The sequence below is a fragment of the Robertmurraya sp. FSL W8-0741 genome (assembly GCF_038004005.1).
Classification (GTDB): Bacteria; Bacillota; Bacilli; order Bacillales; family Cytobacillaceae; genus Robertmurraya; species Robertmurraya siralis.
Window position 1 is genome coordinate 2380114 of sequence record NZ_JBBOQG010000001.1, and the last position, 922746, is coordinate 3302859.

Genomic DNA, 922746 nt, shown 5'->3' on the forward strand with positions numbered 1-922746 from the left:
TTTCCCGATACCAGATCTCCCAATTCCAGTACAATGCCTCCAGAAATTGTGGGAATGGACAGAAGAAAAGAGAAATAGGCAGCAGTTTCTCGGTCCAGATTCCTAAATAGCCCTGCAGCAATTGTTAAGCCCGATCGTGAAACAGCTGGAAAAATCGCAGCAGCTTGAAAAGTTCCGATAAAAAGTGCGTCTCCATAAGTAATGTTGTCCATTTTTTTGGCTCCTTTTTTGACTCCATCTGCCATCCAGAGAATAAATCCCGTGAATAAAAACTCCCAACCAATTGTGACACCAGTTTTGGAGATGGAATCAAATAAATCATTTAAAAGAAGGCCAACAACGACAGCAGGAATCGTTCCAATCATTAGTAATGATGAGCGTTTTCCAAATGGATTTTTTATGATGTGGATGAGCTCATCTTTATAGACAACGAGAACAGCAAGCAAAGTACCTACATGTAGCATCGTATCTAGGAATAATCCAGCTTCGTCTAATCCGAATACATGTCGTCCTAAGTAAAGATGGCCTGTACTGGAAATGGGAATAAATTCGGTCAGCCCCTGGATAATGCCGAGTACGAAGGCTTCTAGTTTTGACATCACTATGATCATCATCCTTTTTAAAGTTGTCCTTTTATAAATGTATTCATGATGTCCATTTCAAGAACATAAAGATAAACATGTAATATGGAAGTGCTAATCATATGAACATAGCTTTGTCCAGTTTGGTCACAATATCAATAGAGATTTATTTCATTGATGCCCATTTTTACTCAATTGATCAGTGTGGAAAGGGTGCTTGCCAATTTAAAATTTGCACTCAAGAGCAGATTGCCATTCATAGGGAAATCTTAACGTTTTCATCTAAACCTAAAGGAGGCTTTATTATGCCAAGTCATGATGAGCGATTATTTGCAGCACTCATATTTGTTGTTAGTTTTTTTACTGTTTTTATTGGTCCGTTAATCATTTGGTTGCTGAAAAAGGAGGACTCGACATATGTAGATTATTATGGAAGAGAATATTTTAATTTTTTTATCTCTTATGGAGTCTACTCGCTCATAAGTACACTGTTGATGCTTGTCCTTATCGGCTTTCTTACAATCTGGATTGTTGGGGTATTGTATTTCCTCTTTTCGATTGTAGCGGCTATCAAAGCATACGAAGGTACAATTTACAAAATTCCATTCGTATTCCGATTAATTCGATAGAAAAAGTCTAGGCAATTCCTAGACTTTTTCTATTGAATATGGAAAATGATAGTTAAGAAAAGCAAATGGCTTCAGAGAAAATAAGCATGAATAAGAGGAAAACGAATATAGATTTAGTAGAAGAGGTTTAACTAGATATAGGGAGGAGTCTTTCAAATGTGGACATGGATACTAGTCATCATGATCTTGTTTTTGATACTAGTGTTGTTCGAGGAGTTAATAGAATTCCTTGTTAATCGCTTTATTCTTGGTCCTGCATCATGGGAAGGCAAAATCAAAAGATTTCTTCATAGTTTGATAGGATGGTTTAAAAGAAAGGGAAAACGCCCGTTTTCACTTAAGTAAAAGCTTGCTTAAACAGAATTGTTAATAAAACATTTTTTGGCTTATTTCGCGTGAACGGACGTTTCATACGAAATAAGTTAAAAGTCAACATCGCTATATAACAAAGCAAAGAGAAAAATAATGAATACCGAATAAAAGAGGAGATTTTGTAATGAGTATACAACAATATTATCGTTTTGCAGCAATTACTTATTTAAACGGGAGTATTGCTGCACTTATACCAGTCATGATTGTCGTCATTCCATTGTCCATTTTATCACATGGAAAAGAAGTGGTGTGGACTGCACTTCCCTTTATTTTATATAGTTTGGTCTCTTATCAATCATATCTTCTTAATCATGATCGCTCTCTTGAAATTGATAAAAGTGTACCTGAAGATGATAACCTTTCGCTCCGTAGTAAAGATAAATATTTGCTCATGTTTATGCCTGCACCGTCTTTGCGGATGCTTCTATTCAGCCCTAAAGGAGCGATATTAGGTGAAATAAGGGACGCTCGTTATTTGAAGCTTAGATGGTTTCTTCCCTATTTTCTTGATCGGTTTATTCCGGCAGAGTATGGGTTGTATAATGTAAATAATGAATTAGTAATGAAGGTACAATGGAAGAGGGATCGTGCAAATGTATATGATAGTAATGGAGATTTACGCGTAAAAATTGAAGAGCAGGAACGAAATAAATATAGTATTCAATTTTTTGATCAAGCCTTTTCGATTATCGTCCAATCAGAACGTTTATTTACGGATATTCAATTTAAAAATACCAATAAAGAGACGATTGGACGGGTACGAAAAGGGTGGATGCCTTTAGAATGGGATGCATTTTTTAAAGATGCGAATACTCCTGTTCTGTCCTTTGATGATGATTTATCTGAGGAGGAAAGATCCATAGTTCTTGCCCTCCTAGTGAAAATATATCGCTACCGCAACCATTGAAGATAAAATGATAGCTTCCTTCTTTCGAATTCAGTAGAATAGAAAACGATAAATATGTGTGCCGTGCGGTTAAATGTAAATAAGTTATTTTTTGCTTTCTATAAACGAACCATATACCTCAAGAAATGCTCGGAATTTTGGTTTAAAAAAGGATTTACACAACATCGTAAAATCTCACGAATTAGAAAAGAAGGAGTTACCTAATGAAGAAATTTTTATTCATATTCGTATCGATCGTTATACTTCTGTTTATCATCGATCGGACAATTTTGAAGCAAAGCAGTGATGACTCTGACAAAGTGAGTGGTGAGCAATATGAAAAGATTGCAGATCCTGATTCATTGCCAGTGGGGGTGAAGAAAGAGGAAAGAGCCCCTTCCTTTGCCATAACAACTCTTGATGGTGAAGATGTAACCTTAGATGATTATAAGGGAAAAAAGGTTCTTTTGAATTTTTGGGCAACATGGTGTCCACCATGTAGAAAAGAAATGCCTGATATGCAACAATTATATGAAGAGAATCGTGACGATGATTTCGTCGTTCTTGCTGTAAATATGACGAACACTGAAAAAAAAAGGAGCGACGTTGTTCAATTTGTAGACCATTACCAACTAACCTTTCCGATTTTGATGGATGAAAACGGTAAAGTGGCCCAGCAATATGAAATCCTTTCATATCCTACATCATTTTTTATTGACTCGGATGGTGTTATCAGAGGAAAGATTGTTGGTGAAATGAGTAAAGAAATGATGTACAAAGAAATGATTCTTCTTCCTTAGTAGATAGCTTTGCTGTTCATTTTGCTTTTTGTAAGGAGATGCCGTTCTCACTTAAGGTAAAATAATGGCTTTGTTAAACAATATCTTTTGATAAAAATGAGTTTTGCCTCATTTCGTGTGAAACCTTGGTTTCACACGCCTTTCAGTTATACTGAAAGGTTCTCTGATTCCATGAAACGAAAGGGGAAAACGAGATTTATCCTTTCGTTTCATGGAATCAGAGAGAAAATGAGCCAAAAATCTGACATATAACAAATCCTTTGCAAAAAAAAGTAGAAAAAATATTCGTGAAATACAAACTTCGACAGTATTATCAAAAATCATTCTTTAAAATGACTATTGTCAACAAAGATCCAATTGTCGGAGGGGTGAAGAATGGAAGTATTTGTTGCCAAGCAGCCTATTTTAAATCAGAAGCGAGAACATATTGCATACGAGCTTTTTTATCGAAGTGGATTGAAAAACTCTTTTCCCAACATAGATGGTGATCGAGCAACTGCAGATGTCATTATTAATAGCTTTTTAAATATTGGAATTGAAGAGCTCTCCAATGGAAAGCCTTGTTTTATTAATTTCACGAAAAAACTTTTACTTCTCGGTTTACCAACCTATTTTAAACCTCAAGAAATTGTGGTTGAACTGTCAGAAGCTACTTTTCCAACAGAGGAGATTCTGGCTATTTGTAGTGAACTGAAAAGTTTAGGCTACAAAATCGCTTTAGATAATGTAGTATTGAAAAATGGGAATCTATATTCGGAGCAATTAATTCAATATATAGATATTATTAAAGTTGATTTTCTTTTAACTTCAAAAAGGACAAGGAGGCAAATTGAGAAACGGGCGAAAGAAAGAGGAATTAAACTTCTTGCAGAAAAAATTGAAACAGATGAGGCGTTTGCAGAAGCAAAAAGATATCATTATGAGCTTTTTCAAGGATATTTCTTTGCTGAACCATCAATTATTTCGACTTATGACATCCCAACGTATTTCTTTGCCCATTATGAGCAGTTACATGAGATTATCTTAAATGAAACGGATATGGACGTCATTTCCGATTTTATTGAGAAGGATGTATCCTTATCTTATAAGCTTTTAAAGCTTGTGAACTCACAATACAGTCGAACAAAGCACAAAATATATTCTGTTAAACAAGCTGTTATGATGTTAGGATTGATGGAAATTAAGAAATGGCTATATGTGTTATCAGTTCGGGAAAAAGACAAAGCTAAAAATGACTGTGCTAAGGAAGTCGTTCACTTATCATTGACGAGGGCAAAAATGTGCGAGTCAATTGAAAAGCTGAAGAAAAAGAAAAAAGCACCGTCAACTTACTTTACTCTAGGTTTGTTCTCTCTCATGGACAGGCTTGCGGGAGTGCCGATGGAAAAAATGATCGAGAACTTACCATTACATGATGACTTATCTGATGCGTTATCTGGAATTCAAAATCCCCTTAAAGATGTTCTTGATTTAGTAACTGCGGTGGAGAAAGCTCATTGGGTTGGAATCCGCGAAAAGTGCAGGGATTTAAAAATAGAAGAAAAGGATTTATTTAAAATTTATGCTGAATCATTAACGTGGTCCGAGCATTTAATGAAAAAAGAAAGTCAATGGGTTTTGTAGAAATTATTTATGGCGATTCGTCTCATTTTAAGATAGGCTATATTTATGATTCTGTTGATTTTTGATCCACTTCGTGAAAAACATTGGATTCTCTCACGTTTTACATGGAATCAGAGCTAAGGTAAGCAAAAAAATGCATGATCAATCAAACTGTTTAAAATACAATTAGAAATGGAATGAATTTCATAATCTTCAAGATAACTGTGTTGAAATGACAGACAAATATGTATGCTACAGTAAATAAAAGCTTGTCATTTTACGACAGCACACGTCTATTTTGATTTAAGTACTTCGAAAAATATGAATTAGTGGGGGTTTATGTAAGTGGAATTTAAGATACTCAAATGTCATGGATCAGGAAATGATTTTTTGTTAATAGATGAGATTTCACATCCATATTCCTTTTCGGAAAAGGAGCGGAGAGAACTAGCGATAGCCCTCTGTAATCGTAAGACAGAGCTAGGGGCAGATGGAATTTTATTTGTCATGAAAAGTGAGAGAGCAGACGGGAGAATGCGCGTGTTTAATGCGGATGGTTCAGAAGCATCTATGTGCGGCAATGGACTACGTTGTGTGGCGAGATATGTTTGCGAACTACTGAATGAGGAGTCTGTCTTAATCGAAACGATGAAAGCAGATTTAGCTGTGAGGAAAGAAGCGGATATTTTTCCTGAGATTCCTACTTATTTAGTGGAAATATCACCAATTTCTTTTCAAGTTCAGGATCTTCCTTTAAAGATTGAGCAAACAACATTAATCAATGAACCGATTCCAGCATTATCAGAAGAACTCATATTTACCGCTGTCGCAGTTCCCAATCCGCATTTAATTACGATTGTCGATAGTGATATGATTCACTCAAATGTGCAGAAGGAATTAAGCGAATATGTGAACGGTCCAAACAAGTTCTTTCCAGATGGTGTCAACGTTAGCTTTGTAAAATCGATAAAGCCAAATCAAATATACGTACGTACATTTGAAAGAGGGGTAGGTTTTACGAACGCCTGCGGGACAGCGATGTCAGCCTCCACATTGGTGAGCTGCCTAAATGGGTTGAATAAACTGGAAGAACCGGTCGAGGTCCTTAATAATGGTGGAAAAGTTCGTTGTGTCGCCCATCAAAAAGAGGACTCTTACACCATTGATTTAATTGGCAACGCAACGTATGTTTATGAAACAAAAGTAAAAGTCGATTTACATTCTCCATCTACATTTACATGTACATCGAAACAGGAATTCTCGAAAGAAATAGCGCAATACACAAAGCTTCAGGAAGAAGTAGCGGCGTATTTGAAAAATATATGGTAAATGAATGGAGCGCAAGAGTAAGTATGGGAAGTTGTTCTTGCTTCAATCATTGCTCTGTCTCCCGCTGGGGTTTTGACTCTTGCAGAAGCTCCATTTTTGCCTCCACTTCTTGTTACAATAAAAATCTTGAGCAGTTCCATTTTACGAGAAGCAAGTTACTTTCCTTTTAAAAATCGCAGCACGGCATCGAAGCGCTGTTCCTTTTTTGCCTGAAAGAAATCTCGAAACGGATCTCCTTTTGATTTTAGTCTTGGAATGATTTGTGGCATTTGAAATTGTTCAATTGTAAGGTTTTCAGAAACTTCCTCCCAAAACAATGGGGTTGCAACGGTAGCCATTGAAGTTCCCCTCAATGAATAGGGGGCAATAATCGTTTTTCCTTCTGCATGCTGAACATAATCAATATAAAGCCGATTCCCGCGATTTTTTTTCATCCGTTCGATCGTAAAAGAATCTGGATCCTTAGAGACTAGATAGTCAGCGATGAAAGACGTAAATAATCTTGTATCTTCGTAACAGTAGAGATTGTCTGGGAGAGGGAGATAAATTTGTAATCCTTTATTTCCAGAAGTTTTTATAAAGCTTATTAACTCTAAATGATCGGTAACTTCTTTTATCATTAATGCTGCTTTAATGGCTAAATGAAAATCTTCTTTTGAGGGTGGGTCAAGATCAAAGACGATCTCACTTGGTCCTGTACTTCCGATTGCCTGAAAGGGAATATGGAATTCAAACGCCAATTGATTGCCTAACCATAGTAGTATTTGTAAATTATTACAAATTGTATAGTTAATTCCATCCTCTAATTTCGTTTCAACAAATGGTGGTGCATAATCAGGGGTATTCTTTTGGTAAAAGGACTCACCGAAAATACCGTGAGGATAGCGAATCACAGTAAGTAAACGATTTCGTAAAAAAGGTAAAAAATGTGGTGCGATCTCTCTCAAATAATGAATATAATCATGTTTTTGAATCGGAGGTTTTTCCCATAACGGTTTGTTCGGATGTGTGATCTCGATTGCAGCTGGAAGCGTTTTTTGCTGCAGTAGAAATCGTTCATATGTACAGTCCGTTGGCTGCAAGTCAAACCGAAATTGGTCAAAATGGGGTTCGCGTAACTGTTGCTCATAGAACTCCAAATACTTGATTTGAACACATATCGCCGGAGTTACGTAAACAAATTGTTCATCTTCATTAATTTTATTCTCTTTTAATGTCCGGTAGAGAGCTTGTTTTTCATCTGGTGTAATACCAAATAGAAATTGTCCTATAGGAACGATTTTGTTTTGTTCATAAACTCCTACATAAAAGTATCCATTGGATTTTTCATAGGAGGTTATGAAACATGAGACATACTTCCAGTTTTTCAGTTTCAGCCATGTCGTCGTTCGTTTTCCTTCTTCCCATACATTATTGCTTTTTTTGGCGACGACTCCTTCCCCATCATATAGAGTGACTTTGTCCCAAATCGTTTTGTAGCTATCGTAATAAGGTACCATTTGAACGAGCTTGTTGTTTTTTAGATCCGGGCGTGTTGGTAAACCTACCTCCTGAAAAAAAGACTCCATCAATTGTTTTCTATTAGAATAGGGCATAGAACGAACATCTTTTCCTTTTAGAACAATGACATCAAATAAGAGTAAACGACAAGGAAATTGCTCTGCTCTTTCGGCAATTTTCGGTTGAGAACGCATTCTCCCTCGTGTTTGCACATGGTTAAAGTTTGACTTGTAATCGTTCTCTAAAAAGACAATTTCACCATCAAAGACCATCGGGAGAAAAGGTTTTATTTTTTTTCGTTCTTTCTTTAAAAACTCACTTATTTCAGGAAATAAACTTAAAAGCGGCTTTCCGTTTCGACTGTTTAGTTCAAGTTGTCCATTCCATGTCAACAGCGCCCGAAATCCATCATATTTCACTTCATATTTCCATTCTTTCCCTTCAGGTATCTCAAATGTTAAGGTTGGTAACATTGGTTTCAATCTTGTTCGTCCCTTCCGCTTTTAGTAACAATAGTTTGCCTCATTTTTATCGATTTCAAAAATAATTTTCCATATCTTTATGAGGATGATAATGCTACTGAGACATAAAATAATGGCAAAAAAAGATTGGAGTCATGCTGATGCATACAATATGGAAAGGAAGTATAAGCTTTGGTTTAGTCAATATCCCGATAAAGCTTCATGCTGCAACAGAAGATAAAGATATCAAGCTCCGAAATTTGCACAAGGAATGTCATTCACCGATTAAATATGAAAAGGTTTGTCCTGTTTGTGAAGTAGAAATAAAGAATGAAGACATTGTTAAAGCCTACGAGTATACAAAAGGGAAATTTGTTGTACTTGATGATGAGGAGCTTGAAAGTTTAAAAAAAGAAAAAGAGGATAAAGCGGTTGAAATTATTGATTTTATTAAAATGGAACAAATCGATCCGATCTTTTATAATCGCAGCTATTTTATGTCCCCGAGTGAAGGGGGCGGGAAAGCGTACTCCCTTCTTCGGAAAGCGCTGGGAGAGTCAGAAAAGGTAGGGCTTGCCAAAATTATTATTCGTTCTAAAGAACAGTTGGCTGTTATTCGTGTATACGAAAATACATTGGTAATGGAAACTCTTCATTTTCCCGATGAGGTTCGCTCTGCCGGGGATGTTCCCAATGTCCCACAGGAGGAGAAAGTATCAGAAAAAGAATTAAGTACCGCAATCCTTTTAATTGATCAATTAACGAATGACTTTGAACCGGATAAATATACGGATGACTATCGCACAGCCCTTTTAGAGCTGATTGAATCAAAAAGGACTGGAAAGGAAATTGTTACTCCAAATGAAAAGGAGAAAAAATCTAATGTGACGGATCTGATGGCCGCACTTCAAGCTTCTATTGATAGAACGAAACCGAAAGGTACTACAGCAAAAAAGAAAAAGGCAACAGCAAAAAAGAAAAAAGAAGCTTAAAAAATGCGTGAATAGTCGGTGTAGGTAGCTCGTTTGGCTATACCGACTTTTTGACGTGATATGTTAAACTAATAGCAAGGAAGCGTTGTAAAAGGGGAGAGGAAATTGAAAATATTAGTAGTCGGAGCAGGAGCAGTTGGTGGATATTTTGGAGGTAGGCTTTTAGAAAAAGGAGAAGATGTGACTTTTCTAGTACGAGAAAAGCGAAAAAAACAGCTTGAAGAGACAGGGTTGAGAATTCAGAGCGTACATGGAGATGTCCATTTAACACCAAAATTAATTGTTAGTGGTGAAAAACCGCAAACATACGATGTGATTCTCGTAACAACTAAGGCTTATCATTTACAAGCTGTTATTAAGGATATTCGTCCATATGTGGAAAAAGAGACAATGATTTTGCCTTTATTAAATGGAATTTCTCATCTTGATCAGTTAATTGATGAATTTGGAGAAGGACCGGTACTTGGTGGCCTCTGTTTTGTCGAATCAACTTTAGATGAAAATGGCACAGTTATCCAGACAAGTCCGATACATAATTTAGTGTTTGGAGAGCGAACGGGAAAAAATACAGAGAGAATCCAACAATTATGTCAAAGCTTTTCCATGACGAAAGCTAATTTTATATACAGTGAGGAAATTCTAAAAGAGATGTGGCAAAAATACTTGTTCATTTCTTCACTTTCTGGGGCAACAACATTAATGAGGGCACCAATTGGTCCTATTCGTGCGACGAAAAGTGGCTTTGCCGTGCTGGCTGGAATTGTAACTGAAGTAGTGGCGATTATGGAAAAAATGGGAGCGCCTATAGACCAGAAGCAAATACCATCTCAGTTAGCGAAAATTAAAGAAATGGGTTATGAAATGAAATCATCCATGCAGCGTGATATGCAAAAAGGATTGCAAACAGAGGCAGATCATTTCTTTTTGTATTTGCTTAAGCAAGCGCAGGCCGAAAACATTAAAACTCCTATTTTAGAAATCGTTTACGCAAACCTTAAAGTATATGAAAAAGCAGTATTGGGGATAGAATCGTGAATCAAAAAATTTTACCAGCTTCAACAAGTATGAAAGAATTTGAATTATTTTTGAAAAGCCCTTATGAAATTGGAGTCATGCTCGAAGTTCATATCGCTCAATTGAAAAATATCAGTCAAATGGCCAAACAGAAAGGCAAACAAGTGATTTACCATATGGATATGATTCATGGGATCAAAAATGATGATTATGCGACTGAGTACATTTGTCAGGAATATAAACCATTCGGGATCATCTCAACGAAGTCAAACGTCATATTAAAAGCAAAACAAAAGGGGGTACTGGCAGTTCAAAGGGTATTTTTACTGGATTCTCACGCCCTTGAAAAGAGCTATCGTTTAGTTGAAAAAACGAAGCCGGATTATATAGAAGTGTTACCTGGCGCAATGCCGTGGATGATTAAAGAAGTAAAAGAGCGATTAAATACACCGATTTTTGCTGGAGGTTTAATTCGTACACGGAAAGAGGTCGAGAATGCACTTGAGGCAGGGGCAACTGCAATTACGACCTCTAAAATAGAGTTATGGCAAAATTGGCTAAAGTAAAACAGGTGCAAAAAAAAATGATCTATGGTAAGATGGAATTAAGTTAATAGTTCGGTAGGAGAAATGGAGAGACCACGAAACATTATCGTCTTGGATAGTGTTGCTTGTGGTCTCTCTTTTTTGTATCTACGTTCGAGTTTCAATTAATTAACAGTAATTAATACTATTTAAAGCATGTCAATGTATTAATGATGAATGATAATATGCTCATAAAGGGGATAATGTGATGAATTTTTCAAACAAGAATAGAGCAAGTATGGTTGCGCAATTAAAGAATACGGAGTTTGATGTTCTCGTTATTGGTGGGGGGATTACTGGAGCCGGTATTGCGCTTGATGCTGCTACCCGCGGAATGAAAATTGCTCTTGTAGAGATGCAGGATTTTGCCGCTGGAACCTCAAGTCGTTCCACCAAACTTGTCCATGGTGGCCTGCGTTATTTAAAGCAGTTTGAAGTGAAAATGGTGGCTGAAGTTGGGAAAGAAAGGGCAGTTGTTTATGAAAATGGACCACATGTGACAACACCTGAATGGATGTTATTGCCATTTCATAAAGGGGGAACATTCGGCAAGCTTTCAACTTCAATTGGTCTACGGATATATGACTTTTTAGCAGGAGTGAAACGAAGTGAGCGTCGAGTGATGTTGGACGCAAATGAAACGCTGAAAAAAGAGCCACTAGTTAAGAAAGAAGATTTAAAAGGTGGCGGTGTTTATGTGGAGTATCGTACTGATGATGCGAGATTAACGATTGAAGTTATGAAAGCCGCCATTCAAAAGGGAGCAATTGCGCTCAATTATTCTAAAGTGGAAAATTTGTTGTATAAAGACGGTAAAGTCTCCGGTGTTGTTGTGCAGGATAGAATCACTGGAGAAGAATATGAAATTATGGCAAAAAAAATCGTCAATGCAGCAGGGCCGTGGGTGGATCAAATTCGTGAAAAAGACCAATCCAAAACAGGCAAGGTATTGCGTCTTACGAAAGGTGTCCACGTTGTCATCGATCAATCAAAATTCCCATTAAAACAAGCTGTTTACTTTGATACACCAGATGGAAGAATGGTTTTTGCGATTCCTAGAGAAGGAAAAGCGTATGTCGGGACAACGGATACTTTTTATGATCAGGACGCAGCCATTCCAAAAATGAGCTCTGAAGATCGAGACTATATTTTGAAATCCATTCATTATATGTTTCCCGATGTGAAGATTACTGAGAATGATATTGAGTCAAGTTGGGCAGGAGTTCGTCCTTTAATCTGGGAAGAAGGGAAGGACCCTTCTGAAATTTCTCGAAAGGATGAGATTTGGGAATCTCCATCTGGGTTGATTACAATCGCGGGAGGAAAGCTCACTGGTTATCGTAAAATGGCTGAAATGATTACCGATGTACTTGCGCAGAAATTACACGATGAATACAACCAAGCTTTTGCGAGCTGTCAAACGAAGCACTTGCCGATTTCTGGTGGCGATGTAGGTGGTGCGGCTCGCTTTGAACAATTTGTATCTGAACAAGTTGAAGCAGGAGAAAAAGTTGGATTATCTGAGGAGGAAGCAAGACATTTAGCATCCAAATACGGTTCAAATGTGAAATATCTGTATGAAATTATTGCGCAGAATGGCGAGAATGCACAGGAATATCGCTTGCCTATTACTCTCTTTGCCAAGCTGCATTATGCTCTTGAACAAGAAATGGTCTTTACACCGGTCGATTTCTTTAACCGGAGAACAGGAGCAATTTTGTTCGATATTTCATTAGTCCATACGTACAAACAAAATGTGATTGATTATATGGCGAATTATTTTGCATGGACAGAAGAGGTAAAGGAAATTTATCAGAATGAGCTGGATGCAGCTTTAGTAGATGCAGCAGTTCCTGTCGATTTACAAAAATAACAATCGTTAAAAACAAGACAATTTTTGCTGGAATTGTCTTGTTTTTAATTGAGAATCTCTAGAAAAATGCTTTTATACGTATGACTTTCTCTATCGTAAGCTGCTAAGATTAACTGCAGTCCTCTCATAGCCGCACTCTGGCAACTAGAATATAGTGTGATTGCACAGGTGAGAGCATTGCGAAAAAATCCTTTGTTTTCTCCTCATAGGGGGCATTCAGGTATAGTCTTTTTTATTGTTAAAGATTATGGTTTCCCACTAAATTATGAAAGGTTGACAAAAAATGTATATCATTATATGATGATGTTTAGATATATTTTAAGGTATTGAGTGAAAAGGTAATACGGATAAGTACTTTTCTTTTAGAAATGGAATTTCCTCAGTGGGTAAGAGATTTTATCCAATAAGTTTTTAAAGAAGAACATCGAACCTATGGCTGCAAGGTTACCCTCAAAACTCCCTTCTTTTTTAGCTTCGCTTCTTTCATTAAATTATCTACACTAAGTTGAGTCAAGTGTTATTTGATTGCTAAAATGGTCATTTCACTTGAAGTGTTATGAAGTGGATCCAACATGATTTTTTCATTATGATATTACCCATTGTTCAGAGAAAAAATGGACAGATTTAGGAGATGTGAAATTGAATACTATTATCTTTGCATTTGAACTTTTGAAATCCTAATTCTTAAAGGCGCGGTCAAGGAACCGTATTGATGAAAGAGAGGCAGGGCTTTCGTTGTTTTAGGTCAAAGCTTTTGTTAAACCTATGGCTGCTAGTTGTGAGACAAAAAGTAGTTCAGATATACATGATGATTCAGAAACTATCATTAAAAAGGTTAATCTGGATCGTCAGATAGAACCTTAAATATATCATTCAAGACAACAACGAAGCGTTGTTGTCTTTTCTAATTTTTTCGATGATGTTGGCAGATAATATGCTTAGAAGATGAGTACATTTTTCCGCTAAGTAACATTTAAAGAATGTTAATGTTATTAACCGAACATTATAATGAGAACTTCATTGTAATATATGTGTTTTCTGCTATAATAAAGGGGGATTTAGGTGCATTATCTTCATGAACTTGTTTTTTTCTTAAAAATCGTAGTGACTGACGACAAAGGTGGAATCAACCACAAGGAAGCTACGTCTATGTATAGCCGGTCGTCTGGGCAATAAATTACATAATCTTTATCTCAGAGGAGGTATATACATGGATGAAAAATTGATTTTAGACGGACAAAAAGTTGCAAACGATGTGAAAGAAGGGCTTAAACCTAGAATTGCTGTATTAAAGGAAGATGGTATTATCCCCAGCTTGGCGACCATATTAGTTGGGGATGATCCGTCTTCTGCTACATATGTAAGAATGAAAGGAAACGCATGTGAGCGATTAGGTATTCACTCACAAAGAATCCACCTTCCGAAAGAAACCACCACGGATGAATTACTTCAGACGATACATGAACTAAATAATGATCCGACTGTTCATGGAATTCTGCTGCAGCATCCTGTGCCGTCACATATAGATGAAAGAGCAGCGTTTGAAGCCATCGCTCTTGAAAAAGACGTAGATGGAGTGACGAGCTGGGGCTATGGACAAACAGCGTTAGGTTTTGGGCTCTATCCATCCTGCACCCCTGCAGCTATCGTTCGAATTATGAAATATTATAATATTGAGGCAGAGGGCAAACATGCTGTTGTCGTAGGAAGAAGCCCGATCCTAGGGAAGCCAGTTTCTGCGCTGCTTCTGAATATGAATGCAACTGTGACCACCTGTCATTCTCGTACAGTCAATTTGCCGGAAATTGTTAAGCAAGCTGATATTGTCGTTGCTGCCGTCGGTAAACCTGAATTTATTAAAGGGAATTGGTTAAAAGAGGGCGCGGTTGTATTGGATGCAGGTTATAACCCTGGTAATGTTGGTGATGTAGAATATGAATCTTGTTATCAGAAATCCTCAGCGATTACACCAGTTCCAGGCGGCGTGGGCCCTGTTACGATTTCAATGCTGTTAAAGCATACAGTTGATGCAGCTGAAAAGTTATTAGAGGCAAAATAAAGATTCCTCCATTTTTTTGGATAAAAATATATAAAATATGGATTTAAAATCTAATTTTTAGGCAAACTATAGATGTGATACGTTAGTTATCATCAAATGCTTTTGAATTTTTAGGAGGATTAGAATGGCAACTGGTAAAGTAAAATGGTTTAACTCAGAAAAGGGCTTTGGATTTATCGAAGTTGAAGGTGGAGAAGATGTATTCGTTCATTACTCTGCTATCCAAAGTGAAGGGTTTAAAACCCTAGAAGAGGGTCAAGAGGTTACTTTCGACATTGAAGAAGGTCAACGCGGACCACAAGCTGTTAACGTTACTAAAGCGTAACAGTCAAATATGAGGGGAGTCCATTAGTGTGGACTCCTTTTAAAATTGTTCTCACATTTCTCTCGTCCATTGTGTGATTTTTTTACTGATTTCATTCGCTCGCTCCACGTCTACTGTTTGTAATAATGTGCTGTGAATTTTTTCTTCAACTAAATCTTCGTCATATGTGAAGGAAATACTCCAATTGATTTCGGGTATCGCAACAAGAATGTATTCCTCTTTTTTATTTTCATAAATATAAACCTTTTGTGCTTCCCCGTTTACATAATTTTTTCTTATTTTCATAAAGCGATCACCTCATTTGTTTTTATTATGTAGGTTTGTACATATTAACAAAAGTATAAATCAGCCTTTTTATTCTGTCATTGGAGAATAATAAAATATAGGAGTGAGACTTTTGAAATATTTATGGGGAGTAATTGGAATCCTAGTAGTATTAGGGAGTGGATATTTATTCTCCACACATATATAGAGTATTCTCAAGAATAGGAGTGAATCAATGAAAACATTTACTGTGCAATTTCATAAAGAAGATCAAGTGGATGCGATGACTGTCCAGAAGCTATCAGAATCTGATTTTTCAAAGGTGACAGAAGGAGGAACGCGGCATTTATTTGAACTTGATACAAATATAGGCTTTTTTGTTTATTTTGATGCAGTCGATAAAGACGGAAAAGAATCCTATTTAGTTCTCCATTATGAGGACGAGTACGAAGAGCCAAGTGGCTGTTATGGATTTCAATTAAAGGATTTTTATCAATTTGTAGCTTTACATTTAAATGATCTGGAATTTCAGGATGAAGCTGAAGAAGAAGAAGATTATGGTCCCATCCACCATCTTGCACATCTTATGTACCATATTATTGATGAAGCAAATAAAGAAGAATAGGGAGCTTTGCTGCTCTCTATTCTTTTGCGTTTTGATATTCTTTTGCTTGCTCGATGCAGTACGCTTCAATTAACTGTTCCTCATCCTCGTCTAGTTCAAAATCAAGAATACGGTCAGTAATGGCCTCAATAATGTGATAATGAGAAAGATGATACCCTTTTTCATCTTCAATTAATAAAACTTTAATTTTTAATCCCTTTTCTGAGAAGAGTTCATCATCTTCTGGTATTTCTATATGTAAAAAAAGTTCATAGCGGTTTCCTGATAAAATACCAAACGGATCCTCTACCAGTTCAATTGTGTGTGATTTAATCTCCATCTTTTGTTCAATCCTCTCAATATTAGCGTCGCTTTCGACGTTTGTCATACCTTTCATATTTTACCCTACTATTTGACAGAGTAAAACTGAAAAGGCTTAAATCACCTCATTTTACTGTTATCAAGGTGAATGGAAGCTAAAAAAGGATTTTGAATGCTTCAAAACCAAAGTATAGCCCGAATCCGATGAGCGAAATGGAAGAAATAACAGCAATTAATGTCAGTGTTTTTGTAGATAATAGTTTTTTGGCGCTGCTGGCGACAAGCGCCATTGTAATATCCCAAATAACAAGCCCTAATATAATCGCACTGCTGTAAATCAAAAGATCTTCAGAGGCATATAAGGCTGCTGTTTTTGCCAAAACAGAACCGTAAATTCCTAACCAAAAAAGGATTGTTAACGGGTTGGAGATAGACATTAGAAAGCCTGTAAAAAAAGATTTCCATAGTGATTCACTTTCTCTTTGCTGAGAAAGATGAATCTTTCCTGCGTTTGCTAAACCCTCGATTCCGGTATAAATGAGGACGAAAAAACCAAATGACCACAAAAAGGCTTTCACTATTGGTATTTGAATAAAGTGTCCAACACCCAAGAACACTGTCATCATATATACGATGTCCGCTAAAACAGAACCAATTCCCAATATCCATGCATTTAAAAATCCATGCTTAATTCCTTTTTCCATTTGTGCAGCATTTACAGGTCCGATTGGGGCTGCTAGTGATAATCCGAGGAAAATATAGCTAATAAAAATCGTCATTAGTTGCTACCTCCTATGCGAGTTTTAGAGAGAAACGCTTGTACTCATTTTATTCAGGCTAGAAGGCATGTACGACAATAAAATTATTTTTTGTGTAAAAAATTTTTTACCATCTCATTACGATTTAAAGACTATACAGATTGAAAAAAATATGTTATCATGGTATTAAATGTTGCATTTTATTTTTATTTCATTTATTATGAAAAGTTATCTTATTTTTTAACTTTTTGTAATGGTGTTTTTTTATTTTGCGATAACTTTTCCCTTTGCTTTCTTTAAAAGGGATCTACCCTAATTTTAGGAGTGAGATGAATGAGCTTTGGTAGAAGAAATCAAGAGGAAATAGTTACTGAAGAAACAAAAATATGGGTTTGCAAGGCTGATGATTGTAAGTGTTGGGTACGTGATAATTTTAAGAGCAGCGCGGTCCCGACTTGTCCTATTTGCAAGAGTGACATGGAACAAACTACTCGTGTTCTAGAGGTTATCAACAACCCTGGGAAGCATTCTTAATTAAATTTATATGAATGGGAGCACTATTCTGTCGAGAATGGTGCTTTTTCTGTTGCTGGGGCATGTCTAGAGCAGTTAGCCAAGGCTTCATAAGATAGTTTTTCTTCCTCCGCTAAGGGCACCATGAGCTTCTTTCTTTATCGTTTGCTCCGCTCTTAAGAATGAGGGAAAATTCCATGGCTGTAAAGGTTTCTTGTGTTTCATTCATTTTTTGAAGGATTTATAGGGGTTTGCCATCCATTTTTGGACAATTGCAGTTAAAAAAAGGTATAGTTTTATAAAAGAAATTTATGACGAAAGTGGGAAGAAAGGTGAAAAGAATCATTTCTCATCCTTATGTTAGGGTAGAGAGAGCTATTGAAAATAACGAACAAATAACAAAGGAATATCGAGAACACCTTCACCTATATGAGGATAGAATTATTACCCGAGAACATGTCTTTCTTGTAAATGATGTACATGATATGTCTTTTAGGCTTTTTTCTTCTGCTGCAGGCATGCTGTATTTACATACTAATCAAGGAGTGTTTTCATACACCGTTCCAAAAGATCCGGTTTATTTTATTGAAGAATATAAAAAACTGAAAGGTTAGCACCATTTATTCCATCAATTACTAGCAAATTTCTCTCTTCTTTCATGTATAATTTGTTGAAGGAAGGGAGAGAGGTAATGAAGCTTCTATTTCTGTCAGTCTTGCTAGTTATGATCATTTTTTATATGTATAAAGCCTATCAAAATACAAAAGATGTCGCTGTTAAAAAGATGAACATCGCTTTTGGAATCGAGCGAAGTCCGGTGCTCAGAGTGTTACATCTTTCTGATTTGCATTTGGAAAATATATCAATTTCTCCTGAGGAGCTTTATCAGAAGGTTAAAGAAGAACGGTATGACCTGATCGCTCTTACAGGTGATTTTTTAGATCGAAAATGGACGATTCCGAAGCTAATCCCTTATTTGCATGTATTAAATATATTGAATCCTAAATATGGAATTTTTGCTGTGCTAGGAAATCATGATTATGTGTTAAAGGGTGAAAATTTGCATGCTTTAGTCGATACACTTGAACAATTTCATTGCCGTGTATTAAGAAATGAACATGTTGAAGTGCTTGTGGATGGTCGCAGAGTTAATATAATTGGAATTGATGATTATAGTACGAAACGCAGTGATTTAGAGACTTCTTATCGTGGGGTGAAGCCAGGCTATAATCTAGTATTGACCCATGATCCCAATATTGTCCTTCAAATGAAGCAGTATCATTTTGATTATTTGTTGGCTGGTCATTTTCATGGGGGACAAATTTGTTATCCGAAAGCTTATCATCTTATCAAAATGGGTAAACTGGTTCGGATGAATATGATAAAAGGATTACAGATGTATGATAATAAGCCTTTTTACATTAGTGAAGGGCTCGGGCAGACAGGAGTAAATATTCGAATTGGAAGTCGTCCTGAAATAACGATCCATGAATGTACTTTAACAAATGAAACGTCAATACCAAACTATTCTGCGGTGTAAACCGTCATACTGGGACTGTTGACAAACTGATAGGAAATTAGTAAACCTGTGTAGAATTTATTTTGTACAGGTTTTTTTATTTGGGATTCAAATGATGGGTATGAAGGTGATTATCAAAGTAAAATGACGTTTATTAAGGTAAGTGGGAGGAACCCTTTCCAACATTTTAATATGGTTGAAAAAAAAGCCAAGAAAATAGGCAAAGAGCAAAAACAATCTAGTACAAATTTGCTCAGAAATAAAGAAGAGTAAGTATGAAAAGCAAATGGGAAGGTAGTCACAGATCCATTCCCATTTTGTCACCTACCCCATTCACTCCTTTTTTACTTCCAGCAACTTCAACATTAATTTTTCCGATAGAACCAAGTTTTATAATAATGGAAAATTTCAGATAAATATGGATTAGCAGATGGCTGATCTTGTAGAATAGTAATGATAAAGAAATTTTGCCTTTGAAACACAGCATTACCGCACAAGGGGGAAGTGCAATGGATTTAAAGGAACATATTTGGAAAAGTTTTGTAGCCGATGGCTCGGTCGATCTAAAAATCCTTCCTAATAATGTAGCGCACTCATGGCTGCGTTGCCGCGATCAAAATGTTGATCCATATAGAAGAAGGAGTTTTACGATTATCTCGAAATCAAAACTAAAGGAAAAGCAACAAAAAAATAAGCGCATTATTGAGCTTGTTGAGAAGGAGCTTAAAAAGTATCACCAATATTTTCAATTGAAGATGCCGATCTTCATTTTAACAGATGTTGATGGTTACATTATTTGGCGTGATGGGTATGAGGGAACAAAAAGCTTGGCGAATGAAATTTCTTTTGCTGAGGGCAATCGCTGGCATGAAGACGATGTCGGCACAAACGCGATTTCTCTTGCTTTGCAAACTGGTGACGTGACGACCTTGCGCGGCTACGAGCATTACGCCATTTCCTCGCATGAGTGGGAATGCACAGCGGCTCCGATTCATAATGAATTTGGAGATATTTGTGCTGTGATTGACATTTCCTCGCATTTAAACAATTCAGCAACACAGGTGGAAGTTCATTTATTTTTGCAGTTATTAGCGAATACCATTTCGGAGAAGCTGTATAATGACTATTTAACGATTCATAGGCAGCTCCTCGACTATGCATATAAAATGACACGCCCAGGCATTGTCTGCAATGAACACGAGCAAATTATAACGATTTCAAAGGAGCTCATGCTCGATGAGGATGAATGGGCTGGACGTAATATACAGGAACTGCTTACTTCGCAATTTATTCATGAATTACCCGAAATCATTATGTTTGATGGGCGGCTGATTGGTTATTATTATCCAATTTTACAAGCACCGCAGAAGCGAAAAAATTACTATTATTCTGGAGTCCCTTCAAAAAATGTAGATTACCTTCATTTTATGAGTCAAGTAGTAAAGGCAGCAGCAAGTATGTTGCCGATTCATATTCATGGTGAATCAGGCAGCGGGAAAGAAGTAATTGCTGAAACGATTCATAAAAATAGTCCTGCTTCAAGCGGCCCGTTGGTTGCCATTAACTGCGGCGCAATCAGTGAAAACTTATTGGAGAGTGAACTTTTTGGCTTTGCGCCCGGTGCGTTTACCGGTGCAAGTAATAAAGGTTACCAAGGGAAAATTTTGCAGGCACATGAGGGCACATTGTTTTTCGATGAGGTCGATTGCATGTCATTGCGGATGCAGGCAGCCCTTCTACGTGTACTTGAAGAAAAAAAAGTGACACCGCTCGGTAGCACAAAGGCAAAGAATGTATCGTTTCGAATCGTAACCGCAAGCAATAGGAATTTAAAAGAGCTAGTTCAAGAGAACAAATTCCGGCTCGATTTATTTTATCGACTATATGTCTGTCCCCTCAATATCCCTCCGCTTCGGGAGCGCAAGGAGGATATTTATGCACTAATGCAAGATTATTGCGACAAGCGACAATGGCATCCACATTGGATGAGCACTGCATACAAGGTAGCGAAAGAGTATAACTGGTATGGTAACATTCGTGAACTGAACAATTTCTTAGAACGATTGTATTTGTATTATGAGCAGGACACACCAACAATTTCAAACATTCAGGAATTAATCGAAATTGGCTCCGTTTTCAGTGAAACAGGTGAGTGCTTGCAACATCATATAGTACCTGTTTCTCATGAGCAGCAAGAGATTGAAGAAGTACTAGAACGCCATCAATACAATATTTCACGAACCTCAGAGGAGCTTGGCATTGCTAGAAGCACCCTTTACCGTAAGATGAAAAAGTACAACTTAAAATGATCATACTACAAAACGCTACAAACTGTTGCAAAGTTTGTAGCGTTTTTATATTATCCTCTCTTTAAAATGGCATTATTTCACCATTTTATATGTTGGCACGGAACTTGCTATAAATTATGGTGTAGGTTGAATAAAGAAGAATGGGGGGAAATTGGTGAAACAATTTGATTTAGTTGTTATCGGTGCTGGTCCTGGTGGCTACGTTTCAGCCATCAAAGCTGCTCAACTCGGTCAAAGTGTAGCGGTAGTCGAGCGCGAACAAATCGGCGGTGCCTGTTTAAACGTTGGCTGTATTCCATCAAAGGCCTATTTGAAGCACGCAGAGTGGTTGTTATCGATAAGAGAAGCCAATCAATTTGGTATTCAAAGTTCGGTAGAAGTGATCGATTTTCCAAAACTCGTACGTCGAAAAGACAAGGTTGTAAGCGCACTGCAGGGTGGAATCAATCATTTATTTAAACAAAATGAAATCGCTTACTTTAAAGGTGAAGCGAGCATTGCAGGAAAAACGGTAACGGTTAATAACGAGAGCATAAGGGCTAAAAATATTTTACTGGCTACCGGCAGTAGTCCATTCGTGCCACCAATAGTAGGTATTGAAGAGGTTGAGTATTTAACTACAAATACTTTTTTCGAACTGAGAAAGCTACCAAAACAGCTTGTCATTATTGGTGGCGGTGTCATTGCGGTAGAGCTTGCCTTTGCAGTGGCCCCGCTTAATGTAAGTGTGACGATATTAGAGGTTGCTGAGGACATTTTATTAACAGAGGATCCGGAGGTAAGTGCAATTCTTAAAAAGAAGCTGCAACATTTAGGGATAGTTGTGGAAACAAAAGTGAATATTCAAAGGGTTACAAAGAATTCGGTAGAGCTACAGTCTGGTAAAACTATACCATTTGAAAAACTGCTTCTTGCGACAGGTCGAAAGGCAAACCTAGCGTTACCACGAGAGATTGGACTAACGCTTGATGAGACAGGACAATTCGTGAAAGTAAATAAACATTATGAAACATCACAAAAAGGCATTTACGCAATTGGTGACATGATCGGCGGCTATATGCTTGCTCATGCAGCAAGTGCAGAAGGATTAAAAGCAGTAGCGCATATGACGGGCATTCCGCAGGAACCACTGAACCAGGCAACCATTCCTCGATGTATTTACACCAATCCAGAGGTCGCAAGCTTTGGTCTTAGTGAAGCAGAAGCAAAGCGGAACGGCTATGATGTCAAAGTCAGCAAGCTCCCTTATAGCATGATGGGGAAGGCGATTGCAACAAATGAAACCGATGGTTTTGTCAAAATCATTTCTGAGAAAAAATACAATGAAATACTTGGTGCGGTTATTGTTGGCAGTCATGCAACAGAAACAATCCACACGCTTCTTGCGGTTAAGCAATCGGAGGGCCGCGTCAACGAACTGGCAAATCTGACATTTGCCCACCCTACTTTGTCTGAATTAACCGGTGAGGTGACTAATAGTCTCATTTCAAAGGCCATTCACAGCTAATAAAAAGACCTGCGGTATATCAAACACTAAATGATTCGCAAAATTTAGAAAAGTGGCAGCACGAAACTAAATTTGCAATAAAGTGTTAATTGCTGAATTTAAATAAGGTTTATTGGTGTTTAGGCTGACATATTCACGTTCCTTTTCAGCGTGTAAATTTAATCATTGTGCAGAGGCTCTCGGAGCATCAAAGTACGTTGCTTACTTGATTCAAAAATTAAAAGAAGTCTGGGCCACATGTACTTAGGCCCTAAACATATTATACGAGGAGGATTTATCATGCAAAACTTAGATATGAAGAAAGCCGCCTGGATTTATGAAAAAATGAATGATATTCGTAACTTTGAGGATGAAGTACATCGTATTTTTACAAGCGGTGAAATTCCTGGATTCGTCCATTTATATGCAGGTGAAGAAGCTGTTGCGACAGGCGTTTGCGCGCATTTAACAGATGCGGATTATATTACAAGTACACATCGCGGGCATGGGCACTGTATTGCAAAGGGATGCGATCTCAATGGCATGATGGCTGAAATTTACGGAAAGGAAACAGGTCTTTGCAAAGGAAAGGGTGGCTCTATGCACATCGCTGATATTGATAAAGGAATGCTCGGTGCCAATGGTATGGTTGGTGGTGGTTTTCCGATAGCAGTCGGGGCGGGTCTTCGCAACAAATATTTGAAAACAGATAACGTTGTTGTATGTTTCTTCGGTGATGGTGCAGCCAATGAAGGCACATTTCATGAAGGTATTAACTTAGCGGCGATTTGGAAGCTGCCTGTCATTTTCGTTTGTGAGAATAATTTATTCGCAGAAGCAACACCACAAAGCTACTCCTCAGCTTCTAAAACGATCGCACAGCGCAGTTTAGCGTACGATATTCCAGGTATTTCAGTTGATGGCATGGATTTAATGGAGGTTTATAAAACAGCTGGTGAAGCAATTGACCGTGCACGAAAAGGTGAAGGTCCAACGATTATTGAATGCTTAACTTACCGTAAATACGGTCATTTCGAAGGGGATGAGCAAAAATATAAAGCGAAAGAAGGACCTGAAAAAGAGCGGGCGGATTTAGATTGTATTCAGTTATTCCGTAAAGAGGCCATTGCCTTAAAGCTTTTAACAAAGGAGCAAGCCGATGAAATTGAAGCGAATTCGGTAAAGGCTATTGCGAAAGCGATTCAATTTGCGCAGGGAAGTCCAATTCCACGACCAGAGGCTTTGTACGAAGATGTATATGCAGACTAATAAAAGGAGTGAAGGATGATGACAAGAAAAATTACATTTATGAAGGCAATCAATGAGGCAATGGATCAATCAATGGAGCGCGATGAGCGTGTTATTTTACTCGGTGAGGACGTTGCAGGTGGTGCAACAATCGAACACTTAGGCAATGAAGGTGCTTGGGGCGGCGTATTTGGCGTCACAAAAGGCTTAGTAGAAAAGTATGGTCGTGAGCGCGTCATCGATACACCAATTTCTGAAATGGGTTACATGGGGGCTGCCGTAGGTGCGGCGGCAACTGGACTGCGCCCTGTACCAGAATTAATGTTCAATGACTTCATCGGCTTCTGCTTCGATACATTACTCGCGCAAGGTTCGAAAATGCGCTATATGTTTGGCGGTAAAGCAAAAATTCCACTGACCGTGCGTACGTGTCATGGTGCAGGTGCTTCGGCAGCTGCACAGCACTCCGGCTCCTACTACGGATTGCTTGGCTCAATTCCTGGTATTAAGGTTGTTGTCCCATCGAATCCATATGATGCAAAAGGTCTTTTAAATGCAGCAATCGAGGATGATAATATTGTGATGTTCTTTGAGGATAAAACATTATACGGTATTAAAGAAGAGGTGCCAGAAGAATATTACACTGTGGAAATCGGTAAAGCAAAGGTGAAGAAGGCCGGTTCTGATTTAACAATTGTTACAATAGGTAAAATGCTTTATGTTGCGCTTGAAGTTGCTGAAAAATTAGAAGCAGATGGTGTGGACGTTGAAGTTATTGACCTTGTAACAGTGGCTCCTTGGGATCAAGAGACGATTATAAATTCCGTAAAGAAAACGGGCCGCCTCATAATTATTGATGAAGCAAACCCGCATAATAACACGGCAACAGATATTTCTTCGGTCGTGGCAGATAAAGCATTCGATTACTTAGATGGCCCAATTAAATGTATATGCGCACCGAATACACCGGTGCCATTCGCCTCTAACTTAGAGCAGCTGTACATTCCAAATGCCGATAAAGTATTCGATTTAGCAGATGAACTGATTGCTGACTTAAAAAAATCATAAGGTGGTGATGACAGTGGCAACAAACATATTAATGCCAAAACTTGGTTTAACGATGACGGAAGGAACCGTCGAATCATGGTATAAAAAAGAAGGCGATGCCGTAAAAAAGGGTGACATTGTTTGCACAATTAGCTCCGAAAAACTAACGCATGATGTTGAGGCGCCGGAAGATGGCATCCTGCTAAAAATTTTTGTTGAGGAACTGGGGCAAATCCCTTGTAAAGAGCCAATCGGATGTATTGGTGAATTGAGTGAGAAGGTAGCGGAGGCATCTGCCCCTGCCAAAGAACCTGCACTTACTGAAGGTCAAATACAGCGAGAGGTACAAGTAACCGCTTCTCCCAGGAATAAAGAAGTTGAACGCATCTTTATTACGCCAATTGCGCGTAAAATTGCCGCAGAGCGAGGCATAGATTATTCAGAAATTACCGGTACTGGCGGCAATGGCCGCATAACTCGCCACGATGTTGAAAACTTTGTACTTACTGTGAAAGCTGCTTCTGCAGCAACCAATACTAATGCTGGTCAGGGCTTATCTGGTATGCGTAAAGTCATCGCGAAACGCATGCATAATAGTTTGCAGCAAACGGCGCAAGTGACATTGCACCGTAAAGCGAATGTTTCACCGTTGATGACATTCCGAACAGATATGAAGGCGAAGCTAGGTGATCGTCTTTCAGGTCAATTAAGCATCAACACGCTGCTAGCTCGTGCAGTTGTTCTCGCATTAAAAGATTTTCCGGAAATGAATGCCTCCTATGCCAATGGCGAGCATGTTGTTCACGAAGATATTCATATCGGCATGGCTGTTGCCGTTGATGAAGGTTTAATCGTTCCCGTCGTGAAAGACGCAGCGAACAAAACATTAACGAAACTTGCAGAAAATATAACAACTCTGATAAGTGGTGCACGAAGCCATACACTGAGCAGCGATTTACTTACAGGTTCGACCTTTACGATTTCAAACTTAGGGTATGCAGGAATCGAATATTTTACACCAATTTTAAATACGCCGGAAATCGGTATTTTAGGTGTCGGTGCCATCGACCGCAAGCTTGCCTTCAGTGGCAATAAGGAAATTGTTGAACAGCAAGAGCTTCCACTAAGCTTAACATTCGATCATCAAGTAGTGGATGGCGCCCTAGCAGCAGAATTCTTACAGTGCATTTGCACATACTTAGAAAACCCTTATTTATTACTTTTTTAGAACATTTAAAGGAAAGAAGGCAACCTTTTTAACCAAATGCCTTTTCACTAATCAACTGCTTTAACTGATTCATACACAAAGCCAATGTATAAAATGCTTCGGTCAGAAAGCATAACAATATATTATACACATTTCATTGAAACCATGAGACATCTGGAATCAGATGTTTTCATGGTTTTTTAATTGAAAGTTACCAAATTCTTGATTCAAACGTTTATTTATTTTGTTAGATTATCAATACTGTGCTCCAAAGTTTATCTGTTAATAATGGTAAAAAGAGATAACGTCTAATGTACATAAAAACATTGTCGATTATTCATTCTATAACAGAGAGAATTGATTTTCTCTCGATGAGGTTCTTCTTTTCCCATTTTAAGGAGGAAGATTTATGAATACAAAGCCATTTAGCAAGTTTTTTTCAAGAATGGGTCAGAAAAATGTCATTCGATCATTCATAAAGCCAAGAAACAGAAATAGAAGTGGCTGGATTTTTTTAGCGCTTAGTGGAGCTGCTGCATTTGCAACCGTAATGTTTCGTAGAAACAATACAGAAATGAACGGAGGAAAGGTGGAATCTTTTAAACAAGGCATGAAAAAAATGTCATTTCCACCGCTGAAGCAAATGTTGACGGCGGAGTTTGCTGAAGAGTTCATTAAGAAAAACAGCACTTCGTCAACATCGAATCCCTACTCCGGTACAAAAGAGGATAATCAGAAAAACGAAAGCTAAAACCGATTGCTTTAGCGTTGGTTAAGAGGGTCAATTTCATATAACAGGAGGATTCTATTCCATGAAAAAAAAGCTTCTTTTAACAGCAATCTCGGCTACTTTATCTGTAGGTATTCTTGGTGCTTGTGGAGTAAATAACAACAGAATGAATGATGATGATGGTGTAAACTATAGCCCCGTAAGATATGATCGACAAGATGATACAGGCGTGTTTGATGGAAATCGCCGAAATAATGGGGTTGAACCGGTACGATTCCGCTCAAATGACAATAACCGTGGGATATTCAATGATGTAAACAACCGGACAAACAACGGTGTGTTTGATACAAATCATAATTTAAACACGGATTTAATTGATAATAATCGTGGTGCCGATGGAATTGACCCTGGCACGAACGGAAGAAGAAATGTTAATGCTCCCTCAGGTACAATGAGAGGCGGAAGCCGTTAATTGAAAAGATGTGAATAGGTGAAAAGGACATCAATATTATGTTGATGTCCTTTTTGCTGCTTTTAAATACGTTTTAATTGTAATTAATGGTTATTGCATTTATAATTCAGGTATAAAAAATATATAATAACATATTTAAATTAAAAATTGTTGAACTTGAACATTTATTCACATGATTGTCATAATTAAGTGGTGATTATGTGTAAATATTTTTGCATTTTACATGGGGGAGGGATCATGGCGTGATTAGAATCGTTGCTGCTGGTGTCGGGGGTTTTGTTCTCGTGTTTATTGAATCATATATTGTGTTGCTTTTAAAAGGTTACCATTCAATTGAATTCGGAGGAATGGCGCCGTTTATAAGTGTCTGGGCGATGAATTTTTTCTTGCTGTTTTCCATTTTTACTCATATCAAAATTTGGCTTGAAGAAAGAGAGGCAACACGAGAAGAAACGATAAATTAGTTTATTATCATTAAAAAGCTGTGTCAAAAAGGTCATTAAAAACGACTTTTGACATCAGCTTTCTTTTTTTGTGTTAAATTTTGGTATTATTCGATCCATAAAATGGATGTTTCTCTTTTTTTCTCAATGCTTCTTACTTTTGTTAAGGTTTCCTATTCGGTTCTTGGCTCCCGAACTTAATATCGATTGATAGAGCTAGTGCCCACTCACAAAAAAGAGCCACCTGAAGTAGAAACCAATCATTTTTATAGAGAGCATCAAAAAATTAAGCTTCTGGGACAATTTCTTTTTTTCGTAGATTGCCAATTTTTCACAAGCCCATACGGTCATATCCCTTGTCGCATATGATGTTGCGAAAAGACAAGGAGGGAATGGTATGGTAAAAGGGAAATTAATACCTCTCGTAGTTACAGCATTCTTCATCGTTGTCATCGCGGTATTTTCTTTCTCGCTTATGGGTCCAAGTTTATCTGAACCGGCATCAAGTACAGTTTCGGCTGATGAAACGGAAATGAGTGGCGCTGGGGAAAGTGGAGATAGTACGGTTACAAATAATGTTGAAAACAATATAAATGGAGAAAATGCAGAAGTTAATAATTCAATTGATAATAATGTGAAGAATGGTGAAAAAAATAAAGTTGATAATAACGTTAGCAATAATATAGAAATAAATGTTGATGTAAAAGTAACAAATGAGATTGGCAATCATGTAGAGGGACAAAGCTCAAATTCCAGTCATGAAGATGGAGGCTCATCTAATAACAGTAATGGTGATGATGCGAGTGCTAGCAGCGACACCTCAAATGATGAAATCGTTTGGGGTGTTGATTCAGCAAGCCATACTAATTCAGAAATGCTGGCTTGTGTAAAAGAAAATTTCGGTGATCCTCTTATATGGGGAAGATATTTAGGGGAGAAAGACGGAGTTTCAGAAGGACTTACTGCCGATGAGATTGAGCTTCTTCACTCAAATGATATCGAGATTCTGCTGATTTGGAATCACTTTGAGGATGCAAGAGGATATGAAAATGGACGAAGTGAGGCCGAACAAGCTATTGCTAAGGCGGAAGAGTATGCTGTTCCTGAAGGAGTAGCACTATTTGCTGATATTGAACCGAATTACCCTGTTGACTCGGAATTCATAAGGGGTTGGTCAGAGGTTATGTTTGACTCAAAGTATGAATCAGGGATATACGGTATTTTTGATGCAGAAGCCGATTTAACTAAAGCCTTTAATGAAGCTGCTCAAAGTAATAGCCATATTGGTGAGCAAACGTATATTTGGACAGCGTCTCCAAATATCGGAATTACTTCACAGTCTAACGCTCCAGAATACGAACCAGAAGCTCCAGAAAATTCAAAAGTTGGCGGTTGGCAGTATGGAATAGATGCAGAAAGCTGTAATATCGATACAAATCTTTTTTCGAATATCATTACGGAAGTACTTTGGTAGCAAAGGATGGATGGGATCACATTCCATCTTTTTTCTTTTAGAAAACAAAGATATGGGGCCAGTTCTGAGGAAGGCCATAAAGCTGAAAACGATTTCGATTAATTCTGATTTGTTTTCACTGCCCTCCTTTAATTAACAGTAAAAACTTTCTTGAATACGGGATGATTAATACACAAAATATAGAAAGAAGGGGGTAGATAAAATGTTTGTTCGATTTTTAAGAGACAGTAAAATTGCAGCGTTTGCTTTATTGTTAATGAGATTATATTTAGGCTATAAATGGTTGACGAGTGGCTGGGGCAAAGTAACGGGCGGCGGGTTTGATGTCAGTGGATATTTACACGGTGCAGTTGCGAATGCAACAGGTGAAAATGCTGCTGTTCAGACGTGGTGGGCAAACTTTTTAGAAGCTATCGCCATTCCGAATGCTGGATTATTTAGCTATTTGGTGATGTGGGGAGAAGTACTTGTTGGTATGGCATTAATCCTTGGAATCTTTACAACTTTTGCTGCTTTAATGGGAGCAATTATGAATTTCTCCTTCTTGTTTAGTGGGACGATAAGCGTCAATCCGCAAATGCTTTTATGGACAATCTTTATTTTGGTTGCTGGATATAATGCAGGTAGATTTGGCTTAGACCGCTACATTTTACCCTTTTTTAGACAGAGGTTTACAAGAACAGATGGTCCAATCGGGCAAGTGTAGTGGATATGGTTAAAGTTCAAATGTTCGGGAAAGTACGGGGGATGTTCCAAGATGAGCGGGAATGGAAATTTACTTCACTTAGGTAAGTCTTTCGGTAATACCAAAATGAACTAAAACCAGCACCAGTATTAAAAAATGCTTCTGTAAAAAAATTTGCTTCCTTAAGGATAGGATCAAGCTTTACTTTAGAAACTAATTATGGTGACGAAAAAACATCCTATTATCTATTTGTAAGTTTTAAAGGAGAGACCATTAGTGAGAGGCTTTATTTTTTCGTTTTGGCAAAAAATTGATCCGATTTATTATTCTTGCACACGTTTAAAATATGTCTCAGATAAAGGAGACAATATTTTTAGGATTCGATTGACTAAGTATAAAGGAAGGAATATTGTCCTTTCAGATGGTACGCGTATAAATAAAAACGATACATTAGTAAAAATTCACCTTCACAATGTCCGCCTTTTAATGGAAATGAAGGAAATAAAAAGTGAACTAAGAAAGGCAAAGATCATTTATCGTCATGTGCATAATTCACTTCCGGGTTTAGAGTTTTATATACGCCATCATTTTTCAGCTCATAATGTTAAAGGAATCATAGGAATTACGCTTTTAAATAAAGGTTGTGAACGGCTTGGTTTTGAAATTATCGAGATTATAAACCCTGTTTATAAATTGTATAAAACTTTAAGTTTTCTTCCCATAGGCGTCCTATCTCATGAAAGTGTTAAGTTGAATGATGTGTTAAAAAAACAGAGGCCAAATTACTTATTTATGTCTACGGCTAAACTAAGCAAATTATATAGAGTATAAAGTCGATATAGATTAGAGGAAAGTACAATGGGAAATTATGAGAAAACAGTACTCTTTTTACCTTTTTTACAAATACCTTCAGGACATCATCAAGTTGCAAATGCTCTTATAGATAGTATCGAAAGAGTAAATCCAGCTTTAAAGTGCGAAAAAAAGGATATTCTGGCCTATGGTTACGGAAAAGTTGAAAAATTTATTTCCAAATTTTATATCAATTGGATCGCGAGCTTTCCTACAGTTTATAATTTAATTTATCAAAATACAGTGTATAAGGAACCGCAAAAAGAAAAACGTTATCGAGCTTACGAGTTTCTTTTTTTACGCTTTATGAAAAAACTTATTGCAGAAACGGATCCCGATGTTATTGTTTGTACCCATTCTTTGCCTTCTTATATGTTAAATTACCTCAAACAAAAAGCGGAAATTAAAACACCAATCATTAATGTATATACAGATTATTTTATTCACCAATTATGGGGAATAGATTGTATTGATCAACACTTTGTTCCGACTGCTCAAATGAAGGAGCTTCTTATGGAAAAAGGAGTGAGAGAGGAACAAATTTTTATTACTGGCATCCCTGTTCATAACAAGATTACAAAACTGACAGCGACGAAATTGCCTTCCTGCAATCAAACTTTTACAGTGGTGGTTTCAGGTGGAAATCTTGGTATTGGAGCGATCGAAGAATTGTTAGAGGATTTAATCAATCACTATCCCAACAAGTTAAAGCTAATTGTTCTCTGTGGAAAAAATAAAGAGCTCTATAAAAAAATTTCTTCGTTAAAAATTGACTACATAGAGGCATATCCGTTCATTGCTAACATGGAAAAAATGAATCAATTGTATGATGAAATGGATGCGATTATAACGAAACCAGGAGGTGTCACAATAAGTGAATGTATTTATAAAAGAAAGCCCATTTTTATCTATCATGCTTTACCAGGACAAGAGCAGATTAATTTAGAGCATCTAAAGGAATACGGCCTAGTTTTTCACTTGAAAAAGAAACGCGTGCTTGATCAGGTTTTTTCGATTCTGAAAGAAGAAAAGCTCCTGCAAAAATATCAATATCAAATTGAAAAATATCACAGCGAAATTTGTTCCACGGAGCCAGCACAACTCATTGCGCAGTGGCTGGAAAGCAGATGACGTGAATGACCTCCGTTTCTGCTTGAGCTGGTGATGAATTGAAAACGCGTTGAAACTTCCTAAGATAAGTCAAATGAAGAAAGCTACGCTGATAAATCTTCGTGCATAACCCATTCAAGTTTGCTTGCAGTGGGAAACTACTTGCTGACAAGTTCCGTTGAGAACGTACTTGGAATAATTGGAATCATGTTCTGTTCTAGTTCTTCGATTGTTGCAATCCATTGATTTTGATGCATTGTATTTGGAGAAAATTGGAAAATACAACAGAGCTCTCACTCTTCAATATCTGTGATTGCTCTTTTTTTTGACTTAACAACTTGAAGGCGATCTTAGCTTTCGGCATGTAAATTTGCCAGGAAATCAGGGAGCAATCTGCCGCTTGCAATCGTGTAGCAAAAAGTCCAAGGATAGCCCTGTACTGTCATCCTTTCTGCTCCAATATCCAGTAGCATATCGCAATTCCTTCTGTTCTCCTCTACAATTTCATCGTTCAACAATATTGCACCCTTGCTGAGATTTCTTTAAATTGTCTACCAAGAACTGATCTGTATTTTTTGGAAGTAGTTAAGTTTTACATTATCCTGTAACTCTTTATGTGGCAAAACAAATACTGTTCTTCCCTTTTTGAAAATATTGAATATTTCAATAGTATTCGGTACGGCTATGAATATTATGTATCTTAAAATGTTTATCAGGCCTTACATAATAAGCAGGAGGATGTGAATAATAATTTGGGATGATATGGGGAGGGACACCTTTATGGAGATACCAGAACGTGCAGGGAGTCTAACTAATAATAACGATTCCAAAAAAAGTGTGAAAAAATTAGCTTGGTGGCAGCTTTCATTGATTGGTGTTGGCTGTATTATTGGAACGGGATATTTTCTTGGTTCTGGAATTGGGATTAAGATGGCCGGACCATCGATATTAATTACGTTTCTGTTGGCAGGTTTAGGAACATTTATTGTCTCGGATGCATTAATGAAAATGTCTTCAAAGGATCCACAAAAAGGCTCCTTTCGTTCATATGCGAAAAAAGCCTACGGTAGTTGGGCTGGTTTTAGTAGCGGTTGGGTCTATTGGTTTTCTGAGATGTTAATTACCGGAAGTCAGCTAACTGCTCTTTCAATCTTATCCAGGTTTTGGTTTCCAAATCTACCGCTTTGGATATTTGCAGCGGGATATGCGATTTTGGGAGTTATTGTCGTCGTAATTGGGACAAAGGGGTTCGAACGAGCACAAAATATGTTTGCCATTGTTAAAATAGCGGCTATTTTTATGTTCATCATTTTGGCAGTTGCTGTCCTATTTGGTCTGTTTGGTGGAAGCAAAAATGATTTTATCATCCATGGTACGGTGGAGGATTTTCTCCCTAAAGGGATGATGGGGTTATGGGCCTCTCTTATCTATGGTTTTTATGCGTTCGGGGGAATTGAAATCATGGGAATTATGGCACCGAGGCTCAAAAATAAGAGAGATGCAAGGAAATCAGGAGCGATTATGCTCATCATTCTTACAACCGTGTATCTTGTATCTATCGTATTAGCTACTGGATTAGTTTCAATCGATAAATTTAACGCTGATGAAAGTCCATTTGTTAGTGCACTCGAAAAATATCATTTAGATTTCTTTCCCCATGTATTTAATGGCGGAATTATTATCGCTGGATTTTCAACAATGGCGGCGTCGTTATTTGCAGTAACAAGTATGTTAGTCACTTTATCAGAGGATGGAGATGCACCGAAGTTTTTTTCAAGGAAGGGGAAATTAAAGGTTCCGCCATATGCTTTAGGATTAACCATTTGTGGCCTCATTACCTCGATCATCCTATCCTTTGTGATGCCTGATAAGGTGTATGAATATATAACCACAGCAGCAGGGTTGATGCTTTTATATAATTGGTTTTTTATTCTCGTTTCCTTTCCTAGGCTTATTCATGCGACCAGTTTTGATCATGTCAAAAGATTCACGGGAATGGCATTAATTTTACTTGCAGTCAGTGGAACACTTATCCATGGGTCCAGTCGACCGGGGTTTTTTGTGAGTATATTATTCGTTGGATTCGTCTTGCTTGTCCTTTACATAAGACATTTAAAAAAGCGTAAGAATAAATAACCCTTTAAACCTAATGGTTAAAAGGGGGCGAGTGTTTGGTGCAATAAACGGTTATTTCATATTTGGAGGCAGCAGTCCTTTTCCTCCACTAAGGACAATAGGAAGAGTGTTGTGAATATAAGGTGGAGCAGGCTTTAATTTTGGCTTTTTTGCCAAAGGAACTGGATTTTCAACATAATTAAAGGTGCCTTGCTTATCAATGCTCGGCCCTTGAGCCCATCTTCCAGCGGCACTTTCATTTCCTCTTGAAAAGTTGAATAAAGTGTAAGAAACTTCTTGTTTTTCCAATTCTTTCGGGAATGTGCTTGGTACGACAACATTTTCTTTTGCCTCTAGTTCTTTAATAGCGGCGATCCATTGATTTTGATGCATCCGATCCCGGGCAATCAGCCAAGAAAGCATATCTTTAACACCGCGATCGTTTGTTGCTTCATAAAGTCTTACTGCTTGAAGCCGGCCTTGCGATTCAGCATTTAGATTTGCCCTAAAATCAGCTAATAGATTTCCGCTCGCAATGATATAATCTGCGGTCCAACGATTGCCAACACTGTCTGCCGGCATAGCGCCAAGCCCTGAGACAATAGCGTGCTGAGGATTCATTCCACCTAAAATTGCTCCAATAACTGGATCTTTAGCAGCGTCTTCCAAGTCACCTACTGGGGCACCGTCAAGTAGGCGGGCAATCATTGTTGCGAGCATTTCAATATGGGCAAGTTCTTCTGTCCCGGTATCCATCAGTAAATCTTTATATTTTCCGTTTCCTCTTACGCTCCAGCCTTGAAATAAATACTGTAGGGCAACGGATATTTCACCGAATTGGCCACCTAAAACCTCTTGTAATTGCTTGGCAAACAAAGGGTCCGGCCTTTCGGGCTTTGCGTGATACTGCAACTCCTTCACGTGATAGAACAATGTCATTCACCTCAAATAAGTTATCGTTTTTGGATTATCATTTTATTGTATTTATCGATGTTGTATTTGTGTTTGTCTAGGATAACGGCCTAAATTTTTCCGCTGGTGCCTAGTCTTTGGAATAAAGGGGATGCTACATAAGAATAATAAAATGTAGCGATTCAATCAGCCAAGCTCCCGGTGAAAAAATGAGAGGAAGTGAAAAAATGTCTATATTTGTTTACCAAACATTTGAGGTTAAACAGGAGAAATTTAAAGAAGCGCTTACATGCGCAAAAAAAATTAAAAAATATCGAAATGAAAAGTACAATCATCATGTCGAAATGTTGACCCCCATTACTGGACATGACTATACATACGCATTACTTGCCAAGTATGATGGTTTGGCTGAAATGGAATTGCAAAATAGGAAAATGTTTGATGATGAAGACTATTTAAAGCTAATCGGAGAATTTTTTTTGGAAAATATTGTTCAAGGAAGTATGAATACGCAAATTTTTAGGACGATGAATGATATCCTTGCTGACAACAAGGAAGAGGGAGAAAAAGAAGAAGAGAAATAATAAATTGGACTGGGAAGAAGGTATCCCAGTCCGATTTTACAGTATTTCAATAATTCCTTCGTAAACAAAGTATAGGCCAAATCCAATTAATGACAAACCAGATATAATGGAAATAAATTTGAGAATATAAGAGTTAAGAAATGTTCGTAAACCAGTTGTGAGTGAAGCAATTAATAGATCCCACAGCGTCAGACCAAGAAATATCATACTGCTGTAAAGGAGCAGGGAGCCTGGTCCATTCATTTGCGCTGTTTTTGCTAATACAGAACCGTAAATGCCAAGCCAAAATAAAATCGATAAAGGGCTGGTGATTGACATGATAAATCCAGTTAAAAAACATTTTCCGAGGCTGTCTTTTCCATTCCGATTATCAAGCGAAACAACACCTGCGTTAATAATTCCTTCGATTCCAGAATAAAGAAGAATGAATCCACCGAAAAGCCATAGAAATATTTGTACGATGGGAATCTCAAGGAAGTTGACCATTCCCAAATAAACGATCAGCATAAAAATACCGTCCGCAATCATCGAGCCTGCTCCGACTATCCACGCATGCCAAAATCCGTTTTTAATTCCTTTATCCAACCGGGCAGAATTAACCGGGCCAATGGGAGCAGCTAGAGTAAAACCGAGTAGAATATAACTAAATAAAAGACTTATACTCAAATACATCACTCCACAATAATTTAACTTGTACATTGTATGTGAGAAAATTTTAACTATGAGTACTTGTCCCAAAAAACTATTTTTGCGAGTTCATCCACGTAAAAAGAGGAGCTGAATGGACTTTTAGAATTCTAGCTTTTCCTCAATAATACATCCGCGAAACTACTTCACACTGAAACCAACTTGAATATTGTCGGCATCGACAGTGATTTCGATTGACATATACGAATATTTACCATATTCTAAAAATAGATATTAGAGTCAATCCATTCCAAGTAAACTTTGGAATGAAATCGATATTAGTCAGAATACGTATAGTGAGTGGTTGCCAATGGCTTTAAAGAAAGAACAGCGTATTGGACGTCATGCAACCTTACTTTTGCTAACAGATGATCATCGTGAGCTCTCGCAACAAACAGAGCAAATAGGATGGAAAAGCTGTTTAGGAAAAGTGGGATCGATGGAGTCGCAAAAGGTAGTTGCTGCGATAGAAGTGGCAGCAAAGCAACAAGGAGTTATAAGTCAAGAGCTTTATCGGGAAACACATGCTTTATACCATGCGATTATGGAAGCTCTCCATGGAATAACTCGTGGGCAAATGCAGCTAGGTTCAGTGATGAGAACGGTCGGGTTGCGCTTTGCCGTGGTGCGAGGCAATCCATACGAAGATGAAGCAGAAGGCGAGTGGATTGCAGTCGCCATCTATGGAACGATTGGAGCACCAGTTCGAGGTTTAGAGCATGAAACATTAGGACTTGGAATCAATCATATTTGAGTGGATGCGTTGGCAAAATTTAAACAATATCAATATGTTTTTCCAGTTTTAATATTGATTCTTACATGATTCAGACAACCAATTGCATAAAGAATGCCCAGAGCAATTAGATACTAGGGGGCTGTACACGCTAAATCAAAAATTTGATTTTACGTGTATGGCTCCTTTTTTATGTGGCGCTTTATCTTGGTAAAGGAATACAACGGAAGCAGGTGGATATATGGTGATTTTAACAGGAAATACATTGACGTTAAAACAAATGAAGAAAATTCTCTTGGAGCAAAAAAGTGTATCAGTTTCTGAAGAGAGCTGGGAGAAAGTCGAAGAAAGCCGAGCTGCAGTTGAAAAAATTGTTAAAGATAACCGAGTTGTCTATGGGATTACGACAGGTTTTGGAAAATTTAGTGATGTATTAATCAATAAGGAGCATGTTGAAGAACTGCAACTGAACCTAATTCATTCGCATGCAGTAGGTGTTGGAGAAGTTTTTCCAGAAAGCGTTTCAAGAGCGATGCTAGTCCTAAGGGCGAATGCCCTTTTAAAAGGGTACTCTGGCGTTCGCAGGATAGTAATTGAAAGATTGCTTGAGTTTGTCAATAAGGGGATTCATCCAGTCGTCCCTCAGCAGGGTTCATTGGGGGCGAGTGGGGATTTAGCTCCACTCTCCCATTTAGTTCTTCCGTTGTTGGGAGAAGGTGAAGTATTTTACAAAGGCCATAGAGTCGAGGCTTTAAAGGCAATGACGAAAGAAGGGATTTTTCCGATTACGTTAACAGCGAAAGAAGGGCTTGCTTTAATTAATGGAACACAAGCGATGACAGCAATGGGAATTGTCGGATATTTAGAAGCAGAAAAATTGGCCTATCAATCTGAAATGATTGCTGCTATGACAATGGAAGGATTAAATGGCATCATTGATGCTTTTGATCAGGATGTCCAAATTGCCCGCGGTTATCCAGAGCAAATAAGGGTAGCTGAGAGAATGAGGGAGCTGCTTGCTGGGAGCAAGCTTGTGACAAAACAAGGGGAAATTAGAGTGCAAGACGCCTATTCTTTAAGATGCATTCCACAGGTACATGGGGCAACTTGGCAAGTATTAAATTATGTGAAAGAAAAATTAGAAATTGAAATGAATGCTGCAACAGATAATCCGCTTATTTTTGAAGGTGGAAAAAAGGTTATTTCAGGAGGCAATTTCCATGGGCAGCCGATTGCCTTTGCAATGGACTTTCTCGGTATAGCGATTGCCGAGCTCGCCAATATATCTGAGCGAAGGATCGAAAGATTAGTGAATCCACAATTGAATGATTTACCTCCTTTTTTAAGTCCTGAACCAGGGCTGCAATCAGGGGCGATGATTATGCAATATTGTGCAGCATCACTCGTTTCAGAGAATAAGACATTGGCACATCCGGCAAGTGTAGATTCGATTCCATCGTCTGCTAATCAAGAGGATCATGTCAGTATGGGAACGATTGGGTCAAGACATGCCTATCAGATTATTGCAAATACGAGGCGTGTTTTAGCGATCGAATTAATTTGTGCAATGCAGGCAGCAGAAATAAAAGGGAAGGAAAAAATGAGTCCAATCACAAAAGATATCCTTGAAGAAGGGAGAAAGAAAATTCCTTTTATTGAAAAAGATAGGGTTTTTGCTAAGGACATTTCTGTTGCAGAAGACTGGTTGAAAACATCCGTCTCTATTACGAAAAAAAAGTGAATTTTAAAGTCGAAACATGTTGAAATAACATGATTTTTGAAATTAAGGAGGAGAAGAAATGAAGACTAGAAGCAAAGTTATTCGCTATCGAGGAACGGAACTAAATACAAAAGGCTGGCAGCAGGAAGCAGCTCTGAGGATGCTGATGAATAATTTAGATACAGAGGTTGCTGAGTGTCCAGAGGATTTGGTTGTGTATGGAGGAATTGGCAAAGCAGCACGAAATTGGGAAGCCTTTGATACGATCGTTGAGTCATTGAAAAAATTGGAAGCTGATGAAACGTTAATGATCCAGTCAGGGAAGCCAGTAGCGATTTTCAAAACACATACCGATGCCCCGAGAGTTCTCATCGCCAATTCCAATCTTGTCCCTGCTTATGCGAACTGGGATACATTTCATGAATTAGATAAAAAGGGTTTAATGATGTATGGACAAATGACAGCAGGAAGCTGGATTTATATAGGATCGCAAGGTATTGTTCAAGGAACATATGAAACCTTTGCCGAGTTAGCAAAGCAGCATTTCAACGGTTCATTACAGCATACGGTAACAGTTACTGCTGGATTGGGCGGAATGGGAGGTGCTCAACCTCTCGCGGTGACAATGAATGGTGGTGTTTGTATTGCAGTTGAAGTGGATGAAACAAGAATTGCTCGGAGATTAGAAACGAAGTATACCGATATTAAGACGAATTCATTGGAGGAAGCATTACAATTAGCAGCAGCGGCAAAAAAAGAAGGAAAGGCGCTTTCAATAGGTTTATTAGGAAATGCAGCAGATGTTTTGCCAGAAATGCTCAGCAGAGGCTTTATTCCAGATATTTTAACCGATCAGACTTCTGCTCATGATCCGTTAAACGGTTATATTCCATCACAGATGACTTTAGAAGAAGCTGCACGTTTAAGGGTTGAAAATCCAGAAAGATACGTAAAAGCAGCGAAAAGTTCTATGGCGAAACATGTAAAAGCAATGTTAAAAATGATGAACAAAGGTGCTATCACATTTGATTACGGCAATAATATACGTCAAGTAGCGAAGGATGAAGGGGTAGAGAATGCTTTTGACTTTCCGGGCTTTGTCCCAGCTTATATACGTCCGCAATTTTGCGTCGGGAAAGGTCCGTTCCGTTGGGCAGCTTTATCAGGAGATCCAGAGGATATTTATAAGACGGACGCAGCTATCCTTAGAGAATTTGCTGACAACGAGCATTTATGTAATTGGATTCGCATGGCTCAGGATAAGATTCAGTTTCAAGGTCTGCCTTCACGGATTTGTTGGCTTGGATACGGGGAAAGAGCGCATTTTGGCAAAATTATCAATGACATGGTAGCTAGTGGTGAAATCTCAGCCCCGATTGTTATCGGTAGAGACCATTTAGATTCTGGGTCAGTTGCTTCACCAAACAGAGAGACAGAGGCTATGCTTGATGGCTCTGATGCCGTATCCGATTGGCCGATTTTAAACGCTCTCATTAATGCGGTAGGCGGGGCTACTTGGGTTTCCGTTCATCATGGTGGCGGAGTCGGCATGGGTTATTCCCAGCATGCGGGAGTTGTCATTGTTGCTGATGGAACAAAGGAAGCGGAGGAACGGATTAAAAGAGTGCTTACGACAGACCCGGGCATGGGTGTAGTTCGACACGCGGATGCTGGCTATGAATTAGCGAAGAAGACTGCTCGAGAAAAAGGAATTCGCATGCCGATGCTTGAGAAGGAGGCTGGGCAATAATGACAAAACCTCTTTGGATCAAAAATGCATCTCAACTGGTTACTCTTGCAAGCGAACAACAAGGTCCCCGTTCAAAAGAAGCGATGTCTAATTTGGGTATAATCGAAAATGGAAGTATTTGGATTGAGAATGGATTGATTAAAGCAGTTGCAACGACTGAAGAAATTAAGCAACGGTACGAAAATCGCCTCCATGAAGCTGAAATCTTTGATGCAAATCATTTGTTGGTGACACCTGGTCTAGTTGATCCTCACACCCATGTCGTCTATGGGGGAAGCAGAGAACGAGAATTTGAGATGCGCCTTGAAGGTGCAACTTATATGGAAATTATGAATGCTGGCGGTGGGATTCATGCAACAGCAAGGATGACACGGGAAGCATCAGAAATGGAATTGTTTGAGCAGACTTCAAGGAGACTTAACTCTTTTTTACAGCATGGAGTGACAACAATTGAAGGAAAAAGTGGTTATGGAATGGACCTTGAGACGGAATTAAAGCAATTAAGAGTGATGAAAAAGCTGCAAAAAGAACATCAGATCGATCTTGTTCCGACATTTATGGGGGCACATGCAGTTCCGCCAGAATACAGAGGCAAAGAAGAGCAGTTTGTTGATTTGTTAATTGAGGAAATGCTTCCCATTATTGCAAAAGAGAAGTTAGCAGAGTTTAACGATGTTTTTTGTGAAAAAGGAGTCTATACTCCTGAGCAATCTGAAAGGATTTTAGAAGCTGGAAAAAAATACGGACTCATCCCGAAAATACACGCTGATGAAATCGAACCTTACAGGGGAGCTGAGCTTGCCGCGAAAGTTGGCGCTATTTCTGCTGAGCATTTGCTTAAAGCGTCTGATCATGGGATTGAAATGATGGCTAAGGCCGGGGTCATCGCTTGTCTCCTGCCGGCAACAGCTCTTTATTTGAGAGAAGAAGCTGCTAAAGGGAGAAAAATGATCGATGCAGGAGTACCGGTTGCCATTTCAACTGATTGTAATCCTGGCTCATCTCCAACCACGTCGATGCCTTTAGTAATGAACCTTGCTTGTATTACGATGCGTCTAACACCAGCAGAAGCTTTGACAGCAGCAACTTATAATGCCGCTTGTGCCATAAACCGTCAAGACGTCGCTGGCTCATTAGAGAAGGGAAAACAGGCAGATATAGTTGTCTGGAATGTAAAGGATTATCGTGAACTGCAATATTTATTTGGTGTTAACCACGTGAAAAGTGTTTGGAAAAAAGGTGTTAAGGTGGTGTCAAATGAATGAATGGGCATTGGTTGCATTCCCCTGAATGGAAATGGACTAACAACAGCACGGTAGATAAGCAATTTGTTCATCAATGGGTCGTTCCACTAGAGGAAATGTCCTCATATCCAGATGTAGTTCTTTATGGTGCGCCAATTTCCCGTTCATCGATAAGTGTTTCAGGCGCATCTCAATATCCAGATGAATTTAGGAGAATGTGGAAGAAGTTTGCTACCTATCAAATTGAAAAGAATATTGATTTAACAAAGCTTAACGTGGCAGATGCTGGAGATGTTCAAATGCATACGACTGATATTCTCCTTTCTCATGAGAGAATAGAGGCTGCAACCTTCCATTTAGTTAAAAAATATGCGCGCTCTGTCACTTCTCTCATCGGAGGTGATCACTCCGTAACTGCTTGTGCCATCCGTGGCATAAAAAAACAATATCCCGAGGAGAAAATCGGTATTCTTCAATTAGACACTCACCTAGATGTAAGGGATCCAAGTGAGCTTGGACCAGCAAATGGAACACCAATCCGACAACTAATTGATGGAAATGTTGTTGAGGGCAGGCATATTATTAATATTGGCTTGCATGGTTTTTTTAATGCAAAGTCTCTTGTTGACTACGCGCGGGAAAAAGAAATTAAGCTAGTTCCGTTAAATGAAGCAAGAAATCAAGGTTTGGTGCATACGATAAAGAGGTCGCTCGAATACTTGGCACAGGAAGTCGATAGAATTTATGTAACTGTTGATATGGATGTTCTGGATATTTCCGTTGCACCTGGTGTTCCAGCCTCGACTCCAGGTGGCATGAACTCCCAAGAATTGTTTGATATTTTGTTTGAGATCGGGACACGTCAAGAGGTTAACCATATTGATTTTGTTTGTCTCGATCCTACGAAGGATTCAATTGTTGCTGAAACGGTTAAAATTGGGGTCTATGCTTGGCTGCAATATTTAAGCGGTGTCGCTGTTCGAAAATAACTTTAAATATCTCTATACTTGCTAGTAAGTTTTAGCAGGCCATAATGATTAAATTGACCTATCGATAAGAAGTGTTTAAAATTATTTATGTCTGCGCACAACTTTTGCTTACAGGTGGGGATAGAATGACGATTTTTATTCTGATAGTTTGTATAGTTCTTGTCTTAAATCTTTATCGGTATCTACCCGTATGGGGAGTACGTTGTCTACAAATGTTAGAAATAGATGAGAATAGCACAACGATCGTTGATGTTCGGGATTATAATCAATCATATAAAGACGTTACCCAAGCAGCAATTAATATACCAGTGGCGTATTTAAATAGATATTTTCATGAAATTCCGGGTAAACAAATACATGTTGTCGCTGCCACTTCACTTGAAAAAAATATCAGCATCCGTTTCTTACGAAAAAAAGGGTATGCTGTTAAAAGCTATACATTAACAGACTGCCAATGTAATTAAAAGAATTAGGTGCTAAAAAATTTACAGCACTCATCTGTTGGTCAAACTGCCGATAGACTCGTTCAAATCGAGTTTGCCGACAGTTTTTTTGTTGTTTCGACAAAAACTTTCATTGCCGCGGATATTTCTTTTATGAAAAAGACGTTGAAAGAAATTAATCAGTTGTATGAGGCAAGTTGACTGTCGGAATTTAATTTTGATTTTTTAGATAGCTCATGAGGACAGGTACAAAACTCAGCATCTACAGAAAACGATCTTCTAGCGATCCTTTGAGGCAAAAAGAAAAGGGATTAAGAGGTATCCTCTAAAATCCCTTTATCGATAATTGAATTGACAGAGTTAAATTATATTTTTTACAAGCTATTATTTACTAATAAACATTTGTGTCCAGTAATTCCCATTCGCTACATAGCCAACGCCGATATGGGTAAAGGAAGAATTTAAAATATTGGCTCGATGTCCTTCACTATTCATCCACGCCTGCACGACCTCTTCAGGTGAACGCTGTCCCATGGCAATATTTTCTCCAGCAGAACGATAAGTAATTCCGAATCGCTTCATCATATCAAAAGGAGAACCATAGTTTGGGCTTGTGTGGCTGAAATAGCCCATCGTTTTCATGTCCTCAGATTTTGCTCTTGCAACTTTGCTCAAATTTTCATCAATCTTCAAGGCAGGAAGCCCATTTTTAGAGCGCTCTTCATTAGTTAAATCGACCACTTTTTGTTCAAAGGCACTTGCTTGAGTGTTGGACATTGTTGGTTTTTGTTCGCTTGTTTCCGGTTTTTTTGGCGTCTGTTGCTGGGCTGGTGCAGGTTTCGTAGAAACAGGCTTATCTGTCGTCACCGTTTGGTTGTTCTTTGTTGGTTGTTTTTGATTAAGTTGGAAATTAATCTGACTCTTTTGCAAATATTTGTTAAGTAAACGATTTAATTGTTCTTTTTTTAAATTTCCTTGTTGGTAAATAGTTATGTTCTTAACATGCTTTGTCTCAATAGTTGCCGCATTTGCGTTAATGGCTGATGCCGAGGTAAATAAAAGAGCGGCAGAAGCAGCGATTGGTATGATGAATTTCTTTTTCATATGGTATAGCCTCCTAGAATCTCGTGTTTTGCTTGCCTCTACATGTTAGCATGCGATTTTTGTCATAATTCAGGGAGGTTTTTCCATGATAAGGCTATGAAAAAGATGGGTCATTATTCCATTTGTGTTATACCCAATAAATATCTACATTTTTTAAAAAAATAGTAAAATCAAAAAATGTTAATATTTAGGTTGAATGTTATAAATTACAACTAATTTGGGGTTGACAGAGTGTAAAAGAAGGGCAGTTTATTACATCTATAACGAATATGTAACTAAATTTAATGGAAAATGGCAACAAAGTTTTAGTTATATGTATTGCTAATTGTGTTTTTTATAAAGATGTTTTCCATTTAACGTGATAATTACCACCTATATTATCACTCTCTTCCATTAAAACTAAGGAAGTAGTTAGTACATTTTATAAAGGAGGGGTTTTAATTGATAAAGAAAACATCAAGTGTTGTACTGACTTCCGTATTGCTATTCAGCCTTGCGGCATGTGGAGTAGGTAATGACAACGTTGCCTATGATCCATCAAATGACGGCAGAGCAGGTAGGATTCCTGTTCGCAATGACGCTGACAATAATCGTGGTTTTTTTGAGCGTAATTGGGAAGAAGGAAACAACTTTATTGACAATGTCGCTAATGATGTAGGGTTTCAAGGTAGAAATCGAGTCAATCGTCGCAATGACAATGTCGATATTTCTGCTTCTAACACAAGCATTAACAGTGATAAATATCCACATACAAAAGCTGTCTTGATTCAAGATGCAAAATTTTCTTTTACTACAGATGATGGAAATGATTTGGCTTCAATTCAGAAGCAGCTTGAAGAACAATTAAAAGCAAGATTCGGTCAATTAACACCACAACTACGTCAGCAGGCTAAGCAACAAGCTCAACAACAAATCCAAAGGCAGCCAGCGCAGCAACAGCCGTCACAGCAACAGCCAGCGCAGCAACAGCCAGCGCAGCAACAGCCGTCACAGCAACAGCCGTCACAGCAACAACCAGCACAGCAACGGCCAGCACAGCAACAACCAGAACAACCAAAACAACAGGAGCAAGCACAGGGTGAAACAGGAAATATTAGTGAATATGCCCAACAAGTTATTGATTTGACGAACCAAGAGCGTGCAAAAAGCGGCTTACCAGCATTAAAGGCGGATGCGAAAATTAGTAGTGTTGCTTTGAAAAAATCTCAAGATATGCAGGCGAATAATTATTTTTCACATACGAGTCCAACGTATGGTTCGCCGTTTGATATGATGAGGGATTTTGGCGTCACTTATAAATCAGCTGGTGAGAACATTGCTCAAGGACAAAGAACACCACAGGAAGTTGTTCAAGCCTGGATGAATAGTGAAGGACACCGCGCTAACATTTTAAATTCTTCTTTTACTCATATTGGCGTAGGATATGAACAAAATGGAAATCATTGGACACAAATGTTTGTTGGAAGATAATAATTCTTTTGGGAGTCTTATTGTCAACGATAGGACTCCCTTTTATACATATTCATTTATTGGCGGCGGAATAGGTGAAAATACCTAAAAAAAACCGTTCCTAGGGGAACGGATAAAAGAGACGGTGTTCAAGCAGGAAACTAACCTATATGTAGTGGAATCTAAGAAGATAAAATCAATATATTGATTTTTATTTTACCATATGATTTCAGGTTAGGCAAATTGTTACTATTTACTCATACTTCCTTTAATTCAGAAATTTCGACGGTAGTTCTTTCTTCTAAAGGTCCTCTTAAATGGACGGTTGCAGTTTGTCCATCTTCATTAAGCTGATCAATCCAAACTGATGCACCATTATAATGAACTTCAATATCTGCCGAAGAAGATAATATTTGTTTGATACGTTTAATATCCATCCGATGTCCTCCTTCCTATTTCTCATTGTTAGTTTGTCAGAGGAATGGATATTTTATGCTGTTCATTTTATAAAAAACGAAATATTACAGCAATATCAGCACAGCATAAGGAAAGACAATAAAGATGAATGAAACCGTCAAAATGGTTGCCATCGATTTTTTCGTCAATTCTTTCCCTTCTCGTTTAATAGGTAACCCATTTTTATAAATGACGAATATGATTGCAAGCAGTGCTAATGCTTGAAGTGCAAACAAAATTTTATGGAAGAGCGCACTTGCCGACAAATCTTGCACTGTTGTGTTTGAAATTAAAAGAATCACTCGATCGTTTATGGTACCAAATAGGCCAAAAAACAAAATGATGAGAATGAGAATAATGAAGAAATCACGGTAAAAAGTTTTTATTTTAGCCATGGATAAAACCTCTCTTATTAATTAATGAAGCATATATATGCTACCATTTCTCGTTATTAGAAACAATTGAATGACAAGATTTTTGAAAGAAAATGATTGTTTTTGATTAAAATTGATTGAAAATGATTGATTTTGGTTGAGTATTGCAGTATGATAGAAACATGAAAGATGAAAACGCTTCAATGGAGGTGGTTTCTTGTTAGAAACTGAACGACACGAAAAAATTTTAAAGCTGTTAAAAGAGAAAAATACAGTGAAAATTCACGAGCTCGTTGAACTTACCGCTTCATCCGAATCAACGATTCGCAGAGATTTAACATATCTAGAGAATAGAAAATTTTTAAAGAGGGTTCATGGTGGTGCAGCAAAACTACAAGGCAAATTACAGGAACCGACCATGATTGAAAAATCATCCATAAACCATCAAGCAAAACAAAAAATCGCAAAATTTGCTGTCGGATTAATCGAAGAAGGTGACTCTATTTATCTAGATGCAGGTTCAACCATTCTAGAAATGATCCCGCATCTTCCAGAAAACATCGTGGCAGTCACAAACGGAATGACGCATTTACCATTGTTATTAGAAAAAAATATAAAAACATATTTAATTGGCGGCTTTGTCAAACCGTCGACAAAAGCCATCATTGGTCGAGACGCTTGGGCAAGCCTTCAGCATTATCGTTTTGATAAATGTTTTATGGGAGTTAACGGGATTCATCCTCATTTCGGATTTACAACCCCTGATCAGGAGGAAGCGACCATAAAAGAATTAGCCATGTCGTTATCGCGAGAAGCATTCATTTTAGCTGACGATTCTAAATTTACAGAAGTTGCATTCGCAAAAATTGCCGATATTGAAGCAGCAACGATCATTACGAACGAGTTAGAGCGCGATATTGAAAAACAATATGAGGAAAAAACAGTTATAAAGGTTGTGACATCATGATTTACACAGTTACGTTAAATCCATCTTTAGACTATATCGTTAAATTAAATCAAGTTGAACTTGGTAGCTTAAATCGCTCCAGCGCAGAATCGAAGTTTCCCGGTGGAAAAGGGATAAATGTGTCACAAGTGTTAAAAAGGGTTGGTGTCAATAGTAGAGCACTGGGCTTTATAGGGGGCTTTACTGGAGCTTATATTGAAGATTTTCTGAAAAAAAACGGAATTGAAACAGACTTTGTTTATGTTAATGAAGATACGAGAATTAATGTCAAAATAAAGGCTGAAGAGGAAACGGAACTGAATGCTAAAGGTCCTGCCATCTTAGAAAGTGATTTCACAGCATTAAAGGAAAAAATTCAAAACCTTACCGAAAACGACATCCTTGTTTTAGCTGGAAGTATTCCAACCTCAATGCCACGAAACACTTATGAGGAGCTGGCTAAAATTTGTCTGGAAAGGAAGGTGAAATGGATAGTCGATGCTGAAGAGGAACTTCTCAAAAGCATCCTTATGTATAAACCTTTTCTCATTAAACCTAATCATCATGAATTGGGTGACTTTTTCAATGTGAAAATTGAGAGCGGGGAGCAAGCTATCCCTTATGCACAAAAGCTTGTGGCAATGGGAGCAAAAAATGTGATCGTGTCTTTGGCAGACAAAGGTGCCATTTTTGTTAATAAGGATACGACATTGAAATCTAATACGCCAACTGGGGAATTAAAGAGTTCTGTCGGTGCAGGAGATTCAATGGTTGCGGGCTTTATTGCTAAGTACGAGCTTAGTGGTGACTATGAAGAGGCCTTTCGATACAGTGTTGCAAGTGGAAGCGCGACAGCGTTTTCCTTAGGTTTATGTACGAAGGATAAAGTAGAGGAAGTATTGACTCAAGTAAAGATAGAAAAGGTAAAGGGGGAACAATTATGAGAATTACTGAGTTGTTAACAAAAGAAACGATAAAACTTTCCATCAGTGGAAATGAAAAAAATGAAGCAATTGAAGAATTGGTTGAAGTTCTTGATCAAGCCAATAAATTAGCTGACAGAAATCAGTTTAAAGAGGCAATATTAACGCGAGAAGCTCAGAGTACTACAGGAATTGGAGAAGGTATTGCTATCCCTCATGCAAAGACGAGCGCGGTTCGTGAAGCCGCTATTGCGTTTGGCCGCTCTCAGTCTGGTGTTGAATACCAATCACTTGATGGTGAGCGAGCGCATCTAGTATTTATGATTGCTGCAACTGAAGGGGCTAATGATACCCATTTGGAAGCCCTTTCAAGACTTTCGACTATTTTGATGAATGGGGAAGTAAGAGAGCAACTTTTACATGCAAGCACTGAGGATGAAATTATTGCCATTATTAATAAATATGATCAAGAAAAAGAAGTAGAAGAGCAGTCGATGAGTGGAAAAAATGACTTTATCGTCGCCGTAACAGGATGTCCAACAGGGATAGCTCATACGTATATGGCGGCTGATTCATTGAAACAAAAAGCTCAGGAACTGGGGATCAATATTAAAGTTGAAACAAATGGGTCAGGCGGAGCAAAAAATATATTGACCGAAGAAGAAATAGAAAATGCAACTGCTGTCATTGTTGCAGCAGATACAAATGTGGAAATGAACCGTTTTAATGGGAAGCATGTGATAGAAGTTCCTGTCGCTGATGGAATTCGTAAGCCACAGCAATTAATTGAAAGAGCGATCAAACAAGATGCACCGATTTATAAAGGACAGGGGGGAGCGAAGCAAGAGAATAATCAAGAATCTCGCAGTGCTGCTTCCATGATTTATAAACACCTAATGAGTGGTGTATCCAATATGCTTCCATTTGTCGTCGGTGGAGGGATTTTGATTGCCATAAGCTTTATGTTTGGGGTTAACGCATCCGATCCATCTGATCCATCTTATCACCCGATTGCAGAAGCGTTAAATACGATAGGTGGCGGTACTGCCTTCGGGTTAATGGTTCCGATTTTAGCCGGTTTTATTGCGATGAGCATTGCAGATCGTCCAGGTTTTGCAGCAGGGATGGTTGGCGGTATGCTCGCAGCGACAGGTGGTGCCGGTTTCCTCGGTGGTCTCGTCGCTGGTTTTCTCGCCGGTTATTTAGTAGTTGGTTTGAAAAGGATTTTCTCAGGTTTACCTGCTTCACTCGAAGGGATTAAAACGATCTTACTCTATCCATTATTGGGAATTGCATTAACTGGTTTTATTATGTTATATGTTGTCAATAAACCAGTTGCCGCTTTAAATACAGGTATTTCTGATTGGCTTTCTACTCTTGGAACAGGTAATGCTGTTTTATTAGGAATTATTCTTGGATTAATGATGTCATTTGATATGGGTGGGCCTGTTAACAAGGCGGCATATGTTTTTGGAACAGGGTTATTAGCAAGTGGTGTTTATGGGCCAATGGCAGCGATAATGGCAGCAGGTATGGTCCCTCCACTTGGAATTGCGATAGCGACAACCATTTTCAAAAATCGCTTTAATAAACAAGACCGTGAAGCTGGTAAAGTAAACTATATTATGGGTCTATCCTTTATTACAGAGGGAGCAATTCCTTTTGCAGCAGCTGATCCGGTTCGAGTGATTCCATCATTGATGGCGGGCTCTGCAGTAGCAGGAGGTCTGTCCATGTTTTTTGGCATCGGTCTTCAAGCTCCTCATGGCGGATTATTCGTTATTCCACTAGTTAGCGGTGGCTGGTTCATGTATTTATTGGCGATTGCGATCGGTGCAGTTGTTTCAGCTATCTTGCTAGGAGTGCTCAAAAAGCCTCTTAAATAAAATGTAAAAACGAACAAGGTCATCTAAGCCTTGTTCGTTTTTTAATGCCGTTTAGTGTTGTTAAATGAACGTCTCTTTTTAGAAAGTGACATAGACTGTGTTCTAATAGCAGCGAATTATTATTGAAAAGGCTCTGTTATATGTCGGTGTTGATCTGGTGAAACTTTGGTTTCACATGAAATGAGCCCAAAATCATTTTAACAACAATTCTATTTAACAAAGCCATTGAAAAAGAACAGTTCCTTGCTGGATTTTACGAAGCTGAGCACGGAAGCCGTTTTTACATCTGCACTTCTAACGATACCAATTTCGATTAAAATCCAATTCTAAAACCTGGCCGAACTTATTGGCGAAATCGATAAAATAAGCACCTCGTGCCGTCAAAATCCCTCTATCAAACACATAGGGAGCATCAACGTACCCTTTTTCCGAAAAGACCCCTAAAAATTCTCGCGCCTGCTTTGAAATCCCTGTCGTATAATTCCGATCGAGTAAAATTCCTGCTTTCGCTAACAAAAATGGTGCACTTGAAATGGCTCCGATGACAGCATCCTGTTCATATACTTTGCGAATAAATTCAAAAAGCGACTCGATTTCCATTAAATGTTGAAAGTCATCAACACCTGGGAGAACCAGACTTTGTAATTGTTCAAGCTGTATTTTTTCAATAGTTGTTTCCGGTAGACAGGTCAAACCGGCCTCACCCTTCACTGCTTCATCATTTAATCCAATAAATATTTTCGGATGATTGGCTTGGGTTAATACAGAAAGAATGACAGATAGCTCATATTCGCTAAATCTTGGATAAAGTAAGATGCCGGTTGTCATTACCGCACCTCCTGGGAAAAAATTTCACTCTATGTTATACAATTTCTACATTTTTTGATAAACTCCTTTAAAATTCATAAAATTTAGTATTTTCTAACTGGAATTGTTGATAAAAAGATTTTGGTTTATTTATTGTGAAATAGTTCACAGGACTTTCAGTCAACAGAAAAGAGAAAAAAATGAGCCAAAATCAATACTGATATATAACAAAGCCAAAATTTAAAAAACACACGTTCATATTTATTAAAAAGAACCTATATATTTTATGAGATGACATTAAGGTGAAATTTGAAGAAGGGCAGGGATTCGTAAATGGCAAATTATGAACAAGCCGCACAATTTGAACATCGTTTTTGGCTTCAAGTATTAGGGGATCATGCGAGGTTTATTCATGATTCACTCGGTCCGAGTGAAAAAGAGTTGATCGAGCAAGCAAGTGCGTTTATTTCAATTTTTGACCAATTATTACATCAGGTTGAGGGAACGGATTTAATGAAATTAAGCGAAAGAGCCGAGGTGGAAGTAAAGAAATTGCGGCAGTTTAAATTGGATATTATTGAGCGTCATTTGACAGGTGATATAACGATTCATTTAGGTCCAGTATTTATTAATCATATGGTTAACGAGTTGGAAGAATACTTGCTGTTGTTAGAGTATTTGAAAAAGGGAGAAGTTCCACCAGTATTTCATGAACTTCATCATCATTTAATTTGGTTGTTAGACGGTGCTGGTCATGCAGGAGCCATCTCTGACAATATGGAAACGGTTGAGAAAAAAATAAAACGGCAAAGCGATGAATTTACAAAGGACTTTGAAGCTTTTTACTTAAAAGCAGTTGAATTGACAGGCTTTTTACGGACAAATTTATCAACTTTTCCCGCACTCGAAAAATTTAATCATGACGTCCAACTGGAAATGAATTTATTTATGGGCTTCTTAAATGAAATTGAAGAATTAGAATTAAGTAAAGAAGCACTAGGTACGTTTGCTCCTTTAATGGCGGATCATATGATGCGTGAAGAATGTTATTATTTAACAAAACTTGCTGAAACAACAGATATTGAACAGCCCCAATGTGATCCGACTAAACCAAGATTAGAAATTTAAGACTGTCATCAGTAAGGCAGACAAACCAATGCGCCAGAGTTATACTCTTCGCGCATTGGTAAAAATGATTTTATCCTAATTGTTTAATAAACTCCCTCATAAACCCAGGTAAATCAGGCCAAGCATGTCCTGATACAAGATTTCCTTCGACATGAAGATGTTCCTCGATATATGTAGCGCCTGTTGCTTCTACATCTGGCTTACAAGCGATGTAGGCGGTCAATTCTCTGTCTTTTAAATATTGCCTTACAGTGGTTAAAATAAGACTGGCATGGCAGATAGCTGCAATTGGTTTGTTCGTTTCAAAAAAATGAGCAACAATCGCTGGAACATTTTCATTTAAACGAATATACTCTGGAGCCCTCCCCCCAGGAATAATTAATCCATCGTACGCTTCTGCTTTTACTTCCTCAAATGTAAGATGGGATTCAATTAAATATCCTTTGCTTTCTGTGTAAGTGTCCCATCCGATAAAATCATGAACGACCGTTTGCAACTGCTTCTTTGATGGAGCGGCAATTTGTACATCATAACCTTCCTCAAGACAACGGAAATACGGATAATAAATTTCTAATGCTTCGACTGCATCTCCGGCAAGAATGAGAATTTTTTTTGACATTAACAATTCCTCCTCTCCAATTATAAAAGGCTCTTGCCTTTCAAAGTACATTATTCGCAGAAGAGGGAGCAGATTCCTTTTTTATTCATAAAAAATTTATTTCATTTTTACAACTTAGTATGAAGAATTGGAGGGTTTGTCATATTAACATGGAGAGATGTTGTTAAAAAGGTTTGATTTTTAAAAAATGAGGGTGTCAATATTTGTTATGATGACTTTGGATCAGGTACTCCAATTATTTTTATTCATCCTCCCGGGATGGGAAGAAGAGTTTTTTATTTTCAAACCAGCCTCATGGAACGTTTACGTGTCATCTTTCCTGATTTAAGTGGTCATGGAGATTAAACATTTCCATTGAAAGCTATACTAATGAAATTAAAGCCCTGTTAGATCACTTGCAAATTCCTAAAGCGACTAAATGCGTTGCACATAGTCATACAAATCAGCGAGATATCAGCCAAATGCTGTTTAAGCATATGCTTAAAGCGAATCGAGTTGCTTGGTTACAATATTATGAAAAATCGTTAACGTATTCCTGTGTAGAGCGTCTTTCTCAATTAAATAGCCCTCTGTATTTAGTTTATGGTGCAAAGGATTTTATTAATCATCATTTGCGATTTTATCAAAACTACCCTCATCAGCTTACAGTGGTGAAAAAAGTCTCACATCAAGTTCTTACAAAGGAATGGAAAGTTTTTAATCAATTAATTGTGAGTTTTGCAACCGAAACGTTTAAATAAGGGTAGGTGCCAGTCAAGTTGGTTGAATGGACTTGAAACATCCATTCAACCACTAGCTGACATAGAAAGCAAGATGAAGTCTATTTTTTTTCTTTATCTGGTTTTATGGCAAATAATGTTAACAAGACTGCGCTGACGCCAATGATGGCTAAAATATAAAAAAGGCTTCCCTCGAGTTGATTTAAAAGGATTGCGATGACAGGCGGCCCTGCAGCTACTCCGATAAAACGCATTGAGTGATAAATGGAAGTAATGGTTCCCCGTTGGTCTTTTTGAATTCCTTCTGTGATAATGGCGTCTAAACAAGGGAGACTGGCGCCAATGCCGATGCCGCTTAATAAGAACATGATAATCATGAACCACATGCCTTCGGAAAAGCTTAGACTCACTATTGAGAGGGACATTAACAATAAGCCAGTGAAAGTAATCCATTTCATCAATATCTTATTTTCTTTAATGATTTTCCCGGTAATGAGTGAAGTAAGACATAATGCTCCTAAAGGCAGAGCGAGGTAAAGACCTTTCTTTACATTCATAATATGATGCTCTCTTTCAAGTACTTCAGATAAATAAAAGAGGACCCCGAACAGGACAAACATTAAAATAATTCCAATAGCAAAAATCGCTAGTAGCCATCTGCCATTATTTTTAAAAATCTTTTTAAGCTGATAAATAAATTCTTTAAATGGGATTGGTTCGTATTCGGTCTTGCCTCTTCTAACAAACAAAGCCATTAGAAGAATGGAAATAAGACAAAATATTGGAAACGACAGAAACGGAATAAACCAGATAAAAGTTGCCAAAAATGCACCAAGTATTGGACTAATGACTTTTCCAAGGGTGTTAGATGTCTCAATAATTCCAAGTGTACTGCTGACTTCTTTTTCACTTTTAAACATATCTCCTACAAGAGGCATAACAATCGGTGCTGCCCCTGCTGCTCCGATTCCTTGAAGAGCACGGCCAACAAGGATGATCCAATAGGGATCTTTAATTTTCCAGGCTGCCCAACCAGAAATGAGACCACCAATAGCAGCAATCGCCAGACTAGGGATGATTACTTTCTTTCGTCCGATATGATCAGATAAAAATCCGGCAATTGGTATTAAAATAATCGCCACAATCGAATATACGGTTATGATTAAGCTTGATTGAAATGAAGAAATATTTAATTTGTCCTCCATTGCTGGAAGAACGGGAATGAGCATTGAATTACCTAACGTCATGACGAGAGGGATTGATGAAATAGCTAAAACACTCCATTTATTCCCATAAGATTGTTTTGATTTCTTGCTATCCTCTCTGCTTGTCAAAGAATTTTCAATGAAATCCATCTTTTGCTCCGTCCTTTTTTTATTATTGTTAACACTTTTCAGCAATTAGAAGACTTCATATCAGTTTAGAATTGATAACTCCCAACCTTAATATTTACTTAAATGCTGAAAAACTAACTGAAAAAAGATTTACTATTTATGGATCGAATAAAGTATTAGAATTTTTTGATAAAAATAGGTTGACTTTAAACCTGAATGTGTATATGATAATTAACAATAAATGAATGGCGATGACGAAGAAGAGTAGCTTAAAAGGATTCTTTAGAGAGCTGATGGTTGGTGAAAATCAGTGCTGAATTTTAAGTGAATGGGCTTCAGAGCTTCCAAACCGAATCATAATGTGTAGTAGGCTTTGGCGAACGAGTCTCATCGTTACAAGAGACAGGTATTACATTGCAGATTGCAATTGATACTGATGAGTGAGCTAATTATTTTAGCTAATGAAGGTGGCACCACGGGTTTCTCGTCCTTTTCTTAGGATGAGAAGCCCTTTTTGTTTTAATAAGGACAACTGAATAACGAACATCGTTGAGTAAGAGGAGTAAATGAAAATTTGATTTTTTTCAGAGAGCCGGGGAAGGTGGGAGCCGGTAAAATCAATTTCATCGAATGGACTTACGAGAGACAGCTTGAAAGGATCAGTAGGGCTGTACGGAATTCCACCGTTACAAGGATAGGATTTACAATGAAATTTGTGAATCTAAAGAAGTGGGAGTATTTTTAAGCTCTAACCTGAGGTGGCACCGCGGTGAATATTATCGTCCTCTATAAGCGCAGCAATGCGTTTATAGAGGGCTTTTTTATTTTGGTTTTGTGGTTTGTTTTGGTTCATTTTCGTGCGAAATCTTGGTTGATACGAAAATGAGGCAAAAATAAACGGAATCATTCAACATAGCCTATTTTTTCATTATAGGTTAGAGCACCTTTTGTCATTACTGTTTAAGAAATATTAATAAGAAAGGGGTTATCACATTAATGAGAGTAGAGGAAAAATTCATCTTAGCCGAGACGATTCAAGGAGACACCCTCACACCAATCTCTATTTATCAGAAGTTGTCTGGACGAAAGAAATTTTTATTGGAGAGTTCGTTAAAGCACGAAGATTCTGGTAGATATTCGTTTATTGGTGCAGGTCCAGCATTTGAAATAAAAGGATTTGAAACGAAAACAGTTATTACAACAAATGGAGTTGAGCGCATTGTCGCAGAAAAGCCTCTCGAAATGTTGAAACAGTTGATGTCAAAAGTGATAGCGGATGATGAGAACTGCATTCCCTTCATTGGAGGTGCAATTGGTTTTGCTTCCTATGATGTCGCTCGCCATTATGAAAAGATAGGGAATGACTTGCCTGATCATTTCTTCCTTCCCGATGTCCATTTTATGATGTTTGAGGAAATCATTGCATTCGATCATTTACAACAGAAAGTATATTTGTATGGCATTCCATTATTAGAATCAACAACAAAAACAGAACTAAAAGCGCGATTGCAGGCAAGAAAAAGTGAAATTGCAGAGCTTAAACCGAAGGAAGATAAAGCCTTTAACCTCACTTCATTTGAAGCATCCATGACGAAGGAACAATTTATAGAGAAAGTGAAAAAAGCAAAGGAATATATTGTGGAAGGTGATATTTTCCAAGTCGTCCTCTCACAACGGATGACGGCAAAAGTAATCGGAGATCCTTTTTCTTTTTATCGAAAACTACGAATTCAAAATCCCTCTCCATACATGTATTATCTTGATTTCGAAGATTATATTGTCACTGGTGCATCACCTGAGAGTTTAATAAAAGTGGCAGAGAATAAGGTCATTACAAATCCGATTGCAGGTACGAGGCCAAGAGGAAAAAATAAACAAGAAGACGAGGAACTTGCAGTAGAGCTAAGAAATGATGAGAAAGAATTGGCAGAGCATCAAATGTTAGTCGATTTGGGTCGTAATGATATTGGTAGAGTTAGCGAATTTGGCACTGTTAAAGTTGAGAAATATATGGAAATCGAAAAATATAAGCATGTCATGCACTTAGTATCAGAAGTCAGTGGTATGTTGAAAAAAGAGTATAGTCCGATCGATGCATTAATAGCTTGTCTGCCAGCTGGAACGGTATCAGGTGCACCGAAAATAAGGGCGATGGAAATTATTAACGAGCTTGAAGAGATAAAAAGAGGAGTTTATTCAGGTGCTATCGGATATCTATCTGTCAACGGCAATATGGATTTTGCGCTTGCCATCCGAACGATGATTATGAAGGATGAGGCTGTTTATATTCAAGCTGGTGCAGGAATAGTGCATGATTCGATTCCAGAAAAGGAGTATGAAGAAACACTGCATAAATTGAAAGCATATTTGGAGGAGGAGAAATGATACTACTCATCGATAATTATGATTCTTTTACTTTTAATCTTTACCAATATTTTGGAGAATTAGGCGAAGAAGTGATTGTAAAACGAAATGATCAAGTGTCAGTAGAGGAAATTAAAGCATTAAATCCAACTGCTATTTGTTTATCTCCGGGACCGGGAAGACCAGAACATGCAGGGATTTGCGTCGATCTGATTCAATCTTTATGTGAGAAGGTACCGATTCTTGGTATTTGTTTAGGTCATCAGGCAATCGGCTATGCTTTTGGAGCGACGATAGAGAAAGCAAAAAATATTATGCATGGAAAAAGATCTTATATGTTTCATGTGGGCAATGAGTTATTTGAAAATTTGCCTGCGCCAATTGAAGTTATGCGCTATCATTCATTAGTGATAAAAAAAGAAACGCTTTCGGAAGATTTCAAAGTATTAGGTGAAACGACTGATGATCACGAGATTATGGCGATTAAGCATAAGCAGTACCCATTATATGGTCTTCAATTTCACCCAGAATCAGTCGGAACAGAAGCTGGTATGAAAATGCTCAATAAGTTCCTGAACGATGTTAGGAGGAGTAGGTAAATGAGAGATTATTTACAACGCATAGCTGATCGTGATTCTTTGTCAAAAAAAGAAATACAAGAAGCAATGAACAATCTTTTTTCTGAAAATACAACAGATAGCGAAATTGCTGCTTTTATGATCGGTTTAAAAACAAAAGGTGAAACTGTTGATGAAATTGTTGGAATCGTTGAAGCATTAAGGGCAAATGCGTTAACATATCATTCGGAAATTTCCCAAGTCATTGATAATTGCGGGACTGGAGGCGATGGTTCAAAAAGCTTTAATATCAGCACGACCTCAGCTTTTGTCATGGCCGGTGCAGGACTAAAGGTGGCAAAGCATGGGAACCGCAGCATTACTAGTAAAACTGGGAGCGCTGATGTGTTGGAATATTTAGGGGTGAATTTAGATTTAAATCCGGATATTTCGCTGCAGATTTTGAAGGATGTGGGCATTACCTTCTTGTTTGCACCATACGTTCATCCGAATATCAAAAGAATTATGAAGGTTCGAAAAGATCTGCGGATTCCTACAGTTTTCAATTTAATTGGACCGTTGACAAACCCAGTTGATTTGGATTTTCAGCTGCTAGGGATCTATCGCAGAGATTTAATTGAAATGTTTGCTGAAGTTTTAAAATCACTTGGAAGAAAGCGTGCAGTTGTATTAAATGGTGCAGGTTTTATGGATGAAGCTTCATTAGCAGGAGAGAATCATTTAGCCATTTTAGATGATGGAAAGATTCAGTATCGAGTCCTCCACCCAGAAGAGCTTGGTTTTTCTATTTATAGTAATGAAGCTATTAAAGGTGGCGATCGTAAGGAAAATGCTGAAGCCCTTTTGAGCGTTTTGAGAGGTAAAAAAGGGGCACATCGTGATATAGTTCTCCTCAATGCAGGAATTGGCATCTTTACAGGTGGAATTGCTTCTTCGATCGAAGATGGGATTAAACTTGCCTCAGAAAGCATTGACTCAGGAGCTGCAATGGAAAAACTTGAAAAACTAATTGAAAATAGCCATGCCGGGAAGACAGAGGTGATTTAGTTGGAAACGATTTTAGAAACGATTTTAGCGGAGAAGAAAAAAGAAGTAGAAATGCTTAAGGAAAGTCAAGTCAGGAAAGCGCCAGTTGCTCGTAATAGAAATTCATTGTTAGAGAAGCTTGAGAATGCAAAAGAGCTGATGATTATTGGGGAATTTAAAAGAGCGTCGCCATCAAAAGGGGATATTAACATAAATTCGAATCCTGCATCTCAGGTGCAAATGTATGTTGATGCAGGTGCAGATGCAGTTTCTGTACTAACTGACACTACTTTTTTTAAAGGATCAATGGACGATTTGCAGGTGGTCAGACAGTTGATTGCCAATCCTATTTTATGTAAGGACTTTATTATCGATCCCATTCAAATTGATGTTGCAAAAAATTCAGGGGCGGATATTGTTCTTCTCATTGCTGCCGCACTTGATGATAGAAAGCTTTACAATCTCTATCAGTATGCACTGGAGAAGGGATTGGACGTACTTATGGAAGTTCACAATGAGGCGGAAGCAGAGAGAGTATTAAAGACGGATAATCGTTTAATTGGTGTTAATAATCGCGACTTAAGAACGTTTGAGGTCAATCTCGATGTTACGGAGTATCTTGCACCGTTTATACGAAAAGAAGAGCGATTTTTAATTAGTGAAAGTGGGATTGGCACTATTGAAGATGTTGAAAGGGTTGTAGCTGCAGGGGCAAACGGGATTCTTGTAGGAGAAACCTTTATGAAGCATCAAAATCCCAGTGAAATTATTAAGGCGATGAAGCTTCCATTAAGTGAGGGATTTAGGCGATGAAGGTAAAAATCTGTGGAATTCAAGATGTGCAAACTGGTCAATATGCAGTTGAACAAGGAGCAGATGCTCTTGGCTTTGTTTTTGCGGAAAGTAAAAGGAAAATCTCTCCAAAGGAGGCAAGGAAGATCATTAAAGAGTTGCCGACTGAAGTTTTCAAAGTAGGCGTTTTTGTTAATGAGGAGCTTGAAAAGGTTCAGGAAATTATTTTGCAAACTGGTCTTGATGCTGTACAACTACATGGGGATGAGTCACCGAATTATTGTCGGAATTTTGCAATTCCTGTTATTAAAGCATTCAGCATTGAATCAAGGGCAGATATCATTAAAATTGCTGAGTATGATTGTGAATATGTACTTCTTGACAGTCCGAAAGGGAAATACCGCGGTGGAAACGGAATAAAATTTGATTGGAGCCTGTTAGAGAATTTTGAAGCAAGGGGCAAGAAAATGATTCTAGCTGGCGGATTGAACCCGGAAAACGTAACAGAGGCGATAAGAAAAGGCGCCCCTCATATGGTCGATGTTAGCAGCGGTGTTGAAACAGATGGGAAAAAAGATTTTGTTAAAATTCGTTCGTTTTTAGAACAGGCCAAGAATTGGGAGGAAATAGGATGAGCACGTATACATTACCGAATGAAAAAGGTCATTTTGGCAAATACGGTGGCAGGTTTATTCCGGAGACACTCATGCAAGCAGTGAAAGAATTGGAGAGCGCATATAAGGAAGCGGTTAAGGACAAAGGGTTTCAAACACAGCTTCATTCTTTGTTAGCGGATTATGTAGGACGAGAAACACCTCTCTACTTTGCTGAAAATCTGACTGAATTTAGCGGGGGAGCTAAAATATATTTAAAACGTGAAGACTTGAATCATACAGGCGCTCATAAAATTAATAATACAATTGGGCAGGCGCTGTTAGCAGTGAGGATGGGGAAGAAGAAAATAGTCGCAGAAACAGGTGCTGGCCAACATGGGGTTGCGACCGCAACAGTTTGTGCATTGTTAAACTTAGAATGTGTCATTTTTATGGGAGCAGAGGATATAAAAAGGCAGCGATTGAATGTTTTCCGTATGGAACTTTTAGGAGCAAAGGTTGAAGCTGTGACTTCCGGAAGTCAAACGTTAAAGGATGCATGTAATGAAGCATTGCGATACTGGGTTTCTAATGTTGAGGAATGCCATTATATTTTAGGCTCAGTTATGGGTCCCCATCCATTTCCTATGATGGTTCGTGATTTTCAAAGTGTCATTGGGAAAGAAACGAAAAAACAATTTATGGAAAAAGAAGGAAGATTGCCCCATGCATTAGTGGCCTGCATTGGCGGCGGCAGCAATTCAATGGGCATGTTTTACCCGTTTATTGAAGAAAAGCAAGTTAAAATGTATGGAGTTGAAGCTGCTGGTCTTGGTGTTGACACAGAGCAGCATGCTGCTTCATTAACAAAAGGAAAACCAGGTGTTCTGCACGGAGCACTCATGTACTTATTACAGGATGAAGCAGGACAAATTCAAGAAGCGCATTCCATCTCAGCTGGGCTTGATTATCCAGGAGTAGGACCGGAGCACAGCTATTTAAAAGATATTGGTAGAGTGGAGTATCACTCCATCACAGACGATGAAGCATTAGAGGCATTAACGCTTCTTTGCAAATTAGAAGGCATCATCCCAGCTTTAGAAAGTTCACATGCTGTTGCTTATGCGATCAAGCTTGCAAGTAAGATGGGCAAGGAGGAGAGCATTGTTGTTTGCTTATCTGGTCGAGGAGATAAGGATGTTCAAACTGTAAAGGCGAGATTGGAGGGGGAACAAGAGTGAATCGATTAACCAAAGCATTTGAGCGTTTAAAGAAAAAAGATGAAAAAGCGTTTGTCCCCTACATTATGGCGGGCGATGGGGGACTTGAAAAGTTGATGGAACGGATTGTTTTTCTTGAATCATGTGGGGCGACGGCTGTTGAAATTGGCATCCCCTTTTCTGACCCAGTTGCCGATGGACCAACGATTCAAGCTGCGGGTTTACGTGCACTTAACGAAGGGGTTACTTTAAAGGCAGTGCTTCAAACCATTTTAAACGTTCGACCAATTGTTTCAATTCCAATCATTGTGATGACATATATGAATCCGATTTACGCTTATGGCATTGCCTCTTTTATTGAAGATGCCAGTAAAGCAGGGGTAGACGGTTGCATTATACCAGACTTGCCTATTGAAGAAGAGGACCTGCTACTTCCTCATTTTGAAGTTGCTGATATCGAACTTATCCGTCTCGTGACATTAACGAGTTCCAATGAACGAATTAAAGAGATTGCGAGTAAAGGCAAAGGCTTTCTTTATGCTGTTACCGTAACGGGTATTACTGGAGCAAGAGCAAAGTTCCATGCCCAAGTAGAGAATTACTTGAAAAATATAAAAGAAATAAGCTCATTGCCAGTGCTTGCCGGATTTGGGATTTCAACCTCTGAACAGGCACAAGAGATCAGTCAATATTGTGATGGTGTTGTTGTAGGAAGTAAGATCGTTGATTTATTTCACAAAAATAACCTTGATGAAATCGAAAAGCTAATTAAGTCAATAAAAATGATGGAAATTTAAGCGGGTGGAGTATCATTCGCTTTTTTTCTTTATACATCAGTTTTAGATGGATTTTTTATGAAAAGATTGATATATTCAAGAGAGGTAAACTTTTGGATAGTGTAGGATGTGATTTTGTAAATGGCGTTAACGGAAAAAAGATGGTTTCGAATAATGATTGCGATCATCTTATTTTTACTGATTATGTTTTTGCTAAATGTTAATAATTTTCTTTTAGAACCTGTTATGGTTTTACTGAAGACAATCTTTCTTCCATTTGTGTTGGCAGGAATCTTATATTATTTATGTCGTCCGTTAGTTACTTATCTTGTCAAGCAAAAGTGCCCTAAGTGGTTAGCGATTATTGCAGCTTATTTTGCGATCATCTTATTTGTATATGGGATTATAAAGTTAATTGCTCCACCAATAAATGATCAGCTCGAAAGATTTGTCGATAATCTGCCGGCGATGATATCAACCGTTATGGATTGGGTAGAGTATGTTCAAGAGAATCGCAGTACCTTTCCTAGCTTCATACAAGATGCTTTCCTAGCTGCCAGTCAAGATATTGAGTCAAGGTTGCAGGACAATGTCGGCAATATTGCAAATGGGATATTAGGAGTATTTGGAGTAATCGGCGGTTTTATAAATATTCTATTTGGCATTGTGCTGGTGCCGTTTATTCTCTTTTATATGCTAAAAGATGGTCAACGTTTTTCAACAAGTGTTACAGCGTTCTTTCCGAAAAAGAAAAAAGAAAACGTATTGGCCATTTTAAAAGATATGGATAGAACAATTGCCACGTATATTCAGGGACAAATGTTAGTCTGTCTAATTTTAGGGATTCTCTTATTTATTGGCTATTCTATTATTGGTTTAAATTACTCCTTGGTTTTGGCAGTGTTTGGGATGTTCACAAATGTTATCCCGTTTTTAGGACCGTTTATTGCTGTTATTCCCGCTCTATTAGTTGCTTTATTTCAAGAGCCAATTCTTGTTGTATATGTTGCAGTTGTTACATTAATTGCGCAGCAACTTGAAGGGAATGTCATTTCACCAAATGTTATGGGCAAGACTTTAAATATTCATCCTTTAACGATCATTGTGCTCGTGTTAACAGCTGGAAGTTTAGTGGGGATTGTCGGGGTTATATTTGCTATTCCACTGTACTCTATCGTTAAAGTGATTGTCATTAATATCGTGAAAATTTATCGAACAGCGTAGAGAAAGGAGCTGGGACATAACTAGCTTCAAATAATGAGAAAGGTGAATTTGAGGGTACTCAAATTCACCTTTCTCTATTTTTGTGTGTTCATTTTTCTATTACCTTAGTTAATGGCCGTGAATTTTCTTAAATTCACGGCCATTAACGCGAGACCCATTTCGTTTTCTACCTTCGATTTTCCTCGTACAGAAAATCGAGTGAAACGCAAATTAGCCTTCAAGAATCCAAAAACTGGTTCCACATCGATTTTGCGTTTTCGATAGATGGCACCTGTTTTCTCTTCTGAAAGCTTCGCTCTCACATATTCTTTTTGCTGTTCCCATTTTTCGTTCACCATTAGTTTTCGATGGTTGCCTTCTTTTGCCTTGGTACATGATGAACGGAATGGACAGCCCGAACATTCTTCACATTCATAGACTTTAAATTCCCGTTTAAAGCCTGTTTTATCCGTACGTTCAGAGCGATATTTAAATAAAAGGCGTTTGTGATTTGGGCATGTGTATGTATCGCTTTCTTCATCATACTGCCAGTTGTCTGGATTAAACTTGTTTTGTTTATGTTTTTTCTTTTGTTCCTTCACATACATGTTATACGTTATTAGTGCTTCTCGGTTTCTGTTTGAAAGGATATCATTAAAGTTTTGTTCGCTGCCATAACCTGCATCTGCCACAATATGCTTCGGTAATTCGAAATAACCTTTCTCGATTTCATCTAGAAATGGAATTAACGTACGTGTATCTGTCGGATTTGAAAATATACTATACGCAAGTGTGTATTGACCTTCCGTTGCGATTTGTACATTATAACCTGCTTTCAATTGACCATTCTTCATATAATCATCTTTCATTCGCATGAATGTTGCATCAAGGTCTGTTTTCGAATAACTATTACGTGTACCCAAGATTTCAAAGTCCCGTTGATAGTTCTGTTTCCGTACAAGATAATCAGTTAACTGCTTACGCACTTGCTTTGGATATTTTCGTTCACTTCTTAATGCTTTTCTTTCTTCTACGCTCGATGATGCTTCTATTTTTTGGTCATATTCCGTAATGACTTCATCTACTTTTTCAATCATTTGATCGAGTTCTTCAAGTGATAATTGCTCATCACTTTCTCGTTCAATTTCAGGTAAGATCTCTTTTTCAAGTAACTCATTGTACAGTTGATTTGATTTTTCAATTAAGCTTTTGTGATATTTTTCAATCGACTTTTTCCACACGAATGTAAATTTATTCGCATTCGCTTCGATTTTGGTCCCATCAATGAAAATCGCTTCTTGATCGATTAGTTCTTCTTGTACAAGTTGACAACGGAATTGGACGAAACTTTGGCGAATGAGATCTTTCACTTGAGGTTGAACACGGAATCGGTTAATTGTTCGGTAGCTTGGTTCATATCCTTGAGCTAGCCACATCATACGGATACTATCTTTTAAAAGGGCTTCGATTTTACGACCAGAAAAGACAGACTGCGAATAAGCACATAAGATAATTTTTAACATCATGCGTGGATGATAAGCAGGGCACCCCTCATTTCGAAAAAATGGTTCAAGGGCTTCAGGTGGAATACTTTCCACTAAGTGATGTATATGGAAGGCAATATCATTTTTTTGTAACTTTACTTCTAAATCTAAAGGCAAAATTAATTGATTCATGTTATAATTTTTAAACATAAGGATCCTTCTTTCTGTATGATTTGGTTGTGGTGACTTAATTTTATCAGAAGAGGTCCTTATTTTTATACAAAAATGAATCAAAGCCAGTGAAATTTTACGTGTCGTAAAATTTCACTGGCTTTTTCATTTTAGAGATGGGTTTTGTCCCACCCTCTTTTTGTTTTTTTGGCAAAATGATAGCTTAATTCTGTTAAATAGTAAATATCTAAAGCTGTCAAATGTATGAAGCTTTAACGCACCTAGAACATTTTCGAATCTATTTAGCATTTCTATTGCGGTTGACTCTATAGGTAGGTTCTTTGATGAATTTTCTTTTGTTCCTAAGCTTGATATTTTTTCATAGTTTTCATAATGGTGCGCAAATCTTCAATTAAAATTTGCCCGGGTGCAGAGCTTTTGTCACCGACAGCAAAAATAAGTTGGGACCCAAATATCCAACCAGCCATACGGCTAATTGCGCCCATTTTACCCATTGCCATTGTTGCAATTGGAATAGAAAGGAGTTTTTTCGCTTCATCGGTCGCATTAAGTAATTGGAGAACATCGGTAAGATTATGGGGCATGACCGCAATTTTCCCAATATCTGCACCTGAAATTTCCGCTCTTCTTAAAATAATGAGGAGCTCTTCTGCTGAAGGTGTGGATTCAAAGTTATGATACGATAAAATTAAAAGTTTTCCATTTTTTTCTGAGATCGACCGAATATGTGAAATTGCATCAGTATCACGCTGTAATTCATAGTCAATAAGTTCAATCGGTGCTTCTTTACATATTAATTCGAGCAAATGATCTAACTCGCGATCAGTTAAGGGGATGGGATTTCCTCCCTCTGCTTCTGAACGGATTGTGAAAAGAAGGGGGATGTTTCCTATTTCTGCTTTTAAATCATAGGCAAGTGCAATTACGTTTTCAGCATGCTGTAAATCTTCATAGTAATCTGCTCTCCATTCGATGAGATCGGGGGCATGCTCTTTTACTCGTCTTGCCTCTATTAACAATTCATTTCTCGTCTTGCTAACTATAGGTGTGCATATGTATGGATGTTTATTCAAGATAATTTTGTTCCTCATCGTCTATTGCTTCTCTCCTTACCGCTAATAAATGAAACTTTTGTTTTTAGAAATCATAACATTTGAAAATAGTTTTATCTAGAGGCTGAACGATCTTGCAGTTGCTTTGTCTACACTTAATGATGCAATAAATATGTCCAAAGCGCCAAAAAAGGCGCTTCAGAGTGCAGACAAAGTTAATATCCAATGCAAACTGGTGAGGCAAAGATATTTTATTTTTTCAGTTTAGTAACCAATAAAGCTAGCTCCGACAATAATTAGCAAAATAAATAGAACAACAATTAACGCGAATTTTGAATTGCCACCATGTTCGTAACTCATTAAGATCACCTCCAGTTTACAACTAAACAGCATAGGGGAAGCTGTTTCCCTAATATCATATGACGAATAAGAAAAGAGGGTTGGACAAGTAAACGACTCCAATCGCCTAAATTTATGAAATAGGTGAAAAGGATTGTTTTTTGACTATTATGTTAGTAAACTGGGATTATTTCAAAAATAATCCAAATTAACTAGCATATTTATAAATCTTTGAGTCCTCAGCCACTATTAAAGAAATTTGCTCCTATGATAACGTTAAAATACAACAAGAATATTCTGAATTTATATACTTTTCCCTAAAAAAGGAGGGCCTTATGAAGAAGCTTAAAGCGTTATCGATCTTATTAATTGTATTACTTTTTTTCACTACTTCCGCCTCTGGTGCAAGTCTTCCACAGCACAAGGAAAGTACACAAAGAGCTATCACTGCAAGTAAATCTATACAAAAATCTGAGTACGAACAGCACTATGATCCATCCGATACGGTGCGGGTTATTGTTGAGATGAAAACGGAGCCAGCGATTGAATATGCGCAAAAGCGGGGAAAACGTTATAAAGAGCTTCCAGAGGCAACAAAGAATAATTTGAAAGCTGCAAAGCTGGAAGAACAAAATAAAGTGAAGGAAAAAGTCAAAAAGAAGAAGATAAGTCTTCGTGAGAAGGAAACATTTACGACAGTTTTAAACGGATTTAGTGCGGAAGTTAAATATGGGGATATTGAAGAAATAGAAAAGCTACCAGAAGTTTCTGAAGTTGAAATAACATTGGAATATGAGCGTCCACAAGATTCTCCAGATATGGTGTATAGTAAAGAGCTTGTTCAAGCTCAAGAGGCTTGGAGAGAGTATGGCTTCAAGGGTGAAGGAAAAATAGTCGGCGTTATTGATACCGGACTTGATCCGTCCCATCAGGATATGGTTCTTACTTCAAAAAAAGAGGCAGCACTGAAAAAAAATGATGTAAATAAATATATAAGAGAAAACGGTCTTAAAGGACAATATTTTTCTGAAAAAGTCCCTTACGGATATAATTATATGGATGAAAACAATGTTATTCGTGATATCGCTCCAGGTGCCTCCATGCATGGAATGCATGTTGCGGGAACAGTTGGAGCAAATGGCAACGAGGATAATGGGGGAATAAAAGGAGTTGCTCCAGAAGCGCAGTTATTAGCTTTGAAGGTCTTTGGCAATGATCCCAATATTACGACAACTTACGGGGATATTTATGTAAAGGCAATAGATGACGCAATTATTTTAGGTGCAGATGTGTTAAATATGAGTCTCGGTTCAACGGCAGGCTTTGTTTCAGCGGAGACAATGGAACAGAAAGCCATTACAAGAGCAGTTGAAAATGGAGTTGTCATGTCAATATCTGCAGGGAACTCAGCCCATCTTGGTAACGGTTGGGCAAATCCATTAGCATCTAATCCTGATATTGGTGTTTCCGGTTCTCCAGGACTTGCCTACGATTCTCTTCAAGTCGCTTCTGTGGAAAATACATTTATGGATTTGGATGCAGTCAATTATGTCATTGATGGAGAAGAGGACAAAGCACCATTCCTTTCCGCTGGGAATACTCATCCAAATGATGATGAAGTAAACACATTCGACCTTGTTTATGGTGAACTAGGTTATCCGGAAGAGCTCACGAATGTTGCTGGAAAGTATGTATTAATTCAACGTGGAGAGCTTTCCTTTGTTGATAAAGCAATAAATGCCCAAAATGCTGGTGCAGTGGGAGTTATTATTTACAATAATACTGATGGTTATGTCAATATGGCAACAGATGCTGCTATAACCATTCCTCAGCTGTTTATGCTTAAAACGGACGGTGATAAATTAGCATCCGCGATTCAGTCTGGACAAGCCATCTCGATTACATTTAACGGAGAAAAAACGACTGCTCCAAACCCTGAAGGTGGAAAAATGAGTGACTTTACCTCTTGGGGGTTAACTCCGAACCTAGATTTTAAACCGGAAATAACCGCACCAGGTGGACAAATTTACTCAACCCTTGAAAATAATCAGTATGGGATGAAAAGCGGAACATCAATGGCGGCTCCTCATGTTTCCGGTGGCGCTGCTCTTGTACTGGAAAGGGTTGATAATGAATTTGGCGTGATCGGTTTTGAGAGGGTTAATATCGCAAAAAACCTGCTTTTAAATACCTCTGCGCCTATTAAGGATCAAGGCTTTGTCAATGGAGTATTTGGCTGGGATAACCCGTATTCTCCAAGAAGACAAGGGGCAGGAATTATGCAGCTTCATTCTGCTTTAAAATCACCAGTTATTGTTACAGAAAGCCGTACCAAAGAAGGAAAGGTAGCATTAAAAGAAATAAACGATCAATTTGAGTTTACCCTAACTGCCAAAAACTACAGTGACGAAGCTGTCAGCTATGATGTTTCAGCAAATCTGCAAACTGATTTTGCCGGCTGGGGCGAATTAGGTTATGAACCGGATGCTTTGGAAGCTGCACCGCTCAGCGATGCCAGTATTTTGATAAACGGTGAGCCTTTAACTGAAATCATTGTTCCGGCGAATGGGGCAGTTACCTTTTCGGTCACAGCAGATTTATCGAATGCGACAGTTGTAGAACCATCAACAGGTCAGTTAATCCCGGCTAAAGACGTCTTTGTTAATGGATATTTTGTTGAAGGGTTTGTAACGATGAAGGATCAGGCAGACGTCAATCCAACTTTAACAGTTCCATATGTTGGCTTTAACGGAAACTGGGATCAAGCTCCAATTATGGATGGAATGGTCTATGATGATCAGTCCTTTTATGGAATGGGAGGAGCTGTATATAACGCAGGTGAAGATAGCTATAATTATTTAGGCTACAACCCGATTACAGAAACGATCTCAAAAGAAAATATTGCGATCTCTCCAAATGGAGATCATATTCAAGATGAGTTTATTCCTGTTTTATCTTTCCTTCGAAATGCTAAACAAGTAGAATTAGCGATTCTCGATGAGGATGGAAATCGTTTAAGAAAGCTACGAACTGAAAATGAAATACGAAAAAACTATTATGATGGTGGTTTAAATCCGCATTATACGTTAAATTCACAATGGCAATGGGATGGAACCATTGAAAATGCAACCGCAGATGATGGGCAATACTATTATGAAATTCGTGCTGTCGTTGATTATCCAGATGCAGAGTGGCAGTCTGTCTTAATCCCTGTACTTGTTGATACGGTAGCTCCAACTATTGAAGCGGAATTAGCGGAAACTACTTTAATATTGAATGTTGAAGATAATGAAAACGGCTCAGGCATTGCCTATATTGATCTATTAGTAGATGAAGACTCCATCCTTGAGACGCCGCTTTCTGGTGATACGACTGAGTACATTCTGCCTCAGGAAGTAGCACAGGGCGAGGTAACTGTTATAGCTTATGATTATGCTGGAAATGTAACGGAGGAAACAGTGGAAGGAAGCAATAACGATACAACAATGCCATTTGTCTATTTGGAAAACCCAGAAGCACTACAGGTTTTTAATTCGGGTGAATTGCATGTGAACGGCTATGTGATTGAAAAGGAATCTGGCTTAAAGGAAATGTCCATCGCAGGTGAAAAAATTCCGTTCCAATTCAATGAATCTACTGGTCGTTATGAATTTGATGCCACTATTCAAGTAGAAGATAATTTCCATCGATTGGATGTAAGAGCGATTGATTATGCCGGAAATGAGTTTTCCATTAAGAGGGATGTATTTGTAGATAGCACCGCTCCAGTTTTGGAAGTAAGTGGATTACCAAAAGATCAATACATCAAGCATAATTCGAAAAATCCAGTTATAGACATTCGAGTTATAGATAATTTTGATGTAATTCGCTTTTATTTCAATGGAAGTGAAGAGTTCTATCAAGAATTGCAGGCTCCATATGCGATGAGAGGCTTTGACAAAGTCTTTTCTGGCTATACTTTACAACTAAAAGACGGTTGGAATATTTTTACATTCGAAGCAGAAGATATTGCAGGGAATAAAACGACTGAAACAATAGAGCTTTATAAATTGAAAAAGGGAGAAAAAGCTCCCAAGAAAGAGAAGCCAAAAAAAGATAAAAAATAAACATAAAGAGCAGAGAGAGTGAGTTTGAACATTCTCTCTGCTTTTTTGTCGTTCTGCTGTAAATTTATTGTTTAATAAATTAATTTGATCCATAATAGTGATAAGAATAATTCCTATTAATATAGTAGGATTAATGAGTGAGGGATTAGATATGCGATTTCAAGAGACAAGGACATTTGAAGAAAAGCTAAAACTAATGAGAGAAATGTCTGAACAGTTTAGAACGAGAGCAGCAAAGGTTGACGAAGAAGCTTCTTTTCCCTTTGAAAATATTAAAGAGCTTAAAGCTTCAGGGTACACTCAACTAACGGTACCAAAAAAATACGGTGGAGAAGAAATCACTTTATATGAATTAGTCCGTCTACAGGAGCAAATTGCAATTGGTGATGGAGCAACCGCTTTAGCGATCGGTTGGCATATGGGGATAGTAAAAAATCTTGCAGAAAAAAGGTTATGGCGTGAGGAAATTTTTAAAAGAGTGATGGAGGATGTCAAAAAAGGTGCTTTATTAAATGGGGCAGCGAGCGAGCCTCAAACAGGAAGTCCTACAAGAGGCGGAAAACCGACGACGATTGCCAGAAAAACAGAAAATGGCTGGATCATAAATGGTCGCAAGACGTTTACGACCATGTCTCCAGTACTTGATTATTTTATTGTTAGCGCAAGCATTGAAGAATCCGATGAGGTTGGGAATTTTCTTATCCATCGTTCTCTTCCTGGTATAATCATAGAAGAAACATGGGATAGCGTTGCGATGAGAGGAACAGGGAGCCATGATCTAGTTTTAATGGATGTTGAAGTATTAAGTGATGAATATGTCGAGCGATTTGTTCCTGGACAGAAAGGAGCGAATGGTTGGTTGTTGCATATTCCTGCCTGTTATTTAGGAATTGCTCAGGCTGCACAAAAGTATGCGATCCATTTTGCCAAAACTTACTCACCGAACAGTATTTCAGGAACGATTATTGATATTCCTGCTGTCCAACAGCGAGTAGGTGAAATGGAGCTGCGAATTTTAGAAGCTAAGCATTTTCTCTATTCGGTTGCGAAGCAATGGGATGCTTTAGCAGAGGTGGAAAGGATGCGCTTAAATGCTGAGCTTGGTGCTGTTAAATATGCGGTGACAAACAAAGCGATCGAAGTAGTTGATTTGGCAATGCGAATCGTGGGAGCTAGAAGCCTGTCTCAGCAAAATCCCCTTCAACGCTATTATCGTGATGTGAGGGCAGGACTCCATAATCCACCGATGGATGATATGACAATACAGGCATTGGCCAGAAAAGCACTTGCCGACAATTGAAAAGAAAATCCTAGCTAAAGTGCCTATAACATTAAGCAAGTGAAGAAATTTCCACTTGCTTTTTTGAGTTATCTTTATGAAGCGAAAATCGGTATTTATCCTTCTCCAGCAAGCTGGTATATTTGAAAATCTCCCAAACTTGAAGAGGCATCAGGCCATTTGATCTAAAAAAGGTAATCCTCTTACTTTTTGAGTTAACGACATTTTTTTACTCACCATTTTTTGTTGTATAAATAATTTGTAATATTTATGTAACTTTACCAATGAGATTTAAGTCAAAAAAGTGAAGACAATATTTACATTTACGATTTTTACATTCAAAGGAGGATGAGTAGTTGATGAAAAGGAGAGGGATTTTAATCACTGCTGTTATGATTTTATTTTGTTCTGCTGCGCTCTATTTTCTTAATAAGGGTGACAGCGCAAACCGTCAAGCAAAAGCTCTACCATTTGCCACCGATAACAGTACAGTTCCTGTTATTTCGTCAAAAGAAAAGCTTAATCAATACTTTAAAAAGGTTATGAAGGAGGAACGAAGCAATTTCAGTTTATATAAGATGGAAGAATCGACTGCAGAAGATAGCGGTGGGTCTTCTGAGAATAGTGCACAATCATTTGATGCTTCAGAAACGAATAATCAGGTACAAGGGGTGGATGAAGCGGATCTTGTCAAAACGAATGGAAGCCATATTTTTCAAGTTGTCGACGGAAAAGTGCATATTATCGAGACAAATGATGGCGATGATATGAAATTACTTCATTCATTTTCCTTTCCAGATCACTTTTCTCCGTCAGAACTGTTTCTCCATGGTGATAAGCTGTTAATTGTAGGACATAGCTATGAGGAAATGGAAGCTTCTAAGAAGGTGGACGATTCAAATAAGATGATGATTGCTCCAATCAATGAGATGACAAAGGCAATCGTCTTTAATATAAAAGACCCGAGCAACCCAAAGGAAGAAAGAACGATATCCATTGAAGGCCATATTGTGTCAATGCGCAAAATAGACGGAAAAGTGTATGTTGTGACAAATCAATTTCCTCAATATTGGCTCTTGAGGGAAAATGAAGATGTGGATTTAAGACCTCGTTATAAAGATAGTACTGTAAGTGGGGAAAATCTATCTGTCGGTTATGATCAAATTCACATTTTTCCTGAATCTAAGGAAGGAAATTATACCATTATTGCTGCATTTGATTTAGAAAACCCAGAGAAAGAGGCGAAGATCACTACGTATTTAGGCGGGGGAAATCAGCTTTATATGTCTAAGGAAAATATATATATTGCCTTGCAAAATTGGAATGTCAGACCGTTAAGTGATCGATCAGATGCTACAGTGAACACAACCATTTACAAATATGCTGTTGATAATTTAAATGTAGAATTTGTTCATTCAACAGAGATAGATGGGAACATTTTAAATCAATTTTCGATGGATGAACATAACGGTTATTTTCGAGTTGTCACGACAGAAGGAAATACATGGGATGAAGAGAGTCCTTCTGCTAACCACTTATTTATTTTTGATGACCGTTTAGAAAAGGTGAGCTCTATTGAAGATTTAGCAAGAGGAGAAAGAATTTATTCGGCCCGTTTTATGGGAGATAAAATTTATATGGTCACATTTAAAGAAACGGACCCGTTATTTGTCATTGATGCATCAAAACCTGAGGAACCAGAAGTTTTGGGAGAATTAAAAATTCCCGGATTCAGCAACTATCTTCATCCCTTTGATGAAAATCATCTAATCGGTTTTGGTCACGATACAAAGGTTGTACCGGCAAAAGACTCAAGTGAACCTTTAATTTTCACGGAAGGGGTCAAGCTTTCCTTATTTGATGTATCAGACATGAAAAATCCGAAGGAAAAGTTTACAAAAATTATCGGTGGAAGAGGGACATATTCCCCGCTGAACTACGATCATAAAGCATTATTATTTGATAAAGGGAAAAATATCTTTGCCTTTCCAATTAATATTTATGAAGAGACTGAGGGAGAGAATTTTGAAGAAGGTTTTAAGTTTCAGGGAGCACATATATACAATATTGATTTAAATCAAGGATTTCAATTAAGAGCTGAGATCAGCCATATGAAGGGAAAGCAAATATATGAAGAATGGCATAATGAAATTAGGCGAATCCTTTATATAGATGAAACCCTGTATGTCCTTTCAAATGGAAAAATTACATCACATTCACTTACCGACTATAAGTTAAAAGATGAATTAACACTGAATTAGTTATTATCATGAAAAACTCAAATCCAAGGTTTGAGTTTTTTATGATTTTCATCTGCCTTTTTTAAAACATGAGCTCAGATTAAAGGGGGTTAACGATGGAGTTAATGAGCAAATTTGTTTTATATATTGATAATGCTTCCATCCTTACGTTGATTTCTAGTCTTGTTAGGTATTAATTAAATGGGGGACTTCCCCCTTACTAATTATTTTAGCAAGGCTAAATTTTTTCTCAAACTATTGGGAAGTTCGTATGTTAACGCTTATTCTCTTTATTTATAAGTCCATTTCAATCTAGAATGATTTACATTTTCATTTGTCATGGTTATGATATATTTTAGTAGTTTACTAACATGGTGAAATGGAATAAAAATATGTCAGTTAGAGAGGATTTACATTCATGATTCGTCGCTTTATTTCTTATTATAAACCTCATAAGAAATTATTTACGCTTGATTTTACAAGTGCTATTATAGTAGCTTTATTGGAGTTGGCGTTTCCCCTTGCTGTTCAGTGGTTTATCGATGATCTTTTGCCTGATGAAAATTGGTCAATGATTGTCTCAGTGAGTGCAGGGTTGCTTGCTCTATATTTAATGAGTATGTTCCTACAATATATCGTCAATTATTGGGGGCATAAGCTGGGAATTAATATTGAAACGGATATGCGACAGGAGTTGTTCCAGCATGTGCAAAAGCAATCGTTCCGCTTTTTTGACAATACAAAAACGGGGCATGTGATGAGTCGGGTCACGAATGATTTATTTGACATTGGAGAATTAGCCCATCATGGACCAGAGGATGCTTTCATCGCTGTGATGACTTTTGTCGGTGCATTTTGGATTATGCTGACGATCAATGTCCAGCTCGCTCTTGTAACCTTTTTAGTTGTACCTTTTCTTATATGGTTAATTACGTACTGTAATATTCATATGAATAAGGCTTGGAAAAGAATGTACGGAGAGATTGCTGATATCAATGCCCGTGTTGAAGATGCTGTATCTGGTGTCCGCGTCGTGCAATCATTCACGAACGAAAAATTCGAAATTTCGAGATTTACAACCAATAATCAGAGATTTCGTACGGCAAAATTAGCAGCTTATAAGGTCATGTCCTATACTTCTGCTGGAATGTATATGATGACGCGTTTATTTGTGTTAATCGTGTTAGTTTATGGTGCTTGGTTAAGCTTTAAAGGAGATCTCTCATATGGAGAACTCGTCGGCTTTGTTCTTTATGTAAATGTACTTTTTAAACCAATCGATAAAATCAGTGCATTGATGGAGCTATATCCTAAGGGAATGGCAGGATTCAAGCGATTCACTGAGTTGATTGATACGATCCCTGAAGTACAGGACAAAAAAGATGCCATTGAAGTACGGAATTTACAAGGCGATATTACCTTAAATAACGTAAGCTTTGCATATGATAAAAGTAAGCAAGTGCTTGATAATATAAACTTGCAGATTCGTTCTGGTGATACGGTTGCTTTTGTGGGCCCATCTGGTGCTGGAAAAACAACGATCTGTTCTTTAATCCCTCGTTTTTATGATGTGGATGGAGGAAGCATTACGATAGACGGAATGGATATTCGCGACATGACGAAAAAATCTCTCCGTTCCAATATTGGCATCGTGCAGCAGGATGTATTTCTATTTACTGGCACATTAAAAGAAAATATCGCTTATGGCAAGCTTGATGCAACAGATGAAGAAATTAAAGAAGCAGCTCGACGTGCCCATCTTGAGGATTTCATTTATTCCCTTCCTGATGGCTACGAAACGCAAATTGGTGAACGTGGACTCAAGCTTTCTGGCGGACAAAAACAACGCATTGCCATTGCTCGCATGTTTTTAAAAAACCCGCCGATACTAATTTTGGATGAAGCAACATCTGCATTGGATACAGAAACAGAATTAATTATCCAAAAGGCGTTAAATGATCTTGCCCAAAATAGGACAACATTAATTATTGCCCACAGGCTGGCAACGATTCGCAATGCGGATCGTATTGTCGTTGTGACAGAGGATGGCATTGCAGAAGAAGGAAGCCATGATGAGTTAATCAAACGCGGTGGAATATTTGCAAACCTGCACAACGTACAATATCAGCAAAGCTAAACGCTCTTTTTTGATAGCTGATTAGATATTTGAACGTAGAACTTACTTCATTGGATCGTAACGTGACTCAAAAACAACTTACTAGTCATGGAGAAGGTGTGAATTTTTAGCAGAAATAGTGAAGTCAAGAATAAGGGGGAATGAATGGTGAAGCTTCGTGTTTCAGCAGTACAATATCAATTGCAAACAGTCAGCTCTTTTGAGGAGTTTGCTAATCAATGTGTTCATTATGTAAAAACGGCTCAAGAGTTTGGAGCGGAATTTGTTCTTTTTCCAGAATTTTTTACAACTCAACTACTATCAATTGGAGATGACGAAGGTGCTCCGCTTACAATAAATGATTTACCGCGATTTACAGAGCTATATGTAAAGTTGTTTTCAGAATTGGCAAAAACAACAAATATGCATATCATTGGCGGCACCCATGTAATTGAAAGAGGCGGTAAACTATATAATGTAGCCCACCTATTCTATCCAGATGGAAGGATAGGAGAACAAGCGAAGCTTCATATTACCCCAACAGAAGTTGATGAATGGAATATGTCGTCAGGTGACGATTTCAAAATCTTTGATACAGATAAAGGCAAAATTGCCATTTTAACTTGCTATGACATTGAGTTTCCTGAAATTGTTCGGATGGCGAAGGCGAAAGGTGCGGATGTTATTTTTTGTCCGTCATGTACAGATGATCGCCACGGTTTTCATCGGGTTCGTTATACGAGTCATGCGAGAGCGATTGAAAATCAAATCTATGTGGTTGTGACAGGTACAGTTGGTTCGTTGCCAACAGTAGATTTTATGAGAGCAAACTTTGGTCAGGCAGCAGTTATTACTCCGAATGATATTCCGTTTCCGCCAAAAGGAATCATGGTTGAAGGAGAATTAAATAATGATATGGTCGTAACTGCAGACCTGGATTTATCTCTTCTTTATGAAGTAAGAGAAAGAGGGGCGGTAACGACATGGAGAGATCGTCGTACCGATCTTTATGTTGATTGGGAAAAATCGAGCAAGGGTGAAATGAATGAGCTATAGAAGTGAATTCTATGTCTTTGATAATGGGATAACTTTTCCTGCTGTGATAAGAAATTACGATATCAATGATTTTGATCAACTTATCGAAATTCAATCGGAATGTTTTCCCCCGCCGTTCCCATCGGATCTTTGGTGGAATAAGGAGCAATTAAAAAACCATACGGCATTGTTTCCGGAAGGGGCGATTTGTATGGAAATTGATGGGGAGCTTGCCGGCTCATTAACAGGTTTGTTAGTTCATTTTGACCCAAGTGCACCTACCCATACATGGGAGGAAATCACCGACAACGGATATATTAGAACGCATTTACCAACAGGAAACACTTTATACATTGTTGACATTAGCGTTCGGCCAAAATTCAGAAAACTAGGCTTAGGGAAAATGATGATGCAAGCCATGTATCATCTTGTTATTCAAAAGGGGCTCGACCGTTTACTTGGTGGTGGAAGAATGCCGGGCTATCATTTGTTTGCAGAACGATTAAGCCCTGAGCAGTATGTGGATGAAGTCGTATCAGGAAAAATAAAAGATCCGGTCATATCGTTTCTATTAAAATGTGGCAGAACCCCAATCGGGCTAGTGAAAAATTATTTAGAAGACGAAGAATCTCATCATTACGGGGTATTAATGGAATGGAAGAACCCCTTTCAAAATATTAAATGATAAGAGACAGGGACACAAGAAGGTGAATTTGAGCGTACTCAAATTCACCTTCTTCTATTCATTCTGACACTCTGTTGGCCATGCTCTCGGCAATAACGCTATTTTTAATGAAAAATCCTCTTGACATCTAATCGTTAACTGGGCATAATATATAAAAATATTGAACGTTTATGAAGGACTAGTACGCATCGTGTGGAAGTGTCAGAGATTGGGGTTTATGAGCTGAGAGATCCCATCACGAAAGCCTTGTGGAACCTACCTTCAGAGTCCTATGCAAACATAGGCGTTTTCTCAGCGTTATTGAGGTAAAGTGGAATGTAGTCTAAAAGCATTCAACCAAGGTGGTACCACGGAGAGCTAAACCCTTTTCGTCCTTAATTTATAGGACGGAAAGGGTTTTTTGATTTTTAGTTAAAGGAGAAGCAACAGCATATGAATAAAAAACGAATTGTCGTTAAAATTGGTAGTAGTTCGTTAACGAATGCAAATGGGGAGATTGCGGAAGGAAAGCTTAAAGACCATGTAAAAGCAATTGTTTCGGCTAGGCGGGCAGGACATGAGATTATTCTTGTATCTTCTGGTGCAGTTGCAGCTGGCTTCAAGAAGCTTGGCTATCCTGCAAGACCTGTTAAGTTAAAAGGGAAACAAGCTGCTGCAGCCGTGGGACAAAGTTTATTAATACAAACCTATGCAAAAGAGCTAGCTCCTTTCGGGATTACACCTGCACAGATTCTGTTAACGAGGAATGATTTTTCCAAAAAGGATCGTTATCGCAATGCTTATTCGACCATTTCTGAGCTTTTGGCACGTGGAATTCTTCCAATCATAAATGAAAATGATACAGTCTCGGTTGAAGAACTAACCTTTGGAGATAATGATATGCTTTCTGCACTTGTGAGTGGAATGCTCCATGCTGACCAGCTGATCATTTTGACTGATATTAATGGGTTATATGATCGTGATCCACGTGATGATTATAATGCAAAACGTTTTGATTTTTTAGAGGATGTATCGGAAGAAATGATGGAGGCTGCAAAGGGGACGGGCTCAAATGTTGGAACAGGGGGCATGAAATCGAAGCTATTGGCTGCAAAAACAGCCATTTCTTTAGGGGTGAAGGTATTCATAGGTTTAGGGAAAGGGGAAGACAAATTATTGCGAATTCTTACTGGATTTGGAGATGGAACATACATCGGAACCGAAATGCTCTCCTCCGTCAAGAATAATAAGCAATGGATTTCCCTACATTCACCAATAGCCGGGAAGTTATTTATTGATCAAGGTGCTGAAAAAGCTTTGTTGTCACAAGGGAGCAGCTTACTGCCAGCAGGAATTTATGGGGTTGATGGAGTATTTGATAAAGGAAATGTTGTTGAGGTCTACGGAAGAAACGGTTTATTAGGAAAAGGAGAGGTTTTATACTCATCCGATGAAATCCGGAAGCTAATGGGGAAAGGGCGAGAAGAACTCAAATTTGAAAAAGTTTACATCACTAATGAGGTTATCCATCGCGATCAATGGGTGCAAATATATGAAGGGAGAGATGAACATGAGTGAGGTCATTTTTAAAGGTGAGAAGGCTAAAGTAGCAAGTCATCAGCTAGTAGGGGTCACAACGGAGGAAAAAAATAAAGCTTTGCAGAAAATTGCTAATAAATTAAGATCGGAAACAGACCAACTCCTTGCAGAAAATGATAAAGATTTACAAGCTGGAAAAATGAAAGGACTGTCAGATAATATTTTAGATCGGATCATGCTGAATGCTAAGCGAATTGACGATATGGCAAATGCGATTGAACTGTTGGTCAAGCTAACGGATCCAATTGGAGAAAATTTAGAAACAATCAACAAAGAAAATGGTTTATTGATTAAGAAAAAGCGCGTCCCAATTGGAGTGATTGGCATGATCTATGAGGCACGTCCTAATGTGACGGTTGATGCAGCGACCTTGTCGATAAAAACAGGAAATGCAGTTGTTTTAAGAGGTAGCTCCTCAGCTTATTATTCAAATAAAGCACTTGTGCAGGTGATTCATCAAGCCCTCGAAGAAACTGCGATTCCACTTGATGCTGTACAGCTTATTGAGGATACAAGTCGTGAGACAGCGAAACAATTATTTACATTAAATGAGTACTTGGATGTCCTTATTCCTCGAGGAGGAAAAAGCTTAATTGAAACGGTAGTACGTGAATCTACTGTGCCCGTTTTAGAAACAGGTGCAGGAAATTGCCATGTTTACATTGATGAGTCGGGGATTTATGAAATGGCTGAAAGCATTGTTATTAATGCAAAAACTCAGCGCCCTTCTGTGTGCAATGCGATTGAGACGGTACTGATTCATGAAAAATGGTTTCAGCAATACGGCTTGAAGCTACTTGCCACGTTAACAAACCATGAAGTGGAGGTTTATGGCGATCAAAAGGTAGTTCAGTCTTATAGGAGGGCTAAACGAGCAACAGAGGAAGATTGGGGGACGGAGTTTTTAGCTCTTAAGCTTAGCGTGAAAATTGTGGATAATGTTCATGAAGCAATTGAACATATTAACCGATATGGGACAAAACATTCGGAGACAATTGTAACAGAAACAAATGAAAATGCTGAGGCCTTTCTAATGCAGGTTGATGCGGCAGCAGTTTATCATAATGCTTCAACTAGATTCACTGATGGATTTGAGTTTGGCTATGGTGCAGAAATTGGGATCAGTACGCAAAAATTGCACGCCCGAGGCCCGATGGGACTCGAAGCGTTAACATCAAGTAAGTACTTCATTTATGGCAGCGGACAAATTAGGGAATGATTATATTCCTTTTTCCAATTAGTGTGAACGATTGAATGAACTCCTTCAAAAGTAAACCTGCCTGTTTAAAATCATATCTTTACCTTGAGAGGAAAACCGTCCCGGTATACTCATGAAGAAGGGGTTCATTTTTTGCTATTTTCTATTTTGTAAAAAGTTACGTATCGTAATTCCGTTTTCTACTAAACTAACGGAAATTTCCCTTGCTATCGCTAAGGCGTTTTCTCCATCTCCGTGAAGGCAAATGGTATCTGCTTTTATATCGATATCAAGACCTTCGTTAGATTTTATTTTTCCTTCCTTTACGATACGGATCGCTTGTTTTGCTGCTGCTTTCTTGTCGCTTAGGACACTATTTACTTCGTATCGTGAAGCTAATGAACCGTCGCACATATATGTGCGATCAGAAAAAGCTTCTGCAGCTGTTTGCAAACCAAATTTTTTTCCTGCCTCAATGAGGGCGCTGCCCGCAAGTCCGAAAAGAATTAGTTCGTTATTGACTTTATAAATTGCTTTTGCAATGGCTTCAGCTAATTGTTTATTTTTTGCAGCCATATTATAAAGTGCACCGTGCGGCTTGACATGCTGCATTACTCCGCCCTCTGCGGTAATAAAGCCCTGTAAGGCGCCAATTTGATAGATGACTAAATCATATGCTTCTTCGGGATTGATATTGATTTCTCTGCGACCAAATCCATTAAGATCGGGAAGTCCAGGGTGGGCACCGATCGCTATATTTTTATTAATGGCTAGGAGTACGGTTTCTCGCATAATTCTAGGGTCGCCCCCATGAAAACCGCAAGCGATATTTACGCTCGTCACATAGTTCATGATTTCTGCATCGTTTCCAAGCTTATAATGACCATAACCTTCTCCAATATCACAGTTCAGATCAATGGTATACATGGCTATTTTCCTCCTTAGCTGTATTTGAGGCGAATTCCTGTTTTTATCAGTTGTAAGTATCGTTCTCTTTGTCTCAAAAGTTGTTGCGCTTTTTCGATGGTTATCAATTCAAAATCAATTCGATCGCCTGGTTTCATTTGCGCAAGAGAAGGGAAATCGACGGACGCAACCTGAGCGATCTTCGGATATCCGCCTGTCGTTTGCCGGTCAGCAAGAAGTATAATTGGCTGCCCATCTGTTGTAATTTGAATCGTTCCAAATGTGACGGCTTCTGACAACATCTCTTCATCTCTTTGCAATGCTAGTGGTGTTCCTTTTAGGCGATAGCCCATTCGATCTGATTCTGTCGTTATCGTGTATTGGTATTTAAAAAAATTCGTTCTGCTTATATTCGTGAATTCCTCATATTGTCGTCCTTTCATGACACGGATTAGTTTTTTGGAGTACATTCTTTGATAGGGGACTGACCAGTTTGCAACCGTGCTTCCAGTCAACTTTTCAAAAATTCTTTTATTTAGTTTACTAAAAGGACCAAAGGTAAGCTTGTCATTCATCTGTAATGTTCTTCCGTCTACACCGCCAAATTTTCCACGTACATATGTGGAGGCACTTTCCATCACTTTGGGCACATGGAAGCCGCCGCTAACTGCAAGATAGCTTCGAGCACCAGCAAGACATTTGCCAAACGAAATGACGGTATCTTTTTTTATGAGAATACTTTTCCACATCGGTAGAGGTCTTCCATTGATAGATGGTGAAAGATTGCCTCCACAAATCGCTATGACCGCGTCTATATGAAATTGAAGCTGCGGACCATTTAATGTTATTTCCAAAATGGGGCTGTTCTCGCAGTTTCCTACTAAATAATTAGCGATGCGGTGGGCATAATCGTCCAATACTCCACTTACCACAACACCATCTTTTTGATATCCATATCTCCCTTGGTCTTGAACAGTAGTAAAGAAGCCGCGTTTAAGTACTGTCAACATTGTCAATTCACCCATTCATAATATTCATTTCGCGAAATAGGAATAAATTTAATTTTATCACCTGCCTTTAAAAAAGCTGGTTTTTGTTTGTCAATTTGAAATAAACGTACTGGAGTGCGACCGATGATTTGCCAACCTCCTGGTGAATCGATTGAATAAATGCCTGTTTGTTTACCAGCAATGCCAACTGAGCCAGCTGCAATATTTAACCGAGGCGATTTCTTTCTAGGTGCTGCTATTTTTTCTGACATTCCACCAATATAGGGAAATCCAGGAGAAAAACCAATCATATAAACTAAATAGTTACCATTTGCGTGGATGTTAATCACTTCTTTTTTAGTCAAGCTATTAACGTCAGCAACAAACTCTAGATCTGGACCAAATTCGTCTCCATAACAGACAGGAATAGTGACGATGTGCTGGTTGATTGCGTTGTGCTCTTCCATATTTAAGACGATCTTGTTAAGCTCTAGACAGGCTTCCTTATATAGAATTTCTGTTGGTTTATAAATGATCGTGATCGTCGTAAAAGCTGGAATATATTCAACCATCCATGAAGGCGGTGAATGCTCGAGAACATTTGTTATTTTTTGAATTTGCTGATGGGTTTTCGGGTCAATAACTTTGCCAAATTCCAGCAAGAGCGCATGGTCTCCCATTGGATAGAGCTGAAAGTTCATTAAAATTTCACCATTCTTTTATTAATTTTTAAAACTATTATAGTATGATAGAAAAAATTTTCATATATTTGAGGAAATGGTTTATTTGGTTCAATGGGTCTGAAACGAAGGTTTCAAAGGAATTGAGCCAAAGTCAACACCGACATATAACAAAATTTAATACTTTAATGTTATCACATCTATAAAATGAATGATGAACATCGTGTGAACAAATGCCGACTAACTAAAAATTCTTGAAAATAAGAAACTTTTTCCATAATTTAAGAGTCTAATATAGAGAATAATTATGAGAGAGGAGGGTAAATATGTATCCAGAAAAAAAGAAGAAGAAGTCCAATATTCCTATTCGTGTTAATATTTTATTTTTTGCTATTTTTGCCATGTTCTCCCTACTGGTGCTCCGATTAGGCGTCGTGCAAATTGTTCATGGAGAAAATTATAAAAAGGAAATCGAGCGTACCGAAGATGTGATCATCAGCCAACCTGTGCCCCGTGGCAGAATGTTTGATCGAAATGGCGAAATTATTGTTGATAATACGCCGAAAAATGCCATTACATACACCAACTATGGAGTAAGTGCGAAAGAGATGCTGAAAGTGGCAGAAAAGCTTGCTTTACTCATTGACTTTGAGCCAAAAAGAGTGCAGGAACGAGACAAAAAGGATTATTGGCTGATCAAAAACCCTGAACGTGGCGATGAAAAAGTTCCTGAGAAAGAACGAAAGAAGTTAAAGGACGAGTTAGAGCAGAAAGAATATGATAAAAAAATATATGACTTAAAGCTCGAGCGAATTACAGAAGAAGATTTGGCTGAGCTCAGTGAGCAGGATCTTGAAATAATAGGCATTTATGCGATTTTTAGTAGCGGGTATGCTTTAACTCCACAAATTGTTAAAAATGAAGGGGTAACGGACGAGGAATTTGCGATTGTGAGTGAAAATCTTCAATATTTGCCTGGAGTCGATACGACGACAGATTGGGAACGAACTTATACATTTGATAAAACATTGCGCACCATTCTTGGCGGGGTTACAACGACAAATGAAGGAATTCCGAAAGAACAATTGGAATATTTTTTAGCAAGAGATTACAGTCGTAATGATCGCGTAGGCAAAAGTTATTTAGAGTTGCAGTACGAAGATGTTTTGCATGGACAAAAATCAAAGGTGAAAAACATTACCGACAAAGCGGGAAACACGCTGAGGACAGAAGTAATCTCAGAAGGGCAAAGAGGAAAGGATCTCGTTTTAGCACTTGATATGGATTTACAGCTAGAAACGGAGAAAATTATTGAGAAACATCTAAAAAGCGCGAAACAACTAGGGAATACCGGTTTTCTTGACCGGGCTTTTGTTGTGATGATGGATCCTAATACTGGAGAAGTGTTCACAATGGCGGGCAAACAGCTTGTCAAAAATGAAGAAACGGGAAAAATGGAAATGCAGGATTTTGCTGCCGGTACGATTACAACATCCTACAATGTCGGCTCGACCGTTAAAGGTGCGACGATCATAACTGGACTTCAAACGGGTGCGATTAATACAAATACGTACATCCATGATACACCAGTAAAAATTAAAGGTACGCAGCCAAAAGGTTCGTATAGTAATAATCTAGGAACACTTGATCCAGTTGGAGCACTGAGGGTCTCTTCTAACGTTTATATGTTTCACACTGCCATTCGGATGGCGGGAGCCACGTACCGATACGATCAGCCGCTAAATATCGCTCCAACAGCATTTGATACAATGCGGCAATCTTTTAGCCAGTTCGGCTTGGGTACAAGAACAGGGATTGATCTTCCTAACGAACAAATTGGCTTTAAAGGTGAAGGCACCATACCAGGTCTCCTGTTAGATTTATCGATTGGACAATATGATACGTATACACCGATGCAATTGGCCCAATATGTGTCAACAATTGCCAATGGCGGAAATCGTGTTCAGACCCATGTAGTGAAAGAAATTCGTGAACCAGTTATGGATGGGGACAATGAGCTTGGTCCATTATTTGAAGAAATTCAGCCCCAGATTTTAAACCGATTAGATTTAAAACCGGGGTGGATGGAAACAGTGCAAAAAGGGTTTCGTCAAGTCGTAACTTCTGGTACTGCGAGTAGTTATTTTGCAGACGCTGAATATTTGCCAGCTGGTAAAACTGGTACTGCGCAAGCCTTTTACGATGGACCTCAGCGAAAAAATTATAAAGAGCCACCTGCCGTAATTAATTTAAGCTTCGTTGGCTACGCGCCTTATAATAACCCTGAGGTGGCGATTGCGGTCATCGTCCCTTGGGCTTACACAGGCAAAAATGGTCATCAAGCGAATCTCAAAATTGGAAGAGATGCTCTAGATGCCTATTTTAAGCTAAAAAAAGAACGTGAAGAAAAGAAGAGCCAAGCAGTTGACTCGAATTAACATTAGTCGGAGGCATAGTCATGCCTCCGACTTTGTTTGTTAATGATTTTGGTTGTTTTGTTGCAATTGCTGTTGCCCGAGTCGGACGAGTCGTTTCGTCATCTCGCCCCCAACTGAGCCGTTTGCACGCGCGGTCGTATCTGCACCTAGCTGTACCCCAAACTCATTGGCAATTTCCTCTTTCATTTGGTTAAGAACATTCTCAGAGCCAGGAACCAAAAGTTTGTTTCTTGCCATGATACATCACTTCCTTGCACGTATTGAGCAATCTTTGCATTGCTCATTTTTAATGTAACCGCGTTGTCTTTACAATATGCATTGCTGAATTATGGATGTCATTTTCAAAAAAATCTTTAGGCTCAGTCTTGCTTTTCTTCAACCTCTTCGAAAAAGGGTTTATTGACATAATAATACATATATCCCATTAAAACACTTCCTCCTATTAAATTTCCGAGTGTAACAGGTACTAGATTATGAATAACACCGGCAAAAGAAATGGTGCCTGGGTGATTGAGGACAAGGGCAATCGCAAAAGTACACATATTGGCTATACTGTGCTCATAACCGGAAATAAAAAAGCAAAAAACAAATAGGATCATGACGAAGAGTTTGGCTCCATCCTGTTTTAATGTCATTGGAATAAAAAAAGCTAGGCATACGAGCCAATTACAAAGGATTCCACGAAAAAATAATTCAGTAGTGGGAATATGCATTTTTTTCTCAACAACATCAAGTAAAAAGGCATTTACTGACGTTTCTGCATAAAGCTGTGTTGTTAGAATCAACAGGGCAAATATCATTGCGCCGATAATATTGCCAATATAGCTTAAAGTAAGTAATGTTCCTACATCCATCCATTTCATCTTTTTTCGCAACGCTGCAAATGTAAAATAAAAGGTATTTCCAGTAAATAAATCCCCTCCGCCATAAGCAATTAAAATAATCGCTGCCCCAAAAGTAAAAGCAGCGATTGGATAAGCAATCGGGGAATGTTCATGATAAAAGTATCCGCCTGTCTTAAATGCAACAATAACGCCAAAGCCAATGAACATACTAGCTAATGCTGCCCTTAAAATGTAATGAAGGGGATTGATTTGATAATATTTCTGTTTTTTAAGTGCTAATTTTTCCACTTCCAATAACGGCGTAACTTCCATTTCATCATCCAATCCTGAAAAATTGTTTATCCTATTTTTTGTTAGTTATAAAGAAATATGTATTTGTCCATCTTTTTTATGAGGCTTTGTTATATGTCTGAGTTCACTTTTTGTCCATTTTCTCCTTTTTTCAAGGAAACAGAGGACTTTTCAGGATAGTTAAAAGATTTGTGAAATGAAGCTTCACACAAAATGAGCCAAAGGTCATTTTATCAATAATGTTGTTTAACAAAAGCTCAATAAAACTAAACACACTTCATATAAAAGGTGGAATTGGGGATATTAAGAAAAAATGGAATTGCCAGTTTACAAAGGGAGATGGAAAGCTCTTGCGTCGTCGGTTAATCAAACCAAAAAAAATAAAGGAAAGTATCGAGATTGATAATAAAACAGGGGAGCCAATTTCTGCAGATGTTGAAGAAAATATTGACATAATCAAGTCTTTATTTGAAAGTTGTGCTGATGTAAAATTTCGTTCTTTCAAAGTTCAGGAATATAGCGCTTATCTTATCTATATTGATGGCTTGATTGACAATATGAGCATTCAGTTTAGTGCGTTACACGAGTTATTATCTAAAACACGGATTGAACATCTGAATGCGGATTTCATCCAAGAAAAAATGGTTTCCATTAACGATGTTGTTGAGGCTGATAAACTCGATGAAATTGTTAAGCAAGTGTTGGATGGAAATACAGTATTAATGGTCGATGGCATTGATAAAGCGCTTGTTCTAAATGCTAAAGGCGGAGAGCGTCGTTCAGTTTCGGAGCCGGAAACGGAAACAGCTGTCCGTGGTCCAAGGGAAGGCTTTACAGAAAGCATTGCCGTTAATATTGCTTTAATTAGGCAGAAAATAAAGTCGAGTCATCTAAAATTAATTACGAAAGAAATTGGAACAGAGACTAGAACTATCATCGGACTGATGTTTATCGATCATCTTGCTTCACCTGATTTAGTAGAAGAGGTTGAAAAACGTCTTGAGCGCATTGAAATTGATGGCATCCTTGAAAGTGGGTATATCGAGGAGCTGATCGAGGATGAACCGCGAAGCCTGTTTCCGCAAATTCAAAACACAGAGCGGCCAGATACTGTTGTAGGGAATCTTTTAGAAGGAAGAGTGGCACTGCTTGTCAATGGAAGCCCTTTTACGTTGATACTGCCTGCAACTTTTTGGCAATTTTTACAAGCAAATGAAGATTACTATCATCGCTATCATATTTCACTTTTTATTCGACTTTTAAGGATATTAATGATTTTTTTAGCTTTAATGCTTCCGGCAATCTATATTGCAGTTACGACATACCATCAAGAAATGATTCCAACAAATTTATTGTACAGCATCGCTGCCAGCAGGGAATCGATTCCTTTCCCAGCTTTTGTTGAAGCAATGATTATGGAGATTGCATTTGAATCCTTGCGTGAAGCAGGGCTGCGTTTACCTAAAGTAATTGGACAAGCTGTAAGTATTCTCGGTGCTCTTGTGATTGGACAGGCGGCAGTAGAGGCTGGGATTGTCTCGGCGCCGATGGTGATTATTGTGAGTTTAACAGGAATTGCTTCTTTTACGATTCCCAAGTTTAACTTAGCAATCACCATTCGCATTTTGCGTTTTCCAATGATGCTTCTAGCTGGACTTTTTGGTTTGTTTGGAATAACCCTCGGTTCTATCTTAATCGTGACTCATTTATGCAAACTACGCTCATTTGGAGTTCCATATTTCTCCCCAATAGGTCCGTTTAAGTGGAAAGAGCTTAAAGATGTTTTCATACGAGCTCCTTGGTGGGCAATGGATAAACGGCCAACGCAAACGATAAGCGAAAATGTGCAACGGCAGACGGAGCATATGAGACCGTCGCCATTGAATGATAAGCAATGAGCTTAAAAGGAGTACCGCTATGAATAAAATAGGTAAATTACTGGCATGTATCCTTTGTGTGACAACTCTTGCTGGTTGTTGGGATCGGACAGAAATAAATGATTTGGCATTTGTCATTGCCACTGGGCTTGACAAAGAAGGTGAGAATCGCTTTCGTGCGTCCGTTCAAGTACCCTTGCCGAGTGCGATGGGCGGTCCGAATGGCGGTGGAGGAGGTACTAGTGGAAGCGAACCTTATTACGTAGATTCTGGATTTGGGCGCAATGTTCGTGAAGCGGACGATGATCTGCAAAAAAGAATGTCAAGACAGCTTTTATTTTCACATCGAAGAATCTTTATTTTTGGGGAGGAAATGGCAGCAAGCGGAATTGAACAGACTTTGAACTCAATTTTAGAACATCCTGAATCAAGGCTATCAACATATTTACTTATCGCTAAAGGGGATGCACTTGATATTTTAACGGCCACTCCTCACTTTGAAGAACTGCCTTCGGAAGCTGTGAGAGAAATGGTGAAAACAACACTTAATATTGATACTCGTAATATAATTAATGATCTCAGTCTTCCTGGGAAAGACCCCGTAATTCCTGTGGTGGAAACAGTAAAAACAAAAAACAAGGGGAATGATGAACGAGAGGAAATTCAAATAAACAGTACCGCAATAATGAAAGATGATAAACTCGTCTTTTTTACGAATGAAGAAGAAACGAATGGTATATATTGGCTTTTACAAAAGATGAAGCGAAAGAAGGAGACAATCGCGGTCGATAAGAATTCTGAACTTAATATTGAAATCCTCGACTATAAGATTACACCAACGTATAAAGAGGCTCATGGTCTTCCTGAATTCACCGTTAAGCTCCATGTTGAGGGCATACTTTTACAGAATGAAGCACGGCTTGATTTAGAGGATCTTGAAATATATAAAATGGCGACAAATAAGTTTGAGAGTCATATTAAAAATGAAATTGAAGCAATCATCAGCCATGCTAAATCAGAAGGCGTCGATCCATATGGGCTTGGCTATTCTGTCTATAAGAAGGGTAATCGTTTTTGGGAAAAGCAATTGTCGACTCAATGGAGAGAGCTTTTGCCAAATATAAAAGTGAATGTTGATGTAGAGGCAGACATTGTCAGGATAAACAATAAAGGCATTAAAGTAAGGGAGGTATAGGGAAGTGCAGATTCTCCTCATTTTAATTATTTGTTTGCTCATTTATTTTATTAAAATAAGAAAGCTATTGCTTAAAGATAAGCAGGAGAAACGTTGGTATTTGCTTTTGTCCGCATTATGTATCCTACTGGCAATCGTTCTGATGCTGGAGTTGCCATTGTATGTAGTCACGAGTTTTCTTAACCATACTTTAGGTGAAATCACCAAGCAAGTGATTAAAATATGAAACAAGAACAATTATCTCCATTTCAATTAACTTGTCTCATTGGTAATTTTATTTTTACTGGTGTGATTATATCTGTGCCGCAAATATTAATGGAAATCTCTAAACAAAATACATGGATTGTCATAATGTTTACATATGTTTTGACGACAACGGTTATTTACATAATATGTAGAAAACCAGCAAAATTGGAAAAACTGAAGTCAATATTTTACTTTGATAAAAGACCATGGTTTAAAAACGTTTTTATCAGTGTTCTATTCATGTATTTATTGTTTATTTATATTCGTGATTTCCGAATCTTTAATAGCTTTATTGATGGGATCTTACTTCCAGACACTCCATTTGATATTATTGCATTATTAACAACATTAACATTAATTTATATAAGCTTAACAGGCATTGAAGTCATTGCAAGGGTAACTGTCATTCACTTCATTACCATATCTATAGTTGTTATATTATTGCCATTTTTCTTATTGAACGAAATTCAGTTAGCAAATCTTCTCCCTTTCGGCGGTCTTCATTCAGGTGCTGAAATTTTAAAATCAACATACATATTTTTTCCTTGGATGACGGAAGCGATTGTGATTGTATTTTTATTTGTTTTTTTACATCCTATTTCTCATTTGAAAAAAGCAGGTATAATCGGCATAAGCTGTGGTTTTATTCTTTTATTTATTTTAATTTTTTTAAACATTACTGTACTCGGTGTAGCGATTGCTTCAGAAGCAACTTATCCCAATATTAAATTAATACAGCAAATTAATTTAACAGATTTTTTAGATCGATTGGATTTGGTCATTGAGGTTGTGTGGATTCCGACTATGCTATGTAAGCTATCCTTACTACTATTTACGCTCAATAGATTATTCAATACATTCAGGCGTAAGGATTCCGACTTTGATATCGTTCCGCTTGCACTTTTGCTCAGTTTAACGATTCGCTTATTTAAAAATAATATTGATGCAATTGAATATTCCTTCTTTACCTGGCCGACAAAAGGGTTGTTGCTTGAACTAATTATTGTAACCCTCTTTCTCATGCTGAAAAGGGGGAAGAGCCATAAAAGTAAGGGAAATGGGCAAAAAATATCATAGCATCAATTGGTTTTAATGAAGGTTTTTAGTCAATTTTCGTTCCGATTCAAGATGCCAATTAGATTGAGCTCTTGAATCCGGAACATAACAAATCGGCATCATAGGTGCCTTTCCCCGTTTTTTTTAGGTTAGTGTTGCCTTTGAACTCATTTTCTCTGTGGATTCAGTTTTACTAAAAAGGTTTTTCGAAACGATCGTTTCACACGAAATGAGCCAAAAATCGTTTTATCAATAATTCTGTTGAACAAAGTTTATGTAAAAAACATCCACGGGATGTTCAATACAGATGGTGGTTTTTATTACGTTTACTATCCGTTCGTTATTCAATGATTTATTTTTTGTTAAGTTTATCATAACTGCAATCTTACAGGTTATTTTTTCTGTTTATAATTCCTACAATAATAGTAAGCTAAAATAATTTAAGTTGTCAGGCAAGTTTCATATGAGTTAAAATGTTTACTGGACGAAACATTTTTATATGAATGCATAGCTTCTTGTGTAAAAAAGAGAGTGCACTTCAAGTAAGTAATAAAATAGAATTTTCTCTATGAACAAAATGGGAAAGTCAATTAGAAGGAGAATGAGAAATGGATGAAAATTTATTGCTTGCCTTTGGTCTCACATTAATGGCTGGATTAGCAACAGGTATCGGCAGTGTTCTCGCCTTTTTTACAAAGACAACGAATACTAAGTTCCTTTCTCTTGCTCTTGGTTTTTCCGCTGGTGTGATGATTTATGTTTCGATGATTGAGATTTTTGTTAAGGCAAAGGACGCATTAGTGAGTTCATTAGGTGAAATAGGAGGAAATTGGGCAACGGTTGCTGGTTTTTTTGGGGGGATGCTTCTTATTGCACTTATTGATAAATTTATTCCAAAACAAGGAAATCCCCATGAATTGAAAAAGGTTGAAGACATGGATTCTGACAAGAAAGCTGTGCAGGATTCTGCTCTATTAAAAATGGGGACATTTACAGCACTTGCCATTGCGATCCATAACTTTCCTGAAGGGATCGCAACATTTACGTCCGCTTTGCAAGATCCGGCGCTTGGGGTCCCAATTGCGATTGCGATTGCAATCCACAATATTCCTGAAGGGATCGCAGTATCTGTTCCTGTCTATTTTGCAACAGGGGATCGAAAAAAAGCTTTCAAGCTTTCATTTTTATCAGGTCTATCAGAACCAATCGGTGCCGTGGCAGCATACTTTTTATTAATGCCATTCTTAAATGACATTATGTTTGGCGTTATTTTTGCAGGAGTTGCCGGGATTATGGTCTTTATTTCTCTTGACGAACTATTACCGGCAGCAAAGAAATTTGATGAAGCCCATATTTCTATATACGGTTTAATTGCCGGAATGGGTGTGATGGCTCTTAGCTTACTATTAGTTATCTAAACTGCAAAGATGAAGCTGATTCAATTGCTCTTTCTCCAAGATCGATTGAGTCAGTTTTTTATATCGGTGTTGCTTTTGGACTATTCTCTCTCGATAGGAGAGCATCTATCACTTATGAGAATTTTTTAAAGTCGTGTGAAAAAACGTTTCGTTCCATGTTGCTTAAATAAAGCCTCATTATAAGAGAATGAAATGGTTGCCCTGTCTTTCAACCTTTTTTTGGGGTATAGCATTCTCATCATTATTATAAAAAAGATATTGATAAAAAGAACTGACCAATCCAGATTACTACTAGAAATTAGTGATAATTAAAATTATAATGAGATTACTTGAGCAAAAGTCTGATCATAAATAGTTACGAAAAGACTGCTAGAGGAGTGTAGAAGTTGACAATTAAAGATATCCCGCTCAGAGAAAAATGCATTATTTTTATCGGTTTCATGGGGGTTGGCAAAACAACGATTGGCAGTGAAGTGGCAAAAAAATTGTATCGAGATTTTTATGATGTGGACGTGGAAATTGAGAAAGAATATGGGATGTCTGTAAAGGAAATATTTAAAACCTTCGGCGAAGAGGAATTTCGCAAAAAAGAAAAGGAAATGATATTTAAACTATGTGAGCAACGGCTAAATATCATTTCCTTAGGCGGAGGAGCATTTTTGCAAAGCGAGATAAAAGAGCGCTGTTTAAAAGATGGCATTGTTTTTTTTCTTGATTTATCATGGGATTCATGGAAGGATAGAATCAGTTTGCTGATCGATAGTCGACCAGTACTGCAAGGAAGAACGCTTGAAGAAATTGAAGATCTCTTTCATTCAAGACAGAAAATTTATTCTCTCCATCATTCAAGGGTGGAAACAGATGCTCTGGAAATCGAAGAAATAGCCAATTATATAGTTGACTCCATAAAACTAGCTTGGGATTTATATGAGCCACATAAATAATGTTAAAGGAGTGATCACCTCATTGAGAATAAGACTTGTTAAAGCGATTCCTAACATGTTTACGCTCGGGAATTTATATTGCGGTTTCTTGTCAATTGGTTTTGCCTCGTATGGGGAGTATAAGAATGCAGCGATCCTTATTTTAATTGGGATGATGCTAGACAGTATGGATGGTCGCCTTGCAAGAATGTTAAAAGCTGATAGCATATTAGGAAAAGAATTGGATTCGCTAGCGGATATTGTTTCCTTTGGAGTAGCTCCATCGTTTTTAGTGTATTATACATACTTTTATCAATTTGAGTTAATTGGCTTACTGATTGCAGGACTATTCCCATTGTTTGGTGCATACCGTTTGGCCCGTTTTAATATTAGTACAGATAAGTCCACTCTCAATTATTTTATCGGCGTCCCTATTACTGCAGCTGGTGGTATACTTGCTCTCCTTACATTATTTGGAGGTAGACTTCCCGACATAATTACGACAGTTGTGTATACGGCATTATGCTTTTTGATGGTTAGCAGGATTCGAATTCCAAGTTTGAAAGAAGTGCCTCTTCCAAAATACGGGACTATCGTGACGATATTTTTAGGCTGTCTTCTCTATGTTATCTATAAAGGCACCTATGGAAACTTCCCGTATTTAATCTATATTGCTGCCCCATTATATGTCACATATTTAGCCTATCGCTTTGTGAAAGGCAGGCATAATAAAAAAGAAATCGAATAATGACAAGCCAACTCTTTTGAATTGATGAGAGTTGGTTTTTTCTTTGCCCCATTTATGATCTTGACAGTAAAAAGAAGGATCCTTATAGTTAAATTGTTGAATAGTTAAATGTGTTAATTAATTGGAGGCTGCCACATATGTCAAATGATAATATTCAGCAATTGGTAAATCGTTATGTGGATGTATCTTTTTCAGTAACAAAAAAGGCGGAAGCACTAATTACAGAACAGCTGGGAAGCAATTTAACCCATGATCAGCTCTATATAATTAGATACATAAATCGTGTTGGCTCGTGTACTTCAACCGCTCTTGCAGAAGAGTTTGAAGTGAAGAAAAGTGCTATTACAGCAATAATTAACAGACTGTGGGAAAAAGGATTTATTCAAAGAACGAGAGATGAAAAAGATCGCCGAGTTGTTTATTTAACATTAACAGAAAAAGGTGAGGAATTATTTTGGAAGATTGACAAAAGGATTCAGCAATTAGTAGAAGGGATAATATCTCAATTTGAACCATCTGAAATCGAACAATTTATTAAGACATTTGAGAAATTAAATCATGCTTTAATTGAACAAAGGGATAAAAAATAGAATGTTATCTGCCTGTATAAATTGATCATTTGGGGGTAGGAAAATGAATTTTATTATTAAAAATAAATGGATAGTCTTGACTTTGTGGATTATAGTAGCTATCGGTTTATTTTTTATTGCTCCGAATATGGGGGAGCTTGTACGTGAAAAGGGGCAACTTAAGGTACCGGATGAATATTCATCATCAATAGCTGGAAGGATTTTGCAGGAAGTGCAAGATCAAGAAGGTGGACAGAAAGAAACAACGGTTGCGTTGGTGTTTCATAATGAAGAAAAACTGACCAATGCAAATATAGATGAAGCAGAGCGAGCGATACAACTTTTAGAAGAAAAGAAAGAAGAGCTTGGAATCACGAAAATCTTAACGCATTTTAATGAATCGCTCCTTCAGGATCAGCTTGTTTCAGAAGATGGGAAAGCTATTCTTGCTTCCATTAGTCTAAAATGGGAAGAGCGAGAACAAGGAGAAGTTAAGGAAGCTTTATATCGCGCGTTAGAGGATATAGATGTTGACCATTATTTCACTAGCGAATGGCTGATTAATGAAGATTTGGTCAACAGTTCTCAAGAGGGATTAAAAAAGACAGAAGGGATTACTGTTGTCTTTATTTTAGTTGTCCTGCTCCTAGTCTTTAAATCTTTTATTGCTCCACTGATCCCTTTGGTCACGGTTGGCTTTACCTATTTAACATCGCAATCGATCGTTTCGTTTCTAGTTGATCAATTGAATTTTCCCATTTCAACCTATACACAAATTTTCTTAGTAGCAATCCTCTTTGGAATTGGAACAGACTACTGTATTTTACTATTAAGTCGATTTAAGGAAGAATTATCACAAAGAGAGACAGTAGCTGCTGCTATTGTTGAAACATACCGCAATGCAGGAAGAACTGTTCTATTTAGTGGCATTGCGGTTATGATTGGATTTGCTGCGATTGGTTTTTCCCAATTCATTCTCTACCAATCGGCGGCGGCTGTTGCAGTAGGCGTCGCTATTTTACTGTTAGCTCTCTTTACACTAGTTCCGTTTTTCATGGCAGCGCTTGGAAGTAAGCTCTTTTGGCCATCAAAGAGTAAAGCAGAACATAGCGATAGTAAACTGTGGATGTTAGCAGGAAAGTTTTCATTGGGAAGACCATTCGTATCATTGCTTATTGTAGCAATCATTTGTGTCCCATTTTTGCTTTCTTATGATGGCGAGCTATCCTTCGATTCTATGGAAGAAATAAGTGGAAATGTTGGCTCGATTCAGGCGTTTGATGTAATTGCTGCTAGCTTTAGCCCAGGTGAAGCAATGCCGACGACAATTGTGCTCAAAAATGACGAAGCGCTGGATTCTATTGAGTATATTACCCTTGTCGATCAAATCACGAAGGAATTAGAGAAAGTAGACATGGTTCAAACGGTACGTTCTGTTACAATGCCTACAGGTGAACCGATTGAAGATTTTCTTGTTGCAAAACAAGCGGAGGCACTAGAAGAGGGACTTGATGCTGGTAAAGAGGGAATATTGGAAATTAGCACTGGTTTGCAGGAGGCGAGCCAACAATTAGCTAATTCTGAACCAGAACTTAATGAGGCAGCGAAGGGGATTAATGATTTAATTTCTGGCACTGGTCAGCTACAACATGGTTTAGCTGAAATTGAAATGAATTTGGCCAAAATTGAAAATGGCATTCGCCAAGGATCTGCCGGTTCAACAGAAATTATACAGGGCTTAGAACGAGCAAAAGCAGGAGCAGCGCTATTGCTGGATAAGTATAGAAGTGAGCTTCTGGAAAATTATCAGGTTATAGGTGACAATCTTTCCCAGTTAACTTCAGGATATCAGCAGGTTGCTGCAGCAATGGGCAGTTTAGCAGATACAACAGCTTCACTGTTTAATCATTTGGATAATCATTATGAAGCACTTGCTTCAGATCAGCAATACCAAGTACTAAAAGGAACCATTAATGGGTATTTTCATGGCGTTCCCAATCAACAGCAAGGCTTGTTAAATTCTATCGCTCCATTAAATGATGGGTTATCAAAGCTCAATGAAGGAATGGCGAAAGCAAATACAGGCTTCGATTTAGCGCTGAAAACAGGAAAGAACGAATTGGGGGCAGGGCTCCAGCAGTTAATTGATGGTATTGAGGCCCAAAAAAGAGGATTGAATGCGTTGGCAGATGGTCAAGACTTGATTGTCAGCAATGTACCACAGTTAACTAACGGCTTAGGTAGCGTTAATGAGGGGCAAAAACAGCTCCTTGCTGGATTTGATGATATTAATGGACAGCTATCACTTCTTACAGAAGGACTTGAACAAAGCGCTGATGGTTTAAATCAAGTGTATGAAGGTTTAGGTTCAGCACAAAACTATCTCTCTGGTTTATCAGAGGCTGGAGAAATGAGTGGGCTATACCTTCCGCCTAAATTGTTAGAAAGTGACGATTTCATTCAAGTGCTAGACACATATATGTCAAAAGATCGTAAAATAATGACAATGGATGTCATTTTTGACGCAAGTCCATACTCTAATCAAGCAATCGCTCAAGTTGATGAAATGAAGGAAGCGGTAAAGCGTGCCACTAAGGGTACGAAATTAGAGAATGCGATTGTGGCCGTAGGCGGTATTACTAGCACAAACGCTGATTTAAGCACGATGTCGGGGAAGGATTACTCTAGAACAGTGGTATATATGTTGATTGGGATTGCCATTATATTAGTCTTTCTTTTCCGTTCATTAATCATGCCTCTTTACATCATTGGTTCTCTTATTCTTACGTACTTTACTTCGATGGCGGTTAATGAAGTATTATTTGTCAATCTATTAGGCTATGCCGGTATAAGCTGGGCGGTACCGTTTTTTGCCTTTGTCATCCTTGTTGCTCTAGGTGTAGACTATAGCATCTTTCTCATGGATCGCTTCAATGAATATAAAGATCTATTAATCGCTCAGGCAATGTTTATGGCTATGAAAAAAATGGGAACGGTCATTATTTCAGCGGCTGTTATTTTAGGTGGTACTTTTGCAGCAATGATTCCTTCTGGGATGTTGTCCTTATTACAAATTGCATCCATTACCATTGTCGGATTATTTTTGTATGCTTTCGTTGTACTGCCGCTATTTATTCCTGTCATGGTCAAAAACTTTGGCGAGGCAAACTGGTGGCCATTTAAAAGAGCTTAATAATTTTGAAGCACGGTTATGCCGTGCTTCTTTTTTTGGAGCCCATGATCATTTCTTCAGTCATTTTGCCGAAGAGTGGAAAAAAACTCTTGAAACAAGGAAACTGTAGGTATATGATAAGAGAAAATATTTCAACATACAGATAATTTAAATAATTATCAAAAGAGTAGCGATTTCCCGTTATTGACAAAAGCGAAATCGACTCATCGAGTTGAATTTTTAGCCGATATTTTAAAAAAGGAAGGGACCCAAATGGATTATTCATTCTCAGAGCAAACAAAGCACTTTAAATCATCTGCTGTGCGAGATATTTTAAGTGTCATACAACAAGGAAATGTTATATCTTTTGCAGGAGGGCTGCCTTCTGATGATTTCTTCCCGATTGAAGCAGTGCAAAGTGCATATGAAAAAGTGTTTGCATCTGGACGCTCATCATTGCAATACGGTTTAACAGAGGGATTTACTCCACTGAGGGAAGCTATACAGACTGTGATGACGAAAAAAGGGATTACGTCAACAGTTGAGAAGACTTTATTAACAACGGGTTCCCAGCAGGTAATAGATTTATTTTCAAGAATCATGCTCGCAGAAGGCGATGTTGTCCTGACGGAAGATCCTACCTACTTAGCTGCATTGCAGGTTTTCCGCTCCTATGGAGCAAAGGTTATTGCCGTAAAGGGAGACGAAAATGGAATGGATCCGCATGATTTAGAAGAAAAAATGCGCGTTTATCAGCCGAAATTTGTTTATATTGTCCCGACTTTTTCGAATCCGGAAGCGAAAATTTGGAGCACTGAAAGACGGCAAAAATTAGTCGAGCTGTGTTATCAATACCATGTTTTAACATTGGAAGATGATCCGTATGGAGAATTAAATTTTACCAATGATACTTTTGAGCCTATCGCCTCTTTTGATGAAAAAGGAAGTCATATACTGTATACGAGTACATTTTCCAAAACAGTTGTTCCAGGGCTAAGAACTGGTTGGGTAACTGGTCCAGACGAAGTGATTGCGATGATGTCACAGGCTAAACAAATGACTGATCTGCATTCGAGTTCCATTGATCAACAAGCACTTTTTTATATTATGAGAGATTTCGACTTGCAAAGTCATATTGAAACTTTGCGAAAAGAATATTATATTCGGATGACGATTATGAGAGACTTTTTAAATAAGCTTGATCGGGGATTATTTAAATGGAAGGAACCAAAGGGCGGTATGTTCATGTGGATTGAAGGCGATGAAAAGCTTGATGCTACGAGTCTCCTCGGAGAAGCGGTTAAAAATGGCGTCGCATATGTTCCTGGCACTCCATTTTATGTGAATGAGCCTAAGCTTAACACCTTCCGATTAAATTTCAGTCATTCTACACCGGATAACATTAAGCTTGGAATGGATCGTTTAGTTTCTGTATTGACAAGACAAGTAACTGTTTAATGAAGAAAGAGTCAGTTCATATATGCTGACTCTTTTTTTGCCGATTGTTCATTTTGCTATCGATTGTTCTGTGAAACGATATTGCTAGAATTATACGTAATGATCATTTTGGATTATGTTTGTCTTCAGTACCTCTTTAAAATGTGTTATAAATATTTTCACATTCTTCTGCTGTTGGCTCATAGAAACAGTGGAGCTTGAATCTGCCAGCAAGCGGCTGATTATACCATTGAGGTGGACAGTCACCCGGAGGTCTAAAGTACCATAAACTAAATTTCGATGGCCACACGCGCTCTCCGGCAATGGCTCGCCGGGCTAATTTTCTCTCGACCTCTCTTGCGGGTTGGTAAAAATATCCTTTTTGTGTTGCCTCAAAAGCATGTGGTTGATAGATCATTTCAGAAATGGTTCGGATTCCTTCAAAATCTGAACAATTTCCTCTTATGCGATTAATCCCCACATTTCCAACCATTAGCATTCCATCAAGACCTTCACCCTCAGCTTCTGCTCTAAGCAGTCTTGCTAACAAATCAATATCTGCATTTGTTGCTTTTACAACTGCCATCCTCTCACCCCCGGAGTATTCATACACCTATCCTATTCAAATTTTTAGTGATGTTTCTTGAAAAATGCAGACTGCTGAAATTCCGGTGTTAGAAGTGAATAGAAAATTTGAAATAAATTTACAATAGTAGCTATCTTAATCATAAATAATAGTAGTACAATGGGAATATGGTTAATCCATTTCTTTAATCGGGAAATACAAGGGAAATGAATTATTTGTGGCATTAAAGACTGACACTTTATTGCAGTTTGGGGACCATCTTTCTAATTGGAATTGGAACAAAAGTAAATTAAAGGGCAGAGATGAACAAATGATTAAAGAGCTATCAAAAGGGGGATTAAAGTGGAAAAAAAATACAGCATTCCTGAAAGAAGTTGGGCCCTTTACGATTGGGCAAATTCGGCCTATACACTCGTGATTGTGACAGCCATTATGCCTTTATACTTTAAGTCTGTTGCGACTGAAGCAGGAATTTCGGCCACAACTTCAACCGCTTATTGGGGTTATGCAAACTCGATTGCTACATTAATTGTTTCGATTTTGGCTCCTATTTTGGGAACAATTGCAGATTTTAAAGGATTTAAGAAACGCTTCTTTGTCTTCTTTACTACACTCGGGGTTATTTTTACCTTGTTGTTAGCTGTAGTTCCTTCAAATCAATGGTTTATTTTATTAATTTTCTTTGTGCTTACATCGGTAGGATTTGCTGGTGCCAATATCTTTTATGATGCCTTTCTCGTCGATGTAACAACGGAAGATAGAATGAATAAGGTTTCTGCCCATGGCTATGCTATTGGCTATATAGGAAGTACAATTCCATTTATTATTTCTATTGCTATTATTATACTTGCCCAAGAAAGCATCATCCCATTATCGGTCACGGTAGCCAGTCAGATAGCTTTTGTGATTACGGCATTATGGTGGGGGATTTTTACGATTCCCATGCTAAAGAATGTGGAACAGAATTATTATGTGGAGAGGGTTTCCAATCCAGTTAGGACAAGTTTTAAAAAGCTATTACAGACGTTTAAAAATATTAAAGTGTATCGGCCATTATTTCTATTTTTATTAGCTTATTTTTTCTATATTGATGGAGTTCATACCGTAATTAAAATGTCGACTGCTTATGGTTCTGATTTAGGAATTAGTTCTTCTACACTTCTCATTGTTCTATTCGTCACTCAAATCGTGGCAGCTCCTTTTTCGGTTATTTTTGGGAAGTTTGGCACAAAATACGGGGATAAAAAAATGATTATGGTTGGCATCTTCATTTATATTTTTATCTGCTGCTATGCTTTCTTCTTAGATTCCGCGTTAGATTTTTGGGTTTTAGCAATGCTTGTTGGAACAGCACAAGGAGGAATTCAATCATTAAGCAGGTCATATTTTGCAAAACTGGTACCGAAGGAATCATCTAATGAATTTTTTGGATTCTACAGCATTTTTGGCAAATTTGCTGCAGTAGCTGGGCCTGTTCTCTTGGGAATAACCGCTCAAATTACCGGAAATACCAACTTTGGAGTTTTCAGTCTTGTAGTATTGTTTATTATCGGGGCTTTAATTCTCCTTCGAGTACCTAATCCAGAAGAAGTGGCACTAGATCAAGGTATAGGAAAATAAAAGTCACTCTTTTTATGAGTTTCTAATGTAGAAAGAGATGTGTTAATCCGCTAAATGGTTATGAACTCTTTGCTTTTTTTCAGAATAGCGTAGCCTCTCCCATGCCTGAACGAAAGGAAATGGCTAAGGATGGAATAAAGGATCATTTCTAAAAAAAACTGGTCGGGGATAATTTGAATTGCTAGTCTGATTTGGAAGCAGAAAAAACGATTGTTGGATTTATTGTTAGTAACCAGACATTTTTTTAGCTTGAATAAATGGAAAACAGCAAAAAAGCTCAGACTCGCTCTGAGCTTTTCAACAATTATTGAAAGATTTCGAGCTTGCCAATTCGCTTTACTGCCTTTACGAGCAGGTCTTCGTCAACAAGGAGTCCTACACGTACATAGCCTTCACCGAATTTGCCAAAGCCATTACCTGGTGCCACTACAACGTCTGCTTTTTCAAGCAGAAGCTCAGCAAATTGTTCGCTTGTATAGCCTGTCGGAACTGGTAACCAAGCAAAAAAAGAACCAGCGGGTGCCTCTACTTTCCAGCCGATTTCCTGACATGCTGCAATCAATGCGTTCCGTCGTTTCTCATAGCGGGCAACTAGCTCGACTACACAAGTTTGTTCCTCTGTTAATGCTGAAACAGCAGCCTTCTGGATTGCTGGAAATAAGCTTACATAAAGATGATCCTGAATGAGGTTTAATGCTTCTATAATTTTTGCGTTGCCGACTGCAAAGCCCACACGCCATCCAGCCATATTATATGTTTTCGATAATGTGTACATTTCAATTCCAATATCCTTTGCTCCTTCTGCCTGAAGAAAGCTTACTGGTTTTTTGCCATCAAAGCCAATTGCCCCATAGGCAAAATCATGAAGAATGGTTATTTGATTTTCTTTGGCAAAACGAACGGTCTCTTCAAAAAACGCCAGATCGGCTGTAGCTCCAGTTGGATTATTGGGATAATTTAAATACATCAGCTTTGCTGCCTCGACCTGTTCTTTGGCAATCGATTTAAAATCAGGTAAAAATTGATTTTCTGCTTTAAGTGGGAATAAACGATAATCTGCATTAGCAAGCACAGCACCTGAAAGATAATCAGGGTAGCCGGGGTCAGGAAGAAGCATGAGCTCACCTTCATTTAACAAACAGAGAGGCAATTCGACAAGACCAGTTTTAGTACCAAAAAGAATGGCCACCTCTCGATTAGGATCGATTTCAATTCCATATTGGGTTTGGTAGAAGTGGGCAGCAGCTTCTCTTAATTCCTGTAGTCCGCGAAAGGGTGAGTATTTGTGCATATTCGGATCCTCCGCTGCATGCTGAAGTGCTTTCACAATATGACTTGGGGTCGGCTGATCGGGATTGCCTTGGCCTAAATTGATGATATCTCTGCCTTCTGCTAATGCTTTATTGACTTTCTCAACAAGATTAGCAAAAAATTGAACGGGTAGTTTTTTTAATCTTTCGGAATATTCCATATGTTCCACCTTTAAAAAGTATTTGCGATTTTATATCAAATTCTATAATCTTTAAATAAAAATGTCTAGAGGGAGGCAAATATGAAAATTGCATGTGTGCAAATGAATATCGAATTTGGTGAACCGATAAAAAACTTTGCTGCTGTTAAACGCTATATAGAAGAGGCAGCAAATAACGGAAGTGATACGATTGTGTTACCTGAGATGTGGAGCACAGGCTATGCTTTAACTGAGCTTAATAGAATAGCAGATGAGAATGGAGAGAAGACGAAACAGTTTTTACAAAGTCTTGCTTATCAACATCGAGTAAATATTGTTGGGGGATCTGTTGCAACAAAGCGAAGTGAGCGATTCTATAATACGATGTATGTGATAGATAAAGGAGGAAGCGTTGTTTCTGAATATGATAAAGCTCATTTGTTCAGGCTGATGGACGAACACCTTTATATGGAGCCCGGACAAAAGCTGAACCGATTTCAGCTTGACGACGTCGAATGCGCTGGAATCATCTGCTATGATTTGAGATTTCCTGAATGGATTCGTACCCATATATTACTAGGTGCAAAAGTAGTCTTTGTTCCTGCAGAATGGCCGAAAAAGAGAATTGATCATTGGCAATTATTACTACAGGCAAGAGCAATCGAAAATCAATGCTATATTGTCGCCGTTAATCGTGTCGGAACTGATCCCGACAATGAATTTAATGGACATTCAATGATCATAGCCCCATGGGGGGAGCTCCTCGTCACGAACGAAGAGGAAGAAGGTATTTTTTACGCGGAAATTGATATGAAGGAAGTGGAAGATGTGAGGCAAAGGATTCCCGTATTTGCAGATAGACGTGAGGAATTGTATTCTCTTAAAAAAAGTTTTTTTCATGAAACGGATTGATATCCACGATGTAAGCGCATTACATAAAAAAGGATAGTAAATTTACTATTGACAGAAAATTTGTCCACTAGTATTATCTAAATTACATTCTAATTAAAATTTTCAAACTTATCCAGAGTGACCGAGGGACATGGCCCTATGACGTCCGGCAACCCCCTATTTTGGGAAGGTGCCAATTCCTGCAGAATGTTTACATTCTGAAAGATAAGTCGAGATATAGTATTTCGATGCGTCTTTCAGTAGAAAGGCGCATTTTTTAATGGTTTAGTAGACTATTCCGTGATGTTGCCTACTTGTAATAAATATTCTTTCAAACTTCAGGTTGTTCCGTTCGAGAATTGCTACCGCAGGTTCATATTTCCTTTTGCGAAAGAGAATAGGCCGTTATTGTTTATCCGTTGATTAATATAATGAAAAGCTGCTAGAGGATGATTTTAAGCAGTACTAATTTCAATTTTAATTGCTCCGAAGGCGATTCTTACTAAGTAGGTGAAGAATGGGGTATGTGTATGATAGAAATTCAAAATCTTTCAAAAATATATAAAACAAAAAAGGGCGAAGTTAATGGTGTTGATAATGTCTCACTATCCATTGAGAAAGGTGAGATCTATGGGATTGTCGGCTATTCAGGTGCTGGCAAGAGCTCATTGCTCCGCTGCATTAATTTACTAGAGCGACCAACGTCTGGACATTTAACAGTTGATGGAGTAGACCTTACTGTGCTACGTGGTGAACCTTTAAGATTAGCTCGCTTAAAAATCGGAATGATCTTTCAACATTTTTATTTAATTAGTCAGAAAACAGTCTATGAAAATATTGCTTTTGCTTTAAAGGCAGCAAAGGTGCCCGCCAAAGAAAGGATAGATAGAGTGGAGAAGCTTCTTGAAATGGTTGGGCTTTCCGATAAACGGGATGTTTATCCTTCACAGTTAAGTGGTGGACAAAAGCAAAGAGTAGCAATTGCAAGAGCATTAGCCAACAATCCAAAAGTATTGCTTTGCGATGAAGCGACATCGGCTCTTGACCCAACCACAACAAAATCAATATTGAATTTGCTTAAGAAAATCAATCAAGAATTAAAGATCACTATTGTCTTAATCACACATGAAATGAATGTAGTGAAAGAAATTTGTAATCGTATGGCAATTATGCAGGAAGGAAGAGTCGTGGAAGAAGGGGCTGTTTACAATATTTTTGCCAGTCCGAAAACAGAGCTTGCCAAGGAGTTTATTGCGAGCGTAGTGTCTTATGATATTCCTGAAACGATTGCGAATAGCTGTGAAGGCCCGCTCGTAAAGGTGACGTTCCGCGGAAAAGTAGCAGGGGAAGGTGTTATTTCAGATACCTTACAACAATATCAGGTTAAGGGAAATTTTTTGCATGGTTCTATTGAGTACATTCAAGATTTACCGCTTGGCATTTTTGTAATGGAATTAAAGGGCGCAAAGGAAGAAATTAAACAAGCGCTAAAATATATTGAAGAGCGTGACGCACAGGTGGAGGTGTTGCGAGATGGGGTTTGATTTCGGACATTTCGTCGAACTTTTACCAGATATTAATACAGCCTTTCTCCAAACGATTTACATGATATCGATTTCTCTTGCCGTTGCTGTCATTGTTGGACTTCCAATTGGCATCCTTTTGTATATTACAGATAAAGGGCTGTTTTGGGAAAATCAAGCTGTTCAAAGTATGTTAGGATTTATCGTAAATTTAGTTCGTTCGATCCCTTTTATCATTTTATTAGTAGCGCTGATTCCACTCACTAAAGCTATTGTTGGTACTCAAATTGGTCCGGCAGCGGCAAGCGTCTCCCTTTCGGTTGCAGCCATTCCTTTTTTTGCACGCATAGTAGAAACGGCGTTAAGAGAAATTGATAAAGGTGTTATTGAAGCGGCTATTGCGGCTGGAGCGACACCGTGGATGATTATTAAAGATGTTCTACTTTTAGAAGCAAAGTCAGGGATTATCTCTGGAATTACGTTAACACTTATTAGTTTAATTGGTTTTTCAGCGATGGCTGGAACTGTTGGTGGTGGGGGAATCGGGGATTTGGCCATTCGATTCGGCTATTATCGTTATGATAATACGATCATGATTGCGACAGTCCTTATTCTCGTCATCTTAGTTCAGGTGATTCAAATCCTTGGTGATTTTATCGCAAAAGTTGTTGATAAGAGATAGCATATATAACGATATAAAAGAAATCTATGAGAGAGAAAGTGGGAAGAAAAAATGAAAAAATGGTTAAAATTAACGTTTGCCTTGTTTGTATTAGGTTTTCTAGCAGCATGCGGGAACAATGATTCAAATTCTGCTGGAGAAGGTGAAGAAACAAAGGAAATTCAAATTGGGGCAACAGCAGGTCCATACAGTGATATGCTAAAGAAGGCAATTATCCCGGGTCTTGAGGAAAAAGGATACAAAGTTAAGGTGATTGAGTTCAGCGACTATATTCAACCAAACAATGCATTGGATAATGGTGATATTCAGGCAAATCTGTTCCAACATACGATCTATTTAGAAAATTTTGCGAAAGAAAATAATATGGATTTAACAGCATTAATCACAGTTCCAACTGCACCTATGGGAATATACTCTAATGAATTTACAACGATTGAAGAAATTTCTGACGGTGCAACGATTACGATTCCCAATGATCCAACCAATGCAGCACGCGCATTTAATACACTTCAAGAGGAAGGATTAATTATTCTTGATGAAAAAGCGGACCCGTTAACAGTTTCTGAAAAAGATATAATTGAAAACAAGAAAAATCTAAAATTCGAACCAATTGAAGCTGGACAACTTCCGCGCTCGGTGGAGAGTGCTGACCTTGCCGCAGTTCCAGGAAATTTTGCTCTTGCTGCAGGTATGGATTTATTAAGTGCTTTAGCATTAGAGAATATGCTTGATTCATATCGCAATGTAGTTGCTGTGAAAACTGAGAATAAGGATGATCAGCTTGCAAAAGACATTGTCGAAATTGTTCAATCTGATGCGTTTGAAAAGGTGATCGATGAAGAGTTCCAAGGTTTTGGTAAACCAGAGTGGATGAATGAATAATGTAATTGTTTGACCCACTTCGAAGAGAGTGGGTCTTTTTATAGAGGAAGGAGGACACTTTATGCAGTCATTTTCCGTACACGGAGCACCAAGTGAGTATATTTTACAAGAGGGAGCTCTTGAGCTTCTTGAAGGAAAGCTTGTGGAGAGAGGACTTAAAAATATCCTCGTTGTTCATGGCGTGAAGTCGTGGAATGCAGTTCAGCCATATTGGCCAATGTTATCAAAAGTTGTTTATCAGGAGCATACTTATGGCGGGGAGTGTTCTTTAGAAGAAATAACCGAACTAGCAAAGGCTGTACAAAAGCATGCTTTTGATGGGGTAGTCGGTGTTGGCGGAGGAAAGGTACTCGATTTAGTGAAAGCAGTTTGCGATATGACTCATACTCAAGCAATTTTAGTTCCGACACTTGCATCCAACTGCTCACCATGGACACCCCTTAGTGTATTATACGATCAGACTGGTGCTTTCATCAGATATGACGTTTATCCCATCTGTGCTAGTTTAGTCTTAATAGAGCCCAATATTTTACTTCATGCCCCAAAAGCAATGTTTATCGCAGGAATTGGCGATACACTGGCAAAATGGTATGAAGCTGATGTGCAAATGGAAAGATTACCCAATAAACCGGTTCCATTGCAAATATCTCATTATACTGCATTGCAGTGTAAAAATCTTCTCATGGGACATTCAGAAGGAGCGATTAAAGCGGTTAATAATGGCATGTTAAATGATGATTTCATTAAAGTTGTTGAGGCAATCATCGTTTTAGGGGGAATGGTTGGAGGCTTTGGTGACCACTATGGGCGTATTGCTGGTGCCCATTCCATTCATAACGGCTTAACTGCGTTAGTTGCAACCCATCATATTTTGCACGGTAATAAGGTAGCATATGGCATTCTTGTACAGCTTGTTTTAGAAGGTAAACAACATGAAATTGAATTATTGCTTCCATTTTATCGCCGACTTGGCTTACCGTATTCACTTAAGGAATTAGGAATTCAAGAAATAGAGGACGATATCGTTACTATGATCGCCGAAAAATCTACATTAAAAGGAGAATCCATTCATGTTTTGCCGATCGGAATTATTGATGCAGATATGGTTAAAAAGGCCATATATGAGTTAGAAACAGTGATTACGAGGAAATGAGCAAATTGGGTAGAAAAATTTCCATTCTGATCGTGAAATTTTGTCGTTCACAGTGAAGCTTTTGATAGAAATTGCTGAAAATAACATCAAGTCTGGCGGAAATGAGCCAAATAAATAAAAAAACCTGGATAAGTGCGGACTGTGTTTTGCAATTTCTCCAGGTTTTTTCGTTTAACTCGTTTAGGCTGTTTATATTCACAAATTCAGTTAAGTACGCATCAGAATTCTTTTTGGGTAATTGTAAACGTTTAGTTAAAACTTAGTAAAAGCTCTTGATTATTATGGGCATAAAGATTATGATTTCATTAGACCGACGGTCGGTCTAATGAAAATGGAGGGTGAAAATGAGAATTTCGAAACCACATGATGAACGTAGAAATGAAATATTAGATGCTGCTGAAATGTTATTTACGATGAAGGGTTATTCAAAGACGACCGTGAATGCCATTTTGAAAGAAGTTGGGATAGCCAAAGGGACCTTTTATCACTATTTTCAATCGAAGGAAGAAGTCATGGATGCTGTTGTCCAACGCTTTATTGATAGTGGGGTGAATATGGCAAAATCGATTGCTGCCAAACCAGATTTAAAGGCACCAGAAAAGCTCTTTCAAATTCTTATGGCTCAAAGAACAGATTCGGCCCGCAAAGAAGGCATGATTGAAGAGCTGCATGAGGCAAATAATGCAGAGATGCATCAGAAAAGCCTTGTTGAAACGATTCAACAATTAACCCCAATATTAACGAAGGTGATTGAACAAGGGATTGCGGAGGGATGCTTTTCAACCCCTTATCCAAAGGAAACAATCGAAATTTTATTGGTCTCTTCTCAGTTTTTATTTGATGAGGGAATCTTTGGCTGGCAGTCGGATGAACTTCTGCAGAAAGTGGTCGCTTTTGTTTATATCGTTGAAACAACATTAGGAGCAGAAAAAGGAAGCTTTAATTATCTGTTAGAGATGATGATGCCGTTGAATATGACGGAAGATGGAGAGGATGAAAACCACTCTTTATAAATGGGATGGTCAGCATGTTGGAATCAATTATCGTTGTGAAGGATTTTGTTAAGAAGATGGCAACTTTGCTGAAGTGAATAAAGGATGGGGTTAAGAGGTTTTGTAAGCCGAACAGAGCGGGGAAAATTACGACGATACATTCACTTTCTACTATTTCTGAGAAAACCTCAGGTTTTTTAACGATTGATGGAAAGGGTCTTTCAGGGGAAAAGAAGCTGTTCGCAACAATTAGCCTTTCAGGTGAACAGTTTTATCATCACTCCACAGCTAAGTATTATAATTGTTTTTCTATTTGGTCTAATATGTTTATTTCTTGCGACAACCACTTTTTTGTAGGTGGACTTCATGTTGATGGATCGCTCAAATGTGCAAAAGGATATTTTCCAGCAATAGATTTTTCTTGAAAGAGGAAGGGAGAAACTCGGTGCTTCTAAAAATATTACGAAGAGATTTGCAAAAGAAGAAAAGCATTACGGGTGTTTTATTTTTATTTGTATTTCTTGCAGCTATTCTTATTGCCTGTGGAACAGGAATGATTAGTAAGTTATTTCAGTCGATGGACTATTTATTTATGAAAGCAGAAACCCCTCATTTTGTACAGATGCATGCAGGAGAAATAAACAAGCAGGAAATAGAGGAGTGGGCAATGAATCATCCGCTGGTGAGCAAGCAGCAAACGGTAGAGATGCTTAACATCGATGGAACAAAGCTATTGCTTGGAAATAAGCAGGAGCCTGAAATAAACAGTGTCATGGATATAAGCTTTGTGAAACAAAACGACACATTTGATTATTTACTCGATCTGGAAAATGAACTCATTCACCTTTCTTCTGGTGAAATTGCTGTCCCTATTTACTATATGGTGCGTGATCATTTGCAAATAGGTGATGAAGTGAGCATTATAAATGGGACTGAAAGGATTACATTTACAATCTCTCATTTTCTCCGTGATTCACTTATGAATCCTTCCATGGTTCATTCGAAGAGATTTTTAGTTAGTGATGAAGATTATCAACTATTGAACACCCATATAAAAGAGAGCGAGTATTTAATCGAATTTCTGTTAACAGATATCAAGCAATTGAATAATTTTAGCCAGTCTTATCAGGAATCTCCATTGCCAAGCGGCGGGCCCACTCTTGATTACCAAACTTTTAAAATACTAAATGGTCTTACGGAGGGTATTCTGGCAGTTACGATTATTTTTATTAGTCTACTGCTTATCGTTATCGCTGTTTTATGCTTAAGGTTGACGATATTGGCAACATTGGAAGAAGACTATCGGGAGATTGGCGTTATGAAAGCGATTGGAATCAATCAAGCATACATGAAAAAAATATATTTGAGTAAATATGTGGTCATTGCAGCGGCAGCGTCCATGTTTGGCTATCTCGTATCCCTATGGTTCAGCCCGTTGTTTACACAAAATATGGCTACTTATTTAGGGTTGGCTCCAAGAAATATTGTCGATTATGGCACTCCTTTTGTTGCTGCTCTCTTAATATATATTTTTTGCATCGCCTGTTGTCGAATGACGTTAAGAAAATTTAGTCATATCAGTGCAGTAGAGGCGCTTCGGGCTGGGAAGACGGGCAGTATATCAAAAGGACAGAGCATTCTTCCTATTTATAAAAATCGGTTCGTTCCTATCAATCTTTTGCTAGCAATAAAGGATTTATGTAACAGAGGAAGAATTTATCTATTATTATTTGTTGTTTACATTATCTGCACCTTTATCATGATTGTACCCGTGAATTTTTTGAATACAATACATTCTTCCAGTATCATCACCTATATGGGAATAGGACAAAGCGATTTAAGGATTGATCTCCAGCAGTCTGAAGATATGAGCGCACGATTTGGCGAAATTCTCACCTATATTGAAAAGGATGCTGATGTTGAAAAATTCACTCCACTAGTAGTAAAGCGGCTGAAAGTAGTCGGTAGTGATGGACGATTGGAAAACATGAATGTCGAGACAGGAGATATGTCCCTTTTCCCATTGGAATATTTAAAAGGAAATTTACCGAAAAAAGAAAATGAAATTGCCCTATCGTATTTAAACAGTGAGGAGTTAAAAAAGGACGTTGGAGATATTCTCCAGCTAGAGGTCGATGGAAAAATGAAAGATTTGATTGTAAGTGGCATTTATCAAGATATAACAAATGGCGGTCGAACTGCAAAAGCGATTTTTCCAACTAATCATGAACAAGCGCTATGGTATGTTATTAGCTTAAATTTAATGAATGATGTGGATGTCCCAGATAAGATGCAGGAGTATTTAAAAGTTTTTCACCCGGCTAAAGTAACAGATATAAAAGGTTACTTAGCAGAAACGTTAGGCGATACAATTGAACAGTTAAGACTGTTAACGATTATAGCGATTGTCATTACATTAGGAATCTCTATTTTAATTTCAACACTTTTTGTGAAAATGATTGTTGTGAAGGACTCATCACAAAATGCTATATTGCGAAGCATCGGATTCTCGTTAAGGGATATTCAAGGGCAATATGTTATTCGATTACTTGCGGTTTTATTTGCAGCAATCATATCTGGAACGATTTTAGCAAACACTGTTGGACAGAACTTTGTCAGCGCACTATGGTCAATGATGGGTGCTGCAAGAATTGAGTTTGTAATTAATCCTGTTCATGCGTATCTTCTTTGTCCATTTCTTTTATTAGTAGCTGTTACGGTCACAACATTCATCAGTACTAACTCAATTGCAAACAATAAAATTTCTGAAATGAATGCAGATTAATCAGGAGGGAAGTGAAGAATGAAAACGATACTGGAAGCGAAGGAACTTAGTAAATTTTCGGATGATAAGGAAAGCGGTCAAATATTAAAAACAGTGAACCTTCAGGTAAAAGAAGGAGAATTTGTTTCGATTATGGGTCCTTCGGGCTCTGGAAAATCAACATTACTCTACAATATAAGTGGAATGGATAAAGCATCTGAAGGAAATGTAATTTTAGATGGAGAGGAAATAGCGTTGCTATCTGAAAAAGAGTTGTCAAGATTACGTTTAAATGACATGGGGTTTATTTTTCAGCAAATCCATTTATTAAAAAATCTGTCCATTTTCGATAATATTGTTTTATCTGCTTATTTGGCGGAAAAGAATAGCCGAGAACTGATAAATAAAAGAGCGATTGAATTAATGAAAAAAACAGGAATTCTCTCGCTGAAAGATCATGCTATCACTCACGCTTCTGGAGGGCAGCTGCAAAGAGTTGCCATTTGCCGAGCGCTTATTAATCAGCCCAAGATTATTTTTGCCGATGAGCCAACCGGTGCGCTAAATTCAAAAGCAGCAGCGGAAATCATGGAACTTTTAATTGAAATCAATCAGACAGGGACTGCTATTTTATTGGTGACACATGATTTAAAAGTTGCGGCGAAAACAGAGCGGGTTCTGTATATGTTAGATGGAAATCTAGTCGGAGAAAAGAAGCTCGGGAAATATCAATTGATTAATAAGGAGCTGCGCGAGAGAGAAGAAGTGCTTTCGCAGTGGTTAGCAAAAATGGATTTTTAATAAAATCTCTTTTAATCATGACATAGGTGGACCTTGTGAGGTGAGTGCATTCACATATGTCCACCTTTAAAAAATTGGAGGCGAGCAAACGATTTGTGAATGAGTTTTACGTCCATATTTGCTAAAAATATAACTGGTTTACCTAGCATTTCTATTTTTTGAATTTACTTTCCTTTTTCTTAGAACGAAGTTGAGCCATTAGGTGATTGACAGATTTTTTGGCCGAGTTTGTACTTTCATCGTCCAGTTCCATTTTTATTATTTCATTATTTTCTAACGTCAACGTTAGCCACATTCCTGGAGAAGCTCCAGTTGGCAGCTGGTCGATCGGCTTTATATGCTGTTTCTTACTTTCTTCAAGTAAGAGCACAGCAAAGCTTTCTTCAAAGCGATCAATATAGGCTTTCATATCAATTCCCTCCTATACAAGCTAATCCTTCTTTTTTAATATCATTGATCCGCGCCGGTCCAATTCCATTAATCTTTTCTAGTTCTTCAATAGAATAGTAGGGCCTCAAGGCAATTAAATCATGCGCTCGTTCTGGACCAATATGTACAATGCCTTCAATTTCTTCTGCTCTCGCAGTGTTTATATCGATGCAACTTCCATTACTTTTATTCTGTATATCCATTTCACTAGGCTGTTCAAATGTCTTTCCAGCGGGTACTTGTCCGGCTTTTTTTGTTTTTATCGTGTATGTTTTTCCATCGGTTGTAACAATAACTGTACCATCAACGTCTGTGCCATAAAGAGCTATTCCAGAATTTTTGATAAGGGACACAACTTCTTCATGAGGGTGACCATATGAGTTGTCGTTTCCAGCGCTGTATATGGCGACCTCAGGTCGGACTGCTTGTAAAAATTCTTCGCTCGTAGAGGTAGACGAGCCATGATGACCGAGCTGCAAAAAGGTAGCTTGTAACTGAGCGCCACTTTCGATCATTTCTTTTTCACTCTTTTTTTCTGCATCGCCTGTAAAAACAAAACTAACTTCACCATACGTTATTTTCATGGAAATTGATTCTTCATTTGCTTTCCCACTGATTTCTTGCGGATATAGAATATCTATTTGCAGAGGTCCTAGCTTATAGCTTTCACCCATTCTTGGCTCAACATAATCAACGTTATTTTCACTTATTGCCATTAAAACTCGCTGGAAAGTATCCGATTGACTTGTATTGCCTGAAAGCCATACTTCATCGACATCAAAATGATTAAGGACTTGATCCATCTGGCCAATATGATCTGCATCCGGATGAGTGCCAATTGCAATATTGATTTTTTCAAGTCCGGCTTCTTCAAGATAGCTGACAACTTCATTTCCTGTGAAGTCTCCTGAGTCGATTAAAATCACATATTGCTTATCGTTTTCTGCTACTTGAAAAAGTGTAGCATCAGCTTGACCAACATCTAAAAAATGAACATTCAGTTCTCCATCAGGAAATTGGTTTTCGCTCGATATATCCAAGTTTGCTGATGCTGGATTTTTATCGAAGTTACTTGAAGGCTGTTGGATGTTGCAGCCGACTAAAATTAGAATCACAGTGATCGAAAAAAGTAAGTTTTTCAATTAAAACCTCCTGCTTGTATTATGCTCGTGATGTTTGCTCGCACCCATTATTCTATCATATGAAAGGTAGAAAAATGATAAAATCAAAATTTTCGTTGTCCGTAACTATTGCTTAATGGTTGTTAATTGACACTTTTTTATTTATGTGATATTTAAAATATTGAATATTAGCACTCGCGAGATAAGAGTGCTAATCTATCAAAAGTATTGGGAAGGAGCAAGGTTATGGAAAAGAGACAGTTTCAAGCAGAATCCAAACGGCTACTAGAAATGATGATTAATTCTATTTATTCTCAAAAGGAAGTGTTTTTAAGAGAATTAATCTCCAATGCAAGCGATGCAATCGATAAAATTTATTATAAGGCTTTAACTGATGAGGAGCTAACCTTTAACCAGGATGATTATTACATAAAAGTAGTGGCAAATAAAGAAGAGCGGACATTAAAAATCATAGATACTGGTATAGGGATGACGAAGGAGGAGCTTGAAAATAACCTTGGCGTTATTGCCAAAAGTGGCTCTCTAGCTTTTAAAACAGAAAATGAAATTAAAGATGGCCATGATATCATTGGTCAATTTGGCGTTGGTTTTTATGCGGCTTTCATGGTTGCTGATGTTGTGACAGTCATAAGCCGAGCACTTGGGAGCGATGAGGCTTATAAATGGCAATCAGAAGGGGCTGATGGCTACACAATCGAACCAACCGAGAAAGATGAAGTTGGAACAGAGATTATTTTAAAAATCAAAGAAAATGGCGAGGAAGAATCGTATGAGGAATATTTAGATGAGTATCGTCTGCAAACGATTATAAAAAAATACTCAGATTTTATTCGCTATCCAATTAAAATGGAGCTTACAAAAAGCAGGAAAAAGGAAGACAGCGAAGATGAATATGAGAATTATGTTGAAGAAGAAACCATTAATAGTATGGTTCCAATTTGGAGAAAAAATAAAAAAGAGTTGACAACTGAAGATTATGTGAATTTTTATAATGAAAAACGCTATGGCTTTGATAAACCGTTAAAGCATATCCATATCAGTGTTGATGGAACGATTCGCTACAATGCAATTCTTTATATTCCGGAAAATATTCCATTTGATTATTATTCAAAAGAATACGAAAAAGGACTTGAACTATACTCAAATGGAGTATTAATTATGAATAAATGCTCAGATCTGCTTTCTGATTATTTCAGTTTTGTAAAAGGATTGGTAGATTCGGAGGATCTTTCTTTGAATATTTCAAGAGAAATGCTCCAGCATGATCGTCAATTAAAGTTGATTGCCAAAAACATTAATAAAAAAATTAAAAGCGAGCTTCAAGCTCTCTTGAAAAACGAACGGGATAAGTATGAAGTATTTTATAAGTCATTTGGAAGACAGTTAAAATTTGGAGTATATAGTGATTTTGGGGCGAATAAAGAAACCCTTCAAGATTTGCTGATGTTCTATTCTTCTAAAGAGAAAAAGATGGTTACATTGGAGGAGTATATCTCCAGAATGCCGGAGGAGCAAAAGTACATTTACTATGCGACAGGCGAATCGGTTGAACGGATTGAGAAATTACCACAGACAGAGCTGGTGGCTGATAAAGGCTTTGAGATCCTTTATTTTACAGAGGACATTGATGAATTCGCCATCAAAATGCTCATGAATTATCAAGAAAAGGAATTTAAGTCCGTTTCCAGCGGTGACCTTGGTATTGATGAAAATGATGCTGATACGGAGAGTAAAGACGAGGAGAATACGGAACTTTTCAATGAAATGAAAGACATTCTTGCAGGGAAAGTAAAGGATGTTCGCATTTCAAAGCGTTTAAAATCTCATCCGGTATGTTTAACAGCAGATGGAGAAGTAACGATTGAAATGGAAAAAATCCTTAATGCAATGCCCGATAATCAAAATGTTAAAGCAGATAAAATTCTTGAGATAAACTCTAATCATGAAGTATTTGAAGCATTAAAGAATGCTTTTGCAAATGATAAAGATAAATTAAGCTTGTATACAAATTTACTTTACAACCAAGCACTGCTTATTGAAGGCCTGCCAATCCAAGATCCAGTAGAATTTACCAATGATATTTGTAAAATCATGAATTAATATAAGAACAGCCTCCAAAGTTGAACGGGGGCTGTTCCCATTTTTTATTCTTTATTTGCGCATGAAACAAAATTAGCCTCGGTGATTTTTTTAGTACGCAAAAATTTCTCGTTTAATAGGTGGAAGCTATAAGTTCTTTGGTTGTTAATCTGTTATTTTTAAACAATTCAGTTAACCTCGTTGTAAAATGTTAAAATAGCAATATTAATTGCCTTTTTTAAGTGAATTGATGTTTTTTGTCAGTAATACAATTAAATTTATTATTGTAGGCTAGCAATATTAAAAGAAGGTTTTGTTTTCTAAAAATTAGAAATTTATCAAAAAAATAGTTTATATTCTGACAAGCGTAATTTATAATAAAAAAGAATTACATTAATTTAGGGGGAATTATATGGAAGCTTTTGTTAATTGGCTTAATGGAATTATATGGAGTCCTGCGCTTGTTTATTTATGCTTAGGTGTAGGTCTAGTTTTTTCTATCGCAACAAAATTTTTACAAATTAGACATGTTGGTGATATGGGAAAACTAATGTTCGACCGAAACGCTTCAGATTCAGGAATTTCTTCTTTCCAAGCAATCTCAATGTCGCTAGCTGGAAGAGTTGGAACAGGAAATATTGCCGGAGTTGCAACTGCGATTGCTTTTGGAGGACCTGGTGCTGTTTTCTGGATGTGGGCAATTGCTTTTCTTGGAGCTAGCTCAGGTTTTATCGAAGCGACGCTTGGGCAAGTTTACAAAACAAAGCAAGATGGGCAATTCCGTGGGGGACCAGCTTACTATATTGAGAAAGGACTCGGAATCAAATGGTACGCGATACTGTTTGCAATTGTTACCGTTATAGCAACGGGTGCACTATTACCGGGTGTGCAATCGAATAGTTTGTCCACTGCTATAAATACGGCTTTTGGAATTAATCCTTGGATTTCCGGAATTGCTGTATGTTTAATTTTGGCGATCATTATTTTTGGTGGAGTAAAACGTATTGCAAAAACGGCCGAATTTATCGTTCCGGTTATGGCTGTTGGCTATATATTTGTAGCTCTTATAATTGTTATTATGAATATTGATAGAGTTCCAGAAGTGTTAGGATTAATTTTCTCAAGCGCATTTGCATTGAATTCAGCGTTTGGTGGTATTTTAGGTGCTGCGATCTCATGGGGAGTTAAGCGCGGAGTCTATTCAAATGAAGCAGGGCAAGGTACGGGTCCACATGCGGCCGCAGCAGCTGAAGTTTCTCATCCGGCTAAGCAAGGGCTTGTCCAAGCATTTTCTGTTTATATCGATACTTTATTTATCTGTTCAGCAACAGCGTTCATGATTTTGATCACAGGAATGTATAATGTTACTCCTGAGGGTGAAGAGGCGATTGTTGTGAATTTAGCTGAAATGGAACCAGGACCAGGGTATACTCAATCAGCCGTTGAATCAGTGATGCCTGGATTCGGTGCCCCGTTTGTTGCTATCGCTTTATTGTTCTTCACATTTACAACGATCATGGCCTATTACTACATGGCTGAAACAAATTTAGCATATATTAACCAAAAGGTAAAAAGAGTTTGGGCTGAATACCTTTTAAAATTTATTTTTATAGCGATGGTTCTTTATGGAAGCGTCAAGACAGCCGATGTTGCATGGGCTCTGGGAGATATAGGGGTAGGAAGTATGGCTTGGCTCAACATTATAGCAATCCTTCTTCTAGCAAAGCCGGCAATTGCTGTACTTAAAGATTATGAGGAGCAGAAAAAAGCTGGAAAGGATCCTGTCTTTGATCCAGTTAAAGTTGGCATTAAGGGAGCTGACTTCTGGGAGAAGGAATACAAGTATCCTGGTGCTGGTGCCAATAAAATAAAGACAACTTCCGGATCATCTGTAGACAAATAGAGAAGAAAAGTAAAAATTATGGAAAGGTCGCTCGTTTGTGGGCGTCCTTTCCTTTCTTGTTTCTTTGTTAAAAATTACGAATCTTTAGTATTTTGTCTTTGTGCTTAGCTTTTGATTATGTTTATCATCAATTAAACGTTCAATACGTGCAATTTCTTTCTTATTTGTTAAGATTTCTTGTTTATTTCGATTAATTAACGTTTGCATTGATACAAATTGCTTTCTCATTTTCAAGCTCCTTTTATCGAGAAATTTGTCGAAAAATAGTATAAAATAAATATATCAAAATTTTCAGAAACAATCAAATGACAACTGGTAAAAACAAGAATATTTACAGAGATTTTACAATGTAAATAATTTTTTATACTATATTTGCTTATGCGCAGTGCAGGGGAAAGTAAAATTATGGATTGATGGAAGAATTGTGAGGGAGAGATAACATTTGAGAGAGTCAATATCGAATCAGGTATATTATAGGGAAAGACAGGAAATTTTCCTGTCTTATATTAAGTTGCCATTACTTGACCACCGTTAACATGGAGAGTTTGCCCTGTAACAAATCTAGAGTCATCCGAAGCCAAATAAACAAAGGTTGGAGCCAACTCAAATGGCTGACCTTGACGCTCCATTGGATTTCCTGCAAGTGTTACCTCGTCAGAAGAGAAACTTGCCGGGATTAACGGTGTCCAAATCCTCCCCGGTGCCACGGCATTGACTCGAATCCCGTCTTTTACGAGGCTATTGGCTAGAGCCCTTGTAAATCCAACGTTGGCAGCTTTCGTGGCAGTGTAATCGATTAATTGTTCAAACCCTACATATGCAACGACAGATGCAGTGTTAATGATCGAGCTTCCAGCTTTTAAATGGGGCAGTGCCGCTCTTGTTGTATAAAAATGAGAGTAAATATTTACTTTGAAAGTATCATCAAATTGTTCATCACTTATATCGAGTAAACTTAACTGTTGGAATTGGATTCCAACATGATTGCATAGGACGTCAAGTTTTCCAAATGCTGCGATTGTTTTCTCGACAATATCAATACATTGTTGTTTGTTTCGCAAATCTCCAGGTAGGAGAATACATTTTTGTCCTAATTGTTCGATTCTGTTTTTGGTGCGATTTGCATCTTCGTGTTCATCTAAATAAGATATGGCAACATTTGCTCCTTCTTTGGCAAAGGCAATCGCGACTGCAGCACCGATCCCACTGTCACCGCCAGTGATAAGCGCAATCTTTCCTTTTAGCTTTTCGCTCCCTTTATAATTAGGATTTTCAATAATTGGTTTTGGCACCATGTATTTTTCTACTCCAGGCTGACGAAATTGCCGCTGTTCCGGTACGGTAATAGGAATTTCTTGAAATTGTGTAATTCTTCCGAAGTTTGGGTACATGGGATAATCGTTTATATTTTCATGTTTTGACATGATGGCCTCCTAAAAACGTTATTCTGAGTTACTCTATGAAACTGAAGTAAATTTAGTGCATTTGTACTGGCTCATTTTAAAAAGCAAAGAATACCGTGTTAACAAATTGGCATTGGGGGGAGAGGAAGTGAACGAATATAAACAAGAAGTTATATATTTACTTGTGAATGATTCAGAGGAAAGAGTAGAAGTATCCTACGGTGATAAGTTTTTTGAGTTACCGTTAATAGGAAAAAGACCGCCATATTATGCATATCCAAAATATGAACCGAATTACCCTATTATATAGATGAGAAAAAATGATTGGCTTTTAGATGATTGATGACGAGTAGCGACCTGTGAGAATATGTGCTTAAACAGCGCCGTTTTCAAAGCGCTGAATATCGTCATTTTCACCAATGACAATGAGGATGTCCCCAGAATAGACGATTTCTTCAGCAGATGGGGAGATGATTATGTCTCCTTCTCTCTGAAGGCCAATAATATTACATCCAAATTTTGTTCTTACATTTAATTCAGCTAATGTTTGTGCATGTATTTTTGCTGAAGCCAAAATTTCCACAATGCTGTGATGTTCCGAAAGTTCAATATAGTCAATGACTTTGTCAGATATTATATGGTGAGCAATTCGTTTAGCCATATCCTTCTCTGGATGTATTACTCGGTCAACCCCGATTATTTCCCGCACCTTACGATGATAAGTATTTACTGCTTTTGTCCACACTTTGTTAATCCCTAAATCCTTTAATAATAAAGTAACAAGTACACTTTTATCAATATCAGTGCCTAGAGAGACGATGGCATGATCCATGTTTTTTATTTCGACCTCTTTTCATCTTGTTTCGTTAAGGGCATCAGCATGAACGGCATTTGTAGCAAATTGTTCGTATTTTTCGACCAGCTCCTTATTTTTATCGATGGCCAAGACGTCGATGCCAGGTACACTAAATTCTTCAACAAGACTTCCGCCGAAGCGCCCTAAACCAATTACGGCAAATTGCTATTTCATGTTATCCTCCACAAAATTTTTTAATAGAATTTCCACTAAATGAAATTTTTATCAAACATTTAATTATTCCGAATATTATAATATAGAGAAGGGGTGGATCCGTATGGGACAATTGGTGAAAGAAGGAGAGCTTCTTTGGCAGCCTTCGGACGACTTTCAGAAGCAATCCAATATGGTGGATTATATGAAGTGGCTGCAAAGCAATAAGAATCTCCATTTTAAAAATTATGAAGAAATGTGGAAATGGTCTGTCACTGAGATCGAATCATTTTGGGAATCTTTATGGGATTATTTTCTTATAAAATCAACTGCAGACTATTTACAAGTATTATCAGAGCGGAAAATGCCGGGTGCTAAATGGTTTACTGGGGCTAAGTTAAATTATGCGGAACATATATTTCGAAATGTAAATGAAAATGATATAGCTATCCTTGCAAAATCGGAGCTTCGTCCATTAGAAAAAATGACCTGGTCAACTTTGAACAAAAATGTTGCTGCCTTTGCAGCAGGTCTCAAAAAAAGTGGAATTAAAAAAGGAGACCGTGTTGCTGCTTATCTTCCCAACATTCCAGAAGCAATAATCGCTTTTTTAGCATGCGCAAGTATCGGTGCAGTGTGGTCAAGTGCTTCACCAGATTTTGGAGCACCAACGGTGGTTGAACGTTTTAAACAGATAGAACCAAAGCTTCTTATTGCTGTTGATGGATATCGTTATGGTGGCAAGAATTTTAATCGTATGAAAACGGTAAAAGATATTAAGAAAGCGATCCCAACGATTGGGATGACAGTAATGCTGCCATATTTGAATGAAGAATTTTCGTGTGATGAATGTAAAAGCACCATGCTCTGGAAGCAGTTCATCGCTGAAGTAGATGATGAGACTTTGCAATTTCTTCCTTTAGATTTTGAACATCCGTTATGGATCTTATTTTCATCTGGTACGACCGGGATTCCGAAAGCTATTGTTCAAGGTCATGGTGGCATATTGCTGGAGCATCTTAAACAATGTGTACTACATATGGATTTAAAAAGAGGAGAGCGTTTTTTCTGGTTTACAACCACAGGTTGGATGATGTGGAATGTTGTTGTTAGTGGTCTACTCGCAGGATCAGCAATTGTACTTTATGACGGTAGCCCTGGATTTCCTACACTTGATAATCTTTGGCAATTTGCCGCTGAAACAGAAACCACTCTATTTGGAACAAGTGCAAGCTTTCTTCTTTCGTGTATGAATAAACAAATTGAACCTTCCAAATTTAATCTTTCCCATTTGAAAACAATTGGCTCTACGGGCTCACCATTGCCCCCGGAAGGGTTTTCGTGGGTCTATAGCCATGTGAAACATGATTTATGGTTAGCTTCAGTAAGTGGAGGAACGGATATTTGTTCAGCATTTGTCGGTGGATCACCGCTAATGCCTGTCCATGCTGGAGAAATTCAATGCAGAGAATTGGGAGCAAAAGTCGAGGCTTTCAATGATGAAGGTGAAAGTGTAATGAATGAAGTTGGAGAGCTTGTATTAACGGAGCCAATGCCATCAATGCCCCTCTATTTTTGGAACGATCAAAACGGTGAGCGCTATTCCGAAAGTTATTTTTCCTTCTATCCAGGTGTTTGGAGACATGGGGATTGGATAAAAATATTTTCAAAAGGCAGTTGCCAAATATATGGTCGTTCTGATTCCACCATCAATAGGGGAGGGATTAGAATAGGGACGAGTGAAATATATAGTGCCGTCGAAGGTATGGAAGAAATCGCCGATAGTCTTGTTATCGACGTATGCAATAACATTGTGCTATTTGTTGTCTTAGAAAAAGGAAACTTATTAACTGAGGCTTTTGCAACAAGGATTCGCAAACAAATTCGCCAAGTTTGTTCCCCAAGGCATATTCCTAATCAGATTTATGAGATTACATCTGTCCCGCGTACACTAAATGGTAAAAAATTAGAAGTGCCCATTAAAAGGATACTTACGGGAACGCCTGTTTCAAAGGCGGTTAACATTGGCTCATTGAGTAATCCTCATTCACTCGATTTTTTTATCAAGTTTGCCGAAAGGATCCAAAGCCCAGATCCATTATAAGGGGGCTGGGCTTTTGAATTTTCATGCATCTGGTTCTAATATTACGTTAGTTCTTTATTTCTGCAGAAGCATAGCTCGATTGAAGGCTAACAACTCGATTAATGGCGTCAATATAGGCGCTCGCACTGGCAAAAATAATATCTACGTGAATGGCTCTGCCTTGGTATAAGGCTTCCTCATGTTTGATTTTAACAAAAACTTCACCAATAGAGTCTTTCCCCCTGGAAATCGATTTTATTTTGTAGTCAATCAGTTCTGCCTTTATGTTTAGACCTTGATCAATCCCTTTATAAATTGCATCAATCGGACCATTGCCTTCAGCAATTCCTTCTATAACGCTTCCGTCTTCTTTCAAAATATGGACGAAAGCCCGATAGTCTTTGTTTGCTAACACTTGCAGACTAAGGTCTTTAAATGTGTAGGTCGAGGTCTGCTCACTCGTTTTTGTCTCCAGTAAAGCAATGATATCTTCATCAAAAATCTCTTTTTTGCGATCAGCCAGCTCTTTGAATTTTGTAAATACTTCCTTTAGCTGCTCTTGCGTAATGGAATATCCAAGCTCTTCATAACGCTTCTTTAATGCGTTTCTTCCTGATAGCTTTCCGAGAACAAGCTTAGTTTCAACAAAGCCAACACTTTCAGGCTTAAGAATTTCATATGTTGTTTTATCCTTAATGACCCCATCCTGATGAATCCCAGATGAATGGGCAAAGGCGTTATTGCCTATCACTGCTTTGTTTGGGGGCACGCTTACCCCAGTCAGCCTGCTAATAAGCTTGCTTGTTTTAGCGATTTCTGTTAGGTTGATACCCGTTTCCTTTTGATAATAATCTTTTCTTGTCTCAAGGAGGGCTGCAACCTCTTCTAAAGCAACATTACCTGCTCTTTCACCTATTCCGTTGACACAGCCTTCTACTTGGAGTGCTCCAGCTTTAATGGCAGCAATGCTATTGCTGGCAGCCAAGCCTAAATCATCATGACAGTGGCAACTAAGTCTTACATTTTCTACGCCTTTTGTATGTTCGAGGATATATTGAAAAAGTTGAGCATACTCCTCAGGGGTTGTATAGCCAACCGTATCCGGAAAGTTTAATACAGTTGCACCGGCCTCAATAACATGCTCTGCAACCTCTCTTAAAAAATCAAGCTCAGTTCTTGTTGCATCCTCACAGGAAAATTCAACGTGCTTGAAATATTGTGCTGCATAAGAGACACATTCAACTGCTTTTTTGATAACTTCCTCTTTGGACATAAATAATTTCTTCTCGCGATGAATGGGGGAAGTAGCGATGAAGATATGTATCCCCACGTTCTCAATTCCGGTAAAGGCGTTGATGACAGCATCAATATCTCCTTTGTTTGCTCGTGCTAAACTAACAACGAGCGGTTTTGTCACAGCGTTTGCAACGGCTCTGACTGCTGCTGCGTCACCAGGTGAAGCGGCAGCAAAACCGGCTTCAATGACATCAATTCCAAGCTGTTCCAAGCGAAGTGCAATTTCAACCTTCTCCTCTTGATTTAAATTAACACCAGGTGTCTGCTCCCCATCTCTTAAAGTTGTATCAAAAAAATACACTCTTTCATTCATTGACATTACCTCCCAATTGTTAAGTACCAGCTTTTCTCATACATTATGTTAAACACCATTGTTGCAAAATTATGGCCACTCATCTTGCAGCAGACAACAGTATCAAATAACATAAATATAAATAAAAAAACCTTAACTACGACATTGAGGGACGAGCATACTCGTGGTACCACCCTCATTTACTGCTCCTCACGGATAACAGTCTTCGCAAGTTAAGATTTAACTTCACAAATTAACGATTGTGAATCGTTTCTTCCTACTGTTTTCAGAAGAAAGTTTCAAAGGCGAGTTGGAAAAAATTCTTCACCTGTTTGCACCAACCACAGGTTCTCTAGAGAAGAAAACATTTTCCTGCTCCTTATCATCAACTTTTTTACAATATTTAAAATTCGAAATTTTAAAATATAATACTACATAAAAGAAAGAAATGCAATACATGATTCATTTAAAGTGTTAAATTATTATTTGGAAGCGACAGGCTGTTTATCACAGCAGGGGAGAATAGATAGGAATTTCCGTCAATGGGTGAAAGAATTGCATTTTTTTAAAAATTATGAATTATGTTTATCTAAGTGTTAGTTTCTAATTTGGTAATGACGAAGCAAAAAGGGGAGTTGCAAAATGGCGATTAAGCATAAATGGATAAACCTGAAGCTAAATCGGAAGTTATAAAAAGAAAAAATATTTCACTATAATAGAGAAAAAATTGAATTGTTAGATAATTCATGCTATACTTAATAAAAGTTAAGGAGTTGATTTCCCATGAATAAGGATTTGCTTAAGTTACCCGAACCGTCAATTGAGGAGCAGTTGTCAATGTTAGCAGAGCAGGTTTTAAACGAATCTTTGATTTCCTACAAAAAAGAAAAGCTAAAGAAGGAAATCGACAAATCCTTACAAGAACGTAATAAAGAGGAATTTCTTCGACTATCTTCAGAGCTAAATAATATTTCTTAACATTTTCGACAGTCTGTTTGACAGACTGTCTTGTTTTTTACATATATTGTTATTTTCTGGGGATAATAGTTTTGAGGTGAGGTCATGGTTAGAAAAATACTTTCGCTTGTTGTATTGCTGACTTTATTTATTTTCAGTCTTCAAGTAAATGCAAAAGCGATTCAAATTGAAATTTTCCATATTAATAAAGGGAAGGTTATAAAAGAAGAGCCCAGCACTGACCATATTCAGCGAGAAGTGGTGACAATTCTTGAAGGGATTACAGATGTATACCGTGGATTTGAACCGATACCTCAGAAAGGTTATATGGTAAAAATTCCGTTGGAAAATGCAGTCGAAGTAAAAAACAAATGGTTGAACACATCGGTTAATGAAGTTATCTTAATTTTCCCGGAATATGAAAATCCTCATTTAATGGTCTTCGGCGCAGAAAATAGTCATTATTTCTTTCATTTTGATACTTCTGTTGATGAAATTCTTTCAGAGTTAGGGCTCAGGTTTAAAGGACAGAGGAAGGAATAAAATAGAAGAAAATCGTGCCCGCCTCGTGTAAAACGAAAAAGGACGGGCACGATAGAAGTGAACTTATTATGGCAGAACCATTTTTAATAAATAGTGAGCAAAAGTTTCAGCTAATTGTTCGCCCGTTTTTTCCCCCTCAGGATTATACCACTCTTGAATCCAGTTCAGTGCTCCTAAAATAATCATTCTGACCATTTTTATGTCAATGCATTGAAATTCTTTCTTCTCCATTCCCTCATGTAAAATTTGATCAAAATATGCTGCATACTCCGTTCTGGACTTCAGAATTTCATGCAAATATTCATCAGTGAAATGCTGATTGGGCTTATCCATCACCATAAAAATCGATTTTTCATTGGTTGCCAGCATGATGTGTGCTTTTACGGCTCTTTCTAGTTTTTCTTTCGCTGTTATGGGGCTGTTTATAATTTCCTCCATATTTTGAATACTTTTATTCATAATCATTTGATGACAGTGAAAAAGAAGATCATCTTTATTTTTGAAATAATAATACATCGATCCTTTCGTCATTAACAGCTTTGCTGCAACTTCCTCCATTGTTGTACCATGATAGCCCTTTTCAGCAAATACTGCAGCGGCAGAGCGGAGGATCTCTTCTTTTTTCTTAGCAATTTTTCTTTCTTTAAAAGAGGACATCTTAACTCTCCAATCTTATTCTATAATTTTATTGTTACTATTATAAAACCATATAAAAAACGATTATTAAAGTGAAATATGTAAAATTATCAGAAATAGCACCATTTTGTGAAAATAATGTACTGATTTGAATTTCTGGTTAAAAATATACTAATTGTAAAAATGACTGAATATTGTTACAATTATGATAATTTATCCTAGTTAAGGAGTGAAATACTTTGTCCATGCCATTAAATGGAGTGCGAGTATTGGATTTAACGAGACTGTTGCCTGGGCCATATGCTTCGCTATTATTAGCAGACTTTGGAGCTGATGTAATTAAGATCGAAGAGCCTAATTTAGGTGATTATGCCCGCTTATATGAACCGAAATTTACTCATTCCAGTGCTATGTTTCATTCGCTAAATCGTAATAAGAGAAGCGTTGCTCTTAATCTCAAAAATGAAGAGGATAAAAAAATATTTCTAGATTTAGTAAGGAGTGCTGACGTTCTATTGGAATCATTTCGCCCAGGAGTGATGGCAAGGCTTGGGCTTGGATACGAAGATTTAAAGGAGGTAAACGCAAAATTAATATATTGTGCTATAACAAGCTACGGTCAATCGGGTCCGTATAAAGATGTTCCTGGTCATGATATCAACTTTTTAAGCTTTTCAGGATTATTAAACTTGCAGGGAGAGAAAGGGGGGCGGCCAATACTATCACCTGTACAAATTGGTGATATTGGTGGCGGTTCCTTAATGGCAACGATTGGAATTCTCCTTGCCCTTATTGATGCCAGAAAAACAGGAAAGGGACAGTTTATTGATATTTCTATGCTTGATGGAACAATATCATGGATGCAGGCTATTCTCCCTGAATATTTAACGATGAACAAAGAGCTTCCTAGAGGGGAACATCTTTTAAATGGTGGGCGGGCATGCTATCAAATTTACGAAACAAAAGATAGCAGGTTCTTATCTGTCGGTGCATTGGAATTTAAGTTTTGGGAGGAATTTTGTCGTGTTATTGATAAAAAAGAATTAATTCCATATCATGAGGCCCCAGATGAAGAACAAATGAAGATGATAAACGAAATACAAGCGAGTATTGAAGAAAAAACGTTACAAGAATGGGAGCAGTTATTTGAGCATGTTGATGCTTGTGTTTCACCAATTTTGACTTTGGAGGAAATGCTCGACCATCCGCAAATCAAGCATCGGCAAATGATCGAAGAAGTATATCATCCACAAGCGGGTGTAATGAGACAAATTGCCAACCCAATAAAACTTTCAAGAGCAAAGGTCAAGACTTTTCGACAAGCTCCTTCACTTGGCGAAAACAACGAGGAGATCATTTATGAACTAAAAAAAATGAGTGAAGGTAGACCGTGACAAACTGAAATTTTCGGGTTTGCCTACGGTCTCTTTTTTTCAGAATAGAATAGGCTAATCATGTAGCATTATGAAGAAAGGTGGACACCTCTCGTAAAGCGGATGATTACACCATCAATTGAGTAAAACAGCGCGAGGATTGAAGGAAAACTCGATCAAATAATCTATGCAGGAACGGACTCGAGCTTAATGGTTCTGTAGCAGCATCCTAAGTTTTCTTTTCACCACCATCTCCACCAACTTTTTCTTTTTGCTTTTCCTGCTGCGACTTCTCGATACGTTGAAAGCATTCCTTGAAAGGCTTCTTCCCGATCTCGTATTTCCTGTGCCGACTGCTGCAATTCATTGACTTTATTAAGGATTGTGTCTTGCTTTGTTTCGAGTGTTCCTATTAATCGTTTCACGTCTCTTCTTGAATCCGTCATCGTTCTCGACACTTTTTTCCATGTAGTATGATGTTCTTTTGTTGTAAAGGCAGAGGTTTCGTTTAATTTTTCCGTGATTCTTTCAAAAGTATCCTGTGAAGAGGCAGCAACTTGTTCAGATAAGGCTTCGAATGATTCGGAAGTATGTTCTGATGCCTCGCTGATGGCACTCGAAAGTGTTAGGAGCTCGCCTTTACGTTTGTCATTTGCCCGCTGAATCGATTTTGAAATTTCTTTAATAGAATGAAGGGAGGAAGAAGCAATCTCTGCCTTAAGATTTTCTGTTATTTGCTGTTGATTGAAAGTCAATTCTTGTTTGATTTCATTGACGATATCCTGTTTGTATAAATCCATGATCGAGTATACTTCAGAAGCATGTAATTGAGAGGGCAACTCTCTTTCATTCTGTTCAACGGAGGGAACGGATAATCCAGTTTCGAATGATTCAGAAGTATGCTCTGAATGGTTTGCAAAGTGTTTTTGTAATAATGTGCGGATCATTTCTTTACTGACATTTTGCTCACGCATTTCTTTAACCTTTTTTAACAAATTGATTTCGTTTTCTGTGAAAAATCGTGCTCCTTGTTTTGTACGCGGAATTACTAAAAGACCATTAAGATCCTTTTCCCATTGCCTAATCGTACCAGTAGGAATATTGATTTTTTTGGAAACCTCTTTAATTGAATATGCTCTTACCATTTTACCCGTTTGCATATTTTCAATCCTTTCTTTAATTTTGTTATAAACTATATTCTGTTGTAAGGTGTTCATTTTCCTGCCATGTGACAAAACCTATCAAAAGAAGAAAAGAATCTGCAAAAAATTTACGCTTTCTACCTGAGGTACAACTCATGGGATATGCTATAATGGAACTTCAAACAGATCCCACTATTATGGCTCATTATTTCTCGGGAAAGCGCAATACTTGACATTTCCCGCCATTTCTGCCTTCTTTTTTCGAATTTATCGTGTTATGGGAGTGGATTTATCTGAAAATTACTATATTTTCGAAATAATTTGTCGGATTATGATTCGATTAATTTATGCAAGCATTTTCCATGCGTAATGGTTTTTTTCTGTAACGTGACAGAGTATCATATGAATTAGAAATATAAATTTTAAAGAGGTGACAGCTGTGAAAGCATTAGTTCATGAGGGGAAAACAGGGATAAATGGTCTTTCATATCGAGAGATTGAGGAAGATGCACCTAAGGCAGGAGAAGTTAGAGTAAAATTAATGGGGGCAGGGTTGAATCATCGCGATTTATTTACTTTGACTCGTCATAAAGAATCAGATCCGCCTTTAATCATCGGTTCAGATGGAGCAGGAATCATTGAAGCGATTGGAGAGGGAGTGACAAATGTCAAAATAGGTGATGAAGTAATGATTAATCCTGGGTTGGGTTGGAGAGACAAGAGCGATGCACCACCTTCAGGCTTTGAAATCATCGGTCTTCCTTACCATGGAACATTTGCAGAAAAAATTGTCATTCCTGCTGAAAATGCTGTACATAAACCGGAGTATTTAACATGGGATGAGGCAAGTGTTATATCGTTAGCTGCCTTGACTGCATACCGTGCTCTTTTTACGAGAGGGAAGGTCAAAGCAGGAATGAAAGTATTGATTCCTGGAATTGGAAGTGGAGTGGCAACCTTTTTATTGCAGTTTTCAAAAGCTGTCGGAGCAACTGTTTATGTTAGTTCTCGTTCAATCGATAAGTGCGAATGGGCGATGCAAATGGGAGCTGCGAAAGCTTTTGACAGCAATGAAGATTGGAGTAGCGCCCTTGCAGGAGAAAAAATGGACTTGATTATTGAATCTGTTGGCGCGGCAACGTTTAATAAATCGCTTGATCAGCTTCGATCAGGAGGAACAATTGTTACGTTTGGTGCTTCTGCCGGCGACGTTGTTCAATTTGATTTGCGAAGATTCTTCTACGGTCAATTTAACATGTATGGCTCTACGATGGGAAGCGGAGAAGAATATAGAGAAATGCTGCAATTTATGGAACAACATGAGCTCAAGCCAGTGATTGATAAAGTTTATAAGCTGAGCGAATTCAAAGAAGCTTTTGAGAGAATGGAAAAAGCGGAACAGCTTGGAAAAATTGGGTTTTCAATTGGATAATGAAACAATGGGATTCATCCCTTTTTCAGAGTGTCGACAACAGGCTTGAGAATGATACGCTCGAGCCTGTTGTCGTTTTTTGTAAGATTAGCATAATTGGAGAGTTCTTTTTTTATATCCGGATGAATTGATGGAAAATTTAAATCTTTCAGTATAATATATAGGGATAGATTATCATATACAAGATCGCTGTACTGATGATTGTCTTATAAAGAAAGGGATGGATATGAATGATATCTTTAAAAGGGATTACGTTAAAGAGAGATGGAAATGTAATCATAAATGAGCTCGATTGGCAAATTGAAAAGGGAGAGCATTGGGTTCTTTTTGGGCTAAATGGAGCAGGAAAGACAGCAATTCTTAATCTTTTAAACGGCTATCATTTTCCAACAAGCGGTAAGGCGATTGTTTTCGGGAAAGAGTTTGGGAGAGTCGATATTCGTGAATCGATTCGCCGTAAAATTGGCCTCGTTTCATCATCTCTGCAGGAACGTTTTTATAAAACGGATAGCGCTTTTGAAATTGTCTTAAGCGGTGCATTTACATCAATCGGGTTATATGAAACCCCCACTGACGAAATGCGCCAGAAGGCAATCGATCTATTAGAAAGTCTTGGCAGCATTGACTATGCTAATCGCCAATATTCATCCTTATCACAAGGTGAGCGGCAACGAATTTTAATTGCACGTGCACTTATGAATGAGCCAGAACTCCTTATTTTAGATGAACCGACAAATGGTCTTGATTTTATCGCAAGAGAACACTTATTAGAAGTCATTGAAGAGATTGCTTTAAAACACTCTGGACCAACTTTAATTTATGTGACCCACCATGTTGATGAAATATTACCTGTTTTTCAGAAGACATTGCTTTTAAAAAAAGGGGAAGTATTTTCGTCTGGAAAGACAGTTGAGATGATCTCGCAATCTGTTTTATCAGCATTTTTCAATGTCGAAGTGGAGGTTCATTGGCATAATGGTCGACCGCTGATTACGAAAAGAGTGAAAGCTATCCCTTAAGTATAAGGATAGCTCGTTTTTAAGCTCGATTGCTTCTCAAAATGATCATGTAGATTAAAATAGAGATGAACACCGACGCTGCTGAAACAAAATAAATACTGCTATAGCCAAACCAATGGGCAATTTGACCAAAGCAGATGGCGCCGATACCAACCCCTAAATCAAAGAAAGAGAAGAAGGTTGCATTTGCCATCCCTCTTCGATGTGGAGGAGATTCTTTAACAGACCATGCTTGTAAAGCTGGTTGGACTGTGCCAAATCCTAATCCATACAATATTCCAGCGCTATAAAGGAGGTAGCTGTTGGGCAGCCATGCAAGTAGGACCATAGCAATAATAATGAGTAAAGTACCCGGGATATATACAGCGCGATGACCTTTTCTGTCATATAATCTACCTGCGAAGGTTCTTGAGACAAGCAAAGCAAGTGCATACAAAAGGAAGTACCATTCAATCCCAGAAACTCCTTTTTGTAATGCATAGATGGGTAAGAATGATGCAATGCCGCCAAATGTGACCGTTATAAAAAAGAGTAATAACGAAGGAGGAATAGCTGTTTTTTCAAAGAGATCCCATTTTTTATGAGCCACTGTAATAGGCTCAATTTTTTTATAACGAATAAAGGAAGCAAGAATAATTGAAACGAGTCCCAGTAAGGCGCATATTAAAAATAATTGTGTGAACGATATTTTTCCAGCTAATGCTAGTCCAAGCGTAGGACCAAAGGCTAAAGCAATATTCCCTGACAGTCCGTAATAGCCCATGCCCTCTCCACGTTTATTGGCTGGAATCAAATCAGTTGCTATCGTTCCAGATGCTGTTGTTGAATATCCCCATCCAATTCCTTGAACCACTCTCATAATAAAAAGAAAGATTAAACTGTGTACTAGACCGTATGTAGCGACCGACAAAATAAAAATGGCCAAGCCGGTCATAAAAACAAATCTTCTTCCTTTTGTCTCAAGTGCTTTTCCGGCAAATGGTCGCATGACTAAGGCAGAGAATGTGAAGATCCCGACCACCAATCCAATTAATTGATCATTGCCACCAAGTTCTTCAACAAATAAGGGCAAGGTCGGTAAGGTCATTTGAAAGCCAAGAAAAATAAAGAAATTCGAGAATACAATTAAGGAGAAATCTTTCGTCCAAATTTTCTCAGATTGTATGTGTTCTTTCGCTGCTTCTTTTGGAATTGATTGGCTCATGTAAATCTCCTTTCTATATATATTTAGAAACCCTAAATATTATATTACATCATTTACAATAAAAATCCATAATGGTGCTTATTTTTTTCCAGTTAACCACAATTATTCCTCTCCAAAAAAACAAATGTTCACTGTGGGTAGAAAAAGTCTTGATTCTTTCTTCATTTAGGGTGATAATAAGTACTAAATTTTAATATTTGCAAATGAAAATTAAATTAACAGGGGATGTCTGGAATGAAAGTGGTTAAGTTTGGAGGTTCTTCTTTAGCAACAGGTGCCCAACTTGAAAAAGTTTTAGAGATTGTTAAATCAGATCCGGCAAGGAAGATAATTGTGGTATCGGCACCTGGGAAAAGGTACGCTGAAGATATTAAAGTGACAGATTTATTGATTGAATGTGCAATAAAAGTGCTCAGCGGTGAGGATGCTACGAAACTAGTTTCTTTAGTTGTAGAGCGATATGCAAGCATTGCCCATGAACTGGATTTGCCTTCAGAAATTATTGATGAAATTCGCTCCCATCTAGTAGAATTATTGAATAGTAGTCAAGAAAACCGCAATCAATTTATTGATGCGATTAAAGCAAGTGGTGAGGATAGCCATGCTAAGTTGGTAGCGCAGTTTTTTTTAAATAGAGGCATTGAAGCACAATATATTAATCCAAAGGATGCCGGCTTGTATGTGACGAATGAAGCAGGTCATGCTCAAGTTCTTCCAGAATCATATGAGCATCTATATTCATTAAGAGCAAAGAATGGAGTTTTGATTTTTCCAGGATTCTTCGGCTATACGAAAGAGGGTGCCATTGCCACCTTTTCCAGAAGCGGTTCAGATATAACAGGTTCTATACTGGCTAATGGAGTGAAAGCAGATTTATACGAAAATTTCACTGATGTCGACGCTGTTTATTCAGTAAATCCAAATATTGTGGAGAATCCAAACGAAATATCAGAGCTCACGTATCGGGAAATGCGCGAATTATCCTATGCCGGTTTTTCAGTTTTTCACGATGAAGCGCTTATCCCTGCATTCCGCGCAGGTATCCCGGTTCATGTAAAGAATACGAATAATCCCTCTGCACCTGGTACAAAGATTGTTCATCATCGAGAAAAATCGACTGGTCCCGTTGTAGGCATTGCCAGTGATAAAGGATTTTGCAGTATTTATGTAAGCAAGTATCTTATGAATAGAGAAATTGGTTTCGGTCGGAGACTTCTTACTATTTTAGAAGAGTATGAAATATCTTATGAGCATATCCCATCTGGAATTGATGAGGTGACGATTATCCTAAGGCAAGATCAGCTCCATCCAGAAACAGAAGAGGATATTTTGGAGCGGATTAAAAATGAACTTTGTGCGGATGAGGTGAAAATTGAACATAATCTTTCGCTCATTATGATTGTAGGAGAAGGAATGAAGCAAAATGTTGGGATTACTGCAAGAGCAGCGCAAGCATTAGCAAGTGCAGGGGTTAATATTGAAATGATTAATCAAGGTTCATCTGAGGTCAGTTTAATGTTCGGTGTAAAGGAAGCCAATGAGAAAAAAGCGGTGAAGGCGATTTACGAAGAGTTTTTTACACCAGTCCTTATTTAAATGGGTCCACAAAGACAACACGAGAACGTGTTGTCTTTTCGCTAAAGGTTTGAAATGGCCATAGACTATGTAATGTTACAAAATTACTCTAGCTAGAAATACTTCGCTCAATTGCACTCTCCCAATCGGGAAAATAATGAAGAGCACTTCTCATAAGAATTGGATTTGCTTTTTTAACAAATTTTTTGCTCATATTGGAGCCATTTGAGTTTAAGCGCTTGATCTCTTCCAGTACTTCAGCAGAACTCATTGTAACTTCCATACTATGACCTCCTTTCTATTATGATTATCTATATCTTCGCCTAGTAAAAAATATTTATTCAAGTTTCTGTATTTTTAGTTAAAATTATTACATAATGAGATAGAAAAAGAACTTGAGAGGACATCTGAAAATGACGGAAAAGCTATTTTATAAAAATGCATACATTAAAGAATTTGTTGCTAAGGGGAGAGGACAAAGACAGGATGAAAATGGTGAGTGGTATGTTGTATTAGATGCTACTGCTTTTTATCCAACTGGTGGAGGACAACCTTTTGATACCGGAACCCTTAACGGGAGAAAGGTTGTAAAAGTGGAAGAAATAGATGGTGAAGTACGCCATTATGTAGAAGAAAAACTAGCAAATATAGAAAAAGTTAGTGGAGAGATTGATTGGCAAAGAAGGTTTGATCATATGCAGCAGCATGCTGGACAGCATATTTTGACAGCTGCCTTTGAAGAATTATTTCAGATTCATACGGTGAGCTTTCATCTCGGTAAAGAAGTGTCGACAATTGATCTTGATCAAGGGCAAATATCAGAGGAACTTTTTTTTGAAGCAGAGAGGAGAGCCAATGAAATTGTTCTTGAAAATCGTCTGATTGAAGCAAAATGGGTATCTCAATCTGAAGCGGCACAGTATAAGTTAAGAAAAGAATTGTCTGTAACAGAGAATATTCGTCTTGTCATAATTCCCGGTTATGATTACAACGGATGTGGCGGAACACATCCATCATCTACAGGAGAAGTTGGGATGATTAAGATTCTTGATTGGGAGAAGCAGAGGAATAAAGTCCGAGTCCATTTTATATGTGGAGATAGAATTAAAACCCAGTTACAACAGAAGCATTCTATTTTGAAAGAGTTGAGCCAATTACTAAGCGCTTCTGAAAAACAATTGCCAATTGCTACCGAAAAACTTCTTGATTTAAACAAATCGCAAGCTAAAGTGATCACAGATTTACAAGAACAATGTATACAGCTGGAAGCTGAACAATTAATGAAGTCATTGAAGGACTGGTCTGGAGCAAAAGTGATTGCAAAAGTGTTTACAAATCGATCGTTTCAACAGCTTCAAAGACTCGCTCACATCATGATTGAACACGGACAAGGAGTTAATGTGTTCTTTATAACCGAGAATCTCGATAAAATCCAGTTCGTTTTTTCGCGTGACAAGGCAGCAAAAATAAATATGAAAACGCTCGCCAATGAGATTTTCCCGCTTATTAATGGGAAAGGTGGTGGGAGTGAATCGACAGTTCAGGGCGGAGGTGAACTTAAAATAACTGGGGGAGAAATCCTGAGCAAGTTGCAGAATTTGCTTTCAAGCCCTAAGGTTTAAAGTCTTTAGCCGATCCATTTCTCTTTTCAAACCTGAAGAAGGGAAATGGATCGAATCATGTTAGAAATAATTAGCTCCTCCTCCACTGCCAATATACGCTAATATATCTTTTAAAGGTGAACCTACTCCATAAATCATTTCATTTAATATATCCAAAGTCTTATCATTTCTCGACAATCCTCCATCACCAAAGAAGCTGTCGGTGCAACGATGAATGAAAGCCATTTCCCAATCGCTGAGTAATTAAAAAAAACCATATTATTTGACATAATATTCTTATTGTCAATTTTAAGCTTTGTGGCACGACAAAAAACTCCTTTACATTACCAAAAACATCCTGAATGTGTAATTTGCTTTTTCCGATGATTTACAAAGGTCAACAGATTGTCTTTTTTAATAAAGGCTTCTTACATATCTTTTTGACTGAATGCATTTGCCAGATTCGTTAATGATTGAATAAGGAGAAAAACAGGGATAAAGGTGATTTTTTTCATTGTGCACCTCACAAGTTTGTGTCCCTTATTTTCCGATATTTCCTGAAATATTATTCTGATTCAAAGAACTACTACACAAATAGGGAGAATTAAGGTATACTGTGTGAGACAATTTATAACGGAAACCACAAGGGGAGCTTATAGCTGAGAGTGAACATTAGTTCTGACCCTTTGAACCTGTTAGTTAATGCTAGCGCAGGGATGTGGATGATTATTTAGATATGATCTCATCATGTTCTCCCTTGTGTTTTCGTTTGAAAAAAAGGGGGATTTTTTTATGAAAAAACTAAGTTTATTGGCTTTAATTGAGGCATCTTTTTTTGCTGCATTTGCCTTAATTTTAGACCTACTTCCATCTATTGACCTCGGTCCGTGGATATCTATTTCTTTCGCAATGGTACCTATATTTATTTTAGCTTTTCGCTGGGGCCTTAAAGTTAGTTTTCTCGCGGGATTCATCTGGGGACTATTACAGTTTGCAGTAGGTGATGCTTATTTCTTAACGCCTATTCAATTTTTAATTGAATATTTTGTGGCCTTTGCTTTTATAGGTTTCGCTGGCTTTTTCATTAAACCTATCCAAGCAGAGTTCCAAAAAGGAAATAAAAAGAAGGCTCTTAGCTGGGTAGTAATTGCCATTTTTGTTGGAAGTATTGCCCGGTATTTTTGGCATTTCTTAGCAGGTATCATCTTTTGGGGGAGCTATGCACCAGAAGGTATGTCTCCGGTTATATATTCGCTCGTTGTTAATGGAGGTGCAATGCTGGGTTCAGCCATTTTATGTGCGATAGTTTTACTTGCGTTATTAAGTAATGCCCCTAGACTTATCAAAGTTCGTGCTATTAGATGATTGACAGAATGATTGAACTGATTTATAGTAATCCTATAAATTTAATATGATTAATTTCACTTATCCAGAGAGGCGGAGGGATTTGGCCCTAAGAAACCTCGGCAACAGACTCGTTTCAAGAGAACTGTGCCAATTCCAACAAGCATTGCTTGAAAGATAAGATGAGCGGTTAAAGGCAAAACCTCTTCTTACTTGAACGGATCTTGATAAGAAGAGGTTTTTTTTCGCTCGCAAGGAGGAATAGATAATGAATGAAAGAGATCTGCTCATTGAAAGATTGCTTGACTTTGGAATCTATAAGATCAATGATAAGCAGCTATTTGAATTACCTATTGTTGATTTGGAGCAGGAACTAAAAAAAATCATGCAAAATAAAGGGAATGATGGTTAAGATGCTTGGAGGCATTAAGAAATTTTCTGTGGCTTATAATTAATATCTTCCGATGAGTACACAAACACAATCACCATACCTCCAATAACTTTTGCACGAATCAAAATAGGTTGATTATATTCGTTTTTAAAGGAAAAATCTGGACCATACCAACTGACAGTAGCGTCTCTACCTGGTGGAACATAGGGCACATGCTTGCTATGTGAGTAACGCTCGATCATTGTTACACCTGAAAGGTCTACTGCATTAAAGAGAGTGGAGGAAACTTGACAGATACCTCCACCAATTCCATCAATTAATTCGCCTTTTACAATCTCAGGGGCTTTCATATAGCCTCTTTCAGCGGTTCTTTTTCCGACTACTTTATTGAATGAAAAAATCTCTCCAGGGAACACAACTTGATTATTAATGGCTTCCACCGCTAATTCAATATTTTTTGAGCGGGCTTTATTTTTTGAATTAAAGTATGTCCTGTATTGTCCTAATCGTTTAGTTCTAATGATGGAAAGAAGCTCACTATCTACTTTCGGATAGACCAACATTTTTGGCACTTCCAATGTCGTTAATCGATTATGAAAATAATAATGAAAAAAGGCTTCCGTAAATACATGGCGATTAAGTTTGTAGCCCACTTTTTCTGGGATGATATGCCCGGAGTCGCTAAGTGTTGCGTTTTTAGGTTTCTTTTCAACGTTTTGTTCAATCTGTCTAAGTAATTGTTCATATTTCACCGGATCAATGAGCTCGAGACCCGGTGCTGGAATCATAACTTCTTGACGTTTCACTATTGTGATCGTATCATTATTTTCTGTAATGCTTAGCGGTACTCCATTTTGAGGATGGATCAGTAAGAGTAGACTGAGAATCCACGAAACGTACATATTGCTCCTCCTAAAATCCTTTATTCGCATTTTTCGCTCATGACATTTTGGGTGTGCTAGTAATAAAGTTTTCTTTGACTCAGTCTATTTTTTTTATTTTGCGAAGAAATTATTCTTGATTTCCGCGAGCTTTTCAATAGCATTCTTCATAAAAGTCCGAAATAATGGGAAGCAGACGAAAAAAGGTGTTCTAAATGAAGCTCATGATTTTACTAAAGGCAATATTTATAAACAGCTTTTTTGTTTTTCTACTGCGATTATCCTTACAAACCTTTTACAAATATCGGATCAATTTAGTATTCACGGCTACGATAATAGCGCAAGGAATTGCCTTACCTTACGGAGTGAATGTAGTTCATTTCCAAAAAGTTCACGGTATGTCCAGTGTTTTGCATTTTTGATATCGTTTTTATATTTACGTATCTTTTCTTGTATGTACGATCCTTAAGGGATTAGAAATTCAAACTTTGGTTCTTTCTCTTCCCCAACTGCATAAACATCATTTTCTTCGCTTCCATATCAAAGCGTCAGCAATAATAGTTTTAGGCATTGGTAAAGAAATGGACGATAGTTTCTCCACATGTGGGATAAAACAACGGGTGTCTGTTGGACGTTGATGAATCGTGTAAAACAAAATAAACTGGTTTTCCGTTCCCACCTGTATGTTATATCCTGCTTTTAGTTGACCATTTTTCATATGATCCACCTTCATGCCCATGAAGGTGCGTCTTTGTCCGTTTGAGAATTACTATTATGAACACCGAAGATTTGAATCTGTTCTTTATATTTAGCCAGTCTAGGTAAGAAGCTATCGCGGATGAACTTCACCGTTTTCTTTAATTGACTACGTTCTTTTCGTTTCTCTTTACGAATATTGTTTCGGGTTCCTTTTCAATGTCTTCAGTTAATGCTTCTATCTTTCCTTCTAGTTCCGTCGCGGCAGTTTCTAAATACTTTATTATAATTAAATGGATTGATAAGCCAAAAAAGATTTAATATAGGTTGATTGGAACGGAAGGCACGAAGACTCCTACGGGATGACTTCATTTATTCTAGTTAGTCGAATTGGGAGCTTATTCGGACTTGACCTTAAAAGTTTCACTCGTTGTTCTGTCCGAATACACCTTTCATTCGGACAAATGTCTTTCTCGCTATCCCCGTTCTGTCCGAATACACCTCTCCATTAATACCACTGAAAAAGTCAGTAGAATGGACAACTCCCCGTGGACAGCCTCTTTTTTAGGGGCTTGATAAAAAAAAGTTTGACAAATTTGTGAACTTTTCGTTAAATAATGGTAAAGGGGATGAAATGGATGACTGAAAAACAGCTTAAGAATTTACTTTTCTTTAAAAAATTGACGAGTATCGGAATCTTTTTTGGCTTTCTCGTATTTTTATCAAGCTTCTTTGTAAGCGGTCCCAGCGCTCCTTATCAATTGTCAATCGGAATTAGTATCATCGTTTCGTCTATGCTTTTATTTGGATTCGGGTTGTTCTTGCCGTTGATGGAAGAGGCAAGTGGTGAAGATATAAATAAACAAAAAGAAACCTCAAGCTTGTAGAGAAAGCTCGAGGTATTATTTTTGTTTAGGAATTATAGATTTTTACTCTTAATGAGCAGCATGACCAGCTGACATGACCCAAATCGAACCGACGACGATAACAACAGCCATGAATACTCCATAAACAATATTAATTACATTTGTTTTTCCGTCTTCACCTTCACGCAAGTGCATGAACATGAAAAGCTGAATTCCAGCTTGGAGGACTGCCAGTGTGCCGATAATCCACATAATTACTTTAAAGGATAGACTCGTTTTTAAAGCAATATATGCTGCTCCAAAGGTAAGGATTAAGGAAAAGATGAATCCTAACACATGGCTGATTGGAAAGCGATTTGTATGTTTCTCCATTTAGCCCACCATCCCTTTTAAATACACGAAGGTAAAGATAAAAATCCAGACAACATCAAGAAAATGCCAGTACAGACCAATTATAAATGTTTTTCGAGCAGTCGTTGGTGTTAAGCCTCTGCGTAATAATTGAATGATAACCATGATTGCCCAAATAATTCCAAATGTTACGTGAGCTCCATGTGTACCAAGTAAAACAAATAAACTGGAGAGAAAAGCACTTGTTTGCATAGTAGCTCCCAGATGTACATAATGAATAAATTCATTAATTTCCATGAATAAAAATCCTGCACCGAGTAGAAGAGTGATTACAAGCCAGAAAATAAGACCCTTCAATTGCTGGCGCCGCATCTCAAAGATGGCTATCCCCATCGTAAAACTACTTGTTAACAGGAGAACGGTTTGAATAAGAACATCTTTAATCATAATGATATCCTGGTGAGTAGGACCACCAGCATAGCGCTGGTAAAGGACCCCATATACACCGAAGAGAGTTGCAAACAAAACAATTTCAGCTCCAAGGAAAATCCAGAAGCCTAGTATATTCAAACGGTTTTGTTCAGTTTGATATTCTAATGGCAAGGAATAATCGATCTTACTTGACATAATTATGCACCTCTCCTTCCACATTTCTCCACTTGCTTTCCGTTTCTTTAATTTCATCAACTGGAATATGATAACCTTCATCATAATCGAAGGAGCGGTAAATCAAGCCAGCGATAATTCCAATTGCAGCAATCGCGGCAGCAATATGCCACTCAAATACAAGGAAGAACCCTGCGACTCCAAAGGCCACTCCCATAATGAATGGAAGACCGGAGTTTGATGGCATGTGAATTTCTTTAATTTCACTATCTTTTATCGTTAAACCTTGATTATTTTTTTTCATTTTCCAAAATGGATCAAGTCCATCTACTTCAGGTAGCTTTGCAAAGTTATAAGGTTGAACAGGGGAAGCAGTTGCCCATTCAAGCGTGCGAGCATTCCAAGGATCTCCTGTAATATTGCGGTCGGCATGGCGAATGCTCCAATAAATATTGTAACAGAAAGCGATAAATCCAAGCGCCAATATGACAGAACCTAAAGCTGAAACAAGGAATAACGGTGCAAATCCTGATTCTACAGAGTAGGTATAAGAACGACGAACTGCACCATCAAGTCCAAGGAAGAACATTGGCATAAATGTTGCGTTAAAGCCAATCACAAACAACCAGAAATGCCATCTTCCGATTTTCTCGTTTAGTGTAAAACCAAACATTTTTGGCCACCAATAATATAGAGCAGCAAACACAGCAAAAACGACACCAGGAATAATTGTGTAATGGAAGTGGGCAACAAGGAACAACGTATTATGATATTGATAATCTGCTGCACCCATTCCAAGCATGACCCCGGTTACGCCTCCAATAATAAAACAAGGGACAAATGCCAGCGACCAAAGCATCGCATTGGTCATTTTAATTCGGCCCTTGCGCATCGTAAAGAGCCAGTTAAAGATTTTTATTCCCGTTGGGACGGCGATTGCCATTGTTGTAATGGAGAAAATGGAGTTTACTGCAGGTCCTGATCCCATTGTATAGAAATGGTGAACCCAAACAACCATACTTAAGAGTGCAATGATTAAGATTGATAGAACCATTGATTTATAACCAAATAATGTTTTTCGAGAGAATGTTGAAATAATTTCTGAATAAATCCCGAAAGCAGGGAGAACTAAAATATATACTTCTGGATGTCCCCATAGCCAGAAAAGGTTTGCCCAAAGCATATCAAGGCCGCCGCCAGATAATGTAAAGAAGTGGGCACCGTAAAGGCGATCAAAGGTCATTAATGCTAAAGCAACCGTGAAAATAGGGAAGGCAGCAATAATGATGACAGACGCAATGAAAGAAGTCCAAGTAAACATAGGCATCTTCATTAATGTCATGCCCTTCGTTCGCATTTTTAAAATCGTTACAACAAAGTTAATTCCTGATAGCAATGTTCCGATTCCGGCAATTTGCAAGGCAACGGCGTAATAGTTGTTTCCGATCCCAGGCGAAAACTCTTTTCCTGCGAGAGGGAAATATGAAGTCCACCCAGCATCAGGAGAGCCACCGATAACAAAAGAGATGTTAAATAGCATCGCACCACCGAAAAATAGCCAAAAGCTCAATGCGTTTAATTGTGGGAATGCAACATCTCGAGCTCCAATTTGCAGGGGAACAACAACATTCATAATCCCGATCAGCATTGGCATTGCCATAAAGAGAATCATGATGACGCCATGAGTCGTGAAGATTTCATTGTAATGCTGAGCATCTAAAAATTCCATTTCTGGTCTTGATGTTTGAGCCTTCATTAAAAGACCGTCCATCCCGCCACGGAAAAACATTAACACACCAGAAATAATATACATAATCCCAATACGTTTATGATCAACTGTTGTAATCCATTCAGACCAAAGCCACTTCCATTTCTTTAAATAGGTGACTCCAGCTACGATTCCGACCATGGTTAAAACAATCGCTATTTGTGAACCTAAAATTAATGGATCACCTGTAATAAAAAATTCATCCCATTTAATGCCCACTGTGGTCACCTCCGTGTTCTGTGTCTTCTTGATGATCATGCTCGTCTATGTCATCACTCGTTTTATTTCTGTAATTGTCCTCTTCTTCAAATATTTTCCCTTGGTAGCCATGCCCACGATAAAGTTCAGGGTGTGTATATGTTTTTGAATTGTGGTCAGCATGATTTACCCAGTCGAGATGTGTGTTTGAAAAAGTCAATCTACCTAAATGAGTTGGTTTCAGTAGCTCTTCGTATTCTTCTTCAGTTAGTTTTGGAGCAGTTTCTTTTACTTCCTGAACCCATTTGTCATATTCAGAACGAGTTTGCGCCAATACTTCAAATTTCATATCCGCATAGCCGCGGCCATTGAAGTTGGTATTCTGTCCCTCGTATGAACCAGGGTAATCAGCAATTAAATACATCTCAGTTTCCATTTTTCCCATCGTATATTTTTGACCACCTAAAGCAGGCACCCAAAAGGACTGCATCGTACTCGCTGATGTTAATTTAAACAGAATAGGTGTGTCTGCAGGAATATTAACGTAATTTACTGTTTCAATTCCTTCCTCTGGATAGCTAAAAATCCACTTCCAGTCAGCAGAAGTTACATGTATGGTAATTGGTTCCTTATCCTCATAGCCTTGTGGTACCTCTTCTAATGCATAGAGTGTCTTTACAGTAGGAATGGTTAAGGCAACAACGATAAGAATTGGGATTGCTGTCCAGATAATTTCCAATACGGTACTTCCATGTTCATCAGGTGGTTCGTAGTCTAAATTGTCTTTTTTTTCACGATATTTCCAGACGATATAACCAAATAATCCAAAAACGACAACGACTACAAGGAGCATCCAAATTAAAGACCAGTTGATTAATTCTGTAATGCTTCTTGCCACTGGGCCTTGCGGGTCGAAGACAACTAATTTCGACTCACAACCACTAAGGAATAGCAGAGGTGCAGTTGTCAAAAAGGCAAATAATCCTTTTTTCATTCAATGTCAACTCCTTATTCAATAAAGTTTCTTTTCCCGAAAGTGCTTGATAAAAACATAAAAGATTCGAAAAATTGTCACAAAATGTTCATAAATTCACAAACTTAATCAAAAAAATAAAGATGTCTGAAATCATGCTGCAGACAATTCGTTTCATGGAATCAGAAGACTTTTCGGTTATACTGAAAGGCGCGTGAAACCTTGGTTTCACACGATATGAACCAAAAATCGTTGTATCAACAAAATTGTTTAACAAAGCTCAAAATAATGAAACGAAGCTTTTGATCATTTATTCACATTTGCCTAAAAAGTTTTACACAATCAAGAAAAAGGTTATTTTGATACATTAACACTGTGTATATGATGATAACATAATTATTTGATGATAATTGTTACAAAATAAGTAAGGAATAATTATCCATTTTATTGCTCGTTTTTCTTCGATTACTATTTAAAGCGGAACGGCGATAACTGTAGGACAATTCTTATAAATCTGCTTCTGGGGAATGTGTGAGAAATAACGGTCATAATATCAAATCTTTAAATGATGTTGAGGTCGATTGGTTTAACATTTTAGAAGAAAGTTGAGATTCGAATCATGACCAGACTAATGAACGAATTAAATAAACCAAAATATTAATCAGGAAGTAGGGAACGAATGTTTTTATAGATTCTGGTGAAAAGTTTGAAAATGATATTTTTATTTCAATTGATAGATTTCAAAAAGGAAAATATGAATCGCAAGCAGGATTGGAAACACCTTTCCAGGTAGAGTAAGATTTTGCAAAAAAATTTTCCCAACATAACTGTTAGCCAAAATATTAACCTAAAGAAAGCTGTTGAAAATCTATTATTTGCTATTTATAGTTGGTAAAAACTAATTTTTGTCATGATGTTTTTTATATGTTCTGCCCGGTTTTTCTATTGCAGTCCGATTTTCTTTAAAAGGTTTGAGCGTTCCGCTGTAAAATTCATCTTTCTGATGAAGTACATCAATTCACATATAGCCATATTTATAAATGAAGAAAATATCTTTTATACGAATCATGCTTTGATTGGATAATGGTACAAGCAAAAAATCGTACTTCATCATATATAATCAAGAGAGGTGATGATTATGGTCAAAATTTATTTAGATCCAGGCCATGGAGGATCTGACCCAGGAGCACAAGGAAATGGGCTGCAAGAAAAAACCCTAACATTAGATATAGCTGTGAGAGTACGGGATATATTAGTAAATGAATATGAAAACGTTGAAGTGAGAATGAGTCGAACTGGTGATGTGACAGTTAGTCTCGCTCAGAGAACAAACGATGCAAATTCATGGGGAGCAGACTATTATTTATCGATCCACATTAATGCTGGTGGCGGTACAGGTTTTGAGAGTTTTCGACATACTAGTGCTCCCACACAAACAGCAAGATACCAAAGCATAATTCACCCAGAAATTGCCTTGGAGAGTTTATTTCGAGATCGAGGGATGAAAACAGCTAATTTTCATGTGCTTCGTGAAACTAGAATGCCTGCTCTACTAACGGAGAACGGCTTTATCGACCATGCAACCGACGCATCAAGATTGCAGAATGCTAGTTTTCGAGCCAGCATTGCTCGAGGGCATGTCATTGGGCTTGAAAAAGCTTTTCAATTGCGAAAAAAAACGAATTCAAATCCAGGAACGCTCTATCGTGTTCAGATCGGCGCTTTTGAAAACGGAGAAAATGCAATTCAGCTTGCGAGACGTGCTGCTACGAGCGGATTTACGACTCATATCTTTCAGGAGGATGGGCTTTATAAAGTACAAATTGGCGCATTTTCAATCAGGGAAAATGCCGAGCAGCTAGCTCAAGAGGCAAGAAACAAAGGTTATGAAGTGATTATTGTGCAGCGGAATTCATAAAAATAAGCACCCATGCGGGTGCTTATTTTGCAAAGACATGATTTCCGATTTTGATCGTTGTTGTTTTTGAACGTAGCCATGTATTTGTTGTTTTGGCAGGATTATAGAAGTAGAGGGAACCGCTGCCTTGGCCACGGAAAGCAAGAGCTTCATTAACTGCTTTCTTCGAATCAGTACTTGCAGCCTTGTTGATTTGACCATTGCTTACTGGTGTGAATTGACTGGATTGATAAATAACCCCACTTACTGTATTTGGGAAAAGATTGCTGTCGACGCGATTTAAAACGACAGTTGCAACGGCCACTTTTCCTGCGTACGGCTCGCCTTTCGCTTCTGCTTCAACAAGCCTCGCTAATAAATCTTTTTCTGAACTTGTCACTGAGGATGCGGGAATTGTTAATTTTTGTCCAATCCCTAAAGTGCTATTTGCCGCATTGTTAACTGACATCAATGCTTTTACTGGTACCCCATATTGAATTCCGATTTTCCAATAAGTATCACCTTTGTTGACAGTGTGTGTTGCTGCTAGACCGCTTCCTACTCCAGCAAAGATGATAGTTAAAAATGCGACAAATGAAATGATTTTTTTCATACTATAAACCTCCTTCAACATTCTTATATACAGTATCATGATAGATTGAGAGGAACATCCTCTACAATTTTCCAGTGTCTTTAAACCGTTGCTACAAGTGGGGCAAGTTTCAGAAGTGTAAAGTTTGTCATCGATTTGCAATAGTTGGATTTAGTCAGAAAATGAAAAATTCATAAATATTTACCGAATACCGTATACATAATATAGGTTGAATTTTGGAGGCTGTCAGAGGGGTGGTACAGTGGATAACGAAATCATTCAATATTTTGTAGTGAATCATGATTTGAAAATGGAAGCAGGGAAGGTGGCAGCCCAAGTAGCCCACGCTGCAACCATTTCCACGATTAATATGGTCAGTGCAAGCAATTGCCAATTCCCTGATTACTTCGATTATTTTGTGGAATGGTATCAATCGGGAATGAGCAAGGTTGTGTTAAAAGGAACGGAAGAAGAGCTTTTTAAGCTTAAGGAAAATGGTTTTTATACAATTAGGGACAAAAGCTATCAAGAAGAGCCGACTGGGGCACTTACTGTGGTTTCCCTTCCTCCGATGCCGAGAATCATTGGGCAAAGATTTATCGGGGAGTTCTCCCTGTACTGAGGAATAAATGTGCGGTTTGCTCTCACATGGCCTCATGTAAATAAGGAGGTATAGGCGAATGGGAACATTCTGTAATCGCTTGTCCTTTTATTTAACTTTCTACACTATTGGTTTTATTTTGCTTGCGTCTTCAAATTCGCTAAAAGAGCGGATCCTTAGATGGATAGGTATCCATCCTTTACAATTGTTGTTTTATTTTACGTTAATTGTGCTCATCATAGGAATCATTGGATTTACCGGTGTTAATAATTGGAGCAGTGTATTTCGCAGCATCTTTACTGTTGGTTTTTCACTTGTTTTGACAGCTTTTCTTGCCTACATCATTTTTGTTGGAGAGTTACTTCAATAAAAAAATGAAAGCAAAAATGGTTAAAACGCAATCTATTTTTCTATCATAAGTAAGGGTGATTGCCTCGTGAAAACAATTAAAGTAAGAGCTTTGTGAAGAGAAGCTTCTTCTAAAAAAGTATTTATAAATATAAAAGTTTCGAATTGAACATTCGGTGATTAAATGCTAAATGAAGGCAAGGAAGGAAAAATGAAATTTTCTTTCCTTGCTTTTTTTGTTATTGTTGCTTTAATGGATGGTATCGTTTTCATATTTATTGACTTTTGAACAAAGAGACACGGCTTTCATTGAATATCCAAGAGGAAGAAAACGTTAAATAAATCGCAAATTTCACAAAGGCAATAAGGTAAATCTAGCAGCTTGAAAAAGGAAAAGGTAGCTTCATACGTATATCTTCATTCGAGTTTGTGCAATGCTTAACAAAATTGACACAATATCGTCAACCTCTCAGAAATCCTATTGTATCAACGTTTTTGGCAGCTTAATTTTTTGCGAATTCAGCTTAAATCGACGACTAAGGGAATTTCCTCCTTTCAGTAGGGAGATCTCCCGATACGAGAAAAAGAGAACTGATTTTACAATAAAGTTAAGCAATTGGAACAAGGAGGATCAATATGGAAGCAAAAATGGTTTCAAATCAAAAAGCGGAGCACCCGGTAAATAGCGCATTTGCCTCAAAGTTTGCGAAATCAATGTTTTTGTCAGTATTAGTGCTCAGCATTTTAACATTTATTGGCACAAGGATGTTCACACATGTCGATTTAAATTTATATGGTTATATGGTTGGAACGATCGTATTTCTTGGGGGGTTCTTTTACCGCTTTATTGCTTGGGGAGAAAGACCCCCAACGAAGATTATCATCAAAAAAGGAATAAAGCTCTTATTTAGAAAATCCACACCAAAGACTTCGGTTGAGCAGTTAGCGACCTATCGATTTATCTGGAATCGCGGGATATACCGCTGGACACAACACTTTTTAATAGGTTGGGGTTGCCTTCTTTCTTGTTTAGTGACATTCCCGCTTGTTTTTGGGTGGATGTACTTTACGATGCCGGAAAATGGTTATTACACGATTGTTTTAATGGGAATGGACATTATGACTGTAAAGGCAGATGGATTAATAGCCAATCTTTCTTATAATGCGTTAAATATTTCTGCATTCATGGTCATTGCTGGTGTATGCATGGCTTTATATAGACGAATTAAAAATATGCAGGCTCGTGCGGAGCAAAAATTCATTTATGATTTCTTACCACTTTACTTATTGCTTTTTATCAGTATTACAGGCTTGCTCCTTACAGTAAGTAATCTATTTCTCCACGGCTGGGGACATTACGTAATGAGTCTGATTCATCAATATTCCGTGGTCGTCACAATGATTTACTTGCCTTTTGGAAAGTTGGCTCATATTCCGTTCCGACCATTAAGTGTTTTTGCCCGAAATTATCGTGAACACTACGGGGAACAATCAATGAAGGCCTGCAAGATTTGTGGAGATGAATTTGTTTCCTCTGAGCAATCAAAGGATGTTGTTCAAGTACTTGGTATCAATGAAATTGAATTTAAGAAAGAAGATTTCCATTTAGCAGAGCTTTGCTTACCGTGTCGAAGGAAATATCGAATTGCCCAATTTTCTGGGTTCCCTACACATGAAGTAAAAGTTAAGGAGGCTAACCAGAATGCAAAGGGATAAGTTTTTTAAAGAAGTTGATAATTTGCATCATCCGAATGAAACGTTAGTAAGAACTCATTGCAGTTACTGTGGAATGCAATGCGGGATGAATTTAAGGGTCAATACAAAGACAAATAAAATTATTGGGGTGGAACCTCGTTATGACTGGCCGGTAACAGTCGGAAAAATGTGTCCGAAAGGAGTTACTGCCTATCAACAAACGAACCATGATGATAGACTTCTAAAACCGTTAATTCGTGATGATAAATCGCTCAAAGGTACAAAATTAGGCTTCCGTGAAGCAACATGGGAAGAGGCATATGATCATATCGTAAAAAATTTCCAGAAGCTCCAAAAAGACTATGGGAATGATAGTTTATCTGTTTTCAGTGGAGTGTCAATGACGAATGAAAAATGTTATTTAACAGGAAAGTTTGCCAGAGTAGCTCTAGGAACTCGCTACATTGATTATAATGGTCGTTTTTGTATGTCCAGTGCTGCTGGTGGATTCCTTCGTTCCTTCGGAGTAGATAGAGGGTCGACATTACCGTGGACAGATATTCATGAAACAGATTGTTTATTTATTGCAGGAAGTAATACTGCAGAGTGCCATCCTACTTCAATGTTCCGAATCTGGAATGTTCAAGAAAGAGGCGGCTACTTAATCGTTGCCGACCCGCGTGAAACCCCGATTGCAAGAAGAGCAGATGTCCATCTAGATTTAAGACCTGGTACAGACCTGGCACTTGCAAACGGAATTCTTAACCTATTAATCGAAAATGGTTTTGCTGATGAAGAGTTTGTTCAGAATCACACAAACGGATTTGAAGAAACGAAGGAATTAGTGAAGCAATTTACACCAGAATATACGAGTGAAATTACCGGCGTTGCGCCTGAAAAAATCATTCGTGCTGCGGAGCTCTATGGAAAAGCACCAAACGCTGTTGTCATGTTTGCCCGCGGTATCGAACAGCAGCATAAAGGTGTCGACAATGTTTCAGCGTATACAAATATGGCACTAGTAACAGGAAAAATTGGGCGAGCAAAATCTGGTGTTGCTACTTTTACTGGTCAAGGGAATGGTCAAGGCGGACGTGAACATGGTCAGAAGTCAGATTTATTACCAGGTTATAGAAAAATTACCAACCCTGAGCATGTCAAAGAGGTATGTCAATTTTGGGGAATTACACCAGAAGAAATGCCGAAACCAGGTGTATCTGCATATGAAATGTTCGAATTAATGGATCAAAAAGTTATTCGTGGACTATATCTTCTTTGTTCAAACCCAGCTGTATCCGCACCAAATTTAAATTTTGTTCGTAATGCAATGAAAAATTTGGACTTCATGGTGTGTTCAGATTTTTATTTATCAGAATCAGCTGAATTTGCAGATGTCATTTTGCCAACTGTAACATGGTCCGAGGATGAAGGAACTGTTACGAATTTAGAAGGTCGTATTATTAAAATTAACAAAGCTCAAGAGCCGCTTGGGGAATCAAAGCCAGACTGGCAAATTCAAGTGGAACTAGCTGAACGGTTAGGAAAAGGAAAATACTTTTCTCATTTGAAAACGGCCCGTGATGTAGCGGATGAATTCAGAGGTGCGACAAAAGGTGGCTATGCTGATTATTCTGGTGCTACCTGGGAAAAAATCGAAAAGCAAGACGGCGTTTTCTGGCCTTGTAAGAGTGAAGAAGATGAAGGAACACCGCATATGTTCCTAGATAAGAAATTCTATCACCCTGATGGAAAAGCAAAAATTTGTGCGCTTCCATACAGACCACCAGCTGAAGAGCCGTGTGAACAGTATCCGCTCCGATTAACAACTGGACGAGTCGTGTATCACTACCTGTCAGGGAATCAGACAAGACGAATTCAATTTTTACGAGATATGTGCCCTGAGCCATATGTGGAGGTACATCCGGAGACAGCAAAAAAGTACAATATTGAGCATGAAGAACGGGTACGTCTGTTTACACGCAGAGGGGAAGCGGTATACAAGGTTAAGATAACGGAAGCAATTCGGAGTGATACAGTCTTTGTTCCTTATCACTTCGGTCATAAAGAGTCCATTAATCTCTTAACAAATCCGGCACTTGATCCAATGTCGAGAATGCCAGAATTTAAGGCTTGTGCAGCACAAATCGAAAAACAATCAATAAAGAAGGTGTAATAAATGAAGAAGAGGCTCTATTTAGAACTAGAAAATTGTATTGGCTGTCGCTCTTGTTTAGCTGCATGCACACAGTGTCTAGGTCATGAAGAGAGAAATAGAAACTATGTCTATGACGTCAATCCACTTGTAAATCGGCAAACGATGCCTCTCATGTGCCTTCATTGCGTGAATCCAGCTTGCGCGAGAAGTTGTCCAGCACAAGCCATTCAAATTCATGAAACAGGTGCTGTTTTATCGGCGTTAGTGGAAAAGTGCATTGGTTGTCAAAACTGTACGATTGCTTGCCCATACGGAATACCAAAGTTTGATACAGAGCAAAATTTAATGTATAAATGTGACCTTTGTATCGACAGAACGAAGGATGGGATTCCACCCATGTGTGCAAGTGTATGTCCATCTAACACTTTGCAGTGGCTGACGGATGAAGAGATTGAAGCGAAACAGAAACAATTTAACCTCGACAATGGAAAATGGGTCACAAGTTTACCATTTTTAGAGAGTGAAACAAATGTACGCGTGAATCTGCCAGGTATTTTGCAAGGCGTCACGAAATTGTTTTAGGAGGGATCGTCATGTCGGAAAAAAATAATAAAATCCCCTTTCCAGAAGATAATTACACGCATAATATTCAACGCAATAATGAAAGAAAATTAGATAGACGCGGTTTTATGAAAACATTGGTCGGCGCTGCCGGTGTATTTGCAGTGTCGTCGCTTCCTTGGGGAGCAGTGGCAGCGAAAGAGCTATTAGGATTAAGCGAAAAGGAATATCCTCATAAGAAAATTACAGATATTGATAGAATTGGCGTGGGAGAAGCAGTTGAATTCAAATTTCCAGGAGAGCATGATGATGCGATATTAATTCGTCTGTCCGAGGAAAAATACGTTGCTTATAACAGTGCATGTACTCATCTACAATGTCCGGTTTTTTGGGAAAAGGAAAAAGGAGAGATGCTTTGTCCATGCCATCATGGGAAGTTTGATGTAGAAACAGGGAATCCAACTGCTGGACCACCAAGACGACCATTGCCAACAATTGAAGTGTCTGTAGAAAACGGAGCGGTTTACGCTGTTAGGGTGAAACGTTATGAATCATAGACTAGTAAACTTTATATTGCTATTAATCTGTCTCATGTTAAATATAGTGTTCACACAAAAAATGGTCCATCAATTCAAATTTGAAAATTACGAGGGGGCGCTCCTTTATTGTCTGTTAAATCTTCTTGTCTTTCCTATTGCTCTTTTCGTTTATAAACGCGACAGGAAGCAAAGTGAAGTGATGGCAAATGATTAGTGAAACATTTTTAGATTTTTGCTTTATTCGCAAGGCAAGCGGTAATTTTGGAAATGACATCGAGCAAATATTGCAGTCCCTTTTTAAAGGAACAAAGCTTCATTGGTACTTAGACGAAAAAGAAATCGAAGAGGCTGAAGTAGTTGTCGCTGAGGTAAAAGGGATGAGTAGGTGGCAGTCGGAGTCAGAGGTCATTCAATTTTTGGAAGAGCACGCTTCAGAGCATTTTTGGGAGTTTTTACAAGGTTATCAAATGTATGTCTATCCTGTTCAGAAGGGATGTAATAGCTGTGATTAATCGCGATTTTCTACAACAGCATTATTTGTTTAAAACAGTTGAAGTTGCGATCCAGGATATAGAGGGAGAGGAGCGTGCTCCCTTTGTTCAGAAAGAAATAAAGAGGATTGGGGTCTGTCCAGATCAAACTCATTTGCGAATTTATTTTGAACATCAGAATTTTTTCGCTATTCCCCTAAACGCTGAGGTTATAATAGAAAGCGATAACTGGACAGCTACTGATCGCTTAGGCAATTTAAAATATATAATAAGAAGGGTACGAGTGTCATGAGTAAAGAAGCACGAATTACAAGTTGGAATCCAGAAGATCCAAAGTTTTGGAAAGAAACTGGTCGAAAACATGCAAAAAGAAATCTATGGATTTCTGTTCCTTCGTTAATGCTTGCATTTGTTGTCTGGCAAATTTGGTCCGTCGTAGCTGTCCGTTTAAATGATATCGGTTTTACGTATACTGAAGAGCAATTGTTCACTCTTGCTGCGATTCCAGGATTGGTGGGTGCGACTTTAAGATTTTTCTATACATTTGCTGTTGGCAAATTCGGTGGTAGAAACTGGACTGTTATTTCCACAGCAGTATTAGCCATTCCTGCTATCGGAATTGGTATGGCGGTTCAAAATCCAGATACACCTTATACTGTCATGTTAGTGTTAGCGGCACTTTGCGGACTAGGAGGAGGAAATTTTTCATCATCTTCCTCAAATATAAGCTTTTTCTTCCCAAAAGCAGAGAAAGGAACAGCCCTTGGCATTAATGGTGGTTTAGGAAATATGGGGGTTTCAGTTGTTCAATTTGTTACCCCGCTTATTATTGCAACGAGTACTTTTGCGTTCATGGGAGAAGGTCAAGTGTTATCGAATGGAGAGACGGTTTGGCTACAAAATGCAGCCTTTATCTGGGTGATTCCTATTGCGATTGTAACGATTGCAGCCTATTTTGGAATGGATAATCTTCCTAATACTACTCAATCTGTAGCAGATCAGTTTGTTATCGTGAAGCGTAAGCACACTTGGATTATGACAATATTATATGTTGCCACATTTGGCTCATTTATTGGGTATTCAGCAGCATTTCCGCTCTTGTTGAAATCGCAATTCCCAGAATATATTTCACTGGCTTTCCTTGGGGCTTTATTAGCTGCAGCAGCAAGACCTGTTGGGGGTTGGCTCTCTGATAAGCTTGGCGGTGCACTTGTAACTACCTGGGTTTTTATTGTGATGACAATTGGTGCGATTGGAGTTATTTATTTCACAAATGCAAAAACATTCTCAGGCTTTTTAATCTCGTTCTTAATTCTATTTTTGGCTTCTGGAATTGGCTCGGGTTCAACCTTCCAAATGATCCCGTCTATTTTCCCAGCTAAGGAAGCTGCACCAGTATTAGGATTTACAGCAGCGTTTGCAGCATACGGTTCATTCTTTATTCCGCAGCTTTTCGGCTGGTCAACAAGCACGACAGGATCACCGGTATCAGCCTTTTATTTCTTTATTGCTATTTATGTCATTTCATTTATTCTTAACTGGTTTTATTATCAGCGAAAAAAAGGGCTTGATTTAAATATTGAACAAGCTTCTTAACGTAACTGCTTTTAAGAAGCTGTATCAAAAAGCCGTCAAAAAAAACGACTTTTTGATTTCAGCTTTTTCTATTCCATTAATTAAGGTTGTTAGTAGATATTAAGGATAAAGCAGACCCTTTCTCCTTTTTTAGTTAGATTTAGCTGTTACGTAACGGATTAAAACCATTAATGAAGAGAACTGGAATCGCCTGTACTGAAAGGAAGGTTGGCTTGCTAGTTTTAGCGATTGGGCAGTAAGTTGTGTTTTTTGGATGAGGACCACACGATCCATGGAGAGAACATGCTGGATAGTCATGGTCTAATTTATATATAGAAAATCTCCCTTTCTAATTTTAATTGGCTGAGTGACTTAATGATGCTAAAAATGGGGGATTTTCTTTTTTTCTGGACATTATCTTGATTTAACGAAAACTGAATGAACTCATATCGACATGAATAGAAGACTCAGAAGACGTTTTAGTTGTCAATTTGAATTCTGCTTCGCGAAAGTCTCGCTCGGATGTTATAGTTATAAGAGAAGAATCACTGGACCTTAAGGGGTGAAATTGCATAATGGAGCGTGGCCCAGAAAGAAATATTAATCAATATTTACTCCAGTCATCAGAAGATGAAATTAAGAGAATTGCATTAGAACTCCATGAAGGAGTGGCTCAAACATTATTCAGTATTTATACTGGTATTCAATTGTTAGAAACAAGTACTGAAGATATAAAAATGAAAAATTACGTTCGCGAGATGGCTGAAGTATTAGAAAGAACGATTCAAGAAATTCGTTATCTTTCTGTAGAACTGCATCCACCCACACTCTCAACGATTGGTTTTTTCCCGGCATTGCAAAGCTACTTGAAGTTGTATACTTCCACGTTCGGAATCGTTGTGGACATCGAACAAGCTGGAGAAGAAATTCCTCTGCCGGTGAATCATCGTATTGGACTTTTCCGTGTGTGTCAAGAAGCTTTGGCGAACATTGCCAAGTATGCGGATTCTGCTAAAATAAAGCTTCAATTGAATTGGGAGCATCATCGTGTTCAAATTTTGATTCAGGATTTTGGAATTGGATTTGATGTCGATGCACATATAGAAAGTCATGGGTTGGCGGCGATGGCAGAAAGAATGAAGCTGATTGGTGGAGACTGCATCATTACTTCACAGTTAGGAAAGGGGACGACAATTCGTTTGGAGTTGGGGTTTGCTTCTAATGTCAATGGGGAGGGGGAGAAGGTTTGATTAAAATTTTGCTTGTAGACGATCATGCTGTCGTTAGGATGGGCTTAAAAATGCTTTTAGATCATCACGCTGATATGGAGGTAGTTGGTGAGGCTTCTGAAGGAAATGAAGGAATTGAAAAAGCCCACGAATTAAAGCCGAATGTTGTGGTCATGGATTTAAGCATGCCCCATGGCAAAGACGGACTTTCAGCGACCTCAGAATTAAAAAAGCAAATGCCGGAAATTGCCATCTTGATTTTGACGATGCATGATGATGAAGAATATTTATTTCGAGCGATTCAAGCTGGCGCCTCTGGCTGTATTTTAAAAAGTGCCCCCCATGAGGAATTGATTCAAGCAATTAAATCTGTCTCAAACGGAGATGCCTATCTTCATCCTTCTGCGACGAAAAGATTGATGGAAGAGTATTTAAGTAGTACAAGGGAAGAAGATGGGGATTTAATTCATCTATTATCCGATCGTGAACGGGAAGTTTTAACATTAATCGCGAAAGGTTACTCGAATAAAGAAATTGGAGAAAAGTTAGCGATCAGTGTTAAAACAGTTGAAACGCATAAAGGAAACATAATGGAGAAACTTCATATGAAGACGAGGCCTGAACTTGTTGCTTTTGCTTTAAAGAAGGGGCTTTTAGGTCATTTTTTGTAAAGGAAGATCGCCATGTTTAATAAAAGTAAAAATTATGAGCCTATTTTACAAGAGTGCAAGCAACTTAAGAAAGAAATTAACTGTGACTTCGTTGGGTTTGCTTTTCAGAATACAATTGGACCTGATATTAAATGGCATATTGCTGCCGGTAACCATAATGAAAAATATAAACTGATTTCTGTCAGATATGGCAAAGGAATTGCGGGTAGAGTTATTTCGACTGGAAGAGCGATGACGATTGAAGATTTTCCCCATCATATTATCGGCAAGGTATTAGAATACCCGATTATGCTTGCAGAAAAACTAGTTTATTCACACGCTGTTCCTGTTTACTATAAGGAAGCTGCAAAAGGTGTATTATTAGTGGGTAACCGTTCCAACAAACAACTTTCTCGAGAAGATGTATTAATTGTACAAGCGGCTTCAAATAAAATTGAGAAGATAATTAGCTGCTGAATGAATAGAGGTGGAACAATGAATATTGACTCCAATTTTTCCCAGCCGTTTAAAGAGTTATTAGACTTAAAATATGCTTTAGATGAATCTGCGATTGTCGCGTATACGGATCAGAGAGGCATTATTCAATATGTTAATGATAAATTTTGTGAAATATCTGCTTATTCAAGAGAAGAATTGATCGGGAAGGATCACCGTATCGTAAATTCTCAATTTCACTCGAAGGAATTTTTTCGGGAGATGTGGAGAACAATTTCATCAGGAAAAGTGTGGAAGGGAGAAATTCGCAATAAAGCGAAAACAGGAAATTATTATTGGGTTGATACTACAATTGTCCCCTTTTTAAATGAACACGGTCGACCTTATCAATATTTAGCGATCCGTTATGAAATTACGAAAAGAATGAAAATCGAAGAAGAATTGAAGAAAATGATGACGAGATTAATTGACGTGCAAGAAGATGAAAGAAAAAAACTCTCTCGCGAACTTCATGATGGCATTGGTCAAAACTTGTATAGTCACCTTATCACAATCAATCTTCTTCAGTCGGAACTCAACCATCCTCTTATTGATCAACTTCGAGATGAAGCTGCCGAATTAATTGAAGAAATTCGCAAAATATCATGGGAGCTGCGCCCTTCCGTTCTTGATGATTTAGGACTTATTCCTGCAATTCGTTCCTATTTAGTTCGCTATTCTAAGCATTATGGCATCGATGTGGAATTGGATTGTCATTTAAATAGAAGAATTCCATCTAACAAGGAAGTCGCGATATACCGAATTATTCAAGAAGCGTTAACAAATACGCGTAAATATGCAGAAACAGATAAGGCAATTGTAACGATTAGAGAATTAGATAACTCGATTAGAGTGCTGGTAGAGGATTTTGGTAAAGGCTTTGAACAGGATAAAGTCCAGCGAGGTGTTGGTCTTTTTAGCATGGAAGAAAGAGCTCGCGCTGTTAATGGAATGCTGCAAATTTATTCGGAAGTTGAAAAGGGTACAAAGGTGGTCTTTGAAGTGCCGATATGAAGCCATTGAATAGCATCATTTCTTACTTGTTTTTTTTGATAAAAAAGAGCGGTTATCAACAACAAAATGATAACTGCCCTTTTATGCCGTATCAATCTTTGACAATATGAAATTCTTTTAGCATCGCATCAAATCGAGTTCCGTGTCCTTCTTCGGCTTCAGAAAAATATTTTTGTTGAATGATAAAGCTTCCGCCAGCACCGTTATCAAGAACATATACTTTGGTCAATTCGTTATCCCAGTCATGTCCGTCTTTCTTTGCTAAAAGAACGAAGCCTGATAGGGGTTCATTCGTTTCTTCCTCAAGAATTAGATACGGATAATCTCTTAAAATGTCTTCTTTTAATTTTTGAAATGCGCTACTTGCTGGAACATCCTTTTGCTGCCTAATGGCCATGGAAACTTCAGGATATTGCGCATCAAGGGGGATTTTTGGCGTAATAATGTCCCCATCATCTGTTCTGTTCATTACATAGCGCTCTTCATCTATATAGATAACATACTCCGCTTCTTTTCCTTCATTTAATGTTAACTTCGTATCCTCATCAATTCCTTCAATGCTTTGGACGATTTCTTTTTTAGGCTCAAACATTGATTTTACTTTGTCCACTAAAGCGCTGACCGTGCCAGGTTCAAATACTGTTTTCATCTTATCAACTAAAGCATTTCCCGTATCGGTCTGTGAAGAAAAGGCGATGAATAATGTAGCAGCAGCTGCAACTAATAACCCCCATTTTTTCTGCCTCGGTGGTTTCGATTTTTTTTCATCGATAAACAATTCTTTTTCGATATTGTTCCAAATCTCTTCTTTTTCTTTGGGGTCGAAGTTTGACATATCTCCTAAGCACTCCTCAATTTTTTTATCCTCGTCATTAAACATGTTTTTTCCCCCTTTCTTCGAGATCGTTCAAATAATTCTTTAATAATGCTCTACCTTTGTGTAAGCGTGATTTGATCGTATTCTGATTTGTTTCTAAAACAGTTGAAATTTCTCGTTCTGAAAATCCTTTTAAATATTTCAAAATAATAGGAATTCGGTATAGCTCATTGAGCGACTGAATCGCTTCATTCAATTCCGAGTAATCATCGGTTTTAATCGAGCTGTCTTTTATATCAGGATCAATATAAGCGTGTTGAGTGCTTATTTTTGCTTCTTTCTTCATAATACGGTAGCATTCATTCGTCAAAATTCGATAAAACCAAGGATCGAAGGGTTTGCTTGCATCATAGGAAGAGAGGTTTCGATAAACCCGTATAAATGTTTCTTGGGTAGCTTCTTTAGCGAGTTCATGGTTTTTCGTGATTAATATTGCAACGCGAAGCGTTTTATCAATCTGTTGATTGTAAAAGGTTCGAAAAGCATCTTTATCACCTGATTTAATGCGCTGCAGCAATGACCGTTCCATGGATTAATTTCGCTCCTTTCGAGAACTTACTTGAAATGCACTTCTATTTATTAATACCAAAAGTTTATCGAAAAAGTTTGTTCATAGTACCATAATAATTTCGTTATTACGTTTTTTAACTGATTTTGGGCTCATTTTCTCTCTGATTCCATGAAACGATAGGAGAAAAAGAGATTTCTCTTATCGTTTCATGGAATCAGAAGACCTTTCAGCTATACTGAAAGGCATGTGAAACTTTGGTTTCACATGGAGCCAAAAATCAACACCGACATATAACAGAGCCTGAGTAAAAAATAAAGGTTATTTGTTTGTGCTTGTTGAAATCACCTTTATTGTCAACAGATAAGTAAAAAAGTTAAAAAATTGTCAAACGAAATAGCTTTTTATTGTAACAATATTTTTACCATGTAAATGTTACAATATCTATATTAGAAAGGAGTAAGTGAGATGGAAAAAGAGTTGCAAGGAGTACTCGCTTTATTAAATCAGATGAGTGCGACAATTGATACGAAACTGCAGGCAATCGATGAGAGGTTAGCAAAGCTCGAAAAAATAGATAGTGTTGAGCATCGAGTCATCGTCAATCAAATTGATATAACGGATATAAAAGATATTCTCTTTCGCTTAGAAGGGCAGCCGACTGAGAAATTGTCAGAGGTCATCAATGAGGCGATAAATAGAATTGAAGGGGTGTATCGACAGCATCTTCAGGAAGTGAATAAGAGGCTGGACAGTCAGTTGCTGAAAATAGCGAAAACAGAAGAAGAAATTTTGATGCTGAAGGTGAGTCAAGCGCCGAGTTAACGGGATAATTAGCTCATAAAAGGTTTTGAGGAAAGCTCTCAAAGCCTTTTGTCATTTTTATGATAGATAAGGCTTTTGTCTAATTGTTTGGATTAAAATGGATGGAACGATAAGGTGTGCAATGGAGAAAATTATGCCCAATCATCTGTAAATTTCTGAATTTTTAATGAAATTATTGCGATAAATCAATAGTTGATGATTAATGCTCGTTTAATGGGCCCAATTATGGTTGTTGCTGCGATGTGAAAGCTGATCTTTGCATGAAATGAAGTAAAGATTTAGTGTGATAATGTTATTATTAAATCTGCTATTTTTTGTCAGCGTGCACTTTGTTACAGTCAAATTTGAAAAAATGCTTTATAATTCTATTCAGATATATTTAAAATATAGAGCATTTTAATAATATAGAATTCGAAGGAATGGGTTTAGTGATGAATATGTATGAAGTTATTATTGATATTTTAGAAAAAAAGGGACCTGTTTCTTTTCACACAATTTGCGAAGAAATGAACGAAAGGAACTGGACTAGTAAAAGTGGAAAAGAAAACCCCGTTCAAGTTTCTCAAGTAAAATCTGTCGTGACTAGAAAAAAAGATTTATTTTCGGTTACAGGAGATATTGTGTCAATCAGGGAAGAAAAGGAGCTTCAATCCTTAACTGCAATGATCGGCAGGTTTCCAGGCCCATCTTTTAAAGTTGAAGTTGATTTTGTACATCAGCGTTTTTATATGTTTGAATGGAGAAACGCCAGTTTAATGCAAAAGGATCGAGAAGAGAAAACGATATATATTGGCAATGTTGAACAGTTTAAAAAAGAAGTAATTCGATTGAAAATATGGAATTGGGAGCGGGATTATCAGCCTGAGGCTCTCGTATTAGACGGTATAAGCTGGTCTGTCATCCTTAAAACTAAAGGAAAGCTATATGAAAGTGAGGGCTTGCACACCTTCCCTGAAAATTGGCATAAATTTTGTCGCGCCATTTCTCAACTTATTGGGATGCCTTTCAAGTAAACATGTTCAAGTGCTGCTTATGAATAAATATAATGTCTCAAGGTGACTCTATAAACAAGCAGAATCACAGCAAAGAGGGAGTGACTGACATGAAAAAAAAGCAACCGTTTCACTGTCAGGAGGACATGGACTTTGTTCACCATCAATTGGTCGAACAAATCGCGCGAATTAGTGTTGATGAAGAAGAAGAAAGAATGAGAGCTGAACTCGAACTAACGGAAAAGGATGAAGTTGACCATTAAGATGGTTGACTTTATTTTTTTAGGGTTCTCTAATATTTTTTTGGTTTATCGCACCATTTAATAAATTTTTGAAGAAAATCCGGAAGAGCAAAAGTGATTACTATATAAACATATTGAGGTGACGACTGGGCTAGAGCGCGAAGTTATCGATGGTCGAGCTTGATTCATTTAAGAGGTTGATAGAGGTGCTGTTCAGGTTTTTACTGATAGCTCTTATGTTATAAAATTCTTAAAAAATCTATCAATTTTTACTGATTAGAACGGCTACAGCAAGTCGTAACAGAAAAAAAGGTGTTAAAGAAGTCAATTCTTTGATACCCTTTTTTATGTGTATGATATAAAAATATCGATTTGTTTGGTGCGTCTATTAGGGGAGTAGTGGAAAATTTGTTTATACATCAAGATTTGAACACAAAGTGGAAGAAAAGATTAAGAGGTATGATCCTTGTTGTTGTGATTGCGATCGTTGCCCATTATTTAGGAAGTCTTTTTCCTTTAGTTGGAGGTATTTTATTTGCCATTATTTTAGGACTCATTTTAGGAAGTTTATGGGATGTTTCCCCCATCTATCAATCAGGAATAACCTTTGTTGTGACAAAGCTGTTAAAATTGGCTGTTGTTTTATTAGGAATAAGCTTGAATTTAAATGCCATAGTAGACATTGGCCGGCAGTCCATTATAGTAGTTGTCACTTCAGTCATTTTGGGCATTGCACTTACCTACTGGTTTGGAAAATTACTTAAGCTCGATCGCACTCTTACGCTGATGATCGGGATTGGGACAAGTATTTGTGGAACTACAGCTATTTCTTGTGTAAAGGGGATACTGGACGCGAAGGAGGATGAAACCGCTTATGCTATTTCAACGATTGTTTTTTTCAATTTAATTGCTTTTTTCGTTTATCCTTTTGTCGGTCAATTACTAAATTTCAATGCAATTGATTTTGGAATATGGAGTGGTACCGCTGTTCATGATACTTCTTCCGCAGTTGCAGTAGGTTTTGCATACAGCAGTGAAGCAGGAGATGTTGCAACAACTGTAAAATTGGCACGGACACTATTTCTGCTCCCGGTAATTCTTATTTTGCCTGCTTTAATGAGCAATCAAAAGAAAGGGAGTGTCAAAAATTCTTTGAAAAATGCTTTTCCATGGTTTATTCTTTGGTTTTTATTTATGAGCATTTTGAATTCTCTTGGTTTTTTTTCTGAAGGGCTTCAAGCATTTAGCAATGACTTTGCGAAATTTATCATTGTCATGGTGATGGCAGCAGTAGGATTGCAGGTTAATTTGAAAGGATTCGTTAAGCTTGGATACAAACCATTTTTAACAGGGTTATTTGCTTCCGTTGTAGTCTCTATCGTGAGCTTAATCATGATCCGCTTTTTATAGTAAAGGATTGCTTAACAATATTGTTGCTCAAAGGCTTATTTCGTGTGAAATCAAGGTTTCACACGTCTTTTTAGTTATACTGAAATCAGATAGAAAATGCGGCAAGTATCAATACTAACATATAACAGAGTCATGATAAAAAGGACTTTGGTGAAGCTGGAAGCAATAAAAAGCGTTAAGGGGCTTTGTTCTGCTCGTTTAATCGTTTTTTGTATTTCATCAATATCGTAAAGATTGTATTTAAAAACACTTCAAATGAATCACATTTGTCTTTCAAGGCGATGGCCACTTATTGCCTCTGGCTAGTCGAGCTCTGACCACGGCTATCTTTAAATGCGACATCCTCAATTTTTCTCATATTTCCACCCTTTGAGCATCTAGTTAATAAATCGGCTGTTGCTGAGCATGTTTTGTGAGTACACGTCTCTTTTTAACTCATGCAAGTTAACCTTAAGAAAGAATAAACGGATCGTAAAAAAAATCCGCTTTGCCAAGTCAAAAAGGAAGAGCAAGCTTGTCTGTTTCCCTCTTCTCAATGCAACAAAGCCGAAATGGGCTTAGATGGACAAAGGGGATTTATGAAAAAACTGCATACAAAATTCAGCAAATTTATATAAAATAGAAGTCATAGTGGGTTTACTTTTAAATAAAGAGGGAAAATAGTAAAATTGATGATTTATATGTCATGCAATGGAGAAATTAGAGAAAAACAATAAATAAAAGGGGTAGCTTTGGATGAAATATACAACAAGATTATATGTTGGCTTTGGATTAATGATTTTATTGGTAACTGTCATGATTGCACTTATTGTCGGAATTCTCAATCATCAAAATCAAGATATACATAATTTAGTTGAGGATAGGTATGAAAAAATAAAATTACTTAATCATATTCGTTCAAGTACGAAGAACATTGATAATGAATTAACGATTTTACTTCAGAGTGCTGATAAAGATAAAGAGGAAAAAGTCTTAAGCATTCGTGAAGCAATGATTGGGATTGATGATGATATTGCAGTATTGAAGGATATCATCAAGGCGCAAGAAGCAAAAGCGCTATTAAATACGCTGATTTCTCAAGTAGATTCGTATGAAAAAACAGTTGAGGAGAGTCTTTCACGAGTATTATATAATGGCACCAATGCGGTTTTTGGGATCGATTCAATGGCTAGTGAGCAATATGGACAAATTGTCACAGTTATTGATGAGTTGATTTCCATTCAGGAAGGGATTATGGAAGACACATTGGACAATTCGAAAGCCACTTATGATCTCTTTATCAAAATAAGCATCTCGTCTATTATGATTGCACTGATTTTTGGTTATGTTGTTTCCAAGTGGGTCATTCGCGATATTAAAACCCGCTTTCGCAGTATAAGGGATGTGATGAAAAGTATTCAATATGGATCGGAAAATCTACCAAGACTGAAATTGACTGGAAAAGATGAAATCGGAGAAATTGCTTTGGCATATAATGAAATGGCGCAAGCGCTAGAGGATCATGAACGTATGGAAAGAGAATATACCGAAGAGATTGAAGAACAAAATTGGCTCGCAAAGCAACTTGCTGACCTTTCCATGTTATCACAGGAGATACTCGATATTTTAAAGCTGGGCGATACATATCTTCAGGAAATTGTTCCGATGGTAGATGCTACATACGGTTCCCTGTACATTGTGAAGGACGAACAATCCTTACGATATTTGACCCAGGTTTCGTCTTATGCAGGTGCGGAAAATATAGAATTTGAAGGCAAGGAAAAAATTAAGTGGGGAGAAGGGTTAGTTGGTCAATGTGCTAAAGATGGAAAAATCAAACAGCTTTTTCATATTCCAGATAATTACATTTCTATTTCCTCAAGCATTGGTGAAGCAAAGCCGAATGCAATTATGATTGTACCCATTCATCTTGATGGGGAGGTTGTCGGGGTAATGGAGCTGGCAACGCTGACCGAATTTACACCTTTGCAGGAAAAATTGCTTATGGAGGCTACAAAGCAGCTTGGAATCACCATTTATCGAATTAATCAACAAATGCAGGTGCGAAATTTGTTAGAAGAGGCACAGACACTCAATGAAGAATTACAGAGTCAATCTGAAGAACTGCAGCTTCAGCAAGAGGAGCTGCGGACAATGAATGAAGAGCTGGAGGCTCAATATAGACATTCAGAGCAAAAAACAAAGGATTTGGAAAATACAAAACTGGAGTTGGAAGAACGAACAAAGCAGCTTCAATTAAGCTCTAAATATAAATCAGAATTTTTGGCGAATATGTCTCATGAATTAAGAACTCCTTTAAATAGCTTGCTTATTCTTGCGCAAATATTACTCGAGAATAAAGAAGAAAATTTAACTGTCAAGCAAAAAGAGTATGTTAGTACGATATATGCAGCAGGGAAAGATTTGCTGAATTTAATTAACGATATTCTCGATTTAACGAAAATCGAAGCCGGGAAATTAGACGTTCATGAAATTGAAATGAATATGAGTGAATTGGAACAATCTTTAATTAAACAATTTGAACCGCTTGCCGTAAAGAAAGGCATTCAATTCAAGATCGATATTGAAGCTGGAATTCCAAGATTTTTATATACGGATGAGCAAAAGGTTTATCAAATCTTGAAAAATCTTCTTTCCAACGCGATTAAATTTACTGAACGAGGCTTTGTAAAGCTGGAGGTAAAAAAGCATGCTGGAAGTTGGGGAGAAACGTATGTCATGTTTAAAGTATCCGATACTGGAATTGGCATCTCAAAACAGAATCAACAGCTTATTTTTGAAGCCTTTCAACAAGCGGACGGAACTACGAGTCGCAAGTATGGCGGCACAGGGTTAGGGTTGTCGATAAGCCGTGAGCTGGCAGCCCTATTGAATGGATACATAACTGTTACTAGTCAAGAGGGGAATGGTAGTATATTTACCTTTTATCTACCAATCTCAAATTTACCAGAAAAACTTATTAGCGAACAAGAAGCTGCGGTTACTGTCGAAGAAGTATACCCCCAATTAATTGCAGATCCAACTCTTTTAACCGAATCTGTACAGGATCAATATCTTGTAGGAAAAAAGGTTCTTGTTGTCGACGATGATATGAGAAACGTTTTTTCGCTTACAACAGCATTAGAGGCGGTTGGAATGAACGTTTCCTTTGCTGAAAATGGGAGAGACGGGATTCAATATCTTCAGGAACACGACGATGTCGATATTGTGTTAATGGATATTATGATGCCTGAGATGGACGGATATGAGGCGATGAGCAAGATTCGTAAAGATGCGCGCTTTGTTGATTTGCCAATTGTCGCATTAACCGCCAAGGCGATGAGTCATGATCGCAAGAAATGTATTGATGCTGGGGCGTCCGACTATATTACGAAACCGGTTAATTTAGAGCAGCTATATTCATTATTAAAGGTATGGCTTTATAAATAAAATTATCGTCTAAAGCTTAGACGTTGAAGTGAAAGGTAGATAAAATGAATGTTCAGCAGAGTAGCAAAATGGAAACTATTGAAATTAAACTCTTGCTTGAAGGAATCTATCAATGTTACGGGCTTGATTTTAGAGATTATGCAATGACTTCAATTAGGAGAAGAATTTTATACCGCATGAAAGTAGAGAAAATAGCAACTGTGACTCAGCTGCTCGATCGGGTTCTCCATGATCCTAAAATGATGGAGAAGCTGTATTTTGATTTTTCCATTAATGTCTCGGAAATGTTTCGTGATCCTAGCTTTTTCTTGACGATGAGGAAAAAGATACTGCCTAAATTGGCTAAGTATCCACTTATCCGAATTTGGCATGCTGGATGTTCAACCGGTGAGGAAGTTTATTCAATGGCAATCCTTTTAAAGGAAGAAGGCCTTTTTGACAAGTCAAGAATTTATGCGACAGATATCAATGAAAGAGTGTTGGAGGCAGCGAAAAAAGGCGAATTCCCATTAAAAAAAATGCAGGATTATACGAATAATTATGTTAATTCCGGCGGGGTACAGGATTTCTCCGGTTATTATACAGTTCAAAAAGATTTTGCCAAATTTGATGCGAGTTTGTCGAAAAATATCACTTTCGCTCAACATAATTTGGTTACAGATGGTTCGTTTAATGAATTCCATATGATTATTTGCCGCAATGTCTTGATCTATTTTAATAGATCATTACAGGAACGTGTTCATTCTTTGTTTTTTCATAGTTTAAGCAACAATGGATTTTTGGGACTGGGGAGTCGCGAGGGGCTATTGAATAGAATGACAAATTTACAATATCAAGTGATCGATAATAAAGAAAAAATCTATCAAAAGGATACAGGGGTGTGAGAGTAATGGAGGATAGACGCGTCAATATCCTATTGGTTGATGATCGACCGGAAAATCTACTGGCTTTAAAAGCGGTGCTCGATTCGCCAGAGTATTGTCTCATCCAGGCAAATTCGGGTATGGAGGCATTGAAATGGGTGCTTAAGAAAAAATTTGCTGTTATTCTGATGGATGTACAGATGCCTACGCTAAATGGATTTGAAACCGCAAAAATGATTCGTGAACGAGAGAAAACAAAGGATGTTCCAATAATTTTTATCACCGCTTTAAGTCAAACGATCGAGAATATTCTCTATGGATATTCCGTCGGAGCAATAGATTATATATTGAAGCCTGTCGATCCGATCATTTTAAAATGTAAGGTTGATGCCTTTGTTTCTATGTATTTACATAAGAAAAAAGTAATTGAACAAAGCGAATTGATTTCGAAAAGAACGAAAGAACTGGAAGCAGTGTCGATAGAACTTCGAAAAAAAGAGGCAATGGCTCGTGCAGTTGGCGAGACTTCTATTGATACAATTGTCTTCTTTAATGAAGAAGGTGAAATTCTTTCCGTAAATCCTGCTGTGACCATGATGTTTGGTTATTTAAGCAATGAATTAATTGGAGAACGGGTTGATGTGTTGTTTGAATTTTCAATTGACAATATCCCGAGAAGAGCAAATGTCGATACTGTTGGTTTAAAAAAGGATAATACATCTTTTCCAATTGAGGTCCATCTTGCAGATGCAGAAGTTGAAAATGAAAAAATATATGTATGTACGATTAGAGATATTACTGAAAGAAAGCAGCATTTTGCTCAGTTGGAGAGTTTAGTTGTCGAAAGGACAAAGGAACTCTATAAAATCAATAAAGATCTCCAACGAGAAATTGAAGAAAAGAAGGCAACTCTTAATCAGTTATATGAAAGTGAGGAAAAATATCGTTTACTTGTTGAAAAAGCCCCAGAAACGATTATAGTCAGAAAAGTTAAGAGTGATAAGATTACATTTATTAATGAGACAGGAGTAGAATTATTAAAAGCAAATTCAAAAGAAGAAATAGTCGGCATGAGCATCTATGATATTATTCACCCTTCCTATCATGAGCGCGCTAAAAAGGTCTATAAGGAAATTGAAGCTGGTTTACCGGTGTTGCCTTATGAAGAGAAATTTGTTTGTTTAAATGGTGACATTATTGATATTCAGGTAAAGATTATTCCATTTGTTTATGGCGGAGAGGAATCATTACATATTGTTATTCGTGATATTACAGAAATCAAAAGGAACCAGGAGTTTATCCAACAATCTGAGAAGTTAAATGTTGTTGGGGAGCTTGCCGCAGGAATCGCCCATGAAATACGCAACCCATTAACGAGTTTAAAAGGCTTTACTCAGTTGCTAAACCATCAATTTTCAACGGAAAGTGACTATGTTGAAATTATGATATCAGAAATTGAAAGAATTAATACGATTGTTGGGGAATTATTATTGCTGGCGAAGCCAACAGAAGATGAATTTAAACAAGTTTGTTTAGAGGAATTACTTGAAAATGTACGAATGTTAATGAGTGCTCAAGCCAATTTGCACGGTGTTGTAATCAACCATATAAACCAGCAAACCATACATAATCTTTTCTTTAATGGCGTTGAGAACAAAATAAAACAAGTATTTATAAATATTATCAAAAATGCGATCGAGGCAATGGGAAACGGTGGCAAGATTACTCTTGAAACAACAAGACTCGACTCCAAAGTTTTAATTGCTTTTCATGATACGGGTGCGGGTATCCCGGCACATCTTTTACATAAAATAGGAAATCCCTTTTACACAACGAAAGAGAAGGGAACGGGTCTCGGTTTAATGATCTCGAAAAGTATCATTGAAAGTCATGATGGTGAACTAAGAATTAATAGCATTGAAGGGAAAGGAACGACTGTGGAAGTTATTCTTCCCGTTTGCGAATAATTCAAATATAAGAAGCAAGTGGCGAGACTTTTGAACTGACCCAATAAAGTTAGACAAATATTTTTATGCAACTTTTAAGACTTGAGTTCGGTATTCCACCGGGCTTAGGTCTTTTAATTTTGCCTTCATTCGTTTGTGATTGTAATAGTATATATAGTCCGCTAACTCCCTTTCAAAATGCCCTATACTGTCAAACTCCTGTAAATAAAGGAGTTCGGACTTTAATAAGCCAAAGAAATTCTCTATGACTGCATTATCCAAACAATTCCCTTTTCGGGACATGCTCTGTGTAATCTGATGCTGTTCTAATGTTTTTTGATATTGATTCATTTGATAATGCCAACCTTGATCTGAATGGAGGATTACTTGATCTCCCGGTTGAATTCGTTCAATCGCCTGCTCTAACATATCTCCCACTAACTTATAAACAGGGCGTTTCATCACGGTATAAGCGATAATTTCACCATTACATAAATCAAGTACTGGAGAGAGATAGCGTTTCTCTCCAAAAAGGTGGAATTCTGTAACATCAGTTACCCATTTTTGGTTCATTTTTTTGGCAGAAAAATCACGATTTAATAGATTGGGGGCGATTTTCCCTACATTGCCTTTGTAAGATCGATACTTTTTCATTCGTACCAGACATTTTAGTCCCATTTCATTCATTAGGTGATTAATAGTTTTCGGATTATGATGAAATCCTCTTTTCTCTAGTTCTTTAGCTATTCGACGGTACCCATAACGACCTTTGTGTTCATGATAAATCTCTTTGATTGCCTCTTTAACTTCCCCATATTTATCTACTTGATGCAATCGTTTTTCCCAATAATAATACGTGCTACGTGGAATGTCTGCGACTTTAACTAATTCCACGACCTCATACTGCTCCTTTAGTTCAAAAATTACTTGCGCTTTGATTTTGTTTGTAATTTTTCCTGCATTTGAACTAAAGCATTCAACTTTTTTAAGTAGGCGTTCTCCATTTCTAATCGTTCCACTTTCACTTGTAATGCTTCTACTGTATCTTCCACTGCTGTTGAAGTATCTCTCTTTGTTCCACTTTTCTTTATTTCTTTCTTCATGGATAAACGCCCCTTTTTCTTTGGTTGTAGGGCATTTATTCCATCTTGCTTCAACTTTAATCTCCAATTTCGTATCATTCCCGGAGAAGAGATATTAAAAATCGCAGCTGTATCAATAGAAGATGTGCCCGTTTCGTTCATATAATTTAGTACATCCATTTTAAACGGAGTGGAATAACTTGTATAGTTTTTTTGAAAAGCTTCAATACCTTGATGTTCGTAAAGACGAATCCATCCACTCAAAATAGCTGCGTTTACCTGAACATCTCGTGCAATCTCATTGATAGGCTCATTCCCATATACATACCGTAAAACTATTTTTATTCTTTCTTCTGCAGTAAATTTGGACATAAAAAAACCCCCGTAAACGTCAGATTGTGTCTAACATTTACGGGGCAGTTCACTTTCTCCACTTGCTTTTTTGGTTATTCAGATAGAGAACAGCTTCTTATAAAACATTAAAATATCTTGCTTCTGGATGGGCAAAGACAATGGCCGTAACCGATGCCTCGGGCTCCATCATGAAACCATCTGTCAGTTCAATCCCGATATCCTGTGGTTGAAGAAGTTGAAAAAGCTTTGCTTGATCTTCTAAATCAGGACAAGCAGGGTAACCGAATGAAAAGCGTTGACCTTGATATTTTGCGGCAAATCGCTGCTGCATTGTCATGCTTGCAGGATCTGGGAACCCCCATGCATCTCTCATTTGTCGATGAATCAATTCGGCAAAGCCCTCAGCAGATTCAAGTGCTAACGCCTGTAAGGCATGGGATTCTAGAAATCTTCCTGCACCTTTCAGTTTCTCTGCTTGTTCGCGAATTCCTCTTCCGGCTGTGACGGCGAAAAATCCAACGTAATCAATCTCCCCGCTATCCACTGATTTGATATAATCAGCAAGGCATAAATAAGCACCTTTCTGCTGACGGGGGAAATCAAATGTTTCGATTATACGTTCGCGATTAGTTGAGTCATAAATATAGATTTTATTGCCATCAGATTGGGCTGGGAAAAATTGATAAACAGCTCTAGGTTTAATCCAACCATTTTTCTTCGCTTCGTAAATAAGTTGATTAACTGTATCATTTACCTTGTGCGCTTTTTCATCATTGCCAGCCAATAACTTATCAATTTTTCCTTTTACTCCGAGGTGATGGCCAAGTAACATTTGCCTATTGATATATGGTTCAATATGGTCTAAAGTATAGCTCTTCAATAAATGTCTTTCCAGATCACGCGGAATATGAACAGGGACAGTTGTTGACACTTTCATTTTTTCCATAACGGCTGTTGTAACAGGGCGTTCGAATGTAAGAGTATTGGTCGCCTCTAAAATCTTTTCTTTCTTTTTCTCTAACAGCAGTAGCTTTTCTTCTTGATTTTGTATTTGATTAGCTAAAGATAAACCATTCATCGCATCTTTTGCATAAAGCACAAGACCATCATACTCTTTCGAGATCTTTGTATCGGTGAACTTTCTTGAAAGAGCTGCACCACCGACTAAGATCGGTATATTGATCCCAGCCTGTTTTAGATCATGGGCTGTTATGACCATTTGTTGAGCAGACTTTACTAATAGGCCGGACAAGCCGACTATATCGGGTTCCTCCTTTTTTACCGCTTCGATTAATGTCGAGGGTGCTACCTTAATTCCTAAGTCGATAACCTCGTAGCCGTTATTGCTCAAGATGATGTCGACTAAATTTTTACCAATATCATGAACGTCTCCTTTAACGGTCGCCAAGATAATTTTTCCTTTATTTGAGCTTGTATCATTTTTTTCCATAAAAGGTTCTAGGTAAGATACTGCTGCTTTCATCACCTCGGCACTTTGCAAAACCTCGGCGACAATTAATTCATTATTGTTGAAGAGGCGGCCAACCTCTTTCATTCCATCCATTAAAGGTCCATTGATGATTTCTAACGGTGTTGGGAATGTTTTTAAGGCATTATCTAAATCTTTAAGCAATCCTTCCTTAGTACCTTCAATTACATAGTATGCCAATCTTTTATCAAGGGGCATATTTGGAGTCGAGCTCCTGATTTCTTTTTTCTTATCTCGATAGAACTCTGTAAAGGTAGCTAAAGATTCATTTGTCGTCTCAAATAACAGTCTTTCCGCAAGTGCGACTTCATCCTTTGAAATCGAGGCAAAGCGTTCAAGCTTTTCCGTGTTAACGATCGCGTAATCAAGACCGGCCTGTGTGCAATGATAGAGAAAAACAGAATTTAAAATTTCTCTCCCGACTGGGGGTAAACCGAAAGAAACGTTGCTGATTCCTAAGATCGTTAATGCTTTAGGGAATTCTTCTTTAATCATGCGTATTCCTTCAATTGTTGCCTTAGCAGAACCTATATATTGCTCATCACCTGTACCTACAGGGAAGACAAGGGGGTCAAAAATAATATCCTGTGGTGCGATTTTATATTTGTGGACAAGAAGCTCGTAAGAACGTTTAGCAATTTCAAGCTTCCGTTCCGCTGATACCCCCATTCCTTTTTCATCTATCGTTCCGACGACAACTGCTGCTCCAAACCGATGGACAAGCCTTGCGACCGATTCAAAGCGCTCCTCGCCATCTTCTAAGTTAATGGAGTTGATTATTGCTTTACCTTGGGAATAGGCAAGGGCTTTTTCAATGACTTTATCATCTGTTGAATCAATGACAAGCGGTGCCTTAATTTTTTTTGTTACTTCTTTTAAAAAGTTTTCCATATCCTCAAGCTCATTACGATCCGGATCCGCTAAGCAAATGTCGATCACATGGGCCCCACCTTTAACTTGTGCTCGTGCGATTTCAGCAGCTTCCTCAAATTTTCCTTCAGAAATAAGGCGTTTAAATTTCCGCGAGCCGATGACATTTGTCCTTTCCCCAACCATAATAGGACGGAGGGTAGGATCGTCATAAATAAAGGGTTCAATCCCTGATACCATATGATAGTCCGTGCGGGCTGGCCTCCTAGGTTCATGACGCGTCATTTCTTCAGCAATTGCCTTAATATGTTCAGGTGTTGTGCCACAGCAGCCCCCGACTATATTTAACCAACCTTCTGCCGCAAATCCGCCTAGTTTTTTGGCAAGCGACGCTGGTGTTTCATGATAATTGCCATTTTCATCAGGTAGACCAGCATTAGGATAACAGCTTACTGCTGCAGTGGATAGCTGTGCAAGTGAGCGGATATGATCTTGCATAAATTCAGGTCCGGTTGCACAATTGAGTCCAACAGCGAGGGGGTTCATATGTTCAACAGAGATGTAAAATGCTTCGATTGACTGTCCTGCCAGAGTTGTCCCCATCGGCTCGATTGTCCCAGACAGAATGAGCGGTAACTCAATATGCCGCTTCTTAAATGCTTCTTGGATGCCTAGAAAGCCAGCCTTTACGTTTAGAAGATCTTGGCTTGTTTCAAGTAAAAGAATATCCACATTGCCATCGATGAGGCCGAGCGCTTGCTCTTCATATGATTTTTGCAGTTTTTCAAATGATGTTCCGCCAGTAACTGATAGTGTTTTAGTTGTCGGTCCCATTGAACCTGCGACAAACCTTGGCCAATCGGGGGTCGCTATTTTGTCGGCTGCTTTTTTGGCGATGAGTGCAGCTTGTCTGTTTAGTTCATAAGCTTTATGTCCAAGCTCATACTCGTCTAGTACAATTTCAGTAGCTCCAAATGTATTCGTTTCAATAATATCTGCACCTGCTTGTAAATACTGAAGGTGAATCGATTCAATAACATCAGGACGGGTAATATTCAAAATTTCATTGCAGCCTTCAAACTCTTCACCACCAAAATCGTTTGCCGTCAATGAAGCCTGTTGCAGCATGGTTCCCATTGCTCCGTCCATGATGAGAATTTTTTTCGTTAATTGCTTATTGAGTAATGCTTTTGACATTTTGCTTCCTCCTCGATATCCTGTTGCTACTTTCGTTAGTATAGCGAGCAAGCTCAACAGTCAGTTCATAACGTAAAAAAGGTGTGATTAAATAAATCCCATTAAATAATTCTGTCGCTGCATTGATTAAATCTTTCGTGATTGCAACACCTTCACGAGCTGCTTCTACCGGATTATTCGCTAATGATGCCATTGTATCACGAATATTTTGCGAAATTTTGATTCCGGGTACTTCATTGTGAAGAAATTCAGCATTTCTGCTACTTGTTAATGGCATCAACCCTATATAAATAGGGGTGTCTAAATGTTTAGTTGCTTGATAAACCTCGATTAATTTTTCTTCTGAATAGATCGGCTGAGTAATAAAATAGTCAGCACCATATTGGATTTTCTTTTCCATCCGTTCTACTGCTTTTTCCAGTGAACGAACATTTGGATTGAATGCTGCAGCAACAGAAAAGGCTCCCTTTTGTCCCAAATCTTTCCCTGAACTTGATAAACCGTCGTTAAATTGTTTAATCATTTGTATTAATTCAAATGAAGAGACATCGTAAACGGAAGAGGCACCAGGGAAATCGCCAACTCGTGCTGGATCGCCGGTCACAGCAAGTACATCATGCAGTCCTAGTGTGTGAAGTCCCATTAAATGGGATTGCAAACCAATAATATTTCGATCACGACAGGTGATATGCACTAAAGGACGCATGCCAACCTTTGTTTTTGTTAAGTATGCAAGAGCAGAATTTTCAATTCGAGGTGAGGCAAGGGAGTTATCTGCCAGTGTAATGGCGTCAATGCCTGCAGCTTTTAATTCTTTTGCCCCTTGAAAAAATTTTTCCGTGTTGAGTTTGCGCGGCGGATCTAACTCAACGATAACCGATGCTCTTTCTTTGACGATCGTTTGCAGAGGCACCTCATTTCGAACGGCTGTTTGCACGATCTCAGTGGAGGATTGCTTTTTTTGTTTAATGATTTTTTCGGTTACCGGAGTAGCACCCTTCAATTCCTCTGCAAAAGCACGTATATGCGCAGGTGTTGTACCACAGCATCCTCCAAGCAATCGCACCCCTTGTTCCTGAAAAGCTTTTGCTGAACTTTTGAAGTAGTCTGCATCGCCTTCATAATGGAATTTGCCATCTGTATAAGTTGGAAGACTAGCATTTGGAAATGCAGATAGAAAAGCTTTGCTAGGAATCTGCACTTCTTCTAAACTTTTAATCATATGATGAGGGCCAATTCGGCAATTTAAACCAACAACATCTGCACCTAATCCTTCGAGTTTCGCAAAGGCATCGTTAATAGCTGTTTGATTTTGCATGACGCCTGGTTCTTGAACGGAAACCTGTGCAATGATTGGGAGGGCTGTTTCTTTTCTAGCAATGGTTAATACTGTTTCAATCTCTTCAAGATCGTAAAAGGTCTCAAGCAGGATTCCATCTACATCCTCTAGCAGCAGACAATAAAGTTGTTCTCGAAAGCTGCGCTTAATTTCCTCAAGGGAGAGCGCCTTTGGATTTACACCACGGTTTCCACCCATTGTGCCAAGGACATAAACATCTTTTTGCGCCACTTCTTTGGCAATTCTTACTGCAGCGCTATTTATTTCCTTAACAGAGTCTTCTAAACCATATCTTTGAAGTTTTAAAAAATTGGCTGCATACGTATTTGTTTGGATAATATCTGAACCAGCTTCAATATAAGCTTGATGGATTTTTGTGATTTCATCTGGGTGTGAAAGGTTTAATTCTTCGAAGCAGCTATCTGTCCCATAGGAGTATAGAAGGGTCCCCATAGCACCATCTGCAATGAGAATTTCACTTTTTAGTTTTTCTAGGAAACTCATATTCTTACTCCTTTTTTATTTAATTGGTGAATAGGCATAGGTTAATGCCGTAGTAAAATCATTAATTAAATCGTCCGCATGTTCTAAACCAACAGACAATCTTAGTAAACTATTGCTGATTCCCCTTTTTTCTCGTTCTGCTTTTGGCATCGCTCCATGCGACATCTTCGCGGGGTATGAAAGGATTGATTCCACTGCTCCCAGGCTAACTGCAAAAACGGGAATTCTAACATTTTCAACGAATTTTTTAGTCAGTTCTTCTGATTCAAGTTCAAAAGATAAAACAGCCCCCGCGTTTAAAGCTTGCTTTTTTTGCAATTCATATTGGGGATGCTCTTTTAAACCAGGATAATAAACATTCTTTACTGAATCGTGCTGGCGGAAAAAGTGTGCCAATTTAGTAGCTGTTTTGACCGATTGCTGTAATCGAACTGATAATGTCTTAAGACCGCGCATTACTAACCAACAGTCCTGAACGCCGAGTACAGCCCCGAAGGAATTTTGTAAAAAAGCAAGTCGATTTGCCAATTCTTCATCTCTTACAACAGCGACACCTGCAACCACATCACTGTGACCGGATAAAAATTTTGTAGCACTGTGGAGGACGACATCCGCCCCTAATTGCAAAGGCCTTTGTAAGGCAGGAGTTAGGAAAGTATTATCGACAAATGTATATGCCCCATGTTTTTTGGCGATCAGACTGATTGCTTTAATGTCTGTAACTTTTAACGTTGGATTTGAAGGAGTTTCGACATAAAATACTTTCGTATTTGCTTGAACAGCCTTCGTGACGGCATCGAGATCAGTCATATCGACAAATGTATACTCAATGCCAAAGCGTGAGAGAACCTCTGTTACCATGCGATAGGTTCCGCCGTATACATCCTCCGTCATGACGACATGGTCACCTTTGGATAGGAGGAGAAAGGCGGTTGAAATGGCAGCCATTCCAGAAGCAAATGCAAACCCACGAGTACCACCCTCTAAATGAGCTAATTGCTCCTCGAGAGCTTCCCGTGTAGGATTCAAGCTTCGACCGTAATCATACTTTCCGTAAGTGTCAAAGCTTGATTGATGGAAGGTTGAGGCATGCTGAATGGGGACGCTGACAGCTCCAGTTGTAAGATCAAATTTTGAGTTATTGTGAAGCAACTTCGTTTCAAAAGAGTAACAACAGTCTTCGTTCATCGTACTACCTCCTGTTTGGCTTTTATGAATGCTTGCTGTAAATCATTTTTTAAATCATTGCTATGCTCTAATCCGACTGAGAAGCGCAGTAAACAATTATCTACCCCTGTTTCAAATCGAATCTTTTCGGGAATATCTGCATGGGTCTGTGTAGCAGGATAGGTGATAAAACTTTCAGTTCCACCTAAGCTTTCAGCAAATGTGATTAATTGCAAGTTTTGCAAGAAAGGATTCACCCATGCTTCATGTTGAATTCGAAATGAAACCATTCCTCCTCGTCCTGGGTAAAGGACATTTGTTACGGCGTCATGTTCTAACAGAAAGCGGACAAGCTCTTTTGCATTTTGCTCATGTTTTTCCATTCTTAGGGCTAGCGTCTTCATTCCCCGCATTAACAGCCATGAATCGAAAGGGCTTAGAACTGAGCCATTGCCATTATGATAGAAAGCTAGAGACTCGCAAAGTTCTTTTCCTTTCGCGACAATCAATCCGGCCAAAACATCATTGTGTCCGCCTAAATATTTGGTGGCACTATGGATGACGATATCAGCACCATCTCTAATCGGTTTTTGAATATAAGGAGTGTAAAACGTATTGTCGACAATTACTAAAAGTTTGTTTTCTTTTGCTATTTTTGAAACTGCCTTGATATCGGTTTGTTCCATAAGGGGATTTGTAGGTGTCTCAATAAAGATAGCTTTTGTTTTTTCGGTAATATATTCCTGTATATTGGCAACATCGCTCGTATTCACATATGTTGCTTTAAGGCCCCATTTCTTAAAGTTCTCCTCAAGAATACGGTATGTACCGCCATATAAATCCTTTGCGACAATCCATTCGTCTCCTGATTGAAAGAGAGAAAGTACTGTCAAAATAGCCGCCATTCCAGAACTACAGGCGAACCCGCCATCACCTTCTTCAAGCTCGGCTATCGTCTGTTCTAAAATTTGTCTTGTTGGATTTCCAGTTCGGATATAATCGTAGCCGCTTGATTGACCAATTCCTTCATGACGATAGGCGGTAGAAAGATAAATAGGAGGATTTACTGTACCTGTTGTTTTTTCACTGCGATTTCCGATTTGCGCCAATTTTGTTTCGAGTTCATACATAAGATAACACTCCTTAAGTTCATAAAATTTGCTTGTAATATGTCTGTATGCATCTTAAACAAAGACTTTGTTAAACAGAATTGTTGATAAAGCGATTTTGGCTTATTTCTTGTGAAACTTTGATTCGCACGCCCTTTTATTTCTATTGAAAGGTCTTATGAGAGAGAAAATGAGCTGAAAATCAACTCCGGCATATAACAAAGCCAAACAAAAAAAGTCTTCTATAAGAAGAAGACTTTTCATAACGGATATGAGCCATTCTTCTTATCTTCCAAGTTTATTTACAAAACTTGCAGGAATTAGCACCTTGCAATAAATACTTGCAGGTTGCTGAGGTTTCATAGGGCCAGACCCTCAACCTCTCTTGATAAGAAATTAAATTCAATTTTCTAAAATTTACTACAATAAACCAATAAAGTCAATGAGAAATTATTTCAGAGTGTAGACAAAGTCAAAAATAAAAAAAATCAGTTAAAACGTTTGATTTCGAGGCGCGAAGCCTTGGGAGGAGCGGAGTTACCATAATAGGTAATGAGCACCGGACAAGACGAGCAACGAAGAAAGCGAGCGTTTGCGGGCAGCCTGATTTTATTCCTCTTCAATTAAGTTTAAGATTGGGACAGTCTGTTCATATTCAGGATTTTGCTTCGAATAAATTCTCGCTGTTTTTGTTTGTTCATCAACATGTTGGATGATCACTGGAAACCCTTCATATGTGACGTTATGAACTTCAGCACTTTCTGCTATTTCCTTTGCACGACCAATATTCACGCATCGTTCATCTCCTTGATTTATATTCATTCATAATTTGCCTATTGATGAGGAAATTTATCCAATGATGTAATAATTTAAACGGGTGTTAAAATTTTATTACAATAGGTAATTGCCTAGCAAAAGTTTTTACTGTTTGCACAGTTAAAACCTTTGTAGTTCTTACATGAACGTGTTAGAATAGCCTTGAAAACGTTATATCCTCTGAAAAATAATATTATTCTAACATTTGAGTTTATCAATGGAGGAGATAGAGGATAAAGTGATCAATTTCTTAAAAGATTTTGGAGGTATTTCACATGAGGAAGCCATCAGATGGTCAAGGACCAGTATGGCAAGGATTTCACGGACCGAATTTAGGATATGTCATAGAGATGTATGAAGCCTATTTAGAAAATCCTGATTCAGTGGACGAAGAGATAAAAGCATACTTCGCAGAAAATGGACCACCTACATTGGAAAAGAATGAGATTGCACATTCCGAATCTAATGTAATTCAAGTTAGCACACCGATTGAAAAAATATTAGCAGCAGCCAATCTCGCTGACAAAGTAAGAGGCTATGGCCATTTAGCAGCTGATATTTACCCCTTGAAAAATCAAGAACCTGATAAAGAATTAATCGAAATGGAGTATTACGGACTAACGAAACAAGATCTAGAGGAAATACCAGCTCATTTTATCTCAACGGATATTCCACACCATCTAAAAAATGGTTATGATGCAATTGAGTACTTGAAAAAGGTATACACCGGAAAAATTGCTTTTGAAATCCGACATGTTAATAATAATCAAGAGAAAATGTGGATTCGCAACAAAATTGAAAGTGGGAGTCTGCTTCCATCATTAACTGCTGATAAAAAGAAAAAAGTGCTGAAACGCTTAACAGAGGTCGAGGAGTTTGAAAAATTTATCCATAAAACCTTCGTTGGCCAAAAACGCTTTTCTATAGAGGGCCTGGATTCATTAGTTCCTTTAATCGATGAAATTATTTTGGAAACGGTTGAGAACGGTGCGTCAACAATTAATATTGGAATGGCTCATAGGGGGCGTTTGAACGTTCTTGCTCATAATTTAGGAAAGCCGTATGAAATGATTTTTGCAGAGTTTCAGCATGCACCAAATAAAGAATTAGTGCCTTCAGAAGGCTCGATTGGAATTAATTTTGGGTGGACAGGAGATGTAAAATATCATCTTGGTCTTAATCGTGAATTACCTGAAATGAATCAGCGCAAAGCGAGAATTACATTGGCGAATAATCCGAGCCATCTTGAATTTGTTGGAGCTGTAGTGGAAGGATTTACCCGTGCTGCCCAAGATAATCGTACAGACAAGGGGTATCCGAAAGAAGATTTAAGCTCGGCATTGGCTATTCTTGTCCATGGTGATGCCGCATTTCCTGGACAAGGAATTGTAGCTGAAACGTTAAATTTAAGCCGCTTAAAAGGATATCGTACGGGTGGTACGATTCATGTCATTGCCAATAACTTGATTGGTTTCACTACTGAGAGAACGGATTCTCGTTCCACGAGGTATTCGAGTGATTTAGCTAAAGGCTATGAAATGCCGATTTTACATGTTAATGCTGATTATCCAGAAGCGGTATTGGCCGCAGCACAATTTGCCTGTGAATATCGTGAAACGTTTAAAAAGGATGTTCTAATTGATCTCGTCGGCTATCGCAGGTTTGGCCATAATGAAATGGATGAACCGATGACGACAAATCCGTTAATGTACCAACTTATTCAAAAACACCCAACTGTGAAGAATCTATACGCACAAAAATTACTTCAGGAAGGTATTCTTACACAAGGCGAGCTTAAACAGCTCGAAAGTGAAGTAACTACTAGACTTCAGGAAGCATATGAAAAAGTGCCGGAAAAAGAGGAAAAAGAAGGAGATCCTAAACCACCTGAAACTGTGGAGAAAGGAATTTCTAGGATGAAAACAGGGGTTCCTCTTGAAAAGCTACAGAAAATGAATGAAGAGCTTTTACAATGGCCGGCAGGATTTCAAGTATTCAGCAAATTAAATAGAATTTTAAAGAGACGCCTAGATGCATTTAAAAATAATGGAAAAGTCGATTGGGGCTTAGCCGAGACGCTTGCTTTTGCCTCCATAATCGCTGATGGAACTCCTGTGCGCCTTTCAGGTCAGGATTCAGAGCGCGGTACATTTGCTCATCGAAATATCGTTTTATATGATCAGAATACAGGGGAAAAATTTTCTCCATTGCACCGCTTATCAGATGCGAAGGCTTCTTTTAGTGTCTATAACAGTCCGTTATCAGAAGGTTCCGTGCTAGGTTTTGAATACGGATACAATGTTTTTGCGCCTGAAACATTAGTTATATGGGAAGCGCAATTTGGCGATTTTTCTAATGCCGCACAAGTTATTTTTGACCAATTTATTTCATCAGGAAGGGCGAAGTGGGGTGAAAAATCGGGACTCGTTATCCTTCTTCCTCATGGATACGAGGGCCAAGGACCAGAGCATTCTAGTGCCCGTATGGAAAGATTTTTAACGCTGGCAGCGGAAAATAACTGGACAGTTGCTAACCTAACGTCTGCCGCACAATACTTTCATATTTTAAGAAGGCAGGCTGCAATTTTAAATAAAGAGGAGGTACGCCCTCTTGTCATCATGACGCCAAAAAGCTTGCTGCGAAACCCTAGAGTAGCATCGCATCCAAGTGCCCTGAGTAAAGGAGAATTCCATTCAATTATCGAGCATAAAGCGACTGGGCCAAAGGCTGATAAGATCGAGCGCGTAGTTTTGGGAACAGGGAAAATGATTATCAATCTTCTTGAACAGCTAGATACTGTAGAAAATACGGAATGGCTCCATGTGGTCAGTGTGGAAGAAATTTATCCTTTTCCAATGGAAAGTCTGAAAATGATTTTGGATAAATTTCCTAATTTAAAGGAAATTGTTTGGGTCCAAGAAGAACCGAAAAATATGGGAGCGTGGACATTTGTTGAACCCCGTATTAAAGAAATAGCGGCAAGCAATATTGAAGTGCACTATGTTGGGCGACGTCGCCGTTCAAGTCCGGCTGAGGGAGATCCTGATGTTCATAAGATGGAGCAAGCATGTATTATTGATAAAGTAATCACCCGTTTTTGAAGAAGGAGGAAATTAAGGTGGCGGAAATTCGAATTCCAGAGTTAGCAGAATCAATTACAGAAGGAACTGTAGCTGGATGGCTAAAAAAAGTGGGCGACAAAATTGAAAAAGGCGACTATTTAGTTGAATTAGAAACTGATAAGGTCAATGTTGAAATCATCTCTGACTACAGTGGGATCTTGACTGAAATGAAATATAATGAAGGGGATACTGTTAATGTCGGAGAAGTGATTGCTATCGTTTCAGAGGAGGGAAAGGAACCAGCTCCTGTCTCTGTTCAAGAAACGCACGTTGAAGAAAATATACAAGAGCAGCCAAATTCAGCATTAAAAGAAGAAAAGAAGGAACGCCCAATCGCATCCCCATCGGCACGGAAACTAGCAAGAGAAAAAGGCATTGATTTAAGTCAAGTTCCAACAGTTGATCCGTTAGGACGAGTACGTGCTCAAGATGTTCAAGGATTTCAACATGAACAACCGAGGGCTGCTACACCAGCACCGGTGCCTGCAGCAAGGCAAGAGATAGTGAGCGATGATAAGCCAGTGGAACGAATTCGCATGTCCCGCAGAAGACAAACGATCGCTAATCGCTTAGTGGAAGTACAGCATACAGCGGCTATGCTGACTACTTTTAACGAAGTTGATATGACAAATGTATTAAATTTACGCAAGCGCCGGAAAGATAAATTTTTGGAAGAAAATGATGTAAAGCTTGGTTTTATGTCATTTTTTACAAAAGCAGTCGTTGCCGCATTAAAGAAATCACCGCTATTGAACGCTGAAATACAAGGTGATGAAATTGTTCTGAAAAAGTTTTATGATATTGGAATTGCTGTCTCCGCTCCGGAAGGACTTGTTGTACCGGTCGTGCGCGACGCAGACCGAAAAAGTTTTGCGGAAATTGAGAAAGACATTTTAGCGCTTGCTGATAAGGCTCGTCAAAACAAACTTGCCCTTACCGATCTGCAAGGTGGTACCTTTACGATTACAAATGGTGGAGTGTTCGGTTCTTTGCTCTCCACACCAATCTTAAATGGACCACAGGTTGGAATTTTAGGCATGCATTCGGTTAAACTTCGTCCAGTTGCCATAGATGAGGAAAGGATGGAGAATCGTCCGATGATGTATATCGCCCTTTCTTATGACCATCGAATCGTCGATGGCAAAGAGGCGGTTACATTTTTAAAGCGAATTAAAGAACTTATCGAGGATCCTGAATCATTAATTTTTGAATAGGCATTATTCAAAAACAGCCACCGTTGCAAAATGTGCACGGTGGCTGTTTTTTGTTTCCAAAATATTATACATTATCATTCTTAATCCTTAAAAGGCTTTAGTCCACGTTTTCTAATTTCATCTTTCAAAATTTTTGCCCATTCCTTATCCTTTTCCGACTTCAATGCATCGCGATACGAGACGATTAACAATTCATTACTCATAATCTTCATTGTGCATACCTCCAGGTAAAAGGATTGTAAATCTATGTTTATTCATTGTAAAGGATCTTTGCTGCTTTGAAAAGACATTTCGCGAAATTTTCGAAAAATAATGTAGACTGAAATTTTTTCAACCTTTAGATGTAGCTCTGTTCGTTCTTACTCCCAATGTAGCGGAAGTAATGTAAAGATATGATGGATGTATAAGGGAGGATGGAGAAATGAATTATGATTATTATATCCGGACAGAGCTGGCGAAAATAAAAGTGATTGAACTTAGACAGACTTCATATAGGTATTCAATCTTAAAGAAAGAGCAGGGACGAAATCTTATCCAAAGCTTGATAGAGTTGTTCTGGAATTAATGGATTTGCTATAGCTATGAAAGACAAGCGGAATCTCTTCAGTTAAAATAGAGATGTCAGAAAAGTCTTGAAGTTGTAGGAGGTCGTTGAGATGAAGGTTTTTGTATACGGCACATTAAGGAAGCATGAAGGAAATCATGCGCTATTAAAAAGCGCTGTGCTTATTGCCCAACAAGCGTGGATATATGGAGAGCTATTTGATACTGGATATGGTTACCCAGCGATGAAACGCTCCGAACAAGGGAAGGTATATGGAGAATTATATGAAATCGATCAAGCGATTTTATCGAAATTGGATGATCTTGAAGAGTATAAGGCTGACAGGGAGGATAATTTATATGAGCGAGTGGAAGCACAAATCTTTACGGATAATGGAGAATATTCCGGCCTTGTCTACATAGAGAAAAAGGAAGGTTTAGGTAAAGAACTGATCCCACATGGAGATTGGAAATTATATCAACTGTTAAACAAAAAACCAGCTTCCATTTATTACTTTGCTTATGGATCTTGTATGGACGTCGAAAGGTTTGAGAAAGCACAAGTCGCTCACCTTTTTGAAAAAGTGGCAGGAGCTTGTAAACTGGAAGGCTATTCTATGAAATATTTATTTAGCGCAAATGATGGAGGACGGGCTGATATTATTGAAGATGGTGGTGTGACGGAAGGGATTTTATATGATATTCCTTTTCAAGGATTATACTATCTTTTTGATAGGGAAGGCTTTAATTTGGGGTGGTATCGGCCAACATTTGTTGATGTGAAAATGAGTGAAACACTGATTCCGGATGTTTTAACTTTTCATGTATATAAGAAACAACCAGAGTCGGCTCCGCCACTTCACTATGCAAAAGAAATTCTTCGCGGCTCTAAAGGGAGAGTGAGTCCAGGATATTATCAGAAATTGGAGGAAGAACTTGTCAGACTCGGATGTAAATTGTAATTTTTTCTGAGAAAAATGTTTCATGCAAGCATAAGGGTGGTAAAAAGGAGTAACACCATCTCAGAAAGAAGGTGCTCTTTATGAATACATTTATTGAGAATCGCTATTATGAAGTGGTCTACGAAAATAAATGTTATCAATTTCTTGAATTCATTAGACTAGATACAATTTGCGAAAAAACATATGTAACATTAAAAAATGTCCTTACAGGCGAATTTTTCACTTTTGATGAAGGTAAAATCATGAAAATACGAAAAAAGCTTACTCATTAAGGGTGTTTTTGTGTGAATTGAGCACAGTGTTCTTTTCTCTGTTTGTTTTTCTATTGAGCATTTGTTTTGAGAAAAGTATCTTCATTATCAAAAAGAGTTGCACCACTCAAAGTATATTTCTATAATAATGTAGGAATAAACAATGAAGGAGTATAGAATGAGACATCTAACTTGGAATAATTCGGAAACAATCAAAATGGTTAAGTGTATTCATACAAATGCTGAAAAGTATATTGTGAGTCGTGCGTTAACAGTCGGCCAATCTTATGAAGTTAAAAATGAAACAGAGGAATTTTACTTTATTGTCGACAATAGTGGAAAAGTTGGCGGATTTTATAAGGATTATTTTGAGGAGATTCATAAGTAAGGTTGTTATTTTATATGGAAGCCGATATCCTTCTGGGACCAATAAAAATAACAAATAAAATGCCCATTAAATTGCACATAAAAAACTGCGCTTTTATAAAAAATCGCAGTTTTTTGTTGACTTTTTGCTCATGTTCTCTCCGATCATTTCATGGAATCGGAGGACCTTTCCGCCATGCTGAAAGACGTTGAAACCATGGTTTCACATGAAATGAGCACAAAATCAGTAGTATGGTTTTAATAATTTGATTCAATATATAAGAACTACGGGGAAATATGGATTTATACATTGTCTATGAACCAGATGAAGTGAACGCAAGTAGGACTGTTTATGCAGATCTCACAGATGTTGAAATTGAGAAAACAGATTGTCTAGAAGATGTTAAAATATATTATGATAATTTAGAATGAATAATTGCGTTATGGAAATGTGATGTTTTTATTTTCAACATAGAGGTGGATATTTTGAAGGCTTATCTATATGTCGGAATTGGCGGGGCGGTTGGAAGTTTATTGCGATATTTCGTTTCATTCATAACGCTCTATTTTTTTGGAAATGCTTTTCCATACGGTACCGTCGCAGTAAATTTGTTAGGAGCCTTCCTTTTAGGGTGGTTCACATCCCATATACTTTATCAGACGAATCCTTCGTTAGCTACTGGAATTGGAACAGGAATGATTGGTTCTTTTACTACTTTATCGACGTTAAGTGTAGATGTTTTATTTTTATGGGAAAATGATGCAATCATGGCTCTGCTCTTATACGTCACGATTAGTATGATTGGTGGTCTCTTTTTTGCATACGCAGGGTTAAAAATTGGACAAAAGCAGGTGGATTCTTAATGATCGGATGGGGATTTGTTGCTGTTGGTGGCTTCTTCGGTGCGATAAGTAGATTTTGGATTGGAAATGTTGTAAAAAGGCTAAAGCTGACGAAGCTGCCACTAGCAACCTTAATTGTCAATCTAATCGGCTCATTTTTTCTTGGATACTTATTTGCAGGAGTTTCTGAACATATATATTCATTATTTGGTGTTGGTTTTTTGGGGGCCTTTACCACCTTTTCAACAATGAATGTAGAGGCCATTCAATTGTTAAATGGAAAACACATCTTTACAGGAGTTTTTTATTTAGGAATTACGTACCTAATTGGTGTGCTGTTGGCTTTTTATGGCTATTTCCTGGCAATAAATTAAGAGGGTGTCTGAAAGACACCCTCTTAATTTATTGTTGATTTGTGACAGCAATCGATTCCTCTTTTTTATATAAATATTTAGCTATTAATGTTTGAACAATTAGAAAGCTTCCACCAATCGCCCAATAAAGAGGAAGAGCAGCAGGAGCATTTAATGAAACAAAAACGATCATGACAGGTGAAAGTAATCCCATTATTTTCATTTGCTTTTGCTGTTCTTTCGGCATATTTGCTAAGGAAACTTTAAACTGCAAATAGTAAACAATACCAGCAATCGCTGTTAGCCAAATGTCCGGTTGTCCAAGGCTGAACCATAAGAAAGAATGGCTGGCTATTTCAGCAGAACCTCTTATTGCATAATAGAATCCGATCAAAATAGGCATTTGAATCAAGAGCGGCAAGCATCCTATCGATAATGGATTAACATTATGTTTTTTATATAGAGCAAACATTTCCTGCTGAAGCTTTTGCTGTTCAGCCACGTCTTTTGTTTTCTTTAGCTTTGTTTGAATGGCATCAAGCTCTGGTTTCATCGCATCCATTTTTATTTTCATGGACCGCTGTTTTTTTGTTTGTTTAAGCATCATTGGCATAAGGATAAGGCGAATAATCAATGTGATAAAAATAATCGATAAACCGAAATTTCCTCCAAATAAATTGGCCGTAGTATGAATTAAATTTTCAAAAGGCAACACAACAAAAGTGTGAAAGAAACCTACATTATTTCCGTTCTGGGCAGAACAAGCTGATAAAAAAATAACCGTAAACAATAATACAATCAATATTTTTAATTTATATTTCATTCTGTACCTCCAGTATGAGTACTAGTCTGCTATGAATAATGAAATAGCATGACTGTCGTCCTCATCTGGGGCTCCTGTTTTTTTTCTAATATATCTCATAACCCAAATCAAGATATAATGAAAGGATGGATTTGCATTGAAAAAATGGGTGCCAACAGGAAGCAATCCACGTTCATTATCTAGTTGATGGGAAGCGATAAATTGATATTCGATATTCCAGATCCATATTAGATCGAGCAATATAAGGAATAAGCCGGCATACATCGTATAAAGTGCCGAAAGGCTAATAAAATCAAACAAGGATTCTAGCATAAGTTCACCTCGATAATTGGAAGCACCATCTTTCAGTATAAGAGGTGAAAGATGTAAATGCAACTTAACTATTTATACGATTTACTTTAGAAAAGGTTTCATGCTTTATTTTGGTCATGCGTTTATTCCTCTTTAATGTTAATCTGCTCAATCGTTAAAGAGAGCGCTGTATATCCGTTTTTGCTGTAAAAAGCAGTTTCGCTTGAATCAATCGTTTTCTAATAAGAACGCCGAGCCATGAAGCAAGTCCAGCTTTGATCATTCCAACTAACAAAAACGGTATAAAGCCACTGGTAAAAGCAGCAGTCCAAGATAAAGCTGCTGAAATCTTTAACCATATTGTCCCAAAAAATAAGGTGATGAGCATCCCGATTATATTAGCGATAAGTGCATGTTTAAAAGTAAAGCCTAGCTTTTCTAAATATATGCCCATGATAAAAGTGGCAGGAAGAAATCCAACTAAAAATCCCCCTGTCGGTCCGATAAGTTTTGAAATTCCTGCTGAGAACTCAGCAAAAACAGGTACTCCTGCAGAACCAATTACTAAATACAAGAGAACCGATAAAGTTCCATATTTTGAACCTAAAATAGTTGCGGCCAGCCCAATTGCTAATGTTTGTCCAGTAATGGGAACAAGTGGGAGCGGAATGGTTAACTGTGCCATAATTCCAATGATTGCTGCAAAAAGAGCAGTTAAAATCATCGATCTTAATTTGATTTGTTCCTTATTCATCATATGCTCCTTTCAAATGTTAACTTTTTTTTAATTTTGGTTTACATATAGACTATAAGGTTTACAGAAATATTTGTCAATCCAATTATCGTTAGTCAGGAATGATTGTGAAAACTTCTTAAATACGTTAAAATGATTTACAAAACATGATTGGGGAGGGAAAGCTTTGAAAAAAGCGTTAATAAATATCGATTATACTGTTGACTTTGTCACTGGAGCTTTACCTTGTGGAGAGCCCGGCGAGAAAATAGAAGGAGAAATTACAAAAATAACAGAGAATTTTATTAACCAAGGTGAATTGGTTGTTTTTGCTATCGATTTACATAAAAGAGATGACCGTTATCATCCAGAAACGAAGCTATTCCCGCCACATAATATTGAAGGTACAAGTGGTCGTGATTTGTTCGGAAGTTTAGAAAAACTCTATCATGATAACAAAGAGCTTGAAAGTGTTTATTGGATGGATAAGACTAGATATAGCGCCTTTGCGGGAACTGATCTTGAAATTAAATTAAGAGAAAGAGCAATTACAGAACTACATTTAGTTGGTGTTTGTACAGATATTTGTGTTTTGCACACTGCTGTTGATGCATATAATAAAGGTTTTAATATAACTGTCCATGAAAATGCTGTTGCAAGTTTTAATGAGGTAGGACATAGGTGGGCGTTGGAACATATTAAAGGTTGTTTAAATGGTAAAATCGTATAGTTTTAACGATGAATCGATTGCTTCATATATGTCATTTGGCAATCGAATTGGAGAAGAAGGAAGGACAAAGTTTATGAGTAACCACTATCGTGATGATAGCTTAACTTTACATACCGATTTATATCAAATTAATATGGCTGAAACATATTGGGAAGATGGAATTCATAATCGAAAAGCTGTTTTCGAGGTTTACTTCCGCAAGCTTCCATTTGGAAATGGTTATGCTATTTTTGCAGGGCTTGAACGAATTATTGAATATATCCAACAATTTCGCTTTACAGATAGCGATCTTGAATATTTGAAAAATGAGGCCGGTTATGGAGTCGACTTCCTCGAATATTTGAGAACGTTGCGTTTTACTGGGAATATCCGTTCTGTTGTGGAAGGAGAAGTTGTTTTTGGCAATGAACCATTAATTCGCGTTGAAGCCCCTTTGGCAGAAGCTCAACTAATTGAAACAGCGTTGCTAAACATTGTGAATTACCAAACATTGATTGCAACAAAAGCTTCTCGAATCAAACATATTGTTGGTGACGAAATAGCGATGGAATTTGGAACGAGAAGAGCACATGAACTCGATGCTGCTATTTGGGGAACAAGAGCTGCTTTTATCGGTGGTTTTAATTCCACTTCCAATGTTCGTGCCGGAAAAAAGTTTGGTATTCCCGTATCGGGTACGCATGCCCATTCGTTAATTCAAGCTTATAAGGATGAATACACTGCTTTTCATAAGTATGCACGCCGTCATAAGGACTGCGTCTTTCTTGTTGATACATATGACACGTTAAGATCAGGGGTACCAAATGCGATAAAGGTTGCCAAGGAATTAGGCGATAAAATTAACTTTGTCGGAATTCGTTTGGATAGCGGTGACTTAGCATATCTTTCAAAAGAAGCAAGAAGGATGCTTGATGATGCTGGATTCCCAAATGCAAAAATTGTTGCTTCCAATGATTTAGATGAGTACACAATCATGAACTTAAAAGCACAGGATGCGAAAATAAACGTTTGGGGGATCGGAACGAAATTAATTACTGCTTACGATCAGGCTGCTTTAGGTGCTGTTTATAAATTAGCTTCGATAGAAGATGACAATGGTGAGATGCAGGATACAATCAAAATTAGTGGTAATCCAGAAAAAGTGTCAACACCTGGCTTAAAAAGAGTATATCGCATTATCAATAGTATCAATCATAAATCAGAAGGGGATTATATTGCCTTAGAGGACGAAAATCCGCAGGAAGAAGAACCGTTAAAAATGTTCCACCCTGTTCACACTTATGTAAGTAAATTTGTTACCAATTTTGTGGCAAAAGAATTGCATCAGGATATTTTTGCAGGAGGAGAGCTTGTTTATCAGTCTCCGTCTATCTGGGAAATGCAACGCTATGCTGATGAAAATCTTGAACTCCTGTGGGAGGAGTATAAACGAACATTAAATCCCGAAGAATATCCAGTCGATTTAAGTCAAAAATGCTGGGACAATAAAATAAAGAACATTCAAGAAGTCCAAGCGAAGCTGAAAAAGGACGCTTTTTTAAAATAAGGAGCTTTTTATAGAGGACTCGGTCCCATTTAAAATATTGGACGATGTACTAAAAAAAGCATGAATTATGATATAAGGAGGAGAGTCATGTGAGAAAGCTACAGCAGCAAATTATAAAGGAATTATCCGTTCAGTCAATAATAGAGCCAAAAGAGGAAATTACAAAACGAGTTCATTTTCTTAAAGATTATCTAAAGAAAACAAAGGCAAACGGTTTTGTGTTAGGGATAAGTGGTGGACAGGATTCTTCATTAGCTGGTCGCTTGGCACAGCTTGCTGTTGAGCAACTTCGAACTGAAGGATTTGCTGTAAAATTTGTAGCTGTTCGTCTTCCTTACGGTGCGCAAAAGGACGAAGATGATGCACAAAAAGCTTTGAGGTTTATTCAGCCTGATGAATCATATTCATTTAATGTGAAGGATGCGGTTGATGCTGTCAAAGCTGAATATGATAAAAGTGTCGGTGGGCAAGAATTAAGGGATTATCACAAAGGAAATGTGAAAGCACGAATGCGAATGATTGCCCAATACGCGATTGGAGGGCAAGCCAATCTCTTAGTTATCGGCACTGATCATGCGGCGGAGGCTGTTACTGGATTTTTTACAAAATACGGCGATGGTGGGGCCGATTTACTGCCATTATCAGGTTTGACAAAACGTCAGGGAAAAGCACTTTTAAAAGAATTAGGTGCTGATGAGAGTATTTATTTGAAAATCCCAACTGCGGATTTACTTGATCAAACGCCCGGGCAAGCTGATGAAACGGAACTTGGAATCACGTATGATCAATTAGACGATTATTTAGAAGGAAAAGAAGTAGCAGAGGAAGTAGCAGAGAAAATAGAAGAGCGTTATCTTTTAACAGAGCATAAAAGGCAGCTCCCTGCAACAATGTTTGATCATTGGTGGAAATAATTAGCGAACAGCTAAGAATGTAAACCACAAATGGTAGTAATTTGTTTGACAATCCTCAAAAATAGCCTGGACAGAGTATTAGAAATGCCCATTGTCAATTTCTTTTTTGACAATGGGCATATTTGAATTATGATAGCTTTTCGTTCAATATTTTTTGAGCAAAAGCCGTACTTTCCTCACTAGGTGGTTTGATATCCTTTAATGGATACTCCATGCCAAGAGCTTCCCATTTATAGACACCAAGCTGATGATAGGGCAGAACATCGACTTTTTGCACATTTTTTAAAGTGCCGATAAATTCGCTTAATCGTTTTAAGTCATCGATATCATCAGTGATTGTTGGAACAAGAACATGCCGAATCCATACTGGTATATCATGAGCCGATAAATACTTAGCAAACTCAAGAATATGGTCATTTGCCATTCCAGTAAGTTTTTTATGTTTTTTTCTATCGATATGCTTTAAATCCAGCAAAATTAAATCTGTATACTGAAGAAGTTCTTGTAAATTCGTTTGAAACTGTTCTGCATGGGAATAACAGCCGCCAGAAGAATCGATTGTCGTATGAATCCCTAATTTTTTACATTCTTTAAATAATTCGATTAAAAATGGAATTTGTAGAAGAGGTTCCCCGCCAGAAACGGTAATTCCTCCTCCGGATGCTTCAATGAATGGTAAGTAGGATTTTAAATCATCGATGATTTCGGAAACGGACATTTGCTTACCAATTCCTATTTCCCAAGTATCGGCATTATGGCAAAACTGGCAGCGAAGAAGGCATCCTTGTGTGAAAATGACGTAGCGGATCCCTGGCCCATCAACAGTTCCAAAAGTTTCGATTGAATGAATGTTTCCGTTCATGATGATTAATCTCCCTTCAAATTAGGAAAGCACGATTTTTTCGCATGCTAAAAAATTTTTGAAAGAGGAGTTATGAATCAACTCCTCTAATATTACTTACAAAGAACCGTGGAATGTTCTATTAATGACATCTAATTGTTGTTCTCTTGTTAATTTAATAAAGTTTACTGCGTAACCAGACACACGAATGGTTAACTGTGGATATTCCTCAGGATGTTCCATCGCATCTAATAATGTTTCTCTGTTAAAGACGTTGACATTTAAATGATGCCCTTGTTTTACAGCGTACCCATCTAGTATGCTAACAAGGTTGTTGACGCGGTTCTCATCCTCTTTACCTAATGCTTTAGGAACGATGGAGAATGTGTTTGAGATACCGTCCATCGCATAGCTGTATGGTAATTTTGCGACAGATGAAAGGGATGCCAATGTGCCCTTTGTATCACGACCATGCATCGGATTGGCTCCTGGAGCGAATGGCTCGCCAGCGCGACGTCCATCTGGAGTGTTACCAGTCTTTTTACCATAAACGACATTTGATGTAATGGTCAGGATAGACATCGTATGAAGAGAATTACGATAAGTAGGGTGCTTGCGTAATTTCTTCATGAATCTTTCAACAATATTTACGGCAATGCTGTCAACACGGTCATCATTATTTCCGTATTTAGGGAAATCACCATCAATTTCAAAATCCACCGCTAAGCCATTTTCATCGCGAATTACTTTTACTTGAGCGTATTTAATGGCACTTAATGAATCGGCAACAACACTTAATCCGGCAATTCCTGTTGCCATCGTCCGTAAAATTTCTGTGTCATGAAGTGCCATTTCAATGCGTTCATAACTGTACTTGTCATGCATATAATGGATGACGTTAAGAGTATTAATATATAACCCAGCAAGCCATTCCATCGTTTGATCAAATTTTTCCATTACTTCTTCATAATTTAAAATTTCTGAAGTAATTGGGGAAGTGGCAGGTCCAACCTGAACTTTCTGCTTCTCATCTTTGTTGCCGTTGATGGCGTATAGCAGAGCTTTTGCTAAATTGGCACGGGCTCCGAAAAATTGCATTTGCTTTCCGATTTCCATGGCAGATACACAACATGCAATACCGTAATCATCGCCGTACTCCGGACGCATAATATCATCGTTTTCATACTGAATCGCACTTGTTTCAATCGAAACCTTTGAACAGAACTTTTTAAAATTCTCAGGAAGCTGAGTGGACCATAATACAGTTAAATTTGGTTCTGGAGCAGGACCAAGGTTTCTTAATGTGTGCAAGAAGCGGAATGAGTTCTTTGTCACAAGCGGGCGGCCATCCATTGCCATGCCCCCGATGGATTCTGTTACCCATGTAGGATCTCCAGAGAATAATTCATTATAATCAGGTGTGCGGGCAAACTTGACAAGACGTAGCTTCATCACAAAATGATCGACTAATTCTTGTGCCTCTTGTTCAGTTAGAACACCATTTTCTAAATCCTTTTCGATATAGATATCTAAGAATGTAGACACTCGTCCTAAGCTCATCGCTGCACCATTTTGCTCTTTTACAGCTGCTAAATATCCGAAATAGAGCCATTGGAAAGCTTCCGTCGCATTTTGAGCAGGTTTAGAAATGTCAAAACCGTAACTTTTCGCAAGTTCTTTTAATTCTTTTAAGGCGCGATATTGCTCTGATAATTCTTCTCTTTGTCTAATCACGTCCTCACTCATAACAGAAGTCATATTATTAAAATCATTTAACTTCTGCTCCATTAGGAAGTCTACCCCATAAAGGGCAACACGGCGATAGTCACCGATAATACGTCCTCGTCCGTATGCATCAGGTAAACCGGTAATAATTCCTACTTTACGAGCAAGTCTCATTTCAGCAGTATAGGCATCGAAAACACCTTGATTATGGGTTTTTCGATAGTCAGTAAAGATTCTTTCTACTTCCTTATCCATTTCATAACCGTATGATTCGCAAGCTTGGCTAGCCATCCTTACGCCGCCGAATGGCTGTAAAGAGCGTTTGAAGGGTTTATCTGTTTGGAAGCCGACGATTTTTTCTAAGTTTTGATTTAAATATCCTGGTCCATGAGAAGTAATGGTAGATACGATTTTCGTATCCATATCAAGCACGCCGCCGTTTTCACGTTCCTGCTTCGTTAAATCCATTACTTGTTCCCATAATTTAGAAGTCGCTTCTGTTGGTCCTTCCAAAAAACTGTCTTCACCTTCATATGGCGTAAAGTTCCTTAAAATAAAGTCACGTACATTCACTTCTTCTTGCCATCTACCTTTTGCAAATCCTTTCCACTGTTCCATCATAAAAAAACACCTCTGTCATTTTTATTTGTAAATATAACAGTTGATACAATTTAACTATATTTAAAGTATAACAGATTTTATGTGAATATCATCACATGCAAATGATATTTTCGTGAATTTATTGTGAACAAAAGGATTTCATCTATGTTGATATTTTGTGCAAACTGAAAAAATACGAATCTGTACTATAACTTTCTAACGGTTTATAGAAGCTGTTATATAAAAAATAGAGTTCATTACTATTATTGTAACGTTAAAAATACAATATAAGTTAATAAAATATGGAGTTTTAATGAAATCAATTGGAGGGAAGAAGAGGAGGCAATGAAGAGTAGAAGAGGGAGAAGAAATACATTTCCCTCCCATCATAATTTCTAATCAACGACAATATTGGCAATCATTGGACCATTGCTACCCATATCTGGATGGGTTAAACAGACTAGACGGTAGACTCCTTCTTCTTTAAGCTGGAGCTCTACTGTTGTTTCCTCTCCTTTTTTGACAACACCTTTAATATCTGTGCCCTCAATAATAAAAGGATGTTCATGGCCGTTTACACCGTATAACCGAAGCAGGACTTTTTCATCTTTGCCAACATAAATGGTTCCTGGGTCCCATCGGTACGCTTCAATTTCCTTCCCATCTTCTGTTTTTGTTTTAAATTCAGTCGTGACGAGATGTATTTCTCTGAGCTGTTCTCCTTGAGCAGTAGTGGTGACTGTTTCCTTCGAGAAGAGCAGCCAGATAGAGCCTGCAGCGATTGCTACAAAAATGAGTACAAATAATAAGATAGAACGTTTTTTCAATACAATGAATTGCATTGGAGATACCCCCTTTATAAGTTGTCCATTACTACTATATGCATGACGGTAGTGAGAACTTGTCTAAAAACTGATTCGTTTATCTTTAAATTTATGAGAACAGTGATCGGAAAGGGGGAATGCATGTAAAAAGACAAAAAAAAGACGTAGACAAACTCGAAAATCTTTGAATTTGTCTACAGCCAGTGAAGACTATTAATTAGTTATCCGTTTGTATTATTTAAGATTTTTTGCTATTTTTTCACATACTTCATCTGCGGTTAGACCGTTAGCTTCGATAACAGGACCTGGGATAATTGTATCGTTCATGCCCATCACATTTGAATCCATTCCTGTTACAACACAACAGTCGCATCCTCTCGCATCAGACTCCTGACTTAGTTGAACAACATCATAACCTTTTTCACGAAGAGCATCTTGAATATTGGTTAGAGAATCTTCCACGCCAATTTTCGCCATCTTCACACCTCCTCCAATTAGTAGAATGGGTTAGAGCGGAAAAAAATATTCACCCGTCCTTCTCTGATGTCAGGTATAAAAATTTGACGAATAAAAAAATGTTGAACATGAGAAGGTAAACAATGGAGGTGTTATGTATATGACAAAACGGAAAGCAGATCCATCAACCGTTGGTTTAAATTCTAGTCAAGTGGAAGGTCAAGGGACAACAAATACTGAACTCGACGGTAAAAGTGTATCTTCAGCACGTAAAAAAACTAAAAAGCGTCATTCATAAAGATAAAAAAACCATCCGTGATGATGACTGCACCACAAAGGTTAGAAATGTAGCTAACAATTAGCGGTGCAGATCATAACGGGTGGTTTTTATTTTTGCTCTATTTCTGAATTATTTCATCAATAATCCCGTATTCCAGTGCTTCTTTGGCGTTCATAAAATAGTCCCTGTCACTGTCTTTGGCAACCTTTTCTATCGGTTGGCCAGTGCGTTCTGAAATGATCTGATTCACATGTTCTTTTAATTTTAAGATTCTTTTAGCGGAAATCTCGATTTCTGTTGCTTGCCCTTGCGCCCCTCCGAGAGGTTGATGGATCATTACTTCGCTGTTTGGCAAAGCATATCTTTTTCCTTTTGTACCTGCAAGCAGCAATATTGCTCCAAAGGATGCAGCCATTCCAATGCAAATCGTGTTAATATCTGGTTTTATCAACTGCATTGTATCAAAAATGGCAAAACCAGCAGTAGTTGAACCACCAGGGCTGTTAATATAAAGTGAGATATCTTTTTGCGGATTTTCTGATTCAAGAAATAATAGCTGTGCAATCACACTGGTGGCTAATTGATCGTCAATTTGCTGTCCGATCATGATAATGCGGTCTTTTAATAATCGGGAATAGATATCGTAAGATCGTTCTCCTCGATTCGTTTGTTCAATGACGTACGGTATGGTTGTCAAAATATTTTCCTCCCTTAATTTAAGCTGCCATCCTGAAAATATGGAGAGGGGAGTTAGAATGCCTCGTTCTGAATAGAGCTTCCGTTTGAGTGAACATAGGAAGATGTGGAAGGTGTTCGATTAAAACGTGCGGCTCTTCTTCCAATAAAGATTGGCACATTAATTCGATAAGTACGGAGGTATCCTTCTCGCTTAACGAATTCGGGTCATTTTCTGCTGTGTTTCCCTTTTCCAAACGTCTCCTCGCTCTGTATAAAATCGCTTTAATTCCTGTTTCCGTCATGTTTAATAATTCAGCAATTTCTTTGATGCGAAATAAAAACGCTTCATGTAAAAAGAAAATGACCGCCTGCTTCGGTGTTAATTTTTCCAGCAGCTTTTGCACTGTCTCCAAGGTTGCTGAAGGGTCGACTTTTGCTTCACTATGCTGATCGCAGATCCATTCAACCTCGTTTATCTTTTTTCTGCGCATCGTATCGATCCAAAAGTGAAAGGCAATTTTTTTTAGTAAGGATGGATGTAATTGAGAAACTGGATAATTTTGCACAGCTCGCACTAAAGATTCCTGTGCAAGATCATCTCCATCCCATTTGCTTCGTGTTAAAAAGCGGCAGTATGGTTGTAACCCATTATAGAGCTTTCTTAAGGACTCATTCATTTCTTTTTGATTTTCACTCATCACAATACTTCTATTCATTGGCATGCATTTCACTCCTTTAGCACCTCTCATGACTAATAACGAAATAAGGGAAGAAAAAGATATGGGCAGAATTTTTTTTTTTGTAGTTCAGCTTAAAAAGATGTTCAAATCCATTTGACTCAAAAAGAAAGGATGCTTCGCATGTTATTTAAAACTAATGAGATCCTATGCTTTTTAGTATAATGGAAACAATCGATTCAAAACCAGTTCGGAGTTTGTTAAAATGAAAAAGTGTTTTGATGTTATTACAAGGAGGATTTTCTGAATGATTAAGGCGATCATATTTGATTTTGATGGAACTTTAGTAGATACAGAGACGCTGTGGTATAAAATGTATAAAGACGTATTGCTGGAAAAATATGAAGTTCATTTACCATTAGAGGAGTTTGCTAAAGTAATAGGGACAACAGATGAGGCATTATATTCCTATGTTCATTCCCAAACGAAAACTACAATTGATTTTACTGAATTAGAAATGGAGATAAAAAGCAAGATCATGGAACAAAAAGACCAGCTTGTACTTAGAGAGGGGGCTGCCGATTTAATAAAAAAGGCGAAATCAATGAATCTGAAGATCGGAATTGCATCGAGTTCACCGCGAAAATGGATTGAAGATATATTAGAACATGTAAAGATTAGAGATTCCTTCTCTGTTATAAAAACGAAGGATGATGTATCTGAAGTCAAACCAAATCCAGAACTTTATCTTAAAGCGATGGAGGAGCTTGAGGTTCTGCCTCATGAAACACTTGCAATCGAAGATTCTGCGAATGGTAGTATAGCAGCTATTGAAGCTGGCATAAAAACAGTGATCGTCCCAAATGAAGTAACGAAATTTCTTACCTTCGATAAACGGGTCAGTGTTTATCAGCATTTTTCCGATATTCAGTTAAGTTAATCATAAAACGGCTTTGAACCTATACTTGATAGGAGCAAAGCCGTTTTTTTAGTTATACATGGCTGCAATTTGCTTTTGCAATTGTTCATCTTCCAAATATTCATCATATGTCACTTGTTTATCAACCATTCCCCTTGGTGTTAATTCAATAATGCGGTTGGCAATTGTTTGGATAAACTGATGGTCATGGGAAGAGAAGATCATCGAGCCTTTATAGTTAATTAAGCCGTTATTCAAGGCGGTGATGGACTCAAGATCTAAGTGGTTCGTCGGTTCATCTAGAAGTAAAACGTTGGCACCGCTTAACATCATTTTTGAAAGCATACAACGAACTTTTTCCCCTCCAGATAGGACGCTTGCTTTTTTGAGAACTTCTTCCCCAGAGAACAACATTCTTCCTAAAAATCCACGCAAGAAACTTTCACTTTGGTCATTTGGTGAAAATTGGCGCAACCAATCAACTAAAGTGAGATCACTGTTCTCAAAGTATTGTGAATTGTCCTTTGGAAAATAAGCTTGAGAGGTCGTGACTCCCCATTTAAAGCTTCCGCTGTCAGGTTCCATTTCTCCCATTAGTATTTTAAAAAGAGTAGTTTTGGCTAATTCATTTGTTCCAACAAGGGCGATTTTATCATCCTTATTCATGATGAAGCTAATATTATCAAGTACTTTTACACCATCAATTGTTTTCGAAATGCCTTCAACTCTTAATAAATCGTTGCCGATTTCGCGATCCGGTGTAAAACCAACATACGGATATTTGCGGGAAGAAGGTCTAATATCATCTAATTGAATTTTATCAAGCAATTTTTTACGTGATGTCGCTTGTTTCGATTTAGAAGCATTTGCACTAAAGCGAGCAATGAAAGCCTGCAATTCTTTAATTTTCTCTTCTTTTTTCTTATTTTGGTCTTGGGCCATTCGCAGCGCTAATTGGCTTGATTCATACCAGAAGTCATAGTTACCGACATAAATTTGGATCTTTCCAAAGTCTAAATCAGCGATATGAGTACAGACTTTATTCAAAAAATGACGGTCGTGCGATACGACAATAACTGTATTTTCGAAGTTGATGAGGAACTCCTCGAGCCACTGGATGGCTTTAATGTCCAAGTGGTTTGTTGGTTCATCCAAAAGTAACACATCTGGTTTTCCAAACAACGCTTGAGCAAGAAGGACTTTTACCTTCTCAGAACCAGTTAAATCAGCCATCTTTTTTGTATGAAGTTCTTCTTCAATTCCCAGTCCTTTAAGAAGTATTGCTGCTTCTGACTCAGCTTCCCAACCATTTAACTCGGCAAATTCACCTTCTAATTCAGCTGCTTTAATCCCATCCTCGTCTGTGAAATCAGCTTTCATATAAATAGCATCTTTTTCTTGCATGACTTCATAAAGGCGAGTGTGCCCCATAATAACAACTTTTAAAACTTCTTCCTCTTCATATTCAAAGTGATTCTGCTTTAAAACAGCAAGCCTTTCACCAGGGCCTAAATGAACGCTCCCTGTTTGTGCTTCAATTTCACCTGACAATATTTTTAAAAAAGTTGATTTACCTGCACCATTCGCCCCGATAAGGCCATAACAGTTTCCAGGTGTAAACTTGATATTCACATCTTCAAAAAGCTTGCGATCACCATATCGCAAACTTACATCCGTTACAGTTATCATTTACGATCCTCCAAATTAGCATTATAAGCATTTCAACGTTTCTTAGTTTTTAAGATAAGGTTATATTTGACGATGCCATTTTGGCTCATTTTAGCTTAAAAATACGTTGAATTAATAAAAATACAGTTATTTTACTACTGTACCTTGCTGTATTGTACCTTATTTCTAGAGAAAGTTAAAGGGGACAGTTTTTATAGTTTGAGTCAAGCATTTGTGAGCACTTTAAGGTCAAACAGCCGCAATCAACCCAAAAAACCCCGCAATTGAGCAGGACACGAATAAGAAAGGAGAAAGCAATGGTTCACGCTCTTTTTGAATCGTTTCAATCTGTAACGGGTGCTGACGTATAGCCTCGTGACTCATGACCCTATAGCCTAAAAGAGTTTCAAGTGTATTGGCTGCCCTTTTAGTAAGATGGCTTCGTTATGGCCAACTCTAACGTAGCTACTTCTATATAAATGGCCTAAATTCACCAACCCCTTCAAATTCTAGATATAACGTCAAGTAAGAAAACATATCCACCTTTCTCTCTGTCATAATAATCATTTCGATCTAGATGTTCACCAAATAAAGAGGTTAAATCCTGCCCACAATAATTTTTACTCTAATGAGAGCTCATTCAGGTACATATTTTGAATGCTGAAGATGAGGGCAATAATTGTGAAACTCGTTAAAATTTTAGATGTGTTTGAACTAATAGATAATATAGAGCTCTTCATTCATCTTTCAGAAGTTTATAGCGGATACATTTTTTACAATGAAGACTTACAGCTGAGAAAGCAATCAAATCGTACAAAATATAAGGAATAGATAATTAAAAGTTATCAAAGAAACCCTGAAATCAATTTTCCGGCTCTCTTTTTTTATGTCGAGTAAAGGTCTAATCTAGTTTTCCATATTGCTCTCTTAAAATTGGATGAAAGTGTTAAGGACAAGTTTCAACTACAGAAAAAATAAATATTGGTTTTTATGTAAAAAAATGTTGTTTTTTACATAATTTAGGTATAATAGTATTTGTTCGGGCCTGAATAATTGAGAATACATGGGGGAGTAACATTTGAAAACTAAAATATTATCAATTAGTTTAATTAGTATATTATTATTAGTCATGTTTATCCCAGTTATGGCATTTGCAGCTACTTCTTCCAACTATAACTATAACATTATTTATAGAGTAGATGGAAAGGAAAATGGAAATTTTCATAGTTTAAATAAAGGAACAGCTACTATTAAGGGGCATTCATTCTATAATGGTAGCAAAGAAAGTTGGGCATCTGGAAAATTGCCTCCTGGAGAATCTGTGAAGTATTGTCTATACAAAAGTAAATTAGGATTTGATACCAGCTATGGTTGTGTTGATCAATATGTTGACAAAGACGCTAATAAGAACAGAGTGGCAAATATAAGCAAGTCATTTCCAACAAAATTAGATGAAAAATCTGGTAAATATTATTTAGTAGTTACCAAAGATAATAATGGTTGGAAAATGATTGGAGAAGGAAAAATTTCTACTCCATAAAAGATTTTTAAAAGGGAGCCACCTTCTCCTTCTTTAGAGGTGTTTTCATTGCGTATTTATTTTGAAGAACCGATAATTATCTTATGTACCCTGATTGGAATCAGTTTGATCCTTATATTGAGATATAAATATAAAAAGTCTACCATACATTTATTGTTTACTTCTCTGTTTTATATCTATATCTGTATGTTGATAAAATATACTCAATTTCCAATCACATTTCTTCCCGATATAATGAGTAAACAAAGCTTGGAAGACGTGATTAATATTGTTCCATTTATTAATTTTATGAGATCACTTACCAATTACTTATTAAATATTTTAATGACAATTCCATTTGGATTTCTTTTGCCCCTAATAAAGAAATGCAATTTAAAAACAATTTTTCTTTGGAGCTTGATTCTCCCTTCTGTAAATGAATCAGAAGCTACGGTTCTTTGTGTTTCGTGCCATTAAGGTGTATGTGTTTGCCAGTTAGTGTAACATTCTAGGTTGAGACGGTTTGTTATGGGAGTACATCAGCGGCGAAGGAAGCGTAAATAAAAATTTTAAGTTTGAGAAATAGAAGTGTGATATTAAAAGCTTTTGTAGAAAGCATAAGCTCTTTTGTTTCTATTGGAATAATTACTAGAGGATATTCCCTTTTTATCAAGAATATTATTTAAAAGCGCTTTCAAAATGGTGCTTATAGATAAGCGCAGGTTAAAAAAGGGGGAAGAGGATGGAGATCACTTTACAAAATGAGGTTAAAAGGGAAAAACGGCGAAGAAAAATATTAATCTGGTCAGCAGGGATCTTGATTGGAAGCTTATTCATAATAGCGGTTGGACTATACGCTTACATTATTAGAGCACATCCTACCATCGCAGGGGAGATTCAACTATCTGGATTACAAGAAAAAGTAGAAGTCATTCGCGATGAGCATGGGGTACCGCATATTCATGCGAACAATGAGGAGGATTTGTATTTAGCACAAGGTTATACCCAAGCGCAGGACCGCCTATTTCAAATGGATCTAAGTCGTCGTCAAGCATCTGGGCAACTAAGTGAAGTGGTTGGTGAGGCAGCTTTAAATAACGATAAATACTTTCTGACATTAGGCTTAAGACGAGCGGCAGAAGCCTCATATGAACAATATTCAGAAACGGCAAAGCAGGTTCTCGCCAAGTTTGCTGAAGGGGTTAATCTTTATATAGATGAACTGCGTGAGAATGGAAAATGGCCGATCGAATTCAAACTCCTTGGATATGAGCCGGAAGATTGGAGTCCGATCGACTCTTTAACGATTGGTAAATATATGGCATTTGACTTAGGTGGCCATTGGGAAAGTCAAGCGTTTCGTTATTATCTATTGCAAAATTTCTCAGAAGAAAAGGCATTGGATTTATTTCCGACTTATCCTGAAGAGGCACCTTACATTATCGGTAAGGATGAATTAAATATAGAAAATAGTTTTGCTCAAGCAGTCATTCCTCATGAATATAATGGCAGTAATAATTGGGTCGTTAGTGGCACAAAAACGGCATCTGGCAAACCAATACTTGCAGACGATCCTCATTTATCACTATCAACACCGTCGATTTGGTATCAAATGCATCTCGAAGCACCAACAGTCAATGTGAGCGGTGTTATTTTTGCTGGGATTCCGGGAATTATTCTTGGTCATAATGAACAAATTGCATGGGGAGTTACCAATACAGGGCCTGATGTTCAAGATCTATACATTGAAAAAAGAAATCCAGACAACCCGTATGAATTCCTCTATAATGATCAATGGGAAAAAGCAACGGTAATCAAAAACAAAATTTTAGTAAAGGATGAGGACCCTGTAGAATACGATGTGGTGGTCACAAGGCATGGACCGGTTGTGTCGGAATTTGCAGCGGATAGTGGGAAAGAAACGGTCTTATCATTACAATGGACCGCACTTGAACCGTCTTCAGAGCTTGAGGCAGTACTTAATATGAATAAAGCTGGAAGCTGGGAAGAATTTGAAAAAGCGCTCGAAGGATTTCATACACCTGCACAAAATTTCGTCTTCGCTTCTACAGATGGAACGATAGCCTATAAAGCAAATGGAAAAATTCCGATTCGTAAAAAAGGGGATGGTCTGTTGCCTGTCCCCGGATGGACTGATGAATACGGGTGGGTAGGTTATATTCCATATGATGAGCTACCACGCACTGTCAATCCTGAAGATGGGTACATTTCAACGGCTAATAATAAAGTAGTTGGGGATGATTATCCGTATCATATTAGTCATGATTGGGCGCAAGGATATAGGCAAATGAGAATTCAAGAAGTGCTCTCATCAACTGAACAGATCGAGGCTGAGGATATGATGCATTTACAAATGGATCAACTGAACATTCAAGCGAGGGAGTTTGTCCCTCCATTTATCGATTTGTTAAAAACATCGAGTAATAACAAGGTATCCCAAGCTCTATCAATATTAAAAGAATGGGATTATATCGATTCTCCAGAGCAAGCAGCACCACTCCTATTTAATTTATGGATGGACGAAATCGCAAAAGTTCTATTTGAAAAGGAAATTCCTCAAGAAACACTTGATTTATTTAGGGGGAAACGTCAGGCAGTGGATCAACTCCTGCGAAGAGCTATTGAGGGTAAGCCTGGTCCATGGATGGAAGAGCATAAGGGAATCGTTAACGTATTGGAAAAGTCTTTACTTCGAGTTATAGCGAATTTAGAGGAACAGCAAGGAAAGAATATGGAAAAATGGCAGTGGGGCGATTACCATCAAATCTATTTTCCCCATCCATTGTCAACTGTTAAGCCATTAAATCTTTTGTTTAATCAAAAAGGAACAATTTCAGTTGGTGGAAGCGCTGTTACTGTTCAGGCAGCAGCGTTCAGGGAGGATGGTACTGTTAATCACGGGGGGTCTTGGAGATTTGTAATCGATATGAATAAGCAGACGACTGGTTACCATCTCGTTGGACCTGGACAATCAGGACATGTATTTCATAAATGGTATCAGAATCAATTAAAGAACTGGGTTACTGGAGACTATCACGAAACAAAATTGCACAATAATGAAGGGGAAACTTTAAAGTTAAAACCAAAGGCTCATTGAATCCATTTTAAAAGCTCCAAAAAAACGAATTAATATTTCAATTTTTTCATAGTTTATTCATATTTATTCGTTACAATAGAAATAATTAAGAACGTAAAAGGAGATTTTATCATGGATAAAAAGAAGCTAGTAGACCTTGTCGATCGTTTAAAAAAGTCCGGAATAAAAGCTAGCATTACAAAACCAAGAAAGACGCTACTTATGCTTCAACAGCAAACGGCTCCAAGCAACTGAATGAATGAGATAAAAAGGAAGCGGTGTTTATGACCGCTTCCTTTTTAATGCTTTATTTTACTTTTTGCATGATTTTTTTAAATATATCTTCTCTATTAAATTCTTCTCCCATTGGATACTTCTTGATGTAACGATTATTCTCGTCTAAAAGGTAGACAAAGGTAGAATGAATAAAAAAACCATCTCCAGGGTCCCGATATTGAAATTGAAATGTACTTGCTAATTCTTCAATTTCCTTGAGGTCTTTTTTAATATTATTTTGATCTCCTGTTAGGAAAATCCAATTGCCATCATCTTCTACATCAAAATTATACATATACTGCTGCAGAACTTCAGGAGTGTCTTTGTACGGATCAATCGTGATTGTCATGAATTGGACCTTTTCACCAAATACACCAGCATCCTGCAAATCTTTTTTTAACATATTCATTTTAAGGGTTGTAGTAGGACAAATATCAGGGCAGTTTGTATACATAAATTCTACTAATTTTAGCTTTTTTTCGGACTCTGAAAATTTGTATACCTCATTGTTCGCCGTGATTAAATCAATATTCTCAGGTATTTTCGCCATACTGTCACGAATCAGGAAAAAAGATATCCCAGCCGTGATGGCAAGAGCTACGATTACACCGCATAAAATATATATTTTCTTCATTTTGTAACCTCCCATATTAAAGATAAGAAAATAATAAGGAAAATACTATGGATATATTGTGAACTTCTATTTTTCTTGTTCTTACAATCTTGTTTTATATGACAATGTGGATCATGCGGAGATGTTTTTACAGTAAGAATATTAATTCCATTTTCAGTAAATAATTTCAGCCAAAATATGGATCAATTTCGTTACGGAAATGTTATGAAACTGTGAACATTTGCATTTTGTGGAATATATCACGGAATTATGCGATTTTAGGCGATTAAGATGTGGGTAGGGAAATTCCGATCATTTAGGATGTGAGTAAATGAAAGGCATCGGCTTATTAAAATGGGGCATAGGCGGATTGATTGCCTATGAGCTACTGAATTTAATGAAAGGAGGTAGCAAAAAGGTACTCAGACCACCAGGTGCTGCTGATGAGGATGAATTTATGGCATTATGCATTCGGTGTGGAAAATGCAATCAGGCTTGTCCGTATGACTCGATTAAAATGGGTACAGAAAAGCACGGTCTCGGGATGGGAACTCCGTATTTTATTGCCAGAGAAAGTCCATGTATGCTTTGTGAAGATTTTCCATGTGTGAACGCGTGTCCAACTGATGCTTTAAGAGGAATTTCAACGGTTTACGATGTTGATATCGGTGTTGCAGTTATTGATACCGAGAGCTGCATTGCTTACCAGGGAATGCGTTGTGAAGTTTGTTATCGAGAGTGTCCATTAATAGATGAGGCCATTAAGCTAGATATACATATTAAGCCAGATGATAATCTCCATGCCATTTTTGCACCCGTGATTGATAAAGAAAAATGTGTTGGCTGTGGAATTTGCGAGCAGCGTTGTGTCATCGATAATCCAATAGCAATTAAAGTAAAGCCCCGTGAAGATAGCGGATTATTTTAATAAGGTTTTTGGTGAAAATGTCCTTATCTAATTAAGGGAGCAGTTCACTTAAAAATAGGCTTTGTTATATGTCGGCGTTGATATTTTGTTTAGCAAAGCCAAAAAATAGAATCTCTCTAGTTAATTTCAAAAAAACGTAGGTTGAAAATAGAAATTAACTACCTATAAAAAAGGGAGGAAAGAATGAATGGAATTGACAAGAAGAAGTTTGTTAAAAGCGACAGCCATTTCGATGACATTGGCTGTAGCAGGATGTAAGAAGGAGGATAAAAAGTCAAATAGCACAACGGTAACTGCCCAAGAAAGTGTTGAGCCAGATGAATGGAAGTCGACCGTTTGCCGTTTTTGTGGTACAGGATGTGGGGTTCTTGTCGGTGTAAAAGATGGTAAAGTGGTTGCTACAAAGGGAGATCCAGATAATCGTTCAAGCAGGGGCTTGAATTGTATTAAGGGATTTTATGTAGGTAAGATTTTATTTGGCAAGGATCGTTTAACAAAGCCGCTCATTCGTGAAGATAAATCAAAGAAAGGGACGATGGAAGGGTTCCGGGAAGCAACGTGGGAAGAGGCTTTAGATCTTGTGGCAAGTAAATTAAAAGAAAATTATGATAAGGATCCAAAGTCAATTGCATTTTGGGGTTCTGGACAGCAAACGATTATGGAAGGATATGCTTCTGTAAAGCTTTGGAAAGCTGGTTTATTAAGCAATAATATCGACCCTAATGCGAGATTATGCATGGCAAGTGCTGTTACTGGATTTATGACGACTTTCCAATCCGATGAACCGATGGGGTCGTATCGGGATCTTGATGAAGCAGATGTTTTTGTCACATGGGGCGCGAATATGGCTGAAATGCACCCGGTCTTGTACTCCCGCTTGACAGCGCATAAATTAAGCAATCCAGATGTAAAGCATTATGATATTACGACAAGACGTTCGAGAACATCAGAAACGGCAGACGTTGTGATGGAATTTCGCCCACAATCCGATTTAGCAATTGCAAATGCCATTGCCAATTACTTAATCGTCAACCAAAAATTTGATCAACAATTTGTCAACGAGCATGTGAAATTTAAAGCTGGGACAGAAAATTTAGGGCATTCTGTCAACGATGATTATGACAGTACAGAAGTTGGCATGGCTGCTGATAAAGCTTGGGAAATCAGCTTTGATGAGTTTAAAGAGAAGGTTAGTGAATATACGTTAGAAAAGGCGGAAGAGATCTCTGGCGTGCCGGCGGCAGATATTGAAGCATTGGCGAAAGAATTTGCTGATCCGAATAAGAAAATTATGTCTTTATGGACGATGGGAATGAATCAGCATACGAGAGGGACATGGATTAATAATCTTGTTTATAATCTTCATTTATTAACTGGAAAAATCAGCAAGCCTGGAAATGGACCATTTTCTTTAACTGGGCAGCCAAGTGCGTGTGGTACAGCAAGGGAAGTTGGCGTGTTTTCTCATCGTCTCCCTGCAGATTTAGTTGTAGCAAATCCTGAACATCGCCGTTATTCTGAATTGATTTGGAATTTACCAAAAGGATATTTGGATCCGCTTGAACAGCCGGGCTATCATACGATTAAAATGTTCCGCGAACTTGGTAAAGGCAATGTGAAATTTTTATGGAGCATGTCGAACAATTGGGGACAAACATTACCAAAACTCAATCGTTTCAGAGGAAACGACGAAGATGGTAAAGGTGTGAAAGACGGATTTATTGTTGTTTCCGAAGTGTATCCTACCCGCTCAACGGAATTGGCAGATGTTGTTTTTCCAGCAGCAATGTGGGTCGAACGGGAAGGACAATTTGGCAACGCTGAGCGAAGAACTTCTGTATTTGAAAAATGTACGGAACCACCTGGAGAAGCGAAATGGGATCTTTGGGTCATTGTGCAAATTGCCAAAAGAGTTCTTGCTGGGAAAAAAATTGGCGATCAACCTGCGTTCGATGTCCTGTTCGGAAGTATATGGGATAGCGCAAATAATGATCTCATTTCTGACCAACACGAAGTAAATAAAATTTTATGGGATGAATATCGTGCCTTTACGAACCCCCATGAAAGTGATAATCCAGAAATTCAAGAATTAGGGAAAAAATTAAAAACAAAAGCGAAGCAAATGGCTCCTTATGAAGAATATTTCAAGCAACATGGCATTTGCTGGCCAGTAAGAAACGTAAATGGAGAATGGGTTGAAACGAACTGGCGCTATGTGCACGGAAAGCAGGAAGAGGGCTTCGACCAATACGGAGTGGAAGAGCTTGGAGAGGTTGGCAAATATCAAGATATAGATTTTTATAAATCGGAAGATCATCGCCCGTCAGTCTTCTTCCGTCCGTTTGAGGATGCACCTGAAATTCCTGATCAGGAATACCCATTTTGGTTATGCACAGGACGCGTTTTAGAACATTGGCATAGCGGTTCTATGACAAGACGTGTGCCTGAATTGCATCGAGCGGTGCCTGAAGCATTGTGTGAGATCCATCCAGAGGACGCTGAAGCAATGGGAATTAAAACAGGAGATATGGTCAAAGTTATTTCACGACGTGGAGAGGTTGAGGTCAAGGCAACTACGAAAGGAAGAGGAAACCCTCCTAAAGGTCTAGTATACGTTCCTTTCTTTGCTGAAGAAACACTAATTAATTTAGTAACTCTTGATGCTTACTGTCCAATTTCGAAACAACCAGACTATAAAAAATGTGCTGTTAAAATTATGAAAGCATAGTGGAGGTGTGCACTTTGAGTAAAGAATATGTTTATGTGTTAGGATTTATTCTAATTGTAGGATTAGCAATTGGGATATCTAAAATCGGTTCAACTGAACAGGCAAGTGAAGAACTTGGCGGGGAAGCGGTTGAGATCGTGGTTCCTCAGCTTAATTCGGAGGAAAGAGAAGATTCAGCAACAATGGTTCTTATTGGTGCCCCTCCGATGCAACCAGCAGATCATATTGACCGCTGGATTCCGGAACAACGCCATGAAAGTTGTTTAACTTGCCATGCTACTCCAGAAACAACTGGTGCTAGAGAAATACCAGAAGACCATTACTATGATAACAATATAAATAACCCGATTTTTAGAGATAACTGTATTCAATGTCATGGACAACAGAACGATACGAAGTCGGCTTTTAATAGTGAAGACTAGCTAAGTGCATAACTGATTACCATACAAACAGCGTATGAATGAAATCTGTCAGAAAGGAGACTTGAATATGGTTATTTCCGGCCTCTTTATTGAAACAGTTCCCGGTCGGGCATTATTTGTGGCGAAGGAGCTTGAGAAAAAGAACGGTGTAGAAGTGCATCATATTGAACAGGATTATAAAATCATTATTACGATGGAAACAGATACAGCGGAACAAAGCTATCAACTGGGAGAAAGTTTTAAGGAGATTGATGGAATCATAACAGTTTGCCTTGTATATAGCAACTTTGAAGAAGATCCTAATTGTCAACTAGAAGCTGATTATATATGAGTGACAGATTGAACAGAAGGCGTTTTTTTTCATTGAATATGGAGGCTGCTGCCGGTTTTTTAGGAAATCTCTTAACCTATGAATTGGACTTGGAGAGAGATTTCTTTCGCCCACCTGGTACACTTGATGAGCTTGAATTTTTAACGGCCTGTAGTAGATGTGGTGATTGTAAAGAGAGTTGTCCAGAAGGAATAATAAGTTTATTTTCAATTTCCTATGGTGCGAAACTTGTCAATACGCCTTTTATTGATCCAAACAAGAATCCCTGTACTTTATGTAATCGCTGTGTTGATATATGTCCAACGGGTGCCCTGAATGAAGAAGCTCCGAAAAAGATTGGTTATGCAGCGATTCAAAAGCATATCTGCTTAACCTACAAGGATGTCATGTGTGACTATTGCGTTTATGCTTGTAAGACAGAGGGAGCTATCCAATTAAAAAATGGGAAACCGGTCATTAATGAAGATGTTTGTAATGGGTGTGGACAATGTGTGGCTAACTGTATTTCCGAGCAAAAGGGAGTTCAAATTTTACCTCTTTCATCGTATAATCAATCATTAAGATAGGGATGATAAAATGGTTAAAAGACCAAAAGTCATTCGAAAATGGACTCTTGCTAGAAGATTTGTTCAGTGGGGGATTCTGTTTATATTCCTTACCCCACTGTTTTTCGTCAAAGTAGAGAGTGATAATTTCTTTTTTGGCTCTCTTGCTTCATCAAGTTTTTTTGGGATCACGTTGACTGATCCATTTGCTGCCTTGCAAATTTTATTTGCTTCAAGGGAAATCAGCTTTGTTTATCTCGGCGGCGCTCTCCTAATTTTTCTATTCTATTTGTTCGTACGTGGGAGAGTTTTTTGCAGTTGGATTTGCCCATTGAATACGTTATTAGAATTAACGGATAAGATAAGAAATTTTTTCAAGCTTCCTGATCAGCATTTTGAGAGGCAGCATAAAAAATACTACGCACTTGCAGTCCTTTTGCTGTCCTTTTTTATCGGAGTCCCAGTATTTGAACTGATTTCACCTATTGGGTTCACGATGCGCAATCTTTTATTTACCTTCGGAATTGGTTTATGGCTAATCGTTGCAATTGTTCTCTTTGAGTTGTTTATCTCAAAGCGAGGCTGGTGCCGTTATTTCTGTCCTCTTGGTGGATTCTATCAATCGATTGGGAAAGTGGGGACCTTTCAAGTAAAGTTTAACCATGATCTTTGTGTTGGCTGTACAAAATGTCGATCTGTTTGCTTTGCTGACCCTGACATTTTAGAGCCTGCGATTAATAGGGAAAATGAATATGTGAGAGCTGGAGATTGCAGTCTTTGTGGTGCATGTGTTGACAATTGTCCGTTTGGAGCATTGAAAATTACGGTAAGGGAAAAACCAGGTGTCATTAACCATTTCCATAAAATTAATTTTGAGAAAAAATATCCTTTTAACCGTTAAAAGAACACTGAATGAAAACCGCTATTTTGAGATGAATTGCTCAAAATAACGGTTTTTTTCAATTACAAAGCTTTACTAAAAATATTAATCCTCAAAAGATGCCAAGTGTGGGTCTGCCACCTTATTTGATTCCCTGGAAAAATTCTCGTAACATCCCCATCGTGTGGTCGTTTTAGTAAATATTATCGCTAGAACCCACTGCCTTAAATATCTCGTATCACCCAGTATACCGTCATCTGATTTTTTCCACTGTTTTGCTCTAAACTGACCCTTCAGTCAATTTTAGATAAGGTAAAGGAAATTACAATTATCGAGTCACGATATGATTTATAGAATGAAGTTCGAAAAGAAATGTAGAGCTTAACTTTAATATTTTTTAACATTACCAAATAGAAAAAAATGGTATAGTAAATATAGTTGTTTTTATAATAAGGAGTGTTTGAATGGTTATTAAGATTACTAAAATATTGGGAGCATTAATCGCCCTGGTTTTAATAATTACAAGCATAGCAATCATAATTAAAGTAGATTTTTCAAACCCGGGAAACATAAATCGTTTTGTACATAATAAGCTGGATAAAACAAATGTACCAGGTGTTTCCATTGCTATCATAAAAAATAACGAAGTTGAGAGGTTTATAAATTATGGCTATGCGAATATCAATGAAGGAAGAAAAGTAAGTCAAGACACAGTATTTCAAATTGCGTCATTATCAAAGGTTGTCACAGCTACCGCTATCATGCAACTAATTGAAAAGGAAAAAATCAATTTGGATGATGACATTAACATGTATCTTCCGTTTTCGGTTGAACACCCCCATTTCTCAAATGAGCCGATAACTGTTCGAATGTTATTGGATCATACATCAGGAATTAAAGATAATTGGGATATTTTAAACAGTCTTTATACGATTGATAATGGTGGAGGAGACTCTGAAATTTCAATCGGTGAATTTTCTAAAGAATACTTATATGAAGGTGGGAAATGGTATTCGGTGGAAAATAATTATACAGAATATAAACCGGGAACCACTTTTGTGTATAGTAATGTCGGATACGGACTATTAGGTTATATGGTTGAACAAATTAGTCAATTGCCATTCGATCAATATTCTCAACAATACATTTTTAATCCGTTAGGGATGTCACAAACATATTGGCTTCATAAAGATGTAAAAACAGATAATTTTGCAGCACCATATGATGGGAGTAAAGAATTACCAAAGTACTCTTTTCCTACATATCCTGATGGCTCTTTAAAGACAAATGTGGTTGATTTTAGTAAATTTCTTATGAGTATGTCAATTCTAAATAAAGATAATGCCATACTAAAATCAGAAACCATTAAAGAGATGTTAAGTCCCCAATCGAACGATGGAAAGCAAGCTTTAGGATGGAGTTATTCAGTTTTAGATGATATTTTTATGAAAAAATTGAATAGTGGAAACATTGTCGGACATACTGGTTCGGATCCAGGGATATTTTCTATAGCCCTTTACAATCCAGAAAAAAAGAATGGCTTGATCATATTCATGAATCAAGAAATGGGGCCTAAAATAGAAACGATCAATATATATTTAATGGTTAAAAGACTGGTGAAAGAAGTTTTTTATAATGACCACGATTAAGAACTCGGAGGAATCCTCTTTTAGTTATATTTCATTTCAAATTATAGAGCAAAAACAAGTGGAGGTTGTTCCACTTGTTTTTGTTTAACTAAAATTCATTTTGATTTGTCAAATATAGTCGATAGAATATTGAATTTACCGCAAATTATTAAATGACGTCGAAAGATTATTAGATAATGAGATATTTTGTCGAATTATTAGGAATTATTACTATGACAAAAAAAGTACTAATAGGAGGAAAAAAAGGGTATTTATAGTAAAATAGAAATAGCCGAAAATTTAGGGGGATTAGTATGGGTAGGGATAGAGACAGAATTTTAATTGTTGATGACGATCCTGATATTCGGAATATTCTTGAATTATATTTAGAGAAAGAAGGATTTAAAATCACTTCCGTTATAGAAGGAAGTGAGGCGATAGATGTGCTCGATGGTTTTAGCCCGGATTTAATTATCCTTGATATTATGATGCCAGGGCTCGACGGATATGAGACATGTCAAGCTATTCGTGAAAAAACAGATGCTCCGATTCTTTTTTTAAGCGCAAAAGAAGATGATTTCGATAAGATTCTTGGCTTAAGAATAGGAGGGGATGACTATATAACAAAACCTTTTAGCCCTGGAGTTTTAGTAGCAAGAATTAAAGCACATTTAAGAAGAACAAGGATTAGTAGGCAAAAAAAGAACATAAGTGTAGAAAGAAATATTATTGAGTTTCCAGGTTTATCGATTGATCTGGATAGTTGTCTTGTACGTAGTCGCGGTACACCGATTACACTGCCAGTTAAAGAATATCAGCTATTATCCTTATTAAGTCAAAATGTGGAAAAAGTTTACAGTGTTGAACAATTATTTCAGCTTATATGGGGCGAAGATAGCCTTGGTGATAATCGAACTGTTATGGTACATATAAGTAATTTACGAAAAAAGATTGAACCGAATCCTGCGAAACCAGAATATATATTGACGGTTAGGGGAATAGGCTATAAATTTAATGGCTATCTTAATTGAACCCAAATTCGAACTTATGTATATAATGTCAGAATTTTTAGGAATCAAATGGGTTTTAGACCTTTCTATTTACTATTCAGGAAATTTCTTACTTCATCTATAGTTAATCCAAGACGTTTGGCTTGTATAATTAATCTTAACCATTCTTCATCTAGTTTATTGGGAATAATGACAATTTTTGATTGTTCAAATTCAGTGACCTTTTCCATAAATACCTCCCAGTTTATTCACATAATATTCACAAAACAATAATAATATATGAACTATAAATATAGTTCAAACTTTGTTAAAGATTTATTAAAGTTTTTCAAAAATAAACGATGGATGTGTCGCTGGATGATAAGTTTGCCAGGCTATGAGGTTACTCAATTATTGGCTTCAACAGATGGAGTTCACTATTATGAAGGACGACAATCGGATGGAAAGAAAGTAATCATTCATCATTTTAAATCCTTTTCAGTGGAAAGTGAGAAAAGAGAATGGAAGGCATTTCCTTCTTTTATTGAACCAATGGAAATAAAAAAAGCTAATGATAATTTTTTCGCAGTCTACGAATATTTCTCCTTTGAAAAACCGTTATCCTCTTTGATTAAGGGGAAGTGTTTGTCAATTGAACAAATGCTCATTATTTCAATGCAATTAACTACAATGCTCATCAGCCTCCATCAAAAGGACAAGTTAGTCGAATGCTTGAACCCCGATCATGTTCATGTCCATCTTACAGAGCAGAAGCTGTATATTACCTCTCTAATGGGGTTGATAGAGCCTATTGATAAACAGTTTTTATGGTATAGCTCGCCTGAACTGACGGGAAGGATGGAGAAAGAGGCAGATGTTCGCTCTGATCTTTATTCCTTTGGAGTAGTTTTTTATGAAATGTTGACAGGACAATTACCTTTTCCAACAGCAGATGTGATTGAAATTGTTTATTCGCATTTTACAAAGCTACCGACTCCTCCAGCAGAGTTAAATTCACAAATACCTAGTCAGCTTTCATTGATCGCTCTGAAACTTTTAGAAAAATCACCTGATAAAAGATACACATCAGCATATTCATTGTTGAAGGACTTGGAAAGATGTTTACTTCAATGGCAAAATGAGAGAAAAATTAGTCATTTCAAACTAGGTTTAGAGGATTCTATAAAGATTAAAAATGAAAGCAAGCTATTCGGCCGCGAACAGGAGTTGAAACAGCTCCAGGCGATCTATAAAAATGTTAAACAACGGAATAAGGAAATCGTCCATATTCGTGGAAATTCCGGCACTGGAAAAACAGCGTTAGTAAAAGAATTTATGAATATATCTGATAAAAAAGGTGCAATTTTTGCTGCTGGAAAATGGGACCAATTTGAACGAAACACTCCATACGGGCCAATTATTCAAGCATGCAAGACCATTTTTCGCGTAATTCTTTCACAAGGGGATGACTTCGTTAAAAAGTGGGAGGAGCGTTTTCTTGCTAAATTAGATCTCCGCTGTCAACTTTTGTGTGAGCTTATTCCAGAGTTTACATGGATCATTGGTTATCCTCATTTTGAGGAAAAAATTGGACCGCTAGAAAGGTCTAACAGCATCCTTATTACATTTCAGCAGCTTTTAGCCGTATTAACAGAAGAATTTACCGTTATTCTTTTCATCGATGATATTCAATGGGCTGATCAACCGACCATTGATCTGCTTCATTATTTATCAGAGGATAAAGAGCTTTTAAATATTCTAATGATTATAGCTAGCAGAAATGAAGAAGAGCAAAGCGCAAAATCAATTCATAATCTGAATTTGCTGCAGAAATTAAAGGTTGTCAGCATCGAGATTACACCGTTGGATGAAAAAGAAGTTGCTCAATGGCTTTACTACAATTATCATTTCGTTGACGATTATAGTAGTTTAACAGCTTATGTTTACAATCTTTCGCAAGGGAATCCTTTTTTTCTGAAACAGATTTTAATTACTCTAGAAAAGGAACAGTATATTTCAGTAAATCAAGAAAAAAATGGTTATACCTTTCATATTGGGAAATTTCCAAAGCAAATTATCGGTAAAGATATTATGGAACACATTCGTAAGAAATTAATCGCATTGTCTTTGCAGGTTGTAAAAAGTTTAAAGTTTGCTGCTTGTCTTGGAACGGTTTTCACTTACTTTGAGTTAGTGAAGGCCGCAAAAACTTCAAACGATGAGATTCTAAAAGATTTGTACTTGCTCATTGACGAGGGCTTTATCTGTTTTTCGAGACAGCAAAGTGTAGAGCATGACCTTGTACTGGAATTTATTCATGATAAAGTTCAGCAAGCGGTTTATACAAGTATGAGCAAAGAGGAACAAGCTTTTTTTCACTTTCAAATTGGGTTGAGTAAATGGGGTAATTTCGAGCAATTACCTGAACCTAATCATCTTTTTAAGCTGGCTGATCATCTTAATTTCTGCGTGCCTTTGCTTGATGATGTACAGAGAATGACATTAACAGTTTTCAACACACAAGCTGGTGAAGTTGCTAAAAATGCTGCAGCTTTTGAACAGGCCTATCATTATTTTTTATCTGCTAAAAATCTCCTTAACCATGGACATTGGCAAACGAATTATGAGCTTTCCTATCGAATATTCATTGGACTAGGGGAATGTGCATATTTGAATAGTGATTTCGAAATGGCAGAAAGTGCATTTGAAACTCTATTGTATAATGCAAAGACAAACAATGAAAAAATGGGTGTTTATAATTTGAAGCTGATCATGTATACCCATGTTAGCAGATTAAAGGATGCAGTTGAATGTGGGACAACTGGATTAAAGCTTTTTGGTTGGAAGCTGGATCGACCCATTGGGATGAAGAAAATTGCTAAAGAATTTTTACTTCTTCAGACTTTACTTATCGGAAAAAAGCCTGAAGAGCTATTAAATTTAGCTCCAATGAAGAATCCTGAAGATTGTTTAATTATAGAAAGCCTTATTAATATGAATGCCCCTTCTTATCATGTAAACCAAAATTTAGCTACTTATTTAATGCTCCGGGCTTTCAGATTCACATTAAAGCACGGAAATACCGATATAACTGCCCTTGTTTACAATAATTATGCTCTTATTTTGAGCGCAGGCTTTGGCAATTTTGATAAAAGCTATCAATTTGGAAAACTAGCACTAGCTCACGTTGAGAGAAGTCGGGTAAAGAAATTGACAGCAAGGGTTCACTTTGTTTTTGGAAGCTTTGTGAACCATTGGAAAAATTCGATTTCAATCAATTTAAATTCGCTAGAAAAATCTCAAACATTAAGTTTGGAGTCTGGGAATTTTCATTTAGCTGGAGCTGCTAGCTCCTTTATCATTATTACTAGATTGATTAAAGGAGATTCACTAAACGTTGTTATAACAGAGATTAATAAACAATTAGCCTTTGTTAATAAAATTCAATATTTTCTCTCGATGAAATTTTTGCTTGAAATGAAAGAATGGATGGAATGGCTGGCGGATGGAACTAAGAGAAAATTACCACCTACTCAGCTTGCTGATTTGCGGGATGATCCTTCTGCTTTTATCATGCATAATACAATTCGTTTACAGATGGCATATATCGTTGCAGATGATGAAAAAGCGAGGGAGATTATTGATGCTTTAAATAACGTTGTAACGAATACTCTTGTTCTTGTGATTGCACCTGAATTTTATTTCTATCACACCCTTTGGTTAGTTCGATTTTATTATCAGGAGCCTTCAAAAGAGCGGAAGAAAATCAAAAAATATTTGCAGCGTAATTTGAAGAAGATGAAGAAATGGGCCAGCCATGCACCGATGAATTATGAACATAAATATTTATTAATGAAGATTGAAACAGCATGTGTACTAGGTGAGAACCAAATTGCTGCAGACGACTACGAGACCGCTTTAGATAAAGCAATCGTGAACGGTTTTGAACAAGACGCAGCGATCATTTGTGAATGTGCTTCCCATTATTATCATAAGCGTCAGGCGATCCGCTTAAGCAATTTTTATTTAAAGGAGTCTTACCGTTTTTATAAAAAGTGGGGAGCGGGTAGAAAATGTACTGTGCTCGCAAATACGTTTCCAAATCTCGTCAAGGATAGGTTCCAGCTGGAGGGGAGACTTGATGTTTTGGATTTAGAGGCTGTTCTGAAAAGCTCTCAGACATTATCAAGTGAAATTGTTTTCGATAATCTTGTTCAAAAAGTAATGAATATTGTAATTGAAAATGCTGGAGCAACAACCGGTTATTTACTTCTTAAAAAAGGGAAAGAACTTAGATTAGCTAATCTTCCTGAAGAAATGAAAGCTGAAAAACAAAAGAAGCTTTTGCCGATGCAAATTATCCAATATGTTCAAAAGAGTCATGAATCAATCATTTTACACGAAGCATGTGTTGAAGGATTATTTAAAATGGATTCTTATATCCAGGAAAAACAAGTGATGTCTCTTATGACGATTCCGTTATTACATCAGCGAAAATTGATTGGAATCTTGTATTTGGAAAATCATCTGCTTCCTTATGCATTTACTGAGCGAGATTTATTGTTGCTTTCCACTATCGCGTCCCAAGCAGCCATTTCCATACAAAATGCTTTACTATATATGAACTTAGAAGAAAAAGTTAAAGAGCGGACAGAAAAACTGGAGATTGTTAATAAAAGCTTGGAAGAAACAAATGCAGAGCTTGCCGATGCCCAAAAAGCACGGATGGAACTACTATCCAATATTTCTCATGATTTGCGAAACCCTATTACATCGATACAAGGATATATTGAAGCAATGTTGGATGGAGTTGTAATTTCACCGGAGAAACAACTTACTTATTTAAAACGCAGTAAAGATAAACTTGCTAGTTTAAATCGGCTTATCGAGGATTTGTTCGAATTATCTAAATTGCAGTTTGGAAATATGACCTTTGTTACAGAAATCGTAAATGTTGAAAAACTGTTTCATTATTTATGTGATCAGCACGAATGGGATGTTAAACATGAAGGACTTGCCTTTAAGCGCTCAGTATTAGAAGAGAAGGGTTTAAGCCCTTTGTATGTGGATGTTGATGTCGCTCGGATTGAACAGGTTGTGACAAATATTGTTTCTAATGCCCTTAAGCATACGATGGAAGGTTCGATAGCCTTTGCACTCAAACGCGATAATCACTATGTAACTTTTGCGATTACAGATACCGGTATGGGAATCTCACATTCTGAGTTGGAAAAAGTTTTCGAACGTTCGTACACGGGGAATACAAATCCATTTATGGCAGGGAATGGTTTAGGGCTATCGATTAGTAAGGAAATCATCCAACATCATAAAGGCAATATATGGGCAGAAAGTGTTCAAGGAGAAGGCACAACTATTTTCTTTACTTTGCCCATTGTAGAACTTGAAGATGAGACGATTGAAGAAATAGCATTAATGGGGTTTCAACATTTTAATGAATAGTAAATCTCACTTTTATCCAATTATACATTCATGAAATTAAGAGTGGAGTTGATGCCACTCTTTTTATTTTCTTTATACACTTATTACAGAAGCCCATTCAGGACAACTTTTTCCTACATAGTATGGGTGTAGAGATAATGGGAGGTGGATAAGATGAGCGCAGGAGCTGGACACGGATATGGTGTTGGATTCGCTTTACTCGTTGTGTTGTTCATCCTTCTTATTATAGTTGGTGCGTCTTACGTCGGTGGCTGGTATTAACAATTACGGGGTGCATCCTAAATAAGAAGAGTTTAGAAAGAGAGCCAATATAAAATCATTGAAATGGCTCCATATTCTACAATATTTGGGAAGGAAGTGGAGTAATGGGTTACGGAGGATTTGGTGGTTGTGGTTATGCCTACCCTGCAACTGGATTTGGATACGGTGGATTCGTCCTCATCGTCGTATTGTTTATCCTTTTAATCATTGTAGGCGCTGCATGGCTATAAAAGAAGTGATGCAAGGCTGTCTGAAAAATTCTAAGAAATAAAGCAAGGGAAGAAAAGTAAGCGATTTTTTTCCCTTGCTTTTTGTTTCATCTGGAGCCAAAGAGTACATAAATTTCCGAAAACAGGCATTCATGTAAGTACATTACCGTGAAGTGTGATAGTTTGCAGAAATTTTCATAAGAATGATTTGTATTATTCCTCTATAGGTTCTCACCAGCTTTTAAAAAGAATCACGTTACCGCCACATTAGTAAGTGAAGAAGGGGGCAAAGCTCCTTGGACTTTAAAAACGTCCTTAAGAAAATGGAAGAATGGATCGACTTATTTTGACAAGATTGGAAATAGATGCGTGAAATAAATGATTTTTGCCAATAATAAGTAGAAGAACGACAGAATACCATATTTTTAAATGGTATGTGAGGCAAATAGGTAAATAACACCGCTATTTTTTCACTTTAGCATACTGACCAGCAAAGTGTAATTATTACTGAATTTTTATGTGAGGGGACGATGATTATGTTTTTTAATAGGAAATCACAGGAAGAAAAACCGGAAGATATCATGATGGATGTAGAAGTCTATGCTTGTATGGATGATGGCTGCATAGGCTGGATGAGAAAGGATTTTGCTAGTTACGACCTGAAATGTCCACTCTGTGGCAATGATACCACAATGGAGATAAGGGAATTGCCAAAAATAAATTAAAGTGAAGAATGATACATATTTGTTTGCAGACGAGAGAGGACTTTCATACGAAAGTCTCTCCCGCCGTGTGCTTACTGTTTATGATGATCTTACGTTTAAAGTAAAGTCAACACTGACAATTAACAACATCTAACTTCATGAGAACGTTCACATAAATGTCGTAAATGGAAGGTAAAATAAGTAAAAAATTGCTTATAATAAAGGTGTAAATAAGATTATGCAATAACGATTTAGGAGGCTCAACCATTGTGCTCGTTCCGTAGAAGTATGATTGCGTGAACGTAAGCAAATGCTCTTTTATCACTTTTGATTTAATAGTGGAATGATGAAGAAGGTAATGAAAATTTGTAACGATGAAATGATGAAGTATCGTACCAAGTAGACATTTTATCCAGTTTTTCGCCTCACTTTGCGAAGGATATTCCACTTGGTTAAGAAGGAATGTTCTACCTATAAGTAAATGTCATGATACGTAGAACAAAAGCTCTTACCCAGAAGATTCTAGCAAGAATTGGGAAACGTCTATGGTAAATGATTCAAGAATGTCGTTACACAATCACATATGATACCTTTCAAAAGTAAATTTTGAAGCATTTAATCAAGAATAGGGATGGAGCAATTGAGCAATGACAATTGAATAAGTTTGTAACCCAAGGTACTGCGAGATAGTATGAATGCTTATGAGCAGAGTAATGCCTGTTAAAGCGGAACAAACACATGTCAGTTATTAGAAATTCCTGATAACAGGGATATTCCATTAAACTGATGAATTGGTTGGGTCTCCTAAGCTGTTATTAAAAGAAGCTGTGTCAATAGGTCATTAAAAATGACTTTTGATATCTGCTTTTTTCTTTTTGGGGCATTTTATGACAGATAAAAGGTTTGTTTTTCAGATTTAATCTATGGTGGAAGAAGTATCAAAAAGAGGTGTCCCAAAAGCTATGCTTTTTGGACACCCTGTTTTTATTCCTCTTTATTTATAGCTATCCTCCAAAATATCAACGAGGGAGCCAACATAAGCAACTGCTTTATGAATTGGATCAGGTTTTGACATGTCAATGCCTGCCTGTTTTAACAAGTCTATCGGTTTTTTGGTTCCACCAGCTTTTAGAACTTCTAACCAACGGTTAACAGCAGGCTCTCCCTCAGTTTTGATTTGCTGTGACATTGCCGTGGAGGCTGTTAAACCTGCTGAATATGTGTATGGGTAAAGCCCCATATAATAGTGAGGCTGTCTCATCCAAGTTAGGCTTGCCCCTTCGTCAAGTACCACAGTGTCACCCCAAAACTCAGAAAGCACATTTCTTTTTGTTTCGCAAAGTATTTTTGCGGTCAAGGGAGTACCTTTCTCTGCAAGCTCGTAAACTCTTCTTTGGAATTCCCCTTCTAAAAGATGGGTAACGAAATTATGATAATAAGTTCCCAATAACTGTAGTACAACCCATCGTTTCATTTGTGGGTCTGTTGTATTAGAAAGCAGGTGATCACCAAGCAACATTTCATTCATGGTTGAAGGTGCTTCAATGAAAAAAGTAGAAGGTCTTGTATTCATTATGCGTTGATTTTGATTAGCTAAATAAAAATGTCCAGCATGCCCTAATTCATGTGCAAGCACAAATGCACCACGCATCGTGTCTGTCCAAGTTATTAAAATAAATGGGTGTGAACCGTATGGACTTGAGCAAAATGCCCCAGTCGCTTTCCCCACGTTATCAGCTCGGTCAACCCATCGTTCTGTGAGCCCTTTTTTCATGATATTTAAATATTCAGGCCCCATTATCTTTAATGATTCCAAAATCACTTCACTTGCTTCCTCGTATGAGGTTTTAGGATTGAATTCAGGATCTAATGGCGCCTTTAAATCACAGAATTGCAGTTCATCCAATTGCAAAACCTTCTTCTTCAATTGGGCAAAGCGTCTCATATGAGGCGCTAACTCGGCTTGAATAATGTTTAATTGATTTTCGTACATTTCTTTAGAAACCTGCTGTGGGTATAAAAGCATATCTGTTACAGAATCAAAATTTCGAAGACGGGATAACGTTACTTGTTTTTTGACTTCAGTTGCATATGTGGTCGCAAAAGTATTTTTATATTGCTCTAACGTTTTTGTAAATGATTCGTAAGCTTTTCTTCGAGTTTCTGTATTTGAAGAGAATTCGTAACGATCTTCAAATAATGCAAATGAGTTCGGCAGTTCATCACCATCTTCATGAATGATTGGCTCAAATTGCATATCAGCTAACTTACTTGTTTGATAAATCGCATATGGTGAGTCATGCACATCACTGAGAGCAGCGAGCACTTCCTCTGTTTCAGGAGAAAGTCGGTATTTTTTGCCATCAATTAAGTCTGTTAACATCTTTGTAAAAGGCTTTAACCCCTTTTCTTCATCGATGAACTGTTGCAATTTTTCTTCTGGCATAGTAATAATTTCAGATTCTATAAAGGACAGAGCTGCACCTGTTTTTGAACGTAAATTACCAATTATCGCTGCATTAGCTTGGTTTATGGGATTGGTACTATCTCCTGATTGTAGCAGCGAAGCATATGTACTCACTAAAATCAATTTCTTATTTAATTTTTCCTGCAATTCAAGGCATGCTAATAGTGTAGCTGAACTTTCATGAAGTTTCCCTTTGTAAACTGAAAATGCGGAAAGTTCTTTTTCAATTGTAGCAATTTCAGCTTCCCATTCAATAGGCGATGAGAATAAATCTTCGAGCTTCCATGTTAAATTAATGGGAACTTCTTCACGCTTTAATCGAGTGGTCATCATTTTTTCCATTAAAATCTCCTCCTTTTATTCGGAACTTTTTATTTCGGTATCCTAATTAAAATAATAACATGAGCATCCTGTTAATTAATATATTTTTCTAAATATTATATAAAATCGTTTCAATGATTAAAACCGCTCAAAAAAGCTTTAGCGCATCTGAATTGGCGCTAAAGCTATGACTTTTTCTATTCAGTTTTCTTTGATAAACAGCGGTCACATTCCATTAAATAACTTTCGGCTTGCTCTTTCATAGTTTCCCCGCATTCCGGACAAATCTTTTTTGGCAGCGTGCGGAAAAATTCGATGGGACTAATGATCAATTGAATCCACTCCTTTTCTAATACAGTTTAAATTATTAAATTCTGTTATAATACAGTATACATTAATTTTTAAAAAAATGAACTATTTTTTTAAAAACTTTTTGTTAAACTTTATAGGCGATCAAAAGTTTTTTGGCCACTGACTCGGTAAAACAACGGAGATCACAAGCTTTGCATCAAAGATAGAACTCTTTCAGTTATACTGAGAGACGTGTGAAAACAATGTTTGACACGAAATGAGCCAAAAATGAATATCGAAATCTAACCCAAAGCTAAATATGTTCTATCAATCAATGGTTGTTTTTCGACAAAATGGCCATCTTTATCCTAAGACAGAAGGGAACTGGAAATATTTCTTTAAAGAACGATTAGTTTACATTACAATTATAGTAGAAACTTTTCTTTGAAAAGGGCTGATTGATGTTGACTTTATATTTATCTTTAAATCCAATCTTGATTATTGCTGCAACTATTTTAACGATGATGGCTACCTATTCAGCATTGGATATGTTTTCAATGCTGAGAACATCAGAGCGCAATAAGCCTCTCCTGTTTATTGGTGGAACGCTGTCTTTAAGCTTCGGCATATGGGTGATGAGTTTTCTTTTTGCGTTAGACATTACGACATTATCGAATTACAATTTGCCTGTAACTTTTTTAGCAATTTTGGTGGGGATTTGCTTCACTGGAATGGCCTTCTACGCAATTTCATTAAATAGCCTTACACCTAAAAATTTAGTTGCAGCAAGTTTTTTTATGATGAGTGCAGTCTTCTCCATTCATATCATTGGCATGTTCGGACTTGAGCTGGCTCTAACCTATAATTGGGTGATATTAGCTGTGACAGCACTAGTAGTATTTGTCTCTTTTTATTTTGCTTTTTGGCTAATTTATGATTCATCATTGGCAAAGAACGTGTGGATTAGACCATTAAGTTCACTCATAATTACAACTGCTGTTGTTGAAGGACATTTTTTACTTCTTAAAGCCTCCTCCATTACGTCAAGGACAGATATTTCAGGTGTTACGGGAGACCCTTTTCAGGAAACATTTTTGATTTATGCCATTTTAATCGTTGCTGTCATGATCATGAGCGGTTTAATAGGTTCAAGTGCTCTTGTAAGCAAAAGACTTGCTGACTCTGATTCAAATTTAAAAGATATTAAAGCAGCGCTTGATGAGTCTTCGATCGTGGCGATAACAGATGCCAAAGGAACGATTACCTATGTGAATGATAAATTTGTTGAGATTTCGAAATATACGAAGGATGAACTAATTGGGCAAAATCATCGAATTTTGAACTCTAGTTACCATCCAAAAGAATTCTTTCAATCACTTTGGAAAACAATTGGCAGTGGAAAGGTTTGGAAAGGCGAAATTCAAAACAGGGCAAAGGATGGGAGTACCTATTGGGTTGATACGACCATTGTTCCTTTTTTAAACGAAAAGGGAAAACCTTATCAATATGTTTCTATTCGAACAGATATTACTAATCGTAAGCAATCAGAGCGCAAGCTGAAAGCAACGTTAAAAGAAGTAAACGATATAAAATTTGCTTTAGATCAGTCGTCGATTGTGGCTTTTACAGATGAAAAAGGGATTATAACTCGAGTTAATGATAAATTTTGTGAAATATCTCAGTATAATCGAGACGAAATAATTGGGAAGGATCATAGCATTTTAAATTCTGGGTACCACAGTCACGATTTTTTTAGAGAATTGTGGAGAACAATTGGAAGTGGGTCAGTATGGAAAGGAGAGATAAGAAATAAGGCGAAAGACGGTTCTTATTATTGGGTGGACACAACCATTGTTCCTTTTATGAATGAAAGAGGGAAACCATATCAGTATTTGGCAATAAGAAACGATATTACAGAGCGTAAACGGACAGAGGAAATTCTTCATCGTCAAGATAAGCTTGCGGCAGTTGGACAATTGGCAGCAGGTGTTGCCCATGAAATTCGAAATCCGCTCACATCCATGAAAGGTTATGCGGAATTTTTGTTAGAAGATGAAACAGATGAGCAAAGAAGAGAGTTTGTAGACATTATTTTAGATGAAATAAATCGAGTAAACCAAATAGTTGAGGATTTTATGGTATTAGCTAAGCCAAAGGTTGTTGATCTGAAGGAAAAAAATATTATTCCGATTATTAAAGACGTTTTATCATTATTGGAATTTGAAGCACGAAAGAAAAAGGTTCGCATGCATTTTGAAGCAAATGATGATATTGTCCAAATTGAATGTGATGAGAACCGTTTGAAACAGGTCTTTCTAAACTTTGTGAAAAACGGTATTGAGGCAATGCCAAACGGCGGAGATATTACTGTTCGTGTTCATGTAGCAAGCGAGCAAGTACAAATTTCAATTCAAGATACAGGAGTAGGAATTCCAGAGGAAAAATTGAAGAGAATTGGTGAGCCCTTTTATACAACGAAAAAGGATGGGAATGGCCTCGGCTTAATGGTGAGCTATAAAATTATTGAAAGTCATAACGGAACAGTTTTCATTGAAAGTGAACTAAATAAAGGAACTACCTTTAATATTATTTTACCAGCTCACACAGCCTAATGCTGTAAGTGGGCTTTTTATTTAAGAGTGGTCCTTTTCCGCCAGTTAACAAGTTTTTACTAAAAAATTTTCTTCGGTTGGGGATACACTATTTTTTATTGGTTAAGTTTAAATAAACTTGTTGTTTAGCACTGACTCGATAAAACGAGGGAGAAAACAAGCTTTCTCCAAGCGTTTCATCGAATCAGTGCTCTTTTTAGCAATGCGAAAAAACGCAGCTGTGTGAAAAGGTCGTTAAAAACGACTTCTTGACAACAGTTTTTTTAAAAGGTTTTGGGACAAACCTCGAAATAAGCCAAAAGTCACCAGAATCATATATCGTAGCCTTTTATTTAGAAAGTTCAAAATAACTTCTAACTTTTGTAATCGTCTGTGATTATTTTTTCGCTAGAATAAAAGTAAGGAAGAGGAGGGATTGTTATGGAGGCTTCAGAAACTAAAACAGTTAAAACAATTTGTGGCTATTGCGGGACAGGCTGTGGGCTTCTGCTTGAGGTAACGGATAATAACATTACAAAAATCCGCGGAGATAAAGCAGCACCGGTCAATAAAGGACAGACATGTGTAAAAGGGGCGTTTGCTTATAAGTATGTTCATGCAGATGAACGTTTAAAAAGTCCGCTCATACGCCAAGATGGACGACTTGTTGAGACAACATGGGAAACGGCGCTGCAATTTATTGCGGATAAACTTACACATATTAAGGAGCATTTCGGCCCAAATGCAATTTCTATGTTTGCTTGTGCCAGATCAACAAATGAATCGAATTATATAACGCAAAAATTCATGAGAGCCGCAATTGGAAGCAATAACATTGATGGATGTAATCGAACGTGACATGCCCCGAGTGTTGCCGGTCTGGCAACGATGTTTGGCAGCGGTTCTCCAACAAACACACTTGATGATTTTGAAGAATCAGATGTTCTTTTACTGATGGGTTCCAACACAACAGAAGCGCATCCGATTATTGCAAACAAAATGAAAAAGGCCGCTAAACAGGGCTTAAAAATTATTGTCGTAGATCCGCGAAAGATTGATATGACAAAAGTAGCCCATCGTCATCTTCAAATTGAAGTAGGTGCGGACATCGCTTTAATGAATGGAATGCTCCATGTAATTATTGAAGAAGGACTTTTTAATGATGAATGGGTGCGGAAGCACACCGCTGACTTTGAGCGTTTAAAGGCTCAAGTTAAAACTTTTACACCGTCATATACTGCAAAAATAACTGGTCTTGATGCCGCTGATATTGTAGAAACAGCAAGAGAATATGCGAGAGCAGACAAAGCGATGATTGCGTATACATTAGGAATTACTGAACATCATTGTGGAGTTAATAACGTCTTTGATATTGCCAACCTTGCAATGCTAACAGGTCATATTGGCAAACGTGGCAATGGAATCATGCCGTTAAGAGGTCAAAATAATGTTCAAGGAGCTGGAGACATGGGCTGTCTCCCTAATATGATAACGGGGGCACGTTCCATTACTGACAACCAATACCGCAGGAGATTTGAGGACCATTGGGGAATTCAGATTAACAGCAATGTGGGAGACACGCAAACAAGAACATTTGAAAGAATGGAAAATGGAGAGGTAAAGGCTTTATATGTTATTGGAGAAAACCCATTGCTTGCAGATGTACATTTAAATCATACAGCAAAGCTTTTCAATAATCTTGATTTGCTAATAGTACAAGATATTTTTCTAACCGATACTGCAAAACAAGCTGATGTCGTGTTACCTGCAAAATCGTGGGGTGAAGTAGAGGGTACGTATACTAATACGGATAGACGCATACAGCGAGTTAGGCAAGCTGTAAAAGCAGATGCAAACGTTAGGGAGGATTGGGAAATTTTATGTGATCTAGCTTCTCGTCTTGGCTATAAAATGATGTACAATAATAGTGAAGAGATTTGGGAGGAAGTAAGAACGCTAGCACATGAAGTGTACGGAGGAATCTCTTACAAACGTCTAGATCAAGAATATGCCATCCATTATCCATGTCCAAATGAAGAGCATCCAGGAACATTTGTTTTGCACGAAAGGTTTCATCAATCTTATGATAATACACTTAAATCTGCCTTTGTCCCTGTAGCTTATACACCTCCGATTGAACAACCAGATAAAGACTATCCGTTTACCTTAACAACGGGAAGACGGCTGGAAAGTTATAATACACATACGCAAACACGCCATTACGCTTCAGGCGTTAAGCTCAAGCAAGCAGAGGAGACAGTAGATATCCATCCTAAGGATGCTGCCCGATTAAAGATCGAAGATGGGGAGGTAGTTGAAGTACTGTCAAGACGGGGGTCTCTTTCTGTGAAGGCGAAAATAACAGAGCAAGTTGTTCCTGGGCTTGTTTTCATGAGTTTTCATTGGAGCGAGGTTCCGACAAATGTGCTGACGATAAATGAGTATGATCCTATCTCAGGAACGGCTGAATTTAAAGCTTGTGCCGTTAATATTCGCAAAAAGAATGTAGATTAATCAATTTTGCTCTTTTTTGGGAAAGGGAAGAGGTTAATTCAGGCTGCCTGCAAAACATTCGCATTCTTCGTGCTTTTGTTATGTTTGGAAATTCATTACCTATTATAGAAATTCCGCTCCAGCCAAAGCCTTGTGTTTAATGTGACAAACGTTTTCAATCACTCTGAAGGGGAACAGCTATCGCTCATTTTTGACTTTGGCTGGACTCATATTTATTTATCAACCTTTTCCTTTCCTTCTGTGTTAATGAAGAATCTTTGGATCGGCTTCGTTATCCGGTTGAGATGCGTTTCTAGCTTTTCTAAAATATGCGATGTTCTTTCGAAGAGAATCGCTCTTAAATGATCCAATTCACCGCCAATTTTTTTTATTAAGCCTTCCTGTTGATCAAGTCGTTCCATAACCGTAGTATGGTATACCTCGTGAACTCCAAGTTTATTGGAAAAGTCTTGATACAATTCTTCCTGTTTTTTTAATTGCTCAGTAACTGAACTCGTGTCCTCAAAATTTGTCATCATTTTTACTAGCATTTCTTCATGTGTTGATTGTTGTTTTAAAATCGCTTCTGTTAAAAGGCTGTCTGCTTGTAATTTTTCCATAACGGCGAGATTCGTCTTTTCGACTACAGCAATTCTTTCTAAAAGCTCCTTTTTTATTTTCTCCTGTTCCATTAAGTAGTCCTTTAACTCATTAGAGAAATTTTCCTGTTCCTGTAGCTTCAGGTTCATTTGTTTGAGTGTACTTTCTTGGTTAGCGTTTGTTCTTTTTAGTGACTGACTAACCTTTTCAACGGAATGAGTTAAATTTTTATTAATCGTAGTTTGTTCCTCAAGAATACGTTGTAAATAATTCAATTTGAACAGTTGTTGGTTAGATGATATGGGAGATTTCCTTCTAGGTTTATATATTTGAGGATTGACCTCTTCATTTAACATTTCTATGCTTCACCTCTTTTTTAAATGTAGCCCCAGTTATAGTTGCTGAGAAAATTGGGCAGAATGGAACTTTGAATATGTCCTAACATATGTTATGTAACGAAAGGTGAAAATGAAACCAAAGCTTGCTTAAACCATGGCATGAATCCTTTTCATATCGCGTTAATATGAGAGCGCAGTGCCGATTGTGAAAGTAATAATAATGCTTGGTATCGTCATTTTCAATAAAGGAGCTGATAAAATGGGGGCTATTGATCGAAATGGATACAGATTTGAGCCTGAATATAGTGTGGTAAACCAAAATGGAGCAATTCATGTATATTTGAACGGGGAATTTATTGAGGAACTTAGCTTTCATTTTTACGGCAAATATCCTGAGCCGAGCTTAATTGAAGAAATTGTTGAAAACTATTGTCAAAAACATGATATTTAATGCCGTTTTCATAAGACAAGAGGTGGTAAAATGAAAAAGTTATTTTTTGGGATCGGAGCCTTGCTCCTCTTTTTACAACCGCAACATAGTAGTGCGAATGAAGAGGAAATATCCGAAGAGTGTAAGCAAATGGTCGATGAGACAAAAGCTGAATATATAAACTTAGTTAATAATGATGTATTAGCCAGTTTTGATTTGTTGGAGAAAAAAAGTGAAAATAGCCTGATCTTTTTCACAGCAAGTGATCTTTGGAAAAACGAAATGCTGACAGGAAAAAATGAGACTCTTGAATCATTAAAAAAATTAATGTCAGGCAAATATCGAGGCGAAAAGAGATTGTATTTCTTAAATCATGATCCAAGAAGAGGTTATATATTGTATAAAGATATCAACAATAATAATATTATGTTAACTGTGAAAAAGGAAGCTCATGAATGGATATTAGTTGATAAAAAGGTTAAAGAAGGAAAAGCGATTGTTTTGCAAACGGCAAAATGCAATGATCAACATTTTATGCAGAAAATGTTTGATAATTTATATCCTTAAATGCAGACATAATGGATGAGCACTTTCCTGAAGGCAGACCCGCTTGCTCAGATAGAGTCGATTTCGTTCTGTGCTTGCCTTTCCACGATAATATGTTTTGAGAGATCCACTCATGTTCATATTTTTAGTGAATCCTTCGGACAAGCTTTTGCGGTAGTTAAAATAGCAGGCGATGAGCTATTCAAATTGCCAATTTACGTAAGAACGTATTTTCTACGGCACTGGGAGAAGAACTCTTCCACTATATCTGATTGATTGCCGATATTTGAAGTCTTTTTACTTATTTAAAGTAGGAAGGCTTTTTCTCTTTTTGTAGAGGGGACGTTACGATATATTTGCCTGATTAAGGAAAGTTGCTTCGATTCAACCCAGCAAAAATTCTTTAAACTTTTTCTAATGATTTTGTTCCTTTTTTGAAATTAGTGGAAAATTGGATGTTTGGAATATAATTCAATTTATTCGTAAACGATAAATGTACAGTCAGCGTTAGAGTTGAATATTACTGTTCGAATCATAAATTAACTCGAACCATTTTCTTTAAACTTGATCATCATGCTTTGACTGTAAATCGTTTTGAGGTGTATTTTGTGGTCCGATGGAATTTAAGTGAACGACACCAAGTCATTCTCGCTCTAGCAGTGATTACGTTATACTTATCACCTTTATTTATTTTAGGAGAAAACGCACATATCCGAGTACATGATAACTTAGATTCTAATCTAGCATGGTATAAAATTTTATCAGAAAGCGGAAAAATCTTTGGTGGAATTGAATCGACAATCCCCCAAGTGATGAATGGTTTACCGAGAAATGCTCTAGGCTCTGAATTAACGCTCATTGTTTGGCTGTATCATTTCTTTCCAACGATGGTTGCGTACGCACTTAGTCAAGCGCTAACCAGGTATATTGCCTTTTTTGGGATGTTTTTACTTTTAAAAAAGCATTTTTTGCAAGGGGAAAAATGGCATTTTGTTTGTGTTGGAGTGGCTTTAGCTTTTGCTCTAACTCCTTTTTGGCCATCGGGAATGCTTAGTACACTAGGGATGCCGCTTGCTCTATGGGCTTTTTTAAATATACGAAAAGGGGAACGTGACTGGCACAATTATGCTGTGCTAACGCTTTTACCGCTGTACTCTAGCTTTGTATTGGGCTTTTTCTTCTTTTTATTTGCGATCGCTATTTTCTGGGTGATCGACGTACTACGCGGAAAAGGACTAAACTTGAAATTTTTTTTCTCGATTGCCTACATGACCTTTATTTATTTAATCGTCGAGTATCGCTTGGTAGGCTCCTTCTTATTGATCACGGAGGCAAATAGCAGGGATGAGTATTTTCATGCAAGATTGTCTTTATGGCGGGTAATTCGCCTGACATTTAAAAATTTTCTATTAGGGCATACCCATGTGATGACTGTTCATGGGCTTGTGATATTACCCGTTATCCTGCTCGCTTTGTATATCGTAATCATAAAAAGACTATGGAAAAAAGAAAAATTGTTTTTGCTCCTTTTCGTTATAAATTTTTTATTATCTGCATGGTATGCTTTTTGGTTTTATAAAGGTTGGCTCCCACTAACGGAACGTTTTCACGTACTGGATACGTTTAACTTTGCCCGTTTCCACTTTTTGAGGCCAATGGTTATTTACGTAAGCTTTGCTCTCGCCCTAAAAATATGGATGGAGCATTCTATTAGCTTAAAGACTCTTGCTCATTTTTTGATCGCAGCACAGTTATTTGTTCTATTTCTTTTTAATGATGAGATTGTGTATCATAGAAAACCAACAGTAAAAGAGTTTTATTCAGTTGAGCTCTTTTCTGAAATTAAGCAATATATCGGCAAACCTGTTGAAGATTATCGAGTCGCAAGTATTGGTATCCATCCCGCAATATCACAATTTAACGGTTTTTATACCCTTGATTCGTACAATAATTTTTACCCTTTGTCTTACAAGTATCAATTTCGGAGAATCATTGCAGCAGAACTTGAGAAAAATCAAACAATCCGAACTTATTTTGATGAGTGGGGCGGTCGTTGCTACATATTTACAGCAGAATTGGGAAAACGTTATATGTTTAAAAAAAATGCAAAAGTGAAGTTAAAAACTTTGCAAATAAATACGGAAGCATTTAAAGACATGGGGGGCGAGTACATTTTTTCTGCTATCCCGATTGAAAATGCTAGCGAGAATAGACTCGGTTTAATGAAAATATTTGCTAGTGCACAATCGCCATGGAAGATCTACTTGTATAAAGCAATGTAAGCAGCTAGGAGGTCAACATGAACGAACCAATCCTAACAATAGTCGTCCCTTGTTATAATGAAGAGGAGGTTCTCCCTTATACGTTTAAAGAACTAAAAGGGCTTATGAGTGAACTGGTACAAGAGAGACTCGTTTCTGATAGAAGTAGGCTTTTATTTGTTGATGATGGGAGCATTGACCAAACATGGACCTTCATTTATAAAGAAACGATTCAAAATCAATATGTGCGAGGTCTAAAGCTTGCGAGGAATGTTGGTCATCAAAATGCCTTATTAGCAGGGCTTTTTAAAGCGAAGGAATTGTCTGATTGTATTATCTCAATCGATGCTGACCTGCAAGATGATTGTGCTGTCATTAAAGAGTTTCTTAAAAAGTATAAAGAGGGATATGAAATTGTTTACGGAGTTAGAGTTAAACGAGAGAGCGACACCTTTTTTAAAAGGACGACTGCACAAAGCTTTTATAAACTAATGAAGCTGATGGGGGTAGATTTAGTTTATAATCATGCCGATTTTCGGTTAATGAGCAAGCGAGCTGTCGAGAAACTTGAAAAATTTGAAGAAATCAATCTTTTTTTACGCGGTATTGTCCCGTTGATTGGTTTTAATTCAACAAGTGTATATTATGAAAGAAAAGAGAGAAAAGCAGGTAAAACAAAATATCCGCTGAAAAAGATGCTTTCTTTTGCCTTCGATGGAATTACATCGTTTTCCATCACTCCGATTCGCTCGGTTTTATTTATAGGCCTTGTTTCATTTTTTGGCAGCCTTGCATTCGCTCTTTATTTTCTTTGCCTGAAATTTTTTGGAGCTACGGAGCTAGGATGGACTTCTTTAATCACGTCGATTTGGTTAATAGGTGGTCTTCAGCTTATCGCCGTTGGCATAATTGGCGAATATATTGGCAAAATCTATAAAGAAGTAAAACGACGCCCAAAGTATATTATAGATATTGATGCTTATACAGTTGCACTGCCAGAGCATTTTAAAGACAGCGGAGGTTTAGAGGATGAAACCCGTTTCCTTGAGCGTGGGGAAATATTTAAGTCTAACTAGCCCTTTTATACGATTTTTATGTGTGGGTTGTCTTAATACTTTAGTGGGTCTTTCTACTAGCTTTATACTTTTAAATGGGTTCGGGCTTACTTACTGGTTTGCAACATTTCTCGGCAATGGCGTTGGGGCGATATGTAGTTTTGTTCTTAATCGTAATTTTACTTTTCAAAGTAATGCTGCAATCAAAAAGACTGGAGTTTTATTCGTTTTCGTTGTCCTGTTTTGTTATTGGTTTTCATATTCATTAAGTGCTATGGTGGCAGAGGCTTTCACTCTAACTGGGATTTTAACGAAAAAAGAACAGGCCGTACTAATAGGAACGGTAATTTATACGATAACGAATTATTGCGCTCAAAAATATATCGTCTTTTCAAAATAGCAGCGTAAAATCACGAAAAGGACTTCCGGAAAGGAAGTCCTTTTTCTTCGAAAACTGCGGCGCTTGACTGCACTCCACATTGTGCATTTCCCGTAGGAATGTCAATTCGTCTTACGCAATTCAGCTCATCGCTCAATAAATATAGCACGGATTTATTTGAAATACAAGTTTTTCATTAGAAAATAGGTTTGTAATATTTTGAAAAAAGTGAAATAATATATTTAATAAATAGGCGGGCTGCGTTAGGATGTGCTTGATAGTTTAGCTGGGTATAAAGCTTCTGTTTCTCACGTCTTTTAAGTCAAATTGCTAGAACTTCCTGAAACTTAAACCAGTTAAATTTATAAAAAGTGACATCAGTGAGAATTTTGTTAAGAAAGGAGTGCTATGGATGTCAGTAAAAGAAGAACTGCACCGTTTGATTGATAAAATAAATTCAAATCCGGTCCATATTAAACATGAAAAGGATCGTGTTTTTCAAATTAACTTAGATGAAAGCGGCATCTTACAAATGATCCTTGAACAAGGGAAGATTGCGGTAGTTGATGGGGAGGAGTATGAAGCAAATGTGATACTGTGGACATCAGATAAGCAGTTTTCTAAGTTATTAAAGGATGAGCTTAGTACAACAATGGCTTTTATGACAGGTAGTTTAAAAGTAGATGGAAATCTAGGACTTGCATTAAAATTGCAAGAGATCGTAAAAAAATATCAATCATAACTGCTAATAAGATGAATGGACACTCTAAAATTTAAATTTTAGGAGTGTTTTTTAGGAGACGCAACTTCGTTCGTTTCACAAGCTTATGCTAAACAAACTACTAATTTTCTCTATTAAACTAGTTTATTGGAGGAGGCTTGTACTTTTTTTAAAGTGAAAATTTATGTTAAAATAGTCAATATAGCATTATGCTATCAATCTGCTAGCTTGTAGATAGCAAACTGATAGCGTGCGCTAGCCTAATATAAGGAGGGCTTTATATGACGAGTAAAGCTAGAAGTCAATTAAATGTCAGAGTCTCAGCGGAAACGTTGCAAAAATTAGACGAAATTGTTGAATTTTACCAGGAACATACGAAGCTGGGAAAAGTATATAAGGCTGATGTTTTAACGGATATAATTGATAAATCTTATGAGGTAATGAAGAAACAAAAATTAAATAAAAGACCTCATTTGTAATAAAGGAAGGTATCTTTTTTTGGGTGAGCATCATGAGGCCTTAGAATCTTGGGAATGACCTAAAATCCGAAAAGGGTGTGAAATACGGTCTTCTTTTTTTGTTTTTTGCTTGCTTCATGCTCGTGTTCTCTTTGTTCGTTAACGTTAGCGAGTGAGTGACGAAGAGAAAGTTGAAGCTCGTCGACTTGATTCGTGAGCTGCTCAATTTTACCTTGCAATTCTTCAATTTCTCGGCGATGCTGCAGCAATTGATAGGTAACGACAGAATCTGCTTTATTTTCAATACTTCTCTCGAGTTTATTGACTTTATCTATCAAACTGGATTGCTTTTGCTGAAATTTAACAGAGCCTCGACGAGTCGGTTTCCGCACCCGAATATGTTGGATGGGGATTCCTTTTTGGATCTGTTCTTTAAATTCCTTTAAGGTTTCGACATCTTCTTGCGAATATAAAAAGTGACCAAATTCATTGCGTTCCATTTCTAAGCCTAAATGTTTGACCCATCTTTGCACTGTACTGGAAGAAACCCCTAATAATTTCGAAACAGCGCCCGTATTCAACCTATAACTCACCTCCTTTACAGGATCAATTCTTCCTTTTCATAAAAATTCCTATGCAGGTGACAAAACAAGTTTGTATTCGCCAAAGAAAGTGGATATACTACTTTTTTAGCAATAAAAACAACAAAAATTCCCCTTCATTTTTACAAATGACTGGGGGAATTAAGCATGAGTGAAAAAGAAGGAGCTGTCTATTGGCAATTGCAACTAATGTCAAAAATGAAACTGAAACAACTTATGTGGCGTTTTTTTTCCACTTTAAGATGTTCAAGCTCTTTTATAATATTAATTTGCTTATAAGATGTTTCTCGATTATGTATTATTTATTTCGTATAGCGATTTGCATAGCTTGAAGCAACAAAAGAATTAGGTTTTATTTTTGGCTCTAGACCAAGGGATTCAATTCTTGCCACCATTTCTTCCACGTATATTTTCGTTTTATTTAGTTTGCCGGCACCAATATCAATATGGCCTTCCATTGTAAATGTCGCTCCTTGGTAAATGAACGGAAGAATGAGATCGATCATGCAATTTTTTCGTTCTTCTGTAAAGAGAGCGACGACTTCCTCTGTTAATGATGTTTCCTTAGAGATTCTTTCATGTAGTTGTTCCATTTTCCTTTGTATATAAACTCTGCGAATGCACGCCCAAGCTCCTTTACCTTCATTTTGAATGACGATTCCCGTAATAAAAAGGGTATAATCATGATGAACCTGAGAATCAGTCCCAATCATTAGGCGATAATTTCCTTGTGGATTTAACTTCATAAACTTTATAATGCGGTCGAATACTTGTTCAAAGGACATTTCTTTTTCTTGAAGGTTTTGAAACGTTAATTCATTCAAAAATATCTGTCCTTTCTTAAAATACTTGTTTCTATAAACTTATGCAGGAAAGTGTTAAATTTGTTTGGGTGTTGTGGAAAGATAATGTTAAGTTCATTTAAGGAGAGAGTTAATGTCACATTTACAATCGTTATATCCAGTTGCAGTTGAGTATACAAAAAGTAAGGTTTGGGAGGATTTATACCGTTATTTAGGCAGTAAGGAACATCCACCAACGATGGAACAATATTTTTTTGACCGAAGGAGCTATTTAGAACAAATTTGGCTCAACGTATGGTTAAATAAAGCCTCCAATCAGATCCCTAGAAGAGAAAAAAAAGAATGGTTGAAGAATTTTGGCCACGAAGTGGAAGGTGTTGAGCGAAAGCTAATCAATCATTTGTTTCGCAATGAGATCCGTGCGTACCAACCTTTCGACACTTGGTCGTGGGCACGAGACAGGTTTAATGATCAAGATGAGTGGCTTGAAATTTACAAAAATGCACGAAAACAATTTTTGGCAGAAGAAGATGAAAAGCAAAAGCAAGGTGAAAAGCTGAGACTTTTACAAAGTCTTGATGTTTTTATTGAGGAAAGATTGACAGAAGACTATCAATTGTTTTACTTACATACCCGTGCTTATATTGCTAAAAATCTTGAGAAGATAATTAGTACACAGCCTAAATATGAACAGCTTGAGCTGTTCTCGCTAGAAATTCCTCTACATAATATGGGGTATTTCAATGCGGCTGATTATACTACATTGGCTACTTTTTTAGGAGAATTAACGGGTGATATTAGAAAAACTAGATACAGGGGGAGAAATCTGTATCAGTATGAAACATATGAGATTATATTTAAACAATTTGTCCGTGAAATTGTCTATGACAAAGTGCCGGCATTCATTCTTGCGGCAATTAATAAACAGTTTTTCCATGGGTCTGTATCTGCCCGGTCTGAAATGCTTGAATTAGCGGAGATTGAAGCGCTTTTAAAGGATGAGTTACCTGATATCGTCCTTGATTTTTACAGCTTAATAAAAGAGGAGTATGTTGATGAACTATTAAGGTTAGCCACAGTTTCATTTGATCCTGATATTCATGAACAAATTTTGCTGGATGATCTAGCTAAAAGAGAGAAGCGTAAAGAAGAAGAGTTAGCGGCACAAAGGAAGAAGGAAGAAGAAAAGGCAGAGAGAATTGAGGAAATTTTTGGACAAGAATATCAACCGCGGCTAGGGAGCGATATTCGTTATGTTCTTCATATCGGCGATACAAATACAGGAAAGACCTTCCATGCCCTTGAGCAAATGAAAAAAGCATCAAGTGGACTTTACCTAGCTCCATTACGTCTTTTAGCTTTAGAGGTATTTGACAAATTAAATAGCAATGGGGTCCCTTGCACTTTAAAAACCGGCGAAGAAGAAAAAGCAATCCAAGGTGCGAGGCATTTTTCTTGTACCGTTGAAATGTTTCATGAAAAAGAGTATTTTGATGTCGTTGTCATTGATGAAGCACAAATGATATCCGATAAGGATCGTGGCTTTTCCTGGTATAAAGCGATTACGAAGGCGAATGCGCGTGAGGTTCATATTGTCGGCAGCAAAAGCTTACAGGAAATGGTATGCAGACTTCTTGGGGATGCCGACATTGAAATCAAGGAATACAGTCGAGATATTCCACTGCAAGTGGAAAAAAGGCTTTTTACGTTAGAGCAAACGAAAAAAGGAGATGCACTGGTCTGTTTTTCCCGAAAGAGAGTATTGGAAACGGCATCAAGATTACAAAATTCTGGTTTTCCTGTCAGCGTTATTTATGGAAGCATGCCACCGGAAACTAGAAAAAAGGAAATGCAGCGTTTTATCGATGGTGAAACGAAAGTAATTGTTGCAACAGATGCAATCGGAATGGGGCTCAATTTGCCAATCAGGCGCATTGTTTTTTTAGAATCGGAAAAATTTGATGGTACGAAAAGAAGAAGGCTAACCTCTCAGGAGATTAAACAAATTGCAGGAAGAGCTGGTCGAAAAGGGATTTACGATGTCGGAAAAGTTGCCTTTAGTTCCGATATGAAATGGTTTAAGCATTTGCTCAAAAATGAAGATGAGCCACTACAATCATTTGCGATTGCACCGACATCCGCAGTCTTTGAACGATTTCAAAAGTATTATCGTGAACTGGCCATATTTTTTGAACTGTGGGAACAATTTGAGAGTCCCGATGGTACAGAAAAGGCAAGTTTAGCTCAAGAAAAAGAACTTTATCAAGTAATTCGTGGTACAGAGGTTGAAGCAAAGCTTTCACTTATGGATTTATACGGATTTTTGCATTTACCTTTTTCAACAAAAGATCAAGGTCTTATCCACCAATGGCGAGATACGATGTTTGCCATCGTAAAAGGAGAAGAATTGCCAGAGCCGGTCATTCGAAAAAGGAATTTGGAAGAACAGGAATTATCCTATAAAGCGATTGGACTGCATCTCTTATTTTTGTATCGCCTTGATAAAAGGCTTGAAGCACTTTACTGGGAAAAGGAGAGAGCAGAATTGAGTGATGCTGTTCATGAATCTTTGAAGACGGAAGTCAAGAAAATGAAAAAGAAGTGCAGAAGATGTGGAAAACCGTTATCATGGGAACACCCCTATCCAATTTGTAATTTTTGTCACGAGAAACGCTATGAAAGGTGGTAAAAAGGAGTTCAAATTAAAGGCTTCAAAGTTGAATAATTTTCCTCTTTGTAAGAAAATAAGTTTATTCGATTTTTTAGAAGAATCGATAGAAATTAATACATAGAGGGTGTTAGCATTTGGGAAAAGTACATAAGAAAACAGGGGTGAAACGCCTCATATTGCGTTATATCATGATTATAATTGGGGCGGCAATGGCAGCGATGTCGATAGAATTATTTTTAGTACCCAATAAAATCATTGATGGTGGCGTAATTGGGGTATCCATATTAACCAATTATTTAACAGGAATTAATTTTGGAATTTTAATTTTAATTATTAACTTGCCATTTTTATACGCAGGTTATAAATATATTGGCAAGAGCTTCTTTATTTCGTCGTTAGTAGGAATTATTTCTCTCTCCATATTTGAACAATTACTGCATCATATTGAAGCATTTACCACTGTTCCATTGCTGGCTACTGTATTTGGTGGTTTACTTTTAGGAGCGGGTGTTGGAATCGTTGTTAGAGCAGGGGGCGCCCTCGACGGAACAGAAATATTAGGAATTTTACTTACAAAAAAACTCCCATTTTCAGTTGGTGAGTTTGTCATGTTTATTAATGTTTTTATTTTTGGATGGGCAGGCTTTGTTCTTGGCTGGGAACAAGCGATGTATTCTATTCTAACTTATTATATTGCTTCCAAAGCGATTGACGGAGTCTCGCAAGGAATTCTTAATGAAACGAAAGCAGCGATTATTGTTTCAGACGAATTTGAGGAATTGTCGCAAACAATTAATCAAAGACTTGGCCGCGGTGTTACAAGACTTTATGGAAAAGGTGGCTATCACGACAAAGAAAAGGAAGTTATTTATGTTGTCGTAACCAGATTGGAAGTTGCAAAATTAAAAAGCATGATATTGGATATTGATCCGAACGCATTTATCACCATTATGGATACACACGAGGCCCATGGTGGCAAATTCAAATCAGCCATTCATTAACGATGCAGCCGTAGTTTGTAAAGATCTCATACAAAAAAGCAAAGGAAAAATGAAATTGTTTTTCTGAACTGCCCCGTAAATGTTAGTCACAATCTGACGTTTACGGGGTTTTTTTGCTTTTATTTGTAGGGCAACCATTGACTGTCCTTTTTCTCAATTTGAAAATCAGACGAAATCATCGTTAATTATAATGAACGCAAAAAAGCTCAGAAACCCAGAAAAAACCGTTTTGTTCCCTGTTTTCAACTGATTTTTTCTAACGTTTCCTTTTTTACCAAAAAACTTAAGTGGTACTTTATGTTTTAAAAGGGGCGGTTGTGGGAATAAGTGTCCGTTCAGGCAGTACTGGGGAAGTGAAATATCAATTTAATGGAGATACGCGGTTAAAGCCTGCCTCAAACATGAAGCTAATTACGGCAGCAGTGGCACTTTCCGTGTTGGGGGATAGATTTAAAACAGAAGTACGGACAGATGGGGTGTTGATAGGAAATACTTTAAAGGGAGATGTATATTTAATCGGCAAAGGAGATCCGACCTTAAGGAAAGAGAATTTTCAAGAATTAGCTAGACAGCTAAAGGAAAAAGGGATTAAAAAAAATTGATGGTAGTCTTTTTGGCGATGATAGCTGGTATGATGATATCCGCCTATCTCAAGATATGATTTGGACGGATGAAGAACGTTATTATGGAGCTCAAGTTTCTGCCTTAACTACTTCAACTGACACTGATTATGACACTGGGGCGCTCATTGTGGAAGCTTCTCCGGGGAAAAATATTGGGGATCAAGCAAAAATCTCGCTAATACCAAAGACACAGTATGTGAACATCGTGAATCAACTATTGACTGTTTCACCAGAGAGCAAGGCTGAATTTCGCATAAAAAGAAAGCATGGTAGCAACACGATAGTTTTAGAAGGGATGTTACCAATTGCTTCGCCAACAAAAAGAGAGTGCATCGCTGTTTGGGAGCCAACTGGATATGCACTAGATTTGTTTCAGCAAGCGTTGGCAGCTGAAGGCATTAGCCTTACTGGAAATGTTGAAAGAGGTCGGTATACGTCTGGAAATTTAGTCGCAAGCCATCAGTCTATTCCATTATCACAATTATTAGTGACATTCATGAAACTTTCCAATAATGTTCATGCAGAAGTATTGCTTAAAGAAATGGGTAAACAGAGAAAAGGTCAAGGAAGTTGGAAAGGAGGGCTGAGGGTAATCAATGAAGAGTTAGAGAAGTTCGGTGTCAATACGGACACATTGGTAATCCGTGATGGCTCTGGTATTTCTCATATTAATCTCGTCACGGCAAATGAATTTACCAAGCTTTTATTTAATATCCAAAAAGAGCGATGGTTCTCATCCTACTATGAGTCTTTGCCGATCGCGGGGAAAAAATCAAAAATAGTGGGCGGTACGCTGCGCGATCGAATGGCTGGCATGCAGGTTCATGCTAAAACAGGGACGTTAACAACCGTTACGGCGATCTCCGGTTATGTGAAATCGGCAAGTGGTGAGTTACTTGTCTTTTCGATTTTAATGAATAATTTATTGGATGAACGTAAAGGTAAACAAGTAGAGGATCGACTTCTCGAAGTGATTGCAAACCAATAAATGGGAACTCAGGGCTGTGAAGGAGCAGTTCTATTGTTTTTTTTGCAGAAGTCTTAAAATTAAACAAGGTTTTTTTCGATAAATGTAGAAAGTAAAGAATAAGTCATTCACTTTGGGAGGAGTTAAGTTTGCGTTTTTCAGTAAATATCTCGACGATCTTCACAGAAGTTCCTTTTCTCTCTCGTTTTGAAAAGGCAAGAAAAGCAGGTTTTCACTATATAGAATGTCAGTTTCCTTATCGTTATGGATTGAATGAGCTTGAGGAGAGGCTGGCTAAAAATAATCTTGTGATGACCTTAATGAATTGTCCTCCTGGGAACTGGGAATCTGGCGATCGGGGGCTTGCTGTAGATAAAAATAGATTTGATGAATTTGAAGAATCGGTAGAGCGCTCAATTACCTATGCGAAAAGATTGAAGGTGAAACAATTACATTGCATGGCTGGGATTATTCCTGTAAATCAGTCAATTGAAGAAACAAGAATGAATTATATAAACAATATTACATATGCGGCAAAGAAAATGTCTTCCTACGGAATGACGCTTTTAATTGAACCGATTAATTCACATGATATGAGAGGATATTTTCTATCGTCTTTGGATGATGCACTTGCTATTTTGAAAGAAATCAATATGCCGAATGTTAAACTTCAATTTGATTTTTATCATATTCAACGAATGCAAGGAAATTTAATTGTTAACTTTCAAAATAATATAGATTGCATCGCTCATATTCAGGTCGCTGATTGTCCTAGGAGGCATGAACCTGGGACAGGGGAAATCAATTACAGCAATATTTTTCGAACGATTCAGGCAAGTGGCTATGATGGATTTATCGGCCTTGAATATACCCCAGAAACGACAAGTGAGGCTAGCTTCACTTGGCTAACTAGTTGGAGATAGGAGAGAGACAATGAAAATCGGCTTTATTGGATTGGGTGTGATGGGCTCTCGAATTGCTAAAAAAATGCTTGAGGGTGGCAATCAGCTAGTTGTCTATAATCGTACAGTGACAAAAACAGAAAACCTTGTGGCTTTAGGTGCCCAACGAGCGAATGATATCGCGTCCCTGTCTAAGGAATGTGAAATTATATGCAGTTGTCTTTCGATGCCAGAAGATTGTGAGCACATATTTCAGAATACTGTTCTCCCTTATGCACGAACAGGGACGGTTTGCATTGATTTTTCTACAGTCGGGGTTAAGACGAGCCAACGGATCTATACGCAAGCGAAGGAAAATGGAATCTCTTATTTGGATGCACCGGTTAGCGGTGGTCCAGAGGGAGTCGAGCAGCGCACTTTAACAATTATGGTTGGTGGAGAGCAAGAAGCATTTGTAAAAGTACTGCCACTGCTAAAATTATTTGCAGAAACGATTGAATATTTGGGCGAATCCGGCTCAGGAAGTGCTGCCAAACTAATAAATCAATACCTTGTGGCTGTTCACTCTGTTGCTGCCTCAGAAGCAATGGTCGCAGGAGCATCCTTTGGATTGGACCCGGAGCAGCTCGTTCATTTGCTAACTGCAAGCTATGGCACTAGTCGTATGTTGGAACGGCATATGAAACATTATGTACTTGATAGGCAATTTCAACCAGGTGGTGCTGTCAAATATGTTCATAAAGATGTCAAGCTTGCTAATCAACTTTTTAACCAAGCTGGAATTGGCGATAAACTTGGCGAGCTTGCAGAAACTGGTTTTCATAGAGCGATAGCAGAAGGTTTTGGAAATGAAGATATGTCCGCAGTTATCAAACCATTAGAGAAACTGTGCAACGTGGAGGTGAAGAGGGTATATTAGGTTTAGCAATAGTCCACATTCAAACAGCAAAGGTAAAAACCCTTTGCTGTTTGATTTTTTATAGTTTAGAAAACTTCCTTTTCGAAATCAAATTCATGTCCCTGCTCATGAAGGGGTTTATGAGGACACAGTCGGACGTAAAAGGGGAATTTGTGTCCGCATGAAGGTGTCATGAGGACAAACTCAAGCGGAAAAAGCAAAATGATGTCCGTATGAAGGGTCCATGAGGACACAGCCGGGAGTGAAAAAGAAAACCGTGTCCGCATCATGAAGGTTCATAAAAACACACCCAAGAAAAAAAAACCACCATTAACACTGGTGGCTTTGATTTTGGCTACACGAGTTCATTCACTTACTTGATAACTTTGCTTTTAGCTCATGTAGGCTAACGCCTCTCGCTTTTGAATCAATCAGAACTGTTAATACAAGAAGAATAGGTTTTTTCTCGCAAGCTGAAGTTTTCATTGGTGTTGAATAGTTTTTAAAACGAAGGAAGGGAGCTTCTTGGTAATCTGTACAGAATTCGAACGTTAATTATTATGACGGGTTCTGCAAGTGCTTTTGCAGAAATGCATAGTCCTTACATGCCATTATATGCAAACTTTCACACTTTTAGAGGAAGTTGCATGGACTGAAAGAACCATCCTCACAATCGAAAATAAGTAGTTGTTTTCATTTTGAAAAATAATTTTGTGTATAGTATGGATGTGATTCTTTGTTGAAAGCAACACCAACACCTAAATGATTAAATTCAGCTTTCAATATATTTTTCCGGTGTCCTAAAGAATTCATCAAACCTTCATGGGCGAAAATGCTACTAAATTGTCCATATGCCAAATTTTCTCCGGCAACTGAGAAGGTGATTTGATCAGCGAGCATTCGGTCAAAAGGGGATTGCCCTTGCAGATTCGTATGGTCAAAATAGGCGTTTTTAGCCATATCGGTGCTGTGCTTTCTCGCTGTCTCACGAACGCGCTCATCCCATGTAAGAATCCCTAAACGATGCTGTACCCTCGTTGCATTTGTCAAATCAAACATTTGCCATTCAAAACCTTCTCTTAGTAAATCAGTGGCTGTGGCATAGAAATTCTTTTTCTTTTCTTCCATATCTTTATGAATAATTTGGATTGCAGTTAATGAATTGCCTTCATGTTTATCATAAAAAATCGTGATATAACTCTCGTCTATTAAAAAAACATCATAATCCGCATCCTTTTCAAGCTGATAGTAGACAAAACCTTTTTGAATTCTCGTTAAGGGGGTACCGAGCTCTTGAATAACTTGTTCTCTAACTGTTTCTAGCTTGATATTTTTTGTAGATGCGATTAAATCTTGATTCGTATAAAGACCAACGACTTCGCCTGCGTCGTTATACATCACTTGCACATAGTTTTGATAGTTTTGATGATAGGTATGCCATTTGCGGCCGTATTCATTAACGGAGCTTCTTTGTGGAGCTCCAAGTATTTTTTCTACTTTAGCCTTTTGTTCGCCAATTTGGATGTTATGGATGGAAAAGGTTTGCTGAGATGGAGCAGTTAACTCTGGTTGTGCCACACTATTTTGGTCCTTAATTTCAGGCGAGCCATTGATCGTCTCTTTAATTGTCTCGAAAATGGATTGAAAGGTTGAGATGACAGAGGTGGCTATATTTTGTAATTCTCCATTTTCAATGAACGTCTGAAAATTTACCTTCGCCTCCGTTTTAGTTCCTTCTTCCAAATATGAAGCGCCAATCACGATCAAAAAAACAACGACTATCATAAAAAGAAAACGTCTCATGCTACCCCTCCTTCACGGATCTTGATAGTATTTCAGTTTAGTCAAAATTTATAAAATTAAAAGCGAAACTGATATTTAATGACAATCGCTTAGTCTTAATTACTCGATAAACGGTTTCTTTCATAGTATAGTAGAATTATTCCGAATGGAACTAGAATGCTTTATTTGGACGACATCAAAAGCTAAGCAAGGAGAATATTCAATGAAATTTGTTTCATGGAACGTAAATGGAATTCGTGCCTGTGTGAAAAAGGGTTTTCTAGATTATTTTCACGAGGCCGATGCTGATATATTTTGTATACAGGAATCGAAGCTACAAGAGGGCCAAATTGATTTGCAGTTAGATGGATATGAGCAGTACTGGAATTATGCAGAAAGAAAAGGATACTCAGGCACGGCTGTTTTTACGAGAAAAAAACCTCTTTCTGTTCGCTACGGCATTGGAGATAAGGAAACGGAGGCAGAGGGTAGAAGCATTATCTTGGAATTCGCCGATTTTTACTTGGTCAATATTTATACACCAAACTCAAAAAGGGATCTGTCTCGTCTCGAGTATCGATTGCAATGGGAAGAAGAGCTTCGAGAGTATCTTCTCGAGTTAAATTCAAAAAAGCCAGTCATTTATTGCGGTGATTTAAATGTTGCTCATGCAGAAATCGACTTGAAGAACGCAAAATCAAACATAGGAAATTCAGGCTTTACTTATGAAGAACGAGAGAAAATGACGAAGCTCCTTGAATCAGGCTTTGTAGACTCATTCCGCTATTTATATCCGGAAAAAACCGATGTTTATACGTGGTGGTCTTATATGAGTAAGGTTCGTGAAAGGAATATTGGCTGGAGAATTGATTATTTTATTGTTTCTAAACAATTGGAGCATCATATTGAAGAAGCTGAAATTCATCATCAGGTACTCGGAAGTGACCACTGTCCAGTTGTTTTAAAAATGACAAATTTAAACGCTTAAAATAATGAATTGAAGAGGTGACATAATGAAAATTGAAGTATGGTCTGATTTTGTCTGTCCATTTTGTTATATTGGCAAACGGCGGCTAGAAGAGGCAATCCAGCAATTTCCTCACAAAGAACAAATCGAAGTTGAATTTAAAAGCTTTGAGCTTGACCCCAACGCTCCTAAAAACTCGAAAATGACCATTCACGAAGCACTCGCTAGTAAATATGGTATGTCGATTGACCAAGCGAAGCAAGCAAATGCTGGTGTTGGTGAACAAGCTGCAACAGCAGGATTAACATTTAACTTTGAGGATATGAAACCCACTAATACATTTGATGCACACCGTTTGGCCAAATATGCTAAAACAGTGGGGAAAGATAAGGAAATTACGGAAAAACTTCTTTATGGCTATTTTACCGAGTCAAAAAATTTAAGTGATTACGAAACATTGGCTGATATTGCAGAATCAGTAGGAATAACACGAGATGAAGCGCTTGAAGTTTTACAGGATGAGTCGGCTTTTAGCCATGATGTACGTGTAGAAGAGGAGATTGCCAGACAATATCAAATAACGGGTGTGCCATATTTTATTATAAATCAGAAGTATGCAATCTCCGGCGCTCAACCATTTGAAACATTCCAAAGTGCTTTGCAGAAGGTATGGGAGGAAGAAGCAAAGACCCCGATGTTTCAAGATTTATCCTCTGAAGAAGATACTACTTGCAGCGATGACGGCTGCAGTATCCCAGCTAAAAATGAATAAGTTTGTCATAAAGAGATTGGTTGTTGTATACCAATCTTTTTTACTGACCACCTTGCATTCTGCAAAAAAAAACGGCAAAATAAGCAAGGAATAGGAAATTAGAAAGCAGGTTTTTACATATGCAAAGTTTTTCAGCGTTAGGTATTTCGCAAAAATTGGTCGATAAAATGAGCGACAATGGGATTGTTGTTCCAACTCCAATTCAAGAGCAAGCAATCCCATCGATTATCGATAAAAGAGATGTTATTGCACAGGCACAAACAGGGACAGGAAAAACATTTGCTTTCCTATTGCCGATGATTGATAATATTGAACCGAATTCCTCACATATTCAAGCGTTGATTGTTGCACCAACAAGAGAGCTGGCTTTACAAATTACTGAAGAAGCAAAGAAATTAGTTGAGAACCTTGATGGAATAGATGTTTTGTCTGTTTATGGCGGACAAGATGTAGAAAAGCAATTAAAGAAACTTCAACATCATGTGCAAATTATTGTTGGAACACCTGGAAGAGTATTGGATCATATTCGCCGCAAAACTTTGACTTTATCAAAGGTCTCCTATCTTGTTCTCGATGAGGCGGATCAAATGCTTCACATTGGTTTTCTTGACGAAGTTGAGGAAATTATAAATGAGACTCCGAAAACAAGGCAGACATTATTATTTTCGGCAACCATTCCAGAAGAAATCCGCAAGTTATCTGAAAAGCATATGTGCAGGCCGCTGTTTATTCAGGTTGAAAAGGTTCAGGGGCCTGCCACGACCGTTAAGCAAATTGCGATTCATACGGTGGATCGAGCAAAGCAGGGAACATTAATCAAGCTGCTCGAAATGCACCGTCCATTTTTAGCCGTTGTCTTTTGTCGAACAAAGAGAAGGGTGAGTAAATTAGCCGGGGTTCTGAAAGCACAAGGCATTTCCTGTGATGAGCTGCATGGGGATTTATCTCAGCCAAAACGGGAACAAGTGATGAAACGATTTCGGGAGGCAGAAATCCAAGTCTTAGTTGCCACTGATGTGGCGGCAAGGGGACTTGATGTAGAAGGTGTCACCCATGTGTTTAATTATGACATTCCCCAAGATAGTGAAAGCTATGTTCATCGTATTGGGAGAACAGGGAGAGCTGGAATGAAGGGAATGGCTATCACCTTGTACTCATCAGCCGATCGCGTAGCATTAGATTTAATTGAGTCAGAATTGAATATTCGCATTCCGAAGCAAAATATCGGTAATACAGAGCAAAAGAAACAAAAGGGAAGAGAATCGACAAATGAGACAAAAACAAAAGGAGAGGTAGGAAAAGAGGGTAAGAATTTCAGGCGTTCACAAACTGCATCTAAAAAGAAAGAACGTGCAAAGCAAGAGCGGAATCGTCAAACTTCATCTGGAGCAGATAATCAAAAAAAGAAATTGAAAAAGGGCGGCGGCCAGAGTGAAAATAAAAAACAACACTCTTACCCTAAGAAGAAAAAGAGCAACAGTGTAGGGAAACGAAAGTCATACCGAGGTGATCCCAAATGATGGAAGATGTTTATATTGAACGTTCCGATAAAGAAACAGAAGAGTTTATCGCGGAAGAAAGTTCAGCATTTTTAGAGACTAAAATTAACTATTTAAAAGAACATAAAAATGAGTTTATTTATTTTGAAACAAGTGAGTTGACTGAAATAGGCGTTGATTCCTTGTCAATTGAAGTCGATGATGTTTTTGCAACCTATGATGTGATGCTTGGATTAAAGCTTGCAAAAAAACAGGATTCAGCCATCAGAGCGTTTTTAGATCAAGAGTTGAATGGAAATGATATTAAATATGACTTAATGTTTGATCAAGGTGACGGTCTGTGGAATGTCAATTTTACTTTAGATTATGTGTCCGGTTTTATGGAGGACATGACACTGGCAAGCGCACTTCGCTTAATCATTGATTTTCTTACTCGTTTAGTAAAATTTGTAAAATAGTAACATCCATTTCAAACTTAAAAGGTGATCGTATTGAAGGTTCTCTGCATTGACGGTGGAGGAATAAGGGGAGTATTTGCCGTTGCCATTCTCGCTGAAATTGAAAAAGAATTAGGGAAGCCTGTCGGTGAAGCATTTGATCTGATTGCTGGAACGAGTACAGGGGCGATTGTCGCAGCCTCTGTTGCTCTTAAGAAGCAAATGAGTGAAGTACTTGATTATTACAAACGGTATGCGGAAAAAATTTTTCTAAGACAAGCGAAAGTCGGCTTTTTTAAGACAGTGTACAATGATCGGTACATGCGCCGTTTTTTTCAAAAAGCGTTCGGAGATGATTGTTTAGCAGACATTAAAAAACCGTTGCTCATCCCAGCCGTCGACCTTACCAATGGAAGGCCGTATATTCATCGGACGAATTTCGGGCGTGCTCCAAAGGAAAACGATCTTTCTATAAAACTTTGGGATGCAGTACTCTCGTCGTGCTCTGCTCCCCTCTATTTTCCGCCAAACAATATGGAGGGTAAATTTCTTTCCATTGATGGTGGCTTATGGGCCAACAATCCTTCTTTAGTTTGCTTAACTGAAGCGCTCCATCAGTTTGAGGAAAAATTTGAGAATATAACAATTGTTTCAATTGGAACGGGCAAACAAAAAATTGATTTTTCAAGCAAAACCAATCAAGACTGGGGAGCAAGACAATGGCTACCTTTGCAATTTCCTTCACTTAAAGTAACACCTAAATTACTTGACTTAGCATTGCATTTGTCGTCTGAATCAATTACCTACCATTGTGAGCAATTTCTTAAAGGAAATTATATCAGGATAAACGAGGATTTGGGTCGAGAGATTCCTTTCGACGAAGTGAAATTTATCGATGATATGATCGACTTCGCCAATGTTTGTTTAAGGAGGGAGAAGGATAATATCCTCCAGGTAATTTCAGCTGAAAAATAAAAGTCTACGACAGTTCGTAGACTTTTTTAATGGATTATATCAATAATAAATGTAAAATTATAAATTATTCCCTAGTTTATTCCCTTTTAAATCGGCAATTGGGATGGTAATGACCTTTCCGCCGATCTGCACATGTATCGTATCATTGAAAATGGCTTTAACTAAACCTTTTAAGGAAATTTGAGAATCAACTGCGATTTTCTTGTTATCAGGGGTTTTTGTCATTTTTTTCACCCTCCAAAAGTTAAAGTAAAATAAAAAAAGACAAATTCGAAATCCATCCTTCGAGATTGGATTTTTTTTATTATAAATCAAGTACTAGCAAAATATCAAACAAAAACAACTTTGTAATGTTTATGAGAGACGACCGTAAAAGGAGTATCTAAACTTAATTTATCTGCATCTGATGGTTCCAATTTTACGATGATACTCTGCTCCCGAATAATCGTTACCGTGCCGAAAAATGTATGTCCGAATCTAGTAAATTTAACTGTATCTCCGATAGCTGCTTTTTTTGAAGTCAATATAAACTACTCCTTATGCTGTGCTTTTTATCCTTCAAGCAAATAAGCATGACTTTATCGTCTAAGTCATTCAAATGATTGCCAATATCAGCCTATTTTTATAATTTATTCAATGTCACTGTTGATTTTGACTATGGAATCAGAGCGCCTTTTCAGCATAACTGAAAGGTGTGTGAAACCAAGGTTTTAAAAGAAACGAGCCAAAAATCTTTGCTCAAAAATATGGTTTAGCAAAACTTTTTAAAAAAATAATATGAACTTAAGTTCAAGTATGGCATTACTGAGAAAATAAGTCAACGAAAACATGAACTCTAGTTCAACTTAAGGGGCTGTGCTATAATAATCATGAGGTGGCGAAGATGACAGAAAAAGATGATGGACAACTTGTTGGCTCGTTTCCGATTATGCCAAAGCAAGCACGAGCCCAGCAGAAAAGAGAAGCATTACTCAGAAGTGGGAGTATTCTATTTGTGGAGAGAGGCTTTGATCAAACGACAGCAAAGGAAATTGCTCTCCATGCCGGCGTAGCAACAGGAACCTTTTATCGCTATTTTGCTGATAAGAGGCAGCTTCTTATGTCTTTGTTAGAAGAGAATTTTGATTTGCTGATGCCACCAAAACCAGATTGGGATAATGTGAACCCAGAGTTTTTTTTAGCAGCCTTAATGAAGGAACACTTTGGGAAAATGAACAGACTAGGATTGCATCGGGTTCTTCCAGAGCTGGTTAGTCGTGATCCAGAATTGGCTGAAGTGGTACGAAAGACGAAACGAATCATTCATAAGCAAATATATAATGGATTGAAAACGACAAAAGAGCATGGATTGACTTGGGATGACTTAAGCCTTGATACCATATCATGGACGATTATAGCGCTTCTTGAAAAAATCCCTGAAATGCATGCAGAAAGCGGGAAGGAACCAGATTTTCCGGAAATCGCAAAGATTATCTGTCGATTAGTATTTCCACCTGACAAACTTTCACAGCTTAAAAAAATACGAGAGATGAGTGACAAAAAATGGATATGACTAATTTTAAAAATGTAAAAATCGAATTAACGAGATTTATGATGGCATATAAATTCGCCCTTGATGAAATGAATACGAAAATTAATATTTTGAAAGAAGAGTTTAATTATATTCATGACTATAATCCGATTGAGCATGTCTCTTCTCGTGTGAAATCCCCGGAAAGTATCTTCAAAAAAATGTATCGAAAGGGATACCCTTTTTCCCTATCCTCTATTAAGGAAAATATTAAAGACATCGCAGGAATTCGTATTACCTGTTCATTTATTTCAGATATATATGAAATTAGCAATATGCTCCAGCAACAAAAAGATATCACGCTGTTGGCTTGCAAAGATTATATTTCCAATCCTAAGCCCAATGGTTATCAAAGCCTTCATTTAATCCTTGAGATTCCAATATTTATGTCTGATCGAGAAGAATTGATTCCAGTGGAAATACAGATTAGAACGATCGCAATGGACTTTTGGGCGAGCCTGGAGCATAAGATCTTTTATAAATATAATAAAGAAGTCCCGGAAAAATTGATTATGGAACTGAAAGATGCTGCAATAGTTGCATCAGAGCTTGATCAAAAAATGGAAAGAATTCATAAAGAAATGGCCATTATAAAGGAAACGAATCGAAAAAAAGAAGATGAGCAATTTCTTTTGAATATGGATGAGCAAACGCTTAAACTTTCCAAGAGTTTGCTTGAAACGTTTGCAAAATAGAATTGAAGGAGGAACTGCCAGAGAAGTCCATAAAATAAAAGAAATGGAGAAAAAGTTTTTCTCTTGAGGGATATTCTGAGGATGTTGTGGACAAAAGCTATCAATTTCGAATTCAGCATGTACTTTATCGAACCCGGCAGAGAAAATCTACGGAACGACCGATTGCCCTTGGTGTGATCCCATCTATTTCGACTTAGCGTCGTGATAGATGGTGGATTAACATTTAAGGGCTGTTTTTGCCTTCGTTTTCATTTCTTGAAGACGATATTTGACCGATTTTCCTTTGCTTTCGTACATTGTCCTATCCCGTACTAACAAAATCGTCCGGTTACTTAGACTTTACTGTAAAGGACGATTTTTTTGGCATTTTTCGAGAGTCAAAATGGCTATTTTGCCAGTTCTTTGGAGTGAGGATTTGGAGACTAGTGCGGGAAAAGCACGTTAAACTGAGATCCGCAGGAGCTTGCGATTTTGCGAAATCGAGTGTTTTCGAACGGAATTCAATCTATTTATAAGCTGCTGAAAGTTAGCCAATAAAGATGAGGATTCCGCTCTATTACATAAAAATTTCCATACGTTTGAAATCTTTGTAAGAATTTCTCACAAAATTTACAAATAATGCTAACATAAATGTTACAATATGATTCATATTATGAATTTAATCTTGGAAAAGTTTTCTTTTAGGTGCTGAACCGCTAGCTGACTTACGTTCATGCATTGTATGCAAGCTAAAATTAGGAAAGGAGTTGATTTGAATGCAGCAATATAAAGAAGATATGTCACTGGCAAAATACTTATTTCACCATGGGCAGAACTTTCGAGCATATGATTATTTAGGTTCGCATTTTACAGAAAATAACGAAAAATCAGGCTTTGTTTTTCGTGTCTGGGCGCCTAATGCTCGATCCGTTTCTGTAGTAGGTGATTTTAATCAATGGAATCCTCAATCCCATCCAATGAAAAAGGAGACAGATGAAGGGATATGGGAACTCTTTATTGAGGGATTGGATGAGTATTCATTATACAAGTTTGCTATTTTGACAAAAGATGAACGCATACTTTTTAAAGCTGACCCATATGCATTTCATAGTGAAACGAAGGAAAAAACAGCCTCGTTTACTTATCGATTTGAGCATAAATTTTCATGGACGGACGATGATTGGCAAAAGGTAAAGGCGAGGCAAAACATATATGAATGTCCGCTTAATATATATGAGGTTCATTTAGGTTCGTGGGTAAGAGCTGATAATGGTCACTATGCCAATTACCGTCTAATCGCCGATCGATTAATCCCATATGTGAAAGAAATGGGCTATACCCATTTAGAGTTATTGCCGTTAGCTGAGCATCCGTATGATCGTTCTTGGGGCTACCAAGTTTGCGGCTATTATAGCTTAACATCAAGATTTGGCAAACCGGAGGATTTTATGTATTTTGTAAATTTGGCGCATGAACATGGAATTGGCATTATTATGGACTGGGTTCCGGCTCATTTTCCTAAAGATGCCCACGGATTATATGAATTTGATGGTCAGCCATTGTATGAATATCAAGACCCTTATAAACAAGAACATAAACAGTGGGGGACGAGAATATTCGATTTTGGTAGAAAAGAGGTCCGCTCCTTCCTCATCTCAAACGCCCTCTTTTGGATGGAAAAGTATCATATTGATGGAATTCGAGTAGATGCCGTTGCCTCGATGCTCTATTTAAATTACAACAGAGAAAATGGAGAATGGAGGCCGAATATTCATGGAGGCGATGGGAACTTAGAAGCAATAGAATTTATTAAAGAATTGAACCACACTGTACTAACTAATTTTCCTCATAATTTGATGATAGCAGAAGAATCTACAGCCTGGCCAGGTGTTACACTTCCCCCATCCTACGACGGTTTAGGCTTTAATTTTAAATGGAATATGGGTTGGATGAATGATGTTTTATCATACATTAAGGTCGATCCCATTGCACGTCAATATCATCACGACAAATTAACATTCCCAATTATGTACGCTTGTGAAGAAAATTTCATATTACCAATTTCTCATGATGAAGTTGTTCATGGAAAACATTCATTATTAGATAAAATGCCTGGAGACTACCATGAAAAGTTTGCTGGAGTTCGAAGTTTTCTTCTTTATATGCTTAGTCATCCAGGGAAGAAACTTATGTTTATGGGTGCCGAGATCGGTCAATTTATCGAGTGGAATTGTGAACAACCACTGGAATGGTTTTTGCTGAAATACGAATTACACAAGAAGCTGCGACTTTTTTTTAGCGAAGCGAATCATTTTTATTTACAGAATTCTCCCCTTTGGCAATTAGATTGCAACGAAGAAGGCTTCAAATGGATTTGCCCAAATGATAATAAAAGGAATGTTTTAGCGTTTCGCCGCATCGACAAACATGACAACGATTTGCTCGTTATTGCTAATTTCTCACCCGTGTTATGGGATGATTATTATTTAGGTGTTCCTCAAAAAGGAGTATATAAGGAAGTATTTAATACCAATTTGAAGAAGTTTGGCGGTTCAGGTCTTCGGAATCGCAAGTTATTAGCAACAAGAGATGAGCTAATGCACGGATTTGAGCAATACATTTCTGTTACAGTGCCACCTTTAACCACTATGGTTTTTCAATATAATGAGCGTCAAAAAGTGAGGATTTGAGAAGAAAAGGGGGAGGATTTCATGTTTAGAAAGAAAAAATGTGTGGCAATGCTCCTAGCTGGCGGACAAGGAAGCAGACTTTATGTACTCACAAAACAAATTGCGAAGCCAGCAGTGCATTTCGGTGGAAAGTATCGAATTATCGATTTTACTTTATCAAATTGTATTAATTCTGGTATTGATACAGTCGGTGTGTTAACCCAATATCAGCCACTTGAGTTGAACGATTACATCGATAATGGCGAACCATGGGATTTGGATCGAACATATGGGGGTGTTCACATCCTTCCTCCATATCAGCGTGTTCATGGGGGAGATTGGTATAAAGGAACGGCAAATGCGATCTATCAAAATATGAATTTTATTGATCGGTATACACCGGAATATGTGCTTATTTTATCAGGTGATCACATTTATAAAATGGATTATAGCAAAATGCTTGACTATCATATTGAGAAAAATGCGGACTGCACGATTGCTGTACTATCTGTTCCGCTTGAAGAGGCAAGTCGTTTTGGGATAACGAATACGTATGATGACGGAAGAATCTATGAGTTTGAAGAAAAGCCAACGGAGCCTAAAAGCAATAAGGCGTCGATGGGGGTGTATATTTTCAAGAAGGAGGCATTGTATCGCTATTTAATTGAGGATGAGGCCGATGAATATTCGTCAAAAGATTTTGGCAAAAACGTCATTCCAGCCATGCTTCAAAGCGGTGAAAAATTATATGCTTATCCGTTTCAAGGGTACTGGAAGGACGTTGGAACATTGCAGTCCTTATGGGAGGCGAATATGGACTTATTAGGAACATCCCCAAAGCTTGACTTAAATGACCATAAATGGAAAATCAGCTATCGTCACTATCCTGATCACCCTCACTATATTGGGAAAGGGGCAATGGTGGCAGACAGCGTGATCGCAGAGGGCTGTGAAATTCATGGCACGGTTGTAAACTCAGTTCTCTTTAGCGGAGTAACAATTGAAAAAGGGGCGGTAGTAAAGGATAGTGTCGTGATGAGAAACACTCTTATAAAAGAAGGGGCATCAATCGATTACAGCATCGTTGATGTAGGCGTTCAAGTTGGTCAAAATGTGAAAATTGGCGAAGAAAAAGTAAACGAGGGAGAGCTGACGGTTTTAGGAAGTGGTGTAAAGGTTAAGGAAGATACATTTATCCATGGCGGCGAAATCGTTGACAGCAATATGTATATCAAGTATTTAGAAAAACCCATGGCAAAAGGTTTTGCTATTACTCGAAAAACAGACGGTGCCATACATGCTAATTTTCTTGAAAGAGGGGTTGTCGAATGAATGCCGTAGGGATCGTCTTTTCTAATATTGGCGATAAACATGTACCTGAGATTACAAAAAAGCGAATTATGGCCACTGTACCGTTTGGCGGAAGATACCGTCTTATTGACTTTGTGCTTTCAAATATGACAAACTCTGGCATCAATAAAATTGGGATTATTGCAAAAAGAAATGACCAAAATATGATCGATCATATTGGAACAGGAAAGGCTTGGGATTTGGCGCGGAAAAGAGGCGGGATTCGCGTGATTCAGCCTTATGGTGATGATTCTGATGGAATAATTCCCATTGATAACCGCTTAGAAACATTAAAAGGAATTATGTATTACTTGGATAAAACCGACGAAAAATACGTTATTTTATCTGATTGCGATATGGTTGGTAATATTTCCTATGCAGATCTTCTTCATAACCATATTGCGCAAAATGCTGATGTTTCTGTTTTATATAAAAGAAGCAGCGAATACGTCAGCTGGAAAAGAACACGAACGCTATTAGAATTGGATGAAAACGAAAGAATTGTAACGGTTAAGGACTCAAGTAAAGCGAAGAAAGGCGATGCCTTGTTTTTAGGAACAATGATTTTACAAAAGGATTTTTTAAAAAGACATATTCTCAAGGCTGTCCATTATGGATATAAACGATTGAGTGATTATTGCAAAGAGTTTTCGGCAGATATAACAATGAAAGGAATTGAGTTTAAGGAATACTCGGAATATATAGATTCGCTGGAAAGCTATTTGAAATGCAATTTGGATCTGCTAAAGCTAGCGGTGCGAGAGGATCTTTTTCGGAAGATTTATCGTCCGATTTACACAAGTGTTAATGATTCAGCTCCTAGTAAATATGGTATGAACGCGGTCGTTGAGAACTCTATCATTGCAGATGGCTGCATCATTAATGGAACAGTCAAAAATTCTGTTGTTTTTCGAGGTGTAAAAATTAAAAGTGGTGCGACAGTGAGCAATAGCATCGTAATGCAAGATAGCGAGATTGGAATTAATGCTACGTTAAACCACATTGTGACCGATAAAAATGTCATTATTGGCGAAAATAGGATGCTGTGCGGACACCAAACCCATCCATTTTATATTGATAAAGGAGCAATTATATAAATTTTAAAGTTGAAAAATTGAAGACAGCAAAACGGCTGTTTATAGAGGAATAGCGACAATGATTGCTGTTCAACAAGGGTTGAGATATTAAAAAAATTGGAATCCTTTGGTGGTGAAGGGAAATGAGGAAGCAGGAGATTGTCAATGATGATCGAGTGAAAACCGAAAAAAATGTAAATTGGCAAGTGAAAATTGTCAATGACAGGTTAGTAGAGCTGGGGAGCAGCAATGTTTCCATTAGAAGAAAGAGTGTGAAAGAAACGTCAAAAGTAAGCCATGGGGATGATAAGATAAATATATTAATAGCAGCTTCGGAAGGAGCTCCATTTTTTGTAACGGGGGGACTTGGTGAAGTTATCGGTTCTCTTCCGAAAGCTATTATGAAAGAAGATAGTCACCAATTCGATATACGGGTAGTGCTTCCACTTTATGAATCGATCCGTCCAGAGGATAGAAGTCAATTGGAGTTTCTTGGCCATTTTGACGTATCTCTTTCGTGGAGGAAGCAATATTGTGGCGTTTTTCAAATCGAAAAGAATGGTGTTATTTATTATTTTATTGACAATGAGTTTTATTTCAGAAGAACGGTCCCTTATGGTTATGGGGATGATGGAGAGCGATTTGCCTTTTTTAGTAAAGCAGTGCTAGAAAGTATCCACTTGATGAATTTTCAACCGACAATTATCCATTGCCATGACTGGCAAACGGCTTTAATCCCAGTTTATCTTCATTTTACTCACCACAATATGGGTATGAAGTCCCTCTTTACCATTCACAATATTGAATATCAAGGAATACATGATTTAAGCATCATTGACGACATTATTGGTTTGCCAAAAGAAGCAGGTGCAATTCTAGAATATAAAGGTGCCGTTAATTTAATGAAAGCTGCAATAGAAACGGCCCATCAAGTAAATACAGTAAGTCCTAGCTATGCAACTGAACTGAGATACGATTATTTTGCTAAAGGGCTGGCTTCTATTATTCAAAGGAATGAAAAAAAGCTGTTAGGTATTTTAAACGGAATTGACATAGATCTATATAATCCACAGACAGATAGTGCCTTATTTACGAATTACGATCGAAATTCACTTGATAAAAAAAGAGAAAATAAGCTTCAACTTCAAAAACTCGTTAATCTTCCGGCGGATGAAAAGGTTCCACTGCTCGCCATCGTAAGCAGACTTGTTCCACATAAAGGGCTTGATTTAGTTACAGGAATGATGGAGAAATTGATGAATGAACAGGTTCAAGTAATCGTTTTAGGGATTGGTGAGAGAAAGTATGAGGACTATTTTCGCTGGATTCACGAACAATATCAAGGAAAAGTCGCGGCACTTATTAGCTTTAATCAAGATTTAGCAAGAAAAATTTATGCCGGTGCAGACTTTTTCTTAATGCCTTCACAAAGTGAACCTTGTGGATTAGCACAAATGATTGCCTTAAGATATGGAACGGTTCCTATTGTCCATGCAGTTGGAGGTTTGCGTGATACAATTCAAGATTGCTCTATTGGTGAGGGGAACGGATTTGTGTTTGAACAGTATAACAGTGATGATCTATTTGCTGCGATTAAGCGTGGATTAAAAGCCTATGAAAATGAAGAAAATTGGGATTCACTACTTAAATGGGTGATGAATCTCAATTATAGCTGGGAAAAATCAGCGAAGGAGTACGAGAAGATCTACTTAAATTTAAATGGGGTCCACGTGTAGTGGACATATTCATTTTTTGCAAAAGCGATAGGTAAGGAAAATGAACAATAAAAGCAGCGTTGGAATAAGGAGATATTTACGTGTATTCAATCAATCACTGTAAGAATTAGATGTTGTCATAAACTATAAAACCCGTTTTGACAGGAGGTATCTCCATGGAAAGCAACATGACCAAGGAAGAATTAAGAGCGCTGATAGAGAATAAATTATCAAGGCATTATGGAATCTCTATAGATGAAGCAGATCGGGCTCAAATGTACAAAAGCTGTGCAAGAACTATTCTCGAATTGTTATCAGAGAAACGTACAAAATTTAATCAAAAAATTAAAGAGAGCCAAGCAAAGAAGGTTTATTATCTTTGCATGGAGTTTCTTGTAGGACGTTCTCTTAAAAATAATTTATATAATTTAGGATTAGAGGATGTATTTCGTAATGTGTTGAAACAATGGAATTTTGACTTAGAGGATCTTTATAATGAAGAACCAGATCCAGGCCTGGGCAATGGAGGGCTTGGCAGACTTGCTTCATGTTTTATGGATTCATTAGCAACACTAGAATACCCTGCAACAGGGTATTCAATTTGTTATGAGTACGGACTTTTCAAGCAAAAAATTGTTGATGGCTGGCAAATGGAGCTGCCTGATATTTGGTTACCTGGTGGTCATGTGTGGTTAAATCAACGAAATGATCTTGTCTGTCATGTTCGATTTAATGGCCATGTTGAGGAAAATTGGACAGATGAAGGTTTGCAAATTAAACATCTTAATTATGATGAAATTGAAGCTGTCCCATATGATTTAATGATCTCCGGTCTAGATTCAGAAGGGGTAGCGATCCTACGGCTTTGGCGAGCAAGAGATTTAAATAATTTTGACATGAGTTCATTCGCCAGTGGTGATTATGATCGCGCTATGACAGAGAAAATGAATGCAGAGGTTATTTGTAAAGTTTTGTATCCGTCTGATAATCATTTTGAAGGAAAGACTCTTCGTTTAAAACAACAATATTTTCTCGTTTCCGCAACTGTGCAGGATATTATTGCAGAGCATCTGCAACAGTATGAAACGTTAGATAATTTTAGCGAAAAAGTAGCTATTCATATAAATGATACTCATCCTGCCCTTTGTATTCCTGAACTCATGCGGATACTTGTTGATGACTATCACTATAGTTGGCAAAGGGCGTATCAGTTGGTAAAAAAAACGGTTAGCTATACGAATCATACGGTGTTGTCTGAAGCGTTGGAGAAATGGCCGGAGGATCTCATTAAAGGACAATTGCCACGTATTTATGGAATTATGAAAGGCTTGAATGAAAGCTATTGTCAAGAATTGTGGAAGCGATATCCAGGAGATTGGGAAAAAATTGAACGGATGTCGATTATTAGTCATGGTCAAGTGAGGATGGCAAATTTATGTGTGATTGGTTCGTCCCATGTCAATGGCGTATCGAAGCTGCATTCGGAAATCATTCAGAAGCATATTTTTTCTGATTATTATCGACTCGACACTAAGAAATTTATTAGTGTAACGAATGGGATTGCTCATCGAAGGTGGCTTTGTCAATCGAATCCGCTTCTAAGTCAGCTTCTCGATGATTGCATTGGTCCAGATTATAAAAAAGACGCTAGCCAACTTGGGAAATTTCGCAATTTTTATGAAAATAAAGAAGTTCTCAGTAGGCTACAAGCGATCAAACAGGCAAACAAAATTCGTTTTTCCAATCAACTCCAGCAAAATGGGATTGTAATCGACCCTCAGTCAATCTTTGTCGTGCAGGCAAAGAGGTTGCATGAATATAAGCGCCAGTTGCTTAATGTGTTAAAAATCATCTCCCTCTATTTAGATTTAAAGGATGAGCCAAATTTATCCCTTCCTCCGCAGACATTTTTGTTTGCGGCAAAAGCAGCTCCAGGATATTATTCGGCTAAAGAAGTGATTCGACTAATTTGGAATTTGAGTAACGAGATTGAAAAGGATGCAACCATAAGAGAAAAAATTCGCGTAGTCTTCTTAGAAAATTACGATGTCACAATGGCGGAGGGATTATTGCCAGCCGCTGATGTTAGTGAACAAATTTCTCTTGCTGGAAAAGAAGCGAGCGGTACGGGAAATATGAAGATGATGATTAACGGGGCGCTCACAATCGGAACGATGGATGGAGCCAATGTCGAAATTTATGAAGCAGTAGGAAAAGAGAATATTTTTATTTTTGGAATGACTGCAGAGGAAGTTGAGAACAAATGGAAGGAAGGTTATGCTGCTTACTCATATTATCATAACAATGAAAAGATACATAGGGTAGTCGAGTATTTGCGCCATGGCTTTAATGGGGAGTCGTTTGAATCCATCTATCGTTACTTATTGGTAGGGGATTACGGCATTGGCGATCCATATATGTGTCTTGCTGATTTCGAAAGTTATCTGGATGTATACAAGGAGCTGCTTGAAGCGTATCATGCTCCATTTAGATGGAGTCAAAAAGCATTAATCAATATTGCTGGTGCTGAACGTTTTGCAGCTGACAGGAGCATTCAAGAATATACGAATAAAATATGGAATATTCCGACTCTAGTATAACTAATATTTAAAATTAAGAAGGTCATTGAGTAGAAATATAAAGCAAGGAAAAAAGGAGCTGTCAGTGTGAAGGAACAAATCCGTTCCCGTTTTACCGAAGGCAATTTTCGCTATCCGGCCGGTGCTGTTCCAGCCGATACAATGATTGAGTTTGAAATAGAAATCTCTAGAGTTCAATCGATAAGGAAAGCGACGCTAGTATGGATTGACGATGAGGAAAATTGTTACGAATATCTGAAAATGGACTGGAGCGGAATAAAGCGTGGGCAGGACGTCTATACAAAAACGATTAAGGTGAATAAGCGAGGATTGAACTGGTATTACTTTCAACTAGAGACATTATCGCAAACTTTTTATGTTGGAAAAGAAGGGGTGTCAGTCGTTGTTGCCAATCATGAGCCCCCGTCTTGGCCGCTAATCGTGTATGATCGCCATTTTACAACACCTAATTGGATAAAAGGTGGCATTATTTATCATATTTTTGTAGATCGTTTTGCACGGGCAGGAGTTTCAACACCGAAGGAGAATATCGTCTTTCGCGAGGATTGGGGTGGTATCCCTGTGTATATGCCAAATGAGGAGGGAGAGATTGTCAACAATGATTTTTTTGGCGGAAACTTGAAGGGGATACTAGGAAAATTGGATTATCTTGAACAATTAGGGGTAACGTGCATCTATTTAAGTCCCATTTTCGAAGCCTACTCCAATCATAAATATGATACGGGAGATTATACAAAAATCGATTCGATGTTTGGTTCTATTGAGGAATTTCACTTGCTTTGTAAAGAAGGAAGAAAACGGGGGATTCGAATTGTTTTGGATGGTGTGTTTAATCATACCGGCTCCGATAGCGTCTATTTTAATAAGAAGGGAACCTTCGATAGTGTTGGGGCATTTCAATCGAAAGAATCACCATATTTCTCGTGGTATACCTTTATTGAATATCCAGACAAATATGAGAGCTGGTGGGGAATTGATACTTTACCAGCCGTTAATGAGGAAGATCCTGATTTTCTGCAATTTATTACGGGGATGGAGGGAATTGCACGGAAATGGTTACAGCTTGGGGCATCAGGATGGAGGCTTGATGTGCTAGATGAATTGCCTGATTCCTTTATCGAGGCTTTTCGCAGAGCAGCCAAAAGTTATGAACAAGACACACTGTTAATTGGTGAAGTTTGGGAAGACGCTTCCTATAAAATATCCTATGGAAAGCGTCGTCGCTATTTATTGGGGGAACAAATGGACAGCATTATGAATTATCCTTTTATGAATGGAATTATCCAATTTGTACGAAACGGTGATGCTGAAAAGCTTCATGAAGTTGTAACCACTATATTGCAACATTATCCTTCCTGTGTTGTTCATTGTTTGATGAACATGCTTGGCACACATGATACAAAAAGAATTTTAACGGCATTGGGCGAGAAGAATGTTCAAGAATTACCGCGGGAACTGCAGGCGCAAATGAAAATGTCAGCGAGCGAGCGTCAGGAAGCAATTCGTTTGTTAAAAATGGCCAGTCTAATCCAAATGACGTTACCGGGTGTACCGTGCATTTATTATGGCGATGAAGCAGGTTTGGAAGGCTATGAGGACCCCTTTAATCGCCGCTGCTTTCCGTGGGGGAAAGAAGAAAAGACATTGCAACATTGGTACGAAAGATTAGGAACAATTCGTAAGCAATGGGATGTCTTTAAAGAAGGCCAATATAAAACGCTTTATGCAAAAGAGCAGGTGTATCTTTTTCAAAGATATAATGGTTTAGAAAAAGTAATTGTGGGTGTAAACCGCTCCGATACCCCTTTTCAATTTGAAATCGCTACTCCATACGTCGATTTATTACAAAATAGAGATGTCAGTGATGAATATATGATGAAACCGAATACAGTTTGTTTTTTAGGGAAAAAGCTGTAGCTAGTCCTTCGCTCTATTGCTGAGTGAAGGATTTTTTTCGTAAAAAATGGATTGAGTATGACATTTATCATGTATGCACCATGACAACTATGTCTAGTATAATTTATAGCCTTTGTTATGATTAAAAAAAACAAATGACGAAGGGATGCAAGTGCATGATAAAAGAAAAGCAAAGAAGTCTTCGAAAACAAATGGCTCCATTTGAAAAATCCACCACAAAAAATAGTATCCTTCAGATTGGGAATACAATTTTGCCATTCTTTTTATTGTGGATACTAGCTTATCAATCCTTATCCATTTCATATGTGTTAACCGTTATTTTGTCAGTAATCGCTGCAGGTTTTTTAGTGAGAGTGTTCATCATCTTCCATGATTGCTGTCACTACTCTTTTTTCAAAAACCGCAAAGCGAATGATATTCTAGGAACGATTACTGGAATATTAACATTATTCCCTTATCGTCAATGGCAGCATGACCATTCTGTACATCATGCTACAAGTTCAAATTTAGATAAGCGTGGTACAGGCGATATATGGATGTTAACGGTTGATGAATATTTAGAGGCTGACAGATGGACAAAAATGAAATATCGCTTGTATCGTAATCCGTTTGTGATGTTTGTTTTAGGTCCGATTTATAAATTCTTAATTGAAAACCGCTTTAACCGTAAAGGGGCACGTAAAAAAGAGCGAATCAATACGTATGTAACGAACGTAGCGATTGTGGGGCTAGTTGTTTTGCTATCTTTTACTCTTGGCTGGCAGTCATTCCTCCTCATTCAAGGAACGATTTTCATGGTTTCAGGCGCAGCGGGAATTTGGTTGTTTTATGTCCAGCACACATTCGAGGATTCTTATTTTGAGGAAGATGAGAACTGGGAATATGTTCGAGCGGCAGTTGAAGGGAGTTCTTTTTACAAGCTTCCAAAGGCATTGCAATGGTTCACAGGTAATATTGGTTACCACCATGTTCACCATTTAAGCCCGCGTATTCCAAATTATAAGCTTGAACAGGCACATGAAAACACACCACCTCTGCAAAACGTTCCAACGGTGACATTAGCTACAAGCATTGAATCAATTAAATTCCATCTTTGGGACGAAACAGAAAAAAAGTTTATAGGCTTTAAGGAATTAAAAGCAAAAAAAGCAAGTAAAGCAAGAGTTTCACCAGAATTATGAAAAATGGTGAGTCGTTCTAGAAATAGAACGACTATTTTCTATTTGAAATATGATAAAATTTGGAGAAAGTCATAAAAACTGAGGACGATTTATGATCAATAAGCAAATGCTCAAACAAAAATTTTCAGGGATTTCCCCTTATATATGGACGATTATAAGCATCTTGCCGTTTTACTTTATTTTTCAATCATCTTCAACAATTGAAATTATCGTTGGACTTTTGTTAACGGCAACATTTTTCATTTCGTATCGCTTTGCTTTTTTATCTAAAAAATGGCCAGTTTATGTTTGGACGGTCATTTTAATTAGCATATCGATGACAATGACGATATTATTTGATTTCATCTACTTTGCCTTTTATATTGCCTATTATAATGGGAATATACGGAATCGAATCGCATTTCTAACTTTATATATCATTCATCTAGTTTGTACCACTATTGCCATTAATTATAATTTAGTCATGCAAAAGAGTCTGTTTCTCGAGCAGCTTCCATTTGTGATCATTATTTGGATTAGCGTTATTTTACTGCCTTTTAATCTTTACAATAAAAAGAAACAGGGAAAGCTGGAAGAACAACTGGAGGATGCAAACAAGAGAATAGCCGAACTGGTGAAACAAGAGGAGCGGCAACGCATCGCTCGAGACCTTCATGATACTTTGGGACAAAGGCTTTCTTTAATTGGTTTGAAATCCGATTTAGCGAGAAAGCTTGTCTATAAAGATCCTGAACAAGCGAGAGCTGAATTAAAAGATATTCAGCAAACCTCTCGTCAGGCTTTAAATGAGGTACGGAAAATGGTGTCCTCGATGAGGGGAATTCGTCTAAGGGATGAACTGATGGAAGTGCGAAGATTGTTGGACGCAGCAGGAATTCAGCTCGTGATAGAACAAAAAGAGCCTTTAACAAATGTTTCGCTCTTTTTAGAAAATATATTAAGCATGTGTTTGAAGGAAATTGTTACAAATGTTGTCAAACACAGTAAAGCTTCTACATGTAAAATTTATATCTCACAATCCATTAACGACATTCGAATTGAGGTGTCAGACAACGGCATCGGAATACAAGAACGGATTGATGATGATAAAGGCAGCGGCCTTTTGGGAATTAGAGAACGGTTAGAATTTGTGAACGGGAGTTTAGAAATACTTACGAGAAATGGAACTATGATTATCATGACTGTGCCGAACATAAAAAATATAAGGGAGGGAATTAGAACATGATCAGGATTGTCATTGCCGAGGATCAACGTATGCTTCTTGGGGCATTAGGCTCCTTGCTTAACCTGGAGGAAGATATCGAGATTGTTGGGAAAGCGACAAATGGAGAAGAGGCTATTCAGCTCGTCCATCAATTGAAACCAGATATTTGTTTAATGGATATTGAAATGCCTGAGAAAAGTGGATTAGAAGCTGCTGAAGAAATGAAAGGACTTGATTGCAATATAATGATCCTTACGACTTTTGCCCGATCAGGTTATTTTCAGCGAGCGTTAAAAGCTGGAGTTAAAGGGTATTTGCTTAAGGATAGTCCGAGTGAAGAACTAGCAAAGTCAATTCGCGATGTCATGTCTGGGAGAAGGGTATACGCTCCAGAACTGATGGATGACATTTATGCTGGTGAAAATCCCCTTACTGATCGGGAGTTAGAAGTTCTTGAGCTGGTTGCAGATGGAAGGAATACAAAAGAAATTGCCGAGGAGCTCAGTATAAAAACCGGTACCGTTCGTAATTATATTTCGACGATTCTCGATAAATTAGATGTAAAAAACAGAATCGAAGCGATAACCCATTTTAAAGAAAAAGGTTGGTTTAAATAACAATTCATAACAAGTATGGAAAATGTATGAAATTATCTTTGTGAAGGGCATACTACTTTAAAAAGGAGTAGTGTGTATGGCAATTGAAGTCGGAACAAAGTTTCAAATTTCAAAGGAAATTATGGGATATTATAACTCAGCTAGAGCATTAACAATCACTAATATAAGTGGACAAACGGTACAGTTTATATTAGGTGATGGAAAGGGACACGGCTCTATGCCGCTTCAACACCTTCATTATCTGCTTAAAAGAACAGAGCTTACGCAGATCGCTAATAAAAGACAATTCATACATGATGTACAAACAGGTGAAGAGATTGGCTAGAAAGAAGGAGGGGTTTCCCTCCTTTTTTAAATCAGATTTTTTATTAATCGCTTTTCTTTATACATACTTTCATCAGCCTTTTTAATCATGTTTTCAAGGGTGATCGCACTGTTCGGTTCATATTGAAATAAGCCGTGGCTAACAGAGATTTCATAAAGTGTTGGTGATGTTTCAGCCAGCTGCTTTACGATTATGCTCCAGCGTTTTTTTACATCGTCCAGCTCCGCTCCTTTAAATACGATTATAAATTCATCGCCTCCATAGCGAAAAAAAAGGTCATCATCCTCAAGTGATTCCTTAATGACATGACACACCGTTTTTAGTAATCGATCTCCCTCTGCATGCCCAAAGCGATCATTGACGATTTTTAAATTATTTACATCGATAAAACAAAGAACAAAGGTATCTTTTATTCTTTCACTCTCCATTAATAACATTTTCAGTAGCTGAATTCCGCTTCTTCGGTTTTGAATCCCTGTTAATGGATCAATGGAGGCATGTTGGACCAGCTCCGCTTCCATTTCCTTTAAATCTGTAACATCGGTTACACCTGCGAGAATACATTCCTCTCCTTTATAGTCAATTAGTTCATAGTTTAGTTGAACCCATCTATAGTTTCCATTTGCCGTTTTTTGCTCGATGACTTGATTTTTTATAAAACCGGTTTTCTTGAGTTCTTCTATAATCGCTTGCCTTTGTTGTTGATTTTTATAAAATTCCTTAGCACGCATTTGTTTCAGATCTTTTTTATTAATTCCATAAAATTTAGAGGCACGATGATTCATTTTTAATAGTTCTCCGTCTTCAATTTTTGAAAGAATAAGAGGATAAGGGTTAATTTCAAATAGCTTTGCGAAATTTTCTTGATGAAAATAGTCTCTCTTTTTATTTGTGTAGAAGATGATTCCAATGATGAGAGCAACGATTACGGTTGCAGTTGAATTGATTTGCTTTGTAACTAAACTGGGTAAATCTTGCACGGTGTAATAGAGTCCGATATAAAATAGACTGTGTGAGAACAATAAAATGGCAGTGAGTGTCATGGGCTGAACTTGAAATAAAACGGCAACTCCGATAACGATTGTTATATAAGCATCGATATTGCCGCTTAAGTTTTGGCTGTTTAAAGAGCTTGCCACACCGAGTAGTAAATACATTGAAATGTAAGTATTAATTAATACATTTGCCTTTCTAGAGCTTATGAAAGTTTGTTTATTTTTTACCAGTCGGTAAATGCATATATATACAATTGAAATCAATAAACTTAGCAGATGAATCACGATAAGATTGGAGCGGAACAGCTTATTTTCCAAATGATTGAGCATGACAAAATCTGCGAAAAAATAATAAATGAAAAGGATTGTAAGGACGATCGATATAACATGTAGTCTTTTTAATAGCTGGCTGCTATTTTCGTAAATAAAATCAAGTGGCGCTTTCTTTCTGTGTATCGCGATGAAACGCTGTAATTTGTTTAATGAATTTTGCAAGAGTTTATCAATCCTTTTTTCGCAGTCTTACAATATTTTAGCATATACAGAATAGAATGAAATCTTTTTTGAAATATTGTTGTCCAGACGGTCTTTTCACTTTTGTGCATTAATAAATTTTACTATTTAGTTAATTTACAGAAAATTTCAATTAATCGTGCTATACTAAAAGTAGTGCTGTTGAATAAAATTCAAGTGGGAGCTGATCATTCGTTAGTAGTAGATAAGGGGGATATTCATGAGAGAAGTAGTCATTGTTGAGGCAGTAAGAACGCCAATTGGAAAAAGAAATGGTGCGCTAAAAAATATACGGCCTGATGAACTCGCCGCCCTGGTTTTGCAGGAAGTAATCAAACGAGCTGGTATACCCACAAATTTGGTCGACGACGTTATTTTAGGTTGCGTGTCACAAGTGGAAGAACAAGCTGTAAACATAGCTCGTACAGCTGCTCTTATGGCAGGTTTTCCTGTTGAAGTACCGGGCACAACGATTGATAGACAATGCGGTTCCGGACAGCAGGCTGTTCATTTCGCTTCACAAGCTATTTTAAGTGGAGACATGGACATTGTTATTGCCGGCGGTGTGGAAAGTATGACACGGGTACCAATGAATTCAACGAGAAAGGAATCTGTTTGGAGTTCGATGTTAACTTCGCAGTACGAAATGATTCATCAAGGCCACTCGGCTGAGCGAATTGCAGATAAATGGAATTTAAGTCGTCAGGAGCTTGATGAATTCGCTCTGGAAAGTCATCAAAGAGCAGTGAGTGCGCAAGGTGAGGGATTTTTTCGCGATGAAATTATGCCATTAGAAGTGACGCTTGATGATGGAACAAAACAGTTAGTGGACCTTGATGAAGGTCCGAGAAGGGACACGTCTCTTGAAAAACTGGCTTCACTTAAGCCTGTATTTAAGGTAAATGGCAAAATTCACGCTGGGAATTCCAGTCAAATGAGTGATGGAGCGGCAGTGCTGCTATTAATGTCCAGAGAAAAAGCAAATGATCTGGGACTTAAACCAAAATGTAAAGTAGTTGCTCGCACTGTTGTCGGCTCCGACCCTACGTTAATGTTGACAGGTCCGATTGAAGCAACAAAAATGGTGCTCAAAAAAGCTGGGTTATCCATTGAGGACATCAATACTTATGAAGTGAATGAGGCATTTGCACCAGTGCCGCTCATTTGGTTAAAAGAATTAGGAGCAGATCAAAAGAAGCTAAATCCAAACGGAGGTGCGATTGCGTTAGGTCATCCACTTGGAGCAAGCGGAGCAAGACTAATGATCACGTTGATGAATGAGTTGGAACGAAGTGGTGGTCGCTTTGGTTTGCAGGCAGTTTGTGAAGGTGGAGGCATGGCGAATGCAACCATTATAGAACGATGCTAAGAGTAAGATGCAGGCTCGAATGGGGGGAGTAATGTTTTATGAAACTGAATAATATGGTCGCAATCGTAACAGGCGGGGCTTCTGGATTAGGAGAAGCTACTGTCACAAGAATTATCGAAGGTGGAGGCGTTGCATCAATCTTGGATATAGCAGGTGATAAAGGCAAAGCACTGGTAGAGAAGCTTGGTCCGGATAAGGCTCTTTACATAGAGACAGATGTGACCGATGAAGAGCAAGTACTTGAAGCTTTAAATAAAACGGAGGAAAAGTTCGGAAACATCCATGTGGTCATTAATTGCGCAGGTATCGGGCTTGCGAAAAAAGTATTGGGAAATAAAGGGCCGCACGATTTATCAACGTTTACGAAAGTGATTCATGTGAATTTAATTGGAGCCTTTAATGTGCTTCGTTTAGCTGCAGAGAGGATGAGTGCCAATCTGCCAAATGAGGAAGGCGAGAGGGGAGTAATCATTAATACTGCTTCTGTAGCTGCTTTTGAAGGGCAGATTGGTCAAGCTGCCTACAGCGCCTCTAAAGGTGGAATTGTCGGGATGACCCTACCGATTGCAAGGGAGTTAGCTAAGTATGGCATTCGTAATGTCAGCATCGCTCCAGGTTTAATTGATACTCCTTTATTTGCATCCCTGCCAGCTGAAGCAAGAGAAGCGCTTGGGGCAATGGTTCCATTTCCATCAAGGTTAGGATATCCTGCAGAGTTTGCCATGCTTGCAACAAGCATTATCGAGAACCCGATGATTAATGGTGATACGATTCGGCTTGACGGAGCGATCCGAATGCAGCCAAAGTAAGGCTTCAGGCTTTGTCACAATCATTTTTCGCAATAAACGAAAAGAGACAATCAGATGACGAATATTGCCATCTTGATTGTCTTTTATTCTTATTTAGGAGCTGAGCGGTATGCTTGTGTTGCACGTATGTCCGAATACACTTACGATATGGACGCTCCTCCACAATTTTTTTGTTGCAAGAAGTTTTGCGCATGAAATGGTCAATTATTTGGTAATATCATTATGAAGATGACGATGATAATAAAAGTATTAGGAGAATTAATGAAATGTTAAATTATTCTGAATTACTATCAAAACAAAGAAATTATTTTCAAACAGGCGCAACAAAGAATCTAGCTTTTCGAATAAAGGCTTTGCAAAAACTCAATCAAGTTATTCGAGAAGGCGAGAAAAGGCTTATTCAAAGCTTAAAAGAAGATTTAAATAAATCTGAATTTGATGCGTATTCAACTGAGATCGGCATTGTTTTAGAAGAAATCCGCTATACTTTGAAAAATATTCGTTCCTGGGCAAAACCTAAAAAGGTGAAAACACCGCTCACCCATATTGGTGCTAAAAGCTATATTTATCCTGAACCATATGGTGTAGCCTTTATAATTGCTCCGTGGAATTATCCCTTTCAGTTGGCTGTTGCTCCGCTAATCGGGGCTATTGCAGCAGGAAATTGTGCCGTTATAAAGCCGTCAGAGCTCACGCCAAGAACTTCATTAGTGTTGGCTGAATTAATAAACAGCCATTTTCCGGAGGAATACATTGCCGTTGTCGAAGGAGGGAAGGAGACGAGTGAAGCTCTTTTAAAAGAAAACTTCGATTATATCTTTTTTACTGGGAGCGTCCAAGTTGGCAAGATTATTATGGAAAGCGCAGCTCAACATTTGACGCCAGTCACATTAGAACTAGGGGGTAAAAGCCCATGTATCGTCCACGTGGATGCCAATTTAAAGCTTGCCGCAAAAAGGATTGCATGGGGGAAGTTTATGAATGCGGGTCAAACCTGTATCGCTCCAGATTATGTATATGTAGATAAAAAAGTGAAGGATGAGTTTTTGGCGCATTTAAAAAGAGCGGTGAACGAGCTTTATGGTCAGGAGCCGTTGGAAAATTTACATTATACGAAAATCGTGAGCGAGCAGCATTTTAACCGGCTCCGATCATTTTTAGCGGAAGGAGAAATTTTCTATGGGGGAAAATCGTCAGAGGAGAAATTAATGATTGCTCCAACTGTTCTGACTGATATTACATGGGATTATTCTGTGATGGAGGATGAGATTTTCGGACCAATTCTTCCTGTTCTGGAGTATCGTCAGTTATCAGAAGCAGTAGAGGAAATAAGGAGCCGCCCAAAACCACTTGCTTTCTACTTATTCACTGAGAGCAGCGATGTTCAAAATCGGCTTCTTGAACAAGTCTCTTTCGGGGGAGGTTGTATTAATGATACGGTTTATCATATTGCAAACCCATATCTTCCGTTTGGCGGAGTTGGAAACAGCGGTATAGGAGCCTATCACGGAAAGGGAAGTTTTAATACTTTCTCCCATGATAAGAGTATATTAAAGCAAACGACTTTATTTGACATTCCACTGCGTTACCCTAATTTTAAGAATGGCTTAAAATATATAAAGATGGTTTTTAAATAGTGAACTTGGTGCATACATTGTAATAGCTGGACTTTTCTAGTTTAAGGAGGGGTATCCATTGTATGTACCAAAAGAGGTGGAAATTATTGAAGTCGGTCCCCGTGACGGTTTGCAAAATGAACCGATTCCGATTTCAAGCGCGAAAAAGAAACAATTAATTAGAAGGTTAGCAGATTGCGGCTTTTCTAGAATTGAAACGGCGTCATTTGTTCATCCAAAATGGGTTCCACAAATGAGCGATGCGGAGGAAATCGCTCGATTTTCACAGGAGCTTGGATTGACCTATCTTGCTTTGACACCAAATATGAAAGCACTTGAGCGCGCGATCTTTGTTCATGTTCCGCAAATTGCTGTTTTTATAGGGGCGAGTGAGACTTTTAATCGCAAGAACATTAATCGTTCCATTAATGATTCGTTAACAGAGTATAAGCGCTTGATTGAGCGCGCTAAAAAAGCGGGAATGTTTGTTAGGGGCTATGTTTCAATGGCTTTCTTTTGTCCATATGAAGGGGCCGTTTCATTAGAGCAAGTGCGAAATGTTTGTGAATCATTGATAAAATTTGGTGTCGATGAAATAGATATTGGGGATACAAATGGTCAAGCAAATCCGAGATTAGTGTATGAACGTTTTTTAAAGCTCCAGGAGTTATTTCAAGAAACAAGCTTTGTGGCTCATTTTCATGATACAGAAAAAATGGCATTGGCTAATGTCATTGCAGCATTACAGGCAGGGATTACGAAATTCGATAGTTCGATCGGAGGACTAGGCGGCTGCCCATTTTCACCAGGAGCTACAGGCAATGTGGCGACGGAAGAATTAGTAAATATGTTGGAAAAAATGGGCTGTGAAACGAACTTAAATGTCGATCTGCTTAAGCAATTAAGTTCGTTTGCCAAAAGCCTTTCAAGCCGTTAATTGTCATTAATTTGCTTGTCTAATAGATGATGGAATAGAAGCACAAAAATTAAATAAATTGTATAACCATAAAAAGAGTAATAGTGCTGCCAAATGTCATGATGAGTAAAAAAGCCGATAGACTCTGCAAACTTTTCAAGGGCAGCCATTAAGGTGCTGACCGTGATAATGAACATCCCTTTTAGCCATTTATGTAGCTTTAAAGAAATAAGAATGAATAATGTAGTAAAAAGTGGAAGAACTATTAGTGTAAATAATATATTGATTGTAAAGATAGATGAAAAAGGTCGAATTGGGAATGTGTATAACCCTATGCCTGTAAAAAATAAATCTAAATAGGTGCCAATTAAGGTAGCTAATAGAATCGTTGCTAAAATACTAACCGAGAAGTGAAACCGCTTTTTTGGCGATGGCGGCGAGTTCAAGTCTTTCAAGGCTTTTACAGTAGTCATTTTCGATCTCTCCATTTTCAGTTTTTTGATCATCTAATAAATAGTAGACGACTTTCCAGCTTTTATACCAATCTCCTAATTCAGCAGCTTCGTGTGTTTGATTTTTCCATGCAACAGTTAAATAAGGACTATAAAAGCGGTATGCCCCCGGGGTTAATTGGCAGCCTTTTAATCGCCTTTTTAGCTCAGTGCCGGGGACAACCTCCTCAATCGAGTTAAAAATATTTGGCCAATAATCCTTCCTTGAGCCAGTATGAGGTGTTTGTTTAGCCCATTGTAGCACTTGCTGCAGTCGCTTTTGGTCAGCGTATAAGATTTTATAAAGTCTTTTTCCTAAGAGAATGCGTTCATGCAAGCTTTGAAAATGATGAAGTGTTTCCCCGATGAGTTGGACGCGACCTGAAGACGTGAAGGGGAAAAGAATATGATTCATGGACAGGATGTCCTGTAGCATAAATTCCAATGAATCAAACACCTCTTTTTTGAAGGTTGGATGATGAATCACTCTTTTTTCTAAATAGCTTTGCTCATTAATAACTAACGATATTGTTAAAATGGAAGGATCATGGTAGTACCAAAAGTCATTCCAGATGGTTTCCATAAATTGAGAAACATGAAAAAAAGGTAGTAAATAAAAGAGATTTTTACCACTTCTTAAGCTTTCCTCATATAGTAGAAACTGCGGATAGGCATCTTGAAAGATTAGCCAATTGCCTCTTTCTAAAAAATTGAAGAAATTTAATGCTTCCGTACGAGAAAGCAGCCTAGTTAGAAGCCCTCCTTTTAAATCAGTCATATTCCAGCCTCCATTTCTGGAAACCATATGTCCTAAAAAAGCCCAATGGATTTCAGGATGTTTTAAATAGAAGTCTAGATAGGCCTTTGTTCTTGTCACATTATTTACATTCAGTTCTTGTGTTTGAAGTTGAATTTTTTCAATGATTTTCTTTTCGTTTAAAGAAGGAGTCTGCGGGAATTTTTTCGATTTTGCCCGCAGTTCTTTCTTAATGCGCTTTAAAGATTGTGGAAGGGAGCTAGGTTCGTTTTTGAAGAGCTTTCCCAAATTATTTCAACTCCTCCTTTATTTTGGCTGCAGATTGAGGCGAATGTTCAGAACAGTGTGCGAATATGTATTATAGAAAACGACTTCCTCTATTGGAGTGATGGGATTGAAAGATAAGGTCCATGATGGGATTAATTATTTAGTCAATATCCTCAAACGAGAGCAATCGGAATCAGGATCATGGGAGTACCCATTTGAAACAGGAATTTCAACAGATTGCTATATGATTATTTTATTAAGATCATTGGAGATTGATGATGAAAACTTAATCAAGGAGCTTGGGAAAAGGATTTTAAGTAGGCAGGAAAAGAACGGAGCCTGGAAAATATTTTACGATGAAGAAGGAGACGGCAATTTAACTGCTACATTGGAAGCCTATTATGCATTATTATATTCTGGTTATTATGAAAAAAGTGATAAACGTTTGAGGGCAGCTAGAAGATTTATAGTTGCTAACGGCGGTGCGCATAAAGCTCATTTATTTACAAAGATTATGCTGGCGATTACTGGTCAATATAAATGGCCTGATTTTTTTCCTATTCCGTTGGAGTTTATACTTCTTCCAACTTCTTTTCCTATCAATTTTTATCAGCTATCTGTCTTTGGTCGTGCGAATTTATTGCCAATTATGATATTAGCGGAGCAAAAGTTTATTTTAAAAACAGAGAGAAGCCCGGATTTGTCAGAGTTGTTTCTCCGCGAGGAGGAGGAAACGGAAGATTACTCGGATGAATGGCGCGACTTTACTTCGCTTGTTACTGATGGACTTGAAAAAATAGTCGGCTTGCCAAGCCAGTTAAAAAAACGGGCCCGAACAAAAGGGAAACAATATATGCTTGCCCATATAGAAAAAGATGGGACTTTTTATAGCTATTTCAGTTCAACATTTTTGATGATCTTTGCGTTAATTACGTTTAATGATAAACGTCTTCAACCCATTATCAAGCGAGCTGTGAACGGACTAAAGGGCATGAGAACAACGATTAATGGATATACCCATATGCAGTATACAACCGCTTCCGTATGGAACACTTCCTTAATTAGCTACGCACTGCAAGAGGCAGGTATTTCAAGCGAGGACGAAGTTGTTGTAAAGGCTAACCAATATTTAATACAGAAGCAGCACCACTTATACGGAGACTGGGTCATTCATAATTCAAACGCTTCTCCTGGAGGTTGGGGATTTTCGAATATTAATACGATTAATCCAGATGTCGATGATACGACTGCTTCCTTGCGGGCGCTCGCACGCTCTGTAACGACCAATTTCAGCCATCGTCAAGCATGGGATCGAGGCGTTTTGTGGCTCTTATCGATGCAAAATGAGGATGGGGGCTGGCCAGCATTTGAGAAAAATACGAACCGGTCATTTTTAAAGCTGTTGCCGATTGAGAAGGCGGAATTTATTTTGGCTGATCCTGCCTCGCCTGATTTAACAGGTCGAACCCTTCATTTTTTAGGAGATTTTACAAATTTAAAAGCACCCCATCCTGCTATTCAAGCTGGGGTTCGCTCGATTCTGAGAAATCAAGAAAAGGATGGCTCATGGTATGGACGTTGGGGAATTTGCTACCTTTATGGTACATGGGCAGCGATTACTGGGTTGACAGCCGTAGGTGTGTTGCCGTCGCATACGGCGATTAGTAAAGGGATCGAGTGGTTAAAAAGGATTCAAAATAAAGATGGTGGTTGGGGAGAATCTTGTAAAAGCGACAGTGCAGGCAAATTTGTTCCACTTGTGAGCACTCTTACCCACACAGCTTGGGCAGTTGATGCCCTTATCGCTGCTTCGGAGCGACCGATGAAAGCTATTGATAAAGGGATTGATTTCTTACTTACTCATTTGGATCGTGAAGACTGGACAACGGCATACCCGAAGGGACAGGGCATGGCAGGAGATTTTTATATTCACTATCACAGCTACCGTTACATTTATCCTCTGCTTGCGCTTAGTCATTATAAAAATAAGTATATGGCTTCAGGTCATAAAAACATATGATGACATGTTTTTATGACCTGAAGTGAGATTAACTTTTGACGATTTTTGATGGGTTGTTTATCTTATATGGAACTGGTTCAGAAACAAGATATTGTTCTTCAACATCTTTTCCATTTGAGAGTTTCTTTTTGACGATTTTTCCAGCAAATTCGAGCTTATCTCCTGGAGAGAGTTCGAATTTTTTTAATGTTTTCGAGTGGCTGCACCAAGCTAGTCCAATTTCGATCACCGGTTCTTCCTCGATGCAGACGTTTTTCAAGATGACAACCTCATCATTTTCTTCATTAAAATGGTTCCAGCTATAGGAAAATTGTTGCACCTCTGCTGTGAAATGCACCTTTTCTGACGGAAGATCGATTTTTTTAGTTGATATCTTTTCCTTCTGAGGTGTTTTTTCATTTGCTGCTATCGTTTTTTTACTGCTTGGTGATTTAGTTTCCTTCTTTGAAACAGCGACCGGTTTTTCAGAATCAGCAGTTATCGATCTTGTAAAGCTTGGAGATTGCATCTCTTTTAAATAGGCCGGATGAATGCAACTTAAAGCGCCATCTTCAAATTCGATCACAATGGTATTGTAATCTTCATTATTGCCATAGATCTCATAGCCCTTTATCGTCACTTTGCATTCTTGTTCACTAGTCTTATACCAAAATTCTCTCTTCACTTCTTTTGTCGTTGACAGTCCCCATTCCTTCACTTTTTCAGTATAATGAGCATCATCTGCAAAGGTTTGAAATTCTCCTTTTGGCGGTAATAAAGTGGTCATTAATAACACATCCCTATATGAAATCTTCATTTGGCTTTTTAAGCAATTTCCATATAAATAGATTATCATGAACTTCTAATGATTCAAATCAAAGGATTTAGCTTGTGGGGGAAAAAATTCACAAACTAGAAAATGTTTAAAGCCGTTAACCGGAATATATGTTATAAACATTTGGAAAATATGACGGACAAAGTAGTCTGTTTCTTTTAAAAGATATATTGTTTAAAAAAGCTATACAAAAAATACGCATCATTTCATAATATTGTCTTAGTAAGGGCTTTCAATTTTCATCCTTATCTTTATCAATTATGTTACGATTATGATTAGATTAATAAAAAGGAGAGATCACGGTGAAAGCATTTGTATTAAAAGATAAGATCAAACCTGGTACAGGTACTGCAAAGCTGTATTATGAAGAAGTAGAGACTCCGAAAGCTGGAGCTGGTGAAGTTGTTGTCCGTTTAAAAACAGCTGCATTGAATCGAAGAGATGTCTTTATCCGTCAAGGTCTTTACCCGGGAATTCGTGTTCCCTCTATTCCTGGTTCAGATGGGGCGGGAGTTGTTGCTGAGATTGGTACAGATGTTACAGGGGTTGAGATAGGAGATGAAGTGGTGATCAACCCTAGCATTGGTTGGGGTGAAAATCCTGATTATCCAGATGCAAATTTTTCTGTTTTAGGAGTTCCAATCAATGGTACATACGCCCAATATATAAAAATTCCGGTGGAAAATGTATTTCCAAAGCCTAAGCATCTAACATGGGAAGAGGCAGCAGCTTTGCCGTTAGGTGGACTTACTGCATATCGAGCGGCCGTAACGAAGGGAAAGGTGAAAGCGGGCGAAACGGTCATTATTCCTGGCATTGGGGGTGGAGTGGCCACATTGGCATTACAAATTGCATCTGCCTTAGGGGCACATGTTTATGTAACATCCAGCAGCGATGAAAAAATCAATAAGGCAATGAAGCTCGGCGCTACAGGAGGCGTGAATTATCGACAAGACGACTGGGTTAAACAATTGTCAATTATATCAGGAGGTGCAGACCTTGCGATTGATTCCATTGGAGGGGAAACATTGAAGGATCTGATCCATTTAGCCAAATTGGGAAGTAAAATCGTTTCCTTTGGTGCTACACTAGGTCCTGTAAATCATCTTCTCATGCCGCGCATCTTTTTTAAACAACTGACAATTATGGGGACAACAATGGGGAACCGTAATGAATTTATCGGGATGCTGAATCTTTTTAACGAGCATAAGCTGAAGCCGGTTGTCAGTGAGGTCTATCCACTGGAAAAAGTAGAGGAGGCTCATGAGCAAATGGAAGCAGGCGGCCATTTTGGAAAAATTGTATTAGAAATTCCCCAGTGATTTAAAGGAATTCATTCCAAGCTCGTATCTTGCAGCAATGGAGAATTTTTGAAATTTTATCATTTCTTTCTTTTTATGCACTTGTTTGGGTGGTAGAATGTATGTGTTAAAGTTTATGTGAACAAACTCGATTTGTATAAAGCTGATTAAAACAAGACATAAAAAAGGGGAAATTGTTAAAATGACAAGCAGAAAAGAGAGAAACAAGGAGAAAAAGCGTTCTAAAATAAGGTTTGCACCTTATTATATAGCTTTTATCATTCTCATCGTTGTTGGCGGCTTTTTTTTCTCTTCGTTTTTAGCGAAAGAAGATGAGCGTACATCAGAAAAAGGGGTAGTAAGAGAAATAGGAGCCAATGGTAGTATTCCGCAATCAAATAAGCAGCCTCTGTCGAAGGAGGAGCCAATTGTAGAGACAACGATTAAAATTAGTGCAGCAGGGGATTTTACGCTCGGTACAGATGAATCATTTGGTTATCATGGGACATTTGTTCATGAGGCCGATCAAAATGGCCTCTCTCATTTTGTCGGTGGATTGAATGATATTTTTAAAAATGATGACTTTTCAACCGTAAATTTAGAAACGACGTTAACAAATGCTACAAAAAAAGCTGAGAAAAAATTTCGCTTTAAAGGAGATCCCTCCTATGTAAAAATCCTTACTCTAGCTGGAATTGAAGCAGTAAATCTTGCAAATAATCATATTCATGATTATTTGCAGCAAGGCTACGAGGACACAATCACTACATTGAAAAATGAGAATATCGGTTATTTTGGGTATGAACATAAATTCGTCACGACCATTAAAGATGTGAAAGTAGGGGCACTAGGCTATGAAGGCTGGGCGGATACGACAGAAATTCGCAGTCGTATTGCAAAGGATATTTCTGAATTGAGAGAGCAGGGTGTTGAAATTATCTTGATTCATTTTCATTGGGGAGTTGAGAGAGAATATGTGCCAACCCAATCGCAGCAAACTTTGGCTCGCTTTACCATTGATAATGGAGCCGATTTAGTGCTTGGCCATCATCCCCATGTTGTACAAGGCATTGAAGAGTATAATGGGAAATTTATCGTCTACAGCTTAGGTAACTTCATGTTTGGTGGAAATCGCAATCCAAGTGATAAAGATACATTTGTTTTTCAGCAAACCTTTCATTTAAAAAATGGCAAGTTAACGGATAAAAAAGAAATTAATATAGTTCCTTTTTCTATCTCATCTCAAACGAACCGTAATGACTATCGTCCGACGATGCTACAAGGGAAAGAGAAAGAACGTGTCAAACAAAAAATAATTGATGTTTCAAATCGTATAAAAGGTTCGGAATGGCTTCAATACGAAGTGGAAGAACAGGTAGACTAGCTAGTCTACCTGTTCTATTTTTTTCTTTCTAGTTCTTGTTGCAAAAACTGCGGCAATGAAAAACAAGCGCTTAAAATCGATTTATTTACGTAGCGTGTTTCTTTTGTAGGACAAATTTCAGGGTTAAGTTTCTGATATTTTTTCGTACCAATCGTAAAGCTCCATAACCCCCCTGGATAGGTTGGAACTACAGCAGTGTATAACATTGCGGTAGGGAAAATTTCGCTGATTCTTTCGTAGCTTTGTTTCATCGTCGCTGGATGAAAAATGGGTGACTGGCTTTGACAAACCATTAATCCATTATCCTTTAATGCAGTAGCGATATTTTCGTAAAATTCTTTCTCAAATAAGGCGGTTGCAGGTCCTACAGGATCAGATGAATCAATGATGATGACGTCATACTCTCCAGCCCTTTCCTTTATAAAATGAACGCCATCCTCGTAGTAAAAATGAACGCGCTCATCTTCTAAGTGGCCAGATATTTCTGGTAAAAATGTTTTGCTTGCGTACACAACTCTTTCGTCGATCTCTACCATCTCTATTTGCTCCACCTGGTGGTAGCGACAAATCTCTCGAGCAACGCCACAATCGCCTCCACCGATGATCAGAACTTTTTTTGGATCAGGATGAATGCAAAGAGGAATATGGGAGATCATTTCGTTATAAATATAACCATCAACTGAAGTGGTTTGCACTACACCGTCTAATACAAGCATTTTTCCAAAATCATAGGAATCTGCAATCATAATGTCTTGAAAGGGAGACTGCTCTTCAAAGATAATATTTTTAATTCGGTAACTTATCTTCAAATTCTCTCTTTCATCTTCAGTTAGCCATAATTGACCATCCTTTTCAGTTAAATATTTCTGCGCTAAAAACCCCATTATATAATCATCCTCCATTTGAGTATGTATACATGAAAGTATATCATACGAGGACAAATAATTAATCAGCAGGGCTGGCTTCGACGGCAATTTCATATGCAGCTAACACATTTTTAGTTTCATCATGATCGTTAATTCCGATTAAGTACTGGTTGTTGTCATCGTCTGTTTGTACCTCCATGACGATTGTATCTTCTTGATCGTGTTCAGCCCTAAGAAGGGCATAAGTTTTATCGTTCATATCAAATAAAGCCTCTACTGCAAACAATATTTCAGAACCATCTTCCTCTACCACTGTAATATAATCTCTTAATTCATCACCCATTTTTCCACCTCCCAATCATCGACATTATTATTACATGTTTGAACTATGTCTTTTTTTCTTGATATGATGAAAAATATGTTTAGAAAGGAAGATTGGAAAATTTGATAGGCAAGGGAAAAAGCGGGGACCTTTACTACATTGATGGAGATCGCAAGGAGACTGTGAAGATAATGGAAGAAGAGGAAAGTGATCAGTGGACGAAATCTATCCAAATATGGAAATGTTTTCTGCGGATGTTCAAAATTGTTATGAAAAAACTGGACAATTAAACGTTCAACCGCCGGTGAAATACAATACTTAAGGAACACTAGCTAAAGCTGTGTCAAAGTCGGAATGTTTGATTTTGACACAGCTTCTTTCGTCGAAAATCAGCGATTTTAATCTTGTGTCTATCCTTTCACTGTTGTACATATGTCTTGTAGCTTCATAATCTTTGTCATAAGTAAAGGCATCAGGAGAAGCGGTTTTATTTTTGAGCGCTTTCAGAGAGCTTTAATGCTGTCTCAGTAATTTGTAAATCAACCTGGAGTTGTTCACTTAAGTCATAGGGGTGATAAATGCCTCTCTCAATCATAAAATTCGTTATTTGCTCATGTGTTATGACTGCATTTCTTAACTCTTCCCGAAGTCCTGCCCGCAATTCTGGCGTTGTTGTTTCTGTTATCGCGAAGGCCAGGTTCCGAATCCCAGCTTTTGTTGAAACAAGGAAATCTGTCGCAATCACTTTATCAGTCATTGCGCCCATCCCCATTACTGTTTTCATGAAATTATTCATTTCTTTCGCTCCTATCTGTTAAATAAGCCTGCAGTTTGCTAATAAATGCCGTTCCCGCCGTCACTTCCTGGGTAAGAATGGCTTTTAATTCAGGATCTTGAACAAGCTTATTCATTGTTGCTGATTTTGTCAGAGTTAAATTTTTAAAAACTAAAAGTTCATGCACTTCTAATGTTTCATGCAGAGCTAAATATTTGGTCATCGTCTGTCTCCTTTCTATCTTGTTACTAATATTGCATTTCTGTTTGAGCAATTATTCATTATTCATTAATGGGTATTAATTACCAAAAACTTGAATGTTAAAGTCGCTCTTTGCAGGGGAAAGTAACGATGTGTAGGGGGTGAGAATATGGGCAGTGAGTCAAAGGAAGTGTTAGCTTTTCATGAAACAATGGAGACCCATGAATTACTTAATTTTAAAACGATTTGTTTAGTCAAAGCTAAGCTCATGCAAGGCCTGTGTTTTGATAATGATTTAAAAGCTTTAATGGAAAAAGATGTTCAACAATCGATGCAAGCGATTCAAGAATTGAAGGAACTTTATGCAGGAGCACGTACAACGCTTACATGAAATGAGGTGAAAAAATGAACGAAGACTATTTAGATCCGAAGTATGCAGAAGGAATGCCAAAAATGGCCGATTCTTCAGTTGCGCTTGATTTTCTGTTAACGATTAAAACAGGAATTCGTTATTATGCGGTAGCATTAACGGAAACAGCCAGCAGTGCTTTAAGGGAAGCATTATTTAAACAATTGGATGCGGCGATCGATCTTTATGAAGAAACAGTACAACTTTTGCTAGAAAAAGGCTGGCTCTATCCGCATGATCTTGGAAAGCAGATAGAGCTTGATCTTAAAGCGGCAGATATGGCTTTAGCGATCGCTGAAATGGAGTTATTTCCCCGTGATACGGATCGGCTTGGTACATTTGCAACTCCATTCAAATAAAACAGATATAAGGGGTGAAAAATAATGAAGGCTGTTACATATCAAGGAATAAAGGACGTAGCCGTTAAAGAGGTCAACGATCCGAAGATAGAGAAGGCAGATGATATTATTGTCAAAGTAACAAGTTCGGCTATATGCGGTTCAGACCTCCATTTAATTCACGGAATGGTTGCTAATATGCCGGAAAATTTTATCATCGGCCATGAACCAATGGGAATTGTAGAAGACGTTGGTCCTGAAGTAACAAATGTAAAAAAAGGCGATCGAGTTATCGTTCCTTTTAATATAAGCTGTGGTCATTGCTGGTATTGCAGCCAAGGTTATACGAGTCAGTGTGATGAAGCTAATCCACATGGAGACATGGGCGCGTATTTCGGCTATTCTGAAAACACAGGCGGGTATGCAGGCGGACAAGCGGAATATTTACGAGTTCCATATGGGAACTTCACCCCATGGCGATTGCCGGATGATTGCGAAGTAGAAGATGAACAATTAGTTCTCCTCTCTGACGCAGCAACGACTGCTTACTGGAGTGTTGATAATGCCGGTGTTAAAGAAGGAGATACGGTGATCATTCTTGGCTGCGGACCGATTGGTTTGCTAGCGCAAAAGTTTGCATGGTTAAAAGGAGCAAAGCGGGTAATTGCTGTTGACTATATTGATTATCGATTGCAGCATGCTAAAAAAACGAATAACGTCGAAATTGTTAATTTTGAAACGGAAGATCAGCATATTGGCGAATATTTAAAAGAAATGACTCACGGAGGTGCTGACGTAGTCATTGATTGTGTTGGCATGGATGGGAAAATGACTCCCCTTGAATTCCTTGCAACAGGCATGAAATTACACGGCGGCTCGATGGGAGCGATTGTAACAGCGGCACAGGCGGTTAGAAAATGTGGCACTATTCAACTGACAGGAGTATATGGGATGCGCTATAATGCTTTTCCACTTGGGGATATTTTTCAACGAAATGTGGAATTAAAAATGGGGCAGGCACATGTAATCCCAATCATACCTCAGCTATATCAGCTGGTAAGTGATGGGAAGGTGAATTTAGCTGATATTGTGACCCATAAGCTTCCGCTTGAACAGGCAAAAAAGGGTTATGAGTATTTTGATACAAAAACAGATCACTGCATCAAAGTCATTCTAAAGCCTCATGAGTAGTAGAGAGAGATATTCTCCCTACTACTTTTTTACTGATTATTTTTCCATTTGCAGCATTTTTTTACCATGCTTATTTATGAAGGCTTATTTCGGGAAATCATTGGCTTCACACGTCTCTGAGACTGATGTTTTGTTTCATTTTTCAAGAAACAACATCATTTTGAATGATTCATAGCATAAGCAAGTAAAAGCAGACGCGCAATCATTAGTTATTTTTAAAAGACTTGACATTATTTGTTCTCAAGCATGCTCAGTCCCATTTTCCAATTTATCTTATTCTAGACTTTTGAAGCATTTTGTAGAAATTAATCGAAATCTTGCCCATTTGCAGGTATAATGTTATCTTGGCGAGATTAGTTTTATTAAGGGAGGATTAAGATCGATGGAATGGGCTTTAACTGGGCTATTTGTCGCAGCAGCATTGTTATTTATGTTTTCAATGTACAAAAATAAGCAGGCTTCAAAGAATGAGCAGCGTGAAATTGACACAGTCTACATGTCGATGATGGAGGAAATTAATAAGCTCCAAAACCAAATTCGAGATCTAGCTCTAGAAAATGAAGTGTTTTCACAAAAAGTAGGACTCAGTGAAGAAGAGCGACAATTACAACGAGAATTACTGGATTTATATAAGAGAAACTATACAATCGAGGGTATTGCAACGAAGCTTCAGCTTGAGCAGGTTCAAGTTGAAGAATTACTCGCTCCATATATGTCATCAAAAAGTGAAGGGAGAAGGGGAGCGCATGCGAATGAAAGCTAATTTGCTTAATAGCTTTGCTGCTGGTCTTCTCGTCAGTGCCGGTATTTGTGGAATCGTTTATTTTTCTCAGAAAACTCCTGTTGGGAAAAATGAGCAAACCACAGTAAATTCTCCCACAGAAGAAGAGATGAAAGAAAGCCTATCAACCGCAGGGTATATTATCTTAACTGATTCAGAGTGGGATGAGCAAATCGCCACTGTGGAACAAGAAGCTCAAGCAAAGGTACAGAAAGAGCAAAAAGAAAAAGAGGGGCAAGCAGATCAAGCTAAACAGAAGGAAAGCGAAAATGTAATCTATCGAACAATCGTTAATGTTGCACCAGGTATGACCAGTATCGATGTTGGCAATGCACTAGTTCAAGGGAAAATAATAGATAGTGCAAGAACGTTTTTTGATGAAGTTGAAAAAAGAGGACTCTCTAACGACTTAAAGCCTGGAACGTTTGAATTGGATAGCAATATGACTTTAGATGAAGTAATGAAGATCATTTTTAAATAATTTATGGTGATTTTTTTATCACTTTTTAAAGGTGCAACTTTTTTGTTGCACTTAATTTATAATTAGATTTCCTAGCATCCTCAGCTTGAAAACAGGAATAAAGATGCATAAGAAAACAGAACATATATTCCATTTTTTATGTTATAATGGATAAGCAATAGTAAGAAACTCAAGGGTGGTCAGCACATCCCCAATTGAAGGGGGGTGATGCTGTGACGGTATTTGAAGCATTGATGTTTGCGTGTGCCTTTGCAAGCTTAATCATCGCTGTCCTGTCATTTAACCAAAAAAAATAACCCACCCTTGAGCTGACCGGCCTAGGTGGATTATCCTGAAAATGCTGATCCCCCTTGAAAGGGACCTACTATTGTATTGACCGCTAAGTGTTACCAGCACTAAGCGGTTTTTTTAATAACTTTAAAGCAATTTTATTATACCTGATTCAATAAAAAAAGAAAATAGGAGTGTTCTTGCTTATCGACAATAGTATTTCCGCTTGTACATGAAAAATAATATTTAAAGCTCTTCAAAAGGTCAAAACAGGAAAAAATTGTAATAAAAAAATCTTATATCCTCAGCATTTGATAATTTTCTTCCCATAAATTTAAAGTGAATTTTGTTAAATTGGCGGTATTTTTATTTTTAAAAATAAATGCTGCGCAAATTGGTAATCGTTAATCAATAACTATTTTTAAGTGAAAATGACTGCAATATTATGCAAGGATATCATTTGTGTATGCCGCTCTAACAGAATCAATTTGAAAAACGATGAAAGGGATCATAATAATGAGATGTGATCTTTGCCACAATGATTTTTCCTTCTTTATGCTATTCTTTTCTTATATCTAATAATGGAGGTTACGATATGAGCTGTGGATGTTCAAGTTTAAAGGATGGAAAAGCTGTAGTTGATCATGTGAAGAGCAAGGGAAAAGCTCAAGAGGCGACAAAAATCGTCCATGAAATTAACTGTGAATGCGGAGAAACATTTATTTTTAATAAAGTGATTATGAACTGCCCTAAATGCGGAATGACATATGCTGTTACTCCTTGTAGTTCGGGGGATATAAACAATATTAAGAAAGCTGGAATAAAATACGCATAATTAGATATGCAAACTAGAAGGATATTAATTCAAAAAGCAAGAGGAAAAAACAATTGTTATTTCCTCTTTGCTTTGTTGGAGGATTCCTGCCATTTACATGTAGGTACATGTTACGACTCCAAATCGGATGTGAAATCATCTAGTAAAAAAATGAGTGGAAAAGCAATCCCCTTGCACTCTTTATTTGGCATCCGCAACTAGTTCAAAAAACCCAACCCTATTCCTATGAAAACTTCCAGCATCATTAGCCTTTTTTTAAGGGTATACAACATGCAGGTAACTAGCGAGCTTCCAGCAGTTCTTTTAAGTGATAGGAGGGAATCGCCAAGCCGACACGCTTATTGAGTTCATCTGAGGAGATCGTTGCAAATATAATAGCAATCACTTCTCCTTCTTGATTGATAACAGGACTGCCGCTATTGCCTTTATAAATTGGCGCATCAATCGCCATCGTTGGTACATCCCAATCTTGAAGCTGTATACTGTCTACGATCGTCCCTTCATTAGCGATTTGCGTAAAAGCGAGCGGGTTGCCGATAAAAGTGATTTTGTCGTCAATAAATGTCTCCCAGTTTGGTTCGTCAGATACATAAAGAGTAGGCAAGTCTGTCGCGTCAATCTTTACGAGAGCAAGATCTAGTTCAGGCTTTCGGGCAATTACTTTGCCAAGATAAGATCCTTCTTCCTTAAAATGAATTCGAACGGTCTCTGTATGGTCAACTACATGATTGTTTGTCACAATCAGACCATCAGCATCAATATTGAAGCCTGTTCCCTTTGCGCCATCCCATTCAATCGTTACAACTGATTTTTTATATTTACTCACTTCTGGTGTTTTAGATAGTCTTTGAGAAACTTCTAGGAAACGGATCGCCGGAATATTGACGATATTAAACCATATTTGTAACGTGCTGATTAGTAAAGTAAAGGCTAGAATGCTCCCGATGATCTTCATTATGAACGAGCGTCGTTTTTTTCTTTGCGTTTTTTCTTTTTCCCATTGTTCATCTATTTCTTCGTTAAAAAATTCCTCCCAATCTATCTCTTCCTCCTGTTTTTCAATTGATTCCTTCTGCTCTCTGTCCATTGAAACCCTCCTGCTTTTAGGAGTCTTTTCTTTTAGTATAAAGACAGTCCTCATTTAAATAAAGAAATATGGGAAAAATCGAGAATAAGCATTTCATTTTCTTTCTGGAACATCAATTGGTAGTATATAACTAAATTCATTTCATTAAGCGCTGCTTAGCTAAGAAATGAATGCTGAAAGGACTTTTAAAATAAAGGCTTTGTTATTTGTCGATGTTGATTTATGACTTATTTTCTTCTATCGAACCTTAGGTTTACAAAAAATGAGTCAAAAATGGTTTTAGCAAAAGCATGGTTTAGCAAAGTCAAAAGGAAAGGAACGTAACGATGTCAAATATAAATGTACCTGTATCTGTGCTTAATCTAGCTCCTATTCGAAAGGGGCAGGGGGCAAAAGAGGCGATTGAAGCGATGGTTTCCTTAGCCCAGGCAACGGAAGAGCTCGGATATTCAAGATACTGGATTGCTGAACACCATAATACTCCAACATTAGTGAGTTCGGCTACTTCTATCCTCATTAAACATACCCTTGAGCATACAAAAAGCATTCGTGTTGGTTCCGGTGGAGTGATGCTTCCCAATCACTCACCGTTAGTTGTTGCTGAGCAATTTGGAACAATGGCAACCATTTATCCAGGGCGTTTGGATTTAGGATTAGGTCGGGCACCGGGAACGGACATGATGACTGCCAGTGCCTTGAGGAGATCAAAAAACGATTCCGTCTTTACGTTCCCAGAAGATGTACAAGCATTATTAACGTATTTTGGCCCTTTGGAAAATCAAGGCTATGTAAAGGCGTATCCAGGTGTTGCAACAAATATTCCGATTTACATTCTTGGTTCGTCTACAGATTCGGCATATTTGGCAGCAAAATTAGGATTGCCATACGTGTTTGCTTCCCATTTTGCACCGAGATATATGGAGGAAGCGATATCGATATATAGAGATCGATTCCAACCGTCAAACTACTTGGACAAACCTTATATGATGGTATGTTTGAATGTGATAGCAGCAGAAAGTGATGAAGAAGCAAAATTTGAATCGACGACCATGCAGCAATTTTTCTTGAATGTTGTCCGAGGAACCCAAACGCCTTTAAGTCCCCCAGTTAAAACGATGGATGGACTTTGGAGCCCGCATGAGGAGCAAATGGCGACCTCCATGTCGAGTGTTACACTAATTGGGAGTAAACAGTCCATTAAAGAACAATTGACAGCATTCCAAGAAAAGTATAATGTGGATGAACTTATGGCTGTCTCCTATATTTATGACCCAGAGAAGCAAAAGCGCTCTTATGAAATTTTAAAAGAAGTGGTTTCAGGGAAATAAGCTGCTCTTAAAAAACAGGGGGAAGATTCGCTCTTTTCTCCTGTTTATAATGCTGGCAAAAATCAGTATCTACAAGTTTATTTCTATAAGTAGCTGTAGTTATGGTGCAACCTTCCTGTTCAATACTGAGGAAGGTTTTATTGTTTAAATTGAAAAAAGAGGTGTTTTTTAAGTTGACAAAAGTAGGGTTAGTCATGAGAAAAATCCAATTTACTGAAGCGCAGGGACCGAGGATTTTTGCCGAAAGACTTCAAGCGCTGAGCGCTGAACTGGGTGTAGAAATTGTTTTTATTTCACCGCAAAGACATGTTAGCGGATACGATTGGATTCCAGGCTATGAGCATGAAAAAGGTGATCTCGTCAATTATGATATTGTTCTTGAGCAAATTAATTCGCATAAGATTGAACATGTTATTTACACTGTTTCTGGTTTTACTTATTTAAAGATGTTTTTAAAAAATAGTGTACTTTTTCCCCATAGCTTTCCTGATCCTGCTTTAACGGGGTATGAAATGATGAAGCCGTTTTATCAAATGGTCGACAAGGCAATTGTTCAAACTGAGTTTTTAAAAAGGGAAATGTCGCGCAATTTTGGTGTTGAGGATGTCTCAGTCATTCCGATAGGTTTTAATGAAGAGCTGGCCAATCAATATTATGATCCGAGTTTAGTCGTTGATAATCGAATTTTATGGATTGGAAGAGACGAAGAAAATCGCCGCCCGGATTTAGTCATTGATTATGCCCGTAACAATCCAGATAAAGAAGTATTTATGGTTTTTGGTGGCGAGAGATACCGAAATACGATGAAGAAATATGATATTCCAAGTAATGTTAAATTACAATTCGCATTAACACAGGATGAGGTTTTTACATTGATGAATTCTGCTAAAGTTTATTGGAACAGTTCGAAATTTGATACGTTTGCCATGCCTTTAACTGAAAGCTTAGCGATGGGAAAAATCGTTGTGAAGCCAGAGCACCCCTGTTATGATCATATAAGTGCCAAGCACTCTTTCTCAGGAAATGAGAAAAATTGGTTTGAGTTAGTCAATATGGCAGCAGCACTGCCGCTTAAGACATCAACAGGAAATCGAGACTATGCCTTTGATGCTTTTTCCAGCACCGTCATGAAAGAAGGATATCGCAAGTTCTTTAGCGAATGGTTAAAAGACTAAGTGCTAGGAGTGATTGAGATGCATTCAAGAGCTGAATATCCGTATATATATTTTCATCGTGAGCCTGATATCGTTTTTGTTTATAAAATTGAAACAAACGATTATATAACCATTTCTAATATGCATCAAGGTGGTGATTGGAGTACATATAAGTTGTGCAATTCTTTTGCGGAATTTAACCATTTCGAGGTAGAGCCCATTCAAGGACGCGGATATTTCGTCAGTATGGATGATTTACACCATGTCGTTCAAGCAATCAATCTCTATATCCAAAAATATCGCGATCCAGCGAAGGATTTGTACCCATATCATCTTGTTTCATCTGAATCGGGAGCTGGAGCATTAAAATATTCATTACAGAGTCCGAAAAAAGTGATTGGTTTCCCTGATTTCTTGGCGATTGGACCACTGTGGAAATTGAATGAAGCGAGGGGACATGCAGCGCGATTTGAATGGCTAAGGGAAAATATTAATTATGAGGATGAAGATTTTGAACTTGAAGAAAAAGTAAAGAATACGTTAAGAGAGATTGAAGATATTCCAGCCGAGGCTCCTCTTTACATATGGTATAGCAATAATATTGAGGAACAAATATGTTTGCGCTATTTTCTGAAGCTATTAAACAAAAAGGAAAACGACATCATTCTGATTCATTCGAATCAACAGCTCCATATATCACAACTGGAGCCGGAGTCTTTGCAAGCAATATTTGCAGAGAATAACGGTAATGCACCTTTAACCTTTGCAGAGCGGCATTTCTTACAGGAAGAGTGGAATCGCCTTACGGAGTCAAAAGGAGTGCTTCATCTGTGGAAAAATGATGAAATTAGGCACGTTCCTGAAAACTATTATGATCAGCATTTGATGAAGATGCTGCAAAAGCTTCATGATGATCAAGAGAAGAAGGATTTTATAAATGCAGGATTGTTGTTGGGAAATATGGTAGATGAATTAGGAGTCAACATTAATCTATTTTATTTAGAATATCGGCTTCGCTATTTAATTTATAGTGGACAACTTGCGTTAAAAGGGATTCCGAAATCGATGAGGCATTATAGTGTGATGCTGCGGTGAATTTTCTTGAATAGGATATGGTCGTCTAAGGTAACGTTTTTTACATGCGTTGCTTCAAATGGTTTGGCAACTAATTCATTTAAAAATGGAAGAAGAAGTGGACTAAACTCATTTTCAGGTCGTAAAGTTAAGAGCTAGTAAACTTTTTAATCAAATAAATGTGTCTAAAAAGAATGAGTCCACTATGTATATTTTCTGGCTTTCATAGTGGACTTTAGTCATCTAGAAGACTTTCGATTATTTCCTTATATTAGAACTTGTGTTCTTGTTTTTAGAAATGAAATAAATAACAGGTGCGAAAAGGATAAGAAATATAGAAATAATAACTACAAAAGGAATGATACCGTAAAAATATAAAATAAAACCTAATGCAATGAGCGTCGTTGCTACATAAAGTGTTTTCGCCATCATTACACCTCCAACCAACATTTTAGCATCATTTTTATTCCTTTCAATCGCAAAATCCCATTTATAACTATTATACTGGAAAATAGTGTTAGCGACATTGTTTAAATGAAAAATTTCTCCCATTTTTATAAAGGATTATAAAAACAATTTGATTGCCTTACAATACACCTCTAAAACAGGGAGACGGCTTTTTCGATCGAAAGTAGCAGCAGGAATGCTTCAGCTTTTGTGATTACAACTATTCTAGTTTCAGTTTATTACAGTATCTACTCCACAAATGAGGTAGCGATGTTTTTAAATAATGGAATCAATTCATTTATGGGAAGTATATATTGGTATGATTTAACGTTTCAAAAATTAATCATGATGACGATCATACTTACGTATGTGCTAGTACTCAGCTTTGCTCTTTTAGCCATTGTGGTTTCGAATATTTGTAAACATTACATTTCGCTTATTGTGCTGCAATTGCCAATCTTTGTTACTATCTGTATATTAATTACTAGAGGATATTTACTAGGGGAAGCGTACCATATTGTTTAACAAAGCTAAATAAAAAGGGGTGTTCAAGATGAATTATGTAGATGCATTAAAACAATATATTACAGCGACGAATACGCATGATTTTGCCAATGTAAAAAAGCTTTTGCATCCTGAAGCTGTTTATTGGTTTACAGATAAAACATGCACTACCATGGAAGAAATTAGGGCTTATTTCGAAAATGCGTGGGAGCTGATCAAGGAGGAGGTCTATTCTGCCAATGATGTCAAATGGATTTCTGTGAATGATCACAGCGCAACCTGCCTTTATCAATATCATTATGAGGGCTACTTAAATGGGAAATTCGTGAAAGGAAGCGGTCGTGCAACAAATGTCTTTATCAAGGATGAACATGATCAGTGGAAGCTGATCCATGAGCATTTAAGTAGTTTGTGAGAAACGATAAGATGGAACTAACATCAAGAGCTTCTTTAGTGCTTCATCTTAAGTCACGGGCTTATGACAATAGGAAATTAAAGTGTATGTCACACTCAAATTAATAAGGTACAATTAATTCGTGTTGGTTGGAGACAAAAAGATGCAACTATTCAAACCAAAAAAGGTTTTAATCTTCGTATCATTCGTTTCCTACCTGATCATATATGTTCCCATTTAACCGATTTCGCTACTCAAAATTCGATCGCTTTAGTCAAGATTAGTGATTATGTGAGCTTAGAGAAATGAAGGGGATATGTTCCTCTATTTATCTACGTATCTCAAGTTAGAAGGTTGGCTTATTGAAAATAATGAATAAGTGGGATAATGATGAAGAAGACGAGTAAAGATTGTAGCAATGTAATTACGAGATCTTGTGGCCACTTTTTGTTCTGTTGGGAATAGCGGTGAAGAAGTCTATGAAAGATAAAGAAAATCACCCAGATAGATAAGAGTGATAAGATCATGTCAACAGCGGATAATTCAAACATATTGAAACCCTCCAATCTTGTCCCAGCTCAAAAGGAACTAAAGATTTCTTTATCTGAATTTTATAATAAATGAGGAGGAAATAATTTGCAAATCTTTTTTAACTATAATTGGATGGTAAGAAAAGAATGGTATCAATTATGTGAACAGTTAAGCGAGGAGGACTTATTGAAACCCCGAGTGGGAGGAATGGGAAGTATATTACGAACATTCTTTCACATCATTGATGTAGAGTGGAGCTGGATTCGGATGCTAGAAGGCAAACCTGATATTCAGGAGAACTTTGACGATTATAAAAGCTTAAAAGAAATTCGAGCTTTGGATGAGCGATATCATTCTGAAGTCTCAGCCTTCGTGAGAGACTGGGATGCGAGTAAGGAAAATCAGATTTTGCATCTTACCTTAGAAGATGGAAAGGATGTGAGCCATACTTGGGGTGAAGTGGTACGGCATATCATTGCCCATGAAATTCACCATATTGGACAATTATCAATTTGGGTAAGAGAAATGGGGATAAAGCCAGTATCTGCTAATGTTATTGAGCGGGGGCTCTCAACTTACTCGAATAAAAATTAGAATTTTTTAAAAGACTACTCCTGATTTTAGTGAGTTCTACTTTGAGCATTTTTATTAATTATTTTTGTAATTGCAGCCGAATTTTCGGAATAAAGTGTTATTTATCACTCAGTTTTATACTCTTCGTGAAAGTTAAAATGATTTGATTTCAGTAAAGAAGAGAAGAACTTAAAGTTTTTCTCTTCTTGTATTTTTAGGGTGAAGATCAAATAATTTTGGTTTTCTTCCAATGTTGACTTGATAGTTATTATTATCTAATTTCTTTTTTCTTTTATCCCTCTCGATAAGGGTATCAAGCTTTTGAATGGCCTTATTTAATTCCATTTCACTTAATTCGCCCTTAGCATATAGGCTACATAACATTCCATATGCAATCGCTTTTGTATCAATGTCTATATTCACTTCCAGATCTACATCTGAGTTCCCGCTATGTCTGACTATTGTATTGAGTTTATTTTCAACAGGTTTCTGCATTTTTCCCCTCCTATATGAATAAAAAGGGGATACAAGGCACTGGTTAAGTATCCCCTTTTTAACATTGAATTAACGTCTTAGTTTCTGATCTTGATCCTGATCTTGATCCTGCTCCTGATCGGAATCAGCTTCTGATCTTGCACGTACTCTCGCAAGTGATTCGCTATCTACTTTAATGTCTAGATCGACTTTAGAGTTCCCACTGTGTTTAACAAAGGCTCTTGCGATATTCACGTTTTTGTCTTTAAGTTTAATATCTGTTTCATTTTCTGCATCGTTATCGTTTCTAGTGTCAACATCAACGTCAACATCACTACGATGACTTTTGGAACTTCCAAAAATATCTTCGTTTCTCCACACTTTGCTCATTCATTTTTCCCTCCTTTTTATTGAGCTACTTTATATTATTCCCTAGTTAAGATCATGCTTGGACAAGTGTTTAATGTTATGTGATTAAATGCGTGCATTTTTTTAAAATTATAATCTTACGAGGAACAACGAATAAAAATAGTCTATTTAATACGTAAAACTATCTCGTTAGCTGGCTATACTCATGCTGAATAAACCCTAATCTATAGGTATATAGTTTTCTAGATTTTACTCGTTAACTGAATTTGGTTGCATACTTTATATCCAAGTAGTCTTGATGTTTAGACGTTCCCAAAAAACACTGTTATCAGTGCCCCACCCAAACCTCCTATTAAAACAATGACCCAGGGAGGTACTTTCCAAAACATCAACATGCTGAAAAGAATAGCTGTGAAAGCAAAATCTATTGGAGTAAGGATGGAACTTACCCATATCGGTTGATAAAAAGCGGAGATTAAGATTCCAACAACTGCTGCATTAACCCCCATTAATGCTCCTTTAACTTTCGGATTTCGGCGAAGAGCCTCCCAAAAAGGCAGTGTTCCAAGGATGAGTAAAAACGCAGGGAGGAAGATGGCGACTGTTGCGAGCAGTCCACCTTGCCAGCCATTCATAACGGCACCTAGATAAGCAGCAAAGGTAAAGAGCGGTCCAGGTACTGCTTGTGCAGCTCCATAACCGGCTAAAAACGCATCTTTACTCAACCAGCCCGTTGGTACAAACTCACGTTCGAGTAATGGAAGTACAACGTGGCCACCTCCAAAAACAAGGGAACCAGAACGGTAAAAGCTATCAAACATGGCGAGCCAATTTAAAGATGTTACTTCTCTTAAGATAGGCAACAGGAAAAGGAGCGCAAAAAATATTGTTAAACATGCGATAGCAAATCCTTTCGAGATAGGAAAATGAATGTTTGAGTCTTGGCTATCTTGATGATTTTTATATAGGACGAAACCGATTAGAGCACAAATGAGTATGACCCCCACTTGTGCAAAAGCAGTTTGTGATAATAATGTCGCAACGAGTGCGAATAAAGCTAATGCTTTTCTTTTTAAGTCAGGAGTTAAATTTTTTGCCATCCCTAAAATCGCGTGTGCAACGACGACAACGGCTACTATTTTTAACCCATGAATCCAACCGGCATCACCAATATTGACTCCTTGCAGAAGTAACGCAAAAATAATTAAGGCTAGAACTGAGGGGAGAGTGAAACCGATAAAAGATACGATTCCTCCTACAATTCCCGCTCTCATTACACCGACTCCGATTCCAACCTGGCTACTTGCTGGTCCAGGAAGGAACTGACATAATGCGACTAAGTCTGCGTAGTTTTTTTCATCCATCCATTTTCTTTTTTGAATGTACTCATTATAAAAATAACCCAAGTGCGCTACTGGCCCACCAAATGATGTAAGCCCTAATTTAGTTGATATGTATAGAATCTCAAGAAGTGCTTTTATCCTGTTGTTCTGTTGGTTTTGTGTCATAGAAATCTCCTTTTGGTTAATCTCCTTAAAAAGTTCATATGCTTTATTACGTGCTTCCGTTCAAACTAAACGTTCTTTTTCAGTGATAGTGTAATATTTTCTAATTTTTCTCACTTCTTTTAAAAGAAGTCCTTCACTCTCCGTTGAATGTAAAAGGGATTAGAGGGTTCCAGAGCTGATATTATATCCAGCATGCAAACACGATAAATCAAATTCTCTTTCGCATGGTGTAAAATATGTATTGGGATGAAGCCGAGAAATAATTTCCTCAATTTTTTCTTCCAACTTCGCATCTCCGATTGCGGATCTCAATATCGAAAGTCGATATGGAAAGCTTATTTTATATGATGCTGGTTGTTGTCTTCAATAGTATTTACAAAACCTTTACAAAGTTTTTATGATTACTTTTATTTAATGGTCTTGCCTTTTGGTGAAGCAATATTGTTTAACAAAGTAAAAGAGTGTAAAAGCTATGAATCCATTTGTACAAGCTTAATAGCTTGCAGCAGCTAGAAGAAGAAGGGCTGCGCATCTCAAGCATATATCGAAAGTCGATATATTAAGGGGGAACAAATGTATGGTTAACACATTTTTTATCTGTAAAAATCTTATGGGGAATGTATTTTTTAAACCGGTATCATTTTAACTACTCTATTTATTACTTTAGTTGTTCTGTATATTTGGTTATTCATCATTTAAAAAACTTATGAAGGAGCTATATAACATGGATAAAAAGACAATCTATTTCTTATGTACAGGAAATTCTTGTAGAAGTCAAATGGCTGAAGGCTGGGGAAAGAAATATTTAGGCGAGGAATGGAATGTTTTTAGTGCTGGAATTGAGGCACATGGATTAAATCCGAATGCTGTGAAGGCAATGAAGGAAGTGGGGATTGATATTTCAACTCAAACTTCAGATATCATCGATCCTGAGATTCTCAATTATGCAGATTTAGTTGTGACTTTATGTGGTGATGCAGTCGATAAATGTCCAATGACACCACCACAAGTCAAAAGAGAGCACTGGGGCTTTGATGATCCGGCAAAGGCGGAAGGGACGGAAGGTGAAAAATGGGCGTTTTTCCAGCGGGTGCGTGATGAAATTGGAGAACGCTTAAAAATGTTTGCTGAAACCGGGAAATAATAGATTAACGGTTGGTTTTATAGTGTAGATTATAAAAGGATTGATTATTTAGTTCGATAAATGATAATAAAGTTTGATTACAAATAATCCCTTACAGTATGATATCGTAAGGGATTATTTTATTTTCTTTTGAAAAAGTTATGCTTCCTTCAAAAAGAGGGGGATTTTAAAATCGCTTTATATCTAAAATGTAAGCCCAAAACCGTGTGATTAAGAATGAATCTTAAGATTTGTAGATACCCTTGAAAAGATAAAATGCGTTACGGTATGGGCGTAGGGATTCGCTTTTTCAATAAACTCTTCTGCTTTCGAGAATGTTTCAAATTGCATTTTTAACATATAACAAGCATTACCAGCTATACGATAGCAAAATTCCACATTTGGGAACGACTCAATAAACTTTTTAAAAGATTTATAATCACCATTTTTAACCGTTGCTTCAATGAAACATTGGATTGGATAACCTAATTTCTCGTAATCCACATCCAATGTATATTTTTTTATGATTCCAAAGGATTCCATTTTTCTTACACGCTCTGTAACAGATGGAGATGATAAATTGATCCTTCGTCCAAGCTCACTCATTGATAATCGACTGTTTTCAAGCAATTCATCAATTATCTGTTGATCAATAAAGTCAGTTTTCATATTTAAAGTAAATCCTCCTTTTTTTATTTAATTTTTAATAAAATTATGTGAATCAAATTGAAAACTTAATGTAACTCAGCAAAACAATTAGATAAGATAATATTATAAGGAGGGGATCAATATGGCAAGAATTACAGAATCTTTGAATGGGGAAAGTCCCTTTCAAAAACTGTTAGGGCACAACAAAGGAATCATGGAATTATGGAATCAACTAGGAGATGAATTAGGGGAAGACGGGAAGCTTACAGCAGAATTAAAAGAGCAAGTGCGGCGAACGCTAGCACAAGGAAATGGCTGTGAGTACTGCAAGGCAAAAGGGAAACCTGAACCTGACCTTTTCGACGAAAAGACGTCAATTGCTGTGGGATTCGCAGAGGTATTTTTAAAATTAAAAGGCAATATACCAGATGCTATCTTTAATGTGTTGAAGAAGCATTTATCTGAAGAAGAAATCAGTGAATTGTGTGCTTTTATTACGTTCACAACTGCTTCACAATATTTTGGGGCAATTATGAAGCTAGATCCTACAATAAAATAACAAAATGTAATTGGGAGGTACGGAATTCCAATGGTGAACTCCAATCAATTATATTGAAATTAAAATTGAATAGAGGGCCGAAGCTATTCATTATAAAATCAATTAATAAGTAATTTTGTGTCAATCATCAGGGGAGTAAAGACGAAATACTGCTCCCCAAAACATTTCATTTTTTAGTTTACATAATATACATTATAGGAAGTTGGGTTAAAAAAGAAAGTTTCAGTCTCAATTCTAAAGTATACTTTAGATAGTGAGACAAAGGAAGAATTTCTGTTACGATCCGTTTTTTTACTACTGCTTTTCTGTTATAGTATTTAATATGTTATATGGAAAGGAATTAAAGGATGAAATGCTTTTCTATTGATTTAGATGGAACTTTATTAAATTCTAAACGAGAAATCTCGACTGAAAACTTACATGTTTTAAAGGAATTAAAAGCTCAGGGTCACTCTGTTATCATTAATACTGGTCGTGCTTACGATGATGTCATTCAATTTAATGCAATAAAATCATTAAAATTGCCTATTTTTACAATAAATGGTACAGTTATTTATTCTGATACTAAGGATGTATTGTTTGAAGCTTCCATTCCTTTTTCTTTATATAATGAGCTATTTGCCGTATTAAAGAAGTTTGGATTGTGGATTATGGTCTATACGAACCAGGGTGGATTCCCGTGTAGAAACCCCTACCTTCAAGGAAAAAGTGATGAGGAAATTGAAGGGATTTTTGCAGGTTATGATTATGAGCAAATGCTGAATAAAAAAGATCTTGTCATTTATAAAGTTATGGCTGTCTCCCGACATGATCAATTGGAGAAAATTACTGCTGTAAAGAATGCTCTTCATGAAAAATTACCATTGACGATTGCTTCCTCTCATCCAAATAATGTTGAACTTACATCACTTGAGGCCAATAAAGGTGCTGCATTATTGAGATACCAAAAATTAATCAACGTCCATTTTGATGAAATCTTTGCTTTTGGTGATGGTGGAAACGATGTGGAACAATTTAAAGTCGCTACCACTTCTGTTGCTATGGCGAACGCTCCTGTTGAAATCCAGGAACATGCAGATATTATCACTAAATCAAATGATGACAACGGGTTTGCCTATGCAGTCAAGCATTTAATCGAATTTTAAAAGCAGCTAATTTAAGCTGCCTTTAAAAATTACATTAGTTTACATAATTATATTATGGTAAAAAATATAGTTTCATTGTGTATCGACTGAATAAAATTCTAGACATTATGAAAAGCCCCTTGCTTTTCATAAATTGCGAAACAGTCGTTTTTTCATAACGTCAGTTTCATCTTCACCAGCTGTTTTAAAGGCCCTCTCTTCCCCTGCAATCCTTTTGTAAATTGTATTATAAAAACAAAAAAACACAGGAAATTCCTGTGTTATGAAACGGTTTCTTGCATTGCTGCAGTTAAATATTGTCTTGGTGTGCCGAAATATAGAAGTTGATGATAGAGCGGATAAATACTTTCAAATTGTATATAAATTGGTGAATCTAAGAGCCAAGGGTAATATTGGTATAGAGCTCTATCACCATATACGATCGCTGTTAAAGCAAAGCTGAGCTTTTGTTGGAAAAACATGAACCGTATTTTTGAATTTTGTTCATCATATTCTCCGTTGCTCACATGTACTTTTCCGTTTAATACGTATTGCCCCATTCGCGGCACCCATTCGGCAATAACTTCATTATGAACTTTTGGATTGATGCAGCTTTCATCATAGCAATATCCAATTGTCAGGAATATTTCCCCTGTTTCTTCCGAATGAGTCATCGTATATTTTCTTTCGTCTACGGGCTTAAAAGGAGTAGCAGGCGGAAAAAATGTTACTTTTAAATTAGAAGGATTGAACTTGCTCATGGAAGGTGTCCCCCAAATGTTAAAGTATTGGTTAATGATAATATATGTTAAAAAATAACAAGGGTGACATGTGCCTAACATGAATGTCTAAATTTATCTTTGCCTCCGCCAATTAATCATTATTGTTCTTTTTTTATATATGGAGTTTCAATTACCTTCGTGGAAACAAGTGCCCATTCCCCGCTTTTATACTCCCATGTTGACTCAATATTTGCGATCACATCTCCTTGGTGTGCGCCGCTGATCGTCTGAACCCCTTTTAATCCTAATTTGCTCCCTTTTAGTTTGACAGGTTCGAGTTTGCTATATGACTGAACCATTAATTCAGTTGGCTCGTTTAAAATACCATTATAATAAAGCCCTGCATTTTCATAATCCTCTGCCCGATTTTTTAGATTAAATTTATGTGACTTATGATTATTATCGATATTAATTTTTGCTTTATAGCCATTTAAAAATTGACTTTGAATGATAAGTGGATCTGGTACAGTCAAATCTGTGATTCTATCGTCTTTTAAGGCATATAAATAATGATTGGTTATGTCACCGCTGCCGCTATTGCTGACAGAGACGAGCATGTCCTTAATCCCGTCTTGATTAAGATCCTGAAACGTGAGATATAGGTTAACCCCTTCTTCCAATTCAATTTGATGTTTCCCTCCTTGATTGTCGACGACCTCAATCAAAAACCTTTTGTAGAGACCACTTTCATCATCCATTACTTCTCCTTTTACCAGTATATTCTCATCTTTGCCATCTCCTGTTAAATCTTCGTGCTCTTCCACGATCGTTTCCATTTTTTCACTCTCATCTATGGCATAAGCGCCTGTTATCGCTGTAATTGACATAAAAAATAAAGCGAAAATGACGACTAGAACTTCTTTTTTCATTATGTAGACCTCCTCTAATCTGTTATGATTAGAATGCCCAATTTTGGTAAAAAGATGCAAATTGATGGAAAAATAAGTGCTTGCTCTCCCATAACTGAAAGACTAGCCCATCCTTCACTTGATTGGGCAAAGTCTGTAGACGATAGCTGCAGAGCCCTCACACAAATAACATTATATAAACAATTAAAAATCCCTATCCACAGATAGGGATGAACGTCTATGATACTAATTCCTTCACTTCTTATTCCGATCACAGAAATTAAAGGGAAAAGGAAAATAGCAATTGCAATAAAAAACGTTGCCCGGTAAATGATATCATTCGAGTCTTTACCCTTCTGCCGCAATATAATCATCATTTATTGTTCTGTTTAATTGGTGCATAAACTGCTTATTTTTCAATGAATGCAAAGCAATTATAATTATACTGCCGCCGCAAATCAATAGTAGCAGCCAAACTGGTAGTGATTCGAGAAGAAAACCAAAAACAATAAATCCCAACGGAGTCATGCAAGTGGCTCCCGTCTCCACTAAAGACATAACACGGCCACGGTAATTGTCAGGAGTATTTTTTTGTAAAAGAACCATAACTGGCATATTAATGATCATAATAAATGCAGAAAGTAATATCACGAGAATAATGAGAAAAGGAAAATAAAATGTATTTGATAGTTCACTTAAGCCCGGTAGATTGGGAATACCAAGAAGAATTAACATGCTAGATAACCCGAACAGACCACCAAACACGCTTCGTTTTTTATTTTTAATTTCTCGTATTTGGGCTAATATGACTGACATGACTAGCATCCCGATCGAAAAGGCACCTTCAATGATTCCCAGTTGATAGGACTCCATCCCTCTAATCGTTAAAACAAGATAAGGCAAAGCCACTGGAAAGATTGCAAACCAAAAATTAAGAAAAACTGCAAGGAAAATCAAGTTTTTAATAAATGCTTCTTGTTTAACATAGGCGAATCCAATTTTAAATTCAGCAATAAAGTTTTTTTGCTCCGTTTCTTCTTTTTCTTTGGCAAATAATTGATAGTTTATAAAAATACTAGCTATTCCAGAGATGGTAAATGCAATAATATTAAGTACCATGAAGGTTGAAATCGATGTGAAGCCAAAAAGGACTCCGCCTAAAACAGGACCAAGGATCGTAGAAATAGAAACGGCTGCTTGGTTCAAAGACATGGCTTTTTGAATATATTCCAGACCAACCATATTGGGGATGGCCGACGTCACTGCTGTAGAGTAAAATGTGTTAAGAGAGTTGAGAATGAAGGTTGCTAAAAATAACAGCCATATTTGTTGATCAAAAGACGTAAAAATGATGAAAATGAATAGAAGCCATATGGAACAGGCAAAATCTGATATAATGATAATTTTCTTTCGATCCCAGCGATCACTTAATGTTCCTGCAATCGGCGCAAGCACAATTCGTGGCAGCACACTTACGAGCAATGTAATTGAGAAATTCAAGCTTGAACCTGTTTCTTCTAAAATAAAGAGTCCGATCGCAAATCCGTATATGGAGGAACCAAGCACGGCCGTCAGCTTTCCAGTTAAAAAGAGGGTAATATTTCTTTTGACCGAGTTCGGCATTTAAATATCCTCCTCTTCATTTGGAAGTTTAATAAATTCACAATTGATTTCATAAGGGGTTCGCTTCTCCTCGTTTTTTATTGAATTTTCTATATATTTTTCCAATAAACAATCAAATTCCTTAATGAATTCAGTTAATTCCTGATCGGATAAAGATAAAGGCGTTCCCCTTCTCATAAAATAATTTCTTTTTTCAGGAGTGAATTCATCTTTGAGTTTGAACTCAGTGGCTTTAGATCGATAGTACTTTTCAATGATCCCTTTGTTGTCTTTCGTTTTCACAAGCTCAATAATTCCACCATTGTATAATTGTTGAATATGATAATGAATACTTCCGTTTGATTTTCTTAGTTCGTCAGCGACTTGTTTTGCAGTCATAGCACGTTCATTCAATAAATAAATAATCTTTGCCCTAAGTGGACTTGAAATCAATTTTTGCTGATCTAACGTAATCTCCATCTGCTTTTTTTTATTATCCATTTCTCGTCATCCAATCTTTAATTGAAGGTTTTATTAAATACAGGTGTTGATTTTGCAAAAAATATTGTCTAACAAAATTCTATTTTAAAAATATTATACGTTCTAATTTTTTAGAATGCAATAATTAATTAGAATGGTTTAAAAAAATGGGCAAAAAAATCCCCTGCTAATTGTTTAGCAGGGGTAGATATTAAACAACATGATCATCTTTTTTTTCAAATGTTGTTTTCCAAATGGAATGAACTTTGCCGCTTTCACTCTCATCAATGATGAAAGAGCCGTTTGTATAGCGATCATTATATCGCAAATCAGACGACTTAACACTTTCTACATGGCCTCTATCTGCTTGAACGAAAATGTCATCCCCTTCCTTTGCGAGGACAGCGCCGATCACACGGTGTGGATTTGATTTCAGTTCTCTCAGCATAACGACACCGCGTTTTGCTCTTGACGTCAACTCAAATTCTGTTAATTTCATTTTTTTGATTGAGCCACGTTGAGTTACAATAACAATACTTTCTTCAGCTAAATCAGAGATGATATGGCCACTCGTAACATAATCACCATCTTTTAAGTTAATCCCTTTAACACCTGCTGCACGGGCACCGACTAAGGGAACTTCTTCTTCAGAAAACCTTAATCCGTATCCTAGATAGGTTGTTAAGAAGAGTTCAGTTTTGCCATCTGTTTCGTGTACATTAATAAGTTCATCACCGTTTTTTAAATTAATGGCAACAAGTGGTTTGGAATATCTTTGTGCTTTATAATGCTTTAATTCACTTTTCTTTATCATGCCATTTTTTGTAAAGAAAAGAAGATTTGCCTCTTTTTCGAACTCTTTTACAGGCAGAACCTTAATAATGGATTCATCGCGGTCAATTGGCACAATATTGGCCACATGTTGACCAAGATCCTTCCAGCGAATATCCGGCAATTCGTGGACAGGGCAGTATAAGTAATTCCCCTTATTCGTAAAGAGAAGGAGCACATCTGTTGTGTTCATTTCTAGCTGGGCCAAAAGGCGATCCGAGTCCTTCATCCCAAAGTCTTGTCCGTTCGAAGCGGCAAAGGAGCGCGGGCTGGTCCGTTTTACATAGCCTTCCTTTGTCACGGTAACAATCACATCTTCGCTCGCAATTAGAACCTCAAGATTGATTTTAATCTCTTCTATTTCTGCCTCAATTTGTGTTCGCCGTTCGTCAGCAAAGCGTTTTTTTACATCTTTCAATTCTTTTTTAATCACTGATAATAGCTTTCGTTCACTTGCTAATATGGTAGAAAGCTCTTCCACTTTTTTAGCAAGCTCTTCTGCTTCCGCTTGCAAAGCAGTAATATCTGTGTTTGTTAAACGATAAAGCTGTAGTGAGACAATCGCCTCTGCTTGTGCTTCGGAAAATTGAAATTTTGCGATTAAATTATCTTTCGCATTCCGTTTATCTTTTGAAGCGCGTATTGTTGCGATCACTTCATCAAGAATTGATAAAGCCTTCATTAAGCCTTCTACAATATGCTGACGGTCCTTTGCTTTTTGTAAATCATATTGTGTTCTTCTTGTTACGACCTCTTTTTGATGCTCAATATACGCATCAAGAAGATGGATGAGGCCCATCAATTTTGGTCTTCTATTATGAATGGCGACCATATTGAAACTATATGTGATTTGAAGGTCACTATTTTTATACAAATAATTAAGAACACCATTTGCATCCGCATCTTTTTTTAACTCGATGACTATGCGCAGACCAGTGCGATCCGTCTCGTCACGTACTTCCGAAATTCCTTCCACCTTACGATCTAATCGAAATTCGTCGATTTTTTTAACGAGATTGGCTTTGTTGACCTCATAAGGAATCTCAGTGATGACAATTTGTTGTTTGCCACCGCGTGTTGTTTCAATTTCCGTTTTCCCGCGTACAATAAATTTACCTTTTCCTGTTTCGTATGCTTTCTTAATTCCTTCAACACCTTGAATAATTCCGCCAGTTGGGAAATCAGGCCCTTTAATAACGGTCATTAAATCGTCCACCGTTGTTTGCGGGTTTTCCATGCGCATGATTACACCATCAATTATTTCTCCTAAATGATGTGGAGGAATATCTGTTGCATATCCGGCAGATATTCCGGTTGAACCATTTACGAGAAGATTCGGATACATCGCAGGTAGAACAGTTGGTTCGTTTGCTGTGTCATCGAAGTTTGGAACGAGATCAACAGTATGTTTCTCAATGTCCCTTAAAAGCTCCGCCGCAATCGCAGATAGTCTTGCTTCGGTATAACGCATTGCCGCAGGCGGATCGCCATCAATGCTTCCATTATTTCCGTGCATCTCAACGAGGAGATTGCGAACTTTCCAATCCTGGCTCATCCGCACCATCGCCTCATAAACGGAACTATCGCCATGAGGATGGTAGTTGCCAATGACATTTCCGACCGTTTTTGCGGACTTTCGAAACCCTTTATCACTTGTATTCCCTTCTACATGCATCGCATATAGAATCCTTCTTTGAACAGGTTTTAATCCATCTCTCGCATCCGGTAATGCCCGGTCTTGAATAATGTACTTACTATAACGGCCAAATCGATCGCCAAGGACATCTTCTAACGGGAGGTCACGAAATTTTTCCACACTACTCACGAATCAGCAACCTCCTCTTCCACCAATATATTCTCATTTTCAAGGATGCTGCCATCCTCTTCTAATCCAAATGCAACATTCGTTTCGATCCATTTTCGACGTGGTTCAACTTTATCACCCATCAAAGTAGTTACTCGTCTCTCCGCTCTCGCTGCGTCATCAATGCGGACGCGGATTAATGTCCTTGTTTCCGGATCCATCGTTGTCTCCCACAACTGATCCGCATTCATTTCGCCAAGTCCCTTATAGCGTTGGATCATATAGCCTTTGCCAACTTTTTTAATGGCACCATCGAGCTCATCATCACTCCAAGCATACTCAATCACTTCTTTTTTGCCAGTTCCCTTGCTCACCTTATATAAAGGAGGGAGCGCGATAAACACTTTACCAGCTTCAAGTAGTGGCTTCATATAGCGGTAAAAGAATGTTAAGAGGAGGACCTGAATATGTGCACCATCAGTATCGGCGTCGGTCATAATGACCACCTTATCATAGTTGCAGTCCTCTACATTAAAATCAGCCCCAACTCCCGCACCGATTGCATGGATAATGGTATTAATTTCTTCGTTTTTAAAAATATCAGCTAGTTTGGCTTTCTCTGTATTTATAACCTTACCACGTAACGGCAGTACTGCCTGAAATTTGCGATCTCTTCCTTGCTTAGCCGAACCACCTGCCGAATCACCCTCAACTAAGTAGAGTTCGTTTCGCTGTGGATTGCGTGACTGTGCGGGGGTTAGTTTCCCTGAAAGTACGGCTTCACCCTTTTTTCTTTTTTTGCCGCTCCGAGCTTCTTCTCGCGCTTTACGGGCAGCTTCCCTTGCCTGATAAGCTTTTATCGCCTTTTTAATTAAGAGCGAACTGATATCAGGATTTTCTTCTAAAAAGTAAGAAAGGTGTTCAGACACAACAGCATCGACGGCTGATCTTGCTTCGCTCGTTCCGAGTTTTCCCTTTGTTTGACCTTCAAATTGAAGCAGCTCTTCTGGTACACGAACGGAAATAATCGCTGCAAAGCCTTCACGAATGTCAGCTCCATCAAGATTTTTATCTTTTTCCTTGAGAAGACTCACTTTTCGAGCATACTCGTTAAAAGCACGAGTTAGTGCTGTTTTCGCACCAGCTTCATGGGTTCCTCCATCTTTTGTACGAACATTATTCACAAAAGATAGAACGTTTTCAGAGTACCCATCATTAAATTGAAAAGCAAAATCTACTTCAATTCCTGAATTAATACCTTCAAAGCTAACTACAGGATGAAGTACATCCTTTTCTTCGTTTAAGTATTGCACGAATGCCTCGATTCCATTTTCGTAATGAAATTCCTCTTTCGTCTCATTTCGTTCATCAATAATTTCAATTTTCATTCCTTTTAATAGAAAGGCAGATTCGCGAAGACGTTCGCATAAAGTTTCATAATTGTATGTGGTTGTTGAAAAAATCGTTCGATCCGGTTTGAAATGAATGGTTGTGCCTGTTTGGTTTGTTTTCCCTACTTTTTCAAGCGTTGTGACGGGAACACCGCCATTTTCAAAGCGCTGTTCATAAACAAATCCATCTCTTTTTATTTTGACAACCAGCCATTCTGAAAGTGCATTGACGACCGATGCACCGACACCGTGCAAGCCACCGCTTGTTTTATAGCCACCTTGTCCAAACTTTCCTCCTGCATGAAGGACGGTTAAAATGACTTCCGGAGTTGGTTTGCCAAGCTTATGCATACCGGTTGGCATTCCGCGCCCTTTATCTTGAACACTAATCGAATTGTCTTTATGTATTTTAACGATGATATGGTCTCCGTAGCCGGCTAGAGCCTCGTCAACAGAGTTATCGACAATTTCATATACTAAGTGATGAAGTCCTCTCGAATCAGTACTACCAATGTACATACCGGGGCGTTTCCGAACTGCTTCGAGACCTTCTAACACTTGAATGGCATCATCATTATAATCGAAGCTTTGCTGATTTCTTGCCACTTACATACCCCTTTCAGTTGCTACAATCTCATAATTTTAGTTTTCATTAACAACAATCGATGAACGACTTTCATTGTGGATGAATCGTTTTCATTCGTAGAACGACTGTTCCTGGTGTTTATCTTATCATATCAACGGACTTTTTTCTTAAAGTTTTAGAGAAAAAAGAACAACAGCTTCAATCCCTTAAAAAGAAACGTCTATGCCCTATTGTATATAAATATAACGATTTAGCAAATAGGTGACGAATAATTTACTTCTAGTTTCACTAGCACAATACGGTAATCTTGACAATTTAAGGAGTTCTCAGAAAAGGCGTTTCCGGCGATATATAGGAATAAAGAATCATTTTAGAAGGAAGTAAAAAAACTGTCAAGTTAACCTGACAGTTTTTGCTAAAAAATGTTTATTTCGTTAACGCGTGCTCGACTTTTATACAGCGGTCCATGATGACTGTATAACCTTTTTCCTTTAAAAATTGATAAGCTTCTTCATTAACGACTCCAAGCTGAGCCCAGAAAATTTCAGCGTCAATTTCGGCAAACTCTTTCGCAATCTCCATTAAATGCTCAGGACGTCGAAAGACATTTACAACATCGACATGCCCTTCTATTTCCTTTAATGATTTTACCGCTTTAACGCCAAGAACTTCGTCTACTGTAGGGTTGACAGGAATGATCTCATAACCTGCATCTTGCATCGCCTTCGATACCATATATGACGTTCTCTCAGGGTTTCCGCTTAGTCCAACAACAGCAATTCGTTTCACTCTTTTAAGGATTTGTCCGATTTCTTCACGGCTTGGATTTTCAATAGCCATTTTTTTCATCTCCTTTGATCGTGCAGTTGATTTTTTTCTATGTTTAATAAGACGGATGGTGTGCAGTTTGCATGAAAAGGAGTCATAATCGCTTTTTCATGCAATCTTGCCAATGTATGCAAAGTAGTATCTCCTTTATTTTACGCTTTCAGTATAAAAAAATCATGTCATTGTGCTCAGGTGGTGAGTATTTATTTTTGTGTAACCTGTTCATTTTCCATATTTAAAGCTAGCCAAGCTAATTCGTTGGCAAATGAACGTGACCAGCTGGCAATACCAGCCAACTCATACTTTGCCGCCAAATCGGCTCTCTTTCTAAGTGAGAGCTCGTCTTCGAGCCAAATTTTATAAGTGCTTTTCTCTTCATCAACATAAAGCTCAGCATAGTTTTGTCCACTTGCTTCATCATAAGTAGGAGTCAGTTGATGAACATCTAACCATTCTTGCACTTTATCCATCGACAAAGCGGATGATGACACTTCTCCTGAATCTTTTACCTGCCATAATCGTGCATACAGTGGCACCCCAAGGATAAGCTTTTCATTTGGGACAATTTCAAGGAGCTTTTGTAAATTTTCCTCTACCCAAGGAAGACTGGCAACACTCCCTGCAATTGGAGAGGAGCCCCAATGCTCGTCATAGGCCATTACTGCTAAATAATCGACAATATCCGCGAGCTTCTCTCGTTCGTAGAACTCGGACCAATTTCCTCCCGCGATAAAAGTAATATCCATTGAAACAATAAGGCCGGCTTCATGGAAATAAGGAGTCGCTTCCCTTACAAATTGGGTTACGAGTGGGCCGTGCTCAGCTTTGACATTTTCAATGTCCAAATTAATGCCGTCAAGCTGATAAATTTGGCTGTAATGGATCAATGTTCTGATGATTTTTTGTCTAGTGTCAAAATCTTTAAAAGCTTGATAAGTTAATTCCGGATCGAACGCATTTGAAAAGAGTCCCCATACTTGGTAGCCTTTATTTTTAGCCCACTCCACATACGGTATAGAACCAAGGTTTTTAACATCACCTGCCGCATTTTCCAATTCAAACCATGTAGGTGAGACGACATTAACTCCAGGCATTTGCGGGAGGCTGCTTGGATGTGGGGTTTTCGTATAAACAGCTTCCCAAGTTAATTGAATTGGTCCTTCTATTTCCGGCAATGAAACCTCTTTCTGTTCCCTTACGACCGCAATGGTCTCCTTTTCTTCTGCACGTACTAAATTTTTGTGAACGTAACCGGCTATCCCATTTTCTTTGCGTATTAAAAAATATTCTCCTTCTTGCTCTTCGATGAAAACTTGTTCCCCCTGGTCAAGTTCAGCTGTGTACGGAGATTGAAGACTGGCTTTTGTTCTAAGGCGTAACTTCTCATTATGAACATCCCTTTCTGTAACAGTACCATGAATAAATTCGTCCCCGTTTTGTTGCATCAAAACAGCATTCGAATTTGGTAGAATGGTATATTGCAGAGGGAAAAAATTAATTACTGGCTCAAGCGCCACATAAAGTTCCCCTGCCTCGTCCTTAATCGGTGAAAACTGGAGTTTCACCGGTTTTTCATTTACGTAATAGGTTAACGACTCTGAAGGCATTTGCACAACTTTGTCCGCTGTAGTAATAATAATCGAATTAGATTTTTCATCATAGGTGACACTGTCATCAATATTGTCCTGTATTAATGTTAAAGGAATATAGACGCTTTCTCCATCTATAATCGCATTTCCTTTTTGACTACCGTTTAAAATAATCGGATTTTCTCCGCTAAAATATTCTCGTTTTTCCTTTGAGGCGAAAGGGTAAAGAAGCAGTAGAATACTAGAAATGATCATACAAAATGCGATCAATAGCCCTCCAATGATCCAGCCCTTTGAGATTGTTTTCTTTTGCTGATATTTTACACGTACCATGAATGACTTTCCTCCTTAATCCCATCGTAACGAATTCTCTCTAACTTGAAAAGGAAAACCTCTCATAAAAAGGAAATTTCAATGATCTTGACGAGGTTTGTCGGAGAAAAAAGAAAACAAACAATCAGAACTATTTTCAAAGCATTGTGAAATGGCTTCCTCGCATGGTACAATATTAAAATGTTAGTAGTAGGTCATAATGACAACTAGAAAAGCGAAACCCACCTTCAACTTCCCTGTTTCAGCGATGTTTGCCCGCCTGGAATTCCTAGTTCCATGCCACGCTCTTCATACTGGAAGACCGATCAGTCTTTAAAGTGAAGAAATCTTCACTGCACAACAATCATCCATGAGTCTGAGGAACAAAAAAACTGTTGGGTGAGTGGTGTTTGCGCTAGACAACTGAAAAAGAAATTCAGCTTTTATGGCGAAGGAGAACAATATATGATCATTATTGCAATCATTATTTTATCTTATTTACTTGGCTCCATTCCTTCTGGACTTATAGTCGGAAAAGCGAAAGGGATTGACATTAGAGAGCATGGAAGTGGAAATTTAGGTGCGACAAACACCTTTCGTGTTCTTGGCGTCAAAGCTGGGATTATTGTTACTCTTGCAGATATTTTAAAAGGAACGCTTGCGACCGCTCTTCCCGATCTACTTCAATCAGACTTACATTTACATCCTTTAATTCCGGGAGTTATCGCTGTCATTGGGCATATGTTTCCTATTTTTGCTGGATTTAAAGGAGGAAAAGCAGTTGCAACTTCTGGTGGCGTGCTCCTATGCTATGCCCCTTTAATGTTTGTCGTAATTGTCGTTGTTTTCATTCTTTGTTTGTACATAACGAAATACGTCTCCTTATCTTCCATTGTTGCTGCTTTTGCTGCCATAGTATATGCATTTATCGACGGCGATCATGCGCTTATTATTGTTGTATCGATTCTCGCATTTTTTGTTATTTATCGTCATCGGGCCAACATATCACGAATTAAAAATAAAACAGAGCCAAAAGTAAAGTGGCTATAAAAGGCATAACCTTGTCTTTTATAGCTTTTTTATGGTGAGAAACGATCGTTGCTGATGATAATTCAATAGCAATGTATCCGCAGAGCCATGTTTTAGTCTCCAAAAATTTAAGGAGTTTTAAAATGAGTCTCCTTTCACATTTGTGGGAACGAATGCAAAATTGTTTTTTAGCAGTATTCATTAACAAAGGCAAATAAAATTAAAGATAAAAAACGTTCTTAATAAGATAAATATCGTTCTTTATTGATAATATTCTACAAATTTTGTATACTACTAGTATAAAAGTTCAGGAAAATCTAAAATGGTCTTAATTTTTCTCCATATTTGAAATTAGTTTGCCGCTTTAAAATTTGCTTTAAATATACATAATTTGATGTTTTTCGCCATAGACATATACAAATCAAGCTTCATTTCTTTCTCGTTCAGAATCTATTGTTTGTGGAATAGGAAATGGGTTGATTTAAAATGATGAAGGATGGATGAAAAATGGAATACGATCAATATTTAAGCTTACCTTTCCCCTATTTGTGTATTGATGCGGATTTAAATGTCATTGCAGCATCGGCAAACTTAAAAAAATGTCCCGAAAATGTCAATGATTTCATTGCAGTAGACAGTATCGAGGATTTTCTGCAATTTATTGGAGCACCAGAAATGGAGTCGAAAGTATTTTTATTAAATTTGCGTGAGGAAGCGCCTGCACCGTACCGAATTTATAAAAAAAAAGAGAACTGTAAATGCCATCTATTTTGCCAACCGTTAGAATCTTTATCCAATAAAACTTTCGAGCAGATGAAAAGCATGAGGCACAAATTGCGACAATCAAAACTGCGCCTTCAAGAGCTTGAGAAAATAAAAGAAAAATATGATGAACTGGACCTGCATCGCAGTTATTTATCAAATGTAGGCCAGCTTGCAGCGGGCATTGCCCATGAGATTCGGAATCCATTGACGACCATTAAAGGCTTTATTCAATTAATGAAGCCATATTTAATTGAGCTGGATAAAGAGCAATATGCCAGTATTGCTTTGGATGAAATTGAGCGAGCAAATAAGTTGCTTTATCAATTTTTGAATGCGGCAAAGCCACAAATAAATGAGCGGAAAGAAGTAGTAATTAATGATTTAATTGAAGATATTGCGCTTCTTTATGAAGGGGAAGCGCACTTAAGAAATATCGTCCTGGAAACGAGCTTGCAGTCCGATATTCCGTCTATTTTCGTTGAGGAACATCAATTGAAGCAAGTGCTCGTAAATATGATTAAAAATGCGGTTGAGGCGATTCACTCAAGTGAGCGAAACGAAGGGAAAATACGATTGTCTAGTGAGAGAATAGATGATGATATCATCATTAGCATTGAAGATAACGGTTGTGGATTAAGTGAAGATTCGCTTAACAGGCTTTTCACCCCTTTTTATTCAACGAAATTATCTGGGACAGGGTTAGGGTTGGCGATTTGTAAACAAATTATTAGTGAGCATGGAGGTAACATTGAAATTTCAAGCTTTTTAAATGAAGGAACAATTTTTCGCATCCGATTACCTCTGCAACCAAAGCTACAGCTTCATGCTTAACATGTGATAATTCAATAAATTGACATAATAAGGATCCTGAATATGCTCCCTTCTACTTTAAAATAAAAGAAAAGTAGAAGGTGATTTAAATGAAGGAGCCTAGTTCATTCGGTAAAGACTATATCTATTTAACAGAAGTATCCGCTTTGGAAGATGATTCAGACTTTTATGTGGAACTGTATCCTTATCGTCCTGATTTACAATGTAGCGGCTCTCCTATTAAAGTTCTCCATAATTTTGATGAACTCATTGATTTTCTGGAGAATTTGTAAAACCGGTGCTCCATTATTTTCAGCGACACCGTGTTAACTTTTGCAAGCATAGTACCGCGTTCCAACTAAAGGGTATATAGCAAAGAAGCAGACTGGGCTACATCTGCTTCTTTATGAGATCCGTTAGTTTGTTTTCCTTTTGCAGAATGATCTTTTCTTGCTCTCCTAATATATCAAAATGAGAATACCCATCTTCTCGTATATGAATCCACTCTTTTTTTAGCCCGTAGGTTTTTCCCCATTGTGCTAATCTTTGTATATCACGACAACCAACCTTTGTTACTGTTTTACATCCAGGAAATCTGTCGTCGAGCCAATAGTGAGTGAGAAAGGCGATTTCCCCATCTTCAATAGCCTTTTTCCAAGCCCGCAAGTCTTCTTTTCTGATTCCAAATGCCATAGACGCGCACTCCTTTAAGAACATTAATGCTGAAAACAATCCTCTTTGCGATTAAACTGATACTTTTTTCTTGGCTTTTTCATAGGCGTTATGCCAATCAGGATATTTTCTTTTTATTGAAATAGGTCGAAAATTTTCCTTTTTGACACAAACATGTGTCGATTGCCCTGTTACAGCAAGTCCCCCTTCTCCCGTATAGATTTCATAGCCATAAATTACTTTTAACCCGTCATACGCCTCGATCCATGTATCGATTTTCGCCGTTTCTCCATATCGTAGCGGCTTTTTATAAGAGACTTGGATATCAAGGACAGGTGAGATAACCCCCTCCTTTTCTAGTTCTGCATAATTAAAACCTAATTGTTTAATTAATGCCGTCCTTCCAACTTCCATCCAAACAAGGTAATTGGCGTGATAAACGACTCCCATCTGATCGGTTTCAGCATAGCGCACTTCAATTTCTTTTGTAGCTACTTCCATTATGAATCTCCTCTTCTCAGTTTATTTAATGATTTTTCGATATCACTCTTTTGAACGAGAGTCGCTTCATTAATGACACTTATGTTCTCGTATTCCATCAGTCGCGAAGCTTGGGCTTGAATGGCTTCATCCATTAAGTTCGTTGCAAATCTGCCATTTCCATTTACATCGATGTTGCTAAGTTCTTTTTGTAAATAATCTTTCGCTTCAATTGAAAGCTCATATTGATAATTTGAGCCGTAATGTTCCATTATTTCAATAAGCTCTTCACTTGTATAGTCATGAAAATGAAAGAACTTCTTAAAACGAGATCTTAGTCCGGGATTACTTTCTAATAATTGCTCCATTTCATGAGGATAGCCTGCAAGTATAATGACAAGATTTTCATTATGCTTCGTCATTTCATCAACAAGTGTATCAATAACTTCTTTACCGAAATCCCCTGATGTCTGACTTAATAGGGAATACGCTTCATCAATAAAGAGTACACCGCCAAGAGCCTCACGAATTTTCTTCTTCGTTTTAATCGCCGTTTGCCCGACATAGCCTGCTACAAAATCAGCTCTACTCGTGACAAGCAGATGGCCTCTTTTTAAAATACCGCATTCCTTTAAAGCTTGAGCATAAATTTTAGCAACAGTTGTTTTCCCGGTTCCTGGATTTCCCATAAATACGGAATGCAGCTGTAAAGGAAGAACAGGCAGACCATGTTCCCTTCTAGCCTGTTGAACTTTAACAAAGGAGATCAGTTTTCTCACTTCTTCCTTTACTTTGTCAAGTCCAATTAGCTGTTCCAATAAAAACTTTGATGTTGCCGTGTTTTCTGCTTCTTCTGTCACAAAATCGTCTTTATCTAAAAATGTATAATCGAAAATGGTTTGCTGTTCAACAGCCTTTGCTCCTTTATGAAAAATTGCATCAAGGATTAAATTATGAACCGTTCTAGCGTTGCCGAATGTTTCGTCTACACGCTCTTTTTCGAGTCGTTTTCTCAGTTGTATTTTCGCTTCTTCCGTTAAAACATAATCATTGTCTTGTGCGAACTTCTCCGCAATTAATATCAACTCATCCTCACTGTAATCTTCAAGATGAATCAAATTTGATCTTGGAAAGCGGCTACGTAGTCCCGGATTAGCATCTAGAAACTGACTCATTTCCTCCGGATATCCTGCCATTACGACCGCAAATCTTCCTCCAAACTCTTTCCCTGTCATTAATGAAACGAGCGTGTCAATCGCAGTCTGACCGTAATCATTGCCCGATTGTCCTTCTCTTTTCAAGCTGTAAGCTTCATCGATAAAAAGGATTCCTCCCAATGCTTTTTCCACGACTTTTCTTACATTTTCTTCTGTCTGTCCAACATATGCTCCAACCAATTGTGAACGATCAACTTCTATAACATCTTTTCGAGGCAAGACGCCAAGTTCGTGGTAAATATTTGCAAGGAGCCGCACTAATGATGTTTTTCCGGTTCCTGGATTCCCGGTAACGACCATATTTAAGCTAATCTCATCCTTTGTTTGAAAACCAATATCTTTCCGGGCCTTCTGATATTTAAGAAATTGATAGAGTGCTTTAACCCTTTTTTTCACAAGATCCATACCAATCATTGAATCCAGTTCATTGAGTGCATTTCGAGATTCATAAAATTCCTTTTCTTGAAATTGTTCGCTCCATTCATCCTTGATTCTTTCGATGTTTTCAAGATGTGCTTTCATATCATAAAAATAGCTTGTATTATAGAAAGAACCTGAAATCGTTTGTTCGAATTCCTCTGCCGCTTTTCTTATACCTACAACTGCTTCAATGGCTTTTTCAAGAAGATCGATTAGTAATTCATATTTATGTATGAGTTCTAAGTCTTTTAATTCCTTGACAATTTTCGCCGCTTCTTCGAGAGCTTCAAGATGCTCTTCATTTTCCTGTAAAAATAGCTTGCATAAAAAAATAATTTGCTCTGCGGTTTTCTTTTTTTGTTGGCGATTATCCGTTTCACGAATAGTTGGAAATTGCAGATTTGTTAATACGTCTTTTTTTCCTTCCCATTGAAACTGAGCGAGAAATCGTCTAGCTTCGTCATTTTTAGGGTTTAAACTTTGCGCTCTTTCCATCCAAGCACGTACGATAGAATCATGGGCATTGATTTTTTTTATTCTTGAGATTGCCGCTAATGATAAAAGGGTCGATAACAGTTCATTATCCTTTTCTTCATCCAAAGTCCTTATTTTTTCGAGCAATTGACTTTCATTCTCTATATACCCTTTCTCAATGATTTCCTGTTTCCATTTTGAAAGGAGCTTCGTAATTTGTTGTCTCTGTTCATCTTGTTGATTTATCATAATATCACTTCTTTTCTAACCTATATAATCTTTATCTTATCAAATTTTTACTTTTACACAAAAAAAATCGACCTGATTCAAGATCAGGTCATAAATGCAGAATTATTTTTGATGATTTTGTGCATCATGTTCATCTTTTATTTCTTCCCGCATTGAATTAATACTTTCACGCCTTCTTTCATTTTTGGCAGCAATCTGTGCCCGATCCTTTTCATTCGACAAATCCATCGTTGCTTCTGCTTCTTCCATATTTTCAATTGTGTTATGAACCATGTCTTGAAGCTTTTCTACGTTATCACTGCGGTCATCTGGATTTGGTTTATTATGAGCCAATTACATTTCCTCCTATCATAAGTTTTGTTCAGGATTAGTTTGTGACTTTCTTTTGAAAATATATAACCATATTTTTCTATTTTATAAATAAAAAACTCGCCTGGGGCGAGTTTCATATCGATCTATTCACCTTTTGTTTGGATGACTTGGGCATGCTGACCAGATTTATCTTGCATTTTTTTGCCTTTGTTTCCTCCAAACCCACGTGGCTGGGTACCAATATGATTTGGTACATAGTGTTCTGAATTTCGTTTATGTGTTTTGTGCTTGCTCATCATGATCCCTCCTATCTATTATTATCAGCATGGAGAAGGAAATCATAATTGGCAAGTTCTATAAGTTTTATCTTGCTTGTCCTAAACGTTTCTTTTCCAGTCTTTGCTCAATTTTTTCAAGAGCTTCTTGATCCTGCAAAAGTTGCCGTTTATTTTCTAAGACAAGTTCAGAAAAAGAGCGCTTTCTTGGTTTTCTCATTTATATCACCCTCCTTACCACTATTGTAACAGTCATTATCTCCATTAAATATTAAAATTATTACAACTTTTTGAAAATTTATGATGCTACAATGCTCCATTAGCCACTATATGTAAAATCCTCTCAAAAGTTAAATAAACCTTAGTAAAAAATAACTAAGGCTACAGTTCTTGTGTTAATTCTTTCATCTTATCAATTGACATAGCACCGATAAATTTGTTTTGAATAGTACCATTCTCATCAATAAAAAATGTTGTTGGGATTGTTAAGATGCGATATTGTTTCATTACGCTTTCGTCATTGTCTAGCAGGACTGGAAAGTTAATTTTCATTTCCTTTACAAAACCAGCTACATCGTAATCAGTATCAATATTGACAGCAAGAATTTTTATTTGCTCGCCTTCTTCAGTATAGAATTTTTGCATGTCAGGCATTTCAGCTTTGCAAGGAGGGCACCATGTCGTCCAAAAGTTTAACATGATTTTCTTTCCTTTAAGGTCAGACAATCGAATTATTTCGCCATCTAATGTAGGTAATTGAAAGTCCGGTGCTTTAGAACCGACTTCTGGTCCTTGCTCGAGATTGACTGGAATTGCAGCAGCATCACTTTTGTTTTCAGTTTCAGCGTCCTTTATCCCATAGCTGATCCCGATTGCTAACAAAACGAGAAAAGTTAAACTTGCTGTAACTCTCTTGAACATATAATACCACCTCTCTCTTATGACAATCTAACGTTAGTATATCCTTTCTTAGACAAAAAAAAGAAGCATATTATTAGGATTTTGTGACATAATAAGAAAAGTTTTATCCAAGTACTTACTGGCTACAATCCTATTTTCGAAGTGGAAGATGGGAATTCTTTCTCTCGAATACAAAAAAAGCTGATATCAAAAAGTCGTTAAGGTGGTGACCCCACAAAGTTAGAGTTTTTATTAAGCAGCTAATTTTACTTTTATACGCTTAATATTGTAGTAATCTATGTACTCAACATTTTCTTGAAAAGCTTTTAACTTTTTTAAATAAGCATTCTCTAAACGTAGAAGTTCATTTTCTCGTTCTAATTGTTCTTCACGAGATAACTCTTTTTCTTGTTTTGGTAATTTTGCTTTCTGATTTTTAGACATAGAAGGCCGCCCTTTCACTTTATCCTGCAGGCCTTCTATACCTTCCTCCAAATAGGTTCTGTACCAATGGGTAATCAATGAAGAATTGTTCATCTTAAAGATAATCGCAGTATCTTGGTAAGAAGCACCTGTGTGTTTCATAAAGTTTCATACATCTAACTTAAATTTGACAGAGTAAACTTGTTTAGAATGCTTCCTACGTAGTCCGTCTTCTCCAAATTCTTTATAAGCACGAACCCATCTTCTGACTTGAGATTCAGCAGGAATACCATATTTTTGGGCTAATAAGTAATATCCTAGTTTGCCCCCTGGATATTCCATTACAATTTTTAATTTAAATTCTTCACGATATTTTGCCATACAAAAACACCCCAGAGGTTAGATTATTAACTCTAACTTCTGGGGTGCAGTACCTTTTGACTCAGCCCTTTTTATTACGTGTTCTTTAGTTGGCTAATTTCTCACGAAGAACCATTGGTAAAATTCCACCATGACGATAGTAATCAATTTCGATTTCAGAATCGAAGCGAACAATTGCTTCAAACTCTTTCTTTGTTCCGTCTTCAGCAGTCGCAGTTATTTGAACGAGCTGACGAGGTTTTACATTTTCATCGATATGAACATCAATGGTTTCTTTTCCAGTTAAACCAAGGACTTCAGCATTTTCTCCCTCTTTAAATTGAAGTGGAAGAACACCCATAAGTGCAAGGTTTGAACGGTGAATACGTTCAAAGCTTTCAGCAATTACAGTTTTAATTCCAAGTAAGTTCGTTCCTTTAGCAGCCCAGTCACGAGATGAGCCCATTCCGTAATCTTTACCAGCAAGTACAACTAGGCCTGTTCCTTCTTCTTTATATTTCATGCAAGCATCATAAATAGAAGTTACTTCACCAGTAGGCCAGTGTGTTGTGTAACCACCCTCTGTACCTGGGGCGATTTGGTTACGAATACGGATATTCGCAAATGTACCGCGCATCATCACCTCATGGTTTCCACGACGAGAACCATAAGAGTTAAAGTCGCGAATTTCGACACCATTTTCGCGTAGATATTTGCCAGCTGGAGTATCCTTACCAATTGCGCCAGCAGGAGAAATGTGATCTGTTGTTACAGAATCTCCAAATTTCCCTACAACGCGTAATCCTGATAATGGTTTTACCTCATCTGGATCAGGCTTTAGACCTTCAAAGAATGGTGGATTTTGAATATATGTTGAGTTATCATCAAATGAATATAATGGTTCATTGCTTGTTTTGATTGCGTTCCAACGCTCATTGTCACTAAATACGTTTTCGTATTCTGCTTTAAATAGCTCAGGAGTAACAGTGCGACTAACCACTTCATTTACTTCAGCTGTTGATGGCCAAATATCCTTGAAGAAGACATCATTTCCATTTTTGTCCTTACCAAGTGATTCTTTTTGAAGGTCAATATCAACGGTTCCGGCTAATGAATAAGCAACTACTAATGGTGGTGAAGCTAAGTAGTTTCCTTTTACTAGTGGATGGATACGTCCTTCAAAGTTACGGTTACCCGAAAGAACAGATGTTACTAATAAATCATTATCAGCAATCGCTTTTTCAAGCTCAGGCTTTAATGGACCTGAATTCCCGATACAAGTTGTACATCCATATCCAACAAGATTATAGCCAAGTTGCTCAAGGTATGGAAGTAATCCAGAATCACGCAAGTAGCCTGTTACAACCTTTGAACCTGGTGCTAAGGATGTTTTTACATATTTAGGTACTTCTAGTCCTAATTCTGTTGCTTTTTTTGCTACTAACCCGGCAGCAACGAGAACGTATGGGTTTGATGTATTTGTACAGCTCGTAATTGCAGCTATAGCAATCGCACCTGTTTTCATCGTTACCTCTTTGCCATTATCCAATTGTACTGTCACTTCTTTTTCAAGCTCAGATGGTTCTAAACCAAAGCCCTGATTCCCCTGTGGTGCAGTTAGAGCCTTGTTGAATTCTGCTTTCATTTGAGAAAGTGGGATTAAATCTTGCGGACGCTTAGGACCAGAAAGATTCGCTTCAATATCAGCAAGATTGATTTCAATGACATCAGTGTATATAGGCTCTAAGCTTGGATCAAAGAACAATCCGTTTGCTTTGCAGTATGCTTCAACAATTTGGATTTGCTCTTCAGAACGTCCGGTTAAACGCATATAGTCTAGTGATTCATTATCTACTGGGAAGAAGCCACAAGTAGCTCCGTACTCAGGAGCCATATTTGCAATGGTAGCACGATCAGCTAATGGAAGTGAGACTACACCAGGACCGAAGAATTCAACGAATTTCCCTACTACTCCATGTTGACGTAGGACTTGCGTTACTTTTAGAGCTAGGTCTGTCGCTGTTGCTCCGTTAGGAAGTTCACCTGTTAGCTTAACGCCAACTACTTCAGGAACTGGGAAGTATGAAGGTTGTCCTAGCATTCCTGCTTCAGCTTCGATACCGCCAACTCCCCATCCAAGAACGCCGATTCCATTGATCATTGTTGTATGAGAGTCAGTACCGACTAATGAATCTGGGAATGTTTCAAATTCACCATTTTCACCAGCAACTGCATGAACAACACTTGCTAAAAATTCTAAGTTTACTTGGTGAACAATACCTGTAGCAGGTGGTACTGCACGGTAGTTATCAAATGCTTTCTGTGCCCAGCTTAAGAACTGATAACGTTCAGCATTGCGTTCAAATTCAAGATCCATATTCGCTTGAAGTGCATTAGCTGTTCCGTATTTATCGACCTGTACGGAGTGGTCAATAACTAAATCAACTGGTTTTTCAGGATTGATTTTATCCGGATCCCCACCAAGGTCAGCCATTGCTTTGCGAAGTGACGCAAGATCAACAACTGCAGGTACACCGGTAAAATCCTGAAGGATGACACGTGAAGGCTTGAATGGTACATCAACTTCCTTTACCTTATCCGTACCCCATTTTGCTAAGTTTTCAACATGCTCTTTTGTAATCACACGGCCATCATATTGACGAAGCACTGATTCTAGTAAAACTTTGATGGAATATGGTAGTTTCGAAATGTTACCAATTCCAGCTTCTTCAAGTGCGCCTAAATTGTAATAGTTATAGCGCTTTCCATTAAGCTCAAATGCTTTGCGAGCGCTATAAACGTCGTTTTTTGACATATGAATTCCCCCTCATCATCATATACCGCTTTTGAAAAGTTTGAATATTTGCTCCCATCCGAACTTTTCTACAATCCTTATATTAATACAGTCTTCTACATAAGTAAATAACAAGAAAGTTATCGTTTTTGATAAGTTTTTCTTATTTTATTTCAGATTTACAGTGTAAATAGGGTGAAAATATATTTTATTTGCTCATTCTTAAAAAAGAGAAACTTATCGTTATTATTATAAAATAGTGTTTCTGCACGGTTTTTTCAAGAATATTGCATGACTGCGCAAAGAAAGGAAAAAGTAAAAAATGGAGGTGAATGGAATTGGTTAAGAGAAGAGCGAATCATATTATCGAGGGGATGAACGCAGCCGGCGCTCAAGGAAAAGGAGCGGGTTATAATGAAGAGCTTACAAATGAACCGTTAACAGCAGCACAAAAACAAAATAATAAAAAACGTAAGAAGAATCAATAATTTTAGCACTGTTTTTACATGGTGATCGGCGCATTGCCTGGCGACACAAACTCCCGTTCAATGCGCCGAGAGCACTAATGTTTACCGTAATCCAGTTATAATTTTATTCTCACAGCAAGTTGCTGCTCTTTTTTAATGGCTTTGTTAAACAATATTTGGCTCATTTCGTGTGAACTAAAGTTTCACACGCCTTTTTAATATTCCGCTTCGTTTACCTCGTTTGCAATTGCCGTCACATCTTGCCGAAATTGCTCAAGCTGTGATTTCTGATGTTCTGAAGCAACCTCTAATGCATTCTCTATTTGTTGTAATGCTTCGTTCACTTCTTCTTTTAAATGTTTAAGCTGGTGTCCGTAACTAGCACTATCTTTCACGATTTCATGGTAGAGTTCCTGCGCTTCATTCACTCCCTGTTGAGCGGCTTGAAACGCTTGCTGCTTATTTTTATGATACGGCAATGTTGAATACTCCCTTTCTCTATAAAGTTCTTTTACGATAAGGTTTATGAAATATTGACTTCTCTCGTTAAAATGTGCAATCCAACCTGAAAATATGCGGAATAATTGAAGGGTAAGGACAGCATTCTAATACTAGGAGGGATAACTAATATGAATAAAAATGATGGAAAAGATATGCGGAAAAATGCTCCAAAGGGAGAAAATTCAAGCCAGCCAGAGCCGTTAAGTGGTTCAAAAAAAGTTAAAAATCGCAACCACACACGTCAAAAGAACAACCAGCATCATGACATGTAAGTATAAAAAACTGAGCGTTATAAAAAATTCGAATCGTTGAACCCGGTTGGATGTCTTGTTCACTTGCTAATTTCACTGTCAAATTTGCCTAGGACTACTTGTTGTGGGCAAAGCAAGAAAAATGGACTGAAATCTTAAAGTGATTTTCAGTCCATTTTTTCTTTATATTGAAACTAGTGCTTCTAAAAGGATGTTTTCTTCTTCCTTTGTAATGCAGCGAAGATCGATAAGAGTTTCTTCCCTTTGAGTTCGAACGATGATCGCAGGATTATGCTCAGTCCGCAACTTAGCAGCTAATTTTTCAGCAGAATATGCATGATGCTGTAACACTAACACAAATGTTGGCAGTTTTACCTCCGGCATCGTCCCTCCTCCTACCTGGCTCTCATCCTCAGCAATCCGAATTGAATATGAAGTGGTTTTTTTCTGCAACTCATTCATAAACTGCAGCGCTCTATCTTTTATTTCTTCTTTAGTCGTAAGTAAGTCGCGAACAACGGGGATATTTTTTAGTGCGCTTTTCCCAAGTAAGTAGTCCATTAAAGTGCCTTCTAACGCTGCTAAAGTCATTTTATCGACACGAACAACTCGTGCAAGCTGATTTTTCTTTAATCGCTCAATAAGCTGTTTCTTCCCTACAATAATTCCGGCCTGAGGTCCGCCAAGAAGCTTGTCACCACTAAAGGAAATAAGATCAGCTCCTCTTTTTAACACTTCGCTAACAACAGGCTCTGTGCCGATTCCATGCTGTTGATAATTGTAGAGTGCCCCACTTCCTAAATCCTCATAAAAAATAAGATCATCGCGAGTTTTTGTTAATGTGGCCAGTTCTTCTGTTGAGACGGTTTTCGTAAAGCCAATCACCTTGAAGTTGCTTGTATGAACTTTCATGACCATCGAAGTGTTTTCATTTAAAACGCGTTCATAATCGAATAAATGGGTTTTATTCGTTGTTCCTACTTCAACAAGGGTAGCCCCACTTTCTTCCATAATAGATGAGATTCGAAAGGAACCTCCAATTTCGACTAGCTCTCCACGAGAGACAATAACTTCTTTGTTTGCAGCTAATGTCCGCAAAACGAGAAATACCGCTGCCGCATTGTTATTGACCACCATCGCAGCCTCTGCTCCGGTTATGTCTTTGAGCAAAGCTTCTACATGATTATGACGAGATCCCCTTTCTCCTTCGTTAAGATTGTATTCTAAATTGGAATAAGATTGCGCTGTTTCCACTACATGTTCAATTGCTTTATTACTTAAACGTGCTCTTCCTAAATTCGTATGTAAAATCGTTCCAGTTCCATTGATGACTTTTTTTAATGTATATTGAAACTGATGATGTAATTTTTTTTGCAATATGTTAAATAACTCTTCACAAAAGTCATCGCCGTCTGGCAGTGGCCCATTCCAAGTCTCTGTTAAAATTTGCGTTCGGATATCCTCAATTACTGCTTTTAGCAATGCTGTCAAATGGCCTTCATGTATTGTAAATGCATCAAGTAAATTGATAAAACGAGGATCTTTTTGCAATTCATGGATCGGTGGTAAATAACGAACAGTCTTCTTCATTAAAATTCCTCCATCATTTTCGATCATCCTCATTATACCATTTTAATAATGACCATTTTCATAAAAAAATGCAACTTTACTAGGAGCGGAGGGGGCTTGACTCCTGAGGGATGTGTAGTTCCCGCAAGAGTGACTGATCCGAAGAGGCTCACCGTTCTCCCCGCGGAAAGCAAGTGTGCGCGAAAGCGAAAAAATTAACGGGTATTAATGCCCCCTTATTAAAAAATGACAAAAGACACCGAGAGTCTCTCAATGCCTCATGTCGACAAGCTGAAGTCCTATATATTAGTAGGGCTTTTCAATTACATGCTTTCAATTTTTTTAATCACTTCCGTATTTTTTGGAAAAACACCGGTTTCGAGTTTTGAATAAATCGTTTTACCGTTGACAGCAATTTCAAAAGCACCACCAGAACTAGGGATAAGTTGCATTTCTTTTATATTCGCTCGGAAATGGTTAAATAATTCTTCCGCGAAACTCGCGGCTTTGGGTGCATAATTTCATTGCATGCAAAATTTCACAGTAATTGAATAGCTTTTCATTATAACCCTCCTTTCACAAAAAATTCACAAAAAGTTCACTTTCTATTTTAAAATAATTAAGATTGATTCGCCAATATTATAAAATTAGTTCATAATACCCTTGTGTATTTTATTTAGTAGTTCTAAATTCCTTGTTTTTTTGAAAAAATTTTATTGTCATTAGGTTTTTCGTTGTGAATGGCATTCACAGCCTAATCTTCATTTCGTATAATTACATTCAGTAAGACAAATATAAATTTCGAAGGAGTTTTGCAAATGGCAAAAGAAGGATCTTTCTCTATCAAGGTAAATAAAGCAACTAAGACAATTGATTTGGTGGTTGTAGGAACATTTACTCCTGAACAAGTGCAAGAGTTTGTAGCAGATTATTCTGCAAAAGTAAAAAGTATAGATCCTAAGGAATATACGTTAAATGCTGATTCAACAGATATGGATGTTTTAACACAAGAAATGGTTCCTGCGATGGAAAATACGATTCGCATGTATCAACAGTCAGGATTTCAAAAATTGGTTGTCACAATCAAGAAAAGTCCAATCTTAAAAATGCAGTTAAACAGAATCTTTAAAAATACGAATTTCACAAATGCTGAAGTAAAAGAAATTTAGAAAAGTTTCTATATGCAAAAGAACTAATTAACATGTTCTTGTTATTTAGTTTTTACAAAGAAAAATGAATAAGATTGATTGATTTGGCCTACAAGACTCTCGTGGTCTTGTTTTTTAATTTATGGGAGGTTGTAATTTAAATATGACAAATATTAAAATAAAAGACATTGCTATCTATCACCCTTCTAATGCTGTTGATAATGATTATTTTTTTGAGCATTTTAAGAGTAGAGGAGATGATTCTAAACATTTTATTGAAAATATCCTCGGTCGCAAATCTCGATATATGATTGATAATGACGATGAAAATAGTTTAACAATGGCTTATAAAGCGTCAAAGCTTGTTTTGGAAAAATCCCATCTTTCAGGTGAAGATTTAGATATGATCATATTCTCCTCACAAACACCTGAATATTTAGCTACTTCGAATGCGATACAGCTTCATCATAAATTACAAGGTAAACATAGTACTTTAACAATGGATACAAACGCTAACTGCGCCGGGATGCTTGTTGCAATTGATCAAGCTTCACGCTATATGCAAGCCAACCCTTTTGTTCAAAAAGCTCTTGTTGTCGGTTCTGATTATAATACGCTAATGGCTAATCCAGATGAAGAAATTTCATTTGCTAATTTTGGTGATTCAGCATGTGCTGTTATATTGGAAAAAACGGAGGAAGATACCGGCTTCATTGATTCAATATACTTTACAGATTCTGTTACCTATAGCAATACGAATTTCCCTCGTTCAGGTCTTTCAAATGCCATTAAAAAAAATGAAGAGCAATCAATGGTATGGATTCCCTTTGATGGGAGCATTGCAATGCCTCCCACCTATCAGATGTTTGAAACCATGCTCTCACGTAATAACCTGACCATTACGGATTTAGATGCCTATTGTTTTTCCCAATTTTCGATTAGTAATATTAAGACCATTCAGGAGTATTATCAATTAGACGAAGATAAGCTCATGTACGTAGGAGATCGCTTTGGGTATACAGGCACTACTAGTCCTCTCCTTGCTCTATACGATGGAATTGAAAATGGAAGGATTAAAAGAGGAGATAAAATTCTGTTCTGGACGATTGGTGGTGGCTATCAATTAGTAGCCCTATTAATGAAATATTAGTATATTGAAATGATCGTTTAAGCGGCCTCAATTATTATGAAATCTAGCGACAAAGAGTTATACTTGACTAAGGAGGTGGACAATGTGAGTAAAGAAGAAGTTATTCGCCTTACTTCCTTATCTAGTAAAGCTGGTTGAGGCTGTAAAATTGGTCCTGAGGACTTAACGCAAGTTTTGCGTTTATTACCAAAGCACGATCCGATCCCTGAATTAATCGTAGGTCATGAAACATCTGATGATGGCGGTGTGTTTAAATTAACCGATGAAATAGCACTTGTGCAAACCCTGGACTATTTTACACCGATTGTTGATGATGCATATATGTTTGGTCAAATTGCAGCGGCTAACGCATTAAGTGATGTATATGCAATGGGCGGTACACCAAAGACAGTTTTGAATATTGTCGGCTATCCAGTGAAAAAGCTTGGTCCAGATATTCTTGCTGAGATATTGCGAGGCGCAGGTGATAAAGTAGTTGAATCTGGAGCAGTTACGATCGGCGGACATTCAATTGATGACCAAGAACCAAAGTTCGGTCTTTCTGTTACAGGTCTCGTTCATCCTGAGAAGGTTTGGAAAAATGTTGGTGCTGAGCCTGGAGATTTGCTTGTATTGACGAAACCACTCGGTGTCGGCATTATGACGACAGGAATTAAAAGAAAAGCTGTTACAGTAGAGCAGGAAAAAACTGTTGCAAAAGTGATGGCGACTTTAAATAAACTGGCTGCAGAACTTCTCCATCCTTTCTCTCCTCGAGCTGTTACAGATGTTACCGGGTTTGGTTTACTTGGACATGGAAGTGAAATGGCTAGAGGAAGCAATGTAAGCTTTGAAATTTCCTACAGCTCGGTTCCTGTGCTTAAAGGTACTTATGAATTAGCCAAGCAAGGAATTATTCCAGGAGGATCGAAATCAAATCATAAATGGCTTGAAAATGATGTGCATTATGAAGGTTTGGAGCTTGAAGAACAAATGATCTTATGCGATGCAATTACCTCAGGGGGACTGCTCGTATCATTACCTGCAGATAGTGCGACAGCTTATTTATCTGCTTTACATGAGCACAAGCTGTTTGATGCGGCAATTGTTGGGAAAGTAAGAGAAAAACAAGAAAAGCTTATTTATGTAAAAAGGTGAAATCATTGTGATTTCACCTTTTGTTGTGGTCGGACCTGGGTTTGTGCAGGCATTTAAAGTGGAATACACTTCAAGTACCAGACCGAATTCGCTATGATAAGTCAATTTGAGCTCGGTGATCGATAGAGCAGCTCCCTTTACCGTTTTACAGCGATGACGAAGGAAAATTAAAAGAGACGCTTTACTTATTGATTAAAGCTGACGGCGATTTCAGCACCTAGGCGAGCATTATTTTTAACTAGTTCAATATTGGTCTCGAGACTTTTTCCACCTGTCAATTCTTTTACTTTTGCCAGCAGAAATGGTGTAGAGTCCTTCCCCGTAATATGATTTTCTTCTGCTTCTTTCAGTGCCTTTTCGATTACATCCGTTATTACCTTTTCATCCATTGCGTATTCTTCAGGAATTGGATTTGTAATGACGACTCCACCTTTTAAATTTAAATCCCATTTTGTTTTTAATGTTGCCGCAATTTCCTCTGCCTTGTCCGCGCGGAAGTTAACAAAATATTCACTTGTTCTAGTATAGAATGCAGGAAGCCGCTCTGTTTGATAGCCGATCACAGGTACGCCCTTCGTTTCTAAGTATTCCATTGTTAATCCTAAGTCAAGAATAGATTTTGCTCCAGCACAAACGACAGCGACATTTGTGTTCGCTAACTCCTCTAAATCAGCAGAAATATCCATTGTTGTTTCAGCACCCCGATGTACGCCGCCGATTCCTCCTGTTACAAAAATGCGAATCCCTGCCAAATCAGCACAAATCATTGTTGCGGCAACTGTTGTTGCTCCTTTTTGTTTTGTTGCAATTAAATAAGGGATGTCGCGGCGAGATGCCTTTGCCACTTCTTTGCTTTGGCCGAACATTTCTAATTCTTCATCGGACAAACCGATTTTGATTTTCCCGTCTAAAATAGCAATTGTTGCTGGAACTGCTCCATTATCACGTATGATTTGTTCAACCTCTCGTGCAGTTTTAACGTTTTGTGGATATGGCATGCCGTGGGAGATGATCGTTGATTCTAATGCCACGATTGGTTTACCTTGTTCTTGAGCTTGCTTTACTTCTTCTGATAAAACGATATATGACTTCATTATATTTCCTCCATGTCCTTCTGTAATTGTGCAGCCGAAAGATCCTCTCGAACAGTGTGAGGGGACTGCAAGGTTTTTAATGCGTTGATCGTTCCGGCTTTTCCGATTTCTTTAATGCTTTTCCCTTCAAGCCATGAATAGACAACCGCGGCTGAGAAAGCATCTCCAGCCCCTGTGACATCGATGATCTCATTCGTTTCGAGTGCTGGTATATAGAGTATTTCTTCTCGATTTCCAATAAGAGCACCGTCTTTTCCGTTTGTAATAATGACATTTTTGATTCCTAAGGAGAGCCAGCTTTCTAAAGCAACGCTCCAATCCTTGGCATCTTTAATCTCTCTATTAAAATAAGCTTCGGATTCGTCGCGGTTCGTGATTAACCATGTGACATCTTGTAAATTTTTTGGTAGTCTTTTCATTTTAGGAGATGAAACCGGGATTAGAATTAAATCCTTATTATTTTCCCTGGAAAATTGGCAAAGATATTCGAGACCTTCTTTTGGTGTATTTAAATCGGCGATGATGCATTTTGCCTGTCTCAATAAAGTTAGATGATTTTCCAACAATTTTGGCGTAATGAATTCATATACTTCCATATCAGCAAGGGCCATAATCATCTCACCCGTTTCTTCTAAAATGGCTGTATATGAACCTGTTGAAGTTTTGGAAATTTGTGAAACAAAGTCTAAGTTCATATATGGAGCTGAAACCTCTTTGATGAAACGCCAATCGGAATCCAGTCCACAACAAGTGATTAATGAAACATTCATTCCAAGTTTCCCTAAATTTTCAGCGATATTCCGTGCCACACCGCCAGCGCTTTGTGTCGACTTGCAGGGATTTGACGTTCCAAACTGTGCTTTCTCTTTGACATGGAACTTCCTATCAATATTCGCTCCGCCGATGCAAACTATCGGTTCATCCTTGGATAACACGTAGGCACGACCAAGAATATGACCCTTTTTGATTAGTCCTGAAATCAAATTTGCTACTGTTGGTCGAGATATGGATAACGCTTTCGCTAGATCCTGTTGGGAGATATACGGGTTTTTTCGTATCAGTTGGAGAAGGTATTTCTCCTTTTCTGATAGTGGTTCTGCCATACTTTCACCTCCTTTTGCTCCGAACAAAAGTTTATAAATTATAAACTTTTGTTTATATTGTAGCGTTTAAAATGCAAAAAAGCTAGAGTTATTTATCTCCTCTCTAGCTTTTTTCAAATAAGTTAAGATTATACAGTGGGATAAAGGTAAAAAGGCAAGCGTACAAAAAAATACGCTTGCGATAATATAGTAGTTTTATAATCTTGAACGAAGCTGTTCTAACATATCAATGGTCATTTGTTTTAAATCGTATGTTGCCTTAAAGCCCCATTCTTCTTTCGCAGCCGTTGCGTCGATTGAGTTTGGCCAGCTTTCAGCGATTTGCTGGCGAACAGGATCAACTTGATAATTTAATTCAAAGTTCGGTATATGGTTCCGGATCTCATTTGCAATTTCTTCTGGATCAAAGCTCATCGCCGTGACATTGAATGCGTTGCGATGCTTTAATTGGGCAGGATCAGCTTCCATTAATTGAATGATGGCGTTTAAAGCATCTGGCATATACATCATGTCCATGTAAGTATCTTTTGCAATGTAAGACGTATATTGTTGTTTGCGAAGCGCTTCATAATAGATTTCAACTGCATAGTCAGTAGTCCCTCCGCCTGGAGGGGTGACGTAAGAAATTAACCCTGGAAATCTCAAGCTTCGGGTATCAACTGAGAACTTATGAAAATAGTAATCACAAAGCAGCTCACCAGCTACTTTATTGACACCATACATCGTTGTCGGGCGCTGAATGGTGACCTGTGGGGTATGATCCTTCGGTGTTGTCGGTCCGAAAGCGCCGATAGAGCTAGGTGTGAAAAATTGACAATTCAACTCTCTTGCTGTTTCTAAAGCGTTTACAAGACCGCCCATATTTAAATTCCATGCGAAAATTGGTTTCGTTTCTGCTGTTGCCGAAAGTAATGCAGCAAGGTGAATAATGGTATCCACTCTAAACTTCTTGGCAATCTCATACATGCGAAACTGATCTGAAACATCGAGTATTTCAAATGGACCTTCTGTTTCTTCCTCTTGGCGAATATCTGTAGCAATTACATTATCTCTACCATATATTTCTCTTAACTTAAGCGTCAATTCAGAACCAATTTGCCCTAATGCACCAGTAATTAATATTCGTTTCATTGCTATTGTCCTCCACCCTTTGCCTTACTACATCCTTATTTGTCACAAGCTAGAAAATGTTAGATCAGCGCCATTTCCTTTCCGACCTTTTCATAAATTGAAAGTGCTTGATCAAGCATTTCCTTTGTATGGGCTGCAGTTGGCATATTTCTAACTCTTCCGGTTCCTTTAGGAACAGTTGGAAATACAATTGATTTGGCATATACACCTTCTTCATTTAGACGTTGACTAAATTTCTGTGTTTTTACTTCATCGCCAATAATGCATGGTGTAATAGGGGTTTCGCTCTCGCCGATGTCAAAACCAAGCGCTGCTAGCCCTTTTTTCAAGTAATCAGCATTTTTCCATAAGCGCTCATTAAGCTCTGAGCTTTCCATTAAAATATCAAGCGCTTTTATACTTGCGGCAACATCTGCTGGTGTTAAAGAAGTGGAGAAAAGAAATGGTCTGCTCCGCACTTTTAACCAGTCAATCAATTCTTGCTTTCCTGCCACATACCCTCCTACAACGCCGATTGCTTTAGACAGTGTACCGATTTGGAAGTCGACTTTATCTGATAGGTTGAAATGTTTAACAGTACCTGCTCCCTTGCCGAGTACACCTGACCCATGTGCATCATCCACATAAGTGATTAAGTCGAATTTTTCAGCGATTTCGACAATTTCCGGTAGTTTCGCGATATCTCCATCCATTGAAAAGACACCATCTGTAATAACCATTACTTTATTAAATTGCCCAGATTCAGTTGCTTCTTTCGCTTTCGCGTGTAAATCATTCATGTCGGAATGATTGTAGCGGATAATTTTTGCCTTGGATAAACGACAGCCATCAATGATGGAAGCGTGGTTTAATTCGTCTGAAAGAATCGCATCATTTTTATCCATTACCGCACTTATCGCTGCCATATTACAATTAAAGCCTGATTGGTAAGCAATAGCAGCTTCTGTATTTTTAAATTTTGCTAACTTTTCTTCTAAGAGAAGATGTAATTGTAATGTACCGTTGATCGTCCGAACAGCACCAGCACCTACACCGAATTTTTCGATTGCTTCTGAGGCAGCGTTTTTCAGTTTTGCATCAGTAGCTAAGCCTAGATAGTTATTTGAGGATAGATTAATCAGTGCTCTTCCATTAATTTTTATGATGGCACCGTTTGCGCTTTCGAGGGGATCAATCACATTGTAAAGTCCTTTTTCTTTTAATTCCTGCAAATTTGATTGTAAAAAAACGTTTAATTTTTTGCTCGACATGATAGGGTACCTCCTTATTTTTGCGAAAACTCGAAATACATTTGTCTTTTCTATAAGGACAATAAAATATTGGTATTATCCTTGATACGAATGGCTTCGTATACCATTACTTTAACATATATTTTTTGTTAGTACACCTATAACGGACAAAAAACTTGCTGAAATTCCTTTTCCAAATGCTGCAATCAAGCTCAAAAGATCTAGTCTTGAATGGCGGAAGCTTGCGCACTAGATGATCATCAGGAACTAATTGATCTATTGTCAGTATTTCTAATTGTGCACGAAGCGGCTCGGCCCCGCCTGCGGAAAGCGCCACCCGGAGCGGAAATCAACGGATTTTTACAGTCAACTATCCAAAAATGACAAAAGCCACCGAGAGGTTGCCTCTCGATGGCTTTTGTCGACACTCTGAAACATAATAATGTTGTTGTATGAAAATTTATAGAAAGTAGAGTGTAAAACTATCAAGAAAAAAACCCTCAGATTATTGAGAAGTTTAGAGTAAATGTATTAATAATTATATATGCTACTAAATTCTTTAGTGAAGTCCTACAAAGCCATACATAATTGCAAAAACAAGCATAAAACTCAAAAGAGCCCCTAATATAATCTGAGTTTGAGTGTTTTTATCAACGTTTAGATTTTTTAAAAAAGTAGTAAAGTTTAAAAACCATAATACAGCTAATAACGGTACAACAAATAAAAGTATGTATATCATTATTATCACTCCCTCTATAAATATTGATATATCAACGGTTTGAACCGCTGTTGGAGTGCCAAAAAAATATTTTTCGACACGATTCCTAATAAAATTTACCTAATATGTTAAACTATTCCAATACATAGATACGCTACGCTGTCACTACTGGATAATGGTGGAAAGTAGTGATAAAAATTTATACGATGCACCATGGATCTCTGCGTCCCTTATGATGACGTACCCTCCCATGTCTCTGGGCATCTGTGTGCCTACATTCCTTCGTTCGGTCTAGTCATAAGGCAGAGGCTAGCAAAGCTCCTTTAGGGACTCAAGGTCGAATGGAAAAAAATAGTGCCAGCTTCTCCGTGTCATCCTGTTGTCTAGGTCTATTCAGGGGATGTAGAACTTACATAGCCTCTGCGAGACTTGGAATATCCTTCATCATTCGCTGAGCGTCAAACGCTTTGTGCTTTGTACTGATTCCATGCAACACTTTTAATAGTTTCCCACACAGAACCACAATGGATTGCTTCTTGCGCAAAGGATTAACTTTACGGTTTGTGTAATACTCATGTAACTGTCTAAAGGCCTCATTGTGACGAACCATTGGCATCATGACCCGGAAGAGGAGGGCACGCAGCTTTCTTCTCCCTCGTTTAGAGATGCGCTTTTGACCTTTGTGCTGACCAGAGGAGTTTTCACGTAACGTTAATCCCGCGAGTTTCATTAATTGGCGTGGATCTTCGTAGTGTGAGAAGCTTCCGATTTCAGCTAATAAATCAACAATCGTTGTATCTCCAAGCCCTGGAACCGTTGATAGCCATTCATATTCTACAGATGTTTGTACAATCTCAACTAAGTGCTGAGTAATGCTTTCGATATCTTGTTCAAGTTGATGGTAACGGCGGACGAGTGTGGCGATTTCTATACGTGCCATCTCACGTCCTTCTGTTACTCCGATAGAGTTAGCTGCGACTTCAATAAGACGCATAGCTTTCGGTCTTTGAGGGGATTTGAGTCCCTCGACCTTCCGATAAAGCGTCAAGATTTCATCGGGTAGCTTTTGATGAAGATCACTTGGGAATGGGGTACATTCAAGTACCGCCAAGGCCATCTTCCCGAAAGATGGAAACACCTGAGTAAATTCAGGAAAATAGCGATCTAACCACCGAATCATCCTGTTTTTGACAACGCCTAGTTCCTCGGTCAATTTATTTCTAAAAGTGGAACCAACCCGAAGTTCAGCCTCCATGTCTTTTAAAATACGTGGATAACTAAAGCGACCATCCTTAATCAGACGGGCGATGACTAGGGCATCTTTCCGGTCATGTTTGGTTGGCAAATTATCATCCAACTCTTTTGACCGTTTGACATGTATGGGATTGGTCATCACGATAGGAATACCATGTTCCTCAAGGAAATAGGCTAAATTGAGCCAGTAATGACCAGTAGGTTCAATTCCTACGATAACTTCTGTTTTTCCATGTTCTTTCATCGCAGTAAGAATACGATGATAAAAATACTGAAAACCATCATTAGACTGCAATACCGAAAAGGATTTTTGGAGCACTCGTCCCCGATCATCCACAAAGCAAGCGTAGTGTGTCTGCTTCGCAATATCGATTCCGACTACGAGTGTTTTTTCGGTGACTTGATTTATTTTCTGATTTTGTTTAAAATCCATTTTGGAGTCCTCCTTGGTTAACTAAGTTAGGGGTCAATTCTGCAGATTTGACACCCCATATCATACCAAGAGGGCTCTTTTTTGTTCAAGTCCCCGAAAATCTTTCTAACAGGAATGCTCCTTTAACATTTAAATTAAACTTTATAAAGAATTATATAATAGTTTCATATTTTTTACGCATCGTAGTACATTTCAATTCCATTGATTTAAATCATTCTTATTTTATGAAATTTCATGTGTTTAATAATAAGTCCAATCATAAGTAGAAAATAAAATCCTACAAATAATCAGAAGAGATTAGTTAAAGATTTTTTAATTATCTTTACTAACCTCTACTCTTAAATTGATTTCATTCAACTTTAAAAATGAGTATATTTTTTATAATAAAATTAAGACTAATTTATGTTCTTCTCTTCTCTTTTTTAATAAGTAAGTGTAAGAGCATAAGATTTTGTATCAGTAGTTGTAGTAGGGGTAATTCCTAATCCTGCTGGATAAACAGAGACAGTAATTGCACCACTTATTCTTTTATGCCCATATTCTAGTTTAATATTCATATCGCCATGAGTTGTATTTCTTACGTATACATACTGACCTACATAACCTTTATGTAATGTAAAATCACTAAACTTACGAAGATCATATGAACCTGCAACGCCTGCGTTTGCACTCCAATCACTTGGTGAATATTTAATTGCAGTATCTACCCATTTTCCATTCCCATAAAAATCATAAGAGTAACGATGTTGATGTTGAGTAATTGATCCATTACTTGTTGGTAAGATAAACCCTGAACTAGATGGAAATCCAATAGTCATTTTATCTACTAGTGTATAGAATGGAGATTTTAACCATCTATAATTTCCATACATATAGTATTTGTTATAACCAGAACGGTCACTTGTAACTTTGTAAACTGTACCGCCAAGTTGAATATCAGCTGATGGAATAGTGCCTAGAATACTAACTTGCTCACCATTTGATTCATCATTCTCTTGTTCGATATTTTCATATACTGTCTTAGTAGACTTTAATTCAGCTTTATTACTCACTAACTCTTTAGCCACTTCAACAGGCAATTCTTTAATTTCTTCTTCGGTATGCCCTACAACATTAAGAAGATAGTCATACTCTTTTTTTGTTAGACCTTCTTGTTCTTTCTCAGCTGCGTGCGGATTAACCCCCGAATTTTGGACAATAGCTCACTAAATCTCTTGTTTCCCTAGTTTTTTATTATTGTTTCTCGTTCGTGATTTATCATAAAGGACATGGTGGCTTGACATGGAGCCTCTGCGGGCATCATTCTCCTGCCAAGAAGCCAGCTTTTTCAAAACTTGGCATCGCCAGACGAGGCGATTCACGCCCGCCACTCCAAATCAAGCCGGTGCTCGTTCGATACCAGCTACCTAGACCCGAACATCCTTGATAGCCAAGGATCCCTGTTTTTCATAAAATTCTTTTGGGGATAAATCTAGAATACTAGAATGCATGCGGCGTTCATTATAAAATTTTATAAACGAAGTCACTTCTGTATACGCTTCTTCGTATGATTGGAATTGAAATCTACTAAAACATTCATCTTCTAAAATACGATGAAATGACTCAATATGAGCGTTCATATTTGGTGTCTTTGGAGGAATTCTTTCGTGTTCCATCTGAAACTCCTCGCAGCCATGTTCAAAGGCTTGGGAAATAAACTGTGGTCCATTATCAGATCGAATCACAGGTTTTTTCATTTGATTAAATGATTTCCTTTTCCATAATGCCCTTTGTAAAGTCTGTTTCACATCTTCACCACTGCAACTCAGCCCAATATGGTAGTCAATAATCGAGCGATCATATACATCAATAAAAGAACACACAAAGAAAAATTTTTGTTCTCCATCAATAAAACCATACTTGATATCCGTTTCCCAGAGTTTATTGGACGACGAGATGATACGGTTTCTTGCCAGTTTTCTAGGATAAGAGATTCTCTTTTGTCGTCGCGGACGGAGAATATCTAACTCTTTGCATAGTCTGTAAACTTTCTTCTTATTAATGATTAGGTGGTATTTACGTCTTAATTGTTTGGTCAGTTTACGATAACCATAGGCAAATCCGTCACCTGAAATTTCTTCAAGCAACCATTCTTTTATTTGTTCATCGGAGATCTTTTTCCCGTCCTCGTTGATGGAGTAACCTGGTGCTGGACGCCCCTCACTTACTTGTTTCTCCTCGACACGGCCATTTTTTTGATAGTAGTAAGTCGAACGAGGAATACCAAGTATTTTAAGCACTGTCTGTTTTGCATAGCCTTTATTTATCCAGTTATCGGCTATTTCAAGTTTTTCAGCAAGTGAGGGTTTTTCTTTTTTATAAGATCACGTAGAATCGCAATCTCTAAGTCCTTTTCGCCTAATAGTCTTTTTAATTGATCGTTTTCTTGGGATAGCTTTTTTGTTTCTAAAGGAGTACCATTTACTCCCACACTTATGTTATCGTATTTCCCTTCCTTGTATTCTTTTACCCAACGGTTCACCATGTTTGAACTAAGCTCATATCGACGAGCTACAACGGCTGCATTACCTGTATCAATTGCCTCTTTACAAACTTGTATTTTAAAATCCTTAGGATGTCGTGTACGTTTCATGATGTCAATCAGCTCCTTTTGATATTATTATAAAATAATTAATTAGAGCTGGGGCTTAAGAGCGTGCACTACTAATGCAAAATCCAAAACACATTGCTAAGGACATAAATAAAATTTTTAATCCTTTCATAATACCTCTCCTTTAAGAATTATTTAACAGTATCAATGTGTTATTGCTCTTTAAATATTCCTCCTTTTTACTAGGAATAATACCTCATTTTAATTTAATTCTATTAAAATATTAAAATACCTTCTTTTTTCTCAAATATTTACATTATATTTCTGTGTCATTTAGCACCGATTCAAAATAGTACTTTTATTAAAAAAGATTTTAGTATATTACGATCAGCAATTTATGGCATATCCCCTTATAAATGAGGTTTTGGTTGCCTTGATGACAACCTTTTAGTTTTAAGGTTATTATTTTATCTTTTGGTCTTTTTTCCCTTTTTTTGGGGTGGTGGATGGCTGGGGTGTGGGGCTAGCCCCACTAGCGTATCTGAATATGGTTAAAAGAATTTATCTCAAACGAAAACACTGGCGGTTTGGCAGGTACAATGGTCAGAGCAAGTCGAACTCCGTAAATCCTCGTTTTGGGTAGTTCGGCTTGGCGATAGTCCCACACCTGCCAAAATGCGGAATGCAAGGGGAAAAGGGTGGGAATTTTTCGGTGGTCTTTCCGAAAAATACTACCCGAACCATGCATGGAGCATAGACCCTTATATATAGAGTGGTTTCGTATACCACTTTAACATATATTTTTTGTTAGTACACCTATAACGGACAAAAAACTTGCTGAAATTCCTTTTCCAAATGCTGCAATCAGGCTCAAAAGATCTAGTCTTGAGTGGTGGAATTTAGTATGATAGATAAAGTGATTATATTCATTGGTATGCATTTAAAAAGAATTTGAACAAGTGAGGATAGATTTATGAGCCTATTAACAGTTGAAAAATTGAGCCATACATTCGGGGATCGCACCCTGTTTAAAGATGTTTCTTTCCGTTTGTTAGCCGAAGATCACGTCGGTCTTGTCGGTGCAAATGGAGTTGGAAAATCGACTTTAATGAATATTATAACGAAGCAGTTAATTCATGATTCTGGAAAGGTTGAATGGACACCTGGCGTTCATTATGGTTATCTTGATCAACATACGGTATTAACTCCAGGTAAAACAATTCGTGATATTTTAAATGATGCGTTTCTTCCATTGTTTGAGGAAGAAAAGAAATTAAATGAAGTAACGGCTAAAATGGGAGATGCTACTCCTGAAGAATTAGAAATTTTGTTAGAACAAATGGCTGGAATTCAAGATCGTCTTGATGCTGGTGATTTTTATAATCTTGATATAAAAGTTGAAGATGCAGCTAGAGGACTTGGTTTGGATGCGATCGGGTTGGAGCGGGATGTGACGGCGCTTAGTGGCGGACAAAGAACGAAGGTACTATTAGCAAAGCTTTTGTTAGAAAAACCCCAAGTGCTTTTGTTAGATGAACCAACAAACTTTTTAGATGTCGAACATATTCGCTGGCTTGCAGGTTATTTGAAAGAATATCCGCATGCCTTCATACTAATTTCTCATGATACAGAATTTATGAACCAAGTTTCAAATGTTATTTTTCACCTTGAGTTTTCAAAAATGAATCGTTATACTGCAACCTATGAAAAATTTCTGGAATTAGCTGAAATCAACAAAAACCAACATATTAATGCTTATGAGAAACAACAAGAATTTATTAAAAAGCAGGAAGAGTTTATTGCGAAGAATAAAGCACGTTATTCAACGACAGGGCGCGCAAAAAGTCGTCAGAAACAGCTTGAGAGATTAGAAAGGATTGAACGTCCGGAAACTGCGGTCAAACCGACATTCTCTTTTAAGGAATCACGTAGCAGTTCACGCTATGTATTTGAAGGCACGGATTTTGAAATTGGCTATGACCAGCCGTTATTACCAAAGATGTCTATGACGATTGAACGCGGTGAAAAAATCGCCATTGTTGGTTGTAATGGCGTCGGTAAATCAACGTTATTAAAAACAATGCTCGGAGTCATTAAACCCTTAAGTGGAAAACTTGAAAGAGGCGATTTCCTCTTCCCTTCTTATTTTGAGCAGGAAGTTAAGGCGAAGGATATTACGCCTATTGATGATGTATGGAATGAGTTCCCAGGAATGGATCAGCACCAAGTAAGAGCTGCCCTTGCTCGTTGCGGGTTGAAGAATGAACATATCTCAAGACCTATGAACCAACTAAGCGGCGGTGAGCAAGCGAAGGTGCGTCTATGTAAGCTGCAAATGCACGAAAGTAACTGGCTTCTCTTTGACGAACCAACGAACCACCTTGATATAGATGCGAAGGCTGAATTAAAGCGAGCTTTAAAGGAATATAAAGGGACGGTCGTAATCGTTTGCCACGAACCAGATTTTTATGAAGATTGGGTTACAAAGATCTGGGATGTTGAAAAATGGAAGCAGCAGTTGTCGTAACGGCACTTCGGATAGCTTAAAAACAGAATCTTAGCTGATTAAGCAAGCGTAGAGAAATAAAATCGTTTTTCTGCTCTTGCTTTTTTTGTTTGGTCAAAATCGCTATCGATTTCACATTATATATAAATTTTATGCCCATAAATCCTTTTTTTTATATCGGAAAAATAGTTTATTCCCAATTATAATTATCGATAATATAGATACGAACATACCGAAAATCTCTATTAATTCACTGTTGAATCCACTATAATTACATTGGTCAAGAATTAAACAGCAGGAGGATAAAAAATGAAAAAACGATTAATTTTATCTTTTTCTCTATTAATAGTGCTTGCTCTTTCGGCATGCTCGCAAAACGATAAAGAAGAAACAGAAGTAGATTCCAATAAAGTTTTTAACATTGGCGCTATTCCCGACCAAAATGCAGCGGAGTTAAATAGAAGCATGGAGCAAATTGCTGAGTATTTGGCAAGTGAAACAGGATTAGATGTCAAATTTGTTCCATCAGTTGATTACGCTGCTCTCGTTACTGCTTTTGAGCGTGGAGAAGTTCAACTTGCATGGTTTGGCGGCTTAACAAGTGTACAAGCAATGAGCCTTGTTGAAGGTGCAGAGGCGATTGCACAAAGACCTCGAGATGAAGAATTCCATTCTGTTTTTGTGGCGCAAAAAGACCTGCAGCTCGACAGTCTTGAGGATATTAAAGGACTAAGCTTCACATTTGGGAGTGAAAGCTCGACATCCGGCCATTTAATGCCAAGATATTATATGTTGGAAAATGGAATTGATCCGGAGGAAGATTTAGCAGGTGAACCGAATTATTCAGGCTCACACGATAAAACATACAAATTAGTGGAGTCGGGAACCTTTCAGGCAGGAGCATTAAACGAAGCTGTTTGGGAAGGTGCGATAAAAGAAGGCAAAGTGGATCTCAACAAAGTAGATGTATTTTATACCACACCTGCCTACTATGATTATAATTGGACAATTAATACGGTTGATGATGTATTTGGAGCAGGAACAAAGGAAAAAGTAAAAAAGGCGCTTCTTTCAATGGGTGAAGCACAAAAAGAAATGCTGGATATTTTTGAAACAGATAAATTTATCGAAACAACAAATGAAAATTATGATGCCATCGAGAAAGTGGCAAAAGAACTTGGGATTATTAAGTAAAGCAACGAAGTAATTGGGGTGAGGATGCAGTGGCATCTAGCAATATTATCGAAGCGAAAAATTTAAAGATTCAGTTCCAAGGGAAGATAGCCTTATCTTCCCTCTCTTTCTCTATTAAAAAAGGTGAAAAAGTAGCCTTGATTGGCCCAAGCGGTGCTGGGAAAACAACCCTTCTTAATACGTTGGCTACCATTATAAAGCCTGATGAAGGCGAATTATGGATAGATCAATTAAGTTTCAAGGAAATGCAAAATCGAAAAATGCTCGCAAAAAAACTTGGGATGATTCGTCAACAATTTGATTTAGTCGACCAATTGCCTGTCATTCACAATGTTTTAGCAGGAAAGCTTTCCGATTGGAGTTTATTTAAGTCTCTCCTCTCCTTAATCTATCCGCAAGAGAAGATCTTGGCGATGAATGCATTGGAACGAGTTGGTTTAGGGGATAAATGGTCAGAAAAAACGTCAAATTTGTCTGGCGGTGAACAACAGCGTGTTGCTCTTGCTCGCCTCCTTGTCCAAAAGCCAGAAATTATTTTGGCGGATGAGCCAGTCGCATCACTTGATCCTGCAAGAGCTGAAGATGTGCTGGCAATATTAACAAAGCTGGTTCATGAAGAAAAACAAACCTTAATTACAAGCTTGCATTCGGTAGAATACGCTAAGAAATATTTCACGCGCATCATTGCTTTGAGAGATGGAATGATCTACTTTGACTTACCCGCTCACGAGGTGAGTGCAAAGGATTTGGCCTCCCTTTACGTGTTAAAGGAGAAAGTGTAATGAGGTTGGAGCTTTTCAGCACACACAAAAAAACGTACCTTACCTTCATTTTAATTGGGGTATTTCTTTGGAGTTTATTAGCGGTTAATTGGGATAAAGATCTGTTTCATTCCGGTGGATTAAGCACTCTCTTCCAGATTTTAGAAGCACTGTTTCAGCCTGATTTATCGAAGGAGATTATCCTTCTGGCGATCCAATCAACTTGGATCACCTTATCCTATGCAGTGGCAGGAGTTGGACTTGCTATTGTCATAGCTTTTATTCTCGGAATACTAGCATCGGGGATATTTTTTGAAGCTGGACCGCTCGGTTCCCTTTTTAAAACGATTTTTCGAGGAGTTCTTGGATTTCTAAGAGCGATTCATGAATTAGTATGGGCATGGTTATTTGTCGCATCATTCGGTCTTAGTCCTTTTGCTGCTATTTTCGCCCTTGCTCTCCCCTTTGGCGGAATATTAGGGAGAATTTTCGCAGACATGCTTGCAGATGTTCCGGAAGAGCCTATTCAAGCTTTGAAATCAACTGGTGCATCAAGATGGCAATTGTTTTTTTACGGTTACTTTCCGATTGTGAAAACTGGAATGCTGAGCTATACGATGTACCGGTTTGAATGTGGGATTCGCTCTTCCGCAATCATGAGCTTTGTCGGCCTTGGCGGATTAGGATACCAAATCCAATTGTCTCTCGATGATTTACATTACGATGAGGTCTGGACTTTTATTTTCTTTTTAATCGCTATAGTTGTCTTAATAGATTGGTGGAGCAGTCAATTAAGAAGTAAATGGACTCATTCCACTAAACATTGGTTTCTTCCTTTTTCTTCCCTTCTTACAGCTGGTCTTCTGGTAGGAGCATGGTGCTATATTTATATCGTCGATCGAGCGAGCATAATAGAACTTTTCTCAACAAAGAATCTAGAGTTTGCCAAGAAATTTTTTGCGAATATGTTTGGTTTAGGTGACGAATCTCCGGCATTTTTTAATGGAGAAAGCTGGAAGGCAGCGATTTCCTTGACCTATGATACGTTGCGGATGAGTATCATGGCGATCGGTTTTTCCACTGTGCTCATGTTTTTGACGGTTTTGCCTGCTGCGAGAAATGTTGCAAATGGAAAATTAACTTTAACAAGGCGTTGGTACAACTGGGTTTCCTTCGCTGTAATTCGTGTCGGTTATATACTTAGTAGAGCGATCCCTGAATTGGTTTGGGCGATGATGATCATCTTTATATTTAAACCTGGAATTTTACCTGGAGCTATTGCATTAGCGCTCCATAATTTTGGCATATTGGGAAAACTATGTGCTGAAGTTGTAGAGGATTTAGATGCCAGACCCATTCGTCACTTAGCTTCATCCGGTGCAGGCAAAGGGCAAATTCTTATGTACGGTGTCCTCCCTTCTGTCTTTCCACAATTTCTTACGTATATTCTTTATCGCTGGGAGGTCATCATGAGGACGACTATCATTGTTGGGTTCGTTGGTGCAGGAGGACTTGGTCAGCAATTTAAATTAAGCATGAGCTTCTTCCACTATTCCGATATAACATTGCTGCTTTTCTGTTATATTCTCCTTGTTTGGGCAGCTGATTTTATATCAGAATGGGCCAGAAAAACAGTAAAATAAGGAATTCTTGTCGTGTCATTTTTGCTATAGCGGTTGCAGGTTCTTCTAAAAATACGAAAAGGCAACGAAAGATTTGATATGCTCCCCATTAGGTAGACAGATTAAAAAATAAAAATCTGGCTATTTAATGGGGAGTTTTTTATGTCTAAAAGATCCTATCTACCTGAAATAAAATTAGAAATCTTAAAAATGTGGGAAGATGGCACAGCTACATTAGTTGAGATTGGTAAAAGGTATAAGGTGAGTGAATCTACAATTAGGAAGTGGAAATACAAATTTGATACATATGGGGTTGAAGGTTTAAAGGAATGTTCAACCTGGAAAAGATACACGAAGGAATTAAAACTATTAGCTGTCAGTGATTATATGTCAGGTCTTCACTCTTTAATTGGAGTTGTCGAAAAGTATGAAATATCCAGTCATTCCGTCCTCCAAAGGTGGATTAAGCAGTATAATAATAGTCATAGAGAATTAAAGGATACGTCAAAAGGAAGGACGAGATCTATGACTAAAGGGAGAAAAACTACTTGGGATGAGAGGATTCAAATTGTACTCGATTGTCTAGGGAACGGAAAAGATTATCAAGTAACAGCTGAGACCTACCAGGTCTCTTATCAACAAGTGTACCAGTGGGTTAAGAAGTATGAAGATGGCGGAGACGAAGCACTAAAAGATAAACGTGGAAGAAATAAAATAGAATCCGAGCTATCCCCAGAAGAGAAGATCCAGCTGGAAATGAAAAGATTAGAACGGGAAAATGAACGGCTACGTGCAGAAAACCTATTCTTAAAAAAGTTAGAGGAGATCGAAAGGAGGCGAAGATAAGCCAAATCCGATTTGAGGACAAGTATATCGCTATTCAGGAGCTTCATGAAAAAGAGAATTTAAGCATTATCTTACTTTGTGAAATAGCTGGGATATCACGGGCTGCTTACTATAAATGGTTAAAACGCGTACCCACAGATCGAGCAAACCCTCTACCCCTCAGCATGCGGCAGAAAATGTCCTAAATCGCGAGTTTACAGCAGAAAAGCCTAATGAAAAATGGGTTACAGATGTCACAGAACTTAAATATGGAACTAAAAAAGCTTATTTAAGCGCCATTCGCGATCTATACGATGGATCGATTGTTAGCTATGTCCTTGGGCATTCCAATAATAATAACCTTGTATTCAAGACGCTTGACAAAGCTACAGCACTTTTGAATGGAGAACGTCCTCTTATTCATAGTGACCGTGGATTTCAATACACCTCCAAGAAATTTAAACGAAAAATAGATAAAGCAAAAATGAAACAAAGCATGTCCCGAGTGGGTAGATGTATTGATAACGGACCAATGGAATCTTTTTGGGGAACACTCAAATGTGAGAAATATTATAGGCGTAAGTTCACGACATTTGAAGAACTATCGTTAGCTATAGATGAGTACATACAATTCTATAATCATGAAAGATATCAAAAACGATTAAACGGCCTTAGCCCTATGGAATATAGAGCTAAAGCCGCTTAGATCATTTTTATTATTTCCACTGTCTACTTGACAGGGTGCAGATCAATTTACCTCTCGATGCCTTTTTGCCGACATTCTAAAAGAGAGTCTCTACTCTCTTTTTTTATGCATCAAATACTTCAACTTTCTCCATCACATCGCCTTGTTTATGGTTAAGAACGGTTTCCATTCCGGAAGTCACCTTGCCAAAAACAGTGTGGACGCCATTTAAATGCGGCTGTGGTTCGTGAACAATGAAGAATTGACTTCCACCAGTGTCTTTGCCTGCATGAGCCATTGATAAGGATCCTACCTCATGTTTATGTGGGTTCCCAGCAGTTTCACATTTTATTGTATATCCTGGTCCACCTGTTCCGTTTCCAACTGGGCAACCACCTTGGCTAACAAAACCAGGGATGACACGGTGGAAAGTTAAGCCATTATAAAAGCCTTCATTTGCCAGCTTTTCAAAATTGGCTACCGTTCCCGGTGCTTCATTAGGGTATAATTCAAATTCAATTTTCTTTCCATCTTGCATTTGTATGTATCCTTTTTTTGTCATCTCGACCACTCCTTTATCTAAATGAATCAGTCTTTATCATACATGAAGTTAATAAGAAAGAAAAGCAAAGGGCTTGTTTACGTGCATGAAAACCAGCCCTTTTAGTAAGAACTGGTTCCATTTTATAATCCTTATTTTACATAAATTGTTTCTGTCTTTTGAAAGCGGGAGATGACTCCTGTTATAACCATTGTAATGACGACTGGAATAAGCCAGCCTAGCCCGTGCTCATAGAAAGGCAATGTTTGTTTATAAAAGGAGATAATCGGTTCCATCCATCTAAAATAGGAAATTTCAAGTGAATCACATAATGTTTTAAAGCCATCTATAATGCTAATTAAAAAGGCAACTACTGTTGCTGCTACATACACTAATCTCGCATGATTAAAGAATGGTGAAACGAAAGTTAACATCATAAGTGTAATGGCAAGTGGATATAAAAACATCAATACTGGAATGGAGAATGTAATGATATTTGCTAATCCAAAGTTGGCAATAACAAACGAAAATAGAGAGAAAATAATCACAAATACTTGATAGCTAACTTTTGGCAGCAACGTATGAAAGTATTCTCCACAAGCTGTTATTAACCCAATGCTGGTTGTTAAACATGCAAGTGTGATCAAAATAGCGAGCATCAATGAACCAAATGAGCCAAAATAGTACGAAGAAGCATTGCTTAATACTGGTCCGCCTGTTTCAAATAACCCAAAACGCTCTGTCGTGGTAGCTCCTAAATAGGTGATGCCGACATAGATTAATGCCAGCAAGGAAACTGCTACAAGCCCCGTTTTAATGGTAGCCGTTAAAATTTCTCCTTTCGAAGTCACACCTAATGCACGAATCGCATTAATAACAATAATTCCAAAAACGAGTGAAGCAAGGGCATCCATTGTATTGTAACCTTCGAGAAAGCCTTTGCTAAATGCCCCATTTTTGTATGCGTCTTGAGGTGCTTCAAAAGAGCCGATTGGGTTTACGATCGACATTAGCAATAATACAAATAGTAAAATAATAATTCCTGGTGATAATATTTTTCCAACTCGGTCTACTATTTTCGCTGGATTTAATGATAACCACAATGTAATTCCAAAGAAAATAAGTGTGAAAATAAAGAGTCCAAATTGTGAAAATTTTTCTCCCACAAAAGGAGAAATTCCAATATCAAATGCAACAGTACCGGTCCGCGGTGTTGCAAAGAAGGGTCCAATTGTTAAGTACAATAATGAAGTAAAAAATACTCCATATGTCGGATGAACACGACTTGCTAAATCCTGTAAATTGGAACTTCCAGAAAAGCCCATTGCTAAAATCCCGAGCAAGGGAAGTCCGACACCAGTAGTTAAAAAGCCAATGACGGCTGGCCAAAAGTTTGTCCCAGCATTCTGCCCGAGCTGTGCCGGAAAAATTAAGTTCCCTGCTCCGAAAAATAGAGCAAATAGCATAACTCCTATGACAGAATAAGATGAAAAAGAAAGTTTGTTCTTCATAAAAAAAACTACTCCTTAGACGATAAAAATAATCAACAAAAGCTATCATACAACTATTTTTCTGAAAAAACAATAATATTTTCTGGAATTGCGTAAATTTTTAAGAAAATTTCACAATTTCTTACTTTATCACTCTTTTAATAATACATTTATTATAATCATGAGGTTGCAAAATTATATATCTCGATAATAATTTTGTTAATATTTAAAATTTACTTGAAACTTTTTTTCATTTCAATCGTCTGTGCTTATAATGAGGTGAACAATGTGAAGAAAAAAACAAGAATCATTCTTTTATTTATTTTCTTACTCTCCATTATTGTCTTCTTTCGAAAAGGAATTATTCTTGATTATCTCGGGGTTCACTGGGAGAATCCATTTATACAGAAGGTTGAAATTCCAGCTGCATATGCTAAAGTCGATAGAAATGAGAATCAGATACCAGATCCAATCGATATTGTTGAAGCAGCACGAAAAGAGGTTGAGCAGCGAACCCGTTATGAAAGCAATTATTATGATGGTGGCTATCCCCCGGATGATGAAGGGGTGTGTACAGATGTGATCTGGCGTGGATTATTGGGGGCAAATATTAATTTGAAGGATGTCATGGATGCCGATATTGCGACTAACACGGATTTGTATCCTCGTGTAGGAGGGGCACCTGATCCAAATATCGATTTCCGTCGAGTACCTAATCAATATGTCTTTTTTGAAAGGTATGCTGAGAGCCTAACTACCGATTTAGTACCAGGAGATGTGGAAAATTTGAAAGAGTGGCAACCAGGCGATATTGTCGTATTTCTAGATGGATATCATCATGTAGGAATTGTTTCTGACAAACGTGCTGCAGACGGTACTCCCTATCTTATTCATAATAACCCACCCTTTGCTGCGGAAGTCAAATTAACTTCATTTAAGACGCCTATTGCCGGACATTATCGCTGGAAATATTAATGCGTTCTAAAACAAACCTAGTCTGAAGCTGTAGCCTTCAGACTAGGTTTGTTTATTTAAGCTTGTGTAGTAGCTGACAGCTTCGGGGAAATTTGCTAACTCCTTTTTTCCTAGTTCACTAAGATCATAGACTCCTCTTGCAATCCTTCTGAACCAGCCGTAATGGTTTTGAGATAAAATCGATAGCGTCTTATCTCCAGTTCCCAATTGTCGAAGCTTTTTTGGTGATAATGGTCCGTATTGAAGGAAACAAGTGGCAATCTGAATACAATTTTCCTTATAGGCGGTCATGATTTTTATCTGATTGCTCCCACCAATATTATCGTTTATATTTCGACCTTTAATTTCATCAAATAGCTTTTGACGTTTTCTTTTATAACTTTGAATACTATATTTTCGATCATATGGTCCAGGTTCTAAAATCACTTCAAGTTTAGTAGTGGATTTTAAAAATGTAACCATAATTAAGCCTAGCTCTAACCTCTTCAACAGATGGCACATATCATGCCATTTTTTTGAATTTCGTTTGAAACGCGGTTTTGGAATGGCAACGTACACTTGATCCGTAAGACGTTGCCGGTTTGTTGCTTGAATTAGTAAGTCACTGTTGAAGTGTAATTTTAATTCGATAATAATCAATTCATCCGCTTTAACGGCAACGACATCACAGTCGTTCACCTCTCCATATACTTCATAGTTCAGTTTAGAAAAATATTTTTTAACTGGTGGAAATAAATCTTTTTCATATTTCTTCTCTTTGTTCATCACTAAACCCCTCATACTTTCTGAAGGTAAGTATAACATGAATTATTTAAAAGGAAGTGACCTTATATATACTTTCCAGCAGTAACAAGCCATTATTTTATAGAGATGAAAATTCTTCAACTAGTTCCTTAAACTTGGCCAAAGAATTCTTGATTGGTTCTGGCGAAGTTAAATCGACTCCCGTTTTCTTTAACAGCTCAAGCGGATAATCGGAGCTTCCACTCTTTAAAAACTCTAAATAGTTGTATAAAGTTTCTTCATTACCTTTTAGAAGATTCGTCGCAATTTGAATTGCTGATGCAAATCCTGTTGCGTACTTATATACGTAGAATGGTCGATAAAAATGTGGGATTCTTGCCCATCCGTATTTCATCTCTTCATCGGCAACGATAGTATCACCATAATATTCTCTTAATAAAGTTTCATAGATGGTATTAAAAACTTCAACATTTAATGGCTCCCCTTGTTCAGCTCTTTCGTGTGTTAATTTTTCGAATTCAGCAAACATGACTTGTGTGAAGAATGTCCCTCTAAATTTATCAATGAAATGATTAAGCAAATGACGTTGTACTTTTTCATTTTCTTCGTTATCTAACAAATAATTGATAAGCAACACTTCATTGACCGTTGAAGCTACTTCTGCAACGAAAATACTGTAGCGAGCTGTAATTTGTGGTTGGTATTGAGAACTTAGTTGACTGTGTACGCCATGGCCGCATTCATGGACTAACGTAAATAAACTATCGAGATCATCTTGATGATTCAAGAGAATAAACGGATGCACGCCATAGACGCCAAGATTATAGGCGCCTGAACGTTTCCCTGGAGTTTCTCTGACATCAAAATAGCGCGCCTTTTTGAAGTCCTTTAATGTATTTACATAATCCTCACCTAGTGGAGCTAATGCTCTTAGCATAATATCATATGCTTTATCATAAGGGATAACCTGCTTTACACCACTGACAAGAGGAACATTCATATCATACTGTCTTAATTCATCGAGCCCAAGCTTTTCTTTACGAAATTCTGAGTATTGATGCAATGGTGCAATATGCTTCTTGGTCGCCATGATTAAGTTTTCGTACACTTCTTTTGGAACGTTATCTGCAAATAAGCCTTTTTCAAGTGCAGATGGGTAGTTGCGAATTTTTGAAGTGGTTACATTATTTTTAATTGCCGCAGCCAAGGTTGAAGCGATTGAATTTTTCATCTGGAGATATGGTTTGTAATAAGCTTTATAGGCTTCCTTTCTCTTATCCCGATTTTCATCCTCGATTAATTTCGAGTACATTCCTCTTGTAAGCTCAACCTTTTCCCCACTTTCATTTGTCACCTCTCCAAACTTAATATCAGCATTATTGATCATCGCATAAGTATTGGCTGGTGCTGATAAGGCTTCCCCAAATTGAGACATGAGCGCTTCTTGTTCCTTGCTCAATACGTGCTTTTTGTATCGAAATGATTCAAAAAGGTCTTTCTCAAAATAAGTTAATCCTTTCTCCTCAGCTATATATTTTTTTAAGGTATGTTCATCTAAGCTTAGCAAAAAAGGGAGAAAGAAAGATGTAGCTGAACTAATCTTTACACTTAATGCTCTTGCACGTTCCAATAATGATTGGGAAGTTGTATCACGAGTATCCTCATCAACCTTTAGCATTGCATAGGCAAAGAGGTGATTAAATTTATAGGACAGTTTCTCTTGAGTTGTTAAAAATTGATATAACTGAATTCCGTTGTGTATAGCTCCATCAAAAGTTTTTAATTCATTTGCCAGCAATTCTATCATTTTTAAATCTTCTTCCCACTTTTGAAGATTTATGTAAAGGTCCTCTAAATTCCATTTTTCCTTTAAGGGAACTTCTTCGCGTGATTTGTAAGTTATTGTCATAGTTGCACTCCTTCTTAATTTAACTGATCTGGGTCCATTTGGACAAAAGACTTTTCCGTTTTGATAAAAGTAAGAGACGTATATACCTCTATTTTCTTTTCTGTCAACCATTGGCGATCTGAAATGCCTAACATTTTTTAGCAATTACAGCAGCATCTCTCATCGTTTTATAAGCAATCTCTGTTTTTTCCTCCTGTTACATAAATTTCTTTTACTTCCGGTGGTACATTTGATTCCTCGTGAAAAGTTCATGACCTAATTTCATTCCCTCCAAATATGCAGTTTATTTTTTTTTCGAAATGACATTTTCAATTGGGATGAGAATTTCAAAATGTGGATCTGACAAGTCTCTATCACGCGGGTATCTTTCATGTTTAATCGGTAATGGGTCGTAATAGGTTTTACTTGCATCAACATACGGGATATAGTTCATTTTGCTAATCCAAATTCCGATATCCGAATAGCTTTGCCCTATATTCTCTCCTTTATCGTGATGTGTGGTGACGTATGTGAGTTCAGGAACATAGAATTCCACCATCCCAGGTGGTATTTCCTCAAACTCGTTTACTTCAAAAAGAGAGTAATGGACAAAACCGTCTGGTCTTAAATGATAAGATAAACCAAGCTGTGTGTTGCGATCAAGTGGATTTTTTAACTCGTCTATTCGTAGAGTCATTTCATTGATTACTTCCTTTAATTGTGCCACTTCGCTGTATGCACCTTCCCATTTCAGGCCAATGGCCCGATACGCAGGTAACTTCTTGACAATATAGCGGGATGATTCCAATTATCATACACCTCTTTATAATTTATTAACATTTAATTCTTCTATGATTACGAAAATTCCTTCTATTTTTGGAAGGAATTCAATGAAGCGATCACGTATTTTATTCAATAACATAAATATGGGGGAATGAAAGTTGAAAAAAAGACATGAAGTTTTATTTAATCAATTAGAAGCATATCGTTCTTTAACTTTAAAAACTATTGAAAACATTAGCGAAGAGCAAGCTGAACTTATTCCAAATGGGTTTAACAACAATATTCGTTGGAATTTAGGGCATCTCTATTTAGACCAATATCTTTGGATTCAGGCAGTAACGAAGGAAAAAGTGAATCTACCCGAAGTTTTTCAGAGGTCGTTCGGTTTCCGCACATCGCCCAGCGATTTTACAGCGGAAACTCCGAGTACACAGGAGTTAAAAACACTTTTAAAAAACCAGCCTAGCGAAATCAAAAAACTCTTTGGCGAAAGATTAGAAGAGGAATTTGAACCTACAGATATGGGGATGTATACTATTGAACAGGTGCTCATCCGCACAATTTTCCACGAAGGAATACATTTTCAAGCCATTCTAGATATTAAGAAATTTCTATAATTGTTTAAAAGCCGCCAACTTATGTTGAACGGCTTTTAAACATTTCTTTATTATTGTCGTTCACTCTTTAAATGAGTGCATCGATGGTTATTACCATAGGTTTCCATTACGCCAGAATAAGCCTTGTCTCGATGGATATTGCGAAACTATCACTGTTGCGAGGCTCATTCCTGCACTATTGCTCTCTAACTTAATGACTTTTGTTGCGATTCTGACTGTTTTTGGATTAACACTTGATGCGGGAGTGGGATTTCAATTCCATGTGCATCGAAAGCCTCTTTAATAGCTTTTCTTAATTGTCTTTCGATTGCCCATTGTTCACCGTTCACTGTTTTTGCAATTACGCGAATGACAACCTCTGAGGTACCGAACGCTTGTACACCAAGAACATTTGGTCCCTCAAGGATTGTTGAGGTTTGTTTAGCAACTCGCTCACATGCCTGCTGCATAACATCAATGGCATGATCGATATCATCCTCATAGGAAATACCGATATCGACTAGCGCGCGCATATTCCCCCTTGAATGATTGCTTAAACTTGTTATTTCTCGATTTGGAATAAAGTGCAGTGTCCCATCGAAGCCTCGAATTTGCGTTGTTCTAAGCCCCACTGCTTCGACAATGCCGTCAAAGTTTCCGACCGTGACATAATCATTAACATCAATCTGTTTTTCAAGTAAAAGAAAAAATCCGGTTACAACATCACTAACCAGTCCTTGGGCACCGAAACCGACAGCTAGGCCGACAATCCCGGCTCCAGCGATTAAACTTGCAACCGGTATTCCGAGAACGCTAAATAGAGTGGCAGCAAGGATAAAAACTAATGCATATGAAAAAATATTCTCTGCCAAGCGATGTAATGTTAAGGCTCTTCCTTCGGTTATATCTTGGCGGTGCAATATATTATTAAATGTCCGATCAAGAATTTTACGGCCAATCCGTCTAATAATCCAGTAGGCGAAAAGTATCCCAATTACTTTAAGTGTAATTACTCCGCCTTTAATCAGCAGATTTTCCCAATCGAAATTTGTAATGAAGTTTTCTAATTTAAACATAAAGACATCCTTTCTTTTCTTAAACAATCTCTCTGTTATCTGATGTTGTTGGCTTTTTAGTTTGATTGATGAAAATCGAGCCTTCTCATATTTAATGTCGCTCCTTCTCCCAGCATGGATATGTCGGAGATCTACGATAAAATGAAGTTAAAAAACAAACGGTTTATACTAGTTTGAAATTCTGTTAAATTGACTTTGTTATTTGTCGGTCTTGAATTTTGGTTCTTTTTCTCCAACTGTGTCGTGGAACTGAAATTCTTGTAAATCCTCTCTTTCGCAAGAAATGTAACAGTATTTTTAATAAATCCTCAAAAATAAAAGATGAAACCTGTTGATTTCATCTACGTTTATTTTCTTCATTCTCAGGAAATAAAAAATAGGAAATAATTCCTGAAAAAATAACGGCTCCGAATGTAATCAACATTCGAATGGAAAGATCAATTTCGGAATAGCCTGTTTGCAGCATATAAATTGATGCTATGCCAACAATAACCATTATTGGAACGATAAAAGTGACTCTTTTGGATTTCAAGATCGTTTTTCCCCTTTTTCAGCATTATCTCTTTCTATTATAGCGGTCTAGCATCAGTTGGTAAAATGGAAGGATTCATAAAAATGCTTCAATATATGGATTCTTGCAGAGTAAATAAAGAGGTCATCTAAGTTATTTTCTACATATTCAGCAATATTTTCGAGTGCTTTGCAAGCTCTAAAAATTAATAATTCAGATTGTTCCTTTTGCCAATTAAATTGATTAAGCCGAACAATTTCTTCCCCTAATAATTGTATACGATATTCTTCTATGATGTTTTTAAGGCGAAATAGTTTATGGTGATCAGATAGATTATTGATGTTTTCACTATTGCGAACATACTGAGCAAAATGAATTAAATTTTCTCCAAATAGAGTTGCTCGCTCTTGTTCAAATTTCAATTATTGTCCCTCCTCACATTACTGTTACTACCGTAAATGTATGTGAATTTGTCGATTTTTAGAAGATGCTTTGAACGATGAATATCCGATTTATTTCGTGGAAACCTAGGGATGAGGAGGTGTACATAATTGAAGAAAAAAATAAACGATGGATCAAGTTTTTCAAGGCTTAAATCGTGCACCAGGAGTTGATAAAGGGATTGATGAAATGGAGCTTAATTCACAACATTGCCCTTTATTGACATAAATTTTTTTGTAAAGGAGAAGACTATGCAAATTTCACAACAAACACCAATGCCGTCACCACCACCGGCCATTACGACAAAAGACTTGTCCTATTTAAAGGATGCAATGTCGTGGGAATTACTTGCATTCAAGAAATTTCACTTCTATGCGCAGCAAGTAAATGATCTTGAGATTAAACAAGCATTTGAACAGGCTGGAAAAATGCATCAAAATCATTATCAACGTTTACTTTCCCATTTACAGGTTAATAACGATGCCATTATGGCGAATGTTCCGAATCCAAATCAAGGTCAACAGCATTAAGAAAGCAGGTGATGTATTTTGCAAAATCAACAACAAAACAAGCAGATTGCGAATCCTTCAACAGGACAGTTACCGAAGATAAAAACACCAGAAATGAATGAAAGAGACTTTATCAATGACGGATTATCCACGTGTAAATATTTAACAGATAGTTTAAATATTGCCGTTCGTGAGGCAAGTCATGACCAGTTGTATCAAGACTTTTTGCAAATATTGGAAGAGACGCATCAAACTTCAAGAGAACTTTTTAATTTAATGTTTAAAAAGGGTTGGTATAAATTGGAGGCAGCTGAACAGCAAAAAGTTGATCAAGCGTACCAACAATTTAGCAATTACTCTACACAATTCCCTTATCAATAATCTTGCCTTTTGCAGGGACGATCCTTGCAATGTTAAGCTACATGAAAAATATTAATTATAGAAAATAATTTTTCCGTGTTAAAAGCTTGCTCTGACTCGATCAAATGTTAAGAGAGTGTTGACTTTCTCCCTTCGTTTTCTCGAATCAGAGCCGTGCTAATGTTTCGTTATTTGATCACAAGCAAGCGTTCTTTCTCTTTTTAAATGGTTTTGTTAAACAGAATTGTTGATAAAATGATTTTTCGCTCATTTCGCGTGAAACCAAAGTTTCACTTGGGGCTGTCCAAAAAAGTCAGTGAAAGCAGACTTTTTTGGACAGCCCTTTTCTTTTTGCTAAATTTGTTAAAAACGAATGAAGTTCATTCGCTTTCTTTTATGGTCTAGGTTTGTTGTGGATCACTTTTTTATGAGTTTTCAAGCAGCAAAGACCTAACATCTACAAATCGGGATTTAACTTTATCGTGTAAGGCGATAAGCACTCAGAAAAATAGCTTTGAAATAACCATTGCAGGAGTATCTCGAATTTTAATGGTTTCAAAGATAATTTGCGCTTTTTTCTTTTGTTAAAAAACATAATTAAAAAAAGAAGAACCCTTGACAAAATATTCTAATTTTTCAAAAAATCTGATACAATGTCAATAAGAGCAAACTCAGTAGCTATTTCTATTGCACATGACACCAATTATTTAAATGAGGAGGTTTGTCCATGTACAGGATTAAAGAAAAGGAAATGCTTTTTATTTATACCGGCCCTGATGGTTCTGGTCGAAAAACGGTGGCAAAAATGGTGGCGACTGCTTTTGATATGGAGACAGTGCTCTCTTACACGACACGTCTGCCCCGCCACTACGAAACAAATGGTGAGGATTATCACTTTGTAGATGAAGAGACATTTAGAACTATGAATCTAGCTGGAGAATTTTTAGAGGCTGTTGAGCTTGATGGAAATCACTATGGCATTCGAGAAAAAGACATAATTAGAGCCTTTGAAAATCACAATCTTGTCTATTTAACTTTAAATCCTGAAGGAACGGAAAAGCTTAAGAGGATGTATGGTGAACGGGTCATGAGATTCTTTATTTATGCCAACCGTGATACAGTCATAAATAGACAAAAGGAACGGGGCGACAATGAGAGAGATATTGAGCGCCATCTCACCCATTACGATGAAATTATGGCTTACAAAAGCAAATGTGAATATGTGTTTGAAAATTATGATTCGCCACAAATATCGTATCAGGTCAGCGAAGAAATTGAAAAATTTTTAGACCGAAATTTGATTGTCACCGATTATTAATCACGATTCAATTAATGAAAAGGTGTTGTTAAACAATAATTGTGGATAAAACGATTTTTGGCTCATTTCGTGTGAAACCAATGTTTCAAACGAAATGAGCCAAAAATCAATTCGATATATATTAAAGGCCCATACTGTTACAAGCATGAATGAAAGCTTCTGCGAATTTGGCAGTCTTAAACAGCTCCTGTTAAGCGGATAAGTGGAGGAATAAGTAATTTAGCCCAAAACATCGTAATGAATGCTGCAAAAATCATTGCTAAAGTTGAAAAGGTTGCCTCTTGTTCGCCATATTCTCTAGCCTTCGATGTTCCCACTCCATGGGCGCTCATTCCCAATGCCAGCCCTTTTGCCAATGGTGATTGAATTGAAAGTCCTCTTATCACATGTGGCCCAATGATTCCTCCGACAATCCCTGTTATAATCACAAAAATGGTTGTTAAAGTTGGGAGGCCGCCAATATCCTTTGAAACCTCTATAGCAATAGGTGTTGTAATAGAACGGGGCAAGATACTGACCAAAAGATTGGAATTCAATCTAAAAATCAATGATAATGCAAAAGAACTGAAGATCGCAATAAGCGTTCCTGTAATTAAACTAATCAGGATCGTGGACATATGCTTTTTAATCATGTCAAGATGCTTATAAATTGGAATTGCAAAAGCGATGGTGGCCGGACCTAACAAATGTGTTAATGCTGCTGTTCCCTTCATATATTGATCAGCTGAGATATGCAATGGAGTGATCATAATGATTAATAATAAAGGACAAAGTAAAAGTGGATGAACAATGGTGATAGAATATTTTTGATACATTTTCTTCGTAAAAAAATAAAATACACAGGTGGCAATCGTTAAACTAATATACATCATGCGGGATCACGATCTTTCCTCTTAAAAATAATATCTGCAACAAAGGCCGTCGAACCCATCACGATTAATGTACTAACCGCAATTAAAAGCAATGTTTCTAGCCCTTGAATACTTAAAATTTCATCATAATTAATGATGCCGACTGCTGCTGGAACAAAAAATAAAAGCAGTTCTGCTATAAGCCAGTTTGCTCCTTTCTCCACCCATTCTAGTTTGACAATTTTAAAGCAAAGCGCAAGAAAAAGCAGCAATAATCCGATCATTGAGGCAGGAATAGGAATTGATAAGAAAGCTTTAACACCCACACCTAATAATAAAAACAAATGAATAAACAAAATTTGTGTGGCAATCGTTAAAATTTTCATCCTCATGCTCCCTCCCCTTAAATGGATATGACTATATTACAACGGTTTAGGAACATGCGTAAAATACATATTTATTATGATTTTCATAACTTTAAGTTATATACAATGCGTGAGGAAGAATGTTTTGAAATATAATCGATAAAAGTTCGCCCGGCATATGAAAGATATTTATCCTTCTTTGTAATCAGCGCAAGATTCCAGGGGGTTATCGGAATAAGTTCTATAATTCGAATGCGCTTATTCATAACTCGATTACAAATTGATTCTGGCAGGATCGTTACCCCTAAGTTGGCAGCGACCATTTCTGACATTAAGTCCCACTGTGAGCTTTTAAATAAAATCTTTGGTTCAAAACCACTCTCGATAAATTTTTTCCATATAATGTCATGGAGGGCAAAATCTTCATGATAAAAAATGAGCTCTTCATCCTTTAATTCTTTAAGATGAACTTTTTTTAAAGAAGCAAGTCGATGCTCATGATGAACTAGAAGTTTCATGCGCTCCTCCACGATTGGATAAATATTAAATGTTCTTCCATCAACGGGAAGAACAGCAACTCCAAGGTCAAGTTCCCCATCTTTCACAGATTTAACAACCTTTGCTGCTCCATATTCAGTTACGTTCATTTTAATATTTGGATATTCCTTGTGAAAATTTGCCATGATATTGGGAAAAAATAAACTACCAATGATCGGAGGTAAACCGATTTGAATTTCTCCCCTTTTTAAATTGGTTAAATCATTAAGTGTCGTCGTCATATTGTCTATTTCGGAAAATATTTTTTGAGCATATTCCATAACAATTAAGCCAGCATCAGTTAATTCATTAGACTTATTGGAACGCAAAAGCAAGGTCATACCAAGCTCTTCTTCTAATCCTTTCATCATTTTACTTAATGCAGGTTGTGAAATATGCAATATTTCAGCAGCATTCGTGATACTTTTACATTTTGCTATTGTAAGAAAATATTTTAATTGCCGCAATTCCATTTAAAAAAACCTCCAACCCTTTTCTCTAATTCATTTTTAGCACGTTTTTACTAGGTAAACAATCAGCATTCATTACTAATATTTCATCTTCTCCCATTTACAAAATTAAGATTTGCTCCTATAATACTTTCATACAAATGAATAAGTGCATTCACTCATATAATCGCGGGGATATGGCCTGCAAGTTTCTACCAGTGTACCGTAAATATACTGACTATGGGTGAGCAATGGGGATAACACCTAATGAAAGGTGTTTATTCCATTTCCTTCTATGATAGCACCTGAAGGTCATTGGCTCACTCATGTTTGAGGAGTGTCATGACGTTCAGGTTTTTTATGTAATGGCTTTTTATACTGTCCAATTTTTGGTTCATGTCCTCTCTGATCCTAAAGTGTTTCTTAAAAGGGTGTGAAGCTTTGATTTCATACGAAATGATCCAAAATCACTTTATCAACCATTCTGTTTTAAAAAGCCAATGCCATAAGGAGGAAAATGATGAAAACATTAAAAGACAAAATTAGGTTTGAAGGAAGAGTACTTTCTTCACAGGTTTTAAAAGTTGATTCTTTTTTAAACCATCAAATTGACCCCCGATTGATGGCGGAAGTTGGAAAGGAATTTGCCAACCGTTTTAAGAAAGAAAATATTACCAAAGTGTTGACTATCGAGTCTTCCGGAATTGCACCAGGCTTAATGGCCGCTTTAGAATTAGAGGTTCCTGTCGTTTTTGCTCGCAAAAGAAAGTCACTGACTCTAGTTAATGATTTACTTACTGCAAGCGTGCACTCGTTTACAAAAAATGAAACCAACGAGATTTCTGTTTCAAATCAATTTTTAATGCAAGATGACCGTGTCTTAATTATTGATGATTTTCTCGCTAACGGTCAGGCAGCATTAGGTTTAGTCGATATTGTCAAAGCTTCGGGTGCAGAAGTCGCAGGTATTGGGATTGTGATTGAAAAATCATTCCAAAATGGTGGCAGCCTACTTAGAGAAAAAGGCTTTCGAGTCGAATCTCTTGCTAGAATAAGTTCTCTTGAAGGTGGCGTGCAATTTTTAGATGAAGTGGAGGCTGCGCTATTATGAACAGAGACTTGTTTAAAACAACATCATTAGGGATTCAGCATGTTTTGGCCATGTATGCTGGAGCAGTGATCGTACCTATTATTGTCGGAGGTGCGTTAGGATTAACAGGTGAGCAGCTTACTTATTTAGTATCAATTGATATTTTAATGTGTGGGGTTGCGACCCTTTTACAGGTTTGGAAGAATCGTTTTTTCGGAATTGGCTTGCCGGTTGTACTCGGATGTACATTTACCGCAGTGGCTCCTATGATTGCTATTGGTGGAGAACATGGAATTTCCGCAATTTATGGAGCTATTTTAGTATCAGGCTTAATTGTCATTTTAATTTCTACTATTTTTAGTAAATTGGTTAAATTTTTTCCACCTGTCGTAACGGGCTCTGTTGTGACAATTATCGGTATCACTCTTATCCCGGTAGCGATGAATAATATTGCCGGCGGTGAAGGAAGTGCTGACTATGGCTCACTGACAAATATTTCCCTTGCCTTCTCTACGTTATTGTTCATTTTGCTTTTATACCGCTTTACGAGAGGATTCATCCGCTCCATCTCAATCTTAATCGGGCTGTTAGCAGGAACGGCTGTTGCTTACTTAATCGGCATGGTTGATTTTAGTGAAGTTTCCGAAGCATCATGGGTGCATTTGCCAACGCCATTTTATTTTGGAATGCCGACTTTTGAATGGTCTGCTATTTTGACGATGACGATTGTTGCTATTATTAGTCTTGTAGAATCCTCAGGTGTCTATTTTGTGTTAGGTGAAATTACTGAGAAAAAGATTACTGAAAAGGATTTATCGAAAGGATATCGCGCGGAAGGTTTAGCCATTGTTTTAGGCGGCTTATTTAATGCTTTCCCTTATACGACTTACTCGCAAAACGTTGGGCTTCTGCAGCTCTCCGGTGTTAAACGTAATAATGTTATATACACAGCAGGAATCATTCTCGTCCTCCTTGGCCTCATTCCAAAAATTGGTGCATTCACAACGGTTATTCCAACCTCTGTGCTCGGTGGAGCAATGGTTGCCATGTTTGGAATGGTTATTGCTGCAGGAATCAAAATGCTTAGTAGGATTGATTTTAACTCTCAGGAGAACCTTTTAATTGTTGCTTGTTCCATTGGAATGGGGCTCGGTGTTACAACTGTTCCGGCTATTTTTAACAATCTTCCAGAAGGAATTCACATTTTAACAAGCAATGGCATCGTTATCGGAAGTCTAACAGCGATCGTGTTGAATATCATCTTTCATCTTGCCCCTAGAAAAAAAGCAAATCATCCTGTTCAAGAACAGCAAGCCTCATAATAGATTAAAGCACTCTTTCTTTTTAGAAGAGTGCTTTTTAATGTTTTGAAAAGATGATGCAATCACTTTTGTATCGGAAAAGATTCATATGTTCAATGAACATTTAAAATCCTATTTTTGAAAGATTACATTTTTCGCTGAGTTAAGTTGTCAAGAAATTTATAGAGGACACTGTCTTCTGTTTCATTGTTTGTCGTTTTAATGATACTTCTTTCAAACGATAAATCGATTGTCTACCGATGGAATGGTACTCAATCGCATATTGAGAAACTTCACTGAGCGCAAAGCAATTACGACCGTCAAAGATAACGGGTCTCTTCATTAATTTTTCATATAATGCCAAAGGGAAATCTTTAATAACATCCCAATCGGTGACGATAAAGGCGAGGTCAGCTTCTTGCAGAGCATGCCGGATATCATCGGTAACCTTTACTTCATCTGGAAGCAGCTTTCTCCCCTTTTCATACGCAACAGGATCAAATGCTATCACTTTTGCCCCATCTTGAATAAGTTTGTTTGCTAATGGCAGAGCTGGAGATTCCCTCAGATCATCTGTGTTCGGTTTAAAGGAAAGGCCGAGGAGCGCTATTTTTAAATGTTTAAGCTTCGCAAATCTCGTCTTTGCCTTTTCAAAAAGAAGTGATTGCTGCCGATTATTTACATGGATAACAGCTTCAAGAAGTTCGAATTGATGACTTAAATTCCCAGCGATTTGCATTAAGGCGTTCGTATCTTTCGGAAAGCATGAGCCGCCATAGCCGATTCCAGCTTTTAAAAATTGCGTTCCGATTCTTGAGTCACTGCCCATTCCTCGAGCGACATCTTCAATATTGGCGTTTAATTTTTCGCAAATGTTGGCAATTTCATTAATAAAGCTAATCTTCGTCGCTAAAAATGCATTGGAGGCATATTTAATTAGTTCTGCGCTCCTTAAATCAGTGCGAATAATGTTCAGATGCAACGGTTCATATAATTCCATTAAGATTTTAGCGCCAACGTCATCATCAGCACCGATGACGATCCGGTCTGCGTGAAATGTATCTTGAAGTGCTTGCCCTTCTCGTAGAAATTCTGGATTGGAGACAACGTGGACATTAATTGGCTGTACCGCATGCTTTTCGATAAATTTCTTTACTATTTCACTCGTACCGACGGGAACAGTGCTTTTTGTGACCACAACGATTTCATCATGGGCTGAGAGACTGATTTCTTTGGCGGCTTCCATCAGATAGGAAAGGTCCACGGAACCATCCTGCAATGATGGGGTTCCCACTGCGAGATAAATAATATCCGCATTTTGAATGGCTTGGCGATGATTCCACGTAAAAGAGAGTCGTCCGCTTTTTAAATTTTGCACTAATAATGTCTCTAATCCAGGCTCATATATAGGGGATTTCCCAGCCATTAAAAGGTTGATCTTGTTTTTATCAATATCAACACAGATGACGTTATGCCCGAGTTCTGCTAGAGATACGGCAGTAACTAAACCAACATAGCCCGTTCCGATTATCGCAATTGCCCTCTTCTCCAAAATGACCCCTCCATTTATAAATTTGCAATCATGCGCTTAGTTTCTGTCTTCGTAACAACGCCTTCGTATTGCATTAAAAGATCCGAAAATATTCTTTCCCATGATTGCCCTAATGCATAATTTCTTGCTTCCAGGCTCATTAATTTTAGAGTAGATTGCTTATTTACTAGTTCAGTGATGCTTTCAACAAACTCGGTTACATTTCCTGGTTGGCATAGTTTTCCAGTTCGTCCATCTTCAATGATTTCTTGAACTCCGCCAGCTTTAGCTCCAACGACTGGAGTTCCACAAGCAAAAGATTCTAGCACAACATTTCCGAAAGTTTCAGTACTTGAAGGAAAAACAAACAGATCAGAAACTGCATAAAGCTCTGCTAAATTCTCTCCCTTGATATAGCCGGTAAACGTCATATTTGCTAGCTTCTGTCCTTGTAGTTCCTCATACAGCGGCCCGTTACCTGCTATTATCCAATGCACTTTATTTTGGATATGAGAAGGCAAGCGCTTTGCGATTTCCATTAAGACATCAAGATCTTTCTCAGGTGCTAGCCGTCCTACATAGCTTAAAATATATGGCTCTGTTATTTTGTATTGCTCTCTTAAGCGAGTAGAAGAAAAATGGGGATGAAATAAAGAGCAATCCACACCTCTACTCCAAATATCTACATTTGTAAACCCTCTGTTAATCAATTCCGTTTTTGTTTCATAAGAAGGAACAAATGTTTTTTTAAATGAACGATGAAACCAACGTAGGTATTTCCATATGAATTTAGATAAAAATTGTAAGTCGTAATATTGCAGATATCGATCAAAATGGGTATGGTATGACCCCACAAGGGGAATCTCAAGTTTTTTCGCATAATAAATACCGGCTAATCCAATATTAAAGGGAGTCGCCACATGAATGATATCCGGTTGAAATTGTTCAAGTTCTTTTTTTATATGGATGACATTTGGTAAGGCGAGGCGACATTCAGGATATAGAAAAAACGGATAACTTGTAAATCTGAAAATTTGGTTGGAAAATAAATCTGTCTCATGACCGTCTGGAACAAATAAACGATATTCGATCCCTACTTTATCTAAATAATCGACAAAGCGTTGAAACGTTAAGGCGACCCCATTAACTTGTGGTGTAAATGTATCGGTAAAGATGGCGATTTTCATGCACGTTTCCCCTCCTTAAAAAATCGATACGGCTAAAATGGCAAAGAGCGAACCTAATAATGCACCTGCTAACACATCTGAAGGATAATGCAAGCCTAAAACGACGCGCGATGCCCCTACACAAAAGCCAATTGGATATAGGAGGAGACTGGTGATTGGCAAATGGATAATGAATGGAGTAATGACGGAAAAAATCGCTGTTGTGTGTCCGGAAGGAAAAGAGTGATCCTTTAATGGATTGATATCAACGTATGCTTCTTTAATCGAGAGATAGGGACGTTCTCGCGGATAAATTTTTTTAATCAGCATGACAATAAGATGGCTAAACAATAGAGCAAGCCCACTTTCAATTCCCCACATTTTTACTGGGGACTCTGCGAATAGAATGATAAACAGGCAGAAAGTGATTGTAAAAGTGGCTCCGCCAAAATAGGTTATACGGCTAAAGAAGATATTTAATGCTTTGCGCTCAAATAGACAGTTTAGTGAATGAAATAATCCGCAATCATAACGATACAGATGATGGGCCCATTTTGTGATCATGAGTAATCCCCCTTTATGTCGTTTTACTTTATTTTAAGCTGTTCGTATATGGGGAATATTAACAGGATGTAAAACTTCATTAAATCTTTTTTGATTAAATTAGGCAAAATGTTTCATGATGACATCAAAAAACCGTTTCCTCTTGATTAAACATTTAAGTAAATTTCAGCATTTCAAAATATAAAAGCCTCCCAAATTGTAATTGGGAAGCTTTAGTAAAGATTATAATTACACTAAACTTGGAGTGCCGCTCCTCTTTTCGTTTCAAGTACTGAACGAATGACAACATTTTGGATTGCATCATGGCGACTTAATGGTTCAACCTGAACAATCTTTGGTGCGAATTTTTGACACCAATGGGTGACTTCTGATAATAGAAGCCCAGAGAACAAGAGATATGGAATGATAATCACCCGTTTTCTTTTTTTGGCGAGCATGCCATGTAATCCTTCTTGAAAAGTTGGTTTTGCTGCCGCAAGATAGCAAGTCGAGATTTCCGTGATTTTTAGCCTTTTCTTAATTCCTTCTTCAATTTCAAAAAAAGCCCTTTGAATATCAGGATCACTGCTTCCTCTTCCAACAATTAAGAGAGCATCATCATGCGATAAATCTTGCACTGCCAATATAATTAATTGTGCCAGTGCATCCAGTATTTCTTTTTGCACCCCAAACGCATTGCCAATTGTGACTTGAACAGTTGGATATTTCTTTTTCAGTCCACCTATCACTTCAGGTATATCTTTTTTCATATGGCCAGCAGAGAGAAGAAAAATCGGAACGATCATAATTTCTGTTGCTCCCCTCGCCACACACTGATGGAATCCTTTGTCTATGGAAGGAGAAGTGAGTTCAAGAAAGCTCATTTCTTGTATTTGAATCGGAATTTTTTTCATGATGTTTTCGATAAACATTTTTGCCTCTAAAGCTCCTTTTTTTGAGCGGGTTCCATGCCCTACATAAAGAATGGCTTTCATCGTAATCACTTCCTAAGTTTATTTAGCTCCCGGTTATTGAAACAATTGAATTCTTTTCAGCATTAAACCAATTTAATTGTCGATTAAGGCCCACTACTTCACCAATGACAATCATGCTTGGATTGACGATATTTTCCCTATCTACGATTTTGCTAATTGTTTCGAGTGTTCCAATTACTGTTTTTTGTTTCATTAAAGTGCCCCATTGAATAATGGCGATTGGAGTATTTTTGTTCTTTCCATTTTTAATTAAATTTTCAATAATTAATGGAAGTTGGCCGATTCCCATATAAACACAAAGTGTATCTACCCCTCTTGCCAAATGGTGCCATTGCTGCTCTGCAGCTTTATCTCCAGCTTGGTGGCCTGTTATAAAGGCAAAGCTTTTGCTTAATGTCCGATGGGTTACAGGGATCCCTGCGTAAGCCGCAGCACCGATCCCTGCTGTAATCCCTGGGACGACTTCAAACGGAATTTGATGATGGATGCATGTTTGCGCTTCTTCGCCTCCGCGACCAAAGACAAAAGGATCTCCCCCTTTTAAGCGAACTACTTGGAGTCCTCTTTTTGCATATATAACAAGAATGTGATTTATCGTTTCTTGTTTCATTGTATGTGCGTGCGGCTGTTTTCCACAATAAATTAATTGTGCATCCTCACGTGCATATTGTAAAAGCTCCTGATTAACTAAGCGGTCATATAGAATGACATCTGCCTCTTTTATATAGCGAAGCCCTTTTACGGTTATTAAATCAGGGTCACCTGGACCAGCTCCAACTAAATATACTTTGCCAACCATAGACCCCTCATCCTTCCTTAAACTATAGAAGATTTTTTTTCTGTAAAAAGTGAATAATTACCTCGACAGATTCCTGAATGGATAATAGATTTGTGTGAATGACTAGATCAGGGTTTTCAGGTTCCTCGTAAGGAGAGTTAATCCCTGTGAAATCTTTAATTTCTCCTCTTCTCGCCTTCGCATAGAGCTGTTTTGGATCCCTCTTCTCACATTCTTCAAGGGGACAGTCAATGTGAATTTCAAAAAATTCATCATCGTCAAAAAGCTCGCGCACTTGATCCCGATCCGCCTGAAAAGGTGAAATAAAAGCTGTAGTAACAATTTTTCCACTGTCGACAAATAATTTGGCAACCTCACCAATTCTTCTTATATTTTCAGTGCGATCCTGTTCACTGAATCCTAGATCTTTATTTAAACCATGGCGAATATTATCACCATCTAGAACATATTCGTTGATGCCATGACGAAATAACTCACTTGAGACCGCATTAGCAATCGTTGATTTGCCAGATCCAGAAAGTCCGGTAAACCAAAGGACGCAACTCCCATGTCCATTCTGGTTTCTCCGTTCTTGCTTTGTTATGGTTGTTTGATGCCATGTGAGATTACTAGCTTTCAAGTTTATCTTCCTCCTGACATTGTTGTTGCTTCTTTAAGACCATCGATTAGGACTTTGATTACTTCTTTTCTACTAAAAGTAGATGGCGGTAAAACACCATTGCTCAGCATTTCTCTAACTTTTGTTCCGGAAAGAATAACCCGTTCTTCTATTCCATGCGGACAAGTTTTGTCCGATGCCATTCCTTCGCATTTTTGACAATAGAAACTATGTTCAAAGAAAAGTGGTTTTATTCCTAATTCTTCCTCTGTGAATTCATTAAAGATTAGTTGTGCATCATAAGTGCCATAATAATTACCAACTCCGGCATGATCCCTTCCAACAATAAAATGAGTACAACCAAAGTTCTTGCGAGCGATGGCATGGAAAATTGCTTCACGGGGTCCCGCATATCTCATCGCAGCCGGGTAGACTCCTAGATGGACCCTTTCCGTTGGATAATAATTATCGAGCAAAACTCTATAACTCTTTAAGCGAATATCTGCTGGAATATCATCTGCTTTTGTTTCTCCCACAAGTGGGTTGACAAAGAGTCCGTCAACCGTTTCCAAGGCAACTTTTTGGATATACTCATGCGCTCTGTGAATAGGATTTCGTGTTTGAAAGCCAACAACTGTTTTCCAGCCATTTTTTTCAAAAAGAGCACGTGTTTCCTTCGGTTCATACCAAACATCTGCAAAGATACCTTTTTCAGGTTTTTTCACGAGAACAATATCTCCTGCAACATAAATACTTCCTCTTTGAAAAAGATTTTTTACTCCAGGGTGAGCAATTTCATCAGTTCGATAGACTTGAACAGCTTCTTTTTGTAAATTTGGCTCAAACCACTCAGATACAGTAATGACGCCAAATGTCTCCCCTTCAAAGTTCAATTTATACGTTTCCCCTTCTGTCAAAGTTTTAGCGATCTCAGGTGTAATCGGTAATGTAATCGGAATCGACCATACGGTACCATTTGCTAGCCGCATGCTTTCTACGACGGATTCGTAGTCTTCTTTGCCAAGAAAGCCAGTCAGTGGACTAAAGAGGCCGGCTCCAATTAGTTCAAGATCGCTTAACGAAATGGCATCAATAGGAATTTCTTTCTCAATCGATTGTATATCGAATGTTGGATTATATAATTGGATTAATGTTCCACCATGTGGTGTTGGTAAAAATGACAAACTTCTCAACCCTTTCCAAAAAATTAACTTTTTTCCGTTAAAGATGTTTCCTTTCTTGCTTGAGTTGGCAAGGAAACAAATTTTCTTTTCATAACAAGAACAATGCCTACAATCAATATCAGCGCCATTGCCAACACGAATATTGGATAGAAATTCTTTTCAATGATTATTTGAATAAGGCTGTAGGAAAGTGTCAGCGAAATAATGGGGGAAACGACCCAAACGGTTAACAATTGAATGACGATCTTCTTTTTTAGGACATTGATACCGTCTTTTACAAAGCCAATACCGATAATCGAGCTCGTCGTAATTTGCGTTAACGGAACAGGGATGCCAAAAAGGGAGGCTGTCATAACGATGCTTGCTCCAGTTCCGGAAATAATGCACCCATCTTCTAAACGTATGCTGGTAATTTTTTTTCCGTTCGTTTCCAGTACCCGTTTTCCGAGAATCAGCGCCCCCAATGCAACAAACAGCCCGCCCCAAAAGATTCCTGATTGAATAGAAAGTATTTTTGCTCCCACCAATGGTCCGACTGCATTTGCAACATTGTTCATTCCTGCCGAAAAAGCTTCAAACATACCCATCACGATCACAATGAACGGTAAAATGCGGCTGATCGAAGGTTTCTCTAACCATTTTTTAATTTTCTTTATTTTAAGAATCATGGAAGAAACAACAGCCATGATGAAGGCAATAAAAGGAGTCAACACCCAGAATAGTAAGATCCATGCCAATTTATCGAAAAATAAAGATTGATAGACAATCCCGACTCCGACAATTGATCCTACAACAACTTCACTTGTCGAAAGAGGGATTCCTAAAATATTCGCTAAAAATAAAGACAAGGCGGCTGAAAGAAGAACTAGAATTGTAACGGATACTGTAAACGTATGTTCCGGAACAATTCCGCTCCCCAATGTTTTCACGACTTCTCCCCCGCCTAAATAGGCACCTAGAAATAAAGCAATGGCACATAGAAACAATGCCATCCCCTTTTTAACAACGCCCGTTCCATAAGCAATTCCCATCGATGCTGCGGCACCTGAAGCTCCTATGTTTAGGGCAAAAAATAATGCAATGAGAATGGCTAAAATCACCATCGTGCCAACCTCCCCTAGCTTGTGTGAAGTCCACACTCTGTCTTGCTACTACCAGACCAACGGCCTGCTCTAGAATCACCCTCATTTGCTACCGGTTGTGTACATGGAAAACAGCCAATACTTGGATAATGATGATCGTGCAATTCATTGTATGGAAGTTCATGTGCTTTAATATATGCCCAAATTTCGTCCCACGTCCAATGGATTAACGGACATATTTTTATATTTTTAAATTTTTCATCTTTATTAAGAAATTCAGTATGAGCTCTTGATGGTGATTGTTCTCGTCTTAACCCAGATATCCATGCCACTTTTTTTCCGATTGCCTCTCGTAACGGAATAACTTTGCGGACATGGCAGCATTGGTTTGGTTCTCGTTTCCACAATGCCGTCCCATATTTTTCGGCTTGTTGTTCTAAAGTAAGAGCAGGTTTCTTTTTTTCAATTCGTAGTGTAGGAAAGCGTCTTTCTATTTTTTCGATCACGTCGTATGTTTCTGGAAAATGTAAAGCTGTATCTAAAAAAATGATATGTGCATCAGGCTTTATTTGATGAATAAGGTCAATTAAGACAATTCCCTCAGCCCCAAAGCTAGAAGCGTAAACGATTTTCTCTTCAGGATATACTTGGTAAGCCCACTCAAGTACAGAATACGCTCCTTTAAAAGGTTCATCCATTTTGAACAGATGGGGAATTGGTTGCCAGTTTTCATAAGTTATCGCGGTTTTCATAGATTAAACCTCCTTTATCCATTGGCTTTGTTAAATAGAATGGTTGTTAAATGATTTTGGGCTCATTTCATGTGAAACCAAAGTTTCACATGCCTTTCTGCATAACTGAAAGGTCAGTGAGAAAATGAGCCAAAAATCAACACCGACATATAACAGAGCCTATCCATTAAAAAAGGCAGACTTCCTTTATAAAAAAGGATAGCCTGCCTCTAGTTGTCTAGTCAGCAAGTGTTTATATCAAATGTTTAAGGAAGACGAATCTTTTCATTTTTTTCAATCTGCACGATCTTTCCATCCTGTACGACTAATGTAATAGATCCAAATTTCATTGTCGTAAGCATTTCTTCTAAATGCTTGATTGTATTTTGCCAATTTGCTTGTTTCAGAGCGATTCGCCCTCCTTTCATGAAAGAAGTTTGTAAAAATCACCTTAGAAGTACTTTTAATCCTACCATTTCGATATGATTTGTCAACATTTAAAGACGAAATATTCTAACTAAATTTCTCTTACTTTACATCATGAAAATTGGTTCCATCTGTTGTCTCTCCAACAATCCCGGCGCGTATCACAAAATCTCCGAAATGTTCCCCTTCTTTTCTCTCCTTTGCGTATCTTGGCAGGAGTATTTTTAGCTCTGATAAAATTTCCTCTTCGCCAATGTTCTCACGATACAATTTACTGAGGCGGCTACCATCAAATGCCGCACCTAAATACATATTGTATTTGCCAAGTGATTTTCCGATAAATCCGATTTCTCCTAATGCGTGTCTGGCACAGCCGTTCGGGCAGCCAGTCATTCGAATCGTGATCTCTTCATCATGCAGACCATTTTCATCAATAATCGTTTCGATCTTGTCAATAAGAGTAGGTAAATAACGTTCGGCCTCTGCCATGGACAATCCGCATGTTGGCAATGCGACACAAGCGATCGAGTTTCTGCGTAAGGCGCTGAAGTGATGTCCATCTGTTAATCCGTAATTTTCCAATAATTCATGTATTTGTTTTTTATTGCGGCTTGACACATTTGCAATAATTAAGTTTTGATTTGGAGTAAGTCTGAAATCCCCCTTATGAATTTTGGCAATCTCACGAATTCCAGTTTTAATTTTAATATTTTCAAAATCTTTCACCCTTCCCCCTTCTATGAAAAGGGTGAAGTTCCATTTTCCTTTTATTCCTTTCACCCAACCGAAACGGTCACCGTTATGATCAAATTGGAATGGTTTTGCTTGCCCTAATGACCACCCCAGCCTTTTGTTTAACTCTTCTTTGACAGCAGAAAGGCCAAGGCGATCAACTGTATATTTAAAGCGGGCATTTTTTCGATTGGAGCGATTTCCATAATCTCTTTGAATCGTGATAATTTTTTCTGCTACTTCATACATTTGTTCTGGTTTGCAAAAACCAATCACTTTTGCTATTTGCGGATAGGTTTCCGGATCACCATGGGTCATCCCCATTCCACCACCGATCACGATATTAAAGCCTACAAGTTTGCCATCTTCAACAATTGCAATAAAGCCTAAATCCTGTGAAAAAACATCGACATCATTTGATGGAGGAATGGCAATGCCGATTTTAAATTTTCTTGGTAAATAAACTGGCCCATACATTGGCTCGGCTTCTTCCAATTCTGGACTACTAAAAATTTTTTCTTCATCTAACCAGATTTCATGATAAGCTCTTGTTTTGGGCAGCAAATCATCACTGAGCTTTTTCGACCATTCATATACTTCAGCGTGGAGCTCCGATTGAAAAGGGTTTGCATTGCTCATGACGTTACGATTCACATCGCCACAGGCAGCAATTGTATCGAGCAGGACTCGATTAATTTCCTGCATCGTATTTTTCATATTCCACTTCAAAATACCGTGCATTTGAAATGTTTGTCTTGTTGTTAATTTAAGCGTTTGATTTCCGTATTTTTCAGCAATTTCGTCCATAATAAGCCACTGCTCAGTTGTAGCAACTCCTCCAGGCAACCGAACGCGAATCATAAATTGATAGGCCGGCTCAAGCTTTTGTCTTTGCCGTTCATTGCGAAGATCGCGATCATCCTGCTGGTAGCTTCCGTGAAATTTTAAGAGCTGGTTTGAATTTTCAGATATTCTTGCATGAAGCGGGTCTGCCATCTCTTCTTTTAATATACCTCTTAAAAAATTGCTCTCTCTTTTTAATTTTTCATTTTTACTTGGAGGGCCATCAGGGGCTTTGATCATTTTGTCTGCCATTATTCATTCTCCTCTCACCTGAATCTTTAATATACATCTCTTTGATAGCGCCTTTGCTGCTGAAGTTTGCTCAAATATTCTTCTGCAAGTGTTCGACTCACATTCCCTTCCTTTTCGATAATTTCAATTAAGGCCTCGTGTACATCCTTTGCCATATTCTTCTCATCTCCACAAATGTAAAGGAAAGCACCTTCCTCAAGCCAGGAGTATAGTTCTTTACTATGCTCTTTCATCCGATGCTGTACATAAATTTTCTCTGATCCATCGCGGGAAAAGGCGACACTCATTTTAGTAAGTACTTCATTGTTTAACCATTGATTCCATTCTGTTTGGTAGAGAAAATCAGTCATAAAATGCTGATCTCCAAAAAACATCCATGATTTCCCTGATGCCCCTTGTTCTTCACGTTCTTGCATAAAAGCGCGAAATGGAGCAACTCCTGTACCTGGTCCAACCATAATAATCGGCGTACTTGGATCATCTGGAAGGCGAAAGTTATCATTAGATTGGATATAAACAGGGATCTTGTCACCAATAGAGATTCTTTCTGCACAGAAAGTAGAACAAACCCCTTTTCGATTTTTTCCATGGGCGGTATATCGGACTGTACCAACCGTTAAATGAACCTCGTCTGGGTTTGCCTCATAACTGCTTGCAATCGAATATAAACGCGGCGGTATTTTGCGTAATACCGATACAAATTCTTGTGCTGAATGGCCCCATGTGCCAAAATCTTCTATAAGATCAAGAAGATCTCGCCCTTCAATGTAGTCTCTAAACGCTGTCTCGTTTCTAGCTTCCAGAAGTTCGTCTAAATCGGGGTGCTGAAGCAATTCTTGAACCTTTTGCAAAAGCGGCTTTGTAATGACAGTAATTTCATAGTGGCTCGTTAATGCTTCTTTTAATGATAAAATCTCGCCTTGTTTATTAATTGTGACAGTTTCATCTGCGCCCCATTTTAAAACGTTTAACAAAGAATCAACGAGCGCAGGATCATTTTCAGGAATAATCCCTAAACTATCTCCTGGTTTGTAGGTTAGCCCCGAGCCTTCTAGTGATAATTCTAAATGGCGTGTTTCTTTATTAGAGCCTTTTCCGTTTAAATTTAGATTTTCCAGTACTTCAGCTTTAAAAGGATTGCTTCTCGAAAATGTAGAAACGGTTGGCGCAGTTGATAAAAGCTTCAGTGCTTGAGGTTCGCCGGCTGGATTGGAATCTTTTAAACTTTTGATTACACCTTCTAGCCATTGCTCGGCTGGTTCATCATAATCGAGATCGCAATCAAAGCGAGGATAAATCCTTGTAGCGCCAAGTTCTTCTAGTTTACGATCAAACTCTTTTCCTACCTGGCAGAAAAACTCATATGAGCTATCTCCAAGTGCCAAAACGGAATAGTGCAAGTTCTCAAGTTTTGGTGCTCGTTTCCCATGTAAAAATTCGTGAAAGATAATGGCATTATCAGGGGGATCCCCTTCACCATGGGTACTAACTATAATGAGTAGCTGGTTTATCTTTTTTAGTTGATTTGGCTTAAAATCGTTCATGGCTGCGACAGTCACTTTAAAGCCGTTTTTTTCAAGCTCCTCTTGCGCTTTTTTTGAAAGTCCCTGGGCATTTCCTGTCTGTGAACCGTATAGGATCGTAATTTCTTCCTTTATCGTCACAGTCGGTTGCTTTTTATTACTGACCGCCGTTGTCCCACTATCTCTAGATATGGAGCCAGAAAAAAAACCACTTAACCAGATTTTTTGTGAATCTGTTAAAGTTGCGAGTAATTGATTTATAAGTTCTGCCTGCTCCTGATTAAATGGACTGTTTCCTACTTGAATTTGCAATACTATCCACCCCACAAAAAATTTGGTAATATATCATTATATTTACTTTTCCTATCAAATAAGTTGGTTTTATAATAAAAAAAATCTCATCCTCGAAATTTCTGAAAGGCATTTAACTATGTAAAAACTTTAACGAAGAAAAGTCAATATGTAAAATAATTTTAAATAATCGGAATTATTGAGATTCCTAATCATAAGGTGGGAGATGAATGCAGTTAGAAGAACTAAAAACATTTGTGACATTAGCTGAAGTGAAAAATTTTACGAAAACAGCGGATAAACTTTTAATGTCTCAGCCAACCGTCAGCCTCCATATTAAAAATTTGGAAAAAGAATTTAATACGGAGCTATTTCAACGCTCACCAAAATTTTTAAAAATAACACCAAGTGGACAGTTACTCTTAAACCGTGCAAAAGAAATTATTGAAATTTACGATCGAGCGAAACAAGAGATTTTGGAGTACCACCATAAAATAGCAGGTAAGCTGACGATTGGTGCGAGCTATACGATCGGTGAGTACATTCTTCCCTCCCTCCTTTTTGAGTTACAGAGAAAATATCCTGCTCTTGAAATCGAAATCATGATTGGGAATAGAGAAGAAATATTGCAATCTGTTCGCCAGTTTCGTATTGATATTGGCTTCATTGAAGGCGAGGCTAAGGAAAATGAGCTTCATATTATTCCCTTCATGGAGGAAGAGTTTCTTGTTGTTTCTTCATCTGATCATCCACTCGTTCATAAAGAAAAAATCAACTTTTCTGAACTGATTAATGAAACCTGGTTATCACGAGAAGTAGGCTCCGGTAATCGCGATTTTCTAATGGAGGTCTTGGCTAAAAATGGTCTAAAAATAAAATCGCTTTTAACGATGAATAGCATTCAGGCAATTAAAGAATCAGTAATAAATGGACTGGGACTTTCCTTGTTAGCGCAAAATTCTATTAAAAGAGAAATAGCACATCGCTATTTAGCTGTTCTTCCAATCGCTCAGCAGTCATTTAAAAGATCTTTTTCTTATGTATATTCCCCAATTATGAAAAATAACAAAAATGTTGAAGCCTTTATTTTAGTATTGGAAGAGCAGTGGAAGCAAACATAACGATTGGTAAGGATTTGGATAATTTACAACTTAAGTAGCCATATTAAATACATCGAATTTTTCTTAAGGAGTGACCGTATTGGAGTACTTATCTAGAACACAAATCATAAATGAGTTACAAAAGCCTTTTCAAACATATCTTGAACAATATGAAATTGATGAAATTGGGATTTATGAGGAAGCTGGGCAGGAGGGTATTTACCATATGGGCTATACTGTTACAAAAGACGGAAAAACCTATCATATCCACACATCTTTTCAAAAGAATAAAGATGAATTTTTAGCTCCTTTAGATGATTTGTGGACGCTAGAAACTGACGAGCCTACTGAGGATGATCGCACTGGTTATCGAGATTTAGTGAGTGTATTTCGGAAGATTTAAAAATACAATTCTCAAGCTTTACGAGTGAAAAACGTAATCTGTAATAGAACGAAATCGCTCATGTCTAAATGGATTTTATTTCAAAATATAGATAGAATCCCAACGTGGTTAGATTTCCATACCGGGTGACGCTTTTTCGCGGGCGGGGCCAAGCCGCTTCCCACACTACTAGGAGCGGAGATCAGCCTTTTTCCCACCATTCCTAAACAAAAAATGACAAAAAAGGTAGCGAGAAGGGCTTCTCACTACCTTTTTGTCGACAATCTGAAAGCTCGTTTCCTTTATTTGAGAAATGAGCTTTACGCCACTCTTACAGTGTTATAGTCCATGCTCTTTAGTATTAACCATTTCTACATTGAATTTTTGTTTCCCGAAAAATACTAAAAATAGAAAACCTAGCCCAGCAAAAGCTGAGTAAATGAGAATAAGATTTCCGTAATTAATAAACGTTGAAATGAAACCAAATAATAAGTAACCGACCGTTTGCCCTATTTGTGTCGCATTCATGTACAGCGTCGTTGCTGTACCTTGTGCCATTGGAATAAAATCTTGAAAATATGAGATCGCAATTCCTGCGGTAATCGATACTTGAGCCGCACTTAGTATTTGCAGTGGATAGATTTGCCAGGTTTCTGTTACAAGGCTAAACAATAAGAAATAAGTAAAAGCAATAAAAAATCCTACTTTAACAAGCAGTCCGTTATCCATTTTTGTTGCTAGGATGCCAAGTACAATCATAAAAGGTACCTCAAATATGGGAGGAACGCTGAAAATTACTCCTACATCAACCTCTGTTCCATCAAGGACTTTCGTTACAAACTGAGGAACATTTAACATATGGATTGATGTCGCAGCTGCTAGTAGCAGAGCGGCAGCTAGATTAGCAAGAATATGTGGCCTTGACAAATAGTTCATTACTGGTAAGGATTCTTTTCGTGCTTCAGTTTGTGTCTCTATATTTTTCAAAAAAAAGAAAATCGTTAAAAAAGCTAATAAATAGCCTGCTGCGACAAATAAAAATAATCCTTTGAACCCAATCATAATAAGTAACCAGGAACCCAATGCGGGTCCAATCGTCCATGACAGTGCGAAAAACATGCGAAAAACATTCATGACAAAAGGGGTTTCTTCGCTGGCAATATGAGCAGCCTTTAAGGCATCTCTAGCATATGCCCATAGCTGCGGCACTGCAGCGGCTGTTGTCCCAAGTAATACAAAAGCTGTTATGAGCAAGGCTGCATAATCACGCAAAAAGGCAAACGAGGTATAGCCTAGAATCCCTGTTAAGGATGTGAGCAGTAATAATGTTCTCCGGCTTGTTTTTGTGTCGGACCGTTTGGCGATATAACTGCTAATCACTACTCCACCGACCGCCATAACAGTCATAAAGATCCCGAAGCTTGCGTTTGTCATCCCTACTTCATCAATGCCGAAGAGAGATGAAAAGGGGACAAAGAAAGACATCGACAATCCAAAAATCGTATTAATAAGAAATAAGATTGGAAAGGACGGGATTGCCCATACAAATCGTATTTTTTCTATAATCTTTTTCATTAGCAGCATCTATCCTAACAATAAAAATATTAAGTGATCACTATCTTATAAAACCGTGCCGTTGGAAGCAATCACTTTCTTATACCAATCAAAGCTTTTCTTCTTCACGCGGCGAAGATCATGTTCTCCTTCCTCATGCTGATTGACATAAACAAATCCATAACGTTTTTGGAATCCGTTCAGCCAACTCAGTAAATCGGTAAAAGACCAGACACAATAGCCAAGTACGTCTACTCCATCGGAAATGGCTTCTTGCATCGCTTCGATATGGGTACGAATATAGTCAATACGATAATTATCATTGACAACATCGTCTTTTTCCAGCTTGTCAAAAGCTCCTAAACCATTTTCACTAATTAAAATTGGTAAGTTGTAGCGATTGGTTATGCGGCGCAGAGCAATTCTAAGGCCAAGAGGATCGATATTCCAATCCCAGTCAGTTCTATCTAGATGAGGATTCTCTACTGTTTTAAAGACCCCTGGAATCCCTGTATCCTCCGAGGTGCCTTTTTCCCCAGTCGTATTAATTTTGGCTATTCCTGCTCCGTTGTTTAAAGGGTTTTCTTCATAGGTTGTTGTTTGATAATAGTTGACCCCCATGAAATCAGGAGTACCTTGACTCAATAGTTCAAAATCTCCTTCTTCAATTTGAGGAGCAAGACCGTTGCTTTCTAAATAATTCCAGACGGCTTTCGGATATCTCCCCCATGCATATATGTCCATCCACCAATGGCTATTTAGCTCTTCCGCATTTTCAGCAGCGATAATATCTTTTGGATTGGATGTTCGCGCATAGGCAGGCGAATAGGCAAAACTTGGGCCGATTTTTCCATCAGGCACATATTTTCTAAATTCTTTAATGACACTTGCGTTAGCTAGATTTGCATGATGGTTGACTTGATAGAATAATTTATCATCCATGACACCAGGAGGATGAGCGCCCAGACGATAACCTAGCATTGTAAAAATATTTTGCTCATTAAGGCTGACCCAATATTTTACACGATCACCAAAACGCTTAAATAATTCAACACTGTATCGGGTAAAATCCGAGATAATTTCTCTAGATTCCCAGCCTCCATATTCATCCTGTAGAGCTTGTGGAAGATCCCAATGATAGAGCGTCAAAATCGGCTCAATCCCTTTTGCTCTTAAGTCGTTAATTAAATGCCCATAAAATTCGATCCCTTTTTCATTTATTTCACCGCGGCCACTTGGGAAGATTCGAGTCCAAGCAACAGAAAAACGATATGCTTTCATCCCCATTTCGGCCATTAATTGGATATCCTCTTTATAGCGGTGATAATGATCGACAGCGATATCACCTGTCGTCCCCTTAAATGTTTTACCAGGAATTCGAACAAATTTATCCCAGTTCGAAACACCCTTTCCATCAACATCCCAAGCCCCTTCTACTTGATAGGCTGCTGAAGCTGCACCCCAGAGAAAATGATGGGGAAATGGTTTAAGTTCTTTATGGATCATGTCCTTCACTCCTCTACTTGTCACAATAGTTCCTTTATTAAAAAGGAAAGATGCTCTTTCATCCCCTGCATGCAGACCAACCTTCATTCATCATTCACTCAGCTAACGTTCTCTCTGCAAAATGCCCATTTTCAATGATCGATGGACCGTTCGGATGGGCAGAAATCGCCCAGCATTCACCCGTTTTTTCTGAAGGAATTTCATAGCCATATCGTTTCTATAATGATGTACCACCCCAGATTCTTTCAAGAAAAATCAGTTTTAAAAATAATGGTTCAGTTGCAACTTTGTTCCCCTTTGTTTAGTTTTGTTGCAGTGCCTCATAAGCCAGGAGTAAGGCACCTGTTATACCAGCATCATCCCCCAATTGAGGAGCAACAATATAATTGGTTAATTCAGGTAGTTCAACATAACCGTTTACAAGCTCTGTTAAATGCTGATAAATATAAGGAAACACATGTTTTTGCTTCATTACTCCACCGCCAAGAATTATTTTTTTCGGTGATAGGATCAGAATATATTGCATAAGTGCCTGAGCAATATAATAGCCTTCTAATTCCCATACTTCCGAGCGTTCCGATAGAGTTCTTCCTGACTGTCCCCAACGTTTTTCAATACTTGGACCTGAAGCTAAGCCTTCTAAGCAGTCTTTATGATAAGGGCAACTTCCTGCAAATAAATCTTTTGGATGACGCCGGACATAGGTATGTCCCATTTCTGGATGTGACAAGCCCTGTAATAATCGTCCTTGTACTAGTGCTCCTGCTCCGATTCCAGTCCCAACAGTAATATAAAGACAGCTATCTAGTCCGATTGCAGCTCCAAGTTTCGCTTCCCCTAAAGCGGCTGCGTTGACGTCTGTATTAAAACCGATTGGAACTGGAAATATTTCCTTTATCGTTTTTGTGAACGGGAAATCTCGCCAAGCTGTTTTGGGTGTAGAAGTAATATACCCATAGGTAGGGCTTTTTTTATTTACATCTATTGGTCCAAAAGAGCCGATTCCAATTGCGTCTACTTTAAATTTTTGAAAGAAAGTGCTCACTTCCTGGAGTGTTTCATTTGGTCCAATTGTGGGAATTTGTATGCGTTCAACAATCATTCCTTTTTCATCGCCAACGGCGCATACAAATTTTGTGCCACCTGCTTCAATGGCTCCTAGCATAGCTCATCCCTCCAATACATGGTGCTAGTTGATAGTCGTCACTTCAAATTTGTCATAGCGGTGCCGTGAAAAAGAGTATTCAAATGGTACTCCATTATTTAAAAAACCGACATGTTCGACTTCTAAAATGGGGTCATCAGGTAAGCACGCCAAATATTGATGATCAAGTTCTTCTGATTTACATGCCCGTATTTTCCGATGTGAGCCTGCAATTGTAAGTCCTAACGTCTCACGAATATATGAATAGATTGAGCCATGTAAAATTTCATCTGTGATTCCTGGAATCAAGATCGTTGGCATATATGTCCTCTCCATCACATATGGTTCATCATCAACCAATCGCAGACGGATTAAAAAGTAAACAGGGGTTTTTACGTCTATAGCTAAATGCTCTGCGACTTCTTGCGTAGGAAATTGGACATCAAATTTAATCACTTTGCTCGTCACTTTCTTCCCCTTCAAAAGTCGTGACAAGCCTAGAATCTCATTTGTACCAACGTTTACAACATTCTGAGATATAGCAGATTGAATAATAAAAGTTCCGTGCCCCCTTTTCCGGTACAGCAAACCTTCTTTCACTAAAATATCCAGTGCCCGTTTCATAGTCATTCGGCTGCACTGAAACTCTTTTGCTAAGGTAATTTCATCTGGTATTGGTTGATCGATGGGATAAAACTGATTTTTTATTCTTTCTCTCATTACGGATGAAATAGTTTCGTATTTTGGCATCACCGGTCTCCACCTTATTCATAATTTCTTTTTTTAACAGCTGTGCGAGATTGGATCGTTTTGAGTATTCCCTATTTCATTTATTAGGATAGCTTCTCACTTCTTTTTGGCTAAGAAAATAAAATGATCCGATAATTGTCTTTAACTCACACAGCTTTTCTATAAGGTTTAATTTCAAAAAGATATCATCTTACGCCTAAAAATGCGCTTTCTACTCTATCATACATCAAGTTATCAAAAATGGCTGATTGTTTTACCGATCTTCTTCTTCGTTGAAAAAAGATGGTCATAACGACCATCTTTAAAAACCATTATGTTCTGAAACGCTTTTAAACCACTGACCGCTCTTTTTAATTGTTCTTTCACCATCTTTGTTTAAATTCACTGATACTAGGCCGTATCGATTTTTATAAGCGTTAGACCAAGACCAATTATCCATAAAAGTCCAAAGGTGATAGCCTTTCACGTTCGCTCCCTCTTCCAACGCTTTATGAACCCATTTGAGATGTTCTTGAATAAATTCAATGCGATAGTCATCTTGAATCATTCCATTTTGATCACGGAATTTTTCTTCACCTTCTACTCCCATTCCATTTTCTGAAATAAAGCACTCGATATTGCCGTAGTTCTCTCTTAAATTTGTTAAAATATCATAAATCCCTTTTTCATAGATTTCCCAGCCACGATGCGGATTCATTTTACGACCGGGCATCTCATAATGATCAAAGAATCGCTCAGGCATAAAAGGAGCATTAGGATTCGGCAAATTTTCCTTCGCTTTTACTCTTCTTGGCTGATAATAATTGACACCAAGCAGATCGACAGTGTTTTCTTTAATAATTGCTAAATCACCACTCATTATTTTCGGTAAAAAACCTTCGTCTTTGAGAATTTGTATCAATTCTCGCGGAAATTCTCCTTTTACAGATGGATCTAAAAATGAGCGATTAAAGAAGGCGTCTGCAAGTTTCGCTGCCTGCAAATCAGCAGAGTTTTGGCTTCTTGGATATGAAGGAGTTAAATTGAGAATGATTCCAATTTTTCCATCTTGTTTCAATTTTCTATAAGCTTGAATCGCTTTAGCGCTTGCAAGAATTGAATGGAAAGCAACTTGAACCGCTTTGCCGAAATCAACTTCATTAGGGTAATGGAAATCATATAAATACCCACCTTCAACTGGTACGATCGGTTCATTATGGGTGAACCAATATTTCACTCGATCACCGAAAAGCTCAAAGCATGTTTGTGCATATTTTACATAGGCGGCAACAGTCTCACGATTTGTCCAGCCCCCAATTTCTTGCAACTTCAATGGCATATCGAAGTGAAAGAGATTAACGAATGGTTCGATTCCGTGAGCAATCATTTCATTTATGACATTATTATAAAATTCAACTGCTTTTTGATTGACCTCACCTCTCCCTTCAGGAATGAGGCGTGACCACTGGATCGACATTCGGAAAGAATTGTGGCCGCTTTCTTTCATCAGGAGGATATCATCTTTGTACTTGTAATAAAATTGCGATGTTTTGTCGGGCCCCACCCCATCAAAAAAACGATTTGGCTCAATTTCATACCAATGATCCCAAATATTCTTTCCTTTGCCATCCACCGCAGCGGCCCCTTCCGTTTGTGGTCCAGATGCGGCAGTTCCCCACCAAAACCCTTTTGGGAAGCGATATTTTATCTCATTCATGTTAGTCATCACTGCAGTCTCCTTTTTATCAAAATTTTGGGCAGGGTCTTTAATCTTTTTCGTCAAATACCTGCTCCTATAAGCTTTGAAATTTTAAGCAGCCTTTTCTGCTTCTTTTTCTTTCATTAAATTGGTTTTATCCAAAGTTTTTAGAAATGGGAACCAAATCAACCCAACAATCACCATATTTACTAACTGCAAAATACCTCCCGCTAATGAGTTAGTTGCCATGATCCCGTTGATGAAGAATGGTACTGTCCAAGGTATCGCCACCCCTGTTGGTGGTGGTACTAAACCAATTGACATAGCAAAGTAAGAAACGAGTGTTACAACCATTGGTGCAATAATCCAAGGAACAATGACAATTGGGTTCATGACGATTGGTAATCCAAAGATAACTGGTTCGTTAACATTGAAGAGACCTGGTCCAACCGCAAGCTTACCCACTTGTTTTAATTGTCTGCTCTTCATGAAAGCCAGCATTGCAAAAACAACCACGAGTGTCATACCAGTACCGCCCATTCCAACTGTATAAATTTCCATAAATGGTTTGGAAATAATATGCGGTAACGCTGCACCTGCTTGATAAGCTTCATAGTTTTCGATCATTAAAGTATTCCAAATTGGATCCATCACAGAGTTAATAATGATTTGTCCATGTAAACCAAAAAACCAAAAGATTTGAATAAAGAATACAGCTACTAATGTTGGAACAATTCCACTTCCTAATCCTACCAACGGTGCTTGAATAGCGTTATAAATAATATCATGCAAATTTGTGTTAAATAATTGTGTCACCAATACGTTAATCATCAAGAAAACAGTTAATGTTATGATTGCCGGAATTAACGCTGCAAATGATTTTGCTACTGCTGATGGAACTCCAGGAGGCATTTTTATCGTTATATTTTTTTGAACGATACGTCGATAAATTTCAGTGGCAAGAAATGCTGTAATCATCCCAAGGAACATGCCTTTTGCACCTAAGCGATCGAGCGGAATCACACCTGACACAACCTCCCCACCTTCAAGTGTTACAATAAATGGGGTTAATAATAGAAAGGAAACAAGTGAAATAGCGCCACCGAAGATCGCTTCCACCTCATAGCTTTTCGATAAGTAATATCCGATACCGAATACAACAAAGACAGACATAATCCCCATCGTTGCGGAGGAGGCGATTCCAAACATGTCCTTAAAATTTGCTAAAGCTCCAGCACTCATAATTTTTTCTAAGAATGGTAGATTTGTTAATACGACAAAAATGGAACCGAAAATCGTTAATGGGAACGCTAACATAAATGCGTCGCGCAGCACTGATAAAAAGCGATTGTTATTTAATTTTCCAGCGATTGGAACAAGATATTTACTTAGTCTCTCAAACATCACTGCTTCCTCCCTTTATAATTTTTTTTGTTTAAAGAGGTCTAGCAATTCCTTTACTAGCTCTTTCATTGATAATGTTGACATTAAATGATCTTCTGCGTGCATAAGTAATAATGCAAACTCGACTTTTGCCCCGGAAGCTTCTTGCTGAACCATCTTAAAGTGAATTTGATGGGCGACTTTTAAATCTTCATCTGCTTCAATCAGCAGATGATCAGCTTCTGTTACTCTTCCTTCTTTATATTCGCGCAGTGCTTGAATGATTTTACTCCTTGCATTTCCGCTGTGGAGAATAAGCATAAAATTGACTTGTTCTGCTGATAGCTCTTCTAAATTGAGGTTATCCACGACCATTCCTCCATTACATTAGTGAAAGTGCTTGTTCATAAGCTTTTTTACCATCAGCCATACCGTAGGCCATCATATCGATAACTTCCACTTTAATTCCGTATTGTTCTGCTTCTTTCTGAAATTCTCCCTTTAAAAAACTCATTTGCGGTCCGATTAAAACAACATCCGCATTGGCGAATTCTTTTTTTGCCTGGTCCTGGCCTACTGCCCAAATTTTTACTTCATCTCCGATTGATGCCGCGTACTCTTCCATTTTCGTCACTAAAAGGCTTGTTGACATTCCAGAACTGCAGGCTAATAAGATTTTCTTCATCTGAATCAAACTCCTTTATTATGAAATATTAGTTAAGAATTCGAAAAAGCGCTTTCTTGAATCGCTTACAAAATTAATTATATACTTATTTTATTAAATGTCTATACTTTTAATTATAAAAATATTATCTTTTGATTTGAAGGCTCTGTTTATGTTTACTGAAAGGCATGTGAAACTTTGGTTTCACATGAAATGAGCCCAAAATCATTTTAACAACAATTCTATTTAACAAAGCCAATTTAAGAGAAGAGAATATCTATAAACCTATTAAAGATTTGTTCAATATTTTTCGGCTCATTTTATCAATAATTCTGTTTAACAAAAGTGATAAAGAGTTTTATCCGCTCCATGATTATTAATAAGCCCCCCATTTGCGTTTGATTTTCCACAAACGTAGCAAATTTCACTAGCATCATTTAATTGCCTATCTTTTCGATAAAAAAATTTTTGTAATTACATATACAAGTCCCTAAAACGTAAGCTATGATTATACATATTTCAGTTTATAAGGAGAACGGATATGATGGATCTTTACAGTAAAAATGATAATCCGTTTAAAGGAAATTTTAAGACATTGGAAAGCTTGGTAGATCGAATAAGTGAAGTATTCCACTGTCCTGTCACAATCGAGGATGCCAATCATCGCCTTCTTGCTTATAGTCAGCATAATGAAGAATCCGATCAAGCGAGAATTCAAACGATTATAGGGCGGCGTGTCCCTGAAAAAGTGATTAACAGCTTGTGGAAAAATCATATTTTAGCAAAAATAAATCGTACTGATGAACCTGTACGAATTGCTCAAATTAAAGAAGTTGGTCTCGGAGATCGAATCGCGATCGCAATTCGAAAAAACAACGAGGTACTTGGTTATATTTGGGCGTTGGAAGTGGAGAGAAAGTTATCTGATCAATCTTTCCCCCTTTTTAAACAAGCCGCTCAAGCAGTGAAAAATCAATTACTTCAACTTCAAGGACAGCAAAAAGAAGCAGATGAGGGGGTTAATGAGTTTTTTTGGAAGCTTTTAACAGGGAATGTGCGCTCGAAAAAAGAAATCCGCGAAAAATTTGTGGAATTTCAGCTTTTGCCTCCCGTTTTTTTTTCTGTTGTTGTCTTTCAATTTCAAGAAGTGATTTCTAAGGAAAATCAACAACAAATTTTCTACCTTCTTTCGACGACTCAACAATTGAAAGTCATTTTTCGTGTTTTTGATGAAAAGGAAGTGATTATGCTCACTGCCCCGAACGAAGATAAGTATACAGAGAATGATTTGAAAACATTTATCAGGGAATTTATTACCCGTATGAGTAATAGGTTCAGTATAAACTCAATCACTGGTGGAAGTGGGACAATTTCTCAAGATTATACTGATATTGAACGGAGTTATCAGGAGGCTCTTTTCGTTCTACAATGCCAAAAGAAGTTTCCGGATCTAACTGCACAATTGTTCAATTATCGAGAGCTGGGGATATATCGTTATTTAGATTTGATTCTTGAAAAAAACAGATTGGAGCATTACGAAAATCATTCATTAAAAAAGCTTAAGCAATATGATTTAAAGCATCACTCCCAACTCTTCCATACATTGGAGACGTATTTGAATTTTGATAGCAATATGAACGAAGCTGCTAAAGCATTACATATCCATTTAAATACATTAAGCTATAGATTAAAGCGAATCGCAGAAATAGGAGAAATAAATTTGCGTGATCCCCATCAAAAAGTTACATTGTTCATTGATTTAAAACTTGAGCGTCTTCAAGAAAAGGAGCATTTGTGAAATTTAACAAATACTCCTTTTCTTTTTTTATTCTTTCAACAATGTTCAAAATATTTTCAAAAAAATATAATTAAAATAGATTTTTTTGGTGAACATTTTATAAGGGGGTTTTTAAATGTTAATTGGAGTGCCAAAAGAAATTAAAAATAACGAAAATCGTGTTGCAATGACTCCTGCTGGTGTTATTGCTCTAGTGAAAGCTGGTCATCGTGTTTTAATTGAAACAGAAGCTGGAGCTGGAAGTGGCTTTACAGATAAAGCTTATATCGAGGCTGGTGCTGAAATCGTTTCAACTCCTGCTAAAGCATGGGCCGCCGAAATGGTTATGAAGGTAAAAGAACCTCTCCAATCGGAATATAGTTATTTTCGTCAAGGTCTAGTTCTCTTTACGTATTTACATTTAGCTGCTGAACCAGAACTGGCAAAAGCGCTGGTTGAAAATGGTGTAACAGCCATTGCTTATGAGACAGTAGAAGTTAATCGCACTTTGCCGTTGCTGACACCAATGAGTGAAGTAGCAGGTCGAATGTCAGCGCAAATTGGGGCGCAATTTTTACAAAAATCTAACGGTGGTCAAGGAATTTTGCTTTCTGGTATTCCTGGCGTCAAACGTGGCAAGGTAACGATCATCGGTGGAGGCGTAGTAGGTACGAATGCAGCCAAGCTTGCTATTGGCTTAGGTGCCGATGTGACGATTATTGACTTAAGTCCCGACCGTCTCCGGCAGTTAGATGACTTATTTGGAAACGATATTCAAACATTGATGTCGAATCTACTTAATATTGCCCAATCAGTGCGGGAGTCTGATTTAGTAATCGGTGCCGTGTTGATTCCAGGTGCAAAAGCGCCAAAATTAGTTACAGAAGAAATGATCGAATCAATGAAACCTGGTTCAGTTGTAGTTGATGTCGCAATTGACCAAGGTGGTATTTTTGAAACAGTGGATCGCATTACCACACACGATGCTCCAACTTACTTGAAACATGGCGTTGTCCACTATGCTGTTGCTAATATGCCTGGTGCTGTTCCAAGAACGTCTACAATTGGTCTAACGAATGTTACTGTTCCGTATGCTTTGCAAATTGCCAATAAAGGTGTACACAAGGCCGTTTTTGAAAATCATGCTTTAAAATGTGGCGTTAATGTTGCTGCTGGCACCATAACTTACGAAGCAGTCGCAAAAGATCTCGGTTATGATTATGTAGACGTTGATACTGCCTTAAAAAAAATTCTTGAGCCGATTTAATTGTCAGAGCAAAAGCACAGGCGCTTAGCTCTGGCACGTACAAATTGGACCGTACAGGTAAGAGATCTAGGAAACCTGCGGTGCTAGCACCTCCGATTCGGATGGGATGGGAAATTTGATAAGGGTAAGTGCCGGAGCTAAACGTAGGTACACTCATTGAAAGAGTTATATATCAATCGAATAAAAGCGCCAAAACCTTAAACAAGAGGTTTTGGCGCTTTTGATCTCAATTCACTGCTTCTGGAGCAATCAAGAACCAATCCCAAAATTCCTTTGATTTTGCTAGATTAGAAACATAAATATCAAGATGATGCATCAACCCTGTTGCCATATGTTTATCCACTCCTATTCATTTATTTATGTGTATTACTTGAACAGGGTATGAAACCGTGTTAATATGATTGTAAACTTTCATATGAACACTAGGGGAGTCTTTTTTGGGGACTGAGATTGAGCAAGATGTTCTAAACCCTTTGAACCTGATCCGGTTAAAGCTGGCGTAGGGAAGTGGTTATGTTGTTTCATTTAGAGAGGCAGCCTCCACTTTTGTGGAGGTTTTTTGTATATAAATATATGAAACTTTTATTAATTGAACAAGATTGAACTGAATAATTTCATTTTCTGCTAGGGGCGCCTTATGGCTGAGAAGTACCCTTTGAACCTGATCTAGTTCGTACTAGCGTAGGGAAGTAGGTAATGGTGCATGACACTCTCATGCCTTACCGCTTTCCATAAATCTGGAAAGCGGTTTTTTATTTATATACAAACATACTCAAACCTGATTATTAAAGGAGGAAAATAAGGTGGAGATAAGCAAAGCAAGTAAATTTACGGAGCGACTTTATGAAAACGTGCAGCCAATATGGGAAAAAATCCATAGTCATCCGTTTGTACAGCAATTGGGAGATGGTACACTCCCTCGTGAAAAATTCGCGCATTATATGAAACAGGACTATGTGTATTTAATCGACTATGCGAAGCTTTTTGCCGCTGCCGTAACAAAAGCACGTGATCTGGAAACAATGGATAAGTTATCTAAAGTATTACATGAAACCCTTCATTTTGAAATGGAACTTCATCGTCAATACGCTGCTGAGTTTGGCATCTCCCGTGAGGAGCTGGAAGCTACAAAGCCAACACCAATCAATCTTGCCTATACTCGTTACATGCTAAATGCTGCACAAAACGGAACATTGGCTGAGGTCGTTTCATGTTTATTACCATGTGCTTGGGATTATTGGGAAATTGGGAAACTTTTACGCAAACAATATGGAGAACGTATTACTTCAAATCCATATGCTAAATGGATTGATACATATGATTCTGAAACGTTTGCAGAAGGCGCAAAATGGTTGATTAAACTTATGGATGAATTGACTGAAGGACTGCCGGAGCGTGAGCTTGCTTTATTGGAGGAACATTTCCAAATTACATCCAAATACGAATACTTATTTTGGGACATGAATTATTATGAACACGATTGGCCCATTTAGACGAGGATAAGACGATGACACTTTTGCTCAAAAATGTTACTTACACATTTCCAAAAAAAGAATATCCAGTTATTGACAAACTGTATTTAACCGTTCAACAGGGTGAGTTTGTTTCGTTAATTGGAAAAAGCGGTACGGGAAAAAGTACCATTCTTAAGTTGATCACAGGCTTGTTAACAGCGGATGAAGGTGAAATTTCCCTTTATAAAAAGCCTGTCACCCTAGGTGACGTTGGTTATATGCCGCAAAAGGATCTGCTATTTCCGTGGAGAACGATTCTTGACAATATCATGATTGGTGCTGAAATTCAGAAAGAAATAAAGCTTTCAAAAGAAGATGCTCGCAGTTGGTTAAAAAAAGTAGGCTTAAAAGATTACGAGCAAGCTTATCCTAATCAGCTTTCTGGTGGAATGAGACAGCGTGTAGCTTTCCTGCGCACACTGCTAACAGAAAAAGATGTGCTCCTACTTGATGAACCCTTTGGCGCATTAGATTCAATTACAAAAAAAGAAATGCAAGCTTGGCTTTTATCAATTTGGCAGGAACTTGATAAAACAATTATCTTTATTACACATGATCTTGAAGAAGCATGTTATCTCTCGGACCGGATTATTTTATTGAAAGATGACAGAACGATCGAGGAAACGACTGTTCCTTTGCCACGGCCGCGCTATCAAGAAATGCTTCATTCGCAAATTTTGCTCGAGTTGCGAAAAGAATTGGAGAAAAAGATTTAACATGAAAAACCTCCTAAAGCAATACAGTTTATTTATCGTCTTTGTCGTTTTAATAATGGTCTTGGTTGAATATTTGGTGCGCAGTAAAATCGTCCCTGCCTTTATTATTCCTGCGCCAACAAGCGTTGCAAACCATATTGTTGAACAGTGGAGACCTCTTATATTTGAACATTTAAAGGCTACGATGTCCGAGTTCTCCATTGGTTTTATCATTGCTGTAACAGCTGGAGTAGGTCTTGCAGTAAGCATGTATTTCTCGAAAACAATTGAAAAAATGCTCTACCCTGCTGTCTTGATTTCGCAGATGATACCGATCATCGCCCTCTCTCCCATATTTGTTTTATGGTTTGGTTACTCAATTTGGAGCAAAGTAGCGGTGACGGTATTAATGTCTTTCTTCCCTATTGTTGTTGCAACATATGATGGCTTAAAGTCGTGTGATAAAGACTATATTGAATTGTTACGATCAATGGGCGCAAACAAACGGCAAATCTTTATGAAATTAAATATTCCAATGGCACTTCCCTCCTTTTTTTCTGGCTTGAAAATTGCGATTGTCTACTCTCTTGTTGGAGCAACCATTGGTGAATGGCTCGGAGCAAGTGAAGGACTTGGCTATTATAGTCGAAGAATGTCAGGAGATTTAAATGCAAGTGGCGTATTTGCATCCATCGTCATTTTAACTGTTGTTGGGATTATTCTTTTTGCCCTTGCATCATTACTAGAAAAGAGAACATTACGTTGGAAAAACAGATTATAAACTTTGGAGTTGAAATTAAATGAAAAAAAGGATTATGTTCAGTTTTATATTTATTTTAACGATACTCATTGGCTGTTCAAACACTAAATCTACTAGCAATGATCTAGAAGAAATAAGCATTATGCTCGATTGGTATCCAAACGCAGTTCATTCTGCAATCTATATGGCAGAAGAAAAAAGATATTTTGAAGAGGAAGGCTTAAAGGTAAAGGTGGAAATGCCTGCAGATACAAATGATCCACTTAAGCTCGCGGCAACAGGTAAAGTTGATTTAGCCATTAGTTATCAAACCCAGTTATTAATGTCTAGAGCTGAAGATATTCCAGTTGTTTCAATTGCTGCCCTTGTTCGTCACTCATTAGATGGAATTATGTATTTAAAAGATAATGGCATTGAATCACCGAAAGACTTAGTGGGGAAAAATGTTGGCTACCCTTCTTCTTCCGTAAGTGAAGCGATTTTAAAGACTATGGTAGAACATGATGGTGGTGATGCTAACGATGTAAAACTAACGGATGTCGGTTGGGATCTTATGCCTTCGTTAGCAACCAAAAATGTTGATGCATTAGTTGGAGCTTATGTAAATCACGAACTTGTGCTCCTTGAAAAAGAAGGTTATGACGTAGACATGTTTCCTTTAACGGATTATGGGGTTCCTGATAATTACGAGCTTATTCTTGTAACCGGTGAAGATACTTTAGAAAAGAAAGAAGAAGTATTGTTGAAGTTTTGGCAGGCTCTTACAAAGGGACAAGAAGACGTCAAAAATAATCCAGAAGAAGGATTGGAAGTGCTATTTAACAATGAGAATGACAGCTTTCCACTTGATCGAGATGTTGAAACGGAAAGCTTAAACGTTCTTCTTCCATTAATGGATGACCCCTCTCACCCATTCGGTTATCAAGAGGAAAAAGTTTGGAAAGATGTTGCAGCATGGCTTCACCAGACAGGTATTTTAAAAGAAGAAGTTGATGCAAAAAGTGCTTTTAAAAACATCATATCCAATTAGAGAGGATAAAAATCTATGAAAAAAACAAATAAGATGACATTGACGGCATTAATTGCAGCAATTACAACGATTTCAAGCAGCATGATTTACATCCCTGTTGGTTTTGCAAAAATTTTTCCTATCCAGCATTTTGCCAATGTCTTATCGGCGGTTCTTCTAGGACCATGGTATGCCGTGTTACAAGCCTTTATCTCTTCTTCCCTGCGCAATATGCTCGGAACGGGTAGTGTCTTTGCATTCCCTGGAAGTATGATTGGAGCATTGCTGGCTGCCTTTCTGTATCAAAAAACAAAAAAGCTCTCATTTGCGGCATTTGGAGAAGTGGTTGGGACAGGAATGATCGGTGCGATGGCAACATACCCAATCGCCGTACTGTTTCTAGGGCAAGAGGCGACGCTTTTTGGACTTGTTCCCGCCTTTGCGATTAGCTCAATAACAGGAGCACTGATTGGATATGGATTATTAAAAATATTAATAAGAAATAAGGTAATTGGAGGTATGATTCATGAAAACAGCGCTAACAATCGCAGGTTCTGATTCAGGTGGCGGTGCAGGGATTCAAGCTGATTTAAAAGCTTTTTCTGCTAACGGGGTATTCGGAATGTCTGTGATAACCGCTGTAACAGCTCAAAACACACAAGAAGTGCGGTCTGTACAGAACATAGACAACAGGATCATCCGCGAGCAGATTGAAGCTGTCTTTGACGATATTCCTGTCGATGCAGTCAAAATCGGGATGCTTTCATCTCCGGCTACGGTCGAAACAGTCGCCCAGGCTTTGAAAAAATACCAACCTAATCAGATTGTTCTAGACCCTGTGATGGTGTCAAAAGGCGGGCACCATCTTTTACAGGATGAGGCAATCCAATCATTAATTGAGCATATGATTCCCCTGTCAACAATGATTACACCAAATATTCCGGAAGCAGAAGTGCTCGTTAAACGGAAAATAGACACGGAAGAAGATATGCTCACCGCCAGTAAAGCATTATTGGAGCTAGGTGCGAAAATGATTTTATTAAAAGGTGGCCATTTACAGGGTAATCCAAACGATCTCTTTTATGATGGACAATATTTTCACTGGCTTCACGGTGAAAGAATCGAAACAAAAAATACTCATGGAACTGGCTGCACCCTTTCTTCGGCAATTGCTGCCAATTTAGCCAAAGGCCATTCCATGTTCGAAGCAGTTAAATTAGCGAAACAGTATATTTCAATAGCGATTAAGCATAGTCTTGACCTAGGCCACGGGCATGGGCCGACGCATCACTTTTATGAACTTTATGAAAAGGCAAATCTTAAATAAAACGGAGGATGGAATACGTGAACGAAGTAATTAAAGACTTATTTACACAAGTAAAAGAAGTTCAACCTCTCATTCATCATATAACGAATACAGTTACAATTAACGATTGTGCCAATGTAACTTTAGCTATTGGCGGTTCTCCAGTAATGGCGACAAGCGTTGAAGAAGTGGCTGATATGGCTCAACTCGCCCAAGCTCTTGTGATCAATTTTGGAACGATCGACGATGCAATGTATGAAGCGATGATGCTTGCTGGTCAAGCAGCGAACAAAAAAGGCATTCCCATTGTGTTCGATCCTGTTGGCGTTGGGGCAACACCTTTCCGCACTGAGCGTGCGAAAGATTATTTAAACACAGTCAATGTCTCGGTTGTTCGGGGAAATGCATCAGAAGTATTTGCTCTTATCGGAGGCAATGCAAACACACGTGGTGTCGATGCCGGTGATATCTCGATCTCCAGTAGAGAACTAGCGCTAGAAGCGGCTCGGAAACTGAATGCTATTGCTGTTATCAGTGGAAAAATCGATTATATTTCGAACGGAACCGATGTCATTGGCATTGATAATGGTGATCTTTTATTAACAAAAATTACAGGGACAGGTTGTACGACAGCCTCTTTAATTGCTGCTTTTGCTGGTGTAAGCACTGATTGGTTTGCCGCTGCAGTTGCAGGTATGTCTACGATGAGCATTGCAGGTGAGCTTGCTAAAAAGCAATTAAAAAAAGATGAAGGGATTGGTACATACCGTATCAAATTATTGGATCAAATTTTCTTAATGGATGGGAATACGTGGGAAGAAGGTGTCCGTTTCGCATGAAAGATCAGTTAAAATTATATCTTGTCACAGAAGAATCCATTCCACTTCCTGAGCTTTTAGCCATTGTCGAAGAAGCGATAAAAGGTGGAGTGTCAGCCGTCCAGCTTCGAGAGAAAACGAACTCTGGGAAGTTATTTTTTGAAAAAGCGCTTAAACTGAAGGAACTGACCTCTCACTATAAAGTCCCTCTTTATATCAATGATCGGGTTGATATTGCCCTGGCAGTCGGAGCTGATGGTATTCATGTTGGACAAGAGGATCTCCCTCTTACTTCCATTAAACAAATCATTCCTTCTACTGTTAACGTAGGTGTCTCAGCAGGCTCTGTTGAAGAAGCGATTGCCGCTGAGAAAGATGGAGCAGATTATATTGGCGTTGGCGCCGTATTTCCAACTGCTTCAAAGGATGATGCCAAGGTTTTAGCGGAAGGAGAACTTGAAAAAATCATCCAAGCTGTTTCCATTCCGGTTGTCGCCATTGGAGGAATTAAATTAAATAATCTAGAGAGATTAAAAGACTTACCAATCACTGGTATTGCTATTGTATCAGAAATTATGAAAGCCGATTCTCCTCGAAAAGCAGCCTCCTTATTAAGGGAAAAATTGAATTAAAGTTAAAGACGGAATTTCTTCTAGAAAAGACAATTCCGTCTTTTTTATTTTTTCTCCTTTACATTTTTAGAAATAGGATTAAAATGAATGAGTACTTGAGATTTGGAATTTCAAAAGGAGAAAATAACGTCGTGGAAGAAACCAATAAATATAAAGAACAAACACTGTTTCAGATTACATGGCCACTTTTTATTGAAATCGCGTTACATATGAGTATGGGAATAATCGCTACCTTTATGCTTGGTCACTACTCTGATGACGCGGCGGCAGGTGTCGGAGTCGCCAATCAACTTCTTAACATCTTTATTTTAGTATTTAATGTTACTTCAATAGGTGCGACGATCTTAATTGGACAAAAGATTGGGGCAGGTAAACTGGCCGATGCGAAACAAATGGCTCGTTCTGCCTTTGGAATGAACTTTTGGTTCGGCTTAATGATGGCGCTTATTGTCTTTCTATTTGGAGAGCATTTTTTAAAACTCTTTGATGTACAAGGAAAAATTTATGATTATGGGCTCATTTTTATGCAAATTTGTGGCCTCTCTTTATTCTTCGAATCCCTTGCTCTTGCACTTAGTGCCGTGCTGCGCAGCTATGGATATACAAAAGAATCGATGGTTGTTACCATCCTTATGAATATCATTAGTATTGGCGGGAACATTTTTGCTCTTTCCGGATTATTCGGCCTTCCAATCACAGGTGTAGTTGGTGTTTCCTGGGCGATCGTTATCGCTCGAGTAGTTGCCGTGGTCATTTTAGTTTTTCTAGTATATAAAAGGCTTGCTATTTCAATCAAATTCCGTGATATCGTAAAAATTGATCATGTCGATTTTTTTGGTCTCCTTCGAATCGGTCTACCGTCTGCTGGAGAGAATTTGTCCTATCAATTTTCACAGCTCATTATTACAGGGATAGTTGCTTCACTTGGAGCGGCTGCGTTAACAGCAAGGGTCTATATCGTTAATATTTCCATGGTTTGCTTCTTATTTACGATGGCAATTGGAATGGGAACACAGATTTTGGTGTCTAGATATATTGGAGCAAAAGAGTATGACAAAGCTCTTCACCGTGGATTAAGGACATTAAAAATTGCCACTGCTGCATCTTTTATCGTTTCATTGGTGATTGCCTTAGTTGGCTCTCCGATTTTAGGAATGTTTACAGACGACCCAATGATACTAGCGGTCGGAATCCCCGTTCTGTGGGCAATTGTCTTCATTGAACCAGGAAGAGCAATGAATATCGTCCTTATGAACTCATTAAAATCTGCTGGTGATGTCCGTTTTCCCATGATTACTGGAATTGTTTTTATGTGGGGAGTCGCTGTCGTCTTTAGTTATGTTTTTGGAGTTCATCTAGGATTAGGCTTACTCGGAGTTTGGATCGCTCAAGGAATGGACGAATGGATTCGAGGAATTCTCGCCCTTAGGCGCTGGAAAAGCCGCCCTTGGGAAAGGGAGGCATGTATGAAAGATGTGCAGGTGAATAAAGGATAAATTAAATATAGATTTAGAGTAAGTCTATAAACTGCATAATGTAAAGGATAGATAAGTATCTATCCTTTTTTTACCATATTCAAGCATCTTGAATCGGAGAACTACACTGGATGGTTATTTTTATAGGAGTAATGTTAAGTTATTATCCTGTTGAACCCATTTTAAAATGGCACAATCATGAAAGCTCAAATTCTCAATAGCCTCTTTGCCGATTCTATCAGAGCTTGCATTCACATATTTTTCATATTTTTTTAGTGTTTTATCTACAAATCTTTCATTATCCTCACAAAATTTTGTCACAGCGTTGATGACCGAACGAGTTGCCTTGTTTAAAGTAAAGACCCTTATATCAGCTATGTCTGATAAAATTGTTTCTGGTATTTCTTTTTTAAGAGCTCTTGATTATAAATAAACCCCTCGTGAAATTGTTCGATAGCCCTCTCTCGATTAAAAGGTTCACATTCGATTTCATCATCTTCAGCAATCTCTTTTTGCAAATGAAGCCATTTTTTTAACTCATTGCTATAAAGTTGTTGAAAATGTTTCAGCCTGCTTATCTTTCTATAAGGACAGATGAAAATCAAAGCTCATACCATTTTTTTTATTCTCCTGCTCTCAATAAAGAGTAAAATTTATTAACGATCTCATCGTTAAACTATAAAAGATGATTCTCTTTTTTGAAAATGGCAAAAAATAGTTTTAAATAAAATATCTTTATGTTATATCAATTTGAGAATAGTAACGCACGGACTTTCCTCGTTTTTTTGCGTACTCAATTTCTTTTCTTGTGCTATTTCCAATGTAGCCATCTACATCAATTACCACAATTTCATCAGAGATATTAATTTTTTCATAATGTATTTTCTCAAATAATCTTACTTGTTCTTGTGTGATTTCAATCCCTTCGCTTTGTTCAAAAAAGCCAAGACTAATCACAATGTTGCCCTGCATTGTAAGATAAGCATTTGTTTTCTCAAATTGCTCTTTAAACTTTGTAGAGCCACATAATGTAATAACTTTCATATAAATATGACCTACCTCCTTTAGGATAATAGTTTGTTCCATTATTCTGCTCTATCGCTTAACTAGCCGTTTGTTATCATTATTTCTCTATCTGACATCTACTTCAATGAACTTTGCCTCTTCACCCCGGAAAATAAATTATCCCGATATGTAATTGCTACTGGAATATTACTTTCCAACATTTCTTGGATTTTCAACATATAAACCTAAAACATACCCACAATGTGAGCAATAAAGTGAAGTCATTGATGATGATTGCCCTCTTGGATTAGTGAAGGAAAACATTTGAACTGACGCATTTCCTGACTGAATAATGCCTTTTTTTAATTGATCGCTATGGCATTTTGGACACACTTTTTCTTCCATGTTCTGGTCGCTCCAATCTCAAAGAATATCAATATAAATTTTTGTTCATCTATACTTACGAACTACCGGTAATTATGTTTCCTTTACTTGCAAAATTTTTACCCTTTTAACTGTACACATTCTCATTATACTTTCTTTATAACGCTGAAGATCACTTAGGCAGTATAATTCCAATTATCACTTTGTAACCTCCGTATTTGATGTGAAGATAATTACCGCACATCCAATCATATTTTCTCAAAAAAAAAACAAAGCATTTTTGTTAGCAGTGCAGGTTAGTTCAATATGAATTTCTTTTACTCTAATACAACCTTGGCCTATCGTACCAGAAGTAGCACGTAATTTTTCGAAAATTTAAAATATGAACCTATCTTATGATAAAATATAGATAAAATTTTGCCAATTAAGTATTACGGAGGTGCATATTTTGAAAGAAATATTTAGAAAATTTGAAGATACTGCGGCTGAGATTTTGAAATTAAATGAGAAATCTGAAGCCGTTCTTTGCGATCCAGTTTATGAAGGAAAATGGTCCATAAGAGATATCGTGGGGCATCTTTATTATTGGGACAAATTCATTTTAGAGAAGTTGGTCCCTTTAATGGCGGATGGCGCTGATTTGCCACCGTTTCCTGAACATGACAAGTATAATGCGGAAGCGCTCGCATATTTAAAGAATGATTCAGTAGCAACGATCATAGAGCAATTTATTGAAACTCGAAAACAATTAACCAAACAATTGGCTGCCGTGGATAATGGCATACAATTTACTATTGGTGGAAGGAAAAAGAAGTTTTCAGGAGAAAGCTTTACAAAAATGTTCCTCATGCATGACGAGCACCATTTAAAACAAATCACTGAAAAACTGCATCGTTAAAAGAGGCTCGTGAAATCAAAAAACGCATGGAATCAAATTTGGTTACATGCGTTTTGCTTTCAATTTTTTACCTAATCCCAGCCTCTTTTTTGTACCATGGGGAAACAGCTAAATAAAGCATCAATTTTACTCGTTCACTCGCATTTTTCAATTTACTGCTGCAGTAAATGTTAGACGACTTATGAAGAAGGGGATAAGTTTCCTTTATTTCCTTTTCGTTGTAATAATACCGCCCCAATCACGATGAAACCTTTAAAAGCTTCTCTTAAAAATGGCGGAACACCAAATAGATTTAATAAATTGTTCATGACGGCGATAATAAGCATTCCATATACCGTTCCTAAAATGAAGCCTCTTCCACCGCTCATACTTGTTCCACCGACAACGGCTGCTGCAATGGCATCCATCTCCATTCCTCTACCGGCATTTGAAAAATCCATTGAACCGACACGAGAAACTTGGATAATGGCAGCGATCGAGACAAGCAGTCCCATCAAAGCATAGACGCGTAATTTTATTTTATCAACATTTACACCGGATAACTTTGCCGCTCTTTCATTCGAGCCGACTGCAATGATTTGTCTCCCGAAAGTGGTCCGCTTTGACACAAAATAGAGAATATATGCAATGACAGCCCAATAGATGATTGGCATAATCATGTAGTTTCCTATATTAAAGCTGGCAATCTGTAAAAATTCAGAAGGAAGAGTTGTATTATAGCCTTGCATAAAGTGTTGGGTAACACTCCTGAAAATAAGCATTGCTCCGAGCGTCACGATAAATGGTGGGACATTCCCTTTTGTAATCGTCACTCCAATTAGTGCCCCAAGAAGGTAACCAAACAAAAGCACGAGTACAATCGTCGCAATAAATGCAGGCATACCAGTCATTCCAAGCATTCCCAAGATCCCTTTAGTTCCTGTATCAAGGAGAATCATGGAAAACGCACCTGTTGCCACTAATGTGGAACCGACTGCTAGATCGATTCCACCTGTCATAATGACGAAGGTCATACCTAATGCGATAATACCGATACTTGCATTGTTTCTTAAAATATTAATCCAGTTATTAGTCCATGACTGAAACCAGCTCCCGAACGAATCATAGTCAAAACCTAATACTAATGTTTGCAGTATAATCATGATAATAAGTGCAATAGCTGTACTAAATAACGGTTCATTTGACCATTTATGTTTAAACCAACGAAAGAAATTCAGTTTTTCAACATTCGATGTGCTCATTGAAATGGCCCTCCTCTTCTTCTAGTAATTTCCCACCGGTAGCTAGAGTCATAATTTGATGTTCAGTCATGTCCTGACCCGATAACTCTCCTTGGATCACCCCGTGATACATGACTAAGGCACGATCACAGACTCGGATAATTTCATGGGCTTCACTTGACAATACGACGATGGCAATCTTTTCGTCTGCAAGCTTCAAGATGATATCATAAATATCTTCTTTCGCACCTACATCGACCCCTTGTGTAGGATTATCCAAAATGAGGAGCTGTGGATTTGCAGCCAGCCATTTCGCTAATACCACCTTTTGCTGATTCCCACCTGAAAGGCTGTTAATACTATCTGTTAGTTCGCCCATTTTGATCCGAAGTGTTCTCCGATGACTCTCGAAAACTTCTTTGTGCTTTTCTGCATAAATAATCCCTCTGTTTGCGAATATTGGCCATGTAACAATAGAGGCGTTTTCAATAATATTCATATCCTTAATAATGGCATTTTCTTTGCGATTTCGAGGAAGATACGCGATCCCTTTTTCAATAGCCTGAGTCGTGCTTCTAATTGTTACTTTATCACCATTTAAACATAGTTTTCCTTCTGGAATTCCTTCAGCTCCGAAAATCGTTTGAAAGAGTTCGCTTCGCCCATCACCAAGTAAACCTGTAAAGCCTACGATTTCTCCAGCATGTATCGAAAAATCAATATCTTTAAAAAATGGCTCAGAGGTTAACCCTTCTACTCGCAACACTTCTTCCCCTAACTTTTTCTCTCGTCTCAATGACTCGGTTCTGACATCGTAGCCGACCATATATCGTGCAAGATCATGGGTCGACACATCGGAAATATTGCCGTCCGTTACCAAATTGCCATCACGCAGAACGACAAAACGATCGCAAATCTCCATCACTTCATTCAATTTATGAGAAATAAAAATGATCCCAACTTCATGCTCTTTCATCGTTCTCATCATGGTAAAAACACGTTCTATTTCTTGTTCAGTTAAAGATGTAGTTGGTTCATCCATGATAATGATCGAGGCATTCGCCATCATCGCTTTGCATATTTCCACGATCTGTTTGTAGGAAGCATCTAAGTCATGGACCATCGTCGTCGGGTTTAATTCGAGCTTCATTTTCTGAAACATTCTTGCTGTTTCTTTTTGCATCTTTTCCAGATCAAGAGCGCCACTTTTTGTCTTAAGCTCTCTCCCAAGAAACATATTTTCATAGATTGGCAAGTCATTAATCAGGTTAAGTTCCTGATGGATAAATGCGATCCCCTGTTTTTGCGAATCTGCGGGAGATTGAAAGTTTACTTCGTGATCATTGATAACAATTGAACCAGAATCTTGTTTGAGGACACCGCCGAGAATATTCATTAGTGTTGATTTACCAGCTCCATTTTCCCCCAGTAAAGCACAGATTTCCCCACCTTTTATGGAAAAAGAAACGTCTCTGAGGACTTCGTTGCGACCAAAAGCCTTATTAATATGATTCATTTCAATCCGCATAGTATCACTTCCACACATGGTTTATGTATTAAAAGAGAGGGTTCAGGCACTGCTATCCCTCTCTCATCTAACTTAATAAGGTGAACCTTCGTCTAAAAATTGTTCATAATTATCTCGATCAACAATCGTTGTCGGGATGATCGTCTCTTCTTCTACCGACTCTCCATTTAATACTTTCACCGCAATATCGACAGCATCCTTTACCATCGCAGGACTATAAAGGGCAGACTGAATCCAAATATCTTCATTTTCAGGCATCAGCTTGAAGTATTCCTGCATACCGCCGCCACCAGTAACCACTTGAATGTCTGTGCGACCTGCTTCTCTAATAGCTTGCAAAACACCAATCGACGTCTCATCATCCATCGAATAAACAGCATCAATTTGGCTATTACTTGTTAAAATATCGGCGAAATCCTTCAATCCATCCTCCCTTGTAAATTGGGTAGCATAGGTTAATAAATTCATATCCGGAGCAAGGCTTTCGATCGTTTCAACAAAGCCTTTCTTTCTCAATTCTGAGACGGAACCAGAAGATGGAACTTCTAAAATAACCACATTTCCTTCAGTTCCAATTTTGTCGACAATATAGTTTGCTCCTTGAATTCCCATATCTTCATTGTCACCAGCAACACGATATACCCCATCTACATTTATAGCAATATCAAAATTAATTACTTCAATCCCAGCATCAACTGCCCTTTGAATCGGAACTTCCATCCCTTCCCATTGCGGAAAAGCAACAATCGCTTCTGCTCCCCATGTCATGAGATCATCAAGCTGTGACGTCATTTCTTCAGCGTTCGAACTCGTTTGAATTTGATACTCGATATCATCAGACAATTCCTTTGCTCTTGCTTCAGCATGATAAGCTACGGCAGCAACCCAGCCATGGGTAACGGCAGGCGCAAGAATACCAATTTTGTACTTGTTTTTACTGCTATCATCCCCTCCATCATCTCCAGGATTACTACTGGTTGTCGTATTATTGCATGCGGCTAAAACGGGCACCAATATTAGCACAAATAATGAAAATACCTTTAACGCCTTCTTCATAAAAATTAACCCCCTAAATTTATTAGTAATCTACCTGAGTCGATTTCATAACAATTTAACTATCGTTATGAAAAAGATTCCACTTTGTTAAAGCGCTTTCATTCAACTGAGGATAATTGCACTATTTGTTCACTTTCCAGAGATGTTTGAATGGCCTCCATCATTTTCATTGTTGCAAGTACATCGTTTAATGGGATAATATTATTCTCTTCATTGTTTTCAACACAGTTGATAAAGTAAGAAAGTTCATTTTGAAATGCATTCTCTTGAGGAATATCTATAGAAGATTTTTCATTACTCTTGTAGTAGTGGACAGAACTTTGGGTGATTCTCTCGATATTGTTACCAGCCGATAAGCGAAAATCAATCGCAGCATCTTCTCCTTGAATTCGAAAAAACATTGAAAACGGATAAGCTGTCGGCATACGATGTGATGCTTCAACAAATGCCTTCGTGCCATTTTTCAAAATGAGAGTGGTCATAATATGATCCCATGCCCCATTTTCATTTTTCGAGCCGACGGCATATACAGTTTTGATTTCACCAAGAAGATGGCAAATAAAATCTATATCATGAATATGCAAATCATAGAGGGCTCCACCGCTTTTTTCAGGATATTTAAACCAATGGTTCCATTTTGGTACTTGCCCTAATCTTCCCGCATGAATGAATTCAACATGGTTCAGTTTGCCCGTATCATAATACGATTTAATTGCTTTGTATTCGGGCCAAAATCGAAGCACATGGGCGACAAACAATTTCACTTTATTTCGTTGAACTGCCTCTATGATCCTTTCAACCGATTCAACTGTTAATGACAAAGGTTTTTCACAAATAATATCTTTTTTTGCTTCTGCTGCTTTAATGATAAATTCTTCATGTAAAAATGTCGGTAAACAAATATCAATAATGTTAATTTGCGGATCGTTCAAAAGAGCTTCGTACGTTTTCACCAATCGAACCTTTTTCCAGTTAGGTCCATCTATTTTTTGTTCATCGCTCTTGCTAAAGACGGCAGCAACGTTAGCGCTTTCAATTTGTTGATAAGCGTCAAAATGAGTTTTACCAATAAAGCCCCAGCCTACTAATCCGATGTTCTTCATCTTACTCCTCCCAGTTTACTTAGAATGGTAGAAAGATAGTGGAAGGAACGTTGAACGCTATCGTTCACCACATCAAGGCCACTCGGCCCTTCAGGGGTAAATTCGATTTCCACACTGATCGGTCCCTTATAATTTGCGCGTTCAAGTATCTGGAAAATTCTTAGGAAATTAATATTTCCATCTCCAATAGCAGGGAAATTCCATTCTTGATTAGCGCCGAGTTTATCCTTCAGATGAATAAATTCAACCTCCGCTACTGATGCCTGTAAATCATCGTACGGCTCAATATTTCCATAAAAGAGCACATTTGCTGTGTCATAGTTGATTTTTATTCGCCTAGAAAGCAATTGAACAAGCCTATTTAAAGCAGTTCCAGTGGCGTAATTATTTCCATGTGTTTCGATCACGAGAACCTTGTTCAATCTTTCGCACATCTCAATAACTGGCAGTAGATTACGAATTAATATTTGTTCATCTTCTATGACATCTGAATCGTGATGGGGGTCTCCGGTGGCAGTAATGATATATTTGCACTCAAAAAAATTTGCTAATTCGACATTTTTGAGCACATTAATGATGCCAGCTTCCGTCATCACATTGCTATGAGCTCCTATCCCAACACAGCGCATTTCATATTGATGTAGCAGTTTCTTTATTGCAAGTAATTCTTTTTCCGACATTTCTGGTAAAACATGAGCCGTATGATCTTTTACTGCTGCAAGCTCAATTTGCTTAAATCCAGCTTTAGCAGCCCCTTTAACCGCATCCTCCAATGAAAAGCCGTGGTACGTATTTGAATTAATAGCCAATTGATCTATCATGCGTACCTCCTTTAATTGATGTAATTGATTTCATTATTCGACATTTCCGATATTTCAGTTCTTTTACTAATTTTATAGAGAAGTAAAATCGCTGATTATGTAATCCGTTACATCTATAGTAAAAGAAAATTCTGACTTCGTCAATTCCATTTAAAAAAGACTGATCTTTTTACTTTATGTTAGTATTTTTTCAATGACCCTTAAAGTAGCTATTGCGTCTTCTCCTGTAACTTCTGGTTCTTTATCATGAACAATTGCATCAACAAAGGCATTAATAACCCCACTGTTAGTTTGATTGTCATTCGTCTGAATGGAATCAAATTGATATTTGCACACTTCTCCATCTTTTTTTTCAATAATTAACGGTGCTTTCGGATCATGATAGATTTTTATGATCCCTTTTTGACAATAAATCGCTGTAGAATTATCTTCGGCACCATAATATGTCCAAGAGAAGGAAGCGGTTCCCAGACGTCCTTTTTTTGTTTTTAGCGCACAGACAACGTTGTCGCATACTTCTATTGGCTCCCCATTTTCGTCTACTTTATCTAATGCGCTATGGAAAGCATGGACTTCAGCGATCTCATCGTTCAATAGATAATGAATTAAATCGATTTTATGGATCCCTAAATCGCCTGCAACGCCCGAATAAGAACGAGCTTTCTTAAAGAACCAGGTAGAATTACTTTTATTAACACCCCATGATTCAGGACCTTGGTGACCAAAAGTAGTTGTAAAAGTTAAGACTTCACCCAGTTGCTTGCTGTCAATTAATTCTTTTGCCTTTTTATGAGCCTCAGTAAAGCGTTGGTTATGAGCAACCATTAATTTTTTTCCTGACTTCTTTTGTGCTTCGAGTATTTCTTCAGCATGTTTTATGCTGATTGCCAGCGGTTTTTCACATAAAACGTGCTTATCGTGTAATAATGCTTGAATCGAATGAATATGGTGTACATCATTGGTTGAGCAAACACTGATTGCTGCAATCGTCCGATCTTGATAAAGCTCCTCTACAGACTGAACCGCATGGCCAGCAAATTTTTCGGCTAACGCCATTGCACGCTCCTGATTATGATCAAAGAAAACTAAACGATCAACATAAGGATTTGCTTTATACTCTGGTGCATGGCGATGCTTCGTGATGGAGCCGCAGCCAATAATCCCTACTGAAATCCCCATTCTTTGTAACCTCCTTAACCCATTGTCGATTCACGAATGATCAATTCATGATCTAACAAAATGCTTTCCATTTTATTTTCATGAATACTATTAATTAACATGGTCGCAGCAGTACAACCCATTTTGTACATTGGTTGAGCAACCGTAGTCAAAGTTGGATTTGTCATATTGGAGAAACTAATATTATCAAAGCCGACGACAGCAATATCATCTGGAGCTTTTAACCCTGATGCGTTCATTTCCTTTAAAGCACCTATTGCCAAAGTATCTGATACTGCAAAGATTGCAGATGGCTTTTCTTTTAATTTCAGAAGCATTCTCATCGCTTGCACTCCGTCTTGGAAATCAAGCTGGGTTGTATTATAGATCCATTCCTTGCGCAGCGGTAGATTGAATTCAGCCAAAGCCCTTTCGTAGCCACTTCTTCTCTGTCTCGCATAAAGAAACTTTTCGTCTGAATTGATAAGTGCGATTTTTTCATTGCCTATTTTAATCAAATGCTTAACTGCGTGATAAGCGGCCAATTCATTGTCAATACTTACATACGGAATTACATTGCTTTCATCATACTCACTACATAAAATAATAGAATGGTTTTCAGCAAGCTCAATCAATTTTTGCATATTGACTGTAGGGTCCATGGAAATGACACCATCTGCCAATTTGTTTTTTACCATATTAAAATAGATATCTTCGCGCTCTGGATTCGAATTAGTTTCACACAGAAGAATATTGTAGTGATGGGCAATCGCGGTATTTTGAATACCATTAATAATTTCCGTATAAAAGGGATTTGAAATGCTTGGAATCAACACTAGTAGAAGACGGCTCTCCGAATTTCGCAAGTTTCTCCCGAGCATACTCGGTTCATAATTTAATTCTTTTATTGCATTTTCAACTTTTAATCTAGTGCTTGGACTTACAGTTGAATTGTTATTTAGCACTCTTGAAACGGTAGCAACTGAAACCCCAGCTTTTTGCGCTACTTCCTGTATATTCGCCATCAAACATCCTGCTTTCAAACTCATAGTAATGTAATCGATTACAAAATAAATTGTAAAATTAATTTCTTGCTTTGTCAATCATCAAAAAAAGTTAATATATTTAGAGTTTTAATGATTATTTCAATTATTTTTTTGTTATAATCAAATGTAACGGATTACAAAAGTTATAAGGAGGTTTGATTTTTATGAGATTAGGTGTTTTTTCTGTATTGTATTCGGATAAAGGCTTGGAGGAAATGTTAGATCATGTAGCTGCAATGGGGATTGAAGCAATCGAAATTGGAACGGGTGGCTACCCTGGGAACGCTCATTGTGACATCGATGAGTTGTTAAATGATAAGGAAAAACAAAAGGAATTTGTCGATAAAATATTAAGTCGCGGCTTAATTGTAAGCGCTTTAAGCTGCCATTCCAATCCACTTCACCCACAAAAAAAGATACGTGACGAAGCAGATGAGTTATTAACAAAAACAATCAAGTTAGCAAACCGCTTGAATATTCCGGTTGTCAATACTTTTTCCGGTTGTCCTGGCGATCACGAAAACGCAAAATTCCCCAATTGGCCAGTTGCTCCTTGGCCAAATGATTTCCAAGAGATTTTGAAATGGCAATGGGAAGAAAAAATAATCCCTTATTGGAAGGATAAAGCCCGTTTTGCTGAACAACATCAAGTAAAAATTGGACTTGAATTGCATGGCGGATTTTCTGTCCATACTCCTGCCACTCTTCTTCGATTAAGAAAAGAATGTGGGGCAGCAATTGGAGCAAATCTTGATCCTAGCCATATGTGGTGGCAGGGAATTGATCCAGTTGAGGCAATTAAAATATTAGGTCGCGAACAAGCAATATATCACTTTCATGCTAAAGATACAATCATCGATCAGCCTGTTTTAAACCGGAACGGGATTACGGATATGACCTCCTATGCCGATATGAAAAATCGTTCTTGGTATTTTCGTACGGTTGGCTACGGGCACGACGCTAAAGTTTGGGCTGACATGCTGAGCGTCCTCCGCCTTTACGATTATGACTATGTCGTCAGTATCGAACATGAAGATGGCCTTATGTCGATTGATGAAGGATTATCAAAAGCAGTGAATACGTTAAAGCCGTTAATATTTAAAGAAGCTACTTCTAATATGTGGTGGACATAAACTGCACGGGCCTTTTGCTTTGTTTCAAAGCGAAAGGCCTGCACTTTGGAACTCATATGCTTTTTATTCTTCCTATATTTCTTTGTTGTGCTTCTCTTCTGCTGGCGAATTTTTATATGGGCTATTTTTGCTAAGATAGAACTTCTCTTAAAAGGACAGAGTTATTACGCACTACTATTTAAAAAGACAATTAACTCCTCGAACGATTTTCATATGGTGAGACAGAATTCTTGCATGTCTTCCTTCCTCTGTGTAACGGTTTTGCAATGGTTTGAGTCGTTCAATAAACTCATGGTCACAACGGCAGCGATCCCTTGTCCGTTGATAGCAGAAGTCATGCTGTTGGCACGCTGCATCGACAGCGTTGATAGGGGCTCCTGGACCACTGCATCCCGGTCCGCACCAATTATAACGAGGGAACAAACAAAAACGCGGAAATCTTACCACCCTCTTCACCTCCTTGTATACAATTAAGACTGTCATAATACAATATGAGTGAAAAGAGAACGAAGTATAGCCGTTTATCAAGTAAAAGAAATAATCGTATTTTCTCTGGTTCAGCTTTCTTTTCTTTTAAAAAGTATAATAAGTAAAGCAAAACTGATAATGAGGTAAAGGAGGACGAAGATAGAATCGGTGAACAAAGATTCTAAAAATAAAATTTCATCCCCCTCCTCCATATGCTTGATTACGGTAAAAACCGGTGGAAATATCCATAAGAACCAATTTGCAATTGATGCTAATTCCGCCAACGATTTAGCAGAAATAGAGAGAACGATTACGAGCACAGCAGATAACCACGAATACTTTTTCGTCCCCCATTTTGTTGCTGAAAAGAGGGTTCCTATTAAAATACCAAAAAACGAAAAAATCACATGGCTGCTGACAGAGATTAGAATTAATGGGAGCGAGAGACTTCCCTTAAAGCTGTCTGTCATGATTGGGTAGAAAATTGCAAACGCATGAAGTGGAAGACTAATCACTATGATGGATAGCCATTTTCCTATTAAATATTTTTCCTTCCTCCCAAGTTGAAAAAACAAAATATATTTCTCTTGTTCTTCTTCCAATGAAAAAACTGTCATTGAAATCCATGTGATTGTTAAATATATCGCAATCGATGAAGCCCCATAGTTGCTAAGGATGGGGGCATTGTCATAAGTGTAGAGAATAAATATCCATAACAAAAATAGAGAGGCAGGAGGAATAAACTTTAATGATTGAATATAACTTTTAATTTGATAATGCACAAATGAGCTCACTACCCTACCTCATTTCTTTCAATTCTATAATTGAACAACCTTGTTCAAGAAGAATTTTTAACACCTTATCAGATTCAGTAAACGGAACTTTGACCTCAACAGTATTTTCTTCTATAAGCTTTTGGTCAATAAATGTCAACTCTTGTAAAATGCTATTCTGTGGAACTTTTGCTTTGATAATGTTTAATTTCTCCTTTATTTCCACGAAAGAATCGGAAATGATTTTTCCTTTGTCAACCTCAATTATTCTTGGAGCAAGTTCGCTTATAAGAACTTGTTCATGTGTCGTTAAGATAATGGTTGTATTATTTGCAAAAGCCTGCAATAGCTTGATGACTTTAGATTGAGTTGTTTGATCCAACCCAGTCAGTGGCTCGTCTAATAATATCAAGTCAGGTTCCTTTAGCAACGCTTGGATAATTCCAACTTTCTGTTTTGTTCCTTTCGAGCATTTTCTTAATGGTGTTTGGAGAAATTCTCCAATAGCAAAAACGTCTACATAGGACTCTATCTTCTTGTTAATCTTCTGTTCAAGTTTCCCGCTTATTTTTGCGATCAAATGTAAATAATCATTTATACTAAAACGAATATTCTCAGGGAAGTGCTCCGGTACATAACCGATATTCATCTCCGCCCGTTCGATATTTCCGTAAGAGGGCTCGTAGATTCCGCCTATTAGCTTTATCAAACTGCTCTTGCCAGAACCGTTAGTACCTTTAATTGCGATTGTCTCACCTTGACTGACGCATAAGGAAATATCTTGCAGAACTTTAACCCCAGCAATTTCCTTGCTCACCTTTCGCGCTTTAAAAATATCCATATAAAACCTCTGTTTTTCTTTTATTTTACCACTTTGAATCGGGTTGCTATTAAGTAATTTATCATTTCCTCCGATTTGTTCATCCTCAATTTTCAGTAACACAACATTAATATGAGTGGGGGAAGTTTTGTATAGAGCTAGATTTCTACATTTACTCAAAAAAAGGCCCATTGTTTATCTTTTGCAAAAAACAATAGGCGCTGGGTTTAGTTTATTTTTTAATCATAATGTGATCGTTTCTAGTTTAAATCCTTCTAGGTGAATATCTTCTTCGATTTCGAGCAATAAGCATTTTTTTCCTTCAAACATAATGTATTTTACTTTCTTCATTTCTTTCGGATTAATGGCTAAATCAGCTACATGCGTGCTAATCCTGATTTTTTTCGGAACGAGATTTGTTGCTTTAAATTCGTGTTTTTCGTCCTCTATTACATCCTTAAAGGCAAATTCTACTTTTTCTGCATCAACATCTTCCACACCACTAACAGTCAAAATTCGTTCAATATCTTTATAGTCGAGCTTGGGCTCTTCGTTTTCTTCGTTATCCTCGTTTTCTTGCACAACTCGGGCAATTTCTTCGTATACATTGGAAATCGTCCCCGTGTCCACTTCATCACCAATGACTTTTTGAATAATGATTTCAAAGCTAGCTTTATCTTCTTCAGCAGTGATAATGTCCTCGCAATTCAGCACTTCTGCAATGAACCGATAATCTGGTTCATTCGCTTTTCCTGCACTATAAAGAATTCGATTTACATCTGCGGCGTTTTCATGAAAAACAGGGAACATAAAACCAGCCAAAGGTGCTGTTAAATTAATGATTGGATCAAGATTTGTATTGGGCTTAAATTCTCTTTCAATATAGTCAAATGTTAACGCCTTTTTCGGTTGATCAGCCTTGTTAAAACTGCAAAAAATGAAAGAACTGGAATATACTTCGTCATCCCCACCTGTTTCTGTGTCTTGATCACGTTTTTTGGTTGGTTTTTGATACTCCCCGCGGATAAAGGTAACTACCGTATCAAATTCATATACTTTCACAGCAAACATTTTTTCTACGATTTGAAGCATTTGCTGTTGCCAATCTTCCGATAAACTTGATTGTAATCCTTCAAGGAGAATTTTTTGTGTACCGCCGAGCGAATCATGCTGAAATTTTAATTCAAACAGCTTAGAATCAAGTTGGCCAGTTAGAACTTTTTTGAAGTTTGCCAAAAATAACTCCTGTGCTTCTTTTTCAAGTATCTCAAAGGGTTGACTAATATGAGTATATATTTCTCCTGTCTCCTTTTTCACATAAACGTTGAAAATTTCTTGTATTTGCATATAGTTGTTCTTTAGTTTAAATTGCTTTCGGATATTAGCGATGTCATTTTTATTCATTTGTCTCAACTCCCATATCCGATTATACTTTGTTAAAAACATTTTTGTAATACTTGATTTTCATGGATGTAAGTTATCTGTTTATTGAATTACTGAAATGATTTCCATTTCTCTTTTGACATCACTTGCCATCCATTCGCTATAAGCCTCTCAATGTACGTTTCCCATTCTATCTCCTCTAATTCTATAGCGAGCGACCGTAGCGACACATATTTATGTGATAATTAATAGTGACCTTAACGACTTCGTACCCATTATGATATTGCGGATGAAAGCCTGGAACATCAACGATATCCCCGATCATCGGACGAAAATCTGATTGGTAGCTTTTTTGCAATACTTCATTTTTATGATTATTATTTAAAGATGAGACGAAAATAAGTAGGTTTATGTTCATGCTCACTCCTTCTTTTTGGTTCAATCCATTTCTCTTATGAGTTTTTCTTCCCGTGCTTTTTGCAACAAACGGCAAGGTTGTCCCACGCTGTATACAATTAATTTATGCATAGCTCTTGTGCAAGCCGTGTAAAAAGTACGGCTCAGACTTTCGTCGCCGTATACTTCCTCTGAAGCATCATAAATAATAACAGCATCAAATTCAATTCCTTTTGACAAATACGTTGGGATGACAACGATGCCTCCCTCATATTCGAGAGAATTGCTTTTCAAAAGTTTCATATCTTCGATCATGGATAGCCCTTCATAGGCATGTCTACTTTCCGCGGCAGATTTACATATGATGGCAATGCTATTAAAATTACGATTACGCAAATCGCTAATTTTGTCAGCAATAGAACGATGAAGCTCATTATGGTTTGATACTTGTTTTAATACAGGTATCTCGCCCTCGCGATCAAAGGGAATAATTTGGTCACCATTTGAAAGAAGTGATCGTGTAAATTCAATAATCGGTTTTGTTGAACGGTAACTCCTACTTATATTAAATATTTTTGTTTCATCTTGACCGTAAAGATTCGTCAGTTGTGTAAAGTCGATCATCTCCCGTGCGTGAGCAAAGATTGCTTGGTTAAAATCACCGAGGACGGTCATTTTAGCATTCGGGAATAGATGTTTTAAAAATTCAAACTGAAATGGGGAATAATCTTGTGCCTCATCAACAACGATATGTTTAATCGTGCTGTTACTCTGAAAACCTTGAATCAGCTCCTTTAATAATAAATATGGGGTTGCATCTTCGTAATAGAGCCTATCTTGCTCCAGCATGTTTACTGTCAATTGGGAAATGTCAGCCCAATTTGCCGGCATTTCTTCGCCAATCCACTTTTTCACCTTTTCCGATTCAGTAAAAAATTGTTTATATAACTCTTTGAAATGAATAAAGCGCAAAGTCTTTACTTGTTTTCGTAACGGTTTTAATTTCTGGTGAACGATTAAACGGGCAAGTGCTTTCGGTTCCATTTCATACTCAGCTAATCTTTCCCGTGTAAAGCCTCGTTTTTCTGCTAAAATTCGATGTGCGCGATGGTATGCATCATTACTTAGTAATTCTATTTCCTCCTCTACCCACAATTTATCCCGTTCTTTTTTTTCAATTTTTTTAAGCTCCATTATGAGCCAGTCCTTGACCTTTTCAAGTCGTTGATGAAATCGCAGTGAGCCATTATGGTTATAAAATTGTTCGGCGATTTGGGATGAAGTGATGATTGACTTTCCTCTAAAGAGCAGATCATTGAACTGCATACCAGAAAATGCTAATGACTGTTGGTATCGATGTAATGCTTTGAAAAAAGTAGTAGTAGCTTTGAATTGAATATTCGCGATTCTTAAACTGTAAAATGAAGAATTCTTTTGTGTCAAAACATATTCCAATTGATCAAAAGGGGTTTCGAGTTGCGATTCTTTCTTTAAGCGGTACTGTAAATATTCCTGAAACGTTACTTGCTGCATATTTTCTTCGCCGAGTTCAGGAAGCACATTGGAAACATAGCTATTAAACATTTTATTGGGAGAAAAAAGAATAATTTGATCGGCAAGAAGATGACCGCGATATTTATAAAGCAAATAGGCAATTCTTTGCATAGCTGCCGATGTCTTCCCACTCCCTGCAGCTCCATGTACAATAAGAAGTCTTCCCTTATCGTAACGGATAATTTTGTTTTGATCCTGTTGAATCGTTGCAACGATATTGTGCATTTTTTTATTGCTTTCTTTACCAAGTACTTCCTGTAATATCTCGTCTCCAATCGTAATGCTTGTGTCAAACATTGAGTGAAGAAGACCATCACGAATAAGATATTGCCACTTTTTTTCTAGTTTTCCTTGAACTATCCCACCTGGAGTCGTGTACTTAGCTGGACCGGGTTGATAATCATAATAAACACTTGACACCGGAGCTCTCCAATCATAGATGAGAAAGTTTTCTCCGCTAGCATCCCGAAGAGTAGAAATTCCGATATAAATTTGTTCTGGTACTGAAGTATCTTCTTCCAAAAAATCGATCCGTCCAAAATAAGGTACGTCCTGCATACGTTGCAATGTCGAGAGACGCTTTGATGCATGTCTGTGTGTGCCCTGACTAACGGATAACGCTTGCACCTCTTGTCTCAAACCAATGATCGTTTCAAGATAGTCATCAAAGGTATCCGTATTTACTTTCACTTCATCCCAGAAGTGTTTACGAATTTGTATGACTTCATTTTTCCGGCGTGACGTTTCATCTTCCAATCTGTTTATCTCCTCTGAGATGATTTTCATTACGTTGGTTAATCGTTGTTGCTCCGCCTCGAAATTAGAATTCATAAAAAACACTCCTAAAAAAGTTTTTAAAAGGGTTGACGAATAAATCGCCTGCGTTGTATAATTAAGTTAGGGTAGTATTGTTACTTTTAAATTATACAATGAGTATCTATATAAATTTATCATAATCACGTATTTTTTTCAATGATTTTTTGATGCAAAAAGAGTAGAATTTGAGCAACGTCAAATTCTACTCTTTTTTATTTATTATAGTACTAATCCGTATCATTCGTTTTATTGGCTTCATTAAAGAAATTCTCACAAAGCCACTGACCTTCTTCGCTAAATAATTTTATGCAGATGTTTCGATCTATCGAAGCACCCGCAGCCCAATTTAGAATCGTTCTCACATTTGCTTCTTTCATAGGAAAATGGTGGATAAACACTTCTGATTGCTCATTTAGTCTTGTTGACCATATTTGCGAACGTGCCATGACCGTTGAATAATACGTACGGATGAGTTTACGGGCAAATCCTTGTGTGATGCTTTTAAATTCTTCATCTGAAGCTATACTTATTCTTCTCATAGTCCGTTGCAAAACATCGCAAATATCTCCATTGAAGCTTATCGCTATTTCCGGTGTTAGTTTATAAGGACCAAATCGCGGTCTTAAATCTTCTCCGTATAGACAAACACATAATTCTTTAAGAAATGCCTGCTCATAATAATTTGCCGGATCCATTATATAATCGTAATATCCGACAGCAATGCCGACTTCACGAAACAGTAAATTAGCTTTGTATGACAATTGTTCAGCAAGAAGTTTTAAATGGCTCGACTGATCAGAACTCAGTTGTTCCTGATAAACCGCAAGAAGATCCAAGTCTGACTTACATTGGATAGCATCTCCTCTTGCAACACTGCCATAAACATATACACTGTGCAAATTTCTTGAAAAACTGTTTTTAAGTTTTTCTACCGACTCTCTAATAAAAGGCATATAGACGTCATCAATTAATTTCAAGTTAACGTCACTAACGATAAACCCTTCATCATCAAGGCCGTCACCTGTTTTTAACCTCCTCCTTTTCAATCGCTCACCTCCTCATTATATAGCTGCCAAAAATCGTTACCATTCGTTCCTTTACATCTCTTCTAATCAAATTGTTCACTACCGTCATTATGGAAGCAATTGAAAAATAGGTTTTACTTTTTTACCAACGTAACTGCTCCCCCCTCGTTGTTTCACATCTTCAATCATCATCGCAATCAAAAGATCTTGTTTGTCATGATCATAGGCAACAAACCAGCCGTTTTCAGTACCTTGTGTGTCGCTTTTGCTGGCTTTGATTTCGGCTGTACCGGACTTTCCGGCAATTGTTCTTGTAGGAATATAGACACCATGACCAGTGCCATTAGGGTCTTTCACAACATCAAGGAGATATGAATCAATCCGTTCAACTGTTTCAAGGTCAATAAGGTTGTTTTTCCATATCTTTCGTTCTTCCTCTTTTAATAAGAGTGGATAAAGCATATCTCCATCATTGAGGAAGGGTGTGTATGTCATCGCTAAATGAATAGGGCTCATCAAAATTTCCCCTTGACCATAGGCGGAATCGGCTAATTGAACTTCTGTATTGATCCCAGCATTGGATAGTTGAGAAGGAGCCATGGTGAATGGCAAATTCAGCTCCTCATTAAAGCCGAATTCTGTTATCGCATTAACAAATCTTTCAATTCCCAATTCAATTGCTTCTTGAGCAAAATAAATATTGTCTGAATAGACAATAGCATCTCTTAAATTAACTGTAGACTTATTTTTCACTCGGGTCACGTAATATCCACCCCAAGACTCATCCTTCGACCAACGAAGACCGTTAATTTGCTTTCTTTCATTTGGCTCTATCGTTCCTAACTTTAAGCCAGCGGCTGCAGTAATTGTTTTGAAAACAGAACCGGGGGCGCTTCGGTTAAGAAAACGATTAAAGAACGGATTTTTTGGATTTTGATTCCATTCTTCCCACTGTTTTGTTGATAAGCCACGGACAAATGCGTTTGGATCAAATGCTGGAGTGCTCACTAACGCAAGAAGAGCACCCGTTTTTGGAGCAACCGCGACAGATGTTCCCGCATCTCCCTCGAGTTGTTGATAAATTTCATACTGTAAGTTCGCGTCAAGTGCAAGCTGAAGAGTTTCTCCATCAACAGCATCTGTTTGCGCCAATGTTTCTTTTAGGTTGCCATCCTTATCACGGATATAGATATGGACTCCATTCTTTCCTCTTAATTTATTTTCATAAATGCTCTCTAATCCTGTGTTACCAATAATATCACCAGCGGAATAGCCTTGCTTCTCTAACTCTTGTAGTTGTTCCGCGCTGATTTCTCGAACATAGCCAATTAAATGAGCGGTGGCAGGACCAAAAGGATACGTTCGAACCGTTTCTTCTTGGATCATCACACCTGGTATTTTTAAAAAAGGCTCGATATCCTTTTGACCGTAAGGAAGCGTTACTATCGGAACAAACAATTCTGGCTTAACCCAGTCAGCGCTTAATTTTTGTTTTATCTCGTCAGGTGTTATTGCTAACAGGTCAGCCAATGCTTCAATCGAAGTCTCTTCTTGATCTGAAAGCTTTTCTGGCACTATTCCCACTACATAAGCTGGTGCATTGATCGCAAGACCACTGCCGTGTCGATCATAAATCTCTCCTCTTGTCGCCTTAAGCGTCCTCACTCCTACTGTATCCCCCTCCTCCATCGTTGGAAAAATAAGAGAGGGCTCCCAATTAACAAACCACTGTTGTTTTTCATTACTTTTTTCTTTTACCAACTGGGCTTGGTGATCAAATTCAATCGGCCCAGCATTTGTGGTCATACGGACCGTATATTTCAATGTTATTGCCCCTCCTTTCGTTTCTTCCGTGTCCGTATAACGCCCAGTAATCTTTAATTGTTTCACTTCAATTCCGTTATAGATCTTCTCATACCTTTCCACAAATTGTTGTTCTGACATTCTTTCTTTCGCATTCCCGGATAAATGCTGATACATTTCAGCAAAATTCATTTCTTCCCAGCTTTCAAGATACATGGAAAAGCTGTCCTCAGGACTTAACTTTTTTGAACAGCCACCGGCCATGAACATGAGGAAGAAAGTGAGCATCCATAAAGTAATTCGTTTCATCTTTTTCAACTCCTGCTTATAACTGCGATTGTATTATTCATTAAAAAACACCCTGAAGATTCTTTGACTAATCGTGTTAGCCGTACTGTGTGGGGCAGCATAACCATCTTTGTATGCGTGCGGAACGATGACGGCGAGCGCAATTTCTGGCTGATCAAATGGGGCATATCCGACAAAAGATTGATTCCATGTTTTCACACCATTTTTGAACGATTCCGCTGTTCCTGTTTTTCCTGCAGCATTATATGGCTCGTTGAGAAAAAATTTTCTAGCGGTTCCTTGTGTTCCATGAGTTACCTGCCAAAGTCCCTGCTGCACCCGTTCGATGTATTTATCCTCCATTTCAATCCGGTTTAAGACAACTGGATGAATTTTTTCAACAACATTTCCTAAAGTTTCGTTTTCTATTTGTTGTTCTCTTATTTCTTGAACAAGTAACGGCTTCATCCGATAACCACCATTTGCTATGGTTGAAATATATTGGGCTATTTGCATTGGTGTATAAGTGTCTAACTGTCCAATCGCAATTTGAAAAAAAGTACTTTGATTCGTGCCTTTAATTCCAGCAGTTTCATTTGAAAAGCCGATTCCAGTAGGAACACCTAAGCCAAATTGATTAAAGTAAAAGCGGATCATCTCAATTTTTTCAGGATCAAATGTTAACGGTCCATTTTTGACATACTTGCCATTCATCATTTCGATTGCTGTCAGCCACATATACACATTCGAGGAACGTTCTAGCGCTTTTAAATCATTAACTCGATTCATTACCGTATAGGACGAAAAAGTACCAGAACCTTTAATATGCAAAACTTCATCCAAGATCGTTTCTCCTATTTTTCGTACACCTGTTTGATAACCTGCAAGCAACGTTGCTGGTTTTACCACAGAACCTTGTTCAAAGGCATAAGTAAATGTGCCAGGCGTATAATCATAAAACTTCTTAGACTCTCGGTCATACACTTTTCCAGACATAGCAAGAATATAGCCAGTTTTTGGTTCCATTGCCACAACAAATGCTGTATCAAGAGTTTCTGTATGGGACTGTCGTATTGCCTTTAAGAGCTCCTCTTCCATAATGTTCTCGACTTGTTTTTGAAATTCCATATCAATGGTAAGGACAATGTCCTTACCAGGTGCTCCCTCGGCGACGATCTCCTTATCTATCACTTTTCCACTTTGAGCAGATGTAATCTTCATTTGACGTTTATTGCCCTGTAACACTTGATCATAAAGCTCTTCTAAATAGCTTTTTCCAACCCGATCATTGAGATTAAACCCCATTGCTTTATATTGTTCTGCCTTTTCTGCTGGAAGACCCTCATCTGTCGTCGTCACTTCACCTATCATATTCCAAAATGTATCTCCATAGGTGCTTTCTCTTTTCCAATCTGTTGTTACATCTACACCAGGTAAACGAGCTAAATTTTCACTTACTCTAGCAAACTCTTCGTCAGATACATTTTCATTTTTAATGATTGCAGGTGTTAAAGCGATGGCACTTGAAAGCTTTCGATAAATAGCTGCCGTATTGCCCTCAACGCTTTTTAAATCATTTGCAGTAATTCTCTCAAGTTTTTTGTTGTAAATTTCCTTATCCGTAAGGTCACCATTTTTCCAAGCTTGCCATTCTTCTGCAGTTACAAGCTGTTCCCCATTTTCATTTTCTAGCAACCAAATATCTTTCAATTCCCGAGTACGGACTTTATCAATATCCTTTTGATTCATCTTGATCATTGCAGATAGTTCCTTGGCCAAATCCAATAGTTCAGTTGGTTGTGGATGCTTTGGGGGCGTGAAGGTGATCGCTTGTTCAGGTGTATTATAAACAATTAAACGCTGATTCCGATCGTATATTTTTCCTCGTGGAACCTCATATTGAACAATAGTCGATTCTTGTTTTTCTAATTCATGAAGATACGCTTCCCCGTTCACAATTTGTACAACGCCAAGACGAATAATTAATATGGAGAAGAGAACAAAAACAACAAAAAACAAAATATTCATCCTCTTCACAGGTTTATTTCTCTTTTTATTCAAGTGACAAACCTCTTTCTATTTAAATGTTTCGACGATCACTTTCGCTGTATTAGCAATTAACTCATCATTGTAAGTGGCTTCCACTTCATCTTTGCTCGACATAATCACCATAATGATTGGCTTTCGCTCAGGCGGCCAGACAATCGCGATGTCATTTCGAGTTCCATAACCTCCCGCACCGCTTTTGTCACCGACGACCCAATCCTTGGGAACTCCAGCCCGAATAAGTGAATCCCCTGTCGTATTTCCCTTCAACCAATCTTGAAAAATATCTTTCTTAGATTGGGAGAGAAATTCATCTATTCCAACATATTGAAGGTTTTTAGCAAGGGCCTTTGGTGTACTCGTATCCCTAGAATCACCAGGTGTTGCTTCATTTAATTCCGTTTCATAACGATCGACACTTGTTGTTTGATCACCAATTTTTCTCAAAGCCTGCTGTAACCCCTTAGGTCCCCCGAGCTCCTCAAGCAAAAGGTTTCCTGCTGTATTGTCACTGTATTGAATCGCTGCTTCTGAAATTTCTAATAAATTCATACCCGTTTGAACATGCTTTTCTGTAATCGGTGAGTATGTAACAAGATCATTTGTCGTAAATGTCTTCAATTTCTTTAGTTCACTAATAGTAGACTTTTGCAGAATAAATGCTGCTGCAAATGGTTTAAAAGTAGAAGTATATGCAAATCTTTCATCGGCCCGATAGTTAATCGTCTTATTCGTTTCTGTATCAATTACATAAACACCTAACCGGGCTGCAAATTCTTCTTCAAGCTTTTTAAATTGCTCTGTTGTGAAATCCACTCGTACTTCTGTTTTTGCTGCTTCCTCACTGCATCCAGCGATAACAGTGAAAAAAAATAATAATGTCATTGCTTTATATAGTCGTCTTTTAAGCTTCATTGTTCATTTCCTCCCTATTTGATTACGTTAGTAATCTGACTACATTTGTAGTATAATACTACATACGTAATCAAATAATGTCAATTTTTTATACATCGAATTGCTAATTGATTAAGAGAATGGTAGAATTCGAGTATTATCAAATGTTGAATAAACATGTAAGGAGGGATATTAGGATGTTTTTAAATCATTTTATGATCGGTTTTATCGCTTCATCTTTTTCGATCATCGTCATTTTAGTTATGAAAAAATTATTTAAAAATCATCTTTCTGCTAAATGGCATTATCATCTATGGTACATCCTTTTTATCGTTTTAATGATTCCATTTATACCTCTTCACATCTTTAACATTAACGAACATTTTCATTTTCGAACGATCGAAAATGAAATTCAGACACGTTCTTTAACTGCTCAGGAAGGTCATAAAACGGGTGAAACATTCAATTGGATTGAAGATTTTTCAGTTACGGTCAATCAGCCTGATTTATCCCTTCTGAATGTCCTACTTGCGACAATCTGGCTTGGCGGAATGCTATTTTTTGTCTGCGTCACATTGAAAGCATGGTTTTCCATTAGAAACATCAAAAAATATTCGGTCCAGTTAACCGATCGTGAGACTATAAAAGTCTTTGAAGTTTGTAAAAAAAGACTGGGAATATCAAGAAATATTAAAGTGGTAGTATCGCCTCATATTACTTCACCCATGATGTATGGGCTTTTTCAAACATATGTTGTCTTACCTTCCTCTTTTCAGCTATCGAAGAAGGAAATGGAACATATTTTTTTACATGAGCTAAACCATTATAAAAACAACGATATTTTAATCAATTATTTTTCCATTGCTTTTCAAATTGTTTATTGGTTCAATCCACTTGTGTGGCTGGCATTCAAAAAGATGCGTCTTGATCGTGAAATTGCTTGCGATATGGCTGTTCTACAATCATTGGAATCAGATGCTCACCGTGATTATGGATACACGCTTATCAATTTTATCGATAAAGGTATGTTCAAAAGAAAATTTACTTTGGCAAACCTTTTAAACGGCTCCAAGGAGCAGATGAAAAAGAGAATAGAACAAATTGCCTCCTATTCACCGCAATCTAAAAGCTCAAAGTGGAAAAGCTTTTTCATCTTTAGCTTCATAAGTATAGTGATCGCAACTCAATTACCGTTCATCTCTGTTTTTGCTGAGGAAAACAATCGCTACTATAACATCGAGGATAAAACGGTATATGAAGATTTAAGTAAATATTTTTCAGGCTTTGAAGGAAGCTTTGTTTTATACGATCAAAATAAAGATCAGTACCGCATATACAATGAGGATAAAAGTTCATTAAGAGTATCGCCAGACTCCACTTATAAAATTTATAGTGGTTTAATTGCCTTAGAATCCAATATCATTACACGGGACTCTTCCACCCTTACATGGGACGGAAAAGAAAACCCCTATCCAGCATGGAATATGAATCAAGATTTAGAGTCTGCCTTAAAAAATTCTGTCAATTGGTATTTTCAACAGTTAGATAAAGAAAATAGTCTTGAAACGATCGAAACCTTTTTAAAAGAGCTGGGTTATGGAAATGAAAATATATCTGGAGGAATTGATTCATTTTGGCTTGAATCTTCTCTAAAGATTTCTCCTCTCGAACAAGTCAACGTTCTTCACGATTTCTATACAAATCATTTTTCCTTTAATGAAGATAACGTCAATACAGTTAAGGACGCTCTCCGTTTGGAGGAAAAACCTGGGCGGGTTCTCTCAGGCAAAACAGGGACAGGAAATGTAAACGGAGTAAATATTAGAGGATGGTTTGTTGGATACGTTGAAACGGATGACAATACTTTTTTCTTCGCAAGTTATATTGAAAATCATGGAAATGCAGCAGGAAGCAAAGCTGCAGAAATTGCCTTATCGATCTTAGCAGATAAAGGTATATATTAAAGATTTATGGATGAGGAGGAGGATTGTTGGTGAAGAATATTCCCAACATTTCAGAATCAGAATGGGAAGTAATGAATATTCTTTGGAATAAATCGCCATTAACGGCCAACGAAGTTATTGCTTCTCTGCAACAAACAACTGATTGGAAGCCTAAGACGATTCGCACCCTTTTAGATCGTCTCGTTCATAAAAACGTCGTAGGTGTCAATCGAAATCAAAAAGTATACACTTTTTATCCTTTGTATTCTCAAGATGAATGCCAACGTGCTGAAACGGAATCATTCGTAAAAAGAATATACGGCGGAGCTGTAAAATCGATGCTTGTTCAATTTATTGAGGAAGAATCTCTTTCAGATGATGATATTAAGGAATTGCGAAAGATTCTCGATGAAAAGCCTAAAGAGAAATAAAAAAGAACACGTCCAGATTACAAAATCTGTTCGTGTTCTTTTTTGCCATTAATGTTTTCTGAAGAAGAAAAAAATTCTTTTACTCGTTGAAAAGCTAACAGACAATGCATGTTAAGAAAAGGATTTTTCCAATTATTAGCGAATATTTACTTTAATATATTGATTGGTGGTGTAGTGATGATCAATAAATTTGTCATGCCTGAAGTAATATTCGGTCATAATTCCCTCCATCAGGTTGGAGAAAGTTGTATCCGACTCGGAGCAAAAAATGTACTAATTGTAACTGATCAAGGAGTTATGGAGGCCGGCTGGGCAGACGTGGTTGAAAAAAGCTGTAAAAGTGCGGAATTAAGCTACACAAGTTTCAATGAAATTACAACTAACCCGAAGGATTATGAAGCAGAGCTTGGTGCCAATGTTTACGTTGAGAATGAATGCGATGCAATTATCGGAATTGGTGGCGGTAGTGCTATCGATGTAGCAAAAGCAGTTGCTATTTTAGTTACAAATGGCGGAACAATTTCAGAGTACGAAGGGGTTGATCAAATTAAAAAACCACTCCCTCCCCTTATTATGGCGGCGACAACGGCAGGATCTGGGTCCGAAGTTTCACAATTTTCTGTAATCGTTGACAGTAAAAAGAAAAAGAAAATGACGATTATTTCAAAATCGCTCGTTCCCGATATTGCAATTATTGATCCGCTCACCCTTTCGACAAAACACGACCATCTTACCGCTTCAACTGGTTTGGATGTTTTAACACATGCTATTGAATCATATGTAAGCGTTGCCGCAACTGCGTTAACAGAGGTATATTCAAGAAATGCTATTCGACTTGTCTCCCAATATTTACGGCCATCAGTAGCGTCAAAATTAAATAAAGAAGCAAAGGAGCATATGGCCATGGCAAGCCTTCAAGCCGGGCTCGCTTTTTCCAATGCAATATTGGGGGCTGTTCATGCTATGTCGCATTCAGTTGGTGGTCGATATCCGATGTTGCATGGCGATGTAAATGCCGTCCTTCTTCCTCATGTAATGGAATTTAATTTGTTAGCAGCCCCCCAAAAATTTTGCGATATTGCTGAATTGCTTGGTGAACATATTGGAGGTTTAAGTGTATACGAAGCTGGAAAAAAAGCGATCGAGCATGTAAAACAATTATCACTTGATATTGGTGCCCCTCAATCCTTATCGGAAATGGGGCTTGAGGAAAAAATAATTAGAGAATTAAGCTGTCTTGCCTTGAACGATGCTTGCATGATTACGAACCCCCGTGATATTAAGGAAGAAGATGTAGAATGGCTTTTTCATCAAGCATTATAAGGGGGGATTATTCCGTGAATACACAAGAAAGAATGATCGAATTATTAACTGGAATTCAATCGTCAAAAAGGAATTATTACACAGAATTAAAAGAAACCGTCCACGAGCTTGAAAAGAAAAACATCCAGTTAGAAATTATTAATGAGATCATGAGAAGCTTTAATGTCGACATGTCCATAAATGATATGCTAGAAAAAATGCTTGGAAAATTAAAAACTATTTTTCCAATTAATCGAATATCACTTTTCTTGAAAGTCGAAAATATCCTCACTCTTTCACACTGCTATCCATCAGATTCGCACTTTTTTGTGCAAGGAATGATTATTCCAAAACAGCAAGGCTTGTACTGGACCGTTTTAAAAACGGGTCAAGCACGCCTTATCTACATTGAAGAAAGCGAGGAAATGTTCGAGGTACAGGCTTTGCGCAAAATCGATCTCACAAGCTGTCTTTTATTGCCTTTAAATTATAAAGATAAAACGATTGGTATTCTGCTATTAGGGAGCAAGGAAAAGCTCGAACTATTGGAGACTGATCTCACGTTCTTCCAACAGCTCTCCAATCAAATTGCTGTTTGTTTAGAAAACGCACGTCTCTTCAATGAGGTGCTGCAAAGAAAGAAACAGTGGGAAGAAACTTTTCAAGCCGTATTTGATGCCATTTTCATCATTGATTTAAATGGCATCATTCTTCAAGCAAATAAAGCAGCACAACAAATATTTTCCCATTCCGAAAAGCTGGAAGGACGTTTAATTCATGATTTCCCATTCAAACAAGGCGACTACCAATTTCAATTTTCGCCTATTTTAAATATCCCCTCATCCGGGGAGCTCCTTATTGCCAAAAGGATTTGTGAATATTATTGCTACCCTATTCTGGATGAACATGGCGCTCAATATGCGTCGATCATTTATATTAAAGATATTACCGCAAAAAAACAGATTGAAGCACAGTTGCTCCAATCTGGGAAGCTCGCGGCGATTGGGGAAATGGCTGCTGGTGTAGCGCATGAATTAAATAATCCCTTAACTGCAATTATGGGGAATGCACAACTTTTAAATAGAAAATTAAATCTAAAAGATGTTCAATTAAAGCAACTGCTTGAAGACATTCATGAATGTGGAAAAAGAAGTAAAAATATCATTCGCAATCTTCTGACCTTCTCTCGACAGGACCAGTATCGCTTTGAAAAGTGCTCCGTAAATGATGCTGTTGCACAAGTATTGAGCATCATTGGCAATCAATTGCACAAACAAACAATTGAATTAGAAACGAAGCTCGATCATAAACTTCCATTTATTGATGGAAACTTGCAACAAATTGGGCAGATTATTTTAAATTTATTATTAAATGCCAAGGATGCGATTGAAGGCTGTGAGCATCCGAAAAAGATTTTGCTTGAAACTTTTCAAGAACAAGGAAACGTTATCCTTGCTGTAACAGATAATGGCTGCGGCATCGAGGAGCATACTATCTCTGAAATTTTTAATCCCTTTTTTACGACAAAAACAGATGCAAAAGGAACAGGTCTCGGTTTATCAGTTAGCCTTGGTATTGCCGAAGCCCATGGTGGAACGATCAAGGTAATAAGTAAACAGCATCAAGGTAGTACATTTAAGCTGATTCTTCCAATTAAGGAGTGAAATAATGGCAGAAATTTTAATCGTTGATGATGAGAAGGAAGTTAGCACATTTCTTTCTCATCTGTTAAATGATAAAGGACACTCTATGACTATTTGTTCTAGTGGTTTGGAATTCGATTCAAACATACAAAAAAAACAATTCCAATTGGCATTTCTTGATGTGAAACTGCCTGATCGAAATGGTCTTGCGATTTTGAAAACATTAAAGGCGGTGCAGCCTGCTTGTAAAGTAGTTGTCATGACTGGGTATGCCACCATTCAAACAGCTGTGGATGCGATTAAATTTGGTGCAAATGACTTTATTGAAAAGCCTTTTGATGATATTAAAGATATTGAAAATTTGACGGAGCAGATTTTACAAAATGAAAATGGTTCTAATCACGCTGAAATTGATAAATTAGCGCAACAATTGAATTGTTTTATCGGCAACAATAAAGAAATGATACAAGTATTCAAATTAGCTCACAAATTAGCTCAGAAAAATATCCCGATCCTTATAGAGGGAGAAACCGGAACAGGCAAGGAGATTCTTGCCCGCTTTATTCATCATGCAAGCTTGCGTAAAAACTATCCTTTTGTCGGAATAAATTGCGGTGCCATTTCAGAAAATTTGCTAGAAAGTGAACTATTTGGTCATGAAAAGGGAGCATTTACCGGTGCTACGAAAGAGAGAAAGGGATTCTTTCAACTTGCAGGCAAAGGCACTTTATTTCTTGATGAGATTGGAGAAGCTTCATTGACTACACAAGTGAAGCTTTTACGAATATTGGAGACAGGCGAATTTATAAAAGTTGGCGGCGAAATGACTGAGTTTAGCCTTGCCAGAATTATCGCTGCGACCCATGTTGGACTTGAGGATGCTGTCAAAAATGGTTTATTTCGTGACGATCTCCTTTATCGTCTTGATGTAGTGAAGCTAATGATCCCACCGCTGCGTCTTCGCTCTGAGGACATTCCTCTATTCATTGAATTTTATCTACAAAAGGAGCAGTTGAACTTTACTTTTACAAAAGAAGCACTTGATTGTCTTCGTTCTTATACATGGCCAGGAAATATTCGTGAGCTAGTTAATGTTATTAAAAGAGCCGTCGCTTTTGCTGAAGAGGAAACAACAATGATTACAGTGGATTATCTTCCGGAAAGGGTTCGAAATGTGAGCGCTCGTGATAGCAGGACAAATAATCCATCCTTTCCAGCTTATCACCATACCACCTTTGAACAATTTTTACACAACTGGTCAGAAGAAATATTAAAAATGTTATATGTACAAAAAAGCTCAGACCTAAATAAAGTGTTTGAAATGATGAATATACTTGAAGCTAAAGCAACACAAACTTTTATTGAAAAAGCTTTAAAGAATACAGTTGGAAATCGAAAAAAAGCAGCAGAAGAACTGGGGATTACGTTGCGAAAATTACGCTATTATTTAAATGAAAAAAAATGAGGAGTGCAAGAATAAAACCTTGCACTCCTCTTGTTAATTCATCTTTAAAACAACTCGACCGTTTATCTTTCCATTTATCATTCGCTCAAATACTTTATTTACATCGTCTAAGGAAGCGGTTTCAATTTGGCAGCGGATTTTCCCTCTAGCTGCAAAATCGAGTGCCTCCTGCATGTCCTTTCTAGTTCCTACAATTGAACCTTTCACTGTGACTCCATTTAAAACAGTATTAAAAATCGGAATAGGTAGATCATCATGTGGAAGACCTACAACAACTAGTGTTCCACCTCGTTTAACAGAACGATACGCTTGCTCGAAAGCCTTTTGTGTGACTGCAACACTAACTGCTGCTTGCACGCCCCCTACCTTTGCCTGAATTGCTGCCGCCGGATCCTCCTTCAATCCATTGACAGTAAGATCTGCGCCTAATTCTTGCGCCAACTGCAATTTTTCATCCTGAATATCAACAGCAATAACATTAAACCCCATCACTTTTGCATATTGCAGTGCTAAATGGCCTAAACCACCAATCCCATAAATAGCTACCCAATCACCTGGTTTTGCTTCAGATACCTTTAATGCTTTATAAGTCGTCACACCAGCACAAAGGATTGGGGCTACTTCAACGGGATCAAGTCCTTCTGGAATTCTTGCTACGTAATCTGCTGGAGCCTTACAATATTCGGCATAGCCGCCATCAACAGAGTATCCCCCGTTTTCTTGTTTAAGACAAAGCGTTTCACGTCCGCTCAAGCAGTATTCACATTCTCCACAAGCAGAGTAAAGCCATGGAATCCCAACTCGATCGCCTATCTTTAATGATTTTACTCCATCACCGACCGCCTCAACGATTCCAACCCCTTCATGACCAGGAATTAAAGGCAACTTAGGTTTTATCGGCCAATCACCATGGGCGGCGTGAAGATCTGTATGGCATACCCCACATGCCTCAAGCTTCACTAGTACTTCTCCGTAATTTAAAGTTGGTTTTTCCACTTCCTTGATCTCCAATTGTTTCTTAAATTCATTGACAATTGCCGCTTTCATCGTTTCCATTCCCCCTGTTTAAAAAAGTTCACTATTTTTATGCAATTACTGTGCCAACTCATCAGTTCAAATAATTGTTGTTGTTTCAATAATAATGAGAGGCTTTCCTCTTTCATTTTTAAAAAAGAAACGATAAATCGGCCAAATTGGCCGAATTTTCGTAAAATTACGATTAAACAAAAACTTTAATCTGTGAAAGTTAACATGGCTAAAAAATATTTATTAAATTGAATAAACATAGTATGATAATAATTAAAAAATAGGAAGAGGTACGTCGATGAGCTCAACTTTGGCACCAAAACAAGCAGTGAAAACCAAAATATTAGTAATCAATGCGCTTTTTATCGCATTAGTTTTTGTATCGACAATGTTCATTAATATTCGCCTGCCAATCATGGGAAATGGCGGACTGATTCATTTAGGAAATGTTCCCCTTTTTATCGCCGCATTTCTCTATGGAAGAAAATCAGGAGCGATTGCAGGTGCTGTAGGAATGGGATTATTTGACCTTATTTCAGGCTGGACAGCATGGGCCCCTTTTACTTTTGTTATCGTTGGAGCAATGGGGTATCTTGCTGGACTGATCGTCGAAAAGCTTCCAGGGAAAAAGTTATACGTCTATTCAATGGCCGTGGCCGTTGCTTTAATTATTAAAGTAGTAGGCTACTATTTTGCAGAAGTACTCTTATACAGCAATTGGGTCTTACCATTTGGTTCAGTTCCCGGGAACATCATGCAAGTCGTCATCGCTGGCATCATCGTAATTCCACTTGCAGCACGATTAAAAAGATATGTATAAAATGAGTAAACTGGATGATGTTATCACGAACTTGCTGCATCATCCAGTTTTGTAATCAATGTCTTTTTTGAATTTGCTTACATACTAATCGTTCCTCCCCTATCTACCTCTCACAATGATCATATTCACAACCTTATACAATGCTGTACATGGCTGGTCAATCTTGTTAGATAACTAAAAAGCCCTAGTGGAGATACTAGGACTTGAAAATACGTGAGTGATAAAATGATTACCTACTCACCAGAAACCCAAACTAATTTAATGCTATATTTAGTCGTTCCTTTTGTAAAAACACGATTAAACTTGCCATCCATAATTAATTGTCTTAAAGAACGTTTTGTTTCGTCTGCCCACTCATTGATCTTGCCACGCCCATCATAAGGAAAAACGGAAGACTGTTTTGCATTGATTTTCACAAGATCATCTCCGTCAAAGTGATGCCGATAATTATAATTGTAGCTTTCTGATTTATCCTTTAGTTTAAGTGGTGCACGATCGATTAGCTTGTTTTTGCGGTAAAAAGAAATAATATTAGCTTTTCCTGACTTTATTTTATCAATTTCAATGATAATTTCCTTCTCATTCATATGCATAGTCTCCATTTCCAAACTATATTTTTTAAACCTTATTAATAGTCAGTATTCCCAAACAAAGAAAGCTATAATTCTGTTTCTTTCAAAGTGCTCTTGCCTGAATAGATTTAACTCACGTTGATTAAGTGCTGTTCCTTCCTTTGAATTTACATTGTTTCATTAACAAAAAAGCTTGCAGCCTGTTTTCATTAAACTCGCCTGCAAGCTTTAAAGCTAAAATCTCGTTACTTTCATGATACACTTATTTTCGCTAAATTGCGAACTTATTTGATGAATGTTTACTTTAGCCAACACTGAATATGGAGATCAGCTGTTAAAATATATTATAATTTCAAGAGATCGAGTGGAAACTCCTCCACTTCTCTTCCTTTTCTTCCAATCGTTGTTTTTGCCCTCGTCAAGGAATTTAGAATTGCTTCCTCAGTTGCTTCAGCAGCTGCGCAAAAAAGCATGTTCATCATACGCTTGTCTTCTCTAAAAAGGAATTGCTGCTCTATTCTATCGCTTGAAAAATGAGGAAATGTCTGTGAGGTTGAAAAGGCCATTACAATATCTCCACTTCCGTGACTCATATGGCTTCCTGTTCTTCCGAGACCGATTCCACATCTTTTCGCCATTCTCTGAAGCTGGCGTTCATTAACAGGGGCATCCGTAGCCAACACGATCATGATCGAGCCGTCTGTTTGTGCATCTTCGTTATGATTTTCAACTCTTCGTTTTTTTTCAGTGTCAATAAAACGATTATACGAGTATAGTTCATCTTGAGTACCAAAATTACTCAATACTAAACATCCAATCGTGTAAACTCCTTGTTCTCCATCATCGACCACCAATCGTGATGAGCAGCCTATTCCACCTTTATAACCGAAACAAACCATTCCTGTTCCTGCTCCAACTGCTCCTTCCATTGCCTTATCTGTTGAAGCTATTCTAATGGCCTCTTTTGCATGCTCCGGTTTTACTGACATCATTCGAATAGAATTCAAGTAACTATCATTACATTCCCCAACGACGATATTGGCGGTACCAGTAGTCTCTCCAATTTCTGGATTTTGCTCCAACAAATATTCTAAAGTCCCTTGTGTTACGGCAGGAATTGAAAATGTATTAGTAAGCATGATCGGAGATTCTAATCTTCCTAATTCATTCATTTGCACTAAGCCTGTTGATTTACCAAATCCGTTAAAAACATAGCTTGCCGCGACAACTTTATTCTGGAAGAGATTTTCTTCGTGCGGTAGAATCGCTGTCACGCCTGTACATGCCCATTCATTATCGGCATTTGCAAGTGGATGATGTAAAGTTACATGACCAACATGAACCCCCTGTACATCAGTGAGGCAATTTTTCGGTCCCGGTGGCAATTGTCCTACTACAATACCCAGATCTCTAATTTTTTTTCTTTCCATAGACATCCCCTCTTACGTTATGAGAACCACTCCGTTAAGCTACTCTTATTGCCTTTTACATACATGCTAAAGTAAATAATTTCTGTAAACAAGCATAAAAATTAGAAATCATGATAATCCCTTTATAAGTGGAAACTCTGACTAGCGCTAGTCCAGTGTGGCGATAACTAACCGCTCTCTTTCAATGCTATTGTTTCTCATCTCCCTTTTCCATCGTCAGGTTGATCAGAAACGAAAAAAACTGTAGATAACATTATTTCTTTTGATTGTCTACAGTTTGAAAGAAGGATAAAGATGGCCGACTTGATTACTTCAAACGTTAAGCTGTATTCTAAACTCCACGCTTATTGCCCCAAATAAGTGTATGGAGTTGTGGAAGTACTTTGACACTTTTTAATGTATGATCCTCTATCGTTTTATTGATCAGCCATTCATACTTATTTAATAGCTGGCGAATAAGTGTCTCATTATCTTCTGTTTTACTGTCATCATTGCCTACTTGTAAATAAAATGGTAAATTCGGATAACGCAGATGGATCTTTTTCGCATACAAAAAGTCCTCATCATCAAATATCACAACTTTCAAGCTAATCTGACCGGTACTTGACTCGATATAATTATGAATAATTGTATCAAGTGCCGCAAAGTCTGTGTTCATCCCTGAGCTTGGAGGCTTTGGAGAAATAGTCAACTGATCGATCTGAAGGAACCAATCTTGCCATTTAGACCCTTGCGTTTCTAATCCAATATCGATATGATTTGCTTTTAACAGGGCGATTAAATTCGAAAGATTCTTTAACAGGGCTGGGTTTCCTCCTGATAAAGTGACGAAGGAAAATCCATCGCCACCAATTCTCTTTAATTCATGCCAAATCTCTTCTGCTTCCATTTGTTTAATTAAGCTTTTACCTGATCCATCCCAAGTGAAGGCAGAATCACACCATGAACAGGAGTAGTCACATCCAGCAGTTCGGACAAACATTGTTTTTTGGCCAATAACCATTCCTTCACCTTGAATAGTTGGTCCAAAAATCTCCATTACCGGAATTTTACTCATTTTCCATCCACTCCCTTCTTGCCTCGGCATAGCTTGTAGGTGTTTCAAATAAACGGATAAATTCAACTCTAGTATTTGGATAGGACTGGGTTAGTGCAGTCTGTAATTTTTCATAAATCCACACAACCATATTTTCCGCAGTTGTGTTCATTTTCGGCAGCGTTTCATTTAAGTAGCGATGATCTAAGAATATTTCAATATCCTCTTTCCAAATTTTTTTCAGGTCAGCAAAATCTATGACAAGACCAAGCTCGTCCGTAAAGCCGCTCACTCCTAAGATGACTTTATACGTATGTCCGTGAAGATTTTTACATTTTCCTTCATAACAATGGAGATGATGAGCTGCATCAAAGGTAAATTCTTTGCTTATTAAAACACGCTTCTGATGATATTTTAATTCACTTTTTTGAATGTCTTTATCTATTTTTTGCAATTGATCAACGATGCGAAAACCGAACATAGACTGATCCATCATCCCTTCACTCCTTCACGAGTGGAAAGATAGCTTTCTAAACCGTTTTTTCTTAGCTTACAAGCAGGACACTCCCCGCAGCCATCACCAATAATCCCATTGTAGCAAGTAAGTGTTTTTTCACGGACAAATGCCAATCTATTAAGCTCATCAGCCATTTTCCACGTTTCTTCCTTGTTTAGCCACATCAATGGTGTATGAATGTCAAATTCCTTATCCATGGACAAATTGATTGTAACATTTAATGATTTAATAAAGGCATCACGACAATCAGGGTAACCGCTGAAGTCAGTCTCACAGACACCTGTTATAATATGTTTTGCATTGACTTGACTAGCAAGGATTGCGGCGAATGAGAGAAAAATAAGGTTTCTTCCAGGCACAAAGGTAGACGGAAGCTCACCGTCCTCCCCTTCTTCAATTTTAACATCATCTCTTGTCAACGCATTGGTCGTTAATTGATTCAATAAATTCATATCTAAAATATGGTGATTTACATTCAACTCTTTTGCGATCTTTTTAGCACACTCAATTTCTTCAATATGCCGTTGATTATAATTAAACGTAACCGCCTCAACTTCCTTAAATGTTTCGAGTGCCCAAAACAAACAAGTTGTGCTATCTTGTCCACCGCTAAATACAACAATCGCTTTTTCATCTTTTAACATAAAAATTACTCCTTTTCAAAAGAAAAAACAGTACCCCAAGATCGAAGTACTGCTTCATCTTAGTTTTTTTAGAGAGGGGTGCTAGAACCTCTTTTATTCAGCTATTACAATACTAGCATAATTTTTCTAAAAGGGGTACTCGTATGAACATAATGACGAGAGATTATGTGATTAGCCAAAAATCGTTTCCTCGATCAGGATCGTATAAAAAAACCTCCTATTAAGAGAAAAAGCCTCCTAAAAATAATTAGCGAGGCAGTTTATATTACAATATTTTCTTTTGCTCCAACTTATCTTCGCTCACCATTTGTTCCAATTCAAGTCTCATTTTCTCAGTTTCTATTAAAAAGTTTTGATGTTTCAATTTCTCCAATTCCAATTGATCTTTAATCATCTTATGCTTCATTTTCGTCTGCTTTTGAAAATGGTCTGTAATAATAGCAACGAGCGGGATCGAAAAAATCATGATGACAGTCACTGTTCCAGTCATAAAAATCCTCCTGACGAAATATTATTATGCTTACATTTTACACCAGAAATTATTCACAAGGAATGATTTTATGAAAATTGCAGCTATTGGTTTTTTACCATTGCAAAACTAAAAATGTGATTTTTGATGCTCATAACAATATACATTTCCTTTAAAGCGATTTGAATGAGCAAGACAGTATTGTGTCACTTTACTAGAAACTACTTTACCACAAGTTTTACAAGTGGAATTTCCCGTTGAATTAGGAGTTTCTTGAGTTTGTCCGTTCAGTGTCCTGATGTGTGCTGCTCTTATTTTTTTATCGGTTATATTCCCCTCACTCACTGTGGTATACATATTTAAAATATCAGCTGTAGTAAAAGGTGGCTGTGAACTGCTTAGCTTGATAACATTTAATTTTCTCGTTACGTATTCTAATAGTTCTATGTCATAGATGATGAGATCGTTAGAATTAATTTTTCTTAGCTCTTCATTTACTTTAAAAGTACTTCTGCGGTTAAAGGAAACTACTGAAACAATATTTTCATTTGTTATTTTTGGTAAAATCGACTTAACAGCCTCAATATGGCCATAATTTTGATGAAATGGGTTGGTGAAATTGAATTTGCCATTCAGTGACCATTCAGTGCGATTTCGATGGCCATAAATAACACCGGTATAATTTTTCGTCTCAATAACAAATATCGCATGAGTCGTAAAAACGATATGATCAATTTGAGAATACCCAGATTTAGTTTTTTTGCTTGGAAGCAAAACATCACTTAAGTATTTAAACTCTTGCGGTAATTGCTCTAGCTGGAGATTAATTTTATATTCCCCTATTTCTCCAATTCTGGTATTTTCAACTTTATTTTTTTTGCCTTCCTTCAAACTAGTTTTATTCAGTTGCTGCTTACTTGAATTGTTAAATAATCTTTTAAACATATTTGTGCCTCTCTTAAAATGGAAACTCTTCACATTTGCCGAAATCCTCAATCATTTTACTGGAACATACCCAGTCTGTTCCACGATATATTGTCCTTGCTCAGAAAGCATCCAATTGATGAACTCCTCGACATGAGGATTTGTATTTCCACTTGTAGTTACCGCGTAAAGTGGAGCAACGATTGGATAAGAATCGTTTTGAATATTTTCTTTGCTAGGTGTCATTCCGTTAATCGCGATATATTTAATTTTACCATTCTCCACCATGTTTTGTGAAAAATGCCTAAAAGAAAAGCCGATCGCATTGGTGCGATTTTGATAATTGGTGGTTTCGGTAATAATCCCTCCCATGGCCGAAACGATATCTTCTGATGGCGGTTCCATTAAAGGTACATCGCCCATCACGTTTATTAAAGCTGATTGACTCCCGCTGCCTTCAGGACGTTGAAAAGCACGGATTTCCTCATTCTTTCCACCAAGCTGCCTCCAATTGGTGATTTTTCCCGAGTAGATCGCTTGAATCTGTTCCATTGTTAGTTCATTAATCGGATTTTTAGAATGAACAAAAAAAACAAATGCTTCTCTCCCAATCGGTGTTAAATTCAATTCAATCCCAAGCTCTTCCGCATTGCGCATCTGTTTTTCCGATGGCTGCGCAATAAAAATAAGATCTACATCGCCTTTTAAGAGACGGTCGAAAGCTCCGCTTGTCTGACTTGAAACAACTTCACTATCGTGAAGTGAATAATCCTTTTTTGGATATACCGCTTGGGCAAAAGCAGAGTATACAGGATATAGCGCTGTGGCACCATCTAACTTAGGAAGATCATCGGAGATTTTCAGTGTTGAAGGTTCTTCCAGCGAAACAAGTTTCGAGCCTTCAACAAACGGGGTGTACTCTGATAAATCAACATCTTGGGTGCTCACCACTTCAAGTGATCTTTCATAAGCTTCATATCCTTCATATGAAACGATTGAAACAATAGCAGCTGCAATAAGAATGATTGTACTTCTCTTAAACATTTTACTTTGTGCTTTCCCATAAATCAGAAAAATAATCATTATAATGAGTGCAATTGTAAAAATAGGAATAAAAAATAAATAAAATGGTTTGTAATCAAGCAATGAAATAAAAACGGTCGTTGCAAATCCCAAAAATCCCAACAAAAAAATGGTCAATATTGAGACAAATAGCTTCATCAATTCTTCCTCCCTAAATAACTAAATAATTTAAAATTCTATAGTGTAATTTTACACTATTAGTGCTATTTGTCAATTATATTTAGCAAGATCAACCAAATTTGCAATGCGCCATTTTTAATGAACAGCTGTATTGGTTGTGTTTAAGTTGTTGGTTTTGTACCGCTCTGTCGAAGAGTAGAGAGCTTTAATGATGAGAAACTTCACTTTTCTTTTAATTGACTAGAACTCTTGTTTGTAACATTGCCTTCTTGCACATTTAGCCCATTTCTTTAAGTTCATGGCACTAAAAGTAAGCATCGCCTGCATGGACTTGTTTTAATTCCTCTAAAAGTTGTCCATCGCATACCATGCTTTTCTTTTGCGTCCGCAAAGAGTCGTTCAAACGACTCTTTACGGCATTAGTATAATTCTTTGAATTCATTTGTATGACAAAGGTGTTCAGCTTCTTATAAGTGTCGCTGTATTCGCTTCTTGTGATTTTTACTCAGTGTATACTGTTCAAACAAAGGAACACTTTCCATTTCACCGAATTCGATTTATATTTTCTATGTCCTTCCTTTTTGTTGTAAAGGGATATCTCCCAGTACCACCTCTCATATTTTAGCAAAATCTAGCATCTGCTCCCTATTTCGAAGCAATTCTATTCTAACCCTTCAATCAAAATTTCTTTTGCTGGTAGAAAAAACTCTCCTGTATCTAAGTAACGAACTTCCACTTTATCACCTTCCTGTAAATAGATAGCAAAGGGATTCGTTTCAGATGAAATGACGTAGCTCTGTTTATTATTCAATAAGAAGGTGATTGTCGTAAAATCGCCGACCTTCTCCTTATAAACACGTATAACTGTTCCACTAATTTCCTTTTCCTCTGCTTTCGAGCTTCCATCAACCGTACTACCCCCTCGTTGCAATGCTGTTTTGTAGAGCTTCAGTGCTTCATTTGGTGTATTTGCATACACAGAAATTTCTGGGTTGGCAGCGGAAACGATAAAATAGTTTTGAAGGAAGCCATTTGAATCAAGTACTGGAGTAAGCCAACTTGCTTCGCCATAGAAGTTATAGAGAACAGGCATCTGACCCTTCCACTTCTTTTCTATAAATTTCTTTTCAATAATTTGCAAAGCACCTTGTGAATCCATGTAAGACTGTTCAAGATTGCCAGTGTAGTATGTTGCTTCACCTGTTCTAGCGTTTGTGAGAGAATAGCCTAGCATCGAATCTACATTCTCTTTTGGACTTGTGAAATCAGTGAAATAAAACATATCCCCATTTTCATCAAATATCGGACTAACATTTGCCACTGTTCCTTCATCAGAAGGCAGCTTTACATCTTTCTTTCCAAACTTGCTATTCCAAAATCCGTGAATATAATTTCCGAAATAACTATTGTGTAAACTGACAACTTCTGGAGAAACAGCACTATCAATAAATTCTGGAATTTCTGCTAAACGAAAGTCACTTGTTTCCCCTGTCTTTGGGTCTACCATCACAATCCCTTTGACATCAAAGCCATTTCTAGCAGAAATGAATTGTCCATAGGAACGAATATAAAAAGGCTTACCATCATCATCAATTTCTAATTGCACATCCCCATAAAAAATATGATGCGGATATTTCATCCGTATATGGCGTTCAAGATTCTTATGAAGATAGGAGGATGGTGTGTATTCCATTTCAGCTTTCATAAATTTGGGATTGTCACTTGAATCGGTTGCACTGATCGTAAAATAACCTGGTGTATTATCGCCATTTAACCATTTAAAAAAACCTGAAAATTCTACAGGTGCTATATATACATATTCTCCATTAACCTTTTGAATTTGCAAATTTCCAAGTTCGTAATAGCTTGTGTTTGGAACCTGGCCAAACGCTTTTTTCATCTTATTTCGAGCAAATTTTGGTGGTACACTTGCTGGCGTTTCACTTTCAGAAAATGTTTCGATTTCTATTTTTTCGCTCATTTTTGCTACTTCGTATTTTTCATTAGCATTAAAAACAAATGCTGATAATAATACCGCTCCAAATACTAAACTTCCAAGAAACAATGCTCCTTTGATCAGCCTTTCTTTTCCAGAAGCAAAAATTGTTCCTAACAGAGTCACAGGGATAGCCAATCCCCATAAAGATGTAAAGTTTCGATCAAGATTTGTTACATAGTAGAATGTAAAAATAAAAATAATGATAAGAGCAATCCCAATCAGCATTACTCCTGTTTTTGATTTCTTTTCCTCTTTCTTATTTGTTCTCCTACCAGTAAAGGGAATCAGCACCAGTGCAGAGGCTAATCCCGCGATAAGTGAAAATAGATAAATATTGCCCATAATAACCCTCCTGTCATAAAACCTACAAATAAATTTACGGATGAGCAAAGCAGAAGTTTCAAAAGAAGAATATTAGCGCTAGTTAGGTTCCCCTTAAATGTAGGAGAACTATCGATTTGTTTCTTACTATTTGATCGTCTCTTAAAGAAGGAGAGTGCTAAATTTGCACTAAACATAAATACAACCCACAAAAGAGTTCGCCTTGAAATACAAATTCAATATTTTTGCACAAAAAAAGGGATGAGAACTGTTCCCATCATCCCCTACTTAACCACTTTTATATAAAAGTAAATATCTTGACCGTCCTTTTCTGGCGCAACTACCAACTCATACCCGTGCTTAACAGCTTCTTCCGGTACGCTACGGAAGGACTGTGGACAATCGGCAATCACTTCCAACACCTCTCCAATTCTCATCGTTTTCAGCGCATCCAGCGCATAAATAACTGGGTATGGTCAAGGTTCACCACGAATATCTAAGGTGTAGTCGATTTCAAGTTCTTGTGACATGGATTAAACCTCCTTTATGGTGATATGTTTCGTTTGTTCATGTTTAATTCCTGTTCCATAACGAAACCGTTTTTCCCACCAATTTGAGAACAAGAACCATAGCACTAACATAATTAACGTACCAATAAGAGCTCCTGTTGGCCCCCATTCAGTAATTAAATTAACCTGCGGCCATCCAGCTGCAAGTGTATTGAAAATGCCAAAGTGATCCCAGCCATAGGATAACAGGGTAGCCCCAACAATGTTCCCTGCTCCCACAATCAAAAACAATACTTGTCCCTCCATGGCACGATACATCATCCCTGTTTCACAGCCTCCAGCAAGAACAATTCCGAATCCAAATAAAAGACCGCCGATTATAGTACTAGGTGCGGCGATTTTAATAATTTGGGTAGAGCCTGCTTGAATAAAAATAAAAGTAACAACAACGCTAATAATCATCCCTACTGCGATCGCCTTTGACATGATGGCACGTCCACTAATCCATAAATCGCGGAATGCGGATGTGAAACAAATTTGTCCCCGTTCAATCAAAATACCAAAGAATGCCCCTGCAAGTGCGCCAACTGCAAGTAGATTTTTGCCTGTAGCAAGAAAATATACAATAATCCCCGCATATACGCAAGCTAACAACCACCCTAAAACGGGTTGTATATTCGAGTTCTTTATTTTTTTCCTTTTCATTCTTCTTTTTCCTTTACTGCTTTGAAGGTTTGGTTTTCCAAGCCACCATCTTGTATTGACCACTTTTACTCCAAAAAAAGTTCCGACCGCTGTCATAATCATAAAAATCCATGCGTGGAAAGAAAACTGAGGAACCCCCGTAAAAAAGGCAGCTAAGTTACACCCCATTGCCAGTCTCGCACCAAAACCAGCAATAATCCCACCAATAAATCCTTGTACAAGACGGCGTTTTTGGTTAGGTATACGAATTTTGAAACTGCTACTTAACAAAATCATCATCAATGCTCCCACGAGCATGCCAATCACAATCCAGCCATCCGTACGATTAAGAGGAGACCCATTTATCCCAATTAACTCGAAGTAGGCCCATTTGGACACATCCACACCGAACCATTGTAAAACATGTCCTCCTAATCTTGTAAACTCCCCCGTTACAGCCCAGACAGTTCCGGTTATTCCAAAATATAGTGCGCTGAGCAATCCTGCAATTCCAATCGCTACATAAGGGTTCCAATATTCTTTAAATATTTTATGGTATAAATTCATTTTATGATGAATCTCCTTTTAAAAACTTTTCTACTTAAGATAATGTAATCACTTCATATTTAGAAGATAACTCAATAAAGTGTTGCATACTGCTGATTTTTCCAACCACTAACTTCTTCTCTAGTTCATAGTAGTCGACGCATGTTTTACAGGCTAGAACGTCAACACCTTTCTTCTCCAGTTCGATTAAATGAAGAGAAACGAGAGAATCCTCTGTTAATGTTCGTACACCCCTATTCATACAAAAAATGGCCTTAGGTAACTCTTCCTTTTGCTTAAGAATGGTAAAGAAGGTTTCTAAAATTCCCTCTCCTAATTCTGCTTCCCCCTTCCCAAGCTGATCAGATGAAAGCAATATAATTTTATTTTCCATTAATTTTCCCCTTCTTAAAAGTTTTCTTAATTCGATGATAAATAGCTATAAATCAAGATTAATTCTCACATTTTCAAATTTTAACATTTAATCATCTAGTATATTCATTCATTTTTTAGATAGAATCAATAAATATTTATCTATTTTTTGAATGTGCAGTTGAGTAAAATAGGAATTTCTTGAACGAATGGAATTTAGGAGATAGTGTAAGTTCCTTCTACTTTGAAGTGATAGGTAAGGCCTCCTTAACATTGTATGATCTTATGAAAAATAGAACGTCCCTCCTTCCTGCTTTGTTTTACAGTTCAGAGGGAACGAAATCGATTTATGTTCGCAAATAATGTTTTTCGCCGTCGAAAACAGGAATTTCATCGTTAGGTAGATACCATTGTGTTTGAAGATGAATGTTGTGCTTTTTTAAAAGCCTATGTAACTCCTCCATATACACACCACGCGTTGGATCACAGGAAGGGCTGCTTTGTATAGCGAGTGAACCGACGATTTCATATCCCGCACATGTATATTCTTTCAATTGTTCAATAATAGGCAGTAATATTTTTCGACAATGAGTGCGATATTCTTCATTATTGTATTCTTCATATGTCATCGATGGTCTGTCTAAGCCTAGAAAAGTAAATTCCGGGCATGGGAGCTGCAGGACACCTACTCCTTTTTTTTCAATCCATCGTAAAGCAGAAGGAATCGCACCAAGTGCTCTTGCTTCATCATCAATGACTGTGTTTTGATTTAAAATACAATGGGAAGATAGCAATATTTTCTTGCTACGCTGCATGTTTATTCGCTCCAATATGATAGACTTTTAATAGATAAGGGAGTTTTGAAACAATAAACATAACGAGCAGACATGTGGCAATTTTATCAAGGAAGTTTCCGGTAACTCTTGATATGAATGTTGAAGCAAATACGCTTTCCCCTGAAGCTCTTAGCCATAAAACGATGACATCCATTCCGCTGCCATTCAGACCACCGAAGACAGCAACTGAAATGGGAGTGCCAATCAACGGTGCAATAATTGCTAATATCATTCCAGTTATTAATGCAACATACCACTTCATGAAATTAAATTTCCTTGCCATAAAGCCAACGACAAGTGCGACGGCAATATTAACAATTCCGAAAAATATCGCCGATGGTGATGAGGTTACACCTAATACAAGATTGGTTAACAAACCAACAAGTGCTCCCCACCATGGACCATATAAAACTGCCATCAATACTGTACCTATTGTGTCTAGAAACAATAATGGTATTTTCAATCCACTTACGACGGTTCCTAGCACAACATTTAATGTAATACACATTGCTCCATAAGTTAAAATCAATGGTTTTCTTTTGTTCATATCTCTTCTCCTCCTATTCAAAATATATCATCAATCGGAGAACGTAAGGATAGTTTAAATCGATATGAACGATATGTATTAATTGAAGAAATCTATTCGAAACTTGTGAAAATGGTTTAAGCAATTATTTCAATCGATAGTTAACAAATTTATATTACATTTTTACGTATAATATACGTTGCAATTCCAATCAGACATTTAGTCTTTAATAATTAACCCGAGTAAACTCGCAAATTGTAATGCCTGATAAGTTGAGACTTTACAACCTCTCATATCCTTCATATCAATAATTAACTGCTCAAATGTCGAGGTACTGATATCAACCCCTTTTAATGAAGTTTCACTAAAATTAGCTCCTTCTAATTGACACTCATGAAATTCCACATTTTTAAATTTGCAGTTAAAGAAATCAATCCCTTTAAGCGAACTATTTTGATAGATGGTCTTTTCCAGTTTCGAATCAGCAAATGAGCCAAATCAACACTGACATTGACAAAATCTTATTTTTAAAGGGCTCTTCCTTATTATCTTAATCTTAAATTGCAAGGGAAGCGAATCTTAAAACGCTTTAATAGTAACAATGAACCAGGATCAGTTTGATTTAGCCATTATTCCCTAGCAGCAAATTTACTACTTATTTTTAAATATATACTGACCTTAAAACAAAAAATCTGCCCACACTAAGAAGGACAGATTCTTATTCATACATAGATACTTCTAGAAGCAAAATTACTCACAACGCAGAATTCTCTTTGTTTTGTTAAAACGTCCGCTAGCTTCACATAGCTGTTAATCCACCATCAACAACATATTCAGCTCCAGTGGAATAGCTTGATTCATCAGAAGCCAAGTACAACACGAGACTTGTCACTTCCCTAGGTTGAGCCATTCGGGCAAGCGGAACCTGTTTCGCATATTCTTTAATCATCTCAACGGCATCACCTTCTGTTACCATTGTTGTTTCAATTATTCCAGGATGCACCGAATTTACTCTAATTCCCAATGGAGCCAATTGAAGAGATGCTGCTTTTGTCATCCCGCGGACAGCAAATTTTGTATCGGTATAACCTACTGCACCTCCAACTAGCCCGTTAATGGAAATTTCTTTTATAGAAACAGATCTTTACTTATTTTTACCGGAAGGAGCAAGAAAAAGCAGTTAATAACCTACTAGACTCTTATAAAAATTCTAGCTGTTTTAAAATGCTAGAAAACTATCCTTTCATTATTTTAACAAGTGCAAGTACTTTGCTCTCCCTTACTGCTTTTCTCTCATTAGTTTTTTATCTCTATCCAGCTCTTCCTGTGAACTGCTTTTATCTTTAATGAAAAAAGAAATAATCAGCCCACTAAGTGTGAGGAGCGCCACAACAATGAATGCTACATTAGCCCCATATATGTCAGGATTTATAATTTCTCTGCTAGCTGCCGACCTTTCTGATGTCGTCATAACTGTGACAAGTATTGCTGTTCCGACAGAAGCAGCAATTTGTCGCATCGTGTTATCCATTGCTGTTCCATGAGGGATTAATCGTTTAGGCAATTGATTTAAGCCTGCTGTTGCAATAGGCATCAAGACCATTGATAAGCCAAACATTCGAATGCTGTACATAATCGTTAAATATGTTATTGTTGTCGATGTATCTAAACGAATAAAAGCAAATGAAGAAATCGTTAAAATAATCAAACCTACCATCACAAGTTTCTTGGCACCAAATTTATCAAAAATTCTTCCCGAAACCGGAGACATCAATCCAGTTATTACTGCCCCTGGTAGCAATGTCAGGCCCGCTTCAAAGGCGCTGAAATCACGCATATTTTGCATATAAAGCGGTATGAGTGTTTCGACTCCTATCAGCCCCATGAAAGCAATCATTCCAATTGCTACAGCAAATGGGAAAATCGAATATGTAAAGACACGGAACTCGAGCATCGGATGCTTTAGCTTTAATTGCCGGTAAATAAAAATGACAAGTGACACTACTCCTATAGTCAGAGATAATATCGTGATCATTGTAAACCAGCCATTATTACCTGCCGATGTAAATCCATATAGCAAGCCACCAAAACCGAAAGATGAAAAAATGATTGATGGAATATCAAGCTTTGGCTTTTGCACTTCTGTAACATTTTTTAGAGCGAAAAACGCGATAATGATATCAATAATTGCGATAGGCAAAATAATATAAAATAGCACCCGCCACGAATAATGTTCCGTTACATAACCGGATAACGCCGGCCCAATTGCCGGTGCAAATGAGATTACCAGTCCAATCAGCCCCATTGCTGCTCCACGTTTGTTGACAGGAAAAATCATTAAAAATACCGTTTGCATCAAGGGTAGCATTACGCCAGCACCAGTGGATTGAATGACGCGACCGACTAATAGCATTGGAAAATTCGGGGCAATAGCTGCGACAAATGTGCCCACTGCAAATACGCTCATCGCTGTTATAAATAGCTGTCTAGTCGAAAAACGCTCTAATAAAAACGCACTAATTGGAATCATAATGCCGTTAACTAGCATAAAGACAGTTGTTAGCCATTGCGCGGTATTAGCTGTAATTCCCATCTCTTCCATAATCGGCGGAATTGCTGTAATCATTAATGTTTGATTTAATATAGCAATAAACGACCCTGCAAGTAACAAGATAACAATTGTTCTTCTGTTGAAATTTAAATTTTGCATAACATACCTTCCCTCTTGCTTTAGATTACTTTATAAAGAATACATGATTCGGTACCAATATTCTATTAGTTTGTTTCCAATTTAATGAAATTTAAGAGCAGCTTTGTTTACAGACATTTTGTAACAGCAAAAACAAAAAATGGATTAAAAACAAAAAACAGCAGGAACAGTTCCTGCTGTTGGATTGGTTATATTTCAAATCATGTAGAAATTGTATGACTTGCTTCATGCTTATCTTTATTCATTACTTTACGGAGGTATGGCAATACGTAGCGATCTAATCCGTATTTACCAGCATTATAGCCTGCTGCTGCAATAAATACTCCCATGATGATGTCTGTTGGGTTATGAGATACAGTGCCGGAAAGCATGAATGAGAAATTCATCACGAGGGCAAAAAATGCTGCTGCTGTTGTTAAACAGCCAAGTATCAAACCTAAACCAACTAATAATTCTCCCCAGGCAACGAGAGTGCTAAATAAACCTGCATTTGGAACGGCAAAGCTGTCCAAAAATGTTACCCAACCACTATACACTGCTGAACCATCCGGTCCCGTAACAGGGTTGGCAACTGCTCCCTTTAAAAAGCCACTTGCATCAAATCCTCCTGTAATTTTGCCCCATCCTGCTGTCATCCATGCCCAACCAAGATAAATACGCACGACCGTTAAAATAACTGCAACAATATTGTTCTCCCTTAATAATTTACCAATCATAATAAATCTCCCCTTATGCAACTTGCTAATATTATTTTCTTTCTACTTAAAGATTAGCATTAAAAACTAAGAAATACATTATATTGTGATTTTATTCACAAATTTGATACAAAGTTATGGCAGACTTTTGAACATGGTTCATCAATAATTTAATGTGTAGGAAAACTTATCTTTTTTCTTCTAACTTGCATATATCGATAACATTTTTGTTGTTTTCTCTCATACACTTTATGTAGAGGTGATGACTGTGGCGAGGGTGAAATATACGGAAAGCGATGTAGCCTTAGTGGCAAGAATGATGCGGGCTGAGGCTGAAGGGGAAGGTCGACTCGGAATGCTTATGGTTGGCAATGTTATCGTCAATCGACTTAAAGCGAATTGTTTAGACTTTAAAGATTTAAGAACGATTTCACATGTTATTTTCCATGTTCAAGGAGGAAATTATTCCTTCGAAGCTGTACAGAAAGGAAATGTTTTTTATAATCCTGCACGTGCTGTTGAAAAGAAATTAGCGAAACAAACTTTAGAATTTTGGAGAGAACATCCTTCCAAGTATGCATTATGGTACTTTAATCCGTATGCTCCCTGTCCACCTACATGGTATGATCAGCCATTTGCAGGACAATTCAAACAACATTGCTATTATGAACCACAGGCAAATACATGTGATAGTGTATATGCATGGTAAAAAATCGCCAGCGGCAGCGACTTTTACCTTCTGCAAATACTTTAATTATAGTTTTCTTTCCAAGATGAACTGCCCGTTGTTTACGGGCAGCATTCCTTTAATCCTTATTCATCTGCTTACGTACATAAATACTTGCCAAAATTACTGCGCCAGTGAGCAAAGATGCCCACCATGAGAATTCAAAAGAAGGACCGATTTTGGGCAGAAACTTGACTGTTAATAAGATCAAAGCCATACCGATGGCTCCAATGAGACCAGCTTTCATTACCTCTTTCCATTTGCTTTGTTTTTCCTTAAACAAAGTGCCCTCAATCAACTTTAAAATATATATTATCGTCACAATCACAAATGTGGCAATGACGAATGCAATCACGATAACAGTAACCGGATATACAGTTGAATTAACTGCTGTGAACGGGGACAATACTAAGAAAAGAAAACCTCTAATTATAAGCAGCCAACCAACAATATTGGCAACAATCCCACTAATGAACGGGAACAGTTCTCGTTTCTTAGATTTTGGAAGCTGCTCGATAATTTCATCTGCATACCCTTTTAAGTCATCACCAAATATATCTTTTCCTGTTTTTCCTATCTGCTGCCCTTCAAGTAGATGATCAAGTAATTCCATTAATATTTCTTCTGTATGCAATTCGGAAAGTCTGAACTTAAGTCGGATATAAATTAATAAATCACTATAATATGCTTCATTTTCTGGAGTTAATAATTCTCTTTTGCGATTGTTCTCTTCAACCAAAGCTTTAACATTCATAACTGGCTTCCTCCCCCTATCAGCAATTCATTGACTGGTTTTGATAATTGAGTCCATTCTTCGGTTATTAGTTGCAATGCCTTTTTCCCTTCTTCCGTCAAAAAATAATATTTGCGATTTGGACCGGATTCAGAAGGCTGCATTTCTCCTCTAATTAAGCGGTTTTTTTGAAGCCTTAATAAGATCGGATAGATTGTCCCTTCACTAACATCTGCTAAGCCAATCTGAAATAATTTTTGCGAAAGCTCGTAACCGTACACAGGCTCTTTCTCTATCACTGCCAATACACATCCATCTAATATCCCTTTTAACAACTGGCTTCTTATTGACATTGGCATCATCCTTTCCTTGCTAGTTTGTAATGCAAGATAGCATGGTATTAAATAAAGCTATTTGGTAAAACATAATAGCTTTTCAAAAAAAAACTAACTTGCAATACATAATAGTCATTTTCAGTGTAGCATCGTTGCAATTTTTTTGTCAAGATATCTTTTAAATGCCACTAAAATTGCTTTCATTTCGTTTAAATCTGTCGTTTGATCAAGTCCATGCACCATCTGGAAACAATAAGAAAAATTATAGAAAATTGGAGAAACAAATATGATAAGGTATAAGCAAAAATTCGTCTCAGTGAATCTCTCACTGCAAAGATATGTTGGTGTTGAGATGAAAAAGCAGTGAGGTTATCCCCACTGCCTTCTCTCTATTTTAAGCTGAAATAGTTTGCCCTGCTTCGTTCTTGCCTTTCCCTGTTAATTTACGAAGATATGGTAATACGTAGCGATCTAAACCGTATTTGCCAGCATTGTAGCCAGCAGCTGCAATAAATACGCCCATAATAATGTCTGTAGGATTATGAGATACTGTCCCAGATAACATAAATGAGAAATTCATAACAAGCGCAAAAAATGCAGCTGCTGTTGTTAAACAGCCAAGAATAAGTCCTAAGCCTACGAGGAATTCACCCATTGGAATTATGAAATTAAATAATCCTGCATTTGGAAGGGCGAAACTTTCAAGGAATGTTACCCAACCGCTATAAACTGCTGTTCCATCTGGACCCATTACAGGGTTTGCAACTGCACCATTTAAAAACCCACTTGCATCAAAACCGCCAGTTAGTTTTCCCCAGCCCGCTGACATCCAGGCCCAACCTAAATATATGCGGACCACTGTTAAAATCCCTGCAACAATGTTGTTTTCTCTTAATAATTTACCAAACATAATAATCTCTCCTTACTAAGGTATAAATGATGAATATATAATAATTTCTTTCCTGTGAAAAGATTAACATGTCTAATCCAACAAAAACATAATATTGTGTAATAGTTCACAATGTTGAAACAAAACTATGACAAATTTTTGAACATCTAAACTAAGCTATTTTTACTTCTTACAATTTCATATTTAAGATTTTTATTAGACCGACAATTATGAAACAGATTGTTAGAATATGTCTTTCCTTTGACGCCACTTCATAAGAAAAATAGCTTCAGCAAGCAATTGAATACAACTGATCTAAGTAATTTACAATTAATGGAATTGAAAGTTGTAATGAAAAAAGTTGAAAATATTCGTGAATCAATATAGTGATTGAGGCCATGAATGCAGATACTATATAAGAGAACTTTAAGGAGTTTAAAGATAAATGGAGAAACAATTTAGCTTTAAGTGATTTGACTAGTAAATAAGGAAAGGAGACTTTTTATATCCTGATAAGTTTTATGAGACCTATTAATTTTAGTATCCTTATTTCGTGCTCAACTGACGAACCTGTTAATTAATACCTATATTAAAATAAGGAAAATACGGAGATATAAATCTACAGCATTCCCCAGAAAAAACTGATTTTAGCGGTAAGAAAGAATAGAATCATCCCTATTATAACCACCTTAATGATTTGTTTTGGAGTCTGATACAATATAAATATTGTGGAAATCCAAAGTATCAATTCTAGAGTATCCTTGATATAAATATACCAATTTCCAATCCCAAATGCCTGTCTAGAAATGAACATGATTATTATTGCAGAAATTGAAGTAGCCATTATTCCCTTACCTTTTGCATACCAGCATACATAAGCGAATAATGGCGAAATAATAGTCATGATTATCCAAATTGTCATATATGATTTAGGGAAAAATCCAGCGATCATAATAGTATATAGATAGTAGCTACTTACCAAGCCTGCAAAAAACAAAAAAACATTTATTCCGGACCTAACAGGTGTTTTGCTATACACAGATATTAGTATGGCAAGGAAAAGCCAAATTCCCATACGCGAAAAAAAATTCCGTAAATCTAACACTTCAAGAAAGTAAGGTAATAAATTACTTGCAGTTTCATCAAGAACTTTGGAGACTAATCCTAAAACAACTCCTGCAATAAATATTAAGACAGAGTATAACAATTGTCTTGATTGTGATATTTTTATTGGTCTGCGAATCTCATTTAAAAACTTTTCCATATATTCCTCCAAGGCTTACCCAAACAAATTCTAAAGCTATTTTCCAATTGTAGCTGCTCAACTATTTCTAGAGCTTCCTGCATTTAACACTAACAATTTAAAATGCATAAAATGTTATTTCAAAAATAAACTATTTCATAGAAATCTTCAAGATAAATTGGTCAAAATAGCCATCATATTCACAAAAAAGACAGGAAATTTATCATTTATTTCCTGTCTTTACCCTTTCAAAATGATTATGGCCATTACACTTCTAGCAATTGTCGCTCTTCAATTGTTACTTTTATTTTTTGCGTTTCCTTCTTTTCCAATAAGCCAAGCGTTTCGGAAGTATTCGTGTGAACTGCTTGCAACAATGCTTGATCTTCCACAAGTGATTTCCCATACGATGGAATCATTTCTGTAATTTTTTCGTTCCATTTTTCTTTATAATCAGGAAAGCATTTCTCAATAACCTCGAGCATAACATGAACTGCAGTCGAAGCACCTGGAGAGGCACCTAGCAATGCCGCAATTGAACCATCTTCGGCGTTGATCACTTCCGTTCCAAATTGCAAAGTTCCTTTGCCTCCCGTTTCAGTATCCTTAATTACTTGAACTCGTTGGCCAGCAACGATTAAATCCCAATCCTCCGATTTGGCAGTCGGGATGAATTCACGAAGCTCTTCCATTCGTTGTTCTTTTGATAACAGTACCTGTTGGATTAAATACTTCGTTAATGGGATTTCTTTTACCCCTGCTGCAAGCATGGTTAACAGATTATGGACTTTTAAGGAAGTGATTAAATCCAACTTAGAGCCTGTTTTCAGAAATTTCGGCGAAAACCCTGCAAAAGGTCCGAATAATAATGACTTTTTATTGTTAATGAATCGTGTATCAAGATGTGGAACAGACATTGGTGGTGCTCCAACCTTTGCCTTGCCATAAACCTTTGCATGATGCTTTTCAACCACTTCCGGATTATTACAAACCATAAATAATCCGCTTACAGGAAATCCGCCAATATGCTTTCCTTCAGGAATACCTGATTTTTGCAGGAGGTGAAGACTACCTCCCCCGCCACCGATAAAGACAAATTTCGCTGTATGTCTTTCAGTCAGGCCGTTTTCTTCATTTTTTACTTTTAATTCCCACTCGCCATCATCCGTGCGATTAATATCTTTAACACAATGATTATAGTTAATCTGTACATTTTGTTCCTTTAAATGTTGAAACAGCATCCGAGTTAAAGCCCCAAAGTTTACGTCCGTACCTGAATCGATTTTCGTTGCTGCTATCGGGACATTCAATTCGCGCTCTTGCATAATGAGCGGTATCCATTCTTTTAACTTATTGGGATCATCGGAAAATTCCATTCCTTGAAAAAGCGGGTGGTTTGATAGCGCTTCAAAACGTTTTTGTAAAAAAGAAACATTTTCTTCTCCTTGCACAAGGCTCATATGCGGTAACGCCCGAATAAAATTTTGTGGATTTTTGATCAACCCCTTCTTAACTAGATATGACCAAAACTGCATAGAAACTCTAAACTGTTCATTAATATTAATGGCCTTGCTAATATCAATTGTTCCATCTGGCTTTTCAACTGTGTAGTTTAATTCACAAAGTGCCGCATGACCAGTCCCAGCATTATTCCACTCGTTAGAACTTTCTTCACCTGCAGAAGCAAGCTTTTCAAACACTGTAATGTTCCAATCTGGCGCTAATTCTTTTAAAATGGTTCCGAGCGTAGCACTCATAATTCCAGCACCAATTAAGATAATCTCTGTTCTTGTTTCCCCGTAGCTCATGTTTATCGGACTCCTATAATTCGCAGAAAGAATGATAAGCACAGTACTTAGACTTACCTCGACTCTGGATTTATTATTATTTAATGATAGTTTATCAGAATTTTTGATAGATTAAAATATTTATTTACTATAAGTATAAGTAAAACCTAATAATACTTGATAATTCGTAGAAATGGAAGACTTAAATTAAAGCGTTTACATATTTTTTCCTAAAAATTTACAATTGCTTAATGTAAAACAAGGATCGAATTATTAGCCTAGAAAAATATCAATAACTAGAATCAAATTTTTATTGCGGAAGTATGATTTCAAGTGAAAAAGTCGAGAATGTAAATGTCTCTCTTTATCATTCTTGAAATATTGAGCGCCACTAATCATTTAATTAGTCGTTATTTGAGGTTTACCCTAAGGGAATTAGTGATACCGCAAAGTTTGACATATGTTAGATGGTGCAAAACAGCAACTTGAGTTAGAGCGACTTTAACCAAAATTATTCAATGTCTGGTTATATATTTTTATTAAATTTTTAATACCATATAAGGAGGAAAATGAAAAATGTCTTTAATCGGAAAAAAAGTATTACCATTCACAGCACAAGCGTATCACAATGGAGATTTTATCACTGTAAGTGATGAAAATTTCAAAGGGAAATGGAGTGTTGTTTGTTTTTACCCTGCAGATTTCACATTTGTTTGCCCAACTGAGCTTGAAGATCTGCAAAATGAATATGCTACATTAAAGGAGCTTGGAGTTGAAGTATACTCCGTTTCTACAGATACTCATTTCACACATAAAGCTTGGCATGATCATTCAGAAGCAATTAGCAAAATTGAGTATATTATGATTGGTGACCCCTCACAAAAACTCTCTCGTAACTTTGAAGTTTTGGATGAAGAAGCAGGACTTGCTCAACGCGGCACTTTCATCATTGATCCAGATGGCATTGTTCAAGCTGTTGAGATCAACGCTGACGGCATCGGACGTGATGCAAGCACATTGGTAAACAAAATTAAAGCGGCCCAATATGTACGCAACAATCCAGGCGAGGTTTGCCCGGCAAAATGGCAAGAAGGCGGAGAAACACTGAAGCCAAGTCTTGATCTTGTAGGGAAAATTTAAGGAGTAATATCATGTTATTAGAAGCAGATATTAAAGCACAATTAGCTCAATATCTTCAGATGATGAAGGGTGACATTCTTCTTAAAGTGAGTGCTGGAGATGACCAAGTATCCCGCTGACTATTTAATTCGTAGCTAACAAGATGGAGAGGATTAATGTCTCCCTGAAATAATTTATAGAATACTGATTATATGATTAATAAACATCTTTCCATTCTGCGATATTTTCTTGATCATGATTTGCGTTCCTTCTCCATCTTCTACAACCTCAAGAGAACCTTGCTTCAGATGCCCGCCCTTTGAAAAAAGAATTGATGAACTGAACCTCGAATTACCATCATTGCTGTTGACAAGCAGGAAGGTAAATGAATTGAAATGATGTCAAAAAAAAATAAAAATTATAGAACAATTGTCTACATAGCCAATGATTTTTCAAAAGTAATCGAGCATTTGTCAAATCCAGATACTAAGTTGGAGCGTTTTAACCACCAAATTATATAACAGGACCTTAAACATAGTACATTCTTCACTATTCTCTCTTTCTTTCATGATTTCCCTTCCATAACTAGTACTATTTTAATATACTATGTGTAACATGATATAAAATTGGAGGTTTACTAAGCTTGTGAAAGGAGAGGTACGATGGAGTTTTTACCTTTTGGAGAATCTCTGAGAAATATACGCAAAAGAGCCGGTTTTAGTCAAAAGGAACTAGCTTCTGGCATATGCTCTCAGGCCCAAATTAGTAAAATCGAAAAAAATATCGAAATTCCTTCAGCACTGATACTAAATGAAATTTCTAAAAAACTTGGTGTTGATATGAACTATTTTTTTGAAATTCAGCAATCTCACAAAATTGAATTTATAAAAGAGTTCAAAAGTAAAGTTTGGAATTTAAAAAAGCAAAAAAAATACGCAGAGCTGCAAAAACTAATCTTAAAAACAAAAAAAAATCCCCTTTTTCAGGATGGAGAAAATCTAAAATTTCTAATATGGCATGAAGCGATTTGTCTTCATTACGTACAAAATAAATCCTCCGAAGCGGTTGACCTATTAAAAAAAGGACTTCAAATTAACCCTTACGAAAAAGAAGAATTTTTTAAAGAAATTGATATACAAATTATAAATAGCCTTGCAGTTCTACAAAAAGAATTAAAGATGTATGAAGAATCAGAGGCCAATTTCCAAAAAGCTTCTGAACTTCTGAAGTACATTCCGCAGTTATCGGATAATACAATTGAGTTAAGAAGATTGTTCGGATTAGCACAGCTATATACGGATACCGATAGGTTTGAGGAATCTCTCTCTGCCTGTATAGCTGGAATTAAGCTCTGTAATGAATTAGAGACCCTTTATTTATTAGGGCATCTCCAATATCAATTGGGAGAAAATTATGCTAAGCTTGGCAAGATATCTGAAGCAAAGAAAGCATTTAATAAAGCATGTCTGATTTTCCAACTCCAGGACAACTCGTTTTATGTTAAGCTAGTTAAAGAAAATGAAGCTGAACTAATAGGGAAAAGTCATTAGATTTTTGAAGTAAGAGGTGTAGATTTGAAAATGTTTAGTCTTGGTCAAGCAATAAGGGAACTTAGACAAAAAATGGGATTAAGTCAAAAAGAGCTGGCTTCTGGTATATGTAACCAAGCCCAGATTTCAAATATTGAAAAAAATAATTATACCCCATCAGCAATGCTGCTAAATCAAATCTCCACTAAGTTAGGCGTGGATATGAATTATTTTTTTGAAATGCAAGAATCCTACAAAATCGAGTATATTAGCAATAGTAAGAAATATATTCGTCAACTAGTACGGAATAGAGATTATGAAAATTTATATTTCACGATCCTTTCTGAAAAAAAACATCCATACTATCAAGAGAAAGAAAATTTACAATTTATTTTGTGGCATGAAGCCATTTGCATTCATTATGTGAAAAATAATTCAAAGTTAGCCTTTGAGATGTTGGATGAGGCTCTTCACATAACGAATAATAAACGCTACTACACAGAACAAGAAATGGAAATCCTTAACAGTATTGCCGTAATCAAGCGAGAAACAGGTTTCTTTGAAGAGTCCGAACAACTGTTTCGGAAGGCGCTAAAAAAATTATGCGAAATCCCTAAAATAACAAATCATTTAATTGAACTTAAACTCCTATTTGGGTTAGCCCAATTGCTTACAGATATTGAGAATTATGAAGAGTCATTACACTATTGTGAAAAGGGAATAAAGATTTGCAATCAAGCTGAAATTTTATCAATATTAGGCGAGTTCCTTTATCAACGCGGTGTAAACCTTGCAAGATTAGGAAATTGCGAAGAAGCTCGAAAATCATTCGAGCAATCAATTCATATATTCGAAATTCAAAATAATACTTTTTTATTAGAAAGTGTCAAAGAAAATCAGGCAGCACTATTAGGGGAAAAAATTAAGAATGGATCCGCACAGGAATTCCTGCGAGAATGAATAAAAGGGAGCTTTTCCTCGTGAATAATCGAATAAGCCTGCGCCTTGCTTATCGAAGGGCGATGGTTAAAAAGGATAGACAAAGAGGTAAGAATTCCTCAGTGTCTATCCTTTTTATTCGGGCTATTCATTTTTCACAAAGCTTCCCGTATTCAGCCATTCAAATTGACGGTGTCTAATCTGGAACAAAATCATCGGATCATAAAATGTTTCCGGATTGGATTTGAAAGATTGCAGTTCTTTTTCATACAGTTCTTTATCTCTCTCTAACTGCTCGACCGTATTTTGCAAAGCGTGGATTGGATTGCTGAAAAACATGGAAATGTCACGATCTAAAGAACGCTCAAAAATATCAAGCTGCTGCAAAAATCTCTTTGTAATCAATTTTGTTACTTCAGTGAAATCTTCATGTTCAATATGTTTTTTGTATTGTCCTGCTAAAAATCCTTTATTTTGTGATAAACCACCTAATAGTTTACCAGCACTCTTTAGTAAAAATTGTGTTGGGCTAAACCGTAAAAAGAAATTTTCTTTTTCATAGGAGATAAAACTAGTCATGCGTTCCATATCACGCTTCCAATCATTAAGGACTTGAAAATCACATTCCATCTGCAATCGATCTTCCCCTAGCAATTGGTTCAACCCATCTGACATCTCATCCAAAAATTTCTTGCTTTCAATAAACTCTAATTCCGATTTTTTTACCCATCCTTGAAACTTCTTCTGAAACAATGGCTGCACTGTTTCGTATAAATATTGCTGAACTCGCTCATTCATGGCCTCATTAATTTCAACATGTATTTTTTTGAAATCACTATTTTCAGTCACCAAGTCAGAGCAACTCTTTAAAATTTCTGGGATCTTTGACTCAATACTATTTTTAATATCCTCTTTATTCAGCGCAAAAGATTTCTTGATTACTTTATTCTTTGCAAATTTTAAATCATCAAGCTGATGTACTGCCCCGTTTAATTTTGAAAGGATTTCCTTATGCCAATTAATATTGGTTTGTAGCTGCTTCTTCTGCTCTTCTTTCTTTTCTAATAACAGATCCAGCAACTTTCTAATTAATTGCAACATGACTTCATAGCGTTCCACTTCATTAAATTCCTGTAAAAACAGTTTGATATCATCATCATTTTCAATTTTTACTGTTTTTCCATCCCATTTAAGGAGTTCGGACATATTAATCGATTCATCCTCCCCCCAATTAATAATATCAAACAAAAGCTGTATACTCTCTTCCATAGACCTTATTGAAACAGGCTCACGACTTATAAAAGCTTCCGCACTTTCAACTACTTCCCTATCCAATGTTGTTGGAAAATAATCATTCCATGCTAAGATTCCACCATTTACAAGAGGAGCATCTTCTAAATCAACGATTCTTACCCAATTTTTAAATAAATCTGGGATCAGATTTTCGATATCTTTAATTAAAAACTTACCGTTTATTAAAGTAAAGAATACCTCGCGAAAGAGCTGCTTCGTTTCCTGCCAGCGCTCCTGTTCACCCGCTTCCATTTCGTTAAACAGTTGATTCAAACTTTGCACCCAATCTAAGAGTTTGCCATCTTCCTCATACCTCTTCCATAAAGAGGAAAGTAATTGTTCAAAATGCGCTTGGCTAAAGTCCTTTAAAATCATTAAGCTTTCTTTAAAATATTCAGGTGGTAATTCTTTTGTATACCCTTCTACTACATAGGATTTTAAGATTGAAAACCACTGTACTGACTTTAATCTTATTCCCTCTTGAACAGCTAGCTCAACTGCACTTTTCCAATCTTGATTTTCCTCATAAAATCTTCGAGCTGTTTCCGTTACTTTAGGATAATCTGGATTAATCGAAACGACCCATTTTATAATATGGTCTGCCTTCACTAGATTTCTAATTTTTGTATATAAAGAAAATAAATGCAAACCAATTTCGGAGTTTAAGACAAGGGAATCTGTCACAATGGACGTATAAAGCTTTTCACCCTCTGAATAATAGCCTAATTGAACATATGCATCCGCCATATTCTTTTTTGCCCATGAGCTCAATTCGTTATTAACATATTCCCATTTATATATAGCTGCCTCAAAATCCTTATAATGATAATAAAGCTCACCTTGTGCATAACGGATATTCGATAGGTCAGCCTCATCTTTTCTTTGTTCTTCGGCAAAAAGCCCACCTAAAACTTCCATTGAATTTTCATATTTATCTTCACTTAGAAATTGTTCAAAGTATTGTCTGTTTTTTAACATTTCTTCTAAATTCATAGCATCCTCCGAAGAATGTATTTTTAAAGCGAAGTCGATCTTAGCTTTACCATCGACGTTTTTTCACTATTCCTTACTCTACCATGATAATTTAGCAAAGGACTATATGAGAAAAGTAGCAATCTTGCGCATCGTTTCTTAAAAGACTATGGGACGATCTGCTCTTTTCCCAAAAAAGTTAATTGCCAAAAACACTTATCATGGTACAACCTTTACGATTCTGGAACTTTCTACCTCCCCTTTATAAATATTGGCTCTTTTATGACTATATGTCGGGTCATTTGTCATATTTCTATTGAATTTGAAACTTTTTTTATCAAATTAAGAACAAATGTCACTACTTTGTTCTTAAAAAAGCAGGACGGATTATGTTAAGGTTATTCCATTGCAAACAACAAGGAGGTAGCAGCATGAATACAATTATAAAAAGACTAGTAACAACAAGTGTTGCTACTTTAGTATTTCTATCGATACAGAGTGGCATCACTTTTGCTCAGGAACAGGATGAAAACAAATTAGAAATATCAAACGAGGGAAATTCGGACATTCAAAATGACATTCCCTTTTCAGCTATAGAAAACCCTGATAAACCAATTAATGAAGGGATATTAAAAGAGACACCCGGATATAAGATTTCATCAAAGGAAAAAGACTTGCTGGCTCGTTTAGTTGAAGCTGAAGCAAAGGGTGAATCGTTTGAAGGAAAGGTTGCTGTCGCTACAGTTGTACTAAATCGAGTCGATTCAAATCAATTTCCGAACAGCATCACGAATGTCATTTATGAAAAGGTTGGCAATGCTTATGCTTTTTCTCCTGTTCAGAATGGAGAAATTAATAAACAAGCATCAGAAGAAGCGACTCAAGCGGTTGAAGAGGCATTAAAGAGCCCAGACCGTTTAAATAATGCGCTCTATTTTTACAATCCAGAAATTGCAACAGATGATTGGATTCGTTCGCGTCAAATTGTTAAAAAGATAGGCAACCATGTTTTCGCAATCTAAATTTATATTGAAAAAGACGGTTCGTCGTAAAATGATGAGGCGTCTTTTTTTGACGAAAACTACCAACATCAAGAATATAAAGCGCGTTTATACTATCTACATACCCCACTTTATTTGTTTAAATTGTACCATTTAAACGTTTCTGAATCGACTAAAAAGCTTTCCTTCCAAAGGTCATCACGACCGCAGACACCGAGTGGGAAATCGAACGTTCTTGAATGACACAATCGGATTATGTGTGCGTTTACGATGCGGATAACCAGCCTGAGCCTCAAGCACTTCGCTTTCTCATTGAAACTGCGGAGGAACGGCAAATGCTGTAGGGACCGTCGGCTATTAAAAAAATCAATGAAAAAGCCAATATGCAGACAAGAATGAATGATATTTCGCATAACCATCTCTTCTTCCCTATGATATGATAGGATTGATTAGTTTTATATGAGGAGAATGTTCATGTTAAAAAAGCTGCACCATTTATATGCTCAATCACTCTTGTCCTCTACTACTCCTGATTTCCGTAAATATGAGCATTATTACTGGTTTTATTCTGATACTGAAAGCGACTGGTTAGGAATTCCAAAAAATGAGCTAGCTCATAAAGAATTAACCATCTTAAAAACGTTGTATCATTTATATGATCCTAGTTCACGCACTACTCTACAGCAAAGCTGGTATGATTTTTTATTTTCAAATGGAGAACTACCCTATCAAACAAGTAACGAACCGATACGACTGATCCATTTTAAGATGAAGAAAATGGACTGGGAAAAGGAAGATGTAGAATCTGCATTGAAAAACTTCTTTATTGCAAATATTTTCATCGTGTGGGTAGATGAACTAGAAGGAGTGATCCTCGAAAAGCTAGGAGAGCATAGTTCGACGAAAAGCAATTTAAGCTCGCTGCTTTCCAATTTGGAATCTGATTTATTTATCCGAATGTCCATTTATGTCGGAAAACCTCACGAGGTCGATGCTACTCTTCCAAACCATTTCTTACAAGAACGAAAATGGTTCAAAGAAGGACTTCATGCCCTTCCTTCTGAGCGAATTTTCAATTTTGAAAAAGTCTTTCCTTTTATCTTAGTTGAACAAATGTCGCACGAGCTCAAACAACATCTTTTGGCAAACTTCTCCCTTTTCAATGAAGATCGTGAGCTTCTAAAAACGATTCGGATTTTTATCGAGTGCAGCTTCAACGTTTCACTCACAGCAAAAAAAATGTACATTCATCGCAATACTCTCCAATATCGAATTGAACGCTTTACGGAAAAAACGGGGATTAACTTAAAAGACTATCATCAGGTATCAACAGTCTATTTTGCCTGCTTGCTCTTTAGCCAAGATGATTAAGGGATGGACACCGTCATATTGAACATAATTTTTAAGTATTGATTTTTTGTAAGACATATGAAAATTATACTATTGCATATCACGTTAATGTAGATATTGTTTGATTTAGACTATCCTATTTTCTGTATATTTTGGAAAGCAGATAAACGAACGAATAACTTTTCTTACCTTCCTGCTTATTTTCAGTTCGACTCATAAATTCCTTCTTTAGCAAGTGGGGATTACTTATAACCTATGAATCATGAGCTTCTAATTAACATATTTATTAAAAATAGTTAACAGTTTCATTCCTTGAGGCATGGCTTTTCCCTAAAAATAGGTGTTTGAATTAATACAAACTCATCACTCCTTTCATATTGTATTAGTGAATCATTAAATGAAAGGGGAATAAATCATGCATTGTAAACAACCATCTCAAGTATTACCTGCGATTGTACACCCAACTAAATGTTGCACAACACATTCTTTTAATAACGTTGTACAACCGCATATTCATCCATCTCACACAACACACGTAAATCATACTAATATTCAGAACCAACATTATTTTCCTCATACTCAATCTGCAGTAAATCAAGTAACATCTACAAACATGAATATGGGGCAAGGACCTAGTGTTGCTGGAGCTTTCATGCCTGGTCCTGGACCAATGCCCGGTCAAGTAGCTGGTGCATTTGCTCCTAACATGCCTGCTCCTGGCCAAGTAGCTGGTGCATTTGCTCCAAATATGCCTGCTCCTGGTTCGCCTGGATTCCGTAAACCAGGATTTGGGCGTTAAGAATTAGCAAAACACTCCTAATCTAGAGGACCCACCTTAAATTGGTGGGTCTTCTGATTAAAGGGATACTTACAAACCATTTAGACTTGAAGATTGACGTATGCGCAACAGTTTTATAATATATGAAGTGGAATCATGACCATAAGAGGTTCATAGCTTCACCCTCTATAAAAAACTATGGATACATGATACTTTCCATGTCCATATTGGACATGGTTTTATTTTTTATTAGGAGGATTTTATAATGTCAGGTCGAAATAAAGAACAAGGTTTAGATGACTTAACGTTACTCGGAAATCAGCATACAAACTACTCATTTAACTATGCACCAGAAGTATTAGAATCAGTTGATAATCTTCATTCTGAACGGGATTATTTTGTGAAATTCAACTGTCCCGAATTTACAAGCCTATGCCCTATCACATCACAGCCGGATTTTGCAACGATGTATATAAGCTATATTCCTGATAAAAAAATTGTCGAGAGCAAATCATTAAAGCTCTATTTATTTAGCTTCAGGAACCATGGGGATTTTCATGAAGATTGCGTCAACATCATTATGAATGACTTAATTAAATTACTTGATCCCCGTTATATTGAAGTTTGGGGGAAATTCACTCCACGTGGAGGAATCTCTATTGATCCATGGTGCAACTATGGAAAGCCTGGAACGAAATACGAAGAAATCGCCAACTTCCGCTTGATGAACCATGATTTATATCCGGAGAAAATTGATAATCGTTAAGTTGCGAATGAGGTCTTGATGTAAAATCAAGGCCTTTTTTATTCAATGGCTTTTGTTAAACAACATCGTTCTTTAAACGATTTTTGGCTCATTTCGTATTCAGGCGTCTTTCAGTTGTGTAATTTTAAAAATTGAATTTAGTGGTAGTTCGTAATAACTTGACATGGATCCTCTGACTTTTGAGCCAAGAAGATGACAGTATAGCAAGGCTGTCATGCCGCCCCACCATTAGACCATATTAAGAAATGCTTTCACATAGTTCTAAATCGACGCTTTTTTATCGGAGTTAATGAAGCCACAACCGACCGATTGCCAATTTTATTCAGCAAGGCTTTATGTTAAAATACGTTTAAAAAGGAGTGAGATGATTGTATGTAAAAGAACTTTCAAAACCGGTTAAAATAAGCGTTCTTGAAGTATTGTTAAAGAGACTTGTTGATAATCACCCGAAACAATCAGAAATAGAAAGAGATTTGACACTACTTTTAGCTGGCTATAAAGGGGAAAAAGCTGTATCCTATTATTTGGATTTTCTTCCTGAAAAAAACTATTATATTTTTCACTCATTACGGCTTCCAAGTAATGGTCATTATTTTCAAATGGATTATTTACTCCTCACAACCCGCTTCGCCCTCATCCTCGAATGCAAAAATTTCTTCGGTACTCTCTTTTTCGATCAATCTTTCCATCAGTTAATCCGTACAGTCAACGACAAAGAAGAAGGCTTTCAAGATCCTCTTTCTCAAGTAAAATGGCATCAGCACCAGCTTCAAAATTTATTCCACACTTGGCGCTGTCCTCTTCCCATCGAGTATTTCGTCGTCATTGGCAACCCTTCAACTATTGTTAAAACGAACCCTCAAAATAGACATGCTCTTACTAAAGTTGTTCATGGGCATCGATTGTTAAATAACATTCAAGAGATCGAACGAAAATTTCAGAAAGAAGTATACGATGTTAAAAAAATACGCAAATTATCGAAATTACTGGTGAAGCAACATACTCCCGAGACTTTTGATCCAATACAAAAATATGGATTGACACACGAAGACATTTTGACCGGAGTAAAATGTCCAGAATGCGGACATGTTGGCATGGTTTATAATCATGGAAGCTGGATATGCCAGCAGTGTCAAATAAAAAAGAAAGATGCCCATGCAGAATCGCTAAAAGATTACGCATTACTTATTAGCCCTATGATTACAAATCAGGAATTTAGGCATTTTTTCAACGTTACATGTCCTGATGCAGCCAACTATTTGCTAAAAAAGCTTCAACTGCCCCATTCAGGAGGTACAAAAAATCGTGTGTACTATTTGAACGAAGATGAATTCTGGAAAAATCGGAATTAATTCCGGAATTTTTCCGCTTAATTCCGGAAAAATCAGACGTATTTCCGGAAAAATGACAATAATTCCGGAACTGTACCCCATAATTCCGGAAATCATCAAAAAGGACCACTCACAAAAGTGGTCCCTCCAATTATGTTAATCTCATTTTAAAATCTTCATATCCAAACTTGTGTAAAACATGGCAATCACCATTTTTATCACGAATGGCAATAGAAGGCAATGCCATTCCATTAAAGGTCGTATTTTTAACCATTGAATAAATAGCCATGTCACCGAAAACAAGTCGGTCTCCAGCTTTTAGTGGCTCATCAAATGAATAATCGCCAATATTATCTCCAGATAGACATGTTGGCCCTCCGAGACGGTATGTGTAGGCTTTCTCGCCTGCCTCACCAGAACCAAGAAGAGGCGGACGATAAGGCATTTCTAACACATCCGGCATATGGCAAGATGCGGATGTATCAACAATAGCAATATCCATCCCGTTTTTCATTGTATCTAGTACAGTTGTAATTAAAAATCCGGCATTGAGCGCCACTGCTTCTCCAGGTTCAAGATATACTTTCAAGCCGTATTTGTTCTGCATTCTTCTAATGCAATCTTCCAGCAATGGGATATTGTAGTCTTCGCGGGTAATATGATGGCCACCGCCGAAATTAATCCATTCGAGTTGTGAAAGCCAAGGACCAAACTTTTCTTCAACTGCATCAAGAGTCGTTGCCAGATCATCTGAATTTTGCTGGCACAGGGTATGAAAATGGAACCCGGAAATCCCCTCCAATTGCTCTGGACGAAAATGCTCTATCGTCACACCAAATCGAGAGCCGATCGCACAAGGATTATAAATTTCATGCCCCACTTGAGTAGAACACTCAGGATTAATGCGAAGACCAAGCTTCTTCCCAGCTTTTAACACTCTATCACGGTATTTTTCTACCTGTGAAAAGGAGTTGAAAATTATGTGATCACAATAAGAAATAATCTCGTCCATTTCTTCTTCTCGATAAGCTGGGGAGAAGACATGGTTCTCCTTGCCCATCTCTTCGTATCCGAGCTTCGCTTCATACAAACCACTTGCTGCAGTTCCACTTAAATACTGTCCAATAAGCGGATACATAGAATACATGGAAAATGCTTTTTGTGCGAGAATAATCTTCGCTCCAGTCCTTTCCATGACCCCTTTTAAAATTTGCAGGTTTTTTTCTAAAAGAGCTTCATCCACTACATAACTTGGTGTCGGCAATTGTTCAAAACGCATACTATCAGACGAGCTCCGGTAATTTTGCAGTATCATCCGTATCAACAAGCACTGGGTTAAAATCCTCTTGCCATGGAAGTCCCCATTTGTTTAATGCTTCCATAAATGGATCTGGATCAAATTCCTCAATATTATAAACACCAGGTTTATTCCATTTTCCAGTCATGATCATCATTGCTCCGATCATTGCAGGCACTCCTGTCGTGTAAGAAACTGCTTGAGAGCCCACCTCTGCGTAACAAGCTTCATGATCACAAACATTATAAACATAATAGGTTTTCTCTTTGCCATCTTTTTTACCACGGAAAATACAACCAATATTTGTTTTCCCTTTTGTACGAGGTCCAAGGGAAGCTGGATCAGGCAGGACAGCTTTTAAAAATTGTAACGGGATGATTTGCTTTCCCTCGAATTCAATTGGTTCAATTGAAGTCATACCGACATTTTCAAGAGCTTTTAAATGGGTCAAATAACTTTGCCCAAATGTCATGAAAAAGCGAATACGCTTAAGTCCTGGGACATTTTTTGCGAGAGACTCAAGCTCTTCATGATAAAGTAAATACATATCCTTTTCACCAATTTCAGGGAAATCATAAACGCGCTTTATTTCCATCGGCTTTGTTTCAATCCACTCACCATTTTCCCAATATCTGCCGTTGGCTGAAACCTCACGAATATTGATTTCAGGGTTGAAGTTTGTTGCAAATGGATATCCGTGGTCACCTGCATTGCAGTCAAGAATATCAATATACTCTATTTCATCGAAATGGTGCTTTAAGGCATGTGCAGTGAACACACCTGTTACACCTGGATCAAAGCCACTTCCAAGCAAAGCTGTGATGCCAGCTTTTTCGAAACGCTCTTTATAATCCCATTGCCATTTGTATTCAAATTTTGCTGTATCTTCAGGCTCATAGTTTGCCGTATCTAAATAATGTGTTTTTGTTGCAAGACAAGCGTCCATAATTGTTAAATCCTGGTAAGGTAATGCTAAGTTCATCACGATGTCAGGCTTTACTTCTTCGATCAAAGCAATGAGTTCTTCAACGTTATTGGCATCAACCTGCGCAGTTGTAATTTTTGTCTTACCACCATCTAATTTTGCCTTTAAATCATCGCATTTTGACTTTGTCCGGCTAGCAATACAGATTTCTTCGAATATCTCACTGTTTTGTACACATTTATGGATGGCAACTGATGCCACTCCACCACAACCAATAATAAGAGCTTTTCCCATTTTTCATTCCCCTTTTCCATAAGATTTTTTGCTCACGGCCAAAGAACAAATAAAAAAGCAAGTGAAAGAACGCAAAAGCTTGCGTATCACTTGCTTGAGATATAAACATAAATATTTAAAAAGCTGATAAAAGACATGAAAATAGTATGTATTTAACTGATCATGAATGGAGAGCTTTTAAATATTTAAATATATCAATAGGTTCAGAGTCTATATAGCAAATAATTACTTTTACCACTCTTATTGACCGTTTCACAAGTTGATATGCATCCGCACACTGGTTGTAAAGTAACCAACTTATAAAATTTGAGCTTTTAACTCAATCAATAAGGCAACTAAGTTGCCAACCGGCATTTGACCCGGCGAACCGATGCCTTAACTTTTTCAAATAGAAAAAGTGGTCAAAATTATCTGCTTGGAAAGACCCTGATATTGACTATCTGCTTTCCATTAATAATTCATTCACTATATTAACAACAATCATCTAAAAATGCTAGAAAAAATTTAAAAAATGTTGAAATTAATCTTGCGCCACTTCTTTATGCTCCCATTACTATGCCCACTAAGATATATTAATCAAAGGACACAATCAGTGCTCTGAACATAACGCAACATTGCCTTAAATACAGACGAAGTGGAAATGTTTCACAAATTGTTAATACTTATTCTGATTACTTTCGGAAATATTTTTATATACTAGATATAGAAAGCGCTTACTTATCGCTAAGTCTAAAAGGGGTGTTTATGGTGAACTATCATGAAATCAAACAAACATTAGAGGAAAAAAAGCATCACCTAGTGGATAAATTAAAGGATCCAAATTTACTAAGTGAACAAAAAATTGAAATTCAAAATGCGATTGATAACTACGAATATATCATTGAATTGACTGAAATGAACCATTATAAACGAGGAACCCTCATTGAAGGGGCGAGCGATAACGAATAATAGCTTACCCCGAAAAAAACTATAAATTACCCCCTAAGAGGTTTCGTGCCTTCTCTAAACTTGAGAGCTTGCTCTCGCAAGCTCTCTTTTTATTACGCAAAATGATGAATTGACTTCCATAACTTCTCTTTTGCCATAACATACTCTTTATGCAATTTTTCAACGAATTGAGCAGCGGTTGAAATTTCTTTAACTGCTCCGATCCCTTGGCCGCTTCCCCAAATATCTTTCCATGCCTTCGCCTTCACATCACCAGCAAAATTCATTTTAGAGGGATCACTTTCCGGCAATGCATCTGGGTCCAATCCTGCCGCGCGAATCGAAGGAGCCAAATAATTGCCATGAACTCCTGTAAAGAGATTGCTGTAAATAATATCATCTGAATTACAGTCAACAATTGCCTGCTTATATTCTTCCGCTGCCCTCGCTTCTTTTGTTGCAATAAACGGAGAACCAATATAAGCAAAATCTGCACCCATCGCTTGAGCAGCGAGGATAGCGCTTCCATTAGCAATTGAACCGGCTAATGCAAGAGGTCCCTCATACCATTCCCGAATTTCTTGTACTAATGCAAATGGACTTTTACTTCCTGCATGGCCGCCAGCACCTGCTGCTACTGCAATTAAGCCATCAGCGCCTTTATCAATTGCTTTCCGGGCAAAACGATTATTAATAACATCATGAAAAACGATACCGCCATAGCTATGTGCAGCAACATTCACTTCTTCTCTTGCCCCAAGCGATGTAATAATGATGGGAACTTTATACTTCACACAAAGCTCCATGTCCTGTTCAAGACGATTGTTGGATTTGTGCACAATTTGATTAATCGCAAACGGAGCTGCAGGCTTCTCTGGATGCTTCGCATTATAAGCGGCCAGTTCCTCAGTAATTTCTGCGAGCCATTCATCTAATTGAGATGCAGGTCGTGCATTAAGGGCAGGCATTGCACCAACAATTCCCGCCTTACATTGTTCAATTACAAGTTTCGGATTACTGATAATAAAAAGAGGTGAACCGATAACCGGAATACGCAAATTTCGAAGAATTGATGAAATACTAGACATTTTTTTCCCTCCATAACACTTACTCTCATTTGTCTAAAGCATTTTCTCGTAAAATAGAACGGATGATATGAATGGAATCCCATTCTCCTGATGAAAAAAAGGTAATTGGATATTTCTTGCTAAATAGCTCCGCCTGTATCTCATACTCTGTTAGCCCTTGTTTTCGTAAAGCTAACGTTTTTCCCTGTAACTCCTGCAAATAATGAAGTTTTTTTGTCAGCGCCTTGCGCCCATCTTTGACGAAACCTGCATGGCAGCAAAACATTTCTTCAAAGTCATACGTTAATACCGTTTCAATAGATTGAATAATAAGGGGAATATTCTCTTCACGTAAAACGAGTTTTGTTTTCGCAGTCACATATAAATCACCCGAAAATAGTTGACCTGTTTCCCGATTTAAAAAAGACAGATGATCGCTCGAATGACCAGGCGTGGCAATCACATCCCAAGTTGCAGTCCGCGATGAGAAGGTTTTAGACAATGGACGAGCATGATAGGGCTTTCTTGTTCCCCAAAAAAACTTGCGATACTTAGGGTAATCTGCTTTTTTTGCACATTGTTCAATCGTCATCTCATTTTGATAGATTGGAAGCTTAAGCTTGCTATGTAAATAGGCTGCACCCCCTGTATGGTCCTCGTGATAATGTGTGATTACAACTTGTTCGAGAGTAGATTCTGCAAAAAAAGGGGTAAATTCATTGAGTAAAACTTGCGCACCTGTATCAATAAGAACACCATCCAGTTCAAAACAATAAACATTCAAATGAACATTGTGAAAAGTAACCAGTCCTTCGATATAACGGACATTGCCCTTCTCCCCCTTAATGGACCGTTTTTTTACAAACAAATAACCACCACCCTCAACTGCACCTACTTGTAAGATAACACAAAATGAATGACTATTCATTATAAATTTTCAATTTATTCAAACACTTTAATTTAATTCGCATGCCTTGATTGATGATAGTAAGGAAGATAATGTGAGGAGGAATAAAGATCGTTTTCTTTCATGATCATCGCTGTACCAACGGTTAAGACCGGCTTGCACTAAACGGCGATACACTAGCATTCAACAACAGTTTCTCAGCAATAAAAAAAGAGCATTATCATAATGCTCCTCTCATTTTGCCCAATAGTGAACGTTCTCACTTTATGGATGAATAATCAAATTTTTTCATTAGCCCTGCAGAAAACGGCAATAGCTAATCTTTAATAAGATGATCTATTTTTTCTTCGATGTATTGAGTCTCTAAAAAGTCAAGCTTTAATGCTAGATCAAGATAGACTGGACTATTTGGGCCACTTTTGTGATATAGTTCGTTCTTTTTGGAGCGAAGAACACTTATCTCTTTAAGTAATTCCGTATTTTCAAACGGAACTAAATTCTGCACTTTCATCTAAACTACACCCCGCTGAAAATTTAAATGCTTGCTTTAACAATAGAAAAAACTGTTAAAATTTCGTTTTCCTAACTATCAAAGCAACACTGATAGTAACACAGCCCAACTAGCATGTAAATAATCAACTAACGGGTCAAAAAACTGAAAATAATTTCGAAATACTATATTATCTTGTGTCAAACCTTCATAAATATAGAAAAATATAAAATATCTCCCAACTTACCGCAAAATATTAGTTATATTATAATAGCATTTCGACAAAAAATAAAAAAATTGTCAAATTACAGAACATTAAGTTAGTTGCTATTTTAGATTAACAGGTGTACAGACTGCATATAATGATTCTACTGGTGCAGAAATCTCAACCTTAACAACCTTAAATTCACTACTATGTTTGCTATTCTCTCTCTTCATGATTATTTGCTTTTCTTTCACGACCTTGTTCCTTCCCTTCTCATGTTAAATGTACACAATGCTAAGCAAAATAAGGATGAAATCCTCCCTAAAGAAGATCAACCTTATTTCGCACCGAAGATATTATATGCGAGAAGTCGTAAAAAGTGTTTCTGTCCAAAAAATCAAAAAATCTGATCTAAATAATTTCCATAGCCATTCAAAATCATGAGCCCCTGTTTTTGTAGTTCATTCCATATTTCTCGATCCAATGCATATGGATCCTTTTTTTGCAGAACATTAATTTCATGTTCTGAAAGTAACAGTTCATAATCATTGTCAACATTTCTGGCAGTCCAAAGATAATTCTCCAATTTCATGATCATGACTTTATAAGAATTATCCCATTCCTGCAATTGACGCTCGATTGTTTTCGATACATGTATTAAAAAATCCTCTTCATTAAAATACTTTGCCATATAACTTCTTGCAGCCCCACTAATATTCATACAATTCATCTCCTTTGACGGTCACAAAAAAACTCCTTTTGCATTGGATACAAAAGGAGTTTTTACCGTTTTATCATCCAAAGCTTCTGCTTTGCTGGTTGGAGCACCTTGCATACATACAGGTTGCTGTGACGTCTTAGAGCCAGTTCTCTCGGTCACTCTTGATAACTATTTAATTTGCTTTTATTATAGACGAAATAATGCATGAATTTCAATTATTTTCGCTTGAAATCATATTCAATTGCCAAGAAATGAATTCTGGTCGCAGTGCGGAAGCAAAAATTACTGTTGAAAAAAATTCATGAAAATGGCTTCCTTATAGCAAAATAAAGAATATGAATACATTAAAAAAACTGCTTAATCTGAAATGGATAGTTATTATGCTCATTTTGTTTATTCCAGCTACCCCATCTTTCAGTCGCACCCATGACATCAACACGAAAATGATCTATACGTATGAAGCTTTAACGGAAGACTTATATAAGCTTTCGGAGCTCTACCCAGACATGCTTACTTACAAAGCACTTGCCACCACTACCTACGGAAGAAAAGTATGGGCAGTTAAATTAGGACATGGCAAACGAAACATTTTGATACATGGTGCTCACCATGCCAGAGAGTGGATGACCAGTGCTCTATTAATGAAAATGCTTCAAACGTATTTAACAGCATACGAAAATAATCAAGCTATAAATGATTTCAGTCCCAATATCTTGAATCAAGTATCGATTTGGTTTGTCCCTATGGTGAATCCTGACGGAGTAACGTTGCAACAATTTGGACTCCATGCCTTCCCTGCTAATATTCATTGGAGTCTCGTAGAGATGAATGAAGGCTCAATTCATTTTGTTCGTTGGAAAGCAAATATTCACGGAATAGATCTAAACCGACAATACCCTGCTAATTGGGAAAATTTAAAAGGGGTTAATAGAAGACCTAACTATCAATTTTACAAGGGTAGAAGACCTTTGGAGGCAGTTGAAGTAAAGGCGCTTGTTGAATTCACCCGTAACATTAAACCAGAAATTGCCGTTTCTTATCATTCATCTGGAAATGTGATTTTTTGGGGCTATCATCAATGGGGTCTTACCCATACAACTAATTTTACCGATGATTACTATACAATTGCTGAAAAAGTTTCGGATTTGACAAATTACGAATTGGAGGAGCCTGCTTTTCACCAACAGGGCGGCGGCTTTACCGATTGGTTTATAGAAGAATTTGAAAAGCCCGCTTTTACAATAGAAATCGGCTCTCTAGTCGAAGACAGCAGCTTACCGCTTACTGCCTTCCCGTCAATTTGGGAACACAATAAAGCAATCGGCCTGTTTCTCGCTGAAAAAACGCTGCAAAAATCCAAAGAATAGCAACAAAAAGAGCATTTAAATGCTCTTTTTGTTTGGAAAAAAATTCTCCTCGTCAATACTGTTTGAAATTAGCACTCTCTCTGGAAATGTATAAACATTCAAAGATTGACCCCTAATAAAACCAATCGTTGTAATGCCTAACTGCTCCGCTAGTTCTAAAGCTAGTTCAGTCGGTGCTGACTTAGAAAGAATAATTTCACATCCAATCTTCGCAGCTTTTATTAAAATTTCAGAAGAAACTCTGCCACTGAAAACCAAAATTTTATCTCGAATTTCAAGCTTATTTTTCATGCAATTGCCATAGATTTTATCTAAAGCGTTATGGCGGCCAATATCCATTCTCGTTAAAATAATTCCGTTTTGATCGCAAAGTGCCGCATTGTGTACTCCCCCTGTTTGTTGAAAAACTATCGCAGCTTCCTCCATTTTAGCCATAAGGTGAAACACTTTTTCAATTGATAACTTTACTTGGAATTTGTTTATTCTTTTGCTTGTTAACGCATCATGTGCAAAGACGAAGCTCTGCCTGCTCCCCCCACAGCAAGAATTAATATAGCGTTTATTTTGCAGCTTTTCATAAAAGGGGTTTATTCGCTTCGTTTTAACATGGGCATAGCCTTCATTTTCTTGAATCCACAATTCATCAATATCTTCAATTTTTTTGATCACTCCTTCTGAAGCAAGAAAACCGAGCGTTAATTCCTCCAAGTTCTCTGGTGAACAAACTAAAGTAGTCCATTCTTTTCCATTTATTTTGATCGTTAAAGGGTACTCTGTTACAACCGCCTCATCTTTAACAACTATTCTTCCGTTTTGAAAGCGCATCGTCCTGCGCATGGTTGCGATCGGCTTCATATCATCGTCCTTTCGTTCATCGCTTTTATTCCATTGGCTCGTATAGATGAAATTTTCGATCCTGTTGACAAGCCTCGCAAACATGCAGATAGCCCATTTCTATTTTGTCACTATCCTTTTCAGTAGGGCTCCATTCTTCCTCAATTCCACAGACTTCACATACTCTCATTTCATATCCTCCCACTCATCATTTCGAGACTCCAAAACCAGAATCAATAATAGCTTGTTCAAAATCATGCAAGGAAGCAGCGTTCTCGTCAAAACTTATGATCGCTTCCTGACTGTGGAAACGAACTTCAGCATTTCGAACCCCCCATACCTCATGTAAGGCCTGAAGAACCTTGTCTGCATCAACTTGAGAGCTCACACCTTGCAGATTTATTTTGCTTGTTTCCATCGTAACCCCCCTCACTAATTCACTTTATCATTCTCTCGTTTGAACGCTTCGCCCATTCCATGCAAAAATTCAGTAAGTGTTGTGAGCGACAACAACACTTCTGGCTCTCTTAAACTTGAAGCCAATTTAAGCAAACCTTTCTGCTCTCCTGTCTGAGCGACATCGAGCATACGATCAAAGCCAAGATTTAACCCATTTAAAAGGGCTTGCAATTGCTCGGGATGAATTGAGCCTGCAAACTGAATCACAGTCATTCCGTTTTTGATGATATTATGAACACCCGGCTGATTCGCTTGCTGGATAGCGATCGCTCCAATATCTTCGCGCTGTTCCAGCATTGACTTTGCTGCTTCTAGCACACCCATTTCATGCAAGCCCTCAACAATGTCAAGGAACATCATTAACGCATCCTGGTTTGCAATGATGGCTTGAAGTAAATCTGCGAGCGATTCCTTTTGCACCTCTTCAGGATTTGGACTGCTTTTGTTAATTTGCCTGATCGCTTTCGCCATACTGCTCTCCCTCCAGTAACTCTGGTATTGGTGTAAAATCAAGCCTGCTCCATTTGTCCTCCACCTTTACGCTAAGTTGAGGAATACGATTGCCAAAACGATGATTTACTTTCGGCAATGGCGGCTCACCCTTTTCCTCTAACACATCCATTTTTACACCCATTTCCTTATAGTTTGGTGTATGAGTGATTTTATCGTGATAGCTACTCGTTAAGCGATTAACTGCTTCATAATCTTCACTGGAGTTCATTGTCAAATAAATTTCATTACCTTTCACCCGGTCCGTCACCATAACCCTTACTTTTACTTGACCATATGGAGAAGTCAAACGAACTAAAGAACCGTCCTCAAGTCCCCTTTCCTGAGCCAACTCTGCTGACACATCAAGCCATGGACTCGGAACCTTATAGGTTAATCCTTCTGAACGATACGTCATATTTCCTTCATGGAAATGCTCAAGCAGACGCCCATTATTTAAATGAAGGTCATATTCTTCTCCTGCCCTAAACGGAGGCGTCCACTCAACAGGATATAATCTTGCCTTCCCGTCTGGAAAATAGAAGCGCTCTTCGTATAAAAGCGGAGTATCTTTTCCATCTTTTTTTACCGGCCAAACTAAGCTATTCCATCCCTCTAGCCGTTCATAGTTCACTCCAGCAAAGATTGGTGCCAGCGATGCAGCTTCTGCCATAATTTCACCTGGGTCCTTATAATTCCAATTGGCTCCGAGACGATTGGCAAGTTCTTGAAAAATAAGCCAATCCGGCTTTGAATCCCCAAGTGGCTCGAAAACTTTATGAAAACGTTGAATTCTTCGCTCCGTATTTGTAAAGGTGCCGTCCTTTTCAAGACTCGGCGCTGCCGGCAGTACAACATCGGCAAATTGTGCTGTTTTGGAAAAAAAGATATCTTGGACAACAAAAAATGCTAATTTTTCAAATGCATCTTGGACGTGATTGGAATTGGAATCAACAATTGCCATATCTTCACCAAATAAGTACATTGCTTTTATTTTTCCTTCCTGAATGCCTTCAACCATCTGATGATTGTTCATCCCCGGTTTTTCTGGCAAAGACACACCCCAAGCTTTCTCGTAGCGTTCTCTGACATCCTTATCCTGAACTGGTTCATAGCCGGGATACCAGGCCGGCATTGTACCAAAATCACAAGCGCCCTGAACATTGTTATGACCTCTTAACGGATATGCTCCTGTTCCTTCACGGCCATAGTTTCCTGTTACAAGCAATAAATTTGAAATTGCCGTACTTCCATCTGATCCACCTAAATGCTGAGTAATTCCCATTGCCCATAATATACAAACTGATTTTGCTTCATGAATCATCTCTGCTACTTGAATGATTTCTGCCTTAGACAAGCCTGTTGTTTCCTCAGCATATTCCAATGTGAATTTTTCCAAAGAAGCTTTATATTTTTCAACATCATTAACGCGTGAATGTAAAAATCCTTTATCCTCCCAGCCTTGCTCAATCATATATTTCGTGACTGTGGAAAGCCAAACAAGGTCTGTGCTCGGTTTCGGATGAATATGTAAATTTGCCCGTTCAGCCAGCTCGTGCTTGCGAATATCTGCAACGATGATTTTTTGACCGTGAAGCTTATGCGCTCTCTTTATTCTGGTCGCAAGCACTGGATGTGATTCAGCCGGATTCGCTCCGATGACGATGATTAGTTCCGATTTTTCAATGTCTCGAATTGTTCCAGAATCTCCACCAATGCCAACCGTACGCATAAGGCCTGTTGTCGCAGGAGACTGACAATAGCGCGAGCAATTATCAATATTATTTGTTCCCATAATGGAACGGGCGAATTTTTGGAAAATATAATTTTCTTCGTTTGAACATTTCGATGAAGCGATATATCCAATAGAATCTGCTCCATGTTCACCCTTAATTTCCTTTAATTTCGTTGCAATGAGTTCAAGTGCTTCATCCCATGTCGCCTCAACGAACTCTTCTCCTTTGCGGATTAACGGTTTTGTCAGCCGCTCTTCGCTATTAACGAAATCCCACCCAAATTTCCCTTTCACACAAGTCGAGATTCCATTGACTGGCGCATCTTCGTGAGGTTCGATTTTTAAAATTTTCCGATCCTTCGTCCAAACCTCAAAGCTGCATCCTACACCACAGTACGTACAAACAGTCTTTGTTCGCTTAATTCGAGATTTGCGCATCGCCGCCTCCACTTCAGAGATCGCAAAAATTTCTTTATAACCTGGTTCCACCTCTTTCGTCATATCGATCATCGGCTCCAAAATCCTCGGTGGAATGGCTGTTAAAAAGCCTGCTTCTCCCAACATCGTTTTTTCCATTAAAGCATTGCATGGACAGACCGTTACACAGTGGCCACATGATACACAGGAAGATTGATCAATTGGCACATCGTTATCCCAGATCACACGAGGATTTTCCCGATTCCAATCAATTGTTAAAGTTTCGTTTACTTGCAGGTCTTGACAAGCCTCAACACAGCGGCCGCATAAAATACATTGATCGGGTTCATAACGGTAAAATGGATGTGAATTATCTGGTGGATATGGCTTCGGCTTAAACTCGTATTTTTGATGCTCAATTTCAAGGTACTCGGCTGTATTATGGACGACACAATTGCCATTATTGTTATCGCAAACCGTACAATATAGTTCATGATTCTTTAATATCCGACTCATCGCTTCGTATTGCGCATCTTTTACGATCCTTGATTGGCTATCGACAACCATTTCTGGTTCTGCCTTCTGAGTACAAGCACGAACCATTTCACCATTTACTTTCACGAAGCAAGTATCACAAGTTTGGATAGAGCCTAAATTTGGATGATAGCAAATACTTGGGATCATATAATCTTGTGATTTGGCAATATCTAAGATCGTTTGTCCTTCCTTCGCAGGAAACTCCTTCCCATTGATATGTATTGAAAATGTTCCGTTGTTCATCGTCTACCTCCTTGGTTTTTGCTTGCTTTTAATTTCCAACAAATTACTGCCTTTTTCCATCGTTGGCTTCAATGCTTCGATGTAGGCAATCCAGTACAACATCCCGACAAAGATTCCACCACCAATCGCATTGCCAATAAAGACAGGGATAAAATTCCCGATATAATCAGTCCAACTAAAGTATCCGGCAAAAATGGCTGCAGGGATGACAAACATATTAGCAACAACGTGTTGAAAGCCGATCGCCACAAACGCCATAATCGGGAACCAAATAGCTAATATCTTTCCGGCAATATCCTCTGCCCCATATGATAACCATACAGCAAGGCCAACGAGCCAATTACAGCCAATGCCAGAGATTAAGCTTGCCCAAAAACCCGCTTCAATCTTTGACTCTGCCATGGAAACTGTACTTGACAAATACGGTTCTTCCCCAGTCAATCCAATTAAATGGCCAAAGAAAAAGGCAATAAAAATTGAGCCCAGAAAATTACTGATGGTGATCCAAAACCAGTTATTAACCAGTTGCTGCACGCGCACTTTCTTTGCTAGGCACGAAATGGAAACAGCCATCATATTTCCTGTTAGCAACTCTCCTCCTGCGATGATTAACAAAATCAAACCGACTGGGAAAACGGCCGCACCTATAAAATTTTTTAACGTTCCCCATTCATGGGGCAAGCCTGCTACCACTCGAATATCTAGCAAATAACCTATCGCAATAAATGCACCGCCAAGAAACCCTAAAACAAGCATGTTTACAAGTGGCAGGTTCGCCTTTCGATTCCCTGCTTCAACAGCTAACTCAGCAATTCGCTGGGGCTGATGAAAACCCATCTCCACCGCCTCCTATTTTGAGATGAAAATCTTTATTCATTCTCGTATATAGTTATTAGAATTTCATAAATGAGGAAAAAAATGCATGATGTTGAACAAAATAGGAAATGGATAATTTCAGAAGAAATTACATGGTAGGAGGTTAATTTTAAGATGGATACAGAACTATTATTTCAGCGAATTGAAAATATGATTATTTCATCCACCAAAAGCCCAAAATACATTTCTTTTTCATCGGTAAAAATGGCTGATTTATTTGGGGTCAAGCCAATAGAAATCGAACGTGAGGTGCAAAAGCTTGTTGAAGAAGGACGCTTAATAAAAACACAGCATAGCGAACTGCCTTCCTATGAAGTTTATATGCTGCCTTCCTAAACTAAAAATAGGAACAAAAGCAATCGCTCATAGCAGATTCTAGCGCTTTTGTTCCCATTCATGAATTTATATATAATCGTATGAATTAGATGGACTGCCAATTTTTTATAATTTCACCAACTCTTCATCATAATCCTTTAATGTTTTCTTCTGTTAATGTCAATGAAGATGACATGTCCTTTTTAACAACCATTTTGAGCGACTCCACCACTCTATCAATCTCTTCTTTCGTTGTTCCGCGGCCTAAACTGAAACGAACCGCTCCCATTCCTACCTTTTCGGTTACGCCCATTTCTTTTAATACGGGAGAAAGCTCGATACTACCAGAATGACATGCTGACCCAGTTGATGCTGCCAAATAAGGAATTGCCCTTAGTAGCTCCGCTCCCACTAGACCTACAAAACTGACATTTAACGTATTTGGCAATCGTTCTGTTGGATGGCCATTTAATTGGACATTTGCAGCGAATTCATTTTTCAATCTTTGCCACAAATAATCCGTCAACTCTTTAATCATTACATTAGGCTTCTTTGCTAACTCGCAGGCTTTTCCCAATGCAACAGCAAGTAATGTATTTTCAGTTCCTGCTCGCAAACCGTATTCATGACCAGCTCCATGAATCAGTGGTTCCAGTTTTATTCCATCTTTTATGTAAAGAGCGCCAATGCCTTTCGGCGCATACAGTTTATGTCCTGCTATCGTTAGCATGTCCACCTTTAAATCTTCTACGTTCACGTTCACTTTACCAATCGATTGTGAGGCATCAGTATGAAAAATAATACCATGCTTTGAGGCAATTTCACCAATTTCTTTAATCGGCTGAAATGTTCCAGTTTCATTATTAGCATGCATAATTGAAATTAAGATCGTATCCGTTGTAATTGCCTTTTCAATTTCCTCAAGCAGGACTCGTCCATTAGTATCAACGCCGACATAAGTCACTCTAGCCCCAAGACGCTCAAGAAATCGGCATGGACTTATGATAGCTGGATGTTCAATCCTCGCCGTAATAATATGTTTTCTCTTCTCAGGATTTTGAAAATATATTCCTTTAAGAGCAAGATTATTTGCTTCACTTCCACCACTGGTAAATATAATTTCATTCTCTTTAGCGCCAATTAGCTCTGCCACTTGCCTTCTTGCATTGTGCAGCAAATTCTGCACCGGTTTACCTGCCCAATGTAAAGCAGATGGATTCCCGAAATAATCCGTTAAGAGTGGCTTCATCACTTCAATAACCTCAGGAGCTAAAGGCGTGCTTGCATTAAAATCTAAGTATACCTTTTCCATTGTGAAAACCTCCTTTTTGTAATTATAACAAAAAGGAGCGCAGCAAAATGAAGCTAGCTGCTTCATTTCGCTGCGCTCCCAAAGGAAGCTGTGGTCTCACAAAGGTTCAGTCAATCCTGATTTCCCTATTTTCACTAATGTTTTATTTTTTCCTAATAAAATTGCTAATATGACGAGAAGCGCACCTGTAGTGACTAAAAGGATTTCTATCTCAATTAAATCTGCTATTGGACCAAAAATGAGCATGCCCATCGGCATCATAGAAGTGGAGATCATGCCAAACACACCAAATATCCTTCCAAGATAATCTTCCTCGATCTTTTCTTGTATTAACACCATAGTTGGTGTGTTGAAAATTGGCATCGCCACACCGAAAATTGCCATGAAAAGTAAATAAAGTGAAAAGATGGGGGCGATTCCAAGCGCAAACGTACAGATGCCCATCAACAGACTGGCAAAGGTCATTGTATAAACTCTATTTTTAAAGCCTCCCCATGAAGCAATGATTCCTCCACCAAGCATCATTCCGATAGAAAAGGCAATCTCAATCGCAGTTAATCGCCACACATCATCACCAAAACTACGCACCACTTGCAATGGAGTCAAAAAAGCAGCAGGTGCCATTAACACGAAGAAAAACGCAAAAAATAAAAAGAAAATCCTTAAAAAATTCGTTTGCTTTATATATACTAGACCTTCCTTCATGTCGCTGAAGTAGCTCGTTGTTTGTTTGGATGCTGCCTTTGCATGAACAGGGATTTTAAAGAATACAAGCAACGTAAAAATAGCTATTGCTGCTGTAATAACATCAATAAAAAAGATCATTTCAAGAGTTGTCCATGTTAATAATCCTGCACTGACAATAGGTGAGACAAACATAATGATCGCTTGGATACTTCCGTTTATCCCATTAATCTTCGTAAGCTGTTCCTTTGGAACGATTTGTGGCAAGATCGCACCAACCGCTGGAGTTTGTACTCCCGTTCCGAGCGCACGAATTGCCGCCATTACAAAAAGAAGCCAAGTCGCTTCATAGCCCAATAAAAACACAATCGCCAACACAAGGGTTGCGACCGCAATGGATGCATCGGCAGCCATAATCAGTATTTTGCGATTAAAGCGGTCTGCCCACACTCCAGCAAACGGCGATAATATAAACGTTGGGATAAAACCGCAAATAATGTAGAGAGTCATCATCATTCCTGATTCAGTCGTTAATGTGATATACCACATAATTGCGTATTGAACGAGCGAAGAGCCAAAAAGTGATATCGTCTGACTACTTAAAAATAAAATTATATCTTTTTTCCATTTTTCCATTCGATCACAACCTCTTCTTTCCTCAAGGGTCTTTAACTCCAAATTAAAAAATGACTCAATCTTGAAAATTATAGCAGATTTCTTTGAAATGGAAAGGGTATATTCATCTACAAAATTCCACAATAAAAATAATCTCCCATTTTGAACGGCGCAGAATTGTAGACAAAAGGCATCGAGAGACCTTATGTCATTTCCGGTTGGAGTTATTCTCTCCTATCGTTTGCCAAAAATCAACACCGATGTTTTACTAAGCCTGGGAAAACTTAAAAATCTTCGAGTTTTTATACAAGATAAGTCGGTGAAATTATTTTTAACAACAAGCTGCTATAAGTTGAGTATAGGAGTGCAATCAAATATTCTGGCTGCTTCATGATTATTAAAGGTGATGAGAATTGGTGAGCTTTCTAATTTACGCATAAAGGATTTGGGATAAAACTTCATCAAATCCTTTATTTAATAAAAGATAGTTGTCCCTGGGAACACAACTTGACTTGAATTTAACCAAAATTTACATATAAATAATGAATATGGAAATAAATATGGAGACAACATTTTCTGAGAGGAAGAACGAAAGTGGACGATATTTAGCGAATGATGTTGGCATTATCAACATAACACTTGGGTAAAAACATTAAAGAAAAATAAAATCTTTCAAAGCATGTCTCGAAAAGCAACATGTGCGGATAATGCGGCAATGGAAAATTTCTTTGGGTTTCTCAAGCAAGAGATGTATATGGAGAAGAATTAGTATCTTATGAAGAGCTAAAAAAACAAATTGTTGAGTACATAGATTACTACAATAATAAGCGTATAAAAGTAAAATTGGCTGGTTTAAGTCCAATACAATACCGAACTCAAACCAGCCAATCAGCTGCTTAATAAAAACTCTAACTTTGTGGGGTCACCACCTTTCAAGACCTTTTGACACAGCTTTATTTTTTGATGATAAACTACTATGAATTCGAGCCGATAAACTTCTCATTGATAAACTCTAGCAAATTTTAGCTCGTAACAAGTGCTCTAGAAGTTATTTAAATGCTCATTGGTTTTAAAGCCTAATAACCATTCAAAAAAAATTAACCGAATAACATCTCCTCTATTTTTACGGAAGTTGTGCAACTCGATTGAGCTGTTCTGCTGAGGCGGCAACATGCTCAGTTGCTTGGCCTATTTCTTCCATAACATGAACGAGTTCCTCCATCCTTTCATCCATCATTGCTAAATTGCTTTCGTTTTCCCTAACTGAATTGCTAATTAATTGAAAGGTTTCCGTTGTATTTTTAGAAGATTCGAACCCTCTTTGAACTGTTCCTTCCACTTTTGTTAGCATCTCCATCACCTTACCTGTGTAGTTTTGCGAAGCTTTAACTAAATCTTGAATATCACCAATCGAATTTTTCGTTTGCTCTGCCAACTTTCGTACTTCCTGAGAAACAACTGCAAAACCTTTCCCATGTTCCCCAGCACGAGCTGCCTCTATTGCTGAATTCAATGCTAACAAATTCGTTTGATCAGCGATCGCATGAACGATATCGACCACTTTACTGATTTTTTTCGAGGATTCTTCTAAATGGAGAACCGTTTCTCTCATTGAATGTGTGTCCATCTCCATTTCCTCCATACTATTTAACAATGTTGATAGTAATGTCTGTCCACCCTTTACTTCATCATGTATCATTTTCGCCTTTTTATAGCTATCTTCAACAATCTGATTGACATCATGGCTATTTGAAATTAGCGTTTCAACAGAAGCATTTGTTTGTTCGGAAACTGTAATCAGTCCATTGCTGACTTCTAAAATACGTGTCTGGAGATCCTTTTGCCCCTCCAAAAAAACCTGCTGAAGTTTTTCGCCGTTCTCTTGATTATACGCTTCAAGAACAAGCTGTTGTTCCAAGCTTAGTAGCTTTGTAACAGCCCCCCCAAATCGCTTTAAATTCCTTTTCTTCAATTATGTTGTCGCTGATTAAATGAAATAACGTATGCTGCAAATTTTGAAAGGCCCCCATATACCAGGATGGATCAAGGCCAATACGGTAATGAACCTTCGCAACAACAAGACGATTTTCTATAAATCTTTCATCAACTGTACCATCAAAAAGCTCTATCAAATGTTTTTTCAATGTAGTCCTTAATCTTTCAACGCTGCTATTTTGTTCGATAATCTTCTTTAAATTAGGTACTTGAAGAATTGTTTCATAAAATTCGTTGACAAGACCATCAATATGCGTTTCAACTAACGGTTTTACATATGCGACGAAATATAAATCTTCTTTTGAGAGTCTAAGCATTTTTACTTTTTCAGTAACCATCGGGTGTGAGACGATTATCCTCTCAGAAATAACTTCTTCATTTTTCCAATTATTCTTTCTCAATGCTTTTTCCTTTCTTTTTTTAAACAAAATCAATCTCCTCCAAATATATTCTCTCTTTATATTTATCTGTCTGTCCTATTCATCATACTACTTTTCAATTCAAATAACAGCAATAATTGATTCAAAAGAACTAGATTTTCACCCTTGACAAAGTGTAAATGGTATTTACGATATGTTAAATGTGGTTATTGATTTTTGACTCATTTTCTCACTGATTCCACGAAACGTGTAGAAGAAAACGAATCGATTCATGAAATTAGAAGACCTGATAGTTATACTAATAACGGTGTGAAACCGCAATGAACCAAAAGTTGTTATACCGACAATTCTCTTTAACAAACCTAAACTTAAAGAACCTCTTATCACAAAACGGAAAAAAGCTCCCTAATGTCAATAAATCTGACTGATAGAGAACCTTTTCTAAACAGTTTCATTATTTATTTTTGTAACATTGATGCTTAAAAATTAGTTCATCCAACCGCTGGCTATACTTGATCGTTTCTGAATTTAATAAACCGTTACGGTGTCCTGATATCATCATTTGTTCTCTTAACATTTCAATATTTTTAAATAAATTCTCATTCTCTCTTTCAAGTTTCACCGCATTAGCCTCCCAAACAACAGTAAACACAATCGAAATTATACCCTATTTTCATAATAATGGAATTCTCTTGTCAAATTATGTAACAGTATAATTTTTTTTAAAATATGATGTCGAATTCACAATTAGCGAAAACTCTTCGCATTTTACTCGTTTCCTCTTCCTATTTCGCATAGCGTTGTATCACTAAGGGAAAAATAAAAAATTGAAAGGGATGAGCAAATGAACAAGGATGACATACAAACCGTATTTGAGCGTTGTGCCCTTGGCCATATAGGTGAATCTTTTGCCTATAAACTATGGATACAGGGCTTTGGAGATGAGGTAGAGGAAGAAATACTAGAAGATTTTTTATTATCCTTTGATTATAGAGACGAATCCAGCATATTTGTTCATGAATTTTTATATCACTTTGCTACATTTAAAATCGTAAGGAAAAGTTTTCTTGAGGGTATTGGCAATGGATAGAAGTTGGATGGCTCGTCCGCAAATAGAAGTTGGCGAGTCATCCAAATATCCGAAATTAACGAAATACGGTTGCAGGAACCTCGAAGAAATTCCACAAAATTAGAATAAAACAAAAAGAAATAAGCCATGCAACAGGTGGCTTTTTATAATGAATCAAAAGTACTAAAAACATTACAAAATTAAATAAAACAGACCACCATATATTCCAGCCGTTGAAATGTTTTAAAAATTTTAATTGGATATCGACGACCTCATTAATTGAATAAAAGAGCACCCAACCCATAAAGTAAAAAAACTGTTTCACTCTGTTTTGTTGTGGGAATTTAGCCAAATATATAAGTACTGTTGCTGGGTACTTTATGTACATAATCAATAAAGAGATATGTGTGTTTGTAAAACCGATGCTGCTATCAAATTGTTGGGGAGTGTATTTCCACATTGGGTAGAAATCTGATAATAGGTACAAGTAAATAAAATCTCCCATTATGAAAAAGAGAATAGTCGAATAATATTTCTCCCAATTTTTCCAGTCTCCCCACTTCCATGAAGCTAACAGCCATAGGAAAGTATAGATAAGACTACTCATATATTTACTCCTAATCCAATATTTGTTATTTCCATTTTATAACATGTGATTAGAATTGTAAATATTTCCTATTGGAAAGACCTTAAAAAGGGTAGAAAATACCATATTTTTTTTGCCTCTTCAATCTGTTCGTATCGGATCATCGGTTTTTGCAAAGGCAGTGGACAAATTTTATTATATGCCTTGATTTTTTTATTAATTGTCTTTATTTCATCGGCATTTTTACAAGACTGAACAAGAGCGGAAATTTCTTTTTGCAGCTTAAGCCACGGTGGTAAATAACCTGCGTCCTTTGCTATTTTTTGAAAATGTTGAAAAGTATCCATTTTTAAATAGTCTTTTGGAAGTGGTTTTCCTCTCCACTTCTCCTGGTAGCGATCTTTCTCACCTGAACGCTCCAGTATTTCACCAATCAAATCATTGTACTTCTTTTCCATTTTGCTCCTCCTTTGTTTAGGATAAAAAGTTTGATAGCATTAATGAGAATAGCATGTTATGCTTTTGTGGAAAGCATACTTATTTAGTAGGTGAACCATTTGGATAAAGAAAAAATCATCGAGCGGACAAAAGAATATGTATACAGCGAGCTTCATAATGATGGGAGCGGACATGACTGGTATCACATCGTCCGAGTAACTAACCTTGCTAAAACCATAGCCTTTGAGGAAAAGGCAGACCTATATATATGCGAACTCGCTGCCCTTCTCCACGATATTGCTGATGAAAAATTAAACAGCAGTGAAGCAGAAGGTCTGCAAAAGGTCGAGCACTGGATAAATTCTGTCGGAGTGGACAGGATTACAACACAACATGTAATTTCTATTATTTCTACGATGTCTTTTAAAGGTGGAAATCAACCGAAAATGACAACCCTTGAAGGAAAAGTGGTTCAGGACGCCGATCGTTTAGACGCTATCGGGGCGATTGGAATCGCAAGAACCTTTGCCTATGCAGGCTCAAAAGGAGAACTTATTCATGATCCAGAACTCAAACCGCGAGAAACAATGACAAAAAAACAATATAGAAATGGGAAGTCTACTGCAATCAATCATTTTTATGAAAAGCTATTGAAACTAAAGGAAACGATGAATACAAACTACGGGAAACAACTTGCTGAAGAAAGACACCAGGTTATGGAACGCTATTTGCGAGACTTCTTCAATGAATGGAAGAACAGTTATCAGTAGCAGGAAACGTTAGTCCTCATTAAACTGTTCGTGTACAAACAGATGAAATGTGGGCAAGATGATGTCTTCCATGCCATGAGTACAGAGCGATATTTTGCCCGATTGTCACCTCACCTAATTCAGGGTGGATAAACACTTGTTGAATGTCTTCCATAGTGAGACTACGGAGTAATATGACCATTCTATGATGAAGTGATTCCAGCAGGTTTAAAGAAACATGGACAGGTTCTTTGCTGTCAGCTAATTTTGCCCATTTATCTTGCTCATATGGCTTGATCGTCGGCTTATCTTCAGTAAGCGCTAATTTAAAACGAATATAAGCATTCATATGACTATCTGCAAGATGATGGAAAACTTGCCTGACTGTCCAACCTCCTTTCCGATATGAGGTATTAAGCTCATCTTCCGTTGCATTTTCAGCTATTTTTCGTAAAAGATGCGGCAGCATTTCTATATCATTAATCCAATTAACAATTTGTTGTTCAGTTATTTCTTGATTAAGATTAAATTCTCCAATTGGAAATTTTTCGTCCATTCAAACCTCTCCTCCCCTATAAATTCCGATATACGCACTCTTTAACCATTTTTAAGACATAGGCTATTGTTTCTAAGTCGGTGCTGATTTTAACAGTAATGTATCCAAAAGCTAAACAATACTTTTTCTATCGTCAACTACAGTCCCTTCAGAAAGACAACTATCATTAATAAGATTATTAAAGCAACTAGGAAAAACGGCCCTAGACCTGAACTAAAGACGATATAAACTTTTATATGTTTAATCGCCAATATGACTAAAAATAAAACTAAGAAAAGACCAAAGAGCAGCACGATGGGCATATTTCTGTTTCTTCTCAATAGACACTCAAGCCCCCTACCGAAGCTTATTTTTTCATATTGGGCGCCGAACCCGCCTTAATAATCCTTATGAACAGAAGATCTTGTATTATTCATAAAAAGCTTTAAGAGCTATGTTGGCAAGTGCCGGATCTAGACGAAGACAATTTGATTTAGAGTTATACACAATGTTTACATTTTATAACTTCCTTGACAATAAAAAAGAGCCTTAAAGCTCTTTTTTAAGAGCACGGTGAGTAAATCACTGAAATTACGCCAAAACACTGTACAGGAATTTATCCGATCAGCCATTTCTTTTAGCCATTACTTCAAACCATCTAACGACTCGCCCTCCCTTACTACCATTCTTATTATAGAGAATCAACTTCACAGCATCTGGCATCCCAGCACTTAGCTCTATGCCAAAAAAATAATGCATTGTCTTTTATCAAAATGTAAGGTTAGGCTAAGTTCTTCACTTTCCACACACCATGAGCATATTTCCATCTGGATCTTTGAAAACAAAAAACTGACTATGCTGGATGTCTGTTACAAGCTCAACACCATTCGCTTTCATAAATTCGTACGCTGCAGCAATATCATCAGTAGCAAATTGGATCACTGGCGCATTTAATCTCGGAATTTGTCCATCTTCACTGCGCCACATTGGCATCGTGTCAAGAATTAACCCAGCTCCGTCCATTTTGGCAACAAACAAATGCTCAAAAAAGTCATCACCCTCTTCAATTGCTAAGATCTTGCTGTACCATTCTTTTGCTCGTTTTACATCGGATACTGGAATAAATACTAAATTAATTTTATTTTTTATTGGACTTTTCATAACCACTCTCCTTCCCGCTTTTAACGTTTTACGTGCATAAATTTCAACCACTGTTTTTGCTTTAAGTAGCTTCTTATGTAGATGAAAAAGGCAACCGTAGAAATTCCTGCGGCAATAGAAGTTATCAGCATATGGGATGTGTAGATGCCTACACCAACGCCAGCAAGACCTAGGCACAGCAGCTGAAAAGCTTGCTTTTTAAAATTCTCGTACTGGGTAAATCGAAACGCTCTTCTTTGCTCTAATTCCTTTAATTCTTCTAATTTTTGAGGTGAATCTAAAAAATTGTTAACTCCATGGAAAAAACTAAATATTGGACTTGAACGAATCCATTGCCAAACTACTGACCATGAGGAGTGACCATTTTTTCTTAACCATTTCACAAATACCGGCTTTGTTAACTCAAGCACATCCTCCTCTTGCGCTAGCTGCGCGACAATCCCTTCAATCGTCATAAATGCCCGTCCTAAAAACACAAATCGAGACGGAACTTGAATAGGCAGTTGGTGAATAAGAGCAGTTACTTCTAATTTTAAAGCAACAATATCAAGTTCAGAAAATTGCTTCGGTTGATACGATAGCATTTCTGCCAATAGCTTTTCAATCGTTTTTGATTCAGCTTCACGAAGAATAAAGCCCAGCTCGGTCAAACATTGCACTGCCTTACGGTAATCCTTTGCCAAGATACTTTCGATAAGACCTTGAAAGTAGCTAGCATCCTTCTTTGTTATTTCTCCAATCATCCCAAAATCCAACAAAGCAATTTTCCCTGTATTCGTAATCAGGACGTTTCCCGGATGTGGATCAGCATGAAAAATGCCTGGTTCCAACCATTGTGGCAGAAATAACTCGATTAGCCTTTGTGAAAGCTCACGTCCATAAGCTTCATCTCCCACTAATTTAGCTGCTTGAATAATTTTTTCTCCTTCAATCCATTCCATGACAAGGATTTTCGATGTACTTAATTCTGGAAACAAAGAAGGAATTTGTACATAATCATAATCCTCAAATCTTTTCTTAAAATAAAGCTGTGTTTTCATTTCATGACGGTAATCCAATTCTCGTTCTATCACCTCCTTTAATTCTTGATAAAGAATATCAAAATCGATAAAGCCTTTCGGCAATGGTACAAGATGGTTAGCAAACCAAATAACGATTTTTAATGTACTGAAATCTGTGGAAATAATCGCATCGATATGGGGACGCTTGATTTTAATAGCGACCTCCCTGCCATCACTTAATATCCCTTTATAGACTTCACCAATAGAGGCAGATGCGACCGCTTCTTTTTCAATCGTTTGAAATCCCGACTCATATGCAGAACCCCATTCATTTTTCAGAATTTTTTCGATGTCATTCCAACTAGACGGGGGAACATGATCAGTCAAATCCTCTATTTGTTTAATAAAAGTAGGAGGAAGGAAATCAGCACGCGTGCTTAAGATTTGCCCAATTTTTATTAGCAGTCCCTCTAGCTCAAATAAAGTTTTTCGAAACTTAATCCCACTTTCTTCCCAAAGCTTGTCCCACTCAGCCGGGCTCTTCTTTCGAATTCGATACCAGGATATTTTCAAAAATATCGTAAAGGCAAGAGCCAGTATTTTCGTCATTCTAACAACCCTATTTTTAGTGGCCATATGTATAACTCCATTAAAATTGATTAATTTAACTTTTCACAAAAAAGCTTGAATCGACTAGTTCCATCCACTAGCCCCATTTTTTCATATCTATTTAAAAAACTACTTTTCATACTTTCTGACAAAACATCGACAGATAACACTTTTTCCAGTTTTTCTTTATTTTAGCGAATTTGACATCATTCACCATCGCAACAGATACTTTGGTGCTGTCCCGTTTGCATTTAAAGATTTTACATGATAATTTACGTTCTCCATTAGGAAGCAGTTATGAATTGAATTAAAGGCTATTTATCTATTTATTTGCCACTGCCAACAAAAGCCGAAATATCGACTATCGTTATCTTCAATTCTGTTAAACTTCCGTCCTTATTGTTCCAATGCTAGCTTTAATGAAAAGTAGCAATCATTAACTAGCTGGATATCACCCTGATCATATCCATATAATAGAAGTAGAACGTACGAATATATCGCCTTGAAGCGGGCCAAATCTTTACTTTCTTCGCTGACATCACCGTACATTTGAAAAAATATTTCTCTGCAATCTGACGGGAGATAACTATATGCAACAGACAAATCAATGGCTGGACTTCCGATATGTGTATCACCCCAATCGAGAACAGCCGTAATTTTTCCTTCGTCATCGACTAGCATATTGCGAAGGTGAAGATCCCCGTGGACAAGCACTTTCTTCTCGTCTACTAACGTATCCTCCACTGTTGTGATAAATTGCCGTAAGGAGTTATATAACACGTCGCTTAATCGATTCTCCATTTTTAAGGAATTGATTCTTTCCATTAAGAGCGGTTTTCTCTTTTTGACGTCCAATCTTCCCAACTGATCATAAGGTATTTGTAGCTTTTCAGCTTGCTGTAACGGAAAGCTATGAAGCTGTCGTAAAAATTGCGCCAAGATATTTGTTGATTTCTTTCTTTGCTCTCTTGTTAATTTTTCAGGGTTCTTCCCTCCAAGGAGTTCATACCCACTAAATGCCCATGGAAAATTGGGCTGTGGTTTCCCAATATATTGCGGTTTTGGAATTTCCAGTGGTAAGCTCGGAGCAATGTTGGGTAAAAGACGGTTCTCTACTTTTATTAATTCCCCCGCTATCTCCCTGCGGGGAAATCGAAAAACATATCGCTCATTAATTAAGAAAGCCGTATTATCAAATCCTCTTGCAAAGGCTGCCACTTTTAATATCGTTAAATTGGAGAATTGATTTTTAATCAATAGCACTGCTTCTTCAGCCGTCATAACCCTTTCAGGATTCCAAAATGCTGCCATTTGCCTCCTCCCTTCTCGTTCCAAAAAACATTGAATTTTCGAAATTCATCATATTTTCCTTCATCATATCAATCTTTTTTACTTGATCCTAGACCTTTTTAATATTTTATTCCTCCTTAAAAAACCAGCGATAAAACAAGTGTGACGCATAATTCGTTAATCCGATCGAAAGAAAACTCCAATACCATCTCCAATTTACATATTTAATTAAGTTTGTATATTTTTCTGCTAGAACTTCAATTCCCGTAAGCAGCCCTGTGTAAAAAATGTTATAAAGTGCCCTTATCCAAAAAGGTTTTTTTTCTGGATAATATAAATTAAAAAGGGCACAAAAAGACGGATAAAAAAAATATTCATATGAAAAACTGGACTTATTGACTTTCTTGAAAAGTCGAACAGGATAAATTATAAAGCGATTTTCTACTACCAGTAAACCAAATAACCACGTCATACTTTGTTTAAAAAAATAAGCTAACAGCGCTTGCCGTATTCGGTGTTTTGGTACAAAAGTCAACAAAAGACCAACTGTAAAAAACCAAATCGTATACAATATCATTTTATCTCTCTTCAATAAAGCCACCTCACTCAAATATCGATACATTTTTTAGCAAGCCTTTTGCTAAATTATTGAATACTTGGCTCTGCCACCACCTATTCGCTGAACTTATTTGCAAGTAATATTTTGCACCAAAAAATAAGAAAAATTTATTTTTGTAGACAAAATTGTTTTAGCATTATTTGAACAAAAGAAAACAATTGACAAAAAAATAAACATTTTTATATTATATCTATAATTAAATAAACATTAAAGAGAGTTGTTTGTTAAATGATTGATAACACATTATTTTGGTCAGCTTCTGTAGAAGACCTTGCAAAAGGCTATATTTTCAATGAAGATAGTGGTGAATTTATTTGTCTCATCTGTAACGAAAAATTTGAAAACGGGATCATCTATCCAAGTTTGTGTGAAGGCATCTATTATGAAGCAAAGAAAGCGATTGCTGAGCATATTAAAATCGTTCATCAATCGATGTTTGCTTATTTATTGAGCTTGGGTAAGAGGCATACTGGCCTATCAGATATTCAAAGAGAGCTTCTTCATTATTTTTCTCAGGGCATTTCTGATAAAGAAATAGCCAAGAAGCTCGATTCAAGTGCATCTACCATTCGAAATCATCGTTTTAAATTAAAAGAAAAAGAAAAGCAAGCGAAAGTTTTTCTAGCGTTAATGCAATTGCTAGACAACGGCGGAGTGAAGGAAGAAAACTTTGTAGCATTTCATAAGGGGGCAAAAATGGTGGATGAAAGATATGCTATTACGGAACTTGAGCGAAAAAAAATTTTAACCACTTATTTTAAAAACGGAGTAGATGGACCACTAGACACTTTTCCTAGTAAGGAAAAACGGAAACTAATTGTTCTCCAACAAATTTCAACTAAATTTGAAACAGGAAAAAATTATACAGAAAAAGAAATCAATGATGTTCTTAAAGCGATTTTTCATGACTATGTGACATTACGACGATACTTAATCGAGTATGGATTTATGGAACGTGATCGAGATGGGTCTACTTATTGGACACGAACTTAAAATGGAGAGGAAGGATCGAGCCTTTTCGATCTTCCTTTACGTATCATTATTCTCCATTTCGATAACCTCAGCTTGAAAATGAGCGAGTATTTTGGAGGGCCTCTCACATTCTTTCACATCATTAAACAAGCATATAAGTTCATGATCTCCTAAAAATCTTACGTAAAAGCACGATATTCAACAATGCCTATTTTCAGATTCCTCAATATATGACAGCACTTCTTATATACTTCATTCATAACATATATGGAGAGGTGTCTATGGCATCATAAAAATGTAGGTTATGGCATTTAATTTATGCAGTGCCTGGAAGGTACTGCATAAATTAAAAAAACCACTTGTCAACATTCCAAAATACACATACACTTCCTGTTGGGACAAACAAGCGCAGGAGGTATTAAGGAGATGTTGGCAGTGGCCGAAATTAATTATATCAGACATGAGGCTGTCGAAAAAGATAGTAGTTATTCAACAATAGCGAAAAAAATGGGAAGAGATCCTAGAACCGTAAAAAAGTATGCCGAAAAAGAGGATTTTAGTCCTGAAGTGAAAGTGAAACAAAACAGACCTTCACCCATCATGGATTCAGTTAAGCATATCGTAGATGAGTGGATTTTAGAGGACTTTAAGCAAAAAAAGAAGTTTCGTAGAACCGCAAAGCGGATGTGGGAACAGCTAAAAGAAGAAGTTGATTTTAAGGGATCTGATCGAACGATTAGAAATTATGTTTCGAACAGAAAGAAAGAGTTATTAAATGAATCTAGTCAAGCCGCTCTACCACTTGAATCTAAGCTGGGTACAGCACAGGTTGATTTTGGGGAAGCACCATTTAAATATCAAGGAGAGGACATTGTGCTCCCCTATCTAGTCTTATCTTTTCCTTATAGTAATGCTTTTTATTTTCAGGTGTTTCCTTCACAAAATAGAGAGTGCTTCCTAGAAGGACTGAAGCGAATTTTTCATCATATGGGTGGAGTTCCAAAAACAATCAGGTTTGATAATCTATCCCCTGCCGTAAAAAAAGTACTGCCAAATGGAGAACGGCAGCTAACAGAGGAGTTTCAAAACTTCGTTCTTCACTATGGTTTTAAATGCGAGTTTTGTAATCCGAATAGTGGCAACGAAAAAGGGCATGTGGAAGCTATGGTCAAATATGTGAGGAATAATTTCTTACTACCAGGTCTACATGTATTTGATATAGATCAACTTAACGAGAAGTTATGGGACAAAGCTGAAAGAGACCGTGAACGTAAGCACTATGAGAAAGAAACCTTTATTTCTACATTGTTTGAAGAGGATCAAAAAGCTTGTTTTGTTCTTCCAGGGAAAGAGTATCAATGTGTAAGGTATGAAACCGTCAAGGCGGATAAGTATGGTTATATAAGGGTAGAGAAGAACCTCTATTCAACCTCTCCGAGGTATGCGCTAAGTAAGGTTCTCGTAAAAATCTCATATAATACGATTGAAATACTCACAGACGATAATCAGCTGGTGGTTAGTCACTCTCGATTATACGGTCAATATAGAAAGTCTATGAAATGGCAGCCATACTTAAACCTAATGGCCAAACGTCCTTTGGCACTTAAATATACGAGTTTCTATGAGCAACTTCCAACAGAATGGCAAGAGTATTTCAATTCATGTACAGCTGCGGAAAAACCAGAGGCTCTTAAACTACTAGCAATGGTATTGAAAGAACATGATTTTAGTAGAATTACGGAGGCACTTATAATCGCTTCTGAGCATGGCCATCCATCTGTTGAATCCATTAAACAGGTGTTTTATCAACTGATAAATGGACGGGGAATCCGTTCGGAAATACACCCCAATCGACCATTGCCAGAAATGCCGAAGGCTATTCGAGGTTTAGATCATTATGATCAGCTTATGAAAGGAGTTGATCTACAATGAATGGTCAGATTCTAGAATATGCCAAGCGGTTGAAATTAAGCTGGATCAGAGAACATTATCATGAAGTGGAAGCAAAGACGAATGAGGATTTCTTACTAGAGTTATTTAGAAGAGAAGTTGAGCAACGAGAGGAACGGAAGACGAATCTATTACTGACACAAGCGACGCTTCCTAAAACAAAAGGAAATCCTTTTGATTGGAAAGATATATTATTAACTCAAGGGCTCAGTAAAGAGGATTTATTAAATGGTGCATTTCTGGAACGGCAGGAAAATTTAATTTTCTATGGAGGAGTGGGCACAGGTAAAACTTACTTAGCCACCATTATTGGATTGAATGCCGTACAAAAGTTTGGAAAGTCCATCAAATTTTATACAGTAGCCTCATTAGTCAATCGATTACTAGAGGCAAATGAAAAAGGAACACTAAATAAGCTCTTTAAACAAATAGAGAAACTTGATTTATTGATCTTGGATGAACTAGGGTATATTCCTCTCCATAAACAAGGAGCAGAATTATTATTTCAGGTTATTGCGATGTGTTATGAAGCGAAGAGCATTATCATTACAACAAATCTTCAGTTCGGTCAATGGAATCACGTTTTCGGAGATCCGATTGTAACGGAAGCAGTCATTGATCGATTAATTCATCACTCGCATTTAATCGTGTTTAACGGGGATAGCCACCGTTACAAAGAATCAATTATACAAGGTTAATTCTATGCGTTGGCAAGTGGTACATTTTTAAATGCCGTTTAATACATTTTTTGCTTGCCAAATACAATGGAGAGGAGGTCTGAAGCATGGATCGATTTATTCTTTTAATGCTTGCGAGTATTTTAGCGGGGTTTGCCCTTCTAAGAGTACCTCTAAATGATACTTTTTTAGCAAGTTTAGCTCCTGTTACAACCATTATTGGCGTACTAGCTGTCGTTATCTTTGCACTTGTCATTATATACAAAGGAGTCATGGCACTCGTTCGTAAATAACCGTTGCATTGGGTCAGTTGTCAAAACTGGCCCCTTTTATGTAAACGCTTTATCAGAATTGCTGTGTTCATCCCATAAAAAACACTATATTTATAGTATTAATGTTTATTTAATAAGTTTAATAACTTAAAATAAAGGGTAATAAACTTTATGATTTTAGACGATAGCTGGAGGATAAAAATGGAATACAATTTTGAGAAGTCGTATAACCTAAAAGAATTTATTGAACTAAACAGCAAGAAATTTGAAAATAAATTATTGACTGAGGCCGTAAATGTGCGGGATAAAATTAATGAAATTCTGGCGATTGGCAATATCGATCTTGTCAATAATGCACATAAGCTTGTCGTATACATTATCGATGATGAAGAAGAAAAACTAACGCTTTTTGCCAAACAAGAAGGAATAGCTTGGGCGACACACTCTATAGATTTAAGCTTTAAACTGGAATGGATTCAAGCAATTCGAAGGACATTGTGGCGATTTATTCAAATCTATTACAAAATGAGCAACAATAAGCAGCTGAGTGATTTTTTTGATTTAGAACTACAAATTAACAATCGGGTCGATCAATTTTTGAATTCATTTTTTATCAGTTATTCTACATATAAGGATTCCTTGATTACAGCTCACAGAGAATTAGTTGAAAAACTATCAGTCCCAATCATCCCGATTACACCTGATGTTTGTATCCTCCCATTAATTGGATCTATTGATTCATTAAGAACGTCCATACTTGAAGACAAAGTGCTGACAGAGATTGGTCAAGCGCATATTCAAACGTTAATTATGGATCTTTCGGGTATTGCTGAGATCGAAAATGATATAATTGGAAATTTAATGAAGATAATTGATGGTGCGGCCTTAATGGGCTGTAATACAATCATTACTGGTCTTAGACCAGAAGTCGTAAGAAAAATTGTGAAGATTGGGGTCAAATTTGATTTTCACACGAAAACATTTGGCAGTCTTCAACAAGCATTAAAACAATTTATGAAATAACTTATTTTGAAAGGAGCTAGATGCTTAATGTACGGCAGATAGCTTTTTTCAATAATTGCTCCTTAAATCTCTTCATTTGAATCCTTTATTTTTTGAAACTCCACTACTGGATTGAGACCAAAATAGTCTTCAACCTTAACTACTTTAACGTTATTCATTTCCACTGCATCCATCGCGATTACCATTGTTCTTGGCGTTGCATCATCTGTACAGCCATCCTCAGAATTTACTTCTAAATACAAGCTAACCTCGGTCTTTTCTTCATTTAATTTTGCCAATTTATATTGTAAAGGACAACTGCTCGACTCGATTATTCCAAGAAAGATAGCTGACTGTTGATTCCAATCAATTTCAGCAGAATTATCTGTAAGGCGAAAGTGTTCCCACAGCGTATCAAAATCCGCCTGATTGGTCACCTTATAGACTAATATCCCCTGCTCCGATGATGAATAAAAATTTACCGGAAATGATTTTTCAGTATGAATTAAGTCACTTGGTACGGTTTGAGCACTTGTATTCCCGCAGCCTTGTAAAATGCCACCAGCAGTTAACAATATCATAAATACTAGAAATAGTTTATTGTGCATTGACGATCTCCCCCACATCAATCATATGTAAAAGAAAATAAAATTCCCCTACCTATAATGACGATCGACAAAAGGGATAGTTTCATTTTTTATATTACATTTCTGTATCTTTTGAATAATGCACGAAAATAGACAAAGGTAATTTTTTTTCTGAAAAAAGAATATGATTATTTCTTACAAAACAATTGAATTTAAAATTATGATGCTCCCAGTGAAAGGATGGACATTTCACAATTACACCGATGCAAATCGCAGCATTACATCCTCTCCATTAAGATAAACCCTCTGCTAGCTTCATCTAATTAAAAATCGGAAGCTTACACCGTATAGCATTATCAAGTTATACAATTTTAACAAGGACGGGATAAACATATGGATCAATTGGTTCATCGAGAATACGCCAGTCAGAAGCTTTAATAACTGGAAGCACTTGACCATGTATCATCGTGACCTCGATAATTCCTTCAAGTTCAATCCAAGTGTCTTCCTTAAGGTCGGGGATTTGCTTGAACTCCGCTAACAACCCTAAAACACTTGCATCAGCAATGCAATGAGTGATGAGAAATCTTGCTAAAATAAATTGATGCTTGTCTAATCCTTGCTCTTTATAGACGAATCCACTTAATTTAATTTTGCGGCCAGCAAAATCTTCTGGATTAGAAATCATCTCCCCGTGATAGGACGAATACATATCTGGAGACATATTGATCAAGTCTGCCTGAGCAAGACTTGCTAACTTCCGATTATATTCCTCTTCTTTCATATGGTTTTCATTACTAATCATTTCATCATGGGTTTCCACAAGACTAGCATGAGGAAGTATTGAACCTTTATTGGCAGCAATCGAAGCGCCTAGGATCGTCGGCTGCAATGCAAAACCCGTTACTAACGGAAATAGAATAATGGCATAATTAATAAATTTTATAGTTTCTCCTTTATGATCATGAGAACATGCAAAGGAACAGTCAATGTGGATGTCACCTCTTTCCCAAATACGAAACAATTGCATTAAAAATAGAAAAAGGAAGACCCATGAAGCAATTATGCTCATTATTTCATATTTCGGATTAATATAATTGGAGATTTCTCCAGTCAAATGGAGCTTTATAAAAAATAAAGCAAAGGCTGCTAGTAAAGTTGCTTTTAGCAAATGTTGAAAACGAACTCGTACCACTTCTTTTCTCCCCTTTACAACCCAATTAAGCTAACAAATATGAACACAATAGCCGTTATGGTGACCAGTAAAGCAAATACAAACTTTGCGCGAAATACACTTAATAACATAATCGTATTTTTTAAATCGATCATCGGACCGTATACTAAAAAGGCTAGGATTGAGGTCGGTGTAAATAAATTCATAAATGAAGCACCAATAAAAGCATCAGCTTCCGAACAAAGTGATAGAAAATAAGCCAGCCCCATCATGACGATTGTTGAGCCTATTACCCCGTCACCTAATAATAACAGCGATTGTGCAGATACATAAATTTGTACAAAAGCGGCAATGAACGCCCCTATAATCAAAAATTTCCCCATATCGAAAAACTCATCAATAGAGTGCTTAATCATTCCTTCCAGACGTTGTAAAAATGTTTGGCTATGATGATGTACGTGATTTGAACTTGAATTATTTATCGCATGTTTTAATTGGTTCGTTTTATAAAAAACACTTATAATGCAAGCGATCATAAGTGCTGCAAGAAAACCTATCCCCATTCGCAGCAACGCCATTTTTGCATCATTTCCAAATGCCATATATGTTGATAAAACGACAATGGGATTAATAAGCGGACCCGTTAACATAAAACCTATTGCTACATAGATCGGAACCCCCTTTGCTACTAATCTCCTTATAATTGGCACGATTCCACATTCACAAGCAGGGAACAACGCACCAACAACACAGCCCATAAAGATCCCCAACCATCTATTTTTTGGAATCCATTTTCTGATATGTTCCTCGGAAATAAATATTTGAATGAAGCCGGCAATGAACACTCCAATTAAAACGAAAGGAATTGCTTCTATTAGTATGCTTAAAAAAATAGTATTTAACTGTTGAAACGAATTAGGAAGATGATTTAATACTTGTTCACCAGCAAACTGACTGAACATCACAACATATACAACAATAACAAAAACTACTAATCCTGTAAGATCTAGTAAATAGGAATGCAGCTTATCCATTTCCTTATTCATCTCCCACCGCGAAAATTCGCTCTTCTGGATCTGTCTTTCAAATCTAGTATTGCTGAAAAGGTATAGTCTATTATATTTGCGACAACATCATTTATTACTGATATTTTTAAATAAAACGTAATTATTACTATTTACAATTCGTAATGATTACGATATTATCAATATCGAACTTATTTTTGAAAAGAGGTACTTAAATGAAACGAAATTTCATAATAGCACTTATTTTTGTCGTATCTTTATTTTTCTATGGCTGTAGCAACGTCCAGAAAAACGATGGGACTGAACAAACAACATCTTTAGAGGACGAGAAAAATAAATTGAGCATCTATACGACTCTTTATCCTCTTGAAGACTTTATTAAGAAAATAGGCGGAGATTATGTAGAAGTCGAAAGTATTATCCCAGCCGGGGCTGATGCACATAGCTATGAACCAACGACTAAACAAATGACAAGTATAGCCATTGCCGATGCGTTCATCTATAACGGCTTAAATATGGAACCTTTTGCAGAGAAAATTGCTACTTCCTTAAAAAACGAGAATGTAAAATTTGTTGAAGCTGCAAATGGTGTTGATGCCATTACTCATGAAGACCAGCATGAACACGAAGTTGACGAACATGCCCATGGTGATGATGAACACAGTCACGGAACTGAAGACCATGATCATGAACATGGTGGTGATGAGCACGAACACAACCATGACCACGGAGGAATCGATCCTCACATCTGGTTAGATCCGACGCGTGCTGTCAAACTTGCGGAAAATATTAAAATGGCTCTAATTGAATTAAACCCTGATGCACAGGAATATTTTGAAAATAATTTTATGGCATTGACTGATGAGTTGACAACACTAGATCAGCAGTTTAAAGATTTAGTAGAATCAAAGAATAATCCAGAAATCCTCGTATCACATGCTGCCTATGGCTACTGGGAGGAGCGCTACGGGATTAAACAAATCGCAGTATCTGGCCTTACGCCAGCAAATGAACCATCTCAACGCGAGCTTAAAAATATTGCAGAGCTGGCACAGGAAAAGCAACTAAAATATATTCTCTTCGAACAGAATGTTACATCTAAGATCGCAGAAATTGTAAAAAATGAAATTGGTGCTACACCGCTTTATTTATACACAATGGAGTCCATTTCAGAAGAAGAGAGGAATAATGGTGAGGACTATTTTAGCCTGATGAAAAAAAACCTTTCAACATTAGAACAAGCGCTGCAATAAAAAGACAAGGGCTATTTGCCCTTGTCTTTGCCGTGTTTAAACGAATTCTACTTCTACCCACTTTCTTATGCTATTAATAAACCAAATTTTGCGCGCAAACTTTAAATCATCTCTTGTAAGTATTCTTTCCTCAATTATGCCATTTGTTAATAATTGCTTTCGAAACGTTCCAGCGAGCAGTCCGCACCCCACAGGAGGAGTCCAAAGCTTGTCCTCCAGTTCTACTACAATATTTCCATTCGTAAATTCTGTTATCTCTCCACTTTCATTCCACAAAAGGACATCAAAGACATGGGGAAACTTGTTTTGAAAATGACGATATAGAGCTCGATTAGTTGTTTTATGAAATAAAAAAAGGCTTGCACTATTTACTGGTTCATCGGCAAGAATCACCTGATGGGCTGTCTGAACCGTAGTACTAAAAGGATGAGATTCTATCGTCACTTCCCCGTTTTCACTTAAAAGAAGGCGTACTCTCCATTGTCCCGCATTTTTACTAGTTGCCAACTTTAAGAGCCTTTTTTGCAAGTTTTCATCTGAAAAAGCATAGCCAAAATACGATGCCGAGTGGCGCAACCTTTGCAGATGCTCCGCAAGCAAGAAAAATTCCCCATCTTCTAAAAGAATTGTTTCGAGCAACTGAAATTCTGTTCGTATTTCTTGAAGAATACTTGCTTTCGCAACCACTTCATCGTACTCACCCGTTGTCGTTGAATCCCACGTTATTCCCCCACCAACGCCATATGTAGCCCTTTTTGTCTTTTCCTCAATCAAAATCGTTCGGATCGGAACGTTAAAAATTGCTTCCTTATCAGGTGTAATATACCCAATCGCTCCACAGTATACTTCCCGCGGTTCTCTTTCTAACTCAGAGATTATCTCCATTGTTTTAATTTTGGGAGCCCCAGTAATTGAACCGCAAGGGAAAAGAGCTTTAAAAACATCGGTAATGGATGTATGTTCCGGAATCATTGATGTAATCGTGGAAGTCATTTGAAAAACAGTAGGATACGGCTCAATGTTAAATAGCTGCTCTACCTTCACTGTACCTGGCTCTGAAATCATCCCTAAATCATTACGTAATAAATCAACAATCATGACATTTTCAGCTCGATCTTTTTCTGAACTTTGCAATGACTTTTTATAATTTATATCTTCGACATAAGTGCGACCGCGTTTAATCGTACCCTTCATCGGCCTCGTCGTCATTTCATTGCCGTTTAAATGAAAAAATAATTCAGGTGAAGCCGACAAAATGCGATGTTCACCTATGTTCAAATACGCACAATAGTTTGATGACTGTGCTTTTTTCAGGTGTTTAAAAAAAGCAAGATCATCTCCTTCAAATTCAGAATGCAGACGAAGGGTAAAATTAGTTTGATACGTGTCACCATATTCTATATGCTTCTTAATCATTTCTATAGCTGCATCATATTCATCTCTTTGAACAGAAGGCTGCCACGAAGTAGTCTGATAAGAACCACAACTGTTTAACGGTAAATGGTCGATATCGGCAAAAAGCCCAAACCATAGTAACGGCATTTTACTGCCTTCTCTTACTTTAAATGCCGGATCAAATGCTGGAGCACTTTCATATGTAAGAAATCCCGCTGCATAATATCCTTCCTCTACAGCCTCTTCAATTTTTTGTAAACTCGGAATTACCTCTTCAATTGTCTGGGCCATAATGATTTTTTCTGGGTCGCTAAAGGTATGGGGCGTGATCTGACCTTTGGCTGTAGCAAATTCAAAAGATAATAATGGTGACTTTCGATTTTTATCATTCATGATTGATATTCCTCAGTTCAGTAAAGTTTTGAATCATTTTTAACCCAGACTCCGTCAAAATTGATTCTGGATGAAATTGTACGCCCTCAAGCGGGTGGTATTTATGGCGGATGGCCATGATTTCTCCCGTTTCCGTTGCAGCACTAATAACAAAATCAGTTGGGAGGGGATTCTCCACAATTAAAGAATGATATCTCATTACAGGCAAGGGGGTTTGAATGCCACGAAACACCCCTTTTTCGTCATGCTTAATATACGATACTTTCCCATGCATGGGTTGAGCTGCTTTTTTTACGATCCCTCCAAAAGCATGTGCAATGATTTGATGTCCAAGACAGACACCCAAAATCGGGACTGACTTATACAATTGCTGTATCACTTGCAAACAAATTCCTGACTCTTGTGGATTCCCTGGTCCTGGCGAAATAACAATGTGTGTTGGTTTAAGACTCTTCACTTCATCTAAAGTTATTTGATTATTACGGACCACTTTCACACCAAAGCCGCATTCACATATATATTGAACTAAATTGTATGTAAAAGAATCATAGTTATCAATGACAAGTATCAAATTTCACTTTTCTCCATTTCACTATTATAAAAACATTCCTATTATAGCGGATCGCTCTTACTTCTGTGAAGATTAACGACTATTTCATCTCATTTATAATCGCTTCCACCAATGGCGGAAGCCAATCCTCTAAATCAGTAAACGAAAAACCTTTATCAACAGCTTTTTTATTCGACATATACCACGATTCAGATATCGCATAAGGTGATAAAGTATCTTCCTCCCCATTGGATACAACGTTTGCCTTGTTGCCTGTGTGCGCTTCAATTATTTTTATTAGTTCATTTAAGGATATCTTTCCATTTGCAGTAGCATTGAATGGTCCTTCGATATCGGTTTCCCCCGCCCATTGTAAAAAACGGGCAGCTTCTTCCGCATGAATATAAGACATTTCTGACCCCATATTAGCAAAACCAATCGGCTCCCCGTTCATCACACGTTCAATATGGAAATGCAAGCGTCTTGTATAATCATCGCTCCCCATGACAATAGGAAAACGTACAGCAACAACTGGAAATTTGGCATACTTAAAAAACACCGCCTCAGCCTGTCTTTTCCCCTCCCCATATGAAAAATCCGTGCTGTTTCCCATCGTAATTTCATAAGAATAAGGATCAAAATCTGCTTCATGCTTTTCTCTTCCATCCATCGTATATGTCGATAAAGTTGAAGTAAACACTAGTTTGTTAATTTTCCCATTGAAAACCTCACAGAAATCATATGCTTCATTTGGAGAAAAACAAATATTATCAAAAACAAGATCAAATGTGCGATTTTTTACTTTCTCCGCAAATTGCTGTTTATTTTTTCGATCAACTGCAAGATGCTCAACTTTATTACCAAATGGATTTCCAGACTGTCCACGTGTAATAATTGTGACATGATGCCCATCTGCGATTAAAAGCTCCACTAATTTACGACCGAAAAAACGGGTTCCCCCTAGGACAAGGACATTTTTCATTTTCAAATCCTCCTAAAAAGTAAGAATAAGAGTATTCTCTAAAATTCATTTATTATGGCCGCTCAACTGTACAGCAAACGACCTCGTACATTAAATTTATATTCAACAAACAGTGCTAACTTCCTGCTAAAAATATTTATTAAACAATATTGTCGATAAAACAATTTTTAGTTCATTTCGTGCAAAAACCTTGGTTTTTACGCCTTTCACTACGTATATTCCATAAACCAGTAGATTTTCTCCTAAGCGTATCCTGAAATCAAAGAAAAAATAAGCCAAAAAATCAACACTGGCATATCAAAAAAACAAAAATAAGAAGCCTGCTAACAGAATGGCAGCAAGCCTCTTATCAATTCTCTTCCAAAGATATTAACTTTTGAAAAACGCGTTCACTTAAAAGCTCATAGCCTTGTGCATTCAAATGTAATGAATCACTAAATAAATGTTTTTCTTCATCATTCAGAAACAAATCTGCTGTTGGGACAAAGTAAGTTTGTTGGAAAGCTTGCGCCGCCTTTCTCAATGATTGGTTCCAGCCTTCAATCGTTTTGAAAATTTCTGTTTCATTTTCATATTCAATATACGGATGGTAAAGCCCTAAAACAATTATTGGAGCATGTTGATTATGCTGTCTTAAAAGCTCAATGATTTGATTAAAGCGGACTAAAAAAAAGTTCTTTCCTTTCGATAGGTTTTCTTTTGGAAGCGGATTAAATACGTATTGCGCACTTTGGCGAAAATCATTTGTACCAATGTAGAGAATAATATAGTTTGCTTGACGAACTCTTCTTAATATCTTTCTTTGCTGTAATAGTTGTAATATGTCATTCGACGTAAACTTCGGTACACCAAAGTTTTTCATTCGAACTGTCTGATCTATTGTTTCAAGTCTCTCCTCTACTCTACCTACATAACCTTTCTTTAATGGATCACCTGTTCCATATGTGATCGAATCACCGAAGGCAACAATTTGCAAAGCACGACCAGCGGAAGAAGATGGAAAACAGATGGAACATGCAATTGTCATCATGATCATAGAAACGATATATTTTTTCATTGAAAAAGACCCCTAATAATTGCTTATTAGGAGTCTTCCCTAATCCTGTTTATAACATGTATTACACTCTCCGTTGCTTACTACCCCCATCAACCGCATATTTTTTCGAAAAGTCAAGCTTTAACTCGATTAATGGTTGAGCAATTTTACGAATCCATTTGCTGGACAAAATACCTGTTAGGATTAACGACAGGAAAATTAACACAATAATTTGCTCTGATTCACTTAATACTTCTTCAAATTGACTGTTTCTAAAGTATTTCACAAAAAAGCCATGTAATAAGTAGACATAGATTGAACCTGTTCCCCATTTCGTAAAGAAGTAACGCCGGCGAGGTACTAAGGCTAAAAAGCTTAAAGTAGCAAGCAAGGCTACCACATATACGCCAAGGCGAATGAAACCGCCATTAATCTCATATTCATTCACGACATCATAAGGCTTGGAACCGAATAGCCATCTATATTCAAAAGTTGGGGCAATATAGACAACGAGAAAAATGGTTAATAAAATTCCAAAGGATAAATAGCGAAACTTAATATGCTTAACCTTTTCGAAATGTTCCTTTTTTAAGTAATAGCCAAGAAGAAAGAAAGGAAAAAACACAAAAGTTCGAGATAAACTTAAAAAGTTGCTGATTTCATTAAAATAGCCCACAGCAATTCCTATAGCAACAGCGATAGACAAGGAAATAACTGGTGACCATTTGGCAAACACAAACAGCATTACATTCCAGCAAAACAAGCTCATTAAAAACCATAGAGACCATTGAGGATCTAATGGATTCATTGCTGTGACACTTTGATCGATAAGAAAATAATAGTAGAGCGAATAAATCGCCTGAAAAATTAAATAAGGGATAATCAATTTTTTAGTGATTTTTTTGAGATAGCCCTTTTGATAAAAACCCTTTGCAAAGAAACCTGAAATTAGAATAAATGCCGGCATGTGAAATGTATATAGTGTCGTATAAATCGAATAGATAAATTTGTCTTCGTGTATATAGGACTGGATTAAATGGCCAAATACAACAAAAAAGATAAGAAAAAACTTCGCATTATCATAGTAAGCTTCTCTATTTTTCATATTCAAACCTCCCAGTTGCTTTTATAGACTACCATACCCTATTTCTATACGTCTATAACATTCGAGAGGTTGTATTCTAGATTTGAATTTTTTAACAACACTGTAATATTCCTGTAATCACCTAACATTTCTATTACATAGTCCGCAAAAGTTTATTATTACAATATAACAATTTTCGACAGAAGCCTTTTGAAATGTCGATGAGAACGAGCAATAATAATCCAGTTTACATAATAATGTTATTGTATATTTTTGTCGCTATTTAAATAAACCTGAAAGGCCATCAATTTTAAAGTGCCTTTGTTAAGCCTCCATCGACTATTAGCGCTTGTCCGGTAATATATGTATTCGCATCGGAAGCCAAAAATACAACCGTTTTTGCAAATTCTTGCGGGTCGCCGTAGCGCCCCAATGGAATAGCTGCTTGTGCTGCATTTTGCAAGTCTTCAATGGTCATTTTTTTTCTTTCCGCCTGCTGTTGATCAATTTCAATAACCCGATCTGTAGCAAATTTTCCCGGTCCAACAGTATTGATCAATATATTATCTTTCGCTAATTCTTGCGATAAACTTTTTGATAAACCGTTTACCCCTGCTCTTAGAGTATTTGATAATAATAATCTGTCTAATGGTTGTTTAATGGAAATCGAAGCAATATTGACAATTTTCCCTCCACCATTTTTTCTCATATATGGAAGTACTTCACGAATAGAACGAATATAGCTAAGCAATGTTAATTCAAATGCTTCCTGCCACGCCTGATCATCAAGATCGTCAAAATTTCCTGCACGCGGCCCTCCGCAATTGTTGACTAAAATATCGATCGTTCCAAATGCTGAAACCGTTTTTTCGACAAGTTCCTTTATATCCGTTAATTTCGTAATATCGCAAGGCTGTGCCTGCACTTCACCGCTTACTTCTCTCATTTCCCTCGCAACTGTTTGCAATGCTAACGCATCTCGACTTGTAATCATGACCCGTGCACCCTCACGAACAAATTCTTGAGCAATCGCTTTTCCGAGTCCTTTACTAGATGCTAAAACCAATACTGACTTCCCTTTTAACCCTAAGTCCATTATGAATTCCCCCTCTTTTTTATATTCTACACTCTTTTCCAACCATTTTAGAAATAAAACGTTTACAGAGCTTTCAGCCTTAAAAATCATTCTCAGTATTAGAATGATGGTCATGGCTTTAATCTTAAAATAGATGATTGCAAGAAATCCCGCTTTCCACAACGCTTTTCTTTAATTTCATGCATGGTACTTAATTTATTATTGGAATGATGGTAAAATAGTATTGCTATCACAAGGTGATATAAATCACATGTCGTATCATATAATATGACAGTAATGGCGAAATTTATTGTAAAGGACTACTTAAAGTGATAAATGAGAATCAAAGTACACTGGCGATTCCAAAACGACCTTTGTCCAAAATTATTGCTGCCACTGTTAAGGCAGGTATTATTAAATCCAACTTAATACCAATGTTTGCTGGTTTGACCCTCGCAATTTTTACGTATCAAAAAAATTTAGTTGAGGTCTACCCAAACGTTATTTATGCTTTTATCGGAACTACGCTCGTCATCGCCGCAGCTGGCGCCTTCAATAATCTTTATGATCGGGATATTGATGCGATTATGAAACGGACTCGTAATCGACCAACTGTTACAGGTGAGGTTTCACCTAGCACTGTTTTTGTGTTGAGCATCGTGATGTCAATCTTAGGAATTAGCATTCTCGCTTTGGCGACCTCATTGGCAGCTCTACTTGGCTTTCTCGGATTATTTTTTTATGTCGTACCGTATACGATGTGGTCGAAGCGAAAAACGATTTATAACACGGAAATTGGCAGTATTTCTGGCGCAATGCCTCCACTTATCGGTTGGGCGGCGATACATCCCGATATTACCCATCCAGCAATCATCGGCCTTTTTGTTGTTACCGTTATTTGGCAAATGCCTCATTTCTATGCGATTGCTATTCGTAACCATGAAGAATACGAAGCGGCGAAGGTTCCTATGCTCCCGGTCGTAAAAGGAGTAAAAAGAACCTATACACAAACTAATATTTACCTATTTATTATGGTTGCGATGAGCTTTCTGTTTGGCACTTTAAGTCTTGGACTAATGCTCGTTGCCTTGATCTTGAGTGTCGGTTGGCTTATTTTGAGTATTTATGGCTCCAAAAAAATGGATGCAAATAAATGGGCGAAATCAATGTTTATATATTCCCTCTTGCATATGACCATTCTTTTTTCAACTGTGATCATTTATTCATTAATGGGAATCTTCTTTTTTCAATAAATGAAACGGCGTTTAGTTTAATGGACTAAAACGCCGTTTTCTATCCTATACTTTCTTATTTAAAATGCCTAAATATTCAATCCATGGTCCTACATCGATGCGGTATCTTTCCGCCATCACTCTAACCATTTGAGCAATATGGGTCAAATCGTGAACGACCCATGTAGAAATAAGTTCTCTAACCTTTACAGCTCCAAACGCCGGATGAAAACCTTTTTTCTCTAAATGAATTTGCGGATCGACGAGATCTTTTAAGCGCTCAATGTTCCGAATTCTGATTATTTGGAATTCCTCCAGCTTTTGTTCAATTTCAGTTGTTCTTTTTTCCTGCAAATGCTTATTGCGATCAAACGGAGGAAATGGTTTATTCTCGCCTTCTTGCAGGATAAATTCTAAACGCACCAACCAATTGCTATGCTCTGCTTCAATGAGATGGTCAACTATTTCTGAAATATTCCAAGTATCTTTCCCTTCATTGCACTTTAGCCATTCTTCAGATAAACCGGAAAGGAAAAACTGCAGTGTTTTAGGTGTCCTTTCTAAAATTTCGATCGCTTCTTCCAGCTTAAAATTCATCTCTACTTTCCCCTCACTTTCCTATATTTAAAAATCACTACTATAGCTTTTCGAAAGGCTTTGGAAAACCATATAGCTTTTGATTCATTGCTAGTGAAACCTTTTTATTGAAAGATTCTCTAACTCCACCGTAAATGCCCCTGCACTGCACTTACTCATGCAAGGCATCCTCATTATTCGATTATAAGCATGTCATTCTCATCAAACTGCCACATTTCTCCATACGCTACTTCCCAATAATAGCCATCAGGATCTGAAAAATAACCGCTATATCCACCCCAGAATACCTTTTCAGGCGGTTTAACAATTTTTCCACCTGCTGCTTCCGCCTTTTTCATCATTAAATCAACTTCCTCTTTTGATTTTCCGTTATAAGCAATTGTTATCCCGGAAAATCCGTTTCCTACAGGTGGATTTTCCGCATTTATATCCTTCGCTAATTCCTCTAATGGATAGAGTGCCAATCTTGTTCCCCCGTTCTGAAAAAAACAACCTCAGGTTCTTTTTCTGATACAGACGTCTTAAAACCAAGTCCATCCCGGTAAAAAATAAGCGATTTTTTCATATCTTTAACACCTAATGTAATCAAGTTTATTCGATTCATGGACAAGCCTCCTTTTCATTCATTTTACCACATCATTCAACCTATTTATTTCCAATGTATCCATAATTTCTTTATTCTTTCTTTGAATGTGAGAAGAAGCGTTTTCTCTCCACTTGCGGTTTTTTGCTTATTCCACTCATTCATACTGGCAACGACAATTAAAATTGAGCCTGCAATGAGCAAATATGCCCACCAAGGAAGGTTTCCCCAAAAAGGACGCGTTTGCATGAAAACATTCAATAAAAGAACTCCAATTCCAATAAAGAAAAATGATTTTATTTTAACAAAAACTCCTGCAACAATTGACACTAATGATAAAGTTCCAAGAATTAGAGCATCATAGATTGTTGACGATTGTAACCCATCTACGACGAGAACAACAGAGACAACTAGAAGAATCCCCCATTGCAGTTTTGCTGTCACTTTTTCGTAACGGCCTTTCAAACAGAGACGTAAAAAAATCGATAAAAGCACGAACGGCAAAACATATACTTCAGCTTTTAAAAGCTCATGCACCGCAAGGTTGGATACGAAAGAATAATAAGGCTGTAGCAAAAATGCTCCACTTATAAAAATGGGGAGCCACTTATATTCGCTTGGAATTCGATTTCTCTGCAACCAAATCGTTGCTGCAATCAAGGAACCTGGTAGTAATCGAGTCCAGAGAAAGGGATGTTCAAAGCTGTACATCGCTGCAAAATAAAGAAGCGCAATAAGTGTATAGACATCAACAACAAGAAATTCTTTCTTTTTTTTCTCATAAAAAGAGGTAAAAAACCATCTGCCTGCAGCAAGAAAAATAAGCCCAAAAACAGCTAATGTGAATAATTCGCTCAATGTAGTAAACGGATAATAGGCTAAATACTGTCTTACTCCTGCATAAATAAACAGTGCGGGGATAACAACAAGCATTTTCCACTTATATATATGAAGAAGTACCATTATTCCTACCGCATATAAGATCATAATGATAAAAGTGAATGTATGAAACGGGTACATATTGAGTAAGACGCCTATGCCAAGCAAAGAAAACGGTACTAAATAATAAAAAATCCGTTGTTTATAAGCTCCGCCGGAAAATTTCCATACCGCCGCAATCGCCAAACTAGTTAAAACAAAGCCATACTCAAGCTCCATCGTTTCGAAATGGGCAAGTACACCTGTAAAAGCAGCATATATTGAAGTAAATGAGCCATATAAAAAGAACTTCCTCAGCCATTCCCACTGTGTAAGTCTCGTACTAACTCCGTAAATCAGTGCAGCTACCCAAAAGCTCCACATGGCAGATTTCCCATGAATAACTAATGTGAGTAATAGAGCAAAGGGCATATACATATGAGCAACAAAAGCAAATGCACGGTACATATTCAAATCCCGAGCTTTTACTAGAATGGAAGTGACAAAAAGGATTGCAGCACCTGTAATAGCATAGAGAATACCAATTTCCCAAATTTGTTCAATCAATGTATAATAGCTCATCAAGAAGACAAGCCCAATTACATACGGAACATATCGGTTCCTAGTAAAATGGTATAGCCATGCGTACATTACGATACCACCAACAAATAACAAGCTGTGAACCCACTGCTCGTTGCTAGATACAACCATTCCTGTTAAAAGGGCAAGGGTATAAAAAGCTTGAGCAGTGTAGAAATGATTTCGCTTTAAAGCTGGAATTTTAATAAAAAAATAAAAGCCTGTTATACTCAAACTGGCACATGCAAATTGGAGAGCTGGTCCTAACTGACTCACGATTAAATGGGAACCTCCGATTAATTCCTCATATATAGCTAACACAGCTAGCCCAGTAGCAATTGGCACAAGCCATTGTGCAGTTCGTTTCAGCTCCTCCCGTGTTTCCTTTACGATGCTTATATAGGCGCTGATGCTAAACAAAAATAAAATGACAGCACTTTCCCACCATGCATACATGGATACAGATGCATAGACTGCAACAAGCATGTAAACCCAGCCAACATCTCGGGCAGGCTGCTTCATTAGTTCCAGCACTCTTGCTTTCACATAAACCCCAAAACCTGCAAACATGACAAATCCTATTAAAGCAAGCATTAATACAAATGGTGTTAATTCAATGAACTGCTTAAGGAGAAGTACTCCTTGCACCAACACAACTGACATAAACACTGCGCTTAAATAGCGGAAAAGCAATTTTTGAGTGGCATGACTCAAATATAAAAAGTTAATGCTAATGACGAAATAGCTAAGAAGCAATGTTAACGACGGTTCTCCCCAATTAATCAACATCGCCTCAAAGCTGATATAGATGAAAACAAGTCCTGACACGACAGCACTCGTGACCATAAAAATCTTCTTCCAAGGGTATTGCTGATCGAGCACAAATGGAATGAGTAAAAAAATGAAGCCGAGCAAACTATAGAGAACCGGGCTAATTTGTACGAATACAGATGCCTGCACAAATTGAAAAACACCGTATATGAGCATGACGCTAAAGACAAAATGAAATTCCTTGCGGCCAGTTACATAAACCATTGACAAATAAACAGCTGCCGTCAACATTAAATTAAAGCCCAAAAACATATTTGAATGATACAGAACCAACATGAGGACTGTCGTTAAAATCAAATTCGCCTGGGCAAAATTTACGAACTCCCGAATAAAAAGCTTAGCAACATCTTTCTTTCTCACTCGATGATATAAATAAATTGACAGAGCTTGAAACAGCATCATCCCAAGGAAAAAGCTGTCTTCACTCAAACGTAATGCTGAAAAGAAATAACCTATTCCAATGGTGAATGTTATATATGTAAACCACACGAATAAACGTGACTTCATTCTGTTGGCAAAAAGGAAATAAACCGGGAGAAGTAGGATACAGCTTATGAGTGCAAATAAATAACTCCCCTCCCCATAAATGGATAAATAGCTTCCCAATAGTTGAAACCAAGCAATTGATAATAAAAAGATCGGTAAAAATAAGCTTCCCAGGACGATAAATGCAAAACCTGTTTTATCAAGCTTAAGCACTTTCATTGCCAAATAGGCAATTCCATAGAACAAAAAGGAAATGAGCCCGATAGAACCGGCCTTTGTCGCGCTTGACATCGTCTCCCAATTACTTGTGGCCACATACAATCCACCAATTAACAGGAGGATCACTCCTGTATTTAACAGCCACGTAATATTTCGCTCTCTAATTTGTTCATCTGTTTTCTTTTCAAGAGCTTTTGAATGGTTAGGTTTCAAGCTTTTTTCCACTTTTGGCTTTGGCGGCATTTCAGGTTTGGGCTGCGCCACTTTTTTTTCAGTCTTTTCGACTACTAAATCCAAATAGTACGTTTCATGTGCTTTTACCACTTCATCATAAAAATGAGCAGGAATATAGTGGTTTTCTTTCAATTTCTCTAATTCTTCTTTGACAACTTGTTTCTTCAATTTTTCTGATAGAGGCATCATGCAAACTCCCCTGCCTTATATTTACTTTTTTAGTTGAATTTACTTATTGTGTAATTTTACACTATTTAGGAATAAAATCAATATATTCTCAACAAAAAAATACAGACTATAAACAAACTCGGTGAAATCAAGTTTGTCTACAGTCTTTTCTGATTTTGAATATTTATCAAGAGTTATGTAGAGGTGATAAAAATATGATGACGAGAAATCTTATTGCAGAAATAGACCCATTGGAAATGATTACAATAGACCAGTTGGTACCTCAAAATCATTTGGTACATAAGCTCGAATCTATTATTCCTATTTATGCTAAATACATTTCTTGACACAACCCCTATTTAATGATTATGTTATAATTGGGTATATTTTAAAAAAATATATCATAAAGAGAAGTAACCGTCCTGATATCAGCTTGCTAATGCTAAAAAATCAAGATGGTTATTTATTTTCAATGCTAGTATTTGCCCTTACAATATTACTGATTGTATTGCAATATTTTCTCCGTTATTTCTTTTTTGAGTTCATTTGTAATTTTCGGTGGATTTGATTTTAACATCGGCTTAATCAGCTTCGCCAGCGTTCCTGTTGCTTGTAAATCTAAACTCGCATTAATAAACGTTCGATTGCTCTTTAAACTTTTCATCTCAATACTCCCATGGCCGTTGAATCCCTCATTCTTTCCTTCCACTTGAAACGTCATTCTTTTTGGAGCATGTTTGCTTAATATTTCAACTTCAAACTCTAATTTCTTTTTTATAAATCCAAAATCGGTGGTAAATATCCAATTGGATTGACTCTCATTGATCATTTCATGACTGACATATCCTGGAACGAGTGGTCCCCAATGACTAAAATCCTCCATATATGCCCAAACCGATTTAAGTGGTGCATCAATAATCAAGCTGTAAACCTTTACCAAACATACCCTCTCCTCTGTTCTTCTTCCGAAAAAAGATTCTTGTTATAAAGGGTATTCAGCAAGTTTTGTGAACATGACTTTATCGAGCTTATGTATTTTTTAGGACGATCATTAAACGCTTGTTTCTTACTGTTTTTTCTTCCTCTGTTGCTAAGTCATATTTTTTTAATGGCTTTGCTAAATAGAATTATTGTTAAAATGATTTTGGGCTCATTTCATGTGAAACCAAAGTTTCACATGCCTTTCATATAACCGAAAGGTCTTCATTAAAAAACTGCACAAACAAAGGGGCAAATTCCTTGGGTAAATAGGTACTCTGTGCTTCATACTTATTTCTAACATCCTCTATGGTATGATCAAGCTTACATTCACTCATTCAATAACCTCCAGAAACGTTTTTCTTTTCTATTCTACCTATACAGAAAAAGGAATCAATCTACAACAAGAAATTGTCTTACTTTTTCCATTTATTAGTGGTATGATGAAAAAGATATTGAATTATAAAGGGGGAAACTCATATGTCCTATCCAAATGCAAGGGAAACAATCGATCTATTAAAGGCTCTTGTATCCATTCCAAGCCCGACAGGCAACACATTTGAAGTTATAAACTATGTAGAAAAATTTCTTAGTGAACTCCAAGTTGATACATATCGTAACCGAAAAGGCGGTTTAATTGCCACATTGCCAGGAACTGATTCTTCCAGGCACCGAATGTTAACGGCACATGTTGACACATTAGGAGCGATGGTAAAAGAAATTAAACCGAGCGGACGGTTAAAAATCGATTTAATTGGCGGTTTTAAATTTAACTCCATCGAGGGAGAGTATTGTCAAATTGAAACAAGTTCTGGTCGTAAATATAGCGGAACAATATTGATGCATCAAACCTCCGTCCATGTATATAAGGACGCTGGAAAAGCTGAGCGCAATCAGGAAAATATGGAAATACGCATTGATGAAGTTGTCAAAAGTGCCGAGGATGTTCGAAAGCTCGGGATCGAAGTCGGTGATTTTGTTTCATTTGCGCCGAGAGTTGAAATCACGCCAAGCGGCTTTATAAAATCACGACATTTAGATGATAAAGCAAGTGTAGCGATCCTCTTACAATTAATTAAACATTTAAAAACAAATGAGGTTTCATTGCCTCATACAACCCACTTCCTTATTTCCAATAACGAAGAAATTGGTTATGGTGGAAACTCAAATATCACACCAGAGACGGTCGAATATTTAGCGGTTGATATGGGCGCGATGGGTGACGGCCAATCTACAGATGAATATACAGTTTCAATTTGTGTGAAGGATGCAAGCGGGCCATATCACTATGGACTTCGCAAGCATTTAGCCAAACTTGCTGAAGAATATAATATTGAGTACAAGTTAGATATTTATCCTTATTACGGTTCTGATGCATCTGCAGCCATTCGCTCCGGTCATGATATTGTACACGGATTAATCGGGCCTGGAATCGACTCATCCCACGCATTTGAACGGACGCATCAGTCAAGTATTGAAAATACAGGAAAATTGCTGCACCACTACGTACTTTCAGAAATCATTAGCTAAGCTTTTGCATACCCATAGCTAATGATCGACAGCTCGAATAAATGATGACGGACTGTCTGTTTATTTTTTTGTTTTCTAACGAATTTCATTATTTAATGTCGGTATTGATTATGGCTCATTTCGTGTGAATCCAAAGCTTCACGCAAAATGAGCCAATTATCGTTTGATCAAAATCATCTATCATCGTTTAGCAAAGCTAATGAAATAAAGGAGGTTAGAGCTATAGCGTGAAGGTGCTTCTCCCTTATTAAAAAAGGTTAAGGGGCCATAAAAAGTGGGTTATTCCTTCTTTCAATTAATTAGAGGCGTATTCCTCCGTGCTTATCACTGCACAAACAATAAAGCATCTATTTTTTCAAAAACAGAAACCGATAGTATCAACTCTATGCCCGACTTTTCGTCGCAAGAAAACCAGAAGAAAGCTATAGCTAATCCTTTTCATAACGATGAAAAGGATGGTGAAACCCCTTTTTAAGCCCCTTTATGCCTTTTATTTCGGTCGATTTCGCAAAAAGTTTTCCGACGCAAACCCTCTTACCTCTTCCTCAGAGTAGTATTTTAATAACTCATTAATTAAATTTTGTGTCTCCCCTGCATGTGCTAATCCGGGTATTTTTCTGTCAATACCATCAAAATCGGAGCCTAAACCGATTTGTTTCACACCTCCAAGTTCACACAAATGCTCAATATGTTTGATTAGATCGACTATCGTCGCTTGCCCATTTTTTCTCACAAATTCAGGATAATAAACGACATGGATCATGCCACCTTTTTTCAGCAGTTCTTTAATTTGTGAATCAGTTAAGTTCCTTCTATGATCACAAAGCCTTTTCGTATTAGAATGACTGGCAATCGGATATTTAGCTATGGCAATGACATCCCAAAAAGCTCTTTCGCTTAAATGAGAGACGTCCGTCAATAATTGATGCTCATTATTAAAGTGCACAACTTTTTTTCCGAAAAACGTTAATCCTGCTCCTCTTTGTTCACCTGCGCCATCTGCAGCAAGATTGGCATAATTCCATGTTAAGCCAACAGAGCGGACGCCGAGCTGATATAAAATAGCAAGCTTGGTTAAGTCATTTCCTATGGCATCAACTCCCTCTAAAGTAAGAAGAGCTCCGATTTCGCCATCCTTTAAATGTTCAAGCTGTGACCATTCTGTAATATGTTTGATGTCTTTATTTTTAGCAAGGATTTCTACTTGAAACAGCCTTACTTGTTCAAGAACGATATCAAATAAACTAGACGATTTCAAAACCGGATCAACAAATAGTGCGAACGCTTGAACTTTCACTTTTCCTTTTCGCAATCGCTCTTTATTCGTATCGATGGTCGAATCCGTCTGGAAGGAAATCGCTCCACCTGCTTCCCATAGCTTTAATAAGGCATCGCAATGCATATCAATGATTTTCAAGTTTGTCACACCAAAGCTTTCTTTTTAAGCTCCTGATATTGCATATACAGCTTCTTTGTGATCTCTCCTGGAACACCTTTATCGATAACTGTGCCATCAATTTTGACAATCGGAAGCACTTCGACGAGAGTACTTGTCATAAATACTTCATCCGCCTCCAAAAGCTCTTTCGGACTAAAATACCTTTCCACAAAAGGGATATTCAGTTCTTCGGCTGCTTGTATTACTGCCATCCGCGTTATTCCCGCTAAAATATGGTTGCTGAGTGGAGTCGTGATAACTGCTCCATCTTTGACCATATATATATTGGAGCTAGTGCCTTCAGAAATAAAACCGTTTCTTACCAGTATCGCTTCAAAGCAACCTGCTTCCTGAGCTTCCTGCTTCGCTAAAATATTCGGCAATAAATTAAGTGATTTTATGTAACATTTCGCCCATCTTTCATCATCATGGGTTATGGCATGAACGCCATTCACTCGATATCCTTCAGCCAGAGGCTCTGTATCCTTTAATGTCATTGAAATCGAAACGGGAACATCAGGAAACGGATGGTTTCTTACTGCGATCCCTCTCGTAACCTGTAAATATACTTTACCATACTGCAGTTCCGCTTTTTCAATTCCTGTAAGAATCAGAGTACGAAAATCCTCGAGTGTTTCACTAATCGGCAATTTTATTGCTTCGCAGCTTTCTAAAAGTCTTTGCAAATGTTCTTCGAGCATAAAAGGTTGCCCATTGTAACATTGGATCACCTCGTACACTCCATCCCCAAACTGATGTCCTCTTTCTTCAATCGGTATAACTCGCTCATCCAACTGAACAAATTTTCCGTTAATATAACCTAAATCCATCTTTATCTCACCTTTCCTTATGTACTTTAATTTTCCTACTACTAAAATACGCTTTTTTCTGAAAATATGCTATAAAGAATTCTGCTTCCCCCATTTATTTCTTTTTGAAAAATTTTTAGTAAAATCTCAATGCTTGTCCATACCAAACTTTAATTCGTGCATAGAATATAGTACTCACAACCCATCTACTCCTTTTTGAAAGGAAGCACTTCGAATCGTGCTTCCTTTTTTTCTTGTTACAATTCATCAGAAGTTAGCTCGTCATAGTTTGATGATAACAATTTAATGTTATCACTTATATTAGAACAAATTTTTAGTACATTCATTCCATCTTCTCCTGTCACAAATGGCGTCCTGTCCATTTCAACAGAATGAATAAAATCGTAAAGTTGACTCTTTAATGGATTAAAATGTGGAATTTCAATTGTTTCCAATAACTTCTGCGGAATTTTCACATTATCATTTTGAATAGAAAAATAGGTTGTTTGATTAACTTCTATTTTATTTCTCAAAAGATCGACTTTAAATATTGCCTTTTCCGTAAAAATTCTAATCGTCCGAATTTTTTCCTGCGATTTGTAGCTCGCCGTTAATTGCGCAACTGTTCCGTTATTGAAAAGCATACTTACGATGGCATGTTTTGGCATCTGTTCTGACGTTTTTCCGATTGTATTGAAGTGAATCATTTCAGAGCCTAATAATTCTTTTAAAATGTAAATATCATGAATCATTAAATCGAAAACAACGTCAACATGCTGCATTCTTAGATCAAAGGGTTGCATTCGATGGATGTCTATTGCTATAATTTTTTCATCTTTGAGTCGTTCTTTCAGAAGATGAATAAGGGGATTGTACAACTCTATATGCCCCACTTGCACTTTTATTCCTGCTGTTTCAGCTCTTCTAAGAAGATTCTTTGCTTCTTCAAGCTGACTGGCCATTGGCTTTTCAAGGAGTATATGAACGCCATGGTCGATACAAACAAGCGCTACCTCATAGTGATATTTTGTTGGAACTGCAATACTAACCGCATCAACATTCCTTAATAATTCAAGCAAATCTTTAAAGTACTTTACCCCATATTTACTGGCGATCTCGCTCGCTCTATGTTCGTTCACATCGTAAATACCAACTACTTCACATCGGTCAGATATTTCAAGATAATTTTTCAAATGATTTTCTCCCATTTTCCCAGTACCTATAACGCCCACTTTCATGCTCAACATCCTCCCAGATTGATTGATTACTATAATGTATGCTGAGAATTTTGGATAACTTGTACGTTTGCTAAGGAAAATAATATTTTGGGAGCTTGTTCTATAAAATTTTGAGAGGACGAAACCAAATGGTTAAATTGCTTTACATTACCAATGACACCTCCAAAATGATTGTGAAGAATTTCTTATATTTAGAAAAAGCTTTAGACGAATTAACGACTCTCAAAATATGGCGGCAATCTGGTTCCATTGAAACAATTATAAAGAAATTACAATTTCAGCCTGACTTCATTCTCATTCAAAATGATATCGGAAATCAATTATCCCCATTTATTCAAGGGCTTTCAAAAATCCCCATTCCTGTCGGATTAATCATTAACGATGTTTATCGCTATCAGGAACCCCGACGCTTGTACATTAAAAAAAATAATATCCGCTTTATTTTTTCCATCATTCGCAAACAATTTTTAGAAATATATCCCGAATTTGCGAACCGTCTTAGATGGTTTCCTCACTTTGTAGAAACGGAAATTTATCGAGATTATCAGCTTCCTAAAGATATCGATCTTCTCTTAATGGGTTCAACTGATGACATTTACCCACTTCGTAAAAAAATCGTCAAAGCTTACGAGCATGATCGCCATTTTGTTTACCATCCGCACCCAGGTTATGGGGATATAACAACTAAGGAGGAAAAGGGACATTTTATTGGAGAAAAGTATGCCCGCGAGTTAAATCGAGCAAAAATCTTCTTCACTAGTCCTTCGATTTACCTTTATCCGGTCATGAAATATTTTGAAGCACTAGCTTGTAAAACATTATTATTAGCACCTACTTTCGAGGAGTTGGAGGCACTCGGATTCAAACCAGGAATACATTTTGTCGCAATAAATGAAGCGAATTTTAAAGAGCAGGCAACATATTATTTAAATAACGATACTGAGCGCAACAAAATTACAATGACGGGCCATGAGTTCGTTCAGCAAAATCATTCATTAAAGATTCGGGCAAAGCAGCTTGTCACAGAAATAAAAAAAATTGTCGAAACTCAAAAAAGGAGGAGCACATAATGTCAACAAAGCCATCAGTTGGAAAACATGTCGTTATTGAAGATGATGTTACATTTGGCAATAATGTGGTGATTGGCCATAATACCGTTATCTTAAAAGGTACGAGAATCGGAAATAATGTTGAAATTGGGGCAAATTGTGTAATAGGGATTATTCCAGGAGGCAATACACGCATGCGGCAGCAAACAATCCAATCTCATTCCCTTTTGATTGGAGATCATATAAAAATAGGGAATATGGTTTCCATTTATTTGAATACGACTATTGCCGAAAATGTATTCATAGGTGATCATGCCAGTATTAGGGAAAATGTCACGATCGGAAAAGGAACCGTTATTGGTAGAAATGCAATCGTTGAACTAAATACAAGGATCGGAGAGAATTGCACGATACAAACATTGTCATATATAACGGGGGACACGATTTTAGAAGATGATGTCTTTATTGGTCCTTGTGTATCAATGGCAAACGATAAATACATGGGAGCAAAGGAGTATGTATTAAAAGGGCCACATCTGAAAAAGGGCGTTAAAGTTGGAAATAACGCTACAATCCTCCCTGCTGTCACGATTGGCGCAGATACCATCGTCGGAGGCGGTTCTGTTGTCACGAAGGATATAGGCGAACATCTTGTCGTCGCTGGCGTACCAGCAAGAAAGCTTCGATAATCGATAAGAGGGGGCGTTTTAGTGATGAGTTCTGAACATATAAAAGATATAAAGATTGTCATGCACGATCAGTACGAAGGGAATGGTAAAATGATTGGGAATGATTACTACATTCCCTATTCTCTCATTGAGAAAGCTTACTTAACAGTGCATCAGTTTATTACAAAAGAAAACCTGCTAAAAATCGATATTACGAAAACAAGATTATTCGAGATGCTTAAATACGACCATCGAGGCAATTATTTACATTATGACAAAAACAAGGTTGAAAATTGGAATGTAAAAATGGATGTCAATGGAATTCCGCAAACTGTCTATCCGTTTGGCACTTATTATAACCCTGCAACAATCGGTTTTTTTGGATTACAGCATTATAGCCTCTATTTAAGTAATAAGAATGAAGATAACAAACAGAAATTTTTGAAGGCAGCCAATTGGTTTTTACAAAACCAAGACAATTCCGGTGGCTGGAATTACTCTTTCGATTTCCACTATTATCCATCCAGACTAAAAAAACTAAAAGGCCCCTGGTATTCCGCTATAGGAATGGGAGTAGCTTTGTCCGTTTTATCAAGAGCTGCATACGTAATGAATGATAAAAAATATCTCGTAAGTGCAGTGAAAGCGAAAAAAATCTTCGAAACCTCTTCTAGAGCAAATGGAATTCTTGCTACTTTTGAAGGGAAATACTCTTTCTATGAGGAATGTCCTACCAACCCACCTAGTTATATTTTAAATGGTTTTATGTATTCGTTGATAGGGCTCTATGATCTTTATAAATCTACTGGTGACCGATCTGTTTATAAGCTGTATCAAAACGGGATAGTTACTTTAAAAAGAATGTTACCCTTATATGACCTTGGCAATAGAACTGCCTATGATCTGACTCACTATACAACAGAAGGTGGCTATCCTAATATCGCAAAATGGGGCTATCACATCACCCATATATATCAATTAAATGCCCTTAATTCGATTGAAAATGATAAGAAGATGGCTGAGACACTTTCAAGGTGGAAGGACTATTTAATCGGCAAAATCAAATATGTATAACCGACCCCATCTTCATCATGGAGTCAAGCCTTGTTGCTAATTATAAAAGGAGTTATGAATAATTTCCACGATTCTCTTAGCTGTTTGACCGTCACCAAAAAGCTGAATATGCTTTTTAGGGACCTGCAACTTCTTTGCAGCTTCCATAATTTTTGTAGAGTCTCTTCCAACGACACGATTCCAACCAGCAGTCACCGTTTCCGTCCACTCTGTCTCATCCCTTAATGTAATACATGGGGTTTTAAGAAGATAAGCTTCTTTCTGTAAACCACCGGAATCCGTTAAAACTCCTTTTGCATTATAAACGAGGGCCAACATATCAAAATAATTTAACGGCTCAGTCACATGAAGCTGAGGATACTCTTCTTCCGTCATCTTACAGGTTGCGATCATCTTCTTTGTTCTCGGATGAATAGGGATGAGTACCTTTTCACCAATACTATTTAATGCATTCAATAATTCCATCAATTGCTGACAATTTTTTGTATTTTCCGCACGATGAATGGTTGCAACAAAATATCTGTCTTTCTCAAGCTCCAGCGTCTTTTGAATGGATGAATGCTCCAAAGCAATCGGTAAAAAAAAATTAACCGTATCACAAATAATATCTCCAGTCTGATGGACTCCTTCTGTAATGCTCTCCTGCTTTAAGTGCTCTACAGCAGCATCAGTTGGACAAAATAATAAAGTTGAAAGATGATCAGTCAAGATACGGTTTTGTTCTTCTGGCATCCTCTTATTAAAACTGCGCAACCCTGCTTCCACATGAGCAACAGGGATAAGCAGCTTTGCAGCAGCTAATGCGCCTGCCAGTGTAGAATTGGTATCACCATATACCAATACCAAATCTGGTTGTTCTTTGATCATGATCCGCTCGAGTTCAATTAACATTTTTCCAGTTTGTTTGCCATGGGAATGAGAACCAACAGCCAAATGATAATGAGGTTTCGGAATTTGTAACTGTTCAAAGAAAATATCCGACATCGAAGAATCATAATGCTGGCCAGTATGAACAATAATTTCCTCGACGACGTCATCCCTGACAAATTCCTTTGATAACATACAAGCTTTTATAAACTGTGGTCTGGCGCCAACAATGGTTAATATTTTCAAAGCCATCAGCTCCTTAACAAATTTTTCATGCTTATGAAAATGAAGAATCAATCCCCATTGCTTGATCATATGAATAAAATACAGAGCTTGATTGTGTGCATATTCAATATTTGGTGGTGATGGACTTGAAAAAGGTTTGTATATTAGTTGCTGAACATCCCTTTTTAGATTCACGAATTTTTCGCAAAGAAGCAAAATCATTATATGACGCCGGCTATGATGTAACGATGATAGTTCCAAGAAAAAAAGGCTATTTATTTGATATTAATGGGCAACCATTTACAAACAAATTCCTCGAACAAACATTTACTTACGAAGGAATAAATATCGTTACGTATAGTTTCGAAAACTCTCGTTCTTATCTCAATAAAGTACTAGAAGAGGAAGACACTTGGGAAAAGGATGCATTTCCCAATCCAATCACAACACTTGCGATGGAGCAGGATGCAGATATTTACCATGCCCATGAATATTTATCATTATTTGCCGGAATCGGAACTAAACGTTTAATGAAAAAAACAAAAGGGAAAGATGTTAAGCTTATTTATGACAGTCATGAATTAGTGCCAGACCCGTTGGATAGCCGTTATTCTGAACCTGCAAAGAAAAAATTAAAAGAAAAGCTTCTTATCATGCTAAAAGAAGTTGATCATGTTATTACCGTTTCTGACTCCATTAAAAACTGGTATCATACAGAGATTCCTAACTTGCCTGTAGATGTCGTCTATAACTCACCCCCATTGGCAGCAGCTCCTACTAAAAAAACAGCCAAAAACAGCTTTACGATCTGCTATGAAGGCAGTATTGAAGCACAGAAGGGAAATTTCAAAAAGATCATTGGCATTTCTGAAATTTGTACTCGTGTCATGAAAAATTTTCAATTTCGCGTGATTGGCGGTCCAAGATACGGTGAGACGATCCATATTCCAAAATCTTTAAAGAATACAATCCAACTGACAGGCTGGGTCGAGTATCAAGATATTCAAAAGCATATGGCGGATGTAGATATCGGCTGGATAGATTTTGACGATTTAGCCAATTCATTGAACCGCTCCTATGCCTTACCGAATAAATTTTTTAGCTATTTAAATAATGGCGTCCCTATCTTGGTCAATAAGGCTCCTGAAATGGAACGTTTCGTTAAACAGCATAAATGTGGTCATGTTGTTGAAAAAGCACATGCAACTGCAAAAGATTTCGCAAATGCTATTATCCACCTCCATAAGCAAAAAAAATTGCTAGAGGAAATGGGCCAAAAATCTAGAGCAATTATGGAAATGAGTTATAGCTGGGAACATATGCAAAAGAGATTGCTAGCCGTCTACGAAAACCTTTAGGATTGGAGTAAGAAAACCTGCATATTTGGCTATGCAGGTTTCTTTATTATTAATTATGCAGCTGTAGCTGGAATCCTGACGAATACAATAGCGGAGAGTGGGATGGCGGTAGTCAAGCTCGGAGTATAGCTAGTTGTTTCAACGACAAGAGCTAATTCTCCAGATACTGAGGAGAGTACACCTTCAACGAGTCGATCAGTTAGTCCAATTTCCACTCTCGTACCAACACGTCTTGCTAATTCTGCAGCGAAAAATGCCTGGAACATCGTATCACTCCTTTCTTACATTTCTGTAACTGTTTGAATTTGTGAAAGTGGAATCAAGACAAGGGAGCCGTCACTCTCTACCATAACTACATAATCTCTCTGGACCGCAATAAGTGTTCCAGTAATTGGTTCTAGTGGAGTAGAAATCGTTACTTGCTGATTTAAAAGATTGATTAAGAAGGCACGCAATGTTTGGCGATTTTTATTAGGGAAAAGTGAGGATCCAATGTTTCCTAAAACCCCATCAAGATTGCCTGTTAAATCACCTGTATTGGAACCGACACTAACATTTACTGTTTGTGAAAGTAATTGAAGATTACTTAAAAGCATTTGACGAAGAATATCATTATTCAATTACATTTCCTCCTTTCTGTCTATCATGAGTGCTTTTTGCTGCTCCCATTAATATGATACGAAAACTATTTTTTTTGGTATCCGCATTTACAACTATTTTTAAGAGTTTGTACATTTTCCGCTTTAGTCTATTTACTGGGCATTTGTCTCAGTGTAGAAAGTTTTTGATGCTTGCAATAATCTCCATTTGATTTTCAATCGTTAAAAAAGGGCAGATCGGCAAGGCCAATATTTTCGTTGCCACTTTTTCAGCAATTGGGAAATCACCTTCTTTGTAATCAAGATCATAGAATGCTTCTTGTAAATGAAGCGGAATCGGATAATAGATCGCGGTCGCAATACCGTTTTTCCGTAAATGCTCTGCAAGTGCGTCACGTTCTTCAAATTCAAGGCAGTACTGATGAAAAGTGTGCTCCCTCGTTTCAATTGCAGGTGGTGTCTTCAAGTATGGCTGTAACGAATTCGTATAGCGTTTTGCCACTTCCTTGCGCTTATGCAAAAAGAGATCCAAATGCTTTAATTTCAAAAGTAAGACGGCAGCCTGAATTTCATCAAGACGACTGTTAATTCCAATATTAGTGTGTATATACTTTTGTCTGCTGCCATGATTTCTTAATGAGAGAATCTTTTGATATAGTTTTCTATCATTTGTAACGATCATACCTCCATCCCCGTATGCACCTAGGTTTTTGGAGGGAAAAAAGGATAAGCAGCCAATATCACCGAGGGCACCAACCCTCTTCCCATTATATTCCGTACCGATCGCTTGACAGGCATCCTCAATAATTTTCAGTTCAAATTCTTCAGCAATTTTTTGAATTTCATCCATTTTTGCTGCTCGTCCAAATAAATGCACTACAATAATAGCTTTCGTTTTGGAGGTGATTTTTTCCCGAACTTTCGTTGGATCAATATTATACGTATCTTCTTCAATATCAACAAAGACCGGTTTCGCACCGACTTGAGCGATCGTTTCTGCGGTTGCGAAAAATGTGAATGAGGTCGTGATTACTTCATCACCATGACCAATATTAAGTGCCTTTAACGCCAAGTAAAGGGCGTCGGTACCATTCCCAACCCCTAAAGCATAGGAACAACTCACATAGGAAGCAATTTGATTCTCTAACTCCTTCCCTTTTTCTCCTAAAATATAATGTCCACTTTCAAGCACTTCATTAATTGATTTTAAAACTGGTTCACGCAAAATCTTCATTTCTGCCTTTAAATCTACCATTGGAATCATCTAAACAACCTCCTTTATTCGATCCCAATTCCGAGATACTTCATACCAAGACTTGAGATTTTCTCTTTATTTAATACATTTCTGCCATCAAGAACAACTTTACAACGACTGAATATAGCGAAATCCAAACCTTCATATTGTTGGTGAAATGCTTGCACAATCACACCGTCTATTTTCTTTACGCTCTCATCTGAAAGAGATAATGGCGTAACAGCAAATCTCGCGATCTCTTCTTTAGAAAATTGCGGATCATTGACAAACACATTTGCTCCTTTTTGCACTAATTGTTCCATAAGGAGAAGTGCTGTTGACTTCGTCACTTCCTTAACATTTTCACGAAACGATAACCCTAAAATAAGAATATTTTTACCTGTTAATATTCCAAGTTCATGTTCAAGTCTGCCAATTCCATAGTGTGACATAGAGTCATTGATTTCTCGAGCTAAAGTCGTCAACCCTTTTTCCAGCCCTTTATTGATAAAGAAGAATGGATAAATGGGAATACAATGTCCTCCCACACCAATACCTGGTTTATGCAAATGGGAGAAAGGCTGACTGTTGCTAGCTTCTATAACCTCGTTAATCAATACACCTTTTTCACTAGCAAATTTCGCCAATTCATTCACTAACGCAATGTTGACATCGCGATAAACGCATTCAGCCACCTTAGAAAATTCAGCCGTTTCTAAAGATGAAACAGACATCGTCTCACATTTAAGCGCCTTATGATAGAAGGAAACGGTTCTTTGCAAGCCTCCCTCATTAATAGCACCAATAACTTTTGGATAATTTGCTAAATCCTCAACAATTCGATTTGAGTACACTCTCTCTGGACTGTATGCTAGATCAAAATCCTGTCCAGCTACTAAACCGGAAAGTTCCTCAATCTTTTTTCCAAAGCGATTTCTTGTATCTCCTACAGGTACTGTTGTTTCAAAAATGACCAATGCCCCTTTTTGAATGCTTTTTCCAATTTCATTTACAGCTAAATCCATATAACGATAATCAGTTTGATGGTTATCATCAATTAATACGGGCACAATGACGATGATCACATCTGCATCTTTAACTGCTTCCACGGTTTTATAAGTTGCTCTTAATCGTTTATTTTGATGGTTTTTTTTCACAAGTTCATCAAGTCCTGGCTCGTTTTTAACATGGGAAGTCCCTTCGTTGACCAACGATACAACATGAGGGTTGATATCTGCACCTATCACATCAAATCCGTTTTCAGCAATAACGGCTGCCAATGCTAGTCCTATTTTTCCTAGCCCAACTACCGCTACTTGTTTGTCTTCTCTTCTCCTTTCCATAGCACAACCTCTCTTCTTATATTCAGCTTTCCTTTTACCGTATGAAAAGAATGTGCAAATTGTATAGACGGTTGTTGTAAAATATAAAAATAAACTTTTTTTACTATAGTTTTTTATAAATATGAATATATTGCTTTGCTACCGCTTCTTGACTATGATTCTGTTCTACATATTGCCTTCCCCTTATTCCCAGCTCTTTCCACTCATGGGGACTCGTTATTAATTCCTTTAATATTTTTTTTATATTTCCTGGATCAGCATTGACAATCGGGAGACCTGATGGATACTTCTTCATCACATCTCTTCGTAAATAGCAAATGACCGGCTTTCCAAACGCCATCGCCTCAGTGCTCACATAACCGTAAGCACCAATTCGAAGTTGATCAATTACGATATCTGCTTGCGCAAGCAATTCCTTCGTTTGCTCATATGTCATTCCTTCGATTAGCTGAAAATGGAATTGAAGGCCTTCATGCTTTAATTGATTTACAGCCTTTACGATATGGTCTGTTCCTTTCAGATCACGCCTTGTTGGCGCATGAACAACGAGCGGTGCCTGTTTCACCTCTGGATAAGTGGGTAGGATTTGATTCACATCTAATGTATGAGGAATGACGTGGATTTCCTTATAATAAGGTTGAATATAAGCATATAATTCGTAGTCCTGAACAAATGCGTGGTCGATATATTTGGAGAGAATATCGAGGTTTTCACGAATTTTTTTCTCTGTCCATTCAGGTTTTACGCGAATATACGGATTCATCTTTCTCGCAATTGAAAAAATACGGACGTCAGAACCATGGTGATGCATAACCATTTTTTTGCCGGCTTTTTTAATTTGCTCCAAATCCCTTTTATCTGGAAAGAAGCTTTCCCCAAAATGAAAATGAAAAATGTCATATTCTTTTATCGCTTGATCAAGAAATGCAGAAAGCCTTTGCTCTCTATCCTCAGTTGATAGCCGCTCCAAATTCAAACATATATCCGGTTGAAATTGGTAGCGATTACTAGTGAAATGGCAAGCAGTTGCCTTTATGCCTTGCTTTTGTAAAGCATGGCATAAATCAATCATGGGCGAACCATATGGTATGTGTAAAACTTTCATTATTCTTGCATCTCCTTCACATTCCAGTTTAGCTAAATGCTAATTTGTCACTTGCTCATAAAAGTTATATAGGCGCTGCTCCATCTTTTCCCAACAATAGAACTCTTCCATCACTTTTCTTGCGTTTATACTCATGGTCTTTAATAAATGAGCGTTTTCACTCAGCTTTCGTATCACATTCGCATATTCTTCTGCTGTAACAGAGTCCTTAGAAACAGCGATCCCACATTGATGCTTCTCGATAAAAGCTTTCATATCAACACAGTTGTTTACTAAAACAGGAACCCCGTTGTTCAAGTAACTAAAAAATTTGTTCGGCATCGCATATTGATTGTTTAAGGAATGAGTTAAATTTAAATCAATCCAGCCTAAATGGGCAGATTTCATTTCTGATGGAATTTGTACATAGTTGACCCATTCTTTTATCTCAAAATGCTCTTTAAGACTTGGAGGTACAAGCAATTTCTTCTCATTTGCCCTCGTTCCGCCAATGATTTTAAAACGGATATCAATCGTCGATTTCAGCGCATCGACGCTACCAATTATTTTTCTCCAATTCCCCCTTGATTGACTAATAAAGCCTTCGTGAATGATTGTCAATGGCCGACAAGACCAATCTTTCGCCGTAAATTCCTCTGTTAAAGGGGGAGAATTATAAATAACTTCGATTGCCAAGCTTGGTTCTATTTGCATATACCATGATTTTATTGATTCTGAAACAGTAATCACGCCATCGACTTCTTTTAACATCTTTTTTAACATTTGATCCATCACAATTCTCGTTCTTTGATTCATCAATTCAAGAGGATCAGGAAATAGCTCATGGCTATCATAAATTAATGCTACTGAACGTCCATTTTTCTTTAGCGTACGTTTAATTCCGATGCCTGCATAAAAAGAAAGAAATTCATGTGCATGATAAATATCGGCATTTTCCTTAATGCCTAATGTTGTCAACTCATTCTGAAAACCCTCATTTTCACGCCCAGATGTTACATCGTCATAATATTGATAAATTTGTGGGTTGCCTAGTCGTTCCGTGTAGGGAACAATCTTGATCCCTTCATAATAGAAGCTTTTTGAAGCAACAGAGTTTTTCAGCTTCTCGCCACTAATATCAAAAAGATAGCCATTGACCTTCGGAACGATCATTGTTACATCATATCCTTTTTTTTGTAGGCTCTTAGCTTCCTTTTCAAATATCCTTACATCTAAAAAAGAATGTTCCGTAACAAGAAAACAAACCTTTTGTTTCATTTTCTTATCCCCTTTTTCTGACAATTAATCTCCATTTTATAAAAATATATCTCATGTATTTTATGAAGGAAGAGACAAACTGTGCCACCTTCTTTTTTATTCAATATGGTTGATAAAAGGGGTTGCTTATATTGGGTATAAACTTGATTACACACAACTTTTCATGAGGAACGAAAATGCGTCTTTTAATGAGGGTGTTCAAGGAGAAAAATAACCCTTGCAAATGGTTGATACGAGAAAAGGGGCATATCATCATGCATTTAAATCCCTGCTTTTCCTTCTTGAGGATCCAGCGAACATGCTATAAAGCAGAGCTATGGATACAATCATTGCTAAAAAGGGAGCTCAAAACAAAATTGAGGGGCTGACAGTGCGCTAGTTAAATCAGCAAATTAAATTTAGGGCTCGATTGAAAGAAATTTCTTTATAATGAGGGGGAAGGAAAACGTTAGAAGGTTAAATCTACCGCTTTTTTGTCGCTTTCACTTCCGTTTATTCATTTGGATGGTGTTCCTGTAAAAACTGAACGAGCTCTTGCTCACTACCTGTTTTCAAGACGACATTCGTCATATCAAAAACAATAAAAATAGGTGTCCTATCCAATTGCAAAAATTTATAAGATTGATCTGCTTCTTCCAATGAATCGAGTTTAAGCACAGTTTTTACATTTTTAATATTATAGTTGTCTTTCCATTCAAGGCTTCCGATCTCTGTTTCAGCTTCATCTACGATCAATAAAGAATAATTGTTCTCATCACTAGAAAGCAACGGATGTTGCGGTTCTTTTTTAATGTTTCCAGCACATGCTGTTAAAGAAACAAACAGGGAAAGGACAAGGATATGTTTTACCAAAAAATTCCACCTCCAACATCATTATAGCACAATTTAACTAAATATTCTGTTTTTTTATATTCAAAATATATAGTTCAGCTTATCCTGGAGACCTGAACAATCATAACTTTAATGCATCTAATCCCCCCTGTCTTTATCAACTATCTATGTTCGGAGTCTGCTTTTCCTTATTTTTAAACTCCGCCTTGAAAAATTAAGTTTTTGAACATAGCTTAGCACCTGAATGCAAAAAACCTTCCAAGTAAAAAAGGAAGGTGCTAAATCGATTTCTTATTTTCAATACCGTTAGAACTGCACAATCATTGTGAATGTACATGTAAACACGTCTCTTCAATGCTTAGGCTATTGGCCATCAATAATAAGATCACTTAAGTCGATTTTCCTTCGGCCATGTCTTCAAGAATGGTACAAAACATAATGCTCCGAGCACCTTTAAAAGAATATTCCCGATGATTGAGTCGTCTATTGTTATCCCAAGGAGTAGAGATCCGAACAGTAACAACAACAAATAAAATAAAGTCCTCACGATTAATCCCCATTTACTTTTAATAAGCTTTTCGAATAATGGTACTGCTTTCGAAAGCATGCCTTCCTTTAAAAGATTGACTGGTCATAAAAAAGATGTTTCCCATCATTGAAGCTGGGAGCCTTCAATTTGACTTTATAATCTCGTTCTATATCCTTCCTCAAGTCTTTGTTCGATCTCTTCAATGGATGAAATTTTTGTATGAGCAAATAATATTTGCGCGGCAGAAGGCATTGCTTCTTTATTTAACCATGTCTCAGGCTCCCACAATTGAGAACGTTTAAATGCTTTAGCACAATGAATAAAGCATTCCTCAACTTCAACTCGAATGGCAACGATTGGTGCTTTCCCTCTTGCAGATAGCTTTGCCAAAACTTCTTCGTTTTTAATAATGGCAGCTTTCCCATTAACTCTTAACGTTTCTCCGAGTCCTGGTATAAAGAAAAGAAGTCCTACTCTAGGATTTTTCAAAATATTTCTTAACGTATCCATGCGCTTGTTTCCTGGTCGCTCAGGAATTATTAAGCAATGTTCATTTTCTATGTAAATAAATCCTGGTTTATCTCCCCGTGGTGAGACATCGCAAAATCCATTTTCATCTGCAGTGGCAATCATTAAAAAAGGAGACTTCGCTATAAAATTTTTACAGTGCTCATCCAGTTCAGCTATCACCTTTCTCTTTACCAATTCACTCGGAACACCAATCAGTTCTCGCAACTCTTCTTCTGTTGTAATCGTATCTCTCAAGCTTCATCCCCCTAGTCTCTTCTTCTATTTCAGTTTGACCTTTCGAGCTTTCATTGCCTTGACCTTGAAATAATCCCCTCCCTTTCGTATTTCATCATCTGTACCCCAGCTTATATCTTTGGCTATTGCTATGAATTTAGGGATGTGCTTAGAGCAATGAATATATGCTTCCTCTACTTCTATAAATACCCAACGCTCAAGCCGCAAACCTTCATAACTGATAAGTTCACGTGCCAGCCCTTCCCGTACCTTCATACTCAACTGTTCATTTTCAATGATTTCAGCTTTTCCATTTATATGTAAACCAACGCCTCTTTCAAAATCAATAAATAATAAGCCAATATGGGGATTTTCCAAAATGTTTCCAAGACTCGCCATTACCCCATTGCCTCGATATTCCGGGAAACACAAAATTTTGTCTTCTATGACTCTCACAAAGCCCTGCTCCCCAGCCCGAAACGAAGAGTCACATTCACCATTTCCATCGGCAGTTGAAATAAAGACCATATTTTGCAAGGAAATAAACTGCTTCATTTCTTCATTTAAAAAGTTGATCACTTGATGCTCATAAAATGCTTCAGCCCTTCTTTTTGTAGCGTACCGCTGCTGCAACAAGTGCTCACCATTTGAACCAACCATATCGATTCTCCTCTTATTTCTTATTTCCATACTTCGTTTAACTTGTCTGCATAAAACTGGATCGCTTTCTTATAACCTACTATATTTGGATCATCGGTTGTGTTCACAAGACAATTTAGCAACTCCGTCATCGCCTTTTCATGTTCATTGAGATTATATAGAGTCATAGAATAAAAAACCCTTAATGCCTGATTTTGTGGAAACTGCTCTATTCCTTTCTCCAGTACTGTTTTTGAGCAAGAATAGTTTCCTAAAGTTCGATATGTACTTCCTAGGCCTAAGTAAGCATCCTCTAAATCATCACCCGCTAATCCAAGCTTTATCGCTGCCTCATAATATCCAACCGCTTCCTCTTCTTTTCCAAAGTTATCGCAGCTCCAGGCACACTGATAAAGAATTTGTGGGTCATCAGGAAATTCCTTTCCTAATTTAGTCATCACTAGATAACATTCCTCATACCGACCATTTTTTCTTAGTTCTAATGCTTTCTTTAATTCATCATTCATTTTATATACCTACCTTTATACTATTTTACCGCAATATTAGACGAAATACGACATGCCCTTGATCAATCAAATATAGATATTTTCGATTCATCCTCATCCATTTTTACAAATTCTTTCTAGCTTAATATTCGTACCAATTGTTATAATAATTTGGAAAAGGAGGTTTGTTGATTGTTCATTGAATACATACTCATCTTTATTGCCGCTGCAACACCTTGGTTAGAAATCGCCCTCGTTATTCCACTCGGGATAATCCGAGGTTTATCCCCCTTCTGGGTTATGGTCTCCGGATTTACAGGAAACCTCAGTACAGTTATCCTTCTCATTATTGGATTTGAAAAGGTGAAGACTTGGCTTGCAAAGCGAAAAGAAAAAAAGGGGGAAACAGAAAACGAACGCTCCAAACGAAGCGAACGCGCCCATAAAATTTGGAATAAGTATGGTCTTCCAGGGCTAACGCTGCTAGGTCCTGTCCTAATTGGGATCCACATTGCTATTTTTATCGGGATGTCACTCGGCGCAAAGAAAAATTGGACGATGCTTTGGTCAACGATTAGCTTAGTCGTTTGGACATTGACATTTGGCATTTTGACCATGCTTGGCTTTGATTTTTTTGTAAGAAATTAATGAATAAATAAAAGAATGACTTGCTCGATAATGGCAACATGCAAAATAAAAGCTGAGAGCAAAAAGTTGTTACTTAAATAACCTTTTGACTCAGCTTTTTTAACATCAGGATTGCAGTTGTTTTTGCTGTCCAAATATTTCCGCCTCTAGTCGCTTTCCCGTTGGAGTCGCAGCTAAGCCACCTTTTGCGGTTTCACGAAGGGCTGTTGGCATCGTTTGGCCAATGAGATACATAGAATGAATGACTTCGTCACAAGGAATACGGCTCTTAATTCCAGCCAGCGCCATATCTGCTGCCGTAATGGCATTAGATGCACCCATCGCATTTCTTTTCACACAAGGGACTTCAACGAGTCCAGCAACCGGATCACATACTAAGCCGAGCATGTTTTTTAATGTGATTGCCATCGCTTCCGCACATTGGCTTGGTGTACCACCTGCCAATTCGACTATAGCTGCTGCAGCCATGCCGCTAGCAGAGCCAACTTCAGCTTGACAGCCACCTGCCGCACCGGAAATGGATGCATTATTAGCTACGACAAAGCCAAAAGCTGCAGCAGTGAATAAGTATTCAACCATTTCCATACGTGTTGGATTTAATTTTTTCTTCACTGCAAATAAAGTTCCAGGTACTACTCCCGCAGAGCCTGCCGTAGGCGTTGCGCAAATGACCCCCATTGCCGCATTCACTTCATTTGTGGCCATCGCTTTGCTGACAGCATCTAATAAAATATTTCCGCCTAATGACTTGCCGCTTTTTATATAATTTTGCAGAAGAACAGAGTCCCCACCTGTTAACCCTGAAACAGATGTCACGCCTTTAAGACCTCTTTCAACTGCTTGTTCCATTACAACTAAATTATGTTCCATTTTAGCGATTATATCTTCACGAGCTAGACCGGTTACTTCCATTTCCTGCTGGATCATCACTTCTGCTATTTTCACTTGCTTTTTCTCTGCAAGTTCCACTAGCTCAGCAACATTTCTAAACATCATTTTGCTCCAATCCCTTCATAGCTTATTCAACCATTTGAATAATTTGCGTGACGTTTGGCAAACTCTCAATTTCTTTCAGGACCTCAGCGCTAATTTTTTGATCCACCTCGATCACCATCATCGCCATTTTTCCTTTTTCTTTACGGGAAACCTCCATATGGCTAATATTGATTTCATTTTGTGCCATTACCGTCGTAACGGCAGAAACAACGCCAAATTGATCATTATGAACAACCAAAATTGCTGGATTTTCACCTGAAAGCTTAAGCTGAAATGAATTAAGCTCTGTAATTTCAATCGTTCCCCCACCAATAGAAATGCCAACTACCTCTAATTCTTTTTGCTCATCATAAAGTTTAATGCGAACTGTATTCGGATGGTCTGTAACCGTTCTTTCGACAATAAACTCAACCTCCATATTTGCTTCCTTTGCCAGTTGCAGGGAAGTAGGAATTCGTTCGTCAAATGTATCAAAATCAAGAAGTCCGCCCACAATCGCCACATCTGTTCCATGTCCTTTATATGTTTCCGCAAAAGATCCATACAGATGAATAACCGCTTTTAGTGGTTGGTAGCCGAATAACGTCCTTGCTACTCGGCCAATTCGTGCTGCTCCGGCTGTATGTGAACTTGAAGGTCCAATCATGACTGGACCTATTATGTCAAATGCAGATCTATATTTCATAATATATGCTCCTTTTAAATACAAAATATGAAAGTAAAACTCAACATCATCATACCACAATATTCACTGTTTTTATGTGATTTTTCCCTATTTTCATAGTAAAAACAAATCAAGTAAAATATAAATGACAAAGCTCTAATCCAGCTTAAAGAAAGATGCAGCCACTTGAACGCTATCCCTCAAATGTACATATGTCCTTTTTAAGCATGCGCCTTGCAACCATTGTGAATTCTCATTGTCCTATTGTATAATAGGACAATAACTATAGATAATTGGAAAGGCTGATAAAGATTGGAAAATTCTTCAAATTTTATTAAGAGCATTATGAAGGAGGATTTAGAAGCTGGTAAGCACGACAAAATCGTGACTCGGTTTCCTCCTGAGCCAAATGGCTATTTACATATTGGACACGCAAAATCAATCGTTATCAACTTTGGACTTGCTGATGACTTTAACGGTCAAACGAATTTACGCTTTGACGATACAAATCCGTTAAAAGAGGACCAAGAATATGTTGACTCTATTAAAGAGGATGTTAAATGGCTCGGCTATGATTGGGACGAACTACGATTTGCCTCAGACTATTTTGAGGAAATGTACAATAAAGCAGTTTTACTTATTAAAAAAGGCAAGGCATATGTCGATGATTTAAGCGCTGACGAAATCCGCCAGTACCGAGGAACTTTAACAGAACCTGGAAAAAATAGCCCTTTCCGCAATCGTTCAATTGAAGAGAACCTCGATCTATTTGAACGTATGAAAAAAGGTGAATTCAAGAACGGCGAAAAAGTGCTTAGAGCGAAAATTGACATGGCTTCTCCTAATATTAACTTACGCGACCCTGTCATCTATCGAATTGCCCATGCAACTCATCATAATACTGGTGACAAATGGTGCATTTATCCAATGTACGCTTTTGCCCATCCATTGGAGGACGCAATTGAGGGAGTAACCCATTCTCTTTGTACAGTAGAGTTTGAAGATCAACGCCCATTCTATGATTGGGTCATTGCTGAATGTGAAACTGAAAATAAACCCCGACAAATTGAGTTTGGGCGCTTAAATATTACAAACACGGTTATGAGCAAGCGCAAACTAAAGCAACTTGTTGATGAAAAGTTTGTTGATGGCTGGGACGATCCGCGGATGCCAACAATTTCTGGATTGCGACGAAGAGGATTTACTCCTGAAGCGATTCGTGAATTCGTAAAAGAAACAGGCGTTTCCAAGGGCTCTGGCTTTGTTGACTCTGCGATGCTCGATCACTATGTGCGAGAAGATTTGAAACTTAAAGCTCCTCGTACGATGGGAATTCTTCGTCCATTAAAAGTCGTGATCACGAATTATCCAGAGGATAAGGTCGAAATGCTAGAAGCGGAGAACAATCCTGAAAATGAGGAAATGGGTACTCGACAAATTCCATTTTCACGAGAAATCTATATCGAGCAAGAAGATTTCATGGAAGATCCACCAAAAAAATATTTCCGCTTATTCCCTGGCAATGAAGTTCGTTTGAAGCACGCTTATTTCATCAAATGTGAGGATGTTATAAAAGATGAAAATGGTCAAATCGTTGAAATCCATTGTACGTATGATCCAGAAACAAAAAGTGGAACAGGTTTTACTGGACGTAAAGTAAAAGGAACGTTGCACTGGGTCGATGCAAAGCATGCCATTCCGGCGGAATTCCGTCTTTATGAACCCCTTATTTTAGATGAGGATTCAGATGGGGAAGACGATGAAAATAAAACATTTTTAGATTACGTTAACCCTAATTCATTACAAATTATCCAAGGATTTGTAGAACCAAATATGCAGGACGTTAAACCACAGGATAAATTCCAATTCTTCCGCCACGGCTATTTCAATGTTGATCCGAAGTATTCAACACCAGATAAACCTGTATTTAATTTAATCGTTTCCTTAAAAAGTTCCTTTAAATTAAAATGATTTAAAAACCGTTTGGACCCATATCCAAACGGTTTTTCCATGCTTAGATCGCCGTAAGCTCCTTGTTCTTTTAAACGGCGAAATTCTCCAAATCCTGCTTACTTCCGTTAAGTCAAACAATTGTTTTCCCGTTTTCGTTTTCACGGCTGATTTATCCTCTGTTAGAAGCCATTACACTATAATTATCGTGATGGTGCCTCACGCTTTTGTTCTTAAGCAAACAGATCTTCGAGTTGTTTACGTAAAACAAATTTTTGAATTTTCCCACTCGCATTTCGTGGCAGCGCCTCACAGAAAATATATTTTCGTGGCCGTTTATAATTTGCGAGTAATTCACTGTTTTTACAGTATTCATCCAGCTCTTCCTCCGTTATTGAGGAATCTTTTTTTACGACGAAAGCAGTAACTGATTCGCCCCATCTGTCATCTGGTTGCCCAATGACCGCGACATCAAGTACCCCATCATGCCCATACAAGCAATCCTCTACCTCACGCGGGTAAATATTTTCACCTCCTGAAATAATCATGTCGTCTACCCGATCCTTTACGTATAGATAGCCTTCCTCGTCAAGATAGCCGATGTCGCCTGAATGGTACCAGCCTTTGTATAATGCCTTTTCTGTCGCCTCATCTCGATTAAAATAACCGTCCATCATACATGGCCCTTTCACGATAATTTCTCCTGTTTCTCCGGCTGGTACAATATCATCTGGTTCAGATGGTCCATCTTCATTTGGCCTCACAATTCGAATTTCGTGATTCAAACATACCTGACCTGCCGAACCAGCTTTTCTAATTTGATCGGTTTCAGATAAAAACGTGATCGCGGGACCCATTTCCGTCATTCCATACGCTTGAATAAGTTGAATGCCCAGTTTTTCTTGACAAGCAAACACTAAACTTGGAGCCATTGGGGCAGCCCCATACAACCCCATTTTTAAGCTGGAAAGATTATACTCGCTTAAGTTTTCTTGCAGAAGCATGTTCCACATCGTTGGTGCGGCAAAAAACTTCGTAATTTTCTCTTGTTCAATTACTCGAAGCACCTCTTTTGGTGTAAAATGATGAAGAATTACGTTTTTCCCACCAACATGAACTCTCGGTAGCAATGCACAATGTAGTTCTGCACAATGGAACATTGGTGCTGTTACAAGTCCAACATCATCTGATATAACCTTGGTTGACGAAATCACAATTAAGCTTTGCTCGACCATATCACGGTGTTTATGTATGACCCCCTTTGGTCTTCCAGTCGTACCACTTGTATACATAATGGCGTACATATCATTCTCATCAATATGTTCGTCTTTTTCATAATAAGGTGCCGAGACAAGTTTATCTCTGTAATTGGCAGCATAAGATGGGGTATCTTCATCTATAAACCAAAATCTTGTCTTTTCAAAACGGTGATGAATCGGTTCAATTCCGGAGGAGAGCATTTTTTCAAAGAGAACAACTTTTGGCTGTGCATCATGAATAATATAAGCTAATTCTTCAGGCGTTAAGCGAAAATTAATCGGATTGAAGACAGCACCAATTTTTGCACAAGCAAAAAAGGTAGTCGCTAATTCCTCCGTATTAAACAAATAAGTAGACACTCTGTCCCCTTTTCTTACTCCTTCATGAAGGAGAGCATTTGCAAGTTTGTTTACTTCCTCGCTCCATTCTAAATAGGTTAATCGAATATCCTTTCTTACATCATAAAGTGCTTCTTTGTTAGGGTACTTAGCAACGGTTAAATCAAATATACGTCCAATCGTTGTCATCTTCCTACCTCCCAATCAAACATTTTATAAATGCCTCTTTTTCCTTCGTTAATTCGGATATACTCGATTGTAGTTTTAATAATGGACGGCATATGCTAATGCAAAAAAATCTCAAAAGTTATAATCCCATATTTTTTGCGATAATCGTTTTCATAATTTCATTCGTACCAGCATAAATACTTGCCACAGGAATATCGCGATAACGTCTTGCAATCTCATATTCTTCCATATAACCGTAACCGCCATGAAGCTGCATACATTCAGTCGCTATTTTTCTTGCATTCTCAGTAAGCCTCCACTTCGCCATCGATACCTTCGTAACAACATCTTCTCCCTGCATATGCTCGTAAATAAGCTGATTGAGAAAGGCTCTGCCCATTTCAATGTCTGTCGCCATCTCTGCAACTTTAAATTGAGTGTTTTGAAATTTACTAATCGGTTTACCAAATGCTTCACGGCTTTTGATATAGGACAATGTGCTCTCAAGCATTTTTTCCGCAGCAGCTTGTGCAGCAATCGCTACTACTAATCTTTCCTGCTGTAGCTTTTCCATTAAATATAAAAAGCCTTTCCCTTCCTCTCCTAGAAGATTTTCTTTCGGCACTAAGCAATCTTCAAATATTAATTCTGCTGTATCCTGACAATGCATTCCGACTTTGTTTAACTTTCTACCACGGGAAAATCCCGGTGTTCCTCTCTCTACCACTAAAAGACTAATACCTTTATGCTTTGGGCTCGTATTGACGTCTGTTTTACAGGCAACGATAATTAAATCGGCATGAATTCCGTTCGTGATAAATGTTTTTTGTCCATTCAATACATAAACATCTCCATCGAGTTTCGCAGTCGCTTCAATGCTCGCTAGATCTGAACCAGTCCCTGGCTCGGTCATCGCAATTGCAGTTATCATCTCACCTGTCACACATTTCGGAAGCCAACGCTGTTTCTGCTCTTCTGTCCCATATGAAGTGATATAAGGAATGACAATATCACTATGAAGTCCGATACCGACTAATCCTGAACCGACCTTTTCAAGCTCTTCATTGATGATTACCGAGAATCCCCAATCCACTCCGCTACCGCCATATTTCTCCTCCACATCTGGACAAAGATAGCCTTGAGAACCCATCTTCCGCCAAAATTCTCTTGGAATTTCCCGTGCTTCCTCCCATTCTCCATAAAATGGATATGCCTCTTTTTCTAGAAATTTTCTTAATGCTTTACGAAATATCTCATGTTCTTCTTGTAAAAATAAATATTGCATACGCTCCTCCTTTTTAATGGTTTGGAAAACGCTCACTTTCATATTAAAGTATTTTCATTGTTTTTTAAATAGTATCATTATTACGAAAATTGAATAAATTAATTCTCTTTAAAAGTGGAGAAAGGTGAATAGGATGACTCAAATTCATCTTTCTCATTGTTTGAAAGTAAGTTATGTTACATCCCTCACTTCCAAACTCTTTTATTTTCCTGTCTTACGGTGAATCCCATACGATCTAAAGTCTCTAGAAATGGAATCATATATTTTCGCGATAAACCGAGAATATCTTTTGCCTCACCAACCTCAAATTCTATTCCGGTATTTTTCTTTAATTTTGCCACTGCTTCTCTGAAGATTTCCCCATGCCAATAAAACTGACCATCTAAAGAAACGATTTGACTTGTATCTTCTAAAAATTTTCGCAAATCAATTGCTACATTGTCCGGAATTCCTGCTTCTTTCAAATAGTCTGAAAAGTAGCGAACCTTCATCCGATCAGATTTCAACTTTGCCATCATATTTTCAACACGTACACTCCAATTATTCGGAACATGTGGCACAAATTCTTTTAATGATATAAATTGCTCTTTTCGCTTAAATATTCCTAATTTAATTGCTTCCTCTATCACAAAATCCAATAACCCTTTCGGATATTGCTTTGTTATATGTTGAATTAATTCTCCTTTATTTAACCCTTGCTTCATTGGATAACTGGTATGAAAGTCTCTTAGTCGGTTATATAACTCCTCTTCGTTCAAATCAACTAATGCTTTTAACGTGTACTCTTTTCCGTTATATAAAATGAAATCTTCGCTTTGCAATTCTTCTTTGACAATATCTTCATCAAGCGATGTATGCGCCATTAATTCGACCATTGTTAAACTTTTTGCTTCCATTAATGCAGTGACCATTCTTTCCCCTGGTGTCCCGACTTTCTTTTGTTCTAATGCTGCAATAGTCCGCTCTCCAAAACGATATTTCTGTCCTTGTGGATCGATGACCCAACCGCCTCCAATTGTTTCCTGAGGACTAGGTCTTCTTAAAATAAAACGGTCGCCTCGCTTCGCCACAATCTCCTCATCTAATCGAATTTGACAAAGAATTTCACCGTTTTCAGCTTTCAATTCATTGCGATCGAAGAAAACGATGCGTCCCATCACTTCCGCTGTTCCAATATGACATTTAATCGGCATCCGCTGTTTAACCATATAATCTAAATCCTCTACCACTTGAATGGCGACATCAATCGTTCTTGTTACATTAAAATGTTCAGAAGAGACAACCACATCTCCACGCTCAACTTCCTCTTTTGAGATGCCCGATAAATTAATTGCTGCCCGCTGGCCTGCAAAGGCTTCTCTTGCCGGTCGATGATGAACCTGGATTTGCCGTGCCTTTCCTTCAAGACCCTTCGGCATAATCATCAGGCTCTGCCCTTCCTCAATCCTTCCCTCGTAAACGGTTCCTCTTACAACGGTACCTTGGCCTTTAACAGTGAATACTTGATCAATAGGTAAGCGAAATGCCCCTTTAATATCACGCATTTCCTGTTCTTTTAACATATTGATAATCATCGCTTTCAGTTCGTCAATTCCGTAATTTGCAATGCTATCAACCAAGAGCATTGGCACTTGCTCAAAAACTGTTTCTTTTAACTCTTCTTTAATATCTTCTTTCACAAGTTCTATAAATTCTTTCTCCACCCGGTCAATTTTGGAAATGACAACCAGTCCATTTCGAATCCCTAAAAAACCGAGAATGTCTAAATGTTCTCGGGTTTGCGGCATGACCCCTTCGTCAGCTGCGACGACAAGAACGACTAAATCAATCCCGGCCACTCCAGCAATCATCTGACGAATAAACCGTTCGTGTCCTGGTACATCAACGACTGAGATTTGTATTTCATTATCTTCATACAATGGAGCAAATCCTAATTCAATCGAGATTTGCCGCTCCTTTTCTTCTTTTAAGCGATCTGTATCAACGTTTGTTAAGGCCTTTGTTAACGTTGTCTTTCCATGGTCGATATGCCCGGCCATTCCAATCGTAAAATATCTTTTCATCCCGCGTTCCCTTCCTTTATTGTATCTTCATTAACTGTAGCTTGAATTAAATCTACTTTCAAGGAAGAAGATCACAGTTTTAAGTTCGAATTTTTCTCTTCTATATGAATAGAGTTGAAAAAACATGAAAAACTAATAGAAAAAAAGGAGAGCAACAAATAAATGAAAAAAATACTGATAAGCTTGATTCTTTTAACCGCCGGCTTTGCCTTTATTGCAATCGATTCTTCCATTGTCGAAGCTGAAGAAAAATTTGAAAAATGGGGGCAGCTAGCATTAAGCAAAACGAAGGAAAAATATCCAAATGCAGAAATAAAAGATTATAAACATATCGGTCGTGTTCAAGGTACAAATACAACAGTCGAAAAGTTTAAGCTGTGGCTAAAAGAGAATGACAAAGAATTCGGACTTTTAGTCAATATAAAATTTGATAAAGAAACAGAGCGTGTGATTGCAATTTCATTCAAAGAAGTAAAAAAGTAACTACCACTGTAAATAATATTTCACTTTAACAGTCAAATTGGAATTTCATTCCCTGCAAAAAAGCAAATCGGCTTTCCATTTGCTTTTTTGCTTTAATCCAATTCCTCTAAAAAAGACTCAATATCTCGCTCATTTCGGAGAATAAACACTTTTTTTGTTTTCTTAAATTTTTCACAGTGCTCAGCCATAATCTTTTTTCTATTGGCATAAGTCGTTAAAATAAACTTGATAAAGGCCCAGTCAAGTTTTTCCTCACAGCCAGGAGCCATATCACTGCGAGTTTTTCGATGATTTTGAATTCTTCTTTTAACAACCCGATAAAGGCACACTAAAAGCGGTTTTTCTATGTAAACGATCGCATCCGCATGAGGGAATCGCACTTCAAAAGTACTGCTGTAGTTTCCTTCTATTATCCATTCAGATTGCTGCACAATTTCTTCTTGAGCCGTGCAAAATTCGTCTGGACTAGCTTCAACCCACCCTGGCCTCCAATATAAAGTATCTAAATGATAAACAGGAATGTTTAAGATGGAACCCATTTTTTTGGCGAGGGTTGATTTTCCTGCCCCAGCTGAAACTCCCATTACAATAATTTTCTTCATTTTCTCTCTCCTCTCTTCCTCCATGGCAAATATAATACAAAAAATAATACAAGTGCAATACATTCTAACACAAGAATATATAGAGGATACGGTCCTAAAAAATCAATTAAGGAGGGGTTCTCTGGCTTGTGCGCCAAAAACATATAATTTCCTCCAGTTGCAATATTAGCAAGAAAAGCAATTACAGCAGCAGCGTTTAAAAAGGCAAACGATTGCCACAGGCCTCTTTTTGTCACCACATACCCTTTAACAAATACAAAAAATAACCCTACCCAAATAATAAGCATATGAGTGGTGAAAAATTGAAAAAAGCGAAAATGGGGAAAGCCAACAAATAATTCAGGTGTAACCATCGCTTGCATAGCTCCAGCGAAGCCGAGAAAGTAAACAAACTGAAAAACGAGTTTAGAATTGGATAATAAAAGGATTAAACAAAGGAGCAAACTAATCGAACAAAGATGAAACGGCAACGCAAAAGCAATACTCCATTGTCCCCCGACAAAGAGCCAAACATGATAAAGAGTTTCAAAAAGAAAAAGGCAAACGAACAATATTGTCTTAATAACTTTTTCATATTTTTTTAGTGTCGTTTGCAACATTACAATCAGTATAGAACCGAAAAAAAAGAAAAATAGCATAATAAAATGGGATAAAGAAAATATTTGAAAGGGGAAAAGCCCATAATCATGTCCAAAAAAATGTTGCAAATCTCTCACCCCACAAAAAAACCAATACTTGTATTATACTTGATCATTGCGATAATGACATATATCAATCAAAGTGCCTTTTGACATATTTCCCGGTATGATGAAAAAAACTACACCATCGATCAATAGTGTAGTCAGTGTTTTATTTCTAATTTAAAAAATAAAAATTTGTTGTACTGCCCGTTTGCGTCCCTGTAACCTCAAGTCTTGCATCTATGCGCTCGCGGAGCTCTGGCACATGAGAAATGATTCCAACAAGCCTTCCACTGCTTTGAATATCAATGAGCGCTTCAATGGCCTGATCGAGCGACTCTGGATCTAAAGTTCCGAATCCTTCATCAATAAACATTGTTTCTAGCGATACGCCTCCCGCGTAATTCTGAACGACATCTGCAAGCCCTAATGCCAGTGAGAGAGCAGCCTTAAAGCTTTCTCCACCGGATAGCGTTTTAACATGTCTTTCTTGCCCTGTGTATTGATCAAAAACAAGTAATTCCAAACCACTTTGGACATTCCCTTTCGCTCGTTCTTTTTTTCGCAGCATTTGATAACGTCCACTTGTCATTTTTAATAAACGGCTATTCGCCTCTCGTAAAATGTCATCAAGAAAAGCAGCTAATACATACCGTTCAAACGTAATCTTCGCAGCATTTTGTCCGCGGGTAATATCATACAGTTCTCCTACCAATTTGTATCGCTTTTCTAATTCCTTCATCTCATCATTAATCCGCACAATTAAAGCGCGAATTTGTTCATTTTCGTTCTTTTTAATAAAAAGATTCGTATATTGGGTATTTAATTCTGCTATTATTTCCTGAACTTCATGAACTTTTTGCTGTAATTCTTGTAAATTAGGTTTGTCTATACCACGCAGCGTTTCTACTAATTCCTGATAACGATCTGAAACGGAACGAAGCTCTTCATAATAATGACGAATTTCCTTTTCAAGCAGGGCAATTTCCTCAGTTGAACGCTTAGCATATTCAAATTGCTTGTAGTCTTTAAAATCTTGCTCTTTTAATTGCTTTATAAACGCTGCTCTTTCTACATTCAATTCTGTTTCTTTTTCTTTCGCATGTTTCTGCACTGTCTCAAAAGCACTTTGCGCTGAAAAGTATTTCTCTTTTGTCTCTTGAAAATGTCTCTGTGTTGCTTCAAATTGCTGAAGGAGACTTTCTTGTGTACGCACAGCCTTCAGCCATTTCCTCTCAAAAGCCTCCGTTGATCGAAGCTCCACAGGAATTCTTGACATTAATCCATTTAATTGTGTATTTTTTTCCGTAAATCTTATTGCAGCATCATTAACTTGTCCTTTAACATCAGAAATTTGCTGTTCAAGAAGATTCTTTTTCTCCTCCAATTTTGCTACTTCTGCTGAAACTTGTTTGTATTTCTTTTCCAATTCAATCAACTGCTGATATTCTTTCTGTAAAATACGCTTTCTATCTAATAAATCATGGTTGTACGATTCTAGTTTGTCTTCTGTAAAGTCCGCTCGCAGCTTTATTAAATCTTGAGAAATTTCCTGAAGTAATTCTGAACCTGTTTTCATTCTGGATTGCTTTTCAAGAAAGGCTGATTCTAGTTGTAACCTCTCTTGTTCTAAAACAGCGACCTGTTCTTTAGCGGCTTTCAGATCATTCTCATCAGGAACGAACTCGGCATGTTGAGAAGCTGGCTGCGGATGCTCTGTTGAGCCGCATACAGGGCACGCTTCTCCCGTATGAAGTTGATTCGCTAAAGCAGCCGCTTGACCATGGAGCCACTTGTTTTCAAGGTCGTGAACCAATGCCTTCGCGTCATCGAGGCGCGCTTGTGCCTGAGCGAGCATTTTGTGACTTTTCTCTAAACTTATGGCGTTTTCTTTATTTTTTTGTACTTGCTGTCCATACTTTGCTGCCAATGCTAATTCCTGCTCAAGCTTATCAAAATTTCGCCTATTTTCAAGAATTTGAACATCAATTTTCTCGATTGAATTCTTTTCCTTTAGCAGCTTACCTAATGCCTTTTCCGTCAAGCAAAAGGTTTCCTCTAGCTGCTGCTGCTGTTCCAATCGTTTTGCTCTATTTTGCTGCATTTGCATGACTTCTTTTTGTAATAGCGCAAAAGAAGTCACTTCATCTTTCATCTGTTGAAGAGAGTGAATCTCCTCTTGGACTTTTTTTCTTTCATCTTCTTTTGCTAATTCATTCTTCCAAATTTCTTCGTGTTTTTGTAAAAGTGCATGCAAATCTTCTAAATTTTTCGCTCGAAGCTTTACATTTTCAATGAGCGCATCCCGTTCCTTTTTTAGGCGATGGCATAATTCATCCTGTTTTGCTAAAAGTGCAGCTTTATTTGCCTGTACAATTTCTTTTTCCTTTCGTACGAACATCTCTTTATTGATTTCAAGGGCTTTTTTTCTGACAGCTAATTGCTCCCTTGTCTCCATTTGCTTAACGATATTTTCTGCTTCATATAATTTTTGAGCAAATAGTTCTTTATCCTTTTCTTTCTCCTTTACTTCATTTTTTATTTTTTCTAACTGCTCAGCCATTTTTTCAATTTCTGTTTCAAGTAACGGAAATATAAGAACATCCTGATCACTGCCTGCTTCTAAATAACGCTTAAGTTCTTCGTTATAAATGGCCGAAATTTTACGAATTAAAAGTGCTCGTTCTTCTTGTTGATTTTCAACGTTTCTCTTTAATTCGATTGCTTCTTGCTTCAGTTTTTCCTCAATTCGTTTATACATTTCCGTATGGAACAGGCGCTGAAGAATCACTTCCTTTTCTTTGCTATCTGATGTTAGTAGCTTGCGAAATTCGCCTTGTGGAATCATTAAAATTTGCCTGAATTGATTACTGTCAATCAGCATAATCTCTTTTATTTTTTCATCCACATCTCTCACGTTCGCTGCGACAAGCTGTTGTTCTCCATATTGATCAAATATATATAATTCAGCACTTGCGCCAACGGTTCTATAGCCATCCCCACGTTCCTTTTTCTTTTCCTGTTGTGGAGAACGTTTAACGAAGTATTGCTTCCCCCGTAAACTAAACTTCAAGGCGACCTCTGTATGTAAATCATCACGAGCGAATTGACTTCTTAATTCTGAGCCGTTGCGATCCTCGCCACTTGCTTTTCCATATATGGCATAGCTGATACCGTCAAAAATCGTCGTTTTCCCAGAACCTGTTTTTCCGGAAATCACAAACATCGTTCGATTTCCTAGTTCACTAAAATCAATTGTTTCTCTCCCTGCATAAGGACCAAAGGCTTGCATCGTTAACGTAATCGGTCTCATTTTACGCCCTCCTCGCTCAGCGCTTTGTCAATCATTTCAGCCATCACTTGCTGTTTTTCTGGTGTGAAATCGGCTGTTGTCATCTCTTGATAGAATTGTGCAAATAGCTCAATCTCGGACTTTTTTTCCTCTCTTTGCACCGTCGTCTGTTCACTCTTTTTCAAATCGGCTAATGCCATTTTACGCTCCAAATGAAGAACATTTGGATAGACTTGGCGGAGTTTGTTTATCGGATCAAGCAAGGCCCCTTCATCATGTAATGTTATTTTCAAATAATCTTCTCGCTTCTGTCTTTCGTAAAAGCTCGGATCTAAAAGTTCTTCTAAATAACCTTCAAGCTCACGCATATCCTGTTTCGGAGCAAGAGAATGATAGCGGATCTGGAATGTGCCATTCTCATTCATTTCAACTATTTGAACGGATTTTTTTTGCTTCGCTTCCGAGAAAGAATATTTTAATAGTGATCCAGAATAAAAGATTTTATCATGTTTTATAGCATCCGGACTATGGAGATGCCCTAAAGCAGTATATGAAAACGGGGAAAATAATTCTTGACCAACGCAACCAGAACCACCTACAGAAAGAGTTCGTTCAGATTCAGACGTGCTTCCGCCTAAAACAAAAGCATGTCCGACAAAAACGTTCGGTTCGTTTACATTTAATGATTTTTCTATTGTGCCGATCATCGCTTTCATGGCATCCTGATGGGAATGGATGGTATCATCATCAAGCAGATGTCTGACCATCCCTGGTTCGGCATAAGGAACTAAATAAAAATTAACCCCTTTTAAATGAATTGGTTGAAATGCTTTTTGGAGCTTACCAGTTAAATAAAAGTGGCTGTTTCGATACCACGAGCTTCCAAATGATAATCTTTCAGCACTATCATGATTACCAGCAATCGCAATGATTGGTGTGTTTAGTTCCACATTGATTTTAAAAAGGATCTCATCAAGGAGTTCAACTGCATCGATCGGTGGAACTGAGCGGTCATATAAATCACCGGCTATCACAACAGCATCCGGTTTCTCTTCCTCTACTAGTTTAACGAATTGGTTGAGGACTATTCGTTGATCCTCTGTCATGTATAAACCATGAACAAGCTTCCCTAAGTGCCAATCGGCAGTATGAATAAATTTCATCATTCTCACCCCATCTTATCTTTCATCATTATACCAGTTTTAGAGAGTGATGAAACTTTACAATTACAGGATTCCGGATAACCTAAAAACAGCCCAACCACGAGGTTGAGCCGTTCAACATTTACAATTAAATTAAAGTTTTACCACATTAGCCGCTTGCGGCCCACGAGCACCTTCAACAACCTCAAAAGATACTTCTTGGCCTTCTTCTAATGTTTTGAATCCTTCAGCCTGAATAGCAGAGTAATGTACAAATACATCATTTCCATCTTCAGATTCGATGAATCCAAACCCTTTTTCTGCATTAAACCATTTTACTTTACCGTTTTTCATGAAAAAAAATCCTCCTAAATCGGCACAGGATAAGTGCCATGTGTAAAATTCACCATTTACAACGTATTGCATCTTCTTACATTACTCGAGTCCATTTCGTAAAGGCTTTCATCTATGAATAATGGATTATCAAACTACATTATTCTAGTACCTTTAGATTGTGAAATCATTCGAAACATTTTGGAACAAGTGTCTTGAAAAAACAAACACGTGCTAACGGCTGTTTTTAATATAACATTTTCAGTTAATTCTGTCAATGTGGATAAATCCGACAAACCCTTATATATCAATGTTTAAACGTGTCGAAACATGACAAAACATCCCGAAAAATTATTATTCTATCTTAGTTTTCTCAGATTAGATTCTTCATTTGAACATGAATTCAAATTTGCCTATTCTTTTAATTGCTCAGGGAGGCTTAGAATAGATTGCACAACTACATCCAGCTTTGCCTCGATTCGATAAAGTAAGTAAAGGGTAACGATAATTGGAAACCCTACCTCGCTTATGAATGGAATGAATTGCTCCACCTCTCTCTCCTCCTCTCCTTATATAGGCAGCTTTTAAATGCTCTAGTTTTTCTGGCTCGTTGTAGTTTTCTCATTTTCCCGAAAATATACGTTGTGCTGTTGTTCTTTTTTTATTTCAAAATAACACTAAGGCATTTGGATCTGATCTACTACTGGTTCAATACTAAGATTTCAAAAGGAGCCAGATTGTTCTTCTCCCGGCTCCTCCGCAAAAATTAAATCTCATATTCCGTAACATTTCGCTCAATCACACGGGCACCTTTTATATTCGCCAATCTTCCTTTTGAACTACGGAAAGCATTTGAAGCGATAATAGCTTCCATTGCTGCTTTCACCTCAGCCTCATCAATCGGTCCTTTCGGCGCATCTACGGTCAGATTTTGACTTTGTCCAAATTCTGTAAGAAACTGTAACTCCAATGTTTTCGCCATATTTTCACCTCCTCATCTAAAACTGCATATCCTACAAAAAACAAAAGCTTTACACGCTAACCTACAATTTCAAAATTATCCGTACGCTCTACACCCAGAACCGGATAGACTGATAACTGTCCCAACGCTTGCGCAGTTTCGAATAGCTGGTCAGCCGTTGCATTTTTATCAATATTGCTATAAGTCTTCGCCTTGTAGAGCGGTTCTCCTTTTTCATTCAAACCTATCTCAAACAATATTCGTAGCTTTGAATCTAGAATTATCGCTTCTGCCATCTTTTTCACCTCCCTCCACCCTTTATATATAGTGAAGAGTAAAAAAAGGGCAGGGAGAAAAAAGCTCCATTATGATGGAGTGCTAGATGAAATAGCCACCGTGAGTCCGCTCGGGATATTTGTTTTCTGGAGGCTGACAACAATCCCCTTAAATGGACTAATCTTTCAAGATCCAAGTAACCTTTTGCTTCAAGCGATTTATTTCCTTTCTAACAAAAATTTACCAAGACTTGAATTTAGCAGTTTTAAAATTTCGAAGCACTCCTGCAAGATAAGGTACTACTCAGCTACTTCATTTCGCTTTTATTCAGCTCCTATTTAAGAACTTTGTAATCTTTGTTAAGTCGTCTATTGTCGAAATATCAGAATCGAACACTGGAATCACAACTTTTCTTTTTTTGGAAATAACTTTTCAATTTTTAAACGATATGTATACTCATTTTCTTTTTTCTTGTTATAAATTCACCATCTTCTTCACTTGGGATTCGTTTGTTGACGACCATTGTTGTTACATCATGTATTGCTCAAAAAAATTCATGCTACTTTCATAAAAAAGATAAACACTATCGCTATCCAGTCTCTATTTTACTTACATATTCTTCAATTTTAAGGTGGGGCATTTTTCCGAAAAATGTGATTGCTTCTTTCTATGCTCCAAATGACAAGAATTAAAATGAGCGTGATGAAAGCGCATACAATACATCAATATATTCTGAATATTATAATTAAATAACGTTTGTCACACTACTTCTCTATTGCAAATGAACAAGCATTAAGATAAGTCCGGCATATAATATTGTACGTACCATCTATTAGCTGGGTCGATTTCTTTAAACTAGACTTCTAATTAAAATAAATCTACCACCGTACCATAAACGAAAAAGATTAAAAATAGACTCAGAAAAAAGGAGGTTTATTTATGGATTTACTAGATTTCTTAAACAAAAACTATTATATTCTTGTCCCTGCACTGTGGGTAATTGGTTACGCCTTAAAGCAAACTCCAAAGATTGCAAATTGGACAATTATCTGGATTCTCTTAGGTTTATCAATTACGATTGGAACATTTGCTTTTGGCTTTTCCGCAGACGCAATTCTGAATGGCATCATTGCAGCTGGAGTAGCCGTTCTTGGGCATCAAATGTTTAAACAAACTTTAGGGGGAAGAAATGGAAAGAGAAAGATCATTACTGTTGAGGAAAAAAAGACGGAGAAAATCGAAGAAACATAAGAAATGATAAAATACTTTCTAACTTACTCATGTCAAAATTCTCCTCAACAAGATTTTTTTACTCTCCTTTCCAAATTAAAAATACAAACTCTCTTAAAACTTTAGAAGCCTCTTATGTAAAACAATATTATTAAAATGAAAAGACCGAGATTGTACAAAAAGAGCAGAAATACTCCTGCTCTTTTTGCTCTGCTCCATATTTTTCAACGCTCACTTAGTTATTCCATCACTCTGTTACAATCTTGGATCAACAGGATCCGATTCCATCGCTAGAACACCGAGGACACATTCATGCACTCTTGAAATCGATTCTCCTTTGACGAATCTTTCGACTCCTTCTAACCCTAAGGCGAATTCTTTTAAAGCAAGCTTTTGCTTCTTTCCTGTATTTCGTTTCTTTAGCCTTTTTAAATTCTCTGCCCGTAAATAATCCATTCCATAAATAATATTAAGATACTTCCTCCCCCTTACTTTTATAGCAGGCTGCACAAGCCTTCCCTTCGATTTAGACATAAATGTTTCTGGTTTAATAACGATTCCTTCATGTCCATCATCGGTGATCAATTCCCACCATTTGATTACCGCTTCTTCACTCTTTGGATCGTCTATAATCATATATTCCGTTTCAACAAAAAGATTATCTACTAATGTAAGTTGCTTGTTCTTTTCCATATGCCAAGTATGCGGTTTATTAAAGAATGTTTCATGACTATGGGCTAGTAAATGGAAAGGAGCAATTTGAATTTGATGAATCTCGTTAATTTCCCAGCAGTATTTCTGGAAAACTTCCTTGAAGACATGGGCATTTGATAGTTTCTCTTCATATTCTTTGAGCCATGACTTTAGTTCTTTATTATTCTCTACTGCATTTTCAAGCCTCTCCTTTAATAGACTTCGATCTAATATTGCCTGTTCCGAGACATGGGCATACTGACTAACAATCAGTTCTTTCGCTTTTAAATTCCACGGCATAATTTCAGCATCTAAAAGAAGAAAATCGGTATTATTTTTTGCAAAATAATCACTTTTGACTAAACTATTATTTAGTTTCGATACTACTTTTAACTCCATCTCTTCATTAAAAAATCTCCTGCCTGTCCGCGTATATATAATTCCTAACGTTTTGCGACCAATATATTGAAGAGCTGTTTCCTTATCCTTGAATAAAAATAAAATCCCCCTGCTGCCCATATGTTTCTTCTCAGCGACCATACGTTCAATTCCCATGCTTCGATAGTAGTCTATTACTTCTCTCGGATGTTCTAGGTAGTCCTCTAATGTGGAAGGAGTTGGCGCAGGACTCATCGTAGGTGGAATATAGACCATCTCTTCAATCGGGATAGTAAAATGCGATACGGTGTCAATTGATGGAACAATATGCTCCTTAGGTATTTGTATTTGACCTAAAGCTTCGGTTAAAACGGTATACCCATTTAGAAAATTCCCTATATTCGGAGGATCTAGTCTTTTTTTCTTTTCTTCTATTAAAGGATTATTTTTTTCATGGGAATATACTTCTTTTGCTTGAACAGAAATAACTTCCTTTTCTGGATAACGAAAAGCTGTTAACTGACCTCCAAAAACGACTCCTTGATCAATATTAATCGTATTGTTGATCATTAACGGTTTTAGCTTAGGATCATGTCCCCAAACGATCAACGTGCTATTATGATGATGAATTGTCCAATCCTTCCGTTTTGGTCTGCCATTTTCGTCTAATCCGTCCACATCTCCATAACGGCAAAAATCACTAATTTTATAAGACTGTTTGCCAATAAATTCATCTTTAATCCCAGCATGGGTACACACAACTGTTGGGATACTGTTCTTCGTTAAAACATAATGGGATGGGGCTTTAAGAAGGAAATGCTTTAATTCCACTTTGAAGTCATCAGCTTTATCTTTACCCATTACTTCTGCATACTTCTTCAGCTCTTTCTCTACATTTTCATCCCCGTGAGTTAACGTTACGTTTCTCCCATCTAACCAACGGGCAATTTTCCACCCGTGATTGCTATCTATCATATAAGCAAGTTTTTCTTTTGAATGACGTAAGAAAAACTCCAAAGTTTGCAAAGATTTGGGTCCTTTGCTCATAATGTCTCCAAGTGACAGAAACTTTCTTCCTGTTGGGTGAATGTAAAAACCTTCCGGATTTTTTACATAACCTAGCTTTTCCAGTAGAAGAATTAGCTCATCATAACAGCCATGTATATCCCCGATTATATCTATTCCATTGTCGGCTGCTAAATAAAGCGGATTACCCCTTCTCCTAGTTACTTCTACTTCATCCGTATTGGAGATAAAATAATGAGCGAAATATCCTTCTTTCTTTATGAAACGTCTCCCGCTTTTAAATATTTGATATTGCTGTTTTATTCTCCTGCTACCTCTTGGATGTTCACGGCTATTATCTCTTTCAAGCAAAATATTCAGATCGACATCCATGACTAGAGCCATAATCGGCACATGATTTTTCTCAGCGATCGCAATATATCTTTTGCGGTCTTCAGGATTAAGATGGGTTGCATCGACAATAGTTAGTTTGTTTAATCTACATCTAGTTTCAATTAACTCATCCATTAGCGTAAAAGCTTCTGCAGAAACTTGTTGATATTGATCATAAAGACTATTGGCTTCATCATGAGACCGTTGTTTCCAATCAATAAATTGAACATCACCTACTAATATTCTAAAATTATCAGAACTTGCTATCTCAGATGGAAGAATCTTACCTCTGTTTATTAAATGTTTTAAAAAAGTAGATTTCCCGCTATTTGAAGGGCCAATAAGTAGGATAATTCCTGCATAAGGTAGCACAATTTCCATGTTTACTGCTCCTTTCTCATAAACAAACACATTTGTGTAGGGGTGCCGTAAAGTTCGTGCTCCTCACCTATCCCATCAAAAGTTAATTCGTAATCATTTTTTCCATTTTGGATTTCACACCATTCACGAAATTCGTCTCTCGTCCACTCAAAGCGATGATCCGGGTGTCGATACTCTTCATTCATTTTATACACTTTATTATATTCTTGATTTGGCGTCGTAATCATGACTACCTTAGGCTTGTAATCATTTAAAATGGTTTTCATGATTTTCGGGAGTCGGTGCTTGTCGATATGTTCGATTACCTCACAAAGGATTACAATATCTTTATTTTTTAATCTTTCATCAAAATAAAAAAGAGAACCTATGATTTGTTCTGGCATTAAAAAATTTTCTTTCCGTGCCATTTTCTCATAACGTTTTAAAGCTTTTATGGAAGCAGATTCTGACGGTTCCACTGCTAAAATTTCTTTAACCCCTTCTATAAATCCTAGTTGAACAGATAATTTCCCTTCACCAGAACCAAAGTCTACAATACTATCTTTAAAGGGAATTTGTCGAATACTATCAATAATTTTCTCGTATCTCAGATCATTTAATCTCATAGTTCTTATTTCATCATTATTGTCTTGATTATTTGAACCTTTCTCAGTTTGCTTTTCCACTAAGCTGTACAGATCTTTAAATCGTAATGCTTGGCGTAATATAAACTCTCTTTGCGGATGTGCATCAAGCCAACCTTCTCCATATCTTTCTAACTTTTCTATTTCTTTATCATCAATGTAATAATGCTTATAATTATCTAAAACAGGAATCAACACAAATAACTGCCGGAGCCCCATTTGCAGCGTTGTTAAACCTTCAACCGTAATATATCTGGCAGAGCTTTTAGTTTTGAAATTCATATGATAGTCGATTTCTCCAGCAGAAATGGTCGTTTTATACCCCATTGGAGCAAATAATTCGATAATATCATTATCAGATAATTGAGAAGAAAGTGGACCAAAGCTAAATTGTAGATTAAATCGATGATTTACCCAATGCTCATATTCTTCATGTGGCTTTCCATTCAATGCTGTTGCAAGAGCAGATCTTAAAAATGTACAAAAGATGCTACTAACAACAAATTCACGATCATTAATATATGAAGTTATCTCGTATCTTTCAGAATTATTCCTTGAAAGTTCGATTGGATCCGGTGTGACAAAAAAGGTCACTTCCACTTCCTCTTTTGAAAACTTACTAAAAAACATCCGTACGAAATGGTTATTTACTTGTCTTTCATAAAGATGGTTTGGATTTTTTGCCAATAAGTACGAAAGCACCTGAACATCCTGTCCTGACGCTCTAATTGTTAATTGCACCGTATGAACACCTACTATCTTTTTTACGCATAATTTGTAATTTGACTTCCTGTGAGTCCAAAGATCATAAAAATTGACTTTTTGACACCGTAATTAAACTGCCTCATAATGCCATGTACCGTCATCAGAAAGATATTTCCGACATTGATTATTAGCAACCAAATATTCTAAATGGGCCAGAGCCTCACCTATAGCAAATCTCATTTGATGAAGATTTAAATGTTGAAATAATGAGATGGTCACTTCATACACTGTTGCTGGCTGCTTAACGATATGATATGTAAACTCCAACCGTTCTTCATGATGATCAATCAACTCATCAATGCGGCTATTAGCATTTTTAAAAAGCTTAAAGTGCGACGGGAACACATATTGTGCATTTAATTTTTTAATCTTCTCCAAAGAGGTAATGAATGATTGCAATGGATTGGGATTCCCTCTAAATCTGTAAGAAATATTTGGTGATACTTTCGGAAGAATATGATCGGTTGAGAAAAGAATACTATTCTCCTTATTATATAAAACAAATAATCCATCAGAATGTCCAGGTGTGAACATGACTTCAAACTCTAGCTTCCCAAACATGATTTTCATTCCTTCGACAACTTCATGCTGGACAACAGGATATGGCTCAACCCGCGCAGTGAAACTTTCTTCATCGGTCATGAGCTGATCCATTAATTCTCGTGGAAGACCGCATGTAAAATAGTCTTGACGCTTCCTCTTTAATGATGAGCTTTCCCAATAAGTTAAACCAACTTCAGCATCTGTTTTTGTCATCCACACATCTGCACCTGTTAACTTTTGCAAACTGCCAGCATAACCAAAATGATCGGGATGGTAATGGGTAATAACAATATTTTTAATGTCATTTTTGGCAACGATCGGAGCCCATATATTTTTTGTTACCTCCGAATGTAACCCTGTGTCCAAAACCGTTTTTCCATTACTGCCATCGGCGATAAAACAATTGACATGATTTAGTCGGAAAGGTAAAGGGATGGTTATTTGTTCAATTCCAAACTCAGAAAGCATGCTCTTCCTCCTCAATCAATCTCAGGTTGAATTTTATACAAATAAAATGATAGCAATTTTCAGAAACTTATACAATAACTTAAATTTTGCCTAGCTAGTTAAAAATAAAAGTCTATCTTTCTTGATATATTCAAAATTAAATAAAGAAAGCAACACATAATGTGAACTGTACTTTTCACTCAAGTACTGTACACATGTGCTGCCGATTTATATTTTTTTATCAACTTCTGAAGTATCAACATTTGTACCAAACCAGTGAACGAGCTTTTCTTTAGCTTTCCCTTTTACTTCATCATCAATATGAACAGCAACTTGAAATAAAGCAACACCAAGCGCACCTAAGTCATCGGTAAAGCCTACACCTGCCATAAAGTCTGGGATTAAATCAATCGGAAGAATGAAGTATCCAAGCGCTGCTAAAATGGTTATGCGCGCTTTTTTAGGCAGCTCAGGCTTCTGAAGTGTGTAATAGAGCAACAGTGCTGTATACACGACCGAATGCCCTGCCTTTAACGCAAATCGCTTTAATTTGCTCCAAAACTTTTGCTCTGAGTAGTGCTTTTCCATTCCTTCCATCTCGATAACACCTTCTTTCAACTGCCTTATATTATATCTTATCTTCGGCAAATTTACATGGATAACTAATAAACTTTTAACGCCTCAAACTTAAATCCACCGTATCGATAATTTTGGTTTTTGTACATTTCCTTAACGCTATCCTCTCCGTCTGCTACTAAAATAATTCGTTTGTCGGCAAACTCCTCCATGATAAATTGTTGAAGTTGGCTTGCTACTCCTCTACGGCGATAGGAAGGTAAGATAACAAGGCCGTCTATTTCAACCGTTTCATGCCCAATAATAGCGTCGACCATACCAGCTGGATTGCCATCATAGTAGGCCATCAACTGCATAAATTTTTGAGAGCCGAAGTTTTGCACATGTATATCTCTTTTTTGTCTCGCAAAATCCAGACTAATCTCTGAGTCAATTTCATATGCGAGTTTGAGAAACTGACACAAGTTTTGATCTGTTACTTTGTCAACAGTAATCGTTTGATTTTTATCCACTTTAGCAAAATCACTCGGTAAAATATAATAAAATTCTTGAGAACCAATATTAAAACCAGTATTTTTTAAATACTGCCAAAGCTCGTCGGGTATCTTTTCGTTCTCTGGAAATAAAAGCTTAACATGCTCTTGCCCGTTTTGTTGGTGAAAATCTCTTAAATATTGCACCGATTCTACTAATTCTGCCAACGTCGGCACTCTCTTAAACTGTATGAAGTTTCCATCATATAATAATAGCATTTCAGCAGTATGATAATGCCTTATTAACTGATTTTCAAATACCATTTCCCCTCTATAAAAAATATCACTAAACACCCCGCTGAGCCCCCTCACTTTTATCAATTAATTTACTCAAAACGAGCGGTTCTTTCTAAATAATGGCACCTTTTTTCTAATAATGCGTGCGCCGATGAACATAATGACGCATATCGTTGCTATGAATAAAAATCCAGAAAGTTGAAATGCTACCTCAGCAAAATTCATTCACATCAACCCCCTTTTTCTTTATTATGTGGGCGCACAGGCTCTACCCAAAATGAAAACAAAGAGCAAAAATAAAATGGTAGATCCTAGATAAATAACCGCCAGCATGGAAGCCAATAACAGCTTGTAAAATGCATGATTAAAAATGGCACCTGCATGATTCTTTTCTTTCTTTTGAGTAGTCTCTCTCTTTCTTGCTGTAATTGCTCAATAAAACAATCTTTATAATAATTTACCATTGTACGCATACAATCGATGTTGCTCTACAAACCCCGCATGACGGTAAACACTTAACGCAGCATTATTGTCTGACTCGACTGTTAAAGTAATCACCTCAATCTCTTGAAATGAAAAAAGAAAGTCCAGGCCAGCGATGATTAGCTCTCTTCCAATTCCCCGATTTCTAAAAGCGGGAGAAACAGAAATAAAATGAATATCCCCTTCAGCAAATTTCGGATCTGCTTCACAAAAAATGTAGCCACAAAAATGCTGCTCCAGCTCTGCCACTAATATTTTTTGTGTTTCCCCATGCATTTTAATCATCTCATCAGCACTAAAGTAAGCATTTGGAAAGGACTCCTTATGCAGGTAACGGATATGTTGAAAATCTTTTTTCTCCATTTCACGAATCGTTACTGGAGAAGCTGTTTTTAACGGTAAATGACTTGCTGAAATTTGCAAAATCGAGTGCTCACCACTTTTTACTGCCCCGAGACTTTCCATAAACTGATTTCCATTTACATTGTGCACATTGTAAAATCCATAAACCGTCTCCAACGAAAAAGGGAGCTCTTCAATAAGTTTTTTCCACATTTGTTCCGCCACTTTATGCCACTCTAAATGGGCAATAAAAGGACCCCACACTTCCGCTTCTTTTGATTCCTTATCAATATCTAATCCAAGTACCCCAACTAATTGCTGATTCTGAAATGCACCGATGACAGAATCAGCAAATGCAAGATCGGAAAAATCAGTCGAAAGTACATGCTTGATTTCCTCACTATCTATGCCACAATAACCGACATGCTGAGTCGGTTGAAGATTCATTTTACTAATAAAAGCGGAAGCTTCATCAATCTCTTTCATTCTTCTAATCTCGATCATAAATATCTCCTCCATTACGTCTTCATTTATTTTATCATATCGCTTGAAGGCCTCTGACTAAACTTTTCTATATATCAAAATAATAAGATTGACATAACACCAAATGGTGTCGTATATTTTTTATATATAACCTTTTGGTGTTATATTAAATACTTTGGAAGGAAGAGTGAAAATGGAAGATATTAAAGATATAGAGCAAACGGTTGTCATCAATGCCCCTATTCAAAAAGTATGGAATCATGTTTCTACCTCTGATGGAATAAGTGAATGGTTCATGCCGAATGATTTTAAAGCAATAGTTGGACATGAATTTCATATTCAGTCCCCTTTCGGCCCATCTCCATGCAAGGTGTTACAAATCGAAGAACCGCATCTTATTTCGTTTGCTTGGGACACTGACGGCTGGATCGTTTCTTTTCAATTGAAAGATCTAGGAGATCGTACAGAATTCACCGTTATTCATGGAGGCTGGAAGGCACCAGATCATATTGTACCAAAAGCAGGTGAAGACGCTACAATTATCCGCGACAGAATGAACGGCGGCTGGGTAGGAATTGTTCAAAAACTTCAAAAGGTAGTTGAAGGATAGGTGGGAGCAGCAAAGCATGATGTCTTTCAAGCTATTGCTGATCCTACTCGAAGAGAGATGCTTCGACTACTTGCTGTTAAAAATTTGCCTATTTCTGAAATTACAGCACATTTCCCAATTAGTCGGACGGCCGTTGTCAAACATCTCCATATTCTTTCTGAGGCACAACTTGTTCAAGGAACAAAAGTCGGACGAGAGAAAATCTATCAATTACATCCTGACCCCCTTGTAGAAGTGAAGGATTGGCTATCGTTTTATGAACAATTTTGGAGCAATAAGCTTGCCCTATTAAAGTACCAAATGGAGAAAGATTAAATCGCTTGGGCTATTCCAAGCGATTTTTCTTAAGGAATGAACTAAACACAGCTAAAGAGATTTCAACCAGCTCCAAATTGTATCCAGTCATGTCAGCGATTTTTTTTGCCCATTCTGAGTTCGACTGTAATGCTTCCTCTTCCTTTAACCCTTCATTTGAGCTAAAATAACTCTTCCAATCGTAAAATTCCCAATGTGCTACTTCTTCTTTATATGGAACACGACATTCAAGCAGCGGCTTATGAGAAATATTTCGTTGCGAAAGCTCAGCGGCAATTAAAAACTCGTTCATCTCAATCGCTTCAAGCTGATAAGATTGCTTCGAGACCTTTCCGTTCGGTCGATAATAGAAAATTTCCACCTCGTCATTTCTGGGAAGTACTTGAACAGATGCCGCTGGAAAAAATCCAGTAAGCAACTCGTTCGTATAATCTTCACTATTTAAATCAAGCAGTATTGGATTTAGCCATTGATCGCCCAGATCACATAAGTAGCGATATCCGTTCTCATCTTCTGCAACTACCGCAGCATGCGCCCTCTTCGTCTTCATTTTTGAACCGATAGGATAAGCGGTTATCCCCTCTTTGTGAAATTGATCAAGCAGCCATATTGCTAAATCAAAACAATTTCCTGTAATGCCATATTGTTGACGATGCTCTTTCATAAGGGCTATATCACGCTGTTTTTTTTCTGTTCCTAAAGTACTGTACCAAGCTTTCGTCAATGTTTCCATAGGAAAGCGATCAAATTTTCGCCAAACAGATAGAATTTGTTGTGGAGCGTTCATGTTTTACACCTACTTCATCTTTTTCTTTGTTTGATTTCATTTTGCATGGGTTTTGACAACAACTACTCATACTCATTTTTTACACCACAGTTCACATAGACTGCAGTATCAATTTAAGGAGCGGAGGGTAACGAAAAATACTGGACTTAAAAATATTCTCTATACATGCTTTAAACTCCTTTTTTATCACAAGTGAAGCACTGCCATTTTTCATAATTGTTTTTTCTATTCTTCTCTACATTGTTGTCTTCCAACTATTCGTTTAGAATGAGACTATACTTAAAATTCAGGTGATGAACAATGTTTAAAATTTTACTTATTGAAGACGATATCTCTCTATATCACGAGATAAAAGAAAGATTAACGGGTTGGTCCTATCATGTTTCAGGAATAAAAGACTTCGGCAACGTCTTGCAGGAATTTTCCACCTTCAAGCCTGATTTAGTTATCATTGATATTCAATTGCCAAAATTTGATGGTTTTCATTGGTGTCGAATGATCCGTTCCCATTCAAATATTCCGATCGTTTTTCTATCTTCTAGAGATCATCCAATGGATATGGTAATGGCAATGCAGCTTGGGGCCGATGATTTTATTCAAAAGCCTTTTCATTTCGATGTTCTCATCGCAAAGATACAAGCGATTCTTCGACGTGTCTATAATTACAGCACAGAACCAGTTCAGTTAAAAACATGGTGCGGAGCTACTATTGATTATGAAAGAAACATGGTGACGAGCGAGAATGGAACGATTGAACTAACCAAGAACGAGATTTTCATATTGAAACAATTAATTGAGAAGAAAAACAAGATTGTTACAAGGGAAGAACTGATTAGAAGCCTGTGGGAAGACGAACGTTTTGTAAGTGACAATACCTTGACGGTAAATGTTAATCGCTTGCGTAAGAAGCTGGGGGAAATCGGTCTTGAACCGTTTATTGAGACGAAGGTTGGGCAAGGTTATATGGCAATTGAAGAGGAATTAGCATGATAATAAAGTATATTCAAGAACGTCTCAGCTGGATTCTTTTTTTCCTTTTTAGCCAACTGCTCATTATCCTTATTACTTTTCTAGAATCAACAATCCCCTTGCTACCGATACTATATAGTGTTTTCCTAGCGACAATAGCGTTTATTGTTTTTCTCACTATCCGCTACCATAAAGAAACAAGGTTTTTCTTAGTCCTTGAACAATGGGAAAAGGATTTTGATCTCTCGAAATTAACTTATGCCGAAAGTCCCTTTGAGAGAATGGTCGAAGAAAAAATCTCCAGTCAAATCGAATATTTCAAACAATTCGCAACAGCCAACAAATGGGAGCTTGAACAGGAGAAAGATGAACTATTATCTTGGATACATGAAGTAAAAACCCCGTTAACTGCCCTTCGCTTAATGATCGAGCGAATCGAAGATGAAAAATTAAAAGAAAGAATGAGCTATGAATGGCTTAGAATCGAACATCTTCTCGACCAACAGCTGCATCAAAGGCGACTGCCATTTATGGAAAATGACCTGTACATAGAAGAAACAGATTTAAAAAATATCGTAATTCAAGAAATAAAAGGGCTGCAATCATGGTGTATGCAAAAAGGAGTCGGTTTCGAGATAAGCCTTGAGAAAACACATGTTTTAAGTGATGCGAAATGGCTTTCATTTATTATAAGACAGCTGCTAACAAATGCAGTCAAGTATAGTAAATCTTCCGATATTCACTTAAGTAGCTTCAGTATAAACGACTCTGTTGTTCTAAAAATAACAGATTTTGGACGCGGGATTGCTCCTAAAGACCTGCCTCGCATTTTTGATCGAGGTTTTACTTCAACTTCCCATCATCAGGATCATTCAGCAACTGGGATGGGGTTATTTTTGGCAAAAAAAGCGGCACAATCTCTTTTCATAACGATCGAGGTTGAATCAAAGTTAGGACATGGTACAAGCTTCACTTTGACTTTTCCAAAAAAGAATACATTACTCAGCTTGGCGACTCACGTATTTCATGATTAGTGTGAACGAAATCTTTCTTGCATGTGACAAAAATGTCACATGCTTTTCCATTTTGTTTGCTCAATCGCGGGAATTTTCTAGTTCCCCCCTTTTATAATAGGCCTATAAAGAAAAAAGGAGTGCTTGGTATGACCATATTAGAAGCCACAAAAATATATAAAAGTTATGGAAATAAATTTAATAAACAAGAAGTCTTGAAGGGTTTAGATATTCATATTGAAAAGGGTGAATTTGTCAGCATCATGGGTGCTTCAGGATCTGGTAAAACCACCTTACTAAATGTGTTGTCATCCATCGATAAGTCAAGCGAAGGTTCTATTAAAATTGAGGGTAAGGAAATAACTAGGTTGAAGGAAAAAGAACTTGCAGAGTTTAGAAAAAAGCATCTTGGATTTATTTTTCAAGAATACAATTTGTTGGACACGCTCACGGTGAAGGAAAATATTCTTTTACCCCTATCAGTAGCCAAGATATCTAAACAAGCAGCAGAGCAAATGTTCACCACCCTTGCAAAAGAACTCGGGATTTATGAAATTAAAGACAAGTACCCAAATGAAATTTCAGGTGGGCAAAAGCAACGTACCTCAGCAGCGCGAGCATTTATCCATGAGCCAAGCATCATTTTTGCCGATGAGCCAACGGGAGCATTGGACTCAAAATCAGCTTCTGATCTTCTTAGTAAACTGAGCGATTTAAACAGAAATCGAAAAACAACAATCGCCATGGTCACTCACGATCCAATTGCAGCAAGCTTTAGTCATCGTGTCATCTTTATAAAAGATGGCCGCATCTTTTCTCAAGCATATAGAGGCGAACAAAGCAGAAATTCTTTCTTAAAAGATATTATGAAGACACAAGGCGTCTTGGGCGGTGTACAGTATGAAGATTAATGAACTTATTTTACGCAATTTAAAAAAGAACTTAAAGAATTACTATCTTTATGTCTTTGCATTAATCTTTAGTGCTGCTTTATATTTCGCCTTTGTAACCCTTCAATATGACCCATCTTTAGATGAAACAAAGGGCACGGTTAAAGGTGCGGCGGCAATTCGGTCTGCCTCGATTTTATTGGTTGCTATAGTATCCATTTTTCTTCTTTATGCAAATAATATTTTCATAAAAAGACGCAGCAAAGAGATTGGTTTATTCCAGCTAATCGGAATGACGAAAGGGAAAATTTTTCGCATATTAAATACAGAAAACTTTGTTCTCTATTTTATCTCTTTAGGATTAGGAATTTTTGTCGGATTTGCCGGTTCAAAATTAATTCTCATGATTCTTTTTAAAATTACAGGTATTGAGACGGAAACGTCATTGCGCTTTTCAAGCGAGGCTCTTTTGCAAACAGTCGTCATTTTTACGATCATCTATTTGTTAATTATGCTTATGAATTACTTATTTATTAAACGACAAACGATTTTATCATTGTTTAGAGTAAATTCATCAACAGAGGGCAAATTAACACGAATGTCCTTTTGGCAAATTTTGATAGGAATTATGGGAATAATCCTTATTATTACTGGCTACTACGTTTCCTCGAAACTGTTTAGTGGAGAATTTACTACATCGATGGAATTGGTACTAGCGATGACTTTTATTCTTGCTTCCGTTATATTAGGAACCTATTTATTTTTCAAAGGCTCAGTTAGCTTTATTTTTCATCTTATTCGAAAAGGTAAAAAAGGCTATTTAAACATTAATGAAGTACTATCTCTTTCTTCTCTAATGTTTCGAATGAAATCAAATTCGCTGATGTTAACGATTATTACGACAGTGTCCGCGCTGGCTATCGCTTTATTGTCATTGTCCTATATCTCATATTATTCTGCTGAATCAAAAGCCAAAAACTATGTGGTTAGTGATTTTTCAATTACAAATGAAGAAGATGCTAAACTTTTTAAAGAAGCGCTGGATAGTAAACAAATCCCATATACTACTAAAACCTTTAATATTATTCAAGTTGAATCTGATCTCAATGATATCATTGAAAGTGATACAGAAGGATTGTACGCAGACATTGGCAAATTTGTGCTTCCTGTGATAAGTGAGAAAGAAGCAGTGGGCTTTAATGTTTCGGCTGATGAAACTATTTTTTCAGGCTATGATGACCTTCTGCAAAAGTTTATGGAGTTTGCAGACTCTGGAGAGGTAGTGTTGACGGGAAAGACTGAAAAGATTCCTCTAAAATATAAAGGACTTGAGAAAGATTTTCTAGTTTCCTGGCAATTTACCGGTGGTGGCGTGCCTGTCGCAATCGTTGATGACAGCATCTTTAAGCGATTATCCACTGACTTGGATCCAGCCATTCAAAAAAGCTCCTCCTTGTTCGTTGGCTTTGATATAAAAAAGGAAGAGCATTTAGAGAAAGCAAATCAAATTTTTGAAGAATTAGAATTTGACGAAAATTCATTACATGCATCGCAAATGCAGACTAGTAATGCAGAAAAAGGAAATATGGGGCTTGTCATGTTTATTGTTTCCTTCCTAGGCTTGACCTTCCTCATTACATCCGGCTGTATCCTTTATTTTAAACAAATGGGTGAGAGTGAAGAAGAAAAACCAAACTATACGATTTTACGAAAACTAGGCTTCAGTGAGCAGGATTTAATAAAAGGCATAAAGTTTAAGCAGTTATTCAATTTTGGAATTCCCCTCATTATTGGTCTGTCGCACAGCTATTTTGCTGTACAATCGGGGTGGTTCCTGTTCGGTTCAGAATTGTGGACACCAATCATCATCGTCATGGCTATCTATACCGTACTTTACTCGATCTTCGGCTTCCTATCTTTGTTTTATTATAAAAAAGTAATAAAGTTGTCGCTATGAATAAGAGGGTGTCCAAAAAAACTAAGCATTTTTGGATACCCTTGATTTCTCATAAGAAATCTTCGGAAAATGGTTCGGGCAAGGATAACCTTGGATGAAACGATGTGAAAACATCTGGCTCTAAACATAAGTGTATAAAACGACTTTCCATAAAAAAATGCCTGACTAAACGAGCAAGTTGGAATGCAGAGGTTTTCGCTTTTTTCATGTAGGTTTGATATTTAATCAGTTTATTTGAATGTTTTAACTGATCGGAAGAGGGAGACCCAATGAAAATAATACCTGAAAAAAATAAGCGATTTGAATTTGAAGACTGGATTAGAGAAAATGGTTCCTCATTATCTCTATATATATATAAACAAGTAGGAAATAAGGAATTAGCAGAAGATTTATATCAGGAAGTATTAATTGCAGCGTATTTAAAGTTAGAACAATTTGAAGCGCGAGCCAATTTCAAGAGCTGGATGTATAAGATCGCAATCAACAAATGTCGTGATTTTTGGAGAAAGCAAAAGACCCTCCAAAAATTCTGGGAGGAAAAGGTTTATCATTATGTAATGGAGTGTTCGATCCCAGAGCCTGAGGATTATGTGTTAACTAAATATTCAACAGAAGAAATGATCGATACGATCAACGAGTTGCCTACGATTTACCGGGAGCCCATTCTTTTATACTATTTTAAGGACAAGTCATTACTAGAAATAAGCACAGCCAAACAACTGCCGTTATCTACAGTAAAAACAAGGATAAGAAGAGCAAGAAATCAATTAAAAGAAGTGCCACTATTAGCGGAAATAGTGGCAAATTAACTTCAGGTGAAAAAAGAAAGTTTTCACTGATGTGATCGTCAATACGAAATAAAAATTCCTTTGGAAAATGCGGCTGCCTTTATCGTTTTCTCCCTTTGCTTTTTTTGCATTGGAATTTTTATTCTTTCTTGACCCAATCGATAAAACTCTCGATAACACTATCTGTATAATTTAATAAAATCTATCAATAAGTTTCCCCTCTGCCAATTAGCGTCGGCATGATTAATTAAACTACCTTAGTCGCTGTAGAGTAAGATTAATTATTTGCTTGCAAAAATGCGATCAATAGCCGCCACTTCAAGCTCTGTTAATTGGACTTCGACAGCTTTAAGATTACTGGTAATTTGTTCAGGCGTTTTTGCTCCTGGAATAACGGCATTAATCGCCTCCCGAGTTAAATACCATGCCAAAACAACATGACCAACCTGACAATTTTTCTCATTAGCGATTTTATGTAATTGATCCATTTTAGCCAAATTCTCAAAGTAAGCATCCCCTTTAAATAATGGGTGCTGCTTTTGACTATCGGTTAATGGCGTATCTTTTTTATACTTCCCTGTTAACAAGCCTTTTGCTAACGGGAAATACGGGATGAAAGAAATTTCTTTCTCCGTCACGTAAGGAAATATCTCTCGTTCCGCTTCCCGGTTGAACAAATTGTAATGGGATTGCAGCACTTCGACATAGCCATCTTGATTTGCTTCCATTAACTGCTCTAAATTAAAATTCGAAACACCGATAGCTCTTATCTTCCCTTGCTCTTTTAGCCTTTGCAATGCACCTACTGCTTCTGCTTTAGGCGTTGTTTCATCAGGAAAATGAATATAAAATAAATCAATATAATCCGTTTGAAGTCTTCTTAATGAATCTTCTACGCTTTCAATCAAAAATTGCGGTGTATTATTGTGAACGACCTTGTGATCAACAAACGTATAGGACGCTTTTGAGGCAATGACAAAATCATCCCGTTTACCATGTTCTTTCATGACTTCACCAATTAATTCCTCTGACCTGCCTAAACCATAAAAATAAGCAGTATCAATGAAATTCATGCCATTATCAATTGCAGTACGAATGATTTTTTTTGAAATTGTTTCGTCAATATCCTCATAAATATTATGGCCACCAATCGCATTTGCCCCCAGTCCGATCGGGTTTACTTGCAAATCCGTTCTTCCGATATGAGTTTTTAACATCCATCATCCTCCTCTCATTTCATACACTTTTACTATAAACGTCTAATTTTTGATTTGCGAATATAAGGACTCAATTTTAAGAATATTTTTCTTAATTAAAAATGCAGCAGCAGGTCATGATAAACATTGATTAATAATATTTTTAAGTAAACAGCAACACCGTCATATAACACACCTTTTGAATAAAACGTCTCAGGTGCCATATCAACTAAAGTATGATTTATTGCTCCAGCGAATAGAATTCAATTCACTATGCGGATGCAGCTCCATTTTTAAGTTTCTAAATTCTTCTTCCAGCTCGCTTAATGAAAGTTTATATAATTCATTTTCTTCTTTTTGACAGACGAAATAAGGATGGAGTCTACAAATCAGATCATTGCGCCGTTTTTCGACAGCATGACGAAGCCATTTTCCCATGTATAGCTCTCCCTTCTTCCTTTTTGTGTAAAAAAAGACTCCTTTATTCACTACGTTGTAAAACGTGAAGGAATAAAGGAGCCATTGGTTGACCAAAAGGCATTTTTCTTACTTTACCAACTTATTTACTAGGTTTAAAACTTTGCTTAAACTTTATAATGATTTGAGGCTTTTGTCAATAATTTTTTCAAATTGTTCCAATCAAGTTCACTCAAAAAGTAATATATATATTACATTATGTCAATTATATGTTACAATGGGTGTGAGAGGTGAACTTTAAAGGTGGAGAATAACGTTAAAATCGCTAGAATTCAAGTTGATTTAACACAGCAACAACTTGCAGAAAAAATTGGGGTCACTCGGCAAACCATTAGTTTGATAGAAAAAGGCAAATATAATCCATCCTTGAAATTATGCCTAGAGATTTGTTATGCCGTCAACAAATCATTGGATGAGTTATTTTGGATTGATCAGGAGGAATCAAAAACATGAAGATAATTAAAGATGAACGATTACAAATGCAAAGTTTAAAAAATATTCGCATCGCTTTTATCGTACAAACGGTTGGGATTCTCGCAATTCTACTGTATGAAACGATAACCGTGGGATTTACTCAGGCTAGAGCAAATCCAATATGGATCGTCTTTATGCTTTCTGCAGTTGTTTTAGGTTGGCTAAACCTCAGAATTTCTGTTGACACCTATGAAAATACAAATCCACGAAAAAAACCGGCACCCTATTATCGAGTTATCATGCTTTCTTTAGGAGTCGGTATCGCTGTCATGCTGCTCGCCGTATTAGGTCCTGACAAAAGCAGCGTTAATGAAGCACTGCTTGTCGGCGCAATTGTTTTCATTTGTTTTCTTGCACCTTTTTCATTTGTGCATTTCTTGCAAAAGAAGCGGACAGAGGATCATGAATGATGAACTCATTTAATTTCAGCACCTGATGCTTTCTTCAACTCCGCGAAAGCAAGAGCTCAGGTTGTTCAAGGCCTTGACTCTAAAGAAAATCGAGCAAGGCCAAAATTTTACTACATTGCTTTAAAGTTTCACTTTTTACTGCTTAATCAGCCAGCGATAAACGAACTTAGGAAGAAAGCTTTTGAATCGATATCTCCTCATTGCATTTTCCTCCCTTATCTTGTAAATTTTTATCCTTTATAAATCCACTTTAATAAGTTTGTAAAATCTGCTTCTGACACTTCCTTTGGATTTCCTTGTGTACATATGTCCTTTTGTGCACTCTTGACAATCTCTAATAAATGCCTCTCATATGAGAGTTCAGCAATATTAGCCGCCTGCATAGTCTGTGGAATTCCCAATTTTTCATTTAGCACTTTTATGGCGGTAGAAAGACTGATGACAGCTTCTTTTCGAGTTGAGCAAGGTAACCCAAGGATTTTTGTCAACTCCATATACTTCTTGGCAGCCTCTGAAGTTTGATAGGTATTGTCGCATAATCCGCCATTATACTGGATAACGTAAGGGAGCAATAAGGCATTGCTTCTGCCATGCGACATATGAAACTTGGCTCCTATCGCATGAGCTAAGCTGTGGGTAATTCCTAATGAAGCATTTGTAAATGCAATACCGGCCATACATGAGGCAAGATGCAATTTCCCTCTCGCTTCCAAATCATTGCCAAATCGAAATGCTCTAAGCAAATACTTAAAGACACTCTTTATCGCCTTTTCGGCATACAGATCTGTAAATTCTGTTGCCCTATTGGAAACATATGCTTCTATGGCATGGGTCAATACATCCATTCCTGTATCAGCCGTGACGGAAGGTGGAACCGTTTTTGTCAATTGTTCATCTAAAATGGCTACATCTGGAATCATTCGCTCATCATTTAAAGGAATCTTTATATTGTTTGTCATATCTGTAACAACCGAGTATGATGTAACCTCAGAACCCGTTCCACTGGTGGTAGGTATCGCAATAAATAATGGTTTAACACCTCTTTTATCGCCTGGTTTTTTTTCCATTATTTGATAATAAAAAAGTAGGATTGCTTTTGCTACATCAATGGGTGAGCCTCCGCCGAGAGCGATTATCACATCTGGCTTCTCTTCAAGAAAAAAAGCAAGACCGTTTTGAACGGTTTCAAGCGAAGGATTTGGCTCCACCTCTGCAAAAATTTTACAAGCTCCTGCTTGCAATCGATCTGTAATAGCATCTGCGATCCCGAACTTCACCATCATTTGATCGGTAACAAGAAAGGCCTTTCTTGCCTTTAATTCTTTCAAATAGTCAATGGAATCGCTGCCGTTATAAATTTTTGGTCCTACAAAAAAGGATTTCATCTGCCGCTACCTCCGTGTCTCTAGCTTAAAGCTTCTTAAATTGTGAAAATAATCACATAAATACAAAGATGAAGAAACTGCAAATAAAGATTGTTGTCGCTGGAGGATCAATATACGTATCTACATAGGAATTAAACGTTTTGTCTGCAATTTCTCCAAGAACTCCAGCAATTACTGCAAACAATGCGCCGTACAGTATGCTGCCAGTAGCAATTGTAGCGTAACCAGCTACCAGGGTGATATGATGTGTTGCTGGAATATCAAATCCAAATTGTAAAAGGATTAAAAGAGATGCGCTGATAACAAAACCAAGAACATTAATCTGAGTAAGATCAACAAGATAGGAAATAACCAGTCCAAATCCGAGCGAATAGATTATGATAAACCATAAGGATTTCGCCCCAGGTGCAAAATCCCTCTTCTCTCCATTCGTGGGTGCAAACTTTCCAATTAATCCTGATTTGCCAAAAACAAATCGAGAGATAACACATGAGATAAACACCGTTAAAGCAACTGTATCGACAGGTGTTTCAAAATGAACCAATGCGCTGTTAATAAGATGACCGATAATTCCAAACATCCCGCCGATCAATAAAACACTAATATCATTTGTCTTCTTTAAAGGAGTTACAATATCCAATGCACTGTCAAGCACTTTCTTTTTGTTTGCGGCAAATGCCGCAGCTGCGACACCACCGGCAAATGCAATATGAGGACCTAGCAATGTTCCAAATACGACATCATTCAATATAGTCGGAGGCCCACCAGCTGCGATGACGCCTACCCCAATTAATCCGACAAACCCAGCAAAAATGAAAGCCGGCAATGCTCCAAATAATGCACCAAATACCCCACCACCAAATGATGCTAAAATTAATTCCCAGGACATACAACCCTCTCCTCTTCAAATTCTTTTTTGAGCTTAATTATGGAAAAATAGAATTTAGTAAAGTGCGCTAGCTTATTATTGTTATCTAACTGATAGACCATCTACTAAAACACATTTTCTTCTTCTAGCAAAGTTTTTTGCCGATGTTAGCCCTTCTCCTGTAGGACCAGCAATTGTAAAGGTGGTATAGCCTTCCCCTCCAACGCCGATTCCCGCATAGGACGGTCCATTTTTTACAAAGATTGTCGTTTGGATTGCCTTTGCAAATTTGGTGAGATTGTCGACGTTCTTTGAATGCATAATCGCTGTATGACGGAAGCCGTGCTCCACTTTAACCGCCAAATCAATCGCAGCATCCACGTCTTCAACCCGTACAATTGGCAGAATAGGCATCATTAATTCGGCTGATACCAAAGGATGGTTGCCCTCAACATTCATAATTGCGACTTTTGCACCGGCTGGTACTTCAGTGCCAATATGCTTTAGAATATAGGTAAGGTCTTTCCCCACAAATTTCTTATTAGCGTGTCCATTATCGACAACCAATTCCGTTAATTTCTCGATCTGATCCTTGCTCTTTATAAGAAATGCCCCATTTCTCGTCATATAAGAAACTAAGTAATCAGCAACCTTTTCAACCACAATGACTTCTTTTTCTGCTACACAAGGCAGGTTGTTATCAAAGCTGCAACCATCAATAATGTCCTTCGCTGCCTTTTCTAAATCTGCCGTTTCATCAACGAGTGCAGGTGGATTTCCTGCACCGGCGCCAATCGCTTTTTTCCCACTTGATAAGACCGCTTTGACAACGCCTGGACCGCCTGTTGCCACCAGCATTCTGATTTTTTTATGTTTCATCATCACGTTTGCCTGTTCAATCGTTGGCTCCTGCACCGTTGTAATGACATTGTCAGGTCCGCCAGCCTCAACGATCGCTTTATTCAATACTTCAATCGCTTTAATTGAAGTTTCTTTCGCTGTCGGATGTGGACTGTAAACAATTGAATTTCCCGCTGCAATCATCCCGATAGAATTGCATATAATCGTTTCTGTTGGATTTGTTGTCGGCGTAATAGAGCCGATAACACCATAAGGAGATAGCTCAACAATCGTTAATCCATTGTCTCCTGAAAAAGATTCGGTTCTTAAGTCTTCAATTCCAGGCGTTTTTTCAGCAGCAAGAATATTTTTAATCACTTTATCTTTGTAATTTCCCATGCCCGTTTCATCAACTGCCATTTGAGCAAAGAATTCTGCGTTTTCGATGGCGGCCCTGCGAATAGATTCAATGATTTTGCCTCTTTCTTCAAAAGAAAGCTTAACAAGCTCTTTTTGAGCAACTTCCGCAGCCTCAATAGCATCATTCATATCCAAAAATATTCCATTTCCAATGCTGCCTTGAGGTTCACTCCTCGTCGAACTCATTTCCTCCAATACTCTTCTTACAATTTCTTCTATTCCCCGTTCTTCAATAGCCAATTTAATCCTCCTCTTTCTTTCTCAAAAATACTTCAATTGCTTCTGTTGCAATGACCATATCCTCTTCAACCGTCCCACCGCTGACACCAATACCACCTATAACTTGTTCTTCAAGTTTAAGTGGATATCCACCACCAAACGTGACAATTTTCTGATTTGTCATTTGAATTCCATAAAGCTCTGTTCCAGGTTGAATAATTGGAGCAAGTTCATGGGTCGCCATTTTTAAAGCAACGGAAGTATAAGCCTTATTGAGCGCAAGCTCTAAGCTTGCTAATAAAGAATTTTCCATACGATGTAATAAAATTGCATGTCCAGCAGAATCGACAATCGAAATCACCACTGGAACACCTATTTCCATCGCTTTTTTTTCAGCTGCTTGTGCCATTGCAGATGCTAATTGTAACGAAAGGCCAAACGGAGCACCGCTGCCTTTTAAAGCTTCTAGTCTCCCGATAACTTTTGTTTTTATCTCTTCTAGCTGGCAGTAGTATACTTCAGCTCGAGCCAGCATAAACAAAAGATCTGATAAACGGTTTACATATTGGATAACTTCGCTTCTGACAATCGATGTCTTCGCAAGCTCTACAATCAGTCGCTCTGCTCTTCGAATAATCGCTCGCGATAAATGGAGATTGGCGGAGGCGTTCGTATCTCCAGGAATGATAAATTCATGGATTGGACCGATCGTTTGTTCAAACTTATCTATGAGTTCCTCAAATTCAACTATTTCTTTTGTGCTAATCTTATTCGTTAAAAGGTCCTTCCCCTTCTCATCGCTTGCTAATTCTGCCCCAACAACAAAAAGTTGTTTTTGTATTTCTCTTATAATCGACTTAATTTCATCATTGGCTATTTGCGAAAAAGCAACACCCAGCGCTGCATTCGCTTCGTCCAGAGTCCCATAACAGGACACCTTGAGGCTATCCTTTGAAATGCGACCGCCGCCTAGAAGCCCTGTCTCCCCTTTATCACCTTTTTTTGTATAAATCGCCATTTAGGTCACATCCTCTTAACTTACTTCCATAGAATCGACGATGCCAACAATCGCCGAGTCGATACACGAAGGAGTCGTTCCAAATACATACATGGCAGGCTCCCCTTTTGTCACCAGTACATGTTCGCCCGTTCCTGCTCCTACCGAATCGACCGCAACTTCAAAGGCACCTAAATTGCCGTCCTTCGGATTGACCTGTTGAACAATAAGAAGTTTTTTCCCGACGAGTTCCTCGCTTTTTCTGGTTGCAACAACACTTCCTAAGACTAAACCTACATACATTTTTCCATTCACCTGCCCCTATTCTTCTTGAACAATTTTCACTCCAAGCTCTTTCGCTGTATCAAGTGCAAGAGGACTTAAAATGGTTGTACGGGGAATTTCTATTGCCATTCCTCTCTCCTTAGCCCGGGCGATATCCTCTCGTGTCAGAATCTTTTTCTTTAAAAAAACCTTCGATTGTTTTTCTGCTGATGCCTGAATGACTTTTTTGGAAAAAGTAAAGATATTTTTTTGAACAGTTTGAAATAGCTCTCTCGCAGCTACAAGCATTACTCCATAGCTTTCTAATATTTCAAGGAAATCGTTCATTTTCTTCACATATGCTTGCTGTCCTTTATTCAAACCAAGGTTTTGCCGAAGAGGATGCCCAACATCGCAAGCATCCTTCGCAGCAATGAATGGTATGCCGCTCATCAGCATATGTGATGCTAAATTGGTTGCCATATTATCAGCCATTCCCAAAGATACTTTCACCATCGTATTAATCGTCAAAGTTGGGACAATAAAGACGCTGATTCCCTCATAAAAAGGACGTAATTCCTTAATCTCTCTTTCGCAGTACACTTTGGAATTATTGAGTTTCTCCTTTATCAATTGAGGTGTGAGAACATATTCGGCACTATTGGAAAGGAGTATTTGCAAATCCCAACCATCAGCCTGTAGAAGTTGAATCTGTTGCAGTGCCTCTTGAAACCCTCCGTATCCTCCAGTAAAAAGAACGGTCGCTTTTTTGCTTCTATTCTGCAATCTCCTCAAGACTTCTTCTACAATACTGTCCAATATTAGCTCTGTGTTCATACTTTCACCTCATCTCCAACTGTTTAAAGCTATGCCAAGCGGGGTAATCAGAAGCGGATGGGCAGGCTTAATTGTTTCAATCCCAACTTCTTTAAAGAAGACTTTTTCAAAATCATCAAAACAGCTTGCGCCCCCTACCACGTAAATTTTTTCCACATCATAATCTTGCACATGTCTATTCACAATTGCGGCCATTTTTTCAACAACTGGCTTTATGACTGGAAAAATCTCATTTTGCTTCGTGCGCTCTTTCTTTAACTGCTCTGCTTCGGTTAGTGAAATTCGATAATGTCCAGCAACAACCAAACTCATATGTGTTCCTCCAGTCGGTTCGTCTGCTGTGAAAATGACTTTTCCTTTTTTTATAATGCTTATACCTGTCGTACCACCACCAACATCAACAACAGCTCCGTCTGTTATGCCTAGTACGGAAGCGGCTGCGGTCGGTTCATCAATAACATTTGTCACTTCCATCTCACAAGCTTCAACAACATTGGCTATCGCTTTCATATTTCCGCCGATAGTACCTGGTGGAACAGCGGTGGCAGCGTGCGTTAACCGAACTCCAATCATTTCCTCAACTTGCTCCTTTAGTTGTTTGACGATCTGTACAGCACCTACATAATCTACTACTAATCCGTCCTTCACCACCGAAGCCGGATACGTGGCTCCTGCTACTGGGTTTCCTTGCTCATCAACAACAGAAATAATGATATTTGCTGTACCGAGATCGACTCCAACCTTAAAGTTTTCTGTAACTAAGTTTGCTCTCCTTTCATCTATCAACCTTGCAAAGCTTGTTATATAATTATTGACTTTTTCGAGATTTATAGACATAAGCATCTTTAGCCTTTCCGAATTAGTCCAAGATCACCGTTACCCACACCGGCTGCATTTGCTTCATCTGTATCCAAATGCATCTCCAATACATATTTTTCCGAAACTCGAATCAATACATTTTTAAAAATCGTCTTTCTTTCGCCACCTAGTTCAACTTCGACTAATTCTTTATCTTTGAGTTGGAACTTTTCAGCGAAATGTGGCGGAACATGAATATGACGAAATGCGACAATAACTCCCTCTGTAACTTCCAACTCACCACAAGGTCCTTTTAATAATATCCCTGGTGTCCCTGCTATTTTTCCAGATTCTTTAACTGGTGCGCGCACGCCAAGCTTGAAGCTATCTGTTCGCGAAATTTCCACTTGTGTTATATTTCGAACAGGACCAAGAATTCTCACATGCTCCAGTTCGCCTTTGTTGCCGACAATGGTTACCGTTTCTTTTGCAGCAAACTGACCGGGTTGCTTCAAATCCTTCCATTTTGTCAATTGATAGCCAGCCCCAAACAGGATTTCGAGATCCTCCTGCTTTAAGTGAATGTGGCGGTTAGAAACTCCAATTGGTACGTACGGCTGTTCTTCTATTGTCTGCACTCTCCGCACAACTTCTCGGATAATCTGCTCTTGCAATTGCTCTGTCAATATCATATAAAAACTCCCCTATCTTTAATTTCAATCTTTTTTTGCAGGGAGGATGATTTCCACATCTGAATGTGGTCTCGCAATGACATGAACAGAAATGACATTCCCGACTCTTTCGGCTGCAGCTGCCCCAGCATCCACTGCCGCCTTCACCGCGCCAACATCACCTCTCACCATTACCGTCACAAGTCCAGAGCCAATTTGCTGATACCCTAATAAGGCGACGTTTGCTGCTTTAGCCATTGCATCTGCTGCTTCTATTGCCCCAACCAAACCTTTTGTTTCTATCATTCCTAGTGCATCCTTCATTTTCCATACCTCCTCATTTTTTTTCATGAATACAAAGTGACCTCAAGTCCCCTTTTCTTCGTGGACAATGCGGATCTTTACAAATATTGCAAACCTCCGACTCTCCTTTTTCACTAGTTTTGTTGAAATCTTCCTCTAGCTTCCCCATTACATCTAAATCATTCTCTTCTGTCTCGTTTTCATCGGCGCCTGTTTTTACTGTAGTTTCCTCTTCATTCAAAGGAGAAATGGATACAAGCCTGACATTAGCATTCGCATTTGAACTGGAATTTTCATCTTTGATCATTTTCTCCTCATGAGCGTTGTCAGTTTTTACTTCATCTGGCACTTCTATTTTAGGCGTGTCCGTTTCGTGCGTTCCTCCTTCCGCCTGCTCAACAACGTTTTGCAATTCCCCATTCATGTTGGGCTTTCCTAGACCAACCGTCTCATTCGAATAAACCATTTTTTCTACACCGCTAGCTACTCGTGGAATGATCTGTTTACTAAAAACACCCCCGACTTTCTCCGCTGCTGTGACTCCTGCTTCAACTGCCGCTTTCACTGCGCCAACATCGCCTGCAAATTTAACCGTTACCATTCCGCCGCCCTTGGTTAGCTCATACCCTATTAATGAGACGTTGGCTGATTTAACCGCTACATCAGCAGCTTCTATTGCGGCTGCTAAACCGACTGTTTCTATCAATCCTAATGCACGCATGACCATAGACAAAGGTACACCTCCCTTTTACTTGCTTTCTAGCAATCTTTTCACCACAATCGCTACTATTTTGGCAATATCCTCTTTTGTTAATGCCTCTCCCACAAGCTCAACATGTTCTAACTCCTTTTCCTCTTCAATTTCAAAAGATTTAAATGGGATTCCTTTTACAAGTCTTGCAGCGTTCGCACCTAAAATTCTCAGTTTATTTGGATCTCTAAGATTGACCTCAAATAGGGGTTGGTTTTTATCAAGCTTCGTATAATGCAGGATGACCTTTCCGTTCTGACTAATTCCAATGCCAACTCCTAAAGTGGAATCAAGAGCAGCTTCATGGCTTAGTTGCAAAGCTGACTGCTGCTTGCTCTCTTTAACAAATGTGGGGATACCTTCTTCTTCAATACCATATAGCAGCGTACGAAAAAGGGAGGGATCATTCAGCTCTGCATGATAATAAACATGGATCGCTTGAATCTCATTTCCATCGTTTATTTTCACTGAATCCTCCCCCCTTGACCAAGAGCCAATATTAAACCAGTAGCTACAGCATTTCTTGGTCCTTCTGTGCCTCGAATATTCCCTCTTCCAGCCACAACGCTGTATTGAGAAAGCGCATCCGTCACTAACTGAGGTACCTCGAAATCAAGAGCTGATCCTCCTACTAAAACAACAAATTCCATATCGCGAATATTTCCTGTTGGTGAGACCATTGTCAACGCGCGTAATGCATTCGTAACAAAAACCTTCTCTTTTGCTCCACGTCTCACCATTTTTATTTTCTCAACGGATAGTTGTCCTGGAACAGGAATCATACTCCCTTCCTTCAAAATAACAACTCTTGCAAATACTTGAGGCTCTAACGGATTCTCAAAAAATTGTACGGTTCCATCTTCATGGCGAATATGGAATAAACTTTCAACTTTAGCAAGGGGGTATTTTTTTATATCCTCAGCCAATCCAATGTCATCCAACCCTAATTCGGAATTGATCAGCATCGTGACCATATCCCCGGCACCAGCTAAATGTACGGATGTCGTTTTTCCCGCCTTCGTCATGATTGATGCATCTGTTGAACCTGCTCCCATATCAACAATGGCAATGGGAACCTTCGTTCCAGGAGTAGAAAGAGCGCCTCTTATGGCCATGTCTGCTTCAACACCACCAACTTCAACTTCTACACTGATTAGAGTGCGCAATTCATTCGCTATCATTTGCATTTGCAACTTGTCAGCCTTGACCATCGCTGCAATTCCAACGGCATTTTCCATGGAAAATTCTTCTGCTAAGCCACCTTTAACCATTTGCGGAATAAATGTATTGACGGCCAATAAATCCTGAATTTTTATATCATCCGGATGCTGCTTCGTTAACTCAGACATTACTTGTCTTACCCGTTCAAGCATCCCTCCAGCATTGGTCCCCGCTTCTCCTTTTATATCTTCGATCGGCGTGGCCGCAGTTAATACTTCCATCATTTTTTCGGCGCCTTCATCGACATCAATCGTTAAATTCCGTTTCCCATAAACGGTAATCTTTCCTGCCGGAATGCTCCTCGCTTGAACATCACCCTTTGGTGTCTTAATGACAACAGCAGAACGGTTACCGATCAATGCTCTAGCAATTGGAACAATCATTTTCGTTTCTTCACTTGATAAATCAAATACAGTTGCGATCCCATACGGGTTAGCAAGGACTTCTACAACACCGCCTGGAGAAGCCACCTCAATGGCTGCTTTCATTCCAAGCGGAACTTTCTCAATCAGACTGACTTCATCTATAATAGGCATTTTTTTGTCAATCCTGTTGCTAATAAGAACGCCGTCGTCTTTCTGTGCTACGGCTCCGGTTATGGTAATCCCTTTATTCAAAGCAGCATTAATGAACCGAGCTGCATCTTCAAAATCAACTTTCTTTCCGATTAATACGATATAATCATCTTCCTTATTGGCATTGTCCAAATCGATAATATCAATGGTTTTCCCGATGCCCAAGCCCACTCCCCCTGGAGTAGAGGGGTTGTGGCCAATCATTGTCGACTCTGTAATAATCGTCTCCGTGATCGTTTCCATCGCCACATCCCCAATTACAGGGGCTGCCTCATTAATGCGAACTAAGTCTAAATCCTCTATCCTTCGATTAATTTTCCCAAGAGCTTGTTTAATGGCAGCAAGTACACCATGGATATTTTGCCGCGTTCCTTTAATTCCTGTTGTTCGTACAAAATCGCTCGCCAAAAAAGTAACATTTTTATCTTCTGTTACGGTAGCGATGGCAACTTCTGTTGTGGCATTTCCGATATCCACTCCTGCAACCAATTTCATCGATTCTACCTCCCGGAATCTAACGCAAGATGCTAGTCTTTTTTCAATCGGTCACGCTTTTCATATACATCAGCAGCTTCACGAACTAGTTTCGCATTCATTTTTGCATTAAATTTTCCTTCTAGTTCCTCTGCGATAGCGAGCAATTCTTCTTTTGTAGAACGATATGGTCTTAGTGCATTATATATTTCAAGGATTCGTTCGTCTGGAACCGCAATTAGTTCAGCAGCCCTGCGGAAATTTTGCGCTAACGGTTTTCTTCTCATAGACTCTGCCACTTGGGCCTGTAATTCTAAAGTTTCGGGAGCAATTCGGACATCCTCTGACGTTACGCTTCCATCGATTACACCTTGGAGTGTAATTTGGTCCAAATCTTTATTCGTAGGAGTTTTAATAAGTTCAGGTCGTTTTTCTCCTAACGGATAATCCTTTTGCGCATCAACCTTAACTGTCATGCTATCAGTTTTACTTGTCTCCTCCGAAACCGTTCCCATAGAAGACATGACCTCTTTCACGATCTGCTCGATAAGTTGTTGATTCATAGTGCTCACCTCCGTATTAGTTGAATTTCACTTGCAAAGCTGTTGGTTTTTTGCTTCGATCAACATGTTCCGTTTCTTTAATATGAAGCAATGCAGCGATTGCCTGATACTTCGGACGCGCCATTTGATCATTTTTTGTCGGCACAGGGTTTGGCGATTCCCCTTTTGCATACTTCGCTGCATTTTTTCCAATGGATCGATATGTTTCCGGATCTAATAGCGGCGCTTGCGGGAACAATTCTAAATTTGATAAAGGCGGCAGATCCTTCTGATGTATAACAGTTGTACCTTTGGATTGAATTCCAATCCCAATTCCTGAACCGCTGAATTTCGCTGCTTGATGGGCGACAAATCCAACATCTGATGTGTGATAGACACGAATCAGACGAGCTGATATGCCTTCTTCTTCAATTCCAGCGATAATTTCTCTCAATACTTCGGTATGTGGGAGCCCCACTATCGTCTTTGTTTGATGGACACCGAATGCTGCAGCAACCGCAATCACGACTTCATCCTTTCTAGTTCCAATAGCAGCAGAACCACTTTCGATGATTTCTAGTCCTTTCGAGCTGGAAGGAATCACTGCTTGTCTAGCAGTTTGCGTAACTGGTATTGCTTCTGTTTTTCCCTCCATATTGAAGTCTTTTAAAACCTCTTCTATCACTTCTCTAATTAACTTCTCGTTAATAGTCATTCACATAACACCCCTTTCGGTTTTAATTCACATCTTCTGGACGAATTGCACGAGGAATGGCTTTAATTTCTTCCCATCGAGCGTCACTCATACGGTAGCCAGTTCCAGGTCCTTGATAATCATTTAAATCATTGACGGCGCTGACAATCTTCCAATCTTTATCAATAATCGCTGATGTGTGTAAATAATCACCTGAAACACGTTGTTTTAACATATTTAGGACACTCTGTGCTACATCATCAAATCCGCCCTTACTTAGTGCTTTAACAATGTCAATTCCAGTAATTCCACGTTTCATCATGTCATCTGCCGCTCTTAAGTCTTCTACTACATTGCGGTCAGGCATATCATTACTTCCGTGTGCATATGTAGCAGCTTCTACTTCTTGATCTGTGATGGCAGGCAATCCTAAGCCCTCAAAAACGACTTGAATAGCTCTAGCTGCTTTATTTCTAATCGCCACTACTTCATCTTCAGAAACCGGGCGCAATCCTCCATCTACTTTTAAATCACGCTGCAGCACGTTATAGTCATCAAAATCTTCTGCGTCAAAGTTTGAACCGGCAAACATATTGTCATAGTTTGGCGTAGCACTGTATCCTGAAAAAATAAAATCAGTACCTGGAAGCATTTGCATTAAAGTTCTGGCGGTTCTTCTAATATCAGAATGGGAGAAGGTTTGGTCATTACCTGAGGCAACCTCCATATCCATCATGGTCGTGAATAAGTTCTCAGCTAAAACAGCACGAATTCCGGATGGTACCCCACCAGGGACACCGATACAACTGATTGAACCATTTTGCAGCCCTTGTGAGCCGGCGCCTTTCGTTACAAAAATACAGCGTGCTTCAAGATATAACATTGATTTCCCTTCAGCATAGCCCATTTGCACCTCAGAGCCAGTACCTGAAGTGAAGCGCATTTTCAAGCCGCGTGAAGCATATGCGGATGCAAGAAATGCTTTAGAAAAAGGAGTATCATCGCCATCGACGAAAACAGGCTCTGTTCCATATACAGAAACCGTTTCTGCATAACAGGTAAGTCCCCGCATTCCCATTTCTAACTCTGTCGCTTCTTCAACAGAACATTGCGTTAAAATTCCTCCACGTCCAGTTTGGGCTCCGACTAAAAGACCAAGGGCATTGAAAGGAGCATAACGGACGATTCCTACAGTTGTTTCTTGTTCATCGAAGCCACGTAATGCTGCTTCAGCAGCGTCCGCTGCTATTTGAACTGGATTATCCTTCAAGTTTGTAACATGACATTGATTAGAAGGAGTTTTTCTAGCTCTCATTTTTTGCAACGCCATCATTAATTCGACAACGTTCATATCTTTGACAACATCACAAAGCTTAGCTGGAGTCATCGCCGTGCTAAGAGGAATGATCTTCTCCCTCGGTACATTAATATCGACTAGCATTCTGGCAAACTCGTTTGAATCGATCGACATCGCTTCTTCAGCTTTTTCTAAATTTATCGCATAATCTGCGATAAACGTATCAATAAAGTCAAATTCCTCTCGCTTTTTGCCATCTAATTCCACAACGATGCCACGCTCAATTCTTATACTTGGCTTCGGGTCATTTGGACCACTCATTGCCACAAGTCCCACTTCAGGCCATTCAGCGACAAAGCCATCCTGGTTGACCGGACGCTCAGACAACACTTGAAAACGTTTGGATTTCATTGATTTCCCTCCTCAAGTTAGATGTAAGGAACTGTATCTGATACAGGTTCGCTTCCAAGAGTTCCTAATAATTTTTTTCCCACTTCCCGTGCTGCGATTAAAGCTTGCCTTACAGCACCCGAATCACCGCTAAATGTTAAAATCACTTCATTTGAAAAACTGGTTCCTTGAGCTGGTGAACTATAACCAATCACGTCAACATTGGCAGCTTTTACGGCTGTATCAGCTAAAACGACACCGATTGCAGCCGGAGCACCAACCAGTAAACCGAATGATTTTCCGACTTCAGCATTAAACGCTTTCTCACAAGCGTAACTCGCCCGGGCTGTATATTGGAATTCAAGATGGCCCGCTTCATTGCCATAAACATCACCGAATGTCCGCTCTAATTCCTTCAAGGCAACTTCCACAGCACGTCGAGCATCAGCCACATCCTCAGCACCGAATATAATCAGCGAGCCGTGGCCTGCTCCTCCTTTTGTGTCACGCGCAAGTTCAACCGTCAATACTTCTGTATTGGTCGCTTTCACAGCTTCATCGGCTGCCATAATTTGTGGACCTGCACCTGTACGAGCTCCTATAATCCCGATCGAACGATATTTTTTGTCTAGCTTCATCGCTTCATGAACACTTGAATCAACATTGGCAATAACAAGTCCGATTGTGTCACCTCGTCCAACACCGACAAACTCTGTTAAACCACAGAAACTCTTTTCCTTTTTTATAGGCTCCGCTTCCTTTGGAGCATCTACCTTTTTCATGACTTCTTCCATGATTTTTTCAATCATTTGTTCCTTCATTTATTAGCACCTCCAAAAAAAATATTATTGCTCTAATTTTGGTAAGATCCCTTCTACTTCTGCGTGTGGTCTTGGAATTACATGAATCGATACTACTTCTCCAACTTTTTCTGCAGCCGCAGCCCCAGCATCTGTAGCCGCTTTCACAGCACCTACATCACCTCGAACCATAACAGTTATTAGTCCAGAACCGATTTTTTGGTAACCGATTAGCGTAACATTAGCTGCTTTCACCATCGCGTCAGCTGCCTCAATTGCACCAATTAGCCCTTTTGTTTCCACCATGCCTAATGCTTCTTTAATCATTCTAAGTTCCTCCTCTAAAAAAGTGATTTGAGCAACCGTAGAAAAGAAAATTCCTTTGCTACCATTACTCTCCTAACGCCTTACAAGCTTTATAATAGGGCTTTTTAAGTGACCGTTCTCTGTACAATATTGGCTAGTATAGGTAAAGATTTGCCTTGATTGTGACAAGCAACCAATCTTTTTTTGTCCAGAAAAAGATATTTTTTTGCTCTAGAAGTGGATTTTTTTAATCCTACTTTTCTCAACTCCGCTATGAAACCGCGCCTCATTTCTGTGACCACTTTGAACTCTTAGAAGAAAATGGAGTTGTTCTAACATTTGAACAGATTTTAAAAGGTATAACCAGCTCTTTTCATAATGGGTTGAGACAACAAAAAAACACCTGTCTTTAACTTTGACAGGTGTAACTTTTTGCTTATATAAACCATTTCCCGTTTAATATACTAGTATGTCTTTTTAACATATCAGATTGTGAACTAATTTCTGCTGCCCGCTTGCGATATTCTGATGGAGTTAAGCCAACAACTTTTTTAAAAACCTTGCTAAAATAATTGGGCTCCTGAAAATTCAATTCCATAGCAATATTAATAACAGGCAGATCTGTTGATTCTAAAAGTTCTTTCGCCTTTTCCATCTTTCGTTTCGTTACATAATTAACAAAATTGATCTTTAATTCTTTTTTGAACAATTTACTTAAATAATAGGGACTTAAATGGACATGTTCCGCTGCTGCCTCGAGCGTGACCCCTTTTTGGTAATTCTTTTCTATATATTTAAGCACCGCTTGGATTACTTTTATCTCTTGGTCGCTTTTCGAATCTCTAATCGTATCGAATATACTATCAATAAGGATTTTAAGCTTTTTATGGAAATCACGAGTATCGACTTCATGATAGGCAGTCCATTCTAACTTATGCGAGAGGAATATTCCTTTTTGCCGACATATCAAATCCAGCATCTTAATGAGCGACTGAGTGGTTAAATGGATTTTATCATGCTCTTTATCATACTCCGAAAACAATTGTTCAGTAAGGATTTCTGCCATTTTGATGGAGTTATTATAATCTTCATTAGACACATAGCCAAGCAAACGCTCCATCGTTTGTTCCAAGTTTATTGACTGAGCATGTTCTTGTGATAAATACATATTAACAAGGCGAAGAATGTCTGTTTGCCGATACGGCTTTAAAAGATACGAATCTGCTCCCATTTCTAATGCCTTAAATACAAAATCATAGGAACCATAATCTGTTAATAAAATAATACGATTTTTTGGATTTCTCCGCTTCATATATTTTATTAAATAGATGATATCCGCACCAGGTATTTTAATATCTAGGAAGGTCATATGAAGCTGGCTGTTTTCAAATAGCTCTTTCGCAGACTCTGCAGAATTAGCTGCTCCTATTACTCTCGTATTTTCTATTTGTGCAAAAATTACTTTAAGAGCCTCAATGGCGATAATTTCATCATCAACTAGTAAGATATTATACATGTGGAACCCCTCCATTAGATTCCATCGGGATTTTGAATCTAACAGTTGTTCCACCTTTTCGATTTTGCGCGATTTCAAGCTGATAATCATTTCCGTAAAGTAATCTCAAATTGAAGTTTACATGTCTAAAACCGATGCCCTTAAATTGATTATCTTGTTCTGATACTCCTTGCTCTTTCATGAAGCTATTTATTTTATCTACTGAAATCCCCACTCCATCGTCGATCACTTCACAAACGAAATCTTCATTATCTGCAGAACCTCTTACCATAATCGTCCCATTGCCTTCTTTCGGTTCAAGTCCATGAATAATGGCATTATCTAAGAGGGCAACAATAATCATTGGAGGGATTTGGATCGTTCTTAATTCTCTAGGAATGTCGATTGAAATGTTCATTCTATCTCCAAAGCGAATTTTTTGTAATTTTAAATAGAGATTCATATATGAAATTTCATCTTCGACAGTAACTAAACTATTATAGCTCGTAATCAAGTACTTCATCATATCGGAGAATGTAAGAATGACATCTTGTGTCTTTGGCGCCTTTTCAATAACAGCAAAACAGGACATTGTATTGATCACATTAAATAAAAAATTGGGATTTACTAAAAGACGAAAAAATTGATTTTGTTTGGTAAGAAGCGATTTTTCAAGCTCTGCTTGAATTTTCATTTGATCCAACAGCTGCTGATCTTTCGCTCGTAGTTCTTCCTGCACATACTGAGTAATATCCTTCTCTACCATGCTATTAATGACATGAAACATCATATCTGCAACGGCGGCAATCTTTTCATAAGACATCACTGGTACTTTTTCTAGCTCTTGCAAAACCTCTTCATCTTCTTTCCATCCAAGAGATTTGCTCGTAATATATTCAAGATTCTCATGATCATCATCACTAGACTTAACTTGTCCGACAAGCATGGAACCGATTAATCGCCCTTTTATTATAATGGGTACTGCAAAATCTACCAGTCCGGTGTGACAACGGTAAATGAAGACACCTTCTCTTCTTGATGCCTCCAATCCACCAAAAGCATCACATTTGAGACAAGTATCATAAAGCTTTGGATTTTTGCGGATCTTTTCACAGAACGACGAAAAGTTGCTGTACTTTGTTATCGGATTTCCACGAAAATCCACTGTGATCGCAGCTAAACCAGTTGCTTTCGTAAAAGAATCCTGAACCCTCTGAAGTGCGTCAAAATCAATGATTTCCTGTATATTCATAGAATCATCTCGCTCAATTTATTATCATCAAGTGGATAAGTTTCAATTGGATACATTACTTAGTAGCACTATACATAAAAGACCAAGAACATAATCACCTTGGTCTTTCTCTGATGCAACGTCTCATCTGCTTAGCCTTTAACGAAAATCTGATCACAAATTTTATAAACATCTCTTGCAATCATTAATTCTTCATTTGTAGGAATCTTCAAAACTTTAACGAGAGAGTGAGGGTAACTAATGTACATCTCTTCTTCATTTATTTTGTTTTGCTCTGGATCCCAATAAACTCCCATAAATTCCAAACCTTTTAATACCTTCGCCCGGATCGTCGAACTGTTCTCCCCGATTCCTGCAGTAAAGATAACAGCATCTACACCATTCATTCGCGCAGCGTATGAACCAATATATTGGTGAATACGACTAGCAAAAATATCAAGTGCTAGCTCAGCGCGATGGTCTCCCTGCTCCGCTTTCATTTCAATATCCCGGAGATCACTTGAAAAACCAGATAATCCTAATAAACCACTCTCCTTATTTAAAATCGTTAATACTTCATCAACACTTTTTCCTGTTTTCATCATAATAAATGGAATAATCGCTGGATCAATCGTTCCAGAGCGAGTCCCCATCACGACGCCTTCAAGCGGTGTAAAACCCATTGATGTATCAATTGATTTCCCACCTTCAATGGCGGCAATGCTTGCACCATTGCCTAAGTGACAAGAGATAAGTCGAAGGCTTTCGATCGGTCTGCCTAATATTTCTGCTGCTCTCTCTGAAACAAATTTGTGCGATGTTCCATGAAATCCGTATTTACGTATGCCATATTTCTTATAGTAATCGTACGGTAACGCATACAAATAAGTGCTCTCAGGCATCGTTTGATGGAAAGCAGTGTCAAATACCATCACGGAAGGTACTTCGCCTAATACACGTTGAAATGCTTTTATTCCTAAAATATTTGCTGGGTTGTGCAATGGAGCTAATTCAGTCAGAGGCTCTAGCTTTTTCAATTGCTCCGATGTAACTAACGTCGATTCCGTAAAGACTTCGCCACCGTGAGCTACTCGATGACCAACCCCATCTATTTCATGAAATGAATCAATAATTTGATGGGCAATTAATTTATCTAAAAGGATTTCAACCGCTTTCTCATGATTGCGGATTTCCGCAGTCTCCTTTTTCATGTGTCCATCGACAAGAATTGAGAAAATTGATTCATTTAAACCAATTCGCTCCACAATTCCCTTTGTAATTACTCGTTCTGCAGGCATTTCAATCAATTGAAATTTTAAAGATGAGCTTCCTGCATTAATGGCCATAATCTTTGACATACACCTATCTCCTCTATTCATTATTTAATATCATAAGCAATAAGAATTGGTTAATGGATTAATCAACCATTGATTTAAGGCTGTTAGGAATTAAAATCACTCTTCATGCTCTAAGAGGAGAAAAATATAATGCTGTCAATTTAATGATACATGCAGTTATATTTGCAAGCACATCAATTTTGTTACTAAAATTCGAACTTTATGATTTATTCGCGGTAATTATTGTAATGAAACTGGAAAACACTTATAAAATTCCTAAATTCTACTAAAATATGATAGGATCTGCATAATTTCTCTCTTTCTTCAGCTATATTATAGAATGCTGCTTGGTTTGTCCTTCCCTTCACCGAGGACAAAATGAATCAAAATGGCTTGATAAGTAAGATCGTTAAAGTAAACATGAAAACACTTATATTAAAGGTATTTATTACAATAATGTGAAAAACTCCAATTACACAGGATGAAATCCCTAATTATTATTGTAAGAGCATATCTTTCTCGGTATAATGATAATTGTTCAATTCGGGGCTGAATGGGGTACTGGTGTCCTCCGCGGTCTTCAAAACCGTCTGTGTCCTGCGTGCCAGGATAGCTGGGTTCGATTCCCAGGCGGTCCCGCCAATAAAATTATTGTTTTTAAAGCGCCCGACTTCATAGGAGCTTTTTTTCATGTTTGGATGTTATGTTTGACTTGAATACTCATGCCTTGTCTAATCATTGCCATAACGTCTATAATAGTGGTGATATGATACTTAATGTAGGTGAATGTGATGCTAGAAGGTTGGTTTGCTTGGTTTATTGTCATTTGGGTTTTCGTGTTCACTGGAGCGATGGCTATTGGTGGTTATTTTATGTTCAGAAAATTCCTGAAAAAACTTCCAAAAGAAGATGGGAAATCGGACATGGAATGGGAAGAATACTACGTAAATCAAACTAGACATTTATGGACTGAAGAGCAAAAGGAATTACTCGAAGATTTAGTAAGTCCTGTTCCTGAACTATTTCGGGATGTAGCAAGGCATAAAATTGCTGGAAAAATTGGTGAGCTCACTTTAAATGAAAAACGGAACAAGGTGACAGAGGACTTAGTTATTCGCGGATACATATTAGCGACACCAAAAAGAGATCATAAATTTCTATTAAAGAAACTGAATGAAAAAAAAATCGATATTACGCCCTATCAGCATTTATTTTAAAAGTTGATAGGGTTAAAGAAAGTCTTGTTTATCATGAATGGGTTCGATTCGGAAGTACACACTGAACGATAACAGCACAATGTCTTGAAGTAGTACTGAACTGAGAACAAAAGCACAGGACGTCGTACAAACTTAAAAGGGGAGTTCTTTCGATATAGGAAACCTATCGTGCTAGCACCTCCAGTCGACTTATCGTAGGTTGTAAAAATTCAAATACCAATGTTTGTTGGGCTTTGGCTGCTTGCGCTGCATGTAGATACACTCACTGAAAGAGTTATACGCAACTGTGAAATCTATATTTCCTCAACAACCAAAAATAGCAAATAGGAGCATATTCATTATGCTCCTATTTGCTATTTTTGATTTAGTTCATCAATTGTTGTGAAAATTCTTGAATACATTTCTTCAATGTGTTCATCAGTCTTTTCATCATTGTACAAACTAATTTCCCATTTTTTTAATGTATCATCTTCTTGTGATGTAAGAACGCCAACAGCATAACTAGTGCCAGCAGTCCAATTCGAGGTCTTGTCGTACTCCAACTCGTTCTCTGTAAAAGGAAGAAAATTGTCAGTTCCAATAAAGAAAAATGGAATTGTTGAATTCAGATAAATATCTGTATATTGGCTTTCAGAGGCCTCTGAAAGCTTATCTTCCCTAATAAAGACCGCATCATAAGACTTTAATTTTTCCGTTGTCATTTCATCAAATGAAACTTCTGTAAATTTAACTTGTTCCTCTTTTACGTCTGGTTGTTCTCCTACTACTGCTATTCTTAATGGATGTCCTTCATACAGTTCGAAGGTTGGGCTTGAAGTACAACTTATTAGTACTACTGATAAAATGAATAAGATAGAAATTATATACCTCTTTCCTTTTAATCTTTTCATATGTAGCCTCCTTTACAATATTTTAACATAATATTCCAAGCTCTTGTTTTAAAATGTAATAATGGGGGTCCAATTCATTTTGCAAATTGAACCCCCATTTGTATTGTCTTTTTTCAATTTTGCACTCAAGAAGCGAACCCGTTAGTTAAAGCCAGCCTCTTGTTATACGGTCTTTGTTGGAACATCGTCAAATAACTGCTGCTGCAGTTTCCGATAGTTTACATACATCGCAATCCTCCAAGGAACGATCATACCAAATGCTAAGATCCAAAACATTCCACCCAATTGACCGACATCGATCGTTGCGCTTAAAACGAGTTTGGCAAGCACTCTGATAACAAGGAGGCTTATTAAAATGTAGATAAACGCTCTCGAGCGTTTTAAATAAATATCATTATCACGAATCTCAAATTTAGATGTTTTAATGAGTAAAATCGAAAATAGCAAGCCTACTGTTACTGCTTCAATCAGTTCTAATGGAGTAACGCGAAACATTGGAAAAATAAACATTAATGCACCCGAACTCATAAAAATAGGTGGCAAAATAATCTTTTTCGCAGATACAGGTTTTTTGGCAGCTTTCATCCGTACAATCATAGCGAAAATCGCCATGAATACCGCCCCAATTGATGTAATGACTACATAGTCCATAGGAGACATCCTTTACTCTTAATTTAAACAGTCCACAGTACCTCAATAAAAAGATTCGACGCTTTTTATCAAGATACTCCCTATCATTATATACTAAATAATGAACAAAAGAGACAAGGATTTGTCTCATCTGAGTGAATTTTACACCATTTTTAAAATACGCACAAAAGCCATTCAAGGCTATTCCCTTAAATGGCTTTTCATTAGCTTAACACCCGGTTGACTGCTTCTACAACTCTTCCTTCATCAAAAGGTTTAACAATAAAATCTTTTGCTCCTGCTTCAATCGACTCAACCACCATTTTTTGCTGTCCCATCGCTGAACACATGATCACTTTCGCATGTGGAAATTCTTTTCTAATTTCCTTTATTGCATCAAGACCGCTCATTTCTGGCATTGTAATATCTAGCGTAACTAGATCTGGAGTGAGCTGTCTGTAAAGTTCAACAGCATCCCTTCCATTTTCGCCTTCACCGACAATCTCATGGTTTGCTTTTGTCAAAATATTCGATAAAGTCATTCTCATAAACTTTGCATCATCGACTATTAATATTCTCGCCATCGTTGTATACCCCCAGAACTAACACAAAAGAATATCCATGATAGATTTATCTTTAACAAAAGCTACTTCACGAAGAAGATATCCTGATGGCTAACTTCTTCCAATTCTAGTAAGTGCATCTATCAACTTCAATTTGCGTTACTAAAAAAATACTTCAACGAATCGATTTCACTAAGTATGATAACCATTAAAAAACAAACAATATTAGCAAATAAAATTTGTTAAAAACAAATAAGCGCTCGCTTTTAAACATGAAATAGATTCAATAATAATATAAAGGAAAAAGTTAGAAACTTCAATGAATAGTATCCGACAAATTTCTTACTAATTTGCCAATTTATATCCAATTACAGTAGCTCTAACAGGGTTAAAAGTCATGTCTTGAAACTATTAAAAGCCGAGAAAACCACCAAATAAACCAGAAAACATAGCAATGATCTTCGTCATCCAATCAAAGAACAGCACAATTCCCATCACAATCATAATATAGCCACCAATTTTCATGATTAAAATATTATGCTTCCTGATCCACTTCATTTTTCCAATGAAGAAAGAAAGGACAAAAAACGGAATCGCGAATCCAAGAATATAGGCGATCATATAAACAAGTGCGGAGCTAGGATTAGCTGCTGCTAAAGCGATGACCGACATTAAGATTGGACCTGTGCACGGAGTCCAACCTGCTGCAAACGCAATCCCAATTAAAATAGAACCAAAGTAGCCAGAGGGTCTATTTTTAAATTCAAATTTTCGATCCTTCATTAAAAACTCAGGATTTAATATTCCGACAACCATAAGGCCAAAGAACACGATCAAAATCGCTCCTAATTGGCGAATAAGGTCTTTATATTGAGTATAAAATTCCCCAATGAAACTTGTACTAAAGCCTATCGCTATAAAAATAACCGAAAATCCTAATAGGAAAAAAAGCGTGTGTAAAAGGCTCCTTCTTTGCAGCATTGCATTCTCATTTTTTAATTCACCCACTGACATTCCCGTAATATAAGAGAGAAACGCCGGGTATAATGGCAAGCAGCAAGGTGAAATAAAACTAAGGAAGCCAGCCCCGAATGCAAGAAAGACGTTCACATCTGTCATGACAACAACTCCTGAAAATGGTCTTTTTACTTATCCATTTTAACAAATATCCCTTTAAAATGATATGAAATAGAATATGAACATCCTGTGTCAATCTTACATTCCACTTAACCTACCACATCCTCCAACTTTTCCGTAACACCGTTTTGTAGTAAATACATTTTATGGTATAATCCTTTTTTAGCTAACAATTCCTGATGTGTTCCTCTCTCGACGATCTCTCCATGATGCAACACAAGAATGAGATTCGCATCTTGAATAGTGGAAAGGCGATGGGCAATGGCGATCGTTGTTCGTCCCTCCCGCATGCGAGCCAAAGCTATCTGAATCGCTTCCTCTGTCTCTGTGTCAATGTTGGCAGTCGCCTCATCAAGCACTAAAACCTTCGGATTAGCAGCAATCGTACGCGCAAAAGCAATCAATTGCCGCTGACCACTCGAAAGAGTCGAACCACGTTCCACCACTTGGTGTTCAAATCCATTATCAAGTTTCTCTATAAAGTGATGCGCCTGAACAAATTCAGCTGCCTCTACAATTTCTTCCTCTGTTATTTCACCATTGTGAAGCCGGATATTTTCCTTGATAGTCCCGTAGAATAAAAATGGATCTTGAAGAACAAGGCCTATTTTTGCTCTTAATTCATCCTGTGGGTAACTTCTAATCGATTTTCCATCGATAAGTATTTCTCCGCGCTCAAATTCATAAAATCGCATCATTAAATTGATAATCGAGCTTTTCCCGCTGCCAGTGTGTCCGACAAGTGCTACTGTTTCACCCGGTCTTGCGACAAATGAAATATTCTTTAAAACATCTCTTTTTCCATCATAAGAAAAACTGACATTTTTAAATTCAATTTGACCGTTCGTAATTTTTCCTCCTGTTAGGGCCTGCTGTGGTGCTAATTCTTCTTCATCTAATAATGTAAAAACTCTTGAAGCCGCTACAATCGCTTGTTGGTATAAAGAAAGTCGAGCCATTAAATTGTTAACCGGCTCAAAAAAACGATCAAGATAATTAATAAACGCGTACAAAACTCCAATTTCGACAGGACTGTCAAATGAAGTAATGCCGAAGAAGCTTAAAACTAAAATAAGCGCACCAATATAAACTAAATCAATAGCAGGTCGGAGCAATAATCCATCCACACGAATATTTTTCATGCCAGCAAAAAAATGCTTCTCATTTATATCCTCGAATTCTTTCCGAAGCCTTTTTTCCTGTCTAAAAACTTGGATTACGCCCATTCCTTGAATGGATTCACTAAGCTTTGCATTAAGCTGGCTTAACCTTTCTCTCATATCATGGTAAAACTTTGAACTCAAACGTCTATAAGTACGAATAATAAAATAAAGAACCGGCAGAATCAATAAGCAAAATAGTGCAAGCTTTACATTGAGTACAAACATTGCAATTAAGATTCCACCCATTAAAAAACCGCTTTGAATAAACGTAACAAGGACAGTCACAAACATTTCTTTAATCGCTTCTGTATCATTTGTTACCCTTGATACGATGCTGCCAGCTGGTGTTTTATCAAAGTACCTCAATCCTAATGATTGCACTTTCGCAAAAACGTCCACTCTCATTGCTTGAATGATTTTCAAAGCAATTTCTTGAAACTTTAGAAGTTGAAAGTATGAAACAAGCACATTTATAATTTGTATGCCCATGTAGGAAGCCCCAAGAATAAGGAGCGGTTCAAAAACAATATTCCTTGGTCTTAAGTAATCATCTATAAAAATGGACACGAGAATAGGCCCAAGAATATCTCCAACTGTTGCGATGAGAAGCAGCATAAAAGCAAGTACAATCGTCTTTACATGAGGCTTTGTGTATGCAAGTAGGCGGAGTAAGACCCGTCTTTGCTCACTGCTACTGTTATTTTCCATAAAGTGAACCTCCCTGCTCCACGAGTTCTTCTAACTGCTGACGTACATACATTTCCTTATACCAACCATCCATTTCCATTAACTCCTCATGGGTACCTCTTTCTAAAATTTTGCCTTCATCCAATACGACGATAAGATTTGCGTGTTGAATAGCGCTCAAACGATGTGCTGTAATGATCGTTGTTTTCCCTTCCCTTTCATGTTTTAACGCATGTAAGATCTCTTCCTCCGTTTTCGCATCAACAGCAGATAAAGAATCGTCTAATATTAATACTTCCGGTTGCAATAACAGAGCTCTGGCAATCGATATACGCTGCTTCTGACCGCCGGAAAGAGAAACTCCTCTTTCGCCAACAATCGTGTCATAACCATCTGTAAATTCAAGAATATCATCATGAATATTAGCAATTTTAGCGGCCTTAAAAATTTTTTCCTCGTCAATCAAGGGGTTGGTAAAGGCAATATTTTCACGAATCGTAGCTGAAAATAAAAAATGGTCTTGAGGTACATAACCGATTGCCTCTCTTAATTTCTTTATTTTATATTCAGTGATCGCTCTTCCCCCAAAAGTAACTTTGCCATTTTTCAAATCAAACTCACGAATAAGAAGCTTTAATAATGTTGTCTTTCCTGCACCTGTTTTTCCTACAATCCCTAATGTTTCGCCTTGTTTTAAAGAAAAACGAACATCCTGCAAAACGGGTTCTTTTTCACCCGGATATATAAATGTTGCAATTTGAAAGCCAATCTTTCCACTCGGAATCAAATCAAGCGCGTCCTTCTGTTCTAATACCTCTGTCTTTTCAGCTAATAACCGGGAAACACGGTCATAGGAAGCTCTGCCTCTTTCTACAATATTAAAAAGCCAACCAAACGCAAGCATTGGCCAAATCAACAACCCTAAGTAAGTTGTAAAGGAAATAAGTTCACCTATCGTAATCTCATCATTTAATACATAACGCGCCCCAAAGACAATGGAAAGAAAAAAGGAGATTCCTACTACAATTGATATCGTTGGGTCAAAGAGAGAATCAATTTTGGCGACAGAAATATTCTTTTTAACCACATCGTCAGATTGTCTGCGAAAATCCTCAATATCCTCTTTTTCCTGCCCAAATGTTTTTAGGACTTTAATCCCACTTATACTTTCCTGTGTTTTATCGTTAAGAGCAGAAAATGCCTCTTGTGCTTTATGAAAGCGGCGGTGCAGCAAATTTCCATACCAGCTCGTCAAAATCGCCATTAATGGCATTGGAATAAGGGCAATGAGGGTCAACTTCCAGCTAATTGTCGCTGCCATTGCAATAATGACAAAGCCTCCGGTTGCCAAAGAATCTACTAAGGTTAGCACCCCGGATCCTGCTGTTTGCTGAATTGCCTGCAAGTCATTTGTGGCATGCGCCATCAAGTCCCCTGTTCTTTTTCTTTGATAGAACGATTGCGACATATTTGTAAAATGATCAAATAATTGCTTTCGCAGCTGGCGTGCCAGCTTCACCGCAGAACCGAAAATCATAATTCGCCAATAATAGCGCAGAACGTACATAGAAAGACCTGCGCCTACAAGCAGTCCTATCCATAACAATAGCTTGCCTGCTGCTAACGTTCCTTGGTCAATTTCATCTACGACAATGCCAATAATTTTCGGTGGTACAAGCTGTAAAAAAGCTACCATCAGTAAGAGGACAATCCCCGTTATGTATGCTTTTTTTTCTTGCTTAAAAAACCAGGATAATTGTAAAAAAACTTTCATTCTTTTGTCCTCCGTCAACAAAATACTGATTATTTGTGATGCGAAATGTTCATCTGTAACAGATAGCGATATTCTTGAAAGAAGATTCTGAATTTTAGTCAACTAACGTAGTTTAACAAATAATATTGCATTTAGAAAGACTATTTTTCATTTTGTAATGACTTGTTCTTTGCTAAAATTCAACTTCTTCATTCATACATATTTTCCGCAATTAGAACATTTGTTCTATTTTAACATATCAATCATTTTTAAGCTAGTGATTTTTATGTGCAAAATAAAAACCACCTTATCATCAAGATAAAGTGGCTTCAATTTCATTCTTTTATTTTCCTTGCTGCTTGTTCATCGCAGCCATCATTTGATTGATTTTCTTCTGGGATGGTTTTTGCCCCATTTGCATCATCATCATTTTAAGCATTTGTTCATTGATTGGCGGATTTTTCTTCAAGTAGCTCATCATATATCTACGAGCGATGAAAAATCCTAACGCTACTCCACCAAGCAGAGCAACTACGATTAGTAGATATCCCCACCAAACCATTTTATTTCCTCCTTCATGTTGTCTATCATACAGTGTACTAGACCAAAGGCTATTATACAATATTTGCACCAAATTTTCCTACCTTTATGAAAGGTTTTCGGAAATTTAATCATTATTCAATCGTTTTGCCTACTTACAACCGACTTCGATCACTTAAATCTAATCGTTTAAACAAATTTCCGTTCCTTTATAGGCTTCAACCAACCATAACGATCATTCAATAAATCGATTGCTAAGAAAGCTCCTTCATTTTTCCGTAAAACTTCAAAAAAGCATGTTTCTGCTTCATAACTGCCTTTGGCATCAATGGTTAAATAGCGATCAAAAATTTCTAGTTTGGCGAAGCTGCTTTTACCATAAGAAATTTGATAGATCCCGTTCTCAAACGAATATCCAGCCGTATTTTGCAATTGTTGTTGAATGTATTGATGAAGTCTGATACTAGGAATAGGCTTTGTAATATAAATAATTTGTTTAGTAATGATCGAATACAATTCTCCATAGGCCGATTCGTATTCCTTAAAAAGTTGAAAAAACATAGACTCTCTTCCAAAATAATGGGAGGCAAATTCATCTGTAATTATGTATAATTGATAACTTCTCAACCATATCTCCTCCTTCTTTCACATCCTTTCTTTCATTATAGTAAAAATTAAAGCGGATGTTTGTCTTAAATAGTTGAAAAATTCCGCTTTTTTTGTCGAAATCATTGTAAATCACTCATTTCCTTTGAAAAACGATGACCGATTCGCAAATAACGAATCGGCCATGCTATAAAACGAGCTATTTTTTATTGATTGAGTAATGATTTCACACGCGCCACAACATTTTGAACTGTAAAACCATATTCCTCCATAATTTTCTCTCCTGGAGCAGATGCACCAAATTGATCGATAGCCAAGACATCTCCCTCATCACCAGTATATCGGTGCCATCCGAGCGAAGTAGCCATTTCAATTCCTAAACGTTTCTTAACATTTTTCGGAATAACACTTTCTTTATATTCCTTTGTCTGTTGTTCAAAACGATGCCATGAAGGCATGCTTACAACAGATGCATGGATTCCTTCATTTTGCAGAGATTTTTGCGCTTCAACCGCTAATGATACTTCTGATCCTGAGGCAAGTAGAAGTACATCAGGAGTTTCCGTATTAGCAGGTGAAACAACATAAGCTCCCTTCGATACACCTTCGTATGCCTTATCTGCTGTACCATTCAATGTAGGTAAGTTTTGACGTGTCAGTACAAGGGCTGTTGGACGAGTAGTCGATTCTACAGCAAGCTTCCATGCAGCAGCTGTTTCATTTCCATCAGCAGGGCGCAACACATCAAGATTTGGCATTGCTCTTAAGCTGGCTAAATGTTCAACCGGTTCATGTGTCGGTCCATCTTCGCCGACCGCAATACTATCATGTGTAAATACATAAGTAACAGGCAAATTCATCAGAGCTGCCAAACGAATAGCAGGACGCAAGTAGTCAGAGAAGACAAAGAACGTTCCGCCAAATACTTTTAAACCTCCATGAAGAGCCATTCCGTTCATCGCAGCCCCCATTGCGAATTCACGAACGCCAAACCAAATATTTCTTCCTTCATATGATTCAGGTGTAAAATCTCCAACACCTTTAATCGTAGTTTTATTTGAACCTGCTAAATCAGCAGAGCCCCCAATTAAATACGGAAGGTTTTTCGCAATGGCATTTAATGCCTCACCAGAAGATGCGCGGCTTGCTAGACTCTTACCTTCTTCATAAACTGGCAGATCCTTATCCCAACCCTCAACCAAATCGCCACTATTAGCAGTTTCGAATTGAACGGCTAATTCTGGATATTCTACTTTATATGAAGCATAAAGAGCATTCCATTCTTTTTCTTTCTTTTCGCCATTTTCAACAACCAGCTTTTTAAACTGTTCATACACTTCATTCGGTACATGAAAATCCTCTTCAAAAGTCCAATTATACGCTTCCTTTGTTAGCTTTAACTCATCTGCCCCTAAAGGAGCACCATGAACATCTGACTTACCGGACTTGTTTGGTGAACCGTAGCCAATAACTGTTCTAACTTCAATCATGGTTGGATGAGTTTGATCATTTTTTGCTTCCTCAATCGCTTTTGCAATCGCTTCAAGATCATTTCCATCTTCCACGCGAATATATTGCCATCCATACGATTTAAATCGTTTCTCAATGCTTTCTGAGAATGAACGATCTAAATCACCATCAAGAGAAATATCATTTGAATCATAGAGGACAACAAGTTTACCCAGTTGTAAATGACCGGCTAGTGAGGCGGCTTCAGCTGAAACTCCCTCCATTAAATCACCATCGCCACAAATGCTATATGTATAATGATCAACAAGCTCATAATTATCTTTATTATAGACAGCTGCCAAATGCCTTTCTGCCATTGCCATTCCAACGGCCATAGAAATTCCTTGACCAAGCGGGCCTGTCGTTGCATCAACTCCTGGAGTGTGACCATATTCAGGGTGTCCAGGAGTTTTGCTTCCCCACTGACGGAATTGTTTTAAATCTTCGATAGTAAGATTATAACCTGACAAATGTAAAAGGCTATATAAAAGCATGGAACCATGTCCAGCAGATAATACAAACCGATCCCGGTTAAACCAATGTGGATTTTTCGGATTATGGTTCATATATCTCGTCCAAAGTGTATATGCCATTGGGGCAGCTCCCATCGGCATACCAGGATGCCCTGAATTCGCCTTTTCAATCGCATCAATGGATAATGTTCTTATTGCGTTAACCGATAATGCATCTACTTGTCCAAACATTTGTTCTATCCCTCCTAATTATTCCAAACCTAAGTGAATTTTCGATCATAAGCAACTGTTTTATTACCTCGTATGTCTATCATTTCTAAACAAAAGGAAATCCACTCTACTTATTAAATATATAGCGGACGATTTGTTTTCTCAACAAAAAAGTGCAATTTGTTCCTATTTTTCCACTTTTGAATACAATTCTAAGTGTCCATAACAAAAAGGAATACAGTACACTGCATTCCTCAAAAAATTAGTGAAGTTTGTTTCTTTTTTGATATTCCTTAAGTTTTTTTGGAGTAACATCATTCCCTTTTGGATCAATAATTGTAACGCCCTTTAGCGTATTTAACATTGACGAACGAAAAGTTTCCAAATACTCTTTTCTAAGTGCAGATTGCTCCTTCGCTTCTTCCTCAGTTAAACTCCCTTGCTTCGCCTTTTTAGCTAATTCATTAATTCTGGCCAACTTTTCTTTTGACAGCATAATTAAGCTCCTTTTTATGTTTGTTACATCTATAGATTCTTCATAATATTCGTGTCTTCATTCTATGCCCAAACTAGTAAATTTCATATTACTAGAATCTATAAGTGATTACAAGCAAAGAGCCTAGTTTTCATGTTTGTTGACATCATCCATATATTCCTTATATCTACGATGAACGGTCGCTTTTGAGACTGAATATCCAAAACCTCTTAATGTCGCAGCAATCTCAGCAAAAGTCAACTCATTTCTGCGCAAGCGAATGATTTCTTCTAAAGGTACCTCCAACTTTTCTCTACCACTGTTGAAACCAAGATTTTTAAGGTTTCTTTGAGGTTCGTAACCATCTTTAACAGCCCGCTTCATGCCTCTTTTAATTTTACTATTATGTAATTTCCTTTGGTATTCTTCCACCATTGCAACAATTTGTAAAACCATTGAATCCGATTCGGAGATTTGCAGCTCTCCGTTGTGAGCAATTGAAAAAAGAGAAACGCCCTCTTTCATAATACAATGAAGCAAGGCAATTTTCGCATTGCCTCTTCCCAGTCTTGTTTCATCTTGAATAAGAACAATTTTTACATCTTGATCTTTAATGATAGAAAGCATCTCCAAGATGCCTTCACGCTCATAATCATAGCCGCTCGCTTTTTCTTTTATCACTTTAATAACGTCAAGATGATATTGTTGAGCTAAGGTCAATAATTCTTCTTCCTGTCTTGCCAATGATGTTTCTTGGGTATCCTTATTTGTACTAACACGGCAGTAAATAATTGCTTTCATTGAATTATTTCTATTCATCTTCTCGGCTGCTGGCAATATATAATCCATCTTTCTTAACCGGAATGACGATAGAGTCTCCTACATAGATTGTCTCATCAATTTCATTCGCGTTTTTTACCCACTTGATAAATTCAGCAGGAGAAAGCTGATGTTCGTCAGCGTACGTTTCCGCAAACTTCCATAAGGAATCCCCTTCCTCAACTTTAATTGTTAAATAATCTTCCTCTATAGAAGTAGGCGTTTTTTCTGCCAACACAAATGCGAGTACAAAGCTCAAACCAATTAATAGAATTGCGTAACAATATTGATTCCATAGTTTCTTCATCTTTCACACCTCAAACTAAGAATATATGTTCGTTATTAATTTCATTATAATACGAACGTTTGTTTCTAGTCAATAAAAAGTTCGAACTTATGTTTGTATCAGTTGGAAATACATGCTATAATCAAAGCAAGAAATAGAATTCGAGGTGTGTAATATGGTAAAGCTATCAAAAAGACAGCAAGATATTCTTGAATTTATAAAAGACGAGGTCAAGCTAAAGGGATATCCGCCATCCGTAAGAGAAATCGGTGAAGCTGTTGGCCTCGCATCTAGCTCAACCGTTCACGGGCATTTAGCTAGACTCGAGAGCAAGGGGCTCATCCGCCGGGACCCAACGAAACCACGTGCGATTGAAATTTTAGAAGCTGATGAAGAAGCAAATATTCCGAAAAGTAGAGTAGTAAATGTACCCATTGTCGGAAAAGTTACTGCCGGACTGCCGATTACGGCAATCGAAAATGTGGAGGAGTATTTTCCATTGCCTGAGCGCTTTGCAGCAGACGACGAACATGTATTTATGCTTGAGATTATGGGAGAAAGTATGATCGAAGCCGGGATTTTGGACGGTGACTATGTCATTGTTAGGCAACAGCAATCTGCCAGTAATGGAGACATTGTGGTAGCAATGACTGAAGAAGATGAAGCAACGGTAAAACGCTTCTTCAAAGAAAAAGATTATATTCGTTTGCAGCCTGAAAACTCAACGATGGAACCGATTATTTTGAGAAACGTCTCCATTTTAGGAAAAGTTATCGGTGTTTACCGTCATATACACTAATCTTATCAATCTCTTAAAGCAGGTTATCCTGCTTTTTTTGTTCCTTTTGAATAATTTTTCTTCGTTTACTACATATTAAAAGAAAAAATTTTGAAAGGGTTTTTATATGAGCACTCTTATTTCTCAATTTCTAGTCAGCTTACTCTCTTCTTCTCTTGATATGAAGTATAACTTAAATTGGCATCGCAAACTCATTCTTCTCTTTATTCCCCTTTTTATCTTTTTTGCTTTTTTGCAAACAGAATATTTGCTTAAGAGAATAGAGATAAAACAATCGACAGAAACTAAAAAATAACTGGGAAAAGTTTAGCAATATTATCCGCTCTAGGCTGACTGCAAACAAATAAGTCGAAGACGTGAAGAACTAAAGACTACTAAAGGGCAACGATTACTTTTTCTTATCCCTCAATCATTAAAATTTTAACATTTGCAAAATCACCGGAGCACCTTTCGGGGGCACGTCTTCTGTTTTTAATGTAATTTCTCCTTTTTGCACTGCGTAGCAGTCCTTCGGCTGCAACACTCCGTTAATAAAAAGATTCATATATGATACTTGCGAGGGGGCAAGAATTACCTGCTTCCCTAATTCAGGAATTCCATCTACTTCTTTGTATGATTTTGATTCTCCATCTGAAACGGTGTAGTATTCGTATACTTCCACTTTTTTAGGAAGATGATGGCGGGAGATGACAGGAGGAATTAACGGAATGGTCAAAAAGGGTTTGATAAAATGATTGCGATCCCTATTTTTAGATGCCACCTTTTCTTTCCTCCTTTATGCTCACGATACATGCCTTTTTCAACATTATATAAATAGGTCGAGATTATGTGCTTGGTCTTACATTATCTATACGTAAGTTTAGTCAATAAATGACAACAGGCATAATATAGTAAAAACTTGGAAAGGAGGAGTTACCTTGCCCCTGCAGATTATGAAACTAGCAATTAGTGCAACTTCGACGATTAGCACATTTCCAACTGTTGAAAGATTCTTCACTGAAGCGGCAGAACAAGTTACTGGCGATGGTACTTTAACGATTGCGGTTGAGGATTTCTGGACTGACACTGGAGCAGCAGCAGACACACTTCCAGAATTAACGGCTGACAATAGCTACATTAATGTTTATATAAATGGTGTGCTGCAAATGGATGACTTAATTGCCTACACGCCAGGTGCTACTGGTGTAGGACAATTAGTGATAACTGTTCCTACTGGTTCAACAATTGAAGCAGCATCTCCAGTCGTCCTAGTTGTCACAAACTTTGCGCCAACAAGCGATACAACGATTATCACCTAAGTAAATCTCACCTCTGAAAATGATATTTCAGGGGTTTGTTTTTTTGCATATTACCATTTAATACGCATCAAAAAAAACAGATGCCTGTCAAAAAACCCTTCAGTTTAACGGAAAAGCGTGCGAGACCAAGCATCACACGAAATGAGGCAAAAATCGTTTTATCAACAATTCTGTTAATAAAGCTTATCTAATAAAGTTTATATTGATGCTTCATAAAATATTGAATATAATTTATGAAATGCCTCTGTAGCTCTAGAAGGGAAGAGCGCCGGAAAACATTGTAGAACCGGGTCGCAAGGCAAGGGTTTCAGAAGCACCGAAAAGCAAATTAGCTGAGGCAGGTGAAATTCCTAGCCGGTGAAAGTCCGTAGGGAAGCGTGTTCTCCCCTAGCCTATGCTTACGAAAGGAGTACGGGTTCGAATCCCGTCAGAGGCATCCTTTCATTAGAAAACTGATTAATTAAAGAGTGGGTTACACTTAACTTGATGGTTTTCTGAGCATGCGGGCATAGCTGCTATGATGGACTATTTAATATTTGATGAAGTATATTGTATTAGTGCACGGTAACAAAAAACTTTTGATATCATTGCTGTCGAGAAAGTCTGATGAAGAGAATTCCTGAAAATGATGCAAAAGTATCGCAAAAATAAATGACTGATATCCAAAATTAAACGATTTTCACCTTTTTGAACATTTCTCAGATGAATTGAATAAATTAAATTTGGGTACTCACCTATTTTAATTTAGGAAGTGTATTTATGAAGGAAATAATTCATTATAAATTGAGGAAGCCTATAATACTTATATTGGTCGGTTATTTACACTTGGTGGATCTGTATTATTCTTAATCGGCTCTTTCATTGCTGCAATTGTAGCTTATCAGACCTATACTAGATTGCTCATTGATTAACCCATCTTACTCTAAGGTGGGGCTTTTAGTGTTTAGAGCATATTTTTCATTTGTGATATCCCCTATAGAGTATTCTCCGATACAACTATGTAATAAAACAGGCGTTTTTCTAACTATAAACACTTACTCCACTCGAAGTCCGGTGATTAAAGCTCATTTACAGTCATACTGTGGGCTTGAGCAATGCATCATAGTATCACCGTTGTGACAGTTGATGTTCCTTTCCTCTCCCCCGCCACTTTACATCGTAAATTAAATGAACGAATTAACCCATTAATATGACTGACTAGGTGCGGTTGAATCAATGAAAAATGCCCTCTTCAACTTATCTGCATCCACAAAACTATCGATAAATCCATTCTCAGTCAAAAAAGTTGGCATCCTAAAATAATTTTGTAATCTCGTCCTAAATAGCCACCATTATCCTTCTACAAAAAATTTCACAGGCTTTTACTATGATATGTAAATAGTAATTTTTTTAATAATATTAAATTTCAGACATAAGACTTATTTTTTTACAAAGTTACTCAACAATATCATCCTAAAGAAATTTTTTAGGTACTTCCAATTTCAATTAATTCACCTTTTTTCAAGCTTGTAATGTATTTGTCCGTTTCAATTCTAGTGTGTATTTGGCAAGCAAAAAATGTATTAAACGGCATTTAAAAATGTACCACTTGCCAACGCATAGAATTAACCTTGTATAATTGATTCTTTGTAACGGTGGCTATCCCCGTTAAACACGATTAAATGCGAGTGATGAATTAATCGATCAATGACTGCTTCCGTTACAATCGGATCTCCGAAAACGTGATTCCATTGACCGAACTGAAGATTTGTTGTAATGATAATGCTCTTCGCTTCATAACACATCGCAATAACCTGAAATAATAATTCTGCTCCTTGTTTATGGAGAGGAATATACCCTAGTTCATCCAAGATCAATAAATCAAGTTTCTCTATTTGTTTAAAGAGCTTATTTAGTGTTCCTTTTTCATTTGCCTCTAGTAATCGATTGACTAATGAGGCTACTGTATAAAATTTGATGGACTTTCCAAACTTTTGTACGGCATTCAATCCAATAATGGTGGCTAAGTAAGTTTTACCTGTGCCCACTCCTCCATAGAAAATTAAATTTTCCTGCCGTTCCAGAAATGCACCATTTAATAAATCCTCTTTACTGAGCCCTTGAGTTAATAATATATCTTTCCAATCAAAAGGATTTCCTTTTGTTTTAGGAAGCGTCGCTTGTGTCAGTAATAGATTCGTCTTCCGTTCCTCTCGTTGCTCAACTTCTCTTCTAAATAACTCTAGTAAGAAATCCTCATTCGTCTTTGCTTCCACTTCATGATAATGTTCTCTGATCCAGCTTAATTTCAACCGCTTGGCATATTCTAGAATCTGACCATTCATTGTAGATCAACTCCTTTCATAAGCTGATCATAATGATCTAAACCTCGAATAGCCTTCGGCATTTCTGGCAATGGTCGATTGGGGTGTATTTCCGAACGGATTCCCCGTCCATTTATCAGTTGATAAAACACCTGTTTAATGGATTCAACAGATGGATGGCCATGCTCAGAAGCGATTATAAGTGCCTCCGTAATTCTACTAAAATCATGTTCTTTCAATACCATTGCTAGTAGTTTAAGAGCCTCTGGTTTTTCCGCAGCTGTACATGAATTGAAATACTCTTGCCATTCTGTTGGAAGTTGCTCATAGAAACTCGTATATTTAAGTGCCAAAGGACGTTTGGCCATTAGGTTTAAGTATGGCTGCCATTTCATAGACTTTCTATATTGACCGTATAATCGAGAGTGACTAACCACCAGCTGATTGTCGTCTGTGAGTATTTCAATCGTATTATATGAGATTTTTACGAGAACCTTACTTAGCGCATACCTCGGAGAGGTTGAATAGAGGTTCTTCTCTACCCTTATATAACCATACTTATCCGCCTTGACGGTTTCATACCTTACACATTGATACTCTTTCCCTGGAAGAACAAAACAAGCTTTTTGATCCTCTTCAAACAATGTAGAAATAAAGGTTTCTTTCTCATAGTGCTTACGTTCACGGTCTCTTTCAGCTTTGTCCCATAACTTCTCGTTAAGTTGATCTATATCAAATACATGTAGACCTGGTAGTAAGAAATTATTCCTCACATATTTGACCATAGCTTCCACATGCCCTTTTTCGTTGCCACTATTCGGATTACAAAACTCGCATTTAAAACCATAGTGAAGAACGAAGTTTTGAAACTCCTCTGTTAGCTGCCGTTCTCCATTTGGCAGTACTTTTTTTACGGCAGGGGATAGATTATCAAACCTGATTGTTTTTGGAACTCCACCCATATGATGAAAAATTCGCTTCAGTCCTTCTAGGAAGCACTCTCTATTTTGTGAAGGAAACACCTGAAAATAAAAAGCATTACTATAAGGAAAAGATAAGACTAGATAGGGGAGCACAATGTCCTCTCCTTGATATTTAAATGGTGCTTCCCCAAAATCAACCTGTGCTGTACCCAGCTTAGATTCAAGTGGTAGAGCGGCTTGACTAGATTCATTTAATAACTCTTTCTTTCTGTTCGAAACATAATTTCTAATCGTTCGATCAGATCCCTTAAAATCAACTTCTTCTTTTAGCTGTTCCCACATCCGCTTTGCGGTTCTACGAAACTTCTTTTTTTGCTTAAAGTCCTCTAAAATCCACTCATCTACGATATGCTTAACTGAATCCATGATGGGTGAAGGTCTGTTTTGTTTCACTTTCACTTCAGGACTAAAATCCTCTTTTTCGGCATACTTTTTTACGGTTCTAGGATCTCTTCCCATTTTTTTCGCTATTGTTGAATAACTACTATCTTTTTCGACAGCCTCATGTCTGATATAATTAATTTCGGCCACTGCCAACATCTCCTTAATACCTCCTGCGCTTGTTTGTCCCAACAGGAAGTGTATGTGTATTTTGGAATGTTGACAAGTGTTTTTTTTAATTTATGCAGTACCTTCCAGGCACTGCATAAATTAAATGCCATAACCTACATTTTTATGATGCCATAGACAGTTTCAATATGCATTACGAATCTATTATTAAACCATGGTTTATTGCGTTCTGTTGAAGGAGGTGTAGTTGTGAGCTACGAAGATGGAAGAGGTATGGGTGCAGGATTTGCATTAATTGTCGTACTCTTCATCCTACTAGTCATTGTGGGAACTGCATATATTGGCGGTAGATACTAATTATCCCCAGTCTGGATTTTTAGAATTCCCGTCACTAAAAGAGAAACAGACGGTTTCGCTTCTCTTATTGTTTATGTCGCATAATATTTTATATTGTTTCTCCAGTTAATTAACCGCAATGACCATTAATTTCAATAACTTCATTCTACTCATTCTATTTAGCTTCAAAGATTACCTCATCTTGCAATCTAACTAACTCATCATTTCGATTTTTACAACTTTCAATATTACAAGTCAAAATAAAAACCCTCAATAATGCTATCAAGGATTTTACTAATTAATACTTTTGCGATATTGCTCTCTTTTCTCATGGATGAACAACTGTAACACTAGAAAATGAAGAAAAGTAGTCTTATAAAGTAATGCAACACTAGTGGTTAATTATAAGAAAAAGAAAGGAGCATTTAGTTTATATTTTCAAAATAACTGTCATTTCTCGTGTTTCTTGAAGAGGTAAAGGAAATATAAAGCACGATAATAATACAGAATAATAGAGTGATATGAAAAAGGAAATGAAGCGTATTTGGAACAATTCCATTCATTACTGGAAGGAAAGAATGGGTATCTCCAAACATTTGATTATATCTTTCGACTTTTTGTTCTGCACCATACCCAAATAAATAAGGAATCCACCAGGATATTAGCACTCCAACAAAAATACATAACTGGTGGATTATTAGCCAAAGTTTAACCCAGATTGGATACCTTTTTCCCATAAATTTAACTAACAAGCCCATTAATATTAAAATTTGCCCTACATTAATCAATGTAACAGTGATTAATTCATTATATGAATTTGCTTCTCTAATGGCTTGAACGTCATTAAATGAACCTAAAGGAACCCAATCTTGTACGATCATAAAAAAAAACATAAAACTAAATCCAGCCAACAATAGTTTTTCTGAAATACGAATTTCTTTTTTCACAGATTCCCTCCTATAAAATAACATACATTACAATTACAACAACTACAATTTAGCACATACAGATAACTCTTTCTATATCCCTAAGGTCTAATTTAATGTAAGGCTTAGGTCTTAAAATTTATATGTATTTTAAATTAATGCTACAACGCCAACTCTGTTCCGATACTTCCATTCTTCTCCTTTTGAAAGAAACACCACCATTCGTATTATAGGTTCAACTTGAAATGAAAATATAACTGATTAACCATTTTTTAATCTCCACTTTCATAATATTAATAAATTCTACTTTATCTACGGAATTACTTGTGTAACCCCATTTGTTTAAAGCTAAATAAAAGCGTTATGCTAACTCAGATACTTTGATCTCCAAAAGTCTCCCTCCTAATCAACTGAAGCATCAAAATAACATCCTTTTTTATGCACACGAACATTCTTTCGTGTATATTTAAATTATTCTAATAAAAGGAGATATTATTGATGAATTCTATTGATTTAATTATTTTAAACTTTAATGAAATTAGAAGAAGAAGTATTAAAGTCTGGACATCTATTCCTCATGAGAAACTCCAATGGAAGCCAGATGACGAGGCAATGAGTTGCCTCGAAATGATTAGACACATACTTGAAAGCGAACATTACTATCACTTAGCAATCAAAAACAAAGGGAGTTTGTCCGTTTTCAATTCTCCTTTTGAAAATCGTCCCTTTACCACAGTAAATGATGAACTGAATTATGCTGAACCTTATAGAAAAGCATTTCTGGATACAATCAAGTCATTTTCTGAAGAAGATTTAGAAAACATTAAGATTGACCGTTCTGATTCAGGTTACATAAGAGACTTAGGTGACATGTTATTACGTGTTGGCTATCATGAATCTGTTCATACAGGTCAGCTATTAGATTATTTAAGAACAGCAGGTATTCCAAGAGTCCGTATCTGGGATTAGTACACTCAACTGGTGCTACCACAAATTGTGGAGCGCCTATTATATTTCATAAGTTAGTTCCGAGCTCCGGCAATACTTTTTTCCAACTGCGAAACCTCCTTACTCTTTTGTTTAATAAAATAGCTTATTACGAATTTTGATCTACAAGCTGCGTAAAATATTAATGGACGTTAAGCGAATCATCTACTTTCCATATAAAAGAGGTGATCGCAATGAAGTTTGTCTTTATATTCTTGATTGTCAAGAAAAATATTATTAGTTCCATTATTAATTGGTTTAAAGAGTTTTTTAAGTAAGCAATGCTTAAAATTTTGGGCCTTCGTCCAATTGGATCTACGTCAATATCTTGGACACAAAAATGTTAAGTCTTTTTCAGAAGGCATCCATTTCTGGAGTGTCCTGTATCTAGCGAAACCAGTCAAGCGAAAGAGCGCACTTGACAGCTTTCGCTAGATACAAGAAATAGACCCCATGGATGTCGTCGTAAAAAAATGGGTAGGTAAGGGCTCATACGAGAAACCTAATGTTTTCTTCTATATCAAGCTACTTCTTTTCGACAAAAATCCTCTAATTGTTGTGGGGTTAAATAATGAATAGCTACATGAATCCGTCTTCGGTTGTACCATGACTCAATGTAGTTGAAGAGGGCCAATCGTACTGTTTCAAAGTCGATATAACTAGTTTGATAGACTTCTTCTTTTTTTAAAGTGGCATGAAAAGACTCTACGCACGCATTATCGTACGGACAACCTTTGCGGCTAAATGACTGTTGGATTTTTGCTTCTTTCAAGGCTACTTCAAAGTCCTCACTGGTATATTGGCTACCTAGGTCGGTATGCAATATCAAACCTTCATCTGGTTGTTGAACGTCAATTGCGTTTGCTAAAGCTCCTAGAACGAGTGGAGTCGTCATCGATTTTGAGAATGAGTAGCCTACTATTTTTTTCGTGTGTAAATCAAGGACGGAAGCCAAGTAACACCAACCGTCTCTTAGTGTATGAATATAGGTAATATCCGCGACCCATTTCTCATTAATGGTGGTTGTTTCAAAATCCTGTTCTAACAAGTTTTCACGTTCTTCAACTTGTGCAGAAGAAGAAGTAGGCCGATACTTTTTCACAATGGTTGAACGAATTCCAGCCTCTTTCATGATTCGCTGTACACGATTCAAGCTAGCAGTAAAACCCTCCTGTGTTAAGATATGATGAATTTTAGGTGCGCCATAGCGACCTTTACTTTCCTCATGAATGATTTTTAAGCGTGCTAAAATCGCTTCGTTTTCGATCGCACACGAAGATTTCACCTTATGGAATGACTGGTAATACGAACTTCTTGGTACTTTAAGGACCACTCACATGACTTGAATAGGGAAATTTCCTTTCTCCTGTTCGATGTGGTCAATGATGTCTTGATCCGTTACTTTCTCGCGAATATAGTCATAGCTTTTTTTAGTATTTCTACCTCTTGTTCGAGACGAAGATTTTCCTTTTGGATTTCTGCAATTTCATTCGGCGTTAAACCACGGTTGTTTTCAATCGGTGAAAGTGCTTTGACCCATTTATAAATCGTTACCTCAGATACACCATACTCGCGACTAAGATCACTCACAGATGTACCTGATCTGTTGAGTTCTACAATGGTTTGTTTAAATTCTTGGTTATAGCGTTTTTGTTTCATTCCGGACACGTCCTCTCTATTATAGGATAGAGACTTAACTAACTTGTGTCCATACATCCATACTAGCACCAACTCTTTTCTTAACCAGTAAATGAAAATAAGTTTGATTCCTAAACTTTATTGTCATAACATTAAATTAAGATTTCTTGAAAGGGGATACATCCGATGAAAAAAAAGATATTCATAATACTTTTTGCCCTAATTCTTTTGAGTGTACCTTTTATTTGGGTTTTTAAATTTCAATCAATTGAAGAAGGATATGTTATTAGAACAGGGGCAGACACACTTTGGGTAGTCAATGAAAAACCAAAAAATTTAAAAGGGAAATCAACTGAAGAAATTTCCCAAATGTATCGTTTTAAAGGCACTATTTATACAATCCCCTTAACCAATAAACTGCTAAAAAATGAGTATAATATTGGTCAGAAAGTTAGAATTTATTATGATGGAAAGAGGTATTTATCTGCCCCTGGTAGAGCTGAAAACACTAGCTTTATAATAAAATTAAAAGAATAATAGATTTTTAAGAATTTTGTGCATTTTTGTTACATTTAATTACTCTTGTGTTTCAATAAATATGTTGACATTATTATAAAAAGTAAAAATTAGGGAGTGTAATATTAACTGTGTAAGTGAGGAATGCGTACGATTCCTTACTCACACAGTTTTTTATTTGATAGAATCATAAGTATAAAGCTAAAGGAGTGATTTTGGTGGGGAAATTGAAAAAAGATCCAAACTCCGTAGAATTAGCGAACAAGATTATCGAACAGTATCAACCGAAGTCAGTAGAGGAGATGTAAGCTGCATTAAAAGACATATTGGGTCCCATGTTTGAGTCTATGCTAAAAGGTCACCATTTGGGCTATGAATCAAATGACAAGGGCCAAAAAGATACAAAGAATAGAAGAAAAAGGTTGTGAAAACAACGGCTGGAGAAGTTGACATTGCCGTTCCTCGTAATCGGGAGGGTTCATTTGAACCCCAAAGCGTAAAAGAGACGTATCCTCTATCGAAGATAAGGTCATTGCAATGTACACCAGAGGAATGTCTCAACGAGACATCTCTTCTACGATAGAGGAGATCTATGGTTTCTTTGTGTCTCATGAAATGGTATCCGATATTACAGATGCAGTACTTCGTGAATTAGATGAGTGGCAAAACCGTCCTTTGAGTAACTGTTATTCTTTGGTTTTCGTCGATTGCCTATACACCACCATTCGAAATGACTATGAGACTAAAAATTACGCAATTTATACGATACTAGGTTATACCATAGAGGAAAGAAAGAGCTTCTTGGTTTGTGGTTAAATGAAACGGAAAATAAGCATTGATGCAAATCTTTGATGAACTCAAATTACGTGGAGTGGAAGACATCTTCTTTGTCTCTATGAATGGTGTTAGTGGACCGGAAGAAGAAGCACGTACGATTTTCCCGGATGTGATCGTTCAACGATGTATCGTATACCTGATTCGAAATTCGATTAGTATGTTCCAAGTAAAGACTACAAGCCTTTTACTGCTGCCTTAAAGAAAGTGTATGGGGTTCCAAGTCTTAAGGCTTGTCATCGTGCGTTTGAATCCTTTGAGAAGCAGTGGTCTACGTATCCTGGATCTATAGACGTATGGAAACGAAACTTTTCGCACGTGGAGCAACTTTTTGATTATCGTAATGGCAGAATATTAGATGCTACGATAGATACTCTCCCTTCATTCCTGAAGAACGTATATATCCATGCTTCAATACTATCATGGCGAATTTCTCATAACATTATCCATAATGCTTTTTCGTCGTATGAATACGGATATATTTATTGAATATTTTATAAAGTACTCATAGAAACTGGTATGAGAAAAGGTGAAGCCGCTGCCCTTCAATGGACCGATATAGACCTTAAAGAAAAAACAATAAGTATAAATAAATCTTTAGACTTCGCAGAAGCCAGTAAAGGCAATAAGGATAATATGTTTGGTGACACAAAGACATATAACTCTAAACGGATAATCACCATAAGTCAATCACTAGCCAATGATTTACATTTCCACAAAAAATTTCAAAACCAAAATAAGACCGCTTTAAATGAACATTATCATTTTGACCTTAATCTAGTCTTATGTAGGAACAACGGAAATTTCATGCCCAAATCGAGTTTATTTAACTCGTTTTCTAGAATACTTAAAAAAGCAGACCTTCCTTCTCTTCCGATTCACTCATTAAGACACACACATGCAGTATTACAACTAGAAGCCGGGGCAAGTATGAAATATATTCAGGAACGATTAGGTCACGGTAGTGAACGTGTCACATCAGATGTGTATGCACACATCAGTAAGAAAATTGAAGTAGACCAAACGAACAGATTTGAGGAGCATATGAAGAATGTCCTCGAATAATTTTTTGAAATAAAATCGGGCGATTATCGGGCAGTTAGAAAAAAGATTATAAAACTCAAAAATGCCCGATAAATAAAAAAACCCTCAATACCTATGGCATCAAGGGTTTTACTGATTAATACATTTGCATATACTGCTCTCTTTCCCACGGATGGACTTGCGTTCTGAACATATCCCATTCGATCTCTTTTGCTTCTAGGAAATGTTCTAAAATATGTTCTCCAAGTGCAGCAGTCATGACTTCATCTGCTCTAAGCTGATCTAATGCTTGCGCCAAAGTAGCAGGTAAATCTACAATTCCTTCCTCAATGCGCTCTTCTCTTGACATCACGTAAATGTTACGATCAACAGGAGCTGGAGGAGTTAATTTATTCTTGATGCCGTCTAGACCAGCGCTTAAAAGAACAGCCATTGCTAAATATGGGTTAGCTGATGGATCAACGCTTCGCACCTCAACACGAGTGCTTAGACCGCGAGAAGCAGGGATCCGAATTAATGGTGAACGGTTTCTAGCAGACCATGCTACATAACATGGAGCTTCATATCCAGGTACTAAACGTTTGTAAGAGTTAATTGTTGGGTTTGTTACTGCTGTAAACGCTGGTGCGTGTTTAATGATACCAGCAATGAATTGACGAGCTGTATCACTGAGTTCTAAGTTTCCAGTTGTATCAAAAAATGCATTTTTACCGTTAGTAAATAGTGATACGTTGCAGTGCATCCCAGAGCCGTTAACACCGAATAATGGTTTCGGCATGAATGTAGCGTGTAAACCATGCTTGCGAGCAATCGTTTTTACTACTAGTTTAAAAGTTTGGATTTGGTCACATGCAGTGATTGCATCTGCATATTTGAAATCAATTTCATGCTGACCAGGGGCCACTTCATGGTGGGAAGCTTCGATTTCAAAGCCCATTTCTTCTAATTCAAGTACGATATCACGGCGACAGTTTTCCCCTAAATCAGTTGGAGCCAGGTCGAAGTAACCACCGGCATCATTTAACTCGAGAGTTGGGTCTCCTTTTTCGTCTAACTTAAATAAGAAGAACTCTGGCTCTGGTCCAAGGTTGAAGTCAGTGAAGCCTAATTCTTCCATTTCTTTCAAGATACGACGTAAGTTGTTACGCGGATCTCCTAAGAATGGAGTGCCGTCTGGATTGTAGATATCACAAATTAAGCGTGCAACTTTTCCTTTTTCAGCAGTCCAAGGGAATATGACCCATGTATCCAAATCAGGATATAAATACATGTCGGATTCTTCAATTCGAACAAATCCTTCAATAGAGGAACCGTCGAACATCATTTTATTGTCCAACGCTTTTTCAAGCTGACTGATAGGAATCTCCACATTTTTAATTGTTCCCAAAATGTCAGTGAACTGCAGGCGGATAAACTTTACGTTTTCCTCACTCGCCATTCTTTTGATATCATCTTTAGTAAACTTCGCCATTCTACTTCCTCCCTATTTTTACTTCTTGTTGGCCTCTCCCAACTAGTGACATGCTAGGAAAAGCTTTTATGACTTAAAAAAGCGAGACATATCTCCTTGACGAAGGGAAGAACGATTGAAACGACCAGCTTGCATCATTTCAGCCCTTAAAATCCTCCTCAATTCATCATCAGATAATTCACGTCTTACTTTTTTAGCTTCTTTCTCCATCTCCTCAGTTACTACTTCTTTCTCCTTCACAGCAAAAAGTTGTTTAATTCCAGCAAGATTAACTCCTTGATCAATAAGATCCTTGATCTCAAGCAAAAGGTCAATATCATTAAGAGAAAACATTCTCCTATTTCCCTCTGTTCGCGCCGGAGAAATCAATTGGTGTTCCTCATAGTAGCGGATTTGCCGAGCAGTTAAATCAGTTAATTGCATCACAATTCCTATTGGAAATAGTGGCATCGTACGACGAATTTCACTTCCGCTCATGCGATTTTCTCTCCACCTTTCTATCATGCTTTTATTATATGTAATGTTAAGTTTTCTGTCAACAGATGTTAGGTTATATTACATTATTTTTTTAAAAATTATTTTTCTTTGATCTTTTGAGCTATTTACCTAGTATTTTTCATCAATAATTAGGAGTTTCTTTTCTAATAAATGATTTAGTGCGATGCAAATCGCCATTTTGACATGTGAATATGTCAGCCCCCCTTGAAAATATGCCACATATGGAGGACGGATCGGTCCATCAGCAGTAAGCTCTATGCTCGCCCCTTGGATAAACGTGCCTGCTGCCATAATGACATCATCTTCATAGCCAGCCATATAACTCGGATATGGTGTTACATGGGAATTAATAGGAGAAGAAAATTGAATGGCTTGGCAAAAAGCAACCATCTTCTCTTGCTCATCAAACTGGACAGACTGGATTAAATCCGTTCGCACGGCATCCCACTTTGGATTCGTATTCATTCCCAGCTTTTCAAGCGTGGCCGCGGTCAGGATCGCTCCTTTTAATGCTTGACCAACGATATGCGGTGCCATAAAAAAGCCCTGATACATTTCTTGTAGACTATAAAGAGAAGCCCCTGCTTCTCTCCCGATCCCAGGCGACGTAAGTCTATAAGCACAAGCCTCGACCCACTCCTTTTTGCCGACAATATAACCGCCGGTTTTAACAAGACCGCCACCTGGATTCTTGATCAGTGAACCAGCCATTAAATCTGCGCCGACATGACATGGTTCAATCTCTTCCACGAATTCTCCGTAACAATTATCAACAAAGACGACAACATTCGGATTAACCTTTTTTACAAAATCAATCATTTCTTTTATTTGCTGAACTGTAAATGACGGTCGATTCGCATAACCTTTAGAGCGCTGAATACCAATCATTTTCGTATTGCGCTTCATTGCTTGTTTAATCGCGGGGTAATCGATATCCCCTTCTGCCGTTAAAGGAACACTATTATAAGAAATTCCATATTCCTTCAGTGAACCAACCCCACTTCCCCTAATACCAACGATTTCTTCGAGAGTGTCATAAGGCTTCCCTGTTATGTACAGAAGTTCATCACCTGGTCTAAGTACGCCAAAGAGGGAAATGGAGATAGCGTGAGTTCCTGAGATGATTTGAGGTCTAACTAGCCCAGCCTCACCGCCAAACACCTCTGCGTAAATATCTTCTAATGTATCTCGGCCAATATCATCATAGCCGTAACCGGTTGAGGGATTAAAATGAGAATCACTCACACGATGATGCTGAAAACTTGAGAGCACTCGAAATTGGTTGCGATCGATTCGTTCATCAATCTCTTTATGCAGATCCAGCACTTGCGCTTCTACTTCTTTCATGATTTTTTCTAACTGCTTCCCATATGTTAATTGCTGAAACATGCTGTTCTCCTTCTATATATCAAATATCATTTTCATTTAATCGAATAGTGATAAAGTTGGCCAAGAATTTGATGATCAGTCAAACAATAGCCTTTGCACACATATAATTGTTTTTCTTCATGAAAACGAAGCTCTCTTAGTATGGTATCATTCTTTAATTGCGCTAACAGCTTTCCTTCTGTTGATGGAACCTCCACATGGTAAAATTCCATTGCTTGCAATACAATTTGTTCAATTTGTTTTTTTAATCGCATGCGATCTTGTTCATCAAACGCACTAATTAGGATTGTCTCAGTCTTGGCAGTCGGGACAAAATCACCGTGCTGCTGATCCTTTTTATTGTAAACCGTTAGCTGAGGAATTTGCTGAACTTCTAAATCCTCCAATAATTTATGGACCGTTTGCTCATGCTGATAATAATCTTCACTGGACATATCGACGAGATGAAGAATTAAATCTGCTTCCTTCACCTCCTCAAGTGTTGAACGGAAGGCGGCGATTAGCGTTGTAGGCAAATCTTGGATAAAACCAACCGTGTCCGTTAAAAGAGTTCCAAAGCCACTTGGCAAAATCATTTTTCGTGTCATTGGATCAAGCGTTGCAAATAATTGGTTTTCTTCAAATGCATCAGCTTCTGTCAGACGGTTAAATAAGGTCGATTTCCCGGCATTCGTATAGCCAACGAGTGCAATTTGGAACGCTTTGTTTTTCTTGCGTCGTTCACGATAACGATCACGATGCTGTACAATAACACTGAGCTGGGTCTTGATATCATCAATTCTACGACGAATATGGCGGCGATCACTTTCAAGCTTCGTTTCCCCAGGTCCCCTTGTCCCAATTCCAGCTCCTAATCTTGACAGTTGTAGTCCTTGACCACCGAGTCTTGGTAGGAGATATTGAAGCTGAGCTAATTCCACCTGTAGCTTTCCTTCCTTTGAACGGGCTCTCGTTGCGAATATGTCCAAAATTAATTGTGTTCGATCAATAATCCTCCCCTCAAGCTCTGCAGAGAGATTTCGCACTTGACTTGGAGACAGCTCATCATTAAAAATAATCAGTTCGGCCTCAAGCTCTGCTTCCAATGCTTTTAATTCTGCCACCTTCCCCTTTCCTATGTATGTAGACGGATGAATCCGTTCTCTTTTTTGCGTTAACTTCGCAGCTACCTTTCCCTTTGCAGTTTCTGTTAATGACTCAAGCTCTTCCATTGAATATTGATAGCGAAGATCATCCTCTGTTGTTTGACAACCTACAAGGATCACTTTTTCAATACTCGCTTCCTGTTTTGACAAATCATATCCTCCTGTCCATAAAGCCTCTATATTAATTGGAAATTGAGTGAGCAATCTACTTCGAATTCATCATATCAAAAAAGAAGAGCGAACACGAATTTTGTAAAAAAATAAATATCTTTCATTGCAAACATACTCCGTGATAAAATCAAATTGTTTGTTTTAAGTGGGCGAATTTATCATTTAAGGAGAATACAAGAATGACCTGGGAAGTATTAAGTATGATCGGCACCGTTGCATTTGCTATTAGCGGAGCGATTATTGCAATGGAAGAAGAATATGATATTTTAGGAGTTTACATATTAGGAATTGTGACTGCTTTCGGAGGAGGGGCGATTCGCAACCTGCTTATCGGGGTACCAGTTTCAGCACTATGGGAGCAAGGACTCTTTTTTCAGGTTGCCCTTTTATCAATAACGCTCGTCTTTTTCTTCCTTAACAACCTCCTCAAAATATGGCAAAGATGGGGTAACCTCTTTGACGCCATCGGTTTGTCAGCCTTCGCAATTCAAGGTGCTCTCTATGCTGTAAAAATGGAATTGCCCCTAAGTGCCGTTATTGTCGCGGCAGTACTGACTGGAAGCGGCGGTGGGATCATCCGCGATTTATTAGCAGGGAGAAAACCATTGGTATTAAGCTCAGAGATTTATGCTCTGTGGGCAATTTTAGCAGGGATCACAATCGGCCTAAAATGGGCTGTAACTTCCTTTGAACTATATACTCTTTTTATCATCATCACTTTTTTACGCGTTTTATCTTACACTTATAATTGGAAGCTTCCAAAACGATTTAATCTTGCCATTCAAGCAAAAAAGCGAAACATAGAGAGTTAACATCGACCTTCGGATCATAGAAGGCTGACTTTTCGTCAGCCTTCATCAAGAATTAAATCGTTACTTCGGATCGTCATCAAGTCATGGCGATCGAATTGATTTTGCATGAGCAAGCGCATCGATTGGGCACGAATCGATTTTTCAATCACATTTCGCATATATCGGCCATTGGAGAAGCTTGTTACGTTCAAGGAATTTTTAATCCAATATAAATGATCACGCAGCCTTTTTTCCGCTTCATGACTTAATGTATACTCTTTCTCCCGCAGCATCTTATCACCAATTTCCATTAATTGATCAATGGTATAATCAGGAAAATCGATCACGAGTGGAAAGCGTGAATAAAGACCGGGATTTAACGTTAAAAACTGATCCATCTCTCTGGAGTAACCGGCAAGAATCAATATGAAATCATGTTGTTTATCCTCCATATGCTTGACCATCGTATCGATCGCTTCTTTTCCAAAATCTTTCTCACCGCCACGGCCTAAGCTATATGCTTCATCCACAAACAAAATGCCACCCATTGCCTTTTTGATTAAATCTCTCGTTTTTTGAGCTGTATGACCAATGTACTCCCCTACCAAATCTGCTCTCTCAGCCTCGATGAGATGGCCTTTAGAGAGAACATTCATTTTTTGGAATAACCTGCCAATCAGCCTTGCAACCGTTGTTTTTCCTGTACCGGGATTTCCTTTAAACATCATGTGAAGTGCCTGTTTTCCGACTTTTAAACCTTCTTCTTCTCGTTTTTTATTAATATATATCCAGGCATATATTTCTTTAATCGTTTTCTTCATTTCTTCCATTCCCACTAATGTACCCAGTTCCTCTTCAATTTCCTTTAAAGCTGCATGCTCCTGTGGAATCGTCTTTGGAACCACTTTTACATCTGGCAACTCCTTCGCAACCGTTTTTCTTATTTGTGAATTAAGAACAATGCTAATTTGACCGTTATTTTTCATACGAAAAGGTTGGTCCAAAGCTTTCACCTCACATTTCTAAAAGCTGTTTTCTCTAGATGAATTCAGAAAAATTCAATAGTTGGGTGAATCGGCCATGTTTACGAAAAAGCACCGCTTCTCCATCTCAAAAGAATTATTTATCATCATCATACTCTGATGAGATCATTTTCGTGACACTAGCCTAATTTCACTTTTACACAGGTTGGGATATGATGCTGTTGATGTTCGGTTTTTCATGAAATTCCCGATTCTTTCGTAAATGAAAAAAGGAGTAATTAATGCAACTACAACTAGGCAGCCATCTGTTAACATAGCCTTCGTTAAAAATGTTAACTATACTATATGTATTCAATCTAAACCTATTTCATTAAAGTTTTTATTAAAAACCCCTTCATCCTTTAAATCTGGTCCCGATGTGAATGGAGCAAGGTTGTTTTCCTTAGTGTTCATTGTACTAACTGGAAGTGCGAGCAGAGAAACGGATGCACCAAACCTAAGCGCTGAACCAGCTTCTTATTGTTGAGGGGGAAACTATTCCCTTTACGAAAGAAACGTAAAAAGGCTCGCTTCATATCGAAGCGAACCTTTGTATTTTACGATTGTGAAGGATTTTCTAAATCAATTTGCACATTTCTTTGTGGGGCAAAGGTTGAGATTGCATGCTTATAAACAAGCTGCTGCTTGCCTTCTGATTCAAATAACACGGTGAAGTTATCAAAACCTTTTATTTGACCTCTTAATTGGAAACCATTTAATAAAAAAACTGTAACACTGCTTCCATCCTTACGCAATTGATTTAAGAATTGATCTTGAATATTAATGGATTGTTTCATCTGGGATCCTCCTCTTTTATCTCTATTAATATGTATTCGATTTTATTTTCAGCTTTCCTTCAATATACGTGGAAATTTCCGCAATTTTTTTTGTAAATGTTACGTTGTCGGTCACATCTGACATATCGAACCACTGAACATCCATTTTATTGCGAAACCAAGTTAGCTGCCGTTTTGCATAACGGCGAGAATTCTGTTTTAATTTCTCAACGGCTAAATTTAATGGGAGTTTCCCATCAAAATAATCGTACAGCTCCTTATAGCCAATCGCTTGGACCGAGCCGCAATCTCTAAGTCCAGATTGATACAATCCTTTCACCTCGTCTACTAATCCTTGCTCGATCATGATGTCAACCCGCTTGTCAATGCGCTCATATAGTTGTTCTCTTTCCATTGTTAACCCAATTAGAGCAGTGTCATAGCATAAATCCGCCGTTTGTTTTTCTTGAAATTGACTCATTGTCTTACCAGTACAATGGAAAATTTCGAGAGCTCTTATCACCCTGCGCACATTATTGGGGTGAATATTCCTAGCACCAAGCGGATCAATTGTGAGAAGTTCTTGATAAATTACATCTTTTCCTTCTTTTTCCGCTTTTAATTCCATGCTTTTTCGAAATTCCTCATCCGATGGGGCGCTCGAAAATTGATAATCATGAATGACTGACTGGATGTACAAGCCAGTACCACCAACGATTATCACCAGCTTATTGCGATTGGTGATATCCGAAATTTTTTCACGAACAAGCGTTTGAAATTCTGCAACAGAAAAGGATTGATTCGGCGCTTTAATATCAATTAAATGATGGGGAATTCCCTCCATCTCCTCGTTTGTGATTTTTGCGGTGCCTATATCCATTCCTTTATATACTTGCATCGAATCACCACTAATGATTTCACCATTGAAACGTTTGGCCAATTCAATGCTCATTTTCGTCTTTCCTACAGCAGTAGGTCCAAGTAAAACAAGGACTTTTTCTTTACTGTCCACTACCTCCACGCCTTTACTATCCATTTGTGTTTTTATCGCAGTAAAACTGCTAATTCTCATCGTAACACATTTAAAGGCTATTTTCTTCATTTGTAATATTTTTTAACAAACATGTCGATACATTTTTTTAAGTTTATGAACAAATTAATCGCGAAATACGAGAAACTTTCAACATTTAATTAGCATGTCCAAAAATATCCAGTTTATTCACATCCATGCACAATTTACAAATATTCCATTTTACATTACAATTCCTTAACGTTTATATAACAACCCCCTAAATGAACCACTTCCATGCTAATTTATATAAAGACATGAACAAACTGTAATTTTTATATTAATTCTATTTACTACAGCATAAATGATGTCATCAAGAAAATAGAGAATAGGTGGGGAAAGAAATGCTTGCAGCAAATGAAATTGGAATTGACTTAGGAACTGCAAATATATTAGTCTATAGCAAAAATAAAGGAATTACATTGAATGAGCCCTCATTAGTAGCCGTTGATGTCCGTACAAAAAAAGTGATTGCTTTCGGTCAAGAAGCGAAGGAAATGGTTGGCAAAACACCTCCTCATATCCATGTCATCCGCCCTCTTAAAAATGGAGTTATTGCGGACTTTGATATTACGACAGAGCTTCTGAAAATCATCATGAAGCAAGCTATGAATAAATCTGGCGTAAACGTTCGAAAGCCGAATGTGATCATCTGTACCCCTTCCGCAGCAACTAGTGTAGACAAACGGGCGATCCAAGATGCTGCACGGAATGCCGGTGCGAAGCAAGTCTTTTTAATAGACGAGCCTGTTGCCGCAGCGATCGGGTCAGGGCTTCCAGTAGATGAGCCTGTGGCCAATATGATTGTCGATATTGGCGGCGGTTCTACGGAAGTAGCCATCATTTCTTTTGGAGGTGTAGTCGCAGCCCAATCGATCAATATAGGCGGAGATCGACTGGATGAGGAAATTATTCAATATGTGCGTAAAAATTATAATGTCCTTATCGGAGAAAGAACCGCTGAGCAAGTAAAAATGGAAATTGGCCATGCCCTCGTAGATCATGAAGAACTAAAGATGGAGATTCGTGGACGGGATCTAGTAACTGGTTTACCGAAAACAATCACTCTATCATCTTACGAAATTCGTGAAACGTTAAAAGAATCCTTACTCCATATGCTGGAGGCGATTCGTGCTACTTTAGAAGAATGCCCGGCAGAATTAAGTGGAGATATTGTTGATAGAGGTGTTGTTCTCACAGGTGGTGGCTCACTTTTAAACGGAATGGAAGAATGGTTAAGTAAAGAAATCTTCGTACCTGTTCAGCTTTCAGAAAGTCCACTTGAATCTGTCGCATTAGGAACTGGTGAATCATTAAGTATTATGAAAAAACTTCGCCAAGCGGCAAAATAAAACAACGAAAAGTGCCCTTAAAACATGTTAAGTTTGAACTGCTCCTATAATTCAGACTGATTCTGGGCAGCTTTCCATCGTCCTTAAATAACTGTTGATTTTAGCAGAAAGAACGAGAAGTTTGTTCGCAAGGTGCAAAGTTAATAAAGAGCCTTGTCTACTTTCCTAGACGATATGAAAATGCAACGATGGGCACTTTAGTTGCCACAAAATGTGAATGATACCATTAGATAGCCATTACATTGATGCGGATTGAAAACATTTGTCGGGATCAAACGAGATGTTACAATAAGGCTATCAACACTGAACTTTGCAAAGAAAGCGAACATTTACAGGCAGCCTGAGAGGTTGTATAAACGGTCTTTGTTATACAACCTCTTCAAACTAAAAGCCTGACTTGCGACCATATTGATGATTTCCATGAGCCCGCCGTAATACGGGTACCCCATGTCTATGGTCATGTCCTAACGTAATTCGCCTTTTTCCTATTCAATTGATTTTCGGCGCCACTTATTAAAATAAAGGAAAATAGGCAGTGGAATAAGAATAAATCCTAAGCTTTTAATCATTTGGTTTTTGGCGTTCTCCTTTTGTCGCTCTCTCTCATCCTCCTTCAATTGCTCGTACTCTGCTCGTAATTGCTCCTCCGTTAATGTAACCGCTTGTTTACCTTCTATTTTCTCACTTTGTCTCATGATTTTAAAATCAGAATAGGTCTGATAATAAGATGGTGGATTAACTAAGTCCGCCGTTGCCATAAAGATTGAAATTCCGCCGCCAATCACCATCATTAATGTGGCAAAAAGAACAAGGTATACATAAAGATGTCTGACCAAACTTTCTCCTCCTTCCTTACTTTTTGATAAAACAACAATTAGAAAAATAATGAAGACTGCTATCATGATTATTGGTAACAAGGATATTAAAAACATCAAATAATAACCGCCTCCTCGTCTATCACTATATTATGCTTTATTAAAGCATTTCACACCAGCTATCATCTCACAATGTCGGTTCTATAATAACGGATATTTTCTGCATAATTGTACAATTGAAATGAAATGCTAACGATATATCAGCGAGATTTATTGATGAATGGATTGGCTGGGGTGCAAATGAAAGCTTCAGATATAAATAAAGATATTCAAAAAGTATATTCCTTATACAATCAAGCCCATGAATCATTTGTGGATATTTGGCAAAAGATGATTCTGTTCAGCCCAATGTGGTGGCTAGGATTTACTTTAAGTATTTTACCTTGGATTATTTGGTTCAAATTACATAATCGCCAGAATAGAGGCGATCTCATTCGCGCCGGGTTATTCATGGCGATTATTGCATTAATACTTGATTCAATCGGCCTCCAATTCGGCCTTTGGACATACCCATATAATGTGTTTCCATTTATTACAGGCTATTTGCCATGGGATCTTACTTTATTACCCGTCTCAATGATGCTTATGATTGAACTTAAGCCATCTTTAAATCATTTTCTAAAAGGAATCATCTATGGAGCACTTGCAGCATTTATTGGTGAACCAATTGCAATGTGGTTAGATTTGTATGAACCTATTCGTTGGAAAAGCATTTATTCTTTTCCCATATATGTTTTATTATTTTTGCTATCGAACTATATTGCTAAAGGCAAACCGTTTCACACAACATTGTAATTACTACTTGCAATCCTTTAATAAAATTTTGAAACGATCACACCAAAAGAAAGACAGACGGTTCATGAATCATTTCCAAGGTAAAATAAAATGATGGCACCTTTAAAGAAGTCTCTCTCTCCGTCTAACCAATTGAGAACGAACATGAGTAAATGAACGATGTTCAAGTCCATCTCGTAATAGCGAGTATAACATTTTGACTCACTTTCTCAATTATTCATATTCTGAAGGATTTACTGTGAAAGCATAGACTAAATAAATGACTAAACATATAGCCGTCGTAATAAATCCCCAGCCAAGTGTTAATTGATCAATGACTAAATAATTATTACATAACGACTCTTCCGACCATATATATAAGGCTCCCATCCCAAAATACTTGACTGTAAAAATAAAAATAATAAAATTTTTCCCTGCCTTTGTTAGCTTCTTCCAACTATCCCTCAGTGGCATTCCAGCCAAAAATGGTAAGCTCATAAACTTCCAAATCTCCATAGTTTGCATTGTTAATGCTTCATCCATTGTTCGAGGAATAGTCCAATATATCATTATCATCATAAAAAGGGTGATCCCTGGTATGCCATTATGGTTCCACTTTTCGAGAAAAAGACGGGATCGTCTCAATAAAAGGCCAGACATTAAGAAACCTGAAATGACCAGCATGGGCATTTGCATATGCATATGGGTTATCATCATAGATTCAAAAAGAGCAGCAATAGGTGGGATCATCAAGAAAATATATAATAATAAGCCATAGATAAATTGTGTCATCTCTTGCTCACCTGCTCACCTTCAAGTATCCTTTCAACTTTTTCAGCCGCCTCCTCAATTTTGGTAAAATCCATCACCTCTCTAAGGCTGCCAGTTTTATCGACGAGATAAAAGGCTGAATTATGAGTAAAGTTTCCTTGACCATCAGGAATGACAATAACTCCGAATTTTTCTAGTAACGTATTTAGTTCTGTTTTGTCCACAATCCTTGCCATTCGCCATGTTTCCCCATCACTTTTAAAAGCTTTTCGATATCTTTCCAATGTTTCTGGCTCATCTCGTTCTGGATCAAAGCTAATGCTAAGAAAGACAATCTCTTCTCCCATATACTTCTGTGGTAGCAAATCATATACTTGAGCCATATTGTATTCTAATTGAGGACAAACCGTTCCACATGCTGTGTACAGGAAAGTGATAAACATGAATTTCCCTTCAAACTCAGAGATAGGATACGTTCTCCCTTTGCTATCCTCCAGCGTCACGTTTGGAACCTTTGGCTGTTCTTCCATTAAGCGATTGACCCTAGCTGATTCTTCTGTAAATGCTTTAAATCCGTCTGTGCCGATGAAAAGCAGAATAATGCCAAACGATACCACGACAAGTAAAGCTATCGTGCTATGAAAGTTTTTATGCATCAGATCACTTCCAAATTTCATTTTGAATTGAAAGACCACCATAGACCTTAAAAAGATAGCTCCAAATGGTGCTATCTTTTCATCCTCAATAAATAATTACCATGTTTTAAAAGGAGGTGAACCTGGTGGTGCATTGACAATCATATCTGTCAAAGGCAGAACATATGCCATAGCAATTACGATCATCATGACAACAACCCAAATTCCCCAGCGCTCTGTCATATATGGAGCAGCCGTTTCATTTTTTTCCACTTCAGCAATTGGGAATTCGACTTCCCCTTTTGGCGCAAAGAACATCATATTAAATACAGCATGGACCTGAAGAATTACCGCAATTAACAAAAGGGTTGCACCTATGCCAACCGCTGTCATCAATGGATTCCATCCTAATGTCTCTGCAAAATCGCCATAGGTTGTAAAAGATGTCCTTCTCGGGGAACCAAGCAATCCAGCTGCATGCATGGAGATAGCCATGATTACCATTCCTACCGTCCAAATAATTGTTTGAATAACGCCTAATTTATTCATTTGTGGAGTTAACACCCGTTTTGAAAGGTAAGGTACTAACCAGTAGCTAATTCCAAAGAATGTCATGACCACTGACATTCCAAGTGTTAAATGGAAGTGCCCAACAATCCACATCGTGTTATGAACCACCTGATCTAATTGATTTGTACTTTGCACGATCCCGCCTGCTCCGGCTGGGATAAAAGCTGCCATTGCGATAAAAGGAGATAGGAAGCGAACGTCCCCCCATGGAAGTTTCTTAAACCAACCAAGTGCTCCCTTGCCACCTTTCCTTCTACCTGTACGCTCAAAAACTCTAAACATCGCATAGGCAGTCATTAATGAAGGAAAACCAATAGCAAGACTCATAAATACGTGCATAAATTTGATCGGAAGCGATATACCTGGATCAACAATCTGATGATGGAAACCACCTGTAATATTCATAATGACAAGTGCAATCACAACGACGCGAGTTAAATAATCATTCCATCTTGTACCCCCAATGATTTTTGGTACGATAACATACCATGCAGATACAGCTGTTAAATACCAGATGTTGACCGCCGTATGTCCAAATGCCCAAAATAATGTTCTCGCAACCATAACATTAATCGTCTCGACCCAGCCGAGAGACCATGGAATAATCATAAATAGTACTTCCACAGCAACGAATGCAGTTGCTCCGACCAATAACACAAACACCCCGGTTGCAAAGAATGCTAAGATTGGAAGATGTTGTCCTTTATGATTCTTCCTCCAATGAGCCACGTTGATGAATGCTCCTGTTGCCAGCATCCAAATTCCTAATACAACGAATACTAACCCAAAATAGAAGACTGGATGGGCTGCCATTGGTGGATAGAATGTATACATAACAGAAGCTTCATTCATTAGAACTGGAACAACAACCAAGACAAGACCTACCATTTTTGTCCAGAATCCAATCCAAGCCAGATTTCGCACCTTTGGCAAGAGACCACCTAATGTATGGGAAAGACCCGCGTAAAAATATCCGATCGTAAAAAATGCGGAGAGTACAACAACGAGTAACAATCCATGTGCGGTCAATATTTGATAATAATTCAGCCAAGCTGGTAATTCCAGAACCCCTGCCCGGTTCAACCCTTGCAATAAACCTAGCAATCCCCCGAGCAGTAATGCGACAAAAGCGACAGCTAAATATGATTTCGATATTCGCGCATCCTCTAAACAAACGCCTAAAACCTTATTCTTTTTCTCGCTGAGAACTGCTGCTCTTCTATTTTGTTCAATAGCCGCGTCCATTTTGATTCCCTCCTTTATTTAACCGTAATCGTCGTGCTCATTAACTGATGTCCTGCACCGCAATATTCATTGCATAGCACTAAATACTCACCAGGCTCAGAAAATTTCTGCGAAATTTTTTGGATATGTCCTGGCATGACCATTGCATTAATATTCGTATTCGCTACTTGAAATCCGTGTACAACGTCCTTTGAAGTTAACGTGAAGTGTACGGTTGAACCTGCAGGTATTTCAAGCTCCATTGGCGTAAAACTGAAAACTTGTAAAGTCATCACAACTTCATATTCCTTTTCGCCAATTTGCTTTATTCCAGGTTCATCAAATGGAGCCGTTTCATCTACTTTTTGCGGATCTAGTATTTCATTATGACTTGGCGGTCCCATTTCCAATGCAAATGCTTGATAGCCAGTAATCAACATAAATATCATGATGATGCCGAAGCTCAGTGTTAACCAAATTTTTTCATCAAGGTGCATCACATTTTCCTCCTTTAAACTCTATCCATATAGAATCCGAATATTATAAAGTAAGTAACTAGAATAACGGCTGCAACCACACCGACAGAGATCCACGTACCCAATTTTGATGTGACAAGTTTATCCGTATTTTCATTTTCAACATTTATTTCATCTTGAACATGGTCAGAAGCTTTCATTAAAATTCCCTCCCTTAGTTTTCTCACTTTCAGCATAATTGCGAATGATTCTCATCGTAGTGAGAAAAATCACTTTGCCACTTCCTTTATTCAAAAAACATTCACTTTTCCGCTCGATTATCGCGATAATCACTGTTGTGTAGGGAATAGCAAAATAAATATCCATTTAACAAATTCGGATTTTTATAAAAAAATGCCTAACCTGTATACGTTATTTAAGACAGGTTAGGCATTGGGCTCTATTTTTTAAAAGAAATGCACTCACTATAATGATGGACTGATTGGAAAAGAAATATAATCGTATTTGAACTTAAAAACATATCGCACCCATTTCTCTCTGGAAGAACCGGTTTCCTTTAAAGAGGAAAACAGTTCTAAAAGAATAAAATCTACTATTGTATTGAATTACGAAAAAACGGCACTCCAATCATAGTCCCCAGATGTTTCAATACTCCTTGGCCAATTTGAACACCAATTAGGAACAATGGGTTTTTCCACCCTGTCAAAGCTTGGTGTATAAGGCTTAATATCAAGTACTGGCGTTCCATCCTCTGCATCAATATAAGCTAGACCTATAATCCCCTTGTCAACCTCAAGATAAGAGATATAGACACAAGTAAGAGCGATGGGATTTGGACGTTCCGGAGCACGTGTAGCAAAAGTGCCTAATGTATCCGGAGAACCTTTGTAAGGGCTTTTCTCAATCAACTTTGAACGCGACTCCTCAGTATCGCAATGATGGAACCACCATAATACGTTAATGTAACCGAAGCCCTCAAGGTTCCTAAGGCCAGGAATAAACGCCTTTTCCAGTTCAATCCGTATTCCATTTTCGTCTGAACGCACCTTTCCAATCGTTTTTACAATGAACTGTTCCATATATAATTCTCCTAATCAATATATTTCGGCGCCGTTATATTATTTGTGCTGACATTTATAAATTGATAAAAAATAGACAGCATACAAGAGATCGTTCAAAAGGAATCCAAGTATATAAAGAAACTATTAATCGTCAATTCAAGGATCAAGAAAATGCTTTAAAGTTTGTGAATGAAGTAGCCCAGCAATATCCGAGATATGTAAGAGATCAGCTGCAGGTCATTCAATACGCTATTACCCATTTTCGACCTCAAATAGAGAAAGCCCTCGCTGTTTGTCTAAAAAAGCAACTTTGGAGTGCAAACGATCTACATGATATTGCACAACATTTAACTAGATTAAAAAAAGGAAAAGATATATCTCCTGCTTCAATCGAAGCTAAAAAAGATACCCCCGCAACAAAGGTCAGCAGTAAAAAGGGAAGTAGAATATTATACGAACATAATTAGAGGTGTTTCATAATGACTAGCACTGTACAACTCTTACAAGAACAATTTCGCCATCTTCGGATGGCGGAAACGGCCGATGAGTTGCCAGTATTACTACGAAATGCGGAGAAATTTTCGTGGACGTATCAAGAGTTTCTACAGGAACTTCTAATGCATGAAATGAAGAAACGTGAAGATAAGAATGATTAAAATGGGCTAAATTTCCGTATCTCAAAACAATTGATGAGTTTAAAGTTGAAGAACAAATATCGCTTAGTACACGTCAATTAAACCAGTTAAGGGAACTAACTTGGCTAGAACAACAATACAACCTATTTTTATTAGGACCGCCAGGTTCAGGTAAAACGTATATTAGTATAGGACTAGGTTTAGAAGCTATTCAAAAGGGCTATAAAGTTGCCTTTTCTACAATGGGAGAACTCATCCATCTACTAAAAACAGAAGAGTATATAAGAAAGTCTCAAACTCAGTTAAAACGCTTAAAAGAGTCTGATATGGTAATTATTGATGATTTAATGTATATGGCAATGGATCAGAGAGAAGTCAATCTACTTTTCCATCTAATCAATTATCTATACGAGCGTAGTTCCATTATTTTAACTTCCAATAAAGGTCCAGAAGAATGGGGAGAACTATTGGGAGATCAAGGAATCACGACAGCAATTTTAGACCGATTACTCCATAGAGTAGAAGTTATTCAATTGAATGAAAATGACAGTTATCGAATAAAACATCGCACTACCATTTTCGGAAAAGAAAGTGTTCAAAAATTAATTAGCATAAAGTGTTCAAAACTACTTGACGGTTACAAGTATCTTAAGCAAATAAACTTAGCAAGAACTACGGGGGATAAATGGTAAAGTTAAGAGGCATGAGTCCAAGAACTCATGCCTTCCCAAGTAATAATACTTGTCTAATCCTTTTGGTCACTTCTTATAAAAAGGAGCTTTTTGCTACATGACATCGAAATTACTTTTTCTAGATTTAAGTATAAATCTCTTGGTTCCGTAACTATCTCTTCTAAAAAAACTTCTCACATATCTACTAGAGTGTTATCTGACTACTAAGACTCTATATGAAAAGATGTAAAAGCTAAATAGTTTTCACTGCAAATTACCTCTTTATTCCTCAGGAACAACATTCAAAATAACTAAATATACTTTTTCATTCTTTTTAAATTCTCCTACAAAGAGTACCTGATGTATTTCCAGAGATTCACCTGATTTTAAGTTATGTTGATTCGACTCTATCATCTTTTCTAAATTATCTACAAAAGAAAAATCAGGATAGGTTTTATAAATTGTCCATTCATTGATTATTTGGTTCTTTATGCGCATTTTTTTACAGTCCTTTCAACTATTTACAATACGGGTGATGAGTATTTTGTTCAGAATAATCGTGACTAATTATCACACGGTGGTAATCCGTATAGCCATAATCACTCATTCTCATATTCATTGTACGACCACCTTTAAATTTTTTTATATATGTAGTAGTCCTAGAGTTATCTCCATGTGTTGTTGTAAACTTTTCATCAGGAACTGACCTCGTAGTATTTGTTAAACTTTTAACACCAACATCCTGTGCGTATCTAGATCTACTACAAGATGATGCAGCATTATTCACATATTTATGCCTATCAAAGGCATGATCACTTAAGAATTGGGATCGTGTACTACCTCCATTTATTTTAAATGGCACCTGATAGTCTCGTAGTAGAGAAATTGGATTAGACTCTTCCTCGGATGGTATTTCTTGCGCTGCAGATATTTTCTTAACCGAATCTCTCCATTCTATTGATTTTTTTATTTGCTCTACTTCTGTTTTTGAATTAATATTTTTTTCTTCTACAAAGATTATTTTTGCTTCTGAATTCACCACAATATTTAGGTCTACGCTTTGTTCATTATCTTTTATATCATTCCAATAATACCTAACTTCATTACTTCCCTCTTCTAAAATATCATCTATGAAATTCAATTTATACAAAGCTATCTTTTCTTCACTTTTGATTCAGTATTATCATGATAAGGTAACTCCAGAGCAGCGAGACCAACACCTCCAGAAAAACAAATAAAAGCAAAAATTACTAAAATAAAAGACAAATACAATTTTCTTTTCATTAAGTAACATTCCCCCTATGATAAAAATTATTAGTATTTTTCCTATCATACATATACAGAAAACTCTAAAATATCGCACAATAACAGGAAATTAATTTATATAATACCAATATTTTCAAAAAATGTAAAGCGGTGTTATTGGAAATTTTTAAAAAATTTAAAAAACACACCCGAGACTATCTCTTTTTAATAATCAAAGGATCCAACTTCTGAAGTTACCGACACACATCTATTTTCAGTTGAGAACAACTAAAAAAATATGCTTGAAATCAAAACTACCATTATTCCTCCTACCTTAAAAAATTTATTTCAAGTAGAAAGAAGTAAGGAGTAAGGAGTAGCAATTCCAAACCGAAGTGAGATATTCATTAAAGAATCTCTACTTTTATTATATAGTCAAATGCATCAATCTTGAGTTGAACAGAAAAAACTTCATTCATTCGTTTTTTCATCAATCCATCTACACCAAATTTTTCAAACACTTTAACCTATTTATCTACCAAATTATAACTTTTTAGCTACCAAATTATAACTTTTTAGCTACCAAACAATATTCTAATTTGCTTTCTGGATATTCTATAATTATCAAAAGCTTAATTGATTCACTATATTTAGCAGTAAAAAAACACCCCGAAAGTAAGATTTGAAGCTAACTTTTGGGGTGCAATTCATAGCCAGAGTTTTTTAAACCATTAAAAGGGGTTTCTAATTCCTTAGAAACCCCTCTACATCACGCGTTTAAACATCTTTTCCATTTCATATGTTGAGTAATGAATAATGATCGGTCTTCCGTGTGGGCATGTGAATGGATCCGATGATCTTCTTAACTGATCCAAAAGTGCTTGAATTTCACTCATTTGCAAATAATGATTTGCTTTTATCGAAGCTTTGCAGCTCATCATGATCGCTGCTTCCTCTCGCAGTTTCTTTATATCGACTTTTTTCATTGTGAGCAGTTGTTCGAGCATTTCTTCAATAATTTCCTTTTCCAGTCCTGTTGGAAACCACTGCGGATGAGAGCGTGCAATAAAGCTATTGATTCCGAAAGGTTCTAAAAATACACCAACTTCTTCAAGCTGCTCCTTATGCTCCATAATTTTAATCGCTTCATCTGCCGAGTATTCAAAAGTTAAAGGTACAAGCATCTCTTGAAGCTCGCTTTCAACCTGTCCTACTTTCTCACGAAAATATTCATATTTAATTCTTTCTTGTGCGGCATGTTGATCAATAATGTAAAGTCCCTTTTCATTTTGAGCCAAAATATAGGTTCCATGCATTTGACCAATCGGATATAACGGTGGGACTCTTGATTCAACGTTTGCTTCATCTTTGCTGACAGTTGCTGGTGCTGAAGCAATCATTTCCTCCTCAACAAATGAGCGTGCGGCTTTAACTTGGCTGCTTTCTATCGGTCTAACAGGAAGTTCCCTTATTGTTTCCTGCACTTCAACCTGCGGAAATTCTTCAAAAGAAAATGTCGGTTGCGCTTCTTTAGCAACTGGAAGATGCTCGAAATCGAAAGAGGGCTGCTCCGATCTTTCTACTTGTTTTGGTTCTCGCTTCAAACCTTCTGGAATAAGTTCTTTTTGGTGAAAAGCGTTTTTAATTGTTTCTGTTACAAGGTGATTTAATTCAGCTTCTTTACTGAATCGCACTTCCATTTTTGAAGGATGAACATTGACATCCACCAAAATCGGGTCCATTTCAACGTTGAGCAAAGCTATTGGAAAACGTCCAATTGGAAGAAGAGTATGATATCCTTCTTGAATTGATTTTACCAATGGATAGTTTTTAATAAATCTACCATTAACCATCGTTGTAATATAATTGCGCGATGCCCTCGTTATCTCAGGCAAAGCAAGCCAGCCACGAATGGTAAAATCAAGTGAAGTCGCTTCAATCGGAATCATTTTTTTAACGATATTTAGACCGTAGATTGCCGCCAGCACTTGGCGTACGTCCCCATTGCCATTCGTATGCAGAAGCTTTCTATCATTGTGTATAAGGCGGAAAGAAACTTCTGGATGAGAAAGGGCAAGGCGATTGACAATATCGGTAATATTTCCAAGCTCTGTATGAACTGTTTTCATATATTTTAATCTTGCTGGTGTGTTGAAAAATAAATCTGTGACAATGATATCTGTCCCTTTGCGGCTTGATGCTTTTTCAAAGATTTCTACATGACCACCTTCTAAAACGAGACGCGTTCCCTCTTCACCTGTCGATGTCTTAATCTCAATCCTTGAAACAGAGGAAATACTTGGAAGGGCCTCTCCACGAAACCCTAACGTTCTAATTCGGAATAAATCTTGATCATTTTTGATTTTACTTGTGGCATGACGCTGAAAAGCCATTAATACATCTGATTCTTCAATTCCATCACCATTGTCTGTAATGCGAATTTTCGCAAGACCTGCTTCTTCTACCTCGATTTCGATAATCGTACTATTGGCGTCTAGCGCATTCTCCACTAATTCCTTTACAACAGAGGCAGGTCTCTCTACTACTTCACCTGCAGCAATTTTATTCGAAAGTAGATCGTCTAGCTGAATAATTTTCCCCATTACGCCACCCCTCAACAATTAGCCTTTTAATTTTTTATGGAGCTCATATAGGGTATTCATCGCTTGCATTGGCGTCATCTCTAAAATATCGATTTCCCTGATTTGATCCAATGCTTTTTTCTCCTTTGCACTGAATGGAGAAGCTTCCTTGATCACTGGCTCATCAAAGAATGACAGCTGCCCACTTTCCAACTTTGGAGGTTGCACGCTTTCACCTTGATTCTCAAAGTTTTCAAGCAGTTCATTAGCCCGCTTGATTAAAGAGTTAGGCAGGTTAGCGAGCTGGGCAACGTGAATCCCGTAGCTCTTATCGGCAGCACCCTCCTTAATTTTATGTAGGAAGACAACTTTGCCATTTTGTTCAATTGCACTAACATGTACATTCTTTAATTGCTTGAGCTCCTTATCTAATACTGTTAATTCATGGTAATGGGTTGAAAATAAAGTTTTCGCGCCAATTTTATTATGAATATGCTCAATAATCGCTTGCGCAAGCGCCATTCCATCATAAGTAGAAGTCCCACGACCAATTTCGTCAAAAAGAATCAGACTATTGGCTGTCGCATTTTCAATCGCATGATTTGCTTCAAGCATTTCAACCATGAACGTACTTTGACCGGAAATTAAATCGTCTGCAGCGCCGATACGGGTAAACACCTGATCAAAAATAGGCAAGGTTGCTTCACTGGCAGGGACGAAGCAACCGATTTGGGCTAGAATCGCCGTAAGGGCAATTTGGCGCATATACGTGCTTTTCCCAGACATATTCGGTCCAGTTATAAGAAGAATTTCTCTTTCTTTATCCATGTAACAATCATTTGGAACATATTCTTGTGCATTCATTACTTTTTCTACTACCGGATGTCTGCCCTCCTTCAGCAAAATCAAACGTTCAGAGGAAAATTGTGGCTTCACATAATGCCTTTCTTCACTTATGGAAGCAAAACATTGCAGTACATCAATCTCACTAACTATTTTTGCTAATCTTTGCAATCTCGGAATATAGCATTTTACAAACTCGCGGATTTCTGTGAATAACACATATTCCAGCTCCACACTTTTTTCCTCTGCTTGTAGAATGAGCGCTTCCTTTTCTTTGAGAGCAGGCGTCACAAACCGCTCCGCATTTGTTAATGTTTGCTTCCGTTCATATTGCCCTTCCTCAAGCAAATGAAGATTCGCCTTTGTCACTTCAATATAATAACCAAACACACGGTTATAGCCGATTTTCAACGATTTAATTCCCGTTTTCTCCCGTTCTTCTCGCTCGAGTTGCGCAATCCACGTTTTTCCGTTTTTGCTAGCATCACGATACTTGTCTAACTCTTCATGATAGCCATCTTGAATGATGTTTCCATCTTTGATGGATAAAGGTGGATTGTCAACGATCGCTCTTTCCAGTAAATCGACTACTTCTTCGCAAGGATCAAGCTGAGCAGCTAAAAGAGCCGATTCTTCATCTTCCATCTGTGCAATAATACTTTTCAGATGTGGTATTTGATAGAGGGAGCGTTTTAATTGCATCAAGTCACGGGCATTGACATTGCCAAAGGCGACTCTTCCTGCCAACCTTTCTAGATCATATACTTCTGTTAGTTTTTCCCGCATTTCCTGCCGTTCAAAATAATGGGACATGAACACTTCAACGAGAGATTGACGTCTGATAATATCTTCCTTTTTAATAAGAGGGCGATCTATCCATTGCTTTAACAAACGTCCGCCCATTGCTGTTTTCGTTTCATCCAACAGCCATAATAAAGAACCCTTCTTGCCTTTCGAACGAATCGTTTCTGTCAGCTCAAGATTTCGTTTTGAATAATAATCAATCTTCATAAATTGCTGAATTTCGTATCGGTTGACAGGCTGAAGGTGATCAAGCGATCTTTTTTGTGTTCGGTACAGATAGTTGAATAACCGTGAAATCGTACTCTTTAACTTCGTTTCTTCCATAGAGTTGAGAAGAGTTGAAAAACTCTCATTTATCGTTTCATTGTCTTCAAAAGATAAGGTAGCCGCAAATCGTTCACGAATTTTAAGCTGCAGTTCCTCAGACAGCTGTGAAGGAATGACCACTTCCTTTGCACCTGAAAGAGCAATTTCATTTAAAACAAGCTCGTAATCCCCTTTAAGCAACGTAACCTTGCTTTCTCCAGTAGAAAGATCACTATAAGCGAAACCATAGCTCCCATCCGAGAAAGGACTTAGAGCAGCTATAAAATTATTTTCTTTCTCTTGTAGCCCTCGACCTTCCATCATTGTTCCTGGAGTAATTAACTGAACAACTTCCCGTTTGACAACGCCTTTCGCTTGCCTTGGGTCCTCCGTTTGTTCGCAAATTGCGACTTTATATCCTTTTTCTATTAATCTTTCTATGTATTGCGGTGCAGAGTGATACGGTACTCCACACATCGGGATTCGTTCCTCAGAACCACCCTCACGGCTTGTTAATGTAATTTCAAGCTCCTGTGACGCCTTCAGTGCGTCATCAAAGAACATTTCATAAAAATCCCCTAATCGAAAAAATAAAAAGGCATCTTGATAATCTGCCTTCACCTGTAAATATTGTTGTATCATCGGCGTATATGTAGCCATTCTAATCCTCCAAAACTTTTCTCACATTAATGAATAATATGGATCTATTATATCATAGGTAAAAATAAGCGAAAACGGTTTGCATCCAATACCAAATTTTTTCGTACTTCTTCAATATTCTAAGGACAAGATTACCGCATTCTTAATTATGCAAAATCAATGCTAAAAACTGGTTGATAAAAATGGCAAGACTAGGTAAACTTTCTATAATCTAACTCAAAGGGGGAGAGTGGAATGAAATTTAATCGCAAAGACAAAACACTTGAAACAGAACGCTTACAGCTTCGGCTATTTACAGCAGCCGATGCGGAACAGGTGCGTTCCCTCTGTGACAACTTTACTATTTTCAAGACCACTTTGAATATGCCCTATCCTTATTCTTTAGAATGCGCTCTTTCATGGATGGCGAATCATGAACGTAACTTCACTGAGGATAAATTATATGAGCTTGCGATTACCAACAAAAATAACGGCCAGCTTTACGGAGCGATCGCTCTTTCCAATCAACGTCTCCATCAAAATGGGGAAATGGCCTATTGGATCGGAAAGCCCTTTTGGGGAAATGGCTATGCCACAGAAGCAGCACGTGCCATGTTGGAGTTTGCTTTTGAAGAAAAAAACTACTATCGCGTATATGCACGATATTTTAAATCGAATCCTGCCTCGGGCAGAGTTTTGGAGAAATGCGGAATGGTCTACGAAGGCACCCTTAAAGACCATGTATATAAATTAAACACTTTTGAAGACCTGATTTATTACGGCATCGTAAAGTAAAAAACAGGACTGCACTTTATGTGAGTCCTGAACCCAAAATTAAAAATGTATACGGGCAGCTAATAAAATACAATACGTTTAACCACCAAGCAAAATGCATAGGGAGCAAGTAATGAGTCCATGACTTGCTAGCAGGAAAAAAGCTGCCTAAACAACATCTTTTATACAAATTCTTTTTTTCTTGAAGCCTGTTTCATTACACTGATTTAGTTTTCCTTAGCTATTTTCGAAAACTCGCTAAGCCTTCACTAATTTCTTTCGTTGCTTGATACACACGCTGATATAGATTAAAAAGCTGCCCATACTCGCGGACATTTTGCTCAATTGGCTCATATACTTTCGCAATCTTTATAAAGCTTTCTGCACATTCATTCAGTGAGGAAAACCAATTGCAGCCATATGCCGCTAACATCGCTGCGCCAATTCCCGGCCCTTGTTCACTCGAAAGCTTTACAACCTTGGCTTGAAAAATATCAGCTTGCATTTGCAGCCAAGTGTCATTCTTCGCTCCACCGCCGATCGATATAATCGTATCAATATTTTTTCCACTATCTTTAAACATTTTGATTGATTCATTTAATGAGAAGGTAATCCCCTCCAAAATGGCGCGAACAAAGTCAATGCGCTTATGCGAGCTATCTACCCCGATAAAGCTTCCACGTATAAACGCATCTGCATGTGGGGTCCGCTCCCCAACTATATATGGGGCAAATATAAGTCCCCTCGCTCCAATCGGAACTGCTTCAATCCCTGTTAATAATTGCTCATAATCTTCATTTGCAGCGAAAGCTTCTTTAAACCAACTTAAGCTATACCCTGCTGCAAGAGTAACACCCATCGTATAAAAAGCATTCTCTTTGCCATGATTAAAGAAATGAACCTTCCCTTCGAAATTTCGCCCTCGATCCTCCTCATAAGCAAGAACGACTCCTGAAGTCCCGATGCTGCATAATGTTTTCCCAACTTCTAAAATTCCAGCTCCAATCGCACCACATGCGTTATCAGCACCGCCGGCAAACACTTTTGTTTTTTCAGATAAACCTGTTAACAGAGCAATCTCCCTTGTAATGGTCCCAACAAATTGATGCGATTCTATTAAAGGAGGACATAATGAAATATCCAACCCTACAGCCTCACAAATTTCACGACTCCAGCATTTACGGGTACAATCAAGCAATAGGGTTCCAGCGGCGTCAGAATATTCCGTATGAATGTGTCCTGTTAAACGATAACGCAAATAATCCTTCGGCAATAAAAAAGTTTTTGCTTTCTTATACAGATGTGGTTCGTGCTCCTTTACCCACAAAAGCTTTGGTAACGTGAAACCTTCCAAAGCAGAATTTTTAGCAATTTCTAATAGGGTTTCCTTGCCAACAAGCCGATTAATATCCTCACATTGTGAAGTTGTCCTAACATCATTCCAAAGAATGGCGTTTCGAACGACTTCATGATGTTGATCCAATAACACAAGCCCATGCATTTGCCCTGAAAAGCTAATTCCCTCAATATCTTCTGGAGAACCATGAAAGCCTTTTACAAGCATGGATAAAGCAGTAATTGTCTTTTTGACCCACTCCTCCGGTTCCTGTTCGCTATATCCTGATTTTTTTTGAATGAGAGGATATGGTTGTGACAATTCGACACATACCTCACCTAATTGATTCATCAATATTATTTTTACTGCACTCGTACCAAGGTCAACACCGATAACGTATTTCATTGTTTAACACCTGCTTATCTTATAAAATGTTGGAAAAATGCCAGGAATTTCCGGAACATGAATTTAACGGACAGAAACGACCTCTGCTTCTAGCAAATATTGATTAAGTATCGCTCTTAACCGTTCATAGCGACCTGAAGTATTTTTGATTTCTTTTAAGGAGAAAGCATGTTGTTCAAGCTGATGGAAATCTGTTCGCCCTTCAACAACGTCAAGCCCGATTCCTTTCGAAAAACTTTCGTAACGCTCCGCAATAAATTTTTCGAATACTTGGTCCTCTATTAGGCGCTGGGCCACTTTAAGACCGATGGCAAACGAGTCCATTCCAGCAATATGGGCATGAAATAAGTCTTCTGCTTCAAACGAGCCTCTCCGTACTTTGGCATCAAAATTGAGTCCACCTGAGCCAAGGCCACCATTTAAGAGAATTTCATACATAGCAAGAGTCGTCGAATATAAATCAGTCGGAAATTCATCTGTATCCCATCCTAGAAGCATATCGCCTTGATTGGCATCAACAGAACCGAGCATGCCGTTAATGCGAGCCGTTCTTAACTCGTGCTCAAATGTATGCCCTGCTAGTGTAGCATGGTTCGCTTCAATATTAAATTTAAAATGGTCGGTAAGATCATATTTTTGCAAAAATGCCAGACCAGTTGCAACGTCAAAGTCGTATTGATGTTTCGTTGGTTCTTTCGGCTTTGGTTCAATGAGAAATTGACCAGTGAAGCCAATCTCTTTCGCATAATCAACGGCCATATGAAAAAAACGCCCTAAATTATCCAATTCCAGTTTCATATCAGTATTAAGGAGTGTTTCATAACCCTCACGGCCACCCCAAAAGACATAGTTTTCAGCATCTAATTCCTTCGCTATTTCCAAACCTTTTTTTACTTTTGCCGCCGCATAAGCAAAGACATCCGCATTTGGTGAAGTTGCTGCCCCATGGAGCCAACGGGGATGTGTGAAATTGTTAGCCGTGTTCCAGAGAAGTTTCGTTTTGCTTGTTTTTATATACTCTTTCAGCATTGCCACAATTTCATCTAAGTTTCTGTATGTTTCTGCCAATGTATTCCCTTCTGGAGCAATATCCACATCATGGAAGCAGAAATAGGGTACATTTAATTTTTCAAAGAATTCAAATGCGGCCTCCACCCGGGCTTTTGCCTGATCCATTCCAGTTAAATGATCCCATGGACGAAGCATGGAACCTGCTCCAAACGGATCAGTGCCTTCGAACGTAAATGTATGCCAATAAGCGACAGCAAATCTTAACGTTTCTTCCATCGTTTTTCCTGCGATTTTTTCTTCTGGATTGTAGTGCTTAAAGGCAAAGGGATTAGTCGATGTAGAACCCTCGAACTGAATTTTTGAAATACCATTAAAATATGACATGGAATAACCTCCTAATTGGAAAAAAATAATAGCTAAATGAAAATGTTTACATTATGATATGAATAGACTTTTGTTTATTAAGCAGAAAAACAAATGTAAAAAGTTGCAAGGGAGATTCGTATGAACGAAATTAGCACTGTCGTCTATCGTATTTTTGAGTGGATTACTCGTTTTGCTTACCTTCAGCTTTTATGGATTCTATTTAGTTTAGTCGGTGGAATTATCTTAGGATTTTTTCCAGCAACTGTCGCTATGTTCGCCATTATCCGCAAGTGGCTTAGGGGGAATAAAGACATTTCACTCTTCCCGACTTTTTGGAACTTTTATAAAAATGAGTTTCGAAAAAGCAATCAATTAGGACTCATTCTTTACCTGCTTATCTTCATAATCGGCATCGATTTCATTTATCTACATGAAAATAGTGGACAATTAACGTGGGTGCAGGCTCCCTTATTTGCGTTCATGCTTCTCTCTCTGCTGTTTGTTTCCTATCTATTTCCTGCTTTTGTTCATTTTGAGCTCAACCATTTTTCGATTATGAAGCATGCTTTTTTTATTATGCTTGTTCACCCATTGCATAGCTTGCTAATGCTGCTTTCACTACTATCACTGTTAGTGATCGTTTATTATGTTCCTGCTTTCGGTTTTATTTTTGGTGCTAGCAGCTCCGCATTTATGACAATGTCGTTAGCACTACACGCTTTTAATAAGCTTCAAAAGAAAACGAGTTAGCCTTTTACTGCACTTGAAGACATGCCTTCAACGACTTTATTGCTGAAGAAAATAAAGGCGATTAAAATAGGCAGTACACTGATAATCAAAGTAGCTCCGATGGCGCCCCAATCTGTCATATATTGCCCGATGAAATTTTGAATCCCGACTGTTAATGTTTTATATTTATCAGAGCTGATAAAAGTATTGACAAAAACAAACTCATTCCAGTTGTAAATCATATTGATAATGACAGTTGTGGACATAACAGGAATTGTCATCGGAAGGATAATGCGAAAAAACATTTGCAGGACGGAGCACCCATCAATAATTGCCGCCTCTTCGATCTCTCGCGGAAGAGTATAATAGAAACCAAGTAAAATCATGATTGTGATCGGAAGATTATAGGCCGTATAAGTGATCACGATCGACCAAGGGCTATCAATTAAATTGATATTAAGAAACATATTAAATAAAGGAATGATCGAAGAATGGATCGGAATCATTAATCCTACCATGAACAGACCAAGGACAAGCTTGCTTAGCTTCCATTTCATCCTAGTAATCGCGAAAGTTGCCATGCTGGCAAAAAGCACTGTTAATAAAATAGCGAGCCCCGTAATCCAAACGCTATTCCAAAAATAAACCCCTATACCGCCCTCCCATACTTTCGTGTAATTCTCCCACCGGAATTGTGATGGCAATGCAAAGGGGGAACCAGAAAAAATTTCTCGATTATCCTTTAAGGAAAACAAAAACAGCCAAATGATCGGAAAGATTTGGAATACAGCGACAATCGCTAATGACAAATAAAGAAAAAAAGAACCTATTCTCTTCATGAAAAATCCTCCTCCTTCCTAATATTGAATTTCTTCTTTTGTTGCCGTTAGCTTACGAACAATAAACGTCACAACAAGAGTTATGATTAAAAGTACGAAGCCAATCGCACTTCCGTAGCCGAAATTATTGCTGCTAAAAGCGAGTTTGTACATGTACGAAGCCATAACTTCACTAGCGCCGTTTGGTCCTCCACCAGTCATAACATAAATTAAATCAAAATATTTTAATGAACCGACTACAGCTAAGACAATCGTTACTTTCACGACACTCATAATCAGCGGCAGTTTGATTTTTAACGCAATTTGCACGGGGGAAGCCCCATCAATCCGCGCAGCTTCAATAATAGATTCAGGGATATTTTTTAATGCTGCATAATAAATCAATATATAGAAGCCTGCATATTGCCATAAAATAGGCACGAAAATCGCGTACAGCACAAGTGCTGTATCAGCCAACCATGCAGGTGGATGTTCGACTCCAATCGCCATAAGAATTTGATTCAGCATTCCATTTGTAGGATTGTATATTTTAATCCACAATTGAGCTATCGCCACAGACGAAAGTAGCATTGGAATTAAGTAAATTTTTCGGAGCAAATCGGCCCCCTTTATTTTTGAGGACAAAATAAGCGCAATTACTAAGTATAAAAGTAAACTAAGCGTTGAAAATATCGCCAGTAAAAAGGAATGCCATGCACTATCCCAAAATTTCCCGTCTTGCAACGCATTCATATAATTTTCCAATCCGATAAACTTCATCGCACCGATTCCATCCCAATCCATTAAACCGTAGTAACCGGATAACGCTAACGGGATAAAAATTAAGATTGCCGTTAACAACAGTGCTGGTAATACGAATAACGCGATGAGCCATTTATTGGACATAACCTTATCCATCACATTCAACCCCATATTCGCTAAGTAGAAAAGGCCTGTAAAAAAATACTCCTCTTCTAGTTACAAATTTTAACGATGACACCAATATGAATAAAACGATTGATCCTTCCTTCAGAGAAAACAGTTATTTTTTCTTTAGCTAAAAAGTTGCTTTGACCGATGAGCCAAAGTATATCCCTTAGCTCATCAAGTCAGAGAAAAGCTATATAAAAAAATACTTGTACGATTTAAAAACTAAGTTCATAAACTGCCATCCTACTACACTATTATTCTGCTGCAAGCGCATTCTCGTGTTCTTTTGCAAATTCGTCAGGAGCTACTTCCTTGCCAAAAATAGCTTGAATCATATTTAAATGAACTTCAGCAACCTGTGGGCTCATTTGAACATCAGCAAAAAGTGTTATATTCGTTGCATTGCTTAGTTCGTTTAAGACGTCTACATACATTTGTGGCAGCTCTAACGAGTCAGCATCAAGCTTGGTTGCTGGAATAACGCCGGCTTGTGTGACCGATTTTTCTCCCCATTCCTTTACAAAGTAGGAAACAAACTTTTTCGCTTCTTCCTTAACATCGGAATCTTCACTGACAAATAGCCCTACACCAGGACCACCGACATGACTGTTTAAATCCCCTTTTCCATCAACGGTTGGGAAATTAAAGAAACCAATTGAATCTCTAAACTCCTGTGGGACTTCTTCATTTGTTGTAAAGTTTGGCAAATCCCAGGAACCAATTAAGTACATTGCTGCTTGTTCACTCATAAACATACTTTTCGCTTCCTCATCGGCCAAACCGTTGAATCCTTTTACAAACGCATTCATATCAACTAAATTTTGCACTTCTTCCGCCGCTGAAACTAAGGCAGGATCTTCAAAAGTTCCAGAGCGATTGATTGCGCTCGTTAGTACATCTGTACCGCCGATTCGATCCGCTAAATACATATACCAAAGAGAGCCAGTCCAACGGTCTTTATTTCCAAGGGCAATCGGCGCAACCCCGTTGTCGTTTAAAGTTGTAATAATATGTTTGAATTCATCATAAGTTTTTGGCGCTTCAAGTCCATATTCCGCGAAGATTGCTTTATTGTAGAAAATTGTTGCGATGTTTAGTTCTAGAGGTAAACCATATGTCTTCCCGTCAATAGCATAGGCCTCGGCTGTGCCTGCTACAAAACTATCATTCAATTCATTTTCAAGAAGATCATCTAATGGAGCAAATTTATTGCCTTCAACATAAGGAGTTAAAAAACCTGCCGCCCATGTCATCCCCACATCCGGCAATTCATTGGAAGTAGAGAGTACCTTCAGCTTATCTTTGTATTGTTCATTACTTAAAACTTCCAGCTCAACCTTAACACCTTCATTTTCCTTCTCAAAATTAGCAATAATTTCATTCACAATGGTGTGATGTGTTTTTGAGCTGCCTTCTGGCCATAGATGCATAAACTTAATCGTTTTCGTATCACCTGAATTGCTAGAGACATTTTCGCTATCTGTGCCTGAGCAACCAACGATGACAAAAATAGTAGCAACTAAGGTGAACAACAATGTAATCGCTTTCTTTTTCCTCATACATAAGCCCCCTAAAAAGTGTATGATGCTTATTACATAAGCTCAAAGTTAGAATAACAGAGAACAATTCGTTTGTCTAGTGGATAAACTAAGTGTATAATAAACTCAAAGAGGCTAGCTTTTTTCCTATACATCTATGAAAATCGCTGATTTAATAGCATCTCTCAAGAAAAGAAAAGTTATCAACATATTGCGGTTGTCGATTATTGTCAGAAAATATTGAACGAATACCAATCACTTCCCTCAATCTTGCTCCATGCTAAAATTGATCCGTATAATGAAAATATAAACTTAAAAGAAAGAGATGACCGTTTAATGAAAACGTGGAACCAACATGTAGTAAAACAAGAAAACAAAACACTCGTCTTAAATACAATTAAACAGCTCTCTCCTATTTCAAGAGCTGAAATTGCCAATCTGACTGGACTCAATAAAGGGACTGTATCCTCTCTTGTCAGTGAATTGTTAGAAGAGAAACTGATATATGAATCTGGTCCTGGGCAATCAAGCGGTGGCAGAAGACCTGTTATGCTGCTCTTTAATCAAGTTGCCGGTTTTTCAATTGGAATTGATCTCGGCGTCAACTACTTACTCGGGATTGTGACCGATCTTCAAGGAAATATACTGCATGAGAAGACGATTAGTTATAAAGATTTGACCTATGAAAAAATTATGACTCATTTGTACGATATCATTGATCAGCTAATCGCGTTAACACCTAAGAGTCCATATGGAATTGTTGGAATCGGCGTCGGTGTACCTGGAACGGTAAGTAAAGCGGGAAAAGTATTGCTCGCACCTAATTTGAAATGGAGAAATATTGACTTAAAATCTGTTCTTCAAGATAAATACAATGTTCCCATCATTATTGAAAATGAAGCGAACGCCGGCGCTTACGGTGAAAAATTGTTTGGAGCGGGAAAGGAAGCGAAAAATCTTGTTTATGTAAGCGTCGGGATAGGAATTGGAGTTGGATTGATTTTAAACAACCAATTATATCGCGGAAATAATGGCTTTTCAGGGGAACTTGGTCATATGACAATCGACATCGCTGGAGAAAAATGCAGATGTGGCAATAAAGGCTGCTGGGAACTGTATGCGTCAGAACAAGCATTGCTAAAAAAAGCCAACGATGCCGGCCTTTCTTCAACGGGAGATGATGTTACACTCGATTATTTATTAAAGCTTGCCACATCTGGAGAAACAATCGCGATTCAGCAGTTTGAACATATTGGAGAAAACCTTGCAGTCGGAATCAATAATATCATCAACATCTTTAATCCTCAGCAAATTATTATTGGAAACCGGATGGCATCAGCCAAACGGTGGCTGACAAACCCATTGGAAAAGCGGATGCAAGCTCGAACTTTATGGTTTCAGCAGCGCGATTTAGAAATTAATTTTTCCGAGCTATCCACACATTCAGCTGCTTTAGGTGTGACCGCTTTTGTGGCAGAGAATTTTTTCAACAGTGATCTGCAAAAGTTTTCTCAAGCACTTTAGTTCATCAGGAATGCACAATCGTTCGCGATTGTTTTCTAATTATAATAAAATAATATGAATGAGGTGGGGAAACATGGCAAAGATTCAAAATCCCATTTTAACAGGTTTTAATCCAGACCCGTGTATTTGCAGAAATGGAGAAGACTATTACATTGCGGTTTCGACCTTCGAATGGTTTCCTGGAGTTGGAATTTATCACTCCAAGGATTTAAAAAATTGGCGTTTAGTCTCAAGACCTCTCAATCGATTAAGCCAGCTAAATATGATTGGCAATCCTGATTCTGGCGGAATTTGGGCACCTGCCCTCTCCTATCATGATCAAAAATTTTGGCTGATTTATACCGATGTAAAGGTAACGGAAGGACGCTGGAAGGATTGTCATAATTATCTTGTGACTTGTGACACGATTGACGGAGATTGGTCTGAACCAATCCATCTAAACAGTTCAGGCTTTGATCCATCATTATTTCATGATGAGGATGGTAAAAAGTATTTAGTCAATATGCTTTGGGATCATCGCATCCACAATCATAATTTTTACGGAATCGTATTACAGGAGTACAGCGCTAAGGAGCAAAAATTAATTGGCGATGCAACGGTCATTTTTAAAGGCACAGACATTAAATTAACGGAAGCTCCCCATCTTTATAAAATAAATGACTATTATTATTTACTCACAGCTGAAGGTGGCACGAAATATGATCACCAAGCAACCATTGCACGTTCCAAACAATTATTTGGACCTTACGAAGTTCATCCAGACAACCCACTCATTAGTTCCTTCGCTCATCCAAGAAACCCCTTACAAAAGGCAGGACATGCATCTATTGTACAGACCCATACGGATGAATGGTTTCTAGTCCATTTAACCGGTAGACCACTGCCACGTGACGGCCAGCCTTTATTAGATCCGCGCGGCTTTTGTCCACTTGGAAGGGAGACAGCAATCCAACGTTTGGAATGGAAGAATGATTGGCCCTATGTTGTTGGGGGAAATCAACCATCACTTGAAATTGATGGTCCTGAGATTGAAGAAGTCATATGGAGCAGCGATGCCAATATAAAAGATGACTTCATCAGTCCTGAATTAAATCTTCAGTTTCAATCATTACGCATCCCTTTAGGTGAAGAAGTTGCTTCTTTAACAGCTCGTCCAGGACATTTAAGACTCTATGGCAAAGAATCGTTAACTTCGAAATTCACGCAGGCTTTTATTGCGAGACGGTGGCAGCACTTTTATTTTACAGCAGAAACGAAAGTCGCTTTTGAGCCAACAACATTCCAACAGTCGGCAGGGCTTGTAAACTACTACAATACACAAAACTGGACCGCACTACAAATTTCATGGCATGAAAGGAAAGGACGTATTCTAGAAATCATGACCTGTGATAATTTTAGCTTTACTCAGCCCCTTTTTGACCAAGAAATCTTGCTTCCATCCGAACTTGAATATGTTTATCTTCGCGTCGATGTAGAATTACATGTTTATTCTTACTCCTACTCCTTTGATGGTCAAAACTGGGTTAAAATTCCAATAAAGTTCGACTCATACAAACTTTCTGATGATTACATTCAAGGCGGAGGATTCTTCACAGGAGCCTTTGTCGGGATGCAATGTCAAGATACATCTGGTCAAAATCGACACGCCGACTTCGATTACTTTCTTTATCAACCACAGTAACACAAATGAGCACCTGCTTCTTACGGTGCTCATTTTCGATTCATCTACTAAAAACGGAATTTAGCATTTCTCTTTCGTTTTTTCCTTTATTTTTGTTCATCGGTGTTGATTTTTCTTAACCATTTGCTTAACAAAAATTAAGCATAAAGAAAAAACTAGGAAGCATAATCTCCCTAGCCTTCGTTTTACTCTTCCTCAGAGCCGACTAAGAAATCTGGATCTAAATCCTCAAACTCCTCATCGTCTACATCAAAGTAGTCTTCATCATCATCTTTATGCTTGCCTGGATGAACTTCTACACATACCTTTGTTTCCCCAATGACTTCCACTAGAAACTCCCTCTCGACGTGCACGATGATTTTGTTTCCATTTGGGGAAATAACTGCTTCGACACAGTTTGGCTGCTGAAGTACTTTCACGATTACGTCGAGGTCGTCAAGGCAATCTGGGTCACGATATTTTAGTTTAATAACGTCTGTATAGTCTACTCGTTCTGTGACAACTTCAGTTTGTGTATTATCATTAAAGGAGTACCAAACATTAATGTCATAGTAGCCGCAAACTTCAACTGTTTTGCCAACCTTTTTCGCCTCGTACGTATGGTTGATAATCCAACAACCTAGGATGCTAGTTGGATTATTTTTTGGGCAAATCGTATGATTGGATTGGGTGAATTTTCGTCCTTTCGCTACGACCGCTTTTGTGATAATCTCTCTGTATTCTCCCATTGCGAGCGAACCCTCCTCACTTAAGTTTCATTTCATCCTATGCGGGATATTAGACTAGTGTGCTTATCTTTTTATGAATGTCTATCCTTGTCAGAACGTAATGACACTCCATTTATTCGGGCAATTTTTCATGAACTAAACGTCAATTTATCCTATGCATGAACCCAGAAATGGGTGAATGCAGGAAGATGGGAAGAGGGTTCCTTCTTTACAAGAAAAAGCGCAATTCGAGGAAATTATTGTATTAACAGATTGGGTAAGAGAACAACGCGAAATTAGGCTTCTACTATCTGCTTGAAAGTAAAACAGCCTCTGCCGCCAAAACGGAAAAGGCTGTTTTACCTATTTTTAATGATTATGTGAGCATTCTTTATTCTTTATTTCTGCTCCCGTTTCACCACTGAGAAGATTTCCCCCTGTGGAGGTGATGATTTCATCTGTTACTTTATTAGAAATCGTTGAAGCAACTAACTGGAGCAATTCATTCACATCACCTTGAGACTGTTTGAACTCTTGGACAACTGGAATAGCATCTAATTCTGCTTCTATTTTAGCAATCTTATCTTCCGTTCTCTTTAATGCTTCAGGTTTTCCATAGTGATGAAGATTGACCGCTTGCTTTTGTAATCCTTTAATCTCATCAATCAATTTGCGGACTTTTTCATTTTCATGAATTTGCGCTTCTGCTCTTTTAAAGAAATCAACTTCCTCTGTTTGCGCAATTAATGTTGCAAGTTCTTGTGCACGCGCTACAATTTCGTCTTTTGTATATTTCGCCATATTATTTCACCTCGACTGGTTGAACTTCTTCTACCATCTCTCCATTTAATGACCAAGTCTTTGTTTCTGTCACTTTTACCTTTACGACTTTACCGATAGCTGTTTTTGGACCAACAAAGTTTACAAGCTTGTTTCTACGTGTATATCCTGCTAACACATCAGGATTGTTCTTGCTTTCTCCCTCTACAAGAACTTCAACAACTTGATCCTTATATTTCTTCATTGCTTGAGCAGAAAGCTCATTTACAAGGCTGTTTAATCGTTGGAGACGTTCTTTTTTTACTTCCATTGGAACATTATCCTGCATTTTTGCCGCAGGTGTTCCCTCACGTGGAGAGTAAATGAACGTATATGCTGCCTCGAATCCAACTTCGCGGTATAAAGAAAGGGTTTCTTCAAACTGTTCATCGGTCTCATTTGGATATCCAACAATAATATCCGTTGATAATGCGACATTCGGGATAGCTTTCTTTATTTTACGAACAAGTTCAAGATACTGTTCTCTTGTATACTTACGGGCCATAATTTTTAAAACATCAGTTGAACCAGACTGAACTGGCAAATGAATGTGTTCGACTAGATTTCCACCCTTTGCAAGAACTTCAATAAGATGATCATCAAAATCACGAGGATGACTAGTCGTAAAGCGAACACGTGGAATGTCAATTTTACGAATTTCATCCATTAAGTCGCCTAAACCATATTTCATATCGTCAAAGTCTTTCCCATAAGCATTCACGTTTTGCCCAAGAAGGGTGATCTCTTGATATCCTTGTGCAGCTAATTGCCGCACTTCATGAATAATTTCTTCTGGACGGCGACTTCGTTCTTTTCCCCGTGTATATGGGACAATACAATACGTACAAAATTTGTCGCAGCCATACATAATGTTAACCCAGCCTTTAATATTACCACGACGAACCTTCGGAAGATTTTCGATGATATCGCCTTCCTTAGACCAAACTTCTACAACCATTTCCTTTGACATATAGGCTTCTTGCAGAATGTTTGGCAGGCGGTGAATATTATGGGTTCCGAAAATCATATCGACTTGATTGTATGTTTTTAGAATCTTGTTCACGACAGATTCTTCCTGTGACATGCACCCACAAACCCCAAGCAAAAGATCAGGATTTTGTGTTTTTAAATGCTTTAAATGACCGAGTTCACCAAACACCTTATTTTCGGCATTTTCACGAATCGCACAAGTATTTAGTAAAATAACATTAGCATCTTCAACGGTATCTGTCGGCTCATAACCTAGACCGATGAAAATCCCTGCCATTACCTCCGTGTCATGTTCATTCATCTGACATCCGTAAGTACGAATATAAAATTTTCTTCCTTTACCCATTCCCATGAATTCTTCTGGAATAGCAAAATCATGATGGTATTTAACCTCTTCTTTTCCTCTCTTTTTTGCCTCTTTTAAGGACGGAGGTACGTATACAGTTTCAAAGTATTTGCTGTAATCCTTTTCGGATTTTTTGTCCGAAGAATTAGCAACCTGTACTTGTTGACCTTCTAATCGTTGTTTCTCATTCATTGAAAATCTCCTTTCTCATGAATCCACTTGTAAAAAGCTTCTTATCATTTTAGTAGATATACACACATTACTAAAGTATAAACCCAATAGGAAGTGAATACAATAGGAAGCCTGCTTTTATCCCTTTAAAACTTAGCATGAACTGCTCTGATTTTGTCAAAGCATTTGAGGTTGCAGACTGTATACAAACTCGAAGGATTTCAGTTTGCCTACAGTTTTTACAGCCAATATCCAAAAATGACAAAAGCCATCGAGAGGCTGCCTCTCGATGGCTTTTGTCGACACTCTGACAACCTCAAAGCATTTGAGGTTGTTTACATTTTCTTTCCATTACATAAACTCAGCTACTAGTTTTTCAAAATGTGCTTCATCTATTTGCAGGTCTGCTTGGGAAAGCGGTGTTTCTGAGTAACCAGGAAGCATCTCCTGATAAGATGGACGCTCCGTATTTTGATAAATAAGTCCGGTTACTAAGCCATCATGTTTCATAAGGGTTTGCATGGCTTGTTCACGGCTTGATGGATCATATCCTTCAATATCTGCCAATTTCGTAAGATTTTCTTTGAACCAATCATACGTATTGACCTTGTTATACGTTACACATGGACTAAATACGTTGATTAAAGAAAAGCCTTTATGCTTAATTCCAGCTTCAATTAAAGCCGTTAAATCTTTTAAATCAGTTGAAAAGCTTTGCGCTACAAAAGTAGCACCAGCAGTTAATGCCATTTCCATTGGGGAAATTGGTTGTTCAACAGATCCTGATGGCGTCGATTTCGTTTTGAAACCTGCAGCCGATCTTGGAGAAGTTTGACCTTTTGTTAAACCATAGATTTGATTATCCATGACGATATATGTGATATCGACGTTGCGACGAATAGCATGAATCGTATGTCCCATCCCGATTGCAAACCCATCTCCGTCACCACCAGAGGCAATCACAGTTAAATCACGATTGGCCATTTTTACCCCTTGGGCAATTGGAAGAGAACGTCCATGAATTCCATGGAATCCATATGAATTAATATATCCAGAAATACGTCCTGAACAACCGATACCTGAAACAACTGCTAAATTTTCTGGTTCCAGCCCAACATTTGCTGCCGCTCTTTGAATAGCCGCTTGAACCGAGAAATCCCCACACCCTGGACACCAGTTGGGCTTCACATTGTTACGAAAGTCTTTAAATGTTGCCATTTTTAGAACAGCTCCTTGCTTTTTGTATAAATTTCATGTGGCAAGAATGGATTTCCGTCGTATTTTAAGTGGTTTTTCACTTTGTTAGCATGTCCGACGTTCATCTTCAGAATATTGGCTAACTGACCTGTTGCATTGTTTTCAACAACAAGAACGTTTTTAGCTGATTGAACAAGTGGTAACATCTCATCCGTTGGAAATGGATGAATTAAGCGAATATGAGCATGATTCACTTTTAATCCATCTTGCTCAAGACGAGTTATCGCTTCTTCAATCGCCCCACGTGTAGAGTTAAAGCCAACGATTAAAAGGTCTGGCTCTTGATGAGGAGCATTCTTATATACTGGTGTATTAAATTTCAAATTTTCGATTTTGCGGAAACGCTTATCCATTTGAGCATTACGATTTAGTGCAGATTCTGATGGTTTTCCTGTTTCATCATGTTCCACCCCTGTGACATGATGAATTCCGTTTTTCATTCCTGGGATGACACGTGGTGAAACACCATCTTCTGTCACTTCATAACGTTTGAAATAACCTTTATTTTCAATTTCTGGCAACTCATCTTGCTGTAATTTTCCGCGGCGAATTTCAATTTTACTATAATCAAGCGGTTCCACTGTCTGTTTTCCGAGTGAGAGCTGCAAATCGGATAAAACAATAACCGGACATTGGTATTCTTCAGCTAAATTAAATGCCTCTGCCGTATCATAAAATGCTTCTTGAACCGTGCTTGGAGCCATAACGATCTTTGGAATTTCACCATGAGTTCCATAAATCATCGCCATTAAATCAGATTGCTCCTGCTTTGTTGGTAAACCTGTTGATGGGCCCCCACGTTGAGTGTCAACAATAACGAGCGGTTGTTCAGTTATACCAGACAAGCCAATCGCTTCCATTTTCAATGAAAGGCCAGGACCTGCAGATGCCGTTAGTGCACGAACCCCGGCATAATTAGCACCGATCGCCATCGTAGCAGCTGCAATTTCATCTTCAGTTTGAATAACTGTTCCGCCAAGCGCTGGAAGCTTCTGGATTAAATATTCCATAATTTCTGAAGCAGGTGTAATCGGGTATGCAGCCATAAAGCGACAGCCACCAGCTAATGCTCCAAGAGCGATAGCATCGTTTCCAATCATGAAAAGACGTTTATTTCCATCAGCTTTCTCTAAATGCATCACTGCATTTTCAGCCAATTCAGCTTTCATATGGTCAAACCCAGCCTTAACGGCTTCCATATTCTTATCAACAACTTGTTGGCCCTTTTTGCCAAAGATTTCTTGCACCACTTCTCTGAAAACATTAATATCTAAATCTAGTACAGCACATGTAGCACCAACTGCTACCATGTTTTTCATTAAAGATGTTCCCAGTTCAGTAGCAATCTCTGTGAATGGGACTGCATACAAAGTCGCATTGGTATCCTCTGGTTGAGCAGGATTAAACTTCGCATCAGCGATGATAATTCCATTGTCATGAAGCTCTTTGTAATTTAGATCCACTGTCTCTTGGTCAAACGCGACTAAAATGTCTAAATCATCCGAAATAGACCGAACTTGAGTCGTACTTACACGAATCTTATTGTTCGTATGCCCACCTTTAATTCGTGATGAAAAGTGACGGTAGCCATACAAGTAGTAGCCCAGACGATTCAGAGCAATTGAAAAAATTTCCCCAGTACTTTCAATACCTTCCCCTTGTTGTCCGCCAACTTTCCAAGAAAGTTGATTGATCATGTCTTACACCCCTTCAGATACGTTAAGAAATATGTAAAAAACGTTATTTGATTTCGACGAGCTCATTTCAAAATGGTTCATTCAGCCTAGAAACAATTTCTAAGACAGAAGAAAAATATCGATCGCAATGCTTCCAGACGAATCTGAAACATTGTGAAATTTACTCATGGTCTAGTACAATTCTCACCCAAATTTCATTGGAAAAGTAGGGTACTAAACGCTTTCAATTCTAGCCCTATGTTGTGAAAAAAGCAACCCTTTCCGCATAAATATTGACGAAAGTATGAATATTTTTTTAGTTTTCAAAACATAATAAATAGTTGGCAACCTTTGCTGTTTCATAAATGTTTTCCATGATTGAAAAAATTTAAATTTCTTTCAAGAAGGCTTTGTTATATGTCCATGTTGATATTTGGCTCATTTCGAGTAAAACCAAGTTTTCACAGAAAATGAACCAAATATCGTTTAATTTCAAGAAAAAAGCCTGCTTGCTAAGCAAACAGGTTGTGTGCATAAGGATTTCACCAGCAGGAATGTTCATTCATTCCTTCATAAGTTTTGTCATATAGAATCAACGACAATGTCAACCATGCCTTTAACCCCAATGCTTCGTTTTCCCCTAAACATTACCTTGGTTCAACAATTAACTTAATGGCTGTTCGTTCTTCTCCATCAATCTGAATGTCTGTAAAGGCCGGAATACAGATTAAATCAACTCCGCTAGGTGCCACAAATCCTCTTGCTATTGCTACTGCCTTTACGGCTTGATTCAATGCACCCGCACCTATGGCTTGGATTTCCGCAGCTCCTCTTTCCCGCAGAACTCCGGCAAGCGCACCAGCTACAGAATTAGGATTAGATTTTGCTGAAACTTTTAATATTTCCATTCCTAGCTCCTCCTCGTTTACCCCCCCTGAATGTTCATCTATTGAACAGGTCAGGTATATATGATTCCATTGCTACTATATTCAAATGTTAAATCACATATTCCAGCTTGGACAAAATATTGGAGAAATTGCTTTGACATTTTCAAAAAAACTCCTTAAACAACGAAGAATAAATTTTGATGTTGAAACATTTTTGGCCCATTTCCATTGAAACAAAAGTTTCAGAAGAAATGGGCCAAATTCTATGAATAAAATGGGTGATCCTCATTAATTAAAATGCGTTCAATTTTTTTAGCCAAACCCGTTTTATTATCTAATTGTACTAACACGGCACTTAACTGGGTTCTCCCCGTTTTTGGAACTTCAAAACGGACCGGCAGCCCTGTTAAAAACCGTTTTAAGACAACTTCCCGCTCCATTCCAAGAATGCCATCATACGGTCCAGTCATCCCTACATCAGAGATGTATGCTGTACCTTTCGGCAACACGCGATTATCAGCTGTTTGCACATGTGTATGGGTCCCAACAATAGCAGATACTCTACCATCTAAATACCAACCAATTGCTTGTTTTTCACTAGTTGCCTCACCATGAAAATCAACGAAGATAAAAGGAGTTCGCTCCTTTGCCTCTTTGATAAGTTGCTCAGCTTTTAAAAACGGATCATCGATCGCTGGCATGAACGTACGACCTTGGAGATTAATCACAGCAATTTCAAGTTGATTCATTCGCACATACACGATCCCTTTCCCAGGGTTATTTTCTGGAAAATTAGCAGGGCGAATAAGGTACTTCGCATCTTCAATAAATTCAAAAATTTCACGGTTGTCCCAAGTATGATTGCCGAGCGTCACTACTTGCGCACCAACCTCTAAGAAGCTCCGATAAATTTTTTCCGTAATTCCCTTTCCACCCGCAGCATTCTCACCATTTATAATCGTAACATGTGGTCGATATTTTTCTTTCAGCTTTGGAACATATTCCATCACCATATCACGGCCAGGAGATCCCACTACATCTCCAATAAACAATATATCCATGTTCAATCCCTTTCTCTTATATACTAATGGTCCATTATAGCAAAAAAATAAAATAAATAAAACGGTGCATTTGCACCGTTTTATTTATTTTGCATATTCAACAGCTCTCGTTTCGCGAATAACTGTTACTTTTATATGTCCTGGATAATCAAGTTCAGATTCAATTTTCTTGCGAATATCTCGAGCAAGACGATGTGATTCTAAATCGTCTATTTGATCAGGTTTTACAATAATACGTACTTCTCTACCTGCTTGAATCGCAAATGATTTCTCGACTCCATCATAGGACTCAGAAATCTCCTCAAGCTTTTCTAAGCGACGAATATAGTTTTCCAACGTTTCTCTTCTTGCTCCAGGTCTAGCGGCTGATAACGCGTCTGCAGCGGCCACGAGTACAGCAATGACAGATTGAGCTTCACTATCCCCGTGATGGGAAGCAATACTGTTGATGACAACTGGGTGCTCTTTATACTTTGTTGCAAGCTCAACACCAATTTCCACATGGCTCCCTTCTACTTCATGATCAATTGCTTTGCCGATATCATGAAGTAATCCAGCACGACGAGCCAATGTTTCATCTTCTCCAAGCTCAGCAGCTAATAATCCAGAAAGTTGGGCAACTTCAATGGAATGCTTAAGCACATTTTGTCCGTAGCTTGTACGAAACTTTAGACGCCCCAGAATTTTGATTAAATCTGGGTGGAGACCATGTACCCCAACCTCAAAAGTTGTTTGCTCACCAATTTCTCGAATATGCTCATCCACTTCGCGACGTGCCTTATCAACCATCTCTTCAATACGAGCTGGATGAATGCGGCCATCCTGAACAAGCTTCTCTAGTGCAAGTCTTGCTGTCTCTCTGCGAATTGGATCAAACCCTGAAAGAATAACAGCCTCCGGAGTATCATCAATAATGAGGTCAATCCCTGTAAGAGTTTCAAGTGTACGAATATTACGGCCTTCACGTCCAATGATACGACCTTTCATTTCATCATTTGGTAAACTTACAACTGAGACAGTTGTTTCAGCCACGTGATCCGCCGCACATCTTTGAATGGCTAATGACAAGATTTCTTTTGCTTTCTTGTCCGCTTCCTCTTTTGCTTTATTCTCACTCTCTTTAACCATTAAAGCGATCTCGTGAGATAATTCCTTATCCATTCGCTCTAAAATGATGGACTTCGCTTCATCACGCGTTAAGCCTGAGATGCGTTCAAGCTCAGATTGTTGCTTCTTTAAGATCTCGTCCACTTTGCTTTCCATCTCTTCAATATGCTGTTGTCTTTTGTTAAGAGAATCGTCCCTCTTTTCTAATAGTGATTCGCGTTTATCTAACGACTCATCTTTTCGATCTAAGTTTTCCTCTTTTTGCATTAAACGATTTTCTTGTTTTTGCAACTCATTTCTTCGATCACGAATTTCACGTTCAGCTTCTGTTCGAAGCTTGTGAATTTCATCCTTTGCTTCTAGCAGAGCTTCCTTTTTAGTCGAGTCCGCATCACGCTTTGCATCCTCTAAAATTTGCTCCGCCGCATCTTTTGCACCTGCAATCTTTGCTTCAGCAACGGATTTACGAACAAAATAGCCAACAACGGCACCGACGAATAGGCCAAGCAAAATGGAGATGATTATAAATCCTAAATCCATCATTTCACCTCCTCTTGCTATGAACTTTTTGTTTTTACGTTTCTAAACTGTCGGCATGTACATTGTCATCCATCAATATACAGCACAAAGGCTTTTTAACGTTTTAATCATTATAAAAATTGTAAAATATACATATTAATTGTAAAGGTGTGAATTTTTATTGTCAAGTGCCTGTCTAGTCAGCCATTTGCCAGTTGTTACTAAAGCTGTAGAGCTTCTCGATCCGTTTATGCCACAACTTATTAGCAGTTCGTTCAGCAAGCAGAGAATTTTGACATACAAAACAGCAAAGCCTCTTAAGCTTTGCTGTTTTAAATAAGGGCATACATCCCCATAGCTTCTGAACGTGAATAAATACAAGCTCTTAATCGACAAGATCAAAAGTTTCTTGGCCCTCATCTTCACCTTCTACGACCTTAACACCATCCAAGCCATAGTACTCACGGATTTTCTGCTGAATTTCCAATCGAACTTCCGGGTTTTCTTTTAAATATAGCTTTGCATTTTCACGACCTTGGCCAAGTCGTTCGTCGTTATAGGAGTACCAAGAACCGCTCTTTTGAACAATATCAATTTCGGAACCTAAATCGATAATCTCGCCCTCTTTAGAAATTCCTTCTCCATACATAATGTCCACTTCAGCAACTCGGAATGGTGGTGCGACTTTATTTTTGACGACTTTAATTTTCGTTTTATTTCCAACCATATCGTTGCCTTGCTTTAATGTTTCTGCACGACGGACTTCGAGACGGATAGAGGAGTAGAATTTTAATGCACGTCCTCCAGGTGTTGTTTCAGGATTTCCAAACATCACCCCAACCTTTTCACGAATCTGATTGATAAAGATGGCGATTGTTTTAGACTTATTAATCGCTCCAGAAAGCTTACGAAGAGCCTGAGACATTAGCCGAGCCTGCAAGCCTACATGACTGTCTCCCATCTCCCCTTCGATTTCGGCCTTCGGTACGAGTGCAGCAACAGAGTCGATAACTAAAATATCAACTGCACCACTTCTTACAAGTGCCTCAGCGATCTCTAGTGCTTGCTCTCCTGTGTCTGGCTGGGACAGAAGCAATTCATCAATATTTACACCGAGATTTGAAGCATAAACTGGATCTAAAGCATGTTCAGCATCGATAAATGCAGCTTGTCCACCTTCAGCTTGCACTTCTGCAATTGCATGCAGAGCCACAGTCGTTTTACCAGAGCTCTCTGGTCCGTAAATTTCAATAATCCGTCCCCGTGGATATCCACCAATCCCCAGAGCTGCATCCAGTGCTAGAGAGCCACTCGGTGAAGTAGATATTTGCCGATCTGTTTGTTCACCCAATTTCATAATGGAACCTTTACCAAATTGTTTTTCTATTTGTTTCAACGCCATTTCTAAGGCTGCTTGACGATCGCTCACCATAAATTCCTCCTTATTTCATCCAATCGGTTCATCTCTTAAAAAACCTATCTCTAATATAACTGTTTTCCACTCATTTGTCGAGAAAAAAATCGAACATCCATTCGTTTTTTTCTCGGTCCATTAAGAGCTGAAATTTTCAACTTCCCTTAAGGAAAAATCGCATCTTAGTAAGAATGGCTGCGGAGTTATACTTATTTTAACCATAATCTGAAAATATTTAACTATCGCTATCCTCATGCTAATGGAAAATGTAGCATGCTCTTCACAACAACTCAATTACAATTGCAATCTTAATCTATTAATCCCTCGTGTCCAAAATGGAAGCGACAAAATTCTCCTTTTTCCATTTGCCATTTATAGAAGACCTTTTTCATAAAAAGAACTTCACAAAATCCATGTAGACCATTAAATGGTAAAAAAGAGCGTGCAGGCAGTCACCGCTCAAAGTTGGATTTCGAACATCATTGCTTTTCTTTTTCTAAACAACTAAAAGCAAGTGAAGGATGTTGATCTGTATCCTCTCCTCACTTGCTTTTCCTTTAAGTCCTATCATTCCTTTAAGCTTTTGAGCAGAAAATGACATCCATGCTTTATCGTTCTAAGCCGGATCCCTTCCCTCGTCCCCGCAAGCTGCAACTGCTCATATTTGGGCTCTCTTCCTTTGATAGAAATACCAATAAAGACCATTCCGACTGGTTTGCCTTCTTGCTTTGCTGGTCCCGCGACTCCTGTAAAACTTATGCCAATATCAGCTTGTATGAGAGAACGGACATTTTCTGCCAGCTCAAGGGCACACGCAGCACTAACTGCTCCATAAGTCTCGGTCGTTTCCTTCTTAACGTTGAGGACATGTTTCTTCACCTCAGTGGCATAGCAAACAACACCACCCTTAAAAACATCACCCGCGCCTGATATTGAAGTAATCTCCTGCTGGAAAAGCCCTCCTGTAAGGCTTTCGGCACAGGCTAACGTCAAATTTCGGGCATCCAGCTCTTGAAACAACTCATTCATTAATGAAGTGGAATCATAACCATAAAAATACTCTCCCACTCTTGCAAGAATTTGTTGTTCAGTCTTGTCGATCAGCTGATGAGCGAGTTCTTCATTTTTCGCCTTCGCCGTTAATCGAAGCGTCACCTCACCATCTGCAGCAAGCGGTGCAATTGTTGGGTTTTGCTGTCCATCAATTAAATCATCAATTTCAGTCTCTAACATCGATTCTCCGATCCCAAAAAAACGGAGAACACGGGAAACAATTTTGTCATTAATCGGCTGAAGCTTCAAAATCTCCTTTTCGCCATATTGGGAAAACATTGGTTCAAGTTCTTTAGGTGGACCTGGTAACAACATATAACTTCGTTCATTTACAGTCACAACCATTCCAGGTGCCATTCCATGATCATTCGGAAGGACAGCGGCACCTTCTAATACAAGGGCTTGTTTGCGGTTGTTGTCTGTCATTACTCGATTGATCGTTTGAAAATACTGCTCAATCGAAGAAAGAGCCACTTCATCATGAACGAGCTTCTTCCCTAAGTGTAACGCGATCGTCTCTTTCGTTAAATCATCCTTCGTAGGACCGAGCCCACCCGTCAGAATGATGAGATCCGCCCTACTCTCCGCAATTTCTAGAGCACCCTTTAACCGTTCTGGATTATCACCGACAACTGTATGGTAGTAAACATTGACACCAATATTGGCAAGCTGCTTCGAAAGAAATTGAGCATTCGTATTCACAATCTGCCCAAGCAATAACTCCGAGCCAACTGCAATGATTTCCGCATTCATGCAAAACACCCCTACCCATGAAAGTTATGTCCAGCCAAATATCGTAGATTCTTTTATTTGGAGTTGATGAAAACATGTTTATTTTTACTAAAATAATCCCAGCCTGACCAAACTGTAAAAAATGCAGCGACCCAAAGGGCTATATCAGCAAACGGCAATGACACGAGTTCAAAAATCATATTATGTAATAATAAAGCTGAAATCGCAATAATTTGCGTCCATGTTTTTATTTTCCCCAACATATTGGCAGCAACAATTTCCCCTTCTCCAGCCAAAATTGCTCGAAGTCCTGTTACCGCAAACTCTCTGCTAATAATTAGAATCACAATCCATGATGATGCCATACCAATTTGGACAAGAACAATCAACGCTGCCGAAACGAGTAGCTTGTCCGCCAACGGGTCCAAAAACTTCCCAAGATTCGTTACTAAATTATATTTACGGGCATAATAGCCATCAATCCAATCGGTCGTAGAGGCTATAATAAAAATCAATGCTCCTACAAAATGGGCAATTGGAAGTTCTGCACCAAGAAATTTCATATCACCCCAGGAAAAAGGATAGAGCATTATAAGAAGAAACAGAGGTATAAGTAAAATTCTTGAGACGGTTATTTTATTTGGCAAATTCATTTAATTTACCCTCCAACTTTAAAAATATAGATCAATCCTAATCCTTAATCATGGTCTTCATTCTCTACACATGTATAGTAAAAATCGATGCAGAAGACAAAATAGTTAAAAGCGAAAAATAGTCACCGAATCGATGACTATTCAGAAGTTTTCGTGTAACGAATCGTAATATCTTGTACGGTCTGGCTTTCAGGCGCTGCAGCATATTCCAGCTTTTCGTCATTTATATAGATCTCTGTGTTTGGCGCACTTCCAACCCTGATCACAACTTCTTCTTCATTTGATAAATCCTCTGTATGACTATCCGTACCACCTGTCGTAAGCATTCCTTGGAAGACTGATTGACCAGCACCATTTTTAATACTCACCCAAGTTTCACCAGTGGAAACAAGCTTCAGCTCAAAGTTATCGGCATTTTTGAGTTCATAAGTAGTTCTTCTTCCTTGCGATTCCACAACCGTTATTTCTTGTTCTTGTGCAACCTCTTCTTCGGTTGAATCAACATCTTCATCTTTACCATTTTGCTCATCCTCTTCTTCATCAACAACTGGCTCTTCTACTGGCTCACGCGATAAATTCTCAGCTTCCTCATAAGATGCCCCATCAGAATTATTTTCTATCTGCTCATTCGTATCTTTACCGGCAGTTTGCGAATAAAAATACCAAATGACTGCCAGCGCACCAATTATAAAGGCTGCAACCAATATTTTCGGGAGAATATCAAAGAATTTAGAATTTCCCCCTGAAATATTCCTGCGAGTTTGAACACGGGAAAGCTTCTCAGGTAAATCGTCTTTAAAAGCTGTAGGGACATCCGCTTGATATTGCTCAAACAACTCCTCAGGCTCTAAATCGACTGCTTCCGCATATTGTTTAATAAAGGCACGGACATAGAAAGGTCCCGGCATCATGCTATAATTTCCTTCTTCTATTCCCTCTAAATATCTTTTTTGAATTTTCGTCACAGCTTGCAAATCATCTAAGCTCATATCTTTTTCAAGACGAGCCTCTTTTAAACGATTCCCTAATTCCGTCAATTTGTAACACCTTCCAACTGATAATTTTCATTATGTCTCTATCACCATTCCATAATGTGAGCAATCGAAGACATCATTTTCAACTCTACATATCATATTCAACCTTGGTTAAGGAATCCGACCTTACATTAAAAATCAAAACCACCAAAGTCAGAATCAGAAAACATATTATTTTTTTCAACAACTTCGTATGTAATCTCTTGTTCAGGATCATCTCGCAATTCAATAATATAATCAAAATCATCGAGAGTATACTCTGTATTTTGCACAAATATATCAGGATGCTCAACAACTTTCACGGCAGGCAAGCGCATAATCTCCCGCACCAATTGCCAATGACGCTCATTAGCTCTCCTTGTTGAGACGATCCCATCGATAATAAACAGATTATCCTCACTATACTCATCTTCAATTAATTTATTGCGAATGGTTTGTTTTAATAATGTTGATGATACGAATAGCCATCTTTTATTAGCACAAACGCTGGCAGCAACAACAGATTCTGTTTTGCCAACGCGTGGCATACCACGAATGCCAATAAGCTTATGACCATCCTTCTTAAATAATTCTGCCATAAAATCAACTAATAATCCAAGCTCATCCCGAACGAAGCGGAAAGTCTTTTTATCATCGGCATCTCTTTGTATGTATCGCCCATGCCGAACAGCTAATCGATCCCGGAGCTTTGGAACACGGAGCTTTATGACTCTTATTGTATCCATCGTATGTAAAATAGACTCTAGTCTAACAATTTGATCATGGTTTTTAGCTAAAATTAACAGCCCGCGTCGGCCCTCATCGATACCATTAATCGTCACAATATTAATAGAAAGCATCCCTAGCAATGACGAAATATCACCAAGCAGTCCAGGGCGATTTGTTGTTATTTCATATTCTAAGTACCATTCTTGCTTTTCCATGGAAAACCTCCTTAGAAGTAGAAATATAGGAGTGCCTGTGATCCCAAGGTACGCATGGTATCTTTATGAATTCCATCAGCTTGGAAAGAGCTTTGCTGGCATTCTCCAAATTATTCTCTTATTCGACAAAATCACCAAAAATAAGCAAATTCATCTAGCTTCTATAATAAAGGATTTTCTATGAATATGAAAGAAAAAAGCGAGTTCAAGTTTAGAAAAGATATAGATAAGAGCACCCATAACAATTATATTCTTATTCCCATATATATGACAATTTTTATCCCTATTTCAAAGTCATTTTTGTAAAATAAATGATCAGGAGCATTCAATGATTCCAGTGAGGACGGACCAAAGGAATTTCCCCTGTGCATAATCAACCTGCCAAATTACAACATGTCTGCTCTTTCAATAATTAAAGCCTGCTGGGATTCCCTTAACTTATCGGGGATGTTGGTTAGCACTTAGCTGCTTGAGGTGCGGTAGACTTAGAGACTTCAAAGTGGGCTCGACCACAACGAGCACCTAAACCACGAGTAAAAAAGAGAGGCGAAGCCTCTCTTTAAGAATAAACAAAAACATTTTAGGAATTTCCATTATTTTGTACTAACTTAACCATTACGTTAGCAATCGCATGCTGCTCTTCTGGAGTAGCAACAGACCAAAGATCAGCTAAAATTCTTTCTTGTTCGTTCTTCGGATCTACTTGCTTTGCTAAATAATCACCAACCTGATACGCGATATCGCTAATAACCTCTTGATTCATTCCTTCATTTTGAGCCTGATGTAAGCGATCTCCTAAAAAGTCTTTCCATTGATTCCAATTTTCAAGTACAGACATGAAATAACCTCCTTAATTATATTACGTGGTTATTTTGCTTACTTGACAGGGATATTATACATATTTTACATATTTTTTCATCAAGGTTTTTAATAGGTATAGTAGTGTCACCAAAGGATGAATGAGCCATCCTTTCATTTACACATACCAGCCGCCATTAACAGCGATAATTTGTCCAGTTATATAAGCGGCTCTTTCTGATAAAAGAAATGACACGGTATCAGCAACATGTATTGGCTTTCCTAATTCCCCCATTGGAATTTCTTCAACCAGATCTGCAAGCTCATCCTCTGAAAAAGCCGTAATCATAGGTGTTTGGATCGCTCCTGGAGCAATGCCATTAACCCTGATTCCACCTAAAGCAACCTCTTTGCTCAATGCCTTAACAAAAGAGAGTTGTGCACCCTTAACGGTGGAATACGCAACCTCACAAGCGGCTCCTGTTTGGCCCCAAATCGAGGAAATGACAATGATGTTGCCACTTTTATTTCTCAGCATCTTAGGCAGCAGTTCTTTTGTCAGCAATAATGGACTTGTAACATGTGCAGTAATTAATTTTTCCGCCTCTTCCTCCTGCAAATCAACAAGAAGACCATAATGACTCATCCCACTATTGTGAATGATGGCATCGAGTGAAAATATCTGAGATACAACCAATTTGTAGCCATTACGTGAGGATAGATCCGCTTGTATCGGAATGTACTCCCCTTCATAACGGGAGAGCTCCTCCATAAGCTGATGAATAGACTGTTCATTTTTATAGAAATGCAAATAAAGATTATAGCCTTCCTTCGCAAGGGTCAAAGCGATCGCCCTGCCAATTCCCCCACTTGCACCAGTAATTAACACAAATTTCTTCATAAAAAATCCTTCCTGCTCCCCTAAAACACTGCTCTTATTTTTTCTTTGGCATGATCTGACAGACCGATAAACGCTCTTCAGAAATAAACTCGTTTGCCACCCTTTTTACTTCATCAATTGTCATTTTTTCAAGTGTTGGGACAACATCAAATAAATTCATTTCATTAAATGCATAGCGTGTAAATTGATTGGCAATGAATTCGGGAGAGTTGACTGCCCGTAAAAAACCACCAATCTTCTTCTTTTTTGTTCTTAGTAATGCTTCCTCCGTTAAGCCACCGTTTTTTATGGCAAAAAGCATTTCCTTCAGTCTTGCCACTAATTGCTCAGGATTGCTTGTATCGCCACCAATCATGGCAAAGCCAAAGCCCGATTCCTGCGTATAATCATAGGAAAATGTATCATCAATTAATCCTTCGTTATAAAGCTGTTCATAATTAACTGAGCTTTTTCCGAACAGCATATCCAACAGTACATTCGTAGTCAGTTCATTTTTCAGCATTTCCATTCCACTTTGGTCATGATGCAATGCCTTTATTCCAAGCAGACATTTCGGAGTTTGCACATTCATTTCAAGAATTTTCTTTCCTTCGTTCGCTTCCTTTTTTTCAGCTTCAAATCGTCTTTTAATCTCTGGCTGTGATTCAAATGGTTTCTTAGCTTGATTTTCTTTAATTTGATTCATTATCTTCTCGACATCAACCGGTCCGACCACGAACAATAACATATTGCTCGGATGATAAAAAGTGTTATAGCACTCATACAACATATCCTTCGTGATATGGGAAATGGAATCGATCGTTCCAGCAATATCAATTTTAACAGGGTGATTTTGATAGAGATTTTCGATTAAACCAAAATAAAGTCGCCAATCTGGATTATCATCATACATCGTAATTTCTTGGCCAATAATTCCTTTTTCCTTTTCAACTGTTTTTTCTGTAAAATAAGGTTCTTGGACAAAATCCATTAATGTCTCTAAGTTCAGTTCCACATTTGAAGTACTGGAAAAGAGATAGGCTGTTCTTGTGAAGGAAGTAAACGCATTCGCAGATGCACCTTGGCGACTAAATTGTTGGAAAACATCCCCATCCTCTTTTTCAAACAGTTTATGCTCAAGAAAATGGGCAATGCCATCAGGCACCTTGACAAACTCTTCCTTGCCAAGAGGGATAAAGTGGTTATCGACCGATCCATATTTTGTCGTAAAAGTTGCATACGTTTTATTAAATCCCCGTTTCGGGAGGATATAGACATCTAATCCATTGGCTAATTTTTCATAATAAAGCTCTTCTTGTAATTGTTCAAATGTGATTTTTTCCATTATTGCACCGCCTCCTGTCCCGTTAAAAAGTAAACAGTGTCAAGCTGGATTTTTTGAGCAACCTTTACGATATCTTCCTTTGTTGCTCTTTCCATTTGTTCCAGCCAATGATCCAATGTGATGTTTTGATGTGAAACGACATTATGATAAAGGATTTCAACTATTCCCCTTGCCGTATCTATGGTTTCTAAAAGCTGATTACGTATGACTGCCTTTGTTTGCGCCAGCTCCTGTTCGGAAAAATCGCCTTTTTTCATTGCAGCCATCTGCTCATTAATAATCGCTACTGCCTGCTCATAATTTCTGTGTTCAATTCCCGACATGACCATCATCAAGCCTTTATGACTCTCCAGACGACTGGCTGCATAATAAGCTAAACTGGCTTTTTCTCGAACGTTTATAAATAGCTTCGAATGAGAAAAACCCCCGTAAATACCATTTAGAACTTGAAGGGCATAATAGTCCTCATCGCCATAAAATATATTTGTGCGAAAACCAATGTTTAATTTCCCTTGCTTGACGTCCTGCACTTCATTAATTGTTTTTACTTCACGTTCTGCAACCGCTTCACTCCGTTCAACGAGTTTTGGCTGACGGGGAGAAAACTTAATTTTTTCATGTGCTATTGCTGCCACTTCATCTTCGGATACGTCCCCTATTACATATAAATCGAGTTCATCCTCTGAAAATGCCTTTTTATAATAGGAAAATAAACTTTGTGCCGTTATCCCAGCCACTTCATCCATTTCTCCATGGACATGAAGAGCATATCGTTCCCCTTTACACATTTCCTCCACTAGTCTTGTACTTGAATATTTCATCTTATCATCATAGTTAGATTGAATTCTTTGTTTATGTGTACGCTTCTCCTTTTCAACTGTATCTTGCTCAAAGGCATTATTGGCAACGTTTGGATTTGTCAAAATTTCCGCTAAAAATTCCATCCCTATCCTTAAAAGCGGCGTTTTATCGGATAAAAACTTCTCGTTTGCGATTTCTAAAGCGAAGCTAATAACATGATAATCTCCTTTTTTGGCCAAATCGACATAAAAGTTAGCTCCATATAATTCGTCTAAAAAAGCTCTTAGCTTTGTTGAGGATGAATACTTTTTTGAACTGCTCTGCAAAACATACGGCAACAATGCCCGAAGTGTTACTTCTTCCTTGCTTATTGGAGCTTTCATTTTCCAAACAAGTGTATTCGTTTTGAATTTTTCAGTTTTTACGATATGAAGATTGTAGCCTTCCATTTCTTTCACTGATTCTGATATAACAGTCATTAAGACATCCTCCTTAGCATCATACATACTCCTTACTATCATACCCAATAATTTTTGTTAAACTTTCAAGAAGATATTATTACTATACCTTGCCGCTATTTTCCATTTCAAGTAGAAGACAATCATCGGATCAAAAAAGACCTGACAATAGTCAGGTCAGAAATTACGATTAACGATGTCCTTTGACATAAGGAATCCCTGAAGCCTTTGGAGCATCTGCACGACCAACGAACCCGGTTAGTGCCAGAATCGTTAACACATATGGCGCGATGATTAAAAATACTGATGGAATATTTTGAAGCAATGGAATTTGTGCACCAGTGATACTTAAAGAAGTTGCAAATCCAAAAAATAGCGCAGCTCCCAACGCTCCGATTGGATGCCATTTACCAAAAATCATCGCAGCTAAAGCAAGGAATCCTTGTCCAGCAATCGTATGCCCTGTAAAGTTACCAGAAATCGAAAGCGCGTAAACAGAGCCACCAATTCCAGCAAATACGCCAGATAAAACAACGCCAATATAGCGCATGCGATTCACATTAATTCCCATTGTATCGGCAGCCATTGGATGTTCACCAACGGAGCGAAGCCGTAAACCAAATGGGGTTTTGAAAATAATATACCAAACTAGAATGGCAACGAAAATGGCAATATAGGATGTATAAGGAATACGTGAAAAGAAAATATCACCAATTACCGGAATATCCGATAAAAAGGGAACATCCTGCTTGTTAATGCGGTAATCAACAAAATCAGTTTGCCCTTTATTGTAAATCCGTCTAATCAAGAAAAGGGTCAGTCCAGCCGCCAGCATGTTAATCGCTACCCCTGATACCGTTTGATCTGCACGGAAAGTAATACTTGCGACAGCATGTACAAGAGAAAATATCCCGGAAGCAATCGCTGCAACAACGATCGCAATCCATGGTGCAGCCGCACCAACACTGTCTTGAAGAGTTAAAGTTGTCACAACACCAGCAAAAGCTCCAAATAGCATAAGCCCTTCAAGACCGATGTTCACAACGCCTGAACGTTCACTCATTACTCCACCAAGAGCAGTAAAAATGAGAGGGGCTGCTGTATACAACGTAGCGGGAATAATAATCACCAAAATATCTAAAAAGCTCATGTTATTTCCCCTCCTTGCTAAAGCGTGTAAGTAATAAGCGTATTAAATAACTAGATGCAACAAAGAAAATAATTAAGGCAATAATAATCTCAACAAGTTCTGAAGGGACGTTCGCATTGAAATTCATTTGCGGCGCTGCTGTATTCAAACCTCCAAATAATACTCCAGCAATAATAATCCCGAATGGATTATTTGCCCCTAATAGAGCCACAGCAATTCCATCAAATCCCGTTCCCGTAAATGCAGAAAGCACCGTCATATTTTGGAATGTTCCCAATCCTTCCATCGCTCCAGCAATTCCAGCAAATGCGCCAGAAATGGTCATGGAAAATACAATGTTCTTGGAAACATTCATACCCGCATATTGTGAAGCGTGGCGGTTATACCCAACTGCTTTTAATTCATAGCCCGTCGTTGTTTTTTCTAAAAGAAACCACATGATGATTGCCATTAAAACGGCAGCCAAAATGCCCCAATGGAGACGAGAGCCATTTGTCAAATCAGATAAAAAACCAGATGAAAGCGAAGCTGATTCTTGAATTTTGTATGATTTCTCATTACCTGCATACAAATATCTTTTAATAATATCCGCTGTTGTATAAAGCGCTACATAGTTTAACATTATCGTTACAATAACTTCATGTACTTTAAATTTTGCTTTTAAAAACCCGGGAATCATCCCCCAAAGCCCACCTGCGATTGCTGCAGCTAGGATCGCTACAGGAATATGAATAACTGCCGGTAAATTAAGAGCATAGCCAACATAAACAGACGCTAGCCATCCTACTAATAGCTGCCCTTCAACCCCTATATTAAACAGCCCTGTTTTAAAAGCAAAACCAACTGCAAGCCCGGCTAGAATCAGTGGAGAAGCAGCGCGAATCATTTCACCGATATTTTTTGGACTTCCAAACATTCCTTGAAATAAAGCACTGAAGCCTGCCGCTGGATCGTAACCACCAATTAGCATGATGATCGCTCCTACAAGCATCCCTAAAATGGCTGAAAAAATAGGTACAACAATATTAAATAACTTGTCATTTTTCAGGAGTTTTTGCATTATGAAACACCTTCTCTTTCTCTCTTGCCACCAGCCATTAATAGCCCTAACTCCTGCTCTGTTGTTTCTTTAGGGTCTACTACATCAACGATTTTACCTTCATATATTACGGCAATTCGATCACTTAAATTCATGATTTCATCCAGTTCAAATGAAATTAACAGGACCGCTCTGCCTTTATCTCGTTCTTCAATCAGCTTGGAGTGGATAAATTCAATTGCGCCAACGTCTAGTCCCCTTGTTGGCTGGGCAGCGATTAATAAACTTGGACTGCGATCGACTTCTCTCGCAATAATTGCTTTCTGTTGGTTCCCACCTGACAAAGCTCGGGCAGGCGTGTATTCTGAAGGTGTTCGAACATCGTATTCCGCAATTAAGGCTTTCGCTTTTTCATAGATTTTATTGTCATTTAAAATGCCAGAATTTGAGTACGGTTTTTGATAATAGGTTTGTAAGACAATATTCTCCCCCACTGTGTAATCAAGCACCAAGCCGTGTTTATGGCGATCCTCTGGAATATGTCCAATCCCTGTTTCAGTGATTTTACGTGTGGACAAATGGGATGTTTCCTTCCCATTAATTTTTATGCTCCCTGATTTTATCTTCCTAAGACCTGTAATTCCTTCAATAAGCTCAGATTGACCGTTTCCATCAACTCCTGCGATTCCTAATATTTCCCCGGCTTTCACATCTAAGTCAAGTCCGTTTACACTGGGAATATTTCTCGCATCGGTAACGACTAAATCTTTTATCTCCAGCACTACTTCTTGAGGCTCAGCATCCTTTTTATCCACTTTAAAATGCACCTCGCGTCCCACCATTAAGGCAGCGAGCTCATCAGGATTCGTTTCTGCAACATTAACTGTTCCAATTCCTTTTCCCTTACGTATAACTGTACAGCGATCACAAACTGCCATGATTTCCTTAAGTTTATGCGTAATTAAGATAATCGACTTTCCTTCAGCAACTAGCTTGCCCATTATTTGGATAAGCTCCTTAATTTCCTGAGGTGTTAACACTGCAGTCGGCTCATCAAAAATTAATATCTCGGCCCCACGGTAAAGCGTCTTTAAAATTTCAACCCGCTGCTGCATCCCTACAGAAATATCCTCAATCTTAGCGTACGGATCGACAGCAAGGCCATACCTTTTCGAAAGTTCCTCAACCTTCTTTGCCGCATCTTTAATATTGATTTTCCCAGCAACAGTAGGTTCACTGCCTAGAATAATGTTCTCCGTGACCGTAAAATTATGGACGAGCATAAAATGCTGGTGTACCATTCCTATTCCTAAACGGTTCGCCACATTCGGATCAGTAATTTTTACGGGTTCACCTTTAACCTTTATTTCTCCTTTTTCCGGTTGATATAAACCGAAAAGAACATTCATTAAAGTCGATTTCCCTGCACCGTTCTCACCAAGCAATGCATGAATTTCTCCCTGCTTAACTTGTAAGGTAATATTATCGTTCGCAACAATGCCTGGAAACTCTTTTCGAATGCCATTCATTTCGATTACGTATTCCACCAATATCACTCCCTATTTGAATGGAAAAAATTATCACTTTTAGATCCTACTAAACAACAAATCGATTTCAAACGTGCCAAGTAAAATATGTATTGAACGAACGTTCTCATAACTTTAAGGACGTGATCGTCTCGTTGTTTATTGGCTCATTTATTCTTCAGACGATCGAAGCTTCTTTTATATTTGTCGTTATTAAGCATTTTTTTACATTTAAAAATGTTACTTTTTTGCAGCCTTTTCTAAAGAATAAATGAGGCAATAACATCTCTTCTAATTCTTTCCAGAGAACCTTTTCTCGGAAAAGTAAGGCTAGTGATTGTGTTGCCACTAGCCTTACATTGAAACTCTTATTTATTGTAGTGAAGCTTCGAATGCTTCAAATTCTTCATCCGTTTTAGGTACTTCAATTTCCCCATCAAGGATTTTTTGTTTAAATTCTTCCACTAAATCTAGTGCCTCTTGGCTTACGTTTTCTGTTGTAGGAGCGATTCCTACTCCCTCTTCAGCAAGACCAAATACTGTTTCTTTTCCACCAGGGAAGTTTCCATCTAATGCCATTTTAGAAATTTCATAAACAGCATTGTCAACACGTTTAACCATTGAAGTTAATGTTACGTTTTCTGGAAGTCCTTCTTCATGTTGGTCACGGTCAACCCCGATTACCCATACTTCTTCACCGTTTGCTTTACGGTTTTTCGCTTCAGTGAATACTCCGTTACCAGTTCCACCAGCAGCATGATAAATAATGTCTACCCCTCCACTATACATTGTGGAAGCAATGCTTGTTCCATTTTCAGGCTTATTAAAGTCACCAGCATATTGAACAACTACTTCAATAGTAGGGTCAACTGATTTAACACCGGCTTTAAAGCCGTTTTCAAACTTCTTGATTAGTGGTGAATCAACTCCTCCAACAAAACCAAGTTTCTTTGATTTCGTATGCTTTGCAGCAATTACACCAACTAGGAATGAACCACTATGCTCATCAAATGTAACATTAGAAACATTATTTAACCAGACTGGTTCTCCGTTTTCATCTGATAAAAGACTATCAATTAACGCAAAATGTGCGTTTTCATTTTGCTCTGCAGATGCTTTAACCGCATCAGCTAGTAAAAATCCAGCTGCAAATGTAACATCAAATCCATTTTCAGCAAATTGACTCAAATTCGGAATATAATCAGCTTCTTTTTCTGATTGAAGGTAACGGTACCCTTCATTTTCTGTTAAGCCTTTTTCTTCACCAAACTTTTTTAAACCTTCCCACGCAGATTGGTTAAATGATTTATCATCTACCCCACCAGTGTCTGTTACAAGACCAACTTTGAAGTCGGATGCTTTATTATCCTTTCCTTCATCTCCGCCGCCTTGTTCACTTTCGTTGTTTCCACAAGCACCTAAAATTGTTCCTGCAGCAAGTACGAGTGATAAAGCTAATCCAAATTTACGCTTTTTCAAGGTTTGTACCCCCTATAAATTTGATTTAGTAGATTAACATCAGGACCTCTTCAGCTTAAATTCTCTTTCGCAAGACATGAAAGCTGAACTTGTCTGCTCGAAAGTAATTAACCGAGTAAAGAATCGGCATATCCTTTTCGTCGAAATGCATTTGCTTTAAAACAAGCAAAGCAGTTTCAGGGTCACATTCTAGTATTGGTGAAATTCGTTCATGATATCCAAGCGGTTCAATTTCGGCAATGGCGTATGTAATTTTTCTTTGTGAAGTCTCTTCTAATACATGGAAAAGTGATTCCCTCTCATGTGAAAAGGTTTGAGGTAAATAATGATGCGGCACATGATCCACGCAATAGACGACCGGCTCTCCATTTGCAGTGCGAACTCTTTCCATCACAAAAATTTCATCATCTTCAGAACATGCGAATCGACGGATATCCTCCTCGGTTGCACCTAGAGTATCCGAGCTTAGAAAAATGGTACCTGGCTTCATTCCGACTTGAACAATCATATTGGTTACACTATTAAGCTGTTCAATTCCAGAGGAAAATAAAGGTTTAGCATTAACAAATGTCCCCACACCATGGCGTCGGATAATCACATTTTCTTCTTCAAGGATTCGCAACGCCTCTCTTAGTGTTGCCCGACTAACTCCTAAAAGCTTTGCCAGGTCAAATTCAGAGGGCAACTGCTCCTTCTCTTTGTAAATCCCTTTTTCGATATCCTGTTTAATCCGATCAATCACCTGTAAATATAAATGTCTGTTATCTGATTTGATGGACATCCTTTACTTCCTCCAACCAATTTTCTCCAAGACATCAGACCTCTGATGTATAATCATTCCTACTAATCGAAAATACTATACCATTTTTCAGTTCATAAATAAATAGAGAAAGACAAGATTCTACAAATTTTACTTCAAAAAAATTTACAAAACCTTGCAATGATAGACATTATGAGCCTTTCATTGCAAAAGTGGGGAAGGGATTTCAATAGTATAACGCATTTAAGAACCTGCCTCTTCTGAAGGCTTGTCCATCAATACTGCACGAGGCTTACTGCCTTCATACGGTCCAACTACCCCTCTAAGCTCCATTTCATCTATCAATCTGGCTGCTCTCGTATAGCCGATACGGAACCGTCTTTGCAGCATCGAAACTGAGGCTGTTTGCATTTCAAGAATTAATTCCACCGCTTCATTGTACAGCTCATCCTCGACTTCAGACGTTGTTTCCGGAAGATCGTCTGGAATCATTTCTTCCTGATACTGGGCTTTTTGTTGGTCGATCACAAAGTCAACAATTTCCTCGACTTCGTCATCTGATAGAAAAGCACCTTGTACACGTATTGGTTTAGAAGCACCGACTGGTAAAAAGAGCATATCCCCTCTTCCTAGTAGTTTCTCAGCACCACCCATGTCCAAAATGGTGCGGGAATCAGTTGCAGAAGAAACAGCAAACGCAATTCGTGAGGGAATATTGGCTTTGATAACACCGGTAATGACATCAACAGATGGTCGTTGTGTAGCGATGATCAGATGTATGCCAGCTGCACGTGCCATTTGTGCAAGACGTGTAATGGCATCCTCTACATCCGATGAAGCTACCATCATCAAGTCTGCCAGCTCATCGACAATAACAACGATGTATGGAAGTAAAGGCTGTTCAGCACCAGACTCGGCATTATGTTTCTTCATGTATTCATTATATCCTTCAATGTTTCGCGTGCCTGTATGCGAAAACAATTCGTAGCGGCGTTCCATTTCACTAACTACTTTTTGCAAGGCTTGTGAAGCTTTTTTCGCATTTGTCACCACTGGCGCAAGCAAATGCGGGATTCCGTTATATACATTTAGTTCGACCATTTTCGGATCGATCATCATTAGCTTCACTTCATGAGGTTTAGCGCGCATGAGGATACTCGTAATAATACCGTTTATGCAAACACTTTTTCCACTACCTGTAGCTCCTGCAACGAGCAAATGCGGCATTTTATTTAATTCTGCCAGCACGGCCTCTCCTGTAATATCCCGGCCCAATCCAATCATTAGTTTAGAGTCTGGCTTATCATTTTGCTTTGATTCAAGCACTTCCCTTAAAGAAACCATCGCCACTTCAGAATTTGGAACTTCAATTCCAATTGCAGATTTACCTGGGATAGGCGCCTCAATGCGAATATCCTTTGCCGCTAATGCCAGAGCTAAATCATCGCTAAGACTAACGATTTTGCTAACCTTAACCCCAACATCGGGATGTACTTCATACTTTGTTACAGCGGGACCTAAATGGACCTGCGTCACCTTCGCCTTCACACCAAAGCTTTGAAATGTTCTTTCAAGCTTTGCCGCATTTGCATGGATCAATTCATATTCACCGCTTTGATCCGTATGTCTCGGTAGCTTTAATAACTTAATTGGCGGAAGTTCATAATCGACATTCTCCACTTCCGTAAAGGTAATCGTCGGAGCTTGTTCTTCATCATTCTCCGCAGACTCCGCCTCTTTTTTGTCATTTCTTTTATGTATATCTTCTTCAGGCTGGACGTAAGCTCTTTCCGCAAAGCTAGAAATAATCGGCTCGGACGGTTCCTCTCGTTCATTCAAAACCTGCTCACCTGAATGCGGAGCTATCATCTCTTCCTTTTTTTGTTGTTCTTTCCGTGCTTGTTCCTTCGCACGAGTTGCTTCTTTTTTAGCCACTCTTTTTTCCTTCGCAGTTTTTAAATCATCGGTGAATTTTTGCCATTGATTTTTAACAAATCGCCCACTCGAGAGAAGCATCTTAACTGCTGCCTCTCCAAACGTTTTACCGGTTAAAAGTACAATTCCAATCATAATCAAAACAGCAGCAATAATTTTTGAACCTGCCTCATCAAATAAAAAGTAAAATAAGGCAAACAATATTGCTCCGAGCATTCCTCCGCCAAGATCGGTCGTGCTCGTTTCGCCATTTACCTCCATCCAAAAAAGCTCCCACGTATTCTTAATCACACTTGGATCAGCAAACTTCCCATTGTTTAACAAATTATTAAACAAGGTGACGTGGCTTAACAGTAAAAGTGAGGCTACAATTAAATAAATCCCCACAAGCCTCCGATGGAAATAGTTTGGAATTTCTCTCTTCCAGATAAAATATCCTCCTACTACGGCAAGTGCCAACAAACACAACATAAACCATTCACCAGTGAAAAAGCGGAAAAATAAAACAATCGCCCTTCCAACAGCTCCTAATCCTGCAATTGAAATGGCTGCTAATGCAATAAAAATAAGACCGATAAGCTCGAAGCGGATCGTTCGCTTAAACTGAGTACTTTGCTTTGTGCTTCTTCTACGTTTCCTTTTTGCCATTCAATCACCTTAAATCTTGTAATTATTTTTCAAAACGAAAGCAGCCTAAACGGCTGCCTTTCTTTTGAGGTGAACCTATTATACCATAAGTCTTTTCTCTAATACCATCGTTCTTGGGCATTAATGGATCGAAATCATCGCACCTGGACTGTAGCGCTGATCGAGAAAATGGTTTGGGTCGCTACTAAGATTGCGTATAACTCTATATTTTTGTTCCCCCGTCGCTTCAACAATGAGTGGGATGCCCTCATGCAATATTTGCTTTTGCTTGCCAAATTCATGTTCGTCGCTTGGGAAAATAAGCTCCTGAGGCATCATCGTATATAAGATCACTGAATCAACTCCTCACTGTTTTTCTTATTTATCTCAATTAATTCATCCAATTTTCTCATCGCTTGACCAATTCCTCCAACTTCATCAATTAATCCATACTTAACCGCATCTGTCCCTATTACATTCGTACCGATATCTCTTGTTAAATTTCCTTTTTCAAACATCAAATTTTTGAATTTTTCTTCCGAAATGTTTGAATGCCGTGTCACAAAGCTTACCACTCGCTCTTGCATTTTATCCAAATATTCAAACGTTTGCGGAACACCGATCACAAGACCAGTTAGGCGGATTGGATGAATCGTCATCGTTGCCGTTTCTGCAATAAATGAATAATCACATGAGACGGCAATCGGAACTCCGATGGAATGGCCGCCACCTAGAACAATCGAAACGGTTGGCTTTGACAACGATGCCAGCATTTCCGAAATCGCTAAACCTGCCTCAACATCCCCACCAACTGTGTTAAGAATGACTAATAGCCCTTCTATTTTTGGGTTTTGCTCAATTGCTACTATTTGCGGGATCAGATGTTCATATTTTGTTGTTTTATTTTGGGGTGGCAATTGAAGATGACCTTCAATTTGTCCAACTATTGTTAAACAGTGAATTTTTGAATCTTGCGAGAGCTGAGGAACATTTGTTTGCCCTAGCTGTTGAATTTTTTCCATTAAAGGAGAGGACTTATCCTCTTTGGGCTGCTCCTGTCCTTCCTCCTGCTCACTTGTAAATTTACTGTTGTGCTCCATTCCATATTCTCCCTTCTGTACAATAACTTATTGTTAGTATTGAACCTGGCCCGCAAATTCATGCAGAAAATCACAGGCGAAAAGAAGGGAAAGCAATTAGAAAGAGATTGTAACTGAGATTAAATGCGGAGCCAGCTTTTTATCGGAAGGAAGGTTAAAATGCCAGTTGTTTTCTCGCAAGACGGGGATACGAATTTCTTGCCTTACATGGAATCAGAGCATGTGTAAACAAAGTTTCACAAAATGTTGATTAACAAAACCACATGATAAAAAAGAGAGGTCCACAAGGACGCTCTCTATACTTCCATGATAATCGGCATAATCATCGGTCTTCGTTTCGTTTTTTCAAATAAAAACTGGTTGAGCCCATCTCGCATGTCTTGTTTAATACTCGCCCAATCAAAAAACTCTTGGCTAATATTTTTTTCCACAACTCCTTTTACAAGTTTAACAGACTCGACCATAAGCTCTTCAGACTCCCGTACATAAACAAAGCCGCGTGAAATAATTTCAGGACCTGCCGAAATTTTCTTTTCCGCCTTATTTAAGGTTACTACAACAATGAGAACACCATCCTGCGATAAAAGTTTGCGGTCTCTTAAAACAATATTGCCAACATCACCGATTCCACTTCCATCAACTAATATGTTTCCAGCGGGCACTTTTCCAGCAATTTTAACTTGATCACCCTCTAATTCAAGAACATCCCCTTTATCGATCATCGCAATTCGATCGTCAGTAATCCCGCATTCTTTCGCAATTTTACTATGGGCCTTCAACATGCGGTATTCACCATGTACCGGAATAAAAAACTTCGGGTTCATCATATTAATCATGAATTTAAGTTCTTCTTCGCTGCCATGACTTGAAGTATGAACCATCCGTCTTCCAGAAATAACGCTGGCACCTGCACGACTCAACATATCAATTGTCTTATATATGAATACCTCACCGCCGCGTAATGGAGAGGCAGCAATTAGAACCGTATCGCCCTCTTGAATATTTATATATCGATGCTGCCCCTTTGCCATCTTTTGAAGTGCTTCAATTGGCTCTCCTTGCATCCCTGTTGCTAAGATGACAATTTCATCGTCATCATAATCCTTCAATTCATCAATCGGTATGATTAATTCATGATGGACATGAAGATAATCAAGCTCGATCGCAATATCAAATACTTGCTGCAAACTCTTCCCTACTACAACAATTTTTCTTCTGCTTTCATAAGCAGCATCAAAAATATGCTGAATTCGATTTAAGTCTGATGCAAAAGAGGCAGCAATTATTCTACCCTTTGCGTTATAAAATACATCCTTCATCGAACGAACTACAATCGCCTCTGATGGTGTATAACCCGGCTTCTCAGCATCCGTACTGTCTGATAAAAGACAGAGTACCCCTTTTTCACCTAAAGCTGCCATTTTCCCTATTTCTGGCTTGTAAAGATCGGTGGCTGCCTGATCAAATTTAAAATCGCCCGTATAGACGATTGCCCCTTCTGATGTATGTATCGCAATACCAACAGAATCAGGAATGCTATGATTCGTTTTGAAGAAAGAGACGGTAACCGTACTCAGATCAATAATTGAATCTGAGTGTATCTCCACAAAATTCGTTTTTCCTTTATATTCCTGTTCCTTCAGTTTCGCTTTGGCAAGGGCAAGCGTAAGCTTCGTACCGTATACCGGTGCTTGTACATGACGTAAAAGATAGGAAAGTGCTCCGATGTGATCCTCATGTCCATGGGAGAGAAAAATCCCTTTTATCCGTTCCTTATTTTGCGTGAGAAAGGTAATATCCGGGATGACGATATCAATTCCGAGCATTTCATTTTCTGGAAACATGAGACCCGCATCTAAGACTAATAAGTCCTCGTCCACATCAACCACATACATGTTTTTGCCAATTTCTCCGACTCCTCCTAGAGCTACTATCTTGATGTTTTCATTCTTTCTTATGTTCAATGTCATACTTCCTCCTACTTGTTGTTTCCGACCCGAGATCAGTTACCATCATTATACTTGAAAACTGAAACCCTTTCCAATCAATTTTAGCGAATCTCCATTACTCCAAGTCTTAAGTACCTGTCTTTATCATAACCAAAAGGGTGGGAACCCTTTCCAACCAATAATTTTCAAGTGCTCTTATATAAAGTGCTTTTACAATAGCTTTCTATAAATAAAGATGCCTAAAAGTTTTCTCGACGAAGGCGGACTGCTTGCACTTGGCATAAAGAGAACCGAATCTATAAAAAGCCGGCTCAAACACTGCTTAATTGCAGCGTTTGAGCCGGTTTTTTAAAAGCATTAAGCCTTATTTAATAAAGCAATTAGCGCATTTCGCTCGTGCTCTGTTAAAGGGACTAACGGCAATCGTACTGAACCGACATTTAACCCTTTTAACTGAAGAGCTGTTTTTACTGGTACAGGACTCGGTGCTTTAAAAAGACCTTCCATCATTGGTAAAAGCGTTTGATGAAGCTCGGCTGCACGTCTATGCTCCCCGTTCAAGAATGCGTGCACCATTTCTTGCATTTCTTTTCCAATGATATGCGATGCGACTGAAACAACACCAGTTCCTCCGATCGCTAAAACCGGAAGTGCAATCCCATCGTCACCACTGTATAAAAGAAAATCTTCTGGCGTATTAGCAATAATTTTTGTCATCGCATTTAAATCTCCGCTTGCCTCTTTCACGGCTGCAATATTCGGAATTTCAGCCAAACGAATAATTGTTTCGGGTAAAATATTGACTACAGAACGGCTTGGAATATTGTAGACCATCACAGGCAATGTTGTTGCTTCGGCAATTTCTTTAAAGTGCTGGTACAGACCTTCCTGATTTGGTTTATTATAATAAGGAGCGACCACCATAATTCCGTCAACACCAAGCTGTTCTGCCTTTTTTGTCAACTCGATAGAAGCATATGTGTTGTTGCTCCCCGTCCCCGCAATAACCGGAATTCTCTTATCGACAATTTTTACAACGTGCTGAAACAATGCGATTTTTTCTTCTTTAGTCAATGTCGGAGATTCACCAGTTGTTCCAGCAACAACGAGAGAGTCCGTTCCGTTTTCAATCAAATAATTAATTAACTGAGTTGTTTTGGCAAAATCTATATGTCCCTTATTATCAAATGGGGTTACCATTGCGGTTGAAACTCTACCAAATAAAGCCATATTTACACTCCCTTGTGTACAATTAACACGATTCGAAGTTCATTATTTTCACAGTTGGAAAACTTCTTCAACCATTAATCCAATCTTTCATATTCAAATGTATCATTTTGAAGCTCAAAAGCATCATGCAGCGTATTGACTGCTGTGACAAGATCATCCTGCTTTACTAATACCCATATCGTTGTATGACTATCAGCAGATTGTAAAATTCTTATTCCCTTTTCCGATAAGGCAGTCACAATCTTCGCTGTAATACCAGGGACCCCAGCTATACCAGCTCCTACAATTGAAACCTTTGCACAATTTCTTTCTAACAGCGGTTCATATCCTTTGGCTTTTAAAATTTCTTCTGCCTTTTCACTCATTTCATCAGTTACCGTATACACGACACCGTTAGGAGAGATATTGATAAAATCGACGCTTATTTTTTCATTGGCCATCGACTTAAAAACTTCTGCTTGAAGGTCGTATTCACCCTTTCTCGCCAACACCTTAATTTGTGTAACCGGGGCAACATGGGCAATCCCTGTCACTGTGCGCTCATTAATATCACTGCCTCTATTGCTGCGATTTAACGTCGTCACAAGCGTCCCGGGATTGTCCGAATAGGTGGAACGAATTCGGATTGGAATTTTTGCCTGCATAGCAATTTCCACTGCGCGTGGATGAATGACCTTTGCTCCTTGATAAGCAAGGTTACATACTTCGTTATACGTAACAACACTCAGCGGTCGCGCATTTTCTGCAATACGGGGGTCCGCTGTCATGATTCCTTCTACATCGGTAAAAATATCGACCCATTCAGCTTGAAGTGCTGCTCCTAATGCTGATGCAGAGGTATCACTTCCACCTCGGCCAATCGTCGTTGTATCACCATTTTTGGCAGCTCCTTGAAATCCAGCAACAACGACGACATCATAGTTTTGCAACTCTTCAAGCAACCGATCGCATTCCATCTTTACAATCTTTGCATTGGTATGATCATGATTGGTTCGGAATCCTGCTTGAGACCCTGTTAAAGAGGTTGCCTTAATCCCGTTTTTGAGCAGCATTTCTGTAAAGACGACACTGGAAATCACTTCCCCGCATGAGAGAAGAAGATCCTGCTCGCGCTTTGTTACCATTGTTTTTGCTCCATCAATTAATGAGAGCAGTGTATCCGTTGCATAGGGATCTCCACTTCGTCCCATGGCTGAGACGACAACCACTACTTTATATCCTTCTAGGAGTGCTTTTTGAATATGTTTTTTGGCATATTCTCGCGTTTCCTCACTTCTTACAGAAGTTCCCCCGAATTTTTGAACGATAATCTTCATCGTAACACCTCAATTATTAGAAAGGCTCTTTTCTTAATTTCATTCTTAGTTGTTTGCGAGCAATCTATCCCGAAAACTTATTTAACTAGTCCGATTTTAATTAAACTTTCTACAATCTGAACTGAATTCCAAGCAGCACCCTTTAGCAAATTATCCGATACAACCCACATATGAAAGCCGTTTTCTTCATCTAAATCTCTGCGAATCCGCCCAACAAAAACATCGTTTTTACCGACGCAGTCAGCAGGCATTGGGTAAATTTGATTCTGTGGATCGTCTTGTAGGACAACACCAGGAGCATCCTGCAATAAAGCTTTAATGTCTTCAGGTGTTACCCCAGCTTTCTCTACCTCGAAATAAAGTGACTCAGAGTGTCCTGTAGCAACAGGCAATCTTACGCATGTTGCCGCAACCTTTAATTCAGGTAAATGCATAATCTTTTTCGTTTCGTTAATCATTTTCATTTCTTCAAATGTGTAGCCATTGTCCATAAATTTATCAATTTGCGGAATCGCATTAAAAGCAATTTGATAATGCTTCTTATCCGATTTAACTGGTAAAATCTTTGGTTCGAAGTCTTCATTCTCAATAATCGCCTTTGTTTGCTCATAAAGTTCCTCGACAGCCTGTGCACCAGAACCAGAAACAGCTTGATAAGTGGAGACGATCACCTTTTTTAAACCGAACGTTTCAAATATTGGCTGTAACGCGACCACCATCTGAATGGTAGAACAGTTTGGATTAGCAATGATTCCATTATGATGATGTAAATCGGTCTCGTTCACCTCTGGTACAACAAGCGGCGTATTTTCATCCATTCTAAAAGCACTCGTATTATCGACCACAATCGCTCCCCTTTTAACCGCTTCTGGAGCAAGTTCTTTGGATACACCGCCTCCAGCACTGAAAAGAGCAATATCAACATTTTCAAAGCTTTCTGGTTTTGCTTCTTGAACGATATATTCTTGTCCTTTAAAAATCACTGCCTTTCCAGCAGAACGTGGTGAAGACAGCAATGTTAACGTCGAAATTGGAAAATTCCGCTCTTCAAGAGTTTTTAGCATTTGTTGCCCAACCGCTCCTGTTGCTCCAACTACTGCTACATGAAATGCTTTTCTTTCTGTCATAATTGTTTCCCCTTCCCATCTATATATGAATTGTTGGCTAGACTTAAATAGAAGCTAACATACATGTACCTTCTATAAAATTAGTTTCATTAATCATAATGTAATAAAAATGAGACCGATTCATCTTTGTAGAATTCGTTTTAAACTTCATGATTTTTAAAATAAAAAGAGGTATTACTATTAAATATTACATCATAATATGATCTATTTTACCATATTCATACTTTAATGAAATAAAATTTTGTCTCATTGAGAGAGAATTATCCATTCCTATTTTTAGCGGCAACGGGAGAGATTTTTCATCAAATATGGATCGCTGAAAAATCTCAGTCCCCATCCTCCTTCTTTTGATAAGGGGTATTCCACCTGCCGCCATTTTTTTAGTAAATACTATTGATCTTTATACCGTTCAACAAGTACTGGTTGAAGCTGCTCCCCTTTCATCGCTGCCTCCACCGTGTCCTGTAATAAAGACATTCTTGCCACTAACGAGTTCGGCTTTTTAATCGGATCATCTTGACCATACGGGATAAAATATATATTTTTTGTTGCCATCAACCTCATTAAATTGACACCATTTAAACCGAGAGCATCATTGGTTGAAATTCCTAAGACGACTGGTTTACGATTTCGCAGAGTAGCTTTTGCGGCCATTAATACAGGAGAATCAGTCATTGCGTTCGCAAATTTACTAAGCGAATTCCCAGTTAATGGAGCAATAACCATACAATCAAGTGGAATTTTGGGGCCTAACGGCTCTGCTTTTACAATGGAATCAATAACTTTATTTCCCGTTAAGTCTTCAATCCGTTCGATCCAATCTTCCCCTTTTCCAAAACGTGTGTCTGTATTTTTGACGGTATGGGTTACAACTGGCAAAACTTCTGCCCCTGCATGAACGAGCTTTTCTATTTCTGGAAAAACTTCATCGTACGTACAATGGGAACCAGTTAACCCAAAACCAATCCTCTTACCATTAACACTCATGCTCCTTACCCCTTTCGTGATTGTAAATCCTCCTGCAGTACTCTTGACAGAACGTTCGCCAATATTTGCCCTGCTGTCCTAGGTGCAACGATACCTGGCAAGCTAGGTGCTATCAATGCTTTAATTCCTCTTTTTTCTGCATAACGAAAATCAGTTCCTCCAGGCTTTGAAGCCAAATCAATAATCAATGTGTGCGGTGGCATTTTCGATATCACCGAAGCTGTCACGATCATATGAGGAATCGTATTTATACATATATCCACATCTCTAACATGTTCTCCGAGATTTTTTAATTGAAAAGGAGTAAGTGACATTTCTGTTATTCTTGCAATATGCTCTGTTTTTCTTGCCCCCACCTTTACATAGGCACCTAAGGCATTAAAAGCTCTAGCTACGGTCATTCCAACTCTACCAAGACCTAGAACAAGCACGTTTGAACCATGAATCGTAAAATCTGTATGTTGAATAGCCATCATAATTGTACCTTCAACCGTCGGGATTGAATTATAAATAGCAACGTCATCTCTTTGAAAAAGCTGAACAAGGCGGCGATCCGCTTTTTTAGTGATTCCGCTTAAATAGGAATTGGTGATTCCTGAATAAACTGTGCAATGTGATGGTGTCTCCAGCAATATCTCCTCAGACAATAATACCTTTTCATTTGAAAAGATTGTATCAACCTGACCGTCTAAACCTGTTCCAGCTACCGGAAGAATAATGGCATCGATGATGGAAAAATCGACTTCATCTATCTTCTCTTTTACCGCTCCTGAAAATGCGTGATCAAGCTGCTCGAAGCCTATTAGTGAGAGTTTTGCATCAAGCTCAGTTAATCTACGGATAATCTCCAACTGTCTTGCGTCTCCACCGATGACTGCTAAATGCAATCCTGTCAGCATAAAAAATTCACCTTCTTTTTTTGAAATCCTAAGCTAAGGCAAGATTATAAGTTAATGAACTCATTTTGTTTTATCGTTTTTTTAAAATATCAACTACTCCAACAGCTTATGAATGAAAGAAAGGATCGGTGAGTTATCCCACTAAATCTCTTCTCAATTTGGTCAAGAGCTCTAGAACAACAGCTTAGGAACGTAGGTCTTAACCATTGGATAACGTGTTTCTGTCGATGATTTAAAGGAGTTTTTCCTCATCCCATAGCTTGGGTTAAAAGAGCCGCGGAAACGGATCTGAACTTTGCCTAAGATAATGCTCCTGCAATATTTCCCTATTTTTTTCTGGCGATGTTATAGGATTGTGCTGATTTTGTGAAAAACCAAGGCTTCCGTCTTTAAACTGAACGACCACTCTGACTCGGGTAAAATGTAACGCTGCTCTTCCTTGTCCGAATACACTTTCTTTTCGGACTTTGCTCTTCGATTCCCTAACATAAGAAATAAAATATTTTAAGGTATATATTCAAAAATTTTCTCCCCTGTTTCACCCGAGTAAGAGCTAAAATGCACCAATAATGAGCAACAATATGGTTGAACCTAACTTATTTCAAAAAAGAAAGGGTTGATGCAAAATACTATTTGCATCAACCCTCATCTAAATCGTTATTTGGTACATCAATAATGATCATATCATTACCGATTTTTTTAATATGGCGCCATGGTACTCGAACTTCTCCGCCTTGTCTTTTGAAGCCAAACCATTTTAACGACGGAATAAGCAATGCCCTGATTTGGCCACTATTCTCATCGATTTCTAAATCGGTTTGCCCCAGAACGCCTAGGCGCTCTGCCTTTTTAACATCGACTATTTCCTTCCCGCTTAATTCACTGAGCCTCAATTCATTCCCCTCCGTTTCCATCACTCCTTATATATGTATCAATAAAGTACAAAATTTAGAATAAGCTCGACCTAAATTATTTACATTTTGCCAAATTGGAAATTTGCGGTCCATCTTGTCATTCTACAAAAAACAACCTGCCGAAAAGCAGGTTGCAAGACGTTAAATATTCTTTGGTAACTCTCCCTCTGGGCTTATGAGGGAAACCGAAAATGCATTTGTGAAAATTGTATTGGCGAGCTTGTCAACGCCTTCCTTAGAGACCTGATCAATCTCATGAACAATTTCATCAAGGGTGCGATGGCGTTTTAACAGAAGCTCATTTTTTCCATTGCGGCTCATCCGGCTGTTCGTACTTTCTAAACTTAGCATTAAGCTCCCTTTTAACTGCTCTTTACAGTTGTTTAGTTCTTTTTCTGTAATCCCTTCACTTTTTAAATTAGCAAGCGTTTCTTTAATCGTATCAAACAATACATCCAACTGCTTAGCACCCGTACCTCCATAAATCGTCACAATTCCGCTATCGTGGAAGGAAGAATGATAAGAAAAAACAGAATAAGCAAGCCCTTTTCGTTCACGGACATCTTGGAATAATCTTGAACTCATGCTCCCGCCAAGAACATTATTTAAAACGATCAAATTATAAATGTCTTCATGCCCTACTTGTAGCCCTTCAAACCCAATGCATAGATGGGCCTGTTCCGTTTCCTTTTTCCGTGCCATATGGTTCATATGGAACATAGGCTTTCCATCAGGCTGCTCCTGATTCCCAGCTTCATAGCTCCCAAAATGTTTTTCCACATCAGAAATAAACGATTCAGTAATATTTCCGGCAATGGAAATCACGACATTTTCTGGAGTATATGTATTATGCATATATTCTTTTAATGTTTCACCGGTAAAGGATGCCAATGTCTCCTCTGTACCTAAAATCGGATAGCCTAACGGATGATTTTCATAGACAGCTTTGCTCAATAAATCATGCACAATATCATCGGGTGTATCCTCATACATTTTTATTTCTTCATAAACAACATTTTTTTCTTTTTTCAACTCTTCTTCATCAAAGGTTGAATTGAAAAACATATCAGCAAGTACTTCAAGAGCAAAATTCGCATGATTGTCCAGAACCTTTGCATAGTAGCAAGTATATTCTTTTGATGTGAAGGCATTAACCTGACCGCCGATACTATCGAATGATTCAGCTATTTCACGCGCTGATCTCGTCTTTGTTCCTTTGAAAAACATATGCTCAAGAAAATGAGATATTCCGTTGTTTTCCGGATTCTCATTACGTGAACCAGTTCCAATCCAGACGCCGATAGCAACAGAACGAACAGTAGGTATATTTTCTAGTACGATTCTTACTCCATTTTGACAAGTATATCTCTTAATCACGCAAATTCCTCCTGATTCAAAACATGATGCTAAAAAATTACATCGTTTCATAATAAGCGGTAACGACGGGTCTCACCGTTGCCTTGCCGAAAAGACTTTATTTCGTAAACTGTTGTTCATGATGATCATTTACGAAAACAGCCTCCATAAAAAATTGCCAGGACTAGACTGCTTCTCATCCTAAAAAGAAGGAGATGATAGGTCGGCATTAATCTTAGCTTGTCTCTTTTTTCCTCTAATATCCGAAAGTCTTACCGTCTTTCACTTAGCAGCTCTGAGACTGTATTGATTTCTAAATTTTTATTTTTAATTTCAGTAATTAATCGATCGAGCGCTTTGGCAGTTGAATCGGTCGGATGCATCAACACCATTGCCCCGTTATGAATTTTACTGATGACGCGATTGATAAGTACTTCAGGTGCAGGTTTTTGCCAATCGATCGTATCGACACTCCATAAGACAGTTCCTAGCTTTTCTTCAGCTGCAATTTTCACTACTTCATCGCGATAACTTCCACTAGGGGGCGCTAGCCATAAAGGTATTTTTTCAGTGGTTGCTTCAATCACTTCATTTGTTTTTTGAATCTCCTGTCTGATCATTCCCGCGGAAATTCGCTTCATATCGGGATGTGTATAGGAATGATTTCCTACCTCATGCCCTGCGGAAGAAATCATTTTTGCTAATTCAGGATGATTTTTTACCCATCTTCCCTCTAAAAAAAAGGTAACGTGAACATTATGTTTCTTCAAAGTTGCAAGAATAGGGGAAAGATATTCATTGCCCCATGCTACATTAATAATAAAGCTAACCATTTGCTTTTCTGGATTGCCTTTATAAATTGGATTTGGAGGAAGATCACGAAGATGGATATTCGGTTCAACTTGTTTATACACAAGCTTTTCCTTTTTAAACTTCCCATCCTTTTTCATCTTCTCAAATGATGCGTCAACATCAACCTTTAAACCATTAATGCCCGGAATTGCCTTCCAGACTGGGTCAATTTTCGCATCTATTGGTGCAACAGCGTAGTCTTTTGCCTTAGAGCGAATTTCTTCATATAAAGGGTCAACTTTTTTACTGACAAATGTACTATCTCCCTTTAATTTCGCCAAATATTGTACTGTTAAAGAATTATTAACAATAAGGACACCGAGTAAAACAATCATAGCAATAAAAACCAGCTTTTTCATCCTTTATGCCTCCTTCCTTACAAATTATGAGGAAGGAGGACAAGGTAGAACTAGGTTTCCAGAAAACCCACTTCTAGTATTAAAGAGACACAAAAAGCCAGGGCATCCCCTGACTTTTTCGAAGCATAGGAGCACTTGTTTCTTAACTTCGTGAGTGAAACATTTACTTCTGTGCCTGTTCCTTTTGCTCTCGTTGCTCTTTTAGAACAGCTTTTCTGGATAAGTTCACACGACCTTGTTTATCAATCTCCGTTACTTTTACAAGCACTTCATCACCGATTGATAATACATCTTCTACTTTTCCAACCCGTTCTTCAGCTATTTCTGAAATATGAACTAAGCCATCTTTACCGCTAAAGATTTCAACAAATGCACCGAATTTTTCAATTCGTTTAACTTTTCCTAAGTACATTTGACCAACTTCCACTTCACGTACGATGTCTTCTATAATCTTTTTCGCTTTTTGGTTCATTTCCTCATTGGTTGAAGAAATGAAAATGGTACCATCTTGTTCGATATCGATTTTAACATTTGTTTCCTCGATAATTTTGTTAATCTGCTTTCCACTTGGTCCGATAACGTCGCGAATTTTATCTGGGTTAATATGCATCGTTAAGATTTTTGGAGCATATTGAGAAAGCTCGTTATTTGGTGCAGAGATCGTCGCTAGCATTGACTCAAGAATTTGCATCCGGCCTTTTTTGGCTTGTTGCAATGCTTCTTCTAGAATTTCACGAGATAATCCTTCAATTTTAATATCCATTTGCAGGGCAGTTACCCCTTTAGCAGTACCTGCAACTTTAAAGTCCATATCTCCCAGATGATCTTCCATTCCTTGAATGTCTGTTAAAACGGTATAATGTTCGCCAGATTTCACAAGCCCCATCGCAATTCCAGCAACCGGTGCTTTAATCGGCACCCCTGCGTCCATCATTGCCAACGTACTTGCACAAATACTCGCTTGCGAGGTTGAACCGTTTGATTCAAGTACTTCAGATACTAAGCGAATTGTATACGGAAAGTCGCTTTCAGAAGGGATAATTGGTTCAAGAGCACGCTCGCCAAGTGCACCATGTCCAATCTCCCGACGACCAGGTCCTCTAATTGGTCCTGTTTCTCCAACACTAAAGCTCGGGAAGTTATAATGATGCATAAAACGTTTTTCTTCTTCGATTCCTAAGCCATCTAATATTTGCACGTCTCCTAATGCGCCAAGTGTACAAATACTTAATGCTTGTGTTTGTCCACGTGTAAATAGTCCAGAGCCATGCGTACGAGGAAGAAGCCCGACTTCTGAAGATAAAGGACGGATTTCATCTGGATTACGACCATCAGGGCGCACTTTTTCTTCTGTAATTAACCGACGAACTTCACCTTTTACAAGCTTGTCTAATATTTGCTTTACTTGCTTCAGGTCATCTTCATCTGCTTCCTGCTCTTCATACTGAGCAATCACTCTGTCTTTCACAGCTTTAATCGCGTCTTCACGTGCATGCTTTTCCTGCACTTGAATGGCTTCAATCATTTCTTTTTCGCATGTTTGACGAATTTCTGCTTCTAATTGCTCATCGACATTGAAAAGGATAACTTCCATCTTTTCCTTGCCAACTTTTGCAGCAATTTCTTCCTGAAAGGCGATTAAACGTTTAATTTCTTCATGACCAAACATAATGGCTTCAAGCATCGTTTCTTCCGGCACCTCATCTGCACCAGCTTCAACCATATTGATCGCATCTTTTGTACCGGCAACGACCAGATGGATATCACTTTTTTCCATTTGTTCTACATTTGGATTAATAATAAAGTTTCCATCTATGCGTCCTACCGTCACTCCAGCAATCGGTCCTTCAAACGGAATATCTGAAATTGATAAAGCAAGAGAAGAGCCAAACATCGCTGCCATTTCTGATGAGCAATCTTGATCAACGCTCATAACCATGCTAATTACCTGGACTTCATTTCTAAAACCATCGGCGAATAACGGACGGATGGGACGATCAATTAAGCGGCTTGCTAAAATCGCTTTTTCACTCGGACGTCCTTCCCTCTTAATAAAACCTCCTGGTATCTTTCCAACAGCATATAGTCTTTCCTCATAATTAACAGTTAACGGGAAGAAGTCTAGTTTTTTCGGTTCTTTTGAAGCAGTTGCCGTGCTTAATACAGCAGTATCTCCATAACGGATTAGTGCTGAGCCGTTAGCTTGTTTTGCCAATTGACCAATTTCAACAGTTAGTGGCCGGCCAGCCCACTCTATGGAAAAGATTTGTTTTTCTTGTCCCATTCCTTTTAAAACCCCTCTCTTACTAACACTCCTGGGAGATTTAGCTAATAAAAATTATATATTGTATCTTAAACTCCATCTCATTACTCTAGTAGGCATGAAGATGACGGATAATATTCATTATTTTAAATATAACATTATTTGGTATAGTCAGGTCCTCTCCCACGATAAGTCAAACTCGATTCGCTTTGGCTTATCGATTTTTCTTTATCGAAAGAACAGGCCCTTCCAGTTTGTACGGCGATAAGCAAGCCGCTTCCGCTTTTCTTATATTATGTACATTTTTTTATGGACTTAAAATACGAAATTATGTATTAATTTTCCAATTATTTAATGCTAACAAAAAAGCGGGAAAACTCCCGCTTTTGTTAACATCCAGTTCTTATCGACGTAAACCAAGTCTGTTGATTAACTCACGGTAACGTTGAACGTCTTTGTTACGAAGATAAGTTAATAGGTTACGACGTCTACCTACCATTTTCAAAAGACCGCGACGTGAATGGTGGTCTTTCTTATGAGTACGTAAGTGATCATTTAAATTATTGATCTCCTCAGTAAGGACAGCGATTTGAACTTCTGGTGAACCAGTATCGTTCTCATGTGTTTTGAACTCGTTGATAAGTTCATTCTTACGTTCTTTTGTGATTGCCATCCGTTTCACCTCCTAAATATTCAATCCCCAAATGCTCCAGCAAGCGTCGGTGACTCGACTTGCCAAGCAAAGGTTCATTTTTAATACGTGTATTCATCCAAATATATACGAAATGAATTCACGTTAATTAGAATACAACTTTTTGTGACAAAAAGCAAGAGGAAACAATATATTTCGCTGTTCTCGGTAAAATACACCTAAACTTTATGAAAATAATCAATCGTACTCGCCTTGTCTTTTTCTATTTGTTGTACAAGCTCCTCAATACCATTGAATTTTTTCTCTGCTCTAATCCTTTTATGCCACTCAACCACTACTTCATAACCATAAATTTCCTGAGTGAATTGAAAGATATGGACTTCAACTGATGGCTTAGGAGCTTGGGTTTCATTAAATGTTGGCTTATATCCTATATTACAGACGCCCTCATACCAGTTATCTGCAACAAGGATTCTTACTGCATAAACACCTATTGGCGGGAGATAAAAGGAATCATCAATAGCGGTATTAGCAGTTGGAAAGCCAATTGTTCGACCTCTTTTATCGCCATGAATAACAATCCCACTCGTTGTGTAAAAACGGCCTAAAAAGTCAGGTATTCTTTCCACATCCCCCTCCCGTATCAATTTACGGATAAGAGTGGAGCTTATCTTTTCATGCCCGTTTGACAATTTCGGTACAGTCGTAAATTCAAATTTTCCTCTTGAATGAAACGGGAGTGTCTCCATCGTGCCTTTCCCTAATCTCCCATAACTGTAATCAAAACCGGCAACCACATGAATAACATTTAAAGCAATTAAATATTGATCGACAAACTCCTGTGGAAGAAGGTTAGCAAATTCACTTGTAAATTGCACCACAAATAAATAATCTACATGCAGCTGCTCTATTAATCTCGCCTTCTCTTTTAGCGGTGTGATATATTCCACATGTTTTATATCCCGTCGAAGAACTACAGACGGATGAGGATCAAAAGTCATGACGGCCACCTTGCCATTTCTTTTTTCAGCTATTGCTGCAGCCGTATTTATTACTTTCTGGTGCCCGTAATGAACACCGTCAAAAAAACCTAATGCCATCGTCATTGGCGCAAAATCTTCAGGCTTAAATTGATGAGGATGATGAATTTGAATAACTTCCACTTATTTTCCCACCTAATTCCTGTCACAGAAAAATCTCGTATAGTCTATATTTTCAGCACTTTTTTAGGCTTCATTAGCCCTTCTTTTTGAGGGTGTGCCTCATAAATCGCTAAGGCAGTACCATCCACCTCTTCCAAAACGATCGGTCCTTTCTCATTGAGAAAGGGCTCTGGAATAGGAAGGACAGCTCCATTTTTTACTTTCTCACCTAATTTATCATTTATTTGATATTTCGGCAAATAATATAAGGCTGTCTCAATCGGTTGAAGAGCCTCAACAATTGCTCCTGTTTCCACTAATTCCTCGATATCAGAAAAAGTAAGACAATCGTCTAAAGTAAAACTCGCAGACCTGATACGAGTTAATTGTGACATATGTGCGGGATATCCAAGCTTCTCACCAATCATTACGGCAAGTGTGCGAATATACGTTCCTTTGCTACATGACACTTGAAAGCGAAAACGAATCAGTTCTCCTTCAAATTGCTCCCGCTCATCCAGCAGATCAATTGAATAGATCGTCACTCTTCTAGATGGCCGTTCCACTTCCAATCCTTGCCTTGCATACTCATACAATCTTTTTCCATTAACTTTTACTGCTGAGAACATCGGAGGCGTTTGTGTTATTTCACCTGAAAGCTCAGCTAAAACGGCTAGAATTTCCGCTCTTGAAATAGATTTTTTTACTAAGTTTTCCTCAACAGTTTCTCCTGTTGCATCCTCTGTCGTTGTAGTAAAGCCAATCATCACTTCTCCGACATATGTTTTTCCTGCATCCGTTATATATTCAGCAACCTTCGTTGCACGTCCCAAGCAAATGGGCAGTACGCCATCGACCTCAGGATCTAATGTTCCTGTATGTCCAATTCTTTTCATCCGCAATATTTTGCGCAGCTTAAAGACACAATCATGCGATGTCAGTCCTTTCGGTTTATACAGTGGCAATATTCCTTCCATCTCTATCCTCCTCTTCACTTTTATATGAACGACCTCGCGTTTTGAAAAAGATTATCTTCAAAAACAGAAATGGTTAAGATTAGGTTAGCACGAATGCAACAGCGTAAAGACCAAATATTGCATTTCTTTGCGTTCATTGACACCGACCTTTTTCCTACAAAAAAGCAGGCTCACTCTGTTTATTATCGATATACAAAGATATACCAATGACATTAAAATCGGCTTGAGCGCCTTCGCAACCATCAAGGAACAGATTGTTCCGTAAGAAGCTTTCGTTAGTGCTCATCACGATACAAACTTAAAAGGGCCTATTGGAAACCTTCAGTTGACTTATCGCAGATATGTTTGTTACGTTTTGACTGCTTGCGATAGACTAGATGCACGCTTTAAAAAGGAATCCGCAACAAACGAAATTTATATTTTTCCTAAACAACGAGAGAAAAAGGATAGACAGCCCGTCTATCCCTCCTCCATGTCAAAATATATGAAAGCCTTTCATCATCTGCGTTAGCGCTCGCAAGTCGACTCTAATCTTCATGATCCTTCGATTGGTTCTCTTCTTGAAGCTTATATAAAAGGGAATCGATACGATTACCATAATCAATCGATTCATCAAATTCGAATATGATTTCCGGTGTTTTTCTCAAGCGAATTCTCTGCCCAATTTCTGAGCGGATAAAGCCTTTTGCTTTTGCTAAACCTTTAAGCGTATTCTCCTTCTGCTCATCATCTCCTAAAACGGAAATGAATACTTTAGCCTGTTGAAGATCACCAGTTACTTGAACATCTGTCACGGTAACAAACCCTATCCGAGGATCCTTAATTTTCCGTCCGATAATCTCGCCGAGTTCCTTTTTCATTTGTTCGCCAACACGATTAGATCTAAGACTCATTTTTGTCACCTCTAGTCCTTAAGAAAAGTACAAGCGCCCCTGCTTTCGCTAGCGTGCTAAATCAAGCAACAAGTTTGTTAGGCGTTAGGCGGCTGACGCTTGACCATCCATCATGTGAAAAATTAAACATTTTTGTAACAAGGACAAGCGTCCTCTTCCTTATATGGCCTTCTCTGTAAAAATTTGCATTATAAAAAGGCTTAAACTATTGGGGCTTAAAGCCACTCAATATTAGTAATTGTTCTCTCAATTTCTGGGAAAGAATCGATAAACTTAAGCGCGTTTTGCAGTTCCATTTCAGACGAAACTTGAGAAGAGGTTACAACAACGATGGCAATTTTTGTTCGCTGCCACACATCCTGAAAATCAACTTCCGATACTGAGACGTTAAATCTCTGCTTCAGTCTGACAAGGACTCGCTGTAAGACTGCTCTCTTCTCTTTCAGTGAATGAGCATCATAAATGATACACTCACAAACTGCAAGACCCACTATCATTAACGTTCCACTTCCTCCATAATATATGCTTCAATGACGTCTCCTTCTTTAACATCATTAAAGTTTTTAATCGTAATTCCACATTCATACCCTTGAGCAACTTCTTTCACATCATCTTTGAATCTTCTTAAAGCATCAATTTCTCCTTCGAAAATTACGATGCCATCACGAATGAGGCGAACGCCACTGTTGCGGGTGATTTTTCCATCCGTAACATAAGAACCTGCAATTGTTCCAACTTTGGATACCTTGAAGGTTTGACGAACTTCAGCCTGCCCAATAATTTTTTCTTCAAACTCAGGATCAAGCATCCCTTTCATCGCCGCTTCAATTTCTTCGATCGCTTTATAAATGATTCGATGAAGACGAATATCGACTTCCTCTGATTCAGCGGCACGCTTCGCATTGTTATCAGGACGGACGTTAAATCCGATAACAATTGCATTTGATGCAGCGGCGAGTGTAATGTCAGACTCATTAATGGCACCAACGCCAGTATGAATTATTTTGACATTAACCCCTTCGACATCTAGCTTTTGGAAAGCTGCTGCTACCGCTTCAACAGAGCCTTGTACGTCTGCTTTGACAATGATATTAAGTTCTTTCATCTCACCTTGCTTTAAATGATCAAAAAGATTGTCTAAGCTTATGCGTGTTTTTTCGCTTCTTTGCGCTTGTAGTGCTTGAGTCGCGCGGGCTTCACCAACTTGACGTGCTGTCTTTTCATCTTCGAAAACGACAAAACGGTCTCCTGCCTGAGGAACATCATTCAAGCCTGTAATTTCTACAGGTGTTGACGGACCTGCTTCTTTTACGCGACGGCCAAGATCGTTGACCATTGCACGAACACGCCCAAATGTATTTCCAACTACAATTGGATCGCCCACCCTTAATGTTCCGTTTTGAACGAGCAACGTTGCAACTGAGCCTCGGCCTTTATCTAATTGAGCTTCGATCACAGTGCCAATCGCCTTTCTGACAGGGTTTGCTTTATATTCCTCCACTTCACTGACGAGCAAAATCATTTCTAACAGAGAATCAATTCCTTCTCCAGTTAGGGCAGAAAGCGGTACAAAGATCGTATCTCCTCCCCATGCTTCAGGGATTAATCCATGCTCAGTTAATTCCTGCATAACACGATCCGGGTTGGCTGCCTCTTTATCAATTTTGTTGACAGCCACAATAATTGGCACTTCTGCGGCTTTCGCGTGATTAATTGCCTCAATTGTCTGTGGCATAACACCGTCATCTGCAGCCACAACTAGTACAGTAATGTCAGTGATTTTGGCACCACGGGCCCGCATTGTTGTAAAAGCAGCGTGACCTGGAGTATCTAAGAAAGTGATCTTTTTCCCGTTCTCTTCCACTTGGTATGCGCCAATATGCTGAGTAATTCCCCCAGCTTCACCAGCTGTCACTTTTGTATGACGAATCGAATCAAGCAGTGTCGTTTTCCCGTGGTCAACGTGTCCCATAATCGTCACGACAGAAGGTCTTTCCACTAGCTCCGCATCATCGTCCTCAGTGAAATACACCTCTAAATCTGTAACATCAACTTTAACTTCTTCCTCTACCTCAACGCCGTACTCAGAAGCAATCAATTCAATTGCATCTTTATCTAGGTCCTGATTTATCGTCGCCATTACACCAAGTAAGAACAATTTCTTAATGATTTCAGAAGGCTCGCGATGTAATTTCTTCGCCAATTCAGCAACCGTTAATGATTCGCTAAAAGTAATTTTTGCTGGAAGTTCTTTTTCTTTCCTTTTTGGAGGCTGAGATTGAACTTGAGGCTGATTCTTTCCTTTGTTTTTCTGATTTTTATTTTTGTTTTTTTGATTTCCTTGATTATTATGGTTACTCTTAAAACCTTTATTATCTTTTGATTGCACTTCACCTGAACCTTTTTTGCCGTCACGTGTTTTCGGTGTTGCGCCGCTTTGCGCTTTAGCTGGACCAGCATTCCGTTCCCCAACTGTACTGGTTTTCTCCTGCGTTTTTACTGGCTGAGGCTGTTTTTCCTCTTTATTGTAAAGACGATCAAGCTTCTGGATTGTATCCCCTTCAATTGTTGTCATATGATTTGAAACCTCTATATTCATTTCTTTTAGTTTAGTGATCACGTCTTTACTTGAAACATTATGTTTTTTTGCGTATTCGTAAACTCGTATTTTACTCATATTTTCACCCCCGCAAATATTAATCGAGCACTTGTTTCAGCTTATTGGCAAACCCTGCATCTAAAACAGCCACAACTACGCGGGCTTCCTTTCCAATTGATTGGCCGAGTAAATTGCGGTTCTCCACCAACTTATATGGAATTGAAAAGGAGTTGCATTTATCCGTCACTTTTTTCGCGGTATTGGCGGATGCATCCGCAGAGAGCAATACAAGCTTTGCCCTGCCACTTCTTATTTCTTTTACAACAAGCTCTTCGCCTGAAATGATTTTCCGCGCTCGATTGGCTAGGCCTAACAATGACATCCATTGATTTGGTTTCATTAGGATTGTCGTTTCTCCTTCTCTACTAACTCAAGTAGTTCATCATAAATAGAATCGTCTATTTCGACCTCTAAATGATTTTTCAATGTGTTTTTCTTTTTGGCTAAAAGAATGGCTTCCTTGTCTTTTGAAAGGTAAGCTCCGCGACCATTTTTCTTTCCTGTTAAATCGATGGAAACTTCACCTTCTTTTGAGCGGACGACGCGAACAAGTTCTTTTTTCGGCCTCATTTCACCAGTCGCCACACATTTCCGCAAAGGAACTTTTTTCCTGTTCATCCATCTCTCACCTCTTTTTACTCACGTGAATCCTCTAAGTTTAAGCTTAAATCATTATCATAATCCTGCTCATCTTCATCATCAAAGCTGAGAATTCCTTCTTCACGTGGGAATATTCCAGCTTCTCTTGCATCAGTTTCCGATTTAATGTCGATTTTCCAGCCTGTCAGTTTAGCAGCAAGGCGAGCATTTTGACCTCTTTTTCCAATCGCTAGTGAAAGCTGATAATCTGGTACGACAACTGTAGTTGCCTTCTCTTCTTCGTTAACGATCACGTCAAGTACCTTTGAAGGACTTAAAGCATTGGCAACAAATACAACTGGGTCATTTGACCATTTTACAATATCGATTTTTTCCCCTTTAAGCTCGTTTACAACAGCTTGAACTCGTGCCCCCTTAGGTCCTACACAAGAACCAACAGGATCGACCTCAGGGTTTTCAGAGTGGACAGAAATTTTTGAACGATCTCCTGCTTCTCTTGAAACCGATTTAATCTCCACCGTTCCATCATAAATTTCCGGAACTTCTATTTCAAAAAGACGCTTCAATAAGCCAGGATGAGTTCTCGAAACGTAAATTTGAGGACCTTTAGTCGTCTTTTCTACTTTTGTAATAAACACTTTAATGCGGTCATGTGGTCGATATCTTTCATTAGGCATTTGTTCATTAGCTGGCAGGATCGCTTCGATCTTTCCTAAGCTTACATAGATAAATTTAGAGTCCACACGCTGTACAATTCCTGTCATGATATCTTCTTCACGATCAATGAATTCTGAATAAATAATGCCTCGTTCTGCTTCTCTTACTCTTTGAGTAACAACCTGCTTCGCCGTTTGTGCAGCAATTCTGCCAAAATCCTTTGGTGTTACTTCGAGTTCGACAACATCTTCAATTTGGTAGTTTGGATTGATTCTGCGTGCATCCTCGAGTGAAATTTCAAGACGGGGATCAAAAACTTCTTCCACGACATCTTTTCTTGCAAAAACTCTCATCGTACCGGCACCTAAATTTAAATCAATGCGAACATTTTGAGCTTGATTAAAGTTTCTCCGATAGGCAGATACTAACGCTGCTTCAATCGCTTCAATAATTACCTCTCTTGAAATTCCTTTTTCTTTTTCCAGCAAGTCAAGAGCATCTAGCAATTCACTGCTCATTTGATTTTATCCCCCTTTGATCTCTATCAAATTAATTAATTTCTTCACAAATTTACTTAAGAAAAAGTTACGGCTAACCGAGCGTTTGCAATTTTGTCCATTGGGATGTGAACGATTTTCTTTCCTGTTTTAATCGTCAGCTCTATCGTTAACTGATCAGTTGAGTAGTCAGTTAACTTTCCTTCAAAGCTTTTCTCACCATCAATCGGTTCGTATGTTTTCACAAAAACGTTATGCCCAACTGCTCGTTCATAATCCTTTTCCTTTTTGAGAGGTCGCTCAGCACCTGGAGATGATACCTCCAAGAAATAGTTGTAAGGAATCGGATCAATTTCGTCTAGCTTTTCGCTTAATTTCTCGCTTACTAGTCCGCACTCCTCAATGTCAACACCGCCTGTTTTATCAATGTAAACACGAAGGAACCAATTTTTTCCTTCTTTAACATATTCAATATCCACCAATTCAAGATTAAGTTCATCCACGATGGGACCAGCAATCTCTTCGACAATTTCAATTACCTTACTCATATTTTCCCTCCTAACTTTAACTGTTCTGACTAGAATCAACTTCAGTTCTACGGGACATGAAATTGACTCAGGCTGTTAAAAACACAAAAAGGAAGTAATGTTAAAATTCCTTGCTCAGACAGCTCGCAAACGCTCGCTTTCTTCGCTGCTTCTCCTTATCCGGCACTTATTCCCTTCGCTCCTTGCAACGCTCCGCGATGAATAAACAAACGTTTTAAAAGGAGCTTAAAGGGTAACTGCTATCTATCACTCTTGACTTTGTCTACACTCTGACTTGCTGTTATGTAGAAAAACATTAAGATAAATCCAGTTCTTTTAATCCCGTTCACTTTGCAAATGGTTATTTTATTGAATATGCTAGCCGATCATCCATTTTTCAAGGGCCAATCTCAGGCAATCGAAAAAGAAGCTTTCCCAAACAAACAAGAAAGAGCGGGGGAGCCCCACTCTTGTAAACGAGAGTTATCGATAGTATTTCCAATAAAACTATACCATAACCAATATTTTTATGCAAACAATAGTGTTCTTTCCACTTGACAAATTCCAATCTAGTTTCAAGGAGTTTTGTCCATTTTTAAAGTTGCCAAACGAGTTTCGTTTATTTCGTACGGAATTTTCGTTATCTCAGCTGCGCTTTACAGCAGCCCCTAACAACTTCTAGAATAATGATAACTGATTTTGCTCTGGCATATCAGCAAGACAACCATGATTATCTAAATATTCCATGATTGTCTTAGAAACTTTACCGCGCTGTTGCAGATCTTCTTTTGACAAAAATTCCCCATCTTCACGAGCTTTTACAATATTAATAGCGGCATTTGTTCCAAGTCCTGGAATCGAATTAAATGGCGGGATTAAAGAGTTTCCATCAATAATAAATTCCGATGCACTTGAACGATATAAATCTACCTTTTTAAAAGTAAATCCTCTCTCATTCATTTCCAATGCCAGTTCAAGGACAGTGAGCAGGTTTTTCTCCTTCGTTGAAGCTTCTAATCCCTTTGCATTGATTTCTTCAATCTTTGCACGAATCGCTTGAGAACCTTTGACCATTGCTTCAATATCAAAATCCTCTGCTCTTACAGTGAAATAGGCTGCATAATAATATAATGGATAATGGACTTTAAAGTAAGCAATCCGGACTGCCATTAACACATAGGCTGCGGCATGGGCTTTTGGGAACATATATTTTATCTTCTTACAAGAATCAATATACCACTCCGGAACCTCATTCCTGCGCATTTCTTCTTCCATTTCATCTGTTAAACCTTTTCCCTTACGAACAGACTCCATGATTTTAAAAGCAAAGGATGGTTCCAGCCCTTGATAAATAAGATAAACCATAATGTCATCACGACAACCGATAACTTCACTAAGTGTACAAATATTATTTTGAATCAATTCCTGAGCATTCCCTAGCCAAACATCCGTTCCGTGGGATAACCCAGAGATTTGCACAAGTTCGGAAAAAGTAGTTGGTTTCGTATCCTCCAACATTTGCCGGACAAAGCGAGTACCGAACTCAGGTATCCCCAGCGTTCCTGTTTTACACATAATTTGTTCTTCCGTAACGCCAAGCGCCTCCGGTCCACTAAAAATTTTCATCACTTCTTTATCATCTGTGGGAATCGTCTTTGGATCAATCCCGCTTAAATCTTGGAGCATCCGAATAACTGTCGGATCATCGTGTCCTAATATATCAAGCTTTAAGACGTTGTCATGAATAGAGTGGAAGTCAAAATGGGTTGTCTTCCATTCAGAATTCCGATCATCAGCAGGAAACTGAATCGGCGTGAAATCGTAAATATCCATGTAATCCGGGACAACAATGATACCACCTGGATGCTGACCAGTAGTCCGTTTAACTCCTGTACAACCAGTTGCTAATCGCTCAATTTCAGCGCCGCGAAGTTGAAGATTATTATCCTGTTGATACGCCTTCACATATCCAAACGCCGTCTTATCAGCAACCGTACCAATTGTTCCCGCACGGTAAACGTAATCCTCACCAAACAGGACTTTCGTATAATTATGAGCCTGCGGCTGATATTCACCTGAGAAGTTCAAATCGATATCAGGTACCTTGTCCCCTTTAAAGCCAAGAAATGTTTCAAACGGGATATCGTGGCCATCTTTGACGTATTTCTCTCCGCAATTTGGACATTCTTTATCAGGCAAGTCAAAACCAGAACCAACTGAACCGTCATTAAAAAATTCCGAATGCTTACAGCTTGGACAGACGTAGTGTGGTGGCAATGGGTTTACTTCTGTAATTTCTGTCATCGTCGCCACTAGCGATGAGCCTACCGAACCACGGGAACCCACTAAATAGCCGTCATCTAAAGATTTCTTTACAAGCTTATGGGAGATTAAGTAAATAACCGCAAATCCGTGACCAATGATACTCTTCAACTCTTTTTCTAAACGCGCCTCCACAATTTCTGGAAGATTCTCCCCGTAGATGTCTTTTGCACGACGATAGCTCATGGAACGGATCTCTTCGTCCGCACCTTCAATTTTCGGTGTATAGAGGTCATCTTTTATTGGTTTTACAACATCAATCATATCAGCAATTTTATTCGAATTGGTGACGACGATTTCTTTCGCCTTTTCTTTCCCTAAAAATGAGAAAGCATCCAACATTTCATTCGTTGTTCTGAAGTGTACGTCTGGAAGCTGATGCCTATTTAAAGGATTAGCTCCCCCCTGTGAATTCACAAGGATTTTACGATAGATCTTATCGTTTGGATTTAAGTAGTGAACATTTCCCGTAGCAACAACAGGAATCTCTAGCTTCTCCCCAAGCATTACAAGCTTTTTAATAATATCCTCTAGCTTATTTTCATCTTGAACTAGCTCTAATTCAAGCAAATGAGCATAGACTTCTTTTGGATGCACTTCAATATAGTCGTAGAAACGGGCAGTTTCTTCCACTTCTTCAGCCGCCTTTTGCATCATCCCTTCGAACACTTCACCTTTATCACAGCCGGAACCTACTAAAATTCCCTCCCGATACTTTTGCAGTACCGACCTAGGAATTCGCGGAACACGATAGAAATATTCAATATGAGCAATTGAGATCAACTTGAAAAGATTTTTCAAGCCAACATCATTTTGAGCTAATAAAGTACAGTGAAAAGGACGAGCCCTTTGATACGCATTTCCTTTCCCCATATTGTCATTAAGCTGATCATGATACGTAATTCCCTTTTCAAGAGCTTCTTTAAGCATAATGAGCAGTAAATATCCAGTTGCTTCTGCATCATAGATGGCGCGGTGGTGTTGGGTAAGTTCCACATTAAACTTTTTTGCCAATGTGTTTAACCGATGGTTCTTCATTTCTGGGTACAGAAAGCGGGCTAATTCTAATGTATCAATAACAGGATTTGTCGCCTTCTCCAACCCGCTTTTTTTGTAGCCGACATTAAGGAAGCCCATATCGAAGGAAGCGTTGTGGGCAACTAGGACAGCATCATCAACCCATTTATGGAAATCTCTTAATACTTCTTCAACCTCAGGAGCATCCTTCACCATCTCATCTGTAATTCCCGTTAAGTCAATTGTTGTTGCAGATAATGGATGGTGAGGATTGGCGAAGGCTTCAAAACGATCGACAATTTCTCCGTCTTTAATCTTAACTGCAGCCAATTCAATAATCGTATCATATACCGCAGATAAACCGGTCGTCTCTACGTCAAACACCACATAAGTGTCTTCAGAAAGGAGGCGATGAGCATCATTATAGGCTATTGGAACACCATCATCAACGAGGTTCGCTTCAACCCCGTATAAGATTTTTATATCATTTTTTTTCCCTGCACTGAACGCTTCTGGGAAAGATTGAGCAACCGCATGATCGGTAACGGCTATTGCTTTATGGCCCCATTTTTTCGCCTGAGCGATCAAACTGCCAACTGAACTCACTGCATCCATTTGACTCATCGGTGTATGTAGATGGAGCTCTACTCTTTTTTCCCCTTCTCGAGCAGTGTCCTGTCTTTCCACTGGTTTTATTTCATTAATATCATTTCCGATCATAACTAAATCACGGACGAATGTATCGTTTTGAATGCTTCCCCGAACCTTTACCCACATTCCTTTTTGCACTCGTTCAAATAAGGCGGCATCTTCCTTATCTCGGGAAAACATCTTTACCATTATTGAACTGGTGTAATCGGTAACCTTAAACGTCAACAATGTCCTGCCACTGCGAAGTTCTCTTGTCTCCGCAGCAAAAATATAGCCTTCAATCGCAATACGGCGTTCTTCATCAACGATATCAATTAACTTGCGAAAATCGGCGTCATCTTTAATGGTTAAGCCGATTGTTAATGGACCGGAAGGAACTTCAACACCAGCTTCTTTTTCCGCTTCCTGTTTTTCCATTTCCATTAGAGCTTGCATTCCTCGCTCTTGATCTTCCTTTTTCTTCGCTTCTAAAAATTGTTCATATTGCTCGTTCGAAGATTGCTCATTGATCTCTGTTTCTATAACAAATACAGGAAAGCCCAGTTGCCGATAAGCTTCCTGAATCATCTCGCTATATTTTTTCTTAATGGTTAAGCCTTCCATATCATTATTTACTTTTATGAGCAATTTGTTTCCAACTACATGCGGTATTTGTTCGTTAAGCAATTTCAACAATGGGGGAGCAATTCCCTCGAGCTGGAGTACACAAGAATTCCAGTATTCGACGATTAACTGCTCTGTTGCTTCATCATTTTTAACCTTAATGGAATGATATACAGTAGCGATATGGGAGAATGCTTTCTCTAATTGAGAAGTAAATTTTTGATAAACATTATATGGTAAAATATTTTCAAATATAAAATGAAAATGCCATTTTCTTGCCTGCCTTTCAACAATCACTTTATCAATCTCGGCTTGTTCAAAATGGGTGACCATTTGATCATCCGTTAATTGCAATTGTTGGAGCAAGTGTTGGAATGCTTCTCTTTTATCAGACGCTCCACTCATCACTCTCTCCCCTTCCACGATAATCTATCAAAAATTTATTATAACATATATGATCAAAGATGAATCGAAAAACACCTAAAGGATGCAAAGGTGAAATCTATATAAAAATAAGTGACTCCCGCAAGAATGCACCCTTCCTGCGCACCCTGAAATTTTTAGGTTTTCGTTGCTTGCCTTAACTTAAATCGACTCATGGACTCAAGATTCGAAATCGATATTTTGTTAAATAGTTTTGTTAAACAATATTCCTGCTAAAAATCAATACAGACTATATCGAAACCGAGCAATAAAAAACTGGTATCAAAAGATCACTGTTGGTGGTGACCTTTTGATACCAGCTTCTTTAATTATATGACTTTACAGGAAAAATCTTTGAATATCGTTCCACGTTACCACGAGCATAAGAAGCATTAATAATGCAAAACCGATAAAGTGAACCATTCCTTCTTTTTGTCGGTCAACCGGTTTTCCTCTTAAACCTTCTACAGCAAAGAACATCAATCTCCCACCGTCTAATGCCGGAATCGGAAGAAGATTCATAATTCCTAAATTAATGCTAAGTACTCCTGCCCACTTCATTAAATAAAGGACACCGGATTTAGCCACCGTATCAGTTGAAACATAGATCCCAACAGGACCAGATAAAGCATCAATTGAAAATTGACCTGTTATCAGCTTACCGAGCATGGAAAAGATCTCCTTTGTCCAAATATAAACCTCTTTTGCCCCGTATGTGATCGATTTTAGTGGCGATTTCTCCATTGGACTATAGACGCCAATAATTCCAATCGTTTTCCCATCTTCTACTTCTTGTGCTTTTGGAGTAACGGGAATGGTCAGATCTTGCCCATCTCTTTCCAGGAAGAATTCCAATTCCTTTTCGGGATTCTTCTGGATAACTTCCACCACATCTTCCCATGTGGATATTTCAGCCCCATCGACTGTATGGATAATATCGCCTTCCTTAAGACCTGCTTCTAAAGCAGCTCCATCAGGAGTTAATTTGCCAAGCATCGGTTCGTGTGTTGGCATTCCTTGAATTAAAGCGATGATCACAAAGACGACAAAGGCTAACACGAAGTTCATCAATGGACCTGCAAAAATAGCCATCGTTCTTTGACCGAGTGTTTTTGAAGCAAATTGACGATCATAAGGTGCAATTAAAGTTTCTTTTCCATTTTCAACAAAATTTGCTTTTCTGCTGACTCGAAAGGTTTGCAGACGATCATCATCGCCCTCTTCATAACCTTTTATCATTAACTCATGTTCAACATCAGCATGCTCAACCTCAATCACGCGAATATCAGGGTATTTTTCCTTATTATTAAGTACAATTTTAGATACTTCATCATTTTTATCAAACAACAGACCAACACGGTATCCAGGCTTGATCTCGACCATTTCAGGATCTTCACCGGCCATGCGTACATAGCCACCAATCGGGAGAAGGCGAATCGTATAAACCGTGTCATTCTTTGTAAATGAAAGGAGCTTCGGTCCCATCCCTATCGCAAATTCACGACAGAGAATTCCCGCCCTTTTTGCAAAGATTAAATGTCCTAATTCATGAAAAAATACTAACGCCCCGAAAATAATAATAAAGGCTATAACTGTACTCAAAATATAACCACCTTTTATTTAGGCTACGTTAAATACGCTTTTTGTCTCATTTTATAGGGAACTTAGCGTTTCCCCAGTTTCATTGTCTTGAATTGATTAAAGAGAAGCTACCTTGTTCATCCCCCACCAATCACCGCAATGAGCCAAAATGATAAATGTCATATAACATCGCCTTTATTTTAGAAGTGAGTAAACGAATGCTCTAGTTTCCTGATCAACTTCTTGAATAAGGGAAAGATCTGGATCTTTAATGGAGTCATGTGCAGTTAGCGACTTTTCAATTAGTTCCTCGATCTGCAGAAACGTAATTTTACCGTTGAGAAACGCTTCGACAGCTGCTTCATTGGCAGCATTTAACACCGTTGGCAAAGTCCCACCTGCCTTGCCTGCATCAAAAGCAAATTGCAAGCATTTAAATCGATTAAAATCCATATGGTTAAAATGCAAACAGCCAATTTCAGCTAAATTCAACCTATTCGCCGTACTTAAAGGCAGTCTATCGGGATAGGTTAGCGCATATTGGATCGGAACTCTCATGTCTGGTGTTCCTAGCTGTGCAATCACGCTACTGTCATGAAATTCAACCATGGAATGGATAATACTCTCTTTATGGAGCAACACATCAATTTTTTCATATGGAATGTCGAAGAGCCAATGTGCTTCAATTACTTCTAAGCCCTTGTTCATCATCGTTGCCGAATCAATCGTAATCTTTGCACCCATGGACCAGTTCGGATGATTCAATGCCTCTGAAACAGTGACATTTTGTAATTCATCCCTGCTTTTATCCCTAAAGCTTCCTCCTGAAGCAGTTAAGATTAGCTTTTCAATATTTTTCTCTTTCTCACCCTGTAACGCTTGAAAAATTGCTGAATGCTCACTGTCTACAGGCAGGATAGGGACGTCAAACTCCCTTGCTGCGTTCATCACAAGATGCCCTGCCGTCACTAACGTCTCTTTATTTGCAATACAAATCGTTTTTCCAGCTCGAATCGCTTCCAGTGTTGGATATAATCCTACACTACCGATAACAGCATTGACAAGAATAGTTGACTTAACATATACAGCAGCTTCTATTAAACCATCGTTGCCAAAAGTAAATTTCACATTCGGAAACTCTAGCTTTAAATTATCCATATCTTCCTTGTCGGCAACAGACACTAATTCCGGTTTAAATTCAGCAATGATTTTCCTAGCAAGTGTAATATTACGGCCAACAGTCATTGCAGCTAATTGAAATTCATTTGCATGTTCTTTAATTATATTCAGCGTTTGCGTTCCGATCGAACCAGTTGCCCCTAATAAACTAATATATTTCAACGATTTCACTCCTGATCATAAAAGCACTTACCATGAGCCTTCCATCTAAATTAAATGGAAGAAATACAGCAGTGGCCACACAAATAATAAGCTATCAAAGCGATCTAGTATCCCTCCATGACCTGGTAGTAATCTCCCAGAGTCTTTGACATGATAATGCCTTTTTAAAGCAGATTCAACTAAATCACCCACCTGTCCAAATATGGAAAGAAAAATGGTAATGATTCCTAATTCCAAAAAAGAGGCGTCTATATCTGAAAAAAGGACAAACAGTACAGATACAATTACCGCACAGAAGATTCCGCCAAAGAAACCTTCCACTGTTTTATTAGGGCTAATTTCCGGCCATAGCTTTCTCTTTCCAACTGCGCGGCCTATAAAGTACGCTCCTGAATCTGTTGCCCAAATAATAAAGAGGGAGTAAAAAATGTAAATTAATCCACCAGCTTCCCTTATTTCGATAAAATATAAAAAACCCATGCCGATGTAAATGATCGACATAATTGAGAAAGCAACATCGTCAAAGGTAAATTTGTTTTTCGTAGCCACTGTATAGGTTAAAAATAGCAGAATGGCTAACAACGCAACCTCTACCTTTGAATATTTGAGGACGATTAGAATCTCCTGTAATTGATTCGGTAATAAAAAAATCCACAGTACAATTAGCGATATCAAGCCCGGTACTGAAAATAGCTTTAATTTCCGCATCTTTAATAATTCATAAAGAGCGATAGACGCTAATAAATAGGCGAGCAAAATCAGGGGAACTCCGCCTATTATAACAATCGGTAGAAAAATTGCTGCTGCGATAATTGCTGTAATAATTCTTTGCTTCATCTAATATATTCAACACCTTTATTATACTCCACCAAAACGCCGTTGCCGATTTTGGTATGCTTCTACAGCCTCAATGAAATGCTGCTCATTAAAATCAGGCCATAGCACATCAGTAAACCAAAATTCCGTATAAGCAAGCTGCCATAACATGAAGTTGCTTAAACGAATTTCTCCACTTGTTCTGATCAAAAGATCCGGATCACTTAGTTTGTTTGTCATTAAATAAGAGGAAAAAGCCTCTTCATCGATCATATCTTCCTTTATTATACCACTTTTATAATCTTCTAAGACACGCTTTACAGCGTCCACAATCTCACTTCTACTTCCGTAATTAAGGGCAAAATTTAAGACAAGACCATCATTATCCCTCGTTTTGTCCATTGCATGCTCGATAGCTCCAATCGTATGTGAGGGTAAGCTTTCTTTATAACCAATCATTTCGACACGGACGTTTTCTTCAACAAGCTCTGGTAAAAAGGTTCCAAGAAATTCTTCAGGCAGTTTCATTAAATAATCTACTTCCATTTTGGGACGTTTCCAATTCTCAGTTGAAAAGGCATATAAAGTAAGCGTTTTTACTCCTAGTTCATTCGCCAGCTTCGTGATCTTTTGGACACCTTTCATCCCTTCATGATGTCCTGCAACTCGTGGGAGAGCCCTTTTCCTTGCCCATCTACCATTTCCATCCATAATAATCGCCACATGTTCTGGAATAGGTTGCTTTTTTAAAAATTCTATTTGTTCCCGGAGAATGGGAGAGTTTTTGCTATTTTTCCATGACTTTAATTTATCTAACATGATTCCGCTCCTCCAGAGGGATCATTTTTTCCCGAATACTTAAGTTTAGCACGACGAAAAAATGAGCCTTCCATTCAATATTCCACTTTTTTCCGTAGCTGCCTCTATCATAACAAAAAATAAGTGAGATATCTCTATAAAAAATTATGTACGAGCAAGAGAAATTAAGACTACAAAAATTTCTATTTCAAAATTACCCTAACCTCCCAATATCCTACCCTTTCCATTCACTTTTGTAAAATAAAAACCCCCTATAATTAGAGGGTATAACTGATAAAGTTATCTTTATACTTCCAAAATTTCTTTTTCTTTATCCTTTGTCAGGCTATCAACTTTAGCAATATACTCATCTGTTAGCTTTTGAATATCGTCTGAATAGCCACGTTGATCATCTTCTGTAATTTCACCATTCTTTTCAAGCTTCTTTAAGTCATCATTGCCATCGCGGCGAATGTTACGTATAGCAATTTTCGCTTCTTCAGCTTCTTTCTTGACCACTTTTACCAGCTCTTTACGGCGTTCTTCAGTTAGCTGTGGGATCGAAAGGCGAATAATATTCCCGTCACTTGTTGGTGTCAAGCCAAGGTCTGATTTTAGAATGGCTTTTTCTATTTCTCCCAAAACTGATTTATCATACGGTTGAATCACTAGTAAACGGGCTTCAGGGACAGATACACCAGCTAATTGATTAATTGGAGTTGGTGCTCCATAATAATCGACTGTAATTCTATCTAGCAAGGAAGCATTTGCTCTTCCTGCGCGAATACTTGCTAGCTCACGAGTGTATGCCTGAATCGCTTTCGTCATTTTATCCTTTACGTTCGCAATAATTTGTTTTGGCATTTTTATTTCCCCCTTACAATTGTTCCGATCGTTTCACCAAGAACAGCTTTTTTAATATTTCCATTTTCCATAATTGAAAATACAATTAGCGGGATATCATTATCCATGCATAAAGATGAAGCGGTAGAATCCATCACTGCTAAACCTTCCTTTAACACATCTAAATATGATAATTCATCATACTTCTTCGCATTTGCGTCCACTCTTGGATCTGCCGAGTAGACACCATCGACATTATTTTTAGCCATTAAAATGACATCTGCTTCAATTTCTGCAGCTCGCAATGCGGCTGTTGTATCAGTGGAAAAGTATGGGTTTCCTGTTCCGGCAGCAAAAATGACAACGCGTTTCTTTTCGAGATGGCGAATAGCCCGACGTCTAATATACGGTTCTGCCACTTGACGCATCTCAATCGATGTTTGTACTCTCGTTTCTACTCCAGCTTGTTCTAAACTATCCTGTAACGCCAATGAATTCATCACCGTTGCTAGCATTCCCATATAATCAGCATTAGCACGATCCATGCCCATTTCTTCACCAATTTTTCCGCGCCAAATATTTCCTCCGCCCACAACTACAGCAACTTCTACACCAAGATCAGCTAATTCTTTCACCTGATTTGCCACCGATTTTATAACGGTTGGGTTAATTCCAAAGCCTTTTTCACCAGCTAATGCTTCACCACTTAATTTTAAGACGACTCGTTTGTATTTTGGACTGCTCATGAGAACCTCCGTATGTATAATTCGGATCCCTTGTTCATTGCTACTTTAAACTAAAGGCATCAAGTTTGTTTTTGAAAATAGGGAACACAACGTGTCCCCTATCGGTTTTAAATTCAAATTATTTTTTAACTTGGCTCATTACTTCTTCTGCGAAGTTATCTTCACGCTTTTCGATACCTTCTCCAACTTCATAACGAACGAAGTCACGAATCTTACCGCCTTTAGCTGAAACGAATTGTCCAACTTTTTGATCAGGATTTTTAACAAATGCTTGATCGTTAACACAAACGTCTTCAAAATATTTGCCTAGACGACCCTCAACCATTTTTGCAACGATATTTTCAGGTTTTCCTTCATTTAGGGCTTGCTGAGTTAGAACTTGACGCTCACGTTCAACTTCTTCTGCAGACACTTCATCACGAGAAACATACTTTGGATTTAAAGCGGCAATATGCATGGAAACATCTTTAGCAGCTTCTTCATCTGTCGTACCTTCAAGAACTGTAAGAACCCCAATGCGTCCGCCCATGTGTAAGTATGCACCAAATGCATCGTTATCACCTTTTGTCTTAATTTCAAAGCGACGCAATGACAGTTTTTCACCGATTTTTGCAATCGCAGCATTAATATGAGCTTCAACTGTAGAACCATTTTCCATCGTTTGGGTAACAGCTTCTTCAACCGTAGCTGGTTTCTTCGCAAGCAGATGAGCGCCTAACTCTTGAACAAGTGTTTGGAATCCCTCATTTTTTGCAACAAAATCTGTTTCAGAGTTTACTTCAAGGATAACAGCTTCATTGCCGTTAACTTTTACTGAAGTTAAACCTTCCGCAGCGACACGATCGCCTTTTTTCGCAGCTTTCGCAATTCCTTTCTCACGCAAAAGATCAACTGCTTTTTCTAAATCGCCATCTACTTCTTGAAGCGCCTTTTTACAATCCATCATACCTGCGCCCGTTTTTTCACGCAGTTCTTTAACCATTTGTGCAGTAATTGCCATAATGAGTTATCCTCCTTAAATCTATGTATCATTATTTTTAGCTAGACTAGCAAAAGCTAATCTTCAATCATTCATTATTCTCAAAAAAAGGTGATAAAGAAGGGTAAAGCCCTCTTATCACCTTCATTGAATCAACTCTATGATGTCTAGTTCCAGCGCCTAGTCCCTCGTGGTCACAGCACAATCCGCTAAGAAAGTTAAAGCTCAACCTCTCTAGCAGCTCGCCTTGTGCTTGTCAGAACTGAGCAAGGCGCTACCACTTTTCCCATTACGCAGTTGTTACTTCTTCGCCTTGCTTCGCTTCTAAAATCGCATCAGCCATTTTACCAGTTAATAGTTTAACCGCACGAATAGCATCATCATTTGCAGGGATTACAACATCGATCTCATCTGGATCACAGTTTGTATCAACAATACCTACGATAGGAATGTTTAATTTATGAGCTTCAGCAACAGCAATGCGCTCTTTACGTGGGTCAATGATGAATAAAGCATCTGGAAGTTGCTTCATGTCTTTAATTCCACCTAAGAACTTTTCAAGACGCTCTTGCTCTTTTCTTAATCCAACTACTTCTTTCTTTGGAAGCACTTCAAAAGTACCGTCTTCAGACATTCTTTCAATATCTTTAAGTCGGGCAATACGCTTTTGAATGGTTTCGAAGTTTGTTAAAGTACCACCTAACCAGCGTTGGTTTACATAGTACATTCCAGAACGTTCTGCCTCTTCCTTCACAGAATCCTGTGCTTGTTTCTTTGTACCAACAAAAAGAACTGTACCGCCATTTGCAGCTAATTCTTTTACCCAGTTATAAGCTTCTTCAACCTTCTTAACTGTTTTTTGTAGATCGATAATATAAATGCCGTTACGTTCTGTGAAGATATATTTCTTCATTTTTGGGTTCCAACGGCGAGTTTGGTGTCCGAAATGTACACCAGCTTCAAGCAATTGCTTCATAGAAATTACTGACATGTTTCTTCCTCCTAATGGTTTTGTTTTCCTCCGCCCATATCATCTTTAGTCAAAAACTGTTTAATAGCAATTGACGAATTGTCTTCATATTAAACAGCACCATTTGCCTAAATCCATGAACGTGTGTATTAACACCATTTGTAAATATAGCACATGTGTAATGACGAATCAAGTCATTCTTTTTCATTTTGTCGTAATTTGAATAATAATTCTAATTCCGTTTTACCTTTACCAAGCTTTTTAGCAATATCCTCAATTGACAGACCTTGTTTTTGCAACAAAATTGCTTTGTGATAAACTGATTCATCATTTATATCATCGCTATCTTCTATTTTCTCTCTCTGTGCTTCCTTATTCTCAAGATTAGGCTTGACCTTTTCTTGGTCAAGTTTTTCTTCACTATTACCATTTACATTTCGGTATGCTTTGACTGCTTGAAAAACAGTTCCTTTACGATAGGTGATGTTTTCACCCTTTTCAAGCTGGACGCGTTCTTTGTTAAGCTCCATATTATCGTCTATTTGCTCGGTGATCGCCATTCCCTGCCCTGCTTCAGTCTTACTTTGAACTTGACTTAACTTCTCGATAAATTTTTCATTTTCCTCTGTCATTTCTATTAAATAACTCGATATTACCTCTTCAATCTCTTTAAGAATTTCTTCCTGCCTTTTTTCGACTACAAGAAGTCTGTTTTGACGCAAATAAAGAATAACAATACAAAATAAAGCAACAATATTTAAAATTAAACTGATGAATAAAAATAAGTTCGTCATGGTACCCCTCTATCCGCTGTAATCCACCCTTGTCCCTTTGTATGGATGCTGTTCCTTTGGATGGTGTTTCTGTTTTCCTTTATTCGATCCATGCTGTTGAGACTGAGACTGTTCCTCATGGTGCCTCTCTTTTTGAAATCGGGTAATATCCTTTTGTTCCTGCTTTATAACTGAATTTTTCTTTTTTTCCTCTTCCCTTTTCACACTTTCGGAGGCAAGATCATGCTGTAGTTGACCTCGTTGCTGCATTTGCTCTAATAATTTGCCCGCATCATGTGTTCTTGGAAGCGCGACCTGCATTTCAATTGCTTTGAGGCTCACTTTTCATTCACTTCCTCACTAATATAATTAAAGGCAAGGCGAACTAAATTGGTTGAAATACAATTTCTTTATTTTCTAATAAAAACTTCACATATGAATGCGTTTTCTGAATTACTCTGACATATTTGCCAAAACAAAGACTTGTGTTTGGATATATTTTTTCATAAATATAGACAGCATAATGTTCTCGGTTTCCTTTTTTTGCTTCAATTGCTTCAAGCTCACCTTCAACCTGTGCTAATTTAAGCTCTAATTGCCGCTTTGTTGCTCTTTGTTTGACGATCAGCACTTGTTCCTGCGTGGTAGGCTTTCCTTTTATTTTCGCTGCTTCAACTAATTTATTTTCGATCATTCTTAACTTTTTTATATTTTCAGAGAGCTCCTTCATCTCTTTTCTAAGCTCTATTTCTTTTTGTTCAATAGAAGAATCATAGCCAACATAAAGCTCTGTTTTTGTGAATAGATGGTTTCCTACCTCTTTCACATGTATATCTTTACCTGAACGAAGAACGCCACCGATAATATGACCTTGTTTACAGTAAATTGATTCCTTCGCCTCAATCTGGCTATGCAAAGAGGAGGTGTTAATAATTACGTCCTGACCAGCACGGACATTAGCCTGATTTAAGTAGTTTGCTTGGATGCTTCCTCCTGCCACTACTTTACCACGATTTCCTGCTGTAATTCCACCAGAGATGAGGATATTCCCTCTAGCAACCAGTTGTGCACCTTCCACAAGTCCAGCAATTTTAATATCACCACCAGCAATAACCTCATAACCAGTTGGAACATTGCCACGAATAACAACATTGCCAATAAAATTAATGTTGCCTGTTTTTAAATCTAGATCACCATTTACTTCAAAAACAGGATTAACCGTAACTGTTTTTTGAGTAACGCTTACTTGACCGTCCGTAGTTGCAATAAATTGATTTCCTTCCTTGATAACATTTTTGCCAGCCCTTGTCTTCAATGGTTTGCCATCACGAGCAGGGAGTAATTTCCCCGTTACTCCACGCCCGTTTACACCGCTAGTTTGCGGAACTATTTTGGCAATCACCTGGCCATTTTTTACTGAAGGGATATCGAGTACTTCGCGAAAATTAATTTTTTCTTTCTTTTCCGATTCCTCTTTTTGTATCTCTAAAATTAAATGCGCATCTTCGCCATTTTTTGGTGCAATGCCCTCTGCAATCGTTAGAGGATAATTTTGCACCTTCGGTTTTGCGGCAATTTCATGAAGCAACGAATGATTTATTCCAAAAGCGACATTTTGCTCCCCTAAAAATGTCTCAAGCGCATTAACTGAAATTGAAAATTTTTCGTCCTGTTTATCAATCAATTCAATTTCAGCTTTCAATTGATCTTTACTTATTCTCACGCGAAAGGGTATCTCCATTTTCTCCGGCCCTCTTTCTTTTCTTATCTTCCATTTACAAGTGTATTAGATCATTTTACTTAAAGATTGTCTCAGCTTAAATATTGCTTTTGAATGGATTTGTGAAATTCTTGAAGTTGATAAATCTAGTACTTGTCCAATTTCTGTTAAGGTGAGTTCTTCTTGATAGAACAAACTTAAAACGAGTTGCTCTTTCTCATTTAATTGAGAGATCATTTCCGACATTTCTTGAATTAGTTCATCCTTTACGATTTTTTCTTCGGGAATATCGGCTTTAATATCCTTTATCGTATAGGCTTGACCATCTTTTTCGTCTTGGTCGCTCCCACGCTCATCAATTGAAAGAATGCTTGCGAAAAAATGTTCGTTCATTGTGGCATGGACTTCTTCTTCCGGCATATCCAGCTCAATAGCGATATCTTTAGCCGTTACATTCCTCATAAATTTTTGTTCAAGCTTTCCAATAGTAGCTTCGATTTTTTTCGCTTTTTCCCTCGTACTTCTTGATAACCAATCTTCTTTTCTTAGACCATCAATGATTGCCCCACGAATTCTGAATGACGCATAAGTATCAAATTTCAATTCTCTTGTCGGATCAAATTTTTCCAGTGCATCGTATAAACCCATTAATCCAAGGCTATGAATATCATCTCTTGATACATTTTTTGGAAGGCCAACAGCTACCCTTTGTACGTGATAACTGACAAGAGGCATATATTTTTTGACTAACAGGTTTCCTGCTTCTGAGTCGCGGGTCGAAATCCATTTATCCCATATTAGTTGTTCCTCAGTTGTTAATACCTGTCCCATTGCAACCTCCCAATACTTTATTAAATTCCGACCATTATTACCAATAATCGTCGCACCTTTTGAACATATAAATAGCGAATTACATTTATCTTTAACATATTCTCATTCTTATAAGGCAGTAGATTTATACTATTATTATAGCAAATTCACGTTCATCATATTAGAGAAGTTCGAAAATTGTCACAACTATTATTAAAGATCATTAATAGGAAAATATACCCATAAACAAGAAAAATCAGTCCTTTTTAGGGGACTGATTCAACATGACTAAAGATTAAAAACACCTTTGTTAACGGTGCGTATGTGGAGTAGACAAGTTTTTGGATCGAACTCAATCGTTCGACCGCTATTTCCACCAACATCTTCTCCAACAATGGCAATCTTATAAGCTGCAAGCTCTCTTTTCACTGCTTCCACATTTCTCGGGCCAATTCTCATCATGTCATTCGAACTAGAGAATTGAAACATTTGTGCACCGCCAGCCAGCTTTGCCTTCAATGAATAGTCCCGTGCGCCATTTTTTAACAATCGATTGACCAGTTCCTTTACAGCAGTATCCGCGTATTTTGCAATATTAAAGGCTCCACCCTTTGCAAGTGTGGAATCAGGTAGCATTACATGTGCTAATCCGGCAAGCTCTTTCCCTTGATCATAGATAACAACACCAACACATGAGCCCAATCCCGATGTTCTTATATGATAAGGTGTTCTTACAATATTCATATCCGCAATCCCAACCTTAATCACTTGAACCGTATCATTCATTCTCAGTTACTCCTAATGCTCGAAAAATAATCTCAAAAGAGTCTGGATCAGGCAAAAGGAAGAAATGCCCCTTTACACTTTTAGGACCATTATAATCATCATCATCTAATGCTGTATCAATCACAATAGCGAAGTCACTGACCTGGGACAACTCGATTAAACCATAGCTAATAATGGCACCAACCATGTCTATACTTAATGCGGGAACAGATGGATATAAATCTAATTTGGTAAAATCTGATAAAGACGATAGATATGAGCCTGAGAGAATATTACCAAGCTCTTGCAGGGCAGACATTGCTATTTCGTCATAAGGTAGTTTCTCAAATGAAAATTGACTATCTCCGGTCATTTGTTTAATAAACGTACTTGCTTGTTCTAAAGATAGAACGAAAAACATACTTCCCGGAGCATCTCCCTCAATTCTTAAAAAAACACTAGCGACGATATTTTCTGGACCACCCGCCATCTCCATCATCTCATCAAAGGAAACAACTCTGACTTTCGGCACCCTCATATCAATTTTCTTATTAAGTAAGGTTGAAAGAGCGGTCGCAGCATTTCCAGCCCCAATATTCCCAACTTCTTTCAAAACATCTAAGTGAACGGTTGAAATTTTCTCCAGAAAACTCATAATAGTTAGCCTTCTATTTTACTATCTGAACGAATTTCATCCCGATTCAAAATTTTCTCAAGATCCAATAAGATAAGAAGCCGTTTATCAATTTTGGCAACTCCACTTATGTACTCTGCTTCCTCAACACCAACCACTTCTGGCTGTGGCTCAATAGAGTTCATATTAACATCAATAACATCATTGGCCGCATCGACAATTAAACCGACTTCCATATCATCAAAAGAAATGATGATCACTCTTGTGCTTTCAGTGTATTTAATTTCATCAAGACCAAAACGCAGTCTTAAATCGATAATCGGTGTTACAACACCTCTTAAATTAATGACACCTTTCACATATGGAGTTAATCCAGGCACTCTAGTAATATGCTCTATCTTTTCTATCGAGTTCACTTTGTTTACCGGAATGGCATATTCCTTTTCTTTCAACTGAAAAACAATGAATTTAATATCCTCTGTTAAAGTTTCAGCCATTATCGTCACCTTCCTTTAAAAGGGGTTCCTCCACAGCTATCCGTGGAGAATCGTTTCACAAATCTATTTGATTAATGCGTTGCAGTCTACGATTAGCGCAACTTGACCATCACCAAGGATTGTTGCACCCGATATAGCAAAGACATTCGTTAAGTAATTACCAAGCGATTTAAGAACGACCTCTTGCTGACCAATAAAGGAATCAACAATCAACCCAGCCATCTTATCGCCTTTTCTTACGATAACAACAGAGTAAAATTCGTCCTCTTCCTCTTGGCTCGGCACTTGAAAAATATCTTTCAAGAATAGAAGTGGTACTACCTTGCCGCGGAAATCAATCACTTTTTGATTATGGGCATTTAAGATTTCATCCTTTTTAACAATTGCCGTTTCTATAATGGAAGAAAGAGGAACTGCGAACTTTTCCTTTTCAATTTCAACAAGCATAACAGAAATAATTGATAGAGTAAGAGGTAATTGGATAGAGAACGTCGAACCTTTCCCTTCTCTTGACTCAATCGAGATCGCACCGCCCAATGATTCAATTGTATTTTTAACGACATCTAGTCCTACTCCGCGACCAGAAACATCTGATATTTTATCGGCAGTCGAAAATCCAGAAGCAAAGATTAACTCGAATACTTCCTTATCAGTCAGTGTTGAGGCCGTTTGTTCATTAATAATTCCGTTTTTAATTGCTTTTTCAAGGACTTTTTGTTTTTTGATTCCTGCACCGTCATCATCAATCTCAATAAAGACATGATTACCACTGTGAAATGCTTTTAACACAACCGTCCCCTCTTCATGCTTGCCGTTCGCTTTTCGAACATCCGGCGTCTCTAAACCATGATCGAGTGCATTTCGAATGAGATGGACAAGGGGATCACCAATCTCATCAATAACAGTTCTATCGAGTTCCGTTTCAGCGCCAATAATTTCCAAGTTAACCTTTTTGCCTAAATCACGAGCTAATTGTCTAACCATTCTAGGGAAGCGATTGAACACCGTTTCTACAGGGACCATTCTCATATTTAAAATAATATTCTGCAGATCACCGGTAATCCTGGACATTCTCTCAACTGTTTCATGTAGTTCTTGATTTTTCAAATCATTAGAAATCTGTTCTAATCGACCACGATCAATCACAAGCTCTTCAAATAAGTTTAGTAAAATATCAAGTCTTTCAATGTTTACTCTTATGGTTTTGTTGCTAGCTTGTTTCGTCGTACTTGTCTGCTTTTTCTGTTCCGTCTCAACAGGAACATCAGAATTTGTTGTTGCTTCTACTGTTTTCTTGCTTTCCTCTTCACTAGAAGCCTCAGTTGTTTCCTGTTTATTTCGAATATCTCCGAGTGAAATCGCATTAATCTCCACCTTTTCGACTTCGGAAACTTTCATAATTATTTTCTTTAAGTCCTCTTGGTTTTCTTTTGAAACGATCGATACGGTAAATTCTTGATCAAACTGCTCTTCTTCGAGTTGATCAACAGGTGGTGTTGATTTAATGACTTCTCCAACCTTCTCCAACACTTCAAATACCATATACACTCGAGCCGCTTTAAGAAGACAATCCTCCCTTAAGGCAATCGTAATTTCATAGGCCTCAAAACCTTGCTCTTTCGATTGCTCAAGAACTGTGTATTCAAATTCATCGTATTCACTTTTAAAAGTTGATGTCGTTGATTCTGCAGCAGTAGTAGTAGCGGCAGCCTCAGCCTGCGACTGTACCTGCAGCGGACTTTCACCCTTTTCAATCAATTTTAATTTTTCTACTACTTCTGTTACATTTCTTTTTCCATCTCCACCATCAGCAATCGAAAATACCATTGCCTCCAAATCATCAACTGCTTGAAAGACAACATCTAATATTTCAGGCGTGACCGATAGTTTATGATTGCGGATCGCATCAAGAACATTTTCCATTTGATGGGTCAAACTAGCAAGATCCTCATAACCCATTGTTGCAGACATACCCTTCAAAGTATGAGCTGAGCGGAAAATATCATTAACAATGTTTATATCTTCAGGATTTTTCTCAAGATCAAGCAATCGTTCATTACAGCTTTGCAAATGTTCTTTGCTTTCTTCAATAAACACTTCAAGATATTGATTCAATTCCATTTTCTTACCCCCTTCGACATATCTGGGATGTTCAAAAAGTTTATGCAAGATAGCTAGCGAATTCTCCGACTTTACCTAGACAAATGGTTTATCCATCTCCCAGGATAGCAGACCTCTCAACCTACTAATCTCATTAATTTGAACAATCACTCACTCTTTCAATTTTCCCTAAATATATTGCAATATCGTTTCAGCAATTTTGTCGACATTTTCAACCTCATCCACCAAATTAGTAGCAATAGCTGCCTTGGGCATTCCATACACGATCGATGTCGCCTCCGACTCTGCAATAGCTGTTACCTCACCGCTATTCTTTAACTCTATTAATCCCTGTGAACCATCAGCCCCCATTCCTGTCATTATAACGGCAATTTTCGTATAACCTGAAATCGTGCTGATCGATTGAAACATCACATCTACAGAAGGGCGATGACCGCTTTTGGGTGGTATATTTGTACTCAGTTCAATCTTTAACCTTGCTCCAGCTTCTTTTACAAGTAAATGGTAACCACCGGGAGCAATATAGATCGTACCTTTTTCTGCAATTTCCCCATCCTCCGCTTCCTTCACACGGCACTCAGATAAAGAATCGAGTCTAGCAGCAAGACTTTTTGTGAATCCAGCCGGCATATGTTGGACAACAAAAACAGCGGCATCCAAATCTTTTGGTAACTTTGTGACTACCTCTTGTAACGCTCTGGGACCACCTGTCGATGTCCCTATACAAATAATCTTTTTACCATTAGCATGACTTTTTTGAGCGGGACGAAGTGACTGTCCCTTTCGTTCTATTTTACTACATTCTTTTGTTGATGGAATAGTACTTTTGGCATAAGTGGTTTTTTTCATTATTTCAGCCAGATTAGCTTTGCTGGCAGAGATGACTTTCTCGATTAATTCTTCCTTTACCTTAATAAGATCAAGAGATATTGGACCAGATGGTTTTGTAATAAAATCGATCGCCCCATAAGAAATCGCTAGCATTGTATTCTCAGCGCCGAGCTGTGTTGTGCTTGACAACATTAATACTGGAACCGGATGTTCTTTCATAATTATTTGAAGCGCCTCTAAACCATCCATTACAGGCATTTCGATATCCATCGTTACAACATCCGGTTTTAAAGCACTGATTTTTTTTAATGCATCCTCCCCATTTCTTGCTGTGCCTATTACGTCTATAGAAGGATGCTCTGACAGAAAATCATTTATCAGTTTTCTCATGAATGCTGAATCATCAACAATAAGCACTTTAATTTTTGGCATTACCCGCCCTACCTTTCAAAGAGAAATCGCTTTAACTTTGAAACAAACTGAATAGCATTAGAAGATTGCATCTCATTAAAATTTTCCTGTTCATATCGCTCTGTAAGTTCTACTAACGCTTTAGAAGTTAGAGATTTTGTTGTTAAAACAAACGGTGTTTGATTCGCTACGGCTATTCTAACTGATTTATCATCGGGAATCATTCCAAGCAGCTTTAATTCACGCCCTAAAAATTTCTTCGTTACCGAATTAAGCCGACTGAAAGTTGACAGTCCATCTTTTTTTTCAATTGTTCGGTTTACAACCACTAAAAAAGGGACTTTTTCATTTTGCATATGTATATGTTTCAACATGGCGTAGCCGTCCGTGATTGAAGTGGGTTCAGGTGTCGTAACAAGGATGATTTCATCAACGGACAGAATCAGTTGGAGTGTTTCTTCCGTTACACCCGCCCCCATATCAAAAATGACATAATCATACGCGTTTAAAACAGCAGAAAATTCCTCCGTAAACTTCTCAATCATGTCCTTGTCCAGCTTAAAGAGTCTATTCAACCCTGTACCACCAGCAATATAGTGGAGATTCTCAGGACCTTCCATCACAACATTGTTTAGAGATTCTTTTTTGTCAAAAAAATCAACAATTGTGTATTTTGATGATTTACCTAATAAAATATCAATATTGCCCATTCCTACATCCATATCAAATAGTAGCACTTTATAGCCTTTACGACACAAGGAGATCGCAAAGTTTAATGAAAAATTCGATTTTCCGACTCCTCCCTTACCACTTACTACGGCAAGAGCCTTCATTTTTCTTAGCTTCGACATATTATTTAGACGTCTTCTCAGCGCTTCAGCTTGATCTTTCATCAGATTCATCCTCAAGAATCAATTTACTAATTACTTCTGCAGAAGCAGATACTTTATCATCAGGTACATCTTGTCCATTCGTTAAGTAAGCTACCCCAATTTGATATTTGTCGATCATATTATACATAGCCCCATACGTAGCTGTTTCGTCTAATTTTGTAAAAATAAACTGCTTAATATCAATACTTGAGAACTGCTTAAATATTTCTTCCATATCACTTTGCTTCGAAGTTAACGATAAAACGAGAAATGTTTCCATTTCGTTTTCATAATCGATAATATTTTTAAGTTCTTCCACATACCGGGGGTCACGAAAATTCCGACCTGCCGTATCAATTAAAACGACATCAAAGTCTTTGAAAGTGTCGCAGGCCTTTTTAAAGTCATTCAAGTTATAACAGACCTCTAATGGGACCGAAAGTATTTTTGCATATGTCTTTAATTGTTCAATTGCTGCAATCCGATAAGTATCGGTTGTTATTAGCGCCACTTTTTTACGGAATTTCAACATTGAATCAGCTGCAATTTTTGCTAATGTGGTTGTTTTTCCAACACCCGTTGGACCTACGACATTTACGTACTTTTTCGAAAAAGAGATATCACCGAATCTAAACATAGAAATCCGCTCAGCCATCTCCTCCTTGCACCACCGCTTGACATCATCAATCGTGGAATCTCTTCGATTTGTATACCATTTTTCAAGTAATGAAACCATTAACTCGTTGCGTATAGAGGCTTCAATTTCCTGTGAAATGAGCTTTTGATTGATGTGTTGCAGTAATTCTGGATAGACGGTATCTTCTCTTGTGGAAGAAATATTTTGCAACAGTTGTTTTACTTCTGTTAATTCCTTGATCACTTCAGAGGATGTATTTTCTTCTGCTTTGATAAATTTGAGCATAGGATTTTCTTTTTGTGTTGCAACCGGTTCATAGTAGAGCATTTTATTGATCGGTTTTTCTTTTACCCTTGATTCCCGACTATTGGACACTTGATCCATTGCCGCGATTACCTCAATGCACCTTTTTCGAAACAAACCAAGGAATCCACCAGTATAAACGATTTTTGAATTTAAGATTACCGCATCATTGCCTAATTCAGCTCTAATTCGCTTCATCGCTTCAGGCATTGAACTAGCCACAAATTTCTTTACCTTCACTCAATATTCACCACCCCTACACTTTGTACCTCAACATTGGCCTCAAGTTCGTTATAAGACAATATTGGAATTTGTGGAAAATAGCGTTCTGTTAACTGTCTAATATACATGCGAACAGCTGGTGAACAAAGAACGATCGGAGTTTGCTCCATTAACGAAAGCTGTTCCACTTGTGCAGCGATGGACTCCAAAATCGACTGAGATACATTCGGATCAATCGATAAATAATTGCCATGCTCTGTTTGTTGAATGCCATCTGCGATTATTTTTTCAATTTTTCCAGAAACGGTTATAACTTTTAATTGCTCACCACCTGAACTGTACTGATTCGTAATTTGTCTTGCCAAAGCTTGTCGAACGTATTCAGTTAATAAATCAGTATCAGATGTCACCTTTCCAAAATCGGCCAATGTTTCAAAAATAATCGGCAAATTACGGATTGAAACATTTTCCCGCAACAGCTTTCCGAGAACTTTTTGTATTTCTCCAACAGATAATGGATTTGGTGTCACTTCTTCTACCAGTATTGGATAGCTCTCTTTTATATGGTCAATTAGTTGTTTTGTTTCCTGTCTTCCAAGTAGTTCATGGGCATTCGCTTTTATAATCTCTGTGATATGGGTGGAAACGACAGATGGTGGGTCGACTACCGTATAGCCAAATATCTCTGCCTGCTCCTTCATATCTTCTGTAATCCATTTAGCAGGGAGACCAAAGGATGGCTCCACCGTATCAATACCTTCTATTGAATCATCTTCGACTCCCGGACTCATTGCTAAATAATGATCAAGAAGGAGTTCTCCTCGCGCCATTTCATTGCCTTTAATTTTAAGCCGATATTCATTTGGCTGTAGCTGGATATTATCACGAATTCGCACAACCGGAATAACAAGGCCTAGCTCTATTGCTAATTGTCTCCTGATCATAACGATTCGATCTAATAAATCCCCCCCCTGGTTGGAATCTGCTAGCGGAATTAAGCCGTAGCCAAACTCAAACTCAATAGGATCGACATTTAAAAGGCTAACTACGCTTTCCGGACTCTTCAGTTCATCTGTTTGAATGTCCTCTTCGACATCTTCCAATTGTTCCTTCGACACTTCTGGGATTTTAGTCATTCGGTAACCACCAAGTAGCATTAAACCACCTACAGGAAGCGTAAATAATGCCCCTATTGGTGTTAATAAACCTAATAATATAATGGTACCACCTGTCACGTACAACATTTTTGGATATGATAAGAGTTGTTTTGTTATATCCTGTCCAAGGTTTCCGTCAGAAGCAGCCCTTGTTACAACAATACCAGTTGCTGTCGAAATTAATAGAGCAGGAATTTGGCTGACAATTCCATCCCCCACTGTAAGAAGTGAAAATTTCGTTGCTGCTTCAGCGATCGGAAGCCCTAGTTGCGTAGCACCAATCACGATTCCAAAAAGCAGATTGACTAGTGTAATAATTATGCCAGCAATGGCATCTCCTTTCACAAACTTACTGGCACCATCCATAGCACCGTAAAAATCTGCTTCTCTGCTAACTTTCTCTCGACGTTCTCTTGCTTCATGCTCAGAAATCATACCAGCATTTAAATCAGCATCGATACTCATCTGCTTTCCTGGCATTGCATCTAATGTGAAACGTGCTGCTACCTCAGAAACACGTTCTGATCCTTTTGTGATGACGATAAAATTGATGATTACCAAGATAATGAAAATAACGAGACCTACTACGACATTTCCGCCGATTACAAATGAACCAAACGTTTCAACTACATTTCCCGCATCCCCTTTTGAAAGGATAGAACGAGTCGTCGATACATTCAAGCCCAAGCGAAATAATGTAACTAATAAGAGCAATGAAGGAAAAACCGAGAATTGTAGTGGTTCACTCATATTCATCGAAATCAGTAAAATGAGGAGAGCTATCGATATATTCACAATTAATAGGATACTCAATAGCCATGTTGGAAATGGGATAATGAGCATAGCCACAATTAAAATGACACTGAGTAATACAATTAAATCTTTAGCTCGCATGGTGTTTCCCCCTAATTGAAAGCAAATAGGCGCTAATTATTCTGTTGGGCCCTTCACAAACATATTTAATAAACAGTGCCCATTGCTAGATCTTAAGAAAATGAACAGAGATTACAAAGGAATCAATATAACATTATGATCTTTATTTAAATCCTGTTGTAAAATTAAATCTTGTTCTTAGCTCGATAAACATAGGCCAATATTTCTGCCACCGCTTTAAAAAATTCTTCAGGAATGGCATCGCCAATCTCAGTTTGGCTATATAAAGCTCTTGCAAGTGGACGATTTTCCACTAAAACGACATCATTTTCTTTCGCAATATACTTAATCTTCTGTGCTACATAATCAACACCCTTTGCCACAACAAATGGTGCATCAAGCTTACTTTCATCGTACTTTAAACAAACTGCATAATGAGTTGGGTTGGTGATCACGACATCAGCATTAGGAACTTCTTGCATCATTCGTCTCATTGCCATTTCACGTTGACGCTGTTTAATTTTTGACTTAATCAATGGATCGCCTTCGATGTTTTTATGCTCATCCTTGATATCCTGCTTCGACATTTTAATATTCTTTTCAAAATCATATTTTTGATATAAATAATCTAGTATCGACAATACTATTAATAAGATAGATGCAATTAATCCCATTTGCACTGTTAAATTTGCAATTGTTGTAATTCCAGCCCCAAGCGATTTTTGCGCTAATATCAGGATTTCTTCTTTTCGAAACCAAAGGACTGAAAAGGTAGCCAAGCCAACAAGCGAAATCTTTAAAATCGACTTTAACAGTTCTACGATCGCCCGAAGCGAAAAAATTCTTTTAAATCCTTTAATCGGATCCAATTTTTCCAACTTAGGTTGAATCGTTTCTGTTGAAAACAAAAAGCCAAACTGCATATAATTCGCTGCAACTCCCGCGATCATTGCGACAGCCATAATCGGAGCAAGGACAAATACAAGTTCCTGGAGAATATCTAAAAGGATAATCCGCAGATTATTTTCCGTTACATTCAAACCGATATACTGCTGATAAGAATGCTTAAAGATATTGAGTAATGATTCAAAAAAAAACTGTCCAGCAAATAATAGGGTGAGAAAAACAGCTAGTAACACGATTGCCGTATTAACATCTTGACTTTTAGCAACCTGCCCTTTTTTTCGACTATCTTGCCGTTTTTTCGGCGTCGCTTTCTCTGTTTTCTCACCTGCAAACAACTGTAAATCTAACTTTATCCATTCCATATTATGAACTCCCAATTAGATCCATAAGCCCCCTCATTGTACCGAGCATTAGTTCAAAAAGCTGTGAAACAACGCCCATCATAATCGCCATAACCGCAAATATGACAATGAAGCTAACTCCTATTTTCAGCGGTAGACCAACAACAAATACGTTTAACTGAGGAACAGTTCTTGCAACAATCCCCAAGGCCACATCCACTAAAAACAAACTCCCTACAACAGGTATAGCCATTTGTAAAGCAACCATAAACATGGAGCTAAAGGACTTAACCACATACTCAACCATGTTTTCATCCCCAAAAGGAATCCAAGCCTGATCTATAGGAATAAATTGATAACTATAGTACACACCATCAATTAAAAGATGGTGACCGTTTACACTCAGCAAAAAGAGCAGTGTAATAATGTAAAAATACTGTCCTGTTAAAGGGCTTTGTGCACCTGTTTGCGGATCAATGACGTTGGCAATGGCAAATCCCATTTGAAAATCTATAAACCCCCCAGCAATTTGAATAGCAGAAAGGATTAAATAAGCAATAAAGCCAACCAGTATGCCTACGAGCGCTTCTTTCATAATTAGCAAAAAGTAGGCACCATTTATTTCAAACAGCGGTGCTTCTACTGTATAAAACATAATCCAAGCAAGAAAAAAGCCGAGGCCGATTTTATGACTTGCAGGTATTGTTCGGTAAGAAAAAAGAGGCATCATCAAAAAAAATGATGTAACCCTAACAAAAATAAGTAAAAAAGCAGGAAATTCAGGAAGTAAATCTACCATAACATCAGCCTACAAACCTCGTTAAATTAGAAAAAATATCGTTCGCATAAGTAAGCATGCGACTTAACATCCACGGACCGAAGAAAACAATTCCTAGTAAGACAGCGACAATTTTAGGGACAAACGCTAATGTTTGTTCCTGGATTTGCGTCGTAGCTTGAAATACGCTGACGATTAAACCTACTATAAGAGCAAGCAATAGAAGTGGTCCACTAATCAATAGAACAATCCAAATCCCTTGTTCTGCGATTGAAATTACACTTTCTGGAGTCATCCAATTTCACCTTCTTTTTTTGCTTGTACAAATGAATATGATTAAAATGCTTACTTTCAAAGGTGTCAGCTTCTTAAACAAATTATTTAGAAGCTGTCCAATAGAGATTTCACAACTAAATACCAACCGTCTACCAGAACGAATAATAAAATTTTAAAAGGCAGTGAGATCATCACTGGTGGAAGCATCATCATCCCCATTGACATCAACACACTTGCCACGACCATGTCTATCACTAAAAAAGGAATAAAAATCATAAAACCAATTTGAAAAGCTGTCTTAATTTCACTTATCGCGAACGCCGGTATAAGTGTAGTAAGAGGGATATCTTCAATTGACTCCGGCCTTTCAGCCTGTGAATACTCTAAGAACAAAGCAAGATCCTTTTGCCTCGTATGCGCACTCATAAATTCCTTTAATGGCAGCGATGCCCTTTCATATGCTTCATCAAGGGTAATTTCTTCATTAAATAACGGTGTTAAAGCCTGTTGATTCACCTCACTAAAGGTAGGTGCCATAATAAAAAACGTTAAAAATAGAGATAAACCAATGATTACTTGGTTTGGTGGCATTTGCTGAGTGGCAAGCGCCGTTCTGACAAAGGAAAGAACAATCACAATTCTAGTGAATGAAGTCATCAGCACTAGAATACTTGGAGCCAAGGACATCACGGTTAGAAGTAGGATCAGTTTAACTGATGTTGAAACATTAGCAGGATCGCTATTGTTAAAAAATTCCATAAACTCATTCATTTCTCTTCTGACCCTTTCTTCTCCATTTCATCGTACATCTTCTTTCTTTGCTTTGTGATCTGATCTAACTGTGTTTTCAAGTGTGAAGAAAAAGAACGCTTTTCTTTTTCTTGATCCTGTTTTTGAAATGCTTTCGTTCTTTCAATTACCTTTGTCACAATATCGCTTGGACGAGCTAATTGTTCAATTTTGTGATTATGTTCCTCAATAATTTCTCGTGCTTCCTCTTCATCATCAATCTCTTTTAATAGTTGAATGTTTTCCCCCACACCAACTATAAGCAGCCTTTTGCCTACTTTAATAATCTGGACGGAGCGGTTTGAACCAACAGGTGCCCCCCCAATATTTTGAATCAATTGCGTATCACGATAACCGTGGCTTTTTTTGTTTATAAACTTTAGTAAAAAATACAGAAGTGCGATCACAAATATGGTGGCCACAATCATTTTCATGAAGTCCCAAATCGTAATTCCCGCTGGGCCGCTTTCATCTACAGCCTCGTTGCTTGGAATCTCCTGTGGTTCAGATTCTTCCTCCACATTTTGTTGTTCTTGTTCAAACATATTTTTCACACTATCGTCTGGTTCTGCCTTAACCTCTGTATGAAATCCGATCACTAATACAACGGAAAGAAGAAGGATTTTGACGGATTGCTGAATTACTCGCAACTGGATGCACCTCTATATTTTGAATTCTAGTAGAGAAAGTATGGCGGCATGAAAGCCGCCCTTTAAATGAACACTATGCCAATGTTTTCGAAATCGCTTCAATAACTCGATCTGCTTGGAACGGTTTTACAATGAAGTCTTTTGCCCCAGCTTGGATAGCATCGATAACCATCGCCTGCTGCCCCATTGCTGAACACATAATTACCTTCGCACTTGGGTTTAATTTCTTAATTTCCTTCAACGCTGTAATTCCATCCATTTCCGGCATCGTGATATCCATCGTTACCAAGTCCGGATTCGTTTCTTGATACTTCTCAAGTGCCTGTGCACCATCAGCAGCTTCACCTACTACTTCAAAACCGTTTTTTGTTAAAATATCTTTAATCATCATCCGCATAAATGCTGCATCATCTACAATTAAAATTTTGTGCGCCATTAATCTTTTCCCCCATTGTTCATCTTAGTTTATTTAGTCGGTCTGTTTGACTAATGATATCTGTTACACGGACCCCAAAGTTTTCATCAATAACAACCACTTCACCCTTTGCGATTAAGCGATTATTTACTAATATGTCAACTGGTTCACCTGCCAGCTTGTCCAATTCAATAATTGATCCAGGAGATAGTTCAAGGATTTCCTTCACAGATCTTTTCGTTCTACCTAGCTCGACTGTTACTTGAAGCGGAATATCAAATAACATATTTAAATTTTTCGCCTCAGATTCTTGAAGCTGATACTGGTCAAAGCTAGAAAACATTGCTGGTTGTACTGTCGGCTGTGGACCGCTTTGATACTGCGCTCCGTAATGCTGTGGACCCGGTTGGTGATGGGCCATAGGCTGTTGCATTGGCGGAATTTGATATCCACCAGGCTGTGAACTTTGTTGTGAAGCTTCACTATACACTGGAGCCGACGCTTGTGCTCCAGCATTTACAGCGGCGCTTGCTGGTTGAGGCTGTTCATTATAGACAGCCGCTTCAGCGCTTGAAGCTGACTCTTCAGTCTTACTGCCAGATGGATTTAACAATTCTGCAACTAGCTCCTTGGCGAAACAGAGCGGTAACAACTGCATAATGCTGGAGTCGATAAGTTCTCCCACTCTCAACCTAAATGAAACCTTGACAAGCATATCATCTTTCGGTATTTTTTCAGTTCCTTCACCATGCTGAATATCCAACATATCAATTGTTGGTGGCGAAATGTCCACTTTTTTACTAAAGATTGTAGACATTGAAGTTGCTGAAGAACCCATCATTTGATTCATTGCCTCTTGAACAGCACTGAGTTGGATTTCTCCCAGTAACTCAGCAGGATTTAATCCATCTCCACCAAGCATTAAATCGGCAATAATGGCAGCATCCTCTTGTTTAACGACAAGTAGATTCGTTCCTGAGAAACCTTCTGTATATTTGACTTGAATCGCTACATAAGGGTGTGGAAACTCATCCTCTAAATCACTCTTTAAAATGACTGAAACGGTTGGTGTCGTAATATCAACTTTTTGATTTAATAATGTGGATAATGCCGTTGCCGAGCTCCCAAAAGAAATATTTCCAATTTCCCCTAAAGCATCTTGCTCCATTACTGTTAAATATTCTTCCACATTAACGTCTTCGTTTTTGGTGCTGTCTAGCTCTACATCATCTGTTCCTTTTAACAAAGCATCTATCTCATCTTGAGAGAGCATATCATCACTCACCATTATCGTCTCCCCCCTTCAATGTCTCTAATATTTGCACTGCAATTTTTTTATTGAGTTTTCCAGCTTGTCCCTTGAATTTTGGAACTTCAGCTATTTTAATCGTTAATGGATTTTCAATCGTTTGTTTTAATTCTATAACATCACCAACATCCATCATCAAGAAATCTTGAATCGTGATCTCGGCATTTCCCAATTCAACCGCAATAGGCAGATTGGCTCTTTTTAGTCGTTTTTCTAAAAGCTCGACTTCCTGAGGCTCTCTATCCTTTTTATCTGTCTGCATCCAATAATGGACAGAAAGCTTTGGTATTATCGGTTCTAAAACAACGTGAGGAATACAAATATTTATCATTCCTGTTGTTTCACCAATCGTGGTGTTAAGCGATATTACAACGACCGTCTCATTCGGTGAAACCATTTGTAAAAACTGAGGATTCACTTCAAAATCAGCCATTATTGGTTCAATCTCAGCGATTGTTTCCCAAGCTTCACGTAAGTATTCCAGAGAACGTTCAAACGTTGTCGTCATAATCTTTGTTTCAATTTCAGTTAAATTCTCAACTTTATTGATGCTGCTACCTTTCCCACCCATCATTCGATCCATCATTGCATAAGCAATGTTAGGATTCACTTCCATCAAGACTCGACCATCTAATGGGGGCACCTCAAATACATTTAAGATCGTCATTTTCGGTATGGAACGAATAAACTCCTCATATGGGATTTGATCAGCAGATGCAACTGAAATTTGAACATAGGTTCTCAATTGAGCGGAGAAAAAAGTTGTTAACAATCTGGCAAAATTCTCATGAATTCTTGTTAAGCTTCGAATCTGGTCTTTGGAAAATCTTAATGCTCTTTTAAAGTCATAGACTTTTACCTTTTTCTCGCTCGTCTCTTTTTTAAGCTCATCAGCATCCATTTCTCCTGTAGAGATGGCAGATAATAACGCATCAATTTCACTTTGTGATAAAACCTCTCCGGACACGAATCCTCACCTCCATTCACTTACATCTCAATTTTGTCGAAAAATTACGGGAGGAGCGATCCGGTGATGTATACTTTCTCCACTTTTCCGGACATCATCAATTCATTTACTTTTTCCTTTAACTCTTCTTCAAGAAGTTTTTGTCCTTGTGAACCTTGAATCTCCTCTGGTTTCTTTTCAGATAATGTATGAATAATAATGTTATTAACTTGAAAATCTCGTTTTTCCAATTCTTCCTTTGCTTTCTTACTATCAGTTTGAATTTTGAATGAGATACGAATAAAATCATTTCCAGCTAAATTAGTCGTAATTTCTGGAATGTCCACCGAATACTCTAATAACTCATCAATTGTTGGTCCCGCGGTGTTTTCAGCTCCTGTTACCTTTAGAACGACTACAACAGCAACAGCTCCAACAAGAGTAATCGTAATTAGAATAATTAACATTATCATGACAAGCTTATTATTTTTCATGCTCTGGGCCCTCCAACTGTTGAACTCCTAATAGGTTGACAGTTTGATAGAACTTATTCACTAACTGTACGATTTCTTCCTCGGTTTCCTTCACAACATATTTATGACCATTTGACAGGGTAATCGTCGTATCAGGAAAGGATTCAATTGTTTCAATATAAATTGCATTAATGATATAAGGCTTTCCATTTAATCTTGTAACATTTATCACGGTAATATTCAGGACTGAAGACTTCTACCACTTCAGTCCTGTCCCTCCCTTACCCTATCGTTTTAAATTTACAAGCTCCTGCAGTATCTCATCAGATGTTGTAATAATACGCGTATTCGCTTGGAAGCTACGCTGGGCAACGATCATTTCTGTAAATTCCTCTGACAGGTCTACGTTTGACATCTCTAAGGCGCCTGATACCAATGAACCTCTTCCATCACCCGCTGCACCGATATTAGCAGCACCTGAGTTAATGGATTCCTGAAAGAGATTGTTTCCTGCTTTCGTAAGACCTGATGTATTGCTAAATTTAGCTAATGCCAAGCGACCCAGTGTCACAATTTCACCGTTTGAATACACACCGCTAATATCTCCTGATGCCCCGATATTAAAGCTATCCAGCTTTCCTTCTGTATTCCCGTTCGGGTTCACAATTGCTGTTGTCGGTCCAGAATTCATCGTTAAGCCGGCAAAATTAAGGGTAAGAGCTAAATTGTCTACAGTGGTAGCAGCTTGTCCATCGATATCCAAGTTAAAGGTTACTGGTGCTGTTGGATTCGTTAAATTACCATCCGCACCAAAGGTTAATGTACCATCGCTAGTCGGGGCAGGATTTGCTTCTGGATCCTTATTAATGAAATACTCCCATCCCGTTGCCGTTCTTTTAAAATGAACATCAATGCTATGCGGATTTCCACCATTATCAATCACTCTAATCTGCTGAGTATAAACAGAATCTGTAATCGCATCTGCGGATAAATTCTCTGAAAATACGACATTGCTTGTAACCGTTGCTGGCATAACCGCATTAATATTTACCGCCACATCTCCATAAACATTTGTTAAATTGCCGTTAGCATCGTAGCGATAAGCTTGTACAGCTAAACCATCCCCGTTTACAAGTGTGCCGTTTTCATCCAAGTAGAAATTACCTGCTCTTGTGTAGTATTGGGCGTTTCCTTGTCTTACAACGAAATAGCCATCGCCATCAATTCCTACATCTAAAGAACGAGTCGTAGTTTGCAAGCTAGAGCCATCATGAATCGTATCAATCGTTGCTAAAGTGGAACCAAGTCCTATTTGTTTAGGGTTAGTCCCTCCGCGTAAATCAGTGGCTGCAGAAGCTCCAGCAACCGTTTGGCTCAGCATGTCTTTAAATGTTACGCGACTCTTTTTAAAACCATAAGTATTGACATTAGCAATATTATTACCAATGACATCAAGCTTTGTTTGCGAGTTTTTCAAACCACTAATTCCAGAGTACATTGAACGTAGCATAAATAATTCTCCTTTCAATTAAGCTGCTTCAGTCATTCCGCAGCTTTGGCTTCCTATCTAGGTCCAGCCTTTAATTATTCGAGAACAATTGTTCCATTTATATTGGTGAAAATTTGTGATGTTGCTTCCTGACGATCCATTGCTGTAATGACTGTGTTATTTTTCGCACTGACAATTAATGCCGCTTCATCTAATAAAACTAATGATTCTTTTACTCCCATTTTCTTTGCTTCACTAACCTTTGCTTCAATTTGTTTCCAGCGTCTATCATCAATGTGAATATCCCGCTGCTGCAGTCTTTCCTTTGCATGTTTGCTTAACGTTAGCTTGTTGCTATCAATGATTGCCTGCTGTAAATGCTGGGAAAACACATTCCCACTCATTGATTTCAATTTTTTCGTCTGAACAGTTTGGGGAGTAATTGGTTGAGATTTTATGGGTCTAAAATCAAATTTATCCATCAATCAACCTTCTCCTATTGAATTTTTATCATTTGCGAGGAAGTGATTGTCGTATTACTATCATCATCTAAGTGAAATTGGATTTTTCCATCCTTTATCGACACTGATTTAATCGCGGCTGTTGCTTCTTCTTTGTTGCTACTTAAATAAGTCACTGTTTTACCTATCAGCATACTCGCTTGGATCAGATCGTAATCTTTTGCTATTTGTTCATTAAATTGTGAAATATTACCCGGTTCTAGCTTTGTTCCATCTTCTAAAATAAAGTACACATTGCCTTCCTTAAATTGAAGAGAAACTACTTTCCCCGTTCCTTCTAATATCTTGATTTCACCGTTTGCATTCTCTTCAAGTTTATGCCAAGTAATTTCTTTTCCTATAAATTGCCCATAAGAGATAAGGTTGCTCTCTTCTTGCGCATTTGCAACTTTTTGCATCAGTGAATTCATATTTGTCATTTGCTCCAATGAAGAAAACTGAGCCATCTGAGCAATGAATTCACGATCCTGCATTGGATTTGTTGGATCCTGATTTTGCAACTGGGTAATCAGCAATTTTAAGAAATCGTCTTTTCCCAATGTGTTGGAACCAGTTTTTTTCTGTTCATTTTTATAATTGGAATAGAGTAAAGAAGGTGCAATAGTATTTGACATATTTTTAACCTGCCTATACTTCAGTATTTAAGAGCGCCTCTTCAAAGGAAGTCATAAAAGAAGCCTCTTCTGTCTCGTTTTTGCCTTGCTCCTGTTGTTGTCTGTTTTCCTGTCCATTTTGCTGGGACTGTTGCTCTCGTCCAATAAATCTTTCCTGCTGTTGATTCAGTGCTTGGGAGATTTCAACGCGATCGACTTGAATATTTTGCGTGCCGAATGCCTGTTTTAAGCCATTCAAATGCGTCTCCAATGTTTCCTTCGCCAATTTTGTGGTAGTCATGATTTTTGCCACCAATCCGGCGTCACGTTGAATCAATTCGATTCGCAAAGCTCCTAAATGTTCTGGGTTGAGCTTAATTAAAAGTTTTTGAGTGCCAGCGTTATTGGAAAAATTACTTCTTGCAAGGATATTTTCAAATTGCTTGATTAACTCATTTGCCCCTGTTGGTCGTTCGCCTTGTTGCAAAGACAAAGTAAGTTGCTCAGCTTTTGACACTTGATGATATTGAATCATACCATGAACTGTCTCTGCTTTAGCAGCTAAATTCTTTGATTCAAGCCCCGCTTCACCTGTTTGCTTTGCCAGTGGCTGCTTGCTGTTAAGCTCCTGGGCCACTGCCGAAAATGTTCTAATTATATACTCTTGTCTATTTAATGGCGGTTTATTTTCACTATCTGCAGAAAGGAGAAGTTCAAGTCTTTTTGTAAATTGCTGCAATAGATCTTTCAATTTCCCGTGATCTGCAGACAATTTCTGTTCACCAGCAAGAAGTTCAAACATTTTTACAGTCTTAAGTATTTGAGCCATATCACCGCTTAATGAATTTCGCAACTCCTCTGACGTCATCGCATTCAATTGCCCTAAAACCGCTACTAAGTCCTCGATTCTCATAGCATTGGTCCCAAGAGACGCAACATCAATTCTCTCAGCCAACTGCGCAAGTGATAAATTTGGCAACAATACTTCTTCAATTAACTGAAATAATTCATCTTCGTGATGAACGGAAAGTGATTGATTCAACATGAGCAAACCCTCATCCAAATCAAGTACATCCTCGGTTTGCAAAAAAGCAATCAAATCCAGCAATTCTTCCTTCGAAAAAGATTGTAATAGCTTGTTCGCAGCAGCGACCGAATCATCTGCCAAATTTGGCTCTTGCAAAAATGTCCCAACAAGTCCTTTAAAGCCAGTGACATTTTTAAAATTGCCTGCTTTCTGCGAAGATGAGGAAGAACTTAATATATTAACAGCTCCGATCTCCATCATTTCACCTCCTTTCGATCAATAAAATTGCTACTCATTAGTTAATAATTCCGTATACTTCGCCGCCTCCTCTGGAGATAAATTCTCCAATATAGCAGCTAAATTATCTGACTTAATATTTGATAAAATTTGCATTGCTTCTTGTTCTTGCATCTGTGAAATAATTGGGGCAGCTTTTTTCGCTGACATCGTTTCATAAGTCTTCACAATATCCTGAAAAGCACGTTTATTTTCTTCTTGAATCGCCAGAAGGTCGTCTATTTGCAGTTGAAGTTGTTCAATTTCTAGTTTATTTCGCTCAATTTCAGTATCTTTTCCTTCTAGCTCCTGCTGCAATTTTTCAATTTGTGCTTCTTTATCTTTAATTATCCCTTCAAGCTCAATGGTATCTGCTTCTAAATCTTCCATCGTTTTGCTTGGCTCCTCTTCCATCATTTGCGATAGAAAAGGGATCTTTTGACTGTATTCCTGAGCTTTTTCAAAAACATTAATGCCGGCAACTGAGAAAACAATTAATAGAACGACAATTAAAAATAATACTGGGATAACTCCGGTGTAAAGAAACCATTGGAATTTATTCGCTTTTTTTTCTTCTACTTCTTCTGCTATTTTTGCCATCAAATCACCTAACTTCCTCGGTTCATATAAAGCTGAATCGAGATATCATCCATTTGTTTATTCTCAATTGTTTTTAAGGAATTGAGGAAATGCTCAAAATCCTTTTCGCGAATTTTTTCAAATTTCTTTACTTCTATATTTTTTTCCATCAGTTTTTCCTGAAATAAATTCATTCGATTTCGGGCATTAATAACCATTTTTTGATAGTGGTTAATTGTCTTTTCTAAATTTCCAATAAATTGCTGGTGATGGCGGATTTCGACAATCGATAGACCGTTCTTAAGCTCTGCAGATTGAAAAGCCTCCAAATCTTCTTTTTTCCGTAATAATTCGTATAACTTTTCAGCGACTTCTTCAAATTTTTTTACTGCATCCTGATAAGTAAAGAGAGCCTCATCTTTCTCCCTTTCCTTCAAGGCTAATACTCTAGCAAACTTATATTGATAAGTCATCGGATATTCTCACCTTTTCCCATTAACTCATATAGAGCATTTAAGCTATCATGAAACGATGCCTTCTCATTCGTTTCCTGTTTTAAAAAGCTAATAATGTCTGGATACAAACGAATAGCTTCATCAATTTGTTTAGATGAACCTTTTTTATAAGCCCCAATATTAATTAGGTCTTCAGAATTAATATAAGTGCTTAAAAGTTCTCTAAGCTTTTCAGCTGATTTACGATGTTCTTCAGGAACAACATTGTTCATAACTCGACTTACACTTTTCAAAACGTTAATGGCAGGATACTGCCCTTTATTAGCCAGCTCTCGATCCAGGACAAAATGTCCATCAAGAATTCCGCGAACTGTATCAGCAATAGGCTCATTCATATCATCACCATCTACTAAAACGGTGTAGAAAGCCGTGATTGAGCCTAACATATTAGTACCGGTTCTTTCCAAAAGCTTTGGAAGTATCGCAAAAACAGATGGTGTATACCCTTTCGTTGTAGGCGGCTCACCAATCGCCAAACCGACTTCTCTCTGCGCCATTGCAACCCTCGTAACTGAATCCATCATCAGCATCACATTCAAACCGCGATCGCGAAAATACTCTGCAATAGCTGTTGCTGTGAATGCCCCTTTAATTCTCATTAATGCTGGTTGGTCAGAAGTGGCCACAATGACGATTGAACGCGCTAAGCCTTCTGGTCCCAGATCTCGTTCAATAAATTCTCGTACCTCGCGACCACGCTCTCCAATAAGTGCAATAACATTTAAATCAGCTTTCGTATTTCTGGCAATCATCCCCAGCAACGTACTCTTTCCGACTCCGCTACCGGCAAAGATCCCAACCCTTTGCCCCGTACCTACTGTTAATAGCGAATCAATCATACGAACACCGACTTCGATAGATTCAGAGATAGGAGGTCGTTTTAATGGATTGGGTGGCTGCTGCTCAGTCAATACAGGGGTCAATCCTTTTGGCAGTTCTTCTTCATCTAGCGGCTTTCCAAGCGAATCAAGAACACTGCCTATTAAACCTGGACCAATCTTAATTTCAAGAGGTTTATGGCTTGCTTCCACTAAACTTCCTGGAGAGATGTCATTAACCGTTGTATAGGGCATCAAAATAATGTTCTCATCTTTAAAGCCCACTACTTCAGCTTTAATTTTCCTTTTGTGTTTATGGCCGACATGAATATAGCAAACATCGCCAATCGAGCTTTCTGGACCCTGTGACTCAATCATCAGACCTACTACTCGCTTAACTCTACCGTAATGTTTATATGTATCTATCTGGTCAATTTGCTCTAATAAGTCAGCTAATTTCACATTATTCACTCTCCAGCAATTCGAATAACTTTGCTTTAATTTCCAAAAGCTGTTGATCTACACTTGCATCAATTCTTCCATTAGCTGATTCGATAATGCAGCTAAGCTCTGTTAAGTCTCCGTCTGGATAAATATAAAGTTCAGTTTCCTTCGGGAAAATTTTAATTAAATCTTCTTTTTGAGACAAGAGAAGCTCATAGTGTGCTGGGTGTACGTGCAATTGTATTTCACGATATTCCCTTGCTTCTTTCAGAGCCCGTTTCACAATACTTAGAAAATGGTCTGACTGCCCTTCGAGATGCTGACCAAGAATCCGTTCAGCCACTTTTAACGCAATGGCTAAAATAATTGGTTCAGATTCTTCAATCGTTCGATGATAATCTGTTTTGGAAAGGTTAACGGTTTCTCTGGCCTGTTCAATCAGCTCATGCATCTGCTGATAACCTTCTTCTTTACCTTGTAAAAAACCAGCCTCATAACCACTTTCCTGTGCTTGATTCGTTAATCTTACGACCTCTTCATCCCAATTGTTTCTTTCTTCCTGCAATTGAGCCTGCACTTGTTCTTGGAAAGCTCTAGCCTCTGCAACGATCCTGTTTGCCTCTTCCTTCGCTTCGTTCAAAATTTCTTTTTGCTGCATGGAGATTTCAATATCAGCCGCTTCAACGTCAACCTCTTCGTTTTCTACTTTAAAGCTTCGAATGGAAATCACTTTATTTTCCTGCTCTTCAACCTTAGACCAGCCAGATTTGATAAGCCTAGACAATGATATCATCTCCTCCGCCACGAGCGACGACGATCTCACCAGCTTCTTCTAGACGGCGAATGATTGCAACAATTCTTGATTGAGCTTCCTCAACGTCTCGAAGACGAACAGGCCCCATATATTCCATTTCATCTTTGAAGGTTTCGACCATTCGCGTTGACATGTTTTTATAAACAATGTTTTTCACTTCATCACTAGAAACTTTTAATGAAAGCATTAGATCCTCATTTTCACAATCACGAATAACTCTTTGAATAGCCCGATTATCAAGAGTAACAATGTCCTCAAATACAAACATCCGTTTCTTGATTTCCTCTGCCAACTCTGGATCCTGGATTTCCAATGCGTCTAAAATCGTTCTTTCCGTTGCTCTGTCTACCCCGTTAAGCACTTCAACCACGGCTTCGACCCCACCTGTTTGCGTATAGTCTTGGGTGACGGTTGAAGAGAGTTTCCGTTCCAAAATTTGCTCAACTTCATTAATGATTTCAGGTGATGTACTATCCATAACCGCAATCCTTCTCGCCACATCTGCCTGCATTTCCTGTGGTAGCTCTGACAGTATCTGCCCAGCTTGAGTAGCATCTAAATACGATAAAATCAAGGCGATCGTTTGCGGATGTTCATTTTGAATAAAATTGAGAATTTGCGCTGGATCAGCTTTTCTAGCAAAATCAAATGGTCGCACCTGCAAAGAAGAAGTTAATCTATTTATAATGACCGACGCCTGTTCAGAACCTAACGCTTTTTCAAGGACTGTTTTTGCATAGCCAATTCCACCTTGAGAAATATAATCCTGCGCCAGTGCAATGTTGTGAAATTCCTCCATGATCTCCTCTTTTGCTTGAGAGTCCACCTTTTTAACGGAGGAAATTTCCAATGTTAGTTTTTCAATTTCTTCTTCACTTAAATGCTTATATACAGACGCAGATACATCAGGGCCAAGTGATATGAGAAGAATGGCTGCTTTTTGTTTTCCTGTTAATTCTTTTTGCTCTCTAATTGCCAACTTTCAAACCTCCTAGTCTTCCGAGATCCACGTCCTTAATAGTTTCGCAAAGTCTTCTGGATTTTCTTTTGCCATTTTTTCTAGCTGCTTTCTTCTTAAGCTTCCTTCAGTTTCCTGTTCCTCATTTACATCAGGAATTTGAACTTGTGATTCTTCTTCAAATTCTTCCATCTCTTCTTCCTCACGCTTTTTACGCGCTCTTACGAATAGGAAGATTAGAAGAATAATAATTAAAAGTAACACTCCACCTAGCACATAAACCCACCAAGGGATCGCACTTTGTGGTTCTGTATTAAACTGTAGCTTGCCGTTAAATGGTTGTACGGAAACAACTACCTTGTCTTGGATGTCTTCATCCGTTAATTCTCCTTCAATTGTATCTTTATTAATTGTCGTTCTAACAATTGTACTTAACATCCTTGTGATATCGTCTACCCTCTCCTGCGGAAGTGAAGATTCATCATCTGCAATCGGAGGTTCAACCATTACTTGGATTCCTAAGTCTCTTATTTTATACGGACTTTCAATAATTTCTCTTCGGATCTTATTTACTTCATTATTAATCGTCTCTTCAATTCTTTCATAATCGCCATTTCCATATGCTCCCTCTTGATATGTACCGCCAAGGGTGTCGGCAGGGTCTTCACCTGCAGGAACACCACCCGCTCCAGCGCCATTACCAGTAAAAGTCTCAGTAATTTTTTGAGCACTTAAAGCGATTCCTTCCATGTTTTCTTCATCAACAGGTGTAACAAGATTTTCTTCACGATTTTCTTTTGTAAAATCGATGTCAGCAGTTACCGAAACAACCACTTTATCTTGACCCATTAACGTGCCAAGCATGCTTTGTACTTGGCGTTGCACATCACGTTCAATTTCTTTTTTAATTTCATTTTGTGCAGTGAATGTGTCACCTGAAGAATTTTCATTATTTTTTAGATCAAAGTACTCAAAATTTTGGTTCGAAATGACGATATTATCTGTAGGAAGATTTGGTACACTTTTTGAAACAAGATGGTACAAAGCATTGATTTGCTTTTCTTCAAATTGATAACCTGGAACTGTATTCAAAATAATCGCAGCCGTAGCCTCTTCATTTGCATCATTTACAAAGATCCCTTGTGTTGGAAGAGTAATCATCACTCTCGCATCTCTGACCCCTTCAACACCTTTAATTAAATTGGCTAACTCAGTTTGCATGGCGTCGAGCTTCATGACATTAAACTCATTATCCGTCATGCCAAATCCGGCATTTTGGCTAAAGAAGGAATAATCAATTCCACCTGTTTTTGGCAAACCTTCTGCTGCTAACTCCACTTTAAGAGAATCTGCCTGTTCCTGTGGAACACTAATTGTTGTTCCACCATCAGAGATTTCATACTTTATACCTTTACCGTCTAGATTTTCTTTAATGGTTCCAATTTCTGTTAAAGATAAATCTTTATATAAAGGAACCATATTTGTTCTTGTTGTAAAAAAAATGACCAAAGAAAGAATAATGACACCTAACAGAATAGATCCGATAATGATCATTTTGTATTGTTTAGAACGGCCATTCCAGTATTCTTTTAATTTGTTAATATATTTCTGAAACGAATCTGTCATTCTTATCCCCCGGCTATTCTGTCTAATTATCGAGAGGGCATAACCCCCTCAACTACTAAACTTGCATTCTCATAACTTCTTGATACGCTTCAATAACTTTGTTACGAATTTCCATTGTTGCTTGTAGTGTTATACTTGCTTTTTGGCTTGCAATCATCACTTGGTGTAAATCAACGTTTTCTCCCCGTACAAGCTTTTCAGTCATAACATCTGATTGTACTTGGGCTTCATTGACTTTTTCAATTGATTGCTTAAGTACGGACGCAAAACTCTTCTGTGCCTCGTATGGTGTAACTGGAGAGGTTTTCACCTCATTGGTGACTGGAAGTACGCTCGACACATTCGGAAACGATATATTATTCATTTAAGAAGGCTCCTTTTATTTCCCTATTTCTAAAGCTTTCATCAGCATACCCTTTGAGGCATTCAACACTGTTACATTTGCTTCATAAGAACGGGTTGCACTAATCAGGTCAACCATCTCCCTTAACGGATCAACATTCGGCATCTGCACATAGCCAAATTCATCGGCATCGGGATGTTCAGGATCATATACTTCTTTGAAAGGGGAATCATCCTCGACAATCCTTGAAACTTTCACTCCATTTCCAGCTTCATTTTTATTCATTGCAACATTCAAAAATGAAGAAAAACCGCCTTCTTTCGGTTGAAGAACAACTGATTTACGACGATATGGAACCCATTCACCATTTATCTGAGTTGCTCTTGTAGAATCAACATTGGCCATATTCGATGAGATGACATCCATTCGCAGCCTTTGAGAGGTCAGCGCAGAAGCAGAAGTGTTTATACTATGAAAGATGGACATGATTACTTACCTCCTTTTATTACCGATTGCAAAGACTGAAACTTTCCGCTAATTCTTTCTGTTAATGCATTGTAATAGATTTGATTTGTAGCTAAATCTGCCATTTCCTTATCAACATCCACGTTATTACCATTATTGTTATACGAAGTACGATTATTAGTTCTAATCATTACGTTTGACGAATCTTCTCCATGAAAATTAAAATGTCTGATATCCGTCCGCTTTGCTGTCATTGAAGCATTTTGTGCATCATTTAACGCAGATTTAAAGCTAGCTTCTTTAGCTTTATAATTAGGAGTGTCAGCATTTGAGATATTTTGAGCAATTACCTTTTGCTTTGTAGAAGAATAGTTTAAAGCACTCTCTAGTGTTGAAATCGTATTTGAAAACAGCTTCAATTTTTCTCACCACCATTATTATACTTAATCCGTGTTAAGGGATTTTGTTGAAGATTGTAATATTTAGAAGAATAATGTAATACATACTTAATTGTAATGAATAAGAAATAATATGTCTATGCAATAATCGTTAAAAAAAATGGGATATAGGACCTGTTTTCATTCATTTTGCATTGGGACTATATTATTTAAATCGTAAAAAGCTGATACTTTAGAATCATTATCATTATCCTTGATTATGACACATTTGCTACAAAAAGTGGGAGTTTTTTTAACAAAAATCGACTTTTTTCGCATAAAATGTTCAACAAATCGTTGTGTTAATATATTTATTAATTATGCATAAAAATGTAAACGTATTCATTTCTAAAAAATACAATTTTTCCGTGACTAAATTCATTAATAAGTAGCATTGTTCAACTGCTCCACAATTTTAATTTCCGGACTTAATTTTTACATGTGCTTTACAAACATTAGCTTTCTGAATGAATTGTATTAAAAAGAGGGAAGCTTTTGACTATACTCATTCCAAAACCACGGTCAGGAATAAAAGTATGAAGAGGCCTTTTAAAACATTTAACGTTTCCAAATCCGGGCATTTCCGCTCCATGTACCTGTTTTCCGAAAAGCAATCGATTAAAGAAAAAGAGTGTAGACAAACTCGAAAATTCTCGAGTTTGTCTACACTCCGAAACAAAAAAAGATTTTTTGATGCAGCTTCTGTACTTAATTAATTTGCTCTAAGCTTATCAAGCTCAACGAGGAACTTGTCATTTAACACTTTAATATACGTTCCCTTCATTCCTAGTGAACGAGATTCAATTACTCCAGCACTTTCAAGTTTGCGAAGCGCATTGACAATTACTGAACGAGTGATTCCAACGCGGTCAGCAATTTTAGAAGCAACTAACAAACCTTCTTGCCCGTTTAGTTCTTCAAATATATGTTCAATTGCTTCCAGTTCACTATACGAAAGTGAGCTGATCGCCATTTGCACAACCGCTTTACTGCGAGCTTCTTCTTCAATTTCTTCCGCTTTTTCACGAAGAATTTCCATTCCTACAACTGTTGCTCCGTATTCCCCTAGAATAAGATCGTCATCATGGAATTGCTCCTGTAATCTAGCTAAAATTAATGTTCCCAGTCTTTCTCCACCGCCAATAATCGGCACAATTGTCGTCAAACCATTTTGAAATAATTCTTTATTCTCAACTGGGAAAGCAGTGTACTCACTATCAATATCAAGATTTGACGAGGTTTCTTTAATATTGAACAGATTGTTTGTATATTCTTCTGGGAACTGACGATCCTCAAGCATTTTAATCATACGATCGTTTTCAATTTTTTGATTAACTGCAAAGCCTAGCAATTTTCCTCGTCTGCTAACGATGAAGATATTCGCTTCAATCACTTCGCTTAAAGTTTCTGACATTTCCTTGAAGTTAACAGGCTTACCTGCAGCTTTTTGTAATAAAGCGTTAATTTTTCTTGTTTTTGTTAATAAATCCATTATTCTTCCTCCTATTTCCTTACAACCCTTGTTGCTTCGATTATTTTATTATTTTTTAAGATCAATTACAAAATATGTTGAAACTTAAACTAGGGGCAATTTGAACCCATTCTGGAGCCACTGTTTATAAAGAAGCTCCTATAAAATAAATTGACTTAAATCTTTATTTTTGGAAATAGCGCCTAACTTTTCTTCGACATATTGCGGTGTAATTGTAACTTTTTCCATTGTTATGTCTGGAGCCTCAAATGATAGATCCTCCAGTAACTTTTCAAGAATGGTGTGAAGTCTTCTCGCTCCAATATTGTCCGTATTTTGATTCACTTCAAATGCTACTTCCGCTATCTTACGAATAGCATCGTCAGAAAATTCAATTTGTATACCTTCCGTTTCTAACAATGCTTCATATTGTTTAATCAAGGCGTTATCTGGCTCAATTAAAATTTTAAAGAAATCATCAACCGTTAATTTCGTTAATTCAACACGAATTGGAAAGCGCCCTTGAAGCTCAGGAATCAAATCAGATGGTTTGGCAATATGGAATGCTCCAGCAGCCATGAATAAAATATGGTCCGTTTTAACTGAACCGTATTTGGTTACTACAGTAGAACCCTCAACAACAGGGAGGATGTCACGCTGTACACCTTCACGAGAGACATCTGCTGAAGAACCACCTTGATTCTTACTAGCAATCTTATCAATTTCATCAATAAAAATAATCCCTGATTGCTCTGCTCTAAGTACAGCCTCTTGTGTAACCTCATCCATATCAATTAACTTTTGAGCTTCTTCATTCGTTAAAACCTTTCTTGCCTCTTTCACAGTAAGTTTACGCTTTTTTCGTTTTTTAGGCATCAGACCACTTAAAGCATCTTGCATATTCATGCCCATTTGCTCCATGCCAGAGCCTTGGAGCATATCAAACATTGAAGGTTGTTGTTCTTCGACCTCCACCGTTACGATTTCGTTTTCTAAATCACCCATTGCTAATTTTTCTCTAACAATTTTTCTTTTTTCCTGAATGTTTGTTTCCTCTGTTGGATTTGGTTCCGGCTCTTGTTCAGACGAGCCTCCACCAAATAACATTTCAAGCGGATTTTTATAGTTGCTAGACTTTTTCGCTGATGGCACTAGTAAATCGACAAGTCTTCTATTCGCATTTTCTTCAGCCCGCTCTTTAACGCTTAACATTTTTTCTTCTTTCACAAGTCTGACAGACGTTTCAACTAAATCCCTGACCATCGATTCAACATCACGGCCTACGTAGCCAACCTCAGTAAACTTCGTTGCTTCCACCTTAACAAAGGGTGCCGAAACGAGCTTTGCCATTCGCCTAGCGATTTCCGTCTTACCAACCCCTGTTGGTCCAATCATTAAAATATTTTTCGGGTTGATTTCATCCCGTAGTTTTTCATCGAGCAAACTGCGGCGATAGCGGTTTCTTAAAGCGACAGCGACAGCTTTTTTAGCATCTTTTTGACCGACTATGTATTGATCCAAACGTTCTACAATTTGCCGTGGAGTTAAGTTTTTTTCTTTTGACACGTCTACATTCCTCCTAGCTCTTCAACAATTATATTTTCGTTCGTATAAACACATATCTCAGCAGCGATTTGGAGGGCAGCTTGAGCAATCTCCCTGGCAGTTAAATGTTCACCAGCGTAGCGCTTAAGGGATCTTCCAGCGGATAATGCGTAATTCCCTCCTGAACCAATGGCTAAGACTCCATCATCCGGTTCAATCACCTCTCCGGTCCCAGATACTAGCAGAATGCTTTCCTCATTCATCACAATCAGCATTGCTTCTAATCTCCGTAATACTTTATCGCTCCTCCACTGCTTCGCAAGCTCAACAGCTGCTCTTTGAAGATTTCCATTATATTCTTCTAGCTTGCTTTCAAACATCTCGAAAAGGGTAAAGGCGTCAGCAACCGAGCCGGCAAATCCCGCTAACACTTTGCCATTAAACAACTTTCTAACTTTCCTTGCTGTGTGCTTCATTACAACTGCATTGCCGAATGTAACTTGACCATCTCCCGCCATCGCACACTTGCCTTTATGTTGTACTGCGAAAATCGTGGTCGCATGAAATTGATTCATACAGATTCCTCCTATTTGGGTGTTTCATGCCCTCGGATGATGCTCCATATACGTCTTTTTCAAATAATCCTTTGTCACATGTGTATAGATTTGCGTTGATGATAAATTCTCATGACCAAGTAATTCCTGAACCGTCCTCATATCTGCCCCATTATTTAATAGATGGGTTGCAAATGAATGTCTCAACTTATGAGGGTGTATTTTCGAGTTTAATGATGATTGCTCAACAATTTTATTTAAAACCGTTCTCAACCCTCGAGTCGTTAGCGGTCCACCGCGAAAGTTAACAAGTAAAACATCATGTGACTGTTTATTTTGCTGCATAATCGCTTTACGTCCCTCTGTTATGTAGCGCTCCAAGGCCACTTCTGCAAAACTGCCAAAAGGAACGTAACGATCCTTTCTCCCTTTTCCATGTACCAGCAGCGTGGACAGTTCCATATCTATGTCCTGCAAGTGAATACTACAGCATTCACTTACCCTTATTCCGGTTGCGTAAAGTAACTCCAGTATTGCTCGATTTCTCTGACCAATTGGATCGCTAATGTCACAAGCTTGAAAAAGGATTGCCAATTCCTCTTCGTAAAAGAAATTCGGGAGCCTTTTGTCAACTTTTGGGATCGAAACCCCTGCAAATGGATTTTGGGAAGCTAACTTTTCTCTTAGCAAGAATTTATAGAAACTCCGCAGGCTTGAAATCTTTCTAGCAACAGACTTTCTTGATAATTTTTGATTGAATAATTTTGTCAGAAATAACCGAACATCCGAATACTCGACCTGCTCGAACTCCGTTATAGATTGTTCAGACATGAACAATCTAAAGTCTAATAGATCCCCATGATAATACTCGATCGTGTACTGGGAATAGTTCTTTTCAACTTGCAAGTATTGTAAAAACAGCCTTGTGACCACTTCGTCTTTACCCAACTTTATTCACCTCACAGGGCATAGCTATTCAATATTACCATACTAAATTTCCGTACGCAAGATAATTTACAAATTTTTCACAAAGTTCTGAATTATCCTTCGTAATTCTAAACAACATTCTTGCTTTTCTTTATTTTGTGATTCCTCCTGCATTTTATAATACGTTTGATAAATAATAAAGTTTCAAGTACTTTCCGAAAGTTTTTTTTGCAAAACTAGGCATATTTACGCACTTAAAAGAGTGAGCAAGCTGCTCACCCTTTAACTTTGTGGCTCTTCCTTGTAGTCGCAATTCACACATTGGACCTGAATTCCTTTTTTAAGCTTTTTTTCAACTAAGAGGCTTTCACATTTTGGACAGCTCCGAGGGAGCGGTTTATCCCAAGATATAAAATCACATTCTGGAAAACGATCACAGCCATAAAAAATACGTCGTTTTTTACTTTTTCTTTCTATGATATTTCCTTCATGACATTTTGGGCATTTAACACCAATCTCTTTAACAATTGGCTTTGTATTACGGCAATCTGGGAAATTGCTGCATGCCATAAATTTTCCATAGCGCCCCATCTTAAATACCATTGGACTGCCGCACTCTGTGCAGTCTTCTCCAGCGGGCTCATCTTTAATTTCGACTTCAGCCATTTCTTTCTCAGCCTTCTTTAATTGCTTCTCAAAGCCTTTATAGAAGTCATCGATGATTTCGACCCATCTTGTTTTACCTTCTTCAACATAATCAAGATCCTGCTCCATTTTCGCAGTGAACTCAACATCAAGAATTTCCGGAAAAAACTCCATAATTAATTGCAGGACGATTTCTCCCAGTTCTGTTGGCACGAAACGCTTATTATCGAGGGCAACATACCCTCTTTTTTGTATGGTGTCCAGTGTAGGTGCAAAGGTGGATGGCCGTCCTATCCCAAGCTCCTCTAAAGTTCTAACTAGACGCGCTTCAGTATAACGCGGAGGGGGCTGAGTAAAATGCTGCTTCGGTTCAATATCCTTTTTCAGCACTTCATCCCCCTCTTTAAGGTCAGGGAGCATATTATTCTTATTCTCTTCTGTTTGATCGTCTGTACCTTCAACATATACCTTCATAAAACCGGGGAACTTGATTTTTGAGCCTGTTGCTCGAAACAGCACATCACCATTTTTCAAATCAACACTCATTGTGTCCATAATTGCAGGAGCCATTTGACTTGCTACAAAACGCTCCCAAATTAAACGGTACAGCCTTAACTGATCACGGGACAAGTACTCCTTCATCGTGCTCGGTTCACGAAGTGTACTCGTTGGGCGAATCGCCTCATGGGCATCTTGGGTATTAGAATTTTTCTTTTCTTTCCGCTTTTCTGTTTGTAAAAAGGAGCTTCCATAAGCGGATTGAATAAATTCAGCCGCCTCATTTTGAGCGAGCTCTGAAACCCGTGTTGAATCCGTTCTCATATACGTGATTAAACCAACTGTCCCTTCTTTGCCCAAATCGATCCCTTCATATAATTGCTGGGCAAGCATCATCGTCTTTTTCGCACGGAAATTCAATTTGCGAGCAGCCTCTTGCTGTAATGATGATGTTGTAAAAGGAGCAGCAGGATTCCTTTTTCTTTCCTTTTTCGTAACTGAAGTTACAGTAAACTTGTTTCCTTTTACTTGTTCTAAAATTGCGTCAACCTCTTCTTTAGATTTCAGCTCTACCTTTTCTTTGCTAACTCCGTAAAAAGAAGCATCGAAGGTATCCTTTCCTTTTAAAAACTGGGCATCAATTGACCAATACTCCTCTGGCACAAAATCTTTTATTTCTTTCTCTCTGTCCATAATAAGTCGCACCGCTACCGATTGGACTCTCCCAGCACTTAACCCCTTTTTTACCTTTTTCCAAAGAAGAGGGCTAATATTATAACCAACGAGACGATCAAGAATTCTGCGCGCCTGCTGTGCATCGACTAGATTCATATTGATTGGACGCGGATGTTTAAACGACTCTTTAATCGCGTCTTTCGTTATTTCATTAAAAACAACGCGACAGTCTGAATGAATGTCCATATCTAGACTATGGGCAAGATGCCAAGCAATTGCTTCCCCTTCACGATCCGGGTCAGCCGCTAGAAAAACTTTCTTCGCTCTTTTAGCAGCAGTCTTTAACTCTTTTAAAACAGGTCCTTTGCCACGTATAGTTATATATTTCGGCTCGTAATTATGCTCAACATCAACACCTGTTTGGCTCTTTGGCAAATCACGAATATGCCCCATAGAGGCCTTTACTTTATATTTTTTTCCTAAATACTTCTCAATCGTTTTCGCCTTTGCCGGCGACTCAACGATTACAAGAAAATCAGACATCAATTGTCCTCCTTAAGAGGGATTATAAGATTTAAAATAATTTTTCAATGGGAAGTTTGTCCTTTTATCCATACATTTATCATTCATCCCATATTTATCAGCATTTCCCATCGAAATCATACATAAAGTCGCTTCATTTAAATTTTAAATATTCACTATTATTAAACAGATAAATATCAATTGTCAAGAATAGTATATTTTATCCATGCAAATACAAAACAAAAAAATATGTAATACCTGATGCAAAATGTATACCAGTTTTAAGATAATTTCAACCTTTTTTCGAAAAATTTATTTTTTGTTCATTTTCTAAAAAGGTGTTCAACATTGTAGCAGCATAGTTTGCTCAAAGGCTTTGTTATATGTCGGTGTTGATTTTGGGCTCATTTTCTTTCTGATTCCATGAAACCTTTCAGTATAACTGAAAGGCATGTGAAACTTTGGTTTCACATCCAATAAGCCAAAAATCATTTTATCAACAATTCTATTTAACAAAGCTTACTCGAAAAAAGCTTGCTAATAATTAAGCTCTTCTAATATATCTTTTCCGCTAAATACAAGTTTTGCGCCCTGCTGAATAAGTTCATTTGTTCCAGTGGATGTAGTGCTGAATATATTTCCTGGGAGTGCAAACACTTCTCTTCCCTCATTTACAGCTAAATTTGCTGTAATGAGCGAACCGCTTTTTTGCTTTGCTTCCACAATAAAGGTTCCATTGCTCATCCCACTAATAATACGATTTCTCAGCGGGAATTGCCACCTTAAAGGGAGCGAATGTGGCGGATATTCGGATAATACAAGCTGATTCCTCATCATTTCTATTGCTAATTCTTTATTTGTCTTAGGATAGATATGGAATAACCCTCCTGCGATAACTGCAATCGTCGTACCTCCAAGCCGCATTGATGTCTCGTGGGCAATGGTATCAATTCCAATTGCTAAACCACTAACAATGACGACCCCATCCTCAATCAAAGTTGGGAAGATCGCTTCAATTGCTTTTCTTCCATATTCAGTAGCATTTCTTGAACCGACAACAGCGAGCTTTAGCTGCCGCTGCAACAAGTCGATTCTTCCTTTCCCATACAGTACCCATGGAGGCTCATAAGTCTCCCGCAATATATCCGGATACTCATCATCAAAAAGGGTGATCATATGGATTTGATTTAATTCGTATTGGCGGATTTGTTCATAAATATAATGAGAGTGAAAGTTTTCAAGGAGTTTTTTTTGTAATTGAGGGAGAAAGGAAGGGAATTTCTTCTTTTCAAAAAGGGTGGACAGATCTGGATCATGTTTTAGCAATTGATAAATCGTCTTCCAGCCAATTCCTTTACAGTGGTGTAAGGAAACAAGCCTTCGTTTAAATTCATCCATATTATCACTCCTCTTTTTATTATGCAAAGCTTTATTGGATGTTGTGTTGATTTTTGGCTCTCTCTGATTCCATGAAGCGATGAAGAAAACTTATTTCTCACATCACAGACCTTTTTTGCATAACTGAACAACGTGGCAACCAAAGTTTCACACGAAATGAGAAAAATCGCTTAATCAACAATTTGGTTTAACAAATTTCTATTCAAAGCTAGCCCCTTCCTGCAGAAAGGACTAGCTTTGTGCATTTAATTAATGTGTTTTACATTTTTCATAAAGCCCTTGTTCTTTTAAAACTTTAATTAATGTTTCGCCCATAACTGAAGGAGTATCTGCTACGGCAATTCCACACTCATTCATAACGCGGATTTTTTCATCAGCGGTTCCTTTACCACCTGAAATGATTGCTCCTGCGTGGCCCATGCGCTTTCCGGGAGGAGCTGTACGACCACCGATAAATCCTACTACCGGTTTTGTCATATTGGCCTTCACCCATTCAGCTGCCTCTTCTTCAGCAGTACCACCGATCTCACCAATCATAATGACTGCATACGTTTCAGGATCTTCATTGAATGCTTTTAAAACATCAATAAAATTCGTGCCATTGACTGGATCTCCACCGATTCCCACTGCTGTCGTTTGACCGATACCAGCTTCTGTTAATTGATGCACAGCTTCATAAGTTAGTGTTCCGGAACGCGAAACAACTCCCACATGACCTTTCTTATGAATATAACCAGGCATTATTCCAATTTTGCATTCGTCAGCCGTAATTACACCCGGGCAGTTTGGCCCAACGAGACGGGTTTTCTTACCTTCCATATAACGTTTCACTTTAACCATATCTAGTACAGGAATATGTTCAGTGATACAAATCGCAAGCTCAAGCTCTGCATCCACCGCCTCAAGGATGGCGTCAGCTGCAAACGGCGCAGGTACATAAATAACTGAAGCAGTAGCGCCAGTTGCATCCACCGCTTCCTTAACCGTATTAAATACGGGCACGCCCTCTACCTCTTGACCGCCTTTGCCAGGTGAGGTTCCCCCCACAATTTTTGTTCCGTACTCCAGCATTTGTTTTGTATGAAAAAGGGCAGTAGAGCCTGTGATCCCTTGCACAATAACTTTTGTATCTTTATTAATAAATACGCTCACGAGATTTATCTCCTTTCTGATATCCGACTAACAACATGGGTAATTCGTCATTACCCACCGTACATTTTTAGCACATTACAAATAAAACGATTAAATTAATCGTGTTGAAGATATTATCCTACTAAATTAACAATCTTCTGTGCACCATCTGCCATTGAGTCAGCGGAAATAATTTCAATATCGGATTCAGCGAGAATCTTCTTGCCAATTTCCACATTAGTCCCTTCTAAACGAACTACTAATGGAACGCTGAGTCCAACCTGCTTCGCTGCCTCAACAACTCCAGTTGCGATCACATCACATTTCATAATGCCGCCAAAAATATTAACAAAAATGCCTTTTACGTTTTGATCAGAAAGGATGATCTTAAATGCCTCTGTTACTTTCTCCGCTGTAGCACCGCCACCAACATCTAGGAAATTGGCCGGTTCACCGCCGTAATGCTTCACGATGTCCATCGTTGCCATTGCAAGCCCAGCACCATTAACCATACATCCGATATTGCCATCGAGTGAAATATAGCTTAAATCATATTTAGATGCTTCAATTTCCTTCGGGTCTTCTTCTTCTAAATCACGGTATGCTAAAACATCCTTTCTTCGATAAAGGGCGTTTGAATCAAAGTTTAATTTCGCATCCAATGCCATAACATTTCCGTCCCCTGTAACGACAAGAGGGTTAATTTCAGCAATGGAGCAGTCTTTTTCAATATATGCTTGATAAAGACCCAACATAAATTTGACGGCTTTATTCACCAATTCCTTAGGAATATTGATATTAAAAGCAATTCGTCTTGCTTGGAATGGTTGTAAACCTACAACAGGGTCAATCTCTTCTTTAAAGATCTTTTCCGGAGTTTTCTCTGCAACTTCCTCAATTTCTGTTCCGCCTTCTTCAGAAGCCATTAGAACAACACGAGAAGTGGCACGATCCAATACTAGACCAACATAGTACTCCTTTTTAATATCGCAGCCTTCTTCAATCAATAAACGTTTTACTTCTTTTCCCTCTGGACCCGTTTGATGTGTGACAAGAGTCTTGCCGAGAATTTCGCTAGCATATGTACGAACTTCATCTAAGTTCTTAGCAACCTTTACACCGCCTGCTTTTCCACGTCCCCCAGCATGAATTTGTGCCTTAACAACACAAACTTGCGTTCCTAGTTCCTTCGCTGCACGAACAGCTTCTTCCACGGTGAAAGCCACTTTTCCGTTAGGAACGGATACCCCAAAGCTTTTGAGGATTTCCTTACCTTGGTACTCGTGAATATTCATTTCCCATCCTCCTTATTGTTGTAAAAGGATTTAAAAAACTTTGGTATCGTTACGACTATTACCAACCTTTTACTGACCAATCTTACTTCCTAAAATTAGACTGCGCTTTCATTTTATAAGACTAAAAATAAGTTGTCTACCATTATGCCAAAAATAATAATTTTCTTTCTAATCAATAAAATCTGAAATCACAATCACTCCATGATTATTTTTGTTTTTTGGCTATAGAAGAACTCTCCTTTTTCCCTGCCCCTGCCTCTCGGTTTGTTTTATAAATAAATGCAAACACCTCTGCCACTGCTTGATAGAGCTCTTCCGGAATTGTCTCATTTATATTAAGTTTGCTCAATAGTTCCACTAGAGCAGCATCTTCCTGAATAGGAACTTCATGCTTTGCTGCTTGTTCTAATATATTCTCAGCAATGAGCCCTTTCCCTTTTGCAATTACCCTCGGCGCATCCTTTGCTCCACTGTCGTAGCCTAAGGCTATCGCTTCTTTTCTCCGCTCCAGTTCCTCATTTTTCATATTCTAATATCAACTCCACTATAAGAACTAGATTGGTATTGCTGCTCTTTCTTCTTTATCCTTGGGACGTCTTCTACAGTTTGGCGAAAGGAAATACTTGTTAAAGTAAATCCTAAGTGATGGAGGTTTTCCTTCAAGCTGTCGATAAATGGTTCAGCGCTAACCTTTATTTTTTCAGTATCATTGATAATAGTCATATTCATGATCCGATTTTGAATTTGCATATCGACGATTAACTCATTGAGATGGTCTAACTCTAAATAAAAAAGCACTCGGCAAAATGCCGGATCAATTTCACCATTTTCTTTTTTTCGCCCACTCCATTGCACCGTCAAATCCGTTTTCTTTTCCCAAAAGGAAAGAGGAACTTGCATTACATAATGGTTAAGAGGAGACACTTCCTGCGATGAAAGCTGAACACCTGTGATTTTGTACAAAAGCTGTTCTGCTTCTCCCTTAGCTGTTCCAGACTGCTCCCCATTCACGAAACGGAGAAGAAGAGCTTTGAGGACGTCAAGCTTTTGCACATCGCCCGTTTTATCAAACATAGAGAGCGCGTATTTCGACTCATAATCAAAGCCTATCTTTCCTATTAGTGAACGAAGCATGTCCGCAACATTTTTACCTGAATCAAGCTTGATCAGTTCTTCATGCGCATCATTGGCGATTTTTTGTACCATCATCATTTCCTCTTTGGCAAATTGAAATGGAACTTTTTCTGGTATATTAGTAGGATTATCCAATAATTGCTGAAAAAATGGCATCGTTTGCGGAAACTTGCCATCGGAAGAAAATAAAGATACGATTTGTTTCAGAGTAAGCATGCCGTTATCCATTTCTCTAGCAAGAGCGGACTTAACAAGTATAGCTGTCAGTCCCGTTTGATTTTGGCGAAGCGCATCCTCTATTCGGCTTCTTTCGTTATTCCCTATAGAAGTTACACCAGCTTTATCGATTAGTTTGTTGGCAGCAAGTATAAGCAGTTCTCTTTCTTCTCTGTTATCAACTATAGAAAGTTTTTGCAATAGAGAGAAGGCAGTTCTAGAAGAAGTTATTCCTGAACTATTAAACCACTCTTTAAATAAATGGGCGGTTGCTCTTTCCGCCACTTTCTCCCTCCCCGTCTGTACCATTTCCTCAAGCAAACGGAGCAGTTGCTGCCCATCTTTTGTTATTTGTGCAGAAGAACTTAAATTGGCCCGTAACACGTCCATCAATTGATGCATTGGTTCATTTTTTACTGTTGCAAGCACACTGTTAAAAACCTCTTTTGTAAGCGGCAGCTGCCGCGACATCATTTCCTTTAATACCTCAAGTCTAGCTGGCTCTCTTTCATGCTCTTGCAGCAACCGCACCGCTGCTTGAGCTAGCTCTTTTGTAATAGGTAGCTTCTCTTTCAACAACAACTGGATGAGCTCTTTATGTTCATTCGTCTCAGATAGGCCCAACTGCTTTAACAGGCTAATTATCGGATGTTGATCGTGTCCGCCTGAATCATCAATTGGCAATACCTTTAAATGGATACGGCCATCATTCGAATGGATTTGAAACCAGTATTTTCCGCCAGATGATAAAGGAACTTCGAGTTTTGCAATCATTTTTTGGCTACCGACTTGCACTTCAGCTGTCTGATTAGGAAACAGCTTGCCAATTCGTCCATAAATAATTTGTCCTGGTTGAAAAGTATTTGTTTGCACACGTACATTCTGCTGTTTTTGCAAGGACTGAATAAAATTTGAAATCATCTTCTTAATCCTCTCATTTCATCATACTTTTAATCGGTTCAAAGCTCTTTCGATGATATGGGGTCATTCCATGTTTTTCTAGAGCTACGAGATGTTCTTTCGTTCCGTAGCCCATATTTCGTTCAAATTGGTAGAAAGGGTATTCGCTATGCAATTGCTTCATTATCGCATCTCTCATCACCTTTGCTATTATGGAGGCGGCAGCGATGGAAATACTGTTCGCATCACCTTTTATAATCGCTTGTGACGGATATGGCGTATCCAGTTTCATCGCATCTATTAACAAATACTCTGGTGCAAAAGGCATTGCCGCGATCGCAGATAACATCGCCTTTTTAGTTGCTTCATAAATATTTACTTGATCGATTTCTTCTGGCTGAATAATTCCGACTCCAACAGCAAGTGCATGTTCTTGTATATACGCATAGAACTCTTCACGTTTTGCTTCAGTCAACTTTTTTGAATCATCAAGACCTAATAGTTGAAAATCCTCCGGTAGGATTACAGATGAGGCAACGACGGGACCTGCAAGCGGGCCCCGCCCCACTTCATCAATTCCTGCGATTAACTTATATCCTTGCTTATAAAGGTTTCGTTCAATGCGAGACATGTGAGAGAATTTTTCCAGCGCCTGCTTTTTTTGTTGTAATTGCCGTCCGTACTTTTCGAGTAAACGTTGCACTCCTTTTCGAGCATCGGGCTTTATTTCTTCGAGAAAGGGATCATTCTCATCATTTATTTTTGCTAGTTTTTCTTCAATCTCTTTAATTGTATAAATCGTCAAGGTTAAATACCCCTTTTCTTAACACGTTCTTATCATATGTATCGGTTTGGTCAGAAAAAAATAAAGACCTTCAATTTGCTAAAGAAGGTCTTTACTTTTTACAGTTTTTAGTTTCACTATGGTCCTACTTTCACATAGAATAGTGGACTCGGCTGCTTTTAATAGTCATTTATTCCCCATATTGCGGTTTTTCGAATGAGAGTGGTCCCAACTGTTCTGAACGAATATCGCGAATGACAAGCTCTGCCACTTTGTCATAATCGACTTCGCCACCGCTCATAAGCGCTCCCCTTCTTTTACCGATTTCATTAAAAAGCGTTACAATTTCTTCTGGAATATGTTGTAGCTGATAACGCTCTTTTAAACGCTGTGGATATTCTTTCTCCAAGAAGCGCAAACCATAGATGCTAACATCTTGGAGATTTAAAATCGTATCTTTTATTGCTCCAGTAAGTGCAAGCTTTGATCCTACTTCCTGATCCTCAAATTTCGGCCACAAAATCCCAGGAGTATCTAATAATTCGAGTTCTTTTCCCACTTTAATCCATTGCTGCGCTTTGGTCACACCAGGAGTATTACCCGTTTTGGCAATATTCTTCTTTGCCAAGCGATTGATCAATGTTGATTTTCCAACATTTGGAATACCAACAATCATTGCTCTTATTGCCCTCGGTTTAACGCCTTTTGCCTGCATTCGAGCAAATTTTTCTGTCAGGATCCATTTAGAAGCGGAAACAATCTCCTTCATTCCTGTACCAGCCTGAGAATTAATTGCCAAAGCCTTTATTCCCTGTGCATCAAAAAAATGAATCCATTCCTTCGTTACTTCTTTATCAGCCATATCAGCTTTATTTAATAGAACCAGCCTTGGTTTATGTTGAATGATTTCATCTATCATCGGATTTCGAGAGGAATGGGGTATCCTCGCGTCAACTAGTTCAAAAATAATATCAACCAGCTTTAGCTTCTCTGTCACCTGCCGGCGCGCTTTCGCCATATGTCCTGGAAACCACTGTATCGTCATCGCAGCACCTCCTCCCTGAACGGCATATTTATTTGTTCCATACGATTTTTAGTTTTCCTATTTTACAATTCGAATATCATCTAATGGCCAATATATCATACTTGTATTACCTAAAACTTTTTCCATCGGAATTGTCCCGATATGACGACTATCTTTGCTATAGCGACGATTATCTCCCATCACAAATAAATGTCCCTCAGGAACAACCTCTTGGCCTGTAACTTCTTCAAGTGTAAATGGCTCTGTCAGAGGCCCATCAATGACTTGATTTTTAAAATCATCGAGATACGGTTCTTCATATGCTTCTCCGTTGACATATAGCGTGTCATTTCGATATTCAATCCTATCTCCCGGGAGACCGATTACTCTCTTTATGTAGTCCTTTTCCTCTGGTGCATGAAAAACAATGATGTCAAACCTTTCTGGTTTGCCAATCTTATAGCTGAATTTATTCACAATCATTCGATCCTGATCATGTAATGTCGGCATCATCGATAAACCATCTACTACGATAGGGGCGAATAAAAAATAGCGTATAAAAGCTGCTAGCACGACAGCAATAAGAAGTGCTTTTATCCATTCCCATAGTTCATTTTTTTTCTTAGCCACTTTCTCAATCCCCACCATTCTTAAAATACACTAAAATTACAAATCCCATATTATTAGAGTAAACTATGATAGCCAATGAAATCAAACAAAATAAGCCAGAGCGCCAACAGAAACGATTGCTTACGCTGCCTTTGCTATCGCTCAATTTCGCAAAGTTTTTTATCAGTAAAACGAGCTCTACTTTAATCAAGCCTTCAGAGCTTAGGATTTGTTATTTCTAAACATGCTATTATGTAATAGTAGAAAAAGCAGAAAAGATTGTCAAAAACATGCCTCCTAACAACAAAGGAGCCTGCAAGTAAAAATCCTTAATAGATCTTTACATAAACAAGCTCCTTCCATTGTTAGGCAGCCGAATCAATTTCAATTCTTCTGCTTTTTTTGTTTAGCTTCAAGCTAAAGTGCTCTACACTTTTGGTATTATCGGATTTCTTTAATACGAGCTTTTTTACCACGTAGGTTACGTAGGTAGTAAAGTTTAGCACGGCGAACTTTACCGCGACGGATAACTTCAAGCTTCGCAATTTTTGGTGTGTGTACTGGGAATGTACGCTCAACGCCTACACCGTAAGAAATTTTACGAACTGTGAAAGTTTCGCTAATTCCACCACCACGACGCTTAATCACAACACCTTCAAATAACTGAATACGCTCACGAGTTCCCTCGACAACTTTAACGTGTACACGTACAGTGTCACCAGGACGGAAAGTAGGAAGATCAGTGCGAAGTTGTTCTTTTGTGATTTCTTCGATTAATTTTTGCATCGTTTTCAACTCCTTCCAACAGATGCTCATGCATCACTGTAGCTCATTAATTGCAGCGGAACATCGTTATAAGACAAAGACTTGCACATCTAAGTCACAAGAAGTATCATACCATAACGTTTAAGCAACTTCAAGCTTATTTTTTAAGGCTTTCTATTTCATGAAGCCATTTTTTTTGTTCATCTGTTAGTTCAACTTTTTCCAGAAGCTCAGGCCTCCGTTCGTACGTTCTTCTTAACGATTCTTTTGCTCTCCATTCATCGATTAGGCGATGATTCCCGGAGATAAGTACGTCAGGGACCTTCATTCCACGAAAGTCGGCAGGCCTTGTATAGTGTGGATGCTCTAGCAAGCCGGTGCTAAAAGAATCTCTCATATGTGATTCTTCATTTCCAAGAACTTTCGGGAGCAGCCGGACAACGCTATCAATAATCACCATAGCCCCCAGCTCGCCACCAGTTAATACGTAATCACCGATCGATATTTCGTCAGTAATGACATGTTCTCGTATTCTTTCATCATAGCCTTCATAATGCCCACAAATAAAAATTAGATGCTTTTCTTGCGCCAATTCTTCTGCCATTTTTTGATTATAGGTTTTACCTTGTGGACAAAGAAGGATAACCCTTGGCTTATCACTCTCAGCCTGCTCTTTTAAATGGGTTACAGCGTCAAAAATAGGCTGTGGTTTCAACACCATGCCAGCACCGCCACCATACGGATAATCGTCAACCGTTTGATGTTTGTTATCGGCAAATGTACGAAAATTGACAACCTGATAGGAAACGGCCTTCTGTTCAGCAGCTTTTTTTAATATCGAGCTACCAAATACTCCTGGGAACATTTCTGGAAACAAGGAAAGGACATCAATTTTCATCATGATAGTAAACCTTCCATCGGTTCGATTAGAATTATTTGTTCTTTTACGTCTACCTTTTTTACAACCTGTTCAATATATGGAATCAATATATCTTTACCACTTTTCCCTTTGACGACCCAAACATCATTTGCCCCAGGAGTTAAGATTTCTCTCACCTTTCCAACCTCTTCTCCTCTTGTCGTAAATACGAGGCAGCCGATAATTTCATGAAAATAAAATTCATCCTCTTCCAATTCTGTTAGTTGATTTTCATGGATTTTTAAAATGCCGCCTTTCATCGGTTCCACTTCGTTCACATTTTCATAACCCTTAAAAGTTAATAAATCAAAATTTTTATGAACTCGATGTGTACCCACAATTAATTCCACTGGCTCCTTTGAATCCGGCATAAATAAATATAATTGATTGCCAGGAGCATATCGCTCTTCAGCGAAATCTGTTTTTGAAATAACACGAACTTCACCTTTAATTCCATGAGTATTTACAATTTTACCGACATTAAACCATTTTTCCAACAGTTATCACCTCTAACGAATTTCCGCAACGACGCCGTCTTTAATGACAATCGTTTTGCTCGTAGCAATGTCCTCCCAAGTGTCTCCAATTTTAACCTCTATGATCCCTTGAATTTCCTTTTCTTGCAATTCACTACCTAAAGGTAGCATATGTAATTGTTCTATTTGAAAATCGAGAAGCTTCATTTTTTCTTGGCGAGTATGCAGTTCCTTCTCAAATTGTTTTGTTAAATTTCCTAATGGATATTTTTTCGTCTTCTCTAGTTTTTTTAACTCAAATCGAAGCTGTTCACACTCTTTTTTTAACTGAAGCAAACTTTCTTCGTACTTCTGATGAAGCTCCGCTCTGCTTTTCTCTGTAAGCACTTGCTTGACGACAATTTTTTGAAGAATATTCATACTCTCTGCCTCCCTCATTTAATTATGAAAGGTTACTGCTAATAAAGTTTATATATAATTTTTCAAACATGCTCTTACAAAAAAAAGGAGGGGATTCTCCCTCCTTTTTGCTGTTATTCTTGTAGACTTAGAGCTTTACTCAACAATTTCTAAAAAGACTTTCTTCTGTCCAGTCGTTCCTGCGGCATAGACAACAGTTCGAATAGCTTTAGCAACTCGCCCTTGTTTTCCGATTACCTTCCCCATATCGCTTTTATTCACGTTTAGTTTATACGTAATCCGGTCAGACTCTTCCGCGACATCTACTAGAACATCCTCTGGAAAGTCCACAAGAGGCTTGACAATTGTTTCAATTAGCTCTTTCATACGTCTTACTTGCTGTACTTAGCGTTATGGAATTTTTCCATAATGCCTTGCTTAGAGAATAAGTTACGAACTGTGTCAGATGGCTTAGCACCGTCTTGTAACCATTTAAGAGCTAACTCTTCATTGATTTCTACAATAGCCGGCTCAGCTACTGGGTTATAAGTTCCAACTGTTTCAATGAAACGTCCATCACGAGGAGAACGTGAATCAGCTACTACGATACGATAAAAAGGAGATTTTTTTGCTCCCATACGTTTTAAACGAATTTTTACTGCCATAATTAATAGCACCTCCGAATAGTTTCACACAAGATAAAATAATAACAGATTGTTAAATAGTTTGTAAAGTGTTTTTTCTTGTCAGTTCATAAAATAATGTAAGATTTTATTGGAAAGGATTGAATGGCAGATTAAATCCACCTTTTTTCTTTCCTTTTTTCTTCCCTTTTTGCTGCATTCCTGTCATTTGTTTCATCATCTTTTTCATATCCTCGAACTGCTTTAATAAACGGTTCACCTCAGGGACTGATGTTCCGCTTCCTTTTGCAATTCTTTTTCTGCGACCTGCCGTAATGATTTCCGGATGAATTTTTTCCTCTTTCGTCATCGACTGGATGATGGCTTCGACATGGGTAATTTGCTTCTCGTCAATTTGCATATTGTTAAGACCTTTAATTTTGTTAGCGCCAGGCATCATCTTCAGAAGCTCGTCAAGAGGCCCCATATTGCGAACCTGACCAAGCTGCTCTAAAAAGTCATCTAAAGTAAAGGAAGCGGTTCGCATCTTTTTCTCCATTTCCCTTGCTTTTTCTTCATCGACATTTTCCTGCGCTTTTTCAATTAAAGTTAAAACATCTCCCATGCCAAGAATACGGGAGGCCATTCTTTCCGGATGAAAGGATTCTAACGCATCCAGTTTCTCCCCGAGACCAATAAATTTAATCGGGGTGTTCGTAACCGAACGAATGGAAAGGGCTGCACCACCACGTGTGTCCCCGTCAAGCTTTGTTAAAACTACTCCAGTTAACCCAAGCTGTTCGTTAAAGCTTGCAGCAACATTCACAGCATCCTGACCAGTCATGGCATCAACAACAAGGAAAATTTCATTCGGGTTTGCGAGCTCTTTAATTTCCTTTAACTCGCCCATCAAAGCCTCGTCGACATGAAGGCGACCAGCTGTATCAATTAAAACATAGTCATGATGGTCTTCCTTCGCTTTCGCAATCGCTTGTTTCGCAATTTCAACAGGACTCACCTGATCACCAAGTGAAAACACTGGCATATCCAGTTGTTTGCCAAGGGTTTCAAGCTGTTTAATTGCTGCAGGTCGATAAATATCCGCTGCTACAAGCAAAGGGGTTCGATTATATTTCTTGCGAAGTAAATTCGCGAGCTTTCCTGTCGTTGTCGTTTTTCCGGCACCCTGTAATCCCACCATCATGATGACAGTCGGCGGACGATTCGATACAGCAATCTTGCTTTCCTCGCCCCCCATAAGATTGGTGAGCTCCTCTTTCACCACTTTAATAACCTGTTGGCCAGGAGTTAAGCTTTTTAACACTTCTTGCCCGACAGCACGCTCGCTCACCTTTTTAACGAATTCCTTAACAACTTTGAAGTTAACATCCGCTTCTAATAAAGCAAGGCGAACCTCACGCATCATCTCTTTGACATCCGCTTCAGAGACTTTCCCTTTACCACGGATCTTTTGCATGGTACTTTGCAGTCGGTCGGCTAATCCTTCAAATGCCATCTTGCCGCCTCCTAATCCAATTTCTCAAGCTCGGCTACTGCTTCAAGCAACGCCTGCTTCGACGGAGCATCTTCATTTAATACTACTTTTATTTCATTCAGTAGCTTGCTCCGTCTTTGGAATTTATCGAATAAAAGTAGCTTTTCTTCATACTCCTCGAGCATTGCTTCTGTGCGCTTTATATTATCGTACACAGCCTGTCTACTCACACCGTATTCATCAGCAATTTCCCCTAAAGAGAAATCATCAAGATAGTAAAGAGACATATAGCTTTGCTGTTTTGGTGTTAACAAGGATTGGTAAAAATCATATAAATAATTGATTCGCGTCGTCTTTTCGAGCACACCGCATCCCTCCTTGTTAAGTGAAAAGCCTTTACATTGACAGTTTACACGCATCGATATGGGATGTCAACGTAGGTTTCCGGAATTATGATGAGTTTTTTAGGAATCATGCATTTTTTTTCGAAATTGCGGCATGTTTTTCCGGAATTATTACCAGTTTTTCCGGAATTAAACGATTTTTTCCGAAAATCTAAAACCAAAACAAAATGCCCGGCACAGCAAATACCGAGCATCCGACTATTATTCTATCTCTTCTTTTTCCACTAAATCTGCAAATAAACCATAAACGTATTGCTCCGCATCAAATTCCTGCAGATCATCCATTTTTTCACCGAGACCCACGAATTTTACTGGAATGCCAAGCTCATTACGAATCGCTAGGACAATTCCTCCTTTCGCAGTACCATCTAATTTTGTCAATACAATTCCGCTTACATTTGTCGCTTCCTTGAAGGTCTTTGCTTGGATTAATGCATTTTGACCAGTCGTTGCATCAAGGACTAAAAGAACTTCATGCGGTGCATTTGGTACCTCTCTTTCAATGACACGCTTTACTTTTTCCAATTCCTTCATTAGATTAACCTTATTTTGCAGGCGTCCTGCTGTGTCGCAAATTAATATATCAGCATTTCTTGATTTAGCCGCTTGAACAGCATCAAACATAACCGCCGCTGGATCAGAACCTGCTCCCTGTTTTATGACATCGACTCCAACTCTTTCTCCCCATACCTCAAGCTGTTCGATTGCCCCTGCTCGGAAAGTGTCACCTGCTGCAAGAACAACCTTTTTGCCTTCAACTTTGAATTTGTGAGCAAGCTTTCCAATCGTCGTTGTTTTTCCAACGCCATTAACACCAACAAATAAAAGAACCGTCAATCCTTCAGCTTGAATGTTTAATCGCGAAGTCTCATCTTCCCCACCTTGATAAATTTCAACAAGCTTTTCAGAAATAACACCTTGCACTTCAGCAGGGTCTTGAATATTTTGCCGCTTTACTTCCATTTTCAATTCTTCAATTAACTCCATCACCGTTTCAAAGCCAACATCTGCTTGAATTAAAATCTCTTCAAGTTCTTCAAAAAAGTCTTCATCCACTTTGCGATAACGGGCGACGAGATCATTGACACGGCCTGAAAAACTGTCTCTCGTCTTCGTTAAGCCATCCTTAAATTTTTCTGTTACCGCATCGGTTTGCTTCGTAATCTTTTCCTTTAATTTCTTAAAAAAACTCATTTTTAATCATCCTTTACCATTTGCAATCTTCACGATTTTACTAGTTCATTCATTTCTTCTAGCCTTACAGACACTAATTTTGAAACACCCGACTCCTGCATGGTCACACCATACAGAACATCTGCACCTTCCATCGTACCTTTTCGATGGGTGATGACGATAAACTGCGTTTCATGACTATATCGTTTTAAGTATTGACTAAATCGATGAACGTTCGCCTCATCAAGAGCTGCTTCCACCTCATCCAATATACAAAACGGAACAGGTCTTACCTTTAATATCGAGAAAAGAAGGGCAATTGCTGTTAACGCTCTTTCTCCACCGGAAAGCAGGCCAAGGTTTTGCAGCTTCTTGCCTGGTGGCTGCGCCACAATTTCAACACCGGTATTTAATAAATCATCCGGATCAGTAAGGCGAAGATCAGCTCGTCCACCGCCAAAGAGCGCTTGGAAAACGTACTCGAAATGTGAACGAATTCCATAAAACGTCTGTTCAAAGCGTTTTTTCATTTCTTCATCCATTTCGCCAATCACTTGGAACAAGGTGTCCTTTGCCTCTTGAAGGTCGTTTTTCTGTTCCAATAAAAATTCATAGCGCTCTGAAACACGCTCGTATTCTTCAATTGCACCGAGATTGACAGTTCCTAATTCTTCGATTGCTAGCTTAATAAGCTTTACTTTCTTTCTCGCTTCATCGACAGGTATCGTTAATAAATATTCTTCCTTTGCCCCTTCATAGGAAAGCAAGTATTCCTCACGCAGGCGCGCTAAGCGATTTTCAAGTTCCACATCAAGACGTGTTAACTTCACTTCTTCATCCTTTAATACCCCAATTAACCCTTTATGCTGACGCTTTAATTCTTTCACTTCAAGCTCCGCATCCTCCACTTGATTATGAAGTTGAAGACGCTCCTCGCGCCGGGCAGAGATTAACTTCATCGTCTCATTTTTATCCTGAGCCTTACGATTTGCTGCTTCTTCCAAATGTTCCTCTCCAGATGTACTATCAGTCATTTCTGTTGAAAGCAACTGTAGATCCTCGGAGATCGTTGCAAAGGCTTCCTTATTTTCTTCAAGCTCAAACGTCGTTTTCGTAAGTTTTTCACGTGCATTGCGTGATTGTTCATTTTTCGCTGCAAGCTTGACCTTCAATTCGCTAATTTCCTCGACCAGTGCTTCTTTAGATGAAATTTGTGAATTTTTTTGCTCTGTCAATAAAGTGATTTCTTTATCCAATTTAGCTTTTTCTTTCTCAGAAACAGCTAAAAGATTTGTTAATTCCACTTTTCGAGCCGAAAGTTTTTCTTTTTCTTCCCCATACTGAGAAATATTCATATCGTACAAGGCAAGTTTTTCATTCATATTCTTTTCTTCTAACTCAACCTCACGTAGCTCTCCTTTTATGGATTGCTCCAGCAAACGGAGTTCTTCCCCATTTCTTCGGAGCTCTTCAAGGTGAGCTTCTTGCGCTTGAATATTGGATTTAACTTGCTTAACTTGCTCTTCTTTAACAGCAGTTTGCTGCTCCATTTCCCCAAGCTTTGCAATTAATTCCTCTAGCTCACCCTTTCTACTTAAAAGAGAAGACGACTTTTGCTTTAGGGCACCACCAGTCATCGCTCCACCAGCGTTAACAACGTCACCATCCAAAGTAACGAAACGACAGCGATACTGAAGAATTCTTGCCATTTCATTAGCACCTTTAAGGTCTTTTGTAATTACGACATTGCCAAGGAGACTTGAAATCACTTGACCATATTTCTCATCATGGCGAATAAGCTCGGCAGCTATACCGACATAGGCTGGGTGTCCACTTATCGATTGCTGCTGTTGAGCGGACAATGATTTTCCTTTAATTACATTTAACGGTAAAAATGTCGCCCTTCCAAACGAATTCTTCTTTAAATATTGGATGGCATGACGGCCGCTCTCTTCGCCAGCTACAACCACATGTTGCATCGCACCGCCAAGCGCCGTTTCAATTGCGACCTCATATTCTTTTGGAACTTGAATAAGCTCGGCAATGGCTCCTTCAATACCAGAGAGCTTGCTGTCTCTTGCTTTTAAAACCTCTTTAACACCCTGGAAAAACCCGGAATAATCGTCTTCCATCTCTTCCAACATATCTTTTCTTGATTTCGCCTTTTGCAAATATTGATAAGCTTGATAGAGAGTTTTTTCTTGCTTGTCATATTGATTGCGCAAATTTTCAAGCTTATTTTGCTCATTTCTGAAAATATGCACCTGCTGCTCCAGCTCTTTTTGCACTTCCGTTAATTTCGCAAGAATACCTGCTCGTTTATTTTCAATAAGGCGGCGTTCTTCCAGATATTTCTCGTTGTCCTCTTCCAAACGCTTGCTGCGATGATCTTGTTGTCCAAGCTGCGCCTCAACATTTTGCAATTCATTTTTATATGTGGCCTGCTGATTCAAAATTTCAATATAATCACTCTTCAAAGATTCAATTGTCTCTTCAATATTTTCACTGAAAAGCTTTAATTGCTTCTGCTTCTCTACTAAGGTTTCCTCAATCTCAGCTGCTTCATTTTCAAGGGTCGCCGCCACCGCTTCTTGCTCTGCTTTTTCCCTTTCCAGTTCATCTATCTTCAATGATAATGTTTGAATATTCTTTTCAAGTTGCTCTTTATTTTGCTTTGCGTTCTTTTTTCTTTCCTTTAAAACTTCCTTCCGTCCTTCAAGTTTTTCTAATTCTTCACTGGCATGAAGGAGAACGGTTTGAAGATCATTGATCGATTCATCTAATGCAGCAATTTGCTCTCTCATTTCCACTACTTTTGCTTCTTTTGTTTGTAAAGTAGAAGACAACTGCATTTCGACTTGTTTATGATTTTCTAATTGGGCCGATAATTGCTCCCACTTTCCATGCAAATCTTCAATCTCATAAACGGTAAGAGCTACCTCAATTTTTTCAAGCTCCTCCTTTTGCTGAAGATAATCTTTTGCAATAGAAGCTTGAATTTTTAATGGCTCCACTTGCCCTTCAAGTTCATGAATAATATCATTAACACGATTTAAATTTTCCTGTGTTTCTGAAAGCTTCCCTTCCGCTTTCTTCTTTCTCGTTTTATATTTTAAAACTCCGGCCGCTTCTTCAAAAATCGTTCTTCTTTCTTCAGCTTTACTATTGAGAATTTCTTCAACTCTTCCTTGACTGATGATTGAAAACGCTTCTCGACCAAGGCCGGAATCCATAAATAAATCAACAATATCTTTAAGGCGACAGCTTTGTTTATTAATAAAGAACTCACTATCTCCAGAGCGATAAACTCTTCTTGTTACACTTACCTCTTGATAATCAATCGGCAGAAATTGATCCTCATTCTCTAAAGTTAAAGTAACTTCAGCAAAGTTCAGTGGTTTTCTCGAATCGCTACCTGCAAAAATGATATCTTCCATTTTTGCTCCACGAAGGGATTTAGCTGATTGTTCTCCAAGCACCCAACGGATTGCGTCCGTAATATTGCTTTTACCACTTCCGTTAGGTCCAACAACTGCTGTCACACCAGGGACAAAGTCGACCCCAATGCGTTCAGCAAAAGATTTAAACCCTACTACATCCAAACGTTTAAGATGCACGTTTGTATCCCCCTTCGATCCTTATCATCTATCGGTTACACTTGCAAAAATATCCTCTTGTAATCTTAATTCTACAGATGTGCTTTTAGTTTTTCGAGAGCCATTTGGGCCGCATGCTGCTCTGCTTCTTTTTTTGATCTACCTGTACCTACTCCTACTTCCTCCCCATTCAAAGACACCTGGGAAATGAACTCCCGATTATGAGCGGGTCCTTTTTCTTGCAAGACTTTGTATTCTATTAATCCAGATCCGTCTCTCTGTACATGCTCTTGCAATTGACTTTTAAAATCCATCACATGAGAAAAAGCACCAGCATCAATTTTCGGAAATACAACCTTCTCTAAAAATTGCACAACTGCATCAATTCCTTTATCCAAAAACAAAGCACCAATAAACGCTTCAAATACATCAGCTAACAATGCGGGTCTCGTTCTTCCTCCAGTCATCTCTTCCCCTTTGCCTAACAGCACATACTCGCCAAAGGTGAGCTCGTTAGCAAATGCCACTAAAGAAGGCTCACAAACAACAGCTGCTCGCAGCTTTGTAAGCTCTCCTTCACTCATTGTTGGATACTTATTATAAAGAAATTGAGACACTGTTAATTCAAGAACTGCATCTCCTAAAAACTCCAGCCTTTCATTGTCATCATAAGGCTTTTTGCGATGCTCATTCACATATGATGAATGAGTAAAAGCTTGTATAAGTAATTTTACATTGGTAAAATGCACACCTATTTTATCTTGAAAGTCTTTAAACTGTCTATCCCTATTTCGTAATGCCCATTTGTCCTTATCTTTACCACTTTTACGCATCCTGCATCCACCTTGCTATATTTTTACATTCTAGATTCAAGTGTACTTTTATTTCCTTTAAAACGCAAAGAAATTCTTTAAATGCCTATCATCATGAAGGAGCTTTTTTAATCCAAAGCTCTTTCTATAGAAGAAAGCCCCGTTAAAAACGGAGCTTTTAAAAGACCTTGCATTATGAATTGGCTTGTATGTAATTAACTGCGTCACCAACTGTTTGGATTTTTTCAGCATCATCGTCAGAAATTTCCATATCAAACTCATCCTCTAATTCCATAACTAGTTCAACGACATCTAGTGAATCCGCACCAAGATCTTCTTTGAAAGTTGCTTCAAGTTTTACTTGAGATTCTTCCACACCAAGGCGGTCAACGATAATTTTTGTTACTCTTTCTAATACTTCTGCCATGCTTGTTCACCTCCCCTCAAGCCATTATAGATGATTTTATTTTAAATTAAAATCTCGTTTTCACTTTTTTAAGGATAAATCTTTATCTTGCATGGTTGCGAATGTCTCCACTTCCCCTTAAATGTTTCGGCTATTTCCCGCCTCTTAAAATTACATCACCAATGCAACTTTATATAATATAGCTTTCAAACATTTGGGTACTCCGTTGGTTTCGTTTTACATGATCATTCCGCCGTCAACATGTAAAGTTTGACCAGTCATGTAACGGCTCTCTTCTGAAGCTAAGAAAGCGACAACTTTTGCAATATCTTGCGGTTCACCGAGACGAGCAAGTGGAATTTGCTTTAGCATCTCTGCCTTCATCTCTTCATTTAATTGATCCGTCATATCTGTCGTAATGAAGCCTGGCGCAACTGCATTAACAGTAATTCCTCGTGATGCCAATTCCTTCGCAGTCGTTTTAGTTAGACCAATCACCCCTGCTTTGGCGGCAACATAATTCGCTTGTCCAGCATTTCCGCCTACGCCCACGATCGAGGAAATATTAATGATTCTCCCGCTTCTCTGCTTCATCATTTGACGAGTGACCGCTTTTGTACAAAGAAAGACACCTTTTAAATTTGTATCAATAACTGCATCCCAGTCTTCTTCCTTCATACGCATAAGCAGATTATCTCGAGTGATGCCAGCGTTGTTGACTAATATATCAATACTTCCAAATTGCTCTATTACTCGTTTCATCATATTAGAAACAGCATCTCCATCTGCAACATCTGCCTGGACAGCAAATGCTTCGCGTCCTAAAGATTTGATTTCATCCACGACGTCATTTGCCATCTTTTCACTACCAGCATAATTTACCGCTACATTGGCGCCTTGTCTTGCCAGTTCCAATGCTATTTCTCTTCCAATTCCCCTTGATGCACCTGTTACTAAGGCATTTTTCCCTTCAATCTTCATTGTACTCCCTCCTTCATTGCTTCATACACAGTCTTAAAGCTTTCTTCATCTGAAACAGCATAGGTTGCAACCGTACGATCGATTTTTCTCACTAATCCTGATAGAATCTTTCCAGGACCAATTTCAATAAAAGTATCAACACCAAGTCCGATCATTCTTTTCACTGTATCTTCCCATTGAACGGGGGAATATAATTGCTCAATCAATTTATTTTTGATTTCACTTGGCTCTACCATCTCCGTTGCCGATACATTTGCGATAACAGGTATGGTTGCTTTTTCAATTTTCACTTCATCGAGGACAGCCGCTAATTTAGCAGACGCTGGCTTCATTAAACTTGAATGAAACGGCCCACTGACCTCAAGAGGAAGAACTCTCTTGGCCCCAGCTTCTTTCGCTTTAATGGAAGCTAATTCGACCCCTCTGCGAGAGCCGGAAATCACGATCTGACCAGGACAATTTATGTTCGCCAATTGAACAGGATGTCCCCCAGTCGTGACCTCTGCCGTAACTTGCTCGAGTTCGTTGCGCTCTAACCCAAGTACCGCTGCCATTGTCCCTTCTCGATTAGGAACGGCTTCCTCCATAAATTCTCCTCTTCTTCGAACAGCATATACCCCATCTTCAAATGAAAACGCGCCAGCTGCAACAAGAGCTGTGTATTCACCCAAACTATGGCCGGCAACATAATCGGCTTTAATGTTAGCCTGCTTAAAATAATGTAAGATTGCAATGCTCGTCGTTAACAATGCTGGTTGGGCATAAGTTGTTAATGTCAGTTTTTCCTGCGGGCCTTCAAAAATGATGTCTGAAAGTGCAAAGCCTAATCTTTCATCCGCTTTTTGAAAAATAGCCTTCACAGATTTATCTTTTTGTGCAAGTGTTTGTCCCATTCCAACCGTCTGGGAACCTTGTCCTGGAAATATAAAAGCAATTTTCCCCATTAAAAATCTCCTTTCGGTAGATTAATTCGATTTTTCTTCGAGCGTTTCTTTAATTGTTTGAATCACTTCTTTTTGAACCATTTCACGGGTTTGACGCACTGCATTATAAAGTGAGTTTGCATCTGAAGAGCCATGTGCTTTAATGACAGGTGCCTTTAAACCAAATAATCCAGCACCACCATACTCAGAGTAATCCATTTTTGCCTTTAAAGCTCTTAAATTAGGCATTAAAACAGCAGCGGCAAGCTTCGATTTTAAATCACTTGAAAGAACGGTCTTCAACATATTAAATACTGACATCGCTGTTCCTTCGATCGTTTTCAATACCATATTGCCAGTAAATCCGTCCGTGACTACTACATCAGCAACACCATCTAATAAATCTCGAGCCTCGACGTTGCCAATGAAATGAAGGTTAGAGTTCTGCAACAGCTCAAATGCCTGCTTCGTCAGCTCATTGCCCTTTTTCTCTTCCGTTCCAATGTTTAAAAGTCCAACACGCGGATTTGCAACGCCTCTCACCTTGTCGCAATAGATCGAGCCCATTATTGCGTTTTGTAATAAGTGCTCTGCTTTTGCGTCAACGTTCGCTCCGACGTCAAGTAATAAAAATCCTTCTCCGCCAATTGTTGGCAGGGTCGGGGAGAGGGCAGGCCGATCAATTCCTTCTATACGGCCAACAACAAATAATCCTGCCGCCATTAATGCGCCTGTATTCCCAGCCGAAATACAGCCATCAGCCTCTCCATCGGCGACAAGCTTCGCAGCAAGCACCATGGACGCGTTCTTTTTTCTTCTCACTGCACGAACAGGTTCATCCGTTCCTAAAATCACTTCTTCGGTATGTACAATCGAAATTCTTCCTTCATTTGAAAGATACTCCTTAATCTTCCTTTCATCACCAACTAAGATGATTTCCAAGTCAGAAAAGGCCTCAATGGCCTTCATTGCTCCAAGTACAATTTCCTTTGGGGCGTGATCTCCACCCATAGCATCAATGGCTAATTTCATTATGCCTCATTCCTTATATTCAGTTTAGTAAAACAATGATTTAGGCATGCGAGCGATACATTTCAAAATCACCTTTAAAAACAATCTCACTGTTTACATAACTTGTTACTTCAACGAGTGTGCGTCCAGTCTCTTCATCAATATTAAGCACCTTCGCTTTCGCGACCACTCTTTCACTTTCTTTTACTGAGCGGGTAAAACGAATATTCGCTTTAGCTGTTAAAGCGAGTTCATCATTGATCACAGCAACCGCCAGTGAATTAGCTTGAGCAAATAAATGGTGCCCTCTAGCAATTTGATTTCGTTTGAATACATGTTCTTTTTTTATATCTAAGATAGAAATCGCTGACTGATCTAAATCCATATCAATGATTTCCCCAATTACTTCATCAATTGGTAAAGAGCGAACCTCATCCTCAAATGTTCTTTCTGCAACATTTTTGATGCGCTCTCTAAGCTCAGGGATCGATAACTCTAACCGATCTAATCTGATCGTTTGCACACTTACGGAAAATTTATCTGCCAGTTCTTCATCTGTGATAAACGGATTTTCCTTGATTGTCTCTGTTAACAGCGCTTGCCGTTCTCTTTTATTTCTTCTCATTTATGACACCGTCCAAGATATTAAGACTAGGTACTAATAGTAGTATATGATTAAAAAATACAGATTGCAAGAAAGAATTCTTCCAGTAATCTATTCTAGCAATGCTACCAAAGCACTTTAGTCCAGCTTTTCACCTTTTAATACTTCTGATTTATGAAGATAATCTCGTAATGCAGCATAACTAGGAGAATGCCAAAATTCCTCTGATTGAATCATCATCGCCGCATCGTTTCTTGCTGTTTCTAATGTGCGGTAATCGTGGACCATATCTGCTAATTTAAACTCTGGCACACCGCTTTGCTTTTTTCCAAAAAAATCACCGGGACCTCTTAATTCCAGATCCTTTTCACTTAAGACAAAGCCATCGTTCGTCTCAGTCATAATTTGCATACGTTCTTTTCCAATCTCTGTTTTTGGATTGGCAAGCAATATACAATAAGATTGCTCACTCCCCCTGCCGACACGCCCGCGAAGCTGGTGCAGTTGCGCCAAACCGAAACGTTCTGCATCATAAATGACCATGAGCGTTGCATTCGGCACATTAACTCCGACTTCCACAACTGTTGTGGAAACAAGAACCTGAAGTTCATTTTGGCTGAAAGCCTTCATGACTGTATCTTTTTCATCAGCATTTAAGCGACCGTGCATTAATCCAATCTGATAACGGCCATCAAAGTAAGTCATAAGAGCAGCGTGAACATCTATCGCATTTTGAACATCAAGCTTTTCAGACTCTTCGATCAATGGACAAATAACGTAAGCCTGCCTACCCTTTGCTAACTCTTTTTCCATAAACGCCAATACTCGTTCAAGCATTTCATGTTTCGCCCAATAAGTTTCAATTGTTTTTCTTCCAACAGGCATTTCATCAATGACAGAAACATCCATTTCACCAAAGACAGTGATCGCAAGCGTTCTCGGAATTGGAGTAGCTGTCATAAAGAGCACATCGGGATTTTCGCCTTTTTCGCGCAGGATTTTCCTTTGCTCGACGCCAAAGCGATGTTGTTCATCAGTGATAACTAGACCAAGTTTATGAAAATGCACCTCATCTTGAATTAAAGCATGCGTGCCGATCAAAACATCAATTTCACCCAATTGCAGCCGTTCAAGGATTTCTTTTCTTTTCTTTCCTTTCACAGAACTTGTTAAAAGTTCACATTGAATATTAAATGCTTGCAGCAAGCCAATAAGCGATTCTGCATGCTGCTCTGCCAAAATCTCAGTCGGCACCATCAAAGCTCCTTGAAAACCAGCAGAAATACTAGCAAATAACGCAATCGCCGCGACGACTGTTTTTCCTGAACCAACATCACCTTGAAGGAGTCTGCTCATCCGATACGGGGACTTCATATCTGCTAAAATTTCGTTGACAACTCTTTTTTGGGCATTGGTCAACGGGAAAGGCAGCGAATGGAGAAAACCTTTGAGTTTTTTTAAATCATAGCTTTGCATGACACCTTGTGATTGTTCTCTCTCAAACTTTCGTAAAGCCTGCATTTTCAATTGAAAATACAGAAATTCCTCGTAAACAATCCTTCTTCTAGCCTGCTTTATGTCATCATCATCAGAAGGAAAATGAATCATTTTTATTGATTCTTTTCGGCTGGGAAGACGATATTTTGCGAGAAGGTGCTGAGGCAAAGTTTCATTGATTTTGTCACCGTACTGTTGAAAAGCTAATTGCAGAAAACGGCGTATTCCTTTAACAGTTATCGTTCCTTTTACATGATAAACAGGTGAGAGCATCTCTTTTTGATTTGAAGGTCCTAATTGCATTTCAGACGCTGTAATAGTGCGTCGATGCATATCCCATTTTCCTGTCACTTGAATCGTTTCGTTAAGGACTATTTTCTTCTTTAAATATGGCTGATTAAAAAAGATTACTTGGATTAAAAAATGGTCAACGAGCAATTTAACGGTCAGACGCGACTTCTTTCTACCATAATAAACGAGGGATGGTTCACTTTGCACCTTTCCTTCCAACGTTAATCTTTCTTCGTGCTTCACTTCGGTTAAATCCTTGAGACGGTAATCCTCATAACGAAAGGGATAATGCTCAAGCAAATCTTCAATTGAATATATGTTCATCTCAGCTAAGGCAACAGCAGTTTCGTCACCAATCCCTTTTATTGCAGTAATGGATTGTTTTAAACGATGAACCCCACTCATCATTGCACTCCTCCTTTACTTAAAGATAATCACAAAAGCATGACTAAATTAGCCATGCTTTTTGTAAGTATTTAGAAGGTTATTGAAGTAACATTGGCTCATATTTACTCAATGGAGAAAATAAATGCGTACAATGGTTGTTTTCCATCATGCACTTCAATTTCAACATCTTCAAATTGTTGCGAAACGAAATCTGTCACTGCTTCGACATCTTCGTCTGTTGCATCCTCACCTTTTAAAATGGTTAAGATTTCAGAATCTTCATCAAGCATATTTTTTAATAGTTCAATAGCTGCCTTCGCTCTGTCCTTATCCTTCAAGACGATTTTACCGTCGGCGATCCCCATGTAGTCATCTTTGGCAATTTCAATGCCATCGATATTCGTGTCACGAACAGCATAGGTGATTTGTCCAGTTTTCACATGTGCTAACGCCTCCGACATTCCGTCTTTATTAGCTTCAAGATCCGCTGTTGGATTAAAGGCAAGAAGCGCTGCTAAGCCCTGTGGAACTGTCTTTGATGGAACGACAATGACATCTTCCTCAGAAACCTCAGCTGCCTGCTCAGCAGCCATAATAATATTTTTATTATTAGGCAAAATGATAATTTTTTCCGCATGGATCTCTTTGATTGCCTTTATAATGTCCTCTGTACTAGGATTCATTGTTTGTCCGCCTTCAATTACAGCATGGGCACCAATACTTCTAAACAGCTCAGCTATCCCGCTGCCCATTGAAACCGTTACAATCCCGTACTCGAGCTTTTCCTTGTGTTTAGGCGGTGCCTCTGCCCTATGCTGCTCCCCAACGATATTGGTATGCTGTTCACGCATATTTTCAATTTTCATATTGATTAAGCTACCATATTTTTGACCGTAAGATAAAACATTTCCCGGTTGCTCCGAGTGAATATGTACTTTTACAACGTTTTCATCCGCTATTACTAAAAGTGAATCTCCATATTCACTTAAATCCTGACGAAAGTTTTCCTCAGAAAAAGGATTATGCGAAAGCTTTTCAGGTTCAAATTTCACCATGAACTCTGTACAGTATCCAAATTCTATATCCTCTGTATTCATATGACCCTGAACGCTCATATGGTGCTCAGCACTAACAAGCTCATCCATATTTGGTAGGTCAGATGGATTATCTGGCAATTGCTCCCCTTTTAAATTCGCCAAGAAACCTTCATAAACAAAAACAAGACCTTGACCGCCACTATCGACAACCCCAACTTCTTTTAGAACTGGAAGCAAATCTGGTGTTCTTTTTAAAGATGCTTTTGCTTCTTTAACGACCGCTTCCATAATCTTCACAATATCATCGCTTTTTTCTGCCGCTTCAACTGCCCGTTTTGCTGCATCCTTAGCGACGGTAAGAATGGTACCTTCAACAGGCTTCATTACTGCCTTGTAAGCTGTTTGCACCCCTGCTTCAAACGCTTGGGCAAACTCGGAAGCGTTTATTTCACTTTTTTGTTCAACATATTTTGAGAACCCACGAAATAATTGGGATAGAATAACCCCTGAGTTACCTCGAGCTCCCATTAGGAGACCTTTTGATAGAGCAAGACCAACACGCCCGATATGGTCCTGAACATTATTTCTAACTTCTTTCGCGCCAGAAGTCATCGATAAGTTCATATTCGTTCCAGTATCTCCATCTGGAACAGGAAAAACGTTTAATGCATCCACATATTTAGCATTTGTGGACAAGTGGTTCGCCCCTACGGCAACCATTTCTGCAAAACGTTTTCCGTCTAAAGTTTTCATAGACACTAAACTTCCTCCTCACTACGGGTTCGTGACACGAACGCCCTGAACAAATATATTTACCGATTCCACACTAAGTCCGACTGTCTTGTCCAATATATATCTTACTTTAGACTGAACATTGTGGGCTACCTCGGAAATTTTCGTTCCATAACTGACGATAATATACATGTCAATATGCACGTCATCATTTTCTTGGCGCACGATGACACCACGTGTGAAATTATCCCTACGCAGTATATCCGTTAATCCATCTTTAATTTGATGTTTTGACGCCATTCCTACTATACCATAACAGTCAACTGCCGCTCCACCTGCAATTGTAGCAATCACATCGTTCGAGATATCAATTTGTCCGTAGCTCGTTTTCAATTCAATGGACACAGGTCTTCCCCCTTTGGAAATTAATCCGTATTGAATGCTTTTATGAATTCGAATCCGGTAAACTCATTCAACTGTTGATTTCAACATATTTCACTACTTCGTAAAACATGCACTTGCTTTTATGCAATTTAATTCAACTACAGTCATTTTACTATAATGATTTCAAATTTGAAAGTCTACAGAAAACTCTTCATAAAAAGGTCGAATGAATCAGCATCAACTTTCGGCCGCATATTTTATTATCAATTAGCTGTCAAGGTAATATTCTTGAAACTCTTTTATATCCCTATTGCATTCCGTATGTTTGTATGATAAATTATTAAAGTATCTTTTAATGGTCGAAAAATGTTTTGTAATTTTTCGCATTAAATTAAAAACGGCAAGATTCATTGCGCAGGATGTATAGGTTGAAATGATACGCCTTTCATAGTAAGGGGGGAAATAAATATGCCACGTAAATGTGTAATCACTGGTAAAAAAACAACTTCAGGTAATGCACGTTCTCACGCTATGAACGCTAACAAGCGTACATGGGGAGCAAACCTTCAAAAAGTTCGTATTCTTGTGAACGGTAAGCCTAAGCGTGTTTGGGTTTCTGCAAGAGCACTTAAATCAGGTAAAGTTGAACGTGTATAAGAAGAATGAGAGCATCCTTGCAGATGCTCTTCAGTTTGTCGACAAAAGGGGTTCGGAATGTGTGACCATTCCGAACCCCTTTTGTCGACAAACTGAGACTATAGACAAACTTGCTTTCTCAAGTTTGTCTATAGTCTGACATCTCATGTTTATGAGGTGCGCATCATTTGCTTTTAAAGATGATCTACATTAGCCCTTTTTGAATGTTCCCAGCATGGCCCGGACAATACCACCAAGAAATTTCGGAAGTTTAATTGTATAAAATTTCATCATGTCCCTCCTTACCATCTCACGCATACAGCATTATTCCTAAGTAATGCATTACTATTATATTCTTACAAAAAAAATTAGTTAATCATTGCTTCTTATCACCAATAATATGCCCTTCGTAAAAGAAAAAGTACCATTATCATCAATAAGTTCATTACTTATACATAATGTAGAAGTTAACGGAATATGCCGATCATTTAGCGGATATTTAAATCCAGTGAGCGTGAGGCCAGACACTGCGCTTGAAAACGGAATAAAAGATATGTATTTTTTCTGCTCATCTTTTACTATGCGATAACTTCCAGGTCCTTTAGCAAATATAATATTTTTTTTATCAATTATTTCTATAGCCGCATTCACATGATTTAGTAAAGGCCTTAACATTAATTGCACATTGCCTAAAAAATGATCAAGCCTTCCTCCCGTGCCGGCAAAAATACGAATTTTTTCTGCGCACTGCTCCAGTGCCCAATTAATAGCGAGTTCCATATCAGGCTCGTCCTTTTCCGCTCTAAACGTTTGGATATTTTTCACTTTTGAGCGGATCATGGTCCATTCTTCATCCGTTACTGAATCAAAATCGCCAAAAGCATAGGCCGGCTCAATTCCATGGCTTATGAGGCGCAATACACCTTTATCTACCCCAACCCAGATGGAATGATCGTTAAACTCTGCAAGATCAGGCAGATGCTCTTCTGGTCCACCTGCAACAATATTAATGTACATTTCTCCACCCCCTGCTTAATTATAAAAAACTACGAAAAAAGTCAGCTATACTGCAGCTGACTTTATCCTCGTAACCCTTCAATTGCTTGCTTTCGGTCCGATTTATTATAGATCGCAGATCCTGCAACGAGTACATTCGCCCCCGCATCAATGCATAATTTTGCAGTCTCCTCATTTACCCCACCATCAACTTCTATTTCAGTTTCCAAACCTCTCGATCTCACCAAGTCCCTTACTTCTTTGATTTTTGGCAAAACGGAATGGATGAACTTTTGACCGCCAAAGCCAGGGTTAACTGTCATTAACAGAACGATGTCCACATCGTCAATAATCGGTTTAATCGTTTCAATCGATGTGGCTGGATTTAAAACTACTCCGGCTTTGACACCGCAAGACTTGATGCTTTGGATGGTACGGTGAAGATGCCTTGATGCTTCTACATGAACCGTCAGAATATCTGCTCCAGCTCTTGCAAACGCCTCTACATATTGGTCGGGGTTTTCAATCATTAAATGAACATCTAACGGAAGGCTAGTGACAGGTCTTATCGCTTCAACAATCAGAGGTCCAATTGTGATGTTAGGTACAAAATGACCATCCATAACATCAACATGGATATAGTCTGCCCCGCCATTTTCTACATCTTTAATCTCTTCTCCTAGTTTGGAAAAATCTGCGGATAAAATCGAAGGTGCAATTTTCACCATTGCTAATACCTCGGCTTTCTCTCTTTTATTTCTTGCAAAAACTGCTTGTAATGCTCATAGCGGTATTCGGGAATATCGCCGGATTCGACCGCTGTTTTAACGGCACATTTCGGCTCTTGCATATGCAAACAGCCTCTGAATTTACAAGATTCACTTGCTGTCTCTATCTCTGGAAAACAATAATTTAAATCTTCCATTTCAAGCTCCATAAATTCCAATGAACTAAATCCAGGAGTATCTGCTACTAAGCCGGCACCAATTTCAATTAACTCTACATGCCTCGTTGTATGCTTACCACGTCCCAAATGGGTTGAAATATCATTTGTCTCCAATTTAAGATCCGGCTTCAAAACATTTAATAATGAAGACTTTCCCACTCCAGATTGCCCGGCAAAAACCGAAATTTCACCCTCTAATAAGGGCAGTAATTTTTCTACTCCGTCTTCCGTAGCAGAAGAGGTAAAAAGGACATGATAACCAGCTTTTTCATAGTCCCTGCCGTAGTTCAAAATTCGTTCTCTTTCCTCTTCATTGACCAAATCCATTTTCGAAACACAAATAATCGGACGGATTCGATTATATTCAATGAGGACAAGGAAACGATCGAGCAAAGCTGTGCTAAAGTCAGGCTCAACTGCAGAAAAAATCAAAATAGCTTGATCAACATTGGCGATCGGAGGTCGAACGAGTTCGTTTTTTCGTTCTTTAATTTCTAGAATATACCCTTCCTGATCATTATCTGCTTGGAAAAGAACTTCATCACCAACAAGAGGGCTCACCTTTTTTTTGCGAAATACCCCACGCCCCCTGCATTGAATGACTTTTTTTTCATCTGTTAAAACATAATAAAACCCTGCTAACGCTTTAATAATTTTGCCCTCAGGCATAAATACACTCCTTTATTAAAGTATTCTTAAGTCAGGAAGGAATGTTCTTCCTTCACATTTAAGAAATACCAGTCGAGTTAACAAGGGGAATTTCCCCTTGTCTACTCCTGTGGATACGGTACGGATTTGTCAATGATGACTCGGCCATCAACAATTACCTTGTAGCCTGCTTTCCGATCATGGGCAACTTTTAAAGTAATTTTTATCGTTCGAGGTTCCATCATTTCAAACGAATCATATGGTACTGTACTGCTATTGATCATATCCTCCACAAATATTTGTACTGTCTGTGGTTTACCATCTTCAGCTGGCTCATATGGAATTGTTACCTCTTCAACAACATCCTTTGGTGGAATTTCTCTTTTCCCTTTCGAAATAGTTACTGAAACTTTGTCGCCTTTTTTCAGTTCCGTACCCGCTCTCGGATTTTGCGAGATGACAAGTCCTTCAGCGACCGAATCATGAAACTCTTCCCGTGCAATGTCAACAACCAAACCAACTGAAGCTGCATACTCTTCCAAGCCTTTGGCATTATAGCCCGATAGATCTTTTAAGCTAACAATTTCCGGCCCTTTACTCACAGTAAATTCAAGGATCGTCTCCTCTGGTACAACTTCGTCCCCTGGCGTATACGATTGCTCAATAATAATACCCGCAGGTACTTCATCATCATGTACTTCAGTCGGAATAATGTCCTTGAAGTTTTGATCCTCCAACAGTTGCAAAACATCTTCAATAGCTCGGCCACGATAATCTAATAATTCGACTTTTTCCTTTCCAGTGCTCACATAAATATCAATCGCGGTTCCTTCTTTCTGTAATTGACCAGCCTTTGGATCTGTCTTAATTACATGCCCTTCTTCAATTTCTTCATCAGGCAATTCAATCGTTTCACCGACCACGAAGCCAACCTTTTCAAGCTCCGCCATCGCCTCTTCTAATTCCATCGTCGCTACATCAGGAACCTCAATTTCGTCAGGTGCCAGCAGATCAGGAAGAATTGTTACCGCTGAAATAAACAGTATAATAAGGACAACAAACACAGAAACTAAAATGACGGGCCATTTCTTACGCTTCTTTTTCTGCTTGTCTTTCTTCTTCGTCTTTTTTTCAGCTGGTTCATCTTGCTCTTTTGCAGGATCAGCCTTGGCGGTTTCTTTGCCATGGACAATAGTCTCATCCAAATTGCCGTACGGTCGATCATTTGTAATAATGGGAATTGCTTTCGTCGCATCATTATCCTCAGGGATCGTAAAGCGTTCCTCATCCATCCGTGCAGGGTCGAGCGCTGTTCTTAAGTCTTGCTCCATATCTTCCGCACTATCATAACGATGAAAAGGGTCTTTCGCAGTTGCTTTTAAGACGATATTTTCAACACTTTGCGGGATCGATGGATACCAGCGTCGGATCGATGGAGTTTCTGATTGAAGATGCTTTAAAGCAATAGAGACGGCTGACTCTCCTGAAAATGGCAACCTCCCCGTTAACAGTTCAAATAACACGATTCCAAGGGAGTAAACATCGGATTTTTTATTCGCCATCCCTCCCCGCGCTTGTTCCGGCGATAAATAATGAACCGAGCCTAAAACGGAATTAGTCTGTGTAATACTTGTTGCACTTAAGGCCATCGCAATCCCGAAATCAGTGATCTTCACATTTCCTTCCCGATCAATCAAAATATTGTGAGGCTTTATATCACGGTGGATAATGTGATTTTGATGAGCGTGAGAAATGGCAGAAGTGAGTTGCTGCATAATATCCAGTGCCGTTTCCACTCTTACCGGAGAATGCTGTTGAATATATTGCTTTAACGTCTGTCCATCCACGTATTCCATCACGATATAGTAAATTGAATCTTCTTCGCCCACATCGTAAATATTAACAATATTAGGATGTGCTAAGCTTGTCGCTGATTGGGCCTCACGATGAAAACGGCGAATAAACTCCTCATCATTTGAAAAATCAAGACGGAGTACTTTCACAGCAACATCCCGATCGAGAATCATGTCATGTGCTAAGTAGACATTCGCCATTCCACCTCCGCCTATCATATCGAGGATCTTATAGCGGCCACTTATTCTTTTACCGATTAACATTTACATCACCCTCTTTCATGACCTTGATCAAATTCTAAAATGACTAGGGTGATATTGTCTTCGCCACCGTTTTCATTAGCAAGGTTGACTAGCGTAGTTGCTTTTTCTTCTATCGCTTCCTCGCCCTTCAATATCCGCTTCATCTCATCATTGCTCACTTTATTGGAAAGACCGTCAGAACATAATAGGAGATAATCCTCTTCTTCAAACATAATTGTTTTAAGATCAATTTTTACATCTAATTCTGTTCCAAGAGCGCGTAAGATCACGTTCTTTCTAGGATGATGCTCTGCATCCTCTTCCGAAATTTGTCCTGTTCGAACCAGCTCATTTACCAATGTATGATCTTCTGTTAATTGCTGAAAACCACTCGAATTTAATATGTAACTGCGACTATCACCAACATGGGCAATCGTCGTAAAAAGCTCCGTTACAATGACAGCCTCAATTGTAGTTCCCATTCCGTCGCATTCTTTATTCGCCTGTGCATGTTCGAAAATTTTGTTATTAACTTTTACAATATTAGTCCTTAACCAGCTTTCAGCCTGATCGGCTGTTGCAATTTCTTCTGCCTGCTCCCATAAAGCCTGCAGGGATGTAACGGCAAGTTCACTTGCAACATCCCCTGCGCGATGACCACCCATCCCATCAGCAACAATAGCGAGGTGCTGACCATTCTTATTTTCAAACACCCCGCCATTATCCTCATTATTCTGGCGCACTCTCCCTTTGTCAGTCATAAAAATGGACTTCACTTTACCAGTCACCTCGTCTCCTCTTTTCGCTCCTTTGCACGTAGTTGTCCACATGCAGCATCAATATCATGTCCTTGTTCTCTTCTTATTGTTACGTTGACACCATGCTGCTTTAATGTTTTTTCAAATAAGAAAATTTGTTCCTTTGGAGTTCTTACATAGTCTCTTTCAGGCACATAATTAACTGGAATTAAATTGACATGACATTTGATTCCTTTGATTAGTTTTGCAAGCTCTTCCGCATGCTCCACTTGGTCATTGACGCCACCGAATAATCCATATTCGAAGCTGACCCTTCGACCTGTTTTGTTAATATAATACTTAACAGCTTCCATTAAATCTGGCAGCTTATAAGCACGGTTAATCGGCATTAACCTACTTCTGATCTCCGTATTTGGCGCATGAAGAGAAATGGCAAAATTGATTTGTAAGTTTTCGTCTGCAAATTTATAGATCTTAGGAATAATTCCACTTGTTGAAACCGTTATATGGCGAGCACCAATGTTCAAGCCTTTGTCATGATTGATAATCTTTAAAAAGGACATCATCGAATCAAAGTTATCAAACGGTTCACCAATTCCCATAATGACAACAGAGCTGACGCGCTCATCCGTTTCGTCTAGAGCCTGTTGCACCTTTACCACTTGGGAAACAATTTCACCCGCTTCGAGATTTCTTTTTAACCCACCTAAAGTTGAAGCGCAAAATGTACAACCAATTCTACATCCGACTTGTGTCGTAACACAAACTGAATTACCATATTCATGGCGCATGAGGACCGTCTCAATTGAATATCCATCATGAAGCTCAAACAAAAATTTAATCGTTCCATCTGAAGATGTTTGCTGAATCAATGTATTTAATGTTGTGATCGTGAAATGCTCAGCAAGCTTTTCCCGTAAACCTTTTGAAAGATTCGTCATGTCCTCAAAGGTCGTGATTCTTTTTGTATAAAGCCAGTCAAAAATTTGTTCTCCTCTAAATCCCTTTTCGTTCCGTTCCACTAACCATTCTTTCAATTCATGTAACTGTAAGGAATAAATGGATGGTTTCTGCTCGGTTGTTTGTTTCTTCACTCTTGTTGTTTGTTCCACTTCCTACACCTTCTTTCTTTGCCTATACATCAACATTGTATCTGTTTATCGCGATTCATAAACGGTCATCTTTCATTAAGTCTTCTTAAGTGCTGCAATATAAAATCCGTCCGACCCAAAATCCTGCGGCAAAATTTGCAATGAAAACTCATCACAAAGCGCTGTAATCGCATCTGGAAGTCGCTCTGCCAATGTATGATCACCAATAAAATTTTTATTCTCATTTAAAAACGTCTTTATGACAGAGGCATTTTCTGCTTCATCAACTGTACATGTACTATAAACAAGAATACCACCTTTTTTCAACAATGGGGCAACAGAATTCAGAAGCTCGAGTTGAATTCTTTGAAGGTGCTGAACGTCTTGCTCATTTTTTCTGTACTTCATATCCGGTTTTCTCCTCATTACGCCAAAGCCTGAACATGGGGCATCAAGGAGAATGCGGTCGAAGCATTCTTCAGGGAAGTGTTCTCCCGCTTTACGACTATCCAGAGCCTTTGTTTCAATATTTTCTAATCCAAGCCGTTTGGCGTTTTGCGCGATTAGTTTTACTTTATGTTCATGAAGATCTAATGAAATGACTTGACCTGTTTGTTCAAGCTTCTCCGCGATATGTGTTGTCTTTCCTCCAGGTGCTGCACAAGCATCTAATACCATCTCATCTTGTTTTACTCCTAATGCATAGGCAACAATCATCGAACTCTCGTCCTGAATTGTTAACAATCCTTTCTTAAACGCCGTTGAATTAGCTAAATTCCCTTTAAAACACCTAATTGCTTCTGGAATAACAGAGCTTCTTTCAACTTGATAACCTTCTTCCTCAAGCATTTTGAAACATGCTTTCCAATCTGTTTTTGTCGTATTAATGCGAGCTGTTTGCAATGGAGCCGTTAAATTAAGTTCACACATTTCCTTTGCCCGATCATAGCCTAATTGATCGATCCATCTTTCAACAAGCCATAGTGGATGACTTGTACGAATTGAAAGGCGATGGGCAGGATCGCTTATCGCTTCCAAACTAGGAACACCCTGTCGTTGGATGGACCTTAAAACCCCATTGACCATACTAGCAATCCCTTTATGCCCACGCTTTTTAGCAATTTCAACAGCTTCAAAAATAGCGGCCCGATCAGGTATTTTATCTAAGTAAACCATTTGATAAATCGTCAATCTCAGCAATTGCTTTACCCATGGTTCGAGTTTATGTGCTTTTTTTAAAAATGGCTCCATGTAATAATCCAGCGTCATTCTGCGCTGTAATGTACCATAGACCAACTCTGTTAATAAACCGATATCTTTTCGGTCAATTTGATTTTTATTTATCTCGCTATTTAAAAGAAGATTGCTGTACGCTTGATTTTTTTCAATCTGATCTAATATTCTGAGTGCACCTTCTCTAACATTGTTTTGCTGGCCCATTTTATTCTCCTAATCTGTCTCCAACTACTAGCTTTGCGCCTCTTAAAAAATCGCTCGCTTTCATACGTTTTTTTCCTGAAGGCTGGAGTTCGATAATTTTCACAGCTGTTTTATTCCCTGTTGCAACAACAATGCCATCCTCTTCAATGGCAATAATTTCTCCTGGCTGTTGAGCTGTGGTGATTGCGTATTTTTCGACCCACCAAATTTTCATAACCGTGCCTTCGTGCGTTGTATAGGCAACTGGCCAAGGATTAAATCCTCTCACATGGTTATAAATAGCTTCTCCCGTTTTTGTCCAATCGATCTTCTCTTGCTCACGTTTAATCGTATAAGCAAATGTAGCCAATTCTTCGTTTTGCGGCACGGCTTGCAATTCCCCTTTTAAAAGCTTAGGCAATGTCTCTGAAAGCAGCTTCGCTCCTGCAGCACTTAATTTATCGTGCAACGATCCGACGGTATCTGTTTCGGTGATCGGAACTTCCACTTGCGTAAGCATATCACCTGCATCAAGTTTTTCCACCATATACATAATCGTAATGCCCGTTTTCTCTTTTCCTTCGACGATTGCGTAATGCATCGGGGCTCCCCCCCGTAATTCAGGTAAAAGAGAGGCATGAACATTAATGCAGCCAAACTTCGGTGCCTCCAGTAATGACTTCGGTAAAATCTGACCAAAGGCCGCTGTTACAATTAAGTCGGGCTGAAGAGCCAAAATCGGTTCCAGCGCTTCTGGTTGACGGATTTTTTCTGGCTGATGGACGGGAATTCCATGTTTCTCCGCTTCCATTTTTACTGGTGGTGGCGTCAATAGTTTTTTACGTCCCACAGGACGGTCTGGCTGCGTGACTACTCCGACTACTTCATAACCATCTTCGATAATTTGTTGTAATACAGGTACAGAAAAATCAGGCGTTCCCATAAATACGATTTTAGTCATTTTGCTCCACTTCCTCTAACTCTTCTTCATCTAAATATTTGCTGACCTTTGATGTGAATAAAACCCCATGAAGATGGTCAATTTCATGTTGAATGGCACGAGCTAAGTAATCTTCCGCTTCCATGACAAATGGCTTGCCTTTGCGATCATATGCCTTTATTTTCACATAATATGGTCGTAACACTTCTCCATATAGTCCCGGAAAGCTCAAACAGCCCTCTATTCCATTTTGTTCGCCTGACGTTTCTAATATTTCCGGATTAATCAGCTCAATTGTGCCTGACTCATCATCTATATCAACGATTGCGATCTGCTTGTTCACACCTATTTGCGGTGCGGCAAGACCAACACCATCAAATTCAATCATCGTTTCATACATATCAGTTAAGAGCTTTGCTAGTTTTTTATCAAATATCTTTACTGGCTCACACACCTGCTCTAATATTTCAGCAGGATATGTCACAATTGCTTTTACAGTCAAATCATTTCCTCCATTAATAAAACTTGTGATTAAAAAAGTGCTTTAACAAAATTATTTTTTGCCTACATCCCTCGCAAAAAAAGCTCAAGATTTAAACCTTCTTGAATGATTCCTGACATTCCTCTACATTAATATATAGGGATTGACATCAATGGAGATTTGTAATCCCTTCGAGGCGATATCCTGTTGATAATGGTCAAGAATCGTTTTTAATGCATTGTTTAATTGTGGTTCACGTTTGTATTTTATCAAACATTGGTAGCGATATCTATTTTTGATCCGTGAAATAGGGGAAACAACTGGACCGAGAACATGCGCTTCATTCGATAGTTTTGATTGTACAAACTTCGCTATTTTATCGGTTACCGATGCCACCATTGCTACATTTTCATGGGAAACGGTGATAAGTGCAATATAATAATATGGTGGATATTGACGAGCTTTGCGAACCGTCATTTCCCGTTTAAAAAAACGATCAAAATTTTGTTCTGCTGCCAACTCAATGCTATAATGCTCTGGCGTATATGTTTGAATGATGACTTCACCAGGTAGCTCATGTCTTCCAGCTCTACCACTCACCTGTGTTAACAACTGGAACGTTTTTTCGGAAGAACGAAAATCAGGCAAGTGCAGCATTGTATCTGCCGAAAGAACACCAACTAAGGTAATATTGGGAAAATCAAGCCCTTTGGCGATCATTTGTGTACCAAGTAAAATGTCAGCCTTCCCCTCCTCAAATTCAGTCAACAAGCGCTCATGTGCCCCTTTGCGGCTTGTTGTATCCACATCCATTCTAATCACTTTTGCTTCTGGAAGAATTTTCCCTAATTCTTCTTCTACTTTTTGTGTACCAGTTCCAAAATAGCGAATATGTTCGCTATTACATTCTGGGCATCTGGTCGGCACAGAAGCCTCATATCCGCAATAATGACACTTCATCTGCTGACTAAAGCGATGATATGTCAAGGATATATCACAATTAGGGCAATTTGCCACATAGCCACAATCACGACACATAACAAATGATGAGTGTCCGCGTTTATTTAAAAACAACACGATCTGTTCTTTTTTTTCAAGTCGCTCCTTTAAGCCCTCGATCAATGCTCTCGAAAACATAGAACGATTTCCGTCTCGGAGCTCTTCTCTCATGTCGACAATCTGCACGGAAGGAAGCGATTGATTATTCATCCGATTAGGCAATGTCAGCAGCTCGTAAACTCCCTTTTGCGCCCGGGCAAACGTTTCTAATGTTGGAGTTGCGCTTCCTAAAATAACGGGGCATTGATAATATTGCGACCGTTTAATAGCAACATCTCTAGCATGATAACGTGGATTGTCTTCCTGTTTATAACTTGTTTCGTGTTCCTCATCAATTATAATGATGCCTAAATTTTCAAATGGCGCAAAAATAGCTGAGCGCGCTCCGACGACGACCTTTACTTCTTTTCGCTCAATTCTGCGCCATTCATCATATTTTTCCCCTGATGATAACCCACTATGAAGAACTGCTACTTCATCACCAAAGCGACCTTTAAATCTTTTGACCATTTGCGGTGTTAAGGAAATCTCAGGAACTAGCACGATCGCTTCCTTCCCTTTCTCCAAAACCCGTTGAATGGATTGGAGGTAGATTTCCGTTTTTCCACTCCCAGTGACACCATATAATAAAAAAACCTGCTGACGTTCCTCTTCAACCGTTGCTATAATGGGAGAAATCGCTTTTTCTTGTTCCTTCGTCAAAGGAAAAGGCTTCGTTTTTGCAAATACGCGATCTTCGAACGGATCCCGATACACTTCCATTTCCTTTTCTTGCAAAATCCCTTTTTTTATAAGACTTTTAACCGTTGACGTCGAAACGTTGAAATAGGATAGAATTTCCCTAAGTTGAACAGGCTCATGCTTTTCAATAAAGAAATCAATGATTTTCCTCTGTTTTTCCGCAGTTACAACCAAGCTTGCTTTCGCCTGTTCAAGCGCCACTTTATCCAATAACGGTAAAAGATATTTTATCTTTTTCTTCTTCACACGTTCCTTCACTTCATATATAACTTCTATAGATCCATTGGCTGCTTCTCTTTGCAATATACTAAAAAAAGGAGCCGCATCGTTCCACAAAATCGTATCACTCTCTTGAAAAAGTGGCTGCAGTTTCGCTGGCAAGTGATCTAACGGGGCAATCCTCCTAATCTTTTTTTCATATTTTGCTTTCAAAGCGGCTGGAAGCATCACTTGAAATGCAGATATTTTGTAAGAAAGGGTCTCCTCTGTTAACCAATCACCAAGACTGAGCAGTTCCTGGTTTAACACAGGGGCCAGATCCATTGGCTCGACAATTTCCTTTAACTTCGTAAAAGCTGATTTTTCTTGCACTTCCACAACAAACCCTTGAAGCTTCCTCGGGCCAAAAGGAACGACAACGCGCATCCCAGGTTTAATCACACTTTCCAAGGCAGCTGGAATTTTGTAGTCAAAGGGACGATCCGTCTGCTTAGCTGGAACATCGACTATTACTTTAGCAATCATCTTTCGTCGCCACCTCTAAAATTTTAGCCGCCTCTACTAAAATTCTTCTAGCAACCTCCTGCTTTGACAGGATTGGAAGTTCTAAACTTGAACCGTCCTTCTTGTAAATGGTCACGATATTCGTGTCGGTAGCAAAACCCGCTCCCGGTTCCTTCACATTATTCGCAACGATCATATCCGCGTTTTTCTTTTTTAGCTTTGCCCGGGCATATTCCTCGACCCGATTGGTTTCCGCTGCGAAGCCGATGAGAATTTGATCCTTTTTCTCGTTTCCTAACTGCTGCAGGATATCCTTTGTTCTTTCCAATTCAAGCACTTCTGCCCCGTCTTTCTTTTTAACCTTATCATCGTAAGCTATTTTCGGCCGGTAATCAGCAACCGCAGCCGTTTTAATAACAATATCTGTTGAGCTATACTCTCCCATAACAGCATTGAACATATCCTCAGCACTCTCAACAGAGATAAACCGTACACCCTTGGGCACTTGCAGAGAAACAGGTCCAGAAATTAAGACTACTTCTGCCCCAAAACGAGCAGCTTCCTCTGCAATTGCATACCCCATTTTGCCGCTAGAATGGTTTGTAATATATCGAACTGGATCAATTTTTTCACGGGTTGGACCTGCTGTAACCACTATTTTTTTGCCACTTAAAATGGATGGCTGCGTCTGAAAAAAAACAGAGATTAACTCAACAATTTTTTCTGGTTCTTCTAATCGACCTTTGCCGACATAGCCGCAAGCTAAATAGCCTTCATTGGGTTCAATAAATTGATAACCAAAGCGATGAAGCGTTTCAATATTTTGTTGAACAGCAGGATGCTCATACATATGAACATTCATTGCAGGGGCTACCCACACTGGAGAAGTTGCCGCTAAAAGCGTTGTCGAAATCATATTATCAGCAATGCCGTTGGCTATTTTTCCGATAATATTCGCCGTTGCTGGGGCGATCAAAACCAAATCGGCCCAGTCTGCTAAATCAATATGAGCGATCACTTTAGAATCCTTTTCATCAAATGTATCTATATAAACATCATTTCTTGATAACGCTTGAAAGGTCAAAGGAGTAACAAACTTCGCCGCTGATTCACTAAGAATTACCTTCACTTCTGCACCAGCTTGCGTAAGCTTGCTCGTTAACGCAGCCGCTTTATAGACTGCTATTCCTCCCGTTACGCAAAGCAAAACTTTTTTTTCATTTAACATTTTTTCTTCCTCCGTCACATATCTCTTTCTTTCATTATGCAAGAATTGTCGTTTTATTGCATCTTTTAGCAATGATATTCCTTAAAAACCTGATTAGACGGTTGTTATTTGTCTCTCGAAGCAGTTTTCCATTGAAAAATGCCAAATTTAACAACATCATCTTGAAATAAAAAACAACCTATTTCTAGGTTGTTTTAGTTATTTTTCGTTTTCCCACCTTCAGATGAGTAAAACCGTCCGGCAAAATACTAGTTAGTAGCTGCCTCTTCTTGATCGACCATTCTAAATGTCAGCTGATCAGCATGAATTTCTTCTAACGCTTTGCCAACAGATTTATGAGAAACATATTTTGTTAAATATGGCTGGGCGTCCTGTTGTAGGCGACGAGCTCGTTTTGCCGCCACTGAAACCAATGAGTACTTAGAATCGATTTTTGTTAATAATGAGTCAATTGATGGGTATAGCATATTTAATTTACCTCCAACATTCTTTTATATTTGGGCTCAACCCGTTCTCTCCGGAGATGCTCAGCAATCACAATCGCTTTAATTTTCTCTACGGCATTCTCTACTTTATCATTTTCTACTACATAATCATATAAATGCATCATTTCAATTTCTTCTTTTGCCGCATTCATCCGGTTGTTGATCACTTCCTCAGACTCAGTTCCCCTCGTAACGATGCGTTTTTTCAACTCTGAAAGGCTGGGAGGGACAAGGAAGATAAAAAGACCATCAGGGAATTTTTCCCGAACCTGTTTCGCTCCTTCCACCTCTATTTCAAGGAAAACATCCTTTCCTTTATTTAAAGTTTCTTGAACGTAATCGACTGGTGTTCCATAATAATTGCCAACAAATTCTGCGTATTCAAGCAGTTTTCCCTGCTTAATAAGGGCCTCGAATTCTTCTCTTGTTTTGAAAAAATAATCGACACCATTGACTTCACCTTGTCTAGGTGCACGAGTTGTCATGGAGATGGAATACTCAAAAGCTGTATCCTCTTGCGAAAAAATTTCCTTTCTAACGGTACCTTTCCCGACTCCAGAGGGTCCAGATAAGACAATTAATAACCCCTTTTCTTGCATGAAACGTACCTACCCTTCATCCATAATTTCATCACGGTCATTCAGTCGGGCTGCAACCGTTTCAGGTTGAACCGCTGAAAGAATCACATGGTCACTATCCATCACAATAACAGCTCGAGTCCTTCTTCCATAAGTGGCATCAATGAGCACACCTCTGTCTCTTGCATCCTGAATAATCCTTTTAATCGGAGCTGATTCTGGACTAACTATCGAAATGATTCGGTTAGCAGAAACGATATTTCCAAAACCGATGTTAATTAATTTAATTGACATGCTTCCCCTCCATAATTCAGTTATTTATTTTTACCTTGCTAGCCTATTTCTAAACAAGGACTACTCTATATTTTGAACCTGCTCTTTCATTTTTTCGAGCAAGCTTTTCATCTCGACCACTTCCCTAGCAATGCTTGAATCATTTCCTTTTGAACCGATTGTATTAACCTCACGATTCATTTCTTGGAGGAGAAAATCCAATTTACGTCCAACTGGTTCAGCTAAACTCATGATTTTAAGAAATTGACTAATATGACTTGCTAATCTAGTCAATTCTTCATTAATGTCTGCCTTATCTGCAAAAATCGCGATTTCATTCACCATTCTATCCTCATCGATGACACCATTGGTGAACTCCTCCATCCTTTTATGCAATCTTTCTCGATAAAGCTGAACAACCTGCGGTGCATATTTTTTTAATAAAGTGGTTTTTTCGCTTAAAATATTTAGTTGATTATGTATATCATCTTCGAGAACTTTTCCTTCTACTATACGCATTTGCTTCAACTGTACAGCGGCATTTTCAATTGCATCAAGAACCAATTGTTCCAGTTCCGGATTTCCCTCATGCCCTTCTTCGATCGAAATCAAATCTTCACGCAGTAAAAGATCCCGTAGAGAAAATGAATCTTCCAGCTTAAACTTACTTTGAATCGCTTTAATTGATTGCACATATTTTTCAAGAAGGGGCCAATCTATCACCACATTGGAGGAAAGGTGTCCTGTACCTTCAACAGTCACAAATACTTCAATTCTTCCTCTTGTTACATGCTCGGCAATTTTTTTCTTTATTTTGTCCTCGATCACGTGTAGCTGCCTAGGCATTCGTATATTGAACTCTAGAAAACGATGATTAACAGCTTTTATTTCTACTGTCACAGAACATGTCTCGAGTTCCGCTTTACTTCGACCAAAGCCTGTCATACTAACGATCATAGCAACACACCCAATTTTTGATATTGAAAGGCGATATTAAACAATAAAGTTGATAAAAATTTGGGACTCATTCCGCAAAATCAAGCTTCTCATGCCTTCCCGTCAAGCTTTTAAAGCAATGACTTAACTGCAAACAACATCCTTACACAAAACCGATTAAACAATGCGCTTACAGTCTTCCCGAACTTCGCAAAAACAGTCCATTGAAAAAGGTAATAGAGCGATTGCCCTATTACCTATTGGATTATAACATAGTTTACTTTCTTTTTCTTGCCAAAAATGTTCCCGCCAGTAAAAAAGTTGGTGCAGCAGCTAAACCAAAAATCATGAGCCAATCCTTAGCGAGGATCGAAACCGTATGGAAAATTGGCTGTAATGGTGGATAATAAATAACGACAAACATTAAGACAACAGAGGAGATAACCGCCCATACTAAATACATATTTCCAAATGGATTTCGAGCAAAAATCGATTTTTCACTACGGCAATCAAATACATGGATTAATTGTGCCATCACCAATGTGGCAAAAGCCACCGTTTGTGCATACGCTAAATGATCTGGGTTATGATTTAATGCAATCATAAAAGCAATCAATGTCGCAATGCCGATTAAAAACCCTCGCGAAATGACTTTCCAGCCTAGACCCCTAGCAAAAATCCCTTCTTTCGGATTTCGCGGACTTCTTTTCATCACATCCCCTTCCGGTTGATCAAGACCTAAAGCCATTGCCGGTAAACCATCCGTCACGAGATTCACCCAAAGAATCTGGATCGGGACAAGCGGCAGAGGCAGTGCCAATAACATCGCAAACAGCATTACAAGAATTTCACCAACATTTGAAGCCAATAAATAACGAATAAATTTTCGAACATTTTCATAAATATTGCGTCCTTCTTTAATAGCAGTTTTAATAGTGGCAAAATTATCATCCAGTAAAACTAAAGCAGACGCTTCCTTGGCCACATCTGTACCTGTAATTCCCATCGCCACTCCAATATCAGCAGTCTTAATCGCAGGTGCATCATTAACTCCATCACCTGTCATCGCTACTATATGACCACGATCTTGGAAAGCACGGACAATTTTCAGCTTATGCTCAGGTGAAACACGGGCAAAAACTGCCACATCATCGACTACTTCTTCTAACTCGTCGACAGACATCTTCGATAATGCATTCCCGTCTAAAACGCGCTTATTTTTGGTAAGGATTCCCAATTGAGTAGCGATTGCCTTTGCCGTGATCAAATGATCGCCTGTGATCATGACGGTTTTAATTCCGGCTTCCTTACATTCTTTAACCGCTTGTTTAACTTCAGGTCTTGGCGGGTCGATCATCCCCTGCAACCCAATAAAAATCAAATCTTTCTCCGCTTCTTTTTCATCAAGGATCAGTGTTTTGACTGGTACTTCTTTAAAACCGATCGCAATTGTCCGAAGCGCTTTTGATGCTAATTCATTAATTGCCGTTTGGACATCATTTTTTCGATCCACTGAAAAATTCTGACGCTTCCCATCCCAGAGGATCGATTCGCTAATCCCGATCATCACATCGGGGGCACCTTTTGTTACAATAAACTGACGTCCACTTTGATCTTTGACAATGATCGACATTAGCTTTCTCGTAGAATCAAATGGAAACTCCTGCACAATTTGATATTGCTGTAATAGACCTTCGCGCTTGTATCCTGCTTTCATTGCTGCTACAAGGAGAGCCCCTTCCGTTGGGTCGCCATCGACAATATAGTCATTCTTTGCTTTTTCTTTTAAAACAGCATGATTACAGAGCATACCAAACATGAGCATTTGTTGTACTGATTTTTCTCGATTGACATCGACCGGCCTCTCATGCTCCCCCCGATAGAAGCTGCCGTAAGGATTATAACCGACACCATCTACTCTCCAGGTAATTCCACCGCTCCATAGATGGGTAACGGTCATTTTGTTTTGCGTCATCGTTCCTGTTTTATCGGAACAAATGACGGAAGCACAGCCTAAAGTTTCCACTGCAGGCAGCTTTCGAACAATCGCATTTTTCTTAATCATTCTTTGAACCCCAAGTGAAAGGGCAACTGTCACAATCGCCGGAAGACCCTCAGGAATCGCTGCTACTGCTAGCGAAACTCCCGCCAAGAACATCGTATACAAATCGTTTCCTTGGATGACGCCAACAAATACGACCAAAATTGTCAACAAAATAGCGACAATAATTAATATTTTTCCAAGTTGCTGCAGTTTTCTCTGCAATGGTGTGATCATCGTCTCTGCATTTTGCAATAGATCAGCAATTTGCCCCATTGCCGTCTTCATGCCAGTGCCGACGACAACACCAATTCCTGAGCCTCTTGTCACCATTGTCCCCATAAAGGCCATATTTTCCATATCGCCCATTCCAATATTGTCTTTCTCAAGAGGTTCAGTTGTTTTCGCGACCGGAAGAGATTCTCCTGTTAAGGCAGATTCTTCAATCTCCAAACTTTTTGATTCTATTACTCTTACATCTGCACCAATTCGGTCCCCTGACGAAAATTTAACAACATCTCCCGGAACAAGTTCCTTTGATGGGATCTTCTCCCATTCACCTTCTCTCATGACCATTACACTTGGAGCAGACAGTTCTTTTAACGCTTGTAATGATTTCTCCGCCTTTCTCTCCTGGAAAAAACCTAGAAACCCGTTTAAAATGATAATCGCGATGATTGCAATCGCATCGATATATTCTCCCAATAATCCGGAAATTAGAACTGCCCCTAATAATACAAGAACCATGAAATCTTTAAATTGGCTAAAAAACAATAGTAGTGCTGACTGCTTTTCACCTTCATCCAATTCATTATACCCATGCTGCTTTACTCTCTTCTTAGCATCACTGTTTGTTAACCCGTTAGAAAAGTCGGTATTCAAGACCTTTTCAATATCTTGTCCTTTCATCCCATGGAACTTCATCCGACCATTTCACTCCTCCTTCAGCGTCGTAAAAACTTTCTAACCACTGCTTGTATTTTGTGATAGAATGCAAACTCACTCTAAAGAAAGCTTATTCAGACTCGTCCCAAAAAATGATCTAAATTTATAACAAAGTGAAATTATCGAATATTATATTTACTGAGAAAGCTAAATAGGGAAGAAACAAGGAAATAGAGAGAGCAAATCTAAAAAAAGAATGTGGATTATTGCCGCAGTCATATTATCTTTTATCCTGTGCTTTCTTGTCATAAGAAAGCTTTATGGGATGTCAATAGTAACGATTAAAAGAAAATGGATATTCAGCAAATCGACCATTTTTCACGGCGCAAAAGATACAGAACGTCACTTCCTTAAATTCGAATGATGCTTTAACCTTTGACGCAGCAAGAAACGATTCTGTTATTCTATTATCAATGATCAGTGAACCTACAAGCACATACGTGTGGACTTCTAACGTTATGATTCGTTTTTTCCGCAAAAGTAGGCTATGATAAAGGTGAGATTTTAGAAAGAAGAGGATGTTCAATATGTCATTTGACGGTCTATTTACAAGAGCGATTACAAAAGAATTTTCTTCCCTATTAAAAGGCGGAAGAATCAATAAAATACATCAACCCTTTAAAAATGAAATCGTGCTAATCATACGCGCAAACGGAAAGAATCATAAACTGCTTATTTCCGTTCATCCAAGCTATGCGAGAGCACAATTAACAAATGAAAGCTATGAAAACCCAAATGAACCTCCAATGTTTTGTATGCTTTTGAGAAAACATCTTGAAGGCTTCATTTTAGAGGATATCCATCAAGTAAGCATGGATCGAATTATTGTCTTTGACGTAAAAGGGCGAAATGAGATTGGAGATATTTCTTCAAAGCAATTAATTGTCGAGATTATGGGGCGGCATAGCAATATTATTTTAGTCGATAAGACAAGAAATATGATTCTAGATAGCATCAAGCATATTTCCTATGCGGTAAACAGCCATCGAGCAATTATGCCAGGGCAAGAATATATCGCTCCTCCTATCCAAAACAAGGAAAACCCATTGGAAGCAACCGAAGATTCTTTATTAAGAAAATTAGACTTTAATGCTGGTAAATTGGACAATCAGATTGTTAAGCATTTTGCAGGAGTTTCCCCTCTTCTTGCAAAAGAGATAGTGTTTCAGGCGGGAATTGCTAATAGAGTGACGATACCAAAAGCGTTCGTAGAAGTGTTACGAAAAATGAAGGAGCATCGCTATGAGCCAGCGATTACGATGAAGGATAAGAAAGAATCCTATTACCTCTTACCATTGGAACACCTAAATGGAGAAAGTAAGCGATATGACTCGCTCAGCGAACTTCTTGACCGCTATTATTTTGGCAAAGCGGAGCGGGACAGGGTAAAACAGCAATCCACTGATTTAGAACGGTTCATTTTAAATGAAAAAGATAAAAATGAAAAGAAAATCAAAAAGCTTCAAGCAACGATCAATGAAGCAAAGAATGCGAGCCAGTATCAGCTTTATGGTGAATTATTGACTGCCAATCTTTATGCACTTGAAAAAGGAATGAAGGAAATCGAAGTTAGTAATTATTATGATGAGAATGGTGGAATCATTACAATTCCTTTGAATCCACAAAAGACTCCTTCAGAAAATGCACAAAGATATTTCACGAGGTATCAGAAAGCAAAAACGGCGCTCGTCATGGCGAGTGAACAATTGCAGAAAGCAAAAGAAGAAGTTGCCTATTTCGAGTCACTTTTACAGCAAGTCGAGACCGCCTCAACAAAGGATATCTCTGAAATCCGGGAAGAACTGATTGAGGGTGGCTACTTACGAGATCGACAAAAGAAAGGCAACAAGAATCATAAAAATACTAAGCCTATGCTGGAAAAATACACGGCAACAGATGGAACGGAAATTCTTGTCGGCAAAAATAACAAACAGAATGACTATTTAACAAATAAAGTTGCCGGCAAGGATGAAATTTGGCTTCACACGAAGGATATCCCTGGCTCCCATGTGGTCATTCGAAGTACGAACCCTTCTGAAGAGTCAATTCTTGAAGCGGCTCAGCTCGCAGCCTATTTTAGTAAAGCACGAAGCTCCAGTTCCGTACCCGTTGACTTTACGCAAATTCGTCATGTCAAAAAACCAAGCGGAGCAAAGCCTGGATATGTCATTTATGAAAATCAACAAACCGTATACGTGACACCTGAGGAAGATACCGTTTTAAAATTAAAAAATTAAATTTAGCCAAAAAGTCAAAGGTCATGACTTTTTGGCTATGTCTTTATGGAAAGCTTGTTTTCCTCCTTTAAGCTTCCTAGTGATGCATGTTTACAATAAACATGTAAAATAATAAGCTCAAAGCTGATTGAAATGCCTTTCAAATCATTTAAAGTTTAGGCTTTGTTAAATAGAATTGTTGATAAAACATTATATAACATGATTTTACTACCATGACAAAATGCTTGGTAAGAGGAGTTAAGCTATGATACGTGCTGTTCTCGTAGATGATGAAGAATTAGCCTTAATATCTTTAAAAAACTTATTAAAAGACTTTCCTGAAGTAAAAGTGGTCAATACATTTACTGACGATAAAACACTCCAGTCTTATTTAAAAAAAGAGACTGTTGATGTTGCATTTTTAGATATCGAAATGGGAATATTAAATGGTTTGAATTTGGCTGAAATCATTTTATCGATTCAGCCAAATATTCATATCGTTTTCATAACCGCCCATTCTGAATACGCGGTTCAAGCATTTGATTTAGATTCAATTGACTACTTGTTAAAACCCGTATCACCAAACCGGCTTAAAAAAACAATTTCCAGGGTTATGGAAAGGTTGCAAATCTCTGAAAATTCGTTTAGCGAAATAGATGAAAGGAGCCCATTAGTGATAAAATGCTTCTTTGAATTTCAGGTCTTTAAAAATAATCAACCACTGAACTTTAAAACGAGTAAAGTGAAGGAGCTTTTTGCGTATTTATTTACTCATATTAATTCGTACATCCATCGAGATCTATTAATTGAAAATTTATGGCCTGAGCAGGAATTCAAGAAAGCAAAGATCAATCTTCACACCTGTGTATCTCATCTGCGCAAAATGTTAACCCAGTTAGGCTATCAAAATGGCATTTTATTCTCTGATCAATGTTATTCTCTTTGCATTGATAACTTTGACTGTGATGCTTTCTATTTTCACCAAATTGCCTCAAAATATAATAAAGTCGACAGCACAAATATTAATAACATTAAAGAAGCCATCCAACTTTATACAGGTGGTTATCTCGAAATGAACGGCTATGAATGGGCAAATGAAAAAACAGTAGAATACCATAGACTCATGACTTCTTTATTAACAAAAACGATCGATTATTTTAAAACAGCAGACACGATCGAAGCGCTCTCATACCTCCAGCTCTATTTAAAACTAAATCCATATTCAGATGAGATTGTCAATCAAACGATGGAATTGCTTATCTCAATGGGGAATCGCGCAGAAGCAATCAGGATCTATCAAAACTATCGCAAGTTATTAAACGATGAATTAGGAATAGAGCCTAATGAAACGCTTTCTCTTTTATATAAATCACTTATAAATCTTTAAAATGGAGGTTCCAAATTTGGAACGTCCTAAGTTAACGAGTTCGTTCATTCTATTTCTTTCTAATACCGGAAATTAATGTTTTTCAAATACTTCCTTCACAATATAGTAAGATTGCTTTAATCTTTCTTTATAATTGGGCATATCCCAATTTTCCCAACTATAACCTTTCATTTCTCCTAACTGTTGTCCTTCAACTGAAGGGAAAGCATCTGTGACTCTTCCCTCCTTATCGACCATCATCACTCCTGCAAAGATTTCCTTGATAAACTTACTAGCCGACACCCCATCGGCATATAAATCTCCAATAAATTCCTTCTGACTAGGGTCCTTCGCTTGAAGTAATAACCATGGAATTCTCATTTCTACCACACCGTTTTCACTAATGTAATAATCTGCTAAAGAGTCGTAATCCTCTGCTTCTGGATTCCCGTTTCCTTGTCTTAATTTGCCTGTTTCATAAGACGCAAAAGGTAAGGTCTTCTTTTGCTGAGGCAAATACAATTCTCTATTTAAGGCGTAGTGAATAGGAGAAAAAAACCCAGTATTTTTCTCTGATTGTGCTGCTTTTGCATCGATGAGATTTAAATGCTTGCTATAGAAATAACGGAAAAAATCATAGTATTGATCCACTCGGATACTCGATTCATGCTCATCCAAATTAATGTAGAAATCAATGCCATTTTTAAAGGAAAGGCTGCTGAACTGAGCAATATGATGATTTCCCTGATTTGGTACGACATCTAATAAAATTACTGGATGCCCGCTCCCTACTTTATTTATATCCAAACGAATATATAAATATCGTTCATCGTGATCAACATACATTGCTTTTAATTGTCCATCTTGTTTTTCGTAAATAGGTGCCGTTTTCCAATCTTCCGTTACTCCATCAACTTGAATTTTATGTGTATCAAAACTTAACAAACCAAATTGTTGTTCGTTTGTTTGGGCATTCGACCAATATGGACGTCGATCAGGATTGTCATAATCCATCGTGTTCCACGTTCTTTTAAACCATTCATCCTGCCAAGTAAATACAAGTCCTCCTAAAAGTTCCTCAGCGACAATGTCTTCATATAAATGGCTTGTAATTTCACCCTGTTCTTTCTCAGATAAAAATCCCTGATTCCAGCCAAAGGGATTTTCATGGGTTAATCCTCTTGAACTCGGAACACCAAATTCTGCAACTAAAATAGGAATTCGATGGGCATCATGCAGTTCAGATAAATATGCAGCATAGCTATTAAATTCACCACGATGATCGACATAGGTTTGATATGACTCCTCAAAATTAAAAAAGTCTGGATAATACGGATAAATATGATATGACGCAAATTGCTTCGTCAAATTCATTTCATTTTTGGTATAAATAACATTCGGATTGACCCCGACTAAATCTTCTTGTTCGTTTGGTTCTGCAGGATGCTCCAAAATATCTGTTGTCACCCAGTTTGTAAAGCTTACCGGTCTTATCGCTTGATAGTGCTTAATCTCATAATCAACAAGAAATTCCAATTGTTTCGCAAGCCAATGTTCGAAAGGCTTTGCATCCTTGGTCTCAAAATATTGTCCATTAAAGTCACCAATTGAGGTGTATTCTTCATTCATATTTAAAACCATATACGGGTACCACTCAATCCCAATAACCCACCCGATAACATATTCTGAAATATCTGAGCGGTATATCCCTGAAGCGTGCCCTGCTTCAGGCTGTACGTTGTTATTTCCATGGACAACGTCAACAATTTTCTTCATCTCATGTTGGAATTCTTGAAGAATATCCTTATCAAAAACATCGAGTGATTCCTCTATCTTTTCTTCATTCATCCATACACCGTGGAATACGTAAATTTTCTCTTCGTGAGACTCATTATACCGCTTTAATGCATCATAGAAACCTGGTGGATGAAGGGTATACACCCTTATGGCATTTGCATTCATTTCGCCAATTTGCTCAAACCAGCGGTAATATTCCTCTTCTGTAATAGCAGCCTCTCCAGGGAAATATCCAGGTTTCCCCATCCCTAAATTTACTCCCTTAATTCTCATACGAACCCATTCATTATCCTTAAGTATTTCAAAGGAATTATTTTCGATACGAGCGCCATAATTCAATTTATCTGTATCAATATCAACAACACTATTATCTTTTTTTCTATTACTCTCAAAACTTTCAAGAATACTTGTCATCATTGGTACATAAGTTTTCCAATAAAATGCTGCATCAGAAAACGTATTTAAAACACTGTATGCTCCTTGTAATCCTTTCATTTGATAAAAAGAGGGTACATGCTCAATATCATTATAATCACCGGCAAAATAATATGTTGTTGCTGAACCGTATCCATTCTTTAATACTGCAGCGAATTCCGTTGGGATTTCATTTTCATTCAGAAGTTCCATCCCTGCTTCAGTAAGGCTCCACTCATATTCCGCTAGTACTTCCGATCCAGACTTGGCTGTTACGATATCAAACCAATATTCATAATTTGGGCTTTTTGTTAATCCAAATTGTTTAGAGCCCTGATCTGTGAAACGGATAGAAATCCCCTTATCCTTTAAATGTTTATTGTTTTCCAATACCACAACCTGATAATTGATATCGTTAACTAATATAAAGCCTTCTCCTTCATATCTCCATGAATCCCCAAATTCGTCTACTATCCATTGCGGGATCTCCTTGTTCTTTGCGGGGTTTAGCTCTTGAAAATATCGTCCAGTCCAACCGGACCAATTCAAGCCTAGAAAGTCTGCAACTTTCTTCCTAACTTCTTCATTTGTTGGGGAAGCGAAAGTGTTATACTCGGCAACCAATAGGCTTTTTTCATTTTGGCTTAAGCGATTTACGATGGCACCCCACTCCTCTTCAGTCAAACCGCCATGTATTTTTTCAGAACGAGCTCCTCTTCGATCTTGTTCATACCAAGGAAGATCCTGCTCATACACTCCGTAAGTATCGGCTATATATATCACATCATAGTTCGAATAGTCATTTGGAAGTTTGGATACTTTGTAGCTCTTTTGTTTATCATCTGGAATGAAACCGTAATAGTCATTAACAAGAGAATATGGACTTTTGTCTTTTTTTGAATACTTTAAATGATTCAGCAACCATATAATTCCTTTATGCTCACGATATGTTTCATTTGGAACCGTTTTATCAATCACTGCAATCGACAACTGTTTATCATCCTCTAGAAACCATAAAAAAATCGGCAACACCATGATTACTAGAAAACAAAAAACGGTAATAAGAAACTTTCTCATGCTTATATCCCTTTCTTCGAGAGGCCAACCCGGTTCATACTGCCCCAGTCTTTTCTTTTCAATAAAACCTGTATAAATCCCTCACATCTCCAAATAAGCGTGAGTGGTCTATACCAAAAAATTTCTGTTAGTGACATGAGCATTAGCACAAAGACCTCCCTTATTTTTGGGTAAGTGTTCATAGCCCATGCCTCTAGCAAAATGGAAGCAACAGAAAATACTGTTCCGTATATGACAAATAAAAGGATTAGTAATAACGAAAATTCGTAATAGATGTCCCCCATAAAAAAAGCGATAATCACATATATATAGCCTCCCAGTTCAATAAGAGGTCCTAAGCATTCAACGATCCAAAAAAGTGGAAATGAAATCAACCCAATTCGACCATATTTAAAATTGAATGACATCTTTCTATGCTTTGTCATACTTTCAATCAGACCTTGATGCCATCTTCGTCTCTGCTGTCGTAGCACTGATAGGCTTTCCGGCGCTTCCGTCCAGCAAACCGGATCTGGAACAAACTCGATCCTCTTATTGATCTTATTTTCTTTTAGATACCGGTGAAGCTTAACGACCAATTCCATGTCTTCTCCAATCATGTGGTTTGAATATCCTCCGACTTCCACCACATGTTTCTTTGAAAAGACGCTAAACGCTCCCGATATGATCAATATTAAATTAAATGTACTTAATGCCATTCTCCCCATTAAAAATGCTCGCATATACTCGACGACTTGCATAACAACTAGATAATTTTTTGACAACTTCGTTTGAAAAACAGTACCCATTTGAACTTGCGTACCGTTGGCAATCCGTACATTGCCACCAGCTCCAATCACATCGCCATTTCCCAGAATAATAGGCTTCATCACTCTTAATAGAGATTTTTCATCTAAGATGGAATCTCCATCTACTGAACAAAAATAAGGATAGTTAGAAAAATTAATCCCGACATTTAATGCATCAGCTTTGCCCCCATTCTCTTTTTCTACTAACCAGAGGTGGGGAAAGATTTCCGAATGATAAATATTTTTAATCGGTTTTGTTGGGATTTGCTCACGAATAATTTTATCAACTTTGACCATCTTAAATTCTTTTATTACCTTTTGCTGAGTACCATCTGTTGAACCGTCATTGACTATGATGAGTTCAGTTTGAGGATAGCGGAGACTCAACAAAGAGTGAATACTATTTATTATCCCTACTTCCTCATTAAACGCAGGGACAATGATGGAAATAGGTTTCGAAAAAAACAAATCGATATAGCCTTCATCTATATCCTGCTTCTCCAACTTGTACTGACGTCTTAGCTGAAAAAACGCAAATAGGAGCATGATGCCGTAGGAGATGACCACTACCAGCATATAAACAAGAATTAAGCCCCCGAAAAAAAGCATCACAAATTCCCAAATCTTAAAAAAACTCATTTCCTAACTTTCCTTTCCAAGCACTTGATTTGCCATTTCAATTGCATATCGATCATTAGAACTATTTATATAGCTTTGCAGAACTATCTTTCCATCCTTGTTACGCCCAATGGATTTTGCCGCTTGTGTTCGGACCCACCAATTTTCATCTTCGAGTAATTCTTGCAAATAAGATGAAGTAATCGATATTGGCAAAGCACCCAATAATTTGGCCATCATTAGCCGTTCTTCCCATATTTGAGAAGTAATAAAAGGCAAATATTTATCTAAGTCTGTGATAATGCCAATTTCAAAAATTGCTTTTAGTGTACGAATTCTAATTTCAGCATCATCATTGTGAAGACATGATTCCAAAAAAGATAAATATTGCGGTTCCCTCTTTACTCCCAAAATATCAATTAAAGAATATTGGCATTCCAAAGGCAAGTCATCCATTCTCACAATCAATTGTTCTAAAACTGTTGGATCAAGCCTATATAGAACCTTTTTATATTCATATTCTGTAAGTGTGGTAGGACACTGCAAAAGCTTTGTTATAAAAACCTCTTTATGGCAGATTGAGTATATTTTTAATAATTGTACTTGTTCTTGAAGTGTCAATTTCTTTATTTCAAGCTGTTCACACTCTTCCACCAGTTCGTCCATTTGAAAATCGAATATGTGATAAAGTGCATTCATTCTAGTACTCCATCTATGGCTTCTTATACGACTTCTATAATATTCCTTTAAATAGTTATTAGAAAAAAGTTTAATTTTTGCTAAGATTTCAGAATCGGAAATATTATATAAATATGAAGAAAATATTTCTTCCACAGCTTTTACTTCACTCTCATTATTAGGGATTAGTGTGGAGCTAGGCTCTCTATCTTCAATTAAATACGAATACCATTCCTTCTGTTTTGTCTCAATGTACTTCATCTTTTTTTTATTTCTAGAAACTTCCAATCCCCTTTTTAACATTAAATATGCGATGACTACAAGTAGGAGAGCAAACATTAGAACAGTGATTGTCAGTAATATGCGAATTGAAAGTTCAATCATAGCCATAACCTTTCTATCGTTCTTCTTAACTTTCCTTCAAACAGTCTTAAATTAAAGGGTTTCATTAAATATTCATCAACCCCTTGCTTATAAGCGAAAATCATCTCTTCCTCAGATTTCCTTTTGGTCATCATATAGATGATAAATTTTTTATTATTCGGTAATTTTCTTATTGTATGCAAAACCTCAAGTCCGTTTTTTCTCGGCAATATATCATTCATGATAATAATATGGGTATGCGCTGAGCGGAACCATTCTGAGTTTAGAAAGTCATAACCATCTTGAAATCCTTTTATCTCTAGTTGAAAAGGGTTAACTGAAATGTTTTCGATTGAGGTTATGAGAATAGAGCGAAACAAATCATCCTCGTCTAACACACTGATTCTTATTATTTCCAAATCCTTTTTCTTAAAAGAAGTAATTCTTTCAATTCCCCAAGGTCGATTTTTCACCGACTCCTCTAACCTTTCTTGTCCTTGTTGTAATAATTCTTCGAAAGAAACATCTTGATTATTGACTTCAGCTATACTTGCAGTCATTCCAAGAGAGTTCATTTGAAAATGCTCTTTTGTTTGAAGAAGAGAGTATATTCTTTTGAGGAAAGCTTCAGCTTCCTCCTCCCCACTTTCTGAAAGGATTAAAAACCAAGTTAATTCACGATTTAATTTTGACACTAAGTCCGTTTGGCGAATGTTTTTTAATAGAAACTGAGACAACTCCGTTTCTAATTGTTCTACATCTTCTGCAGTAAAGTCCTTATCTCTACAAACGGTTAAAAACACTCCTGTAATGGGAATTCTTGAGCGTACAACCCCTGCTTTTAAAACATTAAAGAAGACCTTCATTTGTTTTTTGTTCAATAAGAATTCTTCCTGAGTGAATTCAATTTCATCTCTCGTCGAAATACTCATGCTTATCACTCCAATGAATAATGTTTGACTGGTTTCTTTTATTCATGCCTTTATTTTCAAAAAAGCTAATTATTGTTTCTTTTGAAATACTCTCTTACTGCCCAACCTCATCAACCTATTTTTAGCAGAAAACTCTTAACAAACTCTTAAATTTATCATTTATGAATGAATATTACGTTTTTCATTGCATGAGGAGCAACAAAAATAGGAGAAAGCAAACAAAACGAAAAAAAGACACAAACCTAAATAAGTTTAAGGTCTGTGCATTTAACTTGATGACCAGTGAGGCAGTCATCACCTTTTTAGACTGTATTAACATTAAATATAGCTATTACTTACTAATAAGTCCAGATCTAATCTTTGCCTTTTCATATCACTCTAACTGCTTTTTTGTTTTCAAAAGTCAAAAAAAGGGACATTCCCTTTAAGAACGCCCTTATACAAATAAAAACATGAAAAAATTGGTATCACCCTGAACCAACAATGGTTCAGGTTCTATCTGAAAAAATAACTTAATACATTCTTGACCAGCCTTTTTTAATTGACAAGCTTCTCCCACTCAGAAGGTTCCTTTTTCCACTCTGTTAAATTCTTTAAATCTTTTTCTTGAATATAGCCTTTTGCCTCTGCTACTTCAATTAAACTAGAAAAATCAGACAGTGAATAAGCATTGACTCCCGCATCGACAAGTTTTTCTCTGCCTTTCTCTAATTCATAGGTAAAAATGGAAACAGCCCCCAACACTTCACAACCGGCTTCCCTTAATGCAGCAACTGCTGTTATGACACTACCTCCAGTAGAAATGAGGTCTTCTACAACCACTACTTTTTGCCCTTTCAACGCTTTTCCTTCTATTTGCTTCCCCTTACCATGCCCCTTTGCTTTTGAACGGACATAGCACATCGGTAAATCAAGCAGATCACTTACCCAAGCTGCATGCGGTATTCCAGCAGTAGCCGTTCCCGCTATAAGCTCAGCATCTGGGAATTTTTCTACTATCAAGTCCTTTAAACCATTCGCAATTTCCTTACGAATATGCGGGTAAGAAAGCGTTAAGCGGTTGTCACAGTAAATCGGTGACCGTAATCCGGACGACCAAGTGAACGGTTCGTCCGGCCTCAAAGCTACTGCCCCTATTTCTAATAATCTCGCAGCGATGACATTCTTCATATGCGCACACCCTCCCATGCCTGTTTATATGCTTGATAGCTTGCGTACGGATTTTCTGCTTTTGTAATACCACGTCCAACTACGATTGCCGATACACCGGCTTCTCTTGCTTCATCTGGTGTCGCTACTCTTTTTTGATCCTGAACAAGATCGGAGTTTAAGCGGATTCCAGGTGTCACCGTTAGAAACTCTTTTCCTAAATGGTGGTGAATTATTTTTACTTCATGGGATGAACAAACAACCCCATCAATTCCCGCTTCCTGTGCAATTAAAGAATAATGGAGAACCGATTCCTGAAGAGTTGCTTCGATCAGTTGTTCACTTCTCATTTGCTGTTCGGAAGTACTTGTCAATTGGGTCACAGCGATACAGGAGGGTCTTACCTCTCCAGCCTTTGTTCCAGCTTCAAGTCCTTCAAGTGCAGCCATCATCATGTCTTTTCCCCCTGCCGCATGAACATTGACAAGGTCACAGCCTAACTTCGCTAAGCCTTTCATCGCACTGTATACCGTGTTGGGGATATCATGCAATTTCAAATCGAGAAAAATTTGATGCTCTTTATCCTTTATTTCTTGAATAATTTGAGGACCTTCCTGATAAAAAAGCTCCATACCAACCTTTACAAAGAGCCTTTCATCTCGAAATTGATCTATAAATTGGAATACCTCATTCTTATTTGAAAAATCAAGGGCAACGATCAGTGGATGGTTCAAATTAATTCCAGCTCCTTCCCGTACATTCAGAAATATGGTCAAATCCAAGTTGATCGAGTAATTCTGGTAAGTCTTTAATGATTTTTGGACAAACGAAAGGGTCGACAAAGTTAGCAGTTCCGACAGCAATAGCACTTGCCCCTGCATAGAAAAATTCAATGACATCCTCCGCTGATTCAATGCCACCCATTCCAATGATCGGAATGTTCACTTGTTGGCTTACATCGTGAATCATACGGATTGCAACAGGTTTAATCGCTGGGCCTGATAATCCACCCGTTTTATTCGCTAAAATCGGTTTAGCGGTTTTCAAATCAAGCCTCATACCGAGGAGTGTGTTAATCATCGTGAGTCCGTCAGCCCCACCGTCTTCCACTGCTTTTGCCATCTCGACAATATTGGTAACATTGGGAGAAAGCTTTACATATACCGGAACCACCGATACTTCTTTTACTTTTTTTGTTAAACTTTTGGCTACTTCCGGAATCGTACCAAAGGCAATACCACCTGTTTTCACATTCGGACAGGAGATATTTAATTCAAGGGCTTGAACATTTGCTGCAGTGGAAATTCGCTTAGCAACTTCCACATAATCTTCTTCAGTAGATCCTGCAACATTGGCGATAATGGGGACATCAAACTGTTCTAGCCATGGCAGCTCATTATTCATGACTCCATCAATGCCTGGATTTTGCAAACCAATCGCATTTAACATTCCTGCTGCTGTTTCAGCAACCCGAGGTGTTGGGTTGCCAAAGCGTGGTTCAACTGTCGTGGCTTTAATCATAATCGCGCCTAAATCGTTTAAATTATATAAACCACCAAATTCTCTCCCAAAACCAAAGCATCCGGAAGCAGGCATGACCGGATTTTTTAAGTTTAAGCCTGGTAACTGGGTTTCTAATCGATTCATAGCACGACCTCCCCAGCTTTAAACACAGGTCCATCCGTACATACCTTTTTATAGGAAAATCCGAACGGGTCGTCAGCGGTATGGCATACGCAAGCAAAACAGGCTCCAATTCCACAACCCATTCTTTCCTCTAAGGATACATACACTTTTTTATGTGTTGCATACCCGGCTTCTACTGCCTTTAACATGGCCGTTGGTCCGCAAGAATAAATGGTATCAAAGCTTAACTCATTCATGACATCCGTTACAAAGCCTTTTGTACCGTGAGAACCATCGACGGTCGTTACATAGGTTGATCCAAAACTTTTAAATTTATCTTCATAGAACACCGCTGCATGGTTTTGAAAACCAAGGACATGTTTGACATTTACCCCTTTTTTCACAAGCTGCTTGGATAGCTCGTATAATGGAGGTACTCCAATCCCCCCTCCGACAAGTACAGCCGTCTCTCCCGCCTTCGTTTCCTCAATTGGAAATCCATGTCCCAATGGGCCAAGAATATCGACTGTTTCAGAGGTCTTTTTTGAAGACAAAATGGCAGTTCCTCGGCCATCTTTTCGGTAAATCAATGTAAATTCCTGATTTTCCTTGTTGACGTGTGCGATACTGAGCGGTCTACGAAGCAATGGGGCATAACCTGATGCCACCTTTACATGAACAAATTGACCTGGCTCATTCATTTTAGAGGTGAGCTCACCATGAAGGATGAGCTCATAAATGTTTTCAGCTATTTCTCTCTGTGAAACGATGGAACAATGCTCATTAACTATCACAGTAAAACCGCCTCTCGTGCTTTCGTTTGTTGCCCCATTGGTTCTGCCGCGAAAGTCATCGATTCAAGGACGCGAAGCATCGCCTCTGCCGTATCGAGTGACGTGAAGCACGGAATCCCATTTTCAACGGTCTCTCGACGGATTCTAAAGCCATCACGAGCCGGCTGTTTTCCTTTCGTTAAGGTGTTAATCACCAATTGCGCATTGCCATTGCGAATGACATCCAGTAGATCTGGACCATTTGTGCCAATTTTATCAACTACTTTCACTTCAATTCCTGCCGTTTGCAAAAATTCAGCCGTGCCACTCGTCGCCATTAATTGAAAGCCGATGGAAGCAAATCTTCTGGCAATTTGAAGCGATTCTTCTTTATCTTTGTCCGCCACCGTCATCAGGACATTACCGTGCGATTGAATTTTCATCCCTGATGCGACTAGACCTTTATACAATGCTTTTTCAAGGGTAATATCTTTGCCCATAACCTCCCCAGTTGATTTCATTTCTGGCCCTAATGTGATATCAACTCTTCTCAGCTTGGCAAAAGAGAATACAGGTACTTTCACATATACGCCTGATTGCGCTGGTACAAGTCCTGATTCATAACCTTGTTCTTTTAAAGTTTGACCAAGAATTACTTTGGTTGCAATGTTTGCCATAGGTACCTTCGTAATTTTACTTAAAAACGGAACGGTTCGGCTTGAACGAGGATTGACTTCAATAACGAATACTTCCCCTTTTGAGATTACGTACTGAATATTCAAAAGCCCAATAATTCCTAAACCTTTTGCTAATTTTTTCGTATAGTCAACTAGTGTTTTTTTAATTTCTTGCGTTAAGTTTTGTGGTGGATAAACGGCAATCGAATCTCCTGAGTGAACTCCAGCTCTTTCAATATGCTCCATAATTCCTGGAATCAAAACCGTTTCTCCATCACAAATGGCATCAATCTCAATTTCTTTTCCCGTTAAATAGCGGTCAATGAGAACAGGGTGCTCCGGATTGATTTTGACAGCATTTTTCATATAGTGTAAAAGTTCTTCCTCATGATAGACGATTTCCATCGCCCGTCCTCCAAGGACATAAGAAGGTCGAACTAACACTGGATAGCCGATGCTAGCAGCAATTTTCACTGCTTCTTCGGCAGATAAAGCCGTTTTCCCTTTTGGTTGCGGAATATTTAAGCGGGAAAGTGCATGTTCAAACTTATCACGATCCTCTGCTCCATCAATATTCTCAAGAGATGTTCCGAGAATTTTCACGCCACGCTCGACAAGCTTAGAGGCAAGATTAATCGCCGTTTGTCCTCCAAACTGAACGACCACTCCTTCTGGCTTTTCTAAATCGATGATATGCATCACATCCTCGATCGTCAACGGTTCGAAGTAAAGCTTATCTGAAATACTGAAATCGGTTGAAACGGTTTCTGGATTATTGTTAATAATGATAGCCTCATAGCCTGCTTCCTTAATCGCCCATACGGCATGAACGGTTGAGTAATCAAACTCAATCCCTTGACCAATTCGGATTGGACCTGAGCCTAACACAACGACACTTTTCTTTTCCGTTACAATCGACTCATTTTCATCCTCATATGAACCATAATAGTATGGTGTTTCAGATTCAAACTCAGCTGCACATGTGTCTACCATTTTATATACTGGTAAAATACCTTGTTCTTTACGCCATTCATAAATTTCAAGCTCACTACAATTCCAAATTTCTGCGAGTGCAATATCTGAAAAGCCCATTTCTTTCGCTTTTTTCCCAACTTCTAAATCAAAATGCTTGTCGCTAATTTTTTGTTCGAACTTGATGATTTTTTCCATTTTATGAAGGAAAAAGAGGTCAATTTGACTCCAATCATGAATCGTTTCAATGCTGTATCCTCTTCTTAATGCTTCTCCGATATAAAACAGTCTTTCGTCTCCAGCTTTTCGGATTCGTTTTTCCAACAATTCGTTGTTAATTTCATCCGCATCGTTTAAGGCTAAATGGTAAACCCCTGCCTCTAATGAGCGAATCGCTTTTAACAAGGATTCTTCAAATGTACGCCCGACAGCCATCACTTCTCCTGTCGCTTTCATTTGCGTACCTAAACTTCGCTTAGCTGAATCAAATTTATCGAACGGCCAGCGTGGAATTTTCGTAACGATGTAATCAAGTGCAGGCTCAAAGCTTGCATATGTTTTTCCTGTAATCGGGTTCAACATCTCATCCAAAGTCAAGCCAACCGCAATTTTTGCCGCAAGCTTAGCGATTGGGTAACCCGTTGCTTTTGATGCTAATGCAGAAGAACGACTGACCCTTGGGTTTACTTCAATGATGTAATATTGAAAGCTATATGGATCAAGTGCTAGCTGGACATTACAGCCCCCTTCAATTCCTAGAGCACGGATAATTTTTAACGATGTGTTACGAAGAAGCTGATATTCTCTGTCACTAAGCGTTTGGCTAGGCGCAACAACAATAGAATCCCCAGTGTGAACACCGACTGGGTCAATATTCTCCATATTACATACGACAATCGCATTGTCATTTGCATCTCTCATTACCTCGTATTCTATTTCCTTATAACCAGCAATGCTTTTTTCTAATAAACACTGGGTGACAGGGCTATATTTCAAACCACTTTGTACAGTTTCAGCCAGCTCTGCTTCGTTATGGCAAATTCCGCCACCAGTACCGCCTAATGTAAAAGCAGGACGGACAATGACCGGATAATCAACCATTTTCACAAATTGAAATGCTTCTTCTAAATTGTGGATAATTTCACTCTCAGGGACAGGCTCGCCTAAATCATTCATTAATGTTCTGAAAAGATCCCTGTCTTCCGCTTGTTCGATTGCTGATAATTTTGTCCCTAATATTTCAACCCCACATTCTTCAAGGACCCCCGATTTAGCCAATTCAACTGCTAAGTTCAGGCCAGTTTGCCCTCCTAATGTTGGTACGATTGCATCTGGACGTTCTTTGCGAATAATACGACTTACGAATTCAAGTGTAAGTGGCTCAATATAAACCACATCTGCCATTTCAGTATCCGTCATAATCGTTGCCGGATTGGAGTTAACGAGTATAACCTTATATCCCTCTTCCTTTAAGGCGATACATGCTTGTGTCCCTGCGTAATCAAATTCCGCTGCTTGACCGATAACAATCGGCCCTGATCCGATGACTAATATACTGTTTATATCTGTACGCTTTGGCATTTGTTTACACCACTTTCCTCAGATTCTATTAAACTCATAAATTGGTCAAATAAATAATTGGCATCCTCTGGACCTGGTGAAGCTTCAGGGTGATATTGCACGGTAAAGGCCGGTACATCTTTATGCTGTAAACCTTCAATCGTTCCATCATTAAGTGCGATATGTGTAACTTCTAAACGAGTATTTACAATCGATTTCTCTTCTACCGTATAGCCATGATTTTGAGACGTGATCGCCACTTTCCCAGTTCGTAAGTCCTTTACTGGATGATTGGAACCTCGATGGCCAAACTTCATTTTTTCTGTATTGGCACCACATGCTAAAGCAAAGAGCTGATGTCCTAAGCAAATCCCGAACATCGGTACTTTTCCTAACATTTCTTTAATCATTTCGATTGCCTCCGGGACATCCTTTGGATCCCCAGGACCGTTTGAAAGCATGATTCCATCTGGGTTCAAAGCGAGTACTTCTTCTGCTGTCACATTGTAGGGCACGACGAGTACATCACAATTTCGCTTGTTTAATTCTCGTAAAATCCCGTGCTTCATCCCATAATCAACCAAAACGACTCTTTTCCCTCTTCCAGGACTTGGATAAGCTGTTTTTGTAGAAACTTGCTTCACTTGGTCGACTCTTAATGGCGTTGCTCTTAACTGTTGTAGAACCGACTGTACGTTTTCTTCAATATGACAAATGGCTCCTTTTAATGTTCCGTGCTGCCGAATGATTCTTGTTAATTTTCTTGTATCAATTCCAGCAATTCCCGGGATATTTTTACTTAGAAAATAATCATTCAATGAAATTTCACTGCGAAAATTGGACGGAAAATCCGCTACTTCCTTCACAATAAATCCTGAAATCGCTGGCGTTATCGACTCAAAATCGTCTCTATTGATGCCGTAATTTCCAATGAGAGGATACGTTAAGGTAACAATCTGTCCACAATAGGATGGGTCAGATAAAATTTCCTGATAGCCTGTCATTCCTGTATTAAATACAACTTCTCCAAGTGTCCTTTTGTCGCTGCCAAATCCGTCTCCAATAAAGACGCTACCATCTTCTAGAATTAATTGCCTTTTCATTCCTCTACACTCTCCCTGATGTAAGCAATTTTTCCACCGACGATTGTCAACTGGGGCCAACCTGCACACTCCCAACCTGTAAACGGAGTATTTCTTCCTTTTGATAGAAATTTTTCTGGTGTTACCTTATCCTGATACTCTAAATCGATTAATGTAATATCCGCTGCCTTGCCCACTTCAAGCCTTCCGAATGGCAATGCAAAAGTTTCAGCAGGTTTTACCGTTAAATAATCAATCAATTCCTTTAAGGTAATAATTCCTTCTTTTACTAAATAGGTATACAGAAGCGGAAATGCTGTTTCTAATCCCACAATTCCAAATGGGGCCAACGCCATTCCTTCTCCCTTTTCCTCTGCTGTGTGGGGAGCATGATCTGTTGCAATAAAGTCAATCGTTCCATCGAGTAGACCTGCAATTAATGCTTCTCGATCCGCTTTGCTTCTAAGTGGCGGATTCATCTTGTAATTCGGGTCTAATCCAGGGATATCATCCTCGCACAATAATAGATGATGAGGTGTAACTTCTGCTGTTACCTTAATACCAGCCCGTTTCGCATCACGTACAACTCTCACCGATTCCTTCGTACTTATATGACAAACATGGTAATGACAACCGGCAGCTTCTGCTAACAGTACATCACGGGCAATATGTACAGATTCGCACACAGAAGGGATTCCATTAATGCCATGTTCTTTTGAAAAAGTTCCTTCGTGAACAGCCCCTTTGTTAATGAGCGTATTTTCTTCACAATGGGCCACTATCGGCATATTTAATGCCGCCGCTCTTTTCATCGCCTCTAGCATCATGGCAGCGCTTTGTACCCCGACGCCATCATCCGTAAAGGCAAAAGCTCCTGCCTCTTTCAATTCTGCAAAGTTAGTCAGCTCCTGTCCAAGCTCACGAATGGTTATAGAAGCATAAGGAAGCACTCTTACCGCCGCTGTTTCTTCAATTCGTTTGTTCAGCCATTGTAATTGTTCCTTTGAATCTGGAACCGGTCGCGTATTGGGCATTGGTGCCACCGTTGTAAAGCCACCTTTAGCTGCCGCTAATGTACCTGTTTCAATCGTTTCCTTCTTTTCTCCACCTGGCTCACGAAGGTGCACATGTAAATCAATGAACCCTGGTGCAACAAGAAGTCCTTCAGCGTCAATGAGTTCATCCGCTTCTGTTGAAAGAGATGCTCCGATTTCTTTAATAATCCCATTTTCGATGAATATATCTCTGTTTTGTAATTCCCCATCTTTAGTAAGCAACAGACCATTTTTGATGATCATTGACATTTGCTTTTCCCCCTTGTTGTAATGCTCGTTTTAATACGGCCATCCGTACATACACACCATTTTCCATTTGTTTAAAAATTCTTGAGCGTTCACACTCAACGAGCGAGCCCGCAATTTCCACATCTCGATTAACCGGTGCGGGATGCATGATAATGCTACCGGCTTTCATTCTTTGTTCCCTTTCAAGTGTGAGACCGAATTTTTGATGATACACCGCCTTCCCCTCTTGCCCCTCCTGCTCATGTCTTTCATGCTGAATCCGCAACAGCATAACGACATCAGAAGTTACAATAGCCTGCTCAATCTCCTCGTATCGGCCATGCTCCAATAAGCTGTCATCAAACCATTCTTTTGGTCCAGAAAAGACAATCTCTGCCCCTAAGCGCTTTAAAACATTGGCATTGGAACGAGCAACTCGACTATGGCGGATGTCCCCGATAATGGCCACCTTTAAACCGTAGAAACGGCCAAACTCCTGTTGGATTGTTAGCAGGTCTAGCAATGATTGAGTTGGATGATGGCCGCAGCCGTCTCCAGCATTTAAAATCGGAATTTGAATTTGCTCTTCCAATTCTGCAAAATAACTATCTATACTATGGCGGATGACTACCGCCTCTACTCCTACTGATTGTAAGGTTCTAATTGTGTCATAAAGAGTTTCTCCCTTTAATACGCTCGATGCATTTACTTCAAACGGGACAACTTCTAATCCTAGTTTTCTCTCAGCGACTTCAAAGCTGCACTTCGTTCTCGTACTCGGCTCAAAAAATAGATTGGCAACAAAAGTTTGCTTCTCCGGCTTCCAAACAGCTCCCTCAGAAAATGCTTGTGCATCCTCTAAAATCGTTCTCACTTCTTCTAGTGATAAGGTGTTCGTTGTTAATAAATGCTTCAATTAAAAGAACCTCCTTTTTTATAAACTTTGTTATATGTCGATCTTGATTTTTGATTCATTGCCTCTCCAATTCCATGAAATCACCACTTCACACGAATTAAAGACAAAAATCATTTTTAACAAAGCCATTTAGTAAAAAAAAAACACCCTGAAAACATTCAGGGTGTTTTAAATAATGCCGGTTTCAAAGATAGCGTTACGCAACATTATCTTCACTACCAACTTATTTCACCCTTGTAAATCTCTCGGATTTAATTAAAAGGCTGAACATATAACGTTTTTTATCGTAAATCTAAACCCATTTTAACGCAGCTAAAGTTTTTAAGGATGCTGTCTTTTTCCCCACAACATGACATTTTTTCTGCATCACAAACTGATTTAGAAGCGCAAGTATCATTAAATGGTGTACCTATGCAATATCCTGATTAACAGCAGCATCAGATTCAAGGTTTCCTTGCTCTCTGCCAGGCAATACAATATTGAGAATTACTCCAACAATAGCAGCTAAAGCCATGCCCTCGACACTAAAAGCTTCTGAAATTTTCAAAGCTGCTCCGCCAATCCCCAATACTAAAATGACCGAAGAGATGACTAAATTTCGATTATTCCCGAAGTCGATCTTACTCTCAACTAGCATGCGCAATCCGCTTGATGCAATAATTCCAAAAAGTAAAATGGAAATTCCGCCAAGCACTGCAGTCGGAATCGTCTGGATGAATGCCATCGCTTTGCCAACGAATGAGAAGAGAATCGCAATGATCGCTGCACCGAAAATCACATATACTGAATAAACTCTCGTGATTGCCAAAACTCCAATATTTTCTCCATATGTCGTTTTAGGTGGACCTCCCAAAAACGCACTGACAAAGGTTCCTAATCCATCTGCAACAATGGAACGATGCAATCCAGGGTCTTTAATATAATTGCGGTTGACAACTCTTCCTAACACTAATTGATGTCCGATATGTTCAGAAATAGTGACAAAAACGATTGGAACCATCGCTAACAAAATGGAAGATGTAATCGAAAATTCGTAGTGAATACCAGGAAAGAGGAAGTCAGGCATCGCGAACCAACTTGCTTTTTTCACCGCTGTAAAATCAACGATACCTACGATAGCCGAATAAATATACCCAACGATTAAACCTAACAAAATGGGCATTGCACTTAAAATATTTTTAAAATACACGGTGAATATAATCGCCGCAAATAACGTTACTAACGCTGCTGTGAAATGGATAAAGCTATATTCTCCATTCACATTCATGGCCATATCTACTGCTGTTGCTGCTAAACCGAGTCCAATTACCATAATAACCGGTGCGACAACAATCGGTGGCAAGAGGCGCATTAACCATTTGTATCCCGTTTTCCAAATAATGAGTGAAACAATCCCGTAGGTAATCCCTACCGCCATCGCTCCAATCATGGCATTCCCTGGATTAACGCTCACTCCATTTTCATCAAGGCCTCCGGCTGCGATCAAGATCGGTGCGATGAATGCAAAGGATGAACCTAAATAGGCTGGTACTTTAAATTGTGTAATTAGCAGAAAAAGGATTGTTGCAATCCCGCTCGTTAATAGCGCGATTGCCGGACTCAATCCAACTAATTTAGGCACCAAAATCGTCGCTCCAAACATCGCAAACATATGCTGGAAGCTTAATGTGAGCATTTGTGTTGCTGTTGGTTTTTCATGAATATCAAGTACTGGTCTGTTCATTTCTATTCCCCCCTAATTAACTGCTCATCGCCGTACATAACTGGAAAGACCTTGTCGATACAGAAAATCCGATTCGGTATTTGCGAAAGGGAAGTGGCCTGAAGTTCGATAGCTTTGGCTACTTGAGCGAAACAATTCTTTAAATCAAAATCAGCTTATTCCGGCATAAAAAATACCTCTTTGAAAATTCCTTTCAAAGAGGCTAGGCGTAATAGCATAAGGGGCTGCCCCTTATACTATTCTTCCTTTTGCTAGCCTCTCTGGACTACACTTAAAAAGGTTGGCACTATTTTTCATATATACTTACTTGTTCATTTTCATCAATTTCCGCTAATTGAACGACAATTTTTTCTGAACTTGACGTCGGGATATTTTTCCCTACATAATCTGCTCGAATCGGAAGTTCCCTATGCCCGCGATCAACTAACACTGCCAGCTGAACGGATGAAGGTCTTCCTAAGTCGACCAAAGCATCTAAGGCAGCTCTTACGGTTCTTCCAGTATAAAGTACATCATCAACTAAAATGACTTTTTGGTTTGTGACATCAATCGGAATATCAGAACCTTTAACAAGTGGTTCTTGATTATCCGTTTTTGTCGTTAAATCGTCCCGATAGAGGGTAATGTCTAATTCACCAACAGGTATGTCAGCGCCTTCGATTTGCTGAATCCGTTCTTTGAGACGTTTAGCCAAGTAAATTCCTCGCGTACGAATTCCGACTAAAATGCAGCCTTCAATTCCCTTGTTTTTCTCAATAATTTCGTGAGCAATCCTTGTCAGTGCTCTTCGAATCGCTTGTTCATCCAATACTACAGCCTTTTTAGACATACTATTCACATCCTTTCATTAGACAAAAAAATCCTCTCACCTGAGGGCGAGAGGATGAACGAATGGTATAACATAATGTAACTTTGGACTTTTGATTGCCAGCTACAAATCCGCTTCCTTCCCAGCCTCTCTGGACTGTCTTAAAGGACTTATGAAACTATTGTAATAATAGCTTACCCCTGCTTACTTGTCAACGATTATTTCGAAGCTTATCTAATAATTCGACAAAGTCCTGTGGAAGCGGTGCTTCGAACTCCAAATATTCCCCGCTCCTCGGATGAACAAAGCCTAGTACCCCAGCATGTAAAACTTGTCCGCCAAAATCAATTGTTTTTCTTGGACCGTACTTTGGATCTCCGGCAAGCGGATAGCCAATATATTTCATATGCACACGGATCTGGTGCGTTCTTCCCGTTTCAAGCTGACACTCGACAAAGGTAAAGTCAGGAAATCTTTCTAATACTTGAAAGTGTGTAACTGCATGTTTGCCATTGTCTATAACGGTCATGCTTTGCCGTTCCTTAGGATCTCTGGCGATCGGTGCGTTTATGGTTCCATAATCGTGTTGAATGTTTCCATGAACGACTGCCCGATATTTTCTTGTCACGGTTTTTTCTACGAGTTGATTAACTAGATGCTCATGGGCATAGTCATTTTTAGCAACCATCAGCAAGCCAGATGTATCCTTATCAATACGATGGACAATCCCTGGTCGTAACACACCATTTATGCCCGATAAATCTTTACAATGAGCCATTAAACCATTGACAAGCGTTCCTGTTAAATGACCTGGAGCAGGATGTACAACCATACCTTTTGGTTTATTCACGACAATGACATCTTTATCCTCATAATAAATATCGAGAGCCATTTCTTCAGGAACAACATCCAGTTCCTCTGGATCCGGAATCGAAATTTCAATTTTATCATGTAAATTGCTTTTATAATTCGTCTTTATCTTTTTTCCGTTTACAAGGACATTGCCTTCCTTTATCCATGATTGCACTTGTGTCCTTGACCATTCATTGTTCAATGATGAGAGAACCTTATCGATCCTTTCATTCACTTGCTCCTCATCAATGATGTGTTCCTGTTTCTCCATCTAACTTCTCCTTTGCTTTCCGTTCTTCACGGAACATTTGAATCATTAGAAGGGCAACTCCTACAACTAAAGCTGAATCGGCGACATTAAATATCGGGAAATCATATCCAAATATATATGTATCGACAAAGTCTACCACTTCTTTTCGAAAGATGCGATCAATGAAATTACCAGCGGCACCACCAAGCATTAATCCTAATGATGTCCCAAGAAGAACGCTTCCTTTGGCATGCTTAGCCATGTAGTAAATGATGCCGACGATCACTATTGTTGTAACAATATAGAAAAACCACATTTGCCCAGGAAGAATGCCCCAAGCTGCTCCTATATTTCGATGGGAAGTAATGTAAAGAAAATTCTCCACTATCGTTATACTTTCTCCCAATTCCATATTTTTTACGATTAACCATTTTGTCCATTGATCGAGTGCAATAATAACTAATGCCAATATGTAATATAAAAACACAAAGGTAACCTCCAGCTCATACGAAAATTGTTACCTTTGCATTTTAGCATACAACTTATAAAAACGGTAGGGATTGGAATCTTATTAGAGCTTAATGATAGAGTGGCTTACAATAAAATTTGCTGATTTCATTCACATCATTAATCGATTTAAGCGTCGGTACAATCGAAAGATAATTTGCTGGTATCATTTCTCCAGAATTCTCGCAAAAACCAAACGTCCCTGACTCCATTTTTCTAATTGTCTCATCAATATCCCTTAGCTCGTCCTCAATTAACGGTTTAATACTTGAATCCTTATTAAGACTTGCTAATAATTCATTACGAATTATACGGAGTTCTGAATAGAGCCTTAGTTGATTTGCATCCATGTCTACCCCTCCGCCTTTGCAAATTTTTAAGTTCTCATTAAACCTTTGTTATTGCTTTTAGTATTGCCTCACTTAACATTCTGACACAGGCAAACATTTGACAGACTGAACAAGCTTTTACGATCTTGGAAGATTTTTTCCCCTTTCATATTGTATAAAGTATAAATGAAAATGGTTCTTCACCTTATAAACTTAAAAAAATTCCATAAAAAAACTCTCCAAGACGATCGTCTCAGAGAGTTTTTTTCCTAACTTAAATGACTATAATGTTGCTCTACAACTTCTGCGCAGCGCGGGCAAAGTGTTGGGTGTTGCTCATTTTTTCCAACTTCAGTTGTAACAACCCAGCAGCGTTCACATGTTTCGCCATCCGCCTTCGCCACAACAACGGCAGCATGCTCTAATTTAAGCGCGTCAACAGGTGCTGCATCATACGTACCGGCAATTTCAAATCCTGATACGATAAAGAGCTGCTGCAAATTCTCTGAAATAGACTCGAGCAAGTCTTTTGTTTCTCCATTAACGTACAGACTTACTTTTGCAGATAATGATTTTCCAATTACTTTTGCGTTTCTCGCCTCTTCCAATGCCTTCAAAATATCATCGCGCACATCCATAAACGCAGTCCATTTCTTCACTAATTCATTTCCATTTGCAAGTTCTCTGTACTCTGGAATTGATGTTAGCTGGACGCTTACCTCTTCTACATTTGGAATATGCCCCCAAACCTCATCGGCGGTATGTGGAAGAATTGGCGTTACTAATTTCGTTAAATTGATTAAGCATTCATATAAAACGGATTGAATTGATCGGCGCTCTTTATTATCCGGTGCCTCGATGTAAAGAACATCCTTCGCAAAGTCTAAATAGAAGGCACTTAAGTCAAGCGTACAGAAATTATTAATCGCATGATAGATGGAAGCATAATCATAGTTCTCATAGGAATTTCTCACATTTTTAATCAAGTTATTTAATTTCACCAAAATAAATTGATCCACTTCTCTTAATTCTTCGTATGCCACCTTATTTACACTTGGGTTAAAGTCGGCAAGATTTCCCAGTAAGAACCGGAATGTATTTCTAATTTTGCGGTACACTTCTGCCACTTGCTTGAGAATCGCGTCAGAAACTCTTACGTCGGATTGATAATCAACGGAGGATACCCATAATCGCAAAATATCTGCTCCAAGCTGGTTCATAACTTTTTCAGGGATAATCACATTTCCGATTGATTTACTCATTTTTCTTCCTTCACCATCAAGTACAAAACCGTGGCTTAAAACTCCTTTATAAGGCGCCTTTCCTGTGACAGCCACGGCTGTTGATAATGATGAATTAAACCAGCCACGGTACTGATCTGAACCCTCTAAATAAAGATCGGCAGGACGCTGTAGGTCGTTGCGTTCTTCTAAAACAGCTTGATGGGATGAGCCTGAATCAAACCAAACATCCATAATATCCGTTTCTTTTGTAAATTTACCATTTGGACTTGATTCATGCGTAAAGCCTTCTGGCAATAAATCCTTTGCATCACGTTCAAACCAAATATTTGAGCCATGCTCACGGAATAAGTCAGATATGTGATTGATCGTGTCATCAGTAATGATCGGTTCGCCATTTTCACCATAAAACACTGGAATTGGAACTCCCCATACGCGTTGACGAGATATACACCAATCACCACGATCTCTTACCATATTAAAGAGGCGAGTTTCTCCCCAAGCAGGCACCCATTTCGTTTCTTTTACAGCATCCAGTAGCTCATTACGGAAATCTTTAATCGATGCAAACCACTGAGCAGTTGCGCGGAAAATAACTGGTTTTTTCGTTCTCCAATCATGTGGATACGAATGGGTAATAAAATCCAATTTCAACAAAGCGCCTGCTTCTTGAAGTTTTTCCGTAATTTGTTTATTCGCATTGTCATAAAATAATCCTTCAAAACCTGGTGCTTCGCTTGTAAAGACCCCTCTGTCATCGACAGGGCTCAATACATCTAAACCATATTTCTTCCCAACAAGAAAGTCATCTTCCCCATGTCCTGGTGCTGTGTGAACACAACCAGTACCAGCATCTGTCGTGACATGCTCACCAAGCATCACAAGGGAATCACGGCCATATAACGGATGCTTCGCTACGATATATTCAAGCTCGCTTCCCTTCAATGTTTTAACAACAGAAGCGTCTTCCCAGCCAAGCTCTGTGGATACAGAATTTAATAATTCTTCAGCAATGACATATTTATCGCCTGCCACTTTAACAACGACATAATTTAAATCAGCATGAACAGTGATTCCGAGATTTGCCGGAATGGTCCATGGCGTTGTCGTCCAAATAATAATTTTTGTATCCCCATCAAGTACTCCTTTTCCGTCCCTTACGTCAAAGGCGACATAAATAGAGGCTGAACGCTTATCTTTATATTCAATTTCTGCTTCAGCAAGCGCAGACTCACTTGATGGGGACCAATAAACAGGCTTTAAACCTTTATAGATATAACCCTTTTTTGCCATTTCTCCAAACACTTTAATTTGTTGTGCTTCATACTCTGGCTTTAAAGTGATATATGGATTTTCCCAGTCCCCGCGTACACCCAAACGTTTAAACTGAGCTCTTTGGCTGTCAATTTGTTCATAAGCATACTCTTCACATAGTTTTCTAAATTCAGCAACTGTAAGTTCCTTGCGCTTCACCCCTTTATTCGTTAAAGCTTGTTCAATTGGCAAACCATGTGTATCCCATCCAGGTACATACGGTGCATGATAACCGCTCATTGATTTATAACGGACGATAAAATCCTTTAAAATTTTGTTTAAAGCATGCCCCATATGAATATCCCCATTTGCATATGGAGGACCATCGTGCAATACAAACATAGGAAGTCCCTTTGTCTTTTCCTGGACTGCCTTATAAATGTCCATCTCATTCCATTTTTCCTGCATTTCAGGTTCTCTCTTTGGCAAGTTTCCTCGCATTGGAAACTCTGTCTTAGGCATTAATAACGTGTCTTTATATTCCATTTCCTTTCCTCCTTACAAGTCCTAGCTCACTAGTCATACAGTATTACCTAATTTCGGATTTTAAGGCACATTTTTAAACACAAAAAACCCTCTCATCCCAAAAAGGGACGAGAAGGTTTAATCCCGCGGTACCACCCTTGTAGATAGAAATCTATCCGCTCTATGTTCGTAACGTGAATAACACGCCTATGCCTACTTATTTCAAAGAATCACTTCTTGAAAATGTTCAACTAGGTACTCAAGGGTGATTTCCAACTTTCCATCTCAGCCGAACTCTCACCATCATCGGCTCGCTACAAATAAGATAAAAAAAGTGTACTTGTCCCTCTCATCGTATGAAATATATTTTATTAAGGTATTATATTCTCTTTTATGACGAGACGTCAAGCCATTGAATCTTCTTCTTCTGCAGATTTCAACTCTGCCGCGTCAATCTCATATTGCAGAAGATGATCCCAATCGTCATTATTTAACAGATCTAATTGAGCCTCAATCAACATTTTAAAACGTGTCCGGAATACTTTTGATTGCTTTTTTAAATCCTCAATTTCCAAGGCGATCTTTCTAGCCTTCGATAATGACTCATTTACAATACGATCGGCGTTTTTTTCCGCCTCTTTTATTATGAGCTTTGCTTCTTTTTGCGCGTTGCGTTTAACTTCCTCTGCCGCCTCCTGGGCTACAACAATCGATTTATTCAATGTCTCCTCAATATTAGAAAAATGGCCGAGGCGCGCATTCATATCATTTAATTTTTCTTCTAATTCCTTTTTCTCACGAATGATGATTTCATAATCTTTAATTACCTGATCGAGAAATTCGTTTACTTCATCTTCATCATAACCTCGGAACCCTTTGTTAAACTCCTTGTTATGAATATCTAAAGGTGTTAATGGCATGAAGGCCACCTCCATATTTCTGTAAGTAGTATGTATTCATCAATATTCGACACTTGCTCTCATAATCCTGCACAATTCTAAAAAAATATGAAGCTTGAGCAGTTATTTTTGTTTGCCTCCGACAATACGCCACTTATCTTTCTTTGTTTTTCCTTCAATCGAAATTAATTTGAGGCGCCCAAAGCCTCTTACAGAAATAATGTCCGCCACACCGCATTCAAACGATGGGTTTTCAATCGTTGTCCAATTGACTTTGACTCGCTTATTTCTGATTAATTCTTGTGATTTTTGCCGAGAAAGATTAAGCAATGCAGCTAATACAGTATCTAAACGGAGCGAAGAAACAGTCGCAGTCATTTCTTGCCAATGCCCTTCAATTACTAACCCTTCTTCGCTAGGCAGTTCCTTTAATGTTACAGAAGCCCGACCAATTTGGGTAAGTTGTAATTTGATATATTCACTTATTTCTTCTGTAACTAAGAATTGAATTCGCCCCTCATGAATGAGAATGTCTCCAAACTTCCCTCTTCTCACTCCAAGAGCCATCAAGCTGCCAAGAACCTGAGGGTGTTCAATGGTTAAAAATTTTACTGGATATTCTACTTCGAATAAACGAATGTGAAAATCATTTTTCTCCACCTGCAAATATTCTGGATAGATTAATGCTCGTTTACGTTCATTATTTTCCTGTCCACCAAAAAACGCCACCTGGATTTCCGCCTGACTACCAACAACTGCCTGAACGATCTGCTGCTCTCGTGGATCGAGAAAATCTGTTAACTTAGAGCTGTATGTTTGTTCAACATATTCCATCCATTGCAAAGCCAAATCTATAAATTCTCTTTCTTCAACGCGGAAATGCTGATAAATATTCATGTTATCACCTAGAATGAATGAAAAAAGGGGGATTATTATAGCCCCTTTTATTACTTAATATGAGTAATTACCCTTAAATGATCCAATAGTAAAGCTGATGCAATCCACTTGTAGCAAATCGTAATACTAAAATCGCCACAATTGGAGAAATGTCGATCATTCCAAGTGGTGGGATAATCCTACGAAACGGATCCAAATATGGCTCACAAATTCTTGCTAAAAATTGACCAATTGCAGAATCTCTCGCATTTGGAAACCATGAAAGTAAGATATAAATAATTAAAGCCCATGAGTAAATAGAAATAAGTTGAACCAAAAGACTAAAAATCGTTGTAAGCAACCACTACCACCTCGTATCTTCATATTCCGTTTCTTGTAGAATTTGCGATATACTTCCAGAAACCTCCACATTATCAGGTGTGCAAAGGAAAATATCGGTTCCTATTTTTTGAATGTCGCCACCTATAGCATACACAGTACCACTAAGGAAATCGACAATCCTTTTTGCTTGCTCTCTATCAATTCTTTGTAAGTTTACGACAACAGCTCGACGATTTTTTAATTGATCTGCTATATCCTGAGCTTCAGCATACACTCTCGGTTCAACGAGTACAACTTTTGATGCCTTTTGAACACTTTGTAAGCTAACGACATTTTGCTTCTGAGATGCTTGATGTTTTTGAGAGCGTGCTGGCGGTGCAGCTTGTTCCTCATACGGCTCTTCGTTATCATAATCATATTCATCGTCTAGGAAAAAAAATGTTTTGAATTTTGACTTTATACTCATTTATTATTCACCTCTTTACTCACCGACTAATGCGGTACCTATTCGAATCATTGTTGCTCCCTCTTCAATTGCTACTTTAAAATCATTAGACATACCCATGGATAGTTCATGACAAGGGGCATAATCTAGTTGTTTTCCTTGAATTTCAAGCTGCAATTCTTTCAATGCTCGAAAACATTTTCTTAACACATGTTCATCATCAGTAAATGGAGCCATCGTCATTAGACCAACAACTTGTATGTTTGAATATTGCTCTAATTGTTGAATAAAAGAGATTACCTCATCTGGATCCATACCATGCTTCGACTCTTCTTCAGATGTTTTAACTTGCACGAAGCATTTAACCTTCCTTTGTGCCCTTTTATCAATCTCAGCAGCAAGTGACAATCGGTCTAATGAATGGATATAATCAACTTTATCGATGATGTTCTTTACCTTTCTCGACTGTAGCGTACCGATGAAATGCCATTTTGGCTTGTCCCCAAGAACACCCCGTTTAGCATTTAATCCTTCCTCGCGGTTTTCGCCTAGATGAACAATCCCTGCTTCAATAGCTTCTTTCGCTCTCTCTATCGACACATATTTGGTGACAGCAATAATCTTGATTTGATCTGGGTCACGATTTGCTTTATTACATGCTGCTTGAATTTGTTCATTTATATTAGCTAAATTGTCTGCCACTTTCATCGATGCTCTTATAATCCTCCTTCCACCCTATAAATCCCATCATACGACCAGTTTTGCCTTCATCACGTCGATGAGAAAAAAAATGTTTTTGATTGCATTTAGTGCATAAATTAGAAACTTGAATATTCTCAGCGGGTACTCCTGATTGTTGTAAAATCAAGCGATTCAATTCTTTTAAATTTAGTTGATATTGATTGTCTTCAATTAGATTATATGGGTTTTCTTCGACATCTTCTAGTATATTTTGAACTAATTCGATCACTCGATTATCGACAATATAACAATTTTTGCAAATTGCTGGGCCAATAACAACGAATACATCTTGGGCAGGAATATTTTCATGATTAAAGACTTGAATCATTTCCTTCCCAATTCCTTTCACTGTCCCCTTCCATCCAGCATGAGCAATGCCAAGTGCGTGATGTTTGGGAGCGGAGAAAAAGAGCGGAACACAATCAGCAAAACATAATGTCAGCAATACCCCAGCTTCTTTTGTGAAAAGGCCATCTGTCCCTTTAAGGGAATCTTCATAAACAGACGCGCCCTTTCCTCTATGCTCCTGACGGATAATGGCTATCTCGCTATCGTGAATCTGTTCGGCTCCAACCCAATTTTCAATTGAAAAATCAAGTAAATGCGCTACTGTTTCACGATTCTTGCATACGGCTTCGATGTGGTCATGTACATGAAAGCCTAAATTTAAAGAGGAAAAAACTCCAGTGCTTGCTCCTCCATTTTTGCTTGTAAACCCAGCAATAAGAGAATCTGTATGCCAGTCCTTAACTATATAGTATTGTTCATTCTTTAAAAAGAAAGGTTCCATTCGACCATTACCTCATGTTGTTTTTTTTAGTTTAACATAGATAACTCAACGGTCACAGTAAAAAATAACGTTTCTGTAAAACGTTGCTAGCTGCGAATGCTATTCTTCCAAATACTTCACTTCTGCAATATCTTTATAACGAACTAAGATGACATCTTCCCCAATCTTTAAGATATTGTTCCAAGAAATGGTTACTTCCTCATCTTTCCCAAAAAAGCCTAACACTTTCCCAGCACCTGTTATAATAATCGCTTCAATTTTACCTGTTTTTAAATTAATATCAATATCACCAATGTTGCCGAGTTTTTTTCCGTCAGATATATTTACGACATCCTTCATTTGAAATTCAGATATTCTTATCATGGATATCAACTCCTACCGTTTCTCATTCTATGTATATGATACAAGGTAGGCAAATAATGAACATTTCCGAAAGAGGAGGGAAAGTTTAGTACGAACTGCTACAACAGAGCTAGATATGAATCAATCTAATTTAACAAATGGGACAGTGCTCATTTCAACGCCTTTCAGCAGTGTTGATTAGTCAAAGAGAAAATGAACAAAAAAGACACAAAATAAAGCCCTACAAAAAGACTTGAGCCCGGTAAAATACCGAACTCAAGTCTTAATAATTGCTTAGAATAGTGGACTAGTCCACATCTGAAATTAGCTTTGTATATTTTTATTCATTTGTTTAATAGCAGCTTTTTCTAAACGGGATACCTGTGCTTGAGAAATACCGATTTCCTCAGCAACTTCCATTTGCGTTTTTCCCTGGAAAAATCGTTTTCTTAGAATTAGCTTTTCTCTTTCGTTTAATCTTCTCATCCCTTCTTTCAGCGCAATTTCTTCGATCCACTGAATATCCTTATTTTTTTCATCACTTAATTGATCCATTACATAAATGGGATCACCCCCATCATTATAGATCGGTTCAAATAGTGACACTGGATCTTGAATTGCATCTAAAGCAAAAACAATTTCTTCATGAGGAACATCCAAAACTTTAGCAATTTCAACAGCAGTAGGTTCCTTTGAAGTTTCACTCATTAACTTTTCTCGTACTTGAAGAGCCTTATAAGCGATGTCTCTTAAGGAGCGAGAAACGCGGATTGGATTATTATCCCGTAAATAGCGTCGAATCTCTCCTATGATCATCGGAACGGCATACGTAGAGAATTTAACATTTTGACCTAAATCAAAGTTATCAATTGATTTCATGAGACCGATACATCCTACCTGAAAGAGGTCATCGACAAACTCGCCCCTGTTATTGAAACGTTGAATTACACTTAATACTAGTCGTAAATTTCCATTAACGAGTTTCTCACGCGCCGAAATGTCTCCGTTTTGCATTTCCTTAAATAACTTTCTCATTTCTTCGTTTTTGAGCACTGGAAGTTTAGATGTGTCAACACCGCAAATTTCAACTTTATTTCGAGTCAACTCTTTTCCCTCCTCACAGGAGTTGCTGTACAAAAAACAGTATCTCCTTGAGAAGGAAAAATATGCACTTTCACTTAAGACAAAGAGAGGGAAAAAAAGACGATATTCTTTACAAACCTTTGTCTATTAATGTTTTCGTTTTTTATTTTTTTCCTCGAGATTAGATTTTTTTTAATTCGAATAATTCACACCATTTTATTAAACTCTTTTTTTAACCTTTTAATAATCCTTTTCTCTAATCGTGAAATATATGATTGCGATATTCCGAGCATATCTGCCACGTCTTTCTGTGTTTTCTCTTCACCATTTCCAAGACCGAAGCGCAGTTCCATAATTTGTTTTTCTCTTTCAGATAATTGGTGCAATGCTTTTAAAAGTAACTTTTTGTCAACAGTCGCTTCAAGGTTTTTTGTAATAATGTCATCTTCTGTTCCAAGCACATCTGATAGGAGCAGTTCATTTCCATCCCAATCAATGTTAAGTGGTTCATCAAATGATACTTCTGAGCGAATTTTATTATTTCTTCTTAAGTACATAAGAATTTCATTTTCGATACATCGTGATGCGTATGTAGCAAGTTTTATTTTCTTTTCAGGATTAAATGTATTTACCGCCTTAATTAAACCAATTGTTCCTATACTAATTAAATCCTCAATATTGATTCCCGTATTCTCGAATTTGCGTGCTATATAGACAACTAAACGCAGGTTTCTTTCAATTAAAATGGAACGGGCAGCCCTATCTCCGTTCGGCAGTTTTTGTAATAACATTTCTTCTTCTTCTTTTGTTAATGGAGGAGGGAGTGCTTCGCTTCCACCAATATAAAATATTTCATCCGTTTTTAAGCGCAATTTAATTAATAGTTTGTACCAATAGTAGGATAAGCGAAGTTTCAATTTTTTCATCTGTTGTCCTCCTTCAAATCATGTTAAAATTGTTTTTCTAAAGCTGTTTTTGTTTTCATAGTTTCACTTAGAGGTGCAAACCAAGTTCTCAGCTCACTTTCGTGGTTCCTTTACTTTTAGAACCTGTCAGCATCTTAGGATGGACGATGCACTGAAAAGCACCATCAGAAGATAGCTCCTGAATAGTAAATGACACCAAACCTTTTTCTACTAACAAAATTTCTTCTTCACATTCAATTAAAATCTCGTCTGGTTTAACCGCAATAATTAATTGATGCTCTCGACCGACTACCTTGTAAGGAATAATTCTCAAAACAAAGTCGAGATCCTGTTCAAGCTCTTCTTCTCCTAATATGATTCTTTCACCTTCAGTCGCAAGCTTCATGATTTCTTCCGGTACGTCTTTAAAATTTCTCAAAGAAACAAACATCACTGGCATTTTTGAAATTGGATCATACAATTGGTTGCCATTATCGATCAGTCCCTTAACCTTCATTATGGTGCTTCCAAGTGTCACCGTGACATCAACCATTTTCTCGTATTGTATTTTCGTCACTTCCATTCTTTCAAAGTTCATCCTGGAAAAATGCCATGCAATCGGAAAGCCTATTAAAACAAAAAGCCAACTTATCGGATCACCAAACCCTTTAATACTCCCTAATGCAACATTAGAGGCTAAATCTAGGTCAAATTGGATAAAGTAGTGAACTCCGATTAAAGCTCCTCCTGCAAGGAATGTCACCAAATAGAGGGTAAAGACTCCACTTAGAAAATAACGAAAGCGTTTGTAACCGAAGGTCGTTAAAATCATTAGGAAAGAAAAAAATAATTTAGTGAACGGGTGTCCTGAATAGGCATTTATTGGAGTAATCGATAATAAAATAATGAATGAACCGATCAATCCACCAAGTATAAGTCGATAACTTTGAACCTTCCTCTTCAAAATAATCGCAGTCAAATATAAAAGAAGGGTATCGAACAGAAAATTTAATGCCCAAATCACATCTAAATAGATGGTCAACTGCCCTCCCCCTTTTTCCTATCACTCTGCGGTTCCTATTTTTGCTTTCTATTAATCTGTTACGAAAAAGTATAGCGTACATCGATGAGGAAAGTGTGTCACTTCATGAAGTAAAAAAGCAGTAATTTTCACATATTCATTCGGATTTTGTCATTTTTCCTCATTTTCAATAATAGTACCTGAATAAAGATCAAAAAAAAGCACGATCCTTTTGGATCATGCTTTTTGACCTTTTAGAATTACCTTCTTCGATTGCGATTTCTTAAAAATGTCGGGATGTCTAGAGCATCCTCTTGTTGTGTTGTCGTTCTTGTTTGTTCAGGAACTTCCTCTTCTCTTCTAACCTCTCTCCGAGGCTTTTCAAAAGAAGAGGTTGGCTTCGCCTGATTTAAGGTTGGACGAAACGCTTTTGCTTGCGCAACCTCTTCATTAAAGCCAGTTGCAATCACGGTAACAACAATTTCATCCTTAAGGTCCTCATTAATAACAGAACCAAAAATCATATTCACTTCTTGATCAGAAGCTGTTGCGACAATATCAGCGGCCTCTTGTACCTCATACAGGCTTAAGTTTGTTCCTCCCGTAATATTCATTAACACACCCTGTGCTCCATCAATTGATTTTTCAAGTAATGGTGAAGAAATCGCTTTTTTCGCTGCTTCAGTAGCTCGATTCTCACCACTAGCAACACCAATTCCCATAAGAGCAGAACCTTTATTTGACATAATTGTCTTAACATCTGCAAAATCCAAATTAATCAATCCTGGTGTAGCAATTAGGTCAGAGATGCCTTGCACCCCTTGACGCAATACATTATCAGCTTCTCTGAAAGCTTCAAGCATAGGAGTACTCTTATCGACAATTTCCAACAATCTATCATTTGGAATAACGATTAAAGTATCAACAGCTTCCTTCATTGCTTGAATTCCACCAGCGGCTTGATTTGAACGCTTTCTTCCCTCGAAAGTAAAAGGACGTGTTACAACCCCCACCGTTAAAGCACCTAACTCACGTGCTATTTGGGCAATAACTGGTGCAGCTCCCGTCCCAGTTCCGCCACCCATACCGGCAGTAACGAAAACCATGTCAGCACCGCTTAATACTTCTTCAATTTGTTCTTTGCTTTCTTCAGCCGCCTTTTTACCAACTTCAGGATTTGCCCCGGCACCGAGACCTCTCGTTAATTTTCCGCCAATTTGCATTTTTACTTCTGCTTTTGATAGATTTAAAGCTTGAGCGTCTGTATTAACAGCAATAAATTCAACACCTTGAACCCCGTGTTCAATCATTCGGTTTACCGCATTGTTTCCGCCGCCACCGACGCCAATTACTTTTATCGTCGCTAATGAATCTAAATTAGTATCAAATTCCAACATGACAAATCCTCCTAATTCGTCGATATTCCTGATAGCACTATTTATCCCGCCTTCAACAAGTAAATTTTAAATTACTTGAAGTTATCGTTTTAGCTGAAAGAATTCTTCAGCTATTCAAAAAAGTAACCAAGGAATTTCTTTACTCTTGATGTGATTTTCTCTTCAGATTGTTTTTCCGGTTTTGCTTTTGACTGTGCCTGTTTTTGCGCACGTTTTTCCTTCGGTTCCATTACGGTCGTTTGACTACTCAAACTTCTTCCTTGCACCTTTGCATTCTTATAAGCAAATTTAATAAGTCCCACTGCTGTTGTATAGAGTGGTTCCCGAACTCCAATATAATCAGGAATAGCAATACGAACTCGATTTTGAAAAATAACTTGTGCCAATTCGAGAATGCCTTGAGTGTTTGCAACTCCTCCTGTGAGAACATAGCCTCCAGGTAGATCATGGATACCTAAGCGCCTTATTTCTGCTTGGATGAGGTCAAAAATTTCCTCCATTCTTGCTTCTATAATATCAGCAATCTCGAGCTGATTAAATTGTTGATGCTGGTCACTTCCAATGATCGGGACGCTAAAAACATCTTCTTCAGAAGCATGATCATAATAAGCATGTCCATGTTTAATTTTGATTTTTTCCGCATCTTCAGTAGAGGTGCGTAGGCCAATCGATATATCTTTGGTTATATGATCTCCACCAACCGGTATAACTCCAGTTGCCTTTAAATTGCCGTTCTCAAAAACAGCAATTGTTGTCGATCCACCACCGATATCAACAAGGGCAACTCCAAGATTTTTTTCATCTTTTGACAAAGCAAAAGCCCCTGCTGCTAGTGGTTGTAGAGTGATATCTAAAATTTCCAAACCTGCCCTCTCTACACATCGTAATGTATTATGTAAGATCGTTTTTGAACCAGTAATAATCGTTCCTTCCATTTCTAACCGAACACCTATCATCCCTCTTGGATCAGTAATCTCGTCAAGTCCATCGACAATAAATTGCCTTGGAATGACATCAATGATTTCCCGTTCAGGTGGAATAGAAACAACCTGTGCAGCGTCGAGCACTCTTACTACATCTTCATTTGAAATCTCTCTGTTTTCGCTTGAAACAGCTACTACGCCATGACAAGGTTGAAGAAGAACATGATTGCCTGTGACCCCAACAATCACTTGACTAATTTCCATTCCAATCATTCTTTCAGCTTGTTCTACCGCCCTTTTAATAGAATGAACCGTCTCATCTATATCAACAATAGAACCTTTTCTCAAGCCTTCGGACTTTACGTTACCAACTCCAATAATATTCAAAGCATCATTGACCATTTCACCAATGATTACTTTTACACTGGATGTACCGATGTCAAGACTTACATATATGTCGTTGCTGTTCATTCTCACTGGCACCTCCTCTTAAGCGCAATTCAATTTTCTTGAACAACAAGATGATGTCTATTTATATTTCTTTCAATTATATATTTAGTAAGCAAGCTGCTACTGGCTACAAAAAGAAAGAAACACACCTTAGTTAACAGATAAGCTAATTTTGGATTCTTCAGGCAGAAGATATTTTGCTTAAAAAACAGCTTATCTATAAAATTATTCGGCAAAATTAATATTTTCCCTTTTAATTAATTGAATTTTTTCTAATTTTCTTGTGATCTCATTTCGATGACCATTTTGTAATTAAAATTCTTCTTATAACAGCGATGTTTTGAAATAGCCTTACACCAAATGCAAAAACTGCTGCTAAATACAAGTCTACACCAAGATGAACACCTAGAAAAGCTAAACTTGCTGCCAAGGCAATATTAAAGAAAAAACCGGAGACAAAAACCTTCTCATCGTAAATATTTTGCAAATGAGCTCTTATCCCACCAAATAATGTATCTAAAGCCGCGAGGACGGCTATCGATAAATAATTGGAATATTCATCAGGTATGCTAAAGTTGCTCAATAACCCTAGAGCAATCCCAATAATAAGTCCTAATACTGGAAGCCACATCTTTAATTGCCTCCTTTATCAGATTTGACCGGCTCAATATTTCTAATTCTGATCGAGTCTTCATACGCTGGAATCGTGATTTTTAATTGTGGCTCCAGTACTGTCATCTTCAAATTGTCAATAAAGAATTCCTCTGATGCGTTGGAAACAAGCATACGGTTGTATAAGTTTCTAGCCGTTTTCATATCTTCCGTTATCACCAGAATCTCTACCGGGAAATTCCTTAGAGAGCGCCCGTTAATTTTCGTTTCCCCGGCTATTTCCCTGATTACGGTTGTATTAATTACTCGTTGTCCTCCAATTGAAACGTGCTTAGCTCCGTACATATTAATCTCATTTAATAATCGCCTTAATAATTCTGGCGAGAGCATTTGCTGCCCTTGATCGAAAATTAAAGCATTATCGATCAGGTCAAGTTCAATTTTCACACCAGGTCCTGAGACATCTGTTAAACCAGCTTCTTCTTTTAACTCCTCCAACGTATTTCGCAAAGTTTGTTCCTGCCCTTGTGTTCTCTCCGTTTCATAGTTAGCAAGCTTTTCTTCGTTTGAGCGGATTTCTCTTATTAGCTTGGACTGCAATTCCATTTCTTTCTGCAAGTCTTCCCTCAATTCCCACGTGTCACGGGTGTCTCTGACAACTGGTTTTTTAACCGATTGAAATTGAATGGCAAGCATGAACCCAATAATGATTGTGATCACCGTAAAACTAATCATTTTATTTTTGCCCACCGAATCACCCAACTTTCTATTTATGTGGACAACATTTCATATTTTATTACGAACCAAGGATCGGTTCTAGTATAATCTCCTGATTTTCCTCTAACTTGAATTCAACGTTTTCACTGACAAGGCGATCCTTAACTCCTCCCGTTATATTCAATGCCGATGATAAAACCTCAGGTTCTCCAATTGCTGTGATCACAAACGGAGCAGGGTGAGGATTCCCATCTACCTCTATAACAGGACCGTTGCAAACAATATAAGAGTTGTGAGTAAGTCTTTGCCCGTTTATTGCCACTGCCGTTGCACCTGAAACATATAATTCGTTGACAACGTTAAAGACATGATGCTCATGAACAAGATAATTGTTAATATTATCATCATTCGGGTCATATTGTCCGTCAGCTAATGTGACCGTTACTCCTTCCCCTTTTACACGGACCTTGCCAAGAAACATTCTATATTTTTCAGCGTCTTCCGCCAAATTGAAAAATACTTGCTCCTCTTGGGCCAACAATTCTTCGATTTCGAGTACCTTTTCCTGCTTTTCAATTAATTCCTGCTGCAACGCGCGATTTTTTTCTTCTTGTTCAATCAATTGATTGCGCAGTTCAATATCCCGCTCCCATTGACTATTCGTCATTGCCGTATCGGTATCATTTTTTTCGGTTAAATGATATGAAAATGCCATAATAAAACCTAATACAAGACTGACCAATGAGAGAATGACATGTTTACCCTTCACTTTCAGTTTCATTCTCTTCTTCAGCACCTTCCCATTCATACGCTCTAAAAAATGACCCGACTTCTAAATCAATTACACCTTTGATTGTTGGATCTAACTGGCTCACAATAGATGGGTAATGGGTCATTTTTTCTGAGAAACTTCTTATTGATGCACTTACCTCAAATCCATCATTCATGAATAATTTAATATGATATTGATCCGTTTCTTTCGGATCATGATGAATTTCTGAAATGGAATTAAGCACCTCTGCCGGGATTTGATTTAATTCTTCGATCATTGCCTCCATTACATTTCCCTTTGAGAAAAATTGCAGGATAGGAGAATTGACGGGGATTATATCAGTCCGTTCTTCGAGAACATCACCATTTTCTAAAATAGGTAAAAAAAGACCTTCTCTCATAATATAAGCAATGCGTTTCCATTCTTTTATTTCAATTACAATATTATTCGGAAACTCCACTTCTATTTTTGCCGATTTTACCTCTGTTAGTTCTTCCAGCTTTTGCTCCACTTCTTTTTTATTAATTTTCCAGACATTCGTATTTTTAGTCAATTCACTTACAGCGATGATTTCATCTTCTTGATAAACTTCGTTACCACTTATCATAATTTTGTTCACATGACTTAACGGTGATTGGAAATAAACTACACAACTTATCAGCAAAAAAAACAGAAACAAGAGAAAAATAAGGCGTTTATTTGCCTTTCTCCGCCTTTGTTGTTTAAGCTTAGGAACGCGATCTTCTAGTGAAACGATCTTCCCCTTTTCCAATCTATTCACCTCAATTTTTCTTTTCCATTTGCTAAAAGAAGGCTTGTCCAATTCTAGTATGTAATACCCAAGCCAATACAAATATAACTGATAAAAAGAGAAAACAACGGCACGATAACACATGCCGTTCTTCCTATTTTATTACATGTATAGCGTTCTATATAGTGTTATATTATACTATATATTTTGGTAGCAAAAGGGGGAAAAAGGACTATTTTCGACCTATAATTTCTACCTCTGTCTCCATCATAACTTGATAATTTTCGAAGATCTTATCCTTCACATATTGAATAAGAGAGAGAACATCCTCCGCCTTCGCTCCACCGCTATTAACGATGAAATTCCCATGCATTTCCGAGATCTTTGCTCCACCAATAGAATGGCCTTTTAAGCCAGCTTCTTCAATTAATTTCCCCGCATAGTTTGGCAAAGGGTTTCTAAAAATGCTGCCAGCACAAGGCGAGTCCCACGGCTGCGTTACTTTACGATATTCTTTATTTTTTTTCATTTCTGCCGAAATTTTCTCCCTGTCGCCTTCAGCTAATTGGAAAATTGCTTTTATAACAATACCTGGACGTTTTTTTTGGAGAACAGAGGTACGGTATGAAAACTCCATTTCCTCATTCGTGAGCCATTCTAACTGACCATCCTCAAAGAGAATAAGTGCTTTATCAAGTATTTTCGATATATCCGAGCCATGGGCACCAGCGTTCATGTATACCGCACCGCCTACTGAACCTGGAATTCCACTGGCAAACTCAAGACCTGACAGTCCTTTTCTGCTGATCTGAGTTGCTAAAGCAACAAGCGAATAACCTCCACCTACCGTAATTTGAGTCCCATCAAGCTGAAGGTCATTGATTCCCGTTCCTAACTTAATGACAACACCTTCAATTCCCTGATCAGAAACAAGGAGATTTGAGCCCCTTCCAATTGCTCTCCAATTTACTTGATAATCGCTGATTACCTCCATCGTTTTTTGCAAATTTTCTATAGACGAAGGTTCAACAAAACAATCCGCCGGGCCACCAATCTTTAACGTAGTATGATTTGCTAATGGCTCGTTCTCTTTTACCTTTCCCACATTAAGTTCTTTTAGTTTTGTACACAGTTCGATCATCTTGACCTCCCTTTCGTTGCTGGGTTATTTCATTATATGAACACTTTATCGTTTTGCTTAAAAGAACCTTTAGGTTCCGTAGCGCGTCAAGTCTTTCATAATTGAATAAAGCCGTGCAGCAGCATCTTGAACACCAAGTTCTTTCGCGGATTTTTTCATCGCAACTAACTGCTCCTGATCCAGCAAAATCCGATCAATTTCCTCAACAAGCTTTTTACTTGTTAGCTCTTTCTCGACGAGTAGTTTGGCTGCCCCATGCTCGCTTAATGCCAGAGCATTTTTTTCTTGATGATTATTTGTTACGTACGGACTCGGAATAAGGATACTCGGGATACCAAGTGATGTTAATTCTGCTAAAGTTGTTGCTCCTGCTCGAGACACGGTCAGATCGATCCCTGCTAACACCTCTGGCATATTATGCACAAAAGGTTTAATGATGACATTCGTAGGATTTCCAACAAGCTCCACCTCTTTAAGCACAGCATTAAAATGAACGTCTCCAGTTATATATAAAATTTGATACGGTTTATTGCCAAATTCTGAAAGCGATTTTACGACCGCCTCATTAATAGGTCTGGCTCCACGGCTCCCACCAAAAATCAAAACCGCCGGTTCGTCAAGCTTTAAACCAACCGACAAACGCCCTTTAACCCCATCCTGTTCCAATACTTCAGAAGCGCGAGGATTACCAGTAAAGACGACTTTCTCACTCGGAAAGAAACTTCTAGCCTCTTCAAAGCAGATCGCTACTTTGTTAACATAGCGACTTAAAAATTTATTGGTCAATCCTGGCACACTATTCTGCTCGTGAATAATTGTTGGAATTCCAAGCTTTGCTGCAGCGTAGACAACAGGACCGCAAACATAGCCACCAGTACCAATTACGACATCTGCTTTAAATTCTTTGAGCATCTTTTTGCTATCCGCTACCCCTTTGATAAAGCGATAAATGGTTTTAATATTATCAACTGAAAGCTTTCGTTTGAATCCAGAAATATGTATTGATTTAAAAGGAATGTTCTCTCTTGGCACGAGGTTGCCTTCCAACCCTTGTTCTGTACCAATATACAAAAACTCGGCATCTTTATTTTCCTTTTGTATTTCACGAATTAAGGCAAGCGCCGGATAAATATGACCACCGGTACCTCCGCCACTTACAACAATTTTCATTTCTTCACCTCATAAATATCTTAAAAAACGGTTAAAACAGCTACTAATAAAATAAACGCTCCATTTGAACTTCCTAAAAGTAAATTTTTTAGCAATCATGCGCTTTTCCCATTTTACTATATTATCAACAATCCTGAGATAACAACATAATAATGTTATTAATTTTTAATGTATTCGTCATAAAAGAAGTTCACTTATATTTTACTAAAATGACCGCTAAATATCTAATCGTAGCCAATCAAAACGGTTTTTTCACAACATTGCTACAATTAGTTCCCCATGAGATGAAGCAAATTTGTAAGTCAGGGTTAAATAAAAAGAAGCCCTGATATTCAGGGCTAAGGACAATTTCTCATTTAATGTGAATAAACTCTTTGCCATTTTTTTATTTCCTTAATAGCGTGAATGACGACTTATATTTAAAAGCACGCCAATCGCAACTAACATCAATGTTAAAGAAGAACCGCCATAGCTGAGGAATGGCAAAGTTATACCAGTTACTGGCATAAGCCCAGTCACGACACCTATATTGATCATCACTTGAATCGCAATCATCGCAATAATGCCAACTGCTAAAAAGCTTCCAAATAAGTCCGGTGCTCCTAATGCAATCCTTATCCCCCTCCATAATAGAAGTGCAAACAGTAAAAGGACGAAAGAACCGCCAATAAAGCCTAATTCTTCTGCTAATATCGCAAAAATAAAATCCGTTTGCGGCTCAGGCAAGTAAAAGAATTTTTGTCTGCTTTGACCTAATCCTAGTCCAAATAATCCACCAGGACCAATTGCATACAATGATTGAATAATCTGAAACCCGCTATTTTGTGGATCTGACCAAGGGTCTAAAAATGACGTAATTCGCTGAATTCGATAAGGGGCTGAGATAATTAGCCCTACAAAGCCCAAAAGACCGAGAACACCTAAACCGACAAAATGGCTGATTCTTGCCCCTGCGACAAAGATCATGACGATGCAAGTTCCTACCATTACCGTTCCCGTTCCTAAATCGGGCTGAAGCATAATCATGCCGAAAGCAAGAAATACTAATCCTAACGAGGGAAATAAACCTTTTCTTAATGACGTAATATGCTTTTGATTTTCGGATAAATACTTCGCTAAAAAAGCAATCATCGCCAGCTTCATAAATTCAGATGGCTGAACGGAGAACGCTCCAACGCCTATCCAACTTCTTGACCCATTTCTGACATTTCCTATGCCCGGAATCAAAACAAGGATTAAAAGAACAAAGCAGATGATTAATATGACCTTTGCGAATTTTTTCCATGTCCAATAATCAACATTCATGATAAAGAACATCGCAAAAATTCCTACTCCAGCAAAAAGCATTTGTCTTTTCGCAAAGAAAAAGGAATCATCGAATTTATAATCAGCCCAAACGGCGCTTGCACTATAAACCATAATTAATCCTAAAGCGAGCAATGCAAATGTCACGATTAACAGAATAAAGTCAGGAGTAGATCTTTTTGTCGGCAATTTATACACCTCGAATGCAAATTTAAGGGCCGAGTATTGCCTTTTGCCATACATTACGAAGTTGGACTAGCCCTTACTTAAGCTTATGCACCGCTTCGATAAAAATGTCTCCCCTAACCTCAAAAGTTTTATATTGGTCCCAGCTAGCACACGCAGGTGAGAGTAGTACCACATCTCCTGGGCTAGACAACTCAAAAGCAGCGGGTACGGCTTTTTCTACATTATCGACACGGATGATCGATTTTATTCCCGCCTCACGTGCTACTCTTTCAATTTTTCCTGCCGTTTCTCCAAAAGTTACAAGCGCTTTTACCTGTTCAAGATGCGGAAATAGCTCATCGAATTCATTTCCCCTGTCTAATCCACCTGCTAGCAAGACAACCGGTTCTTTGAATGCAGCCAACGCTTTGCTTGTTGCTAAAATATTCGTTGCCTTTGAATCATTATAGAATTTTCGCCCTCCCTTTTCTGCTATAAACTGGAGGCGATGCTTAACCCCATTGAAGGAGTTTAAGACTTTAAAAATAGCTTCATTTGTCACTCCAGAAAGTTTTGCTGCAGCTACCGAAGATAAAATGTTTTCAAGATTATGTTCACCTGGTAAAACAATGTCTTTGAGATCGATAATTTTTTCAGCAATGAACCATATCGCTCCGTCTTTCACGTAAGCGCCATTATCGACCATTTTTTTAGTGGAAAATGGAATCATTCGCGCCTTTGACCGTTTCGCTATTTCCACTACCTGCTCTTGGTCAACATTGACAATTAAATATTCCGCCCCGGTCTGATTTTTAGTAATATTGGCCTTTGCTTTCCAATATTCAATTAACTTGCCGTGATAATCTATATGGGCTTCATAGAGATTTGTGATAATCGCAATCAATGGGTTAAACTGGTCAATTCCCATTAGCTGAAATGAAGATAGCTCAATCACAATGATATTATCCTCCGTTGCCTCCTGGGCAACATCCGCTGCAACTGTACCGATATTTCCTGCAATGAGAGGAGCCTTGCCACCTTCAGATAGCATTTCATGGACAAGGGTTGTCGTCGTCGTTTTTCCATTCGTACCCGTAATCGCAACAAATGGCGCTTCCGAAACTTGATAAGCTAGCTCCACTTCTGTAATAATGGGAATCCCCTTCTCAAGTGCTCTTTCGACCATAGGATTGTGATAAGGAATTCCTGGGTTTTTAACAATCAACTCAAAACCTTCATCCAATAATTCAACAGGATGATCCCCGCAAATGACCGTGATTCCTTGCTCAAGCAATCCTTGCGCTGCTGGATTTTCAGATAAAGGCTTCATATCATTGACCGTTACGAATGCCCCCAATCTATGTAAAAGCGAGGCTGCACTCACCCCGCTTTTGGCTAGTCCTAGTACCAATATTTTCTTATGATAGTATTTTTTTATCTGTTTCAATTACATCCACACCTCAATATAGATTCCAAGAACAGCCAAAAGTAATCCAACTGTCCAAAATGTAACGACGACACGCCACTCAGACCAGCCGACAAGTTCATAATGATGATGAAGAGGACTCATGCGAAAAATTCTTCGTCCCGTTGTCTTAAAAGAAATCACTTGCAATATAACCGACAACGTTTCAATTACAAATACGCCACCAATAATAATTAATAAAATTTCTAGCTTTAATAAAATCGCCACAGCAGCAATTGCTCCGCCAAGCGCTAGTGAACCGGTGTCTCCCATAAAGACTTTCGCAGGATGGGCATTAAAAACAAGAAAACCAAGTACTGCCCCGACAACAGCAACCGAGAAAACAGCGATTTCCAATTGTGAAATATTCCAGGCTAATACTGCAAACGCTCCGAAAGCAATCGCGGATGTGCCAGATACTAAACCATCTAAACCATCGGTTAGATTGACTGCATTTGAAAAACCAACTAGCCAAAAAATAATAAAAAGTACATATCCCCAACCTAAATCAATTGAAAAACCAGTTAGAGGAATCGAAATGACTGTCGAAAAATCATAGTGCTGTAAAATTAAAAAGAAAATAACGGAAACAATGATTTGCCCAATTAATTTTTGCAAAGATGTAAGGCCGAGGTTTCTTTTTAACGCCACTTTAATAAAATCATCTAAAAAACCTAATAATCCAAATCCAAATGTCACAAAAATAAGTAAGTACGTATGGATGGTAGGCTGAGCATATTTCCCGATCATAATAAATGTTGTTGCTACAATTGATAACAAAATGACAAGTCCACCCATCGTTGGTGTCCCTGATTTCTTTTGGTGGGATTTCGGCCCCTCTTCCCGAATGCTTTGTCCAAATTTCAACCTTCTTAAGAAAGGAATAAATATAGGAGAAAGAATGACTGAAATCAAAAATCCTAATAATATGGTAAAAAATATCACTTGCTCGAGCATGTTCTATTCCTTCTCCTCTCGAAACTGCTCTATCAGTTTGTTAAATTTTGCTGCTATTACTGCATTATCATATGTCTCATAAAATTCTTTCAGAAGTTTTTCATCTAAAAAAAGGAAATTTGTTTTGTCCTTTTTTGCCATTTTCTTTCCGCTGATCTTAGCTCGATAGGCTAAAAAAACTTCCTTTACCGCCCTGGCAGGATCGTCTGTATAGAATACGGGAAAATGATTTGGCGTATATTTAGGTATTGCCCTTCCTTTTTCCCAAACAACACCGACAGCACCATTGGCAATTGCTTGTTGAAGATCACAAGAAGTTGAATCCACAGGAATGTAAAGTCCTTTTGGTTGATACAAATCTGCTTTCAGCGAAACCGTTTGATAATCCAAATCAAATTCTTTTGTTCCCATTATATCTGAAAAAATCGTGGATAAGTCTTCGTATGTTAAGAACATCCTATCTCTCCTTTGCCTCGTTGAATGAAGTATCTATAATCGTTCATAGACGTAGGATCCTTCTAGGAAGTAGTTCTAATATTTTTTCAGTCGAGCAATGGCTTCTTTTGCTATTTCTCGATCATCGAAATCAAAAACGTTGTCACCAACTAATTGATATGTTTCATGACCTTTGCCGGCAACTAAAATAACATCACCTGATTCTGCCGTTTCGATCGCATGATAGATCGCCTCTTTCCGATCGCTAAACACTTCATATCTTTTTCCGGCAACCCCTGCTTCCATATCCTTTAAAATCTTCTCGGGATCTTCGCTGCGTGGATTATCGGAAGTAAAAATCGGACGTTCACTATATTCACAGGCAACCTTCGCCATAATCGGACGTTTCGTTCGATCCCTGTCTCCGCCACAGCCTACAACGACAGAAATCTTATTTTGTGCAAACTCTTTAATTGTTTTTAAGACATTTTCCAAGCTGTCAGGTGTATGTGCATAGTCGACAATCACTGTAAAATCCTGACCTTGATCGACTAATTCAAAGCGACCTGCCACCCCTTTTATCCCTGCAATAGACGCAATCGCATTCTCGATGGACACTCCCGAACAAAGTGCAGCAGCAATACTAGCAAGAGCATTGTAAACACTAAATTTCCCAATTAAATTCATTTTAACTTGGTGGGTGCCAAATGGACTAACTAGTTCAAACACTGTCCCTTGAGCAGTAATTTGTATATGTGTAGCTCGAAGATTTGCCTCCTTGTCAATTCCATAAGTAAGCACATGGGCACTTGTACACTCGATAAACATATTGCTAGCTTCATCATCGACATTTAAGACTGCAAACTTAGGTTTCTGCAAGTGATATGTATTGCCTAATTGAGAGAATAATAAGCTTTTCGCCCTCTTATATTCATCCATTGTATGATGGTAATCTAAATGATCCTGAGTCAAATTAGTAAATACAGCTACATTAAAATCGGTTCCATGCACCCGCCCTTCGACTAAAGCATGTGATGAAACCTCCATTACGGTCGATTGTACTCCGGCGTCTACCATTTGTTTAAAAGTCTTTTGCAACGTCAAGCTTTCAGGTGTTGTATTTTTCGTTTCCAGTTGTTTTGCGCCAATCTTCGTATACATCGTTCCAATCAATCCAGTTTGCTGGTTAGCATCAGAAAGGATTTTTTCGATCAGATGACTCGTCGTTGTTTTTCCATTTGTTCCAGTAATTCCTATCATATGAAGTTTATGACTAGGTTGACCATAAAATGCATCAGATAATACAGCCATCGCACGTTTTGTACTTTCAACAACAATAACCGGAACCGATAATGACAGTGGTTTTTCAGAAATGACAGCAACTGCCCCTTGCTGAACGGCCGCTTCGGCAAAATCATGACCATCGACCGTATATCCTTTTATACAAATAAACAAGCTTCCTTTTACGACTTTACGATTATCATTTTCTATTGATTCAATTTCTAGATTATTGATATTATCAAAATTAATAAAATGAAGATGGCTCAGTAAAGTATGTAATTTCAATTTAATCATATCCTCTCTTAGAAAGTACGAACACCTTGCATTCATGGGTAAGTTCATCGCTAGTCTCGGCCGTGTACGCATTTTTGCTGGATTCCTTCGAGAGCTCTTTCAAAAACTCGCGTATTTTATTTTACATGAAAACCACACTTTTCGCTATTTTTTCTCAGGATATTGTTTTTCTTTATAAAAAAGCAAAGATTTAGGCCGGCACGAAAAAAGAGAGGCGAATTACTTTCAGCCTCCCCACTCATTATTCCTCTTTCTCATCTGTTGTTTCTGGATCATCAAAATAGAGCCTAATGGTTGAACCTTCCTTCAATTTTATGCCGCCTTGAGGGGTTTGTTTGACAACCGTATTTCCTTGACCGCTTGCATCTATTTTAAAATTCACGAAAATTTCTCTAATCTCTGTTTTTGTCATCCCAACCATATCTGGAACCTCGATCATAACAGGGTCATCCCAGCCCTTTCTTACCTTTTCAATTTGCTCTTTTCTCGGCTTTACTCCCAAAGCCCTTAAACTGTCTCCCATAATGTTTCCAACAATAGGTGCAGCAACTGTGCCTCCGAATTGGATCGTCCCCTTCGGATTATCAACAGCAACATAAACGACGAGCTGCGGGTCATCGGCGGGAGCAAAGCCAATAAAAGAAACGATGTGGTTATTTTCCATATAACGTCCGTTCTTAACCTTCTGAGCTGTTCCAGTCTTTCCACCAACTCGATATCCTTCCACAAATGCCTTTCCACCTGTCCCCTGAGCAACAACAGTTTCAAGAGCATGGCGAATTTCTTTTGACGTTTCTTCTGAAATCACTTTTCTTTTTGCTGTCGGGGAGGTTTTCATAACAATTTCTCCACTAACTGGATCAACCAATTCTTTTGCTATATAAGGGGTATATAGTGTACCTCCATTAATCGCAGCGGACAATGCGGTTACTTGTTGGATCGGGGTAACTGATACCCCTTGGCCAAAGGCAGTTGTTGCAAGTTCAACGGGACCTACACGATCTAAATTAAAAAGAATCCCTTTCCCTTCACCTTGAAGATCGATCCCGGTTTTTTCTCCAAAGCCGAAATCTTTAATATACTTAAACAGCTTTTCCTTTCCCAATCTTTGTCCCAACTCAACAAAACCAGGGTTACAGGAATTTTGCACAACCTCTAGAAAGGACTGGCTTCCATGTCCCCCTCTTTTCCAACAATGAAGCGTTGCTCCATCTACCTTCACCGAACCAGAGTCATGAAAATGATCCTTCTCTAAGTCAACCTTCCCTTCCTCAAGAGCTGCTGCTAAAGTAATGATCTTAAAGGTCGAACCAGGTTCATACGTACTCCAGACTGGTAAATTTCGATTATAAACCTCGGGCGCAACTTCTTGAAAATTGGTCGGGTTAAAACTTGGGCGACTCGACATTCCTAGCACTTCACCAGTATTCGGGTCCATTGCAATGGCGATTGCTCCATCCGGCTTGTATGTCGCTTCCGCTATGTCAAGCTCTCTTTCAATAATCGTCTGCACTTTAGAATCGATTGTCAATTTCAGATCAAGACCGTCTACAGGTGCTTGATATTCGTCGGCTTTATCATTCATACGATTATGCTTAGCATCTGCATAAAATTGAACTGAGCCTTTCTTCCCTTTTAATTGCTCATCATAGTATAATTCAAGTCCCATTAATCCTTGGTTATCTATCCCTGTAAACCCTAACACATGAGATAGATACTCCCCAAAGGGATAATATCTTTTCGAATCTTCTCCAACATAAACACCTGAAAGTTCAAGATTTCGTATCTCTGCTGCCTTTTCGTTTGAAATCTTCCGTCCTTCAGAAATCCGCACTATTAATTCTTTCTCTGTTATCTGTTTGTATATCTTCTCCTTTGAAGCATTTAATACAGCTGCTAATTTCTCTGCAGCTACAGCAGGGTCATTTACCTGTCTTGGAAAGACATAAACAGTTGGCGCGCTCATATTAGTCGCTAATGCCACACCATTTCTGTCGACGATATCCCCTCGTTCTGGCTCGAATGGAATTTCACGGCTCCATAAATTTTCAGCTCCATCCGTTAACCAATTTCCAAGAAAAAATTGAACGTACCCTAGTCTGACATCAATAATGAAAAAAACAAGAAATCCGATAAGCAATGCAATGGTTAACCTTTTTCTAACTGTTACATTCGAAACCCGCATATTCGAACGAACCTCCCTTATGTTTGGCTCGTTCAAATATATGCTTGTACAAATATAAATAGAACGCACCATACGTTGGTACGTTCTGCTTTCTTTTTAACTTTGTTATTAAACGGGCATCTTCGGTTCATTTCGTAAGAAATCAAGGCTTCTCACAGCTTTTTCGAAGGAGCTTTTTCAATGAAACGTTTAGGAGAGAACAAATTTTCTCCTTCGTTTCATCGAAGAAGCACTAAAATAAGCTCCAGAGCAATAATCAACGGGCTTGTTTAGCCCCATTTTTAAGCTCTCTTCTTAGCCGCCTTTAGGGATTTCTGACTCTTCTTCCCCATCTTCCTTACTCAGCTGTTCTTTTGTATCAGGACTTTGCAAATGAACAACCAAATAATCTCCCTCTTTTAATCTCGTTCCCGCTGCTACATTCTGCTGAATTACATAGCCGTTCCCAGTTATGTTCAATTGCAGCTTCGCGAGATTTGCCACCTTCATTACATCTCTCAATGACCAACCATGCAAATCAGGAAGGGTAATTTCACCATCCGTTTGAATGATTACCTTTTCACCTTCCAAGAGCGGCTGTCCTTTTGCCGGGAGTTGATTGACTATTTCTGTGCCACTACCTAAAACAATCGCATTAACCCCAAGATCTTGCAAAGCACTGACGCCGTTTTCAACGCTTCTGCCGATAACATCAGGAATTTCGATCGTTTTTGAGGACGGTTGTTCACTAGGCTGAATACTTAAATATTGCAGACTATTTTTCATTACCTGTTTAAAGATTAATGACACAGGTTTATATCCTTCAGATGAATTAGCAACTTTTGGCTGCTGAACCATGACATATACAATCAGTTCTGGATCATCCGCCGGTGCCATCCCCATAAAGGAAAAGACATAATCATTATCTCCATGAATGTATGCACCTTGATGCGTTAAATTTGCTGTTCCTGTTTTCCCGGCAATCTCATAGCCATCAATATTGTATCGCTTATAGCCAGTACCTTTCGGTGATGTGATCACTGTTTCCATTACTTCACGCACTTTTTTGGCAGTTCCTTCAGAAATTGGTTTACCCACTACTTCAGGCTCCGTTTTTTGGATCGTTTTATTTGTAGCTGGGTCGACGACTTTATCAATGATTTGTGGCTTTAACATACTCCCGTTCCCTGCGATCGCTGTCGCCGCCTGTATTTGCTGCAAAGGAGTGATGGCCGTCCCTTGACCATACCCAGTCGTTACTTTTTCTGACGGATAATTGTAAACAATTTTCCCCCCGGTTTCATTTGGGAGCTCAATTCCTGTTGGATTTTCAAAGCCAAACTTTGTTAAATATTGCCGATACGTGTCAAATCCAAGCTTTTCCTGGACAATTTTTGCAATCGCCACATTCGATGAACGTTGAAATCCTTCCAAATAAGTGATCGAGCCCCAGCCAACCTTATTATGATCTCGAATTAAATCATCTTTTGTTGGCTTGTAAGAACCAGACTCGTAATAGTCATTCAAATTTAACACTTGTTCTTCAAGTGCCGCTGCAAGGGTGAATATTTTCATTGTGGACCCTGGTTCATACGAAACTTCAACAGCCTCATTCAACCATGTTTTCTCAATACCCTCTCGTGTTTTCGGATGGAATGTCGGTCTTTGCCCCATCGCCAAAATATCACCCGTTTTTGGATCAGCGACAATGGCCACCATTTTCGTCGGTTTGTACTGCTCATCTGCTTGATTTAATGCATCCTCCAAAAAGGTTTGAATTTTCTTATCTAATGTTAAGTAAACATCTTTTCCATCTTTGGCAGGTGTAATCTTTTGTTCACTATTCGGCAGAATATAGCCCCAAAGATCACTTGCATAATGAACAGAGCCATTCTCGCCTGTTAAGATGTCATTTAATGATTTTTCAAGCCCTAATTGTCCAACTGGAGTCGTTTCTCCTTTTTTTGTTTCGACAAAGCCAATTAAATGGGAGGAAAATACACCATTTGGATAGAATCGTTTTGATTCCCTAATAAATGTAATTCCCGGCAATTTTAAATCCTCAATCTCTTGTTTTGTCTGCAAAGAAATATCCTTTCCTGCAAGACCAAATTCCACTTGAAATTTCTCTTTCTTTGACAAAACTCTCAAAATCTCTGACTCTGATAAATCAAGATATTTTGCAAGCTCTCGCGCAGTTTTTTCTTTATCTGAAACATAGTTGGGCTTCATCTTTTCATCTAAAATTGCAATCAACGTGTAAGAAGAAGTATCCTCTGCGATCACTTCTCCATTGCGATCATAAATCGTACCTCTTTTCGCCTCTAATATCCCATTTTTATTGTACATTTGTTGTGCCTTCGCAGCCAACGGCTGCCCCGCTGCCTCTCCTGTTACTTGGATGGAAACGAAGCGAAATAATAAGACAAAAAAGAGCAGACAAAATAAAATAAATAAAATCGCTGCTCCCACATTCATATTCGGCTGTTTCCTAATCATTGTCCTTGCACAACCTTGACGTTATTTTCATTTAGTTTTAAACCCAGCTCTTTAGCTTTTGCCCATATTCTTTCATATGTGCTTAATTCTTCTACCTGCATCGCAAGATCAGCGTTCACTTTTTGTTGCGATTGAATGATAGAAGAAGTTTCTTGGATATCCTTATTTATTTCATATATGGCAGCTTGATTTGAAATAATTTGCACAGCACCAAAGCAAAGCGCTACACAAAAAACGAATGCTAATATTTTCTCACCAGGAGAGAAACCCAATCTATTTTTCCTGACTATTTTCGGCGCTTGCACCTGTTTCTGTTGTTGTTCTTGTTGCAGCTTCCTTGCTAAATTTCCCATTCCGTTCCCTCCTTGGTTTTTTTATGGGTTATAATTTTTCAGCTATTCTAAGTTTTGCTGATCTGGCGCGATTATTTTCCTCCAACTCCTCATCGGAAGGTAAAATCGGTTTTCTCGTTATCAGTTTCAATACTGGCTTATACTGCTCAGGGATAACTGGAAGTCCCGGTGGCAAATCCGGTATTTCACTTGCTTTCTTGAAAGTCACCTTACAAATCCGATCCTCTAACGAATGAAATGTAATGACACTTATCCTTCCGCCTGGAGCTAATATTTCAATCGCTTGCTGAAGCGATTTTTCAAATACACCTAGTTCATCATTTACAGCAATCCGTATAGCTTGAAATATCCTTTTAGCAGGATGTCCCCCTTTACGTCTCGCCGGTGCAGGGATTGCATCCTTAATAATTTCCACTAATTCGCCTGTCGTTTCAATGGCCTTTATTTCTCTGGCGGCTTCAATTTTTCGAGCAATTTGCTTTGAAAACTTCTCCTCACCATACCGATGAAAGATTTTTAGTAAATCATTAAAGCTCCAATCATTCACAACATCGTATGCTGAAATTGGCGCTTCTTGATCCATTCTCATATCAAGTGGAGCATCGTGGTGGTAACTGAAACCTCTTTCCGGAGTATCTAACTGTGGGGATGACACTCCCAAATCGTATAAAATTCCATCTACTTGAGTGACTCCTCTTTTTGCAAGCTCCTCTTGCAAATGGAGAAAATTGCTCTTAATCATCACAATTTGTTCACCATATTGAGCGAGCTTCTCTTTAGCATTCGCTATCGCCGTATCATCTTGATCAAAGGCATAGAGCTTTCCTTTCGGCGAAAGCTTTGAGAGGATTAGCGAACTGTGCCCCGCCCCTCCCATCGTACAATCAACATATACACCATCTGGCTTAATATTTAATCCATCAACCGTTTCATGTAATAACACTGTTGTATGTTCAAACATGCTTGTCCACCTTTCCAATCGTAAGACTTGGAAGTTGATATTATTAAATGATTTTAAATATCAAATCCAATCATATTTTCTGCAATCTCTGCAAAAGATTCTTCTGACTCTGAAAAATAGTCTTCCCAAAGATCTTTACTCCATATCTCAATTCGATTGGAAACACCTAACACAACACATTCTTTTTCTAGTTTTGCGTATTGCATCAAAGGGGAAGAAATATTGATTCTCCCTTGTTTATCAAGTTCACATTCGGTGGCACCTGAAAAGAAAAAGCGAGTAAAAGCACGGGCATCTTTTTTCGTTAATGGCAACCCTTTTAGTTTTTCCTCTATTAGGGACCATTCAGATAGTGGGTATCCAAATAAACATTGATCTAAGCCTCGTGTCAAAACAAATGTTTCGCCTAAATGCTCACGAAACTTTGCAGGTACGATGAGACGACCCTTCGTATCAACATTATGATGGTATTCACCCATAAACATACCCACTACCCCCACTCTCTATCCTAAATGTACCACAATCCCCCACTTTCCTCCACCTTATTTTTAAAATAATTCTTCTTCAAATAAAAAAATCCTTCCGCATTCATGAAAAATAGGAAGGTTGTACTATATGGACCTTACGAAGCATTTTTACCAGCCACTCACTTAGAAGTTACATCACTCTTTTTCAAAAAAAAAGAGTGTAGATAAACTCGAAAATTTCTGAGTTTATCCACACACTCTGTTTCAAGGAACTTTCTATATCTTTACTACTTTATGTGTACCGTCAAATTCGAAGGGAAGCTTTGATAATCGTTCAACAAAGTCTAAGCCGTATTTATTTAAAAAATAGTATATATTCCAAACTCGTTCCTGCGGCCCGCCAAACGGTCTGATTGAATAAGCGATACAGTCAAGCTGCTTTAATGCAACATCATGTTTGATATGCAGCGCTTCTTCAATTTTCCCTTCCATAAAAGCAATTTGCTGCAACAGAATTGACTCATTTTTCTGCAGTAAAGGCAAAAGCCCTCTGTACTCTTTTTCTGTTTGCTTTCTTATTTTTTTGTAGCTTCTCATCAGCTGCTCTTTCGTTTCAGAAAATAATTCGTCAAAGGACGTGTCTTTAACTGAAGTTAGAAATGTTTGCTTCTGTTCTGATATTCCGGCCTGTAAAACTTCTTGTAAATTCAGGCCCCAGTCCGCCATACTTGATTCTATTTCTCGTTCTAGAAATGTAATATTAATCCTTGGAATGATTGGAGGCATTTTCATGTTAAAGATTTCAAAAGCATCTTTTAACTCTGCCCAATAGGAGATTTCCCCCGGTCCGGCAATAAATGCCAGTGTCGGAAATAACGTCTCCTGCATAAGCGGTCTTGTCACCACATTATTGCTCAATTTTTCAGGTTGTTCATTCGCTATCGCAAGTAATTCCTCCTGCGAAAAGGAGATGATCCCATCCTTGCCAATAAATGTTTTCGTTTCGTTGTTAAATTCCAGAAGAACCCGTTCAAAATGCTCTTCATCATAATAAAATAAGTTTGCAGCTTCTGGTGATAGCTCAATCGTTCTTGCAAATCCATATTCAGCAAGCTTAGCTTGTTGATTTTCCACAGAAGCCGTAATATTAGCAGCATGATTAATTTGTTCGGCAAACCCTTTTTTCTCTAACTGTCGTAATTGCCTATTTCCTGAATCAACGAGTAAGAGTCCTTGCTCTTTAAATAATTCCATCACAATATATGCAAAGAAATCAACAAAGGTTTCTGAGCACTCAATAGCTTTTTTCGAGAACTCTAGCAAGCGGTTCGTATGCTCTGTCTCTCCAAAAGTTTCAATCACATCTTCAAGCCAAGATTGACAAACCTCTTTATTTAATACACAGTCTGTAACCATTCTTTTATCTAATACTTTGTTTGGATAAACCCATTTTTCCAATTGATTTCGATGTTCCAGGTACACATGGTTTACTTCTGCGTAATCATGATCTTCACCAGCAATCCAAAAAAGAGGAACAACAGGTACTCCTAGTTCTTTTTCTTTTTGTTCTGCAAACGCAATAATTGAAATCACTTTATGTATAGAATATAAGGGACCTGTTAGAATTCCAGCCTGCTGTCCTCCAATTACAACAACACTATCTTTTTTCTTCAGTTTAGCAATGGATTCTAATACTCTTTCCGAGCTCGGAAATGGTTTCATAAAAAACTCAATATGAGCAGCCAGTTCCTCCCTCATAAACGAGCGCTCAGATAATTCCTCCAACCTTTTTTGGTAATGAGAAGAATTTTGATATTGATAATGAAAAAAATTCTGTACCTCGTCAGTCCCATTATAGTATGCCGTGGCAAACCTATTCGTAGCTGGGAGATTGAGATTCATCATCTCCATTTATGTACTTCCTTTCTAAGCAACAATTTACTACGTATGAGTATATCACTGAATACTCACAAAGAAAAAAACTTTGCCTATAAGAAAAGTGGAGGCGGCTTGTTCAGCACCGTACAAACTGGAAGGACTTCGAATGAGATAAAGGAAAACCAATGAGCTCTAGCGAATTGAGTTTGACTTATCGTAAGGAGAAGGCCTGAAGTTTGATAGGTGCTAGCCGCCGCAACTGGACAATGAAAAGTGGAGGTCGTTTGCTTAGCACCGTACGGACTGGACTGAACCGCAGGAGATAAAGAAAGTTGAAAACATAACAATGTTTCTCTGAACTTAAATTGATAATCTTGTATAAAGACAATAAAAAGCCTAGGAAAGTTGTAGAGCCTAAACAATTTTCTCAGACACTCCCATTCCTAGACGTTATTTATGAAACCGCATGCGAAATGCTACGAACGATCCCAATGATTAATAAAATTATATATGCAGAGAAGAAAACAAGGAAATTAAAACGCCAAAAACCCTTGAATACTTTATGGTAATCAATTTCTTGTTTAATCTTCCAATGGAGCAAAACTACAGCTGCCCCAATTAAAAGGATAAGAATAAGTATCAACCAAAGCAATGATTTATTCCATATAGTCATAATCATATAATGAACTGAAATGATAAATAAGAGCGTGCTACCATCCAGCGCCATTTGAACAGCGCGACGATGCTGCTTTGTTGCTTGCTTACAAATAACAAAAATAATGATATAGCCTAAAATTGGAATGGTAATGAGCGCAGCAGCAACATTTGAAAAGACATTTGACATCTCACTTTCCTCCTCTCTCCAATTGTTTCCCTTTAATAAGATGAAAAAGCGCGGTTATCAGCGGTGCCTCAACTTGCAACCGCTTTGCTTCAGCTATTAAATAACCTAAAATCGCCTCAATCTCCGTTTCTCTCCCTGCTTCCAAATCCTTAAGCATGGAGGATTGATTATGAGCGGTATTTAAACAAATTTGCCGCGCATGTTCAAAATATAACTGTTCATCATCAAGCCCCAATATTGTACTAACTTCTGTAAACATTTCAGTAAAGGTTTGATAATAATGGGGATTATCAATAAGCATCCCGTTTTCGACATTCAAAAGAGCTGTGAGCGGATTAATAAGCGCATTGACAACAAGCTTTTTTTGAAGCATGCCTTTATAATCGTCAACAAAGCAAAACCGAAATGAAGGATTTGAGGTTTGAACTAATTCATTCACTATCTTTTGGTTACGCCCTTGATAACAGGCTAACTTCGTCTCACCTATTCCCGTATGAATAACAGTATGTCCATTCTCTCGATAAGCGCCATGCTCCACAGATCCGACATAAACATGATTTAATTTAAATCGATCAATTATGTTTAAATGGGCCATCCCATTCTGAATGAATAGACTTGGTTGTCCATGTATGAATTCCATGTCTTTGAGCAATGATTCCAGTTGATATTGTTTAACACAAACTATAACAAGATCTGCTTCATCTTCTTCCCATTCACTAATGAACTTTACTTGCACATATGTATGAAATAAACCTTCTTGATTTCGAACCGTAATTCCATTTGCTTCTATCTCCATTTTTTGCGAGTGACTCCGAACATATAGAACAACACTATGCTCTTGTTTTAAGTAATAGGAAAATAATAACCCTATCGCTCCTCCACCAATAATGGCAACTCTCATTCTATCGCCCCATTAAAAACAATTTAAAACTTATTTCTATTTTACCAAAGACAAGGGCTATTTTCTCAGATTTTGTTGCATTTCCACGAAAAATATATAACTGGAAAAAGTGTGAGCATATCCACAATGCTAGTTTTTTAATACCATCGTGGTAAAAGACCCAATCAAAAAAAATAAGGGGAGAAAAATAGATTTTTTCACCCCCTTACTTTTCGGTATTTCCATGATTTTAGACAACACTTGAAAGACTAGATAAACTATTTTAGTCCGATTAAAAAATTTGTCCACGGCGGTGAGCAATGCGAGCATCGAACATAAATGAAAAAATGAATTTTTACCGAAAAGCTTTAAAGCTTCTTCTATACAGACGTTTAGCAAATTAAACAGGATAAACTGGATGTTTTTTTTCACTAAAAGCTACATCCTTTGTTTCATAAATCGATAATCTGCCGATAAGTGTATTTCTTAGCTGTGAAGGGACAACAATATCATCAACAATCATTTCAGAGGCTAGCTTGTAAATATTTATTTCTTCTTTATATTCCCGTTGTTTCTCTTCGATAAAGGCCTGCCTCTCTTGCGGTTGAGTCATTTCACTAATTTTATTTAAGTAGACAGCGTTAACCGCTGCTTCCGGACCCATGACAGCTATTTGAGCAGTTGGCAATGCCACACAATAATCTGGTTCAAATGCTGGACCTGCCATCGCGTAAAGACCTGCTCCATAGGCCTTTCTAACAATGACCGAAATTTTTGGTACAGTAGCGGAACTCATCGCCGTTATGAGCTTTGCACCGTGGCGAATAATACCAGCTCTTTCCACTTTCGTTCCGATCATAAAGCCAGGAACATCAGCTAAAAATAAGAGCGGTATATGAAAGGCATCGCAAAGCTGAATAAACCTTGCCCCTTTATCTGCTGAATCGACAAACAAAACGCCACCCTTTACCTTAGGTTGATTGGCGACAATACCGACAGCTCTTCCATCTATCCTTGCGAATCCAGTAATTAACTCAGCTGCGAACAGTTTTTTTATTTCAAAGAAGCTTTCATCATCCACAATCGCATCAATACAATCATACATATCAAAAGAAGCATTTTGATTCAAAGGAATGAGCTCTTCAAGCTGTTTCCCTTCTTTTGGAGGGCACGGTTTTGCCCGCTTCGGCTTTTGTTGATAATTGGCTGGAAAATAGGATAAATACTTTTTCGCTGTCTCGATAGCCTCTTCTTCATCAGAAACTAGAATGTCACCACAGCCACTTACTGTACAGTGCATTCTTGCTCCACCCATTTCCTCTAATGTTACCTTTTCACCAATTACTTTTTCCGCCATCCTTGGTGAGCCTAAATACATGGAAGCATTCTGATCGACCATAATCACCACATCACAAAAGGCAGGGATATAAGCGCCGCCAGCGGCTGATGGCCCAAAAAGAAGGCAAATCTGCGGTACCATTCCAGAAAGTTTAATTTGATTGTGAAAGATTCTCCCTGCACCTCTCCTATTTGGAAACATCTCCAATTGATCCGTTATTCTAGCTCCTGCGGAATCAACTAAATAGAGCAATGGTACTTTCAGTTTTTCAGCGACTTCTTGAATTCGAATGATTTTTTCTACTGTCTTCGCTCCCCAAGATCCTGCTTTTACAGTTGAATCGTTAGCCATAGCGCAGACTGTCTGCCCATTTATTTGACCGATAACCGTTACCACACCATCAGCAGGTAATGTTCCATCCTCACAGTTTGCAAATTTTCCATCCTCTTCGTACTGACCTTCATCAAAGAGCATATCGAGCCTCTTACGAACGAAAAGCTTGTTTTGAGATTTTAATTTTTCGTGGTACCTCGCTCTTCCGCCCTCTTCAATTGCTTTTTGTTTTTCCATAAGGTTTGCTGCCAATGCTTTTACTGTATCCATATTCCCCTCCAAAGATTTTAGTAACTTACTCTAATACAAGCAGAACATCACCATCGTTTATAAAATCGCCTTTGTCCACCTTCACTTCACTTACGATTCCTTCCCCTTCGCTTTCAATTGGAATGTGCATTTTCATGGATTCAATTATGACGACCTCTTGTCCTTTTTTTACTGCATCTGCCTTTTCGACCAGTACATCAGAAACAATTCCTGCAATTGTCGATGTAATTATTTTCATTTCAACCCCATCCTTTTCCTTTTTCTCACAGCTCTTTTGCCGCTCATATCAATAAAACTCTGTAATCGCTTACGTCTTTTTGTGAGTATTTTCCGTCTTTTTGTTATATAATGAAGTGGAGTAAGTATCATTCTTCACATTAAATATATGAGACTTCTAAGTTATTCATGATTAAAGTTGGACTGGGGGGAGCAATATGGATTATAAAGTAGAGAAATTAAAAGTTAATTACAAAACATTAGAGGAATTTAAACGCTTTAAAGAATATGGTTTACAGGAACTATCCATGCTTGAAGACTTGCAAGCAAACATTATTGACAATGACAGTGAATCTCCATTTTACGGGATTTACTTTGGGGATCTGTTAGTGGCTCGGATGAGTCTATATAAAGTAGATGCCAAATTTAATCAATACTTTGAACCACCGCATGATTATTTAGAACTTTGGAAACTCGAAGTATTACCTGATTACCAAGGAAAGGGCTACGGAAAGGCTCTTGTTGAATTTGCTAAAAAATTAAGTTTACCAATCAAAACGAATGCTAGAATGAAGTCAAAAGAATTTTGGGAAAAGATGGGGTTTGAGTCTGTAACCTACGATATGGCAAGAGATCGTGGAGAGAATCCGCTTTTTTGGTTCCCGGAAAATTATACACAAAAGGAATTTTAGCCTTGACAAAAAAGAAGCGAATCAATGATTCGCCTTTTTTTGTCTTCATAAGCTAGCCTTTATTTTCTACCCTTTCAAGATTTCCGTTTTTATCCATTTGAAATTTCACTTTTTGTTGGCGATCCTCTTCTTGAAGGACCACCATTTTTCTTGCCCTTTCCATAATTTCTATAAGAGCCTTATAATCCTGCTCGATCGTTTGCAATTCTTTCTTCAAATTCTCATTTTCTGCGGTTAAATAAGCAATCCTTTTTTCTAATTCTTGAAGCTTCTCCTCAGCTTCGCTTGATTGTTCAAATTCTTGGTAGAGGATCTTTAACGTATTGACTAAATCCTCAAAGCTTATCTTCGGTTTATCAACATGCTGGAATGCTTCTGTAGGTTGTTCTCCCTCAATTTCTCGTGATTCAACTGAAGATTGAGTTTGTTTTCTTAGTTCTTTTCGTTGCTTTTTTGCTAATTCTATCCCTGATTTATATTGTTTACGCACATAAGAATTCCAGCGAAAACCACAAGCGGCTGCTGTTCTTGAAAGTTGCTTTCCTACCTCTTCAAACGCTTGAAGCTGAGTTCCTCCTTCGCGTATATGCCTTAAAACTACTTCAGCAAGTAGCAAATCCTCATCATTTGACCAAGCATCTTGGCGATTCGTGGGCATATGTCAATCCCTCCTAGTGTTTTCGTTTTATTCATACATATGCAACTACTAGAAGAGATAGACTGATCTTCCCGATTTCTATTGAGATTATTGATCAGTCATTTTTTTATTTAAAAACTTGTCAACTTGCTTGTGATGGGCGTCCTTTTCCCATAGTAGTGCGCATTGGCGAATTTCACTTTCTATCCGTTCCTTTAAATCAAGCAATCTCATCTTTCGAACGAACATCATTTTATAAGCAGTTAAAACCGTATCCTCCAGAGAGAAAATAAAATCTAGATTATTTCGTAGTCCTTCCCAACGATCGCCTTCATATATGTATTGGACAAATCCCAAATCAATTAATTGCTGGAACGAGTATATTTTTGCTTCTAATAACATTTTCATCGCTGCTGAATGCTGTACCCTTTCTAATAAAATTGTTCCGCCACCCCAACCTGTTGTAATCGCTAATTTTCCCTGAACAAAACCGGCTTTAATCCCTTTTCGGGCAATCCGGATATCGCAGGCAGCAGCAATTTCACAGCCACCACCAATAGCGATCCCGTTTATCAGAGCTACGGTAGGTTTTGAGAGCATCGCCAATTGATACAATAATTCTCCCATTTTAATCAGCATTTGATAGGCTTGTTCTTCTGTTTTTAATTGATGGAATTCACCTAAATCTCCACCGGAACAAAAAGCTTCTTCACCCTCACCAGTAATGACAAATGCCTTGACCTTCGTTTCATTTGCTAATTGTATAGCCTCATTAAGTCCAGCCATTACTTCAAAATTAACGGCGTTTCTCTTGTCCGGTCTAGTAATTGTAAAGACAAGGATACCATCATCCCGCATGCAAATATCATATGATTTCGACATATACAACCACCCTCTCTTCTTTCATTAAACTTCTAATCACCCAAAAAAACAAGAGAGCTAGGTGGTTAAGACTAGCTTTTCTATTAAGAGCCTCAAGAACGACAAAAGCACAGGAACGAATTCGTCCTGTGCTTTTTATCTCATATTGAAGTATTAGTCGTTTACAACTTCTTTTCCTTTGTATGTTCCACAAGCTTTACATACACGGTGAGCAAGCTTCATCTCACCACAGTTTGGGCATTCTACCATACCTGGTACCTGTAGTTTAAAATGAGTACGACGTTTTCTCTTCGCAGTTTTAGAAGTTCTTCTAAAAGGTACAGCCATTATTCCCACCTCCTTAAAGAGTATTAAGAAAGTCATGAAAGCTAGACTAGCTAAACTTTCAACAGTTTCTTGTCTTCTTCATTCATTATGAATTGGAAGAAGGATCATTTTGATCAAATAATTTTGCAAGTCCTGCCAAGCGTGGATCAATTTTATCCTTCTTCTGCTCATGAATAACCTCCCAATCTTTTCCAGATTGTGGAGCTCCTTCTTCGCTTGACCCTTCGTCACAGAAAACTTGTATAGGTACTTCAAGCAAAAGGATTTCCTGCAAGACCGGCTTTAGGTCGATAACATCCCCTTTTACTTGATGAACTTCCTCATCGGTTTCATAATCTAAACCTTTTAAAAGGAAGGTTTCAGTTGTTTCTACATCGATCGGATAATTCACGTCAACTAAAGTACGAGAACAAGGTAAGACTAAATGTCCTCTAATCTTAAGGTGAAAAGAAACTTTAGATGAGTCAATATCTGCTCGACCAGTGATATGCATTGGTGAAACCGAGCGTATCGTTTGATCGATTTTTTTTATCTCATCAAGGTTTACCATCTCATCAATTGGGAATTCCTTGCTTCGATGTTTTTGTAACTGACTTAATGTCCATTTCATAAGAATCACCCCAAGGCAACAAAGGTTATTATAGCTTTCCTATAATTATTTGTCAATATTTTTTCTTTACAGTATAAACAAATTTACACATCTGCTATTATTATGGACATAATCAAATATTTTGACGCTTCGTTCTTTTTTAATGACCCATTCTTTGAAAATTAGTACAATAACAATAAAAGGATAACATAAATAAAGTCAAATTAGCACTTGGCCATTGTGCCTATATGGTAAGTTTCGGATATGAATTTCAACTATATTTGGCTAGAGCGAATGAGCTCAGTTTATTTTTCCGTAAATATTATCACAGACTATTCCGGACATATAAAAATTGGCTCATTCATTAAAAAACATCCTTTTAAATTTGGCTTTATTGTATATCGGTGTTGATTCTTGGCTCATTTTCTCGCTGGACCTTTCAGCATAACTGAAAGACGTGTGAAACCAAGGTTCCACATGAAATGGGCCCAAAAACATTTTAACAAAAATTCTATTTAACAAAGCCTATTTTTAAAACGATATTTTTAAGGGAGCGAAAAAATGAAAGCAGTTGGTATTGTAGTAGAATACAACCCTTTTCATAATGGACATGCTTACCATTTACAACAATCACGACAAATAAGCGATGCAGATATTGTCATAGCGGTAATGAGTGGACAATTTTTACAAAGGGGAGAACCTGCCCTCTTACCAAAATGGCAGCGGGCAAAAATGGCTTTATCCGCTGGTGTCGATATTGTTATTGAACTTCCCTATCAATTTGCCACCCAAAAAGCAGATACCTTCGCTTTTGGAGCCGTTTCTTTGTTAAGTCAAATTGGTGCCAGCATACTTTGCTTCGGAAGTGAATCTGGAGAAATCGAGCATTTTTATCACACTTTACAGTTTTTAAAAAACAATAAAGAGAAATATGAAGAAAGAATTAAATTGAATATGGCTCAGGGTATGAGCTACCCTTCCGCAACATCTTCTGCTTTTCTTGAGCTAGACCCGAGTGAAAAAATAATTGATCTATCAAAACCAAACAATATTTTAGGATTCCAATATGTTAAAGCAATCAATGACTTAGGAATCAATATGCGCCCTATAACGATACCGAGGACAAAAGCAGGCTATCATGATGAACGTTTTTCATCCGAAACGATTGCTAGTGCAACAAGCATTCGTAAGTCATTATTTACAACTGGCGGCAGCTTAAGTGAAATCAACAGCTACATTCCAAACACAACCGCCGCTATCCTAGACGATTATTACAGGACGTACAAACAGTTTCAACGTTGGGAGAACTATTGGCCTTTTTTAAAGTATAGATTGCTCCATGCTTCTGGAACAGAATTACGCAACATATACGAAGTGGAGGAAGGATTGGAAAATCGGGTCATTGAAGCAGCATTAGCTGCAAATTCATTTAAAGATTTTATGAGTATCGTTAAAACAAAGCGTTATACTTGGACAAGACTTCAACGGATGTGCACACATATATTAACCAATACCACCTTCGACGAGATGAATGAGATAATGAAGGAAGCAAACTACATTCGATTACTAGGTATGAACGATAACGGAAGAAAATATTTAAATCAGTGGAAAAAACACGCTTCTATTCCATTGGTCTCAAAATTGTCTTCGTATCATGGCGATGATATCAAACTTGATATACGCGCTTCTAGAGTTTACGCCTTGGGAGCAAAGGAGGAAATGACACAAGAGCTTCTGCAGATGGAATATAAACAGCCTCCTTTTTATATGACAAATTAAAAAGGACAAACCTTCAGAGGGTTCCCTTATTTTGCTGTTATGAGAAGGGAAAAGTGTCGATTACAGGTGATTTTCATTACTGTAATCGACATTATCTTTCCAGAATAGCAAGCTTTTTATATTCGGATTATAAGCAGTTAATCTCCATAGTAGGATAGTCTCTTCAACAGTTGCTAACATCGCAACAGCAAAAAGGATAAAAATAGTCCAACTCGATATATTACCGAGTATAATCACAGCTGGTAAGAATAGAAACAGGAAAACACCTGTCCCTTTATTGCCGAACGTATGGATAATACTCCATTGTCTGAATTTCATTTTTGTCACTAATAAGTTTCCCAACCTCATAATTAAGATCGTCATGAAACATAACCCTAACTGGAACATGATTTCATTGCTCGCCATTCGAACCATAACGAAAACCCAGACAATGTAAAACACGAAATCCCCTAAACTATCTAGTTTGCTACCAAGAATAGTTTCAGCATTTAACAGTCTTGCCAAATATCCATCGACGACATCGCTCAATCCGCATAATAAATAGACAACGAAGAAAAGGAAAGAAGATTGACATAAAAATAATAACGTAACAGATAAAATGATACGCAAATAAGACAAAATATTAGGTAATGATTTCATGTTTTTTCTCCTTATTTTTTGAAGCATGCATTGTTCTTATAAACAAAGCATGAGGCCATTCTCGAAACCTTTAGTGGCTTTGCTAAGCAATATTGTTGTTGTAAACCACCGACATATAAGCATTTTTAAAAAAAGACCTCCAAAAAGCCACTTTAACGGCCTTTTTGAAAGCCCCCTATTTCTTTGGTTGCAGCTCTTTCAAATAATCAATCGCCTCATCAAATGTATCAATTGGAACTATTTTCATTTTCGTATTAATATCTTTTGCCGTTTTAATGGCTGCGTTATAATTTGAATCCTTTGCCCCCTGTTCGTTAGGAGCGAAAAAGATCTCAGCCCCAGCTTTATCGGCTGCAACAATTTTCTGTTCAATTCCGCCAATTCTACCAACCTTTCCATCAGCAGAAATCGTGCCTGTACCAGCAATTGCATAACCTTTCGTCAAGTCTTCTTCAATCAGCTGGTTATAAATTTCAAGAGAAAACATAAAACCAGCAGAGGGTCCTCCTATATCGTCCGTTTTGATTTCAACATTTGGATTCACGTGTAACTCTTTATCATCCACAAGTCCAATCCCAACACCAACACGGGTTGCATCATCAGGAAATGGCTGTACTTGAATCGTCGTGCTCTCCTCTTCTCCTCTTCGCAAATAGGTGAGCGTAATTTCAGTTCCGGCTGTTTGTTTGCTAACAAATTCAATAAATTCCTCTGATGAAGTAAACTCATGACCATTTATTTTAAAAATACGGTCACCTGGCTGCAATTTGTCAGCAGCTGGCATATTGTCCACCACATTTAAAACATATACACCTTTATATTCATACTCAATCGGTATTTCTGCTTTCTTATAAGCAACCTCTATTGCAGATTGCTTCGAACTAGCCATTAGGTGCATTTGTCGTACATTGTACTCCTCTTCAGTTTCTTCTTCACCACGGACAGCATCCAACGGATAAATCTCTTGATAATCACTTAATGAGGCGAGCAAATAGGAATAAATATTTGCTTTTCCCATTCGAATGGTCGTCAACATAAAGCTTCCCTGTTCATCAAAGCCATTCTCAACTTCAATGATCGGTTTCAACTCTTTGGCCATCCCCGGTTTAGATACGTAATATGGCAATGAAATAAATGAGGCGATAACCATAAATAAGGCCGCTAAAATGAAAAAAAACCGAAAATAAAACCTCTTGTTCATCTAGTGCTGCTCCTTCCACTCCTCGATCTGTTGCCGAATTTTTACAATATATTTTTCCGTTTCTTCTTCTCCAATTTGAATAATTTCATCTATGTTTGTAAATGCCCTTGAGCTAAACATTTCAAGGGAAGGCTGAATCATAACATCAGAAGCGATTTCCCTATTTGCGACAATCTCCATTTGCAAAATGTCGATACTCTGCATGATGACATCATAGATAGAAGTAATTTCCGTTGTCCGATTTACACGAGAAACATCAACGGCAATAATAATGTCAGCTCCCATTTCTTTCACAACGGAAACAGGTACCCTATCAACTACTCCTCCATCCACCAACAATCTTCCTTCGAGTTTTTCCGGAACAAAAATTCCAGGAATTGAAATACTAGCTCTAACAGCATCAGCAATCGACCCGTTTTTAAAAACCACTTTCTCTCCGCTCATTAAATCAGTCGCAACAACATGGACAGGAATGTCTAATTGTTCAAGGTTTTTCCCATGGGTAAAAATTCGAATAAGCTCTTTCACACGATTTCCTGCGATGAAGCCCATTTTTGGCAGTGTGAAATCCAGATAATATTTTCTCTTAAACACGCGCGATAAATGATATAGACGTTCAATGTCTGAGCCGGCACCATAAAAACAGGCGACCATTGCCCCCATGCTGCTGCCAGCAATGAGATCAATCGGAATTTTTGCATCCAGCAGCTTTTTTATTACACCTAAATGAGCAAACCCTCTTGCTCCACCTGAACCAAGCGCTAGACCAATTTTCGGTTGCTGCAAAAATAAGCGCCTCCTTTAAAAAGGAATGTGGGCAGACATAAGCTCCATCTTCTCCCACTTTTTATATATTCTTATGGTCTATTTTATTTTTCTATGAGTATATTGATCTATATGAGGACAAGACCCAGTGAAATAAGGCTTCAACAAAGATGGAGCAATCAACATCATTCTAGATTTTACACGATTGAGTAGTCGTGCATTTACTGATTTAATAATCTTTATTTTAGCATTATTTTCTAGAGGATGCACTTTGCTTGCGTCATCAGTAAATCTTCGAGGGAGGATGCATGAGTGGTAAAATCGAAACTAAAAACCATTATACTAGCCTCGGCAGTTTCCATAATGGCTATTTCGCTAATTGCTTTTCCACAAGACTCTGTGAACGCGTCCATTAGAGGATTGGATATGTGGTGGAAAATCGTCTTTCCCTCATTACTTCCATTTTTTATTGTGTCCGAGATGTTAATAGGCTTCGGGGTTGTAAAGTTTATTGGTGTTCTGTTGGAACCTTTAATGAGACCGTTATTTCGTGTTCCAGGAGTCGGGGGCTTTGTGTGGGCGATGGGAATGGCCTCTGGCTATCCTGCTGGTGCAAAGCTAACGGCCCGTTTAAGGCAGGAAGGACAGTTGACAAAAATTGAAGCAGAAAGGCTCGTAACATTCACTAATTGCTCGAACCCATTATTTATCTTTGGGGCTGTTTCTGTTGGCTTTTTTTATAATCCACAACTGGGCATTATTTTGGCATTAGCTCATTATCTTGGTAATTTCACCGTCGGAATTATGATGAGATTTCACGGTAAAAATCATGAACACACCGCAAAAAAGAATGTAAAATTTTCCTTAAAAAATGCTTTTAGAGAACTGCACCGAACAAGAATTAACGACAAACGGCCGCTCGGAAAATTGCTTGGGGATGCAGTGATGTCTTCTATCCAAACGTTATTGATGATCGGTGGCTTCATCATTTTATTTTCTGTGATAAATCAACTTTTATCGAACTTACACATTATTGAAATGGTTGGTTCGTTGGTTGCTTTGCTACTGCAGTTAATCCATCTTCCAGAGTCATTTAGCATTCCATTAATATCTGGAATTTTTGAACTCACTTTAGGAAATAAGCTAACCAGTCAGGTAGAAAATGTTACGCTGCTACAACAAGCGATAATCGCTAGTGTCATTCTTGCATTCAGCGGATTAAGTGTGCAAGCTCAAGTAGCCAGTATCCTTGCACAAACAGACATCAAATTTAAACCCTTTTTTATAGCGAGAATCTTTCACAGTGTTTTTGCTGGATTTTATACATGGTTGCTTTGGAATCCCCTTTATGAAAAATTAAACCCACAAAATCCTGATTCCCAAACGGTCCCTGTCGCCCTTATTGATGAAGGGAAATGGGCGTTTGATACATTGAAACTGATCAGTGACACAGGACCAATATTAACGCTTATTTCATTGCTGGTCTACATCATTGTCTTTGCAAGCCGGATGCAAAGAAACGAACACGAATAAAGATGTGCAATTGCTGTAAAAATAAATTATAGAAGGAGCAGCTACGATTAGACTGTAGAAAAAAAACAACTAGGAAGCAAATAAAAAGCGAGCGTTTGCAGTATCAGTCAAACACTCGCTTTTTCCACAATATGTAACATTCGTTCACTAGCTTTTAAATTTGGCTTGAAGTGCTTGTTCCACTATCGGTGGGACTAATTCAGAAATATTTCCGCTATATTGGGCAACTTCTTTCACAATACTTGAACTCAGGAAGGAATATTGGTTATTAGTCATGATATAAAATGTTTCAATCTCATGATTAAGAAAACGGTTCATAGAGGTTAACTGCATTTCATATTCAAAATCAGAGACTGCCCTTAAACCCCTAATAATTGCATTCGCTCCAATTTCTTTCGCATAATCAACTAATAGTCCATGAAAGGAATCAACCTTAACATTTGGGATATCTTTTGTTACTTCACGAATTAATTGGATACGCTCCTCCACAGTAAACAAAGGCTTCTTTGATGAATTGTTTAGTATCGAAACATAGACTTGATCAAACACTTTCGCTCCCCTAGAAATAATGTCTAAATGACCAAAAGTAATCGGGTCAAAACTCCCAGGACATACAGCTATACTTGCCATCGTTCTCCCCCTCTAAAAATGGGCCTTTTCATATATAGATATGGTAATGATTCCATAGGTTTCTTGTTTGATCCGAACAAGACCTTCGATTTGTGCTGGAATTTGAACATCTGAACTATGTTCACAAACAATAACTCCTTCGTCCTTTAACAATTGATGCTTATCTATCAATGCCAGCGTCTCTTTCAATTGTTGTTTAGCATAAGGTGGGTCAAGAAAAATATAATCAAAACGAAGTTCCCTTTTTATAATTGCCTTTAAAGCTCGAGTTGATTCATTTCTATATACTTCAGCCTGTTCTTCTAAATTACATTGTTTTAAATTCTCATAAATTGTTTGAATGGCTTTCCCATCACGGTCAATAAAGAGCACCTTATCTGTTCCCCGACTTAGCGCCTCTATTCCAAGACCTCCGCTGCCTGCAAAAAGATCAAGACATAATCCACCATTAAAATAAGGACCGATCATATTGAAGATCGCTTCCTTCACTTTATCTGTTGTTGGCCTCGTCGATTTTCCTGGCACTGCTTTTAACGATTTTCCTTTCAATTTGCCTGAAACGATTCTCATGAAATTATCACCTGCACTGTCAAACTTCCTTACCATCCTAACATAATCAAAGCAAAGTGCCAATTATCGACAACCATCTATTTTTTCATTACTAATCAGTTCATTTTAATAAAGCAAATGGCTGTCTATCGCAAAATCAACTGCATGATAACTTTGCAAAAAAAATGATAACGATGTATATCCGACTCTTTTGTGGAAATACTGTAATTAACAACATCTATTCGAGGATGTTGTTGCCAACCGCGGAGAAGACTTACGTTTCCCCATAAGTTCTTCCTCCGGTTTCTCCTCTCCCTTTGCCTTCTTTCCTTATAAAGGAGATGGAAGGACCCTGCAGTTATCTGCAGGGTTTTCTTTTTTTATTATTGACTTAAAACAAAGATCATTGAGAAAATAAGCTAAAAATCCAAGTGTAGTATTTACTCATTCAGCGAAAGTTTGATTTCATCTTCATTTTCATTAAAGGATACTTGAAAAAGTGATTTTAACATACGGTTTGACATATATGGTCGGCCATTAATCATACGAAGCGGGTTTTCCAATAATCCTAAATGCTTTTGATTGTAAGAGTAAATATTTTGACTTACATAAAAACGGTAACTATCATTCCGTAAATTTACAAGTACGGTCTCATGATCGTCGAGCAGCTGTACTTTATAGCCTAGAGCACTCATCGTTTCAATAAACGGAAAATATTGTTCATTACCAACAAGTATCACATCGATGTCTTTTTTTAGAGCGTCTCCGATATAGAGTGAGCGAGAATCATAAAAATAAAGCGGGAGCGCATTCGTTTCAGCATTTTTATTCAATGAAAAGAAACGGGTGTTTTTTTCGGCGATAGAGCTGAGAATCTCGTCCATTTTTTGCGGAGTGAGCGAATTTTCTTTTACGATTAATGCTAAAAACTGGGCGATCTCATCTTCCGTAAAATGACGTTTCAGTTCTTCAATTAGAAGATTTACTTTTGGGTTATGACTTTCTCGTTCCTCTACAATCGATGTTAACACACCGAGTATCCACCTTTCTTCAGATGGAAGTTCAGGAGCCTTTTCAAGAAAATAATGATCGATCATTCTACGCTCAAGTTTTTGACTATCTAGACTTGGTTTCGCAATCATTAAACCATTGCCATTTGTTTCTGCGAAGCTATCGGTTAAAACCACTGCCATCTCATTGAAATTAGGAATTTTTTCGAATGGTCCCTTTGATAGATTAGCTTGAGAATCATTCGTTGTATACAACTGAATTCCGTTGCCACCTGCTCGCTGGACTAAAGGTGTGGGCTGCCAATATAGAGAACCGTTGCCACCTTTGCCTTCAAAAACATAATAGTCAATATATTCTAATTTGCTGTAACCTTTGAGCGGAAAACCAGCAACCCATGTTCCCTCTCTTCCCGTTTCTGAAATAACATCAACTGTTGTATGGGTTACTTCTACATCTGGCAATTGAATCAACCAATCGCGCAAAAGAAACGCAGAGTCGTCATCATTTAGTTTGATTTGGTAGCGAAAAGTTAGCGACTCGTTTTGAGCCTGTAATGAATTAGAATTGTCATCTTCAGAACTACAAGCAGCTCCATCATCAGTAGCACATTCCCACTCTGAAATAATATTAGGCGCATTTATTCGATATTCGTCTTTCCCTTCCAAACCTTCAATCACTTGTGTAACAGAAAGAACTCCGCCTTTAGACTCAATCGTGATGTGTTGAACCGCTTTCTCATCCTTTCCTAGTTCAGATGGATTATGGTATTCAGAATAAGCGTTCCATTGCCACAGCAACATAGCTCCAATAGTAACATTTAAACTAATTAGTAATGTGAACGCAAGCTTCCACATATGCATTCCCCTTATATTTTAATCAAATTATTCCTCTATATTAACAATAGCAGAAGGCAGGATCGACGTCATTAAAAAATAATTAGAACAAAAGACCTACTTTCTCTTTTCAATTCTTTCATAGCCATTCTAGATTAAGCATGGTAAAGTAGTCATGAAGCTAAGATAAGGAGAGAATGCAGTATGATTCAACGTTTTATTGAATTAGGCGAAGGATATTCTGACATTTATGAGTTAATTGAGATAGCAAAAGCAAACAAAGAACGGCTTTTACATATGATGACCTATCATACCGTTATAGAAAATAAAGAAGTCTCTTCTCTGGTGGTTATTCTCAAACCGACTATACCTGGCGATTTCCAGCCTTTATACATTTGTCGCGAAGGCATTCCCAATCCAAATAAAAAACCGAATAAACGTTATCAACTATTCCAACAAGCTGCAACAGAGCTTAAAAAAGAAATTATTGAACTTGAAGTCAAGCCTTCCGTGCAATTCTCTGAAAAGGAACTTTATTATCAATATTTAATTGGGATTTTAAGAATGAACCGTTACATACCACCATTAGCTTAAGAAAACAATTACAGATAAAGCAAAGAACGCATTTTGCTGGTGACAAAGGGTTACAAAAGGAAAAAGCTATGGTCAAAAGGTTATTCCTGAACAACCTTTTGACCATAGCTTTTTAAATTCCCATCCGATAATCATATTCTTTAGCTTTATCCGGCTTTGAATTTTCGTACTCTGTTTTTAAAAATGGTTTAAATGAAGGCTCAACCTTTTTCACAAAGGAATAGCTTTCTATTTTTTTCATAATCGTTTCAACATCCTCTAAATCACAGTAGAGAACAACGTATTTTAATCGTTTGGAGACAAAATGAACATTTCCAAACTTTCTTAACATTTTGGCTTGTTTTAAAGAATACAGCCATACGATAATCCCTTGACGTTGTCCCAGCATACTTTTTTCCCCTTCAAACACCTTATTTTTTTCTAGTCTAGCAGACAAACCTGGATATTTCAATGCTCAAGAACAAAAGGACAGCAACATTATTCCAGCGAGGATGAATCAAAGAGGTTGTTGAAATACTGATTTTTTTACAGGAGCATTTGTTAGGCTTTGCCGCTTCTGCTAGTAAGGAATTAATTCTATATTATTAAGAACTAGTTCTGTAGTTTTAAAAACGCAAAAAAGCTTAGGTAGGTTACCTAAGCTTTTTACGAACATCCACAGCTTCCGCCTGTGCTACATCCGCCACCACAACTAGAGGAGCTATCAAAGAAAGGATTTCCAGTTGGAACCTTTATTTGTTCAGATACAGATTTCCCAATTAAAACACTGACTTCATCCAACAAAGCCTGTAGATCATTTTCAGCTTTTTTGAATTCAGCTACATGAATATCCATATCCATTTCTCTTTTTAACTCCCGAATATTTTTCATCACTTTGTGATATTCTGGATGGTAGCGGCCAAACCGTTGCACCTCTTCATAGAGCTCCTTTTCTTTAGAAAAAGCTCTAATTTTACGCTGTGTATCTCTATTTGATTTTACTTTATTTAAACAGACCATATAATATTCAACGACATCCGACTCCATAATCATCATCGACAACTGTTCAGCCTGATCTAATATTTCCATTCTTTCCAAAGTAGCAAGCAAATCTAGCTCACCTCCGCTACTTATTTTAACATGGAAATGTAAAAAAACGAAAGTTTAATGAACAATTTAAATTAGCAGTAACTCTCAATCACCATTACGATACACCATTAGAAAGTTCATTAAGTTTATCGTTTATGGAATGGATACTGTAAACTCCTTCTCTAACTGATATGGTTCATCATTAGGGGTTACAACCTCTAATTTTACTCGGTGAGTTCCTTTCTCTAATCCTTTAATAATAAATGCAGCTGTCGTAACCTCCTCCTTCTTCACGCCATTAATATAAAGAATGATTTTCCCTTGCTTTTGCTCACTGTCATCGCGGAAAGTAATGGCTGGAAGCATACATTCGACAAAAACGCTATTTCCTCTTATATGATGCTGAACTTTAAAAGGCTCACTACTTTGTTCAATCGTAACTGGCATATCATGGGCTGTGTTGACAGTGCTCATCGGTATAACCATTAACTTTTTGGCCTCTGGCTCCGGTAAGTCCTTTTGACAGCCAACCGTCATTAACACCAGCATCATTAAACTTAAATATATGGTTCTCATTGGCAATCCCCCTCTAATGTAAAGTCCCATAAACATAAATTATAATGATATTGTTTGCTAACAAATCCATTTTTACTCCATTGCATCCATGAAAAAACAACCTTCTCAATACATGCGAGAAAGTTGTTCACGAAAGATTATTATTCATCGCTTGAAACATGCTCATCATCATTTGCGCCATATAGACGCCGTTAGAAAATTTTTCTACCCGATGCGGAATCGTTTTCCTATGATAATGTAATGCTGCGATTTGAAATGCTTGAAAATCATTTGGATTTCTTGCTAATTTCCTATACCATATCGGTTGTTCATGTAAAAACCTTTTCAAATCCGGATCGGCATTAACCATTTCCATCATATCTTTCCTCATATCCATCCCCCTTTTCAATCTTTTCTGAATTGGAATGGATGCGAGCTTTGAGCGGGCTGATTACTGCTCGAAGCGTTTCCTTGTTTTCCTCCTTGAAATTGGAGGATTAATCCTTGTATCGCACCTAAAGCTTGACTCAAGTTGGTAATATGCCCTTGGAGTTGGTTTGGATCTACATTTTTTACAGCATTCATAATTTGTGGAAGCCATTCTTTTTTATCTTCCTCCTTATCCTGTACTCCTTTAAACTCATTCCAACGAGTGTCTTCTTCTCCAAGTAAGTACCATTCCTCAAAAAGCTCCTGCCAAGTCGCATTTCCCTTCCTGACTTCCATCACCATTTTCGGATGCTCCTTGACGAATTCCTTAAATTGCTGAACAGAAGGATGGAGTTTTTTCTTTTCCATACTTATTCACCTCGAACAAAGGGCATGTATAGATGAGCTGGTTCGTATTGGTGTATCGGTCGTATTTCAACATCTTGAAATCAACAGTGATTATCCAATTCTATACCGTATCTTCGTTTCATTTTTTGTTATATTTCGTAACTAAGTTTCCTATGATACGATATGATAAAGCAATAAAAGTTGTGAATCACGCCTACTCTATAGAAAAAATAAGGGGATGAACTTATTGCAAGAAAACTTAAAGAGACTTTTTCAGCAAGTACTGGAAAAAGGTACGAATGAGGAATTAGAAGTTCTAAAACATATTCTGGAAGGTTTGAATCATCAAGATCGTACATTTATTAACCGCTTACTCCATATGGAAAACAAAAAGACGAATGAAGGAATAGAAGTAAAAATTCCTTTAAACGCAATGGTCAATAACCCTTTAAATATTCTTCATGGAGGAATTACAGCTACAGTTATTGATAGCGCAATGGGGATATTGGCGCATCAAAGTTTGCCTGATGGAAAAGCTGCCGTTACAACTCAGCTTTCTATTCATTATATTGCCCAGGGCATTGGAGATTTCATTACTTGCCAAGCAAAAATCGAGCACTTCGGTTCAAAAACACTTCTAGCTTCAGCCGATGTATTTCGCTCTGATGGGCAAAAAATTGCCCAAGCAACCGGCAGCTTCTTCATCATCGAAAAGAGACAGAACAAAAAGTGAGAGCTGTACTTACGAGCTCTCACTTACCTAATGAAATAAATAATTACTGTATATCGTCTAATCTATTCATTTTTACCTATTGACGATTATTCTTCATGCCATTTTTGAATAAAATTCTGTGTGTAGTGGAGATGGTAAACTCCTACACCAATGTGCGTAAATTGTCCGTTTAGAAGTGTCTCGCGATGTCCTTTACTATTCAGCCATCCTTCCATTACGGCAGGCGCATCTGCGTAATTCGCTGCAATATTTTCACCAGCAAGTTGATAAAAAATCTCACTTGCTTCCAATCGATCAGATAGTTCACCAGAAGTCTTCGATGTATGGGAAAATTCTTCGTTTTCATACATATCAATACTATGGGCTAAAGCAACCTCCGCTACCATTTCATCCTTTTCGAGCGGAGCTAGCTCGTGCCGTACCCGCATTATATTAGAAATATCAAAAATCTGCTCAGCATTTCCTTTAGCCACTTCAGACTCACTTCCTGCTTCCCACGGCTTAACCTCTACTAATTCACCGACATAAACCAATTCATACGGCTGCAATTTAATTAAAGTCTCCGCATCCATAAACCTTACACTTGACAATGTTCCATCGAACTTATCAATATAAAATTGAGCATAAAAATCTCCCATCTGTACAAGCGGGCGTGTGTTCATATCATCTTCAGTTAATTCAAAGCGATAAGAGCTCCCCTCATACATTAAGCTTATATATGGTCCAATCGGCACTGAGGCATAAATCTCTTCGACTGGCTGTCCTATTTTGAAAGGAGGAATATCCACATCACTGCCTATAGCATATATCGTCACAACCGTTTCATCACGAATACCTACTTGAATATACTCTTGCAAACTTTTTTTGTATATCCACCAATCATATCCATAAGCAGAAGGATCCACTCTAGAAGGCTTGCCTAATTTTTCTTCTAATTGGGACATATCTTTTCCTATCAATGTTGCTATTCCCGAACTTGGGGCATCAATTTGAGGATTATCTGTGCCGTCGTCTGTCTCTTCTTCCAGTGATTCATCAACCTGATGTGAATTTGGATGTTCATTGACTAATATATCGTCTTCAAAAGATAAATTTAAGTAGAATATAACTGCTAACATGGCGGCGATTAATATTAAAATTCTTATAAGGGCACGCAGAGGTATGCCTCCTCTCTTTTCTTGAACTCATTATTAATAATCCTATCTATATTTTCTATTATTCTATGCATATAATAGTTTAATATGATTATATCATCTATTATTTTCTTTGAAATCTTTCAATACAAATATAAATCGTTCCCACCGTTTAAATGGGAACGAAAATATTGACTCAAGTTAGATTTTGTTATGGATTGGCTAATGTTCTATTTGCATATCATTCGGTTCAGATATTTCCGAAAGAGCCTTTCCTGCTTGGCCATCCGTTAACTTTCTTACCGCAAAATCACCAAGGGAAACAATGCCGACTAATTTATCTCCTTCAACGACTGGCAGGCGTCGTATTTGATGATTTGCCATCAATTCTGCAGCATCCTTTGTGCTCATTTCCGCTGTCGCTGTTATCAGTTCTTCGCTCATTACCTCTCCAACTTTCGTGGATCCTGGTTTTTTCTCGGCAATCCCGCGAATGACAAGATCTCTGTCAGTAATCATTCCAACCAATCTCTCCCCATCAACAATCGGAATTGCTCCAACATTCCATTCCTTCATTTTGACAGCCACTTCATAAACATTATCAAGTAACGTACAACATTCCACTTCATTACTCATAATTTCTTTTATCTTTTGCACTTCCTTACCTCCTAATATGCATAATATTATTATTAAAGATTTCCTTTAAATAGTATTCCCAAATCACGTTCATTCATTAATAAGGTTTAATTGAAATGTGAAAGAACTATGTTTTCTTTTAGCATGTCATTGCAACTTTTTCACTTTTCCACTATTATTAGATTTGGGATTATTTTAGTAAAATTCTACAATAGGTATTCACACTTATAATGTTTCACTTGTTTGAGGAGGGATCGAGATGAAATTTGAGAATTTGGGATTCGATAAAGTAAAAGCTGATTTAAAACGGTTAGACGATGTTATGGCGGATTACGGATTGATCCGTGCTGAGCAGTGGGATTATGAAAGAGTATCCTACGATCGCAAATTTGAATTAAAAGAAGGAGTATTCTATCTTCGCATTTTAGGTTATGCAGTCGAAGGTGATGTTGGTGCCAATAGAGCGGTTCTGCAACTCCTCACACCATTGTTAGGGAAGCATTATTATCCTCATGGAGTAGAATATGGTGAGGAAGAAAATTTTCCAAGCTCTTTAGTAAGCCAATGCGAAAAGATTTTAACCGAAGTAAAAGCAGAAATAGACAAGTTTGTTAAGTAATTTCAATTTTATCTTCTCAAAATGACAAAGAAAAAGACCCATTTAGCGAATGGGGTCTTTTTCTTTACCTCTATAGAATGATCCCATCCATCATGTTGTTTCAATAATGGTTGCATACACACGGTCATTTATCTATAGGCTAATGTTAGATGAGTCAGTTATTGATATTGCTTTTTTAAAGTTTACACCCCAAGTTAAAGAGAGTGGGAATCGCCTAAATACATACGGGAAACCAGATTCCATTTTTCAATTGAGCGCTCGAGCTATATCATAAAATACAAATGTTTATATCAAAATAAGCAATCAGCCTATTTTTATAATTATAGAAAATTCGCTCTCTGATTCATCGATTTCAATTTTTAGCATCCATTTCAAAAAAACGGATGGTTGTACTTTTGTTATTGAGAAAGGGGTTCTATCTTGTCCAGTATTTTCACAAAACGGGTGGCAATGATCGTTGTAATCGCTCTCCTCGTCGCTACCCTTCTTTATTTTATTCTACCTGTATCCGTTCCACTGATCGTAGCTTTCGTTACAGCTTTATTTTTGCACCCAATTGTTAAATGGCTGCGTAAAAAGACGAAATTAAATCAACAGCTTGCAGTATTATGCGTGTTCCTACTTTTTCTACTATTCATTGGAGCTAGCGGTTATTTTGTGACAACGAAAGTTGTAACGGAAATTATTAAACTCGTCGAGAATGCGCCACTATACATCAATGAAATTACGAGAGCTTGGCTTAATATTGAAAAAGACTTTGCGAACGCAGCAAAAGATATGCCTAAAGAAGTGGTTAATGAGATCAGTAATCAAATTCAAAGCTTTCTTAATAAAACAAGAAATGATCTCGTCGCTTATGTCAATATCGATACAGTGAAATCTCTATTAACAAATATTCCAAACTATTTAGTAAGCTTCCTTGTCTATTTGATTGCCCTTTTTTTGTTCTTGCTTGAACTTCCACGGCTCCGTAAAGGAATGTATTCCTTCTTAACGGAAAAAACCGCACAAAAAGTTCAGTTTATGACATCAAGACTTTCCTTCGTCATTTTCGGATTTTTTAAAGCACAATTTTTAGTAAGTATTATTATTTTCGTCGTTTCTCTTATCGGCTTATTATTTATTAAGCCTGAAGTTGCCTTAATAATGTCACTTATTATTTGGATCATCGACTTTATCCCGATTATCGGCTCAATCGTGATTTTAGGACCATGGGCGCTCTTCTATTTAATTACAGGGGACATTTCCCATGGTACACAATTAGCTGTTCTCGCGGCAGTATTGTTAATCATTCGCAGAACGGTAGAACCAAAGGTAATGGGAAGTCATATTGGTCTATCACCTTTAGCAACATTAATTGCCATGTATCTCGGATTGAAGCTCCTCGGAATTCTTGGCTTCGTAATTGGGCCGTTATTGCTTATCGCCTTTAATTCTGCAAAAGAGGCTGGTATTATTAAAATGAATTTCAAAATTTAAACCATTCATTATTGAACAAAAAAACAGCTCCAGAATCTTATTTACAGACTTTGGAGCTGTTTTTTTATATTCCTAAGATCGCTTTAATAACCGATGTTGTTTCTCCACCATGGTAAAACACATAAAGGAGCAGGTAGACAGCCACACCAGTAATCGCTGTGAAGAACCATACAACGCTTGTAATCGGCCCTATTTTACGATGCACCGCATATTTTTTTTGGTAACCAGTAACAAGAGATATAATCCCAAGAACCGCCCCGACAGTAGCTAGTGTAATATGGAAAATAAGAAAGAGGGTGTAATAAATTTTAATATCATCAGGGCCGCCAAATGCTGTATTTCCAATAAAAACCGTTCTGGAAGCATAAATAATAAAGAAAATGATCGCAAAAATGGCTGCTAAAAACATTGTTTTTTGATGGGCTTCTCTTTTCCCCTTTTTTATTTGGCCCCAGCCAATGGCTACTGTTATTGCACTTAAAATAATAAAAGTCGTACTGATTGTCGGTAAAATAGGTAAAGTAAAATTCATCTCTTTTTTTCCTTTCTAAATCTCCAAATAAAATGCCAACCTCGCTCCTAGTCAATTGGGAGAAGAGCATTCTCATACATAAAATTAATTTTAGTGGACTGCAAACATATTTTCAATCTTAAGTTAGAAAAACAACAAAAATGTACTGTTTTTGTCATATTTATTGTGATAAATGTGATTTTTTTTACTGATTCTATTTAATTCTGTTAAAACATAAAGGAAAATGGCAAGGTTGAATCATAAAAAAAGCACCCGGGTAAGGTGCCAATGGATTATTTAATTGTTTGTGGATCAAGCAAATGCAACTCTGGCTCTGACTCCTCCTGCTCTCTTCTATACCATTCAAAAAACACTTGAAATAATACTACACCATAAACAATTTCTTGAATGACTTTCATAAGTACTCCGCCTAATTGCTGATCATGAAGCAATGACATTGAATTAAACATTTCAGGTCCACTCAAGTTTAACCCTGATAAGACAGTTGGTGAAACACAAAGCTCGAGAGCCTGTGCCCATGAACTTGGATCAGAAAAAGTAGCATACATCGGAACATCAGCAAAAATAATTAACGCACACGCAGGTGTTAACAATACCCCGTCAGCAAATATATAGCCAATCTTCTTTACTCCGCTTAACCTTTTTTCCCCCTCTACTTGATTAACGAGTGGCCACCACATGAAGATCGCCATTAAGAACAGCAGCATCGTATAGGATGTGTGTAATAACATGTCTGTCTTGATAACATCAAAGATTAATGGGATATGATAAAATGAAAAAATCCCATTAAAAAGAATTAAAGCGATGATCGGTTTTGTAAAAAATTTGAATAGAGACCGAATAACTGGAAGACCCAATAATTTTTTCCAAATCCACTGTGGAATTCCTACTATAAAAAGGGGTGGAATAATTAAATATAAGACAGCCATCTGAATCATATGAGCGTAAAACATAAGATGACTCATTAAGTCAATTGGCGAGCCTTTGATGATATATAAAAGAATAACCCCTGTTGAAAAAATGATGCCTTGTCTTGTGGTTAATGGTTCTGAACCGTTAATATGTTTTCTCCATGTGATCGTGATGAGAAAGTAAGCAGCTAACAATGCAACCATTGCCAAAAAGAAAAATGGACTCCATAACGCTTGAAAACCAAACATATCTAAAGATAACATTGACCCATCACCTCTGTAATTTCCTTTTTCATTTCTCTTTAATGTATTCACCGAAATGTGAATGCCACATTAATATTATAACTTAAACTACTAAAAAGTTCTCCAAAACCAAGGAAAACAAGCATTTCCTTTGCAAAAGGCTTTGTTAAACAATATTGTTAATAAAACAATTTCGGGTACTTTTTATGACACTTTGCTTTCACAGGCCTTTCAGTGAACAAACGAGAAATTGAGCCGAAATCCATACCCAACACATAACAAACTTAGCAAAAAGAAAATCGGCTTAATATAGCCGATTTTCAAATGATTTTACCACCAAACAATCGTCACAAATGCGAGGATTGTTATTAAGCCAACAAGCAGGCCAGAATACAAGAACAATGCTGGTGCTTCATGACCTTTATGGCTCATATGCATAAAATAATAAAGCTGAAAGGCCACTTGAACTGCTGCAAGCAATAGAATGAACGGAACAGTAAACCAGCCTGACATTCCCGCACCAACCGCTACAAAGGCAACAATTGTTAAAAAGATCATCAAAGTAAAAGTAATGACCTGATGTCTCATTTCTTCTGCATTCTTTTTACGACGATAAGCGATATCTACAGTCGCATTTCCCGTATTCGTCTGATTATTTTCCATAGTTTATCCCACCATTCCCATTAGATATACTACAGAGAAGATAAACACCCATACAACATCGATGAAATGCCAATATAGACTAGCAACATAAAATTTAGGTGCATTGTATAGACTTAATCCTCTTTTCGCATTCCGTACCATTAAGGTTATAATCCATGCCAATCCAAATACAACGTGTGCCCCATGAAATCCTACTAATGTATAGAACGCTGAACCAAAGGCGCTACTTGTAAATGTATGACCATAATGGTGTACATAATGATAAAACTCGTAAATTTCGCAGCCAAGGAAAGCAAGACCAAGAGCGACAGTAATCCCAAGCCAAAGCTGCATTTTTTTAAATTCAAAGTTCTTCATATGATACATCGCATATACGCTTGTAATAGAGCTTGTTAAGAGCAACATAGTCATTAAAAATGCTAATGGTATTTCAAACAAATCTTTTGCTAATGCGTGATCTGGCCCTGGAACCTTATCTTTTAAAGCGAGATAGGTTGCAAAGAGAGAGGCGAAAAGAACCGTCTCTCCTCCAAGGAACAACCAGAAGCCAAGAAATTTATTTTTTGCTTCAAGGGTTTGCTTTTCAGGCGAAGCAGGCCATTTTTCAAGTGTCATTTTTTCTTCAGCGTGCATTATGCCTTAACCCCCTTATTATCATCTTCATCGATTAATTCTTCCTTATGAATATGGAAGCCATGATCATCTTTTACAGAACGTAGGAACATGGAACCGAACGTAATGGCCAAACCAATAATAAGCACCGGCAAGCCCCATCCATAGTCTAAACGGTACATTGCCCCAAATGCTGCTACAAATAGTCCAAAGGAGATAACGAAAGGAATGAATGATGCATTCGGCATATGAATATCTCCTAGCGGTTCTGCTGGAGTCATTCCTTTTTTCCCTTCCATTTTTTCAATCCAAAGAGGGTCTAAACCGCGTACCAATGGAAGTTGTTTAAAGTTATAAAATGGTGGTGGAGATGGGATGGCCCACTCAAGTGTTCTGCCATCACCCCAAGGATCATTGCCTACTCTTTCATTTTTAACAGTCGTTATTATAATGTTAATAACTAACACCACTGTTGCAGCGGCCATGAAGAATGCACCTACTGTACTTACAAAGTTTCCTGTTTCCAGACCTTGACCTTCAAGGAATGTGAAAATACGTCTAGGCATTCCCCATAATCCTAAGAAATGTTGGATAAAGAAAGTTAAATGGAATCCAATGAAGAATAACCAGAACGTGATTTTTCCTAAAGTTTCATTTAACATCGTACCGAACATTTTTGGCCAGTAGAATGTAGTTCCGGCTAGAATTGCAAAGACTACCCCACCGACAATTACATAGTGAAAATGAGCGACTACAAAATACGTATCATGGTACTGATAGTCAGCTGCTGCACTTGCTAGCATTACCCCTGTAACTCCTCCCATTAAGAAAGAAGGAATAAAGGCTACGGCATAATGCATTGGCGTCGTAAATTTGATACTTCCTCCCCACATCGTAAAGAGCCAGTTAAATATTTTTATACCCGTCGGTACGGCAATCGCCATCGTTGCAACGGCAAAAATCGCATTGGCAATCGGTCCAAGTCCAACTGTAAACATATGGTGAGCCCAAACCATGAATCCTAAAAAGCCGATTAATACTGTCGCGAATACCATTGAGGAATATCCAAATAGTCTCTTTCTAGAGAAAACTGGAATAATTTCCGAAAAAATACCAAAGGCCGGTAAAACAAGAATGTATACTTCCGGATGTCCAAAAATCCAGAATAAATGCTCCCAAATAATCGTGTTACCGCCTGCAGCAGTAACAAAGAAATTAGAGCCAAAAAGTCTATCAAACATTAACAAGAAAATCCCTACTGTTAATGGTGGAAATGCAAATAAAATGAGTGCAGATGCGACAAATGTTGTCCATGTGAACAACGGCATGCGCATATAAGTCATCCCAGGTGCACGCATGTTGATAATCGTCACGAGGAAGTTAATTCCCCCCATTAACGTTCCTGCACCAGATATTTGCAAACCTAATAGATAAAAATCAATTCCGTGCCCTTCAGATGCAAGAGATAATGAAGCATAAGACGTCCACCCTGCATCAGGCGCTCCTCCTAAAAACCAGGAAAGGTTTAAGAATACTCCCCCAAAGAAGAATAACCAAAATCCAAGTGCATTAATGAAAGGAAACGCTACATCGCGAGCACCGATTTGCAACGGCATAATTGCGTTCATAAATCCAAATAACAATGGCATAGCTGCCAAGAAAATCATCGTCGTACCGTGCATGGTCAAAATTTGATTATACAGGCCAGCACTAACGAAATCACTGTTCGGTACCGCTAGCTGAATTCGGATAAACATTGCTTCGAGGCCACCGACAACGAAAAAGAATCCCCCTGCAATTAAGTAAAGGACTGCAATTTTCTTGTGGTCAACCGTTGTTAAATAGTCCCAAACAGTTGCTCCGAACCCCTTTTTTTGAGCGTACGTACTCACAATTTTACCTCCCTTTGAAAACTAATCCCCTTGCTATACATACAATATAATTCAGGTTTTGTATCGTTGTAATTTGTCGTTCTTCTTTATGAAAATACGACTATTCTTGCACTTTTAACTCCATTAAATAAGCAGTTAAAGCATCAATTTGTTCAGGTGTTAATTCTCCGTATGTCTTACTCATTTTGTTTCCCGGCTTAAGCGTTTCTGGATCTGCTAACCACTTTTTAATGTTTTCTTCATTATTCTCTAAAATCCCCGCTACATATGCTCTGTCACCAAAATCCGTTAAATTTGGTGCAACGCGAGCTGCTTCTGGAGAAGCATTGTTTGGTGTGATCGCATGACATCCAATACAGCTTTGGTTGAAAAGTTCCTGCCCCTCTTGAGCTAATGCAGTTTCCGGTTGAATCGGCTCCTCAACTCCTTGCATCGATGCTACCCATTGATCGAATTCATCACTAGGAACTGCTCTTACTTTAAAGTCCATTAAAGCGTGGGATGGACCGCAAAGCTCTGCACATTTTCCATAGAATAGTTCATTGGCCTTTTCTGCACCTTTGGAATCAAATTTCAACCAGAACTTATTTATATTATCTGTATTCGTATCCATCTTTCCACCAACTGACGGAATCCAGAAGGAGTGCTTTACATCAGATGCTTTTAAATTAAAATAAACCCTCTGATCCGTTGGAACCACTAACTCCTGACTCGTAACGATCTCTTCATTTGGATACTCAAATTCCCACCAATAAAGATTAGCACGTACGTTAATCACTAGTGCATCTGTCTTTCCATCTTCATTTACCTCGTCCATGGCAGAAACATCAGCAAGTCTAAATGTTTCAATTACCGTTGGAACAGCTAAAACAAGTAGTAATAGAATTGGAATAACTGTCCATATGATTTCTAATTTATGACTACCTTCCACTTGTTTAGGAATTTGTTCATCTTTGCGTTTAAAACGGAAAACGACAATAAGAAAGATGATGGTTACAACTGCAATTACCCCAACCATAATAATCGTACTTAATTGCATAAGATCATATTGTCTTTGGGCAACCTCACCAGCTGGCTGGAGAGTTGATAAGTACGGCTTGCCGCAACCGGAAAGAATGAGCGCCATTAACGCTAATAATGAGAACAGACGCCATTTTGCTAGCTTTTTCATAGCTTGAACATACCCCTCTTTCGTAAAAAAATAATTGAATTTGGATGAGTAAATTTCACAAAGTCAACTTATTTAACAAAACGAATACGATTCCAATGAAATGGTCAAGAATTCCATATACACTTCATGCTAAATTAATGTCTGATTCGGAAGTCGTTATCATCAGCCGTGCTTTATGAAATAAACTCTCCCTGAAAATTTTATAGATAAATCCCCTTTACTAAAATAGTGTAAAGAAAAATTCTCCCAAAAAATAAATGTTCATTTTAGATATTCTTAAATTTTGTTAAATCTAAAGTGGAACTTCTTATGTAAGAGACAAAATGTTGTACCATAATTACACAAGCGTGACAATTACCATAGCTACAAACATAATCGTCATATATTGCAGAGAGTATACAAACATCGACTTTGCCCACTTCATGTCATCTTTTTTTCGATAACCATTAATACCAATTAACAACCAGCCTACATTTAATAGGGTAGCTAGTATTAAGAAAGGTATACCTAGTGAAGTTAATAAAAACGGTATTGGAAATAATATGATGACCCAAGCAAGGATATGTTTTTTCGTTACTTCAAACCCCTTGACCACAGGGAGCATTGGAATACCCGCTGCCCTATACTCATCTACTCTTCTCATTGCTAATGAATAAAAATGAGGGGGCTGCCAGGCAAACATGATTAAAAATAAACTCCATGCAATGACATCAAGACTTGGATCAACGGCTGCCCATCCAATCAAAGGAGGAACAGCTCCTGAAATACTGCCAATAATTGTATTTGAAATAAATTTCCTTTTACTCCACATCGTATACAAGAAGACGTAGCTCACGATTCCTAAAATCCCAAGCAGAGTAGCTGTAAACGTTGTCAGTAAAAGAAAAAGAACTCCTAAAACAATAAAGCCAATTCCCAAAAGTAACGTAATTGTCGGACTTATCTTTCCAGTTACCGTTGGCCTCACCTTTGTTCGCTCCATTAATGGATCAATATCCCTATCATAGAAATTATTGATGGCGCAGGAACCGGCAATGATAAGAGCTGAACCCACCAGTGTATATAGAACAATATCAAGATTGGCTAAAAATCTTGCCTCGGTAAAATAAAGTGCCAACCAAAGACCAGTAAAAGTAGTAATCATGTTTGAATTTACAATTCCGACTTTGATCAGTGCTAAAAAATCCTTCCATGCACTTGTTTTCGGTATCACAGCTTCTACATTTTGCTCACAGCTACGCGATGGCACTTCATTTAAAGCCCTCAAATTACTCATTTCCCTTCCTCCTAAATAACCTGTCACGAAGACATCTTAAAGATGCTTGGGCAACTATCAACAATCCCGTTCTTGATCAATGCACTTGCAACAGAGACGAGGGTATCCTTTCAAATTTTTTTCAGGATAATTTTTTCACTATTACCATAGTGTTAATGTTATTTAATAACCGTATTTAATAAGGTTTCCTGTCTCTTTATTAAACCATATTTTAGCATGAACTGTGAACTTTTTTTGAATATTTTTTGCCTATTTTGTGAACTTTGGATAAAACTTCTATTTCTACTTGTTATTTTTTTACAATAACAATGTAATTAACATAAAAATGGTATTTTTGATATTATGTATAGATAGAAAAATCCAACGATATTTTCTTGTTAATCACTTAAGCTGAACCCGTATGAAATTTACTCTTATATATTTCTAGCAAACTCTTATTCTTTTTGCAACCTTTTTACTATAATAACCTTGTTTAATTTTCATACCATTGTAAATTTCATTATTTTTGTGTACTATCAAAAAAGTGGTGAAAAAAAAGTGGTAAATCTGTTCTTTTACTAAAATATTCGTTATATTGTTTACAAGCAGTTTTTCTTTGATTGCAAAGCGAAATTTTTATTTTGGAACTTTTTCTTTTCTTTAATGAAGACCCCATAATTTATTATTTCTAAATGATAATAAAATTTCTTCAGAAATTCTTTTTTTGTTTACTACTAAAAAAGTGCTCTCTTACAATGACAAAATGATCTTAATTAAAGTAGGTGTATTAACTTGAAAAGGTCACTAAAATGGTTTGCTGTGCTCACCACAATCGGAATGCTGTTCATTCTTCTTGGTGGTGCGCTAGTGACGAAAACAGATTCTGGAATGGGGTGTGGTCGCTCATGGCCATTATGCAATGGGCAACTCATTCCAACCGATATTACGATGGAGTTAGTGATCGAACTCGCCCATAGAGTAGTATCGGGAGTTGTCGGTTTAATGGTGCTTATTTTGTCCTATTGGTCATGGAAAGCGATTGGGCATATCCGAGAAACAAAATTCCTTTCTTTGCTTTCATTCTCCTTTTTAGTATTACAAGGACTAATCGGTGCAGGGGCTGTCATATGGGGACAATCTGATTTCATTCTTGCGATTCATTTCGGAATCTCGCTCATCTCATTTGCGGCAGTATTCCTTTTAACCTTGCTGATTTTTGAAGTCGATAAGAAGTTTGCGGCCGAAAAACTGGTGTTGGATGAACGGATGCGCAAGCATATTATCGGAGTTACGTTATATAGCTTTATTGTCGTATACACTGGTGCATTAGTTCGCCATGTCAATGCTAGTCTAGTATGTCGAGATTGGCCATTGTGCGTGAACACAGCCCCGAATATACCTATTTCTTTCCATGAATGGGTTCAAATGGGACACCGTTTTGCAGCAGCGTTAATTTTCTTCTGGATTGCTTATATTACTTATATGGCGATTAAACATTATAAGCACCAAAAAGTTGTGTACTGGGGCTGGATCGTTTCTTTTATTCTCGTTACTCTCCAAGTAATTGCCGGTGCACTCGTTGTATTGACGAAATTGAATTTATTTATCGCGCTATCACATGCATTTTTTATTTCTTGTCTTTTTGGTGTTTTAAGCTATTTTATCCTGTTAACATCAAGAAGCAAGAAAAATGAAATCTTATTAAAACAGCAAAACTCCAATACTTCGCAAATTATTGATTAAACGAAAAGACAGTGGGCCGCCCCACTGTCTTTTTCGTTACCTTTAATAGCAGTTTTTTATTTGGTAAGCTCAATCAGTAAATCACCCGTTTGGATTGCCTCCCCGTTAGAAACAAAAATGTCTTTGACCATACCGGAAAATGGAGCTTGTACCGTTGTTTCCATTTTCATTGCCTCCGTTATCATAAGATGATCGCCTCTTTCGACCTTCTCACCTTTTTCTACAATAACTTTTACTACTGTTCCAGGCATGGAAGCGGCGATATGCTGCTCATTTTTCGGATCTGCTTTCACTTTTGAGACAACTGTTGATTTGATACTTTCATCTTTCACAATCACCTCTCGCGGCTGTCCATTTAACTCAAAATAAACAATTCTCGTTCCATCTGGTTGCGGTTGTCCCACTGAGACTAATTTTACAATTAACGTCTTTCCCTTTTCAATTTCAACTTCAATTTCTTCACCTAGTCTCATCCCATAAAGGAATGTAGGAGTATCTAAAACAGATAAATCGCCAAATTTGTCTACTGTAGCCATATATTCTTTAAACACCTTTGGATATAGGGAGTACGCAATCGCTTCAAAGCTTGTTACCGGTCTTCCCAGCTCTTTATATAACTCTGCCTTAATAGCCTCAAAATCAACCGGCTCTAATAATTCACCTGGACGAACCGTAATTGGTTCTTTGCCCTTTAGAATGACCTTTTGCAATTCTTTCGGAAATCCTCCTGTTGGCTGGCCTAAATAACCTGAAAATAATTCGACAACAGAATCTGGGAAATCAAGGCTGTTACCTTTTGCCAGAACATCCTCTTCACTTAACTCATTTTGCAGCATGTATAAAGCCATATCACCTACGACTTTTGATGAAGGAGTAACCTTGACAATGTCACCGAACATTTGGTTAACGCGCGCATACATTTCCTTCACATCATCCCATTTATCACCTAATCCAACTGCTTTTGCCTGCTGTTGAAGATTGCTATATTGCCCCCCCGGCATCTCATGCTGATAGATCTCCGTATGCGGCGCCATCATTCCACTCTCAAAATCCTGATAAAATTTCCGCACATCCTCCCAATAATGTGCCAACTGTTCCAGTGTAGAAATATTAATATTCGGCTTTCTGTCGGTCCCCTCAAGAGCATAATATAATGAATTAGCGCTTGGTTGCGAGGTTAAGCCTGCCATCGTACTTAATGCAACGTCAACAATATCGACACCTGCTTCGATTGCTTTCGCATACGTGATAATGCCATTTCCGCTTGTATCATGGGTATGGAGATGAATCGGAAGATCTATTGTTTCCTTCAACTCAGATATCAATCTATAAGCAGATTGCGGCTTCAAGAGGCCTGCCATATCTTTTATTCCAAGAATATGTGCGCCTTGCTGCTCTAGTTCCTTCGCAAGATTTTTATAGTACTGCAAATTATACTTTGTCCTAGCTGGGTCTGAAATATCTCCCGTATAACAAATGGATGCTTCAGCAATTTTCCCTGTTTGTCTAACTGCGTCAATAGCCACTTCCATTCCTTTAACCCAGTTCAAACTATCAAAAATTCGGAAAACATCAATGCCTGCGAAAGCTGATTTTTCTACAAATTCGCGAATAACATTATCAGGGTAGTTTTTATAACCGACTGCATTAGATGCCCTTAGAAGCATTTGCAATAGTACATTCGGCATTTGCTTTCTTACGGTTAGAAGCCGTTCCCAAGGATCTTCTTTTAAGAAACGATAAGCAACATCGAATGTTGCGCCGCCCCACATTTCAAAACTAAACATTTCTGGAAGAAGTTTTGCTGTCGGTTCGGCAATATGTTTAATATCCGTCGTACGTACACGAGTTGCCAGGAGGGACTGGTGAGCATCGCGAAATGTTGTATCTGTTAATAGCACTTTTTCCTGCTTTTTAACCCATTCGACCAGTCCTGCCGCACCTTTTTCATCTAAGATCTGCTTCGTACCGCTTTGATAGGGAGCTGTTAATTTAAGTTTAGGGATTCTAGGTGTATCGAAAACCGGACGTTTCTTCTTTTCGATCCCGGGAAAACCGTTTACTGTTACATTCGCTATATATGTCAGCATTTTAGTTCCCCGGTCTTTACTTACAGGGAATAAAAACAATTCTGGCGTCTTATCGATAAATGAAGTATCATACTCGCCTGAACGGAATTTTTTATGCTTTACGACATTAACCAAAAATGGAATATTCGTTTTAATGCCACGAATTCGAAATTCTTGAAGATTTCTTACCATTTTCGATGCTGCATGTTCAAAGCTCAATGCATGTGTTGATAGCTTTACAAGCAATGAATCATAGTATGGAGTAATAATGGCGCCGGCAAAGCCGTTCCCTGCATCTAAACGAACACCGAAGCCTCCACCAGAACGATATGCATTAATTCGACCTGTATCAGGCATAAAGTTATTTAATGGGTCTTCTGTAGTAACACGTGATTGGATCGCATAACCATGGATTTTAATATCTTTTTGCTCAGGTATCGCTACTGTTTCAGAATGGAGGGAATGACCTTCTGCCACCAGAATTTGCGATTGAACAATATCAATTCCCGTTATCATTTCGGTAATCGTATGTTCTACTTGAACACGCGGATTCACTTCTATAAAAAAGAATTCTTCATTGGCAACAAGAAATTCCACCGTCCCTGCATTCAAGTAATTGACATTCTTCATAAGATTAACTGCAGCAACACAAATTTCTTCTCGCAATGAATCGGAAATCGATACACATGGAGCAACTTCTACTACTTTTTGATGACGGCGTTGGACCGAACAATCTCTTTCGTATAGGTGGACAATATTGCCTGCCTCATCTCCAATAATTTGTACTTCTATATGCTTCGGATTTTCAATGAACCTTTCCACATACACTTCATCATTCCCAAACGCCGCTTTAGCCTCAGACTTTGCCCGATCGAAAGCTTGTTCTACCTCATCCATGCTTCTGACAATCCTCATGCCACGACCGCCTCCGCCAAGAGATGCCTTAATAATTAGGGGGAATCCATATTTTTGCCCAAATTCGAGCACCTCTTGTACATTTGAAACCGGACCATCACTGCCAGGGATGACAGGTATTTTGGCTAGTTGTGCCTGAGTACGGGCTTTTACTTTGTCACCAAACATATCTAAATGATGCGATTTTGGGCCGATAAAAATTATTCCCTCTTCCTCGCACCGTTTGGCAAAATGAATGTTTTCTGATAAGAAGCCATAGCCAGGATGAATCGCATCGACGTCACTAGCTTTTGCAATTTCAATAATTCCGTCTATATCCAAATAAGCATCGATCGGTTTTTTTCCTTCACCAACTAAATAAGCTTCATCTGCTTTGTAGCGGTGGTAGGAGCCGGAATCTTCTTTTGAATAAATAGCCACTGTACGAATATTTAATTCGGTGCACGCTCTAAAAACACGAATTGCAATTTCCCCTCTATTTGCAACTAAAACCTTGTTAATCTTTCTAACCATAAGAACACCTCTTTTATCGATATTTTTCATTTACGGTTTATAGCATACTAGCAATTTTTTATTGCTAGTCGGCCATTTCGATGATCTACATACTATAAAAGCACAAATTTTGAAATTATTAAAATATATAAAATTTTATTATTATATTCTACTATAGTTAGATAGAATTGCACAACGCTAGAAAAATGGCTCAGCAAAAAACGGCTCCTTTTTTAGCATCATTCAGTCATACTTTATCTCTTCTGCCATTTTCCCGTACCAGCAAAAATCGTCTTTGCCATTAACGTTGTGCAATCGTTATTTAATCAAAAAAACAATCATTACGCTTTAAATTCACTTTTTTTATTGGGCCGAACGGTGGGTCCTTCCATATTAACTTTGGATTTATATTTTGCTTCGTAATTAACAAACATAGAAACATTAACTAAAATCCCCATTGCAATTGATAATTGTAGCAACGAAGAACCGCCATAGCTTACAAATGGCAGAGGAATTCCCATAAGTGGGAAAATGCCTGAAATTCCAGCTAGGTTGATAAATGTTTGAATTCCGATCATACTCGCAATCCCGATCGCAAGGAGACTCCCGAACGGATCTTTCCCCTTTAGCCCAATGAAGAGTCCTTTTAATACAATATAGCTTAATGAAATAAGAACAAAACCAACTCCAAACACGCCAAGTTCTTCAGAAATGACTGCCATTATGAAGTCAGTATGCGGCTCAGGCAAGTATCCTAATTTTTGAATGCTCTGCCCTAAACCGAGGCCCTCAACTCCTCCTCCTCCGATTGCATAAAAAGAATTAACAAGGTGATAGCCACTATCGTCAGCAACACCTTCTGCAAAAGGATCGACAAGGACTTTAAATCTATCGAGGCGAGTGGCAGAGAAGATTTTATCGCTTAAAAACAACACAAGCGGAATAGACATCACTCCACCAAGTGCGCCAAGCTTGAGAATGCTTTTAAAGTTCATTCCAGAAGAAATAATAATCGTCCCTGAAATTAAAAGAATAATCGCTATAGTTCCGTAATCCGGCTGTAAAGCAATTAAAAATGAAACAAGAATGATAAATACTAAAGGCGGTAAAACCCCAGTATTAAATTGGTTTATGTATTGCTGCTTTTTAGCGTAAACAGCTGCTAAATAGACAATGACTGCTACTTTCACAAATTCCGAAGGCTGCAGTCGGATTGGTCCAAAATCAAACCAGCTCCGAGCATTCCCCGCGATCGTTCCAAATTTTAAAACCCCAATCAATAATATGAGGGAAATAAGCACGATAGGAATTAACACTTTATTATTTAAATAAAGCTTGTACGGAACAATAGCAAAAAATAAAAAAACGACTAATCCTACCAACAAAAATATTTTTTGCCTGATAAAAAAATGATCACTTTCAAAACCATACCTCTGCATCGCTGTGACCATACTAGCACTATAGACCATAACGAGACCGAACAAGGACAGTAATATAACGACAATTATAAGTGAATAATCGTATGATTTTAGTACTTTTTTTAGCATCCTATCTCTTCCTTATCTCCATTTATTCTATTGTTTTTTAATAGAAGCACGTTATCAAAAACATATGTAAAAAAACTCAAACGATTCTTCCGTAACGTTTGAGTTTTTTATTTTAGTCTTTTTCGTGTAGATATTATTCAATGTTCTATCTACCGATTCCTGTAAGAAGGAATGACCTTATTTTTTTTGTGAAGCTTCATGCAAAGCTGAAAGTTCCCTTTCTAATTCATCCAAAATAGCTTTCCCTACTCTATCCTCGATTAAACCGAGGCGAACTGCAAAATCTATTTCTCGAGATAACCCAAACATCTGCGTGTCCAATACCTCTTCATATAAAGGGCATTGCGGCATTGTAAGATTATCCATCTGCACTTTAATTAGCTTCAATATTTTATCAGCATCAGCCTTTAACAGAGCATTTGCCTTTTCACGATGATCGATTATCATTTCTGACGCCAACTTGATCCCCCCCGTTTCCGAGCGATTATCCTTCTATAAATTCTAACCTTATAAGAGGAAAAAAGCAAGTAGATTAGGATGATCACTGGATTTTCATCATAAGATTTCAGAAAAACTGAAAATATGACATTTTCATACATTATCGGTATACTATTAGAAAAGCGGAAGCAAATTTCTTTAGCACAACTGCTAACTTAAATGCGCCGATAACTAGTATTAGCCAACATTCATACAAAAATAAGATGTTGAATAACCGCTTTTGCATGTCCATTCACAACGACAAACACAGAAAGTTGAGGGAAACAATGGAATCAATCGTTATGTTATCTGGAAATGTAAAATATACGATTACTTTAGATCCAAGTGTTTGGATTTTCGACGATCGACGCCAAGACCTACTAACCTATTTCGAAAAGCAACATGATGAAAAAAATTCCCTAGAGGAGTATACAAAAGAAGTATCAAAACATTGGGATCGGGAAATTATGGAAGGTGCCATTTTACCTCCAACATTAAAAACCGAGGAAAAATATTTAAAAGAAGAGCTGTTAACAGGTACTTTTTGCATTCCTTTTAAGCCTTTCCTTTTGAACGCTGAAGTTCTTGAACATGCCAAAACAGTGATAATCGAAACAGTTGACGACTCTGTCACCGTCCCTTTAGCAAAAGCGGAGGAAATGGTGCTTGGCTTTTCTGAAGACGGAAAACCATTGAAGGAAGATGGACCGATACATTGCTATTTTGGGGATGGTTCAAATTATGCAAATCCAATCAAAAATGTAAGGGCATTCCGAGTCGAGTAATATAAAACTGAGCTAATTTAAAATTATCGATGAATTATGTTTAGAAAAGCAAGTGGAGAAGAAATGTATTACATCTCTCACTCCACTCGCTTTTTTGCATGACCATTTTTCAGTCCACTAAAGCAAATCTGCAGCTAATTGTGCCAGCCCTGATCTCTCTCCTTTATAGAGCTTTACATGACCAGCGATAGATTGACTTTTTAATTTTTCCACAACATATGTAAGCCCGTTGTTATAAGCGTCTAAGTACGGGTGATCAATTTGCTCCGGGTCCCCCATTAAAACAATTTTACTTCTTTCTCCAACCCTAGTAAGGATTGTTTTCACCTCATGCTTTGTCAAGTTTTGAGCCTCATCAATAATGATAAATTGATCAGGGATGCTTCTACCGCGAATATAGGTTAATGCCTCCACTTCGATCGAACCCATGCCTGCTAAAATCGCATCCAACTCCCCAGGTTTTTTCACATTAAATAAATATTCAAGATTATCAAAAATCGGCTGCATCCACGGGCGCAGTTTTTCTTCTTTTTCGCCAGGTAAAAACCCTAAATCCTTTCCGACCGGAACAATCGGCCTTGCCACCAGTAATTTTTTATAGTCTCCATAATCTTCTGTCTGCATCAATCCTGCCGCTAACGCTAGCAATGTTTTCCCAGTACCGGCTTTCCCTATCAACGTAACTAAAGAAATGTCTTTCCGTAATAAAAGTTCAATGGCCATTGTTTGTTGGACGTTTCTCGAACGAATTCCCCATATATGATCATGATCAAAAACAAGCTTTTTAACGGTCAATCCCGTTTGATCAACCATTCCAATGGCGGAAGTCGATGAACCTAAGGAATCCTTCATCAAAATAAACTGATTGGGATATAAGGATAAATTACCAAGCTCTGATAATGGAAGTTCTTTTTTTTCATAAAAGCTATTTAGTACCGTAATATCAACAAATTTCTCAATAACTCCTGTATAAATATGATCATTTTCAATCACTCGATCACTGAGAAAATCCTCTGAATATAAGCCGATCGCATCTGCCTTCACCCTGACAAGAGCGTCTTTGCTCACCAAAATCACTCGTTTACCATCTATTTTTGTTTCCTCTTCCAATGATAAATTTTTGGCAACTGCTAAGATGCGGTTATCATTTGTTTTTTCCACAAAAATATCCTGAAGCTGATGAAATGAGCGGTGATTTAACTCAATTCGTAACGCGCCGCCATTTTCAAGAGGAATTTTTTCATGGAGCTTTCCAGCTTGTCTTAAGCCGTCAATGAGTCTTGATACTTGTCTCGCGTTTCTTCCAATCTCGTCCATATTGCGCTTTTTCGAATCCACTTCTTCAAGTACAACTGCTGGGATTACTACTTCATTATCCTCAAATGAAAATATGGAATATGGGTCTTGCAACAAGACATTTGTATCTAACACATATATTTTTGTCAAATCTATGCCTCCTGCTCCTCATAGGTCTTTTTTAGGCTTCAGATCCTGATTTTAAGCCCGTTATCCACTCGTTGATTAGATAAAGCTTTGTAAAATATATGTTTTCCCGAATAAAGATAGAAGAAATTTTGCACAATAATCATAATGATTCTCTTAGTAAATTGAAGGCAGATCAAGAACTTGTACATCACTCTCATTCTTCAACAAATTTGGAGGTGCCATACACGATGAAAAATAAACTTTTCGTGCTCCTTCTCGTATTTATCATTACAGGCTGTGGAGCAAATCGAAATGAAGCAAATGAAACAAATAATCAACAGCAAGCATTAAATGTACGAAACTCTACAATTCAAAACGTTGACCGTAAAAGCGGTCAAGAAATTTCCCAACACCTTGTTGACTTAGCTGCAAGCATTCCAAATGTAAATGATGCCGCAGCAGTCGTCCTTGGAAATTATGCCATTGTTGGAATTGATGTAAATGAGGATCTGGAGCGCTCAGAAGTGGGTTCCATTAAGTACTCTGTAGCAGAGAGCTTAAAAAATGATCCTCATGGTGCACGAGCTGTTGTCGTAGCCGACCCAGATATGACGGCAAGAATAAGGGAAATTGCCAATGACATTCGTGACGGAAAACCCATTCAAGGAATTTTTAACGAGCTTGCTGATATTTCTGGAAGATTAATGCCCGAAATACCAGCAGATATGGTTGATCCTGATGCAAAAGAAAACACCGTCGATAAACCGAAAGAGCAATTAAACAATCAACAATCTAAAAAATTGGAGGAAAAACAAAAAGAACAATCCAATCGCCATTTAGATTAATATTGCAAGAAATGCGAACAACAAAAGAGCTTAGCACAAAATGCCGCTAAGCTCTTTTCATTTCATCCATAACCTGACGATCTAAGCGCATTGCTGCTTCTTGATCGTATGTTTTATCATATTGCGGTTCAACAATAATCTTTGAACCATAAAACATTACGTCCCTTACTTCAAGAACATTAATCTTTACTAACGCAAGCTTCAACGGAACATTTTCCATCAGTTCAGCTTCTAGTGTCGCTTCTCCGCTAATAGAATACGTACTTTCATTAACAATGACATTTAAAACGACTTGATTGTTCTCTTGAATATTTTGGACAATTCTGGAACGATTATCGACAGCAAAAAAGATCGTTTTCTCATCCTTGGCAAAAATCCATGAAATTGCATTAACATTGGGTCCGCCTGTTTCATAGTCAACCGTTGCTATCGTGACGAAGCGTTCTTTTTTTAATTCATCAAGTAGTGGCGTGATTAAAATGGGTTCCACTTGATTGGCCATTCCTATCCCTCCTACCATTCCATCCCAATATAATATTATAACCATGTTACCACAAATTCTAATGAAGAAATGTTAAAAAATATGCTTTTATTGATGATTTTTGTAAAACCATCCGACTTGCCACATGTAACGGCAACGTTATAATATTTACAAGCTAAGACTTTTTCTCTTGAGAATGGTATACTAGAAAGAATGAAACCAATATTGTCTAGTAAAATAAAGAGGTGTAATAATGAGAGTTAAATGCGTAATTTGTGACAATATAGAATCCATTGACGATCATTCTTTTCAAGCAAAAAAGTTAAGAAATCGCCCGATCCATACATTCATGTGCAAATCCTGTGAAACAAGAATTACCGAACGAACGAACGAGAGAATTGCGACGGGAAATTTTAGACTATATCGTTCCAACAACGAAGAAGAAGATTGGTGAACAAAAGCGAAAAAGGAAAAACCTTCTGAGTTATTGAAAGGTAAATCTGGAGTGCTCGCCCTCCCTTAGAGCTGTACTAAAAGTGTGATTCTACACCAACTTTACGTCTCATTTCCTAAACGAAAAAGCTTGCTCAAAGCATTTGCGGGACCGATAAGACCTGCTGAAGCGACTGCGAGGCCACTGAAAAAGTTTTTAGTGGTCTTTTTTTGGCAGAATTTCTAGAGCTGCTGTCCTCTATTCTGTCGGGGTAGAAAACAAATGACATTGATTCCGGCAAGGAAGTTAGCTGTATATTAACGCTGTTAATCGAATTGAACTCTTGCAGACCTCATTTGTTTCAGTCAGTCGAATTGAGAGCATAATTCGTCCTTAAAAATTTCACTTGCTCCGAACGAAGAGACTTCTCATTCGGACTGGAGACTTCTCGCTTTCCCGGTTATGTCCGTATACACCTCTTAGTGAGCTCCGCATCCGCTGAGGCTCACCGCACGCTCCCCCGGTAAGCAAGCACCTGGGGCGGCAACGTATTTTAACCGCAATGCCAATCCCAAAATACCAAACGATACCGAGATATAATACTCTCGATGCCTGGTTGACAAACAAAACTCCGCTCAAAGCTTTGAGCGGAGTTTTTGTTATTGCGGATAATTGCGATACTTTTCTGGTTGCTGGTTAATCTGATTTAACATGATTTCAATTAATTCTCGGGGAAACCTTTGCTTTTTTCTTTCACCCTGTTCATCAAAGTGAACATAGTACATGTCTTCATCCTTGGAAACTTCAATATTCGAAAGCATATGCTTTTCTAACAAAATGTCATAAAACATTTTCTCTGTTTCAACGGCGGCTGTATCCTCCGGGCGTGCATCAATCACAATTTTGATCGTTAACCAATTATAGATTGCATCTTGAACTGAATTCATAGTTTTCCCCTTTACACTTCATGTTCTTTATGTTTTCTCTCTTGATGTAAGCGAATTTTATATATGATTAAAATGAGCGCTGCCACCACTAACCCTTCCGCAATCGGCAAAAACACGGCAAAAAAGGTTAAAATGGTACATCCGAATATTAAGAAGGCATAAATAATAATGTTCTGTAATAAAGGTAACTTTCTGGCAAATCCTAATTTAAAGACGATCACACAGAGAATGATGACAGTAATATAAAGCAGCCACATTCCCAATTTAGGATTCTCATCCACTTTAAACAGTGCAGCGAAAAAAGTCAGGCGTTCAGTAATATCCATTCTCCATTACTCCCCTTTTAAAGCACTTTTTTTCTCTTAAACAGTTTTCTTTTTCTTCGCAACTCTTTCTCTTTCCCCTTTATCAAGGATCTTTTTGCGAAGTCTGATTGATTCAGGTGTCACTTCTAAATATTCATCCTCATTTAAATACTCCAATGCTTCTTCAAGCGACATAATACGCGGCTTTTTCATTGTAGTCGTTTGATCTTTAGTCGCAGAACGCACGTTTGTTGCATGCTTAACCTTTGTGATATTAACCGTAATGTCATTCTCACGGTTATGCTCTCCAACAATCATTCCTTCATAAATCTCAGTCCCGGCATTGACAAAGATGACGCCCCGATCTTCCACTTGCATTATACCATAAGTTGTTGCTTTCCCGGATTCCATTGAGACAAGAACTCCTTGACGTCTTCCCCCGACCTGACCTTGGGCAATTGGCTGATAGCTGTCAAAGCTATGATTAATAATTCCATATCCACGAGTCAATGTTAAAAATTCGGTCGTATAACCGATCAGTCCACGTGCTGGCACCATAAAGATAAGACGCACTTGACCAGAACCATTATTGATCATGTCAAGCATTTCTCCTTTTCTCGCACCAATTGACTCCATTACAGCACCTGTATGCTCTTCAGGTACATCAATTTGCACACGTTCAACAGGTTCACAGCGAACACCGTCAATTTCCCTCACAATTACTTCTGGCTTAGAAACTTGAAGTTCATAGCCTTCACGACGCATGTTTTCAATAAGAATTGATAAATGAAGCTCGCCTCGACCTGACACAATCCAAGCATCCGGCGAATCGGTATTCTCAACCCTTAAGCTAACATCTGTTTGTAATTGCGCCCGCAACCGCTCTTCGATTTTTCTAGAAGTTATAAACTTACCTTCTCTTCCTGCAAAAGGACTATTATTCACAAGGAATGTCATTTGTAAAGTCGGTTCATCAATGCGCAATACAGGGAGTGCTTCCTGATGCTCAAATGGACATACCGTCTCACCAACATTAATGTCTTCCATCCCAGATACAGCGATTAAATCCCCAGCGTACGCTTCTTGAACTTCCTGACGTTTTAATCCAAAAAAGCCGAATATTTTTGTTACGCGGAATTGCTTAACCGTGCCATCAAGCTTCATCAAGGCGACCTGCTGACCAACCTTCATCGTTCCACGAAAAACACGACCAATTCCAATTCTTCCAACATAATCGTTATAGTCAAGCAAGGCAACCTGGAACTGTAAGGGCTCTTCTCTATTATCAATTGGCGCTGGAATATGTTCAACAATCGTATCATATAATACTTGCATATTATCATCTTGCTGCTCAGGATTTGCACTTGCAGTACCATTAATCGCCGAAGCATAAACTACAGGAAACTCCAATTGATCTTCATTTGCGTCCAACTCAATAAATAGATCCAAAACTTCATCAATGACTTCTTTCGGACGAGCAAAATCACGATCAATTTTATTAACAACAACAATTGGTGTTAAGTTTTGTTCTAATGCCTTCTTTAAAACAAAACGAGTTTGCGGCATACAGCCTTCATAGGCATCGACTACTAATAAGACACCATCGACCATTTTCATGATTCGCTCCACTTCACCGCCAAAGTCTGCGTGGCCAGGAGTATCTAAAATATTGATTCTAGTGTCCTTATATTGAATCGCAGTATTTTTCGCCAAAATCGTAATACCACGTTCTCTCTCGATGTCGTTAGAATCCATTGCACGTTCTTCAACATGCTCATTTGTGCGGAATGTCCCCGATTGTTTTAATAATTGATCGACTAGGGTTGTTTTCCCGTGGTCAACGTGTGCAATGATCGCAATGTTGCGAATATCTTCTCTTATCTTCAAAAATTCCACTCCTACCTTTATTCATCTTTACTCTATTTATTATTCTGTAGCCTAACTGAAATATTATAACATAAACAATGTAGAAACCTATACGCTTTTTATGTTAAATTAGATGAAGAAATGGAAAGGAAAGCGCCTTCGAAATGAAAAAAAGGGGGTAAATCCATTTTCAGAGGAAGCTGTCCTATACTTAACAGGGGGAACTTATAGTGAGTAACATTAAATGGCCATTCTTATTTTTAGCAATAGCTGCAGTTGCTTGTATGGGGGGAGTAGGTATTGCTATTAGCTATCGAAGCATAATCGGGGCTGTATTTTCCCTTATTGCATTTATAGTCGTAATGGGGTTTGGCTTTACTTTAAAACGGAAATATAAAAATGAAAGCTGAGTTGATAGAATCTCTGTCGACTCAGCTTTCATTTTTGTAAAATTTACCATTTTTTATTTCCTAAATACTTCTTTAAAATCTCTTCATGGAGTCCAGGTTTAGAAATAAATATTGAATTTTCGTCTAATAGTTGAATTGGCTCACCTTTTAATGTGCTTGCTACTCCTCCCACTTCTTCGATAAGTACTAAACCACCAGCGAAATCCCAAGGAGAAAGGCGTAGGGTCATATAGGCATCCAGCCTTCCAGCAGCTACTTGGGCAATTTCAATTGCTGCAGAACCGTATGACCTTGTCCCACGAGCATCCTTTACTAGCGCCCCCAAAATAGCTGGGTCAATTCTTCTATTCGGTGTGACCCATGTCGCATTTATGCCAATAATCGCTTGAGAAACAGTGGCTTCTTCAAGTGTGTGTAAACGTATATTATTCACGAAAGCCCCTTCACCTTTTATGGCATGGTACAGTTCATCATGAACCACATCATAAATAAGACCGATCTTTCCGACCCCGTTCTCATATATTCCAATAGAGATAGCAAAATTTCTCTGCTGATGAACAAAGTTCATGGTGCCATCGATCGGATCAATGATCCAGACAACTCCAGATAACTCTTTTAATGTGTCACCATTCCCTTCCTCTCCTAATACTTTGTGTGCTGGATACCGCTCTTTTATTTTCGTAATAAAAAAACGCTCTGTTTCTTTATCAATATTCGTGACAAGATCATTGGCATTCGATTTAGTTTCTATATTAAGAGTTGTTTTGAAAGATTCTTTAATCCTCTCTCCGGCTTCTTTTATCCAGCTTGAGGCACTTGCAAAAATCTCATTATTATTCACTTAGATCGCTTCCCATCTTCTATAATTAGTTCTTCTCACTAGCGTAGATCAAATTAGTGTACGGTTCAACTAATTTTACTTTTCCCAAATTAAATTTCATCGACACGTCTCAATCGTTTAAAAAAAATAAAAACGAACACCTACCTTGTTCATAGGAGTTCGCTTTCAACCCGAATACTGTTCCATTTTTCTGAGCATTTATTCATAATTCCCCTTGCCACTATAATGCCTTTAAACGTAAAAGTTCTGCTCGAATTCTTTCAAGCTTTTGCTTTGATTTTTCCTTTTGATCATCATTATCTTCAGCCATCGCATCGAACAATGTTAATAGCTCATAATCCAGTTCCAGCCTTAAAACAGCTTTTCTTTCCTTTTCTAAATCTCTCTTTTTTAACGTATTCATCAATTGCTTCATAAAACAGACACTCCTTTCGCTTTATTAAAACGCTCTTTTAATAAAGATTCGTAAATTATGAACTTTTTAAAGGTGTTTAATAGGCTGTTTGTATTGTTTTTTTTCATGTTAATGTCGTTAAAAAATTCTAACTTTTTATATATGATATGAGGATTTGATTTTGGATGCAACTAATTTGTGTTATCGCCTAATTATGACGTGATTCGATTTATTCCGCCATACTTCATTGAATGGTTTCGAAAGTAGGGCGCAAAAGGCTTGATATTTTTTGTTTTGAGGGTGATTATGCTACAATATTTGACAAAGGTCTGAGGAGGGAAAGTATGAAATTATCTAGTTTTACCGATGCTGATTTTAATGTATTTAAAATAGATGGCTTTGAAGATAGAATGGAAGCACTTAAAGAAAATATTAGTCCAAAGCTTGATGCATTAGGTCACCATTTTGCACCAACATTATCTACCCTAACTGGCTCGGAAATGTATGCTCATGTTGCGAAGCATGCGAGAAGGACAGTGAATCCACCGAAAGATACGTGGGTTGCATTTGCCGGCAATTCGCGCGGTTATAAGATGCTACCACATTTTCAAATTGGTTTGTGGGAAACACATGTTTTTGTTTGGTTTGCTGTAATATATGAAGCAACAAATAAGGCTGAGTTCGGAAAAACATTAGAGAAAAAGCTAACATCGATCTATAAAGATACACCTAAGGACTTTGTTTGGTCTGGTGATCATACAAAGCCTGATGTAATTCCACATAAGAATCTGAAAAAAGAGGAATTAAAGGCTTTGTTTGAGCGTTTACAAACGGTTAAAAAAGCTGAGATTCTCTGCGGCTATCAAATTCCTAGAGAAGAAGCGGTTGCGATGTCAGGCGATGACTTTGTTAAAAAGGTTGAACAAGTATTTAATCAATTAATACCCCTTTACAAAATGGCTTAAACTTGTGAGAATGCCCAATTTAAAAAGCAAATTAAGTTTCAGGCCTTCCATTAATCTAGACTTTGTTAAAAATATTGTTGATAAATCAGCATCTACAAATAACAAATCCTTAATTTAAAGGAATTTACTTCCAATCATTTTTTCTATTCAAAAATAAAAAACTAGCTGATGAGACAACAATCCACCAGCTAGTTTTTGCGTTACACCTTTCGCAATCAAAATCAGCAATTCTCTGCCGAGAACTCCTTTTACATTTTAATCATTTGTCCTTGTTCACTTTCCTTCGCTTTTTTAATGGTGCGATAAGAAGAATAACCGCTGTTCTCTTCAAACTCACCACATAGCTTTTTTTCCTCTGACTTACTTGGAACAATCTCTTTAAATCTTCGATACGATGCCATTAAAACATCCCGTTCAATTCCTCTTTCATATGCTGCTTCAATGTGTTCGAAAAATTTAATCACGTCAACAATTTCTTCCGTAGACCAATGATAGTCAATTGGATATTGATATTCCATGTTTACATCCGCTCGCTTTCCTTAACTACAGTGATTTTAGCGTCTCTTTTCAAGAAAAGCAAATTATCTTCCTTTTTCCTAAAAAAATAATGGCAGCTTCCGGTTATTTTCGTGTTTCCTTCAAAAACTATCAGTATTACGTTAATTTTTCTTTGCACTGGTACGGATTAATGCTATAATTCATTTGTTTTCCTTCATTATGATAAAGATAATACGATGAAATACTTATATTTTAATAAAGAGGTGTGGAAATACTTTGTCACAATTTGAAACACCGTTATTTAACGGTCTACTTGAACATGCAAAAAAGAATCCAATCCAATTCCATATTCCCGGACATAAAAAAGGGGTCGGAATGGATGCTGATTTTCGAGAATTTATCGGTGACAACGCATTATCTATCGATTTAATTAATATTGGACCACTGGATGATTTGCACGCTCCAAAAGGAATTATTAAACAAGCTCAAGATTTGGCAGCAGAAGCATTCGGGGCCGACTATACTTTTTTTTCAGTCCAAGGAACAAGCGGTGCGATCATGACCATGGTGATGACTGTATGCGGACCTGGAGACAAAATTATCGTTCCCCGAAATGTGCATAAATCGGTAATGTCGGCGATTGTCTTCTCTGGTGCCATCCCCATTTTTATCCACCCAGAGGTTGATGAACAGCTCGGCATATCTCATGGAATTACGACTGATTCTGTAACAAGAGCAATAGAACAGAATCCTGATGCAAAGGGATTACTTGTCATTAATCCGACCTATTTTGGTATATCCGCTGATTTGAAACAGATTGTGGAGATAGCCCACTCTTTTGACATCCCCGTGCTGGTCGATGAAGCACATGGAGTGCATATTCATTTTCATGAAAAACTGCCAATGTCGGCAATGCAGGCAGGAGCAGATATGTCTGCCACAAGTGTTCATAAATTAGGTGGTTCTATGACACAAAGCTCCATTTTGAATGTAAAAGAAGGGCTTGTTTCCCCAAAAAGAGTTCAAACAATTTTAAGCATGCTGACGACGACATCGACTTCTTATTTGCTGCTTGCGTCTTTAGACGTTGCTCGTAAGCAATTAGCTGTAAAAGGGCATCAATTAATTGAAGAAGCCATTCAACTGGCTCAATATATGCGTCATGAAATTAATCAAATCGAACATTTGTATTGTGTCGGAGCGGAAATTCTCGGCTCCATGGCTACCTATGACTATGACCCAACGAAATTGATCATTTCGGTGAAAGAACTTGGAATCACTGGTTACGAGGTCGAAAAATGGCTGAGAGGAATGTATAATATTGAAGTCGAATTATCTGATCTTTATAATATCCTATGTATTGTGACCCCTGGAGACACAAGGCGGGAGGCAGATATTTTGCTCAAAGCCCTTAGAGAGCTCTCAAAAAACCGGATCAGGAAAACAGAACAAGTGGAAAGTAAAGTGTTATTGCCAGATATCCCTTTACTTGCATTAACTCCTCGAGATGCATTTTATGCTGAAACTGAACTTGTACCATTTGATCAATCTGAAGGAAGAATCATTGCGGAGTTTATAATGGTATATCCTCCTGGAATTCCGATTTTTATTCCTGGAGAAATTGTCACGAAAGATAATCTCCTCTATATTAAGAAGAATATCGAAGTTGGTTTACCCGTACAAGGACCAGAGAATTTTGATGCACGGATGCTGAGAGTGATAAAAGAACATAAAGCGATCCAATAAAAAATAAACCTGACTTAGCGTCAGGTTTCAGACCGTAGACAAGCTCGAGGAGTTCGAGTTTGTCTACGGTCTATTTTATTTTAAAATAAACTTTTCATATTTAATAAATTCATTTTTGAAGTTAATTGTCAAACAAAATTGATTTAATGTGTTATACAATTTTAACTTGAATATTTAAATATGTTATATTATTATTTAATTAACAGCTATTAAACGCTTACATTCCTAAGTTTATGACAACATTAATAAAAAAGGAGACTGGAAAATGGGTACAATCGTTTGCCAAACATGCGAATCAACTGTTGAGCATTTCGAGGATGAAAAGGTAACTATTCTGTACGCCAAATGCAACTGCTGTCAATCTTCAAAAGAAGAAAAATAAAATTTTCTAATCCTTCTTTCAATGATTGAGCATGTCCTGTCATTATTTCAGACATGTTCTTTTTTCATTCTCATCAAATTTAGACTACTGCAAAAACGAAATTATTACCTATTGTAATAGTCAGAACGTAAAAAAAGACCAAATAGGTCTCATCTTATTCATATTGAGGTTCAAAAGGAATATGTGGAATTGCTGTTTTAAAAAACTCAATTAAATCCGATGCCTGTTGTTCATCTTGAATGCGGAATGCAGATTGAATATATTCAATATCAGCGAGGTCTTTCGAGTCGAGGAGTGTTGAGCGGCCAGTTTGCATACAAACGACTAAAGGCTTACCAAAAAATTGATTCGTGTAGACAATACCAAAATCATATCGTGTTGTCTCCGTCACAAATCCAACAAATCGCACCTTTGCTTTTTCGTGCTCATCATATAACTTATGAAAATATTCCATCATCGTTATCGCCTCCTTTTTATTGTAATATTCCCAATTTTATTATAGTTGATCAAAATAAAGAAAACAACGATATTACCAAAGTGTCAAAATATCGTCAACTTTCCTTTTTCTCTGTTGTCACCTATCTGAAAACTTTGCTAGAATAGAAGAGGATGATGATCTACTTTATCTTTGGGATAATTAGGGGGATGGGACATGTCTAGTCATGCATACATAAGACTCGTACCTTCATCAGAAAAGGAAAGCGTTACCACTGATGAAGTAATCGAACTATTCAATTATTATAAAAATATTACCAATAAAACCGGTGATCAGCTTAATTGGGAATACAGGGAAGCTGCCTTCCCGTATGAGATTGTCGAAAAACCCGAAGGAAAGGGAAAGTGGTTTTATCTAAAATCAAAAGAAGCGAATTACAATATCATTTTAATCGGTGTTGATAAACAGACTTTACATCAAGAAGAAGCGCCATTAGAACAAACGTATATTCAAATCACCCTACCAGAAACCTCAACATTTGGAGATAAAGGAAAAGCAAACGAATTCTGTAAGTTTCTGGCAAAAAAACTAAAAGCTGAACTGCAACTATTTAATGGACGAATCATGTATTTTTATCCACGAAAATAGGCAAGGACAAATATTTGTCCTTGTCCTTCATTTATTCAGGGACCTCTATAAGATCTGGATCTACTATTTCATAGCCTTTCTCCTGCAACCCTTTAACAATCCCTTCTAAAGCTGCACTTGTCCATTTTCGATCATGCATTAATAAATTTGCCCCACTATTTAAGTATGGACTATTAATCATTATTTCCGTCAACGCATCTTTTTCCTGAAAACCTTTTTCCCAATCATATCCGTACGTCCAATTCATAACAACCATTTTTTCTTCTACTGCTATTTTTTTAGACTCGTCAGTGTTTGCCCCATATGGAGCTCGGAAAAACTTTGGTCGTTCACCTGTAATCTCCTCTACTAGATCATTTACAGCGATAATCTCCTGTAACTGTTTTTCCTGATCAAGATTAGTTAAATTTTGATGAGAGTAGGTGTGATTGCCAATGGTAAATCCTAGATCATGAATTTCTTTTAAAATTGTTGCTTTTTCATGCGTGTCAATAAAATGGCCGTTTACAAAAAAAATTGCTTTAACACCTAATTTTTTTAATGTATAAGCCATTTCCAACGCATGCTTATCCGGTGCATCATCAATTGTTAGTAAAACAACTTTTTCGTTTGCCTCCTCTATCGGAACAACCGCCCAAGTTCTGTCATCGATCTTATATAACGGTTCATCCGTCTCAGCACCATTTGTTTCCAGCCCTTCCTCATTTAATAATTGCTTCCCGTTTTCCTTTTCAATCAATTCATTCTGATCCTCATCGACCAATTGCTTATCAGTTTTTGCTAGAGAATCATTTGAATTTTCATGACTGCAGCTAACCAAGAGAAGACTAGTTGCCATAAACACTAACCACCGTTTCAATGCTGTCACCTCAAAATAATTACGAATTTTAATATATCCCTATTATTTTATCCATTCATTTTCATCATTGCTAGAAAAGGTTCAAAAAAATATGAATGGCACAATAGACAGTTAAACTAACAAGGGTGACAAAGATCGTTTTTTTTGTTGACTTCAAAATCAAATTACTAGCAACCATCCCTAAATAGACAAATACGAAAAACATCGCAACATTATAAATTATTTGATCATATTTAGAAAGCGATTCAAATAAAGTATAAACGCTCCAAATCATAAGCTGAATTAATATGACAATATAATTTCTCAACTTATATCACCTACTTAAGTATACAATATTTACTAGCATTCTATGATTTCAATTCGAATGATATTTTTCAATTATGTATCATTTAGGTGACATCCCCTATTTATTTTGGTCTCTATGCTACTATATGGGTAATTACGCGTTATTTACTGAACAGAATTTCTTATTTGAATGTGAGGCTATTTCAATGAATTTCGCACCTATAATAATTATTATCTTATTCATGATGATATCTGCATGCCAAAAAAGCGATGCTAAAAGCATCGAGATTGATAGTAGCGTTAAACAAGTTCTCTTTTTTTCAAATGAAACAGAACATGGTAATCTTCAAATGGAAGCTCCTTATTACGATGCGATTATTGAATTGCGGCAACGCTTTCCAGAAGAATTCAGTGAGATAAAAACTTTTGCTCCCACTACTGATAAAGACATTTTTACAAAGCTTGAGGTTCAAGATTGTCCAGCGATTATCATCCTTCACAACGATGAAGTTTTAGCACAAGTAGCAGGTGAAAGCTCTAAAGAAGAAATCCTTCAACCCATCGAAGCTGCATTAACGAATTAATTATTTTGATATGCTCTTTTGAAAGCTCGATTCACAAAAGGTTAGCAAACATTTTTTACAAATAAAAAACGATTGCTGCAAACAGATTGAAGGACAATAGAGCTGTTCTGCACTACACTCTAGTTAAGATAGCTGCGAATCGGTTGCCAAACATTTCCTTTGTTCTTAGAGCCGTACAAACCTTATAACAGGAAAACCCCTTTTATCCACCATAAAATAATACTCAAATAATTACAAAAAAAAGCTGATATCAAAAAGTCGTTTCAACGACCTTTTGACACAGCTTTCCTTTATTGTTACCTTATTTAATAATGTGAATTGGGCTGCCAATTGCTACTTCTGCAGCTTCCATTGTAATTTCACCTAATGTTGGATGAGCATGAATGGTCATTGCTAAATCTTCAGCAGTCATTCCCGCTTCGATCGCTAAGCCAAGTTCTGCTATCATATCAGAAGCACTTGGTCCAGCAATTTGTGCGCCAATAACAAGTCCATCCTCCTTACGAGTAACAAGCTTTAAGAAACCTTCTGCAGCATCTAAAGCAAGGGCACGACCATTCGCAGCAAATGGAAACTTCGAACCGACCACTTCGATTCCTTCATCTTTCGCTTGTTTTTCTGTATAGCCTACAGAAGCAAGCTCAGGATCAGAGAATACAACTGCTGGAATTCCAAGATAATCAATTTGCGCATTATGACCTGCAATCGCCTCTGCCGCGATTTTTCCTTCATAAGATGCTTTATGAGCTAATTGTGGTCCAGGGACAATATCACCTATCGCATAAATGTTAGGGATATTTGTACGGCATTGTACATCAATATTGATGATTCCACGTTCAGTCATATCAATTCCAAGTTGGTCAAGACCCATTTCATCAGTATTTGGACGACGGCCTACAGTTACAAGAACATAATCTGCTTCAACTGTTTTTTCTTCACCTTTAGCTTCATACGTAACAACTACGCCATTTTCATTTTCAACGACACCTTTGGCAAGTGCATTTGTAACGATATCAGCACCTTTTTTCTTTAAGTTGCGGGCTACAATAGAAGACATTTGCTTTTCAAATGCTCCTGCAAATAATTCACCGCTACCTTCAAGAATCGTTACTTCAGTTCCAAAGTTTGCGTATGCAGTTCCCAGCTCAACTCCAATTACCCCTCCACCGATGATAACGAGCTTCTTTGGAATTACAGGTAGGTTTAAAGCACCTGTTGAGTTGATAACACGATTAGAATACTTAAAAGTAGGAAGCTCAATCGGACGAGAGCCTGTAGCGATTATTGCATTTTTAAAAGTATATGTTTGGGCAGAGTTATCATCCATGACACGAATTGTGTTAGCGTCAACGAAATATCCTTCACCGCGAACAATTTCTACTTTGTTTCCTTTTAATAAACCCTCTACACCAGAAGTTAGCTTATTTACAACGCTACCTTTCCATTCTTGAACCTTCGAGAAATCAACTTTTACATTTTCAGCAGTAATCCCGATTGATTCAGAATGTAAAGCCGTTTCATAGCGGTGACCTGCAGCGATTAATGCCTTAGAAGGGATACAGCCAACATTCAAACATACGCCACCAAGATTTGCTTTTTCAACAATTGTAACTTTTTGTCCAAGTTGTGCCGCACGAATTGCTGCTACATAACCACCAGGACCTGCACCAAGGACAAGTGTATCTGTTTCGATAGGAAAATCTCCAACTACCATTTTATTACGCCTCCATTAACATTAATTCTGGATCATTTAATAAGCGTTTAATATGATTTAGGGCATTTTGCGCAGTAGCACCGTCAATCATACGGTGGTCAAAGCTTAATGAAAGTGCGAGCACAGGGGCTGCAACAATTTCACCATCTTTAATCACAGGCTTTTCAGCAATGCGTCCGATACCAAGAATGGCAACTTCCGGATGGTTAATTACTGGAGTAAACCATTGCCCACCAGCAGAACCGATGTTAGAAATTGTACAAGAAGCACCTTTCATTTCGTCTGGAGCTAATTTACCATCACGAGCTTTTCCTGCTAATTCATTGATTTCTTGAGAAATATTGAAAATCGACTTGCGGTCTGCATCCTTCACAACGGGTACTAATAAACCTTTTTCTGTATCAGCCGCAATCCCAATATTGTAATAATGCTTATGAATAATTTCATTTGTAGCATCATCTAATGAAGTATTTAAAGCAGGGTATTCACGCAATGCACTTGTTAGAGCTTTTACTACATACGGAAGGAATGTAAGCTTAATTCCTTTGCCTGCAGCAACTTCTTTGTACTTCTTACGATTTGCTACAAGGTTCGTTACATCGACTTCATCCATAAGTGTTACATGTGGAGCAGTATGTTTAGAATTCACCATTGCCTTTGCAATTGCTTTACGAATTCCGCTCATTTTCTCACGAGTTTCCGGGTATTGACCAGCTGGAATTGGAGCAGATGCTGGTTTTGCCGCTTCAGCCTGTGCTGCTGGTGCATCTTCAGTTGTTGTAGAAGCAGCCGCTGGTGCCCCACCATTTAAGAACGCATCAATATCATCTTTTAGTACCCGGCCGTTATCACCCGAACCTGTTACTTGACGAATATCAACACCTTTATCACGAGCATATTTGCGAACAGAAGGCATTGCAATAATGCGACGGTTTGGATCAGCAGGTTCTGCATTGGCTCCTGCTTCTGCTGCTTCTGCTGTTGCTTCTGGCTGAGCAGCTGGTGCGTCTTTAGGAGCTTCTTCACTTTCATCGCCTTTAAATTTAAGATCTTCATATCCAGGTGCATCAAATGTAATTAATACCTGCCCTACAGTTGCCACTGTTCCTTCATCTACTAGAACTTCCTCAACTGTACCTGCAACAGGAGATGGAATTTCAACAACAGCTTTATCGTTTTGTACTTCACAAAGTACATCATCTTCTTGGACTTTATCGCCTGGTTTCACGAACCATTTTACAATTTCACCTTCATGGATACCTTCACCAATATCAGGCAGTTTAAATTGGAATGACATGGATTCATCCTCCTAAAATATTCTTGTTTGTATGCCGTTTGATCGAATTTAAGGGTAATGGACAACCCATCTCCCTTAAACACGGTCTATTCGTTCAATTTTTTTAGAAATTAAGTACTTTTTTGCTTGTTTCAATAATATCTTTAACGTTAGGAAGCCATACAGATTCAGCTTGTGGAAACGCAAATACTGTATCCGGTGCAGCAACACGTAAAACAGGTGCTTCAAGACTAAGGATTGCACGATCGTTAATTTCAGCAACAACTTGCGCTGCAATACCAGCTTGTTTTTGTGCTTCTTGAACAACAATTGCACGACCTGTTTTTTCAACTGAAGCGACAATTGTGTCAATATCAAGCGGAGCTACTGTACGTAAGTCCACAACTTCAACAGAATGTCCTTCTTTTTCAAGTTCTTCGGCTGCTTTAATTGACTCATGAACCATTGCACCATAAGTGATGATTGAAAGGTCAGTACCTTCACGCTTCACTTCAGCCTTGCCAAGCGGAATTGTATATTCTCCCTCTGGTACTTCTTGTCTAAAGGAGCGGTATAATTTCATATGCTCTAAAAAGATTACTGGATCGTTATCACGAATAGCTGAAATTAATAACCCCTTTGCATCATAAGGTGTGGAAGGGATAACCACTTTCAAACCTGGTTGTTGTGCCATTAAGCCTTCTAAGCTATCAGCATGCATTTCAGGTGTGTGCACTCCACCACCAAATGGTGAACGAATCGTAACCGGCGCATTATAACGGCCACCAGAACGGTAACGCATACGAGCTAATTGACCGGAAATAGAATCCATTACTTCATATACGAATCCAAAGAATTGGATTTCTGGAACAGGACGGAAGCCTTGTAAACTTAGACCAACTGCTAAACCACCAATACCAGATTCAGCTAATGGTGTATCAAACACACGATCTTCCCCAAATTCTGCTTGGAGTCCTTCAGTTGCACGGAAAACCCCACCGTTTACACCTACGTCTTCTCCGAACACTAATACATTCGGATCATTTTTTAATTCAGTGCGTAACGCATCCGTGATTGCTTGAATCATTGTCATTTGCGCCATGGCTTACTTCGACTCCTTCTCTTTATATATTTCATATTGCTCCTCTAGGTTATGCGGAAGCTCTTCATACATAATTGAGATCAAATCCGTTACCTTTTGCTTCGGAGTATTATCTGCTTCTTTAATCGCTACTTTAATATCTTCTTTAGCTTGTTCAATTGTTTCATTTTCCAACTCTTCGTTCCAAATCCCTTTTTTCTCTAGATATTTGCGGAAACGAACAAGTGGATCTTTCTTTTCCCATTCGTTATCTAAATCAGACGTACGGTAACGTGTTGGGTCATCCCCAGCCATTGTATGAGGACCATAGCGATATGTCATCGTTTCAATTAATGTTGGCCCTTCTCCATTAATAGCACGCTCACGAGCTTCTCTAACTGCACTGTAAACAGCCAGTGGATCCATTCCATCAACAACAATTCCCGGAATACCAGCGGCAACTGCTTTTTGTGCTAATGTTTTAGCAGCAGTTTGCTTTTCACGTGGTGTTGAAATCGCAAATTGATTGTTCTGAATCATAAAAATGGCAGGAGATTTATAAGCACCTGCAAAGTTGATCCCTTCATAGAAATCACCTTGAGAAGTTCCACCATCACCTGTATACGTAATGGCAACCGCTTTTTGACCACGTTTTTGCATTCCGAGCGCAACTCCAGCAGCTTGCACATATTGAGCCCCGATGATGATTTGTGGAGAGATTACGTTAACACCTTCAGGAATATCTCCACCTTTGAAATGTCCTCTTGACCATAGGAAGGCTTGAGATAACGGTAAACCATGCCAGATAAGCTGTGGAACATCACGGTAACCAGGAAGGATAAAGTCTTCTTTTTCTAACGCAAATTGCGATGCTAGTTGTGAAGCTTCTTGTCCAGCAGTTGGTGCATAGAAACCAAGACGACCTTGACGATTTAATGAAATAGAACGCTGGTCAAGTATTCTTGTATAAACCATGCGTTTCATTAGTTCCTGTAGTTGTTCATCACTTAAGTTCGGTACAGCCGCTTCATTTACGACTTCTCCCTCTTCATTAAGTATTTGAAATGTTTCAAACTGCTCTTCTACCTTTTCAAGCTGCTTCTTTGCATCAAAACTAGCTTTATTTGTTTTAGAAGCCATTAAAAGTCACCCTTTCATACAAAATATATTAAAGTACAAATATTTTTGGTTCCCATGTTTGCTTCCATTTCAAGCTATGTATGGGAAAGAAAACAATATTATAGTACCCAAATCTATCTCATCTTAGAAATAATACACTTATCTGAGAATGGTAAAGCGCTTTAAACACACATGATTACGAATAGTTTTCCTCAATCTGTTTGAAATAAAACGCTCCCTTTAAAACCAGTTGTCGGCAAAAGCTGTACTATAATTTCAGAGAGATAAATTGATACAACTACAAACTTCGTTTTTAGTGTACACTAATCAAATCAGCCACGTCAATTACTAAGCTTCAAGTTTTTTAATCTATTCACGTTTTTTAATGTGTTAAATATTTATCAAACTGTATCATTAATATACAATTTCTGTACTATAAAAAATAAAACAATGATAGCGCTGTTATAATAAAGAAAATTATATAATAATAATTATAAAACAAAAATGAAAGGAATCGAATTTTCGATTCCTTCAGCTTTCTTGCTCTTCACTTATTTCTATTCCAGCAGCTTTGTAAAATTCAAGTTTAATCTCATTGTATTGTTTCGTATACTCGTTGAACTCTTCATTAGAATCGAGAACAAGCTTATACGTATCATTTATTTTTGTAATTTGTTCTTCAAGCTCATCAATCGATAATCCTTCTTCCTGAAACATTTGGTACAGTTCTTTATCATATTCAATCCCCTTCATATAATTATCAAAAAGGGTATCATGAGTGGCAAATCGTTTCTGCATTGTTTCGTAAAGCCCATTCGCTTTAGTTTTTAATTCACCTTCATCAAGCTTTTCGATTAAAGGAACAAATTTTTCAAACTCCTGTTTCGATGCTTGGATGCTTTCTTCTTCTTTTTGCATATGCTCTTGCCTTTTATCAACAATTGTTAAGGCCTTTTCAGAAAGTGATACAATTTGCTCAAATTCCTTCATTCCTAAGCCGATAATCTCACTGTATATTTCCTTTTCTTCTTTCTCTAGTTCTACTAATGGCTGCTGCTGCTTTTCAAAGTCTTGCTCTAAATCGACGACATTTTCTAACACAGCATACATTTCATCCGTAGTAGTGGTTCGATTAAAACAGCCCGTCATAGCAATGATAGTTATGAAAATAAGCAATAAAAACGGATGCCTCCAATTGAAAATTGACACTTTGTAACCCCCTTCATATGACAATTATTACTATATAGTTTGTTGCATATTTTTACAATAGTACATAAAAAAAACCGTACAACAATGACCATTCAGTAAGGTATTGATGTGTATGAAAAATGAGCTTCATTACCATGATATATCATATATATTGCTTGCTGGACACCTGTAAAAAACGAAAATTGATACGATTAATAGATCCTATTCAAATCTATTATTAATTATGTCCCTTACTAGTAAATTGTTGCAACTATACGGTCATTATAAATTCTGTTAAAATAATGCACGAGAGAATTACGTGGGAGTGAAATACATGCTTACGATGGAAGACATTATTAAAGACGGTCACCCTACTTTGCGTTCCGTTGCAAAAGAGGTCCCGCTTCCAGCATCAGAGGAAGATAAAGATACATTAAAAGCTCTAATGGAATATGTAATCGCAAGTCAAAATCCTGAAATTGCAAAAGAAAAAGACTTAAGACCTGGCATTGGTCTAGCAGCACCGCAAATCAATGTTTCAAAAAGAATGATTGCAATCCATGTAACCGATGAAAAAGAAAATCTGTACAGCTATGCCTTATTTAATCCAAAGATTATCAGCCATTCTGTGGAGAAAGCTTATCTTACAAGCGGCGAAGGCTGCCTTTCCGTGGATGAGTCAATTCCAGGGTACGTCCCAAGATATGCAAGAGTAACGGTGAAAGCGACGACATTAGAAGGTGAAGAGATTAAGCTGAGGCTGAAAGGTTTACCTGCTGTTTGTATTCAGCATGAGATTGACCATCTTAATGGAATAATGTTTTATGATCATATCAACAAAGACGATCCATTTGCACCAATTGAAAATGCAACACCAATCGAAAGATAAAAAAAGCAAAGGAGTTCTACAAAGCTCCTTTGCTTTTTTTATATAAAGGCGGAATCGCTTAATTTTAACAAATATGTTAATACCATGTTTATCCATGAGAAAAATAACTATTACTTCATATAATAAAGATAAGAAATATATAACAGGAGAGATTTATCTTTACTTTGGACAAGGATCGTATAATATAGGAAGTAAGGAGATGATCCACAATGTTAAAGAAGCTGAAGAAAAAGCTTGTTCGACATTGGAAAGATTTGCTTCGAAAAAAATCCATCGCGTAAATTAATGATGAGCCCTTCATGCTTGCGAAGGGCTCCTTCTTTATAGTAAATTGGAAAACGATACTTCAAAAAAGCAACTCAACAAAAGGACAAGCATCACTGCAAAAAGAAAATGAATGAAATTACTTCCTATTTTATATATAATAGATAAAGTTACTATCGGAAATACTTGGGAGATAATTAAAAATTTCCCCTTGCTTTAGATTTGATTTAAATCCCACTATGACATGAATCAATTTCATAATGACAATGGTTAAAAACGGGTTTTTTAGAAAATCTATACATATTAGATCCGTACTACAGCATTAATAAAAATTCGTTTTTATAAACAGCTGGTGCTTATGAAATTGAATCACATATTTTTAATTTTTTATAACAAAGGAGAGAAAAAGGATGATTTTTAAAGTTTATTATCAAGAATTAAAAACAGAAGCTCCAGTGCGTGAGAAAACAAAGACCCTTTTTGTAAAAGCGGACTCTGTACGCGAGGTACGTGCAAAATTGGCAGAGTATCCGTACAATATTGAGTTTATTACCCCTGTAGATGGAGCATTCTTAGAATATGAACAGAAAAATGAAAATTACAAAGTATTGGAGATTGGATAATTTATGAAATTTGTTAAAAATGATCAAACCGCTGTTTTTGCTTTAGGCGGCTTGGGTGAAATAGGTAAAAATACGTACGGTGTTCAATTTCAAGACGAAATTATTTTAATTGATGCTGGAATCAAATTTCCAGAAGATGAATTACTTGGCATTGACTATGTCATCCCAGATTACACTTACTTAGTTAAAAATGTCGATAAAATAAAAGGACTATTCGTCACACACGGACACGAGGATCACATTGGGGGTATCCCTTATTTATTGAGAGAAATAAATATTCCCATTTACGGCGGAAAGCTCGCTTTGGGTCTTATTCGAAATAAATTAGAAGAGCATGGTCTATTAAGACAAGCAAAACTTTATGAAATTCAAGAGGACGATATCATTAAATTTAGAAAGACATCGGTTACGTTCTTTCGAACAACTCACAGTATCCCTGATTCGTACGGTATTGTTGTAAAAACACCTCCTGGACAAATTGTTCATACAGGAGACTTCAAATTTGATTTCACCCCTGTAGGTGAACCTGCCAATTTAACCAAAATGGCTGAAATCGGCAAAGAAGGAGTCCTATGCCTCCTCTCAGACAGTACGAACAGTGAAGTCCCTGATTTCACCATGTCTGAACGAAGAGTTGGCGATAATATACACGATATTTTTAGAAAGGTCGATGGCCGCATTATTTTTGCAACTTTCGCCTCAAATATTCACCGCTTGCAACAAGTAACAGAAGCCGCAGTCGCAAACGGAAGAAAAATTGCTGTATTTGGCAGAAGTATGGAAGCAGCGATCAATATCGGACAAGAATTAGGCTATATTCGAGCACCGAAAGATACATTTATTGATGCCCAATCGATTAATCGTCTTCCAGCAAATCAAGTAACGATTTTATGTACCGGTAGTCAAGGAGAACCAATGGCTGCGTTATCACGTATTGCCAATGGTACACATCGGCAAATTCAAATTATTCCTGGGGATACAGTCGTGTTCTCCTCCTCTCCAATCCCAGGAAATACAATAAGTGTTAGTCGAACGATTAATATGCTCTTCCGTGCAGGAGCAGACGTTATTCACGGAAAACTAAGTGATATTCATACATCAGGACATGGTGGTCAAGAAGAGCAAAAACTGATGCTTCGCCTTATTAAACCAAAGTTTTTTATGCCGATTCATGGGGAGTACCGCATGCAAAGAATGCATATGAAACTTGCTGTTGACTGTGGAGTAGAGGAAGAAAACTGCTTTATTATGGACAATGGAGAAGTTCTTGCTCTTAGTGAGGATGCTGCCCAGATCGCTGGCAAAATACCTTCTGGCAATGTCTATATTGATGGCAGTGGCGTAGGTGACATTGGAAATATCGTTCTTCGTGATCGCCGTATTCTCTCAGAAGAAGGATTAGTAGTTGTTGTCATAAGCATCAATATGAAAGATTTCAAAGTCGCAGCTGGTCCAGACATTATCTCACGCGGTTTTGTCTATATGAGAGAGTCTGGTGATTTAATTAACGATGCCCAAAGTCTTATTTCCAAACACTTAAATAAAGTAATGGAAAGGAAAACGACTCAATGGTCAGAAATTAAAAATGAGATTACGGATACACTCGCTCCATTTTTATACGAAAAAACAAAGCGTCGACCAATGATTTTACCGATCATTATGGAAGTATAAAAACATCGCCGTCCACAATCTTAAAAGGGCCTGATCTTACGATATAGGAAACCTACGGTGCTAGCACCGTAGGTCAACTTATCGAAGGGAGGGTGAAGTTTGTAAGGCGGTAGGCGGCTGATACACCCATTAAAAGCGTTCACCACAACAAAAGAAATCTATTATTTCCTAGAACATTAAAAACCAAGCATGCGACTTAATGTCAACTGCTTGGTTTTTTACTTTAATCGTTCATCACTTTTTTCTGAAATCGATGGATATCTGAATCAGCACCAATAACAATTAAAACGTCGTTTTGCAGAATAACTTCGTTCGCTTGAGGGGAAACATTAATATCATTTCCTCTTTTAATAGCCACTATGTTTATTCCATATTTCGCGCGAATGTCGAGTTCTAATATCGTGTGCCCAATCAGCGCCCCACCAGCAACAATCTCAACAATACTATGTTCATCAGAAAGCTCTAAGTAGTCTAACACGCTGTTGGAAACCATTTTATGAGCAATTCTTTTGCCCATATCCCTTTCAGGATGGACTACAGTGTCGGCTCCTATTTTTAATAAAACTTTTTCATGATAATCATTTTGCGCTTTAACAGTTATATGTTTAACCCCAAGTTCCTTTAACATTAAAGTCGTCAAAATACTTGCTTGAATATTATCACCGATTGCTACGATAACGTGATCAAAATTTCGAATCCCTAACCCCTTTAAAACAGACTCATCTGTAGTATCACCCATTACAGCGTGGGAAGCAATCATAGAAAATTCATTAACCCGGTCCTCTTTTGTGTCAATTGCCATTACCTCCATGCCTTCTTCAGCTAATTCACGAACAATGCTGCCACCAAAACGACCTAACCCTATAACTGCAAATTCCTTTTTCACTTTCATTCCTCCGAAGCAGATGCTTTTCAAATTTCAAAACAGCCAAAAAGTATGTCCTCATTTTAGCATATTATTTAAAAAAGGACATGTACCAAATTAAACTGAGATTCATTCGATTTCAAGCTTTAGATCACTTTCTAAAAAAAAGCACCACCATGAAGGTAGTGCTGTCATTTATACCGCATTAAGCATATTAAATTGGGCTTTTATCAGTTGATAATATTCGCCCTGCAAATTCATTAGCTCTTCATGATTGCCCTGTTCAATAATTTCTCCATGATCAAGAACAATGATGTTATCTGCTTCACGAATTGTAGAAAGTCGATGTGCGATAATAACTGCTGTTCTTCCTTCCAACAACGTCTTCAATGCTGTTTGGATTTTGATTTCTGTTTCCGTATCAATACTTGCCGTAGCTTCGTCCAAAATGATGATGCGTGGATCTGCAAGTAAAGCTCGAGCGAATGATATAAGCTGCCGTTGACCAACCGAAAGGATATTACCTCTTTCTTCCACTTCAGTTTGATAACCGTTTGGCAAGTTTTCAATAAATGAATGTGCTCCTATCGCCTCCGCTGCTTTTTGAACTTCTTCATCCGTAGCGAAAGGATTACCAAAGCGAATATTATCAGCAATCGTCCCAGAAAAGATAAATGTTTCTTGAAGGACAACACTTATTCGCTGGCGTAAATCCTTTAATGAAATATCTTTTAAATTATGCCCATCTAATAAAATCTCGCCACTCGTTGGATCATAAAAACGGCTGATTAAATTGGCAATCGTCGTTTTCCCGGAACCAGTATGACCAACCAAAGCCACTGTTTGACCTGCTTTCATTTCCAGATTAACGCCTTTTAAGGCAGTTCTTTTTTCATCATAAGAAAAAACAACATCTTTGAACTCGATATGCCCTTTTACTTCCTCCAAGTGGAGTGCTTCTTTCTTTTCGGAAACAATCGGTTTTTCATCCAAAAATTCAAAAATACGTTCAGACGAGGCCATCCCCATTAGTAATTGATTGTATACCTGGCCAAGTCTTGAGATTGGTTCCCAAAACATACCTAAATAAAAAGCGAAAGAGACAAAGATCCCAATTGTCATCGTTTCATTTTGGATTAAGGAAGCACCAAACCATATTAACACCGCTGTTCCTACCGCATTCGTAAGCTCCACCAATGGTCTAAACATCGCATTTTTTTGCGATGCGACACGCCAGCTTTCAAAGGTCTCTGTATTGACTCCATCAAAGAAACTCATATTCTCCTTTTCTTGAGTAAAAGCCTGTGTAACTCGAATGCCCTGAATGCTTTCATTTAGATGCGAATTTAACTTTGATTGAAAGAGTCTCACTGTTTGCCAAGAACGGCGAATATTTCTTCTAAGACTGGTCGAGATAAAGAACATTATCGGCAAAATAACCATGACCGCCAATGTTAATTCTGGGCTTAAGCTAAACAATATAGCAAATATCCCTATAAGCAGGATAATATCCATTAATAAGTTAATAACACCATTTGTAAATAATTCTTGCAGTGAATTAATATCATTCATAATTCTAACGAGAATCGAACCTGCAGACCGCTGATCAAAAAAACGATGGGAGAGATTTTGAACATGTGTAAAAAGATGCTTTCTTAAATCATAGATCACACTTTGACCTAGCTGATTCATCCATCTGATTCTTAAAAAATTTGCCACATACGATAAAGTATACAACCCAGCAATTGCAGCAATTAATATCGTAAGTAAGCCCGTATCCTTATCAACAATCGCCTTATCGAGCACGTAAACCCCGATAAGAATTGGAATAATCAGGCGAACAGCTGTCGTGATTAAGACCATTAAAATTGCTAAAGGCAGCAAAGTTTTTCGATAAGGCTTCATATAGCTGAAGAGCCTGAGCATTTGCTTCCAGTTAAATGGTTTTTCAATGACTTGTTCAGTAGAATAATGAAACCTCTTCAGCACATTTTCATTCATCATGCGTTTTTCATTCTTCATTTCTCTCCCCCCTAACCCATTTGTTTTTTCAAAATTTTGTCTTTATCTTGGTATTGAATATCATATATCCGTTGATATGGGCCTTTATTCTTCAGTAACTGTTCATGCGTTCCGCGCTCAACTATTGTGCCCTTTTCAAGAACGAGGATTTCATCTGCATGTTTGAGCGAGGAAATACGATGAGCAATAATAAAGGTTGTTCTTCCCCTCATAACCTCTTTCAATGCCTTTTGTATTTTAAACTCTGTCTCCATATCGACTGCGCTTGTTGCATCATCAAGTATGAGTATGCTTGGATCCACACAGATGGAACGGGCAATCGCGATTCTTTGTTTCTGACCTCCAGAAAGCCCCATTCCTCTTTCACCTAGCATCGTATCATAGCCATCTGGAAGTTCCATAATAAAATCATGAGCCTGGGCCCTTTTTGCTGCATCAATAATTTCATCCATTGTTGCATCGGGTCTTCCATAAGATATATTTGCCTTGATGGACGAAGAAAACAAAAACGATTCCTGCAATACAAAACCAATATTGCTTCTAATGGATTGCAACGAGTACTCCTGCACATCAACGCCATCAATAAAAATTTGACCCTTATGAGGTTCGTAAAACCTTGTCATCAGCTGGGTTAAACTTGTTTTCCCGGAACCGGTAGAACCAATTAAACCTACTACTTTTCCTGGATGGGCATGGAAAGAGATATCAAACAATGCATCTTTGTCCTCTTCCCCATAGCGAAGGGTCACATCCTTAAATCGAACATCCCCGCTAAGCTTTTCAGAATAATATGGCTTCTCTTTTTCAGTAATTTCATTTTCTGCTTCTAAAATTTCCAATAATCTTTCACCAGAGGCTTTTGATTGTGAAAAAAGATTAATAACAAAACCTAAATTCATAATTGGCCACATAATATAACCAACTAAACTGTAAAATGCAACTAGCTCCCCTGGGCGAAGACTTCCATTGATAACTAAATAACCTCCAAAAGAAAGGAGGAGAACCACACTCAAATTCCCTAAATACTCCATTAACGGAAAATATTTTGCCCATATCGCCGAAGTAAAAAGATATTTATCCTTGTAATCGCCATTTGAAGAATTAAATTTATCAATGACATAGTCTTCACGGGATAAAGATTTTACTGTATTAATTCCGCTAATATTCTCCTGAACATTTGTATTCAGCTTTCCAAACGACTTGCGAATTGCTCGAAATGCCGGATGAACTGACTTCTCAAATTTATAGACGACAACTGCTAAAAAAGGCAATGTTATTAACGTGACAATTGTCAATGCAGGAGAATAATAGAACATCACTGCAAAGGTTGACATAACAAGGATGATTAATCGCAGCAGTTCAGAGAACCCAAATGAAAGAAAAAATCGAAATCCTTCCACATCCGCTGTCAATCTAGACATCAAATCCCCTGTTTTCGCATTATCATAATAGCGAAAAGGTAAGTATTGCAGCTTCTCATATAAAGAATTTCTTAATTTATAGACAGAAGTAATTCCAAATAAATCTCCTGTATATTGATGTATGTAAGTACCTATACCTTTTACAATCATTATGGCAATGAAACCTAATGCTAAGTAAGGAATCCAATTGTTTTTCCCACCGAGGACCACTTCATCAATGGTGACCTGAAGGATGATTGGATAAACAACCGTAATTCCAGTTATCAGTAACATAAATACAACCGACCATATAAAATAGCTTTTAAATGGCCAATAAAATTCTTTTAATTTCTTAAAAGTTTCCATTGCTCATTCCCCCCATCTGCTATCCATTTATACAGACTAATTTCTCTATTATTTATTTAGAATGTTAAAAAATGGATTTTATTCATAAGAAAAATATGAACGTATTTACAAATATAACGGAAATCGAAATAATTTGCTACTGTTTTTTTGAATTATGTATCTTTTTTTAAATTTCTTGCAAATGACTAAACAAAGGCCGGGTACGTCACCTTCGGAGTAGTTAAAATATGCAAAGGATGAATTTCCTCTCGAGAAAGCACTAGAAATTGTAAGAGATTCAAAGTTTAGAACTACTATACATTCTGATCAAGGGTGGCATTATCAACATAATAAATGGGTAAACACGCTAAAAAAAACAAAGTGTTCCAGAGTATGTCGCGAAAAGGAAACTGTTTAGATAATTCGCCCATGGAGAACTTTTTCGGCTCATTGAAACAAGAAATGTATTATGGAGAATCACTGTGCGCTTTTGAGGAATTAAGAAAGAGAATGGAAGAGTATATCAATTATTATAATAACAAGCGTATAAAGCAAAAATTGGCAGGCATGAGTCCGGTTCAATACCGTACCCATACCAGCCAATTAGCTGCTTGAATTAAAACTCTAACTTTGTGGGGTCACCTCAGTTTACCTAGTTCTTTTTTTAGTTCATTATTCACTTTTAGTCCCTTTATAATGAATATATTTTGAAAGCATCGAAATAGCCACATCAATTGCATCTTCCTTCGGATTCAATTTTGAATGGTGCAAACCGTACCGTGAATCCGCCCCAAGCCAAAACATGAATCCTGGAATTTCTTTCAGCATATAGCCGAAATCTTCTCCAGTCATTGCTTTTTCACATTCAATAACTTCAACATTTGTGTCGTTACGAACATATTCCATGAACTCTCTCGTTAACTTCCCTTCATTATATACCTGATAATAGCTGCTTCCAAAGTCAATCTTGGCTTCACATTCATAGCCAACTTCGATACCTCTCACAATCGATAATATTCGCTTTTTAACTTTTTCCATCGATTCCACGGAAAGAGTACGAATCGTTCCCTCTACACGAGCTTTTTCGGCGATAATATTTTGGACAGTGCCACCGCTTATCTTTCCAATTGTTATGACCGCACTGTCTAAAGGATTAACATTTCTTGCAACAATAGTTTGTAACTGAGTAACTAAAGAACAAGCAGCAACTACCATATCATTCGTTTGGTGTGGGTATGCCGCATGCCCTCCCTTACCTGTTAAATCAATAAAGAGCTCAGATGTATTGGCAAATAAAAGACCTTCCTTAACAGCAATTGAGCCAACTGGATATTCAGGAGCGATATGAAGAGCTAAAATCATGTCCGGCTTCCAGTCATTCATAATTTCTGATTGGAGCATCGGCTCTGCTCCACCAGGCCCTTCTTCAGCAGGCTGAAAAATAAATAAAAGATTATCATCAATTGGCTCATTGAGGAAATGAGTGATAAGCCCCAAAGCAATGCTCATATGAAAATCATGTCCACAAGCGTGCATTTTTTCTGGATGCTCTGAAAGAAAAGGAAGCCCTGTTTCTTCAACAATTGGTAAACCATCCATATCCGCTCTATAGCCAATCGTTTTCCGAGGATTGAGGCCCTCAATCCTTACAAATATACCAGTTTTCCATGTTTCTATTCGCATTCGTTTCTGCGGAAGCGATTTTAAATAGTTCAGCAAATACGATTGTGTTTTGTATTCCTGGAAGCCTAATTCAGGGATTTTATGTAAATCTCTTCTAATTTGAACAAAAGACATTATGACCTCTCTCCTTTTACTAAAAAAGCAAAAAGCAGCCTCAAAAAATCGTTCCTGCGCATGTTCTTTGAGTGCCTTCCTCGTGCTCTCGCCAGCACAAAAAATCTATTGAAATCAGCAATCATACACCCGTACAAGCAATTTCATTTTTCTTTAAAAAAAGTGCGGATAAAAAATCCACACTTTTTGTCACGATTAAAGATTGCGTAATGCTTGCATAATTTCTGTTTTTGAAAGAGTTTTTTCGTCAATCTCTTTAATCACTCGCGCTGGAACGCCTGCAACCAACGTGTTTGCTGGAACGTCCTCAATAACAATTGCTCCAGCTGCAACACGAGCACCTTTTCCAACCGTCACACCTTCAAGGACTACAACATTAGCACCGATTAGAACATCGTCTTCAATGACAACTGGCTTCGCAGAAGGTGGCTCAATCACTCCAGCTAACACCGAACCAGCACCTATATGGCAATTCTTCCCAACCGTAGCTCTTCCGCCTAGAACTACGTTCATATCAATCATCGTACCTTCACCAATCACTGCACCAATATTAATGGATGCGCCCATCATGATCACAGCATTTTCACCAATTTCGACTTGATCACGAATGATGGCTCCTGGCTCAATTCTTGCTTTGATCCCCTTCATATCTAATAATGGAATCGCCGAATTTCTACGGTCATTCTCCACCACATAATCTTCAATTTTTGCCTGATTTGCCTCAATTGCTGGGCCAATTTCGCTCCATTCCCCAAATATCGTTCCCGTATTGCCTGAAATGAACGTTTTTGAGCTAGGTCCAAAATCAATTCCAGATATTTCACCTTTTATGTAAACCTTTACGGGTGTTGACTTTTTACTATTCGCGATAAACGAAATAATTTCGTTTGCATCCATCATTTTGCTCATTTCATAATACCTCCACTCAATTCTATTCTGTACATTATGAATTTTACTTTAGCAAATTAAAAAGAACAAGACAAGCATTAATTGTTATCACTCTTCGCTCTTTCTTCATCCTCCTTGACATGTTCTTTAATTAAATCGACAAATGCTTGGACTTGCTTCAATTTAAAAGCGGAATCATAGCCAATTAATGAAGTATCTCTTTTTAGTGGCTCATCATTCTCATCAAGAAGGGGAATTTTAAAGATATCTTGTTCTCCTCCATTTAGAGTGATAGCAGGCAATATCGCATAACCAATCCCATTGAAAGCCATTTGCTTGCATGTTTCAATTTGATCGACAACAATTGTCCGTTTGGGCATCGTTTGAAATTGCCGATGCCACCAATCTTGTATCTCCTGATAATAATTGGAATCACTTTTAAATTGAATAAACGGTCGATCTGTTTTCAACACTTGTTCTGGAGAAGTGATTTCTTTATCAACTAAATAAAGATGATCTTCGAATAAGGGAATTTTTATCCCTTTCCAATCAGGAGTTCCACGCACAATTCCAATATGTACATGATCTTCATACATCGAGCGCAGGATCTCACTACTCCAGCCTGTTACCAATGAAACTTTTGCATGGGGATAACGCTCGACGAATTTCTTCAATACTTTAGGAAGCCAGTTTTGACTGACTATATTGGCAACGGCAATTTTTAAAGTCCCATAAACCTCTGAATTCATGGCACTAATCGACTCTTTTACTTTCTCCTCTTTTTCCAAAACTTCATTAACAAATTTAATGACGATTTCCCCCGCTGGTGTTAACGTAAGCCCTTTTTGTGAGCGAATGAAGAGCTTCGTTCCCCATTCCGCCTCAATCGTTTGCAGCCTTTGGCTAAGAGCAGGTTGTGAGACAAATAAACGCTCCGATGCTTTTCGCATATTCATTTCTGCTGCTAAAACGGAGAGAAGATGAAATGCTGATAATGTTGACATGAATTCACCTCATTCATTACTTGATCTTCCATTGGATGTTTCTCTCTCCTTCTTAGGTAAAAAAAGAATGAGCATAAAACTTAGCAACGCAAAGATAAATACTGTGATATAAACCGTATGGATGGAAAAGGTTAAGCCTTCCTGTAAAACGGATTTAACCCCTGGAGAGAGGGCGCTTCTTTGTTCTTCATTTAATAATATATTCGCGGCATCGAGAGAAAGCTCCTTCGAAACTGTTTCACCCTGTTTTTTAATATACGAAAGCAACTGACTATTAAGTATTCCTCCTAAAAGAGCTGCTCCAATTGTATTTCCTAAATTACGCATAAACATATTTGCTGCCGTGGCAACACCGCGCTGCTCCCAGCCAACCGTACTTTGGATTGAAACAATAAAGGAGGTTGTCGTCATTCCCATGCCAACACCAACAAAGAATGATGCCAATGCTGCCCAGACAGGCCCCATCTCCGGAGATAAGAAGACAAACATAAGACCACCAATGACCAAGGAAGCTCCACCTATAATCGCAGTAATGCGAAACCCAATTTTCAAAAGGAGATTCCCCGCTACCGTGGCCGCAATTGGCCACCCGATCGACATTGTTGTTAGCGTGAAGCCAGCCACGATCGGCGGTTGTTCCATCACACCTTGAACAAAAGCAGGCAGAAAGCTAGAAATACCGATCAACATAACCCCTGTTGTTAGTGAGGTCATATTGGCAATGAAAATCGAACGCTCTTTCCAAATGGAAAAGGGCATCATCGGTTCAGATGCACGTCGCTCTTGAAAGACAAAGAGCGGAAAAGCAATAAGCGTGACAGCGAGCAAACTTAACACTTGAGGTGAATTCCAAGCCCAATTTGTACCACCTTCAACTAGAAGAATCATTAATGCCGAGATGGCAACCGTTAATAAAAAAGCCCCTTGAAAATCAATTTGATGTTTTTTCTTTTCTACTTTTTCATGCAAGAATAAACTGATTCCGATAATGGCTAAAATTCCCAATGGGACATTAATCCAAAAAACATATTGCCAACTGACGTATTGAACAAGAATTCCCCCGATCGCCGGACCTAAAATTGCCGAGATCCCCCATACGCTTGATAAATATCCTTGAATTTTTGCTCTTTCTTCTATTGTGTAAATGTCACCAACAATAGTACTGGCTATCGGCATAACTGCTCCTGCACCAAATCCTTGTATAAAACGAAAAACGATGAGCATTGTCATTGATTCAGCAAAACCACAAAGGATAGAACCGATTAAAAAAATAATGATGCCAATCGTTAAGATCGGTTTTCTCCCGTACAAATCTGATAGCTTCCCATAAATTAAGACTGTCACTGCATTCATTAATAGGTATGATGAAAATACCCAGCTATATCGAGTAAAACCACCTAGATCACCAACGATTGCAGGCATAGCAGTTGCTACAATCGTCGCTTCAATAGCTGCCATAAACATCGCCAACATAACTGCTGCTAATACAAATGGTTTTTTTGTTTGTTGTTTCTGATTCATTTGACTATGTACTGCGTCCTCCATTACGGCACCTCATATACAAAAATTGAGCCTCCTAATGTTAGGAGGCTGTAGACTAAACATATTCATTGCTTTACTGTAATCCACTCATCATTATGCGCCTTCATTGAAAAACAAGGAAAGATTTTTTAAAGTGTTAAAGTTATGATATCAAAGCGAACAGACCTCTTTACATCGCTTATCCTTCACACTGTTCTGGAAGAAGTATATTGATTTAATTGCATTAATACCGATCTTCTTGTTAAAATCCCTTCAAAAAATCCTTCGTCACTTTCCACACACAGAAAAGGATGATCAATCAACAACGTCAAACAGGATTTGATATCCGAATCAATTGCAATTCTTGGAATTTCTCGATTCATAACACCTTCGAC

868 protein-coding genes, 1 tRNA gene, 18 pseudogenes, 10 riboswitches and 4 other annotated features (2 of these 901 cut by a window edge) are annotated in these 922746 nt (G+C 37.9%); of the genes and pseudogenes, 320 read left to right on the forward strand and 567 right to left on the reverse strand.

Annotation, left to right across the window (positions count from 1 at the left end; translation table 11 throughout):
* Positions 1-599, reverse strand: the 5' portion of a protein-coding gene (locus tag NST02_RS11580) for an undecaprenyl-diphosphate phosphatase (protein ID WP_095306410.1). Its footprint begins 181 nt before the window's first position; only the first 599 of its 780 coding nucleotides appear in the window; its start codon is at positions 597-599; its stop codon lies off the left edge, out of view.
* A 287-nt stretch (positions 600-886) separates the two neighbouring features.
* Between NST02_RS11580 and NST02_RS11585 the strand changes: the two genes are divergently transcribed.
* The 5 genes from NST02_RS11585 to dapF all read left to right on the forward strand — a co-directional run bounded on the left by NST02_RS11585 (position 887) and on the right by dapF (position 6199).
* Complete coding sequence (locus NST02_RS11585; protein ID WP_137743121.1) at positions 887-1210, forward strand: DUF4870 domain-containing protein; 324 nt, start codon at positions 887-889, stop codon at positions 1208-1210.
* 496 nt (positions 1211-1706) lie between these two features.
* Positions 1707-2489 (forward strand): hypothetical protein, encoded by a 783-nt coding sequence (locus tag NST02_RS11590; protein ID WP_095306390.1) that lies wholly within the window; start codon positions 1707-1709, stop codon positions 2487-2489.
* Between the two features lie 203 nt (positions 2490-2692).
* On the forward strand, positions 2693-3268 hold the full coding sequence (locus NST02_RS11595) for a TlpA disulfide reductase family protein (protein WP_095306389.1): 576 nt from the start codon (positions 2693-2695) through the stop codon (positions 3266-3268).
* Between the two features lie 375 nt (positions 3269-3643).
* Positions 3644-4891 carry an EAL and HDOD domain-containing protein gene (locus NST02_RS11600; RefSeq protein WP_095306388.1) on the forward strand — a complete coding sequence of 416 codons (1248 nt, stop codon included), beginning with the start codon at positions 3644-3646 and terminating at the stop codon, positions 4889-4891.
* A 324-nt stretch (positions 4892-5215) separates the two neighbouring features.
* Positions 5216-6199 carry a diaminopimelate epimerase gene (dapF, locus tag NST02_RS11605; protein ID WP_095306387.1) on the forward strand — a complete coding sequence of 328 codons (984 nt, stop codon included), beginning with the start codon at positions 5216-5218 and terminating at the stop codon, positions 6197-6199.
* Between the two features lie 155 nt (positions 6200-6354).
* On the opposite strand, the gene NST02_RS11610 is transcribed toward dapF, so the two are convergent.
* On the reverse strand, positions 6355-8181 hold the full coding sequence (locus NST02_RS11610; protein WP_095306386.1) for a DNA ligase D: 1827 nt from the start codon (positions 8179-8181) through the stop codon (positions 6355-6357).
* Between the two features lie 140 nt (positions 8182-8321).
* Between NST02_RS11610 and ku the strand changes: the two genes are divergently transcribed.
* From ku to NST02_RS11640, 6 genes are all read left to right on the forward strand, one after another.
* Positions 8322-9152, forward strand: coding sequence for a non-homologous end joining protein Ku (ku, locus tag NST02_RS11615; RefSeq protein ID WP_095306385.1), 831 nt, complete (start codon positions 8322-8324; stop codon positions 9150-9152).
* A gap of 105 nt (positions 9153-9257) precedes the next feature.
* Positions 9258-10187 carry a ketopantoate reductase family protein gene (locus NST02_RS11620; protein ID WP_340949053.1) on the forward strand — a complete coding sequence of 310 codons (930 nt, stop codon included), beginning with the start codon at positions 9258-9260 and terminating at the stop codon, positions 10185-10187.
* Positions 10184-10732 (forward strand): glycerol-3-phosphate responsive antiterminator, encoded by a 549-nt coding sequence (locus NST02_RS11625; protein WP_095306383.1) that lies wholly within the window; start codon positions 10184-10186, stop codon positions 10730-10732. Before NST02_RS11620 ends, NST02_RS11625 begins: the two co-directional genes overlap by 4 nt.
* Before the next feature lie 226 nt (positions 10733-10958).
* Positions 10959-12623 (forward strand): glycerol-3-phosphate dehydrogenase/oxidase, encoded by a 1665-nt coding sequence (locus tag NST02_RS11630; RefSeq protein WP_095306382.1) that lies wholly within the window; start codon positions 10959-10961, stop codon positions 12621-12623.
* Between the two features lie 1094 nt (positions 12624-13717).
* A riboswitch (ZMP/ZTP riboswitch) is annotated at positions 13718-13801 on the forward strand.
* Positions 13802-13833: 32 nt separating this feature from the next.
* Entirely contained in the window at positions 13834-14682 is an 849-nt protein-coding gene (locus NST02_RS11635) for a bifunctional 5,10-methylenetetrahydrofolate dehydrogenase/5,10-methenyltetrahydrofolate cyclohydrolase (RefSeq protein ID WP_095306381.1), read from the forward strand.
* Positions 14683-14806: 124 nt separating this feature from the next.
* Entirely contained in the window at positions 14807-15007 is a 201-nt protein-coding gene (locus NST02_RS11640; protein ID WP_095306380.1) for a cold-shock protein, read from the forward strand.
* Between the two features lie 51 nt (positions 15008-15058).
* Here NST02_RS11640 and NST02_RS11645 read toward each other — a convergent pair whose 3' ends face one another.
* On the reverse strand, positions 15059-15292 hold the full coding sequence (locus tag NST02_RS11645; RefSeq protein WP_095306379.1) for a YueH family protein: 234 nt from the start codon (positions 15290-15292) through the stop codon (positions 15059-15061).
* A gap of 214 nt (positions 15293-15506) precedes the next feature.
* Here NST02_RS11645 and NST02_RS11650 point away from each other — a divergent pair, with 214 nt between their 5' ends.
* Positions 15507-15896 (forward strand): cytosolic protein, encoded by a 390-nt coding sequence (locus NST02_RS11650; protein WP_095306378.1) that lies wholly within the window; start codon positions 15507-15509, stop codon positions 15894-15896.
* A 16-nt stretch (positions 15897-15912) separates the two neighbouring features.
* On the opposite strand, the gene NST02_RS11655 is transcribed toward NST02_RS11650, so the two are convergent.
* Positions 15913-16272, reverse strand: a complete 360-nt coding sequence (locus NST02_RS11655) for a DUF6509 family protein (protein ID WP_235879426.1) — start codon at positions 16270-16272, stop codon at positions 15913-15915.
* Between the two features lie 79 nt (positions 16273-16351).
* On the reverse strand, positions 16352-16975 hold the full coding sequence (locus tag NST02_RS11660) for a LysE family transporter (RefSeq protein ID WP_095306377.1): 624 nt from the start codon (positions 16973-16975) through the stop codon (positions 16352-16354).
* A 312-nt stretch (positions 16976-17287) separates the two neighbouring features.
* Between NST02_RS11660 and NST02_RS11665 the strand changes: the two genes are divergently transcribed.
* The 15 genes from NST02_RS11665 to NST02_RS11735 all read left to right on the forward strand — a co-directional run bounded on the left by NST02_RS11665 (position 17288) and on the right by NST02_RS11735 (position 32070).
* Positions 17288-17488: a cold-shock protein gene (locus tag NST02_RS11665; RefSeq protein ID WP_095306376.1), complete on the forward strand. Its 201-nt coding sequence runs from the start codon at positions 17288-17290 to the stop codon at positions 17486-17488.
* Positions 17489-17799: 311 nt separating this feature from the next.
* On the forward strand, positions 17800-18081 hold the full coding sequence (locus NST02_RS11670) for a hypothetical protein (RefSeq protein WP_095306375.1): 282 nt from the start codon (positions 17800-17802) through the stop codon (positions 18079-18081).
* Between the two features lie 77 nt (positions 18082-18158).
* Positions 18159-19007, forward strand: coding sequence for a metallophosphoesterase (locus tag NST02_RS11675; protein WP_095306374.1), 849 nt, complete (start codon positions 18159-18161; stop codon positions 19005-19007).
* 488 nt (positions 19008-19495) lie between these two features.
* Positions 19496-21295 (forward strand): sigma-54-dependent Fis family transcriptional regulator, encoded by a 1800-nt coding sequence (locus tag NST02_RS11680; protein WP_095306373.1) that lies wholly within the window; start codon positions 19496-19498, stop codon positions 21293-21295.
* Between the two features lie 151 nt (positions 21296-21446).
* Positions 21447-22802 carry a dihydrolipoyl dehydrogenase gene (lpdA, locus tag NST02_RS11685; protein ID WP_340949055.1) on the forward strand — a complete coding sequence of 452 codons (1356 nt, stop codon included), beginning with the start codon at positions 21447-21449 and terminating at the stop codon, positions 22800-22802.
* A gap of 279 nt (positions 22803-23081) precedes the next feature.
* On the forward strand, positions 23082-24050 hold the full coding sequence (locus tag NST02_RS11690; RefSeq protein WP_095306371.1) for a thiamine pyrophosphate-dependent dehydrogenase E1 component subunit alpha: 969 nt from the start codon (positions 23082-23084) through the stop codon (positions 24048-24050).
* Between the two features lie 15 nt (positions 24051-24065).
* Complete coding sequence (locus tag NST02_RS11695) at positions 24066-25097, forward strand: alpha-ketoacid dehydrogenase subunit beta (RefSeq protein ID WP_444544516.1); 1032 nt, start codon at positions 24066-24068, stop codon at positions 25095-25097.
* A gap of 13 nt (positions 25098-25110) precedes the next feature.
* Positions 25111-26304: a dihydrolipoamide acetyltransferase family protein gene (locus NST02_RS11700; protein ID WP_095306369.1), complete on the forward strand. Its 1194-nt coding sequence runs from the start codon at positions 25111-25113 to the stop codon at positions 26302-26304.
* Between the two features lie 388 nt (positions 26305-26692).
* On the forward strand, positions 26693-27034 hold the full coding sequence (locus tag NST02_RS11705; RefSeq protein WP_137743115.1) for a hypothetical protein: 342 nt from the start codon (positions 26693-26695) through the stop codon (positions 27032-27034).
* Positions 27035-27095: 61 nt separating this feature from the next.
* Complete coding sequence (locus tag NST02_RS11710; protein WP_137743114.1) at positions 27096-27485, forward strand: hypothetical protein; 390 nt, start codon at positions 27096-27098, stop codon at positions 27483-27485.
* A 242-nt stretch (positions 27486-27727) separates the two neighbouring features.
* The gene (locus tag NST02_RS11715; protein WP_095306366.1) at positions 27728-27949 is read left to right on the forward strand and encodes a hypothetical protein; all 222 of its coding nucleotides are present in this window, start codon (positions 27728-27730) and stop codon (positions 27947-27949) included.
* A gap of 376 nt (positions 27950-28325) precedes the next feature.
* Entirely contained in the window at positions 28326-29402 is a 1077-nt protein-coding gene (locus NST02_RS11720) for a glycoside hydrolase domain-containing protein (protein ID WP_340949056.1), read from the forward strand.
* Positions 29403-29604: 202 nt separating this feature from the next.
* Positions 29605-30108 (forward strand): DoxX family protein, encoded by a 504-nt coding sequence (locus NST02_RS11725; protein WP_340949057.1) that lies wholly within the window; start codon positions 29605-29607, stop codon positions 30106-30108.
* Between the two features lie 255 nt (positions 30109-30363).
* Entirely contained in the window at positions 30364-30918 is a 555-nt protein-coding gene (locus NST02_RS11730; protein WP_340949058.1) for a YkoP family protein, read from the forward strand.
* 27 nt (positions 30919-30945) lie between these two features.
* Positions 30946-32070 carry an MGDG synthase family glycosyltransferase gene (locus NST02_RS11735; protein WP_340949059.1) on the forward strand — a complete coding sequence of 375 codons (1125 nt, stop codon included), beginning with the start codon at positions 30946-30948 and terminating at the stop codon, positions 32068-32070.
* 329 nt (positions 32071-32399) lie between these two features.
* On the opposite strand, the gene NST02_RS11740 is transcribed toward NST02_RS11735, so the two are convergent.
* Positions 32400-32564, reverse strand: coding sequence for a manganese catalase family protein (locus tag NST02_RS11740; protein WP_137743112.1), 165 nt, complete (start codon positions 32562-32564; stop codon positions 32400-32402).
* A gap of 265 nt (positions 32565-32829) precedes the next feature.
* Between NST02_RS11740 and NST02_RS11745 the strand changes: the two genes are divergently transcribed.
* Positions 32830-34185: an amino acid permease gene (locus NST02_RS11745; RefSeq protein WP_137743111.1), complete on the forward strand. Its 1356-nt coding sequence runs from the start codon at positions 32830-32832 to the stop codon at positions 34183-34185.
* A gap of 51 nt (positions 34186-34236) precedes the next feature.
* On the opposite strand, the gene NST02_RS11750 is transcribed toward NST02_RS11745, so the two are convergent.
* Positions 34237-35097, reverse strand: a complete 861-nt coding sequence (locus tag NST02_RS11750; RefSeq protein WP_095306359.1) for a manganese catalase family protein — start codon at positions 35095-35097, stop codon at positions 34237-34239.
* Between the two features lie 206 nt (positions 35098-35303).
* Between NST02_RS11750 and NST02_RS11755 the strand changes: the two genes are divergently transcribed.
* The gene (locus tag NST02_RS11755) at positions 35304-35660 is read left to right on the forward strand and encodes a hypothetical protein (protein ID WP_095306358.1); all 357 of its coding nucleotides are present in this window, start codon (positions 35304-35306) and stop codon (positions 35658-35660) included.
* A gap of 36 nt (positions 35661-35696) precedes the next feature.
* Here NST02_RS11755 and NST02_RS11760 read toward each other — a convergent pair whose 3' ends face one another.
* Complete coding sequence (locus tag NST02_RS11760) at positions 35697-36326, reverse strand: LysE family transporter (RefSeq protein ID WP_445678154.1); 630 nt, start codon at positions 36324-36326, stop codon at positions 35697-35699.
* A gap of 331 nt (positions 36327-36657) precedes the next feature.
* Here NST02_RS11760 and hutP point away from each other — a divergent pair, with 331 nt between their 5' ends.
* The 6 genes from hutP (at position 36658) to NST02_RS11790 (ending at position 43247) form a co-directional block, all read left to right on the forward strand.
* On the forward strand, positions 36658-37101 hold the full coding sequence (hutP, locus tag NST02_RS11765) for a hut operon transcriptional regulator HutP (RefSeq protein WP_095306356.1): 444 nt from the start codon (positions 36658-36660) through the stop codon (positions 37099-37101).
* Between the two features lie 220 nt (positions 37102-37321).
* Complete coding sequence (gene hutH, locus NST02_RS11770) at positions 37322-38821, forward strand: histidine ammonia-lyase (RefSeq protein WP_137743109.1); 1500 nt, start codon at positions 37322-37324, stop codon at positions 38819-38821.
* A 58-nt stretch (positions 38822-38879) separates the two neighbouring features.
* Positions 38880-40550 (forward strand): urocanate hydratase, encoded by a 1671-nt coding sequence (hutU, locus tag NST02_RS11775; protein ID WP_340949061.1) that lies wholly within the window; start codon positions 38880-38882, stop codon positions 40548-40550.
* Positions 40550-41815, forward strand: a complete 1266-nt coding sequence (gene hutI, locus NST02_RS11780; RefSeq protein ID WP_340949062.1) for an imidazolonepropionase — start codon at positions 40550-40552, stop codon at positions 41813-41815. The genes hutU and hutI overlap by 1 nt, the downstream gene beginning before the upstream one ends.
* Entirely contained in the window at positions 41812-42783 is a 972-nt protein-coding gene (locus NST02_RS11785; protein ID WP_095306337.1) for an agmatinase family protein, read from the forward strand. The genes hutI and NST02_RS11785 overlap by 4 nt, the downstream gene beginning before the upstream one ends.
* A 125-nt stretch (positions 42784-42908) precedes the next feature.
* Complete coding sequence (locus NST02_RS11790; RefSeq protein ID WP_095306336.1) at positions 42909-43247, forward strand: hypothetical protein; 339 nt, start codon at positions 42909-42911, stop codon at positions 43245-43247.
* A 363-nt stretch (positions 43248-43610) separates the two neighbouring features.
* Here NST02_RS11790 and NST02_RS11795 read toward each other — a convergent pair whose 3' ends face one another.
* A complete protein-coding gene (locus NST02_RS11795; RefSeq protein ID WP_340949064.1) occupies positions 43611-44330 on the reverse strand; it encodes a CAP domain-containing protein in 720 nt (239 codons plus the stop codon).
* 441 nt (positions 44331-44771) lie between these two features.
* Between NST02_RS11795 and NST02_RS11800 the strand changes: the two genes are divergently transcribed.
* On the forward strand, positions 44772-45800 hold the full coding sequence (locus tag NST02_RS11800) for a CAP domain-containing protein (RefSeq protein ID WP_373315028.1): 1029 nt from the start codon (positions 44772-44774) through the stop codon (positions 45798-45800).
* Between the two features lie 236 nt (positions 45801-46036).
* Here NST02_RS11800 and NST02_RS11805 read toward each other — a convergent pair whose 3' ends face one another.
* A complete protein-coding gene (locus NST02_RS11805; RefSeq protein ID WP_095306334.1) occupies positions 46037-46216 on the reverse strand; it encodes an H-type small acid-soluble spore protein in 180 nt (59 codons plus the stop codon).
* 84 nt (positions 46217-46300) lie between these two features.
* The gene (locus NST02_RS11810; RefSeq protein WP_095306333.1) at positions 46301-46630 is read right to left on the reverse strand and encodes a hypothetical protein; all 330 of its coding nucleotides are present in this window, start codon (positions 46628-46630) and stop codon (positions 46301-46303) included.
* Positions 46631-46826: 196 nt separating this feature from the next.
* Between NST02_RS11810 and NST02_RS11815 the strand changes: the two genes are divergently transcribed.
* From NST02_RS11815 to NST02_RS11825, 3 genes are read left to right on the forward strand one after another with little or no spacing between them, the layout of a single operon-like run.
* Positions 46827-47576, forward strand: coding sequence for a DeoR/GlpR family DNA-binding transcription regulator (locus tag NST02_RS11815; protein WP_095306332.1), 750 nt, complete (start codon positions 46827-46829; stop codon positions 47574-47576).
* Complete coding sequence (gene pfkB / locus NST02_RS11820; RefSeq protein WP_095306331.1) at positions 47573-48499, forward strand: 1-phosphofructokinase; 927 nt, start codon at positions 47573-47575, stop codon at positions 48497-48499. Before NST02_RS11815 ends, pfkB begins: the two co-directional genes overlap by 4 nt.
* A complete protein-coding gene (locus NST02_RS11825; protein ID WP_340949067.1) occupies positions 48496-50364 on the forward strand; it encodes a PTS fructose transporter subunit IIABC in 1869 nt (622 codons plus the stop codon). Before pfkB ends, NST02_RS11825 begins: the two co-directional genes overlap by 4 nt.
* Before the next feature lie 294 nt (positions 50365-50658).
* Here the strand turns inward: NST02_RS11825 and NST02_RS11830 are convergent, their stop codons facing one another.
* Positions 50659-51192, reverse strand: coding sequence for a DJ-1/PfpI family protein (locus tag NST02_RS11830; RefSeq protein WP_095306329.1), 534 nt, complete (start codon positions 51190-51192; stop codon positions 50659-50661).
* 312 nt (positions 51193-51504) lie between these two features.
* On the opposite strand from NST02_RS11830, the gene NST02_RS11835 reads away from it, so the two are divergent.
* Entirely contained in the window at positions 51505-52299 is a 795-nt protein-coding gene (locus NST02_RS11835; RefSeq protein ID WP_340949068.1) for a DUF2935 domain-containing protein, read from the forward strand.
* A 70-nt stretch (positions 52300-52369) separates the two neighbouring features.
* Here NST02_RS11835 and NST02_RS11840 read toward each other — a convergent pair whose 3' ends face one another.
* Positions 52370-52918, reverse strand: a complete 549-nt coding sequence (locus NST02_RS11840; protein WP_095306327.1) for a DJ-1/PfpI family protein — start codon at positions 52916-52918, stop codon at positions 52370-52372.
* Positions 52919-53379: 461 nt separating this feature from the next.
* On the opposite strand from NST02_RS11840, the gene NST02_RS11845 reads away from it, so the two are divergent.
* Entirely contained in the window at positions 53380-53658 is a 279-nt protein-coding gene (locus NST02_RS11845; RefSeq protein ID WP_235879425.1) for an alpha/beta fold hydrolase, read from the forward strand.
* Between the two features lie 80 nt (positions 53659-53738).
* Here the strand turns inward: NST02_RS11845 and NST02_RS11850 are convergent, their stop codons facing one another.
* Positions 53739-54992: an MFS transporter gene (locus NST02_RS11850; RefSeq protein WP_340949070.1), complete on the reverse strand. Its 1254-nt coding sequence runs from the start codon at positions 54990-54992 to the stop codon at positions 53739-53741.
* A 221-nt stretch (positions 54993-55213) separates the two neighbouring features.
* Positions 55214-55466: a binding site (T-box leader), on the forward strand.
* A gap of 45 nt (positions 55467-55511) precedes the next feature.
* Positions 55512-55761 (forward strand) — a binding site (T-box leader).
* Positions 55762-55967: 206 nt separating this feature from the next.
* Here NST02_RS11850 and trpE point away from each other — a divergent pair.
* From trpE to NST02_RS11890, 8 genes are all read left to right on the forward strand, one after another.
* Positions 55968-57356 (forward strand): anthranilate synthase component I, encoded by a 1389-nt coding sequence (gene trpE / locus NST02_RS11855; protein WP_340949071.1) that lies wholly within the window; start codon positions 55968-55970, stop codon positions 57354-57356.
* Positions 57353-57934, forward strand: coding sequence for an anthranilate synthase component II (locus tag NST02_RS11860; RefSeq protein WP_212933282.1), 582 nt, complete (start codon positions 57353-57355; stop codon positions 57932-57934). Before trpE ends, NST02_RS11860 begins: the two co-directional genes overlap by 4 nt.
* Positions 57935-58960: an anthranilate phosphoribosyltransferase gene (trpD, locus tag NST02_RS11865; protein WP_340949072.1), complete on the forward strand. Its 1026-nt coding sequence runs from the start codon at positions 57935-57937 to the stop codon at positions 58958-58960.
* A complete protein-coding gene (trpC, locus tag NST02_RS11870) occupies positions 58961-59752 on the forward strand; it encodes an indole-3-glycerol phosphate synthase TrpC (RefSeq protein WP_137743104.1) in 792 nt (263 codons plus the stop codon).
* Entirely contained in the window at positions 59749-60366 is a 618-nt protein-coding gene (locus NST02_RS11875; protein ID WP_095306323.1) for a phosphoribosylanthranilate isomerase, read from the forward strand. Before trpC ends, NST02_RS11875 begins: the two co-directional genes overlap by 4 nt.
* Positions 60363-61565, forward strand: a complete 1203-nt coding sequence (gene trpB / locus NST02_RS11880) for a tryptophan synthase subunit beta (protein WP_095306322.1) — start codon at positions 60363-60365, stop codon at positions 61563-61565. The genes NST02_RS11875 and trpB overlap by 4 nt, the downstream gene beginning before the upstream one ends.
* Positions 61562-62341 (forward strand): tryptophan synthase subunit alpha, encoded by a 780-nt coding sequence (trpA, locus tag NST02_RS11885; protein ID WP_095306321.1) that lies wholly within the window; start codon positions 61562-61564, stop codon positions 62339-62341. Before trpB ends, trpA begins: the two co-directional genes overlap by 4 nt.
* A 120-nt stretch (positions 62342-62461) precedes the next feature.
* Entirely contained in the window at positions 62462-63544 is a 1083-nt protein-coding gene (locus NST02_RS11890; protein ID WP_095306320.1) for an AI-2E family transporter, read from the forward strand.
* A 104-nt stretch (positions 63545-63648) separates the two neighbouring features.
* Here NST02_RS11890 and NST02_RS11895 read toward each other — a convergent pair whose 3' ends face one another.
* The 3 genes from NST02_RS11895 to NST02_RS11905 form a co-directional block, all read right to left on the reverse strand.
* The gene (locus NST02_RS11895) at positions 63649-65217 is read right to left on the reverse strand and encodes an IS1182 family transposase (protein ID WP_137744929.1); all 1569 of its coding nucleotides are present in this window, start codon (positions 65215-65217) and stop codon (positions 63649-63651) included.
* A gap of 323 nt (positions 65218-65540) precedes the next feature.
* The gene (gene aroD, locus NST02_RS11900) at positions 65541-66290 is read right to left on the reverse strand and encodes a type I 3-dehydroquinate dehydratase (RefSeq protein WP_095306319.1); all 750 of its coding nucleotides are present in this window, start codon (positions 66288-66290) and stop codon (positions 65541-65543) included.
* Between the two features lie 225 nt (positions 66291-66515).
* Complete coding sequence (locus NST02_RS11905; RefSeq protein ID WP_095306318.1) at positions 66516-66611, reverse strand: YjcZ family sporulation protein; 96 nt, start codon at positions 66609-66611, stop codon at positions 66516-66518.
* Between the two features lie 314 nt (positions 66612-66925).
* Between NST02_RS11905 and NST02_RS11910 the strand changes: the two genes are divergently transcribed.
* The 8 genes from NST02_RS11910 to NST02_RS11945 all read left to right on the forward strand — a co-directional run bounded on the left by NST02_RS11910 (position 66926) and on the right by NST02_RS11945 (position 80848).
* Complete coding sequence (locus tag NST02_RS11910) at positions 66926-70696, forward strand: S8 family serine peptidase (RefSeq protein WP_340949074.1); 3771 nt, start codon at positions 66926-66928, stop codon at positions 70694-70696.
* 151 nt (positions 70697-70847) lie between these two features.
* Positions 70848-71996, forward strand: coding sequence for an acyl-CoA dehydrogenase family protein (locus tag NST02_RS11915; RefSeq protein ID WP_095306316.1), 1149 nt, complete (start codon positions 70848-70850; stop codon positions 71994-71996).
* A gap of 338 nt (positions 71997-72334) precedes the next feature.
* Complete coding sequence (locus NST02_RS11920) at positions 72335-74236, forward strand: beta-propeller domain-containing protein (protein WP_137743181.1); 1902 nt, start codon at positions 72335-72337, stop codon at positions 74234-74236.
* 397 nt (positions 74237-74633) lie between these two features.
* Positions 74634-76352 carry an ABC transporter ATP-binding protein gene (locus NST02_RS11925; RefSeq protein WP_340949076.1) on the forward strand — a complete coding sequence of 573 codons (1719 nt, stop codon included), beginning with the start codon at positions 74634-74636 and terminating at the stop codon, positions 76350-76352.
* A gap of 147 nt (positions 76353-76499) precedes the next feature.
* The gene (locus tag NST02_RS11930; RefSeq protein WP_095306352.1) at positions 76500-77387 is read left to right on the forward strand and encodes a carbon-nitrogen hydrolase family protein; all 888 of its coding nucleotides are present in this window, start codon (positions 76500-76502) and stop codon (positions 77385-77387) included.
* Entirely contained in the window at positions 77377-78051 is a 675-nt protein-coding gene (locus NST02_RS11935) for a GNAT family N-acetyltransferase (protein ID WP_095306314.1), read from the forward strand. Before NST02_RS11930 ends, NST02_RS11935 begins: the two co-directional genes overlap by 11 nt.
* Before the next feature lie 432 nt (positions 78052-78483).
* On the forward strand, positions 78484-79608 hold the full coding sequence (gene proB, locus NST02_RS11940; RefSeq protein WP_095306313.1) for a glutamate 5-kinase: 1125 nt from the start codon (positions 78484-78486) through the stop codon (positions 79606-79608).
* Positions 79601-80848, forward strand: a complete 1248-nt coding sequence (locus NST02_RS11945) for a glutamate-5-semialdehyde dehydrogenase (protein WP_137743098.1) — start codon at positions 79601-79603, stop codon at positions 80846-80848. Before proB ends, NST02_RS11945 begins: the two co-directional genes overlap by 8 nt.
* A 135-nt stretch (positions 80849-80983) precedes the next feature.
* Here the strand turns inward: NST02_RS11945 and NST02_RS11950 are convergent, their stop codons facing one another.
* Genes NST02_RS11950 through pxpB form a run of 3 tightly spaced genes read right to left on the reverse strand, consistent with a single transcriptional unit; the run spans position 80984 to position 83423 of the window.
* On the reverse strand, positions 80984-81754 hold the full coding sequence (locus NST02_RS11950) for a LamB/YcsF family protein (RefSeq protein ID WP_095306311.1): 771 nt from the start codon (positions 81752-81754) through the stop codon (positions 80984-80986).
* Positions 81755-81768: 14 nt separating this feature from the next.
* Complete coding sequence (locus tag NST02_RS11955) at positions 81769-82743, reverse strand: 5-oxoprolinase subunit C family protein (RefSeq protein ID WP_095306310.1); 975 nt, start codon at positions 82741-82743, stop codon at positions 81769-81771.
* A gap of 2 nt (positions 82744-82745) precedes the next feature.
* Positions 82746-83423, reverse strand: a complete 678-nt coding sequence (pxpB, locus tag NST02_RS11960) for a 5-oxoprolinase subunit PxpB (RefSeq protein WP_095306309.1) — start codon at positions 83421-83423, stop codon at positions 82746-82748.
* A gap of 305 nt (positions 83424-83728) precedes the next feature.
* Between pxpB and NST02_RS11965 the strand changes: the two genes are divergently transcribed.
* Positions 83729-85840 carry a peptidoglycan D,D-transpeptidase FtsI family protein gene (locus tag NST02_RS11965; RefSeq protein WP_095306308.1) on the forward strand — a complete coding sequence of 704 codons (2112 nt, stop codon included), beginning with the start codon at positions 83729-83731 and terminating at the stop codon, positions 85838-85840.
* Between the two features lie 39 nt (positions 85841-85879).
* Here the strand turns inward: NST02_RS11965 and NST02_RS11970 are convergent, their stop codons facing one another.
* Together NST02_RS11970 and NST02_RS11975 are read right to left on the reverse strand one after the other, a co-directional pair.
* Positions 85880-86077 (reverse strand): alpha/beta-type small acid-soluble spore protein, encoded by a 198-nt coding sequence (locus NST02_RS11970; RefSeq protein ID WP_095306307.1) that lies wholly within the window; start codon positions 86075-86077, stop codon positions 85880-85882.
* A gap of 122 nt (positions 86078-86199) precedes the next feature.
* Positions 86200-86997 (reverse strand): formate/nitrite transporter family protein, encoded by a 798-nt coding sequence (locus tag NST02_RS11975; protein ID WP_095306306.1) that lies wholly within the window; start codon positions 86995-86997, stop codon positions 86200-86202.
* Positions 86998-87326: 329 nt separating this feature from the next.
* Here NST02_RS11975 and NST02_RS11980 point away from each other — a divergent pair, with 329 nt between their 5' ends.
* From NST02_RS11980 to NST02_RS12025, 10 genes are all read left to right on the forward strand, one after another.
* On the forward strand, positions 87327-88874 hold the full coding sequence (locus NST02_RS11980; RefSeq protein ID WP_235879423.1) for a spore germination protein: 1548 nt from the start codon (positions 87327-87329) through the stop codon (positions 88872-88874).
* 19 nt (positions 88875-88893) lie between these two features.
* Positions 88894-90048, forward strand: a complete 1155-nt coding sequence (locus NST02_RS11985) for a Ger(x)C family spore germination protein (protein WP_170943504.1) — start codon at positions 88894-88896, stop codon at positions 90046-90048.
* A 4-nt stretch (positions 90049-90052) separates the two neighbouring features.
* Positions 90053-90274, forward strand: a complete 222-nt coding sequence (locus NST02_RS11990; protein WP_095306303.1) for a TMEM128 family protein — start codon at positions 90053-90055, stop codon at positions 90272-90274.
* Complete coding sequence (locus NST02_RS11995; protein WP_095306302.1) at positions 90271-91371, forward strand: GerAB/ArcD/ProY family transporter; 1101 nt, start codon at positions 90271-90273, stop codon at positions 91369-91371. Before NST02_RS11990 ends, NST02_RS11995 begins: the two co-directional genes overlap by 4 nt.
* Before the next feature lie 587 nt (positions 91372-91958).
* Entirely contained in the window at positions 91959-92768 is an 810-nt protein-coding gene (gene zupT / locus NST02_RS12000; protein ID WP_095306301.1) for a zinc transporter ZupT, read from the forward strand.
* A 440-nt stretch (positions 92769-93208) separates the two neighbouring features.
* Positions 93209-93712: a shikimate kinase gene (locus NST02_RS12005; RefSeq protein ID WP_170211223.1), complete on the forward strand. Its 504-nt coding sequence runs from the start codon at positions 93209-93211 to the stop codon at positions 93710-93712.
* A gap of 28 nt (positions 93713-93740) precedes the next feature.
* Positions 93741-94439 carry a CDP-diacylglycerol--serine O-phosphatidyltransferase gene (gene pssA / locus NST02_RS12010; protein WP_095306351.1) on the forward strand — a complete coding sequence of 233 codons (699 nt, stop codon included), beginning with the start codon at positions 93741-93743 and terminating at the stop codon, positions 94437-94439.
* Between the two features lie 137 nt (positions 94440-94576).
* On the forward strand, positions 94577-95029 hold the full coding sequence (locus NST02_RS12015; RefSeq protein ID WP_095306299.1) for a MarR family winged helix-turn-helix transcriptional regulator: 453 nt from the start codon (positions 94577-94579) through the stop codon (positions 95027-95029).
* Between the two features lie 43 nt (positions 95030-95072).
* Positions 95073-98201 (forward strand): MMPL family transporter, encoded by a 3129-nt coding sequence (locus tag NST02_RS12020; RefSeq protein WP_095306298.1) that lies wholly within the window; start codon positions 95073-95075, stop codon positions 98199-98201.
* A 252-nt stretch (positions 98202-98453) separates the two neighbouring features.
* On the forward strand, positions 98454-99638 hold the full coding sequence (locus tag NST02_RS12025) for an aminotransferase-like domain-containing protein (protein ID WP_095306297.1): 1185 nt from the start codon (positions 98454-98456) through the stop codon (positions 99636-99638).
* Between the two features lie 136 nt (positions 99639-99774).
* Here NST02_RS12025 and NST02_RS12030 read toward each other — a convergent pair whose 3' ends face one another.
* Complete coding sequence (locus NST02_RS12030) at positions 99775-100203, reverse strand: cell wall hydrolase (RefSeq protein ID WP_095306296.1); 429 nt, start codon at positions 100201-100203, stop codon at positions 99775-99777.
* Between the two features lie 342 nt (positions 100204-100545).
* Here NST02_RS12030 and NST02_RS12035 point away from each other — a divergent pair, with 342 nt between their 5' ends.
* Positions 100546-101823, forward strand: coding sequence for an MFS transporter (locus tag NST02_RS12035; protein WP_137743095.1), 1278 nt, complete (start codon positions 100546-100548; stop codon positions 101821-101823).
* Positions 101824-102127: 304 nt separating this feature from the next.
* On the opposite strand, the gene NST02_RS12040 is transcribed toward NST02_RS12035, so the two are convergent.
* Positions 102128-103294, reverse strand: coding sequence for a pyridoxal phosphate-dependent aminotransferase (locus NST02_RS12040; protein WP_137743094.1), 1167 nt, complete (start codon positions 103292-103294; stop codon positions 102128-102130).
* Between the two features lie 81 nt (positions 103295-103375).
* Between NST02_RS12040 and NST02_RS12045 the strand changes: the two genes are divergently transcribed.
* From NST02_RS12045 to NST02_RS12080, 8 genes are all read left to right on the forward strand, one after another.
* Positions 103376-104185: a carbon-nitrogen family hydrolase gene (locus NST02_RS12045; protein ID WP_095306293.1), complete on the forward strand. Its 810-nt coding sequence runs from the start codon at positions 103376-103378 to the stop codon at positions 104183-104185.
* A 105-nt stretch (positions 104186-104290) separates the two neighbouring features.
* Positions 104291-104396: riboswitch (SAM riboswitch) on the forward strand.
* Positions 104397-104694: 298 nt separating this feature from the next.
* A complete protein-coding gene (locus NST02_RS12050; RefSeq protein WP_137743093.1) occupies positions 104695-105708 on the forward strand; it encodes a methionine ABC transporter ATP-binding protein in 1014 nt (337 codons plus the stop codon).
* A complete protein-coding gene (locus NST02_RS12055; RefSeq protein WP_095306291.1) occupies positions 105698-106369 on the forward strand; it encodes a methionine ABC transporter permease in 672 nt (223 codons plus the stop codon). Before NST02_RS12050 ends, NST02_RS12055 begins: the two co-directional genes overlap by 11 nt.
* A 51-nt stretch (positions 106370-106420) precedes the next feature.
* Complete coding sequence (locus tag NST02_RS12060; RefSeq protein WP_095306290.1) at positions 106421-107251, forward strand: MetQ/NlpA family ABC transporter substrate-binding protein; 831 nt, start codon at positions 106421-106423, stop codon at positions 107249-107251.
* 61 nt (positions 107252-107312) lie between these two features.
* Positions 107313-108404 (forward strand): iron-containing alcohol dehydrogenase family protein, encoded by a 1092-nt coding sequence (locus NST02_RS12065; RefSeq protein ID WP_095306289.1) that lies wholly within the window; start codon positions 107313-107315, stop codon positions 108402-108404.
* A gap of 344 nt (positions 108405-108748) precedes the next feature.
* Entirely contained in the window at positions 108749-109417 is a 669-nt protein-coding gene (locus NST02_RS12070) for a TetR/AcrR family transcriptional regulator (protein WP_095306288.1), read from the forward strand.
* A gap of 424 nt (positions 109418-109841) precedes the next feature.
* Positions 109842-112181 (forward strand): ABC transporter permease, encoded by a 2340-nt coding sequence (locus NST02_RS12075; protein WP_321177890.1) that lies wholly within the window; start codon positions 109842-109844, stop codon positions 112179-112181.
* An 18-nt stretch (positions 112182-112199) separates the two neighbouring features.
* On the forward strand, positions 112200-112961 hold the full coding sequence (locus NST02_RS12080; protein ID WP_095306287.1) for an ABC transporter ATP-binding protein: 762 nt from the start codon (positions 112200-112202) through the stop codon (positions 112959-112961).
* A gap of 151 nt (positions 112962-113112) precedes the next feature.
* Here the strand turns inward: NST02_RS12080 and NST02_RS12085 are convergent, their stop codons facing one another.
* The gene (locus tag NST02_RS12085) at positions 113113-113370 is read right to left on the reverse strand and encodes a DUF3006 domain-containing protein (protein WP_095306286.1); all 258 of its coding nucleotides are present in this window, start codon (positions 113368-113370) and stop codon (positions 113113-113115) included.
* Position 113371: 1 nt separating this feature from the next.
* On the reverse strand, positions 113372-114532 hold the full coding sequence (locus NST02_RS12090; protein WP_095306285.1) for an MBL fold metallo-hydrolase: 1161 nt from the start codon (positions 114530-114532) through the stop codon (positions 113372-113374).
* Positions 114533-114757: 225 nt separating this feature from the next.
* Between NST02_RS12090 and htpG the strand changes: the two genes are divergently transcribed.
* Both htpG and NST02_RS12100 read left to right on the forward strand, forming a co-directional pair.
* A complete protein-coding gene (gene htpG / locus NST02_RS12095; RefSeq protein ID WP_095306284.1) occupies positions 114758-116632 on the forward strand; it encodes a molecular chaperone HtpG in 1875 nt (624 codons plus the stop codon).
* Positions 116633-117023: 391 nt separating this feature from the next.
* Positions 117024-118514, forward strand: a complete 1491-nt coding sequence (locus NST02_RS12100; protein WP_137743091.1) for an alanine/glycine:cation symporter family protein — start codon at positions 117024-117026, stop codon at positions 118512-118514.
* An 84-nt stretch (positions 118515-118598) separates the two neighbouring features.
* Here NST02_RS12100 and NST02_RS12105 read toward each other — a convergent pair whose 3' ends face one another.
* Together NST02_RS12105 and NST02_RS12110 are read right to left on the reverse strand one after the other, a co-directional pair.
* Entirely contained in the window at positions 118599-118742 is a 144-nt protein-coding gene (locus NST02_RS12105; protein ID WP_137743090.1) for an FbpB family small basic protein, read from the reverse strand.
* A gap of 278 nt (positions 118743-119020) precedes the next feature.
* Positions 119021-119938, reverse strand: a complete 918-nt coding sequence (locus tag NST02_RS12110; protein WP_095306281.1) for an SDR family oxidoreductase — start codon at positions 119936-119938, stop codon at positions 119021-119023.
* 127 nt (positions 119939-120065) lie between these two features.
* On the opposite strand from NST02_RS12110, the gene NST02_RS12115 reads away from it, so the two are divergent.
* On the forward strand, positions 120066-120227 hold the full coding sequence (locus NST02_RS12115) for a hypothetical protein (protein ID WP_170211214.1): 162 nt from the start codon (positions 120066-120068) through the stop codon (positions 120225-120227).
* Positions 120228-120290: 63 nt separating this feature from the next.
* Here NST02_RS12115 and NST02_RS12120 read toward each other — a convergent pair.
* Positions 120291-120926, reverse strand: a pseudogene (locus NST02_RS12120) (potassium channel family protein).
* Positions 120927-121050: 124 nt separating this feature from the next.
* On the opposite strand from NST02_RS12120, the gene NST02_RS12125 reads away from it, so the two are divergent.
* Positions 121051-123030 (forward strand): acetoacetate--CoA ligase, encoded by a 1980-nt coding sequence (locus tag NST02_RS12125; protein ID WP_137743089.1) that lies wholly within the window; start codon positions 121051-121053, stop codon positions 123028-123030.
* 46 nt (positions 123031-123076) lie between these two features.
* Here the strand turns inward: NST02_RS12125 and NST02_RS12130 are convergent, their stop codons facing one another.
* A complete protein-coding gene (locus NST02_RS12130; RefSeq protein WP_137743088.1) occupies positions 123077-124618 on the reverse strand; it encodes a 2-isopropylmalate synthase in 1542 nt (513 codons plus the stop codon).
* Between the two features lie 144 nt (positions 124619-124762).
* Positions 124763-124992, reverse strand: a binding site (T-box leader).
* A gap of 388 nt (positions 124993-125380) precedes the next feature.
* Between NST02_RS12130 and NST02_RS12135 the strand changes: the two genes are divergently transcribed.
* Both NST02_RS12135 and NST02_RS12140 read left to right on the forward strand, forming a co-directional pair.
* Positions 125381-125575, forward strand: a complete 195-nt coding sequence (locus NST02_RS12135) for an IDEAL domain-containing protein (RefSeq protein ID WP_095306277.1) — start codon at positions 125381-125383, stop codon at positions 125573-125575.
* 84 nt (positions 125576-125659) lie between these two features.
* Positions 125660-126097, forward strand: a complete 438-nt coding sequence (locus tag NST02_RS12140) for a hypothetical protein (protein WP_095306276.1) — start codon at positions 125660-125662, stop codon at positions 126095-126097.
* A gap of 66 nt (positions 126098-126163) precedes the next feature.
* Here the strand turns inward: NST02_RS12140 and NST02_RS12145 are convergent, their stop codons facing one another.
* Positions 126164-126754 (reverse strand): TetR/AcrR family transcriptional regulator, encoded by a 591-nt coding sequence (locus tag NST02_RS12145; RefSeq protein WP_095306275.1) that lies wholly within the window; start codon positions 126752-126754, stop codon positions 126164-126166.
* Positions 126755-126978: 224 nt separating this feature from the next.
* Between NST02_RS12145 and NST02_RS12150 the strand changes: the two genes are divergently transcribed.
* Positions 126979-128127 carry a CaiB/BaiF CoA transferase family protein gene (locus tag NST02_RS12150; protein ID WP_170211222.1) on the forward strand — a complete coding sequence of 383 codons (1149 nt, stop codon included), beginning with the start codon at positions 126979-126981 and terminating at the stop codon, positions 128125-128127.
* A gap of 221 nt (positions 128128-128348) precedes the next feature.
* Here the strand turns inward: NST02_RS12150 and NST02_RS12155 are convergent, their stop codons facing one another.
* A complete protein-coding gene (locus tag NST02_RS12155) occupies positions 128349-129266 on the reverse strand; it encodes a MerR family transcriptional regulator (protein ID WP_170211213.1) in 918 nt (305 codons plus the stop codon).
* A gap of 421 nt (positions 129267-129687) precedes the next feature.
* On the opposite strand from NST02_RS12155, the gene NST02_RS12160 reads away from it, so the two are divergent.
* Both NST02_RS12160 and NST02_RS12165 read left to right on the forward strand, forming a co-directional pair.
* Complete coding sequence (locus NST02_RS12160; RefSeq protein WP_095306272.1) at positions 129688-130680, forward strand: zinc-binding dehydrogenase; 993 nt, start codon at positions 129688-129690, stop codon at positions 130678-130680.
* Between the two features lie 230 nt (positions 130681-130910).
* The gene (locus NST02_RS12165; RefSeq protein ID WP_095306271.1) at positions 130911-131699 is read left to right on the forward strand and encodes an ABC transporter ATP-binding protein; all 789 of its coding nucleotides are present in this window, start codon (positions 130911-130913) and stop codon (positions 131697-131699) included.
* 19 nt (positions 131700-131718) lie between these two features.
* Here the strand turns inward: NST02_RS12165 and NST02_RS12170 are convergent, their stop codons facing one another.
* Positions 131719-132903: an MFS transporter gene (locus NST02_RS12170; RefSeq protein WP_095306270.1), complete on the reverse strand. Its 1185-nt coding sequence runs from the start codon at positions 132901-132903 to the stop codon at positions 131719-131721.
* Positions 132904-133137: 234 nt separating this feature from the next.
* Between NST02_RS12170 and NST02_RS12175 the strand changes: the two genes are divergently transcribed.
* Positions 133138-134499 (forward strand): aspartate kinase, encoded by a 1362-nt coding sequence (locus NST02_RS12175; protein WP_137743086.1) that lies wholly within the window; start codon positions 133138-133140, stop codon positions 134497-134499.
* An 88-nt stretch (positions 134500-134587) separates the two neighbouring features.
* On the opposite strand, the gene NST02_RS12180 is transcribed toward NST02_RS12175, so the two are convergent.
* Positions 134588-134761: a hypothetical protein gene (locus NST02_RS12180; protein WP_170211212.1), complete on the reverse strand. Its 174-nt coding sequence runs from the start codon at positions 134759-134761 to the stop codon at positions 134588-134590.
* A 130-nt stretch (positions 134762-134891) separates the two neighbouring features.
* Between NST02_RS12180 and NST02_RS12185 the strand changes: the two genes are divergently transcribed.
* The 3 genes from NST02_RS12185 (at position 134892) to NST02_RS12195 (ending at position 137835) form a co-directional block, all read left to right on the forward strand.
* Positions 134892-136100, forward strand: coding sequence for an alanyl-tRNA editing protein (locus NST02_RS12185; protein ID WP_340949080.1), 1209 nt, complete (start codon positions 134892-134894; stop codon positions 136098-136100).
* A 614-nt stretch (positions 136101-136714) separates the two neighbouring features.
* Positions 136715-136813: riboswitch (TPP riboswitch) on the forward strand.
* A gap of 58 nt (positions 136814-136871) precedes the next feature.
* Entirely contained in the window at positions 136872-137444 is a 573-nt protein-coding gene (thiT, locus tag NST02_RS12190) for an energy-coupled thiamine transporter ThiT (protein ID WP_340949081.1), read from the forward strand.
* 57 nt (positions 137445-137501) lie between these two features.
* Positions 137502-137607, forward strand: a riboswitch (SAM riboswitch).
* Between the two features lie 84 nt (positions 137608-137691).
* Entirely contained in the window at positions 137692-137835 is a 144-nt protein-coding gene (locus NST02_RS12195; protein WP_137743084.1) for a Fur-regulated basic protein FbpA, read from the forward strand.
* A 14-nt stretch (positions 137836-137849) separates the two neighbouring features.
* Here the strand turns inward: NST02_RS12195 and NST02_RS12200 are convergent, their stop codons facing one another.
* Positions 137850-138716: a VanW family protein gene (locus NST02_RS12200; RefSeq protein WP_212933303.1), complete on the reverse strand. Its 867-nt coding sequence runs from the start codon at positions 138714-138716 to the stop codon at positions 137850-137852.
* 499 nt (positions 138717-139215) lie between these two features.
* On the reverse strand, positions 139216-139413 hold the full coding sequence (locus NST02_RS23780; RefSeq protein ID WP_095306262.1) for a hypothetical protein: 198 nt from the start codon (positions 139411-139413) through the stop codon (positions 139216-139218).
* Between the two features lie 616 nt (positions 139414-140029).
* Between NST02_RS23780 and NST02_RS12210 the strand changes: the two genes are divergently transcribed.
* The gene (locus tag NST02_RS12210; protein ID WP_340949082.1) at positions 140030-140278 is read left to right on the forward strand and encodes a hypothetical protein; all 249 of its coding nucleotides are present in this window, start codon (positions 140030-140032) and stop codon (positions 140276-140278) included.
* 48 nt (positions 140279-140326) lie between these two features.
* Here the strand turns inward: NST02_RS12210 and qoxD are convergent, their stop codons facing one another.
* From qoxD to qoxA, 4 genes are read right to left on the reverse strand one after another with little or no spacing between them, the layout of a single operon-like run.
* On the reverse strand, positions 140327-140629 hold the full coding sequence (gene qoxD / locus NST02_RS12215) for a cytochrome aa3 quinol oxidase subunit IV (RefSeq protein WP_095306260.1): 303 nt from the start codon (positions 140627-140629) through the stop codon (positions 140327-140329).
* On the reverse strand, positions 140630-141235 hold the full coding sequence (gene qoxC, locus NST02_RS12220; protein ID WP_095306259.1) for a cytochrome aa3 quinol oxidase subunit III: 606 nt from the start codon (positions 141233-141235) through the stop codon (positions 140630-140632). It lies immediately after the preceding gene.
* The gene (qoxB, locus tag NST02_RS12225) at positions 141225-143201 is read right to left on the reverse strand and encodes a cytochrome aa3 quinol oxidase subunit I (RefSeq protein ID WP_095306258.1); all 1977 of its coding nucleotides are present in this window, start codon (positions 143199-143201) and stop codon (positions 141225-141227) included. The genes qoxC and qoxB overlap by 11 nt, the downstream gene beginning before the upstream one ends.
* Positions 143191-144174 carry a cytochrome aa3 quinol oxidase subunit II gene (qoxA, locus tag NST02_RS12230; protein WP_137743081.1) on the reverse strand — a complete coding sequence of 328 codons (984 nt, stop codon included), beginning with the start codon at positions 144172-144174 and terminating at the stop codon, positions 143191-143193. Before qoxA ends, qoxB begins: the two co-directional genes overlap by 11 nt.
* A 1117-nt stretch (positions 144175-145291) precedes the next feature.
* Here qoxA and NST02_RS12235 point away from each other — a divergent pair.
* Complete coding sequence (locus tag NST02_RS12235; RefSeq protein WP_095306256.1) at positions 145292-146071, forward strand: N-acetylmuramoyl-L-alanine amidase; 780 nt, start codon at positions 145292-145294, stop codon at positions 146069-146071.
* Between the two features lie 22 nt (positions 146072-146093).
* Here NST02_RS12235 and NST02_RS12240 read toward each other — a convergent pair whose 3' ends face one another.
* A complete protein-coding gene (locus tag NST02_RS12240; RefSeq protein WP_137743080.1) occupies positions 146094-146663 on the reverse strand; it encodes a cell wall hydrolase in 570 nt (189 codons plus the stop codon).
* 241 nt (positions 146664-146904) lie between these two features.
* Here NST02_RS12240 and NST02_RS12245 point away from each other — a divergent pair, with 241 nt between their 5' ends.
* The 13 genes from NST02_RS12245 (at position 146905) to NST02_RS12305 (ending at position 157995) form a co-directional block, all read left to right on the forward strand.
* Positions 146905-147264: an aminoacyl-tRNA hydrolase gene (locus tag NST02_RS12245; protein WP_095306254.1), complete on the forward strand. Its 360-nt coding sequence runs from the start codon at positions 146905-146907 to the stop codon at positions 147262-147264.
* A 58-nt stretch (positions 147265-147322) separates the two neighbouring features.
* Positions 147323-147613 (forward strand): hypothetical protein, encoded by a 291-nt coding sequence (locus NST02_RS12250; RefSeq protein ID WP_095306253.1) that lies wholly within the window; start codon positions 147323-147325, stop codon positions 147611-147613.
* A 614-nt stretch (positions 147614-148227) separates the two neighbouring features.
* Positions 148228-149307: a hypothetical protein gene (locus tag NST02_RS12255; protein ID WP_095306252.1), complete on the forward strand. Its 1080-nt coding sequence runs from the start codon at positions 148228-148230 to the stop codon at positions 149305-149307.
* Positions 149294-151459, forward strand: a complete 2166-nt coding sequence (locus tag NST02_RS12260; RefSeq protein WP_137743079.1) for a molybdopterin oxidoreductase family protein — start codon at positions 149294-149296, stop codon at positions 151457-151459. The genes NST02_RS12255 and NST02_RS12260 overlap by 14 nt, the downstream gene beginning before the upstream one ends.
* Before the next feature lie 3 nt (positions 151460-151462).
* Positions 151463-152023, forward strand: a complete 561-nt coding sequence (locus tag NST02_RS12265) for a 4Fe-4S dicluster domain-containing protein (RefSeq protein WP_340949083.1) — start codon at positions 151463-151465, stop codon at positions 152021-152023.
* Positions 152024-152034: 11 nt separating this feature from the next.
* On the forward strand, positions 152035-152559 hold the full coding sequence (locus NST02_RS12270; protein WP_095306249.1) for a QcrA and Rieske domain-containing protein: 525 nt from the start codon (positions 152035-152037) through the stop codon (positions 152557-152559).
* Positions 152560-152747: 188 nt separating this feature from the next.
* Positions 152748-153053 (forward strand): hypothetical protein, encoded by a 306-nt coding sequence (locus NST02_RS12275; protein ID WP_095306247.1) that lies wholly within the window; start codon positions 152748-152750, stop codon positions 153051-153053.
* Positions 153046-153324, forward strand: coding sequence for a hypothetical protein (locus NST02_RS12280; protein ID WP_095306246.1), 279 nt, complete (start codon positions 153046-153048; stop codon positions 153322-153324). The genes NST02_RS12275 and NST02_RS12280 overlap by 8 nt, the downstream gene beginning before the upstream one ends.
* Positions 153321-154628: a NarK family nitrate/nitrite MFS transporter gene (locus tag NST02_RS12285; protein ID WP_095306245.1), complete on the forward strand. Its 1308-nt coding sequence runs from the start codon at positions 153321-153323 to the stop codon at positions 154626-154628. The genes NST02_RS12280 and NST02_RS12285 overlap by 4 nt, the downstream gene beginning before the upstream one ends.
* 554 nt (positions 154629-155182) lie before the next feature.
* On the forward strand, positions 155183-155857 hold the full coding sequence (locus NST02_RS12290; RefSeq protein ID WP_137743078.1) for a sensor histidine kinase: 675 nt from the start codon (positions 155183-155185) through the stop codon (positions 155855-155857).
* Positions 155854-156507, forward strand: a complete 654-nt coding sequence (locus NST02_RS12295) for a response regulator (protein WP_137743077.1) — start codon at positions 155854-155856, stop codon at positions 156505-156507. Before NST02_RS12290 ends, NST02_RS12295 begins: the two co-directional genes overlap by 4 nt.
* Before the next feature lie 12 nt (positions 156508-156519).
* Positions 156520-156963, forward strand: coding sequence for a GAF domain-containing protein (locus NST02_RS12300; RefSeq protein ID WP_095306243.1), 444 nt, complete (start codon positions 156520-156522; stop codon positions 156961-156963).
* A gap of 18 nt (positions 156964-156981) precedes the next feature.
* Positions 156982-157995 carry a PAS domain-containing sensor histidine kinase gene (locus tag NST02_RS12305; RefSeq protein WP_235879421.1) on the forward strand — a complete coding sequence of 338 codons (1014 nt, stop codon included), beginning with the start codon at positions 156982-156984 and terminating at the stop codon, positions 157993-157995.
* A 91-nt stretch (positions 157996-158086) separates the two neighbouring features.
* Here NST02_RS12305 and NST02_RS12310 read toward each other — a convergent pair whose 3' ends face one another.
* Both NST02_RS12310 and NST02_RS12315 read right to left on the reverse strand, forming a co-directional pair.
* Positions 158087-158875 carry a hypothetical protein gene (locus tag NST02_RS12310; RefSeq protein WP_340949084.1) on the reverse strand — a complete coding sequence of 263 codons (789 nt, stop codon included), beginning with the start codon at positions 158873-158875 and terminating at the stop codon, positions 158087-158089.
* Positions 158868-159401, reverse strand: a complete 534-nt coding sequence (locus tag NST02_RS12315) for an RNA polymerase sigma factor (protein WP_095306241.1) — start codon at positions 159399-159401, stop codon at positions 158868-158870. The genes NST02_RS12310 and NST02_RS12315 overlap by 8 nt, the downstream gene beginning before the upstream one ends.
* Before the next feature lie 447 nt (positions 159402-159848).
* Between NST02_RS12315 and NST02_RS12320 the strand changes: the two genes are divergently transcribed.
* The 7 genes from NST02_RS12320 to NST02_RS12350 all read left to right on the forward strand — a co-directional run bounded on the left by NST02_RS12320 (position 159849) and on the right by NST02_RS12350 (position 169108).
* The gene (locus NST02_RS12320) at positions 159849-160205 is read left to right on the forward strand and encodes a hypothetical protein (protein ID WP_095306240.1); all 357 of its coding nucleotides are present in this window, start codon (positions 159849-159851) and stop codon (positions 160203-160205) included.
* A 431-nt stretch (positions 160206-160636) separates the two neighbouring features.
* Positions 160637-161218 (forward strand): hypothetical protein, encoded by a 582-nt coding sequence (locus NST02_RS12325; RefSeq protein WP_095306239.1) that lies wholly within the window; start codon positions 160637-160639, stop codon positions 161216-161218.
* 89 nt (positions 161219-161307) lie between these two features.
* Complete coding sequence (locus NST02_RS12330; protein ID WP_170211211.1) at positions 161308-161460, forward strand: hypothetical protein; 153 nt, start codon at positions 161308-161310, stop codon at positions 161458-161460.
* 387 nt (positions 161461-161847) lie between these two features.
* Positions 161848-162849: a YeiH family protein gene (locus NST02_RS12335; RefSeq protein ID WP_095306347.1), complete on the forward strand. Its 1002-nt coding sequence runs from the start codon at positions 161848-161850 to the stop codon at positions 162847-162849.
* Between the two features lie 735 nt (positions 162850-163584).
* Positions 163585-166278 carry a response regulator gene (locus NST02_RS12340; protein WP_137743074.1) on the forward strand — a complete coding sequence of 898 codons (2694 nt, stop codon included), beginning with the start codon at positions 163585-163587 and terminating at the stop codon, positions 166276-166278.
* 68 nt (positions 166279-166346) lie between these two features.
* Positions 166347-167162, forward strand: a complete 816-nt coding sequence (locus NST02_RS12345; protein ID WP_235879419.1) for a CheR family methyltransferase — start codon at positions 166347-166349, stop codon at positions 167160-167162.
* 5 nt (positions 167163-167167) lie between these two features.
* Complete coding sequence (locus NST02_RS12350) at positions 167168-169108, forward strand: PAS domain S-box protein (protein WP_340949085.1); 1941 nt, start codon at positions 167168-167170, stop codon at positions 169106-169108.
* A 63-nt stretch (positions 169109-169171) separates the two neighbouring features.
* Here NST02_RS12350 and NST02_RS12355 read toward each other — a convergent pair.
* From NST02_RS12355 to NST02_RS12380, 6 genes are all read right to left on the reverse strand, one after another.
* A protein-coding gene (locus NST02_RS12355; RefSeq protein WP_340949086.1) for an IS3 family transposase occupies positions 169172-170541 on the reverse strand; the annotation gives its coding sequence in 2 pieces (ribosomal slippage) (positions 169172-170076 and positions 170076-170541; 1371 coding nt in all).
* Between the two features lie 97 nt (positions 170542-170638).
* The gene (gene metH / locus NST02_RS12360) at positions 170639-174079 is read right to left on the reverse strand and encodes a methionine synthase (RefSeq protein ID WP_137744806.1); all 3441 of its coding nucleotides are present in this window, start codon (positions 174077-174079) and stop codon (positions 170639-170641) included.
* The gene (locus NST02_RS12365; protein ID WP_340949088.1) at positions 174057-175922 is read right to left on the reverse strand and encodes a bifunctional homocysteine S-methyltransferase/methylenetetrahydrofolate reductase; all 1866 of its coding nucleotides are present in this window, start codon (positions 175920-175922) and stop codon (positions 174057-174059) included. Before NST02_RS12365 ends, metH begins: the two co-directional genes overlap by 23 nt.
* 15 nt (positions 175923-175937) lie before the next feature.
* Positions 175938-177110, reverse strand: coding sequence for a cystathionine beta-lyase (gene metC, locus NST02_RS12370; protein ID WP_095306233.1), 1173 nt, complete (start codon positions 177108-177110; stop codon positions 175938-175940).
* Positions 177107-178219 (reverse strand): methionine biosynthesis PLP-dependent protein, encoded by a 1113-nt coding sequence (locus NST02_RS12375; protein WP_095306232.1) that lies wholly within the window; start codon positions 178217-178219, stop codon positions 177107-177109. Before NST02_RS12375 ends, metC begins: the two co-directional genes overlap by 4 nt.
* A gap of 261 nt (positions 178220-178480) precedes the next feature.
* Positions 178481-178593: riboswitch (SAM riboswitch) on the reverse strand.
* Positions 178594-178807: 214 nt separating this feature from the next.
* Complete coding sequence (locus NST02_RS12380; protein WP_095306231.1) at positions 178808-178990, reverse strand: H-type small acid-soluble spore protein; 183 nt, start codon at positions 178988-178990, stop codon at positions 178808-178810.
* Positions 178991-179289: 299 nt separating this feature from the next.
* Between NST02_RS12380 and NST02_RS12385 the strand changes: the two genes are divergently transcribed.
* A complete protein-coding gene (locus NST02_RS12385) occupies positions 179290-182115 on the forward strand; it encodes a 2-oxoglutarate dehydrogenase E1 component (RefSeq protein WP_340949090.1) in 2826 nt (941 codons plus the stop codon).
* Positions 182116-182132: 17 nt separating this feature from the next.
* Positions 182133-183350: a 2-oxoglutarate dehydrogenase complex dihydrolipoyllysine-residue succinyltransferase gene (gene odhB / locus NST02_RS12390; protein WP_095306229.1), complete on the forward strand. Its 1218-nt coding sequence runs from the start codon at positions 182133-182135 to the stop codon at positions 183348-183350.
* Positions 183351-183430: 80 nt separating this feature from the next.
* Here odhB and sda read toward each other — a convergent pair whose 3' ends face one another.
* The gene (gene sda / locus NST02_RS12395) at positions 183431-183562 is read right to left on the reverse strand and encodes a sporulation histidine kinase inhibitor Sda (protein ID WP_095306228.1); all 132 of its coding nucleotides are present in this window, start codon (positions 183560-183562) and stop codon (positions 183431-183433) included.
* 444 nt (positions 183563-184006) lie between these two features.
* On the opposite strand from sda, the gene NST02_RS12400 reads away from it, so the two are divergent.
* The 5 genes from NST02_RS12400 (at position 184007) to NST02_RS12420 (ending at position 186689) form a co-directional block, all read left to right on the forward strand.
* Positions 184007-184855, forward strand: coding sequence for a gamma-glutamylcyclotransferase (locus NST02_RS12400; protein ID WP_340949092.1), 849 nt, complete (start codon positions 184007-184009; stop codon positions 184853-184855).
* 80 nt (positions 184856-184935) lie between these two features.
* Positions 184936-185127, forward strand: coding sequence for a hypothetical protein (locus tag NST02_RS12405; protein WP_095306226.1), 192 nt, complete (start codon positions 184936-184938; stop codon positions 185125-185127).
* Between the two features lie 157 nt (positions 185128-185284).
* Positions 185285-185494: a DUF6501 family protein gene (locus NST02_RS12410; protein ID WP_095306225.1), complete on the forward strand. Its 210-nt coding sequence runs from the start codon at positions 185285-185287 to the stop codon at positions 185492-185494.
* A 464-nt stretch (positions 185495-185958) separates the two neighbouring features.
* Positions 185959-186336 carry a fluoride efflux transporter CrcB gene (gene crcB, locus NST02_RS12415; protein ID WP_095306224.1) on the forward strand — a complete coding sequence of 126 codons (378 nt, stop codon included), beginning with the start codon at positions 185959-185961 and terminating at the stop codon, positions 186334-186336.
* The gene (locus NST02_RS12420) at positions 186336-186689 is read left to right on the forward strand and encodes a fluoride efflux transporter FluC (protein ID WP_095306223.1); all 354 of its coding nucleotides are present in this window, start codon (positions 186336-186338) and stop codon (positions 186687-186689) included. Before crcB ends, NST02_RS12420 begins: the two co-directional genes overlap by 1 nt.
* Positions 186690-186717: 28 nt before the next feature.
* Here the strand turns inward: NST02_RS12420 and yidC are convergent, their stop codons facing one another.
* The 3 genes from yidC to NST02_RS12435 all read right to left on the reverse strand — a co-directional run bounded on the left by yidC (position 186718) and on the right by NST02_RS12435 (position 188536).
* On the reverse strand, positions 186718-187491 hold the full coding sequence (gene yidC, locus NST02_RS12425; protein ID WP_095306222.1) for a membrane protein insertase YidC: 774 nt from the start codon (positions 187489-187491) through the stop codon (positions 186718-186720).
* 21 nt (positions 187492-187512) lie between these two features.
* Complete coding sequence (locus tag NST02_RS12430) at positions 187513-187803, reverse strand: hypothetical protein (RefSeq protein WP_212933313.1); 291 nt, start codon at positions 187801-187803, stop codon at positions 187513-187515.
* Positions 187804-187957: 154 nt separating this feature from the next.
* Positions 187958-188536, reverse strand: a complete 579-nt coding sequence (locus tag NST02_RS12435) for a biotin transporter BioY (RefSeq protein ID WP_095306220.1) — start codon at positions 188534-188536, stop codon at positions 187958-187960.
* Between the two features lie 166 nt (positions 188537-188702).
* On the opposite strand from NST02_RS12435, the gene NST02_RS12440 reads away from it, so the two are divergent.
* From NST02_RS12440 to nadE, 3 genes are all read left to right on the forward strand, one after another.
* Positions 188703-189245, forward strand: a complete 543-nt coding sequence (locus NST02_RS12440) for a cysteine hydrolase family protein (RefSeq protein WP_095306219.1) — start codon at positions 188703-188705, stop codon at positions 189243-189245.
* Positions 189246-189318: 73 nt separating this feature from the next.
* Positions 189319-190791: a nicotinate phosphoribosyltransferase gene (locus tag NST02_RS12445; RefSeq protein ID WP_095306346.1), complete on the forward strand. Its 1473-nt coding sequence runs from the start codon at positions 189319-189321 to the stop codon at positions 190789-190791.
* Positions 190792-190880: 89 nt separating this feature from the next.
* Positions 190881-191705 (forward strand): ammonia-dependent NAD(+) synthetase, encoded by an 825-nt coding sequence (gene nadE, locus NST02_RS12450; protein WP_095306218.1) that lies wholly within the window; start codon positions 190881-190883, stop codon positions 191703-191705.
* A gap of 127 nt (positions 191706-191832) precedes the next feature.
* Here nadE and pflA read toward each other — a convergent pair whose 3' ends face one another.
* From pflA to NST02_RS12470, 4 genes are all read right to left on the reverse strand, one after another.
* Complete coding sequence (pflA, locus tag NST02_RS12455) at positions 191833-192567, reverse strand: pyruvate formate-lyase-activating protein (RefSeq protein ID WP_095306217.1); 735 nt, start codon at positions 192565-192567, stop codon at positions 191833-191835.
* A 96-nt stretch (positions 192568-192663) separates the two neighbouring features.
* Positions 192664-194889, reverse strand: a complete 2226-nt coding sequence (pflB, locus tag NST02_RS12460) for a formate C-acetyltransferase (RefSeq protein WP_095306345.1) — start codon at positions 194887-194889, stop codon at positions 192664-192666.
* Positions 194890-195266: 377 nt separating this feature from the next.
* Complete coding sequence (locus NST02_RS12465) at positions 195267-195713, reverse strand: hypothetical protein (protein ID WP_095306216.1); 447 nt, start codon at positions 195711-195713, stop codon at positions 195267-195269.
* Between the two features lie 216 nt (positions 195714-195929).
* Positions 195930-196172 carry a YkuS family protein gene (locus NST02_RS12470; protein ID WP_340949093.1) on the reverse strand — a complete coding sequence of 81 codons (243 nt, stop codon included), beginning with the start codon at positions 196170-196172 and terminating at the stop codon, positions 195930-195932.
* Positions 196173-196311: 139 nt separating this feature from the next.
* Between NST02_RS12470 and NST02_RS12475 the strand changes: the two genes are divergently transcribed.
* A complete protein-coding gene (locus NST02_RS12475; protein ID WP_095306214.1) occupies positions 196312-196449 on the forward strand; it encodes a YuzL family protein in 138 nt (45 codons plus the stop codon).
* A gap of 100 nt (positions 196450-196549) precedes the next feature.
* On the opposite strand, the gene clpP is transcribed toward NST02_RS12475, so the two are convergent.
* Together clpP and NST02_RS12485 are read right to left on the reverse strand one after the other, a co-directional pair.
* Positions 196550-197128 carry an ATP-dependent Clp endopeptidase proteolytic subunit ClpP gene (gene clpP / locus NST02_RS12480; protein WP_095306213.1) on the reverse strand — a complete coding sequence of 193 codons (579 nt, stop codon included), beginning with the start codon at positions 197126-197128 and terminating at the stop codon, positions 196550-196552.
* A gap of 19 nt (positions 197129-197147) precedes the next feature.
* Entirely contained in the window at positions 197148-197831 is a 684-nt protein-coding gene (locus NST02_RS12485; RefSeq protein ID WP_340949094.1) for a sigma factor-like helix-turn-helix DNA-binding protein, read from the reverse strand.
* 262 nt (positions 197832-198093) lie between these two features.
* On the opposite strand from NST02_RS12485, the gene NST02_RS12490 reads away from it, so the two are divergent.
* Positions 198094-198726 (forward strand): HAD family hydrolase, encoded by a 633-nt coding sequence (locus tag NST02_RS12490; RefSeq protein WP_095306211.1) that lies wholly within the window; start codon positions 198094-198096, stop codon positions 198724-198726.
* Positions 198727-198774: 48 nt separating this feature from the next.
* Here NST02_RS12490 and NST02_RS12495 read toward each other — a convergent pair whose 3' ends face one another.
* On the reverse strand, positions 198775-200394 hold the full coding sequence (locus NST02_RS12495; RefSeq protein ID WP_212933317.1) for an ABC-F family ATP-binding cassette domain-containing protein: 1620 nt from the start codon (positions 200392-200394) through the stop codon (positions 198775-198777).
* 660 nt (positions 200395-201054) lie between these two features.
* Between NST02_RS12495 and NST02_RS12500 the strand changes: the two genes are divergently transcribed.
* The 4 genes from NST02_RS12500 (at position 201055) to NST02_RS12515 (ending at position 205244) form a co-directional block, all read left to right on the forward strand.
* Positions 201055-201204, forward strand: coding sequence for a hypothetical protein (locus tag NST02_RS12500; RefSeq protein WP_340949096.1), 150 nt, complete (start codon positions 201055-201057; stop codon positions 201202-201204).
* A 247-nt stretch (positions 201205-201451) separates the two neighbouring features.
* Entirely contained in the window at positions 201452-201913 is a 462-nt protein-coding gene (locus tag NST02_RS12505) for a hypothetical protein (RefSeq protein ID WP_095306209.1), read from the forward strand.
* A gap of 721 nt (positions 201914-202634) precedes the next feature.
* Positions 202635-205010: a penicillin acylase family protein gene (locus NST02_RS12510; RefSeq protein ID WP_340949097.1), complete on the forward strand. Its 2376-nt coding sequence runs from the start codon at positions 202635-202637 to the stop codon at positions 205008-205010.
* A 111-nt stretch (positions 205011-205121) separates the two neighbouring features.
* Entirely contained in the window at positions 205122-205244 is a 123-nt protein-coding gene (locus tag NST02_RS12515) for a hypothetical protein (RefSeq protein WP_263641566.1), read from the forward strand.
* A gap of 52 nt (positions 205245-205296) precedes the next feature.
* On the opposite strand, the gene NST02_RS12520 is transcribed toward NST02_RS12515, so the two are convergent.
* Positions 205297-205899: an SCO family protein gene (locus NST02_RS12520; RefSeq protein ID WP_095306207.1), complete on the reverse strand. Its 603-nt coding sequence runs from the start codon at positions 205897-205899 to the stop codon at positions 205297-205299.
* A 310-nt stretch (positions 205900-206209) separates the two neighbouring features.
* Between NST02_RS12520 and NST02_RS12525 the strand changes: the two genes are divergently transcribed.
* From NST02_RS12525 to NST02_RS12560, 8 genes are all read left to right on the forward strand, one after another.
* Positions 206210-206806 carry a 4Fe-4S dicluster domain-containing protein gene (locus NST02_RS12525; protein ID WP_095306206.1) on the forward strand — a complete coding sequence of 199 codons (597 nt, stop codon included), beginning with the start codon at positions 206210-206212 and terminating at the stop codon, positions 206804-206806.
* 187 nt (positions 206807-206993) lie between these two features.
* Complete coding sequence (gene napA / locus NST02_RS12530) at positions 206994-209534, forward strand: nitrate reductase catalytic subunit NapA (RefSeq protein WP_095306205.1); 2541 nt, start codon at positions 206994-206996, stop codon at positions 209532-209534.
* Positions 209535-209548: 14 nt separating this feature from the next.
* Positions 209549-209956 (forward strand): nitrate reductase cytochrome c-type subunit, encoded by a 408-nt coding sequence (locus tag NST02_RS12535; RefSeq protein WP_095306204.1) that lies wholly within the window; start codon positions 209549-209551, stop codon positions 209954-209956.
* A 67-nt stretch (positions 209957-210023) separates the two neighbouring features.
* Positions 210024-210287, forward strand: a complete 264-nt coding sequence (locus tag NST02_RS12540) for a chaperone NapD (protein ID WP_095306203.1) — start codon at positions 210024-210026, stop codon at positions 210285-210287.
* An 8-nt stretch (positions 210288-210295) separates the two neighbouring features.
* Positions 210296-210853, forward strand: coding sequence for a 4Fe-4S dicluster domain-containing protein (locus tag NST02_RS12545; RefSeq protein WP_235879587.1), 558 nt, complete (start codon positions 210296-210298; stop codon positions 210851-210853).
* A 10-nt stretch (positions 210854-210863) separates the two neighbouring features.
* Entirely contained in the window at positions 210864-211733 is an 870-nt protein-coding gene (locus NST02_RS12550; RefSeq protein ID WP_095306201.1) for a NapH/MauN family ferredoxin-type protein, read from the forward strand.
* Positions 211734-212176: 443 nt separating this feature from the next.
* The gene (locus NST02_RS12555) at positions 212177-213361 is read left to right on the forward strand and encodes a serine hydrolase domain-containing protein (protein WP_137744916.1); all 1185 of its coding nucleotides are present in this window, start codon (positions 212177-212179) and stop codon (positions 213359-213361) included.
* 293 nt (positions 213362-213654) lie between these two features.
* The gene (locus NST02_RS12560; RefSeq protein ID WP_137744085.1) at positions 213655-214371 is read left to right on the forward strand and encodes a response regulator transcription factor; all 717 of its coding nucleotides are present in this window, start codon (positions 213655-213657) and stop codon (positions 214369-214371) included.
* Positions 214372-214436: 65 nt separating this feature from the next.
* Here NST02_RS12560 and NST02_RS12565 read toward each other — a convergent pair whose 3' ends face one another.
* Positions 214437-214580, reverse strand: a complete 144-nt coding sequence (locus NST02_RS12565; protein ID WP_095306198.1) for an anti-repressor SinI family protein — start codon at positions 214578-214580, stop codon at positions 214437-214439.
* Positions 214581-214707: 127 nt separating this feature from the next.
* On the opposite strand from NST02_RS12565, the gene NST02_RS12570 reads away from it, so the two are divergent.
* The 4 genes from NST02_RS12570 to NST02_RS12585 all read left to right on the forward strand — a co-directional run bounded on the left by NST02_RS12570 (position 214708) and on the right by NST02_RS12585 (position 220984).
* Positions 214708-219789 carry an AAA family ATPase gene (locus NST02_RS12570; protein WP_340949100.1) on the forward strand — a complete coding sequence of 1694 codons (5082 nt, stop codon included), beginning with the start codon at positions 214708-214710 and terminating at the stop codon, positions 219787-219789.
* 153 nt (positions 219790-219942) lie between these two features.
* A complete protein-coding gene (locus NST02_RS12575; protein ID WP_095306196.1) occupies positions 219943-220050 on the forward strand; it encodes a YjcZ family sporulation protein in 108 nt (35 codons plus the stop codon).
* A gap of 104 nt (positions 220051-220154) precedes the next feature.
* The gene (locus NST02_RS12580; protein ID WP_095306195.1) at positions 220155-220280 is read left to right on the forward strand and encodes a YjcZ family sporulation protein; all 126 of its coding nucleotides are present in this window, start codon (positions 220155-220157) and stop codon (positions 220278-220280) included.
* Positions 220281-220795: 515 nt separating this feature from the next.
* Positions 220796-220984, forward strand: coding sequence for a cold-inducible protein YdjO-related protein (locus NST02_RS12585; RefSeq protein WP_095306194.1), 189 nt, complete (start codon positions 220796-220798; stop codon positions 220982-220984).
* Between the two features lie 973 nt (positions 220985-221957).
* Here NST02_RS12585 and pepF (NST02_RS12590) read toward each other — a convergent pair.
* Together pepF (NST02_RS12590) and yhfH are read right to left on the reverse strand one after the other, a co-directional pair.
* Positions 221958-223772: an oligoendopeptidase F gene (gene pepF / locus NST02_RS12590; RefSeq protein WP_340949101.1), complete on the reverse strand. Its 1815-nt coding sequence runs from the start codon at positions 223770-223772 to the stop codon at positions 221958-221960.
* A gap of 176 nt (positions 223773-223948) precedes the next feature.
* Positions 223949-224083, reverse strand: a complete 135-nt coding sequence (yhfH, locus tag NST02_RS12595; protein ID WP_095306192.1) for a protein YhfH — start codon at positions 224081-224083, stop codon at positions 223949-223951.
* A gap of 420 nt (positions 224084-224503) precedes the next feature.
* On the opposite strand from yhfH, the gene NST02_RS12600 reads away from it, so the two are divergent.
* Together NST02_RS12600 and fdhF (NST02_RS12605) are read left to right on the forward strand one after the other, a co-directional pair.
* Entirely contained in the window at positions 224504-226654 is a 2151-nt protein-coding gene (locus NST02_RS12600; RefSeq protein ID WP_340949102.1) for a PAS domain-containing protein, read from the forward strand.
* 420 nt (positions 226655-227074) lie between these two features.
* Positions 227075-229147 (forward strand): formate dehydrogenase subunit alpha, encoded by a 2073-nt coding sequence (gene fdhF / locus NST02_RS12605; protein ID WP_235879503.1) that lies wholly within the window; start codon positions 227075-227077, stop codon positions 229145-229147.
* Positions 229148-229359: 212 nt separating this feature from the next.
* On the opposite strand, the gene NST02_RS12610 is transcribed toward fdhF (NST02_RS12605), so the two are convergent.
* Complete coding sequence (locus tag NST02_RS12610) at positions 229360-230082, reverse strand: hypothetical protein (RefSeq protein WP_095306188.1); 723 nt, start codon at positions 230080-230082, stop codon at positions 229360-229362.
* Positions 230083-230323: 241 nt separating this feature from the next.
* On the opposite strand from NST02_RS12610, the gene NST02_RS12615 reads away from it, so the two are divergent.
* The 7 genes from NST02_RS12615 to NST02_RS12645 all read left to right on the forward strand — a co-directional run bounded on the left by NST02_RS12615 (position 230324) and on the right by NST02_RS12645 (position 235935).
* Entirely contained in the window at positions 230324-230515 is a 192-nt protein-coding gene (locus NST02_RS12615; protein WP_095306187.1) for a YbxH family protein, read from the forward strand.
* 30 nt (positions 230516-230545) lie between these two features.
* Positions 230546-231061, forward strand: a complete 516-nt coding sequence (locus NST02_RS12620) for a hypothetical protein (protein WP_095306186.1) — start codon at positions 230546-230548, stop codon at positions 231059-231061.
* A gap of 587 nt (positions 231062-231648) precedes the next feature.
* Positions 231649-233322 (forward strand): DUF6044 family protein, encoded by a 1674-nt coding sequence (locus NST02_RS12625; protein WP_340949104.1) that lies wholly within the window; start codon positions 231649-231651, stop codon positions 233320-233322.
* Between the two features lie 17 nt (positions 233323-233339).
* Positions 233340-234377, forward strand: a complete 1038-nt coding sequence (locus tag NST02_RS12630; protein WP_137744079.1) for a glycosyltransferase family 2 protein — start codon at positions 233340-233342, stop codon at positions 234375-234377.
* Positions 234331-234756, forward strand: a complete 426-nt coding sequence (locus NST02_RS12635) for a GtrA family protein (protein WP_095306183.1) — start codon at positions 234331-234333, stop codon at positions 234754-234756. Before NST02_RS12630 ends, NST02_RS12635 begins: the two co-directional genes overlap by 47 nt.
* A 391-nt stretch (positions 234757-235147) precedes the next feature.
* Positions 235148-235477 carry an SCP2 sterol-binding domain-containing protein gene (locus tag NST02_RS12640; RefSeq protein WP_095306182.1) on the forward strand — a complete coding sequence of 110 codons (330 nt, stop codon included), beginning with the start codon at positions 235148-235150 and terminating at the stop codon, positions 235475-235477.
* A gap of 260 nt (positions 235478-235737) precedes the next feature.
* Complete coding sequence (locus tag NST02_RS12645; protein WP_095306181.1) at positions 235738-235935, forward strand: hypothetical protein; 198 nt, start codon at positions 235738-235740, stop codon at positions 235933-235935.
* 59 nt (positions 235936-235994) lie between these two features.
* Here the strand turns inward: NST02_RS12645 and NST02_RS12650 are convergent, their stop codons facing one another.
* Positions 235995-236495, reverse strand: a complete 501-nt coding sequence (locus tag NST02_RS12650; RefSeq protein WP_170211324.1) for a MerR family transcriptional regulator — start codon at positions 236493-236495, stop codon at positions 235995-235997.
* Between the two features lie 323 nt (positions 236496-236818).
* Entirely contained in the window at positions 236819-237301 is a 483-nt protein-coding gene (locus NST02_RS12655) for a ribonuclease H-like YkuK family protein (protein ID WP_095306344.1), read from the reverse strand.
* Positions 237302-237452: 151 nt separating this feature from the next.
* On the opposite strand from NST02_RS12655, the gene NST02_RS12660 reads away from it, so the two are divergent.
* The 6 genes from NST02_RS12660 (at position 237453) to NST02_RS12685 (ending at position 244402) form a co-directional block, all read left to right on the forward strand.
* The gene (locus NST02_RS12660) at positions 237453-240008 is read left to right on the forward strand and encodes a DEAD/DEAH box helicase (RefSeq protein WP_340949105.1); all 2556 of its coding nucleotides are present in this window, start codon (positions 237453-237455) and stop codon (positions 240006-240008) included.
* 170 nt (positions 240009-240178) lie between these two features.
* Positions 240179-240991 carry a YitT family protein gene (locus NST02_RS12665; RefSeq protein ID WP_235879504.1) on the forward strand — a complete coding sequence of 271 codons (813 nt, stop codon included), beginning with the start codon at positions 240179-240181 and terminating at the stop codon, positions 240989-240991.
* Between the two features lie 317 nt (positions 240992-241308).
* Entirely contained in the window at positions 241309-241593 is a 285-nt protein-coding gene (locus tag NST02_RS12670) for a D-alanyl-D-alanine carboxypeptidase (RefSeq protein ID WP_340949106.1), read from the forward strand.
* The gene (gene dacB / locus NST02_RS12675) at positions 241589-242602 is read left to right on the forward strand and encodes a D-alanyl-D-alanine carboxypeptidase/D-alanyl-D-alanine endopeptidase (RefSeq protein ID WP_340950010.1); all 1014 of its coding nucleotides are present in this window, start codon (positions 241589-241591) and stop codon (positions 242600-242602) included. The genes NST02_RS12670 and dacB overlap by 5 nt, the downstream gene beginning before the upstream one ends.
* 128 nt (positions 242603-242730) lie before the next feature.
* Positions 242731-243504, forward strand: a complete 774-nt coding sequence (locus NST02_RS12680; RefSeq protein ID WP_095306176.1) for a hydroxypyruvate isomerase family protein — start codon at positions 242731-242733, stop codon at positions 243502-243504.
* A gap of 10 nt (positions 243505-243514) precedes the next feature.
* Positions 243515-244402 carry an NAD(P)-dependent oxidoreductase gene (locus tag NST02_RS12685; protein WP_340949107.1) on the forward strand — a complete coding sequence of 296 codons (888 nt, stop codon included), beginning with the start codon at positions 243515-243517 and terminating at the stop codon, positions 244400-244402.
* A 672-nt stretch (positions 244403-245074) separates the two neighbouring features.
* On the opposite strand, the gene NST02_RS12690 is transcribed toward NST02_RS12685, so the two are convergent.
* On the reverse strand, positions 245075-246184 hold the full coding sequence (locus NST02_RS12690; RefSeq protein WP_095306174.1) for a CAP domain-containing protein: 1110 nt from the start codon (positions 246182-246184) through the stop codon (positions 245075-245077).
* 202 nt (positions 246185-246386) lie between these two features.
* Between NST02_RS12690 and NST02_RS12695 the strand changes: the two genes are divergently transcribed.
* The 5 genes from NST02_RS12695 (at position 246387) to NST02_RS12715 (ending at position 250813) form a co-directional block, all read left to right on the forward strand.
* On the forward strand, positions 246387-247151 hold the full coding sequence (locus NST02_RS12695) for an exodeoxyribonuclease III (RefSeq protein WP_095306173.1): 765 nt from the start codon (positions 246387-246389) through the stop codon (positions 247149-247151).
* A 25-nt stretch (positions 247152-247176) separates the two neighbouring features.
* A complete protein-coding gene (locus NST02_RS12700) occupies positions 247177-247902 on the forward strand; it encodes a DsbA family oxidoreductase (protein WP_212933329.1) in 726 nt (241 codons plus the stop codon).
* A gap of 119 nt (positions 247903-248021) precedes the next feature.
* Entirely contained in the window at positions 248022-249422 is a 1401-nt protein-coding gene (locus NST02_RS12705) for a DEAD/DEAH box helicase (RefSeq protein WP_340949108.1), read from the forward strand.
* On the forward strand, positions 249419-249859 hold the full coding sequence (locus NST02_RS12710; protein WP_235879501.1) for a branched-chain amino acid aminotransferase: 441 nt from the start codon (positions 249419-249421) through the stop codon (positions 249857-249859). Before NST02_RS12705 ends, NST02_RS12710 begins: the two co-directional genes overlap by 4 nt.
* Positions 249860-249892: 33 nt before the next feature.
* Entirely contained in the window at positions 249893-250813 is a 921-nt protein-coding gene (locus tag NST02_RS12715) for a CBASS cGAMP-activated phospholipase (RefSeq protein WP_095306170.1), read from the forward strand.
* A gap of 57 nt (positions 250814-250870) precedes the next feature.
* Here NST02_RS12715 and NST02_RS12720 read toward each other — a convergent pair whose 3' ends face one another.
* Positions 250871-251038 (reverse strand): hypothetical protein, encoded by a 168-nt coding sequence (locus NST02_RS12720; protein ID WP_170211323.1) that lies wholly within the window; start codon positions 251036-251038, stop codon positions 250871-250873.
* Between the two features lie 104 nt (positions 251039-251142).
* The gene (locus tag NST02_RS12725; RefSeq protein WP_170211322.1) at positions 251143-251337 is read right to left on the reverse strand and encodes a DUF2187 family protein; all 195 of its coding nucleotides are present in this window, start codon (positions 251335-251337) and stop codon (positions 251143-251145) included.
* Between the two features lie 359 nt (positions 251338-251696).
* On the opposite strand from NST02_RS12725, the gene NST02_RS12730 reads away from it, so the two are divergent.
* The 12 genes from NST02_RS12730 (at position 251697) to NST02_RS12785 (ending at position 267711) form a co-directional block, all read left to right on the forward strand.
* A complete protein-coding gene (locus NST02_RS12730; protein WP_137744073.1) occupies positions 251697-252365 on the forward strand; it encodes a TetR/AcrR family transcriptional regulator in 669 nt (222 codons plus the stop codon).
* Positions 252356-253078: a GTP pyrophosphokinase gene (locus NST02_RS12735; RefSeq protein WP_095306167.1), complete on the forward strand. Its 723-nt coding sequence runs from the start codon at positions 252356-252358 to the stop codon at positions 253076-253078. Before NST02_RS12730 ends, NST02_RS12735 begins: the two co-directional genes overlap by 10 nt.
* A gap of 755 nt (positions 253079-253833) precedes the next feature.
* Positions 253834-255747 (forward strand): 1,4-alpha-glucan branching protein GlgB, encoded by a 1914-nt coding sequence (glgB, locus tag NST02_RS12740; protein WP_340949109.1) that lies wholly within the window; start codon positions 253834-253836, stop codon positions 255745-255747.
* Between the two features lie 21 nt (positions 255748-255768).
* On the forward strand, positions 255769-257058 hold the full coding sequence (locus NST02_RS12745; protein ID WP_137744071.1) for a glucose-1-phosphate adenylyltransferase: 1290 nt from the start codon (positions 255769-255771) through the stop codon (positions 257056-257058).
* Entirely contained in the window at positions 257055-258173 is a 1119-nt protein-coding gene (gene glgD / locus NST02_RS12750) for a glucose-1-phosphate adenylyltransferase subunit GlgD (RefSeq protein WP_137744070.1), read from the forward strand. The genes NST02_RS12745 and glgD overlap by 4 nt, the downstream gene beginning before the upstream one ends.
* 122 nt (positions 258174-258295) lie before the next feature.
* A complete protein-coding gene (locus NST02_RS12755; protein ID WP_095306163.1) occupies positions 258296-259888 on the forward strand; it encodes a glycogen synthase in 1593 nt (530 codons plus the stop codon).
* 155 nt (positions 259889-260043) lie between these two features.
* Positions 260044-262467, forward strand: a complete 2424-nt coding sequence (locus NST02_RS12760) for a glycogen/starch/alpha-glucan phosphorylase (RefSeq protein WP_340949110.1) — start codon at positions 260044-260046, stop codon at positions 262465-262467.
* Between the two features lie 66 nt (positions 262468-262533).
* Positions 262534-264384, forward strand: coding sequence for a glycoside hydrolase family 13 protein (locus tag NST02_RS12765; protein ID WP_212933335.1), 1851 nt, complete (start codon positions 262534-262536; stop codon positions 264382-264384).
* A gap of 155 nt (positions 264385-264539) precedes the next feature.
* Positions 264540-265565, forward strand: a complete 1026-nt coding sequence (locus NST02_RS12770; protein WP_095306161.1) for a fatty acid desaturase — start codon at positions 264540-264542, stop codon at positions 265563-265565.
* 91 nt (positions 265566-265656) lie between these two features.
* The gene (locus NST02_RS12775; RefSeq protein ID WP_095306160.1) at positions 265657-266790 is read left to right on the forward strand and encodes a sensor histidine kinase; all 1134 of its coding nucleotides are present in this window, start codon (positions 265657-265659) and stop codon (positions 266788-266790) included.
* The gene (locus NST02_RS12780; RefSeq protein WP_095306159.1) at positions 266787-267386 is read left to right on the forward strand and encodes a response regulator transcription factor; all 600 of its coding nucleotides are present in this window, start codon (positions 266787-266789) and stop codon (positions 267384-267386) included. The genes NST02_RS12775 and NST02_RS12780 overlap by 4 nt, the downstream gene beginning before the upstream one ends.
* A gap of 76 nt (positions 267387-267462) precedes the next feature.
* Positions 267463-267711 (forward strand): hypothetical protein, encoded by a 249-nt coding sequence (locus NST02_RS12785; RefSeq protein ID WP_095306158.1) that lies wholly within the window; start codon positions 267463-267465, stop codon positions 267709-267711.
* Positions 267712-267737: 26 nt separating this feature from the next.
* On the opposite strand, the gene NST02_RS12790 is transcribed toward NST02_RS12785, so the two are convergent.
* Positions 267738-269201 (reverse strand): sensor domain-containing diguanylate cyclase, encoded by a 1464-nt coding sequence (locus NST02_RS12790; protein WP_340949111.1) that lies wholly within the window; start codon positions 269199-269201, stop codon positions 267738-267740.
* A 238-nt stretch (positions 269202-269439) separates the two neighbouring features.
* Between NST02_RS12790 and NST02_RS12795 the strand changes: the two genes are divergently transcribed.
* The 4 genes from NST02_RS12795 (at position 269440) to NST02_RS12810 (ending at position 273950) form a co-directional block, all read left to right on the forward strand.
* Positions 269440-270588, forward strand: coding sequence for a thiolase family protein (locus tag NST02_RS12795; RefSeq protein ID WP_095306156.1), 1149 nt, complete (start codon positions 269440-269442; stop codon positions 270586-270588).
* Positions 270589-270626: 38 nt separating this feature from the next.
* On the forward strand, positions 270627-271397 hold the full coding sequence (locus NST02_RS12800; protein WP_095306155.1) for a 3-hydroxyacyl-CoA dehydrogenase: 771 nt from the start codon (positions 270627-270629) through the stop codon (positions 271395-271397).
* A gap of 266 nt (positions 271398-271663) precedes the next feature.
* A complete protein-coding gene (locus tag NST02_RS12805) occupies positions 271664-273034 on the forward strand; it encodes an aldehyde dehydrogenase (RefSeq protein WP_137744064.1) in 1371 nt (456 codons plus the stop codon).
* 58 nt (positions 273035-273092) lie between these two features.
* Positions 273093-273950, forward strand: coding sequence for a hydroxymethylglutaryl-CoA lyase (locus tag NST02_RS12810; protein ID WP_095306153.1), 858 nt, complete (start codon positions 273093-273095; stop codon positions 273948-273950).
* Here the strand turns inward: NST02_RS12810 and NST02_RS12815 are convergent.
* Together NST02_RS12815 and NST02_RS12820 are read right to left on the reverse strand one after the other, a co-directional pair.
* Positions 273947-274402: a CBO0543 family protein gene (locus tag NST02_RS12815; RefSeq protein ID WP_235879500.1), complete on the reverse strand. Its 456-nt coding sequence runs from the start codon at positions 274400-274402 to the stop codon at positions 273947-273949. The genes NST02_RS12810 and NST02_RS12815 overlap by 4 nt on opposite strands.
* Complete coding sequence (locus tag NST02_RS12820; RefSeq protein WP_095306152.1) at positions 274329-275465, reverse strand: DUF2515 domain-containing protein; 1137 nt, start codon at positions 275463-275465, stop codon at positions 274329-274331. Before NST02_RS12820 ends, NST02_RS12815 begins: the two co-directional genes overlap by 74 nt.
* 100 nt (positions 275466-275565) lie before the next feature.
* On the opposite strand from NST02_RS12820, the gene NST02_RS12825 reads away from it, so the two are divergent.
* Positions 275566-277464, forward strand: a complete 1899-nt coding sequence (locus tag NST02_RS12825; RefSeq protein WP_445678155.1) for a terpene cyclase/mutase family protein — start codon at positions 275566-275568, stop codon at positions 277462-277464.
* A 28-nt stretch (positions 277465-277492) separates the two neighbouring features.
* Here NST02_RS12825 and NST02_RS12830 read toward each other — a convergent pair whose 3' ends face one another.
* Complete coding sequence (locus tag NST02_RS12830; RefSeq protein ID WP_095306150.1) at positions 277493-278230, reverse strand: hypothetical protein; 738 nt, start codon at positions 278228-278230, stop codon at positions 277493-277495.
* A 350-nt stretch (positions 278231-278580) separates the two neighbouring features.
* On the opposite strand from NST02_RS12830, the gene NST02_RS12835 reads away from it, so the two are divergent.
* Positions 278581-279600, forward strand: coding sequence for a zinc-binding dehydrogenase (locus tag NST02_RS12835; RefSeq protein ID WP_095306149.1), 1020 nt, complete (start codon positions 278581-278583; stop codon positions 279598-279600).
* Between the two features lie 181 nt (positions 279601-279781).
* Positions 279782-280963 carry a CapA family protein gene (locus NST02_RS12840; RefSeq protein WP_095306148.1) on the forward strand — a complete coding sequence of 394 codons (1182 nt, stop codon included), beginning with the start codon at positions 279782-279784 and terminating at the stop codon, positions 280961-280963.
* A gap of 14 nt (positions 280964-280977) precedes the next feature.
* Here the strand turns inward: NST02_RS12840 and speE are convergent, their stop codons facing one another.
* The 4 genes from speE to NST02_RS12860 all read right to left on the reverse strand — a co-directional run bounded on the left by speE (position 280978) and on the right by NST02_RS12860 (position 283149).
* A complete protein-coding gene (gene speE / locus NST02_RS12845) occupies positions 280978-281847 on the reverse strand; it encodes a polyamine aminopropyltransferase (protein WP_095306147.1) in 870 nt (289 codons plus the stop codon).
* A gap of 61 nt (positions 281848-281908) precedes the next feature.
* Positions 281909-282172 (reverse strand): DUF1292 domain-containing protein, encoded by a 264-nt coding sequence (locus NST02_RS12850; RefSeq protein WP_095306146.1) that lies wholly within the window; start codon positions 282170-282172, stop codon positions 281909-281911.
* A 466-nt stretch (positions 282173-282638) separates the two neighbouring features.
* Positions 282639-282947: a spore coat protein gene (locus tag NST02_RS12855; protein ID WP_095306145.1), complete on the reverse strand. Its 309-nt coding sequence runs from the start codon at positions 282945-282947 to the stop codon at positions 282639-282641.
* Positions 282940-283149 (reverse strand): hypothetical protein, encoded by a 210-nt coding sequence (locus NST02_RS12860; RefSeq protein WP_095306144.1) that lies wholly within the window; start codon positions 283147-283149, stop codon positions 282940-282942. The genes NST02_RS12855 and NST02_RS12860 overlap by 8 nt, the downstream gene beginning before the upstream one ends.
* 147 nt (positions 283150-283296) lie before the next feature.
* Here NST02_RS12860 and NST02_RS12865 point away from each other — a divergent pair, with 147 nt between their 5' ends.
* From NST02_RS12865 to NST02_RS12890, 6 genes are all read left to right on the forward strand, one after another.
* On the forward strand, positions 283297-283518 hold the full coding sequence (locus tag NST02_RS12865; RefSeq protein ID WP_095306143.1) for a spore coat protein: 222 nt from the start codon (positions 283297-283299) through the stop codon (positions 283516-283518).
* Positions 283519-283532: 14 nt separating this feature from the next.
* Complete coding sequence (locus tag NST02_RS12870; RefSeq protein ID WP_095306142.1) at positions 283533-283895, forward strand: spore coat protein; 363 nt, start codon at positions 283533-283535, stop codon at positions 283893-283895.
* 24 nt (positions 283896-283919) lie between these two features.
* On the forward strand, positions 283920-285065 hold the full coding sequence (locus NST02_RS12875; protein WP_095306141.1) for a zinc-dependent alcohol dehydrogenase: 1146 nt from the start codon (positions 283920-283922) through the stop codon (positions 285063-285065).
* 382 nt (positions 285066-285447) lie between these two features.
* Positions 285448-285828, forward strand: a complete 381-nt coding sequence (locus NST02_RS12880) for a hypothetical protein (protein ID WP_095306140.1) — start codon at positions 285448-285450, stop codon at positions 285826-285828.
* Positions 285818-286327: a hypothetical protein gene (locus NST02_RS12885; RefSeq protein WP_095306139.1), complete on the forward strand. Its 510-nt coding sequence runs from the start codon at positions 285818-285820 to the stop codon at positions 286325-286327. Before NST02_RS12880 ends, NST02_RS12885 begins: the two co-directional genes overlap by 11 nt.
* An 865-nt stretch (positions 286328-287192) precedes the next feature.
* Positions 287193-287432, forward strand: coding sequence for a hypothetical protein (locus NST02_RS12890; RefSeq protein WP_137744062.1), 240 nt, complete (start codon positions 287193-287195; stop codon positions 287430-287432).
* A 280-nt stretch (positions 287433-287712) separates the two neighbouring features.
* Here the strand turns inward: NST02_RS12890 and NST02_RS12895 are convergent, their stop codons facing one another.
* Positions 287713-288519, reverse strand: coding sequence for a S1C family serine protease (locus NST02_RS12895; protein WP_137744061.1), 807 nt, complete (start codon positions 288517-288519; stop codon positions 287713-287715).
* A gap of 326 nt (positions 288520-288845) precedes the next feature.
* Here NST02_RS12895 and NST02_RS12900 point away from each other — a divergent pair, with 326 nt between their 5' ends.
* From NST02_RS12900 to NST02_RS12920, 5 genes are all read left to right on the forward strand, one after another.
* Complete coding sequence (locus tag NST02_RS12900) at positions 288846-289847, forward strand: LLM class flavin-dependent oxidoreductase (RefSeq protein ID WP_137744060.1); 1002 nt, start codon at positions 288846-288848, stop codon at positions 289845-289847.
* A 173-nt stretch (positions 289848-290020) separates the two neighbouring features.
* Positions 290021-291022 (forward strand): glycosyltransferase, encoded by a 1002-nt coding sequence (locus tag NST02_RS12905; RefSeq protein ID WP_137744086.1) that lies wholly within the window; start codon positions 290021-290023, stop codon positions 291020-291022.
* 18 nt (positions 291023-291040) lie between these two features.
* The gene (locus NST02_RS12910; protein WP_137744059.1) at positions 291041-292096 is read left to right on the forward strand and encodes a DUF1835 domain-containing protein; all 1056 of its coding nucleotides are present in this window, start codon (positions 291041-291043) and stop codon (positions 292094-292096) included.
* Positions 292097-292792: 696 nt separating this feature from the next.
* Complete coding sequence (locus tag NST02_RS12915) at positions 292793-293047, forward strand: hypothetical protein (protein WP_137744058.1); 255 nt, start codon at positions 292793-292795, stop codon at positions 293045-293047.
* 28 nt (positions 293048-293075) lie between these two features.
* Positions 293076-293441 (forward strand): YybH family protein, encoded by a 366-nt coding sequence (locus NST02_RS12920; protein WP_137744057.1) that lies wholly within the window; start codon positions 293076-293078, stop codon positions 293439-293441.
* 338 nt (positions 293442-293779) lie between these two features.
* Here the strand turns inward: NST02_RS12920 and NST02_RS12925 are convergent, their stop codons facing one another.
* Positions 293780-293971: a hypothetical protein gene (locus NST02_RS12925; protein WP_137744056.1), complete on the reverse strand. Its 192-nt coding sequence runs from the start codon at positions 293969-293971 to the stop codon at positions 293780-293782.
* An 85-nt stretch (positions 293972-294056) separates the two neighbouring features.
* Here NST02_RS12925 and NST02_RS12930 point away from each other — a divergent pair, with 85 nt between their 5' ends.
* Positions 294057-294545 (forward strand): DinB family protein, encoded by a 489-nt coding sequence (locus NST02_RS12930; RefSeq protein ID WP_137744055.1) that lies wholly within the window; start codon positions 294057-294059, stop codon positions 294543-294545.
* A gap of 168 nt (positions 294546-294713) precedes the next feature.
* Here the strand turns inward: NST02_RS12930 and NST02_RS12935 are convergent, their stop codons facing one another.
* The 4 genes and pseudogenes from NST02_RS12935 to NST02_RS12950 form a co-directional block, all read right to left on the reverse strand.
* Positions 294714-295019: a hypothetical protein gene (locus tag NST02_RS12935; protein WP_137744054.1), complete on the reverse strand. Its 306-nt coding sequence runs from the start codon at positions 295017-295019 to the stop codon at positions 294714-294716.
* 69 nt (positions 295020-295088) lie between these two features.
* Positions 295089-295388 (reverse strand): hypothetical protein, encoded by a 300-nt coding sequence (locus tag NST02_RS12940; protein ID WP_137744053.1) that lies wholly within the window; start codon positions 295386-295388, stop codon positions 295089-295091.
* Positions 295389-295669: 281 nt separating this feature from the next.
* Positions 295670-296875, reverse strand: coding sequence for a chromate transporter (locus NST02_RS12945; protein ID WP_137744052.1), 1206 nt, complete (start codon positions 296873-296875; stop codon positions 295670-295672).
* 60 nt (positions 296876-296935) lie between these two features.
* A pseudogene (locus NST02_RS12950) lies at positions 296936-297168 on the reverse strand (PadR family transcriptional regulator).
* 306 nt (positions 297169-297474) lie between these two features.
* Here NST02_RS12950 and NST02_RS23785 point away from each other — a divergent pair.
* Positions 297475-297574, forward strand: a pseudogene (locus NST02_RS23785) (ArsB/NhaD family transporter); the annotation flags it as partial.
* A 25-nt stretch (positions 297575-297599) separates the two neighbouring features.
* Positions 297600-298019 carry an arsenate reductase (thioredoxin) gene (arsC, locus tag NST02_RS12955; protein WP_137744051.1) on the forward strand — a complete coding sequence of 140 codons (420 nt, stop codon included), beginning with the start codon at positions 297600-297602 and terminating at the stop codon, positions 298017-298019.
* Positions 298020-298229: 210 nt separating this feature from the next.
* Here the strand turns inward: arsC and NST02_RS12960 are convergent, their stop codons facing one another.
* A complete protein-coding gene (locus NST02_RS12960; protein ID WP_137744050.1) occupies positions 298230-298667 on the reverse strand; it encodes an Lrp/AsnC family transcriptional regulator in 438 nt (145 codons plus the stop codon).
* A gap of 121 nt (positions 298668-298788) precedes the next feature.
* Between NST02_RS12960 and NST02_RS12965 the strand changes: the two genes are divergently transcribed.
* Complete coding sequence (locus tag NST02_RS12965; protein WP_137744049.1) at positions 298789-299205, forward strand: carboxymuconolactone decarboxylase family protein; 417 nt, start codon at positions 298789-298791, stop codon at positions 299203-299205.
* Between the two features lie 347 nt (positions 299206-299552).
* Positions 299553-300350, forward strand: coding sequence for a Cof-type HAD-IIB family hydrolase (locus NST02_RS12970; protein ID WP_340949114.1), 798 nt, complete (start codon positions 299553-299555; stop codon positions 300348-300350).
* Positions 300351-300610: 260 nt separating this feature from the next.
* On the opposite strand, the gene NST02_RS12975 is transcribed toward NST02_RS12970, so the two are convergent.
* The 8 genes from NST02_RS12975 to NST02_RS13010 form a co-directional block, all read right to left on the reverse strand.
* Complete coding sequence (locus NST02_RS12975; RefSeq protein WP_095306118.1) at positions 300611-301090, reverse strand: staygreen family protein; 480 nt, start codon at positions 301088-301090, stop codon at positions 300611-300613.
* 119 nt (positions 301091-301209) lie between these two features.
* On the reverse strand, positions 301210-301980 hold the full coding sequence (locus NST02_RS12980; protein ID WP_095306117.1) for a hypothetical protein: 771 nt from the start codon (positions 301978-301980) through the stop codon (positions 301210-301212).
* A 327-nt stretch (positions 301981-302307) separates the two neighbouring features.
* Positions 302308-303582, reverse strand: coding sequence for an MFS transporter (locus NST02_RS12985; protein ID WP_340949115.1), 1275 nt, complete (start codon positions 303580-303582; stop codon positions 302308-302310).
* Positions 303583-304062, reverse strand: coding sequence for an ArsR/SmtB family transcription factor (locus NST02_RS12990; RefSeq protein WP_340949116.1), 480 nt, complete (start codon positions 304060-304062; stop codon positions 303583-303585).
* A gap of 190 nt (positions 304063-304252) precedes the next feature.
* Positions 304253-306697 (reverse strand): DNA topoisomerase IV subunit A, encoded by a 2445-nt coding sequence (gene parC, locus NST02_RS12995; RefSeq protein WP_095306114.1) that lies wholly within the window; start codon positions 306695-306697, stop codon positions 304253-304255.
* Positions 306694-308673, reverse strand: a complete 1980-nt coding sequence (parE, locus tag NST02_RS13000; protein WP_137744047.1) for a DNA topoisomerase IV subunit B — start codon at positions 308671-308673, stop codon at positions 306694-306696. Before parE ends, parC begins: the two co-directional genes overlap by 4 nt.
* A 406-nt stretch (positions 308674-309079) precedes the next feature.
* Entirely contained in the window at positions 309080-309493 is a 414-nt protein-coding gene (locus NST02_RS13005) for a CoA-binding protein (RefSeq protein WP_137744046.1), read from the reverse strand.
* Positions 309494-309684: 191 nt separating this feature from the next.
* Positions 309685-311403, reverse strand: a complete 1719-nt coding sequence (locus NST02_RS13010; RefSeq protein ID WP_212934494.1) for a glycosyl hydrolase family 18 protein — start codon at positions 311401-311403, stop codon at positions 309685-309687.
* Positions 311404-311847: 444 nt separating this feature from the next.
* On the opposite strand from NST02_RS13010, the gene plsY reads away from it, so the two are divergent.
* From plsY to NST02_RS13025, 3 genes are all read left to right on the forward strand, one after another.
* Entirely contained in the window at positions 311848-312432 is a 585-nt protein-coding gene (gene plsY / locus NST02_RS13015) for a glycerol-3-phosphate 1-O-acyltransferase PlsY (protein ID WP_095306110.1), read from the forward strand.
* Between the two features lie 486 nt (positions 312433-312918).
* On the forward strand, positions 312919-314007 hold the full coding sequence (locus tag NST02_RS13020) for a two-component system sensor histidine kinase NtrB (protein ID WP_137744044.1): 1089 nt from the start codon (positions 312919-312921) through the stop codon (positions 314005-314007).
* 89 nt (positions 314008-314096) lie between these two features.
* Entirely contained in the window at positions 314097-314279 is a 183-nt protein-coding gene (locus NST02_RS13025; RefSeq protein ID WP_095306108.1) for a hypothetical protein, read from the forward strand.
* 97 nt (positions 314280-314376) lie between these two features.
* Here the strand turns inward: NST02_RS13025 and NST02_RS13030 are convergent, their stop codons facing one another.
* The 10 genes from NST02_RS13030 to acnA form a co-directional block, all read right to left on the reverse strand.
* Positions 314377-314679: a hypothetical protein gene (locus NST02_RS13030; protein ID WP_095306107.1), complete on the reverse strand. Its 303-nt coding sequence runs from the start codon at positions 314677-314679 to the stop codon at positions 314377-314379.
* A 51-nt stretch (positions 314680-314730) separates the two neighbouring features.
* Entirely contained in the window at positions 314731-315159 is a 429-nt protein-coding gene (locus tag NST02_RS13035) for an acyl-CoA thioesterase (RefSeq protein WP_137744043.1), read from the reverse strand.
* Positions 315159-317498 (reverse strand): AAA family ATPase, encoded by a 2340-nt coding sequence (locus tag NST02_RS13040; protein ID WP_340949118.1) that lies wholly within the window; start codon positions 317496-317498, stop codon positions 315159-315161. Before NST02_RS13040 ends, NST02_RS13035 begins: the two co-directional genes overlap by 1 nt.
* A gap of 102 nt (positions 317499-317600) precedes the next feature.
* Positions 317601-317831: a small acid-soluble spore protein Tlp gene (gene tlp, locus NST02_RS13045; protein WP_095306104.1), complete on the reverse strand. Its 231-nt coding sequence runs from the start codon at positions 317829-317831 to the stop codon at positions 317601-317603.
* Between the two features lie 122 nt (positions 317832-317953).
* Positions 317954-318106, reverse strand: coding sequence for an acid-soluble spore protein N (locus tag NST02_RS13050; protein WP_095306103.1), 153 nt, complete (start codon positions 318104-318106; stop codon positions 317954-317956).
* Between the two features lie 67 nt (positions 318107-318173).
* Positions 318174-318305, reverse strand: a complete 132-nt coding sequence (locus NST02_RS13055) for an FbpB family small basic protein (protein WP_095306102.1) — start codon at positions 318303-318305, stop codon at positions 318174-318176.
* A 161-nt stretch (positions 318306-318466) separates the two neighbouring features.
* Positions 318467-319006 (reverse strand): peroxiredoxin family protein, encoded by a 540-nt coding sequence (locus NST02_RS13060; protein ID WP_095306101.1) that lies wholly within the window; start codon positions 319004-319006, stop codon positions 318467-318469.
* A 231-nt stretch (positions 319007-319237) separates the two neighbouring features.
* A complete protein-coding gene (locus NST02_RS13065) occupies positions 319238-319570 on the reverse strand; it encodes a helix-turn-helix domain-containing protein (protein WP_340949119.1) in 333 nt (110 codons plus the stop codon).
* Between the two features lie 6 nt (positions 319571-319576).
* Positions 319577-319789, reverse strand: a complete 213-nt coding sequence (locus tag NST02_RS13070; RefSeq protein WP_340949120.1) for a transposase — start codon at positions 319787-319789, stop codon at positions 319577-319579.
* 85 nt (positions 319790-319874) lie between these two features.
* Positions 319875-322583, reverse strand: a complete 2709-nt coding sequence (acnA, locus tag NST02_RS13075; protein ID WP_095306099.1) for an aconitate hydratase AcnA — start codon at positions 322581-322583, stop codon at positions 319875-319877.
* 317 nt (positions 322584-322900) lie between these two features.
* Here acnA and sspO point away from each other — a divergent pair, with 317 nt between their 5' ends.
* Positions 322901-323050, forward strand: coding sequence for a small acid-soluble spore protein O (gene sspO, locus NST02_RS13080; protein WP_095306100.1), 150 nt, complete (start codon positions 322901-322903; stop codon positions 323048-323050).
* A gap of 194 nt (positions 323051-323244) precedes the next feature.
* Here the strand turns inward: sspO and NST02_RS13085 are convergent, their stop codons facing one another.
* Entirely contained in the window at positions 323245-323508 is a 264-nt protein-coding gene (locus NST02_RS13085; RefSeq protein ID WP_095306098.1) for a hypothetical protein, read from the reverse strand.
* Positions 323509-323658: 150 nt separating this feature from the next.
* Between NST02_RS13085 and NST02_RS13090 the strand changes: the two genes are divergently transcribed.
* A complete protein-coding gene (locus tag NST02_RS13090) occupies positions 323659-323802 on the forward strand; it encodes a small acid-soluble spore protein P (protein ID WP_095306097.1) in 144 nt (47 codons plus the stop codon).
* Positions 323803-323964: 162 nt separating this feature from the next.
* Here the strand turns inward: NST02_RS13090 and selA are convergent, their stop codons facing one another.
* Positions 323965-325371, reverse strand: coding sequence for an L-seryl-tRNA(Sec) selenium transferase (gene selA, locus NST02_RS13095; protein WP_095306096.1), 1407 nt, complete (start codon positions 325369-325371; stop codon positions 323965-323967).
* A gap of 302 nt (positions 325372-325673) precedes the next feature.
* Positions 325674-325859, reverse strand: a pseudogene (locus NST02_RS13100) (Rdx family protein); the annotation flags it as partial.
* A gap of 309 nt (positions 325860-326168) precedes the next feature.
* Between NST02_RS13100 and NST02_RS13105 the strand changes: the two are divergent.
* The 3 genes from NST02_RS13105 to selD all read left to right on the forward strand — a co-directional run bounded on the left by NST02_RS13105 (position 326169) and on the right by selD (position 328785).
* Entirely contained in the window at positions 326169-326519 is a 351-nt protein-coding gene (locus NST02_RS13105) for a hypothetical protein (protein ID WP_095306094.1), read from the forward strand.
* Positions 326520-326661: 142 nt separating this feature from the next.
* Positions 326662-327648 carry a ketoacyl-ACP synthase III gene (locus NST02_RS13110; protein ID WP_095306093.1) on the forward strand — a complete coding sequence of 329 codons (987 nt, stop codon included), beginning with the start codon at positions 326662-326664 and terminating at the stop codon, positions 327646-327648.
* 36 nt (positions 327649-327684) lie between these two features.
* A complete protein-coding gene (gene selD, locus NST02_RS13115; protein WP_445678156.1) occupies positions 327685-328785 on the forward strand; it encodes a selenide, water dikinase SelD in 1101 nt (366 codons plus the stop codon).
* A 185-nt stretch (positions 328786-328970) separates the two neighbouring features.
* Here selD and NST02_RS13120 read toward each other — a convergent pair whose 3' ends face one another.
* The 8 genes from NST02_RS13120 to NST02_RS13155 all read right to left on the reverse strand — a co-directional run bounded on the left by NST02_RS13120 (position 328971) and on the right by NST02_RS13155 (position 338379).
* Positions 328971-329879: a pseudouridine-5'-phosphate glycosidase gene (locus tag NST02_RS13120; protein ID WP_095306091.1), complete on the reverse strand. Its 909-nt coding sequence runs from the start codon at positions 329877-329879 to the stop codon at positions 328971-328973.
* Positions 329879-330982, reverse strand: a complete 1104-nt coding sequence (locus NST02_RS13125; RefSeq protein ID WP_095306090.1) for a PfkB family carbohydrate kinase — start codon at positions 330980-330982, stop codon at positions 329879-329881. Before NST02_RS13125 ends, NST02_RS13120 begins: the two co-directional genes overlap by 1 nt.
* Before the next feature lie 195 nt (positions 330983-331177).
* On the reverse strand, positions 331178-332113 hold the full coding sequence (locus NST02_RS13130; RefSeq protein WP_095306089.1) for an L-threonine 3-dehydrogenase: 936 nt from the start codon (positions 332111-332113) through the stop codon (positions 331178-331180).
* A gap of 59 nt (positions 332114-332172) precedes the next feature.
* The gene (locus NST02_RS13135; RefSeq protein ID WP_095306088.1) at positions 332173-333363 is read right to left on the reverse strand and encodes a glycine C-acetyltransferase; all 1191 of its coding nucleotides are present in this window, start codon (positions 333361-333363) and stop codon (positions 332173-332175) included.
* Positions 333364-333901: 538 nt separating this feature from the next.
* Entirely contained in the window at positions 333902-334081 is a 180-nt protein-coding gene (locus tag NST02_RS13140; protein WP_095306087.1) for a hypothetical protein, read from the reverse strand.
* Positions 334082-334469: 388 nt separating this feature from the next.
* Positions 334470-335747: an IS110 family transposase gene (locus tag NST02_RS13145; protein ID WP_095314896.1), complete on the reverse strand. Its 1278-nt coding sequence runs from the start codon at positions 335745-335747 to the stop codon at positions 334470-334472.
* A gap of 422 nt (positions 335748-336169) precedes the next feature.
* On the reverse strand, positions 336170-336826 hold the full coding sequence (locus tag NST02_RS13150; protein ID WP_212934496.1) for a hypothetical protein: 657 nt from the start codon (positions 336824-336826) through the stop codon (positions 336170-336172).
* Positions 336827-337153: 327 nt separating this feature from the next.
* Positions 337154-338379 (reverse strand): IS3 family transposase gene (locus NST02_RS13155; RefSeq protein WP_340949122.1). Its coding sequence is split into 2 segments (ribosomal slippage): positions 337154-338088 and positions 338088-338379, totalling 1227 coding nucleotides; the frame shifts between segments, so codons are not numbered across the junction.
* Between the two features lie 931 nt (positions 338380-339310).
* Here NST02_RS13155 and NST02_RS13160 point away from each other — a divergent pair.
* From NST02_RS13160 to NST02_RS13180, 5 genes and pseudogenes are all read left to right on the forward strand, one after another.
* Complete coding sequence (locus NST02_RS13160; protein WP_095314873.1) at positions 339311-340864, forward strand: ABC-F family ATP-binding cassette domain-containing protein; 1554 nt, start codon at positions 339311-339313, stop codon at positions 340862-340864.
* A 288-nt stretch (positions 340865-341152) separates the two neighbouring features.
* The gene (locus tag NST02_RS13165) at positions 341153-342037 is read left to right on the forward strand and encodes a putative selenate ABC transporter substrate-binding protein (protein WP_340949123.1); all 885 of its coding nucleotides are present in this window, start codon (positions 341153-341155) and stop codon (positions 342035-342037) included.
* A gap of 29 nt (positions 342038-342066) precedes the next feature.
* Entirely contained in the window at positions 342067-342819 is a 753-nt protein-coding gene (locus NST02_RS13170) for a phosphonate ABC transporter ATP-binding protein (RefSeq protein ID WP_095314875.1), read from the forward strand.
* A complete protein-coding gene (locus NST02_RS13175) occupies positions 342819-344441 on the forward strand; it encodes a PhnE/PtxC family ABC transporter permease (RefSeq protein WP_095314876.1) in 1623 nt (540 codons plus the stop codon). The genes NST02_RS13170 and NST02_RS13175 overlap by 1 nt, the downstream gene beginning before the upstream one ends.
* A gap of 141 nt (positions 344442-344582) precedes the next feature.
* Positions 344583-345951: pseudogene (locus tag NST02_RS13180) on the forward strand (IS3 family transposase).
* Positions 345952-346054: 103 nt separating this feature from the next.
* Here NST02_RS13180 and NST02_RS13185 read toward each other — a convergent pair.
* The gene (locus NST02_RS13185; protein ID WP_095313216.1) at positions 346055-346492 is read right to left on the reverse strand and encodes a peptidylprolyl isomerase; all 438 of its coding nucleotides are present in this window, start codon (positions 346490-346492) and stop codon (positions 346055-346057) included.
* A 131-nt stretch (positions 346493-346623) separates the two neighbouring features.
* The gene (gene brnQ / locus NST02_RS13190) at positions 346624-347982 is read right to left on the reverse strand and encodes a branched-chain amino acid transport system II carrier protein (RefSeq protein WP_137743981.1); all 1359 of its coding nucleotides are present in this window, start codon (positions 347980-347982) and stop codon (positions 346624-346626) included.
* Between the two features lie 267 nt (positions 347983-348249).
* Between brnQ and NST02_RS13195 the strand changes: the two genes are divergently transcribed.
* Positions 348250-348936 (forward strand): DUF1287 domain-containing protein, encoded by a 687-nt coding sequence (locus tag NST02_RS13195; RefSeq protein WP_095313220.1) that lies wholly within the window; start codon positions 348250-348252, stop codon positions 348934-348936.
* A 42-nt stretch (positions 348937-348978) separates the two neighbouring features.
* Here the strand turns inward: NST02_RS13195 and NST02_RS13200 are convergent, their stop codons facing one another.
* The 3 genes from NST02_RS13200 to NST02_RS13210 all read right to left on the reverse strand — a co-directional run bounded on the left by NST02_RS13200 (position 348979) and on the right by NST02_RS13210 (position 352376).
* Entirely contained in the window at positions 348979-349701 is a 723-nt protein-coding gene (locus tag NST02_RS13200) for a DUF2161 domain-containing phosphodiesterase (RefSeq protein WP_137743982.1), read from the reverse strand.
* A 97-nt stretch (positions 349702-349798) separates the two neighbouring features.
* A complete protein-coding gene (gene pepF, locus NST02_RS13205) occupies positions 349799-351589 on the reverse strand; it encodes an oligoendopeptidase F (protein WP_137743983.1) in 1791 nt (596 codons plus the stop codon).
* 283 nt (positions 351590-351872) lie between these two features.
* A complete protein-coding gene (locus NST02_RS13210) occupies positions 351873-352376 on the reverse strand; it encodes a GyrI-like domain-containing protein (protein WP_170943641.1) in 504 nt (167 codons plus the stop codon).
* A gap of 133 nt (positions 352377-352509) precedes the next feature.
* Between NST02_RS13210 and NST02_RS13215 the strand changes: the two genes are divergently transcribed.
* Positions 352510-352968: a DinB family protein gene (locus NST02_RS13215; RefSeq protein WP_095313226.1), complete on the forward strand. Its 459-nt coding sequence runs from the start codon at positions 352510-352512 to the stop codon at positions 352966-352968.
* A gap of 185 nt (positions 352969-353153) precedes the next feature.
* Here the strand turns inward: NST02_RS13215 and NST02_RS13220 are convergent, their stop codons facing one another.
* From NST02_RS13220 to NST02_RS13230, 3 genes are all read right to left on the reverse strand, one after another.
* Complete coding sequence (locus tag NST02_RS13220) at positions 353154-354023, reverse strand: mechanosensitive ion channel family protein (protein ID WP_095313228.1); 870 nt, start codon at positions 354021-354023, stop codon at positions 353154-353156.
* Positions 354024-354360: 337 nt separating this feature from the next.
* The gene (locus tag NST02_RS13225; RefSeq protein ID WP_095313230.1) at positions 354361-354555 is read right to left on the reverse strand and encodes a histidine kinase; all 195 of its coding nucleotides are present in this window, start codon (positions 354553-354555) and stop codon (positions 354361-354363) included.
* 53 nt (positions 354556-354608) lie between these two features.
* Positions 354609-354956, reverse strand: a complete 348-nt coding sequence (locus NST02_RS13230) for a hypothetical protein (protein WP_095313232.1) — start codon at positions 354954-354956, stop codon at positions 354609-354611.
* Between the two features lie 270 nt (positions 354957-355226).
* On the opposite strand from NST02_RS13230, the gene NST02_RS13235 reads away from it, so the two are divergent.
* The 3 genes from NST02_RS13235 (at position 355227) to NST02_RS13245 (ending at position 357162) form a co-directional block, all read left to right on the forward strand.
* Positions 355227-355505, forward strand: a complete 279-nt coding sequence (locus NST02_RS13235) for a ferritin-like domain-containing protein (RefSeq protein ID WP_095313234.1) — start codon at positions 355227-355229, stop codon at positions 355503-355505.
* 18 nt (positions 355506-355523) lie between these two features.
* Entirely contained in the window at positions 355524-355865 is a 342-nt protein-coding gene (locus NST02_RS13240; protein ID WP_235879487.1) for a spore coat protein, read from the forward strand.
* Between the two features lie 706 nt (positions 355866-356571).
* Complete coding sequence (locus tag NST02_RS13245; RefSeq protein WP_095313237.1) at positions 356572-357162, forward strand: guanylate kinase; 591 nt, start codon at positions 356572-356574, stop codon at positions 357160-357162.
* Positions 357163-357338: 176 nt separating this feature from the next.
* On the opposite strand, the gene NST02_RS13250 is transcribed toward NST02_RS13245, so the two are convergent.
* The 3 genes from NST02_RS13250 to NST02_RS13260 all read right to left on the reverse strand — a co-directional run bounded on the left by NST02_RS13250 (position 357339) and on the right by NST02_RS13260 (position 359388).
* A complete protein-coding gene (locus NST02_RS13250) occupies positions 357339-358034 on the reverse strand; it encodes an LrgB family protein (RefSeq protein WP_340949124.1) in 696 nt (231 codons plus the stop codon).
* Positions 358031-358399, reverse strand: coding sequence for a CidA/LrgA family protein (locus NST02_RS13255; RefSeq protein ID WP_095313241.1), 369 nt, complete (start codon positions 358397-358399; stop codon positions 358031-358033). Before NST02_RS13255 ends, NST02_RS13250 begins: the two co-directional genes overlap by 4 nt.
* An 83-nt stretch (positions 358400-358482) precedes the next feature.
* A complete protein-coding gene (locus NST02_RS13260) occupies positions 358483-359388 on the reverse strand; it encodes a LysR family transcriptional regulator (protein WP_340949125.1) in 906 nt (301 codons plus the stop codon).
* Positions 359389-359523: 135 nt separating this feature from the next.
* Positions 359524-359625, forward strand: a riboswitch (purine riboswitch).
* A gap of 259 nt (positions 359626-359884) precedes the next feature.
* Here NST02_RS13260 and NST02_RS13265 point away from each other — a divergent pair.
* Together NST02_RS13265 and NST02_RS13270 are read left to right on the forward strand one after the other, a co-directional pair.
* Positions 359885-360475 carry a xanthine phosphoribosyltransferase gene (locus NST02_RS13265; protein WP_095313245.1) on the forward strand — a complete coding sequence of 197 codons (591 nt, stop codon included), beginning with the start codon at positions 359885-359887 and terminating at the stop codon, positions 360473-360475.
* Positions 360472-361776 (forward strand): nucleobase:cation symporter-2 family protein, encoded by a 1305-nt coding sequence (locus NST02_RS13270; protein WP_095313247.1) that lies wholly within the window; start codon positions 360472-360474, stop codon positions 361774-361776. The genes NST02_RS13265 and NST02_RS13270 overlap by 4 nt, the downstream gene beginning before the upstream one ends.
* Before the next feature lie 142 nt (positions 361777-361918).
* On the opposite strand, the gene NST02_RS13275 is transcribed toward NST02_RS13270, so the two are convergent.
* The 12 genes from NST02_RS13275 to NST02_RS13330 all read right to left on the reverse strand — a co-directional run bounded on the left by NST02_RS13275 (position 361919) and on the right by NST02_RS13330 (position 374472).
* Complete coding sequence (locus NST02_RS13275; RefSeq protein ID WP_095313249.1) at positions 361919-363307, reverse strand: UDP-glucose dehydrogenase family protein; 1389 nt, start codon at positions 363305-363307, stop codon at positions 361919-361921.
* A gap of 14 nt (positions 363308-363321) precedes the next feature.
* A complete protein-coding gene (locus NST02_RS13280; protein ID WP_095313251.1) occupies positions 363322-364473 on the reverse strand; it encodes a glycosyltransferase family 4 protein in 1152 nt (383 codons plus the stop codon).
* A gap of 15 nt (positions 364474-364488) precedes the next feature.
* Positions 364489-365016 carry a phosphatase PAP2 family protein gene (locus tag NST02_RS13285; protein ID WP_095313254.1) on the reverse strand — a complete coding sequence of 176 codons (528 nt, stop codon included), beginning with the start codon at positions 365014-365016 and terminating at the stop codon, positions 364489-364491.
* A 233-nt stretch (positions 365017-365249) separates the two neighbouring features.
* Positions 365250-365990 carry a sirohydrochlorin chelatase gene (locus tag NST02_RS13290; protein ID WP_095313256.1) on the reverse strand — a complete coding sequence of 247 codons (741 nt, stop codon included), beginning with the start codon at positions 365988-365990 and terminating at the stop codon, positions 365250-365252.
* A 22-nt stretch (positions 365991-366012) separates the two neighbouring features.
* Positions 366013-366789: a uroporphyrinogen-III C-methyltransferase gene (gene cobA, locus NST02_RS13295; RefSeq protein ID WP_340949126.1), complete on the reverse strand. Its 777-nt coding sequence runs from the start codon at positions 366787-366789 to the stop codon at positions 366013-366015.
* A 22-nt stretch (positions 366790-366811) separates the two neighbouring features.
* On the reverse strand, positions 366812-367408 hold the full coding sequence (gene cysC, locus NST02_RS13300; RefSeq protein WP_095313260.1) for an adenylyl-sulfate kinase: 597 nt from the start codon (positions 367406-367408) through the stop codon (positions 366812-366814).
* Positions 367409-367410: 2 nt separating this feature from the next.
* The gene (sat, locus tag NST02_RS13305; protein WP_137743995.1) at positions 367411-368571 is read right to left on the reverse strand and encodes a sulfate adenylyltransferase; all 1161 of its coding nucleotides are present in this window, start codon (positions 368569-368571) and stop codon (positions 367411-367413) included.
* 23 nt (positions 368572-368594) lie between these two features.
* Positions 368595-369674 (reverse strand): inorganic phosphate transporter, encoded by a 1080-nt coding sequence (locus NST02_RS13310; protein ID WP_340949127.1) that lies wholly within the window; start codon positions 369672-369674, stop codon positions 368595-368597.
* A gap of 14 nt (positions 369675-369688) precedes the next feature.
* The gene (locus tag NST02_RS13315) at positions 369689-370405 is read right to left on the reverse strand and encodes a phosphoadenylyl-sulfate reductase (RefSeq protein ID WP_212933535.1); all 717 of its coding nucleotides are present in this window, start codon (positions 370403-370405) and stop codon (positions 369689-369691) included.
* A gap of 245 nt (positions 370406-370650) precedes the next feature.
* Positions 370651-370797, reverse strand: coding sequence for a YezD family protein (locus NST02_RS13320; protein WP_373315059.1), 147 nt, complete (start codon positions 370795-370797; stop codon positions 370651-370653).
* A gap of 115 nt (positions 370798-370912) precedes the next feature.
* The gene (gene cysI / locus NST02_RS13325; RefSeq protein ID WP_137743997.1) at positions 370913-372637 is read right to left on the reverse strand and encodes an assimilatory sulfite reductase (NADPH) hemoprotein subunit; all 1725 of its coding nucleotides are present in this window, start codon (positions 372635-372637) and stop codon (positions 370913-370915) included.
* 26 nt (positions 372638-372663) lie between these two features.
* The gene (locus tag NST02_RS13330; RefSeq protein WP_340949128.1) at positions 372664-374472 is read right to left on the reverse strand and encodes an assimilatory sulfite reductase (NADPH) flavoprotein subunit; all 1809 of its coding nucleotides are present in this window, start codon (positions 374470-374472) and stop codon (positions 372664-372666) included.
* A gap of 209 nt (positions 374473-374681) precedes the next feature.
* On the opposite strand from NST02_RS13330, the gene NST02_RS13335 reads away from it, so the two are divergent.
* A complete protein-coding gene (locus NST02_RS13335; protein ID WP_212933534.1) occupies positions 374682-375572 on the forward strand; it encodes a LysR substrate-binding domain-containing protein in 891 nt (296 codons plus the stop codon).
* A 79-nt stretch (positions 375573-375651) separates the two neighbouring features.
* The gene (locus NST02_RS13340) at positions 375652-375954 is read left to right on the forward strand and encodes a DUF5634 family protein (protein ID WP_095313281.1); all 303 of its coding nucleotides are present in this window, start codon (positions 375652-375654) and stop codon (positions 375952-375954) included.
* Positions 375955-376272: 318 nt separating this feature from the next.
* Here NST02_RS13340 and NST02_RS13345 read toward each other — a convergent pair whose 3' ends face one another.
* The 9 genes and pseudogenes from NST02_RS13345 to NST02_RS13385 form a co-directional block, all read right to left on the reverse strand.
* Positions 376273-377508, reverse strand: coding sequence for a sugar efflux transporter (locus tag NST02_RS13345; RefSeq protein ID WP_340949129.1), 1236 nt, complete (start codon positions 377506-377508; stop codon positions 376273-376275).
* A 45-nt stretch (positions 377509-377553) separates the two neighbouring features.
* Positions 377554-378993 carry a glycoside hydrolase family 1 protein gene (locus NST02_RS13350; protein ID WP_340950012.1) on the reverse strand — a complete coding sequence of 480 codons (1440 nt, stop codon included), beginning with the start codon at positions 378991-378993 and terminating at the stop codon, positions 377554-377556.
* A gap of 97 nt (positions 378994-379090) precedes the next feature.
* Positions 379091-379252: pseudogene (locus NST02_RS13355) on the reverse strand (type I phosphomannose isomerase catalytic subunit); the annotation flags it as partial.
* A 42-nt stretch (positions 379253-379294) separates the two neighbouring features.
* On the reverse strand, positions 379295-380158 hold the full coding sequence (locus tag NST02_RS13360; protein ID WP_340949130.1) for an ROK family protein: 864 nt from the start codon (positions 380156-380158) through the stop codon (positions 379295-379297).
* 24 nt (positions 380159-380182) lie between these two features.
* Entirely contained in the window at positions 380183-380887 is a 705-nt protein-coding gene (locus NST02_RS13365; protein WP_095313290.1) for a GntR family transcriptional regulator, read from the reverse strand.
* Positions 380888-381188: 301 nt separating this feature from the next.
* Positions 381189-382583, reverse strand: coding sequence for a glycoside hydrolase family 1 protein (locus NST02_RS13370; RefSeq protein ID WP_170943644.1), 1395 nt, complete (start codon positions 382581-382583; stop codon positions 381189-381191).
* A gap of 93 nt (positions 382584-382676) precedes the next feature.
* Entirely contained in the window at positions 382677-383969 is a 1293-nt protein-coding gene (celB, locus tag NST02_RS13375) for a PTS cellobiose transporter subunit IIC (protein ID WP_095313292.1), read from the reverse strand.
* 15 nt (positions 383970-383984) lie between these two features.
* A complete protein-coding gene (locus NST02_RS13380; RefSeq protein ID WP_095313294.1) occupies positions 383985-384317 on the reverse strand; it encodes a PTS lactose/cellobiose transporter subunit IIA in 333 nt (110 codons plus the stop codon).
* A 13-nt stretch (positions 384318-384330) separates the two neighbouring features.
* A complete protein-coding gene (locus tag NST02_RS13385; protein ID WP_095313296.1) occupies positions 384331-384633 on the reverse strand; it encodes a PTS sugar transporter subunit IIB in 303 nt (100 codons plus the stop codon).
* Positions 384634-385153: 520 nt separating this feature from the next.
* Between NST02_RS13385 and NST02_RS13390 the strand changes: the two genes are divergently transcribed.
* From NST02_RS13390 to NST02_RS13440, 11 genes are all read left to right on the forward strand, one after another.
* A complete protein-coding gene (locus NST02_RS13390) occupies positions 385154-386410 on the forward strand; it encodes a PucR family transcriptional regulator (protein ID WP_235879490.1) in 1257 nt (418 codons plus the stop codon).
* Positions 386411-386525: 115 nt separating this feature from the next.
* Entirely contained in the window at positions 386526-387656 is a 1131-nt protein-coding gene (gene ald, locus NST02_RS13395; protein WP_137744003.1) for an alanine dehydrogenase, read from the forward strand.
* 414 nt (positions 387657-388070) lie between these two features.
* Positions 388071-388179: riboswitch (TPP riboswitch) on the forward strand.
* 93 nt (positions 388180-388272) lie between these two features.
* Positions 388273-388361, forward strand: a riboswitch (TPP riboswitch).
* A 98-nt stretch (positions 388362-388459) separates the two neighbouring features.
* Positions 388460-389149, forward strand: coding sequence for a thiaminase II (gene tenA / locus NST02_RS13400; RefSeq protein WP_137744004.1), 690 nt, complete (start codon positions 388460-388462; stop codon positions 389147-389149).
* A gap of 14 nt (positions 389150-389163) precedes the next feature.
* Complete coding sequence (locus NST02_RS13405) at positions 389164-389886, forward strand: ABC transporter ATP-binding protein (protein WP_137744005.1); 723 nt, start codon at positions 389164-389166, stop codon at positions 389884-389886.
* 1 nt (position 389887) lies between these two features.
* Positions 389888-390646: an ABC transporter permease gene (locus tag NST02_RS13410; RefSeq protein WP_137744006.1), complete on the forward strand. Its 759-nt coding sequence runs from the start codon at positions 389888-389890 to the stop codon at positions 390644-390646.
* A 19-nt stretch (positions 390647-390665) separates the two neighbouring features.
* Positions 390666-391655: an ABC transporter substrate-binding protein gene (locus NST02_RS13415; protein ID WP_137744007.1), complete on the forward strand. Its 990-nt coding sequence runs from the start codon at positions 390666-390668 to the stop codon at positions 391653-391655.
* 15 nt (positions 391656-391670) lie between these two features.
* A complete protein-coding gene (gene thiW / locus NST02_RS13420) occupies positions 391671-392192 on the forward strand; it encodes an energy coupling factor transporter S component ThiW (protein ID WP_340949133.1) in 522 nt (173 codons plus the stop codon).
* On the forward strand, positions 392161-392961 hold the full coding sequence (thiD, locus tag NST02_RS13425) for a bifunctional hydroxymethylpyrimidine kinase/phosphomethylpyrimidine kinase (protein ID WP_095313324.1): 801 nt from the start codon (positions 392161-392163) through the stop codon (positions 392959-392961). Before thiW ends, thiD begins: the two co-directional genes overlap by 32 nt.
* Before the next feature lie 17 nt (positions 392962-392978).
* Complete coding sequence (gene thiM, locus NST02_RS13430; protein WP_340949134.1) at positions 392979-393779, forward strand: hydroxyethylthiazole kinase; 801 nt, start codon at positions 392979-392981, stop codon at positions 393777-393779.
* Positions 393776-394390, forward strand: coding sequence for a thiamine phosphate synthase (gene thiE / locus NST02_RS13435; protein ID WP_340949135.1), 615 nt, complete (start codon positions 393776-393778; stop codon positions 394388-394390). The genes thiM and thiE overlap by 4 nt, the downstream gene beginning before the upstream one ends.
* A gap of 131 nt (positions 394391-394521) precedes the next feature.
* A complete protein-coding gene (locus NST02_RS13440; protein ID WP_244988899.1) occupies positions 394522-395886 on the forward strand; it encodes an MATE family efflux transporter in 1365 nt (454 codons plus the stop codon).
* A 120-nt stretch (positions 395887-396006) separates the two neighbouring features.
* On the opposite strand, the gene NST02_RS23790 is transcribed toward NST02_RS13440, so the two are convergent.
* The 3 genes from NST02_RS23790 to NST02_RS13450 form a co-directional block, all read right to left on the reverse strand.
* Positions 396007-396267, reverse strand: a complete 261-nt coding sequence (locus NST02_RS23790; protein WP_137744034.1) for a DUF4085 family protein — start codon at positions 396265-396267, stop codon at positions 396007-396009.
* 333 nt (positions 396268-396600) lie between these two features.
* Positions 396601-396909 carry a DUF4406 domain-containing protein gene (locus NST02_RS13445; protein ID WP_340949136.1) on the reverse strand — a complete coding sequence of 103 codons (309 nt, stop codon included), beginning with the start codon at positions 396907-396909 and terminating at the stop codon, positions 396601-396603.
* A 168-nt stretch (positions 396910-397077) separates the two neighbouring features.
* Entirely contained in the window at positions 397078-397275 is a 198-nt protein-coding gene (locus NST02_RS13450) for an acetyltransferase (protein WP_095313344.1), read from the reverse strand.
* Positions 397276-397702: 427 nt separating this feature from the next.
* Between NST02_RS13450 and NST02_RS13455 the strand changes: the two genes are divergently transcribed.
* Positions 397703-398152, forward strand: coding sequence for a DinB family protein (locus NST02_RS13455; RefSeq protein WP_212933525.1), 450 nt, complete (start codon positions 397703-397705; stop codon positions 398150-398152).
* Between the two features lie 179 nt (positions 398153-398331).
* Here NST02_RS13455 and NST02_RS13460 read toward each other — a convergent pair whose 3' ends face one another.
* The 7 genes from NST02_RS13460 to NST02_RS13490 all read right to left on the reverse strand — a co-directional run bounded on the left by NST02_RS13460 (position 398332) and on the right by NST02_RS13490 (position 406063).
* Positions 398332-399393, reverse strand: a complete 1062-nt coding sequence (locus NST02_RS13460) for an ABC transporter permease (RefSeq protein WP_095313349.1) — start codon at positions 399391-399393, stop codon at positions 398332-398334.
* Positions 399374-400900: a sugar ABC transporter ATP-binding protein gene (locus tag NST02_RS13465; RefSeq protein WP_095313352.1), complete on the reverse strand. Its 1527-nt coding sequence runs from the start codon at positions 400898-400900 to the stop codon at positions 399374-399376. Before NST02_RS13465 ends, NST02_RS13460 begins: the two co-directional genes overlap by 20 nt.
* Positions 400901-400972: 72 nt before the next feature.
* Positions 400973-401956 (reverse strand): ABC transporter substrate-binding protein, encoded by a 984-nt coding sequence (locus NST02_RS13470; RefSeq protein WP_095313354.1) that lies wholly within the window; start codon positions 401954-401956, stop codon positions 400973-400975.
* A 98-nt stretch (positions 401957-402054) separates the two neighbouring features.
* Positions 402055-403059: a Gfo/Idh/MocA family protein gene (locus tag NST02_RS13475; protein WP_095313356.1), complete on the reverse strand. Its 1005-nt coding sequence runs from the start codon at positions 403057-403059 to the stop codon at positions 402055-402057.
* Positions 403056-403880, reverse strand: a complete 825-nt coding sequence (locus NST02_RS13480; RefSeq protein ID WP_095313358.1) for a sugar phosphate isomerase/epimerase family protein — start codon at positions 403878-403880, stop codon at positions 403056-403058. The genes NST02_RS13475 and NST02_RS13480 overlap by 4 nt, the downstream gene beginning before the upstream one ends.
* A gap of 174 nt (positions 403881-404054) precedes the next feature.
* Positions 404055-405059 carry a Gfo/Idh/MocA family protein gene (locus NST02_RS13485; RefSeq protein WP_095313361.1) on the reverse strand — a complete coding sequence of 335 codons (1005 nt, stop codon included), beginning with the start codon at positions 405057-405059 and terminating at the stop codon, positions 404055-404057.
* Positions 405060-405073: 14 nt separating this feature from the next.
* Positions 405074-406063 carry a LacI family DNA-binding transcriptional regulator gene (locus tag NST02_RS13490; RefSeq protein WP_340949137.1) on the reverse strand — a complete coding sequence of 330 codons (990 nt, stop codon included), beginning with the start codon at positions 406061-406063 and terminating at the stop codon, positions 405074-405076.
* Between the two features lie 185 nt (positions 406064-406248).
* On the opposite strand from NST02_RS13490, the gene NST02_RS13495 reads away from it, so the two are divergent.
* A complete protein-coding gene (locus NST02_RS13495) occupies positions 406249-407217 on the forward strand; it encodes a sugar phosphate isomerase/epimerase family protein (protein ID WP_095313366.1) in 969 nt (322 codons plus the stop codon).
* A 174-nt stretch (positions 407218-407391) separates the two neighbouring features.
* Here NST02_RS13495 and NST02_RS13500 read toward each other — a convergent pair whose 3' ends face one another.
* From NST02_RS13500 to bla, 10 genes are all read right to left on the reverse strand, one after another.
* On the reverse strand, positions 407392-407664 hold the full coding sequence (locus tag NST02_RS13500) for a phospholipase (RefSeq protein ID WP_095313368.1): 273 nt from the start codon (positions 407662-407664) through the stop codon (positions 407392-407394).
* 110 nt (positions 407665-407774) lie between these two features.
* Entirely contained in the window at positions 407775-408479 is a 705-nt protein-coding gene (locus NST02_RS13505) for a hypothetical protein (RefSeq protein ID WP_340949138.1), read from the reverse strand.
* 4 nt (positions 408480-408483) lie between these two features.
* The gene (locus NST02_RS13510) at positions 408484-409458 is read right to left on the reverse strand and encodes an ATP-binding cassette domain-containing protein (protein WP_170211317.1); all 975 of its coding nucleotides are present in this window, start codon (positions 409456-409458) and stop codon (positions 408484-408486) included.
* A gap of 63 nt (positions 409459-409521) precedes the next feature.
* Positions 409522-410682: a DUF4317 domain-containing protein gene (locus tag NST02_RS13515; RefSeq protein ID WP_095313373.1), complete on the reverse strand. Its 1161-nt coding sequence runs from the start codon at positions 410680-410682 to the stop codon at positions 409522-409524.
* A gap of 184 nt (positions 410683-410866) precedes the next feature.
* Positions 410867-411079, reverse strand: a complete 213-nt coding sequence (locus NST02_RS13520) for a hypothetical protein (RefSeq protein ID WP_235879492.1) — start codon at positions 411077-411079, stop codon at positions 410867-410869.
* 20 nt (positions 411080-411099) lie between these two features.
* Positions 411100-413442, reverse strand: coding sequence for an RNA polymerase recycling motor HelD (helD, locus tag NST02_RS13525; protein WP_340949139.1), 2343 nt, complete (start codon positions 413440-413442; stop codon positions 411100-411102).
* A gap of 212 nt (positions 413443-413654) precedes the next feature.
* Positions 413655-414473, reverse strand: coding sequence for a nucleotidyltransferase domain-containing protein (locus NST02_RS13530; protein WP_235879493.1), 819 nt, complete (start codon positions 414471-414473; stop codon positions 413655-413657).
* Positions 414474-414560: 87 nt separating this feature from the next.
* Positions 414561-416564: a penicillin-binding transpeptidase domain-containing protein gene (locus tag NST02_RS13535; RefSeq protein WP_340949140.1), complete on the reverse strand. Its 2004-nt coding sequence runs from the start codon at positions 416562-416564 to the stop codon at positions 414561-414563.
* 33 nt (positions 416565-416597) lie between these two features.
* Complete coding sequence (locus NST02_RS13540; protein ID WP_235879494.1) at positions 416598-418604, reverse strand: peptidoglycan D,D-transpeptidase FtsI family protein; 2007 nt, start codon at positions 418602-418604, stop codon at positions 416598-416600.
* A gap of 15 nt (positions 418605-418619) precedes the next feature.
* Positions 418620-419504 (reverse strand): class A beta-lactamase, encoded by an 885-nt coding sequence (gene bla / locus NST02_RS13545; protein ID WP_340949141.1) that lies wholly within the window; start codon positions 419502-419504, stop codon positions 418620-418622.
* 176 nt (positions 419505-419680) lie between these two features.
* Between bla and NST02_RS13550 the strand changes: the two genes are divergently transcribed.
* The 5 genes from NST02_RS13550 to NST02_RS13570 all read left to right on the forward strand — a co-directional run bounded on the left by NST02_RS13550 (position 419681) and on the right by NST02_RS13570 (position 426267).
* A complete protein-coding gene (locus NST02_RS13550; protein ID WP_340949142.1) occupies positions 419681-421447 on the forward strand; it encodes a BlaR1 family beta-lactam sensor/signal transducer in 1767 nt (588 codons plus the stop codon).
* Positions 421448-421473: 26 nt separating this feature from the next.
* Positions 421474-421857 (forward strand): penicillinase repressor BlaI, encoded by a 384-nt coding sequence (gene blaI, locus NST02_RS13555; protein WP_095313385.1) that lies wholly within the window; start codon positions 421474-421476, stop codon positions 421855-421857.
* Positions 421858-422031: 174 nt separating this feature from the next.
* Positions 422032-423180 carry an iron-containing alcohol dehydrogenase gene (locus NST02_RS13560; RefSeq protein ID WP_340950013.1) on the forward strand — a complete coding sequence of 383 codons (1149 nt, stop codon included), beginning with the start codon at positions 422032-422034 and terminating at the stop codon, positions 423178-423180.
* Positions 423181-423194: 14 nt separating this feature from the next.
* On the forward strand, positions 423195-424823 hold the full coding sequence (locus NST02_RS13565; RefSeq protein ID WP_340949143.1) for a sensor histidine kinase: 1629 nt from the start codon (positions 423195-423197) through the stop codon (positions 424821-424823).
* A 4-nt stretch (positions 424824-424827) separates the two neighbouring features.
* On the forward strand, positions 424828-426267 hold the full coding sequence (locus NST02_RS13570; protein WP_340949144.1) for a sigma-54-dependent transcriptional regulator: 1440 nt from the start codon (positions 424828-424830) through the stop codon (positions 426265-426267).
* A 33-nt stretch (positions 426268-426300) separates the two neighbouring features.
* Here the strand turns inward: NST02_RS13570 and adhP are convergent, their stop codons facing one another.
* Positions 426301-427314, reverse strand: a complete 1014-nt coding sequence (gene adhP / locus NST02_RS13575) for an alcohol dehydrogenase AdhP (RefSeq protein WP_095313391.1) — start codon at positions 427312-427314, stop codon at positions 426301-426303.
* Between the two features lie 277 nt (positions 427315-427591).
* Between adhP and NST02_RS13580 the strand changes: the two genes are divergently transcribed.
* Positions 427592-428113 (forward strand): ECF transporter S component, encoded by a 522-nt coding sequence (locus NST02_RS13580; RefSeq protein ID WP_340949145.1) that lies wholly within the window; start codon positions 427592-427594, stop codon positions 428111-428113.
* A 233-nt stretch (positions 428114-428346) separates the two neighbouring features.
* Here the strand turns inward: NST02_RS13580 and NST02_RS13585 are convergent, their stop codons facing one another.
* The 19 genes and pseudogenes from NST02_RS13585 to NST02_RS13675 all read right to left on the reverse strand — a co-directional run bounded on the left by NST02_RS13585 (position 428347) and on the right by NST02_RS13675 (position 444127).
* Positions 428347-428700 (reverse strand): hypothetical protein, encoded by a 354-nt coding sequence (locus NST02_RS13585; protein ID WP_095313395.1) that lies wholly within the window; start codon positions 428698-428700, stop codon positions 428347-428349.
* A gap of 329 nt (positions 428701-429029) precedes the next feature.
* A complete protein-coding gene (locus NST02_RS13590) occupies positions 429030-430115 on the reverse strand; it encodes a DmpA family aminopeptidase (protein ID WP_340949146.1) in 1086 nt (361 codons plus the stop codon).
* A gap of 331 nt (positions 430116-430446) precedes the next feature.
* A complete protein-coding gene (gene queE / locus NST02_RS13595) occupies positions 430447-431172 on the reverse strand; it encodes a 7-carboxy-7-deazaguanine synthase QueE (RefSeq protein WP_340949147.1) in 726 nt (241 codons plus the stop codon).
* On the reverse strand, positions 431165-431644 hold the full coding sequence (queD, locus tag NST02_RS13600; RefSeq protein WP_137744036.1) for a 6-carboxytetrahydropterin synthase QueD: 480 nt from the start codon (positions 431642-431644) through the stop codon (positions 431165-431167). Before queD ends, queE begins: the two co-directional genes overlap by 8 nt.
* Positions 431644-432312: a 7-cyano-7-deazaguanine synthase QueC gene (gene queC / locus NST02_RS13605; protein ID WP_340949148.1), complete on the reverse strand. Its 669-nt coding sequence runs from the start codon at positions 432310-432312 to the stop codon at positions 431644-431646. Before queC ends, queD begins: the two co-directional genes overlap by 1 nt.
* A gap of 265 nt (positions 432313-432577) precedes the next feature.
* A complete protein-coding gene (locus NST02_RS13610) occupies positions 432578-432802 on the reverse strand; it encodes a hypothetical protein (protein WP_095313402.1) in 225 nt (74 codons plus the stop codon).
* A gap of 108 nt (positions 432803-432910) precedes the next feature.
* Positions 432911-433726, reverse strand: coding sequence for a nuclease-related domain-containing protein (locus NST02_RS13615; protein WP_095313404.1), 816 nt, complete (start codon positions 433724-433726; stop codon positions 432911-432913).
* A 51-nt stretch (positions 433727-433777) separates the two neighbouring features.
* Positions 433778-434926 carry a PstS family phosphate ABC transporter substrate-binding protein gene (locus NST02_RS13620; protein WP_095313406.1) on the reverse strand — a complete coding sequence of 383 codons (1149 nt, stop codon included), beginning with the start codon at positions 434924-434926 and terminating at the stop codon, positions 433778-433780.
* Between the two features lie 222 nt (positions 434927-435148).
* Positions 435149-435488: pseudogene (locus tag NST02_RS13625) on the reverse strand (transposase); the annotation flags it as partial.
* Between the two features lie 81 nt (positions 435489-435569).
* Positions 435570-437249 carry a hypothetical protein gene (locus tag NST02_RS13630; RefSeq protein WP_095313408.1) on the reverse strand — a complete coding sequence of 560 codons (1680 nt, stop codon included), beginning with the start codon at positions 437247-437249 and terminating at the stop codon, positions 435570-435572.
* A 263-nt stretch (positions 437250-437512) separates the two neighbouring features.
* The gene (locus NST02_RS13635; RefSeq protein WP_235879496.1) at positions 437513-437692 is read right to left on the reverse strand and encodes a sulfurtransferase TusA family protein; all 180 of its coding nucleotides are present in this window, start codon (positions 437690-437692) and stop codon (positions 437513-437515) included.
* 69 nt (positions 437693-437761) lie between these two features.
* On the reverse strand, positions 437762-438988 hold the full coding sequence (gene yedE / locus NST02_RS13640; RefSeq protein WP_340949149.1) for a selenium metabolism membrane protein YedE/FdhT: 1227 nt from the start codon (positions 438986-438988) through the stop codon (positions 437762-437764).
* A 34-nt stretch (positions 438989-439022) separates the two neighbouring features.
* Complete coding sequence (locus NST02_RS13645) at positions 439023-439361, reverse strand: DsrE family protein (RefSeq protein WP_095313411.1); 339 nt, start codon at positions 439359-439361, stop codon at positions 439023-439025.
* A 325-nt stretch (positions 439362-439686) separates the two neighbouring features.
* On the reverse strand, positions 439687-440154 hold the full coding sequence (locus NST02_RS13650; RefSeq protein WP_095313413.1) for a CD3072 family TudS-related putative desulfidase: 468 nt from the start codon (positions 440152-440154) through the stop codon (positions 439687-439689).
* Positions 440144-440743, reverse strand: coding sequence for a CD3073 family putative ECF transporter S component (locus NST02_RS13655; protein WP_268951594.1), 600 nt, complete (start codon positions 440741-440743; stop codon positions 440144-440146). The genes NST02_RS13650 and NST02_RS13655 overlap by 11 nt, the downstream gene beginning before the upstream one ends.
* A 177-nt stretch (positions 440744-440920) precedes the next feature.
* Positions 440921-441193, reverse strand: a pseudogene (locus NST02_RS13660) (pentapeptide repeat-containing protein); the annotation flags it as partial.
* 307 nt (positions 441194-441500) lie between these two features.
* Positions 441501-441821, reverse strand: a pseudogene (locus tag NST02_RS13665) (SDR family NAD(P)-dependent oxidoreductase); the annotation flags it as partial.
* 159 nt (positions 441822-441980) lie between these two features.
* On the reverse strand, positions 441981-443411 hold the full coding sequence (locus tag NST02_RS13670) for a DHA2 family efflux MFS transporter permease subunit (protein WP_095313419.1): 1431 nt from the start codon (positions 443409-443411) through the stop codon (positions 441981-441983).
* A gap of 200 nt (positions 443412-443611) precedes the next feature.
* Positions 443612-444127: a DoxX family membrane protein gene (locus tag NST02_RS13675; protein WP_095313421.1), complete on the reverse strand. Its 516-nt coding sequence runs from the start codon at positions 444125-444127 to the stop codon at positions 443612-443614.
* A gap of 247 nt (positions 444128-444374) precedes the next feature.
* Between NST02_RS13675 and NST02_RS13680 the strand changes: the two genes are divergently transcribed.
* Positions 444375-444815, forward strand: a complete 441-nt coding sequence (locus NST02_RS13680; RefSeq protein ID WP_095313423.1) for a cell wall hydrolase — start codon at positions 444375-444377, stop codon at positions 444813-444815.
* A 97-nt stretch (positions 444816-444912) separates the two neighbouring features.
* On the opposite strand, the gene NST02_RS13685 is transcribed toward NST02_RS13680, so the two are convergent.
* The 5 genes from NST02_RS13685 to mqo form a co-directional block, all read right to left on the reverse strand.
* Positions 444913-445587: a DUF1129 family protein gene (locus NST02_RS13685; protein WP_340949150.1), complete on the reverse strand. Its 675-nt coding sequence runs from the start codon at positions 445585-445587 to the stop codon at positions 444913-444915.
* Complete coding sequence (locus tag NST02_RS13690; protein WP_137744024.1) at positions 445584-445919, reverse strand: PadR family transcriptional regulator; 336 nt, start codon at positions 445917-445919, stop codon at positions 445584-445586. The genes NST02_RS13685 and NST02_RS13690 overlap by 4 nt, the downstream gene beginning before the upstream one ends.
* Before the next feature lie 376 nt (positions 445920-446295).
* The gene (locus tag NST02_RS13695; RefSeq protein WP_095313430.1) at positions 446296-446811 is read right to left on the reverse strand and encodes a DoxX family protein; all 516 of its coding nucleotides are present in this window, start codon (positions 446809-446811) and stop codon (positions 446296-446298) included.
* Positions 446812-447409: 598 nt separating this feature from the next.
* Positions 447410-448054: a hypothetical protein gene (locus NST02_RS13700; RefSeq protein WP_095313432.1), complete on the reverse strand. Its 645-nt coding sequence runs from the start codon at positions 448052-448054 to the stop codon at positions 447410-447412.
* A gap of 245 nt (positions 448055-448299) precedes the next feature.
* A complete protein-coding gene (gene mqo / locus NST02_RS13705) occupies positions 448300-449874 on the reverse strand; it encodes a malate dehydrogenase (quinone) (protein ID WP_408014801.1) in 1575 nt (524 codons plus the stop codon).
* Between the two features lie 522 nt (positions 449875-450396).
* Between mqo and ahpC the strand changes: the two genes are divergently transcribed.
* The 3 genes from ahpC (at position 450397) to NST02_RS13720 (ending at position 453428) form a co-directional block, all read left to right on the forward strand.
* Complete coding sequence (ahpC, locus tag NST02_RS13710; RefSeq protein WP_137744026.1) at positions 450397-450960, forward strand: alkyl hydroperoxide reductase subunit C; 564 nt, start codon at positions 450397-450399, stop codon at positions 450958-450960.
* A 641-nt stretch (positions 450961-451601) separates the two neighbouring features.
* On the forward strand, positions 451602-452489 hold the full coding sequence (locus NST02_RS13715; protein WP_137744027.1) for a helix-turn-helix domain-containing protein: 888 nt from the start codon (positions 451602-451604) through the stop codon (positions 452487-452489).
* A gap of 30 nt (positions 452490-452519) precedes the next feature.
* Positions 452520-453428, forward strand: a complete 909-nt coding sequence (locus tag NST02_RS13720) for a helix-turn-helix domain-containing protein (RefSeq protein WP_235879497.1) — start codon at positions 452520-452522, stop codon at positions 453426-453428.
* Between the two features lie 123 nt (positions 453429-453551).
* Here the strand turns inward: NST02_RS13720 and NST02_RS13725 are convergent, their stop codons facing one another.
* Positions 453552-455693 carry a tetratricopeptide repeat protein gene (locus NST02_RS13725; protein ID WP_340949151.1) on the reverse strand — a complete coding sequence of 714 codons (2142 nt, stop codon included), beginning with the start codon at positions 455691-455693 and terminating at the stop codon, positions 453552-453554.
* 410 nt (positions 455694-456103) lie between these two features.
* Here NST02_RS13725 and NST02_RS13730 point away from each other — a divergent pair, with 410 nt between their 5' ends.
* From NST02_RS13730 to NST02_RS13750, 6 genes and pseudogenes are all read left to right on the forward strand, one after another.
* On the forward strand, positions 456104-456694 hold the full coding sequence (locus tag NST02_RS13730) for a cell wall hydrolase (RefSeq protein WP_095314670.1): 591 nt from the start codon (positions 456104-456106) through the stop codon (positions 456692-456694).
* Positions 456695-456927: 233 nt separating this feature from the next.
* Positions 456928-457071 (forward strand): annotated as a pseudogene (locus tag NST02_RS23795) (glycosyltransferase family 2 protein); the annotation flags it as partial.
* Positions 457072-457147: 76 nt separating this feature from the next.
* The gene (locus tag NST02_RS13735; RefSeq protein WP_170211318.1) at positions 457148-458044 is read left to right on the forward strand and encodes a PucR family transcriptional regulator; all 897 of its coding nucleotides are present in this window, start codon (positions 457148-457150) and stop codon (positions 458042-458044) included.
* A 394-nt stretch (positions 458045-458438) separates the two neighbouring features.
* Positions 458439-458822: a spore coat protein gene (locus NST02_RS13740; RefSeq protein WP_137744030.1), complete on the forward strand. Its 384-nt coding sequence runs from the start codon at positions 458439-458441 to the stop codon at positions 458820-458822.
* 139 nt (positions 458823-458961) lie between these two features.
* Positions 458962-459007, forward strand: a riboswitch (PreQ1 riboswitch).
* 59 nt (positions 459008-459066) lie between these two features.
* On the forward strand, positions 459067-459567 hold the full coding sequence (queF, locus tag NST02_RS13745) for a preQ(1) synthase (protein WP_137744031.1): 501 nt from the start codon (positions 459067-459069) through the stop codon (positions 459565-459567).
* Between the two features lie 368 nt (positions 459568-459935).
* The gene (locus tag NST02_RS13750; protein ID WP_095314666.1) at positions 459936-460919 is read left to right on the forward strand and encodes a nuclease-related domain-containing protein; all 984 of its coding nucleotides are present in this window, start codon (positions 459936-459938) and stop codon (positions 460917-460919) included.
* 130 nt (positions 460920-461049) lie between these two features.
* On the opposite strand, the gene nspC is transcribed toward NST02_RS13750, so the two are convergent.
* Both nspC and NST02_RS13760 read right to left on the reverse strand, forming a co-directional pair.
* Positions 461050-462177: a carboxynorspermidine decarboxylase gene (gene nspC / locus NST02_RS13755; RefSeq protein ID WP_095314665.1), complete on the reverse strand. Its 1128-nt coding sequence runs from the start codon at positions 462175-462177 to the stop codon at positions 461050-461052.
* Positions 462178-462181: 4 nt separating this feature from the next.
* Positions 462182-463414 (reverse strand): saccharopine dehydrogenase family protein, encoded by a 1233-nt coding sequence (locus NST02_RS13760; RefSeq protein ID WP_137744032.1) that lies wholly within the window; start codon positions 463412-463414, stop codon positions 462182-462184.
* 744 nt (positions 463415-464158) lie between these two features.
* Here NST02_RS13760 and NST02_RS13765 point away from each other — a divergent pair.
* Positions 464159-464362 carry a DUF3896 family protein gene (locus NST02_RS13765; RefSeq protein ID WP_170211319.1) on the forward strand — a complete coding sequence of 68 codons (204 nt, stop codon included), beginning with the start codon at positions 464159-464161 and terminating at the stop codon, positions 464360-464362.
* Positions 464363-464454: 92 nt separating this feature from the next.
* On the opposite strand, the gene NST02_RS13770 is transcribed toward NST02_RS13765, so the two are convergent.
* From NST02_RS13770 to NST02_RS13785, 4 genes are all read right to left on the reverse strand, one after another.
* Positions 464455-465429 carry an NAD(P)H-dependent flavin oxidoreductase gene (locus NST02_RS13770; protein ID WP_137744875.1) on the reverse strand — a complete coding sequence of 325 codons (975 nt, stop codon included), beginning with the start codon at positions 465427-465429 and terminating at the stop codon, positions 464455-464457.
* A gap of 25 nt (positions 465430-465454) precedes the next feature.
* A complete protein-coding gene (locus NST02_RS13775; RefSeq protein ID WP_235879583.1) occupies positions 465455-466276 on the reverse strand; it encodes an MBL fold metallo-hydrolase in 822 nt (273 codons plus the stop codon).
* Between the two features lie 355 nt (positions 466277-466631).
* A complete protein-coding gene (locus NST02_RS13780) occupies positions 466632-466826 on the reverse strand; it encodes a hypothetical protein (RefSeq protein ID WP_095314661.1) in 195 nt (64 codons plus the stop codon).
* A 581-nt stretch (positions 466827-467407) separates the two neighbouring features.
* On the reverse strand, positions 467408-467731 hold the full coding sequence (locus NST02_RS13785; protein WP_095314660.1) for a hypothetical protein: 324 nt from the start codon (positions 467729-467731) through the stop codon (positions 467408-467410).
* 67 nt (positions 467732-467798) lie between these two features.
* Positions 467799-467902: riboswitch (SAM riboswitch) on the reverse strand.
* A 164-nt stretch (positions 467903-468066) separates the two neighbouring features.
* On the opposite strand from NST02_RS13785, the gene NST02_RS13790 reads away from it, so the two are divergent.
* Positions 468067-469098 (forward strand): M14 family metallopeptidase, encoded by a 1032-nt coding sequence (locus tag NST02_RS13790; RefSeq protein ID WP_137744874.1) that lies wholly within the window; start codon positions 468067-468069, stop codon positions 469096-469098.
* A gap of 15 nt (positions 469099-469113) precedes the next feature.
* Here the strand turns inward: NST02_RS13790 and fdhD are convergent, their stop codons facing one another.
* From fdhD to NST02_RS13820, 6 genes are read right to left on the reverse strand one after another with little or no spacing between them, the layout of a single operon-like run.
* Positions 469114-469953, reverse strand: coding sequence for a formate dehydrogenase accessory sulfurtransferase FdhD (gene fdhD / locus NST02_RS13795; RefSeq protein WP_095314658.1), 840 nt, complete (start codon positions 469951-469953; stop codon positions 469114-469116).
* A 25-nt stretch (positions 469954-469978) separates the two neighbouring features.
* Positions 469979-470122, reverse strand: coding sequence for a hypothetical protein (locus tag NST02_RS13800; protein ID WP_170211403.1), 144 nt, complete (start codon positions 470120-470122; stop codon positions 469979-469981).
* An 18-nt stretch (positions 470123-470140) separates the two neighbouring features.
* The gene (locus NST02_RS13805) at positions 470141-470350 is read right to left on the reverse strand and encodes a heavy-metal-associated domain-containing protein (RefSeq protein ID WP_095314657.1); all 210 of its coding nucleotides are present in this window, start codon (positions 470348-470350) and stop codon (positions 470141-470143) included.
* A gap of 14 nt (positions 470351-470364) precedes the next feature.
* The gene (locus NST02_RS13810; RefSeq protein ID WP_137744873.1) at positions 470365-470862 is read right to left on the reverse strand and encodes a DUF1641 domain-containing protein; all 498 of its coding nucleotides are present in this window, start codon (positions 470860-470862) and stop codon (positions 470365-470367) included.
* On the reverse strand, positions 470837-473812 hold the full coding sequence (gene fdhF / locus NST02_RS13815; protein WP_340949152.1) for a formate dehydrogenase subunit alpha: 2976 nt from the start codon (positions 473810-473812) through the stop codon (positions 470837-470839). The genes NST02_RS13810 and fdhF (NST02_RS13815) overlap by 26 nt, the downstream gene beginning before the upstream one ends.
* A gap of 3 nt (positions 473813-473815) precedes the next feature.
* A complete protein-coding gene (locus tag NST02_RS13820; RefSeq protein WP_137744871.1) occupies positions 473816-474649 on the reverse strand; it encodes a formate/nitrite transporter family protein in 834 nt (277 codons plus the stop codon).
* A 153-nt stretch (positions 474650-474802) separates the two neighbouring features.
* On the opposite strand from NST02_RS13820, the gene NST02_RS13825 reads away from it, so the two are divergent.
* Positions 474803-475024 (forward strand): hypothetical protein, encoded by a 222-nt coding sequence (locus tag NST02_RS13825; protein WP_137744870.1) that lies wholly within the window; start codon positions 474803-474805, stop codon positions 475022-475024.
* 127 nt (positions 475025-475151) lie between these two features.
* On the opposite strand, the gene NST02_RS13830 is transcribed toward NST02_RS13825, so the two are convergent.
* Positions 475152-476315: a cysteine desulfurase family protein gene (locus NST02_RS13830; protein WP_340949154.1), complete on the reverse strand. Its 1164-nt coding sequence runs from the start codon at positions 476313-476315 to the stop codon at positions 475152-475154.
* 96 nt (positions 476316-476411) lie between these two features.
* Positions 476412-477635: an MFS transporter gene (locus tag NST02_RS13835; protein ID WP_095314674.1), complete on the reverse strand. Its 1224-nt coding sequence runs from the start codon at positions 477633-477635 to the stop codon at positions 476412-476414.
* A gap of 598 nt (positions 477636-478233) precedes the next feature.
* On the opposite strand from NST02_RS13835, the pseudogene NST02_RS13840 reads away from it, so the two are divergent.
* A pseudogene (locus tag NST02_RS13840) lies at positions 478234-478514 on the forward strand (transposase); the annotation flags it as partial.
* Positions 478515-478737: 223 nt separating this feature from the next.
* Here the strand turns inward: NST02_RS13840 and NST02_RS13845 are convergent.
* The 3 genes from NST02_RS13845 to NST02_RS13855 form a co-directional block, all read right to left on the reverse strand.
* On the reverse strand, positions 478738-479586 hold the full coding sequence (locus NST02_RS13845; RefSeq protein ID WP_340949155.1) for a methyl-accepting chemotaxis protein: 849 nt from the start codon (positions 479584-479586) through the stop codon (positions 478738-478740).
* A complete protein-coding gene (locus NST02_RS13850; RefSeq protein WP_340949156.1) occupies positions 479510-480037 on the reverse strand; it encodes a protoglobin domain-containing protein in 528 nt (175 codons plus the stop codon). Before NST02_RS13850 ends, NST02_RS13845 begins: the two co-directional genes overlap by 77 nt.
* Before the next feature lie 406 nt (positions 480038-480443).
* A complete protein-coding gene (locus tag NST02_RS13855) occupies positions 480444-480611 on the reverse strand; it encodes an aspartyl-phosphate phosphatase Spo0E family protein (RefSeq protein WP_235879581.1) in 168 nt (55 codons plus the stop codon).
* A 222-nt stretch (positions 480612-480833) separates the two neighbouring features.
* Here NST02_RS13855 and NST02_RS13860 point away from each other — a divergent pair, with 222 nt between their 5' ends.
* Positions 480834-481079, forward strand: a complete 246-nt coding sequence (locus NST02_RS13860) for a hypothetical protein (protein ID WP_095314648.1) — start codon at positions 480834-480836, stop codon at positions 481077-481079.
* Positions 481080-481134: 55 nt separating this feature from the next.
* On the opposite strand, the gene NST02_RS13865 is transcribed toward NST02_RS13860, so the two are convergent.
* Entirely contained in the window at positions 481135-481665 is a 531-nt protein-coding gene (locus tag NST02_RS13865; protein WP_095314647.1) for a CBO0543 family protein, read from the reverse strand.
* 68 nt (positions 481666-481733) lie between these two features.
* Positions 481734-482102, reverse strand: coding sequence for a DnaJ family domain-containing protein (locus NST02_RS13870; protein ID WP_137744866.1), 369 nt, complete (start codon positions 482100-482102; stop codon positions 481734-481736).
* A gap of 99 nt (positions 482103-482201) precedes the next feature.
* On the opposite strand from NST02_RS13870, the gene NST02_RS13875 reads away from it, so the two are divergent.
* Positions 482202-482852: an HD domain-containing protein gene (locus NST02_RS13875; RefSeq protein WP_095314645.1), complete on the forward strand. Its 651-nt coding sequence runs from the start codon at positions 482202-482204 to the stop codon at positions 482850-482852.
* A 19-nt stretch (positions 482853-482871) separates the two neighbouring features.
* Here NST02_RS13875 and NST02_RS13880 read toward each other — a convergent pair whose 3' ends face one another.
* The 5 genes from NST02_RS13880 to NST02_RS13900 all read right to left on the reverse strand — a co-directional run bounded on the left by NST02_RS13880 (position 482872) and on the right by NST02_RS13900 (position 488049).
* A complete protein-coding gene (locus tag NST02_RS13880; RefSeq protein ID WP_095314644.1) occupies positions 482872-483387 on the reverse strand; it encodes a YfiT family bacillithiol transferase in 516 nt (171 codons plus the stop codon).
* Positions 483388-484161: 774 nt separating this feature from the next.
* On the reverse strand, positions 484162-484527 hold the full coding sequence (locus tag NST02_RS13885) for a VOC family protein (protein ID WP_095314643.1): 366 nt from the start codon (positions 484525-484527) through the stop codon (positions 484162-484164).
* A gap of 20 nt (positions 484528-484547) precedes the next feature.
* Positions 484548-486164 (reverse strand): ABC1 kinase family protein, encoded by a 1617-nt coding sequence (locus NST02_RS13890; protein ID WP_340949157.1) that lies wholly within the window; start codon positions 486162-486164, stop codon positions 484548-484550.
* Positions 486165-486533: 369 nt separating this feature from the next.
* The gene (locus NST02_RS13895; RefSeq protein WP_095314641.1) at positions 486534-487448 is read right to left on the reverse strand and encodes a phosphotransferase; all 915 of its coding nucleotides are present in this window, start codon (positions 487446-487448) and stop codon (positions 486534-486536) included.
* A gap of 106 nt (positions 487449-487554) precedes the next feature.
* Complete coding sequence (locus tag NST02_RS13900) at positions 487555-488049, reverse strand: CBO0543 family protein (RefSeq protein ID WP_340949158.1); 495 nt, start codon at positions 488047-488049, stop codon at positions 487555-487557.
* Positions 488050-488274: 225 nt separating this feature from the next.
* Here NST02_RS13900 and NST02_RS13905 point away from each other — a divergent pair, with 225 nt between their 5' ends.
* The 5 genes from NST02_RS13905 (at position 488275) to NST02_RS13925 (ending at position 492940) form a co-directional block, all read left to right on the forward strand.
* The gene (locus tag NST02_RS13905) at positions 488275-489039 is read left to right on the forward strand and encodes a DUF2087 domain-containing protein (protein ID WP_095308709.1); all 765 of its coding nucleotides are present in this window, start codon (positions 488275-488277) and stop codon (positions 489037-489039) included.
* Positions 489040-489444: 405 nt separating this feature from the next.
* Positions 489445-490950: an IS21 family transposase gene (istA, locus tag NST02_RS13910; protein WP_340947791.1), complete on the forward strand. Its 1506-nt coding sequence runs from the start codon at positions 489445-489447 to the stop codon at positions 490948-490950.
* Positions 490947-491666 (forward strand): IS21-like element helper ATPase IstB, encoded by a 720-nt coding sequence (gene istB / locus NST02_RS13915; RefSeq protein ID WP_095314893.1) that lies wholly within the window; start codon positions 490947-490949, stop codon positions 491664-491666. Before istA (NST02_RS13910) ends, istB (NST02_RS13915) begins: the two co-directional genes overlap by 4 nt.
* Before the next feature lie 86 nt (positions 491667-491752).
* Entirely contained in the window at positions 491753-491938 is a 186-nt protein-coding gene (locus tag NST02_RS13920) for a hypothetical protein (protein WP_095308707.1), read from the forward strand.
* Between the two features lie 180 nt (positions 491939-492118).
* On the forward strand, positions 492119-492940 hold the full coding sequence (locus tag NST02_RS13925) for an STAS domain-containing protein (RefSeq protein WP_095308705.1): 822 nt from the start codon (positions 492119-492121) through the stop codon (positions 492938-492940).
* A gap of 62 nt (positions 492941-493002) precedes the next feature.
* Here NST02_RS13925 and NST02_RS13930 read toward each other — a convergent pair whose 3' ends face one another.
* The 3 genes from NST02_RS13930 to NST02_RS13940 all read right to left on the reverse strand — a co-directional run bounded on the left by NST02_RS13930 (position 493003) and on the right by NST02_RS13940 (position 495714).
* Positions 493003-493527 (reverse strand): hypothetical protein, encoded by a 525-nt coding sequence (locus NST02_RS13930; RefSeq protein ID WP_095308703.1) that lies wholly within the window; start codon positions 493525-493527, stop codon positions 493003-493005.
* Between the two features lie 340 nt (positions 493528-493867).
* Positions 493868-494701, reverse strand: coding sequence for a TIGR03943 family putative permease subunit (locus NST02_RS13935; RefSeq protein ID WP_137744205.1), 834 nt, complete (start codon positions 494699-494701; stop codon positions 493868-493870).
* A gap of 14 nt (positions 494702-494715) precedes the next feature.
* Positions 494716-495714, reverse strand: a complete 999-nt coding sequence (locus tag NST02_RS13940) for a permease (protein WP_170943542.1) — start codon at positions 495712-495714, stop codon at positions 494716-494718.
* 206 nt (positions 495715-495920) lie between these two features.
* Here NST02_RS13940 and NST02_RS13945 point away from each other — a divergent pair, with 206 nt between their 5' ends.
* A complete protein-coding gene (locus NST02_RS13945; RefSeq protein WP_340949159.1) occupies positions 495921-496958 on the forward strand; it encodes a metal ABC transporter substrate-binding protein in 1038 nt (345 codons plus the stop codon).
* A gap of 36 nt (positions 496959-496994) precedes the next feature.
* Here the strand turns inward: NST02_RS13945 and pabB are convergent, their stop codons facing one another.
* The 6 genes from pabB to NST02_RS13975 form a co-directional block, all read right to left on the reverse strand.
* Positions 496995-498746, reverse strand: coding sequence for an aminodeoxychorismate synthase component I (gene pabB, locus NST02_RS13950; RefSeq protein WP_137744202.1), 1752 nt, complete (start codon positions 498744-498746; stop codon positions 496995-496997).
* The gene (locus NST02_RS13955) at positions 498739-499317 is read right to left on the reverse strand and encodes an anthranilate synthase component II (RefSeq protein ID WP_095308694.1); all 579 of its coding nucleotides are present in this window, start codon (positions 499315-499317) and stop codon (positions 498739-498741) included. The genes pabB and NST02_RS13955 overlap by 8 nt, the downstream gene beginning before the upstream one ends.
* 79 nt (positions 499318-499396) lie before the next feature.
* Positions 499397-500278, reverse strand: a complete 882-nt coding sequence (locus tag NST02_RS13960; RefSeq protein ID WP_137744201.1) for an NAD-dependent epimerase/dehydratase family protein — start codon at positions 500276-500278, stop codon at positions 499397-499399.
* Between the two features lie 349 nt (positions 500279-500627).
* On the reverse strand, positions 500628-501335 hold the full coding sequence (locus NST02_RS13965) for a GDSL-type esterase/lipase family protein (RefSeq protein WP_095308690.1): 708 nt from the start codon (positions 501333-501335) through the stop codon (positions 500628-500630).
* Positions 501336-501396: 61 nt separating this feature from the next.
* Entirely contained in the window at positions 501397-502419 is a 1023-nt protein-coding gene (locus NST02_RS13970) for an acyltransferase family protein (protein WP_095308688.1), read from the reverse strand.
* 289 nt (positions 502420-502708) lie between these two features.
* The gene (locus NST02_RS13975; protein ID WP_137744200.1) at positions 502709-503494 is read right to left on the reverse strand and encodes an SDR family oxidoreductase; all 786 of its coding nucleotides are present in this window, start codon (positions 503492-503494) and stop codon (positions 502709-502711) included.
* A gap of 308 nt (positions 503495-503802) precedes the next feature.
* Between NST02_RS13975 and cyoE (NST02_RS13980) the strand changes: the two genes are divergently transcribed.
* Positions 503803-504726, forward strand: a complete 924-nt coding sequence (cyoE, locus tag NST02_RS13980) for a heme o synthase (protein WP_095308684.1) — start codon at positions 503803-503805, stop codon at positions 504724-504726.
* A 45-nt stretch (positions 504727-504771) separates the two neighbouring features.
* On the opposite strand, the gene NST02_RS13985 is transcribed toward cyoE (NST02_RS13980), so the two are convergent.
* The 3 genes and pseudogenes from NST02_RS13985 to NST02_RS13995 form a co-directional block, all read right to left on the reverse strand.
* Entirely contained in the window at positions 504772-505302 is a 531-nt protein-coding gene (locus NST02_RS13985; RefSeq protein WP_095308682.1) for a DinB family protein, read from the reverse strand.
* A gap of 173 nt (positions 505303-505475) precedes the next feature.
* Positions 505476-505906 (reverse strand): annotated as a pseudogene (locus NST02_RS13990) (VOC family protein).
* Positions 505907-505951: 45 nt separating this feature from the next.
* Entirely contained in the window at positions 505952-509341 is a 3390-nt protein-coding gene (locus NST02_RS13995) for a hypothetical protein (protein WP_212933499.1), read from the reverse strand.
* Positions 509342-509535: 194 nt separating this feature from the next.
* Between NST02_RS13995 and NST02_RS14000 the strand changes: the two genes are divergently transcribed.
* Positions 509536-509667: a hypothetical protein gene (locus NST02_RS14000; RefSeq protein WP_268951601.1), complete on the forward strand. Its 132-nt coding sequence runs from the start codon at positions 509536-509538 to the stop codon at positions 509665-509667.
* 149 nt (positions 509668-509816) lie between these two features.
* Here NST02_RS14000 and NST02_RS14005 read toward each other — a convergent pair whose 3' ends face one another.
* On the reverse strand, positions 509817-510260 hold the full coding sequence (locus NST02_RS14005; protein ID WP_095308675.1) for a CoxG family protein: 444 nt from the start codon (positions 510258-510260) through the stop codon (positions 509817-509819).
* Between the two features lie 518 nt (positions 510261-510778).
* Here NST02_RS14005 and NST02_RS14010 point away from each other — a divergent pair.
* Entirely contained in the window at positions 510779-511828 is a 1050-nt protein-coding gene (locus NST02_RS14010; protein WP_137744198.1) for a M42 family metallopeptidase, read from the forward strand.
* A gap of 490 nt (positions 511829-512318) precedes the next feature.
* On the opposite strand, the gene NST02_RS14015 is transcribed toward NST02_RS14010, so the two are convergent.
* From NST02_RS14015 to NST02_RS14025, 3 genes are all read right to left on the reverse strand, one after another.
* Positions 512319-513245: a dipeptidase gene (locus NST02_RS14015; RefSeq protein ID WP_137744197.1), complete on the reverse strand. Its 927-nt coding sequence runs from the start codon at positions 513243-513245 to the stop codon at positions 512319-512321.
* Between the two features lie 5 nt (positions 513246-513250).
* Positions 513251-514096 (reverse strand): D-amino-acid transaminase, encoded by an 846-nt coding sequence (gene dat, locus NST02_RS14020; protein ID WP_137744196.1) that lies wholly within the window; start codon positions 514094-514096, stop codon positions 513251-513253.
* Positions 514097-514332: 236 nt separating this feature from the next.
* Positions 514333-515313 (reverse strand): Gfo/Idh/MocA family protein, encoded by a 981-nt coding sequence (locus tag NST02_RS14025; RefSeq protein WP_170211337.1) that lies wholly within the window; start codon positions 515311-515313, stop codon positions 514333-514335.
* A gap of 128 nt (positions 515314-515441) precedes the next feature.
* On the opposite strand from NST02_RS14025, the gene NST02_RS14030 reads away from it, so the two are divergent.
* The 3 genes from NST02_RS14030 to NST02_RS14040 are packed head-to-tail and all read left to right on the forward strand — an operon-like array spanning position 515442 to position 518104.
* The gene (locus tag NST02_RS14030; RefSeq protein WP_340949160.1) at positions 515442-516383 is read left to right on the forward strand and encodes a glycosyltransferase; all 942 of its coding nucleotides are present in this window, start codon (positions 515442-515444) and stop codon (positions 516381-516383) included.
* Positions 516383-517051: an acyltransferase gene (locus NST02_RS14035; protein ID WP_137744193.1), complete on the forward strand. Its 669-nt coding sequence runs from the start codon at positions 516383-516385 to the stop codon at positions 517049-517051. The genes NST02_RS14030 and NST02_RS14035 overlap by 1 nt, the downstream gene beginning before the upstream one ends.
* Positions 517052-517075: 24 nt before the next feature.
* A complete protein-coding gene (locus NST02_RS14040) occupies positions 517076-518104 on the forward strand; it encodes a D-glucuronyl C5-epimerase family protein (RefSeq protein WP_235879523.1) in 1029 nt (342 codons plus the stop codon).
* A 36-nt stretch (positions 518105-518140) separates the two neighbouring features.
* Here the strand turns inward: NST02_RS14040 and wecB are convergent, their stop codons facing one another.
* Positions 518141-519217, reverse strand: coding sequence for a non-hydrolyzing UDP-N-acetylglucosamine 2-epimerase (gene wecB / locus NST02_RS14045; protein WP_095308737.1), 1077 nt, complete (start codon positions 519215-519217; stop codon positions 518141-518143).
* A gap of 119 nt (positions 519218-519336) precedes the next feature.
* On the opposite strand from wecB, the gene NST02_RS14050 reads away from it, so the two are divergent.
* The gene (locus NST02_RS14050; RefSeq protein ID WP_235879518.1) at positions 519337-520554 is read left to right on the forward strand and encodes a glycosyltransferase; all 1218 of its coding nucleotides are present in this window, start codon (positions 519337-519339) and stop codon (positions 520552-520554) included.
* 53 nt (positions 520555-520607) lie between these two features.
* Here the strand turns inward: NST02_RS14050 and NST02_RS14055 are convergent, their stop codons facing one another.
* From NST02_RS14055 to NST02_RS14100, 10 genes are all read right to left on the reverse strand, one after another.
* Positions 520608-520820 carry a hypothetical protein gene (locus NST02_RS14055; protein ID WP_095308655.1) on the reverse strand — a complete coding sequence of 71 codons (213 nt, stop codon included), beginning with the start codon at positions 520818-520820 and terminating at the stop codon, positions 520608-520610.
* A 15-nt stretch (positions 520821-520835) separates the two neighbouring features.
* Positions 520836-521174, reverse strand: a complete 339-nt coding sequence (locus NST02_RS14060; RefSeq protein WP_095308653.1) for a DUF2642 domain-containing protein — start codon at positions 521172-521174, stop codon at positions 520836-520838.
* A gap of 148 nt (positions 521175-521322) precedes the next feature.
* The gene (locus NST02_RS14065; protein ID WP_340949161.1) at positions 521323-522417 is read right to left on the reverse strand and encodes a DegT/DnrJ/EryC1/StrS family aminotransferase; all 1095 of its coding nucleotides are present in this window, start codon (positions 522415-522417) and stop codon (positions 521323-521325) included.
* A gap of 14 nt (positions 522418-522431) precedes the next feature.
* Positions 522432-523730 (reverse strand): nucleotide sugar dehydrogenase, encoded by a 1299-nt coding sequence (locus tag NST02_RS14070; protein ID WP_095308649.1) that lies wholly within the window; start codon positions 523728-523730, stop codon positions 522432-522434.
* Positions 523731-523833: 103 nt separating this feature from the next.
* Positions 523834-524835 (reverse strand): glycosyltransferase family 4 protein, encoded by a 1002-nt coding sequence (locus NST02_RS14075; RefSeq protein ID WP_095308647.1) that lies wholly within the window; start codon positions 524833-524835, stop codon positions 523834-523836.
* Positions 524836-524874: 39 nt separating this feature from the next.
* Positions 524875-526092: a glycosyltransferase gene (locus tag NST02_RS14080; protein ID WP_340949162.1), complete on the reverse strand. Its 1218-nt coding sequence runs from the start codon at positions 526090-526092 to the stop codon at positions 524875-524877.
* 492 nt (positions 526093-526584) lie between these two features.
* Positions 526585-526944 carry a hypothetical protein gene (locus NST02_RS14085; protein ID WP_137744189.1) on the reverse strand — a complete coding sequence of 120 codons (360 nt, stop codon included), beginning with the start codon at positions 526942-526944 and terminating at the stop codon, positions 526585-526587.
* A gap of 661 nt (positions 526945-527605) precedes the next feature.
* Positions 527606-528217 (reverse strand): pyridoxamine 5'-phosphate oxidase family protein, encoded by a 612-nt coding sequence (locus NST02_RS14090; RefSeq protein ID WP_095308639.1) that lies wholly within the window; start codon positions 528215-528217, stop codon positions 527606-527608.
* Positions 528218-528241: 24 nt separating this feature from the next.
* On the reverse strand, positions 528242-528856 hold the full coding sequence (locus tag NST02_RS14095) for a pyridoxamine 5'-phosphate oxidase family protein (protein WP_137744188.1): 615 nt from the start codon (positions 528854-528856) through the stop codon (positions 528242-528244).
* Positions 528857-528876: 20 nt separating this feature from the next.
* Positions 528877-529362, reverse strand: a complete 486-nt coding sequence (locus tag NST02_RS14100; protein WP_095308635.1) for a tetratricopeptide repeat protein — start codon at positions 529360-529362, stop codon at positions 528877-528879.
* A 171-nt stretch (positions 529363-529533) separates the two neighbouring features.
* Between NST02_RS14100 and NST02_RS14105 the strand changes: the two genes are divergently transcribed.
* Positions 529534-529989: a small multi-drug export protein gene (locus NST02_RS14105; RefSeq protein ID WP_137744187.1), complete on the forward strand. Its 456-nt coding sequence runs from the start codon at positions 529534-529536 to the stop codon at positions 529987-529989.
* Positions 529990-530094: 105 nt separating this feature from the next.
* Here NST02_RS14105 and sdaAA read toward each other — a convergent pair whose 3' ends face one another.
* Both sdaAA and sdaAB read right to left on the reverse strand, forming a co-directional pair.
* Entirely contained in the window at positions 530095-530982 is an 888-nt protein-coding gene (sdaAA, locus tag NST02_RS14110) for an L-serine ammonia-lyase, iron-sulfur-dependent, subunit alpha (protein ID WP_095308633.1), read from the reverse strand.
* A gap of 25 nt (positions 530983-531007) precedes the next feature.
* Positions 531008-531670: an L-serine ammonia-lyase, iron-sulfur-dependent subunit beta gene (gene sdaAB / locus NST02_RS14115; RefSeq protein ID WP_095308632.1), complete on the reverse strand. Its 663-nt coding sequence runs from the start codon at positions 531668-531670 to the stop codon at positions 531008-531010.
* Positions 531671-531961: 291 nt separating this feature from the next.
* On the opposite strand from sdaAB, the gene NST02_RS14120 reads away from it, so the two are divergent.
* Complete coding sequence (locus tag NST02_RS14120; RefSeq protein ID WP_137744185.1) at positions 531962-533620, forward strand: glutamine--tRNA ligase/YqeY domain fusion protein; 1659 nt, start codon at positions 531962-531964, stop codon at positions 533618-533620.
* 212 nt (positions 533621-533832) lie between these two features.
* Here the strand turns inward: NST02_RS14120 and NST02_RS14125 are convergent, their stop codons facing one another.
* From NST02_RS14125 to selB, 3 genes are all read right to left on the reverse strand, one after another.
* Positions 533833-535386 carry a fatty acid--CoA ligase gene (locus NST02_RS14125; RefSeq protein ID WP_340949165.1) on the reverse strand — a complete coding sequence of 518 codons (1554 nt, stop codon included), beginning with the start codon at positions 535384-535386 and terminating at the stop codon, positions 533833-533835.
* Between the two features lie 118 nt (positions 535387-535504).
* A complete protein-coding gene (locus NST02_RS14130; protein ID WP_137744183.1) occupies positions 535505-536650 on the reverse strand; it encodes an acyl-CoA dehydrogenase family protein in 1146 nt (381 codons plus the stop codon).
* Between the two features lie 185 nt (positions 536651-536835).
* Complete coding sequence (gene selB / locus NST02_RS14135; RefSeq protein WP_095308627.1) at positions 536836-538713, reverse strand: selenocysteine-specific translation elongation factor; 1878 nt, start codon at positions 538711-538713, stop codon at positions 536836-536838.
* A 162-nt stretch (positions 538714-538875) separates the two neighbouring features.
* On the opposite strand from selB, the gene NST02_RS14140 reads away from it, so the two are divergent.
* On the forward strand, positions 538876-539196 hold the full coding sequence (locus NST02_RS14140; protein WP_095308625.1) for a DUF3889 domain-containing protein: 321 nt from the start codon (positions 538876-538878) through the stop codon (positions 539194-539196).
* 92 nt (positions 539197-539288) lie between these two features.
* Here NST02_RS14140 and NST02_RS14145 read toward each other — a convergent pair whose 3' ends face one another.
* The 8 genes from NST02_RS14145 to NST02_RS14180 all read right to left on the reverse strand — a co-directional run bounded on the left by NST02_RS14145 (position 539289) and on the right by NST02_RS14180 (position 546502).
* Entirely contained in the window at positions 539289-539798 is a 510-nt protein-coding gene (locus NST02_RS14145) for a topology modulation protein (protein ID WP_095308623.1), read from the reverse strand.
* Positions 539795-540514: a YwaF family protein gene (locus NST02_RS14150; protein WP_340949167.1), complete on the reverse strand. Its 720-nt coding sequence runs from the start codon at positions 540512-540514 to the stop codon at positions 539795-539797. The genes NST02_RS14145 and NST02_RS14150 overlap by 4 nt, the downstream gene beginning before the upstream one ends.
* Positions 540515-540653: 139 nt before the next feature.
* On the reverse strand, positions 540654-543791 hold the full coding sequence (locus tag NST02_RS14155) for an AAA family ATPase (RefSeq protein WP_137744179.1): 3138 nt from the start codon (positions 543789-543791) through the stop codon (positions 540654-540656).
* Positions 543788-544933, reverse strand: coding sequence for an exonuclease SbcCD subunit D (locus NST02_RS14160; protein WP_137744212.1), 1146 nt, complete (start codon positions 544931-544933; stop codon positions 543788-543790). Before NST02_RS14160 ends, NST02_RS14155 begins: the two co-directional genes overlap by 4 nt.
* 132 nt (positions 544934-545065) lie before the next feature.
* On the reverse strand, positions 545066-545266 hold the full coding sequence (locus NST02_RS14165; RefSeq protein WP_095308615.1) for a cold-shock protein: 201 nt from the start codon (positions 545264-545266) through the stop codon (positions 545066-545068).
* A gap of 392 nt (positions 545267-545658) precedes the next feature.
* Positions 545659-545796 (reverse strand): YvrJ family protein, encoded by a 138-nt coding sequence (locus NST02_RS14170; protein WP_095308613.1) that lies wholly within the window; start codon positions 545794-545796, stop codon positions 545659-545661.
* Between the two features lie 215 nt (positions 545797-546011).
* Positions 546012-546227 (reverse strand): DUF2922 domain-containing protein, encoded by a 216-nt coding sequence (locus NST02_RS14175; protein WP_095308611.1) that lies wholly within the window; start codon positions 546225-546227, stop codon positions 546012-546014.
* Positions 546228-546283: 56 nt separating this feature from the next.
* Positions 546284-546502, reverse strand: coding sequence for a DUF1659 domain-containing protein (locus NST02_RS14180; protein ID WP_095308609.1), 219 nt, complete (start codon positions 546500-546502; stop codon positions 546284-546286).
* 919 nt (positions 546503-547421) lie between these two features.
* Between NST02_RS14180 and NST02_RS14185 the strand changes: the two genes are divergently transcribed.
* A complete protein-coding gene (locus NST02_RS14185; RefSeq protein ID WP_095308607.1) occupies positions 547422-547733 on the forward strand; it encodes a phage holin family protein in 312 nt (103 codons plus the stop codon).
* 234 nt (positions 547734-547967) lie between these two features.
* On the opposite strand, the gene NST02_RS14190 is transcribed toward NST02_RS14185, so the two are convergent.
* The 7 genes from NST02_RS14190 to NST02_RS14220 all read right to left on the reverse strand — a co-directional run bounded on the left by NST02_RS14190 (position 547968) and on the right by NST02_RS14220 (position 555615).
* The gene (locus NST02_RS14190) at positions 547968-550562 is read right to left on the reverse strand and encodes a polynucleotide kinase-phosphatase (RefSeq protein WP_137744178.1); all 2595 of its coding nucleotides are present in this window, start codon (positions 550560-550562) and stop codon (positions 547968-547970) included.
* 2 nt (positions 550563-550564) lie between these two features.
* On the reverse strand, positions 550565-551926 hold the full coding sequence (locus NST02_RS14195; protein WP_340949168.1) for a 3' terminal RNA ribose 2'-O-methyltransferase Hen1: 1362 nt from the start codon (positions 551924-551926) through the stop codon (positions 550565-550567).
* 93 nt (positions 551927-552019) lie between these two features.
* A complete protein-coding gene (locus NST02_RS14200; protein ID WP_340949169.1) occupies positions 552020-552961 on the reverse strand; it encodes an MBL fold metallo-hydrolase in 942 nt (313 codons plus the stop codon).
* A gap of 207 nt (positions 552962-553168) precedes the next feature.
* Positions 553169-553537 (reverse strand): YkvA family protein, encoded by a 369-nt coding sequence (locus NST02_RS14205; protein WP_095308593.1) that lies wholly within the window; start codon positions 553535-553537, stop codon positions 553169-553171.
* Positions 553538-553602: 65 nt separating this feature from the next.
* Positions 553603-554343: a GNAT family N-acetyltransferase gene (locus NST02_RS14210; protein WP_340949170.1), complete on the reverse strand. Its 741-nt coding sequence runs from the start codon at positions 554341-554343 to the stop codon at positions 553603-553605.
* 36 nt (positions 554344-554379) lie between these two features.
* Positions 554380-554511 carry a hypothetical protein gene (locus NST02_RS14215; RefSeq protein ID WP_340949171.1) on the reverse strand — a complete coding sequence of 44 codons (132 nt, stop codon included), beginning with the start codon at positions 554509-554511 and terminating at the stop codon, positions 554380-554382.
* Positions 554512-554733: 222 nt separating this feature from the next.
* Complete coding sequence (locus NST02_RS14220; protein ID WP_340949172.1) at positions 554734-555615, reverse strand: GNAT family N-acetyltransferase; 882 nt, start codon at positions 555613-555615, stop codon at positions 554734-554736.
* 172 nt (positions 555616-555787) lie between these two features.
* On the opposite strand from NST02_RS14220, the gene NST02_RS14225 reads away from it, so the two are divergent.
* Both NST02_RS14225 and NST02_RS14230 read left to right on the forward strand, forming a co-directional pair.
* Entirely contained in the window at positions 555788-556204 is a 417-nt protein-coding gene (locus NST02_RS14225; RefSeq protein ID WP_340949173.1) for an SRPBCC family protein, read from the forward strand.
* Complete coding sequence (locus NST02_RS14230) at positions 556205-556519, forward strand: ArsR/SmtB family transcription factor (protein ID WP_095308568.1); 315 nt, start codon at positions 556205-556207, stop codon at positions 556517-556519.
* 10 nt (positions 556520-556529) lie between these two features.
* On the opposite strand, the gene NST02_RS14235 is transcribed toward NST02_RS14230, so the two are convergent.
* Positions 556530-557306 (reverse strand): hypothetical protein, encoded by a 777-nt coding sequence (locus NST02_RS14235; protein ID WP_095308560.1) that lies wholly within the window; start codon positions 557304-557306, stop codon positions 556530-556532.
* Positions 557307-557606: 300 nt separating this feature from the next.
* Here NST02_RS14235 and NST02_RS14240 point away from each other — a divergent pair, with 300 nt between their 5' ends.
* From NST02_RS14240 to NST02_RS14260, 5 genes are all read left to right on the forward strand, one after another.
* A complete protein-coding gene (locus NST02_RS14240) occupies positions 557607-558296 on the forward strand; it encodes a response regulator transcription factor (protein WP_340949174.1) in 690 nt (229 codons plus the stop codon).
* Complete coding sequence (locus NST02_RS14245) at positions 558293-559309, forward strand: sensor histidine kinase (RefSeq protein WP_137744177.1); 1017 nt, start codon at positions 558293-558295, stop codon at positions 559307-559309. The genes NST02_RS14240 and NST02_RS14245 overlap by 4 nt, the downstream gene beginning before the upstream one ends.
* Positions 559310-559437: 128 nt before the next feature.
* Positions 559438-560199, forward strand: a complete 762-nt coding sequence (locus tag NST02_RS14250) for an ABC transporter ATP-binding protein (RefSeq protein WP_095308535.1) — start codon at positions 559438-559440, stop codon at positions 560197-560199.
* Positions 560189-562135, forward strand: coding sequence for an FtsX-like permease family protein (locus NST02_RS14255; protein WP_095308527.1), 1947 nt, complete (start codon positions 560189-560191; stop codon positions 562133-562135). Before NST02_RS14250 ends, NST02_RS14255 begins: the two co-directional genes overlap by 11 nt.
* 269 nt (positions 562136-562404) lie before the next feature.
* On the forward strand, positions 562405-562944 hold the full coding sequence (locus tag NST02_RS14260; RefSeq protein ID WP_340949176.1) for an RNA polymerase sigma factor: 540 nt from the start codon (positions 562405-562407) through the stop codon (positions 562942-562944).
* Positions 562945-563204: 260 nt separating this feature from the next.
* On the opposite strand, the gene NST02_RS14265 is transcribed toward NST02_RS14260, so the two are convergent.
* Positions 563205-564140: an aldo/keto reductase gene (locus NST02_RS14265; RefSeq protein WP_095308519.1), complete on the reverse strand. Its 936-nt coding sequence runs from the start codon at positions 564138-564140 to the stop codon at positions 563205-563207.
* A gap of 204 nt (positions 564141-564344) precedes the next feature.
* Positions 564345-564557, reverse strand: coding sequence for a Fur-regulated basic protein FbpA (locus NST02_RS14270; protein WP_095308511.1), 213 nt, complete (start codon positions 564555-564557; stop codon positions 564345-564347).
* A 282-nt stretch (positions 564558-564839) separates the two neighbouring features.
* On the opposite strand from NST02_RS14270, the gene NST02_RS14275 reads away from it, so the two are divergent.
* Both NST02_RS14275 and NST02_RS14280 read left to right on the forward strand, forming a co-directional pair.
* Complete coding sequence (locus NST02_RS14275) at positions 564840-565049, forward strand: helix-turn-helix transcriptional regulator (RefSeq protein WP_095308504.1); 210 nt, start codon at positions 564840-564842, stop codon at positions 565047-565049.
* Positions 565046-565480, forward strand: coding sequence for a hypothetical protein (locus NST02_RS14280; RefSeq protein WP_095308496.1), 435 nt, complete (start codon positions 565046-565048; stop codon positions 565478-565480). The genes NST02_RS14275 and NST02_RS14280 overlap by 4 nt, the downstream gene beginning before the upstream one ends.
* Positions 565481-565710: 230 nt before the next feature.
* Here the strand turns inward: NST02_RS14280 and NST02_RS14285 are convergent, their stop codons facing one another.
* From NST02_RS14285 to NST02_RS14380, 20 genes and pseudogenes are all read right to left on the reverse strand, one after another.
* Entirely contained in the window at positions 565711-566865 is a 1155-nt protein-coding gene (locus tag NST02_RS14285; protein ID WP_095308489.1) for a 1-propanol dehydrogenase PduQ, read from the reverse strand.
* Between the two features lie 52 nt (positions 566866-566917).
* Positions 566918-567754, reverse strand: a complete 837-nt coding sequence (locus NST02_RS14290) for a hypothetical protein (protein ID WP_095308482.1) — start codon at positions 567752-567754, stop codon at positions 566918-566920.
* 81 nt (positions 567755-567835) lie between these two features.
* The gene (locus NST02_RS14295) at positions 567836-569227 is read right to left on the reverse strand and encodes an aldehyde dehydrogenase family protein (RefSeq protein WP_340950016.1); all 1392 of its coding nucleotides are present in this window, start codon (positions 569225-569227) and stop codon (positions 567836-567838) included.
* Positions 569228-569234: 7 nt separating this feature from the next.
* The gene (locus tag NST02_RS14300) at positions 569235-570230 is read right to left on the reverse strand and encodes a cob(I)yrinic acid a,c-diamide adenosyltransferase (RefSeq protein WP_340949179.1); all 996 of its coding nucleotides are present in this window, start codon (positions 570228-570230) and stop codon (positions 569235-569237) included.
* 15 nt (positions 570231-570245) lie between these two features.
* Positions 570246-570512, reverse strand: coding sequence for a EutN/CcmL family microcompartment protein (locus NST02_RS14305; protein ID WP_137744174.1), 267 nt, complete (start codon positions 570510-570512; stop codon positions 570246-570248).
* 18 nt (positions 570513-570530) lie between these two features.
* Positions 570531-571310 carry a flavoprotein gene (locus NST02_RS14310; protein WP_340949180.1) on the reverse strand — a complete coding sequence of 260 codons (780 nt, stop codon included), beginning with the start codon at positions 571308-571310 and terminating at the stop codon, positions 570531-570533.
* Positions 571311-571319: 9 nt separating this feature from the next.
* Positions 571320-572147 (reverse strand): ethanolamine utilization protein EutJ, encoded by an 828-nt coding sequence (eutJ, locus tag NST02_RS14315; protein ID WP_340949182.1) that lies wholly within the window; start codon positions 572145-572147, stop codon positions 571320-571322.
* A gap of 8 nt (positions 572148-572155) precedes the next feature.
* A complete protein-coding gene (gene pduL / locus NST02_RS14320) occupies positions 572156-572794 on the reverse strand; it encodes a phosphate propanoyltransferase (protein WP_235879519.1) in 639 nt (212 codons plus the stop codon).
* Between the two features lie 30 nt (positions 572795-572824).
* Entirely contained in the window at positions 572825-573103 is a 279-nt protein-coding gene (locus NST02_RS14325; protein ID WP_095308454.1) for a BMC domain-containing protein, read from the reverse strand.
* A 439-nt stretch (positions 573104-573542) separates the two neighbouring features.
* A pseudogene (locus tag NST02_RS14330) lies at positions 573543-573809 on the reverse strand (BMC domain-containing protein); the annotation flags it as partial.
* 21 nt (positions 573810-573830) lie between these two features.
* A complete protein-coding gene (locus tag NST02_RS14335) occupies positions 573831-574301 on the reverse strand; it encodes a glycerol dehydratase reactivase beta/small subunit family protein (RefSeq protein WP_095308449.1) in 471 nt (156 codons plus the stop codon).
* Positions 574298-576124, reverse strand: coding sequence for a diol dehydratase reactivase subunit alpha (locus tag NST02_RS14340; RefSeq protein ID WP_095308442.1), 1827 nt, complete (start codon positions 576122-576124; stop codon positions 574298-574300). Before NST02_RS14340 ends, NST02_RS14335 begins: the two co-directional genes overlap by 4 nt.
* Before the next feature lie 32 nt (positions 576125-576156).
* Positions 576157-576666, reverse strand: a complete 510-nt coding sequence (locus tag NST02_RS14345; protein WP_095308435.1) for a diol dehydratase small subunit — start codon at positions 576664-576666, stop codon at positions 576157-576159.
* Between the two features lie 16 nt (positions 576667-576682).
* Positions 576683-577360, reverse strand: a complete 678-nt coding sequence (locus NST02_RS14350) for a propanediol/glycerol family dehydratase medium subunit (RefSeq protein ID WP_095308429.1) — start codon at positions 577358-577360, stop codon at positions 576683-576685.
* A 22-nt stretch (positions 577361-577382) separates the two neighbouring features.
* A complete protein-coding gene (locus NST02_RS14355; RefSeq protein WP_137744171.1) occupies positions 577383-579047 on the reverse strand; it encodes a propanediol/glycerol family dehydratase large subunit in 1665 nt (554 codons plus the stop codon).
* 17 nt (positions 579048-579064) lie between these two features.
* Positions 579065-579847: a propanediol utilization microcompartment protein PduB gene (pduB, locus tag NST02_RS14360; RefSeq protein ID WP_095308421.1), complete on the reverse strand. Its 783-nt coding sequence runs from the start codon at positions 579845-579847 to the stop codon at positions 579065-579067.
* 24 nt (positions 579848-579871) lie between these two features.
* Entirely contained in the window at positions 579872-580153 is a 282-nt protein-coding gene (gene pduA / locus NST02_RS14365) for a propanediol utilization microcompartment protein PduA (protein ID WP_095308416.1), read from the reverse strand.
* 415 nt (positions 580154-580568) lie between these two features.
* Positions 580569-581648, reverse strand: coding sequence for a helix-turn-helix domain-containing protein (locus NST02_RS14370; protein ID WP_095308410.1), 1080 nt, complete (start codon positions 581646-581648; stop codon positions 580569-580571).
* Positions 581641-582879 (reverse strand): PocR ligand-binding domain-containing protein, encoded by a 1239-nt coding sequence (locus NST02_RS14375; RefSeq protein WP_095308406.1) that lies wholly within the window; start codon positions 582877-582879, stop codon positions 581641-581643. The genes NST02_RS14370 and NST02_RS14375 overlap by 8 nt, the downstream gene beginning before the upstream one ends.
* A gap of 131 nt (positions 582880-583010) precedes the next feature.
* Entirely contained in the window at positions 583011-584216 is a 1206-nt protein-coding gene (locus tag NST02_RS14380) for an acetate kinase (protein ID WP_095308400.1), read from the reverse strand.
* A 524-nt stretch (positions 584217-584740) separates the two neighbouring features.
* On the opposite strand from NST02_RS14380, the gene NST02_RS14385 reads away from it, so the two are divergent.
* Together NST02_RS14385 and NST02_RS14390 are read left to right on the forward strand one after the other, a co-directional pair.
* Positions 584741-584837 (forward strand) — tRNA-Sec (locus NST02_RS14385).
* A 149-nt stretch (positions 584838-584986) separates the two neighbouring features.
* Positions 584987-585412 (forward strand): DUF2621 domain-containing protein, encoded by a 426-nt coding sequence (locus NST02_RS14390; RefSeq protein WP_340949186.1) that lies wholly within the window; start codon positions 584987-584989, stop codon positions 585410-585412.
* Between the two features lie 353 nt (positions 585413-585765).
* On the opposite strand, the gene NST02_RS14395 is transcribed toward NST02_RS14390, so the two are convergent.
* The 12 genes from NST02_RS14395 to yneA all read right to left on the reverse strand — a co-directional run bounded on the left by NST02_RS14395 (position 585766) and on the right by yneA (position 597174).
* Positions 585766-586302 (reverse strand): hypothetical protein, encoded by a 537-nt coding sequence (locus tag NST02_RS14395; RefSeq protein WP_340949188.1) that lies wholly within the window; start codon positions 586300-586302, stop codon positions 585766-585768.
* A 162-nt stretch (positions 586303-586464) separates the two neighbouring features.
* Positions 586465-586953 carry a CcdC family protein gene (locus tag NST02_RS14400; protein WP_095308385.1) on the reverse strand — a complete coding sequence of 163 codons (489 nt, stop codon included), beginning with the start codon at positions 586951-586953 and terminating at the stop codon, positions 586465-586467.
* A 203-nt stretch (positions 586954-587156) separates the two neighbouring features.
* Positions 587157-587516: a response regulator gene (locus tag NST02_RS14405; protein ID WP_137744169.1), complete on the reverse strand. Its 360-nt coding sequence runs from the start codon at positions 587514-587516 to the stop codon at positions 587157-587159.
* A gap of 390 nt (positions 587517-587906) precedes the next feature.
* Positions 587907-588614 carry a cytochrome c biogenesis CcdA family protein gene (locus tag NST02_RS14410; RefSeq protein ID WP_212933475.1) on the reverse strand — a complete coding sequence of 236 codons (708 nt, stop codon included), beginning with the start codon at positions 588612-588614 and terminating at the stop codon, positions 587907-587909.
* A gap of 107 nt (positions 588615-588721) precedes the next feature.
* Positions 588722-590503, reverse strand: a complete 1782-nt coding sequence (locus tag NST02_RS14415) for an ABC transporter ATP-binding protein (protein WP_340949194.1) — start codon at positions 590501-590503, stop codon at positions 588722-588724.
* Positions 590493-592256, reverse strand: coding sequence for an ABC transporter transmembrane domain-containing protein (locus tag NST02_RS14420; RefSeq protein ID WP_137744166.1), 1764 nt, complete (start codon positions 592254-592256; stop codon positions 590493-590495). The genes NST02_RS14415 and NST02_RS14420 overlap by 11 nt, the downstream gene beginning before the upstream one ends.
* 322 nt (positions 592257-592578) lie before the next feature.
* The gene (locus NST02_RS14425; protein WP_095308355.1) at positions 592579-592797 is read right to left on the reverse strand and encodes a YneF family protein; all 219 of its coding nucleotides are present in this window, start codon (positions 592795-592797) and stop codon (positions 592579-592581) included.
* 167 nt (positions 592798-592964) lie between these two features.
* Positions 592965-593402 carry a sporulation inhibitor of replication protein SirA gene (sirA, locus tag NST02_RS14430; RefSeq protein WP_095308347.1) on the reverse strand — a complete coding sequence of 146 codons (438 nt, stop codon included), beginning with the start codon at positions 593400-593402 and terminating at the stop codon, positions 592965-592967.
* A 185-nt stretch (positions 593403-593587) separates the two neighbouring features.
* Positions 593588-595594, reverse strand: a complete 2007-nt coding sequence (gene tkt, locus NST02_RS14435) for a transketolase (RefSeq protein ID WP_137744165.1) — start codon at positions 595592-595594, stop codon at positions 593588-593590.
* 241 nt (positions 595595-595835) lie between these two features.
* On the reverse strand, positions 595836-596069 hold the full coding sequence (locus NST02_RS14440; RefSeq protein ID WP_212933471.1) for a DUF896 domain-containing protein: 234 nt from the start codon (positions 596067-596069) through the stop codon (positions 595836-595838).
* Positions 596070-596192: 123 nt separating this feature from the next.
* Positions 596193-596849 carry a YneB family resolvase-like protein gene (locus NST02_RS14445; RefSeq protein WP_095308727.1) on the reverse strand — a complete coding sequence of 219 codons (657 nt, stop codon included), beginning with the start codon at positions 596847-596849 and terminating at the stop codon, positions 596193-596195.
* Between the two features lie 10 nt (positions 596850-596859).
* Complete coding sequence (yneA, locus tag NST02_RS14450) at positions 596860-597174, reverse strand: cell division suppressor protein YneA (RefSeq protein WP_095308327.1); 315 nt, start codon at positions 597172-597174, stop codon at positions 596860-596862.
* 154 nt (positions 597175-597328) lie between these two features.
* Here yneA and lexA point away from each other — a divergent pair, with 154 nt between their 5' ends.
* Positions 597329-597952, forward strand: a complete 624-nt coding sequence (gene lexA, locus NST02_RS14455) for a transcriptional repressor LexA (protein ID WP_095308320.1) — start codon at positions 597329-597331, stop codon at positions 597950-597952.
* 412 nt (positions 597953-598364) lie between these two features.
* On the opposite strand, the gene NST02_RS14460 is transcribed toward lexA, so the two are convergent.
* Positions 598365-598712 (reverse strand): DUF4183 domain-containing protein, encoded by a 348-nt coding sequence (locus NST02_RS14460; protein ID WP_137744163.1) that lies wholly within the window; start codon positions 598710-598712, stop codon positions 598365-598367.
* Between the two features lie 157 nt (positions 598713-598869).
* On the opposite strand from NST02_RS14460, the gene NST02_RS14465 reads away from it, so the two are divergent.
* A complete protein-coding gene (locus NST02_RS14465; RefSeq protein ID WP_095308308.1) occupies positions 598870-599250 on the forward strand; it encodes a DUF4183 domain-containing protein in 381 nt (126 codons plus the stop codon).
* 1604 nt (positions 599251-600854) lie between these two features.
* On the opposite strand, the gene istB (NST02_RS14470) is transcribed toward NST02_RS14465, so the two are convergent.
* Positions 600855-601574: an IS21-like element helper ATPase IstB gene (gene istB / locus NST02_RS14470; protein WP_095314893.1), complete on the reverse strand. Its 720-nt coding sequence runs from the start codon at positions 601572-601574 to the stop codon at positions 600855-600857.
* On the reverse strand, positions 601571-603076 hold the full coding sequence (gene istA / locus NST02_RS14475) for an IS21 family transposase (RefSeq protein ID WP_340947791.1): 1506 nt from the start codon (positions 603074-603076) through the stop codon (positions 601571-601573). Before istA (NST02_RS14475) ends, istB (NST02_RS14470) begins: the two co-directional genes overlap by 4 nt.
* Positions 603077-603319: 243 nt before the next feature.
* Between istA (NST02_RS14475) and NST02_RS14480 the strand changes: the two genes are divergently transcribed.
* Positions 603320-603403 carry a YjcZ family sporulation protein gene (locus NST02_RS14480; protein ID WP_137744208.1) on the forward strand — a complete coding sequence of 28 codons (84 nt, stop codon included), beginning with the start codon at positions 603320-603322 and terminating at the stop codon, positions 603401-603403.
* Positions 603404-603807: 404 nt separating this feature from the next.
* On the opposite strand, the gene NST02_RS14485 is transcribed toward NST02_RS14480, so the two are convergent.
* A complete protein-coding gene (locus NST02_RS14485) occupies positions 603808-604329 on the reverse strand; it encodes a hypothetical protein (RefSeq protein ID WP_340949199.1) in 522 nt (173 codons plus the stop codon).
* 477 nt (positions 604330-604806) lie between these two features.
* On the opposite strand from NST02_RS14485, the gene NST02_RS14490 reads away from it, so the two are divergent.
* A complete protein-coding gene (locus NST02_RS14490) occupies positions 604807-605277 on the forward strand; it encodes a DinB family protein (RefSeq protein ID WP_340949201.1) in 471 nt (156 codons plus the stop codon).
* A gap of 538 nt (positions 605278-605815) precedes the next feature.
* On the opposite strand, the pseudogene NST02_RS14495 reads toward NST02_RS14490, so the two are convergent.
* A pseudogene (locus tag NST02_RS14495) lies at positions 605816-606954 on the reverse strand (IS3 family transposase).
* 165 nt (positions 606955-607119) lie between these two features.
* Here NST02_RS14495 and NST02_RS14500 point away from each other — a divergent pair.
* The 3 genes and pseudogenes from NST02_RS14500 to NST02_RS14510 all read left to right on the forward strand — a co-directional run.
* Entirely contained in the window at positions 607120-607470 is a 351-nt protein-coding gene (locus tag NST02_RS14500) for a DUF3221 domain-containing protein (RefSeq protein WP_212933468.1), read from the forward strand.
* Positions 607471-607658: 188 nt separating this feature from the next.
* A pseudogene (locus tag NST02_RS14505) lies at positions 607659-608622 on the forward strand (IS256 family transposase); the annotation flags it as partial.
* Between the two features lie 123 nt (positions 608623-608745).
* Positions 608746-609348, forward strand: a pseudogene (locus NST02_RS14510) (site-specific integrase); the annotation flags it as partial.
* Positions 609349-609463: 115 nt separating this feature from the next.
* Here NST02_RS14510 and glnA read toward each other — a convergent pair.
* From glnA to hflX, 4 genes are all read right to left on the reverse strand, one after another.
* Positions 609464-610798 carry a type I glutamate--ammonia ligase gene (glnA, locus tag NST02_RS14515; protein WP_340949202.1) on the reverse strand — a complete coding sequence of 445 codons (1335 nt, stop codon included), beginning with the start codon at positions 610796-610798 and terminating at the stop codon, positions 609464-609466.
* 66 nt (positions 610799-610864) lie between these two features.
* Positions 610865-611275 carry a MerR family transcriptional regulator gene (locus NST02_RS14520; protein ID WP_095308270.1) on the reverse strand — a complete coding sequence of 137 codons (411 nt, stop codon included), beginning with the start codon at positions 611273-611275 and terminating at the stop codon, positions 610865-610867.
* Positions 611276-611404: 129 nt separating this feature from the next.
* Positions 611405-612685 (reverse strand): methionine gamma-lyase family protein, encoded by a 1281-nt coding sequence (locus tag NST02_RS14525; protein WP_340949203.1) that lies wholly within the window; start codon positions 612683-612685, stop codon positions 611405-611407.
* 32 nt (positions 612686-612717) lie between these two features.
* Entirely contained in the window at positions 612718-613980 is a 1263-nt protein-coding gene (hflX, locus tag NST02_RS14530) for a GTPase HflX (RefSeq protein ID WP_340949205.1), read from the reverse strand.
* A gap of 200 nt (positions 613981-614180) precedes the next feature.
* Here hflX and NST02_RS14535 point away from each other — a divergent pair, with 200 nt between their 5' ends.
* On the forward strand, positions 614181-614813 hold the full coding sequence (locus NST02_RS14535; RefSeq protein ID WP_095308254.1) for a trimeric intracellular cation channel family protein: 633 nt from the start codon (positions 614181-614183) through the stop codon (positions 614811-614813).
* Between the two features lie 35 nt (positions 614814-614848).
* On the opposite strand, the gene spoVK is transcribed toward NST02_RS14535, so the two are convergent.
* The 3 genes from spoVK to miaA all read right to left on the reverse strand — a co-directional run bounded on the left by spoVK (position 614849) and on the right by miaA (position 617626).
* Positions 614849-615796 (reverse strand): stage V sporulation protein K, encoded by a 948-nt coding sequence (spoVK, locus tag NST02_RS14540; RefSeq protein WP_137742868.1) that lies wholly within the window; start codon positions 615794-615796, stop codon positions 614849-614851.
* Positions 615797-616371: 575 nt separating this feature from the next.
* Positions 616372-616611: an RNA chaperone Hfq gene (gene hfq, locus NST02_RS14545; RefSeq protein WP_095308249.1), complete on the reverse strand. Its 240-nt coding sequence runs from the start codon at positions 616609-616611 to the stop codon at positions 616372-616374.
* Positions 616612-616636: 25 nt separating this feature from the next.
* The gene (gene miaA, locus NST02_RS14550) at positions 616637-617626 is read right to left on the reverse strand and encodes a tRNA (adenosine(37)-N6)-dimethylallyltransferase MiaA (protein WP_095308725.1); all 990 of its coding nucleotides are present in this window, start codon (positions 617624-617626) and stop codon (positions 616637-616639) included.
* Positions 617627-618003: 377 nt separating this feature from the next.
* Between miaA and mreBH the strand changes: the two genes are divergently transcribed.
* Positions 618004-619011, forward strand: coding sequence for a rod-share determining protein MreBH (gene mreBH / locus NST02_RS14555; protein ID WP_095308247.1), 1008 nt, complete (start codon positions 618004-618006; stop codon positions 619009-619011).
* Between the two features lie 485 nt (positions 619012-619496).
* Here mreBH and NST02_RS14560 read toward each other — a convergent pair whose 3' ends face one another.
* Entirely contained in the window at positions 619497-619847 is a 351-nt protein-coding gene (locus NST02_RS14560) for a hypothetical protein (protein WP_340949208.1), read from the reverse strand.
* A 255-nt stretch (positions 619848-620102) separates the two neighbouring features.
* On the opposite strand from NST02_RS14560, the gene NST02_RS14565 reads away from it, so the two are divergent.
* Positions 620103-620681, forward strand: coding sequence for a CBO0543 family protein (locus NST02_RS14565; RefSeq protein WP_095308245.1), 579 nt, complete (start codon positions 620103-620105; stop codon positions 620679-620681).
* Between the two features lie 213 nt (positions 620682-620894).
* Here NST02_RS14565 and NST02_RS14570 read toward each other — a convergent pair whose 3' ends face one another.
* The 6 genes from NST02_RS14570 to NST02_RS14595 form a co-directional block, all read right to left on the reverse strand.
* Complete coding sequence (locus tag NST02_RS14570) at positions 620895-621452, reverse strand: hypothetical protein (RefSeq protein ID WP_212933465.1); 558 nt, start codon at positions 621450-621452, stop codon at positions 620895-620897.
* Positions 621449-622087: an SCO family protein gene (locus tag NST02_RS14575; protein ID WP_340949213.1), complete on the reverse strand. Its 639-nt coding sequence runs from the start codon at positions 622085-622087 to the stop codon at positions 621449-621451. Before NST02_RS14575 ends, NST02_RS14570 begins: the two co-directional genes overlap by 4 nt.
* A 96-nt stretch (positions 622088-622183) precedes the next feature.
* Positions 622184-623881, reverse strand: coding sequence for a cbb3-type cytochrome c oxidase subunit I (locus tag NST02_RS14580; RefSeq protein WP_340949214.1), 1698 nt, complete (start codon positions 623879-623881; stop codon positions 622184-622186).
* Between the two features lie 14 nt (positions 623882-623895).
* Entirely contained in the window at positions 623896-624357 is a 462-nt protein-coding gene (locus NST02_RS14585) for a cytochrome c oxidase subunit II (RefSeq protein ID WP_340949216.1), read from the reverse strand.
* Positions 624358-624371: 14 nt separating this feature from the next.
* Positions 624372-624536 carry a hypothetical protein gene (locus NST02_RS14590; protein WP_340949217.1) on the reverse strand — a complete coding sequence of 55 codons (165 nt, stop codon included), beginning with the start codon at positions 624534-624536 and terminating at the stop codon, positions 624372-624374.
* 405 nt (positions 624537-624941) lie between these two features.
* A complete protein-coding gene (locus tag NST02_RS14595) occupies positions 624942-625415 on the reverse strand; it encodes an SAM-dependent methyltransferase (RefSeq protein ID WP_095308238.1) in 474 nt (157 codons plus the stop codon).
* Between the two features lie 62 nt (positions 625416-625477).
* On the opposite strand from NST02_RS14595, the gene NST02_RS14600 reads away from it, so the two are divergent.
* Entirely contained in the window at positions 625478-625864 is a 387-nt protein-coding gene (locus NST02_RS14600; RefSeq protein WP_137742865.1) for a hypothetical protein, read from the forward strand.
* 12 nt (positions 625865-625876) lie between these two features.
* Positions 625877-626631, forward strand: a pseudogene (gene istB / locus NST02_RS14605) (IS21-like element helper ATPase IstB); the annotation flags it as partial.
* Positions 626632-626985: 354 nt separating this feature from the next.
* Here the strand turns inward: istB (NST02_RS14605) and NST02_RS14610 are convergent.
* From NST02_RS14610 to mutS, 5 genes are all read right to left on the reverse strand, one after another.
* Entirely contained in the window at positions 626986-627201 is a 216-nt protein-coding gene (locus tag NST02_RS14610; RefSeq protein ID WP_095308234.1) for a hypothetical protein, read from the reverse strand.
* 19 nt (positions 627202-627220) lie between these two features.
* On the reverse strand, positions 627221-627853 hold the full coding sequence (locus NST02_RS14615) for a hypothetical protein (protein WP_137742864.1): 633 nt from the start codon (positions 627851-627853) through the stop codon (positions 627221-627223).
* Between the two features lie 2 nt (positions 627854-627855).
* Positions 627856-627987 carry a hypothetical protein gene (locus NST02_RS14620; RefSeq protein ID WP_268951547.1) on the reverse strand — a complete coding sequence of 44 codons (132 nt, stop codon included), beginning with the start codon at positions 627985-627987 and terminating at the stop codon, positions 627856-627858.
* Positions 627988-628712: 725 nt separating this feature from the next.
* Positions 628713-630551, reverse strand: coding sequence for a DNA mismatch repair endonuclease MutL (gene mutL, locus NST02_RS14625; protein WP_137742863.1), 1839 nt, complete (start codon positions 630549-630551; stop codon positions 628713-628715).
* An 18-nt stretch (positions 630552-630569) separates the two neighbouring features.
* Complete coding sequence (gene mutS / locus NST02_RS14630) at positions 630570-633143, reverse strand: DNA mismatch repair protein MutS (protein WP_137742862.1); 2574 nt, start codon at positions 633141-633143, stop codon at positions 630570-630572.
* A gap of 234 nt (positions 633144-633377) precedes the next feature.
* On the opposite strand from mutS, the gene NST02_RS14635 reads away from it, so the two are divergent.
* Positions 633378-633917, forward strand: a complete 540-nt coding sequence (locus NST02_RS14635; protein WP_340949218.1) for a GNAT family N-acetyltransferase — start codon at positions 633378-633380, stop codon at positions 633915-633917.
* A 220-nt stretch (positions 633918-634137) separates the two neighbouring features.
* Here the strand turns inward: NST02_RS14635 and xylB are convergent, their stop codons facing one another.
* Complete coding sequence (gene xylB, locus NST02_RS14640) at positions 634138-635637, reverse strand: xylulokinase (protein ID WP_137742861.1); 1500 nt, start codon at positions 635635-635637, stop codon at positions 634138-634140.
* 63 nt (positions 635638-635700) lie between these two features.
* Entirely contained in the window at positions 635701-637032 is a 1332-nt protein-coding gene (gene xylA, locus NST02_RS14645) for a xylose isomerase (protein ID WP_212933462.1), read from the reverse strand.
* A 120-nt stretch (positions 637033-637152) separates the two neighbouring features.
* Here xylA and NST02_RS14650 point away from each other — a divergent pair, with 120 nt between their 5' ends.
* On the forward strand, positions 637153-637764 hold the full coding sequence (locus tag NST02_RS14650; protein ID WP_095308223.1) for a YesL family protein: 612 nt from the start codon (positions 637153-637155) through the stop codon (positions 637762-637764).
* Here the strand turns inward: NST02_RS14650 and NST02_RS14655 are convergent.
* From NST02_RS14655 to NST02_RS14665, 3 genes are all read right to left on the reverse strand, one after another.
* Positions 637761-638582 (reverse strand): carbohydrate ABC transporter permease, encoded by an 822-nt coding sequence (locus NST02_RS14655; RefSeq protein WP_340949219.1) that lies wholly within the window; start codon positions 638580-638582, stop codon positions 637761-637763. The two genes, NST02_RS14650 and NST02_RS14655, sit on opposite strands and share 4 nt — an antisense overlap.
* 18 nt (positions 638583-638600) lie before the next feature.
* Positions 638601-639479, reverse strand: a complete 879-nt coding sequence (locus NST02_RS14660; protein ID WP_095308719.1) for a carbohydrate ABC transporter permease — start codon at positions 639477-639479, stop codon at positions 638601-638603.
* 266 nt (positions 639480-639745) lie between these two features.
* Positions 639746-641050 carry an extracellular solute-binding protein gene (locus NST02_RS14665; protein ID WP_095308218.1) on the reverse strand — a complete coding sequence of 435 codons (1305 nt, stop codon included), beginning with the start codon at positions 641048-641050 and terminating at the stop codon, positions 639746-639748.
* 315 nt (positions 641051-641365) lie between these two features.
* Here NST02_RS14665 and NST02_RS14670 point away from each other — a divergent pair, with 315 nt between their 5' ends.
* A complete protein-coding gene (locus NST02_RS14670; protein ID WP_095308216.1) occupies positions 641366-642553 on the forward strand; it encodes an ROK family transcriptional regulator in 1188 nt (395 codons plus the stop codon).
* Between the two features lie 73 nt (positions 642554-642626).
* Positions 642627-644234: a glycoside hydrolase family 43 protein gene (locus NST02_RS14675; RefSeq protein ID WP_095308214.1), complete on the forward strand. Its 1608-nt coding sequence runs from the start codon at positions 642627-642629 to the stop codon at positions 644232-644234.
* A gap of 185 nt (positions 644235-644419) precedes the next feature.
* Here the strand turns inward: NST02_RS14675 and NST02_RS14680 are convergent, their stop codons facing one another.
* The 121 genes from NST02_RS14680 to NST02_RS15280 all read right to left on the reverse strand — a co-directional run bounded on the left by NST02_RS14680 (position 644420) and on the right by NST02_RS15280 (position 773105).
* Positions 644420-644962 carry an outer spore coat protein CotE gene (locus NST02_RS14680; RefSeq protein WP_095308212.1) on the reverse strand — a complete coding sequence of 181 codons (543 nt, stop codon included), beginning with the start codon at positions 644960-644962 and terminating at the stop codon, positions 644420-644422.
* 348 nt (positions 644963-645310) lie between these two features.
* On the reverse strand, positions 645311-645742 hold the full coding sequence (locus tag NST02_RS14685) for a RicAFT regulatory complex protein RicA family protein (RefSeq protein WP_095308211.1): 432 nt from the start codon (positions 645740-645742) through the stop codon (positions 645311-645313).
* 1 nt (position 645743) lies between these two features.
* Positions 645744-647288 carry a tRNA (N6-isopentenyl adenosine(37)-C2)-methylthiotransferase MiaB gene (gene miaB, locus NST02_RS14690; protein WP_137742857.1) on the reverse strand — a complete coding sequence of 515 codons (1545 nt, stop codon included), beginning with the start codon at positions 647286-647288 and terminating at the stop codon, positions 645744-645746.
* A 330-nt stretch (positions 647289-647618) separates the two neighbouring features.
* Entirely contained in the window at positions 647619-648485 is an 867-nt protein-coding gene (locus NST02_RS14695; RefSeq protein ID WP_095308207.1) for a 2-oxoacid:ferredoxin oxidoreductase subunit beta, read from the reverse strand.
* Positions 648486-648487: 2 nt separating this feature from the next.
* The gene (locus tag NST02_RS14700) at positions 648488-650221 is read right to left on the reverse strand and encodes a 2-oxoacid:acceptor oxidoreductase subunit alpha (protein ID WP_095308206.1); all 1734 of its coding nucleotides are present in this window, start codon (positions 650219-650221) and stop codon (positions 648488-648490) included.
* Between the two features lie 626 nt (positions 650222-650847).
* Positions 650848-651108 carry a stage V sporulation protein SpoVS gene (gene spoVS, locus NST02_RS14705; RefSeq protein ID WP_003181955.1) on the reverse strand — a complete coding sequence of 87 codons (261 nt, stop codon included), beginning with the start codon at positions 651106-651108 and terminating at the stop codon, positions 650848-650850.
* A gap of 242 nt (positions 651109-651350) precedes the next feature.
* A complete protein-coding gene (locus NST02_RS14710) occupies positions 651351-652148 on the reverse strand; it encodes a TIGR00282 family metallophosphoesterase (RefSeq protein WP_137742856.1) in 798 nt (265 codons plus the stop codon).
* 84 nt (positions 652149-652232) lie between these two features.
* Positions 652233-653795, reverse strand: a complete 1563-nt coding sequence (gene rny / locus NST02_RS14715) for a ribonuclease Y (RefSeq protein WP_095308202.1) — start codon at positions 653793-653795, stop codon at positions 652233-652235.
* Between the two features lie 364 nt (positions 653796-654159).
* Positions 654160-655203 carry a recombinase RecA gene (recA, locus tag NST02_RS14720; protein ID WP_095308717.1) on the reverse strand — a complete coding sequence of 348 codons (1044 nt, stop codon included), beginning with the start codon at positions 655201-655203 and terminating at the stop codon, positions 654160-654162.
* Between the two features lie 552 nt (positions 655204-655755).
* Positions 655756-656994: a competence/damage-inducible protein A gene (locus tag NST02_RS14725; protein WP_340949220.1), complete on the reverse strand. Its 1239-nt coding sequence runs from the start codon at positions 656992-656994 to the stop codon at positions 655756-655758.
* 53 nt (positions 656995-657047) lie between these two features.
* Entirely contained in the window at positions 657048-657626 is a 579-nt protein-coding gene (gene pgsA, locus NST02_RS14730; RefSeq protein ID WP_212933460.1) for a CDP-diacylglycerol--glycerol-3-phosphate 3-phosphatidyltransferase, read from the reverse strand.
* A gap of 137 nt (positions 657627-657763) precedes the next feature.
* Positions 657764-658663, reverse strand: a complete 900-nt coding sequence (locus NST02_RS14735; protein ID WP_095308196.1) for a helix-turn-helix domain-containing protein — start codon at positions 658661-658663, stop codon at positions 657764-657766.
* Between the two features lie 128 nt (positions 658664-658791).
* Positions 658792-659583: a DUF3388 domain-containing protein gene (locus NST02_RS14740; protein ID WP_095308194.1), complete on the reverse strand. Its 792-nt coding sequence runs from the start codon at positions 659581-659583 to the stop codon at positions 658792-658794.
* Positions 659584-660163: 580 nt separating this feature from the next.
* Positions 660164-660421, reverse strand: coding sequence for a DUF3243 domain-containing protein (locus NST02_RS14745; protein ID WP_095308192.1), 258 nt, complete (start codon positions 660419-660421; stop codon positions 660164-660166).
* A 138-nt stretch (positions 660422-660559) separates the two neighbouring features.
* A complete protein-coding gene (gene ymfI, locus NST02_RS14750; RefSeq protein WP_137742853.1) occupies positions 660560-661282 on the reverse strand; it encodes an elongation factor P 5-aminopentanone reductase in 723 nt (240 codons plus the stop codon).
* Positions 661283-661316: 34 nt separating this feature from the next.
* Complete coding sequence (gene yfmH / locus NST02_RS14755; RefSeq protein WP_137742852.1) at positions 661317-662606, reverse strand: EF-P 5-aminopentanol modification-associated protein YfmH; 1290 nt, start codon at positions 662604-662606, stop codon at positions 661317-661319.
* The gene (gene yfmF, locus NST02_RS14760) at positions 662606-663886 is read right to left on the reverse strand and encodes an EF-P 5-aminopentanol modification-associated protein YfmF (protein ID WP_340949221.1); all 1281 of its coding nucleotides are present in this window, start codon (positions 663884-663886) and stop codon (positions 662606-662608) included. Before yfmF ends, yfmH begins: the two co-directional genes overlap by 1 nt.
* Before the next feature lie 169 nt (positions 663887-664055).
* A complete protein-coding gene (locus NST02_RS14765) occupies positions 664056-665015 on the reverse strand; it encodes an ABC transporter permease (protein ID WP_095308184.1) in 960 nt (319 codons plus the stop codon).
* A 1-nt stretch (position 665016) separates the two neighbouring features.
* Positions 665017-666075: an ABC transporter permease gene (locus NST02_RS14770; protein WP_095308182.1), complete on the reverse strand. Its 1059-nt coding sequence runs from the start codon at positions 666073-666075 to the stop codon at positions 665017-665019.
* Positions 666075-667601: an ABC transporter ATP-binding protein gene (locus NST02_RS14775; RefSeq protein WP_095308180.1), complete on the reverse strand. Its 1527-nt coding sequence runs from the start codon at positions 667599-667601 to the stop codon at positions 666075-666077. Before NST02_RS14775 ends, NST02_RS14770 begins: the two co-directional genes overlap by 1 nt.
* 351 nt (positions 667602-667952) lie before the next feature.
* On the reverse strand, positions 667953-669059 hold the full coding sequence (locus NST02_RS14780; protein ID WP_212933459.1) for a BMP family lipoprotein: 1107 nt from the start codon (positions 669057-669059) through the stop codon (positions 667953-667955).
* A gap of 55 nt (positions 669060-669114) precedes the next feature.
* On the reverse strand, positions 669115-669840 hold the full coding sequence (locus NST02_RS14785) for a GntR family transcriptional regulator (RefSeq protein ID WP_095308176.1): 726 nt from the start codon (positions 669838-669840) through the stop codon (positions 669115-669117).
* 222 nt (positions 669841-670062) lie between these two features.
* Complete coding sequence (locus NST02_RS14790) at positions 670063-672402, reverse strand: DNA translocase FtsK (RefSeq protein ID WP_340949222.1); 2340 nt, start codon at positions 672400-672402, stop codon at positions 670063-670065.
* Between the two features lie 120 nt (positions 672403-672522).
* Positions 672523-672735 (reverse strand): YlzJ-like family protein, encoded by a 213-nt coding sequence (locus NST02_RS14795; protein WP_095308172.1) that lies wholly within the window; start codon positions 672733-672735, stop codon positions 672523-672525.
* Positions 672732-673481 carry a ClpP family protease gene (locus tag NST02_RS14800; RefSeq protein WP_095308170.1) on the reverse strand — a complete coding sequence of 250 codons (750 nt, stop codon included), beginning with the start codon at positions 673479-673481 and terminating at the stop codon, positions 672732-672734. The genes NST02_RS14795 and NST02_RS14800 overlap by 4 nt, the downstream gene beginning before the upstream one ends.
* 296 nt (positions 673482-673777) lie before the next feature.
* Entirely contained in the window at positions 673778-675451 is a 1674-nt protein-coding gene (locus NST02_RS14805) for a ribonuclease J (protein ID WP_211344077.1), read from the reverse strand.
* A 336-nt stretch (positions 675452-675787) separates the two neighbouring features.
* Complete coding sequence (gene dapA, locus NST02_RS14810) at positions 675788-676660, reverse strand: 4-hydroxy-tetrahydrodipicolinate synthase (protein WP_137742847.1); 873 nt, start codon at positions 676658-676660, stop codon at positions 675788-675790.
* Positions 676661-676734: 74 nt separating this feature from the next.
* Positions 676735-677976, reverse strand: a complete 1242-nt coding sequence (gene dapG, locus NST02_RS14815) for an aspartate kinase (RefSeq protein ID WP_095308166.1) — start codon at positions 677974-677976, stop codon at positions 676735-676737.
* Between the two features lie 77 nt (positions 677977-678053).
* Positions 678054-679103 (reverse strand): aspartate-semialdehyde dehydrogenase, encoded by a 1050-nt coding sequence (gene asd / locus NST02_RS14820; protein WP_340949223.1) that lies wholly within the window; start codon positions 679101-679103, stop codon positions 678054-678056.
* A gap of 390 nt (positions 679104-679493) precedes the next feature.
* The gene (gene dpaB / locus NST02_RS14825; RefSeq protein ID WP_095308163.1) at positions 679494-680090 is read right to left on the reverse strand and encodes a dipicolinate synthase subunit B; all 597 of its coding nucleotides are present in this window, start codon (positions 680088-680090) and stop codon (positions 679494-679496) included.
* A gap of 5 nt (positions 680091-680095) precedes the next feature.
* Positions 680096-680989, reverse strand: a complete 894-nt coding sequence (dpaA, locus tag NST02_RS14830) for a dipicolinic acid synthetase subunit A (RefSeq protein ID WP_095308161.1) — start codon at positions 680987-680989, stop codon at positions 680096-680098.
* Positions 680990-681627: 638 nt separating this feature from the next.
* Positions 681628-681882 carry a YlmC/YmxH family sporulation protein gene (locus tag NST02_RS14835; protein ID WP_095308713.1) on the reverse strand — a complete coding sequence of 85 codons (255 nt, stop codon included), beginning with the start codon at positions 681880-681882 and terminating at the stop codon, positions 681628-681630.
* 162 nt (positions 681883-682044) lie between these two features.
* Positions 682045-683280 carry a M16 family metallopeptidase gene (locus tag NST02_RS14840; protein ID WP_095308159.1) on the reverse strand — a complete coding sequence of 412 codons (1236 nt, stop codon included), beginning with the start codon at positions 683278-683280 and terminating at the stop codon, positions 682045-682047.
* Between the two features lie 251 nt (positions 683281-683531).
* Complete coding sequence (locus NST02_RS14845) at positions 683532-684470, reverse strand: polysaccharide deacetylase family protein (protein WP_095308157.1); 939 nt, start codon at positions 684468-684470, stop codon at positions 683532-683534.
* A gap of 163 nt (positions 684471-684633) precedes the next feature.
* Positions 684634-686754: a polyribonucleotide nucleotidyltransferase gene (pnp, locus tag NST02_RS14850; protein WP_137742846.1), complete on the reverse strand. Its 2121-nt coding sequence runs from the start codon at positions 686752-686754 to the stop codon at positions 684634-684636.
* A 382-nt stretch (positions 686755-687136) separates the two neighbouring features.
* Positions 687137-687406: a 30S ribosomal protein S15 gene (gene rpsO, locus NST02_RS14855; protein WP_095308153.1), complete on the reverse strand. Its 270-nt coding sequence runs from the start codon at positions 687404-687406 to the stop codon at positions 687137-687139.
* A 197-nt stretch (positions 687407-687603) separates the two neighbouring features.
* Positions 687604-688548 (reverse strand): bifunctional riboflavin kinase/FAD synthetase, encoded by a 945-nt coding sequence (gene ribF, locus NST02_RS14860; RefSeq protein ID WP_095308151.1) that lies wholly within the window; start codon positions 688546-688548, stop codon positions 687604-687606.
* 44 nt (positions 688549-688592) lie between these two features.
* Complete coding sequence (gene truB, locus NST02_RS14865) at positions 688593-689504, reverse strand: tRNA pseudouridine(55) synthase TruB (protein ID WP_340949224.1); 912 nt, start codon at positions 689502-689504, stop codon at positions 688593-688595.
* Between the two features lie 527 nt (positions 689505-690031).
* Entirely contained in the window at positions 690032-690397 is a 366-nt protein-coding gene (gene rbfA / locus NST02_RS14870; RefSeq protein ID WP_095308147.1) for a 30S ribosome-binding factor RbfA, read from the reverse strand.
* A 215-nt stretch (positions 690398-690612) separates the two neighbouring features.
* Complete coding sequence (locus tag NST02_RS14875) at positions 690613-690894, reverse strand: DUF503 domain-containing protein (protein ID WP_095308145.1); 282 nt, start codon at positions 690892-690894, stop codon at positions 690613-690615.
* The gene (gene infB, locus NST02_RS14880; RefSeq protein ID WP_340949225.1) at positions 690894-693074 is read right to left on the reverse strand and encodes a translation initiation factor IF-2; all 2181 of its coding nucleotides are present in this window, start codon (positions 693072-693074) and stop codon (positions 690894-690896) included. The genes NST02_RS14875 and infB overlap by 1 nt, the downstream gene beginning before the upstream one ends.
* Positions 693075-693093: 19 nt before the next feature.
* Positions 693094-693396, reverse strand: coding sequence for a YlxQ family RNA-binding protein (locus NST02_RS14885; protein ID WP_095308139.1), 303 nt, complete (start codon positions 693394-693396; stop codon positions 693094-693096).
* Complete coding sequence (gene rnpM, locus NST02_RS14890) at positions 693396-693674, reverse strand: RNase P modulator RnpM (RefSeq protein ID WP_095308136.1); 279 nt, start codon at positions 693672-693674, stop codon at positions 693396-693398. The genes NST02_RS14885 and rnpM overlap by 1 nt, the downstream gene beginning before the upstream one ends.
* A gap of 17 nt (positions 693675-693691) precedes the next feature.
* Positions 693692-694831, reverse strand: a complete 1140-nt coding sequence (gene nusA, locus NST02_RS14895) for a transcription termination factor NusA (protein WP_095308134.1) — start codon at positions 694829-694831, stop codon at positions 693692-693694.
* 56 nt (positions 694832-694887) lie between these two features.
* The gene (rimP, locus tag NST02_RS14900; RefSeq protein ID WP_095308132.1) at positions 694888-695358 is read right to left on the reverse strand and encodes a ribosome maturation factor RimP; all 471 of its coding nucleotides are present in this window, start codon (positions 695356-695358) and stop codon (positions 694888-694890) included.
* 657 nt (positions 695359-696015) lie between these two features.
* Positions 696016-700335 carry a PolC-type DNA polymerase III gene (locus NST02_RS14905; RefSeq protein ID WP_212933453.1) on the reverse strand — a complete coding sequence of 1440 codons (4320 nt, stop codon included), beginning with the start codon at positions 700333-700335 and terminating at the stop codon, positions 696016-696018.
* Between the two features lie 357 nt (positions 700336-700692).
* Positions 700693-701955, reverse strand: coding sequence for an RIP metalloprotease RseP (gene rseP / locus NST02_RS14910; protein WP_095308128.1), 1263 nt, complete (start codon positions 701953-701955; stop codon positions 700693-700695).
* 174 nt (positions 701956-702129) lie between these two features.
* The gene (locus tag NST02_RS14915; RefSeq protein ID WP_340949226.1) at positions 702130-703275 is read right to left on the reverse strand and encodes a 1-deoxy-D-xylulose-5-phosphate reductoisomerase; all 1146 of its coding nucleotides are present in this window, start codon (positions 703273-703275) and stop codon (positions 702130-702132) included.
* Between the two features lie 45 nt (positions 703276-703320).
* The gene (locus NST02_RS14920; RefSeq protein ID WP_095308124.1) at positions 703321-704112 is read right to left on the reverse strand and encodes a phosphatidate cytidylyltransferase; all 792 of its coding nucleotides are present in this window, start codon (positions 704110-704112) and stop codon (positions 703321-703323) included.
* 21 nt (positions 704113-704133) lie between these two features.
* Positions 704134-704910 carry an isoprenyl transferase gene (locus NST02_RS14925; RefSeq protein WP_340949227.1) on the reverse strand — a complete coding sequence of 259 codons (777 nt, stop codon included), beginning with the start codon at positions 704908-704910 and terminating at the stop codon, positions 704134-704136.
* A 285-nt stretch (positions 704911-705195) separates the two neighbouring features.
* Complete coding sequence (gene frr / locus NST02_RS14930) at positions 705196-705753, reverse strand: ribosome recycling factor (protein WP_137742841.1); 558 nt, start codon at positions 705751-705753, stop codon at positions 705196-705198.
* 2 nt (positions 705754-705755) lie between these two features.
* Positions 705756-706478, reverse strand: a complete 723-nt coding sequence (gene pyrH, locus NST02_RS14935; protein WP_150913524.1) for a UMP kinase — start codon at positions 706476-706478, stop codon at positions 705756-705758.
* A gap of 118 nt (positions 706479-706596) precedes the next feature.
* A complete protein-coding gene (gene tsf / locus NST02_RS14940; RefSeq protein WP_150913522.1) occupies positions 706597-707478 on the reverse strand; it encodes a translation elongation factor Ts in 882 nt (293 codons plus the stop codon).
* Between the two features lie 268 nt (positions 707479-707746).
* Positions 707747-708448, reverse strand: a complete 702-nt coding sequence (gene rpsB, locus NST02_RS14945; protein ID WP_095308115.1) for a 30S ribosomal protein S2 — start codon at positions 708446-708448, stop codon at positions 707747-707749.
* Positions 708449-708621: 173 nt separating this feature from the next.
* Positions 708622-709221: a hypothetical protein gene (locus NST02_RS14950; RefSeq protein WP_137742840.1), complete on the reverse strand. Its 600-nt coding sequence runs from the start codon at positions 709219-709221 to the stop codon at positions 708622-708624.
* Positions 709222-709230: 9 nt separating this feature from the next.
* Entirely contained in the window at positions 709231-709542 is a 312-nt protein-coding gene (locus tag NST02_RS14955; RefSeq protein WP_150913520.1) for a hypothetical protein, read from the reverse strand.
* A 43-nt stretch (positions 709543-709585) separates the two neighbouring features.
* On the reverse strand, positions 709586-710923 hold the full coding sequence (locus tag NST02_RS14960; protein ID WP_340949228.1) for a DUF342 domain-containing protein: 1338 nt from the start codon (positions 710921-710923) through the stop codon (positions 709586-709588).
* Between the two features lie 63 nt (positions 710924-710986).
* Positions 710987-711751: a FliA/WhiG family RNA polymerase sigma factor gene (locus tag NST02_RS14965; RefSeq protein WP_340949229.1), complete on the reverse strand. Its 765-nt coding sequence runs from the start codon at positions 711749-711751 to the stop codon at positions 710987-710989.
* Positions 711752-712018: 267 nt separating this feature from the next.
* Positions 712019-712516 carry a chemotaxis protein CheD gene (locus NST02_RS14970; protein ID WP_095308105.1) on the reverse strand — a complete coding sequence of 166 codons (498 nt, stop codon included), beginning with the start codon at positions 712514-712516 and terminating at the stop codon, positions 712019-712021.
* On the reverse strand, positions 712509-713150 hold the full coding sequence (locus tag NST02_RS14975) for a chemotaxis protein CheC (protein ID WP_340949230.1): 642 nt from the start codon (positions 713148-713150) through the stop codon (positions 712509-712511). Before NST02_RS14975 ends, NST02_RS14970 begins: the two co-directional genes overlap by 8 nt.
* 5 nt (positions 713151-713155) lie before the next feature.
* On the reverse strand, positions 713156-713626 hold the full coding sequence (locus NST02_RS14980; RefSeq protein ID WP_095308101.1) for a chemotaxis protein CheW: 471 nt from the start codon (positions 713624-713626) through the stop codon (positions 713156-713158).
* Between the two features lie 63 nt (positions 713627-713689).
* Positions 713690-715747 (reverse strand): chemotaxis protein CheA, encoded by a 2058-nt coding sequence (locus tag NST02_RS14985; RefSeq protein ID WP_095308099.1) that lies wholly within the window; start codon positions 715745-715747, stop codon positions 713690-713692.
* 168 nt (positions 715748-715915) lie between these two features.
* A complete protein-coding gene (locus tag NST02_RS14990) occupies positions 715916-717010 on the reverse strand; it encodes a protein-glutamate methylesterase/protein-glutamine glutaminase (protein ID WP_340949231.1) in 1095 nt (364 codons plus the stop codon).
* An 8-nt stretch (positions 717011-717018) separates the two neighbouring features.
* On the reverse strand, positions 717019-717882 hold the full coding sequence (locus NST02_RS14995; protein WP_212933447.1) for a MinD/ParA family protein: 864 nt from the start codon (positions 717880-717882) through the stop codon (positions 717019-717021).
* The gene (gene flhF / locus NST02_RS15000; protein ID WP_212933446.1) at positions 717866-719041 is read right to left on the reverse strand and encodes a flagellar biosynthesis protein FlhF; all 1176 of its coding nucleotides are present in this window, start codon (positions 719039-719041) and stop codon (positions 717866-717868) included. Before flhF ends, NST02_RS14995 begins: the two co-directional genes overlap by 17 nt.
* Positions 719038-721074, reverse strand: coding sequence for a flagellar biosynthesis protein FlhA (gene flhA, locus NST02_RS15005; RefSeq protein ID WP_095308092.1), 2037 nt, complete (start codon positions 721072-721074; stop codon positions 719038-719040). Before flhA ends, flhF begins: the two co-directional genes overlap by 4 nt.
* A 164-nt stretch (positions 721075-721238) precedes the next feature.
* The gene (gene flhB, locus NST02_RS15010) at positions 721239-722321 is read right to left on the reverse strand and encodes a flagellar biosynthesis protein FlhB (RefSeq protein ID WP_095308090.1); all 1083 of its coding nucleotides are present in this window, start codon (positions 722319-722321) and stop codon (positions 721239-721241) included.
* A 1-nt stretch (position 722322) separates the two neighbouring features.
* Positions 722323-723099, reverse strand: a complete 777-nt coding sequence (gene fliR, locus NST02_RS15015; RefSeq protein ID WP_095308088.1) for a flagellar biosynthetic protein FliR — start codon at positions 723097-723099, stop codon at positions 722323-722325.
* Positions 723100-723103: 4 nt separating this feature from the next.
* Complete coding sequence (fliQ, locus tag NST02_RS15020; RefSeq protein ID WP_095308086.1) at positions 723104-723373, reverse strand: flagellar biosynthesis protein FliQ; 270 nt, start codon at positions 723371-723373, stop codon at positions 723104-723106.
* A gap of 86 nt (positions 723374-723459) precedes the next feature.
* The gene (fliP, locus tag NST02_RS15025) at positions 723460-724125 is read right to left on the reverse strand and encodes a flagellar type III secretion system pore protein FliP (protein WP_095308084.1); all 666 of its coding nucleotides are present in this window, start codon (positions 724123-724125) and stop codon (positions 723460-723462) included.
* Positions 724122-724793: a flagellar biosynthetic protein FliO gene (locus tag NST02_RS15030; RefSeq protein WP_095308082.1), complete on the reverse strand. Its 672-nt coding sequence runs from the start codon at positions 724791-724793 to the stop codon at positions 724122-724124. The genes fliP and NST02_RS15030 overlap by 4 nt, the downstream gene beginning before the upstream one ends.
* 73 nt (positions 724794-724866) lie before the next feature.
* Positions 724867-725229, reverse strand: coding sequence for a response regulator (locus NST02_RS15035; RefSeq protein WP_095308081.1), 363 nt, complete (start codon positions 725227-725229; stop codon positions 724867-724869).
* A 19-nt stretch (positions 725230-725248) separates the two neighbouring features.
* Positions 725249-726496, reverse strand: a complete 1248-nt coding sequence (gene fliY / locus NST02_RS15040) for a flagellar motor switch phosphatase FliY (RefSeq protein WP_095308079.1) — start codon at positions 726494-726496, stop codon at positions 725249-725251.
* Entirely contained in the window at positions 726486-727484 is a 999-nt protein-coding gene (fliM, locus tag NST02_RS15045; RefSeq protein WP_137742838.1) for a flagellar motor switch protein FliM, read from the reverse strand. The genes fliY and fliM overlap by 11 nt, the downstream gene beginning before the upstream one ends.
* Before the next feature lie 44 nt (positions 727485-727528).
* Complete coding sequence (gene fliL / locus NST02_RS15050; RefSeq protein WP_095308076.1) at positions 727529-727957, reverse strand: flagellar basal body-associated protein FliL; 429 nt, start codon at positions 727955-727957, stop codon at positions 727529-727531.
* Positions 727947-728168, reverse strand: a complete 222-nt coding sequence (locus tag NST02_RS15055) for a flagellar FlbD family protein (protein ID WP_095308074.1) — start codon at positions 728166-728168, stop codon at positions 727947-727949. The genes fliL and NST02_RS15055 overlap by 11 nt, the downstream gene beginning before the upstream one ends.
* A 54-nt stretch (positions 728169-728222) precedes the next feature.
* Complete coding sequence (locus NST02_RS15060; protein ID WP_340949232.1) at positions 728223-729446, reverse strand: flagellar hook protein FlgE; 1224 nt, start codon at positions 729444-729446, stop codon at positions 728223-728225.
* Between the two features lie 74 nt (positions 729447-729520).
* Positions 729521-729907 carry a TIGR02530 family flagellar biosynthesis protein gene (locus tag NST02_RS15065; RefSeq protein WP_095308070.1) on the reverse strand — a complete coding sequence of 129 codons (387 nt, stop codon included), beginning with the start codon at positions 729905-729907 and terminating at the stop codon, positions 729521-729523.
* Between the two features lie 14 nt (positions 729908-729921).
* On the reverse strand, positions 729922-730560 hold the full coding sequence (flgD, locus tag NST02_RS15070) for a flagellar hook assembly protein FlgD (protein ID WP_095308068.1): 639 nt from the start codon (positions 730558-730560) through the stop codon (positions 729922-729924).
* A gap of 13 nt (positions 730561-730573) precedes the next feature.
* Positions 730574-731827 carry a flagellar hook-length control protein FliK gene (locus tag NST02_RS15075; protein ID WP_340949233.1) on the reverse strand — a complete coding sequence of 418 codons (1254 nt, stop codon included), beginning with the start codon at positions 731825-731827 and terminating at the stop codon, positions 730574-730576.
* Positions 731828-731854: 27 nt separating this feature from the next.
* Complete coding sequence (locus NST02_RS15080; RefSeq protein ID WP_095308064.1) at positions 731855-732442, reverse strand: MotE family protein; 588 nt, start codon at positions 732440-732442, stop codon at positions 731855-731857.
* Positions 732443-732450: 8 nt separating this feature from the next.
* Complete coding sequence (gene fliJ, locus NST02_RS15085; RefSeq protein ID WP_095308062.1) at positions 732451-732894, reverse strand: flagellar export protein FliJ; 444 nt, start codon at positions 732892-732894, stop codon at positions 732451-732453.
* Positions 732891-734216 (reverse strand): flagellar protein export ATPase FliI, encoded by a 1326-nt coding sequence (fliI, locus tag NST02_RS15090; RefSeq protein ID WP_095308059.1) that lies wholly within the window; start codon positions 734214-734216, stop codon positions 732891-732893. The genes fliJ and fliI overlap by 4 nt, the downstream gene beginning before the upstream one ends.
* Before the next feature lies 1 nt (position 734217).
* Positions 734218-734991, reverse strand: coding sequence for a flagellar assembly protein FliH (gene fliH / locus NST02_RS15095; RefSeq protein ID WP_235879390.1), 774 nt, complete (start codon positions 734989-734991; stop codon positions 734218-734220).
* Positions 734975-735991: a flagellar motor switch protein FliG gene (gene fliG / locus NST02_RS15100; RefSeq protein ID WP_095308055.1), complete on the reverse strand. Its 1017-nt coding sequence runs from the start codon at positions 735989-735991 to the stop codon at positions 734975-734977. Before fliG ends, fliH begins: the two co-directional genes overlap by 17 nt.
* A 12-nt stretch (positions 735992-736003) precedes the next feature.
* The gene (gene fliF / locus NST02_RS15105) at positions 736004-737596 is read right to left on the reverse strand and encodes a flagellar basal-body MS-ring/collar protein FliF (RefSeq protein ID WP_095308053.1); all 1593 of its coding nucleotides are present in this window, start codon (positions 737594-737596) and stop codon (positions 736004-736006) included.
* Positions 737597-737651: 55 nt separating this feature from the next.
* Positions 737652-737960, reverse strand: coding sequence for a flagellar hook-basal body complex protein FliE (fliE, locus tag NST02_RS15110; protein ID WP_340949235.1), 309 nt, complete (start codon positions 737958-737960; stop codon positions 737652-737654).
* A 15-nt stretch (positions 737961-737975) separates the two neighbouring features.
* The gene (gene flgC, locus NST02_RS15115) at positions 737976-738425 is read right to left on the reverse strand and encodes a flagellar basal body rod protein FlgC (RefSeq protein ID WP_095308050.1); all 450 of its coding nucleotides are present in this window, start codon (positions 738423-738425) and stop codon (positions 737976-737978) included.
* A 2-nt stretch (positions 738426-738427) separates the two neighbouring features.
* Positions 738428-738823 (reverse strand): flagellar basal body rod protein FlgB, encoded by a 396-nt coding sequence (flgB, locus tag NST02_RS15120; protein WP_095308048.1) that lies wholly within the window; start codon positions 738821-738823, stop codon positions 738428-738430.
* A 730-nt stretch (positions 738824-739553) separates the two neighbouring features.
* Positions 739554-740333 (reverse strand): GTP-sensing pleiotropic transcriptional regulator CodY, encoded by a 780-nt coding sequence (gene codY, locus NST02_RS15125; RefSeq protein WP_095308046.1) that lies wholly within the window; start codon positions 740331-740333, stop codon positions 739554-739556.
* Between the two features lie 138 nt (positions 740334-740471).
* Positions 740472-741878, reverse strand: coding sequence for an HslU--HslV peptidase ATPase subunit (hslU, locus tag NST02_RS15130; protein WP_095308044.1), 1407 nt, complete (start codon positions 741876-741878; stop codon positions 740472-740474).
* Positions 741879-741880: 2 nt separating this feature from the next.
* Positions 741881-742432: an ATP-dependent protease subunit HslV gene (hslV, locus tag NST02_RS15135; RefSeq protein ID WP_095308042.1), complete on the reverse strand. Its 552-nt coding sequence runs from the start codon at positions 742430-742432 to the stop codon at positions 741881-741883.
* Between the two features lie 24 nt (positions 742433-742456).
* Positions 742457-743359, reverse strand: coding sequence for a tyrosine recombinase XerC (gene xerC, locus NST02_RS15140; RefSeq protein WP_095308040.1), 903 nt, complete (start codon positions 743357-743359; stop codon positions 742457-742459).
* 261 nt (positions 743360-743620) lie between these two features.
* Positions 743621-745699 carry a type I DNA topoisomerase gene (gene topA / locus NST02_RS15145; RefSeq protein ID WP_137742831.1) on the reverse strand — a complete coding sequence of 693 codons (2079 nt, stop codon included), beginning with the start codon at positions 745697-745699 and terminating at the stop codon, positions 743621-743623.
* A gap of 516 nt (positions 745700-746215) precedes the next feature.
* The gene (dprA, locus tag NST02_RS15150; RefSeq protein ID WP_137742830.1) at positions 746216-747076 is read right to left on the reverse strand and encodes a DNA-processing protein DprA; all 861 of its coding nucleotides are present in this window, start codon (positions 747074-747076) and stop codon (positions 746216-746218) included.
* A gap of 249 nt (positions 747077-747325) precedes the next feature.
* A complete protein-coding gene (gene sucD / locus NST02_RS15155; protein WP_095308034.1) occupies positions 747326-748228 on the reverse strand; it encodes a succinate--CoA ligase subunit alpha in 903 nt (300 codons plus the stop codon).
* A 113-nt stretch (positions 748229-748341) separates the two neighbouring features.
* On the reverse strand, positions 748342-749502 hold the full coding sequence (gene sucC / locus NST02_RS15160; protein ID WP_095308032.1) for an ADP-forming succinate--CoA ligase subunit beta: 1161 nt from the start codon (positions 749500-749502) through the stop codon (positions 748342-748344).
* A 205-nt stretch (positions 749503-749707) separates the two neighbouring features.
* Positions 749708-750028: an EscU/YscU/HrcU family type III secretion system export apparatus switch protein gene (locus tag NST02_RS15165; RefSeq protein ID WP_095308030.1), complete on the reverse strand. Its 321-nt coding sequence runs from the start codon at positions 750026-750028 to the stop codon at positions 749708-749710.
* Positions 750025-751773, reverse strand: a complete 1749-nt coding sequence (locus NST02_RS15170) for a hypothetical protein (protein WP_137742829.1) — start codon at positions 751771-751773, stop codon at positions 750025-750027. The genes NST02_RS15165 and NST02_RS15170 overlap by 4 nt, the downstream gene beginning before the upstream one ends.
* A gap of 13 nt (positions 751774-751786) precedes the next feature.
* The gene (locus NST02_RS15175) at positions 751787-752557 is read right to left on the reverse strand and encodes a ribonuclease HII (protein ID WP_137742828.1); all 771 of its coding nucleotides are present in this window, start codon (positions 752555-752557) and stop codon (positions 751787-751789) included.
* 169 nt (positions 752558-752726) lie between these two features.
* Positions 752727-753581, reverse strand: a complete 855-nt coding sequence (gene ylqF / locus NST02_RS15180; RefSeq protein ID WP_137742827.1) for a ribosome biogenesis GTPase YlqF — start codon at positions 753579-753581, stop codon at positions 752727-752729.
* A gap of 57 nt (positions 753582-753638) precedes the next feature.
* The gene (lepB, locus tag NST02_RS15185; protein ID WP_095308022.1) at positions 753639-754190 is read right to left on the reverse strand and encodes a signal peptidase I; all 552 of its coding nucleotides are present in this window, start codon (positions 754188-754190) and stop codon (positions 753639-753641) included.
* 420 nt (positions 754191-754610) lie between these two features.
* Positions 754611-754955, reverse strand: a complete 345-nt coding sequence (rplS, locus tag NST02_RS15190; protein ID WP_095308019.1) for a 50S ribosomal protein L19 — start codon at positions 754953-754955, stop codon at positions 754611-754613.
* A 136-nt stretch (positions 754956-755091) separates the two neighbouring features.
* A complete protein-coding gene (gene trmD, locus NST02_RS15195; RefSeq protein ID WP_170943544.1) occupies positions 755092-755832 on the reverse strand; it encodes a tRNA (guanosine(37)-N1)-methyltransferase TrmD in 741 nt (246 codons plus the stop codon).
* Complete coding sequence (rimM, locus tag NST02_RS15200) at positions 755832-756350, reverse strand: ribosome maturation factor RimM (RefSeq protein WP_095308015.1); 519 nt, start codon at positions 756348-756350, stop codon at positions 755832-755834. The genes trmD and rimM overlap by 1 nt, the downstream gene beginning before the upstream one ends.
* Before the next feature lie 12 nt (positions 756351-756362).
* Positions 756363-756749 carry a YlqD family protein gene (locus tag NST02_RS15205; protein WP_095308013.1) on the reverse strand — a complete coding sequence of 129 codons (387 nt, stop codon included), beginning with the start codon at positions 756747-756749 and terminating at the stop codon, positions 756363-756365.
* Positions 756750-756884: 135 nt separating this feature from the next.
* Positions 756885-757115, reverse strand: a complete 231-nt coding sequence (locus NST02_RS15210; protein WP_095308011.1) for a KH domain-containing protein — start codon at positions 757113-757115, stop codon at positions 756885-756887.
* Between the two features lie 5 nt (positions 757116-757120).
* Positions 757121-757393 carry a 30S ribosomal protein S16 gene (gene rpsP, locus NST02_RS15215; RefSeq protein WP_095308009.1) on the reverse strand — a complete coding sequence of 91 codons (273 nt, stop codon included), beginning with the start codon at positions 757391-757393 and terminating at the stop codon, positions 757121-757123.
* A gap of 106 nt (positions 757394-757499) precedes the next feature.
* A complete protein-coding gene (gene ffh, locus NST02_RS15220) occupies positions 757500-758867 on the reverse strand; it encodes a signal recognition particle protein (protein ID WP_095308008.1) in 1368 nt (455 codons plus the stop codon).
* An 11-nt stretch (positions 758868-758878) separates the two neighbouring features.
* Entirely contained in the window at positions 758879-759211 is a 333-nt protein-coding gene (locus tag NST02_RS15225; protein ID WP_095308006.1) for a putative DNA-binding protein, read from the reverse strand.
* Positions 759212-759451: 240 nt separating this feature from the next.
* Positions 759452-760444: a signal recognition particle-docking protein FtsY gene (ftsY, locus tag NST02_RS15230; RefSeq protein WP_095308004.1), complete on the reverse strand. Its 993-nt coding sequence runs from the start codon at positions 760442-760444 to the stop codon at positions 759452-759454.
* Positions 760445-760473: 29 nt separating this feature from the next.
* Positions 760474-764040, reverse strand: a complete 3567-nt coding sequence (gene smc, locus NST02_RS15235; RefSeq protein WP_340949237.1) for a chromosome segregation protein SMC — start codon at positions 764038-764040, stop codon at positions 760474-760476.
* Positions 764041-764111: 71 nt separating this feature from the next.
* Positions 764112-764852 (reverse strand): ribonuclease III, encoded by a 741-nt coding sequence (rnc, locus tag NST02_RS15240; protein WP_340949238.1) that lies wholly within the window; start codon positions 764850-764852, stop codon positions 764112-764114.
* Between the two features lie 172 nt (positions 764853-765024).
* Positions 765025-765258 (reverse strand): acyl carrier protein, encoded by a 234-nt coding sequence (acpP, locus tag NST02_RS15245; protein WP_095307998.1) that lies wholly within the window; start codon positions 765256-765258, stop codon positions 765025-765027.
* Positions 765259-765474: 216 nt separating this feature from the next.
* On the reverse strand, positions 765475-766218 hold the full coding sequence (fabG, locus tag NST02_RS15250; RefSeq protein WP_137742822.1) for a 3-oxoacyl-[acyl-carrier-protein] reductase: 744 nt from the start codon (positions 766216-766218) through the stop codon (positions 765475-765477).
* The gene (fabD, locus tag NST02_RS15255; protein WP_340949239.1) at positions 766215-767162 is read right to left on the reverse strand and encodes an ACP S-malonyltransferase; all 948 of its coding nucleotides are present in this window, start codon (positions 767160-767162) and stop codon (positions 766215-766217) included. Before fabD ends, fabG begins: the two co-directional genes overlap by 4 nt.
* Positions 767163-767183: 21 nt before the next feature.
* Positions 767184-768173, reverse strand: a complete 990-nt coding sequence (plsX, locus tag NST02_RS15260; protein WP_095307992.1) for a phosphate acyltransferase PlsX — start codon at positions 768171-768173, stop codon at positions 767184-767186.
* Between the two features lie 40 nt (positions 768174-768213).
* Positions 768214-768777: a transcription factor FapR gene (gene fapR, locus NST02_RS15265; protein ID WP_095307990.1), complete on the reverse strand. Its 564-nt coding sequence runs from the start codon at positions 768775-768777 to the stop codon at positions 768214-768216.
* A gap of 117 nt (positions 768778-768894) precedes the next feature.
* Positions 768895-770949, reverse strand: coding sequence for an ATP-dependent DNA helicase RecG (recG, locus tag NST02_RS15270; RefSeq protein WP_137742884.1), 2055 nt, complete (start codon positions 770947-770949; stop codon positions 768895-768897).
* Positions 770950-771053: 104 nt separating this feature from the next.
* Entirely contained in the window at positions 771054-772727 is a 1674-nt protein-coding gene (locus NST02_RS15275; RefSeq protein ID WP_340949240.1) for a DAK2 domain-containing protein, read from the reverse strand.
* 15 nt (positions 772728-772742) lie between these two features.
* The gene (locus NST02_RS15280; protein WP_095307984.1) at positions 772743-773105 is read right to left on the reverse strand and encodes an Asp23/Gls24 family envelope stress response protein; all 363 of its coding nucleotides are present in this window, start codon (positions 773103-773105) and stop codon (positions 772743-772745) included.
* Between the two features lie 447 nt (positions 773106-773552).
* Between NST02_RS15280 and rpmB the strand changes: the two genes are divergently transcribed.
* The gene (gene rpmB / locus NST02_RS15285; RefSeq protein ID WP_095307982.1) at positions 773553-773741 is read left to right on the forward strand and encodes a 50S ribosomal protein L28; all 189 of its coding nucleotides are present in this window, start codon (positions 773553-773555) and stop codon (positions 773739-773741) included.
* A gap of 189 nt (positions 773742-773930) precedes the next feature.
* Here the strand turns inward: rpmB and spoVM are convergent, their stop codons facing one another.
* From spoVM to NST02_RS15370, 17 genes are all read right to left on the reverse strand, one after another.
* Complete coding sequence (gene spoVM / locus NST02_RS15290) at positions 773931-774011, reverse strand: stage V sporulation protein SpoVM (RefSeq protein ID WP_017551496.1); 81 nt, start codon at positions 774009-774011, stop codon at positions 773931-773933.
* An 81-nt stretch (positions 774012-774092) separates the two neighbouring features.
* Positions 774093-774737 carry a thiamine diphosphokinase gene (locus NST02_RS15295; RefSeq protein ID WP_340949241.1) on the reverse strand — a complete coding sequence of 215 codons (645 nt, stop codon included), beginning with the start codon at positions 774735-774737 and terminating at the stop codon, positions 774093-774095.
* A gap of 62 nt (positions 774738-774799) precedes the next feature.
* The gene (gene rpe, locus NST02_RS15300; protein ID WP_340949242.1) at positions 774800-775444 is read right to left on the reverse strand and encodes a ribulose-phosphate 3-epimerase; all 645 of its coding nucleotides are present in this window, start codon (positions 775442-775444) and stop codon (positions 774800-774802) included.
* Between the two features lie 2 nt (positions 775445-775446).
* Positions 775447-776331 (reverse strand): ribosome small subunit-dependent GTPase A, encoded by an 885-nt coding sequence (rsgA, locus tag NST02_RS15305; RefSeq protein WP_095307976.1) that lies wholly within the window; start codon positions 776329-776331, stop codon positions 775447-775449.
* A 101-nt stretch (positions 776332-776432) separates the two neighbouring features.
* Complete coding sequence (gene pknB, locus NST02_RS15310; RefSeq protein WP_095307974.1) at positions 776433-778427, reverse strand: Stk1 family PASTA domain-containing Ser/Thr kinase; 1995 nt, start codon at positions 778425-778427, stop codon at positions 776433-776435.
* Positions 778428-778432: 5 nt separating this feature from the next.
* Entirely contained in the window at positions 778433-779182 is a 750-nt protein-coding gene (locus NST02_RS15315) for a Stp1/IreP family PP2C-type Ser/Thr phosphatase (protein ID WP_095308711.1), read from the reverse strand.
* Positions 779183-779190: 8 nt separating this feature from the next.
* A complete protein-coding gene (rlmN, locus tag NST02_RS15320) occupies positions 779191-780276 on the reverse strand; it encodes a 23S rRNA (adenine(2503)-C(2))-methyltransferase RlmN (RefSeq protein WP_095307972.1) in 1086 nt (361 codons plus the stop codon).
* A gap of 75 nt (positions 780277-780351) precedes the next feature.
* Positions 780352-781695, reverse strand: coding sequence for a 16S rRNA (cytosine(967)-C(5))-methyltransferase RsmB (rsmB, locus tag NST02_RS15325; RefSeq protein WP_095307970.1), 1344 nt, complete (start codon positions 781693-781695; stop codon positions 780352-780354).
* A 1-nt stretch (position 781696) separates the two neighbouring features.
* Complete coding sequence (gene fmt / locus NST02_RS15330) at positions 781697-782635, reverse strand: methionyl-tRNA formyltransferase (protein WP_137742816.1); 939 nt, start codon at positions 782633-782635, stop codon at positions 781697-781699.
* Positions 782628-783116: a peptide deformylase gene (def, locus tag NST02_RS15335; protein WP_095307967.1), complete on the reverse strand. Its 489-nt coding sequence runs from the start codon at positions 783114-783116 to the stop codon at positions 782628-782630. The genes fmt and def (NST02_RS15335) overlap by 8 nt, the downstream gene beginning before the upstream one ends.
* A 123-nt stretch (positions 783117-783239) precedes the next feature.
* Positions 783240-785639, reverse strand: coding sequence for a primosomal protein N' (gene priA, locus NST02_RS15340; protein ID WP_137742815.1), 2400 nt, complete (start codon positions 785637-785639; stop codon positions 783240-783242).
* Positions 785629-786846, reverse strand: a complete 1218-nt coding sequence (gene coaBC, locus NST02_RS15345) for a bifunctional phosphopantothenoylcysteine decarboxylase/phosphopantothenate--cysteine ligase CoaBC (RefSeq protein WP_137742814.1) — start codon at positions 786844-786846, stop codon at positions 785629-785631. Before coaBC ends, priA begins: the two co-directional genes overlap by 11 nt.
* Before the next feature lie 248 nt (positions 786847-787094).
* The gene (gene rpoZ, locus NST02_RS15350; RefSeq protein ID WP_095307962.1) at positions 787095-787313 is read right to left on the reverse strand and encodes a DNA-directed RNA polymerase subunit omega; all 219 of its coding nucleotides are present in this window, start codon (positions 787311-787313) and stop codon (positions 787095-787097) included.
* A gap of 2 nt (positions 787314-787315) precedes the next feature.
* Positions 787316-787930, reverse strand: coding sequence for a guanylate kinase (gmk, locus tag NST02_RS15355; protein ID WP_095307960.1), 615 nt, complete (start codon positions 787928-787930; stop codon positions 787316-787318).
* Positions 787931-787939: 9 nt separating this feature from the next.
* Complete coding sequence (gene remA, locus NST02_RS15360; protein ID WP_095307958.1) at positions 787940-788203, reverse strand: extracellular matrix/biofilm regulator RemA; 264 nt, start codon at positions 788201-788203, stop codon at positions 787940-787942.
* Between the two features lie 60 nt (positions 788204-788263).
* On the reverse strand, positions 788264-789139 hold the full coding sequence (locus tag NST02_RS15365) for a YicC/YloC family endoribonuclease (protein ID WP_137742813.1): 876 nt from the start codon (positions 789137-789139) through the stop codon (positions 788264-788266).
* Positions 789140-789395: 256 nt separating this feature from the next.
* Positions 789396-792083, reverse strand: coding sequence for a cation-translocating P-type ATPase (locus tag NST02_RS15370; protein ID WP_340949243.1), 2688 nt, complete (start codon positions 792081-792083; stop codon positions 789396-789398).
* Between the two features lie 548 nt (positions 792084-792631).
* On the opposite strand from NST02_RS15370, the gene NST02_RS15375 reads away from it, so the two are divergent.
* Positions 792632-794341: an Rqc2 family fibronectin-binding protein gene (locus NST02_RS15375; protein ID WP_137742811.1), complete on the forward strand. Its 1710-nt coding sequence runs from the start codon at positions 792632-792634 to the stop codon at positions 794339-794341.
* A 244-nt stretch (positions 794342-794585) separates the two neighbouring features.
* Positions 794586-795707 (forward strand): response regulator, encoded by a 1122-nt coding sequence (locus NST02_RS15380; protein WP_095313005.1) that lies wholly within the window; start codon positions 794586-794588, stop codon positions 795705-795707.
* A gap of 72 nt (positions 795708-795779) precedes the next feature.
* Here the strand turns inward: NST02_RS15380 and NST02_RS15385 are convergent, their stop codons facing one another.
* The 51 genes from NST02_RS15385 to NST02_RS15635 all read right to left on the reverse strand — a co-directional run bounded on the left by NST02_RS15385 (position 795780) and on the right by NST02_RS15635 (position 853388).
* A complete protein-coding gene (locus NST02_RS15385; RefSeq protein ID WP_137742810.1) occupies positions 795780-798974 on the reverse strand; it encodes a hypothetical protein in 3195 nt (1064 codons plus the stop codon).
* 2 nt (positions 798975-798976) lie between these two features.
* Positions 798977-800401 carry a glycosyltransferase family 2 protein gene (locus tag NST02_RS15390; protein WP_340949246.1) on the reverse strand — a complete coding sequence of 475 codons (1425 nt, stop codon included), beginning with the start codon at positions 800399-800401 and terminating at the stop codon, positions 798977-798979.
* A 3-nt stretch (positions 800402-800404) separates the two neighbouring features.
* Positions 800405-801448, reverse strand: a complete 1044-nt coding sequence (locus tag NST02_RS15395; RefSeq protein WP_142946957.1) for a HEAT repeat domain-containing protein — start codon at positions 801446-801448, stop codon at positions 800405-800407.
* Positions 801439-802353 carry a response regulator gene (locus tag NST02_RS15400; RefSeq protein ID WP_095313012.1) on the reverse strand — a complete coding sequence of 305 codons (915 nt, stop codon included), beginning with the start codon at positions 802351-802353 and terminating at the stop codon, positions 801439-801441. The genes NST02_RS15395 and NST02_RS15400 overlap by 10 nt, the downstream gene beginning before the upstream one ends.
* 537 nt (positions 802354-802890) lie before the next feature.
* Positions 802891-803523: an orotate phosphoribosyltransferase gene (gene pyrE / locus NST02_RS15405; protein ID WP_095313014.1), complete on the reverse strand. Its 633-nt coding sequence runs from the start codon at positions 803521-803523 to the stop codon at positions 802891-802893.
* Entirely contained in the window at positions 803520-804236 is a 717-nt protein-coding gene (pyrF, locus tag NST02_RS15410) for an orotidine-5'-phosphate decarboxylase (protein WP_137742807.1), read from the reverse strand. The genes pyrE and pyrF overlap by 4 nt, the downstream gene beginning before the upstream one ends.
* 1 nt (position 804237) lies before the next feature.
* Positions 804238-805149 (reverse strand): dihydroorotate dehydrogenase, encoded by a 912-nt coding sequence (locus tag NST02_RS15415; protein ID WP_095313018.1) that lies wholly within the window; start codon positions 805147-805149, stop codon positions 804238-804240.
* A complete protein-coding gene (locus NST02_RS15420) occupies positions 805146-805922 on the reverse strand; it encodes a dihydroorotate dehydrogenase electron transfer subunit (RefSeq protein WP_235879389.1) in 777 nt (258 codons plus the stop codon). The genes NST02_RS15415 and NST02_RS15420 overlap by 4 nt, the downstream gene beginning before the upstream one ends.
* Positions 805919-809131, reverse strand: coding sequence for a carbamoyl-phosphate synthase large subunit (gene carB, locus NST02_RS15425; protein WP_340949248.1), 3213 nt, complete (start codon positions 809129-809131; stop codon positions 805919-805921). Before carB ends, NST02_RS15420 begins: the two co-directional genes overlap by 4 nt.
* Positions 809110-810213, reverse strand: coding sequence for a carbamoyl phosphate synthase small subunit (locus NST02_RS15430; protein WP_095313024.1), 1104 nt, complete (start codon positions 810211-810213; stop codon positions 809110-809112). Before NST02_RS15430 ends, carB begins: the two co-directional genes overlap by 22 nt.
* On the reverse strand, positions 810210-811496 hold the full coding sequence (locus NST02_RS15435) for a dihydroorotase (RefSeq protein ID WP_095313026.1): 1287 nt from the start codon (positions 811494-811496) through the stop codon (positions 810210-810212). Before NST02_RS15435 ends, NST02_RS15430 begins: the two co-directional genes overlap by 4 nt.
* Positions 811459-812391 (reverse strand): aspartate carbamoyltransferase catalytic subunit, encoded by a 933-nt coding sequence (locus NST02_RS15440; protein ID WP_095313028.1) that lies wholly within the window; start codon positions 812389-812391, stop codon positions 811459-811461. The genes NST02_RS15435 and NST02_RS15440 overlap by 38 nt, the downstream gene beginning before the upstream one ends.
* 409 nt (positions 812392-812800) lie before the next feature.
* A complete protein-coding gene (locus tag NST02_RS15445; RefSeq protein ID WP_095313030.1) occupies positions 812801-814114 on the reverse strand; it encodes a solute carrier family 23 protein in 1314 nt (437 codons plus the stop codon).
* Between the two features lie 286 nt (positions 814115-814400).
* The gene (gene pyrR / locus NST02_RS15450; RefSeq protein ID WP_095313032.1) at positions 814401-814943 is read right to left on the reverse strand and encodes a bifunctional pyr operon transcriptional regulator/uracil phosphoribosyltransferase PyrR; all 543 of its coding nucleotides are present in this window, start codon (positions 814941-814943) and stop codon (positions 814401-814403) included.
* Between the two features lie 190 nt (positions 814944-815133).
* A complete protein-coding gene (locus NST02_RS15455; protein WP_095313034.1) occupies positions 815134-816045 on the reverse strand; it encodes an RluA family pseudouridine synthase in 912 nt (303 codons plus the stop codon).
* A complete protein-coding gene (gene lspA, locus NST02_RS15460; RefSeq protein ID WP_095313035.1) occupies positions 816020-816511 on the reverse strand; it encodes a signal peptidase II in 492 nt (163 codons plus the stop codon). The genes NST02_RS15455 and lspA overlap by 26 nt, the downstream gene beginning before the upstream one ends.
* A 91-nt stretch (positions 816512-816602) precedes the next feature.
* Positions 816603-816881, reverse strand: a complete 279-nt coding sequence (locus NST02_RS15465) for a TraR/DksA family transcriptional regulator (RefSeq protein ID WP_095313038.1) — start codon at positions 816879-816881, stop codon at positions 816603-816605.
* 248 nt (positions 816882-817129) lie between these two features.
* A complete protein-coding gene (gene ileS / locus NST02_RS15470; RefSeq protein WP_340949249.1) occupies positions 817130-819901 on the reverse strand; it encodes an isoleucine--tRNA ligase in 2772 nt (923 codons plus the stop codon).
* Positions 819902-820001: 100 nt separating this feature from the next.
* Positions 820002-820242, reverse strand: a binding site (T-box leader).
* A 42-nt stretch (positions 820243-820284) separates the two neighbouring features.
* Positions 820285-820800 carry a DivIVA domain-containing protein gene (locus NST02_RS15475; RefSeq protein WP_095313042.1) on the reverse strand — a complete coding sequence of 172 codons (516 nt, stop codon included), beginning with the start codon at positions 820798-820800 and terminating at the stop codon, positions 820285-820287.
* Positions 820801-820902: 102 nt separating this feature from the next.
* A complete protein-coding gene (locus NST02_RS15480; protein ID WP_340949250.1) occupies positions 820903-821676 on the reverse strand; it encodes a YlmH family RNA-binding protein in 774 nt (257 codons plus the stop codon).
* A gap of 73 nt (positions 821677-821749) precedes the next feature.
* Complete coding sequence (locus NST02_RS15485) at positions 821750-822016, reverse strand: YggT family protein (RefSeq protein WP_170943640.1); 267 nt, start codon at positions 822014-822016, stop codon at positions 821750-821752.
* Between the two features lie 3 nt (positions 822017-822019).
* Positions 822020-822463 carry a cell division protein SepF gene (locus tag NST02_RS15490; protein ID WP_095313046.1) on the reverse strand — a complete coding sequence of 148 codons (444 nt, stop codon included), beginning with the start codon at positions 822461-822463 and terminating at the stop codon, positions 822020-822022.
* Positions 822464-822478: 15 nt separating this feature from the next.
* Positions 822479-823150 carry a YggS family pyridoxal phosphate-dependent enzyme gene (locus NST02_RS15495; RefSeq protein WP_095313048.1) on the reverse strand — a complete coding sequence of 224 codons (672 nt, stop codon included), beginning with the start codon at positions 823148-823150 and terminating at the stop codon, positions 822479-822481.
* On the reverse strand, positions 823125-823973 hold the full coding sequence (pgeF, locus tag NST02_RS15500) for a peptidoglycan editing factor PgeF (protein ID WP_095313050.1): 849 nt from the start codon (positions 823971-823973) through the stop codon (positions 823125-823127). Before pgeF ends, NST02_RS15495 begins: the two co-directional genes overlap by 26 nt.
* Before the next feature lie 99 nt (positions 823974-824072).
* Entirely contained in the window at positions 824073-824336 is a 264-nt protein-coding gene (locus NST02_RS15505; protein WP_095313052.1) for a YlmC/YmxH family sporulation protein, read from the reverse strand.
* Positions 824337-824639: 303 nt separating this feature from the next.
* Positions 824640-825419: an RNA polymerase sporulation sigma factor SigG gene (gene sigG, locus NST02_RS15510; RefSeq protein ID WP_095313054.1), complete on the reverse strand. Its 780-nt coding sequence runs from the start codon at positions 825417-825419 to the stop codon at positions 824640-824642.
* Between the two features lie 185 nt (positions 825420-825604).
* Complete coding sequence (gene sigE / locus NST02_RS15515) at positions 825605-826324, reverse strand: RNA polymerase sporulation sigma factor SigE (protein ID WP_095313056.1); 720 nt, start codon at positions 826322-826324, stop codon at positions 825605-825607.
* Between the two features lie 88 nt (positions 826325-826412).
* The gene (gene spoIIGA / locus NST02_RS15520; protein ID WP_095313058.1) at positions 826413-827345 is read right to left on the reverse strand and encodes a sigma-E processing peptidase SpoIIGA; all 933 of its coding nucleotides are present in this window, start codon (positions 827343-827345) and stop codon (positions 826413-826415) included.
* A gap of 239 nt (positions 827346-827584) precedes the next feature.
* Entirely contained in the window at positions 827585-828721 is a 1137-nt protein-coding gene (ftsZ, locus tag NST02_RS15525; RefSeq protein ID WP_095313060.1) for a cell division protein FtsZ, read from the reverse strand.
* A gap of 110 nt (positions 828722-828831) precedes the next feature.
* Positions 828832-830115 (reverse strand): cell division protein FtsA, encoded by a 1284-nt coding sequence (gene ftsA, locus NST02_RS15530; RefSeq protein ID WP_340949251.1) that lies wholly within the window; start codon positions 830113-830115, stop codon positions 828832-828834.
* Positions 830116-830383: 268 nt separating this feature from the next.
* Positions 830384-830725, reverse strand: coding sequence for a small basic family protein (locus NST02_RS15535; protein WP_095313063.1), 342 nt, complete (start codon positions 830723-830725; stop codon positions 830384-830386).
* A 2-nt stretch (positions 830726-830727) separates the two neighbouring features.
* Complete coding sequence (locus tag NST02_RS15540; RefSeq protein WP_095313065.1) at positions 830728-831456, reverse strand: DUF881 domain-containing protein; 729 nt, start codon at positions 831454-831456, stop codon at positions 830728-830730.
* Positions 831457-831502: 46 nt separating this feature from the next.
* A complete protein-coding gene (locus NST02_RS15545) occupies positions 831503-832204 on the reverse strand; it encodes a DUF881 domain-containing protein (RefSeq protein WP_340949254.1) in 702 nt (233 codons plus the stop codon).
* Complete coding sequence (locus NST02_RS15550) at positions 832182-832967, reverse strand: cell division protein FtsQ/DivIB (protein WP_095313211.1); 786 nt, start codon at positions 832965-832967, stop codon at positions 832182-832184. Before NST02_RS15550 ends, NST02_RS15545 begins: the two co-directional genes overlap by 23 nt.
* A 211-nt stretch (positions 832968-833178) precedes the next feature.
* Positions 833179-834087 carry a UDP-N-acetylmuramate dehydrogenase gene (murB, locus tag NST02_RS15555; protein ID WP_095313069.1) on the reverse strand — a complete coding sequence of 303 codons (909 nt, stop codon included), beginning with the start codon at positions 834085-834087 and terminating at the stop codon, positions 833179-833181.
* A gap of 69 nt (positions 834088-834156) precedes the next feature.
* Positions 834157-835257, reverse strand: coding sequence for an undecaprenyldiphospho-muramoylpentapeptide beta-N-acetylglucosaminyltransferase (murG, locus tag NST02_RS15560; protein WP_212933428.1), 1101 nt, complete (start codon positions 835255-835257; stop codon positions 834157-834159).
* A 393-nt stretch (positions 835258-835650) separates the two neighbouring features.
* Positions 835651-836751 carry a stage V sporulation protein E gene (spoVE, locus tag NST02_RS15565; protein ID WP_095313096.1) on the reverse strand — a complete coding sequence of 367 codons (1101 nt, stop codon included), beginning with the start codon at positions 836749-836751 and terminating at the stop codon, positions 835651-835653.
* A 73-nt stretch (positions 836752-836824) separates the two neighbouring features.
* Positions 836825-838177, reverse strand: a complete 1353-nt coding sequence (murD, locus tag NST02_RS15570) for a UDP-N-acetylmuramoyl-L-alanine--D-glutamate ligase (protein ID WP_212933427.1) — start codon at positions 838175-838177, stop codon at positions 836825-836827.
* Positions 838178-839152 carry a phospho-N-acetylmuramoyl-pentapeptide-transferase gene (gene mraY, locus NST02_RS15575; RefSeq protein ID WP_095313098.1) on the reverse strand — a complete coding sequence of 325 codons (975 nt, stop codon included), beginning with the start codon at positions 839150-839152 and terminating at the stop codon, positions 838178-838180.
* 3 nt (positions 839153-839155) lie between these two features.
* The gene (locus tag NST02_RS15580; protein WP_137742796.1) at positions 839156-839608 is read right to left on the reverse strand and encodes a hypothetical protein; all 453 of its coding nucleotides are present in this window, start codon (positions 839606-839608) and stop codon (positions 839156-839158) included.
* 75 nt (positions 839609-839683) lie between these two features.
* Positions 839684-841153, reverse strand: a complete 1470-nt coding sequence (locus NST02_RS15585) for a UDP-N-acetylmuramoyl-L-alanyl-D-glutamate--2,6-diaminopimelate ligase (protein ID WP_212933426.1) — start codon at positions 841151-841153, stop codon at positions 839684-839686.
* Positions 841154-841403: 250 nt separating this feature from the next.
* Entirely contained in the window at positions 841404-843347 is a 1944-nt protein-coding gene (locus NST02_RS15590; RefSeq protein WP_095313100.1) for a stage V sporulation protein D, read from the reverse strand.
* Between the two features lie 294 nt (positions 843348-843641).
* Positions 843642-845825, reverse strand: a complete 2184-nt coding sequence (locus NST02_RS15595) for a penicillin-binding protein (RefSeq protein WP_095313101.1) — start codon at positions 845823-845825, stop codon at positions 843642-843644.
* Positions 845822-846178: a cell division protein FtsL gene (gene ftsL, locus NST02_RS15600; RefSeq protein ID WP_340949255.1), complete on the reverse strand. Its 357-nt coding sequence runs from the start codon at positions 846176-846178 to the stop codon at positions 845822-845824. Before ftsL ends, NST02_RS15595 begins: the two co-directional genes overlap by 4 nt.
* Positions 846179-846206: 28 nt before the next feature.
* Positions 846207-847139 carry a 16S rRNA (cytosine(1402)-N(4))-methyltransferase RsmH gene (gene rsmH / locus NST02_RS15605; RefSeq protein ID WP_212933425.1) on the reverse strand — a complete coding sequence of 311 codons (933 nt, stop codon included), beginning with the start codon at positions 847137-847139 and terminating at the stop codon, positions 846207-846209.
* Between the two features lie 53 nt (positions 847140-847192).
* Complete coding sequence (gene mraZ / locus NST02_RS15610; protein ID WP_095313104.1) at positions 847193-847624, reverse strand: division/cell wall cluster transcriptional repressor MraZ; 432 nt, start codon at positions 847622-847624, stop codon at positions 847193-847195.
* A gap of 258 nt (positions 847625-847882) precedes the next feature.
* Positions 847883-849517: a bacillithiol biosynthesis cysteine-adding enzyme BshC gene (bshC, locus tag NST02_RS15615; protein ID WP_095313105.1), complete on the reverse strand. Its 1635-nt coding sequence runs from the start codon at positions 849515-849517 to the stop codon at positions 847883-847885.
* 421 nt (positions 849518-849938) lie between these two features.
* Entirely contained in the window at positions 849939-850328 is a 390-nt protein-coding gene (locus NST02_RS15620; RefSeq protein ID WP_095313106.1) for a DUF3397 domain-containing protein, read from the reverse strand.
* A 1-nt stretch (position 850329) separates the two neighbouring features.
* Complete coding sequence (locus NST02_RS15625) at positions 850330-851229, reverse strand: 2-dehydropantoate 2-reductase (RefSeq protein WP_212933424.1); 900 nt, start codon at positions 851227-851229, stop codon at positions 850330-850332.
* Positions 851230-851608: 379 nt separating this feature from the next.
* On the reverse strand, positions 851609-853150 hold the full coding sequence (locus tag NST02_RS15630) for an acyl-CoA carboxylase subunit beta (protein ID WP_095313110.1): 1542 nt from the start codon (positions 853148-853150) through the stop codon (positions 851609-851611).
* 25 nt (positions 853151-853175) lie between these two features.
* On the reverse strand, positions 853176-853388 hold the full coding sequence (locus NST02_RS15635; RefSeq protein WP_095313111.1) for a biotin/lipoyl-containing protein: 213 nt from the start codon (positions 853386-853388) through the stop codon (positions 853176-853178).
* 196 nt (positions 853389-853584) lie between these two features.
* Between NST02_RS15635 and NST02_RS15640 the strand changes: the two genes are divergently transcribed.
* Positions 853585-854058, forward strand: coding sequence for an N-acetyltransferase (locus tag NST02_RS15640; RefSeq protein ID WP_095313113.1), 474 nt, complete (start codon positions 853585-853587; stop codon positions 854056-854058).
* Between the two features lie 52 nt (positions 854059-854110).
* Here the strand turns inward: NST02_RS15640 and NST02_RS15645 are convergent, their stop codons facing one another.
* The 4 genes from NST02_RS15645 to NST02_RS15660 form a co-directional block, all read right to left on the reverse strand.
* A complete protein-coding gene (locus NST02_RS15645) occupies positions 854111-854716 on the reverse strand; it encodes an RsfA family transcriptional regulator (RefSeq protein ID WP_095313115.1) in 606 nt (201 codons plus the stop codon).
* A gap of 87 nt (positions 854717-854803) precedes the next feature.
* Complete coding sequence (locus NST02_RS15650; protein ID WP_212933423.1) at positions 854804-855577, reverse strand: enoyl-CoA hydratase/isomerase family protein; 774 nt, start codon at positions 855575-855577, stop codon at positions 854804-854806.
* A gap of 153 nt (positions 855578-855730) precedes the next feature.
* The gene (gene rpmF / locus NST02_RS15655; RefSeq protein ID WP_009791160.1) at positions 855731-855904 is read right to left on the reverse strand and encodes a 50S ribosomal protein L32; all 174 of its coding nucleotides are present in this window, start codon (positions 855902-855904) and stop codon (positions 855731-855733) included.
* 85 nt (positions 855905-855989) lie between these two features.
* Positions 855990-856514, reverse strand: coding sequence for a YceD family protein (locus NST02_RS15660; RefSeq protein ID WP_095313118.1), 525 nt, complete (start codon positions 856512-856514; stop codon positions 855990-855992).
* 540 nt (positions 856515-857054) lie between these two features.
* Between NST02_RS15660 and NST02_RS15665 the strand changes: the two genes are divergently transcribed.
* Complete coding sequence (locus tag NST02_RS15665; protein ID WP_095313120.1) at positions 857055-858272, forward strand: nucleotidyltransferase; 1218 nt, start codon at positions 857055-857057, stop codon at positions 858270-858272.
* A gap of 60 nt (positions 858273-858332) precedes the next feature.
* Here NST02_RS15665 and NST02_RS15670 read toward each other — a convergent pair whose 3' ends face one another.
* The 3 genes from NST02_RS15670 to NST02_RS15680 all read right to left on the reverse strand — a co-directional run bounded on the left by NST02_RS15670 (position 858333) and on the right by NST02_RS15680 (position 860898).
* Complete coding sequence (locus NST02_RS15670; RefSeq protein WP_170211185.1) at positions 858333-858911, reverse strand: CDP-alcohol phosphatidyltransferase family protein; 579 nt, start codon at positions 858909-858911, stop codon at positions 858333-858335.
* 175 nt (positions 858912-859086) lie between these two features.
* The gene (locus NST02_RS15675) at positions 859087-860112 is read right to left on the reverse strand and encodes a SepM family pheromone-processing serine protease (RefSeq protein ID WP_095313124.1); all 1026 of its coding nucleotides are present in this window, start codon (positions 860110-860112) and stop codon (positions 859087-859089) included.
* Positions 860113-860898: a patatin-like phospholipase family protein gene (locus NST02_RS15680; RefSeq protein WP_095313126.1), complete on the reverse strand. Its 786-nt coding sequence runs from the start codon at positions 860896-860898 to the stop codon at positions 860113-860115.
* 291 nt (positions 860899-861189) lie between these two features.
* On the opposite strand from NST02_RS15680, the gene ylbJ reads away from it, so the two are divergent.
* The gene (gene ylbJ, locus NST02_RS15685) at positions 861190-862410 is read left to right on the forward strand and encodes a sporulation integral membrane protein YlbJ (RefSeq protein ID WP_095313128.1); all 1221 of its coding nucleotides are present in this window, start codon (positions 861190-861192) and stop codon (positions 862408-862410) included.
* Between the two features lie 147 nt (positions 862411-862557).
* Here the strand turns inward: ylbJ and coaD are convergent, their stop codons facing one another.
* From coaD to NST02_RS15700, 3 genes are all read right to left on the reverse strand, one after another.
* Positions 862558-863040, reverse strand: a complete 483-nt coding sequence (coaD, locus tag NST02_RS15690) for a pantetheine-phosphate adenylyltransferase (protein WP_095313130.1) — start codon at positions 863038-863040, stop codon at positions 862558-862560.
* Positions 863041-863052: 12 nt separating this feature from the next.
* Positions 863053-863610, reverse strand: a complete 558-nt coding sequence (gene rsmD / locus NST02_RS15695) for a 16S rRNA (guanine(966)-N(2))-methyltransferase RsmD (protein WP_095313132.1) — start codon at positions 863608-863610, stop codon at positions 863053-863055.
* Between the two features lie 419 nt (positions 863611-864029).
* Positions 864030-865454, reverse strand: a complete 1425-nt coding sequence (locus NST02_RS15700; protein WP_170211184.1) for a stalk domain-containing protein — start codon at positions 865452-865454, stop codon at positions 864030-864032.
* Positions 865455-865637: 183 nt separating this feature from the next.
* Between NST02_RS15700 and NST02_RS15705 the strand changes: the two genes are divergently transcribed.
* Positions 865638-866027: a DUF7147 family protein gene (locus tag NST02_RS15705; RefSeq protein WP_095313135.1), complete on the forward strand. Its 390-nt coding sequence runs from the start codon at positions 865638-865640 to the stop codon at positions 866025-866027.
* A gap of 112 nt (positions 866028-866139) precedes the next feature.
* Here NST02_RS15705 and NST02_RS15710 read toward each other — a convergent pair whose 3' ends face one another.
* The 5 genes from NST02_RS15710 to NST02_RS15730 form a co-directional block, all read right to left on the reverse strand.
* Positions 866140-866415, reverse strand: coding sequence for a YlbG family protein (locus NST02_RS15710; protein WP_095313137.1), 276 nt, complete (start codon positions 866413-866415; stop codon positions 866140-866142).
* Positions 866416-866672: 257 nt separating this feature from the next.
* On the reverse strand, positions 866673-867116 hold the full coding sequence (locus tag NST02_RS15715) for a YlbF family regulator (RefSeq protein ID WP_095313139.1): 444 nt from the start codon (positions 867114-867116) through the stop codon (positions 866673-866675).
* Between the two features lie 132 nt (positions 867117-867248).
* Positions 867249-867671 (reverse strand): hypothetical protein, encoded by a 423-nt coding sequence (locus NST02_RS15720; RefSeq protein ID WP_095313141.1) that lies wholly within the window; start codon positions 867669-867671, stop codon positions 867249-867251.
* A 127-nt stretch (positions 867672-867798) separates the two neighbouring features.
* Positions 867799-868041 (reverse strand): YlbE-like family protein, encoded by a 243-nt coding sequence (locus tag NST02_RS15725; protein ID WP_340949263.1) that lies wholly within the window; start codon positions 868039-868041, stop codon positions 867799-867801.
* Positions 868042-868055: 14 nt separating this feature from the next.
* Positions 868056-868448: a YlbD family protein gene (locus NST02_RS15730; protein ID WP_095313145.1), complete on the reverse strand. Its 393-nt coding sequence runs from the start codon at positions 868446-868448 to the stop codon at positions 868056-868058.
* Between the two features lie 226 nt (positions 868449-868674).
* On the opposite strand from NST02_RS15730, the gene NST02_RS15735 reads away from it, so the two are divergent.
* Complete coding sequence (locus tag NST02_RS15735) at positions 868675-869160, forward strand: PaaI family thioesterase (protein WP_235879387.1); 486 nt, start codon at positions 868675-868677, stop codon at positions 869158-869160.
* An 86-nt stretch (positions 869161-869246) separates the two neighbouring features.
* Here the strand turns inward: NST02_RS15735 and NST02_RS15740 are convergent, their stop codons facing one another.
* Positions 869247-870278, reverse strand: a complete 1032-nt coding sequence (locus tag NST02_RS15740; protein WP_095313149.1) for a CAP domain-containing protein — start codon at positions 870276-870278, stop codon at positions 869247-869249.
* A 237-nt stretch (positions 870279-870515) separates the two neighbouring features.
* Positions 870516-870950 (reverse strand): CBS domain-containing protein, encoded by a 435-nt coding sequence (locus NST02_RS15745; protein ID WP_095313151.1) that lies wholly within the window; start codon positions 870948-870950, stop codon positions 870516-870518.
* A 238-nt stretch (positions 870951-871188) separates the two neighbouring features.
* Between NST02_RS15745 and NST02_RS15750 the strand changes: the two genes are divergently transcribed.
* Both NST02_RS15750 and ytvI read left to right on the forward strand, forming a co-directional pair.
* Entirely contained in the window at positions 871189-871548 is a 360-nt protein-coding gene (locus NST02_RS15750; RefSeq protein ID WP_095313153.1) for a YugN family protein, read from the forward strand.
* Between the two features lie 420 nt (positions 871549-871968).
* Positions 871969-873027, forward strand: a complete 1059-nt coding sequence (ytvI, locus tag NST02_RS15755; RefSeq protein WP_095313155.1) for a sporulation integral membrane protein YtvI — start codon at positions 871969-871971, stop codon at positions 873025-873027.
* 64 nt (positions 873028-873091) lie between these two features.
* On the opposite strand, the gene NST02_RS15760 is transcribed toward ytvI, so the two are convergent.
* The 7 genes from NST02_RS15760 to cyoE (NST02_RS15790) form a co-directional block, all read right to left on the reverse strand.
* Positions 873092-873559, reverse strand: coding sequence for a DUF420 domain-containing protein (locus tag NST02_RS15760; protein WP_095313157.1), 468 nt, complete (start codon positions 873557-873559; stop codon positions 873092-873094).
* 272 nt (positions 873560-873831) lie between these two features.
* Positions 873832-874734 carry a cytochrome c oxidase assembly factor CtaG gene (ctaG, locus tag NST02_RS15765; protein ID WP_095313159.1) on the reverse strand — a complete coding sequence of 301 codons (903 nt, stop codon included), beginning with the start codon at positions 874732-874734 and terminating at the stop codon, positions 873832-873834.
* A 309-nt stretch (positions 874735-875043) separates the two neighbouring features.
* Positions 875044-875376, reverse strand: a complete 333-nt coding sequence (ctaF, locus tag NST02_RS15770) for a cytochrome c oxidase subunit IVB (protein ID WP_095313161.1) — start codon at positions 875374-875376, stop codon at positions 875044-875046.
* Positions 875377-875379: 3 nt separating this feature from the next.
* On the reverse strand, positions 875380-876009 hold the full coding sequence (locus NST02_RS15775; protein ID WP_095313163.1) for a cytochrome (ubi)quinol oxidase subunit III: 630 nt from the start codon (positions 876007-876009) through the stop codon (positions 875380-875382).
* Positions 876009-877880, reverse strand: coding sequence for a cytochrome c oxidase subunit I (gene ctaD / locus NST02_RS15780; protein ID WP_095313165.1), 1872 nt, complete (start codon positions 877878-877880; stop codon positions 876009-876011). Before ctaD ends, NST02_RS15775 begins: the two co-directional genes overlap by 1 nt.
* A gap of 100 nt (positions 877881-877980) precedes the next feature.
* Positions 877981-879051 (reverse strand): cytochrome c oxidase subunit II, encoded by a 1071-nt coding sequence (gene coxB, locus NST02_RS15785; RefSeq protein WP_340949264.1) that lies wholly within the window; start codon positions 879049-879051, stop codon positions 877981-877983.
* A 337-nt stretch (positions 879052-879388) separates the two neighbouring features.
* Positions 879389-880327, reverse strand: a complete 939-nt coding sequence (cyoE, locus tag NST02_RS15790; RefSeq protein WP_095313170.1) for a heme o synthase — start codon at positions 880325-880327, stop codon at positions 879389-879391.
* 771 nt (positions 880328-881098) lie between these two features.
* Here cyoE (NST02_RS15790) and NST02_RS15795 point away from each other — a divergent pair.
* Positions 881099-882049, forward strand: a complete 951-nt coding sequence (locus NST02_RS15795) for a COX15/CtaA family protein (protein WP_095313172.1) — start codon at positions 881099-881101, stop codon at positions 882047-882049.
* Positions 882050-882105: 56 nt separating this feature from the next.
* Here NST02_RS15795 and pyc read toward each other — a convergent pair whose 3' ends face one another.
* The 3 genes from pyc to NST02_RS15810 all read right to left on the reverse strand — a co-directional run bounded on the left by pyc (position 882106) and on the right by NST02_RS15810 (position 887531).
* A complete protein-coding gene (gene pyc, locus NST02_RS15800) occupies positions 882106-885546 on the reverse strand; it encodes a pyruvate carboxylase (RefSeq protein WP_340949266.1) in 3441 nt (1146 codons plus the stop codon).
* Positions 885547-885866: 320 nt separating this feature from the next.
* Positions 885867-887072 carry an FtsW/RodA/SpoVE family cell cycle protein gene (locus tag NST02_RS15805; RefSeq protein ID WP_095313176.1) on the reverse strand — a complete coding sequence of 402 codons (1206 nt, stop codon included), beginning with the start codon at positions 887070-887072 and terminating at the stop codon, positions 885867-885869.
* Between the two features lie 177 nt (positions 887073-887249).
* Positions 887250-887531, reverse strand: a complete 282-nt coding sequence (locus NST02_RS15810) for a YlaN family protein (RefSeq protein WP_095313178.1) — start codon at positions 887529-887531, stop codon at positions 887250-887252.
* A 305-nt stretch (positions 887532-887836) separates the two neighbouring features.
* Between NST02_RS15810 and NST02_RS15815 the strand changes: the two genes are divergently transcribed.
* Complete coding sequence (locus tag NST02_RS15815; protein WP_095313180.1) at positions 887837-888334, forward strand: hypothetical protein; 498 nt, start codon at positions 887837-887839, stop codon at positions 888332-888334.
* A gap of 117 nt (positions 888335-888451) precedes the next feature.
* On the opposite strand, the gene NST02_RS15820 is transcribed toward NST02_RS15815, so the two are convergent.
* Entirely contained in the window at positions 888452-889780 is a 1329-nt protein-coding gene (locus NST02_RS15820; protein WP_095313182.1) for a PhoH family protein, read from the reverse strand.
* 227 nt (positions 889781-890007) lie between these two features.
* Between NST02_RS15820 and NST02_RS15825 the strand changes: the two genes are divergently transcribed.
* Positions 890008-890604, forward strand: a complete 597-nt coding sequence (locus tag NST02_RS15825) for a YhcN/YlaJ family sporulation lipoprotein (protein WP_095313184.1) — start codon at positions 890008-890010, stop codon at positions 890602-890604.
* Positions 890605-890650: 46 nt separating this feature from the next.
* Here the strand turns inward: NST02_RS15825 and NST02_RS15830 are convergent, their stop codons facing one another.
* The gene (locus tag NST02_RS15830) at positions 890651-891106 is read right to left on the reverse strand and encodes a pyridoxamine 5'-phosphate oxidase family protein (RefSeq protein ID WP_095313186.1); all 456 of its coding nucleotides are present in this window, start codon (positions 891104-891106) and stop codon (positions 890651-890653) included.
* 232 nt (positions 891107-891338) lie between these two features.
* On the opposite strand from NST02_RS15830, the gene NST02_RS15835 reads away from it, so the two are divergent.
* The gene (locus NST02_RS15835; protein ID WP_095313188.1) at positions 891339-891539 is read left to right on the forward strand and encodes a YlaI family protein; all 201 of its coding nucleotides are present in this window, start codon (positions 891339-891341) and stop codon (positions 891537-891539) included.
* A gap of 638 nt (positions 891540-892177) precedes the next feature.
* Here the strand turns inward: NST02_RS15835 and NST02_RS15840 are convergent.
* The 3 genes from NST02_RS15840 to typA are packed head-to-tail and all read right to left on the reverse strand — an operon-like array spanning position 892178 to position 894657.
* Entirely contained in the window at positions 892178-892465 is a 288-nt protein-coding gene (locus NST02_RS15840) for a hypothetical protein (RefSeq protein WP_095313190.1), read from the reverse strand.
* 11 nt (positions 892466-892476) lie between these two features.
* Positions 892477-892791: a YlaH-like family protein gene (locus NST02_RS15845; protein ID WP_095313192.1), complete on the reverse strand. Its 315-nt coding sequence runs from the start codon at positions 892789-892791 to the stop codon at positions 892477-892479.
* Between the two features lie 36 nt (positions 892792-892827).
* Complete coding sequence (gene typA, locus NST02_RS15850) at positions 892828-894657, reverse strand: translational GTPase TypA (RefSeq protein ID WP_095313194.1); 1830 nt, start codon at positions 894655-894657, stop codon at positions 892828-892830.
* Between the two features lie 209 nt (positions 894658-894866).
* Here typA and NST02_RS15855 point away from each other — a divergent pair, with 209 nt between their 5' ends.
* Positions 894867-895046, forward strand: coding sequence for a YlaF family protein (locus tag NST02_RS15855; protein ID WP_095313196.1), 180 nt, complete (start codon positions 894867-894869; stop codon positions 895044-895046).
* A gap of 43 nt (positions 895047-895089) precedes the next feature.
* On the opposite strand, the gene NST02_RS15860 is transcribed toward NST02_RS15855, so the two are convergent.
* Entirely contained in the window at positions 895090-895887 is a 798-nt protein-coding gene (locus NST02_RS15860; protein WP_137742792.1) for an inositol monophosphatase family protein, read from the reverse strand.
* A gap of 220 nt (positions 895888-896107) precedes the next feature.
* A complete protein-coding gene (locus NST02_RS15865) occupies positions 896108-896302 on the reverse strand; it encodes a hypothetical protein (RefSeq protein ID WP_095313200.1) in 195 nt (64 codons plus the stop codon).
* Positions 896303-896625: 323 nt separating this feature from the next.
* Between NST02_RS15865 and NST02_RS15870 the strand changes: the two genes are divergently transcribed.
* Positions 896626-897246, forward strand: coding sequence for a DUF1054 domain-containing protein (locus NST02_RS15870; protein ID WP_212933410.1), 621 nt, complete (start codon positions 896626-896628; stop codon positions 897244-897246).
* 248 nt (positions 897247-897494) lie between these two features.
* Here NST02_RS15870 and NST02_RS15875 read toward each other — a convergent pair whose 3' ends face one another.
* Positions 897495-897764, reverse strand: a complete 270-nt coding sequence (locus tag NST02_RS15875; RefSeq protein WP_095313205.1) for a UPF0223 family protein — start codon at positions 897762-897764, stop codon at positions 897495-897497.
* A 256-nt stretch (positions 897765-898020) separates the two neighbouring features.
* Here NST02_RS15875 and NST02_RS15880 point away from each other — a divergent pair, with 256 nt between their 5' ends.
* Both NST02_RS15880 and NST02_RS15885 read left to right on the forward strand, forming a co-directional pair.
* Positions 898021-899490, forward strand: coding sequence for an aminotransferase class I/II-fold pyridoxal phosphate-dependent enzyme (locus tag NST02_RS15880; RefSeq protein WP_095313207.1), 1470 nt, complete (start codon positions 898021-898023; stop codon positions 899488-899490).
* A 265-nt stretch (positions 899491-899755) separates the two neighbouring features.
* Entirely contained in the window at positions 899756-899872 is a 117-nt protein-coding gene (locus tag NST02_RS15885; RefSeq protein ID WP_095313445.1) for a GapA-binding peptide SR1P, read from the forward strand.
* 154 nt (positions 899873-900026) lie between these two features.
* Here NST02_RS15885 and NST02_RS15890 read toward each other — a convergent pair whose 3' ends face one another.
* On the reverse strand, positions 900027-900326 hold the full coding sequence (locus NST02_RS15890; protein WP_095313514.1) for a DUF3055 domain-containing protein: 300 nt from the start codon (positions 900324-900326) through the stop codon (positions 900027-900029).
* A 198-nt stretch (positions 900327-900524) separates the two neighbouring features.
* Between NST02_RS15890 and NST02_RS15895 the strand changes: the two genes are divergently transcribed.
* Positions 900525-900956 carry a DUF1885 family protein gene (locus NST02_RS15895; protein ID WP_095313447.1) on the forward strand — a complete coding sequence of 144 codons (432 nt, stop codon included), beginning with the start codon at positions 900525-900527 and terminating at the stop codon, positions 900954-900956.
* 31 nt (positions 900957-900987) lie between these two features.
* Here the strand turns inward: NST02_RS15895 and NST02_RS15900 are convergent, their stop codons facing one another.
* Together NST02_RS15900 and NST02_RS15905 are read right to left on the reverse strand one after the other, a co-directional pair.
* Complete coding sequence (locus NST02_RS15900) at positions 900988-901815, reverse strand: polysaccharide deacetylase family protein (protein WP_321177974.1); 828 nt, start codon at positions 901813-901815, stop codon at positions 900988-900990.
* Between the two features lie 70 nt (positions 901816-901885).
* Positions 901886-902122 (reverse strand): hypothetical protein, encoded by a 237-nt coding sequence (locus NST02_RS15905; RefSeq protein ID WP_137742791.1) that lies wholly within the window; start codon positions 902120-902122, stop codon positions 901886-901888.
* Between the two features lie 184 nt (positions 902123-902306).
* Between NST02_RS15905 and NST02_RS15910 the strand changes: the two genes are divergently transcribed.
* Positions 902307-902684 carry a small peptidoglycan-associated lipoprotein gene (locus NST02_RS15910; protein ID WP_137742790.1) on the forward strand — a complete coding sequence of 126 codons (378 nt, stop codon included), beginning with the start codon at positions 902307-902309 and terminating at the stop codon, positions 902682-902684.
* A 301-nt stretch (positions 902685-902985) separates the two neighbouring features.
* Here the strand turns inward: NST02_RS15910 and lpdA (NST02_RS15915) are convergent, their stop codons facing one another.
* From lpdA (NST02_RS15915) to NST02_RS15935, 5 genes are all read right to left on the reverse strand, one after another.
* Positions 902986-904398, reverse strand: a complete 1413-nt coding sequence (gene lpdA / locus NST02_RS15915; RefSeq protein ID WP_095313453.1) for a dihydrolipoyl dehydrogenase — start codon at positions 904396-904398, stop codon at positions 902986-902988.
* A gap of 4 nt (positions 904399-904402) precedes the next feature.
* Complete coding sequence (locus tag NST02_RS15920; protein ID WP_095313455.1) at positions 904403-905695, reverse strand: dihydrolipoamide acetyltransferase family protein; 1293 nt, start codon at positions 905693-905695, stop codon at positions 904403-904405.
* A 103-nt stretch (positions 905696-905798) separates the two neighbouring features.
* Positions 905799-906776 (reverse strand): alpha-ketoacid dehydrogenase subunit beta, encoded by a 978-nt coding sequence (locus NST02_RS15925; protein ID WP_095313457.1) that lies wholly within the window; start codon positions 906774-906776, stop codon positions 905799-905801.
* A gap of 3 nt (positions 906777-906779) precedes the next feature.
* Positions 906780-907895, reverse strand: coding sequence for a pyruvate dehydrogenase (acetyl-transferring) E1 component subunit alpha (gene pdhA / locus NST02_RS15930; protein WP_212933406.1), 1116 nt, complete (start codon positions 907893-907895; stop codon positions 906780-906782).
* A gap of 510 nt (positions 907896-908405) precedes the next feature.
* Positions 908406-909083 carry a YkyA family protein gene (locus NST02_RS15935; protein WP_095313462.1) on the reverse strand — a complete coding sequence of 226 codons (678 nt, stop codon included), beginning with the start codon at positions 909081-909083 and terminating at the stop codon, positions 908406-908408.
* Positions 909084-909396: 313 nt separating this feature from the next.
* Here NST02_RS15935 and def (NST02_RS15940) point away from each other — a divergent pair, with 313 nt between their 5' ends.
* From def (NST02_RS15940) to rnjA, 3 genes are all read left to right on the forward strand, one after another.
* Positions 909397-909951, forward strand: coding sequence for a peptide deformylase (gene def, locus NST02_RS15940; protein ID WP_095313464.1), 555 nt, complete (start codon positions 909397-909399; stop codon positions 909949-909951).
* Positions 909952-910625: 674 nt separating this feature from the next.
* Positions 910626-910838, forward strand: a complete 213-nt coding sequence (locus tag NST02_RS15945) for a DNA-dependent RNA polymerase subunit epsilon (protein WP_095313466.1) — start codon at positions 910626-910628, stop codon at positions 910836-910838.
* Between the two features lie 3 nt (positions 910839-910841).
* Complete coding sequence (gene rnjA / locus NST02_RS15950; protein WP_095313470.1) at positions 910842-912509, forward strand: ribonuclease J1; 1668 nt, start codon at positions 910842-910844, stop codon at positions 912507-912509.
* Positions 912510-912732: 223 nt separating this feature from the next.
* Here rnjA and NST02_RS15955 read toward each other — a convergent pair whose 3' ends face one another.
* The 3 genes from NST02_RS15955 to NST02_RS15965 form a co-directional block, all read right to left on the reverse strand.
* On the reverse strand, positions 912733-913401 hold the full coding sequence (locus NST02_RS15955; RefSeq protein ID WP_095313472.1) for a potassium channel family protein: 669 nt from the start codon (positions 913399-913401) through the stop codon (positions 912733-912735).
* Positions 913402-913569: 168 nt separating this feature from the next.
* The gene (locus tag NST02_RS15960) at positions 913570-915396 is read right to left on the reverse strand and encodes an ABC transporter ATP-binding protein (protein WP_137742786.1); all 1827 of its coding nucleotides are present in this window, start codon (positions 915394-915396) and stop codon (positions 913570-913572) included.
* Between the two features lie 11 nt (positions 915397-915407).
* The gene (locus tag NST02_RS15965; RefSeq protein WP_137742785.1) at positions 915408-917162 is read right to left on the reverse strand and encodes an ABC transporter ATP-binding protein; all 1755 of its coding nucleotides are present in this window, start codon (positions 917160-917162) and stop codon (positions 915408-915410) included.
* A 247-nt stretch (positions 917163-917409) separates the two neighbouring features.
* Between NST02_RS15965 and NST02_RS15970 the strand changes: the two are divergent.
* Positions 917410-917756 (forward strand): annotated as a pseudogene (locus tag NST02_RS15970) (transposase); the annotation flags it as partial.
* 57 nt (positions 917757-917813) lie between these two features.
* Here NST02_RS15970 and NST02_RS15975 read toward each other — a convergent pair.
* The 5 genes from NST02_RS15975 to cbpB all read right to left on the reverse strand — a co-directional run.
* Entirely contained in the window at positions 917814-918938 is a 1125-nt protein-coding gene (locus NST02_RS15975; protein ID WP_095313481.1) for an N-acetyldiaminopimelate deacetylase, read from the reverse strand.
* Between the two features lie 195 nt (positions 918939-919133).
* Entirely contained in the window at positions 919134-919847 is a 714-nt protein-coding gene (gene dapD, locus NST02_RS15980) for a 2,3,4,5-tetrahydropyridine-2,6-dicarboxylate N-acetyltransferase (RefSeq protein WP_095313484.1), read from the reverse strand.
* A 77-nt stretch (positions 919848-919924) separates the two neighbouring features.
* Positions 919925-920830, reverse strand: a complete 906-nt coding sequence (locus tag NST02_RS15985; RefSeq protein ID WP_095313486.1) for a LysR family transcriptional regulator — start codon at positions 920828-920830, stop codon at positions 919925-919927.
* Between the two features lie 9 nt (positions 920831-920839).
* Positions 920840-922375, reverse strand: a complete 1536-nt coding sequence (locus NST02_RS15990; protein WP_095313489.1) for an MDR family MFS transporter — start codon at positions 922373-922375, stop codon at positions 920840-920842.
* 182 nt (positions 922376-922557) lie between these two features.
* Positions 922558-922746, reverse strand: partial view of a cyclic-di-AMP-binding protein CbpB gene (gene cbpB / locus NST02_RS15995; RefSeq protein ID WP_095313491.1) — the 3' end only. Its footprint extends 255 nt past the window's final position; the window shows 189 of its 444 coding nt (coding positions 256-444); its start codon lies off the right edge, out of view — the gene reads right to left on this strand; it ends in the stop codon at positions 922558-922560.

What these genes read in the sequence shown, in the direction of transcription:
- NST02_RS11585 (WP_137743121.1), top strand. Translation starts at nt 887, where the DNA reads ATGCCAAGTCATGATGAGCGATTATTTGCAGCACTCATATTTGTTGTT.
- NST02_RS11590 (WP_095306390.1), top strand. Translation starts at nt 1,707, where the DNA reads ATGAGTATACAACAATATTATCGTTTTGCAGCAATTACTTATTTAAAC.
- NST02_RS11595 (WP_095306389.1), top strand. Translation starts at nt 2,693, where the DNA reads ATGAAGAAATTTTTATTCATATTCGTATCGATCGTTATACTTCTGTTT.
- NST02_RS11600 (WP_095306388.1), top strand. Translation starts at nt 3,644, where the DNA reads ATGGAAGTATTTGTTGCCAAGCAGCCTATTTTAAATCAGAAGCGAGAA.
- ku (WP_095306385.1), top strand. Translation starts at nt 8,322, where the DNA reads ATGCATACAATATGGAAAGGAAGTATAAGCTTTGGTTTAGTCAATATC.
- NST02_RS11630 (WP_095306382.1), top strand. Translation starts at nt 10,959, where the DNA reads ATGAATTTTTCAAACAAGAATAGAGCAAGTATGGTTGCGCAATTAAAG.
- NST02_RS11635 (WP_095306381.1), top strand. Translation starts at nt 13,834, where the DNA reads ATGGATGAAAAATTGATTTTAGACGGACAAAAAGTTGCAAACGATGTG.
- NST02_RS11640 (WP_095306380.1), top strand. Translation starts at nt 14,807, where the DNA reads ATGGCAACTGGTAAAGTAAAATGGTTTAACTCAGAAAAGGGCTTTGGA.
- NST02_RS11645 (WP_095306379.1), bottom strand. Translation starts at nt 15,292, where the DNA reads ATGAAAATAAGAAAAAATTATGTAAACGGGGAAGCACAAAAGGTTTAT.
- NST02_RS11650 (WP_095306378.1), top strand. Translation starts at nt 15,507, where the DNA reads ATGAAAACATTTACTGTGCAATTTCATAAAGAAGATCAAGTGGATGCG.
- NST02_RS11655 (WP_235879426.1), bottom strand. Translation starts at nt 16,272, where the DNA reads ATGAAAGGTATGACAAACGTCGAAAGCGACGCTAATATTGAGAGGATT.
- NST02_RS11660 (WP_095306377.1), bottom strand. Translation starts at nt 16,975, where the DNA reads ATGACGATTTTTATTAGCTATATTTTCCTCGGATTATCACTAGCAGCC.
- NST02_RS11665 (WP_095306376.1), top strand. Translation starts at nt 17,288, where the DNA reads ATGAGCTTTGGTAGAAGAAATCAAGAGGAAATAGTTACTGAAGAAACA.
- NST02_RS11675 (WP_095306374.1), top strand. Translation starts at nt 18,159, where the DNA reads ATGAAGCTTCTATTTCTGTCAGTCTTGCTAGTTATGATCATTTTTTAT.
- NST02_RS11680 (WP_095306373.1), top strand. Translation starts at nt 19,496, where the DNA reads ATGGATTTAAAGGAACATATTTGGAAAAGTTTTGTAGCCGATGGCTCG.
- NST02_RS11690 (WP_095306371.1), top strand. Translation starts at nt 23,082, where the DNA reads ATGCAAAACTTAGATATGAAGAAAGCCGCCTGGATTTATGAAAAAATG.
- NST02_RS11695 (WP_444544516.1), top strand. Translation starts at nt 24,066, where the DNA reads ATGATGACAAGAAAAATTACATTTATGAAGGCAATCAATGAGGCAATG.
- NST02_RS11705 (WP_137743115.1), top strand. Translation starts at nt 26,693, where the DNA reads ATGAATACAAAGCCATTTAGCAAGTTTTTTTCAAGAATGGGTCAGAAA.
- NST02_RS11710 (WP_137743114.1), top strand. Translation starts at nt 27,096, where the DNA reads ATGAAAAAAAAGCTTCTTTTAACAGCAATCTCGGCTACTTTATCTGTA.
- NST02_RS11720 (WP_340949056.1), top strand. Translation starts at nt 28,326, where the DNA reads ATGGTAAAAGGGAAATTAATACCTCTCGTAGTTACAGCATTCTTCATC.
- NST02_RS11725 (WP_340949057.1), top strand. Translation starts at nt 29,605, where the DNA reads ATGTTTGTTCGATTTTTAAGAGACAGTAAAATTGCAGCGTTTGCTTTA.
- NST02_RS11735 (WP_340949059.1), top strand. Translation starts at nt 30,946, where the DNA reads ATGGGAAATTATGAGAAAACAGTACTCTTTTTACCTTTTTTACAAATA.
- NST02_RS11745 (WP_137743111.1), top strand. Translation starts at nt 32,830, where the DNA reads ATGGAGATACCAGAACGTGCAGGGAGTCTAACTAATAATAACGATTCC.
- NST02_RS11755 (WP_095306358.1), top strand. Translation starts at nt 35,304, where the DNA reads ATGTCTATATTTGTTTACCAAACATTTGAGGTTAAACAGGAGAAATTT.
- hutP (WP_095306356.1), top strand. Translation starts at nt 36,658, where the DNA reads ATGGCTTTAAAGAAAGAACAGCGTATTGGACGTCATGCAACCTTACTT.
- hutH (WP_137743109.1), top strand. Translation starts at nt 37,322, where the DNA reads ATGGTGATTTTAACAGGAAATACATTGACGTTAAAACAAATGAAGAAA.
- hutU (WP_340949061.1), top strand. Translation starts at nt 38,880, where the DNA reads ATGAAGACTAGAAGCAAAGTTATTCGCTATCGAGGAACGGAACTAAAT.
- hutI (WP_340949062.1), top strand. Translation starts at nt 40,550, where the DNA reads ATGACAAAACCTCTTTGGATCAAAAATGCATCTCAACTGGTTACTCTT.
- NST02_RS11785 (WP_095306337.1), top strand. Translation starts at nt 41,812, where the DNA reads ATGAATGGGCATTGGTTGCATTCCCCTGAATGGAAATGGACTAACAAC.
- NST02_RS11790 (WP_095306336.1), top strand. Translation starts at nt 42,909, where the DNA reads ATGACGATTTTTATTCTGATAGTTTGTATAGTTCTTGTCTTAAATCTT.
- NST02_RS11795 (WP_340949064.1), bottom strand. Translation starts at nt 44,330, where the DNA reads ATGAAAAAGAAATTCATCATACCAATCGCTGCTTCTGCCGCTCTTTTA.
- NST02_RS11805 (WP_095306334.1), bottom strand. Translation starts at nt 46,216, where the DNA reads ATGGATATTAAACGTATCAAACAAATATTATCTTCTTCGGCAGATATT.
- NST02_RS11810 (WP_095306333.1), bottom strand. Translation starts at nt 46,630, where the DNA reads ATGGCTAAAATAAAAACTTTTTACCGTGATTTCTTCATTATTCTCATT.
- pfkB (WP_095306331.1), top strand. Translation starts at nt 47,573, where the DNA reads ATGATTTACACAGTTACGTTAAATCCATCTTTAGACTATATCGTTAAA.
- NST02_RS11825 (WP_340949067.1), top strand. Translation starts at nt 48,496, where the DNA reads ATGAGAATTACTGAGTTGTTAACAAAAGAAACGATAAAACTTTCCATC.
- NST02_RS11830 (WP_095306329.1), bottom strand. Translation starts at nt 51,192, where the DNA reads ATGACAACCGGCATCTTACTTTATCCAAGATTTAGCGAATATGAGCTA.
- NST02_RS11835 (WP_340949068.1), top strand. Translation starts at nt 51,505, where the DNA reads ATGGCAAATTATGAACAAGCCGCACAATTTGAACATCGTTTTTGGCTT.
- NST02_RS11840 (WP_095306327.1), bottom strand. Translation starts at nt 52,918, where the DNA reads ATGTCAAAAAAAATTCTCATTCTTGCCGGAGATGCAGTCGAAGCATTA.
- NST02_RS11845 (WP_235879425.1), top strand. Translation starts at nt 53,380, where the DNA reads ATGCTGTTTAAGCATATGCTTAAAGCGAATCGAGTTGCTTGGTTACAA.
- NST02_RS11850 (WP_340949070.1), bottom strand. Translation starts at nt 54,992, where the DNA reads ATGGATTTCATTGAAAATTCTTTGACAAGCAGAGAGGATAGCAAGAAA.
- trpE (WP_340949071.1), top strand. Translation starts at nt 55,968, where the DNA reads ATGAGAGTAGAGGAAAAATTCATCTTAGCCGAGACGATTCAAGGAGAC.
- NST02_RS11860 (WP_212933282.1), top strand. Translation starts at nt 57,353, where the DNA reads ATGATACTACTCATCGATAATTATGATTCTTTTACTTTTAATCTTTAC.
- trpD (WP_340949072.1), top strand. Translation starts at nt 57,935, where the DNA reads ATGAGAGATTATTTACAACGCATAGCTGATCGTGATTCTTTGTCAAAA.
- NST02_RS11875 (WP_095306323.1), top strand. Translation starts at nt 59,749, where the DNA reads ATGAAGGTAAAAATCTGTGGAATTCAAGATGTGCAAACTGGTCAATAT.
- trpB (WP_095306322.1), top strand. Translation starts at nt 60,363, where the DNA reads ATGAGCACGTATACATTACCGAATGAAAAAGGTCATTTTGGCAAATAC.
- NST02_RS11890 (WP_095306320.1), top strand. Translation starts at nt 62,462, where the DNA reads ATGGCGTTAACGGAAAAAAGATGGTTTCGAATAATGATTGCGATCATC.
- NST02_RS11895 (WP_137744929.1), bottom strand. Translation starts at nt 65,217, where the DNA reads ATGTTTAAAAATTATAACATGAATCAATTAATTTTGCCTTTAGATTTA.
- aroD (WP_095306319.1), bottom strand. Translation starts at nt 66,290, where the DNA reads ATGAGGAACAAAATTATCTTGAATAAACATCCATACATATGCACACCT.
- NST02_RS11905 (WP_095306318.1), bottom strand. Translation starts at nt 66,611, where the DNA reads ATGAGTTACGAACATGGTGGCAATTCAAAATTCGCGTTAATTGTTGTT.
- NST02_RS11910 (WP_340949074.1), top strand. Translation starts at nt 66,926, where the DNA reads ATGAAGAAGCTTAAAGCGTTATCGATCTTATTAATTGTATTACTTTTT.
- NST02_RS11915 (WP_095306316.1), top strand. Translation starts at nt 70,848, where the DNA reads ATGCGATTTCAAGAGACAAGGACATTTGAAGAAAAGCTAAAACTAATG.
- NST02_RS11920 (WP_137743181.1), top strand. Translation starts at nt 72,335, where the DNA reads ATGAAAAGGAGAGGGATTTTAATCACTGCTGTTATGATTTTATTTTGT.
- NST02_RS11925 (WP_340949076.1), top strand. Translation starts at nt 74,634, where the DNA reads ATGATTCGTCGCTTTATTTCTTATTATAAACCTCATAAGAAATTATTT.
- NST02_RS11935 (WP_095306314.1), top strand. Translation starts at nt 77,377, where the DNA reads ATGAGCTATAGAAGTGAATTCTATGTCTTTGATAATGGGATAACTTTT.
- proB (WP_095306313.1), top strand. Translation starts at nt 78,484, where the DNA reads ATGAATAAAAAACGAATTGTCGTTAAAATTGGTAGTAGTTCGTTAACG.
- NST02_RS11945 (WP_137743098.1), top strand. Translation starts at nt 79,601, where the DNA reads ATGAGTGAGGTCATTTTTAAAGGTGAGAAGGCTAAAGTAGCAAGTCAT.
- NST02_RS11950 (WP_095306311.1), bottom strand. Translation starts at nt 81,754, where the DNA reads ATGTATACCATTGATCTGAACTGTGATATTGGAGAAGGTTATGGTCAT.
- NST02_RS11955 (WP_095306310.1), bottom strand. Translation starts at nt 82,743, where the DNA reads ATGTTGACAGTACTTAAACGCGGCTTCTTTACTACTGTTCAAGACCAA.
- pxpB (WP_095306309.1), bottom strand. Translation starts at nt 83,423, where the DNA reads ATGAACTTTCAGCTCTATCCAATGGGAGACCATGCGCTCTTGCTGGAA.
- NST02_RS11965 (WP_095306308.1), top strand. Translation starts at nt 83,729, where the DNA reads ATGTATCCAGAAAAAAAGAAGAAGAAGTCCAATATTCCTATTCGTGTT.
- NST02_RS11970 (WP_095306307.1), bottom strand. Translation starts at nt 86,077, where the DNA reads ATGGCAAGAAACAAACTTTTGGTTCCTGGCTCTGAGAATGTTCTTAAC.
- NST02_RS11975 (WP_095306306.1), bottom strand. Translation starts at nt 86,997, where the DNA reads ATGGAAGTTACGCCGTTATTGGAAGTGGAAAAATTAGCACTTAAAAAA.
- NST02_RS11985 (WP_170943504.1), top strand. Translation starts at nt 88,894, where the DNA reads ATGAATAAAATAGGTAAATTACTGGCATGTATCCTTTGTGTGACAACT.
- NST02_RS11995 (WP_095306302.1), top strand. Translation starts at nt 90,271, where the DNA reads ATGAAACAAGAACAATTATCTCCATTTCAATTAACTTGTCTCATTGGT.
- zupT (WP_095306301.1), top strand. Translation starts at nt 91,959, where the DNA reads ATGGATGAAAATTTATTGCTTGCCTTTGGTCTCACATTAATGGCTGGA.
- NST02_RS12005 (WP_170211223.1), top strand. Translation starts at nt 93,209, where the DNA reads ATGGGGGTTGGCAAAACAACGATTGGCAGTGAAGTGGCAAAAAAATTG.
- NST02_RS12015 (WP_095306299.1), top strand. Translation starts at nt 94,577, where the DNA reads ATGTCAAATGATAATATTCAGCAATTGGTAAATCGTTATGTGGATGTA.
- NST02_RS12020 (WP_095306298.1), top strand. Translation starts at nt 95,073, where the DNA reads ATGAATTTTATTATTAAAAATAAATGGATAGTCTTGACTTTGTGGATT.
- NST02_RS12025 (WP_095306297.1), top strand. Translation starts at nt 98,454, where the DNA reads ATGGATTATTCATTCTCAGAGCAAACAAAGCACTTTAAATCATCTGCT.
- NST02_RS12030 (WP_095306296.1), bottom strand. Translation starts at nt 100,203, where the DNA reads ATGGCAGTTGTAAAAGCAACAAATGCAGATATTGATTTGTTAGCAAGA.
- NST02_RS12040 (WP_137743094.1), bottom strand. Translation starts at nt 103,294, where the DNA reads ATGGAATATTCCGAAAGATTAAAAAAACTACCCGTTCAATTTTTTGCT.
- NST02_RS12045 (WP_095306293.1), top strand. Translation starts at nt 103,376, where the DNA reads ATGAAAATTGCATGTGTGCAAATGAATATCGAATTTGGTGAACCGATA.
- NST02_RS12050 (WP_137743093.1), top strand. Translation starts at nt 104,695, where the DNA reads ATGATAGAAATTCAAAATCTTTCAAAAATATATAAAACAAAAAAGGGC.
- NST02_RS12055 (WP_095306291.1), top strand. Translation starts at nt 105,698, where the DNA reads ATGGGGTTTGATTTCGGACATTTCGTCGAACTTTTACCAGATATTAAT.
- NST02_RS12060 (WP_095306290.1), top strand. Translation starts at nt 106,421, where the DNA reads ATGAAAAAATGGTTAAAATTAACGTTTGCCTTGTTTGTATTAGGTTTT.
- NST02_RS12065 (WP_095306289.1), top strand. Translation starts at nt 107,313, where the DNA reads ATGCAGTCATTTTCCGTACACGGAGCACCAAGTGAGTATATTTTACAA.
- NST02_RS12070 (WP_095306288.1), top strand. Translation starts at nt 108,749, where the DNA reads ATGAGAATTTCGAAACCACATGATGAACGTAGAAATGAAATATTAGAT.
- NST02_RS12080 (WP_095306287.1), top strand. Translation starts at nt 112,200, where the DNA reads ATGAAAACGATACTGGAAGCGAAGGAACTTAGTAAATTTTCGGATGAT.
- NST02_RS12085 (WP_095306286.1), bottom strand. Translation starts at nt 113,370, where the DNA reads ATGAAAGCCTATATTGATCGCTTTGAAGAAAGCTTTGCTGTGCTCTTA.
- htpG (WP_095306284.1), top strand. Translation starts at nt 114,758, where the DNA reads ATGGAAAAGAGACAGTTTCAAGCAGAATCCAAACGGCTACTAGAAATG.
- NST02_RS12100 (WP_137743091.1), top strand. Translation starts at nt 117,024, where the DNA reads ATGGAAGCTTTTGTTAATTGGCTTAATGGAATTATATGGAGTCCTGCG.
- NST02_RS12105 (WP_137743090.1), bottom strand. Translation starts at nt 118,742, where the DNA reads ATGAGAAAGCAATTTGTATCAATGCAAACGTTAATTAATCGAAATAAA.
- NST02_RS12110 (WP_095306281.1), bottom strand. Translation starts at nt 119,938, where the DNA reads ATGTCAAAACATGAAAATATAAACGATTATCCCATGTACCCAAACTTC.
- NST02_RS12125 (WP_137743089.1), top strand. Translation starts at nt 121,051, where the DNA reads ATGGGACAATTGGTGAAAGAAGGAGAGCTTCTTTGGCAGCCTTCGGAC.
- NST02_RS12130 (WP_137743088.1), bottom strand. Translation starts at nt 124,618, where the DNA reads ATGAATGAAAGAGTGTATTTTTTTGATACAACTTTAAGAGATGGGGAG.
- NST02_RS12135 (WP_095306277.1), top strand. Translation starts at nt 125,381, where the DNA reads ATGAATAAGGATTTGCTTAAGTTACCCGAACCGTCAATTGAGGAGCAG.
- NST02_RS12140 (WP_095306276.1), top strand. Translation starts at nt 125,660, where the DNA reads ATGGTTAGAAAAATACTTTCGCTTGTTGTATTGCTGACTTTATTTATT.
- NST02_RS12145 (WP_095306275.1), bottom strand. Translation starts at nt 126,754, where the DNA reads ATGTCCTCTTTTAAAGAAAGAAAAATTGCTAAGAAAAAAGAAGAGATC.
- NST02_RS12150 (WP_170211222.1), top strand. Translation starts at nt 126,979, where the DNA reads ATGCCATTAAATGGAGTGCGAGTATTGGATTTAACGAGACTGTTGCCT.
- NST02_RS12155 (WP_170211213.1), bottom strand. Translation starts at nt 129,266, where the DNA reads ATGCAAACGGGTAAAATGGTAAGAGCATATTCAATTAAAGAGGTTTCC.
- NST02_RS12165 (WP_095306271.1), top strand. Translation starts at nt 130,911, where the DNA reads ATGATATCTTTAAAAGGGATTACGTTAAAGAGAGATGGAAATGTAATC.
- NST02_RS12170 (WP_095306270.1), bottom strand. Translation starts at nt 132,903, where the DNA reads ATGAGCCAATCAATTCCAAAAGAAGCAGCGAAAGAACACATACAATCT.
- NST02_RS12175 (WP_137743086.1), top strand. Translation starts at nt 133,138, where the DNA reads ATGAAAGTGGTTAAGTTTGGAGGTTCTTCTTTAGCAACAGGTGCCCAA.
- NST02_RS12180 (WP_170211212.1), bottom strand. Translation starts at nt 134,761, where the DNA reads ATGGAAGTTACAATGAGTTCTGCTGAAGTACTGGAAGAGATCAAGCGC.
- NST02_RS12185 (WP_340949080.1), top strand. Translation starts at nt 134,892, where the DNA reads ATGACGGAAAAGCTATTTTATAAAAATGCATACATTAAAGAATTTGTT.
- thiT (WP_340949081.1), top strand. Translation starts at nt 136,872, where the DNA reads ATGAAAAAACTAAGTTTATTGGCTTTAATTGAGGCATCTTTTTTTGCT.
- NST02_RS12195 (WP_137743084.1), top strand. Translation starts at nt 137,692, where the DNA reads ATGAATGAAAGAGATCTGCTCATTGAAAGATTGCTTGACTTTGGAATC.
- NST02_RS12200 (WP_212933303.1), bottom strand. Translation starts at nt 138,716, where the DNA reads ATGTACGTTTCGTGGATTCTCAGTCTACTCTTACTGATCCATCCTCAA.
- NST02_RS23780 (WP_095306262.1), bottom strand. Translation starts at nt 139,413, where the DNA reads ATGAAAAATGGTCAACTAAAAGCAGGATATAACATACAGGTGGGAACG.
- NST02_RS12210 (WP_340949082.1), top strand. Translation starts at nt 140,030, where the DNA reads ATGACTGAAAAACAGCTTAAGAATTTACTTTTCTTTAAAAAATTGACG.
- qoxD (WP_095306260.1), bottom strand. Translation starts at nt 140,629, where the DNA reads ATGGAGAAACATACAAATCGCTTTCCAATCAGCCATGTGTTAGGATTC.
- qoxC (WP_095306259.1), bottom strand. Translation starts at nt 141,235, where the DNA reads ATGTCAAGTAAGATCGATTATTCCTTGCCATTAGAATATCAAACTGAA.
- qoxA (WP_137743081.1), bottom strand. Translation starts at nt 144,174, where the DNA reads ATGAAAAAAGGATTATTTGCCTTTTTGACAACTGCACCTCTGCTATTC.
- NST02_RS12235 (WP_095306256.1), top strand. Translation starts at nt 145,292, where the DNA reads ATGGTCAAAATTTATTTAGATCCAGGCCATGGAGGATCTGACCCAGGA.
- NST02_RS12240 (WP_137743080.1), bottom strand. Translation starts at nt 146,663, where the DNA reads ATGAAAAAAATCATTTCATTTGTCGCATTTTTAACTATCATCTTTGCT.
- NST02_RS12250 (WP_095306253.1), top strand. Translation starts at nt 147,323, where the DNA reads ATGGGAACATTCTGTAATCGCTTGTCCTTTTATTTAACTTTCTACACT.
- NST02_RS12255 (WP_095306252.1), top strand. Translation starts at nt 148,228, where the DNA reads ATGGAAGCAAAAATGGTTTCAAATCAAAAAGCGGAGCACCCGGTAAAT.
- NST02_RS12260 (WP_137743079.1), top strand. Translation starts at nt 149,294, where the DNA reads ATGCAAAGGGATAAGTTTTTTAAAGAAGTTGATAATTTGCATCATCCG.
- NST02_RS12265 (WP_340949083.1), top strand. Translation starts at nt 151,463, where the DNA reads ATGAAGAAGAGGCTCTATTTAGAACTAGAAAATTGTATTGGCTGTCGC.
- NST02_RS12270 (WP_095306249.1), top strand. Translation starts at nt 152,035, where the DNA reads ATGTCGGAAAAAAATAATAAAATCCCCTTTCCAGAAGATAATTACACG.
- NST02_RS12275 (WP_095306247.1), top strand. Translation starts at nt 152,748, where the DNA reads ATGATTAGTGAAACATTTTTAGATTTTTGCTTTATTCGCAAGGCAAGC.
- NST02_RS12285 (WP_095306245.1), top strand. Translation starts at nt 153,321, where the DNA reads ATGAGTAAAGAAGCACGAATTACAAGTTGGAATCCAGAAGATCCAAAG.
- NST02_RS12290 (WP_137743078.1), top strand. Translation starts at nt 155,183, where the DNA reads ATGGAGCGTGGCCCAGAAAGAAATATTAATCAATATTTACTCCAGTCA.
- NST02_RS12300 (WP_095306243.1), top strand. Translation starts at nt 156,520, where the DNA reads ATGTTTAATAAAAGTAAAAATTATGAGCCTATTTTACAAGAGTGCAAG.
- NST02_RS12305 (WP_235879421.1), top strand. Translation starts at nt 156,982, where the DNA reads ATGAATATTGACTCCAATTTTTCCCAGCCGTTTAAAGAGTTATTAGAC.
- NST02_RS12310 (WP_340949084.1), bottom strand. Translation starts at nt 158,875, where the DNA reads ATGTTTAATGACGAGGATAAAAAAATTGAGGAGTGCTTAGGAGATATG.
- NST02_RS12315 (WP_095306241.1), bottom strand. Translation starts at nt 159,401, where the DNA reads ATGGAACGGTCATTGCTGCAGCGCATTAAATCAGGTGATAAAGATGCT.
- NST02_RS12320 (WP_095306240.1), top strand. Translation starts at nt 159,849, where the DNA reads ATGGAAAAAGAGTTGCAAGGAGTACTCGCTTTATTAAATCAGATGAGT.
- NST02_RS12325 (WP_095306239.1), top strand. Translation starts at nt 160,637, where the DNA reads ATGAATATGTATGAAGTTATTATTGATATTTTAGAAAAAAAGGGACCT.
- NST02_RS12330 (WP_170211211.1), top strand. Translation starts at nt 161,308, where the DNA reads ATGAAAAAAAAGCAACCGTTTCACTGTCAGGAGGACATGGACTTTGTT.
- NST02_RS12340 (WP_137743074.1), top strand. Translation starts at nt 163,585, where the DNA reads ATGAAATATACAACAAGATTATATGTTGGCTTTGGATTAATGATTTTA.
- NST02_RS12345 (WP_235879419.1), top strand. Translation starts at nt 166,347, where the DNA reads ATGGAAACTATTGAAATTAAACTCTTGCTTGAAGGAATCTATCAATGT.
- NST02_RS12350 (WP_340949085.1), top strand. Translation starts at nt 167,168, where the DNA reads ATGGAGGATAGACGCGTCAATATCCTATTGGTTGATGATCGACCGGAA.
- metH (WP_137744806.1), bottom strand. Translation starts at nt 174,079, where the DNA reads ATGTCAAAAGCATTACTCAATAAGCAATTAACGAAAAAAATTCTCATC.
- NST02_RS12365 (WP_340949088.1), bottom strand. Translation starts at nt 175,922, where the DNA reads ATGAGTTTCCTAGAAAAACTAAAAAGTGAAATTCTCATTGCAGATGGT.
- metC (WP_095306233.1), bottom strand. Translation starts at nt 177,110, where the DNA reads ATGAACGAAGACTGTTGTTACTCTTTTGAAACGAAGTTGCTTCACAAT.
- NST02_RS12375 (WP_095306232.1), bottom strand. Translation starts at nt 178,219, where the DNA reads ATGTATGAACTCGAAACAAAATTGGCGCAAATCGGAAATCGCAGTGAA.
- NST02_RS12385 (WP_340949090.1), top strand. Translation starts at nt 179,290, where the DNA reads ATGAGGAAGCCATCAGATGGTCAAGGACCAGTATGGCAAGGATTTCAC.
- sda (WP_095306228.1), bottom strand. Translation starts at nt 183,562, where the DNA reads ATGAAGATTATGAGTAATGAATTGTTAATCGTCTCGTATCGCGATGCA.
- NST02_RS12400 (WP_340949092.1), top strand. Translation starts at nt 184,007, where the DNA reads ATGAAGGTTTTTGTATACGGCACATTAAGGAAGCATGAAGGAAATCAT.
- NST02_RS12405 (WP_095306226.1), top strand. Translation starts at nt 184,936, where the DNA reads ATGAATACATTTATTGAGAATCGCTATTATGAAGTGGTCTACGAAAAT.
- NST02_RS12410 (WP_095306225.1), top strand. Translation starts at nt 185,285, where the DNA reads ATGAGACATCTAACTTGGAATAATTCGGAAACAATCAAAATGGTTAAG.
- NST02_RS12420 (WP_095306223.1), top strand. Translation starts at nt 186,336, where the DNA reads ATGATCGGATGGGGATTTGTTGCTGTTGGTGGCTTCTTCGGTGCGATA.
- yidC (WP_095306222.1), bottom strand. Translation starts at nt 187,491, where the DNA reads ATGAAATATAAATTAAAAATATTGATTGTATTATTGTTTACGGTTATT.
- NST02_RS12430 (WP_212933313.1), bottom strand. Translation starts at nt 187,803, where the DNA reads ATGCTAGAATCCTTGTTTGATTTTATTAGCCTTTCGGCACTTTATACG.
- NST02_RS12435 (WP_095306220.1), bottom strand. Translation starts at nt 188,536, where the DNA reads ATGAATAAGGAACAAATCAAATTAAGATCGATGATTTTAACTGCTCTT.
- NST02_RS12445 (WP_095306346.1), top strand. Translation starts at nt 189,319, where the DNA reads ATGAGTAACCACTATCGTGATGATAGCTTAACTTTACATACCGATTTA.
- pflA (WP_095306217.1), bottom strand. Translation starts at nt 192,567, where the DNA reads ATGAACGGAAACATTCATTCAATCGAAACTTTTGGAACTGTTGATGGG.
- pflB (WP_095306345.1), bottom strand. Translation starts at nt 194,889, where the DNA reads ATGGAACAGTGGAAAGGATTTGCAAAAGGTAGATGGCAAGAAGAAGTG.
- NST02_RS12465 (WP_095306216.1), bottom strand. Translation starts at nt 195,713, where the DNA reads ATGCAATTCATTGTATTGAAAAAACGTTCTATCTTATTATTTGTACTC.
- NST02_RS12470 (WP_340949093.1), bottom strand. Translation starts at nt 196,172, where the DNA reads ATGGCGAAAATTGGCGTGGAAGATTCTCTAACCAATATTCAAGATGCT.
- NST02_RS12475 (WP_095306214.1), top strand. Translation starts at nt 196,312, where the DNA reads ATGACAAAACGGAAAGCAGATCCATCAACCGTTGGTTTAAATTCTAGT.
- NST02_RS12485 (WP_340949094.1), bottom strand. Translation starts at nt 197,831, where the DNA reads ATGCCAATGAATAGAAGTATTGTGATGAGTGAAAATCAAAAAGAAATG.
- NST02_RS12490 (WP_095306211.1), top strand. Translation starts at nt 198,094, where the DNA reads ATGATTAAGGCGATCATATTTGATTTTGATGGAACTTTAGTAGATACA.
- NST02_RS12495 (WP_212933317.1), bottom strand. Translation starts at nt 200,394, where the DNA reads ATGATAACTGTAACGGATGTAAGTTTGCGATATGGTGATCGCAAGCTT.
- NST02_RS12510 (WP_340949097.1), top strand. Translation starts at nt 202,635, where the DNA reads ATGGAGATCACTTTACAAAATGAGGTTAAAAGGGAAAAACGGCGAAGA.
- NST02_RS12515 (WP_263641566.1), top strand. Translation starts at nt 205,122, where the DNA reads ATGGATAAAAAGAAGCTAGTAGACCTTGTCGATCGTTTAAAAAAGTCC.
- NST02_RS12520 (WP_095306207.1), bottom strand. Translation starts at nt 205,899, where the DNA reads ATGAAGAAAATATATATTTTATGCGGTGTAATCGTAGCTCTTGCCATC.
- NST02_RS12525 (WP_095306206.1), top strand. Translation starts at nt 206,210, where the DNA reads ATGAAAGGCATCGGCTTATTAAAATGGGGCATAGGCGGATTGATTGCC.
- napA (WP_095306205.1), top strand. Translation starts at nt 206,994, where the DNA reads ATGGAATTGACAAGAAGAAGTTTGTTAAAAGCGACAGCCATTTCGATG.
- NST02_RS12540 (WP_095306203.1), top strand. Translation starts at nt 210,024, where the DNA reads ATGGTTATTTCCGGCCTCTTTATTGAAACAGTTCCCGGTCGGGCATTA.
- NST02_RS12550 (WP_095306201.1), top strand. Translation starts at nt 210,864, where the DNA reads ATGGTTAAAAGACCAAAAGTCATTCGAAAATGGACTCTTGCTAGAAGA.
- NST02_RS12555 (WP_137744916.1), top strand. Translation starts at nt 212,177, where the DNA reads ATGGTTATTAAGATTACTAAAATATTGGGAGCATTAATCGCCCTGGTT.
- NST02_RS12560 (WP_137744085.1), top strand. Translation starts at nt 213,655, where the DNA reads ATGGGTAGGGATAGAGACAGAATTTTAATTGTTGATGACGATCCTGAT.
- NST02_RS12565 (WP_095306198.1), bottom strand. Translation starts at nt 214,580, where the DNA reads ATGGAAAAGGTCACTGAATTTGAACAATCAAAAATTGTCATTATTCCC.
- NST02_RS12570 (WP_340949100.1), top strand. Translation starts at nt 214,708, where the DNA reads ATGATAAGTTTGCCAGGCTATGAGGTTACTCAATTATTGGCTTCAACA.
- NST02_RS12575 (WP_095306196.1), top strand. Translation starts at nt 219,943, where the DNA reads ATGAGCGCAGGAGCTGGACACGGATATGGTGTTGGATTCGCTTTACTC.
- NST02_RS12580 (WP_095306195.1), top strand. Translation starts at nt 220,155, where the DNA reads ATGGGTTACGGAGGATTTGGTGGTTGTGGTTATGCCTACCCTGCAACT.
- NST02_RS12585 (WP_095306194.1), top strand. Translation starts at nt 220,796, where the DNA reads ATGTTTTTTAATAGGAAATCACAGGAAGAAAAACCGGAAGATATCATG.
- pepF (WP_340949101.1), bottom strand. Translation starts at nt 223,772, where the DNA reads ATGGAAAAAATGATGACCACTCGATTAAAGCGTGAAGAAGTTCCCATT.
- NST02_RS12600 (WP_340949102.1), top strand. Translation starts at nt 224,504, where the DNA reads ATGTTGACTTTATATTTATCTTTAAATCCAATCTTGATTATTGCTGCA.
- NST02_RS12610 (WP_095306188.1), bottom strand. Translation starts at nt 230,082, where the DNA reads ATGTTAAATGAAGAGGTCAATCCTCAAATATATAAACCTAGAAGGAAA.
- NST02_RS12615 (WP_095306187.1), top strand. Translation starts at nt 230,324, where the DNA reads ATGGGGGCTATTGATCGAAATGGATACAGATTTGAGCCTGAATATAGT.
- NST02_RS12620 (WP_095306186.1), top strand. Translation starts at nt 230,546, where the DNA reads ATGAAAAAGTTATTTTTTGGGATCGGAGCCTTGCTCCTCTTTTTACAA.
- NST02_RS12630 (WP_137744079.1), top strand. Translation starts at nt 233,340, where the DNA reads ATGAACGAACCAATCCTAACAATAGTCGTCCCTTGTTATAATGAAGAG.
- NST02_RS12635 (WP_095306183.1), top strand. Translation starts at nt 234,331, where the DNA reads ATGAAACCCGTTTCCTTGAGCGTGGGGAAATATTTAAGTCTAACTAGC.
- NST02_RS12640 (WP_095306182.1), top strand. Translation starts at nt 235,148, where the DNA reads ATGTCAGTAAAAGAAGAACTGCACCGTTTGATTGATAAAATAAATTCA.
- NST02_RS12645 (WP_095306181.1), top strand. Translation starts at nt 235,738, where the DNA reads ATGACGAGTAAAGCTAGAAGTCAATTAAATGTCAGAGTCTCAGCGGAA.
- NST02_RS12655 (WP_095306344.1), bottom strand. Translation starts at nt 237,301, where the DNA reads ATGTCCTTTGAACAAGTATTCGACCGCATTATAAAGTTTATGAAGTTA.
- NST02_RS12660 (WP_340949105.1), top strand. Translation starts at nt 237,453, where the DNA reads ATGTCACATTTACAATCGTTATATCCAGTTGCAGTTGAGTATACAAAA.
- NST02_RS12665 (WP_235879504.1), top strand. Translation starts at nt 240,179, where the DNA reads ATGATTATAATTGGGGCGGCAATGGCAGCGATGTCGATAGAATTATTT.
- NST02_RS12685 (WP_340949107.1), top strand. Translation starts at nt 243,515, where the DNA reads ATGAAAATCGGCTTTATTGGATTGGGTGTGATGGGCTCTCGAATTGCT.
- NST02_RS12690 (WP_095306174.1), bottom strand. Translation starts at nt 246,184, where the DNA reads ATGAGACGTTTTCTTTTTATGATAGTCGTTGTTTTTTTGATCGTGATT.
- NST02_RS12695 (WP_095306173.1), top strand. Translation starts at nt 246,387, where the DNA reads ATGAAATTTGTTTCATGGAACGTAAATGGAATTCGTGCCTGTGTGAAA.
- NST02_RS12700 (WP_212933329.1), top strand. Translation starts at nt 247,177, where the DNA reads ATGAAAATTGAAGTATGGTCTGATTTTGTCTGTCCATTTTGTTATATT.
- NST02_RS12705 (WP_340949108.1), top strand. Translation starts at nt 248,022, where the DNA reads ATGCAAAGTTTTTCAGCGTTAGGTATTTCGCAAAAATTGGTCGATAAA.
- NST02_RS12710 (WP_235879501.1), top strand. Translation starts at nt 249,419, where the DNA reads ATGATGGAAGATGTTTATATTGAACGTTCCGATAAAGAAACAGAAGAG.
- NST02_RS12720 (WP_170211323.1), bottom strand. Translation starts at nt 251,038, where the DNA reads ATGACAAAAACCCCTGATAACAAGAAAATCGCAGTTGATTCTCAAATT.
- NST02_RS12730 (WP_137744073.1), top strand. Translation starts at nt 251,697, where the DNA reads ATGACAGAAAAAGATGATGGACAACTTGTTGGCTCGTTTCCGATTATG.
- NST02_RS12735 (WP_095306167.1), top strand. Translation starts at nt 252,356, where the DNA reads ATGGATATGACTAATTTTAAAAATGTAAAAATCGAATTAACGAGATTT.
- glgB (WP_340949109.1), top strand. Translation starts at nt 253,834, where the DNA reads ATGCAGCAATATAAAGAAGATATGTCACTGGCAAAATACTTATTTCAC.
- NST02_RS12745 (WP_137744071.1), top strand. Translation starts at nt 255,769, where the DNA reads ATGTTTAGAAAGAAAAAATGTGTGGCAATGCTCCTAGCTGGCGGACAA.
- glgD (WP_137744070.1), top strand. Translation starts at nt 257,055, where the DNA reads ATGAATGCCGTAGGGATCGTCTTTTCTAATATTGGCGATAAACATGTA.
- NST02_RS12755 (WP_095306163.1), top strand. Translation starts at nt 258,296, where the DNA reads ATGAGGAAGCAGGAGATTGTCAATGATGATCGAGTGAAAACCGAAAAA.
- NST02_RS12760 (WP_340949110.1), top strand. Translation starts at nt 260,044, where the DNA reads ATGGAAAGCAACATGACCAAGGAAGAATTAAGAGCGCTGATAGAGAAT.
- NST02_RS12770 (WP_095306161.1), top strand. Translation starts at nt 264,540, where the DNA reads ATGATAAAAGAAAAGCAAAGAAGTCTTCGAAAACAAATGGCTCCATTT.
- NST02_RS12775 (WP_095306160.1), top strand. Translation starts at nt 265,657, where the DNA reads ATGATCAATAAGCAAATGCTCAAACAAAAATTTTCAGGGATTTCCCCT.
- NST02_RS12780 (WP_095306159.1), top strand. Translation starts at nt 266,787, where the DNA reads ATGATCAGGATTGTCATTGCCGAGGATCAACGTATGCTTCTTGGGGCA.
- NST02_RS12785 (WP_095306158.1), top strand. Translation starts at nt 267,463, where the DNA reads ATGGCAATTGAAGTCGGAACAAAGTTTCAAATTTCAAAGGAAATTATG.
- NST02_RS12795 (WP_095306156.1), top strand. Translation starts at nt 269,440, where the DNA reads ATGAGAGAAGTAGTCATTGTTGAGGCAGTAAGAACGCCAATTGGAAAA.
- NST02_RS12800 (WP_095306155.1), top strand. Translation starts at nt 270,627, where the DNA reads ATGAAACTGAATAATATGGTCGCAATCGTAACAGGCGGGGCTTCTGGA.
- NST02_RS12805 (WP_137744064.1), top strand. Translation starts at nt 271,664, where the DNA reads ATGTTAAATTATTCTGAATTACTATCAAAACAAAGAAATTATTTTCAA.
- NST02_RS12815 (WP_235879500.1), bottom strand. Translation starts at nt 274,402, where the DNA reads ATGACTACTGTAAAAGCCTTGAAAGACTTGAACTCGCCGCCATCGCCA.
- NST02_RS12825 (WP_445678155.1), top strand. Translation starts at nt 275,566, where the DNA reads ATGGGATTGAAAGATAAGGTCCATGATGGGATTAATTATTTAGTCAAT.
- NST02_RS12830 (WP_095306150.1), bottom strand. Translation starts at nt 278,230, where the DNA reads ATGACCACTTTATTACCGCCAAAAGGAGAATTTCAAACCTTTGCAGAT.
- NST02_RS12840 (WP_095306148.1), top strand. Translation starts at nt 279,782, where the DNA reads ATGACAAGCAGAAAAGAGAGAAACAAGGAGAAAAAGCGTTCTAAAATA.
- speE (WP_095306147.1), bottom strand. Translation starts at nt 281,847, where the DNA reads ATGGGGTTTTTAGCGCAGAAATATTTAACTGAAAAGGATGGTCAATTA.
- NST02_RS12850 (WP_095306146.1), bottom strand. Translation starts at nt 282,172, where the DNA reads ATGGGTGATGAATTAAGAGATTATATTACAGTGGTAGAGGAAGATGGT.
- NST02_RS12855 (WP_095306145.1), bottom strand. Translation starts at nt 282,947, where the DNA reads ATGAATAATTTCATGAAAACAGTAATGGGGATGGGCGCAATGACTGAT.
- NST02_RS12860 (WP_095306144.1), bottom strand. Translation starts at nt 283,149, where the DNA reads ATGACCAAATATTTAGCTCTGCATGAAACATTAGAAGTGCATGAACTT.
- NST02_RS12865 (WP_095306143.1), top strand. Translation starts at nt 283,297, where the DNA reads ATGGGCAGTGAGTCAAAGGAAGTGTTAGCTTTTCATGAAACAATGGAG.
- NST02_RS12870 (WP_095306142.1), top strand. Translation starts at nt 283,533, where the DNA reads ATGAACGAAGACTATTTAGATCCGAAGTATGCAGAAGGAATGCCAAAA.
- NST02_RS12875 (WP_095306141.1), top strand. Translation starts at nt 283,920, where the DNA reads ATGAAGGCTGTTACATATCAAGGAATAAAGGACGTAGCCGTTAAAGAG.
- NST02_RS12880 (WP_095306140.1), top strand. Translation starts at nt 285,448, where the DNA reads ATGGAATGGGCTTTAACTGGGCTATTTGTCGCAGCAGCATTGTTATTT.
- NST02_RS12885 (WP_095306139.1), top strand. Translation starts at nt 285,818, where the DNA reads ATGAAAGCTAATTTGCTTAATAGCTTTGCTGCTGGTCTTCTCGTCAGT.
- NST02_RS12890 (WP_137744062.1), top strand. Translation starts at nt 287,193, where the DNA reads ATGAGCTGTGGATGTTCAAGTTTAAAGGATGGAAAAGCTGTAGTTGAT.
- NST02_RS12895 (WP_137744061.1), bottom strand. Translation starts at nt 288,519, where the DNA reads ATGGACAGAGAGCAGAAGGAATCAATTGAAAAACAGGAGGAAGAGATA.
- NST02_RS12900 (WP_137744060.1), top strand. Translation starts at nt 288,846, where the DNA reads ATGTCAAATATAAATGTACCTGTATCTGTGCTTAATCTAGCTCCTATT.
- NST02_RS12910 (WP_137744059.1), top strand. Translation starts at nt 291,041, where the DNA reads ATGCATTCAAGAGCTGAATATCCGTATATATATTTTCATCGTGAGCCT.
- NST02_RS12915 (WP_137744058.1), top strand. Translation starts at nt 292,793, where the DNA reads ATGTTTTTAAATAATGGAATCAATTCATTTATGGGAAGTATATATTGG.
- NST02_RS12920 (WP_137744057.1), top strand. Translation starts at nt 293,076, where the DNA reads ATGAATTATGTAGATGCATTAAAACAATATATTACAGCGACGAATACG.
- NST02_RS12925 (WP_137744056.1), bottom strand. Translation starts at nt 293,971, where the DNA reads ATGTTTGAATTATCCGCTGTTGACATGATCTTATCACTCTTATCTATC.
- NST02_RS12935 (WP_137744054.1), bottom strand. Translation starts at nt 295,019, where the DNA reads ATGCAGAAACCTGTTGAAAATAAACTCAATACAATAGTCAGACATAGC.
- NST02_RS12940 (WP_137744053.1), bottom strand. Translation starts at nt 295,388, where the DNA reads ATGAGCAAAGTGTGGAGAAACGAAGATATTTTTGGAAGTTCCAAAAGT.
- NST02_RS12945 (WP_137744052.1), bottom strand. Translation starts at nt 296,875, where the DNA reads ATGACACAAAACCAACAGAACAACAGGATAAAAGCACTTCTTGAGATT.
- arsC (WP_137744051.1), top strand. Translation starts at nt 297,600, where the DNA reads ATGGATAAAAAGACAATCTATTTCTTATGTACAGGAAATTCTTGTAGA.
- NST02_RS12960 (WP_137744050.1), bottom strand. Translation starts at nt 298,667, where the DNA reads ATGAAAACTGACTTTATTGATCAACAGATAATTGATGAATTGCTTGAA.
- NST02_RS12965 (WP_137744049.1), top strand. Translation starts at nt 298,789, where the DNA reads ATGGCAAGAATTACAGAATCTTTGAATGGGGAAAGTCCCTTTCAAAAA.
- NST02_RS12970 (WP_340949114.1), top strand. Translation starts at nt 299,553, where the DNA reads ATGAAATGCTTTTCTATTGATTTAGATGGAACTTTATTAAATTCTAAA.
- NST02_RS12975 (WP_095306118.1), bottom strand. Translation starts at nt 301,090, where the DNA reads ATGAGCAAGTTCAATCCTTCTAATTTAAAAGTAACATTTTTTCCGCCT.
- NST02_RS12980 (WP_095306117.1), bottom strand. Translation starts at nt 301,980, where the DNA reads ATGAAAAAAGAAGTTCTAGTCGTCATTTTCGCTTTATTTTTTATGTCA.
- NST02_RS12985 (WP_340949115.1), bottom strand. Translation starts at nt 303,582, where the DNA reads ATGCCGAACTCGGTCAAAAGAAATATTACCCTCTTTTTAACTGGAAAG.
- NST02_RS12990 (WP_340949116.1), bottom strand. Translation starts at nt 304,062, where the DNA reads ATGGATAATAAAAAAAAGCAGATGGAGATTACGTTAGATCAGCAAAAA.
- NST02_RS13005 (WP_137744046.1), bottom strand. Translation starts at nt 309,493, where the DNA reads ATGGCTATTGAAAATCCAAGCCGTGAAGAAATCGGACAAATCCTTAAA.
- NST02_RS13010 (WP_212934494.1), bottom strand. Translation starts at nt 311,403, where the DNA reads ATGGTACGTGTAAAATATCAGCAAAAGAAAACAATCTCAAAGGGCTGG.
- plsY (WP_095306110.1), top strand. Translation starts at nt 311,848, where the DNA reads ATGATCATTATTGCAATCATTATTTTATCTTATTTACTTGGCTCCATT.
- NST02_RS13020 (WP_137744044.1), top strand. Translation starts at nt 312,919, where the DNA reads ATGGAATACGATCAATATTTAAGCTTACCTTTCCCCTATTTGTGTATT.
- NST02_RS13025 (WP_095306108.1), top strand. Translation starts at nt 314,097, where the DNA reads ATGAAGGAGCCTAGTTCATTCGGTAAAGACTATATCTATTTAACAGAA.
- NST02_RS13030 (WP_095306107.1), bottom strand. Translation starts at nt 314,679, where the DNA reads ATGGCATTTGGAATCAGAAAAGAAGACTTGCGGGCTTGGAAAAAGGCT.
- NST02_RS13035 (WP_137744043.1), bottom strand. Translation starts at nt 315,159, where the DNA reads ATGGAAGTAGCTACAAAAGAAATTGAAGTGCGCTATGCTGAAACCGAT.
- NST02_RS13040 (WP_340949118.1), bottom strand. Translation starts at nt 317,498, where the DNA reads ATGATAAATCAACAAGATGAACAGAGACAACAAATTACGAAGCTCCTT.
- NST02_RS13050 (WP_095306103.1), bottom strand. Translation starts at nt 318,106, where the DNA reads ATGAGCAAGCACAAAACACATAAACGAAATTCAGAACACTATGTACCA.
- NST02_RS13055 (WP_095306102.1), bottom strand. Translation starts at nt 318,305, where the DNA reads ATGAGAAAACCAAGAAAGCGCTCTTTTTCTGAACTTGTCTTAGAAAAT.
- NST02_RS13060 (WP_095306101.1), bottom strand. Translation starts at nt 319,006, where the DNA reads ATGTTCAAGAGAGTTACAGCAAGTTTAACTTTTCTCGTTTTGTTAGCA.
- NST02_RS13065 (WP_340949119.1), bottom strand. Translation starts at nt 319,570, where the DNA reads ATGAAACACACAGGTGCTTCTTACCAAGATACTGCGATTATCTTTAAG.
- NST02_RS13070 (WP_340949120.1), bottom strand. Translation starts at nt 319,789, where the DNA reads ATGGCAAAATATCGTGAAGAATTTAAATTAAAAATTGTAATGGAATAT.
- acnA (WP_095306099.1), bottom strand. Translation starts at nt 322,583, where the DNA reads ATGTCAAAAAACGACGTTTATAGCGCTCGCAAAGCATTTGAGCTTAAT.
- NST02_RS13090 (WP_095306097.1), top strand. Translation starts at nt 323,659, where the DNA reads ATGAATAAAAATGATGGAAAAGATATGCGGAAAAATGCTCCAAAGGGA.
- selA (WP_095306096.1), bottom strand. Translation starts at nt 325,371, where the DNA reads ATGAAGAAGACTGTTCGTTATTTACCACCGATCCATGAATTGCAAAAA.
- NST02_RS13105 (WP_095306094.1), top strand. Translation starts at nt 326,169, where the DNA reads ATGGCAAAAGAAGGATCTTTCTCTATCAAGGTAAATAAAGCAACTAAG.
- NST02_RS13110 (WP_095306093.1), top strand. Translation starts at nt 326,662, where the DNA reads ATGACAAATATTAAAATAAAAGACATTGCTATCTATCACCCTTCTAAT.
- NST02_RS13120 (WP_095306091.1), bottom strand. Translation starts at nt 329,879, where the DNA reads ATGAAGTCATATATCGTTTTATCAGAAGAAGTAAAGCAAGCTCAAGAA.
- NST02_RS13125 (WP_095306090.1), bottom strand. Translation starts at nt 330,982, where the DNA reads ATGGCAGAACCACTATCAGAAAAGGAGAAATACCTTCTCCAACTGATA.
- NST02_RS13130 (WP_095306089.1), bottom strand. Translation starts at nt 332,113, where the DNA reads ATGAAACGAATATTAATTACTGGTGCATTAGGGCAAATTGGTTCTGAA.
- NST02_RS13135 (WP_095306088.1), bottom strand. Translation starts at nt 333,363, where the DNA reads ATGTCGAGCAAAAAATTAAACGTTTTTTTACAATCAAATTTGCAGGAA.
- NST02_RS13140 (WP_095306087.1), bottom strand. Translation starts at nt 334,081, where the DNA reads ATGATATACATACTTTTATTTGTTGTACCGTTATTAGCTGTATTATGG.
- NST02_RS13145 (WP_095314896.1), bottom strand. Translation starts at nt 335,747, where the DNA reads ATGGATTTTAAACAAAATCAGAAAATAAATCAAGTCACCGAAAAAACA.
- NST02_RS13160 (WP_095314873.1), top strand. Translation starts at nt 339,311, where the DNA reads ATGAGCCTATTAACAGTTGAAAAATTGAGCCATACATTCGGGGATCGC.
- NST02_RS13165 (WP_340949123.1), top strand. Translation starts at nt 341,153, where the DNA reads ATGAAAAAACGATTAATTTTATCTTTTTCTCTATTAATAGTGCTTGCT.
- NST02_RS13175 (WP_095314876.1), top strand. Translation starts at nt 342,819, where the DNA reads ATGAGGTTGGAGCTTTTCAGCACACACAAAAAAACGTACCTTACCTTC.
- NST02_RS13185 (WP_095313216.1), bottom strand. Translation starts at nt 346,492, where the DNA reads ATGACAAAAAAAGGATACATACAAATGCAAGATGGAAAGAAAATTGAA.
- brnQ (WP_137743981.1), bottom strand. Translation starts at nt 347,982, where the DNA reads ATGAAGAACAAACTTTCTTTTTCATCTTATTCTGTCATAGGAGTTATG.
- NST02_RS13200 (WP_137743982.1), bottom strand. Translation starts at nt 349,701, where the DNA reads ATGAACAAAGAGAAGAAATATGAAAAAGATTTATTTCCACCAGTTAAA.
- pepF (WP_137743983.1), bottom strand. Translation starts at nt 351,589, where the DNA reads ATGACAATAACTTACAAATCACGCGAAGAAGTTCCCTTAAAGGAAAAA.
- NST02_RS13220 (WP_095313228.1), bottom strand. Translation starts at nt 354,023, where the DNA reads ATGTTTAAATTAGAAAACTTCATTACAAATTTCGATTGGGAAAATCTG.
- NST02_RS13235 (WP_095313234.1), top strand. Translation starts at nt 355,227, where the DNA reads ATGCAAATTTCACAACAAACACCAATGCCGTCACCACCACCGGCCATT.
- NST02_RS13245 (WP_095313237.1), top strand. Translation starts at nt 356,572, where the DNA reads ATGTACAGGATTAAAGAAAAGGAAATGCTTTTTATTTATACCGGCCCT.
- NST02_RS13250 (WP_340949124.1), bottom strand. Translation starts at nt 358,034, where the DNA reads ATGATGTATATTAGTTTAACGATTGCCACCTGTGTATTTTATTTTTTT.
- NST02_RS13255 (WP_095313241.1), bottom strand. Translation starts at nt 358,399, where the DNA reads ATGAAAATTTTAACGATTGCCACACAAATTTTGTTTATTCATTTGTTT.
- NST02_RS13260 (WP_340949125.1), bottom strand. Translation starts at nt 359,388, where the DNA reads ATGGAATTGCGGCAATTAAAATATTTTCTTACAATAGCAAAATGTAAA.
- NST02_RS13265 (WP_095313245.1), top strand. Translation starts at nt 359,885, where the DNA reads ATGAAAACATTAAAAGACAAAATTAGGTTTGAAGGAAGAGTACTTTCT.
- NST02_RS13270 (WP_095313247.1), top strand. Translation starts at nt 360,472, where the DNA reads ATGAACAGAGACTTGTTTAAAACAACATCATTAGGGATTCAGCATGTT.
- NST02_RS13280 (WP_095313251.1), bottom strand. Translation starts at nt 364,473, where the DNA reads ATGAAAATCGCCATCTTTACCGATACATTTACACCACAAGTTAATGGG.
- NST02_RS13285 (WP_095313254.1), bottom strand. Translation starts at nt 365,016, where the DNA reads ATGATCACAAAATGGGCCCATCATCTGTATCGTTATGATTGCGGATTA.
- NST02_RS13290 (WP_095313256.1), bottom strand. Translation starts at nt 365,990, where the DNA reads ATGAAAGCCATTCTTTATGTAGGGCATGGAACCCGCTCAAAAAAAGGA.
- cobA (WP_340949126.1), bottom strand. Translation starts at nt 366,789, where the DNA reads ATGGTTGGCAAAGTATATTTAGTTGGAGCTGGTCCAGGTGACCCTGAT.
- NST02_RS13310 (WP_340949127.1), bottom strand. Translation starts at nt 369,674, where the DNA reads ATGGTGATTTTAGCCATTCTCATTGCATTATTTTTTGCCCTAAACATA.
- NST02_RS13315 (WP_212933535.1), bottom strand. Translation starts at nt 370,405, where the DNA reads ATGAAAACCGCGATAACTTATGAAAACTGGCAACCAATTCCCCATCTG.
- cysI (WP_137743997.1), bottom strand. Translation starts at nt 372,637, where the DNA reads ATGGCAGACAAAATGATCAAAGCCCCTGATGGCCCTCCAAGTAAAAAT.
- NST02_RS13335 (WP_212933534.1), top strand. Translation starts at nt 374,682, where the DNA reads ATGCAGTTAGAAGAACTAAAAACATTTGTGACATTAGCTGAAGTGAAA.
- NST02_RS13345 (WP_340949129.1), bottom strand. Translation starts at nt 377,508, where the DNA reads ATGAAAAAGATTATAGAAAAAATACGATTTGTATGGGCAATCCCGTCC.
- NST02_RS13350 (WP_340950012.1), bottom strand. Translation starts at nt 378,993, where the DNA reads ATGATCCATAAAGAACTTAAACCATTTCCCCATCATTTTCTCTGGGGT.
- NST02_RS13360 (WP_340949130.1), bottom strand. Translation starts at nt 380,158, where the DNA reads ATGCTAGGAGCCATTGAAGCAGGTGGCACAAAATTTGTATGCGCCGTT.
- NST02_RS13365 (WP_095313290.1), bottom strand. Translation starts at nt 380,887, where the DNA reads ATGCCAAAATACGAAACTATTTCATCCGTAATGAGAGAAAGAATAAAA.
- NST02_RS13370 (WP_170943644.1), bottom strand. Translation starts at nt 382,583, where the DNA reads ATGAATGAGATAAAATATCGCTTCCCAAAAGGGTTTTGGTGGGGAACT.
- celB (WP_095313292.1), bottom strand. Translation starts at nt 383,969, where the DNA reads ATGTTTGAGAGACTAAGTAAATATCTTGTTCCAATCGCTGGAAAATTA.
- NST02_RS13385 (WP_095313296.1), bottom strand. Translation starts at nt 384,633, where the DNA reads ATGAAGAAAATCTTATTAGCCTGCAGTTCTGGAATGTCAACAAGCCTT.
- NST02_RS13390 (WP_235879490.1), top strand. Translation starts at nt 385,154, where the DNA reads ATGATGGATCTTTACAGTAAAAATGATAATCCGTTTAAAGGAAATTTT.
- ald (WP_137744003.1), top strand. Translation starts at nt 386,526, where the DNA reads ATGTTAATTGGAGTGCCAAAAGAAATTAAAAATAACGAAAATCGTGTT.
- NST02_RS13405 (WP_137744005.1), top strand. Translation starts at nt 389,164, where the DNA reads ATGACACTTTTGCTCAAAAATGTTACTTACACATTTCCAAAAAAAGAA.
- NST02_RS13410 (WP_137744006.1), top strand. Translation starts at nt 389,888, where the DNA reads ATGAAAAACCTCCTAAAGCAATACAGTTTATTTATCGTCTTTGTCGTT.
- NST02_RS13415 (WP_137744007.1), top strand. Translation starts at nt 390,666, where the DNA reads ATGAAAAAAAGGATTATGTTCAGTTTTATATTTATTTTAACGATACTC.
- thiW (WP_340949133.1), top strand. Translation starts at nt 391,671, where the DNA reads ATGAAAAAAACAAATAAGATGACATTGACGGCATTAATTGCAGCAATT.
- thiD (WP_095313324.1), top strand. Translation starts at nt 392,161, where the DNA reads ATGAAAACAGCGCTAACAATCGCAGGTTCTGATTCAGGTGGCGGTGCA.
- thiE (WP_340949135.1), top strand. Translation starts at nt 393,776, where the DNA reads ATGAAAGATCAGTTAAAATTATATCTTGTCACAGAAGAATCCATTCCA.
- NST02_RS13445 (WP_340949136.1), bottom strand. Translation starts at nt 396,909, where the DNA reads ATGAAAGTTATTACATTATGTGGCTCTACAAAGTTTAAAGAGCAATTT.
- NST02_RS13450 (WP_095313344.1), bottom strand. Translation starts at nt 397,275, where the DNA reads ATGGAAGAAAAAGTGTGTCCAAAATGCCATAGCGATCAATTAAAAAAA.
- NST02_RS13460 (WP_095313349.1), bottom strand. Translation starts at nt 399,393, where the DNA reads ATGAGCACATCGAATGTTGAAAAACTGAATTTCTTTCGTTGGTTTAAA.
- NST02_RS13465 (WP_095313352.1), bottom strand. Translation starts at nt 400,900, where the DNA reads ATGCGGATTGAAATGAATCATATTAATAAGGCTTTTGGTCGCAACGAA.
- NST02_RS13470 (WP_095313354.1), bottom strand. Translation starts at nt 401,956, where the DNA reads ATGAAGAAGGCGTTAAAGGTATTTTCATTATTTGTGCTAATATTGGTG.
- NST02_RS13475 (WP_095313356.1), bottom strand. Translation starts at nt 403,059, where the DNA reads ATGAAGAACATCGGATTAGTAGGCTGGGGCTTTATTGGTAAAACTCAT.
- NST02_RS13480 (WP_095313358.1), bottom strand. Translation starts at nt 403,880, where the DNA reads ATGATAGATCAATTGGCTATTAATTCAAATACGTACCACGGCTTTTCA.
- NST02_RS13485 (WP_095313361.1), bottom strand. Translation starts at nt 405,059, where the DNA reads ATGGGGATTTCAGTAGGGATTATTGGCTGCGGCTCCATCACGAAGCAT.
- NST02_RS13490 (WP_340949137.1), bottom strand. Translation starts at nt 406,063, where the DNA reads ATGGCGAATATACAGGAAGTAGCGCAAAAAGCTGGGGTTTCAGTTGCT.
- NST02_RS13495 (WP_095313366.1), top strand. Translation starts at nt 406,249, where the DNA reads ATGAGATTAGGTGTTTTTTCTGTATTGTATTCGGATAAAGGCTTGGAG.
- NST02_RS13515 (WP_095313373.1), bottom strand. Translation starts at nt 410,682, where the DNA reads ATGAATAAAAATGACATCGCTAATATCCGAAAGCAATTTAAACTAAAG.
- NST02_RS13520 (WP_235879492.1), bottom strand. Translation starts at nt 411,079, where the DNA reads ATGAACATAAACCTACTTATTTTCGTCTCATCTTTAAATAATAATCAT.
- helD (WP_340949139.1), bottom strand. Translation starts at nt 413,442, where the DNA reads ATGAATTCTAATTTCGAGGCGGAGCAACAACGATTAACCAACGTAATG.
- NST02_RS13535 (WP_340949140.1), bottom strand. Translation starts at nt 416,564, where the DNA reads ATGAAACGAATTACTTTATGGATGCTCACTTTCTTCCTCATGTTCATG.
- bla (WP_340949141.1), bottom strand. Translation starts at nt 419,504, where the DNA reads ATGAAGCTTAAAAGACGACTATATAAAGCAATGACATTATTATTTTTT.
- NST02_RS13550 (WP_340949142.1), top strand. Translation starts at nt 419,681, where the DNA reads ATGTTTTTAAATCATTTTATGATCGGTTTTATCGCTTCATCTTTTTCG.
- NST02_RS13570 (WP_340949144.1), top strand. Translation starts at nt 424,828, where the DNA reads ATGGCAGAAATTTTAATCGTTGATGATGAGAAGGAAGTTAGCACATTT.
- adhP (WP_095313391.1), bottom strand. Translation starts at nt 427,314, where the DNA reads ATGAAAGCGGCAATTGTCAATGAATTTAAGAAACAATTGGAGATCAAG.
- NST02_RS13580 (WP_340949145.1), top strand. Translation starts at nt 427,592, where the DNA reads ATGAGCTCAACTTTGGCACCAAAACAAGCAGTGAAAACCAAAATATTA.
- NST02_RS13585 (WP_095313395.1), bottom strand. Translation starts at nt 428,700, where the DNA reads ATGAATGAGAAGGAAATTATCATTGAAATTGATAAAATAAAGTCAGGA.
- NST02_RS13590 (WP_340949146.1), bottom strand. Translation starts at nt 430,115, where the DNA reads ATGGAAAGAAAAAAAATTAGAGATCTGGGTATTGTAGTAGGACAATTG.
- queE (WP_340949147.1), bottom strand. Translation starts at nt 431,172, where the DNA reads ATGAGTAAAATTCCGGTAATGGAGATTTTTGGACCAACTATTCAAGGT.
- queD (WP_137744036.1), bottom strand. Translation starts at nt 431,644, where the DNA reads ATGGATCAGTCTATGTTCGGTTTTCGCATCGTTGATCAATTGCAAAAA.
- queC (WP_340949148.1), bottom strand. Translation starts at nt 432,312, where the DNA reads ATGTTAAAAGATGAAAAAGCGATTGTTGTATTTAGCGGTGGACAAGAT.
- NST02_RS13610 (WP_095313402.1), bottom strand. Translation starts at nt 432,802, where the DNA reads ATGACTGGAACAGTGACTGTCATCATGATTTTTTCGATCCCGCTCGTT.
- NST02_RS13615 (WP_095313404.1), bottom strand. Translation starts at nt 433,726, where the DNA reads ATGTTTAAAAGATTATTTAACAATTCAAGTAAGCAGCAACTGAATAAA.
- NST02_RS13620 (WP_095313406.1), bottom strand. Translation starts at nt 434,926, where the DNA reads ATGAAGCTATTTGTCTCAATATTGACCATTTTTTTGTTGGGATTTTTG.
- NST02_RS13630 (WP_095313408.1), bottom strand. Translation starts at nt 437,249, where the DNA reads ATGGGCAATATTTATCTATTTTCACTTATCGCGGGATTAGCCTCTGCA.
- yedE (WP_340949149.1), bottom strand. Translation starts at nt 438,988, where the DNA reads ATGAATTTATACCATAAAATATTTAAAGAATATTGGAACCCTTATGTA.
- NST02_RS13645 (WP_095313411.1), bottom strand. Translation starts at nt 439,361, where the DNA reads ATGGAAAATAAAATTATATTGCTTTCATCTGATCAGCTTGGGAAGGGG.
- NST02_RS13650 (WP_095313413.1), bottom strand. Translation starts at nt 440,154, where the DNA reads ATGCAGCGTAGCAAGAAAATATTGCTATCTTCCCATTGTATTTTAAAT.
- NST02_RS13670 (WP_095313419.1), bottom strand. Translation starts at nt 443,411, where the DNA reads ATGCAAAATTTAAATTTCAACAGAAGAACAATTGTTATCTTGTTACTT.
- NST02_RS13675 (WP_095313421.1), bottom strand. Translation starts at nt 444,127, where the DNA reads ATGATTGGTAAATTATTAAGGGAGAACAATATTGTTGCAGTTATTTTA.
- NST02_RS13685 (WP_340949150.1), bottom strand. Translation starts at nt 445,587, where the DNA reads ATGAATGTTAAAGCTTTGGTTGAAGAGAACAATCGCAAAAGAGAATTA.
- NST02_RS13690 (WP_137744024.1), bottom strand. Translation starts at nt 445,919, where the DNA reads ATGTCAATAAGAAGCCAGTTGTTAAAAGGGATATTAGATGGATGTGTA.
- NST02_RS13695 (WP_095313430.1), bottom strand. Translation starts at nt 446,811, where the DNA reads ATGTTTGGTAAATTATTAAGAGAAAACAACATTGTTGCAGGGATTTTA.
- NST02_RS13700 (WP_095313432.1), bottom strand. Translation starts at nt 448,054, where the DNA reads ATGGAAAAGTTTTTAAATGAGATTCGCAGACCAATAAAAATATCACAA.
- ahpC (WP_137744026.1), top strand. Translation starts at nt 450,397, where the DNA reads ATGTCTTTAATCGGAAAAAAAGTATTACCATTCACAGCACAAGCGTAT.
- NST02_RS13715 (WP_137744027.1), top strand. Translation starts at nt 451,602, where the DNA reads ATGGAGTTTTTACCTTTTGGAGAATCTCTGAGAAATATACGCAAAAGA.
- NST02_RS13720 (WP_235879497.1), top strand. Translation starts at nt 452,520, where the DNA reads ATGTTTAGTCTTGGTCAAGCAATAAGGGAACTTAGACAAAAAATGGGA.
- NST02_RS13725 (WP_340949151.1), bottom strand. Translation starts at nt 455,693, where the DNA reads ATGAATTTAGAAGAAATGTTAAAAAACAGACAATACTTTGAACAATTT.
- NST02_RS13730 (WP_095314670.1), top strand. Translation starts at nt 456,104, where the DNA reads ATGAATACAATTATAAAAAGACTAGTAACAACAAGTGTTGCTACTTTA.
- NST02_RS13735 (WP_170211318.1), top strand. Translation starts at nt 457,148, where the DNA reads ATGTTAAAAAAGCTGCACCATTTATATGCTCAATCACTCTTGTCCTCT.
- NST02_RS13740 (WP_137744030.1), top strand. Translation starts at nt 458,439, where the DNA reads ATGCATTGTAAACAACCATCTCAAGTATTACCTGCGATTGTACACCCA.
- queF (WP_137744031.1), top strand. Translation starts at nt 459,067, where the DNA reads ATGTCAGGTCGAAATAAAGAACAAGGTTTAGATGACTTAACGTTACTC.
- nspC (WP_095314665.1), bottom strand. Translation starts at nt 462,177, where the DNA reads ATGCGTTTTGAACAATTGCCGACACCAAGTTATGTAGTGGATGAAGCT.
- NST02_RS13760 (WP_137744032.1), bottom strand. Translation starts at nt 463,414, where the DNA reads ATGGGAAAAGCTCTTATTATTGGTTGTGGTGGAGTGGCATCAGTTGCC.
- NST02_RS13765 (WP_170211319.1), top strand. Translation starts at nt 464,159, where the DNA reads ATGGTGAACTATCATGAAATCAAACAAACATTAGAGGAAAAAAAGCAT.
- NST02_RS13770 (WP_137744875.1), bottom strand. Translation starts at nt 465,429, where the DNA reads ATGTCTAGTATTTCATCAATTCTTCGAAATTTGCGTATTCCGGTTATC.
- NST02_RS13780 (WP_095314661.1), bottom strand. Translation starts at nt 466,826, where the DNA reads ATGAAAGTGCAGAATTTAGTTCCGTTTGAAAATACGGAATTACTTAAA.
- NST02_RS13785 (WP_095314660.1), bottom strand. Translation starts at nt 467,731, where the DNA reads ATGAATATTAGTGGGGCTGCAAGAAGTTATATGGCAAAGTATTTTAAT.
- NST02_RS13790 (WP_137744874.1), top strand. Translation starts at nt 468,067, where the DNA reads ATGAATACATTAAAAAAACTGCTTAATCTGAAATGGATAGTTATTATG.
- fdhD (WP_095314658.1), bottom strand. Translation starts at nt 469,953, where the DNA reads ATGAAGCCGATCGCAACCATGCGCAGGACGATGCGCTTTCAAAACGGA.
- NST02_RS13800 (WP_170211403.1), bottom strand. Translation starts at nt 470,122, where the DNA reads ATGAGAGTATGTGAAGTCTGTGGAATTGAGGAAGAATGGAGCCCTACT.
- NST02_RS13805 (WP_095314657.1), bottom strand. Translation starts at nt 470,350, where the DNA reads ATGGAAACAAGCAAAATAAATCTGCAAGGTGTGAGCTCTCAAGTTGAT.
- NST02_RS13810 (WP_137744873.1), bottom strand. Translation starts at nt 470,862, where the DNA reads ATGGCGAAAGCGATCAGGCAAATTAACAAAAGCAGTCCAAATCCTGAA.
- fdhF (WP_340949152.1), bottom strand. Translation starts at nt 473,812, where the DNA reads ATGAACAACGGAACATTTTCAATACATATCAATGGGAAGGAGTTTCCT.
- NST02_RS13820 (WP_137744871.1), bottom strand. Translation starts at nt 474,649, where the DNA reads ATGGGTTTTCATCAGCCCCAGCGAATTGCTGAGTTAGCTGTTGAAGCA.
- NST02_RS13825 (WP_137744870.1), top strand. Translation starts at nt 474,803, where the DNA reads ATGGATACAGAACTATTATTTCAGCGAATTGAAAATATGATTATTTCA.
- NST02_RS13830 (WP_340949154.1), bottom strand. Translation starts at nt 476,315, where the DNA reads ATGGAAAAGGTATACTTAGATTTTAATGCAAGCACGCCTTTAGCTCCT.
- NST02_RS13835 (WP_095314674.1), bottom strand. Translation starts at nt 477,635, where the DNA reads ATGGAAAAATGGAAAAAAGATATAATTTTATTTTTAAGTAGTCAGACG.
- NST02_RS13860 (WP_095314648.1), top strand. Translation starts at nt 480,834, where the DNA reads ATGAACAAGGATGACATACAAACCGTATTTGAGCGTTGTGCCCTTGGC.
- NST02_RS13865 (WP_095314647.1), bottom strand. Translation starts at nt 481,665, where the DNA reads ATGAGTAGTCTTATCTATACTTTCCTATGGCTGTTAGCTTCATGGAAG.
- NST02_RS13870 (WP_137744866.1), bottom strand. Translation starts at nt 482,102, where the DNA reads ATGGAAAAGAAGTACAATGATTTGATTGGTGAAATACTGGAGCGTTCA.
- NST02_RS13880 (WP_095314644.1), bottom strand. Translation starts at nt 483,387, where the DNA reads ATGGACGAAAAATTTCCAATTGGAGAATTTAATCTTAATCAAGAAATA.
- NST02_RS13885 (WP_095314643.1), bottom strand. Translation starts at nt 484,527, where the DNA reads ATGAAAAGTCCAATAAAAAATAAAATTAATTTAGTATTTATTCCAGTA.
- NST02_RS13890 (WP_340949157.1), bottom strand. Translation starts at nt 486,164, where the DNA reads ATGGCCACTAAAAATAGGGTTGTTAGAATGACGAAAATACTGGCTCTT.
- NST02_RS13895 (WP_095314641.1), bottom strand. Translation starts at nt 487,448, where the DNA reads ATGGCAGCATTTTGGAATCCTGAAAGGGTTATGACGGCTGAAGAAGCA.
- NST02_RS13900 (WP_340949158.1), bottom strand. Translation starts at nt 488,049, where the DNA reads ATGTATCGATATTTGAGTGAGGTGGCTTTATTGAAGAGAGATAAAATG.
- NST02_RS13905 (WP_095308709.1), top strand. Translation starts at nt 488,275, where the DNA reads ATGATTGATAACACATTATTTTGGTCAGCTTCTGTAGAAGACCTTGCA.
- istA (WP_340947791.1), top strand. Translation starts at nt 489,445, where the DNA reads ATGTTGGCAGTGGCCGAAATTAATTATATCAGACATGAGGCTGTCGAA.
- istB (WP_095314893.1), top strand. Translation starts at nt 490,947, where the DNA reads ATGAATGGTCAGATTCTAGAATATGCCAAGCGGTTGAAATTAAGCTGG.
- NST02_RS13920 (WP_095308707.1), top strand. Translation starts at nt 491,753, where the DNA reads ATGGATCGATTTATTCTTTTAATGCTTGCGAGTATTTTAGCGGGGTTT.
- NST02_RS13925 (WP_095308705.1), top strand. Translation starts at nt 492,119, where the DNA reads ATGGAATACAATTTTGAGAAGTCGTATAACCTAAAAGAATTTATTGAA.
- NST02_RS13930 (WP_095308703.1), bottom strand. Translation starts at nt 493,527, where the DNA reads ATGCACAATAAACTATTTCTAGTATTTATGATATTGTTAACTGCTGGT.
- NST02_RS13940 (WP_170943542.1), bottom strand. Translation starts at nt 495,714, where the DNA reads ATGGATAAGCTGCATTCCTATTTACTAGATCTTACAGGATTAGTAGTT.
- NST02_RS13945 (WP_340949159.1), top strand. Translation starts at nt 495,921, where the DNA reads ATGAAACGAAATTTCATAATAGCACTTATTTTTGTCGTATCTTTATTT.
- pabB (WP_137744202.1), bottom strand. Translation starts at nt 498,746, where the DNA reads ATGAATGATAAAAATCGAAAGTCACCATTATTATCTTTTGAATTTGCT.
- NST02_RS13960 (WP_137744201.1), bottom strand. Translation starts at nt 500,278, where the DNA reads ATGAAAAATGTCCTTGTCCTAGGGGGAACCCGTTTTTTCGGTCGTAAA.
- NST02_RS13965 (WP_095308690.1), bottom strand. Translation starts at nt 501,335, where the DNA reads ATGAAAAAATATATCGTTTCTATGATCATGATGACAATTGCATGTTCC.
- NST02_RS13970 (WP_095308688.1), bottom strand. Translation starts at nt 502,419, where the DNA reads ATGAAAAATAGAGAAGCTTACTATGATAATGCGAAGTTTTTTCTTATC.
- NST02_RS13975 (WP_137744200.1), bottom strand. Translation starts at nt 503,494, where the DNA reads ATGGACTTAGGGTTAAAAGGGAAGTCAGTATTGGTTTTAGCATCTAGT.
- NST02_RS13985 (WP_095308682.1), bottom strand. Translation starts at nt 505,302, where the DNA reads ATGAATTTTAAGCTGGAAGAAGCGATCGAAATTTTAGAAAGGACACCT.
- NST02_RS13995 (WP_212933499.1), bottom strand. Translation starts at nt 509,341, where the DNA reads ATGATGCCTCTATCAGAAAAATTGAAGAAACAAGTTGTCAAAGAAGAA.
- NST02_RS14000 (WP_268951601.1), top strand. Translation starts at nt 509,536, where the DNA reads ATGATGACGAGAAATCTTATTGCAGAAATAGACCCATTGGAAATGATT.
- NST02_RS14010 (WP_137744198.1), top strand. Translation starts at nt 510,779, where the DNA reads ATGTCCTATCCAAATGCAAGGGAAACAATCGATCTATTAAAGGCTCTT.
- dat (WP_137744196.1), bottom strand. Translation starts at nt 514,096, where the DNA reads ATGGATTTAGGTTATATTAACGGAAAATTTGTTCAGTTGGATGAGCGA.
- NST02_RS14025 (WP_170211337.1), bottom strand. Translation starts at nt 515,313, where the DNA reads ATGAAAGTGGGCGTTATAGGTACTGGGAAAATGGGAGAAAATCATTTG.
- NST02_RS14030 (WP_340949160.1), top strand. Translation starts at nt 515,442, where the DNA reads ATGGTTAAATTGCTTTACATTACCAATGACACCTCCAAAATGATTGTG.
- NST02_RS14035 (WP_137744193.1), top strand. Translation starts at nt 516,383, where the DNA reads ATGTCAACAAAGCCATCAGTTGGAAAACATGTCGTTATTGAAGATGAT.
- NST02_RS14040 (WP_235879523.1), top strand. Translation starts at nt 517,076, where the DNA reads ATGAGTTCTGAACATATAAAAGATATAAAGATTGTCATGCACGATCAG.
- NST02_RS14050 (WP_235879518.1), top strand. Translation starts at nt 519,337, where the DNA reads ATGGACTTGAAAAAGGTTTGTATATTAGTTGCTGAACATCCCTTTTTA.
- NST02_RS14055 (WP_095308655.1), bottom strand. Translation starts at nt 520,820, where the DNA reads ATGTTCCAGGCATTTTTCGCTGCAGAATTAGCAAGACGTGTTGGTACG.
- NST02_RS14065 (WP_340949161.1), bottom strand. Translation starts at nt 522,417, where the DNA reads ATGATTCCAATGGTAGATTTAAAGGCAGAAATGAAGATTTTGCGTGAA.
- NST02_RS14070 (WP_095308649.1), bottom strand. Translation starts at nt 523,730, where the DNA reads ATGGAAAGGAGAAGAGAAGACAAACAAGTAGCGGTAGTTGGGCTAGGA.
- NST02_RS14075 (WP_095308647.1), bottom strand. Translation starts at nt 524,835, where the DNA reads ATGAAAGTTTTACACATACCATATGGTTCGCCCATGATTGATTTATGC.
- NST02_RS14080 (WP_340949162.1), bottom strand. Translation starts at nt 526,092, where the DNA reads ATGAAACAAAAGGTTTGTTTTCTTGTTACGGAACATTCTTTTTTAGAT.
- NST02_RS14095 (WP_137744188.1), bottom strand. Translation starts at nt 528,856, where the DNA reads ATGGTTGGTTCAAATGGTGAGCACTTGTTGCAGCAGCGGTACGCTACA.
- NST02_RS14100 (WP_095308635.1), bottom strand. Translation starts at nt 529,362, where the DNA reads ATGAATGATGAATTAAAGAAAGCATTAGAACTAAGAAAAAATGGTCGG.
- sdaAA (WP_095308633.1), bottom strand. Translation starts at nt 530,982, where the DNA reads ATGTTTAGAAATGTTGCTGAGCTAGTGGAACTTGCAGAGAAAAAGCAA.
- sdaAB (WP_095308632.1), bottom strand. Translation starts at nt 531,670, where the DNA reads ATGAAATATAGATCTGCATTTGACATAATAGGTCCAGTCATGATTGGA.
- NST02_RS14125 (WP_340949165.1), bottom strand. Translation starts at nt 535,386, where the DNA reads ATGACAACGATTGGACGTATATTTGATTTAACCGTTGCTAAGTACCCT.
- NST02_RS14130 (WP_137744183.1), bottom strand. Translation starts at nt 536,650, where the DNA reads ATGCAATATTTATTTTTACAAGAAGAACATGAGATATTTCGTAAAGCA.
- selB (WP_095308627.1), bottom strand. Translation starts at nt 538,713, where the DNA reads ATGAAAAGATATTTTACGATTGGAATGGCCGGGCATATCGACCATGGA.
- NST02_RS14140 (WP_095308625.1), top strand. Translation starts at nt 538,876, where the DNA reads ATGAAAAAAATACTGATAAGCTTGATTCTTTTAACCGCCGGCTTTGCC.
- NST02_RS14145 (WP_095308623.1), bottom strand. Translation starts at nt 539,798, where the DNA reads ATGAAGAAAATTATTGTAATGGGAGTTTCAGCTGGGGCAGGAAAATCA.
- NST02_RS14155 (WP_137744179.1), bottom strand. Translation starts at nt 543,791, where the DNA reads ATGAGACCGATTACGTTAACGATGCAAGCCTTTGGTCCTTATGCAGGG.
- NST02_RS14160 (WP_137744212.1), bottom strand. Translation starts at nt 544,933, where the DNA reads ATGAAATTTATTCATACTGCCGATTGGCACTTAGGGAAGCTTGTTCAT.
- NST02_RS14165 (WP_095308615.1), bottom strand. Translation starts at nt 545,266, where the DNA reads ATGAAAAACGGTAAAGTAAAATGGTTTAATGCAGAAAAAGGGTTTGGA.
- NST02_RS14175 (WP_095308611.1), bottom strand. Translation starts at nt 546,227, where the DNA reads ATGGCGAAAACATTGGAGTTACAGTTTCTTACAGAATTTGGACAAAGT.
- NST02_RS14180 (WP_095308609.1), bottom strand. Translation starts at nt 546,502, where the DNA reads ATGGCAGAAGCGATAATTCTAGATTCAAAGCTACGAATATTGTTTGAG.
- NST02_RS14185 (WP_095308607.1), top strand. Translation starts at nt 547,422, where the DNA reads ATGGATTTACTAGATTTCTTAAACAAAAACTATTATATTCTTGTCCCT.
- NST02_RS14190 (WP_137744178.1), bottom strand. Translation starts at nt 550,562, where the DNA reads ATGGAAATTGTGCTACCTTATGCAGGAATTATCCTACTTATTGGCCCT.
- NST02_RS14200 (WP_340949169.1), bottom strand. Translation starts at nt 552,961, where the DNA reads ATGCTTTCTGAGTTTGGAATTGAACAAATAACCATCCCTTTACCTTTC.
- NST02_RS14205 (WP_095308593.1), bottom strand. Translation starts at nt 553,537, where the DNA reads ATGGAAGGAATGGAAAAGCACTACTCAGAGCAAAAGTTTTGGAGCAAA.
- NST02_RS14215 (WP_340949171.1), bottom strand. Translation starts at nt 554,511, where the DNA reads ATGAATTTTGCTGAGGTAGCATTTCAACTTTCTGGATTTTTATTCATA.
- NST02_RS14220 (WP_340949172.1), bottom strand. Translation starts at nt 555,615, where the DNA reads ATGATCGAGATTAGAAGAATGAAAGAGATTGATGAAGCTTCCGCTTTT.
- NST02_RS14225 (WP_340949173.1), top strand. Translation starts at nt 555,788, where the DNA reads ATGGAAGATATTAAAGATATAGAGCAAACGGTTGTCATCAATGCCCCT.
- NST02_RS14235 (WP_095308560.1), bottom strand. Translation starts at nt 557,306, where the DNA reads ATGAACGCTCCACAACAAATTCTATCTGTTTGGCGAAAATTTGATCGC.
- NST02_RS14240 (WP_340949174.1), top strand. Translation starts at nt 557,607, where the DNA reads ATGTTTAAAATTTTACTTATTGAAGACGATATCTCTCTATATCACGAG.
- NST02_RS14245 (WP_137744177.1), top strand. Translation starts at nt 558,293, where the DNA reads ATGATAATAAAGTATATTCAAGAACGTCTCAGCTGGATTCTTTTTTTC.
- NST02_RS14250 (WP_095308535.1), top strand. Translation starts at nt 559,438, where the DNA reads ATGACCATATTAGAAGCCACAAAAATATATAAAAGTTATGGAAATAAA.
- NST02_RS14255 (WP_095308527.1), top strand. Translation starts at nt 560,189, where the DNA reads ATGAAGATTAATGAACTTATTTTACGCAATTTAAAAAAGAACTTAAAG.
- NST02_RS14260 (WP_340949176.1), top strand. Translation starts at nt 562,405, where the DNA reads ATGAAAATAATACCTGAAAAAAATAAGCGATTTGAATTTGAAGACTGG.
- NST02_RS14265 (WP_095308519.1), bottom strand. Translation starts at nt 564,140, where the DNA reads ATGTTAAAAACTCATATCGGAAGAACGGATTTGCAAGTAAACCCGATC.
- NST02_RS14270 (WP_095308511.1), bottom strand. Translation starts at nt 564,557, where the DNA reads ATGGGAAAATGGCTTCGTCATGCTGTCGAAAAACGGCGCAATGATCTG.
- NST02_RS14280 (WP_095308496.1), top strand. Translation starts at nt 565,046, where the DNA reads ATGAAGATAATTAAAGATGAACGATTACAAATGCAAAGTTTAAAAAAT.
- NST02_RS14285 (WP_095308489.1), bottom strand. Translation starts at nt 566,865, where the DNA reads ATGAAATCCTTTTTTGTAGGACCAAAAATTTATAACGGCAGCGATTCC.
- NST02_RS14290 (WP_095308482.1), bottom strand. Translation starts at nt 567,754, where the DNA reads ATGTCCTGGGAATTAATTTTAGCATCATTTGGTGGTGGGGTATTTGGT.
- NST02_RS14300 (WP_340949179.1), bottom strand. Translation starts at nt 570,230, where the DNA reads ATGGCGATTTATACAAAAAAAGGTGATAAAGGGGAGACAGGGCTTCTA.
- NST02_RS14305 (WP_137744174.1), bottom strand. Translation starts at nt 570,512, where the DNA reads ATGTATGTAGGTTTAGTCTTAGGAAGTGTTGTTGCAACCAGAAAAAGC.
- NST02_RS14310 (WP_340949180.1), bottom strand. Translation starts at nt 571,310, where the DNA reads ATGAACACAGAGCTAATATTGGACAGTATTGTAGAAGAAGTCTTGAGG.
- eutJ (WP_340949182.1), bottom strand. Translation starts at nt 572,147, where the DNA reads ATGTCTATAAATCTCGAAAAAGTCAATAATTATATAACAAGCTTTGCA.
- NST02_RS14325 (WP_095308454.1), bottom strand. Translation starts at nt 573,103, where the DNA reads ATGAAGGATGCACTAGGAATGATAGAAACAAAAGGTTTGGTTGGGGCA.
- NST02_RS14340 (WP_095308442.1), bottom strand. Translation starts at nt 576,124, where the DNA reads ATGAAATTGGTTGCAGGAGTGGATATCGGAAATGCCACAACAGAAGTT.
- NST02_RS14345 (WP_095308435.1), bottom strand. Translation starts at nt 576,666, where the DNA reads ATGAATCAACAACTTATCGAGCAGATCGTGAAAGAGGTCATGTCTTCT.
- NST02_RS14350 (WP_095308429.1), bottom strand. Translation starts at nt 577,360, where the DNA reads ATGACTATTAACGAGAAGTTAATTAGAGAAGTGATAGAAGAGGTTTTA.
- NST02_RS14355 (WP_137744171.1), bottom strand. Translation starts at nt 579,047, where the DNA reads ATGAAATCCAAACGTTTTCAAGTGTTGTCTGAGCGTCCGGTCAACCAG.
- pduB (WP_095308421.1), bottom strand. Translation starts at nt 579,847, where the DNA reads ATGAAGGAACAAATGATTGAAAAAATCATGGAAGAAGTCATGAAAAAG.
- pduA (WP_095308416.1), bottom strand. Translation starts at nt 580,153, where the DNA reads ATGATTAAAGAAGCATTAGGCATGGTGGAAACAAAAGGGCTAATTGGT.
- NST02_RS14370 (WP_095308410.1), bottom strand. Translation starts at nt 581,648, where the DNA reads ATGTATAATATCTTACTAGTTGATGATGAAATTATCGCCATTGAGGCT.
- NST02_RS14375 (WP_095308406.1), bottom strand. Translation starts at nt 582,879, where the DNA reads ATGAATATACAGGAAATCATTGATTTTGACGCACTTCAGAGGGTTCAG.
- NST02_RS14380 (WP_095308400.1), bottom strand. Translation starts at nt 584,216, where the DNA reads ATGTCAAAGATTATGGCCATTAATGCAGGAAGCTCATCTTTAAAATTT.
- NST02_RS14390 (WP_340949186.1), top strand. Translation starts at nt 584,987, where the DNA reads ATGCTAGAAGGTTGGTTTGCTTGGTTTATTGTCATTTGGGTTTTCGTG.
- NST02_RS14395 (WP_340949188.1), bottom strand. Translation starts at nt 586,302, where the DNA reads ATGAAAAGATTAAAAGGAAAGAGGTATATAATTTCTATCTTATTCATT.
- NST02_RS14400 (WP_095308385.1), bottom strand. Translation starts at nt 586,953, where the DNA reads ATGGACTATGTAGTCATTACATCAATTGGGGCGGTATTCATGGCGATT.
- NST02_RS14405 (WP_137744169.1), bottom strand. Translation starts at nt 587,516, where the DNA reads ATGGCGAGAATATTAATAGTCGATGATGCAAAGTTTATGAGAATGACT.
- NST02_RS14410 (WP_212933475.1), bottom strand. Translation starts at nt 588,614, where the DNA reads ATGACAGATGTGAACGTCTTTCTTGCATTCGGGGCTGGCTTCCTTAGT.
- NST02_RS14415 (WP_340949194.1), bottom strand. Translation starts at nt 590,503, where the DNA reads ATGGAAAATAACAGTAGCAGTGAGCAAAGACGGGTCTTACTCCGCCTA.
- NST02_RS14420 (WP_137744166.1), bottom strand. Translation starts at nt 592,256, where the DNA reads ATGAAAGTTTTTTTACAATTATCCTGGTTTTTTAAGCAAGAAAAAAAA.
- NST02_RS14425 (WP_095308355.1), bottom strand. Translation starts at nt 592,797, where the DNA reads ATGGTTTGGTGGGGATATCTACTAATCGTAGTTGCTCTGCTTGGTGGA.
- tkt (WP_137744165.1), bottom strand. Translation starts at nt 595,594, where the DNA reads ATGTTTGGACAAGTAGATGCATTATCGGTTAACGCAATAAGAACATTA.
- NST02_RS14440 (WP_212933471.1), bottom strand. Translation starts at nt 596,069, where the DNA reads ATGCTGTCAAAAGAAAAGTTGGCCAGAATTAATGAATTAGCTAAAAAG.
- NST02_RS14445 (WP_095308727.1), bottom strand. Translation starts at nt 596,849, where the DNA reads ATGAAAGCAATTATTTACTGCCGTGTTAGTACAAATAAGGATACCCAA.
- yneA (WP_095308327.1), bottom strand. Translation starts at nt 597,174, where the DNA reads ATGAAGAAACTATGGAATCAATATTGTTACGCAATTCTATTAATTGGT.
- lexA (WP_095308320.1), top strand. Translation starts at nt 597,329, where the DNA reads ATGGTAAAGCTATCAAAAAGACAGCAAGATATTCTTGAATTTATAAAA.
- istB (WP_095314893.1), bottom strand. Translation starts at nt 601,574, where the DNA reads ATGAATGGTCAGATTCTAGAATATGCCAAGCGGTTGAAATTAAGCTGG.
- istA (WP_340947791.1), bottom strand. Translation starts at nt 603,076, where the DNA reads ATGTTGGCAGTGGCCGAAATTAATTATATCAGACATGAGGCTGTCGAA.
- NST02_RS14480 (WP_137744208.1), top strand. Translation starts at nt 603,320, where the DNA reads ATGGGTGCAGGATTTGCATTAATTGTCGTACTCTTCATCCTACTAGTC.
- NST02_RS14490 (WP_340949201.1), top strand. Translation starts at nt 604,807, where the DNA reads ATGAATTCTATTGATTTAATTATTTTAAACTTTAATGAAATTAGAAGA.
- NST02_RS14500 (WP_212933468.1), top strand. Translation starts at nt 607,120, where the DNA reads ATGAAAAAAAAGATATTCATAATACTTTTTGCCCTAATTCTTTTGAGT.
- glnA (WP_340949202.1), bottom strand. Translation starts at nt 610,798, where the DNA reads ATGGCGAAGTTTACTAAAGATGATATCAAAAGAATGGCGAGTGAGGAA.
- NST02_RS14520 (WP_095308270.1), bottom strand. Translation starts at nt 611,275, where the DNA reads ATGAGCGGAAGTGAAATTCGTCGTACGATGCCACTATTTCCAATAGGA.
- NST02_RS14525 (WP_340949203.1), bottom strand. Translation starts at nt 612,685, where the DNA reads ATGTTTCAGCAATTAACATATGGGAAGCAGTTAGAAAAAATCATGAAA.
- NST02_RS14535 (WP_095308254.1), top strand. Translation starts at nt 614,181, where the DNA reads ATGACCTGGGAAGTATTAAGTATGATCGGCACCGTTGCATTTGCTATT.
- hfq (WP_095308249.1), bottom strand. Translation starts at nt 616,611, where the DNA reads ATGAAACAATCCATTAATATTCAAGATCAATTCTTAAATCAATTGCGT.
- miaA (WP_095308725.1), bottom strand. Translation starts at nt 617,626, where the DNA reads ATGGATAGTAAAGGCGTGGAGGTAGTGGACAGTAAAGAAAAAGTCCTT.
- mreBH (WP_095308247.1), top strand. Translation starts at nt 618,004, where the DNA reads ATGCTTGCAGCAAATGAAATTGGAATTGACTTAGGAACTGCAAATATA.
- NST02_RS14565 (WP_095308245.1), top strand. Translation starts at nt 620,103, where the DNA reads ATGAATGGATTGGCTGGGGTGCAAATGAAAGCTTCAGATATAAATAAA.
- NST02_RS14570 (WP_212933465.1), bottom strand. Translation starts at nt 621,452, where the DNA reads ATGACACAATTTATCTATGGCTTATTATTATATATTTTCTTGATGATC.
- NST02_RS14575 (WP_340949213.1), bottom strand. Translation starts at nt 622,087, where the DNA reads ATGCATAAAAACTTTCATAGCACGATAGCTTTACTTGTCGTGGTATCG.
- NST02_RS14580 (WP_340949214.1), bottom strand. Translation starts at nt 623,881, where the DNA reads ATGGACGCGGCTATTGAACAAAATAGAAGAGCAGCAGTTCTCAGCGAG.
- NST02_RS14585 (WP_340949216.1), bottom strand. Translation starts at nt 624,357, where the DNA reads ATGCACCTTGATGAAAAAATTTGGTTAACACTGAGCTTCGGCATCATC.
- NST02_RS14590 (WP_340949217.1), bottom strand. Translation starts at nt 624,536, where the DNA reads ATGAAAGCTTCTGACCATGTTCAAGATGAAATAAATGTTGAAAATGAA.
- NST02_RS14595 (WP_095308238.1), bottom strand. Translation starts at nt 625,415, where the DNA reads ATGGAACAGTTCATTGTAAAAACGATTGGAAAGGTGCGTTCAGACGAA.
- NST02_RS14610 (WP_095308234.1), bottom strand. Translation starts at nt 627,201, where the DNA reads ATGCGCATAAAGAACCAAATAATCAATGAATGGACAATTTATAAAACC.
- NST02_RS14620 (WP_268951547.1), bottom strand. Translation starts at nt 627,987, where the DNA reads ATGAAAAGAAAATTGTATTTGTCTTTTATTTTAGTAATTTTTGCTTTT.
- mutL (WP_137742863.1), bottom strand. Translation starts at nt 630,551, where the DNA reads ATGGGGAAAATTATTCAGCTAGACGATCTACTTTCGAATAAAATTGCT.
- mutS (WP_137742862.1), bottom strand. Translation starts at nt 633,143, where the DNA reads ATGGCTACATATACGCCGATGATACAACAATATTTACAGGTGAAGGCA.
- NST02_RS14635 (WP_340949218.1), top strand. Translation starts at nt 633,378, where the DNA reads ATGAAATTTAATCGCAAAGACAAAACACTTGAAACAGAACGCTTACAG.
- xylB (WP_137742861.1), bottom strand. Translation starts at nt 635,637, where the DNA reads ATGAAATACGTTATCGGTGTTGACCTTGGTACGAGTGCAGTAAAAATA.
- xylA (WP_212933462.1), bottom strand. Translation starts at nt 637,032, where the DNA reads ATGTCATATTTTAATGGTATTTCAAAAATTCAGTTCGAGGGTTCTACA.
- NST02_RS14650 (WP_095308223.1), top strand. Translation starts at nt 637,153, where the DNA reads ATGAACGAAATTAGCACTGTCGTCTATCGTATTTTTGAGTGGATTACT.
- NST02_RS14655 (WP_340949219.1), bottom strand. Translation starts at nt 638,582, where the DNA reads ATGAAGAGAATAGGTTCTTTTTTTCTTTATTTGTCATTAGCGATTGTC.
- NST02_RS14660 (WP_095308719.1), bottom strand. Translation starts at nt 639,479, where the DNA reads ATGGATAAGGTTATGTCCAATAAATGGCTCATCGCGTTATTCGTATTA.
- NST02_RS14665 (WP_095308218.1), bottom strand. Translation starts at nt 641,050, where the DNA reads ATGAGGAAAAAGAAAGCGATTACATTGTTGTTCACCTTAGTTGCTACT.
- NST02_RS14670 (WP_095308216.1), top strand. Translation starts at nt 641,366, where the DNA reads ATGAAAACGTGGAACCAACATGTAGTAAAACAAGAAAACAAAACACTC.
- NST02_RS14675 (WP_095308214.1), top strand. Translation starts at nt 642,627, where the DNA reads ATGGCAAAGATTCAAAATCCCATTTTAACAGGTTTTAATCCAGACCCG.
- NST02_RS14680 (WP_095308212.1), bottom strand. Translation starts at nt 644,962, where the DNA reads ATGGGAGAATACAGAGAGATTATCACAAAAGCGGTCGTAGCGAAAGGA.
- NST02_RS14685 (WP_095308211.1), bottom strand. Translation starts at nt 645,742, where the DNA reads ATGGCGAAATATACAAAAGACGAAATTGTAGCGCGTGCACAAGAACTT.
- miaB (WP_137742857.1), bottom strand. Translation starts at nt 647,288, where the DNA reads ATGAATGAGAAACAACGATTAGAAGGTCAACAAGTACAGGTTGCTAAT.
- NST02_RS14695 (WP_095308207.1), bottom strand. Translation starts at nt 648,485, where the DNA reads ATGGCAACATTTAAAGACTTTCGTAACAATGTGAAGCCCAACTGGTGT.
- NST02_RS14700 (WP_095308206.1), bottom strand. Translation starts at nt 650,221, where the DNA reads ATGATCAATCAACTTTCTTGGAAAGTTGGCGGACAACAAGGGGAAGGT.
- spoVS (WP_003181955.1), bottom strand. Translation starts at nt 651,108, where the DNA reads ATGGAAATATTAAAAGTTTCAGCAAAATCTAATCCTAATTCTGTAGCT.
- NST02_RS14710 (WP_137742856.1), bottom strand. Translation starts at nt 652,148, where the DNA reads ATGGATATATTGTTTATTGGAGATGTAGTGGGATCTCCTGGCCGTGAT.
- rny (WP_095308202.1), bottom strand. Translation starts at nt 653,795, where the DNA reads ATGGATTTAGGATTTATAATCATCTCCATTTTGCTTGGCCTATTCGTC.
- NST02_RS14725 (WP_340949220.1), bottom strand. Translation starts at nt 656,994, where the DNA reads ATGAATGCGGAAATCATTGCAGTTGGCTCGGAGTTATTGCTTGGGCAG.
- pgsA (WP_212933460.1), bottom strand. Translation starts at nt 657,626, where the DNA reads ATGAATTTGCCAAATAAAATAACCGTCTCAAGAATTTTACTTATACCT.
- NST02_RS14740 (WP_095308194.1), bottom strand. Translation starts at nt 659,583, where the DNA reads ATGGAAAAGCAAGAATGGTACTTAGAATATGAAATAACAACAAATCGC.
- NST02_RS14745 (WP_095308192.1), bottom strand. Translation starts at nt 660,421, where the DNA reads ATGTCTGTACTTGAAAATTGGAATCAATGGAAAGACTTTTTAGGAGAT.
- ymfI (WP_137742853.1), bottom strand. Translation starts at nt 661,282, where the DNA reads ATGAAGAAATTTGTGTTAATTACTGGTGCAAGTGGGGGAATTGGCAGG.
- yfmH (WP_137742852.1), bottom strand. Translation starts at nt 662,606, where the DNA reads ATGGAAAAAATCACATTTGAACAATTACAAGAAGAGCTTTATTATGAA.
- yfmF (WP_340949221.1), bottom strand. Translation starts at nt 663,886, where the DNA reads ATGACTGTTATATCAGAATCAGTGAAAGAAATGGAAGGCTACAATCTT.
- NST02_RS14765 (WP_095308184.1), bottom strand. Translation starts at nt 665,015, where the DNA reads ATGAGCTTTTTAGATATTTTGGTGATTATTATTCCCGCTACGTTGTAT.
- NST02_RS14770 (WP_095308182.1), bottom strand. Translation starts at nt 666,075, where the DNA reads ATGCAAAAACTCCTGAAAAATGACAAGTTATTTAATATTGTTGTACCT.
- NST02_RS14785 (WP_095308176.1), bottom strand. Translation starts at nt 669,840, where the DNA reads ATGTCCATCAAATCAGATAACAGACATTTATATTTACAGGTGATTGAT.
- NST02_RS14790 (WP_340949222.1), bottom strand. Translation starts at nt 672,402, where the DNA reads ATGGCAAAAAGGAAACGTAGAAGAAGCACAAAGCAAAGTACTCAGTTT.
- NST02_RS14800 (WP_095308170.1), bottom strand. Translation starts at nt 673,481, where the DNA reads ATGGAGCACAACAGTAAATTTACAAGTGAGCAGGAGGAAGGACAGGAG.
- NST02_RS14805 (WP_211344077.1), bottom strand. Translation starts at nt 675,451, where the DNA reads ATGACATTGAACATAAGAAAGAATGAAAACATCAAGATAGTAGCTCTA.
- dapA (WP_137742847.1), bottom strand. Translation starts at nt 676,660, where the DNA reads ATGGCTTTATTTGGTAGAGTTTCAACCGCAATGGTAACCCCATTTGAT.
- dapG (WP_095308166.1), bottom strand. Translation starts at nt 677,976, where the DNA reads ATGAAGATTATCGTTCAAAAATTCGGGGGAACTTCTGTAAGAAGTGAG.
- asd (WP_340949223.1), bottom strand. Translation starts at nt 679,103, where the DNA reads ATGACAGAAAGAAAAGCATTTCATGTAGCAGTAGTTGGAGCAACAGGA.
- dpaB (WP_095308163.1), bottom strand. Translation starts at nt 680,090, where the DNA reads ATGAGTGTTAATGGTAAGAGGATTGGTTTTGGGTTAACTGGTTCCCAT.
- dpaA (WP_095308161.1), bottom strand. Translation starts at nt 680,989, where the DNA reads ATGCTGACAGGATTGCATTTAGCAGTCATCGGTGGAGACGCAAGACAG.
- NST02_RS14845 (WP_095308157.1), bottom strand. Translation starts at nt 684,470, where the DNA reads ATGAAAAAGCTGGTTTTTATTGCTATGATTGTTTTACTCGGTGTCCTT.
- pnp (WP_137742846.1), bottom strand. Translation starts at nt 686,754, where the DNA reads ATGGGACAAGAAAAACAAATCTTTTCCATAGAGTGGGCTGGCCGGCCA.
- rpsO (WP_095308153.1), bottom strand. Translation starts at nt 687,406, where the DNA reads ATGGCAATCACAAAAGAACGTAAGAATGAACTTATCAACGAGTTCAAA.
- truB (WP_340949224.1), bottom strand. Translation starts at nt 689,504, where the DNA reads ATGGAAGGAATATTGCCACTGTATAAACCGAAAGGACTGACATCGCAT.
- rbfA (WP_095308147.1), bottom strand. Translation starts at nt 690,397, where the DNA reads ATGAGTCTTAGATCTAATCGTGTTGGCGAACAAATGAAAAAGGAACTC.
- NST02_RS14875 (WP_095308145.1), bottom strand. Translation starts at nt 690,894, where the DNA reads ATGATAGTGGGTCTTGCAGTTTGTGAGTGTATCATTTATGATGCTCAT.
- infB (WP_340949225.1), bottom strand. Translation starts at nt 693,074, where the DNA reads ATGAGTAAAATACGAGTTTACGAATACGCAAAAAAACATAATGTTTCA.
- NST02_RS14885 (WP_095308139.1), bottom strand. Translation starts at nt 693,396, where the DNA reads ATGAAACCAAATCAATGGATGTCATTGTTAGGCCTAGCCAATCGAGCG.
- rnpM (WP_095308136.1), bottom strand. Translation starts at nt 693,674, where the DNA reads ATGAACAGGAAAAAAGTTCCTTTGCGGAAATGTGTGGCGACTGGTGAA.
- nusA (WP_095308134.1), bottom strand. Translation starts at nt 694,831, where the DNA reads ATGAGCAGTGAATTGCTAGATGCTCTTGACTTGCTGGAAAAAGAAAAA.
- rimP (WP_095308132.1), bottom strand. Translation starts at nt 695,358, where the DNA reads ATGAGTAAGGTAATTGAAATTGTCGAAGAGATTGCTGGTCCCATCGTG.
- NST02_RS14905 (WP_212933453.1), bottom strand. Translation starts at nt 700,335, where the DNA reads ATGAGTGGAGCGTCTGATAAAAGAGAAGCATTCCAACACTTGCTCCAA.
- NST02_RS14920 (WP_095308124.1), bottom strand. Translation starts at nt 704,112, where the DNA reads ATGAAGCAAAGAATTATTACAGCAATTATCGCAGCAGCAATTTTTCTA.
- NST02_RS14925 (WP_340949227.1), bottom strand. Translation starts at nt 704,910, where the DNA reads ATGTTAGATAAATTAAAGTCATGGAAAAATAGCAAAAACTCTCCCATT.
- frr (WP_137742841.1), bottom strand. Translation starts at nt 705,753, where the DNA reads ATGCCAAAACAAATTATTGCGAACGTAAAGGATAAAATGACGAAAGCG.
- pyrH (WP_150913524.1), bottom strand. Translation starts at nt 706,478, where the DNA reads ATGAGCAGTCCAAAATACAAACGAGTCGTCTTAAAATTAAGTGGTGAA.
- tsf (WP_150913522.1), bottom strand. Translation starts at nt 707,478, where the DNA reads ATGGCAATTACTGCACAAATGGTTAAAGAACTGCGTGAAAAAACGGGC.
- rpsB (WP_095308115.1), bottom strand. Translation starts at nt 708,448, where the DNA reads ATGTCAGTAATTTCTATGAAGCAATTGCTTGAAGCTGGTGTACATTTC.
- NST02_RS14950 (WP_137742840.1), bottom strand. Translation starts at nt 709,221, where the DNA reads ATGACGAACTTATTTTTATTCATCAGTTTAATTTTAAATATTGTTGCT.
- NST02_RS14965 (WP_340949229.1), bottom strand. Translation starts at nt 711,751, where the DNA reads ATGGGACAGGTATTAACAACTGAGGAACAACTAATATGGGATAAATGG.
- NST02_RS14970 (WP_095308105.1), bottom strand. Translation starts at nt 712,516, where the DNA reads ATGAATGATACGGTTCAAGTGATTAAGGTTGGGATTGCGGATATGAAT.
- NST02_RS14975 (WP_340949230.1), bottom strand. Translation starts at nt 713,150, where the DNA reads ATGAGTTTTCTGGAGAAAATTTCAACCGTTCACTTAGATGTTTTGAAA.
- NST02_RS14980 (WP_095308101.1), bottom strand. Translation starts at nt 713,626, where the DNA reads ATGGCTGAAACTTTAACAGAGGATATTAAATTCATTGTTTTTCAGTTG.
- NST02_RS14985 (WP_095308099.1), bottom strand. Translation starts at nt 715,747, where the DNA reads ATGGAATTGAATCAATATCTTGAAGTGTTTATTGAAGAAAGCAAAGAA.
- NST02_RS14990 (WP_340949231.1), bottom strand. Translation starts at nt 717,010, where the DNA reads ATGCCAAAAATTAAAGTGCTTATTGTTGATGATTCAGCATTCATGAGA.
- NST02_RS14995 (WP_212933447.1), bottom strand. Translation starts at nt 717,882, where the DNA reads ATGAAAGATCAAGCTGAAGCGCTGAGAAGACGTCTAAATAATATGTCG.
- flhA (WP_095308092.1), bottom strand. Translation starts at nt 721,074, where the DNA reads ATGCGAGCTAAAGATTTAATTGTATTACTCAGTGTCATTTTAATTGTG.
- flhB (WP_095308090.1), bottom strand. Translation starts at nt 722,321, where the DNA reads ATGGAATGGATAAAGTTAGATTTACAGTTGTTTGCAGGTGAGAAAACA.
- fliR (WP_095308088.1), bottom strand. Translation starts at nt 723,099, where the DNA reads ATGGTAGATTTACTTCCTGAATTTCCTGCTTTTTTACTTATTTTTGTT.
- fliQ (WP_095308086.1), bottom strand. Translation starts at nt 723,373, where the DNA reads ATGACTCCAGAAAGTGTAATTTCAATCGCAGAACAAGGGATTTGGATT.
- fliP (WP_095308084.1), bottom strand. Translation starts at nt 724,125, where the DNA reads ATGAATGAGTTTATGGAATTTTTTAACAATAGCGATCCTGCTAATGTT.
- NST02_RS15035 (WP_095308081.1), bottom strand. Translation starts at nt 725,229, where the DNA reads ATGGCGCACAAAATTTTAATTGTAGATGATGCAGCATTTATGCGGATG.
- fliY (WP_095308079.1), bottom strand. Translation starts at nt 726,496, where the DNA reads ATGGTGAGTGATGATATGCTCTCTCAAGATGAGATAGATGCTTTGTTA.
- fliL (WP_095308076.1), bottom strand. Translation starts at nt 727,957, where the DNA reads ATGAAAAATAATAAGCTTGTCATGATAATGTTAATTATTCTAATTACG.
- NST02_RS15060 (WP_340949232.1), bottom strand. Translation starts at nt 729,446, where the DNA reads ATGCTACGTTCAATGTACTCTGGAATTAGTGGTTTGAAAAACTCGCAA.
- NST02_RS15065 (WP_095308070.1), bottom strand. Translation starts at nt 729,907, where the DNA reads ATGGATAAATTTGATTTTAGACCCATAAAATCTCAACCAATTACTCCC.
- flgD (WP_095308068.1), bottom strand. Translation starts at nt 730,560, where the DNA reads ATGTCAAATACTATTGCACCTTCTTTACTCTATTCCAATTATAAAAAT.
- NST02_RS15075 (WP_340949233.1), bottom strand. Translation starts at nt 731,827, where the DNA reads ATGATGGAGATCGGAGCTGTTAATATATTAAGTTCTTCCTCATCTTCG.
- NST02_RS15080 (WP_095308064.1), bottom strand. Translation starts at nt 732,442, where the DNA reads ATGGCAAAAATAGCAGAAGAAGTAGAAGAAAAAAAAGCGAATAAATTC.
- fliJ (WP_095308062.1), bottom strand. Translation starts at nt 732,894, where the DNA reads ATGACTTATCAATATAAGTTTGCTAGAGTATTAGCCTTGAAGGAAAGG.
- fliH (WP_235879390.1), bottom strand. Translation starts at nt 734,991, where the DNA reads ATGATATCATTGTCTAGGCTTATCAAATCTGGCTGGTCTAAGGTTGAA.
- fliF (WP_095308053.1), bottom strand. Translation starts at nt 737,596, where the DNA reads ATGACAGATTCGTTTCAGAAATATATTAACAAATTAAAAGAATACTGG.
- fliE (WP_340949235.1), bottom strand. Translation starts at nt 737,960, where the DNA reads ATGAATAATATATCGTTTCCGAATGTGTCGAGCGTACTTCCAGTCACC.
- flgC (WP_095308050.1), bottom strand. Translation starts at nt 738,425, where the DNA reads ATGTCCATCTTTCATAGTATAAACACTTCTGCTTCTGCGCTGACCTCT.
- codY (WP_095308046.1), bottom strand. Translation starts at nt 740,333, where the DNA reads ATGGATTTATTAACAAAAACAAGAAAAATTAACGCTTTATTACAAAAA.
- hslV (WP_095308042.1), bottom strand. Translation starts at nt 742,432, where the DNA reads ATGAATCAATTTCATGCGACCACGATTTTCGCAGTACAACATAAAGGC.
- topA (WP_137742831.1), bottom strand. Translation starts at nt 745,699, where the DNA reads ATGTCTGATTTTCTTGTAATCGTTGAGTCGCCGGCAAAGGCGAAAACG.
- dprA (WP_137742830.1), bottom strand. Translation starts at nt 747,076, where the DNA reads ATGGATGAATTTAAACGAAGGCTTGTTTCCTTACACCACTGTAAAGGA.
- sucC (WP_095308032.1), bottom strand. Translation starts at nt 749,502, where the DNA reads ATGAATATTCACGAGTACCAAGGTAAGGAAATCCTCAAAAGCTTTGGG.
- NST02_RS15165 (WP_095308030.1), bottom strand. Translation starts at nt 750,028, where the DNA reads ATGAAAAATGAGGAACTGGAGCGGAGAAAAGAAGCGATAGCCTTAGGC.
- NST02_RS15170 (WP_137742829.1), bottom strand. Translation starts at nt 751,773, where the DNA reads ATGATTTCAAATTTTATTCAGTCCTTGCAAAAACAGCAGAATGTACGT.
- ylqF (WP_137742827.1), bottom strand. Translation starts at nt 753,581, where the DNA reads ATGACGATACAGTGGTTTCCAGGACATATGGCGAAAGCGCGCCGGCAG.
- rplS (WP_095308019.1), bottom strand. Translation starts at nt 754,955, where the DNA reads ATGCAAAAATTAATCGAAGAAATCACAAAAGAACAACTTCGCACTGAT.
- trmD (WP_170943544.1), bottom strand. Translation starts at nt 755,832, where the DNA reads ATGAAAATTGATGTCCTTTCCTTGTTTCCAGAAATGTTCCCAGGAGTA.
- NST02_RS15205 (WP_095308013.1), bottom strand. Translation starts at nt 756,749, where the DNA reads ATGAATATTCTTCAAAAAATTGTCGTCAAGCAAGTGCTTACAGAGAAA.
- NST02_RS15210 (WP_095308011.1), bottom strand. Translation starts at nt 757,115, where the DNA reads ATGAAAGAGCTAATTGAAACAATTGTCAAGCCTCTTGTGGACTTTCCA.
- rpsP (WP_095308009.1), bottom strand. Translation starts at nt 757,393, where the DNA reads ATGGCAGTAAAAATTCGTTTAAAACGTATGGGAGCAAAAAAATCTCCT.
- ffh (WP_095308008.1), bottom strand. Translation starts at nt 758,867, where the DNA reads ATGGCATTTGAAGGATTAGCCGACCGACTGCAAAGTACCATGCAAAAG.
- ftsY (WP_095308004.1), bottom strand. Translation starts at nt 760,444, where the DNA reads ATGAGTTTTTTTAAGAAATTAAAGGAAAAGATTACGAAGCAAACCGAT.
- rnc (WP_340949238.1), bottom strand. Translation starts at nt 764,852, where the DNA reads ATGCGTAAAAGTGGTAAAGATAAGGACAAATGGGCATTACGAAATAGG.
- acpP (WP_095307998.1), bottom strand. Translation starts at nt 765,258, where the DNA reads ATGGCAGAAGTATTAGAAAGAGTAACAAAAATTATCGTTGACCGCCTT.
- fabG (WP_137742822.1), bottom strand. Translation starts at nt 766,218, where the DNA reads ATGAAGATTGAAGGGAAAAATGCCTTAGTAACAGGTGCATCAAGGGGA.
- fabD (WP_340949239.1), bottom strand. Translation starts at nt 767,162, where the DNA reads ATGGGGAAAATTGCTTTTATATTTCCAGGACAAGGTTCCCAGACGGTT.
- plsX (WP_095307992.1), bottom strand. Translation starts at nt 768,173, where the DNA reads ATGAAATTAGCCATTGATGCTATGGGTGGAGATCACGCCCCAAAGGAA.
- fapR (WP_095307990.1), bottom strand. Translation starts at nt 768,777, where the DNA reads ATGAGAAGAAATAAAAGAGAACGGCAAGCGCTGTTAACAGAGACAATC.
- recG (WP_137742884.1), bottom strand. Translation starts at nt 770,949, where the DNA reads ATGAGTGGGGTTCATCGTTTAAAACAATCCATTACTGCAATAAAAGGG.
- rpmB (WP_095307982.1), top strand. Translation starts at nt 773,553, where the DNA reads ATGCCACGTAAATGTGTAATCACTGGTAAAAAAACAACTTCAGGTAAT.
- spoVM (WP_017551496.1), bottom strand. Translation starts at nt 774,011, where the DNA reads ATGAAATTTTATACAATTAAACTTCCGAAATTTCTTGGTGGTATTGTC.
- NST02_RS15295 (WP_340949241.1), bottom strand. Translation starts at nt 774,737, where the DNA reads ATGTACATTAATATTGTTGCAGGTGGACCAGAAGAGCATCTGCCTGAT.
- rpe (WP_340949242.1), bottom strand. Translation starts at nt 775,444, where the DNA reads ATGGTGAAAATTGCACCTTCGATTTTATCCGCAGATTTTTCCAAACTA.
- rsgA (WP_095307976.1), bottom strand. Translation starts at nt 776,331, where the DNA reads ATGCCTGAGGGCAAAATTATTAAAGCGTTAGCAGGGTTTTATTATGTT.
- pknB (WP_095307974.1), bottom strand. Translation starts at nt 778,427, where the DNA reads ATGTTAATCGGTAAAAGAATAAGTGGCCGCTATAAGATCCTCGATATG.
- rsmB (WP_095307970.1), bottom strand. Translation starts at nt 781,695, where the DNA reads ATGGGCCAGCAAAACAATGTTAGAGAAGGTGCACTCAGAATATTAGAT.
- fmt (WP_137742816.1), bottom strand. Translation starts at nt 782,635, where the DNA reads ATGACTAAAATCGTATTTATGGGAACGCCTGATTTTTCTGTACCTGTA.
- priA (WP_137742815.1), bottom strand. Translation starts at nt 785,639, where the DNA reads ATGATTGCTAAAGTAATAGTCGATGTTCCAGCTAAGCAGACGGATCGT.
- coaBC (WP_137742814.1), bottom strand. Translation starts at nt 786,846, where the DNA reads ATGTTAAATGAAAAAAAAGTTTTGCTTTGCGTAACGGGAGGAATAGCA.
- rpoZ (WP_095307962.1), bottom strand. Translation starts at nt 787,313, where the DNA reads ATGCTATACCCATCAATTGACTCATTATTAACAAAAATCGATTCTAAG.
- gmk (WP_095307960.1), bottom strand. Translation starts at nt 787,930, where the DNA reads ATGCAAGAAAAGGGGTTATTAATTGTCTTATCTGGACCCTCTGGAGTC.
- remA (WP_095307958.1), bottom strand. Translation starts at nt 788,203, where the DNA reads ATGTCAATTAAATTAATTAACATCGGTTTTGGAAATATCGTTTCTGCT.
- NST02_RS15365 (WP_137742813.1), bottom strand. Translation starts at nt 789,139, where the DNA reads ATGATCGTTAGTATGACAGGCTTTGGTCGAAGTAAAGCGGAACTCGAG.
- NST02_RS15370 (WP_340949243.1), bottom strand. Translation starts at nt 792,083, where the DNA reads ATGAAGTTCCATGGGATGAAAGGACAAGATATTGAAAAGGTCTTGAAT.
- NST02_RS15375 (WP_137742811.1), top strand. Translation starts at nt 792,632, where the DNA reads ATGTCATTTGACGGTCTATTTACAAGAGCGATTACAAAAGAATTTTCT.
- NST02_RS15380 (WP_095313005.1), top strand. Translation starts at nt 794,586, where the DNA reads ATGATACGTGCTGTTCTCGTAGATGATGAAGAATTAGCCTTAATATCT.
- NST02_RS15385 (WP_137742810.1), bottom strand. Translation starts at nt 798,974, where the DNA reads ATGAGAAAGTTTCTTATTACCGTTTTTTGTTTTCTAGTAATCATGGTG.
- NST02_RS15390 (WP_340949246.1), bottom strand. Translation starts at nt 800,401, where the DNA reads ATGAGTTTTTTTAAGATTTGGGAATTTGTGATGCTTTTTTTCGGGGGC.
- NST02_RS15395 (WP_142946957.1), bottom strand. Translation starts at nt 801,448, where the DNA reads ATGGCTATGATTGAACTTTCAATTCGCATATTACTGACAATCACTGTT.
- NST02_RS15400 (WP_095313012.1), bottom strand. Translation starts at nt 802,353, where the DNA reads ATGAGTATTTCGACGAGAGATGAAATTGAATTCACTCAGGAAGAATTC.
- pyrE (WP_095313014.1), bottom strand. Translation starts at nt 803,523, where the DNA reads ATGAAGAATGTCATCGCTGCGAGATTATTAGAAATAGGGGCAGTAGCT.
- NST02_RS15415 (WP_095313018.1), bottom strand. Translation starts at nt 805,149, where the DNA reads ATGAATCGATTAGAAACCCAGTTACCAGGCTTAAACTTAAAAAATCCG.
- carB (WP_340949248.1), bottom strand. Translation starts at nt 809,131, where the DNA reads ATGCCAAAGCGTACAGATATAAACAGTATATTAGTCATCGGATCAGGG.
- NST02_RS15430 (WP_095313024.1), bottom strand. Translation starts at nt 810,213, where the DNA reads ATGAAAAGGCAATTAATTCTAGAAGATGGTAGCGTCTTTATTGGAGAC.
- NST02_RS15435 (WP_095313026.1), bottom strand. Translation starts at nt 811,496, where the DNA reads ATGTCAATGATCATCAAAAATGGTCTGTTGCTTACTAAAGATGGGGAA.
- NST02_RS15445 (WP_095313030.1), bottom strand. Translation starts at nt 814,114, where the DNA reads ATGAACAGACCAGTACTTGATATTCATGAAAAACCAACAGCAACACAA.
- pyrR (WP_095313032.1), bottom strand. Translation starts at nt 814,943, where the DNA reads ATGTCTAAAAAGGCTGTAGTATTGGATGAACAAGCGATTCGAAGAGCA.
- NST02_RS15455 (WP_095313034.1), bottom strand. Translation starts at nt 816,045, where the DNA reads ATGGAGAAACAGGAACACATCATTGATGAGGAGCAAGTGAATGAAAGG.
- NST02_RS15465 (WP_095313038.1), bottom strand. Translation starts at nt 816,881, where the DNA reads ATGGATGCAAATCAACTAAGGCTCTATTCAGAACTCCGTATAATTCGT.
- ileS (WP_340949249.1), bottom strand. Translation starts at nt 819,901, where the DNA reads ATGGAATATAAAGACACGTTATTAATGCCTAAGACAGAGTTTCCAATG.
- NST02_RS15475 (WP_095313042.1), bottom strand. Translation starts at nt 820,800, where the DNA reads ATGCCATTAACACCTTTAGATATTCATAACAAGGAGTTTAACAAAGGG.
- NST02_RS15480 (WP_340949250.1), bottom strand. Translation starts at nt 821,676, where the DNA reads ATGAATATTTATCAGCATTTCCGCGTTGAAGAAAGAGAATTTATAGAT.
- NST02_RS15490 (WP_095313046.1), bottom strand. Translation starts at nt 822,463, where the DNA reads ATGAGTATAAAGTCAAAATTCAAAACATTTTTTTTCCTAGACGATGAA.
- NST02_RS15495 (WP_095313048.1), bottom strand. Translation starts at nt 823,150, where the DNA reads ATGAAAGTGGCAGACAATTTAGCTAATATAAATGAACAAATTCAAGCA.
- pgeF (WP_095313050.1), bottom strand. Translation starts at nt 823,973, where the DNA reads ATGGAACCTTTCTTTTTAAAGAATGAACAATACTATATAGTTAAGGAC.
- NST02_RS15505 (WP_095313052.1), bottom strand. Translation starts at nt 824,336, where the DNA reads ATGATAAGAATATCTGAATTTCAAATGAAGGATGTCGTAAATATATCT.
- sigE (WP_095313056.1), bottom strand. Translation starts at nt 826,324, where the DNA reads ATGAAAAAATTGAAACTTCGCTTATCCTACTATTGGTACAAACTATTA.
- ftsZ (WP_095313060.1), bottom strand. Translation starts at nt 828,721, where the DNA reads ATGTTGGAATTTGATACTAATTTAGATTCATTAGCGACGATAAAAGTA.
- ftsA (WP_340949251.1), bottom strand. Translation starts at nt 830,115, where the DNA reads ATGAACAGCAACGACATATATGTAAGTCTTGACATCGGTACATCCAGT.
- NST02_RS15535 (WP_095313063.1), bottom strand. Translation starts at nt 830,725, where the DNA reads ATGTGGCTTCCAGTATTAGGACTTATTATTGGGATTGCTCTAGGGTTA.
- NST02_RS15545 (WP_340949254.1), bottom strand. Translation starts at nt 832,204, where the DNA reads ATGAAACTGAAAGTGAAGGGTAAACATGTCATTCTCTCATTGGTCAGT.
- murB (WP_095313069.1), bottom strand. Translation starts at nt 834,087, where the DNA reads ATGATCGAACTGTGTACAAAACTAAAAGAACTTAATGTGGGAAAGGTA.
- murG (WP_212933428.1), bottom strand. Translation starts at nt 835,257, where the DNA reads ATGAAAATTGTTGTAAGTGGCGGAGGTACCGGTGGTCATATTTATCCG.
- mraY (WP_095313098.1), bottom strand. Translation starts at nt 839,152, where the DNA reads ATGCTCGAGCAAGTGATATTTTTTACCATATTATTAGGATTTTTGATT.
- NST02_RS15580 (WP_137742796.1), bottom strand. Translation starts at nt 839,608, where the DNA reads ATGTTCTTAACATACGAAGACTTATCCACGATTTTTTCAGATATAATG.
- NST02_RS15590 (WP_095313100.1), bottom strand. Translation starts at nt 843,347, where the DNA reads ATGCGGGTTTCGAATGTAACAGTTAGAAAAAGGTTAACCATTGCATTG.
- NST02_RS15595 (WP_095313101.1), bottom strand. Translation starts at nt 845,825, where the DNA reads ATGATTAGGAAACAGCCGAATATGAATGTGGGAGCAGCGATTTTATTT.
- ftsL (WP_340949255.1), bottom strand. Translation starts at nt 846,178, where the DNA reads ATGGGAAATTTAGCAAGGAAGCTGCAACAAGAACAACAACAGAAACAG.
- rsmH (WP_212933425.1), bottom strand. Translation starts at nt 847,139, where the DNA reads ATGTTTGAACATACAACAGTGTTATTACATGAAACGGTTGATGGATTA.
- mraZ (WP_095313104.1), bottom strand. Translation starts at nt 847,624, where the DNA reads ATGTTTATGGGTGAATACCATCATAATGTTGATACGAAGGGTCGTCTC.
- bshC (WP_095313105.1), bottom strand. Translation starts at nt 849,517, where the DNA reads ATGGAGATGATGAATCTCAATCTCCCAGCTACGAATAGGTTTGCCACG.
- NST02_RS15620 (WP_095313106.1), bottom strand. Translation starts at nt 850,328, where the DNA reads ATGTCAAATGTCTTTTCAAATGTTGCTGCTGCGCTCATTACCATTCCA.
- NST02_RS15625 (WP_212933424.1), bottom strand. Translation starts at nt 851,229, where the DNA reads ATGAGAGTTGCCATTATTGGTGGAGGAGCGATAGGGTTATTATTTTCC.
- NST02_RS15630 (WP_095313110.1), bottom strand. Translation starts at nt 853,150, where the DNA reads ATGGATACAGTAAAAGCATTGGCAGCAAACCTTATGGAAAAACAAAAA.
- NST02_RS15635 (WP_095313111.1), bottom strand. Translation starts at nt 853,388, where the DNA reads ATGAAAATAATTACATCGACAATTGCAGGAATTGTTTCTGATGTACTG.
- NST02_RS15640 (WP_095313113.1), top strand. Translation starts at nt 853,585, where the DNA reads ATGGATTATAAAGTAGAGAAATTAAAAGTTAATTACAAAACATTAGAG.
- NST02_RS15645 (WP_095313115.1), bottom strand. Translation starts at nt 854,716, where the DNA reads ATGCCCACGAATCGCCAAGATGCTTGGTCAAATGATGAGGATTTGCTA.
- NST02_RS15650 (WP_212933423.1), bottom strand. Translation starts at nt 855,577, where the DNA reads ATGTCGAAATCATATGATATTTGCATGCGGGATGATGGTATCCTTGTC.
- rpmF (WP_009791160.1), bottom strand. Translation starts at nt 855,904, where the DNA reads ATGGCTGTACCTTTTAGAAGAACTTCTAAAACTGCGAAGAGAAAACGT.
- NST02_RS15660 (WP_095313118.1), bottom strand. Translation starts at nt 856,514, where the DNA reads ATGAAATGGACATTAAGTCAGTTACAAAAACATCGAAGCAAGGAATTC.
- NST02_RS15665 (WP_095313120.1), top strand. Translation starts at nt 857,055, where the DNA reads ATGAAAGCAGTTGGTATTGTAGTAGAATACAACCCTTTTCATAATGGA.
- NST02_RS15670 (WP_170211185.1), bottom strand. Translation starts at nt 858,911, where the DNA reads ATGAAATCATTACCTAATATTTTGTCTTATTTGCGTATCATTTTATCT.
- NST02_RS15675 (WP_095313124.1), bottom strand. Translation starts at nt 860,112, where the DNA reads ATGAACAAGAGGTTTTATTTTCGGTTTTTTTTCATTTTAGCGGCCTTA.
- coaD (WP_095313130.1), bottom strand. Translation starts at nt 863,040, where the DNA reads ATGGCAAGTATAGCTGTATGTCCTGGGAGTTTTGACCCGATTACTTTT.
- rsmD (WP_095313132.1), bottom strand. Translation starts at nt 863,610, where the DNA reads ATGAGAATCGTTTCAGGCAAATTGAAAGGAAAATCGTTAAAAGCAGTG.
- NST02_RS15700 (WP_170211184.1), bottom strand. Translation starts at nt 865,454, where the DNA reads ATGTGGAAGCTTGCGTTCACATTACTAATTAGTTTAAATGTTACTATT.
- NST02_RS15705 (WP_095313135.1), top strand. Translation starts at nt 865,638, where the DNA reads ATGATTCAACGTTTTATTGAATTAGGCGAAGGATATTCTGACATTTAT.
- NST02_RS15710 (WP_095313137.1), bottom strand. Translation starts at nt 866,415, where the DNA reads ATGCTGGGACAACGTCAAGGGATTATCGTATGGCTGTATTCTTTAAAA.
- NST02_RS15720 (WP_095313141.1), bottom strand. Translation starts at nt 867,671, where the DNA reads ATGAGAACCATATATTTAAGTTTAATGATGCTGGTGTTAATGACGGTT.
- NST02_RS15725 (WP_340949263.1), bottom strand. Translation starts at nt 868,041, where the DNA reads ATGAGGAAAGATATGATGGAAATGGTTAATGCCGATCCGGATTTGAAA.
- NST02_RS15730 (WP_095313145.1), bottom strand. Translation starts at nt 868,448, where the DNA reads ATGGAAAAGAAAAAACTCCATCCTTCTGTTCAGCAATTTAAGGAATTC.
- NST02_RS15740 (WP_095313149.1), bottom strand. Translation starts at nt 870,278, where the DNA reads ATGTTAGCAGTTATATTCTACTTAAATTTATCTTTTGAAGACGATATA.
- NST02_RS15750 (WP_095313153.1), top strand. Translation starts at nt 871,189, where the DNA reads ATGAAATTTGAGAATTTGGGATTCGATAAAGTAAAAGCTGATTTAAAA.
- NST02_RS15760 (WP_095313157.1), bottom strand. Translation starts at nt 873,559, where the DNA reads ATGAATTTTACTTTACCTATTTTACCGACAATCAGTACGACTTTTATT.
- ctaG (WP_095313159.1), bottom strand. Translation starts at nt 874,734, where the DNA reads ATGTTATCTTTAGATATGTTTGGTTTTCAAGCGTTATGGAGTCCATTT.
- ctaF (WP_095313161.1), bottom strand. Translation starts at nt 875,376, where the DNA reads ATGGAAAATAATCAGACGAATACGGGAAATGCGACTGTAGATATCGCT.
- NST02_RS15775 (WP_095313163.1), bottom strand. Translation starts at nt 876,009, where the DNA reads ATGCACGCTGAAGAAAAAATGACACTTGAAAAATGGCCTGCTTCGCCT.
- coxB (WP_340949264.1), bottom strand. Translation starts at nt 879,051, where the DNA reads ATGAAAAAGCTAGCAAAATGGCGTCTGTTCTCATTATTAGCGTTAATG.
- cyoE (WP_095313170.1), bottom strand. Translation starts at nt 880,327, where the DNA reads ATGAGTAATTTGAGGGCTTTAAATGAAGTGCCATCGCGTAGCTGTGAG.
- pyc (WP_340949266.1), bottom strand. Translation starts at nt 885,546, where the DNA reads ATGGTTAGAAAGATTAACAAGGTTTTAGTTGCAAATAGAGGGGAAATT.
- NST02_RS15805 (WP_095313176.1), bottom strand. Translation starts at nt 887,072, where the DNA reads ATGCTAAAAAAAGTACTAAAATCATACGATTATTCACTTATAATTGTC.
- NST02_RS15815 (WP_095313180.1), top strand. Translation starts at nt 887,837, where the DNA reads ATGGAATCAATCGTTATGTTATCTGGAAATGTAAAATATACGATTACT.
- NST02_RS15825 (WP_095313184.1), top strand. Translation starts at nt 890,008, where the DNA reads ATGAAAAATAAACTTTTCGTGCTCCTTCTCGTATTTATCATTACAGGC.
- NST02_RS15830 (WP_095313186.1), bottom strand. Translation starts at nt 891,106, where the DNA reads ATGGCCAATCAAGTGGAACCCATTTTAATCACGCCACTACTTGATGAA.
- NST02_RS15835 (WP_095313188.1), top strand. Translation starts at nt 891,339, where the DNA reads ATGAGAGTTAAATGCGTAATTTGTGACAATATAGAATCCATTGACGAT.
- NST02_RS15840 (WP_095313190.1), bottom strand. Translation starts at nt 892,465, where the DNA reads ATGAATTCAGTTCAAGATGCAATCTATAATTGGTTAACGATCAAAATT.
- NST02_RS15845 (WP_095313192.1), bottom strand. Translation starts at nt 892,791, where the DNA reads ATGGATATTACTGAACGCCTGACTTTTTTCGCTGCACTGTTTAAAGTG.
- NST02_RS15865 (WP_095313200.1), bottom strand. Translation starts at nt 896,302, where the DNA reads ATGAAGCAATTGATGAATACGTTAAAAAAGAGAGATTTAGAAAAGGAA.
- NST02_RS15870 (WP_212933410.1), top strand. Translation starts at nt 896,626, where the DNA reads ATGAAATTATCTAGTTTTACCGATGCTGATTTTAATGTATTTAAAATA.
- NST02_RS15875 (WP_095313205.1), bottom strand. Translation starts at nt 897,764, where the DNA reads ATGGAATATCAATATCCAATTGACTATCATTGGTCTACGGAAGAAATT.
- NST02_RS15885 (WP_095313445.1), top strand. Translation starts at nt 899,756, where the DNA reads ATGGGTACAATCGTTTGCCAAACATGCGAATCAACTGTTGAGCATTTC.
- NST02_RS15890 (WP_095313514.1), bottom strand. Translation starts at nt 900,326, where the DNA reads ATGGAATATTTTCATAAGTTATATGATGAGCACGAAAAAGCAAAGGTG.
- NST02_RS15895 (WP_095313447.1), top strand. Translation starts at nt 900,525, where the DNA reads ATGTCTAGTCATGCATACATAAGACTCGTACCTTCATCAGAAAAGGAA.
- NST02_RS15910 (WP_137742790.1), top strand. Translation starts at nt 902,307, where the DNA reads ATGAATTTCGCACCTATAATAATTATTATCTTATTCATGATGATATCT.
- lpdA (WP_095313453.1), bottom strand. Translation starts at nt 904,398, where the DNA reads ATGGTAGTTGGAGATTTTCCTATCGAAACAGATACACTTGTCCTTGGT.
- NST02_RS15920 (WP_095313455.1), bottom strand. Translation starts at nt 905,695, where the DNA reads ATGTCATTCCAATTTAAACTGCCTGATATTGGTGAAGGTATCCATGAA.
- NST02_RS15925 (WP_095313457.1), bottom strand. Translation starts at nt 906,776, where the DNA reads ATGGCGCAAATGACAATGATTCAAGCAATCACGGATGCGTTACGCACT.
- pdhA (WP_212933406.1), bottom strand. Translation starts at nt 907,895, where the DNA reads ATGGCTTCTAAAACAAATAAAGCTAGTTTTGATGCAAAGAAGCAGCTT.
- def (WP_095313464.1), top strand. Translation starts at nt 909,397, where the DNA reads ATGCTTACGATGGAAGACATTATTAAAGACGGTCACCCTACTTTGCGT.
- NST02_RS15945 (WP_095313466.1), top strand. Translation starts at nt 910,626, where the DNA reads ATGATTTTTAAAGTTTATTATCAAGAATTAAAAACAGAAGCTCCAGTG.
- rnjA (WP_095313470.1), top strand. Translation starts at nt 910,842, where the DNA reads ATGAAATTTGTTAAAAATGATCAAACCGCTGTTTTTGCTTTAGGCGGC.
- NST02_RS15955 (WP_095313472.1), bottom strand. Translation starts at nt 913,401, where the DNA reads ATGAAAGTGAAAAAGGAATTTGCAGTTATAGGGTTAGGTCGTTTTGGT.
- NST02_RS15960 (WP_137742786.1), bottom strand. Translation starts at nt 915,396, where the DNA reads ATGAAGAATGAAAAACGCATGATGAATGAAAATGTGCTGAAGAGGTTT.
- NST02_RS15965 (WP_137742785.1), bottom strand. Translation starts at nt 917,162, where the DNA reads ATGGAAACTTTTAAGAAATTAAAAGAATTTTATTGGCCATTTAAAAGC.
- NST02_RS15975 (WP_095313481.1), bottom strand. Translation starts at nt 918,938, where the DNA reads ATGTCTTTTGTTCAAATTAGAAGAGATTTACATAAAATCCCTGAATTA.
- dapD (WP_095313484.1), bottom strand. Translation starts at nt 919,847, where the DNA reads ATGAGCAAAATGATGGATGCAAACGAAATTATTTCGTTTATCGCGAAT.
- NST02_RS15985 (WP_095313486.1), bottom strand. Translation starts at nt 920,830, where the DNA reads ATGTCAACATTATCAGCATTTCATCTTCTCTCCGTTTTAGCAGCAGAA.
- NST02_RS15990 (WP_095313489.1), bottom strand. Translation starts at nt 922,375, where the DNA reads ATGGAGGACGCAGTACATAGTCAAATGAATCAGAAACAACAAACAAAA.